The sequence below is a fragment of the Streptomyces sp. NBC_01390 genome, from assembly GCF_045040105.1.
In the GTDB taxonomy this organism is placed as follows: Bacteria; Actinomycetota; Actinomycetes; order Streptomycetales; family Streptomycetaceae; genus Streptomyces.
This window is the reverse complement of record NZ_CP109551.1, coordinates 5,383,729-6,306,474: the sequence shown is the minus strand read 5'-3', so window position 1 is coordinate 6,306,474 and position 922,746 is coordinate 5,383,729. Positions and strand designations below refer to the sequence as shown.

The following is a 922,746-nucleotide window of genomic DNA, read 5'->3' as shown; positions in this document are numbered from 1 at the left end:
GAAAAGAGGCCTAAAGTCCCGATTCGGGCACCCCGGTGATGTGCCCGGCGTGCCCGGCCGCGGAAAGCCCGGGAGGCCTAGAAACCCTGCCGCTGCTCGTGCTGCCCCTGCCGCCACCCGTGCTGCTCCGCCTGCATCCGCGCCACGTACGCCGCCGCCTGCGAGCGCCGCTGCATCCCGAGTTTGGACAGCAGTCCGGACACGTAGTTCTTGATGGTCTTCTCCGCCAGGTGCAGCCGTTCGCCGATCTCGCGGTTGGTGAGGCCCTCGCCGATCAGGTCGAGGATCCGGCGCTCCCGCTCGGTGAGGTCCGCGAGCCGTTCGTCGCCCTTCGGGCCGCCGCCGTCCCGCAGCCGCTCCAGCACGCGGGCGGTCGCGGTCGGGTCGAGCAGGGACCTGCCGGCTGCCACGTCCCGTACGGCCGCCAGTAGTTCATGTCCGCGGATGGCCTTCAGGACGTACCCGGAGGCGCCCGCCATGATCGCGTCGAAAAGCGCCTCGTCGTCGGCGAACGAGGTCAGCATCAGGCACTTGACGCCCGCGTCCCGGGAGCGGATCTCGCGGCACACCTCGACGCCGCTGCCGTCCGGGAGCCGTACGTCCAGGACGGCCACGTCCGGGCGGGTGGCCGGAATCCGTACCAGTGCGTCCGCCGCCGTGCCGGCCTCGCCGACCACCTCGATGTCGTCCTCGACCGAGAGCAGTTCATGGACTCCCCGGCGGACGACTTCATGGTCGTCGAGGAGAAATACAGTGATTTTTCCGTCTTCGGGCACCCGGACAGTCTCACACACCGACTCTTCCCGTGAGCTGGGTCAGCGGGATAACGTGCCGTTGTTCCGGCCCCCTGCAAGGCTGTGACCAGGGCCCCTTCCCGACTTGCTCAATTTACTTGGATTTCCAAGCAAAATCGCAGGTCAGGGGGGTTTCATAGAAATATGGCGCACTGGGTAACGTGATGCTTGCGGGACGCTCGCCGGGACGCCTGTCACGCCTGTTCCCGGCCGAGTGGCACCCACCCCGTGCACGGGTCTCGGGAACAGGTGACCGCACTGGTTACCCGGCAACCCCGGGGCCGGACCGACGGAGGAGTACACGTGACCGTGGAGAGCACTGCCGCGCGCAAACCGCGACGCAGCGCCGGAAGCAAGACCGGTACCACCCGCACCACCGCGCAGAGCGCCGACACGCCGGCTGTCGACGCACAAGCCACGGCCGCGCCGCCCGCCACTGCCACCGCGACGAAGGCCACGGCCGCGAAGCGCGCCCCCAGCAAGCGAGCCCCCAGCAAGCGCGCCGCCGCCAAGAAGCCGCCCGGGGAGCCGGTCGAGAAGTCGGCTGAGAAGTCGGGCGGGACGGGCGCCGATCCGGATCTCGTCCAACTGCTGACCCCCGAGGGCAGGCGCGTCAAGAACGCCGCCTACGACCCGTACGTCGCAGCCCTCACCCCTGACGACCTGCGCGGTCTGTACCGGGACATGGTGCTGACCCGCCGCTTCGACGCCGAGGCCACCGCCCTCCAGCGGCAGGGCGAGCTGGGCCTGTGGGCCTCGCTGCTCGGCCAGGAGGCGGCCCAGATCGGCTCCGGCCGTGCCACCCGGCCCGACGACTACGTCTTCCCGACCTACCGTGAGCACGGTGTGGCCTGGTGCCGGGACATCGACCCGACCAACCTGCTGGGCATGTTCCGCGGGGTGAACCACGGCGGCTGGGACCCCAACACCAACAACTTCCACCTCTACACGATCGTCATCGGCTCGCAGACCCTGCACGCCACCGGCTACGCGATGGGTGTGGCCAAGGACGGCGCCGACTCCGCGGTCATCGCGTACTTCGGGGACGGCGCCTCCAGCCAGGGCGACGTCGCCGAGTCCTTCACCTTCGCCTCGGTCTACAACGCCCCCGTGGTGTTCTTCTGCCAGAACAACCAATGGGCGATCTCCGAGCCGACCGAGCGCCAGACCCGCGTCCCGCTCTACCAGCGCGCGCAGGGCTACGGCTTCCCGGGCGTACGGGTGGACGGCAACGACGTGCTGGCCGTCCTCGCGGTGACGAAGTGGGCCCTGGAGCGGGCCCGCAGCGGCGAGGGCCCGACGCTGGTCGAGGCGTACACGTACCGCATGGGCGCCCACACGACCTCCGACGACCCGACGCGCTACCGCCACGACGACGAGCGGGTGGCCTGGGAGGCGAAGGACCCGATCGCGCGTCTGCGGACGTACCTGGAGGCCTCAAACCACGCGGACGAGGGATTTTTCGCGGAACTGGAGGCCGAGAGCGAGTCGTTGGGCAGGCGAGTACGCGAAGTGGTCCGTGCAATGCCCGACCCGGACCCCTTCGCGATGTTCGAGCACACCTACGCCGACGGGCACGCGCTCGTGGACGAGGAGCGGGCCGAGTTCGCCGCCTACCAGGCGTCGTTCGCAGATGTGGAGGGGGCATGACCATGGCGGCTGAGACAGTGGCTTCGACGAACGCGGCCCCGAAGACCGTGACGTCCAAGAGCATGGCCCTGGCGAAGGCGATCAACGAATCGCTGCGCAAGGCCCTGGAGTCGGACCCCAAGGTCCTGATCATGGGTGAGGACGTCGGCAAGCTCGGCGGAGTCTTCCGGGTCACCGACGGTCTGCAGAAGGACTTCGGCGAGGACCGGGTCATCGACACCCCGCTCGCCGAGTCCGGCATCGTCGGCACGGCCATCGGCCTCGCCCTGCGCGGCTACCGCCCGGTGGTCGAGATCCAGTTCGACGGCTTCGTCTTCCCGGCGTACGACCAGATCGTCACCCAGCTCGCGAAGATGCACGCGCGCGCGTTGGGCAAGATCAAGCTCCCGATCGTCATCCGCATCCCGTACGGCGGCGGCATCGGCGCGGTCGAGCACCACTCGGAGTCCCCTGAGGCGCTCTTCGCGCATGTGGCGGGCCTCAAGGTGGTGTCCCCGGCCAACGCGTCGGACGCGTACTGGATGATGCAGCAGGCCATCCAGAGCAACGACCCGGTGATCTTCTTCGAGCCGAAGCGGCGCTACTGGGACAAGGCCGAGGTCGATGTCGAAGCCATCCCCGGCCCGCTCCACAAGGCCAAGGTGGTCCGCGAGGGCACCGATCTCACCCTCGCGGCCTACGGCCCGATGGTGAAGCTGTGCCTGGAGGTCGCGAACGCGGCGGCCGAGGAGGGGCGTTCACTGGAGGTCCTCGACCTCCGGTCGGTCTCCCCGCTCGACTTCGACACCGTCCAGGCCTCGGTCGAGAAGACCCGCCGTCTGGTCGTGGTGCACGAGGCACCGGTGTTCTTCGGTTCGGGTGCGGAGATCGCGGCCCGGATCACGGAACGCTGCTTCTACCACCTGGAGGCACCGGTGCTCAGGGTCGGCGGCTATCACGCCCCGTACCCGCCGGCGCGCCTGGAGGAGGAGTACCTACCGAGCCTGGACCGGGTGCTCGACGCTGTCGACCGCTCGCTGGCGTACTGAGGAGAGGGACGTGACGACGATGACTGACGCGTCCGTTCGCGAGTTCAAGATGCCCGACGTGGGCGAGGGACTCACCGAGGCCGAGATCCTCAAGTGGTACGTCCAGCCGGGCGACACCGTCACCGACGGCCAGGTGGTGTGCGAGGTCGAGACCGCAAAGGCGGCCGTCGAACTGCCCATCCCGTACAACGGGGTCGTGCGCTCGCTCCACTTCGCCGAGGGCACGACGGTCGACGTGGGTACGTCGATCATCGCGGTGGACGTGACGGGCGGGACCGGAGCCGCGGTGGAGGCCGAGGCTCCCGTTCCGGCCGAGGCACCCCGGGCCGCGCCCGAGGAGGCGAAACCGCCGGCCCGTCAGCCGGTCCTCGTCGGCTACGGCGTGGCCGTCTCCTCGACCAAGCGCCGTCCGCGCAAGGGCGCGGACATCCCGGCGCAGGAGGTCGCGGCGGCGGTCCAGCACGAGCTGAACGGCCACAGCGGGCAGGTGGGGACGAACAACGGCCACGGCGCCCTCACCAGCACGGGCACGGGCACCGGAATGGCCCTGCCCGGTCAGGCGCTCCTGGCCGCGGTGACGGACCGTCCGCTCGCGAAGCCGCCGGTGCGCAAGCTCGCCAAGGATCTCGGCGTCGACCTGGCGACGGTGACCCCGTCGGGCCCCGACGGCGTCATCACACGCGAGGACGTGCACGCGGCGGTGGCGCCGGCGGCCCCGGTGGCCCCCGAGCCGGTGCGCACGGCACCGGTCGTCCCGGCGGCTCCGGCGGCCACGTACGACGGCGCCCGGGAGACGCGCGTCCCGGTCAGGGGCGTACGGAAGGCGACCGCGGCGGCGATGGTCGGCTCGGCGTTCACGGCGCCGCACGTCACGGAGTTCGTGACGGTGGACGTGACGCGCACCCTGAAACTGGTGGAGGAGCTGAAGCAGGACAAGGAGATGCAGGGCCTGCGGGTGAACCCGCTGCTCCTGATCGCCAAGGCCCTGCTGGTCGCGATCAAGCGCCACCCGGACATCAACGCGTCCTGGGACGAGGCGAACCAGGAGATCGTGCTCAAGCACTACGTCAACCTGGGCATCGCGGCGGCCACCCCGCGCGGTCTGATCGTCCCGAACATCAAGGACGCCCACGACAAGACGCTCCCGCAACTGGCGGAGGCGCTCGGCGAGTTGGTGTCCACGGCCCGGGACGGCAAAACCTCTCCCGGCGCGATGCAGGGCGGCACGGTGACGATCACGAACGTCGGTGTCTTCGGCGTCGACACGGGCACGCCGATTCTCCCGCCCGGCGAGGCCGCGATCCTGGCGATCGGCTCGATCAAGCTCCAGCCGTGGGTCCACAAGGGCAAGGTGAAGCCCCGTCAGGTGACGACCCTGGCCCTCTCCTTCGACCACCGGCTGGTGGACGGGGAGTTGGGGTCCAAGGTGCTGGCGGACGTGGCGGCGATCCTGGAGCAGCCGAAGAAGCTCATCACCTGGGCGTGAGACACGAAGAAGGGGCCTGCCGCGCTGAGCGCGGCAGGCCCCTTCTCACGTTTGGATCAGCGGCTGGACATCAGCCCAGGCGCGCGAAGCCGTAGTTCATCAGCTTCTTCGCGTCCGCCGTGCGGTTGGCGACCGACGTGGAGGCGAGGACCGTACCGATGACCGTCTTGCCGTTGCGGGTGGCCGCGAAGACCAGGCAGTACTTGGCCTGCGGGCCGGAGCCCGTCTTGATACCGATGGTGCCGGCGTAGCCGGACAGCAGCGGCTTGTTGGTGTTCTCCCAGCTCATCCAGCGGGTGCCACCGGTCTTGGTGGTGACCTTCTCCTTGAAGTTCTGCGTCTTCACTATCGTGCGGAAGGCGCCGCTCTTCATGGTGTTGCTGGCGAGCTTCGTCAGGTCGCGCGGCGTCGAGTAGTTCGCGCCGTTGCCGATGCCGTCGAAGCTGTCGAACTTGGTGTTCGTCATGCCGAGGCTGCGGGCCGTGCTGTTCATCTTGCCGATGAACGACTTCACCCGGGCCGCACGCGTCGTGCCGGTGCCGAACTTGTCGGCGAGCGCGTACGCGGCGTCGCAGCCCGACGGCAGCATCAGCCCGTACAGCAGCTGGCGGACGGTGACCTTGTCGCCGACGATCAGGCCGGCCGAGGAGGCGGTGTTGGCGACGATGTAGTCGCTGTACGCCTTCTGGATGGTGACCTTGGCGTTGAGGTTCAGGTTCGTCTGTGCCAGCACGACCTTCGCCGTCATGATCTTCGTGGTGGAACCGGTGGACAGCTTGGTGTCGGCTGCCTTGCCGTACAGCGTCGCGCCGTTGGCGTTGTTCATCAGATAGCCGCCCTTGGCGACGATCGTCGGAACGGCGACGGCGGCCTGCGCGGGCGCCGCGGTGAGCGCTCCGGTCGCGAGCACGGCGCCGGTGGTGACCACCACGGCTGCGGCTCTACGAAAACGGATGCCCTGGATGCCGGTTATCAACTTCAATACCCCGATTACGTATGAATCGTCCGAATGCCACTGGAGAGCGGTCGAGTTGGCCGAGTAGGCGAAACGCCACTCTCGTGTGACTCGTAACTAGCACAGTTGGTTGTGCGCGTGCTGAGGCGGGTTCCCCGATTTTCCCTTTCCGAGGGACGCCGTACGGCCGGGCGTGGTTCCCGCGTCCCTTCGGAAAGTTGAACTGTTGTCCGCGCGGCGACGTCACGCCCCGGACGGGGATCGGTTCTCGGGTCGGTCCATATGGCGGACGGCCGCCCCCATGTGTACGTGTTGTATCTATGCTGTCGGCATGAGCAGCCTGGCCGTGCAGCACGTGAAGCAACCTCCCGCCGCCGAGCGCGTCTACGCCCATGTCAAAGAGGGCGTCCTGGACCGCCGTTACGAGGGCGGGACGCTGCTCACCGAAGGCGAACTGGCCGAGGCCGTAGGAGTGTCGCGCACGCCTGTGCGCGAGGCGCTGCTGCGGCTGGAGGCCGAGGGGCTGATCAAGCTCTACCCGAAGAAGGGCGCGCTGGTCCTGCCGGTCTCCGCGCAGGAGATCGCGGACGTCGTCGAGACCCGGCAGCTGGTCGAGGAACACACCATCCGCAAGGCGGTGCCCGCCTCGCCACAGCTCATCGCCCGGCTCACCGAGCTCCTCGACCGCCAGCGCGAGCAGGCCGCCGCCGGTGACCTCGCGGGCGCCGCCGTGACCGACCGGTGCTTCCACGCCGAGATCGTCCGCAGCGGGGGCAACGAGATCCTCTCCCGGCTCTACGACCAACTGCGCGACCGGCAGCTGAGGATGGGCGTCGCCGTCATGCACGCCCACCCCGACCGCATCACCAAGACGCTCACCGAGCACCAGGAGATCCTCGACGCGCTGCGCTCGGACGATCCGGAGGCGGCGGTCGCGATCGTGCACCGGCACGTCAACTGGTTCTCCAACCTGGCCCGGGGCGAGGTCCGATGAGCCCCAAGTCCGTCGTCGGCGCCGGTTCCGGTCCCGGTTCGCTGCCCGGCGATCCTCCCGGTGGGCGCCGCGCGGTCCTCGTCTGGTCCGTCGGCGTCTCCGTGTACTTCGTCGCCGTCATCTTCCGTACGTCACTGGGGGTGGCCGGGCTCGACGCCGCCGACCGCTTCCACGTGGGCGCCTCCGCGCTGTCCACCTTCTCGATCCTCCAGCTCCTCGTCTACGCGGGCATGCAGATACCGGTCGGACTCCTCGTCGACCGGCTCGGCACGAGGAAGGTGCTGGCCATCGGGGCGGTGCTGTTCACGGCCGGGCAACTGGGCTTCGCGTTCTCCCCCTCGTACGGCACGGCCCTCGCCTCCCGCGCGCTGCTCGGGTGCGGTGACGCGATGACGTTCATCAGCGTGCTGCGGCTGGGGTCCCGTTGGTTCCCCGCGCGGCGCGGGCCGATGATCGCGCAGCTGGCGGGGCTGGCCGGGATGTCGGGCAACCTCGTCTCGACGCTCGTCATCGCGCGGCTGCTGCACGGCGTCGGATGGACGGCGGCCTTCGCGGGCAGCGCGGCGGCGGGGGTGGTGGTGCTCGTGCTGATGCTTCTCTTCCTCAGGGATCACCCGGAGGGGCACGAGCCGGAGCCGTTCCCGCATCAGGGGGCCGCGTACGTCCGCCGGCAGATCGTCGCCTCGTGGCGCGAGCCGGGGACGCGGCTCGGCCTGTGGGTGCACTTCACCACGCAGTTCCCGGCGATGGTGTTCCTGCTGCTGTGGGGCCTGCCGTTCCTCGTCGAGGCGCAGGGGCTGTCCCGGGCCACGGCGGGGGAGCTGCTGACACTGGTCGTGCTGTCGAACATGGTGTTCGGCCTGGTGTACGGCCAGATCGTCGCCCGGCACCACACGGCGCGGCTGCCGCTGGCGCTGGGCACGGTGGGCGTCACGGCGGTGACGTGGGCGGTGGCGCTCGGCTACCCGGCGCTGTCCGGCGCCGGCCACGACCCGATGTGGCTGCTCGTGGTGCTGTGCGCGGTGCTGGGTGCCTGTGGGCCCGCGTCGATGCTCGGCTTCGACTTCGCCCGGCCGGCCAATCCGCCCGAGCGTCAGGGCACGGCGTCCGGGATCACCAACATGGGCGGGTTCGTCGCCTCGATGACGACACTGTTCGCGGTCGGTGTGCTGCTCGACATGACCGGGGACAACTACACGGCCGCGTTCTCGTTCGTGTTCCTGTTGCAGGGGGTTGGCGTCAGCCAGATCCTGCGGTTGCGGAAGCGGGCGGCGCTGCGGGAGCGGGAGCGAGTGGTTGCCAGCAGGGTGTCGACAGTGCACGTTCCGGTGTAGGTGCGGGGTGTTGGTGTGGGCGTTTCTGGGGGCTGCCGCCCCCAGGCCCCCGCTGTCGGCCCTGAAGGGGCCTCGTCCTCAAGCGCCGGACGGGCTGAGAGGGCCGACCGGCCTTGAAAGTTTCAGGGCGTCACCGCGAAGTGGCGCAGGATGGCCGCCGTCAGTCCAGGGTCGCCCTCCGCCTTGATGCGGTCGGACGCGGCCTCCGGGGTCACGCGGCCGCAGGCCAGGCGGAAGTAGGTCTCCCAGTCGAGGGAGAAGGACGCTGCGGGGCCGAGGGCCGGGGAGGTCTCCAGGGTGCCGCGGCCGTTGATGTCGACGCGGATCGTGCGCAGGAACTCGAGGGGACCGTGCACGTCGAAGACGATCGCCGAACTGCGCGGCGCCCCCGCGTCCTTGGCGACGGCCTTCGGCAGCCTGTCGAGCAGTACGTCCCGCGTGATGTGCGCGCCGGGCGAGTCCAGGTTGCCCGGCCGGCCGAGGGCGGTACGCAGGTCCTGCTCGTGCACCCACACGTCGAACGCCCGGTTGCGCATGGCGTCCTCAAGGGCGGTCTCCTGGCCGTGGAGGCCACGGATGATCGCCCTCGGTTCCCGAGTCTCGTTGCGCAGCTGGCGGTTGCGGCGGATGACCGTGTACTCCAGCTCGGACGTCATCTCGGGGGCGGTGTGGTGCCGCCGTACGTCGACCTGCATCTCCGTGTAGCGCTGCTGCTCGTTGGTGACGTGGTAGAGGTCACGCGGGAGGGTGTGGATGGGGCGCGGGTCGCCGAGCATCTCGCACTCCATGCCGATGACATGGGAGACCACGTCACGGACCGACCAGCCAGGGCATGGGGTCCGGCGGTTCCACTCGCCCTCCACGAGCGGTGACACCAGCTCGGATATCGCGTCGATGGAGTGGGTCCAGGCGTCGGCGTAGGGCTGGAGAGTGGGATGCAGACTCACGGAACGGGACCCCTCGGGCGGTCGGTACGCGGGCAGTGGTGACGGCGGATGACGGCGGGTGTCGACGGCGTTGTCGGCGGTACGAAGGCGCGGGCGGGACAACTGTCAGCGGGTGTCTTGGAACGTTAAGTTACGCTGCTGTGAGGCACCCCGGCAGTGCTTTCGTGTGACGATCGTAGGCCCGTGTGAACGGCTCGAATGTCAGGACGGTGGTAGTGTGCGCGCCTCGCTCATCCAGATCGGTGTAGAAGAGGGCGAATCGGTCGAATCGCGTAGAACGCGCGTGGCCTCGCTGGTGCGGGACGAGTCCGGTGCCGACCTCGTCGTGCTGCCCGAGCTGTGGACGACCGGGGCTTTCGCGTACGAGCGGTTCGCGACGGAGGCCGAGTCGCTGGACGGCCCGACGTACGAGGCCATGGCCAAGGCGGCGAGCGACGCGGGCGTGTGGCTGCACGCGGGCTCGATCCCGGAACGCGACCCCGAGGGCCCGCTGTACAACACCTCCCTCGTCTTCTCCCCCGCCGGTGATCTGGCCGCCGTCTACCGCAAGATCCATCGCTTCGGCTTCGACAAGGGCGAGGCCGTGCTGATGGGCGCGGGCGAGGAACTGGCCACCGTCCGTCTCCCCGAGACGACCGTCGGCATCGCCACCTGCTACGACCTCCGTTTCCCCGAACTCTTCCGCGGCCTTGTCGACGAGGGCGCGGAGACCGTCGTCATCTCGGCGGGCTGGCCGGAACGGCGGCGCGCCCACTGGACGCTCCTGGCTCAGGCACGGGCGGTCGAGAACCAGGCGTTCGTCCTTGCCTGTGGAACGGCCGGTACCCATGCGGGAGTTCCGCAGGCCGGTCACTCGATCGTGGTCGATCCATGGGGCGAGGTGCTGGCCGAGGCGGGCGCGGGCGAGGAGATCCTGCGGGTCGAGTTCGACCCCGCGAAGGTGGGGGAGACGCGGGAGCAGTTCCCCGCGCTGAAGGACCGGGTGCTGGGGCTCGCGGTCCCGCGCCGCCCCTGACGCGGACGCCGCCGGGGCGTGCGAACTCCCCCGGCGGGCCCTCGATCCTCGGGTCCTCATCCTCGGTCGTCCGTACTCAGTCGTCCGACCGCTCCTTCTCCGCCAGGTGGATCACGCAGACCGCCACCGCGATCAGGAGCGCCGGATCCGCGTCCTCCCGTACGACATCGACCCCGTAGGTCTCGCGTACGTGCAGCCAGCGACGGGAGATCTGGGCGAGGAGTTCGCCGTCGTAGTCGACCGCGAACTCCCGGTCCAGGATCTTCCCGCTGACGTCCAGTTCGGTGCCGTCCACCAGCGTCACCCGGTAGTGGTTGCGCAGCAGGGACAGCCGCTTGCGCTTGATCGTCGCCAGCTGCTCGCCGGCCCGTTCGATCACCATGGTGTCCCGCAGGGCGAACATCTTCTGGTGGATGTCGATCAGCACCTGCCCCTGCGTGTCCTTCAGCTCGAAGGTGTCCCGCAGCCGCATCGCCTTGCCGTCGACCAGGTAGACCTTGTCGCCGTGCTGGTTCTCGATCCAGTAGTCGTCGCCGAAGCCGAGCAGCCGGTCGCGTACGAGGAATCTCATGTACTCACCGTTTCCCGGCCACCGGTCCGAAAACGCCACCTGTAGGCCGACAGGCCGAAGTCTGTCATCTCCAGGGCGGCTGCCCGCCCTGGAGATGACACTCGACCCATGGATGCCATGGACGAAGCCGAAGCGCTCGCCTCGTCCCACCCCTGGCCCCCGGTGTTGCTGCCGGTCCGGCTGAAGACCGAGCCCTTCCGGCATCTCGGGAGCCTGGGGCTGCCGAGCGAGGACTTCGTCGTGGCGGGCAGTGCGCCGCTCTTCATCCGTGGGCTGCGGGACCGGGTCACCGATCTCGACATCGTGGTGCGCGGGGCCGGCTGGAGACGCGCCGAGGTCCTCGGTGACGTACGAAGAGCGCCGTACGAGCAGGTGCTCGCCGTCAATGTCGCCGAAGCCGGGAGCCGGATCGAGATCCTCGACGGCTGGTTCCCGCACATGTTCGGATCGGTGGACCAGCTCATCGCCCGGGCGGAGGTCGACGACGACAGTGGCCTCAGGTTCCTGTCCCTCGCCGACACCGTCAGGTGGAAGCGCCACCTGGACCGGCAGAAGGACCGCGAGGATCTCCGCCGGATCGAGGCCGCTGCGTACCGCGACCCCGTCCGGCCTTGAACCGCGCATCGCCCCGCGGGAGTCGGCGGGCGGGCGCACGAGCCGTACGCCGCCGTCCGTACCGGGATTCCGGTCAGCCGTGGTGCCGGTCCTCGTCGATCACGGTCGTCGAGGGCGGTATCAGCACCTGTCGGCGACGGGCGACGCTGCGGAACGCGAGGGCGCCGATCAGCCCCACGATCATCAGGATGACGCCGACCAGGTCGAGGTTGACCCCCTTCATCTGCCAGTCGGTCGCGAAGGTGAGGATGGCTCCCACGGCGATGAGGATGATGCATCCGCCGAGGCTCATGAGTGTTGCCTCCCTGTCGGGTCCGGTCGTTCCGGAGGTTCCGGGTGTTCCGGAGTTTCCGAGTGCCCGGAGCCGGGACAGGTATGCGTGCTCGCGTGACCAGGACCTGTCCTGGCCGACCTGTCCTAGCCTTCCAGGAAGGCGAGCAGGGCGTTGGCGAGCAGGTGTGGGTCGTCGGCGCCGCACAACTCCCGTGCGCTGTGCATCGACAGGATCGCCACACCGATGTCGACCGTCTTGATGCCGTGCCTCGCGGCGGTGATCGGACCGATCGTCGTGCCGCAGGGCATGGAGTTGTTGGAGACGAAGTTCTGGAACGGGACGCCGGCCTTCTCACAGGTGGCAGCCCAGACCGCGCGGCCCGAACCGTCCGTGGCGTAGCGGTTGTTGACGTTGACCTTGAGGATGGGGCCGCCGTTGACGCGCGGGTGGTGCGTCGGGTCGTGCCGCTCCGCGTAGTTGGGGTGGACGGCGTGGCCCGTGTCGGAGGACAGACAGATCGTGCCCGCGAACGCCCTTGCCCGGTCCTCGTACGTCCCCCCGCGCGCGAACACCGAACGCTCCAGCACGCTGCCGAGGAGCGGCCCGTCCGCGCCGGTGTCGCTCTGAGAACCGTTCTCCTCGTGGTCGAAGGCCGCGAGGACCGGGATGTACGGAAGCTGCTCGGCGCCGGTGGAAACGGCGGCGAGGGCCGCTGTGGCGGCGTGCACGGACAGGAGGTTGTCCATGCGCGGCCCCGCGACCAACTCCCGGTCGCGGCCCAGGTAGGCGGGCGGTTCGACGGAGTGGGCCATCAGGTCCCAGCCGGTGACCTCGCCCGGCGCGAGCCCGCACTCCTCTTCGACGAAGGCGATCAGGTCGCCCTCACGGACGTCGTCCGACATGCCCCAGATCGGCTGCAGATGGCGCTGCTTGTCGAGCTTCAGACCGTCGGTGTTCACGGCACGGTCGAGGTGGATGGCGAGCTGGGGGACTCGCAGCAGGGGCCGGTCGACGTCCACCAGGCGCGAGGTGCCGTCCCGCAGGGTGAGCCGGCCGGCCAGTCCGAGGTCGCGGTCGAGCCAGGAGTTGAGCAGCGGTCCGCCGTAGATCTCCACGGCGACCTGGCGCCAACCGTGTCCACCGAGGTCGGGCACCGGCTTGACGCGCAGGTTGGGGGAGTCGGTGTGGGCGCCGACGATCCGGAAGGGGGTGTGCGGCGCGGCGCCCTCGGGGACGTACCAGGCCACGATCGCGCCGCCGCGCAGCACGTACTTGCCGCCGCTCGTCCCGTCCCAGGCGTCCGTCTCGGCGACCTGGCGGAAGCCCGCCTTCTCCAGCCGCTGGGCGGTGTTCGCCACGGCGTGGTACGGCGACGGACTTGCCGCCAGGAAGGACATCAAGTCGTCGGTGTGGCCGCGGTCGAAGCGGTGGGGTGCGCTCATGGTGTTCACCTTAACGACGTAACAGCGCCCGCTCCCTGGGATGGTGAGCGGGCTCTCGTAACGGGGATGTGAAGGCCGGACAACTGGCTCGGGAGTCAGTTTCCGGACACCGGACGGACCGTGGGGATGTGTCCCGGTTCAGCAGTACGGCGGCCCGCCCCGGAAGGTGATCCGGGTGCGGGCCGCCGTCCTTGGCCGCTGTGTGCGTGTCCTGCCGTGTGCCTCCCCTGCTGATGCGGGGGAGTTGTGTGCGCGGGAAGCGCGCTCAGAAAGCCGCCTCGTCCAGCTCCATCACGTCGAGGTCGACGCCCGCCGCGAGCTTGCGCGCGCCGGTGACGCCGGGGAGGACGTTGGCCGCGAAGAACTTCGCCGCCGCGATCTTGCCCTGGTAGAACGGGACGTCCTTCGCGGACGCGGTCGGCAGCTTCTCGGCGGCCACGGCGGCGCCCTTGAGGAGCAGGTAGCCGACGACGACGTCGCCCGAGGCCATCAGCAGGCGGGTGGTGTTGAGGCCCACCTTGTAGATGTTCTTGACGTCCTGCTCGGTCGCCGCGAGGTCCGTCAGCATCAGGCCGACGATCGCCTCCAGCTCGACGGCGGCCTTGGCGAGCTGCTCGCGCGCCACCGCCAGGTCCTCGCCGCCCGTGCCCGGCGCGAGGAACTTCTTGATGTCCTCGGCAAGGGAGTTGAGGGCCGCGCCCTGGTTGCGGACGATCTTCCGGAAGAAGAAGTCCTGGCCCTGGATCGCGGTCGTGCCCTCGTACAGGGTGTCGATCTTGGCGTCGCGGATGTACTGCTCGATCGGGTACTCCTGGAGGAACCCGGAGCCGCCGAAGGTCTGGAGCGACTGGGCGAGCTGCTCGTAGCCCTTCTCGGAGCCGTAGCCCTTCACGATCGGGAGGAGGAGGTCGTTGAGGGCCTCCAGCGCGGCGGTGTCCTCGCCCGCCGCCTCCTTGACCTGGATCTCGTCCTGGACGGAGGCCGTGTAGAGCACCAGGGCGCGCATGCCCTCGGCGTACGCCTTCTGCGTGATCAGCGAGCGGCGGACGTCCGGGTGGTGCGTGATGGTGACCTTGGGCGCCGTCTTGTCCATGAAGTTGGCGAGATCCGTACCCTGGACGCGCTCCTTGGCGTACTCCAGGGCGTTCAGGTAGCCGGTCGAGAGGGTGGAGATCGCCTTCGTGCCGACCATCATGCGGGCGAACTCGATGATCCGGAACATCTGGCGGATGCCGTCGTGCTTGTCGCCGATCAGCCAGCCCTTGGCCGGGTGCCGGTCGCCGAAGGTCATCTCGCAGGTGTTGGAGGCCTTGAGGCCCATCTTGTGCTCGACGTTCGTCGCGTACACGCCGTTGCGCTCGCCGAGCTCGCCGGTCTCGAAGTCGAAGAGGAACTTCGGTACGAGGAAGAGGGACAGGCCCTTGGTGCCGGGGCCGTGGCCCTCCGGGCGCGCGAGGACGTAGTGGAGGATGTTCTCCTCCATGTCGTGCTCACCGGAGGTGATGAACCGCTTCACGCCCTCGATGTGCCAGGAGCCGTCGTCCTGCTGGACCGCCTTCGTGCGGCCGGCGCCCACGTCCGAGCCGGCGTCCGGCTCGGTGAGGACCATGGTGGAGCCCCAGGTCTTGTCGACCGCGATCTGGGCGATCTTCTTCTGTACGTCGTTGCCCTCGTCGAAGAGGATGCCGGCGAACGCCGGGCCGGAGGCGTACATCCACACGGCCGGGTTCGCGCCGAGCAGCAGCTCCGCGTAGGACCAGATCAGGGAGCGCGGCGCGGTGGTGCCGCCGATCTCCTCGGGCAGGCCGAGGCGCCAGTACTCCGACTCCATGAAGGCCTTGTAGCTCTTCTTGAAGGACGCCGGTACGGGCGCGGTGTTCGTCGCGGGGTCGAAGACCGGCGGGGTGCGGTCGCCGTCCGTGAAGGACTCGGCCAGCTCGTTCTCCGCGAGGCGCGTCATCTCCTCGAGGATGCTCTTGGCGGTGTCCGCGTCCATCTCCGCGAACGGACCCGTGCCGTACAGCTTGTCGCGCCCGAGGACCTCGAAGAGGTTGAACTCGATGTCGCGGAGATTCGACTTGTAGTGCCCCATGGCGACGGCTCCGTAGAGAGATCGGCGAGGCACTGGCTCCTCGCGCCTAATTCGCATACTGACTAGTAGCTACCTGCCCACGATGATGCTACCCGTCGGTAATAAGACGCAACCCCAACCGGTCATGTGTGACACGGAACGCGCCAAAGGCCGGGTGAATGGTCTAGACCGGGACGGTGAGGGTGGCCGTGTAGCCCTTGCTCACGCTGCCTTCCACGGTCGCCAGCTGCTGGTCGTGGCCGTCCCTGAAAACCATGTCGGTCTCCAGGGTGAGCCGGCCGAGGTTCTCCACGCTGCTGCTGTAACCGTCCGTCGCGTACACCGTGTCGCAGGCGTCCTTCGGGAGCGCCAGCTGCGAGGTGTTCGTGATGGAGGTGGCCGCGGTGGCGTCCGTCAGGCTGCCGTAGACCTCGAAGTGGATGTGCGGCCAGCGGCCCGGGTAGCAGCCCGGGAAGACGCTGGTGAAGGTGACCTGGCCCTTGTCGTCCGTCTCCTGCACGCCCCGCAGGTAGTTCTCGTCGGCGGCTCCCGCCGTATAGAGGGAGTAGTCGCCCGCGCGGTCGCACTGCCAGACGTAGACGGCGGCGCCCTTCTTCGGCGTACCGCAGCCGGAGGCCGCGTCGACGACCGTGAGCGTGACGGTGAGCGGCACACCTTCGGCGGTACCGCCGGCCGAGTCGCCGAAACTGGACCTGATGTCGCTGCGGACGACACCGCTCTCCTTGAGCACGTTCACCCCGTTCGAACCGTCGCCCGGGTAGGGGCCGGCGGTCTCGTCCGGGATGGTCGCGCACTCGGCGGACGAGGAGGAGGGGGCGGAGGATGAGACAGACGCGGGGGAAGAGGCGGAGGCCGCGGCGGAGGGGGTCGAGCCGTCGTCGGAGGAGCAGCCCACCAGGGGAACCAGGCCGGCGCCGGTCAGTAGCCGGATCATCCGGCGGCGGGCGAGGACGGGAAGGTCGCGCGCGAGCCCTCCGTGGTCGTCGTGGTCCTCATGGGTTCCGTGGTGCTGGCCGGTCGTCTGTCCGTTCATGGCCGTATCCCCTTGCTGGTGCCTGCCAGGTGTTTACCCGGGCTTTGCCGTAGTCGACGGTATGCGCCCGCTGCGGGAAACCGGCCCCGAATCCGTGAACTTTCAATGAGATGTCCCCATAACGCCCAGAGGACGGGCTCCCCCGGCCCGGCGAGGCCACGCTCTCGGTACCCTTGCGCCCATGTACGGCTATGACCAGAACGCTGGAGCGCAGCAGCAGCAGTACGCCCAGCCGCAGCAGCAGATGCCGGGCGGGTACGGCCAGCAGCCGCCGCTGTACCCCGAGCCGTCCCCGCCGTCCCTCGCGGACGCGGTGCGCGCTTTCACGACGGGCTCGATGTCGGCGGAGGACTTCCAGCAGGTCTTCGCCACGTCGAAGGTGTACTGCCCGCGCGGCGACAACCCCGGGTTCCTGGCGCTGCACAACACCCAGCAGCCGGTGATCCCGATGTTCACCTCCCTGAAGGAGCTGCGCCGGTACGCCGGCAAGGAGTCCAAGTACTTCGTGATCACCGGCGCCGAGGTCATCGACCTGCTGCCCACCGGCTACGGCTTCGTCGTGGACATGGAGGGCGAGCACCGCATGGTGTTCGACGCGAAGGCGGTCGAGCAGATGGTGGAGTTCGCGATGCGCAGGATGTACGGCTGAGGGTCGTCGCTCCCTCGTTTCCCACCGGGTAGTTCCGCAGTACGTCCCCGCTACTTCCTCACTTCCTCGGTATGTCCCCGGTACTTCCCCGGGATGTCCGCAGGCGGCGGAAATCCCCACGCGATTGTCACAGGCATGCCATAGGGTTCCTTCTGGCAGCCGCGCCCCACTGGCCACCGCTTCGAGCGGTCGCGCCTGGGTGTCGCGCGGCGCTCTCAGCTCCCGGTGATTCCGGGTTCCTTGTGGGGGGTTCACTACTGTGCGTATGCGCAGCACTTCGACCGCGACGGCGCTCGCGGTTCTCTTCAGCTCAGCGGCACTCAGCATCGCCGCCACCGGTTCCGCGTCGGCTCAGGAAGCCTTCGTCACCACACCCGTCGGCATGGTCGCCGACCAGGCCCTGCAGCGCGTCTTCGTCGCCGACCAGGCCAACGGGCGCGTTCTGGCCACGAACTACAGCGGCACTCTCGTCGGCGTGACCGTCGGCCTCGACGGCATCAGCGACCTGGCGGTGTCCGACGACGGCGCCACCCTGTACGCGGCTCTGCCGGGCACCCACGAGATCGTGGCTCTCGACGCGGCCGCGACCAGCCTGGACGTCAAGGCCCGCTACGACATCGGCGCCGGCACCGACCCCCGGGACCTGGCCTTCGCCGGCGGCCGCCTCTGGTTCTCGTACAAGGTCACCGGGGAGGACGGCGCCACCCACGGAAACCTGGGTTCCGTGAACCCGGCGATCGCCCCGGCGGGCGAGGTGAACGCGGTGAGCCTCGGCCTGCTCCCGGAGGGGGTCGTCCCGGACGACGACGCGGCGCTGCTCGACACCGACACGTCGACCCCCGGCCTGCTGACCTACACCTACGTCGACGCCGAGGCGGGCGGGCTGAACGTGCTCGACGTGTCCGGCGCCGCTCCCGGGGTGGTCGCCAAGAGCAGCGTCAAGGAGATCTTCGCGGACGTCGACCTCGTCCCCGGTACCTCCCAGGTGCTGGTCAACGGCAACAGGCGGCTCTCCTACGCGAGCGGCGAGCTGACCGAGGCCGGCGGCTACCCGGTTCCGACCGGGTACGCGGACGTCTCCCCGAGCGGTCTGGTCGTCCACGTCTACGGCAGCGAGGTGTCGGTCTTCAGGCCCGGCTCCGACAAGCTGGTCCGCCGTATCGACTCCGACGCCTACGGCGCGGGCCGACTCATCTGGGCCCCCGACTCCCCGCGGCTCTTCTCCATGCAGAGCAACACGTCGAACAGCCGCTACACGCTGAAGGTGTTCACCAACGCCACGCTCAGCGTCCCGGACCTCACCGTCGACGCCCCCTACTCGGCTCCCCGGGCCAAGAAGCTCACCGTCACCGGCAGCATCTCGGCGACGCTGCCGCTTCCGGCGGGCGCCAAGCTGGCGGTCACCCGGAAGGACTCCGAGAGCCCGAACGGCAAGGCGCTCCCGGCGGTCACGGTGAAGGCGAACGGGACGTACTCCTTCACGGACACCCCGCAGACAGGTGGCGGGGTCACCTACAAGGTCACGTACGCGGGCGACGTCGATCACACGGCGGCCGCCGCCTCCGGCAGGGTCGAGGTCCCCTTCGCGACGACCGCCCTGACCCTGAACAACAACGGCAGGCTGTACAACTACGGCACGGACGTCAAGTTCACCGCGCACCTCGGCATGACCTACAAGAACCGCACCGTCGAGATCTGGTCGGACCCGCACGGCACCGACAAGCCGAAGAGGCTGATCAAGACCGGCAAGGTCAACTCCGCCGGCAACCTCACCGCGACCGTCGACATGACCCGCGACACGAACGTCACGGCGGTCTTCAAGGGTGACACCCGCTTCGAGCCGAAGACGGTCAGGGTCACGGCCAACGCCCGGGTGAGGATCTCCCTGGCCGTCGCCCGGCACTACAAGACGGCCAAGATCGGCTCGGTCTCGTACTCCTGGTTCCACAAGAACACCGACCCGCAGCTGACGACCTCGATGCCCTACTACAAGGGCCGCAAGCAGCGCCTCGACCTCCAGGTCTTCTACCAGGGCACGTGGTACTCCAGCGGCTCCGAGTACTTCGCGATCGGTACGAACGGCAAGTCGGTCGTGCGGCTCCCGGCGCCCGGTGAGTCCGGCATCCGGGCCCGGATGCGGGCGGTGTACGTCGACGGCGGGTCCGGCGACAACGTGAACTCGACGACGTTCGGATCCTGGAAGTACCTGTACTTCAGCAACTAGCAGTCGCTGGCAGCAACCAGCAGCCGCCAGCAGTCGCTCAGCCGATCCCTGGTCGGTGGGTGAAGGCCCGGAGGGAATGCCCTCCGGGCCTTCTCTGTTGGGGGTAGCAGGAAGTTCAATAATCAACTAAACTGGCCGCACAAGGAGGTCCCGACATGCCTGCAGTGACCGTCGAGAACCCGCTGACCCTGCCCCGTGTGGCCGCTTCGGCCGAAGCCGTGGCGCGTCCCGTGCTCACCGTGACGACCGCGCCGAGCGGTTTCGAGGGCGAGGGATTCCCGGTGCGCCGGGCGTTCGCCGGGATTGCCTACAAGCACCTCGACCCGTTCATCATGATGGACCAGATGGGTGAGGTGGAGTACGCGCCGGGCGAGCCGAAGGGCACCCCCTGGCACCCCCACCGCGGCTTCGAGACCGTCACCTACATCATCGACGGGATCTTCGACCACCAGGACAGCCAGGGCGGCGGCGGCACCATCACCAACGGTGACACCCAGTGGATGACGGCCGGTTCGGGTCTCCTCCACATCGAGGCGCCGCCGGAGTCGCTGGTCGTGTCCGGCGGTCTCTTCCACGGCATCCAGCTGTGGGTGAACCTCCCGGCCAAGGACAAGATGATGGCCCCGCGCTACCAGGACATCCGCGGCGGCCAGGTCCAGCTGCTCACGTCCCACGACGGCGGCGCGCTCCTGCGCGTCATCGCCGGCGAGCTGGACGGTCACCAGGGCCCCGGTATCACCCACACCCCGATCAGCCTGGTCCACGCCACGGTGGCCCCGGGCGCGGAGGTCACCCTGCCCTGGCGCGAGGACTTCAACGGCCTCGCGTACGTCCTCGCCGGTCGCGGCAGCGTCGGTGCGGACCGGCGGGCAGTGCACAAGGGTCAGACGGCGGTCTTCGGCGCGGGTTCGTCGATCACGGTCCGCGCGGACGAACTGCAGGACGCGAACAGCCCGGACCTGGAGGTCGTCCTCCTGGGCGGTCAGCCGATCCGGGAGCCGATGGCTCACTACGGCCCGTTCGTGATGAACACGAGGGCGGAGCTTGAGCAGGCGTTCGAGGACTTCCAGAAGGGCCGGCTGGGCACGATCCCGGCGGTGCACGGGATGTCCGAGGGTGGTCTGTAGGACTTCGAAAGTTCAGTACTGTACGACCAGGCCCGAAGCCGCAACTTTGGTTTGCGGCTTCGGGCCTGTCTTGCTTACAGGGCTACTGGACTACGGCAGCACGTAGAACGGAGTGTCGTCCGGAGTGCGGCCGGCCTCGCGTACGCATCCCTGCTCGGACAGCAGTTCCAGGCTGTGGCGGACGCGGTCCGGGGAGAGTCCGGTGTGTACGGAGACCTCCTCCACGCTGTAGTTGGCGCCGCCGTGCAGCAGCGCCGGGGCCAGGTGGGCGGCGACCGTGTGGACGTCCTCGGTGACGACGAGGTTCCTGGACTTCCAGTTGGACAGGAGCTGTTGGGGTGTCAGCTCCGGGGCCTGGACGGGGCGGACGAGGTCGCCGGTGCGGCGGAGGGTCTGGGTGAGGTCCCTGAGCAGGTCGACGATCACGTTCTGCTTGGTGTCGATCTGACGCAGGGTTTCGTCCTGCCGGTCGACGCGCTCTTCGAGACGGACGAGGGCGTCGGCGAGTTGTTGGGGGACGGCGTAGGCGGTGACAGTGGTCGGGGTGGGTTGCAGGGCGGCGGGTTCGAGGGAGTAGGAGCCGTCGCGCTGGATGGTGGCGATGACTTCGGAGACCCAGGCCTTGAAGGGTTGGGACTCGGGCTTGGTGCAGCCGTTGACCAAGCGGATCAGGCCCTGGAGATCGATGAGGTTCATGTCTCGTCGCCACCCCCGACCTGCGGGAACGCTGAGACTGTGACTTCCAGTCACAGTCTCAAGAAACTCTCGGTGCTCTTCGGGGACGTGGTCGAGGAGTGCCTTTCGGGTGGTTGTGTACCCCAGCTCCTTGCAGACGTCCGCCGCGGGAAACCAGTGCGTCCCGTCCGGCATGGTCAGCCTGCGTACCCGCGCCCCCGTGGCCGCGAACACGAAGTCGTTGATGTCGATCGCGTCTTTGTGCGTGTTGTTCTGCTCGTACATCGAGCATCACCTCCGCCTCCGAAAGTAGGCAGGTGGGAGCGCAACTCGTGTTCGAAGCAATGATGTTCACTCGTTGTGCTGATGCGTCACTTCCGCGCCCGCACCCCCACCCTGCCCTCCCCCACCGCCTGCAACGTGACCGCCGCCGTCACCGGCATCTCCGTGGTCGGTGACTCGACGTCGTACTCGCGGAGCAGCACCGCCAGGGCCAGGACCGACTCCAGCATCGAGAAGTGGCGGCCTATGCACGCGCGTGGGCCGCCGCCGAAGGGGAGCCATGCGTAGCGGTGGCGGGCGGATTCCTGGTCGGGGGTGAAGCGGTCCGGGTCGAAGCGGTCGGGGGTGTCCCAGTGGGCCGGGTGGCGGTGGGTGACCCAGGGGGAGACCAGGACGTCCGCGCCTGCCGGGATGACGTGGCCGTCGACCTCCGTCCGCGCCACCGCCCGCCTGCCCATCAGCGGTGCGGCCGGATACAGGCGCATCGTCTCCTTCAGGACCCTTGTCAGGTACGGGAGTCGGTCCACGGTCGCCGCTGTGTAAGGCTCCCCCGGGGGCAGCGCGTCGATCTCCTCGTGGGCCCGGGCCCGCACCTCGGGGTGGCGGGCCAGGAGGCGGAGGGCGAAGGCCAGTGACGTCGCCGTCGTTTCGTGGCCCGCCAGCAGGAACACCAGGACCTGGTCGCGGAGTTCGGTGGCGTCGAGGCTGCCGTCCTCGTCGTTCTGCGCCCGGGAGAGGAGGGAGAGCAGGTCGTCGCCCTGGTCCTCGGTCCCGGTGCCGTCGCTCCGGCGCGTCGCGATGATCCGGTCGCAGACCTCGTACACCGCCCGGGTGGCCGCCGCCGCCCGTCTGTTGGACGGGGTGGGCCAGGTGCGCGGAATCCTGAGCGGGGAGTAGGCCCGCCCTGTGATGTACGCGCTGATGACCGGGAAGTTGGCGTGGACGACGTCCACCGCGGCCTCGACGTCCGCGCCGAACAGCACACGGGTGACCGTCCGCAGCGCCAGCCGGTCCATCTCCCGTACGACGTCCACCTCGGGCCGGTTCCGCCAGCGTTCCGCTGTCGCCTCGGCCTCGCGGGTGATCGTCGTGGCGTAGCCGTCGACCCGTTTCTTGGTGAACAGGGGCTGGATCAGGCGGCGTTGGCGGAGGTAGACGTCGTCCTGGCTGGTCAGGAGGCCGTTGCCGCCGGTCTGCCGTATCTCCTCGTAGAAGACGTTGTCCTTGCGGAAGTTCGCGGCCTGGGTGGCCAGGACCTGCTGGGCGCCCTCGGGGGAGAACACGCAGTACACGACCGTACGGAGGCCGGGTGGGCCGGCGGCCATGCGGACCACGTCGCCGTACTCCCGCTGGGCGCGGACGAAGGTGCCGAGCGGGTCCCTGCGGAGGTCGAGGGCGGAGCCCAGCAGGGGGTGGCCGGTGGGGCCGGGGACGGGAGGTGTGGCGGTGGCGGGTGCGGTCCCGGGTGCGGTCCTGCGGGCGGTTCGCGTGACGGCCATAGTCGTATCATCCGCTTTTCGCGGCTCCCCGGGGGCGCCTTTGCCTACTCCCCCTCCAGCTCCTCCTTCTCCTTCTCCTGGGTTCTCTCGTACAGCTCGAACCAGATGCTCTTGCCCTCGCCCCGGGGGTCGACCCCCCACGCGTCCGCGAGCATCTCGATCAGCATCAACCCCCGGCCCGACGAGGCAAGTTCGCCCGGGCGGCGCTTGTGCGGCAGGTCGTCGCTCACGTCCGTGACCTCGACGCGGATGCGGCGCTTGCCCGGGTCGCCCGTGACCTCGGCGACGACCAGGGCGTCGGCGTCCGTGTGGACCAGGACGTTGGTGGCCGTTTCCGAGATCAGGAGGACCGCCGAGTCGACCTGGTCGGGGCAGGGCCAGTCGTGGAGCTGTTCGCGCAGCTGCTGCCGGGCGACGGCGACGCGCTCGGGTTCCGCCTGGGCGATCGTCAGCATGGTGCGCCGGACGGTGGGGTGTGGCGGCGGCAGCGTGCCGTCGGTGGCGCATTCGCCGGGGCGGCTCAGGAGCAGCAGCGCTATGTCGTCCTCGCGGCGGTCGGCCAGCGGGCCCGTGGTGTGGTGGGAGGAGGGACCGTGCACGGCCTGGACCAGGGAGTCGGCCAGTTCCTCCAGGCCGTCGTCCTTGATCTCCCCCTTGTGTTCCTCCAGCGTCCTGCGGATGCGCTGCCAGCCCGTCTCCAGGTCGTGGCCGCCGGTCTCGATCAGGCCGTCGGTGCACAGGAGCATGGTCTCGCCCGGCTCCAGGGCCAGGAGGGTGGTGGGGTAGTCGGCGTCCGGGTCGATGCCCAGGGGGAGGCCGCCCGCCGTCGGACGGGTCAGTACCGTGCCGTCGGCCATCCGGATCGCCGGGTCCGGATGGCCGGCGCGGGCGATCTCCAGGACGCCGGTCGCGGGGTCGACCTCGACGTACAGGCAGGTCGCGAAGCGCAGGTCGCCGCCCGCGCTGTCGCCGTCGTGGACGGCGCTGTGGGTGATGCCGTGCAGGAAGCGCGACGCGCGGGAGAGGACCGCGTCGGGGCGGTGGCCCTCGGAGGCGTAGGCGCGCAGCGCTATCCGGAGCTGGCCCATCAGACCGGCGGCGCGGACGTCATGGCCCTGGACGTCGCCGATGACCAGGGCGAAGCGTCCGCCGCCGGGCAGCGGGATCATGTCGTACCAGTCACCGCCGACCTGGAGGCCGCCGCCGGTCGGTATGTAGCGGGCGGCGACGTCCATGCCGGGTATCTCGGGGCCGAGGGTCGGCAGCATGGACCGTTGGAGGCCGTCGGTCAGTTCGCGTTCCGACTCGGCCACGCCCGCCCGGGAGAGGGCCTGGGCGAGCATGCGGGCGACCGTCGTCAGGACGGAGCGTTCGTCGGGGGTGAAGCTGACCGGGTAGGTGAAGGCCGCCATCCAGGCGCCCATCGTGCGGCCCGCGACGGTCAGGGGCAGGAACGCCCAGGACTGGCGGTCGAACACCTGGGCGAGAGGCCAGGCGGTGGGGTAGCGGGTCTTGTAGGCCTCGGGGGAGGAGAGGTAGACGGCCCGGCCGGTGCGGACCACCTCGGCGGCCGGATAGTCGGTCTCCAGGGGCATGTGGGAGAAGGGACGCTCGTCGCCCGGGCGCTGGCCGTGGTGCCCGACGACCGTGAGGCGGTCGCCCTGGACGCCGAAGACGGCGAGGCCGTCCGGTGAGAAGCCCGGCATCGACAGGCCGGCCGCGACCCGCAGCACCTCCTCCGTGGACCGCGCCTCGGCCAGTGCCCGGCCCGCGTCCAGCAGGAACGCCTCGCGGGAGCGGCGCCAGTCACCGGTGACCGGGGTGCGGGCGGCGGCGCCCGGCGGAGGCTCGGTGACCTCCTGGAGGGTGCCCATCACGTCGTACGCCTTGCGTTCGAGGTCGAAGGTCGGCTTCGCGCGGCTGCGTGCGGTACGGATCACCCGGCCGCGCTCGTCCATGACCCGCACCCGGATCTCGGCGATGCTGTCCTCGGCCACGGCGAGCCGGATGACGCCGGTGATCTCGTTCCAGTCGACCGGGTGGAGGCGGGCCCGGGTCGCGGCCTCCGTGAGGGTCGTCGGCTGGGCGGGCAGGCCGAGGAGGCGGGCCGCCTCGGAGTCGAGCGTGACCAGTTGTGTAGCTGTGTCCCAATGCCACAGACCGGTTGCGAGGGCGACCAGGACGTCCCCCACGGCGGGCAGGGGCTCACCAGTGCGCATTGACCTACTTTATGGAGAGGTGATCGCAGCGTGCCACCCAAGCTGTACAGGGCACCCTGTGGAGGAGCGGGTGCGGGCCGGTCCCGCGAACAATTGCGGGGAACCTGTCTCGGGGCGGCCGGTACCCTGGGTCTGTGTTTTTCGGAGGTTTCGGTGTTTCACGTGAAACACCGGCCTCGATCCCTGATCCTCGATCCGCGAAGGCTGGATGAACGACGATGCATCGGTACAGGTCCCACACCTGCGGCGAGCTCCGCGCCTCTGACGTCGGCAGCGACGTCCGGCTGAGCGGCTGGCTGCACAATCGGCGCGACCTGGGCGGCATCCTCTTCATCGACCTGCGCGATCACCACGGCATCACGCAGCTCGTCGCCCGCCCCGGCACGCCCGCCTACGAGGCCCTCGACAAGGTCTCCAAGGAGTCGACGGTCCGCGTCGACGGCAAGGTCGTCTCGCGCGGCGCGGAGAACATCAACCCCGAGCTGCCCACGGGTGAGGTCGAGGTCGAGGTCGGCGAGGTGGAGCTGCTCGGCGCCGCCCAGCCGCTGCCCTTCACGATCAACGCCGAGGACGGGGTCAACGAGGAGCGGCGCCTGGAGTACCGCTTCCTGGACCTGCGCCGCGAGCGCATGCACCGCAACATCATGCTTCGTACGGCCGTCATCTCGGCGATCCGTCACAAGATGACCGCGCTGGGCTTCAACGAGATGGCGACCCCGATCCTCACCGCCACCTCCCCGGAGGGCGCCCGCGACTTCGTCGTGCCGTCGCGCCTCAACCCGGGCCGGTTCTACGCGCTGCCGCAGGCCCCGCAGCAGTTCAAGCAGCTGCTGATGATCTCCGGGTTCGACCGCTACTTCCAGATCGCGCCCTGTTTCCGTGACGAGGACGCGCGCGCGGACCGTTCCCCGGGCGAGTTCTACCAGCTCGACGTCGAGATGAGCTTCGTCGAGCAGGAGGACGTCTTCCAGCCGATCGAGCGGCTGATGACCGAGCTGTTCACCGAGTTCGGCAAGGGCCGTGAGGTCACCTCGCCCTTCCCGCGCATCCCGTTCCGCGAGGCGATGCTGAAGTACGGCTCCGACAAGCCGGACCTGCGCGCCCAGCTGGAGCTGGTCGACATCACCGACGTCTTCGAGGGCTCGGAGTTCAAGGCCTTCGCGGGCAAGCACGTACGCGCCCTGCCGGTGCCGGACGTGGCGTCGCAGTCCCGGAAGTTCTTCGACCAGCTCGGCGACTTCGCCGTCACGCTGGGCGCGAAGGGTCTGGCCTGGGTGCGGGTCACGGAGGACGGTTCGCTGTCCGGGCCGATCGCCAAGTTCCTCACCGAGGAGAACGTCGCCGAGCTGACCAAGCGGCTCTCGCTGGCCGCCGGGCACGCCGTGTTCTTCGGCGCGGGCGAGTTCGACGAGGTCTCGAAGATCATGGGCGCGGTGCGCGTCGAGGCCGCCAAGCGTGCCGGTCACTTCGAGGAGGACGTCTTCCGGTTCTGCTGGATCGTCGACTTCCCGATGTTCGAGAAGGACGAGGAGACCGGGAAGATCGACTTCTCGCACAACCCGTTCTCGATGCCCCAGGGCGGCATGGAGGCCCTGGAGACCCAGGACCCGCTGGACATCCTGGCCTGGCAGTACGACATCGTCTGCAACGGTACGGAGCTGTCCTCCGGCGCCATCCGTAACCACGAGCCCGACATCATGCTGAAGGCGTTCGGCATCGCGGGCTACGACGAGGAGACGGTCGAGCGCGAGTTCGCCGGCATGCTCCGCGCGCTGCGCTTCGGCGCCCCTCCGCACGGTGGCATCGCCCCGGGCGTGGACCGCATCGTCATGCTCCTCGCCGACGAGCCGAACATCCGCGAGACGATCGCGTTCCCGCTCAACGGCAACGCCCAGGACCTGATGATGGGCGCGCCGACGGAGCTGGAGGAGACGAGGCTTCGGGAGCTGCACATTTCGGTGCGCAAGCCGCAGCCGAAGTAAATTCGGCAGGCAACTGCGCTTGTTGCGCTTGTTGTGGGAATGGCTCGGAATCGGCAGCGATTCCGAGCCATTCTTATGTGGTGCTCAGGAAACACGGGAAATCACAGCTCTCTGACAGGTTGCGTTCATAATCTCCGTGGCCATGACTGACACTCCCCAGCAAGGATTATCGGAATTGACGCGCCGTAGAGTCGTCGTCGCCGGTGGCGCGACGGCGGTCACGGCCACCGCGGTGGCACTGGGCGCCGGACTGGCGTCCGCTACCCCGTCCGCTACCCCGTCCGGCACTCCCTCCGGCACTCCCGAGGCCTGCTATCTGCTGACCACGGAGACCACCGAGGGTCCGTACTACATCGACGCGGACAAGCTCCGTCAGGACGTCACCGAGGACGAGGAGGGCATCCCCCTCACCCTCCGGCTCAAGGTGATCGACGCCGAGACCTGCCGGCCGGTGCGGAACGCGGCCGTCGACATCTGGCACTGCTCGGCGCTCGGCATCTACTCGGGGTACGAGGACATGGGCAACGGAGGCGCCGGCGGAGGCACCCCGCCGTCCGGTGCGCCTACCGGCGTGCCCACAGGTCCGCCCCCGACGGGCGGTCCCGGCGGTCCCGGAGGCCATCAGGAGCCGACCGACGACGAGCGCTATCTGCGCGGTACGTGGAGGACGGACCGGCACGGCCAGGTCACCTTCCGGACCGTGTTCCCGGGCTGGTACCAGGGCCGCTGCGTCCACATCCACGTCAAGGTGCACGTGGACGGCACCTGGACCGACGCGGGCTACGAGGGCGGGCACACCTGCCACACGGGCCAGCTGTTCTTCGACGAGGAGTCGGTGCTGCTCTCGGCGGAGGTGGCACCGTACTCGACGAACACGGTCACCCGTACGACCCTCGACGAGGACATGATCTACCCGGACAACGGCACCGAGGGCGGGCTGCTGCGGCTGCGGTACAAGAAGCGGGATATCGCGCACGGGGTGGTCGCCGGGCTGACGATGGGCGTGGCACCGGACGAAACGCACGACAGCAATTAGACAAGGGGCTGTGGCCAATTTTTTTCGGCCCCCTTTTCATCGCGGAAAGGGGGCCGAAAGGAAAAGAAAAACACAGTCCTTTCCCACGGTTCTGACAGGCCTCTTACCTAGGTTCCAGGTTCATGACAGAGAACCAAGGGCCGAAGCACAAACGGGATCTGACACGTCGCAACGTCGTCGTCACCGGCGCCGGAGCGGTCGCCGCGGTGGGCGTCGCGGGCGGACTCGCGGCGGGCGCGTTCGCGGGTGAGACGGGCAAGGGCAAGAAGACGCCCACCCCCAAAGCGTCCAGCAGCAGCTCGGAGGTCTGCTACACGCTCACCTCGGAGACCACCGAGGGTCCGTACTACATCGACGCGGACAAGCTCCGCCAGGACATCACCGAGGACAAGGAAGGCATCCCGCTGACCCTGAGCCTGCGGGTGATCGACTCCGAGACTTGCAAGCCGGTCGTCAACGCCGCCGTCGACATCTGGCACTGCGACGCGCTGGGTGTGTACTCCGGCTACGAGAGCCTCTCCACCGGAGGCGGGGGCGGCGCCCCGACCGATGCCCCGACCGACGCCCCCTCGGGTACTCCGCCGGGTGAGCCGCCGACCGACGCTCCCTCCGGCGGCACCGGTGGCGGTGGCGGTGGTGGCCACGAGGAGCCCACCGACGACAAGCGCTACCTGCGCGGCACCTGGAAGACGGACCGGCAGGGCCGGGTCACCTTCAAGACGGTCTTCCCGGGCTGGTACCGGGGCCGCACGGTCCACATCCACACGAAGGTGCACGTGGACGGCACCTGGACGGACGCCGGTTACGAGGGCGGGACCACCTGCCACACCGGTCAGTTCTTCCTCGACGAGGAGTCGGTGCTCGCCTCCGCCGAGGTCGAGCCGTACTCGACGTCGACGACCGAGCGCACGACGCTCACCGAGGACACGATCTACGACCAGAGCGGCACCACGGGCGGTCTGCTCAAGCTGAAGTACGACAAGAAGAACATCGCGAAGGGTGTGATCGGCTCCATCACGATGGGCGTCGACCCCGAGGCGACCCACGAGGGCACGGACGACGGGGTGCAGCCGAGCGCGTCGGCGTCCGCATCGGCGAGCTGACGGACCGGCGCACACACGCACGTACGTACGTGCACAGGTACGGCTCGGCATACGACAGGGCCCGGCACCTTCCCCCAGGTTCCGGGCCCTGCCGTATGCCGTCCCTCCCACCTCCCACCTCCCAACGCCCAACTCCCCCTCGTACGGGCTTTGGTGAGGAAAAAAATCTCGGGAGACACCCGGCAACCTTTCCGGTGTCCGGCGACCACTGATGATCCGTAAGCCCCGCCCCCACCGGAGCTTCACGAACCGCACGTGTTCAGCAACCACGTAAGGACGCATCCGTGGCATCCCCTTCTCACCGCCGGTCCCTTCGCAAGCGGCGCACAGTTCTGGTCTCCACCGCGGCCGTCGCCGCCGCCGGGCTTGGCGCCGCCGTGCTGGCCATGAACGCGAACGCGAGCCCCGTGGACCTGGCCCACCAGGTGCTGCCCGCGAAGGACGGCTGGGCGGCCTCCGGCACCGGTACGAGAGGCGGCGCGCGAGCCGACTCCGCGCACGTCTTCACCGTCACCACCCGCGCGCAGCTGGTGAAGGCGCTGGGCGGCGCCACCAACTCCACGCCGAAGATCATCAAGGTCAAGGGCGTCATCGACGCCAACACGGACGACGCCGGCAAGAAGCTGACCTGCGCCGACTACGCGGCCGGTACGGGATACTCGCTGGCCGCCTACCTCAAGGCGTACGACCCGGCCACCTACGGCAAGAAGGCGCCCGCGGGCACGCAGGAGAAGGCCCGGGACGCCGCCAAGCAGAAGCAGTCGAAGCGCATCGTCTTCAGGGTGCCGGCGAACACCACCATCGTGGGCGTGCCCGGCACCAAGGCCGGGATCACCGGCGGCAGCCTCCTGGTGCAGAGCGTCGACAACGTCATCATCCGCAACCTGGCTCTCAAGGCCACCGAGGACTGCTTCCCGCAGTGGGACCCGAAGGACGGGTCGACCGGCAACTGGAACTCCGCCTACGACGCGGTCACCCTGCGCGGGGCCACGCACGTGTGGGCGGACCACAACACGTTCAGTGACTCGCCGTTCTTCGACAAGGCCGAGAAGACGTACTTCGGCCGCGAGTACCAGATCCACGACGGCGCCCTCGACATCACCAACGGCTCCGACCTGGTGACCGTGGAGCGCAACCAGTTCACCAACCACGACAAGACGATGCTGATCGGCAGCAGCGACACCGACAGCGTCGGCAAGCTGCGCGTCTCCATCCACCACAACGTGTGGAAGGGCATCACCCAGCGCGCCCCGCTGGCCCGCATCGGCCAGATCCACGTCTACAACAACGTCTACGAGACGACGACCCTCAACGGCTACGCGCCCAAGTACAGCCTCGACTCGCGCGCGAAGGCTCAGGTCGTGGCCCAGAACAACTCCTGGACGCTGCCGGCCGGCGCGAAGGTCGCGAAGCTGCTGAGCGGTGACGGTACGGGTTCGGTCGCGGGCGGCGGCAACCTCGTCAACGGCAAGGTGACCGACCTGGTCGCCGCGTACAACGCCGCGAACTCGAAGAAGCTGAAGACGACGGTCAACTGGAAGCCGACCCTCACCGCCGGCCTGGAGACCTCGACGAAGAACCTGGTGGCGGAGCTGACGGGCACGGTCGGGACGGGAGTTCTGTCCTAGCACCTGAGGGGACCAGCAACTGAGGAACCGCTGAGGAACCGCTTGTGAAGGGGTCCGGGAGCCGAGTGTGTGACGCCGGTGTGCTCCCGGGCCCCTTTCGCGTGTGCGGGGCGGGTCGGCCCACTCGCTGTCCGGCGAGGTCTACTTCGCCACGAACTGGGTCAGGATCGCCTGGACCTCGTAGACCTGAAACGGGGCATGCCCAGGGGAGCGGCAGGTTCCGTACACACATGGGAAGTTCGCAGGTGGGGCACAGCCTTCTCGGCGGGGGTGCACAGAGGAGGGGCGTCTGATGGGAACTGTCGCCCTGGGGTACCCGCACCTCACGGCATGTTCCACTCGCGCTCGCTGGAGGAAGTCATGGGAATCGTCGTTCCGCTCACGCTGCTGTTGATCGTCGGAGCGGTGGTTTCTGTCATCCTTCTGCGCAGGAAGGCGGGGGTGCCCACGGCCGCGTCCGGCTTGGCCGGGCTGGACGCGGAGGTCGAGGCCAACCAGTGGGTGGTGCGGCTCGGAGGGAGCCTGTCCGGTCTTCGTCCGGGGGCCGACGAAGCCGCCGCGCAGGCCCTGGCGGTGGCGGCCGGACGGCATCGCGCGGCCCGGGGTCAACTGGCCGAGGCCCGTACGCCCGCCGAGTACGCACTCGCGAGGCAGACCGCTGTGGAGGGGCTCCAGTACGTCAGTGCCGCCCGCAGCGCCCTCGGCCTCGAGCCCGATCCGCAGGGCGCCGATGCCGATGCCGATGTCGATGACACCGGCGACCGAACCGGCGGTCGACTCCGGGGGGCGCACAAGCAGTTCGGTGTGACGGTGGTCTGAGATCCATGGCCCTCGGCTGTGCCCTACGGCGGCTCGCCCGGTGCTCCCCTCGATCTCCTCATCGTCCCTCTCCTCCGTGCCCAGCTCGTGGAGGAGGCGTTCCGCGACCCCCGCCAGTTCGGGGTCGTCTCCAAGGAGCGCCCGCCTGCGCTCACGCCGGCTCTCGCTGCTCACAGTCGCACCTCCAGGTATCCACGCGCCGGTACGGCCTCGGCGGCGCCGTGGATTTCGGAGGTTCCGCCCGCTGACGCGCACGCCCGGCAGTTGCCCGGTTCCGGGCCGCGGAAGGCGTGGTCGCAGGTGTCGCAGTTCCGGAGCGGGTGCCTGACCGATGGTGGCGCTGCGGGAGTGCGGTACGGAGGCAGGGGCGGGAGCTGGGCGGTGAGGCGGTGGGCCAACAGGGCGGCCGGGCGGCGCAACGGCTCGGGTGGCAGGTCGCTGGTCAGGGCGCGGCGTACGTCGGTTGGGGTGAGGTCGCGCACCAGCCAGGCGGCGACACCGGGAGCGAGGTGCTCGGTGTCGGTGGCGGAGAGCAGCAGACGGGGGTCCTCGCGGCGGAGGCCGGCGAGGACGTCCGTAGCGGTTTGGAGGAGAGCCGGGGAGCTGAACGAGGGCTGCGGTACGGCGGGGAGGGCGCGGCGTGCGGGTTTCTGCCGAGGTGCCGCTGCCCGGCGGGCCGGGGGCTGGGAAGCGTCGGGCGCTGCCCGGCGGGCGGGCGTGCTGGGTGGGGCTGGCGCCGCATGGTGGGCCGAGGCCTCGGGCTCGTCGGCCGGTGCGCTGCCATGGCGGCTCGGCTGGTTGCAGGAGACGGTGCGGGTGACGATGCGGCCGTATTCGGTGCGCTCGCGGGGGCGGCGCAGGTAGCCGTGGGTCTCCAGTTCGCGCAGGGCGGCGGCGATACGGATCGGGCCCTCCGGGAAGCGGGCGGCGAGGGTCTTGATGTCGACGGGGGCGCCGGAGGGGAGGGACTGGATGTACACGGCCAGCCCGATGGCGAGCCCCGAGAGGTCGGGGTGCTGCGCGAGGTGGTTGCCGATCACCGTGAAGCGGGTGGTGTGGCGGGTGTTGTCGTGGATGACTCCGCCGGAGGGCCTGCTCGTACGGGTAGGGCGGGGCGGGTGGTTTTTCCCGCTGATCCTGGGCTGGGTGCGCGGGGGCGCGCTAGGGTTTTGGGTATCCATCGGGAAGGTGCTTCTTCCTTGGTGGTCAGGCCCTCGCATTGGGATCGCAAGTCCCGGCGAGGGCCGTCGTATGTCTGGGGTTGTGTTGTTGTGTCGCGCTGAGCCTAGAGCAGGCAACCGGTGCCGAATCCAGCTGAGTTGGTCATGTTCACTCGTGCGAGTGAGCGTGCGCCGTGGGCGGGAGGGGTGGGGCTTGGTGAGGTTCCTTTCCCTCTCGTGTTTCTTGGAGGAGAGCGCCCGAGCCACCGGAGCACACGTTTCTGGGCTTCGGTGAGGGGTCGGGTTCGGCCCGGACGTTCTTGCGGGCGACGGGGACGTGTGTGAGGGCCCGGCGGTGGCGGAGCAGTACGGCGGACTCGCCCAGGAGCAGCCCGTGCGGCCGGTAGTCCGGGCCTCGCAGAGAACGCTCCAGCGCGGGGAGGTAGTTCCAGCGCACCGCCGGGTGCGCGGAGTGCGCGAAGTGGTACAGGTCCCCGTACGGCAGCCAGGTGCCGCGCGCCAGCAGGGCGAGTGGCATGTTCCGCGGATACAGGCGCAGGCACCGGCCCGCCTCCACGGCGACCGGAGGCCCGGCGACCGGATCCGGATCGAACCAGCGGTGTTCCACCAGCAGTGACATCCAGGCGAGCTGCGGATACAGCAGAAGCCTGGGCACGACGTAGACGAAGACGGCGGCCTCCCAGCCGAAGACCTGAGCCATTGCCGTCGCCACTGCGACCGGCCCGGCCGACCTCAGCCGCCCGGCGCCGGGCTCCCGGGCGAGCACCCCGAGGCCCCGGAGGGTGTACGACAGGCCGGTGGGAGTGAGCGGATGCAGGACGCCCCGCACGTATCGCGCGGTGGTGGCTCCTGGCTGTAGTCCCGCTCGGTGCAGGTCGGCGAGGTTGGGATCGGCTCCGGCGACCGTCGCGTTCGGATGGTGTTCCCGTACGTGCCGTCGCCGCCTTACGGGCACGGGAACCAGGCCGAGTGGGATGTGCGCGGTCACCTCGGCGAGCAGCGTGTTCCACCGGGTACCTCGCGCCAGCACGCCGTGCACCGCGAAGTGGCTGATCTCCTGCAGCCGGCGGAACGTGACGGCGGCCGCGAGTGCCGCGAGCACCATCCCGAGGAGCCCGCCGTGCACGGCCACCAGACACCATCCCGCGAGTTCCACCCACTGCCCGAGGAGCAGGAGCGCAGGGGTGACGTTGTTCAGCCGCTCACGCTGGAGCGACATCACGGCACGCAGTGAACTTCGTGGGGGCCCGCCACGGCGTCGACGGAACCACCAACGGTCCGCCTGCCGCAGCACGATCCCCGCCGCGACGACCACCAGACCAGTACAAAGCGCACCCAAGACCCGTCCCCCTCCTCGCGCCCGCGCCGAGCCGAACGGAGTCCGCGCCCGAAGGAGCGGTGTCGAGTCTCCTGTTCACGGTCACGCCGACGGGCGCTCGCGGGAGACGGGGCGGTCAGGTCAGATCTCGGTGGGCTTGATTCCCGCGTCGCTCAACACCTTCAGGTTTTCCCGGCTGAGCTCGGCGAACGCGCCAATTTCCGCCATGTTCACCTCACCGGAGAATTCCACCGGCCCGTCCCCGAGCAGAACGGCGGGGTCCAGTTCGGCCTCGTACACGAGGGTGGCGTTGCCTTCCAGCAGGGGCTGCCACAGGTCACCTACGGGCTGGAGCAGACTCCTGGCTACGCCGCCGGGGTTGCGTACGGTCACCGGCCGTTCCGGTTCGACGAGCCCGAGGCGGGACAGCACCGCACGGGAGGCCGCGACGCCCGAACCGCACGACGGGGTCAGTCCCGCTCCCCGCTCGTAGGTGTGGACGAACACCTCGTCCTCCGCGAGCGGCAGTACGAAGGAGAGATTGGCGCCGATGGGGAACACGCCCGGCGACCCGGCGACGCGTCGGCCGGTCTCGATCAGAAGAAGGTTCGGGAACTGGGGAAGTTGGAGGCGCAGGCCGTCGAGATCGGCGTTTATGAGTGCAACATCATCGCCGGGCTGTTGCAGATTCCCGAGCATGCACGAGCCGTGATCCAAGCTGCGCAGCCACCGTACTCGCCGGACGACGTGGCACGTATGGTGGCGGCTCGTTTGGCCCGGCAGACGGTCTTCGAACGCGACCCGGCCCCGTCGATCCACTTCGTACTGGAAGAGGCACCGCTGCGTCGGCAGGTTGGGGGCACAATGGTGTGGCGACAGCAGCTCGAACACCTGCTGGAGGTGGGTCGGTTGCACAATGTCACTCTGCAGGTAATGCCGACGAACACCGAGGCCCACCCCGGGCTGGACGGCAGGATCGAGCTGCTGAAGTTCCTGGACGGTACGGCGGTGGGGCGTTCCGATGGCGTGTTCAACGGTCGGCCTGTCACTGAGCTGAGGCATCTGCGGATCCTGGAGCTGCAGTACGGCACCATCCGGGCGCAGGCCCTCCCACCGAGGGAGTCGCTGGCCTTCATCGAGAGACTGCTGGGAGAGACATGATGCGCAAGGCCTCCGCCGGGGACGCCTCCGAACTGGCGTGGTTCAAGAGCAGTTACAGCGGCGGCACCAATGGCGAGTCTTGCGTGGAGATAGCTGCCAGCCCCCGCACGGTCCATGTCCGTGACTCCAAGAACATCGCGGGACCTCGTCTCGCGCTCGGCTCCGGTGCTTGGGCGGACTTCGTGGCCTACGCCCTGGAGCGCTGACTTATGCGAAAGGGGCCTGGTGGCGTCGGGTGACGTCAGCAGGCCCCTTCTTTGTGCGCGAGTGCTACTCGGGGGCGCCGCCGAAGCGCTCCTTGTACGTTTCCAGGTCCTCGTCCGTCAGCTTCGCGAACAGGACCGGCGGGACCGTGAAGACGGTGCCGGCGGGGACGGTCGACAGGGACTTCGCCTCGTCGGCCGTGACCCATCTCCGTGTGTCGCCCGGCAGCGCGAACGCCGCGCGCATCGTCGCCGACGTCGCCGGGATGAAGGGTTCCGAGACCACCGAGTAGAGGTGGATCAGGTTCATCGCCGTACGGAGGGTCAGGGCCGCGCCGTCCTGGTCGGTCTTGATCTCCAGCCAGGGGGCCTTCTCCTCCAGGTAGGAGTTGCCCGCCGACCACAGGGCGCGCAGGGCAGCCGCCGCCTTGCGGAACTGGAGCGCCTCCAACTGGCTCTCGTACTCCGCGAGAAGCTCGGCGATCTGCTCGCCCAGCTTCGTCTCGGCCTCGCCGGCCGCCGAGCCCGCCGGGACCTCGTCTCCGAAGCGCTTCTTCGAGAAGGACAGGACGCGGTTGACGAAGTTGCCGAGGGTGTCCGCCAGGTCCTTGTTCACCGTGGCCGTGAAGTGCTCCCAGGTGAAGGAGGAGTCGTCGGACTCGGGGGCGTTGGCGATCAGGAAGTAGCGCCAGTAGTCGGCGGGGAGGATCGACAGGGCCTGGTCGGTGAAGACGCCGCGCTTCTGGGACGTGGAGAACTTTCCGCCGTAGTACGTCAGCCAGTTGAAGGCCTTGACGACGTCGACCTTCTTCCACGGTTCACGGACGCCGAGTTCCGTGGCCGGGAACATCACGGTGTGGAAGGGGACGTTGTCCTTCGCCATGAACTCCGTGTAGCGGACGCTCTCATCCGCTTCGTACCACCAGGACTTCCAGTCCCGGTTCGACGGGTCCAGGTCCGACCACTCCTTCGTCGCGCCGATGTACTCGATCGGGGCGTCGAACCAGACGTAGAAGACCTTGCCCTCGGCCGCCAGCTCGGGCCAGGTGTCCGCCGGGACCGGGACGCCCCAGTCGAGGTCGCGGGTGATGGCGCGGTCGTGCAGGCCCTCGGTCAGCCACTTGCGGGCGATCGAGGAGGCGAGGTGGGGCCACTGGCCCTCGTGGGCGGTCACCCATTCCTCGACCTCGTGCTGGAGCTTCGACTGGAGGAGGAAGAGGTGCTTGGTCTCACGGACCTCCAGGTCCGTGGAGCCGCTGATCGCCGAGCGCGGGTTGATCAGGTCGGTCGGGTCGAGGACGCGGGTGCAGTTCTCGCACTGGTCGCCGCGCGCCTTGTCGTAACCGCAGTGGGGGCAGGTGCCCTCGACATAGCGGTCCGGCAGGAAGCGGCTGTCGGCGGGGCTGTACACCTGGCGGATCGCGCGCTCTTCGATGAACCCGTTCTCGTTCAGGCGGCGGGCGAAGTGCTGGGTGATCTCCACGTTCTGCGGGCTGGAACTCCGGCCGAAGTAGTCGAAGGCCAGCGCGAAACCGTCGTACACCGCCTTCTGCGCGTCGTGCGCCTGCGCGCAGAAGTCCGCTACGGGGATGCCCTGCTCCTTCGCGGCGAGCTCGGCCGGGGTGCCGTGTTCGTCCGTCGCGCAGATGTAGAGGACGTCGTGGCCACGCTGGCGGAGGTAACGGGCGTACACGTCCGCCGGGAGCATGGACCCCACCATGTTGCCCAGGTGCTTGATCCCGTTGATGTACGGAAGGGCGCTGGTGATGAGGTGTCGAGCCATTGCGGGCTGCTCCCGAGTCGCTGCGTGTTGGGGTGACGGATGCCCGTTCCGGCTGTACCGGAGGGCCGTCGTACGAACCTTGGAATCGTAGTCGACCGGGGCGGTCGGGCATCGTGTATATACTTCGACCGGCATATTGATATATAGGGGGTTTTGTCCATGTCGAAGCTGCTCATCGAGGTCGACGACGAGGCTCTGGCGGAAGCCCAGCTATTGCTGGGCACGAAGACGAAGAAGGACACCGTCAACACCGCGCTGCTGGAAGTCGCCAAGCGGCGCAGGCGGGCCATAGCGCTGGCCAAGCTCCGGGAGATGGGAGCGCGAGGTGACTTCGACATCCTTCTCGACAAGAGGAACTACCGCCGGTGAGCGACGTGTCGTACCTGATCGACACCTCGGCCGTCGTGCGCCTGCTCAGCAGCGATGCGTATGACGGGCGATGGCAGGAGGTGCTCGACAACGGGCTGGTCGCGATGTGTGATCTGACCGAGCTGGAAATCCTTCTCTCCGCTCGCGGGCGGACGGACCGCGAGGGCCTCCAGGAGCCGATGCGGCAGCTGTTCAGCTGGACTCTGATGCCCGACGGCATCTACCAGCGCGCTCGCGAGGTTCAGCAGCTTCTTACCGACAATGGTGAGCACCGCTCGGCCGGGCCGGTCGATCTGCTCGTCGCCGCCACGGCCGAGTTGTCGGGGCTGACCCTCCTCCACCACGACCGCGACTTCGACACCGTCGCCCGTCGTACGGGCCAGTCGACCGTCTGGCTGGCCGAGCCCGAGCCCGAGTCCTGAGAGTGACGGGGCCCCGGGAGCAATTCGCTCTCGGGGCCCCGTCACCTGCTCAGGTGCTCGTGTACGTCCTACGCGCTCGGCTTCTCCTCCAGGCGGGGGAACAGCACCGCGCCCTTGGTGATCGTCGCGCCGGCCGGGAGGCGGCCCCAGGTGGCGGCGTCGGTGATCCGCTGGTCGGGGAGTGCGCCGAGGACGGCGTCCGCGCCGAGGGAGTCCCAGAGCTTCTGTGAGGTGTCCGGCATGACCGGGTTGAGCAGGACCGCCAGCGCGCGCAGCGACTCCGCGGCCGTGTAGAGGATCGTCGCCAGGCGGGCCCGGCCCTCCGGGGAGTCGTCCTTCGCGACCTTCCACGGCTCCTGCTCCGTGATGTAGCCGTTGACCTGCTTCACGAAGTCGAAGATCGCCAGAATGCCGCCCTGGAAGTCCACCTCGTCGCCGATCCGCCGGTCGGCCTCAGCGACGGCTTTCGCCAGGCCGGCGTAGATCGCCTGCTCGGCCTCGCCTGCCGCCGTCGCCTCCGGCAGCGTGCCGCCGAAGTACTTGCCGACCATCGCGGCCAGACGCGAGGCGAGGTTGCCGTAGTCGTTCGCCAGCTCGCTCGTGTAGCGGGCGGAGAAGTCCTCCCAGGAGAACGAGCCGTCCTGGCCGAACGCGATCGCCCGCAGGAAGTACCAGCGGTACGCGTCCACACCGAAGTGGGAGGTCAGGTCCTGCGGCTTGATGCCCGTCAGGTTCGACTTCGACATCTTCTCGCCGCCGACCATCAGCCAGCCGTTGGCGGCGATCTTGCCGGGCAGCGGCAGACCCTGCGCCATCAGCATCGCCGGCCAGATGATCGCGTGGAAGCGCAGGATGTCCTTGCCGACCAGGTGGACGTCGGCGGGGAAGGTGTTCCCGAACTTCTCCGGGTTCTCGTTGTAACCGACCGCCGTCGCGTAGTTCAGCAGCGCGTCGACCCACACGTAGATCACGTGCTTGTCGTCCCACGGGACCGGGACGCCCCAGTCGAAGGTGGAACGGGAGATGGAGAGGTCCTGGAGGCCCTGGCGGACGAAGTTCACGACCTCGTTGCGCGCCGACTCGGGCTGGATGAAGTCCGGGTTCGCCTCGTAGTGGGCGAGCAGCTTCTCGCCGTACTCGCTCAGCTTGAAGAAGTAGTTCTCCTCCTTGAGGATCTCCACCGGCTTCTTGTGGATGGCACACAGTTTCGTGCCGTCCTCCGCCTCGATGAGGTCGCCCGGGAGTTTGTACTCCTCGCAGCCCACGCAGTACGGGCCCTCGTAGCCGCCCTGGTAGATCTCGCCCTTGTCGTGCAGATCCTGGACGAACTCCTGGACGCGGTCCGTGTGCCGCTTCTCCGTCGTACGGATGAAGTCGTCGTTCGCGATGTGAAGGTGTTCCCAGAGAGGTTTCCAGGCTTCGTCGACGAGTTTGTCCGCCCACTCCTGTGGGCTGACGCCGTTCGCCTCCGCGGTGCGCATGATCTTCTGACCGTGCTCGTCCGTGCCGGTGAGGTACCACACCTTCTCGCCGCGCTGACGATGCCAGCGGGTGAGCACGTCGCCTGCGACGGTCGTGTAGGCGTGGCCCAGGTGAGGAGCGTCGTTGACGTAGTAAATGGGGGTGGAGACGTAGTACGCCTTCCCGCCCTGCTTCTCGGAATCCGTGGCCGCCATGGTCGGAAGCCTACTGGCCTAGGGGGGAGTGGCTCACGCCGATGAACGGGGACAGGGCCCGGCGTATGGCCGGGCCCTGTCGGTCGTTCTCGGGCTGTGGTGCGGGGGGCTCTGTGAGGGCTACGGGCGCCAGTTCGCCAGTACGCCCTCGTACAGTTCCGTGTCCGTCAGCTCGCGGGGGGTGGGGCCCGCGTGGAAGAAGGACGTGTTGTCCGTCTTGAGCTTGCGGAGGTAGTCGAAGGCCTTGTTCTCCTGCTCGCCGAAGGCGACGAACGAGAAGAAGAGGGCCGGGTGGTTCGCCGCCGCGTCCGTGAGGGACTGGGTGGCGGGGGTCTTGGCGTCCGGGGCGCCGTCCGTCTGGAAGACGATGAGGGCCGGGTGCTTGGTGCCCGACTTCTCGTAGTGCGTGACGATCTGCTCCACGGCGGCGTGGTAGCTCGTACGGCCCATGCGGCCGAGGGAGGCGTGCAGTTCGTCGATCTTGTTCTCGTGGTCGGGGAGGGTCAGCTCGCCGGTGCCGTCCAGTTCGGTGGAGAAGAAGACGACGTGGACGGTCGCCTCCGGGTCGAGGTGGGCGGCGAGGGCGAGGGTCTGCTCGCCGAGGGCCTGGGCGGAACCGTCCTTGTAGTACGGGCGCATGGACGCGGAGCGGTCCAGGACGAGGTAGACCTTGGCGGGGGTGGTGTCGAGGTTGAGGGTCTTGAGGGTGGCGGCGGCGGAGTTGTACGCGGTGAGGAGGCTGGCGGGTACGGCCTCGGCTGCGCCGTCGGCCGTGTCCGTTTTCCCACCCGCACCACCCGTGGCGGCTTCGTTGTCGGGTGCGGGTGGCCCCTGTGGGGCTTCCTCCACGTCGGCGGCTGCCGGTTCCAGGACCTCAGCCTCAGCCTCAACCTCAGGCTCTGCCGCAGTTTCAGTCTCAGGTGCGGATTCCGGCTCCGGTTCGGGGGTCACCTCCGCGACGGGCTCGGGGGCGGGTTCGGCGACCGTCTCGGCCTCGGCCTCCGGGGCGACCTCGGTCACCTCGACGACCGGTTCGGGCTCCGGAGTCGGCTCCTCGGCGACGGGCTCGGCCTCGGGTGCCGTCTCGGCCACCGGCTCCGGGTCGGGAGTCGCCTCGACGGCGGGCTCCGTTTCCGGCTCGGGCTCCGAGGCCACCTCGGCGACCGGCTCAGCCTCCGGCGCGGTCTCGGCGACCACCTCCGGCTCTGCCTCAATTACCGGCTCCGGCTCGGCCGCCGCTACCGGCTCCGCCTCGATCTTCTTCGCAGCCTCGGGCTCCGCCTCGGCCTCGACCACCGGCTCAGCCTCAGCCTCGACCACCGATTCAGCCTCAGTCTCAGCCTCAGCCTCGACCGCCGTCGCCCGCTCCGTCGGCTCGTCCACCGGCTTTGACGGCTTGGGGACCGTAACGTTGTCGAAGGCCGCCGAGACCAGGTCGTCCACGACCGAGGGGGATTCGGCGGGCTTCGGTGTCGGGGACTGGGGCAGGGTCGGTTCAGGGGACGGTGCCGGAATCTTCGGCTCGGTGGCCTCCTGCTGAGGTACCGACTCCGCCTCCCGCGCGGGCGCCGCCTCGGCGTCACGCCCCTTGCGTGACTTGCCGAACGCGTTCCGCAGGAGAGTGAGAATGCCCATGTGCGCAACCCTTCACGTGAGTTGTAGCCGTCAATCCCTGGCCAGGACGGACACGTAAGGTTAGCGGGCCGAACTGGCGATCTTGGGCAGGGTCTTTCACGGAACCCGACGGCAGTCAAGGGCGCCCCTTCGCCAACCTCGCGCCCCACCCCCGGCCGGGCGTCCCACGGGCTTCCAGCGGCTCTCTTCCACAGCTTCCCCGCACGCCCAACCCCCTTACCGCTCCCACGGGTTCACCCGTCGTTCATTTGGCGTCCCCACCCCCGCACCCCCGTCCCCCTAGCGTCGCGCTGACACCAAAGGCACGTATAGGGAAGTTCAGGGGAGAGTAAAGTGCGCAAGCTGCTGCCGTTGATCGGGTCACCGTCCGGATCGCATCCCGGCGGGCGGTCCGCGATGACCTGCCGTTTCCGGTGTGGTGACGCCTGCTTCCACGAGGTTCCCAACACCAGCGCCAACGAGTACGTCGGCGATGTGATCGCCGGTGCCCTCGGTCGCCGTTCCGTGATGCGCGCCGCCGCTGTCGTCACCGTGGCCACCGCGACCGGTACCGCCGTGGGCGGCCTCGGCGCGCAGAGTGCGGAAGCCGCCACCGGCGCATCGAACTCCGTCGGCCACCCCCACCACCCCCACCACACGCACTCCTCCGTGCCGCGTGGCCTGCGCTTCAGTCCCGTCGCGCCCAACACCGCCGACGCCGTGACCGTCCCCGGCGGGTATGGCCAGAACGTGGTCATCCGCTGGGGCGAGCCCATCCTCCGGGGTGCCCCCGCCTTCGACCCGGAGAACCAGACCGCCGCCGCGCAGGCCGGACAGTTCGGGTACAACAACGACTTCCTCGCCCTGCTCCCCCTCCACGGGAACCAGCAGCTCCTGGTCGCCAACCACGAGTACACCGACGAGATCCTGATGTTCCGCGGCTACGACCCCGCCAACCCGACCCGCGAGCAGGTCGAGGTCGCCTGGGCCGCGCACGGGCTGTCCGCCGTCGTGGTCGAGGGCGACCGGCGTACCGGCAAGCTCACCCCCGTACTCCGCCACCCGCTCAACCGCCGGATCACCGCCACCACCGAGTTCCGGATCACCGGGCCGGCCGCCGGGTCCGACTTCCTCAAGACCTCCGCCGACCCGACCGGGCGGAAGGCTCTCGGCACGCTCAACAACTGCTCCGGGGGCACCACGCCGTGGGGGACGACCCTGCACGGTGAGGAGAACTTCAACCAGTACTTCGCGGGCGCCTCCCGGGACACCGACAAGCGTTACGGCATCGGTACCGGCGCCACCGAGCGCAAGTGGGAGCGGTTCGACAAGCGGTTCGACGTCGCCCAGGAGCCCAACGAGGTCCACCGGTTCGGGTATGTGGTGGAGTTCGATCCTTACGATCCCTCCTCCACGCCCCGCAAGCACACCGCGCTGGGACGCTTCAAGCACGAGGCCGCCACCATCCGGATGACCTCCGACGGGCGTCCCGTCGTCTACACCGGCGACGACGAGCGCTTCGACTACTTCTACAAGTTCGTGAGCAGCAAGCGGATGCGGGAGGGCAGCTCGCGCTCCGTCCGTGAGCACAACCTCTCGCTCCTCGACGAGGGCACGCTGTACGTCGCCAAGCTCACCGGTGACTCCCCCGCCATCGAGATCGACGGCAGCGGGAAGCTGCCCGCCGACGGTGAGTTCGACGGCGGCGGTACGTGGATTCCGCTGGCGACCGCCACCGCCAAGGGCGCCGTCTCGCACGTCGACGGCATGACCGCCGAGGAGGTCTTCGTCTTCACGCGGCTCGCCGGTGACAAGGTCGGCGCGACCAAGATGGACCGGCCCGAGGACATCGAGCCCAACCCGGTCACCGGCAAGGTCTATGTCGCCCTCACCAACAACTCCAACCGGGGCAAGGCCGGCTTCGCCGCCGCCGACGAGGCCAACCCGCGCAACTCCAACAAGCACGGGCAGATCCTCGAACTCACCGAGCGGTGGAACCGGGCCGAGAGCACCTCGTTCGCCTGGTCGCTCTTCCTGGTCGCCGGTGACCCGAACGACCCCGCCACCTACTTCGCGGGCTTCCCGAAGGACGACGTCAGCCCGATCTCCTGCCCGGACAACGTCGCCTTCGACCGGCACGGCAACCTGTGGATCTCCTCGGACGGCAATCAACTCGGTTCACACGACGGGCTGTTCGGGGTCGCGACCAAGGGTGCTCGGCGCGGTGAGCTCAAGCAGTTCCTGACCGTGCCGACCGGCGCCGAGACCTGCGGGCCGGTCGTCGGGGAGCGGCAGGTGCTCGTCGCCGTGCAGCACCCGGGCGAGATCGACGGCGCCTCGGTGGAGAAGCCCGCCAGCACCTGGCCCGACGGACCGGGGAAGATCGTCCGCCCGGCGGTCGTCGCCGTGTGGCGTACGGACGGCTGCGACATCGGCGTCTGAGCCGCGAAAGGGTCTACGGGAGGGCCGGCACCGGGGGTTTCGCATCCCTCTGTGCCAGCCACTCCCGGTACGCCGGTGCCTGTCGTGCCACCTCCTCGTACGCCTCCGCCAGCGCCGGATGCACACAGTCCAGCTCGGTCTCCGTGCGGGCCGCCAGCAGCAGTCGTACGCCGAGCGGGTCGCCGTGCAGCCGGCGTACCGCCATCTCGGGGCGGGGCAGACAGGTCGCCTGGCAGACGGTGACGACCTCGCCGGTCGCCACCAGCGAGGCCGTGGTGTGGTAATCGCCGTGCAGGACACGGGGGTTGAGGCCGGCGGTGTGCAGCATGCGCAGTACGGCGTCGAACTCGCCGTCGACCGTCTCGTCGGCCATCCAGCGGTCGTCGGCCAGCTCGGAGAGGTGGACGACCGGTCTCGCGGCGGCCGGATGGTCGGCGGGCAGGGACACGAACTGGGGTTCCCTGTCGACCAGTACGCGCAGGCTGAGGCCGTCGGGGACTCTGAGCGGGCAGCCCTCGACCTCGTGCACGAACGCCACGTCGAGCCTGCCGTCGGCCACCATGCGCAGCAGCGCGTTCGCGGAGACGTCCATGCGGAGCGCCGGCTCCTGCTGGCGCTGCCGGAGCCGGCGCAGCCAGCCCGACAGGGCCCGGCTGGCCGTCGAGCCGATGCGCAGCTGAGGTCTCTCCGTCGCGGCGGCCCTCGCCTCGGTGACCAGGGAGCGCAGCTCCGCCACCAGGGGACGGGCCCGGCTCAGGACGACCCGGCCGAGCGGTGTCGGGCGGCAGCCGGTCCGGGTGCGGGTGAACAGCTCGCCGCCCAGTTCCTGTTCGATCCGGCGCAACTGGGTGCTCAACGAGGGTTGGGCCACGCCCAGTTGGCGGGCGGCCCGGTGCAGGCTGCCGGTGTCGGCTATGGCGCACAGCGCCCGAAGGTGCCTCACCTCTAGCTCCATGAGAGCAGCTCCGCACCGCGAATCATGCGCATGCACATATTCATGTCCATGCCATCGAACCCTAGGCCGGAACCTCGCGTTCCGACAGACGCACTAAATCGGTGATAGGGCCGGGCTATCGCGTCTTGCCATCATCACAGCCGCCGCACAGGCGCCGACACTCACGATACGACCGACTGACTCACCGTTCCTGTGGACCGAGAGGGAGTGATCCCATTCAGCCGCACGCCCCGAACGGTCTTGGGCGCACTGGTCCCCGGCGTACTCAACCCCGGGGCGGCGACACGCATCCTGTACGCGGTCCGGGCCCGGGAGGCCAGTTCCCTACGCGACCTGGTTGAACCAGCTGTGGGCCAACGGCCTCGCGGCGGCCATGCGTTAGACCCCAGCACCTCCGAGTACCCCCCCAGTACCGCCACATGTACCTCCAGTACCCCCCAGTCCCACCCCCCACGAGCGCGGGCCGTCCCTCTGCACAGGGACGGTCCGCGCGCCCTTTCCCCGGCGGTCACTTGGGCGAGGTGATCGCCCTCGCCGCCGCCACCTCCTGCCGCAGGGGCTCCAGCACGCTGTCCGCCGGTCCGCTGAGGTCCGTACGCACCGCGTACAGCGTCTCGACCCGGCGCAGTCCGTCCGACAACTCCCGGAGCTGGGTGACGACTTGGCCGATCTCCGCCTCGGACGGCGGCTTGGCGCCCTGCTTGATGTGGACCCGGGCCGCCGTCGTCGCGTCGACGATGCGCTCCACCGCGACGACCAGGGGCCACCACGCCGCCGCCCGCCGTCCGGTGGGCGGCGGTTCGGTCAGGGCGCGCTGGAACTCCGTACGGACGACGGAGAGATCGCGGTACAGGCGCCGCCGCATCCGGGCCCGGACGGCGCCCTCGGTGTCGGCGCGGAACGCCGATTCCACATAGCGTGCCGTGTCCGCGACCGCGTCGGCGAGGCGGACGCCCACGCGGGTGTGCCAGCTCTCCGGCCACAGCAGGTACCCGGCGACCAGGGCGATACCGCAGCCCATGAGGGAGTCGAGGAGCCGGGGCAGCAGCAGGGCGGCGCCCTGGTGGTTGAGGACGTCGGAGAGCAGGAGGATCACCGGGGTGATGGCGGCCGTCTGGTAGCCGTACCCGCGTGGGGTCAGCGCCGGCATCAGGGTGGCCAGCAGCATGATCACGGGTACGTCCCACCAGCCGCGCGGCACCTGGACGAGCACCCCCGCCGCGATCACCAGCCCCGCGACCGTGCCGAGGGCGCGCAGCAGTGCCCGGGAGAAGACGGAGCCCAGGTCGGGCTTCAGGACGAAGGTGATCGTCAGCGCCACCCAGTACGAGCGCGGCACCGGGACGATCGAGACCAGCACCTGCGCGAGGCCGATACAGAGTGCGAGGCGCAGTCCGTAGCGCCAGGAGTCGCCGGACAGGACGACGTCCCGTGCCGAGCGGACGGCGCGGGCGCGCAGGGTGGCAGGGCGGCCGAGCCGGTCGTCGTCGGCGACGGCGGTACGCAGGTCGGGGGAGCGGCTGCCGACCACCTCGACGGTGTGCCGCAGCGCCTGTTCGACGGCGCGGGAGGTCTGGTCGGCCGGGGCGGGGATGTCCAGCCCCAGGGGGCCGCCGTAGCCGGTCTCGACGGCGTCGGCGAGGTGACGGACCGCCTGCGGGACCTCGGGCGGCAGCGGCCGGCCGGCCTGGTGGGCGGCGGGGGCGGCCTCGATGACCGGGGTGATCGCGTTCAACTGGGCCAGCAGGCGCACGAGTTCGGGGCTGCGGCCGTGGTGGCGGGCGCGCCGGGCGAGGACCAGGTCGTACGACGTGTTGAGGGACTGGGTGACGGCGTACCGGGCGTCCTCGTAGCCGTCGGTGGTGCCGGCGGCGAGGAGTTCGGCGACCTTGCGATAGGTCTCCGCGACCGCCACCCGTTCCGGCACGCCCGACCGCAGCGGCCAGGCGAGGAGCGCCAGCACGAGGACGAGCAGCCCGCCCCCGGCCATCAGGACCGGCGCGAGCCACCACGCCCCCGGCAGCGGCAGCCCGGCGCCGATCAGGGAGTTGAGGAGCAGCAGCAGCCCGGACACGGAGGCCACCGCGCCGATCGTCGAGATCATCCCGGAGACGAGGGCCACGCCGGTGACGGCGACGACGGCGGTCCAGCCCTGGCCGTACACGAGCGCGCCGAGGGTGACGCCGAGCGCGCCGAAGAGCTGGGGGACCGCGATCTTGAGGAGGCGCATCCTGTACGCGTCGGCGGTGTCCCCGATGACGCCGGAGAGGGCGCCCATGGAGGCGAGGGCGCCGTAGGCGGCGTGGCCGGTGGCGAGGCCGACGGCCAGGGGCAGGGACATGGCGATGGCGGCGCGGGCCACGGCGGGGCGGTTGACGGGAGGGGCCGGCTGGGGCCGGAGATTCCGCACCAGCCAGTCGGGAGGTGTGAGGCCGATGGGAAGCTCGCGGAACATGGCCCCATTATCGCCGTGCCCTTTTCAGGGGGCCGTGTCGATGCGTGTCGCCAGGAAGCCGGCCAGGGCTTCGTTGAACTCCCCCGGGCGTTCCAGGTTGGGCATGTGGGCCGCGTGCCCGATCACGTGGAGCGTGGAGTCGGGGAGCGCCGTGTGCATGGCCTCGGCGTCGGAGACCGGGGTGAACTCGTCGTCGGCGCCCACGACGACCAGCGCCGGGACGGTGAGCGTGGAGAGGAGGGGGCGGTAGTCGGGGCGCTCTGCCCGGCCCCGGAGTGCCGCCGCCGCGCCCCGGGGGTCGGTGGCCGTCATCATGCGGTGGACGTGGGCCTTGACGCCCGCGTCGGCCGACGGGGACACCATCTTCTCCAGCACCTCGTCGGCGTACCCGCGCATGCCCTCGGCGAGCAGCTCGTCGGCCATGGCGTTGCGGGTGAGGCGGCCCTCCGGTGTCTCCGGCGCGGGGAAGGTGTCGGCGAGGACGACGCCCCGGACGCGCTCCGGGAAGCGGGCGCAGCACTCCATGACGATCTGGCCGCCCATCGACAGCCCGACGAGCACGCACGACTTCACCCCCTCCTCGTCGAGCAACTCCTCGATGTCCTGCGCGAACCGCGAGAGCGGGGTGGCGGTATCGAGGGGCATCCGGGAGACGCCGTAACCGCGCAGGTCGGGGGCGATCACCCGACGGGTGGCGGAGAACGCATCGATCTGCGGGTTCCACATCGTGTGGTCGAAGGGGTGGCCATGGACGAGAACAAGAGGAGCAAGAGGGGTATTGGGGGTACTAGGGGTATTCGTCGCGAGAGGGGTGTAGGTGGGCATGTGCACGACCCTAGGCCGACTCAACCCCTCGGTGCAATAAGCTCTTTGCCCTCGGTGCAATGTGCGAGAACGGGTACCAGAACAGGTACGGGAACGGGAACGGGTACGGGGGAAACATGGACGACGACTACCGGCGCCTCGCCGACCGCATAGCCGACGACATCGTCGCCGGACGGCTCCGTCCCGGCGAACGGCTGCCTCCGCAGCGGGCGTTCGCGCGTCGGCGCGGTATCGCGGGCTCGACGGCCGGGCGGGTGTACGGCGAACTGGTGCGGCGCGGACTGGTCGTCGGTGAGGTCGGACGCGGCACGTTCGTCCGGGCCGCACCGCACGCCCCGGCCGGGCGCGCCCTCGCCGAACCAGCGGTGAACACCGAGGTCACGGCGGTCAACCTGGAGCTCAACTACCCGTCCGCGCCGGGCCAGTCGGAGCTGCTCGCCCCGGCCCTCGCGCCTCTTCTGCGCCCGGACGTGCTCACCGAGGCGCTCCGCCCGGCGCCCGCCACCGGCACCGCCGAGGCCCGGTCGGCAGCGGCCGGACTGCTCGCGACCCCGGGCTGGCGGCCCGACCCCGACGGTGTCCTGTTCACCGGCAACGCCCGGCAGTCGATCGCCGCCGCCCTCGCCTCCCTGGTCCGGCCAGGCGGCCGGGTCGGCGTCGAGGTGCTGACGTACCCGCTGGTCAAGGAGATCGCCGACCGCCTCGGTATCACCCTCGTCCCGCTCGCCATGGACGAGGACGGTCTGCGGCCCGACGCCCTCGTCGCCGCCCACCGCACCGCTCCCCTGTCTGCGCTGTACGTCCAGCCGACGCTGCACAACCCGACGTCGGTGACGATGCGGGACATGCGGAAGCTTGAACTCGCGGGCGTGGTGCGGGACTTGGGTCTTCCGGTGGTGGAGGACCGGATCTGGTCGTTCCTCACCGAGGTGGGCGAGCCCCTCGCCGCTCATGTTCCCGAACTGGCCCATGTCGTCGACGGGTTGTCCAAGCGGGTCGCGCCCGGGCTCACCGTGGGCTTCCTCGTCGTACCGCCGGACCGGGCGGAAGCGGTCGCGTCGGCCGTGCGGTCGGGTGGGTGGAGTGCGGGGAGGTTCGCGCTGGAGGCCGGTGTGCGGTGGGTCGAGGACGGGACCGTGGCGCGGCTCGTGGCCGCCAAGCGGGCTGACGCGGCACGTCGACAGCGGCTGCTGGCAAGGGAGTTGGCGGCGGCCGGGGGCGCCGTGCGGTCGGATCCGAACGCCTACTACGCGTGGTGGGAGTTGCCCGCGTCCTGGCGGGCGGACACCTTCACGGCCGCCGCTGCGGCGCACGGCATCGCCGTCACGCCGGGGAACGCCTTCGCCGTGGGCCCGCAGCGAGTGCCGGACGCCGTCAGACTCGGGCTCGCGTCGGCTCCGGAAGCGGAACTGGAACGGGCGTTGCGGACGCTCGCCGCGATCGCCCGGCGGGGCCGTACCGCTCCGTGACCCACATGCCGAGGGCCACGACGAGGCCGAGGGCGAGCAGCAGCCAGGAGACGGTACGGAGGGTGGCCGTCAGGGCGTCGTAGACGGCGCCGGCGGCCGGTGCGGAGACGCCCGGCGGCAGGTCGGTGAGGGTGAGACGGCGGGCGACCGCGAGGGCGACGCCGAGCAGCGCCCCGCCGAGGGCCGTGCCGAGCGCGGTCGCCGTGATCGCCCGGCGGCGCCGGACGGCGAGCGCGATACCGGCGACGGCGAGGACGCCGGCCGTCACCGGAAGCCAGAAACCGGCGACTTCGAGCACGCGAAAACCCTTCCGGAGCGGCACGAGATCCTGCGCGGGCAGGACCGCGACCTCGGTGTGCGCGACGGGGATGCGGTTCGCCAACGGCACGTGGTCAACGGTGAGTTGCCGCTTGACCTGGGCGGTGACGGGCGCGAGGTCGATCGTGACGGCCGCCTCGCCGCCGTAACTGCCGTAGGGGCGCTGCCTGTTCGGGTCGTTGCGCAGGGCCCGCAGCACGGCCTGGTGGGTCGCGCGGTTCGCCGTGTCCCAGGCCGTGCGGAAGGCCTCGGTGCGGGTGAAGGAGTGCACCGCGTCCTGCACGAAGTGGTTGACGGTGCCTTCCAGCGGGCCGACGTCGACGGCGTGCACGATCCCGGCGCCGACGTTGTCCGCGATGGCGTCCTGGATGTACGGATTCCGGGCGAGCGGCGCCATCGTGGTGACGTAGCGGTCGGTGTCGGCGAGCCCGTACGCCGCCCAGGCCGAGACCGCGCCGAAGGGCAGCAGGAAGCACGCGAGGGCGATGAGGACGGCCGACAGGGCGCTCCGGAGGCGATGGGTCACCCCTCCAGGCAAGGCCCCGGGGGCCGGGAGCGCGAGCCGGTTGACTGTATATGACTGCATATGGGCGTGCGGGACAAGCCTCGGCGGGGAGCCTCCGGTGGAGCGTTCACCCGAACGGGTGTTTCCTGGTTTTGGGGAGAGGGAGACACGGGACACACGGGGGTTTTCGGGGATGAGGAGGCAGATATGCGCACCACCCCGGCTCTGCGGACCCTGACCGCGGCCCTGTTCACCGGCGGAATCCTGGCCGTACCCGTCGGTACGGCGATGGCCGCCGCGCCTGCGGGCTCCCACGGCTCCGACGGCTCCGGGGTCCGGGGCACCGTCGTCTCCGCCGGCGAGCTGAACGTACGGCAGCAGCCGACCACCCACTCGCGGGTCGTCGCACGGCTCGCCCCGGGCAGCCACGGGCGCGTCGAGTGCTCGGTCGTCGGGCAGACCGTGCGCGGGAACCCGTACTGGTACTGGCTGCCCGGCGTGAACGCATGGGCGAGCGCCGTCTACATCGACACCGGGCACCGGTCGGTGCCGACCTGCACCGACCCGTGCCCGGAGTGGAAGGACGACGGCCACTGGAGCGCCTCGGGGTCGTTCAGCTTCAACTGGAACGTCACCTTCGGCTGAGAGCCGAGCCGAGCCGAGCCGAGCCGAGCCGACTCGGCTCTCAGCTCGGTCAGCTCACCCGGTGACCGGCCGCGTCCTCGTGGGTGTAATAGCGGTAGAACAGCACCGCGGACACGGATGCCGCGACCGCCAGTGAGTTCCCGGCCGACCGCAGCACACTCGCTCCGGTCTGGCTGTAGACGAACCCGAACGCGACCCCGGCGAACGCGCCCCACGCCACCGCGTGCAACTCGCGACGCAGTCGTGGCGCCACCGCCCGTACGCCGATGAACACCGCCATGAACGCCAGCGCGCTGACGAAGCCGAACAGGACGTTCCAGCCGGTGATGGGACCGCCGCCGCGCCGGTTGGCCGCGGCCCAGAAGCCGTAGACCAGCCCGAGTACGACGGGCAGGGCCCGGTTCGCGGCCAGGTGGGCCCGCGCGCTGAAGATGTCGGGAGTCCCGGCCTTGCCGGGGATGCCGGACGTTGCCTGAGCCATGAGAGTCATTCCTCTCTCTCCTCGCCCCCGCCCTCCAGAGCACACCTGGAGAGGTCCGCTGGCAAGTCGACAGGGGGGTCCAGCCGTGTTTCGCTGAATTCCATGAAGCCGTTGGGCCCGGTGGGTCCGGTGGGTCCGGTGGTTCGCGACGAGGGCCCCGCCTTCTCGTCGCCCGTCGTCGCCGGGCGCCGTGTCGGCTGGGTGCCGCCGCTGGTGCTGCTCATCGTGATCGCGGTTCTCGACTGGAACACCACCGGCGAGTTCCGGATCATCTCCTGGATCGTGCTGGTGCCCGGGATCGCCGCCGCGCTCTGCGGGGTCGCCGGGACCGTCGTCTTCGCCGTCCTGTCCCTGGGCACCTACGTCTTCGTCGACGGTGCCTGGCCCCACCAGTACCAGACCGGGCTGCCCGACTTCATCCTCGTCGCCATCGGCGGGCTGCTCGCCGTCCTCGCCTGCATGGTCCGGCTGCGCGGTGAGCGGCGCATGCTGCACATGCGGGACGTCGTCGAGACCACCCGGCGCACGGTGCTGCGCCCGCTGCCGCCGGGCTGGGGCGGCCTCGACCACGCGGCGGTGTATCTCGCCGCCGACGCCGTCGCCCGGGTCGGCGGCGACTTCTACGACATCCAGCCCGGCCCGCACGGCACCCGGGTCCTCATCGGCGACGTGCAGGGCAAGGGGCTCGACGCGGTGGAGGCGGCGGCGGCCCTGCTCAGCACGTTCAGGGAGTCCGCGTACCACGAGCCGGCGCTCGCGACCGTCGCGGAACGCCTGGAGGTACGGATGCTGCGGCACGTCCGCTACCGGGCAGCCCTGGGCCGTGACGAGGGTGGCCGGGAGGAGGGCGGTCTGGTGGAGGGTGACCGGTTCGCCACCGCTGTCCTCATCGGCTTCCCCGAGGAGCGGCGGGCGACGGCCGGCGGGTTCGCTGCCGAGGTCGAGGTCGTCAACTTCGGTCACGAGCCTTCCCTGATCGTGTCGCCCGACGGTGTACGGAGCCTGCCGCCGGGGGACGGACTCCCGCTCGGGCTCAGCGAGTTGACCCCGGGCGACGGCGGGCTGCCGTCCGTGGTCCGGGTGCCGCTGGCCGCCGCGGAGACCCTGCTCCTCGTCACCGACGGCGTCACCGAGGCCCGGGACGCCGACGGCACCTTCTTCCCCCTGCGTGAACGCGTCGCCGATGCCGTCGCCGTCGATCCGCGCATCGCCGACCCGCGGCGCCTGGTGGCGTTCGTCCGGGACGGCACCCTTCGGCACAGCGGGGGGCGTCTCGCCGACGACACGACGGTGTTCGCGGTGCGCAGGGCGGACCCGGCCGCCGGTACAAGCCGTCCATAGACGGCCATAGCCGTACCGCCAATCCCCCTTCGCAGTCGCACCGGTTACGGTGCTGTCCAGACACATGAGCGCCACGACCGCCGTGAGGGACGTGAAGGACGTGAGGGGAGGGACCATGGCCGGACCAACGGGTTCGCCCGGCTCGACGACCGGAACCGCGCTGCTGCTCGCCGCCTCGCCCGTGGGCAAGGGATGTCTCGTGGACGCGGCGTCCGTGCTGCCCGTCCTTGCCGCCGTCGCCCCCGCCGTGCTGGCCGGCACCGACACGGCGAACGTCGTCGAACTCGCCGACCCGCTGGAGCCGCAGGCCGTGCTGACCCGGCTGCGTGCCGCCGCGGTGACTCCCGGGCCGCTCACCGTCTTCCTCACCGGGCAGCTCCAACTCGACCGCAAGCAGCACCTTCCGCATCTCGCCCTGGCGCGTACGACCCCCGCGACGGTCCGCTACACGGCGTTCCCCTGGCACTGGATCGCCGAGGAGTTGCGGCTGCGGGCGCCGGGGACGACGACGCTCTTTCTCGACCTGCATGCCGATGCGGCCGCGTGGCAGTACGTCACTGGGCGGGTGTTCGACGCGGGGCGTGGGGTGAGTGTGTACGGGAGGGTTGCTCCGCCGCCGCCTCGGCGGGTGGTGGCTGTGCCGACGTATATGAAGACGGTTGCGACGATTCTGCGTAGCGGGCATCGGCCTGAGGACGGGCAGTTGCATCAGCAGGCGCTTGGGCGGTTGTCGTCGGAGGGGGTTGCCTTCGGCGATGTGGTGCTGGCCTGGGACGCGTTGGCCGGGGCGGGTGCTGGGAGCGCCGGATCTGTTTCGCCCCCGCCGCCCCTACCCGTCCCATCCGTACCTGGGGGCTCCGCCCCCAGACCCCCGGTTCGCGCTGAAGGCGCTCGTCCTCAAACGCCGGACGGGCTGAAAACGCCGACCGGCGCTCAACAGGCACCGGACGGGCTGAAGGTGCGGGCCGGTGCTCAACAGGCACCGGACGGGCTGGCGCCGACCGGCGACGAGGTCGCACCGGACAGCGATCCGCACTCCTTCATCACCTCCGCCGTCCAGGCCGGCCGTCACGGTGACGCCGACGCGTGCGCCGCGCAGTGGGAGCAGGCTGCCTTTCGGGAGTACGGGCGTGGTTCCGAGGAGGCGTTGCACTGGACCGAGGTCCGGGCCGATCTCGCGATGTTCGCCGGGGATCCGGCCCGGAGCTGCCGGGCCTGGCTGACCGTCGCCGGTACCCGGCTCAGCGCCGGGCAGGCGCCGGACGCGCCTGCCGTCGAGGCGGCCGTGGACCGGGCCCACCACCAGTGGACGAGCCTCGGTGAGAGCGCCGACGCGCGTGAACTGGGCCCGGTGGTCGTCGAGTTGAGGCGCCGGGTGCCCGGCCGACGCGAAGGTGCCCTACGGCATGCCGAGCGGCGGCTGGAGCGGCTCGGGGAGCGGGCTGCCCAGCACGTGCCGGGTTAGGCATCTCCCGACAGCACCGTCAGCGCCCCCGAGACCAGCGTCCGTACCCCTGGGGCGACCGTCGAGAGGTCCGGTGCGAACAGGGGGCTGTGGTTGCTCGGGACCGCCGCGAGTCTCGCCATCAGGTCGTCGCCGCCCTCCGCCGCGTTCCACACGTCGCCCGGTGTGGTCGTCACGAACCAGTACGAGTACGGGAGTCCGTCCGTCGCCAGGTGGGCGAAGTCCTCGCTGCCCATGGCGGGCCCGGGGTCGAATACCGTGCCCGCGCCGAACACCTCGCGGTGGACAGAGGCCACCCGCTCGTCCAGGGGCACGTCGTTGACGGTCAGCGGGAAGGTCGCGCCGACGCGGATCTCCGGCTCGCTCGGGCAGCCCGCCGCCAGGCACTCGCCCTGGGCGATCCGCCTGATCGCGGCCAGCATGCGGTCGCGTACGTCGTCGGACTGGGTGCGCAGGTTCAGGGCGATTCGGGCCGTCGCCGGGATGATGTTGTGCCGGGTGCCCGCCTCGATCACCCCGACCGTCAGGACGGCGGAGTCGCGGGCCGCGATCTCGCGCGAGACGACCGACTGGAGACGCGTGACGAGGTACGCCGCCGTCACCACCGGGTCGACCGTCGTCTCCGGGCGGGAGCCGTGACCGCCCCGGCCGTGCACGACGATGTCGACGTCCGTCGAGGCCGACATGATCAGGCCCGGGACGTGCGGGTAGAGGCCGGCCGGACCCGGCGCCGCATGCTGCGCCAGCAGCGCCTCCGGGCGCGGGAAACGGTCGTACAGGCCGTCGGCCAGCATCGCCCGCGCGCCCTCGCCGGTCTCCTCGCCGGGCTGGCCGACCAGCACCAGCGTGCCGTTCCAGGTGTCCCGGCCCGCCGACAGGGCCTGGGCGGCGCCCGCCAGCCAGGTCACGTGCAGGTCGTGGCCGCAGGCGTGCATCACGCCGGGGACGGTGGAGGCGTACGGCAGGCCGGTCTCCTCCGGGACGGGGAGCGCGTCCAGGTCGGCGCGGAGCAGGACCGTCGGGCCGTCGCCGTTGCGCAGGACGCCCACGACACCGGTGCCGCCCACGCCCTCCGTCGTCTCGTAGCCGGACTTTCGGAGGGAGTCCGCCAGCAGGCCCGCCGTGCGGTGTTCCGCCAGGGACAGTTCGGGGTGGCGGTGCAGGTCGCGGTAGAGGTCCTCCAGCGCCGGGACCGGCAGGTCGGCGGTGAGGTCGAGCGCGGTGCGGGCGGCGGGAGAGGTCACGTGGGCAGCGTATGCCCGTGCCCGGGACGCGGACAGGGAGGAGGGGGGAGGGGGTGCCGCCGGTGGGACGGGGCGGGGGAGCAACGGTCCCACCGGCGGCGGCTCATGCCGGGCCGTGTTTCACGTACCCGGGTGTCACCAACCCGCGTGTCAGAACGCGGGGATGGCGGCGGCGGCCCTGCTGTCGGCGTTGCGGGCCTTGTTGATGTTGCTCTGGAGGTTGCCGGTCAGCGGGAAGTTGGCGTCGCCCCACTTGGAGTTCCAGAGCTGGTCGCGCGGGGTCTTGTCCATGTTCTCCATGGTGACCAGGGCCGGGTGGTCCCAGCCGCCGTCGCCCCAGGCCACCGGGGTCTCGCCCCACTTGGCGAAGCGGAAGGCGTGCGTGCTCGCGCCGTCCTTGTGGTAGACGATCTCGACGCGGTTGTAGTTCGCCTCGCCCGGCAGCCGGCCCATCGGCACCTCGTTGATCGGGTGGGTGCTGTAACCGCCGTGCCGGGAGGCGGACAGGAAGCGGGGGCTCTCCTCGCCCTGCTTCTGGAAGACCACGACGGACTCCCAGTCGTGGCGGTGGCCGAAGGCGTCGGCGCCGGCAAGCGTCTGGTCCTTCTCGAAGTAGAGCCCGTAGACGTACGCGCACCAGCCGTTCTTGCACCAGCCCTGCGAGTACGTGTTGGCCTTGCCGAGGTGGTCGGTCCGGCAGCCGCCGGTGATCGAGCCGCTGTTGTTGAGACCGCCGTTGAGCTTGCCGCTCGCGTCGACGGCCGCCGCGGGGAAGCAGCTGTCCGAGTCGTAGTCCCAGAGCGGCTGGTACTTCTTCTGGAAGGTGCTCGCGTTCTCCGGCAGGGGGTTCAGGATCGCGGCCGACGCGTTCGTCGAGATGCCGACGGTCAGTGCGCCGGCGCTGACCGCGATGAGCGCGGCCCTGGCGAGACGGGAAGTCCTGCCGTTGTGCGTGGATGCCTTGAACATGTGCGGGTGCTCTCCACTGGGTCGTGCCGGTAAGACGGCTCGGTCGTGCCGTGAGTCCGGCTGGCGGGACCGACACTGGCAGCCGGAAAGTTGACTGGCACCCCTTTCACCGGGCCGTTCAATTCCGTCGCCGGGAGTTCGTTTTCACCGCCCCGTCCGTTTTCGTTGTGAACAGGTATGGCGTTCGGCCCGTTTTCCCCTGTGATGTGGCTCCTGTGCGGTACGGGGATGGGGAGGGTGGAGCTCATGGGGCGTCCGGAGAGACCGGTGGACCCGCAGGCGGGTCCGGTGCAGCGGTTCGCTCATGAGCTGCGGGAGTTGCGGCGGACGGCGGGCGGACCCTCGTACCGGCGGATGGCCGAGGCCGCCGGATTCTCCGCGGCGACCCTGTCCGAGGCGGCGCGCGGCGAGCGGTTGCCGTCGCTCGCGGTGGTCCAGGGGTATGTGCGGGCGTGCGGGGGCGACCCGGTCGAGTGGGAGCCGCGCTGGAAGGACGCCGAGGACGAGGTGGCGTCCGCCGCCCGGGACGAGGACGGGGAGGCCGCGGCGCCCTACCGGGGGCTCGCCCCCTTCGAGCAGGGCGACCGGGAGCTGTTCTTCGGGCGGGACGATCTGGTCGGCGAACTCCTGCGGCTGGTGCGGGAGCACCGGTTCGCGATGGTGTTCGGGGCGTCCGGGAGCGGGAAGTCGTCGTTGCTGAGGGCCGGGCTGATACCCCGCCTCCAGGAGGAGTGCGACACCGGCCACGCCGAGCTGCGGGTGTTCACGCCCGGCGAGCGGCCCGCCGAGACATACGGGCAGCTGCTGACCCCGGCCGAGGACGAGCCGGAGAGCTGGGTGGTGGTCGACCAGTTCGAGGAGGTCTTCACCCTCTGCCACGACCGCGCCGAGCGGACCCGGTTCATCGATCTCCTGCTGGCCGCCCGGAACCCGGACAGCCGGCTGCGGGTACTCGTGTCCGTACGCGCCGACTTCTACGCCCGCTGCGCCGAGCACCGGGAACTGGCGGACGCGCTCGGCGGGGCCGGGCTGCTGGTCGGGCCGATGACGGCGGACGAACTGCGGGAGGCGGTGACCCGGCCGGCGGCGGCCGTCGGGCTGCTGGTCGAACGGGAGCTGACCGCGCGGATCGTCGAGGAGGTCCTCGACCGGCCGGGCGCGCTGCCGATGCTGTCGCACGTACTGCTGGAGACCTGGCGCCGCCGCCGGGGCCGGCTGCTGACGCTGGCCGCGTACGAGGCGGCGGGCGGGGTGCGCGGGGCGATCGCGGCGAGCGCCGAGGAGGTGTACGGGCAGCTGACCCCCGCGCAGGCGGGCAGTGCCCGCCGGTTGCTGCTGCGGATGGTCGAGCCGGGGCAGGGCAGCGCCGACACCCGGCGCCCGCTGACCCGTGCCGAGCTGGCCGAGTCGGCGACCGATCCGGATGTGCCCGTGGTGGTGGACCGGCTGGCCCGCGCCCGTCTGGTCACCGTCGACGAGGACGGCGTCCAGCTCGCCCACGAGGCGCTGATCACCTGCTGGCCGAGGCTGTGCCAGTGGATCGAGGCGGACCGGGAGTGGCTGGAACACCATCGGCGACTGGCCGAGGAGGTCCGGCTCTGGCTGGAGCACGACCGTGACCCGGGCGCGCTGGTCCGGGGCAGCAGGCTGGCCCGCGCCGAGGAACTGTTCGCCAGGGATCTGGTCGCCGGGGAGCCGGCCGGGGAGGGGGGCCGGCTCACCCCGCCCGAGCGGGAGTTCCTCGACGCGGCGCTCGCGGCCCGCCGGGCGGAGTCCCGGTCCGCCGCCCGCACCACCCGGCGCTCCCGCGTCCTGGTCGCCGCGCTGTCCGCCGTACTGGCGGTGGCCCTGACGGGCGGGCTGGCCGCCTGGCACCTGAGCGTCGACAACGTGCGCCAGCGCACCGACACCGCCGCGCGCCGGGTCGCGGACGTCGCCGACGCGATGCGGACGACCGACCCGCGCACCGCGATGCTGCTGAGCGTCGCCGCCTGGCGCGTCTCGCCGCTCCCGGAGGCCCGCCGGGCGCTCCTCGGCTCCCTCGCCCAGGCGGAACACGCCGTCTTCACCGACCCGGCGCCCGGAGACGGTCCGGCGCGCTTCCTCGCCGACTCCGGCCGTACGCTGCTCAGCGCCGACGGCCGCACCTGGCGGACCTGGGACGTGGCCGGGCTCCGCGGCACAGGTTCCGGACCGCTGCCGCCCGGCGAGGTGCTCGCCGCCGGCCCCGACGGCCGGGTCCTCGCGATCTCCGGGGACACCGGCATCCGCCTGTGGGACACGGCCACCGGCCGCTGGACCGGCGACCCTCGCCCGCTCCCCTTCACCTCGGTCACGGACATCGCGGCGGGCGGTTACGTCGTGAGCGACATCGACGACGACCGGGTGAGCCTGCGGTCCGTCACCGACGGCCAAGTGCTGTTCGAGGGCCGGGCGGCGGGCCTGGTGACCCCGGCCGTGAGCGCCGACGGCCGCCTGGTCGCCGTCTGCCCCGAGGGCGGCTCCCCGCACGTCTGGGACATCGCCCGCCACCGCGTCCGCCCCGGCCCCTGGGACCGCGACCGGGGCCTGTGCGAGGAGGCGGAAGCGACGGCCCTGGTGTTCGGCGCCGGCGGTGACCGGCTCGCCGCGCTCTCGGAGTCCGGCGTGACGGTGTGGGACACCGGGGCCGCCCGCGAGATCGCCCACCTCGACGAACCGGGCGCGGGGCGGGCCGCGTTCACCCCGGACGGCACCTTCCTCGCGACGGCGGGCGGTGCCGAGATCCGGGTGTGGCGGCTGTCCGACCCGGCCGCCCCCGTGTTCCGGCACTCCCTCAACAACCAGCATCTGTACGGGATTTCGTGGGACCCCGTCCGTCGCACCACCCTGCGCTATCTCGAAGGCGGCGCCGTCCACTGCCTGGAACTGGGGATGGCGGTCACCCCCGCCTGGCGCCCGGACCCCCTGACAGAGGTACGGGTGAGCCCGGACGCCCGGACGTACGCCACCGCCCAACTCGCCGACGGCCGCTACCGTTTCGAACTCCGGGCCACCTCCGACGGCCGCCTCCTGCACACCCTCCCCGCCCCGCCCATGCCCGTCTCGGCCGACCCCGCCACCCCGGTGATCCCCGAGGACACGCTGGCCCTCCTCGCGTTCAGCCCCGACGGCCACGCGCTCTCGTACGGTGTCTCGGCGCCCGGCAGGGAGGCGTCGCCGCAGCGCTTCACGGTCTGGGACCTGGCCCGGGACCGGCCCCGGACCACCCTGGACCTCGCGACCCCCGGATCCGCCGCCCCGGTGGTCACCTTGGCCCTGGGGCCGGGCGGCTCCACCCTCTACGCGGCCCGAATACCGGTGCTCGGCGACGTGAGCGACGAGGCGTGGAACACCGGAACCGGCCGCAGAACGGCCGTCCTCACCGGGTTCACCAGCATCCACCTGGCTCTGCACCCCGACGGCGGTCTCCTCGTCGGCGACAATCGCACCGCGAGCCTGCCCGCCGCCGGGGTCGCCAGGAAGGGTCTCGTGCAGGGCGAACAGATCAGCGCCCTCGCCTTCTCCCCCGACGGTTCACACCTCGCCGCGGGCGACCTGACCGGGCGGGTCGCCCTGTGGGACGGCGAGTTGGGCGACCGTACGGGCATCCTGCGCAACGTCTTCCCCGCTCCCCTGGGCGCCGCGGAACCGGAAGCGGTGAGCGCGCTGGCCGTCAGCCCCGACGGCGCCACCCTCGCTGTCGGCGGCGCCGCCGGCTCCCTCCAGCTCTGGGACATCGCCACCCAACAGCCCCTGGGCGGCCCGCTGACCACACCGGGAGAGTCGGTCGACACCCTCGCTTTCAGCTCCGACAGCGGCACGCTGTACGCGGGCGGCGCGCACGTCCCGCTCCAGCGGTACGCCGTCGATCCGGAACGCGCGGTCGCCCGGGTGTGCGCCCGCGCGGGCACGGGCGCCGAGCTCTCGCGGGAGCAGTGGCGGACGTACGTTCCGGAGGTGCCGTACCGCCGGGTGTGCGTCAGCTGAACGGGTCGAGCGTGATGTACGCCGTCTGCGGTGAGCCGTCGTTGACCAGCGACTCGTGATGGCCGACGTCGTCGAAGGCGAAGGCGTACGCCGTGCCGTCGGCCATCTGGGCGTGGATCTTCCGGGCGTAGTGGTTGGTCACCGAGTCCTGGTAGAAACCGGCCGAACTCGTGTCGGGCTGGCTGGAGTTGGTCAGGAGCGTGGAGCGGTTGTAGCCGGCGCACAGGGTGCGGGAGATCGGGCCGCGCACCAGGTCGTTCGGTGCGTCCAGGAGCTTGTGGCAGCCGAAGATGCTGTCGGCGTCCGGCTTCTGGAAGGTGGTGACGACAGCGCCGGCGCTGTTGGTGAAGTTCATGACGTTGCCGGAGACCCGGCCGTAGTACTTGGTGGCGGGCTGGTCCGCGAACGGTGTCACCGTGAGGGTCGAACTCGCGTACTTGGTCCACACGCGGTTGACGTAGTCGTCCATGACGTTGCTCGGCAGGGCGCCGGACTCGATGCCGTGGCCGGGCGAGAGGGCGCGCAGGATCGTGCCGTCGGACCGGGTCCTGATGAGGTTGGCCCAGCCGCCGGGCTGGCCCTTCAGGGCGTTGAAGAACCCGGCGTAGCCGCCCGCCTTCAGATGACCGGTGTTCTTCACGGTGCCGGAGGTGTTCTTGACGCCCACGGCGTAGGGCGCCGAGAACATGTCCACCTGTGTGCTGTTGATCCACAGACCGGCGTCGTTGAGCGTGTACTCGGTCCAGTTGAAGAGGATGTTCGCGTTCGGGTCGGAGGGGTTCTGCACGGCCGGCTGCACCAGCCCGCCGGTGGTCAGCTTGAAGACGAGCTTCTGGCCGTAGGAGAAGTAGACGCGGCCGGAGAACTTCGGCATCCGGAGCGTCATCGACGTCCCGTTCGCCGGTCCGGCGATCGAAGCGTCGGGCGCGGGGGTCGGCGGGTTGCCGCCGGCGGGCCAGGCGTGGAACGTGCCGTTCGCGTCCGCCCAGCCCTGCTGGCCGGTCGAGAGCAGGGTTCCGATGTTGTAGACGTAGACCTGGTCACCGCGTCCGGAGTTGTTCTTGAAGTCGAGCGGAATGGTCGTGGGTACGGCGGCTTCGGCGCGGGACGCCGGCCCCGCGGCCGTGAGCCCCGCCGCGACGGCCGCCGCGGCGACCAGGGGCACCAGTACGTTCCGTGCGCTCCGGACTTTCCCTTGGACAAACACGTTCGTCCTCCTCGCGTCGCTCCACCGATGGTTCTGGGGGCACCAATGGTTCTGAGAGCGCTCTCAGGCTGCTCCCGTGAACGGAGCACGTCAAGGTCTAGACCAAGAAGGTTGCTTCCCGGCGTGCGTACCTGCTGTCGGCAACGACACATCGGGGGCGGTTTACGACACCGAGGCACGAATCGTAGATTGACCGCCCGAACATCGTTTTCACCCGGATGGTGGTAACCCGTGGGGCGTCCCGAAAGACCACTGGACCCCGGCGCGGGTCCCGCGCAGCGGCTCGCACACGAGCTGCGCGAGCTGCGCAGGGCGGCGGGCGGGCCGTCGTACCGGTCGATGACCGAGGTGGCCGGCTGCTCGGTGACATCGCTGTCCGAGGCGGCGGCCGGGCGGAAAATGCCCTCGTTCGCCGTCTTCCAGGGATACGTACGGGCCTGTGGCGGCGACCTCGGCGAGTGGGAACCCCGGTGGAAGGACGCCGACGCGGAAGCCGCCGGGACCGTGCGCGAGGAAGCGCCGGACGAGGCACCCCCGTACCGCGGACTGGCCCGCTTCGAACCCGGCGACCACGCCCTCTTCTTCGGCCGGGACCGGCTCGTCGAGGAGGCGCGGGAACTGGTGTGCGTCCACCGGTTCGCCGTCGTGTTCGGGGCGTCCGGGAGCGGGAAGTCGTCGCTGCTGAGGGCCGGACTGATACCCCACCTGCGCGCGGAGATCGCGCGGGCCGGGGCCCCGGCCGCGCTCCGGGTGCTCACCCCCGGAGCAACGCCCGCACGGACGTACGGCCATCTGCTGACCCCCAAGGAGGGCGAGCCGACGAGCTGGGTCGTGGTGGACCAGTTCGAGGAGGTCTTCACCCTCTGCCGTGATCCGCGGGAGCGCTCCCACTTCATCGACCTGCTGCTCGCCGCCCGGAACCCGGACAGCCGACTGCGGGTGCTCATCGCCGTACGCGCCGACTTCTACGCCCGCTGCGCCGAGCACCGCGAACTGGCCGACGCCCTGCGCGGCGCGGGTCTGCTGGTCGGCCCGATGAACACGGAGGAGCTGCGCGAGGCGGTCATCGGACCGGCCCAGGCCGCCGGACTGCTGGTGGAACGGGAACTGACCGCGCGCATCGTCGACGAGGTCCAGGACCAGCCGGGCGCGCTGCCCATGCTGTCCCACGCCCTCCTGGAGACCTGGCGCCGCCGTCGCAGCCGCATGCTCACCCTGGCCGGGTACGAGTCGGTCGGCGGTGTCCTCGGCGCCATCGCCGCGACCGCCGAGGACGTGTACGGCAAGCTGTCCGAGACCCAGGCACGCACCGCCCGCCAGTTGCTGCTGCGGCTGATCGAGCCCGGCCAGGGCAACGCCGACACCCGGCGCCCCCTGGTCCGCGCCGAACTCGACGACTGGAACGGCGACGACGTGCCCGTGGTGGTGGACCGGCTGGCCCGCGCCCGCCTGGTCACCGTCGACGAGGACGGCGTCCAGCTCGCCCACGAGGCGCTGATCACCTGCTGGCCGAGGCTGCACGGCTGGATCGAGGAGGACCGCGAGCGGCTGCGCCACCACCGGCGCCTCACCGAGGCCGCCCGCGCCTGGCTGGAGCACGACCGCGACCCCGGCGCCCTCTACCGGGGCAGCCGCCTGGTCCGCGCCGAGGAACTGTTCGCCGACGACCGCACCGCGCTGACGGCGCCGGAGTGCGCGTTCCTCACGGCCGCCCTGGCAGCCCGCGAGGCCGAACGCCGGGCCGCGACCCGGAGCGCCCGCCGCTCCCGCACCCTCGTCGGCGCGCTGTCCGCCGTACTGGCGGTGGCGCTCCTCATCGGCCTCGCCGCCTGGACGCAGGCCCAGGACAACAAGGAGCGGCGCACCGACGACGCGGCTCGCCGGATCGCCGAGGTCGCCGACGGCCTCCGTACGACCGACCCGCGCACCGCGATGCTGCTGGGCGTCGCCGCCTGGCGCGTCTCCCCGCTGCCCGAGGCCCGGCGCGCGCTGCTCGGCTCCCTCACCCAGGCCGAACAGGGCACCTTCACCGACCCCGCGACGGGGGACGACACCGTCCGGTTCCTCCTCGACTCCGGCCGTACGCTGCTCAGTTCGGACGGCGGCAACTGGCGGACCTGGGACCTGGCGACCGGCCGGCGCACGGCCTCGGGCCGCCTTCCCGGGGGCGACGCGGACGTCCTCATCACCGCCGGGCCGGGCGGCCGGGTGCTCGCCGTCGGCGGGAAGACCAGCGTCCAGCTGTGGGACACCGCGACCCGGCACTGGACCGGCGGCTCCTCCCGACCGACGGCGGACTGGGCGAACATACGCTTCAGCCCCGACGGCACCACCTTCCTCGCCACCACCGGCGAGGGCCGGGTCCAGCTGCGGTCGGTCGCGGACGGCCGCCTCCTCTACACGACGCGCGGCGCGGCCGACCTGTCCGACGTGGCAGCGGGGCCGGACGGCCGACTGGTGGCCCTCTGCCCCGACGGCCAGGCACCGCAACTGTGGGACCTCCACGACCGGCGTCTCGTGCACGGCTCGTGGGAGCACTCCCGGAAACTCTGCGACGAGAACTCGACGCTGGTGTTCGGCGGGGGCGAGGGTGGGGGCGGCGGCCGGTTCGCGGTCCTCTCGGACACCGGCCGGCGCCCCGAGGGCAACGGATCGACCGGGACGAGCGGGAACACCGGCCTGCGCGTCTGGGACACGGGCACCGGGCGCCAGGTCGCCGACATCCCGTCGCTGGGGGTGGACGCCGCCGTGTTCAGCCCGGACGGGTCGCTGCTGGCGACGGCTGACGACACCGAGGTCCGGGTCTGGCGCCTCGACGGGACGACGGACCCCGTCTTCCGGCACGCCCTGAACAACGAGACCCCCTCGGACGGCCTCAGCTGGGTCCCCGGCCGCCGTCCGGCCCTGCGCTACCTGGAGGAGCGCACCGTCCACACCCTCGACCTCGGCCCGGCGGTCACCCCGGCCTGGCGCGCACACCCGGCGGAGAGCGTCCTGCTCAGCCCGGACGGTCACACGCTGGCCACCGCCGAACGCACCACCGGCGCCAACTACCGCTTCCGGCTCCTCGACACCCGCGACGGCCACGACCTGGGCACCCTGCCGTCCCCGCCCGCACCCGTCTCCGAGGACGCCTCCACGCCGGTGGAACCGCAGGGCACGCTCTCCGTGACGAGCTTCAGCCCCGACGGCACGACGTTCGCGTACGGGATCTCCGCGCCCGGCGTCACGACGGGGCCGCAGCCGGTCACGGTCTGGGACGTCGGACGCCACCGCGCCCGTACCACCCTGTCCCTGCCGAACTCCGACTCGGCCGGCATGATCTCGGGACTGCAGCTGGGCCCGGCCGGACACCGCCTCTACGTCACCCGCATATCGGACGTCGGCAGACTCGACGAGGAGGTCTGGGACGTCACCCGGCACCGCAGGACCGGCACGCTCCGAGGGCTGGAGGGCATGCCGCTGGCCGTCCGCCCCGACGGCGGCCTCCTCGTCGGCGACAACCGCGCCGTGCGCCCGCCCTCCGGCCGGGTCACGAGGCCCAGCCTCGTCCAGGGTGGCCGGACCGGCGCCCTGGCCTTCTCCTCCGACGGCTCCCTGCTGGCGGCGGGCGACTGGTCCGGCCGCGTCGCCCTGTGGGACGGCGACCTCCGGCGCAGCACGGGCGTCCTGCGCAGCGTCTTCCCGACCGCGCTCGAAGGGGGCCCGGAGGGAGTCGGCGCGGTGGCCGTCAGCCCCGACCGCCGCACCCTGGCGGTCGCCGGTGACTCGGGCACCCTCCAGCTGTGGGACATCGCGACCAGCCAGCCCCTGGGCGGCGCGCTGACCACCCCCGGCGACCCGATCACGACGCTGGCCTTCGCTCCCGACAGCGCGACGCTGTACGCGGGGAGCACCCATGTCCCCCTCCAGCGCTACTCGATCGACCCGGCGGGCGCGGTACGGGAGGTGTGCGGCCGGGCGGGGGGCCACGGTCTTACGCGGGACCAGTGGCGGACGTACATTCCGGACGCGGGGTTCCGGGGGGTGTGCGGGACCACCACGTAGATCGCGGGCAGCTCACTTGCCGTACCGGAAACTCGTCTCTTTCCATTCCGGAAACCAACGGCTACTCTTTCCGTCATGGAAACAAACGGGGTTCAGCTCACGCCGGAACAGGCCCGTGCCGCCCTGGCCGACACCGAGCACGTCCGGGCCTCGGCCGCCGCGCTGTCGGCCACACCATGGCCGACCTGGTTCTTCGTCACGCTCACGCTCTACATCGCCGCGCTGCCGATCACCTACGGAGGCATCGCGGCCGAGTCGGACTGGCTGCTGCCGCGCCCCGCCTGGATCGCCGTCATGCTGGCGACCACCGCTGTGTACGGGGCACTCCTCGCCGTCGCGGCCAGGTCCTGGCGCGACAGGACCGGGGTGGCCCTGCGGTTCGACGTGCTGCCGAAGCGGGTGACCGTGCCACTCATGGTCGGCCTGCCCACGCTGCTGGTGGGGTCGGCGTTCGCCTTCCGGGTCACGGGACGGCCGGCGTGGCTGATCGCGGCCTCACTGATCGGCGCCGCCGTGTCCGTCGGCTTCCACCTCGCCTTCGTCCGGCTGCACCGGAAGTCCGTGTGAGCGCCGGGGCGGACGACGGGCCGACGGGTTTCGACAACACCGTCCACGCCCCAAACCGGCTGCGCGTCTGCGCCCTGCTGGACACGGCGGGCGAGGCGGAGTTCGGCCTGGTCCAGCAGCAACTCGGCCTCTCCGCCTCCGTGTTGAGCAAGCACGTCACCGTCCTGATGGACGCCGGCTACGTCGAGCAGCGCAAGGCCGTCCGCGACACCCGGCAACGCGTGTGGCTCCGCCTGACCGACCGGGGCCGCGACGCCTACCGGGGACACCTGGCGGCACTGCGGGCGATCGTGGGGCCGTCGGATCCGGCGCTCTAGTCCCGGCGCCGGTCAGGGCTGTCGCCGTTCTTGGCGTCGCACTCGAACCAGACGGTCTTGCCGGTGTGCGTGGGGTGCGAGGGCGTGCGGTGCCAGCCCCAGCGGTCGGTGACGGCCTCGACGATCAGGAGCCCGCGCCCGCCTTCTCCGTCCACGGCCGTGGAGAACCCCGGAAACACCGGGACCCGCGCGTCGGTGTCGCTGACCTCGACCCGGACTCCGTCCCCGCCGGACTTCCGCAGCAGCAGTACGGTGCCGCGCCGGTCGGGGACATGCCGTACGACGTTGGACACCAGCTCGGTCAGGGCGAGGGTGGCGGAATCGGCGAGGCCCGGCATTCCCCAGGCGCGGAGGTAGGCGCGGAGGATCCGGCGAAGGTGCAGAGCCGAATGCTCACCGAGGGTGAAGTTCATGCCGTACCTCGGCCCAAGAGGGCTGGCGCCCAGGCCGGTTACGTCAGTTACGTGATTCATGTCACCAGAGTGGAGTCACGTGATTACGCTGGGCTACAGAACGAATCCAACGACGCGAAGCGTCAGCTCGGGGGTGGCCCACCGTGCCCAACATCCGCGAACTCGACCCCAGTGCCTCTCCGCTGGACTATTTCGGCTTCGAGCTGCGCAGAAAGAGGGAGGAAGCGGGGCTCACCCAGGGGGAGTTGGGTGGGTGCATCTTCTGTACCGGGTCACTGGTCGGCCAGGTCGAGACAGCGAGGAAGGTTCCCACCAGGGAGTTCGCCGAACGGGTGGACGCGGCGTTGGGAACGGACGGGGAGTTCTCGCGGCTGGTGGGGCTGGTGCTTCGAAGCCAACTCCCGCACTGGTTCCAGGCGTACGCGGAGATGGAGGCGAGGGCCACATATATCTCCACCTATCAGTGCCAGTTGGTGTACGGCCTGCTGCAGACGGAGGAGTACGCCCGGGCCGTACTGGGCGTTGACCAAACGGACCGTCTCGACGAGATGGTGGCGGCTCGGATGGATCGCCAGCGGCTTTTGAAACGCGAACAGCCGCCGGTCCTGTACGTGGTACTGGATGAGTCGGCTCTGCACCGGCAGATCGGTGGCCGGGACACTATGCGGAGGCAACTAGCCCACTTGTTGGGTTGCTTCGACCGGCCCTGGACCCAGCTTCAGGTGCTGCCGTTCTCGGTAGGTGAACATGCCGCGATGATGGGCTCGTTCAATCTCCTACGCTTCGATGACGACCCGGACGTCCACTACAGCGAGAGCTACGACGCGGGTCACATGACCGCCAACCCGCAAGTGATCAGGGAGCGTTCTGTCGGATACGCTCGTTTGCAGGCCGACGCCCTTTCTCCGAAGGAGTCGGCGGCGCTGATCGCTCGACTTATGGAGGAACGCTATGGGGAGCAGCCCGAGTCCGGCGAGCGCACAGTGGCGTAAGTCGTCGTACAGCGGATCCAGCGGCGGCGACTGCGTCGAAGTCGCCCCCCTGACCCCCCACATCGCGGTCCGCGACTCCAAGGCCCCCGGCCTGGGCGCTCTCACGCTCACGCCGGAGGCATTCACCGCGTTCGTTACGGCTGTGGGCTCGTCAGGATGACGAGTTGCTGGGTCGCTCGCGTCATCGCGACGTAGCGATCCACGGCCCCCTCGATGCCCTCGCCGAACGACTCGGGATCGACGACCACGACCAGGTCGAACTCGAGCCCCTTCGACAGTGTCGGGGTCAACGACCGGACACGCGACGTCGTCGGCCGGAACCCGGGGGCGCCGATCACGCAGGCGATGCCCTCGGGGTGGGAGGTGAGCCAGGCGTCGAGGACCGCGTCGAGGTCCGACGCCGAGCCGTGGACGACGGGAACCCCGCCGCTGCGGATGGACGTCGGGACGTTGGCGTCGGGGAGGGCGGCCCGGATGACCGGCTCGGCCTCCGCCATGATCTCCTCCGGCGTCCGGTAGTTGATGCTGAGGGACGCCAGGGTGATCCGGTCGAGCCCGACCCTCTCGAGGCGCTCCTCCCACGACTCCGTGAACCCGTGCCGGGCCTGGGCGCGGTCCCCGACGATGGTGAAGCTCCGGGACGGGCACCGCAGAAGCAGCATCTGCCACTCCGCGTCGGTCAATTCCTGGGCCTCGTCCACGACGATGTGCGCGAACGGCCCGGCGAGCAGGTCCGGTGCGGCGAGGGCCAGTTCGGACTCGTCGACCAGGCTGACCTTGGCGTCCTGGCCGCGCAGCATCCGTACCAGGCCCACACCTTCGTCACCGTCCGCGCCGGAGGCGGACGCGGCGTCGATCAGGTTGTCGACGACCTGGTCCATGCGCTCGCGCTGGGCGGCGAGCACGCTCTCGTGCCGCCGCTTTCGCCGGGCCGCCTCCGGGTCCCCGAGCCGCAGCCGGGCCGCGTCCAGGATCGGCAGGTCGGACACGGTCCAGGCGTGGACGTCGCCGCGCTGCAGCTTCCGTACCTCATCGGGAGTGAGCCAGGGCGCGCACATCCGGAGATAGGCGGGCACGGACCACAGGTCTCCGACGAGATCGGTCGCTTCGAGGAGCGGCCAAGCGCGATCGAAGGTGCCCAGCAGCTCCCGGTCCTGCGCGAGGGCCTTGCGGAGTTGTTCGGGCGAGATGTCGTGGTCGCCGGCACCGTCACCGTCGGCCTCGTGCTTCTCGGCGAGGATCGTGAGGATCTCCTCCCAGACCTGGTCGCGGGCCTCGTTGTGCGGGACGCCGGGTGCCGCCTCGAAGGCGACGGCCCAGTCCCCGGCGGTCAGCCGGATGTCGGACCAGGGGGTCGAGACCGTCATCCCCTGGGTGGGCGGCTCCTCGTAGAAGCGGACGCCCTTCTCGACCGCCTTCACCAGCTCCGCCGACGACTTCAGCCGGGCCACGTCCGGGTCGGCCTCGACCCCCGCCGACGCACCCTCGTCGACGAGGTCCCGCAGGGTGCACGTCTGCACGCCCTCCTCGCCGAGACTGGGCAGGACATCGGCGACGTACGCCAGGTAGGGCCGGTGCGGGCCGACGAACAGGACGGCGCCACGACGGTGACCGAGACGCGGGTCGGCGTAGAGGAGGTAGGCGCTGCGGTGCAGGGCGACGACCGTCTTGCCCGTGCCCGGGCCGCCGTCGACGACGAGCGCGCCCCGCGAACCCGCGCGGATGATGGCGTCCTGGTCGGCCTGGATGGTGCCGAGCACGTCACGCATGCGCGGCGAACGGTCGCTGCCGAGGCTGGCGATGAAGGCGGACTGGTCGTCGAGGGCGGCGGCGTGCCCGTCGAACCCGTCCGAGGCGAACACCTCGTCCCAGTAGTCGCTGATCCGGCCGTCGGTCCAGCGGTACCGGCGGCGGCTGGCCAGCCCCATCGGGTTGCCGTGGGTGGCGCCGAAGAACGGTTCGGCGGCGGGGGAACGCCAGTCGAGCAACAGCCGCCGGCCGGTGCTGTCGGTGAGGCCGAGCCGTCCGACGTACACGGACCGCTCGGGATCGTCCGCGCTGACCATGTGGCCGAGGCAGAGGTCGAGCCCGAAGCGGCGCAGGGCGCGCAGACGGGCGGTGAGCCGGTGGATCTCGGTGTCCCGGTCCATCGCGTCGCGGCCGGTGCCACCGGGGGCTTTGCGCACGGCGTCGAGACGTTCGGTCAGTTCGGCGATCGACTGTTCCAGGCACTCCGCGATGGCGGCGAAGTGCCGCTCGTCACGGGCGATCAGCTTCGGATCGGCCTTGGCGGAGAGACGGTCGGGCAGGTCGAACGCGCCGGCGGTGATCAGGGAGGTCACGTCTTCAGCTCCGAGGCTACGAGACTTGTGAATGGTGAATGGTGAATTGCGAATTACGAGGACGGGGAACCCGCTATCGGCCGACCGTGTCGAGCAGCAGCCTCGCGGTCACCGCCGCCCCGTCGGTGCGGACAGCGGCGGCCACGGCGGTGGCCCGCTCGCGGGTCTCGGGGGCCAGGGCGACATCGAGAGCGGCGGACAGGGACTCGAAGGTCGGTGTCGGACCGTCGTGCGCCGCGCCGATGCCCAACTCGGCCACCCGGGCCGCCCAGTAGGGCTGGTCCACGATCTGCGGTACGACCACCTGGGGTGCCCCGGCGCGGGCGGCGGTCGTGGTCGTACCCGCGCCGCCGTGATGTACGACGGCGGCCAGCCGGGGGAACAGTGTCTGGTGGTTGACGTCGCCGACGGCGAGGCAGTCGTCCTGGTCGTCGATCAGGGCGAGGTCGGCCCAGCCCCGCCCGACGAGGACGCGCCGGCCCTGCGCGCGCACCGCCTCGACGGCCACCTGGGCCACGTCCGACGACTCCCGCATGGGCATGCTGCCGAAGCCCACGTACACGGGCGGTTCGCCGGCCGCCAGAAACGCCAACAGGTCGGCGGGCAGGGGCCGTTCGTCCGGCAGGATCCACGCGCCGGTCTGGAAGACATCGAGGGCAGAACCGAGGTCGGACGCACCGGTGCCCGCTTCGGGCCACGGGGCCAGGACCGGGTCGGCCGCCAGCAGTGGCCGGTCGGTGAAGACGTGGCGGAGGGTGTCGTCGACGACGGGCTGGCCGATCGACATCCGGTGAGTGTTGAGCCCCGGCCCGTACAGGACGTTGAAGCTCTCGGTGGTCAGGTCCCACAGCACGCGGTTGTCGGTCTCGTCCGGCGGGAACGGGCGGCCGGGCAGCGCGTGCGGCCTGTGGTGGGGCGACGGAAGCATGGTCGGGAAGTAGGCCACGTAGAGGAAGGGGATGCCGAGCTTCTCGGCCACCGAGCGGGCCGCGCCCACCGCCGGGACGAGCCCGGTCGCCACCACCGCGTCACATCCCTCGGCCGCGGCCACGACTGCCTCGTACTGCGCGGCGGTCAACGCGGCGGCGCGCTGGGGCAGGCCCTCCGGTGTCAGCGGAGCCGTCCCGGTGACCAGCGTGCGCACCGGCTCGGCGGCCGGCACGAACTCCACGCCGACCTCGGCCAGCAGCTTCGCGAACTCGTCGTCCGAGGGCGCGCACACCCGTACCAGCGCACCGAGTTCCCGCAGGGCCAGGGCGAGCGCGGCCATGGGCTGGACATCCCCGCGCGACCCATAGGTCGACAGCAGAACACGCACTTCGAGACTCCCCGTTTCCGCGAATTTCCGGCTCAGGCGGGAGATTCTGCGGCACGACGGGGGCCTTGCCGCAAGCCCCCCGGTGCGCTATACATTGAATATGGCAAGGAGTTTAGAACTCCTTGCTTTTTTGTTTTCGTGGCGTCGCGTGGCATGCCGGGCCGGTGAACCTCAGCCCTCCGCGCCCCTCTGCTGCCTCTGCTTCCTTCTCCGGAACAGCACGACGGCCATGACGAGCGCGGTGGTCACCCCCACCTGGAGGACCAGGCCCACCAGCCCGTCGATCAGGCTGTCGACGGAGAAGTCGAAGATCACGTCGGTCAGGAAGCGGACGAGGGCCACGGAGCAGAGGATGAGGGCCACGTGGGCCAGCGGAATCCTGCGCTTCTTCCCGTTCTTCTCGTTCTTCCCTTCCATCTCCGCCATCTCCGCTGCCTCTTCCGTCGACTCCTGGTTCGGCTGATTCTTACATCACCCCTTTGAGCCCTACTTGGGTGCCTATCGGTACGACCCCGTTTCGCTCAGTGGAAGGGAACTTCCATTGACAGGGCGGTTACGTGCGTGGCATTTGGCCGAAACATCCTGCCCGTTCCCTTTAGGCCATCCGGCGCCATCGTGGCGACCCGCGCAGGAAGAGACCCCGATGACGGACACGGACACGGACAGATCCGCGGAGATCACGGGCAGGGAGGGCTACTCCCCCCGCCTCTACAACGAGGACCTCGCCCCGGCCACCGAGCGCAAGTGGGGCGCGTTCAGCATCTTCAACGTCTGGACCTCGGACGTACACAGTCTGTACGGCTACTTCCTCGCCGCCAGTCTGTTCCTGGTCGCCGGCAACACCTTCAAGTTCCTGATCGGCATCGGCGTCGGATCGCTGATCATCTACTACCTGATGACGCTGATCGGCAAGGCCGGCGTACGGACGGGCGTCCCCTACCCCGTCCTGGCCCGCGCCTCCTTCGGCACCTTCGGCGCGAACGTCCCCGCCCTCGTCCGGGCCGTGGTCGCGACCTTCTGGTACGGCGCCCAGACCAGCGCGGCGGCCGGCGCGATCGTCGCGTTCCTGGTGCGGTACGACGGTCCGAAGAAGCTGCACGAGACGACCCACCTCTTCGACCACAGCGGGCTGGAGGTCATCTGCTACCTCGCCGTCTGGGCGGCCCAGTTGCTGATCATCAGCAAGGGCATGGAGACGGTCCGCCGCTTCCAGGACTTCGCCGGCCCGGCGGTCTGGCTGATGATGCTGGTGCTGGCGGTGGCCCTGTCGGTGAAGGCGGGCACCCTGTCCTTCTCCGTCGACATGCCGGCCAAGGACCTCGCGGCGCTGGCGAAGAGCGCGACCGGCCTGGACGTGACGCCGGGTTCGTTCGCCGCGATAGCGGCCATCGCCGCGACCTGGGTGACGTACTTCGCCGCACTTTTCCTGAACTTCGGTGACTTCGCCCGGTTCGCGCCTGACGAGAAGACCCTGAAGAAGGGCAACGTCTGGGGCCTGCCGGTCAACCTGATCCTGTTCTCGCTGGTCGCGGCGGTCACAACGGCCTCCGCCAGCAAGGTGTACGGCGAGGTCATCCTCGAACCGGCGGCGATCTCGGCCAAGTTCGACAGCGCGTTCCTCGTCCTGCTGGCCGCCCTGACGTTCGCGGTCGCGACCCTGGGCATCAACGTCGTCGCCAACTTCGTCAGCCCGGCCTTCGACTTCGCCAACGTGGCCCCGAAGCACATCACCTTCAAGCGCGGCGGCCTGATCGCCGCCGTCATCGCCCTCCTCCTCTACCCCCTCCACCCCTGGGACAACGCCCCGAGCTTCGTCAACGCCATCGGCTCGACCATGGGCCCGATCTTCGGCGTGGTCGTCGTCGACTACTACCTGCTCCGCAAGGCCCAGTTGAACGTCCCCGACCTCTACAAGGAGGACGGCGAGTTCCGCTTCCAGGGCGGCTGGAACATACGGGCTTTTGTGGCGGCGGCAGTGGGCGCGATCTTCTCCAGCATCCTGCCGACGTACGGCCCGTCCGGGTACGGGGCGGCTCTGGGGCCGTACTCGTGGTTCATCGGGGTGCTCGTCGCAGGGACGATCTACTTCGGGATCAGCGGCGCGAGGAGCCGACTGGTGGCTTCCGAACCCGACAAGGAGCCCGCGGTCTGACCGGTCACGGCTTCGGCTCGGGCTTCGGCTTCCACGGCCTCGTGCGCGGGTCCGGTCCGGTGCGGCTCCGCCGCCCGCGCCGGGCCCGCGTTAGCGGCGAGGATGAGTGCGGCGGCGGCGACGATCGCCGCGCAGATCGCTCTGGCATGAGAGAGCATGGCAACCTCGCGACCTCGCGACAACAGCGACGTATTAAGCACGCTTAATCCGTGGCTTAACGTAGAGCTTGACGGACCTCAACGGCAAGTGGGCGCAGGGGAGTTGGCGATGGTGGAGCGCGACGACCCGGAGGTCATCGGGCGCAGGGTGCAGCGGCTGCGTATCGAGCAGGGGCTGACACAGAGGCAGTTGGCGGAGCCCGCCTACACACCCGCCTACATCTCCACCCTGGAGGCCGGACGCGTGCGGGCCTCCGACGAGGCGCTGCGGCACATCGCCGAGCGGCTCGGGGTGGCGTACGAGGAGATCGTGACCGGGCGCCCGGCCCATCTGGCCACGGACGTCCGGCTCCGGCTCACCGACGCCCAGCGCACCCTCGCCACCGGCGAGACCGAGGCCGCGGCCAAGCAGTACCGGGAGCTGAGGGAGGAGGCCGCGCGGCTCGGGCTCCTCGCGGAGGAGGCCGCCGCGCTGCTCGGGCTCGGCGAGTGCGGAGTGGAGACCGGGGATCTCGGCGCCGCCCAGGAGTACTTCGAGCAGGCCGAACGGTGTCTGGCCGACGAACCTCTCACCGGCCGCGTCCCCGCCCTGCGCGGACGGGCCGTCGCGCACTATCTCGCCGGTGAACTCCGTTACTCCGTATACCTTCTTGAGTCGACGATCGACGAGCTGAACCGCAGCGGGCTGCACGACCCGGACGCGCTCCTCCCCCTCTACGCCAGCTCCATCGCCCCCTACATGGACATGGGCGCCCACGCACGGGCGGCCCAGGCCGCCGAACTGGCCCTCGCGCTCGCGCCGCAGGTGCGCGATCCGGCGCTCATCGCCCGGATGCACCGACAGGTGGCCCGGACGATGCTCGCCGAGGGACGGTACGCGGAGGCCGACGCCTCGCTGGCGAAGGCCGCCGAGCTGTACCGGCAGCTGCAGATCCGTACCGAGCTGGCCAACTGCCACTGGATGCGCGGGTATCTCTACGCCCAGCAGGGCGAACTCGCCCGCGCGGAAGCCGAGTTGCGCGAGGCGCACGCCATGCTGTCCGCCAAGCGCGCCGCCCTCTACAGCAGCCAGGTCACGGTCGAGCTGGCCGACGTACTGCACCGTCGCGGCAAGTCCGACGAGGCGGCGGCGCTGCTGCACGACGTACTCGGTGATCTGTCGTCGGAGCGCGGCGCCGTGCACTCGGCCGCCGCCCACCGGCTGCTCGGCATCATCGCCGAGGACGCCCGGGACACGGAGAAGGCCGAGGAGCACTACGTACGCGCCCTCAGCGTCCTGGAGCGCGCGGGCGCCGCCGGTGACCTCGCCGACCTGTGCCGGCTGCTCGGCGATCTGCTGCGCCGGACGGGCCGGGTGGAGGCCGCGCTCGACGCGTACCGGACGGGGCTGGGGCACCGTACGGCCCCCGGGACGACCACCCTGGGCCCGGCACCCGCACAGCCGCCTCTTTGACCAAAGGGGGACAGGTTGTCCCTGGATCAGTTGTGCCTTCATCCGCAGGGCGACTCCTCGCATTCTCGATATCGGCGGTTCTTCCGCCGCGCGAGTGGCAACGGCCCCGCGCAGCTGTAGCGCGACAAGGAGCACCACAATGAGCCAGCAGACGATGCAGACGATCGCCCTGGTCACCGGCGGGAACCGGGGACTGGGCCGGGCCACCGCCCTGAAACTCGCGGAGGCGGGCACCGACGTCGTCCTCACCTACCGGTCGAACGAGACCGAAGCGGCCGAGGTAGTGGAATCGGTCACCGCGCTGGGCCGCAGGGCCGTCGCCCTCCAGCTGGACACCACCTCCTTCGACACCTTCCCCGCCTTCGCCGCCGGCCTCCGCGAGGCGCTGGCCACCGTCTGGGGCCGTGAGAGCTTCGACCACCTGGTCAACAACGCCGGCGTGGGGGCGTTCACCCCGGTCGGCCAGACCACCGTCGAGGCGTTCGACCTGATGGTGAACGTGCACTTCAAGGGGGTCGTCTTCCTGACCCAGGAGTTGCTGCCACTGCTCGCCGACGGCGGACGCATCGTGAACCTGTCCACCGGTCTGGCCCGCTTCGTGGGCGAGGGCTTCGGGGTGTACGGGGCGGTCAAGAGCGCGGTCGACACCTACAGCAGGTACCTGGCCAAGGAACTGGGTGGACGCCGGATCAGTGTGAACACCATCGCCCCGGGGCCGATCGCCACCGACTTCGCCGGCGGCGCGATCCGTGACGACAAGGAGATGAACGCGCAGTGGGCCGGCAACGCCGCCCTGGGCCGTGTCGGCGAGCCCGACGACATCGGCGGCGCGATAGCCGCGCTGCTCGCCCCGGGAACCGGATGGATCACCGGCCAGCGCATCGAAGCCTCCGGCGGAACTCTTCTCTGACGCACCCCGTCACGAAGCCGAGGACGCCCCCGCGTCACGAAGCCTGGAGAATCGCATCATGGACCGCGCCCAGCTCGCCGACTTCCTGCGCACCCGCCGCGAGGCCCTGCAGCCCGAGGACGTGGGGCTGCCACGCGGGGCACGCCGCCGCTCCCGGGGCCTGCGCCGCGAGGAGGTCGCCGTGCTGGCCGGCATGTCCACCGACTACTACGCGCGCATCGAGCAGCAGCGCGGCCCCACCCCCTCCGAGCCGATCCTCGCCGCCATCGCCCGCGCCCTGCGTCTGACCCTGGACGAACGCAACCACCTGTTCAGGATCGCCGGGCACCACACCCCGGGCCCCGCCCCCCTCACCGACCATGTGGCCCCCGGCATGCTGCGCATCCTGGACCGTCTGGCCGACACCCCCGCCCAAGTGCTGACCGCCCTCGCCGAAACCCTCGTCCAGACCCGGCCGGCCGTCGCCCTCGTCGGCGACGACACCGGGCACACCGGACTGGCCCGCAGCCTGATCCACCGCTGGTTCACCGACCCGCACGCCCGGCGGACCTACCCCGAGGCCGACCACCCGCTGCACAGCCGCGCCCTCACCGCGGACCTGCGCGTCGCCTACACCCGCCAGGGACCGGGCTCCCGCGCGGCCGAGATCACCGACGAACTGCTGGCCCGGAGCGAGGAGTTCACCAGGCTGTGGAACCAGCACGAGATCGGCGTCCGGCGCCCCGACACCAAGCGCTTCACCCACCCCGACCTCGGCATCCTCGAACTCCACTGCCACAGCCTTCTCGACCCCGCGCAGGACCAGATCCTCCTCGTCTACACCGCCACCCCGGGCACCGAACACCACGACAAACTCCAACTGCTCTCCGTCCTCGGTGAACGGCAACCACATCTTTGATCGCCGCACGGCTTTCTGTGGGATTCCACGGGGATCGCACAGTAAGAGCGGTTAGTGTTCGGCCGGACCTGTGGACATTTGACCGGGATGGTGCGAGCGCGTGGACGGCGAGCACGACGGAGGGTACGGCGACAGGTACGCCGGATACGGCGGCGGGTGGAGCGTGGCCGACGGGCTGCGGTTCGCCGTTCGCGCGTTCGTGTACGCCGTCGTCGGCGGCGCCGCGCTGATCGCCATCGCCACCGTCGCCTCCGTACTCGGGCCGACCCTCGCCCTCGACCTCTACACGCCCGCCGTGGCCGCCTGGTGGACGGTGTTCACGGCGGTCGTGGTGCAGGGAGTGCCCTTCCTGCTGCTGGGCACGGTGGTGTCGGCGGCGATCGGGGCGTTCGTACCGGAGCGGGTGTTCACCCGGCTGCTGCCGCGCAACCAGGCGCTCGCCGTGCCGATCGCGGGCGCGGCCGGGGTCGTCCTGCCCGGGTGCGAGTGCGCGTCGGTGCCGGTGGCGGGGAGCCTGATGCGGCGCGGGGTGGCCCCGGCCGCCGCGCTCGCGTTCCTGCTCTCCGCGCCGGCGATCAACCCCGTGGTGCTGGTGGCGACCTCGATCGCCTTCCCCGGGCAACCGAGGATGGTGCTCGGGCGGCTGGTGGCCTCCCTGGTCACGGCGGTGGTCATGGGCTGGCTGTGGGCACGGTTCGGGCGGGACGAGTGGCTGCGCAAGCCCACGTCGGGGAGCGGGCCCACCCAGTCCTCCGGCTGGCGCGGGTTCTCGGCCGGGCTCCAGCACGACTTCCTGCACGCGGGCGGCTTCCTGGTGCTGGGCGCGGGGGCGGCGGCGACCTTCAACATCGTCGTCCCGAGGTCCGTGCTCGACGTGTTCACCGGCTCGGCGTGGCTCGCCGTGCCGCTGCTCGCCGTACTGGCGGTCGTCCTGTGCGTGTGCAGCGAGGCCGACGCCTTCGTGGCGGCCTCCCTCAGCGGCTTCTCCCCCACGGCCCGGCTCGCCTTCATGGTGGTCGGCCCGATGGTCGACCTGAAGCTGATCGCCCTCCAGGCGGGCACCTTCGGCCGGTCCTTCGCCCTCCGGTTCTCGTCGGTGACGTGGGTGGTCGCGCTGACGAGCAGTGTCGTCGTCGGGTGGTGGCTGTTGTGAGGGGGAGAGGGAGAGGGAGAGGGAGAGGGTACGGACCCGCTGTCCTGTTGCTGCTGACGGGCGGGGCGGTGCTGCGTATCGCGCTGTTCAGCGAGCTGTATCTGCGGTACGTCCAGGAGGGTCTGCGGCCGTACCTGGTGGTGTCCGGGGTGGTACTGGTGCTGCTGGGGGTGGTGGCCGCCCTGGCACGGGGGCGGGCCGACAGCGACGGTGAGGCTGACAGTGACAGTGACGGTCATGGTCACCGTCATGGACACGGCCCCCGGGTCGCCTGGCTGCTCACGCTTCCCGCCCTCGCGCTGCTCCTCTTCCCGCCGCCCGCCCTGGGCTCGTACAGCGCGGACCGCGAGGCGGCTCAGCGGGCCGCGCAGGGCGTGGGTACGTTCCCCGCGCTGCCCGCCGGGAATCCGCTGGAGCTGACGGTCGGCGAGTTCGGCTCGCGGGCGATCTTCGACAGGGGACGGTCACTGAAGGGCCGTACCGTCCGGCTGACCGGCTTCGTCACCCACGGGGACGACAGCACCTGGTACGTCACCCGCCTCCTCGTCTCCTGCTGCGCGGCCGACGCCTCGACGGGCAAGGTCGAGATCCGCGACGCCGACGCCCCGGTCACGGACACCTGGGTCACGGTCACCGGAACCTGGGTGCCCAAGGGGAAACTGGGCTCGGACGCGGCCTGGCCACCCGTGCTGGACGCGGGATCCGTACGGACGGTCGCGGAGCCGTCGAACCCGTACGAGAGACGATGACCGCGGCGCGTGACTGAGCCGTGGTGAAAGGATTCCACGAGTGCCGGACAAGGCAGGTCGTGGAATCCATGACGGAGACGGAACAGAGGGCCACCCGGGATCAGCGGGCCCGGTTCGAGGCGTTGGCGCGGGTCGTGGCGGAGCCGTTGCACCGCTATCTGCTGCGGCGCGCGGAACCCGACCAGGTCGACGACGTCCTCGCGGAGACGCTGCTGGTGCTGTGGCGCCGCATCGAGGACGTACCGGGTCTGGCGACGGAGCACGCCCCCGTCCTCGTCCCAGACCCCGACGCCGTACTGCCCTGGTGCTACGGCGTGGCCCGCGGCTGCCTGGCCAACGCCCGCCGCGCGGACCGACGCAGACGCTCACTCCTGGAACGCCTGACGTGGACAGCGGCGGGCTCGGCGCGGGAGACGGGGGACGCCGACCACACCGCCCTGCACACGGCGCTCGCCCAACTCCGCCCGCTGGACCGGGAGATCGTCCAGCTGTGGGCGTACGAGGAACTGACCCCGAGCCGGATCGCAGAGGTGACCGGCCTGAGCGCGAACGCCGTGAGCATCCGGCTGCACCGGGCGAAGAAGAAACTGGCGGCGCGACTGGAGCGAAAGACCGGCCCGGGCGCCGGACATGAGACAGGCGAAGGACAAGGAAGCGAAGAAAGCGGAAGGAGCAGTCGGTGAACGACGACGAGTTGCTGGCCCACCTGAAGGCCACGGACCCGGCCCTGACCTCGAAGGCTCCCCGACCCGACGTCGCCCGTCTCGTGGAGGCCACGATGAACACGAACACCGCACCTACGGATACGAGTACGAGCACGACCACGAGCACGGTGGGCGCAGGGCCGCGCCGCCGACTCGTCCCGGCTCTGGCGTTCGCCGCCCTGCTGGTGGTGGGAGGCGGTGTCACCTGGGGGGTCGCCGCGAGCGGCGGAGACGCGGCGAAAGACAGCAACGGCGCAGGGACGGTGACGGCCGCGCCCCAGACCCACTCCCGGGCCCAGCCCCTGACGCTCACGCTTGCGGACAGCGGTTCGGCCAAGTGCGCGGCACCCACTCTGCAGTTCCTGCTCAGCCACCAACTCGCCTTCGAGGGCACGGTGACCGCCAAGCGGGGCGACCGCGTCGATCTGACGGTCGACCACTGGTACCGCGCCACCACCGGTACCGCCTTCCACCCCGACGAGGTCCGCCTCACCAGCGACGAGGGAAACTCCGAGGCCACGATCTTCGAGGTCGGCACCCAGTACCTGGTCACCGCGGACGACGGCGCCGTCCCGATCTGCGGCGGCACGACCATCGCCACGGACGAAGGAAGGACCATGTTCCAGCAGGCTTTCGGGGCTCCTGGGAACTGACACACGCCCGTACGCGCCGCGGCGCCCTGCCGGGAAGGCGGGCGCCGCGATGTCCGTATGGGGGGAGGGAAGTCGAGCGAGCTCAGCGCTTTGTGCCGCTGCGGTACGTCGAGATGCCCAGGGCCAGCAGCCAGTAGCTGAGGATCGCGCCCATCAGGGCTGTCGTGCCCCAGCCGTTCGCCGCGTAGAAGTTGGCCGGGGTGTTGCCGAAGAACAGGGACGGTACGAAGGCCAGGTTGATGCCTGCCAGGACGTACGCCGAGCGGGTGGTCCAGCGGGGGAGGAGGTTCGTGCGGGCGATCGTGTAGGCGGTCGCCGTCAGGAAGAGGGCGAGCAGGAGGCGGCTGATCGAGCCGTAGAGGATGTAGGTGCCGTTCACCTCGATCGTCGGGTCGATCGAGTTGTCGGTGGCGATCACCGCGCCGGCCTCCAGACCCATGGAGACCAGGGTGATCGTCGCGTAGACGAGGCCCGTCGCGTAGGCCAGCGAGGCCGCCCACTCGTAGGCCGGGTTCACCCGCTTCACCAGTTCGCGGAAACTCGTCACGAAGAGGATCAGGAACGCCAGCGCGATGATCCCGATCAGGAGACGGGCCAGGACGTTCGCGTCCGGGGGTGGGCCCGAGTAGATGAAGTACAGGGGCACTTCGACGATCAGGGCGACGGCGGTGGCGATACCCGCGACGCCGGTCAGGCGACGTGCGGTCCGCTCGCTCATGCCGGTCGGGTGGAGCGTGTCCGTGGTCGGCCGCGTTGTCTGCTCTGTTGTCTGCTGTGTCTTCGTCGTCTTGTTCATGTAAGGGATCGTGCCGGTCGCGGCGCGCTTCGTCCCTGGGCCTGAGTGGCCGATGTGGGGGTGGTGTTACCTACACCTCCCCGCGCGGGACTGAGGGTGATTTCGATTTACACCGGCGTGTGCATGCGTAAAGAGGGTGCCGCGGGTACCCGGGACACCCGAAGGACTCGAAAGGCTCCGGGAGGCGATGGCCGTGCGGTTCGGGGACGGTCGGCACGATGGGCGCGATGGACGCGATCGGCGTCATGAGCGGTTGGCTGACGTGATCGTCGAGCGGGTACGGGGCTCCCGACCCGGTGAGATCCCCCGGCGGCTGTGTGATGTCGCCGTCGAACTGCTGCCGGTGACCGGCGCGAGTGTGTCCCTGCGCGCCGACGGCGTGCCCTTACGGCTGACTGAGACCGACGCGCGCGCTGCCCAACTGGCCGAGCTGCAGGCGACCTTGGGCGACGGGCCCGGCCAGTCCGCCGGTTCCTCCGGCGTTCCCGTCCTCGCGTCCGATCTGACGGCCGGCCGCGACGCGCGCCGCTGGCCGGTCTTCGCCCAGGAGGCGAGCGAACTGGGCGTCTGCGCGGTGTACGCGCTGCCCCTCGGCAGCGGCCGCATCTGCGTCGGCACACTGGACCTCTACCGTGACACCGTCGGGGAGCTGACCCCCGGCGAGCTGGGCACCGCCGGTTGTGTGGCGAGGATCGTGACGGTGTCGCTGACGGACCTGTCCAGGACGGCCCGGCTGGGCGGCCTGGTCGCGGACTACGACGAGATCCACCAGGCCACCGGGATGATCATGGTCCAGCTCGGCGTCGACGCGGAAGAGGCCCTGGTACGTCTGCGCGCGCACGCCTACTCCCACGGCCGCACGGTGCTCGCGGTGGCGCGAGAGGTGGTGGGGCGGCGGAGGCGGCTCGACAGGGGGTAGGCCGCCTGGTGGGGCGGGGCGAGGTGTCCGGGGCCGGGGGTCAGTACTCGTCCTCGTCCGTGTCCTGCCCCTGGTCCTGGTATTGCTCCTGATCCTGATTCTGGCCCTGCTCCTGCTCCTGTGTCTGCCCCGAGTTCTGTCCCTGGCCGTTGCCCTCGCCCTGCCGCTCCTGAGGCTGAGGCCGGGGCTCGGCCTGGACCGGGCCCCGCGTCTGGCTCGGGCTCGCTGTAGGTGTCGGACTCTGGCCGGGACTCTGGCTCTCGTCCCCCACCGGAGTCTGTGGCGGGACCGGGGTCTCCTTCCTGGTCTGCTTCAGGCGTTCGGCGCCGACCTGGAGGGCGTGGACCGTGTACTCCGTGCGGGGCTCGGCCAAGCCGCCGTTGGTGAGGACGATCGCGTCGTCGCCGACCCGTACTGCGGCGAGATCCAGGGTGAGCGTGGCCGGGGCGCCGTCCAGTTCGCCCCTCGTCGAAAGGCGCAGCCCCTGCCGGGCATCCCCCGTCTCAGGCAGCCGGACCTCCTTGACCCGCACCTCCTGGCGGACGCCGCGCGGCCCGACCGCCGTGAAGCGGGCGCACTTCTGCGGCATCGTCCGCAGCCAGGCGAGCCGCTTGTCGACGTCGGCCCGGTGGGCGGCGCTGACCTGGTAGCGGAGCTGTCCGCCGTCGTCGTAGTCGTCGAACCCGGCGACGGCACGCGCTCCGGCCGGTTCGCCCACCAGCTCCTCCGTGTACACGGCGTCCAGGAGACGTCCGCAGTCGGCGTTGTCCGCCGTCGCCTTGAGCAGCGCGTCCCGCCAGAGCGCGGCGCCCTCGCTGGGAGTCCACGGCGCCCCGAGGTCGGCGTCGGTGAGGAGGGCGCCCCTGGCCTGGGCGTCGGTGAGGGCCTGCGGGGCGGTCGGGGAGGCTGAGGCGTGCTGTGCGGGAGTGGGCGAGGCGGCGGCTCTGGCCTGCTTGAGTCCCGTGTCGCCCCCGGCGTGGTACCCGTCGTGTGTGCACGCGGCCAGCGTCAGCAGGGCGCCCGTCCCGAGGGCCGAGGCGAGCAGACGTACCGCACGGGGCGAGGGCCGACGGGTCATCAAGGGGTTCCTCCAGAGGTGCCGTACGTCAGATCGCTCCTCCGACGGCACCACTGCGAGCCGGGTCCCACCACCGGGCCGGGCCGTACGGGTGAGACGCCCCGTCTGAGAGCCTGTGCTGCCGGGAAAGGAGCCTTCACCGTGACGACTGCGGAACCCAACACCCACGCCCAGCCCCACGCTCAGACCCATGCCCCTGCCGCACAAGGCGGTCCATCTCACCCCGTGCCCGTCATCATCGACTGCGACACGGGCATCGACGACGCCCTGGCCCTGCTGTTCGCCGTACGCCACCCGGGAATCGACCTCCGCGCGGTCAGCTGTGTCGCCGGGAACACGGACGTCGACCAGGTCGTACGCAACACCCTCACCGTCCTCGACCAGGCCGGCGCCCCCGATCTGCCCGTCGCGCGTGGGGCCGAGCGGCCGTTGATCGAGCCCGCGCGGCCCGCCGCCCATGTGCACGGACGGGACGGCCTGGGCGACCTCGGCCTGGCCGCGTCCAGCACCCGCAAGCCCGTCGACGTGGACGCGGTGACCCTGCTGCGCCGCGAGATACTCGGCTCGCCCCGCCCGGTCACGCTGATACCGATGGCCCCGCTCACCAACATCGCCCTGCTCCTGCGTACGCACCCCGAGGTGACGGCCAACATCGAGCGGATCGTCTTCATGGGCGGCGCGGTGGAGGTCGGGAACGCCACTCCCGTCGCCGAGTTCAACGTGTGGCACGACCCGGAGGCCGCCGCCGTGCTCCTCACCGCCGGGGTGCCGATCACGATGTACGGCCTGGACGTCTTCCGGCGCGTCGTCGTGCCGGGGGTCGATGTCCAGCGGCTGCGCGCGAGCGCGGAACCGGGCGCGCGGCTCGCCGGTGAGCTGCTGGCCCACCGCGACCCGGCCGCCACCGGCGACCCCACCCCCAGCGGCGGCCTCGGCGATGCGGGCGCCGTCTGCTCGGTCGCCGACCCGGCCGGGCTGACCACCAGCCTGCTGCCGGTCGAGGTCTCCCTCGCGCCGGGCCCGACCCGCGGCCAGACGGTCGTCGACCGCAGACCGCGCCCCGGCGAGTCCGAGATCCACCACGGCACCCGTACGCAACCGCTGGTGGACGTGGCGCTGGACATCGACGTGGACCGGTACGTGGAGCTGTATCTCAGGACGGTGGAGGGCCAGCACCGGTAGGCGCCGGGCAGTCGGCGGCCGGGCAGACCCCGTCAACGACGTCCGCCCCGGTACCGCTCGCGAGGAGCGGTACCGGGGCGGACGTACATCAGGCCCTGTTCAGGCACTGTTCAGGACATGATCATGTTCGTGATCACGAACCGGCGCGACCCGCCTTGCGTCGCTTCGTCGCCATCACGATCGCCGCGCCGCCGATCAGCAGCGCGGCGGCGCCGCCCGCGATCGGGCCGGTGGCGCTGCCGCCGCCGGTCTCGGCCAGCGGCGGCTGGCTGCTGTCCGGGCTGGCCGGGGTGGCCGGCGGGGTGGACTCCGGCGTCGACTCGGACGGCGTCGGGGTCGACGGCGTCTCGGAGGCGGGCGGGGTCGTCTCGGACACGGGCTCGGAGGGGGTCGGCGTACCCGGGGTCTCCTCGGCCGGAGGCGTCGGGGTCGGGCTGCCCGGGGTCTCCTCGACCGGCGGAGGCGTGGTCGAGCAGTCCTTCGTACCGCCGTTCCAGGCGGCGATCAGCTTGTCCTTGATGACCGGACGGTCCGGGCCCTTGGGCAGGTCGCCGTGCTCGAAGCCGTCGTTGGCGTCGAGGTTGCCGTCGAACTTGACCTTGCCGCGGTAGAGGTCGATCTGCGCGAAGCAGCCCGCGTCCGGCACCGCGATGTCGAGCGAGTCGGTCTGACCCTGCATGACCGTGACGGTGTCGAAGTCGACGAAGACCTGCAGCCCGGAGGTGCCGAAGGTGGCACCGTGGGCGATGTAGGAGGCCAGGGAGGCGGTGCAGGTGCTGGCGTCACCGGCGGTGCGGACCTTGACGTGGACCTTGCCGTCGTCGGTGGGCTTGAGGGTCTGGTCGTCGACGCGGACCGAGTCGAAGAAGTTCTGCCCGTCGAGGGAGAACTGGCAGCGGTCGGTCTCGGTCTTGGTGCCCGCGCCGGCGCCGGGCTTGTAGCCGCCGGTCTTGGAGCCCCAGCCGTCACCGCCGGGCGTGCCCGTGGCCCAGGCCCCCGTGGCCGAGGCCGCGCAGAGGGCGAGCGTGGCCGCGCCCGTTCCCAGGAGGTGCAGCGCGGTGACACGACTCAGTATGGACATGCGGATCCCATCTTCGCGTGTGCGAGAACCCGGGTGCGGCGGGAGGACAGCACGTCGCTGCCAGGCCGTACCGGGGAGTGTGGTGGAAGGAACGCCCGGCCCATTGGTCACATGCGCCACAGCGTTCGCACATCGTGAATCGTGTGGACCGGGGTGTCAACTTGGTGGAATGCAAAGGATGTTCGCGCTTAATTACCATTTCGCCACACAAGGAGGGGTGTGTTCCGGGGGCGCGTAGGTTCACGTTCCCGGCGAAGTGGACAGCTTGGGTTCTGGAAGAGCCACAGCAAGGAGACAACGAGTGCCCGAACCGACTCTGGACCTTTCCTCCCGGGACCCCGACTGGTGGCGCCAGGCGGTCTTCTACCAGGTGTACCCGCGCAGCTTCGCCGACGCCGACGGCGACGGACTGGGTGACCTGAAGGGCGTCACCCGGCGTCTGACGCATCTGAGCGCACTGGGCGTGGACGCCCTCTGGCTCAGCCCGTTCTACCCCTCCGAACTCGCCGACGGCGGCTACGACGTCGCCGACTACCGTGACGTCGACCCCCGCCTGGGCACCCTCGACGACTTCGACGCCATGGTCGCCGAGGCACACCGCCTCGCCCTCAAGGTCATGGTGGACATCGTCCCCAACCACACCTCCCGGCGGCACGTGTGGTTCGAGGAGGCGCTGCGCTCGGCGCCCGGCTCCCCGGCCCGCGACCGCTATGTCTTCCGCGACGGCAGGGGCGCACACGGCGAACTCCCGCCCACCGACTGGCAGTCCGTGTTCGGCGGCAGCGCATGGCAGCGGGTGACCGGCGACCAGGCGCCGGACGGCCAAGCGCCGGACGGTCAGTGGTACCTGCATCTCTTCACGCCCGAACAGCCCGACCTCAACTGGGCCAACGACGAGATCCGCGCCGACTTCCGCACCACGCTCCGCTTCTGGTCCGACCGGGGTGTGGACGGCTTCCGCATCGACGTCGCCCACGCCCTGGCGAAGGACCTCGACATGCCGCTGCGGGACCTCGGCGCCCCGGAACTGAGCGGTGAGCAGGCCCTCGCCGCCCTCCCGCCCGGCACCCACCCCTTCTTCGACCGCGACGAGGTCCACGAGATCTACCGCGACTGGCGCAAGATCCTCGACGCCTACACCCCGCCCCGCATGGCGGTCGCCGAGGCCTGGGTCCCGGGCGCCCGCCGCGCCCTGTACGCCCGCCCAGACGAACTCGGCCAGGCCTTCAACTTCGAGTATCTGCAGGCTGGTTGGGACGCGAATGAACTGAAGCAGGTCATCACCGACTCCCTCACCACGGCCCGCTCGGCGGGCGCCTCGGCCACCTGGGTCCTCTCCAACCACGACGTCGTACGCCACGCCTCCCGCCTCGCGCTCCCGGCGGGCACCGACCTGAACGCCTGGCTGCTGTCGGACGGCACCTCCCCGCCGGTCGACGAGGCCGCCGCCCTGCGCCGGGCCCGGGCGGCGACGCTGCTGATGCTGGCGCTGCCGGGCTCGTCGTACGTCTACCAGGGCGAGGAACTGGGCCTGCCCGAGGTGGCCGACCTGCCCGCCGGGGCCCTCCAGGACCCGATCTGGGAACAGACGGCGCACACGAGCAAGGGCCGCGACGGCTGCCGGGTGCCGCTGCCGTGGACGACGACCGGCCCGTCGTACGGATTCGGCGCGGGCGGCGCCTGGCTGCCGCAGCCGCCGGTCTTCGCGTCGTACGCCGTCGAGGCACAGGACGGGGCCGAGGGCTCGACCCTGGAGCTGTATCGCGCGGCCCTCGCCCTCCGCCGCCGCCTGCTGGACGGCGAGGAGCTGACCTGGGCGGCGGAATCCGCCCCCGGTGTCCTGGACCTCACCCGCACGGACAACTGGCGCTGCGTGACGAACCTGTCGGCCACGCCGGTCGAACTACCGCCCGGGGACGTCCTGTTGAGCAGCGCGCCGCTGGACCCGGACGGACGGCTGGGCCCGGACACCACGGTCTGGCTCGGCAGCCGCCAGGATCCGTCCTAGCGGGTCCTGGCGCGGGCGTTCACCCTGCCGTGGGACTCGGCGCCGGATAGCCGGCGACGTCCGGCGGCGGGGTGAGGACGACGGTCGGGGAGCCCGGCGCGGGGACGGGCGGGGTGACGTCGGAGGCGGGCAGTTTCGGCGGGGTGGTCTCCTGGAAGAGCACTGTGTCGAAATTGACGAGCCCCGTCTTCTCCATGACCGTGATGTGGTCGAGGACGGTGACGTTGGCCTGGTCGGCGAGGGCGCGGACCAGCGTGTTCTTGGTGGTCGACCGGATCTTGGCGACGGTGTTGAAGATCGACCCGTGGGTGATGCGCAGGATGTTGGCGAAGTCGCTGTCGAACTGGCTCCCCCTGCTGTCCGCGGTCAGCGTGTTGATGAACCCCTGCTGCTGCGGACTGGGCAGGTTCGGAATGGTGATCCCGAGCTGCGGGGCGATCCGCCGCACGGTCGCGTCCAGTGCCGCGTGCCCGGAGACGAGATGCTGCCCGGCGGTGATGACCGCCGGTGAGGTCCCCTTCCCGATCGCCATCTGCCCGACCGGGTACTCCCAGAGCCCGGCCGCCCGCACCTTCACCACGAAGTCGCGGTCGGCCTCCGTCAACGGGCCGGCCGAGGTCTGCGCGACGATCCGGGTGGGCGAACTGGACACGGTCTGGACACCGAGCATGGCGGGGTAGGCGAGCGCGGCCAGGGTCAGACCCAGCGCGCCACCCACGAAAAGGGTGCCGGTCGAGCTCCGGGTGAAACGCACCTTGCCTCCTGAAGCGACGGGAGTCGTCGGGGAGGTATACGGAGGGGAGTGGCGGCCGAACCTTTCGTCTCCGTATGGCCTACGCAAAAGGTGTGCCATGAAGCCAGGTGTTGCCGGTGTCATGAACTGACAGGATGTCGGGTGTCACAGGCCCGGACCCGAGGGCCCTGGAGTGGGGGAAGAACAACGTGGAGATACTCGCCCTGATCGGCATTCTTCTGCTGGTCGCCGGAGGATGCGTCTGTGTCGTGTGGGCGTCGCGGGGCGGACCCTGGTGGGTACGCGGGGTGGCCCGGTTGACGCTGGCGGCGGGCGAAGCGCTGCGCAAGTCGTCCCGTTCCAGCCGGAGGTCGGGCCAGAACTACTCGGACGACGGTTCGTGACAGCCGCGGTGGTGGCCCTCGACGTGCCCGCGACCCCCACCTCCGCCGCTCTGCACCTCCGCCCCTGGCGCCCGGCGGACGTCGCCGCCCTGGTCGAGGCGTGCCAGGACCCCGTACTGCGCCGCTGGACGAGCCACGGCGCCGTCAGGAACGAGGAGGACGGGCTGCGCTGGATCGGGAGCCAGCGGCGGGGCTGGGAGGCCGGTGACCGGTTCTGCTTCGCCGTCCTTGAGGCCGGACCCGGGCCCGGGTCCGGCGAGTTGGTGGGACAGGTGGTCCTCAAGGACGTCGTCCCCGGCAGACCGTCGGCCGAGGTGGGCTACTGGACCGCGGCCCACGCGCGGGGGCGGGGAGTCGCCCCTCGTGCCCTGGAGGCGCTCACGAACTGGGCCTTCGACGCGCTGCCGGGCCGCGGCGGCACCGAGGGCCTCCTGAGCCTCGAACTCCTGCACCAGGAGGACAACCTGTCCTCGTGCCGAGTGGCCCACAAGAGCGGCTACGCACTCGACCGCGTCCTGCCGTCGGCACCGCCCGAGTTTCCCCGCGACGGCCATGTCCACGTACGGCACAGGGAGCCGTCGCCCACGCGCTCGCCATGGTCCGGCGCCCGGCCCGCGTGATCGTCGTCAACGACACCGGACACGGAGGGACGCCGTACGGGGGAGGGCGCTACGGAGGACTTCGTACGCACCCCGCCCCCGGATGGCCGCGCTCGCCCCGGGCGCCCGCGAGGACGTCCCCACGGCCCCTGACCTGGGTGAGCTTGCGCGGCTATTCCCGCCGGACGTGTGACATTGCCGCTCGTCCGTGGGGCCAGGTTCTGTGCTAGCGTAGTTTTCAGTTGCAGTTGTGGTTCCCAAAGATTTCCGGTGTTAGTTCCGGCGGGGCGATCATTGCGGCGACGCGGGGTCCGCACGGTGCGGGCCCCCGAGCATGCCCCAAGGAGATTTGACATGGCCACCGGTACCGTGAAGTGGTTCAACGCGGAAAAGGGCTTCGGCTTCATCGAGCAGGACGGCGGCGGCGCTGACGTCTTCGCCCACTACTCGAACATCGCCACCCAGGGTTTTCGTGAGCTCCACGAGGGCCAGAAGGTGACGTTCGACGTCACGCAGGGTCAGAAGGGCCCGCAGGCGGAGAACATCCTCCCCGCCTGATCCGCGTGAATCTGGCGGTCCACTAGTGGACCGGCAAACCACGTGATTGTGGCCGGGGCCCGCACCTAGGGGTGTGGGCCCCGGCTCACAGTTTTTTTCGGGACGTTTTCAGTACCGGACACCGGTCGCCGTCCCTGATTCTTGGGGGCACCCTCTCTGGGTCAGCCCCTTCACCGCTCGTTTCCTTTCGGCCCGTCCCCACGGCCTTCTTGTCCTGTGTGCTGCCGCTGTCGCGGCGGACGCTGAGCGCTGCCGTGATTCTGTCGACGTGCCGCATTGAGGAAGGTTCTGCATGAACCGGTCGTTCGCCGACCTGGGCCTGCCGCCCTCGCTGCTGGCCTCCCTCACCGTCGAGGGCATCACCGTCCCCTTCCCGATCCAGGCGGCCACGCTGCCGGACACTCTCGCAGGTCACGACGTCATGGGCCGTGGTCAGACCGGCTCGGGCAAGACCCTGGCCTTCGGCCTGGCACTGCTGGCCCGCCTCGCCGGACAGCGCGCCGAGGCGGGACGCCCGCTGGCCCTCGTCCTCGTACCGACCCGTGAGCTCGCCCAGCAGGTCGTGGACGCGCTCACCCCGCACGCCAATGCCATGAACCTGCGGATGACGACCATCGTCGGCGGGCTGCCCATCTCGCGTCAGGCCCGTGCGCTGAGCGCCGGCACCGAGGTCGTCATCGCGACGCCCGGCCGGCTCCGCGACCTCGTCGACCGACGCGACTGCCGCCTCGACCGTGTCTCCGTCACCGTCCTCGACGAGGCCGACCAGATGGTCGACATGGGCTTCCTGCCGCAGGTCACCCATCTGCTCGACCAGGTGCCGCGCAAGGGCCAGCGCATGCTGTTCTCCGCCACGCTCGACGCGGACGTCGGCCGGCTCGCCCGCCGCTACCTGCACAACCCCCTGGTGCACGAGACCGACCCGCACGCCGGCGCCGTCACGACGATGGAGCACCACGTGCTCTACGTCGACGACGTCGACAAGAAGACGGTCGCCACCGAGATCGCCGCCCGTGACGGGCGTGTGCTCATGTTCATGGACACCCGGCGCAGCGTCGACCGCCTCACCAAGCACCTGCTGAAGAGCGGCGTCCGCGCGGCAGCCCTGCACGGCGGCCGTTCCCAGCCCCAGCGCACGCGCACGCTCGCCCAGTTCAAGACGGGCGAGGTCACCGTGCTGGTGGCGTCCGACGTCGCCGCCCGTGGCATCCACATCGACGACCTCGACCTGGTCGTCAACGTGGACCCGCCCGGCGGTGCCAAGGACTACCTCCACCGCGGCGGCCGTACGGCGCGTGCCGGGGCGTCCGGCAGCGTGGTCACCCTGGTCCTGCCCGAGCAGCGCCGCGAGATGCGGAGCCTGACGCGGGCGGCGGGCGTCGACCCGAACACGGCCAAGGTCTCCCCCGGTGCCGCCGAACTGACCCGCATCACCGGTGCCCGTACGCCTTCGGGCATACCCGTGGTCATCCCGGTTCCGGCCCCCACCCCGCCGGCCGCCCCCAAGGGCGACGGCTCCGGCGGCCGGTCCAGATCCTCGCGGTCCCGGTCCGGTTCGGGCGCGGGTTCCGGCTCGGGCTCGGGTTCGGGTTCGCGTTCCCGCCGCGGCTCCGCCGAGGGCGGTTCGGCTACGGCGCGCACAGCGGGCGGTGGCGCCGCCGGCAAGGGCCGTACGGCTGGCGGTGGCGGTGGCGGTGCCAAGAAGGCGTCACGTCCGACCGGTGGCGGTGCCAAGCCGCCGCGTGTGTCGGGCGGCAACCCGTCCGCCCGTACGGAGCAGGACTCCGCCGGTGAGCCTCGCAGCCGCCGACGTAGGGCGCCCCGTAACCGGCGCCCCGGTTCTTCCGACGCCCGCCAGGCCGGCTGACCCCCGCGTTCGTCCCAGCTTCACCCCAGCCGGTCGGTTTCAGGCCGATCGGCGCCAGAACCACTGACCCCGGACCCTTCTGACCTGCGGAGGCACCATGCGTTGTGTGATCGCCCGATTCCCGTTCGACCTGATCATGAGCGAGGTCACGCACAAGATGGACGGGGTAGCTCCCGAGCCCATCACCAGTGCGGCTGTCGGTATCGGTGGTGTGGACTACCCCGTCAAGCAGGTCGGCGCGGTGATCACCCGCCTTGACCGGCGGGACTTCACCGAGAAGGAGATGATCGCTGCGCTGAACCGGCTCGGCTTCACCTGCCGTCCGGCTGCCGCGCCTGCGCCGGCGCGTCCGGCGGTTATCGATCCTTGGGCCGAGATGCAGTAGCACTCCGTTCGGTTGGGCGGTGTGTTGGCCGGCGGTGCGCTTTCGGGTGCGGGTGCGTTGGGGGTTTGCGCAGTTCCCCGCGCCCCTTGGAGGCGGTGCGTTGTTGGCTGCGGGGCTGTGGGGGCTTTTCGCGCAGTTCCCCGCGCCCCTTGATGTGGGCCGTGCGTTGTTGGCTGCGGGCCCGTGGGGGGCTTGTCGCGCCCACGCGGCGGAGCCGCATATCGACACAGCCTCGCGCCCCTGAAAAAAGACGGGGGCGCGGGGGAACCGGCGGAGTTAGTTGATCGGGACTCCCGTCACCGTTGTGGCCAAGGGGTAGGCACCCGTCTTGAGGGGGGTGCCTACCTTTCCTGTTGCTGTTGTTACTGGGACCAGGGTGTTCGCGTCGGCCGTCGTGACGTAGGCCGTGGTGCCGTTCCAGTTGAGGGTGACGTCGAAGGCGGAGCGGCCGACGGTGACCGGGGTGCCCGGAGCGCCGGTCACCGTGTCGAGCGGGGTGATCGTGTCGCCGTTGCTCGCGCTGACCCAGAGGGTGCGGCCGTCGGGGGAGACGGCGAGGCCGTACGCCTGGCCGGTGACCAGGAAGGTCGGGCGGGTTTCGTTCGTGGCGGTGTCGATGGGCGTGATCGTCGAGCCGCCGGAGTTGGACACGTACACCGTCCGCCCGTCGGGAGCCGCGACCACGTTGAACGGGTTCGGCCCGACCGCGATCGGTGTTCCGGCCTTGGCCGTCGCCAGGTCCACCGGGCTCACCGTGCTGTCGTGGATGTTCGCCACGTACAGGGTGGTGCCGTCCGGGGTGATCGCCATGTTCTCCGGGCCGTCGCCCACCGCGATCTTCGCGCCCGCCGTGCCGGTGGCCAGGTCGATCGGCTGAACCGCGTCGTCCGAGTAGTCCGCGACCCAGAGGGTCCGCCCGTCGGGGGTGAGGGCGAGACCCGCGGGTACGTCCCCGACCGGCACGGTCGACGTGACCTTCGCGGCGGCGACATCGATGACGCTCACCGTGTCCGAGCCCTGGTTCGCCGCATAGGCGGTACGGCCGTCCGAACTGACCACGATCTCCCCCGGGTTGGCGCCGACCGGAATCTCCGTCGACGTGCCGGAGGCCAGGTCCACCGAACTGACCGACGCACCACTGAAGTTGGCGGTGAGGGCGCGTTCGCTGCCGCCGACGGATCCGGTTATGCGTACAGGGATCGCCCGGCTCAGCAGGCTGTCGCCGGTGACGGCTACCGACCTTGTGCCGGCCTTTGTCCCGCTCGCCGCCGTGAAGGTCAGGGTCGTGGTGGCCTTGCCGCCCACCGGGACGGTGACCGAACCCGAGGACGGGGTGACGGTCAGGCCGTCAACCGGCTTGATGCTCCAGGTTGTTGTGCCGGTGGTGGTGGCTCGGTTGTCGGCGATGGTGAGGGTTGCCGTCGTGGTGCCGCCGGGAGGCAGTGACAGGGACGCGGGGGTGAAGGAGGCGTCCGGGCCCGGGTCGGGGGCGGCTCGCAGGGTCGCGTCGAACAGGAAGCGGTCCAGTACGCCGGGGGCGATCTGCTGTGGGACCGAGTCGAGTTGTCTGCGCTGCGACTGGAGGCGGGTGTAGAGGGTGGACACCGCGTCCGAGTCGCCGTTCGTCTGCGCGAGCATCAGCTGTACGGCGGTGCCGCCCGCCTCTCCGTATGCGCCGAGCTTGTCGAGCCAGGCCGAAGTCTCGGTCAGGAAGCGTGAGTTGGAGAGGTTGGCGCGGAGGTCGGCGGGGGCGGCGGCCATTGCCCTGAAGTAGGCGCTGAGGGCGCGGGCCGCCTTGTCGAGGCCTTCGCCGCTCTCGTACGCCGTCGTGAACGCCTTGAGGAGAGGGGTGAGCGTGGGTGACTCGGTGGCGTCCAGGAGGGAGGAGTAGTTGTTCTCCGCGAAGACTTGGAGGGAGGCGGCCGTGGACGCGTTCGCTGCAAAGTCCTTCACCGAGGCCAGGAAGGCCGCTCTCGGGTCGTACGCCTTCGGGTTCCAGGCGTAGGAGGCCGAGGTGAAGAGGGCGAGTTTGCTGGCCTCCGCCTGGATCATCGGGTTGGCGGTGATGCCCGTGACCTGGGTGGGCACGCCTGCCTCGCGGCCGGTGTAGGGGCCCAGGAGGAGGCGGCTGGTGGTGTAGTCGTTCACCGGGTAGTTGTCCCAGATGAGGATCGGGTGACCGAACAACTCCTTTGCCTGGCGGGCCTGTTCGGTGCTGATCGTCGGCGCGATGACTCCGACGCCCGTCCATTCGACGACGACCGAGGGGTCCAGTTTCTCCCGTAGCGCGGTCTTGTACGGGGAGTCGGCGAGGTCCGAGTACTCGGTCGGGACCATTTCGAGAGGGGTCACGTCGTCGTGTGCGGCGACGAAGTCCTTGACGACGGCGTTGAGAAGCGTCGACTGGGCGGTGCCGGCCGCGCCGCCGCCGGTGCCGAACTTCTGCTCGTCGGCAGGGCAGTTCCACGCCGTATAGCTGATGTCGTCCAGCGGTACGGCGAACGAGCGCACGCCGATCGCGTACAGCGACTCGAACTTGGCGACCAGGGCGTGGATGTCGGCGGCCGAGGAGTAGCAGACCGACAGGCCGGGGGAGAGGGCGTAGGTGAAGCGGACGTGGTTCGCGGCGGCGCGGTCGACCAGTTGCTTCAGGGTGGCCAGTTGGGCGGGCGGGTAGTCGTCGCGCCAGTTCGCGCGCAGATACGGGTCGTCCTTGGGGGAGTAGACGTACACGTTCTGCTTGGTGCGGCCGTAGAAGTCGAGTTGGGAGAGACGGTCCTGCTGGGTCCAGGGGGCGCCGTAGAAGCCCTCGATCACTCCGCGCAGGGCGGTCGTCGGCCAGTCCCGGACGGTCGTGGCGGGGACCGAGCCGTGGGTGATCAGCTGGCGGAGAGACTGGGCCGCGTAGAACGTGCCCGTCGTGTCCACGCCGGACAGGGCGATGGTGCCCTTGCCGGTGGCCAACGTGTAGCCGCCGGAGGGGAGTTGGGTGGGGGGATCGGCGTGGAGACGCTTGAGCGCCCTTGCCGTCGCCGGGTTCTCGGTGGGGCCGCCGACGTAGACGGTGAGGGCGGCGGGGGGTGTCGGACGGCCCGCGACGACCGTACGGATGGTGCGGGCGCCGGCGTCGCGCAGGACGCGTTCGACGAGGGCGCGGGCGGCGGGGTCGGTGGCATGGCCGATGACCTCGACGACCTGCTTCGGGACCGGTTGGGTGCCGTGGCCGGGTCGCGACTGCTGGGGTGTCGGCCAGATGTGGGGGACGGAGGCCGCGGTGGCGGAGTGGGGCGTCGCCGCCGCGGCGGGGGCCGGGGCGGTGCCCAGCACGCAGAGGGCCAGTGCGGCCAGAAGGCCGCTCGCTGACTTCAGTGCCGGGGTCACGGCCGGCTCCGGTTCAGTATTTTATCCATCGTGCGGAATCTTGGTGGATGGATTCACCCGACGGCAAGACCCCCTTCACCTGGTTCTTGCGAGGAGGCCCCGTCGTTCACGCCGGGGAGGAATCGCATCCGGGGGTCGTGACGCGGAGCGTCGCTGCGTCCGGTTGAGGGTGCGGAGCGCCCCCGTACCGCTGTTGACATCGCCCAGGTGATGCGAACGTGTGTGCCGGTGATCGCTGGGCAGGGTGAGGGCCATGGGGTCGGGGTGCGTTTGTGCGGCTGTCGCACATACGGTCTTTCCAAGGGTTCGGGACGGCACAGTGTCCCGGCCGGGGAACCGTAGGGGGCGAGTTGGCGCACGTGGGGGTGACTGCGGAGGGCGAGCATGCCCGGTACACGTTCCGGCTGCGTGTGCCGTCCACCGCTTGTACCGCGCTGGCGGCGGAGTGGGGCCGGTGCCGTTGGGTGTGGAACGAGTGTGTCGCCAAGTCGAGGGCCGTGCACCGGCACAACAAGGCGACCGGGGAGAACCAGACGTGTGGCCCGGCGCAGCTCGACAGGATGCTGACCGAGGCGCGCTCGCACGCCGTGGCTGCGTGAGGGCTCGTCGGTTGTTCAGCAGCAGGTCGTCCGTGACTTCGGCCGCTCCCGTGCCAAGGCGCACAAGGACATCCGCGAGCACCTGCCCATGGCGCGCCGGGCCGGGATGCCGCAGTGGAAGACCAGACGCGAGACGTTGCCGTCGCTGAACTACACGCGGTGCGGATTCCGCCTGAAGGACGGGCGGTTGCACCTGGCAGGCGAAGCGGCTGCGGGCGAAGGCCCACAAGAAGGTTGCCAGGCAGCGCACCGACACCGGCCGCAAGTGGGCCAAGAAGGTGGTCCGTGACCACGACGCGATTGCTGTCGAGGACTTCCGCCCCAAGTTCCTGGCCAGGACCACCATGGCCCGCAAGGCCGCCGACGCCGCCATCGGCGCCACCAGGACCGCACTGATCGAGATGGGCCGCAAACACGGCAGAGCCGTGCACCTGGTCCACCCCGCGTACACCACGATGGACTGCGCGCACTGCGATGCGAGAGCCAAGCATCGCCTGCCGCTGGGTGAGCGCACCTATACCTGCGACATGTGCGGAAATGTGTCCCCACGGGACAAGAACTCCGCACGCGTCATGCTCGTCCGGGCTGGTCTCAACCCGGCTGGTACTGATGGCACAAGACCTCCTGGAGCGCTGCTCCAGGAGGCTGCCTGAGCCAGGAATCCCCTCCCCCTTCAGGGAAGGGAGGATTCAATGAGCCCATGACCGACACCGAGACCCCCGCACTCCCCGTCGCACTCTCCGTGGCCGTCCTGGGCACCGGCATCATGGGCGCCGCCATGGCCCGTAACCTCGCCCGGTCCGGCCACACCGTCCGCGCGTGGAACCGGACCCGCGCCAAGGCCGAACCGCTGGCCGCCGAGAACGGCGTCCAGGTCTCCGACACGCCCGCCGACGCCGTACGGGACGCGGATGTCGTCCTGACGATGCTGTACGACGGTGACGCCGTCCGGGATGTGATGCGGGAGGCCGCGTCCGCGCTCCGTCCGGGGGCCGCGTGGGTGCAGTCGACCACCGCGGGTGTGGACGCGATCGGTGAGCTCGGCGCGCTGGCGAGTCAGTGGGGGCTCGTCTTCTTCGACGCGCCCGTGCTGGGGACCCGGCAGCCGGCCGAGGCCGGGCAGTTGCTCGTGCTCGCTGCCGGGCCGACAGAGCACCGGGCGGCCGTCGGGCCCGTCCTCGACGCGGTCGGCGCCCGTACGGTGTGGACCGGCGAGGAGGGCGGGGCGGGCAGCGCGACGCGGCTCAAGCTCGTCGCCAACAGCTGGGTGCTGGCCGCCACCAGCGCGACCGGCGAGGTGCTGGCCCTCGCCCAGGCCCTGGGTGTCGACCCGCAGAGCTTCTTCGACGCCATCGCCGGCGGCCCGCTCGACATGGGCTACCTGCGGGCCAAGGCCGGCCTGATCCTGGACGACAAGCTGACTCCGGCGAGTTTCGCGGTGTCCACGGCCGCGAAGGACGCCCGGTTGATCGTCGAGGCGGGCGAGCGCAACGGCGTACGGCTGGACGTGGCCGCCGCGAGCGCCGAACGGTTCCGGCGTGCCGTCGAACAGGGGCACGGGGACGAGGACATGGCGGCCGCGTACTTCGCCTCCTTCGACGAGAAGTCCGAGGGGGAGGGCGCGGGGAAGTAGGCGGGGCTTCGGGCGGCTCCGTGCCGGTTCCGCTTCAGCCGACCCGTACCTTGCGGCTGCCGCAGGCGCCGCACACGGCGTCGGTCAGGGGGGAGTGCATGGCACGGCCCTCGTCGTCGACGTACTCCAGCGGGTTGAGGCAGCCGGCCGGGTCTAGCAGGGGGACGAGGTCGAAGGTGCGGTTCCAGGAGGCGCCGCAGTCGAGGCAGACGAAGGCGAAGGTCTCGGTGAGAGGGTCGAAACCGGGCGGGCCGGGATTCTCGTTCGGGCCGGGCATACGGCTGCTCCCTTGCTGGCTACGGGTGGAGCTTCTCGCCCTTCGCCAGCATCTCCACGTACGTCTGGATCCGGCGGGCGCGGGTCTCGGCCTGGGCGCGGTTTCGCCGGAACGGGGCCCGTCCCGGCGACAGTCGCCGGGACGGGCCATCCAGCCATCCAGTCGTCGGGCTAGCGTGCCCGGGTCACTGAACCGTGGCCGCCGTACTTCCCGTTTCCGCCATGTCCTCGTCCGCCACGTCACCCGCCGTCAACGGCGCCGGCAGCGGGGCCGGGGGCAGTTCCAGCGGAGGGAGCGCGACCGGGGGCACATCCACCGGGAGGGGTGGCAGGCTGCCGAGGATGCCTCCGAGGAGGCCGCCGAGGGTGTCGAGGAGGCCGCTCACCAGGCCCGTGACCGTGCCGAGCAGGCCGCCGACCAGGCCGGTCACCGTGTCGAGGAGGCCGCTGAGCGTTGCCTGGAGCTGGTCCAGGAGGTCCGAGATCGGGTCCGCCATGGCTGCCGCGACCCTGTTCGAGGTGCCGGTTCGTGCCGCCAGACGCTGCTTGAGGGAGACCTTCGCCGTCTCGACCGCCTCGGCGAAGCCGGCCGCCTGGGTCGCGGTCAGGCGGCCGGTGCCGGTCTGCTTGGTGAGGTCGGTCAGGACGTTCAGCACCGGGGCGAGTACGTCGCTCCGGTCGGCGCGGTCCAGGGCGCCGAGCCGTCTGAGCATCCGGTCCGCGTACGGGGAGGCGGTGGAGGACGCCATGGACGCGAAGGACCACGACGTGCGGGCGCCGATGGAGGCGTAGGCGTCCCGGCTCGCGTCGCTGACGGCGGCGGCCGTGCCGACCGGACCGAATATGAGTGCGGCACAGACGACGGACGACGGGAGGAGGAGCCCGCGGGAGCGGGGGCCGGAACGGGATACGAGGGCGCGCATGCGCAGTCCTTTCGAGAGCTGCTCTCTTTGGGCTCAGGGTGAGAAGCCCCACCACCGCCCGCAACCGCTCGCCGACCCTCGGTAACCGCCAGGGAGTCCCTGACACGGTGCTGACCTGCGCATATTGCCGTTTCAGCCCCTGCTGCCCCGGCCGGCGCCATTCGGCTGTCAGGGGCAGCTGTCACGGGCAGGGGAGGAGTTCAGCTGTCAGGGGAGGGGGTCAGATCTGCTGCCGGTGTGCCGCGCGCACCTGCCGGTCCTGCTGCTGTCCGCGGCCCTTGAAGAGGCTGGCGCCCGCGCCGAGTGAGACGACCCCCATGCCGACAGCGGTCATGACGCCCTGCGAGCCGTCGACGACGAACGGCGCGACAGCCGCGACGGCGAGGTTGAACAGGAACAGGAACCAGAGGACGGGCTTGGAGGCGAGCAGGGACTTCATGGCTTTTTCCTTCCGGGGGGCGTTTGCTTCCGAGATCAACGATCCCGGGAACGCCGCTCCGCCACGAGGGAGTGCTCTCCCGAAGTCGTGGTGTAGCCCGCTACACCTCTTCCCAGGCACAGGCACAGGCCCCCTGGGTCGGCCGGCTGTTACCGCTTCAGCGCTCGGTACCGCTTGAGCAGCGCCGTGAGCCGGTCCTGGTCGGCTGCCCCGTTGAGCTCGGTGAGCAGGTCGTCGGGGCACAGTTCGTACAGGTCGCCCCACCAGCGGCGGCCCCGGTTGTCCCAGATCCGGTAGCCACCGGGCACGCCCCGGGCGACGTAGCGCCTCCTGCTCAATTGCTCTCCCTGTCCGGAGATGCCGCAGACGGGGTGTCAGCGGGGGTGGGTGTCTCGGTGCCTCCCGTGGAAACGTCCGAAACGTACGAGGCTTAGACTCTCCCCGCAACGGCCCGGAACTCGGCTGGTCGAGAGTGGGCGGAAATGGCCAGACCCGAAGGGTATTCGGCGTTTTGATACGGATAGATTCAGTCACCAAGCGGTACCCGGACGGGACGGTGGCCGTCGACGGGCTCTCCCTCGACATACCGGATCGTTCGATCACCGTCCTCGTCGGCCCCTCGGGCTGCGGGAAGACGACCACTCTGCGGATGATCAACCGGATGGTCGAGCCCAGCGAGGGCACGATCCTCATCGACGGTGTCGACAGCCGTCAGCAGTCGGTCAACACCCTGCGCCGGGGCATGGGTTACGTCATCCAGAACGCAGGACTCTTCCAGCACCGGACGGTCGTCGACAACATCGCGACCGTGCCCCGGATGCTCGGCTGGAGCAAGGACAAGGCCCGCACGAGGGCGCGGGAACTGATGGAACGGGTGGGGCTCGACGCCTCGTTCGCCAAGCGGTACCCCTATCAGCTCTCCGGCGGCCAGCAGCAGCGAGTCGGTGTGGCCCGTGCCCTGGCGGCCGATCCTCCGGTGCTGCTGATGGACGAGCCGTTCTCCGCCGTCGACCCCGTCGTGCGTAAGGGGTTGCAGGACGAACTCCTGCGCATCCAGGACGAGTTGGGCAAGACCATCGTCTTCGTCACGCATGACATCGACGAGGCCGTCAAGCTCGGCACGATGGTCGCCGTGCTGCGTACCGGCGGTCGGCTCGCCCAGTACGCGCCGCCCGCCGAGCTGCTGTCCGACCCCGCCGACGCGTTCGTCGAGGACTTCCTCGGCGCCGACCGGGGCATCCGGCGCCTGTCGTTCTTCTCCTCCGCCGGCCTGGAACTGCTCACCACCCCGATCGTCGCGATCGACGCCACCGCCGAGCAACTCGCCGCACGGGGCGCCACCGAGGCGCCGTACCTCCTCGTCACCGGTCTTGACGGTCGTCCGCTCGGCTGGAGCGAACCCGGCGAGCTGACGGCCGGACAGATCGACGTCGGTCAACTGGTGCCGTATGGAAGGCCGTTCGCCGCCGGACGGGACTCGCTGCGCGCCGCGCTCGACTGTGCCGTGCTGTCGCCCACCGGCTGGGCGGTCGCCGTGGACGACGAAGGCCGGGCCACCGGAGTCGCCTCGCAGGCGGCCATCGGCGAGGCCATCCGCGGCGCCCACGCGGCAGGCCGTGAGGAGCAGCGGGCCACCGGCGGGGCCACCGGGCAGAGTGGGAAGAGCGGGAGCGGGCAGAAGGTCGTCCGGTGAATCGCTTCTTCGATATTCCCAGCGATCTCCAGCACGACTGGCTCGGTCTCATCGGGCTGCATCTGCGCGAGGCTCTGCTGCCGGTGCTGGGCGGGCTGTTGCTGGCGCTTCCGCTGGCCCAGCTGTGTGTGCGGCTGCGCTGGCTGTACCCGCCCGTGCTGTGGGTGACGACCGTGCTCTACGCGATCCCGTCGCTGGCCTTCTTCGTCGTCCTCATCGACTACACGGGACAGACCGAACTGACGGTGATGATCCCGCTCACCGTCTACAGCCTGGTCGTGCTCGTCCCGGCGATCGTCGACGGCGTCCGTTCGGTCCCGCAGGAGACCCTCGCCGCCGCGACCGCCATGGGCTTCGGACCCGTACGCCGTTACGTCCAGGTCCAGTTGCCGATCGCGGTGCCGGCCATCATCGCCGGTCTGCGGGTCGCCACCGTGTCCAGCATCAGCCTCGTCAGCGTCGGCATGCTGATCGGCAACCAGGGCGCGCTCGGCAACCTGCTCCACGACGCGCAGATCTACAACCGGCCTGAACTCGCCTGGAACTCCGTGATCACGAGTGCCGCTCTCGCGGTGCTCGCGGACGCCGCGCTGGTCGTCGTACGCGTCGTGCTCACCCCCTGGATGCCGAGCGCGACGCGCGGCGCGAAGTCCAAGTCCAAGTCCGCCGGGGCCAGGCCCGATCCGGCAGTGCCCGCACTGGAGGACGCAGCCCGGTGAACGTCATCAACTTCATCAACGCCTTCTTCAGCGACAGCGCGCACTGGAAGGGCTACGACGGGATTCCCACCCGCCTGTGGGAGCACGTCCAGTACTCCCTGCAGGCGCTCGCCCTCGCCGCGGCGATCGGTCTGCCGATCGGCCTGATCACCGGGCACTACGGGCGCGGCGGCAACGTCCTCGCCCTGGTGGCCACCGCCGGTCGCGCACTGCCCACCTTCGGTCTGCTGGTGGTGGCGACCCTCGCGCTCGGGTTCGGCATGCTGCCCGTGATGATCCCGCTGGTCGTCCTCGCCGTACCGCCGATCCTGGTCACCACCTACGAGGCGATGCGCTCCGTGGATCCGCCTCCCGTGGACGCCGCCCGGGGCATGGGCATGCGGGAGTCCAGCATCCTGCTGCGCGTCGAACTGCCCGTCGCGCTACCGCTGATACTCGGCGGCATGCGGTCGGCGGCCATCCAGATCGTCTCCACGGCCACCATCGCCGCGTACGTCAGCCTCGGTGGCCTCGGCCGCTACATCGTCGACGGTCTCTACCAGCACGACTACGAGAAGGTGATCGGCGGCGCCACCCTGGTCGCCGGCCTGGCCCTCGCGACGCTGGGGTTGTTCTGGGCGGCGGGCCGGGCGGCGGTGTCGCCAGGCGTCCGCAGGGCCAACTGACCTGTTGTCAAGGGGCGCGGGGAACTGCGCGACCAGCCACAACTGGGCCGCAGTTCCCCACAACCGCAAGTACCCGTACCGGTACCCGTACCCGTATTTACCCGCCGCTCCGGGCGAGCGCCTGTTCCAGCACAACCAGCAGAGCGTCCCGCACCGAGCCGCGCTCCCGTGCGTCGAAGACGAGCAGCGGTACGCCTTCGGACACGTCCAGGGCCCAGCGGACCTCGTCCAGCGTGTGCGCGGTCTGGCCGTCGAAGGCGTTCACGGCGACGGCGAACGGGATCTGCTTGTGCTCGAAGTAGTCGACGGCGGCGTAACAGTCGTCGAGACGGCGGGTGTCCACGATGACCAGGCCGCCGATCGCGCCCTCGACGATGTCGTCCCACATGAACCCGAACCGTTCCTGTCCGGGCGTGCCGAACAGGTACAGCTTCAGTGTCGGGTCGATGGTGATGCAGCCGAAGTCCATCGCGACCGTGGTGGTCGTCTTGGTCGGGGTGTGGCTGAGGTCGTCCACGCCCGCCGCCACCTCGGTGATGGCCGCCTCGGTGGTCAGCGGCTCGATCTCGGAGATCGAGCCCACGGCGGTGGTCTTGCCCACGCCGAAACCACCCGCGATCACCAGTTTCACCGGCAACGGCGGCCGTACGGCGGCCTGTCCGGCCGAGGTGCGTACCAGCGGTTCAGTCGGTGTCACGGAGTACCCTCCGGGAGTCGGGGATGGCCCGCAGGCCATCGATAACCCTGCGCAGAACGGATGCGTCGTGGGTGATGCCGGAGTCGGGCATGTGCACCGACAACTGCCCCGCCGTCCGGAGGTCCTCGGCGAGGACCCGCACCACGTTCAGGTGCAGCCGCAGCCTGGCCGCGATCTCCGCGATGGACTGCGGCACGCGGCAGGCGGCGACGATGTCGTGTTGTTCGAAGGAGAGCCGGTTGAGCGCGGCGAGGCCGCCGGTGGTGGCCACCAGCTGGGTCTCCACGGGCATCGTCCGCCCGGGCGACGCCTCGCCCGCGCCGCCCGCGACCCGCCCGGCGGTGACCAGGAAGGGCCGTACGGCGGGTACGGGGACGACGTCGTCCTCGCCGGCTCCGCGCGGTGTGCGGCCGTCCGCCATCGGTCTTCGCTCTCTCTACGGCTTCCTGCGGTTGTCTAGGGCTGCTGTCAGCTGCTGCTGTAGCTGCTGTAGCTCCTGCGGTGACACGCGTCAGAGACGGGTGGCGCCGACGGTGTTCTTCAGTTCCAGTACGAGCTGCGGGCTGAGCGCGCTGCCCGCGCGGTTGGCGAACACCGTCATCTCGTAGGCGATGTTGCCCAGTTTGGCTTCCTTGCCGGTGACCACGCCGAGCACGGCGCCGCTGCCGATCGCGGAGACCAGGACATGGCCGCCCTCCAGGTCGATGATGACCTTGTTGAGGCCGCCCAGGCCGTAGTTGCCGGAGGCGCCGGCGGCCAGGCTGGTGATGCCCGAGACGATCGCGGCCAGCCGTTCGGAGTCGGCGTGCTCGCGCAGCGCCGACACGGCGATCAGCAGCCCGTCGGAGGACACCGCGATGGCGTCCACGACGCCCGCGGTCTCGGTGGCGAAGCGGTTCAGCAGCCAGGTGAAGTCGTCTGCGGCGGCCCGCAGATCGGTCGGCCTGGCGTCTCCGGCGGGAGTCTCACCTGTCGACGTGTTCACTGCTCGGCTCCTTCCGGAAGGTGGTTCTGGTGATGCGGGCTGTCCCTGACGGCGATCGGGTCGGACGGCTCTGTCCGGTCGCTCGGGACGGTCAGGTCGGTGGTCGGGTCGGGTGAGACGTCGCGCCGGTGGTCGGTCCGGCGAGCGATCAGGCCCTCGGCGGGGCGGGGGTGTTCGCCGGTGTCGCGGTGCGCGCGGGCCACGGCCGCCTCGAACTCGTCCAGCGAGTCGCGCACGGCGTCCGCGTCGGCGGGTCGGGGGGCCTGGCGCGCGGCCTGCTGGGCGGCGGAGTCTGCGGTCGTCCGCAGGGTCGCGCCGCGCACCCGTCGGCGGAGCGGACGGGAACCGTCGGGACCGACGGCGAACGGGTCGGCACCGGCGGCGCCTTGCCCTGTCCCGGCTGTGCTGGTTGTCGCGGCTGTCCCGCGTACGGAGTCACCGGGGCCGCCTGTTGCGGAGGTGAGGCCGCTCTCGGGGCCGGCCGGATAGATGTGCGTGGAGGGCTCCGTGGTGCGGGCGGCGGGCCGCGACCCGGCCGGGTGGGCGGGCGACGGCTCCGTCGTGGCGGCGGGGGCGACGCGTTCCGCCGTACGGGAGTGGGCCCCGGGTCCGTCCTCCGCGCGGGCGTGGAACGCCGGCTCGGAGACGTGGGCCGAGTAACCCGAGAGGGGAGCCGAACTCCCCTGATCGGCCCCGCTGTCGGCCGAGTGGTCCGGGTAACTGGGCGCGGACGTACGGCTGGTGGAGCCGGTGTCACCCGTGACTGCGGCGTAGGTGTCGGTGGACGCGACTGTCGCGGCCGTGGCCGTCACGGGAGCCAGTGGGGCCCCGGGCTCCTGCTCGTCGGGGGACGCGTCGCGGCGGGGGACCCGGCGGGGGAGGGTGGTCGCCTCGTCGTCCTCGGGTGTGGCCCAGGAGGGGACCGTGGACGGGATCGGGGGCGGGATCGAGGACGACGGGGAGGGACCCGCCGCGGGGGCCGACGGAGCGGCGAGTGCGGCGGGCGGGGCAGCCGCGTCGGAGGAGGCGAGCCGTCCCGCCTCGGCCGCTTCACCCGGCGTCAGCAGCAGCGTCGACGGGATCAGCACCTCGGCCGTCACACCGCCGCCCGGGGTACGGGACAGGGTGACGTCGACGTCCCAGCGGCGCGCCAGCGCGCCGACCACGAACAGGCCGAGCACCTTCGTCGGGACGACGTCGAGGCGTTCGCGGCGCACGAGGCGGGAGTTCTCCTCGGCGATGCGCGCGGCGCTCATGCCCAGTCCGTGGTCCGCGACGGTGATCGACGCGTTGTCGTGGTCGGAGCCGACCACCACCTCGACGGGGCTGTCCTCGGGCGAGAACGACACGGCGTTCTCGAGGAGTTCGGCGATCATCAGCGTCAGGTCGCCGATGATGTCGGGCTCCACCATGGCCTCGGTCGCGGCCCGCAGCCGTACCCGCTGGAAGCCCTCGATCTGGCCCAGCGCGGCACGTACGACGTTGGTGAGCGCGATCGGCCCGGAGCCCAGCACGGTCTCGCGGATGCCGGCCAGCAGCATCAGGCTGTCGGCGTTGCGGCGCAGGCGGACCGCGATGTGGTCGATGGAGTAGAGGCGTTCGAGCAGCGCCGGGTCGGTCTCGCCGCGCTCCACCGCGTCGATCAGCACGAGCTGACGGGTCGTCAGGTTGCTCACGCGGCGGCCGACGTTGCCGAACATCTCGGCGACGTTGCGGCGGCTGAGCACCTGGCGTTCGAGCAACCCGGCGGCGGTGGTCTGAACGTTGTTGAACGCCTTGGCGAGTTCGCCGATCTCGTCGTCCGCGGTGATCGGCAGCTGACGCAGGCGCGGGGAGCCGGACTCCTCGGCGTCGTCGTCGGCGACGCGGGCCAGCTCGCGGCCCGCCACGTCGGCGACCTCCTGGGCAGCCCCCGTCAGCGCCAGCACCGGGCGGACCACGGAGCGGCGGACCAGGATGGAGAAGGCGATCCACAGCGCGAAGCAGAGCAGCGCCAGGCTCAGCAGCAGGGCCGCGCGCCACTGGGCGCTGGAGGCGGTGTCGTCGGCCCGGTCGGCGATCTGGTCGATGAGCGACGCGGTGATCTTCAGCCGGGTCTCGGCCTGCTTGCTGTATTCGGGGTAGGAAGCGAGGGCCGTGCGGAACGCGGCACGGATCTCGGCCTTGGACTCGGCCTGCAACGCGCTGGGGTCCACGGCCAGTTCGGCGTAGTGCTGGTTGATCGAGGCCTGCGAGGCGTTGTGTTCGATGCCGCTGAACTCGTCGGTCTGCGCCTCCCCGGCGAACCGGCCGAACCGCTCGGCCTGGTAGGTGAACAGGTCGTAGGAGCCGACCGCGCCGGTGAACTCGATGAGGGCGTTGCTGTCGCCGGTGCGGGCGGAGAACACGCCCGTCTCGAACGCGCCGTGCGCCGCGTCGGCGCGCAGCAGCGAGTCGAGGAGGTTACCGGTGAAGGTGGTCGCGAGGTCGGAGTCGCGGTCCAGGCCCAGGCCGTCGATGAGGCCGTCGGCCGCGCCCGAGTACGCCGGGTCGATGTTGCTGGCGGGCAGATAGCCCTGCTCGATGGTGGACCGCAGGCCGGTCAGGCCCTGGACCTCCTTGAGGGCCTGCACCTCGGTGTCGGGCAGCCGGTCGCCGAAGGCGTCGACCACCTTGTCCACCTGCGCGTCCACGGCGGCCTGCGTCTTGCGGTAGCCGTCGGTGGAGGGGGCGGCGCCGGCCAGCGAGGCCTCGTGCCGCACGGAGAGCAGAATGGCCTGCTGGTGTTCGTCCTGGAGCGCGGCGACGAGCTGCGCGACCTGGGAGCTGTTGCGCACCAGCCGGGCGGCGTCCTCGGCGCGGTTGGACTCCTGCACCAGGTCGACGATGAGGTACGTCAGCAGCAGCGCGATCACCGTCAGCGGGATACCGACGAGTACGTTCAGTTTGCGCTGGAAGGGCCATCGGTCGGCGAAGCCCCGCAGGCCCCGGCGCGCGTACGTCGGCGCCGAGGATGCCGGCCGGGGGGTCGCGTCCACTTCTTTCGTGGACACCGGGCCTCCTTCAAGAAGGTGTCGCAAGCGTGCAAGGGGGTTCGCGTGCATGCCGACTTGCTGCACACACGTGTCCGCATACGAACGTGCCCGCATACGAACGAGTCCAAATATGAACGAGTCCAGATTTGAACGTGTCCGCACACGAACGATACGGAAGCGGCCCCCGCACACCGCTGCGGCCCCCGCCTACCGCTGTGGCGGACGCCAACTCCGGCGAGACTATCCCCTCTTCGAACGGGTGAGCGCGTCGCCCTAAGTCAAGAATCCATTACGAAGCGGCACGCGGGGGCATGTCGAGGGCCTCTCGGGCAGTACGGGGCAGTACCGGGCAGTACGCGGGTGTTCTCCCGAACGTCCCGAGTGTCCCGAAGGGGCGAAAGTGATCACGGATCGAAGTCAATCGGTAACACGGTTTCCCTTGACTGATCAAGAAGCGGCTGGATTGGATCAGGGGCAGCTTGTTTGAGTCTTCATCAACCCCCAAGCCCGGAACGGGAACCGTGACCACCAACGCCCACAGCAGCAGGTCCTTCAGGAACCACCCAGGTGTGGCGGTCGTCGCCTTCGGGGCGGTGACGGTCCTGCTGGCGGGATGCTCCTCCTCGTCCGACGACACGTCCGACCCGCTCGCCGGTGACAAGGCAGCCGGTGACACCGTGGTCGTCGGCTCCAACAACTTCGCCGAAAGCACCCTGCTCGCCGACATCTACGGCGAGGCGCTGAAGGCCAAGGGCATCAAGGTGTCCTACAAGCCCAACATCGGCAGCCGCGAGACCACTTACGGCCTGCTCAAGTCCGGTTCCATCACCGTCCTGCCGGAGTACAACGGCTCGCTGCTTGCCTACCTGGACGCGAAGGCCGCGCAGACCTCGCTCGCGACCGTGAACGCCGCGGCGAAGGCCAAGCTCGACTCCAAGCTCACGCTGCTCGAGTCCTCGCCGGCCGAGAACAAGGACTCCGTGACGGTCAACGCGGCGACCGCGAAGGAGCACAACCTCACCGCGACCTCCACGCTCGCCGATCTCAAGGACATCGCGCCGAACCTGGTCCTGGGCGGCTCGCCCGAGTTCCAGACCCGCCAGCAGGGCATGCTCGGGCTGGAGTCGGCGTACGGGCTGAAGTTCAAGTCCTTCAAGGCCCTCGACGCGGGCGGCCCGCTCACCCAGGCCGCGCTGAAGAAGAACACCGTGCAGGCGGCGGACATCTTCACCACGGACCCGACCATCTCCAAGGAGAAGTTCGTCGTCCTCCAGGACCCGAAGAACCTCTTCGGATTCGCGAACGTGACGCCGCTGGTCTACAAGAGCGGGCTCTCCCAGGAGGGCGTCGCCGCGCTCAACGCCGTCTCCGCCAAGCTCGACACGAAGACCCTGCTCGACCTTGACTCCCAGGTGCAGCTGGAGAGCAAGGACCCGCTGGACGTCGCCAAGGCATGGCTCAAGTCGGCGGGCCTGGGCTGACGTTCCGCCGCACTCCCTGAAGCACGTGGACTGTGAAGGCCGTACCCATGAACACGGGTGCGGCCTTCGCCATTACAGGGAGAGACCTCGTAAAACGTACGTGCGCCTCGGTGATGTGGTCGTCCGCCCGAGCATCCCGAGGAAGCTGTGGGGCCGCTGTGCGTGAACTGAGCGGCGGCCTCTGTGCAGCGGCCTGTGCGGAGTTCAGACCCCGCCGAGCAGCAGGGCGAGGCCGCGTTCGACGTCCGGTGCCAGATCCTCCATGCCCGGCGCGACAACCCCGTAGGAGCGGTGGAGGAAGCGCTGGAGCTGCGCCGTACGGAACCGGATCACGGCCAGCCCGTACGGCGAGTGGAGTTCGATGACCGTGCGCGTCGGCCCGCACGGCCACAGGTGGACCTCGCCGATCCCCGCCGGGTTGGTCAGCCCCTCCTCCAGCAGCATCCGGGAGAAGGTCCACGTCACTCCCTCCCCGTCGACCGAGACGTCGTCGGGGAAGACGAGGTGCACGGCGAGCGGGTCGGCGGAGTCGTAGCGCAGGGTGACGACGAGTGGAAGCTCCTGGTAACCGGGGGTTATCAGGCGGGCGCGTGCGGACTGCTCCAGGGTTCTGTACATGATCGTCTTCCCGTCCGGGTGAGGCGTTGGGCCAGTTGTGCCGAGCTGCCCCCTCGACCTCCGGTAGTGCCCTGGCATTACGCCGATACCGGAGTTACCCCATGTGACGTGCATCACCTTCTGTAATTACTTGAGTTTTTTGTCATCTAGCCTTACAAACTCGTCCTCAATGTCCCATCCGCAGGTAACTGGAGCGTTCCTGCCCATGATTGACAACACCGCCGCAGCGACCGACGCCTACGCCCGTATCTACGAGGAACAGCAACCGCGCCTCGTCGCATACGCACGTTCGCTCACCAAGAGCAGCTGGGCCGCGGAGGACCTGGTCGCCGAGGCCCACTTCAGGGTGTGGCGACGCCTGTCGGCGGGGCACGAGATCGACAACGTGCCCGCGTACCTGATGACGACGGTCCGGCACCTGGCGGCCACCGTGGGCAGCAACTCGGCGCGTGAGACCCCGCAGGATCCGCAGGGTGGTCCGGAGCGGCTGGATCGGGCGGAACGGGTTGTCTCCCAGGGCCGTCACGTCGACGACCCCGCCGAACAGGTGTCCTCGGTCGACCTGTTGGTACGGGTGCTGGGCCAGCTCCCCGACCGCTGGGTCAAGGCGTTGTGGCTGGCGGAGGCGGAGGGGCAGCCCCTGGCGGCGATCGGCCCGCAGATCGGCACCGGGACCAAGGAGGGCGCCACGGCGGTACTCCTCCACCGCGCCCGCGAGGGCATGCGCCAGGCCTTCCTGCGCGAGCAGCCCGGCGTCCCCGACAACACGGCGTGCCGGCCGTACTGGGTCCGCATGCCCGCGTACGTACGCGGCACCGCGACCCGCCGCCAGTCCGACCAGCTCGTCGCCCACACGGACACCTGTGACGACTGCCGCCATCGACTCGCTTTGCTGATGCGCACTAACGACCGCCTGCCCGCGCTCGTCGGGCCCGCCCTGCTGGTGCTTCTGGTGGGCGGCACGGGGAAGTACGTGCTGTCGCTCGCGGCGTCGTCCGTCGGTGCGTCGACCGCGGCCTCCGCCGCGGCCGGGCACGGGGGTGGGGCGCTGCACGCGGCACACGCCGTCCATGCGGTACGTCGGGTAGTGACCGGTGGCACGAAGGCGCCCAAGGCGCTCGCGCTGGCCTCGGGGGCGGCGGCAGCGGCCGTCGCGATCACCATCGCGCTCACCTCTCCACAGGTCGAACCGCAGGAACGCACCCGGGTTCCGCTGGCGGGCAAGCCGGTGGCACCGGCACAGGCGCCGGTGGCGGACGTGCCGGTGACGGCGCCTGTGCCGGTGCCGCTGAAGGCGGGCCCGGCGAGCGGGGTGATGCCCGAGCGGGCACCGACCGAGGTACGGGTTGCCGCTGCTTCGGTGGTCACGGTGGCTCGGGGGAGCGGTACTGGTACCGGTACCGGTGTTGGCACGGGTGCGGGTGCCGGACCTGGGGCTGGTCCGGGCACGGGGGTCGGGACGGTAACGGCTGTGCCGCCTGTGCCTGCTCCCAGTGCGCCGGTCGAGCCTGTGCCTTCGGCGCCGGAGCCGCCGGTCGGGGAGCCGGCGCCGCCGGTGAGCGGGACGCCTGGGGGGCCTGTGCCTCCGGTGCCGCCGGTTGTGGATCCGCCTGTGGTCGAGCCGCCGGTCGTGGCTCCGCCGGTTGTGGATCCGCCTGCGGTATATCCCCCGGTTGTAGAGCCGCCGGTCGTGGATCCGCCTGTGGTGTATCCCCCGGTTGTAGAGCCGCCCGTCGTGGATCCGCCTGTGGTGGAGCCGCCGGTCGTGGATCCCCCGGTCGTGGATCCGCCGGTCGTAGAACCTCCTGTGGTGGATCCGCCTGTGGTGGAGCCTCCGGTCGTGGATCCGCCCGTGGTCGAGCCCCCGGTCGTGGACCCGCCCGTCGTGGAGCCGCCGGTCGTGGAACCTCCTGTGGTGGACCCGCCCGTCGTGGAGCCGCCGGTCGTGGAACCTCCTGTGGTGGACCCGCCCGTCGTGGAGCCGCCGGTCGTAGAACCTCCTGTGGTCGAGCCCCCGGTCGTGGACCCGCCCGTCGTGGAGCCGCCGGTCGTGGATCCGCCCGTGGTCGAGCCCCCGGTCGTGGAACCGCCCGTGGTGGATCCGCCCGAACCGCCGGTCTACGAGCCGCCCGCTCCGGTGGATCCTGCTCCCGACCCGGAACCGGAGCCCGACCCGGATCCGGCCTCGGTCACCCCAACTCCCGTGGATCCCGCGCCTGTTGAGGAGCCCCCGGTTCCTGACCCCGGCGGCTGCTGAGCCGGCGGTCGAACGAACCGCCTTCGGTTGAATTTTTCCTCGCCGAGCAACCTCGACACGGCTTCCCCTGTCTCACAGGTTGCTCACAGGCCCGGCCCGGACGCGTTGGGGTGCGTCCGTACATGGGTCGGCCGGTCGTGGGCTGTGTCCAGTCCGATGCCACTTGACCATGGCACTGGCAGACGAGGAACCGATGACCACTCAGCAACACAACACCACCAACACAACTGGAAGTAGCAGTAGCAGTAGCAGTAGCACCAACAACACCAGCAAGAACGGCAGTCGGCGAGTCAACAACCGCGTGAAGCACTCGGCACTCGCCACGGGGGCCGCGCTGGCCGTCGTCGTGTCGGTGGCCGGAGCGGCTCCGGGAGCCGGAGCCGCTTCGAGCGCCGCGCCCACGAAGCCGAAGCTCAGGCTCGTGGCCGCGTCGGACTCCGTGACGGCCGAACGCTGGGAGGGGGAACCCGGCGTCTACCTGGACCTCGGCACGTATGTCACCGTGGACGACGTGCCGCTGGAGTTCAAGGTGACCCGGAAGTCGTACAAGGACCCGGTGATCGCCGAACAGATCATCCGCAAGGGCGGCAAGGCGCAGGCGAAGAGACTGCCTCCCGGGATGGTGAAGGACTTCGCGGGTCTGCCGGGCTTCCTGGAGGTGTCGTTCAAAAACGCCGCCGGTCAGGAGGTCGCGAAGACCAAGGGCACCTTCTGCCCGAACGACGCCTCCGGCCGCATCCGCCCGGACGGCCCGGCCACCTCGCACTTCCCGGAGAGCTGCTCCACCAACCCCTTCACGCTGGGCGGTGTGTGGGGCGTGGAGAAGGGCTGGGCCACCAACGTCAGCTCGGTCGACTACGGCAACCCGTTGGATCTGCAGGCGGGGGAGTACACCGCAAAGGTGTCGATCGCGAAGATGTACCGCGACTTCTTCGGCATCCCCAATGACCAGCCGACCATCAAGGTGACGGTACTGCCGCGGAGTGACGGCGGCGAAGGTGGCGGAGGTGGCGGAGTCGGGCTGGCCACGCGATCCTCCGCCCACCAGGGAGGCCATGCGGGCCACGGAGGTCATGCGGGCCATGCGGGCCACGGGGGTTCCGGGGGTGGCGGGAGCCACGGCGCCCAGCTCTCCGCCCCGCTCGCGTCGCATCACTACGGTCCGCGTGGCGCGGACATGCCCACCCTCCCGGCCTTCCCCAACGCGCTGGTCGACCTGGGTAAGGCGCACCACCTGGGCGACGGTCCGGGTCACACCGACGGTTCGCGCGTCGCGCCCCCGCTGAAGGCCGCCGCCCAGCGGCCCACGGGCAGGGCGGGCGTACCGGCCAACGTGCCGAAGCCGGACCTGCGTTCACTGCCGGCGTGGGACATCGCAGTCACGGACGGCGAGGACGGGGACGTACCCGGAAAGGACTACCTGGCGTTCAGCGCGAACGTCTGGAACGCCGGCCCGGCCCCGCTGGTCGTCGACGGCTTCCGCAAGCCGGGCAAGGACCTGATGGACGCCTACCAGTACTTCTACGACGCGAACGGCAAGCAGGTCGGCTACACGCCGACCGGCACCATGGAGTGGGACCCGCGGATCGGCCACGAGCACTGGCACTTCACCGACTTCGCGAGCTACCGCCTCCTGAGCGCCGACCAGAAGGAGGAGGTGCGCAGCGGCAAGGAGGCGTTCTGCCTCGCCAACACCGACGCGATCGACTACACGGTGAAGAACGCCAACTGGCACCCCTACAACACCGACCTGTCGACCGCCTGCGGCGAGAAGAGCTCCCTCTCGGTCCGTGAGGTGCTGGACGTCGGCTCCGGCGACACGTACACCCAGTACCGCCCGGGCCAGTCCTTCGACATCACCGGCCTCCCGAACGGCACGTACTACATCCAGGTCATCGCCAACCCGGAGAAGCGCCTCCAGGAGTCCAACCTCAACAACAACGTCGCCCTGCGCAAGGTGATCCTCGGCGGCACCGAGGGCGCGCGGACGGTGACGGTACCGCCGCACGACCTGATCGACGTGAAGTAGATCGACGTGAAGTAGATCGACGTGAAGTAGATCGACGTGAAGTAGATCGACGTGAAGTAGATCGACGTGAAGTAGATCGACGTGAAGTAACCGGCCGACTCACCCAGGCCGCCCACCGCACCTCCGGGGGAACAGCTCCTCGGAGGTGCGGTGGGCTGCGCCCTTGTTCCGGTGGGTCGCCGGTATGTCCTACCAGGTCGGCCCTGACGGCAGAGGCACCGGATCTCTCCGGTGCCTCTGCCGTCAGGGCCGACTCTGTGAGGTGTGAGGTGTGGCGTCGTACGGCCGACAGACCGTCAGTCCTGGCGTACGACGTTGGTGCCCGCGCCGCCAGAGAGGACGTCGTTGCCGGCGCCGCCGTACAGCTTGTCGTTGCCGCTGTTGCCCCAGATGTAGTCGACGCCGGCGTTGCCGTACAGGACGTCGTTGCCCTTGCCGCCGTACAGGTTGTCGGTGCCGGACCCGCCGTAGATCGTGTCGTTGCCGTCGTCACCTCTCAGGATCTGGTCACCGGCGCCGCCGCGGATCACGTCGTTGCCCTTGCCGCCCTCCGCGATGTCGCCGACTGAGGTGATGGTGTCGTTGCCGTCGCCGCCGCGCACGATCGACACGGGGCCCGCGGCGATGGTGTCGTCGCCCGCCCCGCCGTCGACGTAGTTGGCGTCGACGCTGCCCCGGTCGGTCAGCTTGTCCTTGCCGGCGCCGAGGACGATCGCGTTGGTGTAATAGGCCTGGTCGGTCTTGTTGGTGAAGTCGACGACGTCGTTGCCGTCACGGAGGTCCATCAGCAGGATCTGGTACGGGCTCTGGCTGTCCACGGTGACGACCGTGCACGCGACCTTCGTGTGGTCGGTGGCGCTGGGGTAGACGCACCCGCGTCCGACACTGATCGGGACGACGTCGTCGACCACGAAGGTGATGTCCGTGGCGTTGGCGTAGGACTCGGTGACGGTCGGCTTGTTGGTCTGGCCGGCGGCGGCCGTGTAGCTCAACTCCCGGTCGTTGAAGCTGACTTCGGCCTTGGCGGACGGCGTCGCGGCACCGGCGGTACCGGCGGCCAGCACAAGCGGAACCGCCGCCAGTCCGGTACCGAGGGCCAGAGTCAACGCCAGTGCCGATGCCGACGCGGTGCGGGACGTGCGACGGCGGGTGGGGGAAGAGGGCATGTGAGTAACCTCCAGGGCCACATGGGCACTTGGGACGGTGCAGGAGTCAGTGACGCCATGTGAGACGGCCGAGGTGCGCTCCGGGTTGTGGTCGGCCGCCCAAGCGGAAGGCCAAGCGTTCGGGCAGAACGGGGTAGTCCACATCCCCCACCCCCGTCCACCCCGGTCCGTTCGCGTCCATCCATGTGAACAACGATCAAGTACGCGACTATTGACGTGTCCAGGACCACACCTCTAACTTCCGAGAGAAAGCGCTTTCCAATCCGGTCCGGCAGCAGATCCTCCGCTTCATCCAACCGCCCTGGAGATGGAGAACAACGATGCAACTGAGACCCGTCATCGCGTGCGTCAGCCTGCTGGCAGGCACACTCGTCGCGCTCTCCGGCACCACCGCACAGGCCGCGACCACACGATACGAGGCCGAGACCTCGCCGGCGGTCTGCACGGGCACCATCGACTCCGACTGGACCGGCTACTCCGGCAGCGGATTCTGCAACGGCACCAACTCGGCCGGCTCGTATGCCCAGTTCACCGTATCCGCACCCGCATCGGGCACGGCGACACTGAGCGTCCGCTTCGCCAACGGCACGACCACCGCCCGTTCGGTGAACATCATCGTGAACGGCACGACGGTCTCGACGGCGTCGTTCGAGGGCACCAGCACCTGGACGGGGTGGACGACGAAGACCCTGACCGTGCCGGTGGTCGCGGGCAACAACACCGTCCGCCTCAACCCGACGGCCGCCGCGGGCCTCCCCAACATCGACTACCTCGACGCGAACGTCCCGGACGGCGGCACCACACCCCCGCCGACGGCCTCCGCCCTGTACGTGTCCCCGTCCGGCACCGACAGCGCGGCGGGCACGTCATCGGCGCCGACCACTCTCACCTCGGCGATCAGCCGCATCACCGCCGGCGGCACGATCTACGTCCGCGGCGGCACGTACAACTACGCCTCGACGGTGACGATCCCGGTCGGCAACAACGGCACCGCGTCCGCCCGGACAGTCCTGGCGGCTTACCCGGGTGAGACCCCGGTCCTCAACTTCTCGGCGCAGACCGAGAGTTCCTCGAACCGGGGCCTCCAGCTCAACGCCAACTACTGGCACATCAAGGGCCTCGTCGTCGAACGGGCGGGTGACAACGGCATCTACGTCGGTGGCAGCAACAACGTCGTCGAGCGCACGGTGACCCGCTTCAACCGTGACACCGGCCTGCAGCTCGGCCGTATCGCCTCCACCACCCCGGCCGCCGACTGGCCCGCCAACAACCTGATCCTGAGCGCCGAGTCGCACGACAACGCCGACTCGGACGGCGAGGACGCGGACGGCTTCGCGGCGAAACTGACGACGGGCGCGGGCAACGTCTTCCGTTACGCCGTGTCCCACAACAACATCGACGACGGCTGGGACCTCTACACCAAGACGGACACGGGCCCCATCAGCCCGGTCACGATCGAGGACTCCCTTTCCTACAAGAACGGCACCCTCACCGACGGCTCCCAGGCCGGCAACGGTGACCGCAACGGCTACAAGCTCGGCGGCGACGACATCGCCGTCAACCACATAGTCAGGCGCAGCATCGCCTACAACAACGGCAAGCACGGCTTCACCTGGAACAGCAACCCCGGCACGCTGACGGTGTCGGACAACGTCAGCATCGACAACACGGAGCGCAACTTCAACTTCGACGGCGGTACGTCGGTGTTCCGCACGAACACGTCCTGCCGCAGCGCCAGCGGCACGAACGACCGCATCGTCGGCGACTCCGACACGTCGAACCAGTTCTGGTCGGGCACGAACGGCGCACGCTGCTCGTCGTACGCGGGCGCACTGCACTGGTCGTTCGCCTCGGACGGGCGGCTGGTGGTGACGTTCGGGGGGTAGGGGGAGCGGCTTTCGCCCTTCCGCCCTTCCGCCCTTCCGTACGAGGCTGAGTTTGGACTGCAATATCCAGACACCCCGGACGCCCCCAGGTCGCTGACCTGGGGGTGTCCGCCATTGGCGCTGCCCGGATCCCCTTCGGGGCTAACATTCATGTTACTAACATCGATGTTAGTAACATGAATGTTAGCTACCCTGTCGTGGATCGTGAGGACCGTCGGAGGGTTCGGAAGGTACTGGCATGGGCGATTTCGTAGGCAGGACGCGTGAGCTCGAGACGTTGAACCGGGAGCTCGGCAAAGTCTCGGCCGGTGTCGGCGGAGAGCGGCCCGGGCGGTGTCTGATGCTGCGGGGGCGCCGACGAGTAGGGAAGTCGCGGCTGGTCGAGCGGTTCGCGGAGCGGTCCGGTGTGCCCTTTCTCTTCTACGCGGCCACGGGAGCGTCGCAGGAGGCCGATCTCCAGCGGCTCGGCCGGGACGCCCAGACGTCGAATCTCCCGCTCGCCGGCCTGCTGGCCTCGGCCCGTCCGGCGAGCTGGGACGACGCCTTCGACGTGCTCGCGGCAGCCCTGCCCGCGGATCGGGCGAGTGTTGTGGTGATGGACGAGGTGCCGTATCTGATGGACGCGGAGGGGGCGTTCGAGGGCACTTTGCAGCGGGCGTGGGACAGAGTGCTGGAGGTCAGGCCGGTGCTGCTCATCCTCATCGGCTCCGATCTCTCCATGATGGAAGCCCTGAACAGCTATGGCCGCCCCTTCCACCAGCGTGGTCGGGAGATGGTGCTCGGTCCCCTCAATCCGGCCGAAGTGGGCGGGATGCTGGGCCTCGAACCCGCCGAGGCCTTCGACGCGGCGCTGATCACCGGCGGGCTCCCCCTGATCTGCGCGGAATGGCCGCACGGCGCCGGAATGTGGGACTTCCTCTCGGCCGTACTGAACGATCCAGTGTCCGCCCTGCTGGTCTCGGCGGAGCGGTCGCTTGCCGCCGAGTTCCCGAAGCAGGCCCAGGCGGGTGCGGTGCTGTCGGCGATCGGAAGCGGAGAACGGACCTTCGCCAACATCGCCCGTGCCGCCGGCGGCATCGGATCGACCCCGCTTCAGCGCTCGCTGGGGGCCCTCGCGGACAAGAGGGTGATCGCGACTGAACTCCCCGTGTCCACAGGCCCTTCGAAAGACCGGCGCTACCGTGTCGCCGACCCCTATCTCCGCTTCTGGCTGCGATTCCTCGGACCCGCGATGGACGAGATCGAGCGAGGCCGGGGCGATCTGACGCTGAACCGCATTCGCGAGAACTGGACCAGCTGGCGTGGTCGCGCAGTCGAACCCCTCGTACGCGAGGCTCTGGCACGCCTGCTGCCGGACACGCACCTGCCGGCCGCTCCTGCGATCGGCGCCTACTGGACCCGTACCAACGATGTGGAGATCGACATCGTCGGAGCCGACCGCGCCCCCATCGCCAAGGAACTGCTGTTCGTCGGTTCGGTGAAGTGGCTGGAGAACGCCCCTTTCGACCGCCACGACCTGTCGGCGCTTCTGCGCCACCGGGCGTTGCTGACACCGGACCCGATTCCTGTCGTCGCCGTTTCGCGAAGCGGTACCGACTGCTCGGGGCTCGACGCGGAGTACGGCCCGGCGGACCTCCTGGACGCGTGGCCTTGCTGACACTCCGGTCGGCCCCGGCCCCCCATCCTCTGGACCCCGCGCTGAGGAGACGAAGGCCCTGACATACAGGCCGCCCCAACTCAGGTGCCGACGCGACCTCCTTGGCGTTAGCGTGCGCCAGTGATCAGTGAAGAGGGGACGCGCCTGGGCGCGGAGGCCGCACGACGGCTGGTGGAGACAGGGCTCTACGAGTTCGAGCCGGGACTGACGGCCTCCGAGTTCGCGCGGATCGAGGACGAGTACGGCTTCGAGTTCGCGGACGATCACCGGGCGTTCCTCGCAGCGGGCCTTCCGGTCAATGTTCCGCCCGAGGAGGGGCAGACCTGGTCAAAGCCCTGGCCCGAATGGCGTAGCGAGGATCCGGCCAAGCTGCGGGATCGGCTCGACCGGCCGGTCGAGGGAGTTCTCTTCGACGTGGAGCACAACGGGTTCTGGTACGCGGCCTGGGGTGAGCGTCCGTTGGATGACGCGGTCGCCCTTGCCGCAGCACGGCGTCATCTCGCCGATGTGCCGTTGCTCGTGCCGGTGTACGCCCACCGGTACCTTCCCGCCGGACGGGGGAACTTCGGGCATCCGGTCCTGTCGATGTGGCAGACCGACATCATCTACTACGGCCTTGACCTCGTCGACTACATGCACCGGGAGTTCGACGAGGCACGCGGCGACGTCGACGAGGGTTGGGACCCCGTAGCGACGGTCCCCTTTTGGCGGGACCTTCTCTGACAGTCAGCGACCCGGATGGCTCACTCGCCCTTCCGTCCGGCACCCCCGAGTGTCGGTGGGCACCCTGGCTCAGGACCGGGACGAGGAGGTACTGGCGCGGGAGCGGTTCGCGCGGATCTCGTCCTGGTGGTCGGACACCCAGCCGATCAACGGCGTGACGATCTCGTGCAGGCCGCGGCCGGGCGGGGCCAGGGCGTACTCCACGCGCGGCGGCACCTCGGCGTAGGCGGTCCGCGTGACCAGGCCGTCCTCGTGGAGCTGGCGCAGTGTGTGCACCCTGTCCATCGGCGCCTTCATCACCGGCAGCGAGGTCGCGGAGGCGGCTGCCGCCGACCCCGAGGCGGCTTCCCTGCCGGTTGTCGATCCGGCCGACCTGGCCGGGCTCTATTGGGACTTGTACTCCAGGCGCGACCGCGTCGAGGAGGTCCACCCCGACTTCAAGACCGGCTGACAGGCGAGCCCCTCGGCGGTGCGGACCGTGCGTGCGGTCCACACCGCCTGTCCACGCGACGGACTCTCTGGACGGTGTGTGTCTTGGCAGACCGGGGACGTAGCCCCCGGTCTGCCTCGGTGTCACCGCTCAGGGCAGGATCGGCAGCACCCCGCAGTTCGAGGTTGCCGGCTTTCCCGACAGGCGGTCTGTCAGCCAGTTGACCGCGCTTCCCTGGTCCGCGAGGAGGGGAGTGAAGTGGTTCAGCAGGGGGCTGATCACGTTCGGCAGGATCACCGGCACGTACGTGATGTTCGCGCCCTTCGCGCACCAGTTCTTGGCGAGGCGGCGGGCCTGTTTGTGCGGGACCAGGTTGTCGCTGGTGCCCGTCGCGACGCGTACCGGGCCCGAGGGTGTCAGGGTGCCGATGCGCTGGCTGTCGAGGAAGGTCTGCAGGGCCGGGGTGGACGCGATGATGTCGGAGAGCGACGCGCCGTCCGTCGTCCACTTCGTGCTCTTCGCGTAGCCGTAGTGCAGCAGGGCGTCGCCCACGCACATCGTCGACAGGTCGGTCATGGCCGCTTTGCCCGCCGCGTTCAGGTGGGCCTCCGCCAGCGGTCTCAGCGTGGGGTCCGACTGGAGGAAGCCGTTGAGGGACCAGCCGAGGGCGCCCGCCAGTTCGCTTCCGTCGATCGCCTTCGTGACCGCCGTCAGGTCGGCCGGTGGGGCGCCCGAGTAGGTGCCGGCGAGGGTGATGTCGGGGGCGTAGGACGGCTGGAGTTCCGCTGCCGCCGCCGTCGCTCCGCCGCCCTGGCTGTAGCCGAACAGGCCCACCCGGGACTCGGACGTGACCGAGGTGCCGGGGAGGGAGCGGGCGGCGCGTACCGCGTCCAGTACCGCGTGGGCCTCGTCGAGCCGGTTGACGTACGTGTGGAGGCGGTCTGTCGCGCCCAGGCCGGCGTAGTCCGTGACGACCACGGCGGCGCCGGTCGCCAGGAGGCGGTAGATCGCCACGTCCTCGTAACCGACGGACACCGTACGGCCGTTGAGGAGCAGGGGATGCTCCAGGCCCATGGATGCCGCGCACTGGTCGCCCTGGCCCATCGTGCCGGGGGCCACCGCCACGAGGGGACGGGCGCCGCCGCCCTTCCAGGCCGCCGTGGGTTCGATGTACGCGCCGGTGACCGCCACCGGGGCGCCGTTGGAGTCCGTGGACTTGTACATCAGGCGGGTTGCCCGGCCGGGCAGCGGGCCGTCGAGGGTGGGGAGGGAGATGGCCAGGGGGAGTGGTTCCGAGCGGACCACCGCGCCGTCGGCGGCGGGGAGCGTGGTCGGGGGCGTGTAGAACGCCGGGATCTCCACACCTCCGGACACGACCGGCTCCGTCGAGGAGGCGTCCGAGGCGGTGGCCGGCGTGGCTGTTGTGGCCGGCGTGGCTGCCGTGGCTGTTGTGTACGAGAGAACCTGAGCGCCCAAGCAGGTCGCAGCGGTGAGCGCTGCGGCCAGGAGCCGTCTGCGTGCGGGCATGGCGAACCTCCTGTGAAGTGGGGCAGGAAGCAGTGAGGAACCGGGAGACGCCATGAGGCCGCCTCTCCCTACTGATTGGTTCGCCAGGACCGTACCTACTGGTCGGTTACCTCGGGTAGCGGTCGGTAGATTACGGTTGAGTAACTTGACCCGCTGTCTAATTGGGGGAACCGGACGTCACTGGTCGCCGATCAGCAGCCGGTGGACCTCGGGTCGAACGTCAGGGGGGCCAACCGGTCGGCTGCGGCGGCCTCGTTGTAGGTCGCGTGGGTGACCTCGTACCAGACGGCGTCCTTGGCCTTGTCGCCGTTCACGTCGTCCAGGCTCACGCACCAGCGTTCCTGTCGCACGACCCGCGTGTACGTCTCCGTGCCGCTTCGTACCTTCGTGCACTTCTGGGAGCTCTCGGTGGTGTACCAGGTGCGCGTCTTCTTCTTGCTGCCCGTGCCCGTACGCGAGGTGTGCTTGACCTTCTCGGTGGCGAGCGCGCACTTCCTGACCAGGTGCGGGCGCGTGGCCCTGGCCGTCTTGCGGGTGATGTGGCGGACGGTGCCACGGAGGCCGGAGACGGTCGTCGGCTCGGGACTGGGCTGCGGGGCGCTGTCGTACTTGCCGTTGCCGCTGTTGTCGCTGACGGAGGAGTCCCCCCGCGAGGCGTCGTTCCCGCCTCCGCACGCGCCTAGTCCGGCCATGAGGACCATCGTCAGACCGGCCACCATCAGGCGTTTCCTGCTGGGCATGTTGTGTTCCCCGTCCGCTGCTGTCTCAAAAAAGACGGTCAGCGTACCTCCCTCACATGGCGATCACCGCGATCGTGACGATCAGGACGAACATCGTGACGCACGCCCCGATCACACAGCCCGCGCCGCTCGTCAGCTTGTCCAGGCCGGACAAGGGGACCGGGGACTGCGGTGTGGTGGTGGGTGGTGGCGGGAGAACGGTCGGCTGGGATCCGGTCGGGCGGACCAGCGCGTCGCGCAGGATCTGCTGCCAGATCGGCGGCGGCAGGTCGGGGACCTCGCCGTACGTCGGGGAAACCAGCGTCCGCGAGAGCCAGTTGGACCAGACGGGGTGCTGGGCCCGGACCATGGTGTACAGCGTTTCGTGCAGGTCGTGCAGATACTCCTCCTCGCGGGCCAGCGGGGCCACGGCCCAGGAGAAGAGATGCGCCGCCCGGTCCGCCAGGGCCGCGCCCGACATGGACTCCCCGGTCTGCCCGTGGGGTGTCAGGTGGGGTGTCAGGTAGAGACGGTTGCGGAGCACCTGCGCGCACAGGTCCTGTTGCATCTTCCGGGGACGGGTCTCGCGGCGCCGGGGGTTTCCCAGCTCGGACAGCAGCAACTCAAGTGATCGCGGCGGGAGTTCGTCGGACTGGAGCAGCTCGCGGAACAGTACGTCGTCGGGTGCCTTCTGCAACTGTGCCATCAGGATGCGGTGTTCCACCTGGTCCCCGCGCTCATCACCGCGCAGGTCGTCATGGAGCTGGTGATGCTGGTGGGTGGAGGAGGGTTGGGGCTGGGGCTGGGGTTGGGGCTTCTCGTACGTCGTTTCGCGGTGCGGCTCCTGCTGTGGCCGTGGGGGGTGCTGGTGGTGGTTCTCCTCCGGCGGTTCCTGCGGCGGCCGCTCCTGCAGCTGGCGTTCCTGCGGCGGCCGTTCCTTCGGGGTTTCCGTACGGGGGCCGGCCGGCCGGTGTTCCGTGCGCAGGATGCTCCGCAGCAGGTCCCGTCGCCGCTCCCAGTCCATCGTCGCGCCGTCGCGCAGCTCCTCCGTCAGCTGGGGCACGCCCGGGGGAGCCCCCCGGTGGGCGAGGAGGTGATCGACCAGGCGGGACGCCGCCCGGTGTTCGAAACGGGCATCCACCGTTCTGCCGCCCATCACCCTGGCCAGCGGGCCGGAGCCGCCGGTTTCCTGTTCCCAGCGGGGGACCGACGTCAGGCGCAGGGGGTGGGTGTCGACCGTGTCGTAGGTCGCGAACGTCCAGTCGCGGCCTGGCCAGTCGTCGAAGAGGAGGAACAGGCCCAGGTAGACCAGCGCGGCCTCGTCCTGGTCCGGCCAGCCCGCCGGCCTCTCCTCGCCCACCAGCAGTGACACCCGTTGGGCCGGGTCGCGCAGCCACTCCGCCGTCGTCATCATCAGCGCGCCCCGCACGTTCTCCAGCCGGGCCTCCATCTTCGGCAGGCGGTCGTGCGCGAGGTCGTCGAGGTGCGCACAGTCGACCACCGGCTTCGAGCCGGTGGCCCCTTCCGCGAACTTACGGGAGCCCCAGCCGCCGTACGCCAGGCCAAGGCACCGGAGGGTGTTCAGGGTGGCGGGGGCGCCGGTCAGGACGTGGCTGGCCGTGCTGGGGCGGCCCGTACGGTCCGTGGTGGGCCAGCGCTGGACGAGCAGGACCTCGCCGTCACGGGACAGGGTGCGCACGACGCTCGGGCGGGCCGCGCCCGTGCCCGACACCCACAGCAACGCGCCCAGTTCGCGGCCCAGTTGCTCGGCCCGCTCGGGCGGGCAGGAGTGGGCGACCGCCTTCATGCCGGTGCCCTGACGGCCCTGGTTGCCCTCCCACCGGAAGACGATCTGATGCACCGAGGACGCCGACAGCATCGAGGACGTCTCATGGAATTCGTTCAGGTTGGATTCGCTGAATTCGCTCACTTCTCTTCTCCTCCCCGTTCCCGCTCCCGTTGGCGGCCGGGTCCGCCGGCTCCTCGCGCCCCGGGTACGCGCAGCTCCCCGTCGGTGGAGTCCTCCGGGGGTACCGCCTCCCAGGCCGCCGCCTCGCCCCTCGCGAACGCTTCGGGGCCGCCGGGGACGTCGATCAGGCCGTGCATCGCCAGCAGCGAGAGCAGCGGTTCCAGCACGCGCCGGGGGGCCGCGCCCGACGGATAGCGGCCCTGGTCCTCCTGGCCGCCGGTGGCCGACGCGACGTGCAGGGTGCACCGGCGGATCGCGTCGAAGGGGCGCAGCCAGGCCTGGCCCGCATGGCGGCGCAGGAACGCGTGGACGTCCTGGCTCTCCTCGCGCAGCACGGCGGGGTCGAGGGTGGTGTGGGCCCCCCGGGCCAGCCAGCGGTCGACCGGGGACTGGAAGCGCAGCAGGTCCGCCTTGGCCAGCACCATCGTGGCCGCCACCTCCAGGTAGGGGCCCGTCTTCGGGAGCCGGTCCAGGACCGTCGCGAAGGCGAGGTCGCCGTCCCGGTTCACCTCGACTCCCCCGCGTTCCCTCGCGTGGTCCAACTGCGGTACGGGGAGGGCCAGTAGTGGGTCGACGACGAAGACCAGCGCGTCCACCCCGAGCAGGAACCGCAGGGCCGCGTCCGTTCGTACGAGATCCTCGCCGCCCAGGTCGAAGAAGGCGACGGGACGCACCTGGCCGTGGGCGTCGGTGATGAGGAGGGACTCGACGAACCGGGCGAAGCCGTCCAGGCCGACGCCGGTGGTGTGGTCCAGGACCCGGCCGTTGCGCAGGGGCTGCACCCGTTCCCGTACGAATCGGGCATGCTGCTCGGGGTTGACGGACTGCCAGGACAGACCGAAGGGTTCGAGGCCGCCGTCGGTGATCTCGGCGATCATCTGGGTCAGCAGATGGCTCTTGCCGGTGGAGGACTGGCCGACCATCGCGACCGTCAGCGGGCGGCCGTACGTCAAGTACGGCACGGGGATGAAGTGTTCGGGGAACTCCGGGTCGGCCGTGCACTTCTGGACGGCGCCCCGCAGCACGTCCTGGCGGCGCAGTCTGCCCACGCCCGCGAGGTTCAGGGACTGGTACTGCATCCGGCTGTCGGTGACGTACAGCGCGCTCAGGTCGAGCTGGATGGTCTCCAGGCAGTACGGACAGGTGACCTCGCTCTCGGTCAGCCCGGTCGCGGGGCCGACGTCCGAGGGGGGTGCCAGGGGTGCCTGTCGTTTGGCGCGCAGGGCCTGTTCGAACGCCTCCCGGTCCTGGCGGGTCTCGTCGGGGGGTGAGAGGAGGGTGGCCCGGCGGGATGTTCCGGGGGCCAGCAGGTCGAGGAGCTGGGCGGGGGACGGGCGGGCGGTCGCCCGGGGGGCGAAGGCGTCGCGCAACGTCTCGTCGAGGACCCGGTGTTCGGCCAGGTCGGCGGGGGACCGGTCGGGGTGGCCGGGGCGGCCGGTCACCAGGCGGTAGAGGACCTGGGCCGCGCTCCACACCGCGTCCCGGGAGTCGACGAGGCCCTCGCCCCGGCGCTGTTCGGGCGAGGAGTAGGGGGCGCGGCCCCAGGCCGTGCGCGGCCGGCCGGCGTCGGCCACGCCCTCCAGTCCCCAGAGCTGGAGGGAGGCGCCGTCCCAGAGCACGGTGGCAGGTGAGATGCCGCGCGGGACGAGGCCCTGGTCGTCCAGCAGGCACAGGGCGAGCATCAGGTCCCGGGTGAGGACGCGTTGGTCTGTCGACGACATGACGTGGGTTCTCGCGGCGGTGGCGCCGCGTGGTGGGTCGTACAGGAGGAACGGCTCGTCGGTGTCCAGTTCGTAGCCGATGAGCCGGGGGAAGAGCGGGGCGAACTCGGTGCCGTCGACCAGTCGGTGCAGGCGTAGCGCGGTGCCCGCCTCGGTGTCGAGGAGGGCGCGGGCGGCCGGTGTCGTCGCGTCGGCGGCGGAGAGCCGGACTTGTACGCAGCGCTGGCCCTGGCGCCGGTCGTCGAGCAGGGCGTTGCGGATCAGCGGCGGGAGTTGCGGATCGCGCCGGGACTCGGGGCCGAAGCGGACCCGGGCGACGCGGCGGCGGCCGGAGGGGGTGCTGAAGCCGAGTTTGGCGTCGGCGGGGCCCTCGGGGCCCGGCGGACGCTCCGGCCCGTGGTGGGTGGTGCGGGTCACCATCGGTCGCCGTCCGCTCGGTCGTTGGAGCCGTCGTACGGGCTGTCGTACGCGCTGTTGTGTGGGCTGTCGGGCCGGCTGTTGTACGGGCTGTCGTGCCCGTCGCCGTCGTCGCGGGGGCGGAAGGTCTCCACCACGCCGGGGCGCAGCGGGGTGAGCCGGAGCAGGCCCGCGTACCGTCCCGACGACGTCCACTCCACCTCCTGCGACCGGTCCGCACCGTTCGTACGCCAGGCCTTCTCGACCTCGTCGCGTACGGCCAGGGGCGCGAACCTGATCCAGACCGCCGCCGCCGGGTCGCGGCTGAGCAGCGTGCTCTGGTCGGGCGAGGACAGCTGGACCACGGCCTGCCGGTCGGTCTCCGCGCCGACCAGTTCGGCCAGCCCGTGCGGGTCGGTGCCCAGCAGGTTCGCCGAGGTGGCGCGGGCGCGGCGGGGTGCGGCGAACGGCGGTGGGGCCAGGACCCCGTTGTGGCGGAGGTGCCTGCGGGCCGTCGACAGGAGTTCGGCGACCCGTCCCTCGATACGGGTCGCGGCGAGCGTGCCGGCCTGGCCGCGTTCCACCGCGCCCCAGTAGGACCGCATCGCCTCCAGTGCGGCGTCGGTGAGGTCGGCGGCGAGGGTGGCGACCAGCTCCGGGCCGCCCTCGCCGGTCTCCCGGTCCAGCCAACGCGGCGTCCCCCCGGCGCCGTTCGCCCCCGGCGAGTCCGGCGGGGCGGGGTGCGGTGTCCGGGCGGGCGGGGATACGGGGGGCTCGTCGGGGGCGGTGGCCGTGTTCGCCGGGTGGGTGGCGGCGTCGGGATTGGCGGGGCTGGCGGGGTCGTCCCAGGGCGGGGCGTCCGGCCAGGCGTAGGCGCTCATCCAGTCGTCGTGGCCGTCCTTCTCGTCGGTCTCGTCGGCAGCACCGTCGCCGGCTCCCGAGAACGCGTCCGGGGTGCTCGACAGCCAGTCGTCCGCTGCGGAGCCCGAGTCGCCGTACGTCCCGTACATGCCGTTGCCGCCCCCGACCGTCGCCCGCTCGGGTTCGGGTACTGCCTCGGCCTCCGCCGCCGCTGCCGTCGCCCGCAGTACACCGGCGACGGAACGGGCGGCGTCCGCGCAGTTCAGGCGCTCCTCGACGGCCCAGTGTTCCCGGACGCCCTGGGCCAGCAGGGCGTCGAGGCCGGCGAGGGAGCGGCGGAGTGCGGTGGTGGCGTGGCCCGGTGGCCAGGCGTCGGCCGCCGTGCGCCAGAGACGGCGGGTCGTCTCCGCCGCCGCGCACAGGCCGAGGAGCAGGCCGGACGTGCTCAGCCAGGGGGCGGGGTGGGTCGCGTACGCGAGTAGTGCCCCGGTCAGGGCGCCGGCGAAGGCCGTGATCTGGGGGGCCAGTGCCCAGCGGTGGCCTGGGCGGCCGGGGTCGTGCAGCCGGGACGCGCTTAGCCGGGACGTGGCGACGAAGAGGAGGGGGACGATGAGGGCGAGCGCTTGCAGTGGGGGTTGCCAGAGGGCGGCCAGGAGGGCGGCGGTGAAGGTTGCGGCTGCGGCGGGGGTGACGTCGTATGCCGGGTGCGCGTCCGTCGTGGCTGGTCGCGCAGTTCCCCGCGCCCCTGGGGGTGGGGGACTGTCGGGTGTTGGGTGCGGGTCCGTTGTGGCTGGTCGCGCAGTTCCTCGCGCCCCTGGGGGTGGGGGGCTGTCGGGTGTTGGGTGTTCGTTCGTTGTGGTTGGTTGTGTGGTTCCTCGCGGCCCTGACGGGGTGCTGTCGAACTCGGTTAGTTTTCGTGTCAGTGCCGAACTCGGGACTGGTTCTACTCGGCCGGCCAAGGTGGTGAAGCGTTGGGCTACCGAGCGTAGGGGGAGGCCCTGGGCGAGGAGTTTTTCGGCGTATTCGCGTAGGGCGTCGCCGATTCGGTCGCGCATGCCCTCCGTCGTGGGTACCCGCAGGCCCAGGTCGGTGAGACGGGCTGCTGCCTCGGCGGTCGAGGACGTTGTGCCGGTGCCGCTGCGCAGGGCCCTGCCGACGAGGGCCTGGTAGGCGTCGAGGGACTGGCGGGCCTGGTCGAGGTCGGCCTCGAAGGCGGTGCGGCGGGAGGGGCGCAGCAGCCCGGGGAGGGTACGCAGGCCGGCCAGCGCCTCGTCGGCGTAGTCGAGGGCGTCCGCGCAGGCCCGGTAGGTCTCCTCCGCCGTGCCGTTCGGATGCCGGTGCCGTTGGTCCCGGCCGCCGCGCCCGGTCGCCAACGCCCGTAGCGGGTCCGGGAGATCGACGCCGGACCCGATGGCCGTCGGCGGCGCGTGGTCGGAGTCGTGGCCCGCGAAGCGGGTGAGCGCGTCGCGCCAGGCCCGGTCGCGTGTCTCCGGGGGCAGGTCCTGCTCCAGGAGACGTACGCCGGGTGCGGCGACGGCGTCGGGCAGTGCCGCCACGTCCTTCAGGACGCGCCGGAAGACGTCCGGCACCGACAGGACGTCGACGAGGACGGCCAGCGCGTCCGGGTCGTCGGGCGCGGGCTGCTCCAGTGCCGTGCGCGAGGAGCGCAGGTCACCGGCCCACAGGACGGCCGTACGGTCGGTGCGCAGTACGGCGGGGCGCAGCAGGCGCCGGTCGGGCCGGAACGCCTCGTCCGCACCGGCGTACGAACCGGGCGCGCTGCCCACCAGCAGGACCAGGATCCTGACCTCCCCCACGGCCCGGTGGGCGGCGAGGAGTTCGTACTGCCGCTGGTGGTCGGTGAGCCCGGCCGGGGTGTCCGTCACCAGGAACATCGGGTCGTCGGGCTCCGGTTGACCGGCCTGGGCGAGACGGCGGGCGACGCGGGCCCGGAGTGCCTGGGGGGTGTCGAGTGCCGCCGCCCCGGAGCGCAGGTCGAGCGGGACGACAACGGGGCCGAAGCCCCCGAAGTTCGCAGCCATGCTCACTGGGCGTCTCCGTCCCAGGGGGAGCTGTCGTTGTCCCGGCGGCCGTACCGGCGCTCGTCGGGGTCGTCGTCGGGCTGGTCCCAGGGCGCGGCGGGGCGCTCGGTGCCGCGCGGGGAGCCGTTGACACGCCCGTCGTTACGACGACGGGCGCCGCCGCTGTATCCGTCCGGGGCACGGTAGTTGGCGCGGTACGGGTCGCCGTACCCCCTGTCGTTCCTGCTGTTCCTGTCGTCGTCATCGTTGTCCCGGTCGGGGTCCGGCCCGTTCTCCTCGGCGTCGGACGACTGGCGTGCCGTGCCCCAGTCGTCCTCGTCCTCCTCGTCGGCGCGGCGCCGGGGGGCCTTCGGCTGGGGGAGGCGGCGCAGGGGCGGGGTGCCGCCGCGGACGTGTTCCAGGAGGGTGCGCAGGGTCGGCTGGACCGCGCGCTGGTCGCCGAACTCGGTGTCCAGGGCGGCCGGGAGGGTCTCCGCCCAGAACTCCCAGAGGGGGCGTACCCAGCCCTCGACGCGTTCGCCGTCCCGTTCGCGGCGCTCCGCGAGCAGCTCCAGCTGGCGCGGGGCGGTCTTCTCGACGAGTTCGACGAACAGGGGGTGCGGGTCGCTGCCGCTTCGGGTCAGGCCTGTCGGCTGGGCGCCCATCAGTTCGCGGCAGTAGTCCTCGACCGTGCGCTCGTCGTCGAGGACGGTCCAGCGTTCGTAGGAGCGCAGGAGTTCAGCCCAGCTCGACACCCCGCCGGGGAAGTCCCCCAACCGCAGCCGTACGCCCGGGACCTGGGCTCCCGCCTCGGGGTGCAGGCGCAGCCGGACGCGTTCCGGGGAGGCGCTCTCCCCGTCGACGACGTCGACCTGGCCGTTCCACATGCAGCACAGCAGGCGGTGCAGGATGACGCGGCGGTCCTCCTCGCCGCTGACCATCCAGCTGTCCCGGTAGCCGAGCCGCTGGCGCCAGCGCAGCACGTCCTGGGCCTGCTCGCTGTCCTTCGCCCTGGCCCACTGGCGCAGCACCTTGCGGGCCTCGGGGACCTGGGTGAGGCTCATCTCGCTGCGGAACAGGACGACAGTCACCGAGTCGCTCTCGACTCCCCGGTACTCGACGGAGTTCCGGGCGTCGGACGGCAGTCGCAGAGCCTTGCCGAGGTACTGCTCGACCTCGTCGACGGCCTCCACGCGCGGGTAGGTGACCAGCACCCGCAGGGGGCCGGTGCCCTCCGGGGTGAAGCCGACCGGCAGCAGTCCGGCCAGCTTGCGGCCGAACAGGTCGAGGGCCTCCTTGCTGACCTGGTCGGCGGCGTCGGAGTCGCCTGCCGCGGCGGCCAGCAGGGTGCTCATGGACGGCAACAGGGGCCGTTCCTCCAGGCGTTCGCCGCCTTCGGCGAACAACCGCGTGATCCGGCCCTCCAGTTGTGCCTTCACGACCGACACCGCGCCGTCGGGGCTGCGCCGGCTGAGGCCGTGGACGTCACGCCAGATGTCGCCGGAGACGAGCTTGAGCAGCAGCGCCGCCGCGTCCTCCGTCTCGCGCAGTCCCTCGCGGCGGATCAGCCTGGTCACCACGTCCTCGTAGAAGTGGTTGAGGGTGCGCTGCGGCGGCAGCAGGTAGGAGATGCCCGTGCGGTCCTCGTACAGTTCGAGGCCCTTCTGCGCGGAGACCTTGCGTTCCTGCTCGCTGTGCGCGCGGAAGGCGTTGACGAGCCGGGCGATGTCGGCGCCCGCGGTGTCGGCGGGGGCCCGCCAGTGCTGCTGCTGTTCACGCCAGGCCTCGTGCCAGATGGTCCGGCAGCGCCACTGGTACCAGGCGTCCTGTTCCCGGAGCACGGCAGTGACGTCGTCGTCGCCCCAGCGGGGCGGTGAGACGCCGGCCAGTTTGCCCTTGATGCGGGGGATCTTGGGCGGCTGGTCGGTCATGCCGGCCGGGCGTTGCGGGGCGCGGGAGCGGTTGTCCAGCATGCCGAGGAAGCCCAGTTTGGCGATCGGGTCGTCGTTCTCCGGCATGCCCCGCACGACCCGGTCGGCGTGGAAGGGGTCGACGCTCAGCAGGAGTTTGTCGATGGCGGGGCGCGGCGAGAACCGGTCGGCCATCGTGGCGGCGGTGCGTTCGGCGACGGACCGCAGGTCGGCGAGCAGCCGCTGCATGTCGGAGATCCGCTCGGCGAGCGCCGTCTCGACCGCCTTGCTGCCGCGCGGCAGCGGGTCGGGGTCCAGTACGGGCAACTGCCTGCGTTCCCACAGCTCTCCGAGGTTCGAGTCGGCGAACAGCTGCCGGATCATCGGCACCGTGCTCTCGCGCAGCGCGGGCCGGGGCCGTTCCACGAGGTCGGTGACCGCCTCCCGCAGCATCCGGCCGGCGACCAGGTCGGCGAGCTGGTCCATCGGTACGGTCATCGACGCGACCAGGCTGGTGGAGACGCCCTGGCGGCCGATGCCGGTGGGGGAGAGGGCGCTGCGGTGCACACCCCGGTTGATGAAGCTCGCGGCGAAGGTCTGGAAGTCGTCGTCGCCGCCCGTGCTCCGGCCCCGGGTGCGGGTGTCGCCCAGTTCGGTGCCGATCAGCGACATCACCAGGGAGACGATGGAGCGGCGCAGGTCGTCGGGGCGGATGCCGGCGGTCGGGCTGAACAGGAACGAGGTGGGCAGGATGCCGGTCCGCAGCCGGATCGGCTGGGTGCCGGGGTAGCGGACACCGATCCCGGCGGTGTGGTCGAGGTCGCCGATCTCGGCGCCCTCGGTGGGCGCGTTCTGTCCGTCCACCAGCCGGAACAGGTCCACGAGGGCGCGGGCCGCGTTGAGTTCGGCCTCGCGTCCGCCGCCGGTGGCCGAGGAGAACGACGACGGCATGACGACCAGCGGGTAGATCTTCACGCCGTTGAAGCCGCGCAGCTGGAAGGCGTGGTTGATGAGGTGCAGATAGTCCAGGAAGATCCCGGCTCCGGTCCCGCCGGCCACCGAGAAGGCGACGAACACATCGCAGCCGGTGACCTTTCCGCCGCCCAGTTCGGCCAGTTCGCCGCCGGCCCTGGCCATCGAGTCGATCGCCTGGAGCAGCGGGGTGAGGACGGGCCCGAGGCCGTGCCGGAGCGTGGCGAACAGGGCGGCGCGTCCCACGGTGGGCAGCTGTCCGGCGCCGTTGTGGAGCGGGGTGACGCGCGGTTCGTCGGTGCGCGGCGGCAGCCAGCCGGCGACCTCCGAGCGCATGCTGGCCCGGAGCATCTTGGTGACCTCGGGCGAACTGTCGAAGTTCGGCAGCAGGTCGTGGGTGGCCCGTGACGTACGGGAGTAGGCGGCGCGCAGTGACGGGTCGACGTTGAACTGGGGCAGCCGCATCAGGTCCGACTCGCTGTAGTCCGCGTACACGAACTGGAGGCAGTCGGGCAGTTGGTAGGGCGCGCTGCCGCTGATCCGGCTCAGCGCCGAGCCGTCCGGGCCGCACAGCTCGGCGCGCAGTCTGCGCTCCAGCTCGGCGCCGACCAGGCCGCCGGTGCCGCCCAGGCCGACGAAGAGCATCGGCTGGAAGATCTTCATGGGTTTCCTCCCCGCTCACGGCCGCCGGGCCGCGTGGTCGTGCTCGAAACGTTCGTGTGGGTGGGCGTGGGTGTGCGTGTGGGGGGTGCGGGTGTCACAGGTACGTCTCGTCGTAGGCGCTCGTGCTGCCCCGACCGTCGGGGTCGGTGCCGTGCGGGGGACCGGCGGGACCACCGGCGGACGCCGAACTTCCCTTCCAGTTACGGGAGTTGCGTGGATTGCGGGCGGTGCGGGCCTCCTCGCCGAGGGCCAGGCTCAGTCCCTCGGTCAGCTGGGCCGGACCGGTGACCGACAACGCGGTCCGGCCGCCGCCACGCCTGCGCAGCACCGCACCGCCGTTGGGGTTGCGCCGGACGGCGTACGGGCCGTGGGCGCGGCGCTCGATGCGGGGGCTGATGTGGGCCTCGGCGACGCCGAACTCGTACCACTGCTTGTGTCCGTGCCCGGCGACGTGCGGCTCGCCCGGCAGGGGCTCGCCGTGCTCGTCGAGCAGCCGCAGGACCAGGCCGTACGGGTCCCGGCGGGCGCGGCGCAGCCGGATCAGGGCGAGGACCGTTGCGCCGGACAGGGCGAACAGGACGACGCCGGTCAGGACCGCCCACCACCAGCTGTCCCAGAACTCCTCCAAGGCCCCCGGCTCCGGCGTCACCTCCACCGACAGCGCGCTCTGGACCAGGCGGCGGCCGCCGTCGGTGGTGTCCACGACGGTGACGTCGCCCGCTAGGAGCAGCCCGTCGTCGGTGAGACGGTCGCCGAACACATCGGCGGGGGCGACCTCGACGGTCACCTCGCGGGTCCCGGACTCCCCTGCTTTCAGGGTGAGGTCGGCCGGGGTCACCGTGAGGAGACCCGCCCTGAGGTCGGTGACGGACAACCTCAGGGTGTGCGCGGTGTCGCTCGTGTTGTGGACGGCCAGCGTGCCCGTGACCTTGTCGCCGGGGTGGGAGGCGGCGGCGGGCAGGTCGAGGGCGGTGGTGACGGGCAGCTCACCGGGGGCCACCCGGCCGCCCTCGCTGCGGGTGTCGGCGCTCAGGCCGGCGGCGGTCAGCGTCGCGCTCACCTTCAGAGCCCCGTCGGCGGACGCCGGGATCCTGGTGGCGCCGGTGAACGAACCGTCGCTCGCCTTCGCGTCCTGGCCCTTGCCGTTGTCGGCGAGGGCCAGCGGGAGCGGGTCGAAACCGGCGCCGGTCAGCTCGCTCCTGACGCGCAGCCCCTCGTAGTCGCGCGGGTCGCTGATCTGGTAGCCCTCGCGGGTCTGGAGCCGCATCGTCACGGTGACCCGGTCGCCGGCGCGCGGGGACGGCGGGTCCATGGTGATGGCGCCGCGCAGCTCGCCCTGCCACAGCACGCTGACGGCGACGGGCTGCGAACGGTGCCCTTCCGGCGCCTCGGCGCGCACCTTCCACACGCCGGGCAACGGGTCGACGATCTTCAGCGCCTCCACGGTGCCGGTGCCGCCCGCGAGTTCGAAGCGGGACTTGCGGTAGGTGCCGGAGGTGGGCACCTTGTGGCCCGCCGGGTCGGTGTAGGTGATCCGCACCTGGGGGTCGCCCTTGTCGACGACGATGCTGCCCACGGTCGCCAGCGGGGAGATGCCGATCTTCAGGGTCGCGGGGGGGCGCCTGGCGGCGGGGCCCTCCTCGCGCCGCATGCAGTGCGCGGCGGCGAAGATCTTCTCCAGCGTGACGCCGATCTCCTTCGCCCCCTCGACCTTCGCGGCCTTCGGCCTGGCGGAGGGCAGGGCGACGCACCCCTTCTGGTAGCCGCCGGCCGCGATCCGGGCGAGCTGCCTCTCGTCCGGCGTCGGCCCGAAGCCGAGCGTCCAGATCTGCACGCCCTGGGCGGCGGCCTCCGCCAGCTCCAGCGTCAACTGCCGTTCGCCCTCGGCCTTCCGGTGCGCCAGGTCGCCGTACTGGGGGCTGTCGCCGACCTCCATGATCCCGTCGGTGAGCAGGAACAGCACCCGGGGCGCCGAGGAGTCCGTGTCGGTGGTGAGTTCGTGGACGCCCTGCCGGATCGCACTCGGGAAGTCGGTGCCGGTGCCCTCGCCCTCTTCCCGCTTGCGCAGTTTTCCGACGCAGGCGCCGACCGTCTCGCGGCCCGCCGCGTCCAGCGTGGTGCGCGGGCACACCGGGTCCACCGCGCTCTGGCCCGCTTCCTCGGCGGCGGCGAACCCGAAGACCGTGATCCGGGACTCCGAGGACACGTCACCCAGGGCGATCCGTGCGGCGGCGGCCTTCTCGGCGGCCATGTCCGCGTCCGTGAGACTGGCCGACTCGTCCACGGCGACCGCGTAGTTGACCGCCGGGAAGGCGGTTTCGGACTCCGCCACCGGCAGGACGTCCCGCCCGGAGTCCCGCCCGGAGTGCCGGCCGGGGGGCGCCGACAGGGATATGAGCACTACGGCGGCACCCAGCACGGCGAGCGCGGTGCGCCGTGCCCGGCCCCTTCTTGTCCTTCGTACTCCGTTGACTTGTCCCACGGCCGTCCCCTGTTTCCCGTTCTCCGGTGTTCCTGGATCGTCGCTACAAGCTGCGCGCCGGTTGCGTGGTGCGCGCGGATACGTCGTAATGGGTGAAATCCCGGGCCTTTTCAGGTCCTTTTCCGGTCCTCAGCGCGCCGTCATGCTCCAGGCCAGGGCCAGCGCCGCCGAGGGGGCGAGCGAGCCGACGCCCCAGCGGATGGCCCGGTACTTGGCGGAGAGGATCGCGCTGACGTCGACGGCCTGGACGAGCAGCCACCCCGCCGGATCGCGCCCCGCCTCCGCGACCCGGGCGGTGAGCGTCGCGAGGTCGCGGCGGGCACCCACCAGATCGCCGAAGTACGTCACCTCGTCCAGCCCTTCCCGGACCGTGCCGGTGCGCGGCATGAGCGCCCCGACCAGCGCGGTCACCGACACCGCCCAGAGCAGGCCGGCCAGGATCAGCGTCACGTCGGCGGGTCCGTGCCAGCCGGGAGCGCCCTGCCAGCCGATCAGGAAGGCGGGCAGCGCGAGCGTCCCCGACAGCAGCACCGCCGCCTTCGAGTCGGCCCGCCCGAGGTCTTCCCTGACGGTGCTGAGCAGCCGCTCGGCGACGCGTTCGCTCACGCGTTCCCCGGAGCGGTCGGGCCCGTGCCGACCCCCGTACGGCTCGGGCCCGACCTGTCCTGTGGTCCCCCCGGCTGCACCGGTCCCCCCGGCGCCCCCGTTCCCGGTCATCGCCCGGCCTCCTCCCCGGCCCCGGCTCCGGCCCCGTTCCCGTGGTCGTCGCCGTCGCCGTCGCCGTCAACCCAGCCCCAGCCGTCGTCCCTCGGGCGCCCGCGGTGCGGTGGTACGGGGGCGGAGGCGTCACCCGCGTAGGGATCGCCCGCGTACGGATCAGCCTGGTAGGGATCCTGGCGCCGGGGCGGCTGGACGGGCGGTCGGTCCGCCACCCAGTCAGGGGTGAACGGTTCGGCGTCGGACGGCTCCAGCTCGGGAGCGGGGGTATCGGCGCGTCCGTCGGGGCGGGCGGGAAGGGAGCCGATCGGTCCGGTGATCCCGCCCAGACGCCCCTGGTTGAGAAGGTTGAGGGCCTGCGTCTCCACGTCGTTGGACTGGATCTGACCGCTCTCCACCATGTCGAACAGCCGGTCGACGCGCTCCTTGTCGTCCTGCCGGCCCTCCTGACGGATCTTCTCCAGGAAGGCCTTGGCCTCCGTCGGCTCGGCCGCCAGCATGTAGCTGAGCTGCGGCTGGACACCGTTCGGCGCGTACTCGGTCAGGAACGGGCCCGCCGGTCCCTCGTCGTGCTCAGCCATGGCTTCTCTCCTCCTGGCCGCTCCGGTCGCGCTGTCCGACGGCGAGCCACCACAGGGAGCGCGCCAGGGTGTCGGGGAACGGGTCGTCCGGATCGTTCATCATTCGGCGCAGCAGCCAGTCCAGCCGCCGCCGGTCGGCCTCCTCGGCGGCCAGCGCGGGCAGCAGCACCGCCAGCCCGGGCCGCGTCCACTCCGTGCCGTCCTTGCGTACGGCGGTGCGCAGCATGCTCTCCAGCGCGTCCATGGCCACGTCCTGCGAGCGGACCGCGTTCAGCGCCGTCCACATCAAGTCGGCTATCGGCAGGGCGAGTTCAGGTCGGCCGGCGGCCAGGGCGAGCGCCAGGGGCCAGTCGCCGCGCTCCCCGAGCGAGGGCTCCGGCTCGTCGATCAGCAGCCTGTCCACCCGGGTCGAGGCGAGCCAGATGGTGGTTACGAGGCCGAGGGTCTGGTACCTCTCGCGCTTGTGCCGGATCCAGTCGCCCATCCGCCCCAGCACCGTCACGGCCTGCCCGCTGTCCGGCAGCGCGAGCAGCCGTACGACGTTGAACGCGGCGGCGGGGGCACCAAGCGACTGCGCTCCGTCGTCGCGGACGCCGATCCGGGCCAGGGCGTCCAGCGCGTCGCCGGCCGAGTCCGCGCAGTTGCCGAAGCCCAGCGCCGCCGCCGCCGTCGAGCGCAGGCTCCACGTCCCGGACCGGCTCCAGTCCTCGACCAGTTTCCGTACGGCCTTGCGGTGCGAGGCGTGACCGGCCACCTGGTCCAGCATCGTGGCCGCGAACAGCCTGCGGTGGGCGCTGCCCTCGGCGAGCGGCCGGACCAGTTCGGCGAACCCGTGGTCGAAGTCCCGTACGCACAGCTCCCCGGCGGCGACCGCCGCGCGCACCCACACCTGGGGGCGCTGGTCGTCCGCCAGCAGCCGCAGCCAGCGCACGACCGGCGCCCGCACCGGGAAGTGCCGGTCCCACAGCTCGGCCAGGACCGCCGACGGCAGGGCGCCGCCCCGGTACCAGATCAGCCGAGCCGCCACCCCGGCCCCGGCCACCTCGACCTCGCCGTCGGTGAGTTCGGCGCGGGAGAGGGCGACGTCGGCCTGCGGGTCGTCGCAGAACAGGGGCCGGGCGGGCGTGTGGTCGGGGTCGCACTGGACGGACAGTTCCCAGGTCAGCAGATGGGCGGCGGACGACACCGCGCTGTGCGAGGCCCCGCCGAGAAAGGCGAGCGCGATCCGGAACGCCACGGGGTGGAACAGGGCGGCGGTGCCCGGCCGTTGCGGGGTCCGCGCCCCGTCCTCGGCACCCTTTCCGGCCGGTACGACGAGCGCCCGGTCCACACCGGCGAACCACTCCTGGGCCTGATCGGCGGCGAGAGTACGACACCCGGCCAGCAGGTCCGGCTGCGACAACTCACCGAGCAGCCGGCCGGCCAGCAGCGAGGCGAGAAGCTCGGCCTCGGCGGGCCGCAGGTCCTTCAGCCCGACCGCGTCCACGACCTCCGCGCTCTGCGCCAACTCCTGGGCGCGGGCGAGCAGTTCTTCTACGTCGGCGGTGGCATGGCCCTCCAGCCGTTCCTCCAGCCGTTCCCGCAGGCGGGTGGTGAGGAGTTCCTGGGTGGGTGCGGGCGGGCAGAGCATGCCGTAGCGCCCGGCGATCAGCGGGCCGGCCGCCGAGCCGACGGTGACGACGAGCACGGCGAAGGCCTCTGACCGGGCCAGGGCGGTGGCCAGTTCGTCGAGGTCCAACCCGTCCGGGAGGAGTGCGCCGGGGCGGGCGAGCGACAGTTCCAGCAGGTAGCCGGCGCGGCCCGGGAAGTCGTCGTCGCCCAGCTTGGCCGCCAGTTGCCGTACTCCGCCGTCCGGGTCGACCCGGCGCACCGGCGAACCGGCGGCGGCCTCACCGCCCGCGGCCTCGGGGGCGTCGGCGGTGACCTCAGCGAGAAGGGAGAGCGCCGTACTCGTACGGCCGGTGCCGGGGGCGGCGCCGAGCACCAGCAGACGGCGGGCGCGCAGCGCGTTGCGCAGTCGGACGTAGCCGTCGGGAACCACGTGCGCGCGGCGGAGCGCGCGTAGTTCTTCGGCGGGGACGGGCCCGCTGCGCAGGCTGGAGCCGCGCAGCGGTGCGTCCGTACCCAGGAAGACGTCGCCGAAATGGCCGTTGTCGAAGAACGAGCGTTGGTCGTGGGTCAGGTCGCGGCCGGCCTCGAAGAGCGTCCGGGTCGCGCGGCGCGTACGGGAGGCGGAGGCGAGGTCGGTGGGCGCGTCCTCGTCCTGCTCCTCGGCGAAGGGGGCGCGGGTGTATGCCTTGAACTGCCCGGCAGCGAGGGCCCGTTCGTTCTCCTTGTCGTCCCGTTCGCTGTCCTGCCTGTCTTGTTTCCTGTCCGTCTCTCCGGGGCCCTCCCGGTCGTTGGGCCTGCCCTCGGGCCGGTGCTGGTCGGGGGTCTCGGGGGCGTCGTCCGACGGCTGGTCTGCGCTCACTCTTCGCCGCCCTTGGATTCGAAGCGCACGTTCTGGTAGGTGTCGCCGGTGTGCACCGACATGTCGCGGTGGGCGGTGTAACTGGTATGGGAGTTGACGACGGGGTCGACGACTCGGTCGACGACGGGGACGTACGGGCGGGGAGTGCTGCCCGTGGCCCCGGCGACCGGACCCCCGCCACCGCCCCCGATGGTGGGTGCTGATCTCCCCGGCAGCTGGAACCAGGCGGTGGTCTCGCCCTCCTTGAGGGTGAGGCGCGCGGAGACGTAACGCGCGGGCTCGATGAACTTGCCACCGCCGCTCACCACGTCCTCGTACAGGGAGCCGGAGGTCACCACGACCAGGTCGGCGCCCTCGGCGTCGAGCAGCTGCCGGGCCACGGCGGAGTCGGCGAGGCGGCAGGCCAGGTCGACGGCGCGTCCGCTGATCCCGCGCCCGTCGTGCCGGACCGGACCGACGTGCATACCGATCCGCAGGCCCAGCGGCACCCGTAACGCCCGGTTCTCGTCGCGCAGGTTCTCGTGCAGCTCGACCAACCACAGCCCCAGCAGCCGGGACACCGGAATCCTCGCGGACACCGACAGTAGTACGCCGTCCCCGCGGTCCTCCATGTGCACGGCGTCCCGCGCCACCTTGGCGTGCGTGAACGCCGTCTCCACCACCCGGTATGTCCGGGCCCGCATCCGCGCCTTGTCGATGTCGTCGTACTCCCCGGACCGCCGGGCGTCGACGCTGATCACCAACTCGTAGCGCGCTTCGGTGAGTTCCGAGAGATCCATGGCGTCGCCGTCCACCCCGTGCCCCCTGTGGTGCGTGCGATCGTCGTTCGATCGCTGTTCGGTCTCTGTTCGGTCGCCCCTTCAGAGTCGGGCCCGGGGCGAGGGGCGTCTGTAGCCGTTTACACACGGCGGGGCGGATATTCCCGGGGGTTACGCCTGTTGCGCCTCCGCGTCCGTGTGGCCGTCGGCGAGAAGGGCGAGCAGCTCGGGGTCGAGGATCTCCACGACACGGTTGCCGGTCCGCACGATCCGCTGGGTACGCAGCAGCCGCAGGCTCTTGGCGACGGCTTCCCGGGTGGCTCCTATGCTCGCGGCCAGCTCGTCCTGGGCCAGCTGGACCACCGAGGATCCGGACCGGGCAGACGGAGCCTGCGGAGTCGGCGGGGCGTACGGGCCACGGGGCGCGCCGCCCGACCCCGACAGTTCGGTGAGCCGTCCGGCCAGGCGCTGGAGGACGGTGAGGGAGGCGAGCGCGGACCGCTCCTGGTCGGCGCTGCGGAGGCGGAAGGTGAGCTGGCGTATGACCAGCCCGCTCACCCGGGGATGCTCGGCGAGGAACCTGCGGAACGCGTCCCCCGCTATGACCTGGGCCTGTGTCGGCCCCAGCGCGCGGACGGTGGCGCTGCGCGGATGCGGGTCCAACGCGGCCATCTCCCCGAGGAGTTCACCGGGACCGCGCAGCCCGAGTATCAGCCGGGTGGCCCCCCGGTCCGTCGCGACGGAGACGGTCACCCACCCCCTGACGACGATCAGGACATGGCTGGACCGGTCGCCCTCGGTGAGGAGATGGGCGTCGGCCGCGAAGTGCTTCGGGTTCCCGAGGGCCATGACGCCCTCGCGCTCCTGGGCGGTCAGCGCCTGCGCGAACGCCAGCTCATTGCCGAGCAGTCCCATGGCACGCCCCCCGCCGCGTTCCGGACCCCTGGTTTTGCGATGGCGTTGATGGTGACAGAGCGAAGCCCTGAGTTGAGCGGTTTCCGCCATATTGGGGGTACCGCCCGGTAATCCCTGCTAGTGCCCGAAAGGGCATGTGGACGGCCTGGGCGCGCTATGACTGCGGCCCGACAGTCCGTTGTCGCGGACTGCCGGGCCGGTCGGGAGAGGTGCCAACAGGTGTTGTGCGGGGCGTTGTGCGGGGTTTGAATCGCGCGGTCTACATGACGGCTTTGTAGCCCTGCCAGCCCGTCGCGATCCTCGTACGGGCGCCGAACACGCCCTTTCCGTTGCCGTTCGTGCGCCACAGGCCCCCGGCGGTGTCCCGGGACAGGAGGTCCGCGCGCCCGTCGCCGGTGAAGTCGCCGACGCCGACGACCGAGTTGTAGGAGGCGCCCCAGTTGTCGGCGATCTTCACCCGCGGCTTGAAGGCACCGGTGCCGGTCCCGTCGAACCGCCACAGCGCGTTGGACTTGTCCTGGGCGACGAGGTCACCGCGGCCGTCGCCGTTCAGGTCTCCGGCGCCGACGATCTTCTTGTAGCCGGTCCAGCGGGAGCCGATCTTCGTACGCGCGGAGCGCTTGCCCGCGCCGGTGCCCTTGAAGAGGAACACGTCCCCGGTCGAGGTCTGCCGGGCGACCAGGTCGGGCCGTCGGTCACCGTCGACGTCGCCGGTCGAGGTCAGCACGTCGTACTGGTTCCAGCCCGTGCCGAGCGAGGTGTACGGCGTCGAGGGCGTCGCAGCCTTGCCGCAGGCCGGACGGTACGCGCGCAGGGTGCCGTCGCTCAGCCGGACCAGGACGTCGTTGCAGCGGTCGCCGCTCAGATCGCCGTACGGCACGAACCTCGCGGTCGTCGGCCAGCCGGCGCCGGTGACCTTGGCGCCCAGGGTGCCGGTGCCGGTGCCGCGCTGGACGGTGAGGGTGCCGTTGGCGGAGAGGGTGAGGACGTCACCGACGCCGTCGCTGCCCGCGTAGTCGCGCGGGGCCGCTGAGCCCGCCGTCACCTTGGTGGTGCCGGAGAGGCTGAGGGCGGCGCCCTGACCGTCGGCGGGTTTCGCGCTGAGCGTCCAGGTGTAGGTGCCGTTGGCGACGAGTCGGCCGGCGGTGTCCTTGCCGTCCCAGGAGGCCGTCAGCAGACCGCGCGCGTCGGCACCGCTCAGGGTGCGGACGGTCGCGCCGGACGCCTTGTCCCGGACGGTGACCTGCCAGCCGGCGGCGGGCTTGGAGAGCCACCAACTGCCCTTCCAGCTGGCCGAGTTGGAGGTAACGGTCGAGTCGATGGCGGTCAGCGCGGAGGTGGGCACGCCGGTGGGGACGATGTGGACGCGTTGCGAGGTGTCGGCGTAGGCGACTCGGCCGCCGAAGCGGTCGACGGTCCAGCCTGTGCCTATCCCGCTCTCCAGGGTCATGTACTCGCCGAGTTCGGCCCAGCCCACGATCGTACGGCTCGGAAGATCGGTGTGGTCCCCGCTCGACGGCAGTCCGCGGTGCAGGTCGATGATCTTCAGGCCGCTGTCCGACTGAGTGCCGCCGATGTGCTGGACCAAGTAGCCATCGCCGAGGAGAACCCGGCTCGCTGGGGCGGTGGCGGTGCGTTTGGTCGTGCGGTCGTACACGCCTGAGCCCTGGGCATCGCCCCAGTAGTCCAGGCAGGCCCAGTACACCCAGCGGCCCACGGCTTGGAGTTCGGACGGGGTACAGCCGTTGCTCGTGGTGAAGGACTCCACGGCGGTGCCGACGGGCAGCCGGGTCGCGGTGACCTTGCCTCCGGTGGCGGCGCCGCTCCACAGGGTGTTGCCCCAGACGGCGGCGGCGACCCGAGCGCGCTCCTGCAGGACCTTGCCCGCCCCGCCAACAGGGAACTCGCCGATGTACTGCTCCTCGGAGCCTTCGCCGTCGACCACCGCGTACCGTCCGGAAAGATCTTGGAGTATCGGCATGCCGGAGCCGGTGTCGAAGGTCGGGCCCCAGTTGGTGGCTCCGTTGGCATAGAGCATCGTCAGGCCCGACTGGGTGGCCTTTCGGCGCCCATGGCGGCCGGTGCCATCGGCGAACATCCGGATGCATCGGGACGCGTTGCCTTCGCACATGCCGTCCGAACCGCCGATCAGGCCATCCACCGTGGTCTTCTGGACTGCCGGAGTGTTGCCTGCGCTGGGTGTGGTGAGCCAGGTGCTGTGGTACGCGCCGATGATCGTGCCCGGCTCGTACTGTGTGCTGTTGGCGGCCGTGGTGAGAATGCCGCTGCCCAGGGAGAGGCCGTGGATCTGCGCGGGCATCGGCTCGACGGGGGTCAGGCGGCTACGAGTGACCGAGCCGTCGGCGCCCGGTGCGATCCGGTACACACCCCAGTCCAGGTCGCCCCGTTCGACGTACTGCGCGGCGCCCGCCACGAGCACGGAACCGTCCGGTGCCTGGACGATCTGATGGGCAGCCGGGTCCATGACCTGGGACATGGACTGGTCCGTGCCGTCTGTGGTGACAGCCCACAGGGGCTGGCCCCGGTAGATGCTGTTGCCCGGCCATACCGGCTCGACTGCCAGCAGCGCGTCGCCGACGACCCCGTAGGACGCGTCGTAGGAGAAGGGGCCCGTGTCGAATGTACGGGGCTGCGCGGACAGGTCGTTCCGGTCGAACACGGCCGCGCCCGGACCCAGCCGCAGCACCGAGTCGGTGCCCAGCCGGAAACCCGTCACGTCATTGTGGTTCTCGGGGCTGACCCGGTCGGGCAGCGGGCTGAACTCGCCGGTGGCGAGGTCGAGGATGCGCCAGTGACCCCAGCCGTCCGAGTTGTCTTCCTTCTCGTAGTGGACGATGACCGACCGTGCGTCGCCGTCCTCGACCTCGACCTCGTACGGGCCGGGCGGGAACCCGGTCACGGGTATCTCCGCGACGCCGCCCCCGTCCGTGGGACGCCACAGGTGGTAGGCGGGGCTGCTGTCGTCACCGCTGCGGGTGAGAACGGTGCCGCCGAACGTGCCCTGGTACGTGTGGCCCTCGGGCACGGGCACCACGTGAGTGCCTCCCGAGGATCCGTCACCCTGGAGGAGGGTGACCTGGCTGTCCTCCTCCGAGTACAGGGCCACGGTGTCGGACCCGTCCCCGTACCAGCCCGGGTGGAACGAGGCCGCCTGGCTGAACCAGCCCCTGTCGATGTCGTACTGGAGCGGCAGGGGCAGCCGCTGTTCCAGCGGGGTGGTGGCACCGGTGGCGTACGACGTCCAGAGCAGCCGGTCGTCCTCCTCCTGCGCCCAGAGGAAGCCGCTGGTACCGGCGTTGAGGATCTGTGTGGCCCTGGGGACGGCACGCTGGGCGGCCGGCAGGACGAGTTCACCGGCCGCCGCGACGGCCGGGGGCCCTGCGGGCGCCGCCGACGCCGGCACCGCACTCAGCGGGAGCCCGAGGCACAGCGCGGCGGCCAGAACGGCGGTGGTCGTACGGACAGGTCTGTGCCGGCGTCGGCCGGTTCGGGCCACCGTTCCTCCAGGAAGGCGAGAGGCATGGTGGGACGGGCGTGAGTACGACAGCGCCCCGAATTCTCGCTCGGCCCCCCGGCCGTGCCCCCCATGCGCGCGTGCGACCGAGAGTAACAGCATGCCCATGACCAACGGCGACCGCATTTACCGGGTCGGTCAATGGGCTCTGATCCGACTCTGATGAACCCCCCCCAGGAAACTCTGTGCCGCCTTCTGATCCCGCATTGATCAACCGGAACCGCCCCGCCTGTGGAATGGGCTCAGCCGGTGGAACTCCCCCCACAGGCATCAGCTCTCCGGAAGGAAATGGGTCATGGCATTCTCACCTCGCAGCCTCGTGTCCAAGAAGGGCCTGCCTCGTACCGCCGGGGCGGTCGCCGCCCTCGCTGTCGGCGCCACGCTGCTCGCGGCCCCGTCGGCCAGCGCCGCGAACAACCCCACCGTGAAGGAACTGCTGTCGACCTGCAACGTCAGCACCAGCCTCTGTGTGTTCCACCCGCAGAGCTTCCAGGAGTACACCGGCCCGAGCCACCACCTCGGACCGACGGTGTACAACTGCGCGTCGAACGCGAACACCCTCACCGTCGGCGGTGAGGAGACGGTCGGATCCTCCGACTCCGTCGGCCTCACGATCACCGCCTCCGCCGGGTTCGCGAAGGTCTTCGAGGTCGGCCTGGAGACGAGCTACAACCGCACGTGGGAACGCAGCCACATGGACAAGGTCGAGTTCGGGGTGAGTGTCCCCTCCGGTTACAAGGGCTGGGTGGAGCGGGGCACCCCGAAGCGGAAGGCCACCGGCTGGTACGAGATCCAGTACAAGAGCCGCCACTGGGGCCACTTCGACTGGTACGTCAACAACTACACCGAGGCGGGCTGGGACGTCGGCAGGTCGAAGGGCGGTTACGCCAACTTCAAGGACGCGCAGATGACCCAGCAGGAACGCAACGAGCACTGCGGACGCTGAATTCCGCCGCTCCAGCAATTCCTCTCCAGAATTTCCCCTATTTCCCCAGAAACAGAAATGGTGGCAGTGCCATGAACGGAATCAAGCGGAAAGTCGCCATGGCGGTCCTCGCCGGGGCGGCGGCCGTCGGTGCGCTGGCGATGCCCGCTACCGCTTCGGCGGACGGCGGCAAGTCCCTCCAGCTCAAGGTCTGCAGCGGGTCGACCGAGACGGTCAAGTTCTACTTCGTCGGCGCGAACGACCACGGTGACTGGGTCGGCTCGCGCTTCTGGGAGATCCCGCCGAAGGGCTGCACCACGGCCTCGGACTACTGGTGGCTGGCCGGCCGGTCCGTCGAGTTCCACCACCGCAAGCCCAGCACGGGCTGGCGCTGGGAGCAGCGTGTGGTCTCGTCGAACGGCCAGAAGAACGGCGGCACCTACACGATCCACATCGGCTAGACGAACTCGCCGAGCCAGCACGCCGAAGGGGTTCGCCGACCGCGCACAGCGGCCGGCGAACCCCTTTTCGTCCTGCTCGCGTCTGTCCTGCTTGCGCCCGTCACATCCCGACCGGGTCCGCGTGCACGATGTACCCCGCGCCGCGCACCGTCCGGATCAGCGACTGGCCCGAGTCGCCCAGCTTGCGCCGCAGGTAGTAGACGTACGTCTCGACGACGCCCGACTCGCCCTGGAAGCCGTAGTTCCAGACCGTGTCCAGGATGTGCGCCTTGGAGATCACCTGGCCGGCGTTCTCCAGCAGCACCTTCAGCAGCGCGAACTCGGTCGCCGACAGCGGTACGGCCCTGCCGTGCCGCCACACCTCCCGGGTGCCCGCGTCCAGCTCGACGCCCGCCGCGCACAGTCGGCGCGAGGGCGCGGGGGCCGATCGGACCGAACCCCGGGCGCGGCGGATCAGGGCCCGGATGCGCGCGCTGACCTCGGTGAGGTCGAAGGGCTTGGTGACGTAGTCGTCGCCGCCCACGGCCAGGGCGTGGCACTTGTCCTCGACGGCCGTACGGGCGCTGAGAAAGATCACCGGAGTGTCGATCCCGGCGGCCCGGAGCCGTCCGCAGAGCTCGGTGCCGTCCAGGTCGGGGAGGGCCAGGTCCAGCAGTACCGCGTCGGGCTGCCGACGGCGGACCTCGTGGACGGTCTCGTCCCCCGTGGACACGAGGTGCGCGTCGAAGCCGAGGAAGCGCAGCGCCATGACCAGCATGTCGGAGGTGCCGGACTCGTCCTCGATCACGAGGACGGAGGGCTGTTCGGGAGCTGAAGGATCTTGGTTCACGCCGGAGGCTCTTTCGGTGGGGGTGGCCGTCGGGTGGATGACTTTTTCCCGGCCTTCGGTTGCGAGGCCTGCACCCAGGCTGACCACCGGAATGTTGTCCAAGAAGCCCCTCCGGTCACTTTGGACAACCCTGACCGGCGTTGACAACCGCCCTCGCACCCCTCCATCATCATTCCACTAATCAAGTAGTGGAATGATGATGGAGGTGGTGGTGACCGTGGAGTTCCGGATCGACAGGCGGAGCGGGGTCCCCGCCTTCCAGCAGATCGTGCAGCAGACCAAGCAGGCCCTCCGGCTGGGCGTACTGGTGCCGGGTGACCGGCTGCCCACTGCCAAGGAGGTCGCGGAGGTCAGCACGGTCAACCCGAACACCACCCTCAAGGCGTACCGCGAGCTGGAGCGCGAAGGCCTGGTCGAACCACGGCCTGGCCAGGGCACCTTCGTACGCCGCACGCTGGCCCGCCCCGAGACGGGCACCGACTCCCCGCTGTACGCGGAGCTGGTGACCTGGATGGCGAAGGCGGCCGGGGCCGGTCTGGAGCGGGAGGACGTGGCCGCGCTGGTCACGTCGGCGATGGAGAAGCAGTACGCCGCCGGGACCACGGCGGCGACGGGGACCGTGACATCGGGGTCCACGGGGGCCACGGGGGCCACGACAACTAGGAGCACAAGTGAGTGACGGTATGTACGTGGGGGAGCCGGCGCTTGAGGCGTACGGGCTGGGGATGCGCTACCGGCGGGGCTGGGCGCTGCGGGACTGTTCCTTCCGGCTCCCGGCGGGCCGGATCTGCGGGCTGGTCGGACCCAACGGGGCGGGCAAGACCACGCTGCTGAGCATCGCGGCCCATGTCCTGGAGCCGACGGACGGCTCGATCAGCCTGTTCGGCGAGGCGCCGGGCTCGGCGGAGTCGGGCCGGCGCACCGCGTTCCTCGCCCAGGAGAAGCCGCTGTTCCGGCGCTTCACCGTGGCGGAGACCCTGCGGCTGGGCCGGGAACTGAACCCCGGCTGGGACCAGCGCGCCGCCGAGGACATCGTCCGCGCGGGCAACGTGCCCTTCGAGGCGAAGATCAGCACCCTCTCCGGCGGTCAGCGCACTCGCGTCGCCGTCGCCCTCGCCTTCGGCAAGCGGCCCGACCTGCTGCTGCTCGACGAACCGATGTCGGACCTCGACCCGGTCGTGCGCCACGAGATCATGGGCACGCTCCTCGCCGAGGCCGCCGAGCACGGTACGACCGTGCTGATGTCCACCCACGTCCTGGCCGAACTGGAGAACGTGTGCGACTTCCTCGTCGTCGTCTCCGGCGGCGGAGTACGCCTGGCCGGTGACGTGGACGAGCTGATGTCCGTGCACACGTTGGTCACCGGGGCCAGGGAGGGCGAGGGTCTGCCCGCCGCCCTCGGTCACCACACCCTCGTCGAGTCCCGGACCAGCGGACGGCAGTTCACCGCGCTCATCCGTCCCGAGGGCCCGGTCACGGGCCCCTGGGAGGCCGACGCCCCGAGCATGGAGGAACTCCTGCTCGCCTATCTCCGCTCCCCCGACGCCCCACCGCTGATCACCCCCACCGCCCAGGTCCATGGTCAGGGTCTGGCGTTCGGCACCGGGACGGTGGCGGCATGAGCACCTTCACCCGCACCACGAATTCGAACTCGAACCCGACCTCGAACTCGACCGACGCGAAGAACGGGACCATGAACGCGACCATGAACGCGGCCACGACGGAGGCCAAGAGCGATGCCATCCGGCGTCCCCGCCTCAGCGGTATGACCTGGCTGGTCTGGCGCCAGCACCGGGCCGCGTTCTGGACCGTCCTCGCCGCCGCCGCGCTCTCCGTCGCCTGGATGGTCTACCAGCGCGGCCGGATGACCGACTTCCTCGACGGCTACGGCTATCCCGGCAAGGAGATCAGCGAGGCGGGCGGCGACTTCCAGCAGTACATCGACGCGTTCAGCTTCGTCTCGACCGGTCTCTCGGCGATACCGATCCTGCTCGGTGTCTTCCTCGGCGCCCCGCTGCTCGCCGGCGACCTGGAGAACGGCACGGCCAAGCTGATCGCCGCCCAGTCCATGAGCCGGAACCGCTGGCTCGCCACCAAGCTGGCGCTGGCCGCACTGGTGGTCGTGGTGAGCACGGGCACGCTGTCGGCGGTGTTCGGCTGGTGGTGGAACCCCGTCAAGTCCGAGGCCACGGTCATGGACTGGACAACGACCGGGTTCGACCTGACAGGGCCGGTGCCCGTCGCCCTCACCCTCCTCAGCGTCATCGGCGGGGCGGCGATCGGTGTGGTGCTGCGCCGCACGCTGATGTCCATGGTGGTCACCTTCGGCTTCACCGTGGTCCTCCAGCTCGTCTGGTCCTACGTCCGGCTCTCGCTCGGCGACATCGTCACGGTCACGACGAACAAGGGTGTCCTGGCCGAGAACTCGTACCCGGTGCTGCCCGACAACGCCTTCGACCTCGACCAGTCGTACATCACCAGCAGCGGGGATCTCATCGGGTGGAGCAGCTGTTCGGATATGGGGGAAAAGGCGCAGCAGGCGTGCCTGACCAAGGAGGGCGTCGTCGGCTGGTCGGTGGACTACCTTCCGATATCGCAGATGAACGCCATGCAGTGGTTCGGGGCGTCGATTCTGTTCGCCCTGACGGCCGGTGTCGTGGCGTTCCTTTTCTTCTGGGGCCGTAAGCGGCTCGTCTGAGCAGTCGTCGCTGTAGCTGTTGTAGCCGCCGTAGCCGGTGCAGGCGTTTCAGGCGGCACCCCCATCGTTTCTTTCTTCGTCCCGTCGGCCGGGCCGCTTTGCCGTGCCCAAAAGGCCGGAGAGAAAGGTATGTCTTGAATCACCGGAAGAGACGAGCAGGTGAGGCTTCCGCCCTCGCCCTGTTCACCGCCACCGCCGTCGCCGCGACCCTGCTCGGCGCCCCGGGAACCCAGGCCGCGCAGACCGGAAACGGCAGCGGTAGCCGTACGGCCGGCGCCGCCGGCAACGCGAAGACCGTCACTCTCGTCACCGGGGACCGGGTCACCCTGGACGCCGCTGGGCAGGTCACCGGGGTGCGGCCCGCCAAGGGCCGGGAGGGCACGACCTTCCGAATATCGCGCAACGCCGACCGCACCTACGTCGTCCCGCGTGACGCCGAGCGGCTCCTCGCGAACGGCACCGCCGACCGGCGGCTGTTCGACGTGACGCAGCTCGTGAAGTGGGGCTACGACGACGCGGCCCGCCCCGACCTCCCCCTCATCGTCACGTACGCCAAGGGCCGCGCCCTCGCGCCGAGCGCGCTGTCCGCCGCCGGTGCCCGGGTGAGCCGGGACCTGCCCAGTGTCGACGGGGACGCGCTGAAGGCCCGTAAGTCCGAGGGCGCCGACCTGTGGGAGACGCTCACCGGCAGCGGCGGGTCGGCGTCGGCGAGGTCGGCCGCCGCAGACCGGGTCGAGAAGATCTGGCTCGACGGCAAGGTCGAGGCGGCCCTCGACAAGAGCACCGCCCAGATCGGCGCCCCCGAGGCCTGGGCTGCCGGGTACGACGGCAAGGGCGTCAAGGTCGCCGTGCTGGACACCGGCGTCGACGGCACGCACCCGGACCTGAAGGGCCGTATCGACGCGGCGAAGAACTTCTCCGAGGCCGCCGACACCGTCGACCGGGTGGGTCACGGCACGCATGTGGCGTCCACGGTCGCGGGGTCGGGCGCGCACTCCGGGGGCAAGTACAAGGGGGTCGCGCCGGGCGCCCGGCTGATCAGCGGCAAGGTGCTCGACGACAGCGGCTACGGCGAGGAGTCCGGCATCATCGCCGGCGCGCAGTGGGCCGTCGCCCAGGGCGCCAAGGTGATCAACCTCAGCCTGGGCGGCCCCGACAGCCCCGGTGACGACCCCCTCGAGCAGGCGGTGAACGAGCTGTCCGCCTCCTCCGGCGCCCTCTTCGTGATCGCGGCCGGCAACGAAGGCCCCGCCGCCGGCACCGTCGGATCGCCGGGCAGCGCCGCCGCCGCGCTCACCGTCGGCGCGGTGGACCGCGTCGACGCCATGGCCGACTTCTCCAGCCGGGGCCCGACGGCCGACGGTTCCCTCAAGCCCGACCTCACCGCGCCCGGCGTCGACATCGTCGCCGCGAAGGCCGCCGAGGGCACGGAGGGCGACCCGGCCGCCGACGGTTACGTCTCGATGAGCGGTACGTCGATGGCGACCCCGCATGTCGCGGGCGCCGCCGCGATCCTCGCCCAGCGCCACCCCGACTGGACCGGCGAACGCATCAAGGCCGCGCTCACCGCGTCCGCCAAGCCGACCGCCGGTGTCTCGGCGTTCGCCCAGGGCACGGGCCGTACGGACATCCCCCGCGCCCTCGACCAGCAGCTCACCACCAGCCCGACCACCCTCGGCTTCCCCGCCCAGAGCTGGCCGCACACCGACGACCAGCCGGCCACGAAGACGGTCACCTACCGCAACGACGGCGACCACCCCCTCACCCTCGACCTGACCACCGAGGCGTACGGCGAGGACGGCAAGCCCGCCGCCGAGGGCATGTTCGACGTCTCGCCGAAGCAGCTCACGGTCCCGGCGGGCGGCACGGCGACCGCGCAGGTCACCGCCGACAGCGGCGCGGGCACGGCCGACGGTTCGTTCGGCGGCGCGCTCGTCGCGACGGACGGGGCCGGCACCACCGTACGGACCGGCATCGGCGTACACCGCGAGGTCGAGTCGTACAACCTGACGGTCAGGAACCTCGACCTGCGGGGCAAGCCCGCGGGTCGCTCCCAGACCGGGGTGCAGGGCCTGGACAACAACATCTGGCAGGACTACTCCGACGACACGGACGGCGAGTTCACCGTCCGGCTGCCCAAGGGCCGGTACAGCCTCGAAGGCCGGATCGACACGGGAGCCGACCCCGACGCCGGGGAACTGGCCCTCCTCCTGAACCCGAAGTTCTCGCTCACCCGTGACACCACCGTGGTCATGGACGCCCGCAAGGCCAAGCCGATCCGGATCACCGTCCCGGACAGCGCGGCCCGCCACACCGACGCCACACTCAACTTCGGCATCGACATCGGCAGGACCCGGAGTGTCTCCACGTACGACATGGGCACCTTCCGCAAGCTGCGCGTCGGCCAGTTGGGCGCCCGGCTTCCGGCGGGCGAGGCGTTCGCGCAGTACAACGGCACCTGGACGCACGGCGCCACGCACTACCGGCCGGTCTGGAACCGTACCGGCGATCTGGCCGGCTTCACCGCCAACGTGAAGCTCGCGCAGTTCGCCAAGGTGACGCTCGCCGCCGGTACGCCCGCCAAGGGCAAGTCGGGGACACTCGTCGCCGCGCCGATGCTGCCGGGCGGCTCGTGGTTCGACTTCTACCCGGACCGCCGCTCCCTGCCGGGCGCCTTCACCGACTACGTCCTGCCGGGCGTGAAGTGGCGGTACTCGATCTCGCAGTACGGCGGCAAGGACGCGGACGGCGAACCGGTGTGGGACGCGAACCAGTCGATCGCGGAGCCCCGTTCGTACAGCGCGGGCAAGCAGTACACCGAGCGCTTCAACACCGGTGTCTTCGGCCCGCATCTCACGGGCCCCCTGTCGGACGGCAGGGACCGTCCCGGCGCGGTCCGTTTCGGCGACACCCTCATGGCCTACCTTCCCCTGTTCTCCGACGGCGCCGGCCACGTGGGCGACTCCCGCTACAGCAGGGCCAGGAGCGCCCTGTACGCGGGCGGCGAGCAGCTGTCCGCCGCGAACACGGACCTGTCCGGCGTCACGTACGAACTCCCCGCCGCCAAGCGGACGTTCCGCCTCACGACGGACGTCTCCCGCCCCACCACCCTGTCGCCGGTCTCCACCCGGATCACCGCCGAGTGGACCTTCACCTCCGCGCACGTCACCGGGGTCGGGCAGCGGCTGCCGCTGTCGGTGGTCCGCTTCACGCCCCGGCTGACCACGGCGAGCACGGCCAAGGCGGGCACGCGTTTCTCCGTCCCGTTCACGGTCGAGGGCGCGGCCACCGCCCGCACGGCCCGCAAGCTGGCCTTCTCCGTCTCGTACGACGACGGCCGCACCTGGCACCCCGCGAAGGCGATCGACGGCAAGCGCCTCGACCTGCGCCACCCGGCGAAGGCGGGCACGGTCTCCCTGCGGGTGGCCCTCACGGACGCGGACGGCAACACCCTGAAGCAGACGATCAGCCGGGCGTACCGGACGGTCAAGTAGGCGGTGCGACTGGTGCTCCGCCGCTGGTTCTTACCGGATTCATGACAGGAGAGAGCCCCGGACCCGGCAGATATGCCGGGTCCGGGGCGTTACTGTCCGACCGGCTTGTTCACCCTTTTCCCGGTCGTCTTTCCCGGTCGTCCGTTCCAGGAGCTCCATGCGCCGCCGCCGTCCCCAGCAGGTCTCGTTCTCCCTCACGACGGCGATATCCGTCGTCGCGGGGCTGACGACCGCCACCGTCGGACTCACCGGTCTCACGGGCTCCGCCGCCTGGGCCGACAGCACGGCGGCGCTGCCGCTGTCCGGGTACGCGCACATGCTGGTCGACGCCGCTCACCAGCACATCTACTTCAGCCAGGGCGCGGGCTCGACCGGCATCGTGGTGACCGACCTGTCCGGCACCCCGGTGACCACCGTCACCGGCGAACAGGGCGCCACGGGCCTGGCCCTGTCACCCGACGGCGGCACGCTCTACACGGCCCTGACGGACGGCGACGCGCTGGCCGCGATCGACACGACGACGCTGGCCGAGACGACCCGCGTCCCGACGGGAACGGGCAGCGCCCCGGTCTCGGCGGCGGTGGCGGGCGGCAGGGTCTGGTACGGCTACACGGTCACGGACGCGGCGGGGGACGCGAGGGGCGCCATCGGTTCGGTCGATCCCACGGCCACCCCGCCCACAGCGACAACCGAGTCCGCGATGGGCAGTTGGGGGGTCGCTCCGATCCTCGCCGCGGGCGGCGGTGTCCTCGCGGCCGAAGAGCCGCAGCAGAGCCTCAGCCATGTGGCCACGTACGACGTCTCCTCCGGGACGGCGACGACGAAGGCCGACACGTCGGTCTACGGCGGCAAGGCGACGGGCCTCCAGGTGACGACGGACGGCACCCGGCTACTGTTCGCCGCCATAGGCCGGGACGGCCTGGGAAGTGCCCTCTCATGAACAGTCCGACTCGATTCTGGGCGGCCGCTGTACATCGTGGATTCTGATGCGCTCGCGAACACCGGTGGCTGCCCTTACTTCCCTCTGCTCCTACGAAAGAGACGCCGTCGATTCACGTCGTCCGTTGGCCTCTCCCGTACCTCCCGCTCCCGTACCTCCCGCTGCTGGCAGAAGGTGGCGAGGCTGGCGCGGGCGCTGAGCGTCTCGGGGTGGTCGCTGCCCAGCAGTCGTTCACTGTCGGTCACCACCCGCTCCACCAGTTCGATGGCTTCGTCCGTTCGCCCCGCCTGCCAGTAGGAGGCGGCAAGGAGGGAGCGTGCGGCGATCGTGTCGGGGCTGTCACTGTCCGGCAGTCGTTCGCTGTCGGTCACCACCCGCTTCACCAGTTCGGTGGCTTCGTCAGTTCGCCCCGCCTGCCAGTAGGCGGCGGCCAGGTTGATGCGGGTGCTGAACGTATGGGGGCTGTGACTGTCCGGCAGTCGTTCACGGTCGGCTACCACCTGCTCCAGTGGTTCGATGGCCTCGTCTGCTCGCCCCGCCTCCCAGTAGTAGGCGGCCAGGTAGGAGCGTGCGGTGAGCGTGTGGGGGTGGGTGCTGCCCAGCAGTCGCTCCCGGTCGCCAAGCACCCGCTTCTGTACTTCGATGGCTTGGTCCGTTCGCCCTGCCTGCCAGCAGTAGGTGGCGAGGACGGCGCGGGGGGTGAGGGTGTCGGGGTGGTCGCTGCCCAGCAGCCGTTCGCTGTCGGCTACCACCTGCTCCATTAGTTCGATGGCCTCGTTCGTTCGGCCCGTCTGCTGGTAGGCGACGGCGAGGTTGGAGCGTGCGGTGAGCGTGTGGGGGTGGTTGCTGCCCAGCAGCCGTTCACAGTCGGCCACCACCCGCTCCTCGACCTCGGTGGCCTCTCCCGTTCGCCCGGTTTGCCGGTCGGTGACGGCGAGGTTGGAGCGGGCGGTGAGGGTGTCGGGGTGGTCGCTGCCCAGTAGCCGCTCCCGGTCGGTCACCACCCGTTGCAGTAGTTCAGTGGCTTCGTCCGTTCGCCCCGCCTGCTGGTAGGCGACGGCGAGGTTGGAGCGTGCGGTGAGCGTGCTGAGGTGGTCGCTGCCCAGTAGTCGCTCGCTGTCGGCTACCACCTGTTGTAGTAGTTCTGTGGCTTCGTCCGTTCGTTCCGCCTGCTGGTAGGAGGTGGCGAGTTTGCCGCGGGCGGTGAGGGTGTCGGGGTGGTCGTTGCCCAGTAGCCGTTCGCTGTCGGCTACCACCTGTTGCAGTAGTTCGATGGCTTCGTCCGTTCGCCCTGCCTGCCAGTAGGAGGTGGCGAGTTTGCCGCGGGCGGTGAGGGTGTCGGGGTGGTCGCTGCCCAGTAGCCGCTCGCTGTCGGCTACCACCTGCTCCAGTAGTTCGATGGCCTCCCCCGTTCGCCCCGCCTGCCAGTAGGACGCGGCGAGGTTGGAGTGGGCGGTGAGGGTGTGGGGGTGGTCGCTGCCCAGTAGCCGTTCGCAGTCGGTCGCCACCCGCTCCTCGATCTCGATGGCCTCTGCCGTTCGCCCCGCCTGCTGGTAGGACGCGGCGAGGTTGGAGTGGGCGGTGAGGGTGTGGGGGTGGTCGCTGCCCAGTAGCCGTTCGCAGTCGGTCACCATCCGCTCCTTGATCTCGATGGCCTCTGCCGTTCGCCCCGCCTGCTGGTAGGCGACGGCGAGGTTGGCGTGGGCCGTGAGCGTGGCGGGGTCCTCGCTGCCGAGCAGTCGCTCGCTGTCGGTGGTCAGGATCTGCCAGTAGGTGGCGGCGGAGGCGTCCAGGCGGGCACGGACGAGGCTGCCGCCCGCCTGGTACAGGACCCCGCGGGCGTCGGGATGCCAGAGGTCGTCCAGCGTGTGGTCGGCGAGGGCGTCGGTGTTGGCACGCAGGGTGGCCGCGAGGTCGGGATGGAGCTGGTCGACTTCGGGCCATATCTGACGGAGGGCGCCGGCGGCCGCTACGGCGGCCGGTCCTTGCTGGTCCGCGGTGATGGTCTCGCGCACGGCGCGGGCAGTGAGGGCATGGATACGCACGGCGCGTGGCTCGGTGCGCGTGTCGCAGGTGAGGAGGGCGTAGCGGTGCAGGAGACGCAGCACGGTGTGGGTTTGCTCGGGGCTGACCTGCGGGATTTGTGTGCCGGGTTCGTCCGGGGTGGGTGGGGTGCGGTGGGTGGTGAGGTAGTTGAGAAGGGCCGCGGTGCTCCAGAGGACGTGCGGGTGTCCGGCGGGGTCGAGAAGTGCGGCCAGGCGCAGAGCGGGGACGGCGAGGCCGTGGAGGTCGGCGGTCCGGACGGCGTCGAGGGAGAGGAGGAGGGTGGCGGCGATCTGGCGGCCGTAGCCTTCGCTGTCGGCCGTCTCGGGCAGGGCCTGGTCAAGTCGGGTCTGGCGGTGAGTGAAGAGGTTCAGGTAGGCGGTGCAGGTGAGTTCTTCATTGATCATGTAAGCGGCGGCGTGGCTCAGCGCGAGCGGGAGGTGGCCCAGGGCTTCTGTGAGAGAAGCGGTTCTCTCGTCGAGAAGATGGGCCATGTCCTCGCCGGCGAGACGCTCCCGTAAGTAGGTGTCAGCTTCTTGGGGCGTGTACACGTCGACGTCGACGCGGGTACGGCCGCCGCCGCTCAGGCGCGCTTCCTTCAGCCTGGTGGTGGCAAGGACCCAGCCGGTGCCTGTACGGCTCACCGGCCACCACCCGTTGACGGCGGCGGGATCGGTGATGTCGTCCAGTACCACCAGCCACCGCCGGGGTGTGGTGGCCAGCCATTCCAGCAGGGCGTGGGCGTCGGCCTCCGGATCCTGTCCAGTCGCGCCCGGCAGTCGGATACGGGTTGCGGTCTGCGCGTATTGAGTGATCACCTGCTGTGCTTCGGCCGCGACTACCCACACCACCAGATCGGCACCCTCCTTCAGAGCGTCGATGGCGCAGGCCGCGGCCAGTTGGGTCTTGCCGACTCCGCCCCCGCCTGAGAAGACCTGGGTGAGCACTACGCTGGTGCCGCTCGTGCGGACGTGGTCCACTTTCTGGCGCAGTGCGCGGCGTGGCTGAAACGCCGATGCCAGTGTCGGCACCGGTCCGACCTCCACCGGCCATGACACGTCCACGTCTCTGGCGGGGGCCAGGTGGATGTGCTGTTCGTGGATGTTGGTGACGCTACTGCCCTCTCCGAGAGCGCTGCCCTCGATGTTCCCGCCCGCCCCGACACTGCCGCTGCCCACGACGACCTCCCGGGACGGGCCGGGCTGTTCGCCGACGGCATCCGAGACCGCGAACTCTTTGCCCGTGCCGGAAGAAGCCGCGGGAGCAGCGTCCGGTCCGAGGTCGGCGGGACCTGGGCCACGGGTCCATCGCCGACGTGGAGGAGTCATCGGCGGCCGACAGACACGAGGGCACCTGTGGCTGCCACTTGACCTGCCGCGTCGCGATCAACCGTCCCCGCGCACCCGGCTCTGTCCTCGCATGTGATCCTCACGTGCGCCACGGCGGTGGCAGGGGCAGCGGTTGCTCGCTCCGCAACGGCTCGCCTCGCAGACCGTCTCAAGACCCGCACCGTCATGCGCTCCCCCATTCATACGGCACATGACTGTCTCACCCGGGCCGGTGCACCGTAAGTCCGACAGCGGATGCAAGAGACCGTAGCGCCCCTCTGCTCGTCACCACGCCTGATCGCGGGATCCCGGCAGACCGGCTGCGAAGGCCAACAGGCAAGATTTTCCCACCAGTTGGGGTGAATGCGGCCTGTCGGGCGGCTACGGTCTCACCAGAACTGACGGGGCGTCGGCCCAAGGCCGCTGACTTCGGACTCCTGCGCCCAGGCCGGGCTGATGTGAAGGACGGTGGCTGGTGGCTGTGACGGGGGCGGCACGCGTGTGGGTGTGGGTGTGGGTGACAGTGGTGGGTACCGGCCTGGCGGCGATCGGACTGATTCTGCTGGCGGTACTGGCGGACCTGAACACCGCAGGGCAAGCCGCGTCCGTGGCGGGAGCAGTGGTCGGACTGGCGGCATTGCTGGTCTCGGTCTTCGCTCTCCTGGGCACCAGTGGCACTGGCAGTGGTGGTGGAGGAGGGGTGCCGGACGGCCGGAAGGTACGGGCCGGTCGGGGCGGTGTCGCGGCGGGCGGCAACATCACCGGTTCCGCGCTCGGGAAGAACTCGAAGGTGACCGGCCCGCGCACCCCACCGGGTGCCCCCTCCGCGCCGCGGAGCGGGGACGATGTCCGCGCCGGCCGGGACGGCATCGCGACCGGTGGAGACATCACCGACAGCGCTCTCGGCGAGGGCAGCGAACGGTGACTGAGCCCCGTCTTTCAGGACGGGGAGGAGCCACGGGGCTGGGATCCGCTCGCTGGGAGAGGGAGCGACCGTCGGGCAGGATGGCCTCATGACAAAACTCCCCGAACGGTCACCCGGCTGTGCCTCCTCCGGTTCGGTGCTGTCGTTGTGGTCCCAGGACTCCGTCCTGTCGATCGGCTCCGTGGGCTCGGTACTGTCCGTGGGGTCCGTCGGTTCGGCCCTGTCCATCGGCTCGATCGGCAGCGCCCTGTCGGTCGGCTCGATCGGGTCAGCCCTGTCACTCATCTCCACCGGCTCGTGGCTGAGTACGGGGTCGCTGTTCTCCGCACAGTCACGGTGGTCGGTGCTGTCCTGGCGATCCTCCGGCGGTTTCCTGGCCGCAGGAGCGGTAGGAGTGACGGCGGCGGCCGGAGGGGCACTGCTGCTGGCCCAACTGCTGTCCGAGACCGAAACCGGCGCCTGAGCCCGGCCGAGTCCTCGGCCCTGTGCCCAGGGGGACCGATAACACCCATCAGCCGCTACGGGGTGGCGACTGCGTATCGTCATCGGTCATCGTCCAGGGCAGTCCGTGCTGCCGCATCTGGGGTCGGGGGGAGGGGCGGGTTCGGGTGGTGGCAGGTGCAGGTGCATACGAGGTAGTGGACTCCGGGTACGCCGGTGTCGCGGGGTTCGTGGTCCTGGCAGTGGGGGTGCTGGCTCAGTGCACAGCGGGGGGAGCGGAAGGGCGGTTCCGGTGCCCAGGCGAGCCGGCGGGTCTGGGTCATCGTCGGCCCCTGTCCCCGTAGAGCGCGTCGAGATCCGCTCCGCCGACGAGCGGAATCACGTTCCAGCGCGCTCCCTTCGCGTCCATGTGGTCGTCCTCGTGCCCAGTGGGGAGGATGCATGCGCCGGTCTCGCTGAGGATGGGTGCCCGGTAGAACAAGGAGGCGCGGATCGCCCCGCACGTGTCGGCCTCGCCGATGGGGCTGCTGGTCATCCGGCACCTCCCTCATAGGCCTGGCGGTAGGCGCCCCACAGCCGTTGTCCGTTCTCGCACCCGTCCTGCGCCTTGCGGGCGCGCTTGCAGTCGCCGCCGCACTTGCGGGCGTGCTCGAACCAGAGCCGGTAGGCGTGCAGCATCGGCAACTCGGCCTGACGTACGGCGGCTTGGACGCGGGGGACGGTCATCAGGCCCTCCCCGCGCACAGTGGGGCGTGGATGTCCCGGGTGTCGGCGTCGATGCCGAGGTCGGCTGCCGGAACCGAGTCCGCGAGGGCGGGCAGATAGGGCCGCGCCAGTCGGGACGCGGAACCGTCCAGCGGCCCCCGGTCGGTGCTGTACGGCGACCGGCGCGCAGCAGGTACCCGTACCGTCCGATGGACGTGATCCCTCGGGACTTTTCCGGCCGCGACCGTGTGGGTCGGCGGCGGAGGTTTCCGGCGGGTGCCGGTCGGCGGGACCAGAGAGGCGAGCCCCCAGAGAACCAGGGTCACCACAACCCAGTGCAGCGCGGCAGCGCTACGCTCGGCCACGTTCATCAACTCCCATGCAGTTGGTGAGCCACGCCCCGGGAGTCCTGACCGACTCGCCGGGGCCTTCTTGTCTCGGTTCACCGTCCCCCTTGGAGTCTGGCATCAGCAATAGAATCTGCTAGAAATCAGCCTTGGCTGGAGAAGTGGCACATGCCAACGCGTGCGCATGGCTTCCGCAAGGTGCGCAACCAATGCCAGGCTGAACACATCGCAGGCAATGCGCGCACGTGCGCGGGATCGGGGAGCACATGGCCGCAAAACCTCAGCCAACTGCCAGGCGGATCGGACTTGGCCATGAACTAAGGCAGTTGCGTAAGGAGGCCGGGTTCACCATCGCTCAAGCCGTCGACGGCCTGAGCGTCGACGAGAGCACCCTTCAGCGCGTTGAGACCGGCTGGAAATCCTTTCGGCAGGCAGGCCACCTGCGGGAGTTGCTGGAGCGTTACGGCATCACCGACGACGATCAGATGGACCGTCTGGTCGCTCTCCAGAGGGAGGCGTCAAGCCGGGAATGGTGGGCGGACGGAAGCACGAACATGCTGTCCGGCATGCCCCGCTTCCTTGGGATTGAGGCGGCGGCGCAGGAAATCCGTGCTTTCCACCCCGTTGTCATCCCTGGCCTGCTCCAGAGCGAGGCGTACGCGTTGGCAGTGCACGATCTGCACAAGACCGTCGACGAGACCACGACGGAGTTCCGGCGGCAGAGCATGCGGTTGCGGATGAGGAGGAAGGAAGCGTTGACGCGCGACGGTGACCCCGTAAAGCTGTGGGCGATCCTCAACGAACCTGCTCTGCGCTACCCCCTCGGGGACGCTGACCTGATGCGTGAGCAGTACGACGAACTCTGCAAGATGGCCGACTTGGAGAACGTCACCATCCAAGTCCTTCCTCAGGGGGAACGTGGGTACGTGGCGCTCCATGACGTCAGCATCATGATGCTTGGCGATGGCCTGCCGACTACGGTCGTAAGTGACACTGCATGGTTCACCGTCGCAGTCACAGACAAGCCCCGCGAAGTGGACCGGTTCTCAAGGATGTTCGAGGCCATGGCATCAAATGCCCTTCCCCCTCGGGAGACCCCCAAGTTCCTGCACCAGCTATCGCGAGAGATCACTGAATGAACACTCAACCTGCCACTTTCATAGCCTCCGACCTGGAAGGCGTTGACTGGTTCAAGTCCTCGTACAGCAACGGCGGCGGTGTCTGCGTCGAGGTTTCCAGGGACCTCCCTGAAGTTGTCCCCGTCCGCGACAGCAAGAACCCCCACGGGCCGATCCTGGTTGCTTCCGCAGCGGCCTGGGCTGCTTTTGTGGACCACGTCAAGTACTGACCGCAGTGGAAAGTGCCCCCGGCCACATGGTCGGTGGCACTTTCCGGAGACTTGGGACTTGGGCGCGTCCGGCGGATCATGCTGCGATCGGAACGGTGAAGCGGGGTCATCTCACTACGATCGGGGGATGTTTGAGTACCACGGGTGGATCACCGTTAGGGAGACCGCAGCCGATGACGACGAGCCCCGGCTGTGCCAGATCGTCGAAGAGCTCAGCCTTCGCATCGCCCAGATGGACAGCCCGTACTTGCTTGATCTCAGGTGGATGAACGGTGAGCCGTTCATCCACCTCGGCGGGTTTTCCAATCACCGCTCCTCGCCCAACGTGGTTGAACTGTTCGAGCACGTGGCCGTGGTCGCCCCCGGTTCCTACGGGCTCCTCCACGTGCGCGATGACGAGGAACCGGATCACGAGAACGAGGTACGCGTGCTGAGGCTCGTCCGAGGCATGGTCACGCAGCACACGGAGGCGTTGTTGTCGCCGTACATCCCTACGGTGGAAGATCCCGTCACGGGGTGAGGTGACGTCGGCGGATCATCCTCGGAGCCAGAGTGAGGGGCCCCGAAGTTTCCGGACAGGCACCCAATAGGGTTGTCCTGGACAAGGAAACGAGGAAGAAGTGGCGCCACCCAGTAAGTACTCGCCGGAGTTCCGTGAGGAAGCCGTCCAGATCGCGTTGAGGTCGAGCAAGACGATCTCCGAAGTCGCCCGGGAGCTTGAGCTGAACTCGGAGACGCTACGCGGCTGGGTGAAGAAGCATCAGAAGCAGCAGGAACCGGCTCCCGACGCGGAACTGACGGTGAACGAGCGGGCACGCCTGAGGGAACTCGAACGACGTAACCGTGAGCTGGAGATGGAAAATTCTTTCCTGAAAAAAGCCGCAGCGTACTTCGCGAAGGATCCCCGGTAGCAGGCAAGTACGAGTTCATCGACGAGATGCGGCTCGACACCGAGGAGTACGCATACAGCGTCGAGTTCATGTGCGGTCGGCTCGGCGTATCCAGATCCGGCTACTACGACTGGAGATCCCGCCCGGAATCCGCGACAGTCCAGCGGCGCGAAGAATTGAAACTGCTCATCGAGAAGGTCTTCGACATGTCCGACAGCACCTACGGGCACCGGCGCGTCCAGGCCCAGCTGGACCGCTGGGGCGTCGCCGCGGGCGTGGAGCTGGTCCGCCGCCTCATGCGTGAACTGGACCTGGTGCCTTGCCAGCCACGCCCGAAGAGGTTCAACCTCACTCAGACTGCGGCTGGCTTGGTGCCAGACCTCGTCGGCCGCGACTTCACCGCGGCTGCGCCTGGTGAAAAGCTCGTCGGCGACATTACCTATATCGCGACCGGGGAAGGCTGGCTGTACCTCGCGACAGTCATCGACTGTTGCACGAAGGAAGTGATCGGCTACGCAATGGACGACCACTACCAAACTCCGTTGATATCCAGGGCGATCCGCAACGCGGCACGGAACAGGAAGCTCTCGGCCGGCGCGATATTTCACTCCGACCGGGGCAGCAACTACATGTCATCCGAGTTCGGGAGGACGCTCGACCGGTTCGGGCTCCGCAGATCATCTGGCCGCACCGGAATCTGTTTCGACAACGCCATGGCCGAATCATTTTTCGGCGCCCTGAAGAATGAGCGCGTATCAAGGGTGACTTACCTGACCCGCGAGGCCGCCCGGCAGGACATCACTCGCTACATCGAATTCTGGTACAATCGCAAGCGCCTCCACTCGGCGGTGGGTTACCGCCCTCCGCGCGAAGTCCACGCCGAGTACGAGAAGTTGCGAATCGCCGCATGAAATAGACGGTCAGAAGCCTGTCCGGAAACCGCGAGACCCCTCAGAGCCGGATCGCGGCCACCGTGATGGTGCCGTGGAAACGTAGGCACAGGTAACGGCGGTTGCTGCGGGACGAATACGCCTAATAGACATGTTGGTTGACCGGTTGGGCCGGCCCGGGGTGGTGCGCGGTCCTCTCTCCCCGGGACCTTTCGAATCCTTCGTCGACACGCAGGCCCACCAACATGCCCGCGACTACGAACGGCTCGTCCGGCACTCCGAAACCCTGATCGCCTGGCCTCCATCACGTTGATGACCCGCCCCATCGCCCGCGGCACAAAGCGCCCAAAAGAGTTAGACCACAACCCTTTCCTCAATGACCATTACTCCTCGGCCGCAGCCTGGAGGCCGTTGTCGAGAGCTGACCGAAAGCTGACAGGGTGTCGTGCGTCTGCAATCCGGGCGGGGCCCGTGGGATAGTAACTCCCATGGAGGGCCTATGAGTTACTCGATGTTCGTCTTCCACGCCAACGCGGCGTATGCCCACGACTCGCAGCAGGACACCTTCATGGCGCTCGCCGCGATGTACGTGGAGGCCAGTCCGGTCTACCGGGAGGTCGGGTGGCTGCGGGACTGGCAGACCTTCTGGATCGAGGAAGCGGGAAACCAGGGTAACGGCTGCAGCGATCTCGATCCTCAGAGGTATCTGACCGATGACGATCGCATCGTGCTGTTCCGGGAGTTCCTTGGCGACTACAGGTCCTGGGTGAGCACCACAGCCGCATCCATCAACTTGGTCACCGGGTACGACGCGGACAAGCTCGTCGACTTCACCGAGACGATGGAAGCCGTGATTACCGGCGACAGGGCGAACCCCAGGGTCATTCCGAGCGACTCCGTGCCTTTCCAGGACTGGATGAACGAACCCTTCGCGGGCCCGCCGCCGACCGCCGGTGGGGGCAAGGGGGTCTCTTGATGGAGATCGTCGTGTTGATCGGTTGCGTGCTGGGATTCGTCGGGCTCATGAGCCTCGCCTGGTGGCTCGACGGACGGGCATATCAGAAGGCGGTCTCGGCGGCCTGGGACCGCCATCTGGCCACAGTGCCGGAGCCTGCTGACCTCGCCCAGGACACCATCGTGAGGATGGGGCCCGCGGCCCTTGCCGTTCTCATCGCCGACGGCCCCTGGCACGCCTATGAGGCGGTGGTCGCCGGGCTGGCAGCCAAAGGAAGCGTGAGACCGGGCCGCAACTACCGGGACAGGGCGACTCTGCTGTGCCAATGGGAGAAGGCGCCTCCCGAGGAAGATGTGGAGAAGGCCATCTGGGACCAGTCCCGCGACCTCGCCGATCTGCACCCGGACGTGGTCATCCGTCCTGTTGTGCAGCGCCTGGTCTCGGAAGGCGTTCTGCGCGAGGGTGAGACCTTGCACGTCCCCTTTCGCCCGACGGTTCCCGTGTGGGCGAAGACTGCGGGTGTGCTGGGACTCGCGCTCGCATGGCCTGTGGCCCATCTGTTCCACAACGGTCCCTATCTCGGCAAGGGTCCGGTTCTGGCGGCCGGCGTTCTGATCGTCCTGTCGCTGTTGATGTTCATCAACGCCCACACGGAGCGGCCGACCGCGCTTCGGCTGCCCCGCTTGAGCGATCGAGGGGAACAAGTGGTCAAACAGGCCCGGGCGCAGTTCGCGCACCTCGACCCGGCGGTCCGGGACGAGTCGCAGCGCTACGAACCGGACGAAGTGGCATTTGCCGTTGCCCTGTTCGGAGATCGGGCTCTCGCGCGCTTCAGCGAGGATCTCGTGGAGCGATTCGCTGAATGGCGAGCGCACTGGGGGGAATTGGCGCATCGGGCACGCAGGGAAGAGTACCTGCGGCGCTGGAGCGGGTAGGAAGGTCGAACTCGCGGTGACCGGTGATCTCCACCAAGAACTTCTAACAGAATGCGTCGTCTGAGCGCGGCTGGTGCCTTCGCTGCCCGATGTCGCAGTGCCATAGGGTCACCGCATGCGACGAAGGACAAGACTGGCGATAGCTGGGACTGCGGCCCTGGCCTGGGGCGAGTGGTTGAACTGGCGCTGGTCTCGAGCCCTGGTAGGGGGCAGCGGGGGCGCATCCGAAGTTGTGGTCGTGTTGGGCTACCGGAACCCCCAACCGACGGCGAACTTCATCAACCGCTGGCGAGTCCGTGCTGGAGTTCGCTCCGTTGCCGCTGACAACGCGGGAGGCACTCGCGTGATCTTCAGTGGCGGTGAGACCAACAGCAGCGCTGCGGAAGCCCAACTGATGGCCAACTACGCGAAGTCGGTATTGGAGTTCGACGGCACCGTGCTCCTCGAAGACCAAAGTGCGACGACATGGGAGAACATCACGAACGTGATCCCATTGCTTGAGGACGTCGATCGCATCAAGATCGCCTCCCAGCCGGCTCACGCGCTCAAAGCCCGCGCGTACTTGCGGCGACAGCGCCCTGATCTGGCTGAGAAGCTCGTGCGCGCGGATGACTACCGACCTGGCGAGTGGATGGTCGCTAAACCCCTGCTGGCTCTGTACGGACTTTGGACACTCCGCGGCCTCAAGGCCGACGAGCGGAAGATTTCGCTGTAAACAGCTGCTGTCGCATCGGCGTCACAAACGGTGGTTCTTGAGCCGACGCCAGCAGATGAGTGCGCATCCGAGGGTGAGGAACGCTTGGTGGATGTCGTCGCGGATCTCCCAGCGGATCCGCAGGCGGCGGAACCAGTGCAGGTGGGCAAAGCACGCTCCACGACCCAGCGTTGAGTGCCGAGCCCGGAACCATGTTCGGTGCCGCGGCGGGCGATCAGCGGCTTCACACCGAGAGCCCAGACCAGTCGACGGTATTTGTCGTGGTCGTAGCCGCAGTCACCGAGCACGACATCTGGGCGGCGCTGTGGCCGCCCGCGCTTGCCACGCACCGGCGGCACGGCGCCGCGCTGCCGGTCTTCCGGGCACAGAGCGCCGGGCACTTCATCACCACCGCCTCCACGGCCGCGTTTCGCATCGTGCCGACCATGGCGGTCTACGCCGGCACCAAGTTCGCGGTCCGGGCCATCTGCGAAGGACTGCGCCAGGAAGCCGGGGACTCCTTGCGGGTGGCCACCGTCTCGCCCGGCCCGATCGCCACCGATTTCGCCGAGGCGTCAACCAACAGCCAGGTCAGAGCAGAGATCACGAGGATGCGGGACCACATCGCAATCCCGCCCGACGCCATCGCCCGGGCCATCGCTTTCGCGATCGAACAGCCTGCCGCGGTCGACGTGAGCGAGATCGTCGTACGGCCCACCGCCCAGAGCTGACCTCCCCCCGCTCTTCCGGTGTGGACCGCGTGAGATCGGCGTCCCTCCTCAGCGCGGCAGGACCTCCGCAGTCCGCCGGCTCGCCCTCCAACCCCCGGCCCCCGTAATCGCGAAGGCACTCGGCTGTCACGACAGGACAACCACCCGCCTGGTCGCCGAAGCCGGCGGAAGCTGGAGCCGATATGCCTCGGGTGGCCACAGGCGCTGACCCGGCCGGACCTTGATCCTGAAAGCAGGGGGAAGGTTCAATCACCGCATGGCCGAAAGAGACATTGACCTGGGAGTCGTGACGGCGCCGTCGGGAGTCTTCGTTTTGGGGATGGCGTCGTGGATCGACTATTGGCCGCAACTGGGTCGACCGCTGTCCGAGCGCGCAAGTACTGCGGCATCGATAGGCGGCGGACATGTCCACGACTGGATCTGTGAGATGGTCGCGGTTCGCGCTGCGGGTGACCAGCCCTTGATGGTGCGAGCCAGCACGGCAACGTCGCCCTCCGACGGAGGACCAACCATCGCGGTCCTTGAAATTGATCTCGGTCTGCCATGGGTCGGCACCGCAGCCGACGAGCCAATCATCCTTGGCGACCTACCGGTCGACCCTTGCGGCATGGTGCTCGGTGATGCACTGGCCCTGGACTCCTGGACTGGAGACGGCCACCCAACGACCGACGGCCTTGCTGATGTCGTCTACTGGGGAGCCTACGCAGAGGCCGCCCATCGCCAGTTCGGCGGAGAGCTGATCTTGCGACACGGCAGTCAAGTGCGAGGGTGGCTCGACCTCCCGCTCGATGAGGCCAAGAAACTCGGCGACGCGCTCAAGGACTGGGAACGCGACGAACAGGGCCGGGGCGTCATGGTGGCAGTCGAGGAACACGCCGACTTCCACCGCTTCAACCGCGCGAGTTGGACCCACCCGCTTCGGATCGGCGCCATCGAGGTCGCTGACTGCCCCGTTCTGGGAATCAACTGGGACAGCGGCGACCACTCGATGAGACACCGCGGCGAACGCCGCTTCGGACACGTCTATCCCGTGACTCTTCAGCCTGACCCCACGACGGGCCGGACAACAATGCGCTGGACGATCCCGCCCTACGCGCCCGGCCACGACGGCGAAGAGTGATCCGCAGGCACCGCCGACCGCTCAGGGTGACCAAGCTGGAAACCGCCGGAGAGTACGCGGCATCTCAACATGCGGGCCTACGGGCCTACCAGTCCCAAGGCCGAACTCGGGGGAGCCTGGATCTCTGGATTCAGGTGATCGTGGCCGGCACCCAGACGCCCTCTCGGGTCGGCCCGAACGTGGCGGACTCGTCCCGGCTGTCGGTGACCCAGCGATCGTAGGCGCCCACGCCCTCCAACCGGATTCCGAAGTGATACATGGGGTCGGCGAAGACGACGAAGTGCTTCTCGAACTCGAACTCGGCGCACCTCACCGTTCCGCTGCCAGGCACGGACTCGTCGTTGAGCGCATAGCGAATCCGTGTGATCCGATACTCGGAGTGGGAGTCGGCGAGGAATGAATCGCCGCAGGAAGCGAGCGTGAACTCCGCGTCCTCACCCTGGAGTGCCGGAGAGGGTTCCGTCCCTGCGACCAGGCTCATTGCCAACTGTCCGTGGTTACCGACCGAGTCGAGCCGGAGGTATCCCTCGTCAAGGGCCAGGTACACGCTGTCTGCCAGCGGCGTGAACCGTGGAACTTCCTCATCACGGTCGACGAAGCCGGGTACTTGGACGTCCCGGACCCTCCGCCCGGCCAAGGGCTCGAACACGGAGTGGATCTCATGCACCGGCGTGCTCCTCGTAGTACTCACCCGACCGTCACGATCTTCAGATCCATTCCCGTGCCCGACTTGAGGAGCACGACTCCCACGGAATGCAGCGGCATATTCATGTCAAGGTCGCGAGCGTATCCCTGCCGCGATGCACGGAATCGAACGGCGACGAACCTGAGTCCGCTCCGAACGTGTCCGGTCCGTCGAGGAACCACAAGTGGCGTGATCCACGTCGTGCCATGTCATGGGCATCTTCAAGTCGAGGCGCTTCGCCGGGCTCCCCTGGGCTGTCTCAGGGTTCTTCGGGGGCATGGTGGGCTGGGGCGCATGGTCCCTGACCGTATGGGCGCGCGCGTACTGCGATGCGGGTTATGAGGCCGGGGGCCGCCTCGAACTCAACCTCTTGTTTCCCGTGACCGCGGTGGTCGGAGGACTCGCTGGACTTGCGGCGTTGGCGATCGGACGCCGTGTGGGGCTTCGTACTCCGAGGCCTGTGCGCATCTGGCTGCCGACGCTGTCCGTCGTCGCCGTCACCGTCCTGCTGGCATGGTGGTTCTTCGCTTCCGTAGGCACCCTGGACGGCTACCCGGGCGATTCCGGCCTCTGCCCCGCCAGCAACATCCCGCCGCAGTGGCCCGACTGGATCCCCGCCTGACCGACGACGCGGCAAGCGGGACAGAGGACTTGGCCGGGCCCGACCTCCGGGCCGTCATCGACCCTGAAGCCCTGGGGCGCGGGCTGGAAGTCCTCATCGACGTCGAGATCTACGCCCAGGACCGCAGGAGCTTCGAGGAGTTCGAGGACACCGTGGCCTCCTACGACGAGGTCATCGAGTTCCGTCGTATGTACGGCCGCCCCGACTACTTCATCCGCGTCGACGTAGCCGACCACGCCGCCTACGAAGCCTTCCTCACCGGCAGGCTCAGCGGCCTGCCCGCCGTCCTGCGCCTCGAATCCCACCTCACCATGAAGAAGATCAAGACCGGCCCGTGAGGGCGGGGCGCTCGGCGCCTTCCTCGTCAGGCCGCCCGGTTGCGCAGGCGGCGGAGCATGCGGGCGTCCTCGAAGCCGACCGAGTGGGCGGCGGCGTCGATCGTGGCGCCGTGGCTGATGAGGTGCTCGGCGCGTTCCAGGCGCAGGGTCTGCTGGTAGCGCAGCGGGGTGAGACCGGTGGCGCGGCTGAAGAGCCGGGTGAGGGTGCGTTCGCTGACGCCGACCGCCGAGGCCAGGTGGGGCAGCGGCAGGGGCTGGTCGAAGCGGGTGTCGATGAGGTCCTGGGCGCGGTGCACGGTGTCGTCGAGGTGGGACCGGTGCCGGAACATCGCGCTGGCCTGCGGCTCGTGGCCGTTGCGGCGGGCGTAGACGACCATGTCCCGGGCGACCTGGGCAGCGACGGCGGGCCCGTGCCGGCCGGCGACGAGGTGGAGGGCCAGGTCGATGCCGCTGGCGATACCGGCGGAGGTGATCACCCGGTCGTCGACGGTGTACAGGACGTCGCGGACGACGACCGCACCCGGGTGGCGCAGGGCCAGCTCGTCCTGCACGTCGTGGTGGGTGGTGCAGTGGCGGCCCTTGAGTAGGCCGGCCCGGCCGAGTGCCTCCGCGCCGGCGCAGACGCTGGCCACCGTTCCGCCCCTGGTGTGGTGGTCCCGCAGGACCTTCAGGGAGGCGTCGGCGACGGGGGGCGAGTCTGCCAGGGTGACGGTTCGCCAGCCGGGGACGACGATCAGGTCCTCGGGCCCGAGCTCGGGCCAGTCGGTCTCGGCCACCAGGGGCAGTCCCTGGGCGCTGGGGACCTGCGGCTGCTCGGCGACGTAGATGAGGGTGTAGGGGTGCCCGAAGTCGGCTGCGGTGGAGAAGACCTGTGCGGGGCCGGCCAGGTCCAGCAGATGGACTCCGGGCACCAGGAAGAAGACGATGTGGCTCACGATTCGGTCATCATGCCGGAAGACCGGTCGTCATGCTCGCGGATCCGCCGCGGCCTCCACCTCGTCGACCGTCGCGATGGTGGCGAAACGGCCGGCGAGGGCGTACTCGGTACGCCGGATGATCTCTTCGGCGGGCAGGGTGCGGGGGTCGGCGAGCAGTTCGGCGACGCTCTGGTCGGCGGGGGCGTCGCGGTGCGGGATCGGGTTGGTGGCGGTCGCGTCGACGACGAAGGTGACCTGGTAGCCGAGGTCGCTCGCCACGCGGGCGGTGGTCTCGACGCACTGCTCGGTGCGGATGCCGCAGAGGGTGAGTTCGCGGACCCCGTGCTCGGTGAGGAGTTGTTGCAGGTTGGTGGTGGTGAAGGAGTTGTGCGAGGTCTTGTGGATCAACGGCTCGCCGTCCTCCCGGCCCTCCAGCTCCTCCAGCAGCCGGACGTCGCCGAGGGCCGGGTCGAAAGCGCCGCCGCTCCCGGGCTCGGTGTGCAGTACCCACACCACCAGGTCCCCGGCGCGCCGGGCCAGCCGTACCAGTCGGTTCACCTTGTCGGCGATCTTCGGGTCGGAGATCGTCTCCCACAGCGGCCTGGCGCGGAAGGACTCCTGGACATCGATGACGATCAGTGCTCGGGTCATGCCCCAACCATCACCCATCCGCAGGGTGCGGTGACAGGCCGCATCGGGTCCCGAAGCGGACCGATCCGGTCAGCACACCATCTGCGGTCCCGGTCTCCCTCTTTCCTCCCGCGTCAGGTGGACTCCGCGGGGGCTCGATCAGCCGTCGTCACGGAAGAACGGAAGAGACGGAAGAACGGAAGAGGGGGCGGTGAGAGAACGTCGTTCTGAGGGCACAGAGGTCCGATGGTTCTGGACGAGACGTGATCGCGGCGGGATACCCCGGCGTTGTTCAACTGTCGGTGTCCTTGGGGTGCCGGGTGGAGGCGTAGACGAGGTGCACGGTCCGGCGAGGTAGGTCGACGAGATAGCGGACGCGGCCGTCGGCAGTGACCTCGTACTCCCACTGTGGATATTCCGTGCCGCCAAGAGTGGCGGTGGCAAGGCGTCCGCGGAGCCTGTGCTGGCGGTCGGGGTCGTTCGTGGAGACGGGGTCGGTGCGCAGCGCCTCGTAACAGCGCCGGGTGTTACCCGGGGCTTCGGTGCACAGGTCGCCCCAGCCTTTGGCCGCGTCGTTCGTGGCGAATCGGAGGCGCCATTCGTTTGCCGATCGGCGGTGGTGGGACGTCGTCGCCGCGTTTGGGGCTCACGGGGCAGGTACCTCGCCGTGGTCCTCGTCCGGGAGCGGGGTGGTCAGCTGCGCCGTCAGGTCCGGGTCCGCGAGGATTCTGGCGGTGGCGCGCCATTCGACTATGGCTCGGTGGAGGTTGGTGTGCACATCCAGTTCTGCGGCGTCGTGGGTCGCGTTGACGAGGTCGACGACGAACTCACGCACTTCCTCGCTCGACAGGTGCCGGGTCCACGGGAAGACCTCGGGCAACGCAAGGAGAATCGCGCGGGCACCCTCGTCGCTGCTGATCAGGGCTGCGAACAGCCGGGCGGTGACCTCCGCGGTCTCCTCGCGCTGTCGGTCATGGCGCTCGGTGGTGAGGTACAGGTCCTCGCCGTCGCGGCGCGTTACGTGGACACGCTGGGCGCGTTCGACGGTTTCGGCCACCCGCTTGGAGTTCTTCGACAGGTCAGAGAACGAAACGGTCAGAGTGGACATAGAGGGAGACTAATTCGGAATACGTTCCGAAGTCAAGTGGGGGTGGTCGGCGCTGTCGGCAGGGTCGGCTGACGTGGCCTCGGGAACGTCACGCGGGATCGTCACCTCCGACGGATAGAACTGCATGTACCACCGCCGAAGCGCCCTGATCCCCTTCTCGTGCGGGAGGAGGACCGGGCGGGCCTGGTGGATCTTGTGGTCCCAGATCTCGACCTCCTCGCGTACCTCGCCCAGTGCTTCCGCGCGGAAGACGAGCTTGAGGAGGGGAGTCAGGAGCCGGAGCGGGAAACGGGCCGGTTTGCGGACGTAGTACAGCATCCGGAGTTCGCTCGTGCGGTCGTCGACCGGGGTGGTGAGGGCGACCGCTGTCACCGACAGGACGGGGCCGTGGACGCGGACCACCATGACGCCCGGGCCGTACATGAACGCGTCGAAGGTGTTGTTGATGTCCCAGCGCAGCACGCGTCGGGCGATCCGGCCGCGGGCCTCGGCGTACGGGCCGTCCTGGCTCCAGTCCTGGACCGGGGGTTCGGGCTGACCGTGGATGAAGTGGAAGTGGGACTCGTCGACGATGTTCTCGCGCATCTCCTGGACGTGGACGCGCGCCCGGCAGGTGTCGTCGATCGGGGTGGCGTAGTCCCTGGACGTGGTTTCCGGGATTTCCGGTATCTCCCAGGAGGGTTCGCCCGGCCCGGTGTGGACGAGGACGAGTCCGCTGTGCTCACGGACCGGGAATCCGCCGAGGGACACCTTGGGGGTGCGGGTGGCGAAGGGCGCCTCCACGCACCTGCCGTCCGTACCGAACCGCCAGCCGTGGAACGGGCACACCACCGTGCCGTCCACGACCTTGCCGCCGGCGCCGAGGTGCGCGCCGTAGTGGGGACAGTGCGCGTCCCGGACGGTCGCCTTCCCGTCGGTGCCCCGGAAGGCGATGAGTGCCCGTCCGAAGTAGTGGAGGCTGACGACCTTCCCGGGGCGCAGTTCGGAGCTGCGGAGCACGGCGTACCAGCCGTACGGGACGAACGGCATCGGGTACTCGTCGGCACGTGGGTCGCGGGGGAGTGAACCTGGGGACGTGACCGTGTCATGACTCCGCCATAAGCGCATGCGCTGATGGTAGGGGCGTTTCACCTGGGGCTGTAGAGGGCCGGCCGCGGACCACTGGTCGTCTCGCCTCAGTGCCCCAGCCCCGCACCCCCGTCGACCGGAATCACCGCCCCGCGCACATACCCCGCCTCCGTCAGGAACACCACCGCGTCCGCAACCTCCTCGGGTCGGCCGAGGCGTCCCGCCGGGGTTCGGCGGAGGAGGTCGCGGCGCTGGTCGGGGGTGAGGGCGCTGCTCATGTCTGTTTCCGTGAGGCCGGGGGCCACCACGTTGCAGGTGATGTCCCGTGGGCCCAGTTCGCGGGTGAGGGAGCGGGCGAAGCCGATCAACCCGGCTTTCGACGCAGCGTAGTTGGTCTGGCCGGCGGAGCCGTGCAGGGCCGCCGTGGAGGAGATGAGGACGATACGGCCGTGGCCTTCGCGGAGCATCCCGCGCACCGCGCGCTGGGTGACGCGGAAGGCCCCGGTGAGGTTGGTGTCGACGACCGAGGTGAAGTCGGCCTCCGTCATCCGCACCAGCAGGCGGTCGTTCGAGGTCCCCGCGTTGGCGACCAGGACCGTCACCGGGCCGTGGGCCGCCTCGGCCTCCGTGAACGCCAGGTCGATCTGCTGACTGTCCGTCACATCGCAGCGTAAGGACAGGAATCCATCCGACTCGGGCGGTGGATCGCTGCGGTAGGTCACCGCGACCCGGTCGCCCGCCGTCGCGAAACGGCGGGCTATCGCCAGTCCGATCCCCCGGTTTCCGCCGGTGACGAAGACCGAACGAGGCGTCGCCCGCGCCATCATGGCTTCACTCTCCATGTTCCTCTCCTCCTCACTCATCGCCCCTGTCACTCGTCGTCTCCGTCACTCATGGCTTCCGTCGGCATCGTTATTTCCTGGTCCGGGTGCGCAGGCCCGTCACCGACACCGCGAAGCCGATCAGGGCCAGGGCGGCGATGGAGAGGGTGGCGGCGTACATCGCGTCCAGGAAGGCCCGGTCGGCCGTCGTCGCCAGTTCCGGTAGGTGGAGGGATTCGGCCAGCGCGCGGGCCGATTCGGCGGAGGTGCGGGCCTGTTCCGCAGCGGCTGGTGACAACAGTCCGTCATCCAGAGGGAGTTGCGCGTCCGACATTCGCGCCCGGTACACCCCGGACAGGATCGAACCCGCCATCGCCACCCCCAGCGTGCCGCCCACCTGACGTGTGACGCTGTTGACGGCCGAGCCTGCGCCCGCGAGTTGGGGTGGCACCCCGCTCATCATCACGGCCGTGACCGGCGTACCGACCAGGCCCATGCCGAAGCCCTGGATCCACAGCAGCGCGGCGATGAACCAGAGCGGCGTTCCGCCGTCCAGCCACGCGTACGCGATGTACGTGATCGCCGTGGCCATGACTCCCGCCGCCACCGTCCAGCGGGCCGTCAGGCGGCGGCTCATCGCCGGGGACGCCTGGCTGCCCAGGACGATGCCGATCGCGGCGGCGATCATCACCAGGCCGGCGTCGGAGGGGGAGAGGCCACGGGGGCCCTGGAGGTAGAAGGCCGCGTAGAAGAGGTGACCGGCCAGTGCCATGAAGGCGATCAGCAGGACCACGCTCCCGGCCGCGAACCCGGGTTGCCGGAACAGTCGTACGTCCAGGCTGGGCGCGGGCGACCTGCGCTGGGCTGCGACGAACGCGGCCAGCAGTGCGCCGCCCAGGAGGAGGGGGAGGAGGACGTGAGGGCCGTACCAGGCCTGGCCGTTGCCCAGTTCGATGATCCCGAACACGACCCCGCCGAGGCCGGCGACCGACAGAGCCATGCCCGGCAGGTCCAGCTGTCTGCGCCTCGGCCCCTTCAACTCCGGTACGACCGCCGCCACTCCGGCCATGCACAGCGCGACGATCGGTACGTTGACGAGGAACACCGAGCCCCACCAGAAGTTGCTGAGCAGCGCCCCGCCCACCACCGGGCCCACGGCCACCCCGAGCCCGCTGGACGAGCTCCAGATCGCGATGGCCCGGGTGCGCTTCTCCTCCGGGGTGCTCTGCACGATCACCGACAGCGTCGCCGGCATCAGCAGCGCGCTGCCCGCGCCCATCACGGCCCGCGCCACGATCAGCCAGCCGGGCGACGAGACGAAGGCGCCGGCTCCCGAGGCCACGCCGAACAGTGCCAGGCCCGCGAGGAGCGTGGTCCGGGGGCCGAAGCGGTCCGCCAGCGCGCCGCCCGCGAACAGGGCGCCGGCGAAGACGAGGGTGTAGGCGCTCGCCACCCACTCCAACTCGGCCGGGCTCGCGCCCAGTCCGTCCGCCGGGTCCGCCAGGGTGGTGACGGCGACGTTGAGGACCGAGGTGTCCAGCCAGATCAGCATCTGCGCGCAGACCACGACCAGGAGAACGTGCCACGAGGGTCGTCGAGCGGCCTTCTCCGTGGCGCCGGGAGCGCCTACGGCACCCGGACCGCCCGCGTCGCTCATATCGCTCGTTCTCACTTCGCCCATCGGACGACGCCTCCGTTGCCCTCGTAGGTACGCAGTACTCGGTCGATCAGCGCGTCCGCCGCGCCCGTGTAGTGGGTCGGGTCGAGCAGGTCCGACAGCTGAGAGGAGGTGAAACCGGCCGCCAACTCCGGTTCGGGAGGGAGGAGTTCTATGAGTAGCTCGGTGAGGGGGCGGCCTGTGGCGGCCGACTCGGACGAGGCCGTCGACAGGAGCTTCTTCGCCCGGGCCTTGCCGAGCACCGGGGCCAGTGCCACGGCCAGGCGCTCGGTGACGACGGCACCGCCGGTCAGTTCGAGGTTGGCCAGCATGCGGTCCGGGTGAACCATCAGGCCCTCGGCCAGCTCCACCGCCGTGTGCGCCGCGCCGCCCGCCAGCCGCAGTGCCTCCCGCAACGGCTGCCACTCGGCATGCCACTCCCCGGCCGGGCGCTCGTCCTCCGCCAGCAGACACTGGGCCAACACCAGTGCGTACGACGGGACTTGACGCGCTGCTGACACGATCAGGGTGGCGAGTGCGGGATTGCGTTTCTGCGGCATCGCGGACGAGGAGCCCCGTCCCTCCGCCGCCGGTTCGGAGACCTCGCCGAGCTCCGTACGGGACATGGTCCGCACGTCGAGTGCGAACTTGCCGAGCGCCCCGGTGACCAGCTGAAGTACCGCGCCCAGCTCGGCGATCGGCGTGCGTACGACGTGCCACGGCAGCGTCGGCTCCGCCAGGCCCAGCGCCTTCGCGAACGGGGCCAGCAGCTCGACTCCGCCCTGCGAAGCTCGTTCCGGACCGCCGTCCAGGGTTGCGTACTCGCGGTACGCCGCCAAAGTGCCTGCAGCGCCGCCCAGTTGGGCGGGGAGGGCCGACGCCACCGCGCGTACTCGGGTCAGGGCGTCCATGACCAGCTGGAGCCAGCCCGCCGCCTTCAGGCCGAAGGTCGTGGGGACCGCGTGCTGGGCCAGGGTGCGGCCCGCCAGGACGGTGTGGCGGTGGGTGTCGGCGAGTGCGGCCAGGGCGTTGGCGGTGCGTTCGAGGTCGGTGGTGATCAGGGTGAGTACGCGGCGGGCGATCAGCATCGCGGCCGAGTCAAGGATGTCCTGGCTGGTCGAACCCCGGTGCACGTACTCGGCGGCGGCCGGGTCCTTGGCGGCGACCGCCTCGGTCAGGGCCGGGACCAGCGCGACCACCGGGTTGGCGGCGGCCCGGGCCGTGTACGCCAGGGCTACCAGGTCGAAGTGGTCCGCGTGGGCCTCCGAGGCGATCGCCGCCACCGCTGCGGCGGGTGTCAGCCCCACCGCGAACTGGGCCTGCGCCAGGGCCACTTCCACGTCCAGCATGGCCTGCAGCCAGGCCTCGTCGGTGACCTCCGCCGCCGCGGGCGTACCCGCCCAGGTGGGCGCGAGCAGCCCCGCGTCGGTGCCGGCGGACGCAGGGTCCATTCTCGCGTTCATGCTCATCCACTCCCTGCGCCTGAGATCTGAGGTGCGAGCAACCCGGCTTTTACCGCGGGCAGTTGGAACGTCTTGGATGTCCCGGCCCACTCCAGGCCCAGCACCGCCCGTGCGATGGCGTCCGAGTCCTCCAGCGTCACCGAGCCCACGCCCGGTCTGATGCCGACCGCCGTCACCCAGCGCACCCCCTCCGTCGGCACCCCGAAGGCGAACCGGCGCGGGTGCGGGCGTCCGGACGCGTCCAGCAGCCGGGGCGCACCGCCGGTCACCGCCATCCCGCCCGTCTCATGCGGTCTGTCTGCCTCGTGCGGGTTGTGGCCGCCCGGCCGGTACGGGACGCATCCTCCCTCCGCCAGCAGCCCCCGCAGCAGCGGACTGGTGCTGCGCCGCAGGTCGATGTCGGGCAGCCGTGCCTCGACCAGCGCCCTCACCAGCACCGGCGCCTGGGACACCCCCTCCGCGTCCACGAGGAAACCGGCCTCGCCAAGGTCGCCCGCGTCACCCGTCGGACGTATCCGCATCCCCGGACCGACCACGTGCAGCACCTCGGCCTCGATCAGCGCGATCAGCTGCTCGATGCGGAACGCGGGCGGGCCGATCGACGTGAACGCGTTCAACGGCGTGTACCAGCCGTCCAGTTCGGCCCGGTACGACTCGCCGACGACTCCGCCGTGATCGACCACCAGCCGGACCTCGTTGCGCAGGTCACGCAGGGCGTCCAGCGCCGCCTTCAGCGGGCCGTTCACATTGCCGAGGCGGGCGGCGGCGACGTCCTGGCGCAGATACCCCAGCAGCCAGCGCCGGAAGTCGACGCGGGACGTGAAATGTCGGTCCCCGTACGGGCGTTCAACGCGTCGCCAGTCCCAGCGCTCGTCCGGGGGTACGTCGAACCGGTCGAGCAGGACCGGCTCGGGCTCGCGGCCCGCGAAGCAGGACCGTACGAACTCCGCCGCCGCCCAGGGGCCTTGGGCGGCCCGGATCCACGCCTCGTAGTAGACGGTCCGGACCTCGCGGTCGATAAGGGGCCAGATATCCGCACGGAAACCGACGGGACGTCTCCGTAGTCCGGCGATGACCTCCGGGGTCAGGAAACGGGGATGGTGGCGGCCGAGCGCGCCCTTCTCGTTCTCGCCGCGCGCGTGGTACGGCACTCCGCGCCGCGAACCGGCGTACAGCAACGGCTCGTTGCCGCTCGGGATGTACACGAGCCCGCTGCCTTGACCGCCCGGGTGGCCCTGGTGGCCTTGCTTGAAGGTGCCGCCGCGGCCCTCGGTGAGCAGGGCCAGCTGGTCGAAGAAGTTCAGCCCGAGTCCGCGCAGAGCGACCGGTGTGCCGGGACCCAGGGCGCTGAGATCGGCGTCGGCCGGGTTCGCGGGGCCCACGTAGGTCACGCCGGAGCCGGCACGGGTGGGTGCGTGGCGGGCTGCGAAGGAGCGCAGTTCCCGTTCCTCCCCGGTCGGGGTGGACTGGCCGTGGCCCAGGGCCAGTACGACCGCGTCCAGGCCGGTGAGCCGTTCGCCGTCCGCCAGGGTCACCGTCTGGGTGCTGTCCGGGGCATCGGCCAGCTCGGTGGCTGTCGTCCGGTGGGTGTGGACCGTGAACCCGGGCGGGGCGGTGTGCACGAGGTGCTGGAAGACCCACTCCAGGTAGTGGCCGTGGAAGGCACGGGTCGGGTAGGTGTCCGGGCCGAGCCGCCGTGCCTCCGCCAGGACCCGGGCCGGGTACGCCTCGGGTCCCAGGGTGAGCGCCCACTCGTAGAGACTCGGGCCCGGTATCGCCGGGCCCGCGCACGGCACGCTGTCGTCGGTGAACAGGGTCACCTGGGAGGCGACGGTGTTCATCAGCAGCTCGGCCGGCTGGTCGGTGCGCCACACCGCGCCCGGGCCGGGTGGGTACGGGTCGACGAGATGCACCACGACCGGGCGACGGGCCTGAGGCGCGTTCGCACAGAGCCGCTCCAGCACCGAGAGCCCGCGCGGACCGGCGCCGATGACGCACACTGTGAGAGCGTCACGGGAGTTACCCGAGTCGGGCCGGACCTCGGGCTCGGGCTCGACCTCGGGCTCTGGTTGGTACGCGGGTCGGGGTTCGGTCATTCCTGGCCCAGCCCGTCGCGCCAGCTCGGCCGCAGCGGCTTCCAGCCAAGTTCCGTACGTGCACGGGAGTTGGACGCGCCGGACGCCGACGTGAGCTGGTGGGCCATGAACCAGCCGAGCAGCCGGGGTGCCATCGTCGCCGGGATCGTGCGCGGCGGCGGGGCGTCCAGCGCGCGGGCGAAATGGGGCAACCACTGTGCGGCCGGGGCCGGTTCGTCGTCCGTGATGTGGAAGGCGCCGGTGACCTCCGACTCCACGGCCGCCACCGCCGCCCCCACGGCGTCCTCCACATGCAGGAACGAGGTGATCCCGGCCCTGCCCTCGGGCAGCGGGAACTTCCCGGCCAGCACCCGCCCCGCGGTCCCGCCGCCGGTACGGGCGTACGCGGTGCCGGGGCCGTACAGCGTCCCGTAGCGCAGCACCAGCCCGCTCAACTCCGCGGGCGACTCCAGTACTTGAGCCTCCAGTTCGGAGACCGCCCGCACGGTGGCCGCCCAACCCGGGTCCGGGGCGTCCACGTACAGGGGGGCCGCCTCGTCGACGACCGTGTCTCCGGTCGGCGCGGCGGCGAAGGCGATGGACTGCGCGACCAGCCGCCCGGCACCGGCCGCACGAGCCGCCGCGATCAGATTGGCGGTGCCCTCGGTGCGCAGCCGGGCGGTCTGCGCGAAGGCCTCCGGCGGGTCGTCGCGCAACAGCCGCAGCGCCGACAGCTGATGGACGACCACCTCAGGGCGTACGTCCGTCACGGCGGCCAGGAGCGCTTCCCGGTCGAGGGCGTCGGCGACCACGATCGCGTCGGCCTCCGGGGCGCGGGACCGGGACTCCTCCCGTACCAGCGCGCTCACTTGGTGACCCCGTGCCCGTAGCGCGGCCACCAGCGGATGTCCGACCACTCCGGTGGCTCCGGCGACAAGTATCCGCACGGTGCTCAGTCCTCCGTACCGTCGTGAGTAAGGGGAGTTGGGTGAGTAAGGGGGGTGCGTACGCGCATCAGCAGACGGCACGCCTTGTCGCCGTCGCGCAGGCAGGTCTCGGCGCGGTTCTCGGTCAGGGTGACGCCGAGGCCTTCGGACCAGCCCGCGTGGATGTCGGTGCACGGACACTGGTAGCCGTCCAGTGAACCGGCCATCCGCACCATGGTGACGGCGAAGCTCCGGCGCAGGGTGAGGACGATCAGACCGTCCTCTTCGGCCACTTCCTCGACCTCCGTGGAGGCGTTGCGCAGTTCCGGTGGGAACATCCGGTCGCCGCAGTCGTCGTACCGGCGGCGCAGTTCCTCCAGGTCCTTGCGGGTGTCGCCGGTGTCGGGGAGTGGGCCGGAGAGGCGGCCGACGCGTTGTCCGACGTGGGTGGCGACCTTGCGCAGTGCCTCTGCGTTGAGCTCGTTCGCGGCCTCCTGCCCGAACCGGCTCGCCACCCCCTGGTACCAGTTGGCGTCGTGCTGCCACCACAACCGGTACGCCTCGCTCGCCCGGGCGCGGTGGTTGACGCCCTCGGCGCCGGTGCTCATCGCTGCTCCTCGACCATGGCAGCGGCGAAGCGGTCGCGCATCACTCGTTTCAGCACCTTGCCGGTGGCGCCCTTGGCGACGTCGTCGGGCTTCATGCGCAGGGCGCGCGAGACAGGGGGGAACCCGGCTGACTCGAGGGCTGTGTTGACCCGGTCGGTCAGCTCCCGGTCGCTCAACTCGCCGTCGGACAAGTCCCCTTCGGGCAAGTACGCGTCGGCGAGTTGGAGTAGTGCGTAGGCGTGTGCCAATCCGTCGCCGTCCCAGTCCGCGCGTACGCCGTTGTCGGCGACTCCGACGACTGTGCAGTCCGCCAGTTCGGGCAGCTCGCGGAGCAGGAGTTCCTCGGTGCGGGTACTGAAGACGACCCCGGCGGGGGTGCGGATGGCGTCGGGGGCGCGGTCGAGGTGGTAGAAGTTGCCGTTCTCGTCCTGGTGGGCGAGGTCGCCGGTGAGCCAGTAGCCGCCGAGGCGCATACGGTTCCAGGTCAGCGAGTCGTTCCAGTAACCGGGCGTGAGGGTAGGCGACTTGAGGCCGAGGCGGCCGATCTCGCCGGGCGGCAGCGGGGTGCCGTCCTCGGCGAGTACGGCGGCCTCGGCGAAGCTGATCGGCCTGCCGACGCAGCGCGAATAGGCCGAGGTGTCCTTGGTGTGCCGGTTGTGGAAGACGGAGTAGCCGGCCTCGGAGGAGCCGAGCCCGTCGACGAAGACGGAGCCGTCGACGCGGGTGCGCCGCAGGTCCTTGCCGATCGTCTGGTGGCTGCCGTGCCGCACGAGGGCCCGGATGTGTGCCTCGTGGGCCGCGTCCCCGGTGTTGAACCACACCTGCACGCTGGACAGGTCGCGGGCCGAGAGGTCCTCGGCGGCCATCTCGCCGAAGGTCCCGGCGAAGGCCAGCACTGTGGTGGGCCTGAACTCCTCGATGGCGTCGAGCACTTCGGTGCCGCGCTGGCTGGAGAGGAGCTTGATGTCGGTGCGCAGGAGGAGGCAGTAGAGCAGCGTGGCGACCATCGCGTTGTGGGCGCCCGGCAGCCCGACCAGGGTGCGTTCCATGTCGGTGCCGGTGGAGTAGCGCAGGCGGTGCAGTTGCGCGTACATCAGCGTCCGGTGGGTGTGCGGAACGCCCTTGGGCATACCGGTGGTTCCGGACGAGTGCGAGATGAGCACCGGGTCGGAGGGGTCGTGACGGTAGGGGTGCGAGGCCGGGAGTGAGGCCCGGTGTTCGGGGCGGATGTCGGCGGCGGTCGCGCAGAAGCGGAGACCTCCGGGGGCCGAGGACGCCGACTCCGCCACGGACTGTTGCGCCAGTACGTCGTGGTGCTCGGGGTCCGTGAAGGCGCCTACTGCGCCCTGCCGTCGTACGTACTCCCGCGCGATGTCGGGCGGCAGGTTGCCGTTGACGAACGAGGGGATCGCGCCGAGCGAGGTCAGCGCCAGGAAGTTCACCGCGAACTCGGCGCTGGAGTGGGAGTGGAGGGCTACCGGGTCGCGGGGGCGAACACCCTGGGCGACATACCAGCCCGCGTAGGTCTCGACGGCCTCCTGCAACTCCCCGAGCGTGAGGTGGGTGGGGTAACTGCCGTCCGGTGCACGCCAGTTGCCGTCGGTCCGAAGAACGACCTCGTCGCGTGGACGGTCGTACGCCGCCAGCCGGGCCAGGATGTTACCGGCGCCCAGTTCGGTGTCGGAGCAGATCCGGGCCCGCTCCTGCCTACTGATGAGCATGGGTGTGCGTCTCCGTCTCGGTACTTGGTTCGGCGTGGGCGGTGGCCAGTTCGAACAGGCTCTGGATGCTTCCGAGTTGCTGAGCCGACCGGGCGGTCTGGGTTGGCCTGATCGACCCCTGCGCCCCCGCCGGCCCGTCGTCCGGTCGGCCGAGGAGTACCGCCGCCGCCAGGCCCGCCGATGCGGGGAGGGCTGGGACCGGGCGCCCGCTGTCCGCTGCCAGTTCGCGGTGGACGGCGGCCACGCGTTCGCCGCCGCCGAGTTCCACGGCGAGCACCAGGACCCGGTCGAGTTCCGGTTCCTCCAGCAACAGGTCGGCCATGGCGAGGAGTTCGGTCAGTGGGTCGTCGAGCGTGGAGAGGCTGAGCATCTGGCCCGTGATCCCGAACTCCCGACTCATGTGCCCCAGCACGGAGTTGGCGGTGGCCTGCATGAACAGCAGCGGGTTGTGGACCCGCCCGGACACCATGCGCCGGCTGGCCAGGTCCGCGGTGGTGGTGTCACCCATCAGGCTGGCCAGCGCCACGGCGGTACGGTCGCCGTCCCCGGAGCGCGCGGTCAGACACCTGCTGCCGACCTCGTACGCCAGCGGACTGAACGCCGACTCCACGAAGCCGGGCAGCTTCGGGAGGGCGATGTCGTCGTCCCGACCGGTGTCGTGGGTAGCCGTGGCGGCGGCCAGGACCGACAGGTAGGAGCGCTGGTCCGTGAGGTGGGTCTCGTCGGTCGGGGTCACGGCCGCTCCAGGACGAGTGCGGTGTTGGCGCCACCGAAGGCGGCGTTGATGGTGAGGGCCCGGCGCACGTCGGCGGGGCGCGGGTCGTTCGGCACGTAGTCGAGGTCGCACTCCGGGTCGGGGCTGCCGTAGCCGGCGGTCGGCGGGAGTACGCCGTTCAGCAGGGCCAGCATCGTGATCACGAACTCCACGACACCCGCGGCTTCCAGGAGGTGGCCGGTGGTGGACTTGGTCGAGCTGACCGGTATCGACTCGGCGTGCTTCGGGAAGGCTGCGCGCAGGCCCCTGGTCTCGGCGCCGTCGTTGTACTTGGTGCCGGTGCCATGGGCGTTGACGTAGTCGAGGGTCACTCCGTCCGGGTCCCCGGCCCGCCGCAACGCCTGTTGTGCGGCCCGGGCGAGGCCGGCGCCCTCCGGGTGCGGCTGGGCGATGTGGTGGGCGTCGGTGGCGGCGCCCCATCCGACGACCGACGCGAGCGGCCGGGCACCGCGCCGCCGGGCGTGCTCGGCGGACTCCAGTACGACGGCCGCGACCCCGTCGCCCAGCAGCAGCCCGGTCCGATCGGCACTGAACGGCCGCACCATGCCGTCCCGCGACAAGGCCCGTCCGGAGTCGAACTTGCCGAAGGTCTCCTCCTCGACCAGATACCCGCCCGCACAGACGGCGACCTCGATCCGCCCGGAGGAGATCAGCCGGCAGGCATGGACAATCGCGGCAGCGGACGCGACACAGGCATTGGTAAAGGTGAGCCGAGGTCCGACCAACCCCAGCTCCCCGCCCAGCAGTTCAGCGAGCCGAGCGGGCACGGCATCGGCGAATCCTGTCAACGGAGGGCCCGGCAGGGCCCCTCCAGGGGCGCGGGGAACTGCGCGACCAGCCACAACGGACCCGCGCCCTTCATACGGCGATCCCCCCGGAGCGACTGGCACAGAATCCCCGGCGCCCCGCCAATACCGGGTGACGCTCCGATGATCCCCAGCCACCCCCAGAATCACGGCGGCCTCCGTACCCGCCCCGAGCCCAGCCATAGCCAGCGCAGCGCCCCCGCACAGGCCGAGCGCGTCCCGCAACGCCCACCCCTCGACCGCCTCCGCCCCGTCGGGCGCGGCAGCGGCAACCGCCGTCCGATACGGCCCGGTGTCGAACCGTGTCGTGGGCCGGAACGCCGGCACCCCCGCGAACACCCCGCGCCGCAACGCCTCCGCACCCTCACCGAACGCGGTCTGCACCCCGTATCCGGTCACCGTCACTTCACGCGTCATCCCGGGCGCCCCCCTTCCGGGCGGTACGCGGGTATTCGGTACGCAGGTGTTCGGCGCGCAGATACTCGGTGAGCCGCCGCAGCGTGGTCAGCCCGGCGATGTCGTCGTCGGTGGGCTCGACGACCAGGCCGTACCGCTCCTCCACCACATGCAGCAGCCACACCAACCCGAGGGAGTCCAGGACCAGTTCGGCATCCGCCCCGAGGTCGTCGGGCAGCCCCGGGAAGACCTTGCGGTCCGACAGCAGCTCCCGTACGGAGTCGGTGTCGATGCCGGAGGCCCCCGTGCTCGTACTCATGCCTTCGCACCGCGTCGGACGACCTCGGCGACGAGCCCGCCGAGGGTCAGGGTGGCCAGGGGTTCGATGTCGGTGTCGGGGATCTCCACACCGAACCGGGACTCCAGGCGCAGGGTGAGTTCGATCAGGCTCAGGGAGTCGACATCCAGCCCGCCGACGGTCACCGGGCTGTCGTCCGTGATGCCGTCGCGGCTCAGCAGGATGTTCATCTCGTCGATGACCGACGTCAGAACGAACTCGCGGATCTCGTCTTCCAGGGTCGACGTACTCATGATCACTTTCTCCAGTGGGGGAGTAGAGCGCCCTTAATAGGGGCGCGAGGAACTGCGCGACAAGCCACAACGGACCCGCGGCCAAAGGACAAAGGACAACCGGCGACACCCGGCCCGACCCCGCCCTACCCAGCGGAGCGCAACGTCGCCGCCTGTCGCACCAACTTGCCGTTGGACGTGCGCGGCAGTGCGTCCAGCAGCCGGATCACCCGGGGCACCTTGTAGTCGGCCAGCCGCTCCCGGCACCAGCGCAACAGCTCCTCGGGGGAAGGGCGTTCGACGCCGGCCGTGACCGCGACGTACGCCTCGGTCACGTCCTCGTGGACCAGGACCGCCTGTTCGACGGCCGGGTGCTCGCGGAGTACGTTCTCCACCTCGGTGAGGTCGACCTTGAGGCCGCCGACGACGACGAGGGAGTCGGTGCGCCCCCGCACCAGTACCGCGCCGGTGGCGTCCAGCGTGGCCCGGTCCCGGGTGTGCAGCCAGCCGTCCGTGTACTGGGTGCCACCCGAGTCGAAGAGGTACGGCGACTCGTCGAGGGCGACGTCCAGTTCGCCCCGTGCCACGCGGATCGAGACACCCGGCGCCGCCCGGCCGACCGAGGGGCGCAGCGTGCCGCCGACGTCGATGGCGACGATGCCGGTCTCGGTGGTCCCGTACGCCTCGCCGACCTCGACGCCGTACAGCCGCGCGAAGCCGGCCGCGACCTGCGGGGGCATGATCTCGCCGCCCGACACCGCGAGCCGCAGGTCGGGCAGCGCGAGGTGGTCGGTGGCGGAGGCGAGCAGTTCGAAGTGTGTCGGTACACCGAACAGGGCGGTGATCCGGTGCTCCAGCGCGGTCCGCAGGATGTCGCGGGCGGACACGCGGGGCGCGAAGACGACGGAGACGCCGGCGGCGAGGGAGTACAGCAGGCCGCCGATCAGGCCGAAACTGTGCGCCGTCGAACTGAGCAGCAGCAGCCTGTCGCCCTCGACGGGCATGTCCGGGACGCCGGTGAACCGGTCCACCTCGTCGGCGAGCGACCGGGCGGTCCTGCCGATGACTTTCGGCCGTCCGGTGGAGCCCGAGCTGAACTGGACGAGGCGGTGCCCGGTGGTGGCCGCCAGACCGGTTCTGCGCCGCTCGGTGACGACCTCGTACTCGGAGCGGAAGCCGAACGTGGCGCGGACGTTGGAACCGGCGCTGACCATGAACTGCGGTCGGCAGGACGCGCAGAGCGCCGCCACCTCGGGCGGTTTGAGCCGGAAGTCGAAGAGCAGCACCTGCGCGCCGAGCCGCCACAGGGCGAGCAGCACCTCGATCTGGGTGAAACTGGGCGGGGTCCGCAGCCCCACGGTGCTGCCCGGCCCGATCCCGTACCCGGCGAAGACGGCGGCCTGTTTGGCCACCCGCTCCCGTAACTCGCCGCGCGTGACCATCTCCTGTTGGTGTGTCAGATACGGCAGGCGGTCGTCGTGCGCGTCGAACAGCCGCCCCACCAGCGGGGTGAGCTCTGATTCGAGTTCGCCCATCGGACCTCAGACCTCCTTGCAGAACTCGCCGATGGGCAGCCCCACATGGCGCTTGTCGGCGGCCAGGTAGCCGAGCAACTCGTCGCCGGTCCGCAGCTCGGTGACGTTGAGAACCTTGCCGCCGGGGCCGAGCACCCGTACATGCCAGTCGTCCTGCACGGTCAGGCTGACCAGCCGGCCGTCCTCGGCGTGGGTACGGATCTCCAGGAGCGGCCGGGATTCGAGTTTCGCCCGCCCGACGACGACCCGTCGGGTACGCCCGTCGGCGCCGACGGCGAGGAGCGCGCTGCCCGAGCCGACCTCGCTGAGGTAGCTGGTGCGGTTGTCGGGGCCGAGCGTGTACGAGTGCAGGGCACCCGCGTTGACCCGGAACGGCCTGGTCGGCATGTAGGGCAGGGGGTGGGTCTCGCTGCAGCACAGCACGAAACCGGAGGAGTAGGAGCCGACGAGGATGCCCTCGTCCTCCTCGAAGTGCGAGCAGGTGTCCACGCAGACCCGGTCGCCGAGTCCGACGTGCCGGATGCTCTCCACGGTCAGCGTGGACAGCTCCAGTTGGGGTGTCGTCGCCTCCAACAGGCGGGCCAGCGCGAACACTTCGTCGGCGCTGCGGGGCGTGAAGAGGATGCCGTCCGAGCCGCGTTCCAGCACGTCGAAGACGATGGCCGCCTCCTCCAGGCCGTCGACGACCGTCACGAGCTGGCCCTCGGCGGACTCGGCGGCGGCGAGCACGATCTCCAGGGGGATCTTGGTCGGGTCGGCGAAGTGGATGACCGTGTACGGCAGCACCATGGCGCCCGCGCACGACAGTTGCAGGGTGCGGTCGTCCCGTACGTCGATGAACCCGGAGACGGGCGTGCCACCGGCGCCGCCGGTGCCGGCCCGGTGTTCGGCGGCGAGCGCGTCCAGCTCGTCCTGGGTGCCGAACTTCCGCAGGAGCACGTCGAATCCGGATCCGGTGCCGGTCGGTGAACCGCCGGTCCCGACAGGGGACTTGGCCTCCTTGTCCGCGCCCTTCGCCTCCTTCGCCTCCTTCGCTTCCTTCGTCTCCTTGTCGCCGGGCTTCTTCGCAGCGGTCGTGACCGGGCCACCGCCCGCTGGGACCAGCACCCGCGTGACCGTCGGGGGCAGGGTCCCGAGCAACTCGGCGTCGGCGGCCACGACTCCGGCCATCCGGGCGTGGATTGCCGCGTCCACCACCGCCTGGAGCTGCGGACGGGGGACTTCACGCAGGTCGATCCATGCGAACCTCATGCCACTCCTGCCACGATCGTCGAATAATTAGCCATGCGCATGTCATGAGAAAGTTCGGTGTTCCCGCCGTGCACGACCGCCGAGAGCCGGGACACCAGTGCGGCAGGCGTCGGCGAGGAGAAGATCCGGCGCCCGATGGCCAGGCCCCGGCAGCCGGCGGCCATCACGGCGGTGCCGTACTCGACGAGGTCGGAGCCGTCCGGTGGACCGCCGGCCGCGAGGACGGGGATGGGGCTGTTCGCCACCACCTCGGCCATGCGCTCGATCGGCAGGGCGACGGAGGTCTTCACCAGGTCCGCGCCCAGGTCGGCGGCGACATTGGCCAGGTGGGCGAGAAGGGCCGGATCGCGTGGGTCCTCGATCCGGGGGCCGCGCGGATACACCATCGCGATCAGAGGCATGCCCCACGCGTCGCAGGAACGGGCCACCGCCCCGAGGTCCGCCAGTTGCTGCGCCTCGGTGTCGGAGCCGATGTTCACATGGACGCTGACCGCGTCCGCGCCGAGCGTCAGCGCCTCCTCGACGTCGGCGACCAGCACCTTGGCGTGGACGTCGGCGGAGCAGGCGGTACTGGCGCTCAGGTGCACCACCAGCGCGCAGCTCCTCAGGATGTCCGGCGCGAAGGACCGGGCACGTCCCTTGTGGACGATGATCCCGTCGGCGCCACCGGCGACGAGCGCCCGCAGCAGGTCGTCCCACTTGTCGGCAGGGACGATCGGACCGTCCGAGACGCTGTGGTCGAGGGGGACGAGCAGATGCCGGTCGTCACCCGCGAGCGAAAGTCTCCTCAAGCGTAATTGCTTGCCGGTTTTCAGCATGGGTAATGAGCCCTCCCAGCCCGGAGGTCGCATTCCAGAAAGCCGATAACCGCGACATTCTGCTGCGATTCTCCGTGTCCGAAAATCGATGGTTATAAAACTTTCAAGTTAAGCGATCACGAGCATTCACGTGTGACTGGCGGTTGGCAAGGTGTAACCGTGGACAAATTTTTATACGGTTTGCGGCATTAATATTGACAGGGGATTGACAGGTTGCGTGGGGTTGACGTGGCCTGGGCGTACTGTTCGTGCACTCTATGCGCGTTGGGGCGTTCTGCCCCTCCTGTCACCGCACTTGAAGCTCTATTGAATGGGCTTCTTGTCGAAATTGAATTTCGGTGATTAGGGTGACTCCTCTCCCCACTCAGGACCTGGAAGTGACCCCCCATGCCTGAATTACCGCTCAAAACCGCCGATCTGCCTACGACGGCGACGGCGACCACGGCGAAATCCGAGGCCCCGCGGGTGGCCGCGGCGAGCCTGGTCGGCACGACGATCGAGTACTACGACTTCGCCGTGTACGGCACCGCCTCCGCGCTCGTCCTCGGCCCCGCCTTCTTCCCCTCCGGCAACGCGACCCTCTCGTCCATGGCCGCGTTCCTCACCTTCGCCGCGGCCTTCGTCTCCCGCCCCCTCGGTGTCGTCCTGTTCGGCACGATCGGCGACCGGCTGGGCCGAAGACAAGCCCTGGTCATCTCGCTGCTGCTGATGGGCGTGGCCACGGTCGGCGTCGGCCTGCTGCCCACCTACGAGAGCGCCGGACTCCTCGCCCCCGTACTGCTGGTGACACTCCGTCTGCTCCAGGGCGTCAGCATGGGTGGCGAGTGGGGCGGGGCGGTGCTCCTCGCCGCCGAACACGCGCCGCCCGGCCGCCGCGCGCTGTACGCGTCCATCCCGAACGTCGGCCCCTCGCTCGGCTTCCTGCTGTCCACCGCGGTCATCCTGCCCACCATGAACATCGTGGGCATGGAGGGCTTCACCGACTGGGCCTGGCGCATCCCGTTCCTGCTCAGCACCGTCCTCGTCGCGGTCGGCCTGTGGGTGCGTACGACCGTCTCCGAGTCCCCGGTCTTCAAGTCCGCGGTGCGGGCCCAGCCGCAGGCACCGGCGCCAAGTTGGCCGTCGGCGCCCCGCTTTCCGCTGGGGACGATTTTCCGGCAGTACCCCCGCCGGCTGCTGCTCGGCACCGGCGCGGCGATCGGCGGCTCGGCCGTCTACTACCTGACGATCGTCTACAGCCTCTCGTACGGTCCGAAGGAACTCGGCATCCCCCGCAACACGATGCTCACCGCCGCGAGCATCGGCGCGGCGGCCGGAATCGCCATCACCCTTCCGGTCGCCAGGCTGTCCGACCGGATCGGTCGCCGTCCGCTGATGCTGGCCGGAGCCGTCGGCAGTGTGGTGTGGGCGGTGCCGATGTACGCCTCGCTCAGCTCACGCAACGGGTTGGTGATCACCGGCGCCTACACGGTCGGTCTGATGTTCCTCGCGCTGATGTTCTCCCCGATGGCGGCCTTCCTCTCGGAACTGTTCCCGGCCCGGCTGCGCTACACCGGCGCCTCCGCCGCCTTCATCCTCGCCAACACCCTCGGCGGCGGCTTCGCCCCGTCCATCGCCACCTGGCTGAACAGCCACTGGGAATCCCCGCTGGTCCTCGGCTTCTACACCGGCGGCCTCTGCCTGGTGAGCCTCCTGTGCCTGCTGGCGCTGCCGGAGACCCGGGAGCACGAGTTCGACGTCTGACACTTCCCTCTCCCTTCTCTCTTCTTCCGTTTGGCGGAAAGTGCGTAGTCAAAAGGCATTACAGGGATGCAGGAAAATGTACTACCAGGAACAAAGTGCCCTTTCGGTGAATTCGGACCGCGGGTGCGATGTTTCCGCGGGTGCTCTACTGTGAGCCGACGTGAGGCGCGAAGTGCTCACCGTTTTGCTCACTGGTAAGGAGTTCCCGATTGGCTACTCACCGTTATAAATCCCGGTCGGCGCGATACGGATTTGTAATGGCATCACTGGGGCTGCTGACCGCCGGGACCGCGATATCCGCCCCGGCGGCATCGGCCGCCGTCTCGACCGCCGCCCTTCGGGGTGCTGATTCCGGGCGATGTCTGGATGCCCCCGGCGGAAAGACCGAAAGCGGCACCGAACTCACCCTGTGGTCCTGCAACGGGGGCAGCAACCAGCAGTGGAGCGGGATCACCCCCGCCGCGCCTGCCGACACGACCGGAATGACGTCGCTGGAGAAGCAGGCCTTCGACAACGTCAACGCGCAACGGACCGCCAACGGCTGTGCGGCACTGGTGGTCGACACGAGCCTGCAGAAGGCCGCCCACGACTACGCGGCCGAGATGGTGCGGACCCACAACTTCTCGCACACCTCGGCGAGCGGAAAGAGCCCCACCGACCGTGCCAAGGACGCCGGATACACCCGGGGCGGCGTCGGCGAGAACATCGCGATGGGTTTCCAGGGCGACCCGAACGGCGTGGTCAACAACGGGACCTACGGGTGGATGAGCAGTTCCGGCCACCGCGCGAACATTCTCAACTGCGGCTACACCAGGACCGGCATGGGATACGACGCGGGAGACATCGACCCTAACTACGCCAGTGGTTCCTGGGTGCAGGTATTCGGCTGATGCCGATCCCGATCCCGATCCCGATCCCGATCCTGATGCCGATGTGCATGTCGATGTCGATCTGAGGTGACCGGGCCGCCGGCGCCTGACCGGAGGCGGCCCGCTCACCGGCCGGTCCAGTGAGCATCGCCGCCCACCGCCGAGGAGAGCCACTGGGCGGCGACCAGTGCGACCACCGCCGGCGCCGTGACCCGCGCCAGATGCCGGTTCACCCGCGCCCCGCGCAGTGATGCCTGCGTTGATACCTGCGGTGACGCCCGCGTCGATGCCTGCCGTGATGCCTGCGGTGATGTGTTCGCCATGTCCGACTCCCCTGCCGTCCGTCCTGCCGCCTGTCCTGCTGTCTGTCCTGCCGTCCATGTCGCCCCGTGCACTTTCGTGCTGGCCTCGCAGACCAATCTGCCGCCTTCGAGGGCACCACCGCCTCGGCCGAACGGCCGGACCTCGCAGGGCGGGACCGCCTCTGAACTGGCCGAACGGTGGAGGCGGGGACTTTGTCGCGGGAGGTTCACTGGTCTCTCGGCGCAAACACGCCGGATGTTCTTCCAACCCGACGCCATCCCCGTTCGTCTCTGGGCGCGAGCCGTCGGGGGAACGTGCGACGGCTGCTCTCCGATGTCGAAGTGTCAGGAGTCCAGATGGAGTTACGCGGGAGACCAACACGTGCGGTCGTGGCGGCGGGGGTTGCCTCCACAGCCCTGCTGCTGGCCGGCGTCCCGGGTGCGGAAGCCCAGGACGCGAGCGGCGCCGGTACGGTCAGGACGACCGAGGCCTCCAAGGCGTCGAAGGCGCCCGGTGCGGCCGAGGCAATGAAGACGGTGACCCTTGTGACCGGCGACCGGGTCATGGTGGACGGCGCCGGAAAGGCCACCGGCGTGGTCCGCGCCGAGGGCCGCGAGAAGGTGCCGTTCTCCGTCCGGGTCGTCGCCGGACACACCCGGGTCGTGCCCGGCGACGCCGAACTGCTGCTGGCGCAGGGCAAGTTGGATGCCCGGCTGTTCGACGTGACCCAACTGGTCGCGGACGGCTACGACGACGCCCGCCGCACCGACGTACCGCTGATCGCCACGTTCCAGGGGAAGAAGGCGCCCTCGATGGCCCCCTTCACCGGGGCCGGGGCGAAGATCGGCCGGGCGTTGCCGGTCGTGAACGGCAAGGCGATGCGCCCCGTGAAGAAGCGGGCCGCCGAGTTCTGGGACGCGGTCACCGGCACCGCCGAAAAGGCGGACGGGGCAACGGAGTTCACCCCCGCCACCGCCATCGAGAAGCTGTGGCTCGACGGCAGGCGCAAGGCCAGCCTCGACAAGAGCGTGCCGCAGATCGGCGCGCCCACCGCCTGGGCCGCCGGTTTCGACGGCACCGGCACCAAGGTCGCCGTACTGGACACCGGCATCGACAAGACCCACCCCGATGTCGCGTCTCAGGTGATCGCCGAGCAGGACTTCACCGGTTCCGCCTCCGGCACCGCCGACAAGTTCGGCCACGGCACCCACGTCGCGTCCATCACGGCCGGTACGGGCGCCAGGAGCGGGGGCAAGTACAAGGGCGTCGCCCCCGGCGCGAAGCTCCTGATCGGCAAGGTCCTCGACGACAACGGCGGCGGCACCGACTCCGGGATCATCGCCGGCATGGAGTGGGCGGTGGCGCAGGGCGCCGACGTCGTCAACCTCAGCCTCGGCGGCGAGGACATGCCTGGCATCGACCCGATGGAGGAGGCGGTCAACCGGCTCTCCGCCGAGAGCGACACCCTCTTCGTCATCTCGGCCGGCAACGAGGGGGAGGGCGGTGAGAGCACCGTCGGCTCGCCGGGCAGCGCGGACGCCGCACTCACTGTCGGCGCGGTCGACAAGTCCGACCAGCTAGGCGTCTTCTCCAGTCGTGGCCCGCGCGTCGGCGACGGTGGGGTCAAGCCCGACCTGACCGCGCCCGGTGTCGCCATCACGGCCGCCGCGGCCGCGGGCAGCGTGCTGGAGGAGGGTTTCCCCTCCGACGTACCCGGCTACCTCACCCTAGACGGCACCTCCATGGCCGCCCCGCATGTCGCGGGCGCCGCCGCGATCCTCGCCCAGCAGCATCCCGACTGGACCGGCGAGCGCATCAAGGCGGTCCTCACCGGCTCCGCCAAGCCGGGCTCGTACAGCTCCTTCCAGCAGGGCACCGGCCGCACCGATCTGGTCCGGGCGCTGGACCAGAGCGTGATCACCGAGCAGAAGCCGCTCGACTTCGGCGTCCAGCAGTGGCCGCACGGCGACGACACCCCGACGACCAAGCAGGTGACGTACACCAACCTCGGTACGGAGCCGGTCACCCTCGACCTGTCCGTCGACGCCCTCTCGGTGGACGGCAAGCCCGCCGCCGAGGGCATGTTCGCTGTGTCGCCGCAGCGGATCACCGTCCCGGCGGGCGGCGAGGCGAGTGCCTCCGTCACCGCCGACACCCGCGCCGGCACCGCCGACGGCTCCTTCGGCGGCTCGGTGGCCGCCGTCTCGGCCGACGGCAAGGTGCAGGTGCGTACCGCTGTCGGCGTGGAGCGCGAGGTGGAGTCGTACAGCCTCACCCTCAAGCACCTCGACGAGAACGGCGCGCCGGTCGGCGACGCCGCCACCTCCGTCTCGGACTACGACGGCGACTTCTACACGTCCTACGCCGACGAGCAGGACGGCGAACTCACGGTGCGGCTCCCCAAGGGCGACTACACCCTCAACGGAGTGATCCACCCGTCCTACGAGTCCGCCACCCACGCCATCCTGGTGCAGCCGAAGCTGACCCTGGACCGGGACACCACCTTCACGGTCGACGCCAGGAAGGCGCGGCCGGTCGAGGTCGCCGTGCCCGACGCGGCGGCGGAGAACACCGAGGCCTCGGTGCTCTACAGCTACGCCCGCGGCGAGAGCCTGCGCCCGGGCAGCATGGAGTACCTCCTGTCCACCTTCAAGGGCGCGAGCTTCGGGCAGCTCGGCCCCGCGTCGTCCGCCGACCAGGCGTACGCCGTGTTCGCCGGTGACTGGACCCGCGAGGACGCCGAGGGCCGGCCGGTCACCTACCACCTGGGCTGGAATCGCCCCGGCAGTCTGGAGGGCTTCGCCGCGAAGGTGCGGAAGAACCAGCTCGCCAAGGTCGACCTCCAGGTCGGCGTGCCCGTCGCGGGCAGGCGCGTCCAGGTCGAGGTGTCGGCGCACACCCCCGACGGGGAGATCGTCTTCGGCGACCACGACCTGCGGAGCGGCCTGCCGCTGCGCACCACGGACTACGTCCTCGACAACGACGTCAAGTGGTCCTTCCGCGCCTGGCAGATGTTCGGCGAGGACCGCGAGACGCACTCCGAGGCCTTCCAGATGAGGATGGAGAGGACCTGGCAGGCCGGTCACAGCTACACCGAGCGGTTCAACGTCGGCGTCTTCGGCCCGGTCCTGCCCGCCGCGGGTGACCTCGGGCCGGAGCGAGGACTCCCCGGGGTCATTCGGTACGGCAACGTCATCAGGGCCTTCACACCGCAGTTCGGCGACGGCGCCGGACACTGGGGCCTCAGCGAGTACACCTCGGTGACCAGCTCGCTCCAGGCGGACGGCAAGGAGATAGCCGACGACTACGGCATCTCGCCGATCGACATGACCGAGTACACCGTTCCCGCCCAGGACAGCGCGTACAGACTGACCGTGGACGCGTCCCGCGACCCCGCGGTGTACCCGGTCAGCACCCGCGTCCGTACGGAGTGGACCTTCCGCTCCGCCACCACTCCCGAGGACTCGACGGCCCAGCTGCCGCTCTCGGTGATCCGGTTCTCGCCCGACCTGAGCCTGTCCAGCACGGCGAAGGCCGGCAAGCCGTTCTCGGTGCCCTTCACCGTCGAGGGCGCGGCGGTCGGACAGCGTCCCGCCAAGCTCGCCTTCGAGGTCTCGTACGACGACGGTGCCACCTGGCAGCACGCCAAGGCCGTCGGCGGTACGCACCTGGCGCTGACCCACCCGGCCACGGCGGGCTCCGTCTCGCTGCGGGCGAAGCTGACCGACCGGTCCGGCAACACGCTGGTCCAGACGATCGAACGCGCCTACCTCACCACCAAGTAACCCTCCGGAACACGTACTTCGAGTACGTGGAGTACGTCGAGTCCTGCCGGGGACGGTGACCACACCGTCCCCGGCAGGACTTTTCGCTGCCCTGATCGGCGAGGACTCCCGGTTCACGCCCCCCGGTTCACGACCCCTGCCGGCCGTGCTTGGACACGGCATCGCTCGCAAGCTGCCACATCTCGTAGTTGCCGCATTCGGCCGTGATCTCGGCCGTCGCCTGAGCGGCGGCGAAGAAGTCGTCGACCACCGGCGAGGTGCGCAACGCCGACACCGCGAGGCACACCTGATCGGGGGCCAGCTCCGGGATGGGCACATAGACGACGTCCGGATGGGAGTAGAACACCGTCGCCGAACGGGCCAGGAACGAGATGCCCCGACCGGCGGCGACATGCTCAAGCGTCTCGTCCACCCCGCGCACCCGGTACCCGGCGTTGGGGTGCGGGCGCCTGGTGGGCTGCGTGCTCGGGTCGGCATGCCAGACCAGCGGCTCGCCGGCCAGGTCGGCCTCGGTGACCTCCTCCTTGCCGGCCAACCGGTGGCCGGCGGGCAGCACCACCACCCTCGGCTCGGTGTACAGCGGGGTGACGCGCAGGCCGGCCTCGTCGATGGGCAGCCGTACGTAGCCGACGTCGATGCGGCCGTCGAGCAGCATCGGGGCCTGGTCGTCCCCTTCGATCCGCTGCACGTCCACGACCACGTCAGGGTGCCGGGCCTCGAACGCCTGCGCAGCCGGGATGACCGGGATACCGGCCCGGAAACCGACCACCAGCCGCCTGCTGCCACGGGCGGCCACGGACACCCGGCGGCGGACCGCGTGCGCGGAGGCGAGCAGCGGACCCGCGTCGGCCAGCAGTTGTCGGCCCGCGTCCGTCAGCGCCACGCCGTGGCGATCCCTGGTGAACAGCGAGGCGTCGAGATCCTTCTCAAGCGCGCGGATCTGCCGGCTGAGCACCGGCTGCGCGATATGCAGCTCATCGGCGGCACGGCCGAAGTGCAACCGGTCGGCCACAGCGACGAAGTAACGCAGTTTGCGCAGATCCAGATCCATGGCGTCTCCCGGTCCGGTGATGCCTTCAGGGTATCACCATGACCAAAAGAAGTATTGGACGCCCAATCGGGGAAATGGCAACCTGAACAGGTATCCAACGAAGCCCAAACGAATTCGCACAAGAATCCCGCATCGGGTAATAATTCGGCGCAATAGTTGGCATGGTAATTCGGTGCGGTAATTTGACGTGCCGTCCTGTCCGGCTCCAGAAAGCAGGTGCGCATCAATGAGCAGCATCAGCATTATCGGCCTGGGGAACATGGCCCGCGCCCTGGCCGACCGGGCGCTGGCCGGCGGCCACGCCGTCGAGGTCATCGGCCGCGACCCGGCCAAGGCCAAGGAATTCGCCGCCGCGTTCGGCGGCGCCACTGTCGGGACGCCCGGCGCCGCCCCGGCCGGGGACATCGTTGTCCTCGCCATGCCGTACGCGGGCGCGACGGCGGTGGTCAGCGAGTACGGGGCCGCACTGAACGGCAAGGTCATCATCGACATCACCAACCCCGTGTCCCCCGATCTTCAGGGCGTTGTCACTCCCGAGGGCAGTTCCGGCGCTCAGGAGATCGCCAAGGCCGCACCGGCCGGCGCGCACGTCGTGAAGGCGTTCAACACCGTCTTCGGTCACATGCTGGCGCTGGGCAACCCGCTGGACGTGCTCATCGCCGGCGACGACGTCGAGGCCGGGGCGGCCGAGGCCAAGGCGACCGTGTCGGCGTTCATCAAGAGCCTCGGGCTGCGGCCGTTGGACACGGGACCCCTGGGAATGGCGCGCTGGCTGGAGGGAACGGGCGTGGTGATGATCGGCCTGGGCCGCCATGGCGCGGGGAGCTTCGACTTCACCCTCGGCGTCAACACCTCTGCCTGAACCTCTGCCTGAAACCTCTTTCTGGGCGCGCGCACCACAACCTCTCGCGCCACACCAATCACAGGGACCAAAGGACCGTTAGCATGCGCGTTTTCGTTACTGGCGGGACCGGCCACTCCGGTTCGTACATCATCCCCGAGCTCGTCGCCGCCGGGCACGAGGTCACCGGCCTGGCCCGGTCGGACACGGCCGCGGCGGCGGTGTCCGCGTTCGGCGCGAAGGTGCGGCGAGGCGACCTCCAGGATCTCGACGGGCTCAAGGAGGCGGCCGCGGACTCCGACGGCGTCATCCACGTCGCGCACAGGCAGGACCTGCTTCCCTCCGGCGGTATCGACGCCGTGACCGCCGCGGAGCTCCCGGTCATGCTCGCGTACGGCGAAGCACTGGCGGGAACCGGAAAGCCGCTGGTCGCGGCGGGAAGCATCGGCTCGCCCGGGCAGCACCTGGGCCGGCCGGCCACCGAAGAGGACCCGGCCCTTCCCGGCGGTGACGAGTACAAGGGCACCCTGCGGGTTCGTAACGCCGTGGAACTGGCCGTAGTCGGCCTCGCCGAGCGGGGAGTGCGGTCTTCGGTCGTGCGGATCGCCAACATCGCGCACAGCACGACAGATCGGGCCGGCTTCCTCCCCACGCTGATCGCGCTCGCGAAGGAGAAGGGTTTCGTCGGCTACCCCGGAGACGGCGCGAACCTGTGGAACGCCGTGCACGTCCGCGATGTCGCCTCGTTGTTCCGCCTGGCGCTGGAGAAGGGGCCGGCCGGCGAATACTGGCACGCGGTCGGCGACGGGGCCGTCCCGTTCCGCGAGATCGCCGAGGCCATCGGTAGCCGTCTGGGCCTGCCCGCGGTGAGTATTCCCGCTGACGTACTGATGGTGCCGGGATATTTCGGATTCCTCGCGAACATAGTCACGCAGGACTACCCGGCGTCCAATCTCATCACCCGCCGGACCCTCGGCTGGGAACCCGCTCAGCCCGGCCTGCTGGCTGATCTGGACAACGGCCATTACTTCCCCGCCGCCTGACGGAAGGACCCCGAATCGCAACGAGCCCGGAAAATGACAAATAACAAATGCTGAATGGCAAGGGTTCGGCTCTTCCGAAGGGACGCTGAGAACATGACGACTGTGGGATTCATCGGAAGCGGAAACATCGGCAGTACCATCGCGCGGCTCGCCGTCGAGGCCGGGCACCAGGTCGTGCTCAGCAACTCGCGCGGTCCCGAAACACTCGCGGACACGGTCGCCGAACTGGGTCCGCGGGCGTCCGCGGGGACGAGCGGGGAAGCCGCGGCGGCCGGTGACATCGTCGTGGTCACGGTGCCGGTCAAGGCCTTCCCCGACCTGTCCGCCGCGCCACTGGTTGGGAAGACGGTCATCGACACGTGCAACTACGGCCCCGAGCGCGACGGGCACATCCCCGAGCTCGACAGCGAGTCGCTCACGTCGAGCGAGCTGCTGCTGCGGTACATCCCGGACGCCAGGGTCGTAAAGGCGTTCAACAACATCTTCTACAAGCACCTGCTTTCACTCGCCCGCCCGGCCGGGGCGCCAGACCGCTCGTACCTCCCGATCGCCGGGGACTCCGCGCCGGCGAAGGCGGCGGTGACCGAGTTCATCGAATCCATCGGGTACGGAGTGGTGGACGCGGGACGGCTGGCCGACAGCTGGCGGCAGGCGACGGGCACGCCGGTGTGGGGGACCCCGTACGGGCCGTTCTCGAACGAGGAGGGGCAGCCGGTCGGTGAGGACGCCATCCGCGTGGCCCTGGCCACCGCGAAGCGGTAACCGCGAGTTGGCGCAGGCCCCGCCCCGGCTCATGGATGCGACGGAGTTCGAGATCCGCTGTGAACCGACCGACCGACCGACTGTCAGACCGTCCGACCATCTGGCTAGGCTGGCGCGGTGACTGATGAGCGGGAGAGGGCGCAGCCGTCAGGAGTGTGGGCAACGGCGGTGGGGGTGGCCAGGGTCCGGGCGCTGGAGACCGAGCGGGGGAACGCGTTGTTCCGCGACCCGCTGGCACAGGCCTTCGCCACCGCCGGCGGCCTGTGGCCCTCCTCGCCGCCGCTGCCCGACGACGAGGCCGCGCGCCCCCGCCGACTGGCCGTGTCGTTCTCCATCGTCATCAGGACGAAGTTCCTCGACGACCTGTTGGAGCAGGCCTCCGCGTCCGGGATCCGGCAGGTCGTGCTGCTCGGCGCCGGCATGGACAGCCGGGCCTTCCGGATCGACTGGCCCGAGGGCACCCGGCTGTTCGAGGTCGACACCGCCGAGTCACTGGATTTCAAGGCTTCGGTGCTGCGCAAGGAGCGGGCCGTCGCACGCTGCGAGCGGATCACCGTCGCGGTGGATCTGCGTGAGGACTGGCCGGGCGCGCTGGCCGCCGCAGGGCACGACCCGGCCGTGCCGACCGTGTGGATCGCCGAAGGACTGCTGATCTATCTGCCCGAGGACGCGGTGGAACTGCTGCTGGGCCGTATCAGCGCGCAGTCGGCGACAGGCAGTCGGATGGGACTGACGTTGGGCCCGCGCGGCGTGATCAAGCGCTTCGGCGCGGACGCCGCGCCGGGATCGGCGGCGTCCCTGTGGGCCTCGGAGATGCCCGACGACCCGGTGGGCTGGCTGGCCGGGCACGGCTGGGACGCCGCCGGCCACACCCTGCGTGAACGCGCTGCCGCCTACGGACGCCCGATCAGCACCCCGCCGCAGCCCGAGGAGCGGCCCGGCGGACTGATCTCGGCGGTCCGCCGGTAGAACGCCGACGGGCGCTCTCGCCAGGGAGTCGAACTCGACGCGTCAGTCTCCGACCGCGCTGGACAGTGCCTCGGTGATCATGCGAGTGGCGAAGTCGGGGTCTTCGGTGATGCGGTTGATGTGTTCCGCGAGCAGGAGGGCCGTGGCTTCCAGGGGAGTCATCTCCTCCTCGGTCCAGTCGCCGTACTGCTTGCGCCACAGGCTGGGGCTCAGGCCCATGCCCGCCGAGATGGCCAGGCCGGCCATGGTGGGGATGGCCTCGGGGGGAATGCTCCTGGGCATCATGCGCATCGAGGCCACGAGGGTGGGCACCACGTACTCGATCACGTCCTTGTCCTGGTCCTCGTGGGCCTTCCGCAGCCAGGTCATGAACATGTAGATGAGGGTGCACGCGCCGTCCAGGACACCGGCGGCCTCCTGAGGGCCCATGGACTCGGTGTACTGGTCGATCAGCGCCTGCTGCTCGGGGTCGCTCCCGGTCCTGCCGTCGTGGATGCCCTTGAGGCGGGAGTCGATCATCAAGAGCGCTGCGCCCACGTCACCGGCGGGAGCGTGCTGCGGGTCGCAGGGCGATGACACAGGGGTCCTCCTCAGGTGGCCACGAGGGGCAACGCGGCCTGTCCGTACGACAGTAGAGGCCCGAGGGTGACGGGGGCCGGTGGTTTCCGGCATCGCCAGGAACCCGCATTCCCCTTCAGGTCTCGCGCGCCCTCACTCGTCGTGGCCCCGGCCTTGCCGCGCCCGGAAACCAGCCTGGCCAGGGGCGAGGCCTGGAGCGCTCGGTCTGGTGTCGGCACTGGAGGATCGAACTGACGTATGGCAACAGCAGGTTGACCGGCGACGCCCTCGACACCCTCGACGGACTTCGACGCGGCTGACATGACTGACACGGCAGACGTAGCCGAGGTGGCCGAGGTGGCCGACGCGAAGAGGCCGCCGCCCGCGAGTGCGGACGGCGGCCTTGTCCCTCTGTCCCCTATCCCCTATCCCTGACCCCTACGCCTTGATCGCCGCGGCCTCCGCCGCCTCCGCCGCCTCCGGCGTCTCGGCCGGGCTGTCGCCCGCATCCCCCTCCGCGTTCTCCCGTCGACGCGGGATGAAGGAGGCGAGGGCGAAGGCCAGCAGGGCGGCTCCGGCGCCGATGGCCATGACGACCTTGAAACCGTTCTCGGAGGGCAGGGCCATGCCGCCGAAGTCGGTGGTCATCTGGGCCAGGATCACGCCGGCCAGGGCGCTGGCGAAGGAGGTGCCCAGGGACCGCATCAGGGTGTTGAGGCTGTTGGCGGCACCCGTCTGGGTGGGGTCGACGGCGCCCATGATCAGGGCGGGCAGCGCGCCGTAGGTGAAGCCGATGCCGGCGCCGATGACGCAGGACACCAGGATCAGGTGCCAGACCTCGGACATCAGGAGGAGGTTCAGGCCGTAGCCGCCGGCCACGATCAGCGCACCGATCATGAGGGTGACCTTCGGGCCCTTGGCCTTGGTGACCTTCGCGGACACCGCGGACATGGCCATCATCACCAGACCCTGCGGGGCCAGCACCAGGCCGACGGTCAGCATGGACTTGCCCAGGCCGTAGCCGGTCTGCGAGGGCAGCTGGAGCAGCTGCGGCAGGACCAGGGACATCGCGAACATCGAGAAGCCGAGCGCGATCGAGGCCAGGTTGGTGAACAGCACCTGCGGGCGGACGGTGGTGCGCAGGTCGACCAGCGGCTGCGGGGTACGCAGCTCCCACCAGCCCCAGGCCAGCAGGATCACGACGGCCGCGGCGCCCAGGCCGAGGGTGGTGCCGCTGGTCCAGCCCCAGTCGCCGCCCTTGGAGACGGCCAGCAGCAGGGACATGAGTCCGGCGGCGAGGCTGAGCGAGCCGACCAGGTCGAACCGGCCGCCGGCGCGCACCTTCGACTCCGGCACGATCAGTACGACGAGGACGAGGGCGACGACACCGAGGGCCGCGGAGACCCAGAAGAGGATGTGCCAGTCCCAGTTGTCGGCGATGAACGCGGCGCTGGGCAGCCCCAGCGCGCCGCCGACACCGAGCGAGGCGCTCATCAGCGCGGTGGATCCGGCCAGCCGGTCGGCGGGCAGCGCGTCACGCATGATGCTGATGCCGAGCGGTACGACCGCTGCCGCGAGGCCCTGCAGGGCGCGCCCGATGATCATCGGGGTGAGGGAGTCGGCGAGGGCGCAGACCACCGAGCCGGACACCAGCAGCACGATGCTGACCAGCAGCATCCGGCGCTTGCCGAACATGTCGCCGAGCCTGCCCACCACCGGGGTGGCGACGGAGGCCGCGAGCAGGGTGGCGGTGACCGCCCAGGCGGTGTCGGACGCCGGGGCGTTCAGGAGCTTCGGCAGCTCGGGGACGATCGGGATGACCAGGGTCTGCATCAGCGAGACGACGATTCCGGCCAGGGCCAGTACCGCCACCACGGCGTTCGGCCTCGGCGGAGCGGGTGTCTCCGCTCCGGCGGGACGGGTGAGGGCGTTGGACATGGCGTCGGGCCTCCGGGCGAGTCGTGGTCGGTTGCTTGACTTACGCAAAGGTAAATTGAATTGCTTGACTTACGCAAGTTAATGCAGGCGTGCGGTGAGGTGGCGTGGCTCACAGAGCCCTGGAGGCGGCCGATGTCACGAGCCGGCGGGAACCTCGGGCTCGTACGGGTCGCGCCCCCACTCGGAGTCGCCGAGCGGATAGGTGTACGCGGGCCGTCCCACGTTCCCGCTCGTCCGGAAGGGGTTGCCCCTGTCGTCGAGGCGCATGGTGCCCCGCTGGTCGCCGCTGGACCAGTCCAGCTCCAGGTACCAGCTCACGTTGTGCGTACGTACGTCGGCGAAGACGTAGAAGACCTCGGGATCGGACTCGCTCACCTTGTACGGGAAGTCGCGCTGCCCGGCCCTTGGCGAGACCGCGGGCCGCCCGGCGTCGAGGTTCACCTCGAACGCCACCGTGTCCACGCCGCCACCGCACCCGACGCCCATCGTGTAGTCGTTCCAGGCGAGCGGAGCGCTCTTCTCCACCACCCGCACATGCAGTGCCTCCAGGACGACGGTCGCCTTCCCGGTGCCCTGCACGGTCAGCGCGAGCATCTGCTGCCCGCCGGTGACCCCGCCGAGCGCGGTGACCCACCCGCGCGCGTCCGGCTCGGTCGGCGGCGGAGGCACCTGCTCGGGCTTCTGGTCGATCAGGTAGTGCGGGCCGCACGGGCTGTCCCACTTGTACGGATTGACGGCGACGGTGGGTGCGGTGGCCCCGTCCTCGACCTCCTCGCCCTGCACCGCCGCCCCGCCGCCGGAGGCGATGGAGGAGGGAGAAGCAGAAGAGGGGGAGGGAGAATCCGCGGGACTGCCGCTGGGTGAAGGGGACGGCGCCGCCGACTTGCCCTTCGCGCCGGTCGGCCCGGAGGTGGCGGGGCGGTCGTCGGCGGACTCGGAGGCCGCAGCGCCCACGGACCGCTTCCCGCTCCGGTCGTCGTCCTGCTCGCCGGGTACGAGATTCACCACGAGTACGGCCGCGACGACAGCGGCGACCACGGCGGCACCGGCGAGCACGACGGTACGCCGCCGCCGAGTCGGCCGATCCGAGGGAGCCCCCGCTGCCTCGGGCACGGCCGCCCCGGCCGCCAACTCGGCTGCGGGCGCCTGCTGTTGCTCCTCGTCCGGCTCATCCGGATCGTTCGGATCGTTCGGAGTACCGCCCGCGACCGCCTTCTGCCCCCGCATGGCATCCGCGAGGATCCACCGCCGATGCAGCTCCACCAGTTCCTCGGGTGTCGCCCTGCACAGCCGGGCGAAGCGCTCCACCGGGGCGTAGTCCGCAGGTACGGCGTCCCCGTTGACGTACCGGTGAAGCGTGGACGCACTCATGTGCAGCCGCTTCCCGAGCACTCCGTAACTGAGCCCGGAACGCTCCTTCAACCGGCCCAGCAGCTCCGGGAACTCATCCCCCGTCACCGTTCCTCCCTCTCTCCGCGTCCCGGACCGCCATTCCAGGCGGTGGTCGTTCCCCCAGGTCAAAGGGGTTGCGGGCATTCCAGCGTTCCGGATGCCTCGTCAAGTGTGGTGGCTGGGACGGATCTTGGCACAGGCTCTGGTCATCCAAGCACGCCGCTTCCGACGCCGTCGCCGGCACCCGGTCGAGCGGCCTGCGTACGGATCCGTACTGCACCGCACCGATCTCATCGCACCGACCTCATCAGGGGAATCACATGTCCGCACGTACCGCCCGCACCCACCTGCTCGCCGCCGCCGCGCTCACGGTGGCCACTCTGACTCTGACGGCGTGCGGCAACGCGGATGGCACCCGCGACGAGGGAGCCTCGACCTCGTCCGCCACGTCCACCTCCTCGTCCACGACGAGCGGGGGAACCTCCACGGAGGCGGCACAGACCGGCGCCAAGGGCTCGACGGGTACCACGGGCTCGACGGGCACCACCGGCACGACCGGTTCGAGCGGGACGACCGGCTCCACCGGCGGCTCGGGTTCCACAGGTTCCACCGGTTCTGCCAGCTCCTCCGGTTCTTCCGGTACTTCCGGTTCCTCGGGTTCCAAGGGCTCCTCGGGATCCACGACTTCGGGCACCTCGGAGTCCAAGTCCCGCTACACGCCCTGCACTCCCGCCTCCACCAGGACGACCGCCACGGTGGTCTCCCGCCCCCTGAACCACGTCCTCCTCACCGTCACCAACACCGGCTCGAAGCTCTGTGACCTCGTCGGCTACCCGGCCGTGCGGTTCGGCGAGGCCCAGTCCGTTCCGCCCGTCATCGAGGACTCCCAGCCGCAGGCCGTGGTCACGCTGGCCCCGGGTGAGGCGGGCTACGCGGCCGTCGTGGTGTCGGCGGCGGACGGCAGTGGCACGAACGGCTACACGGCCAAGAGCCTGGAGGTCTACTTCAACAGCGACAGCACGAAGCCCGCCCGTCCCGCGCTGCCCGCGAAGGGCGTGTACGTCGACAGCTCGATCACCGTCACCTACTGGCAGTCCGACATGGGCGACGCCCTGACCTGGTGACACCGCGCCCGCCGGCCCCTGGTCGGCCGGGCCGCACCCGCACACATGACAGTCGGCCCGTCCGAGGGAGCTCCTCGGGCGGGCCGACGGCTGTCAGCTGTCAGCTCACGGCGTACGCGTTGTACACCGTGGTCGTCGCGCTGTCGCCGTGGGTGTCGGTGACCGTCGAGCGCAGGCCGACCCGGCCGCCGGACGGCGGGTTGTGGACGGGGACGGTCCATCTGCCGTTGGACAGCTTCGCCGGGGAGGCGTGCCAGTGGGCTCCGTTGTCCGTGGTGTACCAGGTGTGAACTGACTTCACACCGTCCGACAGCTGGCCCACCGTGCCGTCGCCGGTGCCACTGCGCTGCATGCCCAGGACGACGGTGGTGGTCGCCCCGGCGGGCGCCTGGTTCCTGCTGTTGAGCGAGTTCGGCCAGAACCGGGTGATGTAGTCCCGGATCTGCTGGTTCTTGGCGGTGTCCGCGTAGAAGTGCAGACTGAGGCTGGAGCTGGTCGACAGGGAACCCGCCGGGAGGCTGCGCCGGCCGGTCTCGGTGAGCGTGTACCAACCGGTGCTGGGGATCCGGAGCTGCGCGGAGGCGCCGCCCACAGGGGTGTAGTCGCGCGAGTAGAGGGTCTTGCCCGCGTGGGTCAGCTTCATGTTGCCGGCGGTCAGTGTGCCGCCGTACGGGAGGCTGGGGTCGGCGAACAGGTTGTCATCTCCGAAGTACAGCCGGTGGTACCAGGTGTACGGCAGCTGACCGCCGGGTCCCCAGACCGCGTGGTCGATGTTCAGCGTGGTCGTTCTTCCGGCGGCGTACGCGTGGAACGCGTTACTGACCGAGTCGTGGCCGTCCTGGCTCACGCTCCACTTGCCGGGTGGGAGGTGGGCCCTGAAGGAGTCGGGCAGGTCGCGCTGCAACTCGAGCCTGTTCGTGTACATCGGGCAGGCGTCGTCGCCCGTCGACTGCTGGTCGAACGAGAACTGCGCCGGTCCGCTGTCCGGGCCGGAACGGGCGGTCACCTTGAGGGTGGTCAGCCCGGTCCTCCTGAGCGTCGCTGACATGCCGGACGGCACGCCGCCCCGGTGCGTGGCGGTCGCCAGCCAGAAGTCGCCGCCGGTCACCGACCGGGACGTGTACGCGGTCGCGTAGGACAGCTCGTACGCCTTGTCGGTCGTCGGGATGACGTACAGGTGGCCGGATTCCGCCGAAAGGCCCATCGCGGCCGGGCTGTTGTCGGTGGTGCAGACGTACGCGCTGACCATGTGGTCGTACCCGCTGCCCGGGTTCGGGCTGAGCGAGACCTTGACCTGGTGGCCTGTCCGGGCGTCGAACGTGGTCTTCGTGGCGCCGGAGACCTTCACGCTGTGGCCGCCCACGTTGGCTCCGTCGCCCTGGGCGTCGGTGAAGGAGGTGGCGAGTTCGTAGCTGCCGTTGGGCAGCGACGCCGCCTTGTTGCTCTCGATGTACCGGAAGTCGGACGTCTTCGTGTTGTAGACCGCCACCTGGGCGTAGACCGGTTTGCCGCTCCGGTCCAGCGTTCTGACGGTGAGCGACCCCTTGGTCGCGGCCGACGCCGTGGAGGCGCCGGTCAGGAGAAACGGCGCGAGTACGGTGACGACACCCGCGACCACGGCGGTTCGCCGCATGAAGCCCCCCAAGGCTGTGTGGATCAGTCGGCACCGGTGTTGGGTGCGCGATCCCTCAAACTCCCTCAGGGCAGCCCCGGGTTGGTTCACAGACAGGTCGCCCATGGATAAAAAATGAGCCACGTCACCGCAAAAACCCCTGAGGCCGGGGTCACGACTCCGGGGAGGCCTGCTCCGTCTGCGGGATGTCGCGCTTCTCCAGCGGGCGTACCGCGGGTCCCTGGAGGATCCGTCCGTCCGGGGCGAACCGGGAGCCGTGGCACGGGCACTCCCACGCCTGCTCCGCGTCGTTGAAGGCCACGATGCAGCCGAGGTGGGTGCAGTGCGCCGACACGGCCTGGAGCGAGCCGGTCTCGTCCCGGTGGACGGCGCACCGCTGTCCGCCCAGCCGGAGCACCGCGCCGTGGCCCGGCGGGATGTCGCCCACCGCGGGAGCCGTCATGGCCGGCAGCCGGTCACCGACGAAGTGCCGGGCCACCTGCGCCTGGTGCTTCAGGAACGACATCCCCTCGCGGATCACGGGCGCCAGCCGGCGCGGGTCGTAGAGGCCGCTCCAGGGCACCGGGCGACCGTTGACCAGCTCGCTGAGGAGCCGGCCCGCCATGATGCCGCCGCTCAGGCCCCAGCCGCCGAACCCGGTGGCCACATAGGTGTGCCGGCTGCCGTGGTGGAGCGGTCCGACCAGCGGTACGGAGTCGGTGGAGTCGTTGTCCTGGGTGGCCCAGCGGTGGGTGAACGTGAGGCCGGTGAAGCGGTCGTCGGCCCAGGCGGACAGCCGGGCGAACCGCTCCTCGACATCGGCGGCGCCGGGGGTGAAATGCTCCCCGGTGACGATCAGGAGGCGCTTCCCGTCGCCGTACGGGGCGCTGCGCACGGAGCGGGTGTTGCGTTCCGGCGTGATGTACATGTCGCGCGGGGCACGGTCCTCGTCGATCGTCGCGGCCACGACGAGTTCCCGGCGCGGGCTGAGGCGGGTGAAGAGGAGAGCCCGGTCGAAGATCGGGTAGTGCGTGGCGACCACGACCTCGCGGGCGCGCACCGACACCCCGGCGTCGGTGCGCAGGACGCAGGGCGCGCCCTCGGTGAGACCGACGACGCGCGTGTCCTCGTACACCGTGCCGCCGCGCCTGCGCAGGTCCTCGGTGAGCGCCAGCAGGTACTTACGGGGGTGGAACTGGGCCTGTCCGCTCACCCGGACCGCGCCGGCGACCGCGAAGGGCAGGTCGGTGCCGGTCACGAACTCGGCCGGGAGACCCGCCTCACGCGCGGCCTCGGCCTCCGCCCGCAGCTCGGCGACATGCCGTGGATCCTCGGCGTAGGTGAGGGCCGCCGCCTCCTCCCACTCGCAGTCGATGCCGAGTTCGTCGACGAGCCCGGCGGCGTGCTCGATCGCCTCCGACTGCGAGCGCGCGTACAGCCGGGCATCCTCCGGGCCGCGGGTGCGGCGCAGCTGGTCGTAGATCAGGGTGTGCTGGGCGGTCAGCTTGGCCGTCGTACGGCCGGTGACCCCGGCGGCGACGCGGTCGGCCTCCAGTACGGCCACCTCGCGCCCCTGCCGGACCAGTTCCCAGGCGGTGCTGAGCCCGGCGATGCCGCCGCCGACCACGGCGACGTCCACGGTGAGGTCACCGGAGGGCGGGGGAGCCGGGGCGGGCGGGGGCGCGGTCTCCAGCCAGTAGGAGCTCTGGATCCCGGAGCTCTGGATTCCGGTTCGGGGGTTCATGGCGGCCGAGTGCCCCTCGTGGTGTGCGATACGCCCCGACCGGGAGGTCTTCATTCCGCCTGCCTGGGTACCCGAGGTCGTGCGGAAGACCGCCAATGCCCACCAATACCTCAAATGAGGAGGAAAGCATGAGCACGGTCAAGGAAGCAGTGGACGTCGAAGTTCCCGTCCACACCGCCTACAACCAGTGGACTCAGTTCGAGGAGTTCCCGGAGTTCATGGAGGGCGTCGAGGAGGTCAGGCAGCTCGACGAGCGGCACAACCACTGGACCACCAAGATCGGTGGCGTGAAGCGCGAGTTCGACACGGAGATCGTCGACCAGCTGGCGGACGACCGGATCACCTGGCGGTCCGTCGGCGGCGACACCCGGCAGCGCGGTTCCGTGCGGTTCGAGCGCATCGACGAGACGCACACCCGCGTGGAGCTCACGATGGAGGTCGAGCCCACCGGCATGGCCGAGAAGGGCGCGGACGCGCTCGGCATGATCGACCGCCGCGTCAAGGGTGACCTGCACCGCTTCAAGAACTACGTCGAGGAGCGCGGCGGAGAGACGGGCGCCTGGCGAGGCCGCATCAAGCCCGGCGACCCCGGCGCCGGCGCGACCGCGACACCCCCCGCCGCACCCACCGCGACACCCGGTGTCCCCGGGGCGACGGGGATGCCCACCACGCCCGGCACCCCCGGTGTCCCCGGATCCGGTACCCGTGGCACCCCGGGCGCGCCCGGCACCGCCGGTCCGCTGATCTGACCCTCGTCTGACCGAGGAGTCCGACCCGGGAATGACCCGGGAGTGACCGTCGGGTCATCGGGTCCTCACCCCTCCATGCCGGTGGCGTCGTGCGCGGCGCCACCGGCGTGGACTCGGGGGAGCCTCCGGGATCATCCGCCCGTCGGCCGGTTTCCGCGCAGGCCCGTGGTGCCCTTGCGCCAGGCGCCGAGAAGGGTGTCTGCGAGGCGGTTCTCCAGGTGGACGGTCGCGCGGATCCCGAACACCACGTCGGCGTCCAGCTGGGGTTCGCCCTCCAGAAGGCCGCCGACGACGTCGTGCCGTACGACCTGCTCGTGCACCGCGTCGGCCGTCACGTGCTCGGTGTAGAACCGCTCGGCCGCCGGCCCGGCACCCACCCGGCGCATCGCCTCGGCGAGACGGCGCGAGGCCGGGGAGGAGGTCACCTCGACGGTGGCGAAGTGCCCGACAAGCGCCGCGCGCAGCGCGCGGTGCAGCCCGAACAGGGACATCAGGTTGACCGTGGCGAGCATCTCGGCCGGTGCCGCGTCGACGTAGTGGCCGTACGTGGTGTCCAGCCCCAGGTCCGCCATGAGGTCGGCGAACAGCTGCGCGTGGATCTCGTCGGCGCGGCCACCGCCGAACTCGTCGAACTCCACGGCGACCATGGCCGCCTTGGCCCGTCCGTGGAGCCGGGGAAGGACCCAGGCGTGCGGGTCCGCTTCCTTGAGGTGGTAGAGGGAGCGCACCGCCGCGTACGCGCGCACGTGGTCGAGAGTGCCCTCGTCCCGGAGGAAGTAGGAGACCCCGCTGCCGTCGTCGCCGACCGGTTCGATCTGGAGTTCGTCCAGCGACTGTTCGGCCGTCTCCGCGCCGTCGACGGGCACGTCCGTGCGCAGCGCGCTCAGGAAACGGTCCTCGATCTCACCTCGACAGGCCAGCAGGGCGCTGTCCCACTCCAGGCTGTCCTGGACACCCTCGAAGCCCTGGTAGTGCAGCTCGTAGAGGACGTAGAGGGCGAGTTGCAGGTCGTCGCCGTACGGGGAGCAGCTCTCGGGAGGCGGCGCGGGAATCGGGGCGCTCCCGGGGTCCGACCCTCGCAGACGCGCCGTCACCGCGGCGGAGAGCGGACCGCGCGGCTCGGGCAGCGGCGGGGGCCGGAGCCGGAACTGCTGCCGGGAGAGGGCGGGGGAGAGGGCGGCGGGCAAGGTGGCGTCGGTCATGAGGCGTCGTCGTCTCCTTCGCTCTCCTCGGCTTCCGGTTCACGGCGGCGGCGCCGGTGGCTGGTGTCGCACCAGGGGAAGTCGCGGCTGCGGCGGCAGGTGCAGATCGCCACGGTGAAGCGGTCGGAGACGGCCACCTCGCCGTCCTCGCCCACCACCTCGACCGGGCCCTCGACGAGCAGGGGACCGTCGCGCTGCACGCGCACACGGCGGGGACGTTCAGACGTGTTCGGCACGGATCACCACCAGCTCCTCAGTCGTTCCCTCGCGGTCGGTCAGGTCGGTCAGCCCCTGTTCCCGCAGCCAGGTGAGCCGGGAACGCAGTACGCGGCCGTAGGGCAGCCGGGCCCGGCCGGCGACCTCCGCGCGCAGCCCGGCCCGCTCCAGGCGGGTCAGCGTCGCGTCTACGCCGCACAGGTGCGAGTGCACCATCAGCAGGGTCCCCTTCGGCCGCAGGACCGTCGGCGCGGTGTCGCAGATACGGTCGATCAGCAGTCGGCCGTCCCGTCCGGCGTCCCAGGCCCTGGCGGGGCCCCGGGGCGGCGCGGGGTCCGGGGCGGGCACGTAGGGCGGGTTGCTGATCACCAAGTCGAAGCGGCGGCCGGGCACGGCCGAGGCCAGGTCGCCGTGGCGCACCCGCAGGGTCTGTCCGTTCAGCAGGGCGTTCAGCCGGGTGGTGGCGAGCGCCCGCCAGGAGATGTCGACGGCGGTGACCCGCCCGCCGAGCCGGGCCGCCTCGACGGCGAGCAGGCCGTTTCCGGTGCCGAGGTCCAGTACGTCCGTCCGCTCCGTGACGACCTCGCGGCGGATCGCCTGCCGCATGAGCCGGGTGTCGGTCTGGGGCGCGTACACGCCCGGGGGCACCCAGTAGCGGAGCCGGGGGGTGGTGGTGAGGCGTTCGGCTTCGACGGTCATGGGAGCCCTCTCAGCCCGTGTGTTGGAGGGCTCGGGGGGACTTCTTGAGGGTGTGGCTGACGGCAAGTGCTCGCACGATCGCTCCGACATAGGGGACAGTCGGCCCACGAGTACCCGCTGGCCGCAGACGTAACGGACTGCGGGCATGACCAGCCCGCCGTCTCGGCTTCACCGGGACTTCACCGCATCCCCCACCTGGAGTATCGTCCTGGCGGTCCTCCTGTGCTTTCGCTGTGGCGGGCGGACAGCGGGACACGGGGCACAGCGGGGGACAGCGGGGGAGCGTTCTGAGGCCGGAACCGGGAGTGTGCTGCGTCCATCTTCATCTGTCGGGAGCTCCTGAAGCGCGATCGGCACCTTCAACCGCGCGCGATCAGCACCTGATTGAACTGATTGACAAGAGTCCGGCAACCGGCACATCGAATGGGAAGTCATAAATGCCGCCACGCGTGTTCTCGCGAATAAGCACCCTCTGGCTCGTGGCGGGTGTGGCGGCGCTCGGGTTCCTGGTCGCTATGGAGACAGCGGCGCGTCACTACGGCCTGCCGGGGCCGGTCACGAATCAGTTGCAGGAAGTGATATACCCCCCCAAATCGGGGCCTCTGCTGTACGCGAGCATGGCGTTGATGATGGTGGTCCTCACCTGGCGGCAACGGTTCGTCGCCGCCGGTGTCGCGGTCGGTGTCGACGCCGTCTTCCTGCTGGTGCGGTGGGCGGCCGGTGCCGGGGTGTCCGGGAGCCACTGCTTCGGGAACGGCGCGCTGTGGGTGATGCTGGGCTGTGCGGTCATCGCTGTCACCCGCCGGACCGGCCAGGAGCGGATGCTGCTGCTGAAGGGCGTGGGGCTCGGCCTGCTGCTGGTGGCGGGGCGCAAGGCGGGCGACACCTGGCTGCTGATCACGTCGAAGACCCGCCCGATGGTGCTCGACCAGTACGTGGCGACCGCCGACCACGCGCTCGGTGACCCGTCCTGGCTGGCGGGCCGGATCGTCAGGGCCACGGGCCCGATCGGCACCCACCTCCTCGACTGGGTCTACATCCAGCTGGCGGTGGCCGCGGTCTGTGTCGCGCTGTACCAGCTGCGCAACGTGGCGGCCGAAGGCCGTTTCCCGAGCCATCACGTGGTGCGTACGTTCCTGGCGATCGGCCTCCTCGGCCCGGCCGTCTACATGGTCTTCCCCGTCGTGGGACCGGTCTTCGCCTACGGCCCCGGCGCCTTCGGCACGGGTGGCGGCCACTGGGCGGTGGCCAACCTGTGGCCGGACGTACCGCTGCCGGTCGGCACCCCGAAACCCATGGCGTACGACGGGATCACGCCCCGCAACTGCATGCCCAGCCTGCACACGGCATGGGCCACCGTGATCTTCGTCCACTCCCGCAAGGGCCCACGGTTCCTGCGGTACGCGGGCACGTTCTGGCTGGTCGCCACAGTCTCCGCGACGCTGGGTTTCGGCTACCACTACGGCGCGGATCTCCTGGCCGGTGTGGTGTTCGCGCTCACGGTGGAGGCGACTCTGCGCTCGCTCGACCGAGGCTGGGACCGGTCGTCGACCAGGCTGGTCGCGCACGGCGCGACGGTGTTCGTCGCGCTTCTGGTGTCGTACCGCTATCTGTCGACGCAGCTGGCCGAGCGTCCGTGGGTGTTCGGGCCCCTTCTCGTCCTGGCGATGCTCTCGGTGATCGACGGCTACATACGGACCACCAGGAAGTGGGAACCGAAGCCCGCGTCGACCTGGCAACCGGAACGACGACTCGAACTGGTCTGATTCTGAACTGCATCTGAGCTGCATCTGAAGGAGGGGCGCCTCCCGTAATCCCGGGCCTGCTCCTACCAACAGAGGATCCAGCCGTCCAGGGGGCTTCCTCCCGCTTTCGGCTTGGGCCGGCCCCAGCTCCGATGCACCTGCCTGCCGGAGTGATCACGCGGCGATGCGTGCCTAGCGTGATGTCACATGCCGACCTTCTTACCGACCCCCCGACACACCGGCAGGCGCACGGGCCTCGCGGCTCTGCTGGCGGCCACCGTGCTCGTCGCCGGTTCCTCGGTGGCGACCGCCCAGGCGCCGCCCCCACGCTCCGCCGTCGACTGCGGTCCGCACGAAGCGGCCCGCCGGGCACTGCGCGTCCTCACCGACCGCGACGGGATCGCCGGAGCCGCCGTCCTGTCGACCGACCCCGGCGCGCACGCGCCCTGCCGGCGCTGGTCCGAGGCCGCCGGTACGGCCGACCTGGGCACCGGACGCCGTATGAACGCCGCCGACCGGCTGCGCGTGGGCAGCGTGACCAAGACGTTCACCGCGACGGTCGTCCTGCAGCTCGTCGCCGAACGCAGACTGTCGCTCGAAGCCCCCGTCGACCGCTATCTGCCGGGTCTGATCGACGGACACGGACACGGCTACGACGGGCGCCGGATCACCGTACGGCAACTCCTCCAGCACACCAGCGGACTGCCCGACTACCTCGACGCTCCCGAGTGGGAGCACTACGAGCGGCTGCGGTACCGCCACTTCGAGCCCCGCGAGCTCGTCACGCGCGCTCTCGACCTGCCGCGCCCGCAGGGCACGTGGCACTACGCCACGACCAACTACCTGGTCCTCGGCATGATCGTCGGTGCGGTCACCGGCCGTACGCCCGAGGCCGAGATCACCCGCCGCGTCATCGAACCGCTCGGACTGCGCGACACCTACTGGCCCGGCGACGACACCCGCGTCCAAGGCCCGCACTCCCACAGCTACTTCACCGACGCCGAGGGCCGGCGCGTCGACGGTACCGCCTGGAACATGACCTTCGGCGGGGTCGGCGGCGCCCTCGTCTCCACCCCGGCCGACCTGACCCGGTTCGCCACCGCCCTGTTCGACGGCCGGCTGCTGCCCGGCGCCCAACTGGCCCTGATGCGGCGGACGGTGGCCGCCGACCCCGACCGGCTGTGGCCCGGCGCCCGCTACGGCCTGGGTCTCATCTCCTCGCCGCTCTCCTGCGGCGGAACGTGGTGGGGCCACGGGGGCACGGTCCCCGGCGGCCACCGGGCGCTGGTCGCCGTCGGCCCCGGTGGCCGCAGCGTCGCCGTCGCCCTGAACCAGGTGCCGGACTCCCTCCAGGCCGAACACGACTTCCTGGACCTCGTCGACGCCTCCCTCTGCGGGGACGGCCCGTCGGCCGAGACCAACGCCCCCGAACAGCCCGAAAGGACCCACGCGTGAACGGCTCGACGCCCCCTCGTACCCCCACACCCACCCCCACTCCCGCCGGAGGCCCGCTGCACCGGCTCGTGTCCCGCACCGCCGCGGGGGCCGCCCTGTGCCTCGTCGGCGCGCTGACCCTCGCCGCGTCGCCCGCCGCCGCGCAGCCCGTCCGGGCGGCGGCAGCGGACCCCCTGGCCCGCTTCCACCACCAGAACCTCGCCTGGAAGAGCTGCCTGCTCGGACCCGACGACGCGACCGGCAATGAACTGGAACAGGCGGGCGCCCGCTGCGCCGACGTCACCGTCCCGCTGAACTACGACGACCCGGGCGGCCGTACGATCACCGTCGCGATCTCGCGGATCCGGGGCACCGACACCGCGCACCGCGTCGGCGCGCTGCTGCTCAACGGCGGTGGCCCGGGCGGGCAGACGATCGGCGACCCGCCCTGGGTGCGCACGTCGATGAAGCAGGTCGCCGAGCGCTACGACGTGGTGGGCGTGGACCCCCGTTTCGTCGGCCGCAGCACACCGTTGGACTGCCACTGGCCCACCGGCTCCTTCATCCGGGGGGCGGGGACCGACCGCGCAGACTTCGACCGCTCGGCGGCGTTCGCCGGGGAACTCGCCCGCCGCTGCCGGACGAACGAGGGCGACGTCCTGCCGTACGTCACCACCCGCAACACCGCGCGCGACATGGACGTGATCCGGGCCGCGCTCGGCGAGCGCCGGATCTCCTACCTCGGTTACTCGTACGGGAGTTACCTCGGCCAGGTGTACGCCACGATGTTCCCCGGGCGCACCGACCGGGTCGTCCTCGACGGCGTCATCGCCCCCGGCCGGTACGGCCCCCGACTGCTGCGGGGCACGGAACGGGCCAACCGGCACGCCCTGGAGGGCTGGGCCGCCTGGGCCGCCGACCGGAACACCACCTACGGTCTGGGCGGCACAAGGAGCGCGGTCCTGGCGGCAGTTGACCGTGTCCAGGCCGCCGCCGCACGTACGCCCCTGTCGGTCGGCGGTCGGCGGGTGGACGCGAGCCTGCTGCCCGTCATCGTCATGAACGGGCTCTCGCAGGACAACGACGCCGCGTACGGCGCCTTCGCCGAGGCGGTACAGGATCTGCGGCGCGCCGCCGCCGGCCGGCCGGTGACCCCGTCACCCTGGCTGGCCGAGGCGCTCGGCTTCCTCCTGACCGGCTCCGACTCCTCGTACGGCAGCGTCCAGACGGCGATCCTGTGCGGCGACGTGGCAGCGCCGCGCGACCCGGAGACGTACTGGCGTGATGTCCAACGCGCCCGTGCCCAGGACGCGTTGATCGGCCCCGTCACGAACAACATCGGCCCCTGCGCGTTCTGGGACGCGCCGCGCGAGCGTCCGACCACGATCCGCGGCGACGTGCCCGCCCTGCTCGTCAACGCGACCGGCGACCCGCGCACCACGTACGAGAGCGCGAAGACCGTGCGCGGCAACTGGCCCTCCTCCCGGCTGGTCACCCTGCGCGGCGCGGACCAGCACGCCGTGTACGGCGTCTTCGGCAGCTCCTGCGCCGACACGACGGTCAACTCCTATCTCGCCACCGGCCGGCTGCCTTCGGCGGACGTCACCTGCGAGCGGTCCTCCGGATGACCTCCGCCACTGCGGAGTCTCCGGAGACTCGGGAGACCCAGTACACGGTGTCGGCATTTTCCGGAAGATCGACAACTGTTTAACCAACAAAGAGGCTTTGTGTCCGCTGTGGGAGACAAGATCGGGATTGGGCCGTCCATGGATGACCCAACCCCCCACCCCCAGCGGAGACTTGCATGCACAACAGAACAACAGGCAGAACCCGTAAGCGAGTGGCCCTCACCGGGTCACTCCTGCTGAGCGTTCTCGCCCTGGGCGTCGCCCCCACGGTGGCCGCCCCCTCGGACGGGCAGGCCGGCACGACGAGCGCCGCCCCCGGCGGTGCGCAGCGGGTCATCGTGCTGCTGCGCGACCAGCACCCGGAGTTGTCGCCCAGGACCAACACCGCGCGGCGAGACAAGGCGGTGGCCGGCGATCAGGCGCCGGTCCTGTCGCTGCTCAAGGACAACGGCGCCACGCACGTCGCCCGGATGAGCCTGCTCAACGCCGTCGCCGCGACACTGAAACCCTCGGCGATATCCCGAATACGCGCCGATGGGCAGGTCGCCGCCGTCGTGCCCGACCTGCCGATACGGCGCCCACAACGGCACGTTGCCGCGGGCACCGCGGCCACCGGCGCGGCGGGTTCCGCGACCGGATCGACCGCCGCCGCCTGCCCCAAGGACCCGAAGAACCCGGTCGTCGAGCCGGAGGGGCTGTCGCTGACGAAGACCGACGCCGCCCAGAAGCTGGCCACCGGCAAGGGTGTGAAGGTCGCCTTCATGGCCGACGGGATCGACGTCGACAACCCGGAGTTCGTCCGCCCCGACGGCAGCCATGTCATCACCGACTACCAGGACTTCGTCGGTACGGGCACGGACGAGAACACCGACGCCGAGGAGGCCTTCGGTGACGCCAGTTCCATCGCCGCGCAGGGCAGCCGGACCTACGACATGGCCCAGCAGCTGCCCTACGCCACCAAGGTGCCCAAGGGCTGCACCTTCCGCATCCGCGGCTTCGCGCCGGACGCGGAGCTGATGAGCCTGAAGGTCTTCGGCGAGAAGACCGCCGCCTACACCTCCGGGTTCGTCGCGGCCGTCCAGTACGCCGTCGAGCACCACGCCGACGTACTCAGCCAGTCCTTCGGCGCCAACTACTACCCGGACGCGACCACCGACCCGATCCGGCTGGCGGACCGGGCGGCCGTCGCCGCCGGTACGACGGTCGTGGTCTCCACCGGGGACTCCGGTGTGTCCGGCACCATCGGCTCCCCGGCCAGCGACCCGCAGGTGATCGGCGTCGGCGCCTCCACGGCGACGCGCCTGATGGCCCGGGGGTACGGATTCGGCGGCTGGACCAGCGACAACATCGCCGCCCTCTCCTCCGGCGGCACCACGTTGGGCAACAAGCTGGTCGATCTGGTGGCGCCGGGCGCGTACGACATGGCCGCCTGCACCCCCGGCCCGCGCTGGACGGGCTGCTCGCTGCCGACCCAGATATTCGGCGGTACGAGCCAGTCGGCCCCCTTCGTCGCGGGCGCGGCGGCCGACGTCATCCAGGCGTACGAGAGCACCCATGGCGGGGTCCGCCCTGCCCCCGGCCTGGTCAAGCGTCTCCTCACCGGCACGGCGACCGACCTGGGCACCCCCGCCGACGAGCAGGGGGCCGGACTGCTGAACACCGATGCCGCCGTCCGGGCGGCCCGGGCTCTCGACACGACCGGCGGGAGCGCGGACAGCACGTCCCTCGTCCCCTCGGCGGCCCAGCTGAACTTGGCGGGACAGCCGGGCACCGCCCGGCACACCACCGTGACGCTGACCAACACGGCGGCCCGGCCCCGGAAGGTCACCATGACCTCCCGTACCGCCGGCTCGACGACGTTCCGTTCCGCGCGCACCGTCACCGTCGGCACGCCCCTGGGCGACACCCCGCAGGGCCGGCTCGCCGTCAAGCCGTTCACCGTCCGGGTACCGAAGGGCACGCCCTTCATGGACGTGAGCATGGCGTGGCCCGGCAAGGACGGGCAGGGCTTCCTCATCCCGGTCGTCCTCGACCCGAAGGGCCGACTGGTCCAGGTCGGCTACGACTACGGGGGCGCCGGTCACAGCAACCACCAGTACGTGGACGTCCACGACCCGGCTCCCGGTGACTGGACCGTCAGGCTGGTATGGAGCTTCGGCATGGACGGTCTGCAGTGGGCGAACATGAAGCCCGGCAGCTACCGCGGCCCCGTGCACATCCAGGTCACCGGCCACCGCTGGACCTCGGCGGGCGTACCCGGGCAGACCAGGACCGTCCCGGCGGGCGGTACGGCCGTCTTCCCCGTGACCGTGCCGATTCCGCGCGCGGCGGGTGACACACCCTTCTCCCTGCAGTTCGCCTCGGACGCCGGGACACGTCTGTCCCTGCCGGTCGCCCGGCGGACGCTGGTCCCGGTCGACCCCGCAAAGGGGCACAGCACCTCGTTCACCACCCGGGTCACCGGTGGCGTCGGCCGTGGTGCCGGCCAGGCCAACGGCTACTACCTCGACGTCCCGGCGGGCCGGCCCGACCTCACGGTCGACCTCACCGCGCCGGACACCGGCACCGAACTCACCTACTACCTGGTCAGTCCGCAGCAGCAGATCCTCGCCCGCGACGTCAACCGCACCGGCGACAAGGGGACGACCCCCACGAAGTACACGAGCCTCACCGTCGACCGGCCCGCCCCGGGACGCTGGACGCTGATCCTCGCCGTCACCGAAGCCGTCAGCGGGAAGGCGATCAGCCAGCAGGTCACCGGCCGGGTCAGCCTCGACGCCGTGACCGTCTCCGCCCCGGGCCTGCCGAAGAGCGCGGCCCGTGTCATCAAGCAGGGCAGCTCGCTCAAGGTCGCGGTGCGGGTGCCCAACCCGGGACCGGCGAACCGCTCCTACTTCCTCGACCCGCGCCTCGCCGCCTCGGCAGACGTCGTCCTCCCGGAGGTCGACGGCAAGACCACCGTCCCGTTGAACGGCGACTCCCCGTCCTGGTGGGTACCCACACACACCACCGCCCTGCGGGCCACGGTCACCGCCGACGTCCCCGTGGACGCGTCGATCTATCCCTGGACCGGCGCGCCCGAGGTCCTGGGCGCACCGGGCCCTGACGGATCGGTGGTGGCCACTGCCACCGCCGACCAACTGGCCGCGGGGAGCTGGTTCGTGGGCGTCTCCGCACCCGGCCCGTTCAAGGACACCGCCTCGCCCGGGGGCACGGCCAAGGTGACCGTGACCGCCACGACCCAGCCCGTCGACCCCGCGGCACAGGCATCGACCGGCCAGTACTGGGACCTCGCCGCCGACTACCAGCCGCTTCCCGTCGCCCCAGGCAAGACGGGCGAGATGACCCTCACCCTCGCCCCGACGGCACCCGTCGGCACGGTCGTCCACGGAATCCTCTACGTGGCCACCAACACCCCGATGGGTATCGCGAACGGCTCCGAGATCACCGGAGTCCCGTACACCTACACCGTCGGCTGACACCACCGCCGGGCCGACCGCCCGGTACCACGCAGAACCCCCGGGTCCGAAGGAAGGGACCCGGGGGTTCTGCGTGGGCGGACGACGAGGTCATCGCCGTACCTCGCGATCACGCGATCATGTGATCACCGGAGGGGCCGCCGCCTGGCGCGCCGGGACACCCGTGCCCCGAAGAAGATCAGGTCGGCGGCGAAGATCACGATGCCGATGGCCAGGAGGTATCCCAGGCCCGAGGCCGCCACGCCGATGAGTCCCAGGATGACGGCCACCAGGATCAGCAGCAGGAAGAGCGCCATCACGTCGACCACCTCCTCAGTGCCGTGTGCGTGTGTTCAGCGAAGTCGTGTTCAGCGGCGTGCGAGCTGACGTTCGCCTCCCGCTCCCGGCTGGTACTTCATGCCGTAGTGCGTGAAGATCTCTTCCTCCCGTTCGGCGGGGAGCACGTCGTCCGTCCCGATCGACGGGGCGTTGCGCACCTCCGCCTTGGAGTAGGACACCTTGACGTAGCCCGGTCCGAGGACCACGTCGTCGAGGGGGACGAAGACCAGCCGGTGGCGGGTGGGCAGCCCGGTCCGGACGGTGGCCATGGCCGGTTCGTCGGTGGCCGTGTCCACGTAGACGGCTTCGAGAATGCCGATCCTGCGCTGCTTCGTGTCGATCACGTCGTGGTTGCGCCACTCGCGGATGTCGGCTGAACGGATCATGCCCTGCTCCCTGTCTGCGCGCTCCGGCGGCCGGTGCGACGGCCCCGACACGACACGGGGCATGCCGGGCACCTGGGTCCCGGGGTCCCGATCTACCGAGTGCCCTCGGGGGCCGAGCGCATGCACGCGCTGGGACCGCCGTCGAGGCTTTCCGGCGACCGGATCGACCGGATCAGCCGGACAGGTGCTAGCCGGTCACCACATTGAAGGCCTGGTAGATCTTCGGTTCCGTTTCGGGGATCGCGGCTTCCCGCAGCAGAGGGGCGAGTTTCTCCCCGAACTGCCGGAACGCGTCCTCGGACTCCCAGACGTCCGTCACGAACCAGCCGGTCGGGCTGGGGCCGGCGGCGTGGGAGATCAGTCCCGGCACGGGCCAGTCCGAGGCCTTCTCGAGACGGCGCCCCCCGGTCATCCGGTTGGTGACCTGTTCGTACTGGGCCTGAGTGGTGCCCGGGAAGTCGAACGTGATGATGATCGTCATGGCGAGAACCGTTCTCGATCGATGGCAATGCCTGCTGCTCGGAGTCCACCAGCACGGGCGGCGGGCTGCCAGCGGAGCAGGCCGTCCGCATGAATCCCGACGCTTCCGCCGCTACCCCCACCCCCACAGCCACCCCCACGGCCACCGCCACCTCGCTGCGAGGGGCGGTGTCGCAGGGGTCATGACTGCTGCCCGTACAACCGTTCGCGTCGGCGGGAGTCTGACAAGGCGCGGCATGAGCCGGGGCCCGTTCCTGACGGTGACCGCGCACATCGCCGGCGCACTGACCGGGATGACACATGGGGGTGGAACGCTTGAGACGCACGACTCCGCGTACGGCGCGAAGAAGGGGCCGGTCGAAGGCCGGGGCGGTCTCGGGTGCTGCCGTTCTGGCGATGACGGCCGGGCTGCTGCAGTTCGCGTCGGGGCCGGTCCTCGCGGCGGACGGCGAGGGCATGCCGACCGTCACGCTGACCGGCGCGCACCGGACGGCGCCGCGACAGGCGTTCATGACCGCCGCCGACGACTCCGGGTATCTGTCCATACCGGACACGTACACTGCCGAGCTCCCTGCGAGGTGGGTCGGCCGCGACGGCTCGACCAGGGACTTCCCGAGCCGCGAACGCCCGCTCGCGTACAACGGCGGCCTCGGGCTGGAAAGGGCCGAGGGGACGCCGAACGTGATGCAGATCCGGCGCTACTCCACCGGCGAGGCGACGCGGTTCTACCTGAACGCCGGTGACGGGATCAGCGGTGCCTTCGCCGAGAACCGAGTGCTGGTCAACCGCAAGGTCGACGGGAAGCAGACACTCCACCTGCTGGAGATGCCGGCGGGCGGCGGGAAGCCGGTCGACCGGCCGGTGAGCGGCGGGGCGGACGGCTTCGGCGGGTACGCCCTCTCCGCCGTGTCCGACAAGCGGGGGGCCGCGTTCTCGTACCTGTCCGACACCGACCACGACGGCGACATCGACAACCAGGACCGCTCGCTCACCGCGCTGCTCGACTTCGACACCGCCGCGATGACGCTCGTGCCGACCGACGACTTCGGCAGCCTGTACCTCCCCCGCCTGGCCGATGACAAGGTGCTCTACAAGGGGGTCGACAAAGACTTCCGAAACCCGCGCCTGTACGTCATCGACCGTGCTCATCCGGCGACCCCCGCCCGCCCGATCGACGTTCCGGACTCCGTCCTCGACAAGGCCCGCGCGATCGGCGACTGGCTGCTGTACCCCGACACCGGCAAGAAGGCGATCCTCGCGGTGCCGGTGACCGGCGGTCCGACGCGGACGCTGCTGGCCGCCTCGACCGGCAACTTCGTCGACGGCGACGACGGCACTCTCTCCATCGAGGGTGGCACGGACGCCGAGCACTGGGCGGTCCAGCACATCACCCTGGGCCCGGACGGAGCTCCGGCCGTCGAGCCGGTGTCACCGCTGCCCGCGGTCTCGGTGTACGAGGTCGGGGGCGTCGCGGTCGACCAGGGGCGGGTGCTGCTCGGCACCGAGCGCGTGGACGGGACCGGCCCGCCGACCGACACCGACCTCACCGCATCCGCGCTCTCCCTGTCGGCCGACGGCACGCTGACGGCCGCACCGCCGGAGAACCTCGGCGACCTCGGGTACGAGGTGCCGGATCCCGACGGCCTCGACGGCCCCGACGCGACCATCCACGTCGCGTGCTACAAGGAGTGCCTGCGGCTCACCGGCACCGGCGAGAGCCAGGTCGCCCATCCCGACAGGGTGACAGCGGTCGTGGCGGCGTCCGGCTCGTACAAGGTGGTCCGCGTGGGCGACACCACGGAGGTGCGGGACGGGAACAAGGTGCTGGCCACCGGCTCCTGGCCGGCCACCGCCCTGTGGGGGAGCACCCTGTGGACGGCCAGGCACAGCGGGGGCTCGACCGTGTTCGACAGGTTCTCGCTGCCGTCGATGCGGAAGCTGGACAGCGTGACCACCGACGTGCCCTGCAAGACGACCGAGATGCAGGTGGTGGGCCAGTACGTCTACTGGTCCTGCGGTCCGAACGGACGAGCGGGGGTGTACGACCAGAAGGAACAGTGGGTGCAGGACGTGCCGCGAGGCTACGGACAGCTGGGCGACGGCTATCTCATCACCCAGGACGACGAGTCGGACAAGCTGCTGGTCACCTACTTGCTGAGCGCGGTCCCCGCCGACCGGGCCGGGACCGATGAACTGGGCCCGCTGCCGTCCCCGCCGCTCGCTCCCGCCGATCTGCGTGGCCGGTTCTGGAACGTGGACCGGTTCGGCGGTCCGGTCGCCTACTCGACGGCGTCCGGTGATGTGACGGTGAAGTGGCCGCAGGTGACGCTCTCCCCGTTCGCGACGACCGACGCGACCGTGCCGACCTCGGTCGACCTGCGGCAGGGCGGCGGGTTCGAGGGCGTCTGGTACCTGAACAGGCCGGCCGCGAGCTGGAAACTGACCGTCACCGCCCCCGGTGGCGCGGTCGTACGGACCGTCACCGGCGGCCTGACCCGCGGGAAGATCGCGGCGACCTGGGACGGACGTGCCGAGAACGGCTCACTGGTCCGTACCGGCACCTACCGGGTGGCCTTGGCCGCTCGGGCGGCATACGGCGCGACGACGGACACGGTGCTCTACGACAAGCAGGTGCCGGTGCGTTCGCTGGAGCGCCACGACTTCGGCCGGGACGGCATCGGTGACCTGGTCACCTTCGACAGCGCGGGCCGGCTGGCGGTTCAGCCCGGCACCGGTCGCGGCACCATCGACAGCGCGCACAAGGCGCTGGCCGGCGGCTGGCCGACCTCGTCGACGTTCGTGCCGTTCGGTGACCTGAGCGGGGATGCGTGCAACGACCTCCTGGTCCGGAACTCCGCCGGTCAGCTGACCCGGTACGACGGCACCTGCGGGAAGGCGTTCACGCCGAAGACCCCGCCGCAACGGGTGCTCGGTACCGGTTTCGGCGGGTACAACGTGCTGACGTCCCCCGGTGATCTGACCGGCGACGGCCGCGCCGACCTGGTCGCGCGTGACAAGGCGGGGGTGCTGTGGCGGTACTCGGCCGACGGCAAGGGTGGCCTGGCGGCTCGGGTGAAGCTGGTCGCGGGCCAGGGTGGTTACACCCGGCTGGTGGGTGCGGGTGACCTGAACGGTGACGGTGCCGGCGACCTGGTCGGCCTGGACAGCGCGGGTGTGCTGTGGCGCTTGCTCGGCGACGGCAAGGGTGCCTTCGGTGCCCGGGTCCGGATCGCGGGCGGGATCAGCGTCAACGCCCTGGCCGTACCCGGTGACCTGACCGGCGACGGCCGTCCCGACCTCCTCGGCCGGGACAGCGCGGGCGCCCTGTGGCGCTGGAACGGCACATCGGCGGCGACCTTCGGCACGAAGGCCCGGATCGCCACCGGCTGGAACAGCTACACCAGCCTGTCCTGACCACCCTCCACCACTGCACCACCACGCAACAGCACGTAACACCACGGGGCCCGGTCGCGGAAGTCGCGACCGGGCCCAGTGGCGCAGTAGTTGAGCCGTGGTTGAGGGGGCAGGGCTGGGGCTCAGCGCCCAATTCCCGTACAACTTCTTGGCGTTGACGTGAGTCTGACAGGGCGTGGCATGAGTTGTCGCCGTTTCTGACAGCGGCGGCGGCACATCGCCGGCGTACTGACCAGTGCGACACACGGGGGTGGCAGGCATGAAACGCGTGACTTCGAGTACGGCGCGAAGAACAGGAAGAACGGGCAGGTCGAAGAGCGGGGCGGTGGCGGCCGCCGCGGTTCTGGCGATGACGGCCGGGCTGCTGCAGTTCGCGTCGGGGCCGGCCGTCGCGGCGGACGGTGACGGCATGCCGACCGTCACGCTGACCGGCGTGCACCGGGCGGCGCCGAGGCAGGCGTTCCTGGCGGCGGCGGACGACACGGGATACCTGTCGGTTCCGCAGCCGTCCCTGACCGACTCCCAGGCGACGTGGATCGGCCGCGACGGCTCGACCAGGGAATTCGGCCGCGCGGACCTGAACCGCTACAACGGCGGCCTCGGTCTGGAAAAGCCGTCGGGGACGACGAACGTGTTCCAGATCCGGCGCTACGCCACCAACCAGGTGACGCGGTTCTATGTGCCGGCCGGTGACCGGGTCACCGGAGTCTTCGCCGAGAACCGTCTGCTGGTCGCACGCCAGGTCGCCGGGAAGTGGACGCTCCACCTGCTGGAGATGCCGGTGGGCGGCGGGCAGCCGGTCGACCGGCTGGTGAGCGGCGTCGGGGACGACTTCAGCGGGACCGTCTACGAACCGGCGTCGGACACGCGGGGCGGCGCGTTCTGGTACAAGCAGGCCGATGGCAGCAGTCCCTGGCGCACCGCGCTGGTCGACTTCGACACCGCCGCCATGACGTACGTACCGAGCGACGACTTCGGCCTCCTGGAATACCCCCACCTGGCCGGCGACACGGTGCTCTTCTACGCCATCGACAAGGGGTTCAACAACTCGCAGCTGTACGTCGTCGACCGCCGGAATCCGGCGACCCCCGGGCACCTGATCGACGTTCCGCAGGAGGCGCGCCTCAAGGCCCGCGCGATCGGCGACTGGCTGCTGTACCCCGACACCGGCAAGAAGGCGATCCTCGCGGTGCCGGTGACCGGTGGTCCGACGCGGACGCTGCTGGCCGCCTCGACCGGCAACTTCGTCGACGGCGACGACGGCAGTTTCTCCATCGAGGGCGGTGCGGACGCCGAGCACTGGGCGATCCAGCATGTCACCCTGGGCGCGGACGGGGTCCCGGCCGTCGAGCCGGTGTCACCGCTGCCCGCGGTCTCGGTGTACGAGGCCGGCGGCGTCGCGGTCGACCAGGGGCGGCTGCTGCTCGGTACCGAGCACGCGGACGCGCCCGACGCGTACTCCGGCACCGATCTCACCGCTTCCGCACTGTCCCTCGCGGCGGACGGCAAGCTGACCGCCGCACCGCCGGAGAACCTGGGCGACCTCGGGTACGAGGTGTACGACCCCGACCACCCGTTCTTCACCGAGTGCTACGGGGAGTGCCTGCGGTTCACCGGTACAGGGCTGGGCAGCATCGCCAACCCCCAGGACCGGGTAGCGGCGATCGTGGCGGCGTCCGCCTCGTACCGTGTGGTCCGCACGCGCGGGGACACCGCGGAGGTGCGGGACGGGAACAAGGTGCTGGCCACCGGTACCTGGCCGGCCGCCGCCCTGTGGGGGGACACGCTGTGGACGCCCAGGAACTCGGGGGGCTCGACCTATCTCGACAAGTTCTCGCTGCCGTCGATGCGGAAGCTGGAGAGCCTGGATCTCGGCTCCTGCCCCCCGTCCGATCTGCAGGTCGTGGGCCGGCACGTCTACTTGTCCTGCGGTCCGAACAAGCGAGCGGTCGTCTACGACCAGTTCGACGGGACGGAGACGGACGTACCGAGGGGCTACGCCCGGCTGGGCGACGGTTATCTGGTCTCCCAGGACGACGCGGCCGGCAAGCTGCTGATCACCTACCTGGAGGGCGCGGTCCCCGCCGACAAGGTCGGCACCGATGAACTGGGCCCGCTGCCGTCCCCGGCATACGCTCCCGCCGATCTGCGTGGCCGGTTCTGGAACGTGGACCGGTTCGGCGGTCCGGTCGCCTACTCGACGGCGTCCGGTGATGTGACGGTGAAGTGGCCGCAGGTGACCACCTCGCCGTTCACGGCGACCGACGCGACCGTCCCGGCCTCCGTGGACCTGCGGCAGGGCGGCGGGTTCGAGGGCGTCTGGTACCTGAACAGGCCGGCCGCGAGCTGGAAACTGACCGTCACCGCCTCCGGCGGCGCGGTCGTACGGACCGTCACCGGCGGTCCGGCGCGCGGGAAGCTCACCGCGACCTGGGACGGACGTGCCGAGAACGGCTCACTGGTCCGTACCGGCACCTACCGGGTGACCCTGACCGCCCGCCCCGCCAACGGCGCGACGGAGGACACGGTGCTCTACGACAATCAGGTCCCCGTACGGTCGACGGAGCGCCACGACTTCGGCCGGGACGGCATCGGTGACCTGGTCACATTCGACAGCGCGGGCCGACTGGCTGTCCAGCCCGGCACCGGGCGCGGCACCATCGACAGTGCGCGCAAGGCGCTGGCCGGTGGCTGGCCGACCTCGTCGACGTTCGTGCCGTTCGGTGACCTGAGCGGGGATGCGTGCAACGACCTCCTCGTCCGGAACTCCGCCGGTCAGCTGACCCGGTACGACGGCACCTGCGGCAAGGCGTTCACGCCGAAGACCCCGCCGCACAGCGTGCTCGGCACGGGTTTCGGGGCGTACAACGTTCTGACCTCCCCCGGTGATCTGACCGGCGACGGTCGCGCCGACCTGATCGCCCGGGACAAGACCGGCGTCCTGTGGCGGTACTCCGCCGACGGCAAGGGTGGCCTGACCGAGCGGGACAAGCTGGTCGGAGGCCAGGGTGGCTACACCCGGCTGGTCGGTGCGGGTGACCTGAACGGTGACGGCATCGGTGACATGGTCGGGCTGGACGGTTCGGGTGTGCTGTGGCGGTGGCTCGGCGACGGCAAGGGTGCCTTCGGTGCCCGGGTCCGGATCGCGGGCGGGATCAGCGTCAACGCCCTGGCCGTACCCGGTGACCTGACCGGCGACGGCCGTCCCGACCTCCTCGGCCGGGACAGCGCGGGCGCCCTGTGGCGCTGGAACGGGACGACGGCCGCGACCTTCGGCACGAAGGCCCGGATCGCCACCGGCTGGAACAGCTACACCAGCCTGTCCTGACTCTCAATCACTGCACCACGTAACACCACTGGGCCCGGTCGCGGAAGTCGCGACCGGGCCCAGTGGTGTTACGTGGCCGGGGCTCAGCGCACCGGGAAGCCGAAGACGTAACCCTGCTCCTTGAGCCGGGGGAGGACCTGGCGCAGGGCCTCGACGGTCTGGGAGCGGTCGCCGCCCGCGTCGTGGAAGAGGAGCGTCGGCCCGTTGGGCAGTTCCCGCTCGACGGTGGCGACGATGGCGTCCGTGCCGGGCCGCTCGAAGTCCTTGGTGTCGACGTTCCAGCCGAGCGGGCGCATGCCCCGGGAGGCGGCGAGCTTGCGGCTGTAGGGGGTGAACGCGCCGCCGGGCGCGCGGTAGTACATCGGGCGTACGCCCCCGGACGCCTCGGTGATCATGCGTTCGGCGTCGAGGATCTCCTGCGACTGGTAGGCCTCGGACTTCTTGTCCATGGTGGTGTCGTGCGACACCGAGTGGTCGCACAGCCGGTGGCCTGCCGCGACGACCTTCTTCACGAGGTCCGGGTGGGCCTCCGCCTGCGTCCCCACCATGCAGAACGTGGCCTTCACGCCGAACTCCCGCAGTACGTCGAGTACTTGGGGGGTCCACTCGGGGTCGGGGCCGTCGTCGATGGTGATGTTGACGCCGCGTGCCCCCTTGTCCGAGGCGTGCACGATGGTCACCGCGACCGGCTTGACGGCACTGGCCGGTTTGGCCGCCGTGGTCGTCTTCGGGGTCGAACCGCCCAGGGCACCGGCCTGCGCGGTCCACATCGAGGCGCCCGTGGCGAGCAACGTCACCCCGAGCGCGGCGCCGAGTACCTTGCCGTACCAGCCTCGCCCGCCACTGTGCCGTGCCATGTCCGCCCCGCTTTCCCGCAGTTCCACGCCGATCGTCGGTCGCCTCGCGACCACCTGACATGACGAGGAAAGACGGCCCGAGGATGCGTCCGTTACCGATCAAGGACAATTCCGGTGTGGTTCGCGGACAACCGGGCCGCTCTCAGTTGAGTTCGAGGAGAGCGGCCTGTGCGGCGAGGAACCGGGCCAGTTGGTCGGGTGCGGAGTAGAACGGCGAGTGGTCGCAGTCGAGTTCGAGGCGTACGTCGGCACGGTCGGCGCAGACGCGCTGGGCCTCGGGTCGTACGGTCCGGTCCTTGGCGCACACGACGTACGCGCTCGGTACGGTCAGCCACGCCGGGTCGTCGAGGGGCGTCTCCGGAACGCGGCTGCGCATCGGCCGCCAGAGGGTCGCCGCGCGCTCGGCGTACCGGGGAGGCGTGGCGGAGTAGAGCGCCTCGCGGGCGGACGGCAGCAGGGTCACCGTGCCGTCGGGGGCTGTCCGTACGGAACGGTGGAAGGCGGGGTCGTTCCAGGTGGGCGTCAGCCCGGCCGGGGACTCATCCGGCAGCGGCATCCGCGCGGCGATGTGGACCAGACGGGCGGCCAGGTGCCCGCCTGCGGAGACGGGCAGGCCGCCGTAGCTGTGCGCGACCAGCAGCACGGGGCCGTGCGCTGCCGCCTCGCCTACGGCCGCGCGGACGGCCTCGGTGTCGTCGGTGAAGGAGGTGAGAGGCAGGTCGACGGCCCGGCTGCGGACGCCGGCCGTGTGCAGCAGGCCGGTCACCTCCTCCCAGCACCAGGAGCCGTGGTGGGCACCGTGGACGAGGACGACGACGGGCTCGCGCGCCGGGGACCGGCTCACGGCAGGTTGCCGGGGTGCGGATCGGGGTCGACGGGCCGGTTGTTCAGGTCCACGGAGAGAAAGATGTCGTTGGCGACGGGGTTGCGCATCTCCTCGGCCAACTGCCCGATCAGCCCTGCGGTACGGGCCAGCAGGGCGAAGCCGCGCAGCAGCGGGATGGGCAGGTCGAGGTCGGCCAGGGCGGCTCCGCACACCCCGGCACCGTTCAACGGCAGGGTTTTGCCGAGGAGTTGGGGGTGGGTTCGGCCGATCGCGGCGAACAGTGACAGATGCGGGCCGAACTGCTTCTCCTCGGCGGCGATCTCCATGAGCCGGGGGGTGCGCGGGTCGCCGTCCTTGTGGACGTGATGACCGAGGCCGGGCACGAACAGTCCGGCCGCCCGCCGCGCTCGTACGGTGTCCAGGGCGAGGACGTCCCAGCCCGCCTCGTCGTCCGGCAGCGGGCCGCGTTGGCGGGCGATGACCTCGTGCAGGAAGGTCCCGGTGTCCTCGGTGACCCCGAGGAAGCGGGAGCCACCGCCGAGCAGTCCGGCGGCGAGTGCGCCCTGCACCGAGTCGGGGGCCGACAGATAGGTGAGGCGGGTGACGATCGCGGTGGGGGTGAAGCCGTGGTCGGCGAGGGCGGCGAGGACGGCTTCGAAGACCCGTACCTGGCCGGGGGTGGGGCGGCGCTGGGTGGCGAGCCAGTAGGCGAGTTCACCGAATCCCACCTCGCCCATGACATCGCGGGCGAGGTCGGTGCCGAGGAGGGTGATCGACGTGCGGCTGGCGGCGCCCAGCGCGGTGGGGTAGGACGGCGTCTGGTCAGTCACGGGAGTCCTCCCCGTTCGTGCGCGCGGTGCTCGGTGCCGTGAGCCACTTGCGGAGTTCGGGGCCGTGCTCGTCGAGTTCGGGCGGCGGCAGCTCGTAGCGGGCCGGGGTGGCGGAGAAGGTGATCGGGTGACGTGTCATGGGGACGGCCCGTTCGCCCTCGCCGACCTCGACGACGGGGTCGAGTCCGAAGCGCTCGGCCGTGGCGAAGCCGCCGTCGATGGTGTTGATGGGGGCGGCGGGTACCCCGGCGGCGACCAGGGCGTCGAACCAGTCGGCGGCGCCCCGGGTGGCCAGCCGCTCCACCAGTATCGGCCGCAGTTCCTCGCGGCGGGCGGTGCGGTCCTTGTTGTGCGCGAACCTCGGGTCGTCGGCGATGCCGGGGATGCCGAGGACCTCGCACAGCCGCCTGAACTGGCCGTCGTTGGCGGCGGCGACGATCAGATCCCGGTCGGCGGTGGGGAAGGGCTCGTACGGGAAGACGCTGGGGTGGGCGTTGCCCATCCGGTAGGGCACGGTGCCGCCGGCCACGTAGGCGGAGCTGTGGTTGACCAGGCCGGACAGTGCCGAGGACAGCAGGTTGACCTCGACGTGCTGGCCCTCGCCGGTCGCGTCGCGGTGCCGTAGCGCGGCGAGGATGCCGATGGTCGCGTGGTTGCCCGCCATCACGTCGAAGACGGAGATACCGGCCCGGAAGGGCTCGCCCTCGGGGTCGCCGGTCAGGCTCATCAGACCGGAGATCGCCTGCACCATCAGGTCGTAGCCGGGTACGTGCGCGCCCGCGCCGGGCCCGAAGCCGCTGATCGAGGCGTAGACCACCCCGGGGTTACGGGCCGCGACGCTCGCGTGGTCCAGGCCGTACTTCGCGAGCGCGCCCGGCTTGAAGTTCTCGATCACCACGTCCGCGCGGTGCGCCAGTTCACGGGCGGCCACGGCGTCGTCCTCGGCGCGCAGGTCGAGGGCGATGGAACGCTTGTTGCGGTTGACGCCCAGGTAGTACGTGGACGTCTCACCCCGGGTCGGCGGCATCCACGAGCGGGTCTCGTCACCGGCGGGGGACTCGACCTTGACGACCTCGGCGCCGAGATCGGCCAGCAGCATCGTCGCGTAGGGGCCCGCCAGCACGCGGGAGAAGTCGGCGACCAGCAGCCCGGACAGCGGCCCGACGCGCCCGCCGGGAGCTGCCGACCCTGTGGACATCTCCATGAATCCATCCCTCCGACCGCACAGCGGACATCTGTCCGCCGATCTCGATTGTGGCACGCCGAACGACGACGAGGCGAGGACCCGGAAACAATTCACCGACCGACGCGGTGCGGGCGCGTTACGGGCGCGGGAGCGCCGGCCGGGCTCGCGGGCCGTCGGGAACGGGCCGGCCGGGGGTGGATCAGAGGCTGGCGGGGCTCACCGACTGCGGGAGGGTGGCGAGGCGGGCGAAGTCGCAGCTGATGTCGCCCGCCGTCTGCAGCAGGAGCGGAAGATGCTCCTCCCGGAGCTTCTCCACCGAGGTCTCGGCGGCGTGGGCGTTGACGTTGACGGCCGCGATCACCCGGCCCGCGCCGTCCCGCAGGGGCGCCGCGACCGAGCGGATACCCAGCGCCAGATCCTCGTCGGCCAGCGCCCAGCCCCGGGCCCGCACCTCGCGCAGCACCTCGTCCCGCTCCTCGCGGCCGGGCCGCCACAGCGCGGTCAGCCCGGACCGGGTCGGTTCCGCGAGCGTCTTCTCCAGCTGCTCCGGATCCAGCGCCGCCAGCAGCACCTTGCCCAGAGAGGTCTGCAGCGCCGGGAACCGGGTGCCGATCTGCACGGACAGCGTCACGATCTTCGGTACGGCGACCCGCGCGACGTACACGATGTCGCTGCCGTCGAGCTGCGCGACCGAGCAGGACTCGCGCGTCCGCTCCACCAGTCGCTCCATGTGCGGCCGGGCGACGTCCCACAGCCCCAGCGAACCGACGTACGCCGCGCCCAGGTCGAGCACGCGCGGGGTGAGCGCGAAGCCCCTGTCCGAGGTGCGGACGAACCCGAGCTCCTCGAGGGTCAGCAGGATCCGCCGGACGGTCGGACGGGCCAGGCCGGTCGCCGCAGCCAGCTCCGAGAGGGACATCACCGGGCGCTGCGGAGCGAACGCGGTGATCACGTCGAGTCCCCGGGCCAACGCCTCGATGAAGTCGGGCCCGGTACCGGTACGCGGCATCTGAGGCCCCTCACAGTCGTTCGGCTGGGTGTTCAGGTTACTGCCCGCTGTCCGCATGCCGTCCACAGCTGTGGAGAAAGCCGCATCCGGGGAATCGGCTCCCGCGATTCTCTTGACGTTACGGGCGGATCGCACGAAGGTAACGAGAGCGACCGTCTGGCGGACAGGCGTCCGTCGCTCGGTCCGTCGCCGCTGCCCGGCGGACCAAGGAAACTCAAGGAGAGTCGACGATGACCCAGGCTTCCCCCGCACCCTCGACCGCGTCCAGCACCGCGGCCCTGCCCTCACGGCTGCATCACAACGCGTACGTCACCCGCGACCAGGAGGCCACCCGGGCCTTCTACGAGGACATCGTCGGCCTGCCCCTCGTCGCCACCTGGAAGGAGTCCGACGAACTCTTCGGCGCGGTCCGCACGTACTGCCACACCTTCTACGGCCTCGGCGACGGCAGCGCCCTCGCCTTCTTCCAGTTCGCCGACCCCGAGGACCAGAAGCAGTTCGGCCCCGAGATGCCGCACTCACCGTTCCAGCACATCGCCCTCAAGGTCACCGAGGACGTGCAGAACGCGATAGCCGAACGGCTGGAGAAGGCGGCCTGGCGGCCCGACGAGACCTACGTCCTGGAGCACGGCTACTGCCGCTCCCTCTACACCAGCGACCCCAACGGTCTGCTCCTCGAATTCACCCTGGACGCGCCCGGCATCGAGGCGAGCGACGCCGAACGCCGACGCACCGCCCGCGCCGAACTCGCCTCCTGGCTCGCCGGCGAGCACACCACCAACAACACCTACCGCTGACCGGCCTCGGCACGGCGAGGTCCGGCCCGCTGCGACAACCACTGGAACACAGGGTCGGTCGCAGCGGGCCGTTCGTGTTCGGCCCGGCTCTTCGTCCTGGCTCGGGCCGGCACGGGAGGTGTCAGCCGACGGTCCACTTCTGACTCGCCGCGCCCGTGCCCGTCAGCTGGACGACCGCCGCTCCGGTCGTCGTCGCGTTGTTCAGCACTCCGAGGTTCAGCCCGCTGTGCACGGCCACCAGCATGTAGACGCTGCCGGTGTAGCTGAGCTGGCGGTTTCTCGGCGGTCGACTTGCTCGGCACGTCCAGGCACAGCCTGCTGTATGTCAGTAGCGCCGGTTATGTTGCTGAGCATGACAAGTTGGATCGAGTGTGGCGTCATAGCGTGGATGGAAGACGGCCGGTACAGGGACGACGAAACCGTCCTGGTCTACTTCAAGGGGACCAGCCTGGCCGCCATGGCCGAAGGCCTGTCCGCACGGCGCCGGCCGCCGTTCGCCCACGGCAACGACCCAGCACCGGGCGACTGGGGCGTGATCGTGCACCACATGTTCAACCCTTCCCAGGACGACTACGACGAGATCGACTATCGCGGGCTGTGTCCCCAGGGCGCTGAGCTGATGGTGTTCTTTCCCAACCCGAGCATTGCCCAGGCCCACAGGCCCAAGGCGTACCACTACAAGGACGGCCAGATATCGTCCTGCATCGACTACGAAGGCCCTGACCACGTCGGAGAATACTGGCCCAACAAGTTGGCTCCTCTCATCACGGCGGCCGGACTGGACCATCAGAACGAGACCTACGAGGAGCAGCTGACCCGACTGATCTGTGACCACCTAGGGCTGCCCGCACTGGATCGCGACACCATCACGGTGGACCGCGACCTGGTGGCTTCCTACTTCTAGGCGATCTTTGACGAGGTCAGAGGTCAGAGGTTGGAGGTCGAGAGCACCACGGTGGCGGGGTGAACCAGGTGAACTAGGTGAACGGTGAACTCGGCCAGCTCAGTCACCTCGGTCAGCTCGGTCAGCTCGGTCAGCTCGGTCAAATCAGTCAAATCGGTGAGCTCGGTGAGCTGATTCAGCCGTTCGCGGAGTCCAGCGCCGACTGCAGCGACTGCCGGTAGCCGTCGCTGGTGTACGTGGCCCCGGAGACCGTGTCGATGTCGGCGCTCTGGGCGGTGAGCGCCTCTCTGGTCAACTGTGGGATGGCGTAGGAGTTGATCTGCTGGTCGCGCGGATTCTCCTGCGGGTAGGTGACCGCGGTGACGTCGGTGAGCTTCCCGTTCGTCACCGTGACCCGGACCTGGACGGGACCCCACCGGGTCTGGACGCTGTCCCCGGTGAGGGTCCGCGTACCCGTGGCCGACCCGCTCGCCCCGCCCCCCGACGTGCTGGAACCGCTCGAACTGCTGGAACTGCTCGACGGCGCGGGAGTGGACGCGAGTTCGGCGACACTGGGCGTCGTATGCGGCTTCAGCGACAGCAGCATCACCATCCCGGAGACGGTCGCGGCGCTCGCCAGCACGATGCGGCGCAGCGGGCGGTTCTTCCTCAACGTGTGCAAGACGGCCTCACAGCTCGAAGGACTCGTGGTGGATACGGCGGTCGGGGACCCCGGCGCCGCGCAGTTCCGCGTACAGGTCCTGGGCGAACCCGTGCGGGCCGCACAGGTACACGTCGTGGGAGTCGAGATCGGGAACAGCGGCGCGCAGGGCGTCGGCGGTGAGGTCCGGGCGCCGGCCCTGCGGACCGTTGAGCGCGTACAGCACCTTGCCTCCGCGCCACCGTGCGACTGCCTCCAGCTCACCACCCAGGGCGAGATCCTCGTTCGTACGGGCGCGGTAGAGCAGGGTGACGTCGCCGGGCAGCGTCTCGAACAGGGCCCGCAGCGGGGTGACACCGACCCCGCCCGCGATCAGCAGGGACCTGTGCGTGGTCTGCCGGTCGGCGGTCAGCGCCCCGTACGGGCCCTCCGCCCACACCCGGGTGCCCGGCCGCAGCAGCGGGACGGCGGCACTGTGGTCGCCGAGCGCCTTGACGGTGATGCGCAGCAGGTCCGGGCGCGGCGGCGCCGACAGGGAGTACGGCGTGGACGTCCAGCGCATCCCCTCGGTGAGGAACCGCCAGCGCAGGAACTGCCCCGGCCGTACGCCCATCTCGGGCAGCCGTCGGCCGCTGATGACGACGGAGTACACGCCCGGCGCCTCCTTGTGCACGGAGTCGACCCGCAGCCGGTGACGGAGATTGAGCCGGACCGGGGCGAGCCCCCAGAAGGTGACGCGGGCGCTGGAGCGCATCGAGGCCGAAGCGGCCCGGATGGGTGAGATGGTCGACGACCTGCTGCTCCTGGCCCGCCTGGACGCCGGCCGCCCCCTGGAACGCCTGCCCGTCGACCTGACCCGCCTCGTCCTCGACGCGGTGACGGACGCCCAGGCCGCGGGCCCCGGACACCGCTGGCTGCTGGAGCTGCGCGAAGAGCCGGTGACGGTGCCGGGCGACACCCACCGCCTCCATCAGGTGCTGGCCAACCTGCTGGCCAACGCCCGCCTGCACACCCCCGTCGGCAGCACGGTGACCGTCTCCCTTGAAGCCGACGACACGACAGCGCTGCTGAAGGTCCACGACGACGGGCCGGGCGTCGCGGCGGACGTCCGGTCCAAGGTCTTCGAACGCTTCACCCACGCCGACCGCCGCCGCCCCGAGGACGCGAACGGCGGCACGGGCACCGGCCTGGGCCTCTCGATCGTGGCGGCGGTGACGGAGGCCCACACGACGGAAGCGTCACCCTGGAAAGCACCCCGGGATCGACCACGTTCACCGTCCGACTGCCGGTCACCGCGGGCATGTCGTCCGTGTAACGGAGCGTGAAAACGACCACCTCGCCGCCGTTCCGCTGCGCTGGTAGCCGGACCGCCCTTTTCGGATTTCCTGCTGCGTGAATACCGGCCGGAATTCGCAAAACCGCCGCTGACGGGAACTCAACGCAATCTCGTACGCAGAATTCTGGGAAATATGGCCTGAACTGAGTCATACGAGAAATTGGGTCGAACTTTCACAGGATTTGGGCGCATGAGTTTGGCACGCTGAGTCGGCGCGGACGGCCGGCGCGGACGCCTGGCGCCGGCGGTCGCGTCAACGCCTCACAGTCGATCGGAATGAGGAAGCGATGAGATCTTCTCTGGTCAGGGCACTCGTCACCACGAGCGCCGTCGTCGGCATCGCCGCCGGCGGTCTCGCGGGTGCGACCGCGAGCGTGGCGGCCCCCCAGCAGGCCACCAAGCCCGCGGTCAGCAGCCCGCATGCCGCCATCCTCGCGGTGAACAACCTCGGCCTGGACGCGGCCCATGCCAGGAACTGGCAGAGCTGCCTGAACGCGTGGGGCTTCAACGCCGGTACCGAGGACGGACAGCTGGGCACCAACAGCTGGAAGGCGGCCCAGCGGATGCTCAACGCCTGGGGCTACAACGCCGGCACCGTCGACGGGGCCGTCGGGCCCAACACGATCACGGCGCTGCAGAAGTTCCTGAACGCCGTCGGCTTCAACGCCGGAACTCCCGACGGTATCGCCGGACCGCAGACCAGGAATGCGTTCTGGAATTACAACGACACTGGCTGCTGAGCCAATCCTGAACACCGTTTCCCGGACCCCGGTCGGCCAGCAGGCCAGCCGGCCGGCCGGGGTCCGGGAGGCGTGTCAGCGAAGTCCGGCGAAAAGGTCCTTCTCAGGTACGGTCGCGCCGGTGGTGTCCCGGACGCGTACGAAGGTCTCCATGCCCATCAGCTCGCCGAACCGCTCCTTGCCCATCCTGAGGAAGAAGATGTTCTCGCCCTGGCTGGCGTGCGCGGCCAGCGCGTCGAACTTCTGACCGCTGAACTCGGTGGTGTCCACCCACGTGGAGATCTCGTCGTCGGGGAGGCCGATCTCGGCCAGCGCGGCGGCCTCGGCGGGATCCGGCTCCGGCATGTCCTCCTGGAACTCACGCATGGTCTCGCCGAACTGCTGCATCTTCGAGCGGGGCATCGTCGTCCAGTACACCTTCGGTGTCAGGTCGGTCAGCTCCAGCGCCGCCATGGTGATGCGGTGGGCCTGGATGTGGTCGGGGTGGCCGTAGAAGCCGTTCTCGTCGTAGGTGACGACCACGTCGGGCCGGTAGTGCCGCATGAGTTCCGCGAGCCGGGCGGCGCCTTCCTCCACCGGGGTCTGCCAGAAGGAATGGGGGGCGTCGTTGCTCGGCCAGCCCATCATCCCGGAGTCGGCGTAGTCCAGCATCTCCAGGTCGCTGATCTTCAGGACCCCACAGCTCGCCTCGAGTTCCTGCCGGCGCAGCAGGGCGACCGCCGCCGGATCGTGCCCGGGCTCGCCCGGCTTGACGCCCCCGGGTCCGTCACCGCAACCGCCGTCGGTACATGTCACCAGAACCGTGCGTATGCCCTCCGCCGCGTACCGCGCGAGGACCCCGCCGGTTCCGGTGGCCTCGTCGTCGGGGTGGGCGTGTACTGCCATGAGCGTCAAGGGCCGGTCAGTCATGAAGTCAGTCCTCCTGCGGAAACACGTATTGATCCAATGATCCAGGTGGGCCCGTACGGCGCTGGTCCCTCGTCGGTGCAACCGTGCCGACCGGACCGACTGTTCCCGGCGCGGCCGTCCGGCTTCCGGGTGCGGGCCGGCGGCCGATGGCCCGCGAGGTGCGCCCAGGACACGAATGGACCCTCGCCTTCACCCCATTTGCGCTGATTGGGGAACGCCAAGGGTGCAATAGCCCTCCTTCTGTGTGAAGGAAACCGCACGGGTAGGGAAATCGGGTATCAACCGGTATGGGTCTGACCAGCGAGACGACTGTGTATGTGATGGCGGCCCTCGCCGTCGTGGGTGTGGCACTGCTGGTCTGGTCGTGGCCACGCTTCGCCCGGCAGGGACTGTGGCAGGTGCTGGGACGACTGGTGGCCATCGGGACGACCCAGGTGGTGATCATCGCGGCGTTCGCGTGCTGGCTGAACTCGTCGTACCAGTTCTTCGGATCGTGGGGCGAACTCTTCGGCCGCGTCGAGACCGCCCCCGTAGGGGTGACACAGGCGGGGGAGGCCGGCGTCACCGGCGGAGTCGGTACGGCGAGCGACGTCGCCCTGAAGGGGGCGCTGGTGCAGCCGGCCACCGACGAGCAGCTGAGCCAGGTCAGCGGACTGCCCACCGGTCCTGCCGCGGTGAGCGGGCGAGTGGAGTCCGTGAAGATCATCGGACGCCGCACCGGCGTGGTCGACCCGGCCTTCGTCTACCTGCCGCCGCAGTACTTCCAGAAGGCGTACCAACGGCAGCGTTTCCCGGTGATCGTGGCGCTCAGCGGTTACCCGGGCAGCATCTTCAACCTCGCGCAGCATCTGCGGGTGCCCCAGATCGCCGGTGAGTTGCAGAAGAGCGGTCGGATGCAGCCGACCGTCATGGTGATGATCCGGCCGACGATCGCCCCGCCGCGCGACACCGAGTGCGTGAACGTACCGGGCGGCCCGCAGACCGAGACCTTCCTGGCCAGGGATCTGCCCGACGCCCTGAAGTCCGCCTACCGGGTGGGCCGTGCCGCCAGCGCCTGGGGCGTCATGGGCTACTCCTCCGGCGGCAGCTGCGCCCTTCAGCTGACGATGCGCGATCCCCAGGTGTACACGACGGCCGCCGCCCTGTCGCCCGACTACAAGGTCAAGGACGACCCGACGACCGGCAACCTCTTCGGCAGCGGACCGGACCGCGCCGAGCGGAGCAACGGCCACGACCTGATGTGGAGGCTGCGGCACCTGCCGGTTCCCCAGGTCTCCGTACTGGTCGCCGAGAGCAAGCACGGTGAACGCGGCTATCCGCAGACGCAGGCGTTCATTCGAGCCGTCAGGGCACCCATGCGCGTCGTGTCGATCCTGCCCGAGCACGGCAGCCACAACTTCCCGACCTGGGTGCAGGAGATGCCCCCGGCCCTGCAGTGGATGAGCCAGCAGCTGACGTTCCCCCAGGACGCCGTGCCCCGCCACCACAAGAAGGGGCCAGTACTGCCGTGACTCACCCGCCTCACCCCTCGTAGACCGTCCCCGCTTCGACGAAGCAAAGAGAGTTCCCCCAGGGGTCGTCGACGTAGAACGACCGCTCGCCCCATGGCCGTACGGCGATCTCACCGGCCGAGGCTCCGTACACGTCCTCGGTCGACAGGCATCCCAGCCCTCGAGCGCGCTCGAACACGTCGCCGAGGCTTCGGACGGTGAAGTACAGCGATTTCGGCAGCCGGTTGACGGCGCTGTGGCCGGAGACATCGAGCACCTGCAGAGTGACCGCACCGCAGGTGAAGTAGCACCGCGCGCCCGCCTGTCTGCGGCCGGTCGTGCCGAGCAGGGTCGAGTAGAAGGTGACCGCCTCGTCGAGGTTCGCGACCTCGACGTTGAGGCGGAACAGGATCGGGTCGTCGTTGGTCATGGGCTGTTCCTAGTCGTCTCGTCGTCAGACGTCGGCCGTGACGCGCCGGTCTCGCGGATCAGCCCCAGCCAGTCGGCGACCAGGTCCACGCGCGGCCGGTTCACACGGTAGGTCCGCGTCCGTCCATGGCGTTCGTACGTCACCAGGCCGGCGTCCACCATCACCTGCAGGTGCCTGCTGGTGGTCGGCCAGGCATGCTCAAACATCCGCGCGATCTCGCCCGCACCCATCGCCCCGCCCTCGAAGTGCAGGGTGATCAGGATCTGCCGACGGGCCGGATGGGCGAGCGCGGCGAAGACACGGTCGTAGACGGCCGAGTCCGCACCGCCGGTGTCTCTGTCCACGGACAATACTTAGCATGCTCGCTAAATGTCTTCAACCCGGCCGAAGCGTGCCCTTTATCCATGCGTGGTTACGCGGGAGTTGGACTCACCGGCAGGCCAACTCCACCTGGTTGCACGTGTCTTGTTGTACGGAAGGGGCGGAATTTGTGCGAATGCCGTGCGAGGAGGTGACAGGGTGTTCGAATGTGCTGCATTTGGTGCGTCGGGGGAGCCCGGGACCCGTGGGGTGCCCGGGGTACTGACCATGAGGAGGAACTGAAGTGATCCGTGTCTCGCGCGTGACGGCCGCTGTGACAGCGGTCCTCGCGCTGGCGCTGGCGTCGCCGGGAACGGCGCAGGCCTCGCCGGAACCGGAGCCCGGGCGGCCGACCGCTCCCGTGTCTCCGGGGCTTCCCGAGGGCTGGCTGACCACCGGTTCCGGGAACTCGGCGGAGCTCGTATGGCGCTCGCCCGAGAAGGTGCCGGTGGGTGATGCCCAGGTCGAGTTCCTCAGCGGGGAACGGCTGTTGGGCACCCCCAGACCCGCCGCGGACGGACGCACCTTCCGGCTTCCGCTCGACGGGGTGCGCCTCGGCAGGACGGACGATCTGCGGGTCGAGGCCGCAGGCCGCCGGCTGGACGCGGCCGGAGTGAACGCCGCGGCCCGTGAGCGCCGTAGCGCCGGCAGCTCGTCGGGTCCCTCGCGGCTGCCCCGGGCGGCGAACGTGAACAAGGTCGACCCCGGCGTGGCCGGCTCGTTCCGTACGACCAGCGGCGAGTACACCCTGCCGTCGGTCCATCTGCCCGGCTACGACACCGACGTGGAGATGAAGGCCGTGGTGGTCGCCCCCGAGGGCGCCACCGGCAGCCGCCCGCTCGCGCTGTTCCTGCACGGGCGCCACGTCACCTGCTTCAAGGGCGACGACTCCACCCTCGAATGGCCGTGCCCGGCCGACTACGAGCCGGTGCCGAGCTACCGCGGCTACCTGCACGACCAGCAACTCCTGGCCTCCCAGGGCTATGTGACGGTCTCGATCTCGGCCAACTCCGTCAACGCCCAGGACTGGCAGGCCGACGACGCCGGCGCCCAGGCCCGCTCCTCGCTGGTACGGCTGCACCTGGCCCACTGGGCGGACTGGGCCGCCGACCCGTCCACGGCCCCCGAGGTCGTACGACGGGCACCCCGCGCCGACCTCGGCCGGGTGCTGCTGGTGGGCCACTCCCGTGGCGGTGAGGGCGTCGACCGGGCCGCGCTGGACAGCCTCACCCCACCGCCCGCCGACCAGGACGGCTACGACGGTCCGACCCGCTGGAAGATACGCGGAACCGTCCTCATAGGCCCCACGATCTTCGGCCAGAACCCCGCACCCGACGTGCCGTCCGTGACGATCCTGCCGGGCTGCGACGGAGACGTCATCGACCTCCAGGGCGAGTACTACGTCGACGGCACCCGAGGGGTCAGCCGCGGCAGGGCCCTGCACAGCGCGGTCTACATGACGGGCGCCAACCACAACTACTTCAACACCGAGTGGACCCCCGGCCAGGCCACCGCACCGTCCGGCGACGACTTCTCGTACGGCGGCGACGAGCACGACCCGCTGTGCTCGCCGGGCACCGCCACCCGGCTCACGGCCGAGCAGCAGCAGAAGGCGGGCTCGACGTACATAGCCGCTGCGGCCCGGCTGTTCGTCGCCGGTGACGACCGGGTCCGCCCGCTGCTCGACGGATCCGGCGCGCGCGCCGCCTCCGCCGGACCCGCCCGCGTCCTCACCCACGCCGTCGGCGCCGCCCGCTCGGGTACGTTCCTTCCCGGCTCCTCCGCCACCGTCACCGGCGGCCGGCTGTGCGCCCAGGTGGACCCGGACCCGAAGGTCTCCTGCCTGGACCCCGCCCTCGGCACCGCTTCCCCGCACTTCACCCAGTGGCGCAGGGTGACACCCGGCAAGGAGCCGGACCGGTACGCGCTGGCCATGAACTGGAGCAGCTCCGGCACCGCCACCACGCTCAGCCCCGCCCGCCCGGTCGCCCTGTCCGGCGCGAAGTCGCTGAGCCTGCGCGTGATCGTCCCGCCGAACTCCACGGGCACCGAGCTGGACATCGCCCTCAGCGACACCTCCGGCAAGCGGGCGAACCTCGGCCGGGTCCGCGTCGACGGCGTGCCGGGCACCTCCCGTACCTCCTCCTACTGGGCGCGCGAGGTCCGCGTACCCCTGTCCCCCGAGACCGGCAAGCGCATCGACCTCGGCCAGGTGAAGACCCTGCGCCTGACCCCTCGTACCGGATCCGGGACGGCATGGCTGGTGGACGCCTACGGCTGGCGCCCCGGCACCCCCGTCGTCGAGCCCGCGAAACTGGCGCGCGTGGACGTCGGCCGGCTGACCGTCAAGGAGGGTGACTCCGGCTTGCGCACCTACCAGGTGCCGGTACGGGTGTCCGGGTCCGGCAGCGGCGAGGTCCGGCTGTTCGTGGCCGAGCCGGGCAGCGCCACTCCCGTCGCGCGCACGGTGAAGGTCCGGGCCGGTAGCCGCGTCGACGTACCGGTGACGGTCGAGGGCAACACCCGCTACAGCTCCGACACGAACCACCTGGTGGCCGTCAAGACCGTACGGGGCGCGGTGATCGGCTCCTACCTGGGCGGCGTCACCGCCCAGAACGACGACCCCCAGCCCACGGTGACCATGACCCCGGTCGCCGACCAGGTCACCGAGGGCCAGCCACTGGTCTGGCGCATCAGCCTCTCGGCGGTCGCCGACGTCGTCACGTGGACGGACCTGGAGCTGCTGCCCGTAGCCGACGGCCCCGAACTGTCCACCAAGGACGTCCCCGCGACGTGGCTGGACGAGAACTTCGGAGCCGCACCGGATCCGGAGCGACCGCTGTCCGCCCTGCCGAACGGCGCGCTGCTCATGGGCGAGGTACCCGCGGGCAGCCTGAGCATCGACGTGCCCGTACCCACCGTCACCGACCAGCTGACCGAGAACACGGAGTCACTTCACCTGCGCCTCTGGACCTACGACCCCGCCGGAGAGTCGGTCGAGGGCCCGCAGTTCACCGGCACGGTACGAGACGCCTCCTAGCGACGCTCGAGCCCTTATGAGTTGCCGTCGGCCTTCCCACCCCCTACGGGAAGGCCGACGGCACCGCCATCAGGAGAGCCCCGATGCCCGAAGCACGGCCCGGGCGGTCTCCTGGTCGATGCGATGTCCCAGACGCGCCACGACCGCCGCTCCCTGGCGCAGCGTTCCGCGCTCCAGGGAGCGGCGGACACCCGTGTCGACCTCGTGCCAGAGCAGCGGGTTGGCGGCGAGGACCCGGGTGTCGAGTGTCAGGCGGTGGCCGTGGACGTCCCGCAGGACGAGGTGGGAGGAGACGCCGTCGTACTGCCGTACGGCTGCCAGCACGTCCGTGTGGACCGTGTACCGGCGCCAGGGGGTGCGTACAGCCAGCCAGCCGGGTCCGGCGCTCACCCGCTGTGGGAGCAGGATGTCGCCCACGATGGCCGACAGGGTGATCCAGAGCAGGGCGCGGAGAGGCGTCAGGCTTCCCGCGTCCCAGTCGACCAGCAGGCTCATGGCGCAGAAGATCAGTGCGCAGCTCACCGCGAACCGGGCGCTGCCACGCCAGTGGCGGTCGCCGGTCGGGGCAAGCAGTCCCTTCCGTCGCATGCTGCCGACGGTAGGCGCCGTACCGGGCCCCGCGGCCGTCCCTTACGGGGTCCTGGCGCCGTACGGGTGAATCTTGACGGGGCGCTGACGCGGGCGGCCGGAGCCTCAGCCGGTGTGGACGCGCGGGCGTCTGGCCCGGTCCGGTTCCGCCTCGCGCAGGACCTCGCGGGTGACCGGGGCGACCTCGCCGTGGCCGAAGAGGAAGAAGCGGAGGAAGTTGGCGAAGGGGTTGCCCTCGGTCCACTCGAAGTAGATGTGCGGCATGCACTTGGTGGTGTCGCGGGCGTAGAGGAGAAGGGCGGCCAGCGCGTTGGGGACGGAGGAGGACTCCAGGGTCAGGACGCGGTAGCGGTTGTGCAGGACCTCGCCGCGGACCGTCAGGCCCGCCTCGAACTCGGAGGGGTCGGTGACCGTGACCTCGACGAAGACGAAGTCCTCCTGCTCGGGCAGGTCGTTGTCGTTGCGGATCTGTTCGACCTTGTCGCGGTACTCGGCCTTGTCCCGTCGCCCCGGCTCGTTGGCGATGAAGCGGATGCGCCGGTGGGACATGTCCCGGATGAAACGTTCCGCCATGTCGTCGAGCGTCACGCTCGTCACCCGGAGCTCGAAGGCGCGGGCCAGCCGGGAGGCCAGGGAGACCAGGATGATGCCGACGATGAAGCAGGCGCCGATCTTCACACCGTCGGGGCGCTCGACGACGTTGGCCCCGGTGACGTAGAGCAGGACCGCCGAGACGACTCCGAAGCCGATGGTCCAGCCCTTCTGCTCGGCGCGGCGGGCGGCGATGGTCACGGCGATCGCCGCCGAGGACATCAGCACCAGGACGCCGGTGGCGTAGGCGCCGCCCTGGGCGTCGACGTCGGCGTCGAAGAGCCAGGTGACCAGGAAGGCGATCAGGGTGAAGACGATGACCATGGGGCGCACGGCGCGGGCCCAGTGCGGGGCCATGCCGTAGCGGGGCAGGTAGCGGGGCATCAGGTTGAGCAGGCCGGCCATCGCGGAGGCGCCGGCGAACCACAGGATGGCGATGGTCGAGACGTCGTAGACCGTCCCGAAGGTGTTCCCGAGGTACTCGTGCGAGAGATACGCCAGCGCACGGCCGTTGGCCTGGCCGCCCGACTCGAACTCCTTCTCCGGGATGAGCACCGTCGTGATGAAGCTCGTCGCGATCAGGAACACGCTCATGATCAGCGCGGCGGCCGTGAGGAGCTTCTTGGTGTCCCGGATGCGGCCCTTCGGGTTCTCCTCCGTGTCGCCGGGGTCGCCCTGGACGTGCGGCATCACGGCGACGCCGGTCTCGAAGCCGGAGAGGCCGAGGGCGAGCTTGGGGAAGACGAGCAGGGAGACGCCGATCATGGCGAAGACGTTGCCGTGCTCGGTGGTCAGGGCGCTGGACCAGTCGGTGACCACGTGGCCCTCGGTGAGCACGTGGTACATGCCGACGATCACGACCACGGTGTTGAGCCCCAGGTACGCCACGACCAGTGCGACGGCGACGCCGATCGCCTCCAGGAAGCCCTTGAGGAACACCGCGCCCAGCAGGGCCACCAGGACCAGGGTGATGATCATCTGTTGCCCGTGCAGCGTGCCGGTCAGGTGCGGGTTCTCGATCAGGTGTGTGGAGGCGTCGGCGGCCGACAGGGTGATGGTGATCAGGAAGTCGGTGGCGGCGAAGCCGAGCAGGGTCAGGACGAACAGCTTGCCCTGCCAGAACGACAGCAGCCGCTCCAGCATGGAGATCGACCCCTCGCCGTGCGGGCTCTCCTCCGCGACACGGCGGTACACGGGCAGGACGCCGGCCAGGGTGACCACGACCAGGACGACGGTGGCGACCGGGGAGAGGAGGCCGGCGGCGAGGGCCGCGATGCCCGGCTGGTAGCCGAGGGTGGAGAAGTAGTCGACCCCGGTCAGGCACATCACCCGCCACCAGCGCTGGCCCTTGTGCGGGGGCTCCGGCTCGGCGTGGGGCCCGGTGTGGCCACCCTGGCGGCCCATGTCGGACAGGCCCTGCAACATCCACGTTCGCAGTCGGCTCTGCGGCGGGCCCTCGGCGGTGTCCATCGACGTGCTCTCCCGGTGTGCGGCTCGGCGTGGGGTTTCGGCCATCACACAGACGGCGAGATCAGCGTAAGCGGAGAGTGACGCCCGGGCCATGGGAGATCACTGCGTGTGCGTCAAGGGTCCGTTAAGACCGGCCGGATGCGGGTCGCCGGCAGAGCGGGGCGGGTCTGGCGGCGGGCTGAAGGCCGGCGGGCGGTAGGCGGAAGCGGCCGCGTCGGAGACGACGGCCGGCTGCTCGACGAGGTGGGCGACGAGTGGGCGACGAGTGGGCGACGAGTCCGCGCGGTGGCCGTCCGCTACCCGACCGAGTGGGATCCCGGGGTGCCGCTGGTCCGGCTGGCCTGTGAGCGCCGCTCGCTCGGCCGCCCCATCGCCGCGTACGTCCGTGAGGTCGCGGTGGCCGAGCCGGGCACGTGGGTCACCGTGCTGGTCCCGGAGACCGAGCCGGAGCGGCTGTGACAGCGGCTGCCGCAGAACCAGCGGGGCGCGGTCGTCGCGCACGCGGTGCGGCGGGAGACCGACGTCGTGATCTGCCGACTGCGCTTCCGGCTGCCCTGATGTGCCCGGCGCCACTTGTCCCGGTGGGCGTCGGCGCAGGCGCCGTAAGAGTCGCGTCAAGGGAGTGGAGGCCGCCGTAAGGGACCCGTCAAATGCGGCCGAATCCGGCCCGGGGCGGGGTTTCCTCGAATCGTCCGATCCGCTTGCGCGATCCGTTCGCGGATTTCTGAACCTTCTCTAGGAGCTCGCGATGGCCGACGTGGCCTTCGTCGTCACCACGATCGCGGTTTTCGCGCTGGTGGCCCTCGTCGCCAAGGGGGTGACGAAGCTGTGACCGCCGAGACCATCGTCGGCCTCGTCGTGGCCGTCGCCCTGCTGGGCTATCTCGTCCTCGCCCTGATCTTCCCGGAGAGGTTCTGAGCCACGACATGGGTCCCGTACTCGCAGGCTTCCTCCAACTGCTCGCTCTGACGGGCGCGCTGGCGCTCGCCTACGTCCCCCTCGGCAACTACATGGCCAAGGTCTACTCCTCCGACAGGCACTGGCGGGTCGAGAAGTGGATCTACAAGGGCATCGGTGCCAATCCCGATGCGGAGATGCGCTGGTCGGCGTATCTGCGCGGGGTCCTGGCCTTCTCCGCGGTCAGCGTCCTCTTCCTCTATCTGATGCAGCGGCTCCAGGGCGTACTGCCGGGTTCGCTCGGCTTCTCCTCGATCGAGCCGGCGCAGGCGTTCAACACGGCCGCGTCCTTCGTGACGAACACCAACTGGCAGTCGTACTACGGCGAGCAGGCCATGGGCCACGTCGTGCAGACCGCCGGCCTCGCCGTGCAGAACTTCGTCTCCGCGGCCGTCGGCATCGCCGTCGCCGTGGCCCTCGTACGAGGGTTCGCGCGGTCCCGGACCGGTGAGCTGGGCAACTTCTGGTCCGACCTGGTGCGTGGGGTCACCCGCATCCTGCTGCCCGGTGCGTTCATCGCGGCGATCGTGCTGGTGGCGTGTGGCGTCATCCAGAACTTCTCCGGCATCCATGAGGTGGGTCAGTTCGTAGGGGGCTCGCAGCAGTGGAACGGCGGGGCGGTCGCCTCGCAGGAGGCCATCAAGGAGTTCGGGACCAACGGCGGTGGCTACTTCAACGCCAACTCGGCTCATCCGTTCGAGAATCCGACGCCCTTCACCAACCTCTTCGAGATCTTCCTGCTGTTGGTGATCCCGTTCTCCCTGACCCGGACCTTCGGAGTGATGGTCGGCTCGGTCAGGCAGGGGTACGCGATCCTCGCGACCATGGCGACGATCTGGCTGGGCTTCGTCGTCCTGATGATGTGGACCGAGTTCGCGCACCACGGTCCGGCGCTCCAGGCGGCCGGCGGCGCGCTGGAGGGCAAGGAGGTCCGGTTCGGCGTCGGCTCGTCGTCGATCTTCGCGGTGTCGACCACGCTCACCTCGACCGGCGCGGTGGACTCCTTCCACTCCTCGTTCACCGGCCTCGGCGGCGGGATCGCGATGCTGGGCATGATGCTGGGCGAGATCGCGCCCGGCGGCACCGGCTCCGGCCTCTACGGCATGCTGATCATGGCGGTCATCGCGGTGTTCATCGCCGGGCTCATGGTCGGCCGGACGCCCGAGTACCTCGGCAAGAAGATCGGCACCCGCGAGATCAAGCTCGCGGCCTGCTACATCCTCGTCACGCCGGCCCTGGTACTGATCTTCACCGCGGCCTCGATGGCCCTGCGGACACCGCCGAACTCGATGCTCAACTCCGGTGCGCACGGGTTCTCCGAGGTGCTGTACGCCTTCACGTCCGCGTCGAACAACAACGGCTCGGCCTTCGCGGGCCTGAACGCGAACACCGACTGGTACAACACGATGACCGGTCTGGCGATGATCCTCGGCCGCTTCCTGCCCATGATCTTCGTGCTGGCGCTGGCGGGCTCGCTCGCCGAGCAGAAGCCGGTCCCGGTCACCGCGGGCACGCTGCGTACCGAAAAGCCGCTGTTCACCGGGCTGTTGGTGGGCGCGATCCTCATCATCACCGGTCTGACGTACTTCCCGGCACTCGCGCTGGGCCCGCTGGCCGAGGGGCTGGCGTCATGACCACCGACACGCAGAAGCACGAGGACTCCATGTCCACTCCCACCCTGGCGCCCCACCAGGACGCGCCGACAGGTCACAAGGCGCCCGAAGGACGGGTCGGCGCGGGCCTGTTCGACCCCAAGCAGCTCGTGAAGTCCCTGCCGGACGCCTGCCGCAAGCTCGATCCGCGGGTGATGGTCAAGTCGCCCGTGATGTTCGTGGTGCTGGTCGGGTCCGTGCTGACGACGGTCTTCTCCTTCAAGGACCCGGGCGACTGGTTCGGCTGGACCATCAGCGCCTGGCTCTGGCTGACCGTGATCTTCGCCAACCTCGCGGAGGCGGTGGCCGAGGGCCGAGGCAAGGCGCAGGCCGAGACCCTGCGCAGGGCCAAGACCGACACCGTCGCCCGCCGGCTCACCGGCGACACCGAAGAGCAGGTTCCCGGCACCGAGTTGAGGATCGGTGACCTGGTCGTCTGCGAGGCCGGGGACATCATCCCCGGCGACGGTGACGTGGCCGAGGGTGTCGCCTCCGTGGACGAGTCGGCGATCACCGGTGAATCGGCGCCGGTCATCCGCGAGTCCGGCGGCGACCGCAGCGCCGTCACCGGCGGTACGAAGGTCCTCTCCGACCGGATCGTCGTCAGGATCACGACGAAGCCCGGCGAGACCTTCATCGACCGCATGATCAACCTGGTCGAGGGCGCGGCCCGGCAGAAGACACCGAACGAGATCGCGCTGAACATCCTGCTCGCGTCCCTCACCATCGTCTTCCTGCTCGCGGTGGCCACGCTGCCGCCGTTCGCCGACTACGCGGGCACCCACCTGACGATGGTCGTGCTGGTGGCGCTGCTGGTCTGTCTGATCCCGACCACGATCGGCGCGCTCCTCTCCGCGATCGGCATCGCGGGCATGGACCGGCTGGTCCAGCGCAACGTACTGGCCATGTCGGGCAGGGCAGTTGAAGCCGCCGGTGACGTCTCGACCCTGCTGCTCGACAAGACGGGCACCATCACGCTCGGCAACCGTCAGGCCTCGGAGTTCGTGCCGGTGAACGGCACCACGGAGGCCGAACTCGCGGACGCGGCCCAGCTGTCGTCGCTGGCCGACGAGACGCCCGAGGGCCGCTCGATCGTCGTACTGGCGAAGGAGACGTACGGCCTGCGCGAGCGTGAGCAGGGCGAGTTGGCCGGTGCCGAGTGGATCGCCTTCACCGCCCAGACCCGCATGTCGGGTGTGGACGTCGACGGCAGGAAGATCCGCAAGGGCGCCGCCGGTTCAGTCGTCACCTGGGTCACCGAGCAGGGCGGCGAAGTCGCCCAGGACGCCCAGGAGTTGACCGACCGGATCTCCGGGGCCGGTGGTACCCCGTTGCTGGTCGCGGTCGAAGACGCCGAAGGTGCCCGGGTGTTGGGGGTCATCCACCTCAAGGACGTCGTCAAGGAGGGCATGCGGGAGCGGTTCGACGAGCTGCGCCGGATGGGCATCAGGACGGTCATGATCACGGGCGACAACCCGCTGACCGCCAAGGCGATCGCCGAGGAGGCGGGCGTCGACGACTTCCTCGCGGAGGCCACTCCCGAGGACAAGATGGCCCTCATCAAGCGAGAGCAGGCGGGCGGCAAGCTCGTCGCGATGACCGGCGACGGGACGAACGACGCGCCGGCGCTGGCCCAGGCCGACGTGGGCGTGGCCATGAACACGGGCACGTCGGCGGCGAAGGAGGCCGGCAACATGGTCGACCTCGACTCGAACCCGACGAAACTGATCGAGATCGTCGAGATCGGCAAGCAACTCCTCATCACCCGGGGCGCGTTGACGACGTTCTCCATCGCCAACGACGTCGCGAAGTACTTCGCGATCATCCCGGCGCTGTTCGCGGCCGTCTACCCGGGCCTGGACAAGCTCAACATCATGCACCTGTCCTCGCCCGACTCCGCGATCCTCTCGGCGGTCGTCTTCAACGCGCTGATCATCATCGCGCTGGTCCCGCTGGCCCTGAAGGGTGTGCGGTACCGGCCGATGAGCGCGGACAGGATGCTGCGCCGCAACCTCACGATCTACGGCGTCGGCGGGCTGATCGCGCCCTTCATCGGCATCAAGGTCATCGACCTGCTCATCTCACTCATCCCCGGGCTGTAGTTTCTTGAAAGCGTGCTGACTGTCATGAACAACTCCGTCATGAACACCGCCCGGTTGCTCGGGGCAGGCCTGCGGGCCCTGCTCGTGCTGACCCTGGTGACCGGGGTCATCTACCCGCTCGCCGTCACCGGCGTCGGCCAGGCCCTGTTCCACAACAAGGCCAACGGCTCGGAGATCGAGTCGGAGGGGAAGGTCGTCGGATCCTCTCTCATCGGCCAACAGGGCTACAGCCTCGACTACTTCCAGCCCCGGCCGGCGAACGGCCTCGGCGACAACTCGGTCAACACGCAGTACAAGCTGATCCTGTCCGGCGCCACCAACCTCTCGGCCGACAACCCCGACCTCGTCAAGGCGGTGAAGGAGGCCAGGGCCAAGGTCGTCAAGGACAACTCCACCGCCGACTACAAGGTCGCGCCCTCCCAGGTCCCGGCCGACGCGGTCACCTCCTCCGCCTCCGGCCTCGACCCGGACATCTCCCCGGCCTACGCCGACCTCCAGGTCCACCGGATCGCCGAGCGCAACAGCCTGACCGTCGCGCAGGTCTCGAAGCTGGTCGGAGAGCACACCGAAGGCCGCACCCTCGGCTTCGTCGGGGAACCCCGGGTGAACGTCCTCGAACTCAACATCGCGCTCAAGGACCTCAAGGCCCGCGCGGCAAAGGGCTGATGGCGTTACCCGACAGCCCGGGCGGGAGTCGGCTGCCGGGGCCGCCGACTCCCGCTGCCGCAAAGGCGATTGCGTGATGACCGGCACGTACAAGTGGAAAGGCGCACGCCCATGACCCGGGTGCTCGTGGTGGAGGACGACCCACAGCTCGTACGGGCGCTCGTGATCAACATGCGGGCCCGCCGGTACGACGTCGACGCGGCCCACGACGGCGCCACGGCCCTGCGGCTGGCAGCCGCGCACCAGCCCGACGTGGTGCTGCTCGACCTGGGACTGCCCGACATGGACGGCGTCGACGTCATCAGGGCCCTGCGCGGCTGGACCCGGGTACCGATCCTGGTCCTGTCCGCCCGGCAGGGCTCTGACGAGAAGGTCGCCGCCCTCGACGCGGGCGCCGACGACTACATCACCAAGCCGTTCAGCATGGACGAGCTCCTGGCCCGGCTGCGGGCCGCCGTGCGCCGTACCGAGGACGGCCCGTTCGTACCCGAGATGACGGTGGTGGAGACCGACGGATTCACCGTCGACCTGCGTGCCAAGAAGGTCGTACGGGACGGGCGGGACGTACGGCTGACCCCCACCGAATGGCACCTGCTGGAGATCCTGATCACCCACCCGGGCCGCCTGATCACCCAGAAGCAACTGCTCCAGGAGGTCTGGGGGGTCTCCGGCAGCAATAAGACCAACTACCTGCGGGTCTATCTCGCCCAGCTCCGCCGCAAACTGGAGACGGACCCCTCCCACCCCCGCTATCTGATCACCGAGCCCGGCATGGGCTACCGCTTCGAGGGCTGACATGGCACGCGGACGAGGGCGGTATCAGGCACCGGGCCGAACGATCTCGAGTGCCGCCGCCGCGTCGGCCCGTCGTCAGCGTCCTGCCCAGCGTCTCAACTCCCTTGTGGCATGGGCCTTGTGGAGTCGGGTGGCCGAGGCTTCGCTCGGGCTCGTCATGAACGCCGTGATGGGAGTCCATCGCCTGCCCCCATTGCGAGCCGTCCATCTGACGGCGGGAAAGTCCGTGATCTGCGTGACGCACTCTCGCGCGATCACGCGGGTCCGAAGGTTGCCGCGGATGGAGAGTGTCCCGCGCTCACACGTCACGCCGAGCCGGTACCCGCGCACGGAGAGGACCGCGAACCCGATCACAGCGAAACAGGCCATGAGCCGCGCGAAGCCCGTATCAGCTTGCGCCAGGTAGGCAACAGCACCGACCGCCGGGACGGCTCCCAGGCAGGCGTTCCCCAGACGGTTCGACAACGGCGGCGACAGCTCCACGACGCTCCTCGCCTGTGCTGGTGCTTGCCGGCGGCAGCGTACCCGTAGCTTGGCTTGGTCGTCGTGTACGGCCGGGACCGACCCCGCCGACCGGAGGGGGCCGGTCGGCCGACCGGCGGGGCGACTTCCGATGCCCGGCGGATGGTCGACCGCTCCCGCCTCGGCGAGGTTGTCACGGTGACCGAGATCGAAAGTGCCGAGCAGAAGCCTCCGTTCCCCATACCCGCGCCCGATTCCGATTCCGAGTCCGCCACAGTGACGGAGCCGGCCGCGCCGATGGCTCGGCTGGTCGCGGTGGACCTCGCCCGCGCACTGGCCGTGTTCGGGATGTTCGCCGTGCACGTCGGCCCCGCAGCGACGCCCGGGGGCGGCGTTGGCGACTGGCTGCTGGAGCTGTCGAGTGGCCGGGCCTCGGCTCTGTTCGCCACCCTCGCCGGGTTCTCGTTGATGCTGATCTCAGGCCGCTTCGAGCCGAAGACCGGACCGGCCGGCCGGCAGGCGAGGGCCAGGATCGTGATCCGGGCCCTGATCCTGCTGGTGGTGGGCGTCGCGCTGGCGATGACCAACTTCGGTGGCGCCGGGATCCTGAACTTCTACGCGGTGTACTTCCTGCTGGCCCTGCCCCTGCTGCGGCTGCGGGCCCGGACGCTCGCGATCATCGCGGTCACCCTCGCGCTCGTCACGCCGCAGGTGGCGTACGTGATCCGGGCGCTGCTCACCGAGTCGGTCGTGCACAGCATCGACTCCTGGGACCCGATCGCCCGGCTCTCCGGCGTGGGCGTGCTCGATCTCCTGCTCACCGGTCTCTACCCGGCGATCACCTGGATGACGTTCGTGGTCACCGGCATGACGCTGGGCCGACTGGATCTGACCTCCGGCACGGTCCAGCGCCGACTGGCCGTCGTAGGCCCCGCGATGATCGCGTTCGGATACGGCGTCTCCTGGCTGGCGCTCCGGCTGACCGGCGGCGCACAGAAGGTCATGGACGCCATGTCCGCCATGAAGGACCCGGGTGATGCCATGAAGGATCCCGGTACGGCATCGGGATCCTCGGGATCCTTCGACTCGCCGGTCGGCGGTGGTCTCGGGGGCAACGACGCATGGGGGCTGCTGGCGGCCGAGCCGCACACCGGTTCCACGTTCGACCTCATCGGCAGCCTGGGCATCGCGATCACCGTGCTCCTGTGCCTGACGGTGGCGCTGGCCCGACTGCCGTGGCTGCGCCGGCTGGCAACGCCGGTCATCGCCGTCGGCACCATGTCCCTGACCATCTACGTGGGCCACATCCTGGTCATCCTCGCCCTGCCCGGCGAAGAGGCCGCCCCGCCGCGGTCCGCCTCCACCGCGCTGCTGCTCTCGTTCATCGCCGGAGCCACAGTGTTCGCGGCGCTCTGGTCCCGCTTCTTCCGCCGCGGCCCGCTGGAGTACCTGCTCAACAGGGCCACCAAACTGGCGAACCGCGTCCGCTGAGCCTCGGGCGGGCACCAGGGACGCCCGTACGGTGGGGCCGCAGGCCGCAGGGACTACGCCCTGCGGCCCCACCATGGCGCCTGGGTCAGGACGGGTCGCCGTACTGGAGGCCGCGTCCGTTGGTGCCGATGTAGACGCGGCCGTAGGTGTCGGGGTCGCCGGTGATGACGCCGAGGCTGCCGATGGCGCCCCACTGGTGGGCGTCGTCGTTGACGCGGAGCCAGGTGGCGCCCTTGTCGGTGGAGCGGAAGACTCCGGTGACGTTGTCGACGGTGCCGATCAGGTAGAGGGCCTGGTAGTCGGTGCCGGTCTTGGCCTTGCCGAAGCCGAGGGCGGAGGCGGACTTCACCGATCCGAGGGTGGTGAAGGTGCGGCCGCCGTCGGTGGAGTGCAGCAGCCCCCTGTCGCCGGCGGCGATCCACAGGTCGCCGCTGATGCCGGGGACGGCGGTGAGGCGGCCGGAGGGGAGGTTGGTGGTGCGGGTGGTGAAGGTCGCGCCACCGTCGGTGCTGGCGCTGAGGGTGCCGTTGGTGAGGGAGTAGAAGGTGTTGGCGGTGGAGCGGTCGGCGACGACGACGGCGTCGGTGCCCAGGCCGTTGACCTTCGTCCAGTGGGCTCCCTTGTCGGTGGAGCGGTAGGGGGCCTGGCTGTCCTCGGCCCAGATGATGGTGGAGCCGTCCGCGGAGAGGGCGACGTGGCCCATGTTCGAGCTGGGGACGGGTTCGGCGGTGAAGCCGTTCCAGGTGCTGCCGCCGTCGGTGGAGTATGCGCCGTCCTGGTCGCCGCCACGGCCGACGCGGACCATCACCGAGGGGCTGGACTGGGCGAAGTCGATGTCGCTGCTGCTGCTCATCAGCGGGTTCGCGATCCGGCCGGAAGGCACCTGGGTGAGGGAGTCGTTGGAGGCGTAGCGGAAGCCGCCCTGGTCACCCATGGAGGTGATGAGGGTGGCGCCACCGGGCGGGGCGATCGCGTCCGCCAGCGAGGTCTCCTCCAGCCCGCGGGCCCCGGAGGCCCAGTGGCTGGTGCCACCGCTGTCGGAGGCATTGGCGTCCTTGCTGCTCCAGATGCCATTGCCGGTGCCGTACAGCGCGTGCCCGGAGTCGAAGGGATCGATGGCCAGCGCGGTCATCCAGTGCCCGGTGTGGTCGCCCACGTACGGCGCGCCGGAGACGTCCCGCGCCGACTTGTCCGCCAGCGCCTTCCAGGTCGTGCCGCCGTCGGTGGTGCGGTAGATCTCGTCCTCGGGCCACCAGCGGTCGAGGGTGGTGACCATCACCGTGGACGGCTTCTGCGGGTCGACGGCCAGACCGGAGAACCCGTAGGAGCCCTGCGGGGGAGAGACGTTCTTCCACGCGCCGCCGGCCGGGGTGTACTTCCACACCGAGCCCGTCGTCGCGTCCATGGGGCCGATGCTGTTGCTGTAGGACAGGTACAGCGACCCGTCACCGGAGACCACACCGTGCTGCGGCAGCTGGCCGGTGGGCTGCCCGGAAACAGCCTGCCAGCTGCTGCCGCCGTCGGTGGAGCGGTACAGGGGCTTGGACGTGTCGTTGACACCGACGTAGACCGTGTTGCTGCCGGCCGGGCCGTACGTCACGAAGGAGATGCCCGCGCCGCTGCCCGCCCCGTCCTTGACGGGGAACGACGAGACCTGACGCCACGTCACACCGTAGTCGGTGCTGCGCCACAGGCCGTTCTTGCGGGTGCCCAGCAGCAGGGTGCCGTGGTCGGCGGGGTCGATCACGAGCCGCTCGCCCGCCCCCCGGCCGGGTTCGTTGCCGCCCAGCTTGAACGGCAGATCGGTGCGCTGGAAGGTACGGCCCCGGTCGGTGGAACGCAGGATCGCTCCGTTGCCCGCCCACTCGTTGGTGTAGGTGCCCGTCGAGAGGTAGAGCCGGCCCGGGTCGACGGGGTCGGTGGCCAGCGCGTCGATGCCCAGCAGGTTCCAGTCCTTCTCGCCGAGCCAGTCGGTCAGCGGGATCCACTGCTCGGCCCCGGTGTCCCAGCGGTAGGCGCCGCCCATGTCGGTGCGGGCGTACAGCAGACCCTTCTCCTTCTGGTTGAACACCAGCCCGGTGACGTAACCGCCGCCCACCACCTGGGCGTTCTTCCACACATACGGTCCGGCCGTGGCCGTGGCCGTGGTCTGAGTGCTGCCGGTCCCGGACGCCGGGGTCTGGGCCGACTGCACCAGCTTCCACTGCTGGTTGGTGCCGCCCCTGCCGGGATACTGGATGATCGGCGCGCCCTCGGCCGTGGAGCCTCCGGAGACGTCCAGAACCTGGCTGCTCCTACGGGAGGTGAAGGTGACGGCGTCGGAACCGCTCACATCGTCGATCCGCCACTCCTGGGAGGTGGCGGAGCTGTCGGTCTGCTGCTCGGCGGCGGCCCCCTGGGCGGTCGAGTTGCCCGCTATGCCGAGCACCTTGCCGCTGTTGCGGTTCACCAGCTCGTAGTAGCCGTCCCCGGTGGGTCTCAGCTTCCACTGCTGGTTGGCGGTGTTCTGGTCGGTCCACTGCTGGATGCGGGTGCCGTCGGCGGTGGAGAAGCCGTTGACGTCCAGCACCTTGCCACTGCGTACGGAAACCAGCCGGTAGTAGGCATTGGCGTCGACCGTCGCGGCCTGCGAGTCGTCCTGAGTGAACAGGAGATACGGCACGACGGCGAGGGGCACCCCGAGCAGCAGAGCGGAGGCGGTCCAGCGACGGCGATGACGCCCGCGGCGCCCGCCGTTCGTGGAGTTGTTCATGGTGAGGCGTTCTCCTTGCATACGTTCACCTGACGAAGGCGAGTCCAGGCACCGCTCCAGGCACCGCGATGACTGAACCCGACTCGTTGTGGTCACAGGCGTCACAAAGGTTGCCTCGTTGAACGAGAAACTTTTCCAGGTCACCTCGGGGTGCGGGGTTGTTTGCCCTGGTGGAGGGGGATGCCGAACAACACGAGGGCGGCCAGCCTTGGTCATGCTGTCGGAGACGTCCCGGCAGCAGCCACCTGACGAATCTGACCAATGGTCATCGAAGAAAGTCCTCCATGAAGAGCAACAGAAGACTGCGGGCATCCCTCTCCCTGATCGCCGCGGGCCTGCTGGTGGGCGCGTCGGCTTCCACGGCGAACGCGGCATCGAATTCCAGTTCCGGGGCGTCGTTCCCGAAGCAGGATCCGGCGCAGTGCGCGGCCTTCGGTAAGAAGGCCGACGCGCGCAAGGCGGCTGACACCGCCTCGGAGGTGATCGGGCTGTGGACCGGCCTCTTCGACATGCCCGAAGCCCAGAAGCTGTACAGGACCTACCTCACGCCTGGCCCGGTGACGCACGGGCGGACCAAGGCCGGCGGCAAGCAGGTACTCGCCGACTTCCGGAACGCCGGCGAGACGAAGAAGGCCGTCAGCGGGATCGTCAACAGCCTCAAGGGCAAGCTCACCTCCGCCTCCGCCTCCGCCTCCCCCGTGCTCGGGCAGAACTACAGCCTCAAGGGGGCGGGCCTGGGAACGGATCTTCCGATCGCCTGGAGCGACCTGAAAACCACCCCGGGATTCGTCGCGGGAGGTCTCAGCGGCGTGGCACTCACCGACGGCACCTTCGTGCCGGACCAGCGGAAGATCACCGGGACGTACTCTCTGGCCCGGACGACCGTGAACGGTAAGTCGAAGACCACCCTCAACATGCGCGCGCTGACCCTCACCGTGCTCGACTCGATCGACTTCTGCCCCGGCAACCTCGGCAGCGGCATGATCCGCGACGTGGCGCTGGGCATGAGCCGCCTGGAGCGGACTCCGTACCGGGACACGAAGACGTGCGACGCCAAAGCGAAGTGCTTCTACGCGAAGCCGGTGCTCTTCAAGGTCACCGTGCCGTTGAAGAACGTCTCCGTGGATGTGACGGCCGCGCTGTCCGGCAAGGCCGGTACCGGTACGACCCGGTGACCTGGACCCCGTGAAGCACGTACCTCCCGGATGTCCTTCAGACCGAGCAGAGCTTGCGGTACGGCACATCCGGGAGATACGTGCGCCACGCGTCCCGGGTGAGGTCCGCGCCGCCGGCCCGCTCGCAGACCCGTGTCACCGCGCGCTCGGTGTCCACGGTGTACCGCTGGAGCGGGACATGGGCGCTGCCGGCGTAGAGGGTGCCGCTGTCACCGCTGAACGCGAGGGTGTCGATGCTCTCGCGGGCTGTGGTCAGGGGTCCGCCGAGGGGCCGACCAGGCTGTGCGGGTCGGGGTGCTGCTGGTGCTGCTGTGTCCGTTGGTGCACTACGTGATCGTCTTCTCCAGCCTGGCTGGCGGCTCCAGCGGCCGCCTGCTGGCCGCGACCCTACTGCTGCTCGTGGCCCAGATGCCGTTGCTGCCGCTGTTCCTGTTCCTGTACCTGTACCTGTTGGTGATGGCCTTCGCAGGCAAGGTCATGGCCAGGGCAGTGGTCTGCTTGTTCGCTGTCCCGTTCGTGGGCGACTATCTCGCAGCCGGACCCGCGGAAATCTGTGTTGGCTGGAGTAGACATTGGGTGGCGTGCCAGTTATGGTTTCTCTCGTAGCCGAGATCAAGAAGGGCCCGGCAGAGATGAACTGCCGGGCAGTAGTACGCAGTTGCAGTGTGCAGGACGGTGTAGCGGTGGAGTTCCGAAGCCAGGGTTGTTGCAGGACGGCGACGGGGCTGGCTGCCGGAGAGTGGCGCTGTTCCAGGCCACCAGCAGTACCGCAGTACCGGTTCGGTAAGTGATAGATCAGAGGGAAGAACGGAGGAGCCCGCGCCATCAGGATCGCCCGGACGAACAGTGGGTCCGGGTACCGCAGGACATCGATAGTGAGGTGGTCTCCGGTCACGCATTCGCGATCCCCGCACCCCCGGCAGTGTTCAGGCCAGGCAGGCGGAAACAGAAGGCCGGCGCATTACTGGGGCCGGCAGATGGTGTAGCAGTTCCTTCGGGGCCCTGGTGCGAGATGGCACCAGGGCCCCTCCATGCGTTCCACAGAGAGGTGCGATGACAGCAGACGATTCCTTCGGCCGTCTCGATGACGACGACTACCCCGCCTACACCATGGGCCGGGCCGCCGAGATGCTCGGCACCACCCAGAGCTTCCTCCGCGCCGTCGGCGAAGCCCGCCTCATCACCCCGCTGCGCTCGGCAGGCGGACACCGCCGCTACTCCCGCTACCAGCTGCGCATCGCCGCCCGCGCCCGGGAACTCGTCGACCAGGGAACCCCCATCGAGGCCGCCTGCCGCATCGTCATCCTCGAAGACCAGCTCGAAGAGGCCCAGCGCCTCAACGAAGCGCTGCGCCATTCCCAGCTCCGCGAGCGAGCCACTGCCTGAACGGCTCCCTGATTGGGCTAGTTGCCATGGCCGCTGGCCGCCCGCGCGGCCCGTCGTGGCACGGTCGCTGGGATGCCCGGTCCTGCCCGGCCCTGGACGTGGATGTCCCGCCGGCGGGACATCCACGTCGCGCCGAAGCAGTCGCGAAGGGGAGCCATCCGTGCAGGATCTCGCATCACTCGTCGAGCCGCTGCGCTCGCTCGACTGGGAGGACGTGGACGCCGTGGAGGCGGCGAGCCGCAAGCTGCTGGAACGGCTCGACGAGGCCCCCGGCATCGTCCGGCGGGCGCCGGACGAGCTCCCGGACCGGCCCGAACTCCTGGCACTGTGCGAGCACCCCGACGCGGAGGTCGCCGCCGGCTCGGTCAGCAGCTGGACAAGGTCGTGCTGTACACCGACGAGGAGTCGGGGATACGCGTCCGGCCGCACGCCTTCTGGTCGGGCTGCTACGACCTCCTCCACAACCACCGCTGGTCCTTCGCGGGCGTCGTGCTCAAGAGGGCCTTCCGGCACACCCTGTTCGGGGAGCCGACGACGCGACGCCGCTGGAGGCGCCCCGGGCGCTGCACGTACGGCAGGAACGCGCGGGGGCCGTCTACGCCCTGCACCACCGGATGCTGCACGCGCTCTCGCGGAGCCCGGCACCGTCTCGCTCGTCGTCCGCGGCCCCGCCGCCAAGGACCGGTCCTTCCTGGTGGACACCGCGACCGGGGAACGGCTGTGGCACTACGGCGTGGACCGGGAGTCCGCGGAGGAGGCGGCGCGCAAACGCATGACACCCGCTCACCGGCGGTCGCTCATCGAGAAGTTCGACGCGGCCGGCCTCTTCGCTCGGCCCCGGCCCTGAAGATCGTCCCCACCGGCCGGGACCGGACTGCGGAGTCTTTCGGTCCGGGTGACCGCCGACATATGGTTCCAGCGAAACGAGGAGGCGCTCCGGCGGATGGCTCACTGCATCCTCCTGAGCAGCCCCTCGATTCCGGTCGTGTTCCGTTCGGATTTCCGAACTCGCACTGAAAAGGGGTGAATTGATATGGGTAAGCTTCCCTCCGACGTGGTCCTCGACATCGCCGAGTGACTCATCTGTATCGCCCCTGATTCGTAGAACTCAGGGAGAGGGCTGCGGTCGATTCCGCAGCCCTCACTGCGTCGTCCTACAAGGGAGGCTGGAATGACCGCGACAGGAACCAACGACGCCGGGCGCACATTTGCGGCGGCGGGGTGCCTCGACGCGCCGCTGAGCCCCGAGCAGTTCGCCGAGAAGCTGGACGCGATCCGCGGCCGGGGCACGCGGATGGCCCAGCACATGGCCGCCAATCAGGGGTTCCGTCGCATCTACACGGGTGGCGCGCCGCTGGCCGGACTGGGCTCGCCGTGCTCCGACATCGACCTGTTCGTCGTGCTCGACGACGGAGAGGGCGACACCGAGGAGCAGCTGTTCTTCGAGGGTCAGCGCGTCGACGTCGAATATCTGAAGCTGCGCGATCTGGAATCGCTGATCGACCGCTTCTCCGCATTCACGGCGACTTCCGCCGACGCCGAGCAGATCGGATTCGCGAGCCGTTCCAGGCTCGACCGAGTAACGCGCTTCCTGCTGAGCGAGATCGTCGTGGACGACGGGGAACTCGGCCGGCTGAGCAAGAAACTGACGGACGCCGGGGACGAGTTCCGGAAACTCCTCATAGCCCGTCATGCGCAGGACGCGCAGAATGCCGCCGAGGATGTCTCCGGCGCCGTGCTCAACGGCGATCTGCAGTCAGCCGAGTACCAGTCGCGGGAAATGGTCTACTTCGCGGCGGAGGCGTACCTCTGCGCCGCCGGCGACCTGTACGTCAACACCAAGTGGCTCTGGGCGAAGTGGGCGCGCACCTTCGGTGACGGCGGCCCGCAGGGCGCGGAGCTGTCCGCGGTGATCCGGGACCTCGGCCTGGCCGACCCGGTGGACGCCGTCGCCCGCAACATCTGGCTCGCGCAGGACCTCCTGGCCATGGCCGCCACCGGCTACCAGTACGCACCCGTCACCGACCCCCGGCCGGCGCACACCCGCCGCAACCCCCGCTACACGCTGCTGGCGTTCTCGGACGGCTTCGTCGTCACGCAGCAGGTCGGCGCGGGCGTGGAGCTGAGCCGCGAGGGCGTCCTGCTGTGGGGCGTCGCCCACGGCAGGCCCCGGGCCGAGGCCGCGGCGACGGCCCGGAAGATCATGTCCGAGCAGGGCGTCGATGTGAGCGAGGACGACGTTCTCACCTACTACGACAGTCTCGTGGCACGGGAGCTGATCGTCCCGGCCTGCGCGGACGCCGACGCGACGTGAGTTCGTCCGCCGCGCGGCGGCGTGAGGTGTTCCGCAACGGCGACTTCCGTCGTTTCTGGGCGGCGATCACGGTTGCGGGCGTCGGCGCCCATGTCACGGTCCTCGCCCTGCCGCTGACCGCCGTCACCCTGCTCGGCGCCGACGCGGCGCAGCTCGGAATGCTCACCGCCGCCCACCTCGTGCCGACCCTGTTCATGACGCCGATCGCTGGCGTCGTCAGCGACAGGTACTCGCCCAGGCTGGTCAACGCCCTCTGCGACATCGTGCGCGGCGTGCTCCTCCTCGGCGTCCCGCTGCTCGCCACGCTGGACGTCCTCAGTCTCGGTCCGCTGTACGTCCTCAGCGCGCTGACCGGCTGCCTCGCCGCTCTCGGCGACGTCGCCCACCACTCGATGCTGCCGCAGATCGTTCCGCAGCAGCAGATCGTCGCGGGCAACGCGGCCGTCAACGCCAGCTATTCGGTCACCGATGTCGTCGGCCCCGGCCTCGCCGGACTTCTCGTGCAGACCCTCACCGCGCCCTACGCCATCCTGATGGACGCAGTCGGCTTCCTGGTCTCCGGCGGCCTCATCGCGTCGCTGAAGACCCGGACCGCGGAGCGTCCGCCCGTCCGGGAGCAGTGGCGGGTGATGGTGGTGGACGGGTTCCGGTTCGTGCTCCGGTCGAAGCCGCTGCTCATGCTCGGGGTCTCGGGCGGCGTGGCCAACCTGTTCATCCAGGCGTACCTGACGATCTTCGTGCTCTACGCCGCCGGCACCCTGGATTTCTCGCCGCTCCAGATCGGCCTGCTGTACGCGGTGGGCGCCGTCGGCGGAGTCGGCGGCGCAGCGGTGTCCGACCGGCTCGGCACGGTGGTCACCCGGGTCGGCGCGATGACCGCAGGCATAGTGCTCGTGGGCGTCGGCATGGTCCTGGTCGCGGCGAGCGCCGTCTTCGCTGCGGGACTGACGCGCGGGGCGGTCTGCGTCGTGGGCATCGGCCTGTATTCGGCGGGCCTCGGCATCTACAACGTGCACTCCATGAGCGCCCGTCAGCAGATGTGCCCGCCGGAGAAGCTCGGCCGGGTGACCGCCGGCTACCGCCTGCTGTCCCACGGCTCGCTGCCCCTGGGATCGCTCGTCGGCGGCTTCAGCGCCCAGTGGTTCGGCCAGGGCCGGACCATCGTGCTGGCCGGCGGCTGCCTCGTGCTGTGGATGGGCCTGGTCTGGCTCACCCCGCTGCGCCGGCTCAACGACCCCCTGGACCGGGAGGCGTCCCCCGCTGTCGTGTAGCGGCGCCCCCGGCCCGTCCCTAGGAATGGAGTTCCCGTGGTACCCCTGGAGATCGAGCGCAAGTTCCTGGTACGGGAGGGCTGGCGCATCCCGGAGGGCAGCACCCGCATGGCGATCCGGCAGGCATACCTGACCGACACCGAGTCCCGCGTCGAGGTCCGGCTCCGGGCCAAGGACGAGGCGTTCCTCATGACGGTCAAGGCCCCCCGGTCCGACGGCGGTCCGTCGGTGAACGTCCGCCAGGAGGTCGAGTTCCCCATTCCGCGGGAGATCTTCGACCAGCTCTGGGAGCTCGCGCCCGATCGGCTGGACAAGGAGCGATGGAACGTCGCGCTCGACGCGTCGGGCACCACCGCCTCCGTAGATGTCTACACCGGCGTTCTCGCGGGGCTCCGGGTCGTAGAGGTCGAGTTCGACGACGTCGCGCAGGCCCGCGAGTTCACCACCCCCGACTGGTTCGGCGAGGACGTCACAGGCCGCGCCGAGTGGGGCAACCGGCATCTCAGCCGTGGCGTCCCGCCGGTCCTCGACCCGGCCCCGGGCACCGCGCCCGAGCCGCCCTCCGCGCGGGACTGACCGACCGCCGGGCGCGCACGCAGCCTTCCCCCGCGTCCGGCGACCCCGGCACGAAAGCCGCCGCCCTCCGCCGAATTGCCGAAACGAAAGCGCCACGCACCGCCATGCCCGATCACGAGCAGTTCGCCGCATCCCCCGAACAACAGCGTGTGTTCGTCCTCGACCGCCTGGAGCCCGGCAGCGCCGCGCTCCACGTGCATCGGGCGCTGCTGCTCACCGGGCCCCTCACGGAGATCGGAGTGCGGCAGGCGCTCCAGAGGGTGACGGCCCGGCACGAGATCCTCCGCACCGTGCTGCGGACCGACCTCGGCCGGCCGGTGCAACGAGTGCTCCCCGCCGTGGAACAGGACCTCACCGTCGAGGACGTGACCGGGACCGAGGACGCCCACGCGCCCCACGTACGGGAGATCGTCGAGGCGTTCACGGCCCGGCCCTTCGACCTCGGCACCGGCCCGCTGTGGCGGGCGCTGCTCGTCCGCCTCTCGAGCGACCGCCACGTGCTCGCGCTCTCCCTGCACGCCGCCGTGGCGGACGCGGCGACGCTCCTGCACGTCCTGCGGGAGATCCTGGAGCCGCGTCCGCCCCGGGGCGGGGCGCCGGACGGGGCGCCTGGCGGCGGGACGCCCCGCCCCTACCGGGAGTACGCCGCCGGACGGCACGCCCCGGGCGGCGCGGCGGCGGACCGGCGCACGCGGCATCGGGCCGGCTGCCACGACGGCGAACCGGAGCCCAGCGGGCTGCCCGTGTTCCGACCGCGACCGCCCGAGGACACCCGCGCCGCCGTATCCCACCGCCAGGTGCTGACCGCGGCCAGGGCTGCCCGGGCGGAGCTGCTCGCCGAACGGCTCGGCTGCTCCCTCTCCACGGTCTTGACCGCGGCCTTCGCTGTCCTGCTCCGCTGCTACGGCACCGACGCGGAGGCGACGTTCGGCCGGACGGTCTCGACCCGCGGGTCCGACGCCGCGCGCCCGCTGCTCGGCCCCTGCGGCGGCATCGCCGTGCTGCGGCTTCCGATCGGCGACGACGACGCCTTCGAGGACCTGGTCCGGCGTACGGCAGAGGCGGCGTACGCGCCGAACGAGGAGACTGCCGCCGACGGCACCCCGCTCTTCCGGGTCCTGTTCGACTCGGAGCTGGAACTCCCCCCGGTCGGCGGCCTGTCCCGGCCGGACGGGCTCGCGGTGGCGGAGTACGAGATCCCGGCCGGGTACGTGCAGCACGACCTGCGGGTGACCGCCCGGCGCCTCGACCGGGGCATCGCGCTCGACTGGGCCGCGAACGCCGCACTCTACGAACCGGAGACGGTCGCGCGGGCGGCGCAGCAGCTCGACCGCCTGCTCGCCACCGCCCTCAACCGGCCCGGCGTCACCGTGGCGACGCTGCTGAGCCTGACCGCAGAGGACGAGCAGGGCGCGCTCGAAGAGCGGTGGAACACGGTCCGTACGCCGTACCGCCGCGTCGCCGTCCACCGCCTGGTCGAGGAACAGGCTGCCCGCACGCCCGACGCCGTCGCCGTCGAGTTCGGCGAGACCCGGCTCCGCTACGCGGACCTCGCCCGGCGGGCCGACCGCCTCGCCCGGCGGCTGACCGCCGCGGGCGCCGCGCCGGGCGCCATGGTCGGCCTCTGCCTCGACCGGTCCTCGGAGCAGGTCGTCGCGGTGCTCGCCGTACTAAAGGCCGGCTGCGTCGTCGTCCCGCTTGACGCGGCCTACCCGCCGGAGCGCCTGGCCTTCATGATCGAGGACGCGGATGTGCGCGTCCTGATCACGGACGACGTGTCGCCGCACCGTGACCCGGTCCTCGCCGAACGGCTAGCCGGCCTGACCCTCGTACGGCCGGACACGGACGCGGCGGGGACGGGCCCGGACGCGGCGGAGTCCGAGGACGCGCGCATCCCCTCGGCGGAGGTTCCGGCCGAGGCGCTCGCCTACTGCATCTACACCTCCGGCTCGACGGGCCGGCCCAAGGGCGTCCTGGTGGACCACGCCGCCCTGGCCAACCTCGTGGCCTGGCATCGCGAGGCATGGCTCGCCGCCCCCGGCACCCGTACGCTCCTCTACTCGCCCATCAGTTTCGACGTCGCCTTCCACGAGATCCTCGCGGGGCTCTCCACGGGCGCGACCCTCGTCCAGGTCGACGAGGACACCCGGCGCAATCCCATGGCGCTGCTCGACTTCGTCCGGAGCCAGCGCGTCGAGAAGTGGTACATGCCGTTCGTGACCCTGCAGCAGATCGCGCAGGCCGCACGGACCGCCCCGGCGCCCACCAGCCTCCGCGAGCTGATCGTCGGCGGCGAGGTGCTGCGGATCACCCCTGAGATCCGCGAGTTCGCCCGCCGGACCGGGTGCGTGATCCACAACCACTACGGGTCGACCGAGTGCATCGACGTCGCCACCCACACCCTCGCCGGCGATCCCGGCGACTGGCCGGACGTTGTCCCCGTCGGCCGCGCGACCGTACACAACATGAACCTCTACATCCTCGACGAGGCGCTCCGGCCGCTCCCGGTCGGCGCCACGGGGGAGATCTACGCTGAGGGCGACAGCCTCGCCCGGGGTTACCACCGCCGGCCGGAACTGACCGAGGAACGGTTCACCTCGAGTCCGTTCGGCATCCAGGGCCGGCGGCTCTACCGGATGGGCGACCTCGGCCGCTACCGCCCGGACGGCACGATCGAGTGCCTGGGCCGGGCCGACAACCAGGTGAAGATCCGCGGCTTCCGGGTCGAGCCGAGCGAGGTCGAGGCCGTCCTCGCGGAGCACCCGGCGGTCGCGGAGTGCGTCGTCGCCGCCAGGGCCGGCGCCAAGGGACGCACCCGCCTGATCGCGTACGTCGTGCTGCGGGACGGCGACGCGGACGGCACGACGGTCGAACGGATCCGGGCGGGCCTGGCGGACCGGCTTCCCGACCACATGGTGCCGGCGGCCGTCCTCGTGCTCGACGCCCTGCCGCTCACCCCGAGCGGCAAGGTGAACGTCCGCGCGCTGCCGGACGGCCATGTGGAAGCCCGGCCGGCGCGGGTCGTAGGGCCGGACCGCCTGTCCGGCCTGCGGGAGTCCGTCGCGCGGATCTGGGCCGAACTGCTCGAACTCCCGGACGTCGACCGGGGCCGGAACTTCTTCGAACTGGGCGGCGACTCCGTCCTGCTCGTCCAGGCACACCAGCGGATCGAGACCGCCCTCGGCAGGGAGCTGCCCGCCGTGGCGCTGTTCCGCCACCCCACCGTCGAATCGCTGGCCCGCTTCCTGGCGGGGTCGGAGCCGAAGGGCGAGTCGGAACGGCGGCCCGAGGACGCGCCGGGGTCCGACGGCGAGCCCGAGCCTCAGCCCGCGAACCCCGTCGACGATGCCGTCGCCGTCATCGGCATGGCCTGCCGTGTCCCCGGCGCGCGCGACCTCACGGAGTTCTGGGCCAACCTCCGCGACGGCGTCGAGTCCATCCGGACGCTCCCGGACACGGAGCTCTTCAGGCTGGAGCAGGACAGCACTCAGGACCCGCACTTCGTCCCCGCGGTCGCCGCCGTCGCGGACGCGGACCGCTTCGACGCCGCCTTCTTCGGCTACAGCCCCGCCGAGGCCGCGGTGATCGACCCGCAGCAGCGCCTGTTCCTCGAATGCGCCTGGGAGGCCGTCGAGAACGCCGGCATCGACCCCCGGCAGGGCAGGACCGGCGTCTATGCGGGCGCCGCCCTCAGCACGTACCTGGTCAACAACGTGCTCCCGGTGAAGCTCGGCTCCCGTGCCTTCCTGAGCCACCGGCACTTCGACGAGCCCACCGAACTGCGCATCGAACAGGGCAACGCGCGCGACCACCTGGCCACCCGCGTCTCGTACAAGCTTGATCTGCGCGGCCCCGGCATCAACGTGCAGTCGACCTGCTCCACCTCGCTGGTCGCCGTGCATCTGGCCTGCCGGGCGATCCTGGCCGGTGACTGCGACACGGCGCTGGCGGGCGGCGTGTCAGTCATCACCCCGCAGCACACCGGTTATCTGTGGCGCGACGGAATGATGCTCTCGCCCGACGGGCACTGCCGGGCCTTCGACGCCCGCGCGGCCGGCACGGTCTTCGGCAACGGGCTGGGCGTCGTGGTGCTGAAGCGGCTGTCCGCGGCGCTCGCCGACGGCGACCCCATTCACGCCGTCGTCAGGGGATCGGCCGTCAACAACGACGGCGCGGGCAAGGTCGACTACACCGGACCGAGCGTCGCCGCCCAGGCCGACGTGATCGCCGAGGCCCACCGCGACGCGGGGGTGCGCGCGGACGAGATCTCGTACGTGGAGGCCCACGGCACCGGCACCAGGCTCGGCGACCCGATCGAGATCGCCGGTCTGACTGAGGCGTTCCGGCGCAGCGCCCGGCGCGACGGCACGTACTGCGCGATCGGCTCGGTGAAGACGAACATCGGGCACCTGGACGAGGCGGCCGGCGTGGTCGGCCTCATCAAGACGGCGCTGAGCCTTCGGCACCGCATGCTGCCCCCGAGCCTGAACTTCACCGAGGCCAACCCGCTCGCCGGCCTCGCCGAGAGCCCCTTCCGCGTCAACGCCGAACTCCGCGACTGGCCGTCGCCCGACGGCGTCCCCCGCCTGGCCGGCGTGAGCTCCTTCGGTATGGGCGGCACGAACTGCCATGTCGTCCTGGAGGAACCGCCCGCCGTCGCGGCGCCGGAGCCGCCGGAGCACGAGCGCGGCGCGCACCTGCTGCCGCTGTCGGCCCGCTCGACGCAGGCGCTGCGCGACGGCGTACGGCGCCACCTCGACTGGCTGTCGGGGCGCGACGACCGGGAGTTCGCCGACATGTGCCACACCGCCGCGACGGGGCGGCGGCACTTCGACCGGCGGGTCGCCGTCCTCGCTCCCACCGCCGAAAGCGCCCGCGCGCAGCTGGCCGGGATGCTGGCCGCCCCGGACTTCGGCGCGCTCGTGTCCCGGGCCGACGAGGGCCGGGCGCCGCAGATCGGCTTCCTGTTCACCGGGCAGGGCGCGCAGTACGCGGGGATGGGTGGCCGCCTGTACCGCACCCAGCCGGTGTTCCGGGCCGCTGTCGACGCGTGCGACGCCGTCCTGCGGACGCTGACCGGCCGGTCCGTGATCCCGCTGGTGGACGGAGCAGACCCCGACGGCCTCCTGGACGGCACAGCTGACGCGCAGCCCGCGCTCTTCACCGTCGGGTATGCGCTCGGCCGCTTGTGGGAGTCCTGGGGCGTACGCCCCGACGTGCTCGTCGGCCACAGCCTCGGCGAGTACGTCGCGGCCTGCCTGGCGGGCGTGTTCGGCCCGGAGGACGCGCTGAAGCTGGTCGCCGCCCGCGCCCGGCTGATGGGCGGCCTGCCGCGCGAAGGATCGATGGTCCAGGTCCACGTCGGCGTCGAGCGGGTGACGCCGTACCTGGTGGACCACGGCGACGCCGTCTCTGTCGCGGCCGTCAATGCGCCCGACCTCACGGTGCTCTCGGGGAACGCCGACGTGCTGGACTCTCTGGGCCAGGAGCTGCGCGCGGCGGGCGTCGACACCGTCGCCCTCAACACCTCGCACGCCTTCCACTCCCCGCTGATGCGGCCGATGCTCGACGCCTTCCGGGCCGTCGCCGAAGGCATCCGGTACCGGGCCCCGAAGACCGACATCGTGTCGACCGTGACCGGCGAGCCGGTGAGCCCGGGCGAGATGGAGACGGCCGACTACTGGGTCCGGCAGATCACCGCCCCCGTCCGGTTCGCCCCCGCGGTCCGGGCGGCCCACGGCCTCGGGGTGCGGGCCTTCGTCGAACTGGGCCCGAAGCCCACGCTCGTCGGGTTCGGCCGGGCCTGCCTGCCCGACGCGGAGCTGCTCTGGCTGCCGAGCCTGACGCTGCGGAACCCGGAGGCCGTCCTCGGGTCGTTCCGCGCACTCCACCTGGCCGGCGCGCCGGTCGACTGGGCCGGCTTCGAGGCGCCGTTCCCCCGCCGTCGGGTGCCGCTGCCGGCGTACGCCTTCCAGCGCGAGCGCCACTGGATCGGGTCCCGGCCGGCCGGAGCGCCCGAACAGCCCGCTGACGCCGAACCCGCACCCGCCTTCGAGCTGGTCTGGGAGCCGCTGGACCCGGCGGAGGAGAACGGCGCTCAGGACCCGGTGCCGGTGTGCTGCTACCTGCTCGTCGGCGCGGCGGACGGGCTCGCGGGCCGCCTCGCGGCGGAGCTGCGCCGGTACGGTCACGAGGCGCGCGTCGGGGCGCTCCCGCCGCGCGGTCCCGGTGGACCGGCCGCCTCCGGCGGTCCGGAGGAGCCGCGCGTCGTCTTCGTACCCGAGCCGTCCTCGGGGAAGGACCCGTCGCGTGCGGCGGAACGCGTTCTGACGGAGGCACGGGAGATCCTGGAGAGTGTCGCCGGGGCGCCGGGGGTCCGGCAGCTGTGGTTCGTGACGCGCGAGAGCGCGCTCGGCACACCCGTCACGGAAGGCGAGCTGGCACTGTCCGGTCTCCCGGCCCTGGCGCGGACGATCGGCCGGGAACACCCCGAACTCGACTGCGTGGCCGTGGCCGTGCCCGCCCAGCCCTGGGAAGCCGATCTCGCGGCCGTCGCCCGGCTGCTGGCCCGCGGGGCTCCCGGCGGCGAGGAGGAACTCGCCGTCCACGACGGCCATGTGCACCGCCCCCGTCCGCGGCCGTGGAACGGCGCCCCGTCCGGCGGCGAGCCCGGCGACGGCGGCCGTCTCCCGGTCCGTCATGACGGCGTCTACCTGATCACCGGCGGCACCGGCGCGCTCGGACTGCGCGTCGCCCTGGACATCGCCCGCGGCGGTCCCCGCCGAGTGGTCCTGGTCGGCAGGACCGGCCGGCCTCCGGTCGACGATCCGCTCTGGGACGCGCTCGGCGCGACCGGCACCCAGGTGGACTGCGTCCGCGCCGACGTCGCCGACGAGGCGGCCCTGCGCCGGATCATCGACGACTGCGGCCCCGGCCTGCGCGGAGTCGTCCACTGCGCGGGCACCCTCGACGACGGCATCCTGCTGCGCCAGACCGCCGAGCGATGCGCCGCGGTGCTCCGGCCGAAGGCGGTCGGCGCCTGGAACCTGCACCGGCACACCCAGGACCGGCCGCTGGACTTCTTCGTACTGTTCTCCTCGCTCGCCACCCGCATCGGCTATGCCGGGCAGGGCAGTTACGCGTACGCCAACGGCTTCCTGGACGCGCTGGCCCGGCACCGTGCGCGGCTCGGGCTGCCGGCCCTCGCCGTGAGCTGGGGGAGCTGGGCCGGCTCCGGTATGTCGGCCCGACTCGCCGAGGAGCACAGGGAGCGGCTGCGCGACTCCGGCGAGACGCCGCTCCGGCCGGACGCGGCGCTCGCCGCGCTCGCGGCCCTGACGCGCGGCGGTCCGGCCCACGCCACCGTCGCAGACCTGGACGGCGCCGTGCTGTCCGCCGTACGGAACGACCGGGCGGCGGCCCGCCGTCGCCCGGCACGGACCGACGGCGGGGCCCCGGACCGCACGCCCGACGCGCCGTTCGCGGCGCGGCTGCTGCGGACTCCGCCGGAAGCGGCGCGCCGGATGCTGCGGGACGCGGTCACGGCGACGGTGGCCGAGGTGCTGACCGGGGACGCCCGGGGGCCGGTCGACCCGGCCCGCGGCTTCACCGAGCTCGGTATGGACTCGCTGGGCGCCCTGGAACTGCGCGGCCGGCTGCACGGTGTGCTTGGCACACCCCTGCCCGCCACGCTCGCCTTCGACCACCCCTGCCTCGACATGCTCGTACGGCACCTGGAGGAGCGGCATTTCAGCGAGGAGATCGCGGCGGAGGCCGACGAGCACACCGACCCGACGGAAGAACGAACCGGCGGGGGGGCCGCGCCCATGGACCTATGGGGGAGCGGCGACGACCGGCGGCAGCCCGACCGACAGCAGCCCGCGGACGGGGCCGTCGCGATCATCGGCATGGCGTGCCGGTTCCCGGACGCGGCCTCGCCCGAGGAGTTCTGGCGGCTGCTGGCCGAGGGCCGGGACGCGGTGCGCGACATCCCGGGCGAGCGCTGGGACATCGGCCGGCTCTACGACCCGGACCCGGACGCGCCGGGCCGGACGTACGTCCGCCGCGCGGCCCTGCTCGACGACGTGGACCGCTTCGACGCCGCGTTCTTCGGCATCTCGCCGCGCGAGGCCGCCTGCATGGACCCGCGCCACCGGCTGCTCCTGGAGGAGACCTGGAGCGCGATCGAGGCCGCCGGCATCGACCCGGACGTACTGCGCGGCGGGGACACGGCCGTGTACCTCGGCTGCGACGAGTTCACCAACGACCACTACCGGCAGGCGGAGTCGCAGCTCGGCCACGAGCCCTACGTCTCCACGGGCACCACGCTGAGCTTCGCGGCGGGTCGGCTGTCCTACAAGCTCGGGCTGCACGGCCCCAGCATGGTCGTCGCGACCGCCTGCTCGTCCTCGCTGGTGGCCCTGCACTCGGCGGTGCTGGCGATCCGCCAGGGAGAGTGCGGTACGGCGGTGGTCGGGGCGGCGAAGCTGCATCTCGCCCCCGAGGAGACCGTGCAGCTGTGCAAGCTGCGGGTGCTCGCCCCCGACGGCCGCTCGAAGGCGTTCTCCGCCGACGCGGACGGCTTCGGCCGTGGCGAGGGCGGCGCGGTCCTCCTGCTCAAGCGCCTCGACCGGGCGGTCGCCGACGGCGATCCCGTCCTGGCCGTGATCCGCGGCACCGCCGTGAACCACGACGGCCCGAGCGCCGGTCTGACCGTGCCGAACGGCGGCGCGCAGGCGCGCCTGCTCACCCGGGCGCTGGCGAACGCCCGTCTCGACGCGGAGGACGTCACGTACGTCGAGGCGCACGGCACCGGCACCCCGCTCGGCGACCCGATCGAGATCCACGCGCTCGCCGAGGCCCTCGGCAAGCGCACGGAGCCGCTGCGGATCGGATCGGTCAAGGCCAACATCGGTCACCTGGAGGAGGCCGCGGGCCTCGCCGGCGTCATCAAGGTGGTGCTTGCGCTGCGACACGGCGTCGTCCCGCCGCAGATCCACTGCGAACGCCTCAGCACCGCGGTGGACTGGGACAGCCTGCCGCTCGCGGTCGAGCGCACGGCCGCGCCGTGGCCCGCGGGAGCCCCGCGGATCGCCGGTGTGAGCTCCTTCGGCGCCAGCGGCACCAACGCCCATGTCCTGATCGAGGCCGCTCCCGCCCCTGCACCGGGGGCGCGCCCGGCCAGCGGCGACGTCCGCCGCGTCTTTCCCTTCTCCGCCCGCGACGAGGCCGATCTCGCCGCGTCCGTACGGCGGTTCACGGACGCCCTCGCGGAACCGGGCGCCCCGGAAGACCCGGCCGAGGTGGCGTACACCCTCCAGACCGGGCGGAAGCGGCACCGCACCCGGCTCGCGGTCGTGGCACCGGACCTGGACGTGCTGCGCGCCAGGCTCGTGGAGTTCCTGCGCGGCGGGGCCCAAGGGCCGGACATCTTCCGCGGCGAGGCGCCCGCCGCCGGTACGGCGGTCCCGGCCCCGCCGACCGGCGCGGGGGACCCGGCGGCCCTGGCCGCCGCGTGGTGCGCGGGCCGCGACGTCGACTGGGCGGCGGCCCACGGGCCCGTCGTCCCGCGCCGCGTGCCGCTCCCGTCCTACCCGTTCAAACGCGTCCGCGTCCGGATCGCCGAAAGCGAGGCTTCACCGGTGCTGTCCCTCCCGGCCCTTCCCGCGCCGGCCCCTGCCGTCCCGGCCCCGCCGGCGCCGTCCCGGCCGGACTCCGCGCACGTCACCGACGTGGGCGAGGCCCTGCGCGCGCACGTGGCGCAGCTTCTCGGCATGCGGACGCAAAACCTGACCGACACCGACCGCTTCGACGAACTGGGCGCGGACTCCCTGACGTTCATGCGCGTGAGCCAGTTCGTCCGGGAGCGGTTCCAGGTGGTGCTGGCCTTCCAGCAGTTGTTCGAGGAGGCCACGACGCTGCACGACCTGGCGGCGCTCGTGGCCGCCCGGTCGCCGCAGCCGCCGCTTGCCGCACCGCAACCCGCGGCAGCCGTGCCCGTCGCGCCGCAGCCGGCCGTGGAACAGCCGCCGGTCCCCAGCTTCCGCTCGGTTCCCAGCGCGCTCGGCGGCGCGGGCACCGCTGCCCGGCACCCGTCCGCCCCGGAAACGCTGACGCCCCGCCAGGAAACCTTCCTGGCGGGACTCGTCGAGCGCTACGCGGCGCGGACCCCCGGGTCCAAGGACGAGGCGGAGCGCGAGCGGCCGTTCATGACGAACTGCCGGATGCCTCCGTTCCAGCCGCTGTGCAAGGAGATCGCGTACCCGATCGTGGTCGATCGCTCGTCCGGGTCCCGGTTCCGGGACATCGACGGGAACGAGTACCTCGACATCTCGATGGGCTACGGCGTCCACCTCTTCGGTCACCAGCCCGACTTCGTCACCGAGGCGCTGCGCGGCCAGCTCGAGGACGGGTTCCACATCGGCCCGCAGGCCCGGCAGGCCGGGCAGGTCGCCCGGCTGCTGTGCGAGGTCACCGGCATGTCCCGGGCGGCGTTCTGTAACTCTGGCACCGAGGCCGTGATGGCGGCGCTCCGCTTCGCGCGCGCCGCGACGGGCCGCACCCGCTTCGTCATGTTCGAGGGCTCTTACCACGGCTGGTCCGACCAGACGCTGGCCCTGCCCGCAGGTACGAGCAACTCCCTGCCGATGGCCCGCGGCATCGGCGTCGGCCCGATGGACGACGTCGTCGTGCTGGAGTACGGCACGGCGGAGAGCCTCGCCACGATCCGGGAACTCGCCGGCGACCTGGCGGCCGTCCTGGTCGAACCGGTGCAGAGCCGCCGTCCCGACCTCCAGCCCGTGGACTTCCTGCGGGAACTGCGGAAGATCACCGCCGGGGCAGGCGCCGCGCTGGTCTTCGACGAGGTGATCACCGGCTTCCGGGTCCACCCCGGGGGCGCCCAGGCGTGGTCCGGCGTCACGGCCGACCTCGTGACGTACGGAAAGATCCTCGGCGGCGGCATGCCGATCGGGGCGGTCGCCGGCCGGGCCGCGTTCATGGACACCGTGGACGGCGGTCAGTGGAACTTCGGGGACGACTCGCGCCCCACGACGCCGACCACGTTCTTCGGCGGGACCTTCAACAAGAATCCGCTGACGATGTCGGCGGCCCACGCGGTGCTGACCCGGGTGCGCGAGGAGGGCCCCGGGCTCCAGGCGGGACTCGCCGAGAACGTGACCCGCCTCGCGGACGACTTCAACGCCTTCTGCCAGCGCGAGGGCTTCCCGCTGCGGATCGTGTACTTCTCCTCGATGTTCCGCTTCATCGGCGAGGGGGTGTACAGCCTCCAGCGCTTCCCGCTGGCGATCGACCTGTTCTTCCATCTGCTGGCGCTCAAGGGGATCTATGTCCTGGAGACCAGGGTCTGCTTCCTCTCCACCGCCCACACCCCGGACGACGTGCGCCTGATCGCCGAGACGGCGAAGGACTGCCTCACCGAACTGCGCGCCGCCGGCTTCTTCCCGCTCGCCCCTGCCCCGCCCGCCCCTACCCCGGCCGCCGTGCCCGCCCCGGCCCCCGGCCCCGGAGCGCCCCGGATCCCCGGCCGCCTGGAGGCGGACGTCCGGCTCGGCGCCGGATTCACGGTTCCGCGCGACACCGTCACGGGCCAGCCCGCCGACGTGCTGCTCACGGGCGCCACCGGCTTCCTCGGCGGGCACCTCGCCCTCGACCTGCTGCGGCACACCTCGGCGCGCGTGCACTGCCTGGTCCGGGCGGACGACGAACAGCACGCCAGGGAAAGGGTCCTGGCCCGGCTCGCGGAACTCGGCGGCGTGGACGAGTCCGAACGCGCCCGCGTCATCGGCGTACCGGGCGACCTCGCCGCCCCCGGGCTCGGCCTCGGCGACGCGGCCCGGCGGACGCTCGCCGACCGGATCGACGCCGTCCACCACAACGGCGCCCAGGTGAACTCCCTGCTGCCCTACGACCGGTTGCGGCCGGCCAACGTGGAGGCGACCCGGGAACTCCTGAGTCTCGCGGCGACCGGCCGGGCCAAGCCGTTCCACTACGTGTCGACCGACGCCGTCTTCGACGCCTACGGCTACCTGCGCCAGGCGACGATCTACGAGGACGAGCCGCTGACCCACGGGGACAGCCAGTTCGGCGGCGGGTACGCGGAGACGAAGTGGGTGGCCGAGAAACTGGTCGAGCAGGCGCGCGCCGCCGGACTGCCCGCCTCCGTCTACCGTCCCGGCGCCATCACCGGAGCGGTAGCCGGCGGCTGCGGACAGCCCGGGGACTTCCTCAACCGCTTCATCCGGGGCATCGTCCGCATGGGCGTCTGCCCCGAGATGGACGCGACGATCGACGCGGCCCCCGTGGACTACGTTTCCCGGATGATCGTGGAGCTCTCCCGGACCGAGCCCGCCGGCGGGACGTACCACCTGACGCATCCCGACCCGCTGCCCTACGAAGAGTTCGTCGGCGTGCTCCGTGGCGCGGGCTTCCCGCTGGACGTCGTGCCGCTGCACCGCTGGGAGGCCCTGCTGGGCGAGGTTCGGTACGAGGACGACAACCCGCTCTACCCGCTGCTGCCGCTGTTCACCGAGTCGACCGATCCGGTCTTCCGCCGGGCCCGGCTCGACGTGCGGCGGGCCCGGGCCGGAGCGTCGGCCGTGAGCGGGGCTTGCCCGTCGCTGCGCGAACTGCTGCCCCGCTACCTGGAGCGCTTTGCTGCCGAGGGCCTGCTGCCGCGGGCCGCGGGACGGGCGCGCGAGACGGAGGGCTGAGCGCGTGCGACCCGAGGACGGGAGCCTGATCCCCGCCGCGGCGGAGGTCGACCATGCGTGGATCCGCCGCCACCTGGGATGGCGGCTCACCGGGCACGAGGAGATCGGCGTCCGGTCGATCTCCCACTCGGACGGCATGATGGGCAGCGTCCACCAGGTCCGCTGCGGGGACCGCTCGTTCGTCCTGAAGGGGCCGCCCGACGACCGCAGCGCGTGGGGGAACTTGCTCACCGACATCGGCCGGCGCGAGGTGGAGCTCTACCGGTACCTGGCGGCGCGGGGACCGGCCGCCCCGAAGGTGTCGCCGGACTGCCACTGGTTGGCGCTGGGGCCGGACGGACTCGGCGCGCTCGCCCTGGAGGACGTCGGCCCGCCCGCAGGCTTCGCCCGCACCATGGCCGCCGGGCTGAGCCGGAGCGCTGCGGCCGCCGCCGTACGCTGCCTGGCGCTGTTCCACGCCGCTTCGGCGCGGCGCGGGGCGGATCCGCTCGCGCCCCCGTACCCGTGGCTCTACTCGGCCCGGTCGGAGGCGCTCGTCGCGGCGGTACGGATGGGGCTCGACGAACTGCCGCGACTGGCGGTCGGCTTCGGCCCAACCGCGCCGTCCGCCGACACGCTGCGGGCGCTCCGGGAACTGGACGTGGCGCGGGCGCTCGCCGGCTCCCACACCACAGCCGGGATCGCCTCCCTGTGTCACGGCGACTGCTGGGCCGCGAACGTGCTCTTCACCCCGGCGGGCGCTCCGCCGGAGCGGCAGCGGGCCCTACTGATCGACTGGCAGTTCGCGATGTGGGGCAGTCCGCTGACCGATGTGGCCCTGTTCCTGCTGTCGTCGCTGGCCCCGGAGGCGCGACGGGCGTGGCAGGACGACCTGCTGGGGATCTACCGCACGACGCTCACCGAGCACTGCGGTCTGGCGTACCCGGCCGAGGAGTGCCGCGCGGACTACGACCGGGCGCTGCCGTTCGCGGGCCTGGTGGCCCTCGCGACCCTCGAGGACTACCTGAACGGCATGAGCCCGGCCGAGCAACAGAGCTTCGCCGGGCGGGTGCGGGACTTCGCCGACGCGGGTCTGCGCCGGTCGTCCGGGGACGTCTACGACAGGGTGCCGCGCGCGGTCTGAGAGGCCGTCGCCGCGCCGCCGCGCGGTTCGCGCAGCAGCACCGGCAGGCCCTGGCCGTCCAGGTCGAGCAGGGCGGTTGCCGCCTCCGCCGGGGTGCCGGTGAACACCTCCAGGTCGCGGCGCACCTTCACGGCGATCGCCATGGCGGCGGCGCGCTCGAAGGTGAGGCCGGGAAGACCGCCCTGCAGGCCCTTGATCACGTCGTCCAGGTACTGGCAGCCGTCGTCGTGCAGGATCACCCCGAAGCCCTCGTCGCCGGTGACACCGCCGGCCACGGGCGGGACGTCGGGCGACGCCAGGACCTCGGCGGCCATGCGGTGCATGGCGGGGTCGGTGTCCGCGTACGGGGCGGAGACGGGGGCGGGGCCCTGCGCGAACATCTTGATCTGGGAGTCGGCCTCCCAGACGTCCTCGGCCGCGTGCATGAGGTTGGCGAGGTCGCTGTCGCCGTACCGCTGACGGACCAGGGCCTTGACGGTCAGCGCGACGCCGAGGGCGCCGGGACCCGTCATCTGCCAGGCGACGACCGGGCTGCGGGTGAGGTACGCGCAGTTCACCGCGAACTGCACCGGGTTGCGGTGGCGTCCGTCCTCGTGGTCGAGCGCCGCCACGTCGGAGACCGTCAGCCGGCGCTCCACGCGGCCCTCCGGCCGGAGCCCGAACCGGGCGAACATCTCCAGGACCTCGGCCTCGATCCCGCGCTCGACGGCATCGGGCTTGAGCATGACGAACGTCGTCTGCGTCTCGTGCTCGGTCATCGGTCGTTCCCCTCCACACGCACGGCGCGCAGCGCGGCCGTCTCCTGCTCGGTCACCCGGACCAGCGATGCCCGCAGCTCGTGCCGGTTGGTGAGCTCCTGCCAGGTCCGTCCGGCGTCGGGCGCCCTGCGCACCGCCACGGGAACGGGGAGGAGGGCCTTGATCCGCAGTGCCACGCGCACCGCCCAGTCGGCCCGCAGCTCCGGCAGCTCCTCGCGGACGATCGCCGCGAAGTCGTCCACCGAGTGCTTCGTGTCGTCCCAGATCACGATGCCGAAATACTGGTCGTACGGGGCCGCGTCCAGCTCGGCCGGGACCACCCCGGCCTCGCCCGCCGCCCGCCGGGCGGGCAGCGCGCGCAGCTCCTCGGTGACCAGCGCGCCCAGGGTGTCGCGGTCGAGCAGGCAGCGGGACGCGACCTCGTCCTCGGTGAGTTCCCGGGCTTCCTCCTCCGGGCCTGCCGGTTCGTCGTGGAGCACGGCGATCTGGCGCGAGTACTCCTCGTCGTCGGCCGGCGTGTGCATGAGGCTGAACAGCTCGGAGGCGTCGACGTTCTGCCGGAACGTGGTCTTCAGCGAGACCCCCGCCCGAATCGCGTCGGGCCCCTCGATCATCAGTGTCCGCACCGGACCGGAGGTGAGGTACTGGGCGTTGAACTCGTGCTTCACCGGAGCGGCCCGACGGGAGGACAGCGTGCCCAGGCGGAACACATCCTGCCGAGTCAGCCGCCGGGTACCGAGGTCCTCGACCCGGTACCCGAAGGCGCGCCAGTAGTCGGAGATGGCACCGGTCAGCCCCGCCGCCTCGGCATCGGGCTTCACGACGACGAAGGAATCGACTCCGCTCGCCGGGGGGCGGACGGTGGGGTCGGCCATGCTGGAGGCGCCTTTCCTCGTGGTTCGGTTCCGCGGGGTGGTTTGTCCTGCCCGTCGGGCGGGTCGCGCCGTCAGGACGGTACGGGCGTCGGGTAGTCGCCGGTCAGGCACGCGGTGCACAGGCCGGAAGGATCCTGCGGGTCGATCGCCCGGAGCATCGCGTCGCTCTCCAGATAGGCGAGCGAGTCCGCGCCGAGGTACTCCCGGATCTGGTCCACCTCCAGCTCCGCGGCGATCAGCTGCGAGCGGTCGGTGGTGGCCATCCCGTAGAAGCAGGGCCAGCGGTACGGCGGGGAAAGGACCCGCAGGTGGATCTCGGCGACGTCCGCCTGCCGCAGCATGCGCATCGTCTCGCGCAGCGTGGTGGCGCGGACGATGGAGTCCTCGATGACGACGACGCGCTTACCGGCGACGTTGTCCCGGATCGGGTTGAGCTTGATCCGGACCGCGTTGCGGCGCAGTTCCTGCGTGGGCGCGATGAACGTCCGGCCGATGTAGCGGTTCTTGATGAACCCGTCCACGTACGGGATGCCGGACTCGTGGGCGTAGCCCTGGGCGCCCGGAATGCTCGACTCCGGAATCGGCACGACGATATCGGCGTCGGCCGGCGCCTGGCGGGCCAGCTCTTCGCCCATCCGCTGCCGCACCCGGTGCACGTTCTGGCCGCGCAGGTAGCCGTCCGGGCGGGCGAAGTACACGTACTCGAAGGAGCACAGCCGCGGTTCGGGCGTCTCGGGCCAGGACGGCCGCAGGGAGCGCACTCCGTCGGCGTCGATGACGACCATCTCGCCCGGCTCGACCTCGCGCACCACCTCGGCGCCGACCACGTCGAGCGCGGGCGTCTCGGAGGCGAGCACCCAGCCGCCGTCGCCTTCGAGCTTCCCCAGGAAGAGCGGGCGGAAGCCGCGCGGGTCGCGGACGCCGACGAGGCAGTCGTCGGCGAGCAGGACCAGGGAGAACGCGCCTTTGAGGCGCGGCAGGACACGGGCGAAGGCCGAGACAAGGGCGTGGTCGTCGGCGGTCCGGTCGCCCTCCAGCTCGCGTACCAGCAGGGCCGCGGCCACATCGCTGTCGCTGCCGAACTCGTCGGCTCCGAGCCCGAGTTCACGTGCCAGGTCCTCGGTGTTGACGAGGTTCCCGTTGTGCGCGAGCGCGAAGTGCAGCTCCGCGGCGTTGCCGTACACCGGCTGGGCGTTGGCCCAGCTGCTGGAGCCGGTTGTGGCGTAGCGGGTGTGTCCGATGCCGGCGCGTCCCTGCAGCGCCTGCAGCCGGTGGTCGTCGAAGATCGTCGGTACCAGGCCCATGCCCTTGTCGACCCAGATCTTCAAGCCGTCACTGACGGCTATGCCCGCGGACTCCTGCCCTCTGTGCTGAAGCGCGAAGAGTCCGAGATAGATCGTGTGGGACACCGGACTTCCTGGGGCCCACAGCCCAAAGACTCCACATGCTTCCTTCGGCTTGTCGTCGTCGAGCACCATGGGGCTGAGTGTATGGGCGACGCCGATCCGCACGGGAGTGCCGACGAGGTGGCCGGGCGCGCCCCGGCAGGCCGTTGACCACAACCTTGCCCGTCGGCTGTCCCGCCGGCGGGACAGCCGCGGCGCCGGTCGTATGCTCGGGCCGAGGCGGTCGGCAGATCAGCTGCTAGCGTGCCCACTCTTCTTCCGGAGAGACTCAACTCCCTTGTGCAGCAACACCGGTGACTTGGAGTCAGATACTCCGGAAGGCCGGTCCCAAGCAGCTCGGAGGGTCATGTCGGAGATCGTCGAGGTCGCGGTCGTCGGTGCCGGAATGTTCGGCTCCGCTGCCGCGAGGCATCTGAGCAGGTCCGGCGCCCGTGTTCTCGTGATCGGCCCGGCGGAGCCCGAGGACAGCGCGAGCGCGAGCCGCCATGCCTTCGGCGCCCACTTCGACGAGGCGCGGATCACCCGGCGCCTCGGCTGGGACGAGGTCTGGGGAACCCTGGACTCCCGCTCCCAGGAGCGGTTCCGGGAGATCGAGACCGCGTCCGGCATCAACTTCTTCCACGAGTGCGGCTCCCTCGTCCTGATGGCCCGGTCGATCGGCCACCGGACGGACGGGATCCTGCGGCAGTGCGCCGCCGAGGGCATCGCGGTGGAGCGCCGCTCCGAGGACGAACTGTGCGCCGAGTTCCCGGACCTGGGCCAACTGCCCATGGTGGGCGGCGTGGAGGGGCTCCTGGAACGGGAGCAGGCCGGCTATCTCAACCCGCGCCGCCTGGTCCGCGCCCAGCTGGAGTTGGCCCGGCGGTCCGGAGCGGGGCTGCTGCGGACCGCGGTCACCTCGATCCGTAAGGACGCCGCCGCCGGACTGTGGCGGCTGCGCGCCGAGGGCGCGGACGGCACCAGGGAGATCGCCGCCGAACGCGTCCTGATCGCCACCGGCGCCTTCTCGAACCACAACGGCGCTCTGCCCGGCGGTCTACAGCTCGCCCTGCGCGCCTTCACCGAGCCCAATCTGCTCTTCGAGGTCGCCGCCGACCGGCTCGACAGCCTGCGCCGGCTGCCGACGGTGGTCACCGTCGACCCCGAGGACACCGGCGACGACAACATGTCGCTCTACCTGCTGCCGCCCATCCGGTACCCCGACGGCCGCTGGTACATGCGGATCGGACCGGGCATGCAGCCCATCGTCCGCGAACTGTGCTCCGTCGACGCCATGGTCGCCTGGTACCGCGACCAGCAGATCACCCCCGCCCAGGAGGCGTTCCTGACGACCATGGCGGACCTGCTCGTCCCCGGCCTGAAGGCCGAGTCGGTGCGCTCCGCCGCCTGCATCATCGAGAAGACCCCGTCCAAGTACCCGTATATCGGGCACCCCGACGAGGACGGGACGCTCACCGTCGCCATCGGCGGCAACGGCCACGGCGCCCGCGGATCGGACGAGATCGGCCGGCTGGCCGCCGGCGAGGTGCTGGGTCTGCCCTGGGACTGTCCGGTCCCGCAGAGCGTGTTCACCCCCCTCGCCGCGTCGCACCACCCCCAGGCCGACGGAAGCCGGCCGGACTTCCTCAAGCCCCCGTTCGGCCTGTGCTGAACCCCTCCTGAGCGGGCGCGTCCGGAGTCTCCCCCAGTGCCCGTCCGACGTCGGCCGCCACCCCGCTCGCCGCGTCGAACGGGAAGAAGTGGCCGCCCGGGTACACCCGGCGCGTGAACGCCCGGGCGAAGTGGGGCCGCCGGCCCGCCACGAGTCCCGGCGGCGCCAGCGGGTCCGCGAGCCCGCTCAGCACGGACACCGGCATGTCGAGCGGGTGCGGCGGACGGAACGCCCACGTCTCGGCGAGCAGCAGGTCGGTCCGGACCACCGGCAGCAGCATGCGGGCGAGTTCCGGATGGGCGAGCACCTCGGCGGGCGCGCAGCCCAGGTCCGCGAGCGCGCCCCGGAGAGGAACAGCCGGGCGGGCGACGGAAGTCTGCGGCGTACCAGCTCGTGCGTGAACTGGAAGGCGAGCAGCCCGCCGATACTGTGACCGAACACCGCGAACGGCCCCTCCCGCGGCACCGGTGCGAGTTCGTCGATGAGCAGGTCGACCAGGGTGGCCACGGAGATGTACAAAGGCTCCCGCAGCCGCTGGCCGTGCCCCGGGTACTCGACCGGCACGACCCGGACCGCCGGCCCGAACAGGCCCGTCCAGCGTGCGTAGACGGCGGCGGAGCCGCCCGCGTGGGGCAGGCAGTTTCACCCGCAGGGCTCCTATCCGGGGACAGTACGGTCATCTTGTAAGCTCCCCCAGCCGCACACCGGCGGCACGGCGAAGGAATGGGGTACGCGCGACCCGCGTGCCCTCGCCGATGTTGGGGGAGTTCATGCAGATCATGGCGCGCGCGCATCTCGTCATCAAAACCCTCGCGGCGTCGCCGGAGGGGCTGACGCCGCGCCAGCTGGGTGAGCGCGTCGAGTTGCCGCCGACCACCCTGCACCGGCTGCTCGGCGAGCTCCAGCACCAGGGGTTCGTCAGCCGGCAGATGGGCGGGGCGCGCTGCTACCTGGGGCCGGCGGCACTGGACGTGGGCCTGGGTGCCCTGCGCCCGGCGGTCCTCGCATCCACCGGAGCCGTCCGTGCGGTGACCGAACTCGCGGACCGGTTCGGCGAACGGACCATACTCGTCGAGATGCGGGCTTCCCGAGCGGTCCTGGCCTTCGGCACCGGCCCGGAGCACTGGTCCGGACCGTACGCGGGAGCGAAGGGGATCGTGCCCTTCCGCACGGCCGCCGCGGCTCGGGTCCTGCTGCTCGATATGGAGGACGTCGAGGTGGGGCGGCTGCTCGCGGACCAGGACCCGGGACCGGACGGAACGGTGGCTTTCGACAGCGTCCAGGATCTGGTCCAGCAGCTGAAGGTGGTGCGCCGCCGAGGCTTCGAGATCGCCCACGAGGAGTGGGGCCCGGAGTCCTGGGAGATCGCGGCGCCCGTGCGCAACGGCGCCGGACGGGTGATCGCCGGCCTGGCCGTGCTCACCCAGCGTTCCCGGCTCCCGTGCCGCCGGGCGAACCGCATCAAGGCCGAGGCGATCCTCACCGCCCACGCGATCGCCGTCGAGCTCGGATACGGAGGCCCGCCGCCGCGGTCGGCCACGGTCCCGGCGCGCGAGGCCGAGCAGCCGCCGAAGACGTCCCGCACGCTCCGGCCCGGACCGTCCGTGCCGGGCCGCCAGAGCGCCCACCCGTCGTAGCCGGGAATGTGTCCACCGTCGTGGCCGGGACGGCACCTATCCGTCGTAGCCGAGTCCGGCAGAGATCTCCCGGGCGCTGCTCCGGACCAGCTCCAGCAGCTCCGCGCGCCGCTCGGCCGTGGCCGCGTGCTGGGCACGCGCCGCGATCGTCAGACCCGCGCAGACCCGGCCGGTGGAGGTGCGCAGCGGGACGGCCACGGCCCAGACCCCCGGCTGGAGTTCGCCGGGGGACTCGTCATACCCGAGCGTCCTGGTCCGCCCCAGCCGTTCCACGACCTCGTCCACCGTGCACGGCGTGGTCGCCGTGAACCGGGTCAGCGGCCGATGCTGTAGCAAATCCCGTACCTTGGCGGCCGACCGGAACGCCAGCAGGATCCGGGCCGACGCAGAGGCGTGCAGCGGCATCTGCTGGCCGGCCTGGGCGAACAGGTTCAGGTCCTCGTGCCGGTCCGGAACCGCGACCGCCGTGCAGATCACCCGGTCGTCGAACAGCTCCGAGAGCAGCACCCGTTCACCGCTGCGCCGGGCCAGTTCGATGGCCTCCGCTGGAGGCGGGGAGAGCGGGCGACGGGCGACCTCATTCGCGAGCGGCTGGGCCGCCGGGCCCAGGAAGTAGCGTTGATTCCGCTGCGACCGGCTCACCAGGCCCTCCGTCTGCAGCGCCTGGAGAATGCGATGCATACTGCTGACCGGAATGTCCGCCTCACGTGCTAACTGGCTCAGCGTGGCGCCGGATTCCTTCTGCGCCAGCTCGTGCAGCACGCGCAGTGCGCGGCTCACCACCTTCATGCGTGCGGAGCTCTCCTGGTCGGTGGGGCGACAAGGGTGTGTCCGGCGGGTCAGGTCCGGGCAACTAGGCGACAGTATGCCGTTCGTCCGGCTGTTCTGCCAGGAGTTGCACCGCGCAGCGGTCCAGGGTGCCGACGATCCAGTCGTTGAGGCTGCACCCCGCCTCCTCCGCGGCCTCCCGCCAGCGGGCCACCAGGGAGACCTCGACGCTCACACGGGGCAGCAGCACGGTCTCCGCGACGCCGTTCCCGGCCCCCAGCGCCGTCTGCCGCTCCGCCCGCACCGCGGCCCGGAGCTGATTGCGCGACCACGCCCGGCTCCGCGCGTGGTCGAGCCACCGGTCCTGCGTCTCGGGCGGCAGCGCGGCGACCTCGGCGTGGTGCTGGAAGCTCAGGTCCTCGCGCCGCCGGTCGAGGTCGAAACGCCGCGCCACCCAGGCGTAGTTGCGCAGGGTCTGGTAGTCGAGACCGGCCGCCTCGACGGCACGCTGGTAGCGGTCGGCGTACATGTTCTGGCCGTAGATCAGCCAGTCGCCCAGGCACCAGGCCGTCGAGTCGGCGATACCGGCGAGCCGTCGGCCGGCCTGTTCCCACCGGCTGAAAGGCAGGGCCTGGGAAAGGCGCATTCCGACGCGAGTGACGAGAACTCCGCCGGCCGGACCGGGTGCAACCGGTTTCCGCGCGGTCGCCATTGCACGCGACGACCCGATGAGGGACGGCCTGACCGGTCCAGCCACTTGCTCACAACCTTTCTACGTCCACAGCGAGTTCATCCGGAGTTTCGCTGCTGCGGCTGGATCATGGCGCACGGGCTGGGGCGGAGCAATGACCGGCCGGGCACTGTTCCGTACGGCGGATTCATTCCGGCATCCGCATACCGCCGCACGGAAAGTTCCGGCTGCGATGACCGAGTGCCGCGCTCGGCGACCTATCGTGACCTCGGTTGTCGAGGAGTGGGTTCACCTGCTGCCGCCTGCAGCGATCTGAACCGGAGGCCTGACGTCCGCGCCTGCCTCGTCCTCTTTTTCGCGGCGGGATGGCCGTGCGTGGCTTCCGCTGTGCCTGTCACCGACGCGGAAGGGAGAAGGCGACAGCGCCTCGCTTTTTTTGATGATGCTAACCGGGGGCGGGCCGTGATTCTGGACCATGTGTACGACATTGTCACCGATGACATCTTTTTACGGCTGGACGAGATGGTCCCGGGCGGCGAGGTGTTCCTCAAACTGGAAGGCCTCAATCCGGCCGGATCCATCAAGCTGAAGACCGCCGTCGGGATGGTGGAGGACGCCGAACGATCCGGACTCCTGGCCGCAGGCGGCCGCATCATCGAGTCGTCCTCGGGAAGCCTCGGCGTGGCACTCGCCCTGGTCTGCGTGGGGAAGGGACTCTCCTTCACCTGCGTCACCGACCCCAACGCCTCGCGACACAGTGTGCGCCTCATGCGGGCACTCGGGGTCGACGTCGTCGAGGTGGACCGGCGGGACGCCAACGGCGGATACCTCGGCACCCGCATCGACTACATCCGGCAGCGGCTGCACCACGATCCAGGTCTCGTCTGGCTGAACCAGTACGCGAATCCGGCGAATGTGCGAACGCACGCGATGCGCACCGCCTCCGCCATCCTCCGGGAGATCGGCCGGGTGGACTACCTCTTCGTCGGGGCCGGCACCACCGGAACCATGATGGGCTGCGCCATGCATTTCCGCCGCCATTCCCCACAGACCAGGATAATCGCGGTCGACTCGCAGGGATCGGTCACCTTCGGGCATTCCCCCGGACCCCGTTACATTCCGGGGCTCGGCACCAGCAGGGTTCCCGAGATTTGTCGGCCCGACGCGGTGGACGAGATCGTCATGGTCGCCGAGGAAGAAGCGGTCAGAACTTGCCGGGAACTCGCCAGAAGGCGCGGACTGATGGTCGGTGGATCGACCGGATCCGTGATGTCCGCCCTCTCCCGGATGGCTCCGGACATTCCTGAGGGGTCCCGGATCGTGGCGATTTCGCCGGACCTCGGCGACCGCTACGTACAGACGATTTACAACGACAGTTGGGTGTCCTCGACGTTCGGGTCCGACGCGGACCTCACCGAGGCATTCATGGCAATTTCCGGGGAGACGGGTCACTGATGTTCCCATTCCATGTCATCAGCGGTGCGGCAGCCCGCCGCATCATCTCCGCGTCCCGCGCGGAGATCATCGAACAGGCCCGCCGCACCTATTTGCAGCACCACGACGGCGAGACCATCAACCCCAACAGCCACTTCCTGCGCTTCCCGCAGCGGCCGAACGCGCGCATCATCGCGCTGCCCGCCTACCTCGGCGGCGAGCACGAGGTCGCTGGGATCAAGTGGATCGGCAGCTTCCCCGACAACGTCGCCCGCAACGTGCCGCGCGCGTCGGCCGTGCTGCTCCTCAACGACATGGCGACCGGCTACCCGTTCGCCTGCCTGGAGGCCTCGCAGATCAGCGCCGCCCGCACGGCCGCCTCGGCGGCCGTCGCCGCCACGGCCCTGCAGGGCGCGCCGAGCGCCGCCCGGGTCGCCGTGATCGGCGCTGGGGTGATCTCCCGGAACATCGTCGACTTCCTGTTCGCGGCCGGATGGGAGGTCGGCGAGTACCGGGTCTTCGACCGGATCGCCGAGTACGGCGACCGGCTGGCCGGGCACATCGGCACGCTGGGCGCCAAGGCCACCGTCTCGCCGTCCCTGGAGGCCTGCGTCGAGGGCGCCGAGCTCGTCGTCTTCGCCACCACCGCCGCCGAGCCGTACGTGACCTCACCGGGCTTCTTCACCGCAGGGCAGAACGTCCTGAACATCTCCCTGCGCGACCTCGGCCCCGAGATCGTCGCGGAGTCCCACAACCTCGTCGACGACGTCGAGCACTGCCTCACCGCCAACACTTCCCCGCACCTGGCCGAGCAGAAGTACGGGCACCGCCGCTTCATCGACGGCACCCTCGCCGAACTGCTCCGGGGCGACGTGACGCTCACCCCGGACAAGCCGCGGATCTTCTCCCCGTTCGGACTCGGCGTGCTCGACCTCGCCGTCGGCATGCACGTGTACCAGGAGGCCCTCCGCAGCGAGGAGGCCGTCGAGATCCCCGGCTTCTTCGGCGAGACCGAGCGCTGGCAGCAGGAGAACCAGAAGATATGACGTACGGAACCGCCGACGACCGGGCGCGGCGCGTCGCCGGCCTGGTCCGCATGCACGCCGCCCACTTCCCCTGGTACGCGAAGCTCCTCGCGGGCCGTGGCCTCTCGGACGCCAGTCCGCTGCACGAACTCCCCGTTATCGAAACGGAGTTGCTCGCGCAGCACTACTACACCGCACCGCACGAGCAGTTCCCGGACGCCGACGGCTACCTGACCTCCGGCACCGCCACTGGCCGCCGCAAGCGGATCCTGTACGGCCCCGGCGACGACGACGCGTACGCCGCCCAACGGGCCACGCTCTTCGCCGACTTCCTCGCCCCGTGCGTGCCGGGAGCCGTCGCGGTCGCCGACCTCGGCACCGGTCACGCGGCGGCGCTGGCCCGCCGGATCTTCCACTCCCTCGGGTTCGACGCGCGCGACATCGACTTCACCGCGCCCGTCGAGGAGCACGTCAAGGCGCTCAACGCCGCACAGCCCGACGTGCTGTTCACCATGCCGATGATCCTCGACAGCCTGCTCCGGGCCGACCAGGAACTCGACATCCGGCCCCGCAAGATCATGGTCGTCGGCGACGTGGCCCCCGCACCGTGGCGCCGCGGCATCGCCAAACGCCTCGGCATCGGCTTCGAGGACGTCCTGGACGTCTTCGGGAGCATCGAGATCGGCGCGATCGGCTACTTCTGCGCCGAGACCGGGCTCTACCACTTCCACGACCACATCCTGCCCGAGGTCCTGACCCCCGAGGGGCGGGAGCAGCCGCAGGACCCGGACGCCGGACGCTCCGGACTGCTGCTGCTCACTTCGTTCACCCGGCGTTACTTCCCGGCCCTGCGCTTCGCCACGAACGACGAGATCAGCGGCCTGCGCACGATCATCTGGCGGGGCCGCGAGGTGTTCGCCTTCGACCGGATCGACGGGCGCGCCGACGGCGAGACCAAACACGGCGAGCGGATCAGCAGCCACGACCTGTGCGCCGCCGTCACCGAGGAGTTCCCCGGCGTCCCGTTCGAGGTGGTCGACGACGGGCTGCTGGAGATCCGGATCGCTCTGCCCGAGCTGTCCGCCGAGCGCGCCGACGCCCTGCGGGACCGCCTGATGAAGGCCGCGCCCGACGTGGCCCAGATGGTCGCGTCGGGCCTCGTCCAGCCGGTCGGCGTGCGCGCCGTACGGCCCGAGGAGCTGACGCCCACCCGCGCCAAGCGGCTCTACCACCTCCAGGGGACCTGACCATGTGCGGAATCGCCGGCATCACGGGCCCCGGCGCGGCCGGGAGCGCCGACTTCGTCGCCGACGCCTGTGCCCGGATGGCCCACCGCGGCCCGGACGAGACGGGCCTGTACACCGGTGACGGTGCCGCGTTCGGCATGTGCCGGCTCCGGGTGGTGGGGATCCACGACGACGGACAGCCGGTGTTCAACGCCGACCGGTCGGTCGTCTGCGTCTTCAACGGCGAGATCTACAACCACGCCGAGCTGCGCCGCCGCCTGGAGAGGCTGGGCCACCCCGTGGGCGGCGCGAGCGACGCCCACGTCATCCCCGCGCTCTACGAGGCCCTGGGGCCCGACTTCGTCGGCGATCTGCACGGCATGTTCGCGATCGCGCTCTACGACACCCGCGCCCGCCGCCTGCTGCTGATCACCGACCGCGCGGGCAAGAAGCCGCTGTTCCACAGCCGCCGGCCCGACGGCAGCGTGGTCTTCGCCTCCGAACTGACGGCCCTGACCGCCTGCCCGGACCTCGACACGGAGGTCGACCCGGTCGCGGTCGACCTGTACCTGAGCCACCGGGTCGTCCCCGCCCCGCACACCATCCACCGGCATGTCCGCAAGGTCCCCCCGGCGACCGTGCTCTCCTTTGAGGACGGCCGGCCTGCCGAGGAACGGCGCTACTGGCGCTACGACTTCACGCCGGCCGAGACGCCCCCGTGGGAGGAGGCCGCGGACCGCGTCGACACGTTGCTGCGCACCGCGGTCGCGGACCGGCTGGGCGCCGAGGTCCCGCTCGGCGCGATGCTCAGCGGCGGCCTCGACTCCAGCCTGGTCGTCGCCCTCGCCGCCCGGCAGACCCGCACCCCGCTGCACACCTTTTCCGTCGGCTTCGAGCAGCAGGCCTTCGACGAGTCCGCGCACGCCAGGACCGTCGCCGAGTACTGCGGCACCGAGCACCACAGCTACCGCATCGGCGTCCAGGACGCGCTCGACGCCGTCGACCGGATCATCCGGCACACCGGCGAGCCGTACGCCTTCCCTTCGGCGATCGCCGCGTACTACATGTACAAACTGGCCCGGGAACACGTCACCGTGACCCTCACCGGCGACGGCTCGGACGAGATCTTCTGCGGCTACGGCCGCTACCGGGTCTTCGCCGGACTGCCCTCCGTCGCGCCGGCCGACGCCCACCGCGTCGACGCCGACCTGGTCGCCGGCGGCGCCACGGACATCGCCGACCGCTACCGCGCCGTGCTCGTCGACGGCCTGCGCGACGGGCTCAAGGGACAGCTGTACACCCCCGAGTTCCGTGACCGCGTGGCGGCCGCCGGCGGCACGGCGAACCCGCTGCGCGCCCGGTTCGCGGACACCTCCGGGAGCGCCCACGAACTCGACCGGGCGATGCAGGTGGACTGCGGCTTCTGGCTGCCCGACGCCCAGCTCGTGAAGATCGACCGGATGGCGATGGCCCACTCCGTGGAGCCGCGCAGTCCGTTCCTGGACCACCGCCTCGTCGAGTACGTGACCTCGCTCAGCCCCTCGCTGAAGCTGGTCGGCGGCGACGAGAAGGCGATCCTCAAGCACGTGGCGCGGCGCTACCTGCCCGCCGGGATCGTCGGCCGACGCAAGCAGGAACTCGCGGTGCCGCTGGAGGAGTGGCTGGGCCGGCACATGCGCCCGCTCATCGAGACCACCCTTCTCTCGGACGCGTGCCTGACCCGCGGCTACTTCCGACCCGACGCGCTGCGGCGCTTCGTGACCGAGTTCCGCCCGGAGCACAGCTACGCGCTGTGGACCCTGTTCATGCTCGAACGCTGGCACACCCTGCGGCCGGCCACGAGCGACACCGACGTACTGACCGCGGCAGGTGCAGGTCTTTCATGAGCGAGATCAACCCGACGGACCCCGTCGCCGCGCGGCTCAGCCGCGTCGCGGGCGGCGTCTCGATCGACCGGCTCAAGGCGCTGGCCGCACAGCGGCGCGCGGCCACCACCGGGCCGGCGGAGCCGGCGCGCCCGGCACCCGGCGCCGGGCCGGCCCAGGACGGCCCGCACCCGGCGTCGTACGCCCAGCGCCGGCTGTGGCTGCTCGACCAGATGGACCCGGGCTCGCTCACGTACAACATGCCGGTCGCCTACGAGATCGACGGCGCGCTCGACACCGAGGCGCTGCGCCGCTCCCTGGAGCACCTGCAGCACCGGCACGAGCCGCTGCGCTCGCACTTCACCGTGCGCGACGGCGAGGCGTACGTGGCCGTCACCGCCCCCGCGCGGCTCGACCTGCCGCTGCGCGACCTGACCGGCGTGGCCCCGGAGCGGCGCGAGGAGGCCGCCCGCACGGCGCTGGCCGACGCCGCCCGCGAGCCCTTCGACCTCGGCCGCGGTCCGCTCTTCCGCGTTCTGCTGCTGCGGCTCGCGGAGCACCGGCACGTCCTCCTGACCTCGATGCACCACAGTGTGTCCGACGGCTGGTCGATGGCCGTCCTGGAACGTGAACTGGGCACCGTCTACGCCGCGTTCGCCGCCGGACGCGAGCCGGAACTGCCCCCGCTGCCGTGCCGGTACGCCGACCACGCGACGGGCCAGCGCGAGGTCGGCCGCAGCGCCGCCCTGCGCCGCCGCGCCGACGCCTGGTGCGACCGGCTCGCCCCGCTGCCCGAACCGCTGGAGCTGCCGCTCGACCGGCCGCGCCCCGAGCGCCTGTCAGGCAACGGCGGCGTCGTGGAACTCTCCGTCCCGCGTGAACTGCGCGACGCCCTCCAGCGATACGCGAGCGGCCGCGGCGCCAGCCTGGCCATGATCATGGCCAGCCTCCTCCAGTATGTGCTGGCCCGGCAGTCCGGCCGACGCCGGGTCGTCGTAGGCATACCCGTGGCCGGACGCGAGGACCCGGCCGTCGCGCCCCTCATCGGTTTCTTCGTCAACGTGCTGCCGCTCGCCACCCGGATCGAGACCGGCATGCGCCTCGGCGAGCTGGTCGACCAGGTGCGCAACGAGGCACTCCACGCCTACGCGCATCAGGACGTCCCCTTCGATCTCTTGACCGAGGCGCTCCAGGTGCCGCGCACCCTCAGCCGGCCGCCCGTGTTCCAGGTGCTCTTCGCCATGCAGAACACCCCCAAGCAGTCCGCCACGGAGTCCGGAACGCTGCCCCTGCGAAGGCGTGAGGTGCCGATCGGAGCCAGCAAGTTCGAGCTGTCCTTCGAGTTCGGCGAGGACGGGGATGGGCTCTGGGGCAGCGTCGAGTACAGCACCGACCTGTTCGACCACGCGACCGTCGAACGGCTCACCGCGCGCTACCTGACCTTGCTCCACGAGGCCGTGACCGCGCCCGACAGCCCCCTCGACACCCTCTCCCCGCTGTCCCGCGCCGCCCTGGCCCGGGAACTCGGCCGCACCGCACCACCCGCTGGCCTGGCCGTCGGGCCGGACGCCGCCGGATCCCGCGCCCTCCTCGTCGAACTCGCGGGCCCGTGGGACCCCGCCGCCTGGCAGCGGGCCCTGCACGCGGTGGGCGCCGCCCGCCCCGAACTGCGCACCCGGGCGCACCGCATCGCCTGTCTGAACGAGACCGTGCTCTATACCTGGACCGAGGCGGCGCGCGCCGAACCGGCCGCCCCCGCGCTCGCCGACCTGCCCGTTCACCCTACGGACCCCGCCCACCTGGTCACCGAGGCCGCGAGCGAGGACGGCGCGTACGCCCTGAAGACCGCCCTCGGCCGCTCGGTGGACGGCACCGCCGTCCACGCGCTGCTCACCGGAGGCACGGCGATCTGGGACGAGGAGACCGCGCTGGCCATCGGGCACGAACTCAAGGACCGGTACCGGAAGTTCAGCGGTCAGGTGGCCGTGCCCGCCCCGGCGGCCGACCCGCACGTCCTCTCCCCGGAGCTGTGGTGTGCCGTGGAGGAACGCGCGGCCGCCTGCGGCACGGACGCCGACGTGCTCCTGCGGACCGCCCTGCACTACCTGAACGCCCTCTGCACCGGCGAACCCGCGCCGTACACCGGTGACGTGGCCGCGACGTTCGACGGCATCGCCTCCGGCGTCGTCCCGGCTGCCCCGCCGCTGCTCCGCCACGCCGCCGGAGGCGCCGTCGCCCCCGGCCTGCGGACCGCCGTCGCCGGACTGCCCGACGCCCCGCTGCTGACGGCCAGGCCGCTGACCGGCGGCGGCCTCCGCCTGGAACCGGCGGCCTCCGCACCGGACGAACCGGCCGACCACGCCCTGCACCGCCCGGCCGAGCGACTCGGGTTCCTGATGGAGCAGCTGTGCCTGGGCGGCGCGGAGACCTGGGAGCGGCTCGAACTCGTCCTGCCCGACGAGCGCGAACTGTGGACCACCGGCGTCAACGGCGACACCGTGACCGCCGCGCCCACCGCCTCGCTGTCCGGACTGTTCGCGGCGCAGGCCGCCCGCCGGCCGGACGCTGTGGCCGTCACCCACCAGGGCGAGTCCCTGACGTACGGCGCGCTCTCCGCACGGGTGGACGCGCTCGCCGCCGCGTTCCGCCCCGCGCTCGACGCGGCAGGCGGCCCCCGACGCGTCGCGATCTGCATGGAACGCGGCATCGACCTCGTCGTCGCCCTGCTCGCCGTCCTGCGGTCCGGCGCCGCGTACGTGCCGCTGGACCCGCTGTTCCCCGACGCCCGCATGGCGCTGATCATCGAAGACGCCGCGCCGGCCCTCATCCTCACCGCGGACGCCCTGCGCGAACGGTTCGCCACCGCCGCGGCACCCGTGCGCACCGTCGCCGAACTGGAGGGAACCAGACCGGAGTCCGGCCCGCACGCCCTGCCCTCGGTCTCCACCGAGGACACCGCGTACATCATCTACACCTCCGGTACCACCGGCACGCCCAAGGGTGTGGAGGTGACGCACGGGAACGTCGTCCGGCTCTTCGGCACCACCGAGGAGTGGTTCGGCTTCGGCCCCGACGACGTCTGGACGCTCTTCCACTCCTACGCCTTCGACTTCTCCGTCTGGGAGATCTGGGGCGCGCTGCTGCACGGCGGACGGCTCGTCGTCGTGCCGTCCATGGTGGCCCGCGACCCGGCGGCCTTCCTCGGCCTGCTGGCCGACGAGCGAGTGACCTTCCTCAACCAGACCCCGTCCGCCTTCACCCAGCTGGTCCGGGAGGAGGCCGCCCGCCCGGAGCCCGTAGAACTCGCCCTGCGCCACGTCGTGTTCGGCGGCGAGGCGCTGGACTTCGCCGCCCTGCGCCCCTGGACCGAGCGGCACGGCCTGGACGCCCCCCGGCTCGTGAACATGTACGGCATCACCGAGACCACGGTCCACGTCACCTACCACGAGGTGACCCGGGCCGACATCGAGGCGGGCCGCAGCGTCATCGGCCGTCCGCTGCCCGACCTGAAGATCTGGGTCGTCGACCCGGCCGGCCGGCTGCTGCCGCCCGGCGCCACCGGCGAACTCTGGGTCGGCGGCCTCGGCGTGGCCCGCGGCTACTTGCACAAGCCCGAGCTCACCGGGCAGCGTTTCGTGCCCGACACCCTGGATTCCGGGGCGGGTTCGGACAGCCGGGTCTACCGCTCCGGAGACCTCGCCCGGCTCCTGCCGGGGGGCGGCCTGGAGTACGCGGGCAGGCTCGACCACCAGGTCAAGATTCGTGGCTACCGGATGGAGCTCGGCGAGATCGAGACGGCTCTGTCCGCCTGCCCCGAGGTCGCCGAACGGATCGTCCTCGCCGTCGGCGAGACGAGCGAGACCCGCCGGCTCGTCGCCTGGATCGTGCCCGCACCGGGCGCGCCGCGCGACGCCGCACCCCTGCGCCAAGTCCTCGAGGAGCGGCTCCCGGCCTACATGCTGCCCGCGTGCTACGTCTTCGTGGACGCGATGCCGCTGACCTCCAACGGCAAGATCGACCACCGGCGCCTGCCGGCTCCGGAGGAAGCCACCGGCGGCGCCGCAGACAGGGAGCCGCGCACCGAGAGCGAGCGCCTGCTGACAGCCCTCTTCGCCGAGGTCCTCGCCGTCGGCGCTGTCTCTCCGGACGCCAACTTCTTCGAGCTGGGCGGCCATTCGATGCTCGCCGCCCGCCTCGTCGGCAGGATCCGGTCCGCTTTCGGCATCGACCTGCCGCTGGCCGAGCTGTTCGCCCACCAGACGCCCGCCGCCCTCGCCGCGCGCATCGACGCACGGCCCGGCGACACCGGCGGCCCGTCCGTCCTGGTCCGGGTGCGCGACTCCCGTACCGACGCGGACCGGACCTCACTCTTCGCCGTGCACCCCGGCGCGGGGGACGTGCTCTGCTACCAGCCGCTGTCCGCCGCCCTCGGGCCGGACCAGCCGTTCGTCGGCATCCGCTGCCCCGGACACGGCCCGGGCGAGCGACCGTTCAGCAGCCTCGCCGAGATGGCCGACCACTACGGTGCCGCGATCCTCCGGGCACAGCCCACCGGACCGTACCGGCTCCTCGGACACTCCCTCGGCGGCGTCATCGCCTGGGAGACGGCCCGCAGGCTCCAGGCGCGCGGCCACGAGATCGCCTCCCTGGTGCTGGTGGACACCTACCTGCCCCGGATCCTCGGCGAGATCCGCGTCAGCCCCGCGCTGGTGCTGCGGAGCCTCTTCGGCGGCCGGGCCCGGTTCACCGACGGCGAGTTGGCCGGCCTCACCGACGAACAGCAGGTCGACCTGGCGCTGCGGAGGCTGGCCGCCTCCGGGACCGCCGACGCGGGGTTCGGCGACGCCGACGTCCGCCTGCTGACGCGGCACCTGCGCGCCCTGCAGAGCAACCTCGAACTCTGCGCCGAGCACCCCATGGAGACCGGCGCCCCGTACCGCGGCCCGGTGCTCTACGCCGCCGCCGAGGACAACGCCTACGCGGACGACGTCCCCGCGCTCTGGGCGCCGTTCGTCGACGGACCTCTGCGCGTCACGCGCGTCGAGGGGGATCACGAGGGCATGCTCCGCGGCCACGGAGCGGAGCAACTGGCCGAGGCGCTGCGCCCGCTGCTCGCCGACGACGCACCCACCCCCACCCGATCGCCCAGCAAGGATGGCAGATGAGCAGCACACCCGACTTCCGCAGCTTCGGTCCCGGGGCCATGACCGGCACCCAGCCGGCCGAGCCGGTGCGCGCGTACCCGCTCGCCGACGCCGGCACGCCGCCGCTCGTCCTCGAAGCCGCCGTGCCCCGGCTCCCGGCCGGCCAGTGGGCCGCCGACAACCGGGCCCGCGTGGACAGCCTGCTGGCCGAGCACGGAGCGATCCTCTTCCGCGGGTTCGCGGTCGACCCCGACACCGGCTTCCAGTCGTTCGCCGCCGCCGTGGGCAGCGGTTCCCTGGAGTACACCCAGCGCTCCACCCGGCGCACCCTGGAGAAGAAGGGGATCTACACCTCCACCGAGTACCCCTCGACCCACTCCATCGCGCTGCACAGCGAGAACGCCTTCCAGTACGCGTGGCCGCAGCGCATCATGTTCCACTCGGTGACCGTCGCCGAGACCGGCGGGGCCACGCCCATCGCCGACAACGCCGCCGTCTTCGACGCGATCGACCCCGCCGTGCGCGAGGAGTTCGTCCGCCGCGGCATCACGTACGCGCGCAACTTCGGCGCCGGTCTCGAACTGACCTGGCAGGAGGCGTTCCAGACCGAGGACCGCGCCGAGGTGGAGGCTTACTGCGCGGACCACCGGCTGGCCTGCGAGTGGAAGGACGGCGACCGGCTGATGACTCGGGAGGTGCTGCCGGCCACTCTCCACCTGCCCACCGCGGACCGCCGCGTCTGGTTCAACCAGGTCCACCTCTTCCACGTCAGCAACCTGGAGCCCGCCATCCGCGCCGCGCTGCTGGAGGCGCTCCCCGAGGAGGACCTGCCGCGGCACGCGTACTTCGGCGACGGCGGCGTCATCCCCGACGCGTACCTGGACGACATCCGCGCCGCCTACGCGGCGCACACCGTCCGCTTCCCGTGGCGCCGCAACGACATCATGCTCGTCGACAACCTGCGAGTCTGCCACGGCCGCGAGCCCTTCACCGGGGACCGCAAGGTCCTCGTCTCCATGTCCGACCCGGCCGACCACGGCGCGTTCGCCGCCGGCCCCGACGCCGCGCACCAGTGAGGGACGCACGTTGAGCACCGAAGAGATCGCGCACCACATCGCCGCCCTGCAGCAGGCCGAGTCCCCGGACCGGGACGCCGCGGCGCGGTTCGTCCTGCGGCTCGACGCCGCCTGGGACACCGCACACGTCCGTGCCGCGGTCGGGCGGCTGGTGACCCGGCACGACGCGCTGCGCAGCCGCGTGGCGCCCGCCCCCGCCGGCTACGGCGTCGTCAACGCCGTCCACGCCCCGGCCGACCTGCACTGGCACGAGCCGGACGGGTCGGACAGCGACGGGATCGCCACGCTGCCAGGGCTGCCGCTGAAGGTGGAGCACCGGTCCGGCCGGGACGGCGCCCCAGCCGAGCTCGCCCTCTCGCTCTCCGTCCGCACCGTCGACGCCGGGGCCCTCGCCGCCCTCGGCGCCGAACTGCTGGACCTGCTCGGCGGCGCCGAGCCCGCCGAGCCCGTGCAGATCGGACAGTACGCGGCCTGGCAGCAGCAGATGCGCACCCAGGTGCCCGACGAAGCGGCGCCCCCCCTCGAGCTCGCCCCCGGCCTGCCGTCCCCGCGCCTCGGCCAGGAGGCGTACACCGACGGCCCGCCAGCCGTGGCGGACGGGGACGGCACGGAGGGGGGCACCGAGGACGGCGGCCGCGTCGAACTCGCCGTCGACGCCGCCCTGCGCGGCCGGATCGCCGAACTCGCGGCGAAGCTGGACACCGACCCCGGAACCGTCGTCCTCGCCGCCTGGCTCGTGGTCCTGTGGCGCCACAATGCGGACCGCGACTTCCAGTGCGGCGTCTACGTGGACCACCGCCGCCGCTACCCCGATCTGGCGACCACCGCGGGACTGCTCTCCTGGTACCTGCCGCTCGCCGCCGGGCTCGGCGAGGAGGAGACGGGCCGCGAACTCGTCGAGCGGCTGGCCGGGCTGCGCACCGGACTCCTTGCCATGACCGACCACTTCAGCTGGGACGACGTGCCCCGGGGCACCGTCGACTGCGACGCCCGCGATCCGCGCCGCCCTGTCCTCTTCACCGACCTGGTCCTGGCCTCCGACGCCGCCGTCGAGGCCCTTGCCGACCTGGACACCGCCCACCCCCGGGCGTTCGCCCTGGAGGTGCTGCGCGGGCCCGGCTCCCTCCGGCTGGCCCTGCGCCACGACTCCCCGGCCGGCCGGGCCACCGCCGAGTCCCTCGGCGCGTCCCTCGGCGTCCTGCTCGACGAGCTGACCGCCGGCCCCGGTCGCCCGGTCGCCGAGCTGGCACTGCTGACCGACGCGGGCACCCGTGATGTGCTCGACGGCTTCGGACACGCGCCCGAGGAGACCCCGTACGAGGCCGGACACGTCTACGAGCTGTTCGCCCGGCAGGCCGCCCGCACCCCGGACCGCCTCGCCGTCCACGCCGCGAATCAGGGCCTCACCTACGCCGAACTCGACGCGCGTGCCGCGGCCGTGGCGGACGGCCTGCGCCACCAGGGCCTGCGCCCGGGCGCCCGGGTCGGCCTGCTGGTGGAGCGCAGTGCGGAGATGGTCGCCGTCGTCCTCGGCGTGTGGCGCGCCGGGATGGCATACGTACCGCTCGACCCGGCGACGCCCGCCGAGCGGATCGGCTACATCCTCGGCGACAGCGGAAGCGCGCTGCTGGTGACCGACCTGTCCGAGCGGCCCGCCGGCGAACTGCCGGTACCGGTGATCTCCGTCTCGGACCTCCAGGACGGCGCGGCTCCGTCGGCCGGGGAGGAGCCCGTGGAGTGTGGGGTGGCCGACCTCGCCTATGTCATCTACACCTCGGGGAGCACCGGACGCCCCAAGGGCGTCCAGATCGAGCACCGTTCGGCCGTCTACCTCGCCCGCGCGCACCGCGAGCGGATCTACCGACGGCACGATCCCGAGGGCGCGGGCCTGCGGGTCGGCTTCACCGCCTCGCTCGCCTTCGACGGATCCGTCGAGCGCATCCTCACCCTCCTGTACGGGTGCACCCTGTACCTGTACGACGACGCCTCCCGCCAGGACCCGGGTCTGTTCCTGGAGTTCGCCGAGCGGCACCGGCTCCAGGTCCTCGACGTCACGCCGTCCTTCCTGGCTCTGCTCGTGAAGCGCGGCCTGCTGGAGTCCACCGGCTACCGGCCCGAACTGGTACTGGTCGGCGGCGAGGCGATCCCGGAGTCCCTGTGGCCGCGGCTCGCGGAGAGCGGACCGGCGTTCTACAACGTGTACGGCCCCACCGAGGCCACCGTGAACGCCGCCGTTGGCGAGGTACGGGGCGAGCGCCCGCACCTCGGACCCGCGCTGCCCGGCGCCCGGCTGTACGTCCTCGACGCCCATGACCGGCCCGTGCCGCCCGGCGTCGTCGGTGAGATCCACATCTCCGGAGCGGGCCTCGCTCGCGGCTACCTGGGCCGGGACGACCTGACGGCGGCCGCGTTTTTGCCCAACCCGTTCGCCGCCGGCGACCCGCTGCACGCGCGGATGTACCGCACGGGGGACCGCGGCCGGTTCCGCCCGGACGGCACCGTCGAGTTCCTCGGCCGCGCGGACGGTCAGGTCAAGCTCCGCGGCTTCCGCATCGAACTCGGCGAGATCTCCGCCGTACTGCGCGAGGACCTCGCGGTGGAGGACGCCCTCGCGGCCCTGCACACCCCGGAGAACGGCGACCCCTCGCTCGTCGGCTACGCCGTCACGGCTGGCCCTGCCGAGGAGGTCCACGCCCGGCTGCGCGAGCGGCTGGCTGCCCGGCTGCCCGAGTACATGCGGCCGGCCGAACTCGTCCTCGTGCCGGAGTGGCCCCGCACCGTCAACGGCAAGGTCGACACCGCAGCCCTGCCCGCCCCGGGCACCGCGCGGCAGGCCACACTCAGCGCCGCCTACGTGGCGCCCTCCGGAGAGCTGGAGATCGCCCTCGCGGAGATCTGGAGCACGGTCCTGGGCCGCACCGGCATCGGCGCGCGAGACAACTTCTTCGAACTCGGCGGCCATTCGCTCCTCGCGGCCCGCATGATCGCCACCGTCAACGGGGAGTTCGGGCTCGACCTGCCGCTGACCACCGTCTTCACCGAGCGCTGCGTCGCCGACCTGGCCGTCGCCGTGATCCGGGAGATGACGGGGGCGAGCACGCCGGAGGAGCTGGAGGCCCTGCTGCGGGTGACGGGCGAGGAGCTGTAGGGATGTTCGCGGAGGTCACGTCGTTCGCCCTGGTCGCGGGGCTGCTGACGATCACGCCGGGCCTGGACACCGCCCTGGTGCTGCGGACCGCACTGGCCGTCGGGCCGCGCGGCGCCATGGCGACCGCACTGGGCATCAACACCGGTGCCCTGTGCTGGGGCGTGGCGGCCTCAGTGGGCGCCACCGCCGTGCTCGCCGCCTCCGACGTGGCGTACCTGGTGCTGCGGACGGCCGGAGCCGGCTATCTGCTGTGGCTGGGGCTTGGCATGCTGTGGCGCAGCCGTCCGGGCCGCGGTCCGGACGGCGCCGGGCCGCCCGCCCCCGCGGACCCGGCGCCCAAGGCGGACCAGGCGGCAGGCGGCGACTCCATGGTCCGCCTGTGGTGGCGCGGTACCGCGACCAACCTGCTCAACCCGAAGTTCGGCGTCTTCTACATGGCGATGCTGCCACAGTTCATCCCCGACGGCGCACCGCAACTCCTGACCGGCATCGCGCTGACGCTCGTGCACGACCTGGAGGGGCTCCTCTGGTTCGGACTGCTCGTCCTCGGCGTACGCAGGCTCCGTGACCGGCTCGCCCACCCGGCCGTCCGGCGGGCGATGGACGCGATCACCGGAACCGCACTGGTCCTGGTCGGGGTAGACGTGGCGCTCTCCGAGCGCCCGGTATGAGAGCCCGGCGAAGGCCGGGAAACAAGGAGAACAGCATGACCGCCGCACACGACCCGACGCTCCCCGAGGGGGCTCCAGCCGACGGCATCGCCGTCCTGATCGGCTCCAGGCCCGCCGAGGGCTACGAGACCCTGGCGCGCCTGGGCATCCCCTTCCTCTGGTTCGTCGACCCCGTCGACACGCCCCCGGAGTCGGTGCCGGGAGCCGTCGGCGTGGTCCATGTGCCGTTCAAGAGCGACCCGTTGAGCGTGCTGCGGGTGCCGCTGCCGGACTCGGTCCGCGCCGTCCTGTCGTTCACCGAGATGGGGTCGCTGCCCGCGGCCATCCTGTCGGAGGCCCTCGGACTGCCCTCCGTGCCGGTCCGCGCCGTCGTACGGGCCCGGAACAAGCTGCTGATGCGACGCGTCCTCGCGGACACCGTGCCCGGCCCCGCCTTCGGCATCGTCGGCACGGACACGCCCGGCGACAAGGACTTCCCGCTGATCGTGAAGCCCGCGGAGGGTACCGGGAGCCAGGGCATCGCGTACGTCGAGACCCCGGAGGAGTACCGCGACCGGGCGGACGAGCTGACCGGCGCCCTGTGGGAACAGTTCCTCAGCGGTGACGAGTTCAGCGTCGAGGCGGTGTCCTCCGAGGGGGACCACCGCATCCTCGGCATCACCGCCAAGGCGACGACGGGAAAGCCGCACTTCGTCGAGACCGGCCACGAGGTGCCCGCCCTCCTGCCGCCCGAGACCGAGCGGGCCATCACGGAATGCGTCCGTCGCTGTCTGGACGCGCTGGAGATCACCCTCGGCGCCTCGCACACCGAGGTGATGGTCTCCGGCGGCCGGCCGTTCGTGATCGAGACCCACACCCGCGCCGGCGGCGACCGGATCCCGCTGCTCACCCGAATGGTCAGCGGCGCCGACCAGTACGAGCTGGCCGTCCGTTCCGTGCTCCCCGGCACCGCCCCCACGCCGCAGGAACCCGCCGCGTACCGGTACGCCGCCGTGCACTTCCTGCCCTGGCAGGACGTGCGCGTCACCGGCGTGACGGGAGAGGAGGAGTGCCGGGCCGCGGCCGGCGTCGTCGAGGCGTTCGTCGAGGTCGCCGATGGCGACAGCGTGCCGGTGTGGCGCTACAGCCACGAACGGCCCGGCTACCTCGTGGTGGGGGCCGACGAGCGCGCGGAACTCCGGCAGCGGATCCAGGACGCGGAGAGCCGGCTGCACCCCCGGTTCGGCTGAGGCGGAACCGCGGGATCGACGGGATCGGTGTAGGGAACGAACGGCAGAATGAGAGAGAAACAGTGGCGGATTCCAAGCCGACCGGGGTCCTCAGGACCCTGCGTGAGCTGCCGAGCGAGGTGGTCGTGCTGCTGGTCGGCATCGGGATCAACCGCATGGGCAGCTTCGTCCCGATCTTCCTCGTGCTGTTCCTGACCCGTGAGGCCGACTACCCCGCGGCCCGCGCGGGCATGGCGCTGACCGCCTTCGGCCTGGGCGCCATCCCCGGCGTCCTTGCTGGCGGGGCGATCACCGACCGGGTCGGGGCACGGGCCTCCATTGCCGGCTCGATGACCGTGTACGGTCTGCTGGTCGCGGCCGTCCCGCTGCTGGCCGGCGAGTCGATGTGGCTGCTCCTCGTGGTGATTGCCTGCGCCGGCGCCACCGGACAGCTGTACCGGCCCGCGGCCACCGCGATGCTCGCCGAACTCACTCCCGCCGACCGGCTGGTCATGGCCTCGGCCGCGATGCGGCTCGGCCTCAACACCGGTGCCACTCTCGGGCCGCTGCTCGGCGCCTCGCTGGCCCAGGTCTCGTACACGCTCGTCTTCTTCGTGAATGCGGCGGCCGCGCTCCTGGTGGCCGCCGCCGTGCTGTGGCGACTGCCTGTCATGCCGCGCGGCATGAGCGACGGCCCCGCCACCGGGGCGAAAGGCGGGTACCTGCCCGCGCTCCGCGACCGCCGGTACGTGCTCGTGGTGGCGGGTACGTTCCTGGTGGCCGTCGTGGAGATCCAGTACCAGACGGTGCTCCCCCTGGAGGTGGCGGCCCGCGGCCACTCCGACTACGTGTTCACGAGCCTCGTGGCGCTCAACGCGCTGGTCGTGATCCTCGGCGAACTCCCGCTCACCCGGGTCCTCCAGGTGCTCCCGATGCGCCTCACCATGGCCCTGGGCAGCCTGGTGCTCTGCGTCGGCGTCGCCCTGTTCGGCCTGCCGGCCGGACTGTGGATCCTCGTCGTCGGCACCCTGGTGTGGACACTCGGGGAGATCGTGAGCGCGCCGCCGGTCAGCGCGTACCCGGCCCTGATCGCCCCGCCGGAGCTGCGGGGCCGCTACATCGGGCTGATGGCCACCAGCCAGTCGATCGGCTACGCCGTCGGCCCGGCGATCGGCGCGGCCCTCTTCGAACTCCACGACGCCGCCGTCTGGTCGATGTGCGCGGCACTGGGCGTCGGGGCCGCGCTCTGCATCGGCATCGGCGTACGCGAGCCCGACAAGACCGCGGCGGACGACAGCGACGCCCAGGAGGTGGGCCGGACGTGAAGACGATCGGCAGGCAGACGCTCCACAGCCGCTTTGGCGTGCCCTTCGACGCGCTCGCCGCCGCCGAGGGAGCGGACACAGAAGGAGAAGTCGCCTTCCACGATCGCCTCGTGCACCACCCCCGCCATGCGGAGTCTCATCTCGCTGAAGCCGTGGTCATGGTGTGCGGCCCAGGCGGTACACCGCAGGGCGTTGCCGCACATCGTTGCGATCGAGCCGTCGGCGTTGAAGCAGCCGACTACGAGGACGACCGGGCTGATGCTGATCAGGCTGCTGATGACAAGGCCGTCCGCCCCTACGCCGGTTCGCCTGGCACAGAGACGCTCGGCCTCCTTCGACCAGTCCTTCTCGCCGTCAGGCACGGGGTCGGATAACAAGACGAAGTCGTTCCCTGCTCCATAGATCTTGCGGAAGCGCATGGCAAAGCTCCTCGCTGGGCTGAGGTGTTGGTTCTCGTGATGGCCGAACAGGGCCTGGGGTCAGAGAAGTTCGATGGGTCGATACGTGGTCGTCGGCTTGTTCATAACCCACGGGGAGTGCCCGTCGAAGATCAGAACCCGGTGTTCCACGGTGCCGGCGGACCTCATGTCGCGGACTCGCAAGTACTGCCCTCCGAGGCACACGAAGTCGCCCATGTGGATATCGCTTGGCTGCCTCTGACCGCCGATGGTGCCGAGAGGAGGAAGGGGACCTCGATCGGCACGCGGATTGGATGCTTGCGCGCCGCCATTTCGAACTCCTTGACGATCTCCTGCTGCATCTTGTCGATGGCGCGCTCGTCGATGTTGAACTTGGCCATCCGTGGCCTCCGCTCTCAGTGCTGCCCGGGAGCCTGACGAGCCCCACTGACAACGCGGCTGCCGTAGAAGCACGGCTGCGGTGCATGGTCCAAGGCCGGCTCGGGGGGTCGGCGGGCCTCGGACCAGGCGTACGTGCGTCATCTCATCCGTGAACTGGTGCTTTGCGTAGGCGACTTCACTCATATGCGGCTAATGCGTGGCGCAGGTCACATGAAATGCGTCTCGCGATTTGAGACGCCTCGGGCGTGGAATGTTCGGAACGGCGCCCGAAGGGGCCTGGTGCAGCCGCTCACCCTCGACTTAGGGCACGCAGAGGGCACGCCACCCCCGAATCGGACTAGACAACAAAAAACCCCAGCCCACTGACCTGGCCTTATGTTCTCTGGCGAAACGGCCGGGAGTGTGGGATCGCACCGCTGTTGACCGTGGTTCACCGGGCTTAAGGGCACGCTATGGGCACGCCGTCGGCGCGGAAAGGCGCAGGGCCCTCTTGGCGGTTGACGCGGGGCCGAGGAAGGCCCGTGTGCGTTCGTGGGCGGGGTCCGTCATGAGCTTCTCAGGGGGGCCTTCCTCCAGGACGGCCCCCTGGTCGAACATGACCAGCCGGTCCGCGGCGGAGCGGGCGAAACCCATCTCATGCGTGACGACGATCATCGTCATGCCGTCGTCGATGAGTTCCTTCATCACGGCGATGACCTCGCCGACCATCTCGGGGTCGAGGGCGCTCGTCGGTTCGTCGAAGAGCATCAACTCCGGCTTCATGGCGAGGGCGCGGGCGATGGCGTCGCACTGCTTGGCCTGCAGCGCCGGGATGATCCCGTTGAAGCTGGTGTTGGCCCAGTTCGCCCGGACCCCGAGTTCGGCGGCCAGCGCGTCCCCGAGTTCGACCTCGGCTCCCACCGGCTTCTGCGCGGTGTCGTAGTACGTCAGCGGCGGCGCGCTGATGTCCGAGCAGTAGGTGATCTGACCGCTCTTCACGAGCGCACCCGAGGGCACCTTGACCGACGCCGGCTTCGCGGCGGCGTCGGTGTCGCCGGAACCGCCGGCGCAGCCGGCGAGGGCCAGGGCGGCCACTGCGGTGGTGCCGGCCAGCACGGACACCGATCGGCGGGAGAAGGAGAGCGACCAGGCCATGTGCGAACCCCTTTGCGAAGTTCTCGCTGTTGCGCGGCGATTTAGTCAGTGTCATAGTCGACGACGTTGACTATGACAGGGAAGCTAGGCCCGTCGCTCTCGGACTGTCAATAAGCCCCAGGTAACACGGGAGTTAACAGGGCGCACCGCAGGTGGCCGTCGGCGCACTGCCGTCGGCGCACTCGGAAAGGGAACGATGTCCGCACTCACCGAACGTCAGCTCGCCGCGCGGGGCGGGGAATGGGCCGTCGCGACGCCCCACGCCGCGGCGAGCGACGTGGCCGCCGAGGTACTGCGCGGCGGCGGCAACGCGGTCGACGCGGCGCTCGCCGCCGCCGCCATGCTGACGGTGGTGTACCCCAACCAGTGCTCTGTCGGCGGCGATCTGCTGGCCCTGGTGGGCACCCGAGACGGCGACATCCGCTTCGTCAACGCCGGCGGCCGGTCCCCCCGAGCGGTCGACGTGGCGTCGCTGACGGCGGCGCACGACCTGATGCCCGTGCTCGGCGCCCTGCCGGTGACCGTTCCCGGCGCGGTCGCCGGGTGGGGCGTACTCGCCGAGACCTGGGGCACCCGCCCGCTCGCCTCGGCGCTCGCGCCCGCCGAGGCAGCCGCCCGTGAGGGGGTGCCCGTGGCTTCCGGACTGGCCCACGACCTCGCCCGCGAGAGCGGCAACCTGGCGCGCGATCCCGGCATGCGCGGCGTGTTCTTCGCCGACGGCGAGGTCCTCGCGGCCGGACAGACGCTGCGCCAGCCCCGCCTCGCCCGCTCCCTGGACCTGATCGCCTCGGAAGGCCCCGCGGCGATGTACGGCGGAGAGGTGGGCGCTAGCCTGGTGAAGCTGCTCGCAGCAGGGGGCTCCGCGATGACGGAGGAGGACTTCGCCGCGCACACCGTGGAGCTCTCGCCGGCGCTCGTCGCGGAGTACGACGGCGTCGAGTACCTGTCGGCCGGTGCGAACTCGCAAGGCCTCTACTTCCTGCAGGGCCTCAAGGCACTCGACGTGGCCCGCACCGTCCGCGGGCCGCTCGACCCGCTGGGCCGCGACGCCGGCGTGGTCGCCTCCGTACTCGCCTGGACCGCCGGCGACCGTGACCGCCACTGCGCCGACCCGGAGTGGAGCAGCGCCCCCGTCGACCATCTGCTGTCCGACGCGTACGCGCGGCGCATCGCCGAGCACGCCATGGCCGGCACGGCGGTCGACCTGCTCGCCCAGCGCAAGGCGACCGGTGACACCGTGGCGGTGGTGGTGGCCGACGCGGACGGCACCTGGGTCTCCCTGATCCAGAGCGTCTTCCACGGCTTCGGCGCCGCGCTGCTCGACCCCGGCACCGGGATCGTCCTGCACAACCGCGGCGCCTCGTTCTCCCTCGACCCCGCCTCGCCCAACCGGCTGGCCGGCGGGAAGCGGCCGCTGCACACGCTCATGCCGGTCCTGGTCCGCGAGGGGGGCGAACTCGTCGGCGCGCACGGCGCCATGGGCGGACGCGCACAACCCCAGGTGCACACCCACATGGCCCTGCACCTCGCCGCCGGTTCCTCTCCCGAACACGCCGTGTCGGTGCCACGCTGGGTCCTCGGAGCCATGGAGGCGGGAGGGACGACCGGCGCGGGCGTCGTCAGCACCGAGCGGGACGTTCCTGCCGTCGGCGTCCAGGCGATCGAGGGGGCGGCCTTCAGCGTCCGGTCGCTCGGCGCGAACGACGACGGGGTGGGCCACGGCCAGTTGGTCCGGCGAGTTGCCGGGGACGGCCGACCGCAGCTGGCGGTGGCCACCGATCCGCGCGCGGACGGTTCGGCGGTGGCCGGCTGACACCATGGCCGGATACGCGATCAGGGAGCGATCGACGTGGGGAAGGAAGCATGACTGACAGCAGTGCCAGGACGACCAAGAGGGCGAGCCGGAGCCGGCTGCCGCGAGGCACCCTGAGCCAGGAGCTGATCGTCCAGGCGGCGTTCCGGGTCGCGGACTCCTCCGGTATGGAGAGGCTGACGTTCCAGGCCCTCGGCCGTGAGCTGTCCGCCCATCCGACGGCGATCTACCGGCACTTCCGCAACAAGGACGAACTGCTGCTGGCACTCATCGACGCCCTGCACGAGGAGGCCCTGGCCAACACCCCGCCGCCCACGGACGACTGGGCCCACGACCTCATGGAGATCGCGATCCACATCCATGAGGCGTTTCTCCGCCATCCCCGGGTGGGGGCCCTGGCCGCAGCGCGCACCGCCCGGCGGGAGAACGAGTTCCGGTCCGTGGAGCGCAAACTGGACTGCATGCGCCGGGCCGGTCTCGACGACACCGAAGCTGCCCGCTACTACCGGGTCTTCGCCGACCTGGTGCTGGCCTACAGCGCCATGGACGCGAGCCTGGCCGCCCTGTCCCCGGAACTCCGGGACGCCGACCTGCGAGCCTGGGAGACGGACTACCGCACACTGCCGTCCGACAAGTACCCCAACATCGCGCGGGTCGCACCACGGTTCGTGAGCTTGGACGACCCCCAGAACTTCGTGACGGCCGTCCAGGCGGTCATCGACACGGTCCGGGCGAAGACGGAGCGCGAGGCCCGCCCCACCTGAGCCACAGCGCGCCGCGTCCTTACAGCGCGGACACCCCTTCCGACACGGCCATGAGCACCTGGCAGTCGGCGGACGGTTCGTGCCGTGCACGGGTCGCCGAGAAACCGCGTCGGGGCGGCAACCTTCTCGTCCTCTGCGGCAACTGGGAACCGGAAAGCCGAGTCGCACTACCGGATGGACGGGCATGAGGGCAACGAAGCACGCCGCGCCGCAACCGTGGCGCAGGCGCAGGCATAGGCGCGGACCGGTCACGGGCATTCCCCTGGCGCCGCTGGTCGTCGACGGCACTGCCGTGCAGCCGGCCGTCGCGCAGCCGACCGGCGTCCGGTTCGCCCGGCATTGACCAGCCCGCCGGTCAGCCGTCACCGCCCCGCAACCATGCACGACCGCCGTTCGAATCCCGGGCCGGGCACCGGTAGGCTGCGCCCCCCGTTGTTGTTAAATGCGCAACTAACGCGCACTTCATGGCTAGGAGAGGGCGACCGGGGGATGGTCCTCGATGACGCGTCCGCGGAGTTCCACGAATTCTTCGAACGCCACTATGCCGAGCTCGCCCGTCTGGCATACCTCCTGACCGGCGAGACCGACGCGGCGGACGACCTCGCGGCGGATGCCCTGGTCGCCCTGTGGCAGCGCTGGGACCGGTTTCGGCAGGCCGACCACCCGCTCGCCTACGCCCGCGGTGTGGTTGCCAACCTGGCGCGGGGACGGATCCGCAGCACGGTCCGGGAGCGGCGCCGGATCACGCTGTTCTGGTCCCGCAGCCCCGAGAAGGTGGACGGGCCGGACGCGGCGGCCGTGCTGGACGTCCGCGCGGCGCTCGCCCGGCTGCCGTACCGCAAGCGGGCCTGCGTGGTGCTGAGACACGCCCTCGACCTGTCGGAGAAGGACACGGCGGCGGCGCTGGGCATATCGGTCGGAACGGTGAAGAGCCAGACCTCGAAGGGAATGGCCGAGCTGGAAAAGCTCCTGGGCGCACACGCGGCCGGGGACCTGGTGCCAGGAAGGAGGAACCGGTGAACGAGGACATCAACCGTCGGCTGCGCGAGGCCGCCGAGGCCCACCGGCCCGACCGCGCGCGGATGCTGGCCCGGGTGGAACGCGGCATGGCCGGCCCCGCCGTCCGGCACCGCGCGCGACCGTTCGCGAGGTCCGGGACCAGGGTCGTCCTCGCCGGGCTCGCCGCCGGCGGCATCCTGACGACCGGCGGCCTCGCCGTCGCCGCCATCGTCGCGACCCCGCCGCCGAAGCCCACCGTGACCACGCCCACCACCCTGCCCCCGGCCGTCAGCTCCCCACCCCCGAAATCGGCCCACCCCACCCCTGTCGTGCCGCCCCCGGCCACCACGCCGGGCAGCGCGCGCCCGACTCCGTCGGCCACGGCCACCAGTCCCTCGCCGACCGCCGGCGAGAGCCGGAACGGGCCGCTGCGGTCGGCCGGCTCGCTGGATGCGAAGAGCACCGTCTACTGGACGCAGAGCAACCTCGCCCTCAAGACGACCCAGCCGCTCACCTCGCTCACGATCGAGATCCGGATCGTGCAGACCGGCGGCACGAAGAACACCGGCACCTGGCAGACCCTGCCGGGTGATGACTTCACCGTCACCGTCCAGGAGGCCGGTGGCGCGCTGGTCTACCGCTGGGTCCTCAAGCCAGGTCTGACCGTGCCGGCCGGGAACCATGAGTTCGCCGCGCAGTTCAACAACGGCGCCGGCGTGCGCAAGGCCACGGGCGACGGCTACCGCGTCGACGCACAGGGTTCGGGCGGCTCCGCGTCGGTCCGGGGAGGGTTCGTCCCGACCCGGTGAACGCCGCTGCGCGGCAAGGCGGCGACGACGGCCGTGAGAATGCTTCCCTTGATCGCGGCAACCTTTGTGTGCGTGGCGGCAACTGGCGGGTGACCGGGGCCGGATCAGGGCCCGCTGCGCCAGAAGGACATACCGTTGTCAGATCAGAACCGTTCTCATCGCCGTCGCCCGGCCACCCGCCGCGTGATCGCCGCCTCCGTGGTCCTCGCCGCCGCGGGCGCCGCCGTACCGCTGGTCGCCCTGGCCGCACTCACGCCGGACGCCGCCACACCGGCCACGGCCGCCGACGCGGCGGTCGGCAGCGGCCGCTACTTCGGCACGGCAGTCCCCGCGGGCAAGCTCGGCGACTCCACGTACTCCGCTCTTCTCGACCGGGAATTCAAGATGGTCACCCCGGAGAACGAGATGAAGTGGGATGCCATCGAGCCCTCCCGCGGCACCTTCACGTTCGGGTCCGCCGACCGGATCGTCGACCACGCCTCCGCGCACGGACAGCGGATGCGCGGACACACCCTGGTCTGGCACTCCCAACTGCCCGGCTGGGTCAAGTCCATCACCGACGCGGGCACCCTGCGCACGGTGATGAAGAACCACATCACCCAGGAGATGACCCACTACAAGGGCAAGATCTACGCCTGGGACGTGGTCAACGAGGCCTTCGCCGACGGCGGCAGCGGCCAGCACCGCAGCTCCGTGTTCCAGGACGTGCTGGGCGACGGCTTCATCGAGGAGGCCTTCCGTACCGCCCGGACTGCCGACCCCTCCGCCAAGCTCTGCTACAACGACTACAACATCGAGAACTGGTCCGACGCCAAGACCCAGGGCGTCTACAAGATGGTCAAGGACTTCAAGTCCCGCGGTGTGCCCATCGACTGCGTCGGCTTCCAGAGCCACTTCGGCGCCGGCGGCCCGCCGGCCAGCTTCCAGACCACGCTGTCCAACTTCACCGCGCTCGGCGTGGACGTCCAGCTCACCGAGCTCGACATCGCCCAGGCGTCCGCCACCGCGTACACCAACGCCGTCCAGGCGTGCGTGAACGTCGCTCGCTGCACGGGCATCACGGTCTGGGGCATCCGCGACAGCGACTCCTGGCGCACCGGTGAGAACGCGCTGCTGTTCGACGCGGGCGGCAACAAGAAGCCCGCCTACAGCGCGGTGCTCACCACTCTGAACAGTGTCGGCAGTACGGGCAGCACCGGCAGCACGAGCGGCACCGGCACACAGGCCGGGGAGATCGCTTCCGGCACCGTCTACACGCTCTCCAACGCGGCCGCCGGACGCGTGCTCGACGAGCCCGCGGGCCAGAACGGCAACGGCACCGAGCTCCAGGTGTGGGACGCCAGTGGCGCCTCCAACCAGCAGTGGAAGGCCACCAAGAACAGCGACGGCTCCTACACGCTGACCAACATCGCCAGCGGCCGCGTACTGGACGAGCCGGCAGGCCGGACGGCCAACGGGACGAGGCCGACGGTCTGGGACGCCAATGGCGGCGCCCACCAACACTGGAAGGCCGGCCGGAACAGCGACGGCACCTACACGCTGACCAACGCCGCCAGCGGCCGGGCGCTGGAGCTCCCCGGCGGCAAGACCGCAAACGGCACTCCTGTCCAGATCTGGGACGCCAACGGCGGCGGCAACCAGCGCTGGAACTTCCAGCCGACCTCGGCGCCGAAGAGCGACACGACCGCGGCGCCGACGAGCAACACGTGTGCTCTTCCGTCGACCTACCGGTGGACCTCGACGGACGCGCTGGCGCAGCCGGCGAACGGGTGGGCCTCGCTGAAGGACTTCACCACCGTGACCTACAACGGCAAGCACCTGGTCTACGGGTCGGACTACTCGGGATCGGCCTACGGCTCGATGGCGTTCAGCCCCTTCACGAACTGGTCGGACATGGCGTCGGCCCGCCAGACCGGCATGAGCGAGAAGGCGGTGGCGCCCACGCTGTTCTACTTCGCGCCCAAGAAGATCTGGGTGCTGGCGTACCAGTGGGGTCCGTCGCCCTTCAGCTACCGCACCTCCAGCGACCCCACCGACCCCAACGGCTGGTCCGCGCCGCAGCAGCTGTTCACCGGCAGCATCCCCAGCAGCGAATCCGGCACCGGTCCGATCGACCAGACCCTGATCGCCGACGACAAGAACATGTACCTGTTCTTCGCCGGTGACAACGGCAAGATCTACAAGGCGACCATGCCGATCGGGAACTTCCCCGGCAGCTTCGGCTCGTCGTACACGACGGTCATGAGCGACACGGTGAAGAACCTGTTCGAGGCACCGCAGGTGTACAAGGTCCAGGGCCAGATCCAGTACCTCATGATCGTCGAGGCCCGCGGCGCGAGCGAGCAGCGTTACTTCCGCTCCTTCACCGCCACCAGCCTGAACGGTCCGTGGACGGCGCAGGCCGCCACCGAGTCCAGCCCCTTCGCCGGCAAGGCCAACAGCGGCGCCACCTGGACCAACGACATCAGCCACGGCGACCTGGTCCGCAACAACCCCGACCAGACCATGACCATCGACCCCTGCAACCTGCAGCTCCTCTACCAGGGCAAGTCCCCGAACACCCCGTCGGGCACCTCCTACGACAACCTGCCGTACCGCCCCGGCATCCTCACCCTCAAGCGCTGACCCTCAGCCCGACGAAGGCCCCGACGAAGACAACGAAAGGCGCCCCCATCGAAGCGATGGGGGCGCCTTTCGTGTTGAGTGCTGCACCGCTACTTAAGCGGTGTACCACCCGAGTTGTGATAGGCGATCGTCTTGTTGAACAGGTTTCCGCCGTCGGTCTCGGGTGTCGTCTGCTCCGTCCACCCCGCACCGAACAGCAGGCCGGCGATGTGCGCGTCCGCCACCTGGTCCATGTGCCCGAAGAACCAGTCCACCTTGTCGTCCTTGAAGTGGCCGGAGGTGTTGTTCCCCGCCATGTTGCCCACGGGGATCTGCCACAGGACGACCGGCTTGCCCACGGACTCGGCCATCGTCTTCCAGAACTTCAGCGAGGTGGCGGCCTTCTGGTCGTTCCAGAAGTGGTCACTGCCGCCGTGGGCCGGCTGTGCGTACCAGCCCGCGTCGCGGTCCGACACATCGGTGGCCAGGAAGTCGGCGTTCTTCGCCCCGAGGTCCGCGTAGTCCTTGACGCACTTCTGGAGGTTGCTCTCCCAGTCGAAGCAGGAGAGGTGCAGCCCCACGGCGGTGTTCGGCGCGTACGTGTGCGCCATGTGGATCAGGCACTGGGCGAGTCCGGAGGCGCTGTTCTCCTGCGATGCGCAGTCCGTCGAATTCGAGGCCGTGACCTGCGCGGGAACCTGGTGCAGATTGCCGAGCGACCGGGCGAAGCCCCAGAAGTCGGGCTCAAGGTCGATCATGTCGTGCGAGTTGCCGATCTTCTGGAGGAAGAAACGGTAGTCGTTCAGGTACTTGGTGAGCAGGTCGGTCCTGTTGATGGCCTTGACCTCGCCCGGACCGTCGCCCTCGCCTGCCGCGTCCCCGAGGTCGCGCAACGAGTACCAGGTCCACAGATACTTCTGCGGTCGCGACTTGCCCTGGTAGGTCGCCTTGGCCGCCACACTGTCCTGCCAGGTCACCTGGTTTCCGGGCGCCGTGCTGGTGCCGCCCCAGCAGCCCCACCAGCCCGACCACTCATCCTTGCAACGCGACGCCGTATAGGCGGCCGACGAGGGCGCGGGCTGGCTGTGTATGTAGGCGTAGCGCACGTCGAACGGCGCCGCGTTGAACGAGGCTTCGGACATCGAGCCGCCGATGAGCACCTTGTCACTGCCCATGAAACTCTTCGTCGACGTGCCGTTGGTGGCGGCCGGAGACCCCGACGGAGATGTCGGGGTGCTGCTCGGAGCCTGGCTCGCCGGAGAGCTGGCGCTGGGCGTGGGCGTGCTGCCGGAGCCCCCCGGGTTCCCGGTGTTGCCGACGCTGCCGGCCTCGACGAGCTTCCACTGCTGGTTGGCGGCGGCCCGGTCGCGGTTCTGGACGATGTCGAGACCGTTGGCCTTGGCGGCGCTCTTGAACCGACAGCCATGCCGCTGAAGCGATTGACCAAACGCACGTAGCCGTTCGACGACTTGGCCAGTTTGAACTGCTGGTTGGTGCCGTTCACGTCTTTCCACTGCACGACGGCGGAGCCGGCGGTCTTCGACCAGCCGAGGTCGTCCAGCACCTTGCCGGAGCTCCGGTTCTGCAGCCGGTAGTAACCGTCACCCGAGTCGACGAACCGCCACTGCTGGTTGGCCCCGCCGTGACGGCTCCACTGCACCATCGCCGCGCCGTCGTTCTTGGCGGAGCCGCGGTCGTCCAGCACTTTGTCGCTGTTGCGGTTGACCAGCACGTACCACTTCTTCAGATCCACGGTCTTCTTCTGGTCCGCCGAAGCCTGGCTGACCACGACAGCCGAGCCGGCCACGACGACCATGGCGAGACCTCCCCAGAGACCCCGACGCGCGAGCAGCCGACGGCCACGATGCTTCGGACGACCACCGCGCGCGCCGGCGTCGGCACGGTGGCCGCCGACGTTGGACGCCACCGATGACGTGGGTGGACCGGGGACATGTCTGCGCTCTGGTTCCAGGGACATGCCTGTGCTCTCTTTCAGCTGTCGCAACTGACCGGACCACTTGGCCGGACAACACCGAGTGGTCAGAGAAGCCGAAAAGGTTGCCGCGAAGATCCACTGAACTTTTTCTGCTTGGACGCGGAGAGCGCCGCCCGCGTGGCCACCACCCCGCCATCGATCGGGCACGCGAGGGGGCACAGGCTTCGGACCCCACCCACCCACAAGGCACGCCAGGAAGCTGCGGCCGTGCCGGAAGAGGGGCCTACCGAACCCGACGATCAAGTATCCGGCACGAGACCGCTGATCATCACGGGCAGCAAAAAGGCCCGGGTCTACGACCTGGGTCTTCTTCATGGAGCGGGTGACGAGAATCGAACTCGCACTCTCAGCTTGGGAAGCGACGGCGCTTGCGCGCGGAACAGTGCGCTGAACAGCGGTATCGCGGGACCAAGTTTCCATGGTTGGGCCGGGAACGCACCCTTGGTGACCGTTGTTGGCCGCTCTGAAGTGCACGGATAGGGCACGCGGGTCAAGCGAGGCAGGTGCGGGCGCCTTCGGTGGGACGTCGACTGCTGTTCCGGCGAAGGCGAGATGTGCTGTGGCTTGGTGCTTTGCCCGCGCGATGTCTCAGGCGGGCACGTCGACGGTCAGTCCTGCTGCTTGGGCGGCATCGGCCAGTCGTTTGTCGTACGTGACGAAGGAGGTGAGCTGGGAGCGGATGCGGAGAGCCGTTGCCAGGTGAATGGCGCCCAGACTCCGTACGGTTGCCGGCCTCACGGTCTGGGCCAAAATGCGAATGCCGCCGTCCAGCTCTACCAACTCGATCAGGTCGAGGACCGGGTGGAGCCGGGCGACGGCCTCAGGGGCGTAGCGTGCCAGTGCCCGCGATGACTCGATCTCCGCCAGAACCGAACTCGTCCATCCAGTCTCCGCCCGTTCGTCGAGCCAGTCGCGCAATGCCTGTGACTCGGACTCGGCATGGACGAGTTTCACAATGGCGGCCGAGTCGAGATAGATCATCAGCGCTCGTCCTCGCGGCTGCGGGCGATCTCCGCGGCGATGTCGATGCCGTCCGGTTCGCCGAGTGGCATCCGCAGGACGGCGCGGCGCATGGCGGCGGCCCGCTCTTTGCGGAGGGCGGCTTCGAGTACGGCTTGGCGGATGGCCGCCGAGCGTGAACTGCCGTCATGAGTGAGAACATCCAGAGCGTGCTCGGTCTCCGAGTCGCTGCGGATCGTGATGGTGTCAGCCATACAGTCAATGTAAGACGAACTGTCTTATGTTGGCAAGTCTGAGCGCGTCGTCCCGTCCGCGGCGAAGGAAAGGGCCATTCGGTCCGGCGGAGGGAGCGGCAGGCTGAGGGCTCTCCTTGGCTGGTCGCTGCGGTCGATGTTGTGACCTATGAACAAACCCCAGGCCGCTGACCTGGGGTTTCACTCTGGAGCGGGTGACGAGAATCGAACTCGCACTCTCAGCTTGGGAAGCTACGGCGCTTGGGCGGCCGGATAGCTTCTGACCTGGGCATGTGCAGCCGGGTGCGGCGCCCGAAGGTGCAGGATTGCACCGTAATTGACCGTGGTTGACCGGTCTTACGGGCACGCTATGGGCACGCCGTCCGATCGGGGGCGCCGGGATCCTGATTTCCGTGGCTGACGAACTGCCGAGACCTGGAAGTGAGCGCTGGGCGGAAGCCGGCGTTGCAGAAGCACTGAAAGATGTCGGCCGCCCCGCCGTGGTGGACACCCTTTTCGTCCGGCCGTCGGCGGCGCTCAGAAGGATGAAGACGGCTTCGGTGCGGGAACCAGTCCGGGTCTTCATTGTTGGGATGCAGCCGTAGGCCGTAAGGGGCCTTTTTCTGAAGTGCTGTCCAGCAGTCGGAGGTCACTCGGCTCAGGCGGTGGCGGTCGGGGGGGTAGTGGTTTCCCAGCGGAACCCGTCCGGGTCGCTGAACGGGTCGGCGTCGCTGGAGAGTACGAACCGGTGCGATCCGGTGCCGTCGGCGGGGACACCCGCGTCCTTGGCGAGGGCACGGCGCTTGTACAGAGCCAGCTTGACGGGGCCCGGCCCGGTGGCGAACTCGACGTACTTGCCGCCGAAGCTCTTACCCACAGTGAGGCCCTGCTCGATGTAGTACTGCTTGCTGGCCTTCACGTCCTCGACGCCCAGCAGGAGCACGAGCTCGTCGAAGTCCCGGGTGACCGGGCTCGTATCCTTCCTCGCCGATGTCGCGATCTTCCAGATCGTGCCGTCCGGGGACTGAACGACGCCGCCGTAACCCCACAGGGACTTCGAGGTGGGCTTGAGGGCGGTGGCGCCGGCGTCGAGGGCGGCGCCGACGAGGGCGTCGACGTTGCCTGGCTGGGACACCACGAGCGACAGGGTGAAACCGCGGAAGCCGGTCGTGGGGGCTTCGGAGGCACGCAGGCGCACTTGCGGCGGGACCAGTCCGAATGCGGTGGTGTAGAAGCGGGCGGCGGCTGTGGTGTCGGCCACCTCAAGGGTGACGGAGTCGATGGAGTCCATGTCTTCGACGGTAGGGCGGCCGAGTCGCCGATGCTTCTCGAAAACTGCTCGGTCTGGCCGCCGGGGCCCCGGGCCCGAGAGGCCTTAGGGCCGCCGCCCCGCCCACCCGAGCCGTGGTCGGCGTCGAGCAGCCGGGCTGGTGCGCCCGCGCCCCCTGTCGGTTGGCGCCCTCCCCGGTACACCACACTGAGAAGACTGCTGAGAGTTAATGGTGCGGTTATGGTGCGCCACCCGCGCACCGGTCTAGACAACAAAGAACCCCCGGGTCTCTGACCTGGGGGTTTCATATGGAGCGGGTGACGAGAATCGAACTCGCACTCTCAGCTTGGGAAGCTACGGCGCCTGGGCGGGCGATGTGGGTCTGACCTGCGCGGATGATGTCCCTTCGGGGTGGTCGTGCGGGTCGGGTCGACCGCTGTCGACCGTGGTTGTCCGCTCCTGCGGGCACGCTGTGGGCACGGCGCGGTGAACCGGCGGGGCGATGCCCGTGCACGGCGGTCGGTGCTCCGGGTTCGGCTCGCTCCGGTGTCCGGCCCGGGGCATCGTCGCGAGTGCATACATGGACGGTGACCGCGTCAGCTGTCAGTCCTCCGGCTCGGAAATGCGTTGGAGGTCGGCTCGGCCTTCGGCGGCGCGGATGAAGCGGGTCATGCCGAACTGGCTCGTTCCGGGGACGCCCTGAGGGGTGGTCGGCGTCGATTCGGTGGCGCGGGGTGCGGACGGCAGGACGTAAGGGCGGCGGAGTACCTCGTCGAGGATGATGACGGTCTCGGTGGCGCGTACCGCGGGAATCGTGGACAGCTGGTCGGTGACCAGGCGATGTACGGCGGCGACGTCGCGCACCCGGACCTGGATCATGGCGTCGTGCTCGCCGGTGGTGACGGCGCAGTACTCCACCTCCGGCAGCTGGGCGAGAGCGGTGCGGAACTGCTTCCACAGTTCCTGGCGGACGGTGACGAAGATCAGGGCGCAGATCTCGAGACCGACCCGGCTGTGGTCGACGCGGGCGCTGAAGCCGCTGATCACGCCGTCGGCGCGGAGGGCCTCCAAGCGGGTGTAGGCGTTCGCGCGGGAGACGCCGACGCGCTCGGCGAGGGCGGCGACGGAGATCCGGCCCTGGGTGCGGAGGATGTCGAGGATCTTGAAATGTACGGAATCCAGGGCGAGACCGATGCCGATCCGTCCAGAACGGGGTTCGCGGGACGCGTCAGGACTGGACAGATCTGCCATGGGAATGCCTTTCCTGGATGATTCGTCTTGGTCGTGTCCTGTTAGCCGGAGGTTGTGGTTAGTTTCAGCCCACCCTAACGGTGAATCGTCCAGGTACTTCCTGGGACTTCCTCCGGCGGCCGTAGATGCCCGCCGTGCCTTCTCCGCTCCGTCCCCCTGCTCTCGGAGGCACCCATGTCCAGATCGCGCACCGGGTCGTACCCGGCGGCAGTCTCGCTCGTCGCCGTCGCGGCGCTCGCCCTCAGTGCCTGCTCTGGCGGTGGCGGTGCGTCCGGCTCGTCGGGCGGCAGGACGCTGGTGATCGACACGACCTTCAATCTGAAGACCGCCGACCCCGGCCGTGAGTTCGAGACGACCGGCGGCATCGTGGACAAGGCGCTGTACGAGACGCTGCTGACGTTCAAGGGCAGTGACGTCACCAAGCCGCTGCCGGGACTTGCCTCCTCGTACAAGGAGTCCTCGGACAGCAGGACGCTGACTCTGCATCTGCGTGCGGGGGCGAAGTTCTCCGACGGCAGTGCGGTCACGGCGGACGATGTCGTGTACTCGTTGCAGCGGGTCATGGACATCAAGGGCAATCCGTCGTTCCTGCTGGACGGGGTGACGGTGGCCAAGACGGACGACTCGACGGTGACGCTGACGTCGAAGAAGGCGAATCCGGCGCTGCCCTTCATCCTGCCGAACCCGGCGCTGGGCATCCTCAACGCCAAGGTGGTGAAGGCGAACGGGGGCTCGGAGGCGTACCTCAACAAGTCCTCCGCCGGCTCCGGGCCGTACACGCTGACGTCCTTCGACACGAACACGCAGGTCGTGCTCGCGAAGAACCCGAAGTACACCGGGTCGAACGAGCCGACGTACGACAAGATCGTGCTCCGGAACGTCCAGGCGCCGACGCAGAAGCTGAACGTGCAGCGCGGTGACAGCCAGGTGGCGCTGGACCTGAACTCGGACCAGGTGACGGGGCTCGGCGGCGGGCTGAAGGTGCTGAGCGGGGCGTCGTCGGATGTGATCTTCCTGCTGCTGAACCTGGACAAGGGGATCAGCGGTACGACGTCGAACGCCAAGTTCCGTGAGGCGGTCCGCAAGGGCCTCGACTACACCGGCCTGCTGGCGCTCGGCGGGACCGGCGCGGTGCAGGCGCCCGGGCTCATTCCGACAACGTTCGTCGGCGCGCTGCCTTCCTCCCAGGCGCAGCAGCGGGACCTGAGCGGGGCGAAGGCGGCCCTGAAGGCGAGCGGGGTCAAGAACCCGACGGTGAAGCTCGGCTACCCGAGCGACCTCAGCGTGGACGGCCTGTCACTGCAGACGCTCGCCGAGCGGGTGCAGGCCCAGCTGAAGGAGGTCGGCATCACGGTGACCCTCGCGCCGGCGCCGACCACGACGGAGCTGGACAACTACCGCAACGGCAAGGAGGAGGTCGGCCTCTGGTACTGGGGCCCGGACTACCCGGACCCCAGCGACTATCTGGTCTTCCTGCCCGGCGGCCTGGTCGGTCTGCGCGCGGGCTACAAGGCGGGCGCCGACCCGGCGCTGACCGCGCTGGGCGACAAGGCGGCGACCACGACCGACACCGCGACCCGCCAGAAGCTGTACGAGCAGATCCAGACCACCCTGAATGCCGGTAGCCCGTTCGTTCCACTGATGCAGCCGAGCCGGCACATGGTGTCGGCCTCGACGGTCACCGGCCTCGCGTACAACCCCGTGTGGACAGTCGATGTCGCCGCCCTGGGTGCGAAGTAGTCGCGTGGGTGGTGGGCGGCTCCTCGCCCGCCACCCGCTGGCCCGCTACCCGCTCGCGCGATTCCTGCTCCGCCGCACCGCGGTCGCCGTGCTGCTGGCCTTCGGGGTGACGCTGGTGACGTTCGTCCTCACCAACCTCGTGCCCGGCGATCCGGCGGCGGCCGCGCTCGGGCAGCGCGCGGTCGGCGACCCGGCGATCGTGGCCCAGTTCCGGCAGCACTACGGTCTCGACAAGCCGCTGCCGGTCCAGTACGTCACGTATCTGGGCAATCTGTTCCAGGGGGATCTGGGTGAGTCGCAGCAGAGTCATCAGCCTGTCCTGACGGACCTGTCGACGGCGGTGCCGGCGACGCTGGAACTCGCCGGGGCCGCGATCGTGATCTCGCTGGTCGTGGGCGTGGCGTTCGGTGTCGTCGCGGCACTGCGCCGGGACCGGTTCACCGATCAACTCCTTCGCGTGGTCAGCCTGTTGGGGGTGTCGGTGCCGACCTTCTGGCTGGCGCTGCTCGCCTTCTACGTCTTCTTCTACCGACTCGGCTGGGCGCCGGGCAGCGGCCGCCTGGACCCCGGCATGACCGCCCCACCGCAGGTCACGGGCCTGTACACGATCGACGCGGCACTCGCCGGGCAGTGGCCGGTGTTCTGGAGCGCGGCGGGGCATCTCGCGCTGCCGGCGCTGGTGTTGACCGCGTACACCGTCGGCCTCCTCACCCGCTTCACCCGTTCCGCCGTCCTGGAGGTGCTGAACCAGGACTACGTCCGGGCGGCCCGCGCCAAGGGCCTGCCCGGCCGGACGGTCCTCTTCCAGTACGTGCTCCGCGCGGCCCTCGTGCCCGTCATCACGGTCGCCGGGCTGGCCTTCGGGGCGCTGCTGTCGGGCACCGTCCTGGTGGAGTCGATCTTCGCCTGGCCGGGCCTGGGGGCGTACGCGTACCGGAGCGCGACGACGCTCGACCTGCCGGCCGTGATGGGGGTCGGGCTGGTCGTCGGCATCGTGTATCTGACCGTCAACCTCGCCGTGGATGTGCTGTACGGCGTGATCGACCCGAGGGTGAGGGTGCAGTGAGGCTCAATCTGCTCAAACGGCTGCCGCCCGCCTGGCGCCGCCCGCTGGCCGTCACCGGCGGCCTGGTCGCCGCGTTCTGGCTGGTCATCGTGGTCGCCGCCCCGCTGCTCGCCCCGCAGGACCCCCTCGCGCAGGACCTGCCCCGGCTGGCCGCCCCCGGTGCCGGACACTGGTTCGGCACCGACGAGCTGGGCCGAGACGTGCTGAGCCGCGTGCTGTACGGGGCCCGGGTGTCCATCCCGCTCGCACTGCTGCTCGTGACGATGTCCCTCCTCGTCGGCGGGATTCTGGGCGCCTGCGCCGGGTTCTTCGGGCGCTGGGTCGACGAGACCGTGATGCGGATCGCGGACCTGGTGTTCGCCTTCCCCACCGTAATCCTGGCGATGGTGGTCGCCGCCGCGCTCGGCGCCAGCCTGCAGAACGCGGTGCTGGCCGTCCTGGTGGTGGCCTGGCCGTCGTACGCCCGGGTTACCCGGGGCCTGGTCATGGGCCTGCGGACCCGCGAGTTCGTGCTCAGCGGACGGCTGCTGGGCTTCTCCGCCTGGCGCTCGCTGCGGGTGGACATCCTGCCCAACGTGCTCGGGCCGCTACTGGTGCTGGCCACCCTGGACATCGGGACCGCGACGCTGTTGCTGTCCGGACTGTCCTTCCTCGGCCTTGGTGCCAAGCCGCCGACCGCCGAGTGGGGCGCGATGGTGGCCGCAGGTACCCAGCAGTTCGACAGGTGGTGGATCGGGGTCTTCCCGGGGCTGGCCATCCTCACCGTCGTCCTCGCCTTCAACTTCCTCGGTGACACGCTGCGGGACGCCCTCGACCCTGGCACCGCTCGCACGATCGGCGCGGAGAAGGAGCGTGTGGCATGACCGACGGCAACGTGCTGGAGATCAGCGGCCTCACCCTCGACCTGGGCGGCCGTCGCATCCTCGGCGGCGTCGACCTCGCTCTCCGGCCCGGCCGTATCCACGGGCTCGCGGGGGAGAGCGGATCAGGCAAGACCATGACCGGTCTCGCCACCCTCGGCCTGCTGCCGCCCGGCGCCCGCACCGGCGGGCGGATCGAGTTCGAGGGCACCGACCTGCTGACCCTGCCGAGCCGTCAACTGGCTTCGTTGCGCGGGCGGTCGGTGAGCATGGTGTTCCAGGACCCGTCCACCAGCCTGCACCCGATGCTCGGCATCGGACACCAGCTCACCGACCACCTGCGCCACCACCTGAAGCTGGACCGGAAGGCCGCGAAGGAGAGGGCCGCCGAGTTGCTCACGCAGGTCCGTATCCCCAACCCCCTTGAGGCGCTGGGGCGTTACCCGCACCAGTTCTCCGGCGGGATGCGGCAGCGCATCGCTGTCGCGATCGCGCTGGCCTGCGAGCCGAAGGTACTGATCGCCGACGAGCCGACCACCGCCCTCGACGTGACCGTGCAGGCCGGTGTGCTGCGGTTGCTGCGCGGCCTCTGCGACGACCTCGGCCTCGCCGTCCTGCTGGTCACTCATGACCTGGGCGTGATGTCCGCGATCGCCGACGAGGTGAGCGTGATGCGCCACGGCCTCGTCGTCGAAACCGGCCCACGCGGCCGGGTCCTCACCGAGCCACAGCACGAGTACACCCGTACGCTCCTGGACGCGCTCCCCGGAAGGAGCACCGTATGACCCCCCACTCGACGGCCCCCCTCCTCTCGGTCGACGACCTCGTCGTCCAGTACCACCGGCCGGGTGCGCCGCCCACCCGCGCCGTCGCCGGGGTCAGCCTCCAGGTACGGGCGGGGGAGGTCGTCGGGTTGGTCGGCGAATCGGGCTGCGGCAAGTCCACCCTGGCCCGCGCGGTCTGCGGCCTCACCCCACCGGCAGCGGGCCGGATCACCTTCGACGGCACGCCGGTGCGTCCGCTGCGGGTACGCCGCCGCGATCCGGCCCTCACCGGCGTCCAGATGGTCTTCCAGGACCCATACGGCTCCCTCAACCCCCGCCGCCGGGTGGGCGCGCAGATCGCCGACGGCATCCGTACGGCCGTCGGACGCGGTGAGGCCCCCTCGGACACCACCCCGGAGGACCTCCTGACCCGGGTCGGGCTGCCGGCGAGCGCCGCACAGGGCTACCCGCAGGAGTTCTCCGGCGGCCAGCGGCAGCGCATCGCCATCGCCCGCGCGCTGGCCGCCCGCCCCCGGCTGCTCGTCGGAGACGAACCGATCTCCGCCCTCGACGCCTCCGCCCAGCTCCAAGTGGCCACGCTGATGCGGTCGCTGGCCGTCGAGTCGGGCGCGGGGCTGCTGTTCATCAGCCACGACCTGTCCGTCGTACGGCTGATCGCTGACCGGATCGCGGTGATGTACCTCGGGCGCATCGTGGAGACCGGCCCCACCGCCGAGGTCTGGGCCGACCCACGGCACCCTTACACCCGGGCGCTGCTGGCCGCCGTACCGCAGCCGGACGGGGCGGGAGTGCTGCCCGCCGAACTCCCCGGTGACGTACCCGACCCCGCCGACCCGCCGAGCGGCTGCCGCTTCCACCCCCGCTGCCCACGGGTCTTCGACGGCTGCGACCGCGAGGAACCGCAGCTGATCGCCGGGGGCGTCGCGTGCCGCCTTTACGCGGCCTGAGCCGGGCCGATCCGGGCTGCGTACAGCGGGTGCCACGGGGGTGCGACGTGCGGTTCCCTGCCGGACGTACCTGTTCGTACGCGGTCCCTTGCCGGCCTGGAGTACACCGCCCACCCCCTCACGGAGACCTGATGCCTGACATTCCCATGCCCGCTGCCGCCGAGAACCTGTACCCGGCCGACCGCCTCCGAACCGCCAGGGAAGCCACAGCCCGGGCAGGTCTTGACGCCCTGCTGATCTCCCCCGGTGCGGACCTGCGCTACCTGACCGGCTACGACGCCCTGCCGCTGGAGCGGCTGACCTGCCTGGTCCTGCCGGCCGACGGCGACCCCTTCCTGCTCGTACCGGCCCTGGAGGAATCCGCCGCGAAGGCATCCCCGGCCGGTGACCTGGGCATCGAGATCGCCGGCTGGCACGAGACCGACGACCCCTATGCCCTCGTCGCGGCCCGGCTGCCCTCCCGGACGGCCCGCCTCGGCGTCGACAACCACATGTGGGCGGAGAAGACCATCGCCTTCCGCACCGCACTTCCGGGCGCGCACCAGGAGTTGGCCGGGAGCGTGCTGAACGAGCTGCGGATGCGCAAGACCCCGCAGGAGGCAGCCGCCCTGCGCCGGGCCGGTGCGGCCATCGACCGGGTGCACGCCCGCATGGGCGAGTGGCTGCGGGCCGGACGTACCGAACGCGAGGTCGGCCGGGACATCGCGGACGCGATCATCGCCGAGGGGCACGTCCGCGTGGACTTCGTCATCGTCGGTTCCGGACCGCACAGCGCCAGCCCGCACCACGAACTGTCCGACCGCACGATTCGGCCCGGCGACCCCGTGGTGGTCGACATCGGCGGTACGACCCTGGACGGCTACTGCTCCGACTCCACCCGGGTGTACGTGGTGGGCGAGCCGCCCGCGGACTTCCGCCGACTCCACGACGTACTGCTGCGGGCCCAGTGCGCCCAGACCGACGCGGTGCGGCCGGGCATCACCGCCGAGCGACTGGACTCCATCGGCCGGGACATCATCTCCGACGCCGGATACGGGCCGTGCTTCATCCACCGGACCGGACACGGCATCGGCCTCGAGAGCCACGAGGAGCCCTACATCGTGGCCGGCAACCGGCTCCCGCTGGAGCCCGGCATGGCCTTCTCCGTCGAACCCGGCATCTACCTGCCCGGCCGGTACGGAGCGCGGATCGAGGACATCGTGATCTGTACCGAGGACGCCGGGGAGCGCCTCAACCGCACCACCCGCGACCTGGTCGTACTCCCCTGACCCTGCGCCCGCCCACAGGAACCGGAATCAGGAACCCGCGATGACCCACGAGCCCACGGCCCGTCCCACCGTCCCCGCACAGCTGCGGCTGACCAGCGAGGGCCTGGTCCTGCGCGAGTGGACCGAGAACGACCTCCCCGCCATGACGGAGCTGTCTGACGACCCCGAGATCGCGCACTGGACTCCGCTCGCCTCACCGTTCGACCTGGTCGCGGCCCGCGCCTACCTCGCCACCGCCCGGCAGGCCCGCGTAGACGGCCTGCGCGTTCAGCCGGCCATCACCACCGGCGGTCAACTTCCCCTGGGCGAGGTGCTCATCATCCGCAGGAGCGCCAACGACCGTACCGCGAGCCTCGGTTACTCCGTGGGCCCCGCACACCACGGCCGACGCCTGGGGTCCAGGGCCCTGACGGTCATGACGGAGTACGTCCACCAGGTCATGGACATGCCCCGAGTGACGCTGAGCATCGAGGCGGAGAACGGCGCCGGCGCCGCGGTGGCCCGGGCCGCGGGCTACCACCGCACCGACGAGCCGCCGATCCTCACCGTCGCCAAAGGACGGTCGCTCGCCTTGCGAACCTGGGCCCACCATCGCCCCTGACCCGAGCCGCACCCGCTCCGCCACCCCACCGAAGGACCCAGCCATGCCCGCTTCACCGCCCCGTACCGTTCAGCCCGCACCCAGTGGCGCCCGCCCGGGGGGCTCACCCGCCGACCTGGCGGCAGTGTGGGCTGTGATCACAGACATGTATGCGGGCTACACCGCCGGCGATCGCGAGCGTATCGACTCCCACCTGGACCCGGACGCCACGATCTGGGACTCCGCCACCCCCGAACTGCTCTGCGGCAAAACCGACTTGGACCGCGTCCGGGACGGCCGCCCCACGGCCGACGGCGGCCCCGCCGAGATCGGTCTCACGCCCTACGGGCAGGTCATCGACGTCTTCGGAGAACTGGCCGTGGCCCGCTACTGGCTGCGGGTCGACTTCCACACAGCCCTGCCGGAACTGGCCCGCAACACCGCAGTCCTGCGACGCGCCCGCCACGACGGCCACTGGCTCCTCGTGCATCTGCACGAGGACATCCAGAGCGCTCCGGACACGTAGCGAAGCGGCGGAGAACCGGAGCCGACCGCCGAGCCGGTGACCCGGCCGGAGAGGAGAACGGCATGGAACAGCAGGCTGAGGGCTCTCACCCGTGAATCTCGTAACCGGTGCCGCAGAACCACAGGTCAGCGGCGCACATCGGCGACGGGCGCGCCGAGCGCACGGCATCCACCAAACCCTCGTGCCCACCGTGTGCCCAATCCTTGGGTCCAGGACGTCGGCAACACGCCGGAACAGCTCACCAATACACAAGCACCAGGCCACTGACCTGGGGCTTCAAGAAGAGCGGGTGACGAGAATCGAACTCGCACTCTCAGCTTGGGAAGCTACGGCGCTTGCGCGGACTCTATGCCTATGACCTGGGCAGATGTCCTCTCTTGGCGAAGCCGTGAGGGTCGGTTCGCACCGCTGGTGACCGTGGCTGTCCGTCCTTACGGGCACGCTGTGGGCACGGCCTCGTGGATCGGCGGAGTGCTGGGTGCGCGCGATGGCTGAAGCGCCAGGCTCGGCTCGCTCTCCTGTCTGGATCAGATGCCGCGTCGCGAGTGCACACACCGGCTCGTCAGGGAGCCGCGCGGCGACAGGAATGCTGAGTCAGCGTCACTTCCGCCCATCAGTGTTGAAGTCCCGTTCCACGAGCAGACACAGTGCCTCATGTGACCGGCTGTCCGTCTCTGCGGAATAGACCACCAGCTGCTGTCCCGGTCGGCCGACCCCTCCGGCTCGCCGTCCTCCACGAGCCCGGTGAAGCTCGCTCGTACTAAAACGGCAACAGAGGAGGAGCCCGCCGAGGAGTCGGACGAGGGGGTCGAGGTGGTACCCAAGACGGACGCCCCGGCCGCCGAGAGCTCGCCCCGCGGAGCTGTCGGCGGCCGTTCACCGGACCGGCACCGACGCCCCTCTCGACCTCTCCGACCGGCGGATTCCCGTGTTCGCACTGGGCGCGGGGCTGGCGCTGGTGGGCCTCGGCATCGGCTTCCTCGGGGTGCGGATGCGCCGCCGCCGAGCGGCTCGCGACGGCCCGGGTCCTCCTTGAGTCGGACCTCCGGCGTCCGCCTCAGGACGCTTGTCCACGCGGACTTACTCGGTATACATACTCAGTATGTCCATCCGCCACGGGCTTCTCGCCCTCCTCGAACGCGGCCCGCGCTACGGCTCACAGCTCCGTACGGAGTTCGAGTCCCGCACCGGCTCCACCTGGCCGCTCAACGTGGGTCAGGTCTACACGACGCTCAGCCGGCTCGAACGCGACGGCATGGTCGTGCAGGACGGCGAGGACGAGGCCGGCCACCCGCTCTACGCGATCACCGACAGCGGTCGCGTCGAACTTCGCAGCTGGTTCGAGCACCCCGTCGACCGCACCAGCCCGGCCCGTGACGAGCTGGCCATCAAGCTGGCCATGGCCGTCGGGGCGCCCGGGGTCGACATCCGCGACGTCATCCAGTCCCAGCGCCGGCACAGCGTGAAGGCCATGCAGGACTACACCCGGCTGAAGGCGCAGGCCCTCACCGCCGTGGAGAAGAACGGGGTCGGGGAGCGGGACGACATCGCCTGGCTCCTCGTCCTGGAGCAGCTGATCTTCCAGACCGAGGCCGAGGCGCGCTGGCTCGACCACTGCGAGTCCCGGCTGATCCGTCTCTCGTCGACCGCCCCGGCGACGGGGCCGGAGCCGGGAGCGGCGGGGATGGGGGCGCGGGCGGGGGCCGGGGCGGAGGGGGCCGCACGCCACCGCCCGTGATGTCCGCCCTGCACGACCGGCCCTGAGCACCCGAACGACCGGATCCACAGGGCCGACCGAGTCCACCGGCTCCACCCGGCCTTACCCGTAACACCTGACGACTCCGAACCATCCGACCAGACCCATACCGTACGCACGGCGCCGCAACGACCGTCCGTCGCACCGACGTCCGGCCGTTCGCCGGCGTACGCCCGAGGGGGAACCATGTCCACACAACAGCAGCATCCCGTGCTGAGTCTGCGGAACCTGACCCGCGTCCACGGCTCCGGCGCCACCGAGGTGCACGCCCTGCGCGGCATCGACCTCGACGTCCACCCCGGTGAACTCGTCGCCGTCATGGGCCCGTCGGGCTCCGGCAAGTCCACCCTGCTCACCATCGCCGGCGGCCTCGACAACCCCACCTCCGGGCAGGTTTTCGTCGAGGGCACCGACATCACCGCCCTCGGTATCAAGGGGCTTGCAGCCCTGCGCCGCCGCAGCATCGGCTACGTCTTCCAGGACTACAACCTCATCCCGGCCCTCACCGCCGCCGAGAACGTGGCCCTGCCCCGCGAACTGGACGGCATATCGGCCCGCAAGGCCCGCACCGAGGCCCTCGCCGCCCTCGCTGAGATGGACCTCGGCCAACTCGCCGACCGGTTCCCCGACGAGATGTCCGGCGGCCAGCAGCAGCGCGTGGCCATCGCCCGCGCCCTCGTCGGCGACCGTCGGCTCGTCCTCGCGGACGAGCCCACCGGAGCCCTCGACTCCGAGACCGGCGAGTCCGTGCTGGCCTTGCTGCGCTCCCGCTGCGACGCTGGAGCCGCCGGCATCATGGTCACCCACGAGCCGCGGTTCGCCGCCTGGGCCGACCGGGTCGTCTTCCTGCGGGACGGCGCCGTCGTCGACCAGACCATACGCAGCGACGCCGACTCGCTCCTGACCGACCGGGCGGCCCAGCGGTGACGACCTGGTTCCACTCCTGGCGGGCCGCGGTCCGCATCGCCCGCCGTGACGCCTGGCGCTCCAAGGGCCGCAGCTTCCTCGTCCTCGCCATGATCGCGCTGCCGATCCTGGGCGTGAGCGCCCTGGACCTGACCCTGCGCAGCGCCGAACTCACTCCCGCGCAGCGGATGGAGCGCACCCTGGGTGCCGCCGACGCCCGCTTCTCCGATGCCCGAGCGGCCGGCGTGGCCATCCTGCAGGACCCCGAGGGCGTGCAGCACACCCCGGCCGGGGACTACGACTCGCCGGGCAAGTCCTGGCCCGACGGCCCGACCGATGTCACCAGGACCATCCCGGCCGGTTCGACGGTGCTGACCGACAGCAGCGGTACCGCCAAACTGACCACCACTCACGGTCTGCTCCAGGCCGAGGTCCGTGAGCTGGCCGCCGCCGATCCCGTCGCCCGGGGCATCATGCGGCTGCAGGAGGGCCGCTTCCCCGAGAAGAACGACGAGATCGCCGCGACCACCCGGTTCCTGGAGAGCAGCGGGCTGTCCGTCGGCTCCACCCTCACCGCCCGCGGCTTCGACCGCACCTATGTGATCAGCGGCTCGTACGAGCTGCCCAGCGACCTCACGACACAGCAGGTCAACGCCCTGCCGGGGGCCTTCCTCGCGCCGTACGCCAAGGCGGTCGAGAAGGCCGGACTGCCGAAGCCCGACATCTCCACCACCTACCTGGTGAAGAAGGCCGGTGGTTTCACGTGGAACACGGTCCAGGCGATCAACGCCAAGGGAGTCGTGGTCACCTCGCGCGTCGTGGCCCTCGACCCGCCCGCCGACTCCAACGTGCCGCTCTACGAGAGGGAAGGCCGGGCCACCTACGAGGGCAGCGGGGGCGCCGACGCCGCCGCGCTCGCCGCGGTGGGCACGGTCGTCGGCCTGGCGATGCTGGAGATCTGCCTGCTCGCCGGTCCCGCCTTCGCCGTCGGCGCCCGTCGTTCCCGCCGCCAGCTCGGCCTGGTCGGCGCCAACGGCGGTGCCCGCAGCCACATCCGGGCCATCGTGCTGAGCGGCGGCCTGGTCATCGGCGTCGCGGCGGCCCTGGCCGGCATTGTCCTCGCCCTGATCCTGACCTTCGCCCTCCGGCCGCTCCTTGAGGACTACATGGGACAGCGGTTCGGCGGCTTCACCGTCAGGCCGCTGGAACTGCTCGGCATCGCCGCGCTCGCCGTCCTCACCGGCCTGCTCGCCGCGATCATCCCGGCCGTCACCGCCTCCCGGCAGACCGTCCTGGCCTCCCTCACCGGCCGTCGGGGCGTGCGCCGCAGCAACCGCGTGCTGCCGCTGATCGGCTTCGGCGCTGTCCTGCTCGGCGCGGCCATCGCCCTGTACGGCTCGGTCGTCTCCGACCAGTTCGCCCTGGTCGCGGGTGGCTCGGCCGTCGCCGAGCTGGGTGTGGTCGCCATGACGCCCGCGCTGGTCGGCCTGTTCGGCCGGGCCAGCCGCTGGCTGCCGCTCTCGCCGCGCCTCGCCCTGCGGGACGCCGTCCGCAACCGGGGCCGTACGGCACCCGCTGTCGCCGCCGTCCTGGCCGCCGTCGCGGGCACCGTCGCCGTCTCGACGTACGCCGCGAGCCGCGACGCCCAGAGTCTGGCCGAGTACCGGGCCAGCCTGCCGTACGGGGCCGTCGCCGCGCTCGTCACCGAGGAGGGCGGCCGGGACGTCCCCGAGGTCCGCGACGCCGTGCAGCGGACGCTGCCCGTCGACGTCCGCGCCGACGTGTTCCGGATCGCCGTCGGAAAGCCCGGCTGCGCCCCGTACGGCGAGGGCGAGGGCTGTGGCCGCTTCGAGGTCGTCACCCCGCCGGCCAACGAGTGCCCGCTGTGGGTCAGCACCCCCGACGGCTCCGACGCGGCGGAGAAGTACACCAAGGAGCAGCGGCGCGCGCTCGCCAACGACTGGCGCTGCCTCTCGCCCGACGGCAACGGCATCTACGTCGAAGGCAGTCTCCTCATCGCAGACGCCCCGCTCCTGAAGGTCCTCGGCATCGACGACCCGGGCGCGGCCAAGGCCCTCGCCGACGGAAAGCTCCTCAGCTTCCACAAGCCCCAGGTCGACAGGAACGGCACCGTCGGCATCAAGCTGATCACCGACCTGAAGGCCGCCGACCGCGCCGTCGAGCAGTACAAGCCGGTCCCGGGCGAGCTGAAGTCCTTCCCCGCCTACCAGGTGCCCGGCTCGCCCGACTCCTACGGAGTGCAGAGCGTGCTCAGCCCCGCCGCCGCCAAGGCCGCCGGGCTGACCACCGTCCCCCTCGGCGCCTTCTTCAGCACCGACCGGATGCCCAGCACCGAGCAGCGGCAGAAGCTCGACGCCGAGATCGCCAAGCTCGGCAGCAACGTCGAGCTGACCGTGGAGCAGGGCTGGGTCGACGAGAACGGGCTCGTCCTGCTCGCGCTGACCGTCTTCGCCGGCCTGGTCACCATCGGTGCGGCCGGCATCGCCACCGGTCTCGCCCAGGCCGACGCGGAGGCCGATCTCAAGACGCTCGCAGCGGTCGGCGCCCCTCCCCGGGTGCGCCGCACGCTCAGCGGCTTCCAGTGCGGTGTGGTCGCCGCGATGGGTGTGGTCCTCGGCTCGGCTGCCGGTGTCCTGCCCGCGGTCGGGCTGCGGCTCACCGAGGAGCGCGAGCAGATGCGCTTCTACCGGGAGGCTCTCGACAATGGCTGGATCAGCGCCGGTGACGCCTCGCCGTACGTGCCGATCGTCGTCCCCTGGGAGACACTCGCCGCCCTCCTGGTGGCCGTGCCCCTCGGCGCCGCCCTGCTGGCCGCGCTGGTGACCCGCTCGCGCGGGGCGCTGGCCCGCCGCGCCGCGCACTGAGCCTCGGTTGCTCGACCGTGCCGTGCCCCTGGACGAGGGTGAATCACCCTCGTCCACTGGGGTAGCGGTCGGGGGTGCGGGATCGCACCGTTGGTGACCGTGGTTGACCCGTCTTACGGGCACGCTCAGACCTTGAAGCGCTGACCCTCAGCCCGACCAAGACGACGATGCGCCCCCATCGAAGAGATGGGGGCGCATGTCGCTGTCTGTCATCCACTCACCGCTACTTGAGCGCTGTGCCGCCCGAGTTGTGATAAGCGACCGTCTTGTTGATCAGGTTTCCGCCGTCGGTTTCGACCGAGGTCTGTTCCTGCTGCCCCGGTCCGAAGAACAGTCCGGCGATGTGGGCGTTCGCGACCTGGTCCATGTGGCCGAAGAACCAGTCCACCTTGTCGTCCTTGTAATGGTTGAGGGTGTTGTTCTGTGCCATGTTGCCCACGGGGATCTGCCACAGGACCACGGGCTTGCCCACGGACTCGGCCATCGTCTTCCAGAGCTTCAGCGCGGCAGCGGCCTTCTGGTCGGTCCAGAAGTTGTCACTGCCGCCGTGGGCCGGCTGCGCGTACCAGCCCGCGTCGCGGTCCGACACATCGCTGACCAGGAAGTCGGCGTTCTTCGCCCCGAGGTCCGTGTAGTCGTTGACGCACTTCTGGAGGTTGCTCTGCCAGTCGAAGCAGGAGAGGTGCAGCCCCACGCCGGCGTTCGGCGCGTACTTGTGCGCCATCGAGATCAGGCACTGTGCGAGTCCGGCGGCGCTGTTCTCCTGCGATCCGCAATCCGTCGGATTGGAAGCCGAGACCTGAGCGGAAACCTGGTGCAGATTGCCGAGCGACCGGGCGAAGCCCCAGAAGTCGGGCTCGAGGTCGATCATGTCGGGCGACTTTCCGATCTTCTGGAGGAAGAAACGGTAGTCGTTCAGGTACCGGGTGAGCAGGTCGGTCCTGTTGATGGCCTTGACCTCGCCCGGGCCGTCGCCCTCACCTGCCGCATCCCCGAGGTCGCGCAACGAGTACCAGGTCCAGAGCATCTTCTGCGGACGCGACTTGCCCTTGTACGTCGCCTGGGACACCACGTCGTCGCGCCAGGTCACATACGTGCCGGGAGCCGTGGTGCTGCCGTTCCAGCAGCCCCACCAGCCCGACCACTCGTCCTTGCACTTCGCTGCGGTGTAGTAGTCCGACGAGGGCGCGGGCTGGCTGTGCACATAGGCGTAGCGCACGTCGAACGGCGCGGCGGCCGCCGACTCGTCGGACATCGAGCCGCCGATGAGCACGGTGTCACTGCCCATGAACCGCTTGGCCGAACTACCGCTCCCACCCGCGGGTGACGAAGACGAAGACGAAGACGAAGACGAAGACGAAGGAGAAGGCGAAGACGAAGGTCGCGTGTCACTCGGAGTCGGACTTGCGGGAACACCGCTGGCCGACGGAGTGGGCGTACCTGCGCCGCCGCCGACACTGCCGACCGGGACGAGTTGCCACTGCTGATCGGCGCCGCTCCGGTCGCGGTTCTGGACGACGCCGCCCCCGTCGGCCTTGACGGCGTTGCGGACACCGACCGCCATGCCACTGAAGCGATTGACCAAACGCACGTAGCCGTTCGGCGACTTGGCCAGTTTGAACTGCTGGTTGGTGGCGTTCAGGTCTTTCCACTGCACGATGGCGGAGCCGGCGGTCTTCGACCAGCCGAGGTCGTCCAGCACCTTGCCGGAGGTCCGGTTCTTCAGCCGGTAGTACCCATCACCCGCGTCGATGAGCCGCCACTGCTGGTTGGCCCCGCCGTGGCGCGCCCACTGCACCACCGCCGCGCCGTCGTTCTTGGCGGAACCGCGGTCGTCCAGCACCTTGCCGCTGTTGTGGTTGACCAGCACGTACCACTTCTTCAGATCCAGGGGCTTCTGTTCCGCAGAAGCCTGGCTGACCACGACAGCCGAGCCGGCCACGACCACCATGGCGAGACCCGCCCAGAGACCCCGACGCGCGAGCAACCGACGACCACGATGCTTCGGACGACCACCGTGCGTGGGTGGACCGGGGACATGTCTGCGCTCCAGCGGCATGCCTGTGCTCTCTTTCAACGGCTGCAAGTGACCGGACCACTTGGCCGGACACCAGTGAGTGACCGGAGAGGCCGAAAAGGTTGCCGCGAAGTTCCACAGAACTTTTTTCTGCTTGGACGGCGCGCCTGGCCAGTTGCGCGGCTGAGGGAGCGACCGCACGAAAGCGTGTCGTTCGCCGTTCGCCGTGTACTGGTGCGCCGTCGACTGCCGCCGAGGGAACTCGACGCGTAGCAGGGGCCGAGCCCGGTCGACATGTGGCGCCGCCGCTGCCCACGCTGAGCCTCTCCGCACGTGGCCCGACCGAGGCGCGCACTCCACGAGTCGAGACCCGCACACTCATCCCAGGTACACCGATACGGAAAGCGAACCCCATGAGGTAGATGGCGCGGATACATCAATCCGGTACATGGACTACGCTTGGTACATGTCCATGAAGCGCACCAACGTCTACGCCGACCCCGAAGACCTGGCCATCATCAAGGAGGCCGCCAAACGCCGAGGTATAAGCGAAGCCGAGATCATCCGCCAGGGCATCCACCTTGCAGCCATGGCGAACCGCGTCTGGGACGAGCCGCTGTTCTCGCGCACCTTCGAGGGGCCGGGGCGCACGCTGTCCAAGTCGGAGGTCCGCGACACGGTCGCCGAGGCCGTCCGGCGGGAGACCGGCTCGGGTTCCGGATCCGCCGCGTGATCATTGTCATCGCCGATACGTCCGGCCTTCTGGCAGCCCTGGACTCCGCTCATCCGGAACACCGGGCGGCGAACGAGGCCATCATGGCGGCGGGCCTGCTGATCATGTCCCCGCTCCTGCTGGCCGAACTGGATCACGTGGCGACGCGTGAGCTCGGCAGGGAGGCTGCCGTCAGCGCGGTCGACGACCTGCGGCGCTGGATGAGCCGGGGTCGTGTCGTCATGCCGGAGATCACGGAGGACCACCTGGGCGCCGCCCAGTCCGTCCGTGTCCGCTACCGCGCGCTGGACCTCGACCTCGCCGACGCAGTGAACGTGGCGCTTGCCGCCGACTACGACACGGACGCGATTCTCACCCTCGACCGGCGAGACTTCCGGGCCGTACGCCCGTTGGGTCGTTACAAGGCGTTCCGGGTACTCCCCGACGACCTCCCGCTCTGACGCAGGACCTTCGGCGGTCAAGTGCCCGCTCCCACAAGCGGCTTGCGCCCCGCCCGGCCGCAGCGGCACCCCGATAAAAACAAGCCCCAGGCCACTGACCTGGGGCTTCAATAAGAGCGGGTGACGAGAATCGAACTCGCACTCTCAGCTTGGGAAAGCTACGGCGCTTGGGCGAGCTTCATGGGCCTGACCTGCGTATATGCCTTCGCTCTGGCTAATCGTGCGGGTCGGGCCGCACCGCTGTTGACCGTTGTTGTCCGCTCTTACGGGCATGCTGTGGGCACGGCGTCGCGGGAAGACGGGGATCCGCAGCTCTCCGCCCCTCATTGTGTCCAGGCTCCTTGGTATCGCGGGTCGGCTCGAGTGTGCCGTTGCCGGTGCACATGCGGGATCTCGGTCGTGCGGCCGCACACCTGCTCAGCCCGCGATCCGACCGGGCGTCGCCGAGCGCACGACGGGTCGGTCTGCCGGAAACCGCGCTTCCGGCAGACCGACCCGCTCAGCGACCCACGTCAGCGAACCATGGCCTACTTGCCGTAGTACGCGTTGTACACCGAGATCGTGGACGTGTTGCCCTTCCTGTCGATGATCTTGGCGCGGAGGGAGATGCCCTTGCCCTTCGCCGGGTTCTTCACGGTGATCTTTCCGTTCCGGACATCGGTCTTCTTCCAGGTCCTGCCGTCGTCGTACGACACGTACACCGAAAGCGACCTGAGGTTTCGGCTCCTCGCCGCGCCCTCGACGGTGACCGGGTAGGTGACTGTCTGGCCGGCCTTGATCCGGCTGTCCAGGCCCGTCTTCGGCGCGAAGCGGATCGTGGAGACCGGCAGTTCGGTCGGCAGGCCGCTGGACGGCCGCTTCGAGCGGAACGTCCAGCTCGCGTCGACCCGGGTGGAGGCGGCCTGGACCTGGGCGCTTCGCCTGGCCGACGTGGTCAGGGTGTACCGGGCCTCGCCGGCCGGGACCTTGAACGTACTGGCGCCGGTGAGCGGGTCGGCGTTCGACCCGACCTTCTTGCCGTTGCGGTACAGCGTCGTGCGCACCGACGTCAGGCTGGAGACCGCCTCGTTGCGCCGGCCGTCGGCGAAGAGCGGAAGCTGGCCGTAGATCCCGTCGGGGCCGTGGAAGACACCGGACAGCCCGGGGATCACGTGCGGCGCGAACACCGCCGTGTCGAACGCCTTCCGGTAGGTCTTGCCACCGGTGAGCCCCAGGTAGTCACCGGAGGTGGATTCGGCCTCCACGATCGGTGCACCGTCCGCGTCCTTCTTCCCCGAGAACTGCTGGAAGTCGAAGTACCATTCGGCGCCGTCGCCCGTGGACAGGTAGTACGTCCGGGTGGTGGGCAGCTTCTGGGGCAGCGGGGTGTGGATGCCGTTGATGAGGGGCAGGGTGCCGGCCAGGACGAGCACCCCGGTCTTTCCCCGGGTCGAGGCGCCCAGACCGGCCTTCACGGTGGCGAACTCGCTCGCCTTGTAGTGGTGGACGTGCGTCCCGGTGATCTTCTTGACCTCGCCGCCGTCAAGCGTGTTGTACTCGGTGCCCTTGCCCTTGGTCCACTGCCCGGACCAGACCTGTGCCAGGTTGGACGGCATCTCGGGGCCGACGTGCGCGACACGGAGGTCGGAGAAGGTGGGCATCACCACGTAGTTCGCCACCAGCGTGCCCTTGTGCTCGTAGAACACCATGGCCTGGAGCGGCTTGGCCTTCCTGTCCGGCACGGTGATGTCGGCCGACCGGGTCTTGTTCAGGTCGAGCGTGACCGTCCGGTCCTTGTCGACGCTCAGCACGGGCCGGACCAGCCAGTCGACGCCGCCCTCGGTCGAGTTCGGGTCCTTCATGCTGAGCGAGTCGAGGATGTACCGGCCCTTGGGGACGCGGAGGGTGACCGTGTCGCCGGTGGACATGTCCCCGAACATGGGGGCGTTCCGCTCGTCCCGGAACAGGGTGGTGAAGTGGACCGGGTGCTGCCCGGGACGGTTGATGAACTTCAGCGTGACGTTGTACGCCTCTTCCTCCCGCTCGACTCCCAGCGCCGTGCGGACGGTCTGGCCGTCACCCGTGGCCGTCACATAGGCCGAGTAGCCGCCGAAGAGCCCGCCGCCCAGCCTGGTGTCGGCGGTGACGTCCACGGACGCCGTGCCGCCGGCAGGGACGGTGACGGTCTTCGCGCCCAGGGTGTAGAAGCCGTGCGGGGCCGCCTCGCCCCGGGGGTTGAATGCCTTGTTCGACAGGGCCAGCGTGATGTCCTTCGTGCCGGCGTTGCGGTACGTCAGCTTCCTTGTGACCGGAGTGTCGCCCGTGTGCGGCCACCGCTGGACCGGGAAGCCCACCGAGGCCGTCTCGGCGAACACGCGCTGGCCGATCGCCTTGTCGACCTGGACGCGGCCCGAGCCCTGCGCGTAGGGGGTGTAGTCGCCGCCCTTGGCGGAGCCCACGAGTGCGGCCTTCAGCTCGCGGAACGTCCAGTCGGGATGCTGCTGCTTGAGGAGGGCGGCGGCGCCCGCCACATGCGGGGTCGCCATCGACGTCCCCGAGATCGTCAGATAGCCGGGCGGTTTCTCGCCGACCTCCTTGGCGATGGCGCTGCCCTTGGCCGCGGCCGCGGTGATGTCCACGCCGGGCGCGGTCACGTCCGGCTTGAGGGCGCCGTCGGCGGTCGGACCCATGCTGGAGAAGTCCGCGACCTCGTCGTGGCCGTCGACGGCGCCGACGGTGAGCGCGTCGGCGGCGCTGCCCGGGGAGTCGACGGTCTTGAAGCCCTGCTCGCCCTCGTTGCCGGCGGCGATGGCGAAGAGGACGCCCTTGGTCTCCGAAAGCCTGTTGACCGTGGCCTCCATCGGGTCGACACCCGGGGTGTCGCCGCCGCCCAGGCTGAGGTTGATGACGTCGGCGCCCTGGTCGGCGGCCCACTCCATGCCCGCGATGATGCCGGCGTCGTCGCCCCGTCCCTGGTCGTCGAGGACCTTGCCGACGAGGAGCTTCGCTCCGGGGGCGACGCCCTTGTACTTGCCGCCGGACTCGGCGCCGGTTCCGGCGATGGTGGACGCGACGTGCGTGCCGTGGCCCTCCCGGTCCTCGGTGGTGGCGGACGTGCTGAAGTTCTTGGTGGCGAGCACCTGGCCCTTGAGGTCGGGGTGGCTGCTGTCGAGGCCGCTGTCCAGGACGGCGACCTTGACGCCCTTGCCGTCGTAGCCCTTGGCCCAGGCCGCGGGTGCGCCGATCTGCGGCACCGACTTGTCGAGGCTGGCCTTGCGGACGCCGTCGAGCCAGACATGGGAGATGCCCGGGGCGAGGGCGCCATCGTTGGTGAGGGCGTCCCACAGCTTCGGCGTCTGTGTGGTGGGCGCCTGGAGGGCGTCCATGTCCAGGGACTTGAAGGTCCGGTGGACCATGCCCGTGCCCCGGACCGCGGCCTTGAGGGAGCGTGCGGTGCCCTTGTAGCCGACGATGACCTTCGGGCCGCCCCGCTGGTTCCTGCGGTTGGCCGGCTTGTTGAGCTCGGTGACGTCGAACAGCCGCTGGTCGAGGCTGCCGTTCGCGATCAGCCGGGCGGCGTCCGTCGGTATGACGAGGGTGTGGCCGCCGGCCTTGCGTATCTGCACCGGGACCCGCGCGCGGCCCTTGGCCCGCTCCATGCCGACGACACCGCCCTTGGCGTCGACGAGGACACGGTCGCCGGTGACGAGGGTGAGGCGGTGTGTGCCGGCCAATTCCTTGGTCCTGGCGGCGGTCGCCGCCGTACCGGCCTGCACGGGCGTGGCTTCTGCGGTGCCGATCGGTCCCGCGGTGAGGACCGCCGCCACCGTCGCCGCGGCCGTGCCCACGCATGCTGCTTTCACTTTTCTGCGCAAAGGTTCCCCCAGGGCTGGAGTGCCGGGTAGCAATGATCGGAGCCACGGTAGGAATGCGGACGCACGGCTGTTCGTCGGTTGTGCGGCGACGACGTATCGATGTCGATGACGGATCGCCGGGCGGTTGTTACATGCGCAGGTCAGGTGGCTGTTCTCGGATGACGGTGGGGAAACGTGGCCTTGCTCCGAGCCGGGGGGCGGCCGTGGGACGTCGACGCCGCTGCCGCCCCTGAAGGACCGGGACCGACCGGCCGTAGCATGGCTTCCGGCCTATTGCGGGAGCGATTCTCCACATGACCGGGCGGCACGGCGGAAGGAGCACGGGATGCGGCTTCGCCGACTCGTGCCGTGCGCCCTGCTGGCCGCTTGCCTGACCGGCTGCGGCGGGGTGGACGGCGGCGTCCACGTCGAGGGCCCGGCGGCGACGAAGATCCCCTGGACGGGGCCGGTGTACATGACGGACTCCTTCGGCCGGGCCTGGCAGCGCCCCGTGGAGGTCCTCCCGACCCGGCGCGTGTCCCTGGACGAGCTGACGTGGCGGGTCTGGGGCCCGTCCCGGGCGCTCGCCACCGGGGTCGCGACGGATTTCACCTGCGTGTCCGGCTGCCCAGACGGCGACGACAACCCGCCGAGCTACCGCGTCGAGGTCGTCCTGAGCAACCCGGTCAGGCGCGGGGACGTGGCGTTCTACAGCCATATGACCCTCACCCCCGTACACCCCCCGGCGCCGTTCTGGGTGAGCGGCAGCGCCGATACGGACCTGGACGTACCGGATGCCTGAGAACGGCTCGGGAGGGGACCGTCGGAAAGGGAACGCGATGCACGCTGCTCAGGATGTGCTGTTGGTCGAGGACGACGAGCTGATCCGGGAGGCCACGCGGCTCACGCTGGAGGAGCGCGGCTACCGCGTCCGTACCGCGGCCGACGGCCTGACCGGGCTCGCGCTCTTCCGGGAACGCCATCCGGACGTGGCCGTCCTCGACATCATGCTGCCTGGCCTCAACGGAGTGAGCCTGGCCGGCCGTATCCGCGAGGAGTCGGGAGTGCCCGTGCTGCTGATCTCGGCCCGCAACGACCCGGTGGACGTGGTGATGGGCCTGGAAGCGGGCGCCGACGACTACGTCACCAAGCCCTTCGACGGCCCGGTCCTGGTGGCCCGCATCCGCTCCCTGCTGCGCCGGGCGGCACCCGCCGGGCAGCCGGACCAAGGCCCGCGCCTGCGCTTCGGGGACCTGGAGTTCTGCCCGGTGTCCCTGACCGCGCGCCGGAACGGAAACCCGCTCGCGCTGACCACGACCGAGCTGAAGCTGCTGAGCGAGTTCGCCGCCGCGCCGGGGACCGTGCTCTCCCGGGACCTGCTCCTGGAGCGAGTCTGGGACTACGCCTGGTCCGGTGACACCCGGGTGGTGGACGTCCATGTGCAGCGCCTGCGCGGCAAGATCGGCCGGGAGCGGATCGAGACGGTGCGCGGCTTCGGCTACAAGCTGCGCCCATGAGACGGCCCGCTTCGAAGAACGTGAGGCCGCCCGCCTTGAGACGACTCGCCTTGAGACGACTCGCCTTGAGACGACTCGCTTTGAACGTGGGAGCGAAGGTCGCCCTGGCCGTCGCTGCCGCGGCCCTGTGCGTGGCAGGGACGATCGGGGTGCTGGTGCACCGGACCACCGCCGCGGACCAACTGGCCACAGCCCGCTCTGGATTGGACCAGGAGTTGCTGAGCGCCGCCGGCGACCACGCTGACGGACGCAGGTCGGTCGCCAGACTCGACCCCCCTGATCTGCCCGGCCCGGTGGCACGGGCCGTGCGCGACGACGTCCGGGTGACCTACCTGCGGGAGGGCGGTGAAAATCCGGTGCTGTGGGCGGCGACCCGGGTCTCGGACCGGAAGGTGCTCGCGATCCGCCGTTCGTACGCCCCCGAGGAGAGGTCCCTGGCCGCACTCGACCGGACGCTGTTCGCCACGGGCGTGGCCGTCACCGTCCTGGTGTCCCTGGCCGGACTGTTGCTGGGGGTGCGGATGGGACGGCGGGCCACGGCCGCCGCGCGTACGGCGGAACGCATCGCCGACGGTGACCTCGACGCCCGGGTCCGCCCCCACGGCCATGACGAGATCGCCCGGCTCGCCGCCTCCGTCAACACCATGGCGGACGCGCTCGGCGCCCGTCTGGAGGCCGAGCGCCGGGTGACCGCCGACATCGCGCACGAACTGCGCACGCCGGTCGCCGGCATGTCGGCAGCCGTTGGCCTGTTGCCGCCCGGCCGGGCGTCCGAGCTGGTGGCGGGCAGTGTGCGGAAGCTGCGCGGGCTGGTGGAGGACGTGCTGGAAGTGGCCCGGCTGGACTCCCAGATGGCGGCCGTGGAGACCGAGGAGCGTGAGGTGAGCGCGATGACCCGGCGTGCGGTCGCCGGGCTCGACGGCGTGCGGGTGAAGGTCGTGGCGGACGCGGTCGTGGCCACCGACCCGCGCCGCGTCGAGCGCGTCCTGGCCAACCTGGCCGCCAACGCCCTGCGGCACGGCGCCCCACCCGTGGAGGTGGAGGTCGACGGCCCCGTGGTCCGGGTCCGCGACCACGGCCCCGGCTTCCCGCCCGACCTGCTCGCCGTCCTTCACACCTCCGGCCCCCAGCGCTTCCGCACCGGCTCCAGCACCGGCGGCACCGGCCTCGGCCTGACCATCGCAACCGGCCAGGCCCGCCTGCTCGGCGCCCGCCTCACCTTCCGCAACCGTCCGGAGGGGGGCGCGGAGACGGAGCTGCGGCTGCCGACGGAGTAATCGGCGGGGGGCGGACCGGGGCAGCGACGGGTCGATCGTCACGGGCTCGGGAATTGATCGGCCACCCTTTTCATCAGGTCGACCGATCGCCCCCACCAGGCGAACCAATGCCGGACGGGTCAGTGGACGCACACCTTGCGGTACGGCACGTCGCGGACGTACCTCTGCCACTGCGCCCGCGTCAGCCCCTTCCCTCCCGTCCGGGCGCACACCGTCCCGACCGCCTTCGATGGGTCGATCGTGTAGCGCTGGAGTGGCACATGCGCGCTTCCCGCGTACACCGTGCCGCTGTCCGCGCCGAACGCCACCGTGTCGATCGGCTCACCCGGTGTCGTGAGCGGGCGGCCGATCGGTTGCTGGGTGGCAACGTCCCACAGTTGCAGGCTCCCCGCCTCGCCGCCCACCGCCAGCATGCCGCCGTCGGGGCTGAGAGCGAGGGCGATGACGGCCTCGGAGGTGTCGCCGTCGATCGCCTCGATCGTGTCGATCATGGCGGTCGGGCGCTCCGGGAGCGCGGGGAAGACGTTCGGCAGAGCCCCCTCCCGCTCCCGGACCGTTCCGTCCCACAACGTCACCCGGCCCGTCTGGTCCCCCGCCGCGAGCCGCGAACCGTCCGGAGCGAAGGCGAGGGCGCCGATCTCGCCGCCCTGGACCAGGTCGCGTCCGGTGGCCCTGCCGCCCGGCAGGCCCGCCGTGCGGTTGTCGCCGACCAGGAGCCCGCCGTCGGGACGGACGGCCAGGTGGCGGCTGGACAGGCCCGTGAGGACCGCCGTCCGGCGGTGGCGGGCGATGTCCCAGGTCTCGTTGCTCAGCTCGCCGACCGCCGATGTGCGGGTGAGGTGGAGCGTGCGGGCGTCCGGGCCCAGGGCGATCGCGATGACCGCCCCGGCCGACGTCTTCGTCGCCAGATCCAGCGTCGTGCGGGCCCGGCCCTCGGTGACGTCCCAGATCGTCAGGCGCTGCGGGGACGCCTCGTAGCCGGGTGCCGAGACGCCGTACGCGAGTGACGTGCCGTCGGGGGCGAACGCCAGGAGCGGGAAGGTCTCCTCCGGGAGCACCTGCTGGGAGGGATCGCGGGAGACCGGGAGCGGCGTGGCCGGCAGTGTCCTCAGCAGCCGTCCGTCGCGTGTGTCACGCAGCTCGAAGCGGTAGGTGTCGCCGGTGCGTCGCGCGGTGGCGACGGTACGGCCGTCCGGGCCGATCAGCACCTTGTCCAGCGGCTGGTCCTGCCAGGCGGACGTCACGGCCGTCGCGACGTCCAGGGAGTGGACCGTGCCGCCCTCCAGATAGCGCAGCACCGGGCGTGCGGGGTCCCACGCCAGACCGTCGTACAGGAGCTGGTTGTTGAGGGGGTGGCGGAACACGGGGGCGTCGACGCCCAGCCGCCACACCCTGATCTCCTCCCCATCGGCGGTCGCCAGGAAGTTCCCGTCCTTGCTGAAGGCGGCGTACTTCACTCCGGTGTCCGAGAGATCGGCCAGCTGCTCCCCCGACCGGAGGTCCCAGACCCGTACCCCGCTCGCGCTCACCGCGGCGAGCCTCCCCCAGCCTTCGGCCGGGGGGACCCCCATCTCGCTTCGCTCGCCGTCGCCGAGCACCAGCTGCACGCGCTCCTGGCCGCAGATGTCGCCCACCCGTTCCCAGCGCCCGGGCACCGTGCGCCCGTCCGTCAGGTCCCGTACCCGCACGTGGCCGACCGTGGCGGGGCAGAACGCGAGCAGTCGGCCGTCCGCGCTCGGCGTCGGCGCCGGCCCGGGGTCCGCCTCCGTCTCGAACAGGGGCTTCCCGTCCGCGGCCGAACGTACCGTCACCCTGTCGTCGTCCGTACTGCGCACGACGTAAGTGCGCTCGGCGAAGTCCCCGGAGGCCGAGCCCGGCAGCGGGTCACCGAACCAGCGTCCGGCGGCCGTGTCCCACAGCCGTACCCCGTCGTCCCCGTGGATCGCCAGCAGCCGCCCGTCCGGACTCGCCCCGACCGCACGGCCGCCCTCCGGCAGCCGCCCCGAGGCGATCCGCCGGTGCCGTGCCACGTCCCAGGTCCGCCAGGTGTGTCCCTCGACGCTGAGCAGCGTACGGCCGGAGTCCGTCAGGTAGCGGGAGGGGCCGTCCCCCGGTGCCGGGTCGCTGAAGGTGTCCAGTTCCTGCTGGCCGAGCGAGCCCAGCAGCGCCCGCCGGGTCTCCGGCAGCTCGGCCACGCGCCAGGCGGCGACGCCCAGCAGCTGTGCCGTGCGCGGGTCGGTCGTGCGCTGGGCGTCCGCGACGGCGGCGATACGGCGGGCCTCGTCGTCGGTGCGGCGGAGCTCGTTGTCCCGGCGCTGCGTCCAAGCGGCGAGACTGGCGACCAGCGCCACCGCGAGGACCGCCGCCAGTACGCCCACCGCGGCACGCGCGCGGCGCGTCGAGCGGGCGGCGGCTCGGCGCTCCGCCTCGCGGGCGGCCAGCGCGGCGGAGAGGAACTCGCGTTCCGGCACGGTCAGGGAGCGGTCATCCCCATGGTCGGGGAACAGCTCCGCCACCCGGTCGAGGCGGGTGCCCCGGTACAGGGCGCCGGGGTCGCGCTCATGCTCCAGCCAGACGCGGGCGGCCTCGGTCAGCCGACGGTGATGGCGCAGCCGATCCCGGTCCTCCTCGATCCAGCCGCGCAGCCGCGGCCAGCTGGTGATCAACGCCTCGTGGGCGAGCTGGACGGCATCCTCGTCGACGGTCAGCAGGCGGGCGCGGGCCAGCCGCTCCACCACCGCCGGCAGGTGGGGACACGCCCACTCCTCCCGCTCGGCCCTGGTCAGCGGGCGCCGAGTGTCGGGGGAGCCCTGACCAGGCTCGACCATCCGCAGCAGCAGACGCCGGGCGGCCTCCCCCTGGGGTGCGGTCAGCTGCCCGTACGCCTCCTCGGCGCTCGCCGCGATGGCGCCGCGCACTCCGCCGGCCGCCTGGTACGCGGCCAGGGTGAGCACCCGGCCCTTGCGACGGCGCCAGGTCTCCAGCAGGGCGTGCGAGAGCATCGGCAGCCCGCCCGGCTCGTCGAGAACCTCCTCCACGATCCGCGCGGTCAGCTCCCGCTCCACCAGGAGCCCGGCCCCCTGCGCCGGCTTGAAGACCGCCTCACGCAGCTCGTCCGCGGTCATCGGGCCGACCAGCAGTCCGGCGCCGCACAGCGTGTCCGCCAGCCCGCGGTGCTCGCCGCAACGGGGGTAGAAGTCGGCCCGTACGGCGATGAGCACCCGCAGCCGACTGTCCGGGCCCCGGGCGGCGAGCAGCAGGTCGATGAACCGGGCTCGCTCTGCCCGGTCCCGGCACAGGGTGAAGACCTCCTCGAACTGGTCCACCACCACCCAGCTCTCCGGCTCGTCCGGCGCCGGGTCCAGCAGATGGGCGTACGTGGCGGCAGGCCGATCGCCGGGCGTCAGCACCCGCAGCACCGCCGGGCGGCCCCGGTCAGCGATCTCCCTCTGGAGCCGGGGTATCAGTCCGGCCCGCAGCAGGGAGGACTTCCCGCTGCCCGAGGCGCCGAACACCGCGGCGAACCGGTGCCCGCACACCAGTTGGAGCAGGTCCTCCGTCAGGCGGGCCCGCCCGAAGAACAGCCCCTGGTCGGAAGGCTCGAACCGGGCGAGGCCACGGTACGGCGGCGCCGCGTCCTCGTCGTCATCGCGGACCTTCCCCGCCACCTCCGCCTCGGCGTCATTCCACCGCGGCTCCCACTCGCCCGGGTCGCCGCCGCAGGCCCGTACATAGCCCTGGACGACAGCGAGGGACGGCAGCCGTTCGCCTGCCGCGGCCTGTGACAGCGTTGCCGGGGAGAAGTCCGCCGTCTCCGCCATCTTCCGGTACGAGGGGCTCCCCGCGGTCCTGCGCAGCTCCCGCAGGTCGAGCGCGAGCCGCGGCACGGGACCGGCCGTCGGGTCCAGCGGTCTCTCCGGACGCCCCATGCGGACACCTCTCTGTACCGGCGAAAGCGACATCGAGTGCGATGAACATACAAGCCGCCCGGTGGCGCCCAGGTTGCCCACAGATGACGCGCAGGCGATGAGACATGTGATGTCCATCAACCCGTTTCCACCTACGAGATTGATTGACCTGGCAAAAGAGACATGGAAGAAAACATTCCGGTTGGAACGCCGGTGAGGCGGTTGACCGGGGGCTGCGGTGGTGACCCAGAGGTCCCAGCCGCCGTCGCCGGGGGTGGTTGTCGCCGGCGTCGGGTCCCTGTGCGGATCGCAGCGGCTGCCAGCACGGCGGCGGCCAGTGCGATCCCGGCATTGACCTGGAAGCCGATGGCGATGCCGTCGGCGAACGCCCGGGGATCGCAGGGGGAGGGCGGGCCGCGTGGGTGCGGTGTTGGCGACGGTGGCGTGGACTGCGCCGTCCTCATGGTGGACGCGGATGGCGGCGGCGACCTCACTCGGGCGCAGTGGCGGACGTACGTGCGTGACGTGCCGTACCGCGAGGTGTGCGGCGACTGACCGGTCCGGCGACTGACCCATCCGGCATTGACTTCCCTGGTCAGGGTGATTGATTGACCTGTTGGAAAGGCTGGCCAATCAAATCCCCGGGCCCTGACGATCAACCCGTCGCCGCCCCCGGTCCGACTTCCCACCCGGCCGGGGCAGTGGCCCGACCCGGCCAGCGGGTCGGAGGAATCGGACGGGAGAACCACCCATGAAGATCCGCAAGACCGGCCGCCGGATGGCCGTGATGACATCGGCCCTCGCCTTGGCGCTGATCCCCCTCTCCACGGGCACGGCCAGCGCCAACACGAGCCCTGGCTGGGGCGACGACAAGCCCGACGTGATCTGGGACTGCAACAACGGCAATCTCGACCTGTGCCGGTACCACGAGGTCCACGCAGGGACCCAGCTGGGCAAGCGGCGTCAGGTCGGCAACCCGGTGTACAACTGCGCATCCAGCAGGGATCTGGGCTTCGACCTCGCCTTCAGGACCGACCGCACCACCTCCTACTCCTTTCAGCAGGAGACGAAGGTGGAGGTCAAGGCCGGCTTCTCGGACGTACTCGAAGGGGGCATGTCCGCCAGCGTCTCGCAGACGGAGAAGTGGGAGGTCGGCAGGACCAGCAGCTCCGGCACCACGCTCAAGGGCGTCATCCCGCCCCATATGGCGGGCGGGTACTGGTTCGCGCCGTACTGGCGGAAATCCGAGGGGTGGCTGGAGGTCCACTACGGCAAGCGCAAGCACGGCCACTACTACTGGTACTACCCCGGCAAGGGCTCCAAGGGTGTCCAGATCGTGACGCCGGTGATGAACTCGGACGGCTCGTTGAAGGGCAAGTGGTACTGGGCGACCTGGAAGTGCTGACCCGGCCTGATTCTGATTCACATCACCGGAGAGACCGCTGAAGTCGTGGCGGTCGGGACGGGCGCGGTCACTCGGCGGCGGCGTGGCCCCCGAGTGGCCCGGATGTGGTTGCCTTACCTCGACTTAGGGCACGAGGAGGGCACGGAATCCCCAAATTGGACTAGACAACAAACAAACCCCAGATCGCTGACCTGCACGGATTCATTCTGCCGCTGCAGGCGTGAGTGCTTGGTGGCACCGCTGTTGACCGTAGTTGGCCGCCCTTACGGGCACGCGGTGGGCACAGGCGTGACCAGCCGTCGAGCCGTACAGCGCGCAACGCTGCACCGGCTGGACCGTATTGCCTGTGGGGCTGCTCTGGAGGGTCCATCGCGACTGCATACACCGGATCTGACAGGTGGACCCGTAAATGTTGGTGACGTATTCTTCTATGTACATCACCAACATTGCGCGGGAGGCACGGTATGTCCGTGACCCAGATCGACATCGACGACGACGCCCTTGAACGCGCTATGGCTCTGTCCAAGGTCAGGACCAAGAAGGAGGCGGTCAATCTGGCTCTCCACTTCTACGCTGAGCAGCAGGAGCGTGCGGCGCGCATAAGCCGTCACTTCGAGCGTGCGCGGACGTGGGGCGCCGTCGAGGACGCCGAGCGCCTGCACCGGGCGGAGAAGCACAGCCCGTGATCTACCTGCTCGACACGTCCGGACTGGTACGCCTGCTCCGCGATCCGAAACTGCAATCGGCCTGGTACGACGCGATCGACGCCGGGGCCATCGCATCCTGCTACGTGCAGCGCGCCGAGTTCCTGTACAGCGCCCGAAACGGTCGCGAGTACGACGAGATCTCGGAAATGTTCACTGACCTCTACCCCGACGTCCCGGTGCCGAAGAGCGCCGGACGCTGGATCAGCTCGGTGCAATACCGTATGGCCCGGGCCGGAGAGCATCGCAGTGCCTCGGCGGTGGACCTCGTCATCGCCGCTACTGCCACCCACCACGGCTTGGCTGTCCTCCACGACGATGCTGACTACGGCACTGTCGCCCGGCACGCATCCGACCTGACCGAGCACAACGTCCACGACGTCGTCTGACGGGCCGGCTGGCGGCGCGACATCACGAGCGGCCTTGGTCGCCGTATGCAGGGCACGGCAGGAAGCTGCCGTCGTGCCAGATGACCCCCTCGACGAACCCGCCGATCAGCGTTCTGGCGCGCATCTGGCACGCGGCGAATAACTGACGACGGCAGCAAAAGGCCCGGGTCGCTGACCTGGGCCTTTGTCATGGAGCGGGTGACGAGAATCGAACTCGCACTCTCAGCTTGGGAAGCTACGGCGCTTGGGCGGGTGCTATGGCGCTGACCTGCGGGGATGTCTCTCCTTGCGGTGGTCATACGTGTCCGGAGATACCGCTGCTGACCGTGGCTCTCCGCCTTTAAGGGCACGCGGAGGGCACGGAGCCGGGCAGGAAGGCAGAACTGTGCCCGTGCGGCTCCGGTTGTGCTGCCGCGCTCGATACGAAGGCCACTACTCGATCTGGCGTTGCGGTCGCACACCCCCGGCCCTGGCAGTTCTTTGGAGGCGCTGTGCCCGATAGTTGCTGGCTGGTCAGTGCTGATCGATCACAGGGTTCGACGGTGTGAGTCCCCAGGATGCGCGGATGTCGTCGAGAATGCGGGCGCTGAACGGGGAGACGGCCAAGTTTCTTGGCGGGCCTCCGCAAGCCGCTGTGGATCTCCGTTCATCACGTCGTTCTGGGCCTGCTCGAAGCGGTTGTCGAAGGCCGGTAATCCGAAGGCGCGTGGCGTGCGCACTGGTTCGAGGAATGATCGGCGATGAGGATGAGGCTGGTCACGAGGGCCGTTATCAGAAAGGTCAGCAACGCCCAGTTGGTGAGCCAGCCAGTGGTGAAGGCGACATCAATGACTATCCACGCGGGGATGGCGGACAAGTCCTCGAACTGGTGCAGCGCGGCTGCGAACGTCCTTCGCCCGGATGTCCTTTCCTTGGTCAGCCTGGTCCATCGCCGTCGGCTAAGGGGCAAGGGCCACGAGTGCCTCGCACAGCGCTCTGGTGTCGTTGAGCGTGCGGCGGCACATTTCGTCGGTGACGACGAGACGCTGACCGATGCGAGCGGACGAAGTCGGCACCTTGGTGAGGTACTTCTCGTCGACCACGCCGTCGTTGTGCGTGAAGAGGTGGCGGGTGGCCCAGTTTTCCGTGAGTCGTTGCCAGGTGGCCACGCCGAGAGCGATGCGGAGGTCCGCGTATCCAGCTGCGACGAACAGGTCGGCTGTGTCGTCGAGGCGTTGGAAGATGTTGCCCTTGCCCCTCAGAAGGTCTTCCGCGTTCGGTACGGCGGTGCGGAAGTGGGATGAGGCCAGGGCTTCGACGACGCCCACCACGTTCTCCATTGTGTCCACCCAGTTGCGGGTGAACACCCCTTGCTCGCGCAGGAGAGCCTTGGCCTCGTGGGGCAGGGCCTCCAGTGCGTCGAGTCGGGCCTTCTCGGCTTCAAGGGCGTCGAAGGCGACCGAGGTGGCGGGCAATCTGCCGCACACGGGACAGTAGCGGTGCTCCCCGAAGACGGCGTACTGGACGCTGCAACCAGGGCATGTACGAACGCGAGCGAGGGGTTCCTCGCTGATGCCCGGGAGAGGACGTGGGTAGAAGGGTTGCGACTCGTAGGTGATGGATACGCTGCTGCTACGCGAGTTGCCACGGGGCAGCCGTCCAAAGGCACGCTCCAGCCCCTGACCGACCATTTGAATGCCGAGGTCGCCCACCGCTCGCATGAGACGGTTGCGCTGCTGGACCGTGAGGAACTCGGAGTGGCCGGTGTGGTGGCCGCAGTACACGCACCACAGGGTGAGGTCCTCGGGCAGAGCCTTGTATTCCTCCGCGTTCATACGGAAGATCAGGGAGCACTCAGGGCACTGGCGCCCGAGGAACCCCTCGTCGTCGAGAGGGATGCTGACCTGCATCTCCAAGGAATCCACTCGGCGGCCGAGGAGTTCGGCGCCCTTGGCCATTCTGAAGCGGCTGTGGTTGTGCATGAGTTGATTGTGCAGGGGGGTACTGACAACAGTCGGTGACCTGCAGGAAGTCTTACATCGGCCGCGTCCGGGCAGCGAAGCGCTGGCCCCCGCCCCGGCGAACTGCTGTGGGACATCGGCGGTGGCTCGGTCTCGATCGCCGTCGAGTCGATGCGCACCCACCCCTCGTGCCGTGCAGTCACCGCCGAGCGTGACCACGTGACATGGCTACTTCGTCTGCGACCTCTGCTCACGTGTTGCACTGGTCGACCGTCAGTGAATCTTCCGGCGTTTTCGGGAAGGACCCCGCAGGCTCCGACCGCTGCTGGGTGCCTGGCTGTCCTGCGAGCGGCTCTTCTCGGTGACCGGTCCGACGACCAGACGATCAGCGGTCACTCCAGGCCCGGGTGGTTGATCCGGGGGTGGAACACTTCGGCGAGGGTGGGCGCTGAGCCGATTACGCAGATCGGCGGCGTGGGTCAGGGCGGGCCAGCCGGTGGCGGCGGTCGCGCAGACGGTCTTTGCCGGTGCTTCGCTGTCCAGAGCGGGAGTGCCGCCGGGGGTGGCGCTGATGGCTGTGTCGTCGGAGTCGCAAGAAACGCCGCCCGGCGCGGACCCGCCCGGAGGGGTTCCTGGCTCGCCGGAACTGAACGGGGCCCGTGTTCGGCTCGTATGGATTCAGACGGGTTCGGTCGAGTTTCGCGGGACGGTGGTGCGCATGCGGGGGTGGGGGCGGTCACCGTCCTGCCGCGTGGCAGTATCCGGTTCCGTGACCGGGTCCTGGGCGGTTCGGAGTCTGCGCGCGGCGGTGTTCGCCGTGCTGTGTGTGCTGCTCGCCGCCGGAGGACACCTCCTGGCTACGGGCGTGGCGCCGCCGGTGTGGGCCGAAGCCGCCGGGGCCGTTCCGGTCTTCTTGGCGGGGTCTCTGCTGGGCGGCAGGGAGCGTTCCCTGGGCGGCATCGTCACCGGGACGCTCGTCGCACAGGGGGGACTTCACTTCCTCTTCCACACCATCCGGCCGACGCATGCCGCGATGGCCATGCACGGCGTGCGGATGGCTCACACGCATGCCCTGACACCGCACGCCACGGTCGCTCACGTGGGTGCTGCGGTCGTGCTGGCTTGGTGGCTGCGCCGCGGTGAGGCGGCCGTGTGGTCGCTGTTGCGGTGTGCGGCCACGCTGGTGCCGGGGCTCGTCGCCTGGTGGCGGGGCGGGTCCGTCCTGCCCGCCGTCCCCGCTGTCGGCCGGCCGACGGCGGGCGCGGTTCCTCGACGAGTGCCGCTGCTGCGCTTCGTGGTGTGCCGTCGCGGACCGCCCGCCGTGATCCCGTACGAGACGTGACCCCTTCAGAACTTCTTCCTGTACGGAGATCCACTCACTCATGTCCACGACACGCACCACCACCCTGCGCCGCGCCGGCGCCGTCACCGCTCTGACCGCCGCCGGACTGCTGGCCGCGGCCGGCGTCGCCTCCGCGCACGTCACCGTCCACCCCGACAGCTACGCCAAGGGCGCCACGGACGGCGTCCTGACCTTCCGGGTCCCCAACGAGGAGGACACCGCGAGCACCACCAAGGTGCAGGTCTTCCTGCCCACCGACCACCCCGTCCTCGGTGTCCTCGTCTCCCCGCAGGACGGCTGGACCGCCAAGGTCACCAGCACGAAGCTGAAGACGCCGATCAAGACCGACGACGGCACCATCACCGACGCCGTCTCCGAGATCACCTGGACCGGCGGCAAGATCGGGGCAGGTCACTACGAGGACTTCAACGTCGCCTTCGGCCAGCTGCCCGACGACACCGACCAGCTCACCCTCAAGACCCTGCAGACCTACTCCGACGGCAAGACCGTCCGCTGGATCGAGGAGGCGGAGTCGGGCGGGGAGGAGCCGGAGAACCCCGCGCCGGTCCTCAAACTCACCGCCAAGGCAGCCGACGACGACAGCGCCCCGGCTGCTTCGGCATCGCCCGTGAAGAGTTCCGGGAGCGTCGGGATCGCTGAGGCGAGCGCGTCGAGCAGCGACTCGACGGCCCGCGGCCTGGGTGTCGCCGGGCTCGTCGTGGGAGTGCTGGGGCTGGCCGCGGCGGCGTTCGCCGTGGTGCGCGGGCGTGCGGTGCAGGGCCGGGGCGAGTGAGGCGTTCGTCTTTGGTGTGACGTACGTCACGGTTGGGCGTGGGAACTCGGCGCTCTGCTCGGCCGACTTCTGGAACAGTACGGCTTCAACTGCCGTGTTCCGTAGGGCGGTTCGATGCGACCAGGAAGGTCGGGCATGGCCGAGTTCCCACAGTCTCCCCGTTTCGCGGGCGTGCTGCCCCGCAGGCTGCTGCCACCGCCCGTGCTCTGTGGCTTCCTGCTGCTGCTCGTGCTGGTGTTCTCGGTGTCGTACGCCGTCGGATCGGCCGCCGGACCGGTGGCGCCCGGCATGCATGGCACCGGGAGCACCGGGACGGGGAGCGGCGGTGGCATGGAGGACATGACCGGGACGGACGACGGGATGCAGGACATGCCGGGGACGCACGGGAGTGGTGAGTGATGGCGGCCGAACCGGTGGCGAGCCTGGTCGTCACGGACATCACGGTCGGTGGGATGACCTGCGCCGCCTGCGTCCGGAGGGTGGAGAAGAAGCTCGCGAAGGTGGAGGGCGTCACGGCGACCGTCAACCTGGCGACCGGGTTCGCCCGGGTCACCCATCCGGCGAGCGTCGCGCCGCAGGAGCTGGTCACGGCGGTCGAGCAGGCCGGCTATCAGGCTGCCCTGCCCGCGCCGCCCGCCCGCGACGACGAGCTGACGGCGGCGGGTGGCACGGACGGCGCCGAGGCCGCCGCCCGGCAGGAGCGCGAGCGGCTCCTGGTCACAGCGCTGCTCTCGGTTCCGGTCCTGGTGCTGTCGATGGTGCCGGACCTGCAGTTCCGCAACTGGCAGTGGCTGTGCTTCGCGCTGGCCGCCCCAGTGGCGGTGTGGAGCGCCTGGCCGTTCCACGAGCGGGCGGTACGGGGGCTGCGGCACTCCACCGCCACCATGGACACGCTCGTCTCGCTGGGCGTGGTGGCGTCCTTCTGCTGGTCGGCGTACGCGCTCTTCCTCGGGGGAGCGGGCGATCCCGGGATGCGGATGCCGTTCAGTCTGCTGCCGTCCGCGTCGGACGGGACGGCGCACGTGTATCTCGAAGCGGCGGTGAGCGTGCCGCTGTTCGTGCTGACGGGGCGGTTCCTGGAGGCGCGGGCACGGCGCGGCACCGGTGCCGCCCTGCGGTCGCTGGCGGAGCTGGCGGCCAAGGAGGTTTCGGTCCGCGACGAGCACGGTGAGCGGTCCATCCCCATCGAGCAGCTGCGGGTGGGGCAGGTCTTCGTCGTGCGTCCGGGTGAGCGGGTCGCCACCGACGGGCGGGTGATGGAGGGCAGTTCCGCCGTGGACCTGTCCCTGGTCACCGGGGAGAGCGAGCCCGTCGAGGTGAGCTCCGGTTCGGCGCTGGTCGGCGGGGCCGTCAACGCCGGTGGGCTGCTGCTCGTCCAGGCCACCGCCGTCGGCGCCGACACCCAGTTGGCGCGGATCACCCGGCTGGTGACGGATGCTCAGGCGGGCAAGGCGCGGGCGCAGCGGCTGGCGGACGCGGTGGCCGGGGTGTTCGTGCCCGTCGTGCTGAGCATCGCGGTGACCGTTCTCGGGTTCTGGCTCGGTGCGGGGGCCGATCCGCAGGCGGCGCTCACCGCCTGTGTGGCCGTCCTCGTCGTGGCCTGCCCGTGCGCGCTGGGGCTGGCCACCCCGACGGCGCTGATGGCCGCGACCGGGCGCGGTGCTCAGCTGGGAGTGCTGGTGAGCGGTCCGCAGACGCTGGAGGCGCTCCAGCACGTGGACACCGTCGTCCTGGACAAGACCGGCACGCTGACCACTGGTCACATGAGTGTCGCCCACGTGACCGTCCTGCCGGGCAGCCTCGGGGAGGAGGCGGTGCTGCGGCTGGCCGGGGCGGTGGAGCAGGGGTCCGAGCATCCGATCGGGCGGGCGATCACCGCGTACGCCCGCCGTTCGGCCTCGGGAGAGCCGCTGCCGGAGGTGTCCGGCTTCGCCGCCGAGCCCGGCCACGGGGTCCGGGGCTGGGTGGACGGCTGCGACGTCGAAGTGGGCGCGCCGGACGGGAAGTTGCCGAGCGCGCTGGTCAAAGCCCTGGCCGCGGCGGAAGGCGCCGCGCACACGCCCGTCCTCGTACGTGTGGACGGCCGGGCCAAGGCCCTGATCGCCGTCGGTGACCTCGTACGCCCCGGCAGCTACCACGCCGTGGACCAGCTGCGGCGGCTCGGTATCCGCCCGGTGCTCGCCACCGGCGACCGCAGGGCGCCCGCGCAGGCGGTGGCCGACGCCCTCGGTATCGACGAGGTGCACGCCCGCTGCTCTCCCGAGGACAAGGCCGCCCTGGTACGGCGGTTGCAGGAGGAGGGCTGCCGGGTCGCGGTGGTCGGTGACGGCGTGAACGACGCCGCTGCGCTCGCCGGCGCGGATCTGGGCATCGCCATGGGTACCGGCGCGGACGTGGCCATCGGGGCCGCCGACCTGACCCTGGTGCGCGGCGACATCGAGGCGCTCGCTGACGCCGTCCGGCTGGCCCGGCGCACTCTCGGCACGATCCGCGCCAACCTGGTGTGGGCCTTCGGCTACAACGTCGTCACCGTGCCGCTCGCCATGGTCGGGCTGCTCAACCCCATGGTCGCCGCCGCCGCGATGTCGGCCAGTTCCGTACTGGTGGTGTGCAACAGCCTGCGGCTGCGCGCCTGGCAGCCCTCGCCCGCACGAGGGCGCGGACATGGGCAGGGACATGGGCAAGGGCACGGGCAGGGACAGAGCCGCGGGACGCGGTCCGGGAAGGTGGGTGTCCGATGAGGCGGACCCTGGCCCGGATATCGTCCCGGTTCGTCGACCGGCGGCGGCTGAGGGACACCGCGCTGGCCGCCCTTGTACCTGTCGCCGCGTGCAGTGTGGCTCTGGCGGGCCTGACCGCGTGGACGGGCACGGGCGAGGCCGGTACTCCGGCGCGTGTACGGGTCACCGACGGGCGCGTCCTGCTGCCGTCCGCCGGAGTCCCGGAGACGGCGGCCTTCTTCCGGATCGCCAACGAGGGCGGCTCCGCCGACCAGTTGATACGGGTGACCTCGCCCGACGCCCCGGGCGGCATCACGTTCTCCCGGCACCTGATGAACAAGGAGGGGAACGGGGCCTACCGGACCACGGTCGACTCCGTCGAGATCCCGGCGGGCGGCGCTCTCGCCATGTCACCGACCGGGGTGGACCTGACGGTCTCCACCGGCTCGGGGAAGTGGAGTTCGGGCGACCTCGTCTCCTTCACCCTGGAGTTCCGGCGCGGTGGCCCGGTCAAGGTGCTCGCCGTCGTGGTGCGTCCCGGAACCGTCTCGTTCCAGTAGTCGTTCCGGCGGCTCGTCGAGTTCCCCGGCCCGTCATGTGACATGAGTCACTGCCTCTTCGGTGAGTCGGAGACCCGGTGTGTGTCCGTACCCCCTGACGACGATCGGACGCCGGGTGCGAGGATGAGCACGCTATGACTGTCGGAGGGTGGTGCCGCACGCTGCGGGCCGGTGTGTTCGCCGCCGCCTGCGTGCTGCTGGCCGCCCTCGGCCACGTCATCATGTCCGGCACCCCCGTGCCCTGGTGGACCATGGCCGTCGGTGCCGTGGCAACCGGTGCGGTGGGCTGGTTCCTGGCCGGACGTGAGCGCGGGCTCGCGCTGATCGTCACGGTCGTGGTCGCCGCCCAGACGGTGCTCCACGAGACGTTCTCCCTCGGTCAGACCGTGATGCCCGGGACGAAGTCCGATCCCGGCGCCGCACCGGCCGCCACGGGCGGCATGGACATGGGTTCCTCCGACGCCATGCCCATGGACGCCATGGACATGAGCGGCATGACGCACATGGCGCACGGCTCGGGCGGCACGGGGCACACGCACAGCATGGCCGGCATGGGGGTCGGCGACTCGTTCGGCATGCTCGCCGCCCACCTCCTCGCCGCGGTCCTGTGCGGGCTGTGGCTCGCCTACGGCGAACGCGCGGTCTTCCGCGTCCTGCGGGCCGCGGCGGCCCGGCTGGTCGCGCCGCTGCGGATGCTGCTGGCGCTGCCTGTTGCGGCCCGTCGCCCGTCCGTGCGCGGGCGCCGCACCGACGCGCACCGCTCGTCGCTGGCGCGCTTCCTTCTCTGTTACGCCGTCACTTCCAGGGGACCGCCCACGGGCGCCGCTGTCGTCTGAGACAGCCGGATCCACCGGGGGTTCACCCGCTCTCCGCCATGCCGCGCTCCCGTGCGGGCCTTCCCAAGGGCCGCACGTCTCTCGGCGCGGGCCGACGAGCGCGCGACGAGCCCCGGGCATCGCCGTACCCATCGCGTACGGCCGCACCCCATGTGCCGGAGAGCCGCGTCCCGTTACCGGACGCCGGCCCCGGATGACCCGTGAAGGACACCACGTGATCACTTCAGCCCTGTCCGTCCTGCCCGCTCCCCGCCGGGCGGATCGCGCCACATCGGACGCCTCCGCCACCGCCTGGGCACTGGCCGTCCGCAACGGCGACCCCCACGCGGCCGAGCACTTCGTCCGCGCGCTCCACGGCGACGTACTGCGTTACGTCGCCCATCTCAGCGGCGACCCCCAGACCGCCCACGACCTGACCCAGGACACGTTCGTCCGCGCCCTCGACAGCCTGCCCGGATTCGAGGGACGTGCCTCGGCCCGCACCTGGCTGCTGTCCATCGCCCGCCGCGCGGTGGCCGACAGCTTCCGCCGTGCCGCGGTCCGCCCTCGGCAGGCCGACACGTACGACTGGCAGCAGGCCCTGGAACGCACCCAGCCCTGCGACCTGCCCGGCTTCGACGAGGGCATCGCGCTCCTGGACCTGCTGGAGACGCTGCCCGACGAACGCCGTGAGGCGTTCATGCTGACCCAGGTGGTGGGACTGCCCTACGACGAGGCGGCCCGTTTTATCGGCTGCCCCATCGGCACGGTCCGTTCCAGGGTCGCCCGTGCGCGGGCAACCCTCGAACGCCTGCTGCTGGAAGCCGAGATGACGGCTGTCCAGGCGGCGTGACGCGAAGGCCGGCTCCTCCTGGCAGGCGCCGGCCTTCGCCTTCACCGGCCATGCGGGACATCGCGCTGTGCGGCCTTCGGGTGGACATCGCCGCGCCGCCGCCGACGCGTACACAGGCCGCCACTGTGCCCGTCCCGTCCGCCGTACCGAGCGGACTCGGCAACTCTCCTTCGACGCATGAAAGTTGACGGAAAGTCGCGGGAACTCATCGCACCCCGCGTCCGACTACTACTGCGACGGCACGACCCGCACCCGGTCGCGGCACCAGCCAGGAGACCCGTATGACACCAGAGATAGAGGACGCCTTCGCGGCGATCAGAAGCGAGCACGGCGCGGACTCGATCAGCCGTGTCGAACGGATGCTGGAGCCCGGCGGAGGCGGGCCGCGGCACCCGCTGCAGAAGGGTGCCAAGTGGATCCTGCCGGGACTGTCGCCAACCCCGTGGCACGATCCCTACGCCTATCCCGAACTCGCGCCGGTCGTCGAGGCACTGGAATCAGCTCATCCGGCCGTCAAGGAGGAACTGAACTCGGCCTGGGCGGCCCGGCGGGAGGCGTTCTCCGACTATGAGCACTACCTGACCCGGCAGGAGGACTGGCAGGCTCTCTACCTCTACCGGCGTGGAAACCTCGTCGAGGAATCGGCCGACACTGTGCCCACCGCGTACAAGGTTCTCAAAGAATTCGCCGTCGACACCGAGACAATCTGCCCGCTACTGGAATCCCATTTCTCCACGCTGCTGCCCGGGGCTTCGATCGCCCCGCATTGCGACCTGTGGAACTTCAGCATCAACCTGCATCTCGCCGTCGACATTCCGGACGGATGCAGCATCACCGTGGCAGGCAGGATCCGCTCCTGGCAGGAAGGGCGCTGCCTGCTCTTCGACTATTCCTTCGAGCATGAGGCGCGTAATGAAGGAAGCCAGCCGCGGACCTGTCTGCTCGTCGACCTCTGGCATCCGGAAACGACTCTCCCCGAACGGCGGGCACTTGTCTCCCTCGTCACGGAGATAAGGCGCCTGATGGGGGAGTAGCGGGCGCCTGAAATGGCTCAGAAAAAGGAACCGGCAGTTCCGCACTGTCGGTTCTCAGTGTTGTCCTGAAAGCGAATTCAAGAGCTTGGGAAACTTTCCAGTCCGGCCGTTCTCAAGCCTTCTTGTGAATGTTATCGTGACCGAAATTGATCGACGCGTTCGATATTCTTCGGCGTTTTCCGTTCAGGTGTAGGGGAGGGATCTACTGATGCACGCCCGGCTGTCCCTGCTCGTCCTGGCAACGGCTCAACTGGTCATCGCGCTGGACTACAACATCGTCTATGTGGCGCTCCCCGAGATAGGCGCCGGCCTCGGCTTCTCCTCCCACGACCTGCAGTGGGTGGTGAGTGCCTACGTCGTGACGACGGGGGGCTTTCTGCTGCTGGGCGGACGGGCTGCGGACCTGCTCGGCCGTCGCCGGACGTTCGTCATGGCGGCGCTGATCTACGCGGGTTCCTCGCTGGTGGGAGGGTTCGCGGAGTCGCCCGGAGCGCTTGTCGCCGTCCGGGCCGTCCAGGGCATCGGCGGATCGCTGCTGTTCCCGGCCACCCTCTCCCTGATCAACACGATCTACGAGGAGGGGCCCGCCCGGAACCGTGCGCTGGCGGTGTGGGGCGCGGCGGGGGCCGGGGGTCTGTGTTTCGGATCCCTGCTGGGGGGCGTGCTGGTGGAGGCGTTCGGCTGGGAGTCGGTGTTCTTCGTCAACGTTCCCGTCGCGGTGGGCATCGCCTGGGCGGGACGGGCACTGTTCCCCGCGGACGGCCCGCGGACCGCGACCCGGCGGTTCGACGTGACGGGCGCCCTGACCGCGACCGGTGGCATCACCCTCCTGGTGTTCGTGCTGGTGCATGCCCCCGCTGCGGGCTGGACCAGTACGCCCACCCTGGTGAGCGCCGGTCTCGCCGTCGCCCTGCTGATCTGCTTCGCCGTCGTCGAGACGCGCTCGCGCGACCCGCTGGTACCGGCGAGGCTGTTCGCCCATCGCGGCCTGGTCGCCGCGATGGCCGTCACCGCGCTCTACAGCGCCACCTTCAGCTCGCTGCCGTACTTCCTGACCCTCTACTTCCAGACCGTGCGCGGCTACAGCGCGTTCGCGACCGGTCTCGCCTTCCTCGTCCCGGCGGTGGTGACCGCGATCGGCACCCAGGTCGGTGAACGGGCGGTGGCGCTGTTCGGTGTGCGTCGCATGCTGGTCGGCGGCATGGCGCTGGGCGCGGCAGGAGCCGTGGCGCTCGGGCTCGCCCTCTCCGAGGAGGGCTCGTACCCGTCGCTGCTGCCCGGGATCGTGCTGCTGGGCCTCGGGCAGGGAGCCGCGTGGACCGGTATGTGGATCGTCGCCGCGTCCGGGGTTGCGCCGGAGGACCAGGGGGTGGCGTCCGGGCTGGCCTCCACCAGCCTTCAGGTGGGCGGAGCAGTGGGACTCGCCTTGCTGGTGGCGCTCGCGGGCGGGGTGGGACAGGGGCCGCCGGGTGACGCGCTGGTGAGCGGGATCCGGGTCGCGGTCTTCGCGATAGCGGCCGGTATTGGCTGCGGCGTGCTGCTGACCTCCGCCCTGCGCAGAACGGCCGTGGCCGCATAGGCCGAGGGTGCCCCTTCGACAGATCCGGGCCGTACGGCCCGTCGTCCGCGTACCGCACACATGAGGAGAGCCGCCGTGCCCGTACACGCATCCAGATCGCCCGTCCCGGCCGCCGTCCTGTGCGGAGTGGCTGGATGGGTGCCGCCCCGCGTGGTCACCAACGACGAACTCGCCGAGCGGCTGGACACCGACGACGCATGGATCCGCACCCGTACGGGCATCCGCCGTCGCCATGTCGCCGAGCCCGGCCAGGCCACCTCCGACCTGGCTGTCGAGGCAGGACGTCTGGCCCTGCGCATCGCCGGACTCGAACCGGCCGGCACGGATTCCGCCGGGACGGATCCGGTCGACGCGGTGATCGTCACCACGACCACCCCCGACCGCCCCTGCCCGGCCACCGCGCCCGCGGTCGCCGCGCGGCTCGGCCTGAACCGGGTGGCGGCCTTCGACGTCGGTGCGGTGTGCACCGGTTTCGTGTACGGACTCGCCACGGCCGCCGGGCTGATCGCTGCCGGCGTCGCTCGGCGGGTCCTGCTGATCGGCGCCGACACCTACTCCACGATCGTGGACCCCCTCGACCGGGCCAACGCGATCATCTTCGGCGACGGCGCCGGAGCCGTAGTCCTGCGCGCCGGGCATTCCGACGAACCCGGCGCCGTCGGCCACTTCGACCTCGGCAGTGACGGGACCCACGAGGACCTGATCACGGTCGCCGCAGGGGGCTCCAGACAGCGCTCCACCGACGGTGAACCCAGCCACGGTGAACGGCACTTCGCGATGCGCGGCAACGAGGTCTACCGGCACGCGGTGACCCGTATGGCCGAGTCCGCCCGCGCCACCCTGTCCGGCGCCGGCTGGAAGACCGACGACGTCGACCACTTCGTGCCCCACCAGGCCAACCTGCGCATCCTGCACTCCGTCGCCGACGACCTCGGCCTGCCCCGGGAGCGCTGCTTCGCCAACGTCGACGCCGTGGGCAACACCGGTGCCGCCTCCATCCCGCTCGCTCTCGCCGACGCAGCCGCCCGGCGCGTGATCCGCCCCGGCGACCGGCTCCTGCTCACCGCCTTCGGCGGCGGACTCACCTGGGGTTCCTGCCTGCTGACCTGGCCCGAACTGCCGCCGCCCGCCCTGCCCTACGACCCTTATGACCTCCACGACCCCTTTGTCCCGCACGACAGCGGAGAGGACATCCCGTCATGAGTGCCACCACCTACGACCACCTGGTCGAGATCGTCGCGAGACTCCACGGCACCCCGGCCGACCGGTTCACGCCCGAGGCGACCTTCGCCGACCTGGACGTCGACTCGCTGACGATGGTCGAGATCAGCATCCGTATCGAACGGGACCTCGGAGTCACCGTCCACGACAGCGAACTGAGCCCCACCCTCACCCTCGCGGGCACCGCGGAGCTGATCGACGCCAAACAGGCCGCCTGAACCACCGCTACTCCCCACGACCACTCGCCCGGAGGGCAACCCCACATGAAGATCACCGACCAGATCGGCTCGTTCCTCGGCGCGTCCGTCGAGGACTTCGACCACACCACGGCCTCCGACGCCGACATCGAGACGCTGCTGCAGACCGTCTATACGAAGAAGATCGCGGTCCTGAAGGGTCAGGACCTGACCCCCGAGCAGTTCCTCGCCCTCGGCAAGCGGCTCGGCCGCCCCGAGGTGTACTACGAGCCGATGTACAAGCACCCGGAGGTCCCGGAGATATTCGTCTCCTCCAACGTCCCGGAGAACGGCAAGCAGATAGGTGTGCCGAAGACCGGCAAGTTCTGGCACGCCGACTACCAGTTCATGCCCGACCCCTTCGGTATCACCCTCATCTACCCCCAGGTCTTCCCGGAGAAGAACCGCGGCACGTACTTCATCGACATGGGCCGGGCTTACGAGAAGCTGCCCGCCGAGCTGAAGCAGGAGATCCAGGGCACGTTCTGCCGGCACTCCGTCCGCAAGTACTTCAAGATCCGCCCGCACGACGTGTACCGCCCGATCTCCGAGATCATCGAGGAGGTCGAGACCAAGACCCCGGCCGTCCGCCAGCCGACCACCTTCACCCACCCCATGACCGGCGAGACCGTCCTCTACATCAGCGAGGGCTTCACCGTCGGCATCGAGGACGCGGACGGCAACCCGCTCGACGACGAGCTCCTCAAGCGCCTGTTCGACGTCACCGGTCAGCTCGACGAGAACTTCGAGCACGAGAACATCCACCTGCAGAGCTTCGAGAAGGGCGACCTGCTGGTCTGGGACAACCGCAGCCTCATCCACCGCGCCCGGCACACCACCACCCCGGAGCCGACCGTCTCGTACCGCGTCACCGTGCACGACGAGCGCAAGCTGCACGACGGGATACCGGCCGCGTGACCGCGCCCGCCGCCGACCGCGCCGAGGCCCCGCCGCAGCGCTCGTACCCGACGGACGAGGAACTGCTGGCCCGGGTGCTCGTGCCCTACAAGCCGCACTGCAAGTACCTCAAGGCCGCCGCCGTCACGTCCGAGGCCGGACTCTCCTCGGCGCGCTGCGAGTTCGTGATCCCGGAGTCCTGCTATATCGACGACACCGGCCACCTGAACTCGGTCGAGGTCAACATCGCCTACAACCAGATGATGTACTACCTGGTCGCGAAGTCGGTGAAGGAAGGACTCCTGACCGGGTTCGAGACCTGGACGCTGGACGACTTCCGGCGCCACCAGCTCCCGGACATCCTCATCGCCCGTTTCGCCAGCAACTTCCGCCGCCCGGTCAACCCCCGTGCCTTCTCCGGGGAGATGGAGTTCCGCTCCGTCAGCCGGCGCGCCCCTGGTGGCGGTAGCCCGTTCCTGCACGCCGAGACGTCGTACCGCTACCGGGACGCCGACGGCGGCCGGTGCGACGGCGAGGCGACCCTCGCCTTCGTCAACATCCCCTGACCACCGAAGGACTGCCCATGGAGACGTCCGCGGCGACACAGCCGGCGAACGGCACGGTCCACCCTCCCGAGCCGCGCACCCTCGCACAGACCACCGCGTTCCACGCCGAGCACAGGCCGGACACCCCCGCGGTGATCTGCGAGGGCCGCACCCTCACCTACGCGGACCTGCACCGCGAGAGCGACCGTGTCGCCCACGCCCTGCGGGCTGCGGGACTCGTGCCGGGGGACCGGGTGGCCTATCTCGGCAAGGAGTCCGAGCACTACTACGAGATCCTCTTCGGCTGTGCCAAGAGCGGCACGGTCCTGGTGCCGGTCAACTGGCGGCTGACCGCGCCCGAGGTGAGCCACATCCTCGGGGACTCCGGCACCCGGCTCCTGTTCCTGGAGGACGAGTTCGCGCCGATCGTCGAGGGCATGGCCACCGCACCGCCCGAGACCGTCGTACGCCTGAGCGACATCGAGGCACGCAAAGCCGAACACACCTCGGTACAGACGGAGTTCGAGGCCACCCCCGACACCCCGTTCGCCCAGCTCTACACCAGCGGCACCACCGGACTGCCCAAGGGCGTCGTCCTCGCCCACCGCAGCTTCTTCGCGATCCGCGACGCCCTCGCGAGCGAGGGACTCGACTGGATCGACTGGCGCCCCGGTGACATAGCCCTCGTCGGCATCCCCGGGTTCCACATCGGCGGCCTGTGGTGGGCCACGCAGAACTTCAACGCCGGCACGACCGTCGTGGCGATGCGCGCCTTCGCCGCCCGCCGGGCCGTCGACCTCATCCGCGACCTCGGCATCACCACAGCCTGCGTCGTGCCCGCCATGCTCCGCATGATGCTCACCGAACCCGGCATCACCGCGAAGGACTTCGCCACGCTCCGCAAGACGGTCTACGGCGGTTCCCCGATCTCCGAGGCCCTGCTGGAGGAGAGCCTGGCCGTCTTGGACTGCGAGTTCGCCCAGATCTACGGCCTCACCGAGACCGGCAACACCGCCGTCTGCCTCCCCCCGGCCGCCCACGTCCCCGGCGGCTCCCTCATGCAGGCCGCCGGACACCCCTACCCGGGTGTCCGTGCCAAGGTGATCGACGGGGAAGGCCGCGAGCTGCCCCCGGGCGCGGTCGGGGAGGTCTGCCTGCACACCCCGGCCCGGATGATCGAGTACTGGGGGCTGCCCGACAAGACAGCGGAGACCCTCGTCGACGGCTGGATCCACACCGGAGACGCCGGCTACGTCGACGTGGACGGGTACGTCTTCATCCGCGACCGCATCAAGGACGCGATCCTCGTCGCCGGCGAGAACGTCTACCCGGCCGAGATCGAGAACGTGCTGGAAGGCCACCCCGGTGTGGCCGAGGCCGTGGTCGTCGGCGCCCCCGACGAACGCTGGGGCGAGTACGTACACGCCTTCATCGTCCCGGACCCCGAACAACAGCCCACCCCCAGGGACCTGCACACCTACCTCGTCCCGCAGTTGGCGAGCTTCAAGCTGCCGGCCCGCTACGAGTTCATCGACCACGTCCCGCGCAACCCCAGCGGCAAGATCCTGCGCCGCGAACTGCGTGACCGCTTCTGGAACGACTCCGCCCGCAAGGTCAACTGACCTCTTCGGCGGTGCCGTTCCCGCAGAAGGCGTGTCACCGGGCCGCCCTCGAACCGCACACCACCGGACGAGCCATCGAGAGAGAACCCCCATGCCAGAACCCCTCACCCTGGATGCCTTCCGCGCGGACCTGGCCGAGTGCCTGTTCCTGCGGCCCGACGAAGTCGACCTGGAGGAGAGCCCGCTGGACGCGGGGCTCGACTCCCTGCGCATCGTCACCCTGGTGGAACGCTGGCAGGCCGCCGGCGCGGACGTGAGCTTCGTCGACCTCGCCGAGCGCACCTCCTTCGCCCAGTGGTGGCAGCTGCTACAGGAACGCGGGAAGGGAGCAGCCCGTGCCGACATCTGACAGCACGTCGGCGGCCGGGCGTCACCCGCTGCTGGCCGCCCAGGAGGGTATCTGGACCGGCCAGCAGCTCGACGCGGACAGCCCCGCCTACAACACCGCCGAATACGTGCGCATCGACGGCCCGATGGACACGGCCGCCTTCGACACCACCCTGCACCACGTCGTCGCCGAGACCGAGGCCCTCAACGTCACCTTCGTCACCGACGACACCGGCCACCCCTGGCAGGTCGACACCCCGGCCGACGACTGGCGCACCCACATCGCCGACCTCACCGCCGAGCCCGACCCGCAGGCCGCCGCCCTCGCCTGGATGGACCAGGACATGGCCCGGCCCGTCGACCTCACCCGCGGCCCGGTCTTCGGCCACGCCCTGCTCAGGACCGGGCGGGAGCAGTACCTGTGGTACCACCGGGTCCACCACATCGCCCTCGACGGCTTCGGCCTCTCCCTCGTCGCCCGCCGCGCCGCCCAGGTCTATACCGCCCTCGTGGCCGGTGAACCCGTCCCCGACAACGGCTTCGGCACCCTGGAGTCCGTCCGCGCCGAAGAACTGGCCTACCGCGAGTCCGCCCGGCACACCAAGGACCGCGCCCACTGGACCGACCGCTACGCCGACCGCCCGCCGGTGGCCAGCCCGGCCGGCCACTCCGCCCTGCCCGCCCGCACCTTCCACCGCCACGTCACCGACCTCGCCCCGGCCCGGGCCGCCATCCTGCGTACGGTCGCCCGCGAGCTGTCGGTGACCTGGTCGGAGGTGGTGCTCGCGGTGACCGTCGCCCATCTGCACCGGGTGACCGGCGCCCCGGAGATCGTGCTGAGCCTGCCCGCGATGGGCCGCCTCGGCTCGGTGTCCCTGCGCGTGCCCTGCATGGTGCGCAACATCCTGCCCCTGCGCGTGCCCGTCACCCCCGACGACACCCTGCGCGACCTCGCCACCCGTGTCTCCCGTGAACTGCGTGGCGGGCTGCCCCACCAGCGTTACCGCTACGAGCAGTTGCGTCGCGACCTGAAGCTGGTGGGCGGTCAGCGGCGGTTGTCCGGGCCCGGTGTGAACATCATGCCGTTCGCGTACGACCTGCGGTTCGCCGGTCACCGCAGCACCGTCCACAACGTGTCCGCGGGACCGGTCGACGACCTGGCCGTCAACGTCTACGACCGCGGCGACGGCACCGGCCTGCGCGTCGCCCTGGACGCCAACCCCGACCTGTACACGGCAAGCGAGGCGGCCGGCCTTCAGGCGGATCTGCTCGCTCTCCTCGACAGTGCGGTCACCGCCCCGGACAGGCCGCTGCGGGAGCTGGCAGGCGCCCCCGCCGCCGCGTCCATCCCGGTCCTGGACGGGGGCCCGCTGCCCGCCCCCGCCCGCCCGGTGCTGAGCCTGATCGCCGACCACGCCGCCTGTCGGGGCACCGCCGTCGCCGTGGAGCACGCCGGGGACAGCATCACGTACGCACGGCTCTTCGGCGCCGCACGCGACACCGCCCACCGCCTGGCCGCTCACGGAGTCGGCGCAGGTGACGTGGTGGCGGTGGCCCTGCCCCGGGGCATCGACGCCGTCACCGCCATCCTGGGCGTCCTGCTGTCGGGCGCCGCCTACTGCCCCCTCGACCCGAAAGCCCCCGCCGACCGCACCGCCCACCTCCTGACGGACGCCGCTCCGGCGCTCGTGGTGACGACCGGCGACTTCGCGGACGACTTCGCGGACGACTTCGCGGACCGCGCCGTACACCTGCTGGACCGGCCGGACCCCGGTCCCGACATCACCGTCACCCCCTCGGCGCCACAGCTCACGGACCTCGCGTACGTGCTGCACACCTCGGGCTCCACCGGCCGCCCCAAAGGTGTCGAGATCGGCCACGACGCGCTGGCCCACTTCGTGGCGGCGGCCACACACCGCTACGGGATCCAACAGGGCGACCGCGTCCTGCAGTTCGCCCCGCTGCACTTCGACGCCAGCGTGGAGGAACTCTTCCTCACCCTGTGCGCCGGCGGCACGCTGGTGATCCGCGCCGACGACATGACCGAGTCCGTGCCACGCTTCCTGGCCGAGTGCGACCGCCTGCGCATCAGCGTGCTGGACCTGCCCACCGCGTACTGGCACGAGGTGGCCTACGCCGTTTCCACCGGCGCCGCCGCGCTGCCCGAGGGCGTACGGACCGTCGTCATCGGCGGCGAGGCCGCCCTGCCCGAACGCGTCGACCGCTGGCGCAAGGCCGTCGGCACCTCGGTCGCGCTGCTGAACACCTACGGGCCCACCGAGGCCACCGTCGTCGCCACCGTCGCCGACCTGCACGACCCCGCACTCGCCCCCGGCGACGTCCCCATCGGCCTGCCGCTGCCCGGCACCCGGGCCGCCGTCGTCGACGGCGAGCTGTACCTGCTGGGCGACGCCCTGGCTCGTGGCTACCGGGGAGACGTGCCGGACAGCTCCCGTTTCGCTCCGCTCACCGCCCTTCCCGGCGCACCCCGCGCCTACCGCACCGGTGACCTGGTGGGCGTCGGCGAGGACGGGCAACTGCGCTTCCTGGGGCGGGCGGACGACGAGTTCAAGATCAGCGGCCACCGTGTCCAGCCCGCCGAGGTCGAGAGCGCCCTGCTCACCCACCCCGGCATCCGGGAGGCCGCCGTCGTGGGACAGACCCTCGCCGACGGCACCCGGCGCCTGGTCGCCCACCTGGTCGCGGAATCTCAGGCAGTGTCTGCGTCCGTGGTCAGGGAACATCTGCGGGCCAGGCTGCCCGCCGCGATGATCCCCTCCGGAGTCGGATTCCTCGACCGGCTGCCCCGCACCAGCTCCGGCAAGATCGACCGGTCGGCCCTGAGCCAGTCGTCGGCGCACGAGGCCCCGACCAGCGGGAGCGTCCTGGAGCGGATGATCACGGGCATCTGGCGGAAGCTCCTAGGCGCCGACACCGTCACCGTGCACGACGACGTGTTCGACCTGGGTGCCCAGTCCCTTCAGGCCATCCAGGCCGCCAACCGGCTCGGCGTCGAACTCGGCCGCGAGGTGAAGGTCGCCTGGCTGTTCCAGCACCCCACGGCCGCGGCCCTGGCGCACTTCCTCGGGGAGGGGGCCGGGCTGCCGTCCGCACCGGCCGGACTCCCGCCGACGCTCCTCGCCGACGCCGTCCTCGACCCGGGTGTCCGGCCCGGCACCAGCCGCACTCCGGACGACACGCCCCGCCGCATCCTCCTCACCGGCGCGACCGGCTTCGTAGGCGCTCACCTGCTGGCGGAACTCCTGACGAGCACGGCGGCCGAGATCGTCTGCACGGTACGGGCCCGCGACCGGGCCGAGGCCACCGCCCGCGTCCACCGGGCCCTCGACCAGCACGGCATCACCCTCGACGAGCGGGCGCGTCACCGCGTCACCGCCCTTCCCGCAGACCTCGCCCGCCCCGCCCTCGGCCTGACCCGTGACGCGCTCGCCGATCTCGCCGCGACCTGTGACGCCATCTTCCACAACGCCGCGACCGTCAGCATCATGCGCGACTACGCCACCCTGCGCGCCGCCAACACCGAGTCCACCCGCCACCTGCTGCGCCTGGCCGCCGTCCGCACGACACCCCTCCACTACGTCTCCACCCTGTCCGTGGCCCCGCCCGCCAGCCACAGCCCCGAGGTGCCGGAGGCGTTCCTGCCGCCCCACGAGGGACTGCGCTACGGCTACCAGCAGTCGAAGTGGGCCTCCGAACGCCTGCTGGAACAGGCGGCCGAGCGCGGCCTGCCGGTCACTGTGCACCGGCTGGGCCGGGTGGTCGGACCGTCCGGCACGGGACACGTCAACGAGCGGGACTTCCTGTGGAGCGTGCTGCGAGCCGGCATCCCGGCGGGGATCGTCCCGGACCTCTTCGAGGACGAGGTCTGGACCCCGGTGGACTTCGTAGCCCGCTCCCTCGTCCACCTCTGCCTCACCGGTGCCCACACCACCGGTCCGGTCTTCCACCACGCGACTCTGCCCCGGGTGCGGCTCGGGGACGTCTACGACTGGGTGGAGGAGTACGGCTATCCCGTACGGAGGCTGCCGCTGGCGCGGTGGCGGGAGGAACTGCCCCGCTCGGCCGACGTTGCTACCACGACGCTGGCCTTCTTCGAGTCCACCGAGTCCAACGAGCTCTTGGAGGGGGTCGCTCCGGCCGACCTGCGCCTCGGTCACGTCCACGCCGGGAACGTCCGTGCCGGCCTGGAGGGCAGCGGCATCACCTGCCCGCCCGTCGACCGTGACCTGCTCTTCGGCTATCTGGACCACTGCGTCACGGCGGGTGTGCTGCCCACCCCGGCCGGACGGCAGCCCCACCCGGCAACCTCCGGAAAATAAAAGCGACTTGCCGGGAACTCAACTCCGCTTCGCCCCGACTACTACGACAGAACCCATCAGTACATCCGGCTCTCCCTGGCCGCCCAACACCTTACGGAGCCCGCATGTCGATCAACCGGCCGGTCGCCACCGCCCTGGCCGCAGCCCTCTGTCTGCTCACAGCGGCATGCGGCGACTCCTCGGACAGCGACAAGGCGAGCGCGAAGACCACCGAGGCCGCGGCCTCGAAGACCGGCTACCCGGTGACTCTGGAGAACTGCGGTCAGAAGGAGACGTTCACGAAGGCCCCCAGCCGGGTCGTCGTCATGAACGGCGCCTCCGTCGCCGAGGTCTCCACCCTTCTCGCCCTCGGCCTGGGGGACAAGATCGTCGCCAACCAGCAGACCTACGGCATGTCCGAGGTCGCGGGCCGCGCCGCCGCCATCAAGGCCCTGCCCACCGGTGACGTGAAACTCAACGACGCCTACGACGTCCCCCGCGAGGCCATGCTCGGCCTGCGCCCCGACCTCGTCCTGTCCACCACCTCGTACGGCTTCGACGAGAAGAACGGCTTCGCCACCCGGGACCAGCTGAAAGACGTCGGCGCGAACAGCTACGTCTCCCCGCAGGGCTGCGACCAGGACACCGCGAAGATGACCATTGCCGACAGCTACACGCTGCTGCGCGACATGGGCAGGGTCTTCAATGTGAGCGACAGGGCCGAGAAGCTGATCGCCGCCTCCGAGAAGAGCATCGCGGCCGTCTCGGACAAGGTGAAGGGGGAGAAGACGCCGAAGGTCATGGTGCTGTTCTCCAACATGTCCATGGGCGGCAACGACTTCAGCTCGGTCGTCGCCAAGGGCATCTACAACGACATCCTCGCCAAGGCCGGCGGCTCCAACGCCTTCGAGAACGCTTCCAAGACCTCCTTCGCCGACCTGAGCAAGGAGAAGGTGGCCGCCACCGACGTCGACGCCCTCGTCGTCATCGCCTACAACGACCCGAACCCGGCGGCCTACGCCAAGAAACTGCTGAAGGAGTTCCCCCAGTGGCCGGCCGCCAAGAACAACACGTACGTGACGCTGTCCGACTCGATGTACCTCGGCCCGAGCAACGACCTGGCCGTCGAGAAGATCGCCAAGGCGCTGCACCCCGACGCCCTCTGAGCGGACCGGGCCGGCTGAGGGTCACCCTCGCGTTCACCCTGCTGCCCGTCGCGCTGATCGTCACGATGATCGTGGCGATCAGCATCGGCGCGGTCACCATCCCGCTCGGTGACGTGTGGGCGATCGTCCTGCACCACGTCACCGGTGTCGGGGCGGCACCCTCCGACCCGGCGCTCGACCAGATCGTCTGGAACTTCCGCACCCCCCGGGTGGTGCTGGCCGCGCTGGTCGGCGCGGCCCTGGCGGTCTCGGGCGCGGTGCTGCAGACCGTGGTGTCCAACCCGCTGGCCGACCCGATCGTGCTGGGCTTCTCCTACGGCGCCACCCTCGGCGCAGTGCTCGTCATCACGCTGGGCGGCGGCGCCGCGCTGGCCGGACTCGGCGTGTCGGCGGCGGCCTTCATCGGCGCGTTGGCGGCGGGCGCCCTGGTGTTCGCGCTCGGGCAGCGCCGCGGCCGGCTGGCGCCGACCCGGCTGATCCTGGCGGGAGTCGCCGTCGGCTACGTCTTCCTCTCGGCGACCAGCTTCGTCCAACTCCAGGCGACCCCGACCGAGTTGCGGACTGTCATGTTCTGGATGCTCGGCAGCGTGGCAGGCGCCCAGTGGGACCAGCTCCCCACGGTCACCGTGGTCGTGCTCGTCACCACCGTGCTCCTGGCGCTCTTCGGACGGCGGCTCAACGTGCTGCTGGCCGGCGACGAGTCCGCCACCGCGCTCGGCGTCGACGTCAACCGGCTGCGCGCCGTGCTCCTGGTGCTCAGCGCGCTGCTGACCGGAACCGTCATCGCCGTCGCCGGCAGCATCGGCTTCGTCGGCCTGATGATCCCGCACCTGGTCCGCCTCACCATCGGCGCCGACCACCGCAGGCTCCTGCCCCTGACCGCCCTGCTGGGCGCGGTCTACCTGGTCCTCGTGGACCTGCTCTCCCGCACCCTCAACCGCCCCAACGAACTGCCGCTGGGCATCCTCACCGCCCTCCTCGGCGCCCCCTTCTTCCTGTGGCTCCTGCGCCACAACAAGGGCCTGGACTGAACGCATGAAACTCACCGTCGACCAGCTCCACATCACCCTGGACCGCACCCCGATCCTCCGCGACGTGAGCCTTGAGGCCGGCAAGGGCGACATCGTCGGCCTCGTCGGCCCCAACGGCAGCGGCAAGTCCACCCTGCTGCGCGCCGTCTACCGCTCGCTGCGCCCGGCGGACGGCGTCGTCAGGGTCGGAGACGACGACGTCTGGACCCTGTCCGCCCGCAGCGCGGCCCGCCGCACCGCCGCCGTCCTCCAGGACGCCGGCGGCAACACCACCGGCCTGACCGTCACCGAGATCGTCGCCCTGGGCCGCGCACCCCACCACGGCCTGCTGGGCCGCGACGGAGCCGAGGACCACCGCGCCGTACAGGAGGCCATCGACCGATGCGGCGTACGGCCGTACACGGACCGCGACTACGCCTCCCTGTCCGGCGGAGAACGTCAACGCGTGCTGCTGGCAAGGGCGTTGGCGCAGAGCGCCCAACTCCTCGTCCTGGACGAGCTCACCAACCACCTGGACATCCGCGCCCGGTTCGAGCTGCTGGACCTCATCCGGGCCACCGGGATCACCACGCTGGCGGTCCTGCACGACCTCGATCTGGCTGCCCGGCTCTGCGACCACCTGGTCGTCCTGCACGAGGGAGCAGTGGTGGCCGCGGGTCCGGTTCTGGAGGTGCTGACCCCGCAGATCCTCAGGGACGTCTTCGGCGTACGGGCGAGCACCGAGCGGCACGCCGACGGCGTCATCCGCATCACCTACGGGGCCCAGCCCCTCGCCCACGACCGGACGGCCGAGGCCGAGGACGACCGATCCGGAGACGAGGACGGCAGGGCCGTCGAGCCCGCCGTCCGCTGACCCCCGGTCAGGCCAGGGAGTCCGCCACGGGCTCCGGAGCCTCGTACTGGATCCCGGCCCGGGTCAGCTCACCCTCCTCGCTTCCGCCGAGTCGGTTCACCAGGTGCAGCGCCATGTCGATGCCGGCCGACACCCCGGCGCTGGTGACGATGTCCCCGTCGTCCACGTACCGTTCCCGCGCCCGTACGTCGACCGAAGGGTCGATCTCCGCGAGCTTGCCGAGAAAGTTCCGGTGAGTGGTCGCCGGGCGGCCCGCCAGCAGCCCCGCGTGCGCGAGCACCAGCGAGCCGGTGCACACGCTCGCCAGGACGGTGCCCTGCTCGTGAAGGCGGCGCAGCCACTCCAGGTGCGCTGTGTCCTTGGCCAGGGCACGCGTGCCGTTGCCGCCGGGGTGGACGAGAACGTCGAGACGCGGCGCGTCGGTCACGGAGTGGTCGGCGACAAGCCCCAGCCCCTGGGAACCGCGCACCACTCCGGCCTCCGGTCCGAGGGCCAGCACCCGCACCGGAGACGACGCGATGTGGGCGGCCCAGAAACCGAGCACCTCCCACGGGCCGACCATGTCGAGTTCCTCGACATCCTCGAACAACAGCACACCGATGGTCAGGGGATCGCTCACGATCACACCCTAGTCCGCACCACGACGGCGGTGCCGGGGCCCTCAGGCGGCCTGCGGCTCCGCGACGGCGTACCCCCCTCGACGATCGACTGACGGATGGTTCCGTCGTCCAGGGCGGTGCCCCCCACCGTGACGTTGTCCGACGTGAAGACGAACGGGTCCGGTAACGCGCGCGTTCAGCCGTACGCGGCATCCGCACCGTGCCTTGTCCACGGCCCGGATGACACCTCCTCAGATAGTCGTTGGAACAGTGGGACCGGTTCCCATCAGGTGTGGTGAAACGGAAGCATCGGAGGTGAACCGGCGCATGGCATCGCAGGACCGCGCCCCGGTCACCGCACGCGCTGGCGCGTCGCGCCGCGCGCCCGCGGGTATGCACCAGAGCAGTACCGGGCCCCAGGCAGTCGACACGCCTCCGGCCGCCCGACCCTCCCGAAAGGCAGTGCACGATGAGCGACATCACCGGTCTGGAGCCGCTGGCGACCTTCTGCGGGGAATGCGACTGCGGCTGCCCGCAACTCTTCGTCGACCCGGGCGCCCCCGCGGAGCGCCGCGTCCTGCTCACCGACGACTTCGGCCAGCGAGTCCAGATGAGCGTCGGCCAGTTCGCCTCCCTGGTCGAGGAGGCGAAGGCCGGCAAACTGGACGGCATAGCCACCGCCTGACCGATGGCACGCACCCGGCGGAACAGGTCGCACGCGGTGTGGCCCTGGGACGCGCAGCCTAGCCGCTCGGCCGGGTACGGCAGGAGACAGCGCGGCCTGACGTGGATGCTGCCGGCCGCGACGGTGGCGGTGTTCGCCGGAGGGTACGGCTGGCTGGGCGAAGTGGTCGCGGGCACGGGCGGTGCCGTCATCGGCTGCCTGGTCGGCCTCGCGGCCTGCGGGCTGCTGTACCTGCTGGTGGACCGGGCGGTGTCCGGCCGACCGCCGGCCGGATCGTCACCGCCCTCGCGGGACTGACCCCGCGGACTTCAGGAACGTACGGCGTCGAGCACGTCCCGGCAGGCGTCGGCTGCCTGGTCGGTGGCCTCGGCGCAGATACGGCAGTGCTCGTGGTGCTCGGCGTGCCCGCCGCACAGGTCGTGGCTGCGTCGGCAGGCGATGAGACAGGCTTCGACCTGTGCCGTGAGCAGCGCCGGGTCGTGGCCGCTGTGGCGGGTCAGGACCCGGCGGGTCGCGGCTGTGACGTCGGCGCAGTCCAGGTCCTGGTCGATGGCCGTGCGCAGCGCGTCGGCGTCCTTGTCGGCGAGCATGCCCGTCGCGCACGCGGTGACGGCCGTCTCGCACGCGGCGAGGACGTCGACGGCCCGGGCCAGCACCTCACCGCTGAGAATGCTCGCGCTGGTGACGCTGTCCAGGAGTTCTCGGGTCTGGATCATGACAACCCCAAAGATGTGAGAGAGAAGGGGTGTACTCCGTCGACGCCAGTACCGCACGGGCCGCTTCGGAAGGGACGGACCGCGAGGGGACGACCTGTCCACCGAGCCCCGTCTGCCCGGCCGCCTCGACGAGTTCGGCTGATTGGGCGCTCGGCATGTGAACGCTGTGAACGCAGGGACACTCTCGCCCGTAAGGGACTGAAGGAAGTCCACCGGTTCGAGGAGTTGTGCGATGCCCCGGAGGTGCCGCGGCGGCGGAACGCGCCGGGGAACCCGCACGGCGCGGGCCGGGGAGAGCGTTGCTGTTCCGCGTTCGTTGCGGGCGGCCGTCTTCGCGGCTGTCTGTGTCGTGACGACGGCACTGGGCCATGCCCTGATGTCCGGTGACCTCCTGCCCTGGTGGACGCTGTTCCTGGCGTTCGCTGGGACGGCGTCGGGCGCCTGGTTGCTGACCGGCAGGGAACGTGGTGCCCTGCCCGTGGTCGCTGCGACGGCCGTTGCGCAGGGGCTGCTGCACCTGCTGTTCGACATGGCACACAGGCTCGTACGCGTACCGGTCGGCGCATCAGGAACAGGACCGGCTTCCGGCACGGACCACGGGATCGCCTTCTCCCATTCCGGCATGGCCATGCACATGGACCACTCGGTTTCGGGTACTGCCGTGCAGCACGCCGGGACAGCAGGTCCCTCCGCACCCGTGTCGCCGGAGTCCGCCCTGGTGTGGCAGAGCTCCACCGGGATGTTCCTGGCGCATCTGCTGGCCGCCGTCGTGTGCGGGCTGTGGCTGTGGCGGGGCGAGACGGCGGCTTACCAGCTGGGCAGAGCCCTCACCTTGGTGCTGTTCGCGCCTCTTCGGCGAGTCCGCCACATGCTCGCACGCACCCTGTGCCACGAGGGGACCCACGCGGGCCGGAGTGTCGAGGGTACGGCGGAAACTCCGCCGACTGTTTTCGCCGTACTCAGACACGCCGTCGTGCGCAGAGGGCCACCCGGGGCCGGTTCGGCATTCCTCCAACTGTCGTCCGGTCCTCTGCCCGCCCTGCGCCACTGAACTCCCTGTGGTCTCCCGGCGTCGGCCAGGGCCGGTCCACGCCCGGAACCGGCATGCGTGCTCGCGTAGGCCGGTCCGTCCACCTGGCCCGGAGCACGCCCGCCCGCCTGCGCGCAGTCGACGCCGGGCGTTCTCCGCTCATCGATCGGGAGTTCCATGCACCACCGCACGTCTGCCTGCGCACCCGCCTCCGGCGTTCCGGCGCCGCCCCGAACCGTCCGCCGCAGGGCCCGGCTCGCCGCCTGCGCAGCCCTGGTGACCGCGATGACGGCTCTTGCCACCGGCTGCGGCGGCGACTCGGCCCACCACGCCTCAGAAGGGGCCGCATCCTCGTCTTCGTCCTCCGCCCACGGTATGGACGGCATGGACGGTATGGACGGCACCGCGATGGGGGACCCCTCGGCCACGCCCGCCTACAAGATCTCCGGAGCGAGCGTGGTGAAAGGCACTTTCCAGATGCTGGACACACGTCCGCCGGGCATGGACAACGTCAAAGGCACGGCCTGGCTTGCCCAGGGCCCCAAGGGCACCACGGTCACCGTCTCTCTGACCGGCCTCAAGCCCGGCGGCGTCTACATGGCCCACCTGCACGCCCAGCAGTGCTCCGCCGACAACGGAGGAGCGCACTTCCAGTTCGACAAGGCCGGGCCGACCACACCCCCCAACGAGATCCACCTGATGTTCACCGCTGACAAGTCCGGTATGGGCATGACGACCGTGAACAACACCCGCAAGACCGGCGAGGACGCGGTCGCGATCGTCATCCACCCCAACGAGGCACAGGACAACCGGATCGCATGCGCCGACTTCGCCTTCTGACAACGGGGGCCGTATCGCTCGGCTGTGCGGGTGCGCTGCTGCTTCTCGGCGGCACACCCGCGTACGCCCACACCGGGCTGAAGAGCGCGACACCGGCTCCCGGAGCCAAGGTCGGCGCCGGCACCAGCGTGGTCGCGCTGATCTTCGACAACCTGACGTCCGGCATCGCGCCGAAGATCAGCATGATCGGGCCCGACGGCACCACGATCCCGGTCGGACAGCCGGTCGTCACCGACACCACCACCGCCTGCGCCGCCGTGTCCCCACTGCCCGCCGGGATCATCACCCTCACCTACTCCATCACCGCAGGAGACGGTGACGCGCAGTCCAACGCCTTCCAGTTCGAGGCGGTCAAGGGCACCAAGCCCGCCGGCACCCCGTCGGCCTGCGCTGACCTGAGGCTGCCGGATCCGGACACGGGCGGGTCCGACACCCTTCTCAGCCTCGGCCGCACCGCGGCAGTGGCCGTCCTGGCGGGAGGAGCCGTCGCGGTGGCGGGCGGAGGGTTCCTCACTGTCCGGGTCCTGCGCCGCCGGAGAGCGCGGCTCCGTGAGGTCGGCGGCGGGCCGACGGCTGACGAAACCTCGCACGGCACATGAGTCGCGCGAGGTGCCGGCGTGCCTCACAGGACGTGGGGCGCGTCGGCTGGCCCAACACGTCGCCCCCTGTGCGGACTTGGGCGAGGCGCGCCGTCCCAACGGTCGTGCCGACGAATTCATGGGGGAGCGTGGGAACTGGGGAGCCTTTCCATCCGACTGTTTCAGGACAGCGGCTGAATAGGGCCGGTGGAGCGATGCCGCGGTGGCTCATCGGCCGGGCGTCGGTTGTCCTGCACGGATCCCGGTGCCCCGTGCACCGCCGACACAGCACGAGGTGGGACTGATGTCCGTCAACTCCGACTCCCCCGACCTGCCCGGTCCAGCCGGGCCGGCCCAGGAGAAACCCGGCGCCACAGGCACAGCCACCGCGACGACGACGGCCGCGGAGGCCACGACTGCCACGAACGCAGTGCCGGCCCGTCGGCAGGGAGGCTTCGGCGCGCTGCTGGCCAGGCTGCACTTCTACGCCGGCGTCCTGGTGGCCCCCTTCCTGCTCGTCGCGGCCGTGACGGGTCTGCTCTACGCGTTCACGCCGCAACTGGACTCCTTCGTCTACGACAAGGAACTCCACGTCTCCCGCACGGGTGACAGCGTTCTGCCCCTGTCGGAGCAGGTGGCCGCCGCCCGGGCAGAGCATCCGGAGGGGACGCTGACCGCCGTGCGCCCGGGAAGCGGCGAGGACACCACCCAGGTGGACTTCGCCCTCCCCGAGCTCGGCGAGAAGAGCCACACCGTCTACGTCAACCCGTACACGGGTGACGCCACAGGGCAGTTGACCACCTGGTGGACCGCGACGCCGCTCACGACCTGGCTGGACGTCCTGCACCGCGATCTCCACCTGGGAGCGGTCGGCAACCTGTACTCGGAGCTCGCCGCCAGCTGGCTGTGGGTGCTCGTCCTCGGCGGACTGGTCCTGTGGTGGCGCCGCCGGAGCGGTAGCCGGACCGCCCGGCACCTGCTGCTTCCCGACCGGGCCGCGAAGAAGGGCGTACGGCGCACCCGCAGTTGGCACGCCGCGACCGGCGTGTGGATAGCGGTCGGCCTGTTGTTCCTCTCCGCGACCGGTCTGACCTGGTCCACCTATGCGGGCGAGAACTTCAGCAAGGCCCTGGACTCACTGAGGTCCAGCACTCCCTACGTGTCCACCTCCCTGGCCGACTCGGCCACCTCGGACACCGGCTCCGGCGCCACGAAGGCCGCCGACCCGAGTGCCGTCGACGGAGTCCTGGAAGCGGCCCGCGAGGACGGTCTGACCGGCCCCGTAGCGATCAGCGTGCCGGAGGACGGCGCCACCGCGTGGACCGTGTCGCAGTCCCGCAACCTCTGGCCCGTGGGACGCGACAGCGTCGCGGTCGACCCCGCCACCGACAAGGTGGTCGACCGGGTGGACTTCGCCGACTGGCCAGTCCTGTCCAAGCTGACCACGTGGGGCATTCAGGCCCACATGGGTCTGTTGTTCGGCATCGTCAACCAGATCGTGCTCGCCGCCCTGGCCGTCGGCCTGATCTTCGTGATCGTGTGGGGCTACCGCATGTGGTGGCAGCGCCGCCCCACGAGGGCCGACCGCCGGACTCGCCTCGGCGTCCCGCCCGCCCGCAGCGCCTGGCGTGGGCTGCCGTCCTGGACCGTAGCGGTCGGCATCGTGGTGGCCGCCGTCGGCTGGGTCGTTCCGCTGTTCGGCATACCCCTCGCGGTGTTCCTGGCCGTCGACCTCACCGTCGGCGCCGCCCGCCGCCGTACCCCCGCCTCACCGACGGCCGGGCCCGCCTCCGGCGGCTGACCGGCACGTCCGTTCCGACCGCACCGAATCAGCGGGGGAACAGCACCGAATGAAACCCACCTATCGGTGGACCTCGCTGCGAGGTGCGCCAACGACCCACCCAACCCCAGGAGTTGCGCCATGGCACGGAAGCAGTACCTCGTCACGGGCATGAGCTGTGAGCACTGCGCGGCAAGCATCACGGAGGAGGTCTCCCGGGTACCCAGGGTGAACGAGGTGGACGTCGACGTCACAGCGGGTTCGGTCTCCGTCGGCGGCACAGACCTGGACGACGGGCTGCTGCGTGCGGCGATCGTGGAAGCGGGTTACGAGGTGGCCGAAGCGGTCGCGGCCTGACGGACAGGTCCCGCTCGTCGGCCCCGGACCGGACCCCGTCCCGGCGGCCGACGGGCCAGGACTCGCCGCTTCAGCGCCTGTTCCGTCGGGAGCGGCCGGGCTGTCTGGGGCCGGTGCGATGGCCACCCGGGCCCGACACCGCTCGGTCGACGAGCACATGGAGCAGGGCGCTCGTCGAGAGTCCCGCGAGCGCTCCGAGCAGTGCCCCCGGCATGCCCCCGGCGAGGGACCCCAGCCAGGCGTAGCCACTGGCGAGCACCATTGTGGTCAGGACGGACAGGGACCACGCCTCACCCAGACGCCTTCGTGCTGCCCGTATTCTCCCCGCTCGGTTCACGGGGTGCTCTCAGGGCCAGGCCCCGTCCACACCACCTCTGTATGTCCCGAGTGCCTCGGACACCGACCCTCACCCCTGCCTGGATGCCGCCTGCTCCCGCCCGCCGTGTTCCGGCCACGGGCGGGTCCCACCGGTTCCTCCCCGCACGCAGCCGACGAAAACCAGACAGCGGGGGTTCGCCAGGCGGGCCTACCGGGCCCTGGTATTCCGGGGAGACGGCCAACGCGGCGGTTCCGTCGAGCGGACGAGAGCGCGGGGCGGACGGGACGGCGGGCGGGGGGCGTCGCCGGGACGGGTCCGCTCCGGCTCCACCTGCCGTCGGCAAGCGACATCACACGAGCAGGACGAACATGACCGCCATCCCCAGGGCCATCCCGGCATGACACGCCGGGGCCAGGGCCCCGCCCAGGTTTGCCCTTGCCTGCCCGGCGACGGCATCGGTCCCCTCCAGGCCCTCGCTGCTGTCTCCTTCCCGCGCCCGGTCGAGAGCACGGGTCAGCCAGGCCAGCCCAAGTGCCCCCAGGGCCACCGCGAGCAGCGCTGCCGTCATCCGCGGCCCGGTCCCCGTCAGGCTCATGGTGGCCACACCGGAACCAGCCGACATGTCCATTCCCGCCATGTCGTGCATACCGCCCCCCGTCGAATGGCCGGACACGCCGCCGGAGGACGGCATGGCCGCCACCATCCAGGCCATCGCCCCCATCATCACCACGTGCGGCAGAGCAGCGAGTTCAGCCTTGCCCCAGGAACGGTCACCGGCCCGGAACAGGGCCGTCATCACGAACCACAGCGCGCCCGCCGAGAACAGCACCACCTGAGGAGCGGACGGTACGTCCATCCCCCACGGCCAGGCCATCGCGATCATCAGCACCCCCATCGACGCGTGCAGCGCGTGATCCACCCGCTCGGTCATTCGCGTGCCGGGCAGAGCTATCCGCCACACCCCGTACAGCACGGGCACGGCGAACATCAGGCTCAGGACCCAGCGCAGTCCGCTCGCGGCGATCACGAAACCGCCCCTACTCCCTGACGCCGAACGGCGTCCGTCATCAGATCCACGACGGGACAGACCAGTGGGGCGCACTCCCCCGTGCAGTCGTTGACCTGCTCGATGGACGCAAATGGAGTCGGAGTGGCATCGGCGTGAGTTCCCCGGGTGTCATGTGAGTGCGGTCACACGGGCGTCAGTCGCGAGACCCTCCACCGGCGGACTGTGCCGCCCAGACAGATGACGAAGGGCTCCCGCAAGGACGTGCCTTGCGGGAGCCCTTCCGCCGAGGGGAGGGGTGGGGCGTGGACTAATGCATGACCGTCGCAGGCCATCTCTAATTGCAACTAGTATGCAAAAACATTTTGTCTGCAATAAAGGGTGGATGCATGACGACCCGTTGGATACGAGGCGCCGCCGTCGCTGCGGCGATGGCCGGCGGGGTCTCCGCGTGCGCGGCTCCCGGTGGTGGTTCCGGCGGCGGCGCATCCGCCGACTCAGTGGTGATCGGGGTGGCCTCGGAGCCGGACACTCTCAGCCCTCTGCTCGGCTACGGCAAGGACGGCAACTCCAAGCTCTTCGACGGTCTCCTCGCCCGGGACGCCGACCTGAAGCTCACACCCGCGCTGGCGACGGCGCTGCCCGAGGTCGGCGACGACGGCCTGACCTACACCTACACCCTGCGAGCCGGGGCCGAGTTCAGCGACGGCGAGCCGCTCACCGCCGCCGACGTGGTCTTCACCTACGAGACCGTCCTGAACGAGAAGACCAACAACACCTCCCGCAGCGAACTCGATGCCATCAAGGAAGTGAAGGCGGATGGCGGCGACAAGGTCACTTTCACCCTCAAGTACCCCTACGCGCCCTTCGCCGGCCGCACGGTCCTGCCCATCGTCCCCGAACACATAGCCGGGAAGCAGGATCCCAACACCGGCTCCTTCAACACAGAGCCGATCGGCACCGGCCCCTACGTCCTGTCCGCCTGGAGCAAGGGCGAGAAGCTCACCTTCAAGGCCAACCCCCACTACTGGGGCGGCGCGCCGAAGGTGAAGACGGTCACCATGGCGATCATCGAGGACGACGACGTACGCGCCACCCGGCTGCGCTCCGGAGACCTGGACGGCGCGATCCTCCCGCCCAACCTCGCCGCCGCCTTCAAGAACGACAGTGGCAAGAAGACGTACGACGCCAAGTCCTACGACTTCCGCACCGTCACCCTCCCCACCACGAACAGGGTCACCGGTGACCCTGCGATCCGCCAGGCACTGGACGCCGCCGTGGACCGCGAGGCCATGGCGGACAAGATCCTCGACGGTGCCGGCCGCCCGGCGTACGGGCCACTGCCGGTCGACGACCCGTGGTTCACGAAGGGCATCGAACGCTCTCAGGACCTGGCCAAGGCCAAGCAGATCCTGGACCGGGCGGGCTGGAAGGCCGACGCGGACGGAGTCCGCGCCAAGAACGGCCAACGAGCCGCCTTCACCCTCCTCTACCCCTCCGGTGACAAGGTCCGCCAGGACCACGCCCTGGCCTACGCCTCCGACGCCAAGAAGGCCGGCATCGAGGTGAAGGTGGAGAGCGCCACCTGGGAGGTCATCGAACCGCGGATGAAGGACGACGCGGTCCTGGCCGGCGGTGGCAGCACCGGCGACCCCGACTTCGCCCTCTACACCCTCCTGCACTCCTCCCTCGCCGGGGACGGCTTCAACAACATGGGCCGCTACGACAACCCGGTCGTCGACAAGGCGCTCGACACCGGCCGCCGCAGCCAGGACGAAGCGACACGCAGGGCGGCGTACGACACGATCCAGCGGGAGTTGGTGAAGGACCCCGGCTACACGTTCCTCACGCATATCGACCACGTCTACGTACTCGCCGACCGCTGGACCGGCCTGACCACCCAACTGGAGCCGCACGAGCACGGATTCGCCAGCGGCCCGTGGTGGAACCTTGAGGACTGGCAGCCCAAGCAGTGAGCCCACTGCCCTGGGGGCCCATGGCCCGGCTGGCCGGGCGGCGGACCCTGTTCGCCGCCCCGGTCCTGCTCGTCGTCACCTTCGGCATGTTCGCCATTGCTGCCGCCTCTCCCTTCGACCCGGTACGCGCGTACGCCGGAACCGCCGCACTCGGCGCCGACCAGGCCACCCTGGACCGGCTGCGGGCCAACCTCGGCGTGGACCAGCCCTTCGCCGAACGCTGGTGGCACTGGCTGACCTCAGCCCTTACCGGCGACCTCGGCCAGTCCAGCGTGATGCGCCAGCCGGTCGCCGAGGTGCTCGGCGAACGCCTCGTCTGGTCCACACTGTTGTGCACGGTCGCGTTCGTGGCGGCTGTGCTGACGGGCACGGTGCTCGGGGTACTGGCCGCCCGCCGACAGGGTGGATGGCTCGACCGTATGGTCACTTCGCTCGCCTACACCCTCTCGGCCGCGCCGGTGTTCTGGACCGCCCTGCTCGCCATCTGGCTGTTCGCCCTCCGCCTGGACCTCCTCCCGGCAGGCGGCCTGACCGACACCGCCAGCGAACACGTCACCGCCAGCCAGGTGGCAAGTCACCTCGTACTGCCCGCCGGAGTCCTCGCCGTCTCCCAACTCCCCTGGTTCACCCTGTATGTCCGCCAGGGTGTCGCCGACGCTCTGGCCGAGGACCCGGTACGCGGCGCCCGCGCCCGCGGCCTGAGCGAACACACCGTCCTGCTCGGCCACGCCCTGCGCGCCGGCCTGCTCCCGGTCCTCACCCTGATCGGCTCCCGCGTGCCCGAACTCATCACCGGCGCCCTGCTGGTGGAGAGCGTCTTCAGCTGGCCCGGCATCGCGGCGGCCACGGTGGAGGCGGCCACCGCCGTCGACTTCCCGCTCCTGGCGGCCCTCACCACCCTGGCCACCGTCGCCGTCCTGGCCGGCAACCTGCTCGCCGACCTGCTCTACGGACTCTTCGACCCGAGGGTGAAGCTCAGTGAAATGTGACTCCCATGGCTGAAGCCGCAGTTGAGCCGAAGTGGCGGTCGTACGGCACCCGCCGCCGCTCCACCCGTACCGTCCGGGTGCGCACCTCCGTCACCCTGGTCGCGGTGATGGTCCTCGCGGTCCTGCTCGTCCCGCCGCTGGTCCAACTCGACCAACAGGCCGTCGACCTGGCCGCGAAACTCCAACCACCCTCCTGGGCCCACCCGTTCGGCACCGACGACGTCGGCCGCGACCTGCTGCTGCGCTGCGTCTACGGCCTGCGCGTCTCCCTGTTCGTCGGTGTCGTGGCGGCGCTGACGGCGACGGTGATAGGGACGGCCGTCGGCGCCACGGCCGGAGCGCTGGGCGGCTGGGCCGACCGGGGCATCATGCGGCTGGTGGACACCTTCTCCTCCGTCCCGCATCTGCTGCTGGGCATCTTCATCGTCGCCATGTTCCGCCCCGGCGTCTGGCCCGTGGTGGTCTCGGTCGGGCTCACCCACTGGCTGTCGACCGCCCGGATCGTCCGAGCCGAGGTGCTGTCCCTGCGCTCCCGCCCGTACATCGACGCTGCCGTCTCCGGTGGCGCGTCGAGGTGGCGGGTGACGATACGACATCTGCTGCCCGCAGTGCTGCCCCAGGCCGCGCTGGCCGCCGTACTGATGGTGCCGCACGCCATGTGGCACGAGTCCGCCCTGTCCTTCCTCGGGCTCGGCCTGCCCGCCCACCTGGCCAGCCTCGGCAACCTCATCCAGAACGCCCGCGGTTCGCTGCTCGCCGGGCAGTGGTGGCCGACACTCTTCCCGGGACTCCTCCTCATCGTTCCGACCCTCGCGATCGCCGGTCTCGCCGGGGCCTGGCGGGAGCGGATCAACCCCCGCCGCCGATCGGAGCTGATGCTGTGAAGGCCGTTGTCCTGTCCGTCCGCGGACTGTCGGTGCGCTTCCTCATGCCCGGCGGGCGCCGCATCGCCGCCGTCACCGACGCGCACTTCGAGGTGGCGGCGGGGGAGTGCCTGGCCCTGATCGGCGAGAGCGGCTGCGGCAAGTCCGTCCTCGTCTCGGCCCTCCTCGGCCTGCTCCCCGCCAACGCCCAGGCCGCCGGTGAGGCCCACCTCGGAGACCTCGACCTGCTCGCTGCCGACGAGCGCACCCTGGCCCGCACGGTCCGGGGCCGCCGTATCGGCCTCATACCGCAGAGTTCGACCGCGCACCTGACCCCCGTCCGCACCATCCGCTCCCAACTCGAGGAGACGGTCGCCGCACTGACCGGGGCGCGGGGACGTGCTGCCGTCCGTATCGCCGCCGAGGCGGCAGCCGAACGGGCGGCGTTTCCCGCGGACCACCTCGACCGACACCCGCACGAACTCTCCGGAGGTCTGGCCCAACGCGCCGCCACAGCCCTGGCCCTTGTCGGCGACGCGCCCCTGCTCCTCGCCGACGAACCGACCACCGGACTCGACCGCGACCTCGTGGACCACACGGTCGACGAACTGCGCCGCCACGTGGACACCGCCGACCGGGCTCTCCTGGTCATCACCCATGACCTGGCGGCAGCCGAGCGCATCGCCGACCGGGTGGCGGTCATGTACGCGGGCCGCATCGTCGAACTCACCGACGCGGCCACGTTCTTCGGCACCCCCGGTCCTCGCCACCCCTACAGCCGCGGCCTCCTGCAAGCCCTGCCTGACCGCGCCTTCACCCCCATCCCCGGCATGCCCCCCGAACTCGGCGACCTTCCCGACGGCTGCGCCTTCACCGCCCGCTGCCACCTGGCTACCGCGGCCTGTGCCGCCCTACCGCAGCTGACGGACATGGTCGCCTGCCACCACCCGTACGTGCCGGAGGACATCCGTGCTTGAACTGCGCGCCATCACCGCCGGATACGGCCGACACGCCCCCGTCGTCCGGGACGTCTCCCTCACGGTCGAGCCCGGCGAGGCGGTCGGACTCCTCGGCCCCAGCGGCTGCGGCAAATCCACCCTCGCCCGCGTCGCGGCCCTACTCCACCGTCCCGACTCCGGAACCCTGCTCCTCGACGGCGAGCCCGTACGCCGCTGGCGCCACCGAGCCGCCCGCGCCCAACGCACTGCCTTCGGTGTCGTCTTCCAACAGCCCAGACTCTCCGCCGACCCCCGACTGCCACTCACCGACCTCATCGCCGAGCCACTCCGGGCGAACGGCCGCCGGGACGAAGCGCCCGACCGGGTCGCAGAACTCGCCCCCACCGTGGGCTTGACACCCGGCCTGCTGACCCGACGCCCCCACGAAGTCAGCGACGGCCAGCTCCAACGCGCCTGCCTGGCCCGAGCGCTCGCCCTGCGCCCCCGCTGGCTGATCTGCGACGAGATGACCGCCATGCTCGACGCCTCCACCAGCGCCGCGCTCGTCGCGGCCGTCGAGGAATACCGCACCACAACCGGCGCCGGCCTGCTCGCCGTCGGCCACGACCAGGTACTCCTCAGCCGCTGGTGCGGACGGACGGTCCACTGGGACGCCCTGAAGTGGTCCGGCTGAGCGTCACAGGTAGGGCTGGCCGACTTCAGGAGACGTGGGTGGCGAGGAGATGTCCGTCGTCAGGGAACGCGAAGACTATGAAGTAGGCCGGGGTCAGGAGGTGCTTGTGCGGCCGTGGATCCGTCAGGCCGCAGTGGCGGGGCGTGGAGTGCCGTGGAAGACCTGGCTGGTGTGCCAAGCGCGGTGATCGGCTGCGACAGGGTGTGCGCCTGGCTGCGGGCCGATGAGGGGACGGCCCGCGAGTGCGACGACGTGCTGGCGGGCGGCGGGGCTGTGGCCGACGAAGTGCTGGGAGACGAGTATGCGGTGGCCGTCGTCGACTCCGAGGACGCCCTTGTCGAAGAGCTTGTGGTGCAGCGAGCAGAGGCACAGCCCGTTGTCGACGTCGGCGGGTCCTCCGAAGGCCCACCATCGTACGTGCGCGGCTTCCAGTCCGACCGGGACCGTGCCGATCCTGCCGTCGTAGCCGCAGAAGGCGCACCGGTACTCGTAGGCGGTGAGGACCAGTTCGCGCATGCGCCGGTCCCGCTGTCTGCGCGCGGGCACGAGGTGCCCGGTCTCCGCGGTCTCCAGTTCCAGGCCGACGGCTTCGCACAACTCGCTGTGGAGCGAGGGCGGGAAGTGCAGGTCGAGCAGTAACCGCGCCATCCGTCCCAGCAGTTCGGGTTCGCCGCGCAGCGCGGTTCTGAGTTCCGGTGCGAGCCGGCCGGTGGCGCCCGTCTCGCGGAGAACCCGCACTCCGGTCCCGGGGCTGCCGTGCCCGTGGTCGGTGCGCACTTCCCACACTCCGTCGCTGACCAGGTGGTGGAACGGGTAGGCGGGCGTTGTTCTGTTGGGCGGGCCGTACTCGGTCAGCAGACTCTGCAGGTCCTTCTCCACCGTGCTGTAGCGGAGTTCGCTGTCGGCGTCCTGCTGGAACCGGCCGAGGGCGTGCAGGAGCAGCAGTGGCTTGTGCGGGGCGCGCGTTCCGCTCCTGGTCCACTGTCTGAGCTTCGCGATCCGCCCGAGCCAGTCCATGGCCGGTGATCGTAGTGAGGATTTGAGCCGAGTGTGTCGGAGTCCCGATCGAGTGTCGCTGAAGCCTGGGCCGAGGACGGGGCAGGGAGGAGGCCAAGCCGGTGTACTCCTTATGGATATCGATGATCGTCGCGGGACTTCATGGCAGGAACGGCGCTTGACTCTGAGGAATCACCTATCAGAGGAAATCAGCTGATGGGCTGTCAGGTGCGCTGCTAACGTCACGATCGTCACGTGGGCACCTATATGCCCCTCCCGCCTCAAGCGCACAGGACGACAGTGAAGATCAAACGCGTTCGCATCGAGAACTTCTGTTGTCTGCACAAGGTGGACGTGTCCTTCGACGACATCACCTCCTTCATCGGGCCGACCGGGGTCGGCAAGTCCACCGTGCTGCGTGCGCTCGACTGGTTCCTCAACGGCGAGAAGGGTGTCGCCCTGAGCGATGACGACATCCACTCGGCGGCCGAGGACGGCCGTATCTCCGTGGAGGTGGAGTTCGACGGACTCACCGATCACGATCGCCAAACGCTCGGGCGGTACGCGCCCGACGGTGTCGCGAGCGTGAGTATCTGGCGTACCTGGCAGAACGGTGAGGACAAGATCACGGGCAAGGCGCTCGCGTACGGGCCGTTCGAGGAGGTGCGCAAGAACGAGAAGGCCATGGAACTGCGGCGCGCCTATGACCAGTTGAGGGAGAGCGACACGAGCCTGGAGCTGTCGGCCGCCGGGACCAAGGACAAGGTCCTGGAGGCGATGCGCACGTGGGAGTTGGCCAATCGTGACCGTCTCACCGAGGCCGAGGTCGAGGACACGCACTTCTTCGGCTTCGCCGGGCAGAGCAGGCTCGCCCAGCTCATCGACTTCGTGTTCGTCTCTGCTGATTTGCGGGCGTACGAGGAGGCCGACGATCAGAAGGCGACCGCGCTCGGCCGCATCCTCGACCACGCAGTGGACCGCTCACAGGCGAACGAGCAGCTCGGTGAGATCGAGGAGAACGCTCATCTGGCCCGGCAGGAAGTGCACAGCAAGGTGTACGGCCCTGTGCTGGACGAGGTGTCGGCTGCGCTGTCGGCGGAGGTCGCCAAGTTCACGACCGGGCGCGAGGTGGTCGTGACCCCCACGGTGCAGGCTCCGAGGCCCGCCCGAACAACCTTCCAGGTGAGCATCCGGGACGGGGCTGCCCATACCTCGGTGCACCGGCAAGGTCACGGCTTCCAGCGCGCTCTGATCATCGCGGCGCTGAAGTACCTCGCCGACCGCAGGCGCTCGGCCGACGGTATGCGGACGCTGTGCCTGGCCATCGAGGAGCCCGAGCTCTTCCAGCACCCGCCTCAGGCGCGGACCTTCGCGAAGGTGCTCCGCGAGCTGGTCGCCACCTCGCCGCGGGCGCGTACTCAGGTCATGTACGCCACCCACAACCCGGTCTTCATCGATCCGAAGGGGTATCACCAGATTCGGCGCCTGGGCCGCGCTGCCGGCGAGGGGCACCCCGTCACCGAAGTGTGGCAGGCCACGGAGGAGGACCTGTGCGGGGCCTTGGACGGGCTCGTCGACAAGAAGGTGATCAGGAGCAGGACCGAGGGCACGCTGAGCGGCTCGCTGGCGGAGGGCTTCTTCGCCCATGCCGTGGTGCTGGTCGAGGGGCGCGGGGACGAGGGAGTGATCACCGGTTGCGCGGACCGGTCGGGGATCAACCTGGGCGCGGAGGGCATCAGCGTCATCGAGGTCCACGGCAAGGACAACCTCATGATCTCTGACGCACTCTTCAGCGCCCTGGGCGTGCCCTGCTACGTCGTGTTCGACGGCGACGCCGGCATGGAGGAGCGCAAGCGGGCATCGGTGCAACACCTCATTCCGCAGCAGCGGCAGGACAAGGAGCAGGAGTTCGAGCGCCAGGCACGGAACAACCGGACCAAAAATGCGAATCTTCTCCGGTACCTGGGTACGACGCCCGATCCCCAGCCCGCCGACGACTCGACCGGCCGCTACACCGTGTTCGAGGACACCCTGGAGACCCACCTCGCCCAGCACTGGCCGACCTGGGAGGAGCGCAGGCAGGAACTGGTGCGCGCCGGTGAGGGCGTCGACGGGAAGAACGCGGCGACATATCTGGAGACGACCCGAACGGTCACGACGGAGCCACCATTCTTGTTCCACGCCTTGCTGGAGAATGTCCGTTCGCTGACCGGGCGACGGTAGCCAGCCGGCTCCCTCACGCGGGCTCGCGGTTCCAGGCCGGCTACAGACCCGACGCGGTGGCGGGGTGCCGACCTGGCCGTACTGGCGACGAAGTCCACCTGCGACCAAAGCTGTAAGGACAGCAGGTGAGGACCCGGCGGGGACCACGAGATTTCAACCAGTGAGGGGCTGCGCCCAAAATGTAACCGAAAGTTTTCCTGTTTTCCCAGTTCAGCGGCTGGATGGCGGGTCACGCCACGTCGACTCCATGAGCGCGGGCCAGCCCGTCGAGTCCGTCGGCCCAGCCTTGGCCGATCGCTCGCATCTTCCATGTGGGCCGGCCGTTCGTGGTGTGCCGGTAGAGCTCGGCGATGACCATGGCGCGGATGCTGGGGTCGGAGGGTGGCTGGAAGGTCCAAGCGGCTCCGGTGGCACAGTCCATGGACAGCGATGCGTACGTGAGTGCTCCGCAGGTCAGGCCGGTGTCGACGTCCATGTTGATCGCGACCGCGATGCGATGGATCTGTGCGGGCAGGGCAGCGAGGTGCACGGTGGCTCGTTCGACGGTGTGCTGGCCCTCGGCTTGCTTGCCCAGAAGGCGGGCTGCGCCCTGGGCGCCGGAGGGTTGGTTGTAGAAGACGAAGTCCTCGTCGGAGGTCACCCGGCTTTGGCCATCGGTGAGGAACAGGGTGAGGTCTGCGTCGGCACCGGCGAAGGTGAAGGCGATGCGCAGTCCGTGCCAGGCTTCCTCGGGGAGAGTGAGTGTCTGCCCTGGGACGAGGGTGGCGGGCGGGGTGCCCGGGATTGGGACGGGTGCCACTGCCGGCGGAGGCTGCAGCGGGGCGGCTTCGCTCCTCCACTGTGCGAAGGGCCGGATCTGGTAGTGGTTGAGGGCCGGTTCGCCGTGGGCGGCCGGGACGTTGGCACGGAGGTCGTTGTCCAGGCCGGCCAGTGTGGCGTCGCCGGAAGCGCTGTCGTCCTGAGCGTGGTCGAGCAGGTTCTGCAGGCCGGGCAGTCGACTGGCGTCCAGGGGTTTGATGGTGCCCGACGGGTTTCCGGAAGCCGTTGTGGTGACCGAGCAGGCGACGTCCTGGCCGAGGTCGAGGAACCGCAGCGCGTCTTCCGTCTCCCGCCATGGGACTGATTCGATCGCATGGCGCGTCCATCGGCCGTACGCCACGAACCCAAGCCGTTGCGTGTCGGGCAGCCGCGTCAGCACGACCAGGTCGATGGCGGTGATCGCCGGCGCGGTGGCGAAGCCCTCCTTGAGCGTGGCGACGATGTTGGAGCCCATGGAGGTCAGCCACCACAGGGTGCGGTCTCGTTTGGTGAGGGTCTTGAGGGTGGGGCGTCCGCTGGGGGTGACGCCAGGTGTCTGGCCGGGCAGCGAATCGATGTCCTGGTGTCGCATGACCACCGACAGCACCGCACCCTCGACTCCTACGGCGCAACCCGCGGCTGGGTTGTCGGAGAAGGCGTAGTTGACCGCTTCGCAGACGGTCTCCTCGTCATTGGCCAGGAGGGCCCGCCACCACTGATCGGCCTCGGCGGCGAGCTGTCCGTGGACGGTACGGAGGCGAGCCTGCTCGGCGGCCAGGTAAGCCGGTGCGTCTTCTTCGGCCTTTCGCTTGGCAGCCGCTCGCTCGGCACGTGCGAACACGCCGAGACCGGTGAGGTGAAAGGACTGGGCTTCTGACAGTGCCCAGGGCAGGCCGAGTTGGGTAGGCCCCGGCACCGCAGGCGGATGGACCGGCGGGAAGTTCTGCAGGTGCACGCTGGTCGTCTGCTGCCGCAGCTCCCGCAACTGGGCGATTGCGGCATCCCGTTCAGCTTCTTGTTGGGCCCGTTCGGCTTGGCGCCGAACATGGTCCAGTTGGGCCGCGGACGGAGCCACGGTTCGGGAACGCATGGTGCGGCTCGTGCTGGTGCGGCGACGCCCTCCGCTGAGTGAGCTGGAGGCGTAGAACGGGCCCAGACCGGACGAGACCCGGGTACCCCCGCTGCCCATGCTGATCCGTGCTGCCCGGGGGCCGACGGAAGTCCGTACCCCTCGCGTCGAAACGCGCACGCTCATCCCCGGCACACCCACGCGAAAGCCGAAGCTCATGACGTCTCCCCCTTCCCTGCGGGGAAGGAGTCTCTCACCGCTCAGGAGCCGATACAGGAAAGATTGCAGCATCCGTACGGGTTTGGGACCGAGGGGTGGCGTTAGAGGCTGCTTCCCTTGACGCCGGAGACGGGCGGCACAAGGTGGCCGCCGTGGAACTGGTCCGGCCGACCCACTGAACTCCGGAGTCGGCTGGCGAGTTTCGAGCCCACGGGTGGTGTGACCCTGTCCGCGGATACTGCTGCAGCGGTCCGTGAAGCCGACGCTGATCACGTCCGTCGAGCGGACCGCCGCTTCGGCCGCGCTGGCGCGCCCGCCCTGGGAACTGGGGCTGTGTGCAGGCTGCGGTCGGGCTGATGCGTCGGCATGGACGCCATGCGGCCATGTATTGCGTGGTGTGCCGCGCCGAACTCAACGGTCGATAGCTCGGGAGCCTTTGCACCGTCCCGGGTGACCTGGCAAACCCCGAACCGGGTCGTTCCTCCCGAGTACGAGCCAGGGTGGGGCCGTGCCCTGGGGGCAAGCGAGCCGGCGGCTGCTCATAGGCCGGTGACGGGTTGCCCGGTGAGTGCTTGGGCGATCTGCCAGAGCTGGCCACCACGGGACGCCTTCACGAGCACAACGTCGCCGGGGCGGAGGATTGAGTCGAGGTAGGCGGCGGCGGTGCCGTTGTCGCCGACCATCGCGATGTCCGGCACGCCTGCCGCGCCCGCCGCGAGGGCGAGTTGCTTGGCGAGTGTGTCGCCGACCGCCACGATGAGATCGACGCCGTTCTCGGCTGCCAGGCGGCCGACCTCGCGGTGGGCTTCCACGGCTTCGTCGCCCAGCTCCAGCATTTCTCCGAGTACGGCGATCCTTCGGCCGCTTGGGGCCTCGGCCGTGTCGCCGTCTGCCTCGGGCATCAGGACTCTCCGTTGTTCAGGGGCGCGAAGGTGATCGCGCGGCCGGCGTAGGAAGGGAACAGGCGACTCAGGGGGACTCGATCGTGCGTCTGACCCCAGGCCGACGGATCCCGGATGAAGATGGTGGGGTCGGGACCGTCCTCGCAACCGCGAACGATGACGAGGTGGCCTCCGGAACGGCCGTCGTCGGGGAGCTGCTCGGTGACGGACACGATGACGGGTGCGTCGTCGAGGCGGGCGAGCAGGTCTTCGACCGGTACGGGTTCTGCGGTCGCAGGGACGCCGAGGTCGGTGGCCAGGCTGGCGATTCCCGCGTGGAGTGCGCCACGCGGGGTCAGGACCTCGTTCTTGACCGCGAGTTTCAGCAGTTCCGTCACCGTGGGTGCCGTGCGCCCGTAGGCGAGCAGGATCATTCTCAGTGAGGCCAGGCCGCACGCCCGGTTGGACCATTCCATCCGGTCCCCGAGTGCCCATCCTCCGTGCAGATCCCATTCGGAGGGGGCGATGAGCTGTCGGCACATGGGGACGTCGTGGACGCGCGGCACAGCGGCGGGCTCCTACGGTGAGACGGCAGCCTCCCGAGTCGGCGTGGGGCTGGAGAACGCGGGAGTGGGCAGGGGGACATCGTAGGGCGGGCGGGTCAACGCCTCGTGCAGCATGGCCACTACGACATCCGTGTGCGTGAGTCCGACCATCGCGGCGCCCACCACGAAGTTGCTGTCGCGGGACATGCCCGGCGTGGTGTTGACCTCCAGCACGTACGGCTGGTCGTCCTCGGCGAGGATGAAGTCGACGCGCGCCGAGCCACGCAGCCCGAGCCCGTCCCACAGCGTTGCGGCGTGTTCGGTGACTTTGGCCAGTACCTCGGATGGCAGCTCGGCAGCCCGTACGGTCACAGTGCCCCGGGAATCCATGTCGAGCTTCGTGTCGGCGTCGTAGAACTCCGCCTCGGTGGCTTCGGCGGCCAGCGGGGGAAGTGCGATGACAGCGCCTCCGGGCAGTTCCAGGAGCCCCACGGTCAGGGGTACGCCGGTCAGGTAGTCCTCGACGAGTACGGTTTCGCCTTCTTCACCGGCAGCGGCCGCCAGTGCCCTGGGGAGGTCTGCCTGTTCGTGTACCAGGCTCATGCCGACACTGGATCCGCCGAAGGGCGGTTTGACCATCGCGGCCCGTCCGTTCCAGTCCATCGGGCCGCCGGACCACACCCACCATCCGGGTGTGGGGACACCGAGGCTCAGCATCACCCGCTTGCAGAGGATCTTGTCGGCGGCCACCGCGGACGCTGCGACCCCGCTGCCGCAGTACGGCACGCGCAGGTAGTCGAGCAGGCCCTGTAGCCTCCCGTCCTCGCCGTACGGCCCGTGAAGGTTCGAGAGGGCCACGTCGTACCCGGCCAACTCCATAATGAAGTCCGGCTCGCACGGGTTCAGCACTTTCCAGCGGGCACCGATGTCGTCCAGGGCCCCGGACAGGGCGGTCACGGAACGCTGGTCCACGGGGCACTTCGAGTGGTAGAGCCGGTCCTCTGCTGATACCGGCCCGTAAACGAGGGCGACGCCTACCCTCGCTCGATCGCGCTGCCAGTCGCGAAGGTTCTGGGCGGCCTCTCGCACCGCGAGGTCAGAGCTGGAGTCGAGGAACACAGTCATGCGAGGACCCCTTCGAAGGTGTTGGTGACCGGTCCGCCGACCCAGTGAGTCCGCTTCGGCCGGTCGGGATGTGGCCGGACCGTGAGCGGTTCCCCGGCGCGGTTGTGGACGGTGACGGTGCGCGGCGATACGAGTCCGCGCAGGGTGGCGATGACGACGGCCGCGACGGCTCCGCTCCCGCACGACAGGGTTTCCGCCTCGACGCCCCGCTCGTAGGTGCGGATCTTCAGCGTCTGGTGGCCGGCGGCCTGTACGAAGTTGACGTTCGTCCCCAGCGGGGCAAGGTCTGCGTGGTGGCGGACGAGGCGCCCGACGAGTACCGCGTCGATGGCGTCCACGTCGTTCACGACGGCGACGACGTGTTCGGTGCCGGTGTGGGCGCTGTCGAACCAGGTCGGCCTGCCGTTGATGACGGTCTGCACGCGGCGGGGATGGATCGCGCCGACCTCGGCCGTGACCCACACGGAGTCGTCGCTGACGATCGCCTCGTGCGTCACCCCCGCCATGCGGAGAGTCATCTCGCGGAAGCCGTGGTCGTGGTGCGCGGCCCAGGCAGTACACCGCAGGGCGTTGCCGCACATCGTCGCGACCGAGCCGTCGGCGTTGAAACAGCCGACTTCGAGAACGACCGGGCTGATGCTGATCAGGCTGCTGATGACAAGGCCGTCCGCGCCTACGCCGGTTCGCCTGGCACAGAGACGTTCGGCCTCCTTCGACCAGTCCGTCTCGGCGTTCGGCGTCGGGTCGGATAACAGGACGAAGTCGTTCCCCGCTCCGTGGATCTTGCGGAAGCGCATGGCAAAGCTCCTCGCTGGGCTGAGGTGACAGGTCTCGTGATGGCCCAAAAGGGCCCGGGGTCACAGGAGTTCGATGGGCCGATACATGGTCGTCTGCTTGCTCATGACCCACGGAGAGTGCCCGTCGAAGAGCAGCACCCGGTGTCCCGAGGTGCCGGCGGACCGCATGTCGCGGACCGGCAGGTACAGCCCGTCGAGGCACACGAAGTCGCCTATGCGGACATCACTGGGCTGCCTCTGACCGGCGATGGTGCCGAAGGGAGGAGGGGGTGCAGGAGTCGGGTCGGTGGTGCGGCGCTCGTACATTCAGCCTCTCCAGATCGCCAGGAGGGTCGAGCCGCCGAGCGCCAAGAGACTTGCCGCGTAGGCGAGTTGCTGGTTCCGGGGGCTCACGGGACACCGACCAGGTGGCCGTGAAGGCGGTCGCGGACTGACGGGATACCGATCTCCCCAAGGGGCATCCAGGCCGCCGCGCTGGCTTCGATCACCAGCGGAGCGATGGCGCCAGAGTGGGCCCGGAAGAGGTAGCGGAAGCCGATCCGGAGGCGGGGGCCGTACCCGTGTTGCCCGGCTCGGGTCACGTCGATCAGGAAGGGGCCCTCGCTGTCGGGCTCCGTCCATACCTCGCGAATGCCGACCGCCTTGGCCAACAGACGCAGGGCAGCCCCGCTGAGCGATTCGTCCTGCGCCTCCGGCTCCGCTTCGGCAAGGGCGAAGGCTCCTTCATACCGTAGGGACAGGACGCGATTGCGTTCGTCGACGACGACCGCGCCCGTCGTCACGAGGGGGCAGCGCCGGCTGTGGGCGCAGGCCCCGCGCCGTGCGTGGTCGCGGGCGGCGTCGCACACCGGCATCAGCGCCGTCTTCTCGTCAGGGTGCTCGTGGATGTAGTGGGACAGCTCCCGGATGATCTGGTCCTCCCTGACACTCACGGGGCACCGAGCCCGTGGCGCTGCGTATAGACCCACAGGAGCCTGCGGGTGATGTCGGCGGCGTCCCGGAGGTAGATGAAGGCGCCGAACGACGGGGTCTCTGCGGTCGGACGGTTCTGCAGGTCGAGGAGGCGGTACCCCGTGCGGAACAGTTCCCGCACGTCCTCGTCCTCGTCTGCTCCCAGATCCTCACCGAGGAGAAGGTTGAGGTGCCCGATGATCTCCGGCAGGCACCCGTCCATGTCCTTGCGGGTCGAGGTGGCCATCTGCATGGCGAGCACTGCATCGGTGCTCTCGGAGATTGTCTCGACGTCGACCGGGAGAACTTCGGTCCCAGCGCTGTCGGTTGCTCTCGATGCCTTGCCACTACTTGCCACAGTGATCACCTTCGCCCCTTCAGCGCACGTGTTCCAGCCGTGCCAGTAACGCTAGGAAGGGAGACGGGAGGGGCTCTACGAGTGTGCCGGAACTTGCCCGGCGTTCACCCCAGGGATTCGATGGCTGCCGTGATGAGTTCGCGTGCTGCTGGGCCGTAGACGGCAAGTTCGGCCAGATCCGTGAACGTCTGGGCATACATGGCAAGTTCGTGCTTCTGTGTCACGGCGAGGTGGGCCGAGACGAGTTCGACGTGGACCGTGTGGTCGTCGTACAGGAAGAAGCCCTCGACAGGCCAGAGGCTGGAGCGGTCGGCGTCCTCAGGGATGATGCCGATGCTCACCGAGGGAAGCGCCATGACGCTGAGCAGGTAGCCGAGTTGACCGGCCATCACCTCAGTGCTGCCTATGCGCTTTCGGAGTGCTCCCTCTTCCAGGAGGACCGCGAACGTGTGGTTGCCGTACACGATCTGCTGCTTCTCCACACGCACCCTGACGGCCGCCGGCACGTCATCAATGAGGCCGCGACGGACGCGAATGGAGGTGAGCAGTGCGGTGATGTACGAGCCCGTCTGCACCGGTCCGGGAATCAGCCACGGCGAGTAGATCCGGAAGCGCTGAGTGCGTTCCCACAGCGGGAGGACGGACTCCTGGGCCTGCTTCAGGCCGGTGCGCTCCATCCGGCGCCACTCGACATACATGCCCTCGATGCCACGGGCCGTCGAGACGAGATCCTCGGCCGCGCTCTGTGCGCCGCAAGCGGCGGCCCACGCACGGAGATCGCGCTCCGAGGGCGGACGCGTGCCGCTCTCGAAGCGCGAACACTTCGACTCGTGCCAGCCGAGACTGCCGGCCAACGCCCGCTTGGTGAGCCCGGCTTCGAGCCGGATTTCACTCAGGCGTTTCCCCAGGGCCCTGCGGGCTTCCTGAACGCTCGAAGATGGTGATGTCATGTCGCTGCGAAGGTGCTGTTCGAGCTGTCAGGCCGACTGGGCCGGCTGGAACTCTGCGTGCGGTGTCGCCCGCGCCCACACGGCCTCGAAGGCCGACTCGCAGAGCTTTGCGACCTCCGGGTCTTCGGTGAGTTCCATCTCCATGTTCTCGCCTTCGCCGTCGAAGTGGTTGACGAGGACGAGGCTGGAGTCGAAGAGCCAGAAGTCGTTGCCCGGAAGCGTGAGGTCCGTGGCGTTGCGTCGGGAGAGCCAGCGGACGTCTTCGCCGGCGGCGATGTTGAGTCCGTCCGTCACGTCGTACTCGAAGCGGATGTACTCGCTGACGGGAGTCGACACTATGCGGGCCCGGCGGACCTCGACGCCTCGCGAGGTCGCCTCCGTGACGAGGCTGAGCCAGTCACCCCAACGCGCGGCCGGATCGAGTGCCTTACCGGCCTGCCAGTCGACGAAGGCCGGGTCCGACTTCATGTAGGCGTCGCGCATTTCCAGATGGACGGCTGTCCGCCGGCAGTCGCGGAACAGTTCCTCAAACGTCGGGGTCCGCATCAGCCTTCTTCACCTCCAGGAAGAACTGCACCATGCGCCGGGGGATCTCCACCACCGACTCATGGCCGGGGATGTCCATCTGCCCGAGGCGCTCGATGTCCTCCACCTTCAACCCCTGCACGAGGTAGCTGTCCTTCTCCTCGTCGAGGTAGATGGTGGGGGAGCCGCCACTGGGACTCTCCGGGTCCTTACCGAGCTTACGCAGAGCCATGATGTCCTCCTCGGATGCCGGTAACGATCTCTGTGCCAGAGCTTGCCCGCGACGGTGCCGTGAAACGAGGAACTTGCCGAAACTTGCCAGGAGTACGGGAGTTGACCTTACGCGGCCGAGGGGTAGAGCGACGAGCGGCAGGCCAGTCGGGGGACCCCTGGGATGGCCGGATTCGATTGCTGTCTGCCCCTCTTCGCTGGGAAACCTCGGTCGATGGAAGGGAGTGCGGGTCCCTTCGACGATTCGCCAGTTAGCCGACGGCAGACAGGGAAGATCCGGAAACTACTGGTGCTTAGCGGACGGCCATGTCAACGTGGACGATCTTCCGAAACCTCAGGTCAACGACGGTCAGCAACCCATCTCGACCGCACGGAGGCGCCCCTGCACCCGCACCACTCCAGCGATCCTTCCCTTCCCGACCTGCCGGACTCCGTGTACTGGGTCACCCCGCGTCACCTCGCCGGTGACGACGGCGTTCTCGCCGAGCGGATCGGCGACACCCTGGCCGGCCTCGGCTGACGCTTGTGGCCCACAGCCCGCCACACCCTGTTGTACGTGAGCCCGGACGGGCTGCGCGGCGCCGAGTGGATCCTCGCGGCCCACCCGTTCGAGCTGGGCGGACTGCCCGTCGCCTGGCAACTGAGTGCCCGCCCGCATGCCACGTCTGTGATGACGGAGTGGAACGCGTACTTCACCACCGGCGGTCCGTACGAGGCGCTCGCCGATCTCCTCCTGGCGATCGACGCCCGTGAGGCGCCCGACGCGGGCTTCGACGGGCCTGAGACTGTCATCAACGCGCTCAGTGCCTTGGGCTGGATCCGCGACGTGGACCGCCCCCGCACCACCGACGCCAAGCCCCGAGACTGGCGCGCTCCCGACCCCGAACCGTAGAGCGAGGACCCGGCATGACCGGGACGTGCATCTGCCGGATCCGCTGGCTGCGGCTCGTTGAATTCCGGGTGCTGTGACACTGGCCACACCTCTCCATTGGTTACGTTGAGGAAACTGGCCACCGGGGTGACAAATGGGCCTCACCAGCAACAACGACACGGCGCTTAACCCGGCAGTGTCACTCTGCGAAGTCGCCCTGCCCGGTCGGCTTCCCGAGCAAAGGATCACTCATGCGAGCCTTCCCCCTTCGCCGGTTGGGCCTGTCCGCTGTTCTCGCGGCCGCCCTCCTCCCCGGCGTCCTCGTGGTCTCCGAGCTGCCCGCGGCCGCCCAGCCGTGGAGTAATCCCTTTGAGTTCGGCGGGCACGGCGGCAACGACTTCACCGACGCCCCCGTGGCTCGGGACGGCAACTACGTCAGTAACGTCACCATCCGGACCGGCGATCGTGTCGACCAGGTCGGCCTGCGCTTCCGCAACGGCACCCAGGTCACCCACGGTGGCAACGGCGGCACCTTGCACACGCTCAATCTCTACAACCGCGAGCGCGTGATCTCGGTGGAGATGTGCGCAAGCGGTGGTGACGGCAGACGGCTCACCTACATCCGGTTCACGACCGACCGAGGCCGTACCCTCTCCGGCGGCCGCAGGACCGGGGACTGCGTCACCGTGGGCCTGCCGCGTGACGCTGACCACACGATGATAGGCGGCTTCCACGGCGCCGCCGGCGCCAATGTCGACAGGCTCGGCTTCATCTACACGGGTCCCCGCAGCTGAAGGAAGACGCCGCCCGCCGAACCGCCGGCATCCCGGCGTTCGGCGGGCGGTGAGGCCCGTTCCGGGTCGTCCTGAGACGGCCCGGTCTACGGCTCAGGCCCGGGCGGGGCGGTCGATCCGAGGGGTGTGGGATTTCGTTCACCCGGTGCCGCCGCGGATCACCGGACCGGGTTTCACTCACAGCGCCGCAGTGGCCGGATGTTGCTGGTCTCAGTGCCTGCAAAATCCTTGCGCAGGTCGTCGTCTTCGACAGTGACGATGTGCATGCCCGAGCGAACGCCTCGTTGACAGCGCGGTGCGCATCGCGTTCCGCGCGTAGCGGGCAGGTCATCGCTCAGGTCGATGCCGCTCTCGCCGAGCACCGCGCCCGGCACACGCCGCCGACCGGCGGCGTGATCGATGGCGTGCGGTACGAGGTCGAGCCGGCCGCGACCGACAGCCCGACCAGCGCCCTGTTCCGCGCCTGGTACGCCGGCCGATCCACCCCGACTGGCACGCCGCCACCCAGCAGGCCATCGTGGCTGCGGCCGGCGCCACCGTCACGGACGGAACCTTGCCCGAGGCCACCCACCGCACCCTGGCTCAGGCGCTGCTCACTGCGGCCGGCCTCCCTCACGGGAAGCCGGCCGCAGCCTTGTTGGGCCCGGCCGCCAAGTCCCAGTGCCGACCGGACCATCGCCCGTTCTCGTCCAGCCGCCACGGACACTGGGCGGTCCGCGACCTGAGCCGAGTCGGGTCGGCAGCCTCCACGCACCTGTCGGGGGCACGTTTGCGGAGGTCTGACCAAGGCTCCAAACTACCGCGCCGACCCCCGGTCCCGGCCAGCGGAACCACCCGATCGAAGTGGGGCCAAATCACCTTGCTACAGGGGCGCGAATCACATCAATACACGCCCCCTCCAGCCGGTGAGTGGAGCCAAAAGAAGTCCGTGCGCTGGAGCCAAAACAAGTGCTTACAGACAGCCCAAGAGCGGCGAGGGCCGGCTCACCGTCGTCCGCCGCAGCTGACGACCCGCGCCCTGACGGAGCCGCAGGCGTGATGGCGCTGGCCAGGGACCGGGTCGCTCACCCACCTCCCTTACTCACCGGTGCCCCTCTGCCTGTCCCTTGAGTTCTAGTGGTCGTCGCAACACCCCAGCTCATGGGGTGGGATGGACTTCGATGTTCGCAAGGTTCGCAAGGCTCAGGGGCCCAGGAAGCTGCGCCGGGAGAGGGAGGAATACTTCCGGCTCATGCAGCTGGGGTACTCGAACAAGGAAGCCTGCCAGGTCGTCGGGATCAACCTGCGGACCGGCCGTGAATGGCGGAACGGCAGGACGAGCCCCCACCGGACCGTGGCGCCCGCGCATGCTCCGCGGACACCACGGTCCGCCTCGTCGCGGTACCTGCGCGAGGACGAGCGCATCCACATAGCCGACCGGCTACGGGAGAAGGCAACCGTCCGGGCCATCGCGGCCGAGCTGGACCGGAGTCCCTCGACGGTCAGCCGGGAGATCCGCCGCAACCGCACGGTCGACCCCCGTGGCCAGTGGCACTACCGGCCGTACGCGGCCCAGTCCCGCGCCGATGCCCGCCGGCCCCGTCCCAAGCCCGGGAAGATCGGCCAGAACCCCGAGCTGCGGGACTTCGTCCAGGACGGCCTGACCCGGCGATGGAGCCCGGAACAGATCTGCCAGGCTCTGCGCCGACAGTTCCCCGACCGGCCGGAGATGCACGTGACCCACGAGACGGTCTACCAGGCGCTCTACGTCCAAGGCCGGGGCGAACTCCGCCGCGAACTCGCCAAGGCTCTGCGGACCGGACGCGCCCGCCGCCGCCCTCACCGCCAGTCCAACAAACGCCAGCCCCGTGCGGTCAAAGACATGGTGATGATCAGCGACCGCCCCGCCGAAGCCGCCGACCGCGCCGTTCCCGGCCACTGGGAAGGTGACCTGATCATAGGCAAGGACCACCGCTCGGCGATCGGCACACTCGTCGAACGCTCCACCCGCTACGTGATGCTGGTCCACCTCCCCGTTGACCACACCGCCGCGAGCACCCGAGATGCCCTGACCGAGACCGTGAAGACACTTCCTGCCCACTTGCGACGCTCCCTGACCTGGGACCAAGGCAGCGAGATGGCCAGCCACCGGGCATTCACCCTGGCCACGAACATCCCGGTCTACTTCTGCGACCCGGCCAGCCCCTGGCAGCGCGGCTCGAACGAGAACACGAACGGCCTGCTACGGCAGTACTTCCCCAAGCGCACCGACCTCTCCGTCCACGACCGCGAACACCTGGACACCGTCGCCGCCGAACTCAACGGCCGCCCACGCAAAACACTCGACTGGGAAACCCCAGCCGAGCGCTTGGCTAAGCTCTTGACGACAACCAGTTGATCAACTGTGTTGCAACGACCCCTTGAATTCGCCTCCTTGGCAGAGGGGCACCGGTGTATGTGCTGCATCACCGCGTCTTGCGGGGCTGGCCGTCTCGGCTCGGGGCGGGCGAGGCTACGCGCCCGCTGCCCTTGGCCGCAGTGGGGATGACATTGGGCATCGTGGTGGCGTCGGCGGGCAGGTCGGCCAGACCGCGTAGCCGCCACACCAGCACGTCGCTGATCGAACCGGCGGTGCCCAACTCCCTCCGTCCTGCAGCCTCCGTCAGCAATGCGGCCGGGTCGTGGCCGGCGCTCTCGGTATCGGCGAGGGTGGCTGCCAGAGCGTGCCAGCCCGGCTCGGCCAGGATCTGTTCGGCCAGCTCAGGCACGGCCGCCCGGAGATGGGCGGCGTGCTTCTGGCGCAGGGGCTGGGACAGGCGCTGGCCTCGCTGGTAGAGCACGCTCAACGGGACGTTGGCGGCGGCTTGGTAGGCGGTGCGCAGGTGTTCGGCGGCCTCGCGGGCGGCGACGGCCTGCTGGGCGTGCTCCTTCTTCGCATGCCAGTGGGCTGCGGCGGTGACGAGGAAGAACAGCATGTCGATCGCCATCGCGGTGGTCGCGCCGTCTTCCCCGCGGCCGAGTGCCGGCCCGCTGTAGACGAGGTCGCGGGCGGCCTGGCGCAGGGCTCGGTCGTGCCCGCGTTCGGCCTTGACATGGGAGCGGGTGGCCCGCTCGAACGTGAAGGCTGCCGTGCGCAGTTGATCACGGGTGTGGGCGGCGGAGGTCTTGGCGAGCGCGTCCAGGACCTCCCCGGCGGCGGCAATGTGCGCGGCCACCTGGCCGTCGTCGCCGTTGTCGATGATCAGCAGCGCTTGCCATGCTGCGGTGGCCGTAGTTCTGCGCGCGGAGGCCGGACCGGGCGATGGAGGGGAGGGCGCTTCGCTTCCTCTGGAGGCTTCGCTGCCACCGGAGAAGCGTTTCCGGATGCGGGGCAGGGACAGGTCGGGGGAGAGGGTGGAACCGGCGTAGAACACGGGCTCCTTCTCGCCGTTGCGGTTGTCCGGGAGGGCGACCTTGTAGCCGAGCAGGTCGCCGGAGGGCGCGACGCGCTTGCGGATCAGCAGGCCGGCGGAGGCCAGCCGGTCGAAGAACTCCTCCTCGCTCATGGCTCCCGCTACTGCCCGCCGTACGGTCTCGCGCAGTTCCTCGCGTGCCGCCTGCTCCCTGCCCTCGCGCTGGGCCTTGTGGCGTTCGGCGCTGGTGGGGGGCTTGGCGGCGGTGCCGTCCCCGGGTGGGACGCGGCGCAGCCCGTAGTCGACTTCGATGCGGCGGCATTCGGCCTGGGCGCGGCGGGCCTCGTTGTGGCGGCGAGGCCGGCGGCCGTCGTCGCGGACGAGGGTGGCGATGATGTGGATGTGGTCGTCGGCGTGGCGGACGGCTGCCCACCGGCAGGCTTGCTCGTCGCTGTCGGGGGCGATGCCGGTGGCGGCGACCATGCGGCGGGCGATGGCCGCCCAGTCCTCGTCGGACAGGATCGGATCCTCGGGGGCGGCCCGCACCGACAGGTGCCACACATGCTTCTCGGGGCGCTTGCTGGCGGGCAGGGCGTTGACGGGCTGGTCGAGCAGGTGCTCAAGCTGCTCGTAGGTGGCTTTCGGGTCGCGGCCGGGGTCGGGGGTGAGCGGGTCGAAGGCTGCCACCAGGTGCGGGTCGATGTGCAACTCGTCGGTGCCGGGGCCGTAGAGGTATTTGATGAGCCCGATGGTCTCGCTGCCGCGCTTGTGGATGCTGGGGATCATGCCGGGGCACCGCCGTCGCGGTGGGCGAGCAGGGCGTCGGCGGCGTCCTCCATACGGCGGGCAGCGCTCCGGACGGCCTCGACCCCAGCCTCCAGGTGGGGCGCGTCCACACCGGAGTTGAGGGCCTTGGCGACCTGGTTGAACAGGCCGTGGATGCGGCCCAGGTGCCGGCGGGCGGCGAACAGCTCGTCGAGGACTTCTCGTTCGGTGGCGATCTCGGCGGCGGTGCGGTTCAGGTCGCGGGCGGCCTTGTCGACGGCGTAGGCGAGGAAGGCGGCGTTGGACATCTCGCAGTGGGTGGCGGCGTCGGTGAATCGCTTGAACTCGTGGTCGTTCATGCGGCAGCTGGGCTGGTGCACGCGCTTGCGTGACTTCGGTTGACGCGCGCGTTGACGTCTCTTCGAGAGGGACTCGGCCCGCCGGGTTTTTCCTGGCTGCGGTCCGCCCTCGGTCGCTGCCTGACGGTCCGGTGCCCCCTGGCGCCGGGCTGTTCCCGCCAACCCTGGGGCGGGAATCCCGGGAGCATTGCTCCCGGTACAACTTGCTGTGCTGTTCAGGCCGGTGGTCACCTCCTGTTGAGGGGTGGGGAGGTCGTGGTTCGGGTCGTGCATGGGGAGGTTCTCCGTGGGGTGCTGGTGCCGGGTACTTCGCGCTGCCCAACCCCCGTGCCCCAGGCTTGTCTGCCCAGGGCATGGGGTGAGCCGGAAGGCCGGGGTGGTCGGTGCGCTTGCGGGTCTCAGGTGGTGCCGACGGCGGCTGTGCCGAGATGCCTCTGGTGCTCGGAGGCGGCTTCATGGGGTCCGTCGCGAGGAGGCTCGGCCTCGATGTCGTCGTAGGCGACAGGGTCTGGCCGGTCGGTGCGTTCGACCTTCAGCTGATTGCGCAGGGTGCGGGCGCGGGTCTGGCTGATCCGTAGTTCGCTGCGCAGGCGCTGGGCGGTCAGCCGGTCGGCGCTCCAGTCGGCGGTCAGGAATCGGGCCTCGGCGAGGACCTCAGCGTCGGTGCGGGGGCGGTCGGCGGCCGACTCGGCAGTGGCGGTGGCCCGACCGGTCGCACGGCTCGGGGCGGCTCCGGTCGACTCAACTGCGGCGGCCGACCGAGGCGGTCGGGTAGAGCGGGCCACCTGGGTGGCCTCGGTCGGCCTCGGCACAGGAGTCTTGGCAGCCTTTGCGGGGGCCGACTCGGTCGGCTGCTCGGAGGCCGATTGATGCTGGACAGAGGTCGACCGTGCGTCCTGCTCGACGGCCGGCTGGCCAACCGCTTCGGCAGAGTCGGCCGACTCGGGGTGGTGGTGCAGCACCTTCGCGACGAGGTCCGACCCGAAGTAGATCGACCCGACCGGGAGCGAGGTGGCCAGCAGTACGAGGGCCCAGTTCGCCGGATCCCAGTCGGTCAGTCGGCCCCACCGGGTCGGCATGGTGTGCAGTGCCGGGGTGAGGCCGTGTACGTAGTTCAGCAGGAGGCTGGCGATCGTGTAGGTCGCCAGGACCCGCAGTGCGAACTTCCGGTCGGCGTCGGGCAGCACGAGTGTGGCGGTCAGCGCGAGGGCCATCAGCCCGTCGACCACGATCGGGTACAGCAGGGCGGCCGTGGAGTCGGCGCCGATGGCGCGGGCCACGTCGGACAGTGCGTTCCACGAGACCCGGAAGGCCATGAGGACCACAGCCATCAGGCCGACGACGAGGGTGAAGCGTGCAGCGCGGTTCGCGCGGTGGCCCCCGGCGCGTGCGTCTGCGCGGTGGCCGAGGCGAGCGCGGTGCCGGGCGATGTGAGAGCGATGGCTGTCGGTGCTGGGGCTGGCGGCCGGGGGTGTCGAGGTGGGGGAGGGCAAGTCAGATGTCTCCAGGGTGGGCATAAGAGGGCATGGGGAGAGGTCTCCGAGGAAGCCGTCCGGGCATGGCATTGGTGCTGCCGGGGCGGTGAAGGTGGGATTGGGGGGTGCGGCGGACGGGCCGTTGGTCAGGCGCCGGCGCCGATACGGAAGCCGCGGGTCACGCGTCCTGCCGGGCCAGCTCCGCCTTGGCGAGGTCCACGCGGGTGGGGTGCGGCCTCGTGCGGGGTGCGTTGCCCCGGGCGTGGCCGTCGAGGCCCAGGCGCCGGCTGCGGCAGGGCTCGCCCTCGTCGGCGTGGCACCACCGGCACGGGACGCTGAGGGCGTCGGGCTGTCCGGCGGCGACGGCAGCCTCGCGGGCGGCACGCGCGGGCCGGTAGGGGTCGAGTGCCGCGCGGACGGCTGGCGGGATGGAAGATCCGACGGCGGCCAGGCGGGCATCGAGGTCCCGGTGCGGGCCCCTGGCGAGCTGTCGGTGCGGGGAGGGCGCGGCGATGCCGGTGGCGACGGCGTGCCGTGTGCCGACGAGTTCGGCGCGCCAGGCGGCGGGGTTGTCCGGGTCGGTGACCGGAGTGGGATCGGTGTGCCGGTCCAGGCGGTCGCGGCGGTAGGCGCGCCACTTGCGGGCGACGTCCACCGGGAGGATCGGGTACGGAGAGTCCAGGATGTGGGCCCGTATCGCCTCACGGACGTCCCAGCCGTGACCGGTGGCGAAGGGCACGTCGTCGAGCAGCTCCTGCCACTGGACGATCTGGTCACGGGCATTGCCCGTGCCGGCGGGGATGGTGCGGGGATCGAGACGCCCGATGTAGGCGAGGACGGCGGCGACTTCACGTCGGTCCAAAGGCGGTCTACTCCGTTCCGGTCGGTTCGTCGAGGGCGGCGAGCAGGGCGGCCATGTGCGCCTCGGTGCGCGTCATGCCGGTGGTCGAGGTGGGGGTGGGCGTGCCACCGGGCAGGGCGTAGAGGCTCGGGCGGCCCGGAGCGGGGGTGCGTTCCCGAGCGATCCACGCGCGCCAGTCGGCGGCCCACGCGTCGGAGGTGCGGGGATCCCACGAGCTCCGGTAGGTGCGCCACTTGGCGTCCGCGGTGTGTAGGGCGGGCTCGCCGAGTCGGTCGAGATGCCCGTCGTGCTGGAGCCAGGCGCGGGTGCTGTCGTCGATCTGCCACTCGGTGGCGGAGATGAGCGACGGAGAGCTGCTGCTCTTACTACCGTTCACCTTCGGTTCTCTTCTGTTCTGGGGGTCGGAATCCGCACCCCTCTCGGGTCGGAATCCGTACCCCCTGGGGGCCAGATTCTGTTCCCCGGGGCCGGATTCCGATCCCCCCTCAAAGGGCTCGGCAGGGTCGGATTCTGACCCCCCGAGGGTCGGAATCCGATCCCCTTGGGGTGCCGCATTCCGGTCCCCCTCCCGAGGCTCATCGGCGAGGAACCGGGCGGCGATTGGGAGGCGGTAGTACGTCTCTCCCCTCGGCCCCTTGCGGTCGGGAAGCTGCACCAGTTCCCCGTCGGCGATCAACTTGGCGAGCGCATCGCGCACGGCGGTGCGGGAGGCATTGGCGCGTTTCATGAGGGTGGGCACGGACGCGTACGCGACGCAGTGCCGGTCGCGGCACCGATCGGCGATCAGGGCGAGGACCATGCGGGCGGTGCCTTTGCTGTGGCTGTGGTCCCACACCCATTCGCGGGCGTCGTAGCTCATCGGGGGGCGGCTCCTAGGTCGGGGCATGGAGGTGCAGGTGGCCCTTGTCGGGCGGTGCACAGGGAGGGGGTTGGCCCATCGCCTCGGCCGAAGGCGCGAGGGGGGGCTGGTGGCGTCGTATAGCCAAGACAGCCACATTCATGCCGCTCAAGTCCAGCATTCCGTCGAGAAATCAGACAGCTGACGGCGAACGCTTACTGCGAGCTAGGCATTGCCAAAATTATAAACCCGAATCGACCGTTGCCGAAATAACGGACCGTCAGGCGAAGCCAGAAGCATCACATCGGCAAGCCGTTGACGCGCCGCCGACGGGGAAGCTACAACACAACACCGCACGTCACAGTATCGATCGACGCGTCCATCCGCGTCCCCATCCCGACCCCCGGAAATCCCTCCGCAGCGTACGGCGCGGCGGGCAACATAGCCGACGATCGCCGGTTACCGAAACCGGCGATTGAGCCTTTGAATTGGAGCCATGCCCCCACGCTCATTGGAAATCGGTCCGGCAGGAATGCAGGCGGCCCGTGCCATCGGAATCCTCCGCGCCGAACGCGGCCTGTCACAAAGGCAGTTGGCTGACCGCGTGACAGACCTCGGCCACCCGATGTCCAACACCGTGTTGTCCCGCATCGAGCGCGCCCAGCGCCGTTGCGACGTCGACGACCTCATCGCGATCGCCGAGGCCCTCCACGTTCCGGCACCCGCGCTCCTGCCCGGCCGCCCCGCAGTCTGAACTGCCTTCCCCGCGCCACGGCTCGCCCCATTCCGCACCCGAGTGAGGACCCACCGCCCTTGCACCTGCCCGCAATATCCCCGGCTTCAGCCTGCCCCCAGCGCTCCTCCGCGACGGAGGTGATCGCGAATGGCTGACCGCCTCCTGACCGTCGCCGAGGCCGGCGAACTGCTTGGCACGGGCGAGCGCTTCGTCCGCCGCCTGATCGCCGAGCGCCGCATCCGCTACGTGAAGCTCGGCCGCCCCGTCCGCATCCCCGAGAGCGCGGTCGCCGAGTACGTCGAGGCGCGCACCGTCGAGCCGGTCCGCCGTGGCCGTACCCGCTATGTGAAGGCCGCCTGATGGCGGGACGCAAGCCGCAGCGGCGGCGCGAGTTCGGCACGACCCGCCAGCTCCCCTCGGGGCGGTGGCAGGCCCGCTACATCGGCCCCGACGGGCAGCGGCACACCGCCCCGGAGACGTTCGAGACGAAGTCCGACGCCCAGGACTGCCTCAACCTCGTTCGCGCGGACATCGAGCGCGACGTATGGCGCGACCCGGACGCCGGTGCGGTCAACTTCCAGAAGTACGCACTGCGTTGGATGGAGGAGCGGGGCCTGGCCCCCACCACCGTCGACCGCTACGACGGGCTCCTCCGACTCCACATCCTGCCGACCTTCAGCGGCAAGGACCTGGACGAGATCACCCCGCCCTCCGTCCGCACATGGCGTGCCGAGCGCTTGAAGGCGACCGGTGCCACGACAGTGGCCAAGTCGTACCGCCTGCTGAAGGCGATCCTGCAGACGGCGGTCGACGACGACCTCCTGCGCACCAACCCGTGCCGCATCAAGGGCGCGGGCAAGGAGGAGGCCGACGAACGCCCCACCGCCACCATCGAGCAGGTCTTCGACCTCGCCGACGCCATGGGCCCACGCTGGCGCCTGATGGTCCTGCTCGGTGCCTTCGCCTCCCTCCGCCCGGAGGAGCTGGCCGAACTACGCCGTCACCGTGTCGATGTCGACGAATGCTCCCTGCGCATCACCCAGGCGTCCCCGGAGCTGACCAACGGCAAGCGCGTCACCGGCGACCCCAAGACCCGGGCGGGCAAGCGCACGGTCTACCTGCCGGACTTCCTGAAGCCCGACATCCGCCGCCACCTTCAATGGTTCGCGGAGAAGGAGCCGAACGGCCTCCTCTTCGTGGGCGAAAAGGGCGCCCCCTTCCGCCGCTCGACGTTCGGCCGCAAGTGGCGCAAGGCGAGGACCAAGGTCGGTATGCCGGACAACTTCCGCTTCTACGACCTCCGCCACACCGGCAACACCCTCGCCGCCGACACCGGCGCCAAGCTGAAGGACCTCATGGTCCGCGCCGGCCAGTCCTCGGAACGTGCCCAGCTGATCTATCAGCACTCGACGGTGAAGCATCAACGGAGGCTGGCACAAGGGATCGATACCGAGGTGCGTGCGCAGCTCCGGGAAGCAGGCTCGGCTCAGCCGGGCGCTCGCGAGGCATGAGGCTCTCCAGGCGCGTTCGGCGAACCTCCTCCGCGATGCGGCGTTCCATACCAGCGACTTCGCGGCACGCGCCATACAGCCGACGAGACATTCCAAGGATGAGGTCCGTTCCTGGAAGCCTGACGGTCAGCATGTCCAGGCCGTCCTGGTTGCGGATTGTTCCCTCAGCGGCGTATCCACCGACCCGGCGGCGCAGATCATCCGTCGCCACGTCGCGTTCCAACAGGCGCAAGGTGTCCGAGCGCTGCAAACCCTGTCCGGCCTCGGGTCTACCGACGGGGGTGACTCGCAGTAGGGATCGCGTCCCATGAAGCCCGCGGGACATGACCCGGCAGCTGGTGCGGTTGAGCTGGGAGGCAACCTGCTGGGCGCCAGGCTCAGGTGTCGGCGCGCCTGGCTCTGCCAGAGGCTCTGTGCTGCAATGGTCAAATGCAGTTTGAGCATGACAACATGGTCGGGGTTCACTTGGCTGTGGCGCTGGTGAATCTCGATTCGAGTGGTTCATGGATGCCTGCGCCCTTGGAAATGACGCTGCGGGCGCATCAGGTTCGTCGTCCGCAGGTCACTGGCTCCACATCCGAGGACATCAGAGCGTGGTCGCGGCTGATGAGGCCGGTCTTCGAGGCATCCTCACAGGCCGAACGCTGCCAGAACATCAACGCTCTGCTCGCGGACGGCGCCGGAAGCGTGTACCTGACCACGCACGACAACCTGCGGCCCCACTTGCACTTCGCTCCAGATGCCCAGGACCTCCAAAGCCGCGTGAAAGCCGTGACCGCCGGAGGTCTGGCCATTTTCGCCCTGCAAGCCGAAGGGGAACGACTGGGCGTCTGCGCGCTGGGCTCTTGCCGGACCGCTTTCGTCGACACCAGCCGCAACGGCCGCCGTGCCTACTGTTCCTCCCGCTGCGCCAACACCGATGCGGTCCGCCGCCACCGCGACAAGCGACGCTGAGCGCTCCGCTGGAGGTGCGGTGACGGGCCGTCGTTCGGCTGTGGCGCCGTCGTGGCTGGTCGCGCAGTTCCCCGCGACCCTCGAGGGCGTTGCCGAACCGCAGTGGCCTTCACCGGGTCTGCTTGGCGTCGGGTTGGAGCTATGCCGGGACCAGTGCCATGACGAGCGGGACAGCGGCTGTGCCCAGGAGTGTTTGTGTCGCGGTGATCCCGGCCATCAGTGGTGCATCGCCACCGAGTTGCCTGGCCATGATGTACGACGACGATGCCGTGGGCAGGGCCTGGAAGAGCACGGCGATGATCAGCGCGTGAGAGCCCAGGCCGAAGAGCCGTCCCGCCAGGTACGTCGCGGCCGGCATGAGCGCGAACTTGGCGGACGACGAGGTGAGGATCGGTGCCACCCACGACCGTGCCGCCCCGAAGCGCAGAGCGGCACCGATGCAGAGGAGCCCCAGGGGCATGGAGGCGGCTCCCAACGCCTTGAGTGCTGGTGCGATGCCCGGCGGCACGTTCAGATCGAGTGCCTGCAGGAGGATGCCTGCTACGCAGGCGAGGATGAGCGGGTTGGTCACGAGCTGCTTGACGATGCCCGCGAAGTGCAGACGCGCGGTCCCGAACCGGGCGAAGACCAGCACGCACAGCACATTGACGGTGGGCACGATCGCGGCGTTGCAGATCGCGGCGAAGGCGACGCCCTTGGTGCCGAACAGGCCGGCGGCGATCGTCACGCCGATGTAGTTGTTGAACCGGATGCTGCCTTGAAAGACCGAGGTGAAGGCGTCGCCGTCCAGCCGCATCAGTGGCTTGCAGGCGATGACCAGCGCGGCCACCGCCACTGTGGCGGAGATCAGGGTGCCTGCCAGGGCCCCGGTCGGCAGATCGTCGGTGTCGGCGGTCGCGAGGCTGTGCAGAAAGAGGGCCGGCAGCAGGACGCGGTAGCTGAGGCGCTCGGCTTCGGACCAGAAACCCTCGTCTGTGATCATCGATCGCTTGAGCGCGTAGCCCAGCGCGATCAGCAGGACGATCGGCACGAGTGCCCTTACGGTCAGGGCGATCACGCGGAGATCCCGTCCAGCGTGGCGACGATGATGCGGCAGCCCTCTTCCAGGGCGGCGATGTCGGTGGCGAAGGAGAGCCGCAGGTGACCCGGCGCTCCGAAGGCGCTGCCCGGGACAGTCGCGCATCCCGCTTCGAGGAGGGCGTCCGCTGCTGCGAGGTCGTTGCCGGCCGCGAGGCGCGGGAAGAGGTAGAAGGCGCCGTCGGGTTCCACCGTGTCCAGGTGCCGGCTTCGCTTGAGGATCGCCAGGCCCGCGTCGCGGCGTCGGCGGTATGTCTCCCGTCGTTCCGCCAGAAGATCCTGCGGTCCCTGCAGGGCGGCGACCGCGGCGATCTGGCTCACGGTCGAGGTCTGCGTGCAGTTGTGCGTCTGTACGGCGGTGATGCGGTGGATCAGATCGGGCGCGCCGAATCCCCAGCCGACACGCCAGCCGGTCATCGCGTAAGCCTTGGAGACGCCGTCGACCAGCAGGATCCGCTCGCGCAGGTCGGGCGCGACCTGGGCGATGCTGACGTACTCCCCGGCGTGGTAGCGGATGTGAGCGTAGATCTCGTCCGACAGGATCAGTGTCGAGGGGTGGCGCCGCAGCACCTCGGCGAGACCGGCCAGGAGGTCATGGCCGTAGGTGGCGCCCGACGGATTGCCGGGAGCGTTGAGCACGATCCAGCGGGTGCGCTCGGTCACGGCCGCCGCCACCGCGTCGGGGGTGAGCCTGAATCCTGACTCGGCCGGGCAGGGGACGATCACGGGCACGGCACCGCACAGGCGAACCATGTCCGGATAGCTCGCCCAGTAGGGCGCTGGGATGATCACCTCGTCGCCCGGGCGCAGGGTTGCGAAGAACGCGTTGAAGATCACCTGCTTGGCGCCGCACCCCACGGCCACCTCGGCGTCCGAATAGCTCAGAGCGCGGTCTCGTTCCAGCGCATGCCGGGCGGCACGGCGCAGTTCGGGTGTCCCGCTGGCCGACGTGTAGCCCATGGGGCGGGCGGCGGCTCGCTGGGCGGCGGCAACGGCGTGAACGGGTGGGGCGAAGTCCGGCTCGCCGAGCGTGAGGTCGATGATGCGACGGCCGGCCGCACGGTACTCGGCCGCCCGGCGAGCCATCTCCAGGATCGGCGAACCGGCAGGCGCCGTCGGGGGACTAGACAACGGTCAGCTCCCTCACCATCGACCGGCAGACGCCTCGCGGCGAGCGTCGAGCCCGCGCTCGGGCGGGCGACAGCGGGGGCTCGGCCGACCGCGCGCCTCCTGCTTCTTCGCTGGTCGGGCCGGATGGATCGGCGGTCTGTGGGCTGAGCTTCGTACCGTTCATGTCGTCAGGCTGGTGTAACGCCGTTAGGCATTTCAACCATTACTGATCCACCGGGCGGCCCGTGGGGTCGCGGTCCGGCATCCCCGCCATGAACCCGCACGCGGTGGCGCCTGCCTGCGGAGTGGCCGGCAGTGCTTGGAGGCAAGTCCTCCAAGCACTGCGGCAGAACGGCTGATGTCAGATCGGCGCTCGTGCGGTACGGAACGCCTCCCGGCCCGTCACAGACCCATGTTCTCCAGCCACTGCGTCGTGGTCCGGGGCGTGACGTCCAGCAGCTTCTGCGCGGAGTTCTCCGGCGCGATCGAACGGCCTGGCATCGCGCTCATGGCCCGGTACGCCTCCGCGATGCCGGCTGCGGGACCTTCGCCGATCAGGGGTGCCACGGAGGTACGGAACTCATCAGGGCTGATCGGCCCGAAGACCACGTCCCGCCCGAACCGGGCGGCGAACGCCTCGGCCAGATCAGGCCCGGTGATCGCCGGGTACTGTCCGACCCCGATCACCCCGGTGACGTCCGGCCGCTCGAACAAGGCGACCGCGACGTCGGCGATGTCCAGATGCGACGCCCAGGAGACGGGGAAGTCGGAGCGGATCGGGTACGGCAGCACCCCTCGTTCCCGGACGGAATCGACGACGTACGGCATGAGCAGGTTCTCCAGGTACAGCTCGGGGGCGATCACCGCATGGGACACCCCGCTGTCGGCCAGGCCGGCGGCCAGCGTCGCGGTGGCGCGGTCGATGGCGCGGTCGATCGGGAAACCGCTGGTGGAGAACACCACGCGGCCCGGCCGGGCCGCACGGACGGCGGCGAGGATGTTGTTCGCGAAGGCCAGGCGGTCCTCCTCCGCGCCCACCGGCAGGTGGACGAACACTCCGTCGGCGCCGCGGTAGGCAGCGGTCAGGTCGGTGACGGAGGAGTAGCCCGCAGCCACGACGCGCGCGCCGTGCACGGTGGCGTCCGGGTTGCGGGTCAGCGCGGTCACGGACTTGCCTGCGGCGGTGAGAGCGGAAACGACAGGGGCACCCTGGGCGCCGGTGGCGCCATGGATCACGTAGGTCATGCGAGCTATTAGTGCACACGATGCACCGGTTACATCAACTGCACTAATGGGTTACTCTCGAAAAGTGACCGATCCCTGTCTTCCCGAGTGCGGTGTGGCCCGGTTCCTCACCCTTCTCAACGGCCCCTGGGCGACCCTCATCGTGCGCGAACTCCTCAAGGGCCCTCACCGCTTCACCGAACTGCGCCAAGCCCTGCCCGGCATCAGCCCCCACACTCTGACCAGCCGGCTGCGCCAGTTCGAGACCCACGGCATCGTCATCCGCACCGCGTACGCGGAGATCCCCCCGCGCGTCGAGTACCGTCTCACCCCCCTCGGCGAGGACCTACGCCAGGTTCTCGACGCCATGGCGACCTGGGCCGAGTCGGTTCCCGCCCCGGAGGCCGTCCCCCAGGTCCCCGGCCGAGGGGGCAGGTGAGCACCGGTAAGCGTCGATCAGAGGGTCGCGCGCAGGTGGCTGACCGTGACGAAGTGGTAGTCGCGGGCGGTCAGCGTGCGCAGGATCCGCGGGACGGCGGCGACCGGGGTGGGGTGGATGTCGTGCATCAGAACGACGTCGTTGGGCCCCGCCTTGCTGATGACGGTCTGGGCGACCTTGGCGGCGTCGCGGTACTTCCAGTCCTCGGTGTCCACGTCCCACAGCACGGGTGAGAGGCGGGTGGCGGCCCGGACCTGCGTGTTCATGGCGCCGTAGGGCGGTCGGAAGAGGGCGGGGGCCTTGCCGGTCGCGGCCTCGATGGCGGCGCTGGTGCGGCTCAGCTGGGAGGCGACCTGCTCGGCGCCGAGTTTGGTGAGATCGGGGTGGTTCCAGGAGTGGTTGCCGATCTCGTTTCCGGCGCGGGCGGCGGCGCGGACCAGGTCCGGGTGGGCGGCGACGTTCTGACCGGTGGTGAAGAAGGTGGCCCGTGCCTTGTACTGCGCCAGGTAGGTCAGCAGGGTCGCGGTCTCCGGAGCCGCCGGTCCGTCGTCGAAGGTCAGGGCGACGCACTTGACCTTCTTGCAGTCGGTGTCGTCGTCGCCGGAGGCGGTGTGGGTGGGCACGGCCTGCGTGGGGGTGTGGGACGCGCCCAGGTCGAGCGAACGGCTGGGCGTCACGGTCTGCTGCTGGACACGCTGTCCGAACGCGGACAGCCAGGGGCTGATCGTCTCCTTGGACAAGGTCACCGCGTAGGACCCGGCGGCCGGAGTGCCGACATCGCCGCGGTCGAAGGCCGCTCGCAGTCCGCCGTCGGCGGTGAACGCCATGTCGTCCAGGACGGCGGAGCGGGAGGCCGGGTCGGAGAACGTGCCGTCGAGGGCGGCGGCGTCCACGCCCTCGCGCCCCTTTAGCTGATCCTTCAACGCGGTGGCGAAGGCGTCCTAGGGGCCCTCGGCGATGAGTCCTAGGGCTGCGCGGTAAGCGCCGGCCTTGCCACCGTCCGCACCGTTTCCCGCCCCAAGGACGCGACCGGGTTCGTCGTTTTGCCACGTCGTTGGGTCGTGGAACGCTCTCTCGGCTGGATCATGCACGCCCGCCGTCTGGTCCGCGACTACGAACGCCTCCCGCAGCACAGCGAGGCTCTGATCACCTGGGCGGCCATCACCCTGATGACCCGCCGCCTGACCCAGCCGACCCGTCAGGCTCTCCAGGATCCCCGCGAACGGCCCCTTCGTCCGGCCTGACCTGCCGCTCCCCGCCTTCTGTTCCGATCAGGCCGTTGCCTACCCTGATGCACAGGGCAGCCGGGCAACCGCCGCCCCGCCCCAGGCTCCCAGCCCCTGAGCCGGATCGGGCCGGTCTCACAGCGCGCTCTCGAGCGCCCGTGCCTGCCGGCGCCAGAACTCCCGTGAGACCTCGGCCTTGGCGAACAGTGCGTCGAAGCCGTGGAAAGCGCCTGGAACGATGTGGAGGTCGCAGGGGACGCCGCTCGCACTCAGGCGGCGCGCGTACTCGACGTCCTCGTCGTGGAAGAGGTCGAGGGTGCCGACGCCGATCCAGGCCGGAGGGAGACCGGTGAGGTCCTCGCGGCGGGCTGCGGCGGCGTACGGGGAGACGTCCGGGCCCGCGACGGCGTCGCCGAGGTAGGACGACCAGCCGTACCGGTTGCTCTTGGGCGTCCAGACGCGCACCTTGAGCTTGTCCAGGTCGGTTCTCGTCGTTGTGCGGTCGTCCAGCATGGGGTAGATGAGCAGTTGGAACACCGGGTGGATCTCGGCCCGGTCATGGGCGAGCAAGGCGAGGGCGGCGGCGATTCCGCCGCCGGCGCTGGCACCGCCGATCGCGATGCGGTCGGTGTCGATGTGCAGGTCACCCGCACGCTCGGCCAGGCCGAGCAGCCCGGCGTAGGCGTCCTCGACCGCGGCGGGCGCGGGATGGTCGGGCCCCAGCCGGTAGCGGACCGCGGCGACGGTGATGCCCAGTTCGCGGACGAAGGCGATGTTCGTACGGTCGTCCTGCTCGGGTGCGCCGAAGATCAGCCCGCCTCCGTGGATCCAGAGCAGCGCCGGGGCCGCTTCCTTCAAGCCGGTCGGCTGGAAGACGCGCAGCGAGACGGACGGCGCGCCCTGGGGCCCGGGCACCGTGATCTCCTGGACCGTGACGCCCGGGCCCGGATCCACCGCGCTCCTCCTCACGCTTCGTGAGATGCGGGACGACAGACGTCCGTAGGACACCTTGGGGATGAAGCGACCTCGTGCGAGATCGGGGTGGAAGGCACTCATCGGGTCCTCGTGTTTCCCCTCGGTGAGGGTGATTCGCGGGTGGTCAAGGGCGTACGGCATCGTCCGGCCACCCGGTGGGCGGACGGCCTCGAGGGCGGACGCGGTTATAAAGCCGCTGCGACGGCGCCGATCGGCAGGCCGGCGCGCAGCTGCGAGAGGCTCTCGCGGATCAGATCGGGCAGCGCCACGTCGCCCTCACCCGTTGCCCATATCTCCACGGACGTCCGCAGTGCGGCGGACACCACGGCGGCCATCAGACGCGGAGCCATGTCGTGTCCGGCGTCGGTTCCGGTGCGCTCGGCGACGAGCTCCGTGAGCTGCTGGTGGACGTGCTCGAACGTGACGAGGTGCTGCGCGTGCATCGCCGGGTCGTCCTCGACCGCGCGCATCAGCAGCACCATGTCGTCGCGCCGGCCGATGAACGCCGTGACGAAGGACGGGAGCACCTGCGTCAGGGAATCCCACAGCGGCTCTCCCGCGGGCCTGGCCCGCAGGGCATCTGTGATGGAAGCACCACGCGTCACCAGCCCATCGAGGATCGCCTCCTCACGGCCGGCGAAGTAGTTGCGAAACGTCCGCGGCGAGACATCCGCCGCCTCGGCGATCGCCTCCGGGGTCGCCGCTTCCAGACCCCGCTCGACCATCAAGGACCACGCCGCATGGCTCAGGGCCGCGCGCGTCGCCAGCTTCTTGCGTTCCCGCAGGCTCACCTCGAGCGTCATACACGGAACCATCCAAGATATTTTCCATTTTGGCAAGTTTTCAGGCTTGGCAAGATCTGCGAGAGGGTCCCAAGACGAGGTCGGCGGCTGGACCATACCGCCACGTAGCAGGCCAGGAGCCGGTCACCAACCAGATCACCACCGCCCTGATCGCGCTCTTCCGCCACCCCGACCAACTCGCCCGGCTCCGCGACCACCCGGACCTGCTGCCGCGCGCGGTCAAGGAGTTGCTCCGCCATGACAGTGCCTTCGAGCTGACCACCTGGCGCTTCTTCGACCAGGACAGCGACCTGTACGGCACCGAAGTCCCGGCCGGAGACTCCGTGATCGTCTCCCTGTGCGCGGCCAACCGCGACCCCCGCCGATTCCCGGACCCCGACACCCTGGACTTCGAGCGATCGCCGAACCCCCACCTGGCCTTCGGCCACGGCATCCACTGCTGCCCCGGCGCCGCCCTCGCCCGCGCCGAACGGGGGCGTTTACGTCCCGCTGACAGCAGGGCCGTGAACGCCGGGGCCGCGCGTAACTCCCGGGTAACACCGAGGTCGTGTGTGATGTGCGACACGTCAGTCCATTGGTTACGTTGAGGTGCCTGGTTACCGAGGGTGAGTATGGCGGTGCAGCAGGACGAACTCACCGAAGGAGAGGGACCGGCCATGCGGTCCACCACCGCCCTCAGGATCGCCCGGCAGTACGCCGACGGGGTCTCCGCCAAGGACTTCGCCACAGTCACGGGCTTGTTCGCCGACGACATCGTGTGGCACCAGCCGGGCGACAACCGCTTCTCCGGTTCGCATCGCGGCACGGCCGCGATCGGCGAGATGTTCGGCGGCATGATGACGGTCACCGAAGGGGCGTTCGCGCTGGAGCCGACCAAGGAGCCCATGGCGAACGGCTCACTGGTCGCGGTCCCCGTCCACTTCTCGGCCGAACGGGACGGCGCAGTGATGGGAATCAACCGCGTCGACCTGCTGCGGATCGAGGGCGAGAGCATCGCGGAGGTGTGGCTCTTCTCGGCCGGCCGGCAGGGCGAGGACGAGTTCTGGGGCAATGCCTGAGAACGGTTCCACCGAAACCTGACCGGGCGTCATCGATCCATCCCGAGTCGCGTATGTCGCGCCTCGCATCCAACCTGTAACAGCAAGTCGTACTGCCTCTATGCCAGGGGTATAAGGAGTGTTGTCATGACCAGCAAGAACGTCGACATCGCGAGTGAGTACTTCCAGGCCGTGCGGACGGGTGACTTTCCCAAGGTGGGCGAGCTTCTGGACGAGGGGATCGTCTGGCACCAGCCGGGCGCCAACCGGTTCTCCGGTGAGCACAAGGGGCGCGACGCCGTCTTCGCGATGCTCGGCGGGATGATGGAGGCCAGCCAGGGCTCCTTCGCCATCGACACGGTCCACGCCGTGATGGGCAACGGCGACATGGTGGCCGCCTCGATCCACTTCGCCGGGCGGCGCGAGGACGCCTCCATGAGCATGGACGGCGTGGATGTCCTGCGCCTCAAGGACGGCAGGATCGTCGAGATGTGGCTGTTCTCCGGCGACCAGGTCGCCGAGGACGCCTTCTGGGGACAGTAGGCCGCCCGCATCCTTCCCAGACGGAAGCCGTCCCCGGCACTCCGGTACCGTGCCGGACGGCTTGTTGCGTGGGTTACCAGGCGACCGGCGGCAGGATCCCTCGACTCCGGGCGACTCCGGCGCGAGTTCAGGACGCCGCCCGCACTGTCGGGTCCACCTTCACGACGCTCTGCTCGCCGGTGAGCGCGGCGGACATCCAGTACCGGGGTCCTTCCTGACGCCGAATGCTCACCTCTGGTGACCGGTCACGGACACTGGCGGGCGTCGTAGCTCTCGCGGGCCGCGAGTACTTCGGAGATGTGGTTCTCGGCCCAACTGCCCAATGCATGAATCGGGGCGTGCAGGGTGCGACCCAGTGCGGTCAGCTCGTATTCGACTCTGGGCGGTACCTCGGCGTACACGTGCCGGGTGACGATTCCGTCCCGTTCCAGGTCTCGGAGGGTCTCGGTGAGGACCTTGGAGCTGATGCCGTCGACGGTGGCACGCAGGTCGCGGAAGCGCATGCGGTCGGCACTGAGGGCGATGACCACCATGGCCGTCCACTTGTTGGCGACGCGAGCGAGTGAGGTGCGGGACGGGCAGGTCGCCGTCATGACGTCGAAGGCCGGCAGTTGTGGCATGCGGGACATCCCCTCATCGGTTATGTGAAGGCGACTGGTTACCGGCGACTGGTTACCGGTGGTGAGTGTAGGGCCCCCGCAGGCAGTACTTGACTGAGCTCGGCCGAGGAGAATCGATCGTGGGGCCCATCACCACGCTCGCCGTCACCAACGGCTACGTCGACGTGGTGTCCGCCAAGGACTTCGCGGCGGTCGCCGACATGTTCGCCGACGACACCGCCGGCGTGACGTGGCAGATCAGCTGGCGTCTCCACGCCGATGAGGCGCATGCAGGCGCGGTTCATGAGGGTGTGGCCGGCCCAGGATCGTCCGCAATGCCGTCGCGGGCACGACGCGCAGGCAAACCCTCCACAACCGTGCCGGGAACTATCGGTGGGGCCGAGCCGACCAGTCAGTAGAGAGTTCCCACTAGGAGGTAATCCATGGAACGTCGTACTTTCCTGCAGGCGTCCGCGGTGTCGACTGGGCTGACTGCGGCGGGCGCGCCCCTCGCCGCGGCGGCGTCGCCCTCGACGGCGTCGCCGTTGCGTGTCCAGATTCTGCTCTACGAGGGTGTGGAGGAACTGGATTCCATCGCGCCTTTCGACGTGCTGTCCATAGCCGCCACCATGGGCGGCGCCATCCGGACGACACTGGTGTCGACCAACAAGCCGACCATGGTCACCGCGTCGAGGGGTCTGCGGATCGAGGTACCGCGCGGCTGGTCACCGCAGGATGCCGATGTGCTGATCGTGCCCGGCGGCATGCGGCACGACCAGCCAGGATCGGGCATGCACCGGCTGCTCGCGGACAAGGCGTTCATCCGGCGCCTCGCCGGCGTCGAAGCGATCATGGTCGGGGTCTGCACGGGCGTGATGGCCCTGTCGGCGGCCGGATTCACGCGTGGCAGGCCGGCCACCACCCACTCGGACAGCAGGGCGGCACTCGCCGCACAGGGCGCGAAGGTCGTCAACGCGCGCGTGGTCGATGACGGCGATCTCGTCACGACCGGTGGCATCACCTCCGGCCTGGACGGCGCGGTCTGGCTGGTCGAGCGGTTCTTGGGCGCGCAGTTCGCCAACCAGGTCGAGACCGTTTTGGAGTACGAGCGTCGCGGCACGGTCTGGCGTAACTCGTAGCGCAGCTTGAAGGCTGATCGCTCCCGGCGACGAACGCGCCGAACCGGCGGTGCGCGGTCGGAGCGCTGACCCCGAACGAAGTGGGCAGTGCCGACCAGGCGCACCCCGGTTTGCAGCACGGCGGAGGGCAGGTCAGGACGGGATGATCTGCCATTGCTGCCGTGTCTGTGACGCGTACGGCTGCTGCTCGATGTTGGCTCCGTCGGTGGTGCTGCCCTCGTCGACGCCGAGGGACAGCCCGCTGTAGCGGTTGACGAGGAAGTAGTTTCCGTCACCGGTGGGCGTGACGGCCCAGTGCTGCTGTGGGGCGTTGGCGTCCGCCCAGATGCCGACGTTGCCGCCGTCCGCGCGGGAGAGACCCGCGACCTCCAGGAGCTTGCCGCTGCCCACACCCTTGATCTTGTAGTAGCCGTCGTCGGTCCTGGTGAAGGTCCACTTCTGGTTCGTCTGGTTGAGCCATGGCCACTGATCGACGTTGGTGCCGTTGGCGGTGCGCCCACCCTCCACGTCGGCGACCTTGCCGCTGTGCCGGGCGACCAGCCGGTAGACGGTGCCGTCGCCGGGCAGCGTGGTGGACACCAGCGCCGGTTCGACCGAGCGGCCTCCGATCCTGACGCCGCCGATGTTGGCGTAACCGCCGGTGGCCGCATTGACCTGGATCCGTACGAAGCCCACGTTCCGGTTGGGCCACTCGACCAGTTTGTACTTGCCGTTGCCGGCCCACGTGCCGGTGGCGACCTGGGTGAAGGTGACGCCATCGGTGCTGGTGTGGATGGTGTACGAGGTGATGTCGCCGTCGGTGGAGTTGCTACGGCTCCACTGCTTGGGCAGGTACTCCAGGGTGGAGACGTTGCTCCACACCCCGCCCAGGTCGATGGTGATCGACTGTGGCAGCGGCAGGCTCCAGGTCGACCAGCAGGTTTCGTAGCGGACGTCGCTGAGTCCGTCGATGGCGTTCAGCGGTCCCTCGCCGGTGCGAAAGGCGGTCGCATACGCGTTGACCGGTGTGACCGGGTACTCGGCGCGCGGTGGCTGGGTGGGCAGCGGCGGCCGGGAGGTGTTCGGGCTCCAGGCGGCACCCACCTCGGCGAGCCGGTTGACGACGTTGGTGTCCAGCAGGCCGTTGCGGTTGGGCGGGCAGTTGAGGATGAACGAGGTGTACTTCGGCTCCAGATCGGCCAGATGCGACAGGATCGCGGTTGTGCTCATCAGGCCCTCGGTCGGGGTGGAGGGGTGCCAGAACCAGCCGTTGCTGATGGTCTGCCCCTGCATACCGGCATAGGTGTTGCCCGCCGGCGCCGTGATCCCCAGCGGCTCCTCGAAGAAGATCGCGTCGCTGAGGAAGGGCTCCGTCAGTCCGCCGATGTCGATCATGACGCAGTCCGGCTGCAGCTCCTTCACCAGTGAGCGGATCCGCTGGTAGGAGACGGCCTGCTGACCCATCTGCCATGCGTAACCGTCGGTCATGAACATGTCGATGGTGCCGTAGTTGGTGAGCAACTCGGTGATCTGACCGAGCATGAAGGTCATGTCGCCGGGCTGGATGGCATCGGTGATCTCGAGCCCGGTCACCTTGTGCCGGCTCTCCCATGCCTCGACGCCAAAGGTGCGATCCCAGATCGAGTAGTAGAACCCGACCTTCAGCCCCTTCGCCCGGAAGGCGTCGCAGTACGCCCGCACGACGTCCTGCTTGTAGGAGCTGTTCGCGACGTTCTGGGTGCCATAGGCGCTTGGCCACAGGGCGAAGCCGTCATGGTGCTTGGTGGTCAGGATGCCGTAACCCATCTTCGCGGCAGCCGCCGCGTCGGCCCACTGCGCGCAGTTGACGCTCGGGGGAGCGAAGATGGTTGGGCTCTGGTTGGGTTCGGCCCACTCCTGGTTCGTGAACGTGCCCATGCTGAAGTGGTTGAACATGCCGAAACGCATGTCGACCATCTTGCTCAGGTTGCTCTGTGTGTCCGCGGCGGCCGCCTGCGACAGAAGGCCGGAGAAGCCGGGGAGGACCGGCAGGGCGGTCGCGGCGGTTGCCGCACCCGCGGCGCCGAGAAACGTACGGCGATTCATTCTTGATGAGGGCATGGCCCACTCCTGAGGATCGATGGCATTGATCGCGATGACGACGTGCCAGGTGGCAGTCGACGTCGGCCTGGGTGCCGGGGCACGCACGGATTGTCAAAGTGGCTGTGAAACGGTGCTCCGCCGTCACCTGCCGGCTGGGCAGTGCCAAGTGGAAGGTGACCGCCCGAGGTTGGCGACCGGGCTGTCGTGGGAGGCGTAATCGCCTCGGCGCTGAGCGGCAAACGTGCAGGTCAGGCCTTCCCGCTGCCAGATGCCTCTGGCCGGTTCGCGCCAATGTCACCTGGAAGAGTGGCGCGTCGCGGGACGTGGTGCCGCTCGAGGGCAGGCCGGAAGCTACCTGGCCAGGTGCGGTCGCCATCGGCGGTGTGGATGAAACCGGGATGCGTTGGTCACGGTGCCGGAGCGGCCTGGGCGCGCAATCCGTTGATGAGCAGTGGGACCACACTCAGGAAGGCGGCCGGCACGAGCACTACGGCGCGCCGTGCATCAGGAGCTCCCGCATGGAGAAGGCACGGACGGAGGCCGAAGCCCGCCCTCGGCGGACCGTCACGCCTGCGAGCTTCCCTTCGGTGGCTGACCGGCTCTGACAACGTGCGCTCCTAACTCTTTGCGGGACAACACACGGTGCTGCGGCTCGACAACCGGGCTGATCACCCTCAGACGGCGAGCAGGGGAGAGGCCACCTGCACGGCGTGTGTTTCGCCGGAGTAACATCGGGTCTATTAAGGGGCTTCAGTGCAGAGTCTGTCTAGAGGATCGACAGAAATCCCGTGATCGCGGCTGGTAGTGCACTCAAGCCTCAGGATCAAGCCGCCGAGACGTTGGATGCGCGAGCTCCCGATAGATCGGATGAATAGGGCAGCTGGGGTCCTTGAATGCACCTCTAGACGGGTCATACGCGAGCAACACCAGGACCGCCGCCACGAGCCGCCCGTATCTGCCAGGTGGGTCGGCGAGCCGTCCGGCCAGGTCCCACAGCGCGGTGTCGACCAGCCCCAGCAGGGAGAGCGGTAGTTCCTCCGTGCGGTCCAGCTCCCACATGCGGTGCCAGAGCCATTCCCGCTGCAGGGGATCGTGCCCCACCAGCTCCTCGCGCAGTACGCGGTTCAGCAGGTCCGCCAGGATGACACCGCTGCCACGCCGGGGGGGCATCGCCACCCCCTCGGCCCCGTCGTCCGTGCGGATGCGCAGCACCGCGGCCTCGCCGGTGGACGGGCTGCCGAGGAGTCCGTCTCCCCAGACGAAGGGCGGACTGGCTCCCGGCACCCGGACCGGATGGCACTCGACTTCGGTGATGCGCACGGCTTGTACCCCTTGCACGGGAATGTGCTGTTACGAAAATTTCGTGTGACGTAAGTCGTCATACGAATGCTGTCAAGGAGTTTCCGCGCAGTAGACTCGCCGCCATCCGTATCGGCAAGGGGGACGCGCATGGCCAAGGAGACCACCGGCGGAACGGGGGAGCCTCCTGTTCTCAAGCCCTGGCCCAAGCGTCCGGCCCGGCTGGCCCAGGCCGTCATGGAGAGCCTGACCGACTCGATCGTGTCGGGTGTCATTCCTCCGGGATCGACCCTGCCGGTGGAACCCGAGCTCTGCGAGACGTTCGGCGTCAGCCGGATCACCATCCGCGAGGCGGTCAAGTCCCTGGAGGCCAAGGGGCTGGTCCTTGCCCGGCAGGGCTACGGCACCACCGTCACCCCGCCCGAGGAATGGAACCTCCTCGACCCCGTCGTGCTCGCCGCGACTGTCCAGCACGACGACCAGCTCGTCATTCTTGACCAGTTGGTGGACATCCGGTCGACGCTGGAGGCCCAGATGACGGCCCAGGCCGCGGAGCTGGCCACCGACGACGACCTGCGAGCCATCGAGCGGCTGCTCGACCGGCTCGACGAGGAGACCACCGTCCCGGCACGCTTCATCGAGACCGATGTGGCCTTCCATGACCGGATCCTGCAGGCGTCCCACAACAGGCTCGGCCGTTCCATCATCCGGATTCTCCACGCCCAGGCGCGCACGACGTTCCTGTACAACGGCACACCGGACACGACTGCGTGCGAGCGGGCCAACGCGGAGCACCGCGCAGTCGCCGAGCGGCTGCTGGCCCGGGACCCCGACGGGGCCGCGCAGGCCATGGCCGCACACATCCAGACCGCCTGGAGCCGCCGCCGCCTGCCGAACGGCAGCTCGCCCGCTTCTTGAGAGCACCCTCACCGACTCGCCCCCGAGCCCAACAGCCCGGGGGCGTTCGCATGCCCGGGTCCGGCCCAGTCGGCAGCGCGCGACCTATTGACGAAATTCATATGACGTCTAATGTTGCATCGCCATTTCCCTTCCCCTCCCGTCGCTGGGTTCTCCCCTGCCCGCCATGGCCACCGCAGGCCCCTCTGAACCACCCGGAAGGTGTCACGTGCGAACAACCCGCATCCGTCCCGCGGTTCCCAACCGTTTCAGATCATGGCTGGCCACAGCCGCGGTCCTCACCGCCTCGACCGCCGCGGTCGTCGTCCAGGCGGGCCCCGCCTTTGCGGCCGGCACGACGCTCTACGCCTCCCCGAGCGGCTCCGGGACCGCCTGCTCCGTGAGCCGGCCGTGCTCCCTCACCCAGGCCAAGACCAAGGTGCGGGCGCTCAACAACTCGATGAAACGCGACATCACCGTCGAGCTCGCCGACGGCACCTATCGGCTCTCCGCGCCGCTCGCCTTCACCTCGGCGGACTCCGGCACAGGCGGCCACACGGTGAACTGGAAGGCCGCGCTGGGCGCCCGTCCTGTCGTCACCGGCGCGCAGAAGGCCACCGGCTGGGCGGTACAGGACCCGGCCAGGAACATCTGGAAGAGCAACGTCGGCACCGGCTTCGACACGCGCCATCTGTCCGTCGACGGCGTCCTGGCGACCAGGGCCCGCGCCGAGATCCCCCGCTCGGCCCTGACCGCGACCACCAGCGGCTACACGTTCACCAACAGCTCGCTGAGCTACCTCAACAGCCTCGCGCAGCCCGGCCGGACCGAGATCCACGGCATCGGATCCTTCACCGACCGCTATGCCCCGGTGACCGGCATCAGCAGCGGCACCATCACCATGGCCCAGCCCTCGTGGAACAACAACACGTTCGGCTACGACACCCTGACGAGCCCCTTCCGGGCCGGCCCCCTCTACATCGAGAACGCCTACGAATTCCTCGACACGGCCGGCGAGTGGTACCTCGACACCGCTACCGGCACCCTGTACTACAAGCCGCTCGCCGGGCAGGACATGAGCACGGCCGACGTCGAGGTGCCGAAGCTGGAGTCGCTCATCGGCGTCGGAGGGACCTACTCCTCCCCCGCCACCCACATCGCCTTCTCAGGACTGCAGTTCTCGGGCACCAGCTGGCTGGACCCCACCACTCACGGTTACGCCAGCCAGCAGACCGGCGCGTACCTCTCTGGTACCTGGGACCGCCCCTCGGACGCGCTGACCTCGTGTCAGAGCGGCTGCCCGCTCTTCGAGGCGGCACGTCCGCACTGGGAGCAGATGCCCTCCGCGGTCCAGGTCTCGGCCGCCGACCACATCACGTTCACCGGCAACCGGTTCACCCAGCTCGGACAGAACGCACTCGGCATAGGCAACGACGCCAACGCCCACACCACCGGCGTAGGACTCGGCGCCCGCGCCCTCACCGTGACCGGCAACGTCTTCACCCAGGACGCGGGCGGCGGTATCGCCGTCGGCGGCGTTCGGGCGGACGCGCACCACCCCAGTGACAGGCGGATGACCAACCGGGACATCACGCTGAGCAACAACCTCATCCATGACGTGGCGCTGGAATACCGCGACATGTCGGCCATCCTCGTCACCTACGTGAACGGCGCGACCGTCTCGCACAACGAGGTGTACAACCTGCCCTACTCCGGCCTCACCATCGGCTACGGCTGGGGCGCCAACGACATCGGCGGCAGCCAGGACTACGTCAACCGGGGCCTGTACAACTACCAGCCCATCTACAAGACGGCGACCACCGCTGCGAACAACCACGTCACCGACAACTACATCCACGACCTCATGCAGCAGATGACCGACGGCGGCTGCATGTACACCCTGTCGGCGTCACCGGGCAGCACCTTCGAACGCAACTACTGCCACAGCAACAACGGTTGGTTCGGCTTCTACCACGACGAGGGCTCCCGGAACTTCACGGACACCAACAACGTCTTCCGCAACACCGGCGAATGGGGCCATGAGAACAGCAGCGCCACCAACAACACCGGCGCCCTGACCCTGACCGACAACTGGACGAACAACAGTTCCGCGAACATCACCAACACCAACGGCCGCGGTGACGTGGTCAGCGGCACCGTCGTCGTCAGCGACGGCAACTGGCCGTCAGCGGCCAGGACGGTCATGAACAACGCCGGTATCCAGCCCCGGTACCGCCCGCTGACCACCGACCCTGTCAGCTCCCCCTACAGTGCCCACTCCTCCACCCCCGCCACCACCGGCCAGAGCGGCGGCCACTTCACGATCACCGACGCGGGCGAGGACATCTGGGGTGCCGGCGGACAGCACGAGGACGAGTACGGCACCATCTTCCGAAACGGGGCAGCTGTCGACGGCACGTCGGTGACCGCCCGGGTCGACAGCCTGGACAAGACCAGCGGCTGGGCCAAGGCCGGCGTCGTCCTGCGCAACGACCTCACGGACGACGGCTCCTCCGCCGGTTACGCGGCTGTGGTGGTGACCCCGAACCACGGCGTCAGCTTCCAGCGGGACTCCAACGCCGACGGCTACCTCGACCAGCTCACCTCCACCGCTGCCACCGTCAAGGCGCCGGTCTGGGTGCGGCTCACCCGCACTGCCACCCAGGTGTCCGCCTACTACTCAACCGACGGAGCCACCTTCACTCAGGTCGGCTCGACGGTGACCCTGCCGTCCATGGCGACCACACAGGACGCCGGCGTCATCCACACCGCCCACAGCACCACCGCAGGCAGCGCGACCTTCAGCAACCTGCAGATCATCACCTCTCCCTACAAGGCATACAACTCGATTCCGGCCGCCGTCAGCCAAAGCGGCGCAGTGACCTCCCTGACGAGCGCGGGCATCGACATATGGCGCTCCGGCACGGCATACGACGACGAGTATGCCGCCGCCTACCGGACGGGGGCCGCCGGAACGTCCTCGACCGTCACCGTCCGCGTCAACAGCCAGGACAAGACCAACAGCTGGGCCAAAGCCGGCCTGATGCTGCGCAACGACATCGCCTCCGCCGGCTCGTCCACCGGGTACCTCGTCCTCGCCGCCACCCCCGGCAACGGAATCACCCTGCAGTGGGACTCCAACGGTGACGGCTACCTCGACACCAACACCACCAAGACCGGAAGCGCCACCGTCGCCCCGGTCTGGCTCCGCCTGGTCAGGAGCGGCACGTCGGTCACCGGCTCCTACTCCGCCGACGGCACCACTTGGACCACTGTCGGCACCGCGACGCTGACCGGGGCAAACAGCACCCTGGACGCGGGCATGTTCTCCACGGCCCACGCTGGCAGCATCGGCACCGCGACCTTCAGCCAGTTCTCCGTCAGCTGACCAAGCGGTTCGGGTCACGATCTCCGAAACACACTCCGTGTGCCGGTGAAGCCTCCGCACCGGCACACGCAACACCGTCATGTCCGGGCGGACCTGCGTACGGCATGGCCACGCGTACACGGCATCGAGCGTGCCGCACCCATCCCAGACACGAGTCGAAAGTGAGTTGATGAGCAAACACAGAGTGGTCGCGGGCGCCATGGCGGCGGTTGTGCTGGCTGCTGGGCTGGTGGTCAGTGGTACGGCGAAGGCAGCAACAGTGTGCACCTTCTACGTCTCCGCATCGGGCAGCGACGGTAACGCCGGAACCTCACCGGACCGCCCGTGGGCGACCTTGGAACGGGCGCGGGACCACATCCGACAGCACGAGCTCAACAAGGACATGCGGGCCGACCTCGGCGTCTGCCTGCGCGGGGGCCGGCATACCCGGACGGCCACCTTCAACCTGACCGAGGCGGACTCGGGTTCCAACGGGTTCAAGGTCGTCTACCAGGCGTATCCGGGTGAGACGCCCATAGTTGACGGTGGTAAGGCCGTCACGGGCTGGAAGCGGGTAACCGACCAGCCTTACTTCGTGGCCGACGTACCGGAGTCGGCGGGCTACGCCGACTACTTCCGGCAGCTCTACGTCGGCGGCCGGCGGGCTCAGCTGGCGATGGGCAAGGGCATCAAGGGCAGCGGCTTCTTCGATGACGCATCGATCCCCAACCCGCCGGCCAATCCGGAGCGGCCGACCCGCTCCTACGACGGCGTGCGGTTCCCGGCGGCCGGCGTTGCGGCGTACACCAACGTCGGCGACATGCGGCTGCTGCACATCGCGATCGGCTTCAAGATCGACTACTTCCCCGTCGTGGACATCAGCGCGAGCGGCGCCGATAAGCGGGTGCGCCTGGCACAGCCGCACTTCCAGGCGCGGCTGAACCGCGACGACGGCTTCTCTCTGGACTACGACGACACGTTCTACGTGCTCAACGCGTTCGAGGAGCTGGACTCCCCCGGCGAGTGGTACCTGAACCGGGCGACGAACAAGGTGTACTACTACCCGCGGGCGGGAGAGGACGTCAACCAGGCCGGGGCGTATGTGCCGGTGGTGGAAACGCTGGTGAACGTGGCCGGGTCCAGCCCGTCCGCGAAGGCGAGCGCGATCGCGTTCGACGGCATCACGTTCGAGCACGGCAACTGGCTGCTGCCTCGGGACCGGTTCATCGGCGGCTCGCAGGCGGAGGCGCAGTACGCGGACGACCCCTTCAAGGATCCGAACTACGACGGCTACGGCGGCGAGGTGCCCGGTCAGATCAAGCTGACCAACGCCCGCGGCATCACCTTCACCGACAACACCGTGCGCGAGATGGGCAGCGGCGGACTGCAGTTGCTGACCGGAGCCGAGGACGTCACTGTCACCGGCAACGTCTTCCACAACCTGACCGCCGCCGGGGTCATCGCCGGCCGGTGGATGGACGTGCACGTCGACGGCGCCCGGCGCACCAAGAATGTGACGATCAGCAACAACGTCGTGACCGACATCGGTGACGACTTCTTCCCGGCGACCGGGATCAGCCTGATGAACACCTACAACGTGGCGGTCACCCACAACCTCGTCTACGACATCGCGTACATGGGCTTCCATCAGCGCAAGGCGGAGGAGACCAGCCTCCTCGACGGGGTGGACGGGATCGGCAGGACGACGTTCAGCCACAACGAGGTGTACAACGCCACGTCCAAGGTGCCTTGGGGGGTGCACGACTCGGGGGCCGTCTACTCGTTCGGGTCGTGGCCGGGCAGCGAGGTCAGCCACAACTACGTGCACCACTCGACGTCGACCGCGAACTACTACAGCGACAACCAGAGTCACCAGACCCGCTGGGACTACAACGTCGGAAAGGGCGGGCGGTTCGACTTCTCTCCGCGTTACCGCCAGCCCCTGTCGGTGTACGCGTCACACAACTACACCGACTTCGCCGACAACTGGCTCAACGGGGCGATCTACGACGGCGACGGGCGGCCGCACGTGGTGACAGACGGGGCGTGGCCGGCCGAGGCGCGGACCATCATGAACCAGGCGGGCCTGGAACCGGAGTACGCAGCGCTGCGGTGGAAGGTGCCCAGGGAGAACCTGGCCGACCACTCCACCCTGTCGCAGAGCAGTTCCTGGGACAGCGGCCTCGGCAAGCTGTGGGACGGCGTCACCGAGACCGGCGAGGCCAGCTCAAACGTGAACGAGTCCTGGGTGCAGTTCGATCTCGGTGCGGACTACGAGCGGTTCGCCTTCACCATCCAGCAGGACAACTGCTGCACCTGGATGACCAGCCACTGGAAGGTGCAGCGGTGGAGCGCCGGCCAGAACGCCTGGATCGACATCATGCCCTACCAGGCGATCAACACGGCGGCGCCGGTCGTCTACCGACCGTCGGCCAACGTGGCCACCACCAACATCCGGCTCTACGTGCGCAACAGCAACCAGAACGGAAAGGTCGGCGTACAGGAGTTCAACGCGACCGGCGTGCGGAAGTAGCGGCCTCGACGTCACGCGGCGGGCAGGCGCACCGGGTCGTGCGCCTGTCCGGCCGCCTTCTGTGGAACCGCGCGTTGGGCGACCATCACATGGGGTCAAGGCCCCTCCGAGGTGTTCGGATGGGGAGCTGAGCCGCCGGGCGCCGAGCGATGGCAGATGAGGGCAGCAGCCGGAGCAATTCGGCGGTTCTGGCATGAGATCTGGAAGGACGCTGGCGCGGTCGAGGCCGCCGCTGTGGCTGCAGGGAGAGCGACGGGGACCGGTCCCCGAGACGCCGTGGTGCACGGTTCCCAGACGTTTGGGGACGGGGATGCGACGTTCATCGGGGACCGGTCCCCCTAACAGCTCGTCACGGGGACCGTCCCTTTTCCGCTGCACGGTCCCCGGCCTGCTGCGCCTGCACCTCCTGCCGACCTTCGGCGGCAAGGACCTGGACATGATGGGCGAAGCCCAGCTCGGCAGCGATCGCGCGGGTGCTTCCGGCCGCGACGCCCTCCCTCATGAGGCCGGTCGAAGTCCTTCGGTTGCCTCAAGACCAGAGGCGTCCTTGTGACGTGACCCTGGGCTTGCGACTGGAGGACGGCGGCATCGGGACAGCCCGTGCTCGGCAGGATCGCTGCGTTGAGCGGGAGACCCAGAGCAGGAGTCGCAACCGGCAGGCGCAACTTCCTTGCTGAATCGCGATCCACAATGGGTAACTCTTTGCCGCTTCGGCAGCAGATAGCATAAGAAAGGCAAACAATGCGCGCGGCATGCGGTCTATTTTCGCTTCATGGATGACGCGTTGAAGGACCTCCCTGGAGCTCGCGGCGTGAACCCGCTGCGGCAGCTGTCTCTGGAGCAGTTGCGACAGCGCACGAGTATGAAGTGGAAGACCTACCAGGACGACGTATTGCCCCTGTGGGTGGCGGAGATGGACGTGCCGGTCGCCGGGCCCGTAGCACGAGCCATCCACAGTGCGGTGGAGCGCGGAGATACCGGGTATCCGGCCGGAACCGCCTATGCCGAGGCATTCGCGGACTTCGCCGCGCGACGTTGGGACTGGGACGACCTGGCTGTTGAGCGGACGGCGATCGTCCCTGACGTGATGCTGGGCATCGTCGAGATGCTCAAGTTGGTCTCCGGTCACGGGGATCCCGTCGTGGTCAACTGCCCTGTGTATCCGCCCTTCTATCAGTTCATCCGCAACGACGGCCGGCCGGTTGTCGAGGCGCCGCTGACCGAGGAAGGGCGGATCGACCTGACCACCCTGGAGGTCGCGTTCCAGGAAGCCACCGGTCGCGGCGGGCGGCCGGTGTATCTGCTGTGCAGTCCGCACAATCCGACCGGCACCGTACACACCGCCACTGAACTGACCGATGTTGCCGAGCTTGCGCGCAGGTACGCCGTGCGCGTCGTGGCGGACGAGATCCACGCTCCCATCGTGGCTGCCGGAACGTCCTTCGTTCCTTACCTGAGCGTGCCGGGCGCGGAGAACGGCCTGTCGGTGATGTCCGCCTCCAAGGCATGGAACCTGGCCGGTCTCAAAGCCGCCCTCGCCATCGCCGGCCCCGAGGCCGCCGACGACCTGGCCCGCCTCCCCGAGGAAGTCAGTCACGGCCCCAGCCACCTCGGCGTCATCGCCCACACCGCGGCCCTACGGGAGGGCGGTGCCTGGCTCGACAGCCTGCTGGCCGGACTGGACGAGAACCGTCAGCTGCTCGGCGATCTACTGTCCACCCACCTGCCCGCCGTGCGCTGCCGCCCAGGCCAGGCCACCTACCTGGCCTGGCTGGACTGCCGGAAACTGGCCCTTGGCAACGACCCGGCGGCCGTCTTCCTGGAACGAGGCCGGATCGCCCTCAACTCCGGGATGGCCTTCGGGTCTGGCGGAGCGGGGTTTGTCCGTATGAACCTGGCCACCTCCCCGGAAATCCTCGCCGAAGGAGTCCGCAGGATGGCCTCCGTACTGTGAGCTCGTCGACTCGAAAGGGACGTGATGGGTAGCCTCTGCGGTCCGCTCAGCAGGACTGCGTGGGTAGCCGCCCGTCCTGTGCGCCGCCGCAGAGCCGTGCCGCGTCTTGGAGGCCGGCCCATGCGATCCGTCTTGGGCCACTCTTGGTCTCATTGACGAACTCCCGATCCCCCAGCAGGGGGTCCCATCCAGGCAGGGCGAGAAGAGTGCCTGGGCATTCGGTCGGTTCCGCGCGTCTCTCAGCCCGTTGGCATCTCAGCGATGAGCGATGAGCCCATGCGCAGTTGAGGGAAACAGGCGCTCCTGAGCCCGGATACCGCCGTGCGGGGTCTCCGGGCTCCTCCTGCGGATGCCCACCCTGGAAGACACCGGCGCACGTGGCTGACCCGCCGTCCGATGCCGCTGTCGGGCGGATGCGGGCAGCGGGTCGTGCGCCGCGACTGTCCTTTACCGTTCGGGCGTCCGGGCTGTCGCGTGCTCAGACAAGCGTGGTGACGACGTCGACCGGGTTAACGAGGGTGTCGCGGATGGGCGAACGGCTCTCGACGAGGGAGATCAGCTCCTCGAGCTGCTCGCGGGTGGCATCAGGGGCCTCGATGTGGACGCGAACGCGCAGCTGCTGCACGCCCGGACGGATTCCGGTGTCGATACCGAGGAACCCGCGCAGGTCGATGTCGCCTTCGAGCTCCAGCCGGAAGCTCTTGAGCTCGATGCCGCGCGAGGCTGCGTTGGCGGTGAGCGTGACGGTGTAGCAGCCTGCCAGCGCCTGCAGAACGTACTCCGCGGGCGAGACCGCGGTGTCGGTGCCCAGCAGCGCGGTCGGCTCGTCGCTGGTCATCGTGTACTTCGCCACACGCTGCTCGTCGCGCTCACCGCCCTGTGTCAGGGCGCCGGTCTGCGCCCTGATCCGGAAACCGCCCTGCCACGTACCGTCGACAGCGAAGGTGACCTGGCCGAGCTTGGGAGTAGCCCGAACCGCGTCGATGGTCTCCTGCAGAGCCTTTACGTCGATCTCGTTGACTACGGACATCAGTACTGGTTCCTCCGATTGGCGCGGGGCGGTCAGGGTGAGCGATGGCCGCGGCCATCGGACCGCCACTCAGGACTGAGAAATGTGTCGCGGCGCGGTGCACACCTCGCCCCTGGAGAAGCAGTCGACCGCGCCAACTCTCTAAGACGAGGCTAGGCGGAATCGACCGCTATATTCTTGCGACCTTTGCTAGCAGCCAGACGGATTGGGGAGAGAGTTGCCCATTGACCGGGTAGATCGCGAAATTCTTGCGGAGCTACAGAAGGACGGCCGCCAGACGATCACAGAACTGTCGGAGAAGGTCCGGCTGAGCATCTCGCGTTGCCAGCGGCGGCTGCGCGAGCTCGAGCGCTCAGGCGTGATTCGCGGATACAAGGCAGTGCTGGATCCGGAGGCGATGGGACTCGGCTTCGAAGCGCTGGTCTTCGTGACGCTGCAGCGGGAGGACCAGTCGACGCTGGCGGCCTTCGACGAGGCCGTCGCCGCAATTCCCAACGTTCTGCAGGCACAACGCCTTTTCGGCGATCCCGATTGCCTCCTGCACGTCGTGGCCGTCGACCTCGCCGACTACCGGAAGCTCTACGAAGGGCAACTGACCAGGCTGCCAGGTGTACAGAAACTGACGTCCACCATCGTCATGAAACAGATCGTCGAGGCGCGCCCACTCCCCACCTGAGACGACACCCGCCACCCCGCTCGGCACTGGGCCCCAATGCCGGCACGAGCGGCCCTGGTGGTGTTGGCGCTGACGCCGGTGGAGGACCTGCGTCAGCGGCGGTTGCCCCCTGCGGCGCGGGGGTCAGGTCGCGTGTCGTGGACCAGTTGTAAGGTTTCGTCGAAGCGCTTGGTGGCATGGAGCCGGGCGTCGTAGGCGGGCCAATCGCGGTCACCGGTGATGGCGAAGCCGATCCAGGCATTGTGCATGATGTCGGCGAGTGCTCCGAGGGCACGGAGCCGATCAGGCCGGCGAAGCGCAGATTGTCGAAGACAAAGGCGAGTTCACTCGCGCGGCAGGCGCCGAGTCGGCCATCAAAGGTGGGCGACTGCAGAGCGCCCAGACGCTTCTCCACCGAGGTGACCACGCATTCCATGCGCGGGCGCACCGTCCGCAGCCGCGGGGACCGGGAAGACTTCGTCACACCCGGTCAACACGACCAGCCCAGAACCGGACACGGCCAGGCAGCAACTCCACCCGACTCGGCCACCCGCGAAGTACGGAGTTGGCGTCGGCGTTCAGGGAGCCGCCAGCGAAGGGCCGCGCACGCCGCCTTCGTGAACTGCTGCTTTGCGTAAGCGACTTGGCAGACATGGCACTCAGTGGTGACGCAGGTCACATGAAATGCGTCTCGCTATTTGAGACGTATGTAGGTCGCACCATCCGAAGTGGCCTGCGAATGCCCCGGAGCTGGCCGTTTCGCCTCGACTTAGGGCACGCGAGGGGCACGTCACCGTGAAATTGGTCTAGACAACAACCAAGCCCCAGGTCACTGACCTGGGGTTTCATCATGGAGCGGGTGACGAGAATCGAACTCGCACTCTCAGCTTGGGAAGCTGATGTTCTACCACTAAACTACACCCGCGTAAGACGCCGGTCAGACCGGTGTCCGAATGCTCAGTCACTCTACCGTACGCCAGGCCCCCGGCGCCGAAGCCCTGGGGCCTGCCCCCGTTTCCGGGGGATTCCGGGGGTGTTCCAGGTGTGGACGGGGCCTGTTCCTGACGTGAACCGGACGCGTTTTCGCGGCGTGACCCGGCTGCGGGTGGCCGGAGTTGGGGCGTACGGTGGGGGCGCGGAAGAGGGGTCGGGCAGGATCGGGCGGGATCGGAGTGCCGCCTGCAGGGCCGCCCTTTTCGTCCCGTAATGTGACGGTCCTCGTCGGTCTCGACAGTGACCGGCGACGGCTCTTGGGGAAGGGACTCTGAGGACTTGATCGAGCGCACCGTCGTCCGTTGTGCCGAAGGGCACGTGTTCAGCACCGCTTCGTTCCCGATGCAGCAGGCCGAGCGGCTCGGCCCCGGCCGGCTGGTCCGGTGTCCGCGCTGTGCGCGGCTCCGCAGTGTGGTGCCGGTGACGTTGGAGCAGCAGCGGAGCAGCACCAGTCAGTAGGTCGGCACATAGCAAGTGAAGTGGAAGCAGTGCAGGCGCGCGGAACCGGCCGGTGGTGTCGGGTTCGCGCGTCTTGCGTATCCTCGGGGCGTGCTTCTCTCAGACAAGGACATCCGGGCCGAGATCGATTCCGGGCGGGTACGGATCGATCCCTACGACGAATCCATGGTGCAGCCGTCGAGCGTGGACGTGCGCCTCGACCGCTTCTTCCGGGTGTTCGAGAACCACCGCTACCCCCACATCGACCCCTCCGTCGAACAGGCCGACCTCACGCGTCTGGTCGAGCCCGAGGGTGACGAGCCGTTCATCCTCCACCCCGGGGAGTTCGTGCTCGCCTCGACCTACGAGGTCATCACGCTGCCGGACGACCTCGCCTCCCGTCTCGAAGGCAAGAGCTCGCTCGGGCGGCTCGGGCTCGTCACCCACTCCACCGCCGGGTTCATCGACCCGGGGTTCAGCGGGCATGTGACGCTCGAACTCTCCAACCTCGCGACCCTGCCCATCAAGCTCTGGCCCGGCATGAAGATCGGCCAGCTGTGTCTGTTCCAGCTGAGCTCGTCGGCCGAGTTCCCGTACGGCAGCGAGCGGTACGGCTCCCGGTACCAGGGGCAGCGCGGGCCCACGGCCTCCCGGTCCTTCCTCAACTTCCACCGGACGCAGGTATGACGGCCGTACGCGAGGAGCTCTCCTACGAGCAGTTCGGCGTCTCCGTCCGCGAGCTCGCGCAGACCATCGCCGACGACGGGTACGAGCCCGACGTCGTCCTCAGCATCGCGCGCGGGGGTGTGTTCGTGGCCGGCGGGCTGGCGTACGCGCTCGACTGCAAGAACATCCACCTCGTGAATGTCGAGTTCTACACCGGTGTCGGGACCACGCTTCCCATGCCCGTCATGCTCGCGCCCGTTCCCAACGCCATCGACTTCTCCGACAAGAAGGTCCTCATCACCGATGACGTCGCCGACACCGGCAAGACGCTCAAACTGGTGCGGGACTTCTGCCTGGGCGCCGTCGCCGAGGTCCGTTCCGCGGTGATCTACGAGAAGACGCAGTCCCTCGTGAAGTGCGAGTACGTGTGGAAGCGGACCGATGACTGGATCAACTTTCCGTGGAGCGTCTTGCCTCCAGTACGTAAGTTCGGCGAGCCGATCACCCCGTCCAAGGACGCGCTCTGAGAGCTGAGAAGAACGCTGGGCGGTCCTCGTACGACACGTACGAAGGGCCGCCCGGCGTCTTTCCGGCTCGCTGCTAACAGCCCCGCCTGTCCTTGGTCAGCACCCCCTGTTCCGTGCCCAGCGTGTGGTCGTAGCACAGGCCCGGGCCGCGGAGGCGGTAGTGCTCGGTGGTCGTCGCGACCGCGTGGCGCTGGTCGCGGGGTACGCCGAGGGTGAAGGTCGCGTCGCCGTTGTACGTGTCGTCCAGGCGGACGCCGTCGATGCGGGCGTGGTCGCCGAAGGACATGATCACGCGCAGGCGGTTGTCCGCGTCGATGGTGGAGCGGCCGTCCAGCGTGTAGGTGCGGTCGGTGCGGGACGTCACTCCGGCGCGGCGGACCGTCTGGTCGTCGGTCCAGCGGCCCTGCTGGTTGTCCGTGGTCTCGTCCGGGGTCCAGGTGTGCGTGATGGCCGTGGTCAGGCGCCGGTCGACCGTCGTCGTCACGCGGCCGTGCGAGGTGTTCAGGTAGCCGCTCACCGTCAGACGGCGCTCGGCGCTCGTGTCCAGGGTGCGGGTGGTGCCGTCCGTGTACGTGTTCGCGACGGCCGGGTCGCTCGCCTTGTACGAGGTCAGGGCGCCCGTCACCACCGACGTGTGGGCGTCCTGCCAGACCAGGATGTTGGTCGGCGTGCTCCAGCCGGTCTGGCCCGCGGGGACGCCGGCCACCGTCACGTCGACCGTGTGTGCCTTGCCGTCGTTGAGGAGACCGGCGAAGGGAGTGAGGTCGAACTCCAGGGGGCGTACGTCGAAGGCGGTGGGGGAGGGGATCACGCTCCACAGGTACGGGGACCAGCCGCCCGTCCAGATGTTCGGGTAGGGGGAGGCGATTCCGGCGAGCTTTCCGTCGATCGTGACCTGGACCTCGCGGTACGGACCGTCGTCGCCGCCCGGACAGGAGTAGGACGCCGACGGGGTGACCGCCGAGTACCAGAACTCCTCGCAGCCGCCGCCCGAGCCGGTCGCGTACACCTCGGCCAGGATGCGCTCGGAGTTGCGCGGGGTGGTGAGCTTCGCGCCGGTGGTGACGCTGTTGCCGTCGCTCAGCGGAATGACCTGGTCGGGGGCGGAGCCGCCGGCCTTGGCGGGCCGGGTTCCGGGCTCGGGGGCGTAGAAGGTCAGGGTGACCTTGACGTCCAGGACGCCGGTGTAGGTGTCGTCGACAACGTTGCCGATGAGCATGTTCACGGACTGGCTCTTGCTCAGCGTCTTCCCGTACCGCGTGACGTCCTTCTTCACCGACCAGTTGATGCCGTCCTGAGACGGCTCGGGGGTCGAGGTGCGGAGGATCTGGACGCCGCCGATGTCGAGGTAGCCGAGGCGGTCGAACTGACGGCCGGCGACGCTGCCGTCGAGGCGGAGCACCACCTTCGACCAGCGGCCCGGGGTGCCGCAGGCGGTGGGTGGGGTGTAGGTGCCGGTGTAGGGCGTGAAGTCCTTGAACTTCGCCTGGGCGACGGTCACTTCACAGGATCTGGTGTGGGGTGTGGTGATGGGTGGAGCGGCCGTCACCGGGTCGTGGTAGTCGGTGCCGAACTCCGACGGGACGGTGGTGGCCCCGGCGGCTGTTGTGAAGGCCGTCAGGGTGAGGCCGAGGGCGGCGGAGACGAGGGCGATGGTCCGTCCCGCTTTTCGGGCGCTGGGGGTAATCGTCATGCGGCGCAGTGAACACCGGTGGATACGTGCTGGACTAGACCTCTTGGGGGGATGTTTGCCTAACACGGCAGGAGGGGGTTTTCGGCCCGCGGGCCGAAAACCCCCTCCTGAGCGTCGAATCCGTCGGGTCCCGGGTGTCGGAACCGTCAGAACGTCCCCAGCTTCACGATCGACAGCAGTGCGACCAGCTGGATCGCCGACGCGCCCAGGGCCTTCGGCCAGAGGAGGTCGTGGGAGCGGCGGACCATGATGGTCAGGAGGACGCCTGCCGCGACCCAGGTCGCCCAGCCCAGGATCTGTACGAAGGGGGCGTCGCCGCCCGCGAACATCGCGACGAGGAGGCGGGGGGCGTCCGTGATGGACATGATCAGCATGGAGAGGCCGACCGTCGGCTGCCAGGCGCCGTCGCCGCCGAGCTGGCGGGCAAGGGTGTGGGTGACCACGCCCAGGATGAAGGCGCTCAGGACCATCGCCACGCCCGTCGTCAGCACGATCGGGATCGCGTTGCTGAGCGTCGCGTTGATCGTGTCCTCGCGGGTGTCGTCGAACCCGAAGACGGCGATCAGGCCGTACAGGAAGGTCACGACGAGGGCCGGCGCCCACACCTGGTAGTCGCGCATCTGCAGGAACGTGCGGTCGGGGGCGGTGACGATGCCCCGGAGCAGTTCCTTCCAGCGCAGGCGTGGACCGGCCGGCGGGGCCGCAGCCGAGCCGGCGCGGTAGGTGTCGCCCTGGTTGTACGGGTCGTCGCCGGTGCTGAACGCCTGTGTGTGACCAGGGTTGTTGGCCGCGTACGGGTCCACGGGAGCGTTCGGGTTCGGGTACCCCTGCTGGGGCCCGTGTCCGTGTCCGTGCCCCTGTCCCTGGCCGCCGTCGCCGAAGTACTCCGGCTCGCCGTGTCTGCCCTGGCCGCCGTGCCCGCCCGGTCCGCCGTAGCCTCCGTTGCCGGCGGTCGCCTGCGGGGGCCACTGCCGACCGGCGCCGCCCGAGCTGCCGTACGACGGCTGTCCGCCACCGTACGGCTGCTGCTGAGGCGCCGAGGGATAGCCGTACGACGGGCCGCCCTGTGGGGGCTGCTGGCCGTACGGCTGCTGCCGCGGTTGTTGTTGCGGTCGCGCTTGCGGGGGGCGGTTGTCCCGGCCGCCGCGTCCGATCCTGAATCCAGCCACGTCATCGAACGTACCTGGTCCCGGAGAGTGACGGGTGGGGCCCGGGGTTCCGGACCCCGCTTTGCTGCTGACCTGTGACATCCCTTAAGGGGAACTTCAGCGTTCCCCTAGGGAAAGGATCCCGTTTCTCTCCGTTACGGGAGCATCCCGTCGATCAGGCCCTCCGGCACCGCCGAGACCCCGGCCGTCGTGATCCCCCTCGCCGAGCCGAGCAGGCGTATCGAGCCCGAAAGGCTGTAGACGTACAGGTCGGCCTTGCCGTCGCGGTTGCCGTCGCGCAGGCGCAGCTTCATGCCGAAGCCCTCGCTGTCGGTGACGTCGCCCGGGATGCCGGCCGAGTTGCGGGCGAACCACTGCGAACCGGCGGTGGTGATCCCGCCGGCGCGGCCGTAGAGGACGTGGACCGCGCCCGCGTACTGCCTGTTGCCGATCCGCTCGCCGTCCGCGCCGATCGCGAGGTCCCGGTAGCCGTCGCCGTTGATGTCACCGGCGGCGATGCTGTCGCCGAAGTAGTCGTACGTCTCCGCGGTGTCCGCGACGCCCGCCGTGTTCTGGGTGAAGCGGGCGGACTTGGCGGGGCCCGCGGCGGCGCCGTACCAAACGCTCACCTCGCCACGGGACTTGGAGAACAGCGGGGTGCCGATGGCGATGTCGCCCTTGCCGTCCTTGTTGAAGTCGGCGATGACACCGTCGCCGCCGCGATCGGCCTCGCCGCCGTTGCCGTTCACGCGCTCCAGGCGGAGGGTGCGGCCGGGGGTGAGGGTGCTGCCGCCCTTGATGAACCAGGCGTCGGAGGCTATGTAGTTCTCGCCGACGACGTCGCCGATGACGACGAGGTCGGTCCTGTTGTCGCCGGTCACGTTGCCCGCGATCAGGGCGGTGGCGTTGAAGGACGACCCGTTCTTGTCGAGGGTGTTGACCGAACCGGCCACGCCCGAACGGGAGATGGCGCCCCGGTAGACGTACGCCTTGCCGTTCGCGACGACGGCCAGGTCCTTCCTGCCGTCCCCGTTGAAGTCGCCGACCGCGAGGTCCGAGCCCATTCGGGCGTACGAGGTGTTCGCCCTGGCCGGGATGTTGGTGCCGCCGGAAAGGCCGGTCCTGCTGCCCCAGAGGACGGTGACCGTGCCCTGGTCCGGGCGTCCGGCGACGTCCTCGCCGGTGGCGGCGACAGCCAGGTCGCCGTACCCGTCGCCGTTGAAGTCGGCGGCGGCCCTGACCTCGCCGAACATGTCGTCCGCCTCGTCGGAGCCGGGCACACCCGCGCTGTTCTGGCTGACGTACTGGACTTTGGTGCCCGGCCCGCTCGCCGTTCCGAAGGTGACCTTGACGGCGCCGCCGGGGAACTCGTATTCGGCGCCGTAGGAGTACTCGGCGTAGTCGCGGTAGCCGTCGCCGTTGAAGTCGTCGGCGAACTTGGCGGCGGCAGCGGCGGCGGGCGTGGCGAGGGCCAGCGGCGCCAGGCCGGTGGCGAGCAGGGCGGCGGCGACGGCCGCGGTGGTCGTGGTGCTGGTGCGTCCGCGCATGTTTCTCCTACGCATGTCTCTTCTGTCTTCCCCGTTGTGTGTGGTGGTGGGTGGCGGGTACGGGCTGTCGGCGTCAGCCCGCAAGTACGGCGCCGAAGCGGGTCTGCCCCGACGGGCCGCCCAGGGTGGTGCCGGTGAAGGTCTTGGAGCCGGTGGCGGTGATGCCGGCGGCGCCGGACTTGAAGAGCCAGGCCGCGCCGGCACCCCTGTTCTCGTTGTCGGCGCTCACGACCAGTTCCGCGCGGCGGTTGTTGTCCGTGTCGGTGAGCTGGACGGCCGAGCCGAAGAGGTCGAGGGACTCGGCGGCATCCGGGACGCCCGCTGTGTTCTGCCAGAGGAGCTTGGCGCCGGCGGTCGACAGGCCGGTCTTCGCGCCGCGCAGGATCGTGACGGTGCCTGCCTCCCGCGCCGAGCCGATGCTCTCGGTCGGGGCGCCGACGGCGATGTCGGTGTATCCGTCGCCGTTGGTGTCGCCGGCCGACAGGCTCCAGCCGAACTGGTCGCGTTTCTCGCCGGTATCGGGCACGCCCGCCGTGTCCTGGGTGATCCGGACCGGCCTGCGGGCGGAACTGATGCCGGTCGCGCTGCCGTACGTGACGGTGATCGCGCCGCCGAGGCCGCCGTCGGGCGCCTCGCTCGACCGCTCCAGGAAGTTGCCGGTGACGATGTCGCCGTAGCCGTCCTTGTCGATGTCGGCGATGACACCGGCGTAGCCGCCCGCGACCCGGGGGCCCGCCTTCAGGCCGGTGGCAGTGCCCTTGTAGAGGACGCTGCGGGTCTTGTAGCCGTCACTGATCTCCTGCTGGCCCATGACCAGCAGGTCCGCCCTGCCGTCGCCGTTCACATCGCCCGCGACAAGCTCCTCGACGGTGATGCCGGTCTCCGTGTACGTGTCGATGTCGACGCGTCCGGTGGACTTGCCGGCGCGGGTGAACGGGCCCTTGAAGACGTTCAGTTGGGGGTCGAAGCCGTTCTTCGTGGCCAGGTCGGTGTCGCCGTCGCCGTCGAAGTCACCGGTGGCGAGGGCCGAGCCGAAACCGTCGCGCCTGGCGGGCACCGGCCAGGCGAGGTCGGAGGAGGTCTTGAGGCCGCCGGCCCCGCCCCAGACGATGGTGACGACGCCGGACCGGCCGTTGCCGATCGACTCGGCGGCCACACCCACGACGAGGTCCGTGTAACCGTCGCCGTCCAGGTCGCCCGTTGTCATCCGGTCACCGAAGTAGTCGCCGGACTCCGGGGCGCCCGGGATACCGGCGGTGGCCTGGCTGATGACCTGCCGCTTCGCGGTGTTCAGCCCGTTCTTGGTGCCGTACACGATCCCGACGTATCCGGCCTGCGGCTTGCCGGACACCGTGGCGTTGGGCGCGCTGATCGCCAGGTCGCGGTATCCGTCGCCGTTGAAGTCGCCGGCCAGTCTGGAGGGCGCGGCGGTGGCCGTGGTGACGGGCAGGGCGGTGAGCAGACCGGTGGTGAGCGTGGCGGCCAGGAGCAGGGTGCGCTTGCGCAAGGCGGTGTCTCCAGAGGGGAGAGGGCAGGCAGGGCACGACCGTGAATTCGGGCGGCGAACAAGAGACCCACAGCAAAGGGCAACGGTTGTACGGGAGTTGGAAAAATTATTGAGACGTGCGGCACAGGTGTGACGGGTGGGTGCGGGACGCGCGATCCAGATGGCTCACCGGAGGTCCCACCGGATGCCTCACAGGAACTCCGCGCTGGAGAACGTCACCGACGGCTTCGCCGCCACAAGGCCCGTCTTGTGGCTGGTCTTCACCCCGGGATAGACGGCCACCTCGTCCCACGTCTCGCCCCGGTACGTCCGTACCACCAGGTCGTCCCGGCCGTCGCCGTCGAAGTCGCCGACCGTGAGGACCCTGGTCGTGCCATGGGTGGGCGGTGCGACGGTCACCATGCCCGCCGCCGAGAGGCCGGACGCCGCTGTCGGGGCCCGGAACACCCTCAACCGGGAGCCGCTGGAGACGAGTTCGTCGCGGCCGTCGCCGTCGAAGTCGCCGGTGTCGAGCATCGAGCCGGGGGAGGCGAGGGTGCCGGAGGTCGCGGCGGGGAGGTCGTAGCGCAGGGACGTTTCGCCCTCCCCCACGCTCGGCTTCGCTCGCGCGGGGGGACCCCCACCCCCCACCGCCGCGTCCAGGTCACGCCCCTTGCCGAAGCGGCCGAGGGCGACGTCGACGCCCTCGGGCAACACCGTGCCGGTGCGCGTGGGGCCGTCCGGGCCGCCGAGGACGAGCGCCGACTTCGAGGTGCCGTCCGCCGTACGGACGACCAGGTCGTCGTAGCCGTCGTGGTTCACGTCGGCCGCCGGGCCCGTGGGGACGTTGCCGGGGGCGGCGATCGGCGCGCCCGCCTTCTTCGGGGCGCCCTTGCGGGTGAACGGGCCGCGCAGATAGCTGAGTTGTACGTCGGAGGCGTGGACGACGAGGTCCTGGGCGCCGTCGCCGTCGAAGTCGCCGCACACCGGCTGGTCGGGCCAGTCGTTGCCCGCGCGTGCCTGTGCCGGGATCACGAGGGTGACCGCGCGGCCGGTGAGACCGTCGGGGGAGCCGAAGAGGAGCTGGAGGGGTACGGGGGGCTGCCCCTGGCCGTCGTAGGGCGGGTCGGTCGACACGACCAGGTCGGTGAACCCGTCGCCGTCGAGGTCGCAGGTCGCCTCCGCGTCGAAGACCGCCGGCAACTGGCCCTTCGTACGGGCGGCTTGACGGGCCGGGCTCAGCAACTGCCGGGCGCCCGGGACGAGTCCGCCGGGGGAGCCGTAGACGATGCCGATACCGGCGTCGTCCGTGTGGAGTTGGTCCTTGACGAGGTCGCCCAGGACCAGGTCGCGGTGGCCGTCGCCGTTGAAGTCGTCGGCGACCTTGCTGCCGTCGCCCTGCGGTATCGGGCGCTGGGCGGGGGCCTTGGCGACCTGGACGGGGGTGTCGGTGGCGGCCGCCCCGTCGTCGCCGGAGAGGGGGCCACAGGCGGTGAGTGCAACCAGGGCGCCGAGGGCCGCCAACCCGCCGAGGGCCGCCGACCTGCTGGTGGCGGCCGTACCCCGACCGCCTCTTCGCACCAGCTTCCGCACCCGCACCCGTAACCGCACCCCGCACCTCGTCCGGACCGTTGACCCCATTGGCAACTACCCAGTAATGATGCACGTGTTCGAGATACGGCGACAGCCCCGTGCCCGTACGAGGGGCAGGGGGCTGTCGGCCGTCACAGCGGGGTCGGTTACTTCACCGGCTGCGGCTCCGGCGCGCTCTCCGAGTCCGACTCGCCCGCCGGGGGCTCGTCGTCGTCCGTGGCCGGGGTCTTCACGGACTCCAGGAGCAGCTGGGCGACGTCCACGACCGTGATGGACTCCTTCGCCTTGCCGTCGTTCTTCTTGCCGTTGACCGAGTCGGTGAGCATGACCAGGCAGAACGGGCAGGCCGTCGACACGATGTCCGGGTTGAGGGAGAGGGCTTCGTCGACGCGCTCGTTGTTGATGCGCTTGCCGATCCGCTCCTCCATCCACATCCGCGCGCCGCCGGCGCCGCAGCAGAAGCCGCGTTCCTTGTGGCGGTGCATCTCCTGCTGGCGCAGGCCCGGGACGGCCGACATGATCTCGCGCGGGGGCGTGTAGATCTTGTTGTGGCGGCCCAGGTAGCAGGGGTCGTGGTAGGTGATGAGGCCCTCGACGGGGGTGACCGGGAGCAGCTTGCCGTCGTCGATGAGGTGCTGGAGCAGCTGGGTGTGGTGGACGACCTCGTAGTCGCCGCCGAGCTGCGGGTACTCGTTGCCGATCGTGTTGAGGCAGTGCGGGCAGGTCGCGACGATCTTCTTCGCGGACTTCGGCTTGGCGGACTCCGGGACCACCTTGCCGTCGTCGTCCAGCTCCTCGCCGAACGCCATGTTCAGCGCCATGACGTTCTCCATGCCGAGCTCCTGGAACAGGGGCTCGTTGCCGAGGCGGCGGGCGGAGTCGCCGGTGCACTTCTCGTCGCCGCCCATGATCGCGAACTTGACGCCCGCGATGTGGAGGAGTTCGGCGAACGCCTTGGTGGTTTTCTTCGCGCGGTCTTCCAGGGCGCCGGCGCAGCCGACCCAGTACAGGTACTCGACCTCGGTGAGGTCCTCGATGTCCTGGCCGACGACCGGCACCTCGAAGTCGAGCTCCTTGAGCCATTCCAGGCGCTGCTTCTTCGCCAGGCCCCAGGGGTTGCCCTTCTTCTCCAGGTTCTTGAGCATCGTGCCCGCCTCGGACGGGAACGCGCTCTCGATCATCACCTGGTAGCGGCGCATGTCGACGATGTGGTCGACGTGCTCGATGTCCACCGGGCACTGCTCGACGCAGGCGCCGCAGGTCGTGCAGGACCACAGCACGTCCGGGTCGATGACGCCGTTCTCCTCGGCGGTGCCGATCAGCGGGCGCTCGGCCTCGGCGAGGGCGGCGGCGGGGACGTCCTTCAGCTGCTCCTCGCTCCCCTTCTCCTCGCCCTCCGCCGTCTTGCCGCCGCCCGCCAGCAGGTACGGCGCCTTGGCGTGGGCGTGGTCCCGCAGCGACATCATCAGCAGCTTGGGGGAGAGGGGCTTGCCGGTGTTCCAGGCCGGGCACTGCGACTGGCAGCGACCGCACTCCGTACAGGTGGAGAAGTCGAGCAGGCCCTTCCAGGAGAACTGTTCGACCTGGCTGACCCCGAAGACGTCGTCCTCGCCCGGGTCGGTGAAGTCGATCGGCTTGCCGCCGGACGTCATCGGCTGGAGGGCACCCAGGGCGGTGCCGCCGGTCGCCTCGCGCTTGAACCAGATGTTCGGGAAGGCGAGGAAGCGGTGCCAGGCGACGCCCATGTTGGTGTTGAGCGAGACGACGATCATCCAGACGAAGGACGTCCCGATCTTGATCATCGCGGTGAGGTAGATCAGGTTCTGGAGGGTGCCGACGCTCAGGCCCTTGAAGGCCAGGACCAGCGGGTACGAGGCGAAGTAGCCGGCCTCGTAGCCCTCGACGTGGTGGATCGCGCCCTCCAGGCCGCGCAGCACGTAGATCGCGAGGCCGATGGTGAGGATGACGTACTCGACGAAGTACGCCTGGCCCGCCTTGGAGCCCGCGAAGCGGGACTTGCGGCCGGGGCGCGAGGGGAGGCTCAGCAGGCGGATCACGATGAGCACGGCGATGCCGAGGATCGTCATCACGCCGATGAACTCGATGTACATCTCGAACGGCAGGAAGCCGCCGATGACCGGCAGCGTCCAGTCGGCCGAGAAGAGCTGGCCGAAGGCCTGGGCGAGGGTCGGCGGCAGCGTCAGGAAGCCGACCGCCACGAACCAGTGCGCGAAGCCGACGATGCCCCACCGGTTCATCCGGGTGTGGCCGAGGAACTCCTTCACCAGCGTCACGCTGCGCTGGTAGGGGTTGTCCGTCCGCAGTCCGGCCGGGACCGGCTGGCCGAGTTTGAAGTACCGGACGAACTGACCGATGGCGCGTGCGAGCAGCGCGACGCCGATCACGGTCAGGACCAGCGACACGATGATCGCGGCGAGTTGCATGGGAGGGCTCCTCAGGCCTGCGCGTTGCTAAGTATTACTAAGCGGTAACTTAGGCAGTCTGCCAGAGACTACCCATATCTTGACCCGCACTGTAGTCAGCGGCGGAGTGATCTGGATCGCTGAGGCTTGCCTGACTGGCCGATCGGTACCGAGATCGGAACCGGGATCCGAACCGAGGCAGGGGCCTCCATCGGGACCGATCCGATCAGACGACGTTGTGACGATGTTCCGTCGTGTTATTCGTACAGAATTGTTACGTTTGCGCCTACCGTGAACCCGTGCTCTACGGGATCCTCGCCGCCATCGCCGCCCTGTTCCTCGCCGCCGTCCTCGCCGCCCTCCTGCGGACACTCGCCCTGCGCCTCGGCGTCCTCGACCGGCGCCGGGCGCGCCCCCTGCCGCTGCTCGGCGGACTCGCGGTGGTGCTCGCGACGATGCTGGTCGCCGGGGCGGGGGAGTGGACCGGGTACGCCCCTCTGGGTGACGGCGTCGGTGAGCTGCTCGTCGCCGGCGCGGGTGTGGGCGCGCTCGGGCTCGTGGCCGACGTGCGGCGGGTCAAGGCGCGGTTCCTGGTCGTCGGTACGGCCGTAGCCGCCGGGTTCGTGGTGCCGTACGGGGAGTTGGGGTTCGGGGTCGGGCTGCTCGCGCTCGGCTGGATCGTGTTCGTCACCCTCGCCTTCCGGGCCCTCGACCACGCCGACGGGCTGCTCGGGACGGTCGGGGTGCTGACCGCCTTCGGGGTGGGGGCGTGCGCCGCCGTCGAGGTGCTCGACGGGCTCGCCGTGCTGCTGAGCGTCCTGGCCGCAGCGCTCACCGGGTTCCTGATGCACAACTGGCATCCCGCGCGGATCGCCCTCGGCGCGTGCGGGTCCCTGTTCACCGGGTTCGTGCTGGCCTCGGCCGCGGTGGTCGTGCGGACCGGGCACGAACTGGCGTCCAGCGCGGGGGTGTTGTTCGCGCTCACCGCCGTCGCCGGTGCGGACGTGGTGCTCGTGGTCGTGTCACGGCGGGTGGCCGGACGGCCCCTGTCGCGCGGGGGTCCGGATCACCTCGCACACCGGCTGCGCCGGCTGGGGCTCACCGCGCGCGGGGCGACCGTACTGCTCGGCGCGGGTGCCTTCGGGGCGGTGCTGACGGGGGTGCTCGCGCACGGCGGGTGGGCCGGGGAATCGGGGCTGTGGTGGGTGGTGGGGGTGGTCGGGGCGGTCGTACTGGGGCTGCTGAGAGTCCCCGTGTACGGGCTCCGGCGGCCTCCGGCCATGCAGTCGGCGCAGGTCAGAGCGGCATTGCGCGTAAGGAACGGATAAGAGTTGAGTGGGGTCGACTCAGCTCTGTTGACCGCGCGACGGGAGTGATGCACACTTGAGCCTGTTCCACTCAAGTCAGGCTCCATGTGAGGGTCCGACTCGGTCATTCCTCTGGAGGAATCGAAATGGCACGTGCGGTCGGCATCGACCTGGGCACGACTAACTCCGTCGTCAGCGTTCTGGAGGGCGGCGAGCCCACCGTCATCACCAACGCCGAGGGTGCCAGGACCACGCCGTCCGTCGTCGCCTTCGCGAAGAACGGTGAGGTGCTGGTCGGCGAGGTCGCCAAGCGCCAGGCGGTCACCAACGTCGACAGGACCATCCGGTCGGTCAAGCGCCACATGGGCACCGACTGGAAGATCGAGCTCGACGGGAAGAACTTCAACCCGCAGCAGATGAGCGCGTTCATCCTGCAGAAGCTGAAGCGCGACGCCGAGGCCTACCTGGGCGAGAAGGTCACGGACGCGGTCATCACCGTCCCGGCCTACTTCAACGACTCCGAGCGCCAGGCGACGAAGGAGGCCGGCGAGATCGCGGGCCTCAACGTCCTGCGCATCGTGAACGAGCCGACGGCCGCCGCTCTCGCGTACGGCCTCGACAAGGACGACCAGACGATCCTCGTCTTCGACCTCGGTGGCGGCACCTTCGACGTGTCCCTCCTGGAGATCGGTGACGGCGTCGTCGAGGTGAAGGCCACCAACGGTGACAACCACCTCGGTGGTGACGACTGGGACCAGCGCGTCATGGACTACCTGGTCCAGCAGTTCCGTGCCGGCCACGGCGTGGACCTGGGCAAGGACAAGATGGCCCTCCAGCGCCTCCGCGAGGCCGCCGAGAAGGCCAAGATCGAGCTGTCCTCGTCCACCGAGACCTCGATCAACCTGCCCTACATCACGGCGTCCGCCGAGGGCCCGCTGCACCTGGACGAGAAGCTCACGCGCGCCCAGTTCCAGCAGCTGACGGCCGACCTGCTGGAGCGCTGCAAGACGCCGTTCCACAACGTCATCAAGGACGCGGGGATCAACCTCTCCGAGATCGACCACGTCGTTCTCGTCGGTGGCTCCACCCGTATGCCCGCCGTCGCCGAGCTCGTCAAGGAGCTCACCGGCGGTCAGGACGCCAACAAGGGCGTGAACCCGGACGAGGTCGTCGCCATCGGCGCCGCGCTCCAGGCCGGTGTCCTCAAGGGCGAGGTCAAGGACGTCCTGCTCCTCGACGTCACCCCGCTGTCCCTCGGTATCGAGACCAAGGGAGGGATCATGACGAAGCTCATCGAGCGCAACACCACGATCCCGACCAAGCGTTCCGAGATCTTCACGACGGCCGAGGACAACCAGCCGTCCGTCCAGATCCAGGTCTACCAGGGCGAGCGCGAGATCGCGGCGTACAACAAGAAGCTCGGGATGTTCGAGCTGACCGGTCTGCCGCCGGCCCCGCGCGGTGTGCCGCAGATCGAGGTCGCCTTCGACATCGACGCCAACGGCATCATGCACGTCACCGCCAAGGACCTCGGCACCGGCAAGGAACAGAAGATGACCGTCACCGGTGGCTCCTCGCTGCCGAAGGACGAGGTCGACCGGATGCGCCAGGAGGCCGAGCAGTACGCGGACGAGGACCACCGTCGCCGCGAGGCCGCCGAGACCCGCAACCAGGGCGAGCAGCTCGTCTACCAGACGGAGAAGTTCCTCAAGGACAACGAGGACAAGGTCCCCGGCGACATCAAGACCGAGGTCGAGGCCTCGATCGAGGAGCTGAAGGCCGCGCTCAAGGGCGAGGACGTCGCCGAGATCCGCACCTCCACGGAGAAGGTCGCCGCCGTCTCGCAGAAGCTGGGCCAGGCGATGTACGCCGACGCCCAGGCGGGGCAGGCAGCCGGCGCCGGTGACGACGCTCCCGGCGCCGAGGCCCCGAGGGCCGACGACGACGTGGTGGACGCCGAGATCGTCGACGACGAGCAGCGTGACCGCAAGGACGGTGCCGCGTGACGGAGGAGACTCCGGGCTTCGACGAGAAGCCCGACGTCCCTTCCGGCGCCACCTCCGACGACGCCGAGCCGAAGACCGCCCCCTCTTCGGAGGGGGCGGCCCCGGCCGGGGACGCAGCAGCAGCACAGGTCGCCGGTCTGACGGCACAGCTGGACCAGGTTCGTACGGCGCTCGGTGAGCGCACCGCGGACCTCCAGCGGCTCCAGGCCGAGTATCAGAACTACCGCCGCCGGGTCGAGCGGGACCGGATCGCGGTCAAGGAGGTCGCCATCGCGAGCCTGCTGACCGAACTCCTGCCCGTGCTCGACAACATCGCCCGGGCGCGGGACCACGGTGAACTGGTCGGCGGGTTCAAGTCCGTCGCCGAGTCGCTGGAGTCCGTCGCCGCGAAGATGGGCCTGCAGCAGTTCGGCAAGGAGGGCGAGCCCTTCGACCCGACGATCCACGAGGCTTTGATGCACTCGTACGCGCCGGACGTCACGGAGACGACCTGCGTGGCGATCCTGCAGCCGGGTTACAAGTTCGGCGAGCGCAACCTGCGTCCCGCGCGGGTCGCGGTGGCCGAGCCCCAGCCCGGGGCGACGCCGGCCGGCGGCAACTCGGAGTCGGCCGACACGGTGGACGGCAAGGAGAGCGGTGGCCCGGAAGAGGGCTGACGTGAGCATTGAGGTGGGGACTTCCGGAGAGGAGGGACGTCGAGGATGAGCACCAAGGACTTCATCGAGAAGGACTTCTACAAGGTCCTCGGCGTCCCCAAGGACGCCACCGAGGCCGAGATCAAGAAGGCGTACCGGAAACTCGCCCGCGAGTTCCACCCGGACGCCAACAAGGGCAACGCCAAGGCGGAGGAGCGCTTCAAGGAGATCTCCGAGGCGAACGACGTCCTCGGTGACCCCAAGAAGCGCAAGGAGTACGACGAGGCCCGCGCCCTCTTCGGCAACGGCGGCTTCCGTCCGGGGCCGGGCGCGGGCGGCGGCTCCTTCAACTTCGACCTGGGTGACCTCTTCGGAGGCGGCGCCCAGGGCGGGGCCGGGTCCGGCTCCGGTGCGGGCGGCTTCGGCGGCGGCATCGGGGACGTGTTCGGCGGCCTGTTCAACCGGGGCGGCGGCGGCAACACCCGTACGCAGCCCCGGCGCGGCCAGGACATCGACACCGAGGTCACGCTGAGCTTCACGGAGGCGGTGGACGGCGCGACGGTCCCGTTGCGCATGACGTCCCAGTCACCGTGCAAGGCGTGCTCCGGGACCGGCGACAAGAACGGCACACCGCGCGTGTGCCCGACGTGTGTCGGGACCGGCCAGGTGGCGCGCGGCTCGGGCGGAGGTTTCTCGCTCACCGACCCGTGCCCGGACTGCAAGGGCCGGGGCCTGATCGCGGAGCACGCCTGCCTGGTGTGCAACGGCTCGGGGCGCGCCAAGTCCTCGCGGACGATGCAGGTGCGCATCCCGGCCGGGGTGTCGGACAACCAGCGCATCCGGCTGCGCGGCAAGGGAGCACCCGGCGAGCGGGGCGGCCCGGCCGGTGACCTGTACGTCACCGTCCATGTCGACAGCCACCCGGTCTTCGGCCGCAGGGAAGACAACCTGACGGTGACGGTGCCGGTGACGTTCGTCGAGGCGGCACTCGGCGGCGAGGTCAGGGTCCCGACCCTGGGCGGCCCGCCGGTCACCCTGAAGCTGCCCCCGGGCACGCCCAACGGGCGCACGATGCGCGCGCGGGGCAAGGGCGCGGTCCGCAAGGACGGCACCCGGGGAGACCTGCTGGTCACCGTCGAGGTGAGTGTGCCGACGGAGCTGACGGGGAAGGCTCGTGACGCACTGGAGGCGTATCGCGAGGCGACCGTGGACGAGGATCCGCGGGCGGAGCTGTTCGAGGCGGCGAAGGGAGCCTGACCGAGATGGACGGTCGTCGACGCAATCCGTATGAACTGACGCAGGAGACCCCGGTCTACGTCATCTCGGTGGCGGCCCAGCTGTCCGGCCTGCACCCGCAGACCCTGCGCCAGTACGACCGCCTGGGCCTGGTCTCCCCCGACCGCACCGCCGGCCGGGGCCGCCGCTACTCGGCCCGCGACATCGAACTGCTCCGCACGGTGCAGGCACTGTCGCAGGACGAGGGCATCAACCTGGCCGGCATCAAGCGCATCATCGAGCTGGAGAACCAGGTCGCCGCCCTTCAGGCGCGGGTTGCGGAGATGGAGTCCGCGCTGGACGGGGCCGCCGCGGCGATGCAGCAGCGGGAGGCGGCGGTTCACGCGTCGTATCGGCGGGATCTGGTGCCTTATCAGGAAGTTCAGCAGACTAGTGCGTTGGTGGTCTGGCGGCCCAAGAAGGCCAAGGACTAGGCAAGTTCATGTGCGAAGGGGCCCGGAGGTTCGGTTCGAACCTCCGGGCCTCTGTCGTGTCCCGTTGACGATCAGAGACCCGTGAGGGTGCGGCTTTGCTGTACGGGCGTTGCGCGGAATGTTCCGGCGGGGTCAGGGACGCTGCTGCTCAGGCCGAGGGGAGTTCGTCGGCCTTCAAAGCCGTCATGAACGAGGTCCAGGCCTGGGTGTCGAAGACCAGGTTTGGGCCGGACATGTCCTTGCTGTCCCGTACGGGCAGCAGGTTCGGGAACCTGGCGGCGACCTCCACGCAGTCGCCACCCTCTCCGCTGTAGCTGCTCTTACGCCAGGTCGCTGTCTCAAGACTGGTTGTATTCATGCCTGTTACCCCTCTGCCTTCCATGCTGCTACAGCTCCCGTCGCACCCGGCCGATCAGGCCGAGGCTGTCCCCGGGGCTCAGGGCGATTGACCGGAGCGAGTCGAAGATAAGCGCATACTCCGCCGCTTCCTCCGGAGACTCCAGGTAAAGCGTCCCCGTGCGCTGCTCCAAACACACGACATCCGGGAACGACGCACCAGGGAACGAGAAGTGGACGAACGATCCGGTCAGTCCCGCGTGCGCGCCCGCCTGGTCAGGGACGACCCGAATCTCCACGGACGGATGACCGGCCATCTCCTCCAGGTGTTCCAACTGCTTGCGCAGCACCCCTCTGCCACCCACCTGAACGCGGAGAGCAGCCTCGCCTTCGATCACGCACAGCCGCGGAGGCGAGGACCTTTCCAGGACCTCCTGACGTTTCATCCGTGCTTCCACCAGCGCATCAATCTCTTCGCGCTTCAGGGTGGAGGGGGCGGCGGAGATGATCTCCCGCGCATAGTCGTGCGTCTGCAAGAGCCCGGCAATGATGCTGTGTTGGTACGACCGGATGCAGTCGGTCATGTCCTCGTACGCGATGAAGTCCGTGTATGTAGGGCGCGCTTGCCCCGCCCGCTGCACCCAGCCCGGTTCCCGCCGCCGTCTGGCCAGCGACACCATCTCGTCGACCTGGGCGGAATCCTCGACCCCGTAGAACGTCAACAGGTCACGCAGCTCCCCCAAGGAGATCCCCAAGCGTGCGTTCTCGATGCGGTTGATCTTTGTTCGGTGACATCCGATACGGTCCGCCGCCTCATCAAGGGTCTTCCCTGCGGTCTCCCTGAACTCGATCAACAGTGCAGCAAGGCGACGTTGTCGAACTGTTGGGCGAGATCCAGCCATGCGAGCCCCCTTCCTGGATGCCTGTCCGCGTGAACGTTAGCTCATTAATTTGATCATGGATATATTTCCAAAAGAGATGTTGCGGACAGGGAGATTGCCGTGCACTCTGGAACCCGTTACTCACCGCTCCAACTCCGTGACGGATGAGCCACCTTGACGTGCCGTCACTCGCTCGCAAGGGGATGTGCCATGCCCACAAGAGCCCTGCCGACAGGAACCGCACCGCTGACCGCGACGCACCGGTTCCCCCGACACCGCCGCAGCGTGGGCCGCGCCCGCGCGGCTCTCCGTCACCAGCTCGCCATATGGCACATCGGCGACGCCGAACTCACCGACTCCGCAGTCCTGTTGCTCTCCGAGCTGACCACCAACGCCGTGAACGCCCCGACAACCCCTGGCCGGGAGATCGGCGTCCGGTTCGAGTTGACCGGCGCCACGCTGCGCCTTGAGGTCTCCGACGCGAGTGACGAGCAACCGGGCTTGCGGCACGTGGCGGCCGACGACGAGTCGGGGCGGGGGCTGGTGCTGGTGGAGGCTCTGGCCGATGCATGGGGCGTCGAACCGCGCGACACGGTCGGCAAGGTCGTATGGGCGCTCCTGCTGCTGCCCGAAGGGAGCACGCCGTGACGGAGACCGCAGCCACGCTCCCGGCCCCGGACAGGTGTGGGACCGTACGCGCCTCCCTGTTCTACGGCGCCCCGATCCTCAGCGAAGTGGGCTCCTGCGTACGGGAGTCCGGGCACCCCGGAGACCACCGGGACGCTCGCGGAGGTACCTGGTACCTGATCCCGCTCGTGCCCATCCTGCCTCTGTCCGGAGAGGGGGATGGAGTGGAGTGATGTCCCACCGCACAGCCGCAGGACGCCCCGAATCCTGCGCGTGGGCACTGACCCTCATGGTCATGTCCGGGGCCGCGATTCTGCTCGTCCTCGACGTTCTGGAGGCAGTCCGGTAACAGCGGATCCTGGCCCTGGGGCCAGGATCCGGTCCAGAGAGCAGCTCGGCGAATCCCCGGGACTCCTGGTCGTGCAGGACGGCGGATCGTTCCGCCCTCGCTCCGTCGGGTGATCCGGGGGTGAATCCCCTGGTCAGCCGAACAATCGTACCTAGCGTGATCGTGTTGCTTGTGCCCCAAGGACGCCAAGCCCACACTTGAGGAGGAGGTGCCGCCATGACCGCTCTTGCGCACGAGAGGCCCGAGACCATGTCCGAGTCCCAGGCTGAATTCGCGAACGAACCCAACCTGGACGAGGTCGTGTGGCAGGCATGGAAGGCCATGGAACTCCCCGAGGGCTACCGCGCTGAGATCATCGAGGGAGTCATCGAGGTGTCGCCCACTGGACGTTTTTCGCACGCCCAGGTTGTCAATCGCCTGCGCGATGCACTGGCGATCTTTCTCCAGGACAGTGAGTACGGCGCCTGGAACGACACGAATGTGATCCATCCGAACAGGGCGTGGATTCCGGACGGGTTCGTGGCTCCTCGGGACGGTGAATCGATCGAGACGGAGGATGACCTTGGCATCAACGCGTCAGCGGTTCACGTGGTGATCGAAGTCGTCTCCCCCGGGAAGCGCAACCAGGATCGCGACCGAGTGCGCAAGCGTCGTGAGTACGCCCGTGCCGGAATCCCCGTGTACGTGATCATCGACGACTACGACAACCACGGAACGGTGAGCATTTTGACGGCTCCCGTGCCTGAACACGCCCGCTACGAGGACGAACACCGTGTGCCGTACGGCACCGAGGCGCTCGTCCCGGAGGGGCCGGCCAAGGGATTCGTCATCGGTGAGGCGATCACGGGGCCGAAGAGGAGCTGAGGAGCGTCCTGGCCGGTTCACACTCCGTTCGGTGGGAGTTGGTGTGCTGCGGCAGTGAATCAGCAGACCGGTGCCTGATGGCTCGACGACCTATGGGGTCGTCGGTGATGACTCCCAGCGACGGGCAGGCCCGGAAGCGGAAAGCCTCCGGGCCCGCCCGTGCATTCCAGGTTCGTGCCTGTCAGTCCTCTTCCTCTTCCGGCGCCATGGCTACAAAGTCGCCGCCGGGAGCGGATTCGGTTCCGTCGGCGTATATGGCGGTTACCCAGTAAAAGTAGGTTGTGCCCTCCTTGACCGGAAAGTCATCGTACGAGGAGTAAGGGGCTGGGACGGTGCCCAGCTGTTCGTACGCGCCCGCACCCGGGTTCCAGCGGTACACCCGGTACCCGGTTGCGCCGGGCACGTCGTCCCACCGCAGATCGACTTCCTCATCGAATACCGAGGGTATTGCGTTCAGCGTTACGGGCGAGTCCTCAGGAGTAGCGACGGACGGCATCAGATCCAGCGTGGCCACGACGACCGTGTTCGCCTTGCCGGTCTGCAGGTAACCGGAGTTGTCCGAGGTGTCGATGGCATCTACGAAGTAGCAGAACCGGTCGCCGTTCGGCATGGGCACGTCTCTGTACTGAGAGGTGTTGGTGTCGAGACGCGCGTATTGGACGGCTGAGCAGACCTGGCTGCCTTGCCCGTCACTGGTGATCTTGCCCCGGTAGAGGATGTACCGCATCAGGTCCGGCGCGTCGCTGTCGTTCCAGTCCAGGATGGTGCCGTATTCCGTCGCCTTGGCGGTCAGGCCCGTGATGGGTGCGGGCGGCGTCAGATCCTCGGTCTCCTTGGTGACGGTGACGGTCGCGCTGGCGACGGACTCGTCGTATGTGCTGTCGAACGCCTTCACGACGTAGTGATACGTCGCGCCTGGGGCTGTGGACCAGTCGGTGCAGGTGTACTGCCTGCGGCCGTCAGCGAGGATTTTTCCCCTGGTGTCACAACTGATCGGCTCGACGCTGGTGTCCACGGGGAGCGTCGTCGAGCGGTAGACGTTGTGGCCCCAGTAGTCGCCGGGGTCCTTGGGCACGATCCAGGTGAGGATTGTCTTGCCCGGTGGTGTCTTCAGGTCGGTCGGCGCGGCCACGAGGCGGCGTACCTCGGCTGTCTCGGCTATCCCTGACGTGGTGCCATCGGAGCCCTTGGCCATCACCTGGTAACTCCAGTAGACCGATCGCTTCACGGTGTTGTCGGTGAAGGACGGTCCGGTGACCGTATATGCGGACTCGTCCGAGCGCCGCACGATATAGCTCACGGCGCCGGGGACGGGTTTCCAGGTCAGCTGGATTCCCTTGTCGGTGCCCGTGGCTGCGAGACCGGTGGGCGTGGTCAGCTGGACAGTGGTGACGGCCTGGTCCGCGCTGCCCGCCGAGACATTGCCGGCCTTGTCGACGGCGCGGACCTCGTAGGCGTAGCCCGCCCCGGTGGCCGGCGGAACGTCGGTGTACGCGGTGGACTTCGTACTGCCCATCTTCGCCCAGTGGGTGCCGTTCGCGTAACGGCGGTAGACGCGGTACTCCGCGAGGTCCATCTCCGTGTTCTTGGACCAGGTGAGCTTGGCCTTGCCGGTGGTCGTGTCATATGCGACAGAGGCGCCGGCCGGGGTGAGGGGCTTGACCTTGTCGACAGCGGCGGCGGTCCGGGGTGCGTAGGCGAAGCTGACGTTGGCGGAGCCGGTCCAGTTGACGTAGTCGACGCGAAGCGTGTGCTTGCCGGAGGGGATCGTGACGTTGACGGTCTTCCGCACTGTCGACGACACGTTCTTCCATACGTCGACCTTGCGACTGCCGTCGAGGTACACACGTACCCCGTCCTGGACGGCGATGGGCAGAGCGAAGGGGCCGCCGGAGCCGAAGTCCCGGGTCACGGTCCAGCGGACGGAGAAGTTGTCCTTCGGGAGGCCGGTGGCGGGGGCTTTGGCGCCCCAGTTCTCGGCGATGGTGGTGTCGCAGTCGGTCTTCTTCGGGGTGCCGGAGAAGGTGGTGTTCGCGAAGAACTGCCGCTTGTAGACGGGGGAGTTGCAGGTCACCGTGGCCGCCGAGGCGGCCGGAGCGGTGGCGACGGCGAGGAGGCTGCCGGCGGTGGCGAGCGCTACGGCGGTCGCGGTCGTGGCGGTCGTGCGTCCGGTGATGTTCATACGGGGTTGTGGTTGCTCTTTCTGCGTCAGGTGCGTCGTCAGTTCGCGGGGGTCGTGACCGTCCAGGCGCCCGCAGGCACGGACTCGGTGCCGTCTGCGGCCAGGGTGGTCACCCAGTAGAAGGACGTGGTGCCGCGCGGGGCACTGGTGTCGTAGTACTCGGTGACATCGCTGTCGGTGTCCGCGATCTGCTCGTATGCCGCAGTGGTGGGGTTCCAGCGGTGGACGCGATAGCCGGACGTCTCCTGAGCGGTGGAACTCCAGGACCAGTCGAGGTGGTTCCCTTCGTCGCCCTCGGCACCCGTCACAGTCAGTTCCAGCGGAGAACCCTCGGGCGTGGTCACGCCCGGCCTCATGTCGAGCTCGGTGACGAACGCGGCGTTGCCGTCCCCCGTCCATTTGAAGGAAGAGTTGCCGAAGTCGTCGACGGCGTCGACCAGGAAGCAGCCCTTCTCGCCGTCCAGCAGACCGGTGTAAAAGTAGGAGTCCGAGGTGGTGGTGTACGTGTACGAGGTCTTGTCGCCCGGCAGGTACTCCTCAACCACACTCAGGTAGCAGTTCTCCGTACCGTCCTCGTCGTAGTCGGCCATCGCGCCCCGGTAGAGCCGGTACCACCTGAGGTCCTCGGCCGGATTCGCGTCCCAGTCCAGCTCGAAGCCGTACTCGGTCGGGGTGACACTCACGCCGGTGACGGCGGGCGGCGGGACGTCGTCCAAGAGGCGGCCCATCACGGACGTGGACCGCGCGGACTCGTTCCCCGCCGCGTCGACAGCCGTCACAAGGTAGTAGTACCTCACCCTCTCCACTGCCGAGGCGTCCACGTACGAGAGCCCGGTGGTGCTGCCGATCCTCGTGTACGTGCCGGGCTCGTAGCCGTTCACCTCGGGTGCCCGGTACACCACGTACGACATCGCGCCCTCGACCGTGCTCCAGCCGAAACGCATTCCCTTCGACACCGTGGAACTGACCAGTGCCACGTCCTGGGGCACGCCCGGGGCGACACGGTCCACGGTGGTGACGGCCAGGTCCGCCGTACCGGCCGACTCGTTGCCCGCCTTGTCGTACGCGCGGATCTCGTAGGCGAACTTCTCCCCGGTCAAGGGGAGTGTGGTGTCCGTGTACGTGGTCGCTGTGGTCGTCACGACGGGCTTGGGGCCGAAGGAACCGCTGTCGGCGCGCTGATAGACGCGGTAGCCCGCGAGGTCCATCTCGTTGTTCTTCGCCCAGGTGAGCCTGGCCTTGCCCGTCGTCTTGTCGTACGTGACGGTGGGCGCCGTCGGGGCGAGGGGCTTGACCTTGTCGACCGCCGCCGAAGTGCGGGGCGTGTAGGTGAAGTTGACGTTCGCGTTGCCCGTCCAGGCGGCGTAGTCGACGCGCAGGGTGTGCTTGCCCGACGGGATCGTGAGGTCGACCGTCTTCTTCTGGGTCGTCGTGACGTTCTTCCACACGTTGACCTTGACCGCGCCGTCCAGGTACACCCGGATGCCGTCCTGCGCGGCTGCCGTGAAGGTGAACGGCCCACCCGATCCGAAGTCCCGCGTCACCGTCCACCGCATCCCGAAGTTGTCCTTCGGGAGGCCGGTGGCCGGGGCCTTGGCGCCCCAGTTCTCGGCGATGGTGGTGTCGCAGTCCGTCTTCTTCGGGGTGCCCGAGAAGGTCGTGTTCGCGTAGAACTGCCGCTTGTAGACGGGGGAGTTGCACGTCGTCGCGGCGGAGGCGGCCGGGGTCGCGAGGCTGAGCAGCGTGCCGGCGGTGGTGAGCACGAGGGCGGTGGTGGCTGCCTGCGTCGTGCGTCTGGCTGGGTTCAAGGCGGTCCTTCGGGGCCTGATCGTCAACGGCCGTGAAGTGGGCCGTTGACGATCAGGACTCGCGAAGGTGTGAATTGGTTGTACGGGTGGTGTGAGTTTGTTCGAAAGGTAAGAGCGGGGCGGGTGGGGGGTATGGGGTGCGAGGGGGACTGTCGGGTTCAGCCCACCTTGAACCGGATCGTGGCCGCCGGGCCCGTCCGGCCGCCGTAGTAGTCCACCGCCCGTACCTCGAAGGTGTACGTGCCGGAAGCCGGGGGCGTCCAGGTCATGGTCGCGTCCGGGGTTCTCGTGTAGCCGCTGTCCCCGGTGAACCTGTACTCGTAGCCGGAGATCAGCCGGTCCGGGGCCGGAGTCAGGGTCACGGTGAGCGGAGTGCTCGAACCGCCGTGCGCCACGCAGTCGTTGGCCGTGCACTCCGTGTACGGGGCGGACAGGGTCATCGTCGGCGGCGCGGGCGCGGTGGTCGTGGCCGGGGTTTCCCTGGTCACCGTGACGATTCCCGTGGGGGTCGACTCGTTGCCGTGCTGGTCGAGGGCGACCAGGTAGTACGAGGCGCGGCCGATCGGGGCCGCGGTGTCGGCGTAGCGGACGAACGTCAGCCCGTTCCGGGTGTACAGCGTCCAGTCGTCGTCGCCCTCGCTGATCTGCGTCCAGGCGTCGTTCGTACCCGTGCGGCGGTAGACCCGGTAGCCGGAGGGGATGTTGTCCGTCGGGTAGTCCCAGTCGAGCTCGGTGTCGCTGTCGCGGAGGATGCCCCCCAGGTTCGCGGGCACCGCCGATTCGCCGGGCGCGGGGCGGGTCGCGGTCACCGATTCCGACACCGGGGAGATGTTCCCGTAGGCGTCGATCGCCTGGATCGTGTACGTGACCGGGACGCCGGCTTCGGCCTGGGCGTCGTTGAACGACGGCCTCGTCGCGATGTCAGGGCCGTCGGGGTCGGCCTGGCCGGCGGTGGACGCCCACACCTCGTAGCGCTCCACGTCGGGCGAGGACGGCTGCCAGCGGACCGCGTTGCCCGCCGTCGTGCCCTGTGCCGTCAGGCCCGTGACCTGGTCGGGCGCGGTGGTGTCGGGCACCCCGGGGTCGACGGTCGCGGACGGGACGGACTCGTTGTCGTACTTGTCGACGGCCGTGACCCGGTAGTACGAGCGCTGCCTGATGTCGCCCGTGTTGTCGTAGACGAAGGTGTCGCCGATCGCCCAGTTGATCCGGGTGTACGGGCCCTGCGGCGCGCTCGCCCGGTAGACGCTGTAGGAGAACGCGTCGGCGACGGGGTTCCAGTCGAGGCGGAGGTTGGACGTCACCACGGTCACCTTGACCCCGGTGACCTGCGCCGGAGCTGTCTTGTCGACGGTCGTCGCGGTGACGTCGGCGCTGCCTGCCGACTGGTTGCCGGCCTTGTCGTACGCGCGTATCTCATAGGCGTACGTCTGGCCCGTCATCGGGACTGTCGAGTCCGTGTACGTGGTGGCGGTGGCGGGGGTCGTCGCGAGAGGGGCGCCGAACGGGCTTCCGCTCAGGCTGCGGTAGATCCGGTACCCCGCGAGGTCCATCTCCCTGTTCTTCGCCCAGGTGAGTTTCGCCTTGCCGGTCGTGCTGTCGTACGTGACGGTGGGTGTCGTCGGGGTGAGCGGCTTGACCTTGTCGACGGTGGCCGAAGTGCGGGGCGTGTAGGCGAGGTTGACGTTCGCGTTGCCGGTGAAGTTGGCGTAGTCGACGCGCAGGGTGTGCTTGCCGGAGGGGATGGTGACGTCGACCGTCTTCTTCTGGGTCGTCGTGACGTTCTTCCAGAGGTTGATCCGGACCTTGCCGTCGAGGTACACGCGGATGCCGTCCTGCGCGGCGGCGGTGAGGGCGAAGGGGCCGCCCGAGCCGAAGTCCCGTGTCACCGTCCAGCGGACGGAGAAGTTGTCCTTCGGGAGGCCGGTCGCGGGCGCCCCGGCGCCCCAGTTCTCGGCGACGGTGGTGTCGCAGTCCGTCTTCTTCGGGGTGCCGGAGAAGGTGGTGTTCGCGTAGACCTGGCGCTTGTAGGTGGGGGACGCGCACGTCACCGTGGCCGCCGAGGCCGGGACGGCGGCGACGGCGACCGCGGTGAGCAGTCCGCCGGCGGTGGCGAGCACCACAGCGGTCGCGGCGGTGGCCCTCACGGGACCCGCGGCCGTCGTACGTCTGGCTGAGATCATTCGGTCCTTCGCATCCTTCGCGTCCTCGTATGCGTGGAACGGCGGAATCCGGCCGTCGGTGATCAGGACTCGTCAGGGATGCGCCCGGTTGTACGGATCTTGGCCAGGACTCGGTAAAGGCCTCCGCCCCTGCGGGCCGGGCACGTGATGGAGGGTGTGCGAAGGCCTTCTGTGCGGGCTTCCGCCACTCCTTCACCTAGGCAACGGAGTGTGATGTTGACCTCCGGATGAGTAGTACCGCTTGACGCCTGCGGGGTCCCCCGCGTTGTCTTTTCAGACACATGGGCCGCACTGCAGCGTCCACGTCCCAAAAGCACCTGAAGTGAGCGCCCGAATGTTTCGTCTGCCTGGTCCGGTTGGTCCGATTCACATGAGTCGCGTTGGTCGAGTGGCTCGTTTTCGTCGTTCCGCCATAGCCGTGGCCGCCTCCGCGGTCACAGTCTCCCTCGCCGCCGGTTGCGGCGTACTCAACGCCAGTGGCGAAGCCGGTGAGTCGACCCCGACCAAGGGCAACGACATCACGGTGGGGCTGCTCCTTCCGGAGACGGCGAACACTCGGTACGACAAGTTCGACTACCCGATCATCAAGAACAAGGTCGCGTCGCTCACCAACGGCGAGGGCCGGGTCGAGTACGCCAACGCGGGCGCGGACGCCGACAAGCAGGCCCAGCAGCTGCAGAAGATGGTCGACGACAAGGTCGACGTCCTGCTCCTCGACGCGGTGGACGCGCACGCCATCGCCGGCGAGGTGAAGAAGGCCAAGGACGCGGGGATTCCGGTCATCGCGTACGACCGGCTGGCCGAGGGCCCCATCGACGCGTACATCTCCTTCGACAACGAACTCGTCGGCGAGGTGCAGGGACGTTCCCTCCTGGAGGCGCTCGGCGGTGACGTCGACGTGGCGAAGAAGATCGTCATGATGAACGGGTCGGTGACCGACCCGAACGCCGCACAGTTCAAGGAGGGCGCCCTCTCCGAGCTGAACGGCAAGGTGACGATCGCGCAGTCCTTCGACACCAAGGACTGGAAGCCGGAGAACGCCCAGGCGAACATGACGAAGGCGATCGGCATCATCGGCAAGGACGACATCGCCGCCGTCTACTCCGCGAACGACGGTATGGCGGGCGGCATCATCAAGGCCCTGGAGGCCGCGGGCGTCACCAAGCTGCCGCCGATCACCGGGCAGGACGCCGAGCTGGCCGCCGTGCAGCGGATCATCAACGGCGAGCAGTACATGAGCGTCTACAAGTCGTACCCGCAGGAGGCCGAGACGGCCGCCGAGATGGCCGTCGCCCGCATCCAGGGCCGCGACATCCAGTTCGACGCCCTCACCCGGGACAAGGTCGACAGCCCCACGAACAAGGACATCCCGGCCCAGCTGGTGAGCGTCGTCGCGCTGACGAAGGACAACATCAAGAGCACGGTCGTCGAGGACGGCATCTACAAGATCTCCGACATCTGCACGCCGAAGCTCGACGGCGACTGCGCGGCCCTCGGGCTGAAGTAGCCGCCCGTACCGCCGGGTGCCGCACGTACCGCTTGTGCCGTCTGTATCTCCCGTACGGCTCGTACGCGCCCGTGCCTCCCGTCGCAACGGGCGCGTACCCCGGGGCACCGACCCGCCCCGGGGTACGCGCGTCCGTAGGGGACGTTTCAGGCCACCCGCGTGAACTCCACCGTCACCTCCGGCAGCCCCCCGGCCACTCCCCGGTACACGCCCTTGTGCGGTGTCACGTCGTCGTAGTCGCGCCCCCGGCCGACCACCACGTGGGACTCGTCGGCGCGGGTCCGGTTCGTCGGGTCGTAGCCGCACCAGTCGCCCGCCCAGTACTCCACCCAGGCATGGGACTGGCCCTCCACCGAGCGGTGGAGTTCCGCCTCCCGCTCGGGGTGGAGATAGCCGGAGACATAGCGGGTGGGCAGGCCCAGGCCCCGCAGCAGCGCGATCGTCACATGGGCGATGTCCTGGCAGACGCCCGCGCCCTGCTCCCACGCCTCCGCCGCCGACGTGGTCACGCCCGTCGTGCCGGGCAGGTACGACACCCGGTCCGCGACCAGCGCCGACACCGCCGTCGCCGTCTCGTGCGGGTCGAGACCCACGGCGACCTCCCGCGCCCGCGCCACCAGCTCGGGCGGCATCGTCGTCCGTCCCGTCGCCGTCGCGTACTCCAGCAGACGGGAGTTGGCCGTCCGGTCGGCGATATCCGCCCAGCTCGGCGCGGTATCCAGGGGGCCCGGCGGGGCGGTCTCCACCAGGCTCTGGGCGGTGATCGTCAGGTCGGCGTGCGGATCCATCAGGTCGAAACCGGTGACCTGGGTGCCCCAGTAGTCCCAGTACGACCAGGTCGGCGTCGTCGGGTTCACGGTGACCCGGGCGTCCAGCGTCGTCTGGCCGGGGAGCGTCAGCGGGGTCATCCGGACCTCGTTGTGCGAGGAGATCACGGCCTGCGCGTACGCGACACGGGTGATGTGCCGGATACGGAGCCGACGGGTCATCGGCGCGTTCGCAGGCATGATGCTCGTCCCGCCGCTCGTCCCGTTCCCTGGGTCATTGCTGCTGCCGCTCATACTGCTCGCGCTCCTTCCTGGGCCCACTCCACGGGCCCCTGGTACGGGAAGAACCTCTCCGCGACCGCCTCCGCCGACGCCATGCAGGCCGTCTGCAAGTCCTGCAGCAGCACCGGGAGTTGGTCCTCCATGGCCTGAGAGTCCAGATACTCCAGGCGGGTCCGCAGCCGGCCGATCGGACGGCGGGCCGGGTCCTGACGCGGACGGCCGAGCGCCGCGAGGCACTCCTCGGCGGTGGTGAGGGCGTGCAGCGCCGAGCGCGGGAAGTCCCGGTCCAGGAGCAGGAATTCGGCCACTCTCGGGGTGTCGCCGAAACCGCTGTACACCCGGGCGTACGCCTCGTCGGCGCCGCTGGCGCTCAGCAGCGTCGGCCAGTCGGGGGCGTGGGCGGCGTCCAACACCCGTACCGACAGCAGCCGTACGGTCATGTCCACCCGCTCCAGGCTGCGTCCCAGGACGACGAAACGCCAGCTGTCGTCCCGGCTCATGGTGGAGTCCGCGAGACCGAAGAAGAGGGCGGATCTGCGCCGGACCAGCTCCAAGTAGGCGTACGGGCCCGTGCGTCGGGCCGCCAGGCGCTGGTCGGCGAGCGCGTGCCAGGTGGAGTTGAGGCACTCCCACATCTCCGAGGAGACGGCCTCGCGGGCGCTTCGGGCGTTGAGCCGGGCCGCCCCGAGCGCGCCCTCGATCGCGCACGTCGAGCGGGCGTCGAAGGCGAGCTGGTCCAACACCTGCTGCATGTCCACGGGTTGGCCGCCCGCGTCGACACCCAGGATCGCGTACAGGGAGCGGCAGGCCGCGTCCTCGTCGCGCCAGGGGTCCTCGAGGAGGCGGTGCAGATAGGCGTCCAGGATGCGGCTGGTGGCGTCGGCCCGCTCGACGTAACGGCCCGTCCACGTCAGGGCCTCGGCTATCCGGGAGAGGATCACGTCGTTCACTGCTGCTGCGCCCCTTCCTGTACGAGGGTGAGGTTGCCGTCGGGCCCGTGCTGACGCGGGGCGACCTCGGGCGGTGTGCCGGCCGGCGGTACGGGGTCCGGGGTCTCGGTGGGCCCCTCGGCGAGCACCCAGGTGTCCTTGGAGCCGCCGCCCTGACTGGAGTTGACGATCAGGTTGCCCTCCTGGAGGGCGACGCGGGTCAGCCCGCCCGGCAGGACCCAGACGTCGGTGCCGTCGTTCACGGCGAAGGGGCGCAGGTCGATGTGGCGCGGCGCCATCCGCTCGCCGGCCAGGGTGGGGGAGGTGGAGAGGGCGACGGGCCGCTGCGCGATCCAGCCGCGCGGATCGGCGGCCACCGCGGCCCGGCACTTCTCCAGGGTCTCCCGGTCGGCCTTGGGCCCGATGACGATGCCCTGGCCGCCGGCGCCGTCGACCGGCTTGATGACCAGCTGGTCGATCTGGTCGAGCACGGCGTCCAACTGGCCGGGCTCGTCCGGACGGAACGACTCCACGTTCGGAAGAATCGGTTCCTCAGAGAGGTAGTACCGGATCAGATCGGGTACGTAGGTGTACAGCAGCTTGTCGTCCGCGATGCCGTTGCCGACCGCGTTGGCGAGGGTGACGGTGCCCGACTGGGCGGCGCTCAGGATGCCGGGGCAGCCGATCACCGAGTCGGGCCGGAAATGGAGCGGGTCGAGGAAGTCGTCGTCCAGCCGTCGGTATACGACATGGACGGGTACCTCACCGCGCGTGGTGCGCATCCACACCCGGTTCTTACGGCACACCAGATCGTGCCCCTCGACCAGCTGCACGCCCATCAGCCGGGCCAGCAGCGCGTGTTCGAAGTAGGCGGCGTTGGAGGGGCCCGGGGTGAGGACGACCACCCGGGGATCGACGGCCCCGTCCGGCGCGGCGGCCCGCAGCGCGGCCAGCAGGCGCTGCGCGTAGCCGTCGACGGGGACGACGTGCTGCTCGGCGAAGAGGGACGGGAAGACGCGGGTCATCGCCCGCCGGTTCTCGATGACGTACGACACCCCGGACGGCACCCGGACGTTGTCCTCAAGGACCCGGAAGTCCCCGGCCTCGTCCCGGACGAGATCGATGCCGGCGACATGGACACGTACCCCGCCCGGCGGCTCGATGCCCTGGGCGGCCCGGTGGAAGTGCGGCGAGCTGAGCAGCAGCCGCCAGGGCACGACACCGTCCTCGAAGGCCCGGCAGTGCCCGTAGGCGTCCGCGAGATAGGCCTCCAGGGCCCGCACCCGCTGGGAGACCCCGCGCTGGATCAGATCCCACTCCAGCGCGTCGAGAATCCTCGGTACGAGGTCCAGCGGCCAGGGTCTTTCCTCACCCGCGAAGGCGTAGGTCACCCCGCGGTCGGTGAACGCCCGGGCCATCTGGTCGGCCCGGAAGCGCAGTTCGGTCGGCTCGATGGGCTGGAGCGCCGCCAGTACCGGCTCATAGGCGGTCCTGACCTCACCCGGCCGCACAAACATCTCGTCCCACGCGTCGGCCAACGCGTATGCGTCAAATATGTCCGCCATGACCTGACGGTAGGGGCGGGACGTAACGGGACGATCTCCGAGTGGTTTCCGGGAGCTCACGCGAAAGTTGGGGTACGCGCTTTCACTCCGGCGTACGTCCTGGGTCTCTCCGGCGTACCTCTGTTCGTGCCGCGTCGGACATTCGGACATGCCGATGGCCCCGGCCCGATGGGGCCATCCCGCCGGGGCCGCTTCAGGCGTTCCCCCGTGCGCCGGTGGCGCCCCTTGGGCGAGCCCTTGTCAGGTCACGAAGGCCTTGCGGCACAGTGAGGCGCCCCCGGCCCGGACGGTTCCGGACAAGAGGCGCCTTGCGACTGCGGAGCGAGCCTCAGTGATCAAACTCTCCGTCCTTCGCCCCCATCAGGAAGGCGCTCCACTCCGCACAGTTGAAGAACAGGACCGGCCCTGTGGTGTCCTTGCTGTCCCGTACCGCGCGGCCGTCCCCAACCGACACGGCAACCTCAATACAGGCGCCCTCTTGCTGTGAGTACGACGACTTCCGGAAGGGGGCAACAACTTTAGGGGTCACGATGAAGTTTCCTCTATTTTGCGCAGATTGTCCCGGATGAGCTTTTCGCTCTGACCCGGTGCCAGCGCCGACGATCGTAGTTGGTCAAAAGCGTTTGCGTAAGCCGCCAGATCCTCTTGGCCCTCCAGGACTGATGCCCCTCGAAGGTTGTCGAGTGTCACGGCTTCCACGATCGGTTCCGTGCCGAAGGCAAAGGATGAGAACACGGAGATTGCCCCCGCCAGGGTGCCCGAGCCTTGAGGGAGAACCTGAATGGTTACGTTCTGCCTTCCGCCAACTTCGAGAATGTGAGAAAGCTGCTCGTGGTGAATGCCGGTACTCACCAAGGGGTGAGTGATCACTGGCTCCCAGACGATGGCCGTGTAGGTTGCCCCGCCCTCTTCAATCTTCGCCTGTCGCGCCACGCGAACCTTGACCAGTTGGGGTACGCGTTCCGGGTCGATGTAATTTGGCCCGGAGGTAAAGACGGATTCCGCGTAGGTAGACGTTTGCAGTAGCCCCGGAAAAAGAGCTGGACCCCACTCTTGAATGTAAGTGGCGTCATCTTCCAGCGAAATGTGATCGATATGATCCTCTCGCAGGTGCGCCGAGTGTTCGAGCCACCACCCGCGATGCTTGGAACGCTTCGCCAAGTCCTCAAGCCTATTGCGGACTTGCGGATCAGCTACGCCGTATGCGCTCAACAGCGCCCGAATCTCAATGACGCGCGCTGTCACAAGCCCGCTCTCGATGCGGCTGACGCGAGTTGGGTGCACTCCGAGCACATCCGCGGCCTGCGGCTGGTCGAGCTTGGCGGCCTGCCGGTACCTCCTGAGCGTGGCGCCGAGTCGCCTGCTGCGCACGGTCGGCCGTCCCCCTGTGGGCATCGCGCTTCCCCTCTCCTGTGACAGCTGTCATCGGGCTCCACTGTAGGGCCTGTGGGCGCAGCAGGGAGAAAGTTGCAAGTCTTGCGATTTTGATTCAGTTGCGGATTGGCACGTCTAGGACCTAACCTCAGAGTGCACGCACCGCTACACGGTGCGATCTTGACTATGCGTCAGGGGGTACAGCCGTCATGCCCACCGCTGTTACAACACACCAGCACAGAGACACGTTTCACGTCCCGAAACGCAAGCAGAGCGTGCCGGACGCACGGTCACAGGTACGGAAGATCCTCAGCGACTGGGGCATCAACGGCGAGCTCGCCTCCGACGTTGCCGCCGTCTCAACTGAGCTGGTGAGCAACGCCGTTCAGCACTGCCGGGTGACGTACGCACGGATCGAGGTCACTCTCTGCATCCGGGGTGATGGCTTGCTGGTCGAGGTGTCGGACCCCGACAGGGGCAGGATTCCGGCGCTCTGCCTGGGAGACGACCAAGGAGAGGGCGGGCGGGGGTTGGTCCTGGTCGCCGGCCTGGCTGAGCACTGGGGGCACGAGCTGCGAACGTTCACCAAATGCGTATGGGCCACGTTCCCCATCCCCGAGGGGGGCCGTGTACCGGCTGACGCATAACGGCGAGACCGAGGAGTACGCCTCGCACGCGTAGGTGATACGCGTACTGGCCGGGGCGGTCCGTGACAGGTCCGAGGCTCCCCGCATCCCCCGTGCACATGGCTGGTCGAGCCTCCACAGGCGCCCAGGTGCAACTACACATCTGGGCGCCTGCGTTCAAACAGCGCCCCAACACGGCATGCAGCGCCGTTGCGGGGCAAGCGTCAACAGCTAATGAGACAAGGGCCATCGACGATGAAAAACCTTACCGTTTGGCTGGCCGCATTGCTGCGGCTCTTACTGCCGAGCCCTTCGTGCGAGGGAGACGGACACGCGGGCCGGACGTTCGACCTCGCCCAGGCGCCCAGGCGCCCCGACCCGTATGTGATGCGCCTGCCCGACCCCCGTGATGCTCGTTGGCGCCGATGGTCGGCCAGAGCGCAAGCGCGCATGTTCGGGCCGGACCCGTTACCGATCCTCGCGGAGGAGTGGGAGCGCTGGGGCGACGGGGGCGGACGGCAGGGACCCCACTACCCGTACAACGGGCCGTCGAACGGATGGCGCCCTTCGGGGACCCACACGACCCGACACGACCGTACGTCGATGTGCTGACCGGAAGGGCACCGAGCATGACCAAGGACCCCCGGGACAAAGTGACCCCGATCCACTTGCCGGACGAGGCGGAATGGATCGCGTGGGCCAAACACGTACGGAAGTGCGCGAAGGAATGCCGCACTCTGGGACGTGACTGTCCGGAAGCCGTCGTTCTACGGGCAGCCCTACAGCGTGCGCGCGACGCTGCCGCGGTGACGGACGCCGAGATGCCGTACCCGCTCGCTTCATCTCCGCCGGTGGGGACCTCGCAGGGTGAGTAGTCACGTGTCCGGCAGCTCACATGAGGCCGGGCGCCTCGTGGTACGGCAGGTGAGACTTCATCACCTCGCGGGGCGACCGCGCAGCCGTTCTTCCCGGCGACCGGTGGTAAGCGTTCCCGGCGGTACGTGATCCGTGATCCTGGCGGTATGTGATCCCGGCGGGTGAATCCCCCGTCGGGACGCTTGTCATGATCGGGCACGACCACCTGGGAGTCGCGCCCGGATGAGCGCACGGAGCAGCCACTCGGTGGGGCCCTGGCGGAATCGCCGGAGCCACGCTGCGCTGACGGCGAGTTGGACGACGTACACGAGGCATGCCAGCACCACCACCGTGGCCGCGCCCGTACGTCCGTACAGGGAGAGTCCGTATGCCGTGGCCACGACGGTCATGACCACGGACTGTGTCAGATAGTTCGTCAGCGCCAAGCGGCCCGCCGGGGTGAGCAGTCTCTCGGTCCGCTCTCCCCACGAGGAGCGCAGCAGGAGGAGGAGTGCGGAGGCGTATGCGGCTGACAGAGCCGGAGCCGTCAGCATCCCCCCGTCGAGCCCCAGAGACTGCCATCTTTCGTCCAGCGGTCCCTGTGAGGCGGCGGCGGAGAAGACGGCACCGGGGACTCCCAGTGCCAGTCCTGCGGCGGTGATCCTTATCAGCTGGGAGCGGCTCGTGGCGTTCCGGGCGAGGAGGCGGGTTTTGCCCGTGGCCAGTCCCAGGAGGAATGCGTGGAAGCCGGCGAAGGGGAGCTTCCTGGCGACCGCCGGGGGCGAACTCGTCACGGTCCAGGATCGCAACACGCCGATGGTGGGCGTCAGCTGGCTTTGAGAGGCTGCCCGGCTGCGTCGTATACCTGCCCAGTCACGGCGCTCACGCGGTACATCTCAACCGCTGCCTGCTCCTGTGAATCATCGCTCTTTCCGTTGCTAGGCCATGTCACGTTCACAAGCCAGTTCGGCTGCCAATCACCGTCTTGCTCGACCGCTTTTACAGTAACTGCTTTGGTATGGAATTCTGCGCCAGCGTTTCCATTGGCTTGGAGTTGTGCCGCTACCGCCTTGTTTACTGCTTTTTCGGCCTGCCCGGCGTCAAGCTTGGCTTCGGGAAGCTTTGCCCGGGTCGGACCAAGGGTGACGTCAATCTGAGATACACGCCCGGCCCTGTCTACCTGGACGTCCAGCATCCTGGGCATCAGAACGTCGTTGTGAGTCCATCTCCAGTTCGTAATCCAGCCAAGTTCGGCCTTTGTGCCCACAGCGGACGTTTCGCTCATGGTCGCACCCAGCGCCCACGGATACTGTCGCTGGGCGTACGACTTCGCAATTCGAGAGGCTGCTGCATCGGTAGACGGGGCTTTCGCGCCGCCCACCGGGTATCCCATGGCAGTGGGCCGGTCGCTGTTCTCCAGCTGTACATTCAGGTGCTTCTTGTCCGGCCAGGAAAGGCTGCCGGTACCGAAGTCTTCGGAGTGCCCCGCTTCACGGCTGTGCAGGATGAAGATGATGTTGGTGCATGGGGAGTCGCCACACGGCTGCTCGTACTGCTTGCCGATCTTGTATCGGTCACCGAACGCCTCCTTGACGGCGCCCTCAACGGCCTGCTTCTGGCCGGAACTTGCGTCGGCGAGGCTGCTGCCATCCACGTTCGTGAAGGCGAGCATCGGACGCGCCACTCCCGAGCCCAGGAGGACCAGCGCCGCGAAAGTGATCAGAGCGCCCTTAATGCCTGCCTGCCAGGCGAGCGAGTGGCGGATTGTAAGCACAACCGCGACAACGGTGAGCCCAATCAACCCGCCGATGATGTTCATCTCGGCGTCCGAGCTGTCACACACGCGCCCCAGGCCGTTGACGGTGGCCTGGGTGAACTCGATGGCCAGGGGCAGCGCGATGACACCGACCAGGACAGGCAGCGGGCGGCGGATGGCCAGGAGCGCGCAGGCGCTGACGGGCACCATCATGGCGAGGTTCCACAACCCTTGCGTGGTGTGGAAGGGCTCGGCGAACCGATGGTTGAGGACGCACACACCGCTGGCCGAGCTGCCGCCCATGAAAGTGACGCCGAGGACGCCGGTGAGAGTGAAGGCGAGCCCGGACCACCATGCCCCGTGAGGGTTCCCCCGCTTGCGGGCGAGCATCCATGCTGCGCCGCCGAGAACGAGGCCGATCAATGTGCACGCGGCCAGATAGCCGACATGGTGCTGAAATATGGCGGAAAACACGGCGCGGTTCCTTGCGTGGTCATGTCGAGGAAGGCGGGACCGGGCGAGGGACGGCCCCGCCTTGGTAGACGGGGCCTGTGGGGCTCTGGTTCAGCAGTGCGAGGCCGGCGTCTGGTACGCGCCGCCGCTGTAGCTGAGCAGGCCTATCATGCTCGAGCAGTAGGCGCTGGCCCCCAGCGACCACGTCGACCTCTTTGTCTGGCCCACACTGATGGAGACGGCGCCGGCGTAGTGGGCGACCCCCGAGCGCGAGTAACCAAGCTTGGCGGAGATGGTAGATCCACCCGACTTGTAGTACTCGGCGCTGACGACGGTGACGCCGCCGTCCGAAGCCTGGTGGACGCCCAGAATGCCGTTGGACAGCGAGGTGCACCGCTCCGTCGGCTGGTTGATGACGGTGTAGCCAGAGCTGTCACAGTAGGTGAGGGCCGAGGCAGTCGGCGTACTGAACATCACAGATCCTGCTGCGATGGCAAGGGCGACGAGAGTGGCGTTGGCTCTGCGGTGCATGGAATCCCCATAGGTGTAGTGCGCATGTCAGCTCTCTTGCGTACGAAGAGTCTGGCGCAGGCGGAAAATGTTGTGAGTACCGGATCGCGCAGGACGTTCCCCCGTTTGCGCCGATGGCGCTCCCGTCACGCCCGTGGAAGCGCTTCCAACAATGGCCCCACGAGTAACGTCCCACCACCGTCAGCTTGTTGCAGTAGCACGGGCGGAGGAGGGTCGAAAGCCGGACATAGTAAGGGGATTGGGGGCGTGTGGTGGGCCGAGCGGTGTTGCGGACCACGTCCGGGCCGCGCATAGTTGCGCTGCAAAGTGCTGGATCCAGTGGTGGGACGGGGCGATGGCCGGGCACGGGACGGAGGAGCATCCGCACGGTGCTGACCGACTGTGCGAGGCCGGGGACCGCGTGTACTCCCAGGCCGTACGGCGGGGCCGTGTGCGGCGCCGGGACGCCGAGACGGTGCCGTGCCTGCTCGAACTCGCCCTGCTGCACCCCGACCCCGCCGACATGGCCTGGCTGGTGCCGACCTCCCCGCAGGAGGTCATGGCCAGGCTGCTGCGCGGCGTCTACGACGAGGTCAGCGCGAGCCAGCACCGCGTGGGCTCGGCGGTCGAGGCCTTCGAGCGGTACACCGCCCTGGGCGAACAGGGCCAGTCCTGCGGTGCGGGTTCCGGTTCCGGCGGGGGCTCCGGCTTCGGTTCCGGCTTCGGCTTCGGCGAGGGCACCGCCCTGCGTGTCCTGGACGGTCTCGCCCGCATCCAGACCGCGATGGACGCGGCGACCCAGGCGTGCACGACCGAGGTGCTCACCGTCCAGCCCGGCGGTATCCGCCGCGAGTACGAACTCTCGGAGGGCCTGCACCGGGCGCTCGAACTGCGCGAGCGCGGGGTGCGGATGCGCGGCCTGTACAACCATGTCGCCCGGCATGGACAGGGGCTGCTCAACTACCTCGAACTGGTGGGTGAGGCGGCCCAGGCGCGCACCCTCGACGAGGTGGTCGAGAGGCTGATCCTCTTCGACCGCACGGTGGCCTTCATCCCGGCGAACGCGGAGCGGACGGTCGCGCTGGAGATCCGCCACCCCGCGCTGGTGCAGTACCTCGTCACGGTCTTCGACCGCCTGTGGCGCCTGGCGATCCCGTTGACGGCCCCACTCCCCGATACGGGCATCGAGGGCATCTCGCACCGGGAGCGGTCGATTGCCGCGCTACTCGCGGAGGGTCACCAGGACGCGGTGGTCGCGGAGCGGCTGGGGATCAGCGTCCGTACCTGCCGGGCCCATATCGCCCGGCTCTCGGAGACGCTGGGGGCGGCGAGCCGGACACAGCTGGGGGTGCGGATTGCACAGGCGGGGCTGGACGGGGCGCCGGCCGTCGCCGAGCAGGGCGCCGACGCGACGCTCAGCCTTCCGGCGCCGACGGTTCCACCGGCGACTCCCGCCCCGGCTCCGGCTCCAGAATCCCCGACTGCCCGATGAGGTAACCGAGTTGGGCGCGGCTGTCGCTGCCGAGGGTGGTGGCGAGTTTGGCGATGTGGACGCGGGCGGTGCGGACGTTCAAGCCGAGGCGGGCCGCGATGACGGCGTCGGTGTGGCCCTCGACGAGGAGGGCGGCGATGGCCCGTTGGCGGGGGGTGACACCGTTGAGGGACGGGCGTTGGACGGCCTGGGGGTACATGGGGACGGCCAGGTGCCAGAAGCGCTCGAAGACGGTGACGAGGTACGTGACCAGGGCCGGTTGGCGGATTTCCAGGGCGAGCTTTTTGTCCTTGCCGGCGGGGATAAACGCTACGGTCCGGTCGACGACGATCAGCCGGTCGGTGACCTCGTCGAGGGTGCGGGCCTCGGCATCGCCTCGCAACTGTTCGTAGCGGGCGAGGACGGTGGGCGCATGGCGGAGAGTGGACTGGTAGAGGGTACGGATACGGCCACCTCTGTCGAGCAGGGCTTGGTCGCGGCCCAGAGAGGCATCCCGGTACTGGGGAGCTCGGTGGGTTCCGTTGGTGTAGGGCTGGATGGCGAGGAGTTCGTTGGAGGCGTCGGCCATGGCCCGGGAGATCGCGAGGTTGATCCGCTCGATGCCGCTCAGGACGCTGATCAGGGGTGTGCCGGTCCCAGAGTCCGGAACGTCGACGCGCATCAGCGGCTCGAAGGCCTCGGCCAGCACTGCTTCCTGCTGACGCCTCCTGGCCATGTCCTCTGCGCTCTCGCGCAGCAACCGGGAAAGGGCCACCGCGGGGGCCAGCGGGCGCAGTAGGCGCGGATCCTCGAGGTCGGGCCGGAGCAGCCCGAAGTCGATCAGGCAGGGGGTGCTCCCGGCCTCGTCCGGCGCGACGTGGCCGTCGCGGAGCGCGCGGACGTAGAGGTTCATACCTGCCTCGCACAGTTCCTCGGCCCCGTGCGGGTGCCGTGCGGTCACAGGTGACTCCCTTTGGCTCCATTGTGCTCAGCTGTGCTCAGTGTTCCTGGTCGAGGATCCCCGACTGCGCGATCAGGAACCCGAGCTGGGCGCGGCTGCCGCTGCCCAGGGCGGTGGCCAGCTTGGCGATGTGGGCGCGGCAGGTGCGTACGTTCATCCCGAGGCGGCGGGCGATGGCTTCGTCGACGTGGCCCTCGATGAGGAGCTTGGCGATGGAGTGCTGGATGTCGGTGATGCCGTCGGGCGCGGTTTCGTAGGGGGCGCCGGCGCTCAGCGGGACCGCGCGGTTCCACATGAATTCGAACACCTTGATGAGATAGCGGACCAGACCCGTGTGCCGCAGCTCCAGGGCGACCTGCCGGTCGTCGCGCACGGGGATGAAGGCAACCGTTTCGTCGCAGATGATGAGGCGCTCGACCAGCTCGTCGATCGTGCGGTATTCGACCTTGCCGTCGGTGAACTGGTCCACGTACGCGAGGCGCTCGGGGTTGTAGCGGGCAGTGTGCTGATAGAGGGTGCGCAGCTTCACACCACGTTCGATCAGCGGGCGGTCGCGCTCCAGCCCTTGGAGGAGACTGCGCTCCGGGCGGGCGCCACCCTGGCTGGGCTGGACGGTGAGCATCTCGGTCTGGCACTGGGCCGTGGCGAGGTTGAGAGCGGCGTTGATCCGGTCGTTGCCCTCCAGCACGGTGATCGCGTGCGTGCCCTCCGCCGGCTGGGCGGTGAGGGCCATGAACGGTTCGAACGAGTCAACCAGTTCGATCGAGTGCCTTCTGCGCTCGCTGATCTCGCGCTCTATGGGGTCCAGCCGCTGGGTAAGAGCCACCGACGGGGGTACCGGCCGCAGCCAGGTCGGGTCGTCGGGATCGGGCTGAAGGAGGGCGAACTCCATCAGACAGGGAGTGTTCGAAACTTCCGCGCGGGCGATGCGCCCGGTGCGCAAAGCGGCCGCATAAAGACGGCTTCCCTCCTCGCACAACGCGGTCACCCCGTGAGGATGTGTCGCTTTAGTCCCATTCATCGCCAAATCTCCACCCCCCAGGGTCCTGAACGTGCAGGAACATGATGCATCGATTGTGTGGCCATGACGTGCCCGAATGAGCCATCGTCTTACTCGACGGGGGAAAGAGGGACCTTCAAGTGAGGACGAAGCCGATTATGCGTAAGAAAATGCTTCGCTGGGTGCTTGTCGCCGCCTTCTCCGCCGTCGCGACCTTCGGAGCACTGGGTGGTCTGTCCGGTGCGGAGGGTGACAGTAGGGCGGACAGTGTCTGGCCGCCGGCGAGCACGCATGCCGTAGTTGCCGGTGACAGCGTTGCGCAGTCCTCCAACGGTCTGTTTGACAGCGTTTGGGACTGACATGACAAATCCACCCGACGACCGTTCCTTCCGTCGCGAAATGGCCACCGCCTACCGCTCCGGCTGGCACTTCATCGACCTGGTCACCGCCATCCCCCACAGCGGTGACTCGCTGATGGTGACCGTGTTCGGAGAGCCGGTCGTCGTGACGCGGGACGACGAAGAGGACGTGAGGGCATACCGGTGTCTGCGGCGGCCTCGGGGGGCGCCGCAGCCCGTACGGTGTGCGATTCGGTACGGAATGATCTTTGTGAACCTGGATCAGCGCGACCACCGGCTGGACCACCCCGACATCCCGGATCTCCCCGATATCCAGGACGTACAGACCATCTCAGCCACCCCCCGCAGTGCCTGACGCGATTCCCCCGTCGCAGTAGATCGCTCAGGTGCTTCCCCCCAGTAGCGGCGTCACCGTGACCTGAACACGGTGACGCCGCTGCTATTTCTGGTGAAATTTCGGGGTTTGGGTGTCACCCGATACGGGTACGGCATCTATCTCCTTGGCTGAAAGCAGCCGTTCCCTGTCGCCGTTTCCGCCGTCCATCCGTCATCCAGGATGGGCGGTTTTTCCGTCTGTCCGGCCGCCCCCACTCGCACCTTGAGTGGAATAGACTCAACTTTGTGTACGTTGGCTGTGTCAGTCAGGACTGGGACCAGTACAGGGAAGGGAGACAGCGACCGTGGACGCCGAGCTGACCAACAGGAGCCGGGACGCGATCAACGCGGCCACCAGCAGGGCCGTGTCCGGGGGGCACCCGGACCTGACCCCCGCGCACCTGCTGCTGGCGCTGCTCGCGGGGGAGGACAACGAGAACATCGTCGACCTGCTGGTCGCGACCGACGCCGACCAGGCGGCCGTACGCTCCGGTGCCGAGCGCGTCCTCGCGAGCCTGCCCAGCGTGACCGGTTCGACCGTCGCGCCCCCACAGCCGAACAGGGAACTTCTTTCGGTCATCGCCGATGCGGCCGAACGGGCGAAGGAGCTCGGCGACGAGTACCTCTCCACCGAGCATCTCCTCATCGGCATCGCGGCGAAGGGCGGCCCCGCCGGGGACGTACTCTCCGAGCAGGGCGCCGGCGCGAAAAAGCTGCTGGACGCGTTCCAGAAGAGCAGGGGAGGGCGTCGCGTGACCACAGCCGACCCCGAGGGCCAGTACAAGGCCCTGGAGAAGTTCGGTACGGACTTCACGGCCGCGGCCCGGGAGGGCAAGCTCGACCCGGTCATCGGCCGTGACCAGGAGATCCGCCGGGTCGTGCAGGTGCTGTCGCGCCGTACGAAGAACAACCCGGTCCTCATCGGCGAGCCCGGCGTCGGCAAGACGGCCGTCGTCGAGGGCCTCGCCCAGCGCATCGTGAAGGGCGACGTCCCGGAGTCCCTGAAGAACAAGCGGCTGGTGTCGCTGGACCTGGGCGCGATGGTCGCCGGGGCGAAGTACCGGGGTGAGTTCGAGGAGCGCCTGAAGACGGTCCTGGCGGAGATCAAGGACTCCGACGGCCAGATCATCACCTTCATCGACGAACTCCACACCGTCGTCGGAGCGGGCGCCGGCGGCGACTCCGCGATGGACGCCGGCAACATGCTGAAGCCGATGCTGGCGCGCGGCGAACTGCGCATGGTCGGCGCGACCACACTGGACGAGTACCGCGAGAGGATCGAGAAGGACCCCGCCCTGGAGCGACGCTTCCAGCAGGTCCTGGTCGCGGAACCCTCCGTCGAGGACACGATCGCGATCCTGCGCGGCCTCAAGGGCCGGTACGAGGCCCACCACAAGGTGGTCATCGCCGACAGCGCGCTGGTCGCGGCGGCGACGCTCTCCGACCGCTACATCACCTCCCGTTTCCTCCCCGACAAGGCGATCGACCTGGTCGACGAGGCGGCGTCCCGCCTCCGCATGGAGATCGACAGCTCCCCCCTCGAAATCGACGAACTGCAGCGTGCCGTTGACCGGTTGAAGATGGAGGAACTCGCGCTGGAGAGGGAGACCGACCCGGCCTCGCGCGAGCGCCTGGAACGGCTGCGCCGCGATCTCGCCGACAAGGAGGAGGAGTTGCGCGGTCTGACGGCCCGTTGGGAGAAGGAGAAGCAGTCCCTCAACCGGGTCGGCGAGCTGAAGGAGAAGCTCGACGAACTGCGCGGCCAGGCCGAACGGGCCCAGCGCGACGGCGACTTCGACTCCGCCTCCAAGCTGCTCTACGGCGAGATCCCCACCCTGGAAAGGGACTTGGAGGAAGCCTCGGAGGCAGAGGAGGAGGCGTCCAAGGACACCATGGTCAAGGAGGAGGTCGGCCCCGACGACATCGCGGACGTGGTCGGCGCCTGGACCGGCATCCCGGCCGGCCGTCTCCTGGAGGGCGAGACCCAGAAACTCCTGCGCATGGAGGAGGAGTTGGGCCGCCGGCTCATCGGCCAGTCGGAGGCTGTCCAGGCGGTCTCGGACGCCGTACGGCGGACCAGGGCCGGTATCGCGGACCCCGACCGCCCGACCGGCTCCTTCCTCTTCCTGGGCCCGACGGGTGTCGGCAAGACGGAGCTGGCGAAGGCGCTGGCCGACTTCCTCTTCGACGACGAGCGGGCCATGATCCGCATCGACATGTCGGAGTACGGCGAGAAGCACAGCGTCGCCCGCCTCGTCGGCGCCCCGCCCGGCTACGTCGGCTACGAGGAGGGCGGCCAGCTGACGGAAGCGGTGCGGCGCCGCCCGTACAGCGTGGTGCTCCTGGACGAGGTCGAGAAGGCCCACCCGGAGGTCTTCGACGTCCTCCTCCAGGTCCTGGACGACGGCCGCCTCACGGACGGCCAGGGCCGCACCGTCGACTTCCGCAACACGATCCTCGTCCTGACGTCGAACCTGGGCAGCCAGTTCCTGGTCGACCCGCTGACGTCGGAGGAGGAGAAGAAGCAGCAGGTGCTTGAGGTGGTCCGGGTCTCCTTCAAGCCGGAGTTCCTGAACCGACTGGACGACCTGGTCGTCTTCTCCGCCCTGAACGGGCAGGAACTGGAGCGCATCGCGGCCCTCCAGATCAACCGCCTCGCCAAGCGTCTGGCCGAGCGCCGCCTCACCCTCGACGTCACCCCGGCCGCCCTGGCCTGGCTCGCCGCCGAGGGCAACGACCCGGCGTACGGCGCCCGCCCGCTGCGCCGCCTCATCCAGACGGCGATCGGCGACCGCCTCGCCAAGGAGATCCTGGCGGGCGAGGTCAAGGACGGCGACACGGTCCGCGTGGACGCGTTCGGGGAGGGGCTGATCGTGGGGCCGGCGAGTGAAAAAACGCTCTGAGCGGAATTCTGAGCTGAATTACGCCAACCATCGGTGAACCGTCAGGGGCGGGGGTTGCCACGCCCCGCCCCGCATGGGAGAGGATGGCGGAATCCGTACGAAGGGAAATTCACGGTGACCATCGACCCGTCCTCGATTCCGAACTTCGGGGGCCAGCCCGATCCGCAGTCCCAAGGACCGGCGGGCCCCGTCGTTCCGGATCAGGACCTTGTGAAGCAGCTCCTCGAACAGATGGAGCTGAAGTACGTCGTCGACGACGAGGGTGACCTCGCTGCGCCGTGGGAGCAGTTCCGTACTTACTTCATGTTCCGCGGTGAGGGTGACCAGCAGGTCTTCTCGGTGCGGACGTTCTACGACCGGCCCCACCCGATCGAGGGGAAGCCCGCGCTTCTCGAGTCGATCGACGACTGGAACCGCCGGACCCTGTGGCCCAAGGTGTACAGCCACACGCACGACGACGGCACCGTTCGCCTGATCGGCGAGGCGCAGATGCTGATCGGTACGGGCGTCAGCCTGGAGCACTTCGTTTCGTCGACCGTGAGCTGGGTGCGGGCCGCGATCGAGTTCGACAAGTGGCTCGTCGAGCAGCTCGGCCTGGAGCCGGACGCCGATGACGCGGAGAAGCCCGAGGACGACGAAGCGTAGTCGTGCCCGTTCGCGGAGAAGCCCGGCCGGAAGGCCGGGCTTCTCGCCGTTTCCGGGTCGGCCGATGTCGATTCGCGATTCGCTCGTAGGCGACTTGAAGGGCTGATACCGCCGTCGCCGAGGTGACCGGGAGGAGGGCGGGGTGCGGCAGGAGCGGGAGCCGGAGGACCTGATCGAGGTCAAGCTGCTGTGCGGCCGGAAGCATGTGATGGTTCGCGCCGGCGAGGTGGAAACGGAGCCCAGGCGTGGCACCGGGGCACGGGGTCATCGGGTCCGGTGAGACGGTGCGACCGCGTCTCGGCGAAAAAGAGTTTGAGACGGCAACCTTTTCGCTCTGGCCGGCCACTGAGGGGTGTACCGACGAGGGCAAGCCGTGGTCTGCGGCGCTACGCCCTCTGTGTGAACACCTGATCGGAGCACTACGTGTCACCTGACGACCCGAGATCCGCCGAGCAGCTGATGCCTCGGGGGCGCACGCCGCGCCGTAGCCGGATGCGTCGGCGCTTTGTCGTGGGGGCGGTGGCGGTGCTCGCCGCCTCGGCCGGTGTCGGAGCGCTGGCGCCCAGTGCGGGCGCCGCGGCGACCGTCGGTATCCGTGTGGATGCCCGTACCTCCCTGGGCACGGTGCCCAGCAGCGGGGTCGGCCTCAACACGGGCGTCGGCGACGAGAACATGGGCACCGCCAAGGTGACCTCGCTGATGAAAGGCGCGGGAGTTCGGCAGCTGCGCTTTCCCGGCGGCTCCGGCGCGGACGGCTACCACTGGAAGACCCACACCATGGAGGACGGCGGCTGGATCGTGCCCAACACCACCTTCGACCATTTCATGGCCACCGCGAAGAAGGTCGGCGCCCAGCCGATCGTGACCGCGAACTACGGTTCCGGCACCCCCCAGGAGGCCGCCGACTGGGTCAAGTACGCCAACGTCGACAAGGGCTACGGCGTGAAGTACTGGGAGATCGGCAACGAGGTCTACGGCAACGGGCACTACAGCGACGGCAAGGGCTGGGAGATCGACAAGCACGCCGACAAAAGCCCGACGGAGTACGGGAAGAACCTGGTCGCCTACGCGAAGGCGATGAAGGCCGTGGACCCGAAGGTGAAGATCGGAGCGGTGCTCACCACCCCCAGCGGCTGGCCGGACTCGGTGAAGGCTCCCGGTGACAGCGCCGACTGGAACAACACGGTGCTCTCCATCGCGGGAAAGTCGATCGACTTCGGCATCGTCCACTGGTATCCGGGCGGCACCACCACGGCCGACCTGCTGAAGACCCCCTCCAAGATCGCCGGTGTCACGTCCACGCTGCGCTCGCTGATCGCCAAGTACGCGGGCTCGCACGCCGCCTCGGTCGAGATCTCGGTCACCGAGACCGACGCCGCGTTCTCGCCCGCCCTGACCAGCCAGGCCGCAGCCCTGTTCGCGCCGGACACCTACATGAGCTGGTTCGAGCACGGCGCCACCAACGTGGACTGGTGGAACCTGCACAACGGCACGAGCGAAGCACCCACCACCGTCAACGGCCAGACCGACTACCAGGACGGGGGCATTCTCTCCGCCGGCACCTGCGCCGGGGGCAAGTGCCAACCGGCGCGCGAGACGCCCTTCCCCACCTACTGGGGCATCCGCTCGCTGACCGCACTGGCACAGCCCGGCGACACCATGGTCAAGTCGTCCTCGGGCACATCGTCGGTCGCTGTGCACGCGGTGCGCAGCCGCAACGGCGGTCTGAACGTCATGCTGATCAACAAGAGCCCGCAGAACGCGGCCCAGGTGTCGCTCTCGTACGCCGGATTCACCCCGGCCGCAGGGTCGGTCACGACCGTGTCGTATGCCAAGGGTGGCACTGCCCTGACGACGGCGAAGCGGGGCACGGCGGCCGCACAGACGCTGCCGCCGTACTCGATCACCACCCTTCAGCTGAAGTCCGCGCCGGGCACCGCCCGCGCTGACAAGGCCGTCCCCGCCCCCACCCCGACCGCCGCCACACCGGTTGCCCCCGCTTCCGGCACGACCGGCACCCGGGCACAGGCGGAGGCACAGGCGCAGACGGAGAACGGCGCACCCGTCGGCGGGCCGACCCCGAACGGCAGCACGTCCGGCCCCCTGGCTTCCACCGGGGCGAGCAGCGCTGTCACCTACAGCGGCCTCGGTGGCCTGCTGGTCATCGCCGCCGGCGGCCTGCTGGTGCTTCGCGGACGTCGCCGCAAGGCGTTGCACGGGAAGTGAGACCGCGTGAGTGACTGACGGCCCGGCAGCAACGCCACCCACCCGTGGCGTGCGCGCCGGGCCGTCGGCCTCCGGATCAGCTGACCCTGACCGTCCAGGACGAGGAGTACGTGCTCACCAGGCCGGTGGTGGCCGGGCGGTAGACCCGGAGCGTCCATGTCCCTGTGCGCAAGAAGGTGATCTTCGTTGGGGCGCTGCCGTCGGTGGTGAGGGTGGCCCTGGTGAGGGTCGCCCATGTGCCGTCCTTCTGGCGGGCCTGGAAGAGCAGTCCGGTGCCCTGGACGTAGGGGGAGCTGTGTGCGGTGTAGGAGACGGGCCTGCCGTGGACCGCGGTGGTGGCGGGCCTGCTGACCGTGAGCACGGCCCTGACGCCCGAGGTCAGGGTCTGGCTGGTCGAGGACGTCCATGTCAGGTTCTTCGCCGCGGTGACGGCACGCCAGACACCGTTGTACTTGGCGGTCGTGGTGTAGGAGGCCTTGCCGGTGCTGTCCGCGGTGACGGTCGCCTGGGTCTTCCAGACGGTGGTTCCCGTCCGCTTGTACTGGAAACCGACCCTGGCGCCGGCCGCGGGCTTCGCGCCGGTCTGGGTCACGGTGGCCGTGAAGGTCGCCTTGCCGCCGTAGACGCTGGTCGCCGGACCGGCCAGCCGGGTCGTCGTGGCGGCCACGACGCGGAGCGGCAGACCGCTGACGGTGGTGTCGCCGTACTGGGAGACGGTGGTCAGCGTGACGTCGTGCACCCCGATGGTCGTGGCCTTCCAGGTGCCGGAGGGCCGCGCGGGATAGCTGCCGGTGGCGAACGTCGTGCCGTCGACGTCGAGGGTCCAGTGCTCGGCCCGGCTGACGCCGTCGGCGGCGGAGGTCGTGACGGCGAACTTCCGGCTGGTGCCGGCCACGACGAAGTCCTGGAAGCCGTCCGTCCAGGTCGGCGTGACCTCGGACACCACCCTGACCGGCAGGTCCGCCCGGCCGTGGGCGCCGCGGTTGTCGACCGTGTCGAACGTCAACGTGTGGGTGCCGTAGGGGAGTTGGCCGGAGTCGGCGATGAAGCCCTCGGTGTTTCCCGGGTAGGTGTAGGCGCCGACCGGCGTCGTCGTCCGTGCCTTGCCGTCGAGCGACACGGTGGTGCTCACCGGGTAGGCGTAGTTGAGGTTGTGCGGAAACGTCTTGTTGAGCGCCGACGGGTAGGCGTAGTTCACGATCACCGGCGTCTGGTCCGGGCGGATGACGCTGCCGAGCTTCGGCGTGATGGTGAAGCCGTGGTCGACCAGGGTGACGGCCGGGACCGGTGAACCCGCGCGGCCGTCCTTGTCGTAGGCCACGACGAAGAGGTCTCCGGCGTAAAGGCCGGCCGGGACCGTGCTCGTGTTCAGTGTGGTGGTCCACGTCGCGTCGCCGTCCGGATCGGTCAGCTCGACAGGGGCGGGCCAGGTTCTGAGGGGGCTGAAGTACCGCACGCGCGAGACACCGCCCGCGCCGGTCGCGGTGGCTCGCAGGGACAACTCGCCGTCCGCGGACAGGCCCACGGGCTTGTGGCTGGTCCAGGCGTCCTCGCCGGGCAGATCGGGCAGGGTGACGACCGGCCGCTCGTTGTCGACGGTAACGGCGGTGTCGGCTGTGATGCTCCGCGGGCGGGGGCTGTCCACCTCGACGTGGACGGAGTTCGCGCCGTCGTTCACCAGCGGCGCGGCCACCCCGTTCGCGGAGCCTCCGAACTGCTGGGTGGCGGCGGTGTCCAGGGTCGCGTGCAGGGTGCAGGAGGGCAGGCAGTCGCCCGGGGCCAGACTGAACGTCTGCTTGACCGTGCCGGTGCCCTCATCCATGACGCTGCCCGTGATGCTGACCACGGCCACGGTCGGCTCGTCGCCCGGGTCCGCGTGCACCGTGAAGGTGACATCGGTTGTGCCGGTGACCGGCTGTCCGGCGCTGACCGTGCCGTCGCCTCCGGCGGCGGAGGTTATGCCGTCGAACGTGATCACGGCACCGGTGTCGTCCGCGACGGCGGCCGACGCGGGCACGACGGCGCACAGCACAGCGGCACTCGCGGCGACGGCGAGCGATCTGACAGATCGGGATGTACCCACGTCTCTCCTCCTGGGCCTGCCACATGGCTCGGCGGAGGCGCCGGATGCGGTCCGCGAGCTGCCTGCGCTCAGGGCCCGGTTCCTGACGGACCCGGAAACGAGAGACGGAGCGCCGTCCATCCCCGCGTCACTGTGTACAGGCGGGAGGGGAGTGGGTGGCCGGTGTGGCAGGAGCTTGAAGATCCTCGATCGACTCCGATCGCGTGTCAAGAATCTCGCCATTTGTCCCAAGGAGTGGAAAGCACGGCCCGGTAGCCGGCCCGCTCGAGGTCACCCCGAGGCCAGTTGCTCCGCTATCTCCGCGATCCAACCGGACGTCTTCGCCGGGTCGTTGAGGGTCTCGGCCCACGCGTCCGGCTCCAGCTTGTGCTTGGCGGGGCCGGATTTGAGGGCGATGAGCAGGGACCTGGCGGACTCCCGCATCTCGGCCGTGGTGTTCCCGGAGATGTCGGAGCCCGCCGCCAAGGCGTAGATCTCCCGCGCCATGGCCTGGCGTTCCCCCTTCGACACCTTCTTCCAGAACTTCAGCGCGTGCTTCAGTGACTCCGTGCGGGAGGCCGCCTCCGCCGGGGTCCCGCCCTGCGGTGCCCAGCGCTCGGGGTGGTGGACCTCTTCGTAGCGCTTCGTGGCGGCGCGGAGCGCCTTGTACATGGTGACGCCGAGGACGAGACCGGCCCCGGCCCCGGCGAGGCCCCAGCCGACCGGGTTGCTCGCCAGCCCGACTGTTCCCGCCGCGACCGCCGTCACGACGCCGGCTGCGGCCTTGACGGACTCGCCCCCGCCACCGGCCGCCTCCTTGCCGATCTTGGTGAGCTGCTTCTTCCTCGCGTACTGCTGCACCGTGCTCAGCTTTTCCACGTCGTTCTCGGCGTGCTGGAGGGTCTCGCCGGCGTCACGGGCTTCACTCATCGCCTCCCAGGCCGCGTCGATGGCCTCGGAAACGAGCTCCAGCCGTTCCGGGCCCTCATGCTTCCAGTACGAGTCCAGCGCGACGTAAGCCTCCGCTGCGGCCCAGTTGGCCTGCTCGCGCGACTCGTTCAGCCGTGCCAGTGCCCCCGCCTGGACGAGATGGGGATCTCCCAGCTTCTTGATCTGCTTGTACTTGCTGGCCGCTCCCCCGATACGGAAGGCGGCCCGCATGCCCTTGATCGCGCCGACGGAAGCGCTGGCGATACCGCTCGCCTCGGATGACACTGCCGCGTCCGCCGCCTTCTGGATCTTGGTCACCTCCTTGGCGATGGCGGCGCTGTAGCTTCCCGAACCGGCGGCGCCGACGACCGTGTCGACCCCCTTGGTCTTGGCCTTCTTCTTCGCCTTGTGGTGGTCGGCCCCGGTCTCGTGCTTCTTGGCGTCCTTCATGTTCTTGTACGCGTCCATGCCGTTGACCACGGTGCCGGCGGCCTCCGTGAGGAGGTTGCCCGACGCCGCGGACGCCCCCGAGGCGGCGGCGGAGTGCTTGAGGCCCTCATTGGCCGCGACGGCGGCCTGCTGGGTGAAGCCCGCGTTGGTGGGGGTCTGGAAGCCCTTGATGAAGGTGTCGATGGGTTCGAGATTCTTCTTGAACCTGTCGAGGAGCGCGGCGATCCGGTCGCGGTAGTTCTTCTTCGCCTTGGGGGACGCGTCGCTGTTCGCCGCCGCATTCCCTCTCTCGGTGTCCCGGACGCGTTGCACCATCGCGGTCGTGGCCCGGTTGCCGGCGCGGGACTGCATCTCCAGTAAGGCGCGCTCCGGCGGGCGTGCGGACGTACTCCCGGTCCGGCTCCCTCCCTCACGGTGCCGGGCCGATGCCAGGACCGCTGCGGACTGCCGTGTCGAGGTGCGGTGGATCGGCGTGCTCATGGATGTACCTCTCCTGTACCGGACCGGGGCGAGGCGAAGGTAGCCAGACCTGGCCAACAGGAGGGGTACGGCGGAGAAACTCCCCACGGACGCTGTGGGGTGCGAAGGGGAGCGGGTTCAGGAAGCCAGGCGCCGCAGGCGGCTGCCGGCCTCGACGAGGACGTCGTCCTTCTTGCAGAAGGCGAAGCGGACCTGGCTGCGGCCGGCGGCCTGGTCGTCGTAGAAGACGGAGTTGGGGATGGCGACGACGCCGCAGCGTTCGGGGAGGGCGCGGCAGAACGCGTAGGCGTCCTTCTCGCCGAACGGGGTGATGTCAGTGGTGATGAAGTACGTGCCCTGGGGCTGGTAGACCTCGAACCCGGCCGCGCGCAGGCCGTCGCCGAGCAGGTCGCGCTTGCGGTGGAGGTCGGCGCGGAGGCCGTCGAAGTAGCTGTCCGGGAGGGTCAGGGCCTCCGCCACCGCGTACTGGAACGGGCCCGACGCCACGTACGTCAGGAACTGCTTCGCCGAGCGCACCGCCGTCACCAGGTCCGGCGTGGATGTGACCCAGCCCACTTTCCATCCGGTGAACGAAAACGTCTTCCCGGCGCTCCCGATAGAGACCGTCCGTTCGCGCATCCCCGGGAAGGAGGCCAGCGGCAGATGTTCGGCGTCGTCGAAGACCAGGTGCTCGTACACCTCGTCGGTGACCACCAGCAGGTCGCGCTCCACGGCGAGCTGCGCGATGGCGGTCAGCTCGTCGCGGGTCAGGACCGTGCCCGTCGGGTTGTGCGGGGTGTTGATCAGGAGCAGGCGGGTGTGGGGGGTCACCGCTGCCCGGAGTTCGTCCAGGTCGAGGCGGAACGAGCCGTCGTGGGGGCGCAGTGTGACCGGCACCCGCGCGGCGCCCGCCATCGCGATGCATGCCGCGTAGGAGTCGTAGTAGGGCTCCAGGGCGACCACCTCGTCGCCCGGCTCCAGCAACGCCAGCAGGGCCGCCGCGATGGCCTCCGTCGCGCCCGCCGTCACCAGGACCTCTCGGTCGGGGTCGTACGACAGTCCGTACCGGCGCTCCTGGTGCGCGGCGATCGCCGTACGCAGCTCGGGGACGCCAGGACCCGGCGGGTACTGGTTGCCGCGGCCGTCGCGCAGCGCCCGTACGGCCGCCTCGCGGATCTCCTCGGGGCCGTCGGTGTCCGGGAAACCCTGGCCCAGGTTGATCGAGCCGGTGGAGACGGCGAGCGCCGACATCTCGGCGAAGATCGTCGTCCCGAACTCGGCGAGCCGGCGATTGAGGAAGGGGCGTGCGCTGCTGGTCATGGTCGTCATCCTGCGCCGAAGCTCTGGACTTCCTCAACTCTGCTTTGGCAGGTGAGACACGCGGGCATCCCCACGTCACGCAAGACGACGAGGCGCCCACGGGGGGCCGCCTCCGGGGAACGAAAGGAGGGTGACGTCATGGCCGTAGCCTTCATCGCCCTTGTCATTGTGGTGGTCCTGTTCATCATGGCGGCCCTGGTGTCCGCGGTGGTCCGGGGTGCGCGGGGGAGCCGGCAGTCGCTCCACTCGGGGCACAGCCGGCAGAGGCGTGGGAGCGGGGGAAGCGACAGCTGGTGGGCCGGGGGAGCGGCGGGTTCCAGCGCTTCCGGCGACTCCGGGAGCAGTTCGTCGTGCGGTTCGAGCTCGTCCTGCGGAGGAAGCTCGTCGTGCGGCGGTGGATCGTCCTGCGGGGGTGGCGGGGGCGGATGCGGTGGAGGCAGCTGACACGGGGCAGCTGAGCTCCGGAAGGGGGAACCGCATCCGACCGCAGGGTGAACGCCCGCCGGGACGACGTGTACGCACGTCGTCCCGGCGGGCGCTCGTACGACCGGCTCGTGGCCGTCCGTCGCACGCTCGGGCGTACGCCGCGGTTGAACAGTTGAGCTGTGAAGCCCCCTGAGGGATGGAAACCCCACGAAGTTGGGTAAAAACGCTGTGGCGGCGCCACCGTTCATGATTCCCTCTAGACCATCAACACAGCCTTTGGATGTCCATGGATCTCCCCGGATCTCCCCGGATATCCATGGAATTCAATGGATGTCACCGGATATTCCTTCTGATGACTGGGCTGACCGGGCCGACCTTCCGGTGTCGACGACCTGTGTCGACCGGGGCGCGCCCGACACACACACCTCCCTTTGCGTGCTAGCGGAGCCGATCCATGCTCACGACCCTGAACACCACCTACAGCGACACGCGCGCGGCCGACCTCGCCTGGGCCCTGGGCCGGGAGCCGTTGCCCGCCCTCGCCACCCTCGACATCGAACTGTCGGACGCGAAACTCCAGTTGAGACTCCTCGGCGCCTCCCACCAGGTGCTCCTGGAGGAGCGACAGGGCGTTTGTTCGGAGACGGTCGCGTGCATCCCGGGATCCCGCACCCCCCTCCCGCTCGGCGTGGCCAAGCGGGTCGACGACTGGGAGTACGAGTTCGCGGCGAGAGTCGAGGTCCTGTCGCCGGGGTCGTTCGCCGGGCGCGCCCAGGAACTGCTGGCCCTGGTCGCCGACCATCCGCACGGCCTCGCCGGCGTCTTCCCCGGCAGCCCGCACGCCTTCACCGCGATGCTGGCCCAGCGCCACGAGGGCCAGGTGCACTGGCGCACCTGGCACGCCTATCCGCAGGACGGGCAGCTGGTGGCGACCAGGACACGGGTGGGGGTGCGGGTGGCGGCGGCCCGTTGAGCGGTGGGTGCGGGCCTTCACACCGGTTTCCGCCGCGTAAACAGAGACCACACGTGTGGGTGACGAAGCGCACCGAGGGTGTGACGTAGCGTTCCCAGCGTGATCGAACCGCACGTGCCGGCCCCGCCGGGCATCCCCCCGTCCTGGGGCAGCCCCGCGCGGCTGCCCGTCCGGCCCGGCCTCGGCCGGTTCCTCGTCCTCGCCGGTGCCTTCGTCTGTGCGGCCTGTGGACTGGTGTACGAGCTGGAGCTCGTCGCGCTCGCCTCGTATCTGATCGGCGACTCGGTCACCCAGGCGTCCGTCGTGCTCTCCGTGATGGTGTTCGCGATGGGCATCGGCTCCCTCGCCGCGAAACGCCTGCGCTGCCGCGCCGCGGCCGGCTTCGCCGCGGTCGAGGCCGCGCTCGCGCTGGTCGGCGGCTGCAGCGCCATGGCGCTCTACGCGGTGTTCGCGTGGACGGGCGACTGGGGCGGCCTGTGGGCGAACGGCCCCCGGATCCTCCTCGTCACCTTCTCCCTCGCCATCGGCCTCCTGATCGGCGCCGAGGTGCCGCTGCTCATGGAGCTGATCCAGCGCATCCGCCGCCAGGACGCGGGCGGCGCCGTCGCCGACCTGTTCGCCGCGGACTACGTGGGCGCCCTGGTCGGCGGCCTGGCCTTCCCGTTCCTCCTGCTCCCCTGGCTCGGCCAGCTCACCGGCGCCCTGCTCACCGGCACGGTCAACGCGCTCGTCGGCGGCGCCCTCGTCCTCGGCCTGTTCCGGCGGGACCTCACCCGGCGCGGACGCTGGCTGCTGGTGGTGGCGAACCTGACCGTGATCGGGCTGCTGGCGGCCGCCGCCGTACTCGTCGACGACTTCGAACGCGCCGCCCGGCACGCGGTGTACGGCGACGACGTACGGGTGGCGCTGCGGACCGACGTCCAGGAGGTCGTCCTCACGGGCGGCACCGACGGCCGGCCGCTGAACCTGTTCCTGGACGGCCGCCTGCGCGTCGGCGGGCGCGACGAGCGCGCCTACCACGAGGCGCTCGTCCACCCCGCGATGAACGGCCCGCACGCGCGCGTGCTCGTCCTCGGCGGCGGCGACGGGCTCGCCACGCGTGAGGTGCTGCGCCATCCGGGCGTACGGCGGGTGGACGTCGTCGAGCTCGACGCGGGCGTGGTGCGGCTGGCGCGCCAGGACCCGGCGCTCTCCGCCCTGAACGCGCACGCGTTCGACGACCCGCGCGTCCATGTGACGACCGCGGACCCCTTCCGGCTGCTGCGCGGCGCGCGGGCCGCCTACGACGTCGTCATCTCGGATCTGCCGGGCACGGGCATCACGGCGAGTACGAAGCTGTACTCCCAGGAGTTCTACGGGCTGGCGCGGCAGGTGCTGACCGACGGCGGCCGGCTGGTCGTGCACGGCGGGTCGGTCTCCTCGCGGCCGCGCGCGTTCTGGACCGTCGAGACGACCCTCCGGGCCGCCGGGCTGCGGACCACGCCCTACTGCGTGGCCCACAGCGCGGCCGGCCGCGACGCCGGCTTCGCCTCCGGCCCGGACCGTACGGCGTCCAGGACGGCGCACGCCCTGCAGGACTGGGGCTTCGTGCTGGCCACGGCCGAGGGGCCCGCCCCCCGCCTGTGGGTGGACCGGGCGACCGGGCCCCGGCTGCGGACCCTCACCCAGGCGGGGCTGGCGGCGGACGCGCGGGCCGCGGCGCGGATGCGGGTGGTGGGGCTGCGGGCGTCGACGTTGGTGCACCCGCGGTACTGAGGGAGGGGAAGGGAGGGAGGAGGGGCGTAGGAGCAGGTCGCTGGGCTTGTGGCGGTTTGTGGGGCCGCGTGGGTGTTGGTACCTCGGGGATGGCGTCGGAATCCCCGGATGCGCGGGTGTGACCCGGGCCACGCTGGGTACTCTCGGGTTTCATGGACCATGAGGTGTTCGTTCCGGTTGCGGTCGGGCGGCTGAGGGACGTACTCGCCGACCCCGCGCGCGTCGCCCGCGCGGTCCCCGGACTCCAGCGGGACGCGGGCACCGAGCCTGCCGCCGCCGGGGTCGCCGGGCGGCTGAAGGTGCGTATCGCTGGGCACGCGATCACTTATCGCGGGTCCCTGCGGGTCGCTGTCGCGGACGGGCAGGGCGGCCAGGACGGTCAGGGTGGCCCGGACGACGGTGGGGAGTACGCCTACGTCGTCGAGGGTGACGCCGTCGAGGTGCGTGGGGGCGGGTCGGTGAAGCTGGCCCTGACCTTGCGGGTGCGGGAGGCCGAGGACTCGGGCGAGAGCGGTTCGGCGTTGGTGTTCGGGGGCACGGTGACGGCCGACGGGCGGCTGACCGAGCTTCCTGCGGACGCGGTCGCCGCGGCGGGTGTGCGGTTGCTGCGGCGGTTCGGGGAGGGGCTGGGGGAGGCTGCCGAGGAGGACGGCGGGGAGACCGCCGGGGAGGCCTCGGAATCCGAGGGGATTTCGGCGGTGGTGGAGATCCCGATTCCCCAGGTTGATGGTTCCGATGACGTTGACCTCGGCGAGGGTGAGGGGGACGACGTCGAGGATGGCGAGGGTGGGGGCGCGCAGGTTTCCAGGCGGTTCATGGAGGCTGATGAGCCGCTTGCCGAGGCCGCTCATGCGCGGCGGACGATGATCGGGCGCAGTGCGGAGGAAGTGGATCATGCGCCGCCCCGGGGGCGGTACGCGCCGGTGCCGCCTCCGGAGCAGGTGGTGGGGAATCTGACGTTGCGGTGGGCTGCGCCGGCTGCGGCGTTGGTGGTGGCTTCGGCGATTGTGGTGGGGCGGGTGCTGCGGAAGCGGCGCTGAGGTGGTTGGGGGTTTTTCGCCCCCGCCGCCCCTACCCGTCCCATCCCGTTCCTGGGGGCTGTGCCCCCAGACCCCCCTCCGGCCCTGAACGGGCCTTGTCCTCAAGCGCCGGACGGGCTGGGGGTGCGGGCCTGGGCTGGAAGGTGCGGCCTTGCTCTGGCCGGGTGCGGCCTCGCTCTGGCGGGGTGCGGCCTGGGCTGTGGAAGCAGTGGGGGCGGGTGGGTGGGACAGAAGCCGGCCCTGAACGGGCCTTGTCCTCAAGCGCCGGACGGGCGGAAATGCGGGCCGGTGCTGTAAGGGAGCCGCCTGGCCACGTGAGAGGGAGATGGTGGTGGCCCGGTAGGGTCGTCGCGTGAGTAACGATGAGATCACGCTGGCCGCGGGTGACGCGGAGGTGACCGTGCAGCCGGGGAACGGCGGGCGGGTCGGAGGGTTGCGGGTCGGTGGAGTCGAACTGCTGCGGCAGGGCGCGAAGTTCGGGTGCTTCCCGATGGTCCCCTGGTGCGGGCGCACCCGCGACGGACGGTTCCTCGACGGCGGTACCGTCCGCCAACTCCCCCTCAACTCCCCGCCGCACGCCATCCACGGCACCGCCCGTGACCATGCCTGGAGTGTCGCCCACACCACCGCCGACGAGGCCGTCATCACGTACGACCTCGTGGAGCCGTGGCCCTACCCCGGGCGCGTCACGCAGGTCTTCGCGCTGACTCCGGATGCCCTCACGCTCACCATGTCCGTGGAGACGTACGGGGACTCCTTTCCGGCGCAGATCGGCTGGCATCCCTGGTTCAATCGGAGCCTTGGCAGCCCTGACGGCGTACCGGCGGAGGTGCAGGTCGCCTTCACGCCTGCCTGGCAGGAGGAGCGCGGCGACGACCACCTGCCCACCGGGAAGCGGATCGACCCGAAGCCCGGTCCCTGGGACGACTGCTTCGGGATGCCCGGCGGTGTCGACGTCACCCTCACCTGGCCGCAGCTCCTGGAGCTGAAGGTGACCAGTCCTGAGGAATGGGTCGTCGTGTACGACGAGCAGGACGCCGCCGTGTGCGTGGAACCGCAGACCGGGCCGCCCAACGGGCTCAACACCCTGCCACGTCTCGTCACCCCCATCGAGCCGCTCGAAGCCACGACGACCTGGACCTGGCGGGCCCTCTGACGGTCCCGTCTAGGCTGGCGGGCATGAGTGACGTAGACGTACGCGGCGCGCTGCTGCGGGAGATCAAGGACAAGGCCGTCGTGCACGGCAAGGTGACCCTGTCGTCGGGGATCGAGGGCGATTACTACATCGACCTCCGCCTCGTCACCCTCGACGGCCAGGCCGCGCCGCTGGTCGGGCAGGTGCTGCTCGACCTGGCGGCGGAGGCGGGGCTGGAGTTCGACGCCGTGGGCGGGCTGACGATGGGCGCCGACCCGGTCGGCACGGCCATGATGCACGCCGCCGCGGCTCGCGGGCAGCGCCTGGACGCGTTCGTCGTGCGCAAGGCGGCGAAGGCGCACGGGATGCAGAAGCGCGTCGAGGGGCCGAGCATCGAGGGACGGCGCGTGCTGGTAGTCGAGGACACGTCCACGACCGGCAACTCGCCCCTCGACGCCGTGGCGGCCGTACGCGAGGCCGGCGCCGAGGTCGTGGGCGTCGCGACCATCGTCGACCGGGCGACGGGCGCCGCCGAGAAGATCGAGCAGGGCGCCGGGGTGCCGTATCTGTTCGCGTACTCGAAGAGCGACCTGGGCCTGGACTGAGTATCCGTACAGGGCCTGGTACCGGTCTCCGTACCGGGCGAAACGTCTGGAAAGATGGGGTCGACGATGACGTCGCTTCCCAGGTCTCGCAGCCAGGTCTAGGTCAGGGCCGTAGGTACGCGCAGTACGCCGGATCTCTTCAGATCGCCAACCCGCACGCACATCACGAGGAGCGGACACATGCCCATCGCAACCCCTGAGGTCTACAGCGAGATGCTCGACCGGGCAAAGGCAGGCAAGTTCGCCTACCCGGCCATCAACGTGACCTCGACCCAGACCCTGCACGCTGCGCTGCGCGGCTTCGCGGAGGCGGAGAGCGACGGCATCATCCAGATCTCGACGGGTGGTGCGGAGTTCCTCGGCGGTCAGTTCAGCAAGGAGATGGTCACGGGTTCCGTGGCCCTGGCCGAGTTCGCGCACATCGTCGCCGAGAAGTACCCGGTCACGGTCGCCCTGCACACGGACCACTGCCCGAAGGACAAGCTCGACGGGTACGTACGTCCGCTGATCGCCGTCTCCGAGGAGCGGGTCAAGGCCGGGCGCAACCCGCTGTTCCAGTCCCACATGTGGGACGGCTCGGCGGAGACCCTCGCCGACAACCTCTCCATCGCGCAGGAGCTGCTGGCCCGCGCCGCCGCCGCGAAGATCATCCTTGAGGTCGAGATCACGCCGACCGGTGGCGAGGAGGACGGGGTCTCGCACGAGATCAACGACTCCCTCTACACGACGGTCGACGACGCCCTGCGTACGGCCGAGGCCCTCGGTCTCGGTGAGAAGGGCCGCTACCTGCTGGCCGCGTCCTTCGGCAACGTCCACGGCGTGTACAAGCCGGGCAACGTGGTGCTGCGTCCCGAGCTCCTGAAGGAGCTGAACGACGGTGTCGCCGCCAAGTACGGCAAGCCGGCCGGCGCCCAGCCGTTCGACTTCGTCTTCCACGGCGGCTCCGGCTCCTCGGCCGAGGAGATCGCCACCGCGCTGGAGAACGGCGTCGTGAAGATGAACCTCGACACGGACACGCAGTACGCCTTCACGCGTCCGGTCGCCGACCACATGTTCCGCAACTACGACGGCGTCCTGAAGGTCGACGGCGAGGTCGGCTCCAAGTCGACCTACGACCCGCGTACGTGGGGCAAGCTGGCCGAGGCGAGCATGGCCGCGCGTGTCGTCGTGGCCACGCAGGACCTGCGGTCGGCGGGCACGAAGATCAAGTAGTCGCGAAGATCAAGTAGCCCACCGGTTCTTTCGGTGGTTCCGCGAGCTCGGCGTCTGTCTACGGCGCCGGGCTCGCTGTATACCTGAGGCATGTCCGACGTTCGACTCTCCTCGCCCCAGGGCAGGTGGATCCTCCTCACCACCGTCCTCGGCTCCAGCATGGCCCTGCTGGACTCGACCGTCGTGAACGTCGCGCTGCCCCGCATCGGCCGCGACCTCGACGCCGATCTGGCCGCCCTGCAGTGGACGATCAACGCGTACATGCTGACTCTGGCCGGGCTGATCCTGCTGGGCGGTTCGCTCGGCGACCGGTACGGCCGCCGCAAGGTCTTCGTGATCGGGGTGGTGTGGTTCGCCGCCGCCTCGCTGCTCTGCGGCATCGCCCCGAACGCCGGGGTCCTCATCGCCGCCCGCGCCCTCCAGGGCATCGGCGGCGCGCTCCTCACCCCGGGCTCCCTGGCCATCATCCAGGCCTCCTTCCACGCCGACGACCGGGGGCGGGCGGTCGGGCTGTGGTCCGGCTTCGGGGGCATCGGCGCGGCGGTTGGGCCGTTCCTGGGCGGCTGGCTGGTGGACGGCCCGGGCTGGCGGTGGGTGTTCCTGATCAACGTCCCGGTGGCGCTGTTCTGCGTCCCCATCGCCGTACGTCATGTTCCCGAGTCCGGCGACGGACGTGCGGTCCACGGGCGCTTCGACGTCCTCGGCGCGGCCTTGGGGGCCCTGGCGCTCGCTCTGGTGACGTACGCGCTGATCGAGGCCAGGTCCGGTTCCGTGGTTGTCGTGCTCTCGGCGGTGGTGGGTGTCGCGGCGGGGGTGGCCTTCGTCTACGTCGAGCGGGGGCGCGCCGATGACGCGATGATGCCGCTGGACATCTTCGCCTCGCGCCAGTTCACGGCCGTCAACCTGGTCACCCTGTGCGTCTACACGGGCCTGGGCGGCTTCTTCTTCCTCTCCGCGCTCCAGCTGCAGGTGGTGGCCGGGTTCTCGGCCCTGGGCGCCGGTACGGCCCTGCTGCCGACGACCGCCCTGATGCTGCTGCTGTCGGCGCGCTCGGGGCAACTGGCGGAGCGGATCGGACCGCGCGTGCCGCTGACCGTCGGGCCGCTGCTGTGTGCGGCGGGGATGCTGCTGATGCTGCGGGTGGGCCCGGAGGCGTCGTACGTCGCTGATGTGCTGCCCGCCGTGCTGGTGCTCGGGCTGGGCCTGGTGGCGCTGGTCGCGCCGCTCACGGCGAGCGTGCTGGCGTCGGTGGGGACGGAACGGGCGGGGCTGGCGAGCGGGGTCAACAACGCGGCGGCGCGGGTGGCGGGCCTGGTGGCGGTGGCGGCGTTGCCGCTGGTCACGGGGATGGGCGCGGAGGCGTACCGGTCGGCGGCGCTGTTCGACGCTGCGTTCGGGCGGGCGATGGTCGTCTGTGCGGGGGTATTGGCGGTGGGGTCGGGGCTGGCGTTCGCGACGGTGCGGCGGCCGGGGGCGGGGTGTGTGCATCCGGAGTGCCGGACGCACGGCTGCGTTACGGCTCCGCCGCTGGAGGGGGTGGGGGTTGAGGAGGGTGACCGGCCACTGGGGGCTGTGCCCCCAGACCCCCCTTCGGCCTGATGGGCCTCGTCCTCAAACGCCGGACGGGCTGGAGGTGCGGGCCGGCGTTGGGCGCCGGGCGGGCTGGTGGTGCGGGCCGGTGACTAGCGCTTCAGCTCGGTGTACGCCTCGTCGCTGCTGTCCTTGAGGAACTGCCAGCAGCGTGCCGCCTCTTCGGTTTCGCTGATGGCGTCGGCCGCGCGGGCCAGTGCTGCCAGGCAGCGCAGGAAGCCGCGGTTGGGCTCGTGGCTGAAGGGGATGGGGCCGTGGCCCTTCCAGCCCGAGCGGCGCAGGGCGTCGAGTCCCCGGTGGTATCCGGTGCGGGCGTACGCGTAGGACTCCACGGTTCGCCCGGCCGTGAAGGCGTCCTCGGCGAGCAGGGCCCAGGCGAGCGAGAAGGTGGGGTGGGCGGCGGCTACCTCGGCGGGTGAGGCGGACTTCTCCTCCAGCATCCGGTACGCCTCGGTGTTCTCCGGGAGGTGGGTGGGGGGCGGTCCGCCGAGCAGGTTCTCGTGAAGGTTCATGACCGCAGTCTGTCAGTTGCCTCTGATGCCTCTGACCGCTGTCCGCTCAGGAAACCGCCGCCTCCTGGTACTGCCCCAGGTACCGGAACGCGCCGTCGGCCACCTTGAACTCGAACATCCCGTCGTGGTTGTAGCCGTAGCCCTTCTCGTACCTGACGGTTCGACTGATCCCGGAGTACGTGATCTCGGGCATCCGGCGCGCGATGGCACCCCGTTCCGTCACCGCCGCGCCGTCCTTGGTGCAGGCCGCCGCCAGGAACATCACGGCGTCGTAGGCCTCCGCCGCGTACCAGCCCGGGTCGGTGCCGTAGCGGGCGCGGTAGGCCGTGGTGAAGGCACGGGCGGACGGTCGGGCGGTCGGGTCGGTGAAGGCGGTGACGAACACCCAGTCGTCTGCGGCGGCTTTCGAGGATTCGAGGAACCGCGGGTCGAAGGCGCGTTCCGTCGCCAGCCGGGTTCCCTTGAACCGGGCGGTGGCCAGTGCCGACGCGAGTCCGGCGGCCCGTGCCGCGTCGCCGGTGAACACGACCGCGTCGGCGCGGGCACCCTGTCGGCGTCACCCGATCGGTGGCCGAGCTGAAAACGCTCACTGCCAAATGACGACTCCCTACGTCGTGACGTCGAACTCGCCCAGCTTGGCACCGGTCAGGAAGTCACTCCACTTGATCGCCGTGAACGCCACCGATCGGCCGGTGTCGGAATTGCGGACCACGACGGTACGGGGGGCGTTCGTGGCTACCTCGACACAGCGCGGGTCGTTGTTGTTGTACTTGCACGCGTTGGACGTGCGGAACTCGAACTCGGGGACTGCGGACATGTGCGTATCCCTTCGTTGGATCTACGGGGAATCGGTTCCCGGCGCCGTGGGCGTAGGGGCTGCCCTCTGCCGGGGTCACGCGCCAATAGGTCTCCATCCTGGCCTTGAATGCGTTTCAGGCCGTAATGCCTCTTGGTGTCAAAATAGCCCTGCTCTGAAGATGATTTCAGAGCAGGGCTATCCCTTCGCAACCCAAGAAATTAGATTGATTGCGATTGCTGTGGCTCGAACATCAGTGGCCAGGTCCAGGCCAGTTCTTGCCTGCTGCAATTTCAGCCGTAGCCACGCCTCGGGCTATCGCCTCCGAGGCGACGAGAGCCTCCAGGTTGATAACTTCAGAGTTGCACGCTGCCTGCTTCATCTGCTCCACGCTTGTCCTGTGGGGCAGTGAGCTACAGTACGCAAGGGACTTATTGACATGCCAGCTCAAGCTCTGGAGCGCGGCAGCCGCCGGAGTTGTTGTCAGGACGGCTGCCGCGAGGGCGGCCACTCCCACCGAGAGTCCAGCAGACAGCGTTCGTGCGCGCTTCTTCATTTAGATGCCTCTATGATCAACGTGCATGCGCGATTCCTGTACTTGACCTGGGCATCATTACACATCGACTCTATTCGCTTCGAAACGGATTCAGCCATTCACCGCGCAAGATTCGGTCATAGCCTGGGAATTTTAGGCACTTCGCCCTTTTTGTAGAGGGTTGAGATGCTGAAGTCTTTAAGTCGCAATCGGAACTCATCACTCCGGAAGTCAGAGAGTTTCCGTGCTGATATCGAGAGGTTTGGTTATTTTTCTTCCTTGCTCACGTTTCGCAGGGGGTGCGCAAGATCTAGTGTGCGCCGATTTTTCGATCGGTCGCGATCACCTCGTGCCCCAGTGGCGTCAGCGAGATTGGGGAGCTTGAGGTTGGCCCATCCGAATGGGATGCCAATGATCGACGAAACGACGTTGCCGATGAACGACGGAGCCTCCGCGCCCGGCCGTTCCGCAGTAGTGCGGCCGAACGGCCATAGGGCGTAGCCCGCGATGCGTAGCGACACAATGCCGAATGGGACGGTGACGACGGAGTTAGGGAGAGCCGGATGCGGTCGGAGCCGCGGACCGGCCGGATGCCGAAGGGTTGGATCCGCCGCCTTCTCGTCCCCGGAACCGCAGCCGCCGAGCAACACGGCCGCCGCGGCGACCGATGTCACGGTCCTCAGCCCCCCAATCGCCCCGCGTCTAGCTGCGTTGTCGTCCATCCACGCCCCTCCACCGCGGCATCCCCCCTTGGGTGCGGTAATCGTACAAAAGTACGCGAGGAGGGGGTGAGCGGTTCGGTGTACAGGGCGATAGGTGGGCAGGAAAGAAGGGGGACAGGGGGACTCGACGAAGGACTCCTCGGTCACGGCGGCCCGGACGCTCGGTGAGCAACCGTTCGGCTGTCCGCAGGGCCCGTCCGTGGACATGCGGGCCTTGCGGATCCGGGGCACGATTGTGTTGAATGCCCCGGGGACCGGGGCCCCCGTGTCGGAATTCGGCAGGGGCGGACCGCTACCCGGAGTACAACAGGAGACAGCGATGTCCCTCCAGGCTCAGCCCCCCGAGGCTTCGGAGCCCGAGACCCCGCATCTCGACTTCGCCGGTACCACCCCGTACGAGGACTACGTCCAGGCCGACGTCCTCACCCACCTTCAGCACACCCTCTCCGACGACCCCGGAGAGATGGTCTTCCTGGTGACGACCCAGGTCATGGAGCTGTGGTTCACGGTCATCGTGCACGAGTGGGAGACCGCCGCGAAGGCCCTGCGGGGCGATGACGTCCCCACCGCCGTCGCCGCGCTCAAGCGTTCCGTGCGTGAGCTGGACGCCCTCAACGCTTCCTGGCGTCCGCTGGCCCAGCTCACCCCCGCCCAGTTCAACTCGTACCGTGCCGCCCTCGGTGAGGGCTCGGGGTTCCAGTCCGCGATGTACCGGCGGATGGAGTTTCTGCTCGGCGAGAAGTCCGCGTCGATGCTCGTGCCTCATCGGGCCGCACCGCGCGTGCACGCCGAGTTGGAGAAGGCGCTGCACGAACCGAGCCTGTACGACGAGGTGTTGAGGCTGCTCGACCGGCGCGGGTACGCCGTCCCCGACGCCGTCCTGTCCCGGGACGTGTCCCAGCGGTACGAGCCGTCGGTCGAGGTCGAGGCGGCCTGGACCGCGCTCTACTCCGGTGACCCCGAGGCCGAACTCGCCCGTCTCGGCGAGGCGTTGACGGATGTCGCCGAGCTGGTGTGGCGCTGGCGCAACGACCATCTCGTCGCCACCCGGCGGGCGATGGGCGCCAAGGCCGGTACCGGCGGCTCCGCCGGAGTGGCCTGGCTGGAGAAGCGGGCGCAGAAGAACGTGTTCCCCGAGCTGTGGACGGCGAGGTCCCATGTCTGAGCTGTCTCACCCCAAGCTGCTGCCTTCGAAGCCCGAGGTAGCCCAGGCGCTGGACTCGCGCGACGAACTCGCCAAGGTGCGGGAGCGGTTCGTGCTGGACTTCGGCGTCACCTACCTGGACGGGAACTCGCTCGGCGCGCTGCCCGCGTCCGTCCCCGGCCGGCTCGACGACGTCGTGCGCCGGGAGTGGGGCGAGCTGCGCATCCGGTCCTGGGACGAGAGCGGATGGTGGACCGCGCCCGAGCGGATCGGTGACCGTATCGCTCCGCTGGTGGGTGCGGCGGCCGGGCAGGTCGTCGTCGGTGACTCGACAAGCGTCAATGTTTTCAAGGCACTTGTGGGGGCCGTCAGGCTGGCGGGGGGTGGGCGTGACGAGATTCTTGTCGATGCCAGTACCTTCCCGACCGACGGATACATCGCCGAGTCCGCCGCGCGGATGACCGGCTGCACCCTGCGTGCGCTCGAACCGGGCGCTGTGGCAGGGGAGTTGAGCGAGCGTACCGCCGCTGTCCTGCTCAACCACGTCGACTACCGCACCGGCCGGCTGCACGACCTGCCCGCCCTCACCGCCGCGATCCACAAGTCCGGTGCCCTGGCCGTCTGGGACCTGTGCCACAGCGCGGGCGCCCTGCCGGTCGGGCTGGACGAGCACGGGGTGGACCTCGCCGTGGGGTGCACCTACAAGTACCTGAACGGCGGCCCCGGTTCGCCCGCCTACCTGTACGTGAACCAGGCACACCAGGAGCGGTTCGACTCGCCCCTGCCCGGCTGGACCTCGCACGCCGACCCCTTCGGTATGCGGCCCGAGTACGCCCCCGCCTCGGGTGCGACACGTGGGCGCGTCGGGACACCGGACATCCTCTCGATGCTCGCGCTGGAGGCGGCCCTGGAGGTGTGGGAGGGGGTCGGCATCGACGCCGTACGGGCCAAGTCCCTCGCCCTGACCGACTTCTTCCTGGAGTGCGTCGACGAGTACGTCCCGGAGGGGCGCGTCGAGTCCGTCACACCGGACGCGCATGCCGAGCGCGGGAGTCAGATCGCGCTGCGGTGCCCGGACGCCGGGGAGGTGATGGCGCGGCTCATCGAGCGGGGCGTCGTCGGCGACTTCCGGCGGCCGGACGTACTGCGGTTCGGGTTCACACCGCTGTACGTCGGGTTCGCGGACGTGGAGCGGGCGGCCCGGGTGCTGGGCGAGGTCGTCGCCGGCTGAGTTCTGCTCTCCGCTCCTCTGCTCTCTTCCGTTCTCCTCCGTGAATTGCGCGTGTCAACGCATGTCACGGGGGCTGGTAGCGTCCCCGGCTACGGCCGGAATTTCTCCAGGTCGGCCAAATCTGTTGCGTCGCTGGAAGGTTGGAGCATGCCGGACGATGCCGTAGCACGGGAGCACGGCGCGGCGGGGGCCGGCGTCCCCGCCGCACGCGCGGCGGAAGAGGAGCGGTCCGCCTTCTCGCACCCGCCCGTCGAGCCCGACGCCACCGCCGCGTACGGCGACCATCCCGACCAGGTGATCGACTTCTACGCCCCGCAGGGCCCGCACGACTCCGGGCCGCTGCCGGACGACGTGAGCGTGCCGCTGGTCGTCGTGGTGCACGGGGGTGCCTGGCGGGCGCCGTACGACCGGCGGCACATCACGCCGTTCGCCGGGTTCCTGGCCCGGCGCGGGTTCGCCGTGGCCAACGTGGAGTACCGGCGGGGCACGGACGACCCCGCCGTCGCCGGGCGTTGGCCCGACACCTTCGACGACGTCGCGGCGGCGCTGGACGCCCTGCCCGCACTCGCGGCGACCCACCTTCCGCAGGCCGACCCGCGCCGCACGGTCGTCACCGGGCACTCGGCGGGCGGGCACCTCGCCCTCTGGGCCTCCTCCCGGCACCTCCTCCCCACCGACGCGCCCTGGTTCCTGGCCCGTCCCGCCCCGCTGCGCGGAGTTGTCGCCCTCGCCCCGATCGCTGACTTCGGCGTCGCCGCGAAGCTGGACGTCTGCTCCGGCGCCGTACGCCAACTCCTGGGCGGAGAAGGGGAGTTCGCCGAGCGTCAGCCCTACGCCGACCCGGCGCTGCTGCTGCCCACCGGTATCGCGACCACCCTCGTACAGGGGCGCGCCGACACGGTCGTACCGGAGATCGTCGCCGAGTCGTACGCGGACGCTGCGGCGAAGGCCGGGGAGGTGGTCGGTGTGACGCTGCTGGCGGACGTCGGTCACTTCCCGCTGATCGACCCGGCGGCGGACGCGTGCGCGGTGGTGGCGGAGGAGATCGCCCAACTGGCGTGGTGAGTGCTGCCTGTCGCCGTCCTCGCACTCGTCCTTGTGGTGGGTGCCGTAGTACCTGAGGCGGACGGCGGAGAACCCCTCTCACTGCGGACGACCGCGGCCCGCCCGCCGCCTACCGTGCTGCATGTGACTGAGATGACGTACACGCGGATGAACACTGAGCCGAGGGCGGCGGTCGACAGGCCGTCGCGCAGCCCCGAGTTCCGGCTGGCCATGGACGCGCTGAAGGGGCTGCGCGCCGACCTGTTCGACGACTTCTTCACCTACCGCCCGCTGCCCCCGAAGGACAAGCCCGGCCGGCTCGCCCGGGTGCTGCCCGGGCCGCTGCGCCCGTTGGAGGTCTGGACGCGGCACGTCCTGGTGGTCGTGGCCGGGATGCTGGCCGTGCGTGTCTCCTTCGACGACAGCGAGGGGGAGTTGCAGGCGGCGCTGGCGATGACCTTCTGCTCTCTGGGGCCGATCCTGATGACGCTGGTCCGGCCGGTCGGGGCCTTCTGGTTCTCCATGGTCTCGATCCCGGTCGTGGCCTGGGTCCAGGACGGGAACAGCGACTTTCCCTGGCTGCCCGCGAGTTTCGTCGCCCACCTGGTGGTGCTGACGGTCGTGGCCGCCCGGACCCGGCCGCGTACGGCCGCCTGGATGTGGGTGCTGACGGCGGCCTACGGCATAGGCGCCGAGGGCCTCTACGGTGACCGCTACTTCGGCAGCAACGCCATGCCCTTCCTCTCCGTCTCCGCTCTGTCGCTGCTCGTGGTGACCGTGGCGCTGGTGCGCCGGGCCGCCGAGCAGGAGGTGACCGCCCAGCAGACGGTGACCGCGCACGAGCGGTCCAAGCGCACCCTGTTGGAGGAGCGCACGACCATCGCACGTGAGCTGCACGACGTCGTCGCGCACCACATGTCGGTGGTCGCCATCCAGGCGGAGGCGGCGCCCTACCGGGTGGACAACCCGCCCGAGGAACTGGCGAAGGCCTTCGTGACGATCCGCGAGAACGCGGTGGCCGCGCTCACCGAACTGCGCCGGGTCCTGGGCGTCGTACGGGCGGAGGACTACGAGGCTCCCGACGCCCCGCAGCCCACCCTGGCCGACCTCGACGCTCTCCTCACGAACGTGCGCGAGGCGGGCCTCGTCGTCGACAAGGCGGTGACGGGCGCGGTACGTGAACTCCCGCAGGGCGTCGAGCTGTCGGCGTACCGGATCGTGCAGGAGGCGCTGAGCAACACGCTCCGGCACGCGCCGGGCGCGAGCGCACGGGTAGAAATCGGTTACGTGCTGGGCGGGTTGGGCCTTCGCGTCGTCAACGGCCCGCCTGCGGAAGTGTCGTTCGTGAAGCAGACGCCGACCGAGGGCGCCGGGCAGGGCCTCACGGGGATGCGCGAGCGCGTCGCGATGCTGAACGGCGCGATGACGACGGTCCCGACCGCCGACGGGGGCTACGAGGTCACGGTCTTCCTCCCGGTGGTCCCGGTGGAGAGCACCACGGGTGAGGACGGAGAGGGCGCATGAGCCCCGCCCGTACGATCCGCGTGCTGGTCGTGGACGACCAGATGATGGTCCGTGAGGGCTTCTCCGTGCTGCTGAACGCGATGCCGGACATCGAGGTCGTCGGCGAGGCGGTGAACGGCCGCGAGGCGGTGGACCGGGTGCGTGAACTCGCCCCGGACGTCGTCCTGATGGACATCCGGATGCCCGAACTGAACGGTATCGAGGCGACCCGGGAGATCGTCGCGGCGGACGCCACGGCGAAGATCCTGGTGCTGACGACGTTCGACCTCGACGAGTACGTGTACCAGGCGCTGCGGGCGGGCGCGTCGGGCTTCCTGCTGAAGGACGCCTCGGCACACCAACTGGCGGAGGGGGTAAGGGTGGTGGCCGCCGGTGAGGCGCTGCTCGCCCCCTCGGTCACCCGGCGCCTGATCACGGAGTTCTCGAAACTCGCCGACGCGCCGCGCTGTCTGCCGGGGGCGCAGGCGGCGTACGGCGAGCTGACCGACCGGGAGACCGAGGTGCTCGTGCTGATCGCGCAGGGGCTGTCGAACGTGGAGATCGCCGGGCGGCTGGTGGTCGCCGAGTCGACGATCAAGACGCACGTCAGCCGCGTCCTGGTGAAACTGGGCCTGCGGGACCGTACGCAGGCGGCGGTGTTCGCGTACGAGGCCCGGCTGGTGACGCCGGGGTGATGTGGGAAGGGGGGGGCGGGAACGGGGTGGGGCGGGTCATCTGCGGCCGAGGTAGACGCGCAGTGCCCGCTGCAGCATCCGGCCCTGGCTGCCCACCGGTAGTTCCCACTCCCCGAGGTACTCCACGGGCCGGCCGCCCGCGCCCGTCTTGAAGCGGAGCCGGCCGAGGAGGCGGTCCTCGGTGAGGGACGGGGTGATGGAACGCAGGTCGTAGGTGTCGGCGCCCGCCGACCGGGCGTCGCACAGCATGCGCCACAACAGGGCGCTGCTGGGCCGCAGTTCGCGCCCGTAGCGGCCGGACGCGGCGTACGAGTGCCAGACGCGGGAGCCGACGTTGATCATGAGGGCGCCGGAGAGCACCTCGCCGTCGTACTCGGCGAGGTAGAGGCGGAGCCGGTCGTGGTCCTCCTCGTTCAGGGCCCGCCACATGCGTCGGAAGTAGTCCACCGGGCGTGCCTTGAAGCCGTCGCGGCCGGCGGTCGCGGTGTACAGGCGGTGGAAGTCGGGCAGGTCGGCGTCCGAACCCCACAGGACCTGGACGCCCGCCCGCTCGGAGGTGACCAACGACTGTTCCCAGTGCGGGGCGAGGGCTTCGCGAAGGTCGTCCACCGTGCGCCCCGCCAGCGGGATGTGGCAGCCGTAGCGCGGCTGGCCGAGGCCGAAACCGCTGCCGTCGTCCTCCGCGCACGGCCGCCACCCGAGACGCCGCAGCCGCTCCCCGGCGTCGAGGGCGCGGCCGTCGATGTCCGCCGCCGGAAGATCGTGCAGATGCCGTACGCCGGGGTCGGCGAGGCCCGCCGTCACGGTGGCCGAATCCCAGTGCCGTACGACCAGGGGTGGCCCTATCCGTACCGAGAACGCCCCGATCCGCTCCAGGTGGGCGATGAGCGGGTCCAGCCAGCGTTCGAGTCGCGGGGTCCGCCAGTCGATCGCGGGCCCGTCGGGAAGGTACGCGAGATAGCGCCGCGTCCCGGGCAGCGGCCGGTACAGGACGAGCGCCGCCGCGACCATCGCCCCGCCCACGGGCATCGCCTCGTCCTCGAACCAGCCGACGCTCTCCGGCAGCCAGTCGGGCTTCACGCCGCCCCACTCGGGGATCTGGAGATGGCTCGCGTCGGGAAACAGCCGCAGGTGGGCCAGATGCTCCTCCCGCGTGATCTCCCGCACGTACAGGCTGGTCATGGGTGGGTACTCCTGTTCGGGGCGGCCACCCTAAGCCGGGGATCACCGGGCGGGTCAAGAGTCCACGGGAGAAGGTTCCGCGACGGGCAGCCGAACTCCGCCCTCCGCCGGCCCGCGTCGCCGTACGGTGGGACGTCCCTGGTCAGATGGGGGTGGCTCGGGCTAGCGTCCCTGCATGGCAGCTGCATCCGACCTCGCTTTCGACCCGTGGGACCCGACGTTCGTCGCGGACCCGTACCCCGCGTACGCCGAACTGCGAGCCCGTGGCAGGGCCCTGTTCTACGAACCCACCAACCAGTGGCTGGTCCCGCACCACGCGGACGTCTCGGCACTGCTGCGCGACCGCCGCCTGGGCCGCACGTACCAACACCGCTTCACCCACGAGGACTTCGGCCGCACGGCACCCCCGCCGGAACACGAGCCGTTCCACACCCTGAACGACCACGGCATGCTGGACCTGGAGCCGCCGGACCACACGCGGATCCGCCGCCTGGTGTCGAAGGCGTTCACCCCGCGCACGGTGGAGGGCCTGAAGCCGTACGTGGAGCAGCTCGCCGGCGACCTGGTCGCCGCGCTGGTGAAGGCGGGCGGCGGCGACCTGCTGACGGACGTGGCGGAGCCGCTGCCGGTCGCGGTGATCGCGGAGATGCTGGGCATCCCGGAGGCCGACCGTGCCCCACTGCGCCCCTGGTCGGCGGACATCTGCGGCATGTACGAGCTGAGCCCGTCGGAGGAGACGGCGGCGAAGGCGGTACGGGCGTCGGAGGAGTTCACGGAGTATCTGCGGGACCTGATCGCGGCCCGCCGCGAGAAGCCCGGCGATGACCTGATCTCGGGCCTGATCGCCGCGTACGACGAGGGCGACAGGCTGACGGAACAGGAAATGATCTCGACCTGCGTGCTCCTGCTCAACGCGGGCCACGAGGCGACGGTCAACGCGACGGTGAACGGCTGGTGGGCGTTGTTCCGCAACCCGGCCCAGCTGGCGGCCCTGCGCGCGGACCACTCCCTGATCCCCTCCGCCGTGGAGGAGCTGATGCGCTACGACACCCCGCTCCAGCTCTTCGAACGCTGGGTACTGGACGACATCGAGCTCGACGGCACGGTGATCCCGAGGGGCAGCGAGGTGGCCCTGCTCTTCGGCTCCGCCAACCACGACCCGGAGGTGTTCACCGCCCCCGGCTCCCTGGACCTGACCCGCACGGAGAACCCGCACATCTCCTTCAGCGCGGGCATCCACTACTGCATCGGCGCCCCACTGGCCCGAATCGAGCTGGCGGCGTCGATGAGCGCCCTGCTGAAGGGCGCCCCGAACCTCCGCCTGGCCACGGAACCGACCCGCAAGCCGAACTTCGTGATCAGGGGCCTGGAGGGCCTGCCCGTCGAACTCTGACCCGGGCGGGCCGGCAGCCGCGGTGAGACGCCGCGCCTGGCGGGGTCAGGGTTTCCCGGCGCCCCGTGCCGGTGCGGGGAACGCCACCACCTGCCCGTCGGGTTGCCGGGGCTCGGGGCCGCCCCAGGTCTGGCCGACGACGAACAGGCGGGGGTCGTCCCCGCGGCTGAGTGCGCAGGCGAAGGCGCCGCGGTCCAGGTCGACGGTGGCGAGTACCTCACCGCCCTCGCGCACGCGAACACAGTGCTGGTTGCCGACGTCGGCGTACCAGACGGCGCCTTCGACATCCATGCAGATCCCGTCCGGGTGGTCGCCGGGCGTCTCCGCCCACACGCGCCGGTCGGCGAGGCCGCCGTGGCTGTCGCGGCCGTCGATGGCATAGGCGGTGAGCCGGTTCGCGTACGACTCGGCGACGATCAGCGTGGCGCCGTCCGGGCTGATCGCCATGCCGTTGGGGAACGCGAGGCCGTCGGCGACGCGACTGACGTCGCCTTCCGGTGTGACGAGCACGATCAGACCCGGTGCGAACTCACCGCCGGGAAAGTCGAAACCGATGGTGTTGACGTAGGCGTTGCCCCGGTCGTCGACCACGATGTCGTTCCACGGTTTCTCCGAGACCTTGGAGAGGTCGGCATGCTGGACGAGTGATCCGTCCGGTTCCCGGCGCAGCAGCCGTCGTCGTGCCGAGTCCACGACGAGCAGGCGCCCGTCCGGGAGGAAGTCGATGCACATCGGGAAGGACGGGACGGTCGCCACCACCTCATGGCGTCCGCCGGCGTCAAGCGCGATCACCTGGTTCGCACCCCAGTCGGAGAACCAGAGTCGCTCGTCGTGCCAGCGCGGTGACTCGCCGAACACGATGCCTTCCATCAGGACCTCGGGTGCGTTCATCGCGCTTCTCCTCTCGCCGCGTGGCGCATCGTGGCGCCTCGTGTAGGGACAGACCTGTCCCGGCACCAGAACTCATCTCACTTGAGCCGACCTCCGATTCCGGGACCTGCGCCGCCGCGCCCCGAGACCCTGCACCGCGGCCCAGGCGCACAGTCCGGCGGCGATGCCCGCGAGGAACAGCAGCGGCAGCTCGGCGTAGAAGACGCTCCAGTCGGGGCCCTGCTCGAAGCGGCGGACCCGCCCCTGCGCCCGGACGGCCCACACCGTGAGCCCGGCGCACACCCCGAGGGCGACGGTCAGACATCCTGCGGCGGCCTGTGCGCGTTGTCCCATGTCGGGGAAGGACGCGCCCCCGGGAGGGGAGGTTCCACCCGGCCTGGCGCACGAGGACCCCTCCCGGGGTGGCGGTCGCTGCTCTACGTCACGTTTCTACGTCACTGTGCTACGTCGCCATGTCCCGTCGTCGCAGCCCCGCCAGTCCCGCGGCCACCAGCACCACCGCGACCCCGGTGAGGGCCGACACAGGCCCCCAGGCCATCTCCCCGCCCGGCAGCTTCGGCAGGTGGCCGAACGGTGACAGGTCCAGCACGCCCTGCGGCACGTCCAGCGCCGGGCCGATCCACCCCACCAGCAGCGCGAACCCGGCAACACCCCAGGCTCCGACGGCCAGTTGGGGTGACAGTCCGTACAGCAGGACCGCCAGTCCGCCGACCACCAACACCGCCGGGACCTGCACCAGGCTCGCCGCGAGGAGGGGGCCGAGGTCGTCCCCGTAGCCGAGTGCCAGGCCCAGGCCGCTCAGCAAAAGGATCAGTACCGCGCCGCCGAAGGCGATCACCAGGTGGCCCCCGGCCCAGCGCAGTCGTCCCACCGCGCCCGCGAGGATCGGCTCGGCCCGTTGTGACGTTTCCTCGGCGTTCAGGCGGAGTACCGACGAGACGACGTACAGCGCCGCCACCATGCCGAACATGCCGGCCATCGTGGCGAGGAAGGCGTTCTCGATGCCGGACTGGCCGCCCATCCGCTCGATGATCTCCCGGGTTCTGGCGTTGTCGCCGACCAGGTCCGCCGCGCCCTTCGTCAGCCCGCCGAAGGCGGCCCCGGCCGTGAGGAACCCGATGCTCCAGCCGAGGACAGTGCCCCGCTGCAGCCGCCAGGCCAGCGCGCCCGCCGTGCCCAGACGGCCTGTCGCCGGCCCGGGGCGGGTGGGGAAGAAGCTCATGCCGACGTCCCGGCGGCCCGCCAACTCGTAGGCCAGCCAGCCCTGTAGCGCGGTCGCGGCCACGAACAGGCCCAGCACCCACCACCGTTCGTCCGCGAACGGCCGTACGTTCTCCAGCCAGCCGATCGGCGAGACCCAGGTGAGCGGTGACGAACCGTCGTTCGTCGCGGAGTCGCCCGCCGCGCGCAGCACGAACGCCACGCCGAGCAGGCCGCCCGTCAGGCCCTTCGCCAGCCGCGCGCTCTCCGTGAACTGCGCGACGATCGCCGTGAGGGTGGCGAACGCCGCTCCCACGCCCCCGATGCCCAGGCCCAACGCCAGCGCACCCGACGCGCCCCGGCCGGCCAGTCCGCCCGCGATCAGCAGCGCGAGCACGGTGTTCGCGACCAGGGCGGTGAGCAGCGCCGCCGTCAGGGGGGCGCGGCGGCCCACCATCGCCGACGAGATCAGTTCCTGGCGTCCGCTCTCCTCCTCGTCACGGGTGTGCCGTACGACGACGAGCAGGCTCATGATGCCGGCGAGGACCGCCGCGTAGCCGCCGATGCGCCAGGCGGTCAGGCCGCCGATCGAGTCGCTGAACACCGGGCCGTACGTGGCTCGCAGTGAGCTGTTGGTGGACAACTGGCGGGCGATGTCCGCGCGTTCGGCGGGGGTGGAGTACACGCTCTCCAGGGAGCCGGGCAGGGAGATCACCAGGAGGGCCGTCACCGCGACCCACACCGGGATCATCACCCGGTCGCGCCGCAGGTTGAACCGCAACAAGGCCGCGGTTCCCGCCAGTTGGCGTGTACCGCCAGTCCTCCGTACTGCCAGGGCTGACGTGATGGCGGTCATCGGGTCACCGCTTCGCCCTGGTAGTGGCGCAGGAACAACTCCTCCAGCGTCGGTGGCGTCGCCCTCAGCGACCGTACGCCCGACTCCGTGAGCGAGCTCAGCACCGCGTCCAACTTGTCGGTGTCCACCTGGAGTTGGACGCGCCTGCCTTGTACGTCGAGGTCGTGGACGCCAGGGAGACGGGCCAACCCGTTGGGTGTGCCCGCCAGTTCCGCCGTGATGCTCGTCCTCGTGAGGTGGCGCAGGTCGGCGAGGGAGCCGCTCTCCACGGTCCGGCCCTTGCGGATGATGCTGACCCGGTCGCACAACTCCTCGACCTCGCTGAGGATGTGGGAGGAGAGCAGGATGGTTCTGCCCCTGTCCCTCTCCTCCTCCACGCAGCGCTGGAAGACCTCCTCCATCAACGGGTCGAGGCCCGAGGTCGGTTCGTCGAGGATCAGCAGGTCGACCTCCGACGCGAACGCCGCCACCAGCGCCACCTTCTGGCGGTTGCCCTTCGAGTAGGTCCGGCCCTTCTTGGTCGGGTCCAGCTCGAACCGGTCGATCAGGTCGGCGCGGCGCGCCGGGTCGAGGCCGCCGCGCAGTCTGCCGTACAGGTCGATGACCTCGCCGCCGGACAGGTTGCGCCACAGGGTGACGTCACCGGGGACGTAGGCGATCCGGCGGTGCGCCTCGACGGCGTCCGCCCACGGGTCCCGGCCCAGGATCCGCGCGGTGCCCGAGTCGGCGTGCAGCAGGCCGAGCAGGACGCGGATCGTCGTGGACTTGCCGGAGCCGTTGGGGCCGAGGAAGCCGTGCACTTCGCCGGTCTCCACGGTCAGGTCGAGACCGTCCAGGGCGTGGGTCCTGCCGAACGACTTGTGGAGTCCGGAAACCTCGATGGCGGGGCTGGCCTTCGTCATGTTTCCGAACGTACGCTTACTTCAGAAATTTGTGAAGTTAAGGAAGCGTATGAATGACGGTTACGCTTTGCGTATGACGGAACCGGGTGCGGCGGCGGGTGCGGCGGACAGCGGGCGGGACCCCGAGGTGGTGTCGAAGTTCGTCGAGAGCTTCGCCGCCCAGCTCGTCGAGGCCGGTATGCAGCGTATGGCCGGCCGCGTCTTCGCCGCGCTGCTCGCCTCCGACGCAGGCGCCCTGACCTCGGCCGAACTCGGCGAACAGCTCCAGGTCAGTCCGGCCGCCGTGTCCGGCGCGGTGCGTTATCTGTCCCAGGTGCACATGGTCTCGCGGGAGCGCGAACCCGGCTCGCGGCGTGAGCGGTACCGGGTGCACAGCGACCAGTGGTACGAGGCGCTGACGAACCGCGACGCGGTCCTCAAGCGCTGGAGCCAGACCCTGCGCGGGGGCGTCGACAGCCTCGGCGCCGAGAGCCCCGGCGGTCGGCGGATCGCCGAGACCCTGGCCTTCTTCGAGTACATGGAGGGCGAGCTCACCAAGCTGATGGAACGGTGGCACGAGGAGCGCGCCCGAATCTTCGGCAACCAGCCCTAGCGCCCCCAAGGGGGCAACGCCCCCAAAGGGGCGCGGGGAACTGCGCGCCCAGCCACAGATGACCCGCAGTCACCCAGCGACAGTTACCAACCCACAGTTCCCCGACAGCGCCTTCGAGCGGAGCGTTACCGCTCCTTCGTCTCCTCCAGCACCGTCCGCCCCAGCAGCGCGTACCGCTCGGGGGCGCGGTACTTGAGGTAGGTGGCGTAGCCGATCCCGGCCGCCGCGATGAGCGCGACGAGCCACGGCGTCGCCTTGAGCACCAGTGAGCCCGACTCCGTGCCCGCCGCGACGCCCATGTTGGACACCAGCAGCACCACCACCGCGAGCATCGCGACGCCGCCGATGAGCGGGGCCGTGAACGTCCGGAACCAGTGGCGGCTCTCCGGGTGGTTCTTGCGGAAGTAGGCCAGGACCGCGAAGGAGCAGACGGCCTGGACGACGAGGATCGCCATCGTGCCGAGGATGGCCAGCAGGACGTACGTACCGCTGTACGGGTCCTTGTGCGCGGCCCAGAAGCCGAGCAGCAGCAGGGCGCTGATGATCGTCTGGACCAGGCCGGCGACGTGCGGGGAGCCGTGGGAGGGGTGGGTGCGGCCGATGGTGCGCTTGAGGGAGGGGAGTACGCCTTCGCGGCCCAGCGCGTACATGTAGCGGGCGGCGCAGTTGTGGAAGGCCATGCCGCAGGCCAGCGAGCCGGTGATCATCAGCCACTGCATGACGACGACCGCCCAGTGGCCCACGTAGTGCTCGGTCGGGTTGAAGAACAGGGCGAGGGGGTTCGAGGACGAGGCCGCCGCGACGGCTTCCTGCTCGCCGTTGCCCGTGATGGCCATCCAGGAGACGAAGACGTAGAAGACGCCGACGCCCAGGACGCTGATCATCGTCGCCTTGGGGATGATCTTCTTCGGGTCGCGGGACTCCTCGCCGTACATCGCCGTCGACTCGAAGCCGACCCATGACCAGAAGGCGAAGAAGAGGCCGAGGCCGGCGCTGGTGCCCTGGAAGGCGTTGACCGGGTTGACGGGGCCGAAGGTGAAGCCGTTCGGGCCGCCGCCGTGCAGGGCGACCGAGATCGCCATCGCGGCGAGGATCGTCACCTCGGTGCCGAGGAGGACCACCAGCAGCTTCTCGGCCACCGACACCCCGAACCACGTACCCGTGGCGTTGATCGCGAGCATGACGATCGCGAACACCCACCAGGGGACGTCGACGCCCGTCTGGTCCAGCACGGTCTCGTTGGCGAAGGTCGAGAAGATGCCGATCAGGGCGGGCTCGAAGACCACGTACGCGAAGGTGGCGAGCAGTCCGGAGGCGAGGCCGACCGTGCGGCCGAGGCCGTACGAGATGAAGCCGTAGAAGGCGCCGGTGGACGTGATGTGCTTCGCCATCGAGGTGAAGCCGACGGCAAAGATTGCCAGGACGACCATTGCGACCAGATAGCTCGCGGGGGCGCCGATGCCGTTTCCTGCCGACACCATGAAGGGTACGTTGCCCGTCATCGCGGTGATCGGGGCGGCGGTGGCGACGGCCATGAAGACCACGCCCAGCAACCCGATCGCGTTCGGCTTGAGCCGGTGAACCGTGCCGTCGCCGTCGGGGCTTGCGCCCGTACCCCCACCCCAACTCGTGTTGTCCGCCGGGGCTACGCCCTCGTCCACTGCCATCGGGTGGCCCCTTCCTGGTTGCCTTGCCGTGCACTGCCAATGGGGTGGAACTCTGTAGCCCGAATAAGTCGGTCAAGGGTGTCGGCGCGTTAAATGTTTGTCAACCAGACCTTTAGAAATCTGGCGGCAACACGTGGCTCGTACGGTCGTCGCCATGAGCACGTACACCTCCACCCTCGGCGGCCACAGCTTCCGCTTCGACTCCCTCGCGCGCCTGCTCGCCGCCGCGAGCCCCGAGCGCTCCGGCGACCGGCTGGCCGGCCTCGCCGCGGACTCCGCGCAACAGCGGGTCGCGGCGCGCTGGGCGCTGGCGGAGGTGCCGCTGGAGCGGTTTCTGGCCGAGCCGGTGGTCCCGTACGAGGACGACGACGTGACCCGGCTGATCATCGACACCCACGACCCGGCCGCCTTCGCGCCGGTGGCCGCGCTGACGGTGGGCGGATTCCGGGAGTGGCTGCTGTCGGAGGCTGCGGACGCCCGGACGCTGGCCGCCGTGTCGCCGGGGCTGACGCCGGAGATGGTGGCGGCGGTGTCCAAGCTGATGGGGAACGCCGATCTGGTCGCCGTGGCACGCAAGGTGAGCGTCGTGACCGCCTTCCGTTCGACGATCGGGCTGCCCGGCCGGCTGGCCACCCGCCTTCAGCCCAACCACCCCACCGACGACCCGGCGGGTGTCGCGGCGGCCCTGCTGGACGGACTGCTGCTCGGCTCGGGCGACGCGGTCATCGGCATCAACCCGGCGACGGACAGCCCGAAATCGGTGAGGGATCTGCTGGAGCTGCTGGACGGAGTCATCCAGCGGTACGGGATCCCCACCCAGTCCTGTGTGCTCTGCCATGTCACGACGAGCGTGGACCTGATGGAGCGCGGCGCCCCGGTCGACCTGGTCTTCCAGTCCATCGCGGGTACGCAGGCCGCGAACGCCTCCTTCGGGGTGACCCTGGGTCTGCTGGACGAGGCGTACGCGGCGGCGGGCGAGCTGAACCGGGGGACGATCGGGAGCAACGCGCTGTACTTCGAGACCGGGCAGGGCAGCGCGCTGTCCGCCGACGCGCATCACGGGGTGGACCAGCAGACGGTGGAGGCACGGGCCTACGCGGTGGCCCGGCGCTACGACCCGCTGCTGGTGAACACCGTGGTCGGCTTCATCGGCCCCGAGTACCTCTACGACGGCCGCCAGATCCTCCGCGCCGCCCTGGAGGACCACTTCTGCGGCAAGCTGCTCGGCCTGCCCATGGGCCTGGACATCTGCTACACGAACCACGCGGACGCCGATGACGACGACGTGGCGACCATGCTCACCATGCTCGGGGTCGCGGGCGCGTCCTTCGTCATCTGCACGCCGGGCGGCGACGACATCATGCTCAACTACCAATCCGCCTCGTACCACGACGCGTTGTACCTCCGCGAGGTCCTCGGGCTGCGCCCGGCACCGGAGTTCGAGGCCTGGCTGGACGGCATCGGCCTGCTGGACGAGCGGGGAGCGATCCGGGACGTCTCCGGTACGGCACATCCGCTGACGGCGATCGGAAAGGAACTGGCGGCATGACGGAACGTCAACTTGCTGCTGTGGCCGATGACTTGACCGACGACGTGACCATGTGGGCGGCGCTACGGCGGCACACACAGGCCAGGATCGGCCTCGGCCGCGCGGGCTCGGCCCTCCCCACCCGCCACCGCCTGGAGCTGCAGGCCGCGCATGCCGCAGCCCGGGACGCGGTGCACTCGCCCTTCGAGCCGGAGATCGTCGCGGCCGGCCTGGCGGGCGAACCGACGGTACGGGTACGCAGCGCCGCCGGTGACCGGCTGACCTACCTCCAGCGCCCCGACCTGGGGCGCCGCCTGGACGACATCGACCGTGCGCACCTCCCCGGCGGTGACTGGGACCTGGTGTTCGTCGTGGCCGACGGGCTGTCCAGCCGGGCGGTGCACGAGCACGCGGCGCCGATGGTGCGGGCGACGACGGCACTGCTGCCCCCGGGGTGGCGCGTGGCCCCGGTGATCCTGGCCGAACAGGCCCGGGTGGCCCTCGGGGACGACGTGGCCCACGCCATGGGCGCCGCGATGGTGGTCGTGCTGATCGGCGAACGGCCCGGTATGTCGGCGGCGGACTCGCTGGGCGCGTATCTGACGTACGCCCCGCGCCCGGGCACGACCACGGACGCGGACCGCAACTGCCTGTCCAACATCAGGCCCCCGCTGGGCCTGACCTACGAATCGGCGGCGGGGAAACTGGCGACGCTGATGGGGAGGGCGCGGGAGTTGGGGCTGACGGGGGTGGGGCTGAAGGACGAGTCGGACCTTTCGGCCCGTCTGGGGGTCCCCCCTCTGGGGGAGATCGACAAGGCCCGTTCAGGTCCGTAGGGGGGAAGAGCAGCGGAGGTCAGCGGGCCATGGACCCTTGCAGCTCGCGGGCCTGTTCGCGCGCGGTGCCCGCCCAGTCGTGCTGTGGCGGTGCCGGCGCCTGGATGTCCGTCCGGCCCTCGTGGCCCATGCGTGGTTCCGGCCAGTCCACGCGGATACGGGCCCGTTCCCCGAGGGCCAGTGCCGTGGCGATGAACCCGGCGCTGAGGGCGTCGACGATGCCGTGATTCGTACGGTCACGCCATGCCAGCAGGGTGCCGACGAACGCCTCGTAGACGACCGGGTCCACCTGGCACTCGTCGCTCTCCATCGGCCCGATGCCCGACGGGACCCCCAACACGTCCTCGTACAGCCGGACTTGCCGAACGAAGAGCTGGGCGGCCCCGTTCGACGGGTTCCACAGCGTCTCGTCGCCCATGTCGAAGTACTGGCTCAAAACTGCCCCTCCCGGCTGTGATCGCGGAGTGCGGAGTAGGCAGAGGGCTCGCCCGCACTGACAATCGGGTGACGACACACCCATCATGACAGCTCAGGGCGTGTTTTCGTAGGACGAACGGCACAGCTCAGCACGCTTGTTCGGCCCTCCTCCCGGCCCCCAGAATCTCCGCTGTGAATCACTCGGGGAAAGTCGATCAGGACGACATCGTGCGGGCGCGGAACATTCTGCTCGCGTCGGGACGCCGTACTCCACAACAGGAGGTCCGTGCCTATCGGGTGCTGGCCCAGGTCAGCCCCGCCTCCTACCTGCCCCTTCTGGTCCAGGCCCTGCAAGCCCTGAGTTACGACACCAGCGTCGGCAGACCGCATCCGGCCTCCCTCGCGCTGTGCGAGGAGGCGGTGGCCGCGGCGCGGGCCATCGACCCGGCGGAACCCAACCGCGCGGATGTTCTGTACGGGGCACTCACGTCGTGCCAGAGAGAGCTGTACACCGTGGGCCGGCGCGCCGAAGGGCTCGCCATGCGCGCCGAGATGCTCGCCATCGGCCGTGCGCAGGCCGCGCTGTCCGGAAACCCCGCGGTCTGGGGACTGGGGGTCTGGGCTACCGGTCTCTCCGAGGAGGGCCGCTATGCCGAGGCCGCCGACGCCCTGACCGAGTTGGTCACGGCGATTCTGCCCGGCGGGCCCCGCGAGGGGGCGCTCGCCTGGTCACTGCTGGAGTGGATCGCCGCCCTCGACGATGCCGAGCGGCCCGCCGAAGCACTCGCCGCGTTCGAGACACTCGTCGACATGGAAGCGGCCGAGGCCGCGAACCGCCCTGACTCGGTGGCCTGTCATCTCTTCGCGCTGATCGGGTACGCGCACCTCCTCGACACCCATGCCCACGGCGAGCGCGCGACCGCCGTACGGCAACAGGCACTCGCCTTGCTGACGGAGTTGGCCGCCACCGGTGAACGCAGGTCCTGGGGCAGCTACCAGGTGTCCTACTGGGCGGTTCTGCTCCCCTTCTCCGGCGCCGACAGCGAACAGCCGACGCTCGGCGAACCGCGTCCGCCCTCGGGAACGGACCTCCTCCAGTGGTCCCCCGACGTCAGGCAGCACTACTTCGACAGCCTTCGCACCCTGCGCGAACAGGTGGACGTCCTCGCTCCACGAGCCGCCGAGGATCCGGATCGGCACCTGGCCGAACTGGTCCGACTGCACCGGGTGCTCACCGTCCGCTCCGCCGTCTACTGGGAGCATCGCACCCATCTCTTCGCGGAGCGGGTGGGTTCCCTGTTCGACGACGGAGTGGACCTGGCCCGCCGCCTGTCCGAGCACCGTCCGGCGGAGGGAACCCCGATCCTGGCCAAGGTCCTGATCGACCGATCGACGTTCCGCACCGCCACCGGCGAGACCCGTGCCGCTCTCGCCGACCTCCGGGAAGCCCTGAGTCACCTGGGCGAGGCCGACTGACGTAAGCCGGCCGGTAGCCGCGTGAGGACTCGTGCGTACACGTGGGTACGCGTGCGTACGGGTCAGGAGTCGTGCGTACGAGTCCTCACCCCGGCAGCGTCAACCCCCACGCCCCTTCCCGCACCACCCACGTCCGCCGCCGCACAGGCCCACTCACGATCCCCGAATCCGCCCGGTACCGGAAGTCCGCCCCCGACACCGTCACCCGCGACCCCACCGCCCCCAGCGGAGTCGCCTCCGCACCCACCGACACCGGACGCACCTCCACCCGCGCGCCGCCGGACCTCCCCGGGGTCAGGGTCACCGCCTCCACCGGCTGGTCCAGGTCCACGAGGGTCACCCCGTCCACCTCGACACGCAGCCGTGAGGGCCCGAGGCTGCCCGGTACCGGGGCCATCCGGGGGCCCCGAGCCCCTCGGACCGGCCGTACCGCAAGTGTCCGTACCAGGGACTGGCAGGTCCGCAGCCAGGGATGGGACGCGCCCCCGGCGACATCCTCGGCCTCCATCGCACCCTCACGCTCACCGGCGCCACCGGCCGGCCCCCGCAGCGCGGGAATGCGCACCGCGCCCACCACCACGCCGTCGCTGTCGTCGACGAGCAGGTCCAGTCGGCGTTCGACGCCCTCCAGGACGGCCCGTGCCGCGGCCACCGCGCCCGTGGGCACACCCAGCGAACGGGCCAGGGACATCCCACCGATCGCTCCCACCGGGACGACGGACAGCGCACATCCGGCCAGTTCCCGCTGCCGGTGCAGCAGGGCCACCGTACGCAGCAGGGCCCGGTCGTCGCCGATCACCACCGGCCTCCGGGACCCCCTCCTCGCCAGTGCCCGAGCGAATTCCTCGGGACCTTCCGGGAGGCACACCTTTGTCCTCGCACCCGCGCTGAGCACGTCTTTCGCGATTCGTACAGACTCGCCGTCCGTCCGCCGGGCGACCGGGTCGATGACCACGAAAAGCTGGTCGGAAGTCGCCACCTCGGTCATGCCTCGCTTCCTCGGGTAGCATCTTTGTGCAAGAGCCCCTTGCGCTATTGCGCCAGGGGCTTGGTCTATTCCGGGGCATCCGGGTCCGACGGGTTGCGGCCGATGAGGGTCGCCGGTGTACGAAGCATGAGCCGTGAGCTCTGACGCGTACGCCCCTGGCCTTGGACATGCCCCGCCCGGAAGGGGTGTACGCGCGTGCCCGCACTTGTGCTGCTCGGTGCTCAGTGGGGTGACGAAGGTAAGGGGAAGGCCACGGACCTGCTTGGCGGGTCTGTGGACTATGTGGTGCGCTACCAGGGCGGCAACAACGCCGGCCACACGGTAGTCGTGGGCGATCAGAAGTACGCCCTGCACCTCCTCCCTTCCGGAATCCTCACACCTGAATGCACACCCGTCATCGGCAACGGCGTCGTCGTCGACCCGTCGGTCCTGTTCTCCGAGCTGAACGGGCTGAACGAGCGAGGCGTCGACACGTCCAAGCTCCTGATCAGCGGTAACGCTCACATCATCACCCCGTACAACGTGACCGTCGACAAGGTGACGGAACGCTTCCTCGGGAAGCGGAAGATCGGCACGACGGGCCGCGGTATCGGCCCGACGTACGCCGACAAGATCAACCGGGTCGGCATCCGGGTCCAGGACCTGTACGACGAGTCGATCCTGACGCAGAAGGTCGAGGCGGCGCTGGACGGCAAGAACCAGCTCCTCACCAAGGTCTTCAACCGCCGCGCGATCGAGGTGGAGCAGGTCGTCGAGGAGCTGCTGACGTACGCGGACCGGCTCAAGCCGTACGTCGCCGACACCGTCCTGGTCCTCAACAAGGCGCTCGACGACAACAAGGTGGTCCTCTTCGAGGGCGGCCAGGGCACGCTCCTGGACATCGACCACGGCACATACCCCTTCGTCACGTCGTCCAACCCGACGGCGGGCGGCGCCTGCACGGGCTCGGGTGTCGGCCCGACGAAGATCAGCCGGGTCATCGGCATCCTCAAGGCGTACACGACCCGCGTCGGCGCCGGCCCCTTCCCGACCGAGCTCTTCGACGAGGACGGCGACGCGCTGCGCCGTATCGGCGGCGAGCGGGGCGTCACCACCGGCCGTGACCGGCGCTGCGGCTGGTTCGACGCGGTCATCGCCCGCTACGCGACCCGCGTCAACGGCCTGACCGACTTCTTCCTCACCAAGCTCGACGTCCTCACCGGCTGGGAGGAGATCCCGGTCTGCGTGGCGTACGAGATCGACGGCAAGCGCGTCGAGGAACTCCCGTACTCCCAGACCGACTTCCACCACGCGAAGCCGATCTACGAGACCCTCCCCGGCTGGTCGGAGGACATCACGAAGGCCAAGTCGTTCGCGGACCTCCCGAAGAACGCCCAGGCGTACGTGAAGGCGCTGGAGGAGATGTCCGGCGCACCGATCTCGGCGATCGGCGTCGGCCCGGGGCGCACGGAGACGATCGAGATCAACTCGTTCATCTGACCGTTCCTCGCGCTCTCCGGCGGTCGGCCTGCTCCGCAGCCGACCGCCGGACCCGTACGAGGGCGGCGCATCCGAACCGCGCATCCGACCCGCAGACCCGGCGGTCTGGCTAATCTGTCCGCCATGAAGGAGCCAGGATGCTGCTGAGATTCCGGGTGGCGAACGTCCGGTCGCTGCGCGACGAGCAGGAGCTGTCGTTCGTCGCCCCCGAGGACGACGAGGCGGAGCGCGCCGCCGCCCGCGAGACACTGCTCTCCGACGGTAGTCGGCTCCCCGTCCACACCGTCCTCGGCGTCTTCGGCGCCAACGCGTCCGGCAAGTCCAACGTCGTCGCGGCTCTGAAGAAGATGCGCCTCGCGGTGCTCAGCTCGTATACCGACTGGACCTCGTACGACGGCATCCCGCGAGACGAGTTCTCCCTGGACCCCAAGGCCGCCTCCGAGACCTCCCTCTACGAGGCGGACTTCGTCCTCAAGGACGGAGTCCGCTGGACCTACGGCTTCGAACTGGGCTCCCGCAGGGTCGAGGCGGAATGGCTCTACGCCTACCCCAAGGGGCACGGGCACCGCCAGACCTGGTTCGAACGGGACGCCACCCGGGACACCCCCTTCGACTTCAAGGGCAACCGGCTCCACGACCGCGTCCGCCTGGCCCGCACCGTCGCCTCGGACGCCCTGCTGCTCACCCGTGCCGGAAACGCCGGCCACGAACAGCTCATGCCCGTCTTCGACTGGTTCAGGGACAACCTCTGGGACGTCACCCCGGAGACGGAGCGCACCCAGCGCGAGGACTACACCGCCCTGCGGCTGCTGCGCAGCGAGGAGTTCCGCCGAAGGGCGGAGGAACTGCTGCGGGTGGCCGATCTGGGCATCGCCGGGGTGGAGGTCGAGCAGACCTCGTCCGGCCGCCCGCTGGTCCGGCTGGCTCACTCGGGAGGGGGCGGGAAAACCCTCATGGACTGGGACGCGGAGTCCTGGGGCACCCGCTCCTGGTTCGCGCTGATCGGCCCGCTGCTGCTGGCTCTCGACACCGGCGCGGTGCTCCTCGTCGACGAACTCGACTCCAGCCTGCACCCGCGTTTTGCCGCCGAGGTCGTCCGCCTCTTCCAGTCGTCAAGGGTGAATCCCAAGGGCGCGCAGCTCGTCTTCACCGGCCATGACCCTTCCCTGCTACGAGCCCCGGGAGGCGGCCGGCTGCTGCAACCGGGCCAGATCTGGCTCACGGAGAAGGACGAGCGGGGAGTCACCGTGCTGTCGTCGGTCGCCGAATGGGAGCCGACGGAGGAGGAGGACCTGATGGCCTCCTACCTCGCTGGCTCCTTCGGGGCGGTGCCGAAGGTGTCGGAAGGGCAGATCGGACGACGGCTGCTGCGGTCGGACGAACTGGCGCGGACGGAATCGGAAGAGGGCTGATGGCGAGGACAAGGGGCGGGGACGGCATCAACCGCAAGAGGGGAGGAAGCGGGGCGAAGGGCCGCGCCGTCCGGGCCCGTCAGGTCTACATCTTCACCGAGGGCGAGGTCACCGAGCCCGAGTACATCGACATCATCATGAAGAACGGCACCCCGGCGAAGGCGGGCGAGACCGTCCAGCACCACATCGGCAATCCCAACGCTGAGGGCAAGTTACGCAAACCCCTGCGTCTGGTCCAGGAAGCGGTCCGCACCCTGCGCAAGGTCGAGCGGGAGGCCGCGGATGCCGGACTGAAGCGGGACAAGGACTGGAACTGGCCGCAGGTATGGGTGATCTTCGACCGCGACGACCACCTGTTGGGGAGACGGGTGTGGATGGGCGATCTGGCGCGGTGACGCTTGGCGGTACCCGCGTAGCCCGCTTCTGGAGTCAGCTCTCGGTCACAGGGGCCTGGAACCCCGCGGTGTCGAGTTCGCAGCCGAAGGGGTCGGGGATGTAGAGCTTCTCCCCGAACGGCTTGGTGAGACGGGACTTGTAGCCGTTCTCGTACGGCTCCAGGAACAGGCTGGCCTCTTCCTCCTGCATGTCGAGGACCAGGTAAACGGGGACTCCTGCCTTCCCGTAGACCTCGACCTTGTCGGTGAGGTCGTCGATCCGGGTGGAGGGGGACGTCAGCTCGGCGACAAAGGAGAGGCCTTCCCCGTCCAGCCGGTTGCTGGTGCTCCGACGGGTACGCCGGTGGGCGGCGTGGATGTCGGGGCCGTAGGCACGTTCGGCGCCCGGGAACACATACAACAAGGGTCCCCAGCTGATGCGGTGTCCCTCGGGCAGGCAGGGGCGCAACTGGTCGCAGACCAGATCCATCACGTCGGCGTAGTACGCCTTCGACCACGGCGACACGACGATGTTCCCCTTGATGATCTCGGCCTTGTAGCCGTCCGGCAGGTCGAGCTGGTCGAGGGCGTCCAGCAAGCCCTCGAAGCTGGGGGGCTCCGTGCCGCTTATCGTGATCGGTCGCTCCGTCATCAACGTCATGATGCGCCTTTCACCTGAGACAAGCCAGCTGCCACACAGCGTAGTCGAGCGCACACCGTGTGGCAGCTGTTCCTCTCAATGCCTCAGGCCTCCAGGAGTGCGGGTCCTCAGCTCGTGAAGATGAAGTACTTCCACGCCCCGTGCGTGGTCGCGTTCACGTTGTCGCCCGATGCGCCGTCGAGGTAGGACGAGCGGATGCGGAAGCGGTAGCCGATGTCGTGCGTGCCGCCCAGTTCGACGCGGGAGATGCCGGCCGAGTCCAGTTCGAAGTCCTTGGAGCCGCCGCTGAACCAGGTGCCCTCGTAGAAGTACTGGATCTGGAGGCGCTGCAGGCGGTGCGGGTACGCCGTCATGGACGTCGTGAACAGCGGGGTCGTGGCCTGGTGGAAGTAGGCGTACGTCTGGCCGTACACGTTCTTGTTCTTGTACTGGCGGCTGACCGACGTCGACACCTTGACCCTGGTGTAGACGTTGCTGGCGACCGTCTTGGGCGCGTAGCGCGCGTCGCCCGTGAACCGTGCCGTCAGGCGGGTGTCGCGGGTGAGCTTGTACGTGGTCGAGAAGTCGCCGTTCCGGTTGACCGTGCCGGTCTTGACCAGCTTGTTGGGCCGGTCGGAGCCGGCCGGGTCGGCCCAGATCTCGACCTTGCGGTTCTTGTACGTCTTGCCGAGGTGCGCCGTGAACTTGACGCTCTTCGCGTAGTCGTACGTCTTCTTGTTGTTGGAGAGACGGATCGAGGTCGCCGCGCGCGAGACGTCGACCGTGTCCGAGCCGGAGGACGCCAGGTGGTCGGCGTCGCCCGCGTACGACAGCACGTACGTCACCTTGCCGCCGGCCGGCGGGCTGTTGGTGAAGGTGAACGTGCCGTTCGCCGCGACCGTCGCCGTGCCGATCTTCCGGCCGCTCGGGGCGTCCAGGTCCTTGCGGGTGATCGTCAGCTTGGCGCCCGCCGGGACGGCCACCTTGCTGGTGATCTTGCCCTTGACCGTGAGCTTCTTGGTGCGGTCGGACTTGGCCGGGGCGGTGACGGAGACGCTGGTGACGGCCTTGGTCGGGTTGTTCAGGACACGCAGCTCGTACGTGCCGTTCAGGGCCGTGATCGCGAAGAGGCGGGACCTGTCCGGTGCCCAGCCGAGGCCCGCCGGGGCGAGGGCGCCCGTGCCGGTGCCGTTGATGAAGTCGTAGTCCCGGACGGAGGCCGCGCGGTTCGGCCTGTAGATGTGCAGACCCTGGCCGAAGTTGGTGTCGTTGCCCGCCGCGACCGTGCCGTCGGCGGCGACGGCCACCGCGTTCGCGGCCCCCGCGTCGTCGGCGTACGTGCCGTCCGCCGTGAGGTCGGAGGTCTTGAACGCCACGTGGTTGGACGGGTCCTGGGCGGCGGCGACGACCCGCGCGCCGTCCGCCGTGACCGCGAGGTCGCGCAGCTCGCTGCCCGCGACGGTCTTGCGCGCGGTGGCGGTCGCGGTGCCCGAGGAGACGTCGTACACACCCAGCTCGGTCCAGGCCAGGCCCGGCAGGCCCGCGACGAGACTGTTCGAACCCGGCGCCGCGTCCAGCAGGGGCGAGGCGCTCCACGGCTTGGCCGTGTCGGCCTCCAGCGTGACCTTGTGCTCGGGGTCGGCCAGGTCGACCGAGCCGATGTTGCCGGAGCCGGAGGTGCCGTATCCGAACCAGAGTTTGCCGCCGGCGAGGGCCACGGAGCGCGGGTTGACGTCACCCGTGGCGTACCGGGCCGACTCCCTGGCCGTGACCGTGTCGATGGCGAAGATCGCGTCGCCGGTGTCGCCGACGCCGTCGGGTACCGCCGCGTAGACCGTGCGGGAGTCGGCCGAGAGCTCCAGGCCCGTGACGCCGCGCAGTCCGGACACCTCGGCGACGAAGTTGCCCCGGTAGTCGGTGACGACGACCCGGTTGCTCGCCGGATCGCTGACGAAGACCCGCTGGTGAACGCCGTCCACGGCGATGTCACCGAACGAGGTGATGCCCAGGTCCCGCTGGTCGTCCGCCATGGCATTGCTCGCCACGCCGGTCGTGAGCGCGACGGAACCGAAAGTGAGTGCGACCGCGAGCGCGGTCGACAGAGTGCGTCTGTGCACGATTATTCGAACCCCCCGGTACGAAAGTGCCCTGAAGTGGGGCCAGTTGGTCTCTGTGTAGAGCCAGTGAAGAGCAGCGTAGGTTACACCGCTGACACAAGGTGCACGGGGGGTTAACGGGACGGGTGGGTACCCCTTCTTTCGCTCGAATTGACCGGGACATGGCCTGTCATGGCCTGTTCTTGGTTCCTGGTGGGCCGGTGTGCCGTCACGATCTACGCGTGTAGCCACCGTTGTCGACACCGCTACCGACGCCGACTGCCCAGGAGTTCCCCATGCCTATCTCGCCCATGAACCGACGCCAGTTCATGCACAAGTCGGCCGTCACCGGTGCCGCCGTGGCCGCCGCCGGGACCGTCGCGGCAGCCCCCGCGCAGGCCGCCGACCGTGCCGACGCGCACTGCAAGCCGCCCCGCACCTGGACCTTCTCCATCCTGGGCACCACCGACCTGCACAGCCACGTCTTCGACTGGGACTACTACACGGACGCCGCCTACAAGGACAAGGCCGGCAACTCGGTCGGCGTCGCCCGCGTGGCCACCCTCATCAAGCAGCAGCGCGCGGAGAAGGGCGAGGACCACGTCCTGCTCGTCGACGCGGGCGACATCATCCAGGGCACGTCACTGGCGTACTACTACGCGCGCGTGGACCCCATCGACGCGGGCAAGGGCAAGCGCGGCCCCGAGCACCCCATGGCCATCGCCATGAACGCCATGCGCTACGACGCCGCCGCCCTCGGCAACCACGAGTTCAACTACGGCATCGACACCCTCCGCAAGTTCGAGAGCCAGTGCCGTTTCCCGCTCCTCGGCGCCAACGCGCTCGACGCGAAGACGCTCCGGCCCGCCTTCCAGCCGTACACCGTCAAGCGCATCCGGGTCCCCGGCGCGCCGGACATCAAGGTCGGCATCCTCGGCCTCACCAACCCCGGGATCGCCCTGTGGGACAAGGACAACGTCGCCGGGAAGATGACGTTCACGGGTCTCGTCGAGCAGGCGAAGAAGTACGTCCCGCGGATGCGCGCCCTCGGCTGTGACGTCGTCTTCCTCACCGACCACTCGGGCCTGGACGGCAGTTCGTCGTACGGGACCGAGCTGCCGTACGTCGAGAACGCGTCGAACCTGGTCGCGGAGCAGGTGCCCGGGATCGACGCGATCCTCGTCGGGCACACGCACACCGAGGTGTCGTCCTACACGGTCACCAACAAGACGACCGGCAAGGACGTGGTCCTCTCCGAGCCGTACTGCTACGGCATGCGCCTGACCGTCTTCGACTTCGAGCTCGAACTCGACCGCGGCCAGTGGAAGGTGACCAGCACCAAGGCGAAGACCCTCAACAGCAACGCGGTCGCGGAGGACGAGCAGATCACCAAGCTGCTCAAGGCCGACCACGACCTCGTCGTGAAGTACGTCAACACAGCTGTCGGCACGTGTACGGCGGACCTGTCGGCGGCGGAGGCGTGCTGGAAGGACGTACCCGTCATGGACTTCATCCACCAGGTCCAGATGGCCACCGTGGCCACCGGTCTGTCGACCGCCGACGCCGCCCTCCCGCTGATCTCGGTCGCCGCGCCCTTCAGCCGCAGCGCGGACATCCCCAAGGGTGACGTCAGCATCCGCGACGTCGCCGGGCTCTACATCTACGACAACACCCTGTACGGCAAGAAGCTGACGGGCGCCCAGCTCAAGGACTACCTGGAGTACGCGGCGAAGTACTACCACCAGGTGCCGGTGGGCACGGCTGTCGACACCGCGACGCTGACGAACGCCAACAGCTTCTGGGACTACATGTACGACACGGCCGCCGGCGTCGACTACGAGATCGACATCGCCGCGGCGGAGGGTTCGAGGATCAAGAACCTCTCCTACAAGGGCACCGCGGTCACGGCTGACCAGGTCTTCGTCGTCGCGGTGAACAACTACCGCGCCAACGGCGGCAGCGGCTACCCGCACATCGCCGCGGCCGACATCGCGTACAGCTCCACCAACGAGATCCGCCAGCTGATGATCGACTACGTGACGACGAAGGGCACCCTGAACCCCGCCGACTTCGCCGTCACCAACTGGAAGCTGACGCAGGGCGGCACGGCGGTGTTCCCGGCCTGAGTGGACTGACCTGAGTCGATCGACTGTGACCCGGCGGCCCGTCCTCGGGGCCGCCGGAGTCCGGCGGAGTCCGTCGGGGGTGGTTCTTGGTGGATCTCGCGAGGTGAGGAGCTAGAGAAACGCTTGCGTTTCGATGGACACCCACGTAGCTTGTCGGTACGAAACCGTTTCGTATCGATGGGAATATGTGATGACGAGCTCCCCAGTACTCCTGGCCGTCGCCCTCTCCCTCGTTTCCGCGCTCTGTTACGCCACGGCCGCCGTGGTCCAGGAGCGGACCGCCGCCGGAACGGCGAACCTGCGTGGCGCGCTCGCCCGGGGCTCGTGGTGGGGAGCGGTCCTCCTCAACGCCGGCGGCGCGCTGCTGCACGTGGTCGCCCTGCGCTACGGCCCGCTGAGCCTGGTGCAGCCCCTCGGCGTACTGACCCTCGTGGTCGCGGTGCCCCTGGGCTCGCTGGCCGCCCGCCGCCGGACCTCGGGCACGCAGTGGCGCGGCATGGCCCTCACGCTCGTCGGACTGACGGCGCTGCTGACCGTCACCGCCTCGGGCGGCTCCCCGGACAGCACCCTGAGCACCACCGGGGTCCTGGCGGTCGCTCTCGCCGCCGCCTCCGTGATCGCGGTTCTCGTACGACTGGCCTCGGGCCGTTCCGGCCGGGGCGGCCTCGCCTTCGCTGCGGCCTCGGGCATCGCCTCCGGAGTCGGCTCCACGCTGGCCCAGAAGCTCGCCGTAGGGGCGGGCATGTCGTGGAGCGCGGCGCTGGTCGCGGTCCTCACCGTCGGGTTCGCGGCGGGCGGGCTGCTGCTCGCCCAGAAGGCGTACGGCAGCGGCCTCGGCGGCCCTCTCGCGCTGCTCACCCTCGTCAACCCGTTCGCCGCGTCCGCCATCGGCGTCACCCTGCTCGGCGAGGGCTTCCAGTACGGCGCGACCGGCACCCTCCTCGCCCTCGCCGGCGCGACGGCAGCCGCACGTGGAGTGGTCCTGCTGAGTCGGCCCCAGGCCCAGCCTCAGGCCCAGACCTCGTCCCAGATCCAGCCCCAGCCTCAGTTCCGCTCCGAGTCGCAGCCCGATGGTCCCGCCCGCCTCGACGTAGGCGTATCCCACCTGCGACCCACCCGGATCCTCGCCGGCACCAGCCGGGCAGCCTGAAATGGAGAACACGACGATGACGCCGACAATGACGACGACGGCACCCGTGACGGCCCCCAAGAACATGGTTCAACTGCGTCCTGCGACAGCCGTGCGCGCGGCGGGACTGGTGGACGTGCCGGCGGTGGTGCGCATGATCGCGTCGCCCGCACCGACGGGCTCGTGGGAGCGGACGCAGAGTGCGATGCGGCTGGTGCTGGCCCACTACGCCCTCGAAGAGGGCCGGATCTGGGTGGCCGAGCGGCAGGACGGCGGGCTCCTCGCGGCTGCCGTCTGGCTGCCGCCCGGCGTCGGCTCCGAGCCGCCCGACACCCGTTTCAGCAGCCTGCTCTCGCGTGAGCTGGCGACCGGCCCGGAGGACTGCCCGGCCCTGCCGATGTGGCTGAAGGACGTGGGGCCCGAGCTGCCGCACTGGAAGGTGTTCATCGTCGGCGCGCTGGACGACACGAGCGCCTGGGACCACACCGTGGCCGCCGATCTGCTGGCTCCGGGCCTGCGGGCCGTCGACGACGAGGCCGGGACCGCCGTCGCGGTCACGCTGTCCCCCCGCCACGGGGACCAGTTGCGGTCCCTCGGCTTCCGCGGCCCGCGCGAGGTCCACCTCGGACCGGGGGCGAACGGGTGGCTGACGACCCGTCACCCGGTAGTCGAGGCGCGCCGGTTGAGTGCCTGAAGCAACGTGGTGTGGTGCCGTCACCGGTCCTCGGGCATCGGCACCGGCGTAGGTGTCGGCAGGTCATCGGCACCGGCATCGGCGGGGGCGTCGCTCGACGGTGTCACCGGTTTCGAGTGCAGGATCTCGCGGGCCTGCTGTGCGGCGCGGGCGATGCTCTCGGAGACGAAGTCGAGGAACCGGGCGATGTTCTCCAGGCGGGCGGCGGCCGGGGTGCCGGAGCCGAGGACGCCCACGCCCTGGCGCGCGATCCCGACGAGCTGGGCGGTGGACCGGGCGCTGGCCATCATCGAGTCGTACCAGACGTCGTCGTCGACGACATAGCGCTCGCGGCGCCGTTCGCCCGGTTCCCGGCGGACCATGCCCTGGCTCTCCAGGAACGTGATCGCCTTGGACACGGACGCCGGGCTGACGTCGAGGCGCTGGACGAGTTCGGAGGCGGTGAGGCTGCCGGAGTCGGTGAGGGTGAGACAGGCCATCACCCTGGACATCATCGTGGGCATGCCGGACGCGGTGAGGACGGTGGTGAACACCTCCTCGAACTCGCGTACGGCACCAGGGTCACGTCCGTAGGCGGGCGCGGGTGGCTGCGGTCCCCGGGGTGGGGTGGTCCGGCGCCGGTGGGCGCGGCGTTCGGTGGCGCGGTGGGCCACGTCGGCGCGGTAGGCGGTGGGGCCGCCGTTGCGCGTCACCTCGCGCGTGACGGTGGAGGTCGGGCGTTCGAGACGCCTGGCGATCTCCGCGTAGGCGAGACCGTCGGCCAGCCCCAGCGCGATCTGCTGACGTTCGGGCTGGGTGAGCCTGCCTCCCGGCATCGGGGTCTCCTCCGTGGTTCCTGTGCCCTGCTGATCCCTGACGCCCGAGTGTAGCGTTAGCTCCCAATTCATTGCAACGAATGCAAGGGCTGATGTTGCGTTAGATTGCTCTCCAGTGCAACGATTTATCGGATCTGGCCTGGTGTTATGGCTCTCGCGTGCAACAAGACGATTGCCGCATCCTTGAATGCAACGTAGCTTTTCCATTGTTGGAAACAGCGGAGCTAGACCGATCCCGGTCAGCCCAGTCAAGGAGAGCATGATGCAGAAGTTCGACACCCCCGCCCCGGTCCTGGCCGTCCTAGACGTCCCCGCGGGCCGGATCCGGTTCATCGCCGCCGACCGCACCGACACGACGGTCGAGGTGCTGCCGGCGGATCCTTCGAAGAGTCGTGACGTGAAGGCTGCGGAGCAGCTGAGGGTCGAGTACGGAGAGGGCGTCCTGCGGATCGAGGCCGCACCGGCGAAGAGTCAGTTCCTCGGACACTCCGGGTCCGTCGAGGTGTCCGTGCAGTTGCCCGCCGGTTCCCGTGTCGAGGCGAAGACGGCCGACGCGGACCTGCGGGGCGTGGGACGCCTCGGGGATGTCACCTACGAGGGTGCGCGGGGCACGGTCAAGCTCGACGAGACCGACGGCGCCCGCCTCACCCTCCAGGCCGGCGACATCACCGTCGGCCGCATGGGTGGCCCCGGCGAACTCCGCACCCAGAAGGGCGACTTGTGCATCACCGAGGCCGTACGCGGCACGGTCACGCTGCGCACCGAGTCCGGCGACATCACGGTGGGCGCCGCCCGAGGGGTCTCCGCGACCCTGGACGCCGGCACCGCGTACGGCCGTATCAGCAACGCCCTTCAGAACACCGAGGGTGCCGCCGCCCAGCTCGACATCCGGGCGACCACCAGCCACGGCGACATCAGCGCCGGCAGCCTCTGAACGGGCGGGACTTCGCCGCCCTACGAAGTACGGCGACCCGCGCCGACGCCGGCCGTCTTGGGGCCGCCCGTTCCGCTGGCGGCGGGGGTGGTCGTCGAGGCGGCCGGTGCGGGGTCCAGGGCGTCGCGTACGGCGGTCAGGATGTCCTCGGTGTCGGCGCCGAGGGCTCGGGCGGCGGAGGTGAAGTCGCGGGCCAGGGTGGTGAGTTGGTCCGCATCGTGGGCGTGGGGCCCGGACGGGAGCGCCGCGACCCGGGTGCCCGCGCCACGGCGGGTACGGATCAGCTCGGCGGCCTCCAGCTCGCGGTAGGCGCGGGCCACTGTGCCCGGGGCCAGGTCGAGGTCGGTGGCGAGCTGGCGCACGGTCGGGAGGCGCTCGCCGGTGACCAGTCGGCCGGTGCGGATCAGCGCGGCCAGCTGGGCGCGGATCTGCTCGTAAGGCGGTACCTGGCTGGTGGTGTCGACACGGACGGCGGGGTCACTCATCGTCGATGATCCCCTCGCCGGTGGCTTCGTCGTCGACCGCCCGGGGTGCCACCACGGTGACCAGCGACCATCCGAAGGTGAACAGGCCGAGGAGGCTCAGCGGGCTGACCACAATGATGGCGGCGGCGCCCAGCGGTCCGGCGCAGGACTCCTCGGTGAGCGCGACGAAGATCATCAGCGCGACGAGCAGCACCTGGCTCGACACCAGCAGCCCCCAGGCTCCGGTGATCGCCCAGGCGCGGTCGCGGCGCTGCTGGTCGTCGCCCTGGCCGTGGGCGATCCGGCGCAGCGCCCAGACGCAGACGGGGGTTCCGACCGCGAGGGCGGCGAACATGGGGCCGCTGTAGTAGAGGCCGGGCCAGGGGCCGAGGGAGGTGAGTATCCCTTCGCAGGTGACGTTGAGGACCCGCCCCGTTCTGCCTGCCTGGTACGGAGGGGAGGAGGCCGTGGCCGCGCCGATCACCAGCAGGGTGACCAGGGACGCGGCCTGCAGAAGGATCAACGGCGCCATACGGGGCGGCACTTGGTCCCGGACCAGGCGCGGGGCGAGACTCGCGGTGCGTACGGCTTCCTGGGGACGCAGGGTCAGGGCGTCGCCGAGCAGGACACCGCCCACCGCGCACAGGCCGAAAGCGGTGATGGCGAACACGAGGGGCATCGCGATGTCGTCGCTGTCCATCGCGATCAACTGCTGCGCGACCACGATCCCGATCGCCAGGCCGGACCAGCGGGCGTAGTACTCGGCGTGGTCGAGGAACCGGGACTGGAGCGGGGCGGTGTCGAGCATGTCGAGCATGTGGAGATCCCCCCAGATCAACTTGTATCAAGCAGTGGGTACAAGATGCCTGGGTCGAGATCTTGTGTCAAATGCTCGGTACAAGGTGACGCGTGGCCGAGGCGGGCTCGCCGCAACCGCTCGATACCCAGGGGCAGGGGGAGTTCCCGGAAGCACTGCTGGAACGCGGTGGTGAAGGTCTCCGCCATCACGTCCTCGGCCGCCTCCGCGCCGAGCCGGCGCGCCGCCTAGCTGTGCACCGAGTCGGCATGGCGGTCGAAGAGCGCGGCGAATGCCTCGGGCTCGTCCCACGACCGTTCGATCACCGAGGCGTCGTTGTCCTGCCCCACCCTGACGTCTGGTTCGACGGTCATCGGGGCTCCCTTCGTCGGTTTCCTCGCGCTGAGGTCGTGGGCTTTCACCGGTACTTCGCCGTTGCCGGGAATCCGGTTCCACAGCGGCCCCCGCTTTCCCGCCTCCCGGAGGGAGGTGGGACTTTCGGTCGGATGTGGTGTGGTGCAGGGCGAGACCGAAGTGTCGGGTGAGGCGCCAGTGCATCCAGGACACGCCGCCATGGGTGGTTCGGAGGTCGGCTGCTCGACGCCAACCACCCATGAGATCAGGGAAGTTGACCGAGACGGGGTCATACGAACGGATACCCGAGTGAACCCTCTGGTCGCCGCCTCAGGCGCCCTGGTCTGCTGTTCGCGGTCAAGTCATGACCCGCATCGGCGGGCAGGCCGGCAGAGGAAGGTACAGACCAGATGAACCCGATGAAACGCCTAGGCGCGGCATTCGCCGTGAGCATCCTGATGCTGGGCGCGCTGCTGGGCATGACGAGCACGTCCGCCGCGGCGCAAGGCAGGGGACTGGCGGAAGTGAACAGCACCGTCGCTTCGGTGATGGGCGCGGACGTCGCGGCCAAGGGCCGTCAGATCAACGCGACGACCATGGACTACAACGGTTTCACCGCGACCAAGGCTGTGCGCGGCGCGCAGCTGACCTGCCCCTACCAGTATCTGTGTATGGAAGTACGGGGCACGGTGTTCCGCTACTACACCTGCGGGCTGTGGACCGTCTCCAACTGGTACGGCACCGGTCCCTGGATCAACAACCAGACTCCGGGGACGGTCGCTCGGTTCTACGGGCAGAGCGGCAACGAGCTGTGGAGTTCGACCGCGTACAGCTCCGGAACGGCGGACTGGGGTCCGGTGTGGTCGCTGCGTCCTTGCTGACCCGGATCGGATAGTCGAACCATGACGTGGGCTCGCACCCTGACAGGGTGCGGGCCTTCCGGCGCTCTGCGGCCGATGTGCCTTGGCCGCTGCGGCCTAGTCGCGCTGAGCGGCGAACAGTTCCAGGTGGGCGCAGTTGGGGCAACGGTAGGCGTCGATCTGCCAGTGAGGCCGCCCCATCCTCTTCGCGCCGCCCAACGGGCCTCGCTCAAGGGCGCCTTCGATCCACCGCGCGAACCCGCGAGAGCCCTGTCCGGAGTCCTCGACGAAGCCAGGCTCCAGCCCCACGGCACCGCACTGGGTGCACCGTATGTTGTTCATGCGGGGAGTGTAATCAGCTGATCTGGGCCGGAAACGCCGGGGGCGCCAAGGCGAGGAACGTGGTCCGGGGCCCGTCGGCGGCGGGGACATCTTCGACTCGGTCGTCCGGGTCGTCTGCCCTGACCTGCGTTCTTTCGGCCTGTTCGAATCTCGTGGACCGGTCGTCGTCTCACCACGCATTCTTTACTTCCGTCACAGGAAACGCACACCTCGGGAGAGACGACATGCGCACCCACCGCTCAGCCCTCCTGCTCGGCACCCTCGCACTCGCCGCCGGAGGAGTCCTCGCGGGCGCGCCCTCCGCCGGCGCCACCGCGGCCGAGAGCAACTGCAACTACATCCCCGACAGCGCCAGGCCCGAGGTCAACCGCGGCGACAAGGGCGACAACGTCCGCCAGGTGCAGTGCCTCATCAACTTCTACAGCAAGTACCCCACCTACATCGACGTGGACGGGGACTACGGCCAGAAGACCGCGGCCGGCATCTACTACGTACAGACCTGCAACGGCACCACGGGCGGCGCCGACGGCATCGTCGGTCCCAGCACCTGGTCCCGTCTCTACAGCCCCAAGGCCGCCTGCGCGCTGTAGGCCCGTGGCGGCGCTCCTCCGTTCCACCAGCTGTCCGCTCCCCTTCGAGGGAGCGGACAGCTTCGACCGGCCCGACACCCCCCCCACACAGGAGGAATCCCGCGATGACGGACCCGAACTCCGCCGGTTCCCGACGCCCGGCCCACCCGGCTCACCAGGCCCACCCGGCGCCCTTGGTGCCGCGCCGCGTCTTCCTGGGCGCCCTCGGTGCCGCCGGAGCGTTGAGCGTCGTACCCCGGTTTCCCGCGGCTGCCGCCGCCTCCGCCTCCGCCGCGTACACCTTGCTGTCGCGCGCGGCCTGGGGCGCGGACGAGACCCTGCGGTACACCGCCGCCGGTACGGAGATCTGGCCGCCCGAGTACTACCCGGTCCAGACGCTCACCGTGCACCACACCGACGACGGCAGCACCGACCCGGATCCGGCCGCGGTGGTGCGTGCGATCTACCGCAACGACACCGTGGGCAAGGGCTACGGCGACATCGGCTACAACTTCCTGATCGACAGGAACGGCCGGGTGTACGAAGGGCGTTGGTCCGGCACCGACGGCACGCCCGCCGAGGACGCGACAGGGCGAATGGTCACCGGCGCGCACGTCCAGGGATACAACAGCGGGAACCTCGGGATCGCCATGCTGGGCACGTTCACGACCACGCCCCCGACGACCGCCGCGCGCACCGCGCTCGTCCAGCTGCTGGCCGACCTCGCGGGACGCCACGCGCTCGTCCCGACGGGCAAGGTGCTCTACCGCAATCCGGTGAGCGGAGTCACCCGCGCGACGGCCGTCATCAGCGGTCACCTCGGCTGGGCGGACACCGACTGCCCGGGCACGATCTGGTCCCAACTGCCCGCCATACGAACGGAAGTTGACGCCCTGATACAGGGATGACGGCACGGCCGAAGATGGTTTGCGTCCCCTTAATTGTCTTCATGGGGCCGGTGGGGCATTCTCAACCCCACCGGGCAGGAATGACGCATGGGGGGACCGTGCTACGTATCCATTTCACGCCGGAGGATCTCTCCCGGACCAGACTCGCGGAACGCCCCGACCCGTTATGGGAGATCGCCGCCAGCCTGCACCGACTGCAGTCCAGGGAAGGGCGCTGGGCCCATGCGGCCTGGTACCGCGACACCCGTGCCGCCATCGCGACCCAGAAGCTGGGCGCCGTCGTACGAACTCTGCTGTATCCGCTGTTCCCTCGCGCGTCCTACTTCCCCGACTTCCTCACGCCGGCCGCGGCGGACCAGGGACTGCGAGCCGGGCTCGGCGCCATCCTCGACACACCGCCCGCCCGGGTCCGCCACGAGATCGATCTGCTGGCCCAGGTGCGGAGAGTGCCGAGCGAGATGTACCGCCTGGCCGACCACGACGTCCGCGCGGACCTGGTCACGGCGCTGCGCAGGTATCACGACGCTGCCATCGCTCCCTACCACGACCACATGCAGGCCCGCGTCGACGCCGAGGGCGCGCGCCGGGGCCGAGCTCTGCTGCACGGCGGAGCGGAGGTGCTGCTCGGCGGACTGGGACCGGCCATGCGCTGGAAGGCGCCCGTCCTTGAGGTCGACTATGTGGGCGGCATCGATCGTGATCTGCGTCTGGACGGTCGCGGGCTGCTCCTGATCCCCTCGTACTTCTCCTGGCAGAAGCCGGTCTCCTTCGCCGACCCCGACCTGCCGCCCGTCCTGGTCTACCCGCTGGCCCCGGCCGATCGCGAGTCCCGGCCCACCCCGTGCGAGGCACCGCTGTCGGCACTGCTCGGACGTACCCGCGCCGCGGTTCTGCTCGCGGTGACGTACGGAGCCACCAACTCGGAGATCGCCCGAGCGGTCTCGGTGTCCACCGCCAACGCCAGCCACCACACCACGGTGCTGCGCGACGCGGGACTCATCGCCAGCCACCGCCACGCGAACACCGTCCTCCACACCCTCACCCCACTCGGCGCCTCACTCCTGCGACTGCCCGACCAGGACCGCCGGGTCACAAGCATCCCGTGCCCGGATGTGGAGGTCAGACAGCGGCCAGGCTCATCGCCATGACCCGCTCCCTGCCAACGCCATCGGGCAGAAGATCGCCGGGCTCACCCGTGTCCGTGAAACCGTGCCGCTCATAGAGCGCGGTTGCCTTGCGGTTGTCCGGCATGACGGACAACCGCAGCGTCGTGGCACCGCGCTCCACCGCCCACCGCTCGACCGCCTGGATCAGGCAGTCACCCACGCCCTTGCCCCGAGCCGTGGGGCTGACCCACATCGAGATCAACTCCACGGTCTCCGCTCCCTCGCCCGGCACTCCGCTGGCTATGCCCACCGGAAGGCCGTCGAGGAACGCGGCGAGATCGTGCGCGCCTGGAATCGACAGACGGGCACGCCAGCGTTCCTCTCGGTCGCCGGAGCCCTGCCACTGGGCCAGCGTCGATCCGAACGCGTAGGGCGCCTCAGCAAGCGCGGCCAGTCGCAACTCCCGCCAAAGAGGCCAGTCGTCTGATTCCAGAGTGCGAAGTTCAAGCATGATCCAGACCCTGCCCGCCCGCCGGGGCGGGCAGCAAGTTGATTACCACCATGCAAACGAGGTCATTCAGCCGGCTGGGCCGGTGTGGAGGTTTCACTTGCCGGTCAGGTCGGTAAATTGAACAGATGTCCGATGTGATGGTCATGTACTGCTCGGGCTGGACCTTCGAGTTCGACGGCCGGTCATTGACCGTCACCCGGCGGGGGACGCCTTGGCGCCGCAAACGGGTCGAGCGCCTGCCGCTCGCCAGAATCCGCTCCTGCTACCTCCTCCGGTGGGAGAGGCAGGGCGACGGCATCGAAAGCCACGACTTCTGGCTGGTGCACGACACCGGTGTGGTGCGTATCGGCATCAGCCGGGAGTACTTCAAATTCGGCGACGCCTACTGGTTCGCCAAATATCTCAACGCGGCGATGTGCGAGAGGCTGCGCTGGGTCCTCAGGAACACCATCGGGCTCGGTCCGCATCCCGAGGCGGAACTCCTCCCAGTCCTTCGGTCGGCGCTGCAGTCGCGTCCGCCCAGCTCCAGCGTGCGTGACGTGCTCCAGCGTCTGGACGCGTTGTGCAAGGAGGGCCCCTCGGAGATGGGCCGCCAGACCGACTCCGGTCCGACCCGGCCATTTGACCTGCAGACCAACCACGACCGCGTGTTGGGCGGCGGCTCACCGAACTTCGAGACCTGGTGGACGTTCGTCGAGCACATCCGCGCCGGCTACGAGCCGACGGACGAGCCGGGTTGGGAGGAGGTCGTGCAGGACGTCATGCGAGGTCGGCTGATGTTGAGAGAGAGCAACCGGCGGCAGCACAACCGGTCGGGATACCCGAATCGGAACGCCTGAAGTCCTGGTCCTCAGCCGGTACGGGCGAGAAACGCGGCCCAGGCCCCGCCGGTGACCGTGAGGTTCGGGCCGGTCGAGATCTTGGAGTCGCGGATGTGGATGGCGGCGGTGGGGGTGTGGGGGCAGGGGGCGATCTCCACGCAGTTGCCGCCGCCACCGTCGCTGTACGTCGACTTGCGCCAGGCGTAGGCGACTTCGACGCAGTTTCCGCCACCGCTGTCGCTGTAGCTGGACTTGAACCAACGCAGTGCACCGGTGTCGCTCATGGTTCCTCTCCTGCCGATTCCGCCAACCGCTCGATGAGACTCAGTGAGTCGTCGGGACTCAGAGCCTGTGATCGGATCTTCGCATAGCGGTGCGCCAATTGGGCCACCTCGGGCGGCTCGCTGATGAGGATGCCCTGGTCCTCGATCTCCATGAATACGACGTGGTCGTGGTCCTCGGTGACGAGGAGTTTCATGGAGCCACGGTCACCGGCGTGCGATCCGCGCAACCCGCGGTCCAGCGGGAGTACTTGCAGGCACACGTTCTCCCGCTGCGCGTCCTCAGCGAGCGAGTGCATCTGCTCGCGCATGATCTCCCAGCTGCCGAACGGCCGCCGCAGTACGCCCTCTTCGAGGATCAGCTCGATCATCGGCGCCGGGTCGCGGTCGAAGAGCGCCCGGCGGGCGAGCCGTGCCTCTACGAGTTCTTCCCGCTTCTGGTCGGAGACCGACGGATAGCCACCCCGGATCAGTGCATGCGCGTACCGCTCAGTCTGGAAGACCCCGTCGATGACGAAGCTCTCGTACGAGGAGATCGTGACAGCGCCTCGCTCCAGCCCCGCAACTCCCCGGAACCGAGCCGGATACTTCTCCAACAGCATCCACTTCCGGGCCTTCTCGAAGACCCCGAGCCCACCCCCCAACACCTCCTCCAGCTTGACGAGCATCTTGTCGCTCGCGGGCTGCGCGCACGTCTCCATCGCGCTGATCGCCGACGCCGTGTAACCGATCAGCTTGCCCAACTCCTCCTGCGTGAGCCCAATTTGCTCGCGCAGGGCCTTGGCCAGTGCGGCGACCATGTGTGCCGTGCCGCCCGCTTCCACCTTGTTGTCCGAACTCGCCATCCGGTCACTCCCGAACTCAACCGAACTCAACTGGTCACCACCGACCCGCGCCGAATTCCGACAGCTACCGGCCCTCGACACAGAGTTATGGAAAAAGCTAGACCCACCTGCGAAAACTGTCCCCATGAATACGGAAAGTGACGAGGTAAACCTCGACGAGCCCCCACTCGCCCCTGAGATCCCCGACTGGGTCCCCGCCACCGGCATCCAACTCCGCAAAGCAGGCGTCCAGTTCGACGCGGTGCGGGTGGACGGCGACGAGGGCAGAGCGGCGGCGGACCGGCTGGCGCGGATGACCGGCGGGGCGCCGGGGCCGGTCGTGGAAGAGGCGAACGGGAATCGTGCCGTCTATTTCCTCGTGCCTGTGGGCGCGACTTCGCATCGGGTCTGGCCGCCCGGAGTCACTTGTCTCGCGTCCGGTCCGTGCCGCATCGCCTACATCCCCGTACCGGCGCTCAATGGCCAGACATGGCCGCTGACTTGGCGATATCGGCCGACGGGGCGAGATCACTTCGTACACGCGTTGCTCTTGAAGGCGGCGCTTCACTCCGAAGAGTGAAGAACGCGAACTTCCGCCCGGGGAAAGCCCGTTCAGCTTGCTTTCGTCGCTCTGCGTGCCCTTAGAGTCACGGCAACAGAAACACCCCCGCGGTGCGCCAACACCCGGGGGCTCGGCACTGGAGCGCCAGCTTCAGGCACTAAAAAACTGGAGCTCCCAGTGCGAATTCATCGTACGACGCCCACGCGCGCGTTTTCTGTCTTCTCGAACGCTCTTCTCCGCGACCGGAGTCTCTCCTGGTGCGCGGTAGGCGTACTGACGTACCTCCTCAGCCTTCCGAACGGCGCCCGCGCCACCATCCGAACCCTTGCCGAGCAGCGCAAGGAAGGGCGGGCCCGGATCGCCGCCGCCCTGCATGAGCTGGAGGAATCCCGGTATCTGCGGCGGGTGGTGCGCAAGGACGAGGAGTCCGGGCAGTTCTCCACCGTGTACGAGGTATTCGACACTCCGTACGAGGACGAGCCGCCTGCGGGTGAATCCGAAGAAGTTCAGAACCCGGCCTCCGGTGAGTCGCGATCCGGGGCTTCGGGCGGCCTCCCTTCGGGAGAAAAGACCAGGGAAGAAGAACCTCCCTCCCCGCCGTCGGCCGACGTGCCGTCGGGCGAGGTCGCGCCCGAGGCGCCGCCGGGCGAACGCACCGCGCTCGCCGCGCGGTTGCTCGGGTCGCTCAGCCGTACCGAGCCCCGGCTCGCCCTCGGGGCCGCCGAGGCGTTGCGGCTGGCGCCGCTGGTCGAGGAGTGGTGGGCGGCGGGGGCGAGCAACGCCCAGGTGCGCGCGGCCCTGACGCAGGGGCTGCCCTCGCCGCTGCACTCGCCCCGGGCCCTCGTCGAGAACCGACTGCGCCGCAAGCGCCCGGCTGCTGCTGGCGCTCCAGCTGCCGCTGCAGGTGAGGCGGTCGGGCAGGCGGCCGGGTCAACGGCCGTACCCGTCACGACCGTTGAGATCCGCAAGCCAGGCGCCTCCGGCGGTTACCGCGAGGCCGCCCGACGCGGTGGGGCACTGGCCCGCGCCCTGATGCAGGGACGGCCCGCGCCCGCGTAGGCGTACACAGACTCCCGGCCGTACGTCCGTGCGGCCGGGTCGACCCACCCGGAAGGAAACAGGATGACCGCATTGCTTGAGCGGCCGGAGACGGTATACCAGCGGTATACTTTCGTCATGGCTGACACCACCGTCAAGGTCGATCCCACAGTCCGTGACCGCCTCATGGTGCTCGCCCGCGAGCGCGGGATGACCATGCGCGATCTGATCGCCGAACTGGCCGGGGCCACGCCCACGCGGGAGGAGCTGCGCAAGCGCTACGAGGAGACCAAGGCGTACTGCGAGACCCACTTCGGCGTCATCCTCACCGACGAGGATCACGACCGCGTCGAGCAGGTGTGGCAGGACCTTGAGGCCGGACAGGAGGTGGAGAGCCTGTGAGCGCCGCAAAGGGAGGCGGAATGCCCGGAGCGGCCGGAGCGGCCGGCTCAACCGGTGTCGTCTTCGACGAGTCGGCGTTGCTGGCGCTCGGGTCGGGCAACTCGCTCGCCTCACAGTTCGTCTCGAACACCGAGCACGGACCCACCCGGCATGTGTACGTGCCCGCGCTCTGCCTGGCTGCCGCCGACGGGATGCGCAAGGGGCTGGCTGAGCACATCGGCGCTCTGCCGGCCGTCGAGATCGTCGAGTTGGACTTCGCGGGCGCGTCCACCGTGGGCGCGCTGCTGCGCGACGGGGTGGAGTGGCGGCTCGGCCACGCGGTCCACCTGTCCAGGCCGACGGCGGACTGGCCCAACGGCCGGCGCGTACTGACCGTCGAACCCGATCTGTACGCGGACATGCCCCTCGTACGGACCCTCAGGCTGCCGCGTCAGCGGTAGTCACCACAGGCAGAGGGGCCCGCGCCCCGAAAGGGACGCGGGCCCTGGGCCCTCGATGGCGGGGCCCCGAATGTGCGCACGCCAAGCGGACATACCGGGCATATCCTGAGGTGGCGCGAGTGCGTACCGGGCGTGCGGTGCGCGTCGATCAGGAGAAGGTGAGTGCCATGCGCGTTCTGCTCAAGGCGCAGTTCGACACCGAGAAGGGCAACGAGGGCATACGCAGCGGCAAGCTGCCGGAGCTGATGAAGGAGACCCTGGACCACCTCAAGCCCGAGGCGGCGTACTTCGGCCCCGAGGACGGGTGCCGGACCTGCTGGCTGGTCATCGACCTGAAGGACAGCTCCGACATCCCGCCCACTGCCGAGCCGTTCTTCACCCAGTTCAACGCCAAGATCACGCTCACCCCCGTCATGAACGCCGACGACCTGCAGAAGGGTCTCTCCCAGATCCGCTGAGCGCGCCGCCGGATGCCGCCGCTCAGCTGAAGACGATCATCGACCCCTGGGCCAGACTCCGGGTCGCCGCCGCGTTCAGGCCCAGCCACACATGCCGTTCCCGGGCGAACGGGCTCGAGTCGAACGGGGGAGGTGCCGCCGGTTCCTCCAGGGACGTGGGCGTCAGCGGCGGGGCCGGGGCGAACGGGGGGTTCGCCGGGTCGATGCCGATCGACGGGGCCACGAACTCCAGCTCCCTCAGCAGGCTCTGGGACGAGCCCAACGGGCCGCCTCCGGCGAGGAGTTCGTCGCTGGACAGAGGGTGCGGGAAGTCCACCGGTACGTATGCGCCCGCGTGGTCGTAGTGCCAGACCAGGTGCGACTGCTGGGCGGTCGCCTCGAACATCTCCAGCAACTGCTCGTAGTCACCGCCCAGTTCGCCCACCGGCGTCACCGGCAGCCCGCACACCTGGAGGAGGTAGGCGCGGCGCAGGAAGTGCAGCGCGTCGTAGTCGAAGCCCGCGATCGGGGCCACGTCGCCGGACAGCCCGGGCATGTACGCGTACACCGGCACCGGCGGCAGTCCTGCCTCGCCCAGCACCTTGTCGTAGAGGGCGAGTTCCTCGGCGAAGGGATTGTCGGGGGTGTGACACAGCACGTCGACGAGTGGGACCAGCCACAGGTCACAGGCCAAAGGAGAACTCCTCGCATCGTCGCAGGCGGTGGTCAGGCACCGCGGCCAGAGCAGTCAGGGAAGCGTAATGGGTCGTGGCTGGGTCGGACCCCTGTGCGATGGGCCAGACACCGAAAGGAACAGGTCAGGTAGGCGGGTCAGGCAGGCGGATCAAGTCGGGCAGATCAAGTCTGGCGGGTCAGGTCAGGTGGGACGGGACTCACGTCCCGTCGTGCAGGTCCCATACCCACACGCCGCCCGTCCACTTACCCTGCTTGCCCGTCAACTGCTTCAGCGTCTCGCGCAGCAACGCGTCGTTACCCTGCGGGGCCAGTACCAGCACGCCCGCCTTCCAGTACGCGAAGTCCTTCTTGGCCTGCGCGCGCCAGTTGGGGCCGATCGTCGGCGCGACGCCCGTGTAGCGCACGTCCCGCAGCATGTTGGAGGTGAAGCGGGGCGAGGCGCCGTAGATGCCGACGCGCTCGGCGCCGTAGGGCCCGTTGAAGTACCCGCCGGGCAGCTTGAAGCCGAGGCCGGCCGCCGTCTGCCAGTGCAGCGCCTGGGCGTTGCCGGGATCGGGCAACGGCACCGGGACGAGTGACTCGCCCTTGCCGACGTACGACTTCCACGTGCCGTCCGCGATGAACGCGGGCACGTCCGCGCGCTCCACCGTCTTCAGCGGGGCCGGGACGATCGGCAGCACGGCGAGGAGGACGGCCAGCGTGCCGAAGTACTGCGTGGGCAGCCGGCGCGTGGCCGCCAGCCGTTCCACGGCGAGGGCCAGCAGCATGCCCAGGGCGGGCGCGCAGATCATCGCCACCCGGCCCTCGATCACCGACTCGAACAGCGGCCTCTTGGCGAGCAGCGCCCAGGGTCCCGGCAGCACGGTGTCGGTCAGCGGGATCCGGAACTCGGGGCCCAGGGACAGGAAGGCCGCGGCGACCGCCGTGAAGGCGAGCGCCTTCACCGCCGTGCGCTCCCACAGGCGTACGACGATCGCGAAGGCCAGCAGGACCAGCGGCCAGCCGTAGAAGGCGTTCTGCTCGGTGGGGTTGAGGGAGAGGGCGTTCGCCCGGTCCGCGTCGCCCGCCACGAGGGAACGCTCGGCGAAGGAGAGCAGCGCGAGCGGGCTGTTGCCGGCGTTGTCGCCGTGCAGGACGCTCTTGTAGCTCTGCGGACCGGCGAACTGCCAGTAGAGGGGGAACGCGACGATCGGGAGACAGACCGCGCCCCCGATCAGCAGCCCGCGCAGCAGCGGACGCCAGGCGGCCTTCGCCAGGTCGCGACGCAGGACCCCGTAGGCGAGGGCGAACAGCGCCATGCCCATCGCCGCCAGGAGCAGCGGTTCCTCGCCGAGGAAGATCTGGTAGGCCGCCATCAGGCCCAGGATCACGCCGTTGCGGGTGACCCGCTCGCCCTCGCACAGGCGCAGGGCGCGGTCGATGATCAGCGGCATCATGAAGAGGATGACGAAGTTCGGGTGCGCGTTGGCGTGGCTGACCATCGGGGGCGCGAAGGTCGCCAGGGCCGCGCCGGCGAAGGCCGCTCCCCGTTGCCGTACGACCCTTTTCACGATCAGCCAGTACCAGGCCGTCGCTGTCGCGGCGAGGCCCAGCGTCATCACCAGGGCGAGGGAGACCGCCGGGCCCGCGAGGAGCGTGATCGGGGTGAAGGGGACGGAGAGGCCGAGCATGACCGTGTTGGCCATGAGGTTCACGCCGTCGGGGAAGCCCTGGAGGTCGGTGAAGAGGGGGTTGGCGAAGTGGCTGATGTTGTCGGCCGTGACCGCGAAGAACCACTCCCACTGGTTCTGGTCCTGGAGGGAGTCGGGGAGGTAGCGGTGGGCCGGGTCGAGCCAGCGGCCCGCGTACAGGGCGACCGCCATGAGGAGGAAGAGGGTGACCGCGAGAAGGTCGGCCGGGCGCAGCGCGCGCGCCTTGAGGGCCGTCAGTTCGGCGAGGACCCGGGCGTAGTCCAGCGGGCGTACCTTCGAGCCGGACTGGTGGGCCCAGCGGACCGGTATCTCGGCGACCGGCCAGTCCGCGCGGCGGAAGTGCTGGAGGACCTCGACGTCGATGCCCCAGCCGTTGAGCCGGGACGCGGCGAACGCCGTACGGGCACGGTCGCCGTCGAACAGTTTGAAGCCGCACTGGGTGTCCCGTATGCCGGGGACGGCGACCCTGCGTATCAGGAGGTTGCCGGCCCGGCCGAGGAGTTCCCGCATCCGGTGCTGGTGGTGCTCGATCGTCGCGCCGGGCACGGAACGGGAGCCGATGGCCGCCGCGTGCCCCTCGGTGAGCGCCTCGTCCAGGACCGTCAGCTCCTCTATCGGAGCCGCCAGATCGGCGTCGGTGACCAGTACGCGGGCGCCGCGCGAGGCGGCGACACCGAGGCGCAGGGCGTGGCCCTTGCCCCGGTTGCGAGGGCTGGTGACGAGCTGGACGCGGGGGTCGGCGAGGGCGGTGACGAGATCGCGGGTGCCGTCGGTGGAACCGTCGTCGACGACCACCACCTCCCAGGAGCCCCAGCGGTCCTCGTTCTTCTGGAGGTGGCCGGTGATCGCTTCGAGGGTGGGGCCGAGCCGCGCCTCCTCGTTGTAGGCGGGGACGACGACGGTCAGGTCGAGGGTGCCGGTGGTACGGGTGGGCGCGCTCATCAGAGGGTGCCCCCGTTGCCCGCGTTGCCCGCGGGTGCGGTGACGCCGTCGTCCGTGTCCTGCTCCTGCTCCGTCTCCGTCTCCGTCTCCGTCTCCTTGTCCTCGCCTCCGTCGGAGGCGAGGTCGGGGAGGCCGTCGCGGTCGTTGGCCAGGCCTTCGATGAGGGCGAGGGAGTGCAGGTCGTACGCGTCGACCACCTGGCGCGCCTCGGTGAGCTCGCGGCGGGTCAGCGCGTCGACGACGTCGGTGTAGTCGGACCACAGGTGACCGCGCAGACCGCTCAGCCGGCGCAGGTGCTGCACCGCGCACACCCAGGTCTGGACGCGCATCCGGTGCAGGAAGTCGGTGAGGTACGGATTGCCGAACAGGGCACCGAGCTCGCGCCAGAAGCGCAGGTCGTAGCCGATGAGGATGTTCAGCTCCCCGGCGGCGGCGGCGCGTCGCGCCTCCTCGCCCCGGCGGCGGACACCGGCGAGGGCGGCGGCGGCACGGGGGTCGCCGACCCGGACGAAGAAGCCGCGCGGACCCGGGCTGTCACTGGCGAAGCCCCCCACCCGACCACCTGCGGCACCGGTTGCCGCACCGGTCGCGAGACCCTTCGCCAGGCCGTGGAACATGCCGTCGGTGACCAGACCGCGGGCCTCGATCATGCCCCGGAAGTCGGCGAGCGAGTACTCGTGCACGCGGAAGCCGCGGTGCTGGTCGGCCTCCAGCAGGCCCTGGGCCGAGAGATCGACCAGGGCCTCGCGGACGGGCGTCGCGGAGACGCCGTACTGCTCGGCGATCTCCTTGACCGTGAACTCCTGACCCGGCTGGAGACGGCCGGCCAGCACCTCGTCGCGGAGCGCGTCCGCGATCTGCTGGCGCAGGGTGCTGCGGGTCACGGCGCCGTTGCCGCTGCTGGCGGGCATGGTCGGGACACTCCCCCTTCGCGCGTGTGGATGACTACTCGCATATGTCTACGAGCACGTCACCTTACGCGTTCGGGTTCCGGGGAGACTTTCCCGTGCGCTTACCCACTTTCTTGTCCTATGCGGCCGGATCCGTGTACTCGTCGGCGACCGAAAGGGCGGCGTCCAGGGCCGCGAGCCCCTCCTTGGCCTCGGCCTCGGTCACGTTGCAGGGCGGCACGACATGGGTGCGGTTCATGTTGATGAACGGCCACAGCCCGTTCGCCTTCGCGGCGGCGCCGAACGCGGCCATCGGGGCGTTGGCCTCCCCGGCGGCGTTGTACGGGACCAGCGGCTCCCGGGTCTCCTTGTTCCGTACGAGGTCCAGAGCCCAGAAGACACCGGTGCCGCGCACCTCGCCGACGCTCGGGTGCCGTGCGGCCAGCTCCCGGAGGCCCGGTCCGAGGATGTTCTCGCCGGTGCGGGCGGCCTGCCCGACGATGTCCTCCTCCGCCATCACGGTCAGCGTGGCGACGGCGGCGGCGCAGGCGAGCGGGTGCCCGGAGTAGGTGAGCCCGCCGGGGTAGGGGCGAGTGGCGAACGTCTCGGCGACGGCACCGGAGATCGCCACACCGCCGAGGGGCACATAGCCGGAGTTGACGCCCTTGGCGAAGGTCATCAGGTCGGGCACGACGTCGAACAGGTCGGCGGCGAACCACTCCCCGGTCCGCCCGAACCCGGCCATCACCTCGTCCAGGACGAAGACGATCCCGTACTGGTCGCAGAGCGCGCGCACTCCGGCGAGGTAGCCGGGCGGCGGGATCATGATGCCGGCGGTGCCGGGAATGGTCTCGAGAATGATCGCCGCGATGGTGGCGGACCCCTCGAAGACGATGGTGTCCTCAAGGTGCTGGAGCGCCCGCGCGCACTCCTGCTCCTCGGTCTCCGCATAGAACTTGGAGCGGTAAAGGTAAGGCGCCCAGAAGTGCACGACACCGGCGGTGCCGTTGTCGGAGGGCCAGCGGCGGGGGTCGCCGGTGAGGTTCACGGCCTGCTGGGTGCCGCCGTGGTAGGAGCGGTAGGCGGACAGCACCTTGGGCCGCCCGGTGTGCAGCCGGGCCATGCGGATGGCGTGCTCGACGGCGTCGGCGCCACCGTTGGTGAAGAAGATCTTGTCGAGATCGCCCGGGGTCCGCTCCGCGATCAGCCGGGCCGCCTCCGACCGCGCCTCGACGGCGAAGGCGGGCGCGAACGTCGTCATCCGCCCGGCCTGCTCCTGGATGGCCGCGACGACCTTCGGGTGCTGGTAGCCGATGTTCGTGAAGACCAGCCCACTGGTGAAGTCCAGGTACCGCCTGCCGTCGTAGTCCCAGAAGTACGACCCCTCGGCACCGGCGACGGCGAGCGGGTCGATGAGCTCCTGCGCGGACCAGGAGTGGAACACGTGCGCACGGTCGGCGGCCTTGACGGCCGCGCCGGACAGGGACTGGGCCGCCGACTGGGGGTTGGGCTGAGGGGTCATGCGGGGGAGCGTAGGTGTCCGGGGTGAGGGCGCGGTATCGGCGACCTGTCTGGGGAATGGCGGCTGACGCGACAGGTTGTCGACCTGGCCCAAACCTCGGCCCCGACGAAGACCGCGCACAAGCGCTTGCCACACGATCGCCGCTCCGCACTATCCTCGGCCTGTCGCGACGGCATCCGCGTGGAATGGCCTACGGGGCGTACGGGGTGCAGGCGATCTACGGGGTCTTGCAGGGCGTACGGGGAGTACGGGGAGGCGGCGCGGCATGCGGAAGCTCGGGGACGGCGATCCGGTGCGGATCGGGGCGTACCGGCTGCTCGCGCGGCTCGGCGCGGGCGGGATGGGGCATGTGTACCTCGCGCGGTCCGAGCGGGGACGTACCGTCGCCGTGAAGCTCGTCCGGCGGGAGCTGGCCGAGCAGGAGGAGTTCCGGGACCGGTTCCGGCAGGAGGTCGCCGCCGCGCGGCGCGTCGGGGGGCACTGGACGGCACCCGTGCTCGACGCCGACACCGAGGCCGCCGTGCCGTGGGTCGCGACCGGGTACGTCGCCGGGCCGAGCCTGAAGCAGGTCGTCGGGCGGGACCACGGGCCGCTGCCCGAGCGGTCGGTACACGTTCTCGCCGCCGGGCTCGCGCACGCCCTCCACGACATACACGCCGCCGGGATCGTCCACCGCGACCTCAAGCCGTCCAACGTCCTGGTCACCATCGACGGGCCCCGCGTCATCGACTTCGGTATCGCCCGCGCCCTGGAGACCGTCGCCGACGGCGGCCTGACCCGCACCGGCGCGCTCGTCGGCTCGCCGGGCTTCATGGCGCCGGAGCAGGTGCGGGGCGAGAGGGTCACACCCTCGGCGGACGTCTTCTGCCTCGGCACCGTGCTCGCGTACGCCGCCACGGGCGCCCTGCCCTTCGGCGCGGTCGGCAGCGGTGCCCACGCGATGATGTTCCGCATCGCCCAGGAGGAACCCGACCTGACGGATGTCCCGGAGGGCATCGCCGGCCTCGTCCGCGACTGCCTCCGCAAGGACCCGGCCGACCGCCCCACACCGGAAGAGATCCTGGAACGTACGGGGGTGTCGGCGGACCCCGCCGACGGACACACGGGGGACACCTGGCTGCCGGGCGCGCTGGTCGCCCAACTCGGGCGGCACGCCGTGCGGTTGCTCGACGCGGAGACAGAGGTGGAGGAGAGGCCGGGAGCGGAGGTGGGGGGCGGTGTCGAGGAGAGGGGGGCCGAGGAGAGCCAGGCCAATGAGCGGGAGGTCGAGGAGCGCGAGGCCACGGCACGTGAAGCCACGGCACGTGAAGCCACGGCACGTGAAGCCACGGCACGGGAGGTCGAGGCGCGGGAGGCCGGGGCCCGGGACATCGAGCCCGAGCACACGCCGCCCGACGAGCCGCTCACCGCTCCCGCCCACCAGCGGCACCATCCGCAGCCCTTCGCCGCCGCACCCGGCGCGAGCCGGCGACCCCCTGTCTGGCCCGGGGATCCCGCGCTCGAAGAGCCTGTCATACCGGTCGCGTGGAGCAGGACGCCCGCCGAGCCGCCGCTGCCCTACGCGACAGGGCGCGCGGAGCCGGCCGGTAGGAGATCGCGGCTGTCGGTCGGACTCGGCGTAGCCGCGCTGGTCGTCACCCTCGGAGCCGGCGCGTCCATCGCCACCCTGCTGAACGGCGACGACGGCACCCCGACCGTGCCCCCGACGCCCACCCCGACGTCGTCCGGCGGGCCGGTGTCACCGCCGAGCGGTGTCGTCCCGTCCGGCCTCCTCGGCACCTGGACCGCCTCGATCGACAGCGCCACGGGCCACAACACCCGCCGACTGACCATCACCCAGGGCGAGTTGGGCGACAAGGTGCTGACCCTGGTCGCCGACGGCCCCACGGAAACGGGCACCTACCACTGCGTCTTCGCCGCCGACCTGACCGAACGGCCCACCGGCGACACCCTGTTGAACATTGGCCCGTCCCAGGTCACCTCCGGCGAACCGGCCTCCTCCTGCACCCCGGGCGCCGCCTCCACCCTCACCCTGCGCAAGAACGGCACGCTGAGACGCGTGACAGCGGGCGGCGGCGGTGAGCTGACGTACGAGAAGGAGAGCTGACGCACGGGATGGGGAGCTGAGAGGCTCGTAGGCTCCGACGCCCGCGTGCGCTTGCGTGCGATCCGGGACCGCCCCTCACCGCGCCTCCGGCGGTCGTTGCCGGGGCATGTTGGGGCGGGCCCCCGGGGCGACGCCGAAGCGGCCCTGGTGGACTGTCGCGTCCTGGCGGGGCATCACCATCCCCGCCGACTGGATGCCCAGCGGCGCGGACCCCGTGCGGAACTCGACCATCCAGTCCGCCGTCTCCGCCCGGACCAGCTCCGTCACGTCCTCCGAGAAGCGGCGCAGTACTCCCAGGCACCGGTCGGCCGCCTCGCTCGCCGTGCCCTCCGTCGGTCCGAGGACCTCGCGCACGCTCTCCGAGGCCCAGTCGAACTGCAGCACCTGAAGGCGTCGCTGCACGGCCTGGGCGGTGGCGACGTCCCTTATCCAGCCCGAGGTGACCCCGAAGAACCGGTCGGCGGCGACGCACGCCACCGCGACCAGCATCGCCAGATAGCCCCAGGGAGCGATGTCGCCCACCACCCCGGTGAGGTCGAGCAGCGGCAGCGCGGCCCCGGTGACCGCCCCGAGGGCGGCGCCGGTACGCAGGGCCCGGGCGCCCCGCCGTTTCCAGACCCGGTCGGCGAGGTACCAGGCGGCCGTCTCCAGGGCCCCCTGCTCCACCCACCGGTACAGCTCGTCGAGGCGCGGTGCGGGTTCGCCCCAGTCGCCGAGGGGGAAGGGCCGGCCGGTGAGGTCCCCGGGCCGTGGCCCGGCGGTATTCAGCCCGGCGGGATCTTCGCTCCGCCCGTCATGGGGCGGTCTCTGGGACGACCCCTCGGGCTGCATCTCCGGCTGGCTCACCCGGCACTCCCTTAGCTGAGCAGACTGACCACAATCCATCACAGTCCGTGACACCGTACGGGCGCCCGCGTGACGTCTGATGCCGTTGTAAAGCTGTCGTGCCGCCCCCTTCCTACCGCCCAATGGGTGGCGATGACCAAGCTTTCGTTACTTTTCCGCTCGGAAGGCTCGCTTGATCAGGTAAGGCCGGTGAACAGGCTCACTCGAAAGAGTGCTGGAGCGACGGCCCACCCGACCACGTAGGCTCGTGCTGAAGCCGAAATTCGGCGCGCACGACGACGACCGATGACGCGCGCCGACGCACGACGAAGAACGATTACGGACGACGAGGAGCTGATCGTGATCCCCGGTGGTGGCCAGCCCAACATGCAGCAGCTGCTTCAGCAGGCCCAGAAGATGCAGCAGGACCTGGCGAACGCGCAGGAGGAGCTGGCGCGGACCGAGGTCGACGGGCAGGCGGGCGGCGGACTGGTCAAGGCGACCGTGACGGGCGCCGGCGAACTGCGGGCCCTCAAGATCGACCCGAAGGCGGTCGACCCCGAGGACACGGAGACCCTCGCCGACCTGGTCGTGGCGGCCGTACAGGCGGCGAACGAGAACGCGCAGCAGCTTCAGCAGCAGAAGCTCGGTCCGCTGGCCCAGGGTCTGGGCGGCGGCGGAAGCGGCATCCCGGGCCTGCCGTTCTGACGTTCGCCCCGCGCGCCCCCGCTCCCGCCTTCCTCAGGTGGGCGGCGGCCAACTACGGTACGTACAGCGGGCGCGAGGCGACCGTCGTACCGATGACCGTTGTACTGATGTACCGACGTACGGAAAGGCAGTCCGTTGTACGAAGGCGTGGTCCAGGACCTCATCGACGAACTGGGGCGGCTCCCGGGCGTCGGTCCCAAGAGCGCGCAACGGATCGCCTTCCACATCCTGCAGGCGGAGCCGACGGACGTTCGGCGGCTCGCGCACGCCCTCCTCGAAGTGAAGGCGAAAGTCCGCTTCTGCGCGACCTGCGGGAACGTGGCGCAGGAGGAGCTGTGCAACATCTGCCGCGACCCGCGCCGGGACCTGACGGTCATCTGCGTCGTCGAGGAGCCCAAGGACGTCGTGGCGGTCGAGCGGACGCGTGAGTTCCGCGGCAAGTACCACGTCCTGGGCGGCGCGATCAGCCCGATCGAGGGCGTGGGCCCCGACGACCTGCGGATCAGGGAGCTCCTGACCCGGCTCGCCGACGGCACGGTCACGGAACTGATCCTGGCCACGGACCCGAACCTGGAGGGCGAGGCCACGGCCACGTACCTCGCCCGCATGATCAAGCCCATGGGCCTCAAGGTCACCCGCCTGGCCAGCGGCCTCCCTGTGGGTGGCGACCTGGAATACGCGGACGAGGTGACCCTTGGCCGCGCCTTCGAGGGGAGACGACTTCTAGATGTCTGACGCCACGCTGCACGACACGACGCAGGACCCCGACGACTTCGCGGTCCAGATCGCCGACCAGGTGGAGAGCTTCCTGGTGGCCGTCACCGAGGTGGCGAAGGGCGACGAGCCGGACTCGGCGGTCCCCTTCCTCCTCCTGGAGGTCTCCCAGCTCCTGCTGGCCGGCGGTCGCCTCGGCGCCCACGAGGACATCCTCCCGGACGAGCGCTACGAGCCCGACATGGGCCCGGAACCGGACGTGGACGACATCCGCGAACGGCTGGCGCTGATGCTGGACCCGGTGGACGTCTACTCGGAGGTCTTCGACCCCTACGAGCCCCGCAAGGCCCCGGTCCCGGCCCGTATCTCCGACGACCTGGCCGACGTCATCGCCGACCTCCGCCACGGCATGGCCCACTACCGTGCGGGCCGCACCACGGAGGCCCTGTGGTGGTGGCAGTTCTCCTACTTCTCCAACTGGGGCTCGACGGCCTCCGCGACCCTGCGCGCCCTGCAGTCCCTGGTCGCCCATGTCCGCCTGAACCAGCCCCTGGCAGAGCTGGACGGCCTGGACACGGACCAGGAACTCGGCGACGAGACCCTGGCGGAGGAAGCCGGCAAGGTGATGGAGGAAGAGATCGCGGAGCCGCTGGGCCTGCGGACGGTGAAGTAGCGTCTCGCCGGCGCTCGGGCGTCCGCTTGTCGACAGCCTTTTCGGCTGCAGTACAGGAGACAAGGCAGGCAGCTGGGCTGAGACCAAGCGGCGGATGCGGGAGAGCCGGCCCGAGGTGTCCGACGCCGAGTGGGAGACCCGCAGGCAGGCGGCGCGTACGGCGACCGAGGCGCACGTGGTGGGCCACAGGTGGCCGCCTCGGTGGGGATCACCCGGGCCCGCGTCTCCCAGATCGAGCGGGGCGACATCCACAACCTGGAGACGATGCGTACGTACGCGGAGGCGCTCGGGGCGAGGATCACGGTGACCATCGAATACGGGGACCGTACGGTCGGCGCGGCCTGACCGGCGGGATCACGGATCGGGGCGTATGGCGTGGGGTGCGGCGGGTACGCTGCGCCCCACAGCGCGTGTGCGGGGGATTCCGTACGGTGGGGATGAAGGGGGCACCCGATGGCCGACGAGGCTTGGGCGGGGCTGGCAGAGTCGATCGGGGCGATCCGGGCGGAGCTTCAACAGGCGGCGCGGGACGGGGCAGGGGATGAGATCCAGTTCCGGACGGGTGCGGTGGAGATCGAGTTCGCCGTGGACGTGAAGCTGGACGGGGAGGCGCGGGCCAAGGTCCTGGTGCTGCCGTTCGGCGCGGAGGCGAAGGCCGCCCGCTCCAAGGGGACGACGAGCCGAGTGAAGCTCACGCTCCAGCCGGTCGACGCCGAGGGGACGGATCTGCGTATCAGGGACGACTCGGGGGAACGCCCCAAGTAACGGGGAGCACGGGGGTGTTGGCCTGTGGACGTGCGGCGGGTCGTCGAGATCTGGAATCCGGTCGGGAAGTGTGCGGGGACGGGCTATCTGGTCGCGGATCGCCTGGTCCTGACGGCTCTTCACAATGTGCTGGGCTGCGGTCGGTTGGAGGTCCGACGGCTCGGCGACGAGGAGTCGGCGTGGGTCGCGGCCGAGGTGTGTTGGCCGGCGAGCACCTCTGATCTGAAGAGGGAGCCGCAGGCAGACGCGGCGTTGGTCGTGATCACGGACCCGGGGTGGCGGGCGCCGGTGGGCGCCGAACCGGTCCGCTGGGGACGGCTCGACAGATCGGTCGTGGGGGAGCAGCGGCTGGGGTGCGTCGCGGTCGGCTTCCCCCGGTCGGAGGTGCGGGACGGGGTCCGCGACACCAAGGAGATCCGCGGCCACATCGAGACGTTGACCGGGCTCAAGTCCGAGGGGCTGATCACGGCGTACGTCGATGGGGTCGCCGTTCCCAGCAAGCCGGACGAGAGGTCGCGGTGGGCGGGGGCGTCGGGAGCGGCGTTGTTCGCGCGCGGGCGGCTCATCGGAGTCGTGACGACCGACCGGCAACGGGACTATGAAGCCGACCAGTTGACGGCGGTGTCGGTGGTGTCGCTGGCGGCTCGCCCAGGATTCGCCGTCGAGGTGAAGGCGGTTGGAGTCGAGCTGATCCCGGAGGACGTCACGGCTGCGGACTCGGGGCGGTCGCGTACGGTGTACGACGTCGAGGTCCCGCGAGGTGTGAACAACCTGCCGGAGCCGCCGTCACCGATCTTCGTCGGCAGGGCGGAGGCGATGGCGGAGTTGGAGCGGGCTCTGGCCGTGGACTCGCAGGCGATCACCCAGACCGTGCACGGACTGGGCGGGGTCGGGAAGACGACGCTGGCCCTGCACTACGCCCACGACCACGCGGGGGCGTACCGGCTGGTGTGGTGGATCCGCGCGGATACTCCCGAGCTGATCGAGGCGGGTTTCGCGGCGCTCACGCTCCGCCTGCGGGGCGGTGGGACGGAGGGCGAACTCACGACGGCTCAAGCCGCCGAGTGGGCTGTCGGGTGGCTGCAGACGCATCCAGGGTGGCTCCTGATCTTCGACAACGCGGAGAAGGCGGAGGACGTGTACGCCTGGACGGGCCAACTCCGGTCTGCTGGACGCCACTTGATCACCAGCCGGTACAAGAGGGGCTGGATCTGTGACCCGATCCCATTGTCCGTGCTGGACGAAGACGCCTCGCTGACCCTTCTGTCACGCCTGGGCGGCGCCGACGACGAGGACGAAGCCCGCGCACTGGCGGACGACCTGGGCCATCTCCCCCTCGCCCTGGAACAGGCGGGAGCCTTCATGGGGCAGACCGGGATCACGATCGCCGAGTACCGGGACATGCTGCGCAGCCACCCGGACCGTACGACGGACGCGGCACCGGGCGGCTCGGATCCCGCGCGGACGATTGCGCGGATCTGGCGCATCACCCTGGACGCACTCCAGGACCGGGACCCGCGGGCCGTGGAGATCCTGCGGATCGCCGCGTGGTACGCCCCGACGGGCATTCCACGCACTCTCCTCGCACCGCTCGCCGAGGACGCGCTCGACCTCGCACAACTCCTCGGGCTGTTGGCCGACTACAACATGATCACGCTCGACCGGGCGGAAATCGGCGTGCACCGCCTGGTCCAGACACTGGCGCGCACGCCGTCGAAGGCGGGCGGCGATCCGCATCGCGATCACGACCGCATCATGGCTGCGCGTGATCGCGCCGTGAAGCTGATCCTCGACGGGCTCCCGGAGGATCCCGAAAGGAATGTCGCGGGCTGGCCCACTTGGAGGGCCCTGCTCCCCCATGTCGAAGCGCTCCTCGACGTGGTGGGCCCGGAGGAGGACACCGTCGAGATTGACCTGATTCTCGCGCTGGCGGGGAGCTTCACCGAAGGGCAGGGACAGCTGAGCCAGGCCATCGCCTACTACAACCGCTCTCTGGCGGCGGCAACCCGGCTGCTCGGTGAGGATGACCCGAGCACGTTGGTCTCGCGGAACAATCTGGCTGGCGCGTACCGGGCGGTGGGGGATCTGGGGCGGGCGGTTCCGTTGTACGAGCGGACGTTGGCGGATCGTGTGCGGGTGTTGGGTGAGGATCATCCGGACACGTTGCTCTCGCGGAACAATCTGGCTGGCGCGTACCGGGAGGTGGGGGATCTGGGGCGGGCGATTCCGTTGTACGAGCGGACGTTGGCGGATTGCCTGCGGGTGCTGGGCGAGGACCACCCGACGACAAGGCTCGTCCGCGAGAATCTGTCCATTGCACGTGCCGATGAGCCCTGACCTACAGCCCCGCAGCCTCCAGCACTGCCCGCAAGCTCCCCGTCTCCACGGAAATTGCGTCCGTCGTGGTCACACGGTGCTGCTAGCCAGGCTACGCTCAGTAGCGCTGAGGTGATATACGCCGGGGTGTCCCTGCCGGAGGTGGCGCTGTGCCGAGCCCGTACAACTCCAACGCCAACTCCCAGTCACCCGTGGCCTGGCGCTACAGCGGCGACCAGTTGAAACGCTGGCGCACGAAGGCGGACGTCAGCCGGGAGAAACTCGCCTCGGCCGCCAACTACTCCCCGGACACCATCGCGTCCATGGAACGCGGCGTGCGCAGGCCGACGCCGCGCGTGCTCGACGTGGCGGACGAAATGTGCGGTGCGGAAGGCATGTTGAGCGCGGCCAAGGAGTTCCTGGACCGGGAGCGGTACTCGCCACGGGCGCAGGACCTCATGGACAGGGAGAAGGAGGCGATCAGCCGCTGGTCGTACGATGTCTCGCTCGTGCCGGGGCTGTTGCAGACGAAGGGATACGCCCGAGCCCTTATCGACAGCCGCATTCCGCCCTTGGACGAGGAGACGGTGGAGGAGCGTATCGCGGGCCGCATGGAGCGGCAGTCCATCCTGACCGAACGGAAACCGCCGGTCGGCCTGAGCTTCGTCCTCTACGAGGCCGCGCTGCGCGCCCCGCAGGTGGACGCCGAACAACTGCGTCACCTGCTGGAGGTGGGGCGGCTGCGCAACGTCGTGTTGCAGGTGCTCCCCTTCGAACGTGCCATCCCTGCCGCACTCATGGGCCCCATGGTGCTGCTGGAGACTCATGACCACGAGCGTTTCGCCTTCATGGAGGGGCAGTTCGCCAGCGAACTGTCGGCCGATCCGGGGGTTGTCAGCAGGGTCACCGAGCGACTTAGCATGATCCGGACGCAGGCTCTCGGGTCCGATGAGTCAGCCCGTTTCATCGAGCGGATGGTGGACAGCCGTGAGTGACCAGCTGAAGTGGTTCAAGTCCAGCTACAGCGACGACGAGGGCGGTGACTGCGTCGAAGTCGCGTTCTCCGCCCGCATCCATATCCGCGACTCCAAAAACCCCACGGGCCCCGAACTGCACCTCACCGCCTCCGCCTGGACGGCGTTCGTTTCCGCAGCTCAGCCCGGGGCTTGAGCCTCGGGCTCCGAGCTCTTCCCATGGGTTTTCTGGGTTTTGGTTTGGTTGAAATCCAACCCAACCAACCAAGTCTGTACGTGAGTTGAGGCGGCGTAGCTCGTAAGAGTGACGTTCCGTGATCGGCTTGCGCCGGAACGTAAAGTCACCCTAGGTTCGCGACAAACAGGCAAATAGATCGGCCCCGGCCGGTGCCGCAAACACCAGTGCCAGGGCCTAGACCTACCGATCGAACGGAAGCTTCGATGGTGGCTTACGCCAACCCTAGCCCTGCCCTGCCGTCCCCGTCCCACCCCATGGCCAATACGGGCTACGGGAAACGCGCCACGGGTGACGAAGAACCGCACGCCGACCCGGACTTCGTACATCTGCGCCCTCGCGACCGTGAGATCGCCCTCTTCGTCGACCACCTCGAAGACGGTCACGCCATGGGCTACAAGGCGATCGCCGCCGAGCACCCTTGCTACGGCCAGCAAGCCGTACGCGTCTCGATGGGCCGTATCACCCTCGCCGGTCACCTGCGCTGGATCAAGGAGCACATCACCGCCGAGGACAACTCGATGCGGTGGGTGACGCGCACGTACTGGTCGCGTACCCGCAGGTCGGCCCAGTGGTGGGCGGAGTTCGTACGGGAGCGCCGAGGCAGGGACGTGACCGGCCGCTATCAGGCGGGTCTGGCCCGCGTCGAGGAACCAGAGGTGCCCGAGGGGCCTGCCGAGTCCGAGGCGAGCGAGGTGCGGACCCCGGAAGCCGTGCGACCGGAGGTGGACGGCAAGTCGGGACACGAATCGGACGAACAGCCCGCGGAGCAGCCCAGCGTGGCCTACCAGGTACTCGCCGAACTCCGCACCGCCGACACACGTCTGCCCCTGTCCGACGGCGACTGCCGTGCCCTCGAATCTCTCGCCACCGAGTGGCTGTCCCGTGGTGCGAGTACCGACGACATCACCCGAGCCCTGACCGACGGCCTCCCGGCCGACGTCACCAACCCGGGCGGACTCGCCCGCAAGCGACTGGAGAACAAGATGCCGCCGAAGAAGTCGACGCCGGGACCGCAGGCCGCCCGCCGTGCGCGGGTGACCCGCGTGATCACTGCCTGCGGCCTGTGTGACGCGGACGAGCGCACCGCGAAGATCGTCAGCGGACTGTGCCCCGAATGTCTGGCGATGTGCGAACCGGACGGCCCGGCGTACACGCCCGTCCCTGAGACGTTCCTCCCCGGCCCGCGCGTCGGCGGCCTGCCGGGTGCCGACGAGGTCGTGGACGTCACCGACCGAGTCAATGCCCTCCGCCGCGCGGCGGGTCTGCGGTGAGTGTGCAGGACGTGCCGGTCAAGGCACCATGGAGTCGAGGAGGCGACGCCATGACCCCAAGGACCACCGAGCACCGGCCGCAGATGTCCGTCGAGGACTTCGAGGAGCTGGAGCGCCGGGCGCCCGAGACCGTCTGGTTGGAATTCATCAATGGGAAGGTCGTCGTCAAGCCGATGCCCGACGGCAATCACAGTGAGATCGTCGCCTGGCTGCAGCGGCTGTGTATGCAGCACTGCCCCGACATGTGGCTGCACGCGGAACGAGGTCTTCAGACGGAGCGCTATCGGAAGGGGCGGGCCCGAGCCGATGGCGTACTTGTCCCACGAGGCGCTTTCAAAGGCCACGGGGAGTGGTCGGAAACAGGGGCGGTCCTGATGGCTGTAGAGGTGACTTCCTGGGATGCCGACACCGCTCGGCGTGATCGTGTGGACAAACCTGATGGCTACGCTGCCGCTGGTATCCCCGTGTACCTGCTCATCGACCGAGACGATTGCTCGGTCACCGTCTTCACCCATCCCGAGGGTGGCCGCTACCGGCAACAAGTGAACAAGCCGTTCGGATCGACTGTCGAGATCCCGGCCCCCGTGAACCTCGCCCTCGACACCGAGCCCCTCAAGGAGTTCGTGGACTGACAACTCCCGCCGCCCTCCCGCCCCTTGCGTCCATCCCCGACGGGCGTTGTCACTGCGAGTCCACGATCCGGTACTCGCGGGCCGTCACCGACGGCTTGCCCGTTTTCGGGAGGGTGGCCAGGGCCATGCCCTGGTAGGTGTTCACCACGGTGTCTCGTTCGCGGAGGTTGAAGACCGACTCCACCTCGGTCGGGGTGATGTCGTAGTTCTCGCGGTAGGCGGCCTTCATCACGAACTGGGAGGCGTGCGCGGTCGGCAGGGCCGCCAGGACGCCGCCGTCCTTGAGGCGCAGGGCGTAGACCGTGTCGAACTCGGTGGGTGTGGTGACGTACGTGAGGGTCGCGAACTTCGCGTTCTTGCCGCTGTCGCGCTTCGCGTGGGTCTCGATCGCTTCCTTCGCGGCCTCGGTGGTGTGCGAGATGGCCGTCCCGGCCTTCGTGCCGCCGGTCGCGTACAGGTCCTCGTACGCCGCCGAGATCTGGTTCGGGGCGAGCGTGCCGACGCGGGTGGTGGCGTCGACGGCGGTGGCGAGGCCCGAGTCGTCGGTGGCGATCGCCGGGAGCGGTACCTCCGAGTAGACGGCCGACATCATCTTCCAGTCGTCGTACTCCTTGCCGAAGACCAGCAGTGCCTCGCTCTTGGAGGCACCTGACTTGGTCGTCACCGCGAACCAGTCCTTGCCCGCCGGGATCCAGTACTTCATGCCGGTGTAGTGGAAGGGCTTGCGGTATTCGGCCTGCTCCTTCTTCGACTTGGTCGCGAAGAGGCGGTAGTCGGCCCTGCTCTGCTCGTACAGCTGCCCGCCCTCGACGGTGCCCAACAGGGCTGAGTCCTGCTGGGCGTTGGCCTTGTTGTTGACCGACTCGTAGGTGCCGAGGATCTTCGCCGCCTGTGCCTCGGTGACGGCACCCCTCGCCGCGGGGCTCGCGTCGGCGCCGTCGGTGCTGTCCTTCGCGCCGGCGCCGCATCCGGTCAGCGCCAGTGCGACGGCCACCGCCGTCGTCGTCGTGCCGAGGGTGAACAGCTTCTGCCGGGAGGTCATACGGGTGCTTCTCCTCAGGGAGGGGCGGGAGTCGGGGCGGCGATTTCCAGGGGCCGGGCTCACCGTACTGGGGTGAGTGTGAGCGTCCTGGGTGGGATCGGCGGACCGATGGTGTAGCCCGTCGACTCCGGAGTGTGGCCGCTCGTCGCGCTACGTGAGTTGGAAGCGTCCTTCATGGCCCCTGTACGTCCCTTGCACGGGCGCTAACCAGCGGAAAGAGAAGCTGGAGTCACTTCCACCACAGGAACTGCGGAGGAGGTCAACCCCCCTCACTCGTACAGGAGTTGCGATGAACCGCAAGACCCGCATACGCGCCGCCCTGGTCACCGCCACCGCCCTTGTCACCGCAGCCACGGTGACGGTGGGGGTCAGTGCGGCGGGTGCCGAGCAGCCGAAGAAGCCCACCAAGAAGCAGATCGCCGCACTCTTCGACGGCTGGAACAAGTCCCTCCAGACCGGCGACTCGAAGAAGGTCGCCGCGCGGTACGCGAAGGACGCGGTGCTGCTGCCGACCGTCTCCAACAAGATCCGTACCAACCCCGCCGCGATCACCGACTACTTCGACCACTTCCTGGAGAACAAGCCGGTCGGCAAGAAGATCAAGTCGTACATCAACATCCTGGACAACAACTCGGCGATCGACGCCGGCTCGTACTACTTCATCCTCACCGACCCGAAGACCGGCGAGAAGCGACGGGTCGACGCCCGCTACACGTACGAGTACGAGAAGCGTGGCAGCCAGTGGCTGATCGTCAACCACCACTCCTCGGTGATGCCCGAAGGATGATCGGCCTGGTCTGCATGGTCGGTCTGATCAGCCGGCGCTCTTCTGAGTCGCCGCACGCAGGCTGATCACCACGCTCAACCCGCCCCCGGGCGCGTCCGCCAGGGCAACCGTCCCGCCGTCGTCCGTCACCAGCTGTTTGACGACGGCGAGGCCGAGCCCCGAGCCGGAGCGCCCGGTGAGGCCCTGGCCGCGCCAGAAGCGGTCGAAGGCACGGGACTTCTCGGCGTCCGACATACCGGGACCGCCGTCCGACACCGTCAACTCCACCCAGTCGCCCCGAGGTTGTGCCCGTACGGTGATCGTCCCGCCGTCCGGTGAGACCTCCAGGGCGTTCGAAAGAACGTTGTCCAGTACCTGGTCCAGATGACCGGGGCTGGCCAGCACAAGCAGCCGGCCGTCGACACCCCTATCCCCCGGGAGCGCGATGGTGACTCCGCGCTCGTCGGCGGCCGGCCTCCAGACCGACAGGCGTTCGTCCACGATGTCCCTGAGGGACAGCGGCTCGGCCGCCGTGACCTTCGCCTCGGCCCGGGCCAGCACCAGCAGCCCGTTGACCAGCCGGCTCATCCGTACGACCTCGGCGGTCGCCTGCTCCACGTCCTCCCGGACGAACTCGTCGTCGGTGCCGTCCGCGATGTTGTCCAGCGACAGGCGCAACGCCGTGAGGGGGGTACGGAGTTGGTGCGAGGCGTCCGCGACGAAGATGCGCTGCGAGGCGACCAGCGTGTCCAGGCGTTCCGCCCCCTGGTTGAGTGTGCGGGCCAGCGTCTGGGTCTCCGGCGGGCCCGTCACGGGCGAGCGCGCGGTGAGGTCGCCGTCGCTGAACTTGCTCGCCATGTCGTTGAGTTCACGGAGCGGCGCGGTGATGCGGCGGGCGGCGTACGCGCCGATCGCGGCGGCCGCGGCGAGGACGAGCACGGCCAGTCCCGCCCGGAAACCCCAGATGCTCCAGAACCGCTTGGTCATGTCCGACGTCGAGTACACGATCCGCACGGCTGAATCGCCCTGTGCGGGGACGGTGATCGTCAGGTTCTTGCCCCATATGAAGTCCGAACCCCAGTCGGTCGTGGGCTCGTTGTCCCGCACGGCCCGGGTCAGCGCCGCGTCCGCCTCGGGCTTGGGCAGGTGCGGGGCACAACTCGTGGTGGTCACCTGGACCGTGCCGAGCGTTTCGACGTCGTACGCCTTGGCCACCTTCTCCAGGGCGTCGCAGGAGATCGTGTCACCGTTGCCCAGGAGCAGCGCCATGGTCTGGGCCTCGCGCTGGACGGACACCTTTGTGTCGTCGCGCAGTTGCTTGGTGAGCGTGAAGGCGACCGGCACGGTGAAGAGGAAGATGGCGACCGCGACGAGCATGATGTAGCTGCGGATGAGCTGACGGTTCACGAGGTCTCAGCGTCCTTCACGATCTCCAGCCGGAAACCGACTCCCCGGACCGCCTCGATCGCGATCGCGCCCTTCAGCTTCCGCCGCAGCGCCGCCACATGAACGTCGAGCGTCTTCGTCGGCCCGAACCAGTTCGCGTCCCAGACGGCCTCCATGATCTGCTCGCGCGACATCAGCGCGCCCGGCTCCTCCGTGAGGAAGGCCAGCAGGTCGTACTCCTTGGGCGCGAGGGCGACCTCGTCGCCGTCCAGTCGGACCCGGGCGGCCTTGCGGTCGATCGTCAGACGGGTGCCGTACCGGTCCGGGCCGGCGTCGGCCTGGGCGCGCGGCTGGACGCGCCTCATCACCGCCCTTATGCGCGCGATGACCTCCCGTACCCCGAACGGCTTGGAGACGTAGTCGTCCGCGCCGAGCTCCAGGCCGACCACCCGGTCCGTCTCGTCGCTGCGCGCGCTGATGACGATGATCGGGACGTCACCGCGTTCGCGCAGCGCCCTGCAGACGTCCAGGCCGTCGGTGTCGGGCAGGCCGAGGTCGAGCAGGACGACGTCGTACGGCTCGGAGTGGCTGAGTGCCGCGCCGCCCGTGGCCACCCACGCCACCTCGAAGCCGTAGCGCAGCAGGCCGCGACGGAGCGACTGGGCCACCGGTTCATCGTCTTCCACCAGGAGTACGCGCACAGCCGAACCTTATGCGTTGGTCCTTGAAACTTAATTCACAAGCTTCACGCGTAGCTCATGGCGTGCTGGGCAGGTGCCGTTCCGAGCGGCCGAAGATCCTCCGGGCGAACGCCGTGGTGAGCGGGACATCTCACCATGCGATATCCCGTAAGGGGAATTCGGCCGCTCGTTAGACTGAGCCGACCGCAGACGGACTGAGCTAGGAGCGCACGTGGGCCTTGTCGTGCAGAAGTACGGAGGCTCATCCGTAGCCGATGCCGAGGGCATCAAGCGTGTCGCCAAGCGAATCGTGGAAGCGAAGAAGAACGGCCACCAGGTCGTCGTCGTCGTTTCCGCGATGGGCGACACGACGGACGAGCTGATCGATCTCGCCGAACAGGTGTCTCCGATGCCTGCCGGGCGTGAGTTCGACATGCTGCTGACCGCCGGAGAGCGGATCTCCATGGCGCTGCTGGCCATGGCGATCAAGAACCTGGGTCATGAGGCCCAGTCGTTCACCGGCAGCCAGGCAGGTGTCATCACCGACTCGGTCCACAACAAAGCCCGGATCATCGACGTCACGCCGGGGCGCATCCGGACCGCGCTGGACGAGGGCAACATCGCCATCGTCGCCGGGTTCCAGGGCGTCAGCCAGGACAAGAAGGACATCACCACGCTGGGGCGCGGCGGGTCGGACACCACCGCCGTCGCGCTGGCCGCCGCCCTCCACGCCGAGGTGTGCGAGATCTACACCGACGTCGACGGTGTGTTCACCGCCGACCCGCGTGTGGTGAAGAAGGCCCGGAAGATCGACTGGATCTCCTCCGAGGACATGCTGGAGCTGGCCGCGTCCGGCTCCAAGGTGCTGCTCCACCGGTGTGTGGAGTACGCCCGCCGTTACGACATCCCGATCCATGTGCGCTCGTCCTTCTCCGGACTGCCGGGCACCTGGGTCAGCAACGAGAAGCCCGAGTGGCAAGGGGACCAGCAGGTGGAGCACGCCATCATCTCCGGAGTCGCCCACGACGTCTCCGAAGCCAAGATCACGGTCGTCGGCGTCCCGGACAAGCCGGGCGAGGCCGCGGTGATCTTCCGGGCCATCGCGGACGCGGAGATCAACATCGACATGATCGTGCAGAACGTGTCGGCCGCGTCGACCGGTCTCACGGACATCTCCTTCACCCTCCCCAAGTCCGAGGGCCGCAAGGCCATCGACGCCCTGGAGAAGGCGAAGGGCGGGATCGGCTTCGAGTCGCTGCGCTACGACGACCAGATCGGCAAGATCTCGCTGGTCGGCGCGGGTATGAAGACCAACCCGGGCGTCACCGCGTCCTTCTTCCAGGCGCTGTCCGACGCGGGTGTGAACATCGAGCTCATCTCGACCTCCGAGATCCGCATCTCGGTCGTCACCCGCCAGGACGACGTGCCCGAGGCCGTCCGCGCCGTGCACTCGGCCTTCGGCCTCGACTCCGACAGCGACGAGGCCGTCGTCTACGGAGGCACCGGCCGCTGATGGCTCCGCCCGGATCGGCCGCTGTGCCCGGATACCCGGCCGTGCCTGGCTCCGCTGCTGTGCCTGACTCCCCGGCTGCGGCCGGATCGCCGGCCGGGCTCGGATCGAGGGTGCCTGGATTCGCCGTGATGGGTCGGGACGACTCAGGGTCGGCCGTGCCCCGTCCGGCTGCCGGCTTCGGGGCGGCCGGGTCCCGGTCGGCTGCTGTGCCCGCTGGGCCCGGGGTGGTTGGTTCTCGGGCGGGTGCTGTGCCCGGGGTGGCGGTCGTTGGGCCGGTCGCGCCCCGGTCCGCCGCGCGGCCCACGCTTGCCGTCGTGGGTGCGACCGGCACCGTCGGTGCCGTCATGCTTCGGATTCTGTCCCAGCACGCGGACATCTGGGGCGAGATCCGTCTCGTCGCCTCCCCGCGCTCGGCCGGCCGCAAGCTGACCGTGCGCGGTGAGGAGACCGAGGTCGTGGCGCTGTCGGAGGAGGCCTTCGACGGCGTCGACGTCGCGATGTTCTCCGTGCCCGACGACATCGCCGAACAGTGGGCGCCCGTCGCAGCCGCCAAGGGCGTCGTCGTCATCGACAACTCGAACGCCTTCGGGATGCACCCGGACGTACCCCTCGTCGTCCCCGAGGTCAATCCGCACGCGGTACGGCAGCGCCCGCGCGGGATCATCGCCAGCCCGCACTGCACGACCCTGTCGATGATCGTCGCCCTGGGCGCGCTGCACGCCGAGTACGGCCTGCGCGAGCTGGTGGTCTCCACGTACCAGGCGGTGAGCGGGGCGGGCCGGGCCGGCGTCGACACCCTGCGCCGGCAGCTGTCCCTGGTCGCCGGTACGGAACTGGGGACCAGCCCCGGAGACGTACGGCGGGCCGTGGGCGACGGGACGGGGCCGTTCCCGGAGCCGGTCGCGCTGAACGTCGTACCGTGGGCCGGTTCCGCCCGCGCGGACGGCTGGTCGTCGGACGAGATGCAGCTGCGGGACGAGTCCCGCAAGATCCTCGGCCTGGCGAAGCTCCCCGTGGCCGTCACCTGCGTACGCGTGCCGGTCGTCACCGCGCACGCCCTGACCGTCCACGCCCGCTTCCAGGGCGAGGTCACCGTCGCCGGAGCCCGGGAGATCATCGCCACCGCGCCAGGGGTCGTACTGTTCGACGACCCTGACGCGGGGGAGTTCCCGACCCCGGTGGACGTGGTCGGCACCGATCCGACCTGGGTCGGCCGGGTTCGGCGGTCGCTGGACGACCCGACCGCGCTGGAACTTTTCGTGTGCGGGGACAACCTGCGCAAGGGCGCCGCGCTCAACACGACACAGATCGCCGAGCTGGTGGCGGCCGAGCGGGCCTGACCATGGCCAACCCCTGGCCGGCCACGCCTGACCTGCGGGTAACGCTCTGTGCCGGTCCGTAGCGTTCTATTGATCTTGTCGGAAATCACTCTGGTTGCGGCAGAAAACGTTTGTAGGATCCAAGTGAGAACGGCGAGACAGAAGTTTTTTGCTCCCCGCTGCCCGCAACCGCGCGGACGGCGGGGAGCGTCTTTGCGGTCGCCCTTCCAGGGCGTGGGACGTCGTGACCATGCGGGGGACGCGCGGTGACCATGGATTTAGGGGAAGAGCGGGACGCATGAGGGTGGCTGTGTCGGACGACGCAAAAGTGATGCCGGATGCGTACAACCCTGACGGGGGGATGCGTGTCCAACATGCGTGGCAGAGGTACTGGATTTCAGAGCGGCGACGCGCGGCACAACCCTGCGTCCGCCCCGCCGACCCCGCGTGCCAGGTGCGCACGGCGGCATGCCGGTGATCGCGCCGATGCCCGCAGCGCGGCCGGCCCGCATACCCAACCAGCGTGACGGCGCCGACGAGAGCGTGGCGGCGGGGACGACGGTCGATCACCTGACCGAGACGTACCGCGCCCACTACCGCTCCCTCCTCGGCCTTGCCGCGCTGCTCCTCGACGACACCGCGTCCTGCGAGGACGTCGTCCAGGAGGCGTTCATACGGGTCCACTCCGCGCGCAAGCGCGTCCGTGACCCGGAGAAGACGCTCGCCTATCTGCGCCAGACGGTGGTGAACCTCTCCCGCTCCGCGCTGCGCCGCCGCATCCTCGGCCTGAAGCTCCTCTCCAAGCCGATGCCGGACATGGCGAGCGCGGAGGAGGGGGCGTACGACCTGCTGGAGCGCGACTCCCTCATCAAGGCGATGAAGGGCCTGCAGCGCCGCCAGCGCGAGGTTCTCGTCCTGCGCTACTTCTCGGACATGACCGAGGCGCAGGTCGCCGAGACGCTGGGCATATCGCTCGGCTCGGTGAAGGCGTACGGCTCACGGGGCATAGCCGCGCTGCGCATCGCCATGGAGGAACCGGCATGAGCGGCGATCAGGGCCAGGACCGGGAGCGGGACGAGGCGCGGAACCGGGACCGGGACCGGGACCAGGCGCAGGACTCGGGGCAGGGGCAAGGGTCGGGGCAGAGTCAGGGGCAGGGGAAGGACCGGTCGCAGGGGGCCGAGGCGCGAGGCCCCGAGGCTTCGGGACCTGAGGTGTCGGGACCCGAGTCTTCGGGACCCGAGGCGCCGGCACCCGGGGTCTCGGGACACGAGGGCTCCGAGGGTTCCGAACCCAAGGGTTCGGGCTCGGCGGCTGCCGGGCGAGATGGGCACGGGGGTGTCAGTTGGGGGAGCGACGGTTTCCGGCCCGCGGAGTTTCGGGCCGGTAGGGTTTCCGGCAAGGGGGCCCGATCCAACGGGAGTTGGCCGGCCGGAGTCAACGGACCGAGCCGCCACGAGCAAGACCACAAGCAATCGCACGCTGGGAACGGAACTGTGAATCACGGCCCCGACGACGGGACCCTGGACGGGCTCGGCTCGGAAGAGCTGGCACTGCGCACGATGCTGCACCAGGCGGTGGGCGGAATCCAGCCGACCGACGCGGTGCTGGACCATCTTCGGCGAGCGGTGCCGGCCCGACGGGCCCGCAAGCGGCACGCCGCCATCGGTCTGGCCGCCGCCGCGCTGTTCATCGGCACGGCCGTCCCGGCCCTGCTGCACGTCTCGAACGTCACCGGCGCCGCGTCCGACCCCTCCGTCATCGCGGGCCACGGCTCGGCGACCGACGGGGACAAGGGCACGAGCAAGGGCCCGGACGGCGGCGAAAGCACCTCCGGGGGCAACTCCGGCACGGTCAAGGACAAGCCGACGAGCACTCCCTCGGGCGGCGCGAACGACCCCAACAAGGGCAGCGGCAGCGGCAGCACCACCGGGAGCTCCAACCAGACGAACACCCCGCAGACCCCGGCCACCTGCGACGCCTCCCAGCTGGGCTCGGCAAGCGGTTCGGTCGGCGCCCCCGACGCCGGCGGCGCGGTCTACGGCACGTTCCGGGTCGTCAACGTGTCCAGCGCCAGCTGTACGGTCGGCGGCTCAGGCACGGTGTCCCCGCTGGCACAGGGCGCGGCGGACTCGTCGAAGATCGGCACCGCCGACCACACGGCGGGGGACGCGGCGGGCGGCCTGCCCGACCCGGGCCTCTCGGTCAGCGGGCTCGTACTGGCGCCGGGCGCGGCGTACACGGTGCAGTTCGCCTGGGTGCCGTCGGAGACATGCCCCACGACCGGCACCGGCTCCGACGGCGGCACCACGGGCGGCGGCTCCACGGAGTCCCCGGCGCCCACCCCGAGCGAGAGCACGGACTCGTCCACGACCACCTCCACCGGCGGCGACACGGGCACCACGCCCCAGCTGCTGACGGAGGACGGCACGGCCGACGGCAGCGTGGCGGTGACCTACACGGCGGAGGGCGGCTCGCCCACGGTGACGGCGACGGTGTCGAACGCGTGCGCGGGCACGGTGTACCGGACCGGGGTCATGGCGGAGAACGCGTAGCGGTCACGTAGGGGCCTGGCCACGTGGTCAGGCCCGGGCCCCCGGGTCAGGCGCTGGCGCCTTCCCGAGTCGGTTCCGTCGGTTCCGCGGAGGGCGTGGCGGTGGGAGTCTGATCGGGCAGGAGCCCCAGCTCCGCGTCCCGGGCGAACTCCGCCTCGCGGCGCACCAGCCGGAACCACATGAAGACGACGAAGCCCGCGAAGACGAACCACTCGCCGGTGTAGCCGAGGTTCTGGAACGCCTTCAGGTCGAGCCCGGTGTTCGCGGGCGCGGCCGCCGGTACGGCCTTCATCCCGGAGTCGCCCTTGTCGAGGGTGACCCAGGCGTCGTACACGTCGTACGGCACGAGGTTCACCAGGGAGGCGGCGCTGATCGCGCCGGTCTGCCCGGCCGGGAGGCCGCCCACCGCGCTCACGCCGTTGGACCCCGGTGACTCCGACGCCTGGAGCGCACCGGTGACGGTGACCTCGCCGGTGGGCGGGGCGGGGGCCTTCGCGGGGTCGGCGGTACCGGGCAGCCAGCCCCGAACGACGGGCAGCGCACGGCCCCCGTCGGTGCGCAGCAGGGTCAGTACGTAGAAGCCGTCGCGGTCGTCGAGCTGCCGGTCCGGGACGAGCAGTTGGCGGGCGTATCGCCCGGTGACGGTGACACGGTCCCCGGAGGTCTTCTCGTCGACGGGCAGCAGCTCGGCCAGCGGCCGGGCGGCCTCCTCCTTCTCGGCGGAGACCTCCCTGGTGGCGGTCCGGTGGTCCTGCACCCGGTCCTCGAACCGGCTCAGCTGCCACGACCCCATGAACACGCAGAAGGGGATGGCGAGCAGCACGAAGACGTTGATCCCCCACCAACGGGGCGTCAGCAGAAACCGGTACACGCCTTCCAAGGTACGGGGCGGGGGTGGGCGCCGGGTTCGCGGGGTCGGCCAGGGCCGTCAGCGCTGTCAGCTGGTCATGCGGGAAGGCCGCACCCTGCCGCCGGCAATCGGATGGCCGTCGCTCGAGCGGCGGATTGTCCACACCAATCGGCAGGGGATAGCTGGACAATTGCTCGGATGTGAGGATTTGCCGTAAGCCGCCGAACACGGCGGAACGGCAAGTGAAAAGAGAATCCGATCAGCATGAAGAAACTCGCTGTCAAGAGCAGGCGTGCGTTCGCCGTGGGCTTCGTCGCCTCCACGCTCGCCCTGGGAATAGGTGTCGCCGCCCCCGGTGTCGCCTCCGCGCAGCCGGCGCCGGTCTCGGGTAGTTCCCAGCACACCCAGAATCCGCCGAGCAACATGGAATTGGGCATCGACTTCTGGGAGAATATGGGATGGCCGAACTGGCGCAACCTCGGTGACCGGGAGTGGATCGAGGCGGCCCACTGGACTGACAGCAACGGGGTTACCCACTCCGACTTCGTCTTCACCGGCGGCCGGTTCTACGACCGCGACCAGGGCCTCATCAACTTCATGAACGGCCCGAACGCCCCCAGCTCCAGCCATGGGTACACGGGGACCTTCCAGGAGTACAACACGACCATCTACGACCGTCAGCGGGACGACGTGGTTCCCCGCCGTGACGCCAACCGGATCGTCAGGGCGATCGGTACCGGCGACCTGTTCTGGACCAACGACCACTACTCGACGTTCCACTACGCGGGACGGAGCTAGCACATCCGAAGGGGGTGTGACCGCCGCACGGCGGTCACACCCCCTTCTGCCGCGTCCACGCGTTGTGGTCACGCGGCGGGGCGGTGCCCCTGAGCGTGGCGGGAAGCGGTGAGGAACTCGCGTTCCAGACCGGTCAGCTCGTCGGGTTCCTGATCGCGGAGGAAAAGGCTTTCCGCGATGGCGAGGCGCTTGCCGCGATAGAGGTCGCACTCGTCGTGGCCGAGCTCCTGCCAGGCTCCCGCCGCCTCGGTCAGATACCGGTGGTGCAGCAGGCGCTCGCGGTCCTCCTCCAGCCACCGACGCAGCCTGGGAGACTCGCTGATCACGGCGTCGTGGGTGAGCTCGGCGGAGTTCTCGCCGAGTGTGACGAGCCGGGCGCCGACCAGCGTGTTCAGCACCGGCCGCGTCTCCCGGTCCTCGAACGCGCGCAGCTCGGACGGCCGCACCGGCCGGCGCACGTAGGAGCGGTTCTCGTCGGGGGCGACAAAACGGCGCAGCACCCTGCGCGCGGTGAGCCGCTGCCGGGCGCACAGCCGGTCGAACACTTCCTCCGCGGTGGTGGCGAGGGCGCCCCGCACCCCGCCCGTCTCCTCGTAGTCGGCCAGGGTGAGCACCCGGCCGCGTCGGCGGCACCAGACGCGCAGTAACGCGTTCGAGAGCATGGGCAGCATGGTGGGCTGCCCGAGGAAGTCGTCGATCAGCCGGGCCGTGAGATCACGTTCCACGGCGAGCCCGGCCGCCGCCGCCGGGCGGACGATCGCCTCGCGCAGCTCGGCCGACGTCATCCCCGGCATCCGCACGGTGCAGTCGGTCAGTGCGTCGAGCCAGGGTGTCCGACGCGGGCACCACCACAGGAAGTCCGGCCTGAGGTTGAGGACCACCCTCAGCCGCGATTCCGGTCGCCGCGCGGCCACCAGCAGCTCGACGAACCGCAGCCGCTCGTCCAGGTCCGGCACCGGCGTGCCCAGCTCGTGGGACTCGTCGACGACGATCCAGCGTTCCGGGTCGTCGTCGCCGGGCGACAGCAGCTGCTCGTACGTGGTCGCCGGCCGTGGTCCCGGCGTGATCAGGTGGACGGTGACCGGGTGTCCGGCGCACCGCGCGGCATCTCGCAGGACCGGCAGCAGGCCGGCGCGCAGCAGCGAGGACTTCCCGCTGCCCGACGGTCCGGACAGCGCGGCGAACCGCTTCGTGCGTATGAGGTCGAGCAGGCTGTCCACCACACGGTCGCGCCCGAAGAACAGGTGTCGCTGCTCACTCTCGAACCGCTCCAGCCCCCGGTAGGGCGACAGGGCGACATCGTCGTCCCGGAACGCGGCCGACTCCTCGGCGGCCCGCGACCACCGTTGCTGCCATTCGTCCGGATTCCCGCCGCAGGCCCGGGCGAAGGCCACGGCCACGGCCAGGGACGGTAGCCGGTCGCCCGCGGCGGCCTGGGCCAGCGCGGTGGGGGAGTAGTGGGCACGGCACGCCATCGAACGGTAGGTGGGGCTGCCGGCGTCGGCCCGCAGCGCACGCAGTTCGCTCGCGAAGCGCTGAACGGGACCTTCGCCGGGATCCAGCGGTTTCTCGGGACGACCCATCTTTCCTTCCCTGCCTGGGCACGCGCCCTGCACGGGGATGCGCCTCGGCCGGGACGCACGTTGCCCGGGGGCGCATGTCCGACGCTGCCGGTACCGGTGGGCCGGAACAATGGGGGCCGCTTAGAGTGGGTATGTACGGCCACCAAGATGGGTAGTGGCGCACGGCAGCAGTGTCCGCGGAGGACGGTGACGGGGTGGCCGGGACGGCTGACCAGTATGGTGCTGCGGGCTTCGGACGGGGTTTCGCGTTCGTCGGACGCCGCCACGAACTCGATCGGCTGCTCAACGCCGTTCGGCGGCCACCAGCTGTGGTGATGGTGGAGGGCGACGCCGGCATGGGGAAGTCCCGGCTGGTGAAGGAGGCCACCACGATCCTGCGGTCGGAGGGCTGGCGGGTGGTCACCGGTTTCTGCCACCCGCTGCGCGAGCCCCTGCCCTACGGGCCGGTGGTGGACGCGCTCGGCAAGGTCGGTCCGTGGCTGCCGGACACCGGTCTTCCGCCCACGGCCGGCGCGCTGGCTCCGCTGCTGCCGGACCTGGCCGACCGCCTGCCACCGGCACCGCCCGAACCGGGTGACCCGCGTGCGGCACGCCACCAGCTGATCCGGGCCGTCCGCACGGTGCTCGCCTCGATCGGGCGGGTGGTGATGGTGGTCGAAGACCTCCACTGGGTCGACGACACGACCCGCGAGCTGCTTCTGCTGCTCGCCCGGGACCTGCCCGAGCACTTCGCGCTGGTGGTGACCTACCGGGCCGAGGACCTGCCGCCCGGGACCCCCGTCCTGGGCGCGGCCTACCGGCCTCCGCCCGGTGCGGACGGCACCGTGATCCGGCTGTCGCCGCTCACCGGGACGGACATCGCCGACCTGGCCGGAATCGCGCTCGGCGCACAGGCCACGCCCGAGCTGTGCGCGGTGCTCCACCGCCGCAGCGAGGGCCTGCCGCTGGTCGCCGAGGAAGACCTGCTCACGCTCCGGGACCAGGCCCGCCGCGACGTCGGGGAGCTGGAGCGGGCCGAGGTGCCCAGCGGTCTGCGGGAAGCGGTCACCGAGCGTCTGACATCGCTGTCACAGGCCGGGGCGGCGGTGGTGGACGCGGCGGCCGTCCTGGCGGTGCCCGCCACCGAGGCGCTGCTCGCCGAGGTCGCGGGACTGGACGGCGACACGGCCGCCGAAGCGCTGACCGAGGCGCTGCGGGCGGCGGTGCTGCGCGAGACCGTCACCAGCCGGTACGCCTTCCGCCACGTGCTGGCCCAGCAGGTCGCCTACCGGCAGATCCTCGGGCCGCGCCGGGTCCGCCTGCACCGGCGTGCCATCGACGAACTCCAGACGCACGACCCCCTGCCGCTGGTGCAGATCGCGCACCACACGCTCGCCGTCGGCGACCGGCAGGGCTGGCTCGACCGCACCGAGCAGGCCGCCGAGCAGGCCGTCGCGCTGGGCGACACCGGCACCGCGGGCACGCTCCTGCAACAGATCCTGGCCCAGTCCGGGGCGGACACCGAGCGACGTTCCCGGGCCGCGCTCGCGCTCGCCCGGATCGTCAACTTCGGCATCGACTACGCGGCGACCGTCCGCGAGCTGCGCGCCGTACTGGCCGATCCGCGGCTGCCTGCGACCACCCGGGGTGAGATCCGCATGGAACTCGGTCTGACCATGCTCAACATCGACCGCGACCCGGCCGGCTTCCGCGAGCTCGAACACGCCGTCGACGAGCTGGCCACCCTCCCGCGCAAGGCGGTGAAGGCGATGATCGCGCTGGCCCTGCACGACCTCGACGGCGCCGCCACGCAGGGGTGGAAATGGCTCGGCCGGGCCGAGCAGGCCGTGGCGGACGGTACCGACGAGGCGAGCCGGATGGTGGTCAGGAACGTCCGACTGCTGTTGATGGCCAGGGACGGTGATCCCGCCGTCTGGCCCTTGGTGGACCGGCTGCCGCGGCGCGGCGCTGACGGCGTGGTGCTGAGACAGGCCATTTTCGCCCTGTACAACCTCACCCTCGCGGCCATCCAGCTCGGCCACGACCGGCGGGCCCGCGCCCTGCTGCTCGAGGTGAGAGACCTGGCCGACGGCGTGGACGGTCGGCCGTTCGAGTGCCTCGTCCGCTCCCAGGAGCTGCGCGTCGACCATTTGGTCTGCCGCTGGGCCGGCCTGGACGGCGAGTACGCCGCCCTGGAACGCGCTCACCCCGATATGAGACAGGTCGAGGTCGACCGACTGCTTTACCAGGGACACCGGGCCCTCGCCCAGGGCCGGCACTCCCGGGCCCTCGACCACTTCATCGCCGCCGCGGAGCACGGAGGCACCTCGGCGGACAGCACCATGGGGATCGCCGCCGCCCTCACGGCTGTCCGGCTCGCCCAGCACGACCCGCGGGCGGCCTGGGCGGCCGCCGAACCGGCGTTGTCGACGTTGCGTGGACTCGGTTCCTGGACACGGACCTTCGGCCTGCTTCCCGTCGCGGTCGAGGCCGCGTTGGCCTGCGGGCACCGCGGGGCGGCCGAACGTCTCGTGGCGGACGCCGAGTCGGGTGTCCGCGACCGGGATGCGCCGGCTTCCCTGGCCGAACTGGAACTGGCCCAGGGGTTGCTGCTGCTCCGCGCCACCGGACCGACGGCGACCACCGAGCGGGTGAAAGCCGCCGAGCACTTCGCCGAGGCGCAGCGGAGGTGGCAGGAGATCGGCCGCCCCTACGAAGTGGCCAAGGCCGCCGAACACCGTGGCGAGGCCCTGACGTGCGCCGAACCGGAGGACGCGGCCGGACACCTGGCCGAGGCCCTGGGCGCCTACACCGACCTGGGCGCGACCGGTGACGCCGCGCGCTGCCGGCACCGCCTGCGTGAACTCGGCGTGGCGGCGGAGGGGCGCCGTGGCCGTCGCGGCTACGGGAGCGAGCTGTCGCCCCGGGAACTGGAGGTCGCCGAGCTGCTGTCCGGCGGCGCCACCAACCAGGACATCGCCGAGACCCTGTTCCTGTCCCCGCGCACAGTCGAGAAACACGTGGCCCGGGTGCTGACCAAGCTGGGCGCGTCGAGGAAGGACGTCCACACCGCCCTGCCGGACTCCGGCGGCGACCGATCCGGCGGGACACCGCTTCAGCGTTAGATCGTGCGCCGCGGCAGACCGCCGATCGGGTTACATAGAGACATGAGTGACGCAGAAGCCATGCCCGACTGGGAGAAGCGGTTCCGAGCCCCGCGTGTCTCCCTCCCCGACTGGGCGGAAGACGCCCCTGACCGTTCGCTGTTCGTGTCCAACGCGACCGGCACGTACGAGATCTACGCCTGGGACCGGGCGACCGGTCACCAGAGGCAGGTCACCAACAGGCCGAACGGCACGACGGACGGTGTGCTGTCGCCCGACGGCGAGTGGATCTGGTGGTTCGACGACAAGGACGGCGACGAGTTCGGCGTATGGCGTCGGCAGCCGTTCGCGGGCGGGGCGGACGGGGCCGAGGACGAGTTCGCGACTCCCGGTCTGGAGGCCTCCTACCCGGCGGGACTGGCGCTGGGCCGGGACGGGCGTACGGCGGTCGTGGGGCGCTCGACGGACGAGGAGGGTACGACGATCCACCTCGCGGTGGCCGACGAGCCCCCGGTGGTGATCTACCGGCACCGCGAGTCGGCGGGCGTCGGCGACCTCTCGCACGACGGTTCGCTGATCGCGATCGAGCACACCGAGCACGGCGACGCGATGCATTCGGCGCTGCGCGTCCTGCGCCCGGACGGTACGACGGTCGCCGAGCTCGACGACACCAAGGGCGGCGCGCAGGAGCTGGGCCTGGACGTGCTGGGCTTCGCTCCGGTGGAGGGCGACACCCGGCTGCTCGTCGGGCATCAGCGGCGCGGGCGCTGGGAGCCCCTCGTCTGGGACGTGGTGAGCGGGGAGGAGACGGACCTCGGCCTCGACCTGCCGGGCGATGTGAGCGCGGAGTGGTATCCGGACGGCTCGGGCCTCCTGATCGCCCACGGCTTCGAGGCGCGCAGCGAGCTGTTCCGCTACGACCTGGACTCGCGCGAGCTGGTGAAGGTGCCCACGCCCGCCGGTTCGGTCTCCGGGGCGACGGCCCGGCCCGACGGCAGCGTGGAGTACCTGTGGTCGTCGTCGGAGCAGCCGTCGTCGGTGCGCTCGACGACCGGAGCGGTGGTCCTGGACCCGCCGGGGCTGAAGTCCCCGGGTTCGGTGCCGGTGGAGGACGTGTGGGTGGAGGGGCCGGGGGGCCGTATCCACGCCCTGGTGCAGAAGCCGGCGGGGGCGGAGGGCCCGTTCCCGACGGTCTTCGACATCCACGGCGGGCCCACCTGGCACGACAGCGACTCGTTCGCGGCGGGCCCGGCGGCCTGGGTCGACCACGGGTACGCGGTGGTGCGGGTCAACTACCGGGGCTCCACCGGGTACGGGCGTGAGTGGACCGACGCCCTCAAGCACCGGGTTGGTCTGATCGAGCTGGAGGACATCGCGGCGGTACGGGAATGGGCGGTGGACTCGGGTCTCGCGGACCCTGACCGGCTGATCCTCTCCGGCGGTTCCTGGGGCGGATACCTCACGCTGCTGGGCCTCGGTGTCCAGCCCGACGCGTGGGCACTGGGCCTCGCGGCGGTGCCGGTCGCGGACTACGTCACGGCGTACCACGACGAGATGGAAGCCCTGAAGGCGATGGACCGCACACTGCTGGGCGGCACCCCGGAAGAGGTCCCGGAACGCTTCGAGGCGTCGTCGCCGTTGACGTACGTCGACGCGGTGAAGGCACCGGTGTACATCTCGGCCGGCGTGAACGACCCGCGCTGCCCGATCCGTCAGATCGACAACTACGTGAAGCGCCTGGAGACGAGGGGCGCGGTCCACGAGGTGTACCGCTACGACGCGGGACACGGCTCACTGGTGGTGGACGAGCGAATCAAGCAGGTCCGGCTTGAACTGGAGTTCGTGGAGCGGCACTTGGGCGCGTGATCCCGGCTTCGCCGGTGACTTTTCAGCGCCGGGTCGGGCATTTCCAGCCCGTCCGGCGCTTGAGGACGAGGCCCCTTCAGGGCCGATGGGGGGTCTGGGGGCGCAGCCCCCAGGAACGGGATGGGACGGGTAGGGGCGGCGGGGGCGAAAACCTACACCCCCGCCCGCTCCCCCCGCCGCCGACCCAACAGCTCCGCCAACCCCCGCCGGGTGGCGGCCAGCACCACCCGGTCCTCCGCCCGCAGCACATACGTCACCGGCAGATCCCACACCAGCCCCGAGGGCCGTACGTCCTCGCCCGCGCCCTCCGAGGGCGTACGCCCGCCCGGGCCGACCCCCGTGTCCAGCGCCAGCACCCGCCACGCCCCCGCCCGAAACGCCTCCCCGACCGTCCGCCCCTCCAGCTGCGCATGCCCGCCCACCCGCATCGCCGCGAACAGCAGCACCTTCCGCTCGACGGGAATCGTGCCCAGGATCTGCGTCTGACGCCCCATCATCGCCCCGGCGAAGGCGGGCGCCGACAGGTGCGACACGCTCCGGCTGCGGGTGGTGGCGCCGGGGTGCGCCGCCCGCAGGGTGCGGTACACGGCGGTGGCGAAGTCGTCGTCGTACAGGCGCAGGACGACGCGCAGGTCGGGCCGTACGGAACGCGCGTACAGGACCGCCTCCAGGTTCGTCGTGTCGGCGCTGGTGAGGGCGAGGAGGGCCTGCGCGCGGTTGATCTTCGCGGCCTCCAGGACGCCCTCCTGGGTGACGTCGCCCAGCACCACCGGCACCCGCAGCCGCCGTGCCGTCGCGAGCCCGCGCGCCTCGGGGTCCGCCTCGACGCACACCACCGGGATGTTCAGTTCGCGCAGCCGGGTCAGCACCCGGGTACCGATCTTGCCGAGCCCGAGCAGCACCACGTGTCCGCTCAGCCCGCGCGGCGGCCTCCGTACCGCGGATCCGCTGCGGAACGTACCGAGCGCCTCCAGGACGGCGGCCAGCAGGACCGGCAGCAGCAGCAACCCGACGAGCCCGGAGAGGAGTTGGAGGATCTGGCGGGGCATCGACGCGCCGAGCGCCGGGTCGTTGATCGCGAAGAGGTCGAGCAGGGTCAGGTACGTCGCGTGGATGGGATGGTCGCCGGTCGCGAGGGCCAGCGCGACGGCGAGGGCGATCACGGCCCCGACCATCCCGGCCAGTGAATACCGCAGCCGCCGGGAGAACAGGGAGGCGAACGGCGGCACCACGCCCCGCCCGCGCCCGCCCGACATCGACGTCCCGGAGTACGCGTACGCCACCTGCTGGAGCACGACCGTGCCGCGTCCGGTCGCCGCCGCGACCGCCGCCTCGTCGGGGAGCAGCCGGGGCCCCTGGTCGCCGCTGCCCTCGGAGCCGTCAGCGCCGGCCGGGTCGCTGCTCGTCGCGGACAGCAGGGCGAGTGTGTGCAGGCCGGGGTCGGCGACCTCGCCCGGCGCCGGTGGCAGCCGTTCCACCGCGCGCAGCAGCAGTCCGGCGGTCTGGACGACCTTGCTGGTACCGGTGATGGCGGTGGCGGCGAGCGCGGGGGCGGCGGTGTCGGCGTCGGACAGGACGGTGGTCGACGCGTCGAGATCGCCGGGCTCGGCAGTGCCGTCACCGGGGTCCGCCGACAACACCGATGCCTGGTCGAGGAGTTCCTCGATGTGCTGGCCCAACCGCCGGTTGTAGAGCCGCAGTACGAGCCGAAGTCGTGGGTTGAGGCGGCGGGCGGTGAGGGCGGCGCGGATGTTGGTCTCGTCGTCGTCGTACACGAGGGCCAGGGCCGCTGCCCGCTCCGCGCCCGCCTGGGCGAGTACGGCCTCGGTCGCCTCGACGGCCTCCAACATCCCTGCGGGCGGCCCGGGTTGACCGCTTCCGGCCGCACCGGCCGCACTGGTGGTCCCGTTGCCCGCCGCCCGGTTGACGGCCGCGGACATCCGGTCGAGCAGCGCCGACGCGGTTCCGGCGGCCCGGACGACCACCGGCGGCCGTACGTTCCGCTCCGAGGGCGGGACGACGAGCGTGACGTGTTCGCCGTAGACGTTGCGGAGTTCGTGGGCCAGGCGGTGCGCGAGCCCGTCGTCCCCGGCCACGATCATGTGCGCGGCGGGATCACCTGAACCCGGACCACCTGGACCACCTGGACCACTCGGCCCGTTCGGCCCGCTCTGACTCGGAAGGTTCCCCAGGATCGCCACGAGGGAGAAGACTGCCTCACCGGGGCGGGTGGTTGCAGGCCGGGGCCACCGACGGACCGTCAGGCCACGTCGCTGCGCCCCACCACCAGCCCCGCCCGGTCGATGCAGATCACGTCGACCGCGACGGGTGCCCCGCGCAGCACGGTCAGGGCCTCGTCGCGTGCGGCCACCGCCACCAGGTCGCCGAGCGGGACACCGGCCGCCGCGCACAACTGCAGTGCCGCGAGGCCGGTGTTGGCATCGGCGACCTCGGCGGCCAGGGTCTCGCTCGCCCCGCCGCGCCGGGCCAGTTCGGCGAGGAGGCCGAGGTCGACCTGGGAACGGGCGGAGTGCAGATCCAGGTGACCGGCGGCCAGCTTCGACAGTTTCGCGAACCCGCCGCAGATCGTGAGCCGGTCGACGGGGTGACGGCGTACGTACTTCAGTACCGCCCCCGCGAAGTCGCCCATGTCGAGCAGCGCCTGCTCGGGGAGTCCGTAGGCGGCCACGACCGTCTTCTCCGAGGTCGAGCCGGTGCATCCGGCGACATGGGTGTGTCCGGCGGCCCGGGCCACGTCCACGCCCCGCCGGATCGAGTCGATCCACGCCGAGCAGGAGTAGGGGACGACGATCCCGGTGGTGCCGAGGACGGAGAGCCCGCCGAGGATGCCGAGCCGCGGGTTCCAGGTGGAACGGGCGATCTCCTCGCCGTGGTCAATGGAGACGGTGATCCCGACATCGCCCCCGCCCCCGTGCAGGGCGGCCACCCGGGCGACGTGGTCGCGCATCAGCTGCCGGGGGACCGGGTTGATCGCCGGTTCGCCGACCGGCAGCGGCAGTCCGGGGCGGGTGACCGTGCCGACGCCCGGACCGGCCCGGAAGACGACGCCCGACCCGGCGGGCAGCCGGCGCACGGTCGCCCGGACCAGTGCGCCGTGGGTGACGTCCGGGTCGTCGCCCGCGTCCTTGACGATGCCCGCCATGGCGTACGACTCGGTCAGCTCCTCGGTGGCCAGCGCGAACGCCGGTGTCTGGCCCCTGGGCAGCGTGATCGTCACCGGGTCGGGAAAGTCGCCGGTCAGCAGGGCGGTGTACGCCGCTGTCGTGGCGGCGGTCGCACAGGCGCCGGTGGTCCAGCCGGGGCGCAGACCGGTGTGCTTGAGTTGGGCGCCGCGCCCGCCCCCGGCCTCGCTGCCACTCATCGCCGCTTGCCGCTCATGAAGGGAACCCGGTCTCCGTGCATGTACTGATCCTGGGCGGAACGGCCGAGGCCCGCTGTCTCGCCGAACTGCTGGCGGCCGAAGAGGGTGTGCTCCGGGTGACGAACTCGCTGGCCGGCCGGGTCTCCGCGCCCCGGCTGCCGCCCGGCGAGGTGCGCGTGGGCGGTTTCGGCGGGGCCGAGGGGCTCGCCGAGTGGCTGTGCGCACACCGGGTGGACGTGCTCATCGACGCCACCCATCCCTTCGCCGCCACGATCGGTTTCCACGCGGCGCGGGCCGCCGCCGAGGTCCATGTTCCCCTGCTCGCGCTCCGGCGTCCCGGCTGGGTACCGGTCGAGGGCGACGACTGGCACGGGGCCGGCTCCCTGGAGGAGGCCGCCGCGCTGCTGCCCGGGCTCGGCCGGCGCGTGTTCCTCACCACTGGGCGCCTGGGCCTGGCCGCCTTCGCGGTCGCCGCGCTGGACGAGCTGTGGTTTCTGGTCCGCTGCGTCGACGCGCCCGAGGCCCCGCACCCGGCCCGTATGGAGGTGCTGCTCGACCGGGGCCCCTTCACCCTCGACGGCGAACGCGAACTGCTGCGCCGCCACCGCGTGGACGTCCTCGTCACGAAGGACAGCGGCGGCCCGGCGACCGCGCCGAAACTGACGGCGGCGAGGGAGGCGGGGGTGCCCGTGGTCGTCGTAAGGCGTCCGGCGGTGCCGGAGGGCGTACGGGTGGTCGAGGGACCGGAGCAGGCCCTGCACTGGCTGAAGTCCCGGTACTCCTGACCGAACTCCTCGCCGAACGCCTGACCGAAACCTGTCGGGAGCTTTACTGCACATTGGTTGCAGGTAACTGTTGCTGGCAGCAGGCTGAAGCGATGAGTCGTGAGGAGTGGATCAGGGTCGGTGGCATGGCCGCCTTCATCGTGGCGCTGCATGTCATCGGCTGGGTCACGCTGGTGGCGCTCGTCGCGCCCGAGCACTACAGCGTGGGCGGGAAGGCCTTCGGTATCGGCATCGGCGTGACCGCCTACACGCTCGGTATGCGGCACGCCTTCGACGCCGACCACATCGCCGCCATCGACAACACGACCCGGAAGCTGATGGGCGAGGGGCAGCGCCCGCTGTCCGTCGGGTTCTGGTTCTCGCTCGGCCACTCCAGCGTCGTCTTCGTCCTCGCCCTCCTGCTGTCACTGGGCGTCAAGGCCCTCGCCGGCCCGGTCCAGGACGACGGGTCCGACCTGCACCACGTCACCGGCCTCATCGGTACGACCGTCTCCGGGACGTTCCTCTACCTCATCGCCGGCATCAACCTGGTCATCCTCGTCGGCATCTGGAAGGTGTTCCGGCAGATGAGGACCGGCCACTTCGACGAGGACGCCCTGGAGGAGCAGCTGGCCGGCCGGGGCTTCATGAACCGTCTCCTGGGCCGCTTCACGAAGTCGATCACCAAGTCGTGGCAGATGTATCCCCTGGGCCTGCTCTTCGGCCTCGGCTTCGACACGGCCACGGAGGTCGCGCTCCTGGTGCTGGCCGGGTCGGGCGCGGCGTCGGGGCTGCCCTGGTACGCGATCCTGTGCCTGCCCGTCCTCTTCGCGGCCGGGATGTCACTGCTCGACACGATCGACGGCCCGTTCATGAACTTCGCGTACGGCTGGGCGTTCTCCAAGCCGGTCCGCAAGGTCTACTACAACCTCACGATCACCGGACTGTCGGTCGCCGTAGCGCTCATCATCGGCACGGTCGAGCTGCTCGGCCTGCTGGCCGACCAGGCCGACCTCCACGGCCCGTTCTGGGACCGGGTGTCCGGCCTCGACCTCAACATCGTCGGCTACGTCATCGTCGGCCTGTTCTTCGGGACCTGGGCGGTGGCCCTGGTGGTGTGGAAGGTCGGCAGGATCGAGGAGAAGTGGACAGCGGGACTGGCGAAGCCGGAACTGGCGGACTCGAAGGCGTGAGCCGCTCCACCTGAGCCGCTCCACCTGAGCCGCTCACTCCGTCTCGCTCGCGATCGCGTTCACCGCCGCCGCCGCGATGGCGCTTCCGCCGCGGCGGCCCCGTACGACCAGGTGTTCCAGTCGGGACGGATGCTCGGCCAGTGCGGCCTTCGACTCGACGGCGCCGACGAAGCCCACCGGGACGCCGATCACCGCTGCCGGGCGGGGTGCGCCCTCCTCGATCAGTTCCAGCAGCCGGAAGAGCGCGGTCGGGGCGTTGCCCACGGCCACCACGGCACCCTCCAGCCGGTCGCGCCACAGCTCCAGCGCGGCGGCGCTGCGCGTGGTGCCGAGTTTCGCCGCCAGGTCGGGCACCGCCGGGTCGGTGAGCGTGCAGATGACCTCGTTGCCGGCGGGGAGCCGCCCGCGGGTGATGCCGCTGGCCACCATCGAGACGTCGCAGAGGACGGGCGCGCCCGCACGTAGTGCCTCGCGGGCGCGGATGACGACGTCCGGCGTGTAGCCGAGGTCGCCCACGAGGTCGACCATCCCGCAGGCGTGGATCATCCGTACGGCGACCTGGGCGACGTCGGCGGGCAGCCCGGCGAGGTCCGCCTCGGCGCGGATGGTGGCGAAGGACTGGCGGTAGATCGACGCGCCGTCCTTCTCGTACTCGAACACAGTGCTCTCACTCATCCGTCGACGTGCGTGCTGCGGGCCCCGGTGATTCTACGAACGCGCGGACAGCGGCCCTTCCCACCGCGTCCGGACGGTTGATTCTCTGAAAGTGAGAAGCTAATTTACGTTGACAGAGAAGGTCGGAATCGATGCGCGGAACCACTGCGGAGGTACGTATGGAACGGGACGACCTGATCCTGATCAGCGTGGACGACCACATCATCGAGCCGCCCGACATCTTCGTGAACCACCTGCCGAAGCGGTATCTGGACGACGCTCCGAAGCTGGTCCACCGCGAGGACGGCAGTGACGTGTGGCAGTTCCGCGACAGCACCATCGGCAACGCCGCGCTGAACGCGGTCGCCGGGCGCCCCAAGGAGGAGTACGGCCTCGACCCCCAGGGCATGGACGAGATCAGGCCAGGCTGTTACGACGTCCACGAGCGCGTCAAGGACATGAACGCCGGCGGCGTCCTGGCCCAGATGAACTTCCCCTCCTTCCCCGGTTTCGCGGCGCGGCTGTTCGCCACAGACGACGACGACTTCTCACTCGCGCTGGTGCGGGCGTACAACGACTGGCACATCGACGAGTGGTGCGGCGCGTATCCGGGCCGCTTCATCCCCATGGCACTGCCCGCGATCTGGTCGGCGGAGCTGTGCGCGGGCGAGATCCGCCGGGTGGCCGAAAAGGGCTGTCACTCGCTGACCTTCCCGGAGAACCCGGCCGCCCTCGGCTACCCCAGCTTCCACGACGAGTACTGGAACCCGGTGTGGCAGGCGCTGTCCGACACGAACACCGTCATGTCGGTCCACATCGGTTCCTCGGGCAGGCTCGCCATCCCGGCTGTCGACTCACCGCCGGACGTGATGATCACCCTCCAGCCGATCAACCTGGTCTCGGCCGCGGCCGACCTGCTGTGGTCGAGGGCCGTCAAGGAGTACCCGGACCTGAAGATCGCGCTGTCGGAGGGCGGCACCGGCTGGATCCCGTACTTCCTGGAGCGCGTCGACCGCACCTTCGAGATGCACGCGACGTGGACGCTCCAGGACTTCGGCGGCAAGCTGCCGTCCGAGGTGTTCCGCGACCACTTCCTGACCTGCTTCATCAGTGACGACCTGGGCGTGAAGCTCCGGCACGAGATCGGCATCGACAACATCTGCTGGGAGGGCGACTACCCGCACAGCGACTCGATGTGGCCGGACGCGCCGGAACAGATCCACGGCGTCCTGCGGAAGCACTCCGTCCCGGACGAGGACATCGTCAGGATGACCCACGAGAACGCGATGCGCTGGTACTCCTTCGATCCCTTCTCCCACATCCCGAAGGACCGGGCCACGGTCGGCGCACTGCGCGGAGCGGCCGAGGGCCACGACGTCACCATCCGCTCCCGCAGCCGTCAACTGACCGAGCCGGTGGACAAGTTGGAGGCTTTCAGGTCACGCGCCCGGGCGGCGGTGGCGGCAGCGGCGGCGGGGAGGTGAGGCGCGTACCGCCGCTGTCGGTGAGGTAGGGCGCGGCGGGGCGAGCGCTGCCCCTCCGGGCAGCCCGGCCTGCCCTGACGGCTCCTGACGGACGGCCCGCACGGCCGTAGCGTCGAACAGTGAGCCTATGGACTTCCCTCGAACCTGCTTCGACCACCGTGGATCCCGGCGGCAGCGCGACCGTGCGGCTGCGTCTGCGCAACACCGGTGACGTGGTCGACGAGTACCGCTTCGAACCTGTCGGGGCCCTCGCGCCCTGGACGACGGTGGAGCCCGCCTCGCTGCGGCTGTACCCGGGCACGACAGGGACGGTGGAACTGACCTTCGCGCCCCCGCGCACACCGGACGCGACAGCCGGCCCGAACGCGTACGCGATACGGATCACGCCGACCGAGTATCCGGAGTCGACGACCGTCCCCGAGGGGAATCTGACGATCACCCCCTTCACGGAGGTGCGCGCCGAACTCGTACCCCCGACGGTGAAGGGCCGTTTCCGGGGACGGCCGAAGCTCGCCGTCGACAACCTCGGCAACACCAAGGTGACCGCGTCACTCAGCGGGCACGACAACGGCGACCAGCTGTCGTACGACATCCACCCGGCCAACGTCCAGATCGAGCCCGGCCGTGCCGCGTTCGTGAAGGCCACGCTGAAGCCGCGGCAGATCATCTGGTTCGGGTCCAAGCAGGAGCAGCCGTACACGCTCGCGGTGAAGCGGTCGGGCGTCACGCCGCTCGCCGTCGAGGGCACCTATGTGCAGCGGAGCTTCCTGCCCGGCTGGCTGGCCGGGGCGCTCGGGATCTTCCTGGCGCTCGCGATCACCTTCGCGATGCTGTGGATCGCCTACAAACCCCGGGTCGTCAGCAGCGCCAAGGAGTGGCAGGACACCGCCGTCAGCACGTTGCCGCCCGCCCTCTCGCCGCCGCCGGTCCAGCCCTCGGCGCCCGCGGTGTCGGCGCCGCCCGTCGAGGCGGCCCCGCCGGTGGTCCAGCCGACGGCCTCGCCGCAGGCCGACGGAGGCGGCGGCGGGGGCGGCGAGAAGGCCCCGCCCGCCAAGGCGAAGGCGCCGAGCGTGCTGCCCGCGTACAACATCATGCTGCGCAACCCGACCACCAAGATGTGCGCCGATCTCCCGACGGCCGACGACACCGACTCGAAGAACCGGGTGGTGCAGTCGACGTGCGACGAGAACTCCGCCACCCAGCGGTGGAACCTGGAGGTGAGGTACCCGAAGCTGGGTCCCGGCGCCACGGCTCTCTTCCAGATGCGCAACGTCAAGGAGAAGCTGTGCATGGACCTGGGGTACTACGGGGCCCAGCCCATCAGGTCCCCGATCCTGCGGTACACCTGCGACGGCACGACCGCCGACAACCAGCTGTGGTGGCTCGCCAAGCAGGCGAGCGGCGACTACTGGATCCGCAACTACGCGAGCAACAACGCGTGCCTGGACGTCGCGGGCTACAGCACCGGCGGCAAGGGAACCAACCTCACGCTCTTCACCTGCTCCAACACCGACGACCAGGAGTGGCAGATCGTCCGGCCCGCGAGCCCATGATCCACGTGACCGTTTGAGGGCCCGGCAACGGGCCCGGTCGCGGGCATAAAAGAACCCGACCGCTGGCGACGGGGGATGCACCAGCGATCGGGCTCTGGCCAAGGGTAACAAGACTGGCTGCTCGGTGGGAGCCGACTACTCCGCAACAACGACCAGTTGTGATCGGGATCACTCTCTTTAGTGCTCACTTCAGTACAACCGTTCCCCAACTACTTCTCAGTAGTTCTCAGTACTTCTCGGTACGTCCGAGTACTCCCCCCGAGTACGCCCCTGGTGTCGAACGCGTCGGAGATCATGAACCATGCGCCCGGATGACTGGTACCTCACCGACGACGTTCACGATTTCCTCGCCCACGCCGGAGACTTCCTGCGCTCCCGGCCCGCCCTGCACACCACCGCGCTGACCACGCTGGAGAAGCTGCGGACAGGCGGAGCCGACGCGCCGGTCACCGAGGACCCCGTCTTCGGCCGGCTGGAGGAGGCGGGCCGGGTCACCGCCGCCTTCTACCGGCTCACCCCGCACAGAATCCTGAGCACCACCTCGCTCACCCCCGAGCAGGCCGACGGCCTCGCGGCCCATCTGGTCACCCTCGGTCACCGACTCCCGGGCGTCAGCGCGGAGATCGCCGCCGCCACCGCCTTCGCCGAGGCCTGGCAGCGGCACACCGGCGCGACACCGGCCTTCCGCAACCGGATCCACCTGTACCGCCTCGGCACGCTCACCCCGCCGGAGCCGATCCCGGCGGGCCGGGGACGACTCGTGGGCGCCGAGGACCACGAACACCTCATGCGGTGGTGCCGCGAGGCGGCGGAGGAGTTCGGGGAGGACGTCACCATCAACGCCGAGACCTGGCCCCGCACCCGCTTCGGCGAGAAGCGCTACACCTACTGGGAGACCCCGGACGGCACCCCCGTCTCCATGGCGGGCGTGAACCCGCTGGTCGGCGGTCAGGTCCGGGTCGACCCCGTCTACACCCCGGCCCAACTGCGCGGCCGGGGCTACGCGGGCGCCGTGACGGTCGAGGTCACCCGAGCCGCGCTCGCCGCCGGCGCCACCGACGTCGTGCTGTACACGGACCCGGCCAACCCCACCAGCAACGCCCTCTACCGGCGCATCGGTTACCGGCTGCTCACCGACTGGGGCGCGTACGACTTCGGGTAGGCGCCGGGAAGGTGCCGGGAAGGTGCCGGGCAGGCGGTCTCATCCGTCGCACGGTGGCTCGTACGGCAGTTGCGGCAGATACTCGTGCCACCTCTCCGCCGTCAGGACGCCCCGGGTCGTCGCGCAGATGTGCTCGACGGCCGTGTCGACGTCGAGGTTCCACAGCCGGACCGTGTCCGCGCCGCTCGACACCCCGACGAAGTCGCCGTGCGGGCTGAACGCCAGGAAGTTGCCCGTCTTGGCGTTGGGGCTCATCGACTGGCCGATGGGTTTCGCCCGGGCGGGATCGCCGACCTCCCAGAGCCGGACGGTGTTGTCGTTGCCGCCGCTCGCCAGGACGCCTCCGTCCGGGCTGAACGACAGTGCCTCGACTGCCTCGGTGTGCCCGGTGAGCGGGGAACCCACGCTGTGGGCGTCGGCCGGGTCGGAGACGTCCCAGAGGCGGACCGTGCCGTCGTCGCTCCCGCTGGCCAGGGTCAGGCCGTCCGGACTGAGGGCCAGTCGGTTGACGGGACCGAGGTGTCCCTTGAGCGCCTTGCCGAGCAGGGTGGTCCTGGCCGGGTCGGTGACGTTCCACAGGCGGATCGTGCCGTCCGCGCTCCCGCTGGCCAGCGTACGGCCGTCCCGGCTGAAGACGAGCGAGTTGATGTAGCCGGTGTGGCCGGTGAGCTGGGAGCCGAGCGGGCGCAGATGAGCCGGGTCGGTGGCGTCCCACAACTGGACGGTGAAGTCCTTGTACGCCGTGGCCAGCGTGCGCCCGTCCGGGCTGAACGCCACCGCGGCCGCGAACCGTGTCCTCAGTTCGACGGGGGCCGCGTAGGCGACGGGACGCTTCGGATCGCCGACGTTCCACAGTTGGACCGCGCTGTTTCCGCTCACCATCGCGAGAGTGCGGCCGTCGGGGGAGAACGCCGGCGTCCGTACCTCACCCTCCGCGGGCATGAACGGCGCGCCCAGTGCCACCGGGTGATCGGGATCGGACACGTTCCACAGGCGGACCCGTCCGTCGCGCGAGCCCGTGGCGAGCAGCCTGCCGTCGGGGCGGAACACGCCGATGCGGCCGATCATGTCCGACGTCGGCAGCGACCACAGCCGCACCTTCCGGTCGCCGCTGCCGGTGGCGAGCGTACGGCCGTCGGGGCTGAAGCCCAGCGCGTACATCTCGCCGCTGCTGCCCGCGAGGGGTTCGCCGACCTCTGACGGATACTGCGGATCGCTGACGTTCCACAGGCTCGCGGTGCCGTCCGCGCTGGCGGCGGCCAGCGTGGTGCCGTCCGGGCTGAAGGCCACCGACCAGATCGCGTCGGTGTGACCGGTCAGCGGCGCGCCGAGCTGGGCGGCGTGGGCGGGGTCGGACACGTCCCACAGCCGGATCGTGTCGTCGGCCGCGCCGCTGGCGAGGGTGTGGCCGTCGGGGCTGAAGGCCACGGAGTGCACCAGGTCCGTATGCCCGGTCAGTTTCGTGGCGTACGGCTTCGGGTCCCGCGGCTTAGACACGTCGTACAGCCGGATCGCGTTGTCGTCGCCACCCGCCGCCAGTCTCCGTCCGTCGGGGCTGAAGGCGATCGCGCGCACGGCGGCGCCCGCGCCCCTGAGGGTGCTGAGCGGGGTGGGGCGGGCCGGGTCGGCCATGTTCCACAGGCGGACCGTGGCGTCCTCGGAGGCCGAGGCGAGCGTACGGCCGTCCGGGCTGAAGGCGATCAGGTAGATCGTGCCGTCATGGCCGTTCAGGGGTGTGCCGAGGGGGCGCGGATGGGCGGGGTCGGACACGTCCCACCGGCGGATCGTGCCGTCGTCGCCCGCGCTCACGAGGGTGCGGCCGTCGTGGCTGAAGGCCGCGCTGCTCACCCAGCTCGCGTTCGCGGCAAGGGGCTTGCCGAGCGCCTTGGGACGCGCCCGGTCCGACACGTCCCACAGGCGTACGGTCCCGTCGTAGCTGGCGGTGGCCAGGAGCCGTCCGTCCGGGCTGAACGTGGTCAGGTAGATGGCGCCGGTGTGGCCGATCAGCGGGGTGGCCAGCGGTGTGTTCACGATCGAGATCAGCCGGCTGCGGGTGCTCCCGTCGTCCGGACGGAGACCGTGGGCGACCAGGCTGAGCTGAGCCGACAGCGACGGGTCGCTGGACTGGACGCGGTCCGCCTCGGCGAGCACGTTCTCGAACACCGCGTCGTCGCGCTGCTGCCGCGCCATCAGCGCCGCGCCCCCGGCCAGCAGGGCCAGCGCCACGACCGCGGCGACGGCGGCACGGCTGATCAGGACGGTACGCCGGCGCAGCTTGACCGAGGCGGCCAGGAACTGCACCGCGCCACGGGTCAGGAACGTGTCACCGGCGGACTTGGCCCAGGTGTGCGCCTGCTCCAGCCGGGAGCCCCGGTAGAGGAGGGAGGTGTCGCGCTTCGACTCCTCCCAGGACCGGCTGTCGTCCTCCAGGCGCTGGCGCAGCAGGTTGCCGCCCCGGTCCTCGTCGATCCAGTCGCGCAGTCGCGGCCAGGCGTGCAGCAGTGCCTCGTGGGTGATCTCCACGCTCTCCGAGTCGAGCGTCACCAGCCGGGCGCGCACCAGCGCTTCGAGGGACTCCTCCGTCTTGTCCGGGTCCGTCGACTCGGCGGTCAGCTGCCGTCGCGTACCGCGTCTGCGGGTGGCCTGGGTGTCCTCGCCCAGCCGCACCAGCCGGAGCAGCAGCAGCCTCGCGGCGGTACGGGCCGCCGGGTCGAGGCCGGTCCAGGCGGTCTCGGCGGTCGCCGCCACCGCGCCCTGGATACCGCCGGCCGCGCGGTAGCCGGACAGGGTCAGGCGTCCCGCCTTGCGGCGCTGCCAGGTGGCGAGCAGGGCGTGCGAGAGAAGGGGCAGGACACCCGCGTCGTGCGTGCCGCGCGGTCCGTCGGCGCTCACCTCCCGCACGATCAGCTCTGCGAGACCCGGTTCGAGCTCCAGCCCGACGGCCTTCGCCGGCCCGGTCACCGCCTCCCGCAGCTCGGCGCTGGTCAGCGGCCCGAGGACCATGTGCCGGTGCTGCAGCGCGTCGGCGAGTTCGGGATGGCGCAGGCACTGCTCGTAGAAGTCGGCGCGCACACCGAGAACGACGAGCGCGGCGGCCTCCTCACCGGCACCGGGGGGCGAGGAGGCGGCGTGCAGGAACTGGATGAAGGTGTTCCGGACCGTCTCGTCGGAGCAGAGGGTGAACGTTTCCTCGAACTGGTCGACGATAACGACGGGGCGACCGGAGGAAGGGGAGGTGAGAGAGGTGGAGGGTGAGTCGGTGGGGGTGTCGCGGTGGGACCAGGCGGTGACCGTCTCCCGTACCGCATGGGCGAATTCGGGCGTACCGGGCTCGTTCGCCGGCTGTCCGGCGGGGGCGAGGATCTCCGAGAGGGCGGGTATACGGCTGGTCAGTTCGGCGAGGGGATCACTGCCCGGGACGAGCGAGAGGATCTCGGGGGCCGGCTGTCCCGGGCCGCCCAGTGCCCCTTCCCGCAACGCGGGCACCAGCCCGGCGCTCAGCAGGGAGGACTTGCCCGCTCCGGAGGCGCCCACGAGCATGACGAGACCGCCGCCGGTGCCGTCTTCCCCGGTGCCGCTGTCCGCGCTCACGGTGGTCCCCGCCGCGCGGAGCTGGGCGACGAGGGCGTCGGTGCTGCGCTCCCGGCCGAAGAACCACCGGGTGTCCTCCAGGCGGTACGAGGCGAGGCCCCGGTAGGGGCACACCCCGCCCGGCACCGCCGGGACCTCGGTGGCGGGCGGTTCCTCCTCGTCCAGGGGGCCGGTGACCCGGTCGCCCCCGCCCACCGGGTCGGCGACGGCGCGTTCCCACAGGCGCTGCCACTGGACCATGTCGTAGAGACCGGGGGAGACGGGCACGGGCCGGGCCCGCCGGGCCTGCGGCACGAGGACGCTCAGTACGGCGGCGAGGGCGGCGAACTGGGCGGGTGCGTTCTTGGCGCGCCGCCAGTCGCTGATCCGCTGTACGGAGACCCGCACGGGGCGCCCTCGTTCGTCGACCCGCTGCAACTGGACGACGGCTTCGGCCACCCGTTTGAGGGGAGGATTACCGGCCTCCTTGTACAGCAGTGCGAGCCGCTCCGCGAAGGCCGTGCGTGCCCCTGAGTCGGAACTCAAGGTCTCCACCCCTTACCTCCCCCTGCGTGCGTCGTCCGGTTTCGTCCGGACCGGAAAACCCACTCTATACGGCTGACCTGCGGTTACGTCGTTCGCCCCGGACCGGAACCTCCTCTCCGGGGGCCGAAAATGGCAGGATCATGCCGCAACAAAGAACCAGCCGCGTGGCGTCCACCCGGACCACCAGCGCAGCGATCCCAGGGGCAGCTCGGAGGCCGGACGTTTTCGGCCACAGCTTCCGGGACTCGCCAGCCGGGGGAGTCGGTGGCACCACACGGGCCTGAGATCCGCGGAACCGGCACCGTCCGGACTCCTCCCGGGTCCCTGTCATCGTTCGGCACCGGTCCCCACGTGGGGAGGGACCGGTGCCGAACGGCGTTGTGGGCGCAGTACGGTGCTGTGACGCGCAGGACCTCGCTGGGGGAGAACCGTTGAGCGCTCGGATTCTGGTCGCCGAAGACGACGAGATGCAGTCCCGACTGATCCGGATCTACCTGGAACGGGAGGGCAACGCCGTACAGGTGGTCGGCGACGGCCGCGCGGCACTGGACCGGGCGCGCTCGACGAGCCCGGACCTCATCGTGCTGGACGTGATGCTGCCCCTGGTCGACGGGCTCGACGTGTGCCGCATCCTGCGCGGCGAGTCGGACGTACCGATTCTGCTGCTCACCGCGCGCACCACCGAGGAGGACATGCTCCTCGGCCTCGACCTGGGCGCCGACGACTACCTCACCAAGCCGTACAGCCCCCGCGAACTGACCGCGCGGGTACGTGCGCTGCTGCGCCGGTCCCGGAAGGCGGGCGCGGCGGCGCAGCCCTCGGTATTGCGGGTCGGCGACATGGAGCTGGACACCGCGCGCTTCGAGGTACGGATGGCCGGCCGGCCGGTGGTGCTGACCTCCAAGGAGTTCAACATCCTGGAGACCCTGGCCCGCGAACCCGGCCGTGTCTTCACCCGCGCCCAGATAATCGAACGCGTCTTCGGCTACGACCGGGATGTCCTGGAGCGCACGGTCGACGCCCACGTCATGAACTTACGCAGGAAACTGGAGGCCGGCAGCCAGGGAGGCCCCCGCCTCCTGGAGACTGTGTACGGCCGGGGCTACCGCTTGGCGGACGGCTCGGGAGCGCCCTGAAGGGGCGCGGGGAACGGCGCGCTCAGCCCCCCACCGGCCGGCGGTGTAGGAGCTGCCTGTCGCGAGCGGGGAGTTCGCCGTTCGGGGGTGCCGTGTAGGGGCGCGGGGAACTGCGCGCTCAGCCCCCACCGGGCCGCAGCGGAACACCTGCTTGCCCAGCGGAGCGTGGCAGCACGATCGTGAACGTCGTCCCCGCCCCCACCTCGCTCCGCACGTCGATCGTCCCCCGGTGATCCGTGACGATCTGCCGGGCGATCGACAGCCCGAGCCCACTACCCCCCGTCGCCCGCCCCCGCGAGACATCCGCCCGCCAGAAGCGGTCGAACAGGTGAGGCAGATCCTCCGCCGCTATCCCCTTGCCGGTGTCCCGAACCTCCACGACGGCCAGCTCACCCCGAGGAGCCACGGTCAGGGTGACCGACCCGCCCACCGGTGTGGCCCGCAGCGCGTTGCCGACCAGGTTGCCGACAACCTGCCGCAGCCGATCCGTGTCCGCGGTGACGTGAACGGCCGCCGGCGCATCCACCCGCAGGGCGACCCCCGCCGCCTCGGCCTGGGCGAGATGGGCCCGGCGGCCCGCCTCCAGAAGGTCGCGCAGATCGACGTCGGTGGGGTGATAGGTGAGCGCACCCGCCTCCGCGAGGGCGAGATCCTGCAGGTCGTCCACGATCCGCTGCTGCAGCAGGGCCTCCCGGTGCAGGGACTCGAGGAGTTCGGGGGTCGGCTCGACGACCCCGTCCCGCAGCGCCTCAAGGTAGCCGCGCAGATTGGCCAGCGGGGTCCGCAACTCGTGCGCGATGTCCCCGGTGAGCCGACGCTGCCGTTCCTCACCGGCCTGGATGGAGTCGGCCATACGGTTGAACGCGCCGCCGAGCTGCGCGATCTCGTCCCGCCCGGAGACGGGCACCCGGCGCCCGAGGTCGCCCTCGCCGAGCCCCTTCGCGGCGACCGTCATGGCCCGTACGGGACGCAGGACGGCCCGGCTCAGCAGCAGGGCGACGGCGACGACCGCGAGGGCGACGCCCGCCGCGACGGCCACGGTGGGCGCGGCGGCCAGGGTGGGCGCCGACTCGTTCCGCACGCCCAGGTGGACCTCCAGCCGGGGCGGGGCGGCCGGGCCGACCCGGTCGTCGAACACCCGTTGCAGACAGGCGGTGAACTGCTGCTGGGCCTCACAGGCGTTGACGGCGTCCAGATCCGCCGGGGCCAGCGGACCGGCGGTGCCCGGTGCCCGGCATCGCGCGGGCCGCTGGTCGGCGGTGTACCGGGGGAGGCCGAGGACGCCCGTCCGGACGGTCACCTCGGCTCCGGCCCGCGTGAGGCAGGCGGCGTAGGCCACTTGGGCGCGGTAGTCGGAGATGCCGACGGAGACCTGCTTCATCGAGGCCCGGTGTCCCTGGCCCGTCGGCAACTTCAGCGAGGGCCGCGCGTCCACCAGTACCGCGGGCTGCCCGCTCAGCGCGCGGGGCGTACGTCCGGCCAGGGCGTCGGAGTCGGTGAGCAGTACGTCGGACTCGGTGGCGACCCGGATGCGCTGGCCGGTGTCCCGGGCGAGCTCGGCGACCGTGGGCGAGAGCCCGTCCCAGGTGCCGTGGGCGAATCCGTACGTCCGCAGCTCACCGGTGATCCGGGCGACCTCCTGCCGCCCGGCCGTGACGGTCTCCTGGACCTGGCGGTTCGCCTGCCGCAGGGTCAGCCAGCCGGTGGCGGCGGTCGCGGCGAGGGCGACCAGCATGAGCAGGCCCAGGACCCGCAGCCGGAAACTCATCGGCATGATCCTTTCGGTGTGCAAGGGGGCGATGTCGGCCAGCGAATCCCCAGGAGTGGCGAATTCTCTCCCTGATCGCTTTCGGTCGCCTGAGTATCAGAAATGGACAGTCGTAGGCGGAATTATTTCTTCAGTGTGAATTCCCGGTGATCGTACTTAAGCCGCTGAGGCCCCAGTCACAGCAAGGGGTCGCAGGGGTCGCTGCTTTCGCCTTTCGCAGCGCCGACGAATCACATACAGGGGGTATGAAATGACGCGTCGACTCGCAGCCGTCGTTCCCGCACTCGCGGCCGTGGCCATCGCAGTTCCGCTGTCCATCGCCTCGCCGGCCAGTGCGTCCGCCTCGTGCGGCACCACCGTGGCCGACAAGGACGGCAGTTCCTGGGGCAAGACGGCCAACGGGGCCAACGAGCGCAGCGGTTCCAGCACCGGCTGCACGATCAAGGGCATTGCCTACAACACCCAGGCGCTCGACTACCACTGCTGGACCTCCGGTGACGGCGGCACCTGGACGTTCGTCCGCAACGACGCCACCGGCGTCACCGGCTGGATCCGCGACGACCTGCTGAGCGACAACGGCAGCAGCGTGTACTGCGGCTTCTGATCCGCCCGGTACGGCTCGCACCGTGAAAGCGCGCGGTGAAACCGGCACAGTGAAATAGCGCGACAGCGGGGGCGGTCCCGGTTCTCGGGTCCGCCCCCGCTCCGTACCACCGGAGCGTCGGCCAGAACGCCCGGTGGTCGTCATGTGCCGGCCAGCGCCTCCGTCGGAGCCAGCCGGCTCGCCCGGACCGCCGGATACAGTCCGGCGATCATGCCGATGAGCAGGGTCGAGCCGATGCCCGCGACGCTGGCCCAGGCCGGGACGACCGTCGGCCAGTCACGGCTGAGGGCGTAGCCCGCCGTGATGAACGTGCCGAGCACCGTCCCGCCGAGCCCGCCGATCAGGGACAGCAGCAGCGACTCCGTCACGAACTGCGTCCGGATCTGCCCCCGGGTCGCCCCGAGAGCGCGACGCAGCCCGATCTCCGGCCGCCGTTCCAGCACCGAGATGACCATGGTGTTGCCCACGCCCACCCCACCGACGAGCAGCGCGACCCCGCCGAGCCCGAGGAGCAGCCCGGTCAGCGCCGACTCGGTGGCCTCGCGGGCCGCGAGCGCGTCGGAGGGCCGCGAGATCTGCACCTCGCCCGGTTTCTCGGGGTAGGCGGTGGCCGCCAGCACCGACCGTACGGCGGTCACCTGGCTGTCCTCGGCACGGACGTACACCGTCGACGGATGGCCGTCGAAGCGCAGATAGCTCCGGGCCGCCTGCCAGCCGACCAGCGCGGCACTGTCCAACTCCGGTGCCAGCGGTACGGGTTCGAGGACGCCGATCAGGGAGAACCAGCGGCCCCCGATCCACAGCCGGGTCCCCGGGGTGTACACGTCCAGGCGCTGCGCGGCCGTGGCGCCCAGCACGACCGCCGGGTACTTGTCGGTGGCCGAGTCCAGCCAGCGGCCCCTGTTCATCTCCCCGCCGACGGCGGGCAGCAGATCGGTGCCCGACGCGAGCACGGTCAGCGAGTTGGTCCGCCCGATGGCGATGCGCTCGTTGCGGTACACGCTGGCACTGACCGCGCCGGTGGCGGTCACCCGCTCCACGGGCGGGATACGCCGGACCATCGCGACAGCCTCGTAGGGCAGCTTGGTCTTCTCACCCGTGAGGGACTCGCCCGGGGCGACCCGCAGCAGGTTCGTCCCCAGGGCGTCCAGCCGCCGGTCCACCTCCGCCTGCCCGGACCCGGAGATACCGACCACGGCGACCATGGCGGCGACCCCGATGGCGATCCCGAGCGCGGACAGGAACACCCGCAACGGCCGCGTCCGCAACCCGGTCCCACCGAGCCGTACGACATCGGCGGGCCGCAGCCGCGCGGCCCGCAACAGCGGCCTGGGCTTGTCCAGGGGGCCGGTCACCGATGCACCCCGATCGTCGTACTCGCAACTGAACCCGCGTCTGAACTCGGGTCTGAACTCGCGTTCTGCAGGGTGTCGTTGATCAGTCGGCCGTCGCGCATCTCGATACGGCGGGGGAGTTGGGCGGCGATCTCCAGGTCGTGGGTGATGACCACGACCGTCGTACCGGCCGCGTGCAGTTCTCGCAGCAGTTTCAGTACGGCGGCTCCCGACACGGAGTCGAGGTTGCCGGTCGGCTCGTCCGCCAGCAGGACCGACGGCTCGCCGACCACCGCACGGGCCACCGCGACCCGCTGCCGCTCGCCCCCGGAGAGCTGGTGCGGCAGATGCCGGACGCGATGGCTGAGCCCGACCCGTGACAGTGCGGACGCGGCCCTGGCCCGGCGGCGGCGCATCGGCATGCCCGTGTAGAGCAGACCGTCGGCGACCGAGTCCAGCACCGGGACACCGACGGCCAGATGGAACTGCTGGAAGACGAAGCCGATCCGGGTGGCCCGCAGCGCGGAGACCTCCCGGTCGGACAGCTTCGCCACGTCGTAGCCGTCGACCAGGACCCGCCCCGCCGAGGGCCGGTCCAGGCTCCCCATGAGATGCAGCATGCTCGACTTGCCGGACCCCGACGGCCCGACCACACCGACCAGTTCACCGCGCCCGATCCGCAGACTCACGTCACGGACGGCGGCGACCCCGCCCGGATAGGTCTTGGAGACGGAGTCGAACTCGACGACCGGGGACGAGGGGGGTGAGGGGGCGTCGCTCATTCGGGGATCCTCACCTTCATGCCCTCGCTGACCCCGGCACCGCTGACCTGCACGTTCCCGTCCGCGAAGAGCCCGGTCTTCACCGCGACGAACCGGCCGTCCTCCGTCTCCAGACCGTGCCCGCCCTCCGCGAGGGCGACCAGCGCGGCGACCGGCACACTCAGCACGTCCTTGACCTCGCGGCCCACGTACTCGACGGTCACGGGCCCGCTCTCCAGCCGCCCCACGGACTTCTGGTCCGCGATGGTGATGGTCACCGGCAAGGTCGCGGCGCCCGCACCCGACTCGCCCTCGGCGTTGCCCCCCTCGGGCGCGCTGGCCTGCCGTCCGACCGAGGCCACCTCGCCCCGTACGGACTTCCCGTCCGGCAGCGCGATCCCGACGACCGTGCCGCGTACGGCCCAACCGGCGTCCGAGGCCGAGGCGTTGACGACGACCTTGCGTGCCGTACCGGTGTACGTCAGCGTGTTCTCGCCCACGGCCGCGCCGAGCCGGGCACCCGGCTGGCCGATGCGTACTTTGCCGCCGGAGTAGATGACGTCCCCGACACCGACCGTCCCGGTCTCGGCCAGGCCGAGCGACTTCTGCCAGCGTTTGACGGCCCGCGCGGTGGCGTCGGTGAACTTCTCGTCCACGGTGAAGCCGGTGTAGCCGAGCGCGGCGAGGTTGGTCTCGAACTGCAGGACGTCCATACCGGTGAGCGGCGCGGGCGCACTGCTTCCGGTTCCAGTCCCGGTCCCGGTCCCGGTCCCGGTGGTGGGGGCGGGGGAAGCGGCGTCGGTCCCGGTGCCGGTGTCGGACTGCGCGGAATCCGAGGCCCCGGCCCCAGCACCCGTGACGGCGGACGGGGCGGCGAGCCCGAGATCCCGGTACATGGGCATCGACCCGTACAGCAGCACCACGGGACGGTCGTCGACCCGCAGCAGCGTGTCACCGCGCTCCGCCGTCGCGCCCTGCTGGGGCAGCCACGTCACGGTGCCCGTCGCCTTCACCGGCAGCGGTATCTCCGTACCGAAGCCCAACTGCCCGTCCACGTCCGTGCGTTCGGTGAGCGTGGTCCGGGTGACCGGGACGACCGAACCGGCCCGGGGCGGCGCGCTCGGGCCCTTCTCCTCGCCGCCGCCGAGCCCGAGAGCGCCGACCACGGCGACGGCCGCCACGACGACCACGGCACAGGCGATGAGCGCGGTACGCCGGCCACGCAGCCCGCGAGGCGGCGCGGTCTCCGCCGGTTCGGTGTCGTCGTCGAGGTGCGTCACGGTGTCCGTCTCCGCCACGGTCAGCCCTTGCCGGGCGCGGCGGTCGCCGGAACGCCGATGATCGGCCCGCAGACGCGGGTGGCCCGCTTGGCCCCGGCCGACGTCTGGTCCCACTCGCCCTGGCCCAGACCGTCGGCACCCGGGTCGGGGAAGTCGGCGGCGCCGTTCTTCTGCATACAGGTGGCGTACTCCTGCTTCACCTTGATCTGCGCGGCGGTGAGCGCGGGCTGGTTGCCTTTCTCGACGCTCTCGGGAACGGCTGTCAGATACTCGGCGCACGCCACCGAGGCGGTCTTGAACTTCGAGTCCTTCTTCAGGGCCCGCAGATTGTCGCCGCCGCCGAAGTCGATGTTCCCCTTCGCGTCCGGGTCGGGCGCGTCGATCCCGTTGTCCCGCAGACACTTCACGTACTTGCCCTGGGCCGCCACGTACGCGGCCACATCGTCCCCGGCGCCGCTTCCGCCGCTGCTCCCGGCCGACGAGCCGGACGTTGTTGCTCCCCCGGTCGCCGCCGAGGGGACCTTCGAGCCGCCCTCGTCGCCCCCGCAGCCGGTCAGCGCCAACGCCATGACCGAGACCGCCGCGGCCAGCAGTACCCGATTCGTCCTCATCGGTTCTCCCCGTAGTCCTGTCGTGCTGGTCCTGTCGTGCCCGGCCACGAACGCGGCGGACAGCCCGACGGTAGAACGGACATGATGAAGAACCTTTGAAGAACCTGTCATCCGATCATGCGACTCATGCGACCGCGAAACGCCCGGATGGACCAGCGCTCTCAGACCCGCCCGCGTGACTCAGGGGTGCGCCGGGCCAGCGAGTCGAAGATCACGGCGGTGATCAGCACCCCGCCGGTGATCATGTACTGGACGGCTGTCTGAACGCCCAGCAGTGCCATGCCCGAGGCGATGGACTGGATGATCAGCACCCCCAGCAGCGCGGACCAGGTCGAGCCGCGCCCGCCGAAGAGGCTGGTGCCGCCGATGACGGCCGCGGCGACGGCGTTGATCAGCAGCATGCCGGAGCCCGAGACCGGGCTCGCCGAGGTGAACCGCGACGCCACGAACAGCCCGCCGAACGCCGCCAGGGCCCCCGACACCATGAACACCGAGATCCGTACGCGCGTCACGTCCAGGCCCGCCCGCCGGGCCGCCTCCGCACCGCCGCCCAGGGCGAGGACCTGTCGCCCGTAGGGCGTGCGGCGCAGCAGGAGGTCGGAGGCGACGATGACCGCGAGGAAGATCAGCAGCGCCAGCGGCAGCCCCGCGAAGCGGCTCAGTACGGCGACGGTGGCGAACGCGATCGCCGCGAGCAGGGCCGTACGAGCCCAGATCTCGGCCACCGCTCGGCACGGCATTCCGGCGCCGGCCCGGCGACCGCGGTCACGGAGGGAGATGAGCAGGTAGGCGGCTGTGCAGAGCGTCGCCAGGCCGTAGGTGAGGGCGGGGGTGCTGATGTACCGGCTGGTCAGCTGGGCGACCAGGCCGTCCTCGCTGAAGTGGATGGTGTTGTCCGGCCCGAGCAGGTAGAGCATCAGACCGCTCCAGGCCAGCAGCCCGGCGAGGGTGACGACGAAGGCGGGTACGCGGAACCGGGCGAAGAGGAACCCGTGGATCGCCCCGATGGCCGTACCGCAGACCACCGAGATGATGACGGCCAGCCATTCCGTCATGCCGACGTTCACGTTGAGCGCCGCGAACACCGCGCCCGCCAGCCCCGCGAGTGAGCCCACGGAGAGGTCGATCTCACCGATCAGCAGTACGAAGACGATGCCGACGGCGACCATGCCGGTCCCGACGATGTCCACGCTGAGGACGGAGAGGTTGCGCGGCGAGAGGAAGCGGTCGTTGAGGCACTGGAAGACCACCCAGGTCGCGGCGAGAGCGAGGAGCACCGGGGCGGGGCCGAGCCCGTTCTCGCGCGCCCGGCGACGCACGGCGCCGACGCCCGCGACGAGACGCGGCTTCACCTTCCCGGCCACACCTCTCACAACCGAACGTCGCTCAGCCGCACCTCTCGCAGCCGTATCTCTCACGGCCACACCTCTTCAGGGTGCGGCCGGTGGGCCACGGCGTGGTCCGCCGCGCCGGTGATGGAGGAGATGATCTGCTCCTGGGGCGTGGTGTTGACGTCGAAGAGGCCGTTGTTGCGGCCCAGGCGCAGGACGGCGACCCGGTCGGCGACGGCCTTGATGTCACTCATGTTGTGGCTGATCAGCAGCACCCCGAGCCCTTGGTCGCGCAGCTCCTCGATCAGATCGAGGAGCTGGTTGGTCTGCTGGATGCCGAGGGACGCGGTGGGCTCGTCGAGCAGCAGCAGCCGGGGCGAGCCCAGAAAGGAGCGGATGATCGCGACGACCTGCCGCTGACCGCCGGAGAGGCCGGCGAGCGGTACCCGTACGTCGGGGATGCGGATGGACAGGGTGTGCAGCAGTTCGAGGGTGCGGCGCTCCATCTCCACCTCGTCGAGTACGCCGAAGCGGTGGATCTCCCGGCCGAGGAAGAGGTTGGCGACGACATCGAGGTTCTCGCACATCGCGAGGTCCTGGTAGACGGTGGCGATCCCCAGCAGTCTGGCGTCCTGGGGACGCCGGATCTGGACGGCGCGGCCCTCCCACTCGACAACCCCCCGGTCGGGGGGCCCGACCCCCGAGATCACCTTGACCAGGGTGGACTTGCCGGCGGCGTTGTCACCGACGAGGGCGACCACCTCCCCGGCCCTGACCTCCAGCTCGATGTCGACCAGTGCCTGGACGGCGGCGAACCGCTTGGAGACACCGCGCAACGCCAGCAGGGGCTGACCGGGCACGGGGCCACCTCCTTCGGATGCGTCAGGTGAGTCCGGCCCGGTCACAGGCCGACCGGAGAGCGGGCGTACAGATCTGATCGACGGTGTACATACCGTCCTTCACCAGGGTCCTCCCGATGTTGTCGGCGGTCACCGACACGGACGGCAGCAGAACCGCCGGTACGTCCTTGGTGGTGGGGCTGTCGACGCTGCCGGTGGCGATGGCCCCGATCTTCTCGCCGCGTCCGAGGGCCACGGCCATCTCGACGGTCGCGTCGGTCGCGCGCTTGTACGGCTTGTAGACGGTCATGTACTGCTCGCCCCTGACGATGCGCTGTACGGCCAGGAGGTCGGCGTCCTGGCCGGTGACCGGGGGCAGCGTCGCGACCTTGGCGGCCTTGAGGGCGGAGATAACGGCGCCGGCCATGGTGTCGTTGGCGGACAGGACGCCGTCGATGTTCTCGGCGCCGAGGGCGGCGATGGCGCCGGTCATGTTGACGTAGGCGTTCTCGGGCCGCCACCTGACGGTGTCGTACGACTTGCCGATCGTCACCTTGCCCTTGAGTACGGCGAGGGAACCTCCCTTGTACCAGGCGGAGTTGGGGTCGGTGGTGGCCCCGTTCATCATGACGATCCGCCGACCGGCGCCCCTGTCGCTCATGGCCTTCAGCAGCGCCTCGGCCTGGAGCCGCCCGACCTCCGCCCCGTCGAAGGTGACGTACCCGGAGATCGGCCCCTCCGCGAGCCGGTCGTAGGCGACGACGGGAATGCCGGCCCGGTGCGCGGCCTCGACGGACGGACGCATCAGCTGGGGGTCGACGGCCGCGAGGATGACCACGTCCACACCCCGGGTGATCATGGCCTCGAACTGCTGCTGCTGAATCGTGGGGTCGGACGTGGCGGCGACGGTCGCGGCAGGGCAGTCCGGGCACAGCACCTTGACCTGCTTCTCGATCAGCGGCCGGTCGAACCGCCCGAACCGGGAGTCGCCGCCCCCGGGCATCAGCACACCGACGTTGATGCTGTCACCCCCGCCACTCCCGCCACCCCCGGCGTCCTGACCGCCACAGGCCCCGAGAAGGGACAGGGACATACCGACGGCTACGACGACGGGAACCCCACGCTTCACTGCTGAATGGCCGGCACCGAGACTCATGTTCGGTTCCTTAAAGCTTTTGTGCAGCCTGGGCACAAAGTGAAACATAATCCCAATAGGGGCTTATGTGAACTTAGGGCCCAGCGTAGCCAAGCTGCCGAGGTCGCGCTCGAAGTCGTACGCGGATTCGTACGCAGATTCGTACGCGAAGTCGGGTTCAGAGCCGCAGGACGATGAGGGCGGTGTCGTCGGTGTGGCCGGCCGGTGGCAGGAGGTCGGTCAGCAGTGCGTCGGCCAGGGCCTCGGGCGCCGCGCTCCGGTGGTGGGTGAGGGAGTCGGAGAGGCGGGCCAGGCCGGTGTCGATGTCCTCGTCGCGGCGTTCGATCAGGCCGTCGGTGTACAGGACCAGGAGGGTGCCCTCGGTGAAGGGCGTACGGGCCTCGGGCCGGGGTGCGCGCTCGGGTCTGGCACCGAGCGGCGGGTCGGTGGCCTCGTCGAGGAAGGTGACCTTGCCGTCGGGGTGCACGAGGGCCGGCGGCGGATGACCGGCGCAGCTGTAGGTGATGGTGCGGCTGTCCCAGTCGATGAACGTCGTCACGACGCTGGCCGACTGAGCGCCCTCGACGGAGTCGGCGTACAGGTCCAGGGCGTCCAGGGCCTGGGCGGGCCCGCCCGCGACCCGGGTGGCGCCGCTCAGGGCACTGCGCAACTGGCCCATGGCGCAGGCCGCCGCCAGACCGTGGCCGACGACGTCACCGACGGCGACCGCGAGGCTTCCGCCGGGCAGGTCGACCAGGTCGTACCAGTCGCCGCACACGTTCAGCGTGCCGACGGCGGGCTGGTAACGCACGGCTGCCGCGTGCGGCCCGGTCGGGCCCGGCGGGGGCAGCATCGCCGCCTGCAGCGCCAGCGCGACCTCACGTTCGTGGGCGTGCGCCGTACGGAGCCGCTCGTTGACCTCCTGCAGTTCGCGGGCCCGGGTGTACAGCTCGGCCTCCAGCGCACCGCCTTTCCGGTCACCGTCCGGAACGCCGAAGGCGCGGATGAACTCGGTGACCTCCTCCACTCGGTGCACCACCAGGGCGACCTGCCCGTCGGAGTCGAGGATCGGCGCGTTGACCGGGCTCCAGTAGTGCTCGTGCCAGTGGCCGGGCCGTTCCGGATCCTCGATGTCGTAGCGGAGCAGCGCCATAATGTCCCGCTCGCCGGTGGCCACCGTACGGAGCATCGACGTCTCGGTCTCCCGCATGCCGCCGGCCGCCTCCGGGTCGTTCGGGTTCTCGGGGAAGACGTCGAAGATGTAGCGGCCCAGCAGCTGCTCACGGGTGCGCCCGGACAGGCGTACGAAGTCGTCGTTGGCGTCGGCGTACACCAGGTCAGGGGTGAGCAGGGCCACCATGCCGGGCAGGGCCCGGAAGACCGCCGCGTAGTCGATCTGCGGTTTCCTCATGTCCTGCCCTGTCTGTTCTACCTGGCTGCCTGGCTAGCTGTTCTCCGTGTCTCGCCAGTCTGCCTCGTGTCGGGCGTCGCTGTGCCGTTCTCGCTCCGGATCTCGCTTCGGACGTCCGGGCACAGTGCTTTGCCGGGTGTGATGCCGGGTGAGAGACTGGCGCACTGCTCGATCGGCGGAGCGTACGGGGGCGCGATGAGTCAGGTGGTGACCGCAGCCATGCTGCGGGTGGCGGATGTGCACAAGTCGTACGGTCGGGGCGCCAGCGCCGTCCATGCGCTGAGGGGCGTTTCCTTCGAGGTCCCCCGGGGGGAACTCGTCGCTCTCAAGGGACGCTCGGGCTCGGGCAAGACCACCCTGCTCAACATCGTCGGCGGTCTGGACGAGCCGGACAGCGGAGACGTCGTCGTCGACGGGCTGAACCTGGGGGACCAGACCGAGGACGCCCTTCTCGCGCTGCGCCGGGAGCGCATCGGCTTCGTCTTCCAGTCGTTCGGGCTCATCCCCATCCTCACGGCCGCCGAGAACGTGGGCGTGCCGCTGCGGCTGCGCAGGGCGGACCCGCGCGAGCGGCGGGAGCGCGTCGAGCTGCTGCTGTCCCTCGTGGGGCTCGCGGACCATGCCGCGCAGCGCCCGGGCGAGCTGTCGGGCGGGCAGCGCCAGCGCGTCGCCATCGCCCGCGCCCTGGCCAACAGCCCCTCGATCCTCATCGCCGACGAGCCGACCGGTCAGCTGGACGCGGAGACCGGGCACTCGGTGATGGAACTGCTGCGCGCGGTCGTCCGCAGCGAACAGATCACGGCTCTCGTGGCCACCCACGACAGAACGCTTCTCGACCTCGCGGACCGTGTGCTGGAGCTGAAGGACGGCGAGATCACGGGTTCGGGTTCTTAAGGGTCAGGAGATCACGGGTTCTCGGGGCCGGTCGCCGTTGAACCAGTCCCGGGACGCTGGTCTCGTGTGTCGTCCGGGCGGACGGCGATGTGGTCGGGTTCCAGTTCCAGGGCGACCCGGTCACGCATCCCCAGGGCCCGGGTGTACTCGGCGGGGAGTTGGAGACGGCCTGCCCGGTCGAGCATGGCGTACTCGCGGGCGACCAGGTTCTCCTGGCCGGTGGCGGAGTCGACCTCGCTGTGGCGCAGCACCTCCGTCGACGTACGGCCGTCCCTGATGGCGACCGTACGGCGGACCTCACCGGCGACGGACTGGTCGTGGGTGACGATCACGATGGTCGTCCCCAGCTCCTCGTTGGCGGTGCGGAACGCGGCGAAGACCTGCTCGGCGGTGTGGGAGTCGAGTTCGCCGGTGGGCTCGTCGGCGAGCAGCACCGCGGGATCGTTGGCGAGGGCGACCGCGAGGGCGACGCGCTGCTGCTGACCGCCGGACATCTGGTACGGCCGACGGTCGCGGCACTCGGCGACCTCCAGCAGGCCGAGGAGTTCCATGGCGCGATCGGCCATGCCCCGGCGCCGCCCCCGCCCCCGCGCGCCGGCCAGCTGCAGGGGCAGGGCGACGTTCTGCGCGGCGGTGAGATAGGGCAGGAGATTGCGGGAGGTCTGCTGCCAGACGAAGCCGACGGTCCTGCGGCGGTAGGCGAGGCGTTCCTTGGCGGACATCGTGACCAGGTCGTGGTCGGCGACGCGGGCCACACCGGCGCCGGGTCTGTCCAGCCCGGCCAGGATGTTCATGAGGGTGGACTTGCCGCTGCCGGAGGCACCGACCAGCGCCATGAGCTCCCCCTTGCGGACGAGGAGGTCGAGGCCCTGCAACGCCTGCACCTCCACGCCGTCGGCGGAGAAGATACGTACCAGCCGGTCGCAGGTGATCAGGGCGTCGTGACCGTAGACGGCGGCGTCGCGCGCGGCGAGGGCACGGTCGGTGAGCTCATGGAAGGTCGGGCTGCTGGTCATCGGCTACTCCTGGGCGGACAGAGGGAGACGGGCGGCACTGGTGGCACTGGCGGCGCCGGGATGGGACTCGGTCTCGGGTCTCGGGGTCTGGCTAGTCGTCACCCGCCCTCAGTTCCCGCACCGAGCCCCGCCGACCGGTCCACCAGGCCTGGCCTGCGGGAACACCCACGGCCAGCAGCAGCACGGTGAGCGCCGGAAGCGCCAGCGAGAGCGGATCGGCGCGCAGTGCGGCCTCGTCGAGGGCGGACGTGGAGGCCAGAGCGATGGTCGTGAGGTCGACGCCGGGCGACAGCAGGTGGATGCCGGCCCAGCCGGTCAGCAGACCGCCCGCCGTGGCCAGGAACGCCTGCGGGAGAGCCGTGAGGATCAGCAGTCGGCGGCCCTGGGACCGGCTCATGCCCATCGTGCGCAGCCGGGCGAGCAGGGCGCCGCGTTCGGGCGCGGTGCGCAGCACGGTCAGCAGCAGGGCGAGGACCGCGTACCCGGCGCTCGCGGCGACCGCGACCCCGAACACGCGTTCAGCGCCGGACTGCAGCGGTGAGTCGACGTGGAGCGCGCGTTCCTCGGCGCGCAGCCGGACGGTCGCCGTCGTGCCTTCCGCCGCCGAGCGCAGCGCCCGGCCGTTCAGGGCGTCACCGGTCAGCAGCAGCGTCGTCGTACGCGCGACGCTGCCGGGAAGACCGGCACGATCCACGACCAGGAAGTCGTCGCCGACCACGGCCGGCGTGCGCTCCCGGACCAGGACGATCCGGACGGTGACGGAGCTGCCGTCCGGGAGCAGGACGGGGTAGGGGCCGGTGCCGTACTCCTCGGCCACGCCGGGTGAGGCCAGCGCGGGCAGTGGCCGGTCGGCGCCGCCGGCCGCACCGGCGCCCTCCGGCCGGAGGCTCGCCGCGTCGAACGAGCCCAGCCCCGTACGGTGCGACAGCTGCGCGTAGGCGCCGGGGTCGACGCCGGCCAGCGGTACCGGCTGGCTGCCCTCCTGCGGCCTCGCCTCGTTGATGAGGCTCGCCTCCGTCATGTCCCGTACGCCGGGCAGCCGTCGGACGCGGTCGGGCATGGCTCGTGGGAGTTCACCGGTCGGGGTCTCGACGCGGCCGTCGGCGCCGACGGCGAGCAGGGCGGCCCGGTCGCGGGCGGCGGTGACCCCGGCCAGGACCGAGCCGCCGAACGCGGCCGTGGTCAGCGCGGTGAGCAGCGCGAGCAGCGGCAGCACGGCGAAGCCGGGGGCGCGGGCCACCTGGGCCAGCGACAGCGGAATCACCGCCCCGCGCATACGCGTGGTCGCCCCGCTCAGCGCCCGTAGCGGCAGGGGGTGCAGACGGGCCAGCAGCAGGGCCGCGACCACACCGGTCAGCAGCGGGGCGGCGGCGACCAGGCCGGTGCTGCCGGATCCCTGCCGGCGCAGTGCGGCGACCGCCCCCGCCGCGATGACCAGCACGGTCAGTTCGGCCACCGTACGGCGCCGCGACGGCCGGGCGGAGGTGAGGCCGTCCCGGACTTCGTGGATCCGTACCGTGCGGTGAGCCGCCACACCGCGCAGCGGGAGCGCCAGGCAGCCGAGCAGGGTGACGGCGACGGCGGCCGCGACGGCGGGCGCCGTGCGGGCACCGGGCAGGACGAGCAGGGCGGCGGTCAGCCCGAGGGCGCCGGCCGGTACGGCCACCACCGCCGTCTCCGCCAGCAGCCGGACGGCGATGCCGGGCAGCGAGGCGCCACGGGCCCGCAGCAGGGCCAGCTCCGCGCGGCGGCGATCGGCCGCCACCCCGCCGGCCATGGCCAGGACGATCACGGCGAGGCTGCCGGTCCCGACGGCGGCCAGGAGGAACAGCGGTTCGATCCCCGACCGCAGCCGGGCATGGTCCGTGAGGACCTCGTCGAGATTCGTCCCGACCTCTAGGAGCGGGTCGACGCCCGTCCGCAGGCGCTGTACTCCGGGGCCCGACTCGAACGCGGCGACGGCGGACGCCAGCCGGTCGAGATCCCGGCCGCGCAGGGCGGCGGGGTCTGGGGCCACGTTCCAGTAGCGGTGCGCGACGCCGGTGGTGCTCAGGAGGACCGGGCCGGCGTCGGGGGCGAGGAACAGACCGCCGAGCCAGTAGACCTCCGACAACTGGCTGCCGGGCAGGCGGCTCAGCGCGGGCGTACGCAGCACCGGCACCGCCGACCAGTAGGCGCCCGCGGGCGTGCGCGGCACGACGATCCCGGTGACCTCGACGGCGAGCGGGCCGCCCGCCGGTCTCGGCAGGTGGATCACGGAGCCCGCCCGGATGTGGAGCGTACGGGCGGTGTCCGTGGTGACGGCGGCCTCGACCCGCGCGGTCCTCGCGGTCACCGGTCCGCCCGTGGTCCGTGGCAGCCGGCCCGAGCTGAGCCGGCCGTGGGAGGCCAAATCCTGCTGCGCGGCGAGCAGGAGCTGGGCGGGGATACCGGCGGGCTGGGGAAGCCAGGCGTCGGACGCCACCAGGCCGACGGTCGTGCGCACGCCGTACGACGACTGCGCCCGGTCGGGCACCAGCGGCGCCCTCGGAATGGCGAGGACCTCGGCCTGTACGGCGGCCAGCCGGCCGGGGCGCAGGGCGGCCTCGGCCTCCTCGGCGGTGTCCGCCCAGGGTGGCGGGGCGTCCACTCGTACGGTCGTCCGGTCGGGAAGCGCCAGCTCGACGGCCCGGCGCAGCCCCGCGTCCCCGTACCGGTCGACGGCACGCGGGTACGCGGCGGCCAGCGCGGCGGTCACCGCCACCAGCAGCGCGAGGGCCACCGACGTACCGGCGAAGGCCGTCAGCCGGGTCCGCACCCCGGCCCGTACGCGGGGCCCCGGCTGCGGGGTCGTGGTCGTGGTCACTGCGCCACCTCGTCCCTGAGAGTCGACACGGGCTGCGCCCGCCGAAGCGCGAGGGCCACGGTCACGAGGGCGGGGCCCGCCGCGAGGGCCGCCAGCAGGACGGCCAGACGCAGGGGCGGGAGTTCGACCAGCACCGGCGGAAGCGGCCGGGTGGCCTGCCCGGTCAGGACGACGAGGGGAACCAGCGCGTACGTCAGCACCGCGCCCAGGGCCGTGCCGACCAGCAGCGCCAGGGCGACCAGCACACCGTGCTCCACGGCGACCAGCCGGACCAGCCGGCGGCGCGGTGTCCCGAGGGCGCGCAGTACGGCGAACTCGCCGTCCCGGGCCCGCGTCGCGCCCGCCGCGCTCACCGCGAAGCCGAGCGAGGCGAAGAGCACCGTCACCCCGGCCGCCCCGAGCAGCGCGGCCTCCGGGGCCGCCCCGAACGGGTCGTCACGCAGCTCCGCCGCCGTCTCGTCGCGCACCACCACCTGCTCCGGCTCGACATCGGGCAGGGCCCGCACGGCAGCCGCCGCGGCGGCGGGCGCGGTCGTGCGCAGCCACCACTCGGTGGGCGCGAGACCGGTTCCGTAGCGGGCCTGCAGCACCTGGTTGACGGCCCGCAGATCGACCATCAGGGCCCCGCCGTCCTGCGCGGTGGACTTCGAGGCGGTCGGCGAGGTGACCGTCGAGGCGGCCTCCGTCGTGGGCAGGGCGCTGGCGGTACGGACGATGCGTACGGGCACGGAACGGCCGTCGAACGTCACCTCCACGCGCTGGCCCTCGCGCGCGCCGGACGCGGTGAGGAACCGTTGCGTCGCGACCGCGAGGACCTCCGGCGCCGCGGGCTGCGGCACCTTCAGCCGGACCTCCAGGGGCATGGAGGTCGGCGGGACGTCCGGCGGCAGGTATCCGGTGCTGTACGTCATGGTGACGGGCGCCGTCGACGTGATCCGGGGGCGCGTCGGCCGGGCGCTGTCGTCGGGGGCGAAGGCGACGGAGTCGGCCTCGAACGAGGTCGCCCACTTCGTCGGCAGGGTCAGCCGCCGGACGTCACCGTCGCCCGCCGTCGCCGTGAGCGCGCCGAGGACCAGACGGTGCCGGTCGGGACGGTCGACCGGCTGCGACACGGTCAGGGTGAGCCCGGTCAGCGCCAACGGGCCCCGGGCGCCGTTCAGTTCGGGGGTCAGCGGGTGCGGGCGGCCGTCGGCGGGGAGGCTTCCGGACGGTATCTCGTACGAGGTTCCGTGCCGGTCCCGCAGGGTGAGCGTGACGTCCGCGCCGGGCCCGGGCGTGCTGCTGTGCAGGGTGGCGGTCAGCGTGAGCCGGGCCGTGCCCTGCGGTACCTCGATGCCGGCGGGCACTCCGCGCGGGGCGAGCCCGGCGAGCGGCGGACCCTCCGTCAGATCGCTCCGGGCAAGGATCATTCCGGCCGCCTCCGCCGTGTTCAGGGCCACGACGGTCGCGGTGCGGCTGCCGGAGAGCGAGACGGTGCCACGAACGGCGGGGGCGACCGCGTCGACGTGCGGAAGGGCCGCGTAGACGTCCGTACGGCCCACACCGCCGTTCCCGGCGGTCAGTACGCGCACCTCGGCGCCCGCCCGGAAGTCGGCCTGGTCGGCCTGCGAACGGTGCCAGGACGCGCTCTGCCCGATCGCGATCACGCCCAGCGCCACGGAGATGACCAGGAGCAGCACCGGCCCCGCGCCCCGCATCGGCCGACGGCTGAACTGCCAGCCGACCATGGCCGCCGTCAGCCCGTGCCCACGGGCGAGCAGTCGCTCGCCGACCCGCGCCAGCAGGGGCAGCAGCCTCAGCACCAGGACCGTTCCGGCGAGCAGCACCAGGGCGGGCGCCGCCACCAGCAGCGGATCGACGCCGAGGACCCCGTCACGGTCGGCGGTGACGGCACCGGAGTCCTGGCTGCCGAGCAGCCAGACGGCGACACCGGCCACGGCGACCAACCCGAGGTCCGCCCCGCCGCGCACGGAGGCATGCAGCGCCCCCGCCCGCTCCCCGCCCACGCCCGCTCCCGCGAAGGACGCCCGCCACGCGGGGACGGCCACCGCCAGCGCACACAGCGCGGCCACGCCCGCGGCGACCGCCCACACCTCGGGCCGGCCCCCGACCGGCACCTCGACCCGCACCCCGGTCCGGCCCAGCGCACCCTGCCCGACCAGCAACCGCGTCAACGGCCCCGACAGCAACGGCGCCAACACCACCGCCGGTACGGAGATCAGCAGGGCCTCCAGCGCGGCCAGCCCCGCCAGCCGTGCCCGGGTGGCACCGCGCGCACGCAGCAACCGGGTCTCGGCCGCGCGCTCGGAGCTGAGCAACCGCGCGACGAGCAACAGGGCGCAGGCCGCGAGCAGAACCAGCTGCCCGGCGACGATCAGCATGCTGGACCGCGTGACCAGCAGGGAACGTTCGATACGGTCCAGCACGTCGGGCAACGCGGTGGCCGCGACGGTCGCCCCGCTCAGCGCGGGCTGCTTGCGCAACTGTCCGCTCCCCGCGCGCACAGTCTCGCGCAGCGCGCCGATCCGATCGGTCGTCAGCGAGGAGTAGTCGGCGGACGCCAGCCAGCCCGACGCCCCGACACTCACCCGCCCCGACGCCGGCACGCCCGCCCCGGTGAGCAGAGGACCGTACGTCGTGAAGCTCGACGCCTGCACACCGCGACCGCCCAGGTCGTCCAACTGCCAGTAGGGCGCCTGGACATCGACGGGCCGGTACACGCCGGTGATGACCACCCGTACCGCGGGCCCGTGCAGCTGGTCGGTGACGGTCAGCCGGTCGCCGGTCGCCACCCGGAGCTGCCGGGCGGCACTCTGCGGCAGCGCGGCCTCGACGGTCCCGGCGCTCACGTCCGCCCGGGGGAGCCGCCCGGCGACGGTCCGCACCTGCGTGCGATCCAGGGCCGCGAAGTACGTGAGGTCCGGGTTCCCGCCCCGCTCGGAGGCCGACCGCAACGAGGGCGGCAGGGCGTAAGGACCGGAACGCGGCAGGGTGAGCACCCGCACGGGCAACCCGTCGAACACGGTACGGGCCCCCACCCGCACGGCGTCGTCGGCCGCCTTCCGCTCCCCGGCCGGCACATCGGCCTTGACCACCAGAGCGGCCTCGGCAGCGGTCCGCTGCTCGGCGAGCGACCGCCGCAACGCGGCATCGCCGATCGCCCCCGAGTAGGCGGTGAGCGCGGCCAACACGGTCGTGGTCAGCAACACGGTCAGCAGAGCGGCCCCGAGAAGCGCGCGATAAACCCAGGCCCGCAGCGCGACAAACCCCAACACGCCTGCCGGCAACCCTCGTTCCCCCACCAAACCCCCCGGTTTTCCACCACACGCCCAACCGAAACGCGACAAGGCGCCGGCGACGTGCAGCAGGTGTAGGAGGCATTGTAGGACCGACTTTGGCCGACTTGTGATCGTAAGTAGCCGCGTTTTGGAGGGGAGTTGATGCGCGTCGCGCCCTACTGAACCAAATCTTGTCCCCGTTGACCGGCTCAGCCCGCTGCCCGGAGACGGTCCACCGGTCGGCAGTCCCGGCAGCGTCCGGGTGTGGGGGCCCGGAAGGGCCGGTCACAGCCGTCGCAGTCCTGGAAGGGCAGCACGAGTGGGCGGGGCGTGATCGGCCGGAGGGGGAGCGGCGGTGGCGCGGGGAGAGGCGTCTCCCGGAGACGAAAGGCGAGGATGCCTGCCGGACGGCCCTTGAAACTGTCGCGGAGCCGCGCGGTGAGCAACTCGGTGATCTCAGGCGCCGCCACGCCCGCCGCCAGCCACTCGGTCACGGCCGGGGCCAGCCGGGCAGCCTCCCCCGCGGACAGCACGAGGCGCGGGTCGACCCGACGCAGCGCGGTGAGTACGGCGACGGCCTGTGGATCGGCGCCGTCGAGTGCCGCTGGTGCTGGTACCGGCACCGGCTCTTGTGCTGATGCTGATGCTGGTTCCTCGGATTCCGCCTGAGCGGTTGTGGGCGTCGCATCCCGCACGGTCACGGAAGGGACCGCCACCTGCGAGGAGTCCGGCTGCTTCCGGGGCCGACGCGGCTTGGGCGGCTCGGGATGGCCGCCTGGGACGTCGTAAAAGTACGTCCGAGTACGGACCGTCCCGGTGGAGGTTCGCTCGCGGCGGCGCTCCAGATAACCCGCAGCCTCCAGCTCCCGTAGCGCACGCGAGATGAGGATCTCGCCTTCGCTGAAGTGCGCGCACAGGGCGGTGATGCTGACGGACGAGGCGTCGGGAAGGGAGGCGATGTAGGCGGCGACGCCGATGGTGACCGCGCTGCCGCGTCGCTGGGCGAGGGCGTTGGCGATCACGGTGAAGTCGGCGGTGAGGCGGGTGCGTACGTGGATCACGCCGGAGGTAGGTGCTCCGGCATCGGCGCGCAGGCGCGCATTAGACTGGGTTTCAGCCATTTGGGAAGGGACTACTTCCTGATCGGTCAGGCCCTCGATCGGGACGGGAATCCCGGCCGGGGGCCGCATTTGTGTGTGGTGGTCGCCGCGAACGTAACCGCCCGCATCCCACGCCTGCAAGCCGGTCACTCGGACGGGTGAACGCGGGCTCGCGGCCGGGGAGGGTGGGTGGGCGGGTAGTTCTTTCCCCCGGTTCTTTGAGGAGGTCAGTGGCCCGCCGGACCCTCGCGAACAAGGACCCGGTGAGCCCGTCGGACGGACGGCGACCGGGCCCCGGCCACCTGGGGGACGGCGGTGTCAGCCCTTCAACTCACCTATGAACACGGCCCATGAGCCGTCACCGAAGCACAACTCCGGGCCCTCTGGGGCCTTACTGTCACGAACCGGGACGACGCCCCGGAACCCGTCGGCCACTTCCACGCAATCGCCCCCCGCCTGATTGCTGTAGCTGCTCCTGCGCCAGGCGGCGTCGTTCAGATCGGGACGGGAGATTCGCGCCACGGTAGTTGCCCTCCAACGTGGACCGGACCATGTCGAGCGACATGAGCGGGGGCAGGGCTGCCGCCCGCAGCCGATCGTAAATCACCTTGTAGCGGCTGACGTCGGCTGGTTCCTCGATGAGTTGGCCGTAGTCCGCACCCTCTGTGTAGGCCACTTCTGAGCCGTCCGGCAGGGTGAGGATCGTGAGCGAGCCGCCCATCGCCTCGTGCCCACCTTGGTCGAACGGCAGTACCTGCACGGTGCTGTGACGTTCCGCTGCCGCGTCGAGAAGTCGTGCCAACTGCTTCCGCATCACTGCGTCGCCACCGATCGGACGCCTGAGAACCGCCTCGTCCAGGATCACCCACAACTCCGGCCGGTCGGGCGCGGTCAGCCGTTCCTGCCGTCCCATACGGGCTGTGACGCGCTCCTCCAACTGCTCTTCGCCGTCCAACAGAGCGTCCAGGCTGAGAACGGCCCGCGCGTAGTCCTCCGTCTGCAACAGGCCCGGCACCACGTGAGCCGCGTACTGCCTGATGGCCACTGCTCGCGCCGAGTACTCCATGAACTTCCGCGACCAGTTGGGAAACGACTCCCGATACACGTACGGCCACAGGTCGACGAGCAGATCGTCCGCTTCGAGGGCCACATCGAGCGCACGGGCCAATGGGAACGTCGGTTTCGCCCCGGACGCCCGCTCGATCTGCGTGATCCGCGTGCCCACCACGTGCACCATCGCACCGAGTTCGGGCTGGGTCAGTCCGGCCGCCGTACGAAGCCTGCGCACCCGCGAGCCGAACAGCGCCGCCATCGACGTACTGGGGTCAATTCCGTTGGCCAAAGCATCACTTCCGTTCCTTACGGGATGAAAGGTAAGTCTGCGCCCCCTGTCGAGCGTAGAGCGATCGACCGACTCTTGAGTACGGAACGTGACGAATCGCGTACGCCGCGAAAGGGCGCCGGGCCGGATGCCCCGAGACGGAACAGATAAGGACGGGGATCAGCAGTGTCGACAGGAACGACCGCAACAACCGCAACGACTGCAACGGGTGACGGGCCGAGTGAACTGCCTTCATTCGCGGAGCAGTTCGGATCCTCACCGAGAGGCGCGCAGCTCGCCCGACGCCTCGCTGTCCGGCAGATGGAGGTGTGGGGCCACCCGCCGGCGTCGGACGCGTCGTGCACGATCGCCCTCGTCGTCGGCGAACTCGCGGCGAACGCCGTGCTGCACGGCCGGGTCGCCGGACGGGACTTCGGACTCCGACTCACTTTGGACGCGGCCGCAGGCTTCGTACGCATCGAGGTCTCGGACGCCGCCTCCGTGAAGCGCCCGCCCACGACCCCACCCACCTCGTACCCCGAGGGCGAGTCAGGCCGGGGGCTGCTCCTCGTGGACCTCCTGTCGGTGCGCTGGGGATCGACGCCCCGCCACCCCCTGGGCAAGACGGTGTGGGCGGAGTGCGCCGTCCTGGCCATGAACGGAAGGGCAGCAGATCATGCGCAGGACCCACGGGAGCGCACCGAGCGAACTCGCGAAGGCAAGCGCGGCACTGAGCGTGAGAGCCCGGTCAGGTTGGGCGACTGACGCGTCTGCCCTGGCCAGGATCCGGGGCTTGAAGCCGCGCGGGTCGGGTCACACCTTCTTGACGACGATAGTGTCCGGGACCAGCTTCTCCAGGTCGTCGACGTCCGAGGTGAAGACGGCGACCTGTCCCTTCTGCTGTCGCGCGATCACGGCGAGCACGGCGTCGATCGCGTACTTGTGGATGTGCAACTTGGCGTCGGCCAGGAGCCGACGTGCGTCGAACGCTACTCTGCGAGGCGGTCAAGATCGGACCGCGCCTTTTCTGGATGCGTTGCTGAAAACTCGCTGAGGGTTGTCTGGGAAACTCGCGCAGAAGCGGGTACTGGCGCATCCGCCCGGCCCGCTCACTGGGCTCTCCTCGTAAAGCTGGTTGCCCCACCAATAAGATCGACTGCCGCAGAACGACCACAGGGGGAGGGCGTGATGACCGGCCAGGTCGCCGCAGTCAGCCGTAACGAGGTGTACTCGTTCAGCAAGCCCAATCGAGATTCCATCAGGCTGCTCACAGGGCTCGGGGTGGAGGGAGACGTGCACGCAGGTGAGACGATCCGCCATCAGTTCCGCATGACCTACGAGCCGGACCTGCCCAACCTGCGCCAGGTCCACCTGATGCACGAGGAACTCTTCGGCGAGCTCGCGCTCAAGGGCTTCAAGGTCTCTGCGGGTCAGCTCGGCGAGAACATAACCACGCGAGATGTGGACCTGCTGGGCCTGCCCGCCGGCGCTCTGCTCCATCTCGGAGAGCAGGCGGTACTCGAGGTCACGGGACTGCGCAACCCATGCGCGAAGATCAACGACTTCCGCAAGGGACTGCTCGCCGAAGTCTTCACCATGGACTCCGTGACCGGTGAGTTCACATTCAAGAGCGGCGTCATGGCCGTGGTCCGGCACGGAGGGATCGTCCGCCCCGACGATGCCATCCAGGTCGAAACCCCGCCCTTCCCTCATCGCTCACTGGAACGGGTCTAGCAGCCGCGCTGATCCGGAGACAGATTCCAAGATCTTCTCCAGGATCTCCCCAGAGAGCCCCTGGAGAACGAGACAGGCCCGGCACTGATTTCTCAGCACCGGGCCCTGACCTGGTGCTTCACTGTCGGGTGGCGGCATTCGAACCCACGACCTGTAAGCCGGCTCCCAAACGGCTCCCATCGTGCTTGCGTGGGTGATCGGGTCGGACGCAGTGCGTGCATGATGCCGCCCGACCGCTCCCCGTCAGCCCGGACAGGCCCGCCGTTTCCGCTAGCGTGAGTCGGGAGAACCACATGCGGGAGGCGACATGTCAGCAGGCTCGCTCAACGGGCCGGAAGCACATGTTCCCGAGTTCCTGAGCTGGGAGGAACTCCAGCAGCTCCCCGACGACCTCGCCGCCGACATCGAGCTCTGGGACCGGCGGGTGACCTGGAACCGGCGCGGCCCACTCGAGCACCAGCAGTTCTCCGTCCGGATGCGCAACGCGCTCGGAGCCTCCGCCCGCGAGGCCATGCGCACCGCGTCCGGCGAGGGCAAGCAGTCCTGCTGGCAGGTCGGGGTCGAGACCAACGTCTTCTTCAAGCCCGACAAGTCCAGCTTCCTCACCCCCGACTTCCTCGTGCGCCACTGCCTGCCCCGCGGCGCCGACACCTTCACCACCGACACCGTGCTGGCCGGCGAGGTCCTCTCCGGCTCGGACACCCGTAAGCGCGTGGTCTGGAAGATGGCCCGCTACGCCGAGGCCGGGATCCCCTGGTACTGGGAGGTCGAACTCGACTCAGCCGGCACCTGGGACATCAGCGCCGTACGCGCCTACGAACTGGCCCCCGTTCCCACCGCCGGTCTTACCGTCAAGCCACTGCGCCCGGCCATATACGTCCCGGTGGGCGAGTGGGAGCCGACGGACCTGGGCATCGACTTCCCCGAACCCTTCAACCTGCACGTCACCTGGGACGACCTCGCTTTCTGATCGTCCCCGGCTTCCAGGCCGGGCCGGAATCCGCGGCTCGGAGAGTCGGGAGCACGTTGGTGGCGCGGCGTTCATCCATGGCCTTGCAGCCCTCGGGCGTCTGTTCCCGGGGAAGGACAAGGAGATTGCGGTTCGGTGTGATCATCTCCCAGATTTCTCCCAGCCTCGGGCGTGCTCGGGGTGTGGTGTCGTTCTGGGGCGTCATTGCGTGAGCAAGTTTTCGTGCGGCGTGGGGCTCGGGCTCCCTGCTGTCCCGTTCTGACAGTCGTCGGCCAGTACGTCAGCCTTCGGGCGCCGTGAGGTGTTGCCGGGCTTCGGCCCAGACCTCTTCGAAGTCCTGGAGGGTCAGCGGCTCCTCGACGTGCCCTTCCCAGTCGGTGACGGGCGACTCCGCAGTGAAGCCGTACCGGGCATCGTTGTCCTCGGCCGAAGCGGCGGCGATGGGTCGCCGCGCTGGACCTTCGAGTTCGACCTGACGGCTCACCCATCCGTCGTCACCGACATCGAAGTAGAACCAGGTGTCTTCTTCGTCCCAGTAGCTGCGGAACCATCGCGTCATCGCCTCATCCTGGCCCACCGCTTTCGTCCTCCGACAGCTCGGTGGTCAATCGAACCGGACGACGAAGTCGTACGTTCTCCGGGCCGTGCAGCCCGCCCAGCGTCCGCATCACTTCCCAAACAGGTCCCCAGTGGGTGGCGTCTCCCGCGACCGCGCGACGGCTGTGCGCGCCGGAGCTGTCGGTCTCGTCCCAGTCGGCAGCGGCCGGTTCGGCCCCGGTGAGCCAGGTGGTGCTGTGGGAGTACTCGGATCCGAGGTATGCGATGAAGGCAGTACGCCCCCCTCGGAGCGTCTTCCGGCAGTTCGCGATCTTCGGCCAGCGGCTGGAACCCGAAGGAGTCGCGCACCCCGAAGAGGCAGGCGCCTCGTTTCCTTGTTCAGGACGACCCTATTAGGTGCCTGTCCGGAAACTTCGTGGCCCCTCAGGCCTTGAGGGGCGCGGGTCGGGTCACACCTTCTTGACGACGATGGTGTCCGGGACCAGCTTCTCCAGGTCGTCGACGTCGGAGGTGAAGACCGTGACCTGTCCCTTCTGCTGTCGTGCGATTACGGCGAGCACGGCGTCGATCGCGTACTTGTGGCCGTGCAGCTTGCCGTCGGCCAGGAGCCGGCGTGCCTGGCGGGCCTCGTCCTTCCCGATGTCGGCGACCTGGAGCCGGGACAGTACCCAGTCCCAGCGCTGTTCGGTCGTTCTGCCGTCGTACGCCTCGACCAGAGTCATCGGCGACGTCACCACTTCGGCCTCACCTCGCGCCGCGAGGTCGAGCCAGGCGATCATCTTCCGATCACCGCGCACCGCCAGGGAGAGGGCTTCACAGTCCAGCACGAAGACACGGAGCGGCCTCTGCCCGTGCTCACCAGCGCGCTTCTTCACGCAGCCTCTCCGGCGTTGCGCTGTCCGGAGGCGCGGCGCCGCGCGTGTTCGGCGTCGAGATCCTCCAGCTCGTCGAGGGCTGCTGCACGCTCGTCCTCAGTCACCGGGCCGTGTTCTTCCTGCAGCCAGTCGACCAGTTCCAGGAGCCGGTCCCGGTCGCGCTTGAAGCGCAGCGCCTCGGCGACGTACGCCGACAGGCCCCGCTCAGCCGCGTCCGCGCGGATCTCGTCCAGAAGATCCTCGGGGATCGTCACGGTTACCTTCTTCGTCGCCATATAAGAGACCATACTCTTGGTATCGCACTCCTTACCAGCGGGGCGCAGCCGACAATGCGAGGTCAGGTGGCCGCGGCAGGGCGCGGGCTGCCGTGGAAGACCTGGCTGGTATGCCAGGAACGGTGAATCGCCGCGACGGGGTGGGCGCCGGGCTGAGGTCCGACGAGTGGTCGGTCGGCGAGCGCGATGACGTGCTCGCGCGCGGCGGGGCTGTGGCCGACGAAGCGCTGGGAGACCAGGATGCGGTGGCCGTCGCCGACACCGAGGACGCCCTTGTCGAAGAGCTTGTGGTGCAGTGAGCACAGGCACAGTCCGTTGTCGACGTCGTCCGGACCGTCGAACGCCCACCAGCGCACATGCGCGGCCTCCAGCCCGACCGGCACCGCGCCGATCCTGCCGTCGTAACCGCAGAAGGCGCACTGGTACTCGTACGCGGTCAGCACCATCTCCCGCATCCGCCGGTCCCGTTGCCGTTGCCCGGGTGCTGCCAGGGCGACGGCCTCCGTCAGTTCCAGTTCCAGTTCCAGGCCCACCGTGTCGCACAGGTCTTGGTGCAGCGACGCCGGGAAGTGCAGATCCAGCAACACCCTTGCCATGCGGCCCAGCAGCGACGGTTCCCGCCGCAGCGCCGCCTGAAGGTCTGGGGCCAGTCGCCCAGCGGCCCGGCTGGCGCGGAGCTCCCGTACCCCGGTGCCGGGGCTGCCGGCGCCGTGCTCGGTCCGTACTTCCCACACCCCGTCGCTGACCAGGTGGTGGAAGGGATAGGCGGGGGTGGTCGCACGCGGCGGCCCGTACTCCACAAGCAGTTGTTTCAGATCCGCCTCCACCGCGCTGTACGGCAACTCGTCCGCGGCATCCGCCTGAAAACGGCCCAGCGCGTACAGCAGCAGCAACGGCTTGTGCGGCGCCCGCACCCCGTCCCGGCTCCACTGCCTCAGCTTCGCGGCACGCTCCAGCCAATCCATGGCGGTGATCGTAGTGACGCATTGCCGCACATCATGCTGTCGGGGCCACAACTCCTCCTGCCCCCGCGGCAGGCGCACCCGCTTCGCCCAGGCGCCGCCCCGCCCGCCATTCCAGAGCCTGGGGCTCCTCGGTGAACTCGATCAGATGCTGTCCGGCGAACCGCTGCAGCGAGTCCCGCACCTCCGCCGGGGTGGCATAGAAGAACTCCTTGCGGCTGTTGACCTGGTTGACCCGTCGTGAGGCGAACTGGCGGTGGAGTTCCGTCTCCAGGCCGACCGCATCCTTGCTGAAGATCAGCGCGTGGACGTCGAAGCGGAAGGGAACGGCCGCGCCGCTCAACTCGTAGACCCGCTCCAGTGGTTCGAGTCGACGTGTCATGCCGATCTTCACCATGCGGTCGCCGAAGGCGCCGATGTTCGAGATGACGTACACATAGCCGGCGCGGATGTTGGCCGCGCGGGACTCGACGTCCTGCAAGGCGTTCTCGATCTCCGCCAGTTTGGCCTGCATCTCCGCGACGCCGGCCTCATCACCGCGCTCGCGCAGGCGGTCGAGTGCCGCCTGATAGTGGCCGAGTTCCTTGTTGAGCTTCTCGCGCTGCCGGTCGAGTTCCCGCTGGACCGCTGCCTCCTCACGCTCCCGGGCGCGTACCTCGCGCTGGGCCTCCTTCTCCTCTTCCTTCTTCTGCAGGAAGTCGGCGGTGAGTTCCAACTCCCGTACGCGCGCGTTGTGGTACTGGTCGGTGATCCGGATGTGCATGGTGGCGCCGAGCCTGGCGATCGTTTCGCGGCTCTTGAAGAGCCGGTCGACGAGAGAGCTCAGCCGGTGCGGCCGCATGGACCGCACGGCGTAGTCGGCCTCGGCGTTGTAGGCGCGCAGCATGAGCTTGGAGAGGTCGCGGACCATCTTCTGGCCCTCGCGTTTGGAGCCGTTGACCGTCCAGTCCGTGGCCGCTTGGACGGCGCGGCCTTCACGGGCGAGCGTCTTGATCTCGTTCTGCAGTGTGTCGAGCCGGCTGCGGTAGGCGATCGCGTCGTGCAGCGCGTGCCGGTAGGAGTAGATCCCGGCCTCCTGCAGCATCGCGGTCTCGTCGGCGTTGACGATCCGGCCCTGCAGTTCGGCCAGTTGCCGCTCGGCGTTGGAGACGTCCTTGCGGTGCCGGTCCGCCTCCTTGCGCACGCGTTCGGTCTCTTTCGCGGTCCGGCGTGCGTCGTCGAGGATCTCCGTCGCCGTCTCGCGAGCGTCCTTGAGGATCCCTTCGCCCTCCTCGGCGGCTTCGGCGGACGCCTTCTCACGCAGAGCGGTGGCCTCCGCCTCGACCTGCCGTACGAGGCTCGCGACTTGCGCTGCATCCAGGCCCTGTGTCCGTTCGATCCACGCCCGCAACCCATCGGCCTCGGACACGGCATCCGCACGCCGCCGCCCGAACAGCCCGCCTTTCCGAGGCGCCGGCACCGCGCTTGTACTCCCGGAAGCTGCTGTGGCCAGTACGGCAGATGCTCCGGTGGCAGGGCTGATGCCGAGGGCGTCAGGGGCGGAACCGGCCTCCGGGACCCATAACTGCCATCCGTCGGGCAGCGGGGGCCACGAGGCGTCGGGCCGCCAGTCCGGCGGCGGCATCCATCCAGCGGGTGGCGTAGGCCAACCCGGCGGCGGATTGAAGCGGTAAGTACTCATTCCCCACCCCCTCACCCCTGAGGCTCCCCAGCCCACAGGGCGCCGGACAATCCCGGCGAACGTAGAGTGACATCTTCTTGCTGATGAGCCACCCGGTCGCCTGCCCGTTCCACCTCGTGATCATCTTGTGACTAAAAGTAAGGAACGGGCGCGATGCGTCCCCGGGCAGTGTCAGCCTGCTCTCTGAGCAGGTGAGCCGTGACGGCAAGCTTGGGGCTGTCAGAAGTGACAGGGTCAGCCCCGCTCCCGATGCGGGTGAGGAGTGCGAGCTGGCGGTCATCCAACGGAGACCAAGGGCGCATGGCGATCGTCGTACCGTCTCAGGTCTGCTCGGCGCAAGCCGTGCATCGACTCATTAGGGGCGCGATGCGTACGCCCGCGCCAAGAGGAGTCAGAAGGCCGCTCCTCGGGGGAGCCACCGGAAGTCGGATCCCGAAGATCACACCCAGTTGGCTCCCAAATGGCCCCCAAAACAGGGTCACAAAGCAAATCAGGCCCGGTGCTGATTTCTCAGCACCGGGCCTGACCTGGCGTTTTACTGTCGGGGTGGCGGGATTTGAACCCACGACCTCTTCGTCCCGAATTAGGCCCTGGAAGATCGCCAACCTGGGGATCATGCTAAAGATGCAGGTCAGAGCGTCGGTGTGTGTCGGTCTGCGGTGGTGCTTCGGGGTCGCGATCTCAAGATCGTCTCCAGGATTTCTCCATGGAGGCATGACAATGCTGCGTTGCGGGTTCGCTGCTCGTGCCGTCTGTGCGCGCCAATCCTGCGTTGCCCCAACACGCTTTCCAACTCTGCTGGTTGCCGTTCATGGGTAGTTCGGGCCCGTTCAGATCCTGCGTGCGGTCTGCCGTCGGCACGGCCGTGAACCCATCCACGGGCGTGCCGAAGCCTTAGGACGGTCGTGCGCTTCGTTGGCCGCAGGTCGCGAAAGATGGGAACCTTGAGCAGTAGGGCGTGAACTCTCGACCCCCCTTAGTCCTCGCTCCTCATCACGAGGCGGCTCCAGGTACCGGATGCTCACGGGAGGACCCGTGGACCTTGAATCAGCGATGTCGCTTCATCTCAAACTCCTCGACTCCCTCGTGACCGTTGAGGATAGGAGTCTCTGCAAAATTCGGGCCATGGCAGAGTGTGGCGGACCCACAGGTGAAGCTCCTCCAATGCCGATATCGGCATTGGAGGAGCTGGGTCTTGGGATCACCTCTATGGCCGGCCGCCTTCAGTACGCACTGTCAATCCATCTACACGTAGACAAACCGGAAGCATGGGAGACTGCGCACTACCTGAAAGGGGAGGCTGACGGCCAGGCGCGGATCCTCTACGTGGGCCGAGCGGTGGCTCAAGCCACCGCAGCTGGCGCTGCTCCGAGCCTACCTCTCAGGCCTGGGCTCTCCGTGGGCCATGAAAGGGTGACCTACGGCACTCTCGGAGCCTTCGTCGCAAGCACTCGCGACAGTGATCGGATCCGGTTTCTGTCGAATAATCATGTCTTGGCTGCGTGCGACCGGGGTACACAGGGAGATGACATTCTGCAACCCGGCCCCTACCAGGGGGGCAAGGCGCCTAGAAGTCGTATCGGGGCCCTGGATGAGAAGGAGGAACTTCACCGAGACGGAGTGACTCCAAACATCATGGATGCGGCAACTTGCGTACTAGACGGAGACGTTTCGTTTCACGTGGGCGAGCTCAGGGGGCTCTCGGCGTCGATCCCGCCCCCGGTGGCGGTGATCGGTTCCCAAGTGGCCAAAGTGGGCTCTACGACGAAGCGCACGACGGGAACCGTCATCGACATCGGATTCAGTACCAAACTGTGGTACCAAGGTGAGGGTTACCTAAGATTCGATGATCTTATGGTCGTAGCGAGTGATGAAGTTGGCAAGCGATTCAGTAGAGGTGGAGACAGCGGGGCGCTAGTGTTTCGCCCAGACTCCCGCGAACCGGTGGGGCTCCACATCGGCGGAACAGAGCTCGACGAAGCGCGCGGCATCCCGGTCTCGTACGTAGCCCCGCTGGACCCAATACTGAAGAAGCTGGGCGTAACGCTCATCTCCTGACGACCGAAGTGAGGCATCATGGTTGATCTTGACATCGTCGAGGCGGTACGAGACGCACTCTACCGCCGCTTCGAGCAGGATCAGCGAGTGGGCGGGGTTGGCATTGGCATGGAGGGTACCCAGTTCGTGGTGCGGGTGCATCTAGTCAATACAGAGCACCCCCCGCAAATCGAACAGGAGATTCAGGGCGTCCCCGTGCGGCAGATCGTAACTGGCCGAGCCGTGGCAGAGGCCCTGACCGAATCGCCTCACGGCTCGGTGGTCTAGCAAAATGAGGAGTGGCCCTCGCGGGTGAATCAATGATCCGTCCTCCAGGAGAGGGAAGAGGGTTCTCCTCCGCTTGAAACCTTCCAAGTGCGGCAAGAGATCACTCGTGGACGTATTCTGGATCATCCTCGCAGCGGTTGCCAGCTTCATCATCTTCGTCGTATTCCTCGGGGGCATGACATTGTTTCTCGTAGGAGCGCTGAAGGATCGAGCTGTTCCCAGGCCTGAAGCTGAAGATAACTCGTCAGCCCTCCTGTGGCTTCTGAAGAATTCCTTCAAGGTCGCTTTCGGTGGGGAGCAGTTCCCGGTGTCACAGCGAATGATGGCCCAGGGGACTCTATTGATGTCACTGGGTGCCATCCTTTTCTTGGGAGTTGCTGCGGCAGTGGCGAATGCGCTGGCTTAGGGGATAATCGCGCCAACTTCCCCTGGGGGAAGTGTCGTTATCGACGACGGTGGCGCCGCGCTCGCCCGTCTGAGGAGATGCGGTGACCTTCGCGCGCACCAGCCCTCGCCACAGCCGCATGCCGTGGAGTTGGCAGGGGCTCTCTGCTTGCAGCCAAACTCTGGTGTGACATGTCGAGGGCTTCAAGAGTGTTCCTCTGTGAGCCTGTTCCGTCGCGGGTCAGCTCAGGCCGCGAATCGGAGCCGCTCGGGAGGCGGCGTGCGGTCCGTGAATCCGTGATCCGCCGTCAGTCGTGCCGCCCGCTGCGCGAGCCATCCGGAAACCCGTGACCCACCGTTTACCGCCGTGCCCTCATAGACGGTGCGAACGTGCGTGAAGCCCTGCGCGAGGTAGTAGCGCTGGAGCCCCTCGTTCGTTGTCCAGGCGTCCAGCCGGAGCCATTGAGCACCCGCGCGGTGCGCCCGGTCGCCCGCCCAGCCAAGCAAGCGTTCACCGAGGTTCTGCCCGGCGTACTCGCGCGCAACGGTGAGCTTGTTGACGAAGATCGACGGTTCGGCCAGTTCCTCGTCAGTCCACAGACCTTCTTCGGCGTCTGGGGTAAGCGTGATTGTGCCGGCCGTCGTATGCCCGTCACGGAGCATGAACACGGTGCCTGCCTCGATCGTGGCCAGCAGCTTGTCAGCCGGGTACGGACGGCTCCACTGGTCGTAACCGCGACCGCGCAGCCAAGCCGCTGCCTCCTCCCGGAAGGCCAGCAGCTTGGCCACATCATGCGGCTCTGCGGGGGCGATGATCACGTGTTCTCACTTCGGGCGGACAGCTCGCCGATCTCGTAGTTCATCCGGTTCAAGTCGCCCCGAAACGTCGTGATCGTGCATCGGATGGGGCGATCCGGCGAGTAGCCCGTTCTGGTCCAGAGCATGACCGGCACACCGGCTCCAATCTCAAGTAGGCGGGCCTCTTCCGGCGTGGGCATCCGAGCCGCGATTTCGTCGAAGTACCCGACCTGTTCGATACCCCGAGAGGCGAGATACCGCGTCGTGCCCTCTTCGATGTCACCAGGCTCAGCCAGTCGCGGCGACTCGTCTACCAGCCACGATGGATAGTAGGTCGCCTGTGTGGACCAAGGAACATCGTCCACATAGCGATGACAAAACCGCAATACGGCCTTCATGCCCGGCTGGATCTTGAGCCGCTCAGCGACCTCGTTCGACGCCGGCAACATCTCGACCCGGAACGTCTGGTGCGGTCGTCGGCCAGCGTTGGTCACGTCGGTGCTGTACGCGTCCCCGTTCTGCGGGAACGTCAGGTTCTCGAACCGAGACGCGTTGAGCTTGAACACCTCATGGGAGTTGACCTCGTAGCCAAGCCCTTGGCTGGACGTGATCAATCCTTCACTGACCAGCAGGCTCAGACCGTTGCGGATGGTGTTCCTCGACGCGTCGAAACGCTGCTGTAGGTCGTTCTCAGAAGGCAGCCGCGCCCCCGGCGCGTGGGTGCCGTTGTCGATCTCCCGACGCAGGACGTCAGCGACTTGCCGGTACTTCGGCTGCTTGTTCATGGACCCATCATGACGCACTCGCGCAACTTGTTGGTACATGTAGCCCCTAACCCCTTGACGCCTCGCTGCCCGTGGGTGCAGCATCACTCCATCAGCTTGTACCAACAAGTTGAGCAAGTGGTGCAACACCATTGAGTGTATCCACCTGCACTGACAGCGCCCGGCGTGTCCCGTGAAGACGGGAGCCCCTTTGACCAGGGGTTACCGCGCTCGTCGGGGAGTGCTCGTTCCTTGAGAACTGAACAGTGTGTCGATTTCGATGGGGTGAGAGTCCCCGTCCCCGTAACGGCCCGGGTGATGGCCGCCGGCGGTCACTTTCTTGCGTACCGGCTCTGGGAAACAGCCGTGGGGATCATCCCTCCATCACTGGAGGTCAACCCCTCGGGGGCTACCCGGTACGCGCCGCCCTGCTGGCGTCAGAGCGGTGACGATGACGCACCCGAATTCACCGGCTCGGGACCGGTCCGCCCCGCGAGGGCGGGCCGGTGAAGCCGCTTCCCCTTCTCGCTGAAGGAGGTCGGTGTGAACCGACGAGATACCGGGCGCCGCCGCATGGACCGAGCGGCGGCGCCGTACATCCCCGGTCCACCCCTGGTTCCACAGCGCAAGCGCGCTGCGGGCCGGCTGCCTCTCCCATCCGTCCGGGCCCGCCTCTTTGCGGGGGCCGTACGGAGGGGAGCGCGGGGAGCCGGCCGGTTCGTCCGGCCTGGTCCACCACCTACGACACCTCAGGAGTCAACGCGTGACGTCGCAGGAGCCCACCACCGACCTGACCTCCCCGGAAGCCGTCCAGATCGGCCAGGAGGTCTACGACCGCATCACGTCCGGCGAGTGCACGGACGCGGTGGCGGAGCTGAACGAGGCCTACGGCCGCAACGGCTGACCTCACCTACTTCATCAACGGCGCGCGGCGCCCGGGTTGCCCCCCGGACGCCGCTTCGGGCCGTACCAACCTGCTAGGGAGACCACGACCCATGAAGCACATCGTCACTGTTCAGGATGCTGTTACCGCGTTCGCCGACTGGATGGAGCCGACACCGGCTGAGCTGGACGCCATCGAGCGCGAGATGCCGCTGATCCTCGCGCAGGTCGACCTGTTGGACGCGCAGATCATCACCATGGACCGCACCCCCACCGAGCTGGACGTGCGGCGCATCCGCCGGGCCCGCCGCAAGGTGCTCGCCGCCGGCCGCGAGCTGGCGAACACTGCCGCGACGCTCACCCCGGAGGTGGGCGCATGAGGACCACCGACCAGAACCTGACGGCCGCACACGCTGAGGTGAAAGCGGAGATCGCGCGGACCGACACCAAGACCGGGCTGTTGCTGGCGTTCGTCGGCGCGGTCCTGGCCGGCACCTGGACCGTCGCCCGTGACCTCCCGCTCACCGCCGCCGCCCTCACCGTGGGCAGTACCGGCATCCTCGCGCTGATCACGGCGGCGGGCCTGCTGTTGCGCTCGGTCCGCCCCAACCTGAGCGGCGGGCGGGGCTTCCCGCTGTGGGCCACGCTCACCCCCGAGCAGATCACCGCCGCCCTGTCCGAGGACATCGGCGCGGACATCGCGGGCCTGTCCCGCATCGCGGTGGTGAAGTTCACCGGCCTCAAGCGCGCGGTCGACCTCACCTGCGCCGGCGGCGCCCTGCTCATCGTCGCCGTCGTGATCGCGGTGGGAGGTGCGGCATGAAGGCTAAGACCGTTCTTCCCGCCGTCGCGATGACGGCGGTGTCCATGGTCCTCACCCTGGCCGTGGTCATGATGTGGCTGGGCACGGCGGTGCCGTGGCCGGTCGCGCTGGTCGTCGGTCTCGGCATCGACGGCGGCTGGTTGGCCACCCTCGCGTATGAGCGCCGTCTCGCCGCGCAGGGCGACCACAACCGCATCGTCACCGCCGTCGGTTGGTCGTTCGGTCTCATCGCGGCCGGTGTCCTGGTCGCCCACGCGCTCACTGCCGAGCAGGGCACCGGCGCGTGGCTGGCCGTGGCGTGGTTGCCGGTCGCGGCGAAGGCACTGTGGTTGGTGCACGGGCTGTGGGAGCGCACCGCGCTCACCCCGTCCGCGCTCGGGGCGATCCGAGGTATCCAGCAAGAGGCTCGGGACGAAGCGGCCGTGGCCCGCGCTCGACTGCGGGCCGAGGCGGCGACCGAGGAGACGCGGCTGACGGCCGTGACGCAGGCAGGGGCGCGCGTCGCACGCGTCCAGGCCAAGACTGCCAAGTCCCTTGCCGGGGCGTGGTCGACGCTGGAAGCGGCGCGGCAGGGAGACGACACCGGCAGGGCGCTGACCAGCGTGACGAGCCGCGTCACGCCCGACGTCACACCCCGCTGGGAACTGCCCGTATGGGGACCCACCCAGCCCATCGGGGTCCGATCGCTGGAGGCGGTATCGGCGCTCACGGATCAGGAGCTTGACGACCTGGTCGACGAGATCAGGCACAGCGAGACTCCCGCCCTGTCCTACCGCGAGATGGCGATCCGCTTTCGCACGGCCGGCCACTCCGCATCCGAGGTCCGTCTCAGGGCGGCATGGAAGCGGGTGGCCTGATGTCCGCCGCCTACGGCAAGTGCTTCGACCCGACCGGCGCCCGCTACGGCATCCCCACCTTCCCCTGGAAGTTCGCCCCCGACGACGAGGAGTTCGCCACCCGCCGCCAGTTACGGGCGCGGGGGCTGCGTCCGGGGGGCCAGCCGATAGCGGCGCAGGTCATGCGCGTCAACCGGCGGGCCGGCGGGGTCCGGGTCGCCTACCTCTACCGCATCGACCTCGCCAAGCCCGTCCGCCCGATGACCTCCCGCAAGTGGGGCGCCCTCGCGCTGGCGATGCTCGCCCGCCGCACCTGCCCCACCTGCGAGATCACCTACAGCTACTGCATGCCGACGTCGCTCGGCATGTGCGTCCTGTGCGCCTACCCCAACCCGACCTGTCCGAAGGAGAGTTGACCGTGTCCAAGTCCGATATCCGCCGTCTGGACCGCGAGATCCACAAGGCCACCGCCAAGCTCGAAGCGGTCAAGCGGGGCGAGTCGTGGCCGCTGAACGGTGCCGAGCGGCGGGCCATGGCCCGCGCCACCGTCGGCGGCTCCTACAAGGTCGTACGCGGCAAGAGCACCGCCCGCGCTGAGCAGCAGATCGACACCACCACCGCCAACGCTGAGATGCGGCTTACCGCGGAACTGTCCGCCCTGCACGGCGAGAAGCAGCGCCTGATCACCGAGGCCGCCCGCGAGAAGGCGGCGAAGAAGGCTTCGGGGTGGTGGTGAGCATGGACGGCCGCTGCCCCGCAGCCCACCCGCAGGACCCCACCCCGTGCGTCGGCCCGCCCGTGGTGACCGTTTCGGACGCGGTCGGTGAGGGAGCGGACGGATGCGAGCACCACGGCGCCCGGCTCCTGGCCTCTCTGGCCGGCGGTCGCGTCCACCCGCTGCCCGACGCCCCGCAGGGGGCCGCGATCCGCGTGTTCAAGGCCGCCGACACCATCCGCCCCTTCTGCTGGTTCGACGGGCCGCGCAGCGAGCCGTCGCAGCTCAGCCGGGCCGAGAACCGCGCCCGCCGCCACTGCTGAACCTCGTACGACCGCCGGGGTGCCCGCTCTTTCCACGGACACCGGCACCCCGGCGCCCTTCCTCCATTCCCGCCCCGCAAGAGGGGCAGTCAGGAGCAGTACCAGCATGACCGACAACATCGTTCGTCTCGTCAAAACCGCGCAGACCGGCCCCGAGTCGGAGGTGACTCCCACGGTGTTGACCGTGGTGCCCGACGCCCCGCTGGCGCCTTTGGTGCCGTTGTGGGTGCGCTCCGGACACGCCGTGAAGACCGTGGTCACGCACGAGAACACGAAGAGCGCTGCTCGTGCGGTGGCGCGGCACAGTCTCTACACGTTCAACGGGGGCCGGATCGTGGCCCGCCGCACCTGGGACGGCAAGACCGGCGCCCGCTACGAACGCATGATCCGCACAGCGGAAGCAGCCGGGAACCTCGAAGCTGCCGAGGAGTGGGAAGAGCGGTTGCAGCGCTTCCGCCAGGCCCGCCACCACCGCCGCATGGACCTCTTGCACTCGCCCGTAGAGGCCGCCAAGGGTCTCGCGGTCGGTACCGGGGTGGGCATCGGCGTGCTGGTCGCCCTTGGGGTCGTGATGGCGATCAACAACCATGACATCACCGACGTCATCACCCCACTGGCAGCGACCATCGAGTTCATCGCCCTGCTCATCCGGATCGTGCAGGTCACATGGGGTACTGCCGTCATCGTCGGCCCGTTGCTCGCCCTGCTCGCGCTGTGGGCGGTCGGCAGTAAGCAGCAGGCCGCGCCCTCGTGGGCGCTGCCCGCCAACGTCCGATCGAGCGAGGGTGAGCCGGTCACACCGTCCATCGTCGTCAAGGCCCTGCGCGACCTCGGAGTGCCCGCGCTGCGCAACGCCATCAAGGACATGGGCGACGCCGGCGCGTCCATGCTCGGTCCGATCCGGATCGCCGGATGCGGCGTCGAGGTCGACGTCACGCTGCCCTCGGGGGTCTCCACGATCGAAGTGCAGAACCGGCGCCGCAAGCTCGCTGAGAACCTGACCCGGCACGAGCACGAAGTGTTCATCACCATCCCGGAAGCGGCCCGCACGGTCCGTCTGTGGGTGGCCGACTCGGGTGCGTTGGATGAGCCGATCGGGCCGTCTCCGCTGGTCACCGACGAGACGATGACCGCCGACTACGCCAAGGGGCGCGCCCCGTGGGGTCAGGACCTGCGCGGCGACGCGGCGGCCCTGAGCGTGTATCAGCGCCACCTGCTGATCACGGGCCTGTCGAACCAGGGCAAGACCGCAGCCCTGCGAGCCCTCGCCCTGTGGCTCGCGCTGGATCGCACAGTCGAGTTCCGGATCGCTGACCTCAAGGGCGCTGGCGACTGGGCCATGTTCGACGGTCTGGCCTCTCTGCTCATCCAGGGGCCGACCGATGACCACGTCATCCAGGCGACCGAGATGGTCGAAGGCCTGGTAGCCGAGATGGAACGTCGCCTTCAGTCCCCTCCCGGGACCGTGTTCCTTCCGCTGGTCGGCATCGTGGACGAAGCGCAGGTCGCGTTCATGTGCCCGGTCAAGGACGCCGACAAGAACCCCTACGGCGGATCCAAGGCCACCTCCCGCTACTTCATGGCCGTCCGCAAGGTCCACAACCAGGGCCGCGCGGTCAACGTGACGCTGTGGGAAGGCACCCAGGACCCCACTGACCAGAACCTTCCCAAGCTGGTCCGCGAGGGCGCCCACACCCGCGCATCCCTCGTGCTGGGCACCGAGTCTCAGGCCAAGATGGCGCTCGGTGACAAAGCCGTGGAAGGTGGCGCCGCCCCGCACCTGCTGCGCCAGGGCCTGGACAAGGGAACGCTGGTCGTCGCCTCCGACGGGATCGCCATTCCCGCCGGACAGGCATCCATCACGATCCGCACGCACTACATCGACGACGACGAAGCGGTCGTCATCGCCGACCGCGCCAAGGCCCTGCGCGACGGGGTCACCACCCTGCGCGCTGTCGAGACGGGCGAGGACCGAGACGCACTCGAAGACATCGCGAGCGTGCTCGGGGGCGCGACCCGGGTGCTCACTCAGGACGTCCTCAAGCGGCTCGCTGTGCTGGACGCGGACGCCTACGGCGCCTGGTCGTTCATCGACCTCAAGCGCGAACTGGACGGCACCGGAGCCGAGCCGTACAAGTCGGACGGCCGCATGGTCGTCGGTGCCGAACGCGTCGCCCGCGCCCTCACCAACCGCGACGACGAGGGTTCCGCTTCCGCCGCCGAATGACAGGGAGCCGACCCCCGGCGGGTCAGGGAGGCAGGGAGAACTCCCTGACCCCCTCCCTGCTCCGCCTCCCTGGCCTTGACCTGCACAAATGATCAGTCAGGGAGTCAGGGAGGCACCCCAGGTCAGACCCCGAAAACCCCCTCCAGAGCCACCCCCCAAGGGGGTGTCCCTGCCTCCCTGGCCTTCCGCCGGAAGGGATTCCGCATGCACCCCGAGACCAGCCCCCAACCGACCGCCACCGACACCGGCCTGAGCGAGGCTCAGGCAGACGTGGAGGCTCGCCGGATCATCGCCGACGCGTACCGGCCCACCGCCTACCGCGACACCACCCCCGTCCCCGCACACGGTGACGCCCTGCCCGTCGCACAGCCCGGACGTCCCCCGATGAGCCAGGGCGCCACCGACGCGAGCGTGCTCATGCTTGCCGGCGCGACCGCCACGACCATGGTCGGCGGGACGGCTGGCGTGCTCATGTACCTGTCCCAGTTCGCCGACCCGATCGTGTGTGGCCTGGTGTTCGGTGCACCCGCCGCTCTCGTGCTCGCCCTCGCCCGCCTCGCCCACCGGGCCAAGCCCGCCCCGGACGTCCACCACCACTACGAAGGACCCGTCTACCAAGACCGGCGCCACGTCCACACCCGTACCACGGGCGTGTGGGCCAAAACGAACAACCACCAGTGACGCCAAGGGCGGCCCCCGTCTCGCCAAAGTCCGGGGCCGCCCTTGTCACCCAGCATCCTTCGACAGGACTGGAGACATCCAGCATGACCCAAGCCACCGACATTCGGCGAGCACCGGCACACCTACACACCGCCCTCGGTCTGGCGGCGGCCGGTGTGCCGCCGCTGCCGCTGCGGGCGGGGAAGGTGCCGTTCGGCAACTGCCGCACCTGCGCGCAGAACGCGTGCGGCGGACGGCCTAACATGAAAACCCCCGGCCCCTGCCACTGCCCGGCGCCCTGCCACGCATGGGCCGCCGCCACCACCGACCCGAACATCATCAACTCGCGTGCGTGGGCGAGGGCGTGGCGGGAAGCGGCCGGGGTGGCCTACCACCCCGGCGGCGCCGGCCTCACCATCGTCGACCTCGACAACACGGACGCCATCGCCTGGGCCCGCGACACCCTCCCCGCCACCCGGACCGTGCCGACGACCCGGGGCGAGCACTGGATCTACCGGGGCGCCATGCGCTCCGCCAACGCGGTGCGGCCCGGTGTGGACATCAAGTCCCTTATGGCGTACGCCCGTTGGCTCGGATGGGGCGGCGGCGCCATGGCCGCCCTCCCGGGCGCTGTGCGTGCTCTGGCACTAACGGACCCCCCTCCCGCCCGTAGGGCGCCACAGACCCTCTCGGCGCCCCTGGGAGGCCAAGGCGGGGAGTGCCGCCACCGCTCGCCCGTGTACCTGGACCGTGGAATCGCCATGGCAGAGCAGCACATCACCGCCGCCCGTGAGGCAGTGCACGCCACCGTCTACCGGACGTTCCTCGCCGTGCTGTCCACCCACGGGCGGTGCGGCTGCCTCACCCACACGCACGTCGCCCGGCTGTTCACCGCTGCGCAGGCCAAGGGCGAAACGCCCCGGCACTGCACCGACGCGTGGACCAACGCCCTCACCACGTTGGGACTGTGACCATGGCCGACGACGAGAAGAACCCCGCCCGCCAGATCATCACCGACTACGCGCAATCCCACTTCCGGTACTTCCGCACACCGGACGGGACCGTCTACGCGCAGAAGAACGGCCAACCCGTCGCCCGCCCCATCCGCTCCCAGGGCACCACCGGCAGCCACCGCCAGGAACTCATGGTCGGTCTCTACCGCGACGGACGCGGCGCGTTCAACGGCAGCGCGCTGAAAGAAGCCTTGGACCTGATCGAAGCGCTCGCGATGTCCGAGGACGTGCAGCCCGTGCACATCCGCGTCGCCCCCGGATTCGACGGGGCAACCTGGCTCGACCTCGGTCGTGATGACGGGCAGTCCGTGCGTATCCACCCCACCGGCTGGGACATCCTCACCCCCGACCCGCGCGAGGTGTGCTGGCGGCGCACCCAGCTCACCGGGGAACTGCCGCTGCCCGTCAAAGACACCAACGGCAAGGGCATCGATCTGCTGATGCGACTGTGCAACTTCGCCGACGCGGAAACCGAGTGCCTGGCCGTGGCGTGGCTGATCGGCTGTCTCGGTCCGTCCGTCCCGGTGCCCGCGCCATTCCTCACCGGCCCGCAGGGTGCGGGGAAGTCGACCGGCGGGCGGATGCTGGTGCGGATCATCGAGGGCATGAGCGGGGACCTGCGCCGGGCCCCAAAGGATGAAGAGAACCTGATCGCGGCCGTGGCGGCGGGCTGGGTCACCGCACTGGACAACCTCTCCCACATGTCGCCGGACCTGTCGGACGCGATGTGCTGCATCGTCACCGGCGCCGAGAGCGTCAAGCGCGCCCTGTTCACCGACGGGGACGTGTTCCGCGTCGGCTACCGCCGGCCGCTACTGCTGACCGGGATCGACGTGGGCGTCATCCGGCCCGACCTCGCCGACCGCCTGCTCCCGCTCCGCCTGGAGCGGCCCGGCGTGCGGCGGACCGAGGCCGAACTGTGGGCGGAGTACGAGGAGGCGCTGCCCGTCGTGCTCGGGTCCCTGCTCGACCTCACCGTCAGAGTGCGCGCGGCGCAGGCGGAAACCCCCACCGACCTGCGCATGGCCGACTTCGCCCACCTCTGCGCGCAGCTTGACGCGGCCACCGGGCTCGGAGCGCTGGCCGCGTACCGGGCCCGGTTGGACGACCTCAACGACGACGTCATCGAAGGCGACCTGTTGGCACAAACCGTCCTCCGGCACGCCGACACCATCGAGCCCGGCGGCGAGCAGCGGATGACGTCCACCGAGTGGCTGGCCTGCCTCAGCCGCCTCTACAGCGGCGACGACTGCCGTCCGCTGCCCAAGGGGTGGCCTACCACCGGCAAAGTGCTCTCCGACCGTCTCAAGCGCCTACAGCCCACCCTCGCCGCGCGGGGTGTGCTCATCGACTCCGGCCGCACCAGCCAGGGCCGCTACCTCGAAATGACCCGCCCCGCCCCCGCGCCCCCCTTCGACCAGCCCCGGATGCTTTGACCGCCCCCACGCTCGCGCGGACAAGCAAGAAGAGCACCGGCCGCCCCGGCGAGGCGTGCTCCTCTTGCTGTTCGGCGCCTGCGCCGCCCCAAGGACGTGCCGCGCAGCGGCTCCTTCTTCACGTTCTGAGCAGCACCGCACCACAACAGAACACCCCCTTCTTTTGTCCTAAGAGGGAAGACGCTGCGTCATCTACGTCAGGCGAGCCGGAATACGGCACCTGACCTGCGAATACAGGCATGACGCAGATCGCCGCGCCTGCGTCATCCTGCGTCATCCGCGTCATGGACCACGTCACGGATGACGCTGCCCATGACACACCCATGACGCAGACCTCACCCCTAACGTCACCTAAAACCACAGGTCAGAAGCCTAAATGACGCTCACGACGCAATGACGCAGAAATCCACACCTCGGACAGACACGGGCTTCGGAACCCCCGAAGCGAACCCCAGAGGAGACATGAAAGTGCGTCAGAAGATCACTGACTTGCCTCAGCTCCACTCCGCTGCGGATGTTGCCCAAGCGCTCGGCTGCTCCGAGTGGTGGGTGAAGGAACAAGCTCGCAGGGGACGCATTCCCTTCACCAAGCCCGGCGGCAGCTACCGGTTCACGGTCGAGCACTTCGTAGAGATCATGCGCATCTTCGAGAGCCGTCCCACGGAAGCCCGTGTTGCCACCGCCCGAGCTACACCAGCACCGCGACGCCAAGTGGTGGCCATAGCAACGGTGTCCGCCACCCCTCTGAAGGCACGGACACCGCGTAGGGCGCAGCAGCACCAATCGCAGAGCGCAGCCTGATTCCATGTGCCGCCCGGTCCTCCAACCGGGCGGCACATCCGTCCGTAGGGAGAGCAAGTTGGGTTACGCCGAGAACCTCGGCACGTACTGGCGCGGCCGGTACAAGCTCGCGCCGGGCAAGTACGCCACCGTCCGAGATGCCGATGGCGAGGCCATCCGCTTCCGGACCAAGCCAGCGGCAAAGAAGGCTGCGGACGCCGAAGAAGCGAAGCTGTTGGCCGGAACGAAGAAGGCGCCTCCTGAGCGGATCACTTTCGGCGCCTACGCGAACCGCTGGTATGCCGCGCAGGACTTGGCGGCGTCCACCATGCAGAACTACCGGCGGCACATCGAAGAACACTTGCTCCCCGCGTTCGAGGATTTCGCCATTGCAGACATCTTGAGTACCGACATCGCCGCTTGGGAGAAGCACGAACGCGCCGTTCCTTACGCGGCAACCAGTGTCAAGACATGGCGGGCGACACTGCACCTGATCCTCGCCGACGCCGTTGACGAGGGGCTGCGCGACTCCAACCCCGCAACCAGGCGGCGTGGACGAGGCAAGCGCGCTGGTCGCTCACGCAACCGTGGCCCGGAGAAGGCGGTCACGACGGCACTCGGCATTCTGCTGCTCTCCGAGCGGATGGCGCTGTTGTCCGGGCGCGACGACGAGTTCGTTGGCGGCATCATCATGGGCTACACCGGCATGCGCTGGGGCGAGGTCGTTGGCCTTGAGACGGAGTTCATTCGGCCGAAGAGCATTCGTGTTGAGTGGCAGCTCTACGAACTGGACACCGGCGAACTGCACCGTTGCCCGCCCAAGGACGACTCCTACCGCGACGTCGACACTCCGGAATTCCTCGTCTCGCTGCTTGCCGGCCACATCGCCCGGACGAAACCGAAGCCTTGCGAGTGCCACGGACTGACCTACGTCTTCCGCGGCCACGGAACCGCCAACGGGTCCGCGAGTCGCCCGGGGGCGAAACTGGCCGACGTGGCTCGCCGCGCCGGCGTCTCGACCGGCACCGTTTCCAACGTCCTCAACCGCCCGGACACTGTGGCGGAGCCGACTCGGCTGAAGGTGCTGGAGGCCATCACCGATCTCGGGTACGTCCGCAACGCGGGAACGGGGGAGTTGGCCGCCCACTGGCGACGCTCTGGCTTCGCCACGTGGCTCTTTCAGCCGGCCGTCACAGGGCGGTACCCCGGGCGTGGCACTCAGGAAGAGCACCCGGTGCCCGTGGTCGCTGAGCCGTGGCCTGGCATCCCGGCGCGCGGACGAGGCGCCTCCAAGCGGGCTGAGGCGTGCTGGGTGCCGATCGCTCCGGGGCTGACCCCGCACGGGTTGCGCCACACTCACAAGACTCTGATGAGGGAAGTGGGGACCCCGCCGAAGCTCATGGACGAACGCTTGGGCCATGAGGACGGTTCTGTTCAGTCGCGCTATGACCACATCACGGCCGGCATGCGGCAGAGGCTGATGAACGCGCTCACCGGTATGTGGGAGGAAGCGTTGGACGCGCGTCGGGAGATGAGTCCCGGCTCGCCCGTGGCTGCTCTGGACGCGTTGCTGAAGGCTCGTGGGTAGGGCGTCGGCCTGGAGACGATTCCAAGATTTTCTCCAGGATTTCTCCAGAGAGCTCCTGGAGAACGAGGCAGGCCCGGTGCTGATTTCTCAGCACCGGGCCTGACCTGGCGTTTTACTGTCGGGGTGGCGGGATTTGAACCCACGACCTCTTCGTCCCGAACGAAGCGCGCTGCCAAGCTGCGCTACACCCCGATGTCGCTGCTTGTCCTGCTTGTCGCGGCGACGTCGTTTACTTTAGCCCACCGGTGGCCCCAGGCGAAATCCGGTTTTGGTGCGGTGGTGGACGGGGTTCGGGCGGATGTGGTCGAGGGTTACGAGGAGGACGGCGAGGGTGTAGAAGGCCAGGCCGAGGAGGAGGGCGTTGGCCAGGACGCTCTTGTAGCCGTGCTCGTCCACGTCGAGGAAGGCGTACAGGTAGCGGTTCGGTGTGCCCGGGAGGAGGAGCTCGCCTCGGAGCAGGGAGAAGGTCAGGTACGCCAGGGGGTACAGGAGCCACGGTGCCGCCTGGCGCAGGTGCAGGTGGCCGGCGGCGGTCAGGAGCAGCCAGTTGGTGAGGGCCGCGATCGGGATCGCCGTATTCAGGACCTGGTCGGTGACGGCGTGCCAGCCCGTTGGGGAAGGGGGCGTGGTGAACGGGCTCGACGGGTTCGCCACCAGGGTGTGGTGGACCAGGGCCCCGATCACCACGTACAGGAGTGCGGCGCCGGTCAGGGCGCTGGGCAGTGGGCGGCGGGCTGTCCAGGCGCGGCGGGCCGAGACGGTCATGACCAGGGTCAGCAGGATGCTGCTCTGGATCGTGAACTGGCTCAGAACCTGGGCGGGGCTGCCCAGGACCAGTTCCATCGTCACGGCCGTGGCCGCCGCGGCGGCGGTGAGGAGGCGGAAGACCGCCGTCACCGGGCGGCGTACCGGGGTCACCACGGCCGTGGCGGGGACGGGGGAGGGGAGAAGTCCGGGTCCGCCCGGGAGCGCGGGGAGGTCCGGTATGTCCCTGGGTATCGGCGCGGTCATGCCCTCACGCTAGGGCGAACGGGCAAAAGGGGCGATCCGGGCGGGCTGTGTGGGTTACGCCCGTGCTGTCAGCGTCAGCAGCGTCGCCTCCGGCGGGCAGGCGAAACGTACCGGCGTGTAGCGGTTGGCGCCGCAGCCCGCCGAGACGTGGAGGTACGACGTGCGGCCCTCCGCCGTGTGCGTCGACAGGCCCTTGACGCGGTCCGTGTCGAGGTCGCAGTTGGTGACCAGGGCGCCGTAGAAGGGGATGCAGAGCTGGCCGCCGTGTGTGTGGCCGGCCAGGGTCAGCGGGTACGCGTCCGCCGTGAACGCGTCCAGGACCCGGAGGTAGGGGGCGTGGACGACGGCCAGTGAGACGTCCGCCGTCTTCGAGGGGCCGCCGGCCACCTGCTGGTAGCGGTCCCGCTTGATGTGCGGGTCGTCCAGGCCCGTCAGTTCCACCGACATGCCGTCGATCTTCAGCACGCCGCGCGTGTTCGTCAGGTTCAGCCAGCCCGCCGTGTCGAAGCCGTCGCGCAGTTCCTCCCACGGGTTGTGGACCACGTCGACCGCGGGCGGGTTGCCGTTCAGGCCGTGCTTGCCCTGGGTCTTCTCGAGCAGGTACCGGGCGGGGTTACGGGGTTTGGGACCGTAGTAGTCGTTCGAGCCGAAGACGTACGCGCCCGGGAACTCCATCAGCGGGCCGAGCGCGTCCAGCACCTCGGGCACGCCCTCCGGGTCGGACAGGTTGTCGCCCGTGTTGATCACGAAGTCGGGGCGGAGACCGGCCAGGGAGCGCAGCCAGCGCTGCTTCTTGTACTGACCGCCGACCATGTGGATGTCGGAGACCTGGAGCACGCGCAGGGGGCGCATGCCCGCGGGCAGCACCGGCACGGTCACCCGGCGGAGGCGGAAGGAGCGGGTCTCGAAACCCGCCGAGTAGACGAGGCCGGCGGCGGCAACGGCCGTGATTCCCAGGGGTACTGCGTATCGCGCGCGCATGCTCCCATCGTGTCAGGCGGGGAGGGACGGTGGAAATCCACGGGCGTTCCGCTTCCCGCACCTGCGACAATCGATCCCATGACCACGCTCAAGTCGAAGCTCAGGGAAGACCTCAACACCGCCATCAAGGCGCGCGACGAACTCCGCTCCTCGACGCTCCGGCTGACCCTCACCGCGATCACGCAGGAAGAGGTCTCCGGCAAGGAGAAGCGCGAGCTCTCCGACGAGGAGATCATCAAGGTGATCAGCCGCGAGGCGAAGAAGCGCCGTGAGGCGGCCGACGCCTTCGCCCAGGGCGACCGCCCCGAGCAGGCCGAGCGGGAGAAGGCGGAGGGCGAGATCCTCGCCGTCTACCTGCCCAGGCAGCTCGACGACGAGGAGCTGAACCTGATCGTCGCCCAGGCCGTCGAGGAGGCGAAGGCGGCCGGTGCCGAGGGGCCGCGTGCCATGGGTCAGGTCATGAAGATCGTGAACCCGAAGGTCGCGGGCCTCGCCGAGGGCGGCCGGGTCGCCGCCGCGGTGAAGAAGATCCTCGCCGGCTGACCTGCGGCGAGTACCGACGCGCCTGTGCCTGTACGTCGATGGGGGCGCCCTTCCAAGAAGGGCGCCCCCATCGACGTACAGGCGGCTACGGCTCACTCGCTGCCCGGCTCACTCACTCAGCCTCGGCGCGCGGACCCTCTACGGGAAGCCTCCGTCGCCGTTGCTGTTCCCGTTGCTGTTCCCGTTGTTGCCGCCGTTGTCGTTGCCCTGGACGAAGCCCTCGGGGATCGAGAAGGTCGGGTTCGGGAACGTCGTGTTGCCGCCGTTGTCGTTGTTGCCGTCCGTCGCGCCACCGTTGTTGTTGCCGTTGTTGTCCCCGTTGCCGCCGTCGTCGCGGCGGTTGTCGTCCGGCTTCGGGGTGGGCGGCTCGATGATGGGGACGAGGTTGAACTTCCCGGAGTCCTTGCCGGCGAGGGCGCCGGTCATGGCGTCCTTCCAGATGGGACCCGGGACCTTGCCGCCGAAGACGAGTTCGTTCCAGACGCCGCCGATCGTGATGTTGCGCATCTTCACGTTCTGCATGGCGCTGCCGACCCAGACGGCACCCGACAGGGTCGGCGTGTAGCCGACGAACCAGGCGTTCTTGCGCTCGTCCGTCGTACCCGTCTTACCCGCGTTGTCGCGGCCGTCGGTGAGGCCGGCCGACTTGCCGGTGCCGGAGTCGACGACGCCCTGGAGCAGGGTGTTGATCGTGTCCGCGGTCGTCTCCGACATCGCACGGGAGCACGTCGACTTCGGGACCTCCAGCGACTTCTGCCCGCCGTTGACCTTCTGCGTGATCGACTCGATGGCGATCGGCGTGCAGTACATGCCCCGGGAGGCGAAGGCCGCGTACGCGCTCGCCATCGTCAGCGGGGAGATGCCCTTGGAGCCGAGGGCGATGGCCGGTACCTCGGGCAGCTTGTCGCCGTTGCCCTGCCTGACGTGCAGTGCGTCGGTCATGTTCATCACCGGGCACAGTCCGATGTCGGAGATCATCTGCACGAAGTAGGTGTTGACCGACAGCTCCATCGCCTTCTTCAGGCGGTAGGGGCCCTTCTCCGACTCGCTCTCGTTCTCCAGCTTCGCGTTCTCCAGGTTGGTCCACGGCTTGCCGCTGCACGTCTGGACCGGGCTCGGGTACTCCATCTCGTACGGCGCCGAGTACTGCTGGATCGCCGGGCGCCCCTCCTCCAGGGCCGCCGCCGCCACGAACGGCTTGAACGTCGAACCGGTCGGGAAGCCGAAGTTGGAGCCGCCCCGGTCGCTGCCGACCGAGTAGTTGATCTCGGTCTGGTTCTTGCCGTAGCCGTACGGCTTCGACTGGCCCATGCCGAGGATCTTGCCGGTGCCCGGCTCGACCAGCGTGACGGCGGTCGCCACCGAGTCCGACTGGTACACGTGTTCCTTGATCGACGCCTGCACGGACGCCTGCGACTGCGGGTCCAGCGTCGTACGGATGGTCAGGCCGCCCTGGTTCCAGATCTTCGCCCGGTCCTCGCGGGTCTTGCCGAAGACGGGGCTGGCGAGGAACTCCTTCTCGACGTACTTGCAGAAGAAACCCGCACCCTTGACCGCCGCGATGCAGCCGTTCTTGGGCTCGCTGACCTTCAGGCCGAGCGGCTTCTCCTGCGCGGCGGCGGCCTCCTGCGGGGAGATGTCACCGACCTCCGCCATGCGCTTGAGCACGGTGTTACGGCGCTTGGTGGCCTCCGCCGGGTCGTTCACCGGGTCGTACCGGGTCGGCGACTGGACGATGCCGGCCAGCAGGGCCGCCTGGGGGAGGGTGAGGTTCTTCGCCGACTTGGAGAAGTAGCGGTGGGCGCCGGCCTCGACGCCGTAGGCCTGCTGGCCGAAGAACGTGATGTTCAGGTAGTTCTCGAGGATCTTCTTCTTGCCCAGTTCCTCCTCGACCTGGATCGCGTACTTCAGCTCCTTGATCTTGCGGCCGATCGTCTGCTGCTGGGCCTGCGCGACCTTCGTCGGGTCGTCACCGGCCTCCTCGACGAACACGTTCTTCACCAGCTGCTGCGTGAGCGTGGAGGCGCCCTCCGCGACGCCGCCGCTCTGCGCGTTCTTGTTGAGCGCCCGCAGGACGCCCTTGAGGTCGACCGCGCCGTGCTCGTAGAACCGGGAGTCCTCGATCGCGACGATCGCCTTCTGCATGTACGGCGAGATGTCCTTGAGCTCGACGACCGTGCGGTCGCGCGAGTAGACCGTCGCCAGCTGGCCGCCCTTGGCGTCCAGGATCGTGGTGCGCTGGCTCAGCGGCAGCGTCTTCAGATTGGCCGGGATCTCGTCGAACCCCTCGACCGAACCCTTGGCCGCGAGACCGAGCGCGCCGGCGGCGGGCAGGGCGATGCCCGCCGCGACGGCGCCCGCGAGCACGCTGACACCGAGGAACTTGGCGGCCTGCTGGACTACCGACAGGCCTCCGCCCGATCGCTTGTTTGGCATGAGGGCAGCCTACGTTCTCATTCGCCGGACACACGTACAGGCCTTGGCCTAAGCTCCTCACAACTGTCACAGCTGTGAGGTCACGTATCAATACGTCCCTGAGACCGGAAACGTTTCGGATGTAGTCCAACTATTTTTGTGGAGTGCGTGCCCGGATTGGCCTCGTGTGTCACGAGGTATCCGTTGTGACCCAGGTGAACTGTCCCCCTTTGCCGGGATGGTCACACATGTCGGTCGCTCACTCCCCCGGGTGATCTGCCGCTTACCCATAGTCCGTTCGGGCCATTCAAGATTGGGCCCGAAGGGGGTGTTGCGCTGTGCCCGCCTTCCGTAACGTCCTCAACTGGCGCGGTGAATATGCCGCTGCCGCCGTGGGGGAGCCTCGATTCGGGAGAGGACGGCGCCGGTATGGGCTGGGTAACCGACTGGAGTGCGCAGGCGGGCTGCCGCACTACCGATCCGGATGAACTGTTCGTTCAAGGAGCAGCGCAGAACAGGGCCAAGGCGGTGTGCACCGGATGTCCGGTACGCACGGAATGCCTGGCTGACGCGCTCGACAACCGCGTCGAGTTCGGCGTGTGGGGAGGAATGACGGAGCGGGAGCGCCGCGCACTGCTGCGCAGGCGTCCCACCGTCACCTCGTGGCGTCGGCTGCTCGAAACCGCGCGTACGGAGTACGAGCGGGGGGCGGGAATCCTGCCCCTCGACGAGGAAGAGGTGTACGAGAACTACTTGGCAGTGGGCTGAGTCGTCCCGGTCGGTCACTGCCCCTCTCGGTCGGTAACCGCCGTTTCGTCGGCCACCTGTCTCAGCCACTCGTCTCAGTTACTCGCGTCCGGAGGGTCCGGCAGCTCTGGCCGGTCGGTCGCGAGTCGGTCGCCGATGTTCCGCAGGCCCGCGAGGTCATGCACATCGCCGGGCAGCGCGGCGACCTCGGTGACCGCCACCTCCGGGTGGAGGGCGGTGAAGCGGTCTCGTGTGCGCTGCTCGCGGGAGAGCAGCTGCATACGGTCGGCGTGCAGCCGGAGCAGGCCTGCGGTGAGTTGTTGGACTGTGGGTTCGCTCGGGTCGGCGGTCGGGTCACTGTCGGTGGCGGTGGGGGAGCCTTCGACGTGTTCCTCGACGTCTGCGCCGGGCGCTGTTGTCCGGTCCGGACGTTCTGAACGGTACGAACGTTCTGAACTGTCTGAACCGCCGTACGGGTCGGGGGAGTTACGAAGTCCAGCTTTCCCGTCCTCCTGATCGACAATGCGGGGCTCTTCAAGATTTTCCGCGGCGGCGAGCGCACGTTCGGCCGACAGCTGGGCGGCGCCGCTGCCGTGGACCCGGTTGAGCACCAGTCCGGCGAGCGGCATGTCCTCCGCGGCCAGCCGCTCCACGAAGTACGCGGCCTCGCGCAGTGCGTCCCGCTCCGGGGCCGCGACCACCAGGAACGCCGTGCCGGGCGCCTGAAGGAGCTGGTAGGTGGCGTCGGCGCGGGTACGGAACCCACCGAAGGTGGTGTCCATCGCGGCGACGAACGTCTGTACGTCCTTGAGGAGTTGGCCGCCCAGGAGCTTGCCCAGGGTGCCGGTCATCATCGACATGCCGACGCTCAGGAACTTCATTCCCGCGCGCCCGCCCAGCTTCGCCGGTGCCGTCAGCAGCCGGATCAGCCGGCCGTCGAGAAACGAACCGAGCCTCTTCGGGGCGTCCAGGAAGTCCAGCGCGGACCGGGACGGAGGCGTGTCGACGACGATGAGATCCCACTCGTCGCGCGCCCGCAGCTGCCCCAGCTTCTCCATCGCCATGTACTCCTGCGTGCCCGCGAAGCCCGCCGAGAGTGACTGGTAGAAGGGGTTGGCGAGGATCGCGGCGGCCCGCTCACGGTCGGCGTGCGCCTCGACGATCTCGTCGAACGTCCGCTTCATGTCGAGCATCATGGCGTGCAGTTCGCCGCCGCCCTCGACGCCCTTGACTCGCCGCGGGAGGTTGTCGAGCGAGTCGATGCCCATGGACTGGGCGAGCCTGCGGGCCGGGTCGATGGTCAGCACCACCACCTTCCGCCCCCGCTCGGCGGCGCGCAGTCCGAGCGCCGCCGCGGTGGTCGTCTTGCCGACCCCGCCGGATCCGCAGCACACCACGATCCGCGTCTTGGGATCGTCGATCAGCGGATCCACCTCGAGCACGCGCGCGGGGGACAGGCCGTGCCGGGAGGCGGAGTCGTGCGGGTTCGGGCTCATGACATCCTCTGCTTCCGCAGCTCGTTGGTCAGTTCGTACAGACCTGCCAGGTCCATGCCCTCGGCGAACAACGGCAGTTCGTGCAAGGGCAGCTCCAACCCGCCCAGCACGGACCGCTGTTCGTGCTCAAGGGCGTACCGCTCGGCGTACTCCTCGACCTGGGCCAGCAGCGGGTCGACCAGCTTCTCGGCGTTCCCGCCGCGCCGCGCCCCGCCGAGCCCGGCGGCCGACAGCGACCGTGCGAGCGCGCCGCGAGGGGCCGCCCGTACGAGTTCCAGCTCGGCCTCGTCCAAAACCTCGGGCCGCACCATGTTGACGATGATCCGCCCCACCGGCAGCTTCGCCGCACGCAGCTCGGCGATACCGTCCGCGGTCTCCTGGACGGGCATCTCCTCCAGCAGCGTCACCAGATGCACCGCCGTCTCGGGCGACTTGAGTACGCGCATCACGGCCTGGGCCTGATTGTGTATCGGGCCGATCTTCGCGAGGCCGGCCACCTCGTCGTTGACGTTCAGGAAACGGGTGATGCGGCCGGTCGGCGGGGCGTCCATCACGACGTGGTCGTAGGCGAACCGCCCGCTCTTGTCCTTCCGCCGGACCGCCTCGCACGCCTTTCCGGTCAGGAGTACGTCCCTGATGCCCGGGGCGATGGTGGTGGCGAAGTCGATCGCGCCGAGCTTCTTCAGGGCGCGACCGGCGCTCCCGAGTTTGTAGAACATCTGGAGGTAGTCCAGCAGCGCCTGCTCGGGGTCGATGGCGAGGGCGAACACCTCCCCGCCCCCGGGAGCGACGGCGATCTTCCGCTCCTCATAAGGCAGCACTTCGGTTTCGAAGAGCTGCGCGATGCCCTGCCTGCCCTCGACCTCGACGAGAAGCGTGCGCTTCCCCTCGGTTGCGAGGGCGAGCGCGAGCGCTGCGGCGACCGTGGTCTTTCCGGTCCCGCCCTTACCGCTGACGACCTGGAACCTGCTCACGTATTCGAGACTAACCAGTCCGGCTCGAACCTACGCCGGAGGCTGTGGACAACGTGGGCGCGGGGCGCTTGGCCGCAGCGGATAAAGTCGCCTCCATGACCAAGTGGGAATACTCGACCGTGCCGCTGCTCGTCCACGCCACGAAGCAGATTCTGGACACCTGGGGCGAGGACGGCTGGGAGCTCGTCCAGGTCGTGCCCGGGCCGAACAACCCCGAGCAGCTCGTGGCGTACCTGAAGCGGGAGAAGGCGTGAGCGCGGTGGAGGCCCGCCTCGCCGAGCTGGGCCTGACCCTGCCGGCGGTGGTACCGCCGCTCGCCGCGTACCAGCCGGCGGTTCGGTCCGGGGTGTACGTGTACACCTCCGGCCAGCTGCCCATGGTGGACGGGAAGCTTCCGGTCACCGGGAAGGTGGGCGCGGAGGTCACGCCGGAGGAGGCCAAACAACTGGCCCGTACGTGTGCGCTGAACGCGCTCGCGGCGGTCAAGTCGGTCGCCGGTGACCTCGACCTGGTCGCGCGCGTCGTGAAGGTCGTCGGCTTCGTCGCCTCGGCACCGGACTTCACCGGCCAGCCCGGGGTGATCAACGGCGCGAGCGAACTCCTCGGCGAGGTACTGGGCGACAAGGGCGTCCACGCCCGCAGCGCGGTCGGCGTGGCGGTACTGCCCCTGGACGCGCCTGTCGAGGTAGAGGTCCAGGTGGAACTGGTCTCCGACTAGTGCCGACTAGTACGGAGTCTGGGGTCTGAGGGCGAGCGCCGGCCCGGGCATTTCAGCCCGTCCGGCGTTTGAGGACAAGGCCTGTTCAGGGCCGTAGGGGGGTCTGGGGGCGCAGCCCCCAGGGATGGGACGGGTAGGGGCGGCGGGGGCGAGAAACCCCAGGGCCTCGAACATGCGCTCACCACCGGATAGCCTCCGCCCATGGCAAACGGGCAGTGGTACCCACCGGAGTGGCCGGACCTCATCCGCGCGCTCGCCGAAGGCACCCTCACCCCGGTCACCCCCAAGCGCGCGGCCACCGTCATGCTCCTGAAGGACACCGACACCGGCCCCGTCGTCCACATGCTGCGCAGACGCGCCTCCATGGCCTTCGCCGGGGGCGCGTACGCGTATCCGGGCGGCGGAGTCGACCCCCGCGACGACGACCACCTGATCCGCTGGGCGGGCCCCACGCGCGCGTGGTGGGCGTCCCGGCTCGGTCTGGGCACCGACGAGACGTCCGCACAGGCGGTCGTCTGCGCCGCCGTACGGGAGACGTACGAGGAGGCGGGCGTCCTGCTCGCGGGCCCGGCCGCCGATTCCGTGGTCGGCGACACCACGGGCGACGACTGGGAGGCGGACCGCGCGGCCCTGGTCGCCCGGGAACTGTCCTTCGCCGAGTTCCTGGACCGCCGCGGACTGGTGCTCCGCTCGGACCTCCTCGGGGCGTGGGCCCGCTGGATCACCCCGGAGTTCGAGTCCCGCCGCTACGACACCTGGTTCTTCGTCGCCGCGCTCCCGCAGGGCCAGCGCACCCGCAACGCCTCCACGGAGGCGGACCGCACGGTGTGGATCGAACCGGCGGCCGCGGCGGCCTCCTACGACAAGGGCGAGCTGCTGATGTTGCCGCCCACGATCGCGACCCTGCGAGCGCTGGCACCGTACGACAGCGTGTCGAGCGCCCTCGCCGGGGCCCTGGAACGCGACCTGGAGCCTGTCCTGGCCAGGGCCAGCCTGGAGGACGGTGAGATCGTGCTCGCCTGGCCGGGGCACGAGGAGTTCACCAAGCGCATCCCGATCGGCGGAGCCCCCGCATGACGCACACACCCCCCACCCACCCCCTGGCAGGTGCCCCCGCATGACCGAAGCCGCCGCTCTCCCCGGCCAGCCGCGCGGCGGGGTTCTCTCGGGCCCCGCGACCGCGCGCGCGGTCAATGTGCTCGCGCCCAACGCCTCCGCGATGACGCTCGACGGGACGAACACCTGGATCATCTCCGAGCCGGACTCCGAACTGGCCGTCGTCGTCGACCCGGGGCCTCTGGACGACGTACACCTCAGGCATGTCGTCGACACCGCCCGGAAGGCCGGCAAACGGGTCGCGCTGACGCTGCTCACGCACGGGCATCCGGACCACGCGGAGGGCGCCGGGCGCTTCGCCGAGCTGACGGGAACGCGCGTGCGGGCGCTCGATCCGGCGTTGCGGCTGGGGGACGAGGGGCTCGGGCACGGGGACGTCGTGTCCGTCGGCGGGCTGGAGCTGAGGGTCGTACCGACGCCCGGGCACACATCGGACTCGCTGTGCTTCCATCTCCCGGCCGATCGGGCCGTCCTGACGGGTGACACCGTCCTGGGGCGCGGAACGACCTTGGTGGCCCATCCTGACGGCCGCCTGGGGGACTATCTGGACTCCCTGCGGCGACTCAGGTCCCTGACGGTGGACGACGGCGTGCACATCGTCCTGCCGGGCCACGGTCCCGTCCTGGACGACGCCCAGGGCGCCGTCGAGTTCTACCTCGCCCACCGGGCCCACAGACTCGCCCAGGTCGAGACAGCGGCGGAGAACGGCTACACGAGCCCCGCGGAGGTCGTCGCCCACGTGTACGCGGACGTGGACCGCTCCCTGTGGCCGGCCGCCGAACTGTCAGTACGGGCCCAACTGGAGTACCTGCACGAGCACGGCCTCATCTAGATCCGGCCCCGGCACCGCCCAGGCCCTACGCGGATGCGGGCCTGGGCGCTTTCACGCCGTGCACGCGCGCGTACTCCTCACTCAGCCACTGGCCCAGCTCCTCGACATGCGAGCGCAGGAACGACCGCAGGACAGCGGGCTCGTCCGAGGGCTCCTGGCCCAGCGAAGCGGCTTCCCTCATGTGCGGGCCCCACTCCGGGTAGTACACGGCGAACGCCTCGGCCATCTCATGCAGGTCGCTCGTCCAGCCGTCCCAGCGAGGCATCACGAGCGTGAAGCCGGTACGCACCAGGCGGCGGGAAATGCCCCGCACGCGTGCGCGTACCGCCCCCGGAGGAGCTCCCGGGGCGGTCGCCTCGGCGATCAGGCGCCGCCAGCGGGGGAGGCACAGAGCCAGGTCGCCGTTGGTCTCGCGTGCGAGGAGGGAGTCGGGGCGATAGCGGGGCAGGTGCCCAGCGAGGTCCTCGCCGTGGACGGGTGTGCAGAGGCAGGCCACGAACCAGCCCAGGTCGTGCCTCTCCAGGGCGCTCAGCACCTGGGCCCGGGAGACCAGCAGCGTGCCGGCGCCGTCGATCTGCTCGAACTCGTTGTCGAGCGCCCTGTCCAGCACGCGGGCCGATGCCCAGTCCGTCTCCGTGGGTTCCTCGCGCAGGGCGAGCAGCAGGTCCAGGTCGCTTTGGCCCACGCGTGCGGTGCCGCGCGGGATCGACCCGTAGACGTACGCGCTGTGCAGGCGTGTCCCGAAGACGTCGACGGCCCGGTCACGGGCCGCACCGACGACAGGTCGGAAGGCGGGCGGCACGCGCGCGAGGGAGCCCTCACGGACGATGAACCCATGCTCGTCCAGCCCCGGACGCGGTGTCACCCGGCACGCTTCCGACGCTCCTGTCACTTCCGCCGCTCCCGTCACTTCCAGCGGAACACCCGCACGCGCCGGGTCTCGCTCACCGCGTGGCACACCACCGCCAGGCGGTCGTCCCAGGCGGCGTAGCGGGCTCGATAGCTGAAGCCGGGCAGTCTGCGTTCTGCGACGACCCGGCCGTCGGTGGGGTCGAGGACGGTCACCCGGCTGCCGTAGCCGTTGCCCACCATGAGGTACCCGCGGTGGGCCAGCGGATGGAGCGTACGGCCGTGATCGGTGCGCCACTCCCAGAGCGGCTCGCCGGTCGGGACGGAGTAGGCGCGCAGGACCGTGTCGGCGCTCTTCTCGGTGTCGCCGACGGGGTCGTCCGGTTCGAGTCCGACGGCGAGCGTGTCTCCGACGACGGCGACCGCGGGCCCGAAGTCCTTGTAGCCGGCCGGAAGCTCGACGTACCACTCCCCGTCCTCGCGCACCACGTACAGCCGGGGGCGGGAGTGCTTGCCGTTGTTGCGGACGGACAGGACCGGCGGGTCCGTCGCCAGGACGGAGAACCAGTCGCCCCACTGGTCCGGGAGCGACCGCTCCCATTGGACGGCGCCGGTGCGCGCGTCGAGACACCGGACGACCGGCGGTTCGTTGCCCTTCCAGCCCTGGCTGTTCGCGATCCAGACCGGGGCGGTCGCTATCCGGCCGCCGCCGATCGTCACCTGGCGCGCGGAATCGGCGCCGATGTGGGCCAGCTGGTTCTTCGGCTGTTCACGCGACCACGCCACGGCCCCGGAGCCGAGGTCGAGGGCGGTGAGACGGACATGCCTGGCGCGAGGTTCGCCGTCGTCGTGGTGCAGGACGACGCCGAGGCCGTCCTGGGCGTCCTGGGAGGCCCCGACGATCACGTCCTGGCCCGGCGGCTGCCAGGTCCAGAGAGGCTCACCGGTCGCCGGTGCGTACGCGGTGACGCGGTCGAAGCGGGCCAGGGCCACCGCCTGGTCCGTCGCCCACAGGCCCAGCGGCTCGCCCAGGTCCCGCTGCTCGAACTCGGACTGCCACAGCGTCTGCGCCTCCGGGTCCCGGCGGAAGAGGCGCAACCTGCGTTTCGCGGGTTCCGGTGCGGCCTCCCAGACCGACTCGGGCGCTCTGTCCTGGTGCATGCCACCCACCCCTTGGTTCCGTGCAACACGTTCTCGTCACCGCATGGCCCCCGCCCCGGTGAACCCGTTGAATGCGAGAGGGGCCCCGCCGTGCGGCAGGGCCCCTCTCATACGTACGGACGGCTCCCGGCTAACGCGAACGCTTCGCCAGCCGCTCCACGTCCAGCAGGATCACGGCCCGCGCCTCCAGGCGCAGCCAGCCGCGGCCCGCGAAGTCGGCGAGCGCCTTGTTGACCGTCTCGCGGGAGGCGCCGACGAGCTGCGCCAACTCCTCCTGCGTCAGGTCGTGCACGACGTGGATGCCCTCCTCCGACTGGACGCCGAAGCGGCGCGAGAGGTCGAGCAGGGCGCGCGCGACGCGGCCCGGCACGTCGGAGAAGACCAGGTCGGACATCTGGTCGTTGGTCTTGCGCAGGCGCCGGGCGACGGCGCGCAGGAGCGCGGCGGCCACCTCGGGGCGGGCGTTCAGCCAGGGCTGGAGGTCGCCGTGGCCGAGGCCGAGCAGCTTGACCTCGGTCAGTGCGGTGGCCGTGGCGGTGCGCGGGCCCGGGTCGAACAGCGACAGCTCGCCGATCAACTCACCGGGGCCGAGGACGGCCAGCATGTTCTCGCGCCCGTCCGGGGACGTGCGGTGAAGCTTGACCTTGCCCTCGGTGACCACGTAGAGCCGGTCACCCGGGTCGCCCTCGTGAAAAAGGGCGTCACCGCGCGCGAGGGTCACCTCACTCATGGAGGCGCGGAGTTCCGCGGCCTGCTCGTCATCGAGCGCCGCGAAGAGCGGGGCGCGCCGCAGAACGTCGTCCACGAGTTCTCTCCTTGTCGACCTGCTCAGGGGATCTTGCTCCCCGGTTAACGGGGACCGTGTTCCCCATCTTGCCGGACGGTCCAAACAGTGTGATCTGTCACAAGGATGCCGCACGAGTGTCTGCACCAGTGTGGCAGGGGGCCAATTGGGCGCCGATCTTCAGGGTCCGGGGCGGATGTCAGTGCCGGGCTCTAGGCTGGCCGGGTGTCCAAATCGCCGGTGGGAGCGCAGGCCGAGGGGGCTGAGCGGGTGGCGGCAGGGTGTGATTCCGCTGTGGGCGAACAGGGTACGGGTGGGGGCCGGAATGCGTAGAAAGCGGCAGAGGTGATGTCGGTGGAGAAAGCCGCCAAGAAGGTGACCGGGGCGACCGAGCGGGCTGGGACGACCGCGAAGGGGGCCCTGCAGGAGAAGTCCGCGGGACCGGCAGAACCGGCGGGACCGGCAGCAGAACCGGCAGGACCGGTGCGGAAGGCCGCGCCGGTGAAGCGAGCCGCGCCGGCGAAGAGAGCCGCGTCCGCCAAGCCGGTCACCACCAAGCCCGCCTCCAAGGCTGCCGCTTCCACGACGGCCGCTTCCAAGACGGGTGCTTCCAAGGCCACGCCCTCCAAGACCGCCGCCCCGAAGTCCCCGCCGCGCAACGAGTCACGCACCGCTCTCGTCCGGCGTGCTCGCCGGATCGACCGGGAGCTCGCCGAGGTCTATCCGTACGCCCACCCCGAGCTGGACTTCGAGAACTCCTTCCAACTCCTCGTCGCCACGGTCCTGTCGGCCCAGACCACCGACCTGCGGGTCAACCAGACGACTCCCGCCCTCTTCGCCAAGTACCCCACCCCCGAGGACCTGGCCGTCGCCAACCCCGAGGAGGTCGAGGAGATCCTGCGCCCGACCGGCTTCTTCCGGGCCAAGACCAGGTCTGTCATAGGGCTGTCGAAGGCCCTGTCGGAGGAGTTCGGCGGCGAGGTGCCCGGCCGGCTCGAAGACCTTGTCAAACTCCCCGGCGTGGGCCGTAAGACCGCCTTCGTCGTGCTCGGCAACGCCTTCGGGCGCCCCGGTATCACCGTGGACACGCACTTCCAGCGGCTCGTGCACCGCTGGCAGTGGACGGCGGAGAAGGACCCGGACAAGATCGAGGCCGCCGTCGGCGCGCTCTTTCCCAAGAGCGACTGGACGATGCTGTCGCATCATGTGATCTTCCACGGCCGCCGTATCTGCCACGCCCGCAAGCCCGCCTGCGGCGCCTGCCCGCTCGCTCCGCTCTGCCCGGCGTACGGGGAGGGCGAGACGGACCCGGAGAAGGCCCAGAAGCTCCTGAAGTACGAGAAGGGCGGCTTCCCCGGCCAGCGGCTGAACCCGCCGCAGGCGTACCTCGACGCGGGCGGCATCCCGGCGCCGCCGCTGGGGGCCGGATGAGGCCCGCGGTGATGCCTGGGAGCCGGGTGGCATCGGCGGAACCAACGGGGCTGCCGCAGGCGTTGAAAGCAGCAGAACGGGGGTGGCGGTGACGCGCGCGAGCAACACACAAGGGGGCGAGGCGACGCTCAGCAAGGTGGGCCTGCCCGGCTGGCTCGATCCGGTGGTGCACGCCGTCGAGACGGTCGAGCCGCTCCAGCTGAGCCGCTTCCTGCCGCCCGAGGACGGCGCGGGCCGCCAGTCCGCCGTACTGATCCTCTTCGGGGAGGGTGACAAAAAGACCGGAGGCACCGGAGCCAGGGGTGACGGCGGCGACGGCGTCACCGGTAAGGGCGTCGGCGGTGAGGACGGCTCCGGCGGTGATGGCGAGGTCGCCCCCGAGCTGCTGCTCATGGAGCGGGCCAGTTCGCTGCGCTCCCACGCCGGTCAGCCGTCCTTCCCCGGCGGCGCCCTCGATCCCGAGGACGGTGATCCTCAGGGCGACGGACCATTGCGGGCCGCGCTCCGCGAGGCCGAGGAGGAGACCGGGCTCGATCCGGCCGGTGTCCAGCTCTTCGGCGTACTGCCCAAGCTGTACATCCCGGTGAGCGGCTTCGTCGTCACGCCCGTGCTGGGCTGGTGGCGCGAGCCGACGCCGGTCGGGGTGGTCGATCCGAACGAGACGGCGCGGGTCTTCACGGTCCCCGTGGCGGATCTCACGGATCCGGCCAACCGCGCGACCGCCGTGCACCCAAGCGGCCACAAGGGTCCGGCATTTCTGGTCGAATCGGCCCTCGTGTGGGGCTTCACGGCCGGGATCATCGACCGGCTGCTGCACTACTCGGGCTGGGAGCTCCCCTGGGACAGAAACAAGCAGGTCCCGCTCGACTGGCGCGCGTGACAGGGTGGCCCTCGTGAACGTGCTGGACATCTTGTTGCTGGTCGCCGCCGTGTGGTTTGCGATCGTGGGCTACCGCCAGGGCTTCGTCGTCGGCATCCTGTCGGTGATCGGCTTCCTCGGCGGCGGTCTCGTCGCCGTCTATCTGCTGCCCGTCGTCTGGGACGGCGTGACCGACGAGGCCGAGGTGAACACGACCGCCGCTGTCGTCGCGGTCGTCATCGTGATCGTCTGTGCCTCCGTCGGCCAGGCCCTGACCACCCACCTCGGCAACAAACTGCGCCGATTCATCACCTGGTCGCCCGCCCGGGCCCTCGACGCGACCGGCGGTGCCCTCGTCAACGTCGTCGCGATGCTCCTGGTCGCCTGGCTGATCGGCGCCGCCCTCGCGCAGACCACGATGCCCACGGTGGGCAAGGAGGTCCGCGGCTCCAAGGTGCTGGCCGGGGTGCAGGAGGTACTGCCCTCCGACGCGGACACCTGGTTCAAGGACTTCACCTCGGTCCTCGCGCAGAACGGCTTCCCGCAGGTCTTCAGCCCGTTCTCCGACGAGCCCATCAAGGAAGTCGACCCGCCCGACCCCGCGCTCGCCAACAGCGCGGTCGCCGTCAACGCCCAGCGATCCATCGTCAAGGTCATGGGCACCGCCCAGAGCTGCGGCAAGGTCCTGGAGGGCACCGGCTTCGTCTTCGGCGGGCGGCGTGTGATGACCAACGCGCACGTGGTCGGCGGCGTCGACGAGCCCACCGTCCAGATAGGCGGCGAGGGCAGGAAGTACGACGCGACGGTCGTCCTCTACGACTGGGAGCGCGACATCGCCGTCCTCGACGTACCCGATCTGCGAGCGCCCGCGCTGCAGTTCTCGACCGAGGACGCGAACAGCGGGAAGAGCGCGATCGTCGCCGGCTTCCCGGAGAACGGGTCGTACGACGTCCGTCCCGCGCGCGTGCGTGGTCGCATCACGGCCAGCGGCCCGGACATCTACCACCGCGGCACGGTCCGCCGCGATGTCTACTCCCTGTACGCGACCGTCCGCCAGGGCAACTCCGGCGGCCCGCTGCTCACGCCCGACGGCAAGGTGTACGGAGTGGTCTTCGCGAAGTCCCTCGACGACCCGGACACCGGTTACGCGCTCACGGCGGACGAGATCCAGAAGGACATCGCCGGGGGGCGCACCGCCAACCAGCAGGTGGACAGCGACAACTGCGCGCTCTGAGCCCTGTACGGAAGTACAGGGGTACGGGGCTCAGGGAGGCTCAGGGACGGGGGTGGCGCAGGCGCACCGAGACCCAGCGGGCCCGGCGGCGCAGGATGCGCGGGATTCCCACCCTCAGGTCCGTCCCCGCGAGGTGCGGGGAACCTCCTTGGTGGGAGCTCAAGCCATGGCCCGAGCGGCGATTGCGTGGTGCGTCACTGTAGTCGTGCGTCCAGCCCATACCCCGACGTCTGCCCCTGCCCCAAGGTCGATAACCGCCCCAGGGGCCCCGAATTGGCCTATGCGCCAGGCAATTGGCCGTTCGTAGTACAGCTGTTCCCGTCCCCGAATACCGGCCGTGCCGACACGGTCACCGGTCCGGTCAGCGGGCTGGTCGCCGGGCTGGTCATCGGTCCGAACGCTCATCCAATTACCGGTCTGGTCACCCGTCTGGTCACCCGTCCGGTCACCGGTCCGGTTCGGGGTCCTTCAACCAGTTCACCAGCTCCGTCGAGAAGGCGACCGGATCCTCCTCGTGCGGGAAGTGTCCCAGGCCGTCGAACAGACGCCAGCGGTACGGTGCTTCGACGTACTCCCCGGAGCCGGCCGCGCTGCGTGTGCGCAGCACCGGATCGAGTGAACCGTGCAGATGCAGTGTCGGCACCCGCACCGGACGCTTCATGCGCCGGTTGAACTGGATGCCGTCCGGACGGGCCATCGAGCGGACCATCCAGCGGTACGGCTCGATCGCGCAGTGCGCGGTGGACGGGATGCACATGGCCGCGCGGTACGCCTCCACCGCCTCGTCGTCCGGCAGCCTCGGCCCCGACCAGTCCCGGATCAGCCGCCCGACGAGCGCCCCGTCGTCCGCGACGAGCTGCCGCTCCGGGAACCAGGGCCGCTGGAACCCCCAGATGTAGGAGCCGGCGGCCGTCTGCTTGACGTCGGAGAGCATCGCCGAGCGCCAGCGTCGCGGGTGGGGCATCGAGGACACCACGAGCCGCCGGACCAGCTTGGGGCGCATCACCGCAGCCGTCCACGCCAGGTATCCGCCCAGGTCGTGCCCGACCAGCGCGGCATCGGGCTCGCCCAGGGACCGTACGACGCCCGTGATGTCGAGGGCGAGGTTCGCGGGGTCGTAGCCCCGGGGTGTACGGTCGCTGCCGCCCACGCCCCGCAGGTCCATGGCGACGGCCCGGAAACCGGCGTCGGCGAGGGCGACCAGCTGGTGTCGCCATGTCCACCAGAACTGCGGGAACCCGTGCACGAGCATGACCAGCGGCCCGTCGCCCAACTCGGCGATGTGGAACCGGGCGCCGTTCGCGGCGACATCCCGGTGGATCACCTCGCGCCCGCCGGGCAGGTCGAGCCGTACGGCCGAGGCGGGCTGCGTCGATGAGGACGAGGAGTGCGCCGGGGGTGTGGCGGGGTCCGTCATGAGGACGAGCGTGCCACAACCTCGACCGCGTCACTCACCGGGGCGGGCCGGGGGTGCGGCTTGGCCTTCTGGAGGACGCCCGCCGTCTCCTTCATGGACGCGGCGACCTTCTGTGGGCCCTTGCTCTTCTTGGCCTTCTTCGCGAAGACGACGCCGACCAGCGCCAGGAGGAGCGCGATGAGGACGTTCGCGGCGAACGACAGCAGGAAGCAGACCGCGAGATTCCAGTCGCTCCAGGTCCGAATGGCGTACGCCAGCGCGAAGTTGAGCATCGGCAGGGAGAACACCAGTACGGCGCCGGCCACCGTGAACGCGCCGCCGCTCGTCGCGCCGCGCTTCACATCCTGCTTGAGCTGGGCTTTCGCCAGTGCGATCTCATCGTGCACCAGCGCGGACATCTCGGTCGTCGCCGAGGCGAACAACTGGCCGATGCTGCGTTCGGCGCCGACCGGGCTGCCGTCGGGTGCGCTCATCGAGATCTCCCTGTTGTCTTGGTCGTCTTGGTTGCTTGCTCAGCTGTCTGAACGTACGCGCCTGGCGTACGCACCTGACCGTGTGTCTGACGTCTACGTGTCAGATCATGCCGGACGGTCACCCTCGTCGCCCGCCCCGCCCGCCACTTCGGCAAGCCGGTCCCGCTCGGCGGCCTCCAGTTCGGCGGCCCTGAGCCGGGCGATGCGCCGGTGTTCCGCCGCCTTCCCCTCGTAGATGTCGGCCATGCGCAGGTGGTACGCCGGATCGTGCTCCTCGTAGATGTCAGGGATGCCGTCGAGGTCGTCGTCCCGCTCCTCCGCCTCGCAGAGCCTGCGGTACCTGGCGTTCCGTATCTTCAGCAGTACGGTCGCGGCGAGCGCGGCGATGAGCGAGCCGGTCAGGACGGCGGCCTTGACCTCGTCGGTGAGCGCGGGGTCGCCGTCGAACGCGAGTTCACCGATCAGCAGCGAGACGGTGAACCCGATCCCTGCGAGCGACGCGACGGCGAACACGTCGGCCCAGGCGAGGTCGTCGCTGAGCGAGGCGCGGGTGAAACGGGCCGTCAGCCAGGTCCCGCCGAAGATCCCGACCGTCTTCCCGACCACGAGCCCGAGCACGACCCCGAGCGTCTCGGGCTGGCTGAACACGTCCCCCAGCACCCCGCCGGACACCGAGACACCCGCGCTGAACAGGGCGAACAACGGCACCGCGAGCCCCGCCGACAGAGGTCGCACCAGATGCTCGACGTGCTCGCCGGGCGACCACTTCTCCCCGTCCTCGGTGCGGGTCGTGCACCGCAGCATCAGGCCCATCGAGACACCGGCGATGGTGGCGTGGACGCCGCTGTTGTACATCAGCCCCCAGATGACGAGCGCGAGCGGGACGTACACGTACCACCCGCGTACGCCCTTGCGCAGCAGCGTCCAGAAGACGGCGAGGCCGACGAGTGCGCCGCCGAGCGCGGCGAAGTTCAGCTCGTCGGTGAAGAAGACCGCGATGATCAGGATGGCGAAGAGGTCGTCGACGACGGCGAGCGTCAGCAGGAACGCGCGCAGGGCGCTCGGCAGGGACGTGCCGATGACGGCGAGCACGGCGAGGGCGAAGGCGATGTCGGTGGCCGTGGGCACGGCCCATCCGGCGAGCGAACCGCCGCCGGTGACGTTGGTGAGGGTGTAGACGAGTGCCGGTACGGCCATTCCGCACAGGGCGGCGACGACGGGCAGCGCGGCGGCCCTCGGGTCGCGCAGATCCCCGGCCACGAGTTCGCGCTTGAGTTCGATGCCGGCGACGAAGAAGAAGACCGCGAGCAGACCGTCGGCGGCCCAGTGCTGGAGGGAGAGGTCGAGCCCGAGGGCGGCGGGCCCCACATGCAGGTCGAGGACCGCCTCGTAGGTCTCCTTGATCGGGCTGTTCGCCCAGATCAGCGCGGCGACCGCGGCGACGAGCAGCAGCACCCCACCGACGGTCTCGGTCCGCAGGGCCTCCGCGACGAACGTCCGTTCGGGCAGCGAGAGCCGTCCGAGGAGTTTGCGGGTGGCGGTGCGCGGGGTGGCCACGGGGAGACCTCCGGTCGGTGGGCAGCACGGAACGCATGCCGACCAGACTTCCCGGCGCACCTTGGCGATCCTGGCGGATCTTGTCGCGTTGTTGACGCGATCTTCAGCCTACCCAAGGTGCGGGGAATGTACCGCCCGGAGGAAACCCTCTCTGTCCTCTTCGGTTCTGCTCCTTGCTCAGCCCTTGCTCAGCCCTTGCTCAGCCCTTGCTCAGCCCTTGCTGAGCCCTTGCTCAGTCTTCGCTGCCCGCCGCGGGCAGCTTCGTCTGGATGAGGTCCATGACGGTGGAGTCGGTCAGGGTGGTCACGTCACCCAGTTCCCGGTTCTCGGCGACGTCGCGCAGCAGGCGGCGCATGATCTTGCCGGAGCGGGTCTTGGGGAGTTCCGCGACCGGCAGGATGCGCTTGGGTTTGGCGATCGGGCCGAGGACGTCACCGACGTGGTTGCGCAGTTCGGCGACGAGGGTGTCGGTCTCGGAGGCGGTGCCGCGCAGGATGACGAACGCGACGATGGCCTGCCCGGTCGTCTCGTCGGCGGCGCCCACCACGGCGGCCTCGGCGACGGAGGGGTGCGAGACGAGCGCGGACTCGACCTCGGTGGTCGAGATGTTGTGCCCGGAGACGAGCATGACGTCGTCCACGCGCCCGAGCAGCCAGATGTCGCCGTCGTCGTCCTTCTTCGCGCCGTCACCCGCGAAGTACTTGCCCTCGAACCGGGACCAGTAGGTGTCGATGAACCGCTGGTCGTCGCCCCAGATGGTGCGCAGCATGGACGGCCACGGCTCGGTGAGGACGAGGTAGCCGCCGCCTCCGTCGGGCACTTCGCGTGCCTCGTCGTCGACGACGGTCGCGGAGATCCCGGGCAGCGCCCGCTGCGCGGAGCCCGGCTTGGTCGAGGTCACGCCGGGCAGCGGGGAGATCATCATGGCGCCGGTCTCGGTCTGCCACCAGGTGTCGACGATGGGCGTCGCGTCCCCGCCGATGTGCTTGCGGTACCAGATCCACGCCTCGGGGTTGATCGGCTCGCCCACCGACCCCAGCACCCGGAGGCTGCTGAGATCGAACTTGGCGGGGATGTCGTCGCCCCACTTCATGAACGTACGGATCGCGGTCGGCGCCGTGTAGAGGATCGTCACCCCGTACTTCTGGACGATCTCCCAGAAGCGGCCCTGGTGCGGGGTGTCCGGCGTCCCCTCGTACATGACCTGGGTCGCGCCGTTGGCCAGCGGCCCGTACACGATGTACGAGTGCCCGGTGACCCAGCCGACGTCGGCCGTGCACCAGTAGACGTCGGTCTCCGGCTTGAGGTCGAAGACGGCGTGGTGGGTGTAGGCGGCCTGGGTGAGGTAGCCGCCGGAGGTGTGCAGGATGCCCTTGGGCTTACCCGTCGTACCCGAGGTGTAGAGGATGAACAGCGGCTGCTCGGCCTCGAACGCCTCGGGCGTGTGCTCGGTGCTCTGTCGCTCGACGATCTCGTGCCACCACACGTCCCGGCCGTCGTGCCACTTGACGTCCTGCCCGGTACGGCGGACGACGAGCACGTGCTCCACGTTGTCGACGCGCTCCACGGCGGCGTCGACGGCGGGCTTGAGCGCGGACGGCTTGCCGCGCCGGTAGCCGCCGTCGGTGGTGATGACGACCTTGGCGTCCGCGTCCTGGATGCGGGTCGCGAGCGCGTCCGCGGAGAACCCGCCGAAGACGACACTGTGCGCGGCGCCGATACGGGCACAGGCGAGCATCGCGATCGCCGTCTCCGGGATCATCGGCATGTAGACGGCAACCCGGTCGCCCTTCTCGACTCCCAGCTCCAGCAGGGCGTTGGCGGCCTTGGAGACCTCGTCCTTGAGCTCGGCGTAGGTGATCGCGCGGCTGTCGCCGGGCTCGCCCTCGAAGTGGATGGCGACGCGGTCGCCGTTGCCTGCCTCGACGTGCCGGTCGACGCAGTTGTACGCGACGTTGAGGCTGCCGTCCTTGAACCACTTGGCGAACGGCGGGTTCGACCAGTCCAGCGTCTCGGTCGGCTCGGTGGCCCAGGTCAGCCGGCGGGCTTGCGCGGCCCAGAAGCCGAGCCTGTCAGCCTTGGCCTGTTCGTACGCCTCCGCCGTGACGTTGGCAGCTGCGGCCAGCTCGGCGGGTGGCGCGAACCTGCGCTCTTCCTTGAGCAGGTTGGCCAGGCTTTCGTTGCTCACGACATCTCCCATTCCCAGGGCGTCCGTTGTGTCCCAGGCCACAGCTCATCAGACCGGGGGGCCCGCTGACAAGGGCCGACGGAAAATTGGTTTAGACCTTTAGTCCGTCGGCGCACCTCTCGGTGAGGGGGACAACCAAGGTCACGTACGTGATGGTCGCCCGGTTCACCCGTCAGTCCCTTCCCCCCTCCCTCAGGCGGACAGCCCGCCCGCCCGCACATGATCGAACACCTTGTCCTCGTCCGCCTCCCCGGTGAGCAGATACGCCTGCGCCTCACCCACGTGGAAATACATTCCGTGCAGTTCCAGCGCACCTTCCCGCATCGCCCGCGCCACCGACTCCTGCGCCTGGAGATGCTCCAGCTGCTGGACCACGTTGGTCAGACAGAGCTGCTCGACCACGTCGGCCGGCGCCCGCCCGGCGAGCCGGGCCCAGGGCTGGTCCGTCGCGGCCATCCGCTCCAGACTCGGCAGCCCGTGCCGCAGCCACCGCCTGAGCGGCGTTCGCGCGCCGTCCGGCTCCATGGTCAGCAGCGCCTGCATGGCCCCGCACCCGGAGTGCCCGCACACCGTGATGGAGCGCACCTTCAGCACGTCCACCGCGTACTCGATCGCGGCCGACACCGAGTCGTCCCCGCTCTCGTCCCCGGGCAGCGGCACCAGGTTGCCGACGTTCCGTACGACGAACAGGTCGCCGGGACCACTGGAGGTGATCATCGACGTGACGAGGCGCGAGTCGGCGCAGGTCAGGAACAGCTGGGAGGGTTGCTGCCCCTCACGCGCCAGCCTGGCCAGCTCACCGCGCACCAGCGGCGCGGTGTTCCGCTGGAACGCGCTGATACCGCGCGCCAGTTGATGCCCGCTCGGCTCGACGGCACCGACCGACCCCGCGGAGCCCACCGACTCGGTCGAGTCGGACGAGTCGAGGAAACCGATCGCCCCACCGAACCCCATGGCCGTCTCCCCGGGCCCCTGGCCGGACTCCGGGCCCTCGCACTGATGGTTGCGCCAGGGTGTCCAGGGCCGGCAACGGCAGCCGGACTCGTCCGCGGGCTCCGCGATACGTGTCCCCGCCCGGCCGGTCACCTCGACGGTGCCACCCTGTGCGGTGTGCGTGCTCTGCCAGTGCTGCAACGATTCGAACGCCGCGTGGTCCATGAACGACCCGTCCAACTCCACGACGGCGTCGGCCCCTTGGGGTACGAGGTGCAGGGTCCGGCTGAGCCGGGGCACCGCGAGGAACGTCAACTGTCCTCGTACGTGTACGTAATGGACTCCTCCCCTCTCCTCGTCTCTCTCTTCGTAGGTGATCCGGGTGCGGGCCAGGCGGTTCAGGGCGACGGCGACGGCGACCGCGACGCCCAGAATCACTCCTTCGAGGACGCCGAAGACGACGACGCCCAGGGTTGTCACCGCGTAGACCAGCACCTCGCGGTGACGGGTCACCGTGCGAATGTGGTGCAGGGACACCATCTGGATGCCGACGGCCATCACCAGGGCGGCGAGTGAGGCGAGCGGGATCAGCTCCAGGATCGGAACCATCAGCAGCGCGGCGACTACTACGAAAACGCCGTGCAGCATCGTGGAGTTCCGGCTCACGGCACCGGCTTGCACATTCGCCGAACTCCGCACGGCCACCCCCGCGACCGGCAGCCCGCCGAGCACCCCGGACACGACGTTGGCGGCGCCCTGGCCGAGCAGTTCACGGTTCAGGTCGGAGCGGCCGACGCGGGCCGACGACCCTGACCGCCCGGAGGCGAGCAGCTCGGGCCGGGAGGCCACCAGCTTGTCCACGGCGACCGCGCCCAGCAGCGACTGCACGCTGCACACCAGCGTGACGGTGAGCACGGCGGCGGCGACGCCGAGCACGGGACCCTCGGGCAGCCCGGCCAGCGCGTGGCTGCGCCAGGACGGCAGGTCGACCTTGGGCAGGCTCAGCCCGGCGAGCGAGGCGGTGAGTGTGGCGCCGCTGACGGCGACGAGCGCGGCCGGCACCTTGCGCAGAACGCTCCCCGCCCGGCCGGGAATCCGTGGCCAGGCCAGCAGCAGGGCCAGGGTCAGCAGGCTCATCGACACGGCGGCGGGCCGCATGCCGACCAACTGGGCGGGCAGCGCCCGGACGTTGTCGAGGACCGAGCTCGTCGGTGTACCCCCGAGGACGATGTGCAGCTGGGCGACCGCGATGGTCACGCCGATCCCGGCGAGCATGCCGTGGACGACGGCGGGGCTGACGGCGAGCGCCGTACGGGCCACGCGCAGACAGCCGAGGCCGAGTTGGGCGAACCCCGCGAGGACGGTGATGGCGCAGGTCGTCCGCCATCCGTACCGCTGGATGAGTTCGGCGGTGACGACGGTGAGTCCGGCGGCGGGGCCGCTCACCTGGAGCGGGGAGCCGCCCAGCCGTCCGGCGACGAGCCCGCCGACGGCGGCGGCGACCAGGCCGGCCTGGAGCGGGGCGCCGGTGGCCAGGGCGATACCGAGGGACAGGGGCAGGGCGATCAGGAAGACCGCGATCGAGGCCGAGACATCGGCGCCCGCGACGCGGAAGCGCCGGGGCGGAGTCGGCGGCGCTGGGGGGCTGTGGGGCTGGCGCATGCGCTTTGTCCGAGTCGGGTCGGGGGCGCGAGTGGGGACGCAGGCAGACATGTTTCCCGTCTCCTCCGGGGCAGCGCGGTCGCGGAACAGGTGGTCCCCCCGCCGATGGCGGGGGGTCGGGTCGCGGCCGTGGGTCACGGCGTGCAGCGGCGGGATAAATCAACGCTCGGTAAATGGATCGTAATGCACAGTAAAGGACGTGTATATATTTTCGATGCAAATGGGCTAATCAATCACTCCGATGAGCGAACTGAACTTTTCATCGGCTTGTCGTACTAATTCCTTCTTGGTCCCGTGCGACCTTGACGGCGCCGCGCCCGAAAGCGCCGGCCCGAACGAAGGAAGAGGTGGACGGACATGGCCGTCACCAAAAAGATCGCCGCGGGCGTCATGGCCGTCGCGGCCTGTGCCGCGTCGCTCGCCGGCTGCGGCGCGGGAAACCCCGGCTCCTCCGGTGCCAAGGAGGACACGCGCGGCGCGAAGAAAGCGGCGCCGGCCCCCGCGCCCAGAAGCGCGGTCCGGCTGATCGGGGACGGCTCCACTGCGTATACCGGAGCCCAGCCCTACCAGCCCAGGCCTGAGCGCCTCAAGCCCGGCCAGAAGCCGCCGCAGTTCGTCGTCTTCTCCTGGGACGGCGCGGGTGAGGACAGCCAGCGCCTGTTCTCCCGCTTCCGCAAGGTGGCCAAGGCCAACAAGGCGGCGATGACGTACTTCCTGAGCGGTGTGTACATGCTCCCGGAGGACAAGCGCGACCTCTACCGGCCGCCCCAGCACTCGCCGGGCAGCTCCGACATCGGCTTCAACGACGAGCAGGGCATCGCCGACACCGTGAAGCAGCTGCGCCTCGCCTGGCTGGAGGGCAGCGAGATCGGCACCCACTTCAACGGCCACTTCTGTGGCAGTGGGGGAGGCGTCGGAGAGTGGTCGGTGGAGGACTGGAAGGACGAGATCACCCAGGCGAAACGTTTCGTTAAGTCCTGGAAGACCACCACGGGCATGAAGAAGGCGTCCCCGCTGCCCTTCGACTACGAGAAGGAGCTCGTCGGTGCCCGCACGCCGTGCCTGGAAGGGCAGAAGAACTTCATGAGCGCGGCCCGCGAACTGGGCTTCCGCTACGACACGAGCGGTGTCAACGAACAGCTCTGGCCCGCGAAGAAGAAGGGCCTGTGGGACCTGTCCATGCAGCTCGTCCCGATGCCCGGCCACCGCTTCGAGACGCTGACCATGGACTACAACTTCTACATGAACCAGTCCGGTGCGCGCACGGGTGAGGAGCGCCGTCACGAGTACTGGGGCGACCAGTACCGCGACGGCCTCCTCAAGGGCTTCGAGCGCGCCCACGACGGCAATCGCGCCCCGCTGCTCATCGGCAACCACTTCGAGTCCTGGAACGGCGGCGTCTACATGCGTGCCGTCCAGGAGGTCGTCGAACGCGTCTGCACGAAGGCGGACGTCCGCTGCGTCTCCTTCCGGCAGCTCGCCGACTGGCTGGACGCGCAGGATCCGCGGACCCTGGAGAAGCTGCGCACGCTCCAGGTCGGCGAGGCCCCGAAGCAGGGCTGGAAGACCTTCCTGGCGGCCCGCCCGGCGCCGGCGCCCAAGGGAGTCCCGGGGGCCCCGGCCGCCAAGCGGTAGGCGGGCTTGCCAGGGGCGGTTCTCAGACGGTGGTCGCCGCCATCTGTTCGGTCAGCACGAAACCGGGGTCGACCTGGGCCGCGAGGTCGACCCCGGTGCGGGCGTTGGCCCAGGAGTGGGCGTTCTTCAGGTGGAAGTGGACCATCTGGTGCGTGTAACGCTCCCAGTCACGCAGTTCGTACGTGGCGTCGACGGCCGTGTGCAGGAGGCGCAGGGAACGCCGGTTGGTGTCCTCCAGGAGCTCGAACCGGCTGGGCCGGCCCTTCTCCAGGGCGCGCACCCAGTCGGAGTGCCCGACCGTCCCCAGGAGGTCGTCCCCGACCTCGGCGCGGAGGAAGTCGAGGTCGTCCTGGCCCTGCACCTTGTTGCCGACGACCTTCAGGGCGACCCCGAAGTCCTGTGCGTACTCCTTGTACTGGCGGTAGACGGAGACCCCCTTCCGGGTCGGTTCGGCGACGAGGAACGTGATGTCGAAGCGGGTGAACAGGCCGGACGCGAAGGAGTCGGAGCCCGCGGTCATGTCGACGACGACATACTCGCCCGGGCCGTCGACGAGGTGGTTCAGGCACAGTTCCACCGCGCCCGTCTTGGAGTGGTAGCAAGCCACTCCGAGATCGGCTTCGGTGAACGGGCCGGTGACCATCAAACGGACGGCGCCGCCGTCGAGTTCCACCGGCCGCGCGCAGGCGTCGTACACCGGATTGGTCTCCTGGATCCGCAGCAGCCGCGAACCCTCGCCCGGCGGGGTCGTCTTGATCATCGCGTCGGCGCAGGAGATCCGGGGGTTCCTGCCGCGGAGGTACTCCTTGATCAGCTCCATCCGCTCACCCATCGCGGGCATCGCGGCGGCTTCGGCGTCGTGGAGGCCGAGTGCGGCGCCCAGGTGCTGGTTGATGTCGGCGTCGATGGCGAGGACCGGCGCCCCGGAGGCCGCGAGGTGGCGGACGAACAGTGAGGACAGCGTGGTCTTGCCGCTGCCGCCCTTCCCGACGAAAGCAATTTTCATGTTCACTAACGGTAGTGGAGTGACTGCCCAGGGTGTCCAGGTGCGTGAGGAAGTCCACTCCTTCGTGGGTCGGCCCGCTCGCGGGAGTGCGTAGGGTCGTACTCATGAGTACGACAGGCGCGACCGCCGACCCGCTCGCGGCCCTGGGATCACTTCCCGGGGTGGCCGACTCCGTGGAGTCCGTACGAAAGGCCGTGGACCGGGTCTACGGGCATCGCATCATGCGGCGGCGCAGCAACGAGATCACCGGCGAGGCGGCACTGCGCGGTGCGCGCGGTTCCGCTGCCCTCTCCGGTGCCGACTGGGCCCTCGAAGAGGTGCGTCGGCGCACCGACTTCAGCGGTGACGACGAGGCCCGGGTGGTCGGCGCGGCCCTCCGGCTGACCGCGGAGGCCGGCCAACTCCTGTCCATCTGGCGCCAGTCGCCGCTGCGCGTCCTGGCCCGGCTGCATCTGGTCGCCGCCGCGGGTACGGGCGACGAGGTGGGGCGCCCGCGGCAGGACGGTGAGCCGGTCGACGAGCCATTGGTCGAACTTCCGCTGCCGAGCGCGGCCGAGGTGTCCGGACGGCTGGAGGGACTCGCGGAGCTGATCATCGCGGGAGGCTCGGCCCCCGCCCTGGTCACGGCCGCGGTCGTGCACGGCGAACTCGTCGCGCTGCGCCCCTTCGGCTCCCACAACGGCCTTGTCGCGCGCGCGGCCGAGCGGATCGTCCTGATCGGCAGCGGCCTCGACCCGAAGTCCGTGTGCCCGGCCGAGGTCGGCCACGCCGAACCGGGCCGCGCGGCCTATCTGGCGGCGCTCGAGGGCTATGTCTCCGGCACCCCGGAAGGCATGGCACGGTGGATCGCCCACTGCGGTCGGGCGGTCGAACTCGGCGCCCGTGAATCGACGGCGGTGTGCGAGGCCCTGCAACGCGGGGCGGCGTAGGAAAGACGGCACCAGGGAAACGAAAAGGCCCTCCGCGGAGGGCCTTCAACGGGTTGCGGCGGTACGAGGATTCGTACCGCCGCCAGCATGTCCACCCGGTTACCAAGCGTCCTCGGATTTTTGCCCATCAGGTCGGGAACTCTGCCCGTAACCTGGTGCGGCTGGCCCGTAATCGACGGGTCGACGTCGCGTGGGTGCCAAGTGTTCATGCTCGGGTCCGTGGGGCCAAATGCGTTATAAAGGTGATCCTTTCGGATGTCCTTGGTCTCGCGGGCCGTTGAGTCCTTTCTACTCCTGGACCGGGGCAAGCGGAAGTCCTGACTGCACTTCTTTACTTTTATCCTCAAACAGGAATGAATCGGGCGCCGATGTGCCGGATGACTCCTGACGGGGCGGGCGGGGCCTCTCAGGCGACCGTCGGACGGCGCCGGTTCGCGTACCAGACCAGGCCCGCCGTGGCGGCCGCCGCACCTATCGCGGCAGCGGCGACCAGGGCCGGACGCGGCGGTACGGAGAGCGCGGGCAGGCGCTGCTTCAGCCGGACCGGGCGGTGGAAGTCCAGGATCGGCCACCCGCGGGCGACCGCTTCCCGGCGCAGCGCGCGGTCCGGGTTCACGGCGTGCGGATGGCCGACGGACGACAGCATGGGGACGTCGGTGACGCTGTCGCTGTAGGCGTAGCAGCGGGCGAGGTCGTATCCCTCGGACTCGGCCAGCTCCTTGATCGCCTCGGCCTTCGTCGGCCCGTACGCGTAGTACTCCACCTCACCCGTGAAGCAGCCGTCGTCGCCGACGACCATCCGCGTGGCCACCACCCGGTCCGCGCCGAGCAGTTCACCGATCGGCTCGACGACCTCCGCGCCCGACGTGGACACGATCACCACGTCACGGCCGGCGGTGTGGTGCTCCTCGATGAGGGAGGCCGCCTCGTCGTAGATGATCGGGTCGATCAGGTCGTGCAGGGTCTCGGCGACGATCTCCTTGACCAGTTGGACGTTCCAGCCGCGGCACAGCGCGGACAGGTACTCGCGCATGCGCTCCATCTGGTCATGGTCGGCACCGCCCGCCAGGAAGACGAACTGGGCATACGCGGTACGCAGGACGGCCCTGCGGTTGATCAGGCCGCCTTGGTAGAACGACTTGCTGAACGTGAGCGTGCTCGACTTCGCAATGACCGTCTTGTCCAGGTCGAAGAAGGCGGCTGTGCGGGGCAAGGAGTGGTTTTCCACGAGCCTGAGCATAGGCGCCCACCATTCGGCCTAAGGAGTGGCATGTGGGTTTGCCCGAGAAGGCTGTCGGGTACACCATGGAAGTCACGGATCGTTCGCGACCGTGCTAACCCGGTCCGGCTCCTCCCCCCCCGAGTCGAACCGTGGGGACGACCCCCGCTCTCCCCCCCGGCGGGGGTCGTCGCATGTCCGGGTGGGTTTTCTTTCTTCCCCAGCTCACTGTCCACGGCCGTGGTGCCGTCCGAGGCGGCTCCGGCCGTCTCTTTTGCATGCCCAGGGCTCGTCACTGTGTGTAGCTGACGCGGTGCTCTGTGGAAAGTCGAAGAGTGCTCACCTGTTTGGGTGATGCCGATATCCACAACCACCGAGTTGTCCACAGATTTCGCTCAAGATCCACTTCTTTTCCGGGTTCGCCGCACCGTGATTCCAACGCGTCCCGCTCGCGGCGAGTTCATGGCCGGTTCCGTTTGCCGGGCGCGTATGGCCGGATTCCGTCGGCCGCACATATGGCGAAGGGGGCTGGAAGACATGGCGGGAGCCATCACACACGACAACGACCGGGCCGGGACCGAGGGACGGCAGAGCGGACCGCTGATCGTCACCGAGGACGCAGACCTGCTGGACGACCTGCTGCGGCTGTGCGCGGCGGCCGGTGCCACACCCGAAGTGCACCACGGGGTACCCGAGCGAGGCGGGGGCTGGGAGGCAGCACCCCTCGTCCTGGTCGGCGACGACGCCGTACGACGGGTACGTGGCGCCGCGCGCCGACGCGGCGTGGTGCTGGTCGGGCGCGACCAGGACGACTCCGGGGTCTGGCGGCGGGCCGTCGAGATCGGCGCCGATCACGTCCTGATGCTGCCCGACGGCGAGCAGTGGCTCGTCGACCGGATCGCCGATGTCGCCGAGGGCGTCGGCAGGCCCGCGCTCACCGTGGGCGTCATCGGCGGCCGGGGCGGCGCGGGAGCGTCCACGCTGGCCTGCGCGCTCGCCGTCACCTCCGCGCGCGAGGGACTGCGCACCCTGCTCGTCGACGCGGATCCGCTGGGCGGCGGACTCGACGTACTCCTCGGTGGCGAGACGGCCGACGGACTGCGCTGGCCGGCCTTCGCCGCCTCGCGCGGCCGGGTCGGCGGCGGCGCCCTGGAGGAGTCGCTGCCGAAACTGCACTCCCTGAGGGTGCTGAGCTGGGACCGCGGAGACAGCGTGTCCGTCCCGCCCCAGGCCGTACGGGCGGTGCTCGCCGCGGCCAGACGGAGCGGCGGCGCTGTCGTCGTCGACCTCCCGCGCCGCATTGACGACGGCGTCGCGGAAGTCCTCGCCCAACTGGACGTCGGACTCCTGGTGGTCCCCGGTGAACTGCGCGCCGTCGCGGCGGCCGGCCGGGTGGCGTCCGCCGTCGGCATGGTCCTGCGCGACCTGCGCGTGGCCGTACGGGGGCCGTACACACCGGGGCTGGACGACCACGAAGTGGCCCGGCTGCTCAATCTGCCGCTGGCCGGTGAGGTCCCCGTCGAATCGGCCCTGGCCCGCCCGCACGAGGGCAAGGCGCCGCCAGGAGCGGCCGTACGCGGACCGCTGGCCCGGTTCTGCACCATGTTCTGGGAGCGGGCGCTGGCCGAGGCAGGCAGCGGATGAGCGGCGGACGTTGGGACGAGGGGCCGGGCGCGTCGACCGGACTGCTGGACGGCGTACGGCAGTGGCTGGCCGAGAGCGGGGCCGAGGCGACCCCCGCGCGCGTGGCACAGGCACTGCGGGAGCAGGGGCGGGTGCTCGGGGACGCCGAAGTGCTGGGCGCCGCGGAGCGGTTGAGGTCGGAGCTGGTCGGCACCGGCCCGCTGGAGCCGCTGCTCGCCGATCCGTCGGTCAGTGACGTGCTGGTGGCGGCCCCGGACCGGGTGTGGGTGGACCGGGGCGGCGGACTGGAGCTGACCGACGTCTCCTTCTCGGACGCGGGCGCCGTACGGCGGCTTGCGCAGCGCCTCGCCGCGGTGGCCGGACGACGCCTCGACGACGCCCGGCCGTGGGTCGACGCCAGGCTGCCCGACGGGACCCGTCTGCACGCGGTACTACCTCCGGTGGCCGTCGGCTGCACCTGTCTGTCGCTCCGGGTGGTACGGCCGCGCGCGTTCACCCTGGACGAGCTGATGGCCGCGGGGACCGTACCGCCGGGCGGCGACCGGGTGCTGAGGGCGCTGCTCGACGCACGGCTGTCCTTCCTGATCAGCGGCGGTACGGGGTGTGGCAAGACCACTCTCCTGAGCGCGTTGCTGGGGCTGGCCGGCCCGGGCGAGCGGATCGTGCTCGCCGAGGACTCGGCGGAGCTGCGGCCCGACCACCCGCACGTCGTACGCCTGGAGACCAGACCCGCCAACCAGGAGGGCGCGGGCCTGGTCACGCTCCAGGACCTGGTGCGGCAGGCGCTGCGAATGCGGCCCGACCGGCTGGCGGTCGGGGAGGTCCGAGGCGCGGAGGTCGTGCATCTGCTCGCCGCCCTGAATACCGGCCACAGCGGCTGCGGGACGGTGCACGCGAACGCGGCGGCGGACGTACCGGCGCGACTGGAGGCGCTGGGTACGGCTGCCGGGCTCGACCGGGCCGCGCTGCACAGCCAGTTGGCGGCCGCGCTGTCGGTGGTCCTGCACCTCGTCCGCGACCGGGCCGGGCGGCGCCGGATCGCCGAGGTGCATGTGCTGGAGCGGGACCCGTCGGGGCTGGTGGTGACGGTACCGGCGCTGCGGTGGGGCGAGGAGGCGTTCGCGTACGAGCGCGGCTGGGAGCGGTTGCGGGGGCTGCTCCGCGCCGTCGGCGACAAGGGACAGGGAGGTGAAGGCACGTGACGGGGACGGGAGCGTTGGCGATGGGCGTGGCCGGGGTGTGCGTGGTGTCGGCCTGCTGGCTGCTGGGTGGGCGGTATCCGGGGGCACGGCGGGCGGAGTTGCTGCTCGCCGGGGGCGGGGCTGTGGGCGCGGGGCCCCCTCCGTGGGAGCGGGCGGTCGGTGAACTGCGGCGGCTGCGCGCGTGGTTGCGGGCCGAGTGGTGGTCGGTGGCCGTCGGGCTGGTGGTGGCTCTGCTGGGTGCCTCCGTGGTGCCGGCGCTGGCGGGCGCGGCCGGGGTGCCGTTGCTGCGCCGGGTGCGGCGGGCCGGTGAGGTGCGCCGGGCCCGGGAGCGGCGGGGCGACGAGGTGATCGCACTGTGCGGGGCGCTCGCCGGTGAGGTGCGCGCCGGGCGGCAGCCGGGGGAGGCGCTGCTGCGGGCGGCACGTGACTCCGGCGGGCTAGGCGAGGCGCAGGCGTCGGTGCTGGCGGCCGCGCGGTTCGGCGGTGACGTACCCGGGGCGCTCGCCGCGGCGGCCCGACAAGCGGGCGCGGAGGGGCTGTTGGGCCTCGCGGCGTGCTGGCGGGTGGCCGTGGACCAGGGCGCCGGACTGGCGGCCGGACTCGACCGCCTCGAAGGGGCTCTGCGCGCCGACCGGGACCAACGTGCGGACCTGCGTGCCCAGTTGGCGGGTGCCCGGTCGACGGCGGTGATGCTCGCCGGCCTGCCGGTGCTGGGACTGGTCCTGGGCACGGCACTGGGCGCCGACCCCCTGCACGTGCTGCTGCACACCGGCGCCGGGCTGGGCTGCCTGCTGGTCGGCGGGGTTCTGGAGGGCGTCGGCCTGTGGTGGGCGCTGCGGATCGTGCGGGGAGCGGAGACGGCATGAGGGCCGGCGGAGTGAGCGACGGGGGCCGTCTTGGTGCGGCTGCCGAGGGCGCGCGGAGAGGGGAGTCGGCATGAGCGCGGAGGTTTTCCACAGGCTGGGGGTGTTGCTCGGGGTCGCGCTGGCTCTGGGGTGGCTGCTGCGGTGGATCGGGACGGTACGGCGTGAACGGCGGGTGCGCCGGAGGCTGGCCCGGCTGCTCACGCTGGAACTGCGCCGGGAACGCGCGCCGGTGGAACGGCGGTTCGGGGCGTGGAGTGTCGTACGGCGGTGGCTGCCTGTGGCGGGTGCGGTGAGTGGCGGGTGGGTGCTGGTCGGCGGCGTGGCCGGCGTAGTGGCGGGGCTGGTCGCCGGGGTCGGGCTGTGGTGGTGGCGACTGCGGCGGACGGCCGGTGGTGCGGCGGCGGAGGCCGTCGACACGGCCGAGGCGGCTCGGCAGCTTCCGCTCGCAGCCGATCTGCTGGCGGCGTGTATCGCGGCCGGCGCCGGTCCGGTGATCGCCGCCCAGGCGGTGGGCGAAGCGCTGGCGGGGCCGGTCGGGGAGCGGCTGGCGCGGGGCGCGGCGGAGGTACGGCTCGGCGGCGAACCGGCGGAAGCCTGGAGGAGGTTGGCGTCGATACCGGGAGCCGGCCCCCTGGCGGGACTGCTGGAGCGGGCCGACGAGTCCGGCGTCCCCGCGGCGGGGCCCGTCGCGCGTCTTGCCGCCGACACCCGCGCCGAGTGGGGTCGCACGGCGACGGAACGGGCCCGGCGGGCGGCCGTCATGGTCACCGCGCCGGTGGGCCTCTGCTTCCTGCCCGCCTTCATCGCGGTCGGCGTCCTGCCCGTGGTGATGGGGCTGGCCGACGGGCTGCTGGGCGGGGGTGGTGGATGACGCGAGGGGTGCGTGCTCAGGCGCAGTTCATCAGCGGAGCTTGATCGACAACAAGCCAACAACAGATCCACGACAGCAGACCCACGACAACAGATCCACGACAAACAAGCCATCGACAAGGCTGAAAACTTACGGGAGTTGAGATGTTCACAGTGGTGCGGGTGCGGATGTGTGCCCTGGCGTGCAGGGCGCGTGTGGCGCTGGCGGTGCGGCGGGATGCCGGAATGGTGACCTCGGAATATGCCGTTGGCATCATCGCGGCGGTGGCGTTCGCCGCGGTGCTCTACAAGGTGGTGACGAGCGGGCAGGTCAGCTCGGAATTGCAGGCCATCGTGAAGAAGGCCCTCGATGCCAAGATGTGAACGCCCCGGCCAGGAGCGGGATGTGGGGCGGTTCCGGGACCGGGGGTTCGTGACCGCCGAGGCCGCCGTGGTGCTGCCCGCGCTGGTGCTGTTCTCGATGGCGCTGGTCTGGGCCCTGCTCGTCGCCGCCGCGCAGATCCAGTGCGTGGACGCGGCCCGGGCCGGTGCCCGGGCCGCCGCCCGGCAGGACCCGCCCGGCGCGGTCGCCGAGGTGGCTCGCGGAGCGGCCCCGCGCGGGGCGGAGGTCACCGTCACCAGGGAGGGCGACCTCGTGCGCGTGGCGGTGGTGGCCCAGCCCCCGGGGCTCGGAGGTCTCACCGTCGATGTGGCGCACGAAGCGGTGGCGTTGGCGGAGGAGACGGTGGGGGCGGGCACATGAGACGTCTGGGAACCGGGAGGCGCGGGCGACTGGTCGGAGCTGTCTCCTGCCGCCTGCTCCGTTCCGACCGTGGCTCCGCGACGGTGTGGAGCGTGGGTGCCGTCGCCGTCCTGTGTGTGGTGTTCGGCGTGGTGCTCGCCATGGGGCAGGCCGCTGTGGCCCGGCATCGGGCCGCCGCCGGTGCGGATCTGGCGGCGCTCGCGGCGGCGGACCACTGGACGGAGGGCGCCTCGGAGGCCTGTGCTCGGGCGGACCGGGTGGCTGCGGCGCAGGGCACCCGGCTCGTTCGGTGCGCGATGGTGGGCGAGACGTCGGACCTGACGGTGGCAGCGGGACGGGGCCTGTTCGCGGCCGAGGTCAGGTCGAGGGCGGGTCCGCCGGGACCCGCTGGCCCTCTGGGGCCGACTGAGCCGCCCCCTTGAGGCAAGTCCCGGCCTCAGCCCGGCTCGTCCGGAGCCTTCTCCTCCGGGGCCCCCTGCAGCAGAACCGTCAGCAGCCGCACCGCCCCGCGTTTGTGCAAGGGCTCGTTGCCGTTGCCGCACTTGGGGGACTGGATGCAGGACGGGCAGCCGGCGTCGCACTCGCAGGAGGCGATGGCCTGCCGGGTGGCCGTCAGCCAGGAACGGGCCGTGTGGAAGGCGCGCTCCGCGAAGCCGGCGCCGCCCGGGTGGCCGTCGTACACGAAGACCGTCGGAAGGAGGGTGTCCGGGTGGAGCGGGACGGAGACGCCGCCGATGTCCCGGCGGTCGCAGGTCGCGAACAGGGGCAGCATGCCGATCGACGCGTGTTCGGCGGCGTGCAGGGCGCCGCCGAGGATCTCCGGGTTGATGCGGGCGGCGTCGAGCTGGTCCTCGGTGACCGTCCACCACACGGCACGGGTGCGCAGCGTCCGAGGAGGGAGGTCGAGCTTTGTCTCGCCCAGGACTTCACCGGTGATGACCCGTCGGCGCAGGAAGGAGACGACCTGGTTGGTGACCTTGACGGAGCCGTAGCAGAGGCGGCCGTCGCCCCACGGGATCGTGATGTCCGTCTCCAGGACGGCGATGGACGTCGTGTCGCGGGCGACCGTCGAATACGGCGGGTTCGCCTCCTCTACCAGGGCGACGGAGTCCGCCAGGTCGAGGGAGCGGACGAGATAGGTACGGCCCTGGTGGAGGTGGACCGCGCCCTCGTGGACAGCCGTGTGCGAGGCCCCCGCGTCGACAGTGCCGAGCAGCCGTCCCGTGCCCTCCTCGACGATCTGGACCGGGTTGCCGCCACCTCCCCGGATGTCGGCCAGGTCAGCGGCCCGTTCACGGCGGGTCCAGTGCCAGGCACTGGTTCGGCGGCGGAGCAGCTTCGCGGCCTCCAACTGCGGGAGCAGGGCGGCGGTTTCGGGGCCGAAGAGCGCCAGATCCTCCTCGACCAGGGGTGATTCGGCCGCCGCAGCGCACAGGTGGGGGGCGAGGACGTACGGGTTGTCGGGGTCGAGGACCGTCGACTCCACCGGCTGGTCGAACAGGGCCTCCGGGTGGTGGACGAGGAAGGTGTCCAGCGGGTCGTCGCGGGCGACCAGGATCGCCAGCGCGCCCTGTCCGGCACGTCCGGCGCGGCCCGCCTGCTGCCACAGCGAGGCGCGGGTGCCCGGGTAGCCGGCGATGACGACGGCGTCCAACCCGGAGACGTCGATGCCGAGTTCGAGGGCGGTGGTGGCGGCGAGGCCGAGGAGTTCGCCGGAGTGGAGGGCCTGTTCGAGGGCTCTGCGCTCCTCGGGGAGGTAGCCGCCGCGATAGGCGGCCACCCGCCGGGCCAGCGAGCGGTCGACCTCGGCCAGCCGTTCCTGGGCGATCACCGCGATCAGCTCGGCGCCGCGCCGGGAGCGCACGAAGGCCACCGAGCGCACGCCCTGGACGGTGAGGTCGGTCAGCAGGTCGGCCGTCTCGGCGGTGGCCGTTCGGCGGACGGGAGCGCCCTTCTCGCCGTGCAGTTCGGTGAGCGGGGGCTCCCAGAGGGCGAACACCAGTTCACCACGCGGTGAGGCGTCGTCCGCGACCTCGACGACCGGGAGGCCCGTCAGGCGGCCCGCCGCGACGGACGGCTCGGCGGCCGTGGCGGAGGCGAGCAGGAAGACGGGGGAGGCGCCGTAGCGGGCGCACAGGCGGCGCAGCCGGCGCAGGACCTGGGCGACGTGGGAGCCGAAGACACCGCGGTAGGTGTGGCACTCGTCGATGACGACGAACTTCAGCGACTTCAGGAAGGAGGCCCAGCGGGGGTGGGACGGGAGTATCCCCCGGTGCAGCATGTCCGGGTTGGTGAGGACGTAGTTCGCGTACTGGCGGACCCATTCGCGTTCCTCGACGGGAGTGTCGCCGTCGTACACGGCCGGGCGTACCGCGTTTCCCAAAGGTTGTGAAAGTTCCTTCACCGAACGTCGCTGGTCGGCCGCGAGGGCTTTGGTCGGGGCGAGGTACAGCGCGGTCGCCCCGCGGCCGTTGGGCGCCTCGGAGCCGTCCAGAAGGCGGGAGAGGACCGGCACGAGATACGCGAGCGACTTGCCCGAGGCGGTGCCTGTGGCAACGATCACGTTGTCGCCGTCCAGGGCGTGCTCGGCGGCCAGTGCCTGGTGGGCCCAGGGGTGTTCGATACCGGCGGCCTGGACGGCCGCGACGACCTCGGCGCGAATCCGGTCGGGCCAGACGGCATGGCGGCCCGTACGCGGGGGCAAGTGCTCCGTATGAGTGATGCGCGAAGCCCGGCCGGGGCCCGAGGCGAGCCGGTCCAGGATGGTGCCCGGATCGGGTCGCGAGGCGGCCGCAGCCGAGGGTCGTTCGGATCGGTGATTCTTGGCCATCGGCATCGAGTGTGTCACTGGCGTGACGGACAATGGGCCCAAGGCGTCGTGCACGCCCTGCGGTAAGTGATTGAATGCCATCGCGGCTGGCGAACCGTCCTGGGGACTCTGCCGAGGTGTCCCTTGGGATGACCGCTCGATAGCAAGGTGCTGGAGGATCCGTGGACCTGTCCCTGTCGACCCGTACCGTCGGCGATCGTACGGTCGTCGAGGTCGGTGGCGAAATCGACGTTTATACCGCGCCCAAGCTGCGTGAGCAGCTGGTCGAGCTGGTCAACGACGGGAGTTTTCACCTCGTCGTCGACATGGAGGGTGTCGACTTCCTCGACTCCACCGGGCTCGGCGTGCTGGTCGGCGGCCTGAAGCGTGTGCGTGCCCATGAGGGCTCGCTGCGCCTGGTCTGCAACCAGGAGCGCATTCTGAAGATCTTCCGTATCACCGGTCTGACCAAGGTGTTCCCGATTCACACCTCGGTCGACGAAGCGGTGGCGGCCACCGACTGACGACCGTTTGACGGACGCGCGTGCGGTCACTCGTACGTGTGTCCATGACGGCAGAAGTAAACGAGGGGGGTCCGGGTCTCGGCGATCCGGCCCCCTGATCGCACGCCCGTATTCCGAGGGGGATGCATGGCCACCGTTGAACTCCGCTTCAGCGCGCTGCCCGAGCACGTCAGGACCGCCCGACTGGTGGCGGCAGCGGTTGCGCGCAGGGCCGGAGTGGACGAGGCCGTACTCGACGAGGTGCGACTCGCCGTCGGCGAGGCGTGCTCCCGTGCCGTCGGACTGCATCAGAGCGGCGGCATCACAGAGCCGGTGTGGGTGACGCTGATCGAGGAGGAGAAGCTGTTCTCCATCGAGGTCGGCGACGAAGCACCCCGTTCGGCTCCCGGCGACAACGCTCCGGGTGCCGGTGATGTGGACGTGGATGCCGAGGAGGACGAGATGGGCCTCGCGGTCATCAGCGGCCTCGTCGACGACGTCGAGGTCACCGCTGGGGAGAACGGCGGATCGATCCGCATGAGCTGGCCAACCACGCCGCCGGCCACGCTCCTCCCCTGACCTCACCTCTCTACAACGCCAAGGGCCCTGCTCAGCAGGGCCCTTGGCGTTTTTGTCGGCGGGTTCCGGAATTCGTGAAGGTATTCACGATCCCCTCGTGAAGGCATTCACGATCAGTCGCGCGGGAATTCGATCACGCGTCAATGCGCCTGCGGCATTACGCCATGTGGGTCAATTGATCACCCGGGGATCTTCCCAGGATCTTCCGCCGATCATTTGCTGAATAGCATGGGGCAATCTATTCCGTTTCCGCGTACTGTTTTGATCAGCTTCCGGTACCTACAATCCCGTCCACATCTTGAGCTCAGCCCAAGCGTCAAGGAGGACGAATGGCGGGGCTTTCTACCCCTCAGCGGTTCGACCAACCCACAACCTTCGCAGCCGCGGTACTGACCGACGACAACCGACTGATCGTCATGGTCATCGGCATCGTCGCCCTGGCGGCGCTCGCGGTCGCCGGGGTGCTGGTGCGCCAGGTGCTCGCGGCGGGCGAGGGCACCGACAGCATGAAGGAGATCGCCACGGCGATCCAGGAAGGCGCGAACGCCTATCTGGCACGGCAGTTGCGCACGCTCGGCGTATTCGCCGTGATCGTGTTCTTCCTGCTGATGCTGCTGCCCGCGGACGACTGGAATCAGCGCGCCGGACGGTCGGTGTTCTTCTTGATCGGCGCCGCGTTCTCGGCGGCCACCGGTTATATCGGCATGTGGCTCGCCGTGCGCAGCAATGTGCGCGTCGCCGCCGCCGCGCGGGAAGCCACACCAGCGGAAGGCCAGCCGGAAAAGGATCTCACCGACGTATCCCACAAAGCGATGAAGATCGCATTCCGTACGGGCGGCGTCGTCGGCATGTTCACGGTGGGCCTCGGCCTGCTGGGCGCCTCCTGCGTGGTGCTGGTGTACGCGGCCGACGCGCCCAAGGTGCTCGAAGGCTTCGGCCTCGGTGCCGCCCTCATCGCCATGTTCATGCGTGTCGGCGGCGGCATCTTCACCAAGGCCGCCGACGTCGGCGCCGACCTGGTCGGCAAGGTCGAGCAGGGCATCCCGGAGGACGATCCGCGCAACGCCGCGACCATCGCCGACAACGTGGGCGACAACGTCGGCGACTGCGCGGGCATGGCGGCCGACCTCTTCGAGTCGTACGCCGTGACGCTGGTGGCCGCGCTGATCCTCGGCAAGGCAGCCTTCGGCGACGCCGGGCTCGCCTTCCCGCTCCTGGTGCCCGCGATCGGCGTACTCACGGCGATGGTCGGCATCTTCGCGGTGGCGCCGAAGCGTTCCGACCGCAGCGGCATGAGCGCGATCAACCGCGGCTTCTTCATCTCCGCGGTGATCTCGCTCGTCCTCGTCGCGATCGCCGTCTTCGTCTATCTGCCGTCGTCGTACGCCGATCTGGACGGGGTCACCGACGCGGCGATCGCGGCCAAGAGCGGCGATCCGAGGATCCTCGCGGTTCTCGCGGTGGCCATCGGGATCGTGCTGGCGGCCCTGATCCAGCAACTGACCGGCTATTTCACCGAGACCACCCGCCGACCCGTACGGGACATCGGCAAGAGCTCCCTCACCGGCGCGGCCACCGTCGTCCTCGCCGGCATCTCCATCGGGCTCGAATCGGCCGTCTACACCGCCCTGTTGATCGGCCTCGGCGTGTACGGGGCGTTCCTCCTCGGCGGTACGTCCATCATGCTGGCGCTGTTCGCGGTGGCGCTGGCCGGCACCGGACTGCTCACCACCGTCGGTGTGATCGTCGCGATGGACACCTTCGGGCCGGTCTCCGACAACGCGCAGGGCATCGCCGAGATGTCCGGCGACGTCGAGGGAGCGGGCGCACAGGTGCTCACCGACCTGGACGCAGTCGGCAACACCACCAAGGCCATCACCAAGGGCATCGCCATCGCCACCGCCGTCCTGGCGGCCTCGGCGCTCTTCGGGTCGTACCGCGACGCGATCACGACAGCCGCGCACGACGTCGGCGAGAAGGTCGGCGAGGGCGGGCCGATGAACCTCGTGATGGACATCTCGCAGCCCAACAACCTGGTCGGCCTGATCGCCGGCGCGGCCGTCGTCTTCCTGTTCTCCGGGCTGGCGATCAGCGCGGTCTCCCGGTCGGCGGGTTCGGTGGTCTACGAGGTGCGGCGGCAGTTCCGCGAGCACCCCGGGATCATGAACTACACCGAGAAACCGGAGTACGGGCGCGTCGTCGACATCTGTACGAAGGACGCGCTCAGGGAACTCGCCACGCCCGGGCTGCTGGCCGTCATGGCACCCATCGCCATCGGGTTCACGCTCGGCGTCGGAGCGCTCGGCGCGTATCTCGCGGGCGCGATCGGCACCGGCACCCTGATGGCGGTGTTCCTCGCCAACTCCGGTGGCGCGTGGGACAACGCGAAGAAGCTGGTGGAGGACGGCCATCACGGCGGCAAGGGCAGCGAGGCCCACGCGGCGACCGTCATCGGCGACACGGTGGGCGACCCGTTCAAGGACACCGCGGGCCCGGCCATCAACCCGCTGCTGAAGGTGATGAACCTGGTCGCGCTGCTCATCGCACCCGCGATCGTCAAGTTCAGCTACGGCGACGACAAGAACCTCGCCCTGCGCATCGTCATCGCCGTCCTGTCGATCGCGGTGATCGTGGGCGCGGTGTACGTGTCCAAGCGACGCGGGGTGGCCGGGGACGACGAGGGGGAGGAGGCGCAGCGGTCGGCCAAGTCGGCCGATCCCGCGGTGGTTTCGTAGCCCGAGGCCAACGAGCGGGCGGACGACGCGTGGTGACGCGTCGTCCGCCCGCTCGGCGTAGGTTGCCCACCATTTTCGTGAGCCTTCTCTCTCCCGGTTCTCTCTTGGTGCAAATGGCTGCAATAACACATCAACCGGATGTGCGTCACGTCGTTGTCGCCCAGTTGGCGTGTATGTTCCGGGGCCGAGAGCCATGGAAGGGACCAATCCGGTGAACAAGAAGCTCGCGGTCGCACTGTCCGGCGGTGCGGTACTGGTACTGGCGCTGTCGGGATGCAGCAGCGACGACGGCAACGAGAAGCTGGATGCCTGGGCCAAGCAGGTGTGCGACGCGGTGAAACCGCAGGCGCAGAAGATCGAGGCCGCCAACGCCGCGATCCAGAAGGAGACTTCGGACAACAGCACGCCGGCGGCCGTCCAGAAGACCGACGCACAGGCCTTCCAGGACATGGCGGACGCCTACAAGGCGATCGGTACGGCCGTGAACACCGCGGGTGCCCCGAACGTCGACGACGGCGACACGAAAATGACGAACGCCGTCAAGGAACTCAACGACATCGCGACCTCCTACGCGGGCCTGAAGAAGCAGGTGGACGGGCTCGACATCAAGAACCAGGGGAAGTTCGCCGACGGCCTCAAGGGTGTCGCCACTCAGCTGGACAAGCTCAGCCAGAGCGGGAACGACGCCCTGAAGGCCCTGGAGGAAGGCGACGTCGGCAAGTCGATGGCCAAGCAGGAGAGCTGCAAGTCGACGTCTGCGTCCCCCGGCTCTCCCGGGTCCCCGGCGGCCTCCTCGGCCGCCGGCTGACCTTTCAGGCCGGGTTCGCCGTCACTGCGGCGGAGGTTTTCCACAGGCGTACTGGATGTCCGCGCATGTCTGTCCACAGGCGTGCGCGGCCGAGCCGCGGGGCGGACACAATGGGAGGCGTGAGTAACGCCAGCCTGCACGCCCTGCCCTCCGCCGACCGCCCCGACGCCGCCGCGCTCCTCCGGGACGCCCTTCTGGCCGCCGACTTCACCGCCGACGGACTGCTCGACCTGCTCGGCGCGCCCGCGTACGCCGCCCTGGCGCGCAGCGAGACCGTGCCCGCGCTCCGGGCGACCCGCGGCGACACGCCGCTCGAACTGCTCGTGCGGCTGTTCCTGTTGCAGCAGCCCGTGCCCCACGCGCGCGTGGCGGCCGTGCTGCCCGTCGACGACTGTGTGGCGAGCGGGTGGCTCGTCGCCGTCGGCACAGACTCCGAGGGCGGCGGTGAGGTGACCGCCGCCGTCGACGTACGGCCGTACGGGGGGCCGGACGGCGAGGACTGGTTCATCGTGTCCGACCTGGGGTGCGCGGTCGGCGGGGCAGGTGGCATCGGCAGCCACGACGAGGGCGTCGTGCTGGGGGTGGGCGGGGCCTCCACGACCCTCGCCGGAATCACCGTCCGTACGCCGGTCGCCTCCGCGCTCGACCTCGGTACCGGCTCCGGGATCCAGGCGCTGCACGCCTCCCGGCACGCCACGCGCGTGACGGCGACCGACCTCAACCCCCGCGCCCTGCACATCACCGCGCTGACGCTCGCCCTGTCCGGTGCCCCGGCGGCCGACCTGCGCGAGGGCTCGCTCTTCGAGCCGGTCCGGGGGGACGAGACGTACGACCTGATCGTCTCCAACCCGCCGTTCGTCATCTCGCCGGGCGCGCGGCTCACGTACCGGGACGGCGGGATGGGCGGGGACGATCTGTGCCGCACGCTCGTTCAGGAGGCGGGGGAGCGGCTGCGCGAGGGCGGGTTCGCACAGTTCCTCGCCAACTGGCAGCACGTGGAAGGGGAGGACTGGCAGGACAGGCTGAGGTCCTGGGTGCCGCGCGGGTGCGATGCCTGGATCGTGCAGCGCGAGGTGCAGGACGTCACGCAGTACGCCGAGCTGTGGCTGCGCGACGCCGGCGACCACCGCTCCGACCCGGCGGAGTACCGGGCGCGGTACGACGAGTGGCTGGACGAGTTCGAGGCACGCAAGGTGAGATCGGTCGGGTTCGGCTGGATCACGCTGCGGAAGACGGGGGCGAGTGAGCCTTCGATCACCGTGGAGGAGTGGCCGCACCCCGTCGAACAGCCGCTCGGGGACACTGTTCGGGCGCACTTCGAGCGCGTGGACTACCTGCGCGCGCACGACGACGCCGCCCTGCTCGCCGCGCACTTCGCCCTGGCGGACGAGGTGGTGCAGGAGCAGGTCGGGCTGCCCGGCGCCGAGGACCCGGAACACGTGGTGCTGCGCCAGAACCGCGGGATGCGCCGGGCCACCAAGGTGGACACGGTCGGCGCCGGCTTCGCAGGCGTGTGCGACGGCACGCTGAGCGCGGGGCGGATTCTCGACGCCATCGCCCAACTGGTCGGCGAGGACCCCGTGTCGCTGCGGGACCGCACGCCCGCGCAGATCCGGCTGCTGGTGGAGCAGGGGTTCCTGGAGCCGTCGTAGCAGACAACAGAGAAGGTGTTGCCGGGTCCGTCGGCGTGAGGCTGTGGTCTACGTCGTCACGACCACGGGGGAGGGGAGTTGCGCGGCCGACATCGGTACGGCAGGTCGCGTACTCCTGGGACGTACGGCAGGGGGAGCCACGGAGGCGGCGCGCGAGGCGTGGGGAAGCGCGCGGGCCGGCGTACCGGGTGCGTGTGCGAGGAGGTCCGGGCGGCATATTCACGCCGAGTTGGAGGGCCGGTCCGGGGTGGTCCAGCGCCGCCGGCTGTGAGATTCGTGGGCGCCGCCCGCGACGGTCCGTGGTCGGAAGGCCTGTCCGTCCGGGTGCTCAGGGGCCGCCCGGCGGGCAGTCGTACGGACGCGTGGCCGCCGTCCGCCCGGCGTTCATCTCAGGTTCGTGCGGACGCCGCCCGGGCGTGCGAGCCTCCCGGATCCGGGGACTCCCGGGCGGCAGCAGAGGGGCGCGCAGGGGTATGGAGAGCGGACCGGCGATCTTCGTGGGAATGGTGTTCGCCCTGTTCGGGGGCGGGCTGCTGGTGTGGACGGTGGCCCGGGTGCGGCACCGGGCGCCCGTCGCCATCGGTGTGAACCCCGTCGCATCGGCGGTCCTCGCGAGCGTCACCGCGCTGGTCGCCCTGGGGGTCGGCGTATGGTGCCTCACCCGTGTGTGAGGTGCGCCGGAGACGGGTGAGCGGCGCATACGGCGGGGGAGCGACGGTAACCGGTAGGTCACCGTCCGCATAGGCTCGAAGAGGCGGGTCGATACTCCGGGCGGCAGGAATGGCGGTAGTCGGGTTACCGTTCGAGTGGCCGTTGCGGGCTTTTCCCGTTTGACACGGGGGCGGGATGTACCGTCACACTCCGCAGCGTCAGCATGACCCGACCCCGGGAGCAAGACCGGGGGAGACCCCGAGTGTCGACCGGAGAGAAGAGCGAAGTTGTCCCCGACCAGCGAGACCGCACAGGGCGGCCGCCGACTCGTCATCGTCGAGTCGCCTGCCAAGGCGAAGACGATCAAGGGCTATCTGGGCCCCGGATACGTCGTCGAGGCGAGCGTCGGGCACATCCGCGACCTCCCCAACGGCGCCGCCGAGGTGCCCGAGCAGTACACCGGTGAGGTGCGCCGCCTCGGTGTGGACGTCGAAAACGACTTCGCACCCATCTATGTGGTCAACGCGGACAAGAAGGCCCAGGTCAAGAAGCTCAAGGACCTGCTGAAGGACTCCGACGAACTCTTCCTCGCAACCGATGAGGACCGCGAGGGCGAGGCCATCGCGTGGCACCTCCAGGAGGTCCTGAAGCCCAAGGTCCCGGTCAAGCGGATGGTCTTCCACGAGATCACCAAGGCCGCGATCCAGGCCGCCGTCGCCAACCCGCGCGAGCTGAACCAGAAGCTGGTCGACGCCCAGGAGACCCGCCGCATCCTCGACCGTCTCTACGGCTACGAGGTCTCGCCGGTCCTCTGGAAGAAGGTCATGCCGAAGCTGTCGGCCGGCCGAGTCCAGTCCGTCGCGACCCGGCTCGTGGTGGAGCGGGAACGCGAGCGCATCGCCTTCCGTTCTGCTGAGTACTGGGACCTGACGGGGACCTTCGCGACCGGCCGCGCCGGGGACTCGTCGGACCCCTCGACGCTGGTCGCCCGCCTCGCGAGCGTCGACGGCAAGCGGGTCGCGCAGGGCCGCGACTTCGACTCCGTGGGACAACTGAAGAGCGCGAACACCCTCCACCTGGACGAGGCGAACGCCCGCGCCCTGGCCGCCGCCCTGGCCGACACCAGCTTCGCCGTCCGCTCGGTCGAGTCGAAGCCGTACCGCCGCTCGCCGTACGCGCCGTTCCGTACGACGACGCTCCAGCAGGAGGCCAGCCGCAAGCTCGGCTTCGGTGCGAAGGCGACCATGCAGGTGGCGCAGAAGCTGTACGAGAACGGCTTCATCACCTATATGCGTACGGACTCCACGACCCTGTCGGAGACGGCGGTCAACGCCGCCCGTGCCCAGGTCACCCAGCTGTACGGCGCCGACTACCTGCCCGCGTCCCCGCGGACGTACGCCGGGAAGGTCAAGAACGCGCAGGAGGCGCACGAGGCGATCCGCCCCTCGGGCGACCGTTTCCGCACCCCCGCCGAGACGGGCCTGACCGGCGACCAGTTCCGGCTCTACGAGCTGATCTGGAAGCGCACTGTCGCCTCCCAGATGAAGGACGCGGTCGGCAACTCGGTCACCGTGAAGATCGCCGGCAGGGCCGCCGACGGCCGTGACGCCGAGTTCAACGCCTCCGGCAAGACGATCACCTTCCACGGCTTCCTGAAGGCGTACGTCGAGGGCGCCGACGACCCGGACGCCGAGCTCGACGACCGCGAGAAGCGCCTGCCCCAGGTGAACGAGGGCGACGCCCTGTCCGCCGAGGAGATCACGGTCGACGGGCACGCCACCAAGCCCCCGGCCCGCTACACCGAGGCGTCGCTGGTCAAGGAGCTCGAAGAGCGCGAGATCGGCCGCCCGTCGACATACGCGTCGATCATCGGGACGATCCTCGACCGCGGTTACGTCTTCAAGAAGGGCACGGCCCTCGTGCCGTCCTTCCTGTCCTTCGCCGTGGTCAACCTCCTGGAGAAGCACTTCGGGCGGCTCGTCGACTACGACTTCACCGCCCGGATGGAGGACGACCTCGACCGCATCGCCCGCGGCGAGGCCCAGTCCGTGCCGTGGCTGAAGCGCTTCTACTTCGGCGAGGGCGCCAATGGTGCCCCCGCCGTCGGCGGCGCGGCCGAGGCGGGCAACGGCGACGGTGACCACCTCGGCGGTCTCAAGGAACTGGTGACCGACCTGGGCGCGATCGACGCCCGCGAGGTGTCGTCGTTCCCGGTGGGCAACGACATCGTGCTGCGCGTGGGGCGCTACGGCCCGTACATCGAGCGCGGCGAGAAGGACTCCGAGAACCACCAGCGCGCGGACGTGCAGGAGGACCTCGCTCCCGACGAGCTGTCCGTCGAACTGGCGGAGGAACTGCTCGCCAAGCCGAGCGGTGACTTCGAACTGGGCGCCGACCCCGAGTCCGGCCACCAGATCATCGCCAGGGACGGCCGCTACGGCCCGTACGTCACCGAGGTGCTCCCCGAGGGAACCCCGAAGACGGGCAAGAACGCCGTGAAGCCGCGTACGGCCTCGCTGTTCAAGTCGATGTCCCTGGACACGGTGACGCTGGCGGACGCGCTCAAGCTGATGTCCCTGCCCAGGGTCGTCGGCAAGGACGCGGAGGGCGTGGAGATCACCGCGCAGAACGGGCGCTACGGGCCCTACCTCAAGAAGGGCACGGACTCGCGGTCCCTGCAGACCGAGGACCAGCTCTTCACGATCACCCTCGATGAGGCGCTGGAGATCTACTCCCAGCCCAAGCAGCGTGGCCGGGCCGCCGCCAAGCCGCCGCTGAAGGAGCTGGGCACGGACCCGGTCAGTGGGCAGCCGGTGGTCGTCAAGGACGGTCGTTTCGGGCCGTACGTGACCGACGGCGAGAGCAACGCGACCCTGCGCTCCGGTGACAGCGTCGAGGAGATCACGCCGGAGCGCGGCTACGAGCTGCTCGCCGAGAAGCGTGCCAAGGCGCCCGTCAAGAAGACCGCCAAGAAGGCGCCGGCGAAGAAGGCCCCCGCCAAGAAGGCAGCTGCGACGAAGACCGCGGCGGCCAAGAAGACGACGGCGGCCAAGACAACTGCGGCCAAGACGGCGGCCGTGAAGAAGACGGCTGCGAAGAAGGCTCCGGCCAAGAAGGCGACCGCTGCGAGGGTCACGGGCGAGGAGTGAGCCCGTCGGCCGCGACGACACCCGCGGGTGGTCGCGGCCGATCGTGGTGACCGGTCTTCGCCGGTCTTCACTTCGCCTTCGCACGAACTTCGCGAAACGACTGCCCCGACACCATTTGGTGTCGGGGCAGTCGTACGTCCGGACGGCCACTTCGGGCTGTCGGTGGCTGCCGATAGGCTGAAAGCATGACGCCAGCAGAGCAGCCAACGGCCATCCCCCAGGCCCCCGACGACGCGTTGGTCGCGGACTCCCGCGAACGCGCCGTCCGCGCCCTGCTGCGCCGGCCCCAGCTGAAGCGGCTGTGGAGCGCGCAGCTGGTGGGCGGTGTCGGTGACGCCCTCGCGCTGCTGGTCCTGGTGGTGCTCGTCCTCCAGGCGGCCATCGCCGAGGGCTCGTTCGGCGGCGGCTACCGGGGCGTGGCGCTCGCCGTGACGGCCGTCTTCGGGGCACGGGTTCTGGCCACGCTGCTCTTCGGCGCCGTCCTGCTCGGCCCGCTCACGTCGCTCACCTCGAAGGAGGGCCCGCTCGACCGCCGCTGGACCATGGTCGGCGCCGACGGCCTGCGCACCATACTCATGATCATCGCGCCCCTCTGGATCGACTGGACGCCGGAGAACGCTCTCGCCGTCCTCCTGGTCACCGCCTTCGTGATCGGAGTGGCCGAACGCTTCTGGACGGTCTGCCGGGAAGGCGCGGCGCCCGCTCTGCTGCCCGCGCCTCCCCCGGAGGGGGCGACGGTCCGCCCGCTGCCGGACCACATGGACGCCCTGCGGCGCCTGTCCCTGCGTACGACCTTTGTCACGCTGCCCCTCGCGGGCGCCGCGCTCCTCGTCGCTGGGCTCGTCAACAACCTGCTGGGCACCGGCATCGAGTGGTTCGGCCGGCACCAGGCGGCCTTCGGGTCGTATGTCGCGGCCGGGCTGTTCGCCGCCTCGCTGTCCGTGCTCACCTACCTCGAACTGCCCGACACACGCACCCCGCGCGCGCGGTCACCGCTCGAAGGCCTGCGACGCCCCAAGTCCGGCACCGCCGCCGAGACGGGCCGTACGGGCGCGATCCCGCTGCTCGTCCTGGCCTGCGCGGCCGTCTCGGGCGCGGTCGCGGCGGCCGTCTCCGTGGCCGTCCTGCACGCGAAGGACCTGGGCGGTGGCCCGGTGCTGTACGGGCTGCTGGTCCTCGTGCTGACCGGCGGCACGGTCATCGGTATCCGTACGGCACCGAAGGTGCTGGTGGCGCTGTCGCGGCGCCGGCTGCTCGCGCTGGCCATCGCCTTCACCGGGGTCGCACTGCTCGCCGCCGGGCTGGTCGCGGACGTGATGACGGTGCTGCTGATCGTCGGGCTCGCGGGCATCGGCGCGGGCGTCGCCGCCAACACCGGGCACACGCTGCTCGACCAGGAGACCGAGGACCAGCGCCGGACCCGGCTGACCGAGCACCTGCACGCGGTCGTACGGGTGTCTGTGGCGCTGGCCGCGCTGATCGCCCCCCTGGTGGCGGCCCTCATCGGCCCGCACCGCCTGGAGAACGGCAAGTTCGTCTTCGCGCACGGGGGCGCCGCGTTCACGCTGATGCTGGTGGGCGCGCTGCTGCTGCCGGTGGCCGCGCTGGTCCTCGCCAAGGTCGACGACCGTTCCGGCGTACCGCTGCGGCACGACCTGAGGGACGCGGTGCGCGGCGGCGACGACCCCGCGCAGGCGCCGGCGGCGACCGGCTTCTTCATCGCCCTGGAGGGCGGCGACGGGGCCGGGAAGTCCACCCAGGCGACAGCGCTCGCCGAGTGGATAAGGGCCAAGGGCCACGAGGTCGTGGTCACGCGAGAGCCGGGGGCGACCCCGGTCGGTAAGCGGCTGCGGTCGATTCTCCTTGACGTGTCGAGCGCCGGTCTGTCGCACCGCGCGGAGGCGCTGCTGTACGCGGCGGACCGCGCGGAGCACGTCGACACGGTCGTACGGCCTGCCCTGGAGCGGGGCGCTGTGGTCGTCTCCGACCGGTACATCGACTCGTCGGTGGCCTATCAGGGCGCCGGCCGGGACCTCTCCCCGACCGAGATCGCGCGTATCTCGCGCTGGGCGACCGACGGTCTGGTCCCGCATCTGACCGTCCTGCTGGACGTCTCCCCGGAGGCCGCCCGCGAGCGGTTCACGGAGGCGCCGGACCGGCTGGAGTCGGAGCCGGCCGAGTTCCACGAGCGTGTGCGGTCCGGTTTCCTCACGCTGGCCGCCGCCGACCCGGGCCGCTATCTGGTCGTGGACGCGGGCCAGGAGCCCGAGGCCGTCACCGCGGTCGTCCGCCATCGGCTCGACCTGCTGCTGCCCCTCTCCGAGGCCGAGGTGAAGGCCCAGGAGGAGGCCCGCAAGGCGGCCGAGGAGGAGGCCAGGCGCAAGGCGGAGGAGGAGGCCGCGCGCAAGGCCGAGGAGGAGCGCGTCGAGCGCGAGCGTCAGGAGACGCTGGCCCGGCTGCGCGCCGAGGAGGAGGAGCGCAAGCGCCGCGAGCTGGAGGAGGCGCAGCGCCGCGAGGCCGAACGCCAGGCGGAGGAGGCCCGGCAGCGGGCCGAGGACGCGCGCCGCCGCGCAGAGGAGGAGCAGGTACGGCTGCTCGCGGAGGAGAAGTCCCGCGCGGAGGCCGAGGCCCGTCGCAAGGCCGACGAGGACCGCCGACGCAGGCAGGCCGAGGAGGAAGCGCGGATTCACGCGGAGGCTGAGGAACGCCGGCTGGAGAAGCAGCGGAAGGCCGAGGAAGCGCTCGTACGGGCTGAGGCGGAACGCCGACGGGTCGCGGAGGCGACTGCGGCGGCAGCAGCGGCTGCCGCCGCGGCTTCGGCGGCGGCGGCTTCCGCGGTTGATGCTGCGGGTGCGGGTGCGGGTGCGGGTGCGGGTACGGCTGGGGTTGGGGGTGGCGGTCGGTCCGGTGGATCCGCCTCCGGTTCCGATTCCGAGCTGACGGCCAAGCTGCAGAAGCCGTCGGTGCCGCCGGGTGCGGCGGATGAGACGGCTGTGCTGCCGCCCGTGGTTCCGGGTGCGGCCGATGAAACGGCTGTGCTGCCCGCCGTACGGGAGGACGGTGCGTCTGCGGATCGCGTGCCCCCGGGGTTCTTCCGGGACGAGCGTGCGGACGGGCACACCGGGGCCGGTGAGGACCGGACGCGGGAGTTGCCCCAGGTCGACGCCGATGGCATCCCGCGTCGGCGTCCGCGCTCCGACTGGGCGGAGGAGACTCCGCTGGACGACCTGCCGACGCTGGCCGACGAACTGCTGGGGCCCCACTCGGACGACGACCGGGACGAGGGGCGGGGGCGGGGCGGGCGGCGTCGCTGAGGCGGGCGCTCGTTGCCTGTTGACCCGGCCGTCGGTGAAGCCCGGCTGTCCGTGGAGTCTGTTGTCAGTGGGGACCCGCACAATGGGTTCCGCGGGCAAGCCGTGACGAATCGGCCTGACGCGATGGCGTGATGAAAGGGCGGTGCTCCCATGCCGGTGTGGGACGACGTGGTGGGTCAGGAGAAGGTGAGCGCGCAGCTGGAGGCCGCCGCGCGGGATGCCGACGCCCTGGTCACCGCCGTCGCCGCGGGCGAGCCCCAGCCCGAGGCGTCGAAGATGACGCACGCCTGGCTCTTCACCGGCCCGCCCGGCTCGGGCCGGTCCACGGCGGCCCGTGCCTTCGCCGCCGCGCTCCAGTGCGTGAGCCCCGACCGCGCCCTCGGCGGAGCCCCCGGCTGCGGATTCTGCGACGGCTGTCACACGAGCCTGACCGGCACCCACGCCGACGTGGACGTCGTCCGCACCGACCTTCTCTCCATCGGCGTCAAGGAGACCCGCGCCCTGGTCCGGCGGGCCCAGCTGTCGCCGGCCGTCGGACGCTGGCAGGTCATCGTCCTGGAGGACGCGGACCGCCTCACGGAGGGCGCGGGCAACGTCCTGCTCAAGGCCGTCGAGGAACCCGCGCCGCGCACGGTGTGGCTGCTGTGCGCCCCGTCCATCGAGGACGTGCTGCCCACGATCCGCTCCCGCTGCCGTCTCCTCACCCTGCGTACCCCGCCGGTGGAAGCGGTGGCCGACATCCTCATCCGCCGGGACGGTGTCGAGCCGCACGTCGCACACACCGCTGCCCGGGCCACCCAGGGCCACATCGGCCGTGCCCGTCGGCTGGCCACGGACGCGCGGGCCCGGGAGCGCAGGGCCGCCGTCCTCAGGCTGCCGTTGCGCGTCGAGGACGTCGGCGGCTGTCTGAAGGCGGCCCAGGAGCTGATCGACGCGGCGTCGGAGGACGCCAAGCAGCTCGCCGAGGAGGTCGACGTGAAGGAGACGGAGGAGCTGAAGGCAGCGCTCGGAGCGGCCCAGGGCGGCCGGATGCCACGCGGTACGGCGGGCGTCATGAAGGAGCTGGAGGACCGCCAGAAGCGCCGGAGAACGCGTACACAGCGAGACACCCTCGACCTGGCCCTGATCGACCTCACCGGGTTCTACCGCGACGTGCTCGCCCTCCAGCTCGGCTCCCGTCTGGCGATCGCCAACGCGGAGGCGGAGGACACCCTGGAGCGGCTGGCCCGCGCCGGTTCACCCGAGTCGACGCTCCGCCGCATCGACGCGATCGCAGCGTGCCGCGAGGCCCTGGACCGCAACGTGGCGCCGCTGCTGGCGGTGGAGGCGATGACGCTGGCGCTGAGAGCAGGCTGACGGTCGTCACCGGGAGGGACACTCGGGGTGTCTGGCGTGACGGGCGATTCGTAGCCGGTATCCCGTAGCCAGGAGCTCGCAACCGGTGACTCGTACGGGTCATATCGTGGACGGAGAGTATTCGCGTGGTTCCCCAGGGTTACGCTCGCGGAATGCATATGAGGCGTACACCTCGTCCGGCCTGGTCCTTGCTCGCGGTGGCCGCGCTGCTCGTCTCCGCCTGTTCCACGGGGAGTTCGACCAGTGCCACGAGTGTGGCGAGTGCGTCGGCCACGCCGGCCGGCCTCGCTCGGTACTACGGGCAGAAGCTGAGCTGGCGGTCGTGCGGTGTGCCCGGTTTCCAGTGCGCCACGATGAAGGCACCCCTCGACTACGCGGCTCCGGCGGACGGTGACGTCAGGCTCGCTGTGTCCCGCAGAAAGGCCACGGGCGCGGGCAAGCCGCTCGGCTCACTGCTGGTGAACCCGGGCGGACCGGGCGGATCGGCGGTCGGCTATGTGCAGTCGTACGCGGGTATCGGATACCCGGCGCAGGTTCGCGCGCGCTACGACATCGTCGCGGTCGACCCGCGCGGGGTGGCCCGCAGCGAGCCGGTCGAGTGTCTGGACGGCCGCGAGATGGACGCGTACACGCAGATGGACACGACTCCCGACAGCGAACGGGAGGCGGACCAACTGGTCGACGCGTACCAGGAGTTCGCCGAGGGCTGTGGCAGCAGCTCGCCCGGTCTGCTGCGGCACGTGTCCACGGTGGAGGCGGCCAGGGACATGGACATCCTGCGGGCGCTGCTGGGCGACGAGCGGCTGACCTACGTCGGGGCGTCCTACGGAACGTTCCTCGGGGCGACGTACGCGGGGCTCTTCCCGGACCGTGTGGGCCGGCTGATTCTGGACGGCGCCATGGACCCCTCCCTGTCCGCGCGGCGGCTGAGTCTCGACCAGACGGCGGGCTTCGAGACGGCCTTCGACGCGTTCGCCAAGGACTGCGTACGGCAGACGGACTGCCCGCTCGGTACGAAGGAGGGCGAGGTCGGTACGAACCTGAAGGCGTTCTTCGACCGTCTCGACAGGTCGTCGATCCCGACGGGCGACGCGGACGGGCGCAAGCTGGGCGAGGCCCTCGCCACGACCGGCGTGATCGCCGCGATGTACGACGAGAGCACCTGGCCGCAACTGCGCGAGTCGCTGACCTCGGCGATGCGGGACAGGGACGGTGCGGGCCTGCTGCTCCTTTCCGACAGCTACTACGAGCGCGACGCCGACGGCCGCTACTCGAACCTGATGTCCGCCAACGCGGCAGTGAACTGCCTCGACCTCCCGGCGGCGTACACCACCCCCGACCAGGTGCGCGACGCGCTGCCGTCCTTCGAGAAGGCGTCCCCGGTCTTCGGCGACGTCATGGCCTGGGCCTCCCTGAGCTGCGCGTACTGGCCGGTGCGGCCGACGGGCGAACCGCATCGCATCGAGGCGAAGGGTGCCGCCCCGATCGTCGTCGTCGGCACGACCCGCGACCCGGCGACCCCGTACCGCTGGGCCCAGTCGCTCTCCCGTCAGCTGTCCTCGGCCCGCCTCCTGACGTACGAGGGCGACGGACACACGGCGTACGGGCGGGGCAGCGACTGTATCGACGACACGATCGACACGTATCTGCTCCGGGGGACCCCTCCTGCGGTGGGGAAACGGTGCGAGTAGCGGGGCACGGGCACCGGTGCGGAGGCCTCTCCGGGGGCCTCCGGGGGGTGTTCGGAGCACCCTCCGAAACTGTGTAGACTTACCGACGTTGCTGACCGCACCATGGTGCGAACGGCGCGCCGCCTTAGCTCAGATGGCCAGAGCAACGCACTCGTAATGCGTAGGTCTCGGGTTCGAATCCCGAAGGCGGCTCCGGAAAACCCCAGGACTCACTCGCCGTGACCTGGGGTTTTTCCTTTTCTGTGGTCTCTGGGCTGTCCTTGGCCCCCTCGCGGGGCGGCATTCAGGGGCCTCCGGTGGCCGAGCGGTGGCCATTTGTGCAGCGGGCGTGCAGCGGCGGTGGCCGGGGTGCATGTGGAGCGGGCTGAGATGTTGTCGGATTCCTACAAAGCGCCTGGACGAGAGTTTTGGCGGTGCCGTTGGAGCCGGTGGTGAAGGTGAGGACAGTGTTGTCGCCGGTGCCGATGTTGACGGTGGATCCGGGCAGCAGCTTGCCGCTTTTGCTGTCCTTCGTCTCCAGCAGGAGTGTGGCGGGCTTGAAGGTCGATGATCGTCAGAGGGGCGTCGGCGCCCGGGGTGACGATGACGTCCTGGTCGGCAGCGACCTCGCGGAGCGGGCTGCCTTCTGTCAAGTGAGTGTGTTCAGGTTGGGATCCTCGCGGCTGGTGGCCCGAGGAGAGGCCAACGTGCCGGGTCGCCCAGGTGAAGTGGTCGTCTTCGCCTTAATGCGCTGTTCTTCTCGCGCATAGCCATGTGCGCGCGGTCACCACCGTGGAATGATCGCTGGGTCGGTCTGGGGGAGAGGGTGGCGATGGCAGACACGGGTGAGCAGTTTGAGGCGTCGGCGTCGGCACTCGGGTACCTCTTTCAGTTCGCGAAAGCGCTGCACATCTGTATCGAGCAGTGGATGGGCGCCGATATGGACTGGAACGTTGCGGTCGAAGCAGCTGACGACATCGAAATCCAACGGGGCCCGGATAGACGCCTGATCCAGCTCAAGCAGCGCGCCGAGGGCGTTCGGATGACCGACCTGTCCGAGGACCTCTGGAAGACGTTGAGGATCTGGGCGGAGGCCGCCAAGTCCAGCCGGATCGCGCTTGCTGAGACGAAGCTGTTCCTGCTGACGACGGCTGAGCTCCCGGAAGGCAGCGCAGCCTTCTGCCTTCAGCCTCGAAGTAGTCAGCATCGCGACGAAGACCACGCTCTGCACTTGCTCCGCGAGGCCCGTAAGGCTTCGAAGGCGAAGAAGGGGTCTCTTCCGAAGTGTTTTGCGGCGTTCGATGATCTAGACCTGGGGGATAGACCGCTTCAGCGGTCCCTGATCTCCCGCATCGAAGTCCTCGGCGGCACTCAGGACATCACCGAGGTCCGAGACGCGTTGAAGGGCCTCGCCGCCTTCGCGGTCGGCCACGATGCGGCGAAGGCCTTCCTCGCCAGGCTGGAAGGCTGGTTCTACGACCGTGTGATCGAGCAGATGCAGGTACCAGGAGGAAGTCCGGTCACCGGCATCGAATTCGATGAGCGGCTCTCCGACCTGCAGCGACAGTTCCGCTACGACAACCTGCCGATCGACCACGACATCTACGACATGACTTCCGACGCCTCCCACTCAGCCGACCAGAGGTTCGTCCGTCAGCTCAAGCTGATCGGTGTCGGAGATGAGCGGGTCGGTCTCGCTGTGAGGGACTACGTCCGTGCCTTCACCCAGCGCTCCCGCTGGTCCGCCGAGAATTTGCTGCGCGCGGGCGAGCTTGGAAAGTACGAGCGCAGGCTCGTCGAGGAGTGGCAGTCTCGCTTCGCCGAGATGGCGGAGGACCTCGGATTCGAGGCTACCGAGGAGGAGAAGAAGAAAGAGGCCAAACTGATCTACCGCTGGGTCGATCGTGAGGCCCGCTTCCCGATTCGCGCAGATTGCGACGAAGTCTTCGTCACCAAAGGCTCCTACCACATCCTCGCCGACGAACTGAAAGTTGGATGGCACCCGGACTTCTCCGCACGCCTCATGGAGCTTCTTGAGCCGGCCCGGGCCCGCTGATGGAACTGAGCCGTGAGGAACGTGCCCTATACAACCCTGCCTTCACCGCGGTCCTGTGCATCCGCGCCGTCCAGGGCTACGACAAGGGATACGCCGCCGCCTGCCCGCTTCCCGTAGCTGTGACAGCCAGTGTGATGGCTTTGCAGCCCGCCATCCGGGCAGCACTGCCAGCAACGACTGGCACTGGGCTGATGGGGTGGCTCGAAGCGAACGAGCACGTGCGCGTCGAGATGTCCCGCAACGCCGCGCTCCTCGCCGCCGTGGTCAAGCCGGGTCTCCTGTTCGCCCTTCAGTCCCGCGTCTTGCACTGCACGGCCGCCGGCCTCATCCCCGTGCCCCGCGCTCTGGCCAAAACCCCCAGCGGGGGCACACCACAGACCGTAGCCATCCAACAGGCAGCCCTCATGCTCGGACGCTGGATCCCCAGCACCGGCAGCCTTGGCACCGTCCTGACCCTCCTCGGAGTCAAGCCGTGACCTTTCAGATCCAAGCGGTCACCATCTATGGCAAGCAGCCCGGCCAAGTGCACACCGTGCCCTTCGAGCCTGGCAGTCTCAATATCGTCACCGGCGACTCCCGCCGCGGGAAGAGCGCCCTGTTGACGATCATCGACTACTGCCTCGCCAGTTCCGACTATCCAGTGAAGTCCGGCAAGGTCCGTGAATACGTCAGCGCCTTCGCGATCACCCTCGTCAAGCCCGGAGAGCAGCTCTTCGTCGCCCGTCGCGCCCCGGAAAGCAAGAAGGGCGTCAGCACCGTCCTGTGCATCCTCTCGCAGACGCCCGGTTCGCCGCCGCCGCCCCTGGACGAGCTTCGCTTCGTCACACCGAGGGACGTCGCCAAGGGCCTGTTGAGCGATTTCTGTGGCATCGACCGCAACATCCGCGTTCCCGCCGTCGGTCGCGCAACACTCATCGCGCCCTCCGTCAGGCATGCATTGTTCTTCTGCTTCCAAGCCCAGAACGAGATCGCCAACGAAGATGTGCTCTTCCACTCTCAAGGCGAAGAGTGGAGGCCGAACACCATCCGGGGCGTCATCCCCTACTTCCTTGGCGCGACAGACCGTGAGCAGGCACTTCTCCGCAACCGGCTACGCCTCGCCCGCCGGGATCTGTCCGACCACGAAGCCAAGCTGGCCATCGCGAATAACCTCGCGCCTGCTGCCGGCCAGGCCCAGGCCCTACTCACCGAGGCCATCGAAGCCCATCTCCTGGACCCTGCCCCCGACCACGAGGCGACCGCAGAAGGCGTCCTACGCCTTCTGCGTGAGGCACTCCTCCGCAGGGGCCCACAGCCGGGTCCGGACAGGACCGACGACCCTCTCACCGAGCTGCGCGCCTACCGTGGCGAGCTGCGCGGTCGGGCCAGCAGAGCACGGGTCCGGATCGCCGACCTCAAGGCCGCCCTGGCGGAGAACAGCGACTTCACCGACCAAGCCAACGAGCAGCGCGCTCGGCTGGCCACCCTTGGCCTGCTGAAGCGTGATCCAGAGGCATCGGCTGCTGAACAGTGCCCGGTCTGCGACAGCCCGGTCAGATCCGCCCATGCCACCGTCACGGCGTTGACCACCGACCTCCTCCATCTCCAAGGCGACCTGCACGCCATCGGCAGCGACACGCCTGCCATCGAACGGATGATCAGCCACGAAGAGGGCCAGCTACAGGAACTCCGCTCGGAACTCGCCCGCAATCAGGAAGAGATCAACGAGGTCACTGCAGCGTCCAGGACCCTCGACCAAGAGCCCGACGACGTACGGCGTGCTGCCATCGTGCAGGGCCGTATCAGCCTCTACCTGGACACGGCGGCCCAACTCGCTGTCGGCCCTAGGATGGAAGATCGAACCGAAGAACTCCGGACACGGATTGCCGAGTTGGAGACGCTTCTCAGCGAAGATGTCCAAGGAGACCGCCTGACCAGCTTCCTGTCACTGATCAACCAGGAGATCAGGAAAAAGGCCCAGGAACTCGCCCTGGAACACTCCAGCTCGCCCATTCGCCTCGATGTCAACCGCCTCACCGTGGTGGCTGACACCGTAGAGGGGCCGGTGCCCCTGAGGGATATGGGCAGCGGAGACAACCATCTCGGGTACCACGTGGCCACGCTCCTCAGCCTGCACGAGTGGTTCGCCGAGAACGACAACCCCGTGCCAGGCGTGCTCATTCTTGACCAACCCTCGCAGGTGTACTTTCCACCCGATCACGTTGGCGAAGAGGTGCTTGAGAGTGACGACCGGATCCTGCTTCTGAACATCTTCAAAGCCATCCACCGGACGCTCCGCAGGCTCGACGGGAAACTACAGGTCATCGTCATGGAGCACGCAGACCTTGAAGATCCGGCCTTCAGCGACCACGTCGTGCATCGGTGGCGTAGACGCGATGGACAAGCACTCGTACCCGCCGCATGGATCCCGCCTGAGGCTGACTAACGGGGCCGGTGCAATGAGCCGCTACTTGACCGGGCGATGTCGGAGAATTGCCTGACAGGTGAGGGATGCGTCCGGTAGATCTGTGCGGGTGAATGACTCCACACCCACCGGGCCCACCTCCGAGGACGGCGAGCCCGCCTCCTTCGCCGAGAACGCGAAGAACCTGTTCAAGAAGCACAAGGGGAAGGTCCTCGCCGTCGGCGGCGCCGTTGGCAGCGTGGCCTTGGCCGTCGTCGCCGCCAGGCTCACCGTGGGGCAGGACGCCGAGAAGCAGGACACCGAGGTCACCGAGGATTCCGAGCCGTCCCCTGGTCTCGAAGACGCGGACCGTCCGAAACGCACGTCACCTGTCGGGCACGAAGTAGTCGCGACCCTGGTGAAGCTCGTCACCGGTCAGCAAGCTAGCGAGGAGCGCAGGGCGGCGTACAAGGAAGCAACGGGGGAAGACCTTCCCGCGGACAGCACCTACCGCTCAAAGCATCGGCGGGGCGACTTCGAGGAGGATGGGACTCCCGGCGAAGCCGCAGCCTGAGCGCTTGGGCGAAGGCCACTGCGGCCTCCATTCTCGTGCAGTGCCGGCGGATGCCCTGGGGAACGCACACGCCTCCGTTGACCTGCGGATATGTGCGGGGTTGACGGGGGGTGGGCTGAGATCCTCGTTGACCTTGGAACGCAGAATCCGAGCTGCTAAGGAACTCTGCGTCGCCGCGCTTGACGGGTGTTGGCACTGTACGTGCGGGCGTCCAGGACCGTGCGCATGTGACCGTACTGAACGGCCAACGCGATGAGTCCGCCGGGGCGGCGGGCGATGTGCCAGGCGAGGGTTCTTCTGAACCGGCTCGTGCCAATCGCCCCGTGCGGGTCCTTGGGAATGGCCTGGTCAGGGAGTCCTTGGGTGACGGCTTCACGGTTCACCCAGGCGACGAAGCCTTCGATGCGCTTGTTGAGCGCTTCGTTCTTCAAGGCGCCGGGGTGGTTACGCGGGTTGAGGAAGTCGTGGTGGGCGGAGCTGAGGAGGAATTCCCCCTCCGGGACCATCCGCTCCAGAACACGAATGGAGCGGACGACGGGACTGATGGCGACCCGGTGTGCCATCGGCAGAGGGCTCCGGGTCAGGTGGTAGTCAGGCGGTGCGTTCGTCTTCTGCTGGGCTGCCCTTGCGGGGCGGGGTCATCCGGGGCCTGCGGGTGCCGGTAGCCGGCTCTTGGTCCTTGACGGCGGAGAGAGCCCTGCGGGTGTGTGGGACGAGCTGGGTGACCTTCTCGGCGGCGTCGCGGGCGAGGTCGTCCAGGACGGACTGGTAGGTGTCGCGGGTGATCCGAGTGTCGGAGTGGCCCAGGGTCTCGGAGACGACCTTGACGTCGACCCCGGCCGCGAGCATGAGCGTGGCAGCGACGTGACGAAGATCGTGAAGGCGGATCGGCGGCAGGCCGGCGGCGTCCACGAGGCGCTCGAAGAGGTCGCTGACCTTGCCGGGGTGGAGCAGGGAGCCGTCCTCCTGGGTGAAGATCCGGCCGGACTCCTGCCAGCCCTCGCCCCAGACTTCCCGTTCCTGCTCCTGACGGGCTTTGTGGGCGAGCAGGAGCTGGTGCGTCTCGTCGTCGAGAGCGATGAGACGGACGCCGCTGTCGGTCTTGGGCGCGCCTTCGTGGACCTCCCAGTTGTCCTGGACGAGCTGGGTGGCGATGGCCAGGGAGCGGGCTTTCGCCGAGTGGTCCTGCCAGCGGACGCCGCATGCCTCGCCGCGCCGGGTACCCCGGAAGGCGATGAGCCGCCAGAACAGGTACAGGCGGTCGTCGGCGACCGAGTCGAGGAACCTGGCGGTCTGTTCGGGGGTCCAGACCATGACTGGTGAGGGCTTCTCGCCGGTCTCCTGCCAGTGGGCGATGCGCTCGTCGCTCCAGATGGTGGCCTTCGGTTTGGCGCCGGGCAGCAGCTCGACGTGGGCGGCGGGATTGAAAGCGGGCATGACCTGCTGGGCGATGGCGATGTTCAGCGCGGCGCGCAGGGTGTCGCGGATATGCGGCTGGGTATTGAGGCCGGTGATCCGGCGGAAGGGCGGCATGGCGTCGAGTTGTGCCTGCAGCCACTTGCGTCGCGCCCGGTTCTCCGCGCCCTTCCATGGGGTCGCGTTGAGTTCGTCGCGAACCGAGCGGCGCTGGGTGTTCTGCTCCTGGATCTCGATGTTGCGCTCGTTGATCGCGTTGAACATCGCGTCGACGTGGTGGACGCGCAGCTTGTCGAGCCGAAGATGGCCCAGGTGTGGCTTGAGGTGGACCCGGATATCCAGCTCGTAGCGGGTGGCCCCGCCGCGCCGCAGGCGTTTGCGGCCAGTGAGCCAGGTGTCGAGCCATTCCGCCACGGTGGTCTTCGAGTTGAGGGTCTGCCCGGTCTTGAACCGGCGGCGGGTCTCGTCGTAGTCCGGGACGGGGTCCTTGTCCTTGACGCAGTTCTCCAGGAGGTCGCTGATCTGAGTCTTGCCCCAGGCGTCGTCCTCCTCGGGAATGCCCATGAGGGCGCGGACCTTGTCCAGTTCCTCCTGGGCCTTGGTGGAGGTCTCGAAGCCGCCGCGACGGAACCGCCTTCGGCGGCCGTCCTGTGCGGGGTCGAGTTCCTGGGCGGCGGTCCAGGTGCCGTGTCGTCGGGAGGACTTGAGCTTGGGGCAGGAAGCGCCGTACTCCTTCTTGGTCTTCGGGTCAGTACAGCGGCACCGCCGTATGAGGTTGCCGTTCTTCACTCGCTGTCCTCCGGGTGGGGCGGTATTTCCGGTTGGTCGACGAAGGCCAGCTCGTCGGGCAGAGCCGGAGGTGCCAGGTCGCGCTCGCGCATCCGGCCTCGGAACGCGCGCAGTTCCTGGCAGTCCTCGAAGGCGTGCTCCTCGTAGCCCTCGGCGCGCTGCAGGAGGGTGGCTCTGCGGGTCCGGTCCAGGGTGGTGCTCGCCGTGCGCCGCCGCTCCCTGGCCAGGGCGTGGGAGGACATCGCGGCGGCCACCAGGTCACCGTGCTGGCGGAAGACGTCGAGGACGTCCCGGGCGGTGCCTTCGGGGGCGGGGCCCTCCAGAGGCGACTCGCCGGTGAACCACGCGACCGCGTCCCAGGTGGACACTTCCCGGCCCGGGAGGACCTCGACCGTGGCCGAGGAACCGAGTGGGAAGAGGAGAGTCACTGGCGGGACGCCCAGGACGTCAGCCAGGACGACGAGGTCCGCGACGGTGATGCTCGTCTTGCGCCCGGACTCCAGGTTCTTCATGGAGTGCTCGGTGAACTCCGGCAAGCCGCGGTCGGCGCAACCCTGGGCGACTTCGGCCATGGTGAGGCCGGCGGCCTTGCGCGCGTCCCGCAAGCGCTGGGCGATCCGACCGGTGAACGCTGTCGGCCATTGATCAGGTGTCATGGTGACACTGTATGCAGCGATAAAGCGCCGCCGCAACTACGTGATACATCTTTCGCGCCACCACGGCACCTAAAAATATCAGGAGGGCATCATGACGGCATCTGGATTGGTCCGTGAGGCGCGAGGGTTGACGGGCGACGAACTGCTTGCCCTTCCTGTCGTGATCGACCTCGACACCTCGAACCGGGCGTTGATGATCGGCCGATCCACCGGTTACGGACTCGCCAAGCAAGGGGAGTACCCGGTCAAGGTTCTGCGGCTCGGGAACGCCTACCGAGTGGTGACGGCCGACCTGCTAAAGCTGCTGGGGCTGGGGCAAGGGGATGGGGGCCAGGACGATGACCGAAGCGAGCGTCACGGCCTTGCCGCCTGATAGCGGTTTGTTCGCCTATGGCACCGGCTGGACTGTCGGCCGCGCGCAGGGCCTGCGCGGCATCGTCTCGGGCTCGGTGCGGTCTGCCGCCCCGGACGGCGGCGGGTGGTCTGACGCGGCTCATTTGAGCGGCGTCTGGAAAGGATCAGAGATTCGGGCTGCGGTGAGGATGGTTGCGCCTCTACCGTGGGTCAGTCGAAATGAGACCGGGAACGTGTAGTCGAGGAGACGCCTTGGATCCGGTATCGGTGGGAGTGTTGGCGGCGCTGGCAGGCGGGGCCGGGGGCGAGGTGGGTCGGCAGGCATGGGCGACGCTGAGTGAGTTGGTGCGGAGACCGTTCGGCAGGCAGGCGGGAGCCCCGGCACCCGGGGAGGCCGAGTTGGTGGCGCTGAGCGAGGCGCCAGGCGAACCGGCACGGGCAGAAGTGTTGAGTGGCGCCCTCGCCGCGCGGGCGGCCGTTGACCCGGAGTTCGCTGCCGCGCTGGACTCGTGGCGTGGCCAGATTCCAGCGTTGGTTGAGGGCTCGGTGACCAACACAGTCAGTGGCGGTACCCAGTATGGTCCGGTGATCCAGGGTCGGGACTTCTCCGGCATCACCTTCAACAGTCCTGCAGTTCCTCCCGCGCGGGAGAGTTGACGGCTTCGGTTGACCCTTGCGACGTCCCGGGCGGCCCCGGTTCGGATGCCGTCGACGCAGGGGGTTGCGTCCCGTCATCTGCATGACTCGGATCACCCGTGCGGTATTGAGCGGTAGCTCAGGACGTCCGCGCGTCCGCTGGGGGAGTGCTGCGTGGACTGGCGGTTTTCCTGATGTACGCATCCAGGTGTGCCCGGTATCGTTGAGGACACGGTCAGTGATGTTGTGGATACTGGAGGCAGTCGTGGCCCGCGCATGGGAAGCCGATCCGTCTGCGTTATTCGTCAAGCGCCTCGGTAAGTCGGCGGCGGAGTTGGGCAACTCCAAGGACGACGACGAGTGCCCGGACATCTGGCAGTTGAGCAACGGTGACGTTGCCGTGATCGGCCGCGATCTCACCGCGCACTACCGGTCGCGCCTGCCGAGCGAGGTGAACCTGGGGCCGGACGAGCGGTTGGTCGTCATCCCGGGCAACATGCTGAGTGCGGCGAAGGTGGACATTCCCGATGCTTGATCTCCTCGCTCCTGGGCTCCCGGACGAGCTGGGTGAGCGGCTCACACGCGAGGACTACAAGCGGGACTTCCGGGAGCGGCGCGCCGCGATCCGCGATGGGGAGTCCTGGAAACTGGAGCGGTTACAGCACTTCGAGGAGACGAACGACGACAGCCGGGAGGCGCTGCGTCAGGGGGACTGGCCGGCAGTGTTGCGGCTGTTCGAGGCCGACCGTGACGCCTTGGTTCGAAAGGCCAGGGACGAAGTGTCGCGCGGGGCGGTCTTTCATCGTATTCGTGTGGTTGAGGAGCCGCTGACGCCGTATGTGCAGTGGGAGCTGCACTGGCTGCGGCTGAGCGCGGAATGCGGGCATTCCGTTCGCGTCCTGCCTGCTTCCGCGGTCGCCGCCGCGGAGGGCGATGCGCTGCTGCCGGAGTTGAACCTTCTGGACAGTCGGGTTCTCTACCGTGTGCTGTACACCGCTGCCGGTCAACCGGACGGGGCGATTCGCTTCACCGATCCCAGCACCGTGAGGAACTGGGCGGAGTATCTGCAGGAACTGTACGCGGCTGCGGAGGACGTCCAGGCGTACTTCGACCGTGCCGTGGCCGACCTGCCTCCGCCGCCCGCGGCCTGACCAGGCGCATCGATCGACGTGCCTACAGAGGGCAACAGGCGACCCGGAGACTCGCAGAACGACCTCTCCGGGTCGTCTCGCGATGTCGTACAGGCCGGGAGCGTCACTGGTGGCATCCACTTCCACCACGTCGCCGCCTCGGGGCCGTCGGGGCCCGTCCCACGCCAGCTCCCGGCCGACGTGAACACCTTCGTCAACCGCTCCGACGAACTGGGACAGCTGAACGCGGTGCTTGCCGACCGGAACGGCGGGCGCGTCGTCGTCTCCGTTCACGTGGTGGCCGGCACGGCGGGCGCGGGCAAAACCGGGCTGGTCCTGCACTGGGCGCACCAGGTCAAGGACCAGTTCCCCGACGGCCAGCTCTTCGTCAACCTCCGCGGGTACGATCCCGGAGAACCGGTCACAGCCGCGCAGGCACTTCGGCGCTTCCTGCGGGCCCTGGGCGTGGCCCCGGCCGAGGTTCCCCAGGACGTCGACGACGCGGCAGCGATGTACCGCTCACTGATCGCCGACCGCCGGGTCCTGATCCTCCTGGACAATGCGGCCACGGTCAGCCAAGTCCGGCTGCTGCTCCCCGGCGGAGGAGACAGCCTCGTTGTAGTCACCAGCCGCAGCCGCCTGGCGGGTCTCTCAGTGCGTGACGGCGCCCAAAGGATCACCCTTGGCACGCTTCCGGAGCCGGAGGCAGTCGCTCTGCTGCGCGCGGTCACGAGGGGCTATCGACCCGAGGACGACGGCGACAAACTCGCAGAACTGGCGCGCCTGTGCGCCCGTCTGCCGCTTGCCCTGCGGATCGCCGCCGAACGGGCCGCCAGCCACCCGCACATGCAACTCGACGATCTCATCAGCGATCTGCGTGACGAGTCCGCCCTCTGGGACGCCCTCAGCACCGGCATCGATGACGAGGCCGAAGCCATCCGTTCGGTCTTCACCTGGTCCTACCGCGCTCTGCCCACGCACTCGGCCCGCCTCTTCCGCCTCCTTGGCCTGCACCCTGGAGCGGCGTTCAGCCTCCCCGCTGCCGCAGCCCTCGGCGAATCCACACCCAGCCGAACACGCCAGCTGCTCGACGATCTGGTCGGGGCCCACCTGCTGGAGCAGACCGCTCCGGACCGGTTCCAGTTCCACGACCTCCTACGCGCGTACGCCACCGACCTTGCGCAGTCAGAGGAGCCGTCCGACCAAAGGCAAGCTGCGCGACGACGCGTCCTGAGCTGGTACCTCCACACCGCCGACGCCGCCCAGACGTGGCTCTATCCGTCAGAGGACCACCTGCCACTGCCTGGCCCCTTGCCGGAAGTCACGCCCCTCGTCTTCACCGACTACAACGCCGCCGTCGACTGGTCCGAACGGGAACAGGGCAACTTCCTCCCCGCCGTGCGCGACGCCGCCCGAAACGGAATGGACGAGACGGCTTGGCAGTTGGCCACCATCCTGTGGTTCGCACGTCCCGCCTCCTCGTCGGAGCGGGACTGGCTGGAACTGGGCCGAATCGGATTGGAGGCAGCGACAAGACGAGAGGACCAGAGAGCGCAGACACGGCTGCTCATCAACACGGGCATCGCGCACAGGGCTCTGAACAACTTCTCCGAGGGCCTGGACGCTCTGGAGCGAGCCGTCGCGTTGGCTCGCAGCTCACAGAGCCGGTTCGACGAGGCCCAGGCCCTCAACCTCATGGGCCTGATCCATCTCCGACAGCGCGAACTCGACTTGGCGGACGCGCATTTCGGGCAGGCCATGTCCGTCTTCCGAGACCTGGGAAATGGTCAACGAACCGCCACGGCACTGTCCAACATCGCCAGCACTCGCCTGAGCGCCGGCCGCCTGCCCGAGGCCGCCTCGGTCATCGACGAGGCGCTTGCCGCGCACCGGGCCCTGGCCAATCGTGGCGGTGAAGGCAACCTCCTTCGGATCGCAGCCGCCCTGCGACTCGAAGAGGGCGACACGGATGCCGCCCGGCGATCCATCGACGAGGCGCTCGACATCGCGCTCGCCCTCCGCGACCACACCCGGGAAGGCTTCTGGCTCCTCACCCTCGGCGACATCCAGCGCACCGCCGCCCAGCACGGTGACGCCCTGACCTCCTACCAGCGCTCCGCCATGCTCCACCGCCGCCTCGGCGACCGCAGCCGCGAGGCCCTGGCCTGGCGCGGCACGGGCCAGACGTATGCCGCGATGGACCGCCACGGCGAGGCCACGACCTTCCACCGCCAGGCCGCGGCCGTTCACCGCGACCTGGGGGACACCTGGCAACTCGCCCTGGAACTCGACCACCTGGCCGCAGCCGTTCACCCGGAGGACCCCGAGACTGCCCGTGGCCACTGGATCGAGGCCCTGACCCACCTGACCCCCTATACCGACCCCCGGGCCACGTCCATCCGCTCCCGCATAGAAGCGTTGCTGACCCGAGCTGCTGGCTGACGCCGTCGCTGATGTGGCCAACGAGGCCACCAAGCTCGACGGAGATCCAGCCGTTCGAGGAACGCCGGGCCCAGGTGGAGGAGGCCCTCTTCGGCTCCCCACCCCTGGCATCCCCGCTCCTGGTCGAGGACGAAACCGGTGACATCGTCGGCCTCGCCGCCCACTCGTTCCCCTGGCGCAGCGCGGGTTCCACGGCTTAGTCGATGTTGGTGTCCATCCCTGGAGCCCTTCGGGCGTTGTTCCTGAGGTTGGCGAAGGGCAGCGCTCCTCCGTGGAGTTCTTTGAACTCGTCGATCAGGTCCTGCTCAGCCTCACCCGCGTTGGCCTCGGTCGTCGGCCGCCAGGCGACGAGCAGTGCAGCCGAGTCGACCAGTTGCCAGATGTAGCGACCGCCCCAATGGCCAGCCAGCAGACCAGTGCCGTGGCGGCGGTAGTCGGCAAGCCGCTGGTTCAGTCCGTCCTGGCCTGCGGCCTTGCCGATGTACACGACCGTTGCCCCGTCCACCCAGGCATCGCCGAGCTTGTCGGCGGTCACGGATGGGTCGCGGCCTTTGAGGTGTCCGGCAGGGCTGGTGGGGAGGAACGACGGGGGCGAGGTGTCCGTGCGGATCACCACGTAGATTCCGTGCCCGGTGGGGACGTTGCTGGCGGGCAGTTCGCGGAACGGCACGAAGCCGCGGAAGCCGCGTGCGGTCAGGGTCCTCTGCGTCAGCTCTGGTGTCGGGCTCATGCCAGGCATCGTGCCAGGCGCATCTGACAGTCCTCGGCCCAGTTCTCGTAATAGCTACGGCCAGGTGGCGTGTAGCTCATCTGCGATGCTCAGGACTTCCCATCGACAGCAGAAGCTGCCCGCAGCCTCCGTCGCGTCCTTCGCTACTCGTCCTCCGGCATCTGTGGGCAGGGTCGATCGAGCAGTCTGCGGTGTCAGACGTTCCCGGTAGGGTCCCCGCGATGGTGTGAGCCGGTGGTGGAGGAAATATGGCGCGACGAATGCGGGACGAGGCGTTCCGGATAGAGCAGGAGCAGGGGCGCTACGCCCCCCACGTACGTCCGATCAATGAGATGGTCGACGCCTTGCGCGACCAGGACGAGCGTGGCTGGATGCAGCACGTCGCCCCCTGGCACGGGGGAGTGGAGGCGCGCGCCCTGTCGATCCTGCGGGACCCGGGCCCCAAGACACAGGAGGGTGTCGGCTCCGGATTTCTGTGCGTGGAGAACGACGATCCGACAGCGGAGCTTCAGGTCCAGCTCTTCGAGGGGGCGGGGATCGCGCCGCGAGACGTCACTCCCTGGAACGCCTACCCCTGGTACATCAACCGCTCGCCGAAGGCGGCCGAGCTTCAGGCCGGCGTCGAGGTCCTGAAGCAGCTGCTGGGGTTGATGCCGAAGGCCGAGGTCGTGCTTCTCCAGGGCAGTGAAGCCCAGGACGCGTGGCGCCGCCTGCTCAAGACGCACCCCGGAGTTGTCCGTGAACGGAGTCTGAAGGTGGTCAGCACCTACCACCCGGGACGGCAGGCTCTCTTCGTACGAGACCTGGATGAACGCGCCCGCCGCGCACAGCACAGAGTCGACTCCTGTCAGACCGTCGGTGACGTGCTCCGTGGGGTGGGCGGGCAGATGTAGAGCTCGGCCGTGCTGGCGCGGACCAGACCGTGGATCATCTTTCGCTCACCGCTCACGCGCATCCCTCCAGTAGTCATGGAGCATCTCGGTCGGCCACGAAGGCTGTGTGACAGGACCGCGGGGGAGCATCTCCTCGAACACGGCCACGAGGTCGATGACCGGTGTGCCGTCGACGGTGTCGAGGTCCGTCACGTGGAGGTCGCGCCCGTCCACTCCGAGCAGGCGGGGGAACGACGTCGCGATCCGGGCGGGGCGACGGTGGTTGCGGTGTACGAACGTTCCGGTCGCCGGCCACTCCGGGTTGTTGCGAGGGCTGCGGGCATGCAGCGCGACGTCGCTGGGTGAGCCCTCGGAGAAGTACCAGGTGACCTGGAGATGTGAGAACTCCTCGATGCCCTGCAATGTGTCGAGGGGGTAGTCCGGACGCAGCCGGATGATGGATTCCACGCCGCCCTGGAAGTCGTCGCCAACCTTCAGGTGGCCCCCGACAACCGTGGCGACGATCGGCACCTCGATGGACTGTGCGGTCACAACTGCCCCTTCTTCCGCTCCAGATGGGATGTTCGGTACGGCTCGGCACCGCGCGCCCCCATCGTCATGGCGCGGTCAGGCTACTCGCCTGAGCACGGCCTTGGCTCGTTCGTCGATCTCCGCCGCCGCGCTGATCCCACGGTTGCGATACGGGGAGAGAACCCGGCGCATGTTGATCACCGCCTCGCGGGCTCGACCGGAATGAACGCCGTTCATGGCGTCCAGGGCTTGGGCCCAAGTGCTGCACGCCGCCTCGACGTTGCCCTGACTTGCCTGCGCGGCGCCCAGGTATCCCAAGGTCACGACGTGAGTGCGTCCGAAGGCACCGGTCTCCCTCGTGTGGACGCTGCGCCAGAACTCGTCCTGGGCCCCTTGGAGGTCGCCGAGAGCCCAGAGCGTGCGAGCTGTCTCGTGCGCCAGGCTGGCCTCGGAGAAGAACCAGACACGGGCGGGTTCTTCGTCCCCGGGCTTTGCCGCTGCGAGGTCGTCCTCAGCCCGGAGGAGGGCTACACGCGCTTCTTGCCGCCGTCCGGCCGTGGCCAGGCTCCGCGCCCGTACGACGCCCAGCAAGGCTCGTTCGCGGGGAGTCGCCAGGGTGTACCGCTTGTGCTCGACCGAGGCCGTCGCGATGTCCACGGCTTCCTTGGGGTGGCCGAGATCTGTCGCCTGGTGGGCCATGGCACGCAGGACGTGGCCGGCCAGTGGTGCGTCCTCGGCCTCGGCCGCCAGCTTCACTGCCAGGGTGAAGTACCGCCGGGCGGCCTCGTGGTGCGACGCGTCGAAGCTCATCCAGCCGGCGACGTACACCAGCCCGGCAGCGGCGGCGAAGAGGCGGCAGCGCGTCTCGTCACTGGCGAAGACGCCGCCGACGTACGTCGCGACGTCGTCGTAGATGTACTGGTAGAGGGCTGTCCGGCCGTCCACTCCGCCTTGGCGTTGGTCGCGCTTCGAGAAGAACTCGGTCATCTCCTTCACCGCGTTGATCTCGGTGGTCCCGACTCTCCGGTTCGTCGAAGCGGGGCGCGACCTGGCACGCTCGGGGGCCTCGTCCCACCACGCCTGGCCAGGCAGGGCGAGTCCGGTCACCGAGTAGGCCGTGCCGGCCAGCACGCGGCGTCGCTCCAGGTCCACGTTGCTTCTCCCCAGATCCACCAACGCACTCACCGTATCGACGTGCCATTCGGATGCCATGGCCGCACCCGATTTCGGCGGGGTGAGGCCGATCTCCGCCGGAGTGATGGGCCGTTGAAGCCGACGGGACAACGTCTCGCTCAAGATGTGAGGTGCCCGCCCAGAAGGCTCCGTACCCGCGATCCACATCGCGATGTGCGAGCGGCTGGTGCCGAGCAACTCGACGGCGCCGACCTCGGCCGCAACCCGTACGAGGGCAGCGGCGACCTTCGGCTGCGACCAGCCGGTTTCCGCGATCGCAGCGGCCAGTTTCTCGTTCCGCTCGCGCCTCATCGTGCGCCCCTGTCCACAAGATGATCTTTGACGGGTTTGACGGCATCGCCGACCGGTGGGGGATACCAACCCACCGTGATTCACGGTTCGCTCAAGGTCAACCAAACCACCAACGGACTTTCCCCCGGGAGGAATTCGGTGAACGCAATCCAGACGTACGGCTCTGGAGACCGGATGCCGCCGGGCGGGCAGGGCCATGTCTCCGAGCCTGCCCAGGCCAGAGAAGGAGGTCCGAGAACGGCGGTCGACGCACACCTCCGCAGCTTCGACGCCTCCACCGAGACCTGCCGCCGAGTCCTTGACGGACTCCGGCGGACACTGTGAGGAGGCCGAGATGATGCCTATCTGGAGCCTGGAATCCGTCATCGAGTCCCCCGAGTGGCGGGTGAGCCTCACCATGGTCTCGGACGACATGGCACCCGGGGCGGCACGGACCTTCACGCGGGAAACGCTGTCGGCCTGGGGACTTGAAGAGCTGATGGACCGCACGGTCCTGATCGTCAGCGAACTCACCACGAACGCCGAGCGCCACGGCGGTACGCCAGGTGGCACCGAGCGCCCCTCGGACGCGGACAGCCAGGTGGTGGTCGAGCACATCACGCTGACCCTCACCGCCCGGAGCGGAACCGTGGGCATCGAGGTGGAGGACAACTCCCCCTTGCCGCCGATCCCTCGCACCAGTGGGCCGGACTCGCTGGACGGACGCGGTCTTCTGCTCGTCACGGCCGAGGCCGACGCATGGGCGGCTTGTCTCAACGAAGACGGCAGCGGCAAGCGGGTTCTCGCGGTCGTGAGACGCCGAGAGGCCGTCCCCTGCGGCCCGACCCCCACCGCACACCCCTTTCAGCCCTACTCGCTCGCCATGGAGGCGTTCGCCATGCCTGCTCAACACGCGCCCGTCGCCGCGCCCTTACCTCCGAGGAAGAAGATGGAAGACGTCGTGACGCAGCACGTCCTGCTCCTCGACCTGGACGGTGTCCTGGTCGATACGCGCCCCGTCATGCAGGAGGCGTGGCGTGCGGTCCAGCAGACTCACGGCGTCGACCTGCCGTTCGAGATGTACGAGCAGCATCTGGGCCGTCCGTTCAACGACATCATGGAGCGGCTCGAGCTGGCCGACGCCGATCGGATCCACCAGACGTACACGGCGGCCTCGCAGGCTGCCTCCCCTCTGGCCCGACCGTTCGAAGGCGTGGAAGAGGTGCTCCACGCTTTCGCCGCCGCCGACTGGCGCCTCGGCGTCGTGACGTCCAAGCCTTTGGACAGAGCCGCTCCGCTCCTCGCCCAACTCGGCTGTCCCTTCGCTACGGTCCGTGCACCCGGCGGTCCGGGGAGGGGCAAGCCGGCCCCGGACCCGCTGCTGCTCGCCCTCGTTGACCTCGCGGCCGATCCGGCGTCCGCAACCTACGTGGGCGACATGGAAGTCGACCGTGAGGCCGCTCGCCGAGCCGGTGTCTCCTACGTCCACGCCGCATGGGGCTACGGCGCCCCCGGCACTCCGGAGCCCCGGATCGCACAGTCGCCGGTGGACCTCCTTCGACTGCTCGACGTGAGCAAGAAGAGCGTGCCCCTCATCGAGGGGAGCCTGCTGTGACCGATCCTGGCCAAGGCGTCGAGGCGCTGATGACCGCGCTGGAAGCCGAGTACGGCGATGCGCTCGTGACGGCCGGCGGCGTGAGCTGGCTGTCGGTCCACCACGTACCGATTCGCCGCCTGGTCACCCGCGTGGTGAGACGGCTCCTGGACCTGGACGAGGTGTCGACCGCCACGGTGTTCGGCGCAGCCGGGGATCTGGTGGTGGCCGGCGGCAGTACGTCTCTCGGCTACGTCGCGTACGAAGTGTCCGAGGCAGGTCTTTCCTTTCTCCTCGGGCACGGCGAGCCCGGCCAACTCACCCCGGACGGTGGCGAGCTCGCGGTGCCGGTCCAGCCTCGTTTGAAGGTCACCGACGCACCCGTGTGCGCCGTCTCCTGGTCATCCCGTCATGCGGAGACGCTGCTTCCGGTTCTCTCCGCCCTCGCCGGCCAAGGGGTGAGGAGCACCGTCGTGGACACGGCCTCCGAAGCGGATCAACGTTTCCCGGATACGTCGGAGCCGGGAATCACCGTGCTCCGCCTGCCAGATGGAGCCCTTGACCGCGATGGTGAAGTGCCTGCCCGGAGCGCTTTCCGGCACGAAAACGAGCGCACGGTACGAGTGGGACAGCACGAGATCGGCATCGGCAGACTGGCGTGGCTCGCCGCCCGACTGCTTGTACGCAGCGCAGGCTGCACCCAACCGTCCTGGTCGGCAACGCTGTACGTCGAGCAGTGGCTCGACGCCGTTCTCCTCGCGTCCCACAGCCGGGTCCTGCTGTGCAGCAACGACACCAGCCCGCTCGGCGTCCTCGCTGTTCGCGCCGCCGAACGTGCTGCCGCGGACACCGTCTACGTCCAGCACGGCGCGTGGATCGAGGGGCAGACCTCCTCGCACTCCCAGAGCTCCCGCCATGTCGCGGTCATGGGGGCGCGCGATGTGCGCGCGGCCCAGGCTCAGACTCGGCGCCCTGACGCTCGTATGTACGTCGTCGGCCAGCCGCGGTTCGACGGGCTCGCCCAGGTTGACCGCCTCGGCCAGCGGGCCTACCTGCAGAGGATGTTGAAGGAGCAGACGGGTTCAGCGCCGACAAGGATCGTCGTGTGGGCGTGCCAGCCGTTCAACGAGCAGCGGCTTCTTGGCCAGACCGAGGTTCTGGCCGAGGGGCTACGGAACGCGAAGGGCGGCTGGGGCCTCGTGGTGGCGCCGCACCCGGCCCAGAACGCCGAGACGCTGTCGCCTCTGCTCGACGTGCTGAACGGTGTCCCGGTCGCCTTGATCGGCTCGGAGGTCGGAGCCCGCGGATGCCTGGCCGGCGGGGATGCCCTGATCAGCGCGTCATCGACGTGCGGGATCGAGGCTCTGCTCCTCGAAGTGCCCGTACTGGAACTGGCGCTTCCTGCCACGCGCACGTTGGGACTCGCCGACCACGGGGCCGCCTGGCGTTGCGAGTCCAGCCGGGACGTCGCCAGGCTCCTGACGCGTATCGACGAGTCTCCGCAGACCGTACGCGTACCGACGGCGGCCAAGGAGTTGATCTGCCACCGGGACGGCCGCAGCGCCGACGCCGTCGCGGACATCGTCACTCAGGCGCTGTCCGGCAGCGCAACTCCCCACCACTCAGCGCAAGGGACCGACAGGCGATGACAAACACCTTTACCGGCGACAGCGTCGCCGAACTCTTCATCGGTGCGGTGATGTTGGCCAAGAGCGGGGACAAGGTCAGCCCGCGCGGAATGGCCACCCGCGAGATCTTCGACGTCAACATGACGCTGACCCAGCCGAGGGCCCGTCTGCTGTACGCGCCGCCCGCCCGGATCCTGAATCCCGCCTTCGCGGTGGCCGAGACCGTCTGGCATCTCGCCGGGACCGACGACCCGTGGATCTACGGATACAACGAGCAGCTGCGGCAGTACGCCGACGACGGGATCCTGCAGGGTGCCTACGGGCCGCGGATGCGGAACTGGGCCGGGAAGGTGGACCAGCTCCGCCGCGTGGTCGAGATCCTCAGGGACGACCCCGACTCCCGCCGCGCCCTGATCCAGCTGTACGACCCGGCCCGCGACACCGCCGGGCACAAGGACGTCCCCTGCACGCTCGGCTTCCGCTTCCACCTGCGCGCGGGCCGCCTGCACATGTCCACCACCATGCGCGGCCAGGACGTGTGGATCGGCCTGCCGTACGACCTGTTCTTCTTCACCACGCTGCACGAACTGGTCGCCGGCTGGCTCGACGCGGAGCTGGGCGAGTACCACCACCACGTCAGCTCCCTGCACATCTACGAGCGCGACCTCGACAGGGCCGACGGACTGACCGACGTCGCCGCGAGCCCCCTGATGCCCGAACTCACCACGCCGTGGGAGGGCTTCGACGAACTCCTCCGCCGAGTCGAAGCACGTGATGAGACCGGGCATCCGGGCTGGGACTCCATGGCCGGGACGATGTGCAGCTACCGGCTGTGGAAGGACGGGATGCGCGAAGAGGCGTGGCGCGTCGCCGACGCCATCGAAGGACCGCTCGGTGAGGCCCTGACCGCCTGGTACGGCGAACTGACCTGCCGCACCGGAACCTCGGCCGCACAGGCTGCCGCGGGAACGAGGTGACGACCGCGATGGACCACGTGCCCGCCGTCATTCTCGGACTCTGCTCCTACACGCACGACTCCGCCGCCGCGCTCCTGGTGGACGGTGAACTGGTCGGCTTCGTCGAGGAGGAACGCCTCTCCCAGAAGAAGCACACCCACGAATACCCTCACCACGCCGTCGAGTGGCTGCTGGGCGAGGCCGGCCTCACGCCCGGCGACGTCGACGCCGTCGCGTACAACTTCCAGCCCGTCCGATACCTCGCCGAGGCCCCCGCGGCCCTGCGCCTCGCGCTCTCGGGCACAACCCGCGACCGGGCTCTGCCACGGGCCGCCGGATTCGCCAAGGTCGCGCTGCGCACCCGCCGCCGGGTCCAGTCCCTCGGTCGGCAGTTCCCCGGCGCGCAGGTCTCGCCCGTACTGCATCATCGCGCCCATCAACTGACCGCCTTCGCCGCCTCGGGGTGGGACGAGTCCGCCCTGCTGGTTGTCGACAGTCTCGGCGAGCGGCAGACCACGACGATCGCCCATGGCCACCATGCCGGCCGTCCCGTCACCCGCACCCTGGAGGCCATTTACGATCCGGCCTCACTGGGCTACGTGTACGGGGCGGTCACTCAGCATCTGGGCTGGCGCCGAGGAGACGAAGAAGGCACCGTGATGGCGCTCGCCGCCCTCGGCGACGCCACTCGCTTCCGGCAGCTCTTCGCCCGCGCGGTCCGCACCACCGCCACCGGCTTCGCCCTGGACCCGGCCTACTTCCCGCCTCGCGTCCTCACCTCTGGTTACCCGCGGACCTCCCGCCGCTTCGACGTGGAGACCTGCCCGCCCCGGCGCCCGGACGAGCCGCTCCAGGAGGTCCACCAGGACCTGGCCGCAGCGCTGCAGGAGCGCACCGAACAGGTGATGCGCCACCTGGCGCGGCGTGCCCGCCTACTCACCGGCTCGCGGCGGTTGTGTCTGGGCGGCGGCGTGGCCGCGAACTGCGTCAGCATCGGGCGGATCATCGAGGCGGGCATCTTCGACGAGGTCTTCGTGCCGCCCGCTCCGGGCGACGCGGGCACCGCGCTCGGTGCCGCGATCGCCGTGCACACCGACAGCGGGAACGGCCGACCGCTGTGCGGGATCGCCCGCGCCTGCTACCTCGGACCGTCCTACCCAGAGCCGAACCTGGACCTCACCCCGTGGCCGGGACTCCAGCAGAAGACCCTGGACATCGAGGTCGCGGAGTTCCTCGCCGACCAACTCGCCCACGGCATGATCGTCGGACTGTTCCAGGGACGTGTGGAGGCCGGCCCCCGCGCACTGGGGAACCGGTCGATCCTGGCCTCTCCTCTGGAGCCTGGCGTCGTCGAGCGTCTGAACGCGAGCGTGAAGTTCCGCGAGCCGTTCCGCCCGTTCGCCCCCATGGTCCTCGCCGACCGAGCACGGGAGTTCTTCACCCTCGGCCAGGACGCGCCGTACATGTCCATGGCCTCCGGAGTGACGGACAAGGCCCGTGAACACATCCCTGCCGTCGTCCACGCCAACGGCACCTCCCGCCTCCAGACCGTCAGCCCGACCCAGAACCCCTTCGTGCACGACGTGTTGCGGGCATTCGCTCGCCGTACCGGCGTCCCCGTGCTGATCAACACCTCGCTCAACGTCAAGGGCAAGCCCATCTGCGGCACCCCGGACATGGCCCTCGACTGCCTCGCGAACTCCGGGCTCGACGCCCTGCTGCTGGAAGGCCGGTGGATCACCAAATGAAGATCGGATACAGCTTCTGGGGCTTCCTCGGCAACGGCATCACGGACACACCCGACGGAGGCCGCAGCCACCGCCGCCCTCTGGTCGACGCTCTCCTCGCGCGCGGCCACGAGATCGTCTTCCTCCAGGCCGACCGGGACCTCCTCGAAGCAGGAGACGACCTCGGCGGTACGTACACCTTCGACGGCGGCATTCCCGACATCGACCTGCTGTTCCTCGAATGGCGCTGGCTCATCGACGGACGCAACAACACGCCCTGCGGCGCCGAGGGGCACACCTGCGACCTCCGCCGCCAGGCCGAACTCGTCAAGCGCTACACCGTGCTCCGCAGTACCCCCACCGTGATCTGGGACAAGGACCGCCAACTGCGCGAACACAACGTCCTTCGCCGTGTCCCCGGCGTCGCGGTGTGCGAGGCAGCCCTCACTCCCACGCCCGGTGCCCACCGTCTGCTCTTCCCGGTCGACGACCGACTGCTGGACCAGGCGGATCCGAACGCACTCGCCAGGAGGCCGCGGGAGACAGCGCTCGCCTACGTCGGCAACCGGTACGACCGCGACGTACAGTTCGACCGCTATTTCTCCCCGGCCGCCGCATGCTTCGATCACCAGGTCGGCGGAAAGTGGACGGACACCAGCCGCTGGCCGCACATCACCTTTCTCGGCCGAATCCCCTTCGCAGAGGTGGACCGCCTCTACAGCGGAGCCCTGGCCACTGTCCTGCTGCTGCCCGAGCGTTACGCCTCGGTCGGTCAGATGACGCAGCGGATCTTCGAGGCCGTTCTCGCCGGGTGTCTTCCACTGGCCCCGGCCGGTATTCAGCACGTTGAGCGGTTCGTTCCCGAGGAACTGGTGGTGCAGTCCGGGGGACAGGTGATCCGACGGATCACCGAACTCCAGAAGATCGCCGGCAGCCACCGGCACGCCGAACTGATCGCCGCCTGTCTCGCTCGCCTGGAACTCTTCCGGCTCAGCCGTCAGGTTGACGCGCTGGAGACCGTTCTTGCCACGGTCACGGGAGCTGCCGAAGAGCGGCGAGGAGCCGCCTGATGAAGCACCTGCCGCAGGCCGCCGAGCTCGGACCATCCGTACGTGTTCCGGCGGTCGGTCCGTCCGGACACCTGAGCACCCCTAGGGTTGAGCACCATGAAGAAGGTCGCCATCGTCGGCTGCGGAGGCAGCGGCAAGTCGCATGTGGCCCGTGCGCTGGGAGACGTCTTGGACGCCCCGGTGACGCACCTGGACGCCGCGTTCTACGACGACGAGTGGAACGAACTGTCCATGGAGAAGTTCGCCGCGGTCCAGCGCGACCTGGTCGCGCGGGAGAAGTGGGTGATCGACGGCAACTACAACTCCACGCTCCAGATCCGGCTCCAAGCCTGCGACACCGTCGTCCTGATGGACGTCTCCACCCTCGCCGCTCTGTGGGGGGTCTTCTCCCGGCAACTCCGGCACGGCGCCGGGCACAAGGGCAACGGGGTGCACAACCGCATCCACTGGGGCGTGATCAAGTACGTGGCGACGTACCGGCGCAAGATGCGTCCCCGTGTCATGGCCAAGATCGATCAGTTCGCGACCGGGCATGCCGACGTGGTGCTGCTGACCAGCCGACGGCAGACGCGGCGCTGGTTGCGGAAGGCCGCCGCCCGGCAGAGCTGAGCCGCCCGCGCCTCCAGCGGGGGTGCGGCGCATGAACCTCAACCCGTTCCTCGATCCCGGGCGGCAGGAAGACCTGTACGGGCACGCCTCCCGGCTGGCCAGACGGTCCAACGCGTTGATACGGGCCAGGACCGCCGGCCGGCCGGTACCCGACACCATCGTCCACTTGGCCCGGTCCCACCGTGCGCAGGGCTCGGAGCGTCTCCGCCTCGTGATGGACATCGGTTGCGGTCGCGGCACCAGCAGCCGGGTCCTGGCCGAGCAGCTTCATCCGGAACGCCTCGTCGGCATCGACGCGGCGCCCGCGCTGGTGGCCGATGCCCGCAAGCGGGTGGGCCGCGTTCCCGGTGTCCAGGTGAGCTTCCTGAAAGGGGACTTCCACCGCATACCGATGCCGGACGGTTCCTGTGACCTGGCCGTCGCCGCCTTCTGCCTCTACCACTCGACGCACCCCGAGCAGGCCATTGCGGAGATCGCCCGTGTCCTGGCCCCCGACGGCGTGGCCATCCTCGTCACCAAGGCGCTCGACAGCTACCGCGAGATGGACGCCCTGGTGGCCGCCGCCGGCCTCGACCCGCGCGCCGAGCAGCACGAGAGCCTCTACGTCTCCGCGCACGGCGGCAACCTCGCCGACCTGGCGAAGCCCTCCCTGAACGTGATCACGACCGAGCACGAGGAGCACCGCTTCACCTTCGACGGGCACGAGCACGTGGCCGAGTACCTCGCCACGAACCCGAAGTACGACCTCGCCCCCGACCTGTACGGCAGGCCGGGCGCGCTGGCCGCCACGCTCCACGAACTCCTCCCGGACGCACCGATCGCCACCAGCTCGGTCATCACGTACGTCGTGGCCCGACCGCGAGGAGGCCGGACGTGAGAACCACCCACTTCACCAAGACCTACGCGACCCAGGAAGCGACTGCCGCAGCCGCCCGTCACCACACCTGGCTGGCCGCCCACGCACAGCCGCTCCGCCAGCCGGCCCTGACGGTCATCGGCCCAAACAGCCTGACCTTCGAGTGGATCGAGGGCCGCCACGCAGAACCCGGCGACCTGCCGAGGCTGGCGGGGCTGCTGGGCGACGCTCACGGCACCGCCTGGGCCAGTGACCTGCGCTCCGTCTCCCTGAGCGGACCGCATGCCTTCCGCAACGGCACTTCGTTCGGCGACTACCTCGCCGTACGCGAAGTGGCACTGCGTAGGCGGCTGGAGCAAGGCCACCTGCCGGACAGGATCGCTCTGCACGCGATGCTGATGCTCCTGGAGAAGACCGCCGAGGGGCCCGCCGCCTTCTACAAGGACAGCAACCCGCGGAACTTCCTGTTCACCGAGGACGGCACGCTCTTCACCCTCGACACCGACGACCTCACACTCGCCCCGTTCGGGTACGACCTGGCCAAGCTGATCACGACGCTGGTCATGACGTACGGACCGCTCGGCCCACCCGCCATCGACGAGGCCCTGAGCACGTACAACGAGGCCGCCGGCCGCCACGACTCCCGGCTCGGTACGACGGATCGCGAGCGCCTCTATGACTTCCTCGCCCTGCACTGCGTTCTGACTGCCCCGTACGCCGGGCGCAACGGCTACCGCTTCGGCCGGCCGGTTCCGCGCCCCCGACTCCAAGGTCTCGCATGATCACCACGGAACTCGTCTTCGTCCGCCACGGTGAGGCCCACTGCAACGCCAACGGCGTCGTCGGCGGACCGGCCACCTGCACCGGGCTCACCGACCTTGGGTACCACCAAGTCGAACAGGCAGCCGCCCGGCTGGCTGACGAGCATCGCGACAGCCCTTTCACCGCCCTCTACGCCGGTCCTCGTCTCCGACTTCGGCAGACCGGCGAGATCCTCAGCCAGGCCCTCGGCCTGCCGATGCGCACCGCGCCCGGTCTTGGCGGCCCCATCCACGGAGTGGCCGACGGTAAATCCTGGACCGAGGTGAAGACCGCCGCCGACGGCGGGCCGCACGCCCACCCCGACCGGCCCTGGGCGGATGGGTCCGACACCTGGAACGGCTACCTCCAGCGGGCCGGAGACTTCCTCCACGGTCTCATCGACCGGCACGAGGGCGATCGCGTCCTGTTCGCCGCGCACGGCGAGACCGTGATCGTCGCGCACACCCTGCTTCTCGCGATCCCGCTGGGTTCGCCAGCGGGCTTCACCGTGTCCCACGGCTCCATCACCCGCTGGCAGCACCACCTCAACCGGCTCGACCAGCGGCGCTGGATGCTGGACCGGCACAACGACACCGCCCACCTGGGTGCCTCAGCGATATGGGCGACGTCATGATCACGGCGTACGACGACCCGCGCATGGAACTCGCGCGGCAGACGGTCGGAGCCGTCCGCATCGTCGCGGACCCGGCGCTACCGCCTCACCTGCTGCACCTTGTCGATGTCCGCGGGAACGCCTACTTCGCCAAGCAGCACGCCAACCGAAACCGCTATGTCCACGAGGCGCACGCCTACCTGACGTGGGGACGCCACCTTCAAGGCCACGCCCCTGAGTTGGTCGGCCGACAGGACTCCACACGCACTCTGCTGCTCACGGCGATACGCGGGCAGAGCGGCGACAGCCTGCCGCCGGGCTCGGCCGAGGAAGAACAGGCTCACCACAACGCCGGCCTTGCACTGGGTGCCCTCCACCGGGCCACGGTAGGTCCCAAGACCGGCGGCATCGGGGTCGAACTGGCCGGTCGGCTCCGAGGCTGGGTCGACAGGGCCGACCGCGCGGACCTCCTGTCGACAGACGCAAGGAGGAGCCTGCTGCAGGTCGCTGACCTCCTGTCCCACGTCCAGGTAGAGAGCGCCGTGTGCCACCTCGACTACCAGCCCAGGAACTGGCTCATCGGGGACGGCTTCTGGATCTGCGACTTCGAGCACATGCGACGCGACGCCCGCATCCGGGACTTCGCCCGGCTCGAGTTCCGCCGCTGGCAGGCCGCTCCTCATCTCCGCAGAGCCTTCTTCTCCGCGTACGGGAGGGAGCTGAGCGACGCCGAGCAACACCTCCTGGAGTCCTTCGGCGCCATCGAAGCCGCCACCGCGCTGGTCCGGGGACACGAGCAGGACGACCTCGCCCTCAGCGCCCACGGCCGCACCGTGCTGGCCCGACTGAGCTGACCGACCCCACCAACCTCTGGAGAGTTCCGTGTCAGAAAGCACCTCCGCCTCGACCACACCGACCCCGCGGCGCGCGGTGGTGACCGGCGCCGCCGGATTCATCGGCTCTCACCTCGCCCGCACCCTGCTCCAGGCAGGAACCACCGTGATCGGCGTCGACCGCCGCGACCCCGCCGTAGATCAGACGGCAGCGGCCAACCTCGCCGCGTCGCACGGCCTCCCGGGATACATGCACATCACCGCCGACCTGCTCACCTGCGCGATCGATCCGCTCCTCCTCGACGCGGACGTGGTCTTCCACTTGGCGGGCATTCCCGGCGTACGAGCTTCGTGGGGCCCGCACTTCAGCGACTACGTGGCCTCCAACATCCTCGCCACCCAGCGAGTGATGGACGCCGCCACCCGCATGCGCGTCCCCCGGCTGGTCGTGGCCTCATCCTCCAGCGTCTACGGGCCGACGAGCGGCGGTCCCAGTGTCGAAAGCGACCATCCTCGGCCGGCCTCTCCGTACGCGGTCACCAAGCTCGCCGAGGAGCAGCTCTGCCTGGCGCACGCCGCCCGCGCCGACTGCCCCACGGACGTCGTCGCTCTGCGGTACTTCACCGTCTACGGGCCGCGCCAGCGCCCCGACATGTTCACCCACCGCGCTCTCCGGGCCGCCATCACCGGACAGCCACTCCGCTTGTACGGCGACGGTCACCAGCGCCGGGACTTCACCTACATCGATGACGCGGTCACAGCCACCATCGCGGCTGCCTCCGCTCCGAACGGCACGGGCATCGTCAACGTGGGCGGCGGCTCCAACGTCTCCCTGCTCGAAGTGATCAACATCGCCAAGACCCTCGTCGGCCGCGATATCCAGATCCACGTGGAGCACGCACGCAACGGCGACGTACTGACCACTTGGGCCAGCCCCGGCCGCGCCCAAGAACTACTCGGCTGGCAGCCCACGGTCGACCTTCACAACGGCATGCGTGCCCAGATGCAGGCCCTGACCCAGCCCGCGTACCACGCTGCGGCCTGACCATCTCGCGACCTGACAGGAGTTGCAGTGGAGAGCCCCGAAAAATCCCGACTGGATGCCTACTTCCGCCGGATCACCGCGCAATTCCCCGCCGACGGACAGATGAGCTCGCTGATCATCACCCACCTGCTCCCCGAGCGCCCGGCGTTCCTCCACGCGATGGCGCGGACCACCACGGTCGCGGCTGTGCTGCCCAAGCCCAGATCCATCTCCCAGCAGACCCTCAGGGAGGTGCGCCGCGAGTACGCCGTGCACCCCCTGAGCCGCGACCTGTTCACGGACCCCACCAGCGCCCTGGAGTACCTGGAGGTCACCGCTCCCGGTCGGGACGTCGTACTGCTCGACATCGGGGGCTACTTCGCACCCAGCCTCGGCACACTCGTCGAGAAGTTCTCCGGCCGGGTCGTAGGCGTCGTCGAGGACACCGAGAACGGACACCAGCGGTACGCGTCACTCGGCCAACTGCCCTGCCCCGTCTTCTCGGTGGCCCGATCCCCGCTGAAGGACTGTGAAGATCACTTGGTGGGACGGTCCATCGTTTTCTCCACCGAGTCCCTGGTCCGCACTCGCGGCGACATCCTGGTCAGCCGGGGTGCCTGCGTGATCGGCTTCGGCAAGGTCGGCCGCGCCATTGCCCAGACCCTGCGCGCCAACGACGTACGCGTCACCGTCTACGACCGCGACCCCGTGAAGCGGGTACAGGCGCACTCCCAGGGGTTCCGCACGACCACCTCCCGCACCGAGGCACTCCGCGACGCCGACCTCGTCCTGTGCGCCACGGGCAACCTGGCGCTCAGGCAAGGGCACTTCGAGGCGCTACGCAACGGCGCCTATGTGGCCTCGGTGACGTCCTCCGAGGACGAACTTGAGCTGGACTCGCTCGACGGGCTCTACCGGCGGACACCCGCCGGGGAGCACCTGACGCGGTACGACGTGACAGGCCATCACTTCTTCGTTCTCGCCGACGGCGGGGCGGTCAACTTCGTCCACGGCGCGTCCGTCGGCACGTACATCCACCTCGTGCAGGCCGAGATACTCGCGGCCACCGCTGCGCTCGGCCGCGGCGACTACGAGCCGGGCCTGCACGAAATGCCCTCGCTCGACCGCCGGGCCATCGCGAATGTCTGGCTCGACCACTTCGCCAGGTGATCACATGCTCCGTCCCGCTCGCCCTTGATCCGTCACTGACCGACAGGAGAACGCCGTGACCGCCATCGCAGCGCGTCGCCATATAGCGGTGATCCCCTGCCGCTGGGGCGCCTCACGATTTCCCGGAAAGCCCCTGGCCCTGCTCGGTGACATGCCGCTGCTGTGGCACGTCCACCAGCGCTGTCAGGAGGCGAAGCGGATCGACGACGCCGTGGTCGCCACCGACGATGAGCGCATCGAAGCCGCCTGCCACCGACTTGGCATCCCTTGCGTGATGACCGGCGACCACCCCACCGGGACGGATCGCGTCGCCGAGTGCGCCCAACTCGTCCAGGCCGATGCGTACATCAACGTCCAGGGCGACGAACCGTTCATCGCCCCCGCCGCGATCGACGCGGTGTCGGAGGCCCTGGTCCACCTCAGCGCCGAGACCCTGGCGGTCAACGCGTACGCGAAGCTGGACGACGCGGCATCGGTCATCGACCACAACGTCGTCAAAGTCGTGGTCGGCGAGAACGGGAACGCCCTCATGTTCTCCCGCCAGCCGATCCCGTATCCGCGGGGTCATCGTCCGAACTACCTGCGACAACTTGGCCTTTACGGCTTCACGCGCAGCGGACTTGACCTGTTCCGGCGCCTCGAACAGGGACCGGTTGAGCGTGCCGAAGGCGTCGAGATGCTCCGGCTGGTCGAGCACGGGCACGGCGTACGGATGCTTGCCGTTGAGAATGAGGGCATCGCGGTGGACACGCCGGAGGACCTCGAAAGGGCGTGCGCGATGCTGCGATCCCAGTCCCGAGAGTCCCTGGATTTCCCGTATCGCCCTGATCAGCGGGAGTCGGAGTGAAACAGTCGAGCCAGTGGAACACGGAACCGGCTACGGGCGGACCATGAAAGTCGGCAGGACGGTCGTCGTCGTGGGTGGAGGGGTTTCCGGTCTCACCACCGGAGTTGTGCTGATGGAAGCGGGGCTGATCCACGACTACGGGCACGGAGGCGCTGGGGTGACCTTCTCGTGGGGCTGCGCACAAGAGGTGGCCCGGCTAATCGCCGAAGCGGGTCGGTGAGTTGGTTCCCGGTGTGACCAATCGGAGGCGCCGGTGCGCTGATCCCGCCATGTTGGGGCCATCTCGGTCCCGATTGGGCTGTTGCCCGATCGAAGGCTGGCGCGCAGCTACGATGATTACCCCCCACGTGAACCTCGCAAGTCCGTCTCTCCTGTACCGATGACGAGCACCCGTGCGTCCGCAGTTGCGTGTGTGGGCAGTAGTACCGCTTGCAGTCCTTGCGATGGCGGCGTGTTCTTCCTCCGAGGAATCCTCGACCAAGTCAGGGAAGCCGAGCTCCGAGCATTCTGTGTCCGCGACTCCGCTCACAACCGCGGAGGTGGATGAAGGCTCCGTTTGCGAAGTCGCCCTCACAGAGGCCCAGCAGGAGTCCATCGGTGTCTGGGAGGCCGAGCCGTTGTCCGATGACGGTGAGGTCAGCTGTTACTTCTCCATGACCCCGGACGAGGACAACCCGGCCGGCTACGTGGTCACGCTGTTCGAGAACGAGGACGCCCTGCTGCAGACCGCCGACGCGACGGATCCCAGCCCGACCAAGGCCGTGCCAGCGATGGTCAAGGGACGCATGGCGGCGCGGCAGATCATGTACGGCGACGACTGGCGGGCATCGCTTACGGTGGACATCGGTGAGGGGCGGTTTCTGTACATCGAGAGGTACTCTCCTGCTCACGTCGTGGCAGAGAAGGATCTCAACGCCCAGGCCCACATGGTGACCGAGCAGGTGCTGGGGAACCTGGAGAAGGAAAGTCCGGACAGGGTCTGAGGGGCTTCTTCCAGTTGGCTGCGGTGCTTTGCTGAGGCGGGACCGTCGCGCACCATGGTGAACTCGCCAGGGTCCTCGTCACCCTGGGTGCGCGGCAGGTAGAGTCACTGGAGGCGGCCGGTTACCCGTCGCCTGTGGGCCGAGCAGATCCGCTCTCCTTCAGCCCGCGTCGACCGATACCTCCCATCCTCCGCTCGCGAGATGCATATTGTGCCACCGCCTCCCACAGATCTTCCCTGGTCATATCGGGCCACGGCTTCGCCGTGAAGTTCATTTCGGAAAACGCCATCTGCCACAGGAAGAAGTTCGACGTTCGCATCTCCCCACCGGACCGAATGAATAGGTCAACATCAGGAAGGGCGAATCGATTGAGATAGCGGGTGAAAATAGCCTCATCCATGCTCACGTCAGGCAGGGCTCCGCTACGGGCATCCTCGGCGACTCTGTTGACCGCGTGAAGGATCTCATCCCTTCCGCCGTAGTTGATGCAAAGTGTGAATGTCAGCCCATCATTTCCCTGCGTGATTTCCTGAGCTGATTCGATCTCGCGCACAAGATGCCCCGGCATCCGCTCTGAAGACCCCAACCAGCGTATCCTCACGCCCAGGTCGCGGAGCCTCGACTTGTTTTCGCTGAGGTAGTCCGCATAGACGGCCATGAGATCCTCCACCTCGCTGGCAGGACGCCTCCAGTTTTCCGTCGAGAAAGCATGCAAGCTCAGGAAGGTGATTCCGATTTCGACAGCCCCGCCTATGACATCCTGAAGGGCTCTCCCTCCCTGCCTGTGACCCGCATTGCGGGGCAGTCCCCGCTGTTCAGCCCATCTGCCGTTCCCGTCTGGAGCTATGGCCACATGGTGCGGCAGGAGATCGCTCGGTATGTCTGGCATTAACGGGCGAGGCTCTACTTTGGATTGTCGAATTTCGAGACCACCGGTCATCCCTTGTTCTCTCTTTCCTCGCCTAGGAGTGCTATACGGACTTTTTGGGAGAGGGTAAGAATTTCACCACCGAGGTCAGTTGAGTCCCAAGGATGTGGGCACTTTTCCGCCCTTTGCGCTTGCTCCGCTGGCACGCCCTCGGTCACTCGCGCCAACGCCAGTGGCCCCCTCCCGCGGCCATACTACTGTCAACTCATTTGGTCCAGGAGTGCTGGGAAAGGGAGCAGGAGGGTGAACCGCTCTGCTCGAGGCGCTAGTTACAGCGCTGGCGTTGCCGTAGGTCCGGCATCCCGAGAATACCGAGGGGCGAACGATGCTCAGCCGGGCCTACGGGACGGCTATTGCTGCTGTCCCCTTCATCTTTCGGATCCAGGTAAGCCATCGGACCCAGGAACCTCCCTTCAGTTCCTCCTGGATGAACCGGGGATACAACAGAGCGCCTCATCACGCATCCGAGTTCGCGACCAGTTCCCCGGTGGGCAGCTTCAAGTCGTGGATCAGTTCCTCGCCCAGACTCAGCCCAAGCCTCCGAGCGCGGTCCGCAACGCGGTCCCGAACTGCTGGCACCGCTTCGCCCCACGGCCGTTCCAAGATCGAAAATCTTGCTGCGTGAGGTGGCCTGTGAGTGGGTTGAGCTGGGGACTGGCGGAAGAGGCGAAGCTCCGGTAGCACGGGGTGTCCTACCAAAGACGCCCGAGACCGGAGCTTCGCGTTGCCCCAGTGTGTCACTGCCGCGCTCGATACCGACGAGGATGCGGCCTGGTCGGCGTTGGTATCTACGCTCGAACAAGGACTCGCCGCCGAAGGCGAGTTGGACGGGCCGGATACGGCGCGCGCCCTGCTCGCGCCCTTCCTGTGCATCCCCGACGCGCGTCACGCCGCATGGATGGAGCACCCGTTGGCCGTGGTCCTGGCGCTGGCGGCGGGAGCCGTGGCGGCGGGGATACGGTCCTTCACGGCTGTCGCCGGTTGGGTCGAGGATGCCCCAAGTAACCTGCCGGCCTGGCTGTATGTGCGCTGTGAGTGCGCCGTCCCACTCGGGCCGCCGTCCAGGACCACGCTGTGGCGGCTGGTGACGGGTGTCGACGCCGACGCCCTGGACCTGACCATCGGCGCCTGACTGCTGACCCGCGCCACCGCTCAGCGCGAGGCCGATCCCGTGCCCGGGCCCGTCGCAGACCCGGTGGACGAGCCCGACCCGGCTGATCCCGCCGTGGTGCCACTGGTTCCCCTGGCCGTGGACGGCAAGGCCGTGCGGGGCGCAAAAGGACAAGAACGGCAAGCAGGTCCGCCTGCTCGCCGCGATGCTCCACGACCGGCGGCTGGTCCTCAACCAGGTCGCCGTCGGCGCGAAGACGAACGAGATCCCCATGCTGCAACGCCGGTTGGACCCCCTGGACGTCACCGGCCACGTGATCACCGCCGACTCCCTCCACACCCAACGCAAGTCCGCCTCCCACCTGTACCGACGCGGCGCGCACTTCCTGTTCCAGGTCAAGGGCAACCAACCCACACTCTTCGCCGCCCTGGACGCCCTGCCCTGGCACCGGACCCCGATCGGCCACACCGCCACCACCCGCGGCCGGATCACTACCCGCACCCTGCAAGTACGGCCCGCCCCCCAAGGACTTGAACTTCCCCCACGTCCAGCAGGTCTTCCTCATCGAACGCCAGGTCACCGACCTCAAGGGCAAGCCCCTGTCGAACGTCGCCGTCCTGGGCGTCACCGACCTCACCGCCGTCCAGGTCGGCGCCCCCAAGATCGCTGAGTTCACCCTCGGCCAGTGGGGCCTGGAATCCCTGCACTGGCTCCGCGACACCCTCTACCGCGAGGACGACTCCACCGTCCGCACCCGCAACCGCCCCCGCGCGATGGCCGCCCCGCGCAACCTCGCCATCGGTGCCCACCAGTTCACCGGCCGCACCGACATCACCGAAGCCACCCGCTGGGCCAACCGCGACCGACACCGCCCCTTCACGATCCTCGGACTAGATCACTGATCTTGGAATGACCGTGCGCTTCGACCAGAGGCGGGACGGTGAACGAGTAGGGCGATTCTTCGAGTGGGCGAGACATAGCTGGAAGCTCTCGATGGGCAGGAGCTAGGGCGCCAAGGGGATCTCCTATAAGTGAACGGATCGCTCGCCGACCTCACCGGGCAGCCCCGCAGGGCAACCAGGAGATCCGGAAAGAGCCCGGTAAGTGGCGGATGACCACCATCGGGCACAGGCCGCCCGACTCCCTATTCCTCTGGTGATATCACCAGAGGGATGCCAACGAGACTGCGCCTGCCGCTCGCCTAAGGGCTGTCCCGTGACCAGCAGTTACGGGTCAGCCCTTAGGTAAGGATGGGAAGCGCGGTCAGTCCGCGGACTAGGCGGGTATGCCGCCACTGCAGTTGATCAGGTGGGACGGCAAGCCGGAGCCTGGGGAAGCGGGTCAGAATCGCACGCAGGGCGATGTCGGCTTCGGCTTTGGCCAGCGGAGCACCGACACAGCGGTGGATGCCGTGGCCGAAGGCGAGGTGGCCGGCGGCATCCCGATCCAGGTTGAGCTGGTCTGGTGACGGGAACCGCTCCGGATCGCGGTTGGCGGCTCCAAGAGCGACCAGTACCGGGACACCGGCCGGGATATCAGCACCGCCGAGCGTGACGGCTTCCGTGGTGTACCGGAAGGTGGCCGTGCTGACGGGCGAGTCGAAGCGAAGTAGCTCGTCCAGCGCGGCTGGGATGTCCTCGGGGTTGCTGCGTAGGCGTTCCAGCTCGGCAGGGTGCTGGAGTAGGGCCAGGGCGGCGTTGCCGAGGAAGTTGGTGGTGGTCTCGTGCCCTGCGATGAGCAGCAGCACCGCCAGGGAGACCAGTTCCTCCTCGCTGAGGTGGTCGCTTCCGTCGCGCGCCGAGATCAGGCGGTCGAGGAGTGAGTCACCGGGCTCTAGGCGCTTGGAGGCGATGAGGCCGGTCATGTACTCGGCCATCGCGTGGGAGGCCGCGTCGATGAGGTCGGGCTTCCCGGCGGCGAACAGCTCTGCGGACCAGCGCTGGACCTCGGGTCGGTCGGCCTCCGGTACCCCCAGCAACTTGCAGATCACGATGACCGGTAGGGGTACCGCCAGGCTGGCGACGAAGTCGACCTGCCCGCCGACGGGCCACCGGTCGAGTAGTGCGTCGGTCACCTCGCCGATGAACGGACGCAACTCGGTGACGGCGCCTGTTGTGAACGCCTTGGTTACCAGTTTGCGCAGGCGGGCGTGCTGTGGCGGATCGCTGGCCAGCATGTTGTGCGCTACTGCGGGGTGCAGGCGGCGTCGCGACTCCTTGTCGGCGAAGAAGGCGGCCGTGTTCTTCGAGAGCCGTGGGTCGCCGAGTGCCTGCCTGGCCTCCGCGTACCCGGTGACCAGGTAGCTGCTGTGTCCACCTGAGCCGGTGGGAACGGCTTGCACTGGGCACGCGGACCGCATGGCCGTGTAGGTGGGGTAGGGGTCGTGCAGGAATCGAGGGTCCTTGGTGGGGTCGTTCATGCTGTCAGGCTCCAACTGCTTCCGATTGGCCGCCGCCGGCGACACGCACAGTCTCGCGGTGCGCGTAGGCGTCGGCGATTCGGAGAAGCCACTGAGTCTCCGCACGGAGGTCTCCGGCACGAGAAGAGGGGGCTGTCGTCGGCAGCACGGCGACCTCGTCGGCAGGATCACCGGCCTGCAAAGCAGCCAGTGCCGCTTTGACGACCGCAGCTTGGACGATCGCGGCGCCCTCTTCTGTCCCGGCGTTGGCGGTCCGCTGGGCGGCTTCGTGCACGCTCCGGGAGCGGTACGGGCGCAGAGCGAGCATTCCGTCGCTGATCTCGATGACACGCCGCTGGAGGAGGAAGTCGGAGTTGCTCGCTGCGTCCCCATCGAGGTCTGCGGCCGGCAGGACGATCTCCGGCATCGCGGCCGACAGGTCCTGCCAGAGGGGGCCGAGCGCGTCGAAGGACCGCACTTCCCAGCGGTGGCGACGGGCCTGACTGATTGGATAGACCACGGCGGGCAGCGTGAGGCCGAGACAGATCAGCAGGACCGCAATCGCCGGGGAGGTCACGCTGAAGACGCACGGCGCGGAGACCAGCGAGGAGCACCGCGCGTGGTCGGGCACGAGCTGAAGGCCCAGGCCGAGGGAGAAGAGGACCGTGACCTTGTACGCCGCGTAGACCAGCGCGAACACGCAGCCTACGGCTGCCAGCCGTAGGCCAATCCGAACGCTGTTCCTGCGGGTCGACTTCGACTGCCGCAGGGCCTGCCGCAGGAAGTCGACGATGGCGAAGCTCAGGTAGGAGATGAAAAGGAGCAGGTAGAGCGCGTACACCTGCGACGAGCGGTGCGTCAACTGCTCAAACGTGAGCAGCACCGTCATGCCGAAGACGGAGGCAGCGAGAAGGACGATGCGCAAGCGGATTCGCCGCCGCGCTTCTGCGGGTTCCAGGTTGACCTGGAAGGAGACGGCCAGAACAGAGGTGGCAGCCGCCAGGGAGGCGGAGTTGCTCAGCAGCCGGCCCACATGCGGCACGACCTCCTCGACCGCGTTCTCGAACAGCGGCGCGTAGGAGGCGAAGGCCAGAGCAAAGGAGGCGAGGAGGGCACCCATGGCCCACGTTCCGGCAGGACGAGGGGTACCCCGGCCGAGGACCCAGTAGCCGGCAGCCGCTGCGAGGAGGCCGGCCATGCCAAGGAAAAGGGCATTCATCGTGAACGGAACCGGCCTTTCTTGATGGGCTGTGCGAAGAGTGCGTCCCAGCTATCCGATCCCTTTTCGGGCTGACGGGCAGGGGATTCGCGTTCGCGATAGATACGTTGGCGAATTATGGTCGCCATCATCTCCGCTTCGCGTTCGTCTGCCGTGGAATAGCTCGTACGTCCCGACATACGCATCACCAGTGTGGGATTTACCCCGAGGGCATGCGCCGTAGAGGCGTCGACCTCCAGGCTTCCGGGATGGTCGCAGTACACATGGCACAGCTCGTGGGTGAGGATGTGCCGCTGGTGATGAACCGAGGTCCCCTCCTCGTAGAAGAGGAGGTCGGACTCTGGCGTCTCCAAGCGTATGCCGCACGGCGCGTCGATCGCGCCGAGCGTGCTCAGGGGCTTAAGGATGATGGGTTTCCCGCGAAGCGCCGCTATCGCTTCGCGCAATTCCCGGGTGCTGAAGCGGTATGGCAGACGCAAACGATCGACCTGCTCCTCGCACGATTTGAGCAGTTGGCTTTCATCAATTTCTGGCAAGGGCATGGCAATCCCCCCTCGGCCTGGGCTGTACGCCATCTTGCTGGTGAACGATGACAAGACGATGTCAGGAAGAGGGCGGAACTCGCGCCGCCAGGAACTGGAAGTTCCGGTTACGGGCTGTGAGCCTTTCCGCTGTGCGAAGCGAGGCGGGAGGCGACCTGCTTCGACTCTCGATCTCCGACGGCTTCTCAGAGTTGTGTTGCGTGGCGCAGTTCGGCGAAAGATCAACTATCCTTTATGTCCGACTACGCTGAATGACGATCTCATGATCCTTTGATTGGGTATCAGGGCATGTTGTGAGGCATGTCATGTGATCAGGTGATCTACCATCTCGCTCCATGGACTCCCGGGGTGGGCGTGGCGACGATGACTCGCAGGATGAGTCCCTGTCCGAGTTGCTGCGTTCCTGGCGGAGCCGGTCGGATCCCCGCGCCTTCCCGGGGCTGACGGGGCAGGGGCGGCGGAGCATTGGCCTGTCGCAGCGTGATGTGGCCCGCCTGACGGGCGTGAGTGAGCGCTGGTACGGCTCCCTGGAGCGGGGCAACGAAGCCAACTACTCGGCGGACTTCCTCGACCGCCTGTCGACCGCTCTGCGGCTGAGCCCCGCTGAACGCCACGCCCTGTATCTGAGGGCCATTGGACGACCGCCGGCCCTCGCCGCCGTCCCGGAGACGGATGCTGCCGCCGAAATGGACGAGGTCCTCCAGCAATTCCTCGACAGTCAGTCGCCCAATCCGGCCTACGTGTCGGACCTGGCGTGGAACATGATCGGCCACAACGAGCCGCTGCGCGAGTGGTTCCCCTGGGCTGCCCATCAGGCCAATCTCATGCGGTGGGCATTTCTCAGCCGGGAGGCCCGCGAGCAGCTCGTGAACTGGCGAGAGGACTGGGCTCGGCCATATCTGGGCCAGATTCGCTATGCGCGGGTCCATTATCCAAAAAACGAAGCTCTGCGCCGCCTGGAGCGTGACATCCTCGCGGGTTCCCCGGACTTGCAGGGAATGTGGAATCGCCGTGAGGTCCACGAACATGTCGATGGCAGCCTGCGCAGGCTCAAGCTGCCCTACCATCGAGGTCGGGAAGTTCCTGTTCACATCATCGCTTTGCGGCCCATGCGAAGTGACCGACTTCGCGTGATCGTGCTGATGGAAAGCGACCGAGTAGCCGCCAGCGGCTAAACGGCCTGTGCGGGGCTGGGTCGATCCACGCCGAGGTTCAAGCCGGGGCGTGGGTCATTCGTCGTCAAGAAGCCCGGAGTCGCCCGAGTCATCCGGCATTCCTTCGAGCCGCCGGGCTTGGTCGATCACCGCGTTCAGCATCTGCAGGCTCGACGTGCTGAGCCCGTTGGCGCGCAGGGCGACCCTGCGCACCTCTCGGTCGCGCATCGCCGCGACCACCTGAATCTCGGCACGCGTCCGCTCGGCTACCTCCTCGTCGAAGAAGTAGCCGGGAGGCACGCCGAAGAAGCCGGCCAGCGCCCGGATGGTCTGCATCTTCGGGTTCGTGTTGGTCCCGGTGCGGAGCTGCTGGATGGCGCTTGCCGAGATGGCTACCCCGGAGGTGTCCCGGATGCCCTGTGATACCTCCGCGTACGTGTAGGAGCCGCGCTCCTTCGGGTGTACCTCCCTGAACAGGTAGTCGAGCAGCTCCGCGAAGGCGCGCTCGTGCTTCTCGGTCATCTCCAACCCTTCCTCATGACCACGATCCTATCCACTCCAGTGGTGATCATGTGCCCGCGCGTCTCAGGTGACGACATCGCAGTTGACGGATTGGCGCAATTGCGGTGTACGTTAGCCCCGCATCTCATCCAGTGCAGTGTTCCGTGCCTGGTGGGAGTGGGTGCGAAGAGGCTGGACTTGTGTCAGGGGTCGCCATATGGTTCTGGTCCCGCACAAGTGGATCACCGGCCGCCAGGCGGTCGGGAAGGGAGGGGCGATGCACGCACAGGGGCCATAGCGCCCACCGGGGGCGAAGGAGGCCGGCGCCCGGGAGCTACCAACTCCCAAGCGCCGGGCCGGCACCCCGAAGGGCACCGATTCACATCTCGCGGGCGGCGGGGCTTTTGCACGAGAACCGCCGCACCGCACTCCTACGAACCACGGAGTATCGCATGCTCGCCACGCCGAGCGGAACCCCGGCATGCCCGGACATGGCCCGCCTGCACCGCCTCGCGGCCCAGCTCGCCGACATGATCCCCGGGGCGGCGACCATCCGCGTCAGCCTCACGGACCCGAAGCAGACGTGGCCCCACCCGCACGCCATCGCCAAGGACGCGGCCGGGGAGACGATCGAGCTGAGCCGGACGACCGCCAGGGTCGCAGCCCGGTGGGTCCTGCGGGTCTGGCCGGACGCGGACTGGACCCGGCCCCACACCTTCGACCTCGCCGCCGCGACCCTCACCCGCAGCGACCTCGCCGCTGCCAGTCGGCGCCGCTGACATGGCGCGGATCCGAACCATCAAGCCGGAGGCGTTCGTCTCCGAGTCGCTCGCCGAGGTGAGCGTCGAGGCCGAGCGGAGTTTCTTCGGTCTCCTCACCCAGGCCGACGACTACGGCCGCCACCGTGACAACGCCGCGATCATCGCGGGGCTGCTCTGGCCTCTGAGGGCCGAGCACACCTCGGTCCATGTCGAGGACGACCTCCAGCAACTCGCCAACGCGGGCCTGATCTGCCGGTACACCGGCTGCGACGGCCGCCGCTACCTCCACATCGTGACCTGGTCCGAGCACCAGAAGATCGACAAGCCCAGCCAGTCCCGACTGCCCTCCTGCCCGCAGCACCACCCGGCGGACCGGTGCGGTCCCTGCAAGGGGATCTGCGCCAAGCGCACCGAGGCGTCGCCCACCCCTACCCGAGGGCTCGCCGAGGCTTCGCCGAACGCTCCCCGAGCCCTCGATCTACCCGCGCGGCCCGCTCCGACGCCTCCCGCCCCCCGAAGCGAGGGCCCGACCGCACAACAGGACGCCCTCGTCGGCCTCGCCGGCACCCCTGACCGCCCCGGCGCGAAACCTGCAGGTCAGACGGCATTCCCGGAGGGCTCCCCGAAGCCTCCCCGAAACCTCGGAGAGGGCTCGGCGCCTGGATCTAGGATCTTGGATCCTGGATCTTCATTCCCTACGGGGCGCACAGCGCCCGCCGCCACCGTCTCGGCCAATGACCTGATCGGCGAGTACGTCGCCGCGTGCGACGAGCGACCGCCCAGCGACGTGCTCGGACACCTCGGCCGCATCGCCAAGAAGCTCCTCGGTGAGGGCATCGCCCCGGAGCACGTCCGCGCCGGACTGAAGCGTTTCGCGGAGATCCAGGGCCACCCCAGCCGCCTGCCGAGCCTGGTCAACGACGCGATGAACGCAGGGTCCGCCGGTTTGGCGCGGCCGGGAATCCGGCCTACCGTGCCCGCTCACCAGGCGTGGACCAACCCGGTCGACGCTGCCGCCGCCTACGCCGAGGAGCTGTGATGCGCACCCACACCCGCGACCCGCAGACCCTCGGCGGCGCAGGCACCCTGGACCGGATGGCCCGGATCCTGGCCGCCCGCAACATCGACCCGGCCGCCGTCGCCGCCCTGGCCGACGAGCCCGAGCGCTTCTCCCCGCTGGACGCCCTGTTGGCCGCGATGCCTCCGCGCTACCAGGGCGCGGTCGCCGACCACCCGCAGGTCCTGGACTGGGCCCGGGACGTCGCCCAACAGGCCGTCGCCCCGAGCATCGGAGCCCGGCGGCAGGTCACCACCGGCCCGAGCCTGCTGATGGCCGGGGTGGTCGGCGCGGGCAAGACCCACCAGGCGTACGGCGCGGTCCGACAGCTGGTGAAGACCGGAGTGGGCGTGCGCTGGCGCGCGACCACCGCCGCCGACCTGTACGCCGACCTCCGCCCCCGGCCGGGAGCCGACAGCGAGCGGGAGCTGGCGGCCGTCAGCAGGTGCCCGCTGCTGATCATCGACGACCTCGGCGCGGCCAAGGCGTCCGAGTGGGTCGAGGAAGTGACGTACCGGCTGATCAACCGCCGGTACAACCACATGCTTCCGACGCTGATCACCACCAACCTGGCGATCAAGGACCTCCGGGCCTACCTCGGAGACCGAGTCACCTCCCGACTCGCGCAGATGACCACCCGGGTCGAGTTCGAGCCGGTGGACCGCAGACGCCACCGCCCCGCCGCCTGACCCTCCGCAGGCCGCCATGCCGGGCCGCGCCCCGAGAGCGCGCCGCCCCGTGCACCTCCCGACCCAGCGCACCCCTCCGCCGACGCCCCTGCGCGCGGAGAGCGATCGGAGCAACCCGCATGACCACCACGATGATCAGCCCTGCCCGCCACCGGTCGCTCGGCGATCACACCTGGCAGGACCAGGCCGTCTGCCAGAGCACCGAGTACAACCCGGTGGACCCCGAAATCTTCTTCCCCGAGCCCGACGAGACCACCAAGATCACCGCCGCCAAGTCGCTGTGCGGCCAGTGCCCGGTCCGCCGCACCTGCCTGGACGCCGCCCTGGAGAGCGGCGACACCGACGGCATCCGGGGCGGACTGACCGAGGAGGAGCGCGGGCCGCTGCACGCGAAGCTCGCCCACCGCCTCGACTACAGCCGGGTCAACGCCACCATCGCCGGGCGCGACGTCCACCTCACCAAGGACGAGCGCCGCGCGGTCGTCCACGCCGCCTACCGCCACGGCCTCACCGAACAGCGCCTGGCCTGGCTCCTGAAGATCACCGAGGAGCACGCCCAGAAGCTGTACCGCGAAACCCGCCGAGCCATCCGCAACCGAGACCTGGAGCAGACCACGAAGACCACCTCCACCCCGCCCTCCGCGACCGACGGCGAGCGCCTGGGCCGCGACGACTTCGGGACGACGGCGTGAACATCGCGAGCGCGCCGAGCACGGCGCACGTCACCGGATGGGACCGCGCGGTCGTCATCGCCCTCGGCGGTGCGGGATGCGCCCTGTCCTACGACGCCCTGCAGCAGATGGCCGTCGCCATCCACGTCCGGGGCCTGCTGACCTACCTCTTCCCCTTGGTGATCGACGGGTTCATCGCCTACGGCATCCGCGCTCTGCTGGTCCTGCGCGACGCACCGCTGCGAGCCCGGCTCTACGTCTGGACACTCTTCGGCACGGCCACCGCCGCCAGCATCTGGGCCAACGCGCTGCACGCGGTCAGGCTCAACCAGGAGAACGCCTCGGCCAACGGGCTGCGTCTCTGCGACACGGTGGTCGCCGTGCTGTCCACCATCGCCCCGCTCGCACTGGCCGGAGCGGTCCACCTGTACATCCTCATCGCCCGGGGGCCGGTCAAGGACAGTGACCGAAGTGACCGCGATGACCTCGGTCAGGCCGGTCACCTCGGTCAGCCCGAGCGCATCGCGGTCACGCGGACTGACCGGGCCGGTCAGCAGCAGCCGGAGCCTGGTCAGGTCAGCGCCGGACAGCCGGTAACCGCCCTGACCGACCGGCCCCGCCTGTCCCTGGACAAGCAGACCCCGGACGCCCGGACACTGACCGGGGACAGCGCCCCGACGGGCACCACCCGCCCGGACACCGGTCACCATGACCGGGGGCTCAACGCCGCTGACCTGGGCGGACAACCGGACACCGCCCCGGCGGTCAGTGACCGACAGGCCGTCACCGAGCCGGTCACCGGTCGCCCGGACAACCTCCCGCCAGTCACTGGCCGGCCGGTCATTTCGTCACCGGTCACTGACCGGGACCCCCGGACAACCGGTGACCGGCGACCTGACCCGGACACCGAGGAGCTGCTGGAGATCGCCCGGTCAGCGGTCAGGGCCGAGGACAAGCTGACCCGCAAGGTGGTCGCCCAGGCGATCCGCGGTCAGCAGATCCCGCTGTCCAGCGACACGCTGACCGCCCTGATGGTCCAGCTCCGCCAGCAGCACGGACAGTCGGTCACCACCTCCCGGAACTGACCGCACACCACATGGGGCGGGGGACCGAGCCGGACACCTCGGCCGGTCACCCGCCCCTGGACACGCGCCCCACGACCTCCTGAAGGAACCGGAGAGCACTGCCATGCGTACGAACCCTGCCACGCCGGCCGAGGTGGACTCCTGGCTGACCGTCCTGCACCAGCGTGGCCACCTCCACCGTGCCGAATCCGGTCCCGACAGCACCTGGACCGTGCAACGACGCCGACACAGCCGCCCCTGGACCCTGCACCACCCGGTCCTGGCCATGGACTGGATCGAGGAAGTCGTCCGCGACATCCACGAGCACGACGCGGAGACGGGCCGGTGACCGCCAACGACCCGACGGCCACCACGTCCGGACCGCAGCGTGACCCCAACACGGCTCCTGGCGGAGCAAGTTGTCACATACGACGGTCCTACGGCCCGTCGTACGCACTTGCCCCCGCCCAGGGGGTCGGGGGAAGTCCGGCTGGTCCCCGAGCGAGGGCGCACGGGGACCAGCCGGACTCCCGGCACCAGGGGGCGCCGGTCGTGGGAGGAGAAGCAGACGACCGCGCCCCGCGCGAGCAACAGAGCACGAGCGAACCCGCGTTCCCCGACCGCAAGCCGCGCCGACGCACCCGCAATTCGAGCCAGCGCACGCACAAGACGACCACCCGCCTGTCCGACACCGAGAAGACCGAGATCACCGCCGCCGCCAAGCAGCGCGCCGTCACCGTCGCCCGTTTCCTCGCTGCCGCCGGCCTCGCAGTCGCCCGCGGTTCGACCACTGTGCACACCAACGAACAGCTCGACGCCGCCATCGACGAGCTGGCCGCCCTGCGCACCGCCATCTCCCGTGTCGGCAACAACATCAACCAGATCGCCTTCGTCCACAACGCCGGAGGACGGCCCCGCCCCGGTGAACTCGACCACGCCCTCACGACCTTGACCCGCCTCTTGGCCCGCGTAGACGACGCGGCCGACACGCTGGTGAAGAAGCGCCTCTGATGGTCCCCAAGATTCGACGCGGCTCGCGCACCCACGGCTTGCTCGTCTACCTGTACGGCCCGGGAAAACGCGACGAGCACACCGACCCTCACCTCGTCGGCAGTTGGGACGGCTTCGCCCCCGACCCAGGCCGCGACACCAGCCCCGATCCCGACCCCAAGGTCACGCTGGCCCGGCTCGCCGCAGCCTTGGACCTGCGGGTCAAGCAGGCCGGTACCAAAGCACCCGCCGAGCACGTCTGGCACTGCTCGGTGCGTACCGACCCCGGCGACCGGACCCTGACCGACGCCGAGTGGAACACCGTCGCCCGCCGCCTGGTCCAAGCCGTCAACCTCGCCCCCGAGGGTGATCCGGACGGCTGCCGCTGGGTCGCGGTGCGCCACGCGGACGACCACATCCACATCCTGGCCACCATGGTCCGTGGCGACCTGCGCCGCCCGAGGATGAACTACGACTTCAAGAAGGCCCAGGCCGAATGCCGCCGCATCGAACAGGAGATGGACCTGCGCCGGCTCAAGCCCGGCGACGGCACCGGAGCCAAGACCCCCACCAGCGCCGAGCGCTTCAAAGCCGAGCGCACCGGCCGCCCCGAGACACCGCGCGAGACGCTGCGTGAAGCCGTCCGCCAGGCCGTCGCCGGAGCCGCCAGCGAAGCCGAGTTCTTCACCCGCCTTCGCGAGGCGGGCCTGCGCGTCAAGCTGCGGCACGCCCCCTCCGGGGACGTCCTCGGCTACACGGTCGCACTGCCCGGCGACCGCAACCGCGACCGCGAGCCGGTCTGGTTCGCGGGCTCGACCCTGGCCCCCGACCTTTCCTATCCGAAGATCCAGCGCCGCCTCGCCGACGGAACCGCCGACGAGGTCACGATGCCGGAAGCCGACACCGGCCGGTCGGACTGGTCGTCGTCCGCACGGGGGCGACGCACCGCGACCGGGATCGCCGAGCGCGCCGCGATCCTCCTGGACAGCGACGACGACGATGCCGCAGCCCAACTCGTCGGAGTCGGCGAACTCCTGGACGCGGTCGCCCAGACCTCTCCGGCCGCCACCCGCGCCGAACTTGGTGCCGCCGCTCGCTCCTTCGAACGCGCCACCCGCAGCCACGTCCGCGCCGAACGCGCCGACACCCGGGCGATCCGCTCGGCGGCCCGAGGCATCATCCAGGCCGGCAGCGCGCTCGGCCGAGGAGAGGACGGCGGCACCACCGCCATGCTCGTCTCCACCCTGGTCCTGGTGGCGTTGGCCGCAGCACGCTGGCACTCCGCACGGGGTCACGCCCAACAGGCCGAAGCGTCCCGACAGACCGCGGAGCACCTGCGCGCCGCCTACCGCCAGGCTGCCACCGCACCCATGCAGGCCCTGCGCGACCAAGGCCGAGCCTTGCCCGAAGCCCAGCGCCGCACCTACGAGACCACCATCCGAGCCGCCCTGCCCGAGAACAGCACCCGAGCCGACACGAACACGAAGAACGACGCCCTGGCCGCCACCCTGGCACAGGCCGAGCAGGCAGGCCACGACCCGAAGGCCCTCCTGCAGGAGGCCATCGCCATGCGCGAACTCGACACCGCCGAGGACGTGAACGACGTCCTGGTCTGGCGACTGCGACGCCTCGCCCAGCTCCCCGCGCACCCGGGCGAAGCCACTCGACGCCCACAGGCCGGCACCGGCCGCGCCAAGCCTCCCGCCAACCCGGCCAGCGTCCGGACCGCGCCCCCGGCCTCGCCGAGGCCCGCCGCACCAGACCCGCACAGCCGCCCGCCACGCCGCTGACCAGCAGTCCGGCAAGCCCGCCACCGTCCTGCCGACTGCGCGAAATCCCTGGACAACCGGTTCCACTGGCTGTTACGGATGAAGAGAAGGCCCTCGACCGGGAGATGACGCTCGTGCTCAGAACGACCGACAACCACGTAGAGACGGCCCCCGTCCTGCCCGCCGCCCCCACCGGAAGTGATCCACTGCTGCAACTCCAGTACGAGACGCAGCCGCCCAGCGGACCCGGAGCGACGCGATGCCTCAGCCACCCGCCGGAGCTGGCCCTGCGTGGCATCCCCGTGCTGTGCTCGGGCTGCCGGGCCCGGCGCGACTGGCTGCTCATCAATCACGGCCGCAATGTCTGGGTCCGCTGCCGCTGCGGCAACCAGTGGCTCGAGCCCGAGATCAGCCGCGCCGACTTCGACGCCATGATCGCCATCCCGGACGGGACGACTTACCCCAGCGTCGAACAGGGCCTGATCGCACTCGGCTTCGACGGCGCCTTCGCCGGCACCTACCTGGACTAACGCGCCGAACTGCATCCGTCGCAACAGTTCTCGAAACCGAAACCAACTGCTGTGACCTGTATGGACGTTGGTTCCGAAAGCTCAGCAGTGCTGACGTTCGCCCGTGAGGAGGGCAGCGCGAGCCGCTTCCCGACGGAAGGGGCTGCTCGGCGAATCCGGGCTCGCTGTCACTGGCGGGTGGCATTCTCCGTAACCATGAGCAGAGAAGACAGCGACGAGGCGTACGTACTCGGCATGTGTGACGAGGTTCTCGGGGAAGTCGGCCGACAGGGGCATCGGTTCGATTGGCTGCTTGGAGATCCCGGAGCCACCGGACGGCGAGTGAAGCTGCCAGTCGATTCGTACTGGCCTGGCCACCAACTGGTAGTTGAGTACCGCGAACTCCAGCACGACCAGCCGGTGCCGATCTTCGACAAGCCGGAGATACCGACCATCAGCGGTGTGCACCGCGGCGAACAGCGCGCGTTGTACGACGCCCGTCGAGACACCGAGATTCCCGCGCACGGCCTACGACTCGTGGTGATCTGTCCGGCTGACCTCAATGCTGACGGCAGAGGCCGGTTGCGCAGGACCCGAATATCTGACCTGGAGGCAGTGCGGAACCTCCTGGCGCGGACCAGCGACGAAGACCGCGTGATCGATGCGTTCAGGTGCTGGCTGATCGCCGAAGGCTGGACCCCAGTCACTCCCACCGACAAGTGGACCGACATCGAAGCCCTGCGTGGTGACGAGCGCTTGATCGGGGAGGCCAAGGGGCGCACGAAGGAGAAGGGCATAGACGTCGACATCGCGTACGGGCAGTTCCTGCGTCGGATGACGGACGGGTCCCCGAACACCCGCTACGCCCTGATCGTGCCGACCTCATCCGTAAAGGCTGCCGAGCGGGTTCCGGCCGCTGTTCGACAACTACTCAGGGCTGATCTGTACGAGGTGGCGGACGACGACACCGTGAGCCACCGGGCCTTGTAGGGCACGGAGGCTCGGGACGGCACACGGAGCGCACGAGGAAACCGCGTTCGGCAGACATGCGGTGGACCGAGACGGATGTGTCCCGGGCCTCGTGCTTGTGGTCTGCTGACGGGCGAGAGTCCGCCACTGCAGGTGAGCTGCTCCATCAGCCGCTGGCTTCGCTGAGAGCCACAGCCTGGTCGATCAGGGTGTGATTGCGCTCCCACAGCGCCGTGATTCGCGCGGCTGCTCGATCTGAGTACGTCGCAACGAGATCGTCTTCCTCGCCAGGGGGAGTCAAGTCGAGCTCTTCCCAACGCGGCCACTGATCCCAGAACGGCCGATCTTGCGGGTCGCAGGCGGCTGAGAGGTACTCGTTAACCCTTGGATCCTCGGCACGGATCCCCAGGAAGGGACGCAGATCTCCACCGAAGTCGAAAGGGTCAGGCTCGGCGCGGGTCCCGTAGCCAACGCCGGCCCGAGGGCTGCCGTCGGCAGTACACCATCCTGGCTTGACCAGGAGCACCGCCAACTCGGGGTACGTCCCGAAGTCTCCGCGTATCTTCTTGTGTCCAACTGCCTGGTAGGGAAACGGGCCGACAACCTTCACGGGCTCACTCAGGTCAAGTCGGTTCAGCACCGCCACGACAGCCGTTGGCAGTTGCTTGAGCACGTCGCGTGCTGCGGCCTTGGCACTGGGCAAGTGCTCGCCGTAGGTGAGCCAGATCCGCGCCGCAGCCTGGTCTGTTGGGGCCATGCCGGTCATCCTTTCCAAGGTGTCCAGAAGATCCCCTGCCGTTTCCCTGCCACGGCGCGTATGGGGGGTGAGCGGGGCAGGGGCCTGTTCAAGAGCGCTCCGGAGCAGGCCAGCGAAGGTGCGCAGACTCATCGGTGTAAAGCGTTCGTCCGCCGGGTCGTCACCGTGGAGCGTGAGGAACACCAGTAGGAGTTCCTGCTGCTGAGTGTGGTCGTCGGCAAGGCGTTTCGTCTGCTCACGGCCTTCGTCCGCGTGCACCTTCAGCTCGACTACGAGCTTGAACGCTGAGGTGGAGATGACGACGTCCGCGCGTGAGCCCGGTTTGACGACCTCCAGGTCCACCCGAACCCGAGCGAGTCCCTCGGCGTCGACGAGATGCGCCTTGCCCAGCACCCCCAGCATTCCGGCGAGGACGGCGGTTCCGAGGTCGTGCGGCTGGCGGGGGTCGAGCAGCCAGCCGATCAAGAGTTGATGAGATCTCTCTTTCCTGCTGGTTTGCAGGACATCCATCACAGTCGAGGGACCAGGCATCCAAGAACGAGCCCTACGCTGCCTTTCCAGGTCTGCCCAGACGGCGGACCACCACTGCTCGTTCAGCCGTTCGTCTCCCATGCGAGTGGCTCCCTGCTCAGCCGCGTTTGCTTTGTTTGGGCAGCTCGCCCCGGAAGTCGCAGCCGGGGCACTCGTCCTCGCCCTGGACATGGCCCTCGTACCAGCCGTGGACGGCTGCGTGGAGGATCGCCTCCTCCACTGAGGCTTCGCCGTTCCGGACCGACGCGATGGCGTTGCCGACAATCAGCCGGAGCACGGCGCTGTCGGGCGAGGGGAACGGCGGGGACGGCATCGGTGAGTCGGTCGTCATGGCCGCAGCCTATGGGGCGGCACCGAATGCCGGTCAGCAGGATGCGGTGTCGGCGTGACTGGCGGTGCCGTGCAGGTCGCTGCGGAACCCTCGGCCGACCAGTTGCCAGCCCTCAAGGGTGCCGGGCCTCCAGCGCGGGCAGTCGGGCACGCTGGTGTCGTCGCGCTCCAGCGGAGTGCCGGCTCTACTGGGATTCCTCGGAACCGTCTTGGCTCGCTCCAGCGAGCTTGCCGCCGACGAATACCACGCCCAGCCCGAGGGCGGCTGCACCGGCGGCTGCCACCATCTTCATCCCCGCCCCCAGGAACTGCTTGTTCTCGCTGTCCTTTTCGGATACCTGCCGCAAGTTTTGGTCGAGGCGGTCGTGGAGGGCCTCCCGCTGTGCCCAGCTGAGGTCGTCCCGACCGAGGTCGGCCTGCAGGGCGTCCCGCTGGTCCTGCGAAGCCTTGTAGAAGTCGTTCTGACTGTTCTCGTTGGCTGCGAGCGTGGACTTGTGCGCCTCTGTAACTGCATCGATGTCGGCCTTGCCCAGGTCCTTGAAGGCGGGGAACTGCTCGATGAGCTTGAGCCGCACCTCGGTGGCCATCTCGGGCATCGCTGCCGCGAACTTGAGCACCTTGTCCTTGGACAGGTTCCGCCAGTTCGGGATACCCAACTTCCGCTTGACCGCTGATTCGTTCACGTCGCCCATTCCCTGACTCCGCTCGTCGTCCCGTGAGGCATCCCGGATAGTAGCGGTGCCCGCCGACAAGCCCCTCTTCCTCGTCCTCGGCCTGCTCGCCATGACTCTGTGAGCCGTATTCGGGGGCCAGGTACACCCACTGCGCGTCAGTCAACGGCACGACCGGACCAACGAGCGCATGGTCGGGGCGGCACGACCGCAGGAATCAGCCCATCTCTGAAGGCCGGTCAAGGTGGAGTACCAGGGCCGACCCTAGGTCGAACTCGCAGATCTCCATCCCGGCGAACGAGGCATGATCCCGGTCCGAGGTGTACTCAGCGGCTCGGCGTACTCCCGGTCGATCCGGTCCCGCACCCGGCGCAGCCGAGCTAGGTCGCTCAGCCTCGCCCCGCCGCTACCCGGGCGGGCCGTACGTGATCTCCAGCGAATGCTCCTCCAGGCTACGGAGCGTCAGCTGGTCGTCCCGGGCCTCATTGAGCAGGAAGAGCTCCCGCGTCCGACACTCCTCGCACAGGCTGACGACGGCGAACGGCCAGAGGTCGACCGGAGCCCCGTACGGGGCACTGTCCACGTAGATACGGTCGGGCCGAAGCGGCTGGGTGCTCGACCGCTCGAACGGCTCCCAGCTCGGGTGGCTGCCCCTCAGCCGGAGCCCGACTATCCGGTACGAGCCCTCGTCGAGGTACTCGCACCGCTCCACCCAGTCCCAGGGCGTCCCGGAGAGCCAGCTGACCGCACTGATCGCCCGCACGACGTACGGTTCCAACCGCTCGACGTCCTCCGCCAGCTGATGGCTGGCGCGGACGCCGTGAGCGTGGTGCGAGGTGTTCCTGGAGTCCTTGATGTGGCCCAGGAGGGCGCGTGCGTCGCCCCGGTCGCGCACGGTGGCGAGCTGTTGGATGCGGGGCGCGATTCCCTCCGCCTCCAGCCGGTCGAGGAGCCAGAGCCAGGTGCCGAAGGTGGCGCCGGTCCGGAACTGCTTGCGCAGGTTCCGGGAGAAGCCGTTCGACGCGGCGAGCTCGGTGAGCGCCAGCACACCTAGCACCCGGGCCAAGCCCTCGCCCAGCTTAAGCAGACCGTCCTTCCGCTCCGCCGGGTGCGTGCTGACCCGGTACCGACGGGACAGCGCGGCGGCGTGGTGCGGAAAGCTCCACTCGGCACGCGAGATGGGGTCGTCCAGCGGGCGCACGAGTTCGCCGATCAGGCTGGCCTCGTGGGCGGCGGCCCTGATCTCGTTCCGAACCCCCTGGACGTCCCGTTCGCCGCTGCCGAAGACGTTGGGCAGGATTCCCGACATCGTCGTCCGCAGTGCGCGCCGCCCCTCCTGCACGGTCTCCAGGAGGCTCTCCACCTCGCTGTCGGTCACCAGGTCGACGGGGACGTGCGTGTCCAGCAGATCGCGAGCGCTGGGGTACAGACCGTTGTCCTTGCGGGAGTTCAACCACTCGCAGAGCGCCTGGCCGCTGCCGCGGAGCGGCTGCAGCACGAAGAGCGAGGTCGCCGCCTCGCCGAAGCCCTGCGGTAGCAGGCGCCAGTTCCCCGGCCGTCCGACGAGCATGCCGCCCGAGCACAGGGTCAGCGTCAGCCCGTCCTCCGGCGCGTCGGGGAGCTCAACGGCCGAGTCCGCCTCGTGGAGATCCTGGGCACGCAGGTGCTTGGGCCGGTCGGTGCCGTCCGCCTGCTCCTCGCCGCGCTGCGGCGGGTGAACCCGGGTGGTCTCCAACCTGGCCAGATTGCGCAGCAGTTCGAACTCGCCGTCGAGTTCCGGCCGGTAGAAGAGCGCGGGTGGGATCTCGCAACCCACCCGCGTCCTGCTGTCGTCGATCCAGGCGTCCGGAGCGGTCGGGTGCACTTCGCGTCGGAGGTGGTCGCTCGGATCCACCTGTAGCGGCAGGTGGACGAACTCGCGCAGCTCGGGATCCGGCTCGTACGCCTCGCCGATCCGCTGCGGCTCTCCGTCGCGATCGCGCACGCCGACGGCCTTGCGGACCGCCGCCTCGAAGACCTTCCCGCGCGGCCAGCTCACGTCGGCCGAGACGACCGCCCGGCGCAGCGCCGTGACGGCTTCCTGGCCCCTCGTCCACGTCGAGCCGACCAGCGGACGCAGGGCGGCCACCAGGGCGGCGGGATCACGGGTCTTCTGGATCACGCGCGATTCGGCGAGCTGAGTCAGGACCTCCTCGGACAGCTCGTACCGGAGCCGAAGTGGTTGATCGACCGTGACGCGCTGGTACATCAGTTCGTGGGTGGAGACGACGCGGACCCGGTCGTCCGGCTGCTGGGCGGGGTCGGCGGACAAGGTGTCCAGGTACAGCCCGGTGATCTCGGCGATCTGGTCCGACGTGATGTATTTGCGTTTCGAGCCGATGGAGCGGCGCATCTTTTGCCACTGGTCCTGAGCGTTCAGCAGCAGCACCTGGCCCCTGCGCTGTGCCGGCTTGCGGTTGCTGAGGACCCACAGGTAGGTGCTGATGCCGGTGTTGTGGAAGAGGTGGTCGGGCAGCGCGACCACGGCCTCGAGCCAGTCGTTCTCCACGATCCACCGCCGGATGTCCGATTCGCCGGACCCCGCGCCCCCGACGTACATCGGGGAGCCGTTGAAGATGACCGTGATCCGGCTGCCGCCCTCGCCCGAGGCACTCAACGGCTTCATCTTCGCCAGCATGTGCTGCAGGAACAGCAGTGAGCCGTCGTTGATCCGGGGAAGACCGGCCCCGAAGCGGCCCGCGAAACCGAGCTGCTCGTGTTCCGACCGGACCGCGTACTCGTTCTTCTTCCACTCGACGCCGAACGGCGGATTGGCGAGGAGGTAGTCGAAGGTGGTTCCTTGGTGCCCGTCCTCGGCGAAGACGTTCCCGAAGGCGATCGTCGAGGCCCGACGGCCGCTGGTCATCATGGTGGCACGGGAGATCGCCCATGACTCTCGGTTGATTTCCTGGCCGTACAGCGTGACGTCCGCCCGGGGGTTCATCGACGCGATGTACGAGGCAGCCTCGGTCAGCAGGCCGGCCGTCCCGCAGGCCGGATCCAGGATGGTGCGGACGGCGTGCGGCGACGTCAGGAGGTCCGAGTCGGCGGAGACGAGGAAGCCAGCCATCAGGTGGGCGACGTCCCGGGGGGTGTAGTGCTCCCCGCTCGCCTCGTTGCCGCTCTCCGCGAACCGCCGGACGAGCTCCTCGAAGAGGTTCTCCATGTGGTCGTCGGTGAGCATCTGCCCCAGGTCGATCGAGACGAACTGCGCGACGACGTGGTAGAGGAGTCGGGCCTGGTGCAGGCGGGCGACGGTCCGCTCGAACTCGAAGCCGTCCAGCAGTTCCCTGACGTTCCGGGAGTACCCGTCGACATGGGCCAGGAGCGCCCGGTCGGCGTTCTCCGGATCGCTGAGCACGCTCTCCATGGAGAACCGGCTGGAGTTGTAGAAGGGCCAACCCGAGGCGGCCGTCAGGCGCTGCTCCCGCTCCTGCTGGCCGTCGGTGCGCTCGGCCTCGTCGAGCACCGCCTGCCGGCTCGGGGCCAGCAGGCAGTCCAGTCGGCGCAGCACCGTGAACGGCAGGATCACCCGCCCGTACTCGGAAGGCTTGAAGTCACCGCGCAGCAGGTCGGCCACCGACCAGACGAGCTTGGACAGATGCCCGGTGCTGTCACTCATGCTGTCCTCCGCAGACCGGCGCCTTCCACGGGACTGATCATCCCATGGCGGGCGGCCGGGCCGGGCCCACGAGAAGTACGGAACGCCGACATGCCGGTGGCGGTACCCGAGGACCTGGGTGCTGCCACCGTCGTCGGTCCCTCTGTCGTCAACCGTCGGTCAGCCGACCGGCAGTCAGCCGTCGTTCACTCTCTCCGAGGAGCCGCTCTACCTGCCCAAACTTCATACCTGCAACGTGCTCCGCACCAGACATGAATGCCAGACCTAACGAAGCATTACTAGCCGTCGCCAACGTGCCCCCTCGTTCGTCGGTGATGAGCGTACGTAGCATCCGGATGGGCGGGCGTACGGCAAGGCCGCCCCTGCCGGTCGGCATGGGGCGGGCCTTCTGCGGTTGCGGTCAGACTTCGGCGAGGCGATTGGAGAGGTCCAGGGCGACGGTGGCGACCGCGAGGGCGGCGCACAGGCCGGTCACCTCGTGGAGGGTGGGGCGGACCAGGCGTGGCCAGTCGTTGGGGGCGGCGGGCCAGGAGGCGAGGAGGACCTCGGTGGTGGCCAGGCCGAGGTGGGCGGTGACGTCCCAGCCCGCGCGGGAGGCGGGCTCCCAGTGCAGGCGGATACGGCCGAGCGGGAGTTCAGGGGTGCCCGCCGGGAGCCAGGAGACGTCGAGCGGTCCCTCCGGGAGGGCGGAGACGCGCTGGACCAGTGCGCCGCGCACTCCCGGCGGCATGGGCTGCACGGCGAGGCTGTGCAGCGGGTAGGCGGTGGAAGGGTGGGGTCGCGGTGAGATCGTGGCCTCCTGGACAGGTCCGTACGGCGGGTCAGGCCCAGGCGAGGGCGTTGCGGACCGATGCGGGGAGGTAGCCCTCTTGGCCGTCTTCGGCGATGAACGCCATGCCGTCGCCCACGACGACGTCGGTGCCGAGGTAGTGGGCAAAGGGCCAGTCGGGGTTGACGGCCAGGCGGATCGGCAGGTCGGGGTCGAGGTTCTGAAGTTGGCGGAGCAGGTGGCCGACGGTCAGGTGCTGGGGCAACGGGGAGCCTCCGGGATCGAGGGTGAATCGGTGTGGTGATAGAGCGTCAGGGGTGTTCGAAGCAGAGTTGGTTGCGCAAGACCGGCTGCTGGGTGGTTCAGCGGCTTGCGATGAGCGCGGCGAGGAACCCGGCCACGGCCTCGGAGGGGGTGTCAACGCCGAACTCCTGGATCCAGGGCTCGGCGTCGGAGGGGTGGACCCGTACCTGCCAGACGATGCCGCGCTTCCAGGCGGTGGTGTCCTCGGGGAGCCAGCCGACGTAGACGCGGCCGTCCGGGCTGGTGCAGTGCACGTTGGCCTCCGGGATGTCGACTATCGCCCAGCCGAGCCCGCCGAGCAGTTCGAGTACCGGGCTCGCGCAGTGGTCGCTGGAGAGCCAGGCGCGTTCCTCCACGGCGGGGCGAACGACGGCTGGCAGGAGGGTGCTGGAAGCGTTCACGAGTGGGCGTCTCTTCGTTGACCTGCGGGTTTTCCCGATGTCCGTACGTTGACATGCGGTGTGCCGAAGTACGTAGTCGTTTCCGGGAAGGTGAGGTCTGCCGTGGGCGAACTGGCCGTCGAAGAGGGCGGAGGCCGGCGGGCCGGGGAATGGATCGGCGCGGCCGGTTGTCGTAACCGGGTTGCGGCGCAGGGCCGTACAGAGCAGAAGGGGCAGGCCGTGGCGGAGTCGAGCAGACATTGGGACGGTGCCGGGCTGGAGCGCAAGATCCGTGGCGCCGGGCGGCCGTGGACAGTGGGCGACATAGCGATGGTGGCCGACGGGCAGTGGGCCGTGGGCATCCAGGCCGGGAGGCAGCGTGGCGGGGAAGTCGTGGTGGAGCGTCGGATCTCGGACGGGCGGCGCGTCGAGCTGACGTTGGTGGAGCTGGCCCGCGCGATGGACTCCCGGTTCGGCGCAGCCCATCGCGACGAAGACTCCCGCTGACCGGTTACCGTCCGGGCCCGGTCGTGGCCACCGTGGGGCGGACAGCGGCCGACGGGGCGGGCTGGTCCGGTGGCTGGCCCAGGGCACGCGGAGCGGGCGACAGCGGCCTGGGCCAGGCTGAGCGACGGTGTCCGGTCCGCGGTCACGGCGGCTTCGCGGGCCTCGATCACGTGACTGATCGCCTGCAGGGCTATGCGGCTCTCGGCCTGCGCGACGCGCAGGTCCACCGCCGAGCTGGTGATCCGCTCCAGGTCGTGGAAGGCCGGCACATGACCACGCCGGGTGAGGGCGTGCAAGCGGTCTTGGTGGACGGCGACCGCGTTGTTCGAGACGACGAGGCTCGATCGGATATGCATTGCTGAGCGGAGGAGCGGGTCCTCGACGGGGCGGCGGACGGCGAGGTTCTCCAGCACGTCGATGGGGGCGGCCCAGGCTTTCTCGATCATGGCTGTGGCCTGATCGAGTGCGGTGGCGTCGGGCATGGCGGAACTCCCGGTATTCGGAGGTGCTGCTTCGGTCAGATGCGACGTCTCGGAGGGGCTGGGGGCCGGGAGTCAGCGGCTGTGCCGTGGGGCCGACAGGCTGGCCGGCGGCCTGGCCGCGGCTGCGTGTGCGAGGTTGCCAGACAGATTCTGTGCCGAAGTCGCGGTGCGACTGCGAGCGGCCACCACGCGGAGGTCGGCTGCTGTCTGCGGGGCGCGTGCGGCGCGGTGGACGGCCTGGGCGACAGCGGTGCGGCGCACGTCGAGTGGGGTCGGAGCACGAGAGATCTGAGGATCGGCGGCTTGGCCGACCGGGGCCAGCGTGACCAGGTGCTCCACCTTGCGGTTGATCTGGTGCCGCTCACGAATCGCCGGGGCTGAGTCCGACATGGCGGCTGCGGTCGCCGCGATCAGGTGGGTCGGGGTGCGGGCTGTGAAGACCGCTTCAGCGCGCGTGCCCCAACCAGGAGGACCGGCCCACAGCCTGACGGTTTCGTCGTCCCAGTCAGAGAGGCGGTTGTCGATCAGAACGCCTGCTTGTCCGTCGGGGGCGATGATCTCGACAGTGCCGGGCTGGGCCGCCCCGTCGCGGGTCCAGCCGGCATCGGTCAGCGGCCGGACGGCATCAGCCCAGTACAACGATGGGCTCGTCAAGAAGCGCCCGTTGCCTTCGGCGGCCTCGGCTTCGGCGTAGTCGCGGGCCAGAGCGCTGGTGAGCCCGGCGACGATCTCGGCCGGGGTGACGTGGTTGAAGGTTGCCGTCCAGCGGGGTGCGGAGACGGCGTCCTCGGTGGCAGTGATCTTCCACAGTTCGAAGTCGTCGCCGAACCAGCCGATCCGTATTCGCTGGTCGGGCGAGGTGACGAGGAACTGGCAGGGGCCCTCGTCGAGATAGTGGTGCGGCCAGTGACTGACAGGGGTGAAGCCAGCGTCCCCGGTCCCGTTGGAGCCGGCCAGGTACATGGGGCTGACCAGTACCTGTTGATAGGGATGCTGGTCGGAGGGCTGGGTGTTCACGGTCGGGACTCCGAGGTGTAGGAGGGGAACGCGCCCGCGTGCGCGGAGGAACGAACGGCTGGACTGCACGGGGGCGCCGTGGCAACGGCGTGAAGTGGCTGGCTCTCAGTGCCACCCGGATCACCGGCCCCGGGAGGAGGCCGACTGAGCGGCCACGGCCACCGGCACCCGCGGCTGTGGCTGCGGAGCATGGCTGAACTGGGCGTTCGGCGCGGCGATGCTGCGGCGCAGAGCGGCTGCGGTCCGGATGCCGTCTGACCCTGGCGGGATGCCCGTGTGGGTGCGCGTGACCGCCGTGACCCGGACAGGGGTGGGAGGCGGTGCGGCGATGGGGTTGCTCCAGTGCTCGACGGCTGCGTAGACCGGGCCCAGCGCTTGCGCGGCGTCGGTCAGGACGTACGGATCGCCGTGTCGCGGTCCGGTGCGGGCGACCAGTCCGTCGAGCTGGAGCCGGTTCAGCCGCTGCCGGGTGAAGCCCTTGTCCAGCCCGGCCTCCTCGGCGATGTGGACGAACCGCATGGGCCCGCCCGCGTCGAGGACCTGGATCACGGCGGTCGAGTGGCGAAGGTGCAGACGGCGCACGGCGTCCTCGACGCGCTCGGCACCGGCCACCTTGCCGAGCGGCAGGTGCGCGTGGGACCAGTCGGACAGCGCCTGGTGTACCGGGGACAGTGCGCTGCCGAACCCACTCAGCTGGTACGGGGCACCGTGGCGATCACCGGCTCGGATCACCAGCCTGTCATCGTGCATCTGGGCCAGCCGCTTGCCGACGAACTGCTCGCTGACGAAGGGGAGGCGGGCGGCGACATCACGCACACGCATGGGGCCGTCCTGCTGAGCCAGGGTCTGTGCCGACCAGGTGGTCCACTTCGGCGCTATCAGGGACAGCGCCTCCTCGACGCGCCGGGCGTCGACGAAGCCGATCTGGGAGGTTGCGGGTTGAGCGAGGGCGAACATGGCGGTAACTCCGTTATGACGAAGGGTGAATCGAACGGCGGGGCGCGGATCAGTGGAGGTCGCGCTCGGCGCGGAGACGCTGGAGCACCGTGCCGAGGCGGCGGTTGCTGACGTGGATGCCTCGGTCGCGCAGGCCCTGGCGCAGGGCTTCGCGGTTGAGCCGGGGCAGACGGGCGGCGACCTGGCGGGCGATGGCCATGAGGTCCTCATCGCCGGGCGCGGGTCCGGTTCGCCGAGCCGAAGGCCGGCGGGCGGCAGGCTGGTCCAGCAGGAGGCGGACGTCCAGCAGGTCCCACACCGCCTCGGCTTCCGACTGCTCCTGGCGTTCGAGGTCCAGGACTTCCGCCGCGTACCGCAGCACGAGGTCGTCGAGGGCGTGTTCGCCGGAGCGGCAGCGCTGCCAGGCCGCGTCGAGGTTGCGGCGGGCGGCACGGGCATGAGCGTTCGTCTCGGCCAGACCGCCGAGCCGCCGCAGCACGATCGGCAGAACGGGATCGCCCGAACCGCCATGTGCGCCGTCGCGCCGGAGGTCTTCCAGCGGGCGGCCGTACCGGTGCTCGACCAGGTGGCGGGTGTGGATCACGGTGGACATGGGGGACGTCCTTTCCGGGGGGATCAGCGGGAACGGGAAGGCTTGGTGGCCGCGCTTGTTGCGGGTGTGACAGCTGAATCGGAGACGACGTCGGAGATCGCCGCGGTGTTGCTGCGGCTGAGGGCGGCGGATACTCGCGGCGTGGCCGTACGTGCATCTCGAAGGGCCGCCTCGCCCTGCGGTGTGAGCGAGAGGAGTTGTCCAGGCCGGTACAGTCCCTCGCTGGTGTCCTGGTCCAACAGCCCGTTGGCGACCAGCCGCTGGACGGTTTCGGGCCAGACCTCCGGGTTGGGGCGTTGGCCCCGTCCGTCGGAGAGATAGGTGTAGCCGTAGGCCGCGCTCTGGTGGAATCGAAGCCCGCCCGCCTCCACGGCTTCAAGGGCTCCGAGCTGGCGACCACCCGCGATGGCCCAGTCGTCGTCCCGCCCCGGCGCCTGCTCCGGAGCCAAGTCCCGGCTCTGGCGCGGTGCCTTCGAGGCCGGCTCGGTGTCGGACTCGGGCAGAAGGCGGTGGTACGTGGACACGGCCTGGTTCAGTTGCTCGAATGCCGCACTCCTGCGGGCGGCGAGCAGATCGATCTGCGGACCTGCGGTGCGCAGAATTCCGTCCCAGCCGCGCAGGCCAGCGCTGTCGCCCCGCCCGAAGGGCTCAAGAAGCTCGATCGCGGACTGGGCGGCGCGGGTCAGCTCGCTGTGCAACTCGTCGACATCGCGAGCGGCCTCGGCGACCATCCTGCCGACGAGGTGAAGCGGGTCGCGGGGCGGATGGTCGTCGCTCAGCGCCCAGGGGTCCTCGACACCGAACTCCTCGGCGACCAAGTGCGCGCCGGGCCGTTTCGCCATGTCATGGGAGTTCATTCGGCCGCCTCCATCCGGGCGAGCAGGGAGCGCACCAGGGTGGGCAGGCTGTCGGGGCCCTCACCGATCCAGACGTGGTCGGTCGCCTCGCCAAGGACGTACGCGGCGTCTTCGAGCAGGCCGCTGGAGATCTCCATGCAGGCGTCGGTGATCCGGGAGGCGGCGAGGAGGGACTGCGAGAGCACCTCGACGTAGTCGCCGGGGCTGAGGCCGGCAGCCTCAGCGGCTGTGCGGATGGCGGCCAGTTCCAGCGCGCTGAACGCGAAGTCGAACTCGTCGTCCTGCTCCGCCGGTGAGTGCGCGGCGAAGGCCGGGTCCGGCGGCTCGGCGGGGATGCCGACGCGCGTGCAGATCTGGTCCACGGAGGCGGTCAGCTCGGCGAGGGACTCGGTGAGCCAGCCGAGCGCGGAAGCGTAGGACGCCAGGGTGAACAGACCGGCGGGGGTGGAGGGAAGCGGCTCCTCGATGACGAACCCTTCGAGCCGGTCGTTCAACTCGCAGACCACCAGGGGGCCGGCGGACAGCGCGCCGAGGACGGGATGCAGGTAGGAGCGGCTGGCGGAGGTGGGGTACTCGGTGGTCAGGACCCCGGAGACACTCTGCGCGGCGTCGGTGAGCAGCCCGGCCAGTTCGGTGCGGGCCAGGGGAGTGCGGTCGGCGGTCATCGCAGGAGGGCCTTTCGGGAGGCGGCGGGCGCGGTGGGGCTGGCTGCCGCCGGCGAGGTGGCTGGGAAGGACGCGGTCTGGTCGACCGCGTGGGGGGATCGGGAACGGGCTGCCTGGACTCGCGCCTCGACCGCCGGGTCGGTGTCGGCGGGCCGGTTGAGGTCGGTGCGGTTGGTGCGGAGCTGGGCCGTGCGGTAGACCGCGTAGTCCTCCCGGGCACCGGCCGCGACGAGGTAGATCTCGCGTTTGTAAGTCGAGGTGGGCGGGGCCGGGCGGAACTGGATGACCATCCGATAGGAGACGGCAGGGTCGACGTACACCTTGTGGAAGCCCGCGAGGCGGCCGGTCAGCGGCAGGCAGTCGTCGCTGCCGTGGACCAGGTTCTGCAGTTCCAGCAGCGCCAGGTCGCGGATTTCGTCGGGGAGTTCGCGCAGGTCCGCGATGGCATCCGGGTGCGCGGCGAAGGCGAAGCGGGCGCGGCTCACATGGGCCTCCCAGGGCTCGGGCGCTGGGCCGTTCCTGCCGACGGAGCGTTGCCCGTGTCGAGGCTGGCTTTCGGGATCGCGGAGGCACCCGCTGACCGGGTGAGCGCGGCGCGGGTCAGCCGGGCGGCGGCCTCACCGCGGTAGTCCGGCGGCTGCGGCAGTGGACTGCTGCGGTCTTCCAGCCAGTGCCGGGCGGCGGCCTCATCGGCGAAGGCGCCCTCGCGCATCGTGTACGTGTGGGCGTCGTGGTTCCCCTCTTCGAGGAAGACACGAATCGGTGCTTGAGCGGCGCTGGAGTCACGGGTCAACGTCCACGTCTCGCACGGGGCGAAGTCCGAGGTCCAGCTGTCGAGGACCTTGTAGCGAGAGCCTGACTCCCGGATCTGCTGCTCGATCCAGAGCGTGAGATCGTCGGCGGGCTTCATGAAGTCCCCGCCGGCCTGGGCGATCCGCTCGGGCGGGCAGCCACGCTCGATCAGCCAGTTCTGGGCGAAGGCCAGACTGGAGTGGTTCGCGGTCTCGAAGGTGAACGTGCGCTCGCGTAGGTCCCGCATGATCTTGATGGCAACGAGCTGTGGTTCACCGGGGACGCCCCAGGTCGTCGTCCCGTCGTGGGCGACGAGGTAGCTGTGTGCCCCCTCCGGGGTGGTGTGGTGCTCGGCCAGCACGGTCAGGTCTCCGGCCCAGAGACTGCTCTCGGCGAGTTCGGAGACGGCGTCGGCAGGCTCGAACTCGTCGAGGCGGAAGTCGAGTTCGGTGGTCACTGGGTGGCTCCCGCCAGCTCGGGCGCCGGGGTGGCCAGCACACGGTGGTTGGGCCGGGTCGGGCTCGTCGTGCATGCGGCGAAGGGGCCGTCGGGGGCACGGAGATGAACCAGGGCCTGGTCAAGGTGGTCTCGGTGCCACGTCGAGGGACCGGACAGGCCGGCCTCGGCGTCAGTGAGCTGCTGCCACGCGAGCCAGAGCGCGTGCAGCCGGGCCACAGCCTCGGGATGCTCGTGCCACTGGTCGCACCACGGCCGGGTGGTGCTGATCTCCCGTCCGTAGACGGGCAGGAACAGGTAGTTCACCCAGTCGCTGAGCGCGGCCAGTTCGACGGCGTACGCCTCGCCGCCCAAGGCGAGGATGAACACCGAGGCCGGGACGTCGGCCTTGTCGGCGTCGGCCTTGTCTGCGGTGGGGGTGTCGTCGGCGGGCTGAGGGGTGGAGACGGGCTCGGAGCCGAGGCGGTCGAGGATGACACCGTGCTGGCGTACCTCCGACATGGTCTTGGCGAGGGTGCTCGCGAGATCGTCGAGATCGCCGTCGGGAACGCGGAACGGCTCGGGGGCGGCCTTGCTGGGGTCGGACATGGCGGATCCAAGGGAGTGAGCGAGCAGGGCGGGGGTGAAGTGCGGCGCGCTCTTCTGGAGGTCAGGGCGGTGCTCCGTTCGCAGGTCGGCATGAGCAAGAGGATGCGGAGATTCCGCGATTTGGTCCGGCCGGGGGAAGGCGGTAATGCAGCGCTACGGCGCGGTGCAGCGTGGGCAGCGGGGGAAGGGCGGTGCCAGCAACTGCACGGCGCGGGCGGCCTGTTGGGGGACCACGCCGTTGCCGAGCGCGGTGAGCTGAGCCGGTCGGCCGAGTCCCGGAGTGGCGGTCACCCAGCCAGGGGCCAGGCCCTGCATCCACTCCACGAAGTCGGCGCGCAGGCGTCCGGCAGCGTCGGTGGGCGCCGGGGCGGGACGGGTGAGGTTCTCCCATCGGGCGATGGCGGAGGCGTACGCTCCCCATCGCCCGTCGGTTCCACGGCCTCCGGGGGCGTCTCCGCCCACAACGGCAGCGCCACCGCCGACAGGGGCGGGCGCCAGCCCTTGCCCGGACGACGGCCAGGAGTGCCGGTGTCGCTCGCCCTCGGGGTGGGCAGCAGCGATGCTGCCGCGCTCGGCAGCGTCATGTCCCCGTTGCCGTGCCGCTGGTTCGGCGAGCCCTTGATCCCGTCCGACGCCTTCGGCGTGGGCAGCAGCCACTCCACCTCGTCGGCCAGGTTCGGGCCGTGGCCGCCGCTCTTCCGCTTCGACGGGTGCTGGGAGCCGCCGTTCTTGCCGATGTTGCTCGTCGGGGTCTTGAGCAGGGTGCTCGGCGGGCCAGGCGGTGAGGAAGGTCCGCTCGCGACGATGAGGGGCTCCGACGTCGGAGGCACGAAGCACGAGCCACCTTGCGTCGTACCGGAGATCGGCCAGGGAGCCGAGTACGGCACCAAGTGCCCGCACAGGAGGCTGGGTTGGGTCGTCTCCCAGACACCACGGGCAGAATTCCACGTCGCCAGGGGAACCGGCGGGCGAGGTGAGGAGACCTCGGACATTCTCGATCACCACCAAGCAGGGGCGGAGGGCTTCGACCGCACGGGCGACGTGCAGCCACAGCCCCGAGCGGGTGTGGGGGTTGAGTCCGGCCCGGCGGCCGGCGACGGAGACGTCTTTGACAAGGGAAACCGGCCGTCAGGACACACACCCGAGGCACATCGGCCCAGTTGACGGCGGTGATGTCCTGCAGATTGGGCACGCCGGGCCAGTGCCGGTCCAGGATGCGCGCGGCGTCGGGGTTGATCTCGGCGTGCCAGGCCAGGGTGCCGCCGAGGGCGGTCTGGACCCCGAGGTCCAGACCGCCGTACCCCGAGCAGAGCGAGCCGATCAACGGCCCTCGCGCGGTGGTGGTCTCCATGTCACCGGCCCCGTGCGAGTCGGTCCGAGGAGGACGCCACCACCGTGGTGACTCCGGGAGGCGGCGACCCGGGAGCGGGCATGGCGGTCGTGGACCGGCTGCGGGCAGCCTGGAACCGAACGGACGGGGGAGAGACGGTTGCCGATGCGGAGTGCAGGGAGTTGGCCCCGTCGTGCAGGGCCGCGTCGGCGGTGGCGAGTGCGTCGTCCATCACCCGTACGGCTGCCTCCCGAGCATCCCTGGCGTCGGGCTGGTCGCGCAGACTCTCGGTCTGGCTCAGGAAGGCGAGCTGGTGGGCCACCGCTCCCAAGGCGGAAGCCGCTTCGCCTGCGGGCACGACGGCGGCGGCCAAGCTGGTGATCACCCGAGCGGTGTGGGATGCCTGGTCCTGGTCGGCGGCACGGAAGAGGACCTCGTCGCCCAAGTCAGTGATCAGCTTTCCGAGTTCGGAGACCTGGCGTGCGACGGCGACGGCATCGGGTGAGCGGTGAGGGTCTCCGAACACCGGCAGTTTGCCGCGCTGGGCGTCGAAGGCGGAGGCCGTGGCGCGCAGGGCCAGGGCGTCGGAGATGGGGGTGTTGTCCACGGTGCGTTCCAGATGTGAGAACAGTCGGATGGACTGGGTTGGTGGGTGAGGACGGTTCAGCCGTGGGTGCGCGAGGGCGATCGCGCGGCTGATGGCGTGGAGGCAGAGCCTGGGCGTTCCGAGGGCAGTGCGGCCGGTCGCGGTGTGCTGCGGGCGAGGGCGGCGTGGACCCGCGTCGTCGGGGGTCCCTCGGTCGGCGGCGCGGGGGGCGGCGCCGGAGCGGGGTGGCCGTTCGCGGTCTGCCAGCGGGCGCGCACTTCGTCGAGCGGCCCGAGCGCGTGCAGGGCGTGGTTGATGAGCCGCCCGGGGGCCAGGGTCTCGTTCTCGGCCAGGGCGCGGATGACGCGGGCGGAGGTGGCGGCCGTGCGGGTGACGGAGGAGCGCATGATCTGCTCGCCGAGCCACTCGGCGCTGCCGGCGCCGACGCCGTCGCAGATGGCAGTGAGCTGTTCAGCGGTCAGCGTGCCGTCGGCCAGCAGACCGCGCCGCTGGGCTTCCCACAACGCGGTGATCCGGTCGATGGGCTCGCCACGGTGGTGCAGCGCGCCCAGGCAGCGGTAGAGCTGGCCGTGGGCGGGGTCGGCGAAGTCGCCCGGTCGCAGCCAGCCGACGACCTCGTCCATCGCCTTCGGCCGCTCGACCAGGACCGCCAGCAGGAACCGCTCGTCCTCGGCGACCCGGTCCGCCCGTACCGGCGCCGGCGCAACGGGTGCTGTGGAAGGCGGCGTGGCCGGGGCGACCGGGCTCGGTTCGGACCCCCAGCGGCGCGCGAGGTCGCCGAGCACCCCGGCCAGGACGTCCGCATGGTGCAGCGCTCCCTCCACCTGACCCTGGAGGGCGTCGGCACGGGCTGCCTGATGCAGGCGGATCGCGTGCTCGCTCACGCTGCGATGGATCGCTCCCTCCAGCACCATCCGGCCGTACACCGGGGCGTGCTGGGGGCGCGGGCAGGCCGAGATCAGGATGCTGGCGTATACCGCGGTCAGCCCCCGGACGTGGTGGCTGGCCTCGTCGACCGCGTCGGTCACCCAAGACAGCGGCACCGGTTCCTTGGTCGCCAGGGCAGCGTGGCCGTCGGTCCGGAGCTTGCGCAGGGCGGCGAACAGCGCCTGGTGGACCGGCCGGTAGAAGTGATCCGGGGCGAGCCAGTCGAGGTGCGTGAGCTGGCCGGGGTCGAGCAGCACCGAGCCGAGTACCGCCTGCTCGGCACTCAGCAGCGGGTTCATCGCTGCCGACCGGGGTGGGGAGTCGGCGGATCGTCCTGCTGGGAGCGGAGATCGACGATGGCCTGGTCGGCGGCGGCCATCGCGGCGGCGAAGCGGTCCAGCTCGCCGGTGAATGTCGGATCTGTGGCGAGGATCGAGCCGGAACCGGTGACCAGCCACCACTGGCCGCCGCCCCGGACGACCGGCGACTGGGCGAGGCGTTCGGAGCGCGCCAGAGGGGAGGATGGGGTGCGCGAGGACACGAGGGGACTCCTGAACAGGTAGAAGGGGGAGCGTCAGGCCGTGAGGTCGACATCGGCCTGGACGGGGGCGCCGGAGCGGCAGGACCAGGGCGAGCAGCCGTCCGGCTCGCCGTTCTCCAGTTCGGCGTCCGCGAGCGCGTCGAAGATGTCGCCTTGGCGTCCGGACCACTCGTGGGCGGTGACCCGGTCGATCGGTGCCTGATCCAGAGGCCGGCGACTGCGGTGCAGATACGCCTGCCCGAGCAGCGGCGTGCCCTCCGCGGTCGCCCGCGCGTTGCCCGGCCTGATCGCGGCATCGAACTCCACGACGTCCTGCCACTCCTGGGGCGAGCCGTCGCGCAGTGCTCGCCACTGGGCGTTGCCGTGGTACGGCACCCCAGGCACGCACTTTTCGGCGTCTGGCCGAACCCGCGCGAGCGCAGCAGCCGCAGGCAGTCCGAGCGGGAGAACCCGGTCTCGATCAGCGGGAACCGGTTCTTCATGTAGGCGACGTCCGCGTCCTTCGCCCGGGTGAACTCGTCCACCGAGATACCGATCCACTGCTCGACGAACACCCCGGCGGGGATACGCTGCGGGTAGGGGTAGCCGAGCAGCTCGCGGACCTTCTCCTTTAGCGGCCGGATTTTGTACTGGCCGGTGCACTGGCGTCGTGACATCCCTTCGCTGCCAGTGGAGTTGAGGATGTGCAACGGCATCGAGGCGAAGTGCTTGGAGGGGTCAAGCGCATCGGATCGGATGTTGCCGGAGGACACCCGCAGGACCGGGATGCCGGCGGGCTCGGCGATTTCCCGCTCGATCCGGTCGAGATGGTCGTAGACGGCGCGGGGCTCCCAGCCTGTGTCCGCGAAGATCGCCGCGTCCAGGCCGGGCAGATGGCCCTCGGCGGCCATGAGCAGCAGACATGTCGACTGGACCCCGGCACCGAGCGAGAGCACCTTGAGCGTCGGGGCGCTCATGCCGACAGCCCGAAGTCGTCGCGGCCCAGGGACTTGGCGATGGCCCGCTCGGTGATGGCCTTCGTCGCGCGGGCCGAGGCCGGACCGACCACCTTGGCGGAGGGCTCCTTGTACCAGGGCCGGAGATCGAGCATGGCCACCCGGATGCCGGTGGCGAGCAGCAGCGCCTTCCCCTTGGGGAGCGCGCGGATCGCGTCGGGGGGCAGGATCCGCTCGGTGCGCATGCTCACCGAGGTGGACTTGCCGCCGTCGCTGGTCGACACCGACGTCGTCTGCACGTCGTGGTCACCGACCTGCCTGCTCAGACGGTCGGCGAAGTCGGCGTCGTCGATTCCACTTCCGATGATCTTGATCGTGGCGGCGGACCAGAGCGCGTCCATGCCTGCCTCGCCCCAGCACCGCTGGCCCTGCCGGTAGGACTGCAGGATCGTCATCGGGATCACGCCCCGGCTGCCCAAGTGGCTGTACAGGTCCGGGAGATCCGAGATTTTGCAGACGTTGGCAGCCTCATCGAGGACGCACAGGGCCGGCGGATCGAGACGTCCGCCGGAGCGCTCGGCGATGACCACGGCCGCGCGCATCACCGCATCGGCCGCTGCAGCGATGATCGCCGACGCTGAGCCGCCGCCGTCCTTGCTGAGCAGGTACAACGTGTCGCGGGAGCTGGCGAACGCGGAGGGCCTGAACTCGGGAAGGTGCTTGCTGGGGGTGACCCAGGCGGCGACGTCCGGGTCGAGCAGGCAACTCGCGTACTGCCGCGCGGTCTCATAGATGCCGTCACGGGTTTCCGTGGCCCCGCTGACGGTGCCCTGGAGTTGGGCGGCGACCGCATCGTGGCCGGCATCGGTGAGCAGGTCCACCGGAGTGCGGTCAGCAGGGGAGGCGAGCCAGGCCAGGACATCGGTGATCGGGTGCCGGTGGCTGGCGGCGGCCAGGAACAGCGCGCCCAGCGTGTTGCTCGCGGCGGTGGACCAGAAGTCGGAGCCGCTGGATTCGTCCACGCTGGCGGCGACGAAGTGCCCGGCCAAACGTTTCGCCCCGGCCAGGTCGTGGGCGTCGGCCAGGATGTCCCACCACATCTCGCGCGGGTGATGGGCGATCTGCTGCGGGTCGAGCGTCCAGATCGTGCCGACCTTGGCACGGGCGTCCACCGTCGCGGTGAAGGCATCGTTCGCCGCCTTGTTCGAGGTCAGCAGCACCGGGCCGGGAGCGGCGAGGATCGCGGGGATCGCCAGCCCGGACGTCTTGCCGGATCGCGGGGCCATGATCGCGACGATCACGTCCTCCCAGGAGGCGCGGATCTCGGCCCGGCCTGGGGAGAGCGTGCCGACGAGGATGCCGCGGTCGGCGGGAGCGACCTCTTTCGGTTTGAGATCGGACAGGCTCGGACGCAGGCTCTTCGCCTTTGCGGTGATCTCCTTGTCCAGCAGCGGGGCGAGATCTTGCTTGCGGGCGAGGCCGTTCTTCGCGCCGCCGCGCAGCCGCAGCCATAGGACTAGGCCGGTGATGGTGAGGCCGGCGGAGAGCAGGCCGGGGACGAGTCGCGCGCCGATCAGCAGGGCGGTGGGGCTCAGGTGCGGCCACAGCACGTCGGGGTGTAGCAGCGCGTCGGTGGCCTTGAACGGCACCCAGTGGCCGGTGCCGACGAGGGAGTTGGTGAGGTTGCCGGTCAGCCAGGCGAGGGAGCCGAAGGCGATGGCGGCGCCGAGGACGCCGAACAGGAGGTAGAGGAGCGCGTCGGAGCCGGTGGTGGTCGAGGGCGCGCTGGTACGCGGGGCGGGCATGGCGGATCCAAGGAGGGAGAGCGGACGAGGCGGGGCGGGGCGCGCGGCGCTCTTCTGCTGGTCATCGGGGCAGCTCCTGTTCCGGGAAGGGGGCCGGCGGTCGAGGTCAGGCCGAGGTCATCGGGTGCGCGGCGACCGGGGCGGCGGGGCGCTGGCAGGTGGTTCGGACGTCGCGTCGGCGGAGAGTGCGGTCCGCTGGGTGGCGGCGTGCGGGGAGGATGCGCGGGCGGCTCGCTGGCGGTCCGCTTCCGTGTTCTGGGCGGCGGACGGTTCGGTATCCGCGACCGCGTCGTCGCCGAGGACGTCGCTGAGCAGTTCCCTGGTCCGCAGGGCAGGCATCTCGTCGCGGTACTTGGGGTCGCTGAGTTCCGCAGGGCACGCGGCGATCATGTCCTCGGCGGCCTCCAGCTCCTCCTGGACGTCCCGCAGCATGTGGGTGGCGGCGGCCAGCCGTGTCCACGTATCGAAGGTCGGGTTGTGGTGCGGGTTCTCGAAGGTCAGGCGGGCTCGGGTCCAGTCGGCTGCTGCGGCGACGAGTTCGGTCAGCTGTGGGAGGGCTCCGACCAGGGTGCCGTTGATCTCCTCGATGATTTCGGCGACCTCTTGGGGAGTTGCTGTCTCGGTGAGCCGGGTGATCATCCCCGGGACGGAGTACGGGTCGGCCGACGGGTGGGGCAGGTGTCGGATCTGCAGGGGCGTGTCGGAGCCGGACGCCTCGCCGCCGTGGGCAAGCCGGATGTTGTGCTGCATCGCGGCGCCGATGGCCTCGCCGATGCTCGGGTAGAACTCGGGCACTATTCCTCCTCGGTCGTGGTGTTGGATCGGTGCCACCCAGGTGGATAGGCCCCTCGGCCCTTGGCCGGTCTGATGGCGGATGGAGACAGCGCTCGGTTCACGCCGTGACCGCCAGAGTCAGCCCCTCGGTCAGGGCCTCCAGTTGGTCGTGGGCGGCGGCGGGGCTGTCGGCGGTGACGATGAAGAAACCGACCCGCTTGGTGTCGAGATTTCCCTCCGGTGGCAGGGCGACCCGGTCGCCGATGGCGCGCAGCCAGGTTGCCTGGCGCAGCCACGGGTCATCGGGCTCGACGGACAGGTGCCGTGCGGAGAGGGTGCCGGTGGCTGGGGGATAAAGGATCTTGATCGCGGCGGTGGTGTGCGTCGGGGGCGTGAGGGCGGGCACCTTGCCGCAGGCGACGTCGGCGGCGATCCGGGGCAGGTCGAGGCCGGTGGCCAGGTGGACGAGCTTGCCGATCAGGTCGCCGCCGATACGGGAGTTGACCTCAATGATCCGCGGGCCGGAGGCGGTGAGGCGCATCTCCACGTGCTGTACGCCGTCGGTGACGCCCAGCGCCCGCACCGCCTGGACGGCGACGGGGGCGACCTCGGGCAGGAGCGGGTCTCCGGCAGTGACGGTGTGACCAACCTCCTCGAAGTACGGCGGGAAGGCGACCTCCTTGCGGGTGACGGCCAGCGCCGTCGTGATGCCGTTCTGGGTGACGCACTCCACCGATATCTCCGGCCCGGAGAGGTACTCCTCGACCAGCACACCGCTGCCCTCCGGTCCTTGCTCACCGGCTCCGGCGGAGGCGAACTCCCAGGCAGTGGGCAGCTCCTGCGGATTGTCGACGCGAATCACACCGATGCTGGCCGCGTGTGAGGAGGGCTTGAGGACGACAGGGAAGCCTGTGCGGTGCGCGGCAGCCGTCGCCTGGGCCAGGGTTCCGACACGGGTGGACGTCGCCGACGGCACCTGCTCTTCGGCGAACCGACGGCGGCTGGTCGCCTTGTCCCGACAGGCGTTCATCGACGCCACGCTGTTGCCCGCAAGCCCGAGGCGGGCGACGAGTTCTGCGGACGGGACCAGGGCGTACTCGTCCCAGGTGACGACTCCGGCGATGGGATGGCGCTCGGCCAGGGCCAGGCCAGCGGCGACCACGGCCGCCGGGTCGTGGGTGTCGGCGACCTCGTGGTCGACGACCAGGTGCTGCTGCCAGGTCGGCGGCTTGGCGTCGATCAGCGCGATCGGATATGCGGCAGCGGCCTGCTCGACGCAGTAGCCCCGGTATACGGGGTCGGTCCCGCCGACGACTATCAGCAGCGGATCACCGATACGAGTGGATCGGGACATGGGACAGCCTCCGTAGGGCGGGAGTTGGGTGTGAAGGGGAAGAAAGGTCGAGATTCACCGAGCCGTTGAGCCGCTGGTCACGGTGCGTTCGCTGGCTGGACTGGCTCCTCCTGGAGCACAGGGACCTGCGGGTGGGACCGTTCGCAGGCGGCTCGGTGCCGACGCAGGCTGCCGAAGCACCCGCCCAGTGCCAGCCCCTGCAGGACGGCGCACGCCAGCAACAGGTGCGGAAGTTCAGCGGTGGGAACGGCCGTGATCAGGGATCCGGCCAGGGGAAGGGGCAGCAGCACCAGGATGATCGTCACTGCCAGAGTGGAGCCGAACGCCTGGGCGGGGATGAGGCGGGAGCGCAGCGTACGCAGGATGACGGTCAGCGCGCCGTCGCCAGCCATGACCACCGCCACCGCCGCGGTGTAGGCGGTGAAACTCGGGGCCAGGGCGGTCGCCAGGCAGGCTGCCGTCGAGGCAGCGGCGGCCACCGCGCCTACCGGCCAGACCTGGAAGCGGTCGATCGCCCGGCGGGTGGCCCACACGGCGGTCAGGGAGGCGACGGCTGCCGCGCTCCAGACCGCACCTACGGCGGCGGTGGAGTAGTGGAAGTGGTGGATGACCATGATCGGGGCAGCGGCCTGCAGGACACCGGTGGCCAAGTTGGAGGCGGCCAAACCGCCGACCAGCCAGGAAAGTGCCGGGGTACGGCGCAGGGTCCGCCACCCGGTCAGAAGACTGCTGGGCACCGGGCGGTGATCCGCCACGGTTCCGCCGCTCGGCGTGGTCGCGGCGGCGGTCAGAGCCAATGCCGCGACCAGGGTCAGCAGCACGGTCGGCCCCGCCAACAACAACAGACCACCTAGGAGCGGACCCACGAGCACCGCGCCCTGGTCGATCCCGGTCTGCACGGCCTGGACACGGTGCGCGGCATCGCCCAACCGGCGGCTGGCCTCGGCACCGAGAGTCTCCACCGCGACGAAGGAGACCTCCGCCAGCAGCCCGGAGGCAGCCCCGAACGCCAGGACCACGCAGGTGGTCGCAGCTCCGGCGCCGGGGAGGGCCAGCAGCACCACACCGGCTAGCGCGACCACGGCGGTACGGACAAGGTTGGACGCTCGGAAGACGCGGCCGGCACCCCACCGGTCGACCAGTGATCCGGCGAAGGCGAAGGCGGCCAGGCGCGGCGTCCACTCCAGCAGGAACGCAAGACCGGTCAGAGCGGTGGAGCCGGTGGTGATCAGAACCAGAAGTGGGATCGCGTAGGTGGCCGTCGCGCTGGCCAGAGCGTCGGTGGCCCGCATGAGGTAGGTGCGCGGCAGGCTGGCGGAGGGAGTACGGGAGGAGAGCATCGGGGTCACCGGGTCCGGTGACCGGGGAGCTGCGACGGATGTACGGCCGCGCCGACCTCCGGTGCTCCAGCGCCGAGCGTTGAGGACGCCTTGGCCTTGGCCGCTGCGGGCGACGTGGCGAGAGCCGCACTTCGGGAGCCCGTGGGGGCTGGGGACTCCGCTCGCACCTCCACCTGGTCTTGCTGCGAGTCGCCGACACGGCGCAACTCGGTATCCGATCCGACGAGTTCCGACTGCGCCGAGCTGACGAACTCCGCAGCGAAGCCGAACCGGTCGGCCAGCGCGTACGCCTCGTCGTCGAGGTCGGTGATCTGCTCGCATGCCGTCTCCAGCGCTTCCCGGACGCGTTCCAGGACGCCGTGCTCGGGATGAAGGAGGTGATCGACTGCCTGCGCAAGGCCGGCACCGTTCTCGGCGGCCCTGATCTGGTCGGTCAGCCGCAGGACTTCGGCTCCGGCGATGTAGAGCCCGAGAGGGTTGGCCGGGGTGGTCAACCGGCTGGTGTCGAGGTCGGGGTCCAGGTCGACGTTGTACCGGGCGGCGCGGAGCATCTCGGCTGCGTGGGAGGCGACGGCGGCGCGGTCAGCGGCCGGGGTGGTGGTCGGCAGGCGGTGGCGGCGGCCGTACCAGTCCTCGATCTGCTGGAAACCGGCGTGCTTGAGGAGCGTGGCGGACAAGTCGTCGCTGGCGCCCTTCGCCGAGACACTGCCGCTGGGCTCGGTGTGGATGGTGATGTAGGGGGCAGGCACGTGGCTCTCCTGAGCGCGGGGTGTTGGGCGTGGGGCCGGGGGCAGCTGGCCGAGTTCGGTGGCGATGCGGTGGCACTCGGTCTGCAGGTGGAAGGCATCGCGATAGGCGTTGTGGAGGCTGCCGTCCTCGCGGGCGAGAGTGGCCACGACGTAGACCCGGTGGGGCTGGTTACGCAGGGCGATCCATCGGCAGGCGTCCGGATCGCCGTCCGGGGCGATGCCGGTGACCGCCACCACCCGGCGGGCCACCTCGGCCCACTGAGAGTCGGTCAGGTCGGGGTGTCGGGGGTCGGAGCGGACCGAGCAGACCCACACCGGCCGCTCGGGCGCGCGGGCCCCGAGACGCTCGACGGGTGCGTCGAGGGCGTGGGCGAGGTACGACAGCGCGTCGGGCTGGGCGAGCATCTCGATGGGGGCGCCGTGGCCGTCCCCCGCGATCAGGCGGGGGTTGGTGTGGTTGCCGCGCTCGCCCGGCCCGTACAGATACGTGAGCAGACCAGCGGTGTGGCTGGCGCGCTGCAGGTGGGCGATCACGGCGTCTACCTCGAAGGGGAGTGGCGAACGGGAGCCCGGGTGGCCGGGCCGTCAGGGAGAGAGGATCCGCAGAATCCACGATTTGGCCCGGCCGGAGATGGGTGATAGACGCCTGCGGTCACCGCGGCTCGTCGAGGCCGTGGTCGTAGGCGAAGTCCGCGCAGGCGGAGCGCGCGAAGTACGCGTCGTTGTGCAGCCGGGCCCAGTGGCCGTCCTGGCGGATGACGGTGGCGATGATGTCGAGTCCGTTGGCCTGGTTGCGCAGGGCGGCCCACCGGCAGGCGGCCGGGTCGTCGTCCGGCTCGATGCCGGTGGCGTCGAGGACCTCGCGCGTCAGCTCGAACCAGTCGTCGTCGTTGAGTTCCACGCCGGTGGTGTTGCGGATCGCGCAGTGCCAGGTGATCCGCTGGGACGCGGTGTGTCCGGTCCGTGGTTTCCGCAAGGCGAGGGGCTCGTCGAGCAGCAGCGCCAAGTACGGCAGGACGACGGTGTCCTGGGCGGTCAACTCCGGCGACCAGGCGGTGAGTAGGTAGGGGGCGAAGCCAGGCTCGCTGCGGTGGAGGTCGGCGAGCAGATCGGTGGTGCTCTCGGTGCGCCGCACATCGCAGCGCAGGGGGTACTCGAGCATGGGATATCCGCATCACTGGCAGGGAGAGGGATCCGGTGCCCCGACGGGGCAGGGCACCGGGGTGGTCAGAAGTGGGGGTTCTCGGTGGGCCGGTCGGCTACGGTGGCCGCCTGGAGCAGCTCGGTCAGGTCGCCGGGCTCGGAGGAGCGCTGGTCGATCCACCACCCGGCGCGGGTGATCGTGCGAGCCGTTTCCTCGATCTCCTCCCACTCCGCCTCGCTGCTCTCGCCTTCGAGGACCAGAGCGGTGTAGGCGGCAGCCAGGACCTGGTGGCGGCAGCGCACGCCCCACGCGATGGCGCGCTCGCGGCCTTCGAGGGGCGGCATCCGGTACTGCTCTGACCAGGCATCGGACTCGGCCTGCTCTTCGGCGCGCTTGGCCTCCAGCCAGGCGGCCTTGTCCTGCTCATCGCCCTCCTTTGCGGACCGCCAGCAATCGGTGCACTCCTGCTTGGCGAGCCACTCGGCGAAGCCCGCGCGGCGGTCGGCCGCCCGGTCGGACAGGTCACGGGCGCCGCTGTGCCCGCACGAGAAGTCGATGTGCCAGATGGTTTTCACGGCCATGGGAGCTTTTCCTTACGGGTGTTGGATGTCAGGGGGTGCGGGAGAACGCCACGCGCGGGTCCACCGGGCGGGAAGCCGGGACGGAGGCGGCGGGCGTGGGGACCGGGGGTTTGCCGGGCAGGCTGGCGCGGGCGGGACTGGCGGCGAGCGCGGCGGCGTTCATGACAGGGAACCGGCGGGGGGCGACGTCCGGGCCGCGTTCATGGCGCGCTGCCGCCGACGGTGCGGGCGGGTGGCGTGCGCTGATGTCCCGGGCGAGGGCGGGCTGCACGGCTACCTGGAGGTCGGACCGCTGCATCGCCATGGTGGCCTGAGCTACCTTGCCGAGCGCCTGGCCGCGGTCGGTGGTGATGGGCAGCGTGTAGATGTCCAGGCTCGGGTTATGCCGCCAACCGTGCTCTTCCAGGATGAGTGGGCCGCCGAGAGCGGAGGAACCGTCGGCGGTGGCGGCGACCACGCCGAGCTGCGGATGCTCGGCGAACGCGACGTCCGGCTCAGCGCGCGGGGGCCGGTCGCGGGCGGGCGCTGGTACGGAGGCCAGAGAGGGGTCGAACGCGGCGTCCACATCAACTTGGTAGCCGGCCTTGCGCAGCAGTGCGACGGCCCGTGTGGCGCGGTCCTGCCCATCACGCTGCTGGTTGGCCAGCGCGTACAGGTTGGGATGGTCGGGGACGGGGTGGAAGTCGAATCCCTTCAACATCCAGGTGCTTGCGGCCAGTTGCTTCGGGTTGGAGGCGACGATGCCGAAGTCGGGGTGGCGGCCGACTGCGATGTCGGGAAGCGGGTCGTGCTCGGGGGTGGGCATAGCGGATCCATCCGGTGCGGGCAGGGGGAGAGGGACGGTCGTTGGCGGGGATGGTTCTGCTGGTGCGGGACATGGCGGGCTCCAAGCTGGGCAGCGGTAAGCGACCGGGTGCGGACGAGGGTCGGGCGGGAGGCAGGGCGGGACGTACGGGTGAAGCTGACGGCAGCGCGGCTGGGGTCGTGCGCCGTGCGGTCGGTGAGACCGCGAGAGCGGCGGCGACTCGGGGCGCGGCCGGTTCTTCCGGGGCGACTCGGTCCACCCGGGCCTGGACCCTGTCGGGGTGGTCGGTGTGCCGGTCGGCCAGGTCGCCGCGCATGGACCGAATTTCGAGCGTGTAGGAGTCGAGCTTCTTGGTGATGTAGCGCAGGCGGTTCGCGTAGTGGGGATCGGCGGGTGCGCCCAGGCCCTCCCACCAGTCGGCCGTCGTGTTGAGGGACTCGACGACGCGCTGGAGAACTCCGTCACCGGGAGCGGTCAGCTCGCTCAGTGCGGCGACGGCCTCGCTCGTATGTGCCGCCGACTGGATGGATTGGGTCAGGTGGCCGAGCCGGTCGCCGAGGCTGAGCCCGTGATCGCCAGGGGGCGGCCGGCTGGGGTCGAGCAGGTCGGGGTTGCACGAGACGTCGAAGCCCTCGGCCTGCAGCATGTCGAAGGCCCGGGTCACCATGTGTCGCTGCTCGACCGGGTCGGTCATGGCGGAGGGCAGCCGGTGGAAGCGCTCGCGGAACAGCACGACGGGGACGAAGCCCGCACGATGGAGAACCGCGTCGGCACCGCTCTCCTGGGCAGGTCGCCGCGGTTCCGGTCGGGGCGGCAGGCCGAGCTGATCCAGGCGCGCGTCGATGGCAGCGAGCAGGCGGGGGACGCTGCCGCCATGCCGGGCGTGAGGGCCGTGGGCCTCCGAGTCGTAGATCACCTCGTGGAGCGCGGAGCCATCGGGATGCCCGCGCGTCACCAACCAGCTCTCCGGATACCCGGGCGGGCGGTCGGTGGGCGGTTCCTGGGGCGGAGAGATGATCAGGGCGCTGCCGTCGGGGAGTTCGGCGTGGACGATGTAGTCACTGATGCCGAACTCGACGGTGCAGGCCAGGCCGCGCCGCCGAAGCGGCGTGGTCAAGTGGCTGTACGGGTGGTCATGCTCCGACGTGCCAGCGGCGGCTTCCTGGATGACGGGTTCGCTGGTGCGCGCTGTGATGCGGGTGCCCTCGCGTTGGAGGGTGACCAGTGTCTGATCGGGGCGCATGTGGGCTTCTCCGTGGCCGGCCGTCCCCAGCGGTCGACGACGGCGGGAAGCCGCAGCCGGGCGGGGACTGTAGGGGTAGTGGCGTTCGTTGAGGATCCGGCGATCGGACGGTTTGGCCTCGCCGGAAATCGGTGCTAGAGGCGTCAGCGCGAGCGGCGCACGGCAGGGGGGTCAGACGCCGCCGAGCCGGCCGGCGAAGTGGGAGAGGCACCGCGCTGGCCGGAGGCGGATCGGGCCAGGGCCGCCTGGACACGCCCGGTGTGCGCAGACTGGTCGACGCCGATCCGGTCGGTCAGGTGATCGGCAGCCCTGGCCAACGCCGCTCCGCTGTAGCTGAGTTCGTCGGCGTAGTGCCAGCCTTCGGAGTTGCGGATCTCGCGGGCTCGTTCCTCGTAGAGCTCCCGCGACCCGGGCATGGACCCCTCCATGAGCGCGATGACTTGATCCCACTCGCGGCGGATCTCGCCTGCTCGCTCCAGTACGGAGTCGATCCCCCGCAGGCGCAGTAGGTCGGCGCTGATCGGACCGTCGAGGTAGTCGGTCGGTTGCGCGGCGGCCCGTACACCGGCGAGGACTTCGGGGCCGTGGGTCAGGAAGGTCTCGACGTGCTCCCAGGCGGCGGCGTCCCGGGCCACTTTGCCGTCGGCGTACCCGGTTTCGTCGACGGGCCAGCCGTCTTCGTCGCAGTACGAGTCGGAGACTGCGTCCCACTGGTCCGAAGCCTGCGTGATGCCATCGGCGGCGGAGGCCAGGGCCTGGACGCGCGCCCGCCATACCGCCCGCTCGCTGGCATCTTGCGGCTGGCTGTCAGGGGTGGCGGGGGAGTTAGGAGAGGTGGGCATGGTTGTTCCTCGATCCTGTACGGGTGCCTCACCGCGAACGCGGCAGCGAGCGCGTGGCCGATGGTGGGACCGGAGCAGGAGCGTCGCTCTGCTGGCCGGGGGAAGTCCCCCGGGCCGACGCTGCTGGCGAGAGGCGGGCCGCTGCTGCCGCTTGGTGCGACCGGGAGCAGATCTCGTGGTCGACGTTCTCTGCGACGAGATGCAGCTCCTCGCCGAGGTCGGTCAGCCGGGAGACGATGGCGTCCAACTCGGACGCGCTGCTTCGGGCGCCGTGGGTGCGGCACCACTCGGAGGCGGTTTCGAGCATCTGGTGCAGGCGGGCCACCGCGCCGAAGTCCTCCGTAACGGCCTCGTGGAACAGGCCGGTGAACTCCTCGGTTTGGGCTGCGGCGAGGCGGTCGTTCCAGTCAGTGGCCGGTGAGCCGCTGTCCGGACTCGCGGTCGGGCCCGTCGTGGGGTGGCGCTGGGGCGGGGCGGCGTTCTCGACCACACCGAACCGCAGACCGGGGACAACCCCGGACCGGGAACCCGCGACCCCACGTAGACTCACTGCCGCACCTCCGTGCGCTGCATGGGAATTGAGAAGCGGTCAGTTGCAGTGAACTCGGCGCTTTTGGCGGACATGCGGGCGTCGGTGTCGAACAGCTCGCGCTCGGTTGGATGCAGGATGTGCTGGGTGATGAAGCTCCGACCTGCAACTTTCCACAGGCCTCGGCCCTTGGTCAGGGCGGACACGGCCTGGGTTTCGACGCCGGTCAGGCCGAGCAGCGAGGCGGCGGCGGCGAGTTGGTCGGGCTCCTGGCGGTAGATGATGCGGGTGCTGCAGTCGGCGAGGAGGCCCTCGGCCAGCACCCGGCCGCGCGAGCCGGCGTCGCCCGCGCTCAGTAGGTCGCTGAGGCGGTGGATGACCATCAGGTTGGCGATGCCGAGACCTCGGCTGAGCTTCCACTGGCTCTGCATGCGCTCCAGGAGGCCGACGTGCCTCATCACGCGCCATGCCTCGTCGTAGATCACCCAGCGTCGGCCGCCGTCCGGGTCGGCGAGCGCGGACTCCATCCAGGCGCTCGCGCAGGTCATCGCGAGGACCAGCGCGGTGTCGTCGCCCGAGCCGCCGAGGCGGGAGAGGTCGATCGACAGCATCGGGGTGGTCGGGTCGAAGGCCACGGTCGAGGGCGCGTCGAACATGCCGCTCAAGTCGCCGTGGACCAGACGGCGCAGGGCATGTGCGAGGTCTTGTGCGGCGGGCCCCATGTGCCCGGCCTGGTCGCCGAGGGCCCGGTCGAGGCGCTCGGGCGAGCCGAGGGTGTGCGCGATCTCGCCGAGCAGCGGCACGGTGCCCCTGGCCTCGGCCTCGGTGACGACCAGGTCCAGCGCGAGATCCAGGGCCGTGTGCTCCATCGGCTGGAGATCGCGCTTCAGCACGGTGCGCGCGAGGCCGGCCAGGAGCAGGAGGCGGCGCTTGCGGACCTCGGTCGACCAGTCGTCCTCGCTCACCGAGGCGGGCCGGGCCGGAGCATCCAGGGGGTTCAGCCTGCCCGGGAGGCCTGGTCCGAGCGCGATGCTGTAGCCGCCGAGGGCCTGCGCGACGGCCGTCCACTCGCCCTTGGGATCGCAGGGCACGTAGACCCGGTATCCGTGCGCAATCGCCCGGGTCGCGATGGACTTGGCCAGCGCCGACTTGCCCATGCCGATGATCCCCGCCAGGACCGCGTTGGGATTGGTGAAGCCCTCGATCCGGCCGCTGCTGTACAGCGAGAAAGGGTCGTAGCAGAACGCCGCCTCCGCGTGGACATCGCGACCGATGAAGATGCCTTCCGCGCCCAGTCCGCCTTCCGCGAGGAAGGGATAGGCGCCGCTGACGGTGGCGGTGGTCATCCGGTGGGCGGGCAGGCTGAGCTTGCCGCCGCGTGCCGAGGAGGGGCCGGGGCGTCCGGACGGCGGATAGGTGGGCCGCAGCTCCGGGTCGAGGGTTTCCTCGTTGCGGCGCTTGGGCGGGGCTCCGGCGAGTCGGGCCTGGCGGCGGGCCTCGGCGAAACCGGCGCGGGCGGTTCGCTGCTCGGCACGCGATGCCTTGCGGGGGACGAACAGGTGGGAGGCGCTGGCACGGATGCGGGGCATGAACGTTTCTCCAGACGGAGGGCAGGGTCAGTGGCGGACGAGGCCGGTGAACGGCGCGTGGAGGTCGGCCGGGGTGGTGCGGCGGCGGACCAGGTGCGCGGTGAGTTGGTGGCGCTGGCAGATGGTCAGCTCCGGTGCGCCTTCTGGCAGGCCGGCCTGGCACGCCTCGCGGTCGGGGACCTCGCCGGAGTCCGGCCGAGGTGCCGCGTGGTAAGCGGCGTGGACGTGGTCGGCGGCCTGCCAGATTCGGGTGCGGGCGGCGCGGAGCTGGTCGCCTTCGATCGGCACGAGCTGGCCTGTGCGGGCGGCGTGGGCGTCGAGCAGGCCGTGCAGCGAGATGAGGTGGGCGTGCAGGGCGTCAAGCTCGGCGCGGGTGGTGACGAGCGGACCGCCTGGCACGTTGAGCGCGCGGTGGAAGTCGAGCGCGGCGGTGGCGAAGGGCACGAAGTCCTGCGCGGTCGGGCTGGCGGTGCGGGACATGGGGGTGCTCTTTCGGAAGGGAGGAGGGCCGGCATCAGGCGGCGAGGGCGAGCGGCATGGCGGCGGCGGTGAACGCTTCGGCCTGCTGCCAGGTGAGCGGCCGGAGGTCGATCTGGGCGCCGACCGCCGCGGTCTCCACGACCGCGCAGGCGGACCGCAGCTCCTCCTCGGAGTCGGCCGAGACGGTCAGCAGGCCGGTCAGGGCGACATCCGCGTGGCCCGCGATGAGCTGGCGTTCACGGGACTTGATGTCCTGGTACTCGATCGAGTCCGCTTCGGAGTCGACCTGGCCGCGCCGGGCGCGCTCAGAGGCGTCTGCGATGACCGAAGCCTTCTTGCGCTGGACATCGCGCAGTGCGGCGTCCAGCCCCTTCGGCTCGTACGACAGCGACAGGGTCCGGCGCACCCCGGCGGTGAACAGAAGCTGGTGCAGGAAGCCCGCCGACGTCTCGGTGCGGGGCCAGTTCTCCACCCAGTACGTGGAGTGGACGGCGGAGTCGGTCGCGATGTGGTCCGACTTCTCGACGACCACGACCGGGCCGGCAGCGGCGGGGTCGGCCTCGGGACGCCCGGAGGAGGACCAACGGTCCAGTGCGGCAAGGGCCTTGGGGTCGTATGCCGTTCGCACGACGGCCGCGATCTCGTGGGCGGTGAGCCAGCCGGTGGGGTTGAGCCCGGCGGTGCGCGCGGCCTGGTCGAAGGTCGAGGTCAGCTGCGCCAGGACGCTGAAGGACCCGGTCAGACCGCCTCCGGCCTGGTTGATCAGGCGTCGTGCGGCCTTGGCGTCCAGCGAGACCGCGACGTACGCCTCGTGCGGAGCCGCAGCCGGGCCCGCGCTCTGGATCAGCTCGCTGTAGATCGCGCCGGCCACCGGGGCGTCGGGCTGGCCGTGCTCCTCCCAGTACCGGCGAAGGGCGTCGCCGGAGTCCGGGACGGTGCGCTCGATCACCTGGATGCGGGCGACCTGGCCGGTGCGGGCGAGCGCGGCGAGCGTGCGTCCCCAGCCGTTGACGTTGGCGTTCTGGGTGCCCGGGTCGAGCAGCGCGTAGGCGTGGGAGGACACCTTGACGACGGCGGTCAGCGTGCCGGTGTGGGGGTTGTGGACCGCGCCGTACCGGCGGTCGGGTGCGGTGACCACGCGCAGGCTGGCAGCGGTACCGGGCAGGTGGAGGAGTCCTTCGCGGACCGGGCGGCGGGAGGGCCGGACGAGCCAGATCAACTGGCCCCGCATCCGCCGGAGCACATACCGAGTGACGATCGGAGCCCAGTCGGCCAGGGCTCGGCCTCGGTGGCGAACGAAGACGAGCAGGGCGATGGCGGCCCACAGCGGGATGAGTTCGAGAGCGCCGACCACGCCACGGGCGAGGATCACGGCAAGCAGGAGCAGGCCGGTGAGGCTCACGACGATCAGCTGCGGGGCGGTCAGGCCGAGCAGGATGCCGCGCCTGCTGCGGTGCGGGAACTTCACGGTGGCCGTGGTGGCTTCGGCCTGGGGGTTGTCAGACATGGCGGTTCCAGACGGTGGGAGCGGGCGAGGAGGGGCGGAAGGCGCGGCGCTCTTCTGGAGGTCATGGCAGGACTCCGTTTCGGGTGGTGGGGGGAGGGGGGCGGGCTGGAGGGATGCAGCCCGCCCCTGGGTGGTGGTGGGTCAGGACCCGGACGGTGGCTGGTTGGGGTAGACCCAGCTCGTCGGGGTCGGGGAGCCGGTCGCCGGCGGACCGGTGGAGGGCGGCGGCGGTGCGGCGGGTCCGCTGGGCTGCACGGCGCCTGCGCGGGTCAGGCTGCTGCCCGGAGCCGACGCGCCAGCGGGCTGGGCGGCGGAGGGAGCGCCCCCCTCGGAGCCTTCTGCTTCGGTGTCGGCAGGCCGTGTGATCAGCGCGGGGATGCCGGGGCGCTGGATCAGGGCGCGGCCCTTGTCGCCGGAGGCGTTCGGGTCCTCGCCGTACCGGAAGCTGGTCTGCGGCTTCGGGGGTCCGGCGTCGATGCCCTCCTTGCTCAGGTTGCCGCCGGTGGGGTTGATGCCGGAGGCGACACCGTCGCTGCCCGCGCCGGGTACCTTGCTCGGCCCCTGCGGAGCAGGGGTGCCGGTGCTGGCCTGCATCGCGAGGCTGCCCGCGGTCTTCGCGGCCCCCGCGGCGACCGCCATGCCGGCGACGCCGGTACGGTGCAGGTCGTCGTGTCCGCCGCCGTCACTCGCCCAGTGGACGAACTTGTAGGTGGCGTACGGGCAGAGCAGGACCAGGACCATCACGATGATGCCGGCCATCGCGTCGGACAGGGCGGCCATGCCATCCGTGGCGTCGGACTTGCCCATCGCCGAGACGCCGATCAGGAAGACCACGGTCATCAGCAGTTTCGACACGACGAGGGTGGCGGTGGCCTCGATCCAGCCCCGCCGCCAGCGCTTGGCGACCTCCCAGCCGCCGCCGGATCCGGCGAAGACCGCGAGGGCGACCATGATCAGGACGCCGACCTTGCGGGCGACCATCACGCCCCAGTACATGAACGCGCCGATCGCGCAGCCGATGGCGACCAGGGATGGGACTGTCCAGCCGAGGCCGTACATCGGCCCCAACTGGTTGACCTTGATGACGCGGCGGATCGCGTCGTCCACCGAGCTGTTGGCCGCTTGGAACAGGCCGTCGGACAGAGCGTCGACCACCGTGATGGCCACGGAGGTGAAGGCGACGGCGCAGAAGGAGAAGAGGACGCCGGTCATCGTGCCGATCGCGGCTTGGGCGAGGGCGCGTTCGTCCCGTCGCCAGGCCGCGAACATCAACTGGATGCAGAACGTGCCGACGGTCAAGGCGAGGCCGATGGGCAACAGCAGCTCGTAGTTGTCCCGGAACCATCCGGCGTTGAGATCGATGGCGGTGGTTTCGTTGACGGCCCTGGCTGCGAGGTCGGCCGCGCTGGCGGCCAGCTCACCCGCTGATTTCGCGATCCACGCCCCGATGCCGTCGGTGACGGTCCCGGCGGGGTTGGTGGCGAAGTCGACGGCGCCGCAGACCTTGTCCATCAGCGGAAGGTCGCAGACTCCCATGGCGGTACCTCCTTTCTGGGGTGGGGGTCAGGGCGCGACGGCCGGCAGGACACCGGCCAGGGCACAGGGCTGGGAGGGGCGGCACTGGACCGCGAGGGTGGTGACGCGGTTCTCGGCGCCGCCGCGCGGCGAGCCTTTCCAGGCGATCGACTGTTTGCCGGAGACCGTCACGGCGTAGACGTACGCGGTGGTGATCGCCCCGGGGTCCGCCTGCAGGGCCTGGGTGAACGAGTCGGGGAAGTACGCCTCGTTCACGGTCGCGGTGGCGAACTGGCCGTTGGCGGCCATCTCCTTCCACAGCACGCGCGAGGGGACGAGCGCGTCGACCGAGGCGGTGTCGGCGTACTTCCTCTCGTTGGTCAGCCACCCGTGCAAGGCAGTCAGCAGCTCATGCTGGGAGTACGCGCGGGTGTCGTAGGACCACAGCGCTGCGGCTGCCGCCTTACCGAACTTGATCGGATCGTGCGTGGACGGGGGCACGGGCAGGGTGCTGCGGCTCCCGTGCGGTGGTGACGAGGCGGAAGCAGAAGAGGTCGGGGAGGAGGGGGAAGCCGAACTCACCTGCGGTGCAGGAGCCTTGGAGGAGGTCCTGCCGTCGCGGGTGAGGTAGGCGGCCAGGCCGGCGAGGGCGACGAGCATCACCAGGACAGCGGTGCCTAGCAGCGCCCGGCGGCGCACGCGAGATGCGCCGCCGGGGTTCGTGGAGCGGGGAGACATCAGTGGACCTGCGTCCCAAGCGTGCTGAAGAACGCCACCACACCGTTCGCGGCACCCAGCAGGAGGGCCGCGCCAGCGCTGACCAGCACGCCCTTCTTGCCGCTGGCCTCGGCCTGGTGGCCACCGGAGTGATGGCCCCAGGCCCACACGCCCGCGCTGACGGCGAGCGCGCCGACCACGGCGATGATCCCGAAGAGGTTGATCGAGCCCATCACCTGCTTGAGGACTGCCAAGCCGGGGAGACCACCATCGTTCGGCTTGATCCCGGGGTCGTAGGCGAGCTGGATGACCTTGTCGGCGAGATACATGGAGAACTCCAGTTCGATTTAACGCCCGCCAAAGCCCGAGAGGGCGAAGCGGCGGTGCAAGGAAAGGGGGAGGGGGGAAGCGCCGGTCAGACGACTCGGCGGACCGCGAGAATCTGCGATTTCCAGGAGGCGACGGTCGCGATGCGAACCACATCGCCGGTGCGCGGGGCGTTGATGATCAGCCCCTGGCCGACGACCATCCCGACGTGTTCCGGGACTTCGGCCGTCCCCTCGGTGAAGACGAGGTCACCGGGCTGGAGAGCGTCAACCGATACCGGCTTGCCCTCCTTGACCTGCGTGTACGTCGTCCGCGTGAGGGTGACCCCGGCGGCCTTGTACGACTGCTGCATCAGCGAGGAGCAGTCGCAGCGGCCCATGGGGTCGGGCCCGTGGGAGTCGGTGCAGCTCCCGCCCCACTGGTACGGGGTGCCGAGCTGGCCGAGCGCCCAGCGGATCGCCGTCTGGACCTTCGGCGGAGCGTCTGCCGGGATCTTGTATCCGGCCGGCACCGCGCCGGGCGGGATGGTTCCGAAGTCGGTCCCGTCCCCGCCGCTCGTACAGCCGCCCGCCGTACTCGCCGGAGGACTGCCAGTGCTGCCCGAGCCGGATGGTGAAGGGCTCGGCGACGTGCCGCCGGCCTCCGACAGCAGCGGCTCGATCGCCTGCTGCAAGGCGGTGGCCAGGGGCTCCCACTTCGCGTAAGCCTCGGGGTAGCCGGACTTCTGCACCGTCTGGGCGGCCTGGGTGACGGACAGGGACTGCCAGCCCGAGACCTTCTCCAGCGCCTCGTAGAACTTCGAAGAGGCGTGCACCGGGTCGAGGATCTCGTTCGCGGTGCCCCATCCCTGCGACGGACGCTGCTGGAACAACCCGAGGCTGTCGCGGTCGCCGTAGGTCAGGTTCCGCAGGCCGCTCTCCTGCAAGGCGGTCGCCAGGGCCACGATCTGGCCCCGGGCCGGGATGTTCATCGCGACACCGGTGGCCTGGATGGTTTTGGCGTTGGGCACCTGCTCGGCCGGGTCGTCCAGGCCCGGCACGGAGACCGTGTCCTTGTCGCCGCCGTCCAGGATCGCCTTCACCTGAGCGGCAACGGCCGAGGTATCCACAGCCTGTGCACCGCCGGTCGAGCAGGAGGCCGAGGCACTCCCGGCCGCGATACCGAGGATCGGAACGGCCAGCAGCAGTGGACCGGAGGCGACGAGACCGACGACGGTTCCGGTGGTCTTCTTCATCGCCGCTGCCGTTCGCCGGGGTGGACAGCCCGGCCGGGCAACGGAGTTGGGTCAGGGCGTGGGCGTATCAGGGCGTGCTGCATCGCAGCGGCTCCTCGGGTTCGCAGGAGGCGCGGTGCCGACTTCTCGTGCAAAGCCGTCGGCACCGCGCCGATGTGAATCCGCCTCTCAGGGCGGGCCCGTGTCAGGGGAGTTGGTAGCTCCCGGACGCCGGTCTCAGGTCATGCGCGGCAGCCAGCCGCGCTCGTAATCTCAGGCGGTGCAACGGGTCTCCTCACGGCTTCGGGAACGGGGGGTCAACGGCCCTTCCGGGCCACGTTTTTGGACGCGGCAACACGGATCGGCACAGGTCAGCGTGGGTGGAGCCGGGCTCCGCCTCGGTGACATGGCGAGACAGTAGACCGGGATTCCGGCCGCACCAAACGACCGCCGAACCCGGGCCCGAACCACGGCACAGGCTCGTTATGCGCGGCCGGAAAACGCGGCTAACCTCCGGCGCAACCCCACTCCGAACGGCCGCTGTTGACCGCCGTCCGGAGCTGGCCCAGACCCGTCGTGCCTGAAAGAGGCCCCGCACATGAGCTACACGCTGCACCGAGGCGACGCCCTCACCGTGCTGAAGACCCTCCCCGACGAGAGCGTCAACGCCGTCATCACCGACCCCCCGTACAACTCCGGCGGACGCACCAGCTCGGACCGCACCGGCCGCACCGCCCGCGCCAAGTACGTCACCAGCGGATCGGCGCACGACCTGCAGAACTTCCCCGGAGAGAACCGCGACCAGCGGAGCTACCGAAGCTGGCTGACCGCGCTGCTCACCGAGGCGTACCGGGCCGCGACCGAGCACTCCGTCGCCATGGTCTTCTCCGACTGGCGCCAGGAGCCGACCACCAGCGACGCCCTGCAGATGGCGGGCTGGACCTGGAGCGGCACGATCCCCTGGATCAAGCCCGCCAGCCGGCCCCGCAAGGGCGGGTTCAAGCAGTCGGCCGAGTTCATCACCTGGGGCGTCAAGGGCAGCCTCGACAAGAACCGGGACCTCTACCTGCCCGGCCACTTCATCGCCTCCCAGCCCCGCAAGGACCGCGTCCACATCACCCAGAAGCCGGTCGAGATCATGCAGCAGCTCGTGCAGATCTGCCCCGAAGGCGGCACCGTCCTCGACCCGTTCACCGGCAGCGGCTCGACAGGCGTTGCCGCCCTGCGCGAGGGCCGGCAGTTCGTCGGCGTCGAGCTGTCCTCGCACTACGCCGACGTGGCAGAACAGCGACTGTTGCAGGCAATGCAACCCACTCTGACCCAGGACGACTTCGTACTGGCCGGGCCGGAGGCATAAGCGTGAGAGCGACCCGGCCGGGGTCGACGGACCGCAGACGCCGAAGGGTGGCTGGTGCATCGAGACACCGATGCTCCAGCCGCCGTCCGCTTGCGTCAGGCTGCCTCGAACGCCCGACGGATCAGAGGCCCCGCCTTCTCAAGGTCGGCAGCAGAGGCGATCCGCACCTCCAGGTCGCCCGTCCCGAGGTGACCGATGCCGCGCATGTCGCGGGAGAAGCCCTCATCCAGCTCGACCGTGTCCGGGTCGACCTTGAGATAGACCAGGATCGCCTCGTGCTTCGGGCGGAAGATCACCGAGGCGAGGTTCACCATCCGCCGGTAGGCGATGTAGTGCAGCAGCGGCGCCACCTCCACCTCGCCCCACGCGGTGAGGGCCTCGTCCAGCTCGCCATACAGGTCCCGTAGACAAGCCGGAGCCGCGCCCGTCGCCGACAGCTGGCTTGCCGTCACCGCCGACGGCACCGGCCGCCACCTCCCGCTCCCGACGCTGCCGCCGAGCCGGAGCGGGAGAACCAGGCGTGGACTCGATCAGCAGCAGGCTCAGCAGTCTTCTAGGTCGATCCGCTCGTGCAGACGGTGCACCGCGACCCGGTCGTGGTGCGAGAAGCTGGCCGCGATACAGACCATCCGCGGGTTCCGCCAGTCGATCGATTCAGCCGCCTCGGCACCCAGCTTCTCCTTGACCAGGGCCTCGAACTCGTGATGCGCCGAGTCCAGCCACGACAGCCCATGACCCAGACCGTGAGCGACTACGCTTGATAGGCGTCCCGGACCCTGGCTGGGCGTATGGGCATGTGTGAGGAGTGCTGAACAGAAGATGACGGGGACGCCCGAGCGGATAGGCCGATACACCGTGGCCAAGGAACTGGGCTCGGGCGGCATGGGGGAGGTGTACCTCGCTTACACACCGGGTGGTCAGCCGGTGGCGGTGAAGCTGATCCGGAGCGACAAGCTGGACCCCGTCACGCGGGCCCGCTTCGAAAAGGAAGCGCTGATAGCGCGCACCGTGATCGGTACCAACAGGGTGGCGCGGTTCCTGGAGGCCGACCCGTTCGCGGACCGCCCCTGGCTGGCCATGGAGTACGTGGCCGGACGCACCTTGCTGGCCTGCGTGGACCAGGACGGCGTTCTCCCCTTGCCGCTGGTCGCCAGTCTGGGCGCGTTGCTCGCCGAGGGGCTGAACGCCGTTCACGCCGCGGAGCTGCTCCACCGGGATCTGAAGCCCCAGAACGTCATCATGGGCACAGAAGGCCCCATAATCATCGACTTCGGGCTCGGTGCGTTCATGGATGCCGCGAAGGAGTCCCTGTCCCACAGCGGGATGATCATCGGGACGGTGCGCTGTATGCCGCCGGAGCAGGCGAGCGGGCATCCGAAGGTGACGCCAGCCGCGGACGTGTACGCGCTGGGCACGGTTCTGCTGTATGCGGCGGCGCGCCACTACCCGTACGACGGTGCGGTGTGGGAGGCCGTCGCAGTGCAGGTGGCGAATCCTGACATCGGCCCGGATCTGAGCGGTGTGCCCGGGGGGCTCAAGCCACTGATCGCCTCCATGCTCGCCCACGTTCCCGAGGACAGGCCGACGCTGGATGACGTTTCAAAGGCATGCTCGAAGCTGCTGAAGGCCGCTGGAAAGGCGCCGGCCGACGCACGACTCGCGCTGATCGCGCATACGACCGCGGGCGGTACGCCGGATGCGGCCAAAGAGCCGTTGTCCCCATCGTTCGAGAAGCTGCTTGAGGACCAGGCCGAGATCACTGACGACGCGGGTCTGGACTCGCCGCTCGACAGCCCGCGAGGAACTGCTGAGGCGGAACCGGAGGAGGCGGAGCAGGACGAGCCGCCCCCCGACTCCGCCGAGAAGGCCGTGAAGCCAAAGGCGGAGTCGAAGGCCAGGCCCAAGGCCGTAAAGCCGCCGGCATCGAAGCGGGTCGCGGATGAGCTGAGGGTGGAGTACGCGGCGGATACCGCGCTCTGATGGCCAAACTGTCAGTGCCTGGTGGGAAGCTAGGCGGACGGGCGTATGGGGTCGGCTTGGACGCTGTCCATACGATTCGTGAATGGTGAGCGGTGCGAGGCGCGCCGTGGGTGAGGAATCGGAGCGGACGTGAGCGTCGAGGCGGAAGCCGTGGGCGGGCAGAGCGATACAGCGAGGGACGCCCGGGAGCCAGACGAAGCCTCGTCAGCGAAGCGGCCGACTGACACTGGCGGATACGCAGCGGGCGCACAGGTCCTGATCCGGGACGAGCTGTGGCTGGTGCGCAACTGCAGGGACACCGACCGTGACGGATGGATGGTTGAGGTCACCGGCATCTCGTCGTTCGTCCGCGGGGTCGACGCCACCTTCTACGACCGGCTGGATGTCGTTCAGGAGCTGGACCCGCGCGAGACCGAGCTGGTGGCCGACGACTCTCCGAACCACCGCAGGTCCCGTCTGTTCCTTGAGGCGATCATGCGGAAGACGTTCCTGCCGCAGACCGAGCACGGCCTGGCGCTGGCGGACAACTTCCTCATGGATCAGCAGGTACACCAGCTGCGCCCGGCGGAGCTGGCGCTGTCGATGAAGAACCCGCAGCCGCGGATCCTGATCGCGGACGTGGTGGGTCTCGGTAAGACCCTGGAGATCGGGGTGCTGCTGGCGGAGCTGATCCGGCGGGGGCGCGGCGAGCGGATTCTGGTGGTGACGCCGCAGCACGTGCTGGAGCAGTTCCAGCGCGAGCTGTGGACCCGGTTCGCGATCCCGCTGGTGCGGCTGGACTCGACCGGCATTCAGCGGGTGCAGCAGGACATCCCCGCGGGGCGGAACCCGTTCGCGTACTTCAAGCGCGCGATCATCTCCGTGGACACCCTGAAGAGCGACGTGTACGCCCACCACCTGGACAACACAGACTGGGACGCCGTCGTCATCGACGAGTCCCACAACCTTGTCAACCGCGGCACGAAGAACAACGCGCTCGCCCGTCTACTGGCACGCAAGACCGACGCGCTGGTGCTGGCCTCGGCCACCCCGCACAACGGCGACGCCACCTCCTTTGCCGAGCTTGTCAGGATGCTGGACGAGGCCGCGATCGCCAATCCGTCCCAGTACGAGGTGAAGGACCTCGCGCACCTCTACATCCGCCGCACCAAGACCTCGGCCGAAGTCCGCGAGTCACTCAAAGGGACCTGGGCGGACCGCGGCCCGTCCCTGCCCCTCCACGCTCCGGCCACCGAGAAGGAACGCGCGGTCCTCAAGGAACTGGCCACCCGCTGGATCCCGGCCGACCCGGCGACTCCGTCGGCGAGCCGGCATCAGCTCGTCCCCTACCGGTTGCTGAAGTCGTTCCTCTCCTCGCACAAGGCGCTGTTGGCGACCATCAAGACCCGCATCGGAAACCTCGACAACCCGCCGCCCGACAAGCCCGACAACGGTTCGAAGACGCGGAAGCGGCCGGAGGACCCGGCGGTACGCGAAGCGGCACGCAAGGTCGAGCGGGCAGCCCTGACCGACCTGCAACACCTCGCCGAGCAGATCGAGGACCAGGACTCGGCGAAGCGGGCAGCCCTGCTGGACGAGCTGCGGAAGCTGGGCGTCGGCCCAGGCTCGGACACCCGAGTGGTCGTGTTCTCCGAGAGCATCCCCACCCTGAAGTGGCTGGCGGAGACCGTCCCGGCCGCACTCGGCTTCCGGCACACCACCAGCCCGGACGAGAAGAAGCCCTGGCTGGGATACGGCGGAGCCATACAGGTCATGCACGGCGAGGCCAGCACGGACCAGGAACAGCAGGACATCGTCGAGAAGTTCGGGCTGCGCGACGACCCGGTGCGCATCCTGTTCACCGGCGACGTCGCTTCCGAGGGCGTCAACCTGCATCAGCAGTGCCATCTGCTGATCCACTACGACCTGCCGTGGTCCCTGATCCGCATCGAGCAGCGCAACGGCCGTATCGACCGGTACGGGCAGGAACACCGGCCTGAGTTCCGCGCGCTGATCCTCACCAGTGACATCCAGTGGCGCACGGACGAGACGACCGGACAGCCGCGGACCCTGGATGACCGGCTGGTGGGTGAGAAGCTCCTCAGGCGTGAGGAGGAGGCCCACAAGATCGAAGGTTCAGCTGAGGCTGTGACCGGCCTGTACCGGGCCAAGGAAGAAGAGAACCGCCTCACCCAGGACCTGATCGCCGGCCGCACCGTCGAGGAGTCCATCAAGCAGTCCCAGCAGGGCGGAGCCGCCTTCCTCACCGGGCTGCTCGGCCAGGTGGGCGCAGTCCACGAACACCCCGAAGTGGCCCGCGCCGTCGTACCGAAGCTCTTCCGGTCCACCGCCGACTACTTCGACGAGGCACTGCGGCAGATCTCCCGTCCCAACCCCGAGGACATGCTGTCGTTGCGGCGCGACGACGACGGCACCATCGCCTTCGAGCCACCACGGGACCTGCTGTACCGGCTCAAGGCACTGCCCAAGTCGTACCTGGACGAACAGCAGATCCTGCCGCGCAAGACCGAGCCGGGACGTATGCGCATCACCTTTTCCAAGGACCTCGCCGGCGCACGCCTGAAGGCGGCGAGGGAGACTACCGCGTCCCAGTGGCCGAACGTCTCGTACGTCACCGACGTCCACCCGGTCCTGGACTGGCTCACGGACAAGGTGCTCGTCGAGATCGGGCGTCACAAGGCCCCGGTGCTCGCCGCCACCGTGGACAGCCCGACCTTCCTGGTCCAGGGCATCTACTCCAATGCGTTGGGCAAGCCCACCATCGTCGAGTGGATGGCCGTCTCCGGCCTTCCCGACAGCCCGCATGTCACAGCGCTGACCGCCGACGTACTGGAGAGCTACGGCGTGGGCCCGAACATGCCCGGCCGCGCCACGCCCCGCGACCTGCCGGGCCTCAGTGCGCTCGTGCCCGATGCCATCGATGCCGCACAGCGACAACTGGCCCTCCTTGAAGGCGCGTACCGCGAGCAGATCGAAGAGACCCTTGCTCCCTATCGCAAGAAGGTCACCGACTGGCGGCAGGACGCCCTCTTCGCCAGTGCGCGCCCGAAAGAAGCGGAGCTCGACCGTACGGCCAAGCGTCAGCTGAAGCTGGTCAAGTCCCTGGAGACGGCGGGCGAACCGATGCTGCGCCTGCTGGCCGTCCTCGAACCACAGACCGCCGCTGAAGGAGGCAACGAACGATGAGCACTGACTTCGACTCCTTCGCCAACCGTGGCGAGTATCTCTCCGCGCACTACTTCGCCGACCAGCTCGGCACCGACCTCAAGAAGGGCCTGTTCGCCACCTGGGCGCAGCGCGAGGGCGACGAGAACGACCCGCGCAAGACCCCGCGCGAGCTGCTGCGCACTCTGCGCACCCCCTACCTCGCCGACGAACTGCGAGGCTACTTCGCCAAGACCACCCAGGCCGACGCCGACGACGAAGCCCGCCTCAACACGCACAACAACCCCGAGTGGACCAAGCGCCTCGCAGAGTGGCACCAGATGGTCCTGCGGGCCCTCGGCTACGACACATCCCCGGCCGAGCTCACAGTGCACCGTGCCGGCCGCGACCACACCCTGCCCGTTGCCTATCACGGCCACGGCATCATCGCCCTCGACTGCGGCTGGACCGCTGCCAACGACGACGCCCTCAACCCCGACCGTGCCGGGCGGCTCCTGTCGTCCGTGCGGGTCAGCGCGAGCGAGTCGTACGAGACGGGTGCGGCCCTGGCCTCATGGCTCTTCCAGAGCGAGCTCGGCGAAGTAGGCGGCCCGCACCCCCGCTTCGTCCTGCTGCTGTGCGGCGGCGTCATCCTGCTCGCCGACCGCCAGGCCTGGAGCGAGGGCCGCTACCTCGCGGTGAACCTCGACGCCGCCCTGGAACGCAACGACCGCGCCCAGCAGGGCGAACTCGCCACCATCGCTGCCCTGTTCAGCCTGGACATGCTTCGCCCCGGCGAGAACAACACCAGCCGCGCGATCGACGCTCTGCTTAAGTCCTCCGGTGACAACGCGGCCGGCGTCTCCGGCGAACTGCGCTACGGCCTGCAGCGCTCGGTCGAGATCATCGCCAACGAAGTCCTGTACCGGATGGCCGACCCGAAGAACGACGTCACCCCGGCCGACATCGAAAGCCCCAAGATCCCCTTCGCGCGCGAGCTCACCCGCGAAGCGCTGCGCTACCTCTACCGCGTCCTGTTCTTGCTGTACGCGGAGGCCCGCCCCGAACTCGGCATCCTCCCCGCCGACGACGGGTCGTACGAGGCCGGCTACTCCATGGCCCGCCTGCGTGAACTCGTCGAGCGCGACGAGGAACTCGTCGAGGAGGAGGCCAAGAACGGCTTCCACCTCTTCCAGTCCCTCGATGTCCTCTTCAACAAGGTCAACTTCGGCCACCGCGCGTACGGCACCGAGCCCGACGACGACCAGCCCGGCGACGACGAGGAGACCCGCAAGGCCAAGGAGGCCCGCCGCAGCGAAGACCGCGGCCTGCGCTTCGAGGCCCTGCGCAGCGAACTCTTCGAGCCGACAGCCATTCGCCTCATCGGCACCGGCGTCTTGGACCCGCGCAGCGACGAGGACAACGACCCCCGATGGCTCGACCTGTGTCTGCGTAACGAGGCCCTGCACGAGGTCCTGCGGTTGCTCACCATGAAGAAGGGCAGGCGCGGCGAACGCGGCGGCTTCATCTCCTACCGCAACCTCGGCATCAACCAACTCGGTGCTGTCTACGAGGGTTTGATGTCCTACACCGGCATCATCGCCAAGGATGAGCTGTGCGAGGTGGCCCGAGGCGGTGACCCGGAGCAGGGTTCCTGGCTCGTCCCCTCGCACAAGCAGGACCAGTACCCCGACGAGACCCTCGTCCAGTACGGCGAGGACGATGCCCGCAAGGGCCTGCGCGGCGCCAAGAAGTACGAGAAGGGCTCGTTCGTCTACCGGCTCGCCGGCCGCGACCGGGAGACCTCGGCCTCGTACTACACCCCTGAGTCGCTGACCAAGGTCACCGTCGAGCTCACCCTCAAGCATCGCCTCGACCAGGAGCGGGACGAAGACGGGGGCGTCAAGAAGACGCGGGCGTCGGAGCTGCTGAAGTACAAGATCTGCGAGCCGGCGCTCGGTTCGGGCGCGTTCCTCAACGAGGCCATCAACCAGGTCGCCGACGAATACCTGCGCCGCCGCCAGGACGAGCTCGGCATCACCATCCCCGCGGCCCACGCGATCACCGAGAAGCAGAAGGTCAAGGCGTACATCGCCCTGCACAACGCCTACGGAGTCGACCTCAACGCGACGGGTGTTGAGCTGGCCGAGGTGTCCCTATGGCTCAACACCATGCACCCCGGCATGCGTGCTCCGTGGTTCGGCCTGCATCTGCGCCGGGGCAACTCGCTCATCGGCGGGCGCCGCGCGGTGTATGCGGGCGACGACGTGACGGGCAAGGACAAGGCCTGGCTGAAGGCGAAGGGCGCCCTGGCACCGACACCGCTGCCGTTCCTCAAGGACGGCGAGCCGCAACTGCTGCCCAACGACGCGGTGCACCAGTTCCTGTTGCCGAGCCCGGGCTGGGCCGCGGTCACGGGCTCGAAGGAAGCCAAGGAACTCGCCAAGGAAGGTGTCGAGCAACTTGCCGCCTGGAAGAAGGGGATCCTCCAGCGCCCCAAGCGCAGCACGGCACACCTCAACGCGGATGGCAGCCCCAAACTCAACCCCAAGACTAAGCAGCCGAAGCCGGAAGCACCCTCGCAGTTCACGAAGCTGCGGGACGCCGCACGGCGGGTCGAATTCCTGTGGGCGGCCGTCGTCAAGCGCATGGAACTCTCCGAGCAGGAAATCGCGCGCCGGATCGACCTGTGGCAGGCCTATCCGGCGGATCCCGAATACGCCTTCCTCCAGCACCCCGATCAGGCGGTGCCGAAGGAAAAGGTCCTGGAGGACCTCTTCAATGCCATCGACACTCCATACTGGCGACTGAAGAAGGTCATGGACGCCTGGTGCGCCCTGTGGTTCTGGCCGGTCGACAAGACCGGGTTGTTGGACGGGAGTGACGGCGAGTACGCGGCCCGGACCGTGGTCAGCGACGCGGATGGCCTCAGCGAGGTGCTCGGCGGGGTGCCGCTGACCGGGGAGCAGCCTGAGAGCGAGGCTGCTACCGAGCTGGCGGCCGTTGCCGCGCCGACGCCCGCCCCGCGGTTCGTCGAGGCGACGGCTCTGTTCGCACTGGGGCCTGAGCAGACCTCCTTCGAGGACCTCGAACTGTCCGCGGACGACGACGTGGTCGTGGAAGTGCGACAGGTCGGATCGAAAGGGGTGAAGAAGGGACCGGCCAAGCCGAAGGCGTCGGAACGGCGACCTATCGTCCCGCTTAAGGATCTCGACGACTGGCTGGAGTTCCTGGAAGCCATGCTGGGCACGGCCGACGTGCCCGAAGGCACCCTCATCGACAGTTTCAAGAGCCTCGATGAATTGAAGGGATTCGAAGAGACCCTTCCCGGCTTCATGGGAATGGACATCGATAACCCTGAGGATCGGTTCCCGTGGCTTCGGACGGTGCGCGACATCGCGGAAGAACAGGGCTTCCTGCACTGGGAGTTGGAGTTCGCTCTCATCTTCGCGCGAAGTGGCGGCTTCGATCTGCAGGTGGGTAACCCACCGTGGGTGCGGCCTGAGTGGCGAGAGAGCGTGGTTCTCGCCGAATACGAACCGTGGTTCATGCTCGAGGAGAAACCTTCTGTAGCGGAGAAGGACCGTCGACGAAGCGCTCAGTTGGCTAGTCCCGAGGCACTCAACTACGTACTTGGAGAACTAACCACAACGGCTACCATGGCTGACTATCTATCGGCCTCGCAGACCTACCCGCTTATTACTGGTAGTCAGCCTGACCTCTATCGTGCCTTCATGTGTTGCACCTGGGCGCACGCATCTGATGCTGGTGTCGTTGGGCTCCTCCATCCCGACAGTCACTTCAGCGGAAAGAAGGATGCGAAACTTCGGGTTGCGGCATATGAGAGGCTGCGTGTTCACGGAGGTTTCTTTAACGCTGGAAATCGATTCTTTCCAGCTCCTGTGAGCAGAGCTTGGACCTTCGGTGTGCATATCTATGGGAGCCTTGGCGAGATTGGTTTTGATCACCTCTCATGGCTTTTCTCTGCAGATGCCCTGAGGCTGTCAAGCGTCGACGACGGCACGGCGCCGGATCCGAGTGTGAAGTTCGGCGGTACATGGGATGAGCGTCCTCATCGTAAGCGCGTCGTCCATGTGACTGCTGAAATTCTCGCCCAATGGCAGCGCCTCACTGGAGATTCCGATGACCCCGTTGCCACCCGTTTGCTCTCTCCGGTGAGTACTGCCGAGCTACAGGCTATCGAGGCGCTGGCCACATACCCGCGGCATCTTGATTCGCTCAACCCTCGAATCACGCGTGGCTTTGATGAGAGCGGTGCAAGGAAGTCCGGTCTTATCGACCATGTTCGTGTCGATGACGATGGAACGAGGTTCGCTCCTCCAGTGTGGAGCGAGGTGATCCTTAAAGGGCCGCAGATTGGGGTTGCCAATCCACTATTCAAGACCCCTGTGGGGCGCGCTGAGGAAATGGTTCCGGTTGACCTCGCATCGATGCCAGATGACTATGTTCCGGGAACCGTGTACAGGCGTGTCTGTGAAGAAGTGCCGTACCGGAAGGCCCAGGACCAATGGATCGACCACCAGCTGCTGGATGCCCTACTCAAGGATAACGAGCGAGTTGCGCTGGTGCGCCAATCAATCGCAGCTAAGCAGAATATTCCTGGCGTTCAGGTAGGTGCACATGAGATTAGAGAACATCTGGCGGCAGAGGCCCGCCGTCCTTACACCGACTTCTTCCGGGTTTCCTGGCGAGAGATGATCTCACCCAACAGGGAGCAGGTCTTGTGCGCCGCGCTTGTACCTCCCGGCCCGACACACATTCACGCCGTTCGCAGCGCCGCCCTGGCAGACAATCGACTAACTGCTCTCTGGGCCGGTTTCTGGGCTTCGATGCCGCTCGACTACCTGCTGCGCACCACCGGCGTAGGGCATCTGGATGTTTCGGCTGCGCGCAACCTCCCCGCCCCCGTCCCAGGGCACCCTCTGGCATCCGCTCTATTGCTGCGCGCGCTGCGACTGAACTGCTTGACCGATGCATACACCTCCTTGTGGGCGGAAGTTTACGATCCCTCCTGGTCAGGCAAGGAGCCATGGGCGTACCCCTGGCCAGCCATGCAGCGGCTGGATGACGTTGGGCCTGAGTGGACATCCCGCACGCCAATGCGAACCGAACGGTCCCGGCGGGCTGCACTTGTCGAAATTGATGCGCTGGTTGCCGTATGGATCGGTGTGACTGCGGACGCCTTGGCCACGATGTACAACGCACGACTCTCCATTATGAAGAGCTTCGACACCGTTACTTGGTTCGACGCTAATGAACGCAAGATCGCGGGCGATCGGTATACGTATGGACATGGGCAGACAAAAGAGCACTACGAACAATTCCAAGCTCACCTGAATGCCTCAGGAGATGTTCCTCCCCCCGAGGGGTATGCCGCTCCCTTCTACAAGGCGAACCGAGAGAAGGAGATGCGCGAGGCGCACGCCGTCTTCCAGAAGCGGCTCGACGAGGCGATCGCCAACGGCGAGTGGGACCCGGTCAAGCAGGAGGTGCCGAAGCCGTGAGGCCAACGCTGGAGGCGCGGGGGCTCAAGGAGAGCCTGCTGCAGTATCTGTCGACGACGTATGCGTTGACGGACGAGGGCGCGCGGGAGGCGCTGCACCGGTTCCTGGGAGACGAGACGACGGGGATGTTCCGCGGGCCGTACCTGCGGATCCGCACTCCGTTCACGGCGGCCGGCGAAGGGTGGCGCAACCACCTGGAGTGGCAGCGCGAGGGGTTCACGCCGTACGCGCACCAGGCGGTCGCGTTCGAGCGGCTGACGTCGGCGAACGGGCACACGCCGCAGCCGACCCTCGTCACCACGGGCACGGGATCGGGTAAGACGGAATCGTTCCTCTACCCGGTGCTTGACCACTGCCGCCGGGAGCGAGAGGCGGGGAAGACCGGTGTCAAGGCGGTGTTCCTCTACCCGATGAACGCCCTCGCGACCGACCAGGCGCAGCGCATCAACGACCTGCTCACGCAGAACGACGAGGCGCTCGGCAGGCTCTGGGCGGGGCTGTACATCGGGGACCGGGCGGCGACCCAGTACGAGAAGGTGCGTACGCGGCGTTCCGACATGCAGCTGTCACCGCCGGACATCTTGATCACCAACTACAAGATGCTGGACCTGCTGCTGCAGCGCGAGGACGATGCCCCGCTGTGGCGGGAGGCGGACATCCGGTACGTGGTGGTGGACGAGTTCCACACGTACGACGGTGCGCAGGGCACCGATGTGGCGATGCTCCTGCGACGGCTCGCGTCCGCGGTCGGCATGTCCGAGAAGGGGCGCCCGTTGGGGCGTATCTGCCCGGTGGCCACCTCGGCGACGCTCGCATCGGGAACGGACGAAGACGGGGTGACGAGCCTGCTGGAGGTGGCGAGCGACGTCTTCGGTACGGAGTTCACGACGGAGTCCATCGTCGGGGAGAACCGGCTGTCGGTGGAGGAGTTCATCCCGCTGACGGACGTGAAGATGCAGGGGCTGCCCACCCCTGACGAACTGCTGGCTCTGCCCGATCCCGCTTCCGGTGAGGAGGCAATGCTCGACCTCATCAAAGCGGTGACCACGGTCCGCGATCCAGATCCGTTCCTGCTAGGCGAGAACCTGAAACGGCATCTGTTCACCCGGGCGGTGATGCAGGCGCTGGACGGTGAAGTGAAGACCAGCCCCGAAGTACTGGACGTCATGTGGCGTGCCGGCGCGGCGGGTTGGGCGGAAGCGGTGGCCCGGCAGCCGGAGAAGGCGGCTGAGGCGCTCGCCCGGTTCGTGGCGCTGCTGTCGTACGCACGGGACTCCAAGTCGCCTCCAGGGGAGCCGCGTCCGTTCGTGCACGTAGAGGTGCACCAGTGGGCCCGGTCCGTGTCCCGGCTGCTGCGCGGCGTATTGCCGTGGCCGAAGGCGGAGTTCCGATGGGATGCAGCGGGGATGGCGGACGCGAGCGCCACGGACGGAGGTCGTACGGCGCCGGTGACGACGGCGACATCGGGGCAGAGCGCCAACCTCTTCCTGCCGGCCATCTACTGCCGGGACTGCGGGCGGTCGGGCTGGGCGGTGTTCTCGCCGGAGAGCGATGACCACGACGTCCAGTTCGACACCTTCAAGATCCGTCGCGCCTCCCTCGGCCAGGATAAAGCCAGGGTACGGAACCTGATCGCGGCGACCGAACGGGAGGCGCGCGAGGGCTCCGGAGTGGCGCCAATGACGGCCGGCGGCAGGGGTACGAGCGCGGCATCGCAGGGCTCGGGCGGCTTGCTGATGGTGCTGGACGGCGCGCGCAAGCGGCTGCGGCTGCCGGATCCGCTCAACGACTACGACAAGGACACTAAGGAGCCGCGGCTGACCGCCCGCGACTCGGCGTTCGTGCTGGTCAACTTCGGCGGCACGGTGGCGAACACCGCGGCCAGGGAAGACTGGTGCGCGGCGTGCGGCGAGCGCAACGCCATCCGCTACCTGGGCACCGGGTCGGCCGCGATGGCCGCGGCGTCGATCACGCAGCTGTTCACAGGCGGGGAGCTCGACAAGAAGCTGCACGAGGACAAGACGCTGATGTTCAACGACTCGGTGCAGGATGCAGCGCACCGGGCCGGGTTCGTCGCGAACCGTTCGTACACCTTCTCGCTGCGTGCCCTGCTGGCCAAGCATCTAAGGCACGACCAGCCGACGCCACTCAACGACCTGATCGCGGGCGTGGTTGAGGCCACCACGGACAAGGACACGCTGGCTGCGGTGGTGCCGCCGGATCTGCACGGCTACAAGGGTGTTGATCGGCTGCTGTCCGGCGAGGGGCGTGGCGGGAACCTGCCGACGTGGCGTCTGATCGGGCAGCGCCTCGCGTTCGAGGCACTGATGGAGTTCGGTTTCCGCTCGCGCAACGGCCGCACCCTGGAACTGACCAGGACCGCTGCTGCGCAGGTTCGTATCGACGATGCGGCGGCCGTCGTAGCCCTCGTCAAACGGATCCACGAGGAGTGTGTGCGCGACGGTGTCCCGCTGATCGCTCAGGACGATGCACGCTATCTGGCGTTCGTACGGATCTTCTTGGAACGGCTGCGCACACGGGGTGCAGTGGCGCATAGGTGGTTGAGCAAGTACGTGGACGAGGCGGGTACCAGCCGGTACTTCATCTGGGGCAAGCGGGCGCCTGGCATGCGGGCTTTCCCTAAACGCGTCGCGGCCCCAGTGTTCCTGCTCAGCCAGCCCAAGAACGGCAGCGAGTTCGACTTCGCGACTGGGCGGTTGTCCTGGTACGAGCGGTGGGCAGGCCGCTGCCTCGGTCTCCCGCGCGAAATGGCGCCTGACTTCTGGAGTCGACTGCTGCCAGAGCTGGCCTCGCTCGGCCTGCTCTCGGTCCGTACTCCGACTGACACCTCGGTACGGGTGTACGGGCTGAAGCCGGGCAACATTGAGGCGCAGCTGCTGGACGACGAGCAGGTGCGTCACGCCTACGTGCGCTGCCCGGTGTGTTTCTGGGAGCAGACGGTCCACCCGTCCCTGCTCGACCAGTGGCACGAGCAGCCATGCCCTTCCTACCGCTGCCGCAATGGCCGCCTGGTGGCCGGCGACCGGCCCGAGGGCCTGGGCGTGCACCACCGTGACCGCGACTACACCGACGACTACTACCGGCGTCTGTACCGCGGTGCGGGCACCTATCAGGTGGTCACCGCCGAGCACACCGGGATGCTCTCCCGTCCCGAGCGGGAGAACGTGGAGAAGGCATTCAAGCGCCGGGAGGGTTTCAAGGACCCCAACGTCCTGTCGTGCACCCCGACGCTGGAGATGGGCATCGACATCGGTGACCTGTCGGCGGTCGTGTTGGCCGCGCTGCCGCGTCGCCCTGCCAGCTATGCCCAGCAGGTCGGGCGAGCGGGACGCCGTACGGGCAATGCGTTCTTGCTGACCATCCCCGACCGGCGGCGCCGCGACCTGTATTTCCTGGAGCGGCCCAAGGATCTGATCGCGGGCACGATCGTGCCGCCGGGCTGTCATCTGTCGGCTATCGAGATCCTGCGCCGCCAGTACCTGGCGCACCTGCTGGACCTTGCGGCCGCCGGACGTCTGGTGCGTGCTGATGGCATCGTGCTGCGGGCGCTGCCGCACAAGGCGCCCCGTCTGTTCGGGCCGTCGGGCTACCTGGTCGACCTGGTGGAGCTGGCCATTGCGCAGGGCGAGGAACTGGCGGAGGGATTCCTGGAGCTGTTCCCCTCCGGTGTCAACGACCAGGCCAAGGCTGATCTGCGCGCGTACGCCACCCACGATCTGCGCGGCAAGGTCGAGGAGGCCGAGCGGGAGTGGTTCCGCGGCCAGCAGGCGCTGCGGGCCCGGCTGCGTGAGATCGACGAGGCCCACGAGGACCTGCACGACTCCGATCCGGACCAGGCGCGGCAGAAGGCCGAACTGGACGCCGAACGGCGCGGAGTCGGCCGCCGCCTGATGAACCTGGGCGAGACATCGGCCCAGACCGCCCTGTGTGACCTGGGGCTGTTGCCCAACTACGCGCTGATCGACTCCACGACCATCCTGTCGGCGACGCTGTACGGCGAGGACGGGGTGGACGCCAAGACGGGGCAGGTGAGGTACACCTCCACCACCGACTCCTACGAGAGGCCGCGGCGTATCGCACTGGAGGAGATGGCCCCGGGCAACACCTTCTACGTCAACGGCCACAAGCATCAGATCACCGGTCTGGAGATCGCCACCGGCGGTCGGCAGGAGTGGCGTACCTGGCGTGTATGCCCGGGCTGTGGATACGTGCGTACCGAGGACGCCGCCGAGGACCGGTCACCGTGCCCGCGCTGCAAGACCAGCCATATCGCGGACGACGGCTCCTGCCTGTTCCAGATCGTCGAACCGGCGACCGTGACCTCGCGGGACAAGCGGGAAGACGCCCAGATCCGCGACGACAAGGATGACCGGGACCGCCGCTTCTACACGGTCGTGGACGCGGTCGACATCCCGGTGGAGGCCATCGAGCCGGGCTCCTGGCGGCACGAGAGCCAGACGTTCGGCGTCGACTACTGCCGCAAGGCGATGATCCGCCGGATCAACGTCGGACCGGTCCGCTACGACGCCCCGAACCGCGACGACTTCGCCGGCCACCGGGTGCGCCTGAACCCGTTCCACGTGTGCACGGCCTGCGGCGCGGCCACCGCGGACGGGCAGCCGGTCTTCGACCACGACACCGACGCGCTCGACTCCCTCGCTGCCCGCAGCGGAGCACTCAAGCACCACCGTCCCTGGTGTCCGCTGCGGCGCGGAAAGAAGGACGGCGTCCGGCAGGAACCGGTCCTGCTCGCCCACAAGTTGGAGACCGAAGCTCTGCGGGTCCTCATCCCCGCCGCCACCGCCGACGTCGATTCCAAGGTGCACTCCTTCAGGGCCGCACTTCGCCTCGGAGTGGACCTGCACTTCGGCGGCGACCCGCAGCACCTTGCCACCACCGTCGCCTCCATGCCGGACAACGAGAGCGGAGAGCGCCGCTGGTTCCTCGTACTCTTCGACTCGCTGCCCGGTGGTACCGGCTACCTGGACCGGCTCACCGATCCGATCGCGTTCCGCGACACCCTGGCCAAGGCATACGAGATGCTCAAGGAGTGCCCGTGCGCCGAGGAACAGCGCCGGGCTTGCCACCGCTGCCTTCACCGCTACACCCCGGAGCCGTTCCAGGACATCGTCTCGCGCCAGGCCGCGCTGACGATGCTGGAGTCTCTGCTGTTCAAGCAGGACGGCTCGGACGGCTGGGAATGGAGCGAGGTCGACCACACCGGACTGGTCGGCCTGGACGCCCAGGTCGAATCCGACCTGGAGGCGCGCTTCCTGGCGGCCCTGCGCGACTGGGTAAAGGTCACCGACGACGCCTCCCTCGACGAGGATGGCCACGCGAGCGGGCATCTGCGCTTCACCGACGGCCCCGGCGTCATGCACTGGCGACTGACCGCGCAGCAGCAACTCCGAGGCACCGTCACCGACTTCACCTTCACCCGCATCGACGGACCCGCCCAGAGCGTCAAGGTCTACCTCGAAGGCTTCCGCTTCCACGCGAGCCGCGAGCACAACCAGATCGCTACCGACGCGGCGAAGCGCACTCTCCTGCGCGCCGAAGGAGAGACCGTCTTCCAGATCACCTGGGCGGACATCGATCTTTTCGAGAAGCGCCCCACCCGTACACAGCCCGTGTGGCCGCCGTACCGGGGCACGGCTCAGGAACAGGCCAAGACCGCCTACGAGCAGTACGGCGGGCAGCGCGCACACTTCGCCTCCGCCGTCTTCGCCAACCCCATCGATACCCTGATCGCCTACCTGCGCGATCCGGATGCCGACCGCTGGGCCCGCCGGGCCCGCGCCCTGGTCACCGGACTGACGGCCCAGCCAGGCACGGCCCCGGTCACCGCGACCGGGCGCCGCAGCGAACTGGTGGCAGCCCTGCGCGGCCAACTGGCCACCTTCTCCGCCACCGAGCGCCACGACAAGCCGGTCGTAGCGGATGCCGCCGGCATCGGCCCCGTCCACGTCTTCCGCACGCAGGACGAGACCGGGCTGCCGATCGTGTTCGCCCTGGACGCTGCCGACCCCGAGGCCCTGAAGTGGACAGCCCTCGCCGTGCTCGACGACTCCGAAGCCGTGCTGGACACGGACGAGCACAAGGAGCGCTGGCGGTCCTGGCTGTACTGGACCAACCTCACCCAGTTCCTGTCCCTGGCCGGCGGTGACGGCGTCCAACTTGCCACCAGCAAGGCCGCGGACTTCGAGATCGAGGTCCTCGCGGTCTGCGGCGGGCTCGGCGAACTCGACTCACTGATCGGCGCCCCCGCACCCGTCGTGTCCGAGGCGCCCGTGACCGCGGTCAAGCCCGTCGACCCGGACCCCAGGCACGACTCGGCCGTCGAAGCCGCCGTTGCCCAGGCGCTCCGCGACGCCGTCTGGGACGAGGACATCCTGGAGATCCTGCGCGAAGACGCCGACGAGTGGCCCGACCTGCTCCGCCTCGCCGGGATTCTCGCCGATCGAGGCAAGAAGGCACCTGTCTTCGGCTACGAACTGGGCAGTAGCAGCCGCTGGCCGGCCGACTTCGCCTGGCACACCAACGGCATCAAGATCGCCGTAGTCTCCGCCCACCAGGGCGAGGACGACGACGAGGCACAGCGACGCGACGCCGCGTACGTCGAGGACGGCTGGACAGCACGCACCGCCGCCGAATGGCTCGCCCACCTCGACGAACTGCTCGACCAGCTCCCCGACACGGAAGAAGGCACTCCCCGATGACGGCCCGGCTCAGCCTGTACCGCAAAGCCGAACAGGAGCTGTACAAGCTCGACCGCTCGGTCAAGGCCCAGTTCTACGACTTCTGCCACAGCTTCCGGAACAAGCCCGACCTGCCGGGACTGAGGAAGAAGAAACTCAAGGGCGACTCCCGTATCCACTCGGCCCGTGTCTCCCAGGACTACCGGGCCCTGCTCACGCAGACCGGAGTCGACGCGGACGGCACCGAGAGCTGGCTGGTCATCGCCGTCCGTCACCGCAAGGACGTCTACGAAGAGCTTCAGGTCGCCGTCAACCGCGTCACCGGCGAGATCGAGTTCGTCGACCTCGCCGTCGTCGGCGACAGCGCCCTCCGCCGGGCTGGCATCACCCTCACCCCGTCCGAGCCGGAGGCGCAGGGACCCAAGCCCGCTCCCGAGCCGGAGCCCGAGTCGGCGGCGCCACCGCTGCTGGCCGCGTACGACGCCGAGCAACTGCGCGAACTCGGCGTGGCCGAGCAGCTGATCGAGCTGGCGCTCACGGTGACCATCAGCGCCGAACTCGACCAGCTCGTTGAGGGTGCCCCGCTGCTGTCGAAGGACATCCTGTACGGCCTCGCCGCCGGAATGGGCATCGACGACGTTCGCAAGGAGATCACCGGACCGGTCGAACTCGACCAGCGCCCCGATCCCGACGACTTCGCCACCGCCCTCTCCCGCACCAAGGTCACCACGGTCGACGACGCCGTTCGCGTCGTCATTGAAGAGGGCGACTTCCGTGCGTGGAAGGTCTTCCTCCACCCCACGCAGGAACGCATCGTCCACCGCCACTACAAGGGTCCCGCCCGCGTATCCGGCGGCCCCGGCACCGGCAAGACCATCGTTGCCCTGCACCGCGTCAAGCACCTCGCCGAACAGCTGCCCCCCGGCCACAACAAGCCGATCCTGCTGACCACGTTCACCAAGAACCTCACCACTGATCTGCGGCTGCGGCTCGCCTCCCTCATCGAACCCGACCTCCTTGCCCGCGTCGACATCGCCCACATCGACCAGCTCGCCGCGCGCGTCCTAGGCGAGAACACCGCCCCTGGACGCGGCAAGCAGCGGGTCTACGATCATGTGGCCCTGAACGAGATGCGCCAGCTCCTGGCCGAACTCGACGACCGACGCTTCGAGCCGGAGTTCCTCCTGGAGGAGTGGGAACAGGTCATCCTCGGCCAGTCGGTCCCCACCCGCTCCGACTACTTCAAGGCACGCCGCGCCGGCCGAGGCCGCGCGCTGACCCGCCCCGAGCGCAACCACATCTGGAAGCTCATCGAGCAGTTCACCGCCCGCCTCGACAAGCTCGGCGTCGAAACCTGGGGCCAGGCCGCCGAGCGCGCCGCCCGCTTCGAGATCGAGCGCGCCGCGAAGATCAGGAAACGCCGCGAGTACAAGGAAGAGATCGGCGGCAAGGACCTCATCCACCGCGACGACAGCTCCGGCATGCGCTACATCGGCTACCGCTACCGGCACATCGTCGTCGACGAGGCCCAGGACCTGCGTCCCGCACACTGGAAGATGCTGCGGGCCATGGCCGACCCCGAACAGCCCAACGACATGTTCGTCGCGGGCGACACCCACCAGCGCATCTACGACCACCAGGTCGCTCTCGGCGCCCTCGGCATCCACATCCGAGGCCGAGCCTCACGGCTGACCCTCAGCTACCGCACCACGAAGGAGATCCTCGCCGAGGCCCTCCGCGTCGTCGACCCCAAGAGCAAGAACGAGAAGGTCACTTACGACGACCTCGACGACGGAACCGACACGCTCGCCGGATACCGTTCCGTCCTCCACGGTCCCAAGCCCGACTTCAACCGGTACGACACCTGGGACGACGAACTCGCCGGACTCGCCACCACCCTGAGCACGTGGCGCGAAGAACTGTCCACTGACGACAAGGGCGCCTCCCTCGACCCCAGCGGCCGCATCGCCGTGTGCGTGGCCGACCGCGACATGGTCAGCCAGACCATGTATTACCTGGCCACCAAGGCGGGCATCACCTGCGCCGAACTCACCAAGGACGGCCCCAAGGGCGACGGCGAAGTCCACGTCGGCACCATGCACCGCTTCAAGGGACTCGAATACCAACGGCTTGCCATCGTCGGCGCCAGCGACGGCATCATCCCGCGCAGCAGCGTCATCGAGCGCTATCGCACCGAAGACCCGCCCCGCTATGAACGCGAGCAGCGCAAGGCCCGCTCCCTGCTGTTCGTCGCCACGACCCGAGCCCGCGACGCCCTGAACATCAGCTGGCACGACAAACCCAGTCCGTACCTGCCGATCTGACGCGCCGTACGGCACTCCCGGGCCGGAATTGCCTACGGGGCTCCGGCCCGGGACAGGGAACTCGCCTCATAGCGCAGCTGGTAGGCACGTACGCCGGTGCCGTTCATGCGGTAGAGCGTGATCGCCGACAGGAACTGCTCCTTGACCTCCGCGGTGCGCCGGCGCTCCTTCTCTCCGATGCCGCTGATCCACTCCTCGATGTGCTCCGGGAGCTTGAAGGCCAACTCATAGGCGCCGACCGCGTCCGCGGGTGACAACGTCCACTCCGCCGCGGCCCCCATGCCCCGTCGCTTGATCCGCACCGTATGGTCGGGCTTCGCCTCCGCGTACTCCAGGAACCCTCGGTGATCATTGGCGGCGAGCGGCAGGATGAATGGCGCGGCAGGGAAACCGAGCAGCAGCTCCGCGTCGCTGTGCTGCCGCAGCACAGTGGCGAACTCCTCAACCACGGTGCCGGCCGCCTGCTTGAACTTCCCTTCGGGGATGGAGACCGACGGCAGCAGGTCCAGAGGGGACGTCGCCAGCGCCTTCCGCAGCTCCGCACGCATCCAGTTCAGCGGAAAGGGGGCCGACTTCGGCAGATGCTGCTGTGCCGCGCACAGACTCGTCGCCGTAGCACCGATGTGGCCAAGCAGCCAGGCGAAGGAGGCACCCGACAGGTCCACGAGAGAGATCTGGTGGGCGAGCGCGTACTTTTGGGCATCAGGGGTGAACCCGCTCGCCGAGAACAACGCGTATGAGTACTTGTACCGCTGCCGGGGCCGCGTCCCGGCGCCTGTCATGAAGTTCTCGTTCACGTCGTGCACGACACCGTGGGCGTTCCGGACGACCTCCAACTCGCAGCGTGTCTGGTAGTACTTAGCTTCCAGAAACAGCCGCACCGGCATGGAGAACGCCGGGGTGAAGGCGAACTCCCCGAGAACGTCGACCTGGTGGAACGCGCCCCGCCCTCGAACCCGGAGAGTCTGGCCCTCCGTCACCAACTCGACCGGATCCTGATCTTCGTGGACGAGAAGGCGGTAGCCGCTGAAGCGCAGCAGCCAGGCCAGCGACTCTTCCAGTAAGTAGCCCCGCAACGACGAGTCCTTGAGCACCCTTGTGCTCCCTCCCTCTGAGCCGATCACGCACAGGCAAACGTGATCATCTCATCCGTGCGGCTGGAGGAGACGGTCACGTTATGGGGGCGGTACTGGAATGCACCGGTTGAGCGAAGGCTTCGAGCGGAGTTGACCCAGGATGACTTCGTACTGGCCGGGCCGGAGGCATGAGCATGAGGGCGACCCGGCCGGGGTCGACGGACCGCAGACGCCGAAGGGTGGCTGGTGCATCGAGACACCGATGCTCCAGCCGCCGTCCGCTTGCGTCAGGCTGCCTCGAACGCCCGACGGATCAGAGGCCCCGCCTTCTCAAGGTCGGCAGCAGAGGCGATCCGCACCTCCAGGTCGCCCGTCCCGAGGTGACCGATGCCGCGCATGTCGCGGGAGAAGCCCTCATCCAGCTCGACCGTGTCCGGGTCGACCTTGAGATAGACCAGGATCGCCTTGTGCTTCGGGCGGAAGATCACCGAGGCGAGGTTCACCATCCGCCGGTAGGCGATGTAGTGCAGCAGCGGCGCCACCTCCACCTCGCCCCACGCGGTGAGGGCCTCGTCCAGCTCGCCATACAGGTCCCGTAGGCAAGCGGGAGCCGCGTTCAAGGTCGCCTGGACCGACGGCTTCCCGTCACCGCCGGCGGGACCAGCCGCCACCTCCCGCTCCCGGCTTTGCCGCCGAGCCGGAGCCGGGCTCGCAGACCCAGGGGCGGACTCGATCAGCAACAGGCTCAGCAGCCCGCCGTCGAAGACGCGATAGCGCACCAGGTCGATCCGCTCGTGCAGACGGTGCACCGCGACCCGGTCGTGGTGCGAGAAGCTGGCCGCGATACAGACCATCCGCGGGTTCCGCCAGTCGATCGCCTCGGCGGCCTCGGCACCCAGCTTCTCCTTGACCAGGGCCTCGAACTCGTGCCGTGCGGAGCACAGCCACGACAGGTAAGAGACGGCCTGCGACATGACCCCGCTATCGGCGCCTTTTTTGTATTCGATCACGACGGGCGTGTTGTTCTCGTCGAGCCCGAGCGTGTCGATCCGGCCGCGGTGCCAGGGCCCTGTCGGGTACTCGGACGCCAGGAAGCGGATGCCGAGCATCGCCTCCATCCCCGCCTCGATCCGACGCTGAAGCTCCACCTCCAGCGCTACCGTCGAACCCCGCAGCTCGATGTCCCGGCCATCGGCATCCAGCTGGAACAGCTTCAGGTCGGTCACCAGCGTCCCCCTCCTGCGATCACTACAGGAGGTCAATCGATAGCGGTACCGCACTATTCCGGCCGGAAGGATGAGTGCCCCAGCTCCGTACGCAGGGCGATTTCGCGCAGGTCACGTGGATCGGGCAAAACCTCATGCACCAGCCGTAGTTACCTGGGTAGCATCACGAATCACAAGGAGCGTTCTGCACAGGGAGCATCGGTGGATCCTCATCGTCACATGGCTACCAGTTCGGCCTCTGATGGCGATGGCGCCCGATCCTCGGCCAGCCCCAGCGAACTGAGTCTTCTTACGTACTTGGACCTTGCTGAGGAGAGCAAGATCGTACTGGCTCGTGCGAACAGCCCTCAGAAGAGGAAGGCTTGGGGAAACCTAATCACTCTGATCGAGGGAATCAGAGGAACAGGGAGAACCGATGCATGGGATCCTGCGAGCGGTCTTTCGTGGGACCTAGTTTCGCTGAAGATCGAGGGGTTTCAGGGCGCCACCGTTCCATTTTCCTTTCAGTTTGACCCGACGCCGGGTGTGACCATCGTTCACGGGCCCAACGGATCCGGCAAGTCGAGTATCTCGGATGGAATTCGCACGGCGCTCTCAGGGCGATCCGACTGGTGGGCGGCAGTTACTCCAGCGACCGCGAAAAGCGGGAAGAGTCCGTTGTGGGAGAAAGTGAACTGTGCTCGCGATGCGGAAGTAGCAACGGTTGAAGTCAGGTTGACGCGAGGCGACGAGTCTCTTCGGCTCACAGCTCAAATCGGCAAGGATGGCCAGGTTGGCAACTTCGATTCTCTCCGTGAGCTTCCGAGCGGGGCGACTGAGAGATTCGAGATTTCGGAAACTCCATGGCGTTATGCCGTGGAATCTCACCCGCCGGTATTTTCGTATGCCGATGTAGAGAGGCGTGTACAGCAGCACGAAGATCTGCAGAGGTATATCGAAAACCTGCTCGCGCTCGGTGGCTGCTTCGATCACCTGGAACGTCGTGTTGAGGAGATCAGTTCCTCCGCATCCGCTAGTCGTAAACGTCTCGCAGCCGCACTCAAAAGCGCTAAAGAGAGGGTAGCCAAGGTAGACGCCCACTTCCTGGGCCTCGAACCACAGCATCATCTTCCGGATGTTGCCTGGAATGAAGATATGCGTGATGTGCGGGTCTGGTTGACTGAGAATGGCCTCACCGAAGTCGGAGCAACGCTACCTGAAGTTACGGCGGCTGGAATCGAAAGACTGACAACTTCGCTGCGTGATGTTGATCGTGCTCTGGAGCTGGTGTTGGGGGACGTGCCTACGGTCCACCATCGTTTGGCAGTTCATCTGGCTTCTCTCCATTCGGAGGTCGAGCAGGTTGCCAACATCGGACATATCTGCCCGGTATGTGACAGTGAGGTATCCGATTGGGTGCAGCGCTTGGCTGACAACCTCGCAAATGTTGTCGAGACTGCCCCAAGAAGGAATGCGGCAAACGCCTCGCTGAAGACACTTCGGGGAGCCATTGAGGTCATCCCGACCGTTCTCGATATCGTCTCAGGACTAGAGGAGTTCGACGAAGCTCTGCTCAAGAGTTTTCGATCTGATTACGCGGCTCTGCTGGCAGCGTTCGAGGGGTATGGTGAGCAGCCTGTCGCCCCTGTTGTAAAAGAATTCCTAAGCATTCGTGAGGCACTGTCGGGGGAAGCCTGGAAGGGGATTTTGAGTAAGGCAATCGAGCTGAGTGATATTTCAGCTCAGTGGCGACGGGGCCGTAGGGCGACGCTAGAACTGTACATCGCGTCCTGGGAGCAGGAGCACGAGGAAGCCGAGTCCGCTCCCCTCTGGGAGGCGACGCGCAAGTGTATCGGTGAACTTGAGGACCGCCTGCGTACCGGGCGTACTGTTCGTTTCGAAGGTAAGGCCGGCGTGCAGGTGGAGCGACTCCTGAAGGATGCCGGCATCGTCCTAGAGTCGGTAAGCCTTAAGCGGAAACGGGCTGAGATTTCAGTACAGGGAGCCGACGGAAACAAGCTGGAACTTGCCATGCTGAGTGCAGGACAGAGGAATGCCTTCCTGCTCGCCCCGCTCTTTGCAACAGCTGGTGCTGGGCCGTTCAATTTCCTGATCCTCGATGATCCAGTCCATTCGTTCGATGAAATTAGAGTCGACAGGCTTGCGGCCGTGATTTCCGACCTGGCTAAGGTCAGGCGTGTCATCGTTCTAACTCACGATGAACGCTTGAAAGAGCACCTTTTGGCACGGAGTCAGGTACGTGATGCGTGGGCCGTGAGTCGTGATGGGATCCGGGGGGAGATCTCCGTCGAGAAGACCGACGAACTTTGGCGAGTCCTCATCAAAGATGCCGAGTCGGTATGGCAGTTCTCGCCCAAGGTGTCTTCTACTGGATACCTTAGCGAGGTGCAGATCATTCGAGGATTGCTGCGGCAGGCATTGGATGACGCGCTGAGGCAGTGCGTTGTCCGGTATTCGCTCTGGGCGGGAGAGAATGTGGCTAGGTCGCTGGGTCTTCTGGATGAAGCAATGAAGACCGTCAAGCGACTCGATGCGGCTAAGCAGATTATCTCTTTGGGTCCCGATCTTCCTCACCCTGTGGATAAGGCCAGGCAGGCATGCGGGCATCACGTTGACAAGTGGAACGGTGCTGTGCATGGGAATGAGGAAGCGAAAGCAGATCTGAAATGGGAGATCAGGGCGGGCCTTGATGCGTGTTCGACGCTGGGGGAGTGGGATTTCTGAATGGATGTGGCCGACCTCTCGTTGCGCAGAATCAAGGTTCTGGAGTTGAGGCTGCGAATCGAGAGGGTTTCTTTCGATGCCTATAAGCTGGTGTGCAAGCCGGATCGAACTCCGACTATCTCAAACGGAGCGGACGCTCAGCTAGCCTTTGTGCTCGGCCTTGTGGGGCAGGATAGGTACGGAGAAGTCCTTGGCGTCATCAGGCTGTCTCGTCATATTTACAAGAAGTCATCAGACATTTTGCATGGTCGCTCAGGTCTTTTGAATGCCTCTTCTGTCGTGCTTGATGAGTGGGAATTAGTCGTATCCCGTTTGGAGAGTCTTCTCGACCAGTACGCTGAGGGGCGCGAGGTAGACGAGGAAGCGGCCATCGCTATTCCTGCTCCGGCTGGCGAGGTGAGCGGCCAGGTTGCGTCGAGGTGAACCGCAAGGGCGAGATGCCCCAGAACTGGTACTCCATGACCGCGACCGAGATCTACCCGCTGGCCTGCGCCGAGGGTGTCTCGGCGGAAGCGCTTGCCGTGGCCACCGCAAAACTCTGCCACCAGACCCTCTTCTGGTCCGACCGGGCCCGCTTCCCCGTGCCCTTGCACGCCGCCAGGCAGATGGACCTCGACCACCCGCAGTACCGGCCGCCGCCGAGCCAGGTTCTGACGGCCAGGCATCCGAGCAGTAGAGGCCGGGGAACAGCGGTCTGTGGAGGCGCCGCTCCTCATAAGAGCGGGGCCTCTGATGCGCTTCCGGCATGACCTGGCCCGCTGGCCCTGGGGCTTCCACGCCGAAGCCGCCGATCTCCGACGCCAGGAAGCGGATGCCGAGCATCGACTCCATCCCCGTCTCCTTGGCGGAAATCGCGGCTGCCATCGGCCTGCGGTCGCAGTGCAAGCACGGATCGCGCACCTGGTGTTATGGCGTCAGCGGCACGCCATCGTCCGGGCGGACGAAGACCGCCATGTGTCGCGCTCTTGTGATGGCAACCCGCAGGAGGCGTCGGTTGCCACGGATGCGCTCCTCGTCCCAGTCATTGTCGAGGAGACGGCTGTTGAAAGCTCCTTCGACGATCACAACCCCGTCGAACTCCTTCCCCTTGGAGCGGTGCATGCTCATCAGGCTGACAGGCGCGGTCTGCTGTTCCGCGACGGAAAGCGAATCGGTGGCCAGGACACGGCGCACCGCTGAGGCAGCCTCGGTGTAGGCATTGGTGCCGTTCCACGCTTCAGTCAACGCCAGCGCCAGCGTGTCCGTGGCTTGGAACAGCCGGAGCAGACGTACCTGCTTGAACAGCTCATCGAGTTCGGCCGAGCCGCGCACAAGCCCCCGGGCAATCTGCCAGTCGGCCACGGGTAGGCCTGTGAGAGTAAGGCCCGCCTCCCAGGCACTGATGAGGATCTTCAGCGACTTAGACTTGATCTTGGTGTCCGCGTTGAACGCGGTGATGGCGTTCTCGATGACCTGAATCTTGTTGCGCGCACCGACCGTCCCGCCAGCCAGCTTGCGGCGGTAGAAGTCGACCATCGCCCGCAGCGTCTTCGGCAGAGCCTCCTGGCGGGCCAGGGCGGGCCATTCCAGCAGCGACGCAACGACGAAGCCAGCTGCAGCGGCCAACTCCGGATCCCAATGCAGGTCGTGCTCGACCGGCGGCAGTAGCGTGCCCCGAGCGGTCACGCTCTGCGTGGAGATCGCCTCGGAGATGCGGCCGACGAGTGCGTTGGTGGTGGACAAGACCGCCAGGGTGGGCACGCGCTGCAGCTCGGCCTCCAGATACTGGCGCAGGGCGACGATCGCGTAATGGGTGCGAACCTCGACAGAGTCGGCTCCCCAAGAGCGGGCCGCGTAGGTGACGTTCCTGACACTGCTCGGCAGCGGATGGGCAGTGTTGCGCAACACGGCATTGGCGTAGCTGAGCAGGCCCCCTTCGGGGCTGCGGTAATTGTCCTCGGATAGGTCGAAGGTGGTGGGGGCGAGGTGGGCGACCGCATGCGCGATCCGCTCCTCATCGACGCCGGGGATGTGCCCGAAGATGCGCTGGTCTGGATCGGCCAGGCAGATCACGGTGGATTCCGCAGAGAGCGCCCTGACGGCACGCCACTGATCGATGTTGGTGTCCTGGAACTCGTCCACGATGACGAGTGGGTAGATGCTGCTGTACAGGGCGCGCAACACGGAGCTTGATTCCAAGAGCGTCGCGGCGGTCTCGGCCAGAAGGTCGAAGACGTAGCGGCCCTCGGCGGTGGCCATCCGCTGGCATTCCTTGAGCCAGTCCTCCTTGCTTCCGCCGAAGTCGGCGCGCAACTGGTGTTCATGGTCGGGAGCGATGAACGTCGCGGGCTTCCCAGTCAGGAGCCGACTGTGGCTGCGGACGATGTCCATGAAGAAGGAGTGAAATGTCCGCACCTGCAGTTTGCTGCTTGAGGCACGGTTGAGTAGCCCGCCCATTCGGTCGGTGATCTGTCGTACAGCAGCTCGGGAGAAGCTCAAGAAGAGCACCCGCTGCTCGTCTTCGAGACTGCCCAGAGCCTGGCGGGCCTTGAGCAGGGCGATGGTGGTCTTACCGCAGCCGGGCCCTCCCTCGATCAGGACGTGCCCAGTGCTGTCCAGGATCGCTTGCCGGGGCCCGTCAATCTCCATCGGGCTCATCGCCGACCCCGTCGGCGTCCGTGGAAGTTCCGGCGGCCGAGTCGTCCGTCGGAGGACGCAGGTCGCGGTCGATCTGGAGCAGGAACTCCGCAAGAGAATCAGGAAGTTCGGCCCTGCTCGTGCACGTGGCGATGAGAAGGGCTCCGTAGCCGTCGCCCTTGCGGCCTTTGAGGACATCCCAGGCCAGTTTGCGCACAGCCTGATCGTCCATGTCATCGCGCAGGGTGCCGCACTTGGTCGGGTAGTCCGGGCGCTGGGCGACGGAGGCCAGGAAGCGGAGCAGGACAGCGGGCGCAATCTCCTGGGTGAGCAGGTCCTCGATTCCGCCGTAAGGGATGACCTTGTAACGAGTGAAGTCGGCGGTCTTGGCCGCAACGTCGCTCGTGAAAGGCCGCACGGGGTCGTCGTGGATGCCGTAGACGGGTTTACCCATGGCCTTGAAGACCGGGGCGTACTTCGGCACAGAACTGTCGCCCTCGGCGTCGAAGAAGGTCACACCGGCGAGGTCGGGATGCTGATAGTCCACTGAGAGGTCTTGCTCCAGTACGTCAGCGACCGCCGGCATCACGTCGGCCTCGGTCGCCCCTTCCACGACCAGCACGGCACGGGCGAGAACCGCCTCGGCGAACTGCCGCTGGCGTGCCCGGTACTGCTTGGTCTTGAAGTCTTCTGGCAGGATGACAGCAGAACTGGTCAACGCGCCTGCTATGTCCCGGTCAAGGACCACGATGTGGTCGGGCTCGAACCTCTCGATGACATAGGGCGAGTGCGAGGTGACGATCGTCTGGCCCATATGCCGTACGGCGAAGTCGATCAGCCGACGCTGTGCATGCGGCGGGAGCGCGATCTCCGGCTCCTCCATCGCGAAGATCACCGAGTGATCGCCCTTGAGCTCGGCGATATACATCAGCAGGGCAAACACGAGTAGGTTCAACGAGCCCGTACTCAACCGGTTGAAGGGCACAGGATGCTCACCCGGCTGGGTGGCGATGAACAGGCGCAGAACCTCCCGGAGGTGCTCCCGGGTGAGTTCGGACACCCTCACGTCCACCGGATCGGAGTCGCCAGCCAGGCTGACGAAGCGCTCCACCCGCTGGCGTACCTCACTGCGAATCTTGGCGAAGCCAGAATCGTCGCTGGCGAGGGCGACCGCCGCGACATCGGCTAGGGCCTTCTCCCACAGGGGGCCAGCCCGCTCCGCCTCCAGCCGCACAATGGTGTCCAGCAGCGAGCCCCGCTGGAACGTCAGTGCCCGGTTACCGGTCCGGTTGGGTCGCAGATACAGGAACCCGCAATGCCGCTTGTCCTCCCGCGTGAAGGGCCGCAGCCCCGAACCCAGCTCGGACGTCTCCTCGGTGAAGTCGTCGCTGACCGACTCGGGATGTGCGAAGAACGTGGCGCCGAAGAAGTCGTCCTCCTGCGGGTCGAAGCGGCCAAGGAAGACGACCGGCAAGCACCACTCGCCGGCATCGGGATCAGCCACCCCACCCTCAACCAGGTCAGCGAAATCATGGTGCTCCTCGGACCAGCGCCGAATGTGACTGGCGAAGCGCCGCTCGGCGGCCGACGACAGGTCCGTCAAGACCGCCTCCAGCCGGATCTCCGGTAGGTCGCCGTCCGTCTCCTGGTAACGAGATCCGTAGAAGTCGTGCTCGTCGACGACCGGACGGCGAAACATCCGCTCAGGCCCCAAGACCAGTTCCAGCGCTTCGCATACCGTTGATTTGCCGACGCTGTTCGACCCCACCAGCAGAGAGTGATCCGTCAGGTACACCGTGCCCGCGCGCACACCACGGAAGTTCTGCAAGGTCAACCGTCGTACCTTCACCGTGCCGCCCCTCGTCGACGCACTTCAGGCCGCAGCCACTGAGCGACTGCTCGAACGCCACGCAGACAGTGACTACTCACGAAGAGAGCAGGAACGTGCCAACCAGACGAAAGGCCGTAAATTCAGATTGTAGTACCGCGAGTCGCGGCACCCGTGCCGCCCGAGAGGGCGCCCTCCTCGTCGAAGGGTCGAGAGTCCGACGGGAGCTCAGGGGCCTGCAACGCCTCGCCCCGTCGATCGACAGCTAGCCTCTGCGTTGTGGTGTGCTAGCCGGTGGGGCAGCTCCGGCTGGGGGTTCGCAGAATGGATGGTTGTGGAGGTCCCACAGTGACCTTTGTTGGCCTAGCCGACTCGTCGCCAGCCTCGCTGGCAGGTCGGCGGCAGGCTCCCGGGCGGCCCAGTGGCAGCCCTACCGGTGGACAGCCGGTGGACAGACGCCTTTGGACCGTGCATCACGGGGTAGCACAGGTTAACCAGTCGCACGTAGTCTGATCAGGTAAAACGTCACCACCCAGCACGACGAAGCACCACGCAACACGATCACTCATGGTCTCGTAATGCGTAGGTCTCGGGTTCGAATCCCGAAGGCGGCTCTGTAGAAGCCTCAGGACTCACTCGCCGTGACCTGGGGTTTCTTGTTTTCGTTGACCTTGGAATCTCGGCAAATCGGGCGCTGTCTGTCTGTGCATCGCAATGCGTAGGTCGGCGGTTTGGTTTCTGTGACGAGATCGGCGATCTAGCGCTCTGACCTGGTCCTTTACTTGCTCTTAGAGGATGGATCATGCTTGCGTAAAGGGTTCCGGTGGACAACCGGTGGACAGCCGTGCGTGACACCCCATCAGGAGACTTTCGCTGCCCCTGGGTCGATGGGTGAAATCCACAGGTCTTCGATGGGACGATAGGCGTCGTCGGGACTGTCTGGTCCAGACAGATCTCACCGTTGCCCCGTTCGGCTATTGCCTTGCAGTCACGTCAATCATCGCCAGGACCCGGGCCGAACGCGGGACATCGAGCTGGACTTCCTGCTTGCCACGTGTAGCTGGACCGCATCGGTGCTGGCTGGCGGGGCACCCGCCGAGGGCTGGCGCGCACGGCGGAGAGCGAGGTGTGCCGGGCTGCCGTGATGGCAGGAACGCTCCATCGGCGGCTGGACTCCGTGGACGCGGCGGGCCGCACCGGGTAGCCACGGGTTTTCGAGGACGGGCGGCGCGGCGTCACCTGGAGTGTGTACGGCGGCTACGCCGCCGTGGAGTTCGGCGGTGTGGATGGTCCGTTGCCCTTGCTTCCGTACGGCGAGGAGGTGTCGCACGTCTCGAACCGGCCGCTGCTTGTCCTTCCCCGAGCACGCCCAAGTCGAGGACGAGGGCTTGGGCGTGGACCTCGAACGACGCGCTGGGTGCGGGTTGTGCTTGTGGTGCCGGACGGCGCACCGGATCCCGACTGCCGCCGGTTACCCGTACTGCGCTGTCCCGACAGCGCCTACGAGCTGGATGCGGGTATCGAGGGCAGGCTGCTGACGGCGCAGGTGAGTCGGGCATGAATGAGCATGGAACTTTTCCTACAGGTCGCGCTCGACGGCTACTCGCCAAACTCCAAGGCGCGATCACGGTAGTGCTCAGCCTTGCCCCGGGGCATGCGGCCCTCCGTAGTCCGGCTGGTCGCCCCCGTGAAGGCGATCAGTGGCATCATGTCGCGCCGGTACAGGTCGACAGCGGTGTCGGCGACCCCTTGAAGCCGTACTCCCATGCGAAGCGCGAGGCCGCGTCAGCGCTTCGAGGTCGCTCTGTGCGTGCCCGTTCCGGGCCGTGTCGACCAGGTTGTCGGCCAGCGCCCGGTCCGCCCACGCCAGCGCGTGCACGGACCGGTCGTGCAGGGCGACCGGTCCGTCACGCCAGCCGTACCCCATGTCCTGGCTGCGGCTGCGCGACTTGGTGTAGTTGAGCTACCGCGCCCGCTTCGACTTCGGCAGGGCCGACGCCGCCGTGCGCCGGGGCTGGCCGCGGACGCTGACCTGCGCCATGTCCTCGACGCCCTCGAACGTCTGAGGGCGATCAGCCGCGAGCAGGGCTCGGCAGACCCGGTCTACCTGGCCACGCCCACAGCTCTCCTTCCTTCCCCGCAGCTCCCCGCCGACATGTCGTCCGAGCTCACAGAGCTGCTTGGCGGCGTACTGCCGGAACCGGAGTTTGATCCCGAGGTCGAGGAACGCAGGCGGCAGACGCGGCCCGAGCTGTTGCCGGCCCGGTCGAGCTCATCCGCCTGGCTCGACCTGATCCGAGCCGAGGCCGGACGCCGGAACGTCACCGTGCGTATCGTCATCGACATCATCCAGTGCTCGAATACCTGGGGAGCGTTGCGCACTGCCTGCACCCGGCCGGCGACCTTGCGGTTGAGGCGTGGGGCCGTTGGCCACGCTCGCACCATCCTGGCCGGAGGCGCCGAGCAGGCTGCGGCCTCGATCGGCACCGCCACCGATGCAGCCGGGCTCAGGCTCGGCACGCGCAAGGGCATTGACGACGCCGTCGGCTATCTGAAGAACAAGGCCGCCTGCCTTCGCTTTACCGACTCGTTCCACGCGCTTTTCGCGATCGTCCAGAAACGATCTCCACTCGCGCAGGGATAGATCGGAAAGGCTCGTTGGAGACCTTGCGCGGTCAGCTCGGCGGGGAGCACTACTTGGAGGGTGGACGCCTGATGCTTCCGGGTCTCCAGCGGAGACCGAAGCGGTGAGAGACCCCAACAGCCCCATTTGGCAGGCTTGCTGATGCTTATCCGGTCACACTTTCATCACGTGTAGGTTCATCCCGTGTAACAACCTTCACTCCTGTGTAGGCAACGTCCATAAGTGATCGCTGAGTGATCACTAAGTGACACGGGGGTGGGAAGTTGAGACGTAGGCATCGCGTCAGACACGCGGGTATGGGGTCGATACGCAGTCTGGTGGCTGCCGTCACCGCGACAGCCGTTATGACCGTGCTGCCCGCGATGAGTGCACAGGCGGTTGCGGACGAACCGAGTCCTGGCCTCTCCGAAGGGCAGCGAGCGCTGGCCGAGGCGGAGGAGTCCGGCCAGCGGGTAGAGGTGATCAGCGAGCGTTCGGAACGTACGACGGTCTTCGCCAATCCCGACGGGTACTCCTTCACCCTGGAGGAGTCGTCGATTCCGGTGAGGGTGGCGAAGCCGGGCGGGGGTTGGCAGCAGCCGGACGCGACCCTGGAGCGACGCGAGGACGGCTCTGTCGGCCCGAAGGCCGCCGCGGTACAGATCGACTTCTCCGCCGGCGGCAGCAACGACCCGCTGGTCTCCATCACCGAGCGTGGCAGATCGCTCGCGCTGGACTGGCCAGGGAAACTGCCCGATCCCGAACTGAACGGTTCGAGCGCGCTGTATCGCGAAGTGCTGCCAGATGTGGACCTCACAGTGACGGCGACCGTCGAGGGCTTCCAGCACGTCCTGGTCGTCAAGACGCCCCAGGCAGCCGCGAACAAGGAGCTGAAGAAGCTTACGTTCGGCATGCACAGCACCGGGCTGACGGTCCGCAAGACCCCCACCGGAGCTCTTGCAGCGGTCGACGAGGCCGGACAGACCGTCTTCCGTGCACCCACCGCACAGATGTGGAACTCGGCGGGCCGCGCGGCCGAGGCCGAGCACCTCACCACCGAGAAGTCTGCGACCTCCGCAGAGTCGGCGACACTGGCGGACCCCGCGGAGGCAGCCCCCTCGGGGTCCGGTCTGGAGCCCGGCCAGGGCGACAAGGTCGCCCGGATGGACGTGCAGGTGTCCAAGGACACGCTCTCGGTGGTGCCGGACGCCACCCTGCTCTCCAGCACCGAGGCATCGGACTTCCCCCTCTTTATTGACCCGATCGTGACCTGGGGTGAGTCGGAGCGCACGCTCCTGCGCAGCGACGGCTACGAGTCCTATGGCTGGGGCAACGGCGACGACGATCTGGGTAAGGGGGCCGGCCGCTGCGGTACCTGGAACGGGTACTACTGCGGGCCGGGCTACACGCAGCGGCTCTACTTCGAGTTCTCGCCGGCCAGTCTGAAGGGCAAGCACGTACTGGACGCCACGTTTCGGGTTACCGAGCCCTGGGCGTTCCAATGCGACCCGCGCGTGGTCGACCTCGTACGGACGAACAACATCTCGTCATCCACCACCTGGTCTTCGCGCCCTTCGGAGCTGGACTGGATGGGTGACCGCAATGTCTCGGCAGGCCGCGGCTCGCTGTGCGATCCGGACTCTCCGGACGCCCCGATCGAGTTCAACGACAACCCGGAGGAGACGAACGAGAACCTCACGCCGACGGTGAAGAGCTTCGCCGCAGGCAAGTTCTCCCGTTTGACGCTGGAGATCCGGGCCCACAACGAGTCGGACACCGCCGCGTGGAAGCGGTTCCGTAACGATGCCGTGCTGGCCGTGAAGTTCGTCGGTCTGCCCGACACCCCCACCTCGGTCGGGTTGGTGACCGGTACGGGAACGGTGTGCGCCAGGACGGAGTCGAACCCGGCGATCGTCTCCGACCCGACACCGACGTTGACCGCGACCGCGCAGACCAAGTCGGGTGGTGAGAGCGAGGCACAGCTCCGGGTCGTCTTCGACCTCAACCAGAAGAACACCGACGGTACTTGGGCCGACACAACAGCCGGCAACGGAGATGTGCGGCCTTCCACCGGCTTCGCCAGGGACGGGGCGAAACAGTCGATCTCCTGGTCGACGCTGACCGAGGGCAAGCTCTACCGCTACCGGTCCTGGGTGCGCTCGTACTACGACGATGACACCAACTATCTCGCCGGTCCTTCGAACGCTTCGTCGACGGGCTGGTGCTTCTTCAAGGTCGACCCGACCGCACCGAAGGCACCGACGATCAAATTCGGCAGCCCGTACAGTCTCTGCACCACCAATGCGTGTGCGGCGGCCGGCGGTCCTGGCGTGAAGGGGACCTGGTCGTTCGCCCCAGCCACGGGCGACACCAACAACGTGTCCTACCAGTACACGCTGTCGTCCTGGAACACCTGGCCCACGGCAAGCGGCTCAGCCCCGTCGGTATCCATCACTCCCGTTGCCTCCGGCACCTATACGCTGTTCGTGCGCGCCCTGGACAATGTCGGCCGCTACGGGGCATGGAGCGCGGTGGACTTCCTCGTCGCCGCGGGCTCGGGCCCGGTGGCCAAGTACCACTTCGACGAGGCCAGTGGTGTGGCGGCCGACTCGGCCACGGCGGGATCGATCCGGCACCCCGCGACACTCGGCACCGGAGCGGTACGCGACGACCGCGGCCGCCGCGGTCTGATCACGAACGACGCAGCAGGGGTGCCGCTGGCCACCCCGGTCGCCGACACGGGGATGGCGCTGGACGGCACTGCCGGCTATGCGTCCACGACGGGGCCGGTGCTGGAGACCAGGTCCTCGTACACGGTCTCGGCCTGGGTATGGGTGGATCCGTCCTCGACGAAGACGGTGTCGGTCCTCAGCCAGACTCCGTCCACGGCCAGTCCGTGGACCCAGAAGTACAGCCCGTTCGTCATCTCCTACGGCGGCAAGTGGAGCCTGCGGGTGTTCTCCACGGAAGGCACCTGGGCGCGGGAGGCCGCATCGCCGGTCTCCTCGCCCAAGGGGGTCTGGACGCATGTGGCGGGTGTGTACGACTCGACAGCCAAGAAGGCCTATCTGTATGTGAACGGCAAGCAGGTGGCGTCGGTCGATGCCGGTACTCCCTGGGCAACAGAGGGCAACACGGAGTTTGGGCGGCTGATGTACGCCGACAGCTACGTGGACTATTTCAAGGGCTCCATCGATGAAGTGACCGTGTGGCAGCGCGCTCTGACGCCCAAGGAAGTGGGCGACGAGTCGAAGCTTCTGACGTCCGAGAGCTACGCGGGCCTTGAGCTCGTCGGTGATTGGCAGCCCGCGCAGGGCAGCGGCACCACGATCGCGGACACCACATCGGGCTATGGCAAGAGCCTGACGCTGCAGGGCGGGGCCGCTCTCAGTGACGGGGACATCGTTTTGGACGGTGTCGACGACGCCGCGACGGTCAATGGTCCGCTGGTGGACGGCGCCGGAGCGTTCACCGTGACGACAACCGTGGCGCTGGACGGCGCGAAGCTGGCGACGAAGGCCATCGGATACTCCGGTGGTGTGCTCAGCCAGCAGGGCACCGACGGACTGTCCTGGGGGTTCTGGTACGAGCTGACGGGCAAGGACACCGTGCTCGACGACATCACCCTCGAAGAGCGCACGGTCCCGGTCGGGATATGGCACTTCGGCAGCCTCAACGCGGCCGGCACGTTCAGTTCTGTGGTCTCAGACGAGGTTGCCGCTCTCGACAGCCCGGTGCGGTTGACCGGCGCCTACGATTCGGTGGCCGGGACCATCAGCCTCTACATGGGCCACAACCAGAACGGTGACGCGAAGGAGTTCACCGCGGCCATCGGCTCGGGCACCTTCGCCGTCGGCAAGGGCTACGCGAACTCGGCCTGGGGCCACTATTTGCCGGCGCGGATAGGTGAGGTGCGTCTCTTCGCCGGCGCAGTCGCCAGCTCGGACCAGATCGACACCTATATCGGGGACTGAGCAAGGACAGGGCGGGCCGTGGTCATCACTGCGGCCCGTCCTTCGCTCACAGTCACTCAAAGCCACATTGCCGGCCCCGTCGGGTGACCCGGCCCCTCAACTACGCAGGTGGGGAAGGACAGATATGTCCTGGCGTACAGTTAGAGCAAAATCGTTGAGCATGGCGAGATCCGTTTGTGACGGGGTACGAAGACATCGCGTCCGTACGCTGGTCACTGTGGTGTCGCTGTCGATGGCCGTCCCGGTCGGGCTGGCTCCGATGGCGCAGGCGGCGGACGGCGGTCTCGGCCGACCCGAACTGCCCGACCAGCGGGTCAGCAAGGTCAAGAAGGTCGATGGGCTGGGCGCGAAGAAGGCCAGGGACCAGGTTGCCCAGGACAAGAAGGCCAACGCCGGGCAGGCCGCGCGGGCGCTGCGGGAGCAGCGTTCCGCCTGGCCGAAGAAAGGCTCCGCGACCATCGAGCTGAACGGGTCGGCTCTCGCCAGAGCGGCGCCCGGCGGACTGCCTCTCACCGCCCGTCCGGCAGTCGGCAAGGCTGCCGTCCCGGCAGGGACCGAGCTGCGGTTCACGGTCCTCGACACCGCTTCCTCGGACGCGGCCGGGATCACCGGTGTCCTGTTCACTGCAGACGCGGACGCAGCCGGGCGAGCGGAAGTCGGCGTCGACTACGGGAACTTGGCCGGGGCGATCGGCGGCGGGTGGGCGCAGCGGCTGCACCTGGTCCAACTGCCCGCCTGCGCCCTGACCACCCCCGCCAAGGCGAAGTGCCGCAAGCAGACTCCGCTTCCGTCCGAGAACGACACCACCGAGCAGACGGTCACGGCACCGGTCTCCCTCCCTGCGAACGGCGGGGCCGGCACTCAGCCGGGTGCGGACACCGCCGACGCCTCAGGCGCCTCTGCAGTGACCGTCTTCGCCCTCACCGCCACCGGCACGGGCGAGGGGCAGTCGCCCAACGGCAGCGGTGACTACTCGGCCACCGACCTGGCTGAGTCCTCGTCGTGGGAAGCGGGCGGCAGCTCCGGCTCGTTCACCTGGAAGTACGACTTCACCATGCCGCCCGCGGCTGCCGGACCGTCTCCGCAGCTCTCCCTCGCCTACAGCTCGGGGAGCGTCGACGGCCGTTCCGCCGCCACCAACAACCAGGGCACATCGGCCGGTGAGGGCTTCGGGCTCAGCGAGTCGTTCATCGAGCGCACCTACGGCGGCTGCGACGACGACGGCCACGACGGCATCCACGACCAGTGCTGGAAGTACGACAACGCCAGGCTGGTCCTCAACGGCACATCGAACCTGCTGGTCAAGGACGAGACGAGCGGCAAGTGGCGGCTGGAGAACGACGATGCCTCCACGGTGACCCGTTCCACCGGCGCGGCCAACGGCGACAACAACGGCGAGTACTGGACCGTCATCACCGGTGACGGCACCAAGTACGTCTTCGGACTCGACAAGCTCGACGGCGCCACCACCCAGCGCACCAACTCCACCTGGACCGTGCCGGTCTTCGGCGACGACGAGGGCGAACCCGGGTACTCAGGTGGCACCGCCTTCGCGGACCGGTCCCTGAACCAGGCGTGGCGATGGAACCTCGACTATGTCGAGGACACCTCCGGCAACGCGGCCACGTACTGGTATGCCCAGGAGGGGAACTACTACAAGAAGAACAAGGCCTCCACCGCCAACGCGTCCTACATACGCGGTGGTTATCTCAAGGAGATCAAGTACGGGCTGCGCAAGGGCGCGCTGTTCACGGACGACGCCGACGCCAAGGTCACCTTCGGATACGACGAGCGGTGCACAGCCGCTGACTGCTCGTCCCTGACCGAGGACACTGCCGACAACTGGCCCGACGTGCCGTTCGACGCGATCTGCTCAAGTGGTGACGACGACTGTCTGGCCGTCGGCCCGTCGTTCTTCTCCCGCAAGCGGATGACCTCCGTCGATACTTCCTCCTGGAACGCCACGACGAGCGCCTACGACGCGGTGGACTCCTGGGCGCTGATCCAGCAGTACCTGGACGGCGGGGACATCGGTGACACCTCCGACCAGGTGCTCACCCTGAAGTCCATCAAGCGGACCGGCAAGGCTGGCACCGCCATCGAGACGAACCCGATCTCATTCACCTACCACATGCGTCCCAACCGGGTGGACGGCACGGACGACATCCTGCCGCTGACGCGGCCGCGCATTTCGACCGTCACCTCGGAGACCGGCGCGATCACCACGGTGACCATGTCCCCGGCGGAGTGCGTACGCAGCGAGGTGACCGGCGCGGCACAGGACACCAACACCCGCTCCTGCTACCCGCTGTACTGGAACATCAACGGCGCCGAGAACGCATCCGTGGACTGGTTCCACAAATACCGGGTCCTAGCCGTCACCGTCTCCGATCCGGCAGGTCAGAACGAGGCCGTCGAGCACGCCTACAGCTACAGCGGCGCGGCATGGAACTACAGCGACGACCCCTTCATCCCGAAGGACGAGCGGACGTGGTCCGACTGGCGCGGCTACCGCCAAGTCACCGAGTACAAAGGTGCGTTGGAGACCACCCGCTCCAAGACCGTCTCGCTGTACATGCAGGGCATGGACGGAGACCAGCTGAAGGACGGCACGACCCGCTCGGTCAGCGTCGCTCCGCTCACCGCACCGGACCTGGGCCTCGCCACCCTCAAGGACAGTGACCAGTACGCGGGACATCTGCGCGAGAAGGTCACCTACAGCGGCTCCACCGCCGTCAGCGCCACCTCGAGTGAGCCCTGGTCTGCGGAGACCGCCCGCCAGTCGGCACCCGGCGCCGGGGACGCCGTCGCCCACTTCGTACAGCCCAAGAAGGAGATCACCCACACGTATCTCACCGTGCTGGGCACCTGGCGTTCCCGCACGGTCGAGAAGAGTTACGACAGCTACGGCATGATCTACCAGTCCGAGGACCGCGGCGACGACGCCAAGACCGGCGACGAGACCTGTACCCGTACCTGGTATGCGCGGGACGAGACCCTGGGTCTGATCAGCCAGGTCTCCCGCGAGCGCGTGGTCAGGAAGACCTGCACCGTGGCCGACACCAGCCTGGTCCTGCCCACCTCCACAGCCACTCGCGGCGATGTTCTGTCCGACACCGCCACGGCCTACGACGGCGCCACCTGGTCGACGACGATGAAGCCGACGAAGGGCCTGAGGACCTGGACGGGACGGGCCAAGAGCTACAGCTCCACCGTCCCCGCCTGGCAGATGGTCAACAGCCCCGGTTACGACACCCTCGGACGTGTCACCTCGGTGACCGACGCGCTGGAACGTGTGACCACGACCGCCTACACGCCGATCGCGGCGGGTCCCCTGACCAAGAAGGTCGTCACCAACCACAAGGGGCACGCGCTCACCTCATTCATCGATGCACGGCGCGGCCTCGACCTGCGGACCTACGACGCGAATCTGAAGAAGACCGAGCTCGCGTACGACGCTCTGGGCCGGCTGACCGACGTGTGGCGGCCCAACCGCAACCGCGCGGCTGGCTACAGCCCGACCCAGAAGTTCGGCTACAGCCTCAGCGCCACCAAGCAGTCGTGGGTGTCCTCTGCGTCGCTCAAGGCGGACGGGGAAACGTACAACACCACTTACACGATCTACGATTCGCTGCTGCGCCTCCTCCAGGAGCAGTCACCAAGTCCGAAGGGAGGGCGGCTGCTCAGCGACACCCGATACGACACCCGCGGCCTGGCCTACGAGAAGTTCGAGGAGATCTTCGACACCACTTCCGCGCCGAACTCGACCTACACCAGGGCCGAGTACGGCGAGGCACCGAAGCAGACCGAGACGGTCTTCGACGGGGCCGAACGCACCATGTCCAGCCAGCTCCTCGTGTACGGCGTGGCCAAGTGGACGACCACGACCTCGTACACGGGTGACTCCACGGCGACCTCCGCGCAGCAGGGCGGCATCGCGACCCGGACCATCACCGACGCGCGCGGCCGGGACACCGAGAAGCGCGAGTACGCGGGCTCGAGCCCGGCCGACGCGGAGTTCGGCGGCGGTATCGGCGTCGTCTACAGCGCTACGAAGTTCCAGCACACGCTGGACGACAAGGAGAGTGGCGTCACCGGACCCGACGGAGCGGCGTGGACCTACGGTTTCGACCTGTTTGGTCGGCAGACCACTGTCAGCGACCCTGACAAGGGATCGTCCACGATGGGCTACGACGTCCTCGACCAGCTCACCAAGAGCACGGATTCGCGGGGCAAGTCCATCCTGACCTCGTACGACGAGATGGGCCGGACGACCGGTACCTGGGACGGTACCCAGGACGACGCCCACCAACTGACCGAGTACACCTACGACACCGTGCTCAAGGGTCTGGCGGCCTCGAACACCCGCTATGTAGGAGGCAAGGCCGCCGAGAAGGCTTACACCAAGACGGTCACTGGGTACGACACCCTCGACCGTCCGACGGCCACCACGCTCACACTGCCCCGCACCGATCCGCTGGTCGTCGCGGGCGCACCGGCCACGGTCTCGTTCTCCAGCTCCTACCGCTCCGACGGCACGCTGGCGAACAACGCGGAGCCCGCACTGGGCGGGCTGCCGTCCGAGACGATCGAATACGGCTACACATCCCTGGGCCAGGTCACCTCGATCATCGGCAGTACGGGGTATCTGCTGGACGCCAGCTACTCGGCCCTCGGCCGCGCGCAGCAGTACACGCTGGGAACGGAGAACACCGAGAACGCCAAGAAGATGTACGTCTCCAACACCTTCGAGGAAGGCACCGGCCGCCTCACCCGCACTCATGTCACGGACCAGACGCACTCGTACATGCTGATGGACCTCAACTACACCTTCGACCAGGCTGGCAACATCACGGCCATCTCCGACCCGGCCAACCTCGGCGGCACGAGCTCGGCCGAGACGCAGTGCTTCAGCTACGACGGCAACCGCCGTCTGCAGAGAGCCTGGACGCCGTCCTCGCAGAAGTGTTCCGACGCACCCAGTGCGGGGAGCCTCTCCGGACCCGCGCCCTACTGGACCGACTACACGTACAGCCAGGGCGGCCAGCGCACCGCCGAGACCCAGCACAAGGCGACGGGCGACACCACGACCACCTACTGCTACAAGGAGGGACGGCCGCACGTCCTCTCGGGCACCAGCAAGACCGCGAACTGCAGCACGCCGGACGCCGGATACGGCTACGACACAGCCGGCAACACCACCTCCCGGCCCGGCCCGGCGGCGAGCCAGGCCCTCGTCTGGTCACCGGAGGGGCGGCTCGCCCAGCTCACCGAGAACAGCAAGAAGACCGACTACATCTACGACGCCGAAGGCAAGCTCCTGATCCGGAGCACCGAGGGCGGCGAACGCATCCTTTACACGGGCAACACCGAACTCCACCTGAAGGCGAGCGGCGCCACCTGGGCGCAGCGCACCTACTCCTCGGGCAGCCTGAGCATCGCGGTCCGCAGCAACCAGTCCGGCAGTAACAAGCTCTCCTACCTCGCCGGTGACCAGCAGGGAACCCAGAGCCTGGCGGTGTCCGCGGACAGTGCGCAGACGGTCACCAAGCGCCGGATGACACCGTTCGGCGAGGAACGCGGCATGACCAGCGGTGGCGCATGGCCGGACGACAAGGGGTTCCTCAACAAGACCAATGACACCAACACGGGACTCACGCACGTCGACGCCCGTGAATACGATCCCAAGGTCGGCCAGTTCATCAGCGTCGACCCCAAGCTCAGCACCGATCAGGGCCAGTCCCTGAACGGCTACGCCTACGCCAACAACAATCCCGCCACGTTTGCCGACCCGACCGGTGAGGGCGTCCCCGAATGCCGGGACGGCACCATCGAGTGCCGCAACGGTGTCCCCGTCACCACCGGCGGGGGCGGGGCGCCCTGTCCTAGCCTGATCAACCCGCAGTGCCCGGAGTATCAGGGGGGCGGTGGCGGTGACGGCGCTGGTGGCGGTGGCGGTGGCGGTGGCGGTGACGGCGCTGGTGGCGGTGGCGGTGGCGGTGGCGGCGGTGGCGGCGGAAGTTACGTCGCTGCCAGCTGCGGCATGCCTCCCATGCCGGCCTGCACCGGCCCGGTGTACGGCCCGCCCTCCCAGCCTCCGCTTCTCATGGGTCCTGACCCGATTCCGCTCGTATCCTTCTCGGCCAACTGCGGGATCGAGTCCAGGGTGCAGAACTATGTCTGCAACGCTGGCAACGGGGTCATGACGTCAGGCGCCTACCTTCAGGAAAGCTTCAGCGAGGCGGGCAGTCTGACCAAGGACGCCAAGGCCGCAATGCGGTCCACCCGCCAGTCGTCTCAGATCTTGCAGGCAGTGAGGAACAACCCCGGTCTCGCGCGAGTGGGAGCCATCGGGAACAGCAAGGCGGTGATGTTCGCCAGCAAGGGTCTGCTGGTGGGTGGCATCGGGTTCACCGCGTATTCCAACTACCAGTCCACCGGTGGTGATGTCCCCCTGACGGTCGTGGAGACCGCGGTCGACACCGCCGTGGTCCTAGGCGCGACAAAGGTGGGAGCCACTCTCGGGGCGGCGATCGGCACCGCCATCGCGCCCGGCGTGGGCACCGTCATCGGCGGAGCCATCGGCGCCGGGGCAGGAGCCGTCACCGGCATCTTGGCGACCGGCACCGTCAACAACGCTTTGTCGAAGGGATGGAAGAGCGCAAAGGGCTGGTTCAGCTGACCGCTGGACCGTCAGCAGGGCGCCGGGTGGGCCCGGGGGACGCCACGTACCCTCGGAGCCCGCCTGGCGGCTCCCTCCCAGGAGGGAGGGAGCCGAGCATGAGCAACACATGGAGGGATGACGCAATGCCGTACTTCATCGGACTCTTCTTCCTGGCCGGGTCCGCGTTCATGACCTGGAAGGTCACTCAGCTCTGGCGCGACGCAGACTTGGTCGACCACTTCACGCAGACCTTCTCCTTCATGCCGTTCGGCAAGGAGGTCAAACGAGGAGAGGTACGGTCCTTCGCTCTCACCGTTGCCTCCCTCTGGGGCGTTACGGTCCTGCTATTCCTTGGCCTCCTGGACGTCGACATGACCGGGCCACTGACCGCACTCTTCGCCATCTCGCTGGTCACCGTCCTGCTCAGCCTGATGTGTGAAGTCAGCGTCGTCCTGTTCAACGCCCCGAAGTTCGTCGTACCGCCGCACATGCGTTCCGACCCCGGAGTACTGGCCGCCCGTCGGGCGAACCGGGCAAGGGGGCCGCGGCGGACCAGACCCTGACCTGCCCTTACGCTGCTCCCGTGAACTCCACGCAGACAGCACCGGCCGTGATCCGATCACGGGCGCGGCTCGCGAGCTCCGGTGCCGCTTTCCTCATCCTTTCGCCCTTTGTGGCATGGCTGTTTGCCCTGGCGGGTCTGATTCCGGTCGTCGTGTCCGTGATCTGCGCCCTGATCGGAGGACTCGCCGGTTTCCTCCTGCTACCGGAGCTGTGCCAGGAGACCGGGCTGGTCCGGTGTTCGATGTCTCGCGTGACCGTCCGAACACTGACCGGTGAGCGGTCCGTGGATCTCACGCGCATCAGAGATGTCCGGCTGCTCACCAGCTTCAGCCGTGGCGGCAGGGCTTTTCACGCTGTTGTGGTGCGTGACGGCGACGGTGTGCGCATCGGCCTCACCTCGGTCAGAAGCCAGCGGTCTCTGGCGCGTGCGCTGCAACGCACCGGTGCTGACGCGCACGGTGGGCCGCGCGTCAGCCTGGCCGCTCGGGCTCATCTCGGACTCGGGGAACGTCGGCATCGCACGGTTCACACCGTGATCGCCTTCCTCTTACAGGTGATCTCCATTTCCCTCTACGTGGTGCTCGTCCTCAAACTCGCTGAATTTTAGTGAGCCGTGCTCCTGCGGAGGGCGGCAGAGCCTCCACACCGGCGAGCTGTACGTGGCCGATATCAGCATCCCACCCGCCGTCTACTCCACGTCGGTGTCCGACCTCTCGGACCTGTTCCGGCACAGCCGGTGACACCACCCTCACAAGGTCATCAAAAGAGTCACGGCATTGTCATGCCTTCGGTAGGGGGTACGGTCATGCCGACCCGGAGGCCAGCGGCCCCATTGCAGGACCGCGAGAGTTCTTCTGCGGCCCAGGATGGGTTGCTGCCAGTCTCGGCGCTGATGATTCGGCATGACTCGGGGAGGTAGCGGACAGGGTGGGGAGCTACCGGGGAAGCTCAGGAGGAACCCACTGGTGGATAACTTGTAGAGGTCCCACAGCGACCTCCCCTCGTCTCTCCGGCCGGTCGGCCGCATCGCCGATAGCTCAGGGGTAGTCTCACTGGCGGACCGGTGAGGGCCCGGCCGGTGGACAGTCGCTGGACAGACGCCTTTGGACGGTGCATCACGGGATGGCACGGGTCAATCTGTTGCACGTGCTCTGATCAGGCAGAACGTCACCAAACAGCACGGCGAAACACCACGCAACACGAACCCTCACGGTCTCGTAATGCGTAGGTCTCGGGTTCGAATCCCGAAGGCGGCTCTGGAAGACCCTGGGACTCACTCGCCGTGACCTGGGGTTTTTCCTTTTACCGGACCCGTCGGCGGCGCTGAGCGCGCGCCGCCCTGCGGTCCCTGGTCTCAGTTGCGGTCTCAGTAGTGGGTTCCGACGCCGGTTCTGGCGCGGGCATGAAGTGGTCTCCCATGCGGCGCATCGCGTCCTTGGAGAGGTGGGATCGGCCCTTGACGTACCGCTTGGTCTGGCTGATCTGGGTGTGGCGCAGGATGTCCATGATTGTGGGCATGTCCACCCCGAGTTCGTTGAGGATCGTGCCGGCGGTGTGGCGGCTTCCGTCGTAGAGACGAAGAGCGCGTCGAACTCCTGCCACTCGTCTCCGGCGGCGGCGCGCATCTCTTCCGGCTGCTTCTTGTGCTCGTACAGGTAGGGGATGAACGGCGGCGGGATCGGCACGGGGTTCGTGCTCTTCTTCGTCTTCGGACGGGTGAAAACCAGGCCACCGCCCTTGCGCTCCGGGCAGGTAGTGGCGTGCCGCCGACAGCCCTTCGGGCAACCGCGCGTGTAGTTCCTGTGCGTCCGGTAGTCCGGCGGACACGGCTCGAACCGGTGGAGCCGTTCGCCGCACGCGTTGGAGTCCGTGCAGCCGTGGCGCCAGGTGAGACGTTGAAGCTGCCACTGGGGGTTGAACAGTTCAGCGTCGAAGTCGACGTAGGCCCACCGGAGCCCCAGGGTTTCCCCTTGCTGGAAGCCCATGCCGACGCCCACACACCAGCGCATGAAGGTGGGGCGTTTGGCGGCGGCTTCCAGGAAGGCCTTTGCCTGCTCGGTCGTGAACGGGTTCGCCTCGGTCTCGTCGACCGTGGGCGGGTCTACGAGGGTGGCCACGTTCTCGCCGATGATCCGGCGGCGGTGAGCGATTTTCAGGGCACGGGAGAGGATGCGGTGGACCTTGACCACGTGGGAAGGCGCGTGGCCGTTGTCGAGCATCACGCGGTACATGCGTTCCAGGTGCTCGGGGGCGAGCTTGTCGAGGCGGTGCTTGCCGACGCCGGGGACGATGTCGTTTCGGGTCTTGGACCAGTAGTCGTCAAGAGAGCGCGGCTTGAGTTTCAGGCTCGCGATGTCCGTGAGGTAGGTGGTCATCCACTGTTCGACGGTCGGCTTGCGGCCGGCCTTCGGGGCGCGGCCCTTGTCCCGGAGGTTCTCCAACTCGCGCACCTTGCGGCGCACTTCGGGCTCGGTGCGGGCCCTGCGGTGGCGGCGGTCGGGGCTTCCGTCGTCCTTGACGTCCCCGGCACGACCGTCGTCATGGCGGACGGCATCGAGAAGCCGATCGAGGAGATCGAACCCGGCGACGAGGTGCGGGCGGTGGACCCCGAGTTTGGCGCCACCGAGGCGAAGCCCGTCACCGCCGCCATCACCGGCCACGGCGTGAAGAACCTGGTCGAGATCACCGTCGACACCGACGGCGACCGCGGCGACGCCATGGCGAAGGTGACGGCGACGGACGGCCACCCGTTCTGGGTACCCGAGCTGCACGAGTGGGTCGACGCCAAGGATCTGAAGCCGGGGCAGTCCCTCACCACCGACAAGGGCGTGCGGGTCGAGGTCGTGACCGTCGTCAAGACGGTCCGTACCGCCACTGTGCACAACCTGACGGTCGCCGACATCCACACATACCTGGTCCAGGCCGGCGCGGTGCCGGTGCTGGTGCACAACTGCGGGAACGCGGAGAGGGACCACGGGGTCCAGGGAGCACATCCCAAGGACCACATCGGCAAGACCGACCAGGAACTAAGCAACCGTGCTGCGACCGATCCGACCGCCGGCGGACGGGCCTCGTCCCTGAACGCCGGTGACGCCCAGGCCAACATCGACTCGGCGGTGCAGGCCAACCTGAGCAAGATCAACGACTGGATCCGCAAGCAGTCCACCCCGGTGAGCGCGCGAAAGGAGTTCACCCACGACTTCGGCACGACCGTGATCGGCAGGAAGGCCAACGCGAGCGGAGTCCATGACGCGACCAAACTCACCCTGGTGGTCATGAAGATCAACAAGGGGACGGGTGGCCACAAGGAGGCCTGGGTGTTGTTCACTCTCAAGGCGGACTGACCGCCATCGCTTCCTCGTACCGCCTCGTCGTCCATGAACCCAGGAGCGTCCAAGTGCCCACTGTCGAGCAGCAGTTCGCCGGTTTCCTGCTGTCGCTGGACCGTTTCCAGAAACAGCTCGCCGAGTTCATGCTCGGGACGTTCCTGGCGTTCGACTTCAGCGGCGACTCCGAGGACGGCGAGACGCAGCTCAGCCCGCAGGTCCTGCTCGACGTCGTGGACGGGGTGCCGCAGGTGACCCTCCACCACGGCATTACGTGGATGGACCTGACCCGGGATCCCGAGCCGAACGAGTACCGCCTCGCCGTGACCCTCGCCTTCACCGGGTCGGGGATCGCGGTGGAGGCGTTCGTCCGGCTCGACCTGGAGCGGGGCATGGGTGAGTGGCCGGCCGGGGTCCACACCCCGTACCGGCGCCACGCCGAAGGCCTGGACCTCGACGAGGCCCGGGCCTTCGTCGAGGCCCGGGTCGACGAACTGTGCCAGAGACGCGACGACGCGGCCCGGCTGGGCCTCGCCATGCGGTCCTGACGCCCGAGCCGAGGTCCATGTGAAGCTGCCTGCATGGTGTCCTGGAGCAGGGCGAATGGGCTCTTGCGAGGAGAGGCCTTGACACGGCGCCGGTGTCAGCGGTCGCGTAATGGAACCGGCGACCGACGGGGTCTGCACCGGCCACGCTGGAAGGGGGCCGTCTCTGGAGCGACCTACAGGGAACCCGGCACGCGTACGAAGATTTTGTAGGAGGCCTACCATCTCGATGGCCCTGCTTCTTGCCACCAGTCGGGCCGGCCGGTGGCCGGCCGGTGGCCGGACGCCTTTGGACGGTGCAGCCTCGTGTGGCACGGGTCAACTTCTTGCATGTGCTCTGATCAGGCACAACGTCACCACACGGCACGATGGAACACCATGCAACACGATCCCTCACGGTCTCGTAATGCGTAGGTCTCGGGTTCGAATCCCGAAGGCGGCTCCATAGTGAATCCCGGGTCGTGCCTCTGACCTGGGGTTTCTTGTTTTGGCTGGCCTTGGAATTCGGGCTAATGGGGCACCTGTGGTCTGTACATCGCAATGCGTAGGCCTGAGGTTCACAGTCGGTGGCGGTTTCGCTCTGTAGGGCTGTGAGCTGGCCTTTTGTCTCATGTGGCCACTCTCTTCGGGCTGTTCGGATTGGCGTGGTGCCGTGTGGTGGCCGAGCGTGCAAACCGGCTCTCGGCTAACCGTGAAATTGGTGGTTCGCAGTGAGAGTGATGGTTGTTGCATCTCGACAATCGCGCTCCGTCTGTGGCCCCGTTCGGGCAGCCGCTGGCCCTGACCTGTTGTGGTGGGGTTGGGTGACAGGCAGGGCGTCGGTGTAGTCGTCGGGCGTCCGTTTCGTGATCACGTGAGCTGAAGGAGGGTGAGCGGGCGGTTCCCTGCCCACGGACGTACGCCTCGGAGTTGTTGCGTCTGCCGGCACCGTCAGGTGGAGCGAGCCGACTGTGTTGGAGGATGATCTCCTGCGTGGCTGAAGAGGCAGGTACTGGTGCGGACGACGCTTGTCTATGGGATGAGCGACTGAGTTGGGCGTTCGGACTGATAGCGGATGATCCGGCTGCGAGGACCGCAGCGCTTGCCTATCTGGCTGAGGCACGGAGGCAGGTTGAGGACGCGCTCGGTCGGTTCAACGAGATATGGCGGCTGACGCGGCCCCTGGGGGCGGACGAGCAGTACCGGGAGCCGGCCTTTCTCAAGGCGCGTCGGAGGTATCAGCAGGCGCAGAGACGTTCGCTGCCCGACGGGCTGTGGGATCGCCCTGCGAGCGAGGATCTGGCCTCTTGGCCGGGGTTGCCCTACGCGTTGCTCTTCCTGGAGTGGGAAGCGAGGTTCCCGCAGGACTGGACGCAGCATGCGAAGGCGTGGGGTACGAAGGAGAGCCTGATCCGGGAGGTGGCCCGTGCTCGCCAGGAGGAGGCGATCAAGGCGAAGCTCACCGACCTGGTAGAGATCGTCGTCCATCGTGCGTATCGCTGCAAGGACCGCGAGTACGTGCGGGTTGCCCGGGCTGTCGACAGCGCTGGCCTGCGCGGCAGGCTCGATCGGGCAGCCGATTCCGACAGTCCGTGGGCCCGGTGCCATGCAGGGTATGTGCTCTGGCTCCTTGACCGCCCTGACCTGCCGAATACCCGTCATGTCTGGCAGACCTGGGTGGCAGGCAAGGCTGCGGCGTTGATGTGAGTGCGTTGTGGCAAAGGGAGTCCCTGTTCGATGAGCAGGGGCTTCGTCGTCTGCGGGGCATGATCGCGGAGGGGTAGGGGCAGGCAGCGGACGGCTTGTTGTTGATCGAGGAGGGTGCGATGCCGTCGGTGCTGGGGTTGATGGAACAGCGTGAGGCGCGGGCGAGGCAGGATCTGGAGTCCTGGACGGAGGTCCTGGAGCAGGCTCAGGCGGAGGTGGATGCCGCGCGGGAGCGAGTCGAGCGGGCCCGGGTGGGGCGTGAGGAGCTCGTGTCGGTGCTGGCCGGGGAGAGCCTGGTGAAGACGCCGGTCTCCGTGCCTTCTGATGGTGGGGCGGCTGCTGCTGGGGGATCGGGCGGCCCCGGCGCGGGGCATGGCGAGCGGCCGCCGGTGTGGCGGTCGGGCATGGGCGAGGAGGTGCTCGGCGGCCTGTATCAGGAGGTGTTCGCCGCGGTGGTGGCCGCTTCGGGGCCGGTGAACGGGGTGGAGCTGACGCGGGCGGTGGGCCGGGAGGCGGAGATCAAGAACGAGGTGGAGAAGATCCGTCACCGTGCCTACGTGCTGGAGAAGCGGGGCTGGCTGGTGCGGGCGAAGGACGGACGGTTCATGCCCGCGCCCGGAGCAGTCGGCCGGGGCGTTTCTCCGGCCATCGCGGAGCGTCAGCAGCCAGGCGCCGGGACAGCCTGATCACGGCGGCCCACCACACCATCTGCTGGTGGTGGTCGGGGCGGCGTTCGTGGTCACGGTTGAGGCGGCGTGAGCGGGAGAGCCAGCTCAGCGTGCGCTCCACGACCCACCTGCGGGCCAGTACGACAAATCCGCGTTGCCCGTCGGAGCGGCGCACGACCTCGATGCGGACTCCGTGGCGGGCGAACGCCTTCGCCAGCGCCGGCCCCTGGTAGGCGCTGTCGACCCACACCAGTTTCAGCAGCCGGCCCGGCTGGTCCATGAACGTCTCCAGCAGCGCGGGGGCAGCCTTGGAGTCGTGCACATCGGCCGTGGTCACGGTGACTTCGAGGAGCAGGCCCTCGGTGTCGGTCAGGATGTGGCGCTTGCGCCCGTCACGTGACTTGCCGCCGTCGTATCCGCGGCTATCCTCGCCCACGGTCTCGGAGGCGTCCACCGACTGACTGTCGATGATTGCCGCACTGGGCTCGGCGTTGCGGCCTGAGCGTTCCCTCGCCGAACGTCGCAGGCGTTGGTACAGCTCACGCACGTAGTCGTAGGACCGCCAGCGGCGGAAGAAGTCGTAGACCGCCCGCCAGTACGGGAAATCGACCGGCAGAGCCGCCCACTTCACACCGTTGTCGACCAGATAACGCACAGCGTCGAGTATCTCGCGGTGGCAGTACGCCTCCGGACGCCCGCCCCGCTTGAGGAGCCAGGCCGGCACCGGCACCGCGGAGCGGACCTCGGCCCACTCCGCATCCGTCATGTCACTGGGATAGCAGCGTGCCCGCAGCCCTGGAGCGATCGAACCGAACCGGTGCACGTAGCAGTCACACCCAGGAGTGACCGCGGTGGACGCAGGCACAGAGATGCTGCTCAACTGATCGGGCAACGGGCTTCCTTGGTCGTGCTGGTGTCGTAACCGCGTCACTACCAAGGAGCCCGTTCTTTCATGCCCGCGACCGCACCCGTACCTCTGTCCAGATGATCACCCGCGCCGCACACCTCGAACGAAATCCGGTTAGCCACAACGCACTGACCTGAGGACGATGCCGGGAAGGTCTCGTGATCATGGAGTGCTCTACGCCCTCATGACCTGTCTGGAAGACCGTGCCTGCCGACGCATCATCCGCGATCCCGCTCGCCCTTGACCAGCTCCGAGAGCATCTCGACGTCGGCCCCGGCGAGGTGCCCGGCTTGCTGGAGCGGCTGACCCAGGTGCCGGACCCGCGCGATCCGCGCGGAGTGCGGCACGCCCTGTCCGTCGTCCTTGCGCTGACCGCGTGCGCGGTGCTGGCCGGGGCGACTTCGCTGCTGGCAGTCGGCGGGTGGATCGCGGACGCGCCACCGCAGGTACTGGAGGGACTTGGCGTGTGCCCTGATCCGGTGCTGCCTCGGCGGCAAGGACATCCCGCTCCAAGGCCGCACCCACGGCACAGGCCACGGCCGCGCCGAGATCCGTCGCATCAAGGTCGCCACCGCGGGCAACCTGCGCTTCCCCGGCGCCCGCCAGGCCGTGCAGATCAAGCGCCGACGAACCGACCGCAGGACCGGCAGGACCACCCTCACCACCGTCTACGCGGTCACCAGCCCGACCGCCGAGCAGGGCACTCCCGCCCAGCTCACGAAGTTCATCCGCGACCACTGGAAGATCGAAGTCCTGCACCACGTCCGCGACACCACCTTCGCCGAGGACGCCTCCCAACTGCGGACCGGCAACGCACCCCGCGCCATGGCAACCTGGCGCAACCCTGCCGTCGGCGCCCTGCGAATGAACGGCGTGAAGAACATCGCCTCCGGCCTCCGCCAGAACGCGCGCGACGCCCGCCGACCCCTCGCGCTCCTCGGCCTCGCGTGATCACAAAACGAACGCCCGCCGACTACGCCGAAGCCATGGGGTGACAGGCAGCTGTGTGCGGAAGGCGCCGTCCATGCGGACCAGGGCCCCCTCATCGCCCCTGGTCTCCGAAATGCATCGAGCAATCCCTGGGTCTTCGCCGACGAGCCGTTCACTGCCGCCTTCGGGGTCAGTGGTGCGCCCGGGATGGCGCCGGTAGTGCTTTCTCTGGTCATGGTTCTGCCGTTCTCCGAGAACCTGATCGACCGGCAGGAAGCGGCCTGTGGGGCGGCTCACTCTCGAAATGCCCTTGATTTGGTCAAGGGCGTCCCATACGTTTCTTCCGCCACTGCAATGCGACATGGCCACATCAATTTCATAGCGGGCTCTGGGGAGAGCCTGAGGGGGGAGACAAGGGCATGACCAACCCTTGGTTCCGGCGGCTTCGTGCTGCCCGGACACTCGGCGCCCTGATTTGCGGCGCCGTCGTCATGGGCTCGTTGCCCGCCGTCATCAGTCCGGCCATCGCGGCCGGCAGCACGCTGCCTGCCTCGGCCGAGGCAGGCGCGTTCGCACTGGCCGCGGAGACCGGCGAACCGGTGGAGATCATTCAGCAGCGCACCGAGGACGAGCTCGTCTACGCCAACCCGGACGGCTCGCTGACCAGCGAGACCAGTGTCCAGCCGCAGCGTGTCCAACGGCCCGACGGTAGCTGGGAGAAGGCGGACGCGACTCTCGAACGTCGCCCGGATGGCACGGTCGGCCCCAAGGCCGCCGTCGTCGACCTGGCCTTCGCGGCGGCCGGTTCGTCCGACCTCGTCACGCTCGGCGAGGAGGGGAAATCCTTCACGCTGCGCTGGCCCGCCCCGCTGCCCGAGCCGGTTCTGGACGGGGACACCGCCGAGTACCGCGAAGTGCTGCCCGGCGTGGACCTGCTGGCGACCGCCTCGGTCACCGGCTACTCGTACGTCCTGGAGGTGAAGACCCCGGAGGCGGCCCGTAGTGAGGAGCTGGCCGAACTGCGGCTGCCCGTACGGTCGGAGGGTCTAGAACTCGGCACCAGTCCGACCGGTGGCCTCCAGGCGGTGGACGCCTCGGGGGAGCGGGTCTTCGGCGGGCAGGCACCCAAGATGTGGGACTCCGCCACCGCCGGGGTCCCCGCCGACGCCGTCCCCGCCTCGGGCCCGGACACCCCGGCCCAGGAGGCTCCCGACGCGGGCGCGAAGGTCGTTGACATGACCCTCGACGTCTCCACGACGGCCGTCACCGTCGAGCCCGACCGCGCCCTGCTCACTGCCGCCGACACCGACTTCCCGGTCTACATCGATCCCGAGGCCGGGATGTCGAAGAGCGAGTGGCTGTATGTGTCGAGCTCGCATCCGAGCACGGAGTTCCACAAGTTCAAGGATGAGGAGGGTGTCGGCCGCTGTTCGGCCAAGACCATCGGCGGTATCTACTACGTGTGCAGCGGCTCGCCGTACACGAACCGCATGTACTTCCAGTTCGCCACGAAGGGCTGGCAGAACCGCACCATCTCCAAGGCGGTCTTCGAGGTCTACGAGACCTTCGCCTTTTCCTGTACCAAGAGCGCCGTCAACCTGCACATGGTCGCCGAGGGGGGTGTCGACTCCGCCACCAACTGGAACAACAAGCCCAAGGACGGCGACCTGCTGGTCGACAGGACAGTCGCGTACGGCCGGGGCGACAGCTGCAGCCCGGACGCGCCGGCGAGCTGGGTCGGCTTCGCGGACAACGCCGACGAGAGCAACGAGAACCTCACCGCCTCCGTCCGTAAGAAGGCCGCTGGCGAGGACTCGATCGCCTTCTCGCTGCGCGCCGCCGACGAGGACGACCCCAACTCCTGGAAGCGGTTCCGGGGTGACAACGCCAAGCTCGTCGTCACGTACAACACCCGCCCGGACAAGCCCACCGGTGAGCGGCTGACCAACCCGGACGAGAAGACCTGCACCACCGACAACACCAAGCGGCCGTGGATCCGGGACGCGACCCCTCGCATGTCCGTCACCGGCACCGACGCCGACTCGCACACCGACGGCAGCGGCCAGAACCTGACCGCGACGTTCCAGGTGTGGGACCAGGATACGAGCCGGCCCCTCGTCTACGAGGGCAAGGACGGACCGCAGAACGAGGGCAAGTTCGAGCGGGAGATCCCCGTCAGGGAGCTCAAGCACGGTGGCGGCTACCGCTGGCGCGCGCAGACCTACGACGGTTCCACCGGCAGTCTGAAGAACTCCGGCTACTCCCCGTGGTCCGACTGGTGTGAGTTCGTCGTGGACGTGGAGCGGCCCGACACCGAGCCGCACGTCGAGCCGGTGACAGGCGAGGCCGACCTCCCGGCGGGCACCAAGCGGCATTTCACCTTCTCCGCCAACGGCAACTCCGACTCGGTGTTCAAGAACGACGTCGAGTTCTACGAGTGGGACCTCGGCAACGACACTCCCACCCGCAAGGCTGACCCGACCGCTCTCGGCGGCAAGGCGACCGTCGAGGTCGCGCCGAGCACCTTCGGACCGAACGTGCTCTACGTCCGCAGCGTGGATCGGGCCGGCAACCGGGGGCCGCTGGAGAAGTACTTCTTCACCGTCGACCGCGCCTGCGCCGACGTCCTCGCCGACACCTGCGCCGCCGCCGTCTACGGCCTCGACCAGACCTCAGGCACCACCACACCCGACGCCTCCGGCCACGACCGGGACCTGACGGTCAAGGGAGCCGACTGGGTCGCGGGCAACAACTCCGCGAGCGACCCGGCCGACAAGGCGCTGCGCTTCAACGGCACCACCGACCATGCCACCGCCGCCTCCGCCGTCCACACCGGGCAGGCGTTCACCGTCTCGGCGTGGGTGCGGCCCACGTCGCTGGCCAAGAACATCTCGGTGATCAGCCAGGCGGGCAGCCAGGGCAACGGATTCAACCTCTACTACTCCACCGCCTACAAGCGCTGGATCTTCGGCCGCCACATCAGCGACACGGCGGACTCCGACCTCGTACGCGCCATGGCGTCGAGCGAGCGTCCCGCGACCGTCAACAAGTGGGTCCACTTGGCCGGTACGTACGACCCGGTGGCCCGGAGGTTCACGCTCTTCGTCGACGGCGAGGAGCAGGGCAGCGCCACCGTCACCGACGTCTGGAACGCCACGAAGGGTCTCAACATCGGCCGCGCCCGGTACGGCGCCGACTGGTCCGACCCCTTCGCCGGTGACATCGACGACGTACGCCTCGTCCCCGGCCTGCTGTCGGGGACGGAGATCTTCCGGCTCGCGAACAGCTGACGACTGCTCACAACCACTGACGATTCCTGACCAGAGCCGTCCACCCGGGTGCCCGAACTCCTCGGGCACCCGGGGCACTTTTCCACACCCATACGGGAGGGGGAGCGCGCATGCGCGCATCTCGCAGACACAGAACGCACCCCTGGGCCAAAGCCCTCGGTATCACCCTCACTTCAGCCCTGACTGTCACCCTGCTCCAGGGCACCCCGGCCTTCGGCGACGACTCCGACTATGCCCGGGAGCAGCGGCGTCCGAAGACCCAGGACGTCGCCTCCACCCCGGTCGTCGAGCAGGACGGCGAGGTCACCCCGCTCAAGCACACCAAGGGGTTCGGTCAAGCGCTGAACCCCAAGGCCACCTGGCCGAAGGCGGGCAGCGCGACCGTTGACCTGGCGGGCTCCGGCATGCGGAGCGCGCGGTCGAGCACGAAGGCCGGCTCGCTACCGGTCCGCGTCGGCCCGGCAAAGGGCGTGACCCGCTCAGCGACGGCCGCCGCCACACCGACCCGTGCCAAGGTCGACGTCCTCAGCCACGCCGCCGCCCAGAAGGCGGGCATCGACGGCCTGTTGCTGAAGGTGACCCGCGCCGACGGCCGTACGTCGGTCACGAACGGCAGGGTCTCCGTCGAGGTCGACTACGCGGCCTTTGCCCAGGCCTACGGCGGCGACTGGGCCCAGCGGCTGCGCCTGGTCGAACTCCCCGCCTGCGCGCTGACCACGCCCAAGGCGGACAAGTGCCGCACCAGTATCCCGCTGAGGACCGACAACGACGTGCGCGGGCAGAGGCTCACCGCCGACGTGGCCGCTCTGTCGGCAGCCAAGGCCCCGCTGCTGGCGGTCGCGGCCGGACCGGCGGGCGGTTCCGGCTCGTACGCGGCGACCTCGCTGGCCCCGTCCGCCTCCTGGCAGGTCGCCGCCCAGACCGGCAGCTTCACCTGGCAGTACCCGCTGCGGGTACCGCCTGCGATCGCGGGGCCGTCCCCGCAGCTGGGTCTCGGCTACAACTCGGCGTCCACGGACGGCCGTACGGCCTCCAGCAACAACCAGACCTCCTGGATCGGCGAGGGGTTCGATCTCTCCGCCGGCTACATCGAGCGCTCGTACCAGTCCTGCACGGAGGACGGCCACGACGAGGCCGGGTCGCAGAAGTACGACCTGTGCTGGCACTCCGACAACGCCACCATGAACTTCGGCGGCCGGGCTGGTGAGCTGGTCAAGAAGGCCAAGGACGAGTGGCGTCTGAAGCAGGACGACGGCACCCGTATCGAGCGTAAGTACGACGGCTTCAACTCCGACAACAACGACGAGTACTGGGTCGTCACCACCACCGACGGCACCCGCTACCACTTCGGCAAGGGCAAGCGCGAGTCCGAGGCCGCCGACACAGAGAACACCGGCGCCACCCTCGAAGTCCCGGTATTCGGTGACGACAAGGACGAGCCCTGCCACGCGGACACCTTCAAGGACTCCCGCTGCCAGCAGGCCTGGCGCTGGAACCTCGACTACGTCGTCGACGTGCATGGCAACTCGATGACGTACTACTACGGCACCGAGAGCAACAAGTACGACAGTGTGCGCGGTGACAAGGTCGTCTCCTACGACCGCGGCGGCTGGCTCAAGCGGATCGAGTACGGCGAGCAGCAGGGCAAGGAGAACACCACCGCCGCGCCCTCGCAGGTCGTCTTCGACGTCGCCGAGCGCTGCACGGGCGCGGTCGCTGACTGTGAGCCGGCCGACCTGAAGGAGTCCACGGCCAAGCGCTGGCCGGACGTGCCGTTCGAGCAGATCTGCACCTCCGACACTGAGTGCAAGGACCAGTGGTCCCCGACCTTCTTCTCCCGCAAGCGGCTGGCGAAGGTCACCACGCAGGTCCTGGGCTCCGACGGCAAGACGTACGGGGACGTCGACGAGTGGGACCTGGCGCACAAGTACCAGAGCGCCGACACCACGCACGCGCCGGCCCTGTGGCTGGAGTCGGTCACGCACTCCGGCAAGGACGGGGCGAACAAGCTCCCGAAGGTCACCTTCTACGAGCGGCAGGACGCCAACCGCGTCGACACCGGCTCCGATGACCGGCTGCCCATGTACAAGTGGCGTATCCGGGCCATCCAGTCGGAGACCGGCGGCACGATCTCGGTCAACTACAAGCCGACCGAGTGCACCCCGTCGAACCTCCCGACCCCCGAGACCAACACCAAGCGGTGCATGCCGTCCTTCTGGTCGAAGGAGGGCACGGTCGGGGAGAAGGAGGACTGGTTCCACAAGTTCGTCGTCGACACGGTGATCGAGGACGAGGTCACCGTCACCGGCCCCAACAAGGTCACGTCGTACGACTACGCGGGCGCCGCCTGGGCCTTCGACGACAGCGAGCTGGTCAAGACCAAGAAGAAGACCTGGAATCAGTGGCGCGGCTTCCGCCAGGTCACCATGAAGACCGGTGAGGCGGGCAGCAAGCAGCTCCGCGCGGAGACCACCTACCTCCAGGGCATGGACGGCGACCGGGAGAAGGAGTCCGGCGGCACCAAGTCCGTCACGGTCACCGCCTCCGACGGCACGAAGATCCGTGACGACGCCCGCCACCAAGGCTTCGTCGTGGAGCAGCGGAGCTTCAACGGCGGCGCGGAGGTGACCGGTTCGGTCAGCACGCCCTGGAAGTCCGAGCCCACGGCGACCGAGGGCAGGGACGAGGCGTCCTACGCAGCCGTCAAGTCGGTGAAGACCCGCACCGCCCTCGACGACGGCAAGGTCCGCCGCGCCGCCATCGAGCACTTCTACGACTCGTACGGCATGCTCGTCCGTTCCTCCGACTCCGGCGACCTGGCGGTCGAGGACGACGACACCTGCACGACGAACGAGTACAACCGCAACACCGACGCGAACCTGCTCACCCTGCTCAAGCGCGTCACGGTCGTCCCGGTCAACTGCGACGACGGCGCGCCGACTGAGTACAAGGGCGAGGCGATTTCCGACGTCCGCACCTGGTACGACAACCGTGACACGTACGGGACCACGCCCACCAAGGGCGATGTGGTGCGTAGCGAGAAGGTCAAGGGGTACGCGGACGACGGCACCCCGCAGTACGTGACGACGTCGACAGCCAGGTACGACGTGCACGGCCGTGTCGTGGAATCCGCCGACCAGGCGGGCAACGCGACGAAGACGACGTACACGCCTGTGACGGGTGGGCCGGTCACGGGCATGAAGGTCGAGGACCCGCTCGGCAACACCACGACCTCCGCGGTCGACCGTCGCTGGGGCCTGGTCACGGCCACGGTCGACGCCAACAAGCAGCGCACCGACCTGGAGTACGACGCCCTCGGCCGTCTGCTGAAGGTCTGGCTCCCGGGCCGCGCCAAGGCGACCGACACGGCGAGCCTCGAATACGCCTACCTGGTCCGCAACAACGCGCCCGTCGTCACCACGACGAAGTCGCTGCTGCCGAACGGCTCGGTGGCCACCAGCCATCAGCTCAGCGACGGTCTGATGCGTCCGCGCCAGACGCAGACCCCGGCCGCCAACTCGGGCCGTGTCATCACGACCACCGAGTACGACAGCCGTGGGCTGGCGGTGAAGGAGATCGGCCCGTTCTACAACACGGCGGCTGTCGGTACGACGTTTGTGAACGTGGTGGACGCGTCCGAGGGGACACCTCGGGAGACGGAGACGGTCTACGACGCCGCGGGCCGGGCGACGGACTCGATCTTCCGGGTCGCGGGCACCGAGAAGTGGCGCACGAAGACGGGGTACCACGGCGACCACATGACGGTCGACCCGCCGGCCGGTGCCACGCCCTCCGCGACGTACACCGACGCGCAGGGGCAGACGACCAAGGTCCTGGAGTTCAAGGCCTCGTCGCCCACGGGCGCGGCGGACACGACGTCGTACGACTACGACGCGGCGGGTCGGCTCGCCGAGGTCAAGGACGAGTCGGGCAACGTCTGGTCGTACGGCTATGACGTGCGCGGTCGTCAGACCCAGGCGGTCGACCCGGACGCGGGCACGACGTGGATGACGTTCAACGATCTCGACCAGGTGAAGACGGTCCGCAACCAGCGGGACATCACCCTCACCTTCAACTACGACAAGCTGGGCCGTCAGCGGTCGCTGTACAACGGCGACAAGAAGCTGACGACCTGGGAGTACGACAGCGCCACCGTGCCGAACGGCAAGGGCCGTCTTGCCTCGGCCACCAAGTGGGTGGGGGACAACGGCTACGTCTCGTCGGTCGACGCGTACGACGTGGCGGGCCGCCCGACGAAGACCTCGGTGACCGTCCCCGCCTCCGAGGGCAAGCTGGCCGGGACGTACACGGCGACGGCGTCGTACAAGCCGGACGGCTCGATCGACGACGTCGGGCTCCCGGCGGCCGGCGGTCTCCCGGCGGAGACGATCACCACGGGCTACACGGCGACCGGTCTGCCGTCTTTCACTCTGGGTGGCTCGACGGACTACGCCCGCGAGACCCGTTACTCCAACTACGGCGAGATGCTCCAGTTGACCCTGGGCACCGCCAGCGCGGACAAGTACACCTGGCTGACCAATACCTACGAGGAGGGCACCCGGCGCCTGGAGCGCGCCCGCATCGACCGGGAGATCGTCAAGACTCCGGACTCCGACATCACCTACGGCTACGACGCCACCGGCAACATCCAGAAGATCGCCGACGCACCCGAAGGTAAGACGGCGGACGTCCAGTGCTTCACGTACGACTACCTGCGCCGCCTGACCGAGGCATGGACCCAGACGGCCACCGGCTGCGCGCCGAGCGCCGGTGAGGCGACCGTCGGCGGCGCGGCCCCGTACTGGCACTCCTACGCGTATGACACGGCGGGCAACCGCACCGGCGAGGCCCGCCACGCGACCGGCACGACCGGGGACGCGGCGATCACGCAGACGACGGCGTACGTGCCGAACGGCACGGGGAAGCCGCACGCCCACGGGCTGAAGTCGGCGGAGGTCCGCACGGCCACGTCGGGCTCGTCGGCGAAGGAAGTGACGGCGGCCCAGTCCTTCATGTACGACGAGGCGGGCAACACCGTCCGCCGCACGAAGGCGGCGACGGACCTCTCCCCGGCGGTCGACCAGAAGCTGGACTGGGACGAGGAGGGCCGCCTGGGCGCGGTCACCCCCTACCTGTCCGGCGACACCCTCGACGAGGCGAACAAAACCTCGTACGTGTACGGCCCGGACGGAAGCCGCCTGCTCCGCAAGGAGAAGGGCGCCGTCACGCTGTACCTGGGCAGCCAGGAGATCCGCCTCGACACGGCGAAGAACTCCGTGTCGGGCACGCGCTACTACTCACATGGTGGCCAGAAGATCGCCGTGCGGACGCCGACCGGTGTGACCTGGCTGGTCGGCGGCCAGAACGGCACCGCGGAAATCGCCGTCAAGGCGGCGGACTCGGCGATCACCCAGCGCCGCACCCTGCCCTTCGGTGAAGTGCGGGGAGCCAAGCCGGCGGCGGGTGCGTGGCCCGGTGACAAGTCGTTCGTGGGCGGCACGGCCGACGCGACGACCGGCCTGATCCAACTCGGCGCACGCGCGTACGACCCGGCCGCAGGCCGCTTCGTGTCCGTGGACCCGAAACTCAACCTCGCGGACCCGCAGCACCTCAACGCCTACGCATATGGCCGCAACAACCCGTTGGCCTTCCCGGACCCGACGGGTCTGTACTGGGGGGAGTCCTGGCTCAGCCCGATCGGCCACGGAGGCCTCGACCTCGTGGGCCTGGTGCCCGGCTTCGGTGAGCCGGCCGACCTCCTCAACGGCGTCTGGTACACGGCCGAGGGCAACTACATCGACGCGGGTCTGTCCTACGCTTCGGCGATCCCGATCGCGGGCTACGGCGCGACCGCTGCAAAGGGAGCGCGGTACGTCGACAAGGCCGTGGACGCGGTCGACGCGGCGACGGACACCGTCAAGGCGGCCGAGAAGACGAAGGACGCGGTCAAGAACGCCGAGAACGTAACGCCGCCGTCCACCCCCAAGCCCAAGCCCCCGCCCAAGCCGGCTCCGCCAGCCAAGCCCAAGCCGGCTCCGCCGGCCAAGAAGGCCGACGGTCCGAAGAAGAGCGAGAAGGCGGACGCCGACAAGCCCGCGAGGCCGAAGAAGGACGACGATCCGGACAACGTCTACATCTACAAGGCTCCGTACAAGGGACAGACCAAGAAGATTAAGGAGGAGGGCTTCAAGCCCGAGGATTACCCGGGCAGCAAGGGCCAGAACCCGGACGGCGCCGCCTACTTCGGCCTGGGCGACAGGGGGCTGGGCATCGCGGAGGACTATGCGGGGCGGGGTGCCTACGATGGGACAGTCCTGGAGATCAAGATCCCCAGGGCAGACTTCGACCAGTATTTCGAGAAGTTCGTCGGTTCGTACGATGGAACTCCACGCGCCGAGGTCGGAATCCCCAAGGAGATGTTCGGTCTCCTCAACTCATATCCACTGAGAGTGATGGACGAGCTATGACCAACCCCGAGGTACCCGAGGCCGAGATGCGCCTCATGGGGACCCTCGTCGAGGGAGAGGCCACGGCGGTTTTCCGCTGGGGAGTCATCGTGGACCTGGGCCTGTCACGGGACGGCCTCATCGATGTCCTCTACATCGACGATGACGACAATTACCAGGTGGGAGACCGCGTGTCCTGCTACCTGAGCGTTTTCGACGAGATGAAGAACAAGTTCATCCTGAGGCCCCCGGGGCAGGTACCGGTCGCGGAACGCCTGCGCAGGCGAGGTCTCCTGTCCTGACCTTCCGGAGAACGGCGATCGCCGGGGAGCGCGTACGACGAGCTCCCCGGCGATCGCCGTGTGAGTGGTACCTCAACTCCTACCCCTTGAGAATGATGAAGCGGTGACCGGTGGTGAGGTGAGCGAAACCGAGATGGGTCTCATGGGGACCCTCGTCGAGGGTGAGGCCATCGCCGTCTTCCGCTGGGGAGTCATCGTGGACCTGGGGCTGTCACACGTTGGCCTCATCGACGTCCTCTACATCGAGGATGACGACAACTACCAGGTGGGAGATCGGGTGTCCTGCTATCTGAGTGTCTTCGACGAGATGAAGCGCAAGTTCATCCTGAGGCCCCCGGGACAGGTGCCTGTCGTGGAACGCCTGCGCAGGATCAGGGAACAGCGGGATCTCTCCTCCTGACCTTCCGGACAGCGGCGGTCGCCGGGAAGCATGTGTGACGAGCTTCCCGGCGACCGCCGTGACGCCAACCTGCTGCTGGATGAACGAGCTGAGGAAGGGAGAAGCACTTGTAGGGGATCGGCAACGCTCCTGATCGTCCTGCCAGCCCTCTGGGCAGATAGGGTTGCGCGCTCGTGGCGCTCTTTCTGGCGGCTCTTCAGTAATTCCGCCGGTGGACAGCCGGTGGACAGACGCCTTTGGACGGTGCAACACGAAGGAGCACCGGTCAACCTGCCGCACATGTTCTGATCAGCACAAACGTCACCGGACAGCACGACGGAACACCACGCAACACGATCCCTCACGGTCTCGTAATGCGTAGGTCTCGGGTTCGAATCCCGAAGGCGGCTCCATGGTGGACCCCAGGTCAGGCCTCTGACCTGGGGTTTTTTGTTTTTGTTGACCTTGGAATTCGGTCCGATCGGGCGCGTGCGGTCTGTGCATCGCAATGCGTAGGTCGGACGTTGACGGCCAGTGTCGGAAGCGGATCGCGGGGCTGTGACCTCGGCATTTGTTCATGACTGTCGATTTCCCGGCCCCGTCCGGTTCGAGCTGGTGGCCATTTGGTGGCCAGGCGTGCAGAGGTCGTGCAGATGGATCCTCGGTCAGCCTCGCGGTTTTCGCATGGGAGTTGTGCCATCCAGACAATCGCGCGGCCGGCCGGGTTTCCGTGGGGAGTGGACGACGACGTGCTGCTTCACTATCGGCCGTCCCCGTAGGGCGAACCGAGCTGGATCGCGTCGTCGGTCGGTGCGGCGACCTGCTGCTCGGAGGCTCCGGCGTCCTCGGCCGCCTGCGCGGTCGTGTACGCGTGACCGCCCGCGTCGACCGCGCCGGCGACCGTATTGGCGGCCTCGGCTCCGTCGGCCCTGGACCTCGCGACCTACGACAACAGCCGTGACGGCCGATCCAGCCGGGGCCCAACTGTGCGGCGTCGGTGCACGGTGCGGGATGGCTTGGGCTCGGCGGATACCGGTCAGGGCGCCGTGCTGTCGTGTCCGCTCGACAAGGCGTCATCCGTAGGCGTCCGCGGCGAGGCCGTGACTCCCTTGGCCGTTGGGCGCAGGCCGCGCTCATGGGTGTGGAACCCGTAGTGGTGGAAGACGTGGGAACCGCCTGCGGGTGTGGATCACGACATGCCACAGTCGCGGGTATGCGCGGCGCGGACGGAGTGACGGACGGGGGTGTCCCGGCACAGTCGGGGACGGGCGCGGAAGGGTCCGTGACCGAGGTGGTGCGGCGGCGGTGGGGTGTCGCCCTGGGCGGGGTGCTCCCGGCGCGGTTCTTCGAGCCCGGCTGGGTCTACGAGGAACGGGTGGAGCGCCGTTGTCCCGTCTGCGAGGGGGAGTTGCACGCGCTGCGCAGGCCGTACGAGTCGCGGGGGGCGGGTGTACCGGTATGCCGCGCTGGTCTGTCCGGGCTGCCCCACCGCGTTCAGTCTCGCTGACCTGGGGGTGAAGACGTACGACCAGCTCACGGCCGCGTCTTCGGCGGCCATGGCCGTGTCGCCGGGGTCCTGCCCGAGTGGTCCCGGGGGCAGCGTGACGGCGGTCCGCGTCCCCGGGCAGTTCCCCGGGGCGATGCGCGGGGGACACCCTCCGGCGTGGCCGGACGACCTGGCCGTGCCGGAGCAGGCCGAGAAGCGGGCTCTGTTGTGGTGCAAGGTGACCGATCCGGACTGGCGCCCCACCGAGGAGGCGGTCGCGGCGGCGGAGGACGTGCGGGTGATCCTGCCCGAGGGGCCGGGATATGACGGGCTGCGGGCCTGGCTCGCGGAACGTGGCGTCCCGTACCGGGTCAGCCGCTACTGGGAAGAGGCCGAAGAGATCGGCACGGTCAATGAGTTGGGCGGCCGTACGGATCTGGTCGCGGTCGGTCCGGGTGGCGCTGTCCCGGCCGCGGGTCCCTGGGCGGTGGCGGCCAGGGATGCCTTCGCCGCGCAGTGGGACGGTTTGGGGGAGTTGCCGGAGGACGACGGCGATGCGTACGTGCCCGTTGGGGAGTTGGTGCCCGCCGAGTGGGCCGCGCTGCTGCCGCATCCGTCGTTCAACCCGGCCCAGGCGGCTGCCGTTCCCGTCGTACGGGAGGGCACCGGGCATCTGGTGGTGGTGGCGCCCACCGGCGCGGGCAAGACCCCGATCGGCATGGTCGCGGCGCTGGACGCGCACGCCCGGGGCGAGAAGGCCGCCTGGCTGGTGCCGCAGCGCTCGCTCACCGACGAACTCGACCGGGAGCTCCAGCTGTGGCGGCGCCGGGGTCTGCGCGTGGTGCGGCTGACCGGGGAGGCCGCCGTGGACGCCGGGCTGATCCGGGCGGCCGATGTGTGGGTGGCGACGACGGAGAAGTTCGAGGCGATCTGCCGTGCGGGATCGTTGCGCGACGCGCTCGCCGAGGTGGGCTGTCTGGTCGTCGACGAGATCCATCTCCTCGGTGATCCGGTGCGTGGGGCCGTACTGGAGGCGCTGCTCGCGCGGGTGCGGGAGGACGGTGCGGGCGCGCGGATCGTCGGGCTGTCGGCGACGGTCGCCAACGCGGATGAGGTGGCCGAGTGGCTGGGCGCCCGCCTGGTCCGCACGGCCTGGCGGCCCACCCGGCTGACCTGGCAGTTGCCGGTCCTGCTGACGGCGGACGAGGCGGACTGGGCGGCGAGGGCCGCCGTACGCACCGAGGCCGCCGTACGGATCGCCCGCGGGGTCGGTGCGGACGGCGGCAGCGTGCTGGTGTTCTGCGGCAGCAAGCGCCGGGTGCGGGCGACCGCGCTGGCGCTGGCCGCCGACCGTGGTGCGGCGACCGTCGGCGTGGACGCGGACGACGCCGAACTCGTCGAGCGGCTGTGCACCAAGGCCGGGGTGCGGCTCCACTACCGGGACTGGCCCTACAAGCGGGAGGCCGAGCAGGCCTTCCGTACCCGTGAGGCGGACATCCTGGTTGCCACCTCCACCGTCGCCGCGGGCGTCAACCTCCCCGCCCGGGCCGTGATCGTCGCTGACACCACCATCGGCCTGGACCGCGTCGAGGTGTCCATGGTCCAGCAGATGTTCGGACGGGCCGGCCGCATCGGCGCCGGGGAGCGCGAGGGCTGGGCGTTCCTGCTCGCCGACCCGGGGGAGCGGGCGCACTGGCAGGCCCGGCTCGCCGCCGGATACACGGTGCGGTCACGGCTGGGCGACCACCTGCCCGACCACCTCCTCGCCGAGGCCGTCCAGGAACGGGTGTCCACGGTTGAGGAGGCGGAGCGGTGGTGGGCGGGGACGCTGGCCGCGCACCAGGGACACGCCGGTGTTGAACCCCTGCGTGAGGCGGCGGCGTTCCTCACGACGGCGGGCTGTCTGCGCGCCCCCGCCGGCGAGGACCGTTGGGAGACGAGCCCGCTGGGCAGGCTGACCAGCCGCTTCATGGTGGACGCCGCCCTTGCCGACGACCTGGCCACCGCAGTGCGAGAGGCCCCGGTACCTGAAGATGCCTTCACCGCCGAGCGGTCGCTGGCGGCCCTGCTCAGCACCCGCCTCCCGGTGCTGGAACAGGCACCGTTCACCGACCGGGCCCGCGCGGCGCTGCGCCGCGTCCTGCGCGAGGCGGAGCAGGAACAGGAGCAGCCGCAGGAGACCGACGAGCCTGCGTGGGACGAGCCGAAGCCGGTGCCCGGTGACCTCGCCCGCGCGGTCCTCCACCTCGTCGCCGACCGCCCCGGCCTCTTCCGCGGTCGTCCTGGCTACGTGCTGGGCATCCCCGTCGACTCCATGACCGGCATCCTGGAGGAGGCCCAGCGCTACCTGGCCTGGCTCGGCGCGCAGGGCCCGCTCGGCACGGTTCACCCGTGGGCGGCCGTCGTCGCCGGTGACCTGGCCCAGCGCATCCGGTGGCGCGCACTGGGGCCCGGCCGTGGGGCCGGACGGCTGTTGTGGATGTGCGAGCGGATGGCCACCGCCCCGCTCGCGCCCGATCTCGTTCCCCGGATGTGGCGCGCGGCCCGAGCCCGCGGCGTCGACGCCCCCGACTGGAGTGGGACGACACCGCCGAACGACTGCGCCTTGCCCCCGGACCGTTACCGCGCGCTGCTCGCGGAGCGTGCCACCGGGGTTCGCCTGGACCTGCGGGAGGACGACGGCGAGGTCCGGGTGGCGGCGCCGCCGGGAGCGGTGATCCGGCTGTGGAACGGGGCGACGACCACCCTGCACAGCGGCGACGGCGAGGCGACCACCCTGCTCCTGCCGCCCGACGACCCGTCGGACGACTCGGCCGGCAACAGTGGGGCGGCTGTCTTTACCAGCGGCGGTGACCGGCTGGGGACGGGGTGGCTCGGGGCGTACGCGGCGATCCGCCGCTGAGCCGACCGCAGGGCGGGTTCCTACGGCGGCCACCGCCCGGCAGGGAGCGTGAAACGGGCGCACGGTAGCACAAGTGGCATGGGCCGAGGAGCGGCTCACACGCACCGATCGGGGTGCGGCAGACTGGTGTGGATCGGCCGGTGCACGTCCGGCCGGACGTGCACCGGCCGAAACAGGGGAGAAGGGAAGCCCACGGTTCCGTGAGCGACGAGTTCGACGTCCCGGCCTCCGTCGACGAGGGCGCGTTCGGTATCGACGCGTTCTCCCTCGACGACCGGCTGCGGCTGTTCCACTTCGCCGCCGCCGAGAAGCGTCACGAGTACCTGTGGCTGCTGCGGGCCTTCGACCGCGGACGCGCCAACTACCAGGTACTGCTGCACGCCTCGGACGTGGTGGGGTTGCTGGAGCGGCTCGCCGCCGACCATCCCGCCGCGGGCGCCGTCGGCGGTACAACCGGCGTTCAGCCGTTGCTCGACGCGCTCGCGGAGTGGCAGGTCCTGGACCGGTCGTACGACGGGACGCGCGCCGCGAACCTCGCCGAGTACCGCAACCGCCACTACGTGTACCAGTTCACGCAGGCCGGGTACCGGGCGTACCGGGCCGTGGAGGACGTGCTCGGCGCGAGCCTGGAGGACGCCCAGCTCTCCCGCCTCGTCTTCCCCGACATCCTCGGCGACCTGCGAGCGCTGGCCGAGGCCAACACGGCCGGCGATGGCGAGGAGGTGTACCGCAAGCTCGGCCGTCTCGACTCGGTGCTGAACGAGATGGCGCAGCGTGCCGCCCGTTTCTACCTCATGCTGGGCGACCTGGCGCGCACCAACGACACCCGGCCCGAGGTGTTCCTCGCCCACAAGGACGCGCTCCTCGCGCACATGCGGGAGTTCACCGCCGAACTCGGCCGCTACGCCCCGCTGCTCGCCGAGGCGGTCGAGAAGGCCGCGGCCACCGGTGTGGACCGCATGATCGAGTACGCGGCCGAGGCCGACGAGCGGCTCTTCCGCAGCCCCGCCGAGCGCCTCGCGGACTGGCGGCACCGGTGGGACGGCATCGTCCACTGGTTCGCGGAGCGTGAGCACAGCGAGACCGAGCGGCTGCAGGACGCCACCGTCACCGCGATCCGCTCCGTCCTCGCCCTGCTGCGCCGGGTCACCGAGGCCCGCCGGGGCGGGGTGAGCCGGGAGAGCCAACTGCGCCATCTCGCCCAGTGGTTCACCTCCTGCGAGAGCGACGAGGACGCACACGCCCTCTTCCAGGCGGTCTTCGGGCTCGGCGCGCCCCGCCACATCGCCGTCCCGTACGCCGACCCCGAGCGGATCCCGTCCCGTACGTCCTGGTGGGAGGCCGAGCCGGTCGAACTCGCCCGCACCCTCGTCCAGTCCGGCCGCACCCCCGCCCTGCACGGCCCCGGCCGCATCGAACGCGACGACGAGCGGCGGGCCCTGCTCCGCGCCGAGCAGCTCAAGGAACAGGCCGAGCGCCGCGGTGCCGCGAACTCCCTCGCGTCGGACGGCGTGTACGGCCGGACGCTCGACGAGCCGGAGACGCGGGCCCTGCTCGCCCTGCTGGACGTGACGCTCGCCGCCCGTGTCCCCGCCAGCCGCCGTGTCACCGCCGCCTCCGGCTCTGCCCACGGGGTACGGCTCACACTCACCCCCGCCGAGGGCTTCACCACCGTCGACACGGTGCGCGGCCGTCTCCATCTCGACGGGCTGCGCCTGGAGGTCACCCCGTGAGCGAGGCCGTCGTATGAGCCGTGTTGCCGAGGGCGTCTCTCCGCTTGAACTCGCCGACTACCAGAAGGCGGTCCGGCTCGTACTGCGGCACCCCCTGGTCACGTCCGGGTACCCGGACAGGGCGGCGCTGGCGACCGTGCGCCGCTGGGCCGATCAGCTGCGCACCGACCTGATGGAGGTGCTCGGCTACCGGCTTGTCACCACCGCCGACACCGCCCGGCTCCAGCGCGCCCAGGACGGTCTGGACGCCACCCGTCCGGCCCTCACGCGCGCGGGCCGCCCCTTCGACCGCCGCCGCTACGCCTACCTCGTCCTCACTCTCGCGGCCCTGGGCCGCCACGGCGCGCAGGTGGCGCTGGGCGAACTGGCCGACGCGGTCGCCGCCGACGCCGTACGCATCGACGGGCTCGGCCTCGACACCGCCCGCAAACCCGACCGGGATGCCTTCGTCGACGCCGTCACCTGGCTCACCGAACGCGGCGCGCTCACTCTCGCCGACGGTTCCGCCACCGCCTGGGCAGGCGATCCCGAGCGTGCCGAGGCCCTGTACGACATCGACCGCGAGATCCTCCTCGCCGTCCACCACCCGACCCGCGTGCTCCAGCACCTGACCTCGGTCACCGCGCTCCTCGACTCCTCCGGCGCGCTGGGTCTGTCCGCGGGCCGCGCCGCCCAGCGCCGCGACCAGGCACGTCGGGCCCGCCGCCTCGTGCTGGAGAACCCGGTCGCGTACTACGCCGACGCCGACAGCGAACTCCTGGGCCAGCTGCGGGCCCCGGCCCTCGCCGAGGACCTGGAGCGGCTGACCGGGCTGACGGTGGAGCGGCGGGCGGAGGGCGTGGCGCTCATCGACACCTCCGGCAGGCTGTCCGACGTCCGTTTCCCCGGCGGCGGTACGGTCGCGCAGGCGGCGCTGTTGCTCGCCGCTCGGATCAGCGCCGCCGTGCAGCGTTCCGGACGGCACGCCCTCGAACTGCTGCCCGCACCCACGGCCGCCGAACGCCTCGCGGCCCGCGCCCGGCGGATCGACGGCGCGCTGCCGTCGCGTGGGACGGTCGCCGAACTCACCGAACTCGCCGAGCCCGATGAGGAGTCGGCGTACGAGACGGTCGTCGACGCGGATCACGAGCCGGGCGAGACCCGGTACCCCTTCGTCACGGACTCCTGGCTCCGGGGCAGGCTCAAGGAGATCATCGGCGAGTACGGCGCGGGCTTCGCCGCCGATCTGCGCGGCGACCCGGACCGGCTGCTCGACCAGGCTCTCGACCTGCTGGCCGCCATGTCGCTGATCGTTCGGGTCGACGGCGGGGCCCTCGCGCTGCCTCTGCTTGCCCGCTACCGAGGGGTCACCGCCCGGGTGAAGACCCGTACGGCCCCCCAACCACCCGCCCAGACCGCCCTGTTCGACGACGAAACCGCCAAGGACCCGACTCCGTGAGCACTCCCACTCTCACACCGGCAGCCCGCTACGTCCCCACCCGTGCCGGGATCATCAACCTGTGGGACTACAGGGACGAGGAGTTCTCCTTCGCGGGCGGCTGGCTGGTGCTGCGCGGTCCCAACGGGTCCGGCAAGACCAAGGCGCTGGAGGTGCTGTTCCCGTTCGTCCTCGACGGGCGCATCGACCCCAAGCGGCTCAACCCGTTCGCCGCCGAGGACCGCACGATGAAGTCCAACCTGCTCTTCCGCGGGCAGGACAGCGCGCTCGGCTACGTCTGGATCGAGTTCACCCACCGCGAGACCGGCGAGGCCGTCACCTGCGGCATCGGGCTGCACGCCCAGCGGCACCGCGACACACCCGCCCGGTGGCACTTCGTCGCAGAGGGCCGCGTCGGCGAGGACTTCTCCCTCCTCACCGACGACGACCGGCCGATGACGAGGAAGCAGCTCGCCGCCGAGCTGAGACGCGAGCTGATCGCCTCCACGGCCGACTACCGTGCCGCCGTCGACCAACGCCTGTTCGGCCTCGGCCGGGAGCGGTATGAGCAGCTGCTCACCCTGATCCTCACGTTGCGCCGCCCGCAGCTGGCCAAGAACCTCGACCCGGCCAAGCTCTCCGACACCCTCACCGCGGGCCTGCGCCCGCTCGACGACGACCTGATCGCCGAGGCGGCCCGCTCCTTCGACGACATGGAGTCCGTGCAGCGCACGCTGGAGGGGCTGGCCGCCGCCGACGACGCCACCCGGGCCTTCCTCGCGAGCTACTCCACCTATCTGCGGGTCCACGCCCGCGCCGCCGCGGACCGGCTCACCGCCCGCCGCGCCGAGACCGCCGAGCGCGCCGCCACCCTGCGCACCGCCGCAGCGGACCTGGCGGCGGCCCGCGAGCAGCAGGCCGCCGCCGAGACGCGCGCCGAGTCGGCCGACGCCTCGCTCGCCGCCCAGCGCGCCCGCCTGGACCAGCTGCGTTCCTCCGCCGCCTACCAGGCCGTCGAGCAACTGGCCGACCTGGAACGGCTGGTGCGTACCTGCGAGCAGACCGCCCGGCAGGCGACCGCCGAGCGTGAGCGCCGTACGGCGGCCACCGGCCGCGCCCGAGCCGAGGCCGAACACGCCGCCCGGATCGCCGCCGAACTCGACGCCGCCGTCTCCCGCGATGCCGCTACCGTCGCCGACCACGCCCACACCGCCGGACTCCCCTGGACCCCGGCCGACGCCGAGCCCGCCCGGCTCGCCGACCGCTCCGCCGCGCTCGCCGCGGCCCGCCACGAGGGCGTCCGGGCCGTGCGCGCCGCCCAGCAGGCGGCACGCGGCGCCGAGCAGACCCGTGACCTCGCCCGGGGCTCGCTCGACCGTGCGCAGGAGGCCGTCGCCGCGGCCGAGACCGCCGAAGCCGTTGCCGAGGCGGCCCTCGAATCCGCCCGTGAAGAGGCCCGCACAGTGCTCGGCCGGTGGACGGAAGCACACGGCACGCTCCTGGCCGAGGAGGGTGCCCGCCGACTCGCCGAAGCCCTCGAACTCACCGGCGAGGCCGACGCGGTCACGATCGCCGACGCCTTCACCGATGCCACCGCTCCCGCCGTACAGGAACTGCGCGACGCCCTCGCCGCCCTGCGCGCCCGGCGCACGGATGTCGAGCGCCGCCGCGCCGAGACGGAAGCCGAACGCGACCGGATCGCCGCCGAGTACGACGACGCCCCGCCCTCGGCCCGTGGCCGAACCGCCGAGAGAGCGTCCGGTGACGGCGTGCCCCTGTGGCAGCTCGTTGCTTTCGACAGCGAACTGACTGACCGTCAATGTGCGGATCTGGAAGCGGCGTTGGAGGCATCCGGCCTTCTCGACGCCCTGGTCACCGCCGAGGACATCCCCGTGGCGGCCGGCCACAGCGAGGGCTACCTCCGGGCCGATGCCCCGGTGAACGGCCCGAGCCTCGCCGACCTCCTGCGACCCGAGGCCCCCGAGGGCGACGCCGCGATCCCGGCCGCCCGCATCACCGCCGTACTGCGCTCCGTCGCCGTCACCGGTGACCTCGACACCGGCACCCCGCAGATCAGCCCCGACGGCCGGTACGCGGCCGGTGTCCTGGTCGGTGCCCACACCAAGGAGCACGCCGAGTACGTCGGCGCCACCGCCCGCGCCCGTCGGCGCGCCGCCCGGATCGCCGCCTGCGAGGCGCTGCTGGCCGAACTGGCCGCCGAACTCGACGAGTTGGGGCGCGAACAGTCCCGTACGGACGCCGCTCTCGACGCGTACGCCGCCGCCCGCGCCGCGCTGCCCCGCACCACCGGCATCACGCAGGCCCTGCGCGAACTCGACCGGGCCGCGGCGCGGCTGCGCGCCACCCGTGACGCCGCCGACGCAGCCCAGGGCTCGTACGACGAGTCGGTGGCCGCCTGTTCGGTCGCCGAGCGCGCCCTGCGCCGTACCGCGGCCGAGTACGGCATCGAGACCGAGCGAGTCGACGCCGTGGAGACCGCCACCCGCGCGTTCGAGGCGGCGGTCCGCGAACTCGCCGCCCGCCGTCGCGAACACGCCCGCCAGACCGAGGCCGCCCAGGCGGGCGCCGACCGGCTCACCGCCGCCGCCGAGGACGAGGAGGCGGCGGCGGACACCGAGCGTGCGGCGCGCCGCCGGCACACCGAGGAGGCCGCGGGGCTGGAGGCCCTCCAGGATGCCGTCGGGGCCGAGGCGCAGGAGATGATGCGGCAGGTGCAGGAGGCCGAGGACGGGATCGACGCCCTGGTCCGGGAGGCCGAGGCGGCCCGCACGGCCCAGCACGCCGCGATCGCGGGCACCGCCGCTGGAGAGGCCCGCCGTACGGCCGCCTCCGAGGCCGCCGCGGTCGCCGCGGCGGAGGAGAAGGACACCGCCCGTGGTCTGCGCCCGTACGCCGCCCGCGAACTCCTCGACATCCTGCGCTGCCCGCCCGGCCTCGCCTGGCCCGCCCAGGAGGCCGACTGGGCCGGCGAGGCACTCCCGCCGGCCGTGGCCGCCGTACACGAGGCGATCCTGGCCGCGACCCGCGAACTCACCCCCACCGAGACCAGCCTCAAGCAGTCCGTCACCCGGCTCACCAGGGCCCTGGACGACCTGCAGGCCCAGCTCGCCGCCGCCGGACAGGACTACCGGCCCGAATGGGACGGCTTCGACGGGATCATCGTCGTACGCGTGGCCGACGAGGAGGGTCCGCTGCCCGTCGCCGCCTTCGCCCAGAAAATCTCCTCCCACCGCCGTGACCAGGCCGAACTGCTCTCCGAGTCCGAGCGGCGCATCCTGGAGGACGCCCTGCTCACTCGGCTCGCCCAGCAGATCCACGACCGCACCGTCGACGCCCGCGACCTGATCAGGCGGATGAACTCCGACATGCGTCAGCGCACCATGTCCTCGGGGACGACGGTCGGGGTGAGCTGGCTGCTCGCCGACCACCTCGACGACGAACAGCGTGCCGTCTGCGCCCTCCTCGACGCCGACGCCGCCCGCCTCGGCCCCGACGGGCTCACCCGGGTGCGCACCCACTTTGCCGCGCAGATCAAGACCGCCCGCGCCCGCCACCGTGACCAGCCCTACCGCGAACTGCTCGCCGAGGTCCTCGACTACCGGCGCTGGCGGCAGTTCGCGTTCCAGCTCGTACGCCCCGACAAGAGCGAGGAGAGGCTCACCCGCGCCCGGCACAGCCGGCTGTCGGGCGGTGAGCAGTCTGTGTCACTGCACCTGCCGCTGTTCGCTGCCGCGCACGCCATGCTCAACTCCGCCGACCCGCACGCCCCCCGCCTGCTCGCCCTCGACGAGGCCTTCGCGGGCGTGGACGACACCGGGCGCGGCGAACTCATGTCGCTGGCTGCGCAGTTCGACCTCGACCTGTTCATGACCGGCTACGACCTGTGGGCCGCCCACGCCTCCGTGTCCGCCGCCGCCCACTACGACCTCGCGCACACCGCCGTCGACCACACCGTCTCCGCCCTGCTGCTCGTCTGGGACGGTGCTCGGCTCCTCGCCGACGACACCGGCGATCTCACCACCGCCCTCGGCTCGCCCGGTACCCGGCGCGTTCCGGCGCCCGAGGAGGCCACGGTTGTCGACTGAGCAGCGTGAAGGCCACGGGTACGACGAGTTGCGGGACGAAGGATGGAGGCGGCTGCTCGCCGCCGCCCGCCGTAGGCTGGAGCGCACCGGAGGCGCCCTCGACGGCGACATCGGGCTCGCGGCGCCCAGCGAGGCCGAGCGCCGCACCGTCATCGGGATCACCGGCCGCTACCGGCCCGAGACCGCCAAGCGCCTCGCTGTACCCCTGAGTGATCTGGACGGGTATCTGTACGGCCGCTACGGCACCGGTCTCCTCCAGACCCTCGGCCGTCTCCACGGGCCGCTGCGTGACCGGCCCGCCGAACGGGCCGAAGAGGAAGCACGCCGCGACGACGCCCTGAAGTCGGCCCACTCCAGTCGGCTCGCCGGGCAGGGATGGTTCGCCGCCTGGCTGGACCGGATCGCCGCCGACGGCACGCTCACCCGTCTCGTACGCCGGGGAGACGCGCCGCTCCTCGACTCGGCGGTACGTGTCCTGGAAAGGCTGACCGGTGACGGGGACCGCTCCGCGGGCTCCCCGAAGCGGGTCCCTGGCGTCCTGCCGCTTCCGGTCCTCGCCGAGTGGGCCACCGGCGACACCAAAGCCCTCGTGCCCGGCGCCCCGCTGGAACAGCTCGTCCTGCGGGCCCTCGCCCGGCGCACCGGCGGCGGCTCGGAGGTACCGCCCGACCGGGCCGGGCGGCGCGCCCTGTGGGAGAGCGCCGGCGCCATCGCGGACGACCTCGCCAGCCAGGTACTCGTCCTCAACATCGGCGCCAGCGGCGACACCGTCGTCTGCGACTGGCTGCGTGACGCCGCCGGCTTCGGCATACCCTTCCGGCTCACCCTCCACCAGCTCGCCACCGACCCCGTCGTCCCCGCCGCCCGCACCATCTTCGTCTGCGAGAACCCGGCCGTCCTGCGCGCCGCGGCCGGCGAACTGCAGGACACCGGCGCCGCCCTGGTCTGCACCGAGGGCGTCCCGTCCGCCGCCTGCCACAAACTGCTCGGCGACGCCGTACGCGCGGGAGCCCGGCTGCACTGGCGCGCCGACTTCGACTGGGTCGGCCTGCGTATCACCGCGGACGCCGTGGCCCGCCACGCCGCCCACCCCTGGCGGATGACCGCCACCGACTACAGGGCGGCACTCGGCAAGGGCGAGTCCACGCCGCTCGCGGGACCCCCTGCGGCCAGCCCCTGGGATCCCGCGCTGGCCCTCGTGATGGAGGAATCGGGCAGCGCGGTCATGGAGGAACGCCTCCTGTCCGTACTCCTGTCCGACCTCACCGGTGCCTGACTTGGGTGTGGAACCGCTCAGCAGTGATGTCGACGATCACGTCCTCGCCGAGCGGCTGCCGGGCGCGTCTTCTCAGCGGGTGCCGGTCTCCGGGTCCGGCAGGGGGAGTTCGTCGAGATCGAGGGTGAAGGTGCGGCCGTCGGCGAGGGGGATGGGGAGTTTGCCCGTGCCGTACGCGCGCTTGAGCGCGGTGCTGTAGCCGCTCGCCGTGGGCTCGGTGTGCAGGACGACCTCCCGGGCGTAGGGGTCCACGACCAGGTAGACGGGGATGCCGTAACGGCCGTACTTCGCGGTGCAGTCGTCGTAGTCCTTGCGGGCTGAGGAGGTCGAGACGACCTCGGAGATCAGCAGGACGTCCGCGAAGCCGTACCGCTTGCCCTCCTTGCGCGCGTCCTCGCGCAGGATGGCCAGGTCGGGGGCCGAGTTCTCGTCGGCCGGGAAGTCGATGTAGACGTCAGAGGTGACCTTCGCATGACGGCCGAGGGCGAGAGAGTCGATCTGCATCGACTTGATCGTGCTGGAGTGCTCTTCGCTCTGCGGGGTCATGATGATCTTTCCGTCGGCGCCGAAGAACACCACGTATCCTGCGGGGAACTCGGTGTGCGTGATCGCGTCGACACTCATGGACGGTGCTCCTTCCCGTGTGCCGTCATGATACGGCGGGCAGAGCCGTCCCATGGGGGACATCCGTGGCCTGTGCGCACACCGCAGGGGAGAACCCGTCCGTCGTACGACTGGGTGTTGTGAGACTGGGCGTGCGCTGCGCGTAAGTGACTGGCGCGGGCCGCCCACCAGGCACGATCAGATCATGCACCGGTCACTACCTGAGGTAGACCGCATCCCGGGCATCAAGATCACGATCTACGGCTGGAGTGGTCGGTGGCGGTGGCCTTGGTGTCCAGTGGATTGGGCCTTGTCCGAGTCCGACAACTCACCGATTCGAGACCCGTCGCTTCGGGAGCGCCCGATCCGGTGGCCGCTCGGTGGCCGGACGCCTTTGGACGGGACAGTACGGGGTAGCAGGGGGCAACCTGCCGTAAGCGCTCTGATCAGGCACGACATCACTCGGCGGCATCACGCGGTATCCGGCAACACGATCCCTCACGGTCTCGTAATGCGTAGGTCTCGGGTTCGAATCCCGAAGGCGGCTCTGTAGTGAACCCCAGGTCAGGCCTCTGACCTGGGGTTTCTTGTTTTGGATGACCTTGGAATCCTAGCTAATCGGACATGTGTGGTCCACGCATCGCAATGCGTAGGTCTGAGGTGTGTTTTCTGTAGCGAGATCTGGGTTCTGAGTCTCTGAGCTGTGCATTTGCGGTATCGATGGCTATGGCTGACGTGTGATCAGGAGCCAGGTGCGGCCATTGTGCGGCCATGAGTGCAGGGACAGAGCTGGGGCGGCCGTCGGAGTGGCGTTGCGGGGGGCTGACTGCTGACCGATTCGTTGTACGGATCCGACAGCTGGCAGCGGCTGAACCTTACCGATCTGCTTTCACGGTCGCGCCAGTTCGTACCCGCTGGAGCAGATGTACGGCGACCGCCGCCCCCGCGGCTACGTCCTCCACGCCGAGCAGGACCGCTACATCCACGCCACCCGCGACAAGCGGGCGCGGGCTGCCCCGGTGGCGATGCTGTACGAGCAAGCAATCCCGCGATCAGCCAGGCCGTCGCCCCGCGCCTTCGCCGCGTTCGAGGAGCAGACGACGACCTCAGTCGGTGCCTCCGAGCGCGAGGAGAAGTCCTCCGACCTCCTCGACTCCTGTGTGTGGGCGCACAACGATCTGTTCCTCGACACCTCGGTGTCAGGGGTACCGTCCCGTCCGGCGGCCGCCTTCACGGCCGGCCGTAGGTGATGAGGGAGGGGAGCGGTTGTGAACCCATCTGCCTGTTCAGGCAGTGACAGCGGCGACCCAGTCGGCAGCTCTCACGAGGGTCGGCCCGGTGACCTCGTCGGCGCCGGAGACGTACGCCGCCCAGCGAAGTTCGTCGCACGCGAAGAAGGATTCACCCCAGGTGTCCACCCAGACGCGTGCTGTGTTGCTGCCGGACTGCGTCAGGTCCCACCATGCCCAGCCCCGAAATTCGGATTCGGGATCGAACTGGTACAGCCATTCCTGCAGATCCCACGGCCTTCGACCGAGCGCGGCGGCATAGGGCTCCGTGCCCCGACTCACGAACTCGGGGACCGGCGCCGAGGCTCCTCGGGCGGCGGCGACGAACCAGCCGGGGAGCGTGTCGACCGGGAGATCGCCTCCGTCGAACGGTTGGGAGACCGCCAGATGGAGAGCCGGGGTCAGCACGGACCGCAGTCTTTCCTCGAACTCTGCGACCGAACCGCTCATCCGTACGTCGAAGGTGCACAGGACGGGAGGTGCTTCTTCCGCTGACGGCCGGTGCGACAGTCGGTGTCTCTCCTGCTCGATGTCCTCGATTTCGTGAAACATTTCAGTGGTGCCTCATCAGCCTTCTTTGACTACCCTGCCCGGGTACTTTGCCACTTCTTCCCTGAACTCGTTGAGCATGCCGCTCGGGATCCCGTAGAGGTCATCTCCCATGGTCGGGTCCGAGATCTCGGGACAGATCTTCTTGAGCTTCCTCCACTCCTCCTTGGTGAACCCGAGCCCATCCGGCTGCTCCTGAGGTATCGCGGTTCTTCTGATCTTTTCCCTGAATTCAGCCGAAACCTGGAACTCCACGATCTGTCCGCCCTCGCCACGGAACCGAACCGTGTGGCCGGGGTCTGTCAAACGAGCGGTGTAACTGGGGTTGTTGGAGTTACTGACGGGCTGCCGAGAGGCGGCCGTCGAAGGTGATGTCGAAGGCGTTGAGTGCGGTCTTCCAGCGCATGGTCCAGCGGGCTTGTCCCTTGCCGGTGGGGTCCAGGGACGTGATGGCCATGTAGACGCACTTCAATGCGGCCTGCTCGGTGGGGAAATGTCCGCGGGCTTTGACCGCCCGCCGGATCCTGGCGTTGACGGACTCGATCGCGTTGGTGGTGCAGACGATGCGCCGGATCTCGGTGTCGAAGCGGAGGAACGGGGTGAACTCCTCCCACGCGTTCTCCCAGAGCCGCACGATCGCCGGATACTTCCGGCCCCAGGCATCGGCGAACTCGGCGAACCGCTCGAGTGCGGCCTCCTCGGTCGCCGCGGTGTAGACGGGCTTGAGGACGCGGGCGATCTTGTCCCAGTCCTGGCGGGCGGCATAACGGAATGAGTTCCGCAGCAGGTGCACCACGCAGGTCTGGACCGTGGTGCGGGGCCAGACGGCCTCGACCGCGTCAGGCAGGCCCTTGAGCCCGTCGCAGACCAGCATGAGGACGTCGTTCACACCGCGATTCTTGATCTCGGTGAGGATGTGCATCCAGTGCTTGGCGCCCTCGCCGCCGTCGCCCGCCCACAGCCCGAGGATGTCCCGCCGACCCTCGACAGTGACCGCCAGGGCCACGTAAATGGGCCTGTTGGCAACCGCCCCGTCACGGATCTTCACGTGGATGGCGTCAATGAAGATCACGGGATAGACGGCGTCGAGGGGCCGGTTCTGCCATTCGGCCATCCCGTCGAGAACCTTGTCGGTGATCGTTGAGATCGTCTGCCGGGACACCTCGGCCCCATAGACTTCGGCCAGGTGGGCCTGGACCTCACCGGTCGTCAGGCCCTTCGCCGCGAGCGAGATGACCATCTCGTCCACGCCGGACAGACGCTTCTGCCGCTTCTTGACGATCTTCGGCTCGAAGCTGCCTTCCCGGTCGCGGGGCACGGCTATCTCCACCGGGCCGACATCGGTCAACACGGTCTTGGCCCGGGTGCCGTTCCGTGAGTTGCCGCCGTTCTTCCCGGCCGGATCGTGTTTGTCATAGCCGAGATGGTCGGTGATCTCACCCTCGAGAGCGGACTCCAGGAGCCGCTTGGTCAGCTGCTGGAGCAGCCCGCCCTCGCCGGTCAGCTGAAGGCCCTCGGCCTGAGCCCGGCCCACCAGCTCGTCAATCAGTCGGTTGTCCACAGACTTCGCCGGCGCCTCAGACGGCTCGACGGCCTCGGGCTCAGTCACGTTGTTGCTGGTCATCGATGCATCTTCCATGATCGGGAGTTACACCGAACGTTTTACAGTCCCACTCGCGGGTAAGACTCCGGTCCTCGTTCACAACGCATGCCCCGAGTATGAGAACCCGGGACATCATGATCCGACGGGTGGTCCGAACCCGTATGTTCCGAAGAAGGCGGTGTTGCCGGGTGACGCTGGGGAGCAATTCGCCGACAGCGTCCTTGTCGACGGCACCAGGTGGACCAAGGTCGGTGCCGGCAAGAGTGCCCAGTACTACCGTTACTTCGATGACGGCAACGGCAAGTGGCACTGGAGTGGCAGTACCAGCGGTATGACGAAGTCAGGTACTCCGGTTCCGATTCCTATGAGTCGTGTTCCCATTGAGGTCAAGAGAGGCTAGATATGAGGTTCTTGACCGACGACGGTCGATTCGGATTTCTTGTCGCCCCGTTGAAGGGCCGCGGTATGTTCCGGTTCCAGCTCATCATCGACAGTCAATTGATCGGTGACACCGAACCGTGCATTCTGGGCACAGCCATGGCCAGGCTGGGAGACCTGACGCATCTGGACGACGATCGGCTTGATCTCTTGTTCTCGGACAGGGATGCCGTACTCTCGGCGTTGCTGACTGAGGAGCAGCTCCACGACCGCACAACCCTGTCTATCGCCGAGTCGTTGGATGACTGGTTGATTCACGGATATGTATACAAGGGGAACGTAGTTGTGGTGGCGCGAGGCGACGAGGATGGATCGTTGATGGGCCCTACGCTGGTCGCCGTCATGGCATCTGCCGAGTACGATCCGATCGTCGAGGCGGCTCGCAGTTATTGGTCGAGTGTCAATAGTTCCTCCATTTCGTGATTTGCTGATTGCGAGGGAAGGGATTCACCGCCAGATTACTGGGGGCGGGTGGAATCTCCTGTCGAGCGATCCGGCAGCCTGGTCCCATCGAGATGGGGTCTCCATTCGGGCTGCATGATTTTCCAAGCGCACCTCTGAAGCCCCATCAGCCACGGCTGATGGGGCTTCAGAGGTGTCTGACGGCAGTAGTTGACGGCAACGTGAGGGCTCCAAGTGGAGATTCGGTTGCATGGCTCAGGAGTGACGTGCGAACCCGCCATAGGGACCGGTTCGGCGACTCCTGGCCCTGGGCGAAGGGAGAGGCGTGACGGTGAAGGTCCTGCGCGGGGACTCGACCGGGGAGCTGGAGCTCTCCGGAACCCGCTCCGAACTGCTGGCCCTCGGGCGGGAGTTGCGGAAGGGGTACGGGGAGATTCCGCTGGAGAAGGTTTCCGATCCCTTCCCGTGCAGCAGGTCGTTGTCATGGATGAGTGTCCGGCGAGCGAGCGGGAAGATCCTGACCTCGTCGTCCGGCGACAGCGAATCCCTCGATGTGCGAGGCGGACCGGAGGCTCTGTCTCTCCTCGCCGACAACATCGAGGGCTTCGCATCGGAGGCGGACGTGGACGACCACCTTCACGTGGACTACTACCCGGACCACGACTATCTGGCTGAGGGGTCGGGGTCGATGGTCGTCGCCATCGCGAAGTAGAGGGGTCAGGGTTCGTGTGATCTTGTGACCGGCAAGGGCGCATCAGCCCTCAGTGTGATCTCTCGTTGTATGTAGTGTGCGGAAATGACAAGAAGCGAGCGGCTCGCGGAGCAGTTGGACTGGTATTGGCGCAAGAACCTGCGGCCTCGGCTGGAGGGTCTTACCGATGAGGAGTACTTCTGGGAGCCGGTGCGTGGCTGCTGGAGCGTCCGCCCGCGTGGCACGTCGGCCGCACCGATGTCGGAAGGTTCGGGGGAATGGACGATGGACTCCGCGTCCCCTGACAAGGTGCCGGAGCCCGCGCCGGTGACCACGATTGCCTGGCGGCTGGCGCACATCATCGTCTCTTGCCTTGGCTATCGGGTCGGATGGTATTTCGGCGGGCAGGACGTCGACTCCGAGACATTCGCCTACGCGGGGACCGCGGACGAGGCGCTGAAACAGCTCGATGAGATGTACGGGAGATGGAACGCGGGGGTCCGGGAGCTCTCGGACGCCGACCTGGAGAATCAACCCACGGTGGGCCCCGAGCGGTTGTTTCCCATGGAGAACAGGGTCCTGCACGTCAACAGGGAGCTGATCCATCACGGCGCCGAGATTTCCCTGCTGCGCGACCTCTACCGCTGACAGGACGGGGCCGTGCCGCGCCGCGTATGAGCGCGGACGGCTGACTTCCGCCAGGTTTTGGTGGTGGTCACCGGAGGTGGGCCGTGGGTGACTTGAGACCCTCGACGAAGCGAGTGAAGGCTCCCATGGGGAAGGTGAGGGTGCCGTGGGCGGGGAGCTTGGAGTCTCGTATGGCTACTTGTGAGTGACAGTCTGCTATCTCGACGCAGGAGTCGCCGTCGCCAAAACTTGAGTAGGACGACTTCCGCCACTTGAGTGCGTCCACGAAGGGCGCGAAGGCGCCGGCAGGAAAGGTGAGCGTCGCTCGGGCCGGGGTCTTGGAGTCGCGGACGGCTATGTGGGTGCCCGAACCGACAGCACACCGTGGGGAGAAGTCCAGTGGCCGCCCAGTACTACTGCGCAGACAGCGAAAACGGCGACCACATCGACGACCCGTCCGAGGACGCCCTGTTCGACCTGATCAGCGAACTCAACGACACGGACAACACCTTCGTCGTCATCCAGCCCGACCAGGACGACCCCGGCTGGTTCGCCTCCGTCGCCGTCCTCGACGAGGGCGGCTACGAGATCGTCCGCCGCGACACCACCCGCCGCGAACACCACGTGACCACCGAGAACGACATCGGCCCAATCACGAGCGACCTCATCACCTGGCTCGCCGCCCGCGACTTCCAAAACACGGCCTAGTGCCGGCGCCAGCATCTCGGACAGCTCGAACGTCCCGAGCCGACTGCGCTCGTTGGGATGCACCACCAGAGCCAACTGGTACTCGTCATAAGGGAGATGGGCCGCGAGCTGCGCGGGCAGTTCAGGGCGCCGCCGCAGGATGGACTCGCGTCCCCAGGTCGAGACGAGCGTGAGCAAGGTGCGAGGGCCGGTCCCGAGCGCCGCGCGGTAGTGGTCACGCAGCGGGCGCGAGGCGAGGGCGCGGTCCAGAGCGGGGTCCCCGATCACCTTCGTACGGCGGGCAGCGCGCGTGTCACCGACGGCGAGCCGGGCCACCTGGCTCGGGTGGGCGACGGCGTGCAGGGCTATCGGCGCATCGCCGTCACGGAGGAGCAGCGCCGGGTCGAGTCCGGATGCCGAGTCGGCGCCCTCCCCGGGGATCGACTTGTTGTATCCGGCCCCGTGCGGCAACAGCACGTGCCTGCCGCGAAGCAGGGGCAGGTCACCCTTCGGGCTCGACGTGAGCACCAGGTCGTAGGTGGTCGCGCATGCCTCGTCCCAGGGAACCGTCCGGCCGCCGACGGCCTCGATGGCGGCGAGGGTGTCGACCCCGAAGTCGGAGCCGGGCACCAGCGTGAACAGACGGGCGATCCGGTCGTCGCCGGAGAAGGCGGGCACGACATCGAGCAGCCGATACAGGGCCACCGCCGACCGCGCGGCGAGCAGCACCGCCCGTCGCCCGTCGCCCGTCGCCCGTCGCCCGTCGCCCGTCGCCCGTCGCCCGTCGCCCGTCGCCCGTCGCCCGTCGCCCGTCGCCCGTCGCCCGTCGCCCAACTGTCCACTGTAGTCGGTGAGTTCGGGGGAAGTAGGGTGTTTTCGCTGGTCGGCGTGGGTTCGGCGGCATCGTCCGGCGGCATGACCCGATGGTACCGATCGTGGGATCGGTGCCTGAAGTGACGCATGAGGCGCAGGCAGTGGTGCGGGGGTGCCTTGTCGAGCTCTGTGGGGGATCGGGAGGATGGCGAAATGAGTGAGTGGGCTACGACGCTGATTGCCGCGGGATCGGCGATCGCCGGCGGCATCGTCACGGGTTGGTACACCCGAAGTGCCGGCATCCGGCAAGCCGCGGCGGCCCGCCACGCAGGCGAGCGACAGGCTGACGCGCTGCTCGCATCGGTCCGCATGACCCTTCAGGGCGAAGCCGCACAGCGGGCGCTCGCGCTCAGGCGACAGATCTACGCGGACTTCCTCGGAGCCGCGGAGGCCAGGATTCTGGCCGAGCGCACGGGCCGGGGACAGGCCGACGACGAAGTCCTGTTGCAACGGGCTCTCGGCGGAGTCGTCCTGGAAGGGCCGGCCGAGGTCGCCGACGCGGCCGGCCGTCTCGTGGACGGCCTGCGGCGCCATGAGAGGCCGGACGATCTGCACCGGGCCAAGCTGGCTTTCGTGGAGGAGGCGCAGCGGGCCGCGCAGAGTGGATGACAGCGCCTTCCGGCCCAGCGGCCTCGCCGCGCGGGTACGCGACGCAGCGCTGGGCGATACGTCATAGAATTGCCGATATGCCATCCGCCAGATGGGACGGCCTGCATGATGTTCCCGAGTGACCCGAGTGAGGTGACATCGGACGGAACGCATGGACCGTTCGAGACGGCGAACGTCGCCGCCGCCGTGATCGATGCGAAGGGCACGGTCATCGGCTGGACGGGGGCCGCCGAGCGGCTTCTGGGATACGGCGCGGCGGAGGTGCTCGACCGTCCCGCCGCCACGCTGCTGGCGCGGTCGGAAGACGCGTCCCGGGCGGCCGAGGTCGTCGGGGAGTGCGGAGCCCGGGAGAGCTGGGGCGGCCTGGTGGGCGCCCGGCACCGTGACGGGCGCCGGATCGAGGTCGGGCTGCGGGTGACCGCGATGTCCGACACCGATGACCGCAGGGCCTGGCTCGTGTCGGCGATCGACGTGTCGAAGGCTCCGACCTGGGCGGTCAGCGGAGAGGTGCTGGAAGGATTCCTCACCCGCTCACCGCTCGGCATGGCCGTGCTCGGCCCGGACCTGCGGTACGTGTGGATGAACGACACCCTGGAGCGCTACGGCGGTGTGCCGCGCGACGAGCGGCTCGGGCGCCGGATGTCGGAGTCGTTGCCGGGCCTGAACACCGAGGCGCTCGAAGCGCAGATGCGGTGGGTGCTGGAGACGGGCGTGCCGGTCATCGACTACGAGTACCAGGGCTGGACCTGGGCGGATCCGCACCAGGAACACGCCTACTCGACATCCTTCTTCCGGCTCGACGACCCGGAGGGCAACCCGCTGGGCGTCTGCTACATGGGCATGGACGTCACCGACAGATGGCGGGCCCGGGAGCGGCTGGCCCTCCTCAGCGAGGCCAGCGCCCGTATCGGGGGCACGCTGGACGTGATGGCGACCGCCCAGGAACTGGCCGACTTCTCGGTGCCGAGGCTCGCCGACTTCGTGACCGTCGATCTGCTGGAGGCGGTGCTGCACGGCGACGAACCCGGTTCGGGGCCTGCCGACAGCGCGTATCAGGTACGGCGTGCCGGGCAGCAGTCGATCCACGAGGGCTGCCCGGAGTCGGTGATCGCCACCGGCGACTCCATCGACGCGCCCAGGTCGTCGCCGTACTTCGAGAGCATGGCCAGTGGCACGGCGGTGCTGCAACCGTCCCTGGACCCGGTCACCGCCCCGTGGATCGCACAGGATCCGGCGCGGGCCAGGAGCATCGCGGAATTCGGGATGCACTCGGCGATGTGGGTGCCGCTGTCCGTGCGCGGCACGGTGCTGGGGGTGGCCTCCTTCGTCCGTACGGAGCATCCGCGGCCGTTCGAGGAGGACGATCTGCTGCTCGCCGAGGAGCTGGTCAGCCGGGCCGCGGTGTGGGTGGAGAACGCGCGCCGCTACACCCGGGAGCATGCCGCCGCGCTGGCCCTGCAGCGCAGTCTGCTGCCGCAGGGACTGAACGGGGGCACCGCCATGGAGGTGGCCTCGCGCTATCTGCCGACCGACGCCCGCGAAGGGGTGGGCGGCGACTGGTTCGACGTGATCCAGCTGTCCGGGGCCCGGGTCGCCCTGGTCGTCGGTGACGTCGTCGGGCACGGACTCAACGCCGCGGCGACCATGGGCAGGCTGCGTACGGCCGTACAGACGCTCGCCGACATGGATCTGCCGCCCGACGAGCTGCTGGCCCACCTGGACGACCTGGTGATCCGCCTGACCGAGGAGAAGGGCGGCGACGACGAGCCCATCGCCACCGCCGTACTGGGCGCCACCTGCCTCTACGCCGTCTACGACCCGGTCACCCAGCTGTGCACGATGGCCCGGGCCGGACATCCGCCGCCCGCCGTGGTCACCCCCGGCGGCAAGGTGACCTTTCCCGACCTCCCGTCGGGCCCTCCGCTGGGCCTGGGGTCGCTGCCCTTCGAGTCCGCCGAGATCTCCCTCCCCGAGGGAAGCCTGATCGCCCTCTACACCGACGGCCTCATCGAGACCAGCGACCAGGACATCGACGTAGGGCTGTCCCGTCTCAGCGATGTGCTCGCGCAGTCGGGCCTGCCGCCGGAGGAGCTGTGCTCGGCGGTCGTGAACAACCTGCTGACCGGCCCGCAGACCGATGACGTCGCCCTGCTCCTGGCCCGGCCGCACGCGCTGGGCGCCGACCGGGTCGCCTCGTGGGACCTCCCGACGGATCCGGCGATCGTCGCGAGCGCCAGGGAGCTGGCCGTCCGCCAGCTCCTCGGATGGGGGCTGGAGGATCTGGTGATGACCACGGAGCTGGTGGTCAGCGAGCTGGTCACCAACGCGATCCGGCACGGCACCGGACCCGTCAGGCTGCGCATGATCCGGCACGACAAGCTGATCTGCGAGGTGTCCGACGCCAGCAACACCTCGCCCCGGATGGGCCATGCGCGGACCACCGACGAGGGCGGCCGGGGTTTGTTCCTCGTCGCCCAGCTGACCCGCCGCTGGGGCACGCGCTACACCCGGGCCGGAAAGATCATCTGGGCCGAGCAGGACCTCCCGGGCCGGGCGCGCGCCGGGGCGGCGTAGCGCCGGCGGTACCGGTTACCGCACCTCTGGTCGCACTGGTGTTCGCCCTCGTCAGGAAGGCGCCCGTAGCGCGTCCACCGGTTCCATGCGGGCGGCCCGCAGGGACGGGTAGAGGCCGGCGAGCAGGCCTACAAGGGCTCCGGCGAGTGGGGCGCCGAGGGCCAGGTTCATGTCGAGGACCGGGGTCCACTCCTTGAAGACGGCGACGCCCACCACGACGGCGATACCGAGGGCCGCGCCGACGATGCCGCCGAGCAGGCCGATCATCGTCGATTCGAGGAGGAACTGCCCGGCCACCTGCCGTCGCGAGGCACCCAGCGCGCGGCGCAGGCCGATTTCGCCGACCCGTTCCATCACGGTCACCAGGGTGACGTTGGCGATGCCGATCGCGCCCACTACGAGCGAGACCAGTCCGAGGACGAGGAAGAGGCCGTTGACGTCGCTCTGGACGCCGTCGCGGGCCTTGGACATGTCGGCCGGTGCCACCACGGTGAGGGATTTCTCCTGGCCCGGAGCGAGGGCGATCGGCGCCTGCCGGGCCACCTGCTGGGCCGCGCCGAGCGCGGTGTTGATCAGCACGCGGGTGACGTCATGGAGGCCGAGGCGGTCCGCGGCGGTGGTGGGCGGGAGAATCACGGCGGTGGACAGCCGCTGCTCGCGCTGGATACCGCCGAGGATGCCGATCACGGTGTACGACTGGCCCTGGAAGAAGATCGCCGGGGAGTCCTGCACCCGGCTGATGCCGAGCAGCCGCGCCGCCTGGTCGCCGAGGACCGCGACCTGGGCGCGGCGGCCGATGTCACCGGTGTCGTAGAACCGGCCCGAGGTCATCGCGCCGCGTACCCCGGCGGGCAGGTCGGCCGAGGCGGCCACCACGGCGAGGGTCTGACCCGAGACGTCGCCGGGCGCCTTCACGTCGTTGGACCGCACCTGGACGCTGTTGGTCAGCGGGGAGTCGGCGAGGGTGGCGGCCGAGTCCACGCCGGCCAGCCGTCGGACCGCGTCGGTCTCCGACCAGTCCACCAGCGGCTTGTCGTCCGAACCGGCCGGCACGGGCGGCACGGTCACGGTCACCGAGGTCGCGGTGAGCGCGTCGAACCGGCCGACGATCTGGTTGCCGGCGGTGGAGGCCACCCCGATGGTGATGACCAGCGTAGTGATGCCGAGCACGGTGCCGAGGGTGGTCAGGGCGGACCGTACGGGCCGGGCCAGGACGCCCGCGAGGGCTTCCGTCCACAGGTCCCGGGGGTCCATCCAGGGGCGTTCGACACGCGCCCCAGCCGACGAACCCTCCGTCGCCTCTGTCGCCTCCGTCCCCCCTGCGCCCTCCTTCGGCCTTGTCGACCGCGTCGCGAGTTTCACTCGGTCTCCAGGGTGAGGCGGCCGTCGGTGATGCGGACGCGCCGGCCCGCGCGGCGGCTGACCGTCTCGTCGTGGGTGATGAGCACCAGGGTCATGCCCTGGGCGCACAGGTCGTCGAAGAGTTCCAGTACGGAGAGGGTGTTGTCGCTGTCCAGGTTGCCGGTGGGTTCGTCGCAGAGCAGCAGCGCGGGATCGCTGATCAACGCCCTTGCGATGGCGACGCGTTGACGTTCGCCGCCGGAGAGCCGGTCGGGCCGGAAGCCCGACCGGTGCCCGAGCCCGACCCGGTCCAGCGCCTCCCGGGCCCGGGCGAGGCGGGTACCGCGTCCGCGCCCGGGGCGTGCTCTGCGATACGCCTCGGCCATCATGACGTTCTCGTCGACCGTGCGGTACGGGAGAAGGTGGAAGGCCTGGAAGACGAACCCGATACGGCTGCCGCGCAGTGCGGTGCGTTCGAGGTCGCCCAGCCCGGTGGTCTCGACGCCGTCGAGCCGGTACGTACCGGCGGTGGGCCGGTCGAGCAGGCCGAGCGTGTTGAGGAGCGTCGACTTCCCGGAGCCGGACGGGCCGACGATGGAGAGGTGCTCCCCGCGCCGGACGGTCAGGTTCACGCCGCGCAGTGCGTGCACCGGGGGTTCGGAGGCGAACGTCCGCTCCACATCGGCGAGTTCGATGACGGTGTCCGGGAAGTCGGCGTTGCCGTCGCCGCCGTCCGGCGAGGCGCTGTCGGCCGGCGGGGACATGGTGTCGGCGGGGGCTGGGACCGGGCTGGGGGTCACTCGCCCACCACCACGTTGTCGCCCTGCTCCAACGTGCCGCTCGTCGGCTTCACTTCGACCAGACCGGCCGCGGAGAGCCCGACGGTGACAGGGACGTCGCTCAGCTTGCCGTCGCGCTCGACCTGCACCCGGACCTTTCCGTCGGACGAGGTACGGATCGCGGCGAGCGGTACGACCAGCACCTTGCCGGCCGAGGCGCCGAGCTTGATGGTCACCTTCACCGCGGCCTCGGCCTCGTCGGCCAACTCACCGGAGTCGGGTACGGAGATGCGCAGCTGGACGGGGGCCGAGGCGTCGGAGGCGGACGTACCGGCGGAGTCCGCGCTTCCCTCGCTTCCCGTGCTTCCCTCGCTGTCGCCCGTCGTAGTCGCAGTCGTCGCCGACGACGCGGCGTCGGCGCCCAGTGCGGACACCGTGCCCTTCGCCTTCTTGCCGTCCGTCGTCGTCAGTTCGACGGCCATGCCCTTCCTCAGCAGTTCGGCGTCCGTGCCGGGGACGACCGCCTGCACCTCCAGGTCCGAGCTGGTGACCGTGCCGATGGGGCCGGACGCGGTGTCCCCCGTCTTCACCGTCACCTTGTTCAGCCGTACGGGCAGCTTCGGGAAGAAGACGACCTCGCCGGCCGGGACCTTCGTCCCGTAGGAGGCCTGGAAGGTGCTGAGGGCGGCGTTCGCCATGTTCAGCGACTTCTTCGCGGAATCGAGCTGCAACTGGTGGATCTGTGCGTCGGTGCTGGACTGCGGGCCCGGTGTGCTCGTACCGCCGTCCGTATCGCCGTCGGCGCCGCCGCCCGCACCCGTCTCGTCCCCGGCACCCGAACTGGTGCCAGGACCGGTGCTGTTGGTGGTGAGGAGGGTCTCCTGGGCGGAGGACACCGCCTGCTGCAACTGGCCCAGTTGCTGCTGGTCCTCCGCGCTCGGCTTCTGCGCCTCGTACCCCTTGCTCGTGTACCAGTTGGTGACCGCCGCCGCGGTGCCCTGGCGGTAGTTGCCGCTGATCGAGCCGGGGTCGAACCCGAGCCGCCTGAGCGCCTTCTGGAGCTGCCGCACATCGTCGCCGGAGGCGCCCGGGCCCAACGCGCGGTACATCGGCACGGATCCGCTCAGCGCGAGCACCGGACGGCCGTTGACCGCCATCAGTACGTCCCCCTCCTTGACCTCCTTGCCGGCGACCGGCGCCTTGGTGATCCGCTGCTCCGCGCCCTCGGCGCCCGCGACCGAGGACGCCCCGGTGCCGACGGAGCCGGCCAGCGCGAGCGGGCGCGGCGAGGCGAACTCGACGGACCCCGACGCCACCACGGTCGCGGTGAGGGACTGCCGTTGGACCGCCACGGTCACCGGGCCGGCCTTGGGCGCGTTGTGCGCGGCGGCGGCGTCGGCCGGGGAGCGTACCTGCGTACCGGCGACCCAGCCGCCCGCGCCGACCAGGACCACCACGCCCACCAGCGCGCCCAGTTGTCTGCGGCTGCTGATCCGGCTCACGCGTTGTCCCCCCAGTACGGGTGGGCCTTCAGCTTGGGGAAGTAGGCGGCCCGGAACTTCTTGCCGCACTCCAGGTCCTTCAGGGAGATGCCGATCTCCTTGGTGAGCAGCGGCAGGGCCTCTTCCTTGGTCAGGCTGAAGTGGTTCTCCGACACGTGCTGGTCGAGGCGCACCATGTCGGCCATGCCGGTCGGCTGAGTGGTGCCGACCGGGATGCCCTGCCCCTTCAGGCAGGCGGCGAACTCCTGTGCCAGTTGCACCAGTTGGGCGTCGCCGTTGAGCTCAAGACCGTTCGCGCGGTTCTCTTCCACCTTGGCGTCCCACGCCTTCTTCGCCTCGTCGCGGCTCAGCGCGGGTCCGTTCACCGCCACCGACCCCTCGAGTTCGCAGCCGCCGAGTTCCTCCCTCGCCTTGGACGGGGACGGGGGGCCCGACAACGCCTCCGAGTACGCCTTCTGCTGGGCGGGGGTGAGGCCCTTCTCGTCGTTGTCGACGGGGTCGAGGACCTTTCCTCCCTGCCGTCCTCCCGCGTTGCCGAAGGGGGCCTTGGGGTCGTTGGGGTACACGGTGGCCGCGTAGTTGCCGTACCCGTACTTCGCCCGGGACTTCTTCGCCGCCGCGTAGTCCTCCCCCTCGATCCCGACGAGAGCGTCGTCGCCGTCGGCCGTCGCCACATACGGTGTGTAGCTGAAGCCCGCCTTCTTCATGCAGGCCGCGATGGTGTTCTCGGTGATGTACCGCTTCTTGGTCTCGTCGTCCACGCCGTCGGGGACGGTGAGCTGCACGGCCCCGTCGGCGTTCGTCGTGGTGTCGTTCGCCGCGTTCGCGCCGCTGCCGGACCCGGAACCGGAGTTCGTGCCGGCCGTGTCGCTCGAACCGCCGCAGGCGGCCAGGAGCGGCAACAGTCCGACGGCCAGGGCGGTGGGCACGGAAATCCGGAGCCTCTTGGACATGCTCATGCCGTTCCTCTCACTCGGTGTGCGGTCGTGGTGCCTCAGGCTGGGCGCACGGTGTGATGGGAGCCGGACCGGAGTGTGATGAAACGGCAACAGCCGGTCCGCCGATGAGAGGGCGTCGCCGAGACCCGTCTCACCGGCGGTCCGCGACTATGTGATCGTCGCGTAACAACCCCGGCCTGGCCTGCTGTTGTACGGATACTGAGCACATGCCACGTGTCCTGCTCATCGAAGACGACCGCGCCGTGCGCGAGGGCGTCCAGCTCGCGCTGCGCCGCCAGGGGCACGAGGTCGCCTCCGCCGGGACGGGTGAGGACGGGCTGGAACAGTTGCGGTCGTTCAGGCCGGACGTCGTGGTCCTCGACCTGATGCTGCCCGGCATGTCCGGCCTCGACGTGTGCCGCCGTATCCGCGGGGCCGACAACCAGGTGCCGATCATCATGGCGACGGCCCGGGGCGACGACGTGGACATCGTGGTCGGGCTCGAGGCGGGCGCCGACGACTACGTGGTCAAACCCGTCCAGGCACGGGTGCTCGAAGCCCGTATCCGTGCCGTCCTGCGGCGCACCGGCGCCGGGCCCGCCGACGGAACCACGGCGAAGACCGAGATCCACGGGCAACTGGCCATCGACCGGGCCGCGTTGACCGTCACCCACGAGGGCGCACCGGTCGCCCTCGCCCCCTCCGAACTACGGCTCCTGCTGACCCTCTCCGCCTCGCCCGGCCAGGTGTTCAGCCGGCAGCAACTCCTGGAAGCCGTCTGGGAACACAGCTACCACGGCGACTCACGCCTGGTGGACGCCTGCGTCAAACGGCTGCGCACCAAGATGGGCGAGCCCCCGGGACAGCCCCGCTACATCCAGACCGTGCGCGGCTTCGGCTACCAGTTCAGGCCCCGGTGAAGGCGCCACGGCTGCTGCGGGGCCTGCGCGGCCGACTGCTGGTGGCCTTCCTGCTGGTCGCCGCCGTCGCCACCCTGACCACCGGCACCCTGACCTTCCGGGAGGCACGCAACGGGGTGCTGCAGCAGAGCCAGGACGGTGTGATCGGGCAGTTCCGCGACCATGTCACCACCCTCGCCGCCGACCTCGACTTCCCGCCGAACCAGGACCGACTGGACGCGTTCGCCGTGCGGTTGGCGCGCTCCGAACCGTCGAAAGCCTGGCGTGTGCTGGCCACGTACGGCGACCTGAGCGCCACCTCCGCACCCGAGGACCCGTTCGGCGAGCTGACCTCCGAACTGCGCGCGGCCGTGGCCTCCGACGGGAACACCGTCTTCCAGCGGGTGACGACAGGGGGCCGGCCGGCACTCGTCGTCGGCGTGCCGGTCACCTTCGGCACCGAGGCGGATCCCACGTCCGACCTGTCGGGCCTCGACGTCTTCCTGACGGTGCCGCAGACCGACGAACAGGCCTACGTCCAGGCCCTGGTGCCGGCCGTCGAACGGGCCACGGTGCCCGCGCTGGTCCTGGCCGTCCTGCTCGCGCTGCTCGCCGCCCGAGGTGTACTGCGGCCGGTGCGCGAGCTGCGCCGAGCCACCCGCAGCATTGCCGAGGGCCACCTCGACACCCGGCTCGCCGTCAACGGCTCCGACGAACTCGCCGACCTCTCCCACACGTTCAACGAGACCGCCGCCGCCCTGGAGGAGTCGGTGGCCGAACTGCGCCGCATGGAGGCACGTGCCCGCCGCTTCGCCGCCGACGTCTCGCACGAACTGCGCACCCCGCTGGCCGCCATGTCGGCGGTCACCGACATCCTCGACGAGGACGCGGCCCAACTCACCCCGGACACCGCCACGGCCGTACGGCTGATCAGCGAGGAGACCGTCAAGCTGGCCCGCCTGGTGGAGGACCTGATGGAGATCTCCCGGTTCGACGCGGGCGCGGCCGGCCTGCACCTCGACGAGATCGACCTCGCGGACTCGGTCGTGCGCACCCTCGCCTCCCGCGCCTGGCTGGAGACGGTCGACACCCGGCTGCCGCCGCCCGGCACACTCCGCGGCAGCCTCGACCCGCGCCGTCTCGACGTGATCGTCGCCAACCTGGTCGGCAACGCGCTCCGCCACGGCGGACGTCCCGTGGGGCTGCACCTCTACGCGTGGGAACACCCGGACGACGGACGGCGGGTGGTCATCGAGGTGCGCGACAGCGGACCGGGCATCCCCGAGGACGTCCTGCCCCATGTCTTCGACCGCTTCTACAAGTCGGACTCGGCCCGCACCCGAACCGAGGGCAGCGGCCTCGGACTCGCCATCACCGCGGAGAACGTCCACCTGCACGGCGGCACCGTCCAGGCGGCCAACGGTCCGCACGGCGGCGCCGTCTTCACCGTCGAACTCCCGCTGCCACGGGACGAGTCCCCACCCGAACCGCCCGAGGGAAGCCACACATGAACCCCGTCCACCGGGCCGCCGCCAGGACAGCGCTGCCGGTCGCGGCGGCGCTGCTGCTCGCCGGCTGCGGCATCCCCACCACCGGTGTGGTGGGGTCGGGGGAGCCCGCCACCGGTCTCCGGTCGACCCTCACCCTCTACTTCGGGGGGAAGAGCAGCTTCGTCGCGGTCCAGCGCAGGACCCCGCAACAGGCCGACGCCGAGGCGGCCGTAGGACTGCTCTTCGAGGGCCCGAGCGACTCGGAACAGCGTGCGGGTGTGGTCAGTGGGCTACCGGCGCCGCAACACGAGCCAAAGGTGCGGACCGATGGGACCAGAGTGTCCATCGAGCTCGACTTCGACACCCGGCCGGCGTTCGTGCTCGCTCTCAAGTCACTGGGCGGCCCCGACCTCGAACAGCTGGCCTGTACGGCCTTCAGCGCCCGCCACGCCGAAGACCCGGACGTCCAGTCGGTGGAGATGGTCCTGACGGTCGCCATGAACGGCGTCGAGGAACACCTGAACAGGGAGGCGAGGAAGGCGACCTGCGCCAGGGCGATCCCGTTCACTGAAACCCCCCGGCCCTGACGGTCCTCCCTCGCGGGCCACCCCGGCCGCCCCCTCGCAATAGCCCGGGCGGCCGGCGGACGACAGACGAGGGCGACCAACGACTCCGCGTTGTGCCGCTCCCAGAGTTCCACCTGCCGCTCCGGCTCGGTCCGCGCGGTGGCGAAGCGCCGGGCTCCAGGACTTGCTGCTTGCCGATGTCACTGAACTCATCCTATGTATCGGGCTATTCGGTTCGGATCCTCGAACATGCCTGTCGGCTGCGATTCAGGGATTGATCTGCCATTTCCTGTCACAACTCTAGACACGCTGTCGACCGGTACCCGTTAATACATCCGATGTTGCTGCTCCGGGTGTGCGCTGATGCACGGCCCGTCACGTCGTCACACCGTCACGTCTTCACACCGTCATGCCGTCACCGCGAACAGTTCCGTCGATCCACAGGAGTTGGCCATGTCCTCATCGAGAATGACTCGCCGTGCGTTTCTCGGCGCGGCGGGTGTGGCGAGCGCCGCTACCGCTCTGCCGCTTCTCCCCGGCTTCTCCGGCCTGCTGTCGCGGGCGTCCGCCGCCGACACGCAGAGCAACCTCAGCAGGATGGTCGACATGCGGTTCGGCATGTTCAACCACTTCAGTCTGGGCACGTTCACGAACCAGGAGTGGGCGGAACCCAACCAGAGCCCCACCCTCTTCGCTCCGCCGAGTGTGAACTGCGCGCAGTGGGCCGACGCGGCGGTCGCCGCGAAGATGAGTTACGGCATCCTGACCACCAAGCACCATGACGGCTTCGCCCTGTGGCCGAGCGCCCATGGCACCCAGAACGTCGCGAACAGCTCCTACAAACACGACGTCGTCCAGGCGTACTGCGACGCCTTCCGGGCGAAGGGGCTGAAGGTCGGGCTGTACTACTCGATCTGGGACCGCACCTTCGGCGTCGAGGCGTGGGAGAGCCGGCACCAGGTGAGCGGGCTCGAAGTCACCGACGCCATCCAGCCCGGCGACATGACGTTCATCCTCGGTCAGATCACCGAGCTGCTCACCAACTACGGCACGATCGACATCTTCATGACCGACGGTTATGCCTGGCAGATGGGGCAGCAGGCCGTCTCCTACCAGCGGATCCGCTCACTGGTGAAGGAGCTTCAGCCGGACTGCGTCATGCTCGACATCGGCGGACTGTCGGAGCCCTTCCTCAGCGACGCGATCTTCTTCGAGGAGCCGTTGGGCATCACGGCGCCGGCGGGCAACACCTACGCCGGGATGCAGGGACAGACCATCAGCAACGGCTGGTTCTGGCACCCTTCCACCCCGACCGAGGGCCTGTTGAGCAAGTCCGCGATCCTCTCGCACCTGGCCGACCTGGAACCGAAGTACACCTCGTTCATCCTCAACTGCCCGCCCAACCGCAACGGCCTGCTGGACACCAACGTCGTCAACCGGCTCGCGGAGGTCGGCGCGGCCTGGAGCCCCAACACCTCCAGGCCGCCGCTGCCCACCCAACTGCTGCGCGCCGAGCACCCGGTCACCCCGGTCAACGCGTACGCGACGGGCTTCCACGCAGGTGAGGGGCCGCTCAACGCCATCGACGGACTCAGCGACGTCCGCTACGAGACCTGCTGGTCGACCTGGGGACTGTCCCCGTCCCTGCCTCACTCGATCACGATCGACCTGGGCGGCGTGTGGAGCAACGTCTCCACCCTGGAGTACCTGCCCAAGCAGTGGAGCCGCAACAACTCCACAGACGGCGACATCACCTCGTACACCATCCTGACCAGCACCGACGGGGTCACCTTCACCCAGGTCGCCACGGGTACCTGGGCAGGGAACCAGAAGACCAAGCTGGTCGAGTGGCCCAACCGGAACGTGGGCTTCGTGCGGATCCAGGTCAACGCGGCCACCGGCGGCTACGTCAACGTCAGCGGCGTGCGGATCGGCGGCCGGTCGGTCAAGCCGGCCCTGGTGTCCACCGCGCTGCCCGGTGACAGCACCGTCTACCGGCTGGTCGCCCGGCACAGCGGCAAGGTCGCCGACGTGGAGAACGGGAGCACCGCCGACAACGCCAACGTCCTGCAGTGGCCCTGGCTCGACCGGCCGAACCAGAAGTGGACCTTCACCAGGACCGGCGACGGCTACTACCGGATCAGGGGTGTGGGCAGCGGCAAGCTCCTGGAGGTCGGGGGTCTGTCCCGCGCGGACGGCGGCAACGTCGGCATCTGGACAGACGCCACCGCCCCCCAGCAGCACTGGGCCGTCACACCCACCGGCAACGGGGACTACCTGCTCGTCAACCGCTTCAGCGGGCTCTCCCTCGCCGTCGACGAGGGCAGCACCGCCAACGGGGCCAACATCGAGCAGCAGCCGTACGCGTCGCGGACCGAGCAGCAGTGGCAGATCATCCCCTCCTGATCCACCTCTCCACTTCTCTCATCCGGTGCACGTACGTCTCCAGCCGGCCAGTCAGCCGGTCTCCGCCGCGTCCGTGGAGGGGCCGGGCGTTCGTGCCGCGAGTCCCTGGAGGAGGAGTTCGACCAGGCGCCGTGGGTCGTACCGAGGGTCGCTGTCGTGCCCGATGCAGAGGTTGCCGATGCCGCGCATCAGCTCGTACGCCTGCGTACCGGGCCTGATCTCGTCGGCGTCGGCCGCCGCGTCGAGCAACTGCGCGCAGACCGGCACCAGGCGGTCGAGGAAGTAGGCGTGCAGGGCGTCGAAGCCGCTGGTGTCGGACTGCATCGCGTTGGCGAGGCCGTGCTTGGTGACCAGGAAGTCGACGAACAGGTCGACCCACTGGCGGAGTGCCGCGAGCGGTGAGCCGGCGCCCGCCAGCAGGGTCGGGCCAGCCTCGGCGCAGGCCTCGACCTGGTGACGGTAGACGGCGACGACGAGATCCGCCCGGGTCGGGAAGTGGCGGTAGATCGTCCCCATCCCGACGCCTGCCCTGGCCGCGATCTCACGGATCGGCGCGTCGACGCCGGACGTGACGAACACCGCTGCGGCGGCGGTGAGCAGTGTCTGCTGGTTGCGCTGCGCGTCGGCCCGTTTGCCTCGGGTCGGCAACTCCCCTGGCTTGCCTGCAGAGTTCGCCACGTTCGCCACGCTGTCTTCCTCCGCCTTCTCCGCCTTCTCCGCCTTTGACAAAGCGGAACAGCGCTCCGTATCGTAAGCGGAGCAACGTTCCGCTTTGGCCTTCAGTGTAAGGGAAGTGCGCGTCATGAGGGAAACCCCTGTCCTCTCGATCGCCCCGATAGTGCTGCCGACCCCCGACCGAGCCGTCGACCTGCGGCTACGCGTCTCAGCGCCCGTCACCTCATCCGCCACCGGGAACGACGACCTGCCGGTCGTCCTCCTCTCGCACGGCCAGGGCTACTCGAACAACCTCTCCTCCCTCAACGGTTACGCCCCTCTCGTCAACTACTGGGCGGCACGCGGCTTCGTCGTCATCCAGCCCACCCACCTCAGCTCGACGACGCTGAACCTGCCCGCCGAAACACCCGGTGCGCCCCTCTACTGGCGATCACGCGCCGAGGACATGTCGCGCGTCCTCGACCGGCTCGACGAGATCGAGGCCGCCGTCCCCCAACTCCCCGGCCGCCTGGACCGGGACAGGATCGCCGTCGCCGGGCACTCCATGGGCGGACACACCGCCAGCCTGTTGCTGGGTGCCAGGCTCACCGACCCGCAGAACGGCGAGGAGGTGAACCTCACCGAGCCCAGGATCAGGGCGGGCGTACTGCTCGCCGCGCCCGGCCGGGGAGGCGACGCCCTCACCCCGCACGTCAGGGAGAACTGGCCCTTCTTCTCGACCACCGACTTCTCCCGGATGAGCACACCCACGCTCGTGGTCGCCGGCGAGAAGGACGACTCCGCCCACCTGACCGTCATGGGCCCGGACTGGCACACCGACCCGTACACCCTCGCCCCCGGCCCCAAGTCCCTGCTCACCCTCGTCGACGCGGAGCACGGTCTCGGCGGCATCTCCGGCTACGACGTCGCCGAGACCACGGACGAGAACCCGGCGCGAGTGTCCGCACTCCAGCGGCTCACCTGGGCGTACCTGCGCAGCGAGCTGTACCCCGGCGACCCCGCCTGGCGGACGGCCCGCGACGAACTGACGGCCGACGCCGACCCGCTCGGCCGGGTGGAGTCCAAGTGACCGGGTGACGGCGGACTCCAGGTGACCTGGTCACCGGAGGGTCGCGTGATCAGTACAGGCCCTTGTACGCCTGCCACCCCGTCGCGACCCTCGTACGGGGCCCGAACGACCCCTTCCCGTCACCGGAGTTGCGCCACACGTTGCCGGCCGTGTCACGGGACACGATGTCCGGCCTGGCGTCGCCGGTGAGGTCGCCGACACCGATGACGGCGTTGTAGTTCGAGCCCCAGTTGGCGGCGACCTTCACCCGCGCCCCGAAGCCGCCGGTGCCGGTGCCGTCGTAGCGCCACAGGGTGTTGGACCTGTCCTGGGCCAGGAGATCGCCCCGGCCGTCGCCGTTGAGGTCGCCGACGCCCACGATCCTCTTGTACGCCGACCAGTTCGCGGCGATACGCACCCGTGCCGCGAGCCTGTTCCCGCTGGTCCCCTTGTAGAGGAACACCTCGCCGGTGGACGCCTTGCGCGCGATCAGGTCGGGGCGGCCGTCGCCGGTGATGTCGCCCGGGTAGGTGAGGAGGTCGTACTGGTTCCAGCCGGTACCGAAGGAGGTGTAGCGGGTGCTGGTGGTGAAGGTCTGCGCGTGCGAGGTCCGGTACGCCCGCAGCTCGCCGCTGCTGTACCGGACGAGGATGTCGTTGTCGCGGTCGCCGTTCAGGTCGCCGAACGGGACCAGCGTCACCGTGGAGGGCCAGCCGGGGGCCGACATGGTGCTGCCGAAGGCGCCCTTCCCGTTGCCGGGAACGTAGCTGATGACCCCGGACGGCTTGAGGCCGACGACGTCGCCGATGCCGTCGGGCTCCCAGGAGTTGTTGATGTAGTCGTGGCGGACAGGGGCCGCCGTGGAGATGTTCACCGTGCGCGACACCGTCAGTCCCGCTCCGGAGCCGTCGGCGGGCGAGGCCGTCAGCTTGAACGTGTACGCGCCGTTGGGGACCATGACGCCCGCGGTGTCGCGCAGGTTCCAGTGCACGGTCGGCGCGCTGTCCGCCTCACCACCGGTGAACGTACGGATCAGGGCGCCGGTGGCCTTGCTGGTGATCGTGGCTTTCCAGGAGGTGGCGGGCCTGCTCAGCAGCCCGCGCCACTGCCACCACGGGTTGGTCTCCACGTCGCCGTTGTGCTTGTTGTCGGTCGCCTCGGACTCGACGATGCCGAGCGGCTGGGGAACGACTCCGCTGGGCACCAGATGGATCCGGTTGGCCGCGTCGACGTACGCCGCGGGTCCGCCGAACTTGTCCACGGTCCAACTCACGCCCCGCAGGCTTGAGTTGCCTGCGGCCAGGTCGCCGATCTTCCGGGTCGCCGCGCTGCCGTCGGCGAAGTCGGTCAGGAGCAGAGCCCCGGCCGAGGTGTCGTGGCGTACGAGATAGCCGTCGCCGAGCAGTGCCTCGCCGGACGGGACGGGGATGTTCTTCTTCGTCGTACGGTCCCAGACGCCCGCCGAGGCGGTGGGGCCGCAGGACCAGTAGACCCAGCGGCCGACGGTCTGGAGTTCCTTGGCCACGCAGGGGGCACCGGTGCTGACGGTGTCGGTCGCCTTGCCGGTCTTCAGGTCCCGGGCGGTGACGACACCCTTGGCGGTGCCCGGGGTCCAGAGCCTCGTTCCCCAGACGGAGGCTGCTGTGACGGAGCGGGTGAGGACGGGCTTGAGGTCGGTGTAGACGCCGAGGTCGCCGACGTACTGCTTGGCGGGGGAGGAGCCGTTGACGATCGCGTACCGGCCGGTGATGTCGAGGACGGTTCCGGCGGCCGAGGGGAGAAAGAAGAAGCCCGCGCTGTCGGTGTCGTCGAGGGACTGGACCGACGACCCCGACCCGTCGGGGGCGGAGTCGGGGTAGACCATCACCGTGCGCCCGTCCCCGGCGGAGTACGGGCCCGTCCTCCCGTAGCCTCCGAACATGTGCCAGGTCCGTGTGCCCGCGGAGTAGGTGGTGCCCGCCGTCGAGATCCGCCGGGTGAAGAAGCTCGTGTAGGCGCCGCCGTCGGGCTCCTCGGTGGCCAGGTTGCCGTTCTGCAGCGACAGCCGGTCGATCTTCGCGGCCACCGGCGGAACGGCGGTCACCTCCGTCAGCGTCGGCGCGTCCGCCCCCGTGGCGGAGACCCTCCGTACCGCCCAGTGCTCGGAGTCGGCGCCACCCGCGACCAGCAGGCCGCCGTCGGACGTCGGGGTGACCGACGTGTTCGCGCGCCGGAGGAGGGTGAGCGGGTCGCCGCCCGCCAGCGGGACGGCCATGAGCGGCCGGCCGGCCATGTCGCCCAGGTCGCTGGAAGCCGGCGCGGAACGGGCGACCACCAGCCAGCGCCCGGCGATGCCCAGGTAGGGGTTGCCGCCGGTCCCCGGAACCGTCACGGTCGTCTCGGCGGCGGACAGATCGGCCCGGTCCAGCACATGGGCCTTGGTGCCGGAGGCATACCAGACCACCCGGTCGGCGCTCAGCGCGACGGATGTCGGCGCCGTGGACACGACCACGTCGCCGGTGACCTTCGCGGCGGCCAGGTCCACCAGCGCCAGGTGCCGCTCGCCGCCGAGGGCGTAGCTGATGACGGCGGTGTCGCTGTCGCCGCCCAGGGCCGCGAAGTTGGTGGTGATCCCGGTCGGCCAGCCGGCGACCGTGGTGCCTTCGGCGGGCGCCCCCTCGCCGTACAGCCACAGCGTCCGGTCGCCGCCGGTGTCCCGCGCCTGGGTCAGCACGTGCCTGCCGTACGTGGCCAGGTACGTGCCGTGAGTGAGGGCGACATCAGTGGCCGTACCGGCGGCCATGTCCCGCAGGACGACCTTCCCGGTGGGCGAGACGACATCGGCCACGGTGTCGGACGACGAGCCGAGGTACGCCGGGAGGTCGAGCCGGGAAAGGGCGCCCAGTTCGGTGGTCGCACCGGTGTCGTACGACGTCCACAGGTAGCCCGGCCTGCCTTCCTGGGCGTGCAGATAGCCGCTCGGGCCGGCGACGTACGAGTGGTCCCGGCGCGGTACGTAGCGGTCCGACTGGAAGACGGTGTCCGCTGCCGCCGCGACGGCGGTCTGCGCGCCCGCCGGGACGGAGAGCGGCCCCGGACCGGCGGTCACGGAGAGAACGGCGAGCGCGGCTATGACGCCACGAGCGCAGGTACGACCTGCGGTACGACCAGCGGGACGGCCTGCGGTACGACGGGCCAACGTGGGCCTCCTGGGCAGAAGAAGGTCCAGCCCCCCGGCCGTACCCCAAACGACGGCCCGAGGCTAACAGCCGCCTCTGACACCTCCGTTACCAGGTACGGGTACCGCTGCTGGTCAGGCGCTCCGCTCGACGGTCCGGGCCAGGATTCCCAGGGTGGCCCGCAGCGCCGACTCCTGGAGGATGGGGAAGATCCCGGCGGCCCGGTAGCGCTCGTGGATGCGGCTCCAGTCGTAGTACGAGGTCACCTCGGTGCCTTCCGCCGTGGGGCGGAGCCGGTAGCCGAAGTGGTGGTTGACGGAGGGCTGGAGTTGGGGGGACGTCGGGGTCCACTCGATGAGGGTGTCCTGCTCGAACCGGGTGATCTCCACGGTTACGTCGTACCGGCCCAGCGGCCGGTCGTTCAGCGCCTCGCGGTCCATGTGGACGACGAAGGAGTCCCCGGCCGCGCGTACGGCATCGCCGTCGGCGGCCTGCAGCATGCCCGAACTGTCGATCGCCACATGCCCGTCGGGGTCGCAGAGAAGGCCGAATATCCGGTCCGCCGGCGCCGCGATGGCACGAGTCACCTCGAACCGCTCGACCTGCTCTGCCACCTGTGCCTGGTCCGTCGCCTGTGCCTGGTCAACCTGGTCCGCTGTCATGATTTTCCGCGCTCCGTCTCGTCGCTTCTGGTGGGCGGCCGGAATTCTAGTGCGGCCCTAGCTTCCGGCCCGGCTGTACCGGGCGGCGACCAGCGCGATGTCGTCCTCCGGGTCGGTGGGGGCGACCTGGTCGAGGACCAGGTCGAGCAGTTCCTCGGGGGCCGGGCAGCCCCGGATACGGGTGAGGCGGCGCAGGGAGGCGTCGATGTCCTCGTGGCGGCGTTCGATCAGGCCGTCGGTGTAGAGGAGAAGGGTGTGGCCCGGCTCGCAGGGCGCCGTGAAGGAGACGTAGCGGCTGTGGCCGGTGCCCAGCGGCGGTCCGGGCGGTACCGGGAGGAGTGTGGCCAGGCCGTCGGGGCGGAAGACGACAGGGGGAAGGTGACCGGCACTCGCGTAGGTGCAGATGCCACGACGTGGGTCGGCGATGGCGATCAGACAGGTCGCGGGGCGGTCGGCGCCGGTGGTGTGCAGCAGGTGGTCCAGTTCGAGCAGGATGCGGTCGGGGCCGGGTTCGCGGGCGGCGACCACGCGCAGCATCGCCTGGTAGCGGCTCATCGCGACGGCGGCCTCCAGGCCGTGGCCCATCACGTCGCCGAGGGCCAGCAGCGTACGTCCGTGGTCGAGGGCGACGGTCTCGAACCAGTCCCCGCCGACGAGTACACCCCGTCCGGCGGGCCGGTAACGGTAGGCGACGTCGACGTCGGGGTGCGGCCGGCCCGGCTCGGCCAGGAGGGCGCGCTGCAGCTGGACGACGGCGTCGTGCTCGGTGGTGTAGCGGCGGGCGTTGTCCAGGCTGATGGCGGCCCGCCCGGCCAGGTCCTGGGCGATCACGGCGTCGGTCTCGTCGAACAAGGGCGACTCGCCGGCCCGGATCATGGTGACGGTGCCCACGTCGTGGCCGCGGGCCGTCAGCGGCACGATCAGGGCGGAGTGGATGCCGGCGGCCAGATAGGCGGAGACGTTCCCGGTGTGGGCTCCGGCGCGGCCCATGTCCCCCTCGTCCATCAGGTTGTCGATCACCGGTCGCCCGGCCGCCAGACACCGGACGACGGACGAGGCGGGCTGGTGGTCGACGTACTCGCCGGGCCGGCCCAGCGGCCGCATCACCGTCTCCAGCTCGGGCACCGCCGCGAGTGCGGCCCGGCGCAGCCGCAGCGAGCCGTCGCGGGGCGCCCGGCTGGTGCCGTGCTCGGGGAGGACCTTCACGCTTGCGGCGTCGGCGAGCTTCGCGACCAGGAACTCGGCCAGCTCCTGGCATGTGGTGTCCATGTCCAGGGTGGTGCCGACACGGGTGGCGGCCTCGTCGAGCAGGGCGAGGCGCTCGCGGGCCCGCTCCAGCTCCCGCTGCTCCTGTCGGGCGGCCGAGATCTCCAGCACGATGCCGACGATGCCGAGGGTCCGGCCGTCGTGCCTCAGCCGGTGGTAGGCGCCGTGCCAGTAGCGGCGTTCCAGAGGCGAGTCGGCCTGGGTGTGACCGCTGGAGATCGTCTCGCGCGGGACGCCGTCGTCGATGACGGCCAGCAGTACGTCCTCGCGGGCCTCGACACCCGGGACGACCTCGGCGACGGTACGGCCGATGTGCTCGGCGGCCGGTACGCCGTTCATCTGGGCCATGGTGGCGTTGACGTACCGGAAGCGCAGCTCGGTGTCGAGGACGGCGATGGCGGCGGGCGTCCCGTCGAGAATCTGCCCCAGCAGCTCACGCGCCCGCGCGGACCAGACACGCCAGAAGCCCGGATCGTCCTCCGGCGCCTCCACGCCCAGGCCCTCACCCTCACCTTTGCCCGCGCCCACGTCGCCGGCCCGCTGCCGGTCCACTCCAGCATCCGATCACGAGTCGGGGGTGAGCGCATGTGGAGGGGCGGGAGGGCTCCCGTCCGCGCACACGGGTCGTCGTACGACACCGCGCTCCGGCATCGGCTGATACCGGAGCGCGACGGTCGGTCCTTGTCGGTCCTGGTCGGTCCGCCGGTTCGCCTACCACCAGTCCGTGCACTGCACCGCCTGGCCGCCCCCGCCGCCGCAGGCGCGGAACCGGTAGTTCGGGCTGTTGTCCGTCACCTTCGCGGCGCTGGTCAGCTGATTGCCGTCGCGGCCGGCCTTGAAGGGGCCGCACTGGACGTTGACATCCCTGCCGTTCAGCGTCCAGTCCATCCAGACGTCGTCCCCCGCACGCGGAACCGTGAGCGCGGCGAATCCGTAGACATCACCGTCGATGCGGGCCGCTCGCATACTGATGCGCCCGACGAGCCCCTGCGGGTCGGAGGGTCGCAGTATTTTGTCCCCCGGTCCGGCCGGGACACCCACCAGGCTGTCGGAGATGTCGCGGAAGCCGTTGGCTCCACGCTCGCAGTCCGACCGGGCCGCAAGTGCGGTACCCGGCGCGGCGATGGTGATTCCGCCTGCCAGCAGTACGCCGGCGACGGCAGTGCAGGCTGCTTTGGCAATTGCCCGTCTGGTCATGACGATGCCTTCCCCTTGGACGACGAACAGCGAGTACGGCTGTTAGCCAACCAGCGGGGGACGGCATCGCTCTCCTGGCAGGTGTCAGGTTGTGCTGCAGCGATGGCTGTGCGTGTGCATGACCTTCGGACTCGTTGACGTCAGTTCTGAACTGAGAGCAGCAAGGTCAGCCGCGCTGAGCGGTGTCGTAGACGGCCTGTGCGGTCTTGTCGAACGTCGGCCCGTACATCGGGCTGCCGCCGTGGCCCTCGCCGTGGCTGTTGACCGAGACCACGGTGCCCTTGCCGGTGGCGGAGTCGAAGCCGGCGAGCCAGGGACCGCCGCTCGCGCCGCCGCCGAGGTCGCACGGGACTCGCTGCTCGCCTTCGGGGGCGCTCTGGGTGGTACCGGCGCAGTACAGCAGCTGCTCGCCCCGCTGGGGACTGGTCGCCGGATAGCCGAAGGAGGTGACCTTCAGACCGGCCGGCCGGCCGAAGGCGATCTTCTGCGCCCCCACCGCGTCAGTGAGCTGCTTCCCGTACGCGGGGGTGGCGACGACCATCGCCGCCACGTCGTTGACGGTGTCCTCGGCCCAGGAGCGCGGTGTCACGGTCGTCTTGACGGCGTAACGGCCGTACGGCGTCTTGCCCTTGGCGTAGCCGGGGGCGAACACGATGTCGCTGTGGGTGTTGGCGGGCGACGAGCCGAGGCGCGCGCAGTGCGCGGCGGTCATGATCACCGAGTGGTTGCCGCTGGTGACGGCGCTGGCCGTGCACCAGGTGTCCAGCCCGTCCGAGTCGGTGAAGAAGAGCCGGCCGATGCTGGGGATGCCCTTGCCGGTCCAGGGCTTGCTGAGCGGTCCGGTCGGCCCCAGGTCGACGTCGCGGCTGACCTGCTTCATACGCGCGGGCGTCCAGTACGAAAGGGCGGCGGTCCGCTCCGCCGCCGTATAGGTGACCGTACTGACCTGCGCGGTCGCGGGTGAGGCCGGGGCCGCCAGGGGGCCGGCCAGGGCCAGCAGAGCGACGGCGAGACCGGAAGCAGTTCGGCGCACGTCTCGGGACGGGCTGGGCGACATGGGCGTCCTCTCGGATGATCGGGATCAGGAGATCACCGGGAAGGATGCGATTCCGGCGAGCGGGGTGCACCCACCGTCCGATTTCTTGGCCACGCGGCCACCGGCCGGGGCCATCTCGTCCGGTCCCCCCTTTGGCCCGCGCCGGAGCCGGAAGGCGAGTACGTCCTCCAGGAGTTGGTCCTCAAGAATCTGACCGCGAGCAGACGTGGCGTTGTTGTCAGTGGTGGCGTGCATGATCGGCGTATCACTTCTTCTACGGGGGCGGGGCACATGCCGATCACGAACCAGCAGGCAGCGGGGCACGCGTTTCTCGGGCTGATGTACGAGGACTCGTACTACCCCGACCACGTCGTCGACAAGGGCAGGACGATCCTGGTGCGGCTCTGCGAGCGGATCGAGGCTGAGCAGCCGTCGGATCTGCCGGCCCTGTACGTGCTGACCCAGGCGGCGACGGAGGAGTTCAACCTGCTGGAGGGGGAGTTCGAGGCGGCCGGGAGCGAGATCGAGACGGTTGCCCGCGAGGAGATCGGCGAGAACTTCTGGTTCGTCGCGCAGGCCTACGGGTTCACGGACGCGGACGTGGAGGAGCTGATCGCCACCCGGGAGTGGTGAGGGGCAAGCCGCCCGCAACGGCAGGTTCGTGCGCGGCTACGCTTCACGGCACAGCCGCTGTGGAGCAGGACCGGGGGAGCTACCAGTGAACCGACCACTGCTGTTCCTTGACGTGGACGGGCCGCTCAATCCCTATGCTGCCCAGCCGGAGAGGCGCCCCGACGGCTACATCACTCTCAGAGTGCCCCACGGCGGCGGAACCTCGGACGAACACCGAGGACTTTCGTCCCGGCGGCGCCCCTTGCGGGTCTGGCTCAACCCGGAGCACGGGCGATCACTGCTCCAGCTCGGTTACGAACTGTGCTGGGCCACCACATGGATGGACAAAGCCAACCAGTGGATCGCCCCGGTGCTCGGCCTTCCCGAACTCCCCTTCGTCGACTTCGGCGACGCGCTGTTCCAGGACCGCCCCGACGGGATCCACTGGAAGACAGGCCCCCTCGTGGACTACGCCGACGGCCGTGCCTTCGCCTGGGTGGACGACGAACAGAGCGACCTGGATCAGGCATACGTGGCCGCCCACCACCACGGGCCCGGGCTCCTGCACCACGTGAATCCGCGAATCGGCCTGCTCGAAGACGACTTCCGCACCCTCGCCGACTTCGCTGGGTCCCTGGACACTCCACAGGCCACCGGCTGAGGGAGGCAGGGGTCTTGGCGTCGGCGGTGTCGTCCTTCGTGTCTGCGACGCGGAGGACGACACCGCCGCCGGGGATCCGACAGTCAGACCTTGATCACATGGGCGCTCGTGCCGCACAGCATGAGGAGATCCTCGGGGTCCGAGGTCAGGACGGTCACCGGGGCCGGTGAGGCGAGTGCCGTGGCGGCGACGATCGCGTCGAGGGCGTACTTGTGCCCGTGCAGGCCTGCTGCGGCGAGGAGCCTGCTCGCGTGACGGGCGATGGCCTCGGTGGGCGGGACGATGTTGACGCGGGAGACCGCGTGGTCGAAACGGGCCTGGCTGGTCCTGGGATCGCGGGCCTCGACGAGGGTGACGGAGCTGACGACGACGCGCATGTCCTCGGCTTCGGCAGCGGCGAGCCACTCGGTGAGCTCGGGTGTGCGTCGTACGACACCGGACAGACCCTCGCAGTCCAGCACGAGCGTCCCTGTCACGCGACGTCCGCCGGGTCGGCCGTGCCGCCACGCAGCAGCGCCCGCCTGGCTTCGACGGCGGCCTGATCGACCGGGCCGTGTTCGGCTTCGGCGTCTTCGATGAGTTCGCGCAGCCGCTCCCGTTCCAGCTGGCGCTGGATGAGCGCTTCGACGTACGCGGACATCCCTCGTTTGCCGGTCCGCTCCTTGAGAGCGGCGATGGTGCCCTCATGGAGAGAGACGGAGACGGGGCGGACGGGGCCTTCGCCGGGGGCGGGGGGTGTGGCCATGACGTCACCTTAACAAGAGTTTTGTTATTCAGGTTGGTCGCGCACTCGTGGCGGGCCGTTATGAGGAAGGCTCATCGCACAGAGAGACGGACCCGCAGTCTCCGAATGGATGGTCAGCGCCACTCGGCCGGAATGCCGGCCACCTGCTCCAGCAGGTCCCAGTCCTTCGGGCGGGAGCCCGGTGAGCTCCATGGGGCACCCTGACCGACCCAGTAGCCGCGGTAGTTGCGGAGCCCCATGACACCGATGTCGCTCATGCTCGGCTCGTTGCCGCAGCACGGGCAGATGGCACCCTCATTGGGCCAGCCCTGCTCCCAGAAGGGTTCCACTCCGTCGTCGTATCCACAGACGCGGCAGACGGTCTCCCACTCGGGGCCCGGCGGACTCCCAGGTTCGGACGGCATGCGGTGGCGCCACTCTCTGCTCAGCGGAACTCGTGAACTACCTGGATCTCGCCGACGATGTGGTCATTGAGGTCGTCCAGTTCCTCGGCCGGAATCCAGAGTTCGAGAATCGTCCGCCCGCCGGCCTGCTGGACGGGATACCGGCTCAGGAACTCCGAGTCGACCTCGAACCGGGTGACGAAGCCGGCACCGTCGTGCTTCACGTTCCAGTCGCGCGCGATTTTGATCGCGTAGTCCTCGTTGAGGACCGGGTAGAAGATCGGCTGCTCGGGAAGCCGAGGCGGCCACGCCCGCCAGTTCAGATCGCGGACCAGGTCCAACTCCTTTGGGCCGGTGGGGCGCCAAAGGGTGGTCGTTGCTTGCGGGCTGGTCATGCGCATCGCTTTCTGAACCTCTGAACTTGTGAACCGCCGGGCCGCTGTGGCCTCAACCGCGAGCGACGCGACCGAACTCGCCGACCTTGGCACCGACCAGGAAGGCATGCCAGCCGCCGGGGCCGAAGGTGAGCAGCGGGCCGCCGACGTGGCCCTTGCTGTCGCGTACGGCTCGGCCGCCGGTGGCGGTGTCGGCGACCTCTACGCAGTTGTTCTCCGCACCGGAGAAGGACGACTTTCGGAAGGGGCCCACAACCTCGGTCACTGTGTGTCTTCCTAACTGCTTCGCAGTGCACCCCGGATGAGTTTCGCACTCGCGTCCGGTGCTAGTGCAGACGATCGTAGTAGGTCGTACACATTGGCGTAAGCCGCGAGATCCTCCGCTCCTTCGAGGACCGACGCGCCCCGCAGGTTGTCCAACGTGACCGCTTCGACCGTCGGCTCCGGCTCGAAGCTGAAGGTGGAGAAGGCGGAGGTCGAGGTAGCCAGCGCCCCCGCACTGAACGGCAGTACCTGCACAGTGACGTTCTTCCGCTTTCCGATCTCCAGGATCGCGGACAGTTGCGCCTGGTGGATCTCCACGCTCATCAACGGGTGCGCGATGACCGTCTCCCAGAGGATGGCGGTGTACGTTGCCCCGCCCTCCTCGATCTTCGCCTGCCGTGCCTCTCGCACCTTCACCAACTGGGCAACCCGCCCGGGGTCGATGTAGTTGGGGCTCGCCGCGATGATCGCTTCGGCATAGGCGGCGGTTTGCAGGAGACCAGGGACGAGGGTCGGCTGCCATTCCCGGATGTGCGTCGCGTCGTCCTCCAGCGCGATGTGGTCGAGGTAGTCCGGCCGCAGGTGCTCGGCGTGTTCGAGCCACCAGCCGCGCCGGTGCGACTGCTTGGCCAACCCCTCAAGCCTGTCGCGTACTTCCTGGTCCGTCACGCCGTAGGCATCGAGCAGCAGCCTGACGTCGATGACGCGCGCACTCGTCTGGCCGCTCTCAATACGGCTGATCCTGGCCTGACTTGTGGCGATCACCTCGGCCGCCTCGGGCTGGTCGAGCTTCGCGGCGTGCCGGTACCTCTTGAGCGCTGCGCCCAGGCGCCTGCTGCGCACGGTCGGCCGTCCCCCTGCGGGCATGAGCCCCTCCCCTCCTATCGACGGTCACAGTGCCATACCGGGCATCATCAGTGCCTCCGATTCACACGATAGAGGTAATCGACTGCATGTATTCAGTCGTTCTCATTGTGCAGGTGATGAATGTCCGCCTAGCTTCGTGGCCAAGCGCCGCCGCAGAGCGCGAACTGCACTGCCGTCAGGGGGTACCGCCATGCCCGAACCCACCTCACCCCAGCCCCACCCCCAGCCCCACCAAGCCACCACCTTCCGCGTCCCCAAGCACCTCAGAAACGTCCCCGACGCCCGCGCCCAGGTCCGAAAGGTCCTCGCCGACTGGGGCCTGCCCGCCGAACTCGCCGCCGACGTCGCCCTCGTGGCCACGGAGTTCGTCACCAACTCCGTACGGCACTGCGAGGTGAGTTTCGCGCTGGTCGAGGTGACCCTCGTACTCCACGCCCGCCATGTCCTGCTGGAGGTCTCCGACCCCGACAAGGAGAAGACCCCGACACCCCGCCCCGCCGGTCAACAGGACGAGGACGGGCGCGGGTTGGCCGTCATCGCGGCTCTCGCCGGGCACTGGGGATACGACCTGCGCCGGTTCACCAAGTGCGCCTGGGCCACCTTCCCGATGCCGCGACCGGAAGTCGCACCCGCGTGCTCGGGCTGACGGCACGACTGCTCACCAGGCTGGCGGCCGCACTCCGCCCCCGCCCGCCACGCCCACCAGTCATCCCCGCCCTCACCCGGCCCCCACGCACCCCGGACCCGTACGTCTGGACCCTCCCCAACCCCCACGACGCCCGCTGGCGACGCCGGCACCGCCGTACGCAAAACACCTCACCGGCAGACCGAACCGCCCCCCTCCTGCCCGAAGAGGCCTGCTGGCAGCTGCCGGTACGCAGCTCACCCCGCCCTCCGGAACGCGCGCCGCACGACGACGTCGTACGCCTCTAGGTGATCCAGGCCCTCGGCGAGGAACGGCGCCCTGCGGCAGAGGCGCGGTCGAGGCCGGACCCCTTCGGGCGGGCGGTCGATGTCAGTGGCGGGATTTAGGGTGCGGTCGGGAACCTGGAAGAGCGTGACGCCCTGGCTCGCAGGACGAGCACGACGAGGACAGGAAAGCGGGCCGAGATGGGTTTTGAAGGTCAGGTCTGGCGGCTGCGGCGCGGCGACGACTCGCTCGGCGAGATCGTGATCGCCGAGGCCGACTTCCCCTGGCTGAGCGGCCGTTTTGTACCCGAACCCGCGTTCGCGGAGGTCGAGTCGTGGTTCGTCGAGACGCTCGCCCTCATCGAGGCGGAGCGGTACGACGAGTTCGAGGACGCCTACGACCGCATCGCCCGCGCCCTCACCCTCGTAGCCCCGTCAGGCCCCGTTGCGGAATTCCTTCTGCACATTGAGGGCGACCAGGCCTGGTTCCGCTGGAGTGACGAACGGAGCGACGAACCCTTCGGCGAAGCGTAGGGCGACGGGGCTTCGCACCAACATCAACAGGAACAAAACCTTCCACATCTCGTCGAAACTCGAACCCATCCGCTCTACAACCCTCTATCTGCCCCAGAAGTCTCTGTGCGTGAACCATGAGGTTCTACGGTATTCGCGGGTTTGCCGTGACTGCCGCTGGGCAAGCGCCCGCCGTTCCGCTGTCGGCCGTCGTCGCCGTTCTCGGGGCGTGGTCGGTCGGGGTGGGCGAGCTTTGCGATGGGGGAGATCAGGTGTCGATGCAGGGTGCGGACAGTGGGCCGCCGATGCGCGGGCGGGTCGTGGGCGGGATGCAGAAGGTGATCCCGTCGCCGCGCCAGCCCCTCCCGCTCGCCGCGACCGAGCAGCCGCGCGGGCCCATCGGGACGACGAAGAAGCCCACCCGGACGGCCGCCAAGCACGCCGCCATCCCGGGGCGCGGCGACCGTCGGCTCTACGCCATCGACGGGCTCCGTCTGCTCGCCGCCGTCGTCGTGGCCCTCCACCACTACGCCGGAACCTGGCGGGTCAACCAGCCGGGCAACGTGATCTGGGACCGGCCGGCCTCCGACATCATGCCGACCTGGTTCCGGTTCTCCGCCTACGGCTGGATAGGCGTCGAGATCTTCTTCGTGATCAGCGGGTTCGTCATCTGCATGTCGTGCTGGGGGCGCACCCCTCGGCAGTTCTTCACCTCCCGCGTGATCCGGCTCTACCCGGCGTACTGGTTCGGCATCATCTTCACCTCCGTGGCCCTGATCGCCATGCCCGGTGTGTGGCCGCGGCACCGGGCACGTGACATCCTGCTCAACTTCACGATGATGCAGTCCGGTTCGTTCGCCCCGAACGTCGACAACGTGTACTGGACCCTCTGGTCGGAGCTTCGTTTCTACCTGCTCTTCATGGCCGTCGTCGTGACCGGGCTGACGTATCGCAAGGTCGTGGTGTTCTGCTGCCTCTGGGGCGCCGCCGCGATGATCACGCCGGCGGCCGGCTTCCGCCCGGCGACGCTGATCATCAACCCCGAGGGTGCCTGGTACTTCATCGCCGGCCTCGCCCTCTACCTCATGTACCGCTTCGGCCAGGACCTGCTTCTCTGGTGCATCCTCGGTCTGGCCTGGCTGATGGGGCAGCGGGAACTGGGGCATCGCATAGACACGGTCGAACGGGTCTCCAGCTGGCGCGGAAGCGTGCTGATCTTCACCGTGTTCCTGCTGGTGATGGTCGCCGTCTCGCTCGGCTACACCGACCGTATCCGCTGGAAGTGGCTGGTCACAGCGGGTGCGTTGACCTACCCGTTCTATCTGACGCACTACCTCGTCGGTACGACCCTCATCAACCGGCTGCGCGACACCATGGACGCCCGGCTCCTGGTCGTCTCCGTGATCGCCGGCTTCCTCGTACTGAGCTGGCTGGTGCACAAGCTGGTGGAAGCACCCCTGGCGCGGCTGATGAAACGGGGACTGGACACGTCGTTCGCGCGAATGCGCAACGCCTCGTCGATGTCCTGACCGAGTCGCCGCCCCCCTGCCGAAACCCCGGGTCACCCTCCTGGCCCGGGGTTTCTTCCTGCCGTCGTCCGTCCTGACTGTTCAACCTGCGTGCACAGCAGGGGCGTTGACCCGCCCCCGATGCGCCAGCAGAATGAGCCGCGCGTTCGTGAGAGCGCTCTCAGTTCAGTGGAGGAGACCCATGAACGGCAGAAACGGCAGGTCCGGCGAGCCCGTCAGGTCCGGCGGGTCCGGTAGGTCCGGCGGAGAATCCGACACGGGAGACGCGCCAGGCCCCGCGCTCAGCCGTCGCACTCTCATCGGTGCCGCCGGCCTCGGTGCCGTCGCGCTCACGGCCACCGGCATGGGTGTGGCGGGTGCGGAGGGTGCCGACAACTCCCGTACCGGATACGGGAGTTCCCTCGCGCCCGCCGAGCGCCGCGCCCACTCCTTCCTCGCCGCCGCCATGGACGCCTATCCCGACCACGGCGACATCCGCCTCACCCAGAGCTACACCGACCAGGCGGGCCTCTTCAGCACGGCGTTCACCTACGACAACGCCCTCGCGGTACTCGCCCACCTCGCCACCCGCACCGAGGCCGGCCTGCGCCGGGCCGTCGCCCTCGGGGACGCCCTGCTGTACGCGCAGTCGCACGACCCGGTGTACGACGACGGCAGACTCCGCCAGGCCTACAACGTCGGGCCGTACGTCTTCTTCGACGGGGCCCCGCAGCCCGACGGGTTCGTGCGGGCCGACGGCACCGCCAACGTCGGCACCCAGTTCGGGTTCACCGGAACCGCCGTGGGAGACATGGCCTGGGCCGGGATCGCGCTCGCCGCGCTGGCCCGCCGGACCGGGAAGCGCCGCTTCCTCGACGGCGCCGTACGGATCGGCACCTGGATCCAGGTGAACGCCGGCACCGAACAGCCCCTGGGCGGCTACAAGTTCGGCGTCGACGGTGGCAACGCGAAACTGCCGTTCAGCTCGACCGAGCACAACACCGACCTGGTCGCCCTCTTCGGGCAACTCGCCCTGCTCACCGGGGACCCGGTGTGGCGGCAACGGCGGGCGACGGCACGGGCGTTCGTCGAGAGGATGTGGGAGCCGGCCGGCCCGGCGGGCGCCGGGTTCTTCTACACGGGCACCAACGACGGCGTGACCGTCAACAAGTCCCCGATCCCCGAGGACACCCAGACCTGGACCCACCTCGCCCTCAACTCCCGTAAGTACACGGGGTCGTTGGACTGGGCCGCCACCGAACTGGCCGTCCTGGACCGGGCCGACCGCACCAACAGCACGGTGCCCGCCGGACAGTCGTACGAGGGCGTCACCTTCAGCTCCGCGAGCCTGCTGGCGAACGAGGGCGCTCCCATCGCCGAGTTCCAGCCGAAGCCCGACCGCAACGGCGTCTGGTTCGAGGGGACCGCGCACCTCGTCCTCGCCCTCCGGAACCGCGCCGGACACGGTGACGAGGCGCGCGCCCACCGGCTGATCGCCTCCGTCGAGCGGGCCCAGGAACTCCTCGGCACGGGCCAGACCGTGGGCACCCGGGCCCTGCCCGAACGCGCCGGGGTCGTCTCGGCGAGCAGCCCCCTCGACACGGGCTTCGGCTTCGGCTACTACCCGTACCGCCACACGGGTGCCACCGCCTGGTACCTGCTGGCGGCGACCCGCACGAACCCCCTTCGCGCGTAGTGGCCCCCTACCCGGGGGGCATGGAAAGCGGCGGGGCCGGGAAACCGTAAAGGTCTCCCGGCCCCGCCGCTTTCTGGAAAGGCATTTCCTGGCGTATGCGAGAAGGAATTTACTGAAAGCCGGTTTCCACATTCTTGGCCCGTCGAGTAACGCCCGGAGCGGTGGCTCGCGCCGTCGAGGTGCTGCCGCCGAGCGAACCCGCCACGGCGACACCGAGTCCGGCGAGGGCGAGCGCGGCGCCGACCCACAGCGGGGAGACGAAGCCGTACCCGGCGGCGAGGGTGAGGCCGCCGATCCAGGCGCCGAGCGCGTTGCCGACGTTGAAGGCGGCGATGTTGGCGCCGGAGGCCATGGTGGGCGCGTCCGAGGCGTACTTCATGGCGCGCGCCTGGAGTCCGGGCGCCGCGGAGAGGCCGATGGCGCCCATCAGCAGCAGGGCCACGATCGTCGCGATCTTGTTCTCCGCGGTGACGGCGAAGAGGGCCATGACGACCGCGAGGCCGGCCATGGCGCCGATCAGCGTCTTGTTCAGGGACTTGTCGGCCGCCTTGCCACCCAAGAAGTTGCCGATGAACGTGCCTGCGCCGAACAGGACGAGCAGCCACGGCACGGCGCTGTCGGAGAACCCGCTGACCTCGGTGAGCGTGAAGGCGATGTAGGTGTAGCCGCCGATGACACCGCCGAAGGCGAGGATGCTCAGCGCGATGGAGACCCACACCTGACCGCGCCGGAACACGGCGAGCTCGGTGCGCAGGTCGGTCGGCGCGGAAGCGGTGCTGCGCGGGACCAGGGCCTGGATGCCGGCCAGGGTGACGAAGCCCAGGATCGTGATCGCCCAGAATGTCGAGCGCCAGCCGAGCTGCTGGCCCAGGAAGGTGCCGAGCGGCACGCCGAGCACGTTGGCGGCGGTCAGTCCACCGAACATGAGGGCGATGGCGCTGCCCTTCTTGTTCTCGGTGACCATGTCGGACGCGACGACGGCGCCGACGCTGAAGAAGGCGCCGTGGCAGAGGGCGGCGACGACCCGGCCGACCATGAGCAGGGAGTAGGTCGGGGCGACCGCGGAGATCAGGTTGCCGACGATGAACAGGGTCATCAGCCCGACGAGGACCTTCTTGCGGTCGAAGCGGGCGATCGCGGCGGTGAGCCCGAGGGCGCCGATCGCGACGCTCAGGGCGTAGCCGGAGACCAGATAGCCGGCCACGGACTCGGAGACGCCGAAGTCGTCTGCCACCTCGGGCAGCAGTCCTACGATCCCGAACTCCGTGAGGCCGATACCGAAGCCTCCCAGAGCCAGGGCGATAAGCCCGACAGGCATGAGAAAACCCTCCGTTGCGATGAATGGCTGCGCTGAGACGAGTGGCCGCGCCGAGACGAGTGGCCGCGCCGAACGACGAAGCGTCGACACATCGAAGTATCGCGGAACATCGATATGAACTGTCAAGCCCGCCCGGAGGGGTCTCCGCTGCCGGTGCGGGGCCCCCGGCGACAGGCGGGGGAGGCTCGTCGCAGGTCAGCAAGCACCCGGCGATCGGGTGACGTATCGCTTATCATCGATGGATTAACCGCACAGTCGCACAGCTGCACGGCACGGATCTGCCTCGCACATGCCCCGGCACATGCCCCTGCACGTGCTGCCGCATCAGCCCCGTTTCTGTCCCGCACCAGTCCTACGCCCGGCTCGGAAGGCTCATGACGACTCACGACCTGCCCACGACGGGCGACCTCGCCTCGCTGCTGGAACCCCTCAAGGCGCTCGCCAACCCGGTGCGCCTCCAGGTGCTGCAGTGGCTGCGCGACCCCGAGGACCACTTCCCGGTGAACCCGGAAGTCACCGACCCGCGCAGGGTCGGTGTCTGCGTCAGTCACATCCAGGCCAAGACGGGCCTCGCCCAGTCCACGGTCTCGGCCTACATGGCGTCGCTCGAACGCGCGGGTCTCGTCCGCTCCACGCGCGTCGGCAAGTGGACCCACTACCGGCGCGACGAGGAGAACATCGCCCGGCTCGTCGAACAGCTGCGTGCCGGCGTCGGAAACACCGAGGGTCTCGACCTGCTGGAGACGGTCTCCTGACCCGCGGTTCCTCCCGCGGACTCCTTCGCCGTGGCCTTCGCCACGTCCTCGGGTCCGTCCGTCCTCGGGTCCGTACTCCGGTACGTCCGCCACCGCTCCCCCCAACCGGACGGCGTACCCTGTCGCTCACCTGTGAGTCGCTCACGGACGATCTGCCAGGCATCGTTTTCGGACCGCTGGGTAGCGTGCACTGTTGGTGGGCGTCGCGGACATGGCTGGAGTCCGGGGCTCCGGCCGAAAGCCGTAGGGTTGAAGCCCTAGGGTGTTATGGATAAGAGACGTACTCAATGCGTACTTAATACATCCTTACTGTAAACAGATAGCATCCGACCGCGATCGTGTACGTCGGCGGCCGGAACGAGGTGGGTCTGGTGGGTGGCATGGCGGTGGAACCGCGTATCGCGGTGGCCGTGGTGACCATGGGAAACCGGCCCGTCGCGCTGAACGCGCTGCTGGAGTCGATCGCCAAGCAGGACCTCGCCCCCGACCGCATCGTGCTCGTCGGCAACGGCTGTCCACTGTCCGAACTCCCCGGCCTCTCCGGTGAGGTCACGACCATCGAGGTCGACGAGAACCTCGGCTGCCCGGGCGGCAGAAACGTGGCCCTGGCCCGGCTGCGTGAGTTCGGCGACATCGACGTCGTGGTCGACCTGGACGACGACGGCCTGCTCATCGACCCCGATGTACTCACCCGCGTACGGGACTTGTACGCCGCCGACCCCCGACTCGGCATCGTCGGCTTCCGGATCGCCGACGAGAACGGCGTGACCCAGCGCCGCCACGTCCCCCGGCCCGGCGCGGGCGACCCGATGCTCGGCGGATACGTCACCCAGTTCCTCGGCGGGGGCCACGCTCTGCGCATGGAGATGCTCGACCAGACCGGCGACTGGCCCGCCGCCTTCTTCTTCGCCCACGAGGAGACCGACCTCGCCTGGCGGGCCGTCGACGCCGACTGGAAGATCCTCTACGAACCGCGTCTTCTGCTGCGCCACCCCAGCACCTCGCCCGCCCGGCACGCCATCTATCACCGGGTCACCGCCCGCAACCGGGTCTGGCTGGTCCGCCGCCGGCTCCCGCTGCCGCTGATCCCGATACACCTGGCCGTGTGGATCGCGATCACCGTCCTGCGCGGCGGCTCCACCCGCACCCTGCGAGCCTGGTTCGCCGGCTTCGTCGAGGGGCTGCGCGAACCGGCCGGCGAACGCCGCCCGATGCGCTGGCGAACGGTGTGGACACTGACCCGGCTCGGCCGCCCGCCCATCCTGTGAACCGGGGGCTCTCCGCGAGCCCCCTCACCAGGCATGCGGCACACGGCACGCGATACGAGGGCCCCGGTCGTCACCTCTGGCGACCCGGGCCCTCTCGCGTATCCGGACCCGGCCGCGACGGCGACACTCCCCCGAGCTGCGCGACATACGCGCGCACCCTCGGGCCGGCTCCGTTGAGGTGATCACATCAGGCCACGCCAACAGATCGCTAACATGGGAAGCGGTTGGCGGACGAGAGGGCAGTGAGGCGACGACATGCGGTGCGGTCTGCGGTTCGGGCTGCTCGGCGCGCCCGTCCTCTACGACGGCCACGCCCCCAACACCCCTGCGCGAGAGGGAATCCAGCCGATCCCCGTCCTCGCTCCGGTCCGCCCGATCGGCAGCGTCAAGGTACGGACGCTGCTCGCCGCCCTGCTCCTCGAACCCGGCCGGGTCGTCCCGGTCGAGGCGCTCAAGGACGCGCTGTGGGGCGGGGCGCCGCCGGCGTCGGCGCAGGCCTCGCTGCACAACCACGTGGCCCGGCTGCGCCGCCTCCTCGACGATCCGGCCCGGCTACGAGCGGTGCCGCCCGGCTATCTGCTGCGGGTCGGCCCGGGCGAGCTGGACGTGCACGTCTTCCACGCCCACGTCGAACGGGCGCGGGCCGCCCACGCCAACCAGGACTGGCAGCGCGTCCTGGCCGAGAGCGCGTCGGCCCTCGCCCTGTGGCGCGGCGCCCCACTGACCGGCCTCCCGCCCGAGACCTTCGGCTACGCGTTCACCCAGCGCCTGACGGAGGCCCGTCTGCTCCTGCTGGACTGGCGCTACGACGCCGAGCTGTGCGTCGGCGGCCCTCGACTCCCCTCCCTGATCCCGGAGTTGACGGCCCTGACGGCCGAACACCCGCTGCGCGAGTCATACCACCGCCAGCTGATGCTCGCCCTCCACCGCACCGGCCGCCGAGCCGAGTCCCTCGCCGTCCACCGCGACCTGCGCAACCGCCTCCTCGACGAACTGGGCGTGGAACCGGGCCCGGCGATCCGCGCGGCCCACATGGAGGTACTGAGGCTGCCCGGGGATCTGGGGGATCCCGGGGATGCGGGACCTCAGGCAGCCCCAGCAGATCCAACGGGCCCGAGCGGCCCGGCCGTTTCGTCCGGCCCAGTAGACCCAGCGCGCCCAGTAAGCCCAGTCGGCCCAGCGGGCTTTGTGCGGCTGGGGAGCCACCGGGGACTGACGGCTCATGGGGTCCCGGGTGGCGTCGTGATGCCCACCGCCCTCGCGATATCCACCGACCTCAAGCTCCCCTACGTCCCCGCACAGCCGACGTCGAGTTCGACCCCACGACCGGCCCCCGCCCCTGCCCCCGCCCCCGCGCCGCGACGCGGGCCGTCGGCAGCACAGACCTCCGCGCCACCACCACCCCCCACACCAACAGCACCCTCCACGCCAACTCCATCCGCCGCGTCGGCATCCGCCCCGCCCCCCGTGCCCCGCCCCGCTCAACTCCCGCCACGCCCGGCCCACTTCACCGGCCGTACAGCCGTCGCGGACGACCTGTGCCGGACCCTGGCTCCGCAGGGGCGCTCCGGGGCCGAGGGTGCGACCGGTGCCCCCGTGGTCGTGGTCCACGGGATGCCCGGCGTGGGCAAGAGCGCCCTGGCGCTGCACGTCGCTCACACCCTCCGGGAGCGCTTCCCGGACGGGCAGCTCTACGTCGACCTGCACGGCGGCACCGCCGACGTGCCGCCGCTCGCTCCCGCCCAGGCCCTCGCCGCGCTGCTGCGTGACCTCGGCGCCGATCCACGCAGTGTCCCCGAACAGCCGGACGGGGCAGCCGCGTTACTGCGTTCCCTCCTAGCCCCGACCCGCACACTGCTGGTCCTGGACGACGCCGAGGGCGCCGCGCAGCTACGGCCGTTGCTTCCGGCGGGCCCCGGCTGCGCCGTGATCGTCACCAGCCGTTCGCCGCTGACCGCCCTCGACGGTGCCCGCCGCTTCCCCCTCGCCCCGCTGACCGGCGGGGAGAGCGCCGAGTTGCTGCGCGCGGTCTCCGGACGCGGCGGCCTCGACGCCGGCCACCCCCTCGTCGAGCTCACCGGCCGCCTCCCGCTCGCCCTGCGCGCGGTCGCCGCCCGGCTCGCCGCCCGACGGGCCCTCACTCCTGACCTGCTCGCCGCTCAACTGGCCGCAGGGGAGAGCAGGTTGCCGCAGCTGGAGTACGACGACCTGAGCGTCCGCCGTTCCCTGGCCGGAGCCCACGACGCGCTGCGTGCCTCCGCCCGGGAGACCGACCGGGACGCGGCTCTCGTCCTGCGCCGCATCGGCGCCCTGGACCTCCCCACGTACGACGCCCCGCTCCTGGCCCGCCTCACCGCGACCGACGAACGCCGGGCCGGGGCGGCCCTGGACCGCCTCGTCGACGTATCCCTCGTGGAGGAGACCGCGTACGGCCAGTACGCGCCCCACGACCTGGTCAAGGACTTCGCCCGTGAACTGGCCGTGGCGCAAACGGAAACCGAGGCGGCCGGCCAGGGTTGACGCGCGTCACTTGGCGTCGGCATAACACTCCACCACCGCCGTACTGAACGGAAACCGCACCGGCGTCTCCCCGAACGTCAGCCGCCCCGCCAGTTCCGCCGCCTCCCGGATTGCCGTCACGACCGTCTGAGCCTCCTCCTCGGGACAGTGCACGATCACCTCGTCGTGCTGGAAGAAAACCAGCTCGGCCGCCATCCCGGCACAGCTCCGGCGCAGCGCGGCGAGCAGCAGCAGGGTCCAGTCGGCCGCGCTGCCCTGGACGACGAAGTTGCGCGCGAAGCGGCCCCGGGCACGGGAGTTGGAGGAGGCGTACCCCGGCACCCACTCCTGCGCCCCGGCCGCCCCTCCCGAGCCCCCGGCGAGGTCGACGCCGCCCTCGTCCTCCGAGAGCGGGATGCCGGCCTCCTCCGCCGAGTCGTCGTCGGTGCCGGCCCGCACCGCCGGGGGACACGTACGCCCCAGCCAGGTCCGCACGAGCCGCCCCTCCTCTCCCGCGCGGGCGGCCTCGTCCACGTAGGCCACCGCCTTCGGGAACCGGCGTCTGAGCGCGGCGAGGTTCTTGAGGCCGTCCCCGGAGGTCTGCCCGTACACCGCGCCCAGCACCGCGAGCTTGGCCTGCGCCCGGTCGCCGGAGAACGCGCGCTCGGAGACGGACTGGTAGAGGTCGCTCTCCCGCCCCGCGACCTCCATCAGCCCGGGGTCGCGCGAGATCGCGGCCAGTACCCGCGGCTCCATCTGGTCGGCGTCGGCGACGACGAGCCGCCACCCCGGGTCGGCGACCACGGCCCGCCGGATCACCTTGGGGATCTGCAGTCCGCCCCCGCCGTTGGTGACCCAGCGCCCGGTGACCGTCCCGCCCGCGAGGAACTCGGGCCTGAACCGCCCGTCCCGGACCCAGTCCTGGAGCCAGGACCAGCCGTGCGCGACCCAGATCCGGTACAGCTTCTTGTACTCGATCAGCGGCTCGACGGCCGGGTGATCGATGCTCTGGATCTCCCATCTTCTCGTGGACCGCACCTTGATCCCGGCCTGCGCGAAGGCCTTGACGACATCGGCGGGCAGATCGGGCCGCACCCGGCGGCCGAACGCCGCCGACACCTCGTCCGCCAGCTCGGCGAGCCGCCGGGGCTCACCACCGCCCGCGTACCGATCGCCCAGCAGTTCGTGCAGGAGGTCCCGATGGACGTCCGCGCGCCACGGCAGCCCCGCCGCGTTCATCTCGGCGGCCACCAGCATCCCCGCCGACTCGGCGGCCGTCAGGAGCCGCATCCGGTCCGGGTGCGCGGTCGCGTCGTGCCGCCGCTGCTGGTCCGCGTACACCTCCAGCAGATCGGCCAGGGGCAGGTGCACCGGCCCCGGTTCGAAGAGCGGCGACTGCGCGCCGGGTTCGGCAGACCGCTGCGGCGGATCCGGCGGTACGGGACCACCGCGCAGCCGGGCGAGGGCCGCCGCCGCGGACCGGGGCTCACCGAGCCGCCCCTCGTGGCCTAGCAGGAGTGTCTCGGCGTCCTCGATGTCGTAGCACCGCTCGACTCGCACCCCCGTGGCGAGCAGTCGCGGATAGACGTCGGGGGTGGACCGCCACACCCAGCGCGTGACATCGGGCCGGTCACGGACGGCCGCGCCGAGATCCGCCTCCCGCCGCACCGGCCCGGCGGGCAGCCCGCCGGGACCGAGGGGGGCGACCTCCACGCCGCCGTCCTCGGCCGGAGCGAGCGCCCACCGCTCGACCGTCTCCGCCACGCCTGCCATGTCCGTGAGTGTGGCAGGAGGGTCTGACAACGCCCTTGACCAGCGCGTTCAGTCCACGGCGTTCAGCCCGGCTCTTCAGCTCGACTGCTCGCCCTTCTCCTCGAAGTCCACCTTGATCTTGGCGAGGGCCGCGGCGACGTACTCCTCCGTCGCCGGCTTGGTGAGGCCGAGGCCGGACAGGAGTCCCGCGCCGTTCTCGAACTCCAGCACGGCGAGGAGGATGTGCTCGGTGCCGACGTAGTTGTGGCCCAGGCGCAGGGCCTCGCGGAAGGTGAGTTCGAGGATCTTCTTCGTGTCGGCGTCGAAGGGGATGAGGGCGGGGACCGTCTCGGCACGCGGCGGCAGTCCCGCGGTCGCGGCCTCGCGCACGGTCTCCAGAGAGACGTCCTGTGCGGTGATCGCCTTCGCAGCGAGGGCTTCCGGCTCGGAGAGGAGGCCGAGGATCAGGTGCTCGGTACGGATCTGGTCGTTCTCGGCGGCCCGCGCCCCTTCCTGGGAGACGACCACCACGCTCCTGGCCCGTGGAGTGAATCGGCTGAAGCCCTGGCTCGGGTCGAGGTCCGACTCGCTCTTCGGCACGAACCGCTTCTGCGCGGCCTGCCGGGTGACGCCCATGCTCCTGCCGATGTCGGTCCAGGAGGCACCCGAACGCCGTGCCTGGTCCACGAAGTGGCCGATCAGATGATCCGCCACCTCCCCGAGGTGATCAGCGGCGAGCACCGCGTCCTGGAGCTGTTCGAGGGCGTCGGTGTGCACTTTCTTGATGGCTTCGATGAGGTCGTCGAGGCGTACGGAGGCCCTGACGGGCTGATTGGTCGTCATGTGTCAACCGTAGGTTGTCACTCAGAAGCCTGTCAACCCGAAGTTGACAGTTGATGGTGACGGCATGGCACGATCGACGGGTGACCAGCACGCCCCGCACCCCACCTCCGTCCGACTCGCCCGGCACGGTTGAGCGCGCCTTCGAGGCCGCCCTGTACGCCGACACGGACACCTCCCTCGACACGGGCGCGTCCCTGCTCGCCGCCGACCCGGCCGCCGACCCCGAACTCGCCCGGCGCGGCGCGGAGTTCGTGGCGTCGGCCTGGCGCCGGGGCTGGCAGCCGGCCGACGTCGTACGTCTCGTGCGGCGCGAGCTGGACGACGTACACGTACGCCTGGTGTCGACGCTGATCACCGCTCAGGCGCCGGACGACCGGGCCCGGGACCCCCGCTGGAAGGAACAGCTGACCGAGCTGGCCGCGACCCCCGCCCCACCGCGCGCGGACCGCTTCACGCACGCGACGACGGTCCTGGAGCTGTACCGCCTGCTGCTGGGACTGCCGACCCTGGAGTCCCTGGACGAGCAGCCGACGACACCGGGGGAGAGTGCCCGCCGGGCGCATCCGGAGTCCCGCATGCTGCCGCGTATCCGGGCACTGCTGGCGAAGGCGGAGGCGACCGGGTTCCCCGAGGAGGCCGAGGCGCTGAGCGCGAAGGCCCAGGAACTGATGGCCCGGCACAGCATCGACGAGGCCCTCCTCGCGGCCGGCGCCCCGGCGGCCGACGCCCCGCGCGCGCGGCGCCTCGGTGTGGACGCCCCGTACGAGGAGGCCAAGGCGATCCTCCTGCACGCCGTGGCCGACGCGAACCGCTGCCGGGCGGTGTGGAACGAGGCCCTGGGCTTCTCCACGGTGGTGGGTTTCGAACCCGACCTGGAGGCGGTGGAACTCCTCTACACGTCCCTGCTGGTGCAGGCCACGACGGCGATGACGAAGGCGGAGGCGGCGCAACGGGCCAAGGGCCGCAACCGGACGAAGACCTTCCGCCAGTCCTTCCTGGCCGCCTACGCCCACAAGACGGGCACCCGCCTGGCGCAGGCGGCGGAAGCGGAAACGGCGGACGTGGCGGCGGCGCAGACCACCGCCTCCCTGCTCCCGGTCCTGGCCACCCGTGACCTGGCGGTCACCGCCCACCTGGACCAGATGTTCCCCACGACCACCACAACCCGCCTGCGGGGCGTCACGGACGAGGCGGGCTGGACGGAGGGCACCGCGGCGGCGGACCGGGCCCAGCTGCGGGCCCGCCCCCGACTGAGCGACTGAGCCGCCCGTCAGGAGCCCCGCACGTTCGTCAGGAGCCCAGCGCGCGCGTCAGGACCCCAGCCCCGCCGTCGGCAGCCCCGACGGCAGTGAACCGCCCTGCGCCTTCGTGTACGTCTCCGTGCCCAGGCTGCCGGTCCAGGTGACCTTCATCGACGTCTTGTCGACGGAGGCGACCATCCCCGAGGCCCGGTCGTTGCTCTTGTCGCTGCAGGTGAGGTGGATCATCTGCATCCCCGCCTCCTCGCCCGCCGTACCGCTGCACACGTTCCCCCCGGTGGCGAACAGCCCGGCCTTCGCCCCGGTGATCACCAGCGCCACGGCGCTGCCCTTGCTGGTGGTCAGCCAGCTGCCCGCCAGCTGACTGTCCGCGGCCGGCGTACCGCCACCCCCGCTCGCGTCCCCCGAACCCGAGGGCGAACCCGAGGGCGAATCCGAGGAGGCCGACGAGGAGTCCGCACCGGAACTCGTACTCGCCGCCCCCTTGTCGGACCCTCCGTCGCCACTGCACCCGGTCAGCGCGAGCGCGGCAGCCACCGCGACGACCGAGGCCACACCAGCCCTGCGCGTCAGCACGCGCGCGTACGTCACCGAAGTCACCGGAAGCTCCCAAGCAGTCAGCCGCTGTGCGGTAGCCGTGAGCAGCGGCCATTGGGGCCGCACGACCGCATCAAGCTACCGAACACTTGCCCAGTGCTCCACTCTTCAGGGTGGAGGTGCAGGGCATCCTGCCCGCAGCGGGCAGGATGGGCGCAGCGTCATGGCTAAGATCGCCTTGTCCGACAACGGAGTTGTGGGACCTACCGCCGGACGGGCGGGAAGTCAGGCCTGCGGAGGCCGTGTAAGACCGACCCTCACCGGTCGGCGGTGGCCTGTGAAACAGGAACCCATGGTGGTACCGCGTAGCGGTACGGACCGGAATTTCCTGCCCTCGGGCAGGAGAGGGCGTCAACAGGGTTCCTTGTCAGCGGAGGAGGCGGAGGCCGGAATCCGCTGGCCCCGGCCGGGAGGCGCAGGTCACCAGGACGACTTGCGCACCCCCGGCAGGAACCCGGCATGCGCCTGCTCCCGCAGGCCGACCCGGGACAGTCCGAACGCCCGGAAGTAACCGCGGGGCCGGCCGTCCACCTGGTCCCGGTTGCGCACGCGCGTGGCGCTCGCGTCACGCGGCTGCCGTTCCAGCTCCCGCAGGGCCGCCGCCCGCTCCGCGTCCGTCGAGGCCGGCCGCCGCACGATCTCCTTCAGCTCGGCCCGCCGCGGCGCGTACCGGGCGACGATCTCCCGCCGCTTCTCGTTCTTCGCGATCTTGCTCTTCTTCGCCATGTCGCTCCTGTCTCCCTGTTCCTGGTCCCTGTCTCTCCGTCTCTGGCCCTCGCGGCCTCAGACCCTGACCCCACTGGCCCGGATCCGGGCCACCGCCGCCTCGACGCCGATCGTGTCGACGGTCTTGATCCCCTTAGTGCTCAGCCGCAGCCGGACGTTCCTGCCCTCGCTGGGCAACCAGTACCGCTTGGACTGGATGTTGGGGTTGAAGCGACGGGACGTTCGCCGGTGGGAGTGGCTGATGTTGTTGCCGAAGCCCGGCTGGGCGCCGGTCAGCATGCAGTGGGCGGACAAGGTGACGCACCTCTCTCGGTCAAGCTATGGAAATGGAAGTCGTTTTCAGTAAGATACCAGCATGGCTCGCAACGAACTCCGGCCGGTCGTCAAGCTCCGGTCCACGGCCGGGACCGGTTTCACCTACGTCACCCGCAAGAACCGCCGCAACGACCCGGACCGTATGACCCTGCGCAAGTACGACCCGGTCGCCCGCCGCCACGTCGACTTCCGAGAGGAGCGCTGATCAGCCGCCATGCGTGAAGGAATCCACCCGGCGTACGGGCCTGTCGTCTTCCGCGACCGGGCCGCGAACCACGCCTTCCTCACCCAGTCCACGATGACCAGCGAGAAGACGGTCGACTGGGAGGACGGCAACACCTACCCCGTCGTCGACGTCGAGATCTCGAACGTCAGCCACCCCTTCTACACCGGCACGGCCCGCGTCCTGGATACGGCCGGCCGCGTGGAGCGCTTCGAGCGCCGGTACGGCAAGAACAACTAGCGGGGACTGAGGAAACACACGTGCAGGCGCATGAGCATGAGCATGAGTCCTCCGGGGCGCACGAACTCTCCGTGGCGATCGTCGGCGGGCTGCACGCCGACGCCCGCAAGGCGACCGTGGCGCGGCTGCTCGCCGACGTCCCCGGCAGCGTCGTACTCCACCACGACCTCGCCACGGCCGCGGCCGGCACGGTCGTGCGGACCGTCAGCGACGCCACCGGCATCCTCTCCACGGGCGAGGCGCCCCTGGTCAACGACTGCGCGTGCTGTGCCCTGCGTGAGGACCTCGTGCCGGAGCTGCGGCGGCTCGCGGACGCCGGGCTGACCCGGCTGGCGGTCGTTGAGCTGTGGGACTCCGTCGAGCCCAAGGCGATGGCCGAGGTGGTGACGGCCGGCGGCCTCACGGTCACCGGCGTCATCACCGCCGTCGACCCGGCGCTGCTGCTGCCGTACCTCGGCAACGGCGACGACCTGGCCGAAGGCGGCCTCGCCGCCGCGGCCACCGACCAGCGGACGGTCGCGGACACCTTCGCCCGCCAGCTGGAGTACGCCACCGTCCTCGCCCTCGTCGACTCCCCGGAGGCCGACGACGAGGACCGCGAGCTGCTCGCGCAGCTCCACCCGACAGCCCGCCAGGTCCCCGTCACGGGCGGCCACCCAGGGGACTTGGCGGGCCCCGCCGACGCGTCCGGAAGGCAGCCGGCGCCGCTCTCGGCCCTCGCCTGCGCCGCCGTCGCCGGCTTCGACGTCGAGGCTGCCGCAGCCGCGCAGCACCCGGCGTGCGCGCTGCTGCCCGCCGAGGCCGACGCGCACGGCGTGTCCACCCTCGTGTGGCACCGGCGCCGCCCCTTCCACCCGGAGCGGCTGTATGAGGCGCTGGAGGACCTGACCTGCGCCGCAGCGCGCAGCCGAGGCCGGTTCTGGCTCGCCGACCACCCCGACACGCTGCTCCACTGGGACGCGGCGGGCGGCGCGCTGTGCGTGGAGAGCGCCGGCCCCTGGCTCGCCTCTCTCCCGGACGCGGCCTGGGACATGGTCGAGCCCGTGCGCCGGGCCGCCGCCGCCCTCGACTGGCACCCCGAGCACGGCGACTGCTGCCAGCACCTGGTGTTCACGTCCCCCGGCCTCGACCGCGACGGACTCGAACAGCTTCTGGAGTCCTGCCTGCTCACCGACGCCGAGTACGCCGGCGGACGCACCGCCTGGAAACGCCTGCCGCCCGCCTTCGACACCCTCCTGGAGGTCTGACCCCGCCATGGCCCGCAAGATCGAACGAAAGCCCCTCAAGGCCCGCCCCAACCCGCTGGACGCGGCCAAGATCACATACATCGACTACAAGGACACCGACCTGCTGCGGAAGTTCATCTCCGACCGCGGCAAGATCCGCAGCCGCCGGGTCACCCGGGTCTCGGCCCAGCAGCAGCGGCTGCTCGCCCGTGCGATCAAGAACGCCAGGGAGATGGCACTGCTGCCGTACGTGTCCCGGTAGCCGCCCGCGCCCTGTCCGCGCGCCCCCGCGCAGCCCCTTGACCGCCCCACCCCCGCACCCCCGTCTCCGTGGTCGCAGGAGGCGGGGGTGCGGGCGTGCGGTGGAACGCGCGGGGGCGTGCGTGCGTCAAGGTGAGTAGCGGAGCGAACACCCCGCGTGCACGTGCATCTGCTTGTGCGCATGCCTGTGCATAAGCCCCTGCATCCGTCCACGCGTCTGCACGTGAACAGAGTTATGATCCGGCAGAGTTGACCACTGCACACCACTGCACCAATGGCCTCATCAGCCAGTGCACCACCAGGGAGCGACCTGTGGACCACGACGTGTACGGCGTTGGCACGGCCGATGACTCCGGCGTGTACAACGGCATGGCCGCCGCGCGACTGGAGGTCGCCTGGCAGAAGAGCCGGCACAGCAACTCGCAGGGTTCCTGCGTCGAGTTCGCGCGGCTGCCCGGCGGCGAGGTGGCGGTACGCAACTCGCGCTTCCCCGACGGGCCGGCGCTCGTCTACACGCGCGCGGAGATCGAGGCGATGCTCCTGGGCATCAAGGACGGCGAGTTCGACCACCTGACGTCGAACTGACCGTCTTACCGTCCTTCGGCCGACCAGGCCCGGAGTCGAGGCACGCGGGTCACGCGAGTCACGCAAACCACCTCGCCCACTCCGGGCACCGTGACGCGCGTAGAGCCTCGGCGTGAAGAAACACCGCGGTGCCTCACTCGGCGGAGTGCAGCCCGAACAGCGCCCAGACGACCTTGCCGCCCAGCGCGCCCGAGAGCGGGTGCCAGCCCCAGCTGTCGCTGAACGAGTCGACGAGGAACAGGCCGCGCCCCGACTCCGCCGAGAAGTCCTCCGAGAACTCCTCGGCGTCGTACGCCACCGGACACTCCCGGCTGGGATCGCGCACCGCGCACACCAGCCGCTCGGTCCAGCGCATCAGATGCAGCCGTACGGGCGGCTCCTGGGCCGACGCATGCGGGGGATCCGTGGGCAGCGCGTGCCGCAGGGCATTGGTGACCAGCTCGGAGACGACCAGGCAGACGTCGTCGAAGCGGTCCCCGATGTCCCATTGGGCGAGTGTTCTGCGGCTGAACTGCCGTGCTTCGCGCACCGCTTCGAAGCGGGCTGGCAGTGCGCACGACGCCGCGTTGGACACGGTCGAGGGATCCAGTGGCGGAAGCCCCTGCCTTAACGGCTCGAGCATGGTCGATCCATTCGTCCCCATGCGAGGCACTCCCGGGAGATCGCGGTCGTTGCGATGCAGTCTTTGCGATGCAGCGGTGGCGCGAGACCATGGTTTCCGATGCTCACGGCGGATGCAAGGGCAGATGCACGTGCACGTGCCCCAATTGGACCCTCCCGTACCGCTTCTTGGTCATTTTTTCCGCCAACTTTTCACCAGTGGCCGGTCTTCCCCTTGCCTCTTCCTGTGCGTACGCTCTGACGTCTTCCCATTTGAGTAACCGGACGAGTACTGCTCGGAGTGATTTAGTGGCAGACTGCGGCCCCTGGAGAGGTTGGGGAGGGTGGCGAACGTGAGCGCGGGAGAGCCGGGATCGGTGGTGCGGCGCATGCTGCTCGGATCGCACCTGAGACGACTGCGTGAGGCGAGGGGCATCACGCGAGAGGCGGCGGGTTACTCGATCCGCGCGTCCGAATCGAAGATCAGTCGTATGGAGCTGGGCCGGGTGAGCTTCAAGACACGGGACGTCGAGGACCTGTTGACGCTCTACGGCATCAACGACGAGGCCGAGCGCAACGCTCTCCTCTCGCTGGCCAGGGAGGCCAACGTCGCGGGCTGGTGGCACAGTTACTCGGACGTCCTGCCCAACTGGTTCCCCACCTACGTGGGTCTGGAGGGCGCGGCATCGCTGATCCGTGCCTACGAGGTGCAGTTCGTGCACGGTCTGCTGCAGACCGAGGCGTATGCGAGTGCGGTCGTCGGCCGCGGTATGAAGGGCGCGAGCCCAGCCGACATCGAGCGCCGCGTCGCACTGCGCATGGAGCGGCAGAAGTACCTCCTGTCCACCGGCGGCCCGGAGTTCCACGTCGTCCTGGACGAGGCGGCGCTGCGCAGGCCGTACGGCGACCGCGAGGTGATGCGCGGTCAGCTCCAGCACCTGATCGAGGTCTCCGAGCGGCCCAACGTACGGCTGCAGATCATGCCGTTCGGCTTCGGCGGGCACTCGGGCGAGAGCGGCGCGTTCACGATCCTGAGCTTCCCGGAGTCCGACCTGTCCGACGTGATCTTCCTGGAGCAGCTCACCAGCGCCCTGTACCTGGACAAGGCGGAGGACGTCAGCCAGTACGAGACGGCGATGAAGGAGCTCCAGCAGGACAGCCCCGGGCCGGACGAGAGCCGGGACCTGCTCAGGGGTCTGCTGCAACTCTCGTAACGGCGCCACCCGATGGCCCCCAACTCCCTACGGCCGCACGTACGATGACGTGCGATCAGACCGTGATACGGGATTGAGGGATTGAGGGATCACATGTCAGCGCCCGAGTACTACTTCACCGATCTCGCGCAGCAGTACATAGGCGGTGAGTGGCGCCCGGGCACGGGCTCCTGGGACATCATCGACTTCAACCCGTACGACGGTGAGAAGCTCGCCTCGATCACGATCGCCACGGTGGACGAGGTCGACGAGGCGTACCGTGCCGCCGCCGCGGCCCAGAAGGAGTGGGCGGCGACCAGCCCGTACGTCCGCCGCGCGGTCTTCGAGAAGGCCCTGCGCATCCTCGAGGACAGAGAGCCGGAGATCGCCGCGGCGATCATCGCCGAACTCGGCGGCACCCACCTCAAGGCCGGCTTCGAACTGCACCTCGCCAAGGAGTTCCTGCGCGAGTCGATCCGGCTGGCGCTGACCCCCGAGGGCCAGATCGTCCCGTCGCCGGTCGAGGGCAAGGAGAACCGCGTCTACCGCGTCCCGGTGGGTGTGGTGGGTGTGATCAGCCCCTTCAACTTCCCCTTCCTCCTCTCCCTGAAGTCGGTCGCCCCCGCGCTGGCGCTCGGCAACGGCGTCGTCCTCAAGCCGCACCAGGACACCCCGGTCGTCGGCGGCTCGCTGGTCGCGAAGATCTTCGAGGACGCGGGCCTGCCGCCGGGCCTCCTGAACGTCGTGATCACGGACATCGCCGAGATCGGCGACGCGTTCCTGGAGCACCCGGTTCCGAAGGTCATCTCCTTCACCGGCTCGGACGCGGTCGGCCGGCATGTCGCCGCCGTCTGCGCGCCCCTCTTCAAGAACGTGGTCCTCGAACTCGGCGGCAACAGCGCCCTGGTGGTCCTGGACGACGCGGACATCGACTACGCGGTCGATGCGGCGGTCTTCAGCCGGTACGTCCATCAGGGCCAGGTCTGCATGGCGGCCAACCGTGTCCTGGTGGACCGTTCGATCGCCGACGAGTTCACCGAGAAGTTCGTGACCAAGGTGCGGTCCCTGAAGGTGGGCGACCCGAGCGACCCCGAGACGGTCATCGGCCCGCTGATCAACTCCTCCCAGGCGGACGCGCTTTCGGGCATGGTGCGACGGGCCCTGGCGGAGGGCGCGACGGCACTGCTGCACGGCACGACGACGGACAACCTCGTCGAGCCGTCGGTCCTGACCGACCTCCCCGCCGACTCACCCCTCCTCCACCAGGAGATCTTCGGCCCGGTGGCCCTCCTCGTCCCCTTCGACGGCGAGGAGGAGGCGGTCCGCCTCGTCAACGACACCCCGTACGGCCTCAGCGGCGCTGTCCACACGGCCGACGTGGAACGCGGCATCGCCTTCGCCAAGCAGATCGACACGGGCATGTTCCACGTCAACGACGGCACGGTCCACGACGAGCCCCTGGTCGCCTTCGGCGGCGAGAAGTCCTCGGGCATCGGCCGCCTGAACGGCGAGGCGACGGTGGAGGCGTTCACCACCCGGAAGTGGATCTCGGTGCAGCACGGGCGGAGCGCATTCCCGTTCTAGTTCTGGCTGGTGAGAAAAGTTTCAGAAGCTCTGCCGTGACGGGGGCTTGCGGACAGAACCTGTCCGCAAGCCCCCGTAACTTCGTCGGTGTCAGGCAGGAACGCCCGCACGACCCGATGAAAGGCGGCCCACCATGGTCACCCACGTCCCCTCCGAAGCCCCCGGCGACGAGCGAGGAGCGCTGCTCGCGTTCCTGGAGGAGCAGCGCGGCGGTATCCGGCGGTCCCTGCTCGGGCTGACGGACGAACAGGCCGCCTCGCGCCCCAGCGCCAGCGAGCTGTCCCTCTCCGGGCTGCTCAAGCATGTCGCCGAGGTCGAGCAGGGCTGGATCGCACGGGCCAGAGGGGAGGCGCCGGCCGTCAAGCGGGACCAGTCGAACTGGCACGAGTGCTTCGTCCTCGTCGAGGGGGAGACGGTCGCCTCGCAACTCGCGTACTGGGAGAAGGTCGCCGCCGAGACCGAGGAGTTCCTGCGGTCCGTACCGAGCCTCGACGACACCTTCGATCTGCCGCCGGACCCCTGGTTCCCGCCCCAGGCCAGTGTCTCGATGCGCTGGCTGGCACTGCACCTGATCCGCGAGACCGCCCGGCACGCCGGTCACGCCGACATCGTCCGCGAATCCCTCGACGGCGCCACCGCCTTCGACCTGGTGGCCCGGGAGCGGGCCGCTTGACGCCGAGGCCCTAATGTGGCCCGCATGTCAGCGATCCGTCTCCTCGTGCTCGGCGCGGTCCGTCAGCACGGGCGGGCCCACGGCTACCAGGTGCGCAACGACCTGGAGTACTGGGGCGCGCACGAGTGGTCCAACGCCAAGCCCGGCTCGATCTACCACGCCCTGAAGCAGATGGCCAAGCAGGGCCTGCTGATCGCGCACGAGATCGCCCCCTCCACGGCCGGCGGCCCGCCCCGCACGGAGTACGAGATCACCGGCGAGGGCACCGAGGAGTTCCTGCGGCTGCTGCGCGAGGCGCTGACCTCGTACGACCAGCAGATGGACGTCAAGTCGGCGGCGATCGGCTTCATCGTCGATCTGCCGCGCGCCGAGGCGGTGACCCTCCTGAAGGAACGCACCCGGTGCATCGGCGAGTGGCGGGCCTCGGTCACCGAGCACTACGTACCCGAGGACGGCCCCGAACAGCTCGGCCACATCGGCGAGATCATGAACCTCTGGACCCACACGGCCGACGCCGAGGCCGAGTGGACCCTGGGTCTGATCGCCCGGATCGAGGGCGGCGCGTACACGTTCGCGGGCGAGGGTGAACCGTTCGTCGGCATCCTGGCCGAGGGCGAGGAGAACCCGTACGCGTCGGGGGAGCGGCATCCCGAGGACGCCATCTGACCAAGTGCGACCACGTCGACGCCAACGTGACGTCCGTTTCCTGCCAGCGGGCGCACGTACGTCGCGCCAGCATGGGCACATGACCAGGTACACCGTGCTCCCCCTTGGCACAGCCGTCCTCAAGGAACTGCGGATCGCCGACGACGCGGGCCGTCCCTGCGCCCCGTACATCGCGACCGGCGACGACGTGGGCTCCCCCCTGCGCTGCTGCCTGCACCCCATCACGCTCGGCGAGCGGATCGCCCTGGTTTCGTACGCCCCGTTGCGCCGCTGGGCCGCCGCGAGGAACGCGGATCCGGGCGCGTACGACGAACAGGGGCCCGTCTTCATCCACGCCGATGACTGCGGCGGGTTCACTCAACGCGAGAACTATCCCTTCGATCGGCCCGGCGCCCTGCGTACCGTGCGCCGCTATGACGCCCAGGGCCGCATCGCGGGTGGCCGCCTTCTGGAGATTCCGGCCGACGCCACGGCCGGCTTCGACGCAGCCTTCGATGACGCCTTCAACGACCCGGACGTGGTCCTCGTGCACGTCAGAGCGGTGGAATACGGATGCTTCCACTTCGAGGTGAGACGGCCGCACTGATCGTCTAGTGATGGAATCCGGTGGCCGCGTCCTTGTCGTGGGTGAAGGGGCGCGGCTGCCGGCGCAGTTCGGGCAGCAGTCGTTCCAGGTCCTCCAGGAACAGCTCGGCGAGGTCCGTGGAGAAGCCGTTGCGGCACACGACCCGCAGGACGGACAGGTCCTGCCGGTTCTCCGGGAAGGTGTACGCGGGCACCAGCCAGCCCCGCTCACGCATCCGCCGCGAGACGTCGAAGACGTCGTACGCGCTCACGTCCGCCCCGGTCGTGAAGGCGAAGACCGGCAACTCGTCGCCCCGGGTGAGGAGCCGGAAGTCGCCCAGCTCCTCGATCCGCCCCGCGAGGGAGCGCGCCACGTCCCGCGTGGTCTGCTGCACGGCCCGGTAGCCGTCGCGGCCCAGCCGCAGGAACGTGTAGTACTGCGCGACCACCTGGGCCCCGGGGCGCGAGAAGTTGAGCGCGAACGTCGGCATGTCGCCGCCCAGGTAGTTGACACTGAAGACGAGCTCCTCGGGGAGCGCCTCCCTGTCCCGCCACAGCGCCCAGCCGACGCCCGGGTAGACGAGCCCGTACTTGTGCCCCGAGGTGTTGATCGAGGCCACCCGGGGCAACCGGAAGTCCCACACCAGGTCCTCGTCCAGGAAGGGCGCCACCATGGCCCCTGAGGCCCCGTCGACGTGTACGGGGATGTCGAGCCCGGTCCGCTCCTGCAGGGCGTCCAGGGCCGCGCACAGCTCCGCGACGGGCTCGTAGGACCCGTCGAACGTGGACCCGAGGATCCCGACGACCCCGATGGTGTTCTCGTCGCACAGTTCGGCCGCCGCCTGCGGATCGAGATGGAACCGCTCGCCCTCCATGGGCACCTGCCGCGCCTCCACCTCCCAGAAGTTGCAGAACTTCTCCCAGCAGACCTGCACGTTGACGCCCATGACCAGGTTCGGCCGCACGTCCCGCCCCGGATACCGGTCGGCGTTGCGCGCCGCCCACCGCCGCTTCAGCGCCATCCCGGCGAGCATGCACGCCTCACTCGAACCGGTGGTCGAACAGCCCACGGCGGCATCCGGATCGGGCGCGTTCCACAGATCGGCGAGCATCGCCACGCAGCGCCGCTCCAGCTCGGCCGTACGCGGGTACTCGTCCTTGTCGATCATGTTCTTGTCCCGGCACTCGCTCATCAGGACGTCGGCCTGCGGCTCCATCCAGGTGGTCACGAAGGTGGCCAGGTTGAGCCGCGAGTTGCCGTCGAGCATCAGTTCGTCGTGCACGACCTGGTACGCCGTCGACGGCGGCAGCGGGGCGTCCCCGAGCCGGTGAGTGGGCGGGGCCTCGGTCATACCGCCGACCGGATCGGCCGCCCCGTAGAAAGGATTGACGGAGAGCCTGCGCCCGCCGCCCTTCTCGTCGGATGCTTCGCTGTCCCCGCGGTGCAGTGGCATGTCTACGACGGTAGGCCCGGGTCGCGGGGCTTGCACCTCACGCCGGGTGAGGGAGCAGTTTGAAGCGCGTACCGAGAAAGGGAGCGGAAGTGAGCTACTCCGTAGGACAGGTGGCCGGATTCGCCGGTGTCACGGTGCGCACCCTGCACCACTACGACGAGATCGGCCTCCTCGTGCCCGGCGCCCGCAGCCACGCGGGCCACCGGCGCTACGACGACGCCGACCTCGACCGGCTGCAGCAGATCCTGTTCTACCGGGAGCTCGGCTTCCCGCTCGACGAGGTCGCCGCCCTGCTGGACGACCCGAAGGCGGACCCGCGCGCGCAGTTGCGCCGTCAGCACGAGCTGCTGACCGCCCGGATCGAACGGCTCCAGCAGATGGCGGCGGCCGTGGAGCACGCCATGGAGGCACGCAGAATGGGCATCAACCTCACGCCCGAGGAGAAGTTCGAGGTCTTCGGCGACAAGGACCCGGAGGCACACGCGGAGGAGGCCGAGCGCCGCTGGGGCGGCACGGACACATACGCGGAGTCGCAGCGCCGCGCGGCCTCCTACACGAAGGACGACTGGCAGCGCATGCAGGCCGAGGTGGCCTCCTGGGGCGAGCGTTACGACGCCCTGATGGCCGCCGGCGAGCCTCCGTCCGGCGAGGCGGCCATGTCCATGGCCGAGGAACACCGGCAGCACATCACCAAGTGGTTCTACGAATGCACGTACGAAATCCATCAGGGTCTGGCCGACACGTACGTCTCCGACGAGCGCTTCAAGGAGTTCTACGACTCCATGCGCCCGGGCCTCGCCGAACACCTGCGCGAGGCGGTCACGGCGAACGCGGCCCGGCACACCTCGTAGAGGCGACCTGGTCCGGGGGCGCTGTCGCTCACTCCCGGACCAGGACCACCGCGGTCCCGTACGCGCACACCTCCGTGCCCACGTCCGCGGCCTCGGTCACGTCGAAACGGAACGCCAGCACGGCGTTGGCGCCACGCGCGCGTGCCTGCTCGACAAGACGGTCCATAGCCTGGTTACGGGTCTCGACGAGAGTCTTCGTCAGTCCCTTCAGCTCACCGCCGATCATCGACTTCAGCCCGGCCCCGATCTGGCTGCCGAGATGCCGCGACCGCACGGTCAGCCCGAAGACCTCACCGATGACCTGCTCGACCCGGTGTCCGGGTACGTCGTTCGTCGTCACGACCAGCACATCGGACTGGGGTCCCTGGCCGCCGCCGTACTCCTCGATGCCCATAACCTCACAGGGTGGTCCCAGTTCCCGCACAGCGCACCCCGGAGTGACGCGGGGAAGGTGGGGAACCCGGAGGGGTCACATCGCGTTGATAGCTTTGGCCCCACTCTTCTCTGCCACGTCTTTGCCAAGCCTCAGGAGCCCGGAACAGTGACGACGCTTGCCCTCGGACCGAGCTGGCTGGATCCGGACTACCTGTTGGACCAGTTCGGCATCTGGGGCCTGCTCCTGATCGTGTTCGCCGAGTCCGGTCTACTCATCGGCTTCTTCCTGCCGGGCGACTCGCTGCTGTTCACGGCGGGCCTGCTGATCACCGCGGGCACGCTGGACTTCCCCCTGTGGGCGGCGGTCGCGCTCATCTGCCTCGCCGCGGTTCTCGGCGACCAGGCCGGCTACATGTTCGGCAAGAAGGTCGGCCCGTCGCTCTTCAACCGGCCGGACTCCCGCCTCTTCAAGCAGGAGAACGTCACCAAGGCCCACGAGTTCTTCGAGAAGTACGGCCCGAAGTCCCTGATCCTGGCCCGCTTCGTGCCCATCGTGCGCACGTTCACGCCGATCATCGCCGGCGTCAGCGGAATGAAGTACCGCTCGTTCCTGACCTTCAACGTCATCGGCGGCGTCCTCTGGGGCGCGGGCGTCACCATGCTCGGCTCCTGGCTCGGCAACATCGACTTCGTCAAGAAGAACATCGAACCGATCCTGCTGCTGATCGTCCTCATCTCGGTCGTCCCGATCCTCATCGAGTTCGCCCGAGCCCGCAGCAAGGCCAAGAAGAACCCGCCCCAGCAGCCTCCGGCGCCTCCGGCGCCGATGATGGACGACGCGACGACCCAACTCCGCCGCATCCCCCCGGCCCAGCAGAACGACGACCAGGGCTACGCCCAGCAGCAGTACACGCAGGGCTACCAGCAGCAGCAACAGCCGTACAACCAGGACTACGGCTACCAGCAGCAGTACCCGTACGACAACCAGAACAACGGCTACCGACAAAACTGACGGCAGGGCAGCCCACCTAGGGGCGCGGGGCTGTGTCGATCTGCGGCTCCGCCGCGGGGCGCGACAAGCCACAACGGCACCCGCACCCGCCCCACAACAGAACCCCCCGAGCTCCCAGGCGCCCCACGCCAAGCAAAACGCACCCGGAGCTAGAACCCTCGCGTCCGCTTCGCGGCCCGCCGCCCCCCGGCGGAGCCGCTCGGCACACGCAGGAACAGCCGCGAGATCTCCGACCCCAGATTCACCCCGATGGCAATCGCCATCGCCAGCGCCGCCGCCTTCGACAGCGACACCAACCCCGCGTCCATGTCGTTCTGCGCGATCGACAACAGCCCGAAGTAGGTCGCCGACCCGGGCAACAGGGGCCCGATCGCGGCCGTGGTGTACGGCAGGGCCGACGCGTACCGGTACCGCGACAGCAACTGCCCGAACAGCCCGACCAGTCCGGCCGCGACGGCCGTCGAGGCCACCGCCGAGAAGTCGCCGGCGTAGTGCATCGCGCCGTACACGCTGCACGCCACACCGCCGTTGAGCGTCACGATGAGTACGGTGGAACGTTCCTGCTGAAGCATGATCGCGAAGGTCAGCGACAACAGCATGGACGCGCTGATCTGCCACAGCGGCCGCTGCGCGCTCCCCAACGCCGCGTCCGGATTGAGCTCGGCGCCCAGCTTCACGCCGAAGTACAGGATCAGCAGCACCCCGACGACGATGCCCACGAAGAAGTACAGGACCTCCAGCAGCCGTGCGGACGCGGTGATGTAGAACCCGGTCAGCCCGTCCTGCACCCCGGCGACCAGCGCCCGCCCGGGAAGCAGCGCGAACAGCCCACCGGTGATCACGGCGGACGCCTTCACGTCCACGTGCGCGGCCGTCAGCGCGACCCCTATGGCGGCCGGCGGCATCGCGGCCACCGTGAACTGGTAGAACTCCGGCAGCCCGCGCCCCGCGCACAGCCACGCCAGCCGGTCGCCCAGCATCGCGCCGAGCGCCGCCGCCACGAACACGACCAGGTCACCGCCGACGAGCACGGAGGCGGCGCCCGCGAGCAGCCCGGCGGCCACGGTGAGCCCCCAGCCGGGATACGGGTGCCGGTTGCGCCGGATCTCCGCAAGGCGCCTGTAAGCCTCTTCCAGAGACGTGGCGGTCTCCGAGTCGCTCAGGTCGTCCACAAGCCGGTAGACGGCCGCCAGGCGCGTGTAGTCGGTGCCCCGGCGCCGGACCGTCCGTGATGCCGTCACGGGATCCTCGACGAGCGAGGGCTGGTACGAGATCGACAGCAGGGTGAACGTGACGTTCGGCTCGCAGCGGTCGAGGCCGTAGGACCGGCAGACGGCGAACATGGCCGCCTCCACGTCCTCGGCGCCCTCGCCGCCCGCGAGCAGCAGTTCGCCGATGCGCAGCGTCATGTCGAGCACGCGCGGGACGGCCGGTCCGTCCTCCTCGGCCGCCTTCTGCATCCGTTCCGGCGCGGGCCGCTCGGCCACCGGCATCCGCAGCATCGTGCGCATCCGGTCCTGCCAGGGCACGTCCTTGGTGAGACTCACCACAGGAATGCCCAAGGGCGGCGTGAACGCGGGCGCCCGGTACGTGAGCGGGGTGCTGAAGGCCGACCCCTCGAGATCGCCGCCCGGCGGCTGCGGAACGTCGAGCCCGTCGGGCAGGGCGAACTCGGAGGTGATCTCGGACTCGACGTCGACAGCTCTGGGCGGGGCCATCCCCTCGGGAAGCGCGAACTCGGAGGTGGTGGACGACTCCCCGTCACCACCGCCGGGGCCTCCGCCGACCAGGGGAACCGTGTAGACAGCCCTGGCCTCGTCCGACGCCGGCTTGCGGTCCTCGTCCGTCACTCCGTATCGCTCCCTGCGCGTGCCCCTCCATTACGCCTTTCAGTATGCGCACAGAGACACGAACGGGCCGCACGCGTACGCGTGCGGCCCGCTGAGCACTACGGGATGGGGGAGGCCTCAGTGGCCGCCCTGCTCCTTGAGGCGCTTGTACGACCGCTCGATCTCGGCCTCGGCGTCCGCGCGGCCCACCCAGTTGGCGCCTTCGACGGACTTGCCGGGCTCCAGGTCCTTGTAGACCTCGAAGAAGTGCTGGATCTCCAGACGGTCGAACTCCGACACGTGGTGGATGTCCCGCAGGTGCTCCACGCGCGGGTCGTGCGCGGGCACGCACAGCAGCTTGTCGTCGCCGCCGGCCTCGTCCGTCATCCGGAACATGCCGATCGCGCGGCACTGGATGAGGCAGCCGGGGAAGGTCGGCTCGTCCAGGATGACCAGCGCGTCCAGCGGGTCGCCGTCCTCGCCGAGGGTGTTCTCGACGAAGCCGTAGTCGGCCGGGTAGCTGGTCGAGGTGAAGAGGCGACGGTCCAGACGGATCCGACCGGTCTCGTGGTCCACCTCGTACTTGTTCCGTGAACCCTTCGGAATCTCGATCGTGACGTCGAACTCCACCGGTGGCTCCTCCATGATCAACACATAGTTCTGGTGGTTAAGTGTCCCTCACGCTGGTGTGTGATCGCGAAAGGGGCTGGTGGTCGTGCCGGAGCTGAGGCCTTGGCGGGCCGCGAGGCCGGGGGTGGCGCGGCTCGCCCGCACCGTACGACCCCGTCTCACCAGGGCTGCGGCAACAGTGAAGCCGCAGCTCGGACGGGCCCGAGCGGCCGTGGGACCGCAGGTCGCGCGGATCACACAGGCCGTGGGCCCGAAGCTCGCCGGTCTCCCCAGACCGAACACCCTGAAGATACTGCCGCTGTCGATGCCGAAGACCCTGCGGACCTGGCAGTACACCGCGGGCGCCGCCACCGCCGGACTGGCGCTGACCGCCGGAGTGGTCACCGCCGCGGGCCCCTGGGACTCCTCCGGCCAGCGTACGGCCGAGCGCGACTGGGCCGCCGTCCAGGAGCGATCCGGTGGCACAGATCACGGACGTAATTCCGGTACGTCCGACACCTCCGCCACCTCGGGTACGTCGGCCGGGGCGCCCGCACCCGCGCCGAGCGCCCCCTCCGTGCTGGCCGGCCTCGGCAGCGCCACCGGCACCCTGCGGGCGGCGCCCGCAGGAAGGGCCCTCGCGGCCGTCCTGGACCCGCTCCTGAGGAACCCCGCCCTCGGCACCCGCCAGACGGCCGCCGTCGTCGACATCGCCACCGGGAAGCGCCTGTACGGCCGGGGAGCGGGCCAGGCGCTCGTCCCCGCCTCGACCACGAAGATCGCCACGGCTGTCGCCGCGCTCTCCGCGATGGGCGCCGACCACCGCCTCACCACCCGGGCCGCCCTGGAGCCCGACACCAACGAACTCGTCCTGGTCGGCGGCGGCGACCCCACCCTGACGGCCCGTACGGACCCGGAGGGCTGGGCCAGCCTGCGCACCCTGGCCGACTCGACGGCCACCGCCCTCAAGAAGCGCGGCGTACGCCAGGTGACCCTGTCGTACGACACCACGCTCTACGCCGGCCCGGAACTCCACCCGATCGGGGCCGACAACGGCGGCAACCTCGCCCCGGTCAGCGCCCTGATGGCCGACGAGGCCCGCACGAACGACTCGACCAGTGGAACGGCCGACCGCAGCGCCGAGCCGGCGGCGGACGCCGCCCGCACCTTCGCGGCCCTCCTGGCGAAGCACGGCATCAGAACGACCTCCCCCGGCCCGTCCAAGGCCACGGGCCGCGCGACCACCCTCGCGAAGGTCTCCTCGCCGCCGCTCTCCGCCCTCGTCGAGCGCATGCTGACCAACAGCGACAACGACCTCGCGGAGGCACTCGCCCGCCAGACCGCGCTCGCCACGGGCGTCCGGCCCGACTTCGCGGGGGGCGCGCGGGCCATCCGTACCCAGCTGGGGAAGCTCGGACTGCCCATGTCCGGGGCCCGTTTCGCGGACGGCAGCGGTCTGAACCGCGCCGACCTCCTCACCCCGAACCTCCTCACGGCCCTGCTGGCCAAGGCGGGCGACCCGTCCCACCCCGAACTGCGCGCGGCCCTCACAGGCCTCCCCGTGGCGGGCTTCACCGGCACGCTGAGCACCCGCTACACGGACGGCGCGGCAGGCGTCGTACGGGCCAAGACGGGCACCCTGACGGGCGTGAACGCCCTGGCGGGCACGGTCGTCGACCGGGACGGCCGCCTGCTGGCCTTCGCCTTCCTGGCCGCCGACACCACCGACCGGACGGCGGCCCAGACAGCCCTGGACCGCACGGCGACGGCACTGGCGGCCTGCGGCTGCTGACCGCTCCGCCGGGCTGACGGTGACTTTGTCCGCGGGCCGGTGGGGGCCGGCCGCGCAGTTCCCCGCGTCCCTTCGGGCGCGGTCCCCGCGTCCCTGCCCGCCGTGCCGCCGTGGACAGCCGCTCGTCGGCACCCCCGCTGTGGGCAGGCGTTCCGCAGGGCGGGACGGGTGGGCACAGCCGACAGCGCCGGGTGCCGACCCAACAGAGCCCGGCCTCTGCCGACCTCGCAACCTGCCCTCAAGGGGACCGCTCCCGTACGGTTGACGCATGACGAGCATCGGTGGTGCTGCATCTGCTGGGATGGTCGACTGGAATCTCGCGGTGGCGACCGCGACCCGGCTCGTGAGGCCGGGACCAGAGGTGAGCCGGGACGAGGCCCGGGCCATCGTGTCGGAGCTGCGTCGGCACGCGAAGGCCTCCGAGGAGCACGTCCGGGGCTTCACCCGGATGGGCACGGACACCGCGCACGACACCCCCGTCCTGGTCGTCGACCGGCCGGGCTGGGTACGGGCGAACGTGGCCGGGTTCCGCGAGGTGCTCAGGCCGTTGCTGGACAAGATGGAGGAGCGGCGCGGGAGTTCACCCGGCGGAGCCGTCCTCGGCGCGGTCGGCGGCAAGGTCACCGGCGTCGAACTGGGGATGCTGCTGTCGTTCCTGTCGTCCCGGGTGCTCGGCCAGTACGAGACCTTCGCGCCGTCCACCCGTGAACTGCCGGCCGGTGCGAACGGCGGCGGCCGACTGCTTCTCGTCGCGCCGAACATCGTCCACGTGGAGCGCGAACTCGACGTACAGCCCCATGACTTCCGGCTCTGGGTGTGTCTGCACGAGGAGACGCACCGCACCCAGTTCACGGGCGTGCCCTGGCTGAGGGACCACCTGGAGGGCGAAATCCAGTCGTTCTTGGGGGAGACGGAAGTCGACCCCATGACGTTCCTGGAGCGCATCAGGGAGGCCGCGCAGTCCCTCGCGGGCGGCCGGCCGGAGGGCGAGGAGGACGACGGCGGGCGCTCCCTGGTGGAGTTGGTGCAGACGCCGGCCCAGCGGGAGATCCTCGGCCGCCTCACCGCGGTCATGTCGCTCCTGGAGGGACACGCCGACTTCGTGATGGACGGAGTGGGCCCCGCGGTGGTGCCCTCCGTGGCCGAGATCCGGGAGAAATTCCAGCAACGGCGGGCCAAGGGCGCGTCCCGCCTGGACCTCGCACTGCGCAAGCTCCTCGGTCTGGACGCCAAACTCAAGCAGTACCGGGACGGCGAACGCTTTGTCCGCGCGGTCGTTGACCAGGTCGGCATGGACGGCTTCAACCGCGTGTGGACCTCCCCCAACACCCTCCCGACGAAGGCCGAGATCGCCAAACCGGCGGACTGGGTCGCGCGGGTGCACCGCAAGACGGACTCATGAGCCCCCGGAACCCGGGGTGAACGAATCCGGCCGACGGCAGGTGAACGCCCCTTCAATCACCCGTCCGAGGGACCGTGGGGCATGGGTAGGCGTGCAATGCTCGGGGAACGCCCCGTTTCTGTCACCATCTACACACTCTGAGTGACCGAAATCGGCTCACCCCCCGAAAACTTCATGAAGGGAACCGGACATGGGTCCCCATCCTGCGGTCGCGGCGATACGCCTGGCGGTTCGCCGCGCTCTCCACGACATCCTCATCGCTCACACCCCGTCCCACAGCCTCGTCCCCGGCCCGATCACCCCCGGCGAGTCCCTGCCGCTCGTCCTCGTGGCGTGTTCCGGCGGCGCCGACTCCATGGCGCTCGCCTCCGCCCTCGCGTTCGAAGCGCCCAAACTCGGTCTGCGCGCCGGCGGCGTCACCGTCGACCACGGCCTGCAGCCCGGCTCCGACCTCCGCGCCGACGAGGTCGTCCTGCGCCTGACCGAACTCGGCCTCGCCCCGGTCGAGTCGATCGCCGTCACCGTCGGCCGTGAGGGCGGCCCGGAGGCCGCCGCGCGGGACGCCCGGTACGGGGCCCTGGACGCCGCCGCCGAGCGCCACGGCGCCGCCGCGGTCCTCCTCGGCCACACCCGCGACGACCAGGCCGAGACCGTGCTGCTGGGCCTCGCCCGCGGTTCCGGCATCCGGTCCCTGTCCGGGATGGCCGCCGTCTCGGGTGGGCCCGGAGCCCCCGGCCGGTACCGCAGGCCCTTCCTCCAGGTCGACCGGCAGACCGCCCGCAAGGCGTGCATGGTCCAGGCCCTCCCGGTCTGGGACGACCCGCACAACGCCGACCCGGCCTACACCCGGTCCCGGCTGCGCCACGAAGGCCTGCCCGCCCTGGAGAAGGCCCTCGGCAAAGGCGTGGTCGAGGCACTCGCCCGCACCGCCCAGCTCTCCCGCGACGACGCCGACGCCCTCGACACCTGGGCCCGCCAGGCCGAGGCCTCCGTACGGGACGCGGCGGGTCTCCTGGAGTGCGCCAAGCTGTACGCCCTGCCGCCCGCCGTACGCCGTCGCATCCTGCGCAGTGCCGCCATCGAGGCGGGCGCTCCGGCCGGTTCGCTGTTCGCCCGCCACATCGAGGAAATCGACCGGCTGATCACCGGTTGGCGCGGGCAGGGGGCCATCAATCTCCCCGGCCGGGTCGTCGCCCAGCGGCAGGGTGGCAGACTGGTGATTCGGCAAGGCTGAATCTCACCCCCCTTCGGGGAGGGGTCGGCGAGCCAGGCGAATGGCGACGGGCGACCGAAAGTGATGCGGGTGGACGCGAAAGACATGGGTGCCGACCTCAAGTCGGTACTCATCACCAAGGAAGAGATCGACGCGAAGCTGGTCGAGCTGGCCGCGAAGATCGACGCGGAGTACGCGGGCAAGGATCTGCTGATCGTCGGCGTCCTCAAGGGCGCGGTGATGGTCATGGCCGACCTGGCCCGGGCGCTGTCCACCCCCCTCACCATGGACTGGATGGCCGTGTCGTCGTACGGCGCGGGCACCCAGTCCTCCGGTGTGGTGCGGATCCTCAAGGACCTCGACACCGACATCAAGGGCAAGCACGTCCTCATCGTCGAGGACATCATCGACTCCGGGCTGACCCTGTCCTGGCTGATCTCCAACCTGGGCTCCCGTGAGCCCGAGTCGCTGAAGATCTGCACCCTGCTGCGCAAGCCGGAGGCCGCGAAGGTCGCCATCGACGTGGAGTGGGTCGGCTTCGACATCCCGAACGAGTTCGTGATCGGCTACGGCCTCGACTATGCCGAGAAGTACCGGAACCTCCCGTTCGTCGGTACGCTCGCGCCTCATGTCTACGGCGGCTGAGTCAGGCTGCCGCCGCGGTCTCCAGTGCGGCTGCTGAGCCAAAGGGCCAGTCCTGTGAGAGGTGCGGGAACCCCGGCGGCCTTCCCGCCGTTGGAGCATGCGTGGACGGTATTGACAGCCAGCCCGTGCGCCTTCGGGTGACAATGCTGGGGTACCGTCCGAAGAGCAGTTCTTAGAACAGTCTTTGTCAAACTCACTATGGCAGGAGGGACGGGGCGGCACCGCTCCGTATGGATGGACGTGAAGCGATACTTCCGTGGGCCGGTCATGTGGATCGTGCTGGCCGTCCTTGCCGTGGTCGTGTTGATGCAGGTCGTCGGCTCGTCCGGCGGCTACAAGACGGTGGACACAGGCCAGGTCGTCCAGGCGATCAACGACAACAAGGTCGAGCAGGCCAAGATCACCACCGGTGACGAGCAGGTCATCAAGGTCCAGCTCAAGGACGGTCAGAAAGTCGAGGGCAGCTCGAAGATCCAAGCGAGCTACATCGGCGATCAGGGCGTCAACCTGGCGAACACTCTCCAGGACAAGTTCCAGAACAAGCAGATTCCGGACGGCTACACGGTCTCCCCGACCAAGCAGAACGCTTTCGTCGGCATTCTGTTGTCGCTGCTCCCCTTCGTCCTCATCGTCGTCGTGTTCCTGTTCCTGATGAACCAGATGCAGGGTGGCGGCTCCCGGGTCATGCAGTTCGGGAAGTCCAAGGCCAAGCTCATCACCAAGGACACCCCGAAGACGACGTTCGCGGACGTCGCGGGCTCGGACGAGGCCGTCGAGGAACTCCACGAGATCAAGGAGTTCCTCCAGGAGCCGGCCAAGTTCCAGGCCGTCGGCGCCAAGATCCCCAAGGGTGTGCTCCTCTACGGGCCTCCCGGTACGGGCAAGACGCTGCTCGCGCGTGCTGTCGCGGGCGAGGCGGGCGTTCCGTTCTACTCGATCTCGGGTTCCGACTTCGTCGAGATGTTCGTCGGTGTCGGTGCCTCCCGAGTCCGTGACCTCTTCGAGCAGGCCAAGGCGAACGCCCCGGCGATCGTCTTCGTCGACGAGATCGACGCGGTCGGGCGCCATCGCGGCGCCGGCCTCGGCGGCGGTCACGACGAGCGCGAGCAGACGCTCAACCAGCTGCTCGTCGAGATGGACGGCTTCGACGTCAAGGGCGGTGTGATTCTCATCGCCGCCACGAACCGTCCCGACATCCTCGACCCGGCGCTGCTGCGTCCCGGCCGTTTCGACCGCCAGATCGCGGTCGACCGCCCGGACATGCTCGGCCGACTGGAGATCCTCAAGGTTCACCAGAAGGGCAAGCCGGTCGCTCCGGACGTCGATCTGTCGGCGGTCGCCCGTCGCACGCCGGGCTTCACCGGCGCGGACCTGAGCAACGTCCTCAACGAGGCAGCGCTGCTCACCGCCCGCGGCGACAGGAAGCTGATCGACAACGCGGCGCTCGACGAGGCCATCGACCGCGTCGTGGCGGGCCCGCAGAAGCGGACCCGGATCATGTCGGAGAAGGAAAAGAAGATCACCGCGTACCACGAGGGCGGCCACGCCCTGGTCGCGGCGGCCTCCCCGAACTCCGACCCGGTCCACAAGATCACGATCCTGTCCCGCGGCCGGGCCCTCGGTTACACGATGGTCCTCCCGGAAGAGGACAAGTACTCCACCACTCGTAACGAGATGCTCGACCAGCTGGCGTACATGCTGGGCGGCCGGGCGGCGGAGGAACTGGTCTTCCACGACCCGACGACGGGTGCCGCGAACGACATCGAGAAGGCCACGGCAACGGCCCGCGCGATGGTCACGCAGTACGGCATGACCGAGCGCCTCGGCGCGATCAAGTTCGGCGGCGACAACACCGAGCCCTTCCTGGGCCGGGAGATGTCGCACCCGCGTGACTACTCGGAAGAAGTGGCCGCGCTCGTCGACGAAGAGGTCAAGAAGCTCATCGAGAACGCGCACAACGAGGCCTGGGAGATCCTGGTCGAGAACCGTGACGTGCTCGACGCGCTGGTGCTGCAGCTGCTGGAGAAGGAGACGCTGAGCAAGGAGCAGATCGCCGAGATCTTCACTCCGATCATCAAGCGTCCGGCCCGCCCCGCGTGGACCGGCTCCTCCCGCCGTACGCCGTCCACCCGCCCGCCGGTGCTCTCCCCCAAGGAGCTGTCGCTGACGAACGGGACCAACGGCTCGGCGCCGGCCATCACCGCCAAGGCCGGAGCCACCGAGGCCGTCCCCGCGACGGAGCAGGCACCGGAGGACCGCGGCGAGAGCTGATACCTGATACCGGCTCTCCCGCCCTATTCCGCCCAGTGGGCCCGGAATGGATGCCGCGCCCCCCAGGATCTAGCCTGGGGGGCGCGGCATTTCGGTATGTCCGCACGTGCGACGCGTGGTCCACACGCGTGACAGGGACAGGAACGAGGCACCAGATGACCGACCCCGTGACGCTGGACGGCGAGGGCACGATCGGCGTGTTCGACGAGAAGCGGGCGGAGAGCGCCGTACGCGAACTCCTGATCGCGGTCGGTGAGGACCCGGACCGTGAGGGCCTCAAGGAGACCCCGGGGCGGGTGGCGCGGGCATACCGGGAGATATTCGCGGGACTGTGGCAGCGGCCCGAGGACGTGCTGACGACGACGTTCGACCTGGGGCACGACGAGATGGTGCTGGTGAAGGACATCGAGGTCCTGAGCAGCTGTGAGCACCATCTGGTGCCGTTCGTCGGGGTTGCCCACGTCGGCTACATCCCGTCCGTCGACGGCAAGATCACCGGGCTGTCGAAGCTGGCCCGGCTCGTGGACGTCTACGCCCGTCGACCGCAGGTGCAGGAACGACTCACCACGCAGGTCGCCGACTCGCTGATGAAGATCCTGGAGCCGCGCGGGGTGATCGTCGTCGTCGAGTGCGAGCACATGTGCATGTCGATGCGGGGGGTACGGAAGCCGGGTGCGAAGACCATCACGTCCGCGGTGCGCGGCCAGCTGCGGGATCCGGCGACCCGTAACGAGGCGATGAGCCTGATCATGGCCCGCTGAGTGCTCCGCGGGAAGCGCGGTGCGTTGTCTGCGGGCTCGTTGTGGCTGGTCGCGCCCACGCGGCGGAGCCGCAGAATGACACAGCCCCGCGCCCCTGGGGGCGCCCGCGCCGGCGTTTACGCGGCCGGGGCCGTGCCCGTGCCCGCGTTGGTGTCGTCGTCCTCCGGGAGTTTGCAGACCCGTTCCAGGAAGAAGGCTGCCGCGATGACGGCGATGCCCGCCAGGACCGAGAAGCCGGCGTAGACGGCCTGGTCGCGGCGGGCGGGGATGTCCAGGGACTCCAGGAGGAAGACGCCCGTGCCGCCGTACATCCCGGCGACCAGGGCGGCCACCAGGGCGCTGGCCTGGCCGAAGACGACCGCGCGGGCGGCCATCAGGGGGTCGACGCCCTTGGCGCCGGGGCGCCGGTCGCGCTGGGCCTTGAGGCGGGCGCGCAGCGACAGGGCCGTGGCCAGCAGGACCACGGCGATCAGGGCGAGGACGACGGGCGCGGCCAGCGGGACACTGGGGAGGGTCCCCACCGAGTTCCACAACCGGGCGCCCGCCCAGGAGAGCACTCCGGCCACGACGAACACGCCGGCCAGCATCTTGACGCGCAGCTCTCTCACGGTGCCCCTTCAGCTCCCCTGTTACCGGACCACCGAGCTGTGGCCGTCATGACCTTAACGGCTATTCCGGCAGCTGGAGTTCCAGGTCTGCGCGGGGCGCCACACCGTCCAGGGCGACGGTCTCCAGGAGCCTGGCCACCGAGCCGCGGCCGGGCAGCTGGGCCTCGGGGTCCACGTCGTGCCAGGGGGCGAGGACGAAGGCCCGCTCATGGGCGCGCGGGTGCGGAAGGGTGAGGACCGGGTCGTCGGAGACCTCGTCGGCGTACGCGACGATGTCGACGTCGATCGTGCGGGCGCCCCAGCGCTCCTCCCGGACCCGGTGGAAGGCCTCCTCGACCGCGTGGGCACGCTCCAGGAGCGAGGACGGCGGGAGTGTCGTCTTCAGGACGATCACCGCGTTGAAGTACGAGGGCTGGCTGCCCGCCGGAACGCCCCAGGGCTCGGTCTCGTAGACGGGGGAGACCGCCTTGATGCGGACGCCTGGGGTGTCCTCCAGGGCGTCGATGGCCCCTTGGAGGGTCTCCAGACGGTTGCCGAGGTTCGAGCCGAGGGAGATGACGGCGCGTTTCGGGTTGTGCAGGGTGGTGTCGGCGGCGTCCACCTGCTGCACCACGGAGGCGGGCACCGGCTGGACGGTCGGGTCGCTGTGACTCTCGGTGAACGAGGCGGTCATACTCGGCTCCGGGTGATGGTGATGGTCACGTCGTCGAAGGGGACCGTGATCGGCGCGCCCGGTTTGTGGACGCACACCTCGACCTCCTGAACCCCCTGGTGCTTCAGACAGACCTGCGCGATGCGCTCGGCCAGGGTCTCGATGAGGTCGACGGGCTCACCCTCCACGACGGCCACGACCTCCTCCGCCACGATGCCGTAGTGCACGGTCTTCGCCAGGTCGTCGTCGGCCGCGGCCGGACGGGTGTCCAGGCCGAGCGAGAGGTCCACGACGAACGTCTGGCCCTTCTCCCGCTCCTCCGGGAACACCCCGTGGTGTCCTCGGGCCCTCAGGCCGCGCAGCGCGACACGATCCACGCGAATCACTCCTGCAATCGTCGTTGGCGGCCGCTTCGGACCGGGTGCGATCGGCCCGGCAGCCATTTCGAATCTACCTGCGGACACTGACAGTGCCCGCCCCACGAGAGGCCCGGTCGGATGATGACCAGGAGGGTTCATCGAGTGTTTCCCCGTGGGAACACGGCTGCTCACGGGCTGGTAGCCGCACTTACCCCGTGTTCGTGATTCCAACCACGTTTGCCTGCGTTCGGCCACGATCGGCGGAGTTCGGGCCGGGCGGACGTCAGGAGAGGGTGTCGTCCTCGGTGGTGTCGTCGTCCTCGTCGTTCTCGGCGAGGACCGGGGAGGCGTGGTGCGACCAGAGTTTCCAGCCGACGGGGGTACGGCGGAACACGTTGGTGGCGACGACCAGCTGGCCGACCAGCGGCCCCAGCTCGTCGCTGTCCTCGGGGGACGGGCCGCCGCTGAGGATGTTCTCGGTGCAGGTCACCAGCGCGGTGTCACCGGTGACGGAGACATGCACGTCGGTCAGGAAGAACTGGATGTACTCGGTGTTGGCCATGATCAGCGCGTACGAGCGGAGCACCTCGCCGCGTCCGGTCAGTACCGGCCAGCCCGGGTGCACGCAGGAGATCACCCCGGTGTCCGCCGGGTCGTGGTACTCCTCGTCGACGCCCAGGTCGGTGGGGGTCAGCCAGATCGCCGACAACTCGTCGAAGTCACCCTGTTCCAGCGCCTCGTAGAAGGCTCGGTTGGCGAGTTCGACCTGTTCGACGTCGACGTGGGGCGCGCTCACCGGGTGCCCTCGGCGCTACGGGCCGCTTCCGCGGCGCGGGCCTCCTCGACCGCGCGGGCGACCCGTACGGCGTCGGCGGTGGCGCGGACCTCGTGGACGCGGACCGCCCAGGCGCCCTGGTGGGCGGCGAGCGCGGAGACGGCGGCGGTGGCGGCGTCGCGCTCCCGCGCGGGCGGCGGGGCGCCCTCGGGGCCGGCCAGGACGCGGCCCAGGAACCGCTTCCGGGACGCGGCGACCAGGAGGGGGTGGCCCAGACCGTGCAGCCGGTCGAGGTGGGCCAGGAGGGCCAGGTCGTGATCGGCGTCCTTGGAGTAGCCGAGGCCCGGGTCCACCACGATCCGGTCGGGGGCGACACCGCCCGCCAGTACGGCGTCCACGCGCGCGTGCAGCTCGTCGACGACCTCGGAGACGACGTCCGCGTACACGCCCTTGACGTTGCCGCCCTCCAGGAAGCCACGCCAGTGCATGACGACGAAGGGGGCGCCCGTGGCCGCGACGAGCGGGATCATCGCGGGGTCCGCGAGGCCGCCGCTGACGTCGTTCACGAGGACGGCGCCGGCTGCGAGCGCCTGTTCGGCGACCGAGGCGCGCATGGTGTCGACGGAGACGCTGACGCCCTCGGCGGCGAGGCCGCGGACCACGGGGACGACGCGCTTGAGTTCCTCGGCCTCGTCGACGCGGGTGGCGCCGGGGCGAGTGGACTCGCCGCCGACGTCCACCAGGTCGGCACCCTCGGTGACCAGGTCGAGGCCGTGCTTGACGGCGTTGGTCGTGTCGAACCAGCGGCCCCCGTCGGAGAAGGAGTCCGGGGTCACGTTCACGACGCCCATGACCGCGCAGCGGTCCCAGGCCGGGAGGCCGGTGACCCGGCCGCGTCCGCTGTGGTTGTTCATGCGTTCAGCGTAGGCCCCCGGCGGTTTGGCGGGTTCTGCGGTGCGGGTGCGTTGTGGTTGGGGCGGTTCGTTTCCCGCCCGCCCACCCGTCTCGGTCCGTCGATCGGCTCGGTCGAACAACACCCTCGGCTCGGGTACCTGTGTGCGTCCGCTCACACCGCGCGTACCGTGCTCCTCTCCGCTGTTGCGTGGGCGCATGGGCGGGGGGTCTTGGTGCGGCGGCTGAGGATGCGGGGGAGGGCCAGGGTGACGAAGCCCTCTGCCTGCATGGCGGCGAGGCCAATGCGGGGGAGGTCGCTCGAGGTGCGGTAGACCACGAAGCGCGGTTCCCAGCGGGGGCGGAACTTGGCGTTGAACTTGTACAGGGACTCGATCTGGAACCAGCGGGACAGGAACACCAGCAGGCCGCGCCACGCACGCAGGACCGGTCCGGCGCCGATCTTCTCGCCACGGGCCAGTGCCGAGCGGAACATGGCGAAGTTGAGCGAGACGCGGGCGACGCCCAGGCGGGGGGCGGCCTCCAGGGCGGCCACGATGAGCAGTTCGTTCATGCCGGGGTCGGCCGCGCGGTCGCGCCGCATCAGGTCCAGGGAGACGCCGTCGGGGCCCCAGGGCACGAAGTGCAGGATCGCCTTCAGGTCGCCGTACGGGCCGGGCTGGTCGTCGGCCTTGTGGGCGGTGGCGATCAGACAGTCGCCGTCGTCCGGGTCGCCGATACGGCCCAGTGCCATGGAGAAGCCGCGCTCGGTGTCGGTGCCGCGCCAGGCCTCCGCGGCGAGCCGGATGCGCTCCAGCTCGTTCTCCCCGAGGTCACGGATCCGCCGTACCCGGGTTTCGTAGCCCGCGCGTTCGATGCGCTTGACCATCTGGCGCACGTTGCGCATCGCGCGCCCGGAGAGGGAGAAATCCGCGACGTCCACCACCGCCTCGTCGCCCAGTTCGAGGGCGTCGAGGCCGGTCTCGCGGGTCCAGACCTCGCCGCCGGTCTCGGAGCAGCCCATGACGGCGGGGGTCCAGGAGTGGGCCTTGGCCTCGTCCATGAAGCGTTCGATGGCGCCCGGCCAGGCCTCCACGTCGCCGATCGGGTCGCCGCTGGCCAGCATCACGCCGGAGACGACGCGGTAGGTCACCGCCGCCTTGCCGCTGGGGGAGAAGACGACCGCCTTGTCGCGGCGCAGCGCGAAGTGGCCGAGGGAGTCGCGGCGGCCGTGCTTGTCAAGGAGGACGCGCAGCCGGTCCTCGTCCTCCGGGGTCAGATGTGCGGCCGGGTGTTCGGGCCGGAAGGCGAAGTAGATGGTGGTGAGGGCGGTGAGCAGGCCGAGGGCGCCGAGCGAGAAGCCGACCGTCCAGGAGGTGGGCCCGTCGTAGTCGACGGGGCCCTCGAAGCCGAACAGGCCGTACAGGACGTGGGTGATGCGGTCCGCGAGGCTCGGGTCGCCGTACATACGGTCGCCGTGCGCGCTCACTATGACCAGCCCGAGCGCGAGCGAACCGGCGCTCATCAGCACGAAGTTGGTGAGTGCGCGCCAGCGGCTGCGAGGGTCGGGCAGCGCCTCGAACTCGGTGCGGTGGCGCAGCAGCGTCACCAGCAGGAACACGGAGATGACGAGCCCGACGAGCGAGTGCCGGTAGGTGAACTGGGCCACGGCGCCGGCCGGCAGCAGGGCCACGGCGGCGCGCCATGCCCGGCGTTTGCGGCGCCTGAGGCCGTGTGCGAGCAGCAGCAGGAGGACGCCGGTGCTGAGCGAGAGCGCGGCGGCGAACGGGCCGAGCGCGCCGGGCAGTACT

General features: G+C 69.8%; 782 protein-coding genes, 3 tRNA genes and 25 pseudogenes (1 of these 810 only partly in view). 442 read left to right on the top strand and 368 right to left on the bottom strand.

Annotated elements, in window-relative coordinates; translation table 11 throughout:
- Window positions 1–77 precede the first annotated feature (77 nt).
- Window positions 78–776 carry a response regulator gene (locus OG241_RS28350; protein ID WP_405819107.1) on the bottom strand — a complete coding sequence of 233 codons (699 nt, stop codon included), beginning with the start codon at window positions 774–776 and terminating at the stop codon, window positions 78–80.
- 321 nt (window positions 777–1,097) lie between these two features.
- Here OG241_RS28350 and pdhA point away from each other — a divergent pair, with 321 nt between their 5' ends.
- From pdhA to OG241_RS28335, 3 genes are all read left to right on the top strand, one after another.
- On the top strand, window positions 1,098–2,444 hold the full coding sequence (gene pdhA, locus OG241_RS28345) for a pyruvate dehydrogenase (acetyl-transferring) E1 component subunit alpha (protein ID WP_405819105.1): 1,347 nt from the start codon (window positions 1,098–1,100) through the stop codon (window positions 2,442–2,444).
- A gap of 62 nt (window positions 2,445–2,506) precedes the next feature.
- Window positions 2,507–3,472, top strand: coding sequence for an alpha-ketoacid dehydrogenase subunit beta (locus tag OG241_RS28340; protein ID WP_319097785.1), 966 nt, complete (start codon window positions 2,507–2,509; stop codon window positions 3,470–3,472).
- Window positions 3,473–3,482: 10 nt separating this feature from the next.
- Window positions 3,483–4,958, top strand: coding sequence for a dihydrolipoamide acetyltransferase family protein (locus OG241_RS28335; RefSeq protein WP_405819103.1), 1,476 nt, complete (start codon window positions 3,483–3,485; stop codon window positions 4,956–4,958).
- A 70-nt stretch (window positions 4,959–5,028) separates the two neighbouring features.
- Here the strand turns inward: OG241_RS28335 and OG241_RS28330 are convergent, their stop codons facing one another.
- Window positions 5,029–5,934: a D-alanyl-D-alanine carboxypeptidase family protein gene (locus tag OG241_RS28330; protein WP_405826460.1), complete on the bottom strand. Its 906-nt coding sequence runs from the start codon at window positions 5,932–5,934 to the stop codon at window positions 5,029–5,031.
- 310 nt (window positions 5,935–6,244) lie between these two features.
- Between OG241_RS28330 and OG241_RS28325 the strand changes: the two genes are divergently transcribed.
- Window positions 6,245–6,907 carry a GntR family transcriptional regulator gene (locus OG241_RS28325; protein ID WP_405819101.1) on the top strand — a complete coding sequence of 221 codons (663 nt, stop codon included), beginning with the start codon at window positions 6,245–6,247 and terminating at the stop codon, window positions 6,905–6,907.
- On the top strand, window positions 6,904–8,241 hold the full coding sequence (locus OG241_RS28320) for a nitrate/nitrite transporter (RefSeq protein ID WP_405819099.1): 1,338 nt from the start codon (window positions 6,904–6,906) through the stop codon (window positions 8,239–8,241). Before OG241_RS28325 ends, OG241_RS28320 begins: the two co-directional genes overlap by 4 nt.
- Window positions 8,242–8,363: 122 nt before the next feature.
- Here the strand turns inward: OG241_RS28320 and OG241_RS28315 are convergent, their stop codons facing one another.
- A complete protein-coding gene (locus OG241_RS28315) occupies window positions 8,364–9,188 on the bottom strand; it encodes a maleylpyruvate isomerase family mycothiol-dependent enzyme (RefSeq protein ID WP_405819097.1) in 825 nt (274 codons plus the stop codon).
- Window positions 9,189–9,405: 217 nt separating this feature from the next.
- On the opposite strand from OG241_RS28315, the gene OG241_RS28310 reads away from it, so the two are divergent.
- Window positions 9,406–10,203, top strand: coding sequence for a carbon-nitrogen family hydrolase (locus OG241_RS28310; protein WP_405819096.1), 798 nt, complete (start codon window positions 9,406–9,408; stop codon window positions 10,201–10,203).
- A 76-nt stretch (window positions 10,204–10,279) separates the two neighbouring features.
- Here the strand turns inward: OG241_RS28310 and OG241_RS28305 are convergent, their stop codons facing one another.
- Window positions 10,280–10,774, bottom strand: a complete 495-nt coding sequence (locus OG241_RS28305) for an LURP-one-related/scramblase family protein (protein WP_405819094.1) — start codon at window positions 10,772–10,774, stop codon at window positions 10,280–10,282.
- A gap of 108 nt (window positions 10,775–10,882) precedes the next feature.
- Here OG241_RS28305 and OG241_RS28300 point away from each other — a divergent pair, with 108 nt between their 5' ends.
- Window positions 10,883–11,389, top strand: a complete 507-nt coding sequence (locus OG241_RS28300) for a hypothetical protein (protein WP_405819093.1) — start codon at window positions 10,883–10,885, stop codon at window positions 11,387–11,389.
- Window positions 11,390–11,462: 73 nt separating this feature from the next.
- Here OG241_RS28300 and OG241_RS28295 read toward each other — a convergent pair whose 3' ends face one another.
- The 4 genes from OG241_RS28295 to OG241_RS28280 form a co-directional block, all read right to left on the bottom strand.
- Window positions 11,463–11,681, bottom strand: a complete 219-nt coding sequence (locus OG241_RS28295; RefSeq protein ID WP_405819091.1) for a hypothetical protein — start codon at window positions 11,679–11,681, stop codon at window positions 11,463–11,465.
- 125 nt (window positions 11,682–11,806) lie between these two features.
- Window positions 11,807–13,105: a M18 family aminopeptidase gene (locus tag OG241_RS28290; protein WP_405819090.1), complete on the bottom strand. Its 1,299-nt coding sequence runs from the start codon at window positions 13,103–13,105 to the stop codon at window positions 11,807–11,809.
- A 265-nt stretch (window positions 13,106–13,370) separates the two neighbouring features.
- Entirely contained in the window at window positions 13,371–15,197 is a 1,827-nt protein-coding gene (locus tag OG241_RS28285; RefSeq protein ID WP_405826459.1) for an acyl-CoA dehydrogenase, read from the bottom strand.
- A gap of 163 nt (window positions 15,198–15,360) precedes the next feature.
- A complete protein-coding gene (locus tag OG241_RS28280; RefSeq protein WP_405819088.1) occupies window positions 15,361–16,230 on the bottom strand; it encodes an intradiol ring-cleavage dioxygenase in 870 nt (289 codons plus the stop codon).
- A 181-nt stretch (window positions 16,231–16,411) separates the two neighbouring features.
- Between OG241_RS28280 and OG241_RS28275 the strand changes: the two genes are divergently transcribed.
- The 3 genes from OG241_RS28275 (at window position 16,412) to OG241_RS28265 (ending at window position 20,230) form a co-directional block, all read left to right on the top strand.
- A complete protein-coding gene (locus OG241_RS28275) occupies window positions 16,412–16,879 on the top strand; it encodes an SseB family protein (RefSeq protein ID WP_405819087.1) in 468 nt (155 codons plus the stop codon).
- 265 nt (window positions 16,880–17,144) lie between these two features.
- Window positions 17,145–19,103, top strand: coding sequence for an Ig-like domain repeat protein (locus tag OG241_RS28270; RefSeq protein ID WP_405819085.1), 1,959 nt, complete (start codon window positions 17,145–17,147; stop codon window positions 19,101–19,103).
- 155 nt (window positions 19,104–19,258) lie between these two features.
- Window positions 19,259–20,230, top strand: a complete 972-nt coding sequence (locus OG241_RS28265) for a pirin family protein (RefSeq protein WP_405819083.1) — start codon at window positions 19,259–19,261, stop codon at window positions 20,228–20,230.
- A 90-nt stretch (window positions 20,231–20,320) separates the two neighbouring features.
- Here OG241_RS28265 and OG241_RS28260 read toward each other — a convergent pair whose 3' ends face one another.
- The 3 genes from OG241_RS28260 to OG241_RS28250 form a co-directional block, all read right to left on the bottom strand.
- Entirely contained in the window at window positions 20,321–21,190 is an 870-nt protein-coding gene (locus OG241_RS28260) for a Bro-N domain-containing protein (RefSeq protein WP_405819082.1), read from the bottom strand.
- Window positions 21,191–21,276: 86 nt separating this feature from the next.
- Window positions 21,277–22,686 (bottom strand): cytochrome P450, encoded by a 1,410-nt coding sequence (locus OG241_RS28255; RefSeq protein WP_405819080.1) that lies wholly within the window; start codon window positions 22,684–22,686, stop codon window positions 21,277–21,279.
- Between the two features lie 44 nt (window positions 22,687–22,730).
- Window positions 22,731–24,905, bottom strand: a complete 2,175-nt coding sequence (locus OG241_RS28250) for a SpoIIE family protein phosphatase (RefSeq protein WP_405819079.1) — start codon at window positions 24,903–24,905, stop codon at window positions 22,731–22,733.
- 218 nt (window positions 24,906–25,123) lie between these two features.
- Between OG241_RS28250 and aspS the strand changes: the two genes are divergently transcribed.
- The 5 genes from aspS to OG241_RS28225 all read left to right on the top strand — a co-directional run bounded on the left by aspS (window position 25,124) and on the right by OG241_RS28225 (window position 31,473).
- Entirely contained in the window at window positions 25,124–26,887 is a 1,764-nt protein-coding gene (gene aspS / locus OG241_RS28245; RefSeq protein ID WP_006379671.1) for an aspartate--tRNA ligase, read from the top strand.
- Window positions 26,888–27,029: 142 nt separating this feature from the next.
- The gene (locus tag OG241_RS28240; protein ID WP_405819076.1) at window positions 27,030–27,923 is read left to right on the top strand and encodes an intradiol ring-cleavage dioxygenase; all 894 of its coding nucleotides are present in this window, start codon (window positions 27,030–27,032) and stop codon (window positions 27,921–27,923) included.
- 122 nt (window positions 27,924–28,045) lie between these two features.
- Entirely contained in the window at window positions 28,046–29,026 is a 981-nt protein-coding gene (locus OG241_RS28235) for an intradiol ring-cleavage dioxygenase (protein ID WP_405819075.1), read from the top strand.
- Between the two features lie 284 nt (window positions 29,027–29,310).
- Window positions 29,311–30,654 carry a polysaccharide lyase family 1 protein gene (locus OG241_RS28230; protein ID WP_405819073.1) on the top strand — a complete coding sequence of 448 codons (1,344 nt, stop codon included), beginning with the start codon at window positions 29,311–29,313 and terminating at the stop codon, window positions 30,652–30,654.
- A 360-nt stretch (window positions 30,655–31,014) separates the two neighbouring features.
- The gene (locus OG241_RS28225) at window positions 31,015–31,473 is read left to right on the top strand and encodes a hypothetical protein (protein ID WP_405819071.1); all 459 of its coding nucleotides are present in this window, start codon (window positions 31,015–31,017) and stop codon (window positions 31,471–31,473) included.
- A gap of 170 nt (window positions 31,474–31,643) precedes the next feature.
- Here the strand turns inward: OG241_RS28225 and OG241_RS28220 are convergent, their stop codons facing one another.
- From OG241_RS28220 to OG241_RS28210, 3 genes are all read right to left on the bottom strand, one after another.
- Complete coding sequence (locus OG241_RS28220; protein ID WP_405819069.1) at window positions 31,644–32,654, bottom strand: helix-turn-helix domain-containing protein; 1,011 nt, start codon at window positions 32,652–32,654, stop codon at window positions 31,644–31,646.
- A gap of 148 nt (window positions 32,655–32,802) precedes the next feature.
- On the bottom strand, window positions 32,803–33,873 hold the full coding sequence (locus tag OG241_RS28215; RefSeq protein WP_405826457.1) for a fatty acid desaturase: 1,071 nt from the start codon (window positions 33,871–33,873) through the stop codon (window positions 32,803–32,805).
- 240 nt (window positions 33,874–34,113) lie between these two features.
- The gene (locus OG241_RS28210; RefSeq protein WP_405819067.1) at window positions 34,114–34,671 is read right to left on the bottom strand and encodes a hypothetical protein; all 558 of its coding nucleotides are present in this window, start codon (window positions 34,669–34,671) and stop codon (window positions 34,114–34,116) included.
- On the opposite strand from OG241_RS28210, the pseudogene OG241_RS28205 reads away from it, so the two are divergent.
- Window positions 34,573–35,133: pseudogene (locus OG241_RS28205) on the top strand (DUF5753 domain-containing protein); the annotation flags it as partial. The gene OG241_RS28210 and the pseudogene OG241_RS28205 sit on opposite strands and share 99 nt — an antisense overlap.
- Window positions 35,130–35,339 (top strand): DUF397 domain-containing protein, encoded by a 210-nt coding sequence (locus tag OG241_RS28200; RefSeq protein WP_405819065.1) that lies wholly within the window; start codon window positions 35,130–35,132, stop codon window positions 35,337–35,339. The pseudogene OG241_RS28205 and the gene OG241_RS28200, both read left to right, overlap by 4 nt.
- Window positions 35,340–35,403: 64 nt before the next feature.
- On the opposite strand, the gene metG (OG241_RS28195) is transcribed toward OG241_RS28200, so the two are convergent.
- The gene (gene metG, locus OG241_RS28195; RefSeq protein ID WP_405819063.1) at window positions 35,404–37,119 is read right to left on the bottom strand and encodes a methionine--tRNA ligase; all 1,716 of its coding nucleotides are present in this window, start codon (window positions 37,117–37,119) and stop codon (window positions 35,404–35,406) included.
- A gap of 159 nt (window positions 37,120–37,278) precedes the next feature.
- Between metG (OG241_RS28195) and OG241_RS28190 the strand changes: the two genes are divergently transcribed.
- Both OG241_RS28190 and OG241_RS28185 read left to right on the top strand, forming a co-directional pair.
- Window positions 37,279–37,488 carry a type II toxin-antitoxin system VapB family antitoxin gene (locus OG241_RS28190; RefSeq protein WP_405819061.1) on the top strand — a complete coding sequence of 70 codons (210 nt, stop codon included), beginning with the start codon at window positions 37,279–37,281 and terminating at the stop codon, window positions 37,486–37,488.
- Complete coding sequence (locus OG241_RS28185; protein ID WP_405819059.1) at window positions 37,485–37,910, top strand: PIN domain nuclease; 426 nt, start codon at window positions 37,485–37,487, stop codon at window positions 37,908–37,910. The genes OG241_RS28190 and OG241_RS28185 overlap by 4 nt, the downstream gene beginning before the upstream one ends.
- Before the next feature lie 68 nt (window positions 37,911–37,978).
- On the opposite strand, the gene metG (OG241_RS28180) is transcribed toward OG241_RS28185, so the two are convergent.
- Window positions 37,979–39,586: a methionine--tRNA ligase gene (gene metG / locus OG241_RS28180; protein WP_405819058.1), complete on the bottom strand. Its 1,608-nt coding sequence runs from the start codon at window positions 39,584–39,586 to the stop codon at window positions 37,979–37,981.
- Between the two features lie 120 nt (window positions 39,587–39,706).
- The gene (locus OG241_RS28175) at window positions 39,707–41,221 is read right to left on the bottom strand and encodes a VWA domain-containing protein (protein ID WP_405819056.1); all 1,515 of its coding nucleotides are present in this window, start codon (window positions 41,219–41,221) and stop codon (window positions 39,707–39,709) included.
- Between the two features lie 333 nt (window positions 41,222–41,554).
- On the opposite strand from OG241_RS28175, the gene OG241_RS28170 reads away from it, so the two are divergent.
- Complete coding sequence (locus OG241_RS28170) at window positions 41,555–43,642, top strand: PhoX family protein (RefSeq protein WP_405819054.1); 2,088 nt, start codon at window positions 41,555–41,557, stop codon at window positions 43,640–43,642.
- A gap of 13 nt (window positions 43,643–43,655) precedes the next feature.
- Here OG241_RS28170 and OG241_RS28165 read toward each other — a convergent pair whose 3' ends face one another.
- From OG241_RS28165 to OG241_RS28155, 3 genes are all read right to left on the bottom strand, one after another.
- Window positions 43,656–44,597, bottom strand: coding sequence for a LysR substrate-binding domain-containing protein (locus OG241_RS28165; RefSeq protein WP_405819052.1), 942 nt, complete (start codon window positions 44,595–44,597; stop codon window positions 43,656–43,658).
- A gap of 508 nt (window positions 44,598–45,105) precedes the next feature.
- Complete coding sequence (locus OG241_RS28160) at window positions 45,106–47,052, bottom strand: FUSC family protein (RefSeq protein ID WP_405819050.1); 1,947 nt, start codon at window positions 47,050–47,052, stop codon at window positions 45,106–45,108.
- Window positions 47,053–47,076: 24 nt separating this feature from the next.
- A complete protein-coding gene (locus OG241_RS28155; RefSeq protein WP_405819048.1) occupies window positions 47,077–47,877 on the bottom strand; it encodes an alpha/beta fold hydrolase in 801 nt (266 codons plus the stop codon).
- A gap of 116 nt (window positions 47,878–47,993) precedes the next feature.
- On the opposite strand from OG241_RS28155, the gene OG241_RS28150 reads away from it, so the two are divergent.
- Window positions 47,994–49,346 carry a PLP-dependent aminotransferase family protein gene (locus tag OG241_RS28150; protein WP_405819047.1) on the top strand — a complete coding sequence of 451 codons (1,353 nt, stop codon included), beginning with the start codon at window positions 47,994–47,996 and terminating at the stop codon, window positions 49,344–49,346.
- Here OG241_RS28150 and OG241_RS28145 read toward each other — a convergent pair.
- Complete coding sequence (locus tag OG241_RS28145; protein WP_405819045.1) at window positions 49,252–50,190, bottom strand: hypothetical protein; 939 nt, start codon at window positions 50,188–50,190, stop codon at window positions 49,252–49,254. The two genes, OG241_RS28150 and OG241_RS28145, sit on opposite strands and share 95 nt — an antisense overlap.
- Window positions 50,191–50,376: 186 nt before the next feature.
- Here OG241_RS28145 and OG241_RS28140 point away from each other — a divergent pair, with 186 nt between their 5' ends.
- The gene (locus OG241_RS28140; RefSeq protein ID WP_405819044.1) at window positions 50,377–50,814 is read left to right on the top strand and encodes an SH3 domain-containing protein; all 438 of its coding nucleotides are present in this window, start codon (window positions 50,377–50,379) and stop codon (window positions 50,812–50,814) included.
- Window positions 50,815–50,863: 49 nt separating this feature from the next.
- Here the strand turns inward: OG241_RS28140 and OG241_RS28135 are convergent, their stop codons facing one another.
- The gene (locus tag OG241_RS28135; RefSeq protein WP_405819042.1) at window positions 50,864–51,295 is read right to left on the bottom strand and encodes a hypothetical protein; all 432 of its coding nucleotides are present in this window, start codon (window positions 51,293–51,295) and stop codon (window positions 50,864–50,866) included.
- Between the two features lie 102 nt (window positions 51,296–51,397).
- Here OG241_RS28135 and OG241_RS28130 point away from each other — a divergent pair, with 102 nt between their 5' ends.
- Window positions 51,398–52,636, top strand: a complete 1,239-nt coding sequence (locus OG241_RS28130; protein WP_405819040.1) for a PP2C family protein-serine/threonine phosphatase — start codon at window positions 51,398–51,400, stop codon at window positions 52,634–52,636.
- A gap of 115 nt (window positions 52,637–52,751) precedes the next feature.
- Entirely contained in the window at window positions 52,752–54,101 is a 1,350-nt protein-coding gene (locus tag OG241_RS28125) for a hypothetical protein (RefSeq protein WP_405819039.1), read from the top strand.
- Here OG241_RS28125 and OG241_RS28120 read toward each other — a convergent pair.
- Entirely contained in the window at window positions 54,098–55,345 is a 1,248-nt protein-coding gene (locus OG241_RS28120; protein WP_405819037.1) for an amidohydrolase, read from the bottom strand. The two genes, OG241_RS28125 and OG241_RS28120, sit on opposite strands and share 4 nt — an antisense overlap.
- A 150-nt stretch (window positions 55,346–55,495) precedes the next feature.
- Window positions 55,496–56,314 carry an NPP1 family protein gene (locus OG241_RS28115; RefSeq protein ID WP_405819035.1) on the bottom strand — a complete coding sequence of 273 codons (819 nt, stop codon included), beginning with the start codon at window positions 56,312–56,314 and terminating at the stop codon, window positions 55,496–55,498.
- Window positions 56,315–56,560: 246 nt separating this feature from the next.
- On the opposite strand from OG241_RS28115, the gene OG241_RS28110 reads away from it, so the two are divergent.
- Entirely contained in the window at window positions 56,561–60,322 is a 3,762-nt protein-coding gene (locus OG241_RS28110) for a hypothetical protein (RefSeq protein ID WP_405819033.1), read from the top strand.
- Here the strand turns inward: OG241_RS28110 and OG241_RS28105 are convergent.
- On the bottom strand, window positions 60,315–61,487 hold the full coding sequence (locus OG241_RS28105) for a glycoside hydrolase family 64 protein (RefSeq protein WP_405819031.1): 1,173 nt from the start codon (window positions 61,485–61,487) through the stop codon (window positions 60,315–60,317). The genes OG241_RS28110 and OG241_RS28105 overlap by 8 nt on opposite strands.
- Window positions 61,488–61,760: 273 nt before the next feature.
- Between OG241_RS28105 and OG241_RS28100 the strand changes: the two genes are divergently transcribed.
- The 3 genes from OG241_RS28100 to OG241_RS28090 all read left to right on the top strand — a co-directional run bounded on the left by OG241_RS28100 (window position 61,761) and on the right by OG241_RS28090 (window position 66,460).
- Entirely contained in the window at window positions 61,761–65,576 is a 3,816-nt protein-coding gene (locus OG241_RS28100) for a hypothetical protein (protein ID WP_405819029.1), read from the top strand.
- Window positions 65,577–65,651: 75 nt separating this feature from the next.
- Window positions 65,652–66,143 (top strand): hypothetical protein, encoded by a 492-nt coding sequence (locus OG241_RS28095; protein ID WP_405819027.1) that lies wholly within the window; start codon window positions 65,652–65,654, stop codon window positions 66,141–66,143.
- Entirely contained in the window at window positions 66,140–66,460 is a 321-nt protein-coding gene (locus OG241_RS28090; protein ID WP_405819025.1) for a transcriptional regulator, read from the top strand. Before OG241_RS28095 ends, OG241_RS28090 begins: the two co-directional genes overlap by 4 nt.
- On the opposite strand, the gene OG241_RS28085 is transcribed toward OG241_RS28090, so the two are convergent.
- Window positions 66,457–66,933, bottom strand: a complete 477-nt coding sequence (locus OG241_RS28085; RefSeq protein ID WP_405819023.1) for an ATP-binding protein — start codon at window positions 66,931–66,933, stop codon at window positions 66,457–66,459. The genes OG241_RS28090 and OG241_RS28085 overlap by 4 nt on opposite strands.
- A gap of 83 nt (window positions 66,934–67,016) precedes the next feature.
- Between OG241_RS28085 and OG241_RS28080 the strand changes: the two genes are divergently transcribed.
- Together OG241_RS28080 and OG241_RS28075 are read left to right on the top strand one after the other, a co-directional pair.
- A complete protein-coding gene (locus tag OG241_RS28080; protein WP_405819021.1) occupies window positions 67,017–67,865 on the top strand; it encodes a helix-turn-helix transcriptional regulator in 849 nt (282 codons plus the stop codon).
- On the top strand, window positions 67,825–68,025 hold the full coding sequence (locus tag OG241_RS28075; protein WP_405819019.1) for a DUF397 domain-containing protein: 201 nt from the start codon (window positions 67,825–67,827) through the stop codon (window positions 68,023–68,025). The genes OG241_RS28080 and OG241_RS28075 overlap by 41 nt, the downstream gene beginning before the upstream one ends.
- Here the strand turns inward: OG241_RS28075 and helR are convergent.
- The 3 genes from helR to OG241_RS28060 all read right to left on the bottom strand — a co-directional run bounded on the left by helR (window position 68,000) and on the right by OG241_RS28060 (window position 71,951).
- Window positions 68,000–70,207: an RNA polymerase recycling motor ATPase HelR gene (helR, locus tag OG241_RS28070; RefSeq protein ID WP_405819017.1), complete on the bottom strand. Its 2,208-nt coding sequence runs from the start codon at window positions 70,205–70,207 to the stop codon at window positions 68,000–68,002. The genes OG241_RS28075 and helR overlap by 26 nt on opposite strands.
- A 73-nt stretch (window positions 70,208–70,280) precedes the next feature.
- Window positions 70,281–71,525, bottom strand: coding sequence for a glycosyltransferase (locus OG241_RS28065; protein ID WP_405819015.1), 1,245 nt, complete (start codon window positions 71,523–71,525; stop codon window positions 70,281–70,283).
- A gap of 171 nt (window positions 71,526–71,696) precedes the next feature.
- Entirely contained in the window at window positions 71,697–71,951 is a 255-nt protein-coding gene (locus OG241_RS28060) for a hypothetical protein (RefSeq protein WP_405819013.1), read from the bottom strand.
- A 217-nt stretch (window positions 71,952–72,168) separates the two neighbouring features.
- Here OG241_RS28060 and OG241_RS28055 point away from each other — a divergent pair, with 217 nt between their 5' ends.
- The 8 genes from OG241_RS28055 to OG241_RS28020 all read left to right on the top strand — a co-directional run bounded on the left by OG241_RS28055 (window position 72,169) and on the right by OG241_RS28020 (window position 80,355).
- The gene (locus OG241_RS28055) at window positions 72,169–73,677 is read left to right on the top strand and encodes an NCS1 family nucleobase:cation symporter-1 (RefSeq protein WP_405819012.1); all 1,509 of its coding nucleotides are present in this window, start codon (window positions 72,169–72,171) and stop codon (window positions 73,675–73,677) included.
- Window positions 73,678–73,944: 267 nt separating this feature from the next.
- Window positions 73,945–75,288: a tetratricopeptide repeat protein gene (locus OG241_RS28050; RefSeq protein ID WP_405819010.1), complete on the top strand. Its 1,344-nt coding sequence runs from the start codon at window positions 73,945–73,947 to the stop codon at window positions 75,286–75,288.
- 154 nt (window positions 75,289–75,442) lie between these two features.
- Window positions 75,443–76,198 carry an SDR family NAD(P)-dependent oxidoreductase gene (locus tag OG241_RS28045; RefSeq protein WP_405826455.1) on the top strand — a complete coding sequence of 252 codons (756 nt, stop codon included), beginning with the start codon at window positions 75,443–75,445 and terminating at the stop codon, window positions 76,196–76,198.
- Window positions 76,199–76,256: 58 nt separating this feature from the next.
- Window positions 76,257–77,096 carry a helix-turn-helix transcriptional regulator gene (locus OG241_RS28040; protein ID WP_405819008.1) on the top strand — a complete coding sequence of 280 codons (840 nt, stop codon included), beginning with the start codon at window positions 76,257–76,259 and terminating at the stop codon, window positions 77,094–77,096.
- A 100-nt stretch (window positions 77,097–77,196) separates the two neighbouring features.
- Window positions 77,197–78,249: a permease gene (locus OG241_RS28035; protein WP_405819007.1), complete on the top strand. Its 1,053-nt coding sequence runs from the start codon at window positions 77,197–77,199 to the stop codon at window positions 78,247–78,249.
- A gap of 47 nt (window positions 78,250–78,296) precedes the next feature.
- On the top strand, window positions 78,297–78,998 hold the full coding sequence (locus OG241_RS28030; RefSeq protein WP_405819005.1) for a TIGR03943 family putative permease subunit: 702 nt from the start codon (window positions 78,297–78,299) through the stop codon (window positions 78,996–78,998).
- Window positions 78,999–79,066: 68 nt separating this feature from the next.
- Window positions 79,067–79,681 (top strand): RNA polymerase sigma factor, encoded by a 615-nt coding sequence (locus OG241_RS28025; protein ID WP_405819003.1) that lies wholly within the window; start codon window positions 79,067–79,069, stop codon window positions 79,679–79,681.
- The gene (locus OG241_RS28020) at window positions 79,678–80,355 is read left to right on the top strand and encodes a hypothetical protein (protein WP_405819002.1); all 678 of its coding nucleotides are present in this window, start codon (window positions 79,678–79,680) and stop codon (window positions 80,353–80,355) included. The genes OG241_RS28025 and OG241_RS28020 overlap by 4 nt, the downstream gene beginning before the upstream one ends.
- A gap of 82 nt (window positions 80,356–80,437) precedes the next feature.
- Here OG241_RS28020 and OG241_RS28015 read toward each other — a convergent pair whose 3' ends face one another.
- Entirely contained in the window at window positions 80,438–81,073 is a 636-nt protein-coding gene (locus OG241_RS28015; protein ID WP_405826454.1) for a hypothetical protein, read from the bottom strand.
- Between the two features lie 265 nt (window positions 81,074–81,338).
- On the opposite strand from OG241_RS28015, the gene OG241_RS28010 reads away from it, so the two are divergent.
- Complete coding sequence (locus OG241_RS28010) at window positions 81,339–82,070, top strand: ANTAR domain-containing protein (protein ID WP_405819001.1); 732 nt, start codon at window positions 81,339–81,341, stop codon at window positions 82,068–82,070.
- A 40-nt stretch (window positions 82,071–82,110) separates the two neighbouring features.
- Here the strand turns inward: OG241_RS28010 and OG241_RS28005 are convergent, their stop codons facing one another.
- Entirely contained in the window at window positions 82,111–83,148 is a 1,038-nt protein-coding gene (locus tag OG241_RS28005; RefSeq protein ID WP_405818999.1) for a hypothetical protein, read from the bottom strand.
- Between the two features lie 225 nt (window positions 83,149–83,373).
- Here OG241_RS28005 and OG241_RS28000 point away from each other — a divergent pair, with 225 nt between their 5' ends.
- Entirely contained in the window at window positions 83,374–84,330 is a 957-nt protein-coding gene (locus OG241_RS28000; protein WP_405826452.1) for a nucleoside hydrolase, read from the top strand.
- Between the two features lie 133 nt (window positions 84,331–84,463).
- On the opposite strand, the gene OG241_RS27995 is transcribed toward OG241_RS28000, so the two are convergent.
- Window positions 84,464–85,411, bottom strand: a complete 948-nt coding sequence (locus OG241_RS27995) for an LAETG motif-containing sortase-dependent surface protein (RefSeq protein WP_405818997.1) — start codon at window positions 85,409–85,411, stop codon at window positions 84,464–84,466.
- Between the two features lie 301 nt (window positions 85,412–85,712).
- On the opposite strand from OG241_RS27995, the gene OG241_RS27990 reads away from it, so the two are divergent.
- Complete coding sequence (locus OG241_RS27990; protein ID WP_405818995.1) at window positions 85,713–87,419, top strand: glycoside hydrolase family 13 protein; 1,707 nt, start codon at window positions 85,713–85,715, stop codon at window positions 87,417–87,419.
- Window positions 87,420–87,438: 19 nt separating this feature from the next.
- On the opposite strand, the gene OG241_RS27985 is transcribed toward OG241_RS27990, so the two are convergent.
- Window positions 87,439–88,173 carry a DUF4142 domain-containing protein gene (locus OG241_RS27985; protein WP_405818993.1) on the bottom strand — a complete coding sequence of 245 codons (735 nt, stop codon included), beginning with the start codon at window positions 88,171–88,173 and terminating at the stop codon, window positions 87,439–87,441.
- Window positions 88,174–88,307: 134 nt separating this feature from the next.
- On the opposite strand from OG241_RS27985, the gene OG241_RS27980 reads away from it, so the two are divergent.
- The 5 genes from OG241_RS27980 (at window position 88,308) to OG241_RS27960 (ending at window position 91,965) form a co-directional block, all read left to right on the top strand.
- Window positions 88,308–88,556 carry a hypothetical protein gene (locus OG241_RS27980; protein ID WP_405818991.1) on the top strand — a complete coding sequence of 83 codons (249 nt, stop codon included), beginning with the start codon at window positions 88,308–88,310 and terminating at the stop codon, window positions 88,554–88,556.
- The gene (locus tag OG241_RS27975; protein ID WP_405818989.1) at window positions 88,553–89,176 is read left to right on the top strand and encodes a GNAT family N-acetyltransferase; all 624 of its coding nucleotides are present in this window, start codon (window positions 88,553–88,555) and stop codon (window positions 89,174–89,176) included. Before OG241_RS27980 ends, OG241_RS27975 begins: the two co-directional genes overlap by 4 nt.
- A gap of 333 nt (window positions 89,177–89,509) precedes the next feature.
- A complete protein-coding gene (locus tag OG241_RS27970; protein WP_006373337.1) occupies window positions 89,510–89,713 on the top strand; it encodes a cold-shock protein in 204 nt (67 codons plus the stop codon).
- Between the two features lie 292 nt (window positions 89,714–90,005).
- Window positions 90,006–91,580, top strand: a complete 1,575-nt coding sequence (locus tag OG241_RS27965; RefSeq protein WP_405818988.1) for a DEAD/DEAH box helicase — start codon at window positions 90,006–90,008, stop codon at window positions 91,578–91,580.
- Window positions 91,581–91,677: 97 nt separating this feature from the next.
- Window positions 91,678–91,965 carry an SCO5918 family protein gene (locus OG241_RS27960; RefSeq protein WP_006375774.1) on the top strand — a complete coding sequence of 96 codons (288 nt, stop codon included), beginning with the start codon at window positions 91,678–91,680 and terminating at the stop codon, window positions 91,963–91,965.
- 276 nt (window positions 91,966–92,241) lie between these two features.
- Here OG241_RS27960 and OG241_RS27955 read toward each other — a convergent pair whose 3' ends face one another.
- The gene (locus OG241_RS27955) at window positions 92,242–95,346 is read right to left on the bottom strand and encodes a beta-N-acetylglucosaminidase domain-containing protein (RefSeq protein ID WP_405818986.1); all 3,105 of its coding nucleotides are present in this window, start codon (window positions 95,344–95,346) and stop codon (window positions 92,242–92,244) included.
- A 350-nt stretch (window positions 95,347–95,696) separates the two neighbouring features.
- On the opposite strand from OG241_RS27955, the pseudogene OG241_RS27950 reads away from it, so the two are divergent.
- Window positions 95,697–96,598 (top strand): annotated as a pseudogene (locus OG241_RS27950) (RNA-guided endonuclease InsQ/TnpB family protein).
- 47 nt (window positions 96,599–96,645) lie between these two features.
- Window positions 96,646–97,578 carry an NAD(P)-dependent oxidoreductase gene (locus tag OG241_RS27945; protein WP_405818984.1) on the top strand — a complete coding sequence of 311 codons (933 nt, stop codon included), beginning with the start codon at window positions 96,646–96,648 and terminating at the stop codon, window positions 97,576–97,578.
- A 34-nt stretch (window positions 97,579–97,612) separates the two neighbouring features.
- On the opposite strand, the gene OG241_RS27940 is transcribed toward OG241_RS27945, so the two are convergent.
- The 4 genes from OG241_RS27940 to OG241_RS27925 all read right to left on the bottom strand — a co-directional run bounded on the left by OG241_RS27940 (window position 97,613) and on the right by OG241_RS27925 (window position 99,554).
- Window positions 97,613–97,855, bottom strand: a complete 243-nt coding sequence (locus OG241_RS27940; RefSeq protein ID WP_405818982.1) for a hypothetical protein — start codon at window positions 97,853–97,855, stop codon at window positions 97,613–97,615.
- A gap of 184 nt (window positions 97,856–98,039) precedes the next feature.
- Window positions 98,040–98,777 carry a hypothetical protein gene (locus tag OG241_RS27935; RefSeq protein WP_405818980.1) on the bottom strand — a complete coding sequence of 246 codons (738 nt, stop codon included), beginning with the start codon at window positions 98,775–98,777 and terminating at the stop codon, window positions 98,040–98,042.
- A gap of 220 nt (window positions 98,778–98,997) precedes the next feature.
- Window positions 98,998–99,216 carry a hypothetical protein gene (locus OG241_RS27930; protein WP_405818978.1) on the bottom strand — a complete coding sequence of 73 codons (219 nt, stop codon included), beginning with the start codon at window positions 99,214–99,216 and terminating at the stop codon, window positions 98,998–99,000.
- A 149-nt stretch (window positions 99,217–99,365) separates the two neighbouring features.
- Window positions 99,366–99,554, bottom strand: a complete 189-nt coding sequence (locus OG241_RS27925) for a hypothetical protein (protein ID WP_319093016.1) — start codon at window positions 99,552–99,554, stop codon at window positions 99,366–99,368.
- 173 nt (window positions 99,555–99,727) lie between these two features.
- Between OG241_RS27925 and OG241_RS27920 the strand changes: the two genes are divergently transcribed.
- The 3 genes from OG241_RS27920 to OG241_RS27910 are packed head-to-tail and all read left to right on the top strand — an operon-like array spanning window position 99,728 to window position 102,293.
- Complete coding sequence (locus OG241_RS27920; RefSeq protein ID WP_405818976.1) at window positions 99,728–100,909, top strand: ABC transporter ATP-binding protein; 1,182 nt, start codon at window positions 99,728–99,730, stop codon at window positions 100,907–100,909.
- On the top strand, window positions 100,906–101,628 hold the full coding sequence (locus OG241_RS27915) for an ABC transporter permease (protein WP_405818974.1): 723 nt from the start codon (window positions 100,906–100,908) through the stop codon (window positions 101,626–101,628). Before OG241_RS27920 ends, OG241_RS27915 begins: the two co-directional genes overlap by 4 nt.
- Entirely contained in the window at window positions 101,625–102,293 is a 669-nt protein-coding gene (locus OG241_RS27910; RefSeq protein ID WP_405818972.1) for an ABC transporter permease, read from the top strand. The genes OG241_RS27915 and OG241_RS27910 overlap by 4 nt, the downstream gene beginning before the upstream one ends.
- A gap of 97 nt (window positions 102,294–102,390) precedes the next feature.
- Here OG241_RS27910 and OG241_RS27905 read toward each other — a convergent pair whose 3' ends face one another.
- From OG241_RS27905 to OG241_RS27890, 4 genes are all read right to left on the bottom strand, one after another.
- Window positions 102,391–102,990 (bottom strand): ATP/GTP-binding protein, encoded by a 600-nt coding sequence (locus tag OG241_RS27905; protein WP_319093011.1) that lies wholly within the window; start codon window positions 102,988–102,990, stop codon window positions 102,391–102,393.
- The gene (locus OG241_RS27900) at window positions 102,977–103,411 is read right to left on the bottom strand and encodes a DUF742 domain-containing protein (RefSeq protein ID WP_405818970.1); all 435 of its coding nucleotides are present in this window, start codon (window positions 103,409–103,411) and stop codon (window positions 102,977–102,979) included. Before OG241_RS27900 ends, OG241_RS27905 begins: the two co-directional genes overlap by 14 nt.
- A 90-nt stretch (window positions 103,412–103,501) precedes the next feature.
- Complete coding sequence (locus OG241_RS27895) at window positions 103,502–103,975, bottom strand: roadblock/LC7 domain-containing protein (protein ID WP_405818968.1); 474 nt, start codon at window positions 103,973–103,975, stop codon at window positions 103,502–103,504.
- The gene (locus tag OG241_RS27890) at window positions 103,972–107,007 is read right to left on the bottom strand and encodes an ATP-binding protein (RefSeq protein ID WP_405818966.1); all 3,036 of its coding nucleotides are present in this window, start codon (window positions 107,005–107,007) and stop codon (window positions 103,972–103,974) included. The genes OG241_RS27895 and OG241_RS27890 overlap by 4 nt, the downstream gene beginning before the upstream one ends.
- 503 nt (window positions 107,008–107,510) lie before the next feature.
- Between OG241_RS27890 and OG241_RS27885 the strand changes: the two genes are divergently transcribed.
- The gene (locus tag OG241_RS27885) at window positions 107,511–108,470 is read left to right on the top strand and encodes an ABC transporter substrate-binding protein (RefSeq protein ID WP_405818964.1); all 960 of its coding nucleotides are present in this window, start codon (window positions 107,511–107,513) and stop codon (window positions 108,468–108,470) included.
- Window positions 108,471–108,674: 204 nt separating this feature from the next.
- On the opposite strand, the gene OG241_RS27880 is transcribed toward OG241_RS27885, so the two are convergent.
- On the bottom strand, window positions 108,675–109,088 hold the full coding sequence (locus tag OG241_RS27880; RefSeq protein WP_405818962.1) for an SsgA family sporulation/cell division regulator: 414 nt from the start codon (window positions 109,086–109,088) through the stop codon (window positions 108,675–108,677).
- A gap of 205 nt (window positions 109,089–109,293) precedes the next feature.
- Between OG241_RS27880 and OG241_RS27875 the strand changes: the two genes are divergently transcribed.
- Both OG241_RS27875 and OG241_RS27870 read left to right on the top strand, forming a co-directional pair.
- Window positions 109,294–111,345 (top strand): sigma factor, encoded by a 2,052-nt coding sequence (locus tag OG241_RS27875; protein ID WP_405818960.1) that lies wholly within the window; start codon window positions 109,294–109,296, stop codon window positions 111,343–111,345.
- 193 nt (window positions 111,346–111,538) lie between these two features.
- Window positions 111,539–113,374, top strand: coding sequence for a lysyl oxidase family protein (locus tag OG241_RS27870; RefSeq protein WP_405818958.1), 1,836 nt, complete (start codon window positions 111,539–111,541; stop codon window positions 113,372–113,374).
- A gap of 296 nt (window positions 113,375–113,670) precedes the next feature.
- Here OG241_RS27870 and OG241_RS27865 read toward each other — a convergent pair whose 3' ends face one another.
- Window positions 113,671–114,540, bottom strand: a complete 870-nt coding sequence (locus OG241_RS27865) for a calcium-binding protein (RefSeq protein WP_405818957.1) — start codon at window positions 114,538–114,540, stop codon at window positions 113,671–113,673.
- Window positions 114,541–114,860: 320 nt separating this feature from the next.
- On the opposite strand from OG241_RS27865, the gene OG241_RS27860 reads away from it, so the two are divergent.
- The 3 genes from OG241_RS27860 (at window position 114,861) to OG241_RS27850 (ending at window position 118,806) form a co-directional block, all read left to right on the top strand.
- Window positions 114,861–116,426: a carbohydrate-binding protein gene (locus tag OG241_RS27860; protein WP_405818956.1), complete on the top strand. Its 1,566-nt coding sequence runs from the start codon at window positions 114,861–114,863 to the stop codon at window positions 116,424–116,426.
- A gap of 238 nt (window positions 116,427–116,664) precedes the next feature.
- Window positions 116,665–118,083 carry an ATP-binding protein gene (locus OG241_RS27855; RefSeq protein WP_405818955.1) on the top strand — a complete coding sequence of 473 codons (1,419 nt, stop codon included), beginning with the start codon at window positions 116,665–116,667 and terminating at the stop codon, window positions 118,081–118,083.
- Window positions 118,084–118,203: 120 nt separating this feature from the next.
- The gene (locus OG241_RS27850) at window positions 118,204–118,806 is read left to right on the top strand and encodes a hypothetical protein (protein WP_405818953.1); all 603 of its coding nucleotides are present in this window, start codon (window positions 118,204–118,206) and stop codon (window positions 118,804–118,806) included.
- A gap of 69 nt (window positions 118,807–118,875) precedes the next feature.
- On the opposite strand, the gene OG241_RS27845 is transcribed toward OG241_RS27850, so the two are convergent.
- Complete coding sequence (locus tag OG241_RS27845) at window positions 118,876–119,091, bottom strand: winged helix-turn-helix transcriptional regulator (RefSeq protein ID WP_405818951.1); 216 nt, start codon at window positions 119,089–119,091, stop codon at window positions 118,876–118,878.
- On the opposite strand from OG241_RS27845, the gene OG241_RS27840 reads away from it, so the two are divergent.
- Window positions 119,075–119,257, top strand: a complete 183-nt coding sequence (locus OG241_RS27840) for a hypothetical protein (protein WP_405818950.1) — start codon at window positions 119,075–119,077, stop codon at window positions 119,255–119,257. The genes OG241_RS27845 and OG241_RS27840 overlap by 17 nt on opposite strands.
- A gap of 129 nt (window positions 119,258–119,386) precedes the next feature.
- Here OG241_RS27840 and OG241_RS27835 read toward each other — a convergent pair whose 3' ends face one another.
- The 13 genes from OG241_RS27835 to OG241_RS27775 all read right to left on the bottom strand — a co-directional run bounded on the left by OG241_RS27835 (window position 119,387) and on the right by OG241_RS27775 (window position 143,435).
- Complete coding sequence (locus OG241_RS27835) at window positions 119,387–120,763, bottom strand: alpha/beta fold hydrolase (RefSeq protein WP_405818948.1); 1,377 nt, start codon at window positions 120,761–120,763, stop codon at window positions 119,387–119,389.
- Window positions 120,764–120,954: 191 nt separating this feature from the next.
- Window positions 120,955–121,503 carry a hypothetical protein gene (locus tag OG241_RS27830; RefSeq protein ID WP_405818946.1) on the bottom strand — a complete coding sequence of 183 codons (549 nt, stop codon included), beginning with the start codon at window positions 121,501–121,503 and terminating at the stop codon, window positions 120,955–120,957.
- A 52-nt stretch (window positions 121,504–121,555) separates the two neighbouring features.
- Window positions 121,556–123,412, bottom strand: a complete 1,857-nt coding sequence (locus OG241_RS27825; RefSeq protein ID WP_405818945.1) for a hypothetical protein — start codon at window positions 123,410–123,412, stop codon at window positions 121,556–121,558.
- Window positions 123,409–125,592 carry a hypothetical protein gene (locus tag OG241_RS27820; protein ID WP_405818944.1) on the bottom strand — a complete coding sequence of 728 codons (2,184 nt, stop codon included), beginning with the start codon at window positions 125,590–125,592 and terminating at the stop codon, window positions 123,409–123,411. The genes OG241_RS27825 and OG241_RS27820 overlap by 4 nt, the downstream gene beginning before the upstream one ends.
- Window positions 125,586–128,471, bottom strand: a complete 2,886-nt coding sequence (locus OG241_RS27815) for a hypothetical protein (protein ID WP_405818942.1) — start codon at window positions 128,469–128,471, stop codon at window positions 125,586–125,588. Before OG241_RS27815 ends, OG241_RS27820 begins: the two co-directional genes overlap by 7 nt.
- Window positions 128,472–128,473: 2 nt before the next feature.
- Entirely contained in the window at window positions 128,474–131,995 is a 3,522-nt protein-coding gene (locus tag OG241_RS27810) for a tubulin-like doman-containing protein (RefSeq protein WP_405818941.1), read from the bottom strand.
- 94 nt (window positions 131,996–132,089) lie between these two features.
- Window positions 132,090–134,477 carry a VWA domain-containing protein gene (locus OG241_RS27805; RefSeq protein WP_405818939.1) on the bottom strand — a complete coding sequence of 796 codons (2,388 nt, stop codon included), beginning with the start codon at window positions 134,475–134,477 and terminating at the stop codon, window positions 132,090–132,092.
- 129 nt (window positions 134,478–134,606) lie between these two features.
- Window positions 134,607–135,083: a Pycsar system effector family protein gene (locus OG241_RS27800; RefSeq protein ID WP_405818938.1), complete on the bottom strand. Its 477-nt coding sequence runs from the start codon at window positions 135,081–135,083 to the stop codon at window positions 134,607–134,609.
- 107 nt (window positions 135,084–135,190) lie between these two features.
- Window positions 135,191–135,775, bottom strand: coding sequence for a hypothetical protein (locus OG241_RS27795; RefSeq protein ID WP_405818936.1), 585 nt, complete (start codon window positions 135,773–135,775; stop codon window positions 135,191–135,193).
- Window positions 135,768–138,245, bottom strand: a complete 2,478-nt coding sequence (locus tag OG241_RS27790; protein WP_405818935.1) for a hypothetical protein — start codon at window positions 138,243–138,245, stop codon at window positions 135,768–135,770. Before OG241_RS27790 ends, OG241_RS27795 begins: the two co-directional genes overlap by 8 nt.
- The gene (locus OG241_RS27785) at window positions 138,242–139,024 is read right to left on the bottom strand and encodes a hypothetical protein (protein WP_405818934.1); all 783 of its coding nucleotides are present in this window, start codon (window positions 139,022–139,024) and stop codon (window positions 138,242–138,244) included. Before OG241_RS27785 ends, OG241_RS27790 begins: the two co-directional genes overlap by 4 nt.
- A 150-nt stretch (window positions 139,025–139,174) precedes the next feature.
- Entirely contained in the window at window positions 139,175–139,918 is a 744-nt protein-coding gene (locus OG241_RS27780) for a Crp/Fnr family transcriptional regulator (RefSeq protein WP_405818932.1), read from the bottom strand.
- A 259-nt stretch (window positions 139,919–140,177) separates the two neighbouring features.
- The gene (locus OG241_RS27775; RefSeq protein ID WP_405818930.1) at window positions 140,178–143,435 is read right to left on the bottom strand and encodes an FG-GAP-like repeat-containing protein; all 3,258 of its coding nucleotides are present in this window, start codon (window positions 143,433–143,435) and stop codon (window positions 140,178–140,180) included.
- Window positions 143,436–143,748: 313 nt separating this feature from the next.
- Here OG241_RS27775 and OG241_RS27770 point away from each other — a divergent pair, with 313 nt between their 5' ends.
- Complete coding sequence (locus tag OG241_RS27770) at window positions 143,749–144,399, top strand: hypothetical protein (RefSeq protein ID WP_405818928.1); 651 nt, start codon at window positions 143,749–143,751, stop codon at window positions 144,397–144,399.
- Window positions 144,400–144,470: 71 nt separating this feature from the next.
- Window positions 144,471–144,839: a hypothetical protein gene (locus OG241_RS27765; protein WP_405818926.1), complete on the top strand. Its 369-nt coding sequence runs from the start codon at window positions 144,471–144,473 to the stop codon at window positions 144,837–144,839.
- 100 nt (window positions 144,840–144,939) lie between these two features.
- Here the strand turns inward: OG241_RS27765 and OG241_RS27760 are convergent, their stop codons facing one another.
- On the bottom strand, window positions 144,940–145,668 hold the full coding sequence (locus tag OG241_RS27760) for a response regulator transcription factor (RefSeq protein ID WP_405818924.1): 729 nt from the start codon (window positions 145,666–145,668) through the stop codon (window positions 144,940–144,942).
- A gap of 193 nt (window positions 145,669–145,861) precedes the next feature.
- Here OG241_RS27760 and OG241_RS27755 point away from each other — a divergent pair, with 193 nt between their 5' ends.
- The 5 genes from OG241_RS27755 to OG241_RS27735 all read left to right on the top strand — a co-directional run bounded on the left by OG241_RS27755 (window position 145,862) and on the right by OG241_RS27735 (window position 152,800).
- On the top strand, window positions 145,862–146,347 hold the full coding sequence (locus OG241_RS27755; protein WP_405818922.1) for a GntR family transcriptional regulator: 486 nt from the start codon (window positions 145,862–145,864) through the stop codon (window positions 146,345–146,347).
- Between the two features lie 4 nt (window positions 146,348–146,351).
- On the top strand, window positions 146,352–147,290 hold the full coding sequence (locus tag OG241_RS27750) for an ABC transporter ATP-binding protein (RefSeq protein ID WP_405826451.1): 939 nt from the start codon (window positions 146,352–146,354) through the stop codon (window positions 147,288–147,290).
- On the top strand, window positions 147,287–148,366 hold the full coding sequence (locus tag OG241_RS27745) for an ABC transporter (RefSeq protein WP_405818920.1): 1,080 nt from the start codon (window positions 147,287–147,289) through the stop codon (window positions 148,364–148,366). Before OG241_RS27750 ends, OG241_RS27745 begins: the two co-directional genes overlap by 4 nt.
- Before the next feature lie 134 nt (window positions 148,367–148,500).
- Window positions 148,501–151,860: a S8 family peptidase gene (locus OG241_RS27740; protein WP_405818919.1), complete on the top strand. Its 3,360-nt coding sequence runs from the start codon at window positions 148,501–148,503 to the stop codon at window positions 151,858–151,860.
- A gap of 157 nt (window positions 151,861–152,017) precedes the next feature.
- Window positions 152,018–152,800, top strand: coding sequence for a YncE family protein (locus OG241_RS27735; RefSeq protein WP_405818917.1), 783 nt, complete (start codon window positions 152,018–152,020; stop codon window positions 152,798–152,800).
- A 74-nt stretch (window positions 152,801–152,874) separates the two neighbouring features.
- Here the strand turns inward: OG241_RS27735 and fxsT are convergent, their stop codons facing one another.
- Entirely contained in the window at window positions 152,875–156,021 is a 3,147-nt protein-coding gene (gene fxsT / locus OG241_RS27730; RefSeq protein WP_405818915.1) for an FxSxx-COOH system tetratricopeptide repeat protein, read from the bottom strand.
- A 625-nt stretch (window positions 156,022–156,646) separates the two neighbouring features.
- Here fxsT and OG241_RS27725 point away from each other — a divergent pair.
- Window positions 156,647–157,096: a hypothetical protein gene (locus tag OG241_RS27725; protein ID WP_405818914.1), complete on the top strand. Its 450-nt coding sequence runs from the start codon at window positions 156,647–156,649 to the stop codon at window positions 157,094–157,096.
- Window positions 157,097–157,184: 88 nt separating this feature from the next.
- Entirely contained in the window at window positions 157,185–157,559 is a 375-nt protein-coding gene (locus OG241_RS27720; protein ID WP_405818912.1) for a hypothetical protein, read from the top strand.
- Between the two features lie 297 nt (window positions 157,560–157,856).
- Here the strand turns inward: OG241_RS27720 and OG241_RS27715 are convergent, their stop codons facing one another.
- From OG241_RS27715 to OG241_RS27705, 3 genes are read right to left on the bottom strand one after another with little or no spacing between them, the layout of a single operon-like run.
- Window positions 157,857–158,072 carry a hypothetical protein gene (locus tag OG241_RS27715; RefSeq protein WP_405818910.1) on the bottom strand — a complete coding sequence of 72 codons (216 nt, stop codon included), beginning with the start codon at window positions 158,070–158,072 and terminating at the stop codon, window positions 157,857–157,859.
- Window positions 158,069–158,263, bottom strand: a complete 195-nt coding sequence (locus OG241_RS27710) for a hypothetical protein (RefSeq protein WP_405818908.1) — start codon at window positions 158,261–158,263, stop codon at window positions 158,069–158,071. The genes OG241_RS27715 and OG241_RS27710 overlap by 4 nt, the downstream gene beginning before the upstream one ends.
- Window positions 158,263–158,607 carry a hypothetical protein gene (locus tag OG241_RS27705; protein ID WP_405818906.1) on the bottom strand — a complete coding sequence of 115 codons (345 nt, stop codon included), beginning with the start codon at window positions 158,605–158,607 and terminating at the stop codon, window positions 158,263–158,265. The genes OG241_RS27710 and OG241_RS27705 overlap by 1 nt, the downstream gene beginning before the upstream one ends.
- A 308-nt stretch (window positions 158,608–158,915) precedes the next feature.
- On the opposite strand from OG241_RS27705, the gene OG241_RS27700 reads away from it, so the two are divergent.
- The 7 genes from OG241_RS27700 (at window position 158,916) to OG241_RS27670 (ending at window position 164,322) form a co-directional block, all read left to right on the top strand.
- Window positions 158,916–159,728: a DUF5753 domain-containing protein gene (locus OG241_RS27700; RefSeq protein WP_405818904.1), complete on the top strand. Its 813-nt coding sequence runs from the start codon at window positions 158,916–158,918 to the stop codon at window positions 159,726–159,728.
- Entirely contained in the window at window positions 159,725–159,937 is a 213-nt protein-coding gene (locus OG241_RS27695) for a DUF397 domain-containing protein (protein ID WP_405818902.1), read from the top strand. The genes OG241_RS27700 and OG241_RS27695 overlap by 4 nt, the downstream gene beginning before the upstream one ends.
- 127 nt (window positions 159,938–160,064) lie before the next feature.
- Entirely contained in the window at window positions 160,065–160,457 is a 393-nt protein-coding gene (locus OG241_RS27690; RefSeq protein WP_405818900.1) for an Imm7 family immunity protein, read from the top strand.
- A 100-nt stretch (window positions 160,458–160,557) separates the two neighbouring features.
- A protein-coding gene (locus tag OG241_RS27685; protein ID WP_405812709.1) for an IS3 family transposase occupies window positions 160,558–161,738 on the top strand; the annotation gives its coding sequence in 2 pieces (ribosomal slippage) (window positions 160,558–160,822 and window positions 160,822–161,738; 1,182 coding nt in all).
- Between the two features lie 490 nt (window positions 161,739–162,228).
- Window positions 162,229–162,693, top strand: a complete 465-nt coding sequence (locus OG241_RS27680) for a hypothetical protein (protein WP_405818898.1) — start codon at window positions 162,229–162,231, stop codon at window positions 162,691–162,693.
- A complete protein-coding gene (locus tag OG241_RS27675; RefSeq protein ID WP_405818896.1) occupies window positions 162,693–163,607 on the top strand; it encodes a TIGR04222 domain-containing membrane protein in 915 nt (304 codons plus the stop codon). The genes OG241_RS27680 and OG241_RS27675 overlap by 1 nt, the downstream gene beginning before the upstream one ends.
- Before the next feature lie 115 nt (window positions 163,608–163,722).
- Window positions 163,723–164,322: a YdcF family protein gene (locus tag OG241_RS27670; protein ID WP_405818894.1), complete on the top strand. Its 600-nt coding sequence runs from the start codon at window positions 163,723–163,725 to the stop codon at window positions 164,320–164,322.
- A gap of 21 nt (window positions 164,323–164,343) precedes the next feature.
- Here the strand turns inward: OG241_RS27670 and OG241_RS27665 are convergent.
- A pseudogene (locus OG241_RS27665) lies at window positions 164,344–164,663 on the bottom strand (transposase); the annotation flags it as partial.
- On the opposite strand from OG241_RS27665, the pseudogene OG241_RS27660 reads away from it, so the two are divergent.
- A pseudogene (locus OG241_RS27660) lies at window positions 164,658–165,032 on the top strand (SDR family oxidoreductase); the annotation flags it as partial. The pseudogenes OG241_RS27665 and OG241_RS27660 overlap by 6 nt on opposite strands.
- A 256-nt stretch (window positions 165,033–165,288) precedes the next feature.
- Complete coding sequence (locus OG241_RS27655; RefSeq protein ID WP_405818892.1) at window positions 165,289–166,152, top strand: hypothetical protein; 864 nt, start codon at window positions 165,289–165,291, stop codon at window positions 166,150–166,152.
- A gap of 130 nt (window positions 166,153–166,282) precedes the next feature.
- Here the strand turns inward: OG241_RS27655 and OG241_RS27650 are convergent, their stop codons facing one another.
- Window positions 166,283–166,819 carry a hypothetical protein gene (locus OG241_RS27650; RefSeq protein ID WP_405818891.1) on the bottom strand — a complete coding sequence of 179 codons (537 nt, stop codon included), beginning with the start codon at window positions 166,817–166,819 and terminating at the stop codon, window positions 166,283–166,285.
- 478 nt (window positions 166,820–167,297) lie between these two features.
- On the opposite strand from OG241_RS27650, the gene OG241_RS27645 reads away from it, so the two are divergent.
- Together OG241_RS27645 and OG241_RS27640 are read left to right on the top strand one after the other, a co-directional pair.
- Window positions 167,298–167,459, top strand: a complete 162-nt coding sequence (locus OG241_RS27645; RefSeq protein WP_405818889.1) for a hypothetical protein — start codon at window positions 167,298–167,300, stop codon at window positions 167,457–167,459.
- Window positions 167,435–167,797 carry an Lrp/AsnC family transcriptional regulator gene (locus OG241_RS27640; RefSeq protein ID WP_405818887.1) on the top strand — a complete coding sequence of 121 codons (363 nt, stop codon included), beginning with the start codon at window positions 167,435–167,437 and terminating at the stop codon, window positions 167,795–167,797. Before OG241_RS27645 ends, OG241_RS27640 begins: the two co-directional genes overlap by 25 nt.
- A gap of 26 nt (window positions 167,798–167,823) precedes the next feature.
- Here OG241_RS27640 and OG241_RS27635 read toward each other — a convergent pair whose 3' ends face one another.
- The 18 genes from OG241_RS27635 to OG241_RS27550 all read right to left on the bottom strand — a co-directional run bounded on the left by OG241_RS27635 (window position 167,824) and on the right by OG241_RS27550 (window position 186,942).
- Window positions 167,824–168,732, bottom strand: coding sequence for a GlxA family transcriptional regulator (locus tag OG241_RS27635; RefSeq protein WP_405818886.1), 909 nt, complete (start codon window positions 168,730–168,732; stop codon window positions 167,824–167,826).
- A gap of 30 nt (window positions 168,733–168,762) precedes the next feature.
- Entirely contained in the window at window positions 168,763–169,365 is a 603-nt protein-coding gene (locus OG241_RS27630) for an isochorismatase family protein (protein WP_405818884.1), read from the bottom strand.
- 625 nt (window positions 169,366–169,990) lie between these two features.
- Window positions 169,991–170,452, bottom strand: a complete 462-nt coding sequence (locus OG241_RS27625; protein WP_405818882.1) for a prevent-host-death family protein — start codon at window positions 170,450–170,452, stop codon at window positions 169,991–169,993.
- A gap of 9 nt (window positions 170,453–170,461) precedes the next feature.
- Entirely contained in the window at window positions 170,462–171,559 is a 1,098-nt protein-coding gene (locus OG241_RS27620; RefSeq protein ID WP_405818880.1) for a Rieske 2Fe-2S domain-containing protein, read from the bottom strand.
- Window positions 171,560–171,627: 68 nt separating this feature from the next.
- Entirely contained in the window at window positions 171,628–172,344 is a 717-nt protein-coding gene (gene fabG / locus OG241_RS27615) for a 3-oxoacyl-ACP reductase FabG (protein ID WP_405826449.1), read from the bottom strand.
- 88 nt (window positions 172,345–172,432) lie between these two features.
- Window positions 172,433–174,013, bottom strand: coding sequence for an MFS transporter (locus tag OG241_RS27610; RefSeq protein ID WP_405818878.1), 1,581 nt, complete (start codon window positions 174,011–174,013; stop codon window positions 172,433–172,435).
- A complete protein-coding gene (locus tag OG241_RS27605; RefSeq protein ID WP_405818877.1) occupies window positions 174,010–175,467 on the bottom strand; it encodes an adenylosuccinate lyase family protein in 1,458 nt (485 codons plus the stop codon). Before OG241_RS27605 ends, OG241_RS27610 begins: the two co-directional genes overlap by 4 nt.
- The gene (locus tag OG241_RS27600) at window positions 175,464–177,557 is read right to left on the bottom strand and encodes an FAD/NAD(P)-binding protein (RefSeq protein ID WP_405818875.1); all 2,094 of its coding nucleotides are present in this window, start codon (window positions 177,555–177,557) and stop codon (window positions 175,464–175,466) included. The genes OG241_RS27605 and OG241_RS27600 overlap by 4 nt, the downstream gene beginning before the upstream one ends.
- Window positions 177,554–178,483 carry an NAD-dependent epimerase/dehydratase family protein gene (locus OG241_RS27595; RefSeq protein ID WP_405818873.1) on the bottom strand — a complete coding sequence of 310 codons (930 nt, stop codon included), beginning with the start codon at window positions 178,481–178,483 and terminating at the stop codon, window positions 177,554–177,556. The genes OG241_RS27600 and OG241_RS27595 overlap by 4 nt, the downstream gene beginning before the upstream one ends.
- A 5-nt stretch (window positions 178,484–178,488) precedes the next feature.
- A complete protein-coding gene (locus OG241_RS27590; protein ID WP_405818871.1) occupies window positions 178,489–179,070 on the bottom strand; it encodes a hypothetical protein in 582 nt (193 codons plus the stop codon).
- A complete protein-coding gene (locus OG241_RS27585; RefSeq protein WP_405818869.1) occupies window positions 179,067–180,791 on the bottom strand; it encodes a class I adenylate-forming enzyme family protein in 1,725 nt (574 codons plus the stop codon). The genes OG241_RS27590 and OG241_RS27585 overlap by 4 nt, the downstream gene beginning before the upstream one ends.
- The gene (locus tag OG241_RS27580) at window positions 180,778–181,527 is read right to left on the bottom strand and encodes a hypothetical protein (protein ID WP_405818867.1); all 750 of its coding nucleotides are present in this window, start codon (window positions 181,525–181,527) and stop codon (window positions 180,778–180,780) included. Before OG241_RS27580 ends, OG241_RS27585 begins: the two co-directional genes overlap by 14 nt.
- Window positions 181,524–182,789 (bottom strand): beta-ketoacyl-[acyl-carrier-protein] synthase family protein, encoded by a 1,266-nt coding sequence (locus OG241_RS27575; protein WP_405818865.1) that lies wholly within the window; start codon window positions 182,787–182,789, stop codon window positions 181,524–181,526. The genes OG241_RS27580 and OG241_RS27575 overlap by 4 nt, the downstream gene beginning before the upstream one ends.
- Complete coding sequence (locus OG241_RS27570; protein ID WP_405818863.1) at window positions 182,779–183,087, bottom strand: acyl carrier protein; 309 nt, start codon at window positions 183,085–183,087, stop codon at window positions 182,779–182,781. Before OG241_RS27570 ends, OG241_RS27575 begins: the two co-directional genes overlap by 11 nt.
- Window positions 183,084–183,359, bottom strand: coding sequence for an acyl carrier protein (locus tag OG241_RS27565; RefSeq protein ID WP_405818861.1), 276 nt, complete (start codon window positions 183,357–183,359; stop codon window positions 183,084–183,086). Before OG241_RS27565 ends, OG241_RS27570 begins: the two co-directional genes overlap by 4 nt.
- Window positions 183,360–183,484: 125 nt before the next feature.
- Entirely contained in the window at window positions 183,485–184,873 is a 1,389-nt protein-coding gene (locus OG241_RS27560) for a class I adenylate-forming enzyme family protein (protein WP_405818859.1), read from the bottom strand.
- A 6-nt stretch (window positions 184,874–184,879) separates the two neighbouring features.
- On the bottom strand, window positions 184,880–186,124 hold the full coding sequence (locus tag OG241_RS27555) for a 3-dehydroquinate synthase II family protein (protein WP_405818858.1): 1,245 nt from the start codon (window positions 186,122–186,124) through the stop codon (window positions 184,880–184,882).
- Window positions 186,121–186,942 (bottom strand): 2-amino-3,7-dideoxy-D-threo-hept-6-ulosonate synthase, encoded by an 822-nt coding sequence (locus tag OG241_RS27550; protein WP_405818856.1) that lies wholly within the window; start codon window positions 186,940–186,942, stop codon window positions 186,121–186,123. Before OG241_RS27550 ends, OG241_RS27555 begins: the two co-directional genes overlap by 4 nt.
- 387 nt (window positions 186,943–187,329) lie before the next feature.
- Between OG241_RS27550 and OG241_RS27545 the strand changes: the two genes are divergently transcribed.
- Together OG241_RS27545 and OG241_RS27540 are read left to right on the top strand one after the other, a co-directional pair.
- Window positions 187,330–188,685 (top strand): MFS transporter, encoded by a 1,356-nt coding sequence (locus tag OG241_RS27545; protein WP_405818854.1) that lies wholly within the window; start codon window positions 187,330–187,332, stop codon window positions 188,683–188,685.
- Window positions 188,686–188,942: 257 nt separating this feature from the next.
- On the top strand, window positions 188,943–189,575 hold the full coding sequence (locus OG241_RS27540) for a CAP domain-containing protein (protein WP_405818852.1): 633 nt from the start codon (window positions 188,943–188,945) through the stop codon (window positions 189,573–189,575).
- A gap of 104 nt (window positions 189,576–189,679) precedes the next feature.
- On the opposite strand, the gene OG241_RS27535 is transcribed toward OG241_RS27540, so the two are convergent.
- Window positions 189,680–189,877 (bottom strand): hypothetical protein, encoded by a 198-nt coding sequence (locus OG241_RS27535; RefSeq protein WP_405818850.1) that lies wholly within the window; start codon window positions 189,875–189,877, stop codon window positions 189,680–189,682.
- A gap of 336 nt (window positions 189,878–190,213) precedes the next feature.
- Between OG241_RS27535 and OG241_RS27530 the strand changes: the two genes are divergently transcribed.
- Window positions 190,214–193,642, top strand: coding sequence for a S8 family serine peptidase (locus tag OG241_RS27530; protein ID WP_405818848.1), 3,429 nt, complete (start codon window positions 190,214–190,216; stop codon window positions 193,640–193,642).
- A gap of 127 nt (window positions 193,643–193,769) precedes the next feature.
- Here the strand turns inward: OG241_RS27530 and OG241_RS27525 are convergent, their stop codons facing one another.
- Window positions 193,770–194,693: a LysR family transcriptional regulator gene (locus tag OG241_RS27525; protein ID WP_405818847.1), complete on the bottom strand. Its 924-nt coding sequence runs from the start codon at window positions 194,691–194,693 to the stop codon at window positions 193,770–193,772.
- 226 nt (window positions 194,694–194,919) lie between these two features.
- On the opposite strand from OG241_RS27525, the gene OG241_RS27520 reads away from it, so the two are divergent.
- From OG241_RS27520 to OG241_RS27505, 4 genes are all read left to right on the top strand, one after another.
- A complete protein-coding gene (locus OG241_RS27520; RefSeq protein WP_405818846.1) occupies window positions 194,920–195,555 on the top strand; it encodes an NADPH-dependent F420 reductase in 636 nt (211 codons plus the stop codon).
- Between the two features lie 83 nt (window positions 195,556–195,638).
- A complete protein-coding gene (locus OG241_RS27515; RefSeq protein ID WP_405818844.1) occupies window positions 195,639–196,577 on the top strand; it encodes an SDR family oxidoreductase in 939 nt (312 codons plus the stop codon).
- A 102-nt stretch (window positions 196,578–196,679) separates the two neighbouring features.
- Window positions 196,680–197,339, top strand: coding sequence for an NADPH-dependent F420 reductase (locus tag OG241_RS27510; RefSeq protein ID WP_405826448.1), 660 nt, complete (start codon window positions 196,680–196,682; stop codon window positions 197,337–197,339).
- Window positions 197,340–197,492: 153 nt separating this feature from the next.
- Window positions 197,493–198,308, top strand: a complete 816-nt coding sequence (locus tag OG241_RS27505) for a class I SAM-dependent methyltransferase (protein ID WP_405826447.1) — start codon at window positions 197,493–197,495, stop codon at window positions 198,306–198,308.
- Window positions 198,309–198,350: 42 nt separating this feature from the next.
- On the opposite strand, the gene OG241_RS27500 is transcribed toward OG241_RS27505, so the two are convergent.
- The 3 genes from OG241_RS27500 to OG241_RS27490 form a co-directional block, all read right to left on the bottom strand.
- Window positions 198,351–198,887 (bottom strand): hypothetical protein, encoded by a 537-nt coding sequence (locus OG241_RS27500; RefSeq protein ID WP_405818843.1) that lies wholly within the window; start codon window positions 198,885–198,887, stop codon window positions 198,351–198,353.
- Between the two features lie 417 nt (window positions 198,888–199,304).
- Window positions 199,305–200,804 carry an MFS transporter gene (locus OG241_RS27495; protein ID WP_405818841.1) on the bottom strand — a complete coding sequence of 500 codons (1,500 nt, stop codon included), beginning with the start codon at window positions 200,802–200,804 and terminating at the stop codon, window positions 199,305–199,307.
- Window positions 200,805–200,939: 135 nt separating this feature from the next.
- Complete coding sequence (locus OG241_RS27490; protein ID WP_405818839.1) at window positions 200,940–202,262, bottom strand: helix-turn-helix domain-containing protein; 1,323 nt, start codon at window positions 202,260–202,262, stop codon at window positions 200,940–200,942.
- Between the two features lie 254 nt (window positions 202,263–202,516).
- Between OG241_RS27490 and OG241_RS27485 the strand changes: the two genes are divergently transcribed.
- Complete coding sequence (locus OG241_RS27485) at window positions 202,517–203,320, top strand: DUF4232 domain-containing protein (RefSeq protein WP_405818837.1); 804 nt, start codon at window positions 202,517–202,519, stop codon at window positions 203,318–203,320.
- 100 nt (window positions 203,321–203,420) lie between these two features.
- Here the strand turns inward: OG241_RS27485 and OG241_RS27480 are convergent, their stop codons facing one another.
- Together OG241_RS27480 and OG241_RS27475 are read right to left on the bottom strand one after the other, a co-directional pair.
- A complete protein-coding gene (locus OG241_RS27480; protein WP_405818835.1) occupies window positions 203,421–204,953 on the bottom strand; it encodes a hypothetical protein in 1,533 nt (510 codons plus the stop codon).
- Window positions 204,954–205,104: 151 nt separating this feature from the next.
- Window positions 205,105–206,676 carry an FAD-dependent oxidoreductase gene (locus OG241_RS27475; RefSeq protein WP_405818833.1) on the bottom strand — a complete coding sequence of 524 codons (1,572 nt, stop codon included), beginning with the start codon at window positions 206,674–206,676 and terminating at the stop codon, window positions 205,105–205,107.
- Window positions 206,677–206,804: 128 nt separating this feature from the next.
- On the opposite strand from OG241_RS27475, the pseudogene OG241_RS27470 reads away from it, so the two are divergent.
- Window positions 206,805–207,269: pseudogene (locus tag OG241_RS27470) on the top strand (SRPBCC family protein); the annotation flags it as partial.
- Between the two features lie 287 nt (window positions 207,270–207,556).
- On the opposite strand, the gene OG241_RS27465 reads toward OG241_RS27470, so the two are convergent.
- From OG241_RS27465 to OG241_RS27455, 3 genes are read right to left on the bottom strand one after another with little or no spacing between them, the layout of a single operon-like run.
- Entirely contained in the window at window positions 207,557–208,627 is a 1,071-nt protein-coding gene (locus OG241_RS27465) for an iron-containing redox enzyme family protein (protein ID WP_405818832.1), read from the bottom strand.
- On the bottom strand, window positions 208,624–208,863 hold the full coding sequence (locus OG241_RS27460; protein ID WP_405818830.1) for a CDGSH iron-sulfur domain-containing protein: 240 nt from the start codon (window positions 208,861–208,863) through the stop codon (window positions 208,624–208,626). Before OG241_RS27460 ends, OG241_RS27465 begins: the two co-directional genes overlap by 4 nt.
- A complete protein-coding gene (locus OG241_RS27455; protein WP_405818828.1) occupies window positions 208,847–209,542 on the bottom strand; it encodes a HemK2/MTQ2 family protein methyltransferase in 696 nt (231 codons plus the stop codon). The genes OG241_RS27460 and OG241_RS27455 overlap by 17 nt, the downstream gene beginning before the upstream one ends.
- A 437-nt stretch (window positions 209,543–209,979) precedes the next feature.
- Here OG241_RS27455 and OG241_RS27450 point away from each other — a divergent pair, with 437 nt between their 5' ends.
- The 4 genes from OG241_RS27450 to OG241_RS27435 all read left to right on the top strand — a co-directional run bounded on the left by OG241_RS27450 (window position 209,980) and on the right by OG241_RS27435 (window position 217,828).
- Window positions 209,980–211,308 carry a phosphatase PAP2 family protein gene (locus tag OG241_RS27450; protein ID WP_405818826.1) on the top strand — a complete coding sequence of 443 codons (1,329 nt, stop codon included), beginning with the start codon at window positions 209,980–209,982 and terminating at the stop codon, window positions 211,306–211,308.
- Window positions 211,309–211,494: 186 nt separating this feature from the next.
- Window positions 211,495–212,742, top strand: coding sequence for a serine hydrolase domain-containing protein (locus OG241_RS27445; RefSeq protein WP_405818824.1), 1,248 nt, complete (start codon window positions 211,495–211,497; stop codon window positions 212,740–212,742).
- 68 nt (window positions 212,743–212,810) lie between these two features.
- A complete protein-coding gene (locus tag OG241_RS27440) occupies window positions 212,811–214,349 on the top strand; it encodes an alpha/beta hydrolase (RefSeq protein WP_405826445.1) in 1,539 nt (512 codons plus the stop codon).
- 176 nt (window positions 214,350–214,525) lie between these two features.
- Window positions 214,526–217,828: a S8 family peptidase gene (locus OG241_RS27435; RefSeq protein ID WP_405818823.1), complete on the top strand. Its 3,303-nt coding sequence runs from the start codon at window positions 214,526–214,528 to the stop codon at window positions 217,826–217,828.
- Window positions 217,829–217,953: 125 nt separating this feature from the next.
- On the opposite strand, the gene OG241_RS27430 is transcribed toward OG241_RS27435, so the two are convergent.
- From OG241_RS27430 to OG241_RS27420, 3 genes are all read right to left on the bottom strand, one after another.
- Window positions 217,954–218,136 carry a hypothetical protein gene (locus OG241_RS27430; RefSeq protein WP_405826923.1) on the bottom strand — a complete coding sequence of 61 codons (183 nt, stop codon included), beginning with the start codon at window positions 218,134–218,136 and terminating at the stop codon, window positions 217,954–217,956.
- A 39-nt stretch (window positions 218,137–218,175) separates the two neighbouring features.
- Window positions 218,176–218,532 carry a PRC-barrel domain-containing protein gene (locus OG241_RS27425; protein WP_405818821.1) on the bottom strand — a complete coding sequence of 119 codons (357 nt, stop codon included), beginning with the start codon at window positions 218,530–218,532 and terminating at the stop codon, window positions 218,176–218,178.
- 187 nt (window positions 218,533–218,719) lie between these two features.
- The gene (locus OG241_RS27420; protein ID WP_405818820.1) at window positions 218,720–219,013 is read right to left on the bottom strand and encodes a hypothetical protein; all 294 of its coding nucleotides are present in this window, start codon (window positions 219,011–219,013) and stop codon (window positions 218,720–218,722) included.
- 314 nt (window positions 219,014–219,327) lie between these two features.
- Between OG241_RS27420 and OG241_RS27415 the strand changes: the two genes are divergently transcribed.
- Both OG241_RS27415 and OG241_RS27410 read left to right on the top strand, forming a co-directional pair.
- Window positions 219,328–222,426 carry an FG-GAP-like repeat-containing protein gene (locus OG241_RS27415; RefSeq protein ID WP_405818818.1) on the top strand — a complete coding sequence of 1,033 codons (3,099 nt, stop codon included), beginning with the start codon at window positions 219,328–219,330 and terminating at the stop codon, window positions 222,424–222,426.
- Window positions 222,427–222,751: 325 nt separating this feature from the next.
- Window positions 222,752–225,754 (top strand): FG-GAP-like repeat-containing protein, encoded by a 3,003-nt coding sequence (locus OG241_RS27410; RefSeq protein WP_405818816.1) that lies wholly within the window; start codon window positions 222,752–222,754, stop codon window positions 225,752–225,754.
- 83 nt (window positions 225,755–225,837) lie between these two features.
- Here the strand turns inward: OG241_RS27410 and OG241_RS27405 are convergent, their stop codons facing one another.
- The 5 genes from OG241_RS27405 to OG241_RS27385 all read right to left on the bottom strand — a co-directional run bounded on the left by OG241_RS27405 (window position 225,838) and on the right by OG241_RS27385 (window position 230,462).
- Window positions 225,838–226,611, bottom strand: a complete 774-nt coding sequence (locus OG241_RS27405; protein ID WP_405818814.1) for a polysaccharide deacetylase family protein — start codon at window positions 226,609–226,611, stop codon at window positions 225,838–225,840.
- Window positions 226,612–226,753: 142 nt separating this feature from the next.
- Window positions 226,754–227,455, bottom strand: a complete 702-nt coding sequence (locus tag OG241_RS27400) for an alpha/beta fold hydrolase (protein ID WP_405818812.1) — start codon at window positions 227,453–227,455, stop codon at window positions 226,754–226,756.
- Window positions 227,452–228,267 (bottom strand): citryl-CoA lyase, encoded by an 816-nt coding sequence (locus tag OG241_RS27395; RefSeq protein ID WP_405818810.1) that lies wholly within the window; start codon window positions 228,265–228,267, stop codon window positions 227,452–227,454. Before OG241_RS27395 ends, OG241_RS27400 begins: the two co-directional genes overlap by 4 nt.
- The gene (locus OG241_RS27390) at window positions 228,260–229,471 is read right to left on the bottom strand and encodes a CaiB/BaiF CoA transferase family protein (protein ID WP_405818809.1); all 1,212 of its coding nucleotides are present in this window, start codon (window positions 229,469–229,471) and stop codon (window positions 228,260–228,262) included. Before OG241_RS27390 ends, OG241_RS27395 begins: the two co-directional genes overlap by 8 nt.
- Window positions 229,472–229,652: 181 nt before the next feature.
- Window positions 229,653–230,462: an IclR family transcriptional regulator C-terminal domain-containing protein gene (locus OG241_RS27385; RefSeq protein ID WP_405818807.1), complete on the bottom strand. Its 810-nt coding sequence runs from the start codon at window positions 230,460–230,462 to the stop codon at window positions 229,653–229,655.
- A gap of 230 nt (window positions 230,463–230,692) precedes the next feature.
- Between OG241_RS27385 and OG241_RS27380 the strand changes: the two genes are divergently transcribed.
- On the top strand, window positions 230,693–231,259 hold the full coding sequence (locus OG241_RS27380) for a VOC family protein (protein ID WP_405818805.1): 567 nt from the start codon (window positions 230,693–230,695) through the stop codon (window positions 231,257–231,259).
- Window positions 231,260–231,380: 121 nt separating this feature from the next.
- Here the strand turns inward: OG241_RS27380 and OG241_RS27375 are convergent, their stop codons facing one another.
- The gene (locus OG241_RS27375) at window positions 231,381–231,491 is read right to left on the bottom strand and encodes a hypothetical protein (protein WP_405818803.1); all 111 of its coding nucleotides are present in this window, start codon (window positions 231,489–231,491) and stop codon (window positions 231,381–231,383) included.
- 120 nt (window positions 231,492–231,611) lie between these two features.
- Here OG241_RS27375 and OG241_RS27370 point away from each other — a divergent pair, with 120 nt between their 5' ends.
- Window positions 231,612–232,163, top strand: a complete 552-nt coding sequence (locus OG241_RS27370) for a hypothetical protein (RefSeq protein WP_405818801.1) — start codon at window positions 231,612–231,614, stop codon at window positions 232,161–232,163.
- Window positions 232,164–232,186: 23 nt separating this feature from the next.
- Here the strand turns inward: OG241_RS27370 and OG241_RS27365 are convergent, their stop codons facing one another.
- From OG241_RS27365 to OG241_RS27355, 3 genes and pseudogenes are all read right to left on the bottom strand, one after another.
- The gene (locus tag OG241_RS27365; protein ID WP_405818800.1) at window positions 232,187–232,315 is read right to left on the bottom strand and encodes a hypothetical protein; all 129 of its coding nucleotides are present in this window, start codon (window positions 232,313–232,315) and stop codon (window positions 232,187–232,189) included.
- Window positions 232,316–232,338: 23 nt separating this feature from the next.
- Window positions 232,339–232,824, bottom strand: coding sequence for an FMN-binding protein (locus tag OG241_RS27360; protein ID WP_405818798.1), 486 nt, complete (start codon window positions 232,822–232,824; stop codon window positions 232,339–232,341).
- Window positions 232,825–232,831: 7 nt separating this feature from the next.
- A pseudogene (locus tag OG241_RS27355) lies at window positions 232,832–233,524 on the bottom strand (ferric reductase); the annotation flags it as partial.
- A 1-nt stretch (window position 233,525) separates the two neighbouring features.
- Between OG241_RS27355 and OG241_RS27350 the strand changes: the two are divergent.
- Window positions 233,526–234,118, top strand: a pseudogene (locus tag OG241_RS27350) (sensor histidine kinase); the annotation flags it as partial.
- Window positions 234,119–234,426: 308 nt separating this feature from the next.
- The gene (locus OG241_RS27345; protein WP_405818797.1) at window positions 234,427–234,879 is read left to right on the top strand and encodes a peptidoglycan-binding protein; all 453 of its coding nucleotides are present in this window, start codon (window positions 234,427–234,429) and stop codon (window positions 234,877–234,879) included.
- Window positions 234,880–234,954: 75 nt separating this feature from the next.
- Here OG241_RS27345 and OG241_RS27340 read toward each other — a convergent pair whose 3' ends face one another.
- Window positions 234,955–235,788 carry a PIG-L family deacetylase gene (locus tag OG241_RS27340; RefSeq protein ID WP_405818796.1) on the bottom strand — a complete coding sequence of 278 codons (834 nt, stop codon included), beginning with the start codon at window positions 235,786–235,788 and terminating at the stop codon, window positions 234,955–234,957.
- A gap of 287 nt (window positions 235,789–236,075) precedes the next feature.
- On the opposite strand from OG241_RS27340, the gene OG241_RS27335 reads away from it, so the two are divergent.
- Window positions 236,076–237,299 (top strand): alpha/beta hydrolase, encoded by a 1,224-nt coding sequence (locus OG241_RS27335; protein WP_405818794.1) that lies wholly within the window; start codon window positions 236,076–236,078, stop codon window positions 237,297–237,299.
- Between the two features lie 10 nt (window positions 237,300–237,309).
- Here OG241_RS27335 and OG241_RS27330 read toward each other — a convergent pair whose 3' ends face one another.
- Together OG241_RS27330 and OG241_RS27325 are read right to left on the bottom strand one after the other, a co-directional pair.
- Entirely contained in the window at window positions 237,310–237,708 is a 399-nt protein-coding gene (locus OG241_RS27330) for a VOC family protein (RefSeq protein WP_405818793.1), read from the bottom strand.
- A complete protein-coding gene (locus OG241_RS27325) occupies window positions 237,705–238,052 on the bottom strand; it encodes an ArsR/SmtB family transcription factor (protein ID WP_405818791.1) in 348 nt (115 codons plus the stop codon). Before OG241_RS27325 ends, OG241_RS27330 begins: the two co-directional genes overlap by 4 nt.
- 260 nt (window positions 238,053–238,312) lie before the next feature.
- On the opposite strand from OG241_RS27325, the gene OG241_RS27320 reads away from it, so the two are divergent.
- On the top strand, window positions 238,313–241,108 hold the full coding sequence (locus OG241_RS27320) for an alpha/beta hydrolase family protein (RefSeq protein ID WP_405818789.1): 2,796 nt from the start codon (window positions 238,313–238,315) through the stop codon (window positions 241,106–241,108).
- 69 nt (window positions 241,109–241,177) lie between these two features.
- On the opposite strand, the gene OG241_RS27315 is transcribed toward OG241_RS27320, so the two are convergent.
- Together OG241_RS27315 and OG241_RS27310 are read right to left on the bottom strand one after the other, a co-directional pair.
- The gene (locus tag OG241_RS27315) at window positions 241,178–241,696 is read right to left on the bottom strand and encodes a hypothetical protein (RefSeq protein ID WP_405818787.1); all 519 of its coding nucleotides are present in this window, start codon (window positions 241,694–241,696) and stop codon (window positions 241,178–241,180) included.
- A 105-nt stretch (window positions 241,697–241,801) separates the two neighbouring features.
- On the bottom strand, window positions 241,802–243,757 hold the full coding sequence (locus OG241_RS27310) for an amino acid transporter (protein WP_405818786.1): 1,956 nt from the start codon (window positions 243,755–243,757) through the stop codon (window positions 241,802–241,804).
- 228 nt (window positions 243,758–243,985) lie between these two features.
- Here OG241_RS27310 and OG241_RS27305 point away from each other — a divergent pair.
- From OG241_RS27305 to OG241_RS27275, 7 genes and pseudogenes are all read left to right on the top strand, one after another.
- Window positions 243,986–244,315: pseudogene (locus OG241_RS27305) on the top strand (amino acid permease); the annotation flags it as partial.
- 270 nt (window positions 244,316–244,585) lie between these two features.
- Window positions 244,586–244,675, top strand: a complete 90-nt coding sequence (kdpF, locus tag OG241_RS27300; RefSeq protein WP_389108052.1) for a K(+)-transporting ATPase subunit F — start codon at window positions 244,586–244,588, stop codon at window positions 244,673–244,675.
- Window positions 244,676–244,683: 8 nt separating this feature from the next.
- The gene (gene kdpA / locus OG241_RS27295; protein ID WP_405818784.1) at window positions 244,684–246,348 is read left to right on the top strand and encodes a potassium-transporting ATPase subunit KdpA; all 1,665 of its coding nucleotides are present in this window, start codon (window positions 244,684–244,686) and stop codon (window positions 246,346–246,348) included.
- The gene (gene kdpB, locus OG241_RS27290; protein WP_405818782.1) at window positions 246,345–248,468 is read left to right on the top strand and encodes a potassium-transporting ATPase subunit KdpB; all 2,124 of its coding nucleotides are present in this window, start codon (window positions 246,345–246,347) and stop codon (window positions 248,466–248,468) included. The genes kdpA and kdpB overlap by 4 nt, the downstream gene beginning before the upstream one ends.
- A 24-nt stretch (window positions 248,469–248,492) precedes the next feature.
- The gene (locus OG241_RS27285; RefSeq protein ID WP_405826443.1) at window positions 248,493–249,134 is read left to right on the top strand and encodes a potassium-transporting ATPase subunit C; all 642 of its coding nucleotides are present in this window, start codon (window positions 248,493–248,495) and stop codon (window positions 249,132–249,134) included.
- Window positions 249,135–249,245: 111 nt separating this feature from the next.
- The gene (locus OG241_RS27280; RefSeq protein WP_405818780.1) at window positions 249,246–249,929 is read left to right on the top strand and encodes a response regulator; all 684 of its coding nucleotides are present in this window, start codon (window positions 249,246–249,248) and stop codon (window positions 249,927–249,929) included.
- A gap of 660 nt (window positions 249,930–250,589) precedes the next feature.
- Window positions 250,590–251,882, top strand: a complete 1,293-nt coding sequence (locus OG241_RS27275) for a DUF418 domain-containing protein (RefSeq protein WP_405818778.1) — start codon at window positions 250,590–250,592, stop codon at window positions 251,880–251,882.
- An 85-nt stretch (window positions 251,883–251,967) separates the two neighbouring features.
- Here OG241_RS27275 and OG241_RS27270 read toward each other — a convergent pair whose 3' ends face one another.
- Window positions 251,968–254,634 carry an RICIN domain-containing protein gene (locus OG241_RS27270; protein WP_405818777.1) on the bottom strand — a complete coding sequence of 889 codons (2,667 nt, stop codon included), beginning with the start codon at window positions 254,632–254,634 and terminating at the stop codon, window positions 251,968–251,970.
- A 284-nt stretch (window positions 254,635–254,918) separates the two neighbouring features.
- Here OG241_RS27270 and OG241_RS27265 point away from each other — a divergent pair, with 284 nt between their 5' ends.
- From OG241_RS27265 to OG241_RS27225, 9 genes and pseudogenes are all read left to right on the top strand, one after another.
- The gene (locus OG241_RS27265; protein ID WP_405818775.1) at window positions 254,919–255,809 is read left to right on the top strand and encodes a hypothetical protein; all 891 of its coding nucleotides are present in this window, start codon (window positions 254,919–254,921) and stop codon (window positions 255,807–255,809) included.
- Between the two features lie 270 nt (window positions 255,810–256,079).
- Window positions 256,080–256,247: pseudogene (locus OG241_RS27260) on the top strand (arsenic resistance protein); the annotation flags it as partial.
- Between the two features lie 615 nt (window positions 256,248–256,862).
- Window positions 256,863–257,195 (top strand): MerR family transcriptional regulator, encoded by a 333-nt coding sequence (locus OG241_RS27255; protein WP_405818773.1) that lies wholly within the window; start codon window positions 256,863–256,865, stop codon window positions 257,193–257,195.
- A gap of 160 nt (window positions 257,196–257,355) precedes the next feature.
- The gene (locus OG241_RS27250; protein ID WP_405818772.1) at window positions 257,356–258,042 is read left to right on the top strand and encodes a hypothetical protein; all 687 of its coding nucleotides are present in this window, start codon (window positions 257,356–257,358) and stop codon (window positions 258,040–258,042) included.
- Window positions 258,043–258,366: 324 nt separating this feature from the next.
- Window positions 258,367–259,509 carry a hypothetical protein gene (locus OG241_RS27245; RefSeq protein WP_405818771.1) on the top strand — a complete coding sequence of 381 codons (1,143 nt, stop codon included), beginning with the start codon at window positions 258,367–258,369 and terminating at the stop codon, window positions 259,507–259,509.
- Window positions 259,506–260,780 carry an MFS transporter gene (locus tag OG241_RS27240; protein ID WP_405818769.1) on the top strand — a complete coding sequence of 425 codons (1,275 nt, stop codon included), beginning with the start codon at window positions 259,506–259,508 and terminating at the stop codon, window positions 260,778–260,780. The genes OG241_RS27245 and OG241_RS27240 overlap by 4 nt, the downstream gene beginning before the upstream one ends.
- A gap of 36 nt (window positions 260,781–260,816) precedes the next feature.
- Entirely contained in the window at window positions 260,817–261,356 is a 540-nt protein-coding gene (locus OG241_RS27235) for a CYTH domain-containing protein (RefSeq protein WP_405818767.1), read from the top strand.
- Between the two features lie 104 nt (window positions 261,357–261,460).
- Window positions 261,461–274,087: an amino acid adenylation domain-containing protein gene (locus OG241_RS27230; protein WP_405818765.1), complete on the top strand. Its 12,627-nt coding sequence runs from the start codon at window positions 261,461–261,463 to the stop codon at window positions 274,085–274,087.
- A gap of 4 nt (window positions 274,088–274,091) precedes the next feature.
- Window positions 274,092–275,210, top strand: a complete 1,119-nt coding sequence (locus tag OG241_RS27225) for a phosphotransferase (protein WP_405818763.1) — start codon at window positions 274,092–274,094, stop codon at window positions 275,208–275,210.
- Here OG241_RS27225 and OG241_RS27220 read toward each other — a convergent pair.
- The 3 genes from OG241_RS27220 to purF all read right to left on the bottom strand — a co-directional run bounded on the left by OG241_RS27220 (window position 275,183) and on the right by purF (window position 278,321).
- Window positions 275,183–275,968 (bottom strand): nucleoside-diphosphate kinase, encoded by a 786-nt coding sequence (locus tag OG241_RS27220; protein ID WP_405818762.1) that lies wholly within the window; start codon window positions 275,966–275,968, stop codon window positions 275,183–275,185. The two genes, OG241_RS27225 and OG241_RS27220, sit on opposite strands and share 28 nt — an antisense overlap.
- Window positions 275,965–276,843 (bottom strand): hypothetical protein, encoded by an 879-nt coding sequence (locus tag OG241_RS27215; protein ID WP_405818760.1) that lies wholly within the window; start codon window positions 276,841–276,843, stop codon window positions 275,965–275,967. Before OG241_RS27215 ends, OG241_RS27220 begins: the two co-directional genes overlap by 4 nt.
- 71 nt (window positions 276,844–276,914) lie before the next feature.
- Complete coding sequence (gene purF / locus OG241_RS27210) at window positions 276,915–278,321, bottom strand: amidophosphoribosyltransferase (RefSeq protein ID WP_405818759.1); 1,407 nt, start codon at window positions 278,319–278,321, stop codon at window positions 276,915–276,917.
- A 274-nt stretch (window positions 278,322–278,595) separates the two neighbouring features.
- Here purF and OG241_RS27205 point away from each other — a divergent pair, with 274 nt between their 5' ends.
- Window positions 278,596–279,900 carry an NAD(P)/FAD-dependent oxidoreductase gene (locus OG241_RS27205; protein WP_405818757.1) on the top strand — a complete coding sequence of 435 codons (1,305 nt, stop codon included), beginning with the start codon at window positions 278,596–278,598 and terminating at the stop codon, window positions 279,898–279,900.
- Here OG241_RS27205 and OG241_RS27200 read toward each other — a convergent pair.
- Together OG241_RS27200 and OG241_RS27195 are read right to left on the bottom strand one after the other, a co-directional pair.
- Window positions 279,875–280,207: a thioesterase II family protein gene (locus tag OG241_RS27200; protein WP_405818755.1), complete on the bottom strand. Its 333-nt coding sequence runs from the start codon at window positions 280,205–280,207 to the stop codon at window positions 279,875–279,877. The two genes, OG241_RS27205 and OG241_RS27200, sit on opposite strands and share 26 nt — an antisense overlap.
- Before the next feature lie 14 nt (window positions 280,208–280,221).
- A pseudogene (locus OG241_RS27195) lies at window positions 280,222–280,536 on the bottom strand (thioesterase II family protein); the annotation flags it as partial.
- Between the two features lie 107 nt (window positions 280,537–280,643).
- Between OG241_RS27195 and OG241_RS27190 the strand changes: the two are divergent.
- Window positions 280,644–281,537, top strand: a complete 894-nt coding sequence (locus OG241_RS27190) for an IclR family transcriptional regulator (RefSeq protein WP_405818753.1) — start codon at window positions 280,644–280,646, stop codon at window positions 281,535–281,537.
- A 36-nt stretch (window positions 281,538–281,573) separates the two neighbouring features.
- On the opposite strand, the gene OG241_RS27185 is transcribed toward OG241_RS27190, so the two are convergent.
- Together OG241_RS27185 and OG241_RS27180 are read right to left on the bottom strand one after the other, a co-directional pair.
- Window positions 281,574–282,326 (bottom strand): IclR family transcriptional regulator, encoded by a 753-nt coding sequence (locus OG241_RS27185; protein WP_405818751.1) that lies wholly within the window; start codon window positions 282,324–282,326, stop codon window positions 281,574–281,576.
- A gap of 64 nt (window positions 282,327–282,390) precedes the next feature.
- A complete protein-coding gene (locus OG241_RS27180) occupies window positions 282,391–282,951 on the bottom strand; it encodes an LmbU family transcriptional regulator (RefSeq protein ID WP_405818749.1) in 561 nt (186 codons plus the stop codon).
- Window positions 282,952–283,125: 174 nt separating this feature from the next.
- Between OG241_RS27180 and sbnA the strand changes: the two genes are divergently transcribed.
- The 10 genes from sbnA to OG241_RS27130 all read left to right on the top strand — a co-directional run bounded on the left by sbnA (window position 283,126) and on the right by OG241_RS27130 (window position 301,118).
- Entirely contained in the window at window positions 283,126–284,451 is a 1,326-nt protein-coding gene (gene sbnA / locus OG241_RS27175; protein ID WP_405818747.1) for a 2,3-diaminopropionate biosynthesis protein SbnA, read from the top strand.
- Window positions 284,451–285,476 (top strand): 2,3-diaminopropionate biosynthesis protein SbnB, encoded by a 1,026-nt coding sequence (gene sbnB / locus OG241_RS27170; protein ID WP_405818745.1) that lies wholly within the window; start codon window positions 284,451–284,453, stop codon window positions 285,474–285,476. The genes sbnA and sbnB overlap by 1 nt, the downstream gene beginning before the upstream one ends.
- Window positions 285,473–286,702, top strand: a complete 1,230-nt coding sequence (locus OG241_RS27165; protein WP_405818743.1) for a hypothetical protein — start codon at window positions 285,473–285,475, stop codon at window positions 286,700–286,702. The genes sbnB and OG241_RS27165 overlap by 4 nt, the downstream gene beginning before the upstream one ends.
- Window positions 286,703–286,704: 2 nt before the next feature.
- Complete coding sequence (gene asnB, locus OG241_RS27160; RefSeq protein ID WP_405818741.1) at window positions 286,705–288,567, top strand: asparagine synthase (glutamine-hydrolyzing); 1,863 nt, start codon at window positions 286,705–286,707, stop codon at window positions 288,565–288,567.
- On the top strand, window positions 288,564–293,711 hold the full coding sequence (locus OG241_RS27155; RefSeq protein WP_405818739.1) for an amino acid adenylation domain-containing protein: 5,148 nt from the start codon (window positions 288,564–288,566) through the stop codon (window positions 293,709–293,711). Before asnB ends, OG241_RS27155 begins: the two co-directional genes overlap by 4 nt.
- Entirely contained in the window at window positions 293,708–294,766 is a 1,059-nt protein-coding gene (locus tag OG241_RS27150) for a TauD/TfdA family dioxygenase (RefSeq protein WP_405818738.1), read from the top strand. The genes OG241_RS27155 and OG241_RS27150 overlap by 4 nt, the downstream gene beginning before the upstream one ends.
- Window positions 294,767–294,776: 10 nt before the next feature.
- The gene (locus OG241_RS27145) at window positions 294,777–297,914 is read left to right on the top strand and encodes a non-ribosomal peptide synthetase (RefSeq protein ID WP_405818736.1); all 3,138 of its coding nucleotides are present in this window, start codon (window positions 294,777–294,779) and stop codon (window positions 297,912–297,914) included.
- Between the two features lie 2 nt (window positions 297,915–297,916).
- Entirely contained in the window at window positions 297,917–298,585 is a 669-nt protein-coding gene (locus tag OG241_RS27140; protein ID WP_405818734.1) for a LysE family translocator, read from the top strand.
- Window positions 298,586–298,620: 35 nt separating this feature from the next.
- Window positions 298,621–299,814 (top strand): ATP-grasp domain-containing protein, encoded by a 1,194-nt coding sequence (locus tag OG241_RS27135; protein WP_405818732.1) that lies wholly within the window; start codon window positions 298,621–298,623, stop codon window positions 299,812–299,814.
- Window positions 299,815–299,876: 62 nt separating this feature from the next.
- A complete protein-coding gene (locus OG241_RS27130; RefSeq protein WP_405818731.1) occupies window positions 299,877–301,118 on the top strand; it encodes an MFS transporter in 1,242 nt (413 codons plus the stop codon).
- A 212-nt stretch (window positions 301,119–301,330) separates the two neighbouring features.
- Here the strand turns inward: OG241_RS27130 and OG241_RS27125 are convergent.
- From OG241_RS27125 to OG241_RS27115, 3 genes and pseudogenes are all read right to left on the bottom strand, one after another.
- Window positions 301,331–301,537: pseudogene (locus OG241_RS27125) on the bottom strand (diaminopimelate epimerase); the annotation flags it as partial.
- 164 nt (window positions 301,538–301,701) lie between these two features.
- Complete coding sequence (locus tag OG241_RS27120; RefSeq protein WP_405818730.1) at window positions 301,702–301,917, bottom strand: hypothetical protein; 216 nt, start codon at window positions 301,915–301,917, stop codon at window positions 301,702–301,704.
- Window positions 301,918–302,368: 451 nt separating this feature from the next.
- Window positions 302,369–303,052, bottom strand: coding sequence for a transporter substrate-binding domain-containing protein (locus OG241_RS27115; protein WP_405818728.1), 684 nt, complete (start codon window positions 303,050–303,052; stop codon window positions 302,369–302,371).
- Between the two features lie 196 nt (window positions 303,053–303,248).
- On the opposite strand from OG241_RS27115, the gene OG241_RS27110 reads away from it, so the two are divergent.
- From OG241_RS27110 to OG241_RS27085, 6 genes are all read left to right on the top strand, one after another.
- A complete protein-coding gene (locus OG241_RS27110) occupies window positions 303,249–304,865 on the top strand; it encodes a gamma-glutamyltransferase family protein (RefSeq protein WP_405818727.1) in 1,617 nt (538 codons plus the stop codon).
- 50 nt (window positions 304,866–304,915) lie between these two features.
- Window positions 304,916–305,629: a TetR/AcrR family transcriptional regulator gene (locus OG241_RS27105; protein WP_405818725.1), complete on the top strand. Its 714-nt coding sequence runs from the start codon at window positions 304,916–304,918 to the stop codon at window positions 305,627–305,629.
- A gap of 184 nt (window positions 305,630–305,813) precedes the next feature.
- Window positions 305,814–305,972 (top strand): hypothetical protein, encoded by a 159-nt coding sequence (locus tag OG241_RS27100; protein WP_405818723.1) that lies wholly within the window; start codon window positions 305,814–305,816, stop codon window positions 305,970–305,972.
- Between the two features lie 146 nt (window positions 305,973–306,118).
- The gene (locus OG241_RS27095; RefSeq protein ID WP_405818721.1) at window positions 306,119–306,649 is read left to right on the top strand and encodes a SigE family RNA polymerase sigma factor; all 531 of its coding nucleotides are present in this window, start codon (window positions 306,119–306,121) and stop codon (window positions 306,647–306,649) included.
- On the top strand, window positions 306,646–307,437 hold the full coding sequence (locus OG241_RS27090; protein WP_405818719.1) for a hypothetical protein: 792 nt from the start codon (window positions 306,646–306,648) through the stop codon (window positions 307,435–307,437). The genes OG241_RS27095 and OG241_RS27090 overlap by 4 nt, the downstream gene beginning before the upstream one ends.
- 183 nt (window positions 307,438–307,620) lie before the next feature.
- Window positions 307,621–310,062, top strand: coding sequence for a non-reducing end alpha-L-arabinofuranosidase family hydrolase (locus tag OG241_RS27085; protein ID WP_405826441.1), 2,442 nt, complete (start codon window positions 307,621–307,623; stop codon window positions 310,060–310,062).
- Window positions 310,063–310,151: 89 nt separating this feature from the next.
- Here the strand turns inward: OG241_RS27085 and OG241_RS27080 are convergent, their stop codons facing one another.
- Complete coding sequence (locus OG241_RS27080) at window positions 310,152–311,216, bottom strand: hypothetical protein (RefSeq protein ID WP_405826921.1); 1,065 nt, start codon at window positions 311,214–311,216, stop codon at window positions 310,152–310,154.
- Between OG241_RS27080 and OG241_RS27075 the strand changes: the two genes are divergently transcribed.
- Window positions 311,194–311,475, top strand: coding sequence for a hypothetical protein (locus OG241_RS27075; RefSeq protein WP_405826919.1), 282 nt, complete (start codon window positions 311,194–311,196; stop codon window positions 311,473–311,475). The genes OG241_RS27080 and OG241_RS27075 overlap by 23 nt on opposite strands.
- A 43-nt stretch (window positions 311,476–311,518) precedes the next feature.
- Here OG241_RS27075 and OG241_RS27070 read toward each other — a convergent pair.
- From OG241_RS27070 to OG241_RS27060, 3 genes and pseudogenes are all read right to left on the bottom strand, one after another.
- Window positions 311,519–311,857: pseudogene (locus tag OG241_RS27070) on the bottom strand (RICIN domain-containing protein); the annotation flags it as partial.
- A 768-nt stretch (window positions 311,858–312,625) separates the two neighbouring features.
- Window positions 312,626–313,018, bottom strand: a complete 393-nt coding sequence (locus tag OG241_RS27065; protein WP_405818718.1) for a type II toxin-antitoxin system VapC family toxin — start codon at window positions 313,016–313,018, stop codon at window positions 312,626–312,628.
- Window positions 313,018–313,251 carry a hypothetical protein gene (locus tag OG241_RS27060; protein WP_381362988.1) on the bottom strand — a complete coding sequence of 78 codons (234 nt, stop codon included), beginning with the start codon at window positions 313,249–313,251 and terminating at the stop codon, window positions 313,018–313,020. Before OG241_RS27060 ends, OG241_RS27065 begins: the two co-directional genes overlap by 1 nt.
- A gap of 392 nt (window positions 313,252–313,643) precedes the next feature.
- Between OG241_RS27060 and OG241_RS27055 the strand changes: the two genes are divergently transcribed.
- Complete coding sequence (locus OG241_RS27055) at window positions 313,644–313,835, top strand: hypothetical protein (protein ID WP_405818716.1); 192 nt, start codon at window positions 313,644–313,646, stop codon at window positions 313,833–313,835.
- Window positions 313,836–313,888: 53 nt separating this feature from the next.
- Here OG241_RS27055 and OG241_RS27050 read toward each other — a convergent pair whose 3' ends face one another.
- Window positions 313,889–314,521, bottom strand: coding sequence for a glyoxalase (locus OG241_RS27050; RefSeq protein WP_405818715.1), 633 nt, complete (start codon window positions 314,519–314,521; stop codon window positions 313,889–313,891).
- Window positions 314,522–315,103: 582 nt separating this feature from the next.
- A complete protein-coding gene (locus OG241_RS27045; RefSeq protein ID WP_405818713.1) occupies window positions 315,104–315,751 on the bottom strand; it encodes an Lrp/AsnC family transcriptional regulator in 648 nt (215 codons plus the stop codon).
- Window positions 315,752–315,925: 174 nt separating this feature from the next.
- Between OG241_RS27045 and OG241_RS27040 the strand changes: the two genes are divergently transcribed.
- The 11 genes from OG241_RS27040 (at window position 315,926) to OG241_RS26990 (ending at window position 329,070) form a co-directional block, all read left to right on the top strand.
- Window positions 315,926–317,491: an ABC transporter substrate-binding protein gene (locus tag OG241_RS27040; RefSeq protein WP_405818711.1), complete on the top strand. Its 1,566-nt coding sequence runs from the start codon at window positions 315,926–315,928 to the stop codon at window positions 317,489–317,491.
- Between the two features lie 4 nt (window positions 317,492–317,495).
- Window positions 317,496–318,557, top strand: a complete 1,062-nt coding sequence (locus OG241_RS27035; protein WP_405818709.1) for an ABC transporter permease — start codon at window positions 317,496–317,498, stop codon at window positions 318,555–318,557.
- Window positions 318,554–319,420 (top strand): ABC transporter permease, encoded by an 867-nt coding sequence (locus tag OG241_RS27030; RefSeq protein WP_405818707.1) that lies wholly within the window; start codon window positions 318,554–318,556, stop codon window positions 319,418–319,420. Before OG241_RS27035 ends, OG241_RS27030 begins: the two co-directional genes overlap by 4 nt.
- Complete coding sequence (locus tag OG241_RS27025; RefSeq protein WP_405818706.1) at window positions 319,417–320,202, top strand: ABC transporter ATP-binding protein; 786 nt, start codon at window positions 319,417–319,419, stop codon at window positions 320,200–320,202. Before OG241_RS27030 ends, OG241_RS27025 begins: the two co-directional genes overlap by 4 nt.
- Window positions 320,199–321,149: an oligopeptide/dipeptide ABC transporter ATP-binding protein gene (locus OG241_RS27020; protein WP_405818704.1), complete on the top strand. Its 951-nt coding sequence runs from the start codon at window positions 320,199–320,201 to the stop codon at window positions 321,147–321,149. Before OG241_RS27025 ends, OG241_RS27020 begins: the two co-directional genes overlap by 4 nt.
- A 131-nt stretch (window positions 321,150–321,280) precedes the next feature.
- On the top strand, window positions 321,281–322,417 hold the full coding sequence (locus OG241_RS27015; RefSeq protein WP_405818702.1) for a M24 family metallopeptidase: 1,137 nt from the start codon (window positions 321,281–321,283) through the stop codon (window positions 322,415–322,417).
- A 40-nt stretch (window positions 322,418–322,457) separates the two neighbouring features.
- Complete coding sequence (locus OG241_RS27010) at window positions 322,458–323,018, top strand: GNAT family N-acetyltransferase (protein WP_405818700.1); 561 nt, start codon at window positions 322,458–322,460, stop codon at window positions 323,016–323,018.
- 133 nt (window positions 323,019–323,151) lie between these two features.
- Window positions 323,152–323,523 (top strand): nuclear transport factor 2 family protein, encoded by a 372-nt coding sequence (locus tag OG241_RS27005; RefSeq protein ID WP_405818698.1) that lies wholly within the window; start codon window positions 323,152–323,154, stop codon window positions 323,521–323,523.
- A gap of 1,102 nt (window positions 323,524–324,625) precedes the next feature.
- On the top strand, window positions 324,626–325,261 hold the full coding sequence (locus OG241_RS27000) for a PadR family transcriptional regulator (protein ID WP_405818696.1): 636 nt from the start codon (window positions 324,626–324,628) through the stop codon (window positions 325,259–325,261).
- A 204-nt stretch (window positions 325,262–325,465) separates the two neighbouring features.
- Window positions 325,466–326,206, top strand: coding sequence for an ABC transporter ATP-binding protein (locus OG241_RS26995; RefSeq protein WP_405818694.1), 741 nt, complete (start codon window positions 325,466–325,468; stop codon window positions 326,204–326,206).
- Window positions 326,203–329,070, top strand: a complete 2,868-nt coding sequence (locus tag OG241_RS26990; RefSeq protein ID WP_405818692.1) for an ABC transporter permease — start codon at window positions 326,203–326,205, stop codon at window positions 329,068–329,070. The genes OG241_RS26995 and OG241_RS26990 overlap by 4 nt, the downstream gene beginning before the upstream one ends.
- Before the next feature lie 223 nt (window positions 329,071–329,293).
- Here the strand turns inward: OG241_RS26990 and OG241_RS26985 are convergent, their stop codons facing one another.
- Window positions 329,294–331,021: an RICIN domain-containing protein gene (locus OG241_RS26985; protein WP_405818690.1), complete on the bottom strand. Its 1,728-nt coding sequence runs from the start codon at window positions 331,019–331,021 to the stop codon at window positions 329,294–329,296.
- A gap of 532 nt (window positions 331,022–331,553) precedes the next feature.
- Here OG241_RS26985 and OG241_RS26980 point away from each other — a divergent pair.
- Together OG241_RS26980 and OG241_RS26975 are read left to right on the top strand one after the other, a co-directional pair.
- Entirely contained in the window at window positions 331,554–331,820 is a 267-nt protein-coding gene (locus tag OG241_RS26980; RefSeq protein WP_381449075.1) for a CopG family transcriptional regulator, read from the top strand.
- Window positions 331,817–332,260, top strand: coding sequence for a PIN domain-containing protein (locus tag OG241_RS26975; RefSeq protein WP_405818689.1), 444 nt, complete (start codon window positions 331,817–331,819; stop codon window positions 332,258–332,260). Before OG241_RS26980 ends, OG241_RS26975 begins: the two co-directional genes overlap by 4 nt.
- Window positions 332,261–332,787: 527 nt before the next feature.
- On the opposite strand, the gene OG241_RS26970 is transcribed toward OG241_RS26975, so the two are convergent.
- Window positions 332,788–336,087 (bottom strand): S8 family peptidase, encoded by a 3,300-nt coding sequence (locus OG241_RS26970; protein WP_405818687.1) that lies wholly within the window; start codon window positions 336,085–336,087, stop codon window positions 332,788–332,790.
- 352 nt (window positions 336,088–336,439) lie between these two features.
- Between OG241_RS26970 and OG241_RS26965 the strand changes: the two genes are divergently transcribed.
- The 3 genes from OG241_RS26965 (at window position 336,440) to OG241_RS26955 (ending at window position 338,887) form a co-directional block, all read left to right on the top strand.
- Window positions 336,440–336,895 (top strand): hypothetical protein, encoded by a 456-nt coding sequence (locus tag OG241_RS26965; protein WP_405818685.1) that lies wholly within the window; start codon window positions 336,440–336,442, stop codon window positions 336,893–336,895.
- A 37-nt stretch (window positions 336,896–336,932) separates the two neighbouring features.
- Window positions 336,933–337,610: a two-component system response regulator CseB gene (cseB, locus tag OG241_RS26960; protein ID WP_405818683.1), complete on the top strand. Its 678-nt coding sequence runs from the start codon at window positions 336,933–336,935 to the stop codon at window positions 337,608–337,610.
- 86 nt (window positions 337,611–337,696) lie between these two features.
- On the top strand, window positions 337,697–338,887 hold the full coding sequence (locus OG241_RS26955) for an ATP-binding protein (protein ID WP_405818681.1): 1,191 nt from the start codon (window positions 337,697–337,699) through the stop codon (window positions 338,885–338,887).
- A gap of 119 nt (window positions 338,888–339,006) precedes the next feature.
- On the opposite strand, the gene OG241_RS26950 is transcribed toward OG241_RS26955, so the two are convergent.
- The gene (locus OG241_RS26950; RefSeq protein ID WP_405818679.1) at window positions 339,007–342,816 is read right to left on the bottom strand and encodes a hypothetical protein; all 3,810 of its coding nucleotides are present in this window, start codon (window positions 342,814–342,816) and stop codon (window positions 339,007–339,009) included.
- A gap of 330 nt (window positions 342,817–343,146) precedes the next feature.
- Here OG241_RS26950 and OG241_RS26945 point away from each other — a divergent pair, with 330 nt between their 5' ends.
- From OG241_RS26945 to OG241_RS26930, 4 genes are all read left to right on the top strand, one after another.
- Window positions 343,147–343,350 (top strand): hypothetical protein, encoded by a 204-nt coding sequence (locus OG241_RS26945; RefSeq protein WP_405818677.1) that lies wholly within the window; start codon window positions 343,147–343,149, stop codon window positions 343,348–343,350.
- Window positions 343,351–343,546: 196 nt separating this feature from the next.
- Window positions 343,547–344,200 carry a hypothetical protein gene (locus tag OG241_RS26940; RefSeq protein WP_405818675.1) on the top strand — a complete coding sequence of 218 codons (654 nt, stop codon included), beginning with the start codon at window positions 343,547–343,549 and terminating at the stop codon, window positions 344,198–344,200.
- A 464-nt stretch (window positions 344,201–344,664) separates the two neighbouring features.
- Window positions 344,665–344,886 carry a type II toxin-antitoxin system VapB family antitoxin gene (locus OG241_RS26935; RefSeq protein WP_405818674.1) on the top strand — a complete coding sequence of 74 codons (222 nt, stop codon included), beginning with the start codon at window positions 344,665–344,667 and terminating at the stop codon, window positions 344,884–344,886.
- Window positions 344,883–345,293 (top strand): PIN domain-containing protein, encoded by a 411-nt coding sequence (locus OG241_RS26930; protein ID WP_405818672.1) that lies wholly within the window; start codon window positions 344,883–344,885, stop codon window positions 345,291–345,293. Before OG241_RS26935 ends, OG241_RS26930 begins: the two co-directional genes overlap by 4 nt.
- A 938-nt stretch (window positions 345,294–346,231) precedes the next feature.
- On the opposite strand, the gene OG241_RS26925 is transcribed toward OG241_RS26930, so the two are convergent.
- Complete coding sequence (locus OG241_RS26925) at window positions 346,232–347,254, bottom strand: hypothetical protein (RefSeq protein ID WP_405818670.1); 1,023 nt, start codon at window positions 347,252–347,254, stop codon at window positions 346,232–346,234.
- Window positions 347,255–347,984: 730 nt separating this feature from the next.
- Between OG241_RS26925 and OG241_RS26920 the strand changes: the two genes are divergently transcribed.
- The 19 genes from OG241_RS26920 (at window position 347,985) to OG241_RS26830 (ending at window position 369,146) form a co-directional block, all read left to right on the top strand.
- On the top strand, window positions 347,985–348,575 hold the full coding sequence (locus OG241_RS26920; protein ID WP_405818668.1) for a hypothetical protein: 591 nt from the start codon (window positions 347,985–347,987) through the stop codon (window positions 348,573–348,575).
- Window positions 348,576–348,615: 40 nt separating this feature from the next.
- Window positions 348,616–349,368, top strand: coding sequence for a YcnI family protein (locus tag OG241_RS26915; protein WP_405818666.1), 753 nt, complete (start codon window positions 348,616–348,618; stop codon window positions 349,366–349,368).
- Window positions 349,369–349,503: 135 nt separating this feature from the next.
- A complete protein-coding gene (locus OG241_RS26910; protein WP_405818664.1) occupies window positions 349,504–349,767 on the top strand; it encodes a hypothetical protein in 264 nt (87 codons plus the stop codon).
- Window positions 349,767–352,109 carry a heavy metal translocating P-type ATPase gene (locus OG241_RS26905; RefSeq protein ID WP_405818662.1) on the top strand — a complete coding sequence of 781 codons (2,343 nt, stop codon included), beginning with the start codon at window positions 349,767–349,769 and terminating at the stop codon, window positions 352,107–352,109. The genes OG241_RS26910 and OG241_RS26905 overlap by 1 nt, the downstream gene beginning before the upstream one ends.
- Window positions 352,106–352,648 carry a copper chaperone PCu(A)C gene (locus tag OG241_RS26900; RefSeq protein ID WP_405818660.1) on the top strand — a complete coding sequence of 181 codons (543 nt, stop codon included), beginning with the start codon at window positions 352,106–352,108 and terminating at the stop codon, window positions 352,646–352,648. The genes OG241_RS26905 and OG241_RS26900 overlap by 4 nt, the downstream gene beginning before the upstream one ends.
- A 134-nt stretch (window positions 352,649–352,782) precedes the next feature.
- Window positions 352,783–353,484, top strand: a complete 702-nt coding sequence (locus OG241_RS26895; protein WP_405818659.1) for a hypothetical protein — start codon at window positions 352,783–352,785, stop codon at window positions 353,482–353,484.
- 193 nt (window positions 353,485–353,677) lie between these two features.
- Entirely contained in the window at window positions 353,678–354,316 is a 639-nt protein-coding gene (locus OG241_RS26890) for a sigma-70 family RNA polymerase sigma factor (protein ID WP_405818658.1), read from the top strand.
- Window positions 354,317–354,597: 281 nt separating this feature from the next.
- Entirely contained in the window at window positions 354,598–355,350 is a 753-nt protein-coding gene (locus OG241_RS26885) for an aspartyl/asparaginyl beta-hydroxylase domain-containing protein (protein WP_405818656.1), read from the top strand.
- Window positions 355,351–355,558: 208 nt separating this feature from the next.
- A complete protein-coding gene (locus OG241_RS26880) occupies window positions 355,559–356,929 on the top strand; it encodes an MFS transporter (RefSeq protein ID WP_405818654.1) in 1,371 nt (456 codons plus the stop codon).
- A gap of 75 nt (window positions 356,930–357,004) precedes the next feature.
- Window positions 357,005–358,132: a beta-ketoacyl-ACP synthase III gene (locus OG241_RS26875; protein ID WP_405818653.1), complete on the top strand. Its 1,128-nt coding sequence runs from the start codon at window positions 357,005–357,007 to the stop codon at window positions 358,130–358,132.
- Window positions 358,129–358,368: an acyl carrier protein gene (locus OG241_RS26870; RefSeq protein WP_405818651.1), complete on the top strand. Its 240-nt coding sequence runs from the start codon at window positions 358,129–358,131 to the stop codon at window positions 358,366–358,368. The genes OG241_RS26875 and OG241_RS26870 overlap by 4 nt, the downstream gene beginning before the upstream one ends.
- Window positions 358,369–358,413: 45 nt before the next feature.
- Window positions 358,414–359,304, top strand: a complete 891-nt coding sequence (locus OG241_RS26865; protein WP_405818649.1) for a TauD/TfdA dioxygenase family protein — start codon at window positions 358,414–358,416, stop codon at window positions 359,302–359,304.
- Window positions 359,301–359,849: an FcoT family thioesterase gene (locus tag OG241_RS26860; RefSeq protein WP_405818647.1), complete on the top strand. Its 549-nt coding sequence runs from the start codon at window positions 359,301–359,303 to the stop codon at window positions 359,847–359,849. Before OG241_RS26865 ends, OG241_RS26860 begins: the two co-directional genes overlap by 4 nt.
- Window positions 359,850–359,866: 17 nt before the next feature.
- Window positions 359,867–361,450, top strand: coding sequence for a long-chain-fatty-acid--CoA ligase (locus tag OG241_RS26855; protein WP_405818646.1), 1,584 nt, complete (start codon window positions 359,867–359,869; stop codon window positions 361,448–361,450).
- Window positions 361,451–361,541: 91 nt separating this feature from the next.
- A complete protein-coding gene (locus OG241_RS26850) occupies window positions 361,542–361,799 on the top strand; it encodes a phosphopantetheine-binding protein (RefSeq protein ID WP_405818644.1) in 258 nt (85 codons plus the stop codon).
- Window positions 361,786–366,117, top strand: a complete 4,332-nt coding sequence (locus tag OG241_RS26845) for an amino acid adenylation domain-containing protein (protein ID WP_405818642.1) — start codon at window positions 361,786–361,788, stop codon at window positions 366,115–366,117. The genes OG241_RS26850 and OG241_RS26845 overlap by 14 nt, the downstream gene beginning before the upstream one ends.
- A 104-nt stretch (window positions 366,118–366,221) precedes the next feature.
- On the top strand, window positions 366,222–367,262 hold the full coding sequence (locus OG241_RS26840) for an ABC transporter substrate-binding protein (protein ID WP_405818640.1): 1,041 nt from the start codon (window positions 366,222–366,224) through the stop codon (window positions 367,260–367,262).
- Between the two features lie 65 nt (window positions 367,263–367,327).
- Window positions 367,328–368,293, top strand: a complete 966-nt coding sequence (locus OG241_RS26835; protein WP_405818638.1) for a FecCD family ABC transporter permease — start codon at window positions 367,328–367,330, stop codon at window positions 368,291–368,293.
- A gap of 4 nt (window positions 368,294–368,297) precedes the next feature.
- Window positions 368,298–369,146 carry an ABC transporter ATP-binding protein gene (locus OG241_RS26830; RefSeq protein ID WP_405818636.1) on the top strand — a complete coding sequence of 283 codons (849 nt, stop codon included), beginning with the start codon at window positions 368,298–368,300 and terminating at the stop codon, window positions 369,144–369,146.
- 7 nt (window positions 369,147–369,153) lie between these two features.
- Here OG241_RS26830 and OG241_RS26825 read toward each other — a convergent pair whose 3' ends face one another.
- Window positions 369,154–369,765 carry a DJ-1/PfpI family protein gene (locus OG241_RS26825; protein ID WP_405818634.1) on the bottom strand — a complete coding sequence of 204 codons (612 nt, stop codon included), beginning with the start codon at window positions 369,763–369,765 and terminating at the stop codon, window positions 369,154–369,156.
- Window positions 369,766–370,214: 449 nt separating this feature from the next.
- Between OG241_RS26825 and OG241_RS26820 the strand changes: the two genes are divergently transcribed.
- Entirely contained in the window at window positions 370,215–370,430 is a 216-nt protein-coding gene (locus tag OG241_RS26820) for a hypothetical protein (RefSeq protein WP_405818633.1), read from the top strand.
- 3 nt (window positions 370,431–370,433) lie between these two features.
- A complete protein-coding gene (locus OG241_RS26815) occupies window positions 370,434–370,727 on the top strand; it encodes a hypothetical protein (RefSeq protein ID WP_405818631.1) in 294 nt (97 codons plus the stop codon).
- Between the two features lie 11 nt (window positions 370,728–370,738).
- On the opposite strand, the gene OG241_RS26810 is transcribed toward OG241_RS26815, so the two are convergent.
- Window positions 370,739–371,146 (bottom strand): hypothetical protein, encoded by a 408-nt coding sequence (locus tag OG241_RS26810; protein ID WP_405818630.1) that lies wholly within the window; start codon window positions 371,144–371,146, stop codon window positions 370,739–370,741.
- A gap of 232 nt (window positions 371,147–371,378) precedes the next feature.
- On the opposite strand from OG241_RS26810, the gene OG241_RS26805 reads away from it, so the two are divergent.
- From OG241_RS26805 to OG241_RS26785, 5 genes are all read left to right on the top strand, one after another.
- Window positions 371,379–372,197: a hypothetical protein gene (locus OG241_RS26805; protein WP_405818628.1), complete on the top strand. Its 819-nt coding sequence runs from the start codon at window positions 371,379–371,381 to the stop codon at window positions 372,195–372,197.
- A 156-nt stretch (window positions 372,198–372,353) separates the two neighbouring features.
- Window positions 372,354–373,016 (top strand): superoxide dismutase family protein, encoded by a 663-nt coding sequence (locus OG241_RS26800; protein ID WP_405818626.1) that lies wholly within the window; start codon window positions 372,354–372,356, stop codon window positions 373,014–373,016.
- Window positions 372,995–373,615, top strand: a complete 621-nt coding sequence (locus OG241_RS26795; RefSeq protein WP_405818624.1) for a copper resistance protein CopC — start codon at window positions 372,995–372,997, stop codon at window positions 373,613–373,615. The genes OG241_RS26800 and OG241_RS26795 overlap by 22 nt, the downstream gene beginning before the upstream one ends.
- Window positions 373,616–373,898: 283 nt before the next feature.
- Entirely contained in the window at window positions 373,899–375,395 is a 1,497-nt protein-coding gene (locus tag OG241_RS26790) for a PepSY-associated TM helix domain-containing protein (RefSeq protein WP_405818622.1), read from the top strand.
- A 120-nt stretch (window positions 375,396–375,515) separates the two neighbouring features.
- Window positions 375,516–375,731, top strand: coding sequence for a heavy-metal-associated domain-containing protein (locus OG241_RS26785; protein WP_405818621.1), 216 nt, complete (start codon window positions 375,516–375,518; stop codon window positions 375,729–375,731).
- A 70-nt stretch (window positions 375,732–375,801) separates the two neighbouring features.
- Here OG241_RS26785 and OG241_RS26780 read toward each other — a convergent pair whose 3' ends face one another.
- Entirely contained in the window at window positions 375,802–375,993 is a 192-nt protein-coding gene (locus OG241_RS26780; protein ID WP_405818619.1) for a hypothetical protein, read from the bottom strand.
- Window positions 375,994–376,399: 406 nt separating this feature from the next.
- Window positions 376,400–377,077 (bottom strand): DUF5134 domain-containing protein, encoded by a 678-nt coding sequence (locus OG241_RS26775; RefSeq protein WP_405818617.1) that lies wholly within the window; start codon window positions 377,075–377,077, stop codon window positions 376,400–376,402.
- Window positions 377,078–377,445: 368 nt separating this feature from the next.
- Between OG241_RS26775 and OG241_RS26770 the strand changes: the two genes are divergently transcribed.
- The 5 genes from OG241_RS26770 to OG241_RS26750 are packed head-to-tail and all read left to right on the top strand — an operon-like array spanning window position 377,446 to window position 382,516.
- A complete protein-coding gene (locus OG241_RS26770; protein WP_405818615.1) occupies window positions 377,446–379,032 on the top strand; it encodes an ABC transporter substrate-binding protein in 1,587 nt (528 codons plus the stop codon).
- A 20-nt stretch (window positions 379,033–379,052) separates the two neighbouring features.
- Window positions 379,053–380,021 (top strand): ABC transporter permease, encoded by a 969-nt coding sequence (locus OG241_RS26765; RefSeq protein ID WP_405826439.1) that lies wholly within the window; start codon window positions 379,053–379,055, stop codon window positions 380,019–380,021.
- Between the two features lie 5 nt (window positions 380,022–380,026).
- Complete coding sequence (locus OG241_RS26760) at window positions 380,027–380,905, top strand: ABC transporter permease (RefSeq protein ID WP_405818613.1); 879 nt, start codon at window positions 380,027–380,029, stop codon at window positions 380,903–380,905.
- Between the two features lie 44 nt (window positions 380,906–380,949).
- Entirely contained in the window at window positions 380,950–381,861 is a 912-nt protein-coding gene (locus OG241_RS26755) for an ABC transporter ATP-binding protein (protein WP_405826437.1), read from the top strand.
- Window positions 381,854–382,516: an ABC transporter ATP-binding protein gene (locus OG241_RS26750; protein WP_405818611.1), complete on the top strand. Its 663-nt coding sequence runs from the start codon at window positions 381,854–381,856 to the stop codon at window positions 382,514–382,516. The genes OG241_RS26755 and OG241_RS26750 overlap by 8 nt, the downstream gene beginning before the upstream one ends.
- Before the next feature lie 123 nt (window positions 382,517–382,639).
- Here OG241_RS26750 and OG241_RS26745 read toward each other — a convergent pair whose 3' ends face one another.
- Entirely contained in the window at window positions 382,640–383,533 is an 894-nt protein-coding gene (locus tag OG241_RS26745) for a phosphorothioated DNA-binding restriction endonuclease (RefSeq protein ID WP_405818609.1), read from the bottom strand.
- A gap of 279 nt (window positions 383,534–383,812) precedes the next feature.
- Between OG241_RS26745 and OG241_RS26740 the strand changes: the two genes are divergently transcribed.
- Window positions 383,813–385,735, top strand: a complete 1,923-nt coding sequence (locus OG241_RS26740; RefSeq protein WP_405818607.1) for an AAA family ATPase — start codon at window positions 383,813–383,815, stop codon at window positions 385,733–385,735.
- A 229-nt stretch (window positions 385,736–385,964) separates the two neighbouring features.
- Here OG241_RS26740 and OG241_RS26735 read toward each other — a convergent pair whose 3' ends face one another.
- From OG241_RS26735 to OG241_RS26685, 11 genes are all read right to left on the bottom strand, one after another.
- Window positions 385,965–387,623, bottom strand: a complete 1,659-nt coding sequence (locus OG241_RS26735) for a TerD family protein (protein ID WP_405818605.1) — start codon at window positions 387,621–387,623, stop codon at window positions 385,965–385,967.
- 737 nt (window positions 387,624–388,360) lie between these two features.
- Window positions 388,361–388,723, bottom strand: a complete 363-nt coding sequence (locus OG241_RS26730; protein ID WP_405818603.1) for a glutamate ligase domain-containing protein — start codon at window positions 388,721–388,723, stop codon at window positions 388,361–388,363.
- Window positions 388,723–389,268 carry a C39 family peptidase gene (locus OG241_RS26725; protein WP_405818601.1) on the bottom strand — a complete coding sequence of 182 codons (546 nt, stop codon included), beginning with the start codon at window positions 389,266–389,268 and terminating at the stop codon, window positions 388,723–388,725. Before OG241_RS26725 ends, OG241_RS26730 begins: the two co-directional genes overlap by 1 nt.
- 12 nt (window positions 389,269–389,280) lie before the next feature.
- Complete coding sequence (locus OG241_RS26720; RefSeq protein ID WP_405818599.1) at window positions 389,281–390,372, bottom strand: ATP-grasp domain-containing protein; 1,092 nt, start codon at window positions 390,370–390,372, stop codon at window positions 389,281–389,283.
- Complete coding sequence (gene dapF / locus OG241_RS26715; protein WP_405818598.1) at window positions 390,369–391,169, bottom strand: diaminopimelate epimerase; 801 nt, start codon at window positions 391,167–391,169, stop codon at window positions 390,369–390,371. Before dapF ends, OG241_RS26720 begins: the two co-directional genes overlap by 4 nt.
- Before the next feature lie 60 nt (window positions 391,170–391,229).
- Window positions 391,230–391,475: a hypothetical protein gene (locus tag OG241_RS26710; protein ID WP_405818596.1), complete on the bottom strand. Its 246-nt coding sequence runs from the start codon at window positions 391,473–391,475 to the stop codon at window positions 391,230–391,232.
- 83 nt (window positions 391,476–391,558) lie between these two features.
- Complete coding sequence (locus OG241_RS26705) at window positions 391,559–392,101, bottom strand: NUDIX hydrolase (protein ID WP_405818594.1); 543 nt, start codon at window positions 392,099–392,101, stop codon at window positions 391,559–391,561.
- A complete protein-coding gene (locus OG241_RS26700) occupies window positions 392,098–392,373 on the bottom strand; it encodes a hypothetical protein (RefSeq protein ID WP_405818592.1) in 276 nt (91 codons plus the stop codon). The genes OG241_RS26705 and OG241_RS26700 overlap by 4 nt, the downstream gene beginning before the upstream one ends.
- A 209-nt stretch (window positions 392,374–392,582) precedes the next feature.
- The gene (locus OG241_RS26695) at window positions 392,583–393,428 is read right to left on the bottom strand and encodes a helix-turn-helix domain-containing protein (protein ID WP_405818590.1); all 846 of its coding nucleotides are present in this window, start codon (window positions 393,426–393,428) and stop codon (window positions 392,583–392,585) included.
- A gap of 27 nt (window positions 393,429–393,455) precedes the next feature.
- The gene (locus OG241_RS26690) at window positions 393,456–393,977 is read right to left on the bottom strand and encodes a DUF6879 family protein (protein WP_405826435.1); all 522 of its coding nucleotides are present in this window, start codon (window positions 393,975–393,977) and stop codon (window positions 393,456–393,458) included.
- Window positions 393,955–394,185, bottom strand: coding sequence for a hypothetical protein (locus OG241_RS26685; RefSeq protein ID WP_356536542.1), 231 nt, complete (start codon window positions 394,183–394,185; stop codon window positions 393,955–393,957). The genes OG241_RS26690 and OG241_RS26685 overlap by 23 nt, the downstream gene beginning before the upstream one ends.
- Window positions 394,186–394,740: 555 nt before the next feature.
- Here OG241_RS26685 and OG241_RS26680 point away from each other — a divergent pair.
- The 3 genes from OG241_RS26680 (at window position 394,741) to OG241_RS26670 (ending at window position 398,226) form a co-directional block, all read left to right on the top strand.
- The gene (locus OG241_RS26680) at window positions 394,741–395,076 is read left to right on the top strand and encodes a DUF317 domain-containing protein (RefSeq protein WP_405818588.1); all 336 of its coding nucleotides are present in this window, start codon (window positions 394,741–394,743) and stop codon (window positions 395,074–395,076) included.
- A 230-nt stretch (window positions 395,077–395,306) separates the two neighbouring features.
- Complete coding sequence (locus OG241_RS26675) at window positions 395,307–395,849, top strand: jacalin-like lectin (RefSeq protein ID WP_405818586.1); 543 nt, start codon at window positions 395,307–395,309, stop codon at window positions 395,847–395,849.
- A gap of 1,150 nt (window positions 395,850–396,999) precedes the next feature.
- Window positions 397,000–398,226 (top strand): IS30 family transposase, encoded by a 1,227-nt coding sequence (locus OG241_RS26670; protein ID WP_405818584.1) that lies wholly within the window; start codon window positions 397,000–397,002, stop codon window positions 398,224–398,226.
- 67 nt (window positions 398,227–398,293) lie between these two features.
- Here the strand turns inward: OG241_RS26670 and OG241_RS26665 are convergent, their stop codons facing one another.
- The 5 genes from OG241_RS26665 to OG241_RS26645 all read right to left on the bottom strand — a co-directional run bounded on the left by OG241_RS26665 (window position 398,294) and on the right by OG241_RS26645 (window position 403,540).
- On the bottom strand, window positions 398,294–400,006 hold the full coding sequence (locus tag OG241_RS26665) for a relaxase/mobilization nuclease domain-containing protein (RefSeq protein ID WP_405818583.1): 1,713 nt from the start codon (window positions 400,004–400,006) through the stop codon (window positions 398,294–398,296).
- Entirely contained in the window at window positions 400,003–400,344 is a 342-nt protein-coding gene (locus tag OG241_RS26660) for a plasmid mobilization relaxosome protein MobC (protein ID WP_405818581.1), read from the bottom strand. Before OG241_RS26660 ends, OG241_RS26665 begins: the two co-directional genes overlap by 4 nt.
- 398 nt (window positions 400,345–400,742) lie before the next feature.
- Window positions 400,743–401,675, bottom strand: coding sequence for a DUF2637 domain-containing protein (locus tag OG241_RS26655; protein ID WP_405826433.1), 933 nt, complete (start codon window positions 401,673–401,675; stop codon window positions 400,743–400,745).
- A gap of 322 nt (window positions 401,676–401,997) precedes the next feature.
- Complete coding sequence (locus OG241_RS26650) at window positions 401,998–402,681, bottom strand: hypothetical protein (protein ID WP_210533459.1); 684 nt, start codon at window positions 402,679–402,681, stop codon at window positions 401,998–402,000.
- 7 nt (window positions 402,682–402,688) lie between these two features.
- Window positions 402,689–403,540: a DNA-binding protein gene (locus OG241_RS26645; RefSeq protein WP_037727274.1), complete on the bottom strand. Its 852-nt coding sequence runs from the start codon at window positions 403,538–403,540 to the stop codon at window positions 402,689–402,691.
- A gap of 475 nt (window positions 403,541–404,015) precedes the next feature.
- Between OG241_RS26645 and OG241_RS26640 the strand changes: the two genes are divergently transcribed.
- The 4 genes from OG241_RS26640 (at window position 404,016) to OG241_RS26625 (ending at window position 406,720) form a co-directional block, all read left to right on the top strand.
- Window positions 404,016–404,273: a helix-turn-helix domain-containing protein gene (locus OG241_RS26640; protein ID WP_037727276.1), complete on the top strand. Its 258-nt coding sequence runs from the start codon at window positions 404,016–404,018 to the stop codon at window positions 404,271–404,273.
- A gap of 129 nt (window positions 404,274–404,402) precedes the next feature.
- The gene (locus OG241_RS26635) at window positions 404,403–404,615 is read left to right on the top strand and encodes a helix-turn-helix domain-containing protein (RefSeq protein WP_405818578.1); all 213 of its coding nucleotides are present in this window, start codon (window positions 404,403–404,405) and stop codon (window positions 404,613–404,615) included.
- Window positions 404,615–405,766 carry a site-specific integrase gene (locus tag OG241_RS26630; RefSeq protein ID WP_060904835.1) on the top strand — a complete coding sequence of 384 codons (1,152 nt, stop codon included), beginning with the start codon at window positions 404,615–404,617 and terminating at the stop codon, window positions 405,764–405,766. Before OG241_RS26635 ends, OG241_RS26630 begins: the two co-directional genes overlap by 1 nt.
- Window positions 405,767–406,195: 429 nt before the next feature.
- A complete protein-coding gene (locus OG241_RS26625) occupies window positions 406,196–406,720 on the top strand; it encodes a CGNR zinc finger domain-containing protein (RefSeq protein WP_037727284.1) in 525 nt (174 codons plus the stop codon).
- A 139-nt stretch (window positions 406,721–406,859) separates the two neighbouring features.
- On the opposite strand, the gene OG241_RS26620 is transcribed toward OG241_RS26625, so the two are convergent.
- From OG241_RS26620 to OG241_RS26610, 3 genes are all read right to left on the bottom strand, one after another.
- Window positions 406,860–407,777: an AEC family transporter gene (locus OG241_RS26620; protein ID WP_037727286.1), complete on the bottom strand. Its 918-nt coding sequence runs from the start codon at window positions 407,775–407,777 to the stop codon at window positions 406,860–406,862.
- Complete coding sequence (locus OG241_RS26615) at window positions 407,774–408,928, bottom strand: aminotransferase class I/II-fold pyridoxal phosphate-dependent enzyme (protein ID WP_405818575.1); 1,155 nt, start codon at window positions 408,926–408,928, stop codon at window positions 407,774–407,776. The genes OG241_RS26620 and OG241_RS26615 overlap by 4 nt, the downstream gene beginning before the upstream one ends.
- Window positions 408,929–409,309: 381 nt before the next feature.
- A complete protein-coding gene (locus OG241_RS26610) occupies window positions 409,310–410,152 on the bottom strand; it encodes an SDR family oxidoreductase (protein WP_405818573.1) in 843 nt (280 codons plus the stop codon).
- Window positions 410,153–410,216: 64 nt separating this feature from the next.
- Between OG241_RS26610 and OG241_RS26605 the strand changes: the two genes are divergently transcribed.
- A complete protein-coding gene (locus OG241_RS26605) occupies window positions 410,217–410,570 on the top strand; it encodes a helix-turn-helix domain-containing protein (protein WP_199838124.1) in 354 nt (117 codons plus the stop codon).
- Between the two features lie 17 nt (window positions 410,571–410,587).
- Here OG241_RS26605 and OG241_RS26600 read toward each other — a convergent pair whose 3' ends face one another.
- Window positions 410,588–411,463, bottom strand: a complete 876-nt coding sequence (locus OG241_RS26600) for a polysaccharide deacetylase family protein (protein ID WP_405818571.1) — start codon at window positions 411,461–411,463, stop codon at window positions 410,588–410,590.
- Window positions 411,464–411,565: 102 nt separating this feature from the next.
- Here OG241_RS26600 and OG241_RS26595 point away from each other — a divergent pair.
- Window positions 411,566–411,900: pseudogene (locus tag OG241_RS26595) on the top strand (transposase); the annotation flags it as partial.
- Between the two features lie 31 nt (window positions 411,901–411,931).
- Here OG241_RS26595 and OG241_RS26590 read toward each other — a convergent pair.
- Together OG241_RS26590 and OG241_RS26585 are read right to left on the bottom strand one after the other, a co-directional pair.
- The gene (locus OG241_RS26590) at window positions 411,932–412,750 is read right to left on the bottom strand and encodes an alpha/beta hydrolase (RefSeq protein WP_405818569.1); all 819 of its coding nucleotides are present in this window, start codon (window positions 412,748–412,750) and stop codon (window positions 411,932–411,934) included.
- A 206-nt stretch (window positions 412,751–412,956) separates the two neighbouring features.
- Window positions 412,957–413,574, bottom strand: a complete 618-nt coding sequence (locus tag OG241_RS26585; RefSeq protein WP_405818567.1) for a TetR/AcrR family transcriptional regulator — start codon at window positions 413,572–413,574, stop codon at window positions 412,957–412,959.
- Window positions 413,575–413,678: 104 nt separating this feature from the next.
- Here OG241_RS26585 and OG241_RS26580 point away from each other — a divergent pair.
- The 3 genes and pseudogenes from OG241_RS26580 to OG241_RS26570 all read left to right on the top strand — a co-directional run.
- Window positions 413,679–414,044, top strand: a pseudogene (locus tag OG241_RS26580) (cytochrome P450); the annotation flags it as partial.
- 186 nt (window positions 414,045–414,230) lie between these two features.
- Window positions 414,231–414,632: a nuclear transport factor 2 family protein gene (locus tag OG241_RS26575; protein WP_060904857.1), complete on the top strand. Its 402-nt coding sequence runs from the start codon at window positions 414,231–414,233 to the stop codon at window positions 414,630–414,632.
- A 126-nt stretch (window positions 414,633–414,758) separates the two neighbouring features.
- Window positions 414,759–415,154: a nuclear transport factor 2 family protein gene (locus OG241_RS26570; RefSeq protein WP_060904843.1), complete on the top strand. Its 396-nt coding sequence runs from the start codon at window positions 414,759–414,761 to the stop codon at window positions 415,152–415,154.
- A gap of 245 nt (window positions 415,155–415,399) precedes the next feature.
- On the opposite strand, the gene OG241_RS26565 is transcribed toward OG241_RS26570, so the two are convergent.
- Entirely contained in the window at window positions 415,400–415,774 is a 375-nt protein-coding gene (locus OG241_RS26565) for a helix-turn-helix domain-containing protein (RefSeq protein WP_037727681.1), read from the bottom strand.
- Window positions 415,775–415,893: 119 nt separating this feature from the next.
- Here OG241_RS26565 and OG241_RS26560 point away from each other — a divergent pair, with 119 nt between their 5' ends.
- Together OG241_RS26560 and OG241_RS26555 are read left to right on the top strand one after the other, a co-directional pair.
- Entirely contained in the window at window positions 415,894–416,172 is a 279-nt protein-coding gene (locus OG241_RS26560; protein WP_405818564.1) for a hypothetical protein, read from the top strand.
- 24 nt (window positions 416,173–416,196) lie between these two features.
- Entirely contained in the window at window positions 416,197–416,892 is a 696-nt protein-coding gene (locus tag OG241_RS26555) for a DJ-1/PfpI family protein (RefSeq protein WP_405818562.1), read from the top strand.
- Window positions 416,893–417,024: 132 nt separating this feature from the next.
- On the opposite strand, the gene OG241_RS26550 is transcribed toward OG241_RS26555, so the two are convergent.
- Together OG241_RS26550 and OG241_RS26545 are read right to left on the bottom strand one after the other, a co-directional pair.
- The gene (locus OG241_RS26550; protein WP_405818560.1) at window positions 417,025–418,971 is read right to left on the bottom strand and encodes an RICIN domain-containing protein; all 1,947 of its coding nucleotides are present in this window, start codon (window positions 418,969–418,971) and stop codon (window positions 417,025–417,027) included.
- A 792-nt stretch (window positions 418,972–419,763) separates the two neighbouring features.
- The gene (locus OG241_RS26545) at window positions 419,764–420,273 is read right to left on the bottom strand and encodes a hypothetical protein (protein ID WP_405818558.1); all 510 of its coding nucleotides are present in this window, start codon (window positions 420,271–420,273) and stop codon (window positions 419,764–419,766) included.
- A gap of 129 nt (window positions 420,274–420,402) precedes the next feature.
- On the opposite strand from OG241_RS26545, the gene OG241_RS26540 reads away from it, so the two are divergent.
- The 4 genes from OG241_RS26540 to OG241_RS26525 all read left to right on the top strand — a co-directional run bounded on the left by OG241_RS26540 (window position 420,403) and on the right by OG241_RS26525 (window position 429,003).
- Window positions 420,403–421,170 (top strand): FadR/GntR family transcriptional regulator, encoded by a 768-nt coding sequence (locus tag OG241_RS26540; RefSeq protein WP_405818556.1) that lies wholly within the window; start codon window positions 420,403–420,405, stop codon window positions 421,168–421,170.
- A 208-nt stretch (window positions 421,171–421,378) separates the two neighbouring features.
- Window positions 421,379–424,537 carry a DUF1349 domain-containing protein gene (locus tag OG241_RS26535; protein WP_405818554.1) on the top strand — a complete coding sequence of 1,053 codons (3,159 nt, stop codon included), beginning with the start codon at window positions 421,379–421,381 and terminating at the stop codon, window positions 424,535–424,537.
- A gap of 169 nt (window positions 424,538–424,706) precedes the next feature.
- A complete protein-coding gene (locus tag OG241_RS26530) occupies window positions 424,707–427,049 on the top strand; it encodes a right-handed parallel beta-helix repeat-containing protein (RefSeq protein ID WP_405818552.1) in 2,343 nt (780 codons plus the stop codon).
- Between the two features lie 772 nt (window positions 427,050–427,821).
- Complete coding sequence (locus OG241_RS26525; protein ID WP_060904849.1) at window positions 427,822–429,003, top strand: MalY/PatB family protein; 1,182 nt, start codon at window positions 427,822–427,824, stop codon at window positions 429,001–429,003.
- 478 nt (window positions 429,004–429,481) lie between these two features.
- On the opposite strand, the gene OG241_RS26520 is transcribed toward OG241_RS26525, so the two are convergent.
- The gene (locus tag OG241_RS26520; RefSeq protein ID WP_405818550.1) at window positions 429,482–430,033 is read right to left on the bottom strand and encodes an OsmC family protein; all 552 of its coding nucleotides are present in this window, start codon (window positions 430,031–430,033) and stop codon (window positions 429,482–429,484) included.
- Between the two features lie 223 nt (window positions 430,034–430,256).
- Here OG241_RS26520 and OG241_RS26515 point away from each other — a divergent pair, with 223 nt between their 5' ends.
- On the top strand, window positions 430,257–430,709 hold the full coding sequence (locus OG241_RS26515) for an Lrp/AsnC family transcriptional regulator (RefSeq protein ID WP_037727686.1): 453 nt from the start codon (window positions 430,257–430,259) through the stop codon (window positions 430,707–430,709).
- A gap of 92 nt (window positions 430,710–430,801) precedes the next feature.
- Here OG241_RS26515 and OG241_RS26510 read toward each other — a convergent pair whose 3' ends face one another.
- Complete coding sequence (locus tag OG241_RS26510; RefSeq protein ID WP_405818548.1) at window positions 430,802–430,957, bottom strand: hypothetical protein; 156 nt, start codon at window positions 430,955–430,957, stop codon at window positions 430,802–430,804.
- A 582-nt stretch (window positions 430,958–431,539) separates the two neighbouring features.
- Window positions 431,540–431,613 (bottom strand) — tRNA-Gly (locus tag OG241_RS26505).
- A gap of 347 nt (window positions 431,614–431,960) precedes the next feature.
- Here OG241_RS26505 and OG241_RS26500 point away from each other — a divergent pair.
- The 3 genes from OG241_RS26500 to OG241_RS26490 all read left to right on the top strand — a co-directional run bounded on the left by OG241_RS26500 (window position 431,961) and on the right by OG241_RS26490 (window position 433,312).
- On the top strand, window positions 431,961–432,140 hold the full coding sequence (locus tag OG241_RS26500; protein WP_405826917.1) for a hypothetical protein: 180 nt from the start codon (window positions 431,961–431,963) through the stop codon (window positions 432,138–432,140).
- Between the two features lie 90 nt (window positions 432,141–432,230).
- A complete protein-coding gene (gene dcd, locus OG241_RS26495; protein WP_405818546.1) occupies window positions 432,231–432,806 on the top strand; it encodes a dCTP deaminase in 576 nt (191 codons plus the stop codon).
- Window positions 432,803–433,312, top strand: a complete 510-nt coding sequence (locus tag OG241_RS26490; protein ID WP_405818544.1) for a phosphoribosyltransferase — start codon at window positions 432,803–432,805, stop codon at window positions 433,310–433,312. The genes dcd and OG241_RS26490 overlap by 4 nt, the downstream gene beginning before the upstream one ends.
- 73 nt (window positions 433,313–433,385) lie before the next feature.
- Here OG241_RS26490 and OG241_RS26485 read toward each other — a convergent pair whose 3' ends face one another.
- From OG241_RS26485 to OG241_RS26460, 6 genes are all read right to left on the bottom strand, one after another.
- Entirely contained in the window at window positions 433,386–435,005 is a 1,620-nt protein-coding gene (locus OG241_RS26485) for a peptide-N4-asparagine amidase (protein ID WP_405818542.1), read from the bottom strand.
- Window positions 435,006–435,151: 146 nt separating this feature from the next.
- Window positions 435,152–436,255: a Yip1 family protein gene (locus tag OG241_RS26480; protein ID WP_405818540.1), complete on the bottom strand. Its 1,104-nt coding sequence runs from the start codon at window positions 436,253–436,255 to the stop codon at window positions 435,152–435,154.
- A gap of 53 nt (window positions 436,256–436,308) precedes the next feature.
- The gene (locus OG241_RS26475) at window positions 436,309–437,700 is read right to left on the bottom strand and encodes an FG-GAP and VCBS repeat-containing protein (RefSeq protein ID WP_405818538.1); all 1,392 of its coding nucleotides are present in this window, start codon (window positions 437,698–437,700) and stop codon (window positions 436,309–436,311) included.
- A gap of 73 nt (window positions 437,701–437,773) precedes the next feature.
- A complete protein-coding gene (locus OG241_RS26470; protein ID WP_405818536.1) occupies window positions 437,774–439,207 on the bottom strand; it encodes an FG-GAP-like repeat-containing protein in 1,434 nt (477 codons plus the stop codon).
- A gap of 189 nt (window positions 439,208–439,396) precedes the next feature.
- Window positions 439,397–440,827, bottom strand: a complete 1,431-nt coding sequence (locus OG241_RS26465) for an FG-GAP repeat domain-containing protein (RefSeq protein WP_405818534.1) — start codon at window positions 440,825–440,827, stop codon at window positions 439,397–439,399.
- Window positions 440,828–440,925: 98 nt separating this feature from the next.
- A complete protein-coding gene (locus tag OG241_RS26460; protein WP_405818532.1) occupies window positions 440,926–443,223 on the bottom strand; it encodes a heterodisulfide reductase-related iron-sulfur binding cluster in 2,298 nt (765 codons plus the stop codon).
- Window positions 443,224–443,501: 278 nt separating this feature from the next.
- Here OG241_RS26460 and OG241_RS26455 point away from each other — a divergent pair, with 278 nt between their 5' ends.
- The 5 genes from OG241_RS26455 to OG241_RS26435 all read left to right on the top strand — a co-directional run bounded on the left by OG241_RS26455 (window position 443,502) and on the right by OG241_RS26435 (window position 448,859).
- A complete protein-coding gene (locus tag OG241_RS26455; protein WP_405818530.1) occupies window positions 443,502–444,530 on the top strand; it encodes an MraY family glycosyltransferase in 1,029 nt (342 codons plus the stop codon).
- Window positions 444,531–444,655: 125 nt separating this feature from the next.
- The gene (dnaK, locus tag OG241_RS26450; protein ID WP_405818528.1) at window positions 444,656–446,515 is read left to right on the top strand and encodes a molecular chaperone DnaK; all 1,860 of its coding nucleotides are present in this window, start codon (window positions 444,656–444,658) and stop codon (window positions 446,513–446,515) included.
- A complete protein-coding gene (grpE, locus tag OG241_RS26445) occupies window positions 446,512–447,171 on the top strand; it encodes a nucleotide exchange factor GrpE (RefSeq protein ID WP_405818526.1) in 660 nt (219 codons plus the stop codon). The genes dnaK and grpE overlap by 4 nt, the downstream gene beginning before the upstream one ends.
- Before the next feature lie 45 nt (window positions 447,172–447,216).
- Window positions 447,217–448,407: a molecular chaperone DnaJ gene (gene dnaJ, locus OG241_RS26440; RefSeq protein WP_405818524.1), complete on the top strand. Its 1,191-nt coding sequence runs from the start codon at window positions 447,217–447,219 to the stop codon at window positions 448,405–448,407.
- A gap of 5 nt (window positions 448,408–448,412) precedes the next feature.
- A complete protein-coding gene (locus OG241_RS26435; protein ID WP_055531717.1) occupies window positions 448,413–448,859 on the top strand; it encodes a heat shock protein transcriptional repressor HspR in 447 nt (148 codons plus the stop codon).
- Window positions 448,860–449,007: 148 nt separating this feature from the next.
- Here the strand turns inward: OG241_RS26435 and OG241_RS26430 are convergent, their stop codons facing one another.
- Together OG241_RS26430 and OG241_RS26425 are read right to left on the bottom strand one after the other, a co-directional pair.
- A complete protein-coding gene (locus OG241_RS26430) occupies window positions 449,008–449,217 on the bottom strand; it encodes a DUF397 domain-containing protein (protein ID WP_405818521.1) in 210 nt (69 codons plus the stop codon).
- A 28-nt stretch (window positions 449,218–449,245) separates the two neighbouring features.
- Window positions 449,246–450,097 carry a helix-turn-helix transcriptional regulator gene (locus OG241_RS26425; protein ID WP_405818520.1) on the bottom strand — a complete coding sequence of 284 codons (852 nt, stop codon included), beginning with the start codon at window positions 450,095–450,097 and terminating at the stop codon, window positions 449,246–449,248.
- A gap of 189 nt (window positions 450,098–450,286) precedes the next feature.
- Here OG241_RS26425 and OG241_RS26420 point away from each other — a divergent pair, with 189 nt between their 5' ends.
- From OG241_RS26420 to OG241_RS26410, 3 genes are all read left to right on the top strand, one after another.
- The gene (locus tag OG241_RS26420; protein ID WP_405818518.1) at window positions 450,287–450,724 is read left to right on the top strand and encodes an ATP-binding protein; all 438 of its coding nucleotides are present in this window, start codon (window positions 450,287–450,289) and stop codon (window positions 450,722–450,724) included.
- Window positions 450,721–450,936, top strand: a complete 216-nt coding sequence (locus tag OG241_RS26415; RefSeq protein WP_405818516.1) for a hypothetical protein — start codon at window positions 450,721–450,723, stop codon at window positions 450,934–450,936. The genes OG241_RS26420 and OG241_RS26415 overlap by 4 nt, the downstream gene beginning before the upstream one ends.
- Window positions 450,937–451,268: 332 nt before the next feature.
- Window positions 451,269–451,916, top strand: a complete 648-nt coding sequence (locus OG241_RS26410) for a Uma2 family endonuclease (protein ID WP_405818514.1) — start codon at window positions 451,269–451,271, stop codon at window positions 451,914–451,916.
- Window positions 451,917–452,097: 181 nt separating this feature from the next.
- Here the strand turns inward: OG241_RS26410 and OG241_RS26405 are convergent, their stop codons facing one another.
- From OG241_RS26405 to OG241_RS26395, 3 genes are all read right to left on the bottom strand, one after another.
- Complete coding sequence (locus tag OG241_RS26405; protein ID WP_405818512.1) at window positions 452,098–454,098, bottom strand: PA14 domain-containing protein; 2,001 nt, start codon at window positions 454,096–454,098, stop codon at window positions 452,098–452,100.
- 38 nt (window positions 454,099–454,136) lie between these two features.
- Window positions 454,137–455,906: a PA14 domain-containing protein gene (locus OG241_RS26400; RefSeq protein WP_405818510.1), complete on the bottom strand. Its 1,770-nt coding sequence runs from the start codon at window positions 455,904–455,906 to the stop codon at window positions 454,137–454,139.
- A 158-nt stretch (window positions 455,907–456,064) separates the two neighbouring features.
- Window positions 456,065–458,089 (bottom strand): PA14 domain-containing protein, encoded by a 2,025-nt coding sequence (locus OG241_RS26395; RefSeq protein WP_405818508.1) that lies wholly within the window; start codon window positions 458,087–458,089, stop codon window positions 456,065–456,067.
- A gap of 370 nt (window positions 458,090–458,459) precedes the next feature.
- Here OG241_RS26395 and OG241_RS26390 point away from each other — a divergent pair, with 370 nt between their 5' ends.
- Window positions 458,460–459,596, top strand: a complete 1,137-nt coding sequence (locus OG241_RS26390; RefSeq protein WP_405818506.1) for a sugar ABC transporter substrate-binding protein — start codon at window positions 458,460–458,462, stop codon at window positions 459,594–459,596.
- Window positions 459,597–459,742: 146 nt separating this feature from the next.
- Here OG241_RS26390 and OG241_RS26385 read toward each other — a convergent pair whose 3' ends face one another.
- From OG241_RS26385 to OG241_RS26365, 5 genes are all read right to left on the bottom strand, one after another.
- Window positions 459,743–460,585 carry a transglutaminase domain-containing protein gene (locus tag OG241_RS26385; RefSeq protein WP_405826431.1) on the bottom strand — a complete coding sequence of 281 codons (843 nt, stop codon included), beginning with the start codon at window positions 460,583–460,585 and terminating at the stop codon, window positions 459,743–459,745.
- Window positions 460,586–460,653: 68 nt separating this feature from the next.
- A complete protein-coding gene (locus tag OG241_RS26380; protein ID WP_405818504.1) occupies window positions 460,654–461,595 on the bottom strand; it encodes an alpha-E domain-containing protein in 942 nt (313 codons plus the stop codon).
- Window positions 461,592–463,139 carry a circularly permuted type 2 ATP-grasp protein gene (locus OG241_RS26375; protein WP_405818502.1) on the bottom strand — a complete coding sequence of 516 codons (1,548 nt, stop codon included), beginning with the start codon at window positions 463,137–463,139 and terminating at the stop codon, window positions 461,592–461,594. Before OG241_RS26375 ends, OG241_RS26380 begins: the two co-directional genes overlap by 4 nt.
- A 328-nt stretch (window positions 463,140–463,467) precedes the next feature.
- Window positions 463,468–463,668, bottom strand: coding sequence for a DUF397 domain-containing protein (locus tag OG241_RS26370; protein WP_330289805.1), 201 nt, complete (start codon window positions 463,666–463,668; stop codon window positions 463,468–463,470).
- Window positions 463,665–464,534: a helix-turn-helix domain-containing protein gene (locus OG241_RS26365; RefSeq protein WP_405818500.1), complete on the bottom strand. Its 870-nt coding sequence runs from the start codon at window positions 464,532–464,534 to the stop codon at window positions 463,665–463,667. Before OG241_RS26365 ends, OG241_RS26370 begins: the two co-directional genes overlap by 4 nt.
- A 188-nt stretch (window positions 464,535–464,722) precedes the next feature.
- Here OG241_RS26365 and OG241_RS26360 point away from each other — a divergent pair, with 188 nt between their 5' ends.
- The gene (locus tag OG241_RS26360) at window positions 464,723–465,160 is read left to right on the top strand and encodes an ATP-binding protein (RefSeq protein ID WP_405818498.1); all 438 of its coding nucleotides are present in this window, start codon (window positions 464,723–464,725) and stop codon (window positions 465,158–465,160) included.
- A 1,040-nt stretch (window positions 465,161–466,200) separates the two neighbouring features.
- Here OG241_RS26360 and OG241_RS26355 read toward each other — a convergent pair.
- The 3 genes from OG241_RS26355 to OG241_RS26345 all read right to left on the bottom strand — a co-directional run bounded on the left by OG241_RS26355 (window position 466,201) and on the right by OG241_RS26345 (window position 468,734).
- A complete protein-coding gene (locus tag OG241_RS26355) occupies window positions 466,201–466,803 on the bottom strand; it encodes a DUF418 domain-containing protein (protein WP_405818496.1) in 603 nt (200 codons plus the stop codon).
- Between the two features lie 17 nt (window positions 466,804–466,820).
- A complete protein-coding gene (locus OG241_RS26350; RefSeq protein WP_405818494.1) occupies window positions 466,821–468,224 on the bottom strand; it encodes a VanZ family protein in 1,404 nt (467 codons plus the stop codon).
- Between the two features lie 90 nt (window positions 468,225–468,314).
- Window positions 468,315–468,734, bottom strand: coding sequence for a hypothetical protein (locus OG241_RS26345; RefSeq protein ID WP_405818492.1), 420 nt, complete (start codon window positions 468,732–468,734; stop codon window positions 468,315–468,317).
- Window positions 468,735–469,068: 334 nt separating this feature from the next.
- On the opposite strand from OG241_RS26345, the gene OG241_RS26340 reads away from it, so the two are divergent.
- The gene (locus tag OG241_RS26340; protein ID WP_405818490.1) at window positions 469,069–470,205 is read left to right on the top strand and encodes a LuxR C-terminal-related transcriptional regulator; all 1,137 of its coding nucleotides are present in this window, start codon (window positions 469,069–469,071) and stop codon (window positions 470,203–470,205) included.
- Here the strand turns inward: OG241_RS26340 and OG241_RS26335 are convergent.
- Both OG241_RS26335 and OG241_RS26330 read right to left on the bottom strand, forming a co-directional pair.
- Window positions 470,129–471,145, bottom strand: a complete 1,017-nt coding sequence (locus tag OG241_RS26335; protein WP_405818488.1) for a LuxR C-terminal-related transcriptional regulator — start codon at window positions 471,143–471,145, stop codon at window positions 470,129–470,131. The genes OG241_RS26340 and OG241_RS26335 overlap by 77 nt on opposite strands.
- Window positions 471,146–471,182: 37 nt before the next feature.
- Complete coding sequence (locus tag OG241_RS26330; protein WP_405818486.1) at window positions 471,183–472,166, bottom strand: helix-turn-helix transcriptional regulator; 984 nt, start codon at window positions 472,164–472,166, stop codon at window positions 471,183–471,185.
- A gap of 339 nt (window positions 472,167–472,505) precedes the next feature.
- On the opposite strand from OG241_RS26330, the gene OG241_RS26325 reads away from it, so the two are divergent.
- The 4 genes from OG241_RS26325 to OG241_RS26310 all read left to right on the top strand — a co-directional run bounded on the left by OG241_RS26325 (window position 472,506) and on the right by OG241_RS26310 (window position 478,653).
- A complete protein-coding gene (locus OG241_RS26325) occupies window positions 472,506–472,859 on the top strand; it encodes a hypothetical protein (RefSeq protein WP_405818484.1) in 354 nt (117 codons plus the stop codon).
- Between the two features lie 325 nt (window positions 472,860–473,184).
- Window positions 473,185–475,782 carry an ATP-dependent chaperone ClpB gene (clpB, locus tag OG241_RS26320; RefSeq protein WP_405818482.1) on the top strand — a complete coding sequence of 866 codons (2,598 nt, stop codon included), beginning with the start codon at window positions 473,185–473,187 and terminating at the stop codon, window positions 475,780–475,782.
- 114 nt (window positions 475,783–475,896) lie between these two features.
- Window positions 475,897–476,427: a YbjN domain-containing protein gene (locus OG241_RS26315; protein ID WP_405818481.1), complete on the top strand. Its 531-nt coding sequence runs from the start codon at window positions 475,897–475,899 to the stop codon at window positions 476,425–476,427.
- Between the two features lie 492 nt (window positions 476,428–476,919).
- The gene (locus tag OG241_RS26310; RefSeq protein WP_405818479.1) at window positions 476,920–478,653 is read left to right on the top strand and encodes an LPXTG cell wall anchor domain-containing protein; all 1,734 of its coding nucleotides are present in this window, start codon (window positions 476,920–476,922) and stop codon (window positions 478,651–478,653) included.
- A gap of 76 nt (window positions 478,654–478,729) precedes the next feature.
- Here the strand turns inward: OG241_RS26310 and OG241_RS26305 are convergent, their stop codons facing one another.
- The 3 genes from OG241_RS26305 to OG241_RS26295 all read right to left on the bottom strand — a co-directional run bounded on the left by OG241_RS26305 (window position 478,730) and on the right by OG241_RS26295 (window position 483,883).
- Window positions 478,730–480,736, bottom strand: a complete 2,007-nt coding sequence (locus OG241_RS26305; RefSeq protein WP_405818477.1) for a hypothetical protein — start codon at window positions 480,734–480,736, stop codon at window positions 478,730–478,732.
- A 270-nt stretch (window positions 480,737–481,006) separates the two neighbouring features.
- Window positions 481,007–482,575, bottom strand: a complete 1,569-nt coding sequence (locus tag OG241_RS26300; RefSeq protein ID WP_405818475.1) for a hypothetical protein — start codon at window positions 482,573–482,575, stop codon at window positions 481,007–481,009.
- Window positions 482,576–482,692: 117 nt separating this feature from the next.
- Entirely contained in the window at window positions 482,693–483,883 is a 1,191-nt protein-coding gene (locus OG241_RS26295) for a pyridoxal phosphate-dependent aminotransferase (protein ID WP_405818473.1), read from the bottom strand.
- 871 nt (window positions 483,884–484,754) lie between these two features.
- Here OG241_RS26295 and OG241_RS26290 point away from each other — a divergent pair.
- From OG241_RS26290 to OG241_RS26260, 7 genes are all read left to right on the top strand, one after another.
- The gene (locus OG241_RS26290) at window positions 484,755–485,273 is read left to right on the top strand and encodes a DUF2617 family protein (protein ID WP_405818472.1); all 519 of its coding nucleotides are present in this window, start codon (window positions 484,755–484,757) and stop codon (window positions 485,271–485,273) included.
- A 99-nt stretch (window positions 485,274–485,372) separates the two neighbouring features.
- Window positions 485,373–487,028: a polyamine aminopropyltransferase gene (locus OG241_RS26285; RefSeq protein ID WP_405818470.1), complete on the top strand. Its 1,656-nt coding sequence runs from the start codon at window positions 485,373–485,375 to the stop codon at window positions 487,026–487,028.
- A 152-nt stretch (window positions 487,029–487,180) separates the two neighbouring features.
- On the top strand, window positions 487,181–488,068 hold the full coding sequence (locus OG241_RS26280; RefSeq protein ID WP_405818468.1) for a carbon monoxide dehydrogenase subunit G: 888 nt from the start codon (window positions 487,181–487,183) through the stop codon (window positions 488,066–488,068).
- A gap of 352 nt (window positions 488,069–488,420) precedes the next feature.
- Window positions 488,421–489,224: an aldose 1-epimerase gene (locus OG241_RS26275; RefSeq protein WP_405818466.1), complete on the top strand. Its 804-nt coding sequence runs from the start codon at window positions 488,421–488,423 to the stop codon at window positions 489,222–489,224.
- Between the two features lie 23 nt (window positions 489,225–489,247).
- Window positions 489,248–489,808: an orotate phosphoribosyltransferase gene (gene pyrE, locus OG241_RS26270; protein ID WP_405818464.1), complete on the top strand. Its 561-nt coding sequence runs from the start codon at window positions 489,248–489,250 to the stop codon at window positions 489,806–489,808.
- A 162-nt stretch (window positions 489,809–489,970) separates the two neighbouring features.
- Window positions 489,971–491,020: a class II fructose-bisphosphate aldolase gene (gene fbaA / locus OG241_RS26265; RefSeq protein ID WP_405826429.1), complete on the top strand. Its 1,050-nt coding sequence runs from the start codon at window positions 489,971–489,973 to the stop codon at window positions 491,018–491,020.
- A gap of 90 nt (window positions 491,021–491,110) precedes the next feature.
- A complete protein-coding gene (locus OG241_RS26260) occupies window positions 491,111–492,619 on the top strand; it encodes an MFS transporter (protein ID WP_405818462.1) in 1,509 nt (502 codons plus the stop codon).
- 83 nt (window positions 492,620–492,702) lie between these two features.
- Here the strand turns inward: OG241_RS26260 and OG241_RS26255 are convergent, their stop codons facing one another.
- The 4 genes and pseudogenes from OG241_RS26255 to OG241_RS26240 all read right to left on the bottom strand — a co-directional run.
- A complete protein-coding gene (locus OG241_RS26255) occupies window positions 492,703–493,122 on the bottom strand; it encodes a DUF3151 domain-containing protein (RefSeq protein WP_405818460.1) in 420 nt (139 codons plus the stop codon).
- Between the two features lie 46 nt (window positions 493,123–493,168).
- A pseudogene (locus OG241_RS26250) lies at window positions 493,169–493,660 on the bottom strand (ABC transporter substrate-binding protein); the annotation flags it as partial.
- A 69-nt stretch (window positions 493,661–493,729) separates the two neighbouring features.
- Window positions 493,730–493,939, bottom strand: coding sequence for a DUF397 domain-containing protein (locus tag OG241_RS26245; protein ID WP_405818459.1), 210 nt, complete (start codon window positions 493,937–493,939; stop codon window positions 493,730–493,732).
- A gap of 824 nt (window positions 493,940–494,763) precedes the next feature.
- Window positions 494,764–494,998, bottom strand: a pseudogene (locus tag OG241_RS26240) (hypothetical protein); the annotation flags it as partial.
- A 496-nt stretch (window positions 494,999–495,494) separates the two neighbouring features.
- On the opposite strand from OG241_RS26240, the gene OG241_RS26235 reads away from it, so the two are divergent.
- The 5 genes from OG241_RS26235 (at window position 495,495) to OG241_RS26215 (ending at window position 500,792) form a co-directional block, all read left to right on the top strand.
- Window positions 495,495–496,340: a tryptophan 2,3-dioxygenase family protein gene (locus OG241_RS26235; protein ID WP_405818458.1), complete on the top strand. Its 846-nt coding sequence runs from the start codon at window positions 495,495–495,497 to the stop codon at window positions 496,338–496,340.
- Window positions 496,333–497,550, top strand: a complete 1,218-nt coding sequence (gene kynU / locus OG241_RS26230) for a kynureninase (protein WP_405818456.1) — start codon at window positions 496,333–496,335, stop codon at window positions 497,548–497,550. The genes OG241_RS26235 and kynU overlap by 8 nt, the downstream gene beginning before the upstream one ends.
- A gap of 147 nt (window positions 497,551–497,697) precedes the next feature.
- Window positions 497,698–498,615: an alpha/beta hydrolase gene (locus OG241_RS26225; RefSeq protein ID WP_405818454.1), complete on the top strand. Its 918-nt coding sequence runs from the start codon at window positions 497,698–497,700 to the stop codon at window positions 498,613–498,615.
- A 132-nt stretch (window positions 498,616–498,747) separates the two neighbouring features.
- Entirely contained in the window at window positions 498,748–500,118 is a 1,371-nt protein-coding gene (locus tag OG241_RS26220; protein ID WP_405826427.1) for a sensor histidine kinase, read from the top strand.
- Window positions 500,115–500,792 carry a response regulator gene (locus tag OG241_RS26215; RefSeq protein ID WP_405818452.1) on the top strand — a complete coding sequence of 226 codons (678 nt, stop codon included), beginning with the start codon at window positions 500,115–500,117 and terminating at the stop codon, window positions 500,790–500,792. The genes OG241_RS26220 and OG241_RS26215 overlap by 4 nt, the downstream gene beginning before the upstream one ends.
- A gap of 36 nt (window positions 500,793–500,828) precedes the next feature.
- Here OG241_RS26215 and OG241_RS26210 read toward each other — a convergent pair whose 3' ends face one another.
- Entirely contained in the window at window positions 500,829–501,974 is a 1,146-nt protein-coding gene (locus OG241_RS26210) for a lipid II:glycine glycyltransferase FemX (RefSeq protein WP_405818451.1), read from the bottom strand.
- Between the two features lie 175 nt (window positions 501,975–502,149).
- Here OG241_RS26210 and OG241_RS26205 point away from each other — a divergent pair, with 175 nt between their 5' ends.
- Window positions 502,150–503,367, top strand: coding sequence for a cytochrome P450 (locus tag OG241_RS26205; RefSeq protein WP_405818449.1), 1,218 nt, complete (start codon window positions 502,150–502,152; stop codon window positions 503,365–503,367).
- A gap of 45 nt (window positions 503,368–503,412) precedes the next feature.
- On the opposite strand, the gene OG241_RS26200 is transcribed toward OG241_RS26205, so the two are convergent.
- The 4 genes from OG241_RS26200 to OG241_RS26185 form a co-directional block, all read right to left on the bottom strand.
- A complete protein-coding gene (locus OG241_RS26200) occupies window positions 503,413–504,258 on the bottom strand; it encodes an SMP-30/gluconolactonase/LRE family protein (RefSeq protein ID WP_405818447.1) in 846 nt (281 codons plus the stop codon).
- Window positions 504,259–504,330: 72 nt separating this feature from the next.
- Entirely contained in the window at window positions 504,331–504,591 is a 261-nt protein-coding gene (locus OG241_RS26195; protein WP_405818445.1) for a hypothetical protein, read from the bottom strand.
- Window positions 504,592–504,700: 109 nt separating this feature from the next.
- Window positions 504,701–506,314, bottom strand: coding sequence for an ABC transporter permease (locus OG241_RS26190; RefSeq protein ID WP_405818443.1), 1,614 nt, complete (start codon window positions 506,312–506,314; stop codon window positions 504,701–504,703).
- Entirely contained in the window at window positions 506,311–507,216 is a 906-nt protein-coding gene (locus OG241_RS26185) for an ATP-binding cassette domain-containing protein (RefSeq protein ID WP_405818441.1), read from the bottom strand. The genes OG241_RS26190 and OG241_RS26185 overlap by 4 nt, the downstream gene beginning before the upstream one ends.
- Window positions 507,217–507,289: 73 nt before the next feature.
- Here OG241_RS26185 and OG241_RS26180 point away from each other — a divergent pair, with 73 nt between their 5' ends.
- Entirely contained in the window at window positions 507,290–507,808 is a 519-nt protein-coding gene (locus OG241_RS26180; protein WP_405818440.1) for a GbsR/MarR family transcriptional regulator, read from the top strand.
- 125 nt (window positions 507,809–507,933) lie between these two features.
- Here the strand turns inward: OG241_RS26180 and OG241_RS26175 are convergent, their stop codons facing one another.
- Complete coding sequence (locus OG241_RS26175) at window positions 507,934–509,475, bottom strand: APC family permease (RefSeq protein ID WP_405818438.1); 1,542 nt, start codon at window positions 509,473–509,475, stop codon at window positions 507,934–507,936.
- Between the two features lie 154 nt (window positions 509,476–509,629).
- Between OG241_RS26175 and OG241_RS26170 the strand changes: the two genes are divergently transcribed.
- Together OG241_RS26170 and eutC are read left to right on the top strand one after the other, a co-directional pair.
- A complete protein-coding gene (locus OG241_RS26170; protein WP_405818436.1) occupies window positions 509,630–511,024 on the top strand; it encodes an ethanolamine ammonia-lyase subunit EutB in 1,395 nt (464 codons plus the stop codon).
- A complete protein-coding gene (eutC, locus tag OG241_RS26165) occupies window positions 511,021–511,839 on the top strand; it encodes an ethanolamine ammonia-lyase subunit EutC (RefSeq protein ID WP_405818434.1) in 819 nt (272 codons plus the stop codon). The genes OG241_RS26170 and eutC overlap by 4 nt, the downstream gene beginning before the upstream one ends.
- 19 nt (window positions 511,840–511,858) lie before the next feature.
- Here eutC and OG241_RS26160 read toward each other — a convergent pair whose 3' ends face one another.
- Complete coding sequence (locus OG241_RS26160; protein ID WP_405818433.1) at window positions 511,859–512,275, bottom strand: DUF6086 family protein; 417 nt, start codon at window positions 512,273–512,275, stop codon at window positions 511,859–511,861.
- Window positions 512,276–512,448: 173 nt separating this feature from the next.
- Between OG241_RS26160 and OG241_RS26155 the strand changes: the two genes are divergently transcribed.
- Window positions 512,449–513,732: a hypothetical protein gene (locus OG241_RS26155; RefSeq protein ID WP_405818431.1), complete on the top strand. Its 1,284-nt coding sequence runs from the start codon at window positions 512,449–512,451 to the stop codon at window positions 513,730–513,732.
- 85 nt (window positions 513,733–513,817) lie between these two features.
- Here OG241_RS26155 and OG241_RS26150 read toward each other — a convergent pair whose 3' ends face one another.
- Window positions 513,818–514,720: a diacylglycerol kinase gene (locus tag OG241_RS26150; protein ID WP_405818429.1), complete on the bottom strand. Its 903-nt coding sequence runs from the start codon at window positions 514,718–514,720 to the stop codon at window positions 513,818–513,820.
- A gap of 195 nt (window positions 514,721–514,915) precedes the next feature.
- On the opposite strand from OG241_RS26150, the gene OG241_RS26145 reads away from it, so the two are divergent.
- From OG241_RS26145 to OG241_RS26135, 3 genes are all read left to right on the top strand, one after another.
- Window positions 514,916–516,199 (top strand): adenylosuccinate synthase, encoded by a 1,284-nt coding sequence (locus OG241_RS26145; protein WP_405818427.1) that lies wholly within the window; start codon window positions 514,916–514,918, stop codon window positions 516,197–516,199.
- Between the two features lie 137 nt (window positions 516,200–516,336).
- Window positions 516,337–517,611, top strand: a complete 1,275-nt coding sequence (locus OG241_RS26140; RefSeq protein ID WP_405818425.1) for an ATP/GTP-binding protein — start codon at window positions 516,337–516,339, stop codon at window positions 517,609–517,611.
- Window positions 517,611–518,006: an RloB domain-containing protein gene (locus OG241_RS26135; RefSeq protein WP_405818423.1), complete on the top strand. Its 396-nt coding sequence runs from the start codon at window positions 517,611–517,613 to the stop codon at window positions 518,004–518,006. Before OG241_RS26140 ends, OG241_RS26135 begins: the two co-directional genes overlap by 1 nt.
- 34 nt (window positions 518,007–518,040) lie before the next feature.
- On the opposite strand, the gene OG241_RS26130 is transcribed toward OG241_RS26135, so the two are convergent.
- Window positions 518,041–518,646, bottom strand: a complete 606-nt coding sequence (locus tag OG241_RS26130; RefSeq protein WP_405818421.1) for a Uma2 family endonuclease — start codon at window positions 518,644–518,646, stop codon at window positions 518,041–518,043.
- Window positions 518,647–518,753: 107 nt separating this feature from the next.
- On the bottom strand, window positions 518,754–520,742 hold the full coding sequence (locus OG241_RS26125) for an Ig-like domain repeat protein (protein ID WP_405818420.1): 1,989 nt from the start codon (window positions 520,740–520,742) through the stop codon (window positions 518,754–518,756).
- 275 nt (window positions 520,743–521,017) lie between these two features.
- On the opposite strand from OG241_RS26125, the gene OG241_RS26120 reads away from it, so the two are divergent.
- From OG241_RS26120 to OG241_RS26110, 3 genes are all read left to right on the top strand, one after another.
- On the top strand, window positions 521,018–522,847 hold the full coding sequence (locus OG241_RS26120) for a bifunctional metallophosphatase/5'-nucleotidase (RefSeq protein ID WP_405818418.1): 1,830 nt from the start codon (window positions 521,018–521,020) through the stop codon (window positions 522,845–522,847).
- A gap of 190 nt (window positions 522,848–523,037) precedes the next feature.
- A complete protein-coding gene (locus OG241_RS26115) occupies window positions 523,038–523,997 on the top strand; it encodes a hypothetical protein (protein WP_405818417.1) in 960 nt (319 codons plus the stop codon).
- A 16-nt stretch (window positions 523,998–524,013) separates the two neighbouring features.
- Complete coding sequence (locus OG241_RS26110; RefSeq protein WP_405818415.1) at window positions 524,014–524,670, top strand: hypothetical protein; 657 nt, start codon at window positions 524,014–524,016, stop codon at window positions 524,668–524,670.
- Between the two features lie 20 nt (window positions 524,671–524,690).
- Here the strand turns inward: OG241_RS26110 and OG241_RS26105 are convergent, their stop codons facing one another.
- Window positions 524,691–525,485: a helix-turn-helix domain-containing protein gene (locus OG241_RS26105; protein WP_405818413.1), complete on the bottom strand. Its 795-nt coding sequence runs from the start codon at window positions 525,483–525,485 to the stop codon at window positions 524,691–524,693.
- 262 nt (window positions 525,486–525,747) lie between these two features.
- On the opposite strand from OG241_RS26105, the gene OG241_RS26100 reads away from it, so the two are divergent.
- Window positions 525,748–526,419, top strand: a complete 672-nt coding sequence (locus OG241_RS26100) for a DUF4097 family beta strand repeat-containing protein (RefSeq protein WP_405826425.1) — start codon at window positions 525,748–525,750, stop codon at window positions 526,417–526,419.
- Window positions 526,420–526,439: 20 nt separating this feature from the next.
- Here the strand turns inward: OG241_RS26100 and OG241_RS26095 are convergent, their stop codons facing one another.
- From OG241_RS26095 to OG241_RS26085, 3 genes and pseudogenes are all read right to left on the bottom strand, one after another.
- A complete protein-coding gene (locus OG241_RS26095) occupies window positions 526,440–526,904 on the bottom strand; it encodes a GntR family transcriptional regulator (protein WP_405818412.1) in 465 nt (154 codons plus the stop codon).
- Complete coding sequence (locus OG241_RS26090; protein ID WP_405818410.1) at window positions 526,897–527,700, bottom strand: hypothetical protein; 804 nt, start codon at window positions 527,698–527,700, stop codon at window positions 526,897–526,899. Before OG241_RS26090 ends, OG241_RS26095 begins: the two co-directional genes overlap by 8 nt.
- 146 nt (window positions 527,701–527,846) lie before the next feature.
- Window positions 527,847–528,053: pseudogene (locus tag OG241_RS26085) on the bottom strand (RNA polymerase sigma factor); the annotation flags it as partial.
- Window positions 528,054–528,443: 390 nt separating this feature from the next.
- Here OG241_RS26085 and OG241_RS26080 point away from each other — a divergent pair.
- On the top strand, window positions 528,444–528,914 hold the full coding sequence (locus tag OG241_RS26080) for a hypothetical protein (protein WP_405818408.1): 471 nt from the start codon (window positions 528,444–528,446) through the stop codon (window positions 528,912–528,914).
- A gap of 96 nt (window positions 528,915–529,010) precedes the next feature.
- Here the strand turns inward: OG241_RS26080 and OG241_RS26075 are convergent, their stop codons facing one another.
- On the bottom strand, window positions 529,011–529,235 hold the full coding sequence (locus OG241_RS26075) for a hypothetical protein (protein WP_405818406.1): 225 nt from the start codon (window positions 529,233–529,235) through the stop codon (window positions 529,011–529,013).
- A gap of 224 nt (window positions 529,236–529,459) precedes the next feature.
- Between OG241_RS26075 and OG241_RS26070 the strand changes: the two genes are divergently transcribed.
- From OG241_RS26070 to OG241_RS26060, 3 genes are all read left to right on the top strand, one after another.
- On the top strand, window positions 529,460–529,825 hold the full coding sequence (locus OG241_RS26070; RefSeq protein ID WP_405818404.1) for a peptidoglycan-binding protein: 366 nt from the start codon (window positions 529,460–529,462) through the stop codon (window positions 529,823–529,825).
- A gap of 104 nt (window positions 529,826–529,929) precedes the next feature.
- Window positions 529,930–530,712 carry an N-acetylmuramoyl-L-alanine amidase gene (locus OG241_RS26065; protein WP_405818402.1) on the top strand — a complete coding sequence of 261 codons (783 nt, stop codon included), beginning with the start codon at window positions 529,930–529,932 and terminating at the stop codon, window positions 530,710–530,712.
- A gap of 98 nt (window positions 530,713–530,810) precedes the next feature.
- On the top strand, window positions 530,811–531,860 hold the full coding sequence (locus OG241_RS26060; RefSeq protein ID WP_405818401.1) for an ArsR/SmtB family transcription factor: 1,050 nt from the start codon (window positions 530,811–530,813) through the stop codon (window positions 531,858–531,860).
- Here OG241_RS26060 and OG241_RS26055 read toward each other — a convergent pair.
- Window positions 531,832–532,329 carry a GNAT family N-acetyltransferase gene (locus OG241_RS26055; protein WP_405818399.1) on the bottom strand — a complete coding sequence of 166 codons (498 nt, stop codon included), beginning with the start codon at window positions 532,327–532,329 and terminating at the stop codon, window positions 531,832–531,834. The two genes, OG241_RS26060 and OG241_RS26055, sit on opposite strands and share 29 nt — an antisense overlap.
- Before the next feature lie 125 nt (window positions 532,330–532,454).
- Here OG241_RS26055 and OG241_RS26050 point away from each other — a divergent pair, with 125 nt between their 5' ends.
- Window positions 532,455–533,168: a hypothetical protein gene (locus OG241_RS26050; protein WP_405818397.1), complete on the top strand. Its 714-nt coding sequence runs from the start codon at window positions 532,455–532,457 to the stop codon at window positions 533,166–533,168.
- Between the two features lie 11 nt (window positions 533,169–533,179).
- Here OG241_RS26050 and OG241_RS26045 read toward each other — a convergent pair whose 3' ends face one another.
- On the bottom strand, window positions 533,180–533,434 hold the full coding sequence (locus OG241_RS26045) for a DUF397 domain-containing protein (protein ID WP_405818395.1): 255 nt from the start codon (window positions 533,432–533,434) through the stop codon (window positions 533,180–533,182).
- Window positions 533,431–534,276 (bottom strand): helix-turn-helix transcriptional regulator, encoded by an 846-nt coding sequence (locus OG241_RS26040; protein WP_405818393.1) that lies wholly within the window; start codon window positions 534,274–534,276, stop codon window positions 533,431–533,433. Before OG241_RS26040 ends, OG241_RS26045 begins: the two co-directional genes overlap by 4 nt.
- 124 nt (window positions 534,277–534,400) lie before the next feature.
- On the opposite strand from OG241_RS26040, the gene OG241_RS26035 reads away from it, so the two are divergent.
- The 5 genes from OG241_RS26035 to OG241_RS26015 all read left to right on the top strand — a co-directional run bounded on the left by OG241_RS26035 (window position 534,401) and on the right by OG241_RS26015 (window position 537,155).
- Complete coding sequence (locus tag OG241_RS26035) at window positions 534,401–534,835, top strand: hypothetical protein (RefSeq protein ID WP_405818392.1); 435 nt, start codon at window positions 534,401–534,403, stop codon at window positions 534,833–534,835.
- A gap of 159 nt (window positions 534,836–534,994) precedes the next feature.
- Window positions 534,995–535,876: a hypothetical protein gene (locus OG241_RS26030; protein WP_405818390.1), complete on the top strand. Its 882-nt coding sequence runs from the start codon at window positions 534,995–534,997 to the stop codon at window positions 535,874–535,876.
- Window positions 535,877–535,993: 117 nt separating this feature from the next.
- Window positions 535,994–536,257, top strand: coding sequence for a hypothetical protein (locus tag OG241_RS26025; protein WP_405818389.1), 264 nt, complete (start codon window positions 535,994–535,996; stop codon window positions 536,255–536,257).
- A complete protein-coding gene (locus tag OG241_RS26020; RefSeq protein WP_405818387.1) occupies window positions 536,254–536,697 on the top strand; it encodes a hypothetical protein in 444 nt (147 codons plus the stop codon). The genes OG241_RS26025 and OG241_RS26020 overlap by 4 nt, the downstream gene beginning before the upstream one ends.
- Window positions 536,698–536,864: 167 nt before the next feature.
- Window positions 536,865–537,155, top strand: coding sequence for a hypothetical protein (locus OG241_RS26015; protein WP_405818385.1), 291 nt, complete (start codon window positions 536,865–536,867; stop codon window positions 537,153–537,155).
- A gap of 22 nt (window positions 537,156–537,177) precedes the next feature.
- On the opposite strand, the gene OG241_RS26010 is transcribed toward OG241_RS26015, so the two are convergent.
- From OG241_RS26010 to OG241_RS25995, 4 genes are all read right to left on the bottom strand, one after another.
- Window positions 537,178–537,828, bottom strand: coding sequence for a hypothetical protein (locus OG241_RS26010; RefSeq protein WP_405818383.1), 651 nt, complete (start codon window positions 537,826–537,828; stop codon window positions 537,178–537,180).
- 199 nt (window positions 537,829–538,027) lie between these two features.
- Window positions 538,028–540,463: a glycosyltransferase gene (locus tag OG241_RS26005; protein ID WP_405818381.1), complete on the bottom strand. Its 2,436-nt coding sequence runs from the start codon at window positions 540,461–540,463 to the stop codon at window positions 538,028–538,030.
- Entirely contained in the window at window positions 540,463–541,374 is a 912-nt protein-coding gene (locus OG241_RS26000) for a GntR family transcriptional regulator (protein ID WP_405818379.1), read from the bottom strand. The genes OG241_RS26005 and OG241_RS26000 overlap by 1 nt, the downstream gene beginning before the upstream one ends.
- A 118-nt stretch (window positions 541,375–541,492) precedes the next feature.
- Entirely contained in the window at window positions 541,493–542,875 is a 1,383-nt protein-coding gene (locus tag OG241_RS25995) for an aspartate aminotransferase family protein (protein ID WP_405818377.1), read from the bottom strand.
- Between the two features lie 265 nt (window positions 542,876–543,140).
- On the opposite strand from OG241_RS25995, the gene OG241_RS25990 reads away from it, so the two are divergent.
- Entirely contained in the window at window positions 543,141–544,982 is a 1,842-nt protein-coding gene (locus OG241_RS25990) for a protein kinase domain-containing protein (protein ID WP_405818375.1), read from the top strand.
- Window positions 544,983–545,057: 75 nt separating this feature from the next.
- On the opposite strand, the gene OG241_RS25985 is transcribed toward OG241_RS25990, so the two are convergent.
- Complete coding sequence (locus OG241_RS25985; protein WP_405818373.1) at window positions 545,058–545,828, bottom strand: SLATT domain-containing protein; 771 nt, start codon at window positions 545,826–545,828, stop codon at window positions 545,058–545,060.
- Window positions 545,829–546,167: 339 nt separating this feature from the next.
- Between OG241_RS25985 and OG241_RS25980 the strand changes: the two genes are divergently transcribed.
- The 10 genes from OG241_RS25980 (at window position 546,168) to OG241_RS25935 (ending at window position 554,098) form a co-directional block, all read left to right on the top strand.
- On the top strand, window positions 546,168–546,515 hold the full coding sequence (locus tag OG241_RS25980; protein WP_006373444.1) for a YbaB/EbfC family nucleoid-associated protein: 348 nt from the start codon (window positions 546,168–546,170) through the stop codon (window positions 546,513–546,515).
- A gap of 135 nt (window positions 546,516–546,650) precedes the next feature.
- The gene (recR, locus tag OG241_RS25975) at window positions 546,651–547,250 is read left to right on the top strand and encodes a recombination mediator RecR (RefSeq protein ID WP_319092800.1); all 600 of its coding nucleotides are present in this window, start codon (window positions 546,651–546,653) and stop codon (window positions 547,248–547,250) included.
- Complete coding sequence (locus OG241_RS25970; protein ID WP_329274923.1) at window positions 547,243–547,902, top strand: DUF5063 domain-containing protein; 660 nt, start codon at window positions 547,243–547,245, stop codon at window positions 547,900–547,902. The genes recR and OG241_RS25970 overlap by 8 nt, the downstream gene beginning before the upstream one ends.
- A 129-nt stretch (window positions 547,903–548,031) precedes the next feature.
- Window positions 548,032–548,247 carry a helix-turn-helix domain-containing protein gene (locus OG241_RS25965; protein WP_405818371.1) on the top strand — a complete coding sequence of 72 codons (216 nt, stop codon included), beginning with the start codon at window positions 548,032–548,034 and terminating at the stop codon, window positions 548,245–548,247.
- A 108-nt stretch (window positions 548,248–548,355) separates the two neighbouring features.
- A complete protein-coding gene (locus OG241_RS25960; protein ID WP_405818370.1) occupies window positions 548,356–548,667 on the top strand; it encodes a trypco2 family protein in 312 nt (103 codons plus the stop codon).
- A 24-nt stretch (window positions 548,668–548,691) separates the two neighbouring features.
- Window positions 548,692–551,004, top strand: coding sequence for a tetratricopeptide repeat protein (locus OG241_RS25955; protein WP_405818368.1), 2,313 nt, complete (start codon window positions 548,692–548,694; stop codon window positions 551,002–551,004).
- Between the two features lie 149 nt (window positions 551,005–551,153).
- The gene (locus tag OG241_RS25950; RefSeq protein WP_405818366.1) at window positions 551,154–551,978 is read left to right on the top strand and encodes a helix-turn-helix domain-containing protein; all 825 of its coding nucleotides are present in this window, start codon (window positions 551,154–551,156) and stop codon (window positions 551,976–551,978) included.
- Window positions 551,971–552,153, top strand: a complete 183-nt coding sequence (locus OG241_RS25945; protein WP_405818365.1) for a DUF397 domain-containing protein — start codon at window positions 551,971–551,973, stop codon at window positions 552,151–552,153. Before OG241_RS25950 ends, OG241_RS25945 begins: the two co-directional genes overlap by 8 nt.
- Before the next feature lie 296 nt (window positions 552,154–552,449).
- A complete protein-coding gene (locus tag OG241_RS25940; RefSeq protein ID WP_405818364.1) occupies window positions 552,450–553,466 on the top strand; it encodes a hypothetical protein in 1,017 nt (338 codons plus the stop codon).
- A 50-nt stretch (window positions 553,467–553,516) separates the two neighbouring features.
- Entirely contained in the window at window positions 553,517–554,098 is a 582-nt protein-coding gene (locus tag OG241_RS25935) for a Uma2 family endonuclease (RefSeq protein WP_405826423.1), read from the top strand.
- A gap of 49 nt (window positions 554,099–554,147) precedes the next feature.
- On the opposite strand, the gene OG241_RS25930 is transcribed toward OG241_RS25935, so the two are convergent.
- Window positions 554,148–555,140, bottom strand: coding sequence for a hypothetical protein (locus tag OG241_RS25930; RefSeq protein ID WP_405818363.1), 993 nt, complete (start codon window positions 555,138–555,140; stop codon window positions 554,148–554,150).
- 289 nt (window positions 555,141–555,429) lie between these two features.
- Between OG241_RS25930 and OG241_RS25925 the strand changes: the two genes are divergently transcribed.
- Window positions 555,430–555,927 (top strand): SgcJ/EcaC family oxidoreductase, encoded by a 498-nt coding sequence (locus tag OG241_RS25925; RefSeq protein WP_405818361.1) that lies wholly within the window; start codon window positions 555,430–555,432, stop codon window positions 555,925–555,927.
- A gap of 27 nt (window positions 555,928–555,954) precedes the next feature.
- On the opposite strand, the gene OG241_RS25920 is transcribed toward OG241_RS25925, so the two are convergent.
- Both OG241_RS25920 and OG241_RS25915 read right to left on the bottom strand, forming a co-directional pair.
- Window positions 555,955–557,313 (bottom strand): sensor histidine kinase, encoded by a 1,359-nt coding sequence (locus OG241_RS25920; protein ID WP_405818360.1) that lies wholly within the window; start codon window positions 557,311–557,313, stop codon window positions 555,955–555,957.
- Window positions 557,310–557,993: a response regulator transcription factor gene (locus tag OG241_RS25915; protein WP_405818358.1), complete on the bottom strand. Its 684-nt coding sequence runs from the start codon at window positions 557,991–557,993 to the stop codon at window positions 557,310–557,312. The genes OG241_RS25920 and OG241_RS25915 overlap by 4 nt, the downstream gene beginning before the upstream one ends.
- Window positions 557,994–558,204: 211 nt before the next feature.
- Here OG241_RS25915 and OG241_RS25910 point away from each other — a divergent pair, with 211 nt between their 5' ends.
- The 4 genes from OG241_RS25910 (at window position 558,205) to OG241_RS25895 (ending at window position 563,359) form a co-directional block, all read left to right on the top strand.
- On the top strand, window positions 558,205–559,485 hold the full coding sequence (locus OG241_RS25910) for an aspartate kinase (RefSeq protein ID WP_405818356.1): 1,281 nt from the start codon (window positions 558,205–558,207) through the stop codon (window positions 559,483–559,485).
- 257 nt (window positions 559,486–559,742) lie between these two features.
- Window positions 559,743–560,825 carry an aspartate-semialdehyde dehydrogenase gene (locus tag OG241_RS25905; protein ID WP_405818355.1) on the top strand — a complete coding sequence of 361 codons (1,083 nt, stop codon included), beginning with the start codon at window positions 559,743–559,745 and terminating at the stop codon, window positions 560,823–560,825.
- A gap of 447 nt (window positions 560,826–561,272) precedes the next feature.
- Window positions 561,273–561,848 carry a SigE family RNA polymerase sigma factor gene (locus OG241_RS25900; protein WP_405818353.1) on the top strand — a complete coding sequence of 192 codons (576 nt, stop codon included), beginning with the start codon at window positions 561,273–561,275 and terminating at the stop codon, window positions 561,846–561,848.
- 452 nt (window positions 561,849–562,300) lie between these two features.
- The gene (locus OG241_RS25895) at window positions 562,301–563,359 is read left to right on the top strand and encodes a hypothetical protein (RefSeq protein ID WP_405818351.1); all 1,059 of its coding nucleotides are present in this window, start codon (window positions 562,301–562,303) and stop codon (window positions 563,357–563,359) included.
- Window positions 563,360–563,405: 46 nt separating this feature from the next.
- On the opposite strand, the gene OG241_RS25890 is transcribed toward OG241_RS25895, so the two are convergent.
- Window positions 563,406–564,230, bottom strand: coding sequence for an SURF1 family protein (locus OG241_RS25890; protein ID WP_405818349.1), 825 nt, complete (start codon window positions 564,228–564,230; stop codon window positions 563,406–563,408).
- Window positions 564,231–564,473: 243 nt separating this feature from the next.
- On the opposite strand from OG241_RS25890, the gene OG241_RS25885 reads away from it, so the two are divergent.
- Window positions 564,474–565,007: a hypothetical protein gene (locus OG241_RS25885; protein ID WP_405818347.1), complete on the top strand. Its 534-nt coding sequence runs from the start codon at window positions 564,474–564,476 to the stop codon at window positions 565,005–565,007.
- 68 nt (window positions 565,008–565,075) lie between these two features.
- On the opposite strand, the gene OG241_RS25880 is transcribed toward OG241_RS25885, so the two are convergent.
- Window positions 565,076–566,590 carry a helix-turn-helix domain-containing protein gene (locus tag OG241_RS25880; RefSeq protein WP_405818345.1) on the bottom strand — a complete coding sequence of 505 codons (1,515 nt, stop codon included), beginning with the start codon at window positions 566,588–566,590 and terminating at the stop codon, window positions 565,076–565,078.
- Between the two features lie 194 nt (window positions 566,591–566,784).
- On the opposite strand from OG241_RS25880, the gene OG241_RS25875 reads away from it, so the two are divergent.
- Together OG241_RS25875 and OG241_RS25870 are read left to right on the top strand one after the other, a co-directional pair.
- Window positions 566,785–569,694: an ATP-binding protein gene (locus tag OG241_RS25875; protein ID WP_405818343.1), complete on the top strand. Its 2,910-nt coding sequence runs from the start codon at window positions 566,785–566,787 to the stop codon at window positions 569,692–569,694.
- A gap of 42 nt (window positions 569,695–569,736) precedes the next feature.
- Window positions 569,737–571,539 carry a prolyl oligopeptidase family serine peptidase gene (locus OG241_RS25870; protein ID WP_405818341.1) on the top strand — a complete coding sequence of 601 codons (1,803 nt, stop codon included), beginning with the start codon at window positions 569,737–569,739 and terminating at the stop codon, window positions 571,537–571,539.
- 152 nt (window positions 571,540–571,691) lie between these two features.
- Here OG241_RS25870 and OG241_RS25865 read toward each other — a convergent pair whose 3' ends face one another.
- Complete coding sequence (locus OG241_RS25865; RefSeq protein ID WP_405818340.1) at window positions 571,692–573,641, bottom strand: potassium channel family protein; 1,950 nt, start codon at window positions 573,639–573,641, stop codon at window positions 571,692–571,694.
- Window positions 573,642–573,799: 158 nt separating this feature from the next.
- A complete protein-coding gene (locus OG241_RS25860; RefSeq protein WP_405818338.1) occupies window positions 573,800–574,921 on the bottom strand; it encodes a cobalt-precorrin-5B (C(1))-methyltransferase in 1,122 nt (373 codons plus the stop codon).
- 35 nt (window positions 574,922–574,956) lie between these two features.
- Between OG241_RS25860 and OG241_RS25855 the strand changes: the two genes are divergently transcribed.
- Window positions 574,957–575,706, top strand: a complete 750-nt coding sequence (locus OG241_RS25855; RefSeq protein WP_405818337.1) for a cobalt-precorrin-6A reductase — start codon at window positions 574,957–574,959, stop codon at window positions 575,704–575,706.
- 53 nt (window positions 575,707–575,759) lie between these two features.
- A complete protein-coding gene (locus tag OG241_RS25850) occupies window positions 575,760–576,878 on the top strand; it encodes a HoxN/HupN/NixA family nickel/cobalt transporter (protein WP_405818335.1) in 1,119 nt (372 codons plus the stop codon).
- Window positions 576,879–576,911: 33 nt separating this feature from the next.
- Here OG241_RS25850 and OG241_RS25845 read toward each other — a convergent pair whose 3' ends face one another.
- Window positions 576,912–577,553 (bottom strand): precorrin-8X methylmutase, encoded by a 642-nt coding sequence (locus tag OG241_RS25845; protein WP_405818334.1) that lies wholly within the window; start codon window positions 577,551–577,553, stop codon window positions 576,912–576,914.
- 131 nt (window positions 577,554–577,684) lie between these two features.
- Between OG241_RS25845 and OG241_RS25840 the strand changes: the two genes are divergently transcribed.
- From OG241_RS25840 to OG241_RS25830, 3 genes are all read left to right on the top strand, one after another.
- Window positions 577,685–579,016 carry an amidohydrolase family protein gene (locus OG241_RS25840; protein WP_405818332.1) on the top strand — a complete coding sequence of 444 codons (1,332 nt, stop codon included), beginning with the start codon at window positions 577,685–577,687 and terminating at the stop codon, window positions 579,014–579,016.
- A gap of 119 nt (window positions 579,017–579,135) precedes the next feature.
- Complete coding sequence (locus OG241_RS25835; protein WP_405818330.1) at window positions 579,136–580,569, top strand: RICIN domain-containing protein; 1,434 nt, start codon at window positions 579,136–579,138, stop codon at window positions 580,567–580,569.
- Window positions 580,570–580,870: 301 nt separating this feature from the next.
- Entirely contained in the window at window positions 580,871–581,731 is an 861-nt protein-coding gene (locus tag OG241_RS25830; protein ID WP_405818328.1) for a GNAT family N-acetyltransferase, read from the top strand.
- A 39-nt stretch (window positions 581,732–581,770) separates the two neighbouring features.
- Here the strand turns inward: OG241_RS25830 and OG241_RS25825 are convergent, their stop codons facing one another.
- A complete protein-coding gene (locus tag OG241_RS25825) occupies window positions 581,771–585,856 on the bottom strand; it encodes a WD40 repeat domain-containing protein (protein ID WP_405818326.1) in 4,086 nt (1,361 codons plus the stop codon).
- A 422-nt stretch (window positions 585,857–586,278) separates the two neighbouring features.
- On the opposite strand from OG241_RS25825, the gene OG241_RS25820 reads away from it, so the two are divergent.
- Window positions 586,279–586,983, top strand: a complete 705-nt coding sequence (locus OG241_RS25820; RefSeq protein WP_405818324.1) for a response regulator transcription factor — start codon at window positions 586,279–586,281, stop codon at window positions 586,981–586,983.
- Between the two features lie 118 nt (window positions 586,984–587,101).
- On the opposite strand, the gene OG241_RS25815 is transcribed toward OG241_RS25820, so the two are convergent.
- The gene (locus OG241_RS25815) at window positions 587,102–588,751 is read right to left on the bottom strand and encodes a sensor histidine kinase (RefSeq protein WP_405818322.1); all 1,650 of its coding nucleotides are present in this window, start codon (window positions 588,749–588,751) and stop codon (window positions 587,102–587,104) included.
- A gap of 250 nt (window positions 588,752–589,001) precedes the next feature.
- Here OG241_RS25815 and OG241_RS25810 point away from each other — a divergent pair, with 250 nt between their 5' ends.
- The gene (locus OG241_RS25810) at window positions 589,002–589,355 is read left to right on the top strand and encodes an SH3 domain-containing protein (RefSeq protein WP_405818320.1); all 354 of its coding nucleotides are present in this window, start codon (window positions 589,002–589,004) and stop codon (window positions 589,353–589,355) included.
- Window positions 589,356–589,495: 140 nt separating this feature from the next.
- Here the strand turns inward: OG241_RS25810 and OG241_RS25805 are convergent, their stop codons facing one another.
- The 8 genes from OG241_RS25805 to OG241_RS25770 form a co-directional block, all read right to left on the bottom strand.
- Window positions 589,496–590,710: an ABC transporter permease gene (locus OG241_RS25805; protein WP_405818318.1), complete on the bottom strand. Its 1,215-nt coding sequence runs from the start codon at window positions 590,708–590,710 to the stop codon at window positions 589,496–589,498.
- Window positions 590,707–591,471, bottom strand: coding sequence for an ABC transporter ATP-binding protein (locus OG241_RS25800; protein ID WP_405818316.1), 765 nt, complete (start codon window positions 591,469–591,471; stop codon window positions 590,707–590,709). The genes OG241_RS25805 and OG241_RS25800 overlap by 4 nt, the downstream gene beginning before the upstream one ends.
- Window positions 591,468–592,748, bottom strand: a complete 1,281-nt coding sequence (locus tag OG241_RS25795) for a peptidoglycan-binding protein (RefSeq protein WP_405818314.1) — start codon at window positions 592,746–592,748, stop codon at window positions 591,468–591,470. Before OG241_RS25795 ends, OG241_RS25800 begins: the two co-directional genes overlap by 4 nt.
- Window positions 592,749–592,750: 2 nt before the next feature.
- Window positions 592,751–593,341 carry a hypothetical protein gene (locus OG241_RS25790; protein ID WP_405818312.1) on the bottom strand — a complete coding sequence of 197 codons (591 nt, stop codon included), beginning with the start codon at window positions 593,339–593,341 and terminating at the stop codon, window positions 592,751–592,753.
- A gap of 161 nt (window positions 593,342–593,502) precedes the next feature.
- The gene (locus OG241_RS25785) at window positions 593,503–594,714 is read right to left on the bottom strand and encodes a sugar ABC transporter permease (RefSeq protein WP_405818310.1); all 1,212 of its coding nucleotides are present in this window, start codon (window positions 594,712–594,714) and stop codon (window positions 593,503–593,505) included.
- Window positions 594,715–594,755: 41 nt separating this feature from the next.
- Window positions 594,756–595,532 (bottom strand): ATP-binding cassette domain-containing protein, encoded by a 777-nt coding sequence (locus tag OG241_RS25780; RefSeq protein ID WP_405818308.1) that lies wholly within the window; start codon window positions 595,530–595,532, stop codon window positions 594,756–594,758.
- Between the two features lie 22 nt (window positions 595,533–595,554).
- Window positions 595,555–596,667 carry a sugar ABC transporter substrate-binding protein gene (locus OG241_RS25775; RefSeq protein WP_405818306.1) on the bottom strand — a complete coding sequence of 371 codons (1,113 nt, stop codon included), beginning with the start codon at window positions 596,665–596,667 and terminating at the stop codon, window positions 595,555–595,557.
- Between the two features lie 157 nt (window positions 596,668–596,824).
- A complete protein-coding gene (locus tag OG241_RS25770) occupies window positions 596,825–598,057 on the bottom strand; it encodes a PP2C family protein-serine/threonine phosphatase (RefSeq protein WP_405818304.1) in 1,233 nt (410 codons plus the stop codon).
- Between the two features lie 195 nt (window positions 598,058–598,252).
- Between OG241_RS25770 and OG241_RS25765 the strand changes: the two genes are divergently transcribed.
- Complete coding sequence (locus OG241_RS25765) at window positions 598,253–598,951, top strand: ABC transporter ATP-binding protein (protein WP_405818302.1); 699 nt, start codon at window positions 598,253–598,255, stop codon at window positions 598,949–598,951.
- An 11-nt stretch (window positions 598,952–598,962) separates the two neighbouring features.
- Here the strand turns inward: OG241_RS25765 and OG241_RS25760 are convergent, their stop codons facing one another.
- From OG241_RS25760 to OG241_RS25735, 6 genes are all read right to left on the bottom strand, one after another.
- The gene (locus tag OG241_RS25760) at window positions 598,963–599,967 is read right to left on the bottom strand and encodes an ABC transporter ATP-binding protein (protein WP_405818300.1); all 1,005 of its coding nucleotides are present in this window, start codon (window positions 599,965–599,967) and stop codon (window positions 598,963–598,965) included.
- A gap of 91 nt (window positions 599,968–600,058) precedes the next feature.
- Window positions 600,059–602,812, bottom strand: a complete 2,754-nt coding sequence (locus tag OG241_RS25755) for an FtsX-like permease family protein (RefSeq protein WP_405818298.1) — start codon at window positions 602,810–602,812, stop codon at window positions 600,059–600,061.
- The gene (locus OG241_RS25750) at window positions 602,809–606,087 is read right to left on the bottom strand and encodes an FtsX-like permease family protein (protein ID WP_405818296.1); all 3,279 of its coding nucleotides are present in this window, start codon (window positions 606,085–606,087) and stop codon (window positions 602,809–602,811) included. Before OG241_RS25750 ends, OG241_RS25755 begins: the two co-directional genes overlap by 4 nt.
- A gap of 212 nt (window positions 606,088–606,299) precedes the next feature.
- A complete protein-coding gene (locus tag OG241_RS25745; protein ID WP_405818294.1) occupies window positions 606,300–607,211 on the bottom strand; it encodes a hypothetical protein in 912 nt (303 codons plus the stop codon).
- Between the two features lie 297 nt (window positions 607,212–607,508).
- Window positions 607,509–607,625, bottom strand: coding sequence for a DUF397 domain-containing protein (locus tag OG241_RS25740; protein WP_405818292.1), 117 nt, complete (start codon window positions 607,623–607,625; stop codon window positions 607,509–607,511).
- Window positions 607,588–608,502, bottom strand: coding sequence for a Scr1 family TA system antitoxin-like transcriptional regulator (locus OG241_RS25735; RefSeq protein WP_405826421.1), 915 nt, complete (start codon window positions 608,500–608,502; stop codon window positions 607,588–607,590). The genes OG241_RS25740 and OG241_RS25735 overlap by 38 nt, the downstream gene beginning before the upstream one ends.
- Window positions 608,503–608,697: 195 nt before the next feature.
- On the opposite strand from OG241_RS25735, the gene OG241_RS25730 reads away from it, so the two are divergent.
- Complete coding sequence (locus OG241_RS25730) at window positions 608,698–609,276, top strand: ATP-binding protein (RefSeq protein ID WP_405818290.1); 579 nt, start codon at window positions 608,698–608,700, stop codon at window positions 609,274–609,276.
- A 48-nt stretch (window positions 609,277–609,324) separates the two neighbouring features.
- Here the strand turns inward: OG241_RS25730 and OG241_RS25725 are convergent, their stop codons facing one another.
- Window positions 609,325–609,465: a hypothetical protein gene (locus OG241_RS25725; protein ID WP_405818288.1), complete on the bottom strand. Its 141-nt coding sequence runs from the start codon at window positions 609,463–609,465 to the stop codon at window positions 609,325–609,327.
- Between the two features lie 234 nt (window positions 609,466–609,699).
- On the opposite strand from OG241_RS25725, the gene OG241_RS25720 reads away from it, so the two are divergent.
- Together OG241_RS25720 and OG241_RS25715 are read left to right on the top strand one after the other, a co-directional pair.
- On the top strand, window positions 609,700–610,245 hold the full coding sequence (locus OG241_RS25720) for an MOSC domain-containing protein (protein WP_405818286.1): 546 nt from the start codon (window positions 609,700–609,702) through the stop codon (window positions 610,243–610,245).
- Window positions 610,246–610,552: 307 nt separating this feature from the next.
- Complete coding sequence (locus OG241_RS25715) at window positions 610,553–611,215, top strand: Uma2 family endonuclease (RefSeq protein ID WP_405818284.1); 663 nt, start codon at window positions 610,553–610,555, stop codon at window positions 611,213–611,215.
- 280 nt (window positions 611,216–611,495) lie between these two features.
- Here the strand turns inward: OG241_RS25715 and OG241_RS25710 are convergent, their stop codons facing one another.
- The 5 genes from OG241_RS25710 to OG241_RS25690 all read right to left on the bottom strand — a co-directional run bounded on the left by OG241_RS25710 (window position 611,496) and on the right by OG241_RS25690 (window position 615,293).
- The gene (locus OG241_RS25710) at window positions 611,496–611,774 is read right to left on the bottom strand and encodes a hypothetical protein (RefSeq protein ID WP_405818282.1); all 279 of its coding nucleotides are present in this window, start codon (window positions 611,772–611,774) and stop codon (window positions 611,496–611,498) included.
- Window positions 611,775–612,222: 448 nt separating this feature from the next.
- Window positions 612,223–612,648: a PIN domain-containing protein gene (locus tag OG241_RS25705; RefSeq protein ID WP_405818278.1), complete on the bottom strand. Its 426-nt coding sequence runs from the start codon at window positions 612,646–612,648 to the stop codon at window positions 612,223–612,225.
- Window positions 612,645–612,923 (bottom strand): CopG family transcriptional regulator, encoded by a 279-nt coding sequence (locus OG241_RS25700; protein WP_405818276.1) that lies wholly within the window; start codon window positions 612,921–612,923, stop codon window positions 612,645–612,647. The genes OG241_RS25705 and OG241_RS25700 overlap by 4 nt, the downstream gene beginning before the upstream one ends.
- Before the next feature lie 62 nt (window positions 612,924–612,985).
- Window positions 612,986–613,888: a phosphorothioated DNA-binding restriction endonuclease gene (locus OG241_RS25695; protein ID WP_405818274.1), complete on the bottom strand. Its 903-nt coding sequence runs from the start codon at window positions 613,886–613,888 to the stop codon at window positions 612,986–612,988.
- A gap of 31 nt (window positions 613,889–613,919) precedes the next feature.
- Window positions 613,920–615,293, bottom strand: a complete 1,374-nt coding sequence (locus OG241_RS25690; RefSeq protein WP_405818272.1) for a DUF4041 domain-containing protein — start codon at window positions 615,291–615,293, stop codon at window positions 613,920–613,922.
- Window positions 615,294–616,601: 1,308 nt separating this feature from the next.
- On the opposite strand from OG241_RS25690, the gene OG241_RS25685 reads away from it, so the two are divergent.
- The 3 genes from OG241_RS25685 (at window position 616,602) to OG241_RS25675 (ending at window position 618,297) form a co-directional block, all read left to right on the top strand.
- Entirely contained in the window at window positions 616,602–617,624 is a 1,023-nt protein-coding gene (locus OG241_RS25685; RefSeq protein ID WP_405818270.1) for a hypothetical protein, read from the top strand.
- Between the two features lie 18 nt (window positions 617,625–617,642).
- Window positions 617,643–617,891, top strand: coding sequence for a hypothetical protein (locus tag OG241_RS25680; protein ID WP_405818268.1), 249 nt, complete (start codon window positions 617,643–617,645; stop codon window positions 617,889–617,891).
- Between the two features lie 106 nt (window positions 617,892–617,997).
- Window positions 617,998–618,297 (top strand): hypothetical protein, encoded by a 300-nt coding sequence (locus OG241_RS25675; RefSeq protein WP_405818266.1) that lies wholly within the window; start codon window positions 617,998–618,000, stop codon window positions 618,295–618,297.
- Between the two features lie 224 nt (window positions 618,298–618,521).
- Here OG241_RS25675 and OG241_RS25670 read toward each other — a convergent pair whose 3' ends face one another.
- Complete coding sequence (locus tag OG241_RS25670; protein ID WP_405818264.1) at window positions 618,522–619,094, bottom strand: GNAT family N-acetyltransferase; 573 nt, start codon at window positions 619,092–619,094, stop codon at window positions 618,522–618,524.
- Entirely contained in the window at window positions 619,091–619,858 is a 768-nt protein-coding gene (locus OG241_RS25665) for a GntR family transcriptional regulator (RefSeq protein WP_405818262.1), read from the bottom strand. The genes OG241_RS25670 and OG241_RS25665 overlap by 4 nt, the downstream gene beginning before the upstream one ends.
- Before the next feature lie 742 nt (window positions 619,859–620,600).
- On the opposite strand from OG241_RS25665, the gene OG241_RS25660 reads away from it, so the two are divergent.
- From OG241_RS25660 to OG241_RS25600, 13 genes are all read left to right on the top strand, one after another.
- The gene (locus tag OG241_RS25660) at window positions 620,601–620,741 is read left to right on the top strand and encodes a hypothetical protein (protein ID WP_405818260.1); all 141 of its coding nucleotides are present in this window, start codon (window positions 620,601–620,603) and stop codon (window positions 620,739–620,741) included.
- Window positions 620,742–620,832: 91 nt separating this feature from the next.
- Window positions 620,833–621,099 carry a DUF6284 family protein gene (locus OG241_RS25655; RefSeq protein WP_405818258.1) on the top strand — a complete coding sequence of 89 codons (267 nt, stop codon included), beginning with the start codon at window positions 620,833–620,835 and terminating at the stop codon, window positions 621,097–621,099.
- Window positions 621,096–621,542 (top strand): Pycsar system effector family protein, encoded by a 447-nt coding sequence (locus OG241_RS25650; RefSeq protein WP_405818256.1) that lies wholly within the window; start codon window positions 621,096–621,098, stop codon window positions 621,540–621,542. The genes OG241_RS25655 and OG241_RS25650 overlap by 4 nt, the downstream gene beginning before the upstream one ends.
- Window positions 621,539–622,399, top strand: a complete 861-nt coding sequence (locus OG241_RS25645) for a protein spdB (protein ID WP_405818254.1) — start codon at window positions 621,539–621,541, stop codon at window positions 622,397–622,399. The genes OG241_RS25650 and OG241_RS25645 overlap by 4 nt, the downstream gene beginning before the upstream one ends.
- Complete coding sequence (locus tag OG241_RS25640) at window positions 622,399–622,794, top strand: RRQRL motif-containing zinc-binding protein (protein WP_405818252.1); 396 nt, start codon at window positions 622,399–622,401, stop codon at window positions 622,792–622,794. Before OG241_RS25645 ends, OG241_RS25640 begins: the two co-directional genes overlap by 1 nt.
- Window positions 622,795–622,796: 2 nt before the next feature.
- Window positions 622,797–623,114 (top strand): hypothetical protein, encoded by a 318-nt coding sequence (locus OG241_RS25635; protein WP_405818250.1) that lies wholly within the window; start codon window positions 622,797–622,799, stop codon window positions 623,112–623,114.
- A complete protein-coding gene (locus OG241_RS25630; protein WP_405818249.1) occupies window positions 623,105–623,416 on the top strand; it encodes a hypothetical protein in 312 nt (103 codons plus the stop codon). The genes OG241_RS25635 and OG241_RS25630 overlap by 10 nt, the downstream gene beginning before the upstream one ends.
- A 106-nt stretch (window positions 623,417–623,522) precedes the next feature.
- Window positions 623,523–625,643 (top strand): FtsK/SpoIIIE domain-containing protein, encoded by a 2,121-nt coding sequence (locus OG241_RS25625; protein ID WP_405818247.1) that lies wholly within the window; start codon window positions 623,523–623,525, stop codon window positions 625,641–625,643.
- Between the two features lie 204 nt (window positions 625,644–625,847).
- Window positions 625,848–626,324, top strand: coding sequence for a hypothetical protein (locus tag OG241_RS25620; RefSeq protein ID WP_405818245.1), 477 nt, complete (start codon window positions 625,848–625,850; stop codon window positions 626,322–626,324).
- Window positions 626,325–626,407: 83 nt separating this feature from the next.
- Complete coding sequence (locus tag OG241_RS25615; RefSeq protein WP_405818243.1) at window positions 626,408–627,274, top strand: DNA primase; 867 nt, start codon at window positions 626,408–626,410, stop codon at window positions 627,272–627,274.
- A 2-nt stretch (window positions 627,275–627,276) separates the two neighbouring features.
- On the top strand, window positions 627,277–628,752 hold the full coding sequence (locus OG241_RS25610) for an ATP-binding protein (protein ID WP_405826420.1): 1,476 nt from the start codon (window positions 627,277–627,279) through the stop codon (window positions 628,750–628,752).
- Window positions 628,753–629,145: 393 nt separating this feature from the next.
- Complete coding sequence (locus OG241_RS25605; protein WP_405818241.1) at window positions 629,146–629,553, top strand: helix-turn-helix domain-containing protein; 408 nt, start codon at window positions 629,146–629,148, stop codon at window positions 629,551–629,553.
- A 58-nt stretch (window positions 629,554–629,611) separates the two neighbouring features.
- Window positions 629,612–631,120: a tyrosine-type recombinase/integrase gene (locus OG241_RS25600; RefSeq protein ID WP_405818239.1), complete on the top strand. Its 1,509-nt coding sequence runs from the start codon at window positions 629,612–629,614 to the stop codon at window positions 631,118–631,120.
- A gap of 118 nt (window positions 631,121–631,238) precedes the next feature.
- Here the strand turns inward: OG241_RS25600 and OG241_RS25595 are convergent.
- The 3 genes from OG241_RS25595 to OG241_RS25585 all read right to left on the bottom strand — a co-directional run bounded on the left by OG241_RS25595 (window position 631,239) and on the right by OG241_RS25585 (window position 633,112).
- A tRNA-Pro gene (locus OG241_RS25595) sits at window positions 631,239–631,312 on the bottom strand.
- A 42-nt stretch (window positions 631,313–631,354) separates the two neighbouring features.
- Window positions 631,355–632,131 (bottom strand): Pr6Pr family membrane protein, encoded by a 777-nt coding sequence (locus OG241_RS25590; RefSeq protein ID WP_405818237.1) that lies wholly within the window; start codon window positions 632,129–632,131, stop codon window positions 631,355–631,357.
- A gap of 54 nt (window positions 632,132–632,185) precedes the next feature.
- Complete coding sequence (locus tag OG241_RS25585; RefSeq protein ID WP_405818235.1) at window positions 632,186–633,112, bottom strand: metallophosphoesterase; 927 nt, start codon at window positions 633,110–633,112, stop codon at window positions 632,186–632,188.
- A 78-nt stretch (window positions 633,113–633,190) separates the two neighbouring features.
- Here OG241_RS25585 and OG241_RS25580 point away from each other — a divergent pair, with 78 nt between their 5' ends.
- Window positions 633,191–633,655 (top strand): GatB/YqeY domain-containing protein, encoded by a 465-nt coding sequence (locus tag OG241_RS25580; RefSeq protein WP_405818233.1) that lies wholly within the window; start codon window positions 633,191–633,193, stop codon window positions 633,653–633,655.
- Window positions 633,656–633,793: 138 nt separating this feature from the next.
- On the opposite strand, the gene OG241_RS25575 is transcribed toward OG241_RS25580, so the two are convergent.
- A complete protein-coding gene (locus OG241_RS25575) occupies window positions 633,794–636,091 on the bottom strand; it encodes a transglycosylase domain-containing protein (protein ID WP_405818231.1) in 2,298 nt (765 codons plus the stop codon).
- A gap of 408 nt (window positions 636,092–636,499) precedes the next feature.
- Between OG241_RS25575 and wblA the strand changes: the two genes are divergently transcribed.
- On the top strand, window positions 636,500–636,838 hold the full coding sequence (gene wblA, locus OG241_RS25570; protein WP_319092711.1) for a transcriptional regulator WblA: 339 nt from the start codon (window positions 636,500–636,502) through the stop codon (window positions 636,836–636,838).
- A gap of 74 nt (window positions 636,839–636,912) precedes the next feature.
- Here wblA and OG241_RS25565 read toward each other — a convergent pair whose 3' ends face one another.
- Window positions 636,913–638,313, bottom strand: coding sequence for an ArsA family ATPase (locus tag OG241_RS25565; RefSeq protein WP_405818229.1), 1,401 nt, complete (start codon window positions 638,311–638,313; stop codon window positions 636,913–636,915).
- Window positions 638,310–639,287 (bottom strand): ArsA-related P-loop ATPase, encoded by a 978-nt coding sequence (locus OG241_RS25560; RefSeq protein WP_405818227.1) that lies wholly within the window; start codon window positions 639,285–639,287, stop codon window positions 638,310–638,312. Before OG241_RS25560 ends, OG241_RS25565 begins: the two co-directional genes overlap by 4 nt.
- 95 nt (window positions 639,288–639,382) lie before the next feature.
- Between OG241_RS25560 and OG241_RS25555 the strand changes: the two genes are divergently transcribed.
- The 4 genes from OG241_RS25555 (at window position 639,383) to OG241_RS25540 (ending at window position 641,953) form a co-directional block, all read left to right on the top strand.
- A complete protein-coding gene (locus OG241_RS25555) occupies window positions 639,383–639,541 on the top strand; it encodes a DUF4177 domain-containing protein (RefSeq protein WP_019063748.1) in 159 nt (52 codons plus the stop codon).
- Window positions 639,538–640,005 (top strand): RidA family protein, encoded by a 468-nt coding sequence (locus tag OG241_RS25550; RefSeq protein WP_405818226.1) that lies wholly within the window; start codon window positions 639,538–639,540, stop codon window positions 640,003–640,005. The genes OG241_RS25555 and OG241_RS25550 overlap by 4 nt, the downstream gene beginning before the upstream one ends.
- Before the next feature lie 201 nt (window positions 640,006–640,206).
- Entirely contained in the window at window positions 640,207–641,082 is an 876-nt protein-coding gene (locus OG241_RS25545) for an NUDIX hydrolase (protein ID WP_405818224.1), read from the top strand.
- A gap of 40 nt (window positions 641,083–641,122) precedes the next feature.
- Entirely contained in the window at window positions 641,123–641,953 is an 831-nt protein-coding gene (locus OG241_RS25540; protein WP_405818222.1) for an MBL fold metallo-hydrolase, read from the top strand.
- A gap of 25 nt (window positions 641,954–641,978) precedes the next feature.
- Here OG241_RS25540 and OG241_RS25535 read toward each other — a convergent pair whose 3' ends face one another.
- The 3 genes from OG241_RS25535 to OG241_RS25525 all read right to left on the bottom strand — a co-directional run bounded on the left by OG241_RS25535 (window position 641,979) and on the right by OG241_RS25525 (window position 644,768).
- Complete coding sequence (locus tag OG241_RS25535) at window positions 641,979–642,845, bottom strand: nucleotidyltransferase (protein ID WP_405818220.1); 867 nt, start codon at window positions 642,843–642,845, stop codon at window positions 641,979–641,981.
- A 14-nt stretch (window positions 642,846–642,859) separates the two neighbouring features.
- Complete coding sequence (locus OG241_RS25530; protein WP_405818219.1) at window positions 642,860–643,963, bottom strand: PQQ-binding-like beta-propeller repeat protein; 1,104 nt, start codon at window positions 643,961–643,963, stop codon at window positions 642,860–642,862.
- 130 nt (window positions 643,964–644,093) lie between these two features.
- Window positions 644,094–644,768 carry a Crp/Fnr family transcriptional regulator gene (locus OG241_RS25525; RefSeq protein WP_006382668.1) on the bottom strand — a complete coding sequence of 225 codons (675 nt, stop codon included), beginning with the start codon at window positions 644,766–644,768 and terminating at the stop codon, window positions 644,094–644,096.
- A gap of 333 nt (window positions 644,769–645,101) precedes the next feature.
- Between OG241_RS25525 and nth the strand changes: the two genes are divergently transcribed.
- The 3 genes from nth to OG241_RS25510 all read left to right on the top strand — a co-directional run bounded on the left by nth (window position 645,102) and on the right by OG241_RS25510 (window position 648,271).
- Complete coding sequence (nth, locus tag OG241_RS25520) at window positions 645,102–646,178, top strand: endonuclease III (RefSeq protein WP_405818217.1); 1,077 nt, start codon at window positions 645,102–645,104, stop codon at window positions 646,176–646,178.
- 88 nt (window positions 646,179–646,266) lie between these two features.
- A complete protein-coding gene (locus tag OG241_RS25515) occupies window positions 646,267–647,058 on the top strand; it encodes an NUDIX hydrolase (RefSeq protein ID WP_405818215.1) in 792 nt (263 codons plus the stop codon).
- 13 nt (window positions 647,059–647,071) lie between these two features.
- Window positions 647,072–648,271 (top strand): MarP family serine protease, encoded by a 1,200-nt coding sequence (locus tag OG241_RS25510; protein ID WP_405818213.1) that lies wholly within the window; start codon window positions 647,072–647,074, stop codon window positions 648,269–648,271.
- A gap of 40 nt (window positions 648,272–648,311) precedes the next feature.
- On the opposite strand, the gene OG241_RS25505 is transcribed toward OG241_RS25510, so the two are convergent.
- The 6 genes from OG241_RS25505 to OG241_RS25480 all read right to left on the bottom strand — a co-directional run bounded on the left by OG241_RS25505 (window position 648,312) and on the right by OG241_RS25480 (window position 656,552).
- Entirely contained in the window at window positions 648,312–648,491 is a 180-nt protein-coding gene (locus OG241_RS25505; protein ID WP_319092701.1) for a hypothetical protein, read from the bottom strand.
- A 225-nt stretch (window positions 648,492–648,716) separates the two neighbouring features.
- Window positions 648,717–649,688, bottom strand: a complete 972-nt coding sequence (locus OG241_RS25500) for an alpha/beta fold hydrolase (protein WP_405818211.1) — start codon at window positions 649,686–649,688, stop codon at window positions 648,717–648,719.
- Window positions 649,685–650,161, bottom strand: a complete 477-nt coding sequence (locus OG241_RS25495) for a phage holin family protein (RefSeq protein WP_405818209.1) — start codon at window positions 650,159–650,161, stop codon at window positions 649,685–649,687. The genes OG241_RS25500 and OG241_RS25495 overlap by 4 nt, the downstream gene beginning before the upstream one ends.
- Before the next feature lie 105 nt (window positions 650,162–650,266).
- Entirely contained in the window at window positions 650,267–651,718 is a 1,452-nt protein-coding gene (nhaA, locus tag OG241_RS25490; RefSeq protein WP_405818207.1) for a Na+/H+ antiporter NhaA, read from the bottom strand.
- A gap of 232 nt (window positions 651,719–651,950) precedes the next feature.
- Complete coding sequence (acs, locus tag OG241_RS25485; protein ID WP_405818205.1) at window positions 651,951–653,918, bottom strand: acetate--CoA ligase; 1,968 nt, start codon at window positions 653,916–653,918, stop codon at window positions 651,951–651,953.
- A gap of 180 nt (window positions 653,919–654,098) precedes the next feature.
- A complete protein-coding gene (locus tag OG241_RS25480) occupies window positions 654,099–656,552 on the bottom strand; it encodes a SulP family inorganic anion transporter (RefSeq protein WP_405818204.1) in 2,454 nt (817 codons plus the stop codon).
- Window positions 656,553–656,858: 306 nt separating this feature from the next.
- On the opposite strand from OG241_RS25480, the gene OG241_RS25475 reads away from it, so the two are divergent.
- Window positions 656,859–658,136 carry a hypothetical protein gene (locus tag OG241_RS25475; RefSeq protein ID WP_405818202.1) on the top strand — a complete coding sequence of 426 codons (1,278 nt, stop codon included), beginning with the start codon at window positions 656,859–656,861 and terminating at the stop codon, window positions 658,134–658,136.
- A gap of 22 nt (window positions 658,137–658,158) precedes the next feature.
- Here the strand turns inward: OG241_RS25475 and OG241_RS25470 are convergent, their stop codons facing one another.
- On the bottom strand, window positions 658,159–659,142 hold the full coding sequence (locus OG241_RS25470) for an ATP-binding protein (RefSeq protein ID WP_405818200.1): 984 nt from the start codon (window positions 659,140–659,142) through the stop codon (window positions 658,159–658,161).
- Between the two features lie 104 nt (window positions 659,143–659,246).
- Between OG241_RS25470 and OG241_RS25465 the strand changes: the two genes are divergently transcribed.
- Window positions 659,247–660,071, top strand: coding sequence for an oxidoreductase (locus OG241_RS25465; RefSeq protein ID WP_405818199.1), 825 nt, complete (start codon window positions 659,247–659,249; stop codon window positions 660,069–660,071).
- A gap of 406 nt (window positions 660,072–660,477) precedes the next feature.
- Here OG241_RS25465 and OG241_RS25460 read toward each other — a convergent pair whose 3' ends face one another.
- Window positions 660,478–661,311 carry an HAD family hydrolase gene (locus tag OG241_RS25460; protein ID WP_405818197.1) on the bottom strand — a complete coding sequence of 278 codons (834 nt, stop codon included), beginning with the start codon at window positions 661,309–661,311 and terminating at the stop codon, window positions 660,478–660,480.
- Between the two features lie 516 nt (window positions 661,312–661,827).
- On the opposite strand from OG241_RS25460, the gene ssd reads away from it, so the two are divergent.
- The 7 genes from ssd to OG241_RS25425 all read left to right on the top strand — a co-directional run bounded on the left by ssd (window position 661,828) and on the right by OG241_RS25425 (window position 667,036).
- Entirely contained in the window at window positions 661,828–662,934 is a 1,107-nt protein-coding gene (gene ssd / locus OG241_RS25455; RefSeq protein ID WP_405818195.1) for a septum site-determining protein Ssd, read from the top strand.
- On the top strand, window positions 662,931–664,136 hold the full coding sequence (locus OG241_RS25450; RefSeq protein WP_405818193.1) for a TadA family conjugal transfer-associated ATPase: 1,206 nt from the start codon (window positions 662,931–662,933) through the stop codon (window positions 664,134–664,136). The genes ssd and OG241_RS25450 overlap by 4 nt, the downstream gene beginning before the upstream one ends.
- A 20-nt stretch (window positions 664,137–664,156) precedes the next feature.
- Entirely contained in the window at window positions 664,157–665,002 is an 846-nt protein-coding gene (locus tag OG241_RS25445) for a type II secretion system F family protein (protein ID WP_405826418.1), read from the top strand.
- 70 nt (window positions 665,003–665,072) lie between these two features.
- Window positions 665,073–665,873 carry a type II secretion system F family protein gene (locus tag OG241_RS25440; RefSeq protein ID WP_405818191.1) on the top strand — a complete coding sequence of 267 codons (801 nt, stop codon included), beginning with the start codon at window positions 665,073–665,075 and terminating at the stop codon, window positions 665,871–665,873.
- A gap of 143 nt (window positions 665,874–666,016) precedes the next feature.
- Entirely contained in the window at window positions 666,017–666,235 is a 219-nt protein-coding gene (locus OG241_RS25435) for a DUF4244 domain-containing protein (protein ID WP_405818189.1), read from the top strand.
- Window positions 666,222–666,614: a TadE family type IV pilus minor pilin gene (locus OG241_RS25430; protein WP_405818187.1), complete on the top strand. Its 393-nt coding sequence runs from the start codon at window positions 666,222–666,224 to the stop codon at window positions 666,612–666,614. The genes OG241_RS25435 and OG241_RS25430 overlap by 14 nt, the downstream gene beginning before the upstream one ends.
- Window positions 666,611–667,036 carry an Rv3654c family TadE-like protein gene (locus tag OG241_RS25425; RefSeq protein WP_405818186.1) on the top strand — a complete coding sequence of 142 codons (426 nt, stop codon included), beginning with the start codon at window positions 666,611–666,613 and terminating at the stop codon, window positions 667,034–667,036. Before OG241_RS25430 ends, OG241_RS25425 begins: the two co-directional genes overlap by 4 nt.
- 14 nt (window positions 667,037–667,050) lie before the next feature.
- Here the strand turns inward: OG241_RS25425 and OG241_RS25420 are convergent, their stop codons facing one another.
- Window positions 667,051–669,525 carry a DEAD/DEAH box helicase gene (locus tag OG241_RS25420; RefSeq protein WP_405818184.1) on the bottom strand — a complete coding sequence of 825 codons (2,475 nt, stop codon included), beginning with the start codon at window positions 669,523–669,525 and terminating at the stop codon, window positions 667,051–667,053.
- Between the two features lie 80 nt (window positions 669,526–669,605).
- Between OG241_RS25420 and bldG the strand changes: the two genes are divergently transcribed.
- The 11 genes from bldG to OG241_RS25365 all read left to right on the top strand — a co-directional run bounded on the left by bldG (window position 669,606) and on the right by OG241_RS25365 (window position 686,053).
- Window positions 669,606–669,947, top strand: coding sequence for an anti-sigma factor antagonist BldG (gene bldG, locus OG241_RS25415; protein ID WP_005475923.1), 342 nt, complete (start codon window positions 669,606–669,608; stop codon window positions 669,945–669,947).
- A gap of 126 nt (window positions 669,948–670,073) precedes the next feature.
- Window positions 670,074–670,505 (top strand): ATP-binding protein, encoded by a 432-nt coding sequence (locus OG241_RS25410; protein WP_405818183.1) that lies wholly within the window; start codon window positions 670,074–670,076, stop codon window positions 670,503–670,505.
- 329 nt (window positions 670,506–670,834) lie between these two features.
- On the top strand, window positions 670,835–673,240 hold the full coding sequence (locus tag OG241_RS25405; protein WP_405818182.1) for a sodium-translocating pyrophosphatase: 2,406 nt from the start codon (window positions 670,835–670,837) through the stop codon (window positions 673,238–673,240).
- Between the two features lie 193 nt (window positions 673,241–673,433).
- On the top strand, window positions 673,434–674,048 hold the full coding sequence (locus tag OG241_RS25400) for a small secreted protein (protein ID WP_405818181.1): 615 nt from the start codon (window positions 673,434–673,436) through the stop codon (window positions 674,046–674,048).
- Window positions 674,049–674,158: 110 nt separating this feature from the next.
- A complete protein-coding gene (locus OG241_RS25395; protein ID WP_405818179.1) occupies window positions 674,159–675,700 on the top strand; it encodes a methyltransferase in 1,542 nt (513 codons plus the stop codon).
- Between the two features lie 473 nt (window positions 675,701–676,173).
- Window positions 676,174–676,371, top strand: coding sequence for a hypothetical protein (locus tag OG241_RS25390; protein WP_405818177.1), 198 nt, complete (start codon window positions 676,174–676,176; stop codon window positions 676,369–676,371).
- 267 nt (window positions 676,372–676,638) lie between these two features.
- Window positions 676,639–679,500, top strand: coding sequence for a type I DNA topoisomerase (gene topA, locus OG241_RS25385; protein WP_405818175.1), 2,862 nt, complete (start codon window positions 676,639–676,641; stop codon window positions 679,498–679,500).
- A gap of 185 nt (window positions 679,501–679,685) precedes the next feature.
- Window positions 679,686–682,814 carry a dTMP kinase gene (gene tmk / locus OG241_RS25380; RefSeq protein ID WP_405818173.1) on the top strand — a complete coding sequence of 1,043 codons (3,129 nt, stop codon included), beginning with the start codon at window positions 679,686–679,688 and terminating at the stop codon, window positions 682,812–682,814.
- A gap of 150 nt (window positions 682,815–682,964) precedes the next feature.
- On the top strand, window positions 682,965–684,170 hold the full coding sequence (locus OG241_RS25375) for a DNA polymerase III subunit delta' (protein WP_405818171.1): 1,206 nt from the start codon (window positions 682,965–682,967) through the stop codon (window positions 684,168–684,170).
- Window positions 684,171–684,322: 152 nt separating this feature from the next.
- Window positions 684,323–685,861, top strand: coding sequence for an alpha/beta hydrolase (locus tag OG241_RS25370; RefSeq protein WP_405818169.1), 1,539 nt, complete (start codon window positions 684,323–684,325; stop codon window positions 685,859–685,861).
- A gap of 118 nt (window positions 685,862–685,979) precedes the next feature.
- Window positions 685,980–686,053: transfer RNA gene (locus OG241_RS25365), tRNA-Thr, on the top strand.
- Window positions 686,054–686,270: 217 nt separating this feature from the next.
- Here OG241_RS25365 and OG241_RS25360 read toward each other — a convergent pair.
- A pseudogene (locus OG241_RS25360) lies at window positions 686,271–686,484 on the bottom strand (hypothetical protein); the annotation flags it as partial.
- 188 nt (window positions 686,485–686,672) lie between these two features.
- On the opposite strand from OG241_RS25360, the gene OG241_RS25355 reads away from it, so the two are divergent.
- The 4 genes from OG241_RS25355 (at window position 686,673) to OG241_RS25340 (ending at window position 690,853) form a co-directional block, all read left to right on the top strand.
- The gene (locus tag OG241_RS25355; protein ID WP_405818168.1) at window positions 686,673–687,896 is read left to right on the top strand and encodes an ABC-three component system protein; all 1,224 of its coding nucleotides are present in this window, start codon (window positions 686,673–686,675) and stop codon (window positions 687,894–687,896) included.
- Window positions 687,896–688,372: a three component ABC system middle component gene (locus tag OG241_RS25350; RefSeq protein WP_405818166.1), complete on the top strand. Its 477-nt coding sequence runs from the start codon at window positions 687,896–687,898 to the stop codon at window positions 688,370–688,372. Before OG241_RS25355 ends, OG241_RS25350 begins: the two co-directional genes overlap by 1 nt.
- Complete coding sequence (locus OG241_RS25345) at window positions 688,369–690,321, top strand: DUF3732 domain-containing protein (RefSeq protein ID WP_405818164.1); 1,953 nt, start codon at window positions 688,369–688,371, stop codon at window positions 690,319–690,321. The genes OG241_RS25350 and OG241_RS25345 overlap by 4 nt, the downstream gene beginning before the upstream one ends.
- Before the next feature lie 88 nt (window positions 690,322–690,409).
- Window positions 690,410–690,853, top strand: coding sequence for a hypothetical protein (locus tag OG241_RS25340; RefSeq protein ID WP_405818163.1), 444 nt, complete (start codon window positions 690,410–690,412; stop codon window positions 690,851–690,853).
- A 155-nt stretch (window positions 690,854–691,008) separates the two neighbouring features.
- Here the strand turns inward: OG241_RS25340 and OG241_RS25335 are convergent, their stop codons facing one another.
- The 3 genes from OG241_RS25335 to OG241_RS25325 are packed head-to-tail and all read right to left on the bottom strand — an operon-like array spanning window position 691,009 to window position 693,714.
- Window positions 691,009–691,416: a hypothetical protein gene (locus OG241_RS25335; protein ID WP_405818161.1), complete on the bottom strand. Its 408-nt coding sequence runs from the start codon at window positions 691,414–691,416 to the stop codon at window positions 691,009–691,011.
- A gap of 28 nt (window positions 691,417–691,444) precedes the next feature.
- Window positions 691,445–693,058 carry a tyrosine-type recombinase/integrase gene (locus OG241_RS25330; protein ID WP_405818159.1) on the bottom strand — a complete coding sequence of 538 codons (1,614 nt, stop codon included), beginning with the start codon at window positions 693,056–693,058 and terminating at the stop codon, window positions 691,445–691,447.
- Window positions 693,055–693,714 (bottom strand): helix-turn-helix domain-containing protein, encoded by a 660-nt coding sequence (locus tag OG241_RS25325; RefSeq protein ID WP_405818157.1) that lies wholly within the window; start codon window positions 693,712–693,714, stop codon window positions 693,055–693,057. Before OG241_RS25325 ends, OG241_RS25330 begins: the two co-directional genes overlap by 4 nt.
- A gap of 91 nt (window positions 693,715–693,805) precedes the next feature.
- Between OG241_RS25325 and OG241_RS25320 the strand changes: the two genes are divergently transcribed.
- The 5 genes from OG241_RS25320 (at window position 693,806) to OG241_RS25300 (ending at window position 698,476) form a co-directional block, all read left to right on the top strand.
- The gene (locus tag OG241_RS25320; RefSeq protein WP_405818155.1) at window positions 693,806–694,087 is read left to right on the top strand and encodes a hypothetical protein; all 282 of its coding nucleotides are present in this window, start codon (window positions 693,806–693,808) and stop codon (window positions 694,085–694,087) included.
- 882 nt (window positions 694,088–694,969) lie between these two features.
- The gene (locus OG241_RS25315) at window positions 694,970–695,239 is read left to right on the top strand and encodes a hypothetical protein (protein WP_067020178.1); all 270 of its coding nucleotides are present in this window, start codon (window positions 694,970–694,972) and stop codon (window positions 695,237–695,239) included.
- On the top strand, window positions 695,232–695,855 hold the full coding sequence (locus OG241_RS25310; protein WP_405818153.1) for a DUF6879 family protein: 624 nt from the start codon (window positions 695,232–695,234) through the stop codon (window positions 695,853–695,855). Before OG241_RS25315 ends, OG241_RS25310 begins: the two co-directional genes overlap by 8 nt.
- Before the next feature lie 18 nt (window positions 695,856–695,873).
- Entirely contained in the window at window positions 695,874–698,276 is a 2,403-nt protein-coding gene (locus tag OG241_RS25305) for an ATP-binding protein (protein ID WP_405818151.1), read from the top strand.
- 11 nt (window positions 698,277–698,287) lie between these two features.
- Window positions 698,288–698,476: a hypothetical protein gene (locus OG241_RS25300; protein ID WP_319092663.1), complete on the top strand. Its 189-nt coding sequence runs from the start codon at window positions 698,288–698,290 to the stop codon at window positions 698,474–698,476.
- On the opposite strand, the gene OG241_RS25295 is transcribed toward OG241_RS25300, so the two are convergent.
- Window positions 698,473–699,006: a hypothetical protein gene (locus tag OG241_RS25295; protein ID WP_405818149.1), complete on the bottom strand. Its 534-nt coding sequence runs from the start codon at window positions 699,004–699,006 to the stop codon at window positions 698,473–698,475. The two genes, OG241_RS25300 and OG241_RS25295, sit on opposite strands and share 4 nt — an antisense overlap.
- 248 nt (window positions 699,007–699,254) lie before the next feature.
- On the opposite strand from OG241_RS25295, the gene OG241_RS25290 reads away from it, so the two are divergent.
- Window positions 699,255–699,899: a uracil-DNA glycosylase gene (locus tag OG241_RS25290; protein ID WP_405818147.1), complete on the top strand. Its 645-nt coding sequence runs from the start codon at window positions 699,255–699,257 to the stop codon at window positions 699,897–699,899.
- Between the two features lie 45 nt (window positions 699,900–699,944).
- On the opposite strand, the gene OG241_RS25285 is transcribed toward OG241_RS25290, so the two are convergent.
- Entirely contained in the window at window positions 699,945–700,430 is a 486-nt protein-coding gene (locus tag OG241_RS25285) for a TrmO family methyltransferase (RefSeq protein WP_405818145.1), read from the bottom strand.
- A 75-nt stretch (window positions 700,431–700,505) separates the two neighbouring features.
- The gene (locus tag OG241_RS25280; protein ID WP_405818143.1) at window positions 700,506–701,894 is read right to left on the bottom strand and encodes a Tat pathway signal protein; all 1,389 of its coding nucleotides are present in this window, start codon (window positions 701,892–701,894) and stop codon (window positions 700,506–700,508) included.
- A 334-nt stretch (window positions 701,895–702,228) separates the two neighbouring features.
- Between OG241_RS25280 and OG241_RS25275 the strand changes: the two genes are divergently transcribed.
- The 14 genes from OG241_RS25275 to OG241_RS25210 all read left to right on the top strand — a co-directional run bounded on the left by OG241_RS25275 (window position 702,229) and on the right by OG241_RS25210 (window position 716,584).
- Window positions 702,229–703,488 carry an HAD-IA family hydrolase gene (locus OG241_RS25275; protein ID WP_405818141.1) on the top strand — a complete coding sequence of 420 codons (1,260 nt, stop codon included), beginning with the start codon at window positions 702,229–702,231 and terminating at the stop codon, window positions 703,486–703,488.
- On the top strand, window positions 703,485–705,116 hold the full coding sequence (locus OG241_RS25270; protein ID WP_405818139.1) for a hypothetical protein: 1,632 nt from the start codon (window positions 703,485–703,487) through the stop codon (window positions 705,114–705,116). The genes OG241_RS25275 and OG241_RS25270 overlap by 4 nt, the downstream gene beginning before the upstream one ends.
- Window positions 705,113–706,072 (top strand): thymidylate synthase, encoded by a 960-nt coding sequence (locus OG241_RS25265; protein ID WP_405818137.1) that lies wholly within the window; start codon window positions 705,113–705,115, stop codon window positions 706,070–706,072. Before OG241_RS25270 ends, OG241_RS25265 begins: the two co-directional genes overlap by 4 nt.
- Before the next feature lie 8 nt (window positions 706,073–706,080).
- Complete coding sequence (locus tag OG241_RS25260; RefSeq protein WP_405818136.1) at window positions 706,081–707,799, top strand: carbamoyltransferase; 1,719 nt, start codon at window positions 706,081–706,083, stop codon at window positions 707,797–707,799.
- Window positions 707,796–708,848 carry a hypothetical protein gene (locus tag OG241_RS25255; protein WP_405818134.1) on the top strand — a complete coding sequence of 351 codons (1,053 nt, stop codon included), beginning with the start codon at window positions 707,796–707,798 and terminating at the stop codon, window positions 708,846–708,848. Before OG241_RS25260 ends, OG241_RS25255 begins: the two co-directional genes overlap by 4 nt.
- 96 nt (window positions 708,849–708,944) lie before the next feature.
- On the top strand, window positions 708,945–709,457 hold the full coding sequence (locus OG241_RS25250) for a topology modulation protein (protein WP_405818132.1): 513 nt from the start codon (window positions 708,945–708,947) through the stop codon (window positions 709,455–709,457).
- A 31-nt stretch (window positions 709,458–709,488) separates the two neighbouring features.
- On the top strand, window positions 709,489–710,334 hold the full coding sequence (locus tag OG241_RS25245; protein WP_405818130.1) for a class I SAM-dependent methyltransferase: 846 nt from the start codon (window positions 709,489–709,491) through the stop codon (window positions 710,332–710,334).
- Window positions 710,331–711,095: a phosphotransferase gene (locus tag OG241_RS25240; RefSeq protein ID WP_405818129.1), complete on the top strand. Its 765-nt coding sequence runs from the start codon at window positions 710,331–710,333 to the stop codon at window positions 711,093–711,095. The genes OG241_RS25245 and OG241_RS25240 overlap by 4 nt, the downstream gene beginning before the upstream one ends.
- Window positions 711,092–711,748 carry a histidine phosphatase family protein gene (locus tag OG241_RS25235; protein ID WP_405818127.1) on the top strand — a complete coding sequence of 219 codons (657 nt, stop codon included), beginning with the start codon at window positions 711,092–711,094 and terminating at the stop codon, window positions 711,746–711,748. Before OG241_RS25240 ends, OG241_RS25235 begins: the two co-directional genes overlap by 4 nt.
- Window positions 711,733–712,581 (top strand): phosphotransferase, encoded by an 849-nt coding sequence (locus tag OG241_RS25230; protein WP_405818125.1) that lies wholly within the window; start codon window positions 711,733–711,735, stop codon window positions 712,579–712,581. The genes OG241_RS25235 and OG241_RS25230 overlap by 16 nt, the downstream gene beginning before the upstream one ends.
- A gap of 28 nt (window positions 712,582–712,609) precedes the next feature.
- The gene (locus OG241_RS25225; protein WP_405818123.1) at window positions 712,610–713,605 is read left to right on the top strand and encodes an NAD-dependent epimerase/dehydratase family protein; all 996 of its coding nucleotides are present in this window, start codon (window positions 712,610–712,612) and stop codon (window positions 713,603–713,605) included.
- Window positions 713,606–713,632: 27 nt separating this feature from the next.
- The gene (locus OG241_RS25220) at window positions 713,633–714,754 is read left to right on the top strand and encodes an adenosylhomocysteinase (RefSeq protein WP_405818121.1); all 1,122 of its coding nucleotides are present in this window, start codon (window positions 713,633–713,635) and stop codon (window positions 714,752–714,754) included.
- A 55-nt stretch (window positions 714,755–714,809) separates the two neighbouring features.
- A complete protein-coding gene (locus OG241_RS25215; RefSeq protein WP_405818119.1) occupies window positions 714,810–715,601 on the top strand; it encodes a 3-deoxy-manno-octulosonate cytidylyltransferase in 792 nt (263 codons plus the stop codon).
- 539 nt (window positions 715,602–716,140) lie between these two features.
- Window positions 716,141–716,584, top strand: a complete 444-nt coding sequence (locus tag OG241_RS25210) for a hypothetical protein (protein WP_405818117.1) — start codon at window positions 716,141–716,143, stop codon at window positions 716,582–716,584.
- 121 nt (window positions 716,585–716,705) lie between these two features.
- Here OG241_RS25210 and uppS read toward each other — a convergent pair whose 3' ends face one another.
- Window positions 716,706–717,524 carry a polyprenyl diphosphate synthase gene (gene uppS, locus OG241_RS25205; protein WP_405818116.1) on the bottom strand — a complete coding sequence of 273 codons (819 nt, stop codon included), beginning with the start codon at window positions 717,522–717,524 and terminating at the stop codon, window positions 716,706–716,708.
- Between the two features lie 712 nt (window positions 717,525–718,236).
- On the opposite strand from uppS, the gene OG241_RS25200 reads away from it, so the two are divergent.
- The 3 genes and pseudogenes from OG241_RS25200 to OG241_RS25190 all read left to right on the top strand — a co-directional run bounded on the left by OG241_RS25200 (window position 718,237) and on the right by OG241_RS25190 (window position 719,525).
- A complete protein-coding gene (locus OG241_RS25200; RefSeq protein ID WP_405818114.1) occupies window positions 718,237–718,644 on the top strand; it encodes a transposase family protein in 408 nt (135 codons plus the stop codon).
- Window positions 718,645–718,678: 34 nt separating this feature from the next.
- Window positions 718,679–719,128: pseudogene (locus OG241_RS25195) on the top strand (ISAs1 family transposase); the annotation flags it as partial.
- A 25-nt stretch (window positions 719,129–719,153) separates the two neighbouring features.
- Entirely contained in the window at window positions 719,154–719,525 is a 372-nt protein-coding gene (locus OG241_RS25190; RefSeq protein ID WP_405818112.1) for a hypothetical protein, read from the top strand.
- Between the two features lie 338 nt (window positions 719,526–719,863).
- On the opposite strand, the gene OG241_RS25185 is transcribed toward OG241_RS25190, so the two are convergent.
- The 3 genes from OG241_RS25185 to OG241_RS25175 are packed head-to-tail and all read right to left on the bottom strand — an operon-like array spanning window position 719,864 to window position 722,782.
- Window positions 719,864–721,042: a cytochrome P450 gene (locus OG241_RS25185; protein WP_405818110.1), complete on the bottom strand. Its 1,179-nt coding sequence runs from the start codon at window positions 721,040–721,042 to the stop codon at window positions 719,864–719,866.
- Window positions 721,043–721,046: 4 nt separating this feature from the next.
- On the bottom strand, window positions 721,047–722,219 hold the full coding sequence (locus tag OG241_RS25180) for an MAB_1171c family putative transporter (protein WP_405818108.1): 1,173 nt from the start codon (window positions 722,217–722,219) through the stop codon (window positions 721,047–721,049).
- Window positions 722,220–722,236: 17 nt separating this feature from the next.
- A complete protein-coding gene (locus tag OG241_RS25175; RefSeq protein WP_405818106.1) occupies window positions 722,237–722,782 on the bottom strand; it encodes a regulator component in 546 nt (181 codons plus the stop codon).
- 335 nt (window positions 722,783–723,117) lie between these two features.
- On the opposite strand from OG241_RS25175, the gene OG241_RS25170 reads away from it, so the two are divergent.
- The gene (locus OG241_RS25170) at window positions 723,118–723,957 is read left to right on the top strand and encodes a helix-turn-helix domain-containing protein (RefSeq protein ID WP_405818105.1); all 840 of its coding nucleotides are present in this window, start codon (window positions 723,118–723,120) and stop codon (window positions 723,955–723,957) included.
- A gap of 54 nt (window positions 723,958–724,011) precedes the next feature.
- Here the strand turns inward: OG241_RS25170 and OG241_RS25165 are convergent, their stop codons facing one another.
- Window positions 724,012–724,458, bottom strand: a complete 447-nt coding sequence (locus OG241_RS25165) for a helix-turn-helix domain-containing protein (RefSeq protein ID WP_319097065.1) — start codon at window positions 724,456–724,458, stop codon at window positions 724,012–724,014.
- Between the two features lie 431 nt (window positions 724,459–724,889).
- Here OG241_RS25165 and OG241_RS25160 point away from each other — a divergent pair, with 431 nt between their 5' ends.
- The 10 genes from OG241_RS25160 (at window position 724,890) to OG241_RS25115 (ending at window position 732,937) form a co-directional block, all read left to right on the top strand.
- A complete protein-coding gene (locus tag OG241_RS25160; RefSeq protein ID WP_405818104.1) occupies window positions 724,890–725,216 on the top strand; it encodes a transcriptional regulator in 327 nt (108 codons plus the stop codon).
- A gap of 1 nt (window position 725,217) precedes the next feature.
- A complete protein-coding gene (locus OG241_RS25155; protein ID WP_405818103.1) occupies window positions 725,218–726,237 on the top strand; it encodes a hypothetical protein in 1,020 nt (339 codons plus the stop codon).
- Entirely contained in the window at window positions 726,237–726,944 is a 708-nt protein-coding gene (locus OG241_RS25150) for an ATP-binding protein (protein ID WP_405818101.1), read from the top strand. Before OG241_RS25155 ends, OG241_RS25150 begins: the two co-directional genes overlap by 1 nt.
- Window positions 726,945–727,063: 119 nt before the next feature.
- Entirely contained in the window at window positions 727,064–727,636 is a 573-nt protein-coding gene (locus tag OG241_RS25145) for a WhiB family transcriptional regulator (RefSeq protein WP_405818099.1), read from the top strand.
- Entirely contained in the window at window positions 727,633–728,700 is a 1,068-nt protein-coding gene (locus OG241_RS25140; protein WP_405818097.1) for a DUF2637 domain-containing protein, read from the top strand. The genes OG241_RS25145 and OG241_RS25140 overlap by 4 nt, the downstream gene beginning before the upstream one ends.
- A 103-nt stretch (window positions 728,701–728,803) precedes the next feature.
- On the top strand, window positions 728,804–729,028 hold the full coding sequence (locus OG241_RS25135) for a hypothetical protein (protein WP_405818095.1): 225 nt from the start codon (window positions 728,804–728,806) through the stop codon (window positions 729,026–729,028).
- 203 nt (window positions 729,029–729,231) lie between these two features.
- Complete coding sequence (locus OG241_RS25130; protein ID WP_405818093.1) at window positions 729,232–729,690, top strand: plasmid mobilization protein; 459 nt, start codon at window positions 729,232–729,234, stop codon at window positions 729,688–729,690.
- Window positions 729,690–731,459 (top strand): relaxase/mobilization nuclease domain-containing protein, encoded by a 1,770-nt coding sequence (locus OG241_RS25125; protein WP_405818091.1) that lies wholly within the window; start codon window positions 729,690–729,692, stop codon window positions 731,457–731,459. Before OG241_RS25130 ends, OG241_RS25125 begins: the two co-directional genes overlap by 1 nt.
- A 104-nt stretch (window positions 731,460–731,563) precedes the next feature.
- Window positions 731,564–731,968: a hypothetical protein gene (locus OG241_RS25120; RefSeq protein WP_405818089.1), complete on the top strand. Its 405-nt coding sequence runs from the start codon at window positions 731,564–731,566 to the stop codon at window positions 731,966–731,968.
- Window positions 731,969–732,055: 87 nt separating this feature from the next.
- Window positions 732,056–732,937: a hypothetical protein gene (locus OG241_RS25115; protein ID WP_405818088.1), complete on the top strand. Its 882-nt coding sequence runs from the start codon at window positions 732,056–732,058 to the stop codon at window positions 732,935–732,937.
- A gap of 145 nt (window positions 732,938–733,082) precedes the next feature.
- On the opposite strand, the gene OG241_RS25110 is transcribed toward OG241_RS25115, so the two are convergent.
- The 7 genes from OG241_RS25110 to OG241_RS25080 all read right to left on the bottom strand — a co-directional run bounded on the left by OG241_RS25110 (window position 733,083) and on the right by OG241_RS25080 (window position 740,339).
- Entirely contained in the window at window positions 733,083–734,285 is a 1,203-nt protein-coding gene (locus OG241_RS25110) for a PD-(D/E)XK nuclease family protein (protein WP_405818086.1), read from the bottom strand.
- 16 nt (window positions 734,286–734,301) lie between these two features.
- Window positions 734,302–734,535 (bottom strand): hypothetical protein, encoded by a 234-nt coding sequence (locus OG241_RS25105; protein WP_405818084.1) that lies wholly within the window; start codon window positions 734,533–734,535, stop codon window positions 734,302–734,304.
- Window positions 734,536–734,719: 184 nt separating this feature from the next.
- A complete protein-coding gene (locus tag OG241_RS25100) occupies window positions 734,720–735,226 on the bottom strand; it encodes a hypothetical protein (protein ID WP_405818082.1) in 507 nt (168 codons plus the stop codon).
- A 385-nt stretch (window positions 735,227–735,611) separates the two neighbouring features.
- Window positions 735,612–738,866, bottom strand: a complete 3,255-nt coding sequence (locus tag OG241_RS25095; protein ID WP_405818080.1) for an N-6 DNA methylase — start codon at window positions 738,864–738,866, stop codon at window positions 735,612–735,614.
- 400 nt (window positions 738,867–739,266) lie between these two features.
- A complete protein-coding gene (locus OG241_RS25090) occupies window positions 739,267–739,596 on the bottom strand; it encodes an esterase (protein ID WP_387180910.1) in 330 nt (109 codons plus the stop codon).
- A 91-nt stretch (window positions 739,597–739,687) separates the two neighbouring features.
- Window positions 739,688–739,900: a hypothetical protein gene (locus tag OG241_RS25085; RefSeq protein ID WP_261690743.1), complete on the bottom strand. Its 213-nt coding sequence runs from the start codon at window positions 739,898–739,900 to the stop codon at window positions 739,688–739,690.
- Window positions 739,901–739,997: 97 nt separating this feature from the next.
- A complete protein-coding gene (locus tag OG241_RS25080) occupies window positions 739,998–740,339 on the bottom strand; it encodes a DUF317 domain-containing protein (protein ID WP_405818078.1) in 342 nt (113 codons plus the stop codon).
- Between the two features lie 102 nt (window positions 740,340–740,441).
- On the opposite strand from OG241_RS25080, the gene OG241_RS25075 reads away from it, so the two are divergent.
- The gene (locus tag OG241_RS25075; protein WP_405818076.1) at window positions 740,442–740,825 is read left to right on the top strand and encodes a hypothetical protein; all 384 of its coding nucleotides are present in this window, start codon (window positions 740,442–740,444) and stop codon (window positions 740,823–740,825) included.
- Between the two features lie 554 nt (window positions 740,826–741,379).
- On the opposite strand, the gene OG241_RS25070 is transcribed toward OG241_RS25075, so the two are convergent.
- The 34 genes and pseudogenes from OG241_RS25070 to OG241_RS24905 form a co-directional block, all read right to left on the bottom strand.
- Complete coding sequence (locus OG241_RS25070; protein ID WP_405826416.1) at window positions 741,380–742,270, bottom strand: DUF317 domain-containing protein; 891 nt, start codon at window positions 742,268–742,270, stop codon at window positions 741,380–741,382.
- A gap of 174 nt (window positions 742,271–742,444) precedes the next feature.
- Window positions 742,445–743,281, bottom strand: a complete 837-nt coding sequence (locus OG241_RS25065; RefSeq protein WP_405818074.1) for a winged helix-turn-helix transcriptional regulator — start codon at window positions 743,279–743,281, stop codon at window positions 742,445–742,447.
- A gap of 49 nt (window positions 743,282–743,330) precedes the next feature.
- A complete protein-coding gene (locus tag OG241_RS25060; protein ID WP_405818072.1) occupies window positions 743,331–743,873 on the bottom strand; it encodes a hypothetical protein in 543 nt (180 codons plus the stop codon).
- A 23-nt stretch (window positions 743,874–743,896) separates the two neighbouring features.
- On the bottom strand, window positions 743,897–744,730 hold the full coding sequence (locus OG241_RS25055) for a large ATP-binding protein (protein ID WP_405818070.1): 834 nt from the start codon (window positions 744,728–744,730) through the stop codon (window positions 743,897–743,899).
- Window positions 744,727–745,395 carry a hypothetical protein gene (locus OG241_RS25050; protein WP_405818068.1) on the bottom strand — a complete coding sequence of 223 codons (669 nt, stop codon included), beginning with the start codon at window positions 745,393–745,395 and terminating at the stop codon, window positions 744,727–744,729. Before OG241_RS25050 ends, OG241_RS25055 begins: the two co-directional genes overlap by 4 nt.
- The gene (locus OG241_RS25045; protein WP_405818066.1) at window positions 745,392–745,880 is read right to left on the bottom strand and encodes a hypothetical protein; all 489 of its coding nucleotides are present in this window, start codon (window positions 745,878–745,880) and stop codon (window positions 745,392–745,394) included. Before OG241_RS25045 ends, OG241_RS25050 begins: the two co-directional genes overlap by 4 nt.
- Entirely contained in the window at window positions 745,877–746,644 is a 768-nt protein-coding gene (locus OG241_RS25040; protein ID WP_405818065.1) for a glycosyl hydrolase, read from the bottom strand. Before OG241_RS25040 ends, OG241_RS25045 begins: the two co-directional genes overlap by 4 nt.
- Entirely contained in the window at window positions 746,641–747,231 is a 591-nt protein-coding gene (locus OG241_RS25035; protein WP_405818063.1) for a DUF4913 domain-containing protein, read from the bottom strand. The genes OG241_RS25040 and OG241_RS25035 overlap by 4 nt, the downstream gene beginning before the upstream one ends.
- 153 nt (window positions 747,232–747,384) lie before the next feature.
- Entirely contained in the window at window positions 747,385–747,522 is a 138-nt protein-coding gene (locus tag OG241_RS25030) for a hypothetical protein (protein WP_318325550.1), read from the bottom strand.
- Window positions 747,519–748,061, bottom strand: a complete 543-nt coding sequence (locus OG241_RS25025) for a hypothetical protein (RefSeq protein ID WP_405826915.1) — start codon at window positions 748,059–748,061, stop codon at window positions 747,519–747,521. The genes OG241_RS25030 and OG241_RS25025 overlap by 4 nt, the downstream gene beginning before the upstream one ends.
- A pseudogene (locus OG241_RS25020) lies at window positions 748,006–748,278 on the bottom strand (DNA cytosine methyltransferase); the annotation flags it as partial. The gene OG241_RS25025 and the pseudogene OG241_RS25020, both read right to left, overlap by 56 nt.
- Window positions 748,279–748,399: 121 nt before the next feature.
- Window positions 748,400–748,582 (bottom strand): annotated as a pseudogene (locus OG241_RS25015) (hypothetical protein); the annotation flags it as partial.
- A 1-nt stretch (window position 748,583) separates the two neighbouring features.
- Complete coding sequence (locus OG241_RS25010) at window positions 748,584–749,168, bottom strand: hypothetical protein (RefSeq protein WP_405818061.1); 585 nt, start codon at window positions 749,166–749,168, stop codon at window positions 748,584–748,586.
- Between the two features lie 56 nt (window positions 749,169–749,224).
- Window positions 749,225–750,394 (bottom strand): DnaB-like helicase N-terminal domain-containing protein, encoded by a 1,170-nt coding sequence (locus OG241_RS25005; protein ID WP_405818059.1) that lies wholly within the window; start codon window positions 750,392–750,394, stop codon window positions 749,225–749,227.
- Window positions 750,391–750,636, bottom strand: a complete 246-nt coding sequence (locus tag OG241_RS25000; RefSeq protein WP_405818057.1) for a hypothetical protein — start codon at window positions 750,634–750,636, stop codon at window positions 750,391–750,393. The genes OG241_RS25005 and OG241_RS25000 overlap by 4 nt, the downstream gene beginning before the upstream one ends.
- Window positions 750,637–750,669: 33 nt before the next feature.
- On the bottom strand, window positions 750,670–751,020 hold the full coding sequence (locus OG241_RS24995) for a hypothetical protein (RefSeq protein WP_405818055.1): 351 nt from the start codon (window positions 751,018–751,020) through the stop codon (window positions 750,670–750,672).
- Between the two features lie 568 nt (window positions 751,021–751,588).
- Window positions 751,589–753,376, bottom strand: coding sequence for a type IV secretory system conjugative DNA transfer family protein (locus OG241_RS24990; protein ID WP_405818053.1), 1,788 nt, complete (start codon window positions 753,374–753,376; stop codon window positions 751,589–751,591).
- Window positions 753,377–753,493: 117 nt separating this feature from the next.
- Window positions 753,494–754,171 carry a hypothetical protein gene (locus tag OG241_RS24985; protein WP_405818052.1) on the bottom strand — a complete coding sequence of 226 codons (678 nt, stop codon included), beginning with the start codon at window positions 754,169–754,171 and terminating at the stop codon, window positions 753,494–753,496.
- 97 nt (window positions 754,172–754,268) lie between these two features.
- A complete protein-coding gene (locus tag OG241_RS24980) occupies window positions 754,269–755,504 on the bottom strand; it encodes an ATP-grasp domain-containing protein (protein WP_405818051.1) in 1,236 nt (411 codons plus the stop codon).
- A gap of 77 nt (window positions 755,505–755,581) precedes the next feature.
- Window positions 755,582–756,844: an MFS transporter gene (locus tag OG241_RS24975; protein WP_405818049.1), complete on the bottom strand. Its 1,263-nt coding sequence runs from the start codon at window positions 756,842–756,844 to the stop codon at window positions 755,582–755,584.
- Window positions 756,845–756,849: 5 nt separating this feature from the next.
- Complete coding sequence (locus OG241_RS24970) at window positions 756,850–758,127, bottom strand: hypothetical protein (RefSeq protein WP_405818048.1); 1,278 nt, start codon at window positions 758,125–758,127, stop codon at window positions 756,850–756,852.
- 118 nt (window positions 758,128–758,245) lie between these two features.
- The gene (locus tag OG241_RS24965; RefSeq protein ID WP_405818046.1) at window positions 758,246–758,755 is read right to left on the bottom strand and encodes a hypothetical protein; all 510 of its coding nucleotides are present in this window, start codon (window positions 758,753–758,755) and stop codon (window positions 758,246–758,248) included.
- Between the two features lie 65 nt (window positions 758,756–758,820).
- Window positions 758,821–759,318: a hypothetical protein gene (locus tag OG241_RS24960; RefSeq protein ID WP_405818045.1), complete on the bottom strand. Its 498-nt coding sequence runs from the start codon at window positions 759,316–759,318 to the stop codon at window positions 758,821–758,823.
- Window positions 759,319–759,346: 28 nt separating this feature from the next.
- Window positions 759,347–760,018, bottom strand: a complete 672-nt coding sequence (locus tag OG241_RS24955; protein WP_405818043.1) for a hypothetical protein — start codon at window positions 760,016–760,018, stop codon at window positions 759,347–759,349.
- Window positions 759,945–761,366, bottom strand: a complete 1,422-nt coding sequence (locus OG241_RS24950; protein WP_405818042.1) for a hypothetical protein — start codon at window positions 761,364–761,366, stop codon at window positions 759,945–759,947. The genes OG241_RS24955 and OG241_RS24950 overlap by 74 nt, the downstream gene beginning before the upstream one ends.
- Window positions 761,367–761,509: 143 nt before the next feature.
- The gene (locus tag OG241_RS24945; RefSeq protein ID WP_405818040.1) at window positions 761,510–762,208 is read right to left on the bottom strand and encodes a hypothetical protein; all 699 of its coding nucleotides are present in this window, start codon (window positions 762,206–762,208) and stop codon (window positions 761,510–761,512) included.
- Between the two features lie 28 nt (window positions 762,209–762,236).
- Window positions 762,237–762,758 carry a hypothetical protein gene (locus OG241_RS24940; RefSeq protein WP_405818038.1) on the bottom strand — a complete coding sequence of 174 codons (522 nt, stop codon included), beginning with the start codon at window positions 762,756–762,758 and terminating at the stop codon, window positions 762,237–762,239.
- Window positions 762,755–764,326 (bottom strand): ATP-binding protein, encoded by a 1,572-nt coding sequence (locus OG241_RS24935; RefSeq protein ID WP_405818036.1) that lies wholly within the window; start codon window positions 764,324–764,326, stop codon window positions 762,755–762,757. The genes OG241_RS24940 and OG241_RS24935 overlap by 4 nt, the downstream gene beginning before the upstream one ends.
- A 27-nt stretch (window positions 764,327–764,353) precedes the next feature.
- The gene (locus OG241_RS24930) at window positions 764,354–764,806 is read right to left on the bottom strand and encodes a DUF6238 family protein (protein ID WP_405818035.1); all 453 of its coding nucleotides are present in this window, start codon (window positions 764,804–764,806) and stop codon (window positions 764,354–764,356) included.
- Window positions 764,807–764,840: 34 nt separating this feature from the next.
- Window positions 764,841–766,313 (bottom strand): SCO6880 family protein, encoded by a 1,473-nt coding sequence (locus OG241_RS24925; protein ID WP_405818033.1) that lies wholly within the window; start codon window positions 766,311–766,313, stop codon window positions 764,841–764,843.
- A 141-nt stretch (window positions 766,314–766,454) separates the two neighbouring features.
- The gene (locus OG241_RS24920) at window positions 766,455–767,849 is read right to left on the bottom strand and encodes an ATP-binding protein (protein WP_405818031.1); all 1,395 of its coding nucleotides are present in this window, start codon (window positions 767,847–767,849) and stop codon (window positions 766,455–766,457) included.
- Window positions 767,850–767,876: 27 nt separating this feature from the next.
- Window positions 767,877–768,566, bottom strand: coding sequence for a hypothetical protein (locus OG241_RS24915; protein WP_405818029.1), 690 nt, complete (start codon window positions 768,564–768,566; stop codon window positions 767,877–767,879).
- On the bottom strand, window positions 768,566–768,874 hold the full coding sequence (locus OG241_RS24910; RefSeq protein ID WP_318325517.1) for a DUF6112 family protein: 309 nt from the start codon (window positions 768,872–768,874) through the stop codon (window positions 768,566–768,568). Before OG241_RS24910 ends, OG241_RS24915 begins: the two co-directional genes overlap by 1 nt.
- 86 nt (window positions 768,875–768,960) lie before the next feature.
- Complete coding sequence (locus OG241_RS24905) at window positions 768,961–770,106, bottom strand: C40 family peptidase (RefSeq protein WP_405818027.1); 1,146 nt, start codon at window positions 770,104–770,106, stop codon at window positions 768,961–768,963.
- Between the two features lie 577 nt (window positions 770,107–770,683).
- Between OG241_RS24905 and OG241_RS24900 the strand changes: the two genes are divergently transcribed.
- A complete protein-coding gene (locus OG241_RS24900; protein WP_405818025.1) occupies window positions 770,684–771,442 on the top strand; it encodes a DNA-methyltransferase in 759 nt (252 codons plus the stop codon).
- A 95-nt stretch (window positions 771,443–771,537) separates the two neighbouring features.
- Here OG241_RS24900 and OG241_RS24895 read toward each other — a convergent pair whose 3' ends face one another.
- Window positions 771,538–771,906 (bottom strand): DUF5655 domain-containing protein, encoded by a 369-nt coding sequence (locus tag OG241_RS24895; RefSeq protein ID WP_405818023.1) that lies wholly within the window; start codon window positions 771,904–771,906, stop codon window positions 771,538–771,540.
- A 78-nt stretch (window positions 771,907–771,984) separates the two neighbouring features.
- Window positions 771,985–772,305, bottom strand: a complete 321-nt coding sequence (locus OG241_RS24890) for a hypothetical protein (RefSeq protein ID WP_405818021.1) — start codon at window positions 772,303–772,305, stop codon at window positions 771,985–771,987.
- Between OG241_RS24890 and OG241_RS24885 the strand changes: the two genes are divergently transcribed.
- The 5 genes from OG241_RS24885 (at window position 772,298) to OG241_RS24865 (ending at window position 791,134) form a co-directional block, all read left to right on the top strand.
- The gene (locus tag OG241_RS24885) at window positions 772,298–773,422 is read left to right on the top strand and encodes a serine/threonine-protein kinase (RefSeq protein ID WP_405818019.1); all 1,125 of its coding nucleotides are present in this window, start codon (window positions 772,298–772,300) and stop codon (window positions 773,420–773,422) included. The genes OG241_RS24890 and OG241_RS24885 overlap by 8 nt on opposite strands.
- Window positions 773,423–773,551: 129 nt before the next feature.
- Window positions 773,552–776,608: an SNF2-related protein gene (locus OG241_RS24880; protein ID WP_405818017.1), complete on the top strand. Its 3,057-nt coding sequence runs from the start codon at window positions 773,552–773,554 to the stop codon at window positions 776,606–776,608.
- Window positions 776,605–782,091 carry a hypothetical protein gene (locus OG241_RS24875; protein WP_405818015.1) on the top strand — a complete coding sequence of 1,829 codons (5,487 nt, stop codon included), beginning with the start codon at window positions 776,605–776,607 and terminating at the stop codon, window positions 782,089–782,091. Before OG241_RS24880 ends, OG241_RS24875 begins: the two co-directional genes overlap by 4 nt.
- Window positions 782,088–788,831 (top strand): DEAD/DEAH box helicase, encoded by a 6,744-nt coding sequence (locus OG241_RS24870; protein WP_405818013.1) that lies wholly within the window; start codon window positions 782,088–782,090, stop codon window positions 788,829–788,831. The genes OG241_RS24875 and OG241_RS24870 overlap by 4 nt, the downstream gene beginning before the upstream one ends.
- Window positions 788,828–791,134, top strand: a complete 2,307-nt coding sequence (locus OG241_RS24865) for a UvrD-helicase domain-containing protein (protein WP_405818011.1) — start codon at window positions 788,828–788,830, stop codon at window positions 791,132–791,134. The genes OG241_RS24870 and OG241_RS24865 overlap by 4 nt, the downstream gene beginning before the upstream one ends.
- A gap of 32 nt (window positions 791,135–791,166) precedes the next feature.
- Here OG241_RS24865 and OG241_RS24860 read toward each other — a convergent pair whose 3' ends face one another.
- Window positions 791,167–792,228, bottom strand: coding sequence for a hypothetical protein (locus OG241_RS24860; protein WP_405818009.1), 1,062 nt, complete (start codon window positions 792,226–792,228; stop codon window positions 791,167–791,169).
- A gap of 269 nt (window positions 792,229–792,497) precedes the next feature.
- A complete protein-coding gene (locus OG241_RS24855) occupies window positions 792,498–793,436 on the bottom strand; it encodes a DUF5655 domain-containing protein (protein WP_405818007.1) in 939 nt (312 codons plus the stop codon).
- Window positions 793,437–793,733: 297 nt separating this feature from the next.
- On the opposite strand from OG241_RS24855, the gene OG241_RS24850 reads away from it, so the two are divergent.
- From OG241_RS24850 to OG241_RS24840, 3 genes are read left to right on the top strand one after another with little or no spacing between them, the layout of a single operon-like run.
- Window positions 793,734–796,160: an AAA family ATPase gene (locus OG241_RS24850; RefSeq protein WP_405818006.1), complete on the top strand. Its 2,427-nt coding sequence runs from the start codon at window positions 793,734–793,736 to the stop codon at window positions 796,158–796,160.
- The gene (locus OG241_RS24845; RefSeq protein ID WP_405818004.1) at window positions 796,161–796,583 is read left to right on the top strand and encodes a hypothetical protein; all 423 of its coding nucleotides are present in this window, start codon (window positions 796,161–796,163) and stop codon (window positions 796,581–796,583) included. It begins immediately after the preceding gene.
- Window positions 796,580–796,909 carry an RNaseH domain-containing protein gene (locus tag OG241_RS24840; protein WP_405818002.1) on the top strand — a complete coding sequence of 110 codons (330 nt, stop codon included), beginning with the start codon at window positions 796,580–796,582 and terminating at the stop codon, window positions 796,907–796,909. Before OG241_RS24845 ends, OG241_RS24840 begins: the two co-directional genes overlap by 4 nt.
- Before the next feature lie 157 nt (window positions 796,910–797,066).
- Here the strand turns inward: OG241_RS24840 and OG241_RS24835 are convergent, their stop codons facing one another.
- The 3 genes and pseudogenes from OG241_RS24835 to OG241_RS24825 all read right to left on the bottom strand — a co-directional run.
- Window positions 797,067–798,797, bottom strand: coding sequence for a UvrD-helicase domain-containing protein (locus OG241_RS24835; protein ID WP_405818000.1), 1,731 nt, complete (start codon window positions 798,795–798,797; stop codon window positions 797,067–797,069).
- Window positions 798,778–800,610, bottom strand: a complete 1,833-nt coding sequence (locus OG241_RS24830; protein ID WP_405817998.1) for an ATP-dependent nuclease — start codon at window positions 800,608–800,610, stop codon at window positions 798,778–798,780. The genes OG241_RS24835 and OG241_RS24830 overlap by 20 nt, the downstream gene beginning before the upstream one ends.
- 1,599 nt (window positions 800,611–802,209) lie before the next feature.
- Window positions 802,210–802,359 (bottom strand): annotated as a pseudogene (locus tag OG241_RS24825) (YdcF family protein); the annotation flags it as partial.
- A 400-nt stretch (window positions 802,360–802,759) separates the two neighbouring features.
- On the opposite strand from OG241_RS24825, the gene OG241_RS24820 reads away from it, so the two are divergent.
- From OG241_RS24820 to OG241_RS24800, 5 genes are all read left to right on the top strand, one after another.
- Window positions 802,760–803,248, top strand: a complete 489-nt coding sequence (locus OG241_RS24820; protein WP_405817996.1) for a hypothetical protein — start codon at window positions 802,760–802,762, stop codon at window positions 803,246–803,248.
- A 296-nt stretch (window positions 803,249–803,544) separates the two neighbouring features.
- The gene (locus tag OG241_RS24815) at window positions 803,545–807,201 is read left to right on the top strand and encodes a LamG-like jellyroll fold domain-containing protein (protein ID WP_405817994.1); all 3,657 of its coding nucleotides are present in this window, start codon (window positions 803,545–803,547) and stop codon (window positions 807,199–807,201) included.
- Between the two features lie 232 nt (window positions 807,202–807,433).
- Window positions 807,434–813,883, top strand: coding sequence for an RHS repeat-associated core domain-containing protein (locus OG241_RS24810; RefSeq protein WP_405826414.1), 6,450 nt, complete (start codon window positions 807,434–807,436; stop codon window positions 813,881–813,883).
- Window positions 813,884–813,981: 98 nt separating this feature from the next.
- On the top strand, window positions 813,982–814,428 hold the full coding sequence (locus tag OG241_RS24805) for a hypothetical protein (protein WP_405817992.1): 447 nt from the start codon (window positions 813,982–813,984) through the stop codon (window positions 814,426–814,428).
- A gap of 20 nt (window positions 814,429–814,448) precedes the next feature.
- Window positions 814,449–815,036 carry a hypothetical protein gene (locus tag OG241_RS24800; RefSeq protein ID WP_405817990.1) on the top strand — a complete coding sequence of 196 codons (588 nt, stop codon included), beginning with the start codon at window positions 814,449–814,451 and terminating at the stop codon, window positions 815,034–815,036.
- Window positions 815,037–815,731: 695 nt separating this feature from the next.
- On the opposite strand, the pseudogene OG241_RS24795 reads toward OG241_RS24800, so the two are convergent.
- Window positions 815,732–816,948, bottom strand: a pseudogene (locus OG241_RS24795) (tyrosine-type recombinase/integrase); the annotation flags it as partial.
- A gap of 21 nt (window positions 816,949–816,969) precedes the next feature.
- Here OG241_RS24795 and OG241_RS24790 point away from each other — a divergent pair.
- From OG241_RS24790 to OG241_RS24775, 4 genes are all read left to right on the top strand, one after another.
- Window positions 816,970–817,773 carry a polymorphic toxin-type HINT domain-containing protein gene (locus OG241_RS24790; protein WP_405817988.1) on the top strand — a complete coding sequence of 268 codons (804 nt, stop codon included), beginning with the start codon at window positions 816,970–816,972 and terminating at the stop codon, window positions 817,771–817,773.
- A gap of 53 nt (window positions 817,774–817,826) precedes the next feature.
- Window positions 817,827–818,303, top strand: a complete 477-nt coding sequence (locus tag OG241_RS24785) for a hypothetical protein (RefSeq protein ID WP_405817986.1) — start codon at window positions 817,827–817,829, stop codon at window positions 818,301–818,303.
- 969 nt (window positions 818,304–819,272) lie between these two features.
- Complete coding sequence (locus tag OG241_RS24780; protein WP_405817984.1) at window positions 819,273–819,986, top strand: hypothetical protein; 714 nt, start codon at window positions 819,273–819,275, stop codon at window positions 819,984–819,986.
- 119 nt (window positions 819,987–820,105) lie between these two features.
- On the top strand, window positions 820,106–820,672 hold the full coding sequence (locus OG241_RS24775; RefSeq protein ID WP_405817982.1) for a hypothetical protein: 567 nt from the start codon (window positions 820,106–820,108) through the stop codon (window positions 820,670–820,672).
- On the opposite strand, the gene OG241_RS24770 is transcribed toward OG241_RS24775, so the two are convergent.
- Window positions 820,590–821,420: an IS5 family transposase gene (locus tag OG241_RS24770; RefSeq protein ID WP_405817980.1), complete on the bottom strand. Its 831-nt coding sequence runs from the start codon at window positions 821,418–821,420 to the stop codon at window positions 820,590–820,592. The two genes, OG241_RS24775 and OG241_RS24770, sit on opposite strands and share 83 nt — an antisense overlap.
- 359 nt (window positions 821,421–821,779) lie before the next feature.
- Entirely contained in the window at window positions 821,780–821,908 is a 129-nt protein-coding gene (locus tag OG241_RS24765; protein WP_281258711.1) for a hypothetical protein, read from the bottom strand.
- Between OG241_RS24765 and OG241_RS24760 the strand changes: the two are divergent.
- The 12 genes and pseudogenes from OG241_RS24760 to OG241_RS24705 all read left to right on the top strand — a co-directional run.
- Window positions 821,873–821,962: pseudogene (locus OG241_RS24760) on the top strand (transposase family protein); the annotation flags it as partial. The gene OG241_RS24765 and the pseudogene OG241_RS24760 overlap by 36 nt on opposite strands.
- A gap of 58 nt (window positions 821,963–822,020) precedes the next feature.
- Entirely contained in the window at window positions 822,021–822,512 is a 492-nt protein-coding gene (locus OG241_RS24755) for a hypothetical protein (protein ID WP_405826913.1), read from the top strand.
- Between the two features lie 398 nt (window positions 822,513–822,910).
- Window positions 822,911–825,781, top strand: a complete 2,871-nt coding sequence (locus tag OG241_RS24750) for a LamG-like jellyroll fold domain-containing protein (RefSeq protein ID WP_405817978.1) — start codon at window positions 822,911–822,913, stop codon at window positions 825,779–825,781.
- Between the two features lie 110 nt (window positions 825,782–825,891).
- Entirely contained in the window at window positions 825,892–832,248 is a 6,357-nt protein-coding gene (locus OG241_RS24745; RefSeq protein ID WP_405817976.1) for an RHS repeat-associated core domain-containing protein, read from the top strand.
- Window positions 832,245–832,529, top strand: coding sequence for a S1 RNA-binding domain-containing protein (locus OG241_RS24740; RefSeq protein ID WP_405817974.1), 285 nt, complete (start codon window positions 832,245–832,247; stop codon window positions 832,527–832,529). The genes OG241_RS24745 and OG241_RS24740 overlap by 4 nt, the downstream gene beginning before the upstream one ends.
- A 118-nt stretch (window positions 832,530–832,647) precedes the next feature.
- On the top strand, window positions 832,648–832,929 hold the full coding sequence (locus OG241_RS24735; RefSeq protein WP_405817973.1) for a hypothetical protein: 282 nt from the start codon (window positions 832,648–832,650) through the stop codon (window positions 832,927–832,929).
- A gap of 1,192 nt (window positions 832,930–834,121) precedes the next feature.
- The gene (locus tag OG241_RS24730) at window positions 834,122–834,415 is read left to right on the top strand and encodes a hypothetical protein (RefSeq protein WP_405817971.1); all 294 of its coding nucleotides are present in this window, start codon (window positions 834,122–834,124) and stop codon (window positions 834,413–834,415) included.
- Window positions 834,416–834,509: 94 nt separating this feature from the next.
- Window positions 834,510–837,296 (top strand): DEAD/DEAH box helicase, encoded by a 2,787-nt coding sequence (locus OG241_RS24725; RefSeq protein WP_405817970.1) that lies wholly within the window; start codon window positions 834,510–834,512, stop codon window positions 837,294–837,296.
- A gap of 200 nt (window positions 837,297–837,496) precedes the next feature.
- On the top strand, window positions 837,497–839,029 hold the full coding sequence (locus OG241_RS24720) for a TIGR02677 family protein (protein ID WP_405817968.1): 1,533 nt from the start codon (window positions 837,497–837,499) through the stop codon (window positions 839,027–839,029).
- 13 nt (window positions 839,030–839,042) lie between these two features.
- Window positions 839,043–840,467, top strand: a complete 1,425-nt coding sequence (locus OG241_RS24715; protein ID WP_405817966.1) for a TIGR02678 family protein — start codon at window positions 839,043–839,045, stop codon at window positions 840,465–840,467.
- Window positions 840,464–844,552 (top strand): TIGR02680 family protein, encoded by a 4,089-nt coding sequence (locus OG241_RS24710; protein ID WP_405817964.1) that lies wholly within the window; start codon window positions 840,464–840,466, stop codon window positions 844,550–844,552. Before OG241_RS24715 ends, OG241_RS24710 begins: the two co-directional genes overlap by 4 nt.
- Complete coding sequence (locus OG241_RS24705; RefSeq protein ID WP_405817962.1) at window positions 844,542–845,828, top strand: TIGR02679 family protein; 1,287 nt, start codon at window positions 844,542–844,544, stop codon at window positions 845,826–845,828. The genes OG241_RS24710 and OG241_RS24705 overlap by 11 nt, the downstream gene beginning before the upstream one ends.
- 72 nt (window positions 845,829–845,900) lie before the next feature.
- On the opposite strand, the gene OG241_RS24700 is transcribed toward OG241_RS24705, so the two are convergent.
- Window positions 845,901–846,452, bottom strand: coding sequence for a Uma2 family endonuclease (locus OG241_RS24700; protein ID WP_405817960.1), 552 nt, complete (start codon window positions 846,450–846,452; stop codon window positions 845,901–845,903).
- Between the two features lie 902 nt (window positions 846,453–847,354).
- On the opposite strand from OG241_RS24700, the gene OG241_RS24695 reads away from it, so the two are divergent.
- Complete coding sequence (locus OG241_RS24695) at window positions 847,355–847,681, top strand: hypothetical protein (protein ID WP_405817958.1); 327 nt, start codon at window positions 847,355–847,357, stop codon at window positions 847,679–847,681.
- 36 nt (window positions 847,682–847,717) lie between these two features.
- Here OG241_RS24695 and OG241_RS24690 read toward each other — a convergent pair whose 3' ends face one another.
- Genes OG241_RS24690 through OG241_RS24680 form a run of 3 tightly spaced genes read right to left on the bottom strand, consistent with a single transcriptional unit; the run spans window position 847,718 to window position 849,893 of the window.
- A complete protein-coding gene (locus OG241_RS24690) occupies window positions 847,718–848,272 on the bottom strand; it encodes a hypothetical protein (RefSeq protein WP_405817956.1) in 555 nt (184 codons plus the stop codon).
- A gap of 15 nt (window positions 848,273–848,287) precedes the next feature.
- Window positions 848,288–848,575 carry a hypothetical protein gene (locus OG241_RS24685; RefSeq protein ID WP_405817954.1) on the bottom strand — a complete coding sequence of 96 codons (288 nt, stop codon included), beginning with the start codon at window positions 848,573–848,575 and terminating at the stop codon, window positions 848,288–848,290.
- A 28-nt stretch (window positions 848,576–848,603) separates the two neighbouring features.
- On the bottom strand, window positions 848,604–849,893 hold the full coding sequence (locus OG241_RS24680; RefSeq protein WP_405812607.1) for an IS256 family transposase: 1,290 nt from the start codon (window positions 849,891–849,893) through the stop codon (window positions 848,604–848,606).
- Window positions 849,894–850,283: 390 nt separating this feature from the next.
- Between OG241_RS24680 and OG241_RS24675 the strand changes: the two genes are divergently transcribed.
- From OG241_RS24675 to OG241_RS24665, 3 genes are all read left to right on the top strand, one after another.
- Complete coding sequence (locus OG241_RS24675) at window positions 850,284–850,733, top strand: hypothetical protein (RefSeq protein ID WP_405817952.1); 450 nt, start codon at window positions 850,284–850,286, stop codon at window positions 850,731–850,733.
- Between the two features lie 304 nt (window positions 850,734–851,037).
- A complete protein-coding gene (locus OG241_RS24670; protein WP_405817950.1) occupies window positions 851,038–851,424 on the top strand; it encodes a hypothetical protein in 387 nt (128 codons plus the stop codon).
- Window positions 851,425–851,508: 84 nt separating this feature from the next.
- Complete coding sequence (locus OG241_RS24665) at window positions 851,509–852,051, top strand: DinB family protein (protein ID WP_405817948.1); 543 nt, start codon at window positions 851,509–851,511, stop codon at window positions 852,049–852,051.
- 67 nt (window positions 852,052–852,118) lie between these two features.
- On the opposite strand, the gene OG241_RS24660 is transcribed toward OG241_RS24665, so the two are convergent.
- Together OG241_RS24660 and OG241_RS24655 are read right to left on the bottom strand one after the other, a co-directional pair.
- Window positions 852,119–852,316 carry a DUF397 domain-containing protein gene (locus OG241_RS24660; protein ID WP_405817946.1) on the bottom strand — a complete coding sequence of 66 codons (198 nt, stop codon included), beginning with the start codon at window positions 852,314–852,316 and terminating at the stop codon, window positions 852,119–852,121.
- Between the two features lie 27 nt (window positions 852,317–852,343).
- A pseudogene (locus OG241_RS24655) lies at window positions 852,344–852,388 on the bottom strand (hypothetical protein); the annotation flags it as partial.
- 41 nt (window positions 852,389–852,429) lie between these two features.
- On the opposite strand from OG241_RS24655, the gene OG241_RS24650 reads away from it, so the two are divergent.
- The 3 genes from OG241_RS24650 to OG241_RS24640 all read left to right on the top strand — a co-directional run bounded on the left by OG241_RS24650 (window position 852,430) and on the right by OG241_RS24640 (window position 856,773).
- Window positions 852,430–852,738, top strand: a complete 309-nt coding sequence (locus tag OG241_RS24650) for a hypothetical protein (protein ID WP_405817944.1) — start codon at window positions 852,430–852,432, stop codon at window positions 852,736–852,738.
- Between the two features lie 1,005 nt (window positions 852,739–853,743).
- The gene (locus OG241_RS24645; protein WP_405817943.1) at window positions 853,744–854,199 is read left to right on the top strand and encodes a hypothetical protein; all 456 of its coding nucleotides are present in this window, start codon (window positions 853,744–853,746) and stop codon (window positions 854,197–854,199) included.
- 105 nt (window positions 854,200–854,304) lie between these two features.
- Window positions 854,305–856,773 carry a SpoIIE family protein phosphatase gene (locus OG241_RS24640; RefSeq protein WP_405817941.1) on the top strand — a complete coding sequence of 823 codons (2,469 nt, stop codon included), beginning with the start codon at window positions 854,305–854,307 and terminating at the stop codon, window positions 856,771–856,773.
- A 51-nt stretch (window positions 856,774–856,824) separates the two neighbouring features.
- Here OG241_RS24640 and OG241_RS24635 read toward each other — a convergent pair whose 3' ends face one another.
- From OG241_RS24635 to OG241_RS24620, 4 genes are all read right to left on the bottom strand, one after another.
- Complete coding sequence (locus OG241_RS24635; protein ID WP_405817939.1) at window positions 856,825–858,027, bottom strand: ABC transporter permease; 1,203 nt, start codon at window positions 858,025–858,027, stop codon at window positions 856,825–856,827.
- Window positions 858,028–858,131: 104 nt separating this feature from the next.
- Window positions 858,132–858,878 carry an ABC transporter ATP-binding protein gene (locus tag OG241_RS24630; protein WP_405826412.1) on the bottom strand — a complete coding sequence of 249 codons (747 nt, stop codon included), beginning with the start codon at window positions 858,876–858,878 and terminating at the stop codon, window positions 858,132–858,134.
- 32 nt (window positions 858,879–858,910) lie between these two features.
- Window positions 858,911–860,395: a peptidoglycan-binding protein gene (locus tag OG241_RS24625; RefSeq protein ID WP_405817937.1), complete on the bottom strand. Its 1,485-nt coding sequence runs from the start codon at window positions 860,393–860,395 to the stop codon at window positions 858,911–858,913.
- Window positions 860,392–861,348, bottom strand: coding sequence for a hypothetical protein (locus tag OG241_RS24620; protein WP_405817935.1), 957 nt, complete (start codon window positions 861,346–861,348; stop codon window positions 860,392–860,394). Before OG241_RS24620 ends, OG241_RS24625 begins: the two co-directional genes overlap by 4 nt.
- 212 nt (window positions 861,349–861,560) lie before the next feature.
- On the opposite strand from OG241_RS24620, the gene OG241_RS24615 reads away from it, so the two are divergent.
- From OG241_RS24615 to OG241_RS24600, 4 genes are all read left to right on the top strand, one after another.
- Window positions 861,561–862,253, top strand: a complete 693-nt coding sequence (locus tag OG241_RS24615) for a response regulator (protein WP_405817933.1) — start codon at window positions 861,561–861,563, stop codon at window positions 862,251–862,253.
- The gene (locus OG241_RS24610) at window positions 862,250–863,743 is read left to right on the top strand and encodes an ATP-binding protein (RefSeq protein ID WP_405817931.1); all 1,494 of its coding nucleotides are present in this window, start codon (window positions 862,250–862,252) and stop codon (window positions 863,741–863,743) included. The genes OG241_RS24615 and OG241_RS24610 overlap by 4 nt, the downstream gene beginning before the upstream one ends.
- Window positions 863,740–864,309, top strand: coding sequence for a hypothetical protein (locus tag OG241_RS24605; RefSeq protein ID WP_405817929.1), 570 nt, complete (start codon window positions 863,740–863,742; stop codon window positions 864,307–864,309). The genes OG241_RS24610 and OG241_RS24605 overlap by 4 nt, the downstream gene beginning before the upstream one ends.
- Window positions 864,310–864,741: 432 nt before the next feature.
- The gene (locus OG241_RS24600) at window positions 864,742–866,694 is read left to right on the top strand and encodes an RICIN domain-containing protein (protein ID WP_405817928.1); all 1,953 of its coding nucleotides are present in this window, start codon (window positions 864,742–864,744) and stop codon (window positions 866,692–866,694) included.
- A gap of 51 nt (window positions 866,695–866,745) precedes the next feature.
- Here OG241_RS24600 and OG241_RS24595 read toward each other — a convergent pair whose 3' ends face one another.
- Entirely contained in the window at window positions 866,746–867,372 is a 627-nt protein-coding gene (locus OG241_RS24595) for a TetR/AcrR family transcriptional regulator (RefSeq protein ID WP_405817926.1), read from the bottom strand.
- 124 nt (window positions 867,373–867,496) lie between these two features.
- Here OG241_RS24595 and OG241_RS24590 point away from each other — a divergent pair, with 124 nt between their 5' ends.
- Window positions 867,497–868,438 (top strand): alpha/beta hydrolase family protein, encoded by a 942-nt coding sequence (locus OG241_RS24590; RefSeq protein WP_405817924.1) that lies wholly within the window; start codon window positions 867,497–867,499, stop codon window positions 868,436–868,438.
- A gap of 49 nt (window positions 868,439–868,487) precedes the next feature.
- Here the strand turns inward: OG241_RS24590 and OG241_RS24585 are convergent, their stop codons facing one another.
- The 6 genes from OG241_RS24585 to OG241_RS24560 all read right to left on the bottom strand — a co-directional run bounded on the left by OG241_RS24585 (window position 868,488) and on the right by OG241_RS24560 (window position 875,991).
- A complete protein-coding gene (locus OG241_RS24585; protein WP_405817922.1) occupies window positions 868,488–871,595 on the bottom strand; it encodes an FG-GAP-like repeat-containing protein in 3,108 nt (1,035 codons plus the stop codon).
- A gap of 114 nt (window positions 871,596–871,709) precedes the next feature.
- On the bottom strand, window positions 871,710–872,237 hold the full coding sequence (locus OG241_RS24580) for an SRPBCC family protein (RefSeq protein ID WP_405817920.1): 528 nt from the start codon (window positions 872,235–872,237) through the stop codon (window positions 871,710–871,712).
- A 57-nt stretch (window positions 872,238–872,294) separates the two neighbouring features.
- Window positions 872,295–874,055 carry a SpoIIE family protein phosphatase gene (locus OG241_RS24575; protein ID WP_405817918.1) on the bottom strand — a complete coding sequence of 587 codons (1,761 nt, stop codon included), beginning with the start codon at window positions 874,053–874,055 and terminating at the stop codon, window positions 872,295–872,297.
- Window positions 874,056–874,214: 159 nt separating this feature from the next.
- Window positions 874,215–874,700: a hypothetical protein gene (locus tag OG241_RS24570; protein WP_405817916.1), complete on the bottom strand. Its 486-nt coding sequence runs from the start codon at window positions 874,698–874,700 to the stop codon at window positions 874,215–874,217.
- A gap of 166 nt (window positions 874,701–874,866) precedes the next feature.
- Entirely contained in the window at window positions 874,867–875,757 is an 891-nt protein-coding gene (locus tag OG241_RS24565) for a trypsin-like serine peptidase (RefSeq protein ID WP_405817914.1), read from the bottom strand.
- Between the two features lie 24 nt (window positions 875,758–875,781).
- Complete coding sequence (locus tag OG241_RS24560) at window positions 875,782–875,991, bottom strand: hypothetical protein (protein ID WP_405817912.1); 210 nt, start codon at window positions 875,989–875,991, stop codon at window positions 875,782–875,784.
- A gap of 36 nt (window positions 875,992–876,027) precedes the next feature.
- On the opposite strand from OG241_RS24560, the gene OG241_RS24555 reads away from it, so the two are divergent.
- Complete coding sequence (locus OG241_RS24555) at window positions 876,028–876,369, top strand: DUF5713 family protein (RefSeq protein WP_405817910.1); 342 nt, start codon at window positions 876,028–876,030, stop codon at window positions 876,367–876,369.
- Between the two features lie 85 nt (window positions 876,370–876,454).
- Window positions 876,455–877,009 (top strand): hypothetical protein, encoded by a 555-nt coding sequence (locus OG241_RS24550; protein ID WP_405817909.1) that lies wholly within the window; start codon window positions 876,455–876,457, stop codon window positions 877,007–877,009.
- A gap of 83 nt (window positions 877,010–877,092) precedes the next feature.
- On the opposite strand, the gene OG241_RS24545 is transcribed toward OG241_RS24550, so the two are convergent.
- The 6 genes from OG241_RS24545 to OG241_RS24520 form a co-directional block, all read right to left on the bottom strand.
- Complete coding sequence (locus OG241_RS24545; RefSeq protein WP_405817907.1) at window positions 877,093–877,485, bottom strand: type II toxin-antitoxin system VapC family toxin; 393 nt, start codon at window positions 877,483–877,485, stop codon at window positions 877,093–877,095.
- A complete protein-coding gene (locus OG241_RS24540) occupies window positions 877,482–877,754 on the bottom strand; it encodes a hypothetical protein (RefSeq protein ID WP_405817905.1) in 273 nt (90 codons plus the stop codon). Before OG241_RS24540 ends, OG241_RS24545 begins: the two co-directional genes overlap by 4 nt.
- A gap of 113 nt (window positions 877,755–877,867) precedes the next feature.
- A complete protein-coding gene (locus tag OG241_RS24535; protein ID WP_405817903.1) occupies window positions 877,868–878,158 on the bottom strand; it encodes a hypothetical protein in 291 nt (96 codons plus the stop codon).
- Window positions 878,159–878,178: 20 nt separating this feature from the next.
- Window positions 878,179–878,532, bottom strand: a complete 354-nt coding sequence (locus tag OG241_RS24530) for a hypothetical protein (RefSeq protein ID WP_405817901.1) — start codon at window positions 878,530–878,532, stop codon at window positions 878,179–878,181.
- Between the two features lie 52 nt (window positions 878,533–878,584).
- Window positions 878,585–878,797: a DUF397 domain-containing protein gene (locus OG241_RS24525; RefSeq protein ID WP_405817900.1), complete on the bottom strand. Its 213-nt coding sequence runs from the start codon at window positions 878,795–878,797 to the stop codon at window positions 878,585–878,587.
- 11 nt (window positions 878,798–878,808) lie between these two features.
- Window positions 878,809–879,663 (bottom strand): helix-turn-helix domain-containing protein, encoded by an 855-nt coding sequence (locus tag OG241_RS24520; RefSeq protein ID WP_405817898.1) that lies wholly within the window; start codon window positions 879,661–879,663, stop codon window positions 878,809–878,811.
- Window positions 879,664–879,853: 190 nt separating this feature from the next.
- Here OG241_RS24520 and OG241_RS24515 point away from each other — a divergent pair, with 190 nt between their 5' ends.
- From OG241_RS24515 to OG241_RS24500, 4 genes are all read left to right on the top strand, one after another.
- Window positions 879,854–880,309: an ATP-binding protein gene (locus tag OG241_RS24515; protein ID WP_405817896.1), complete on the top strand. Its 456-nt coding sequence runs from the start codon at window positions 879,854–879,856 to the stop codon at window positions 880,307–880,309.
- A gap of 464 nt (window positions 880,310–880,773) precedes the next feature.
- Window positions 880,774–881,106, top strand: a complete 333-nt coding sequence (locus OG241_RS24510; RefSeq protein WP_405817895.1) for a hypothetical protein — start codon at window positions 880,774–880,776, stop codon at window positions 881,104–881,106.
- 251 nt (window positions 881,107–881,357) lie between these two features.
- Window positions 881,358–882,614: an acyltransferase family protein gene (locus tag OG241_RS24505; RefSeq protein WP_405817893.1), complete on the top strand. Its 1,257-nt coding sequence runs from the start codon at window positions 881,358–881,360 to the stop codon at window positions 882,612–882,614.
- A 181-nt stretch (window positions 882,615–882,795) separates the two neighbouring features.
- Entirely contained in the window at window positions 882,796–884,289 is a 1,494-nt protein-coding gene (locus tag OG241_RS24500; RefSeq protein ID WP_405817891.1) for a Tat pathway signal sequence domain protein, read from the top strand.
- 109 nt (window positions 884,290–884,398) lie between these two features.
- Here the strand turns inward: OG241_RS24500 and OG241_RS24495 are convergent, their stop codons facing one another.
- A complete protein-coding gene (locus OG241_RS24495; RefSeq protein ID WP_405817889.1) occupies window positions 884,399–885,607 on the bottom strand; it encodes an MFS transporter in 1,209 nt (402 codons plus the stop codon).
- A gap of 374 nt (window positions 885,608–885,981) precedes the next feature.
- Here OG241_RS24495 and OG241_RS24490 point away from each other — a divergent pair, with 374 nt between their 5' ends.
- From OG241_RS24490 to OG241_RS24480, 3 genes are all read left to right on the top strand, one after another.
- Window positions 885,982–886,362 carry an ArsR/SmtB family transcription factor gene (locus OG241_RS24490; protein ID WP_405817887.1) on the top strand — a complete coding sequence of 127 codons (381 nt, stop codon included), beginning with the start codon at window positions 885,982–885,984 and terminating at the stop codon, window positions 886,360–886,362.
- A gap of 380 nt (window positions 886,363–886,742) precedes the next feature.
- Window positions 886,743–887,630, top strand: coding sequence for a glycosyltransferase family 2 protein (locus tag OG241_RS24485; protein ID WP_405817885.1), 888 nt, complete (start codon window positions 886,743–886,745; stop codon window positions 887,628–887,630).
- Window positions 887,631–887,885: 255 nt separating this feature from the next.
- The gene (locus OG241_RS24480; RefSeq protein ID WP_405817883.1) at window positions 887,886–890,150 is read left to right on the top strand and encodes a BTAD domain-containing putative transcriptional regulator; all 2,265 of its coding nucleotides are present in this window, start codon (window positions 887,886–887,888) and stop codon (window positions 890,148–890,150) included.
- A 6-nt stretch (window positions 890,151–890,156) separates the two neighbouring features.
- On the opposite strand, the gene OG241_RS24475 is transcribed toward OG241_RS24480, so the two are convergent.
- The gene (locus tag OG241_RS24475; protein ID WP_405817881.1) at window positions 890,157–891,902 is read right to left on the bottom strand and encodes a bifunctional 3'-5' exonuclease/DNA polymerase; all 1,746 of its coding nucleotides are present in this window, start codon (window positions 891,900–891,902) and stop codon (window positions 890,157–890,159) included.
- Window positions 891,903–891,977: 75 nt separating this feature from the next.
- On the bottom strand, window positions 891,978–892,724 hold the full coding sequence (locus tag OG241_RS24470; RefSeq protein WP_405817880.1) for a Clp protease N-terminal domain-containing protein: 747 nt from the start codon (window positions 892,722–892,724) through the stop codon (window positions 891,978–891,980).
- 53 nt (window positions 892,725–892,777) lie between these two features.
- Here OG241_RS24470 and OG241_RS24465 point away from each other — a divergent pair, with 53 nt between their 5' ends.
- Window positions 892,778–893,986: a DUF2786 domain-containing protein gene (locus OG241_RS24465; protein WP_405817878.1), complete on the top strand. Its 1,209-nt coding sequence runs from the start codon at window positions 892,778–892,780 to the stop codon at window positions 893,984–893,986.
- A gap of 48 nt (window positions 893,987–894,034) precedes the next feature.
- On the opposite strand, the gene OG241_RS24460 is transcribed toward OG241_RS24465, so the two are convergent.
- From OG241_RS24460 to rpmB, 3 genes are all read right to left on the bottom strand, one after another.
- Complete coding sequence (locus tag OG241_RS24460) at window positions 894,035–894,583, bottom strand: hypothetical protein (RefSeq protein ID WP_405817876.1); 549 nt, start codon at window positions 894,581–894,583, stop codon at window positions 894,035–894,037.
- A 417-nt stretch (window positions 894,584–895,000) separates the two neighbouring features.
- Complete coding sequence (gene rpsN / locus OG241_RS24455; protein ID WP_405817874.1) at window positions 895,001–895,306, bottom strand: 30S ribosomal protein S14; 306 nt, start codon at window positions 895,304–895,306, stop codon at window positions 895,001–895,003.
- 57 nt (window positions 895,307–895,363) lie between these two features.
- Window positions 895,364–895,600: a 50S ribosomal protein L28 gene (gene rpmB / locus OG241_RS24450; protein WP_405817872.1), complete on the bottom strand. Its 237-nt coding sequence runs from the start codon at window positions 895,598–895,600 to the stop codon at window positions 895,364–895,366.
- 61 nt (window positions 895,601–895,661) lie between these two features.
- Between rpmB and rpmG the strand changes: the two genes are divergently transcribed.
- The 5 genes from rpmG (at window position 895,662) to OG241_RS24425 (ending at window position 898,156) form a co-directional block, all read left to right on the top strand.
- On the top strand, window positions 895,662–895,826 hold the full coding sequence (gene rpmG, locus OG241_RS24445; RefSeq protein WP_006376523.1) for a 50S ribosomal protein L33: 165 nt from the start codon (window positions 895,662–895,664) through the stop codon (window positions 895,824–895,826).
- Window positions 895,827–895,835: 9 nt separating this feature from the next.
- Window positions 895,836–896,084 carry a type B 50S ribosomal protein L31 gene (locus tag OG241_RS24440; protein ID WP_405817870.1) on the top strand — a complete coding sequence of 83 codons (249 nt, stop codon included), beginning with the start codon at window positions 895,836–895,838 and terminating at the stop codon, window positions 896,082–896,084.
- Between the two features lie 20 nt (window positions 896,085–896,104).
- On the top strand, window positions 896,105–897,331 hold the full coding sequence (locus OG241_RS24435; protein ID WP_405817869.1) for a CobW family GTP-binding protein: 1,227 nt from the start codon (window positions 896,105–896,107) through the stop codon (window positions 897,329–897,331).
- Window positions 897,332–897,338: 7 nt separating this feature from the next.
- Window positions 897,339–897,572, top strand: a complete 234-nt coding sequence (gene rpsR, locus OG241_RS24430; RefSeq protein ID WP_006376563.1) for a 30S ribosomal protein S18 — start codon at window positions 897,339–897,341, stop codon at window positions 897,570–897,572.
- 311 nt (window positions 897,573–897,883) lie between these two features.
- Window positions 897,884–898,156 (top strand): DUF397 domain-containing protein, encoded by a 273-nt coding sequence (locus OG241_RS24425; protein WP_319096961.1) that lies wholly within the window; start codon window positions 897,884–897,886, stop codon window positions 898,154–898,156.
- Window positions 898,157–898,289: 133 nt separating this feature from the next.
- Here the strand turns inward: OG241_RS24425 and OG241_RS24420 are convergent, their stop codons facing one another.
- Complete coding sequence (locus OG241_RS24420; protein WP_078507199.1) at window positions 898,290–898,799, bottom strand: ATP-binding protein; 510 nt, start codon at window positions 898,797–898,799, stop codon at window positions 898,290–898,292.
- A gap of 346 nt (window positions 898,800–899,145) precedes the next feature.
- On the opposite strand from OG241_RS24420, the gene OG241_RS24415 reads away from it, so the two are divergent.
- The 5 genes from OG241_RS24415 to OG241_RS24395 all read left to right on the top strand — a co-directional run bounded on the left by OG241_RS24415 (window position 899,146) and on the right by OG241_RS24395 (window position 903,458).
- Entirely contained in the window at window positions 899,146–899,970 is an 825-nt protein-coding gene (locus tag OG241_RS24415) for a helix-turn-helix domain-containing protein (protein ID WP_405826410.1), read from the top strand.
- A gap of 93 nt (window positions 899,971–900,063) precedes the next feature.
- Window positions 900,064–901,533, top strand: a complete 1,470-nt coding sequence (locus OG241_RS24410; RefSeq protein WP_405817866.1) for an aldehyde dehydrogenase family protein — start codon at window positions 900,064–900,066, stop codon at window positions 901,531–901,533.
- Window positions 901,534–901,666: 133 nt separating this feature from the next.
- A complete protein-coding gene (locus OG241_RS24405) occupies window positions 901,667–902,206 on the top strand; it encodes a DinB family protein (protein WP_405817864.1) in 540 nt (179 codons plus the stop codon).
- A gap of 24 nt (window positions 902,207–902,230) precedes the next feature.
- Window positions 902,231–902,872, top strand: coding sequence for a PadR family transcriptional regulator (locus OG241_RS24400; RefSeq protein WP_405817862.1), 642 nt, complete (start codon window positions 902,231–902,233; stop codon window positions 902,870–902,872).
- Window positions 902,873–902,951: 79 nt separating this feature from the next.
- A complete protein-coding gene (locus OG241_RS24395; RefSeq protein WP_405817860.1) occupies window positions 902,952–903,458 on the top strand; it encodes a DUF1203 domain-containing protein in 507 nt (168 codons plus the stop codon).
- A 4-nt stretch (window positions 903,459–903,462) separates the two neighbouring features.
- On the opposite strand, the gene OG241_RS24390 is transcribed toward OG241_RS24395, so the two are convergent.
- A complete protein-coding gene (locus tag OG241_RS24390) occupies window positions 903,463–904,890 on the bottom strand; it encodes a glutamate decarboxylase (RefSeq protein WP_405817858.1) in 1,428 nt (475 codons plus the stop codon).
- An 89-nt stretch (window positions 904,891–904,979) separates the two neighbouring features.
- On the opposite strand from OG241_RS24390, the gene OG241_RS24385 reads away from it, so the two are divergent.
- Window positions 904,980–905,741 carry a MerR family transcriptional regulator gene (locus OG241_RS24385; protein ID WP_405817856.1) on the top strand — a complete coding sequence of 254 codons (762 nt, stop codon included), beginning with the start codon at window positions 904,980–904,982 and terminating at the stop codon, window positions 905,739–905,741.
- 28 nt (window positions 905,742–905,769) lie between these two features.
- Here the strand turns inward: OG241_RS24385 and OG241_RS24380 are convergent, their stop codons facing one another.
- Window positions 905,770–906,135, bottom strand: a complete 366-nt coding sequence (locus OG241_RS24380) for a YbjQ family protein (protein ID WP_405817854.1) — start codon at window positions 906,133–906,135, stop codon at window positions 905,770–905,772.
- Between the two features lie 147 nt (window positions 906,136–906,282).
- Between OG241_RS24380 and OG241_RS24375 the strand changes: the two genes are divergently transcribed.
- Window positions 906,283–907,128: a DedA family protein gene (locus OG241_RS24375; RefSeq protein WP_405817853.1), complete on the top strand. Its 846-nt coding sequence runs from the start codon at window positions 906,283–906,285 to the stop codon at window positions 907,126–907,128.
- A gap of 149 nt (window positions 907,129–907,277) precedes the next feature.
- Here the strand turns inward: OG241_RS24375 and OG241_RS24370 are convergent, their stop codons facing one another.
- Together OG241_RS24370 and OG241_RS24365 are read right to left on the bottom strand one after the other, a co-directional pair.
- Complete coding sequence (locus OG241_RS24370) at window positions 907,278–908,978, bottom strand: threonine/serine exporter ThrE family protein (protein WP_405817852.1); 1,701 nt, start codon at window positions 908,976–908,978, stop codon at window positions 907,278–907,280.
- Between the two features lie 117 nt (window positions 908,979–909,095).
- Window positions 909,096–909,587 (bottom strand): inorganic diphosphatase, encoded by a 492-nt coding sequence (locus OG241_RS24365; protein WP_053746895.1) that lies wholly within the window; start codon window positions 909,585–909,587, stop codon window positions 909,096–909,098.
- A gap of 79 nt (window positions 909,588–909,666) precedes the next feature.
- Between OG241_RS24365 and dacB the strand changes: the two genes are divergently transcribed.
- The 6 genes from dacB to folE all read left to right on the top strand — a co-directional run bounded on the left by dacB (window position 909,667) and on the right by folE (window position 917,650).
- The gene (gene dacB / locus OG241_RS24360) at window positions 909,667–911,358 is read left to right on the top strand and encodes a D-alanyl-D-alanine carboxypeptidase/D-alanyl-D-alanine-endopeptidase (protein ID WP_405817850.1); all 1,692 of its coding nucleotides are present in this window, start codon (window positions 909,667–909,669) and stop codon (window positions 911,356–911,358) included.
- 268 nt (window positions 911,359–911,626) lie between these two features.
- Complete coding sequence (locus tag OG241_RS24355; protein ID WP_405817848.1) at window positions 911,627–912,760, top strand: zinc-dependent metalloprotease; 1,134 nt, start codon at window positions 911,627–911,629, stop codon at window positions 912,758–912,760.
- Window positions 912,761–912,950: 190 nt separating this feature from the next.
- A complete protein-coding gene (gene tilS / locus OG241_RS24350) occupies window positions 912,951–913,994 on the top strand; it encodes a tRNA lysidine(34) synthetase TilS (protein WP_405817847.1) in 1,044 nt (347 codons plus the stop codon).
- Between the two features lie 63 nt (window positions 913,995–914,057).
- Window positions 914,058–914,618, top strand: coding sequence for a hypoxanthine phosphoribosyltransferase (gene hpt / locus OG241_RS24345; RefSeq protein ID WP_044471976.1), 561 nt, complete (start codon window positions 914,058–914,060; stop codon window positions 914,616–914,618).
- Window positions 914,619–914,852: 234 nt separating this feature from the next.
- Window positions 914,853–916,889 carry an ATP-dependent zinc metalloprotease FtsH gene (ftsH, locus tag OG241_RS24340; RefSeq protein WP_405817845.1) on the top strand — a complete coding sequence of 679 codons (2,037 nt, stop codon included), beginning with the start codon at window positions 914,853–914,855 and terminating at the stop codon, window positions 916,887–916,889.
- Window positions 916,890–917,044: 155 nt separating this feature from the next.
- The gene (gene folE / locus OG241_RS24335; RefSeq protein WP_405817843.1) at window positions 917,045–917,650 is read left to right on the top strand and encodes a GTP cyclohydrolase I FolE; all 606 of its coding nucleotides are present in this window, start codon (window positions 917,045–917,047) and stop codon (window positions 917,648–917,650) included.
- Window positions 917,651–917,766: 116 nt separating this feature from the next.
- On the opposite strand, the gene OG241_RS24330 is transcribed toward folE, so the two are convergent.
- From OG241_RS24330 to OG241_RS24305, 6 genes are all read right to left on the bottom strand, one after another.
- Window positions 917,767–918,258, bottom strand: a complete 492-nt coding sequence (locus OG241_RS24330) for a DUF3180 domain-containing protein (protein ID WP_405817841.1) — start codon at window positions 918,256–918,258, stop codon at window positions 917,767–917,769.
- A gap of 61 nt (window positions 918,259–918,319) precedes the next feature.
- Window positions 918,320–918,931, bottom strand: coding sequence for a 2-amino-4-hydroxy-6-hydroxymethyldihydropteridine diphosphokinase (gene folK / locus OG241_RS24325; protein WP_405817840.1), 612 nt, complete (start codon window positions 918,929–918,931; stop codon window positions 918,320–918,322).
- Window positions 918,928–919,287 carry a dihydroneopterin aldolase gene (folB, locus tag OG241_RS24320; RefSeq protein ID WP_044472364.1) on the bottom strand — a complete coding sequence of 120 codons (360 nt, stop codon included), beginning with the start codon at window positions 919,285–919,287 and terminating at the stop codon, window positions 918,928–918,930. The genes folK and folB overlap by 4 nt, the downstream gene beginning before the upstream one ends.
- Before the next feature lie 265 nt (window positions 919,288–919,552).
- A complete protein-coding gene (locus OG241_RS24315) occupies window positions 919,553–920,065 on the bottom strand; it encodes a nuclear transport factor 2 family protein (protein WP_405817838.1) in 513 nt (170 codons plus the stop codon).
- On the bottom strand, window positions 920,062–920,958 hold the full coding sequence (gene folP / locus OG241_RS24310; protein WP_405817836.1) for a dihydropteroate synthase: 897 nt from the start codon (window positions 920,956–920,958) through the stop codon (window positions 920,062–920,064). Before folP ends, OG241_RS24315 begins: the two co-directional genes overlap by 4 nt.
- Before the next feature lie 152 nt (window positions 920,959–921,110).
- On the bottom strand, window positions 921,111–922,746 hold the 3' portion of the coding sequence (locus tag OG241_RS24305) for a phosphatidylglycerol lysyltransferase domain-containing protein (RefSeq protein WP_405817834.1). The gene runs 173 nt beyond the window's last position; 1,636 of the gene's 1,809 nt are visible here — the last part of the coding sequence; the start codon falls outside the window, past its right edge; the stop codon is at window positions 921,111–921,113.

What these genes read in the sequence shown, in the direction of transcription:
- OG241_RS28340 (WP_319097785.1), top strand. Translation starts at nt 2,507, where the DNA reads ATGGCCCTGGCGAAGGCGATCAACGAATCGCTGCGCAAGGCCCTGGAG.
- OG241_RS28325 (WP_405819101.1), top strand. Translation starts at nt 6,245, where the DNA reads ATGAGCAGCCTGGCCGTGCAGCACGTGAAGCAACCTCCCGCCGCCGAG.
- OG241_RS28320 (WP_405819099.1), top strand. Translation starts at nt 6,904, where the DNA reads ATGAGCCCCAAGTCCGTCGTCGGCGCCGGTTCCGGTCCCGGTTCGCTG.
- OG241_RS28305 (WP_405819094.1), bottom strand. Translation starts at nt 10,774, where the DNA reads ATGAGATTCCTCGTACGCGACCGGCTGCTCGGCTTCGGCGACGACTAC.
- OG241_RS28300 (WP_405819093.1), top strand. Translation starts at nt 10,883, where the DNA reads ATGGATGCCATGGACGAAGCCGAAGCGCTCGCCTCGTCCCACCCCTGG.
- OG241_RS28295 (WP_405819091.1), bottom strand. Translation starts at nt 11,681, where the DNA reads ATGAGCCTCGGCGGATGCATCATCCTCATCGCCGTGGGAGCCATCCTC.
- OG241_RS28290 (WP_405819090.1), bottom strand. Translation starts at nt 13,105, where the DNA reads ATGAGCGCACCCCACCGCTTCGACCGCGGCCACACCGACGACTTGATG.
- OG241_RS28285 (WP_405826459.1), bottom strand. Translation starts at nt 15,197, where the DNA reads ATGGGGCACTACAAGTCGAATCTCCGCGACATCGAGTTCAACCTCTTC.
- OG241_RS28280 (WP_405819088.1), bottom strand. Translation starts at nt 16,230, where the DNA reads ATGAACGGACAGACGACCGGCCAGCACCACGGAACCCATGAGGACCAC.
- OG241_RS28275 (WP_405819087.1), top strand. Translation starts at nt 16,412, where the DNA reads ATGTACGGCTATGACCAGAACGCTGGAGCGCAGCAGCAGCAGTACGCC.
- OG241_RS28270 (WP_405819085.1), top strand. Translation starts at nt 17,145, where the DNA reads ATGCGCAGCACTTCGACCGCGACGGCGCTCGCGGTTCTCTTCAGCTCA.
- OG241_RS28265 (WP_405819083.1), top strand. Translation starts at nt 19,259, where the DNA reads ATGCCTGCAGTGACCGTCGAGAACCCGCTGACCCTGCCCCGTGTGGCC.
- OG241_RS28260 (WP_405819082.1), bottom strand. Translation starts at nt 21,190, where the DNA reads ATGTACGAGCAGAACAACACGCACAAAGACGCGATCGACATCAACGAC.
- OG241_RS28255 (WP_405819080.1), bottom strand. Translation starts at nt 22,686, where the DNA reads ATGGCCGTCACGCGAACCGCCCGCAGGACCGCACCCGGGACCGCACCC.
- OG241_RS28250 (WP_405819079.1), bottom strand. Translation starts at nt 24,905, where the DNA reads ATGCGCACTGGTGAGCCCCTGCCCGCCGTGGGGGACGTCCTGGTCGCC.
- aspS (WP_006379671.1), top strand. Translation starts at nt 25,124, where the DNA reads ATGCATCGGTACAGGTCCCACACCTGCGGCGAGCTCCGCGCCTCTGAC.
- OG241_RS28240 (WP_405819076.1), top strand. Translation starts at nt 27,030, where the DNA reads ATGACTGACACTCCCCAGCAAGGATTATCGGAATTGACGCGCCGTAGA.
- OG241_RS28235 (WP_405819075.1), top strand. Translation starts at nt 28,046, where the DNA reads ATGACAGAGAACCAAGGGCCGAAGCACAAACGGGATCTGACACGTCGC.
- OG241_RS28225 (WP_405819071.1), top strand. Translation starts at nt 31,015, where the DNA reads ATGGGAATCGTCGTTCCGCTCACGCTGCTGTTGATCGTCGGAGCGGTG.
- OG241_RS28220 (WP_405819069.1), bottom strand. Translation starts at nt 32,654, where the DNA reads ATGGATACCCAAAACCCTAGCGCGCCCCCGCGCACCCAGCCCAGGATC.
- OG241_RS28215 (WP_405826457.1), bottom strand. Translation starts at nt 33,873, where the DNA reads ATGTCGCTCCAGCGTGAGCGGCTGAACAACGTCACCCCTGCGCTCCTG.
- OG241_RS28210 (WP_405819067.1), bottom strand. Translation starts at nt 34,671, where the DNA reads ATGCTCGGGAATCTGCAACAGCCCGGCGATGATGTTGCACTCATAAAC.
- OG241_RS28200 (WP_405819065.1), top strand. Translation starts at nt 35,130, where the DNA reads ATGATGCGCAAGGCCTCCGCCGGGGACGCCTCCGAACTGGCGTGGTTC.
- metG (WP_405819063.1), bottom strand. Translation starts at nt 37,119, where the DNA reads ATGGCTCGACACCTCATCACCAGCGCCCTTCCGTACATCAACGGGATC.
- OG241_RS28190 (WP_405819061.1), top strand. Translation starts at nt 37,279, where the DNA reads ATGTCGAAGCTGCTCATCGAGGTCGACGACGAGGCTCTGGCGGAAGCC.
- metG (WP_405819058.1), bottom strand. Translation starts at nt 39,586, where the DNA reads ATGGCGGCCACGGATTCCGAGAAGCAGGGCGGGAAGGCGTACTACGTC.
- OG241_RS28175 (WP_405819056.1), bottom strand. Translation starts at nt 41,221, where the DNA reads ATGGGCATTCTCACTCTCCTGCGGAACGCGTTCGGCAAGTCACGCAAG.
- OG241_RS28165 (WP_405819052.1), bottom strand. Translation starts at nt 44,597, where the DNA reads ATGGAGCTAGAGGTGAGGCACCTTCGGGCGCTGTGCGCCATAGCCGAC.
- OG241_RS28160 (WP_405819050.1), bottom strand. Translation starts at nt 47,052, where the DNA reads ATGTTCCGCGAGCTTCCCATCGGCCTCACACCTCCCGACTGGCTGGTG.
- OG241_RS28155 (WP_405819048.1), bottom strand. Translation starts at nt 47,877, where the DNA reads ATGCCCACCTACACCCCTCTCGCGACGAATACCCCTAGTACCCCCAAT.
- OG241_RS28150 (WP_405819047.1), top strand. Translation starts at nt 47,994, where the DNA reads ATGGACGACGACTACCGGCGCCTCGCCGACCGCATAGCCGACGACATC.
- OG241_RS28140 (WP_405819044.1), top strand. Translation starts at nt 50,377, where the DNA reads ATGCGCACCACCCCGGCTCTGCGGACCCTGACCGCGGCCCTGTTCACC.
- OG241_RS28135 (WP_405819042.1), bottom strand. Translation starts at nt 51,295, where the DNA reads ATGGCTCAGGCAACGTCCGGCATCCCCGGCAAGGCCGGGACTCCCGAC.
- OG241_RS28130 (WP_405819040.1), top strand. Translation starts at nt 51,398, where the DNA reads ATGAAGCCGTTGGGCCCGGTGGGTCCGGTGGGTCCGGTGGTTCGCGAC.
- OG241_RS28125 (WP_405819039.1), top strand. Translation starts at nt 52,752, where the DNA reads ATGGCCGGACCAACGGGTTCGCCCGGCTCGACGACCGGAACCGCGCTG.
- OG241_RS28115 (WP_405819035.1), bottom strand. Translation starts at nt 56,314, where the DNA reads ATGTTCAAGGCATCCACGCACAACGGCAGGACTTCCCGTCTCGCCAGG.
- OG241_RS28110 (WP_405819033.1), top strand. Translation starts at nt 56,561, where the DNA reads ATGGGGCGTCCGGAGAGACCGGTGGACCCGCAGGCGGGTCCGGTGCAG.
- OG241_RS28095 (WP_405819027.1), top strand. Translation starts at nt 65,652, where the DNA reads ATGGAAACAAACGGGGTTCAGCTCACGCCGGAACAGGCCCGTGCCGCC.
- OG241_RS28085 (WP_405819023.1), bottom strand. Translation starts at nt 66,933, where the DNA reads ATGAATCACGTAACTGACGTAACCGGCCTGGGCGCCAGCCCTCTTGGG.
- OG241_RS28075 (WP_405819019.1), top strand. Translation starts at nt 67,825, where the DNA reads ATGGGGAGCAGCCCGAGTCCGGCGAGCGCACAGTGGCGTAAGTCGTCG.
- OG241_RS28060 (WP_405819013.1), bottom strand. Translation starts at nt 71,951, where the DNA reads ATGGCGGAGATGGAAGGGAAGAACGAGAAGAACGGGAAGAAGCGCAGG.
- OG241_RS28055 (WP_405819012.1), top strand. Translation starts at nt 72,169, where the DNA reads ATGACGGACACGGACACGGACAGATCCGCGGAGATCACGGGCAGGGAG.
- OG241_RS28050 (WP_405819010.1), top strand. Translation starts at nt 73,945, where the DNA reads ATGGTGGAGCGCGACGACCCGGAGGTCATCGGGCGCAGGGTGCAGCGG.
- OG241_RS28045 (WP_405826455.1), top strand. Translation starts at nt 75,443, where the DNA reads ATGCAGACGATCGCCCTGGTCACCGGCGGGAACCGGGGACTGGGCCGG.
- OG241_RS28040 (WP_405819008.1), top strand. Translation starts at nt 76,257, where the DNA reads ATGGACCGCGCCCAGCTCGCCGACTTCCTGCGCACCCGCCGCGAGGCC.
- OG241_RS28025 (WP_405819003.1), top strand. Translation starts at nt 79,067, where the DNA reads ATGACGGAGACGGAACAGAGGGCCACCCGGGATCAGCGGGCCCGGTTC.
- OG241_RS28015 (WP_405826454.1), bottom strand. Translation starts at nt 81,073, where the DNA reads ATGAGCGAGCGGACCGCACGTCGCCTGACCGGCGTCGCGGGTATCGCC.
- OG241_RS28010 (WP_405819001.1), top strand. Translation starts at nt 81,339, where the DNA reads ATGGCCGTGCGGTTCGGGGACGGTCGGCACGATGGGCGCGATGGACGC.
- OG241_RS28005 (WP_405818999.1), bottom strand. Translation starts at nt 83,148, where the DNA reads ATGACCCGTCGGCCCTCGCCCCGTGCGGTACGTCTGCTCGCCTCGGCC.
- OG241_RS27995 (WP_405818997.1), bottom strand. Translation starts at nt 85,411, where the DNA reads ATGTCCATACTGAGTCGTGTCACCGCGCTGCACCTCCTGGGAACGGGC.
- OG241_RS27980 (WP_405818991.1), top strand. Translation starts at nt 88,308, where the DNA reads ATGTCGGGTGTCACAGGCCCGGACCCGAGGGCCCTGGAGTGGGGGAAG.
- OG241_RS27970 (WP_006373337.1), top strand. Translation starts at nt 89,510, where the DNA reads ATGGCCACCGGTACCGTGAAGTGGTTCAACGCGGAAAAGGGCTTCGGC.
- OG241_RS27965 (WP_405818988.1), top strand. Translation starts at nt 90,006, where the DNA reads ATGAACCGGTCGTTCGCCGACCTGGGCCTGCCGCCCTCGCTGCTGGCC.
- OG241_RS27960 (WP_006375774.1), top strand. Translation starts at nt 91,678, where the DNA reads ATGCGTTGTGTGATCGCCCGATTCCCGTTCGACCTGATCATGAGCGAG.
- OG241_RS27945 (WP_405818984.1), top strand. Translation starts at nt 96,646, where the DNA reads ATGACCGACACCGAGACCCCCGCACTCCCCGTCGCACTCTCCGTGGCC.
- OG241_RS27940 (WP_405818982.1), bottom strand. Translation starts at nt 97,855, where the DNA reads ATGCCCGGCCCGAACGAGAATCCCGGCCCGCCCGGTTTCGACCCTCTC.
- OG241_RS27935 (WP_405818980.1), bottom strand. Translation starts at nt 98,777, where the DNA reads ATGCGCGCCCTCGTATCCCGTTCCGGCCCCCGCTCCCGCGGGCTCCTC.
- OG241_RS27930 (WP_405818978.1), bottom strand. Translation starts at nt 99,216, where the DNA reads ATGAAGTCCCTGCTCGCCTCCAAGCCCGTCCTCTGGTTCCTGTTCCTG.
- OG241_RS27900 (WP_405818970.1), bottom strand. Translation starts at nt 103,411, where the DNA reads ATGGCGGACGGCCGCACACCGCGCGGAGCCGGCGAGGACGACGTCGTC.
- OG241_RS27880 (WP_405818962.1), bottom strand. Translation starts at nt 109,088, where the DNA reads ATGTACAGAACCCTGGAGCAGTCCGCACGCGCCCGCCTGATAACCCCC.
- OG241_RS27875 (WP_405818960.1), top strand. Translation starts at nt 109,294, where the DNA reads ATGATTGACAACACCGCCGCAGCGACCGACGCCTACGCCCGTATCTAC.
- OG241_RS27870 (WP_405818958.1), top strand. Translation starts at nt 111,539, where the DNA reads ATGACCACTCAGCAACACAACACCACCAACACAACTGGAAGTAGCAGT.
- OG241_RS27865 (WP_405818957.1), bottom strand. Translation starts at nt 114,540, where the DNA reads ATGCCCTCTTCCCCCACCCGCCGTCGCACGTCCCGCACCGCGTCGGCA.
- OG241_RS27860 (WP_405818956.1), top strand. Translation starts at nt 114,861, where the DNA reads ATGCAACTGAGACCCGTCATCGCGTGCGTCAGCCTGCTGGCAGGCACA.
- OG241_RS27855 (WP_405818955.1), top strand. Translation starts at nt 116,665, where the DNA reads ATGGGCGATTTCGTAGGCAGGACGCGTGAGCTCGAGACGTTGAACCGG.
- OG241_RS27845 (WP_405818951.1), bottom strand. Translation starts at nt 119,091, where the DNA reads ATGGACAGGGTGCACACACTGCGCCAGCTCCACGAGGACGGCCTGGTC.
- OG241_RS27835 (WP_405818948.1), bottom strand. Translation starts at nt 120,763, where the DNA reads ATGCCCGCACGCAGACGGCTCCTGGCCGCAGCGCTCACCGCTGCGACC.
- OG241_RS27830 (WP_405818946.1), bottom strand. Translation starts at nt 121,503, where the DNA reads ATGCCCAGCAGGAAACGCCTGATGGTGGCCGGTCTGACGATGGTCCTC.
- OG241_RS27820 (WP_405818944.1), bottom strand. Translation starts at nt 125,592, where the DNA reads ATGGTGACCCGCACCACCCACCACGGGCCGGAGCGTCCGCCGGGCCCC.
- OG241_RS27815 (WP_405818942.1), bottom strand. Translation starts at nt 128,471, where the DNA reads ATGGCTGCGAACTTCGGGGGCTTCGGCCCCGTTGTCGTCCCGCTCGAC.
- OG241_RS27810 (WP_405818941.1), bottom strand. Translation starts at nt 131,995, where the DNA reads ATGAAGATCTTCCAGCCGATGCTCTTCGTCGGCCTGGGCGGCACCGGC.
- OG241_RS27795 (WP_405818936.1), bottom strand. Translation starts at nt 135,775, where the DNA reads ATGGCTGAGCACGACGAGGGACCGGCGGGCCCGTTCCTGACCGAGTAC.
- OG241_RS27785 (WP_405818934.1), bottom strand. Translation starts at nt 139,024, where the DNA reads ATGGATCTCTCGGAACTCACCGAAGCGCGCTACGAGTTGGTGATCAGC.
- OG241_RS27780 (WP_405818932.1), bottom strand. Translation starts at nt 139,918, where the DNA reads ATGGGACTGCTCGGCAATGAGCTGGCGTTCGCGCAGGCGCTGACCGCC.
- OG241_RS27770 (WP_405818928.1), top strand. Translation starts at nt 143,749, where the DNA reads ATGGCATTCTCACCTCGCAGCCTCGTGTCCAAGAAGGGCCTGCCTCGT.
- OG241_RS27765 (WP_405818926.1), top strand. Translation starts at nt 144,471, where the DNA reads ATGAACGGAATCAAGCGGAAAGTCGCCATGGCGGTCCTCGCCGGGGCG.
- OG241_RS27755 (WP_405818922.1), top strand. Translation starts at nt 145,862, where the DNA reads ATGATGATGGAGGTGGTGGTGACCGTGGAGTTCCGGATCGACAGGCGG.
- OG241_RS27750 (WP_405826451.1), top strand. Translation starts at nt 146,352, where the DNA reads ATGTACGTGGGGGAGCCGGCGCTTGAGGCGTACGGGCTGGGGATGCGC.
- OG241_RS27745 (WP_405818920.1), top strand. Translation starts at nt 147,287, where the DNA reads ATGAGCACCTTCACCCGCACCACGAATTCGAACTCGAACCCGACCTCG.
- OG241_RS27735 (WP_405818917.1), top strand. Translation starts at nt 152,018, where the DNA reads ATGCGCCGCCGCCGTCCCCAGCAGGTCTCGTTCTCCCTCACGACGGCG.
- OG241_RS27720 (WP_405818912.1), top strand. Translation starts at nt 157,185, where the DNA reads ATGACAAAACTCCCCGAACGGTCACCCGGCTGTGCCTCCTCCGGTTCG.
- OG241_RS27715 (WP_405818910.1), bottom strand. Translation starts at nt 158,072, where the DNA reads ATGACCAGCAGCCCCATCGGCGAGGCCGACACGTGCGGGGCGATCCGC.
- OG241_RS27710 (WP_405818908.1), bottom strand. Translation starts at nt 158,263, where the DNA reads ATGACCGTCCCCCGCGTCCAAGCCGCCGTACGTCAGGCCGAGTTGCCG.
- OG241_RS27695 (WP_405818902.1), top strand. Translation starts at nt 159,725, where the DNA reads ATGAACACTCAACCTGCCACTTTCATAGCCTCCGACCTGGAAGGCGTT.
- OG241_RS27690 (WP_405818900.1), top strand. Translation starts at nt 160,065, where the DNA reads ATGTTTGAGTACCACGGGTGGATCACCGTTAGGGAGACCGCAGCCGAT.
- OG241_RS27680 (WP_405818898.1), top strand. Translation starts at nt 162,229, where the DNA reads ATGTTCGTCTTCCACGCCAACGCGGCGTATGCCCACGACTCGCAGCAG.
- OG241_RS27675 (WP_405818896.1), top strand. Translation starts at nt 162,693, where the DNA reads ATGGAGATCGTCGTGTTGATCGGTTGCGTGCTGGGATTCGTCGGGCTC.
- OG241_RS27670 (WP_405818894.1), top strand. Translation starts at nt 163,723, where the DNA reads ATGCGACGAAGGACAAGACTGGCGATAGCTGGGACTGCGGCCCTGGCC.
- OG241_RS27655 (WP_405818892.1), top strand. Translation starts at nt 165,289, where the DNA reads ATGGCCGAAAGAGACATTGACCTGGGAGTCGTGACGGCGCCGTCGGGA.
- OG241_RS27630 (WP_405818884.1), bottom strand. Translation starts at nt 169,365, where the DNA reads ATGACCCGAGCACTGATCGTCATCGATGTCCAGGAGTCCTTCCGCGCC.
- OG241_RS27625 (WP_405818882.1), bottom strand. Translation starts at nt 170,452, where the DNA reads ATGTCCACTCTGACCGTTTCGTTCTCTGACCTGTCGAAGAACTCCAAG.
- OG241_RS27620 (WP_405818880.1), bottom strand. Translation starts at nt 171,559, where the DNA reads ATGCGCTTATGGCGGAGTCATGACACGGTCACGTCCCCAGGTTCACTC.
- fabG (WP_405826449.1), bottom strand. Translation starts at nt 172,344, where the DNA reads ATGGCGCGGGCGACGCCTCGTTCGGTCTTCGTCACCGGCGGAAACCGG.
- OG241_RS27605 (WP_405818877.1), bottom strand. Translation starts at nt 175,467, where the DNA reads ATGAGCATGAACGCGAGAATGGACCCTGCGTCCGCCGGCACCGACGCG.
- OG241_RS27600 (WP_405818875.1), bottom strand. Translation starts at nt 177,557, where the DNA reads ATGACCGAACCCCGACCCGCGTACCAACCAGAGCCCGAGGTCGAGCCC.
- OG241_RS27590 (WP_405818871.1), bottom strand. Translation starts at nt 179,070, where the DNA reads ATGAGCACCGGCGCCGAGGGCGTCAACCACCGCGCCCGGGCGAGCGAG.
- OG241_RS27585 (WP_405818869.1), bottom strand. Translation starts at nt 180,791, where the DNA reads ATGCTCATCAGTAGGCAGGAGCGGGCCCGGATCTGCTCCGACACCGAA.
- OG241_RS27575 (WP_405818865.1), bottom strand. Translation starts at nt 182,789, where the DNA reads ATGACGCGTGAAGTGACGGTGACCGGATACGGGGTGCAGACCGCGTTC.
- OG241_RS27570 (WP_405818863.1), bottom strand. Translation starts at nt 183,087, where the DNA reads ATGAGTACGAGCACGGGGGCCTCCGGCATCGACACCGACTCCGTACGG.
- OG241_RS27565 (WP_405818861.1), bottom strand. Translation starts at nt 183,359, where the DNA reads ATGAGTACGTCGACCCTGGAAGACGAGATCCGCGAGTTCGTTCTGACG.
- OG241_RS27560 (WP_405818859.1), bottom strand. Translation starts at nt 184,873, where the DNA reads ATGGGCGAACTCGAATCAGAGCTCACCCCGCTGGTGGGGCGGCTGTTC.
- OG241_RS27555 (WP_405818858.1), bottom strand. Translation starts at nt 186,124, where the DNA reads ATGAGGTTCGCATGGATCGACCTGCGTGAAGTCCCCCGTCCGCAGCTC.
- OG241_RS27550 (WP_405818856.1), bottom strand. Translation starts at nt 186,942, where the DNA reads ATGCTGAAAACCGGCAAGCAATTACGCTTGAGGAGACTTTCGCTCGCG.
- OG241_RS27545 (WP_405818854.1), top strand. Translation starts at nt 187,330, where the DNA reads ATGCCTGAATTACCGCTCAAAACCGCCGATCTGCCTACGACGGCGACG.
- OG241_RS27540 (WP_405818852.1), top strand. Translation starts at nt 188,943, where the DNA reads ATGGCATCACTGGGGCTGCTGACCGCCGGGACCGCGATATCCGCCCCG.
- OG241_RS27535 (WP_405818850.1), bottom strand. Translation starts at nt 189,877, where the DNA reads ATGGCGAACACATCACCGCAGGCATCACGGCAGGCATCGACGCGGGCG.
- OG241_RS27530 (WP_405818848.1), top strand. Translation starts at nt 190,214, where the DNA reads ATGGAGTTACGCGGGAGACCAACACGTGCGGTCGTGGCGGCGGGGGTT.
- OG241_RS27525 (WP_405818847.1), bottom strand. Translation starts at nt 194,693, where the DNA reads ATGGATCTGGATCTGCGCAAACTGCGTTACTTCGTCGCTGTGGCCGAC.
- OG241_RS27520 (WP_405818846.1), top strand. Translation starts at nt 194,920, where the DNA reads ATGAGCAGCATCAGCATTATCGGCCTGGGGAACATGGCCCGCGCCCTG.
- OG241_RS27515 (WP_405818844.1), top strand. Translation starts at nt 195,639, where the DNA reads ATGCGCGTTTTCGTTACTGGCGGGACCGGCCACTCCGGTTCGTACATC.
- OG241_RS27495 (WP_405818841.1), bottom strand. Translation starts at nt 200,804, where the DNA reads ATGTCCAACGCCCTCACCCGTCCCGCCGGAGCGGAGACACCCGCTCCG.
- OG241_RS27485 (WP_405818837.1), top strand. Translation starts at nt 202,517, where the DNA reads ATGTCCGCACGTACCGCCCGCACCCACCTGCTCGCCGCCGCCGCGCTC.
- OG241_RS27480 (WP_405818835.1), bottom strand. Translation starts at nt 204,953, where the DNA reads ATGCGGCGAACCGCCGTGGTCGCGGGTGTCGTCACCGTACTCGCGCCG.
- OG241_RS27475 (WP_405818833.1), bottom strand. Translation starts at nt 206,676, where the DNA reads ATGAACCCCCGAACCGGAATCCAGAGCTCCGGGATCCAGAGCTCCTAC.
- OG241_RS27465 (WP_405818832.1), bottom strand. Translation starts at nt 208,627, where the DNA reads ATGACCGACGCCACCTTGCCCGCCGCCCTCTCCCCCGCCCTCTCCCGG.
- OG241_RS27455 (WP_405818828.1), bottom strand. Translation starts at nt 209,542, where the DNA reads ATGACCGTCGAAGCCGAACGCCTCACCACCACCCCCCGGCTCCGCTAC.
- OG241_RS27450 (WP_405818826.1), top strand. Translation starts at nt 209,980, where the DNA reads ATGCCGCCACGCGTGTTCTCGCGAATAAGCACCCTCTGGCTCGTGGCG.
- OG241_RS27445 (WP_405818824.1), top strand. Translation starts at nt 211,495, where the DNA reads ATGCCGACCTTCTTACCGACCCCCCGACACACCGGCAGGCGCACGGGC.
- OG241_RS27435 (WP_405818823.1), top strand. Translation starts at nt 214,526, where the DNA reads ATGCACAACAGAACAACAGGCAGAACCCGTAAGCGAGTGGCCCTCACC.
- OG241_RS27425 (WP_405818821.1), bottom strand. Translation starts at nt 218,532, where the DNA reads ATGATCCGTTCAGCCGACATCCGCGAGTGGCGCAACCACGACGTGATC.
- OG241_RS27420 (WP_405818820.1), bottom strand. Translation starts at nt 219,013, where the DNA reads ATGACGATCATCATCACGTTCGACTTCCCGGGCACCACTCAGGCCCAG.
- OG241_RS27405 (WP_405818814.1), bottom strand. Translation starts at nt 226,611, where the DNA reads ATGGCACGGCACAGTGGCGGGCGAGGCTGGTACGGCAAGGTACTCGGC.
- OG241_RS27390 (WP_405818809.1), bottom strand. Translation starts at nt 229,471, where the DNA reads ATGGAGATGTCCACAGGGTCGGCAGCTCCCGGCGGGCGCGTCGGGCCG.
- OG241_RS27385 (WP_405818807.1), bottom strand. Translation starts at nt 230,462, where the DNA reads ATGCCGCGTACCGGTACCGGGCCCGACTTCATCGAGGCGTTGGCCCGG.
- OG241_RS27380 (WP_405818805.1), top strand. Translation starts at nt 230,693, where the DNA reads ATGACCCAGGCTTCCCCCGCACCCTCGACCGCGTCCAGCACCGCGGCC.
- OG241_RS27370 (WP_405818801.1), top strand. Translation starts at nt 231,612, where the DNA reads ATGACAAGTTGGATCGAGTGTGGCGTCATAGCGTGGATGGAAGACGGC.
- OG241_RS27345 (WP_405818797.1), top strand. Translation starts at nt 234,427, where the DNA reads ATGAGATCTTCTCTGGTCAGGGCACTCGTCACCACGAGCGCCGTCGTC.
- OG241_RS27340 (WP_405818796.1), bottom strand. Translation starts at nt 235,788, where the DNA reads ATGACTGACCGGCCCTTGACGCTCATGGCAGTACACGCCCACCCCGAC.
- OG241_RS27335 (WP_405818794.1), top strand. Translation starts at nt 236,076, where the DNA reads ATGGGTCTGACCAGCGAGACGACTGTGTATGTGATGGCGGCCCTCGCC.
- OG241_RS27330 (WP_405818793.1), bottom strand. Translation starts at nt 237,708, where the DNA reads ATGACCAACGACGACCCGATCCTGTTCCGCCTCAACGTCGAGGTCGCG.
- OG241_RS27315 (WP_405818787.1), bottom strand. Translation starts at nt 241,696, where the DNA reads ATGCGACGGAAGGGACTGCTTGCCCCGACCGGCGACCGCCACTGGCGT.
- OG241_RS27310 (WP_405818786.1), bottom strand. Translation starts at nt 243,757, where the DNA reads ATGGACACCGCCGAGGGCCCGCCGCAGAGCCGACTGCGAACGTGGATG.
- kdpA (WP_405818784.1), top strand. Translation starts at nt 244,684, where the DNA reads ATGGGTCCCGTACTCGCAGGCTTCCTCCAACTGCTCGCTCTGACGGGC.
- kdpB (WP_405818782.1), top strand. Translation starts at nt 246,345, where the DNA reads ATGACCACCGACACGCAGAAGCACGAGGACTCCATGTCCACTCCCACC.
- OG241_RS27285 (WP_405826443.1), top strand. Translation starts at nt 248,493, where the DNA reads ATGAACAACTCCGTCATGAACACCGCCCGGTTGCTCGGGGCAGGCCTG.
- OG241_RS27280 (WP_405818780.1), top strand. Translation starts at nt 249,246, where the DNA reads ATGACCCGGGTGCTCGTGGTGGAGGACGACCCACAGCTCGTACGGGCG.
- OG241_RS27270 (WP_405818777.1), bottom strand. Translation starts at nt 254,634, where the DNA reads ATGAACAACTCCACGAACGGCGGGCGCCGCGGGCGTCATCGCCGTCGC.
- OG241_RS27265 (WP_405818775.1), top strand. Translation starts at nt 254,919, where the DNA reads ATGAAGAGCAACAGAAGACTGCGGGCATCCCTCTCCCTGATCGCCGCG.
- OG241_RS27255 (WP_405818773.1), top strand. Translation starts at nt 256,863, where the DNA reads ATGACAGCAGACGATTCCTTCGGCCGTCTCGATGACGACGACTACCCC.
- OG241_RS27245 (WP_405818771.1), top strand. Translation starts at nt 258,367, where the DNA reads ATGACCGCGACAGGAACCAACGACGCCGGGCGCACATTTGCGGCGGCG.
- OG241_RS27230 (WP_405818765.1), top strand. Translation starts at nt 261,461, where the DNA reads ATGCCCGATCACGAGCAGTTCGCCGCATCCCCCGAACAACAGCGTGTG.
- OG241_RS27220 (WP_405818762.1), bottom strand. Translation starts at nt 275,968, where the DNA reads ATGACCGAGCACGAGACGCAGACGACGTTCGTCATGCTCAAGCCCGAT.
- OG241_RS27215 (WP_405818760.1), bottom strand. Translation starts at nt 276,843, where the DNA reads ATGGCCGACCCCACCGTCCGCCCCCCGGCGAGCGGAGTCGATTCCTTC.
- purF (WP_405818759.1), bottom strand. Translation starts at nt 278,321, where the DNA reads ATGGTGCTCGACGACGACAAGCCGAAGGAAGCATGTGGAGTCTTTGGG.
- OG241_RS27205 (WP_405818757.1), top strand. Translation starts at nt 278,596, where the DNA reads ATGTCGGAGATCGTCGAGGTCGCGGTCGTCGGTGCCGGAATGTTCGGC.
- OG241_RS27185 (WP_405818751.1), bottom strand. Translation starts at nt 282,326, where the DNA reads ATGAAGGTGGTGAGCCGCGCACTGCGCGTGCTGCACGAGCTGGCGCAG.
- OG241_RS27180 (WP_405818749.1), bottom strand. Translation starts at nt 282,951, where the DNA reads ATGCGCCTTTCCCAGGCCCTGCCTTTCAGCCGGTGGGAACAGGCCGGC.
- sbnA (WP_405818747.1), top strand. Translation starts at nt 283,126, where the DNA reads ATGGCGCACGGGCTGGGGCGGAGCAATGACCGGCCGGGCACTGTTCCG.
- sbnB (WP_405818745.1), top strand. Translation starts at nt 284,451, where the DNA reads ATGTTCCCATTCCATGTCATCAGCGGTGCGGCAGCCCGCCGCATCATC.
- OG241_RS27165 (WP_405818743.1), top strand. Translation starts at nt 285,473, where the DNA reads ATGACGTACGGAACCGCCGACGACCGGGCGCGGCGCGTCGCCGGCCTG.
- asnB (WP_405818741.1), top strand. Translation starts at nt 286,705, where the DNA reads ATGTGCGGAATCGCCGGCATCACGGGCCCCGGCGCGGCCGGGAGCGCC.
- OG241_RS27155 (WP_405818739.1), top strand. Translation starts at nt 288,564, where the DNA reads ATGAGCGAGATCAACCCGACGGACCCCGTCGCCGCGCGGCTCAGCCGC.
- OG241_RS27150 (WP_405818738.1), top strand. Translation starts at nt 293,708, where the DNA reads ATGAGCAGCACACCCGACTTCCGCAGCTTCGGTCCCGGGGCCATGACC.
- OG241_RS27140 (WP_405818734.1), top strand. Translation starts at nt 297,917, where the DNA reads ATGTTCGCGGAGGTCACGTCGTTCGCCCTGGTCGCGGGGCTGCTGACG.
- OG241_RS27135 (WP_405818732.1), top strand. Translation starts at nt 298,621, where the DNA reads ATGACCGCCGCACACGACCCGACGCTCCCCGAGGGGGCTCCAGCCGAC.
- OG241_RS27120 (WP_405818730.1), bottom strand. Translation starts at nt 301,917, where the DNA reads ATGGCCAAGTTCAACATCGACGAGCGCGCCATCGACAAGATGCAGCAG.
- OG241_RS27115 (WP_405818728.1), bottom strand. Translation starts at nt 303,052, where the DNA reads ATGGCCTGGTCGCTCTCCTTCTCCCGCCGATCGGTGTCCGTGCTGGCC.
- OG241_RS27110 (WP_405818727.1), top strand. Translation starts at nt 303,249, where the DNA reads ATGTCCGCACTCACCGAACGTCAGCTCGCCGCGCGGGGCGGGGAATGG.
- OG241_RS27105 (WP_405818725.1), top strand. Translation starts at nt 304,916, where the DNA reads ATGACTGACAGCAGTGCCAGGACGACCAAGAGGGCGAGCCGGAGCCGG.
- OG241_RS27100 (WP_405818723.1), top strand. Translation starts at nt 305,814, where the DNA reads ATGAGGGCAACGAAGCACGCCGCGCCGCAACCGTGGCGCAGGCGCAGG.
- OG241_RS27095 (WP_405818721.1), top strand. Translation starts at nt 306,119, where the DNA reads ATGGTCCTCGATGACGCGTCCGCGGAGTTCCACGAATTCTTCGAACGC.
- OG241_RS27075 (WP_405826919.1), top strand. Translation starts at nt 311,194, where the DNA reads ATGAGCACCTTGTCACTGCCCATGAAACTCTTCGTCGACGTGCCGTTG.
- OG241_RS27080 (WP_405826921.1), bottom strand. Translation starts at nt 311,216, where the DNA reads ATGGGCAGTGACAAGGTGCTCATCGGCGGCTCGATGTCCGAAGCCTCG.
- OG241_RS27065 (WP_405818718.1), bottom strand. Translation starts at nt 313,018, where the DNA reads ATGATCTATCTCGACTCGGCCGCCATTGTGAAACTCGTCCATGCCGAG.
- OG241_RS27060 (WP_381362988.1), bottom strand. Translation starts at nt 313,251, where the DNA reads ATGGCTGACACCATCACGATCCGCAGCGACTCGGAGACCGAGCACGCT.
- OG241_RS27050 (WP_405818715.1), bottom strand. Translation starts at nt 314,521, where the DNA reads ATGGACTCCATCGACTCCGTCACCCTTGAGGTGGCCGACACCACAGCC.
- OG241_RS27045 (WP_405818713.1), bottom strand. Translation starts at nt 315,751, where the DNA reads ATGGCAGATCTGTCCAGTCCTGACGCGTCCCGCGAACCCCGTTCTGGA.
- OG241_RS27040 (WP_405818711.1), top strand. Translation starts at nt 315,926, where the DNA reads ATGTCCAGATCGCGCACCGGGTCGTACCCGGCGGCAGTCTCGCTCGTC.
- OG241_RS27025 (WP_405818706.1), top strand. Translation starts at nt 319,417, where the DNA reads ATGACCGACGGCAACGTGCTGGAGATCAGCGGCCTCACCCTCGACCTG.
- OG241_RS27020 (WP_405818704.1), top strand. Translation starts at nt 320,199, where the DNA reads ATGACCCCCCACTCGACGGCCCCCCTCCTCTCGGTCGACGACCTCGTC.
- OG241_RS27015 (WP_405818702.1), top strand. Translation starts at nt 321,281, where the DNA reads ATGCCTGACATTCCCATGCCCGCTGCCGCCGAGAACCTGTACCCGGCC.
- OG241_RS27010 (WP_405818700.1), top strand. Translation starts at nt 322,458, where the DNA reads ATGACCCACGAGCCCACGGCCCGTCCCACCGTCCCCGCACAGCTGCGG.
- OG241_RS27000 (WP_405818696.1), top strand. Translation starts at nt 324,626, where the DNA reads ATGTCCATCCGCCACGGGCTTCTCGCCCTCCTCGAACGCGGCCCGCGC.
- OG241_RS26995 (WP_405818694.1), top strand. Translation starts at nt 325,466, where the DNA reads ATGTCCACACAACAGCAGCATCCCGTGCTGAGTCTGCGGAACCTGACC.
- OG241_RS26985 (WP_405818690.1), bottom strand. Translation starts at nt 331,021, where the DNA reads ATGGTGGTCGTGGCCGGCTCGGCTGTCGTGGTCAGCCAGGCTTCTGCG.
- OG241_RS26980 (WP_381449075.1), top strand. Translation starts at nt 331,554, where the DNA reads ATGTCCATGAAGCGCACCAACGTCTACGCCGACCCCGAAGACCTGGCC.
- OG241_RS26965 (WP_405818685.1), top strand. Translation starts at nt 336,440, where the DNA reads ATGCGGCTTCGCCGACTCGTGCCGTGCGCCCTGCTGGCCGCTTGCCTG.
- cseB (WP_405818683.1), top strand. Translation starts at nt 336,933, where the DNA reads ATGCACGCTGCTCAGGATGTGCTGTTGGTCGAGGACGACGAGCTGATC.
- OG241_RS26950 (WP_405818679.1), bottom strand. Translation starts at nt 342,816, where the DNA reads ATGGGGCGTCCGGAGAGACCGCTGGACCCGACGGCCGGTCCCGTGCCG.
- OG241_RS26940 (WP_405818675.1), top strand. Translation starts at nt 343,547, where the DNA reads ATGAAGATCCGCAAGACCGGCCGCCGGATGGCCGTGATGACATCGGCC.
- OG241_RS26935 (WP_405818674.1), top strand. Translation starts at nt 344,665, where the DNA reads ATGTCCGTGACCCAGATCGACATCGACGACGACGCCCTTGAACGCGCT.
- OG241_RS26925 (WP_405818670.1), bottom strand. Translation starts at nt 347,254, where the DNA reads ATGCACAACCACAGCCGCTTCAGAATGGCCAAGGGCGCCGAACTCCTC.
- OG241_RS26915 (WP_405818666.1), top strand. Translation starts at nt 348,616, where the DNA reads ATGTCCACGACACGCACCACCACCCTGCGCCGCGCCGGCGCCGTCACC.
- OG241_RS26910 (WP_405818664.1), top strand. Translation starts at nt 349,504, where the DNA reads ATGGCCGAGTTCCCACAGTCTCCCCGTTTCGCGGGCGTGCTGCCCCGC.
- OG241_RS26905 (WP_405818662.1), top strand. Translation starts at nt 349,767, where the DNA reads ATGGCGGCCGAACCGGTGGCGAGCCTGGTCGTCACGGACATCACGGTC.
- OG241_RS26900 (WP_405818660.1), top strand. Translation starts at nt 352,106, where the DNA reads ATGAGGCGGACCCTGGCCCGGATATCGTCCCGGTTCGTCGACCGGCGG.
- OG241_RS26895 (WP_405818659.1), top strand. Translation starts at nt 352,783, where the DNA reads ATGACTGTCGGAGGGTGGTGCCGCACGCTGCGGGCCGGTGTGTTCGCC.
- OG241_RS26890 (WP_405818658.1), top strand. Translation starts at nt 353,678, where the DNA reads ATGACCCGTGAAGGACACCACGTGATCACTTCAGCCCTGTCCGTCCTG.
- OG241_RS26885 (WP_405818656.1), top strand. Translation starts at nt 354,598, where the DNA reads ATGACACCAGAGATAGAGGACGCCTTCGCGGCGATCAGAAGCGAGCAC.
- OG241_RS26880 (WP_405818654.1), top strand. Translation starts at nt 355,559, where the DNA reads ATGCACGCCCGGCTGTCCCTGCTCGTCCTGGCAACGGCTCAACTGGTC.
- OG241_RS26870 (WP_405818651.1), top strand. Translation starts at nt 358,129, where the DNA reads ATGAGTGCCACCACCTACGACCACCTGGTCGAGATCGTCGCGAGACTC.
- OG241_RS26865 (WP_405818649.1), top strand. Translation starts at nt 358,414, where the DNA reads ATGAAGATCACCGACCAGATCGGCTCGTTCCTCGGCGCGTCCGTCGAG.
- OG241_RS26855 (WP_405818646.1), top strand. Translation starts at nt 359,867, where the DNA reads ATGGAGACGTCCGCGGCGACACAGCCGGCGAACGGCACGGTCCACCCT.
- OG241_RS26850 (WP_405818644.1), top strand. Translation starts at nt 361,542, where the DNA reads ATGCCAGAACCCCTCACCCTGGATGCCTTCCGCGCGGACCTGGCCGAG.
- OG241_RS26840 (WP_405818640.1), top strand. Translation starts at nt 366,222, where the DNA reads ATGTCGATCAACCGGCCGGTCGCCACCGCCCTGGCCGCAGCCCTCTGT.
- OG241_RS26835 (WP_405818638.1), top strand. Translation starts at nt 367,328, where the DNA reads ATGATCGTGGCGATCAGCATCGGCGCGGTCACCATCCCGCTCGGTGAC.
- OG241_RS26830 (WP_405818636.1), top strand. Translation starts at nt 368,298, where the DNA reads ATGAAACTCACCGTCGACCAGCTCCACATCACCCTGGACCGCACCCCG.
- OG241_RS26820 (WP_405818633.1), top strand. Translation starts at nt 370,215, where the DNA reads ATGAGCGACATCACCGGTCTGGAGCCGCTGGCGACCTTCTGCGGGGAA.
- OG241_RS26815 (WP_405818631.1), top strand. Translation starts at nt 370,434, where the DNA reads ATGGCACGCACCCGGCGGAACAGGTCGCACGCGGTGTGGCCCTGGGAC.
- OG241_RS26810 (WP_405818630.1), bottom strand. Translation starts at nt 371,146, where the DNA reads ATGATCCAGACCCGAGAACTCCTGGACAGCGTCACCAGCGCGAGCATT.
- OG241_RS26805 (WP_405818628.1), top strand. Translation starts at nt 371,379, where the DNA reads ATGCCCCGGAGGTGCCGCGGCGGCGGAACGCGCCGGGGAACCCGCACG.
- OG241_RS26800 (WP_405818626.1), top strand. Translation starts at nt 372,354, where the DNA reads ATGCACCACCGCACGTCTGCCTGCGCACCCGCCTCCGGCGTTCCGGCG.
- OG241_RS26795 (WP_405818624.1), top strand. Translation starts at nt 372,995, where the DNA reads ATGCGCCGACTTCGCCTTCTGACAACGGGGGCCGTATCGCTCGGCTGT.
- OG241_RS26790 (WP_405818622.1), top strand. Translation starts at nt 373,899, where the DNA reads ATGTCCGTCAACTCCGACTCCCCCGACCTGCCCGGTCCAGCCGGGCCG.
- OG241_RS26785 (WP_405818621.1), top strand. Translation starts at nt 375,516, where the DNA reads ATGGCACGGAAGCAGTACCTCGTCACGGGCATGAGCTGTGAGCACTGC.
- OG241_RS26780 (WP_405818619.1), bottom strand. Translation starts at nt 375,993, where the DNA reads ATGGTGCTCGCCAGTGGCTACGCCTGGCTGGGGTCCCTCGCCGGGGGC.
- OG241_RS26770 (WP_405818615.1), top strand. Translation starts at nt 377,446, where the DNA reads ATGACGACCCGTTGGATACGAGGCGCCGCCGTCGCTGCGGCGATGGCC.
- OG241_RS26765 (WP_405826439.1), top strand. Translation starts at nt 379,053, where the DNA reads ATGGCCCGGCTGGCCGGGCGGCGGACCCTGTTCGCCGCCCCGGTCCTG.
- OG241_RS26760 (WP_405818613.1), top strand. Translation starts at nt 380,027, where the DNA reads ATGGCTGAAGCCGCAGTTGAGCCGAAGTGGCGGTCGTACGGCACCCGC.
- OG241_RS26755 (WP_405826437.1), top strand. Translation starts at nt 380,950, where the DNA reads ATGCCCGGCGGGCGCCGCATCGCCGCCGTCACCGACGCGCACTTCGAG.
- OG241_RS26745 (WP_405818609.1), bottom strand. Translation starts at nt 383,533, where the DNA reads ATGGACTGGCTCGGGCGGATCGCGAAGCTCAGACAGTGGACCAGGAGC.
- OG241_RS26735 (WP_405818605.1), bottom strand. Translation starts at nt 387,623, where the DNA reads ATGCGTTCCCGAACCGTGGCTCCGTCCGCGGCCCAACTGGACCATGTT.
- OG241_RS26730 (WP_405818603.1), bottom strand. Translation starts at nt 388,723, where the DNA reads ATGCCCGAGGCAGACGGCGACACGGCCGAGGCCCCAAGCGGCCGAAGG.
- OG241_RS26720 (WP_405818599.1), bottom strand. Translation starts at nt 390,372, where the DNA reads ATGACTGTGTTCCTCGACTCCAGCTCTGACCTCGCGGTGCGAGAGGCC.
- dapF (WP_405818598.1), bottom strand. Translation starts at nt 391,169, where the DNA reads ATGCGCTTCCGCAAGATCCACGGAGCGGGGAACGACTTCGTCCTGTTA.
- OG241_RS26710 (WP_405818596.1), bottom strand. Translation starts at nt 391,475, where the DNA reads ATGTACGAGCGCCGCACCACCGACCCGACTCCTGCACCCCCTCCTCCC.
- OG241_RS26700 (WP_405818592.1), bottom strand. Translation starts at nt 392,373, where the DNA reads ATGCAGATGGCCACCTCGACCCGCAAGGACATGGACGGGTGCCTGCCG.
- OG241_RS26695 (WP_405818590.1), bottom strand. Translation starts at nt 393,428, where the DNA reads ATGACATCACCATCTTCGAGCGTTCAGGAAGCCCGCAGGGCCCTGGGG.
- OG241_RS26685 (WP_356536542.1), bottom strand. Translation starts at nt 394,185, where the DNA reads ATGGCTCTGCGTAAGCTCGGTAAGGACCCGGAGAGTCCCAGTGGCGGC.
- OG241_RS26675 (WP_405818586.1), top strand. Translation starts at nt 395,307, where the DNA reads ATGCGAGCCTTCCCCCTTCGCCGGTTGGGCCTGTCCGCTGTTCTCGCG.
- OG241_RS26670 (WP_405818584.1), top strand. Translation starts at nt 397,000, where the DNA reads ATGGACTTCGATGTTCGCAAGGTTCGCAAGGCTCAGGGGCCCAGGAAG.
- OG241_RS26665 (WP_405818583.1), bottom strand. Translation starts at nt 400,006, where the DNA reads ATGATCCCCAGCATCCACAAGCGCGGCAGCGAGACCATCGGGCTCATC.
- OG241_RS26660 (WP_405818581.1), bottom strand. Translation starts at nt 400,344, where the DNA reads ATGAACGACCACGAGTTCAAGCGATTCACCGACGCCGCCACCCACTGC.
- OG241_RS26655 (WP_405826433.1), bottom strand. Translation starts at nt 401,675, where the DNA reads ATGGCTGTGGTCCTCATGGCCTTCCGGGTCTCGTGGAACGCACTGTCC.
- OG241_RS26645 (WP_037727274.1), bottom strand. Translation starts at nt 403,540, where the DNA reads ATGAGCTACGACGCCCGCGAATGGGTGTGGGACCACAGCCACAGCAAA.
- OG241_RS26640 (WP_037727276.1), top strand. Translation starts at nt 404,016, where the DNA reads ATGCCCCCACGCTCATTGGAAATCGGTCCGGCAGGAATGCAGGCGGCC.
- OG241_RS26635 (WP_405818578.1), top strand. Translation starts at nt 404,403, where the DNA reads ATGGCTGACCGCCTCCTGACCGTCGCCGAGGCCGGCGAACTGCTTGGC.
- OG241_RS26630 (WP_060904835.1), top strand. Translation starts at nt 404,615, where the DNA reads ATGGCGGGACGCAAGCCGCAGCGGCGGCGCGAGTTCGGCACGACCCGC.
- OG241_RS26625 (WP_037727284.1), top strand. Translation starts at nt 406,196, where the DNA reads ATGCAGTTTGAGCATGACAACATGGTCGGGGTTCACTTGGCTGTGGCG.
- OG241_RS26610 (WP_405818573.1), bottom strand. Translation starts at nt 410,152, where the DNA reads ATGACCTACGTGATCCATGGCGCCACCGGCGCCCAGGGTGCCCCTGTC.
- OG241_RS26585 (WP_405818567.1), bottom strand. Translation starts at nt 413,574, where the DNA reads ATGACGCTCGAGGTGAGCCTGCGGGAACGCAAGAAGCTGGCGACGCGC.
- OG241_RS26575 (WP_060904857.1), top strand. Translation starts at nt 414,231, where the DNA reads ATGCGGTCCACCACCGCCCTCAGGATCGCCCGGCAGTACGCCGACGGG.
- OG241_RS26570 (WP_060904843.1), top strand. Translation starts at nt 414,759, where the DNA reads ATGACCAGCAAGAACGTCGACATCGCGAGTGAGTACTTCCAGGCCGTG.
- OG241_RS26565 (WP_037727681.1), bottom strand. Translation starts at nt 415,774, where the DNA reads ATGCCACAACTGCCGGCCTTCGACGTCATGACGGCGACCTGCCCGTCC.
- OG241_RS26555 (WP_405818562.1), top strand. Translation starts at nt 416,197, where the DNA reads ATGGAACGTCGTACTTTCCTGCAGGCGTCCGCGGTGTCGACTGGGCTG.
- OG241_RS26550 (WP_405818560.1), bottom strand. Translation starts at nt 418,971, where the DNA reads ATGCCCTCATCAAGAATGAATCGCCGTACGTTTCTCGGCGCCGCGGGT.
- OG241_RS26540 (WP_405818556.1), top strand. Translation starts at nt 420,403, where the DNA reads ATGGCCAAGGAGACCACCGGCGGAACGGGGGAGCCTCCTGTTCTCAAG.
- OG241_RS26530 (WP_405818552.1), top strand. Translation starts at nt 424,707, where the DNA reads ATGAGCAAACACAGAGTGGTCGCGGGCGCCATGGCGGCGGTTGTGCTG.
- OG241_RS26525 (WP_060904849.1), top strand. Translation starts at nt 427,822, where the DNA reads ATGGATGACGCGTTGAAGGACCTCCCTGGAGCTCGCGGCGTGAACCCG.
- OG241_RS26520 (WP_405818550.1), bottom strand. Translation starts at nt 430,033, where the DNA reads ATGTCCGTAGTCAACGAGATCGACGTAAAGGCTCTGCAGGAGACCATC.
- OG241_RS26510 (WP_405818548.1), bottom strand. Translation starts at nt 430,957, where the DNA reads ATGCACAATGCCTGGATCGGCTTCGCCATCACCGGTGACCGCGATTGG.
- OG241_RS26490 (WP_405818544.1), top strand. Translation starts at nt 432,803, where the DNA reads ATGACGGCCGTACGCGAGGAGCTCTCCTACGAGCAGTTCGGCGTCTCC.
- OG241_RS26485 (WP_405818542.1), bottom strand. Translation starts at nt 435,005, where the DNA reads ATGACGATTACCCCCAGCGCCCGAAAAGCGGGACGGACCATCGCCCTC.
- OG241_RS26480 (WP_405818540.1), bottom strand. Translation starts at nt 436,255, where the DNA reads ATGTCACAGGTCAGCAGCAAAGCGGGGTCCGGAACCCCGGGCCCCACC.
- OG241_RS26475 (WP_405818538.1), bottom strand. Translation starts at nt 437,700, where the DNA reads ATGCGCGGACGCACCAGCACCACGACCACCGCGGCCGTCGCCGCCGCC.
- OG241_RS26465 (WP_405818534.1), bottom strand. Translation starts at nt 440,827, where the DNA reads ATGGGGTCAACGGTCCGGACGAGGTGCGGGGTGCGGTTACGGGTGCGG.
- OG241_RS26460 (WP_405818532.1), bottom strand. Translation starts at nt 443,223, where the DNA reads ATGCAACTCGCCGCGATCATCGTGTCGCTGGTCCTGACCGTGATCGGC.
- dnaK (WP_405818528.1), top strand. Translation starts at nt 444,656, where the DNA reads ATGGCACGTGCGGTCGGCATCGACCTGGGCACGACTAACTCCGTCGTC.
- dnaJ (WP_405818524.1), top strand. Translation starts at nt 447,217, where the DNA reads ATGAGCACCAAGGACTTCATCGAGAAGGACTTCTACAAGGTCCTCGGC.
- OG241_RS26435 (WP_055531717.1), top strand. Translation starts at nt 448,413, where the DNA reads ATGGACGGTCGTCGACGCAATCCGTATGAACTGACGCAGGAGACCCCG.
- OG241_RS26430 (WP_405818521.1), bottom strand. Translation starts at nt 449,217, where the DNA reads ATGAATACAACCAGTCTTGAGACAGCGACCTGGCGTAAGAGCAGCTAC.
- OG241_RS26425 (WP_405818520.1), bottom strand. Translation starts at nt 450,097, where the DNA reads ATGGCTGGATCTCGCCCAACAGTTCGACAACGTCGCCTTGCTGCACTG.
- OG241_RS26420 (WP_405818518.1), top strand. Translation starts at nt 450,287, where the DNA reads ATGCCCACAAGAGCCCTGCCGACAGGAACCGCACCGCTGACCGCGACG.
- OG241_RS26410 (WP_405818514.1), top strand. Translation starts at nt 451,269, where the DNA reads ATGACCGCTCTTGCGCACGAGAGGCCCGAGACCATGTCCGAGTCCCAG.
- OG241_RS26405 (WP_405818512.1), bottom strand. Translation starts at nt 454,098, where the DNA reads ATGAACATCACCGGACGCACGACCGCCACGACCGCGACCGCCGTAGCG.
- OG241_RS26395 (WP_405818508.1), bottom strand. Translation starts at nt 458,089, where the DNA reads ATGATCTCAGCCAGACGTACGACGGCCGCGGGTCCCGTGAGGGCCACC.
- OG241_RS26390 (WP_405818506.1), top strand. Translation starts at nt 458,460, where the DNA reads ATGAGTCGCGTTGGTCGAGTGGCTCGTTTTCGTCGTTCCGCCATAGCC.
- OG241_RS26385 (WP_405826431.1), bottom strand. Translation starts at nt 460,585, where the DNA reads ATGACCCGTCGGCTCCGTATCCGGCACATCACCCGTGTCGCGTACGCG.
- OG241_RS26375 (WP_405818502.1), bottom strand. Translation starts at nt 463,139, where the DNA reads ATGGCGGACATATTTGACGCATACGCGTTGGCCGACGCGTGGGACGAG.
- OG241_RS26365 (WP_405818500.1), bottom strand. Translation starts at nt 464,534, where the DNA reads ATGCCCACAGGGGGACGGCCGACCGTGCGCAGCAGGCGACTCGGCGCC.
- OG241_RS26360 (WP_405818498.1), top strand. Translation starts at nt 464,723, where the DNA reads ATGCCCACCGCTGTTACAACACACCAGCACAGAGACACGTTTCACGTC.
- OG241_RS26345 (WP_405818492.1), bottom strand. Translation starts at nt 468,734, where the DNA reads ATGCACCGCAGAGCCAACGCCACTCTCGTCGCCCTTGCCATCGCAGCA.
- OG241_RS26340 (WP_405818490.1), top strand. Translation starts at nt 469,069, where the DNA reads ATGGCCGGGCACGGGACGGAGGAGCATCCGCACGGTGCTGACCGACTG.
- OG241_RS26330 (WP_405818486.1), bottom strand. Translation starts at nt 472,166, where the DNA reads ATGAATGGGACTAAAGCGACACATCCTCACGGGGTGACCGCGTTGTGC.
- OG241_RS26325 (WP_405818484.1), top strand. Translation starts at nt 472,506, where the DNA reads ATGACAAATCCACCCGACGACCGTTCCTTCCGTCGCGAAATGGCCACC.
- OG241_RS26310 (WP_405818479.1), top strand. Translation starts at nt 476,920, where the DNA reads ATGCGTCGGCGCTTTGTCGTGGGGGCGGTGGCGGTGCTCGCCGCCTCG.
- OG241_RS26300 (WP_405818475.1), bottom strand. Translation starts at nt 482,575, where the DNA reads ATGAGCACGCCGATCCACCGCACCTCGACACGGCAGTCCGCAGCGGTC.
- OG241_RS26295 (WP_405818473.1), bottom strand. Translation starts at nt 483,883, where the DNA reads ATGACGACCATGACCAGCAGCGCACGCCCCTTCCTCAATCGCCGGCTC.
- OG241_RS26290 (WP_405818472.1), top strand. Translation starts at nt 484,755, where the DNA reads ATGCTCACGACCCTGAACACCACCTACAGCGACACGCGCGCGGCCGAC.
- OG241_RS26280 (WP_405818468.1), top strand. Translation starts at nt 487,181, where the DNA reads ATGGACCATGAGGTGTTCGTTCCGGTTGCGGTCGGGCGGCTGAGGGAC.
- pyrE (WP_405818464.1), top strand. Translation starts at nt 489,248, where the DNA reads ATGAGTGACGTAGACGTACGCGGCGCGCTGCTGCGGGAGATCAAGGAC.
- OG241_RS26260 (WP_405818462.1), top strand. Translation starts at nt 491,111, where the DNA reads ATGTCCGACGTTCGACTCTCCTCGCCCCAGGGCAGGTGGATCCTCCTC.
- OG241_RS26255 (WP_405818460.1), bottom strand. Translation starts at nt 493,122, where the DNA reads ATGAACCTTCACGAGAACCTGCTCGGCGGACCGCCCCCCACCCACCTC.
- OG241_RS26245 (WP_405818459.1), bottom strand. Translation starts at nt 493,939, where the DNA reads ATGTCCGCAGTCCCCGAGTTCGAGTTCCGCACGTCCAACGCGTGCAAG.
- OG241_RS26235 (WP_405818458.1), top strand. Translation starts at nt 495,495, where the DNA reads ATGTCCCTCCAGGCTCAGCCCCCCGAGGCTTCGGAGCCCGAGACCCCG.
- kynU (WP_405818456.1), top strand. Translation starts at nt 496,333, where the DNA reads ATGTCTGAGCTGTCTCACCCCAAGCTGCTGCCTTCGAAGCCCGAGGTA.
- OG241_RS26225 (WP_405818454.1), top strand. Translation starts at nt 497,698, where the DNA reads ATGCCGGACGATGCCGTAGCACGGGAGCACGGCGCGGCGGGGGCCGGC.
- OG241_RS26220 (WP_405826427.1), top strand. Translation starts at nt 498,748, where the DNA reads ATGACGTACACGCGGATGAACACTGAGCCGAGGGCGGCGGTCGACAGG.
- OG241_RS26215 (WP_405818452.1), top strand. Translation starts at nt 500,115, where the DNA reads ATGAGCCCCGCCCGTACGATCCGCGTGCTGGTCGTGGACGACCAGATG.
- OG241_RS26210 (WP_405818451.1), bottom strand. Translation starts at nt 501,974, where the DNA reads ATGACCAGCCTGTACGTGCGGGAGATCACGCGGGAGGAGCATCTGGCC.
- OG241_RS26205 (WP_405818449.1), top strand. Translation starts at nt 502,150, where the DNA reads ATGGCAGCTGCATCCGACCTCGCTTTCGACCCGTGGGACCCGACGTTC.
- OG241_RS26200 (WP_405818447.1), bottom strand. Translation starts at nt 504,258, where the DNA reads ATGAACGCACCCGAGGTCCTGATGGAAGGCATCGTGTTCGGCGAGTCA.
- OG241_RS26195 (WP_405818445.1), bottom strand. Translation starts at nt 504,591, where the DNA reads ATGGGACAACGCGCACAGGCCGCCGCAGGATGTCTGACCGTCGCCCTC.
- OG241_RS26190 (WP_405818443.1), bottom strand. Translation starts at nt 506,314, where the DNA reads ATGACCGCCATCACGTCAGCCCTGGCAGTACGGAGGACTGGCGGTACA.
- OG241_RS26185 (WP_405818441.1), bottom strand. Translation starts at nt 507,216, where the DNA reads ATGACGAAGGCCAGCCCCGCCATCGAGGTTTCCGGACTCCACAAGTCG.
- OG241_RS26180 (WP_405818440.1), top strand. Translation starts at nt 507,290, where the DNA reads ATGACGGAACCGGGTGCGGCGGCGGGTGCGGCGGACAGCGGGCGGGAC.
- OG241_RS26175 (WP_405818438.1), bottom strand. Translation starts at nt 509,475, where the DNA reads ATGGCAGTGGACGAGGGCGTAGCCCCGGCGGACAACACGAGTTGGGGT.
- OG241_RS26170 (WP_405818436.1), top strand. Translation starts at nt 509,630, where the DNA reads ATGAGCACGTACACCTCCACCCTCGGCGGCCACAGCTTCCGCTTCGAC.
- eutC (WP_405818434.1), top strand. Translation starts at nt 511,021, where the DNA reads ATGACGGAACGTCAACTTGCTGCTGTGGCCGATGACTTGACCGACGAC.
- OG241_RS26150 (WP_405818429.1), bottom strand. Translation starts at nt 514,720, where the DNA reads ATGACCGAGGTGGCGACTTCCGACCAGCTTTTCGTGGTCATCGACCCG.
- OG241_RS26140 (WP_405818425.1), top strand. Translation starts at nt 516,337, where the DNA reads ATGCTGCTGAGATTCCGGGTGGCGAACGTCCGGTCGCTGCGCGACGAG.
- OG241_RS26135 (WP_405818423.1), top strand. Translation starts at nt 517,611, where the DNA reads ATGGCGAGGACAAGGGGCGGGGACGGCATCAACCGCAAGAGGGGAGGA.
- OG241_RS26130 (WP_405818421.1), bottom strand. Translation starts at nt 518,646, where the DNA reads ATGACGTTGATGACGGAGCGACCGATCACGATAAGCGGCACGGAGCCC.
- OG241_RS26120 (WP_405818418.1), top strand. Translation starts at nt 521,018, where the DNA reads ATGCCTATCTCGCCCATGAACCGACGCCAGTTCATGCACAAGTCGGCC.
- OG241_RS26115 (WP_405818417.1), top strand. Translation starts at nt 523,038, where the DNA reads ATGACGAGCTCCCCAGTACTCCTGGCCGTCGCCCTCTCCCTCGTTTCC.
- OG241_RS26110 (WP_405818415.1), top strand. Translation starts at nt 524,014, where the DNA reads ATGACGCCGACAATGACGACGACGGCACCCGTGACGGCCCCCAAGAAC.
- OG241_RS26105 (WP_405818413.1), bottom strand. Translation starts at nt 525,485, where the DNA reads ATGCCGGGAGGCAGGCTCACCCAGCCCGAACGTCAGCAGATCGCGCTG.
- OG241_RS26100 (WP_405826425.1), top strand. Translation starts at nt 525,748, where the DNA reads ATGCAGAAGTTCGACACCCCCGCCCCGGTCCTGGCCGTCCTAGACGTC.
- OG241_RS26095 (WP_405818412.1), bottom strand. Translation starts at nt 526,904, where the DNA reads ATGAGTGACCCCGCCGTCCGTGTCGACACCACCAGCCAGGTACCGCCT.
- OG241_RS26090 (WP_405818410.1), bottom strand. Translation starts at nt 527,700, where the DNA reads ATGCTCGACATGCTCGACACCGCCCCGCTCCAGTCCCGGTTCCTCGAC.
- OG241_RS26080 (WP_405818408.1), top strand. Translation starts at nt 528,444, where the DNA reads ATGAACCCGATGAAACGCCTAGGCGCGGCATTCGCCGTGAGCATCCTG.
- OG241_RS26075 (WP_405818406.1), bottom strand. Translation starts at nt 529,235, where the DNA reads ATGAACAACATACGGTGCACCCAGTGCGGTGCCGTGGGGCTGGAGCCT.
- OG241_RS26070 (WP_405818404.1), top strand. Translation starts at nt 529,460, where the DNA reads ATGCGCACCCACCGCTCAGCCCTCCTGCTCGGCACCCTCGCACTCGCC.
- OG241_RS26065 (WP_405818402.1), top strand. Translation starts at nt 529,930, where the DNA reads ATGACGGACCCGAACTCCGCCGGTTCCCGACGCCCGGCCCACCCGGCT.
- OG241_RS26055 (WP_405818399.1), bottom strand. Translation starts at nt 532,329, where the DNA reads ATGCTTGAACTTCGCACTCTGGAATCAGACGACTGGCCTCTTTGGCGG.
- OG241_RS26050 (WP_405818397.1), top strand. Translation starts at nt 532,455, where the DNA reads ATGTCCGATGTGATGGTCATGTACTGCTCGGGCTGGACCTTCGAGTTC.
- OG241_RS26045 (WP_405818395.1), bottom strand. Translation starts at nt 533,434, where the DNA reads ATGAGCGACACCGGTGCACTGCGTTGGTTCAAGTCCAGCTACAGCGAC.
- OG241_RS26040 (WP_405818393.1), bottom strand. Translation starts at nt 534,276, where the DNA reads ATGGCGAGTTCGGACAACAAGGTGGAAGCGGGCGGCACGGCACACATG.
- OG241_RS26035 (WP_405818392.1), top strand. Translation starts at nt 534,401, where the DNA reads ATGAATACGGAAAGTGACGAGGTAAACCTCGACGAGCCCCCACTCGCC.
- OG241_RS26025 (WP_405818389.1), top strand. Translation starts at nt 535,994, where the DNA reads ATGGCTGACACCACCGTCAAGGTCGATCCCACAGTCCGTGACCGCCTC.
- OG241_RS26015 (WP_405818385.1), top strand. Translation starts at nt 536,865, where the DNA reads ATGCGCGTTCTGCTCAAGGCGCAGTTCGACACCGAGAAGGGCAACGAG.
- OG241_RS26005 (WP_405818381.1), bottom strand. Translation starts at nt 540,463, where the DNA reads ATGAGCGCGCCCACCCGTACCACCGGCACCCTCGACCTGACCGTCGTC.
- OG241_RS26000 (WP_405818379.1), bottom strand. Translation starts at nt 541,374, where the DNA reads ATGCCCGCCAGCAGCGGCAACGGCGCCGTGACCCGCAGCACCCTGCGC.
- OG241_RS25995 (WP_405818377.1), bottom strand. Translation starts at nt 542,875, where the DNA reads ATGACCCCTCAGCCCAACCCCCAGTCGGCGGCCCAGTCCCTGTCCGGC.
- OG241_RS25990 (WP_405818375.1), top strand. Translation starts at nt 543,141, where the DNA reads ATGCGGAAGCTCGGGGACGGCGATCCGGTGCGGATCGGGGCGTACCGG.
- OG241_RS25970 (WP_329274923.1), top strand. Translation starts at nt 547,243, where the DNA reads ATGTCTGACGCCACGCTGCACGACACGACGCAGGACCCCGACGACTTC.
- OG241_RS25960 (WP_405818370.1), top strand. Translation starts at nt 548,356, where the DNA reads ATGGCCGACGAGGCTTGGGCGGGGCTGGCAGAGTCGATCGGGGCGATC.
- OG241_RS25940 (WP_405818364.1), top strand. Translation starts at nt 552,450, where the DNA reads ATGGCCAATACGGGCTACGGGAAACGCGCCACGGGTGACGAAGAACCG.
- OG241_RS25935 (WP_405826423.1), top strand. Translation starts at nt 553,517, where the DNA reads ATGACCCCAAGGACCACCGAGCACCGGCCGCAGATGTCCGTCGAGGAC.
- OG241_RS25930 (WP_405818363.1), bottom strand. Translation starts at nt 555,140, where the DNA reads ATGACCTCCCGGCAGAAGCTGTTCACCCTCGGCACGACGACGACGGCG.
- OG241_RS25925 (WP_405818361.1), top strand. Translation starts at nt 555,430, where the DNA reads ATGAACCGCAAGACCCGCATACGCGCCGCCCTGGTCACCGCCACCGCC.
- OG241_RS25900 (WP_405818353.1), top strand. Translation starts at nt 561,273, where the DNA reads ATGCCGGTGATCGCGCCGATGCCCGCAGCGCGGCCGGCCCGCATACCC.
- OG241_RS25885 (WP_405818347.1), top strand. Translation starts at nt 564,474, where the DNA reads ATGAAGAAACTCGCTGTCAAGAGCAGGCGTGCGTTCGCCGTGGGCTTC.
- OG241_RS25880 (WP_405818345.1), bottom strand. Translation starts at nt 566,590, where the DNA reads ATGGGTCGTCCCGAGAAACCGCTGGATCCCGGCGAAGGTCCCGTTCAG.
- OG241_RS25870 (WP_405818341.1), top strand. Translation starts at nt 569,737, where the DNA reads ATGAGTGACGCAGAAGCCATGCCCGACTGGGAGAAGCGGTTCCGAGCC.
- OG241_RS25865 (WP_405818340.1), bottom strand. Translation starts at nt 573,641, where the DNA reads ATGATCGTGGCCGGGGACGACGGGCTCGCGCACCGCCTGGCCCACGAA.
- OG241_RS25860 (WP_405818338.1), bottom strand. Translation starts at nt 574,921, where the DNA reads ATGAGTGGCAGCGAGGCCGGGGGCGGGCGCGGCGCCCAACTCAAGCAC.
- OG241_RS25845 (WP_405818334.1), bottom strand. Translation starts at nt 577,553, where the DNA reads ATGAGTGAGAGCACTGTGTTCGAGTACGAGAAGGACGGCGCGTCGATC.
- OG241_RS25840 (WP_405818332.1), top strand. Translation starts at nt 577,685, where the DNA reads ATGCGCGGAACCACTGCGGAGGTACGTATGGAACGGGACGACCTGATC.
- OG241_RS25830 (WP_405818328.1), top strand. Translation starts at nt 580,871, where the DNA reads ATGCGCCCGGATGACTGGTACCTCACCGACGACGTTCACGATTTCCTC.
- OG241_RS25815 (WP_405818322.1), bottom strand. Translation starts at nt 588,751, where the DNA reads ATGAGTTTCCGGCTGCGGGTCCTGGGCCTGCTCATGCTGGTCGCCCTC.
- OG241_RS25810 (WP_405818320.1), top strand. Translation starts at nt 589,002, where the DNA reads ATGACGCGTCGACTCGCAGCCGTCGTTCCCGCACTCGCGGCCGTGGCC.
- OG241_RS25800 (WP_405818316.1), bottom strand. Translation starts at nt 591,471, where the DNA reads ATGAGCGACGCCCCCTCACCCCCCTCGTCCCCGGTCGTCGAGTTCGAC.
- OG241_RS25790 (WP_405818312.1), bottom strand. Translation starts at nt 593,341, where the DNA reads ATGAGGACGAATCGGGTACTGCTGGCCGCGGCGGTCTCGGTCATGGCG.
- OG241_RS25775 (WP_405818306.1), bottom strand. Translation starts at nt 596,667, where the DNA reads ATGAGTCTCGGTGCCGGCCATTCAGCAGTGAAGCGTGGGGTTCCCGTC.
- OG241_RS25770 (WP_405818304.1), bottom strand. Translation starts at nt 598,057, where the DNA reads ATGAGGAAACCGCAGATCGACTACGCGGCGGTCTTCCGGGCCCTGCCC.
- OG241_RS25765 (WP_405818302.1), top strand. Translation starts at nt 598,253, where the DNA reads ATGAGTCAGGTGGTGACCGCAGCCATGCTGCGGGTGGCGGATGTGCAC.
- OG241_RS25760 (WP_405818300.1), bottom strand. Translation starts at nt 599,967, where the DNA reads ATGACCAGCAGCCCGACCTTCCATGAGCTCACCGACCGTGCCCTCGCC.
- OG241_RS25745 (WP_405818294.1), bottom strand. Translation starts at nt 607,211, where the DNA reads ATGGCTGAAACCCAGTCTAATGCGCGCCTGCGCGCCGATGCCGGAGCA.
- OG241_RS25735 (WP_405826421.1), bottom strand. Translation starts at nt 608,502, where the DNA reads ATGGCGGCGCTGTTCGGCTCGCGGGTGCGCAGGCTTCGTACGGCGGCC.
- OG241_RS25720 (WP_405818286.1), top strand. Translation starts at nt 609,700, where the DNA reads ATGACCGGCCAGGTCGCCGCAGTCAGCCGTAACGAGGTGTACTCGTTC.
- OG241_RS25715 (WP_405818284.1), top strand. Translation starts at nt 610,553, where the DNA reads ATGTCAGCAGGCTCGCTCAACGGGCCGGAAGCACATGTTCCCGAGTTC.
- OG241_RS25710 (WP_405818282.1), bottom strand. Translation starts at nt 611,774, where the DNA reads ATGACGCGATGGTTCCGCAGCTACTGGGACGAAGAAGACACCTGGTTC.
- OG241_RS25700 (WP_405818276.1), bottom strand. Translation starts at nt 612,923, where the DNA reads ATGGCGACGAAGAAGGTAACCGTGACGATCCCCGAGGATCTTCTGGAC.
- OG241_RS25695 (WP_405818274.1), bottom strand. Translation starts at nt 613,888, where the DNA reads ATGGATTGGCTGGAGCGTGCCGCGAAGCTGAGGCAGTGGAGCCGGGAC.
- OG241_RS25680 (WP_405818268.1), top strand. Translation starts at nt 617,643, where the DNA reads ATGGTTGATCTTGACATCGTCGAGGCGGTACGAGACGCACTCTACCGC.
- OG241_RS25665 (WP_405818262.1), bottom strand. Translation starts at nt 619,858, where the DNA reads ATGAACAAGCAGCCGAAGTACCGGCAAGTCGCTGACGTCCTGCGTCGG.
- OG241_RS25655 (WP_405818258.1), top strand. Translation starts at nt 620,833, where the DNA reads ATGAAGCACATCGTCACTGTTCAGGATGCTGTTACCGCGTTCGCCGAC.
- OG241_RS25650 (WP_405818256.1), top strand. Translation starts at nt 621,096, where the DNA reads ATGAGGACCACCGACCAGAACCTGACGGCCGCACACGCTGAGGTGAAA.
- OG241_RS25645 (WP_405818254.1), top strand. Translation starts at nt 621,539, where the DNA reads ATGAAGGCTAAGACCGTTCTTCCCGCCGTCGCGATGACGGCGGTGTCC.
- OG241_RS25640 (WP_405818252.1), top strand. Translation starts at nt 622,399, where the DNA reads ATGTCCGCCGCCTACGGCAAGTGCTTCGACCCGACCGGCGCCCGCTAC.
- OG241_RS25625 (WP_405818247.1), top strand. Translation starts at nt 623,523, where the DNA reads ATGACCGACAACATCGTTCGTCTCGTCAAAACCGCGCAGACCGGCCCC.
- OG241_RS25620 (WP_405818245.1), top strand. Translation starts at nt 625,848, where the DNA reads ATGCACCCCGAGACCAGCCCCCAACCGACCGCCACCGACACCGGCCTG.
- OG241_RS25615 (WP_405818243.1), top strand. Translation starts at nt 626,408, where the DNA reads ATGACCCAAGCCACCGACATTCGGCGAGCACCGGCACACCTACACACC.
- OG241_RS25610 (WP_405826420.1), top strand. Translation starts at nt 627,277, where the DNA reads ATGGCCGACGACGAGAAGAACCCCGCCCGCCAGATCATCACCGACTAC.
- OG241_RS25605 (WP_405818241.1), top strand. Translation starts at nt 629,146, where the DNA reads ATGACGCAGAAATCCACACCTCGGACAGACACGGGCTTCGGAACCCCC.
- OG241_RS25590 (WP_405818237.1), bottom strand. Translation starts at nt 632,131, where the DNA reads ATGACCGCGCCGATACCCAGGGACATACCGGACCTCCCCGCGCTCCCG.
- OG241_RS25585 (WP_405818235.1), bottom strand. Translation starts at nt 633,112, where the DNA reads ATGCGCGCGCGATACGCAGTACCCCTGGGAATCACGGCCGTTGCCGCC.
- OG241_RS25580 (WP_405818233.1), top strand. Translation starts at nt 633,191, where the DNA reads ATGACCACGCTCAAGTCGAAGCTCAGGGAAGACCTCAACACCGCCATC.
- OG241_RS25575 (WP_405818231.1), bottom strand. Translation starts at nt 636,091, where the DNA reads ATGCCAAACAAGCGATCGGGCGGAGGCCTGTCGGTAGTCCAGCAGGCC.
- wblA (WP_319092711.1), top strand. Translation starts at nt 636,500, where the DNA reads ATGGGCTGGGTAACCGACTGGAGTGCGCAGGCGGGCTGCCGCACTACC.
- OG241_RS25565 (WP_405818229.1), bottom strand. Translation starts at nt 638,313, where the DNA reads ATGAGCCCGAACCCGCACGACTCCGCCTCCCGGCACGGCCTGTCCCCC.
- OG241_RS25555 (WP_019063748.1), top strand. Translation starts at nt 639,383, where the DNA reads ATGACCAAGTGGGAATACTCGACCGTGCCGCTGCTCGTCCACGCCACG.
- OG241_RS25545 (WP_405818224.1), top strand. Translation starts at nt 640,207, where the DNA reads ATGGCAAACGGGCAGTGGTACCCACCGGAGTGGCCGGACCTCATCCGC.
- OG241_RS25540 (WP_405818222.1), top strand. Translation starts at nt 641,123, where the DNA reads ATGACCGAAGCCGCCGCTCTCCCCGGCCAGCCGCGCGGCGGGGTTCTC.
- OG241_RS25530 (WP_405818219.1), bottom strand. Translation starts at nt 643,963, where the DNA reads ATGCACCAGGACAGAGCGCCCGAGTCGGTCTGGGAGGCCGCACCGGAA.
- OG241_RS25505 (WP_319092701.1), bottom strand. Translation starts at nt 648,491, where the DNA reads ATGGGCTGGACGCACGACTACAGTGACGCACCACGCAATCGCCGCTCG.
- OG241_RS25500 (WP_405818211.1), bottom strand. Translation starts at nt 649,688, where the DNA reads ATGACGGACCCCGCCACACCCCCGGCGCACTCCTCGTCCTCATCGACG.
- OG241_RS25495 (WP_405818209.1), bottom strand. Translation starts at nt 650,161, where the DNA reads ATGAGCGCACCCGACGGCAGCCCGGTCGGCGCCGAACGCAGCATCGGC.
- acs (WP_405818205.1), bottom strand. Translation starts at nt 653,918, where the DNA reads ATGGGAGATGTCGTGAGCAACGAAAGCCTGGCCAACCTGCTCAAGGAA.
- OG241_RS25480 (WP_405818204.1), bottom strand. Translation starts at nt 656,552, where the DNA reads ATGTCTGCCTGCGTCCCCACTCGCGCCCCCGACCCGACTCGGACAAAG.
- OG241_RS25475 (WP_405818202.1), top strand. Translation starts at nt 656,859, where the DNA reads ATGGCCGTCACCAAAAAGATCGCCGCGGGCGTCATGGCCGTCGCGGCC.
- OG241_RS25470 (WP_405818200.1), bottom strand. Translation starts at nt 659,142, where the DNA reads ATGAAAATTGCTTTCGTCGGGAAGGGCGGCAGCGGCAAGACCACGCTG.
- OG241_RS25465 (WP_405818199.1), top strand. Translation starts at nt 659,247, where the DNA reads ATGAGTACGACAGGCGCGACCGCCGACCCGCTCGCGGCCCTGGGATCA.
- OG241_RS25460 (WP_405818197.1), bottom strand. Translation starts at nt 661,311, where the DNA reads ATGCTCAGGCTCGTGGAAAACCACTCCTTGCCCCGCACAGCCGCCTTC.
- ssd (WP_405818195.1), top strand. Translation starts at nt 661,828, where the DNA reads ATGGCGGGAGCCATCACACACGACAACGACCGGGCCGGGACCGAGGGA.
- OG241_RS25450 (WP_405818193.1), top strand. Translation starts at nt 662,931, where the DNA reads ATGAGCGGCGGACGTTGGGACGAGGGGCCGGGCGCGTCGACCGGACTG.
- OG241_RS25445 (WP_405826418.1), top strand. Translation starts at nt 664,157, where the DNA reads ATGGGCGTGGCCGGGGTGTGCGTGGTGTCGGCCTGCTGGCTGCTGGGT.
- OG241_RS25440 (WP_405818191.1), top strand. Translation starts at nt 665,073, where the DNA reads ATGAGCGCGGAGGTTTTCCACAGGCTGGGGGTGTTGCTCGGGGTCGCG.
- OG241_RS25435 (WP_405818189.1), top strand. Translation starts at nt 666,017, where the DNA reads ATGTTCACAGTGGTGCGGGTGCGGATGTGTGCCCTGGCGTGCAGGGCG.
- OG241_RS25430 (WP_405818187.1), top strand. Translation starts at nt 666,222, where the DNA reads ATGCCAAGATGTGAACGCCCCGGCCAGGAGCGGGATGTGGGGCGGTTC.
- OG241_RS25425 (WP_405818186.1), top strand. Translation starts at nt 666,611, where the DNA reads ATGAGACGTCTGGGAACCGGGAGGCGCGGGCGACTGGTCGGAGCTGTC.
- OG241_RS25420 (WP_405818184.1), bottom strand. Translation starts at nt 669,525, where the DNA reads ATGGCATTCAATCACTTACCGCAGGGCGTGCACGACGCCTTGGGCCCA.
- OG241_RS25410 (WP_405818183.1), top strand. Translation starts at nt 670,074, where the DNA reads ATGGCCACCGTTGAACTCCGCTTCAGCGCGCTGCCCGAGCACGTCAGG.
- OG241_RS25405 (WP_405818182.1), top strand. Translation starts at nt 670,835, where the DNA reads ATGGCGGGGCTTTCTACCCCTCAGCGGTTCGACCAACCCACAACCTTC.
- OG241_RS25400 (WP_405818181.1), top strand. Translation starts at nt 673,434, where the DNA reads ATGGAAGGGACCAATCCGGTGAACAAGAAGCTCGCGGTCGCACTGTCC.
- OG241_RS25395 (WP_405818179.1), top strand. Translation starts at nt 674,159, where the DNA reads ATGGGAGGCGTGAGTAACGCCAGCCTGCACGCCCTGCCCTCCGCCGAC.
- OG241_RS25390 (WP_405818177.1), top strand. Translation starts at nt 676,174, where the DNA reads ATGGAGAGCGGACCGGCGATCTTCGTGGGAATGGTGTTCGCCCTGTTC.
- tmk (WP_405818173.1), top strand. Translation starts at nt 679,686, where the DNA reads ATGACGCCAGCAGAGCAGCCAACGGCCATCCCCCAGGCCCCCGACGAC.
- OG241_RS25375 (WP_405818171.1), top strand. Translation starts at nt 682,965, where the DNA reads ATGCCGGTGTGGGACGACGTGGTGGGTCAGGAGAAGGTGAGCGCGCAG.
- OG241_RS25370 (WP_405818169.1), top strand. Translation starts at nt 684,323, where the DNA reads ATGCATATGAGGCGTACACCTCGTCCGGCCTGGTCCTTGCTCGCGGTG.
- OG241_RS25355 (WP_405818168.1), top strand. Translation starts at nt 686,673, where the DNA reads ATGGCAGACACGGGTGAGCAGTTTGAGGCGTCGGCGTCGGCACTCGGG.
- OG241_RS25350 (WP_405818166.1), top strand. Translation starts at nt 687,896, where the DNA reads ATGGAACTGAGCCGTGAGGAACGTGCCCTATACAACCCTGCCTTCACC.
- OG241_RS25335 (WP_405818161.1), bottom strand. Translation starts at nt 691,416, where the DNA reads ATGGCACACCGGGTCGCCATCAGTCCCGTCGTCCGCTCCATTCGTGTT.
- OG241_RS25325 (WP_405818157.1), bottom strand. Translation starts at nt 693,714, where the DNA reads ATGACACCTGATCAATGGCCGACAGCGTTCACCGGTCGGATCGCCCAG.
- OG241_RS25320 (WP_405818155.1), top strand. Translation starts at nt 693,806, where the DNA reads ATGACGGCATCTGGATTGGTCCGTGAGGCGCGAGGGTTGACGGGCGAC.
- OG241_RS25310 (WP_405818153.1), top strand. Translation starts at nt 695,232, where the DNA reads ATGCTTGATCTCCTCGCTCCTGGGCTCCCGGACGAGCTGGGTGAGCGG.
- OG241_RS25300 (WP_319092663.1), top strand. Translation starts at nt 698,288, where the DNA reads ATGTGGCCAACGAGGCCACCAAGCTCGACGGAGATCCAGCCGTTCGAG.
- OG241_RS25295 (WP_405818149.1), bottom strand. Translation starts at nt 699,006, where the DNA reads ATGAGCCCGACACCAGAGCTGACGCAGAGGACCCTGACCGCACGCGGC.
- OG241_RS25290 (WP_405818147.1), top strand. Translation starts at nt 699,255, where the DNA reads ATGGCGCGACGAATGCGGGACGAGGCGTTCCGGATAGAGCAGGAGCAG.
- OG241_RS25280 (WP_405818143.1), bottom strand. Translation starts at nt 701,894, where the DNA reads ATGAGGCGCGAGCGGAACGAGAAACTGGCCGCTGCGATCGCGGAAACC.
- OG241_RS25275 (WP_405818141.1), top strand. Translation starts at nt 702,229, where the DNA reads ATGATGCCTATCTGGAGCCTGGAATCCGTCATCGAGTCCCCCGAGTGG.
- OG241_RS25265 (WP_405818137.1), top strand. Translation starts at nt 705,113, where the DNA reads ATGACAAACACCTTTACCGGCGACAGCGTCGCCGAACTCTTCATCGGT.
- OG241_RS25260 (WP_405818136.1), top strand. Translation starts at nt 706,081, where the DNA reads ATGGACCACGTGCCCGCCGTCATTCTCGGACTCTGCTCCTACACGCAC.
- OG241_RS25255 (WP_405818134.1), top strand. Translation starts at nt 707,796, where the DNA reads ATGAAGATCGGATACAGCTTCTGGGGCTTCCTCGGCAACGGCATCACG.
- OG241_RS25250 (WP_405818132.1), top strand. Translation starts at nt 708,945, where the DNA reads ATGAAGAAGGTCGCCATCGTCGGCTGCGGAGGCAGCGGCAAGTCGCAT.
- OG241_RS25245 (WP_405818130.1), top strand. Translation starts at nt 709,489, where the DNA reads ATGAACCTCAACCCGTTCCTCGATCCCGGGCGGCAGGAAGACCTGTAC.
- OG241_RS25235 (WP_405818127.1), top strand. Translation starts at nt 711,092, where the DNA reads ATGATCACCACGGAACTCGTCTTCGTCCGCCACGGTGAGGCCCACTGC.
- OG241_RS25230 (WP_405818125.1), top strand. Translation starts at nt 711,733, where the DNA reads ATGGGCGACGTCATGATCACGGCGTACGACGACCCGCGCATGGAACTC.
- uppS (WP_405818116.1), bottom strand. Translation starts at nt 717,524, where the DNA reads ATGACCGGTGGTCTCGAAATTCGACAATCCAAAGTAGAGCCTCGCCCG.
- OG241_RS25185 (WP_405818110.1), bottom strand. Translation starts at nt 721,042, where the DNA reads ATGAACGACCCCACCAAGGACCCTCGATTCCTGCACGACCCCTACCCC.
- OG241_RS25180 (WP_405818108.1), bottom strand. Translation starts at nt 722,219, where the DNA reads ATGGCCGGCCTCCTCGCAGCGGCTGCCGGCTACTGGGTCCTCGGCCGG.
- OG241_RS25175 (WP_405818106.1), bottom strand. Translation starts at nt 722,782, where the DNA reads ATGCCCTTGCCAGAAATTGATGAAAGCCAACTGCTCAAATCGTGCGAG.
- OG241_RS25170 (WP_405818105.1), top strand. Translation starts at nt 723,118, where the DNA reads ATGGACTCCCGGGGTGGGCGTGGCGACGATGACTCGCAGGATGAGTCC.
- OG241_RS25165 (WP_319097065.1), bottom strand. Translation starts at nt 724,458, where the DNA reads ATGACCGAGAAGCACGAGCGCGCCTTCGCGGAGCTGCTCGACTACCTG.
- OG241_RS25160 (WP_405818104.1), top strand. Translation starts at nt 724,890, where the DNA reads ATGCTCGCCACGCCGAGCGGAACCCCGGCATGCCCGGACATGGCCCGC.
- OG241_RS25155 (WP_405818103.1), top strand. Translation starts at nt 725,218, where the DNA reads ATGGCGCGGATCCGAACCATCAAGCCGGAGGCGTTCGTCTCCGAGTCG.
- OG241_RS25150 (WP_405818101.1), top strand. Translation starts at nt 726,237, where the DNA reads ATGCGCACCCACACCCGCGACCCGCAGACCCTCGGCGGCGCAGGCACC.
- OG241_RS25145 (WP_405818099.1), top strand. Translation starts at nt 727,064, where the DNA reads ATGACCACCACGATGATCAGCCCTGCCCGCCACCGGTCGCTCGGCGAT.
- OG241_RS25135 (WP_405818095.1), top strand. Translation starts at nt 728,804, where the DNA reads ATGCGTACGAACCCTGCCACGCCGGCCGAGGTGGACTCCTGGCTGACC.
- OG241_RS25125 (WP_405818091.1), top strand. Translation starts at nt 729,690, where the DNA reads ATGGTCCCCAAGATTCGACGCGGCTCGCGCACCCACGGCTTGCTCGTC.
- OG241_RS25120 (WP_405818089.1), top strand. Translation starts at nt 731,564, where the DNA reads ATGACGCTCGTGCTCAGAACGACCGACAACCACGTAGAGACGGCCCCC.
- OG241_RS25110 (WP_405818086.1), bottom strand. Translation starts at nt 734,285, where the DNA reads ATGGGAGACGAACGGCTGAACGAGCAGTGGTGGTCCGCCGTCTGGGCA.
- OG241_RS25105 (WP_405818084.1), bottom strand. Translation starts at nt 734,535, where the DNA reads ATGACGACCGACTCACCGATGCCGTCCCCGCCGTTCCCCTCGCCCGAC.
- OG241_RS25100 (WP_405818082.1), bottom strand. Translation starts at nt 735,226, where the DNA reads ATGGGCGACGTGAACGAATCAGCGGTCAAGCGGAAGTTGGGTATCCCG.
- OG241_RS25095 (WP_405818080.1), bottom strand. Translation starts at nt 738,866, where the DNA reads ATGAGTGACAGCACCGGGCATCTGTCCAAGCTCGTCTGGTCGGTGGCC.
- OG241_RS25090 (WP_387180910.1), bottom strand. Translation starts at nt 739,596, where the DNA reads ATGCCGCCGGGAGTGCGCGGCGCACTGGTCCAGCGCGTCTCCGCCCTC.
- OG241_RS25070 (WP_405826416.1), bottom strand. Translation starts at nt 742,270, where the DNA reads ATGTACCTGGCCGGCTCCAACGGGACCGGGGACGCTGGCTTCACCCCT.
- OG241_RS25065 (WP_405818074.1), bottom strand. Translation starts at nt 743,281, where the DNA reads ATGTTCGCCCTCGCTCAACCCGCAACCTCCCAGATCGGCTTCGTCGAC.
- OG241_RS25060 (WP_405818072.1), bottom strand. Translation starts at nt 743,873, where the DNA reads ATGTCCACCGTGATCCACACCCGCCACCTGGTCGAGCACCGGTACGGC.
- OG241_RS25055 (WP_405818070.1), bottom strand. Translation starts at nt 744,730, where the DNA reads ATGAACTCCCATGACATGGCGAAACGGCCCGGCGCGCACTTGGTCGCC.
- OG241_RS25050 (WP_405818068.1), bottom strand. Translation starts at nt 745,395, where the DNA reads ATGACCGCCGACCGCACTCCCCTGGCCCGCACCGAACTGGCCGGGCTG.
- OG241_RS25035 (WP_405818063.1), bottom strand. Translation starts at nt 747,231, where the DNA reads ATGTCCGACCCCAGCAAGGCCGCCCCCGAGCCGTTCCGCGTTCCCGAC.
- OG241_RS25005 (WP_405818059.1), bottom strand. Translation starts at nt 750,394, where the DNA reads ATGAACCCGCTGCTGAGTGCCGAGCAGGCGGTACTCGGCTCGGTGCTG.
- OG241_RS24990 (WP_405818053.1), bottom strand. Translation starts at nt 753,376, where the DNA reads ATGCCCGCCCCGCGTACCAGCGCGCCCTCGACCACCACCGGCTCCGAC.
- OG241_RS24980 (WP_405818051.1), bottom strand. Translation starts at nt 755,504, where the DNA reads ATGTCCCGATCCACTCGTATCGGTGATCCGCTGCTGATAGTCGTCGGC.
- OG241_RS24975 (WP_405818049.1), bottom strand. Translation starts at nt 756,844, where the DNA reads ATGCTCTCCTCCCGTACTCCCTCCGCCAGCCTGCCGCGCACCTACCTC.
- OG241_RS24965 (WP_405818046.1), bottom strand. Translation starts at nt 758,755, where the DNA reads ATGCTCGAGTACCCCCTGCGCTGCGATGTGCGGCGCACCGAGAGCACC.
- OG241_RS24960 (WP_405818045.1), bottom strand. Translation starts at nt 759,318, where the DNA reads ATGGCCGTGAAAACCATCTGGCACATCGACTTCTCGTGCGGGCACAGC.
- OG241_RS24955 (WP_405818043.1), bottom strand. Translation starts at nt 760,018, where the DNA reads ATGTTGAAGGGATTCGACTTCCACCCCGTCCCCGACCATCCCAACCTG.
- OG241_RS24950 (WP_405818042.1), bottom strand. Translation starts at nt 761,366, where the DNA reads ATGCGCCCCGATCAGACACTGGTCACCCTCCAACGCGAGGGCACCCGC.
- OG241_RS24945 (WP_405818040.1), bottom strand. Translation starts at nt 762,208, where the DNA reads ATGCCCACCTCTCCTAACTCCCCCGCCACCCCTGACAGCCAGCCGCAA.
- OG241_RS24935 (WP_405818036.1), bottom strand. Translation starts at nt 764,326, where the DNA reads ATGCCCCGCATCCGTGCCAGCGCCTCCCACCTGTTCGTCCCCCGCAAG.
- OG241_RS24930 (WP_405818035.1), bottom strand. Translation starts at nt 764,806, where the DNA reads ATGTCCCGCACCGCCAGCCCGACCGCGCAGGACTTCGTGCCCTTCGCC.
- OG241_RS24925 (WP_405818033.1), bottom strand. Translation starts at nt 766,313, where the DNA reads ATGTCTGACAACCCCCAGGCCGAAGCCACCACGGCCACCGTGAAGTTC.
- OG241_RS24920 (WP_405818031.1), bottom strand. Translation starts at nt 767,849, where the DNA reads ATGGGAGTCTGCGACCTTCCGCTGATGGACAAGGTCTGCGGCGCCGTC.
- OG241_RS24915 (WP_405818029.1), bottom strand. Translation starts at nt 768,566, where the DNA reads ATGTCTCCCCGCTCCACGAACCCCGGCGGCGCATCTCGCGTGCGCCGC.
- OG241_RS24910 (WP_318325517.1), bottom strand. Translation starts at nt 768,874, where the DNA reads ATGTATCTCGCCGACAAGGTCATCCAGCTCGCCTACGACCCCGGGATC.
- OG241_RS24905 (WP_405818027.1), bottom strand. Translation starts at nt 770,106, where the DNA reads ATGAAGAAGACCACCGGAACCGTCGTCGGTCTCGTCGCCTCCGGTCCA.
- OG241_RS24900 (WP_405818025.1), top strand. Translation starts at nt 770,684, where the DNA reads ATGAGCTACACGCTGCACCGAGGCGACGCCCTCACCGTGCTGAAGACC.
- OG241_RS24875 (WP_405818015.1), top strand. Translation starts at nt 776,605, where the DNA reads ATGAGCACTGACTTCGACTCCTTCGCCAACCGTGGCGAGTATCTCTCC.
- OG241_RS24865 (WP_405818011.1), top strand. Translation starts at nt 788,828, where the DNA reads ATGACGGCCCGGCTCAGCCTGTACCGCAAAGCCGAACAGGAGCTGTAC.
- OG241_RS24845 (WP_405818004.1), top strand. Translation starts at nt 796,161, where the DNA reads ATGGATGTGGCCGACCTCTCGTTGCGCAGAATCAAGGTTCTGGAGTTG.
- OG241_RS24835 (WP_405818000.1), bottom strand. Translation starts at nt 798,797, where the DNA reads ATGAGCCCGATGGAGATTGACGGGCCCCGGCAAGCGATCCTGGACAGC.
- OG241_RS24820 (WP_405817996.1), top strand. Translation starts at nt 802,760, where the DNA reads ATGTCGTCCGAGCTCACAGAGCTGCTTGGCGGCGTACTGCCGGAACCG.
- OG241_RS24815 (WP_405817994.1), top strand. Translation starts at nt 803,545, where the DNA reads ATGGGGTCGATACGCAGTCTGGTGGCTGCCGTCACCGCGACAGCCGTT.
- OG241_RS24810 (WP_405826414.1), top strand. Translation starts at nt 807,434, where the DNA reads ATGGCCGTCCCGGTCGGGCTGGCTCCGATGGCGCAGGCGGCGGACGGC.
- OG241_RS24805 (WP_405817992.1), top strand. Translation starts at nt 813,982, where the DNA reads ATGAGCAACACATGGAGGGATGACGCAATGCCGTACTTCATCGGACTC.
- OG241_RS24790 (WP_405817988.1), top strand. Translation starts at nt 816,970, where the DNA reads ATGGCGGACGGCATCGAGAAGCCGATCGAGGAGATCGAACCCGGCGAC.
- OG241_RS24775 (WP_405817982.1), top strand. Translation starts at nt 820,106, where the DNA reads ATGCCGTCGGTGCTGGGGTTGATGGAACAGCGTGAGGCGCGGGCGAGG.
- OG241_RS24770 (WP_405817980.1), bottom strand. Translation starts at nt 821,420, where the DNA reads ATGACGGATGCGGAGTGGGCCGAGGTCCGCTCCGCGGTGCCGGTGCCG.
- OG241_RS24750 (WP_405817978.1), top strand. Translation starts at nt 822,911, where the DNA reads ATGACCAACCCTTGGTTCCGGCGGCTTCGTGCTGCCCGGACACTCGGC.
- OG241_RS24745 (WP_405817976.1), top strand. Translation starts at nt 825,892, where the DNA reads ATGCGCGCATCTCGCAGACACAGAACGCACCCCTGGGCCAAAGCCCTC.
- OG241_RS24740 (WP_405817974.1), top strand. Translation starts at nt 832,245, where the DNA reads ATGACCAACCCCGAGGTACCCGAGGCCGAGATGCGCCTCATGGGGACC.
- OG241_RS24730 (WP_405817971.1), top strand. Translation starts at nt 834,122, where the DNA reads ATGCGCGGCGCGGACGGAGTGACGGACGGGGGTGTCCCGGCACAGTCG.
- OG241_RS24715 (WP_405817966.1), top strand. Translation starts at nt 839,043, where the DNA reads ATGAGCCGTGTTGCCGAGGGCGTCTCTCCGCTTGAACTCGCCGACTAC.
- OG241_RS24700 (WP_405817960.1), bottom strand. Translation starts at nt 846,452, where the DNA reads ATGAGTGTCGACGCGATCACGCACACCGAGTTCCCCGCAGGATACGTG.
- OG241_RS24695 (WP_405817958.1), top strand. Translation starts at nt 847,355, where the DNA reads ATGTACGGCGACCGCCGCCCCCGCGGCTACGTCCTCCACGCCGAGCAG.
- OG241_RS24690 (WP_405817956.1), bottom strand. Translation starts at nt 848,272, where the DNA reads ATGTTTCACGAAATCGAGGACATCGAGCAGGAGAGACACCGACTGTCG.
- OG241_RS24680 (WP_405812607.1), bottom strand. Translation starts at nt 849,893, where the DNA reads ATGACCAGCAACAACGTGACTGAGCCCGAGGCCGTCGAGCCGTCTGAG.
- OG241_RS24665 (WP_405817948.1), top strand. Translation starts at nt 851,509, where the DNA reads ATGACAAGAAGCGAGCGGCTCGCGGAGCAGTTGGACTGGTATTGGCGC.
- OG241_RS24645 (WP_405817943.1), top strand. Translation starts at nt 853,744, where the DNA reads ATGAGTGAGTGGGCTACGACGCTGATTGCCGCGGGATCGGCGATCGCC.
- OG241_RS24640 (WP_405817941.1), top strand. Translation starts at nt 854,305, where the DNA reads ATGATGTTCCCGAGTGACCCGAGTGAGGTGACATCGGACGGAACGCAT.
- OG241_RS24635 (WP_405817939.1), bottom strand. Translation starts at nt 858,027, where the DNA reads ATGGACCCCCGGGACCTGTGGACGGAAGCCCTCGCGGGCGTCCTGGCC.
- OG241_RS24630 (WP_405826412.1), bottom strand. Translation starts at nt 858,878, where the DNA reads ATGTCCCCGCCGGCCGACAGCGCCTCGCCGGACGGCGGCGACGGCAAC.
- OG241_RS24620 (WP_405817935.1), bottom strand. Translation starts at nt 861,348, where the DNA reads ATGTCCAAGAGGCTCCGGATTTCCGTGCCCACCGCCCTGGCCGTCGGA.
- OG241_RS24615 (WP_405817933.1), top strand. Translation starts at nt 861,561, where the DNA reads ATGCCACGTGTCCTGCTCATCGAAGACGACCGCGCCGTGCGCGAGGGC.
- OG241_RS24605 (WP_405817929.1), top strand. Translation starts at nt 863,740, where the DNA reads ATGAACCCCGTCCACCGGGCCGCCGCCAGGACAGCGCTGCCGGTCGCG.
- OG241_RS24600 (WP_405817928.1), top strand. Translation starts at nt 864,742, where the DNA reads ATGTCCTCATCGAGAATGACTCGCCGTGCGTTTCTCGGCGCGGCGGGT.
- OG241_RS24590 (WP_405817924.1), top strand. Translation starts at nt 867,497, where the DNA reads ATGAGGGAAACCCCTGTCCTCTCGATCGCCCCGATAGTGCTGCCGACC.
- OG241_RS24580 (WP_405817920.1), bottom strand. Translation starts at nt 872,237, where the DNA reads ATGACAGCGGACCAGGTTGACCAGGCACAGGCGACGGACCAGGCACAG.
- OG241_RS24570 (WP_405817916.1), bottom strand. Translation starts at nt 874,700, where the DNA reads ATGACCAGACGGGCAATTGCCAAAGCAGCCTGCACTGCCGTCGCCGGC.
- OG241_RS24565 (WP_405817914.1), bottom strand. Translation starts at nt 875,757, where the DNA reads ATGTCGCCCAGCCCGTCCCGAGACGTGCGCCGAACTGCTTCCGGTCTC.
- OG241_RS24560 (WP_405817912.1), bottom strand. Translation starts at nt 875,991, where the DNA reads ATGCACGCCACCACTGACAACAACGCCACGTCTGCTCGCGGTCAGATT.
- OG241_RS24555 (WP_405817910.1), top strand. Translation starts at nt 876,028, where the DNA reads ATGCCGATCACGAACCAGCAGGCAGCGGGGCACGCGTTTCTCGGGCTG.
- OG241_RS24540 (WP_405817905.1), bottom strand. Translation starts at nt 877,754, where the DNA reads ATGGCCACACCCCCCGCCCCCGGCGAAGGCCCCGTCCGCCCCGTCTCC.
- OG241_RS24535 (WP_405817903.1), bottom strand. Translation starts at nt 878,158, where the DNA reads ATGCCGTCCGAACCTGGGAGTCCGCCGGGCCCCGAGTGGGAGACCGTC.
- OG241_RS24530 (WP_405817901.1), bottom strand. Translation starts at nt 878,532, where the DNA reads ATGACCAGCCCGCAAGCAACGACCACCCTTTGGCGCCCCACCGGCCCA.
- OG241_RS24520 (WP_405817898.1), bottom strand. Translation starts at nt 879,663, where the DNA reads ATGCCCGCAGGGGGACGGCCGACCGTGCGCAGCAGGCGCCTGGGCGCA.
- OG241_RS24515 (WP_405817896.1), top strand. Translation starts at nt 879,854, where the DNA reads ATGCCCGAACCCACCTCACCCCAGCCCCACCCCCAGCCCCACCAAGCC.
- OG241_RS24510 (WP_405817895.1), top strand. Translation starts at nt 880,774, where the DNA reads ATGGGTTTTGAAGGTCAGGTCTGGCGGCTGCGGCGCGGCGACGACTCG.
- OG241_RS24500 (WP_405817891.1), top strand. Translation starts at nt 882,796, where the DNA reads ATGAACGGCAGAAACGGCAGGTCCGGCGAGCCCGTCAGGTCCGGCGGG.
- OG241_RS24495 (WP_405817889.1), bottom strand. Translation starts at nt 885,607, where the DNA reads ATGCCTGTCGGGCTTATCGCCCTGGCTCTGGGAGGCTTCGGTATCGGC.
- OG241_RS24490 (WP_405817887.1), top strand. Translation starts at nt 885,982, where the DNA reads ATGACGACTCACGACCTGCCCACGACGGGCGACCTCGCCTCGCTGCTG.
- OG241_RS24485 (WP_405817885.1), top strand. Translation starts at nt 886,743, where the DNA reads ATGGCGGTGGAACCGCGTATCGCGGTGGCCGTGGTGACCATGGGAAAC.
- OG241_RS24480 (WP_405817883.1), top strand. Translation starts at nt 887,886, where the DNA reads ATGCGGTGCGGTCTGCGGTTCGGGCTGCTCGGCGCGCCCGTCCTCTAC.
- OG241_RS24475 (WP_405817881.1), bottom strand. Translation starts at nt 891,902, where the DNA reads ATGGCAGGCGTGGCGGAGACGGTCGAGCGGTGGGCGCTCGCTCCGGCC.
- OG241_RS24470 (WP_405817880.1), bottom strand. Translation starts at nt 892,724, where the DNA reads ATGACGACCAATCAGCCCGTCAGGGCCTCCGTACGCCTCGACGACCTC.
- OG241_RS24465 (WP_405817878.1), top strand. Translation starts at nt 892,778, where the DNA reads ATGGTGACGGCATGGCACGATCGACGGGTGACCAGCACGCCCCGCACC.
- rpsN (WP_405817874.1), bottom strand. Translation starts at nt 895,306, where the DNA reads ATGGCGAAGAAGAGCAAGATCGCGAAGAACGAGAAGCGGCGGGAGATC.
- rpmG (WP_006376523.1), top strand. Translation starts at nt 895,662, where the DNA reads ATGGCTCGCAACGAACTCCGGCCGGTCGTCAAGCTCCGGTCCACGGCC.
- OG241_RS24440 (WP_405817870.1), top strand. Translation starts at nt 895,836, where the DNA reads ATGCGTGAAGGAATCCACCCGGCGTACGGGCCTGTCGTCTTCCGCGAC.
- rpsR (WP_006376563.1), top strand. Translation starts at nt 897,339, where the DNA reads ATGGCCCGCAAGATCGAACGAAAGCCCCTCAAGGCCCGCCCCAACCCG.
- OG241_RS24420 (WP_078507199.1), bottom strand. Translation starts at nt 898,799, where the DNA reads ATGGGGACGAATGGATCGACCATGCTCGAGCCGTTAAGGCAGGGGCTT.
- OG241_RS24415 (WP_405826410.1), top strand. Translation starts at nt 899,146, where the DNA reads ATGCTGCTCGGATCGCACCTGAGACGACTGCGTGAGGCGAGGGGCATC.
- OG241_RS24410 (WP_405817866.1), top strand. Translation starts at nt 900,064, where the DNA reads ATGTCAGCGCCCGAGTACTACTTCACCGATCTCGCGCAGCAGTACATA.
- OG241_RS24405 (WP_405817864.1), top strand. Translation starts at nt 901,667, where the DNA reads ATGGTCACCCACGTCCCCTCCGAAGCCCCCGGCGACGAGCGAGGAGCG.
- OG241_RS24400 (WP_405817862.1), top strand. Translation starts at nt 902,231, where the DNA reads ATGTCAGCGATCCGTCTCCTCGTGCTCGGCGCGGTCCGTCAGCACGGG.
- OG241_RS24395 (WP_405817860.1), top strand. Translation starts at nt 902,952, where the DNA reads ATGACCAGGTACACCGTGCTCCCCCTTGGCACAGCCGTCCTCAAGGAA.
- OG241_RS24390 (WP_405817858.1), bottom strand. Translation starts at nt 904,890, where the DNA reads ATGCCACTGCACCGCGGGGACAGCGAAGCATCCGACGAGAAGGGCGGC.
- OG241_RS24380 (WP_405817854.1), bottom strand. Translation starts at nt 906,135, where the DNA reads ATGGGCATCGAGGAGTACGGCGGCGGCCAGGGACCCCAGTCCGATGTG.
- OG241_RS24355 (WP_405817848.1), top strand. Translation starts at nt 911,627, where the DNA reads ATGACGAGCATCGGTGGTGCTGCATCTGCTGGGATGGTCGACTGGAAT.
- tilS (WP_405817847.1), top strand. Translation starts at nt 912,951, where the DNA reads ATGGGTCCCCATCCTGCGGTCGCGGCGATACGCCTGGCGGTTCGCCGC.
- hpt (WP_044471976.1), top strand. Translation starts at nt 914,058, where the DNA reads ATGCGGGTGGACGCGAAAGACATGGGTGCCGACCTCAAGTCGGTACTC.
- ftsH (WP_405817845.1), top strand. Translation starts at nt 914,853, where the DNA reads ATGGACGTGAAGCGATACTTCCGTGGGCCGGTCATGTGGATCGTGCTG.
- folE (WP_405817843.1), top strand. Translation starts at nt 917,045, where the DNA reads ATGACCGACCCCGTGACGCTGGACGGCGAGGGCACGATCGGCGTGTTC.
- folK (WP_405817840.1), bottom strand. Translation starts at nt 918,931, where the DNA reads ATGACCGCCTCGTTCACCGAGAGTCACAGCGACCCGACCGTCCAGCCG.
- folP (WP_405817836.1), bottom strand. Translation starts at nt 920,958, where the DNA reads ATGAACAACCACAGCGGACGCGGCCGGGTCACCGGCCTCCCGGCCTGG.